Below are 922746 nucleotides of genomic sequence, written 5' to 3'. Positions count from 1 at the left end.
GCCACGACCACGCCGATGAGAACGCGGTGCGTCCGGGTCAGCTGTATTGGCGCGGACACCCGTACTCCCCTCCCCTTGCGTCTTCTTGCGCGCAACAGGGTGGCACATGTGTGCGGCGCACGTGTTGCCGGTCCGTCAGCTCTTCGCGGAAGCGGAAGCCTTCGGGGCCGCCGCGGCCGCCTTGGAGGCCGTCGCCTTCGGGGTCGCCGACGAGGACTTGGAGGGCGTCGCCCGCGGGGTGGAGGAGGCCGACTTCGACGGGGCTGGGCTCGACGGGCTCTTGGTCGAGGTGTCCGAACCGCCGTCGCCACCCTCGCCGTTGGCCGAGCGCACCGAGGCCACCGCCTCCTTGGCCGCCTTCTCCGCCGACTTCGTCAGGGTGTCCGCGCTCGGCGTCTTGTCGCCCGCCAGACCGGCGCCGTTGTAGTCGAGCGTGAGCACGACGTTCTCGACACGGACCACGACCGTCTGCTGCTTGAAGGCGCCTTCCGACTTCTTCAGGTCGTAGCGCACCGACGTCGCCTCGTCACCCGTCGCGGTCACCGGCGCCGACTTCACGTTCTTCGCGCCCGACACCGCCTGGGCGTCCTTGACCTGCTTCGCGTAGTACGTCTTCGCCTGCGTCTCGCCGGCACCGGTCGTCGCGTCGGACTCGAAGCGCAGCAGCGAAACGTTCAGCCAGCGGAACTGCGAGCCCTTCACACCGTTGTTGGCCAGGCTGGACCAGGAACAGCTGGCCCGGGCCGCGGTGTCGCTGGACGTCCCCTCCTTGCCCGCGGCCGACGCCTTCGGCACCAGCTCGGTCAGGGTCTTCTTCGACACCACCGCACACGCCTCGGGCAGCGTCTTGTACGCCGCCGCCTGCACGGTCGGCGCGGCGCTCACCGCGGAGTCGGGGCCGGCACCGGTCGTGGCGCCGGTGTCCTTCGCGTCGTCGCCCGAGCCGGAGTCCGAGGAGCAGCCCGCGGCGATCAGCACCACCGGGACGGCGACCACCGCGGCCAGGAGGCGGTTCAGCCCTCCGGACCGGTTCACTCGCTCGGCACGCTGCTCGCGCTGGTCAAACTGGCCGTCTCGCTGGGCTCGTCGCTGCATGGTTCCTTCACTCATGACGCTCGTGGTTCCTGCGGTCGGATCGGGTCCGAGGAGCCACCGTAGTCGGTGAAGAAGCTGTGCGGTTCCGCTTCGAAGGCTTTGCGCGGGGGTCACGAACCGGGCCGAAGTGCCCTCAGCCGGCCAGCGAGTCGGCGAGCTGCGCGGCCAGTTTCCGGGCCTTGTCCTGCATGTCCTCGCTGTCGGGCACCGTGCCGACGGTCGCGGGCTGCTCCTCGTACTCGATGGTCACCATGACGTTGGACGTGCGGAACGCCACAGTCACCGTGCGCTGCTTGGCCGTCGAACCGGAGCTGCTGAGCGCGTCGTCGACGAACGCCTCGTCGCCCAGGTCCTCCAGCAGGCGGGGTTGCAGGGCTGCGGGGGGAACGGTGGAGGAGGGCGAGGCCGACGTGGAGGCGCCGTTGGTGGGCGAGGTCGTCGTCGAGGGGGAGGGGCTCGAACTCGGGGAGGAGGAGCCGGTCGCCGCCCCCGTGGTGCTGGAAGCGGCGGGTACCGGGAGGTCGGCCGCGGTCACCTTCTGCGCGAAGAGGGCCTCGGCCTGGTTGTCGTCGCTCACGGCGTTGTCGTACGAGACGACCCGCTCGAAGTCGACGAGGAGATGGTCGGTGGCGTCCGTCGACTCCACCTTCCAACGGCAGCCCACCTTGCGGTCCGTGTCGAACGTCTGCGTCGCCTCGCCCGCGTAGGCCGCGTCGCGCTGCGCATCGTCGGCGAGCTGCTTGATGCCGGGCAGCAGCGAGTCGAGGGTGGACGCGCTCACCACACCGCAGGCCTCGGGAAGCGTGTCGTACTTGCCGGGCTGCGCCGCGGCGCTGGCCGTGCCCGCCTCGCCCGGGTTGGAGTTGTCCGTCGAGCCGCCTTCGTCCGAACCGCCGGTGCAGCCGGCCAGCAGCGCCGCGAGGAGCGCGACGACGCCGGGTACGTATGCCTTCCGCTGCACGGTCGGCTCCTCTCGACAGGTCGGGTGATGTGGGTGGGCCCGGTGTCCCCGCTGGTTATTCGCTTGCCGGACGGGGGCGGCCCCTGGAGACAATGTGTATCGCACGTGGAGCTGTGGATGCCGGTCCGCTGTCCTTTTCGTTGACCTTGGCACCAGTTTTGCGATGTAAGGCTTTTGTATTTAATCCGGGGGAATGAGGACGTTATGTCGTACGTGGAGATGCCGGGCGCGAAGGTGCCCATCCGCATGTGGGCCGACCCGGCCTCGGTCGAGGAGGGCGCGCTCCAGCAGCTGCGGAACGTGGCGACCCTGCCGTGGATCAAGGGGCTGGCGGTCATGCCGGACGTCCACTACGGCAAGGGCGCGACGGTCGGTTCGGTCATCGCGATGCAGGGCGCCGTCTGCCCCGCCGCGGTCGGCGTCGACATCGGGTGCGGAATGTCCGCGGTGAAGACCTCGCTGACGGCGAACGACCTGCCCGGCGACCTCTCGCGGCTCCGTTCGAAGATCGAGCAGGCGATCCCGGTGGGTCGGGGGATGCACGACACCGCGGTCGCGCCGGACCGGTTCCACGGGCTGGCCACCGGCGGGTGGGACGACTTCTGGCAGCGCTTCGACGGGGTCGCGGAGGCGGTCAAGTTCCGTGAGGAGCGTGCCGTCAAGCAGATGGGGACGCTCGGCTCCGGAAACCACTTCGTCGAAGTATGTACAGATACGTCCGGTTCCGTCTGGCTGATGCTGCACTCCGGTTCCCGCAACATCGGCAAGGAACTCGCCGAGTTCCACATCGGGGTGGCGCAGAAACTCCCGCACAACCAGGGCCTGATCGACCGTGATCTCGCCGTGTTCGTCGCGGACACCCCGCAGATGGCGGCCTACCGCAACGACCTGTTCTGGGCGCAGGAGTACGCGAAGTACAACCGCACGCTCATGATGGCGCTCCTGAAGACGTGGTCCGCAAGGAGTTCAAGAAGGCGAAGCCGGCCTTCGAGCAGGAGATCAGCGCGCACCACAACTACGTCGCCGAGGAGCGCTACGAGGGCATGGATTTGCTCGTGACCCGCAAGGGCGCGATCCGGGCCGGTTCCGGCGAGTACGGCATCATCCCGGGCTCGATGGGCACGGGTTCGTACATCGTGAAGGGCCTCGGCAACGAGAAGGCCTTCAACTCTGCCTCGCACGGCGCGGGTCGGCGGATGAGCCGGAACGCGGCCAAGCGCCGCTTCTCGACACAGGACCTGGAGGAGCAGACGCGGGGCGTGGAGTGCCGCAAGGACTCCGGCGTCGTGGACGAGATCCCGGCCGCCTACAAGCCGATCGAGCAGGTCATCGAACGGCAGCGGGATCTGGTGGAGGTCGTGGCGAAGCTGAAGCAGGTCGTGTGCGTGAAGGGCTGACACCGCGGGTCCGCGGTTGACCGTCGGTGAGGGGCCCGGGCCGGTTTCGGCCCGGGCCCCGCACGCGTCTCATCCTCGGCCGAGCCGCTTCTCCAGCAGGGTCACCGCGTACGGGCTGCCCGTGCCGCCCTCCTTCGCGCGCTGCTCGCCGACGACCGTGTAGCCCGCGGACTCGTAGTACGCGCGCAGGCGGGGGTTGGTGGAGAGGCAGTCGAGGCGGGCGTAGGGCCGGCCGGCCGCGGTGATGCGGGACTCGGCCTGGGCCAGCATCCGGCGGCCCGCACCCGGTGGGGCGATGTGCGGGGCCGTCATCAGGCGGTGGATGTAGCCGGCCTCGGGCGGGCGGGGGCCCCAGGCGGCCGGGTCGTCCCACCAGAGCTCGAACGCGCCCGCGACCGCGCCGTCCGCGTACGCCAACCAGACCTCGCCGTCGCGCATCCGGTCGACGAAGTGGGCCTCGGCCTTCTCGCCGGGCTGCCACTGCTCGATGCCCCGGGCCAGCTGCCACAGGGCCGCCGTGTCGCGCAGGCGGACCAGGAGGGGGGCGTCGAGCGGCTCCGCCCTGCGGTGGGTCAACTCCGGCCAGGTGGTGGGGGCCGGTTCCAGGAGGCGGTTGCGCAGGGTCGCCGACAGGGCCTCCGCGTCCCTGCCGAGGGCGTCCGTCACATACGACTCCAGCGAGCCGTACCGGGCCCGCAGCGCCTCCAGGAACAGGCGCATCACCGACTCGGGGGCCCGGCCGAAGGACGGCCACGCCGGGGAGCGGCCGTCGTTGCACGCACGCCATTCGGCGAGCAGGGCCGGGGCCGCCAGTTCCGTCAGGGAGAAGTCCTCGATGATCACCTCGTCCGGGACGCCGAGGAGGCCGAGGACGATGGCGGCCAGCTGGCCGGTGCGGTCCTTGCCGGAGGCGCAGTGGAAGACCACCGGCTCGTCCGCGTGCGCCTCCGCCACCAGTTCCAGCGCCGCCGCGATCTCCTTCGTGCCGTCCTGCGCCACCTCCATGAAGCGTGCGGAGAGGTACGGGCCGGGGTCCACGTCCGGCATCAACGCCGCCTGGTCGTAGGGGCGGTGCTCGATGCTGAGGTTCTGGTAGGTGAAGGAGGGGTGCTCCGGGACGCGGCCTCGGGCCTCCGCCTCCCAGGGGTGGCGCAGGTCGATCACCGTGCGGACGCCCAGGGCGAGGAAGCGGTCCCAGTCCGGGGTGCCCGGTCTCAGCTTGCCGAGCGAGTCAGCGCGGTACAGCCGGCCCGCGCGGACCCGGTGACCGCTGCTGGTCAAATACCCGCCCAGGTCACGGAAGTTGTGCAGCGTCTCGAACGGTATGTGTCTGTCCACGTGGAAACCCTAGGTCGCGGCGGTTGTCACTTCGCGTGGCGTACCGCGTAGATCATCACGAACGCCACGATGTGGATGCCGAAGAGGAAGTAGGCGAGGAAGACCCACATGTGGCGCTCGTCCTTCGTCTCCCGGGCGAGGCGGCGCTGTTCGAGCGAGCGCTGTTCCTGCGAGAGCCGATCCCCGGCGTCCGGGTCCCGGCCGGAGATCTCCTCCCCGACGGTCTCCTCTCCGGCGGTCACAGCTCCCGGTGGACCTTCGTGTTGGACGCCTGGGCGCGGGGGCGCAGGACGAGGAGGTCGACGTTGACATGGCTGGGGCGGGTGACCGCCCAGGTGATCGTCTCGGCCACGTCGGAGGCGGTGAGGGGTTCGGCGACACCTTCGTAGACCTTGGCGGCCCGGTCCGTGTCGCCGCCGAAGCGGGTGAGGGCGAACTCGTCGGTCCTGACCATGCCGGGCGCGATCTCGATCACGCGGACCGGCTGGCCGACGATCTCCAGGCGGAGGGTCTCGGCGAGGACGTGGCTGCCGTGCTTGGCGGCGACATAGCCGCCGCCGCCCTCGTACGTCCCGTGACCGGCGGTCGAGGACACCACGACGACCGTGCCGTCGCCGCTCGCCACCAGCTTGGGGAGCAGGGCCTGGGTGACGTTCAGGGTGCCGAGGACGTTCGTCTCGTACATCGTGCGCCAGTCGGCCGGGTCGCCGGTGGCGACGGGGTCGGCGCCGAGCGCGCCGCCCGCGTTGTTCACGAGGACGCCGATCGTCTTGAAGGCGCCGGCGAACTCGTCGACGGCGGCGCGGTCCGTGACGTCCAGCGGGTAGGCCGTCGCGGAGCCGCCCGACCGGGTGATCTCCTCGGCCAGCGCTTCGATGCGGTCCTTGCGGCGGGCGGTCAGGACGACCCGGTAGCCGGCCGCGGCGAGCTCCCGGGCGGTGGCGGCGCCGATTCCGCTGCTCGCACCGGTGACGACGGCGATGCGGGAGGCGGCGGACGGTGCGGCGGTGGCCATGGGCTGCTCCTCGTGCACGGGGTGCTCGACAGGGTGTTCGTTCGTTCGAGCGGTTGCCGCCCAGGGTATCGGGGTCAGCCGCCGTTCCTCGGGGCCCACATGATCACGGCCATCCCGGCGAGGCAGACCAGGGCACCGGTCACGTCCCAGCGGTCGGGGCGGTAGCCGTCGGCGACCGCGCCCCAGAGCAGGGAGCCGGCGACGAAGACGCCGCCGTACGCGGCGAGGATGCGGCCGAAGTGGGCGTCGGGCTGGAACGTGGCGACGAAGCCGTACGCGCCGAGGGCGAGGACACCGCCGGCCGCCCACAGCCAGCCCCGGTGCCCGCGTACGCCCTGCCAGACCAGCCATGCTCCGCCGATCTCGAAGAGCGCGGCGACGACGAACAGGGCCGCCGATCTGAGGATGAGCATGACCGCAGCTTGGCACGGCCGGGTGCTGTCACCTGTTGGAGGGCGCCTGCCGGGCGCGGGGCGTGGGATACATCCCCTTCGTACCCGGCCCTCCGGACCCGGGCGGTTTCGATCGAGGATCGAGGAGTGGTGACATGCGCTGGATGCGGGGTCTCGTGGTGTGGGGCGCGGTGCTGGCGGTGGGGTGGGGGTCCGCGCCCGCGTGGGCGGCGGGGGAGGCGACCGAGGCGGATCTGTCGTACCACGGCTCGGCCGTCATGCGCGGCGGCCGGGTCGACGTGCGGCTGACCCCGCGCAACCACGGTCCGGCGGACGTCTCCGACTCGACCGTGCGGTTGCGCTGGTCGGTGCCGTTGGCGGCCGGGGCGCAGCGGTTGCCGGCCGGCTGCGCGCGGACCGGCCGCCAGGAGGTGGTGTGCCGGACGGGGGCGCTGGCCGCCGACGCGCTGGGGGAGCGGATCGAGCTGGGGGTGCGGCTGCGGGGGCGGCCTACGGAGGTGACGATGGCGGTCGACACCCTGTGGGGCGGCGGGGCGGTGGACCGCAACCGGTCCAACGACCGGCAGCAGGTGCTGGTCCTGGACACCGGGGACGCGTACTTCTTCTGACGTTCGCGGAAGTGGGGCGTCGTACGATCTGCGGACGGCGCTGACGGCGGTGCCGACGAAGGGGTGCGATGTCCGGGAACGTGCGCTCGCGGCTGCTGGACGAGCTGGCCGTCGTGTCGCGTCGGTACGTGGCCGCGTACGCCCTGTTCAACCAGGCGCTCGCCGACCGCCTCGGGCTGCACCCCACGGATCTGCAGTGTCTGAACCTGCTGATGCTGGAGCGCGAGCCGGTGACGACGGGACGGGTCGCCGAGCTGACGGGACTGACCACCGGGTCGGCGACGCGGCTGGTGGACCGGCTGGAGAAGGCGGGATACGTCGTCCGGGAGCGGGACGCGGCCGACCGGCGGCGGGTCCTCGTGGTGCCGGTGCCGGAACGGATCGCCGAGTTCACGCGGATGTGGGAGCGGCTGGGCGGCGACTGGATGCCGCTCTTCGAGGACCTGGCGGACGGTGAACTCGCGGTGGTGGTGCGGCATATGCGGCGCACCGTGGAGTTCGGCGCGGAGCAGGTCGCACGGTTGCGGGAAGGCCGGGTGTAGGGGCGGGATGCAGGAAACGGACATACGGCCGCCCGTGGCGGCGGCCGGGGAGGCGCGGGCGGCGGACGACCGCCCGGCGCGTGCGCTGCCACGGCACTGGCCGCTGATGCTGCTGGGCGCGGCGGTGGTGCCGGGTGTGCTGCTGGTGCTCGTCGGGCGGTCGCTGGACGAGCCGGCGATGCAGGCGTGGCGGACGGTGTGTCTGGCCGTGACCGTGCAGGCGCTGCCGTTCCTGCTGCTGGGCACGGCTCTGTCGGGGGCGATCAACGCGTTCGTGCCGGCCCGGGTCTTCAGCCGGCTGCTGCCGAAGCGGGCCGCGCTGGCCGTACCGGTCGCGGGGATGGCGGGTGTGGTGCTGCCGGGGTGCGAGTGCGCGTCGGTGCCGGTGGCGAACAGTCTGATCGGGCGGGGGGTCACCCCTGCCGCCGCGTTCGCGTTCCTGCTGTCGGCGCCCGCCGTGAACCCGGTGGTGCTGACCGCCACGGCCGTCGCCTTCCCGGGCCGTCCGGAGATGGTGGTCGCCCGGCTGCTCGCCTCGCTGGTCACCGCCGCCGCGATGGGCTGGCTGTGGCTCTGGCTGGGGCGCGAGGAGTGGTTGAAGCCGGCTGTCGGCCGGCCCACCGGACATGTGCCGGGGCACAGCCGGTTCGCCGAGTTCCGGCGTGGTTTCCAGCACGACTTCCTGCACGCGGGGGGTTTCCTGGTGGTGGGGGCGATGGCGGCGGCGACGTTCAACGTGGCGGTGCCGCGCACGCTGCTCGACACCTTCGCGGGTTCGCCGTGGCTGTCGGTGCTGTTCCTGGCGGCGCTGGCGATCGTGCTGGCGGTGTGCAGCGAGGCGGACGCGTTCGTGGCGGCCTCGCTGACGGGGTTCTCGCCGGTCGCGCGGCTGGCGTTCATGGTGGTGGGGCCGATGGTCGACCTGAAGCTGATCGCGCTTCAGGCGGGCACGTTCGGGCGGGCCTTCGCGGTGCGGTTCTCGGCGGCCACGACGGTGGTCGCCGTGGTGTGCAGCGCGGTGGTCGGAGGGGTGCTGCTGTGAGGCGGTTCGCGCAGGTGGCGCTGCTGGTGCTGGGCGGGCTGGGGCTGTTGCACACCTCGCTGTTCACGGACGAGTACCTGCGCTACGTCAAGGAGGGCATGCGGCCGCTGCTGGTCGCCTCCGGGGTGCTGCTGGTCGTCCTGGGCGTGGCGGAGGCATGGTCCGCCCCGTCGAAGGGCGAGCACGGCGGGCCGGGGCACGAGGGGCACGGTCATGATCATTCCGGTGTTCCGCGGGTCGCCTGGCTGCTGTTCCTGCCCGTGCTGAGCCTGCTCTTCTACGCGCCGCCCGCGCTCGGCTCCTACACGGCCTCGCGGGAACCGGCGAAGGCCGTCGCGGTGCAGGAGGACGCCTTCGATCCGCTGCCCGCGACCTCCCCGTTGCCGATCACGCTCACCGACTTCACCCAGCGGGTGCAGCAGGACCGGTCGCGGGCGATCCGGGGCCGGGCCGTCGTGATGACCGGCTTCGTCACCCCGGCCCCGCGGAAGCAGGACGGCTGGTACCTGACCCGGATCATCGTCAACTGCTGTGCGGCGGACGCGTCGTCCGTGAAGGTGCTGGTCCGGGGGATCGCCGCGCCGAAGGCGGACACCTGGGTCGACGTCACCGGGACCTGGCAGGGGAGCGGCACGCTCGGCACGTCGTCTGCGGCGGTCGCGTTGGACGCGCGGGAAGTGCGGAAGGTGCGCAAGCCGACGAACGCGTACATGGACGCGGTCCCGCTCACCCCCTGACCGGCACCGCTCAGGCGTCGACGCCGTCCGTGTCGTAGCGCAGGCGGGCCGCGTGGACCTCGTCGAAGTGGGTCTCGGCCCAGTCCTTCACGGCCGTCAGCAGCAGCGCGAGGTTGCTGCCGAGCGGGGTCAGCTCGTAGTCGACGCGGACGGGGACGGACGGGGTGACCGTGCGGGTCAGGATGCCGTCGCGTTCCAGGGTGCGCAGGGTCTGGGTGAGCATCTTGGGGCTGACCCCGGCGATCCTGCGGGCCAGGTCGCTGTAGCGCCGGGGGCCGGGCGCGAGGGCCGAGACGACCAGGCTGACCCACTTGTCGCTGAGGCGGTCCAGCAGCTGGTTGGTCGGGCAGTCGCGCAGGAAGGCGTCGTACTCGTTGCGTGCCTGCTCGCGCCGCTGGGCGGCGGTCGTGGTGGCCATGGTGGCTCTCCTCCCGGTGACGTAGGCACCTTCAGGTAACTACTTCCCCATGGATAGTAACTCTTCCTAGGGTTGTGACAGCAGGAGGGCAGCGGGACATTCCCGCAAGTACCCGTCGATCCAGGGGAGTTGTCATGCGTGCAGCAGTGGTGCGGACGTTCGGCGGGCCCGAGGCCGTCGAGCTCGTGGACGCGGAGCTGCCGGAGCCGGGCGCCCGGCAGGTGCGGATCAAGGTGGCGGCGGCCGCGCTGAATCCGGTGGACGCCGGGGTGCGCTCCGGGGTCTTCGGCGGCGCGGGCAAGCAGGTCGGACTCGGCTGGGACGTCGCCGGGACCGTGGACGCGGTGGGGGTGGCCGCCGCGTGGAAGGTGGGGGAGGAGGTCGTGGCGCTCGACTACGGCATGGTCAAGCCGCTCGGTACGCACGCGGAGTACGTCGTCGTCGACGCGGACGCGGTGGCGCTCGCGCCGGCTTCCGTGGACGCGGTGCACGCGGCGACGCTGCCGTTGAACGCGCTGACCGCTGTGCAGGCGCTGGCCCTTCTCGCCCTGTCGCCGGGGGATTCGTTGCTGGTCACGGGTGGTGCGGGCGCGGTCGGCGGGTATGCCGTCCAGCTGGCCGCGCGGCGCGGGGTGTCGGTCGCCGCGCTGGCTCGGGCCGAGGACGAGGAGTTCGTCCGCTCGCTGGGCGCGACGCGTTTCCCGGGCGGCGAAGGGAGTTTCGACGCGGTGCTGGACGCGGCGGTGCTCGGCCCGCGGGCGTTGGACCTGGTACGGGACGGGGGCGTGTACGTGGGGGTGATCCCGCAGGCGCAGCCCGCGTCGGAGCGGGGGGTGCGGACCGACGCCGTCGAGGTGAGCGCGGACGGCGCCGCGCTGGCGGAGCTGGTGCGGGCGGTGGACGCGGGCGAGCTGACCCTCCGGGTGGCCGAGACCTACCCACTGGAGGACGCCGCGAAGGCACACGCACGGCTTGCGGAGGGCGGGGTCCGGGGCCGACTGGTGCTGGTGCCCTAGCGGCGGCCCGAGGCCCGAGGCCTGAGGCCCCAGGCCTGACGGTTGCGGCCCGTGGTGTGTCCGCCACACGCCCACCGTCCCACCGCCCCACCGCCCCACCGTCCCGCCGTCGGGGCGTCCGGCCGTCCCACCCCCCGGCCGTGCGGCTCGGTGCCGGCGTGGTCATGCGCCGCGATGCCGAGCGTAGGCGGCCGGGGGGACTCCGACCGTCGCGGTGAAGTCGCGCACCAGGTGGGCCTGGTCCGCGTAGCCCAGGTCGGCGGCCACGGCGGCCCAGTCCGCAGGCTCCCCGGTCTCCGCCCGTTCCAGGGCCTCGTGGATGCGGTAGCGCAGGATCACCCACTTGGGACCCACGCCGACGTACGCGGCGAACAGGCGCTGGAGCAGGCGGACCGACAACCCCTCGTCGCTCGCGAGGTCCGCCACCTTGCGGATCGCGCGGTCGGCGCGGATACGGTCGACGAGGGTCATCGCGAGATCGGCCTGCGGGTCGGGGCGGGGCATGCGGGCCGCCAGCAGATGCGCGTCGAGGGCGGCCACCCGGGCCTTCTCGTCGGCCGGGGCGAGGATGGGGGCCGGGTCGGTGCCGGTGAGGTGGACCCGGCGGCCCGTCCAGTGGGAGACCGGGTGCTCGGGAGCGAAGGGGCGGAAGCCGCCCGGGCGGAACTTGACCCCGCAGACCCGCCCCCGGCCCTCCAGTTTCTGGGCGAAGAGGCCCTGCTGGACGCCGGCGATCTCGACGAAGGGCTCCTGCCCCTCCAGCCGTTGGAAGACGAGGTGGACCGCGGGGTGCGGGACGACATGGGAGACGTACGGCTCGGTCAGGTCCCAGTCGATCAGCCAGTAGTGCTCGACGTAGGGGCGCAGGGGCGGGGCCGGCTCGGGCCGGCGGAAGCGCACGCGTGCGAGGAAGTCCGCGGCGTCGACGATGCCTCGGGTGTCACGGCGTGGGGTGGCCATGCCCGGATCGTAGGGCGGGCCACCGACAGTCGCGCCGGTCGGCGGAATAGGGGGAGCGGGGGAGGCGTTAGGCCGGTATAGTTTAACGGTCAACAACTTTGGAGGTTGAGCGACCATGCAGTTCGGGATCTTCAGCGTCGGCGATGTCACGCCGGACCCCACCACGGGCCGTACGCCGACCGAGCGCGAGCGGATCAAGGCCATGGTCGCCATCGCGCAGAAGGCCGAGGAGGTCGGCCTCGACGTCTTCGCCACCGGCGAGCACCACAACCCGCCGTTCGTGCCCTCGTCCCCGACGACGATGCTCGGCTACATAGCCGCGCGGACGGAGAAGCTGGTCCTCTCCACCTCCACCACCCTCATCACCACCAACGACCCGGTGAAGATCGCCGAGGACTTCGCGATGCTCCAGCATCTGGCCGACGGCCGCGTCGACCTCATGATGGGGCGCGGGAACACCGGCCCGGTCTACCCCTGGTTCGGCCAGGACATCCGCGAGGGCATCAACCTCGCCATCGAGAACTACGCCCTGCTGCGCCGGCTGTGGCGCGAGGACGTCGTCGACTGGGAGGGCAAGTTCCGCACCGCCCTCCAGGGCTTCACCTCCACGCCCCGCCCGCTGGACGGCGTGCCGCCGTTCGTCTGGCACGGCTCCATCCGCTCGCCCGAGATCGCCGAGCAGGCCGCGTTCTACGGTGACGGCTTCTTCCACAACAACATCTTCTGGCCGGCCGACCACACCAAGCGGATGGTCGAGCTTTACCGCGCCCGCTACGCGCACTACGGACACGGCACGCCCGAACAGGCGATCGTCGGCCTCGGCGGGCAGGTCTTCATGCGGAAGAACTCGCAGGACGCGGTGCGCGAGTTCCGGCCGTACTTCGACAACGCGCCGGTCTACGGCCACGGGCCGTCCCTGGAGGACTTCACCGACCAGACCCCGCTGACCGTCGGCACGCCCGAGCAGGTCGTCGAGAAGACCTTGAAGTTCCGCGAGTACGCCGGCGACTACCAGCGCCAGCTGTTCCTGCTGGACCACGCGGGCCTGCCGCTGAAGACCGTGCTGGAGCAGCTCGACCTGCTCGGCGAGGAGGTCGTGCCAGTGCTGCGCAAGGAGTTCGCCGTCGGACGGCCGGCCGGGGTGCCGGACGCGCCGACCCACGCGTCGCTGCTCGAGGCCGCCCAGACCTCGCCGGAAGGGGTGAACGCCGTATGAGGCTCGTCGTCGTCTCGGCGGGGCTGAGCGTCCCGTCGTCGACCCGGCTGCTGGCCGACCGGCTGGCGGCCGCGACCGCCGGGCGGACCTCGGCGCGGGCGGAGGTGGACGTGGAGGTCGTGGAGCTGCGCGACCTCGCCGTCGAGATCGCCCACAACTTCACCAACGGCTTCCCCGGACGCAAGCTCGCGGCCGCGCTGGCGGCGGTGACGGCGGCGGACGGGCTGATCGTCGTCACGCCGGTGTTCTCCGCGTCCTACAGCGGCCTGTTCAAGTCGTTCTTCGACGTGATCGACCCGGACGCGCTGGCGGGCAAGCCGGTGCTGATCGCCGCCACGGGCGGCTCCGCGCGCCACTCGCTGGTGCTCGAACACGCCCTGCGGCCGCTCTTCTCCTACCTGCGTGCCGTGGTCGTCCCGACCGCCGTCTACGCCGCCTCGGAGGACTGGGGCGCGGAGGGCCTGCCCGCTCGGATCGAACGGGCGGCGGCCGAGCTGGCGACACTCATGACGGGCCTGTCCACGACGACGTCCGCACGGCCCGGCCCGCCGAAGGCGAGGACGACGGCCGAGACGACGGAGACGACGGAGACGACGGAGACGGTGGAGAGGGTGGAGACCGCCAGGGCCGGGAATTCGGAGAAGGCCGCGAATTCGCAGAAGGCCGGGAATTCGGAGAAGGACGAGTTCACGGTGGTGCCGTTCGCCGACCAGCTGGCGGCCCTGGCCGCCCGCTGACCGCCGGACACCGGACACCGGACGGGAAGATCCGGCCCGTCCGGCGATCGAGGACGAGGCCGTTCGGGCGGAAGCGGGGCCGAGCGAGGTCCGGGGGTGGCAGCCCCCGGACACGCCCGTCCCGAGGGTGAGAGCCCAGTAAGAAGGGTGACCGTAGGACGGCCCTCACCGCCCAACCGCCGGAGGCCTTGGCAGACTGGCCCGGTGCCTCCCACCGTGCTGCTCGCCGAAGACGACCGTGCCATCCGCAACGCCCTGGAACGCGCCCTGGCCCTGGAGGGCTACCGGGTGACCGCGGTCGCCGACGGGGTCGAGGCACTGGCGCACGCCCACAAGAACCCGCCGGACGTGCTCGTCCTCGACGTGATGATGCCCGGCATCGACGGCCTCCAGGTCTGCCGGGTGCTGCGCGCCGAGGGCGACCGCACGCCCATCCTGATGCTGACCGCCCTGGTGGAGACCGCCGACCGGATCGCCGGGCTGGACGCGGGCGCCGACGACTACGTCGTGAAGCCGTTCGACGTCGAGGAGGTCTTCGCCCGGCTGCGGGCGCTGCTGCGCCGCACCAGCCCCGACGCCGCCCCCGAGGCCGCCGCGCCGGTACCCGACGCGCCGAAGCCGGGTTCCGAGCGGCACGTGGAGGCGGCCGGGCTGCGGATGGACCCGCAGGCGCGACGGGCGTGGCGGGGCGGGCGCGAGCTGGAGCTGACCCGGACCGAGTTCGAGCTGCTGGAGCTGCTGGCGCGCAACGCCGGGATCGTCCTGGACCACTCCACGATCTACGACCGTATCTGGGGCTACGACTTCGGTCCGGGCTCCAAGAACCTCGCCGTCTACGTCGGCTATCTGCGCCGCAAACTCGACCACCCCGGCGCCCCGCAGCTGATCCACACCGTGCGCGGGGTGGGTTACGTACTGCGGGAGGACTGAGCGCGCGAGACCGGGAGCGGGGCGAGGATGATCGTGGGTCGAGGGTGATCGTGGGGCAGAGGCGATCGTGAGGCGAGGGTGATCGTGAGACGAGGACGCGAGTGAGCCGTCTGCGTCGGTTGCTGTCCCGCCCGAGACCGAAGCTGGTGTCGCTGCGGACCACCTTCGCGGTGTCCTTCGCGGCCGTCACGGCCGCGGTCACCGTGCTCGTCGGAGTCCTGTCCTACTCGGCGGCCGCCCGGCTGGTCCGGGTCGACCAGGAGTCGGTGTTCGACGAGGTCGTGCAGGACCTGCGGGACGAGGTGCGCGACCACCGGATGGCGCCGGAGGACTTCTCCTCGTCGGCGCCGGGGCACGACATCGTGCGGCCGGCCCGTACGGACGTACAGGTGCTGGGCGCGGACGGATCCGTCGTCGACAGAGGCAGCCCCGGACTGCCCGTGGTGTCCGGCGACCGCACCATCGCGGTGGCCGCGGCGGCCGGGCTGATGGCCGAGCACAAGGACGTCGACGTCGGCAGCGACGTCTACCGCATCGCGACCGTCTCCCTGGGCGGCGGCCGGGGCGCGGTGCAGGTGGCGCAGGAGTTCAGTGACACCGAGGACCTGCTGCGGGCGCTCCAGCAGCGCACGCTGATCCTGATGATCGCGGTGGTGACGGCCGCGGGGCTGTTCGGCTGGTGGCTGGCCCGGCGCATCACCCATCGTCTGGTGATCCTCACCACCGCCGCCGAGGACGTCGCCCGCACCCGCAGGCTCGGCGTGCAGGTGCCGGTCACCGGTCACGACGAGGTGGGACGGCTGGGCCGCGCCTTCGACCGCATGCTCGGCCGGCTCGCCCAGTCGGAGGAGGACCAGCGGCGCCTCGTCCAGGACGCGGGGCACGAACTGCGTACCCCGCTGACGTCGCTGCGCACGAACATCTCACTGCTGCGCCGCATCGACGAACTGCCGCCGGACACCCGTGACGAACTGGTGGCGGACCTGACCCAGGAGGCCCGGGAGCTGACCGACCTGGTCAACGAGCTGGTCGACCTCGCGGCCGGCCAGTCCGACACCGAGCCGCCGCGAAGGCTGGACCTCGCCGACATCGCGGAGGAGGTCGCGGGCCTCGCCCGGCGCCGCACGGGCCGGCCGGTCCTGATCCGGACAAGCGGCGACACCACGCTCTACGGGCGGCCGGCCATGCTCCAGCGGGCGGTGTCCAACCTCGTGGAGAACGCGACCAAGTTCGACCGCGAGGGCGGGGCGCCCGTCGAGATCGCCGTCACCGGCCCGGCCCGGCCGGGCGTCGTCCGCGTCGAGGTCCTCGACCGAGGTCCGGGTATCGCCGAGACCGACCTGACCCGCGTCTTCGACCGCTTCTACCGCGCCGCCGAGGCCCGTTCCCTGCCGGGCTCGGGGCTCGGCCTGTCGATCGTGCGGGAGGTGGCCCTGGCACACGGAGGTGCACCGTTCGCGCACCGGCGGGCGGGGGGCGGATCGGTGATCGGGTTCACGGTGGGCGGCGGGGTGTGAGCGGGCGGGGCATGCGGTCGCGCCGGGCATCGCCCTGGCGAAACCCGGCCCGACCGTAACGGGTCCTACGGCTCGAGGTGCACCTTCTGGGTCACGGGTGTTGTGCCCTGAGCCCCGTTGATCTTGAAGTCCTGCGTGTACGTAGAGCCGCCCACGCAGGTAACGGTCGCCGTGGCAGATCGGCCCTTCTTCGGAATATTCTTGAAATTGACACTGTACTTGTTGGAGCTCTTGACGCCAGTGTCGTCTGTCTTGGATTCCTTACTCGTTGCGATCGTGACTTCTTCCGGGGAAGCGTCGTCGTCGCAGTCATCGACGGTACCTGTGACGGTGACGACAGGAGGAGGAGGAGCAGCGACCGCCTGACCGGCTATCGCGAGTGAGGCCCCGCCTGTAAGGGGCAGCAGCGCTGCGACGGTGAAAATTGCGAGACGATTGCGCATGAGCTTCTCCCAGTTGATTCCCGGCATGTCTGAGTGATCCTCTGCCAAGGTCTCGCTTCGCCCTGTTCGGGTCAAGGGTGACGATTACCCACGGTCAAAGGGGTAGAACTACCCCCGCCGGCGGCTCATTCCGGGTAGGTGAGGCCGTTTTCCAGTGCGATCCGGGTCAGGTCGGGGCGGCGTCGGGAGCCGGTTTTCTCGCCGATTCGGTCGAGATGTGAATGGACTGTATGTTTGCTGATACCCAACGCGGCGGCGATTTCGTGGTCCGTTGAACCATTGGCGAGAAGCCGCAGGATTTCCTGCTCCCGGTCAGTGAAATGGAGAGAATTCCCCACCAGATCGCTGGCGGGCGCGGAGACATAACTGCGGCCGGATCCCACGGTCCGGATCGCCGTCAGCATTTCGTGCGCCTCCGCCTGCCGGCTCAGATAGCCGCTCGCGCCGGCCTGGATCGCCCGGACCGCGTCCAGGTGCGGTGAGGACGACACCACGAGGACGGAATGCCCCCTCCTCCGCAGCTTCGTCACGGTCGCGGCGAGTCTCGGGGCGGACTGCTGGAGGTCCATCAGGACGACGTGCGCGCCGCGCAGGCTGCCGTCCGCGCTCTCGATCGACGGCGCGGCCGCGACCAGGTGGAGGTCGGGAGCGGTGCCGATCAGGTTCGAGATGCCGTGCCGGAAAACGGGGCAGTCCCCGATGACCGCGATCCGCACACGTTCGGCGCAACCGCTCACCGGTACCTCCGCTGCTTGATGGACAGGGCACGACGGACACGCCCCGTCCCCAGAGTCGGCGGGGCGGGCACCTCCTGCGCGGTGGACTGGACCCTTCGGGGGAATGGGGGCCGACGGGCGGGGCGGGGAACCGGGGGGAGGTGAGACAACTCATACACGGGGGATTGAGTTCCGGACCGGGGTGATTTCCGTACCCCCGGCCGACGGGCGGTGTCGGAATGCGAGGATGAGGCGCCATGACTGCCGGGTGGTGTACTCGCGCGTTACGGGCCGCGCTGTTCGCGGCTGTCTGCGTGTTGCTCGCCGCCCTGGGCCACGTGCTGATGTCCGGGGCCGAGGTGCCCGCGTGGGCGCTGGCCGCGGGTGCGGCCGTCACCTGCGTCGCGGGCTGGAGCCTGGCGGGCCGGGAGCGCGGGCTGCCGCTGATCGTGACGGTCGTGGTCGCCGCCCAGACGGCCCTGCACTCGGCCTTCTCGCTGGCCGGGCCGTCCGCCGGCGGGGTCTCGGCGGGCACCGGTGCCACCGGAGTCATGGGAACCATGGGCATGGGCTCGATGCGCATGGACTCCATGGACATGAACATGGGCCACATGGCTCACGCCGGCCACATGGATCACGTGAGCCATATCGACCACATGGGCCACGCGGGCCCTATGAGCCACATGCACCTGGGGGAGTCCGTCGGCGAGGGCGTCGCCGGTACCTCCTCGTTCGGCATGCTCGCCGCCCACCTGCTCGCCGCGCTGCTGTGCGGGCTGTGGCTGGCGCACGGCGAGAAGGCCGCGTTCCGGATCCTGCGGGCGGTGGCCGGACGGCTGGCGGCGCCGTTGCGGCTGCTGCTCGCCCTGCCCGTCACCCCGGACCGGCCGCGCGTCCGGTTCCGCCGCCGCGGCTCGGTGCGAGCGCCCCGGCTGCTCCTTCTCACCCACGCGATCACCACTCGGGGTCCGCCCCTGGGGGCCGCTGCCGCCGTCTGACGACGGGCCGGCAGCAAACGGACCCGGGGCTGCCCCTGTGCGCTCCGGGCCATGGCCGTATGCCCGCGCAGACGGGCGTGGGGCCGTCTCTCCCTCATGCCCTCGTGGCTGATCCGAGAAGGACACCAGGTGATCACGTCTGTTCTGAAGGCACCCCAGGAACTCCGGGAACCCCAGGCGCGCCAGGAACCCCAAGCACTCCAGGCGTTCCAGGCGCCCCCTGCCTCCCAGGTATCCCAGGTGTGCCAGGCCTCCCCGGCCTCCCGTGCGGCGCAGGCCGCGCTCGACGAGTCGATCACCGCATGGGCGCTCGCCGCCCGGTCCGGTGACGCGGACGCGGTCGAGCGCTTCGTACGCGCTCTGCACCGCGACGTCCTGCGCTACGTCTCCCACCTGTGCGGCGATCCCCAGGCCGTCGACGACCTCGCCCAGGACACCTTCCTGCGCGCCCTCGGCAGCCTGCACCGGTTCGAGGGCCGCTCCTCGGCCCGTTCCTGGCTGCTGTCCATCGCCCGTCGGGCGGTGATCGACAGCTACCGGTACGCCGCCACCCGGCCGCGACTGTCCGACGTGGCCGACTGGCAGCTCGCCGCCGAGCATGCCCAGCCGCGCGACCTGCCGGGCTTCGACGACGGCGTCGTCCTGCTGGATCTGTTGGCCTCCCTTCCGGCCGAGCGGCGGGAGGCGTTCGTCCTCACGCAGGTGGCCGGTCTGCCCTACGCGGAGGCGGCGGAGGCGGGCAACTGTCCGGTCGGGACCGTGCGTTCGCGCGTGGCGCGGGCCCGGGCGGCCCTGATCGACCTGCTGGAGGAGGAACCGGCGGCCGCCCCCGCCACCGCCGCGGCCTGACCCGTACGACCCGTACGACCCGTACGAAGACCCGCACGACCTGCACGACCCGTACGACCCCGAGATGACCCGGGCGGGTCACCGCGCTCTGCCGGAGCGGTGACCCGTGCCGTGCGCCCGGCGCCGGCGTCATCCGCCCCGCACCCCGCGCCGGCGTCATCCGCCCGCGGCATGCGTCAATGTTGTGCACTTTATTGACGGCCGTGACTTGAAGGCCTAACTTCGCGGTGTCCTTCCCCCGGTCAAGGGAGACCGCGATGTCCCCGTCCCCCGCCGCATCCCCGTCCCCGTCCTCATCCCCGTCGATGTCCACGACCGCAGAACGAATGCGGCAGCTGCGCGTGGTCGCCGCCTCCGGACTGCTCGGCACCGCCGTGGAGTTCTACGACTTCCTCGTCTACGGAACCGTCGCCGCGCTCGTCTTCGGCGAGCTGTTCTTCCCCGGCGCCGACCCCGCCGTCGGCACCATCGCCGCGTTCGGCACCTTCGCCGCCGGCTATGTCGCCCGCCCGCTCGGCGGCATCCTCTTCGGCCACTTCGGCGACCGGCTCGGCCGCAAGTCGATGCTGCTGCTCACCATGGGCCTGATGGGCGGCGCGAGTTTCCTCGTCGGGCTGCTGCCCACGTACGACACGATCGGCGTGTGGGCGCCGGTGCTGCTGATCGCCCTGCGCGTCGTACAGGGCATCGCCATCGGCGGTGAGTGGGGCGGCGCCACGCTCATGGTCGTCGAGCACGCGGGCGAGCGGCGGCGCGGACTGTGGTCCAGCTTCACGCAGATGGGGGCCCCGCTCGGCTCCCTGCTCTCCACCGCCGTCGTCACACTCGTGGTCACCCTCCCCGACGACGAGTTCGCGGCCTGGGGATGGCGGGTGCCGTTCCTGCTGAGCGTGGTGCTGCTCGGCGTCGGGCTCTTCGTCCGCCTCAAGGTCGTCGAGAGCCCGCTCTTCGCCGAGGTGAAGAAGGACCGCGCCGAGTCGCGGCTGCCCCTCCTCGACGTGCTGCGGCGGCCGCGGCCGGTCCTGCTGGCCTGCTGTGTCGGCATCGGCGCCTTCACCGCCCAGTCGCTGCTCACCAGCTATCTGATCGCGTACGCCACCGGCATCGGCTACGCCCGCCCGCAGGTGCTCACCGCGCTCACGGTGTCCGCCGCCGTCGCCCTCGTGGTGCTGCCCGCCGCCTCCACGCTCTCCGACCGGGTCGGCCGCCGTCCGGTCGTCCTCGCCGGAGCACTCGCCTCGGCCGCCCTGGCCTTCCCCGTCATGGCGCTCGTCGACTCGAAGTCACCCGGCCTGCTGATCCTCGCCGTCGTCCTCGGCCACGGCATCGCCCAGTCGATGATGTACGGCCCGCTGGGCGCCCTGCTCACCGAGATGTTCGGCACCCGGGTGCGCTACACCGGCGCCTCCCTCGGCTACCAGGGCGCCACTCTCGTCGGCGCCGGCTTCTCCCCGATGATCGCCGGCAGCCTGGTGGCGGGAAGCGACAGCAGCACGCCCGTCTCCCTGCTGCTGTGCGGCGGCGCCGCGATCACCGCCGTGACCGTCCTCTTCGTACGCGAGACCAGTCGGACGTCCCTCTCCGACACCGCGGACCCCGCCGAAGACTCCGACACCCCCCACGCTCAGGAGATCTCCGCATGACGCCCCCCACCCCCGTCCCCGCCCTCGTCCGTGTCCCCGTCCCCGCGCGGTCCCGTACGCGCACCGCCTGGGCGGCCGCCGTCCTGCTCGCCGTCACCGCCCTTCCGGCCGCGACGGCGGCGGCCGTCGCGGACACGAGCCATGCCGAGGGCCGGCTCCCCTCCGGTGCCACGTACATGATGGACGTGCCCGCCGCATGGAACGGAACCGTGCTGCTCTTCAGCCACGGTTACACGTCCGGTCCCGCCAATCCCGCGCAGGACGCCCCGGACGAAGCCACGAAGGCCCTCCTCCTCGAGAAGGGCTACGCGCTCGTCGGCTCCTCGTACGCCACGACGGGCTGGGCGGTGACGGATGCGGTGCCCGACCAGCTCGCGGCGCTCGCCGCCTTCACCGACCGCTTCGGCGCGGCCGGCCGGACGATCGCCTGGGGGCGGTCGTACGGCGGGCTCGTCACCACGGCCATCGCCGAGCGCCACCCGGACCGCGTCGACGGCTCCGTCGCCCTGTGCGGCCTGGTCCAGGGCGGTGTCGCCAACTGGAACAACACCCTCGACCCCGCCTTCGCCGTCAAGACCCTCCTCGCGCCCGGCTCCGACGTCCCGTTGGTGGACCTCGCGGACCAGACGGCCGCCACCGACGCGGCGAACACCCTGACGGCCGCGGTCGACTCGGCCCAGACGACGGCCGCCGGCCGGGCCCGGATCGCCCTCGCCGCCGCCCTGCACAACATCCCGGTCTGGAACCAGCCGACACAGCCCCGGCCCGCCGCGACCGACTGGGACGCGCAGCAGGCCAACCAGTACGACGCCGTCAAGGGGCTGTTGAAGATCGCCGCCTTCAACCGGCGCCAGGAGGCCGAGGTCCGGGCCGGCGGCAACATGTCCTGGAACACCGGCGTCGACTACGCGAAGCTGCTCGGCCGGTCCTCCGTCCGCAAGGAGGTCACCGAGCTGTACCGGAAGGCCGGACTGTCCCTGACGGCCGACCTGGCCACCCTGAACAGGGCCCCGCGCATCGCCGCCGACCCGGCCGCGGCGGCATGGATGAGCCACACCAGCTCCTTCACCGGGGAGCTCACCAAGCCGCAGCTCTCCGTCCACACCATCGGGGACGCCCTCGTCCCGGTCCAGACCGAGAGTGCCCTGCGCCGGGCCGTGACCGCCGCCGGGTCCCCGGCCCTGCTGCGGCAGGCGTACGTCGACAACGCGGGCCACTGCACCTTCAGTCCTGCCGAGCAACTCGCCGCCCTGCACACCCTGGAGGACCGTCTCACCACCGGGAACTGGCGGGGCACCGACCCGGCCGCCCTCAACTTCCGTGCCACGGCGGCCGATCCGACGACCCCCGCCCGGTATGTCCCCTACCGCCCCACGCCCTACCTGCGCCCGTACGACCTCTCCCACCCGGCCGACCGCCGATAACCCCCGACGACCGTCCGCCGCGCCCCCCGGCGGGCGGTCGTACCCTTTCCCCGTGGAGGACGACGACATCCCGGACACCATGCAGCACGACATGCCACACGACATGCCACACGAGGTGCCGGACACCTCGGGCGACGGTGCCCCGCAGCTGCGCCCGCAGTCGCTCATGCTCGCCTTCTTCGGCAACCACGTCCTGGAAGAGGGGGACCTGTGCGTCTACTCGGGCAGCATCATCGACGTGCTCGGCCGGGTCGGCGTCGGTGAACAGGCCGTACGGTCCACGCTGACCCGCATGGTCAGCCGGGGCCTGCTGCGGCGGCAGCGGGAGGGCCGCAAGATGTACTTCGGCCTCACCGACCAGGCGACGCGCGTCCTGCGGGACGGCCGCACCCGCATCTGGCGCGAGGGCGCCGTCAACGACGACTGGGACGGCGACTGGACGCTGCTCGGCTTCTCGCTCCCCGAGTCCCGCCAGCGCGAGCGCCACGACCTGCGTTCACGGCTCGCCTGGTCCGGGTTCGGCGCGCTGTACAGCGGGCTGTGGATCGCGCCGGGGCGGGTCGACGTCGCCGCCGTGGTCGCCGAGCTCGGCCTGACCGCCCACGTGAAGATCTTCCACGCCTCGGCCGACGAGGCCACCGACATCGGCCTGATGATCCGCGACACCTGGGACCTGGAGAGCGTCGCCGCCCGCTATGTCTCCTTCGACAAGCGCTGGACCGCCCACCTGAACGCGGGCCCGGGCGAGGACCCGATCGGCACCCGCCTGCGCCTGGTCAGCGAGTGGCTCTGGACGATCCGCACGGACCCGCGGCTCCCGGCCCGCCACCTTCCCCCGGACTGGCCGGCCCGCCCCGCCCAGGACACCTTCCGCCGCGTGGCGGAGCGGACCGCGACCCCCGCCGACCACGCGGCCCGCGCCCTCCTGGAGACGGCCCCTCTGCGCTGACCAGCCGCGCAGCCGGCCGTACCGCCGTTCAGCCGTTCTTGCGGGCCACTCCGCCGTAGATGCCGATCGGCGGAGCGCCGCGCTCCGGGGCCTCCTCGGGCCGCCAGTCCGTGACCGGGACCAGGCCCGGGTCGAGGAGGGTGAAGTCACCGAAGAGGTCCAGGACCCGGGCGTGGGGGCGCAGGTTCAGGGAGGCGCTGGCCTTGTTGTAGACCGAGGCCGCGTTCTCGCGCCGGTCCTCGTGGACGTCGCCCGTGGCGTGCGACAGCACGAGGTAGGAACCGTCGGGCAGTGCGTCGCGGAGTGTCGCGACGACGGCGTCCGGGTCGTCCGCGTCGGCGAGGAAGTGCACGACGGCCACCAGCAGCAGCGCCACGGGCTCGTCGAAGTCGATGATCTTGCGGACGTCGGGGTGGTCGAGGACGGCGCGGGGATCCCGCAGATCGGCCAGCACGACCGAGGTGTGGGCGTCGGTGCCGGGGTCGGCGTCGGCCATGAGGGCCATGGAGTGGGTGCTGACGATCGGGTCGTTGTCGACGTACGCGACCCGGGTCCCGGGGGCTATGGAGTGCGCGATCTGGTGCACGTTGGGCTCGGTGGGCAGACCCGTGCCGATGTCGAGGATCTGCCGGACACCGCCCTCCGCGACGACGTGCCGGACGGCGCGGTGCATGAAGTGCCGGTTGGCGCGGACCCCCTCCCGCACCTCCGGCGCCACCTTGATGAACTGCTCGGCGGCATCCCGGTCGACCTCGTAGTTGTCCTTCCCGCCGAGGAAGTAGTCGTACATCCGGGCGGGGTGGGGCTTGCTCGTGTCTATCTTCAGGAAGGGGCTGCCGGTGCCCCCGCTGCCGGTGCCGCCGCTGCCGGCGTCGCTGCTGCCGCTGAGGGGAGAGGTCATGCTGCCTGGCTCCGTCCTGGACTCGCGTCCCACCACCGGATGGACCGCCGTGAGTGACTGTCGGATCATCATTCACCATGCGGGGCCGTGCGAAGACCAGCCTCGTACCCGTGGTGGCCGACACGTTCCGTGAACCCGAACGACCGGACCCACAGCGGGAGTTCCCGTCACCGGCGACCGGCCGGAAGAGGAGGCCGCGGCCTCTCCCGGGCATCGAAAAGGGCGAGGCCCGAAGACCTCGCCCGCCACCGGTTCCACCCCGGTTGACCCCGGTTCAAATCCGCGTGGAACCCGGCTCACGGCCGTCCCGGCACAACATCAGACGAAACCGCGGCTCACGGCCACACCAGGCAGTAAGGCTGGTGGCCCGCCTCGTGCAGGCGGTGCGAGAAGTCCTGCCACTCGTGCAGCAGCTGGTACACGTTGAACGCGTCCCGGGGGCCGCCCCGGTCGGGGACCGTCGACCAGATGAAGGCCGCCGCGCCCACCGCTTCCTCGCCTATGTCCCGCAGCGGGTCCACGACCGTCATGGGGAGCTTCACGACGGCGTAGTCGGGATGGAGGACGACCAGTTCCAGCGGGGGCACCTTGCTGAGGGGGACGCCTTCGATGCCGGTCAGCACCATCGCGGCCATCGTCTCCGGCTTGATCTTGGTGAACATGCCGTTCATGCCGAGCTCGTCGCCGCCGAGTTCCTCGGGGCGCATCGAGATCGGGACGCGGGCCGCGGTCGCGCCGTCGGGCGCGCCGAAGTACTTGTACGTCACCCCCACCCGACCACCATTCCTGCTCCCTGCCCCGAGGGGATCGACCCGCCGGTCGATCTGCTCGAACCGTTCGATCCTCTCGATCCGGTCGATCTGATCGATCCGGTCGATCTGATCGATCCGGTCGGGTTCGCTCGGTCCGCCTTGTGCCTGCGTCTGACGTGCTTCGTTGGCTTCCTCAGCGTCGCGCCGGTGCTTCCCCCGCCGGGCACGTCGAGGACCCAGGTCGTCAGTCCCCTCGCCCAGTCCGCCACCGCGATGCATATCTCCACCCGACTGCTTTTCTAGGACGCGTGGCCCCCGCCGCGCAACCCGATCATCGTGTCAGTGACCTCCCCCACGGCCGCCCGCCGAAACGTGCGTTGAAACACCTGTCCGCAGGAGGATCTTCGCAGCCACTGGACACACGGTCGGTGTGAGCTACGTCTATCAGGCCCGTTCCGACTCAGTTTCGCAGATGGTGACGGCGGATGACGGCCCCGCCGGCCCCGGCCGCCGCTGGCCTACCCTGGGAGGTCACTGACAACCGGAGTCCAGCAAGTCGGAGAAGGTCGGAGAAGTCGCAGGTCATGAGCGAACTGCCCTATTCATACGATGCGCCTGTATCGCAGGCGCTGTTCGACCGTGCGTCCGCCGTCACGCCGGGGGGTGTGAACTCGCCGGTGCGCGCGTTCCGTGCCGTGGGCGGTACCCCCCGGTTCATGGTGTCCGGCACCGGCCCGTACCTGACGGACGCCGACGGCCGGGAGTACGTCGACCTCGTCTGTTCCTGGGGGCCCATGATCCTCGGGCACTCGCACCCCGAGGTGATCGCCGCCGTACAGGAGGCCGTCTCGCGCGGTACCTCCTTCGGTACGCCCGGTGAGGGCGAGGTCGCGCTCGCCGAGGAGATGGTCGCCCGCATCGAGCCCCTGGAAGAGGTCCGGCTCGTCTCCAGCGGCACCGAGGCCACCATGTCGGCCATCCGGCTCGCCCGCGGGTTCACCCGGCGCACCAAGGTGATCAAGTTCGCCGGCTGCTACCACGGGCATGTCGACTCGCTCCTCGCGGCGGCCGGCTCCGGGGTCGCGACCTTCGCGCTTCCCGACACCCCCGGCGTCACCGGCGCCCAGGCCGGGGACACCATCGTCCTGCCGTACAACGACCTCGAGGCCGTGCAGGAGGCCTTCCACCGGCACCCCGGCGAGATCGCCTGTGTGATCACCGAGGCGTCGCCGGGCAACATGGGCGTGGTGCCGCCCCTTCCCGGCTTCAACCAGGGGCTCAAGGACGCCTGCCAGAACAACGGCGCGCTCTTCGTCTCCGACGAGGTCATGACCGGGTTCCGCACCAGCCGGGCCGGTTGGTACGGGATCGACGGTGTGCGGCCCGACCTGATGACCTTCGGCAAGGTCATGGGCGGCGGCTTCCCGGCCGCGGCCTTCGGCGGACGGGCGGACGTCATGGCGCACCTCGCCCCCGCCGGGCCCGTCTACCAGGCCGGCACCCTCTCCGGGAACCCGGTGGCGACCGCCGCCGGGCTCGCCCAGCTCCGGCTCCTCGACGACGCGGCCTACGCCAGGATCGACGACGTCTCCACCCGGATCCAGTCCCTGGTGTCGGAGGCGCTGGCCAAGGAGGGGGTCGCGCACACGCTCCAGAGCGCCTCCAACATGTTCTCCGTCTTCTTCACGGACCGGCCGGTGCGTGACTACGACGACGCCAGGGCGCAGGAGTCCTTCCGTTTCACCGCGTTCTTCCACTCGCTGCTGGCGAACGGCGTGTACCTGCCGCCGTCGTCCTTCGAGTCCTGGTTCGTGTCCACGGCCCACGACGACCAGGCCGTCCAGAGAATCGCCGACGCCCTCCCGGCGGCGGCCCGAGCGGCTGCGGAGGCCACAGCGGCATGACCACCCCGGACAACGCCCCCGAGAACACGCCCGAGAAGGCCTTCGAGGACGCCTTCGAGAACGGTTTGGGCAACAAGGACCTCACCGTCGTCCACCTCATGCGGCACGGTGAGGTGGACAACCCCGACGGGGTCCTCTACGGCCGTCTCGACGGTTACCACCTCTCCGAGCTGGGCCGGCGGATGGCCGACCGGGTCGCCGAGCACCTCGCCTCCCGCGACGTCACCCACGTCGTCGCCTCCCCGCTGGAGCGGGCGCAGGAGACGGCGACGCCGGTCGCCAAGGCCCACGGGCTCGACCTGGCCACCGACGCGCGGCTCCTGGAGGCGGAGAACGTCTTCCAGGGCAAGACCTTCGGCGTCGGGGACGGGGCGCTGCGCCGGCCCGAGAACTGGAAGCACCTGGTCAACCCGTTCAAGCCGTCCTGGGGCGAGCCGTACGTCGACCAGGTCGTCCGGATGATGGGCGCGCTGGACGCGGCGAAGGACGCGGCCCGCGGGCACGAGGCGGTGCTCGTCAGCCATCAGCTGCCGATCTGGATCGTGCGGTCCTACGTCGAGCGGCGGCGGCTGTGGCACGACCCGCGCAAGCGGCAGTGCACGCTCGCCTCGCTGACGACGTTCACGTACCAGGGCGACCGGATCGTGTCCGTCGGCTACAGCGAACCCGCCATCGACCTGGTGCCCGCTCATCTCCGGGCCGGCGCCAAGCCGGTGCAGGGAAAGGGCAAGGCCTTCGGGGCATAGCCCCACCGCCCGGCCGGTTCCGCCCACCGGAACCGGCCGGTGGAGCCCACCGGAACCAGTCAGTGAAATCGGCCACCGGATGGCGTGGCTCGAATAAGCCCCTCTGTTACGGAATCCGGAACTATCGGCGGAACCTCCTCGTTCGTCATGTCCTCTGAATGGGTGACCATCGGAAAATGTGACGAACGGGGTTGCCATGCGCGCCATCACCCGAAGGGGAGCACTCGGACTCGGCGCCGGGGCCGCCGCCGCTGCCGGACTCGTGGGGTGCGGCAGCCTCACGAACTCGGACGGGCCGAGCACCCCCGGCGGTTCCAGCGGCTCCGGCAAGCCCTCCGGCAGCCCCAGTCCGAAGATCACCGCCCGCCCCCTCGGCGACGGCTCCACCTCCTTCACCGGCAAGCAGCCCCACCAGCCGGCCAAGCCCGTGCCGCTCCAGCCCGGGGAGGAGCCGCCGCAGTTCGTCGTCTTCTCCTGGGACGGGGCCGGCGAGGTCGGCAACGGACTCTTCACGCGCTTCCTCGACCTCGCCAAGGCGCACGGCGCGAGCATGACCTTCTTCCTCTCCGGGCTGTATCTGCTGCCCGAGTCGAAGAAGCGGCTCTACGACCCGCCGAACAACCCGCGCGGCGCCTCCGACATCGGCTACCTCACCGACGAGCACGTGAGGATGACGCTCGACGGCGTCCGGCGCGCCTGGCTCGAGGGGCACGAGATAGGCACCCACTTCAACGGGCACTTCTGCTCCGGGAACGGGACGGTCGGCAACTGGACGCCCCAGCAGTGGCGCAGCGAGATAGACCAGGCCAAGTCGTTCGTGAAGGAGTGGCGGACCAACACGGGCTGGAGCGATCTGCCCGCGCTGCCCTTCGACTACGACAAGGAACTCGTCGGCGGCCGGACGCCCTGTCTGCTCGGCCAGGACAACCTGCTGCCCACCGCCCGCGCCCTCGGCTGGCGCTACGACGCCTCCTCGCCGGGCGGGCGTCAGGTGTGGCCGGCCAAGAAGGACGGGATCTGGGATCTGCCGTTGCAGCAGATACCTTTCCCCGGCCGCGGTTTCGAGGTCCTCTCGATGGACTACAACATGCTCGCCAACCAGTCGATCAACACGACCAAGGCGCCCAGCCACAACTACCCGGGCTGGCGGCAGCAGTCCTCGCAGGCGTACATACAGGGATTCAAGCGGGCATTCGAGACGAACCGCGCGCCCTTCTTCGTCGGCAACCACTTCGAGCAGTGGAACGGCGGCATCTACATGGACGCCGTCGAGGAGGCCTTCAAGCACATCGCGCGCGAGAAGGAGAAGGGCGCGGACGTACGGCTGGTCTCCTTCCGGCAGTTCGTGGACTGGATCGACGTCCAGAAGCCCGAGGTACTCGAGAAGCTGCGCACCCTCGACGTCGGGCAGCAGCCGGCCGGCGGCTGGAAGACGTTCATGGGCGCGAGCACCCCCTCCGCGTCCACCTCCGCATCGAGCGCCGCGTGACCTCCGCGTCCACCTCCGCGGGAACGGCCGACAACGCCGCCTGAAATGGGGTTTTCTCCCCGCAAGGGGGGTGCGCAAGATCCCCGGAACGGACATGCGAAACTTTTCACATGAGTGCCGCCAGCCGCGCCCCCCTGTGCTCGACCAGCCGGAACCGCTCGCGCCGTGCCGCCCTGACCACGGCCGCCGGTGGAGCCGTCGCCGCACTGCTGCTGTCCGCCTGCACCTCCGGAGGCACCGCCGGAGGAGGCGGTGACACCAACTTCGTGATGGGCAAGGACGGCATCTCGACGGCGCAGAAGGGCTCGCGTGCCACGGCCCCCGACCTGTCGGGCAAGACAGTGGCCGGAGGACAGCTCGACGTCGCCGCCTACAAGGGCAAGGTCGTCGTCCTCAACGTGTGGGGCTCCTGGTGCGCCCCCTGCCGTGCCGAGGCGCCCAACTTCGAGAAGGTCTACACCGACCTCAAGGGCCAGGGCGTGCAGTTCGTCGGCATCAACACCCTCGACACCAGCAACGACAACGCCCTCGCCTTCGAGAAGCAGCAGGGCATCACCTACCCCAGCCTGTCCGACCCGAAGGGCAAGCTGCTGCTGCGCTTCAAGAAGGGCACGCTCAGCCTCCAGGCCATCCCCTCCACGCTGGTCATAGACAGGGAGGGCAAGATCGCCGCCCGGTCGCTGGCCGCGCTCAGCGAGGAGAGGCTGCGCAAGATGATCGCGCCCGTCCTCGCGGAGAAGTGACGTGAGCGCGGTCACCACGTTCGCCGCGACGGGTTACAACGACACCGTGCTCAACGGCGCGTTGCTGGTCGCCCTGCCGATCGCGCTGCTCGGGGGCCTCGTCTCGTTCTTCTCGCCGTGCGTCCTGCCGCTCGTCCCCGGCTATCTGTCGTACGTCACCGGCGTCGCCGGCACCGATCTGGCCGAGGCCCGCCGAGGGCGGATGGTCGCCGGCGCCTCGCTCTTCGTCCTCGGCTTCACCGCCGTGTTCGTCTCCAGCGGGGCCCTGTTCGGCTACTTCGGCGAGAACCTCCAGGCCAACCAGGACGTCCTGTCGAAGGTGCTGGGCGCGCTCATGATCGTCATGGGCGTCTTCTTCATGGGGCTGATGCCCTGGATGACCCAGCGGGAGTTCCGCTTCCACAAGCGGCCCGTCGCCGGACTGGCCGGCGCCCCGCTGCTCGGCGCGCTGTTCGGCATCGGCTGGACCCCGTGCATCGGCCCGACCCTCGCCTCCGTGATCGCCCTCTCCTCCCAGCAGGGAAGCGCCGGACGCGGTGCCATACTGACCGTCGCCTACTGCCTCGGCCTGGGTGTGCCGTTCGTGCTCGCCGCGGTCGCCTTCCGCAAGGCGCTCGGCGCCTTCGGCTGGGTCAAGCGTCACTACGCCTGGGTGATGCGGATCGGCGGCACGATGATGATCGTGACCGGTCTGCTGCTGCTGACCGGTGCGTGGGACCGCCTCGTGCAGGACATCCAGTCCTGGTCCGTCGGCTTCACTGTGGGGATCTGATTCATGAGCAAGAGCACCGTCGGCACCTCCCCCGGCGAGACCCCGGTCACCTCCGACGAGCAGGACCTCGGCGCCGCCGGCTCCCAGTTGTCCACCGCGCCCGTGGACACGCTGGCCAGTGGACCCGCCCTGGGGATCGTCGGCTGGGCCCGCTGGTTCTGGCGCCAGCTCACCTCCATGCGCGTCGCGCTGCTGCTGCTCCTGATGCTGGCCCTCGGCGCGATCCCCGGTTCGCTGATCCCGCAGTCCGGCACCGACGAGACGAAGGTCGCCGAATTCCGTAAGGCCCACGGGACGATCGCGCCGGTCTACGACAGGCTCGGCCTCTTCCACGTCTACAGCTCGGTGTGGTTCTCCGCGATCTACATCCTGCTGTTCGTCTCCCTCATCGGCTGCATCGTGCCCCGCACCTGGCAGTTCGTCGGACAGTTGCGCAGCCGCCCGCCGGGCGCGCCGAAGCGGCTGACCCGGCTGCCCGCGTACACCACCTGGCGCACCGACGCCGAACCGGAACAGGTCCGAGAGGCCGCGCTGGGCCTGCTGCGCAGGCGCCGCTTCCGCGCCCACCTCGTCGGGGACGCCGTCGCCGGGGAGAAGGGGTACCTGCGCGAGGTCGGCAACCTCACCTTCCACATCGCGCTGATCGTGATGCTGATCGCCTTCGCCTGCGGCCAGCTCTACAAGGCCGAGGGGAACAAGCTGGTCGTCGAGGGCGACGGGTTCTCCAACACGCTCACCCAGTACAACGACTTCAAGTCCGGCAACCTCTTCGACACCGACGACCTGAACCCGTTCAGCTTCACCCTGGACAAGTTCACCGGCACGTACGAGACCACGGGCCCCAACACGGGTACCGCGCGCACCTTCCAGTCCGCCATCACCTACAGCGTGGGTGCCTACGGCAAGGACAGGAAGGCCGTCGTCAAGGTCAACCACCCGCTGGAGATCGACGACTCGAAGATCTACCTCACCGCCCACGGCTACGCGCCCGTCATCACCGTCCGCGACGCCAAGGGCAAGGTCGTCTACCGCGACGCGGTGCCGCTGCTGCCGCTCGACTCCAACATCACCTCCAGCGGTGTGATCAAGGTCCTCGACGGCTACCGGGACGCCAAGGGCGTCGCCGAGCAGCTGGGCATCTCGGCCTTCTTCCTGCCGACGTACACCCCGGGCAGCGAGGCCGCCTCGACGTTCCCGTCGCTGCGCAACCCGGTGCTGAACCTGACGCCGTATCACGGCGACCTCGGCGTCGACTCGGGCATCCCGCAGAGCGTGTACCAGCTCGACAAGTCGCACATGAAGGAGTTCAAGGACTCCAAGGGTGCGCAGCTGCGGGAGAACCTGAAGCCCGGCGAGACCATGACCCTCCCGAACGGCGCCGGCTCGGTGACCTACGAGGCCACCAAGGAGTGGGCGAACTTCCAGGTCACCCAGCAGCCCGCGAGCGGCTGGGCGCTGGGCGGGGCCATCGCCGCGATCTTCGGCCTCGCCGGTTCCCTGTTCCTCCAGCGCCGCCGGGTCTGGGTGCGTGCCGCGCGCGGCGCGGACGGGGTGACGGTCGTCGAAATGGGCGGCCTCGGGCGCAGCGAGTCGGCCAAGGTGCCCGAGGAACTGGGCGACCTCGCCGCGATCCTGTACGACCGGGCTCCCTCGGCCCCGGACCCCGACACCCCCGCATCGTCCGTACCCCCCGCGTCCTCCGAACCCGAAGCCGTACCTGCCGAAGGGGCTGAGAAGTGACTCTCGCCGCCGCCACCAACGAAAACCTCGCGAGCATCAGCAACACGTTGATCTACTCCGCGATGGCCGTCTACACCCTGGCCTTCTTCGCGTACATCGCCGAATGGCTCCTCGGCAGCCGCAGCAAGGTCGGCCGTACGGCCGCCGCGCTCACCGCCACGTCCGCGGCCAAGGGTGGTCCGGCCGTCACCGTCAAGAAGAACGGCGGCACGGCCGTCCTGGAGCGGCCGCAGGTCGTCGTGCGCTCGGCGGCCGGCGCCCGCGACGTGCCCGACGGGCCCGGCGCGCACGGTGGTGACGAGCAGGGCGACATGTACGGCCGGATCGCCATCTCGCTCACCGTGCTCGCGTTCCTGGTCGAGCTGGGCGGCGTGATCGCCCGCGCGGCCTCGGTGGAGCGGGCGCCGTGGGGCAACATGTACGAGTTCAACCTCACCTTCTCCACGGTGGCCGTCGGCGTGTACCTCGGGCTGCTGGCGCTGCGGAAGAACGTGCGCTGGCTCGGCCTGTTCCTGATCACCTCGGTCCTGCTGGACCTGGGGCTCGCGGTCACCGTGCTCTACACGGCGAGCGACCAGCTGGTCCCGGCGCTGCACTCGTACTGGCTGTACATCCACGTGTCCACCGCCATCTTCTGCGGCGCGGTGTTCTACGTCGGCGCGGTCGCCACGATCCTCTACCTGTTCAAGGACTCCTACGAGAACAAGCTGGCGTCCGGCGGCAAGCCCGGCAGCTTCGCCAACTCGGTCCTGGACCGGCTGCCCTCCTCGGCCTCGCTCGACAAGTTCGCCTACCGCGTCAACGCGGCGGTCTTCCCGCTGTGGACGTTCACGATCATCGCGGGCGCGATCTGGGCGGGCGACGCGTGGGGCCGCTACTGGGGCTGGGACCCCAAGGAGACCTGGTCGTTCATCACCTGGGTCGCGTACGCCTGCTACCTGCACGCCCGCGCCACGGCCGGCTGGAAGGGCCGCAAGGCCGCCTACCTGGCGATGATCGCCTTCGGCTGCTGGCTGTTCAACTACTACGGCGTCAACATCTTCGTCTCCGGAAAGCACTCGTACGCGGGGGTGTGAGGCGCGAGCCGTTCACGGCGGAGGCCGGTTCCCGTGACCTGGGTCACGGAAACCGGCCTTTGCCGTACCGACAGTCCCACCGACAGTCGTACGGACAGGCAGAAGGACGTGGATACGGCTCCGAGCACCCGCCGTCGTCGGCCTGACGCGTGGTGTCCGTGGGGTCGACGGGCTTCCGGGCGTGAGCGGAACGGGACCGTCATTCCACCGTGATCGAGTCCAGTTTCCTCCGCAGGTACGCGTGCGAATCGACCGCCTCGTACGCCACCCGGCCCACGGGCGCCGGTACGGACTCCACGAGCGTCCCCGGGGTGCACTCGCCGAAGTAGACGAGCGACATCAGCTCCTCGGCGGGCGCGTCGGCCGGGGGCGGCAGGACCCGGTGTCTGCCCGAGCGCCACCGATCACCGGTCCAACGGGCCATCAGGTCACCGATGTTGATGGTGAACGCGTCGGGATCGAAGGGCGCGTCCTGCCAGCCGTGGTCGTCCGTCCAGACCTGGAGCCCGCCCTTGCCGGCCTGCCGGTCGAGGATGGTGACGGTGCCGAAATCGGTGTGCGGCCCGATCCGGAACTGGCCCGGCTGCGGCTCCCCGACCACCTCCGTCCCCGGATACCAGTTGATGTTGAAACCGTAGGTCGGGTGGTCCATGTGACGGGAGAAGAAGTCGGGTTCGAGGCCGAGGGCCTCCCCGAGCAGGGAGAGCAGCCGCTTCTCCAGCTCGCCCATCCGGGTCAGGTACTCCTCGCACAGTCCCCGGAGCTCCGGCACCTCCGCGGGCCACACGTTCGGCGCGTACCACTCCGCGTTGACCACCGGGTCGTCGAACGGCTCGTGCGTGGCGAAGGTCAGGGACTCCTTCAGGTCCGGCGGGGTCTCGGTTCCCTCGGCGTACCCGTTGGCCTCCGCGCCCGGCCCCAGCCAGCCGCGCCCGCCGACCTTCGCGCCGTACGGCTGCTTGACGTGGGCGGGCAGCACGAAGAACGTCCGGGCGGCACGCCGGATGCGGTCGCGCAGGACGGGGTCCACCCCGTGCCCGGTGACCAGCAGGAACCCGGCGTTCCGCAAGGCGTCGTCGACGGTACGGGCGATCGCGGCGCGGGCTCCGGCGTCACCGGAGAGCCAGGGGCCGAGGTCGATGGTGGGGACACGGGACGCGATCGGGGCGCCCGAGGCGCGAGAGGTACCGGAGGCGGGGGAGGCGCCGGTGGTGTCGGAGGTGGGGGAGATGTCGGGGGTGCGGGGGGCCGGGGGTTCAGACACCGATGTCCTCGTTCCAGAGAGCCGGGTTGCGCTCGATGAAGTCGCGCATCAGGGCGACGCATTCGGAGTCGTCGAGGAGCACGATCTCGACGCCGTGCTCCGCCAGCCAGTCGTGGCCGCCGTGGAAGGTGGCCGCCTCGCCGACGAGCACCCGGGAGATGCCGAACTGGCGGACCAGTCCGGAGCAGTACCAGCAGGGGGACAGGGTGGTGACCATGGTCGTGCCGCGGTACGAGCGCTGCCGTCCCGCCGCGCGGAAGGCGGCCGTCTCCGCGTGCGTCGAGGGATCGCCGTCCTGGACGCGCCGGTTGTGGCCGCGGCCCAGCAGGGTGCCGTCCGGGCCGTAGAGCGCGGCGCCGATCGGGATGCCGCCCTCGGCGAGACCGGCCCGCGCCTCCTCGACGGCGGTGGCGAGCCACGACCGTGCCGTCGCCTGGTCGAGCCGATCCATGCGTCCTCCTCGAAAGGGTGCGTGCCGTCACCACCATCCGTTCCCGAACGGACCCGCGCCGACGCGGGTGCTCACGCGAACGTGTGGCGACCACGACGACCCGTGGCGACGACGTACGGCTACGTGTGGTGGCGTCGCCGCGAGGCGACACGGCCGAGCCGTCGAACGGGCCCTGACACCCCGCCCGACCGTGCCGAAAGCCCCCGGGGAACGTCCGGGAGCGGGTCGAGTAGCCTGTGCCGATCACCGCCGCAGGCGCGGCAGTTGAGCCTCGGGCGGAAGGAAAGTTCATGGTTGCTGCTCCTGTTCTGGAGGAGCTGCGGGAGGTCTGCCAGCCGCAGGCCAAGCTCGCCAGCCGCAACGGCGAACACTGGGCGGGGCGCCTGTACATGCGGCGCGTCTCGCTGCGGTTCACCCGCCAGCTGGTGCGTACCCGGGTGACCCCGGACCAGCTGACCTGGACGATGGTGGTGTGCGGGGTGCTGTCCGGTGCCGCGCTGCTCGTCCCCGGTCTCGCGGGGGCCGTGCTCGCCGCGCTGCTGATGCAGCTGTTCCTGCTCTTCGACTGCGTGGACGGCGAGGTCGCCCGCTGGAAGGGCCAGAACAGCGCGACCGGCATCTACGTCGACCGGCTCGGCGCCTATCTGGCCGACGCGGCGCTCATGATCGGCTTCGGGTTCCGGGCCGCCGAGTCCGGCCTCGGCGGCTGGGCGGGCTTCAACGGCTGGGTGTCGCTCGGGCTCGCGACCGCGCTCGGCGTGGTGCTGCTGAAGGCCTCGACCGACCTGGTGGACGTGGCCCGGGCCCGGCGCGGGCTCGCCGTCGCCGACGACGAGGCCACCGCGCCCCGCTCCCAGGGCGTCGCCTCCCTGCGCCGCCTCGCCGCCGCCTTCAAGATCCACCGGGTCACCAACGGCATCGAGGCCTCCCTGGTCCTGCTGGCCGTGGCCGCCCTGGACGCGGCGACCGGCGGTGTCGGACCGACCCGGTGGGCGCTGGCGGCGATCGCCGCGATCACCTGGGTGATGGTCCCGGCGCACCTGCTGTCGATCCTGTCGTCGTCCCGACTGCGGTGACCCGGGCGAGGTAGCCGTGGGAGGGCGCCCGCGCCCTCCGGCATCGCGTGGGTGCGGGCCGCCAGCGCCTCCCCGGGGGCCGCGAGCGCCGCCCGCGGGGGCGCGCCGCCGCCTTCCCGGCGCAGATCCTCCGGTACCGGGCGGATCAGGCGGCCGGGTTGCTCGACCGGCGGCGCCGACGGGGCACCGGATACCTCGTGTTCGGCCCGGCCGGCGGCCCGGCAGCGCGGCGACCTGACAGGCGCGCGTCCAACTCCGCGACGCGGTACGCGTCCTCGTACCGCTGCACGGTCACCGGGGCGACCCTCGACGCGTACGTGTACTGCCGGGTCGGCCCGGGTTCGTACGCGCGCTGAGCCCGCTCGGCCGAGCAGGTGATTCCCCGGCCGGCCCGGAGGCTCCCGGGTGAGTCGCCATCGGCGAACAGATGACCGCTCCTATTGTCCTACCTTGTCGATCTTCGGTGCGCAGGGTGTGGAGGACCAGGTGGCAAGACTCGGAAAGATTCCGCTGCGGCACGGCCTGGTCGCGTGTGCCGCGCTCTCGGCCCTCACGGCCGCCGCGGTCGTGCCCGGCTCCGCGCGGGCGGCCACCGAGCCCGTACCGGCGGGGCGGTGGATCGTGCAGCTGAAGGACACGGTCGTCGACCCGGGCAAGGTCGCCGAGGAGCAGGCGAAGGGGCAGGCGTCGGACGGCGGGAGCCGGCTGCGCCACGTGTTCGACGCCGCCGTGGACGGGACGGCCCTCAAGGGTTACGCCCTGGAGGCGACCGCGGACCAGATCGAGGCCATTCGCGCCGACCCGCAGGTCGCGTCGGTCGAACCCGACGAGCAGGTGTCCGTGCCCGAGCCCGTCGCCGGTTCGTCGGTGCGGGCGCCGCGGCAGCCGGCGGGCCGCCCGGGTGTGGGCGGTGTCGCGTACAAGGGCGACCCGCTGCTCGCCGGGCAGTGGGGCCTGTTCCGGATCGGCGCGGTGGCGGGCGCCGACCACGGATTCCGGGTGCCCGCGGCCGCCCGGGTCGGGGTGGCGGTGCTGGACACCGGCGTGGACGCCGGTCACCCGGACCTGCGGGTGGCCGGGAACGCCAACTTCAGCAGCTCGCCCAGCGCGGACGACTTCGACGGCCACGGAACGCACGTCGCCGGCATCGTCCAGGCGCTCAACAACGGCATCGGCGCGGAGGGCATCGCCCCCGGCACCCGGCTGTGGAACGTCAAGGTTCTGGGCGACAACGGCTCAGGGTTCTTCTCCGATCTCATCGCGGGCCTGAACTGGGTCGCCCAGAACGCGAAGGCGAGGAACATCCGGGTCGCCAACCTGAGCCTGGGAACGCCGACGGACAGCCCGCTGGTGCACCGGGCCGTCCGGCTGGCCACCCAGGCGGGCGTCGCCGTGGTGGCCTCCGCGGGCAACACCGGCACGACCGCGCCGAATTTCCCGGCGGCCTACCCGGAGGCGATCAGCGTCGCCGCCACCACCGTGTTCGACCAGCGCGCGGCCTTCTCCAACCACGGAGCCTCGTGGGTGGACATCGCCGCCCCGGGCGCCGACATCCTCTCCACCCTCCCCACCCGCGCCACGTCGCACGGCGAGGACTACGGCTTCCTCTCCGGCACGAGCATGGCCGCGCCGTTCGTCACCGGCTCCGCCGCCCTGTGCCTGACCTCCGGGCACTGCCAGGGCAACGCCCGCGACATCCTGCGCACGCTGGGCCGGGACGCCCGCCCCGTCGCCGGCACCGGCTCGGACTACCGGTACGGACTCGTCCAGGTCGGCTGCTACTGGCAGACCGCCCCGCACTGCTCGCCCCGCTCCGCCGAACACGACGCGGCCTAGCCAGGACGAGCCGGCTGTACGCGTCGGCTTCCGCGAACCTACGATGCCGCGGTGAAGTTCGTGATGGTGCCGGGTGGTTGGCAAGGCGGATGGGTCTTCGACCCGGTGGCCGCCGAGCTGCGCCGAGCGGGTCACCGCGTCGAGGCGGTGACCCTGTCGGGGCTGGAGCCGGACGGCCCGGTCGATGTGGACCGTCCGCCGAACCTCGACACCCATATCGACCAGGTGGCCGAGATCGTCGACCGCAGCGACGAGACGCCCCTCGCCCTGTGCGGGCACAGCTACGGCGGGATGGTGATCGCCGGTGCCGCGGATCGGCTCGGCGACCGCCTCGACCACCTCGTCTTCATCGACGCCTACGTCCCGGACGACGGGGATTCGTGCTGGTCTCTGACCAGCGACGGTTTCCGGGAGACGTTCATCAACGGCGCCCGCGCCGACGGTCGATGGGTCGCGGTCCCCGACGGGCTCGACCCCCGTGCGCGCCCGCACCCCATGGCGAGCTTCGTCCAGTCGATCAGGCTGGCGGGCAACCCCGGCCGCACGCTCCGCCGCACGTACATCAGCGGTGGCCCGTGGCCGGGCAGCCCGTTCGTGACCCTGACCGAACGGCTGCGCGACGACGCGGACTGGCGGGTCCACGAGATTCCCGTCGGCCACAACATCGCCCGCCGGGACCCCCACACCCTCGCGTCCACCCTCGCCGCCCTGCCACTCGACACCCCCTGACGCACCACCGCGCGCGCTCCTGCGTGCCGTCGCCGTCTGTGCCGTCGTCCTCGTCGCGGCGGACGGTCACCGGGTCGCGCCGAGACCGCACCACCGCACCACCACCCCCCGTCGCCCGCGTCTCACCGGGATCGCGGGCGAGGCGCGCAGGTGTCGTCGGGTGTCGCTCAGGTCTGTGGGGGCTGGGGGTCCTCGCCGGACTCGCGGCGCTTCAGGTCCTCCTCGCGGCGGCGCAGGTCGGCCTCCCAGTCCTTGAGGAGAGCCTCGTCGTCCTTCTTGTCCTCGTCCCTGTTCTCCTTGAGGGACTCGAGGAACTCGGGGTTGTCGTCCGGCGCCACCCACTCGGCGCGCCGGCCGCGGGACGACTCGGCCGTGGTGCCTCCGCCCACGGGCGCGCGCCGCGTCCTGCCGGCCACCAGCCAGGCGATAGGACCGACGAGCACCTCGCCGAAGAGCAGGATGATGATGACCCAGACCACCTTCGGCAGCCCCCGCACCTCTTCCTCGGGGGTGTTGAGGCAGTCGATGAAGGCGTAGATCCACAGCGCCAGTACCAGCAGGAACGGCAGATACCTGAGCATGGTGGCGGGTTCCCCCAGGAGACGGCGACGGGGGCGCGGAACGGCCCCGGTGACCGGGCCAGGGTAGCGGGTGGCGGAAATCGTTCGCCCGCGGGCGGGGCGGTTCCGCGCGCCGGTGCGGGGGCGTAGTGCGGGGCGCGCGTCGGCGCCGGAAGGGCCTCGGCGATACTGGGACACATGGCTTACGACGATCTTCGTTCCCTGCTCAGGGCACTGGAACGCGAAGGCGACCTCAAGCGCGTCAAGGCTGAGGTCGATCCGTATCTGGAAATCGGGGAGATCGTCGACCGGGTCCAGAAGTCCGGGGGCCCCGCGCTGCTCTTCGAGAACGTGAAGGGGTCGGGCATGCCCCTCGCGATGAACGTGTTCGGCACCGACCGGCGGCTGCTGAAGGCCCTCGGGCTGAAGTCGTACGCCGAGATCAGCGACAAGATCGGCGGGCTGCTGCGGCCCGAGCTCCCGCACGGGTTCGTCGGCGTGCGCGAGGCGTTCGGCAAGCTCGGCGCGATGGCGCACGTGCCGCCGAAGAAGGTGAAGCCGCAGGACGCGCCCGTCCAGGAGGTCGTCCTGCACGGCGACGACGTCGACCTCGACGCGCTGCCCGCGCTCTTCACCTGGCCGCAGGACGGCGGCTCCTTCTTCAACCTGGGTCTGACGCACACCAGGGACCCGGAGAGCGGGATCCGCAACCTCGGCCTGTACCGGTTGCAGCGCCACGACAAGCGCACCATCGGCATGCACTGGCAGATCCACAAGGACAGCCGGAACCACTACCAGGTCGCGGCCCGCAAGGGCGAGAAGCTCCCCGTCGCGATCGCCTTCGGCTGCCCGCCCGCCGTGACGTACGCCTCCACCGCCCCGCTCCCCGGCGACATCGACGAGTACCTGTTCGCCGGCTTCCTCGCGGGCAAGCGGATCGAGATGGTCGACTGCAAGACGGTGCCGCTCCAGGTGCCGGCGCAGGCGGAGGTCGTGATCGAGGGCTGGCTGGAGCCGGGCGAGATGCTGCCGGAGGGTCCCTTCGGCGACCACACCGGCTTCTACACCCCGCAGGAGCCGTTCCCCGCCCTGAAGATCGACTGCGTGACGATGCGCAAGCGCCCGTTGCTCCAGTCGATCGTGGTCGGCCGGCCGCCGACGGAGGACGGTCCGCTGGGCCGCGCCACGGAACGTTTCTTCCTCCCGCTGCTGAAGATCATCGTCCCGGACATCGTGGACTACCACCTGCCCGAGGCCGGCGGCTTCCACAACTGCGCGATCGTCTCGATCGACAAGAAGTACCCCAAGCACGCGCAGAAGGTCATGCACGCGGTCTGGGGCGCGCACATGATGTCCCTGACCAAGCTGATCGTGGTGGTGGACGCGGACTGCGACGTCCACGACCTGCACGAGGTCGCGTGGCGGGCCCTCGGCAACACCGACTACGCCCGTGACCTGTCCGTCGTCGAAGGCCCCGTCGACCATCTCGACCACGCCTCCTACCAGCAGTTCTGGGGCGGCAAGGCGGGCATCGACGCGACGCGCAAGTGGCCCGAGGAGGGCTACACCCGGGACGGCGGCTGGCCGGAGATGGTGCTGCCCGACCCGGATACGGCGGCGAAGGTCGACCGCCGCTGGAAGGAGTACGGCCTGTGAGTTCCGCCTCCGCAGCGCTCCCGCAGCCGGGACGCACCAAGGCCTTTCTCCGCCTGGTGATGATCGAGCACTCGGTCTTCGCGCTGCCCTTCGCCTACATCGCCGCGCTGACGGCGATGTTCGAGAAGGACGGCAACATCCACTGGGGCCGGCTGCTGCTGGTCACCGTCTGCATGGTGGGCCTGCGCACCTTCGCCATGGCGGTCAACCGGATCATCGACCGCGAGATCGACGCCCGTAACCCCCGCACGGCGCACCGCGAACTGGTGACGGGCGCGATGTCGGTGCGGCACGCCTGGACCGGCGCCCTGATCGCCGTGGTGATCTTCCTGGGCGCGGCGGCGCTGCTGAACCCGCTCTGCCTGGCGCTGGCCCCCATCGCGGTGATCCCGATGGTGGTGTACCCGTACGGCAAGCGGTTCACGAACTTCCCGCAGGCCATCCTCGGCCTGGCGCAGGCGATGGGCCCGATCGGCGGCTGGCTGGCGATCACCGGCGAGTGGTCCTGGGACGCGGTCATCCTGGGCCTGGCGGTGGGCGTCTGGATCGGCGGCTTCGACCTGATCTACGCCTGCCAGGACGTCGAGACGGACCGCGAGGTCGGCGTCATGTCGGTCCCGGCCCGCTTCGGCATCCCGGCGGCGATCCGGGGCGCGCGCGTCTGTCACGCGATCACGACGGCCCTGTTCGTCTGGTACGCCCTGGCCACGGACGCCGGCGCCTTCTTCTGGCTCGGCCTGGTGATCGTCGCGGGCGCGTTCGTCTACGAGCACACGATCGTCCGGCCGCACGACCTGACCCGCCTGAACAGGGCGTTCTTCTCGACCAACGGGTTCATCGGCATCAGCCTGTTCGGGTGCGCGCTGATCGACCTGCTGGTGCGGGGGCTGACGGTCTAGGGGCCGGTCCGCTCCGTGTGGTCCGTCCGGGTGAACGGGCGGGCGGGGGGAGCGAGGTGGGTACGAGGGCTCCGGGGCCGACCGGTCCTGAAGACCTCTCCGCCCACCGGTACGCTCAAGGTGTGAACGCAGGAGAAACGCAGCGCGTGCCTTGGATCGTGGGGGTGTCCGGGGCGTCCGGTACGCCCTATGCCGCCGCCGTGCTGCGCGCGCTGCTCGCCGCCGGAGAGAGCGTCGACCTGGTGGTCAGCCGGGCCTCGCGGCTCACCCTGCTCGACGAGACGGGCATCTCCTTCCGGGACGCGCACTGGCGTGACGACCTGCGGGAATGGCTGGCGCGCGGGGCCGACGGCAAGCCGGGCACCTTCGACGTGGACCTGGGCGGCCACGCCGACGGCGAGGACGACGGGCAGAACGCCGGGGACCGCGTGCGGTACTGGGCGGCCGGGGACCTGGCCGCCGGACCGTCCTCCGGGTCGTACGCCACGAAGGGCATGCTGATCGTGCCCGCCTCCACCGCCTGCGTGGCCGGGGTCGCCCTCGGGCTGTCCAAGGACCTCCTCCAGCGGGCGGCGAGTGTGACGCTCAAGGAGCGGCGCCCGCTGGTCGTGGCCGTGCGGGAGACCCCGCTGAACGGGCAGACCCTGCGTCATCTGGTCGCCCTGGACGAGGCGGGCGCGAGCGTCGTGCCGGCCTCCCCGGCCTTCTACGCGGGCGCCACCCACATCCAGGACCTGGTGGACTTCGTCGCCGGGCGGGTCCTCGACGCGGCGGGCGTCGGGCACGGTCTGTACCGCCGCTGGAAGGGCGAGATCGGCGGCGGCTCGCGACCTCCCGCCTGAGCGCCGGTGGCTCGGGCGGCGTCGGCGGCACGCACCTCGCCTCCCGCCGGCTTCAGGAGCCGCCATCTCACGCACGCACGAACTCGCTCCCCCCACACACCTCTTCATCTCTCCTCACCGGAAGGCTTCGATCGCATGGACGCGGTGGACAGGCAGCTCATCCAGGCCCTGAGGGAGAACGGCCGGGCCTCCTACGCGGAGCTGGGGCGCCTCGTCGGTCTGTCGGGACCCAGCGTCACCGACCGCATCAACCGGCTGGAGGCGGCCGGTGTCATCACCGGCTACCGCGCCACGGTGAACGCCGCCCAGCTCGGGCTCGGCGTCACCGCCCTCATCGGCATCTCCCTCTCCGACGCCGCCGACCACGAGGACGTGGCGAACCGGGTGAAGGACCTCAGCGAGATCGAGGACTGCTGGTTCATCGCCGGCGACGACTCGTTCATGCTCAAGGTGCGGGCCAACGACGTGGACGGTCTGGAGCGGATCATCCGGCGGCTCAGCGGGACCAAGGGCGTGTCCCGGACCCGGACCACCATCGTGCTGTCCACCAAGTGGGAGAACCGGGTCGGGGAGCTTCCCGAGGAGGCCTAGGCCCGTTGTGGGGCTGTCCGGGGGCACGTCCCGCCCGAAGGGCGGGGGCGTACGGTTGGTCGTCGGTGGCGCCTCGACGGCGTCGGTGGCGTTGACGTGGAAAGTCGTAGAGAGGTAGGGGCATGGACGTCGGACTCAAGCGCGAGCTGGAGGACAAGGTCAGGGCCGGTGAGCGGCTGACCCGTGAGGACGGCATCGCGCTGTACGAGTCGGACGACCTGGCGTGGCTGGGCGGACTGGCGCACGAGGTGCGGACCCGTAAGAACGGCGACGTCGTGCACTTCAACGTCAACCGTCACCTCAACATGACGAACGTGTGCACGGCCTCCTGCGCCTACTGCTCCTTCCAGCGCAAGCCGGGCGAGAAGGACGCGTACACGATGCGCATCGAGGAGGCGGTGAAGCTCGCCAAGGCGATGGAGGGCGAGAACCTCACCGAGCTGCACATCGTCAACGGCCTGCACCCGAACCTGCCGTGGCGTTACTACCCGCGCTCGCTGCGGGAGCTGAAGGCCGCGCTGCCGGACGTCTCCCTGAAGGCGTTCACGGCGACGGAGATCCACCACTTCGAGACGATCAGCGGGCTGTCCGCCTCCGAGATCCTCGACGAGTTGATCGACGCCGGTCTGGAGTCGCTGACCGGCGGCGGCGCCGAGATCTTCGACTGGGAGGTCCGGGAGCACATCGTCGACCACCGCACCCACTGGGAGGACTGGTCGCGCATCCACCGGCTGGCGCACGAGAAGGGGCTCAAGACCCCGTGCACCATGCTGTACGGGCACATCGAGGAGCCCCGTCACCGCGTCGACCACGTCCTGCGGCTGCGTGAGCTCCAGGACGAGACGAACGGCTTCCAGGTCTTCATCCCGCTGCGCTACCAGCACGACTTCGTGGACATGAAGGACGGCAAGGTCCGCAACCGGCTCCAGGCCCGCACCCAGATGGCGACCGGCGCGGAGGCCCTCAAGACCTTCGCGGTGTCCCGGCTGCTTTTCGACAACGTCCCGCACGTCAAGGTCTTCTGGGTCATGCACGGCGTCCAGACCGCGCAGCTCGCGCTCCAGCACGGCGCCGACGACATGGACGGCTCGGTCGTCGAGTACAAGATCACGCACGACGCCGACAACTACGGCACCCCGAACAAGCTGACCCGCGACGACCTGCTGGACCTCATCCGGGACGCCGGTTTCCGCCCGGTGGAGCGCAACACGCGGTACGAGATCATTCGCGAGTACGACGGCCCCGACCCGGCGCTCCGCGAGTCGCCGCAGCCGATGCGGGTGTGAGCCGACCGGACGACCGCAGCGGTGGGTAAAGGCAGGCGGGTAAGGGCTACTATCCTGGTGTGGCCCTTACCTTCACTCTCGACCCCGCCGTCACCCCCGCCCTGCGTGACGGCATCCTCGACCTGTGGACGGACGTCTCCAACGCGGGCGGAGCCGTCGGCTTCGTGGCGCCGGTGGAGCGGGAGACGGTCCGGCCGGAACTGGTCCGCCACCTCGTCCAGATGGTCGAGGGCCGCACCCGGCTGCTGGTCGGCCACGACCCGGCCGGCGAGGTGGCGGCGACGGCGTTCCTCAGCTTCAACACCCACCGGCTCCAGACCCACTGGGTGATGCTCTACACGGTGATGGTGCACCCGCGGCACCAGGGCAGGGGCTACGGCCGCGACCTGCTGGCGGCCGCCGCCGAGGAGGCCCGCGGCTTCGACGGCATCGACGCGATCCGCCTCACCTGCCGCGGCGGACTCGGCCTGGAACACTTCTACGCCTCCTGCGGCTACAAGGAGGTCGGCCGGGTGCCCGGCGCCATCAGGGTCGCCCCGGGCGACGACCGCGACGACATCATCATGCTGCTGCCGCTGACCTGATCCCGGCCCGCACCCCCCGCCCCGGACTCCCGCCGCCGACCGGACGGCCCCGACCGGACGGCTCCGGCCGGAGCGCTCCGACGCCTCGCACCCCGATGCAAGATCGGGTCCCCGGCGTGCTTCACTGGACGACGGCCCCTTTTGGAATCGGAAGAGTGGATTGACATGCTCCGCTACACACTGATGCGCCTCGGTGTCTTCGCCGGCTGCCTCGTGGTCGTCTGGGGCCTCGTCTACTCGGGCGTCGTTCCCCGCGGCCTCGGCGACTCCAACATCATGTGGATCCTGCTGCTCTCGCTGGTGATCTCCGCGCCGATCAGCTTCGTGGTGCTGCGCAAGGAGCGCGACCGCGCCTCGGTGCACGTGGTGCAGCGGGTGGACCGTATGAAGGCCAACCTGGAGGCCAACAAGTCCCAGGAGGACGCCGCGATCGACGAGACGACCCGGCCCCAGGGCCAGACGCAGACCTCCTAGCGCACCGGGCGGCGGGGCCGGCCGGGCGATGACCCGGGTGGGCCCAACTACGCTGTGCGCATGGGGACCGTGAAGACCAAGCGGATGCCGCGTGCGGTCCGCGAGCAGCAGATGCTCGACGCCGCCGTGGAGACCTTCGGCCGCCGGGGGTACATGGCCGCGTCTATGGACGAGATCGCCGAACTCGCGGGCGTGTCCAAGCCGTTGGTGTACCTGTACCTGAACTCCAAGGAAGAGCTCTTCACCGCCTGCATCAGGCGCGAGGCCAAGGCGCTCGTCGAGGCGGTACGCAACGGCGTCCGCACCGACCTGCCCGCCGACCGCCAACTCTGGGACGGTCTGCGGGCGTTCTTCGCGCACACCGCCGAGCATCCGCACGCCTGGTCCGTCCTGCACCTCCAGGCCCGCACGCACGGGGAGCCCTTCGCCGCCGAGGTCACGGCGATGCGCGAGGAGATCGTCGCCTTCGTCACGCAGCTGATCGTGGTCGCGGCCAGGGAGGCCGTCCCCCACCCCCGGCTTCGCTCGTGCGGCGGGACCCCCCTGGACGCCGACTTCCCCGAACGCGAGGTCGCCGGACTCGCCGAGGCGCTGGTCGGCGCCGCCGAGTCCCTCGCCGCCTGGGCCAACACCGCCGACGGCACCACCGCCCGCCAGACGGCGGCGACCCTGATGAACTTCGCCTGGGCCGGCCTGGGCAACCTCATGGACGGCCGCCCCTGGACCCCGCCGGAGGCCTGAAAAGCCCCGCGGCAGAGCCCGCGGGCATTCCCGCGGGGTGGCGCCTCAGCTCACGTCCATCGCGTCCGCCGGTATCAGCGTCGGGGCCTGCTCGCTGTCCGAGGCCGAGGAGTCGGACTCGGAACCGTATCCGGTGTCCACCCGTTCCTGGCCCTCGCAGTCGACCCGGAGGCTGACGTGCGTGCCGCCGCCCGTCTGCGCCGCCGTGTGGATGCGCAGCGCGAGCATGTCGGCGTTCGCGATGGTGTAGTCGGACTCCCCGATGTTGGAGGCCTTGCTCGGCCAGTAGGGGCCGGGGCGCTTGGAGTCGTCGCCGACGAAGAGTTCCATGTAGCAGACCATGCAGGGCCGCTTGACCCCGGCGATCGCGGAGACGCTTCCCGCCGGCGCGCTCTCCATGATGCGGCGCTCGGCGTGCAGGCCGTCCGTGGCGGCGTCCTCCCGCTTCGCGGGCACGCTCACCGAGCCACCGAGAGCCTGGAGAACCGCGCTGTACGCGTCCCTGCCCTGCTGGTCGCCCAGCAGACGTGAGGCCAGCTTCTGAGCGTGCCTCTGCTCCAGCGCCGTGCGGCCGGGGAGGTTCGACGCGCCGGCCTGCAGAATGGCCTTGAGGAACTCCGCGGCGCTGGCCTTGCCTTCGTACAGGTCGGAGAGTGCCTTGTTGGCGCCGTCCTTGTTCGACGAGATGTACAGCTGGTACCGCGTCGCGGCGCCCTCCGGCCCCTCCTGCTGGACGGCGCTCACGCCCGCCTGTACTTCCTCGGGCTGCTTGCGCAGGTCGTTGAGGTAGTTGAAGGTGACGGTGGAGATCCAGCGCAGGGCCTGCTCCGGGCGTTCCGCCGAGAAGGAGCGTTCCTTCCGGATGTTGTCGGTGCCGTGGTACATCGCGCTCAGCGCGGAGCCCTTGAGCCCCTCACTCTTCGCATGCGCGGGGGCGTTGTCGGAGGGGACCGGGAAGTGCACGGTCTTGTTCTGCTGCCCGCCGTACGCCTTCCAGCCGTGGTTCTCCACGAGGGCCTTGGTGATCGCCTGCGCCACGGTGGCCTTGTTGCCGCCCTTGCCACCCCTGCCGCCCTTGGACTTGGTCGCCTCCTTGGGCATCCGCTGCACGCTGTGCCGCTCGCCGGTGCCGACCGCCGCCCGCTGCACCGGAGCCCCGTGGCCCGCCGAGCCGGGCAGCGAGAGGTCGGGGGCCGAACCCTGGGCGACCAGCCGGCCGTTCGCGGTCGACTGACGCTCGAACGCGTCGCCCGGGTCGGACACCTTCACGCCCGAGCCGTTGTCGGTGCCCGCCACCGGGCCCTGCGACTGCTGCCGGACGTGGTCGAGCTCGTGGAACATCGTCTCGTCGTCCACCTGGGACGAACCGAGCAGGATGTGATGCCCGACGGTCATGGCGTGGGCCTGGAAGTCGGCGCTCGCGCGCTGGGCGGTCGCGTCGTTGTGCACGCGCACGTGACCGAGCGGCATGCCGTACGCCTGCTCGGCCTTGGCCTGGATGCGCGGGTCCAGACCCCGGCCGCCGGATCCGGTCACCTCGGCCAGCGACACCTGGCGCTGCACCGCTGTCTGCTGCGCCTCGTCGGTCTCCGCGGCCCGCTGGACCGACCGGTCCGCGTGGCCGCAGCCGGGGCCGTGCTCGTGCCGCTGCTCCTCGATGGCACGCGTCACCGCCGCGTTGCCCGCCGAGCGCTGGAGGGCGAGCAGTCCCGCCGCCGGTCCCGTGAGCGACGACCGTGGGGTGCCCCTCCCGGCCTTGGGCCGGCGGGTGTTACCCAGGTCGTTCTCCTGGTCCTGCGCGCGCATGGACGCTCCTTTCAGAGACGGATCCGGCTGAACCCACCACTGTGCTCGACCGGACGCGGCCGGGGTAAGGACCTCCGGGGCAGTGATGGGGGCCGATCGCGCAGGACCACCGGGCGATCCGGCGGAAGCGTGCCGTGACGGCCAGGGCAAGCGGCGCCCCGCCCGGCGACAGGGCGCGCAGGTGTCCCGGGTGGGGTCTCCCGGACGTCCGGTCTCCCGGGCCCCGGGGGTACGGGACACCGGTGTCCGGGTGTCCGGTCTCCCGGGCCGGGGGTATACGACGCACCGGTCTCCCCGGCGTCCGGTCTCCCGGGTCCCGTCACGGGACGAGCGGATCCACCCGGCCGCTCACATGCACCCGTCCCGTCTCTCCCGTCCCGCGCAGCTCGAACCGTTCGGCGTCCGACGCGAAGGCCACCGTTCCCGGCAGCAGGACCGGTGCCCGGAACTCCGCCCGCACCCGTACGGCCTGGGGGGTGCCGTGCGCGGCGAGGCAGCGGGCCACGGTCCACATGCCGTGCGCGATGGCCCGGGGGAAGCCGAAGAGGCGGGCGGTGAGCGGGTGCAGGTGGATGGGGTTGCGGTCGCCCGACGCGGCGCCGTAGCGGCGTCCGACGTCGGCGGCGAGCCGCCACTCGTCGAGCACGGGGAGCGGGCAGGGGGCCGGCGCCGACGGCGGGGCACCCGGCTCCGCTTCCCGGGGCGCGGGCGTGGCCTCGGTGCGGTGGCGGGTCAGATATGTGCTCGTCGACTCCCAGACGAGCGCGTCGCCGTCCCGCATCTCCGTGACGACGACCGCCGCGGTTCCTCGCCGGTGTGCGGCCAACCGCTCGACGTACACGGTGAGTTCGTGGCTGCCGGTGGCCGCGAGGGCGCTGTGGCGGGTCATCTCGATCGAGGTGTGGACGAGGCCGAGCAGCGGCAGCGGGAAGCCCCGGCCGCTCATGATCCGCATGGCCAGCGGGAAGCCCAGGACGTGCGGATAGGTGAGCGGCAGGGAGTCCTCGCCGGTCGGGAAGGCGCACACCCGCTCGTAGGCCGCCAGCCGGGCCAGGTCCACCCGCAGGCCGGGCAGGACGAGCCGGTCGCCGGTGCCGGGGAACGCGACGCCCGGCCGGGGCCGCCTGAACGGCGAGCGCAGCGCGCCGAGGGCGAGCCGCGGCCCGAGGGCGGGTGGCCCGGAGAGGAAGGTCACCATGCCGGTCACTACGCCCCCAGCAGACTCTGGCCGCACACGCGCACGACCTGCCCGTTCACCGCGCCGGACGCCGGGTGGGCGAGCCAGGCGGTCGTCTCGGCGACGTCGACGGGCAGGCCGCCCTGCGCGAGGGAGTTCATCCGGCGGCCCGCCTCGCGGAGGAACAACGGCACCGCGGCCGTCATCTTCGTCTCGATGAAGCCGGGCGCGACCGCGTTCACCGTGACCCCGTGTTCGGCGAGCGCGTGGGGCGCGAGGGACCGGACCAGCCCGGCGACGCCCGCCTTGCTCGCGCCGTAGTTGGTCTGTCCCGCGTTGCCCGCGAGTCCGGCGATGGAGGCGGTGGCCACGATCCGCCCACCCGTCCGCAGGGCGCCCTTGGCGAGCAGCGCGTCCGTGGTGCGCAGCACGCTCGCCAGATTGACGTCGAGCACCGAACTCCAGCGTTCGGCGGGCATGTTGACCAGTCGCCGGTCCCGGGTGATCCCCGCGTTGTGGATCAGTACGTCGAGTCCGTCGGGGAGTTCGGCGGCGATGCGTTCGCCCGCGTCGGCGGCCGTGATGTCGAGTGTGAGGGCGGTGCCGCCCAGCCGCGCGGCGACCCGGCGGGCGTCCTCCTCGGCCTGCGGTACGTCCAGGACGACGACATGGGCGCCGTCCCGGGCCAGCGTCTCCGCGACGGCGGCCCCGATGCCGCGGGCGGCGCCGGTGACGAGCGCGGTGCGGCCGAGGAGGGGAAGCGCCCAGTCGACGGGGCCGTCGGGCGCCTCGGCCCCCACCTCGATCACCTGGCCGCTGACGTACGCCGACTTGGGGGAGAGGAGGAAGCGCAGGGTGGACTCGGCGGCGGACGCGTCGGTCAGCCGGACGAGGTTGACGGTCCTGCCCCGTCCGATCTCCTTGCCCAGGGACCGCGTGAACCCCTCCAAGGCATGCTGTACGGCCGCCTGATGGTGGTCCCGGGCGTCCAGGGGGGCGCCCAGCACGACGACCCGCCCGCTCGCCGCCACCGACCGCACGACCGGGTGCAGGGCCGCGTGCACCTCGGCGAGCGTGTCGACGTCGCGGACCCCGGTCGCGTCCAGCACGACGGCGACGGGCCCGGCGGCCCCGGCGGGGGCCGAGGTCGTCCCGGCGGGGGTGGAGTCCGTCCCCGTGGGGGCGGAGGCCGTTCCGGTGGTCGTGGGCAGGCCGGTGCGGGCCAGGACCGGCGCGAGGTCGAGTGCGGAGGGCCCGCCGGCGGTGAGGTGCAGCAACCGGCCTTCGAGACAGGGCCGTTCGTCCGTCCAGCGGCGGAGCGCGGCCGGTTGCGGGAGCCCGAGCCGCGAGGTGAGGAACCGGCCGGGGGCCGTGGCGGTGAAGCTCAGATAGCGGTCGGCCATGATGATCTCCCACGGGCTCGGCGCGCACCTCGTACCAGGTGCTTACTCTGGAGTAAGGTTACCGTGGGTAAGTCTAGGTCACGGGTGAGGAGCAGGTCGAGATGAGTACCTCGGAACCGTCACGGGCGAGCCGGCGAGTGAGCCACCTGAAGGTCGCGGAGAGCGGCGAGCCGCAACCCCGGCCGGAGCTGCCGCGGATCCGCCGGGTGGCGATCGTCGGCGGCACCCGCATCCCCTTCGCCCGATCCGACGGCCCCTACGCCACCGCCTCCAACCAGGAGATGCTGACAGCGGCCGTGAACGGCCTGGCGAACCGCTACGCGCTCGACGTGCCCGGCGTCGTCGGGGAGGTGGTCGCCGGGGCCGTCCTCAAGCACAGCCGCGACTTCAACCTCGCCCGCGAGACCGTCCTCGGCTCGAAGCTCGACGCCCGCACCCCCGCCTACGACATCCAGCAGGCCTGCGGCACCGGCCTCCAGGCCGTGATCGCCGCCGCCAACAAGATCGCGCTCGGCCAGACCGAGTCCGCGATCGCGGGCGGCGCCGACACCGCCAGCGACGCCCCGCTCGGCGTGAACGACCGCCTGCGCCGCATCCTCCTCGAAGCCCGCCGGGCGAAGTCGACGGGTGACCGGGTCAGGGCTCTCGCGCGGATCCGCCCGTCCCATCTGGTCCCCGAGATCCCGCGCAACGCCGAACCGCGCACCGGTCTCTCCATGGGCGAGCACGCGGCGGTCACCGCCCGCGCCTGGGGTGTCGCACGCGAGGCCCAGGACGAACTGGCGGCCACCAGCCACCAGAGGCTCGCCGCCGCCTACGAACGCGACTTCTTCGGCGACCTGGTGGTTCCCTTCCGCCACCTGGCCCGCGACCAGAACCTGCGGCCGGATTCCACGGTGGGAAAACTTGCCGCGCTCAAGCCGGTGTTCGGCACCGACGGCCCCGACCCGACCATGACGGCGGGCAATTCGACGCCGCTGACGGACGGCGCGGCGGTCGTGCTCCTCGCCTCCGAGGAGTGGGCCGAGGCGCGGGGCTTGGAGCCGCTCGCCTATCTGACGGCGTACGAGACGGCGGCCGTCGACTTCGTGCGCGGCGATGTCGCGGGCGGCGAGGACGGGCTGCTGATGGCACCCGCGTACGCTGTCCCGCGCATGCTGGAGCGAGCCGGTCTGGGCATCGAGGACTTCGACCTGGTCGAGATCCACGAGGCCTTCGCCTCCCAGGTGCTCGCGACCCTCGCGGCCTGGGAGAAGCAGGGTCTCGCGCCGGTGGACCGCGACCGCCTCAACGTCGCGGGCTCCTCCCTCGCCACCGGCCACCCCTTCGCGGCGACCGGCGCCCGCATCGTGGCGACCCTGGCCAAGCTGCTCGCCGAACGGGAGGGCCCCGCACGGGGGTTGATCTCGATCTGCGCGGCGGGCGGGCAGGGAGTTACGGCGATTCTGGAACGAACGTGAACGTTCCTCAGATAATCCGCGAGATTGCACATACCCAGCCCCGGAACCTCCCGGAACACGCACAAGCCCCACACGAGAGCGCCGTACGATCCCCTACCTAACTGGCGGTAACCCCTTTCTTAGGGGGCATCCCGGTTGAACGCCTCGGTGCGCGAGGCACGTACGTCATGCAGCAAGCAGTTTCGTCGCTGCACGCCCAGGGAGCCGCCCGTGTCCACGCCGTATCCAGCTGCCGGTTCGGCCTTCGCCGACCCCGACGCTCCCCCCACGCTGGTGGAACCCGAGACCCGACGGCTGGACGGCGCCGTACGGGAGGCCTCCGTACCGGCGTTCGCGCGCCCGGTGACGTACGGCTCGCTCGCCGACCTGCCCTACGACAACGCGGCCGCCGCCCCCGAGGCGGTGGTCCTCAGCCGCAGGGGCCAGGACGGCGAGTGGACGGACATCACGGCCGAACGCTTCGCCGCCCAGGTCCACGCGGTGGCCAAAGGGCTGATCGCGGAGGGCCTCGTGCCCGGCGACCGGCTCGCCATCATGGCCCGCACGACCTACGAGTGGACGCTGCTCGACTTCGCGGCCTGGGCGGCCGGCCTGGTCACCGTCCCCATCTACCCGACCTCCTCCGTCTTCCAGACCCGCTGGATCCTGCACGACTCCGGCGCGGTCGCCCTGGTCACCGAGAGCACCGCCCAGGCGGCGGCCCTCGGCCCCGAACTCGACCGGCTGCCCGACCTGCACCACCTGTGGGTGATGGAGAAGGGGCATGTGGACCGGCTGATCGAGGCGGGCGAGCACGTACCGGACGCCGAGGTCGAGATCCGCAGGGGAATGCTCGTCCCCGACACGCTCGCCACCCTCATCTACACCTCCGGCACCACGGGCCGCCCCAAGGGCTGCGCCCTCACCCACGGCAACTTCTTCGCCGAGGTCGACAACGCGATCGAGCTCCTCTACCCGATCTTCAAGTCGAGCGGCGAGGATCTCTCCGTCCTCCTCTTCCTCCCCATGTCCCATGTCTTCGGCCGCATGGTCGCCATCGCCTGCGTCCGCGCCCGGGTCCGCCTCGGCCACGCCCCGAGCCTGAAGGCCGACGAACTCCTCCCGGACCTGGCGGCCTTCAGACCCACCTGTCTGCTGGCCATCCCGTACATGCTGGAGAAGATCTTCAACACCGCCCGCGCGAAGGCAGAGGCCGGCGGCAAGCTGTCCTCCTTCGACCGGGCGGTCAACGTGGCCCGCCGCTACGGCGAGGCGGTCGAGGCGCAGAAGACCGGCACCGGATCCGGTCCGGCGGCCACCCTCCGCGCCGCCCGCACCCTGTACGACCCGCTCGTCTACCGGCGCATCCGCAACGCCATGGGCGGCCGCGTCCGCCACGCGATCTGCGGCGGCTCGCCCCTGGGACGGCGCCTCTCCGCCTTCTACCTCGGCGCGGGCATCGAGATCTACGAGGGCTACGGCCTGACGGAGACGACCGGCGCGTCCACCGTCACCCCGCCGCTCAAACCCCGCCTGGGCACGGTCGGCTGGCCGCTGCCGGGGACGAAGATCCGCATAGCGGCGGACGGCGAGATCCTGATCGCCGGCGACCACGTCCTGCGGGGCTACTGGGACCCGGCGGCCGGGGGAGTGGTCCCCGCCGCCCCCGACGGCTGGCTGCCCACCGGCGACCTCGGCGAACTGGACGACGAGGGCTATCTGACGATCACCGGCCGCAAGAAGGAGATGATCATCACGGCGGGCGGCAAGAGCGTCGCCCCCGCGCCCCTGGAGAACTGGCTGCGCTCCCACCCGCTGATCTCCCAGGCCATGGTCCTCGGCGACGGCCGCCCCTACGTCTCCGTGCTCCTCACCCTCGACCCGGACGGCCTCACCCACTGGCGCCAGATGAACGGCAAGCACCCGGTCCCGGTGGAGCTGCTGATGGACGACCCGGAACTGCGCGCCGTGCTCCAGCGGGCGATCGACGAGGCCAACAAGCTGGTCTCCCGACCCGAGTCGATCCGCCGCTTCGCCATCCTCCCGACCGACTTCTCGGAGCACGCCGGCCACCTCACCCCGTCGATGAAACTCCGCCGGGAGGCGGTCCTGGCCGACTTCGCGGACCAGGTGGAAGGGCTGTACCAGCACTAAAGGGTTCGCGGGGTGACGCCCGGCCGGGAAGTATGCGGTGCGTGAACCGTGTCGAGTTCTTCCACTGTCCCTGGGACGATCGCCCCGCCGCCCCGGTCTGGGGTGTTCGCGTCGACGGGGTCGACCTGCGGGCGCTGACCGCCTGGGCGACGCGGGAGCTGTGGCGGCCGGAGCTGGAGGGGCAGTTCGAGGAACAGGAGCGGGAGTCGGCCGAGCTGATCTGGGGGCAGCACGGCGGGCTGGGCGTCCTCGACTTCACGGAGAACCCGTTCCTGCGTACGGCAGACCGGACCCCACTCCTCGGCTGCCCCTGCGGCATCTGGCAGTGCTGGCCCCTCATGGCCCGCGTCGCCGTGACCCCCACGACCGTCACCTGGTCCGGCTTCCACTACCCGGAGCGTGCGGAGTGGGGCGAACTGCCCCTGGGGCCTTTCGTCTTCGAGCGGCAGGTCTACGAGGCGGCACTGAGCGCTCCGGAGGTGCTGGCGGAAGATCCGCTGGGCCCGGCTCCGGATTCCCTGGGCTGCGTTCCCTGATCCTTCCCGGTGGCGACGGCGGAGGCGGAGAGGAGCGTCGCACCGGCGAGGCTGCCCCAGAGCGCGGCCGGCCCGTGGGACGCGAGAGCGGTGATGACCGCCGGGGAGACGGCGAGGCCGAAGCCCGTGGACAGCCCGAAGCGGGCGAGGACGCGCCCCAGGGCATACGCCGGGGCGAGGACGGTGACCAGCGCGGTGGCGCTGCCCGCGTAGACGATCTCGCCCAGGGTGCAGACCACGGACACCGCGGCGACGGCCGGCGCTCCCCAGCCGTCAGTCCTGCGGCGCGCTGCAAGAGGCCTTCGCGGAACGGCTGCTCGCCGACCCGGCCGCCGTGCGGGCGCGGGTGCGCCACACCCTCGAACAGTGCGGCGAGGCCTTCTTCGACGCCGCCTGGGCGGACGTCGCCGTACGACTCGCCACCGACCTGCGCCTGAAGAACGACCTGTTGAAGCGTCAGGGCATCGGCGCGGCCCTCGCGTCGGTCTCCGACGCGGTCACCCTGGCACCGGACGGCGACTGCATCGTCGTGGACAAGCTCCAGGACAAGGCGACCGCCGCCCATGGCACCGGAGTCACCTTCATCCCCAGTGTCTTCGGCCGTCCGCACCTGGTGGCGGTCCACGCGCCCGGGTGGCAGCCGGTGGTCCAGTACCCGGTCGTCCAGAACCCGACGGACGAGCCGGGTCCGGCGGAGCCGGTATCGCTGGAGACGGTCACCCTACGGCTGGAGGCACTCGCCCATCCGGTACGGCTGCGGCTGCTGCGCACCCTGGCCCGCGGCCCGCACACCAACCGCGAACTGGCCCACGCCTGGGACCTCACACCGCCGGAGGTCTCCCGCCACCTCGCCGCCCTGCGCCGCGCGGGGCTGCTGACGGCCCGACGGGACGGTCGCTACGTCCGCCACACGCTCGATCTGCCCGCCGTGACGGCGCTCGGAGCCGACCTGCTGGCGGCCGTACTGCGCTGATCACTTCACGGCGCGGGCGAGGAATTCGGCCCAGGCACCGGACGGTCTGGGCCGAACCGCCGCTCGGCTCGTCGGGGCCGTCCTCCCGGCGCGGCGGCACGGGCGGGACGACCTGAGACCGACCGGACGGGAGGCTCAGGGGTGTGAGGCTCAGGGGTGTGAGGGGTGCCGATACGGGGTGAGGGTCTCCGCCAGCCGGTCCAGGAACTGGGTGACGAGGTCGAGGCGGGGGCCCTCGCGGGCGATGCGGAACCCGCGGCGTCGCCCGTGGAAGGCGGCTTGGACGAGGTGGAACTGCGCCCAGCGGCGGGTGCGTTCGCGGTCCAGTCCGGCGGCCTCCGCGAAGTGGTCGAGGATGCGGTGGGCGACCCGGCGCAGGTCGCCCTCGCCGTGCCGCATGACGTGTCCGAAGATCAGCGGCTTGAGCAGGGTGCCGCCGTCGTAGGCGGGGTCCCCGGCCCATCCCTTGGGGTCGACGGCGAGCCACGGTTCACGGTCGGCGCGCAGGATGTTACGGGCGTGCAGGTCTCCGTGGACGAGCAGATCGGTCCGGCCGCCCCCGAGTTCTCGTACGGTGTCCAGGGCCGCGTCGACCGTGCGGGTGGGCAGGGCGTCGGCGAACTCCGCCTGGTCGCGGTGCAGTTGCCGCTTCCACCCGGCGGCCATGTCGCTCATCCGGGGCAGGCCGTCCGGCGCGGGGACGGCGAGCCGACGGCTGATCCGCCCGGCGACGAGGGCGACCTCCTCGGCGTCCTCGACCTCGGCGAGGGACGACGCCCGCACCCGTTCCAGCAGCATCGCGAAGTGCGCGTCGTCCCGCTCGTACAGCCGGACGGCCCCCTGCCCGCCCCAGGCGGCGAAGGCGTCGGGCTCGTGGACGTTGCCCGGGTGAGGGAAGGACACCTTGATGACGCCGGGGGTCCGGTCGGGCCGTCGCAGCACCGGTACGACGATCCCGACGCCGCCGTGCAGGACGTCACCGTCGGGCACGCAACCCCAGCGGTCGAGCAACTCGGCGACCAGCGCGGGAAGTTCCTCGACCCAGCTCGCCCCGCGTTTCCCCTCCCGCTGGACGGTGCCGTTCACGAAGGCCTGCGGTACCTCGATCATGACCCCATTGTGCCGGGCTCGCCCGGGAAGATCCGGCTCGTGACCCGCACGGTCCGCTCGGCTCCTCAGGTGCTGGACGCCCTCTCATGCCCAGACCCTGGCAGACTTTTTGAACGTGTTCAATAGGGGCGGGGTCGGGTGGGGTGGTCGCTCAGTGGCTCGGCCGCGGGTTGCGGGCGGCGCTCTCGCTGTCGGGGTGCAGGGTGAAGATCTGGTCGAGGCCGACGATGCGCAGGACGCGCAGGGTGTTGGCCGGGACGGCGGCCAGCGCGATGTCCGCGTGGGCGGCGTGGGTGTGGTGCCGGGCCGCGATCAGCGCGGTGAGCCCGCTGGAGTCGCAGAAGTCCATGCCGGCCAGATCCAGGATGAGCAGCTGGCCCGGCCGGAGGGTCAGCGTGGCGAGCAGGTCGCGCAGCTCGCCGGCGTGGGTGTAGTCGAGGTCGCCGAGGATCTCCAGGACCGGGCCGGTCGCGGTGTCTCGTGCGGTGATCTTCAGCGGACTCATGGCGTGTTCTTCGGTGCCTCGGAATCGGAGTCGGAGTCGGAGTCGGGGCCGGAGTCGGGGGCGGGGACGCCGAGCGCGAGCAACGCGGTGTCGTCGTCGAGGCCGTCGCCGAACTCGTCCAGCAGACCGGTCAGGGCGTGGACGACGGCCTGCGGGGACCGGCCGGCGTGCTGGGCGGCGAAGTCGCGCAGGGCCTCGTCGCCGAACAGGTGGTCCCGGTCCTCGCCGACACGGGCCTCGGTGAGGCCGTCGGTGTAGAGCAGGACGGTGTCGCCGGGGGCGAGGACCGTGGTCGCGGCGACGAAACGCGCGTCGGGCAGGACCCCGACGAGGAGGCCGCCCGGGGTGGGCAGGAAGTCGGCCGTGCCGTCGGCGCGCAGGACGAGGACCGGCGGGTGGCCGCCCGAGGCGATCCGGACGGTGACCCGCCCGCTCTCCACGTCGGGTTCGAGAACGCCGAAGACGGCGGTGCAGTAGCGCGGGTCGCCGCCGGCGGAGTACCGCTCGTGCAGCACCTTGTTGAGCGTCGACAGGGCCGCGACCGGGTCACAGTCGTGCAGCGCGGCGGCCCGCAGGGTGTAGCGGGTCAGCGAGGTGACGGCGGCGGCCTGGGGCCCCTTGCCGCACACGTCACCGAGGAAGAACGCGAACCGTTTGCCGTCGACCGGGAAGACGTCGTAGAAGTCGCCGCCGAGCCGGTCGGGGGAGGCGGTGTAGTAGTGGGCGGCCGTCTCCACCCCGGGCACCGGCGGCAGGGTGGCGGGCAGCAGCGACTGCTGGAGCACCGCGAGGGCCTCCTGCAACCTGGCGCGGTCGGCCTCCGCCCGCCGGTGCGCCTCTTCGGCGGCCCTGCGGCCGCGCAGGAGTTCCTCCTCGTAGGCGCGGCGGTCCCGGGCGTCGAAGACGGTGGTGCGGATCAGCAGCGGCTCGCCGCCGCCGCCGTACTTGACCACGGAGGAGACCAGCACCGGCATCCGGCCGCCGCCGGTCTGCTTCATCTCCAGGGCGATGCCGCCGATCTTGCCCTGCATGCGCAGCAGCGGCGCGAAATGGGTCTCGTGGTACAGCTTGCCGCCCACGGTCAGCAGGTCGGTGAACCGCATCCGGCCCACCACCGCCTCCCGCTCCAGACCGAGCCAGTCCAGCAGTGTGGCGTTGATCTTCGCGATGGTGCCGTCCATCAGCATGGACAGGTAGCCGCACGGCGCGCTCTCGTACAGGTCCTCGGCGCTGTCCTCCAGCAGCGCGGCGAACGCGGCGTCGGAGGTCCGGCCGTTGTCGGCGTCGGCCGGGTCGGGCTGCCGACCCGGCCGACACATCACCGCAGCCCCGCGAGGAAGGCGGTGATCGCCTCGTTGGTGGCCTCGGGCGCCGACAGGTGGGGGCAGTGTCCGGTGGCGTCGAGGGTGATCAGCGTCGAGCCGGGGATCGACCGGTGGACGAAGGCGCCGACCTCCGGTGGCGCGATGGCGTCCTGCGTGCAGTCCAGCACCAGCGTCGGCACCCGCACGCTCTTCAGGTCGTCCCGCGAGTCCGACAGGAACGTGGTCCGGGCGAAGACGCGTGCCATGTCCGGGTCGGTGGCGCAGAAGCTGTTGTTGAGCTCCTCACCGAGCTCGGGCCGCTCCGGGTTCCCCATGATCACCGGCGCCATCGCCGCCGACCAGCCCAGATAGTTCGACTCCAGCGACGTCAGCAGTTCGTCGATGTCCGGCGCGCTGAACCCGCCCCGGTAGTCCTCGTCGTCGATGTACCGCGGGGACGGGGCGATCATCACCAGGGCCCCGATGCGCTCCGGGGCCCGGTCGGCGGCCAGGACGCCGATCATCGCGCTGACCGAGTGCCCCACGAACACCGCGTCGCGCAGGTCCAGCGCCTCGCACACCTCCACCACGTCTCGCGCGTAACCGTCGAGAGTGGAGTAGCGGTCCTCCGAGAACGCGGACAGGTCCGAGCGCCCGGACCCGACGTAGTCGAACGTCACCACCCGGTACTTCCCGGCCAGTGCGGGCACCGTGAGCCGCCACATGTTCTGATCGCAGCCGAACCCGTGCGCCAGCACCACCGTGGGCCCCTGCGGGTTACCGGTGATGCTGACGTTGTTCCTGTGCTCGATGTCCATACCCACCAGTTTCCCAAACCTCGCCCGTCACTCCCGTACCCGGCTCGGGCCACTCCATGCCAGGTCTCGGACGTCCGGTCCGCGGGCGGTCGGGAAGGCCTGCGGAGGTCAGGAAGGCCGGCGGGCGATCAGGAACGCCTGCGGGGTCGACTCGCCCAGCTCGGCGTCCGGCTCCCGCACCGTGCACGACAGCATCGCGAAACCGGCCGCCGTGAGCAGCTCGGCCATCCGTTCCGGACGGCGCCGCTGGAAGTCGAGGGTCACCGGATGGCCCCACGGCCGGTCGTAGTGGCGCGGCTCGTCGCCGACCTGGAAGGCGAGCAGGAGATGGCCGCCGGGGGCGAGCACCCGGCGGAACCCGGCGAAGAGGGCGGGCAGCTCGTCCACAGGGGTGTGGATGGAGGAGTAGAAGGAGACGACCCCCGCCAGACTCCCGTCGGCGAAGTCCAGCTCCAGCATCGAGCCCTGCGCGAACCGGATCGTCGGGTTCTCGCGCCGGGCGATCGCCAGCATCGACTCCGACAGGTCGAGTCCGCTGATGTCGAGTCCCCGCGATGCCAGGAACCCCGTCGACCGGCCGGGACCGCACCCGAGGTCCGCCACCCGGCCCCCGGCGCCGACCAGCTCGGCGTACGCGGTGAGCACGGCCCGCTCCAGCGGCCTGCCCGCCAGCTCGTCCCGGTAGCGCTCGGCGTAGTCCTCGGCGATGGCGTCGTAGAAGGTACGGGTGGCGGTGACGAAGCCGGGGGTGGCGGGGGCGGACGCCGGCGCGATCGGGTCCGGCGTGGTGGAGGTCGAGTCCGTGGTGTCGGTCATGGGCGGCGAGCTTAGGAGGAGCCACCGACAACGGGGGCGGTTCCGCGCCACCACCGGCCGCAGGACAAAGGCAGGAGCCCCGTGCCGACCGGCACAGGGCTCCTTGGGTACTGCTCTCAGACTTGCGATCTCAGGGTGTGAAGATCAGACGGGGGTGACGTTCTCCGCCTGGGGACCCTTCGGGCCCTGCGTCACGTCGAAGGAGACCTGCTGGTTCTCCTCGAGCGAGCGGAAACCCTGCGCGTTGATCGCGGAGTAGTGGACGAAGACGTCGGGGCCGCCGCCTTCTTGGGCGATGAAGCCGAAGCCCTTTTCGGCGTTGAACCACTTCACGGTTCCGGTAGCCATAAGCCCTCCTTGGGCCCAAAGGGTTGCCCTGCTCCAGAACCCTGCAAGCGTGAAAGCAAGTGCCGCACAACTGCATACGTCTGAAAACGACGAGAGCCCGCGGTTACATGCTCCGCAGGCTCTGTACTGCAAGGGAAACCAAACTGCAACTTGCGGCGAGCCTAGCATGCGGGCAGCCGAAAGCAATAGAGGTCAAGATCACGTCACCCGGATGTTTGAAGATCCCCGAAAGGGGTTGACCCGAGGTGACCGAGGGGGTGGAGTGCCCACGCTATCCGATGGGGTCTAGCCTCGCGATGTGGACAATTCTCGCACCCGGCCGCGCGTCGGCCACATCCAGTTCCTCAACTGCCTGCCCCTCTACTGGGGGCTCGCGAGAACCGGCACCCTCCTCGACTTCGAGCTCACGAAGGACACCCCGGAGAAGCTCAGCGAACGACTGGTGTCGGGCGACCTCGACGTCGGGCCCATCACGCTCGTCGAGTTCCTCAAGAACGCCGACGACCTCGTCGCCTTCCCCGACATCGCCGTCGGCTGCGACGGCCCCGTGATGTCCTGCGTGATCGTCTCCAAGGTCCCGCTGGAGGAACTCGACGGCGCCCGGGTCGCCCTGGGTTCGACCTCCCGCACCTCCGTGCGCCTCGCCCAGCTGCTGCTGGCGGACCGTTTCGGCGTCCGGCCGGACTACTACGCCTGCCCGCCCGACCTCAGCCTGATGATGCAGGACGCCGAGGCGGGCGTACTCATCGGCGACGCGGCGCTGCGGGCCAACCTGCTGGACGCACCGAAGTTCGGCCTGGAGGTGCACGACCTCGGCGCGCTCTGGAAGGAGTGGACGGGCCTGCCGTTCGTCTTCGCGGTGTGGGCGGCCCGCCGGGAGTACCTGGAGCGCGAGCCGGTCATCACCCGCCAGGTCCACGAAGCCTTCATCGAGTCCCGCAACCTCTCCCTCGACGAGGTCGGCAAGGTCGCCGAGCAGGCCGCCCGCTGGGAGGAGTTCGACGAGCAGGTGCTCGAGCAGTACTTCACCACGCTCGACTTCCGCTTCGGCGGCCCCCAGCTGGAGGCCGTCGCCGAGTTCGCCCGCCGGGTCGGACCGACGACGGGCTTCCCGGCGGACGTGAAGGTCGAGCTGCTGCGGCCGTAGCCACGGCACTACGCTGCTGCCGAGTCCAACGGGGCCCCGCGGGGCGCCTTTCGGGGGAGAGGTGGACATCGCATGCAGCAGCTCGGAGCCGACGAACCCACGACCGTGGGTCCCTACCGGCTGCTCGGCCGCCTCGGATCCGGCGGGATGGGCCGCGTCTACCTGGGCCGCAGCGCCGGCGGCCGCACGGTCGCCGTGAAGATCGTGCACCCGCACCTCGCGCTCGACGAGGAGTTCCGCGCCCGCTTCCGGCGTGAGGTCGAGGCCGCGCGGCGGGTCGGCGGGGCGTGGACCGCGCCGGTCCTGGACGCCGACCCGGACGCGACCGTGCCGTGGGTCGCCACGGGCTACGCGGCCGGCCCGTCCCTGGCCGCTGCGGTGACCTCCTCCGGCGGACCGCTGCCCGAGCACTCCGTACGGGTGCTGGGCGCCGGTTTGGCGGAGGCGCTGGGAGCCGTGCACGAACTGGGGCTGGTGCACCGGGACGTGAAGCCGTCCAACGTCCTGCTGACGATGGACGGCCCGCTGCTCATCGACTTCGGCATCGCCCGGGCCACCGAGGGCACGGCGTCGCTCACCTCGACCGGCGTCTCCGTCGGCTCGCCCGGCTACATGGCACCCGAGCAGATCCTCGGCAAGGTCGCGTCCGGCGCGGCCGACGTCTTCTCCCTCGGCGCGGTACTGGCCTTCGCGGCGACCGGGCGGCCCCCGTTCCCCGGGGACTCCTCGGCCGCCCTCCTCTACAAGGTCGTCCACGAGCAGCCCGAGCTGGGCACGCCGGAGTCCGGGCTGCGGGGCGAACTGCGGGCGGTGGCCGAGGCGTGTCTGGCCAAGGACCCGACCGCCCGGCCGGCCCCCGCCGAGGTGGCCCGGCGGCTCGCCCCCGAGGGCGCCGCCCGACTGGTGGCGGGCGGCTGGCTGCCGGGCGCCCTGGTGGAGCAACTGGGGCGGAGCGCCGTACAGCTGCTGAACCTGGAGGGGACGGGAGCGGGAGCCGGTGCGCAACCGGTCGCGTCCGGGCCGGTGGGCTTCAGCAGTCCTGCGGTGACCTCGGGGAAACCGGCGGTGTCGCTGGGCGAGTTCGGGCCGCCGCCGGTGATGGGCGGGGGCGCCGTCACTCCGGTCGGCGGGCCGGGTCTCGTCCCCGCGCCGAGGGACGCCGGTCCGGCGGCCACCGGCCCGCAGCGGCCGGGCAAGGTCTCCGTCACCGTGGCGGCCACCGCGACACCGGGGGAGGGCGGTCGCGGGCGGCGGCTGAGCTGCACCGTCGCGCTGGCGGTCGCGGGCGCGCTGGCGGCCGTCACCGTCGGGACGGTGTTCCTGTTCCCCTTGCTGCCCGGCGGCGGGGACCACGACGACGCCTCCGGCAGTGACGCCGACTCCTCGCCGTCGACGGGCGGTTCGAGTTCCGGCCCGGCCGCCCCGGCGCCGACCGGCGGCACGACCACCGGCCCGGCCCCCTCGGCGGCGCCCACCGCGCTCCCGGCTCGCTATGTCGGCACCTGGGAGGGCGAGGGCAGCGGCCTCGGCGGCACCCTCCCGATGGGCACCTTCCGGGTGACGGTCCGACAGGCCGACGTGGGCGACAAGCTGGGGGAGCTGCGGCAGACCGATGTGCTCGGCGGTGCCTGCGTCGACGTCCTGACGCTGAAGCAGGTGACGGCGAAGGACGTCGTCGCCACCTCGGTCGGGGCGGAGACCAACCACAGCGGCTGCAACCCCGAGCCCCACACGATCCGGCTCACCCCGACCGGCGACGACCTGACGTACGCCTCGGACAGCGCGGCGGAGGGCAACCCGGTGGCACGCATGGCGAAGGTCGGACGGTGACCCGGGCGCGGGGCCGATCCGGACGGGGTGCCGTCGGCACCACCCTCCTGGCGCGGCTCTCCTCGCCGTCCTGCGCCCTGCCGTCCCACTGCCCGTCCCGGGCCTGTGCCCCGGCCTGTGGAGGTGGCTCGTGCACGTGACGGCACCTCCCGGCGACCTGACGCTGATCACCGTCGCCGCGCTCTGGGGCGCCGGCGTGGGAGCGCTGCTCCCGCGGGCCGTCCACCGGTTCTCCGTGCCGTGGGAGGAGAGGGACGGCGGCTGGCGGTCGACCTGCCCGGACGGGCACCCGATCCGGGGCTGGCTCGGACGGGCCGGATGCCGTCACTGCGCCGAGCGGGCCCCGGATGCGGGGCCGGAGTCGACGGCACCCGCGAGTCCCACCGCCTCCCGCGCGCCGGGTGGCGTCGGTCTCGCCCTGGGCACCGCTGTCGTCTGTGCCGCGCTCGCCGGCGCGACCGGTGTCCGGCCCGAACTCGTCGTCTGGCTGCTGCTCGCGCCGGCCGGGGTGCTGCTGGCCGCCGTGGACCTGCGGGTACGGCGGCTGCCCGATCCGCTCACTCTCCCGCTCGCGGCCGCCGCCCTCGTGACTCTGGGCCCGGCCGCGCTGCTGCCCGAGCACGCCGGCGACTGGACGACGGCCCTGCTGGGCGCGCTCGCCCTCGGCGCCGGATTCCTCGTGCTGCATCTCGTCAACCCCGGCGGCATGGCCTACGGCGACGTGAAGCTCGCGCTCTCGATGGGCGCCGTCCTCGGCTGGTACGGCTGGGCGACGGTCATGCTGGGCACGTTCGCCGCGTTCTCGCTGGGGGCGCTGTACGGCGGCGCGCTGGCCGTCGTGGGCCGGGCCGGCCGCAAGACGATGATCGCCTTCGGCCCTTTCATGCTGGCCGGGACCTTCGCCGGGCTGCTGATCGGTGCGTACGCGGCCTGACGTCCGGGTGCCGGGACCGCTGGCGTAGGCTGGGTCGGTCCGTCCACAACCCTTGACGAAAGGGACGCTCCGGTGCCCGAGAAGGCCGACCTCCAGTCTGTGCTCGACCGTGCCGCGGACGGCGGGCGGATCACCCCGGAAGAGGCCCTCGACCTCTACCGCGACGCCCCCCTGCACGCGCTCGGCGCCGCCGCCGACGCCGTGCGCCGCCGGCTGTACGCGGGCACCGAGCACATCGCCACGTACATCATCGAGCGGAACATCAACTACACGAACGTGTGCGTCACGGCGTGCAAATTCTGCGCCTTCTACGCGGCCCCCAAGGACACCGCCAAGGGCTGGACGCGCGACCTCGACGACATCCTTCGCCGGTGCGCCGAGACCGTCGAGCTCGGCGGTACGCAGATCATGTTCCAGGGCGGGCACCACCCGGACTTCGGGGTGGAGTACTACGAGAAGCACTTCGCGGCCATCAAGGAGGCGTTCCCGCAGCTGGTGATCCACTCGCTGGGGGCGTCCGAGGTCGAGCACATGGCGCGGATCTCGAAGGTGACGGTCGAGGAGGCCATCACCCGTATCCACGCCGCCGGCCTCGACTCCTTCGCCGGCGCCGGCGCCGAACTGCTCCCCGCCCGCCCCCGCAAGGCCATCGCCCCGCTCAAGGAGTCCGGCGAGCGCTGGCTGGAGATCATGGAGACCGCGCACGGGCTGGGCGTCGAGTCGACGTCCACCATGCTGATGGGCACCGGCGAGACCAACGCCGAGCGCATCGAGCACCTGCGGATGATCCGTGACGTACAGGACCGGACGGGCGGCTTCCGGGCCTTCATCCCGTACACGTACCAGCCCGAGAACAACCACCTGAAGGGCCGCACCCAGACGACCCTCTTCGAGTACCTGCGGATGATCGCGATCGCCCGGCTGTTCTTCGACAACGTCCGGCACATCCAGGGCTCGTGGCTGACGACGGGCAAGGAGGTCGGCCAACTCTCCCTGCACTACGGCGCCGACGACCTCGGCTCGATCATGCTGGAGGAGAACGTCGTCTCCTCGGCCGGCGCCAAGCACCGCTCCAACCGCCTCGAGATCATCGACCTGATCCGCAAGGCGGGCCGCGTCCCGGCGCAGCGCGCGACGACGTACGAGCACCTCCTCGTGCACGACGACCCGGCGAACGACCCCGTCGACGAGCGGGTCATGTCCCACATCTCGTCGACCGCGATCGCCGGCGGCACCGCCCACCCCGAACTGAAGCTCCTCACGTCCAACTGAGGCCCTCTTGCTGACGATTCACGCCGACTCCAGGGGTCGCGCCCTCGCCGTGGAGGGCGCCCGGATCGCCGAGACCGGTCCGCTGGATCGGCTCGTCGCCGCGTATCCGGCGGCGCGGGTGCGTCAGTGGCCCGGCATCCTGACGCCCGGTCTCGTCAACCCGCACGGCACGGAGTTGCTGGAGCGGGCCTACCACCCCGACCCGCGCGAGGCCGACGAGCTGGGCACCGAGCCGCTGACCGGGGACGCGCTCACGGCACTGGCCCCGGACGACGCCCGCTGGGGCGCGAGCGCCCGGCGCGGGGTGCAGCGCATGCTGGCCCACGGCACGGTCGCGGTGGCCTGCGCGGAACTGCGGCGGCGCGCGGTGCGGGACGCCGTGGCCCGCACCGGCCTGGCGGTCGTGGCCCGGCCCGGGCCGCAGCCCGGCGGGGTGCCCTCGCTGGACCCCTACGCCTGCGGCCTGCCGGTGGAGTTCGCCCCGCCCAGGGAACGCGGCTCCGCCGCCCGCTTCGCCGTCTTCGACGTGCCCGACGAGGCGGCCCTGGCGGACCGGGGCGCCGCGACCTGCGTGGCCACGGTGATCGACGGCCGCCTGGTACACCGGCGGCGGTGAGCCGCCCCCGTCGCGGACACCACCGAGGGGCCGAACGTACCGAGTCCTCCTCCGAGTTCTCCTGCGAGTCCTACTCCGAGAACGCCTTCGCGAAGGCTCCCGCGCTCTGCTCGACCCCGCTGCAGTTGGTCAACGCGTCGTCCGTGGCGGAGCCGTCCTCGCACTGCTGGTCGCGGAACGTCGACCACATGGACACCCAGGAGATGCCCTTCTCCTCGGCGAAGGTCCGCACCTGTGCCGCGTCCGCGAGCGAGAACGTCTCGTTGTCGACGTCGTTGGTGCCGATCATCGAGGTCAGCGCCATCCCCCTCCAGGCGTCGGCGTCCGTCGTCCCGAAGGCCGACTTGAGCTGCGCCTGCGCGGCCGTGGCCGAGGTGATCGCGTACCCGCCCATGTCGCCGGCGTACGACTCGCCGTAGTTCATCGTCATGAGGTTGACGGTGGAGACCTGGACGTCGTACTTGTTCGCGGACGCCAGCAGCGCCAGGCTGTCGGCGTCCAGCCCGGAGGGCATCACCGGCAGGGTGAAGGACACCTCGAGGTCCGGGCGTTCCTCCTGGAGGGCCGCGATCGCCTGGGAACGCAGGGCGACCGAGTCGGAGTCGGTCAGTTCGTCGCCCTCGATGTCGAAGTCGGCCTGGCTGGAGCCGGCCGCGTCGAGCGCCTCGCCGTACGCCTCCGTGAGCGCGGACACGCTGTCACAGGTCGCCGCGAGCTCCTTGCCGGAGGCCCCGCCGAACGAGACGCGCGCCGTGGCGCCCGACTCGGTCAGTGCCGCGATACGGGACTTCACGGCCGAGTCGCCTACCGCGTTCGTGCCGTTCCACTTCGGCGTACAACTGCTGCCGCTCGCGATGACGAACGCCAGGTTGTACGTCGTCGGCGAACCGGCCGAGTCGTTGGCATCGGCCTCCACCGCGCTCACGTAGGGCGCGTAGGAGGTGCCGGTACTCGACGATGTGGCGTCGGCCGATGGTGAGGGACTGTTCGCCTGTTCGCTCTCCGCGGGTGGTGCCGCGTCCGACGTGCCGTCGGACCCCGCGGAGCATCCTGTAACGGCCAGGGCGAACAGGCAGGTGACCCCGGCCATCGGCATCAGGAAACTCCTCATTGCGTATGCACCCGCTCTCGTGATTTCTGTCTCAGCATGGAAACAAAGCGTGTTTCCCAAATGGAAATGTCTCACAACCGGGCGGATCACGCGGGAACAGTGGACACACAGACAGTTCATGGAGATAACCGCGCAAAAGGTGATGAACACCCGCCCAAAAGGGATAATCAAACCTCCCATGACGGGCAGGCGGCGCGCAGGAGATTCGGGGATCTCTCAGGCAAGAGACAGGTTCACGTGTTTCTCATGGGTCTCTCACAAGCGACGCAGAGTTTGTGCCACATAAAGGCTCTCTAATATCCGTGGAATGCAATCCGAGCCTGCCATCGAAAGCCGTGCCGCCGCTCGCGGCAGCCGTCGCAGCCGCAAACGTGACGACGCCTCCGCCGAGGGGCCCGTGTTCGTTGACAACTCCGGGCGCAGGTCCAAGCTGCTGCGCCGGATCGGCCTCCTCATGGGGGTCGGCTGTCTTGTGTACGCCGTCGTCCTCGGCGCCGCCTTCATGGGATGGGGTACGTCCCTGACCCCGTCCTCCCTGCTGCCGTTCGGCAACGGAGGCCCGCGCGGCGCCCAGAACTCCGGCCCCGGCGGCGCCCAGCCGCAGGGCGGAACCGGCACCCCGCCCGCCATCCCCACCGGCACCCCGCCCTCGGGCGTCGCCACCGGCGAGCCGCCGAGTTCCGCCCCGACCGCGACCGCCTCCGCGGCCGCCAACTGACCGGAGTTCAGGCACTCCCATGACGACCACTTCCTCCCGGGGCCGCCGTCGCGCCCCGACCCGTATGTCGCGGGCGGCGGGCAAGGCCGCGGCGCTGCAGAAACCGCGTGTCATCCTCGCCCTGCTGCTCCTGCTCGCGCTGACCATGGTGATGCTCCTCGACGGCTATCTCCGCGCCGAGGTCGGTGGCGACCAGCGGGTGCGGACCGGGGCCAGCGCCGGCAAGGTGCCCGACAAGGTCCTCGACGGCGGTCCGATCCTGACCTTCCAGGGCGGCCAGGCCACCACGGTCTCGGTGCCGGACAAGACCATCGCGCTGACCTTCGACGACGGCCCGAACCCGACGTGGACGCCCCAGGTGCTGGAGATCCTCCGGAAGTACGAGGTGCCCGGCACGTTCTTCCTGGTCGGCTCGATGGTGTCGCGCTACCCGAGCATCGTGAAGGACATGGTCGACGAGGGCAACGAGGTGGGCATCCACACCTTCACGCACGTCGACCTCTCCTATCAGTCCGACGCCCGCGTCAACCGTGAGATGCAGCAGACGCAACTCGCGCTCGCGGGTGCGGCGGGCATCACGACGACGCTCTTCCGCGCCCCGTACTCCTCCGAGACGGACGCCATCGACAACTACAGCTGGCCCATCTACAAGAAGCTGGGCGAGGACGGCTACACCAGTGTCTTCGTCGACACGGACAGCGACGACTGGAAGAAGCCCGGCGTCTCGAAGATCATCAAGTGGGCCACGCCGGAGGACGGCAAGGGTGCGTCGGTGCTCTTCCACGACGCGGGCGGCGAGCGCTCGCAGACGATCAAGGCGCTGCCGACGTACATCAAGAAGATGAAGGCCGCGGGCTACACCTTCACCACCATCAGCGGTGTGCTGCAAAAGCAGAACGCCGCGGCCCGGCAGGCCTCCGGCACCGGTCAGCAGCAGACGGCGGGTACGGCCGGGGCCGGCGCGGCGACGGCGACCGCGGGAGGGACCGGAACCGAGGGGGCCACCGGCGAGCAGCCCGGTGACGTGCCCAACGGCGAAGGCGGCACCGGCGCGAACGGTGCGGCCGGTGAGACCGGCGGGACGGGCCAGACCATCAACCGGCTCCAGGCGGCCCACCGCGAGGCCACCGGCGTGACGCTCTACGAGGGCAAGGCCCTCATCGCCGCGGTCGCCCTCGCCGAGTGGACCGTACCGACGCTGTCGGTGGGGCTGATGATCGTCGGCGTGGCGGTCATGGGCCGGTTCGGGATGATGCTGATCCTGGCCCGCCGCCACTACAGAAAGCGCAACAAGCGCCGCTTCAGCTGGGGGGCGACCGTCACCCGGCCGGTCAGCGTGATCGTCCCGGCGTACAACGAGAAGGAGTGCATCGCCAACACCCTGAAGTCGCTGGCGAAGAGCACCCATCCGATCGAGATCATCATCGTGGACGACGGTTCGGACGACAACACGTCCGAGATATCGCGCGAGGCGGCGCGGGCCCTCGGTATGACGAACGTCCGGGTCATCCGGCAGGAGAACGCGGGCAAGCCGGCCGCCCTCAACAACGGTGTCCGCAGCGCCAGTTACGACATCGTCGTGATGATGGACGGCGACACCGTCTTCGAGCCGGACGCCGTGTTCCACCTGGTGCAGCCCTTCGCCGACCCGAAGGTCGGCGCGGTCGCCGGCAACGCCAAGGTCGGCAACCGCGACACGATCATCGGCGCCTGGCAGCACATCGAGTACGTGATGGGCTTCAACCTCGACCGCCGCATGTACGACCTGCTGCGCTGCATGCCGACCATCCCCGGCGCGATCGGCGCGTTCCGCCGCGAGGCCGTGCTCGAGGTCGGCGGCATGAGCGAGGACACCCTCGCCGAGGACACCGACATCACCATCGCCATGCACCGCGGGGGCTGGCAGGTCGTCTACCAGGAGCACGCCAAGGCCTGGACGGAGGCGCCCGGCTCGCTGAAGCAGTTGTGGTCCCAGCGCTACCGCTGGTCCTACGGCACCATGCAGGCGCTCTGGAAGCACCGCAAGTCCCTGACGGACAAGGGACCTTCGGGCCGCTTCGGCCGGGTGGGCATGCCGCTCGTGGTGCTCTTCCAGATCATCACGCCGGTCTTCGCCCCGCTCATCGACGTGTTCACGATCTACTCGATGATCTTCGTCGACTTCCAGGCCGCCCTGCTGGCCTGGCTCGCGGTCCTCGGCGTGCAGCTGGGCTGCGCGGCCTACGCGTTCCGCCTGGACCGCGAGAAGTACCGCTACCTGCTGATGATGCCGCTCCAGCAGCTGGCCTACCGCCAGATGATGTACCTCGTCCTCATCCACTCCTGCATCACCGCCCTCACCGGCGGCCGCCTGCGCTGGCAGAAGCTGAAGCGCACCGGTGAGGTCGGCACCCCCGCCGGGGCGAGCTGATGAGCTGGGAGCAGCAGAGCTTCGGCCCTGGCCGCGGTCAGGGCCAGGGCCAGGGCGGGGGCCCGGGGCAGGGGTACGGCCACGAGAACGGCCAGTCGCCGTCGTACGCGTACGGATACGGGTACGGGTACGACGGATACGGGCAGCAGCCGTACCCGCAGCAGCCCTGTCCCCAGCAGCCCCATCCCCAGCAGTACGGGCAGCAGCCCTACCCGCAGCAGCCGTATCCGCAGGAGCCCTATCCGCAGGAGCACGCGGATCACGGGCAGCACGCGGAGTACGGGCAGGGCGTCGCCGTCGAGGAGACGGCGACCCTGCCGGCGGTGGACGCGGACCGCGCGGACCACGCGGACCCGGGCCTCGACCCTCTGACGGAGTCCGAGGCTCCGGCACCCCTCGCCGAAGAGGTGGCGCAGGAGTCTCCGTCCTCGTCCGGGCCCGCCGCTCCCCAGCGCGACCGCTACTTCGACACCCTGCGGGCCCTCGCCCTCATCCGTGTCGTCGCCTATCACACCTTCGGCTGGGCCTGGGCGGGCATGATCTTCCCCTCCATGGGGATCATGTTCGGCCTGGCCGGCACCCTGATGGCGAAGTCCCTGGAGCGTCCGGCGCCGAAGGTGGTGAGGAGCCGCTTCCGCCGGCTCCTCCCGCCCTTCTGGTTCTGGGGCGTCTTCGTCGTCCTGGCGATGCTCATCCACGACTGGATGCCGGGCTGGGAGATCGTCTACTGGGTGGTGCCGCTCGGCGACCCGCCGGGCAACCCCTGGGGTCAGCAGGCCTGGGAGATCCTCTGGTACCTGCGGACGTACCTCTGGTTCGTCCTGCTCTCCCCCCTCCTGCTGCGTTTGTTCCGGCTGGCCCCGGTCCCCGTGCTGGCGCTCTCCCTCGCGCCGATCCTGGTGCTGACCTTCGTCTGGGCGGGCCCGGACAACCGTGCCGGCACCGCGATGTGGGACCTGTCGACGTACCTGTTCTGCTGGCTGCTCGGCTTCGCGCATCGCGACGGCGTCCTCCAGCGCATGAAGCCGGCCCTGGTGGTCGTGGTGTCGCTCGCGGCGATCGGGTTCGGCGGCTGGTACGCCCTCACGCACCAGGCCGAGTTCGGCACCTACGACCTCGACGAGGACCCCCTCGCGCAGGCGTTCTGGTCGGCGGGCTTCGTGATGCTGCTGATGTGGGCGAAGGCGTACTTCGGGATCGACTTCGCCTGGCTCACCCGCTTCCGGCGCACGAACCGGATCGTCACCGTCTTCAACGCGCGCGCGGTGACGATCTATCTCTGGCACGAGATCGCGCTGATCCTGGCCGTGCCGCTGATCGACCGGTTCTGGGACGTTCCCGCGTTCGAGACGTACCTGCCGCTGGAGAGCCAGTGGTTCATGTTCGGCGTGGGCTGGCTGCTGATCGCGGTGTTCGTGCTGCTCTGCGGGTGGGTGGAGGACGTCGCGGCACGCAAGAAGCCGAGGCTCCTGCCGTGAGCCGTCGCTGAGGGGGCTGCCACAATGGGCGGGTGACCCGTGCTTCCCTGAACAAGCAGCCCCACGAAGTCGCCTCGATGTTCGACCGCGTGGCGGAACGGTACGACCTGACCAACGACGTCCTGTCGCTCGGCCAGGACCGGAGGTGGCGCAAGGAGGTCGCGAAGGCGGTCGACGCCCGCCCCGCCCAGAAGGTCCTGGACCTCGCCGCGGGTACGGCGACCTCCTCCCTCCCGTTCGCGCGGACGGGCGCCTATGTCGTCCCGTGCGACTTCTCCCTCGGCATGCTCCAGGTCGGGAAGAGGAACCACACCTGGCTGCCCTTCACCGCCGGGGACGCCACGCGACTGCCCTTCAAGGACGACGTCTTCGACGCCGTCACCATCTCCTTCGGCCTGCGCAACGTGCAGGACTTCGACGCGGGTCTGCGGGAGATGTACCGGGTGACCCGGCCCGGCGGCCGTGTCGTGATCTGCGAGTTCTCGCACCCGACCTGGGCGCCGTTCCGGACGGTCTACACCGAGTACCTGATGCGCGCGCTGCCCCCGGTCGCCCGCGCGGTCTCCTCCAACCCGGACGCCTACGTCTACCTCGCCGAGTCCATCCGCGCCTGGCCTGACCAGCCCGCTCTCGCCGAGCACCTGCGCAAGGCAGGCTGGTCGAAGGTCGCCTGGCGCAACCTGACGGGCGGCGTGGTGACCCTGCACCGGGGCTTCAAGGAGGCCTGAGGCAGCGGCTCGGGTGGCGGGAACGGCCCGGTCAGGCCGCCCCCGGCTACCCGGTGATCGCCTCGAAGGGACGTCCGGACCGGTCCAGCTCGCGCTGCAGCCCGCCCCCGCCCGGGCGGGGCACCCGAGGCTCGCGCACGCCCGCGCCTCCGCCGCCCTCGCCTTCGCCGAACTCGAACCACACGGTGACGACGGCGCCGCGCGGCACCTCGACCCCGGGCGGAGGGTACTGCCGTACGACGTAGTCCACGACCGCGCGGTGGAACTCGGGCCGGTCGGGTGCGGCCAGCAGCACGCCCTGCGCCGCGGCCGCCTCGCGCGCGTCCACGGCCATCAGACCGACGAGCCTCGGTACGCGCACATCGGGTGTCTTGGGTGGTATGAGCACAAATGTCACCCCCCAGCGGTACTGGAAGGGTAACCGCCCGGGGGTGTCGCCCGGAAGTGCCAGGTGTCTTTCTGTAGCCAACAACTACGGAGAGTGACCAGCCTCTTCGTGGGTGGAGGCCGCCGAGGTCACCAGGCGAGGCGGTAGCAGCGCCCCTCCCGCTGCGGCTCCGGTGTCGTGAAGACCTCCGCGAGCCGCATGCCCAGCCGCTCCGTGACGGCGATGGACCGCGCGTTGCGCGCGTCGACCATGGCCACCACCCCCGGCACCCCGGCCGCTCGCACCCGCTCCAGCGTCATCTGCGCGGCCGCCGTCACATACCCCTTCCCCCAGTGCTCCCGCCCGAGCCGCCACCCGATCTCGATCTCGCCCCGGGGACCCCACTCCTGCGGCCACGGCTGGGCGCCCGTGAACCCGATGACCCGGTCGTCCCGGTCCAGCATCGTCCACAGACAGAAGCCGTGCTCGGCGTCGTGCCGGCGCTGGCGGGCGGTGAGCTCCTCGTAGGCGGACAGCTCCGCGGACCGGCCGCCGTGGAACTCCATCACGTCCGGGTCGTCGAAGACCCGGTGCCAGGTGACCGCGTCCTCGTCCGTGGGGACACGCAGCCGTACTACGGGGAGAGCTCGGTTCACGGGGCAACCCTTCAGCCGGTTGATCAATTCTGCTGAATAGACTGCCCATGTCCAGTGCCGGTCGGCACGAAGATTCCGAACTTGGGGAGATCCCGCCGTGACCGCCGTGAACGAGCTCCTCTCCGAAAACACCGCCGACGTGATCGTTGTCGGCGCGGGGCCGAGCGGCTCCACGACCGCGTACTACCTCGCCAAGGCCGGACTCGACGTACTCCTCCTGGAGAAGACCGAGTTCCCGCGCGAGAAGGTGTGCGGCGACGGCCTCACCCCGCGAGCCACCAAGCAGCTCGTGGCCATGGGCATCGACATCTCCGAGGAGGCCGGCTGGCTGCGCAACAAGGGCCTGCGCATCATCGGCGGCGGGGTCCGCCTCCAGCTGGACTGGCCGGATCTCGCCTCCTTCCCCGACTACGGACTCGTCCGCAAGCGGGACGACTTCGACGAACAGCTCGCCCGCCAGGCCCAGAAGGCGGGCGCCCGCCTCTACGAGCGCTGCAACGTCGGGGCGCCGATCGTCGACGACCGCACCGGCCGCATCACGGGCGTGCACGCCAAGCTGGGCGAGGAGAAACGCGAAGTCACCTTCCGCGCCCCGCTCGTGGTGGCCGCCGACGGCAACTCCAGCCGACTCTCGCTGGCGATGGGTCTGCACCGCCGGGAGGACCGTCCGATGGGCGTCGCGGTCCGCACCTACTTCACCTCCCCGCGCCACGAGGACGACTACCTGGAGTCCTGGCTGGAACTGTGGGACCGCCGCGGCCCGGGCGAGGACCGCCTGCTGCCGGGCTACGGCTGGATCTTCGGCATGGGCGACGGGACGTCGAACGTCGGCCTGGGCGTGCTGAACACCTCCGACTCCTTCAAGGAGCTCGACTGGCGCGAGGTCCTCAAGGCCTGGTGCGCTTCCATGCCGGAGGACTGGGGTTACACCCCCGAAAACATGACCGGTCCGATCCGCGGCGCCGCTCTGCCCATGGCCTTCAACCGCAAGCCCCACTACACCAAGGGCCTGCTGCTGGTCGGCGACGCCGGCGGTCTGGTGAACCCCTTCAACGGCGAGGGCATCGCCTACGCCATGGAGTCCGGGCAGATCGTCGCCGACGTCATCGTGCAGGCTCACGCCCGCGCCACTCCTGCCCAGCGCGAACTGGCCCTGCAGCGCTACCCGCAGGTCCTCGCGGACACCTACGGCGGCTACTACACGCTGGGCCGGGCCTTCGTGAAGCTCATCGGCAACCCGAAGGTCATGAAGATCGCGACCCAGCGCGGCCTGTCCCACCCGTTGCTGATGAAGTTCACCCTGAAGATGCTCGCCAACCTGACGGACCCCACCGGCGGCGACGCGATGGACCGCATCATCAACGGACTGAGCAAGGTGGCCCCGAAAGCCTGACCACAGCTCCCCGACCACGGCTCCCCGACTACGGCTGGGCCTCCTGCGGAACGGGAGCACGGGCGGACCGGCGCGAAGACTTCTTCCCGCCGGTCCGCCCTCCGGCGCGTCCTTGCGGCCGCCGCTGGAGACCCGGCCCGCCGCGGGACTGACGGCGTATCCGACAAGTCGGGACATCACGCTTGATGTACCGCCAACTCGGCCCGTCCGGCGACGCGGAGAGGCCGGCAGGCGCGACCAGCGGACCGGCCGACGCGCCCGTGCGCGCTCACGCGGCCGCCCGGAGCGCCCAGGAGCCGGCTGGACCGGCTGGACGGCCTCTACGCGCGTCCTGGGGCCGCTGAAGGCGGCTGCGGCGCGCCCTGGAGGCCTCTCGAGGCGGCAGGGCGTGTGTCCTGGAGGCGGGCGGTCTGCCCGCGCCAGCCCGCGGAAGCGGCGCGCGGAACCGCGGCGCGTACCGGCAGTGCCCGAAGGGCCGCTGCCCCCGAGCGGCTGCGGCCCTTGCGTGCGTGAGGTGCCCTCAGGGGCACCAGGGGGTGTCAGAGCACCCGCACCGCGCCGGTCGGCGGGTCGTACGACAGCGGCTTCTCGGCCACACCGGTGGACGGGTTCTGCGCGCCGACGAACATGCCGTCGCCCACGTACACCGCCACGTGGTACGCGCTGCCCGCGCTTCCCCAGTAGAGGATGTCGCCCGGCAGCAGGTTGTCCAGCGACACCTGGGTGCCGAAGGTCGACTGGTCCTGCGAGACGCGCGGAAGGTCGACGCCGACCTGCTTGAAGGCGGTCTGCATGAGACCCGAGCAGTCCCAGGAGTTCGGGCCGGTGCCGCCGGAGACGTACGCGTCGCCGATCTGCGCCTTCACGAAGGCGATGACGGCCGCGGCCGAACCGGTCGCCGTGGAGCTGCTGGTGCTGTCGGAGCTGCTGCTGGACGCCGTGGTGAGCGTGGTCCGCTCGGCGGCGCGCGTGGCTCGCTCGGCGGCGGCCTTGCGGGCGGCCTCGGCCTTCTGCTTCGCCTCGGCCTTGGCGTGGGCGAGGTCCTTCTTGGCTTCCTTGGCGGCCGCGGCGGATGCCGCGTCGCGCTCGGCCTGGAGCTGGTAGTTCGCCGCCGCCTGCTGCGTGGCCTGAGCGGACTGCGCGACCTGGGCGGCCAGGTCGCCCGTGAGGACGGGCAGTTCGAGCGTCTGCGTCACCGGCTCGGCGGCGTTGGCCGTGCCGGCTGCTGTGGCGACGGCCAGCGTGCCGAGGACACCACTGGCGACTCCGGCCCGCATCGCGATCGTCGACGCGCTGCGGCGGGGTTTCCGGTGGCTGCGTATGTGAGCGGTGAGGGACATGGGTACAAGCGGTATCAGGGGCTCCTCCATACCTTCAAGAAACGTGTGCTGCGCCACAGTTGTTCAACGGGCGCCCCAAATTCCCTGACCTGGGTTCTTTATTGACGCCGTAACGGACATTGCGGACGCAGGTGATCAAGCCTGTGATCATGCACTTTCGTCGTTACGCCCGGATTGCCCGCCACCTACCACCGGTTGAGACGGTTGGCCAAGCCCGGTTCTTAGGCGCCTCTCACGGATGTGGCGCAGGTCACGGAACGGTTACCCCGGCGGCCGCGTCTCGCGCGTCCGGTGCGGCGGCCTCCGCTTGTGAACGCGTGCACGCGTCCACACCTCTCCTCCGCCTCCCTCTGATGTGTGAACGCGTGCCTCTATCAGGGCTCCGCGTCCATCACCAATTTGCATGCAAGGGAAGCCTCTTGATATGGAGACGACCCTCGATTCCTACGGTGACGAGCGCAAATGTCACTTCTTGTGATCACTCTGGCGCTTCGCGTATGAAGATCATCGTCGATACGACTTCATGATCCTTCGTCAGGTGGTGGAGATCACAAAGCTTGTGTAATACCCCGTGTCGCAGATCACAGAGCGGCGGGCATAGGATGCGAGGCAGTTGGGCTTGTGACCTGCTTCACATGTTCGCGATCTTCGCCGGGACGGGCGGGGTTCGCGGTACCTGGGGTCGCGGAGTCCGACGTCATCGCCAGCAGTCAGTGCCGACTGAGAGGAGCGAGGAGCGGTGAACGCGTATGCGCCCATCCTCGTACTGGGAGCCCTCGGGGCAGGCTTTGCGATCTTCTCCGTGGTCATGGCCACGCTGATCGGGCCGAAGCGGTACAACCGCGCCAAGCTCGAGGCCTATGAGTGCGGAATCGAGCCGACCCCCACGCCGGCCGGCGGCGGGCGCTTCCCCATCAAGTACTACCTGACGGCGATGCTCTTCATCGTCTTCGACATCGAGATCGTCTTCCTCTACCCCTGGGCCGTCACCTTCGACGCCCTGGGTGTTTTCGGGCTCGTGGAGATGTTGCTCTTCGTGCTCACCGTCTTCGTCGCGTACGCGTACGTATGGCGGCGCGGCGGCCTGGAATGGGACTGAGGGGCCTTTAGCCATGGGACTCGAAGAAAAGCTGCCGAGCGGATTCCTGCTGACCACCGTCGAGCAGGCCGCCGGCTGGGTGCGCAAGGCGTCCGTCTTCCCCGCCACGTTCGGCCTCGCCTGCTGTGCCATCGAGATGATGACCACCGGCGCCGGCCGCTACGACCTGGCGCGCTTCGGTATGGAGGTCTTCCGGGGTTCGCCCCGTCAGGCGGACCTGATGATCGTCGCCGGCCGGGTGAGCCAGAAGATGGCGCCGGTGCTCCGGCAGGTCTACGACCAGATGCCGAACCCCAAGTGGGTCATCTCCATGGGCGTGTGCGCCTCCTCCGGCGGCATGTTCAACAACTACGCGATCGTCCAGGGCGTCGACCACATCGTGCCCGTCGACATCTACCTCCCGGGCTGCCCGCCGCGCCCCGAGATGCTGATGGACGCGATCCTCAAGCTCCACCACAAGATCCAGAACGCCAAGCTCGGCGTGAACGCCGAGGAGGCGGCCCGTGAGGCGGAGGAAGCGGCTCTCAAGGCCCTGCCCATGATCGAGATGAAGGGGCTGCTGCGGTGAGCGACGCGAACGGCACCCACGGCGCGAACGGGTCCTCGAACGGGGGTAACGGCACGAACGGCGTGAACCCCGAGAAGGATCTCTCCGCCTCCAACCTCCCCGGCCAGCGCGGCCAGGGCGGCGAGGAGGTCCGCGTCCAGCGCGGGATGTTCGGCGCCAGCAACGGCGGCGACACCTCCGGATACGGCGGCCTGGTCCGCTCCGTCCGGCTCCCGGGAGCGGCGAGCCGGCCCTACGGAGGCTGGTTCGACGAGGTCGCCGACGAACTCGAGGGCGCACTGGAGGAGCAGGGTCTGCTCCCCGCCAACGCGATCGAGAAGACGGTCGTCGACCGCGACGAGCTCACGTTCCACATCGAACGCGAGCACCTGCCGCGGGTCGCCCGCACCCTGCGCGACGACCCGGCCCTGCGCTTCGAGCTCTGCACCGGCGTCAGCGCCGTGCACTACCCGAACGACAAGGGCCGCGAGCTGCATGCGGTCTACCACCTGCGCTCGATCACCCACAACCGGCTGATCCGGCTGGAGGTCAGCGCCCCGGACGCCGACCCGCACATCTCGTCCCTGGTCTCCGTGTATCCCACGAACGACTGGCACGAACGCGAGACGTACGACTTCTTCGGGCTCGTCTTCGACGGTCACCCGGCCCTGACGCGGATCATGATGCCGGACGACTGGCAGGGCCACCCGCAGCGCAAGGACTACCCCCTCGGCGGCATCCCCGTCGAGTACAAGGGCGCCCAGATCCCGGCTCCGGACCAGCGGAGGTCGTACTCATGAGCACGCAGTCAGCATCCGCCCGTGAGACCACCGAGGGCGCTGTATATACGGTCACCGGTGGCGACTGGGACGAGGTCGTCCAGTCCGCGACCCGCGCCGACGACGAGCGCATCATCGTCAACATGGGTCCCCAGCACCCCTCCACTCACGGGGTGCTCCGCCTCATCCTGGAGATCGAGGGCGAGACGGTCACCGAGGCCCGCTGCGGCATCGGCTACCTCCACACCGGCATCGAGAAGAACCTCGAGTACCGCACGTGGACGCAGGGCACCACGTTCGTGACGCGCATGGACTACCTGACGTCCTTCTTCAACGAGACCGCCTACTGTCTCGCCGTCGAGAAGCTCCTCGGTGTCGAGGACCAGATCACCGAGCGAGCCAAGATCATCCGGGTGCTCCTGATGGAGCTGAACCGGTTGTCCTCCCACCTGGTGTGCATCGCCACCGGCGGCATGGAACTCGGCGCCACCACGATCATGATCTACGGATTCCGTGATCGTGAAATGATTCTCGACATCTACGAGCTCATCACGGGCCTGCGGATGAACCACGCGTACATCCGCCCCGGCGGACTCGCCCAGGACCTGCCGCCCGGCGCGGTGGACCAGATCCGCGAGTTCGTGAAGAAGATGAAGAAGAACCTTCCCGAGTACGACAAGCTCGCCACCGGGAACCCCATCTTCAAGGCCCGTATGCAGGACGTCGGGTATCTCGACCTGGCCGGCTGCATGGCCCTCGGCGCCACCGGCCCGATCCTGCGGTCCACCGGCCTCCCGCACGACCTGCGCAAGGCGCAGCCGTACTGCGACTACGAGACATACGACTTCGATGTCCCGACCGCGGACTCCTGCGACTCCTACGGCCGCTTCCTCGTCCGTCTGGAAGAGATGCGCCAGTCGCTGCGGATCGTCGAGCAGTGCCTGGACCGGCTCCAGCCCGGCCCCGTCATGATCGCCGACCGGAAGATCGCCTGGCCGGCCCAGCTCGCCCTGGGCCCCGACGGCCTCGGCAACTCCCTGGACCACATCAAGAAGATCATGGGCACCTCCATGGAGGCCCTGATCCACCACTTCAAGCTGGTGACCGAGGGATTCCGCGTCCCGCCGGGACAGGCGTACGCGGCCGTCGAGTCACCCAAGGGCGAACTCGGGGTGCACGCCGTCTCCGACGGAGGCACCCGCCCTTACCGGGTCCACTTCCGGGACCCGTCCTTCACCAACCTTCAGGCCATGGCAGCGATGTGCGAGGGCGGCCAGGTCGCCGACGTCATCGTCGCCGTCGCCTCCATCGACCCCGTAATGGGAGGCGTCGACCGGTGACCACCTCTTCTTCCGAGCGGGGCGTCAGCCTGGGCATGCCCGATCTGCCGGCGCCCGCCTACCCGGACGACGTCCGGGCCCGGCTGGAGGCGGACGCGCGCGAGATCATCGCCCGCTACCCCGACTCCCGGTCCGCGCTCCTGCCGTTGCTGCATCTCGTGCAGTCGGAGGAGGGGCACGTCACGCGCACCGGGATGCGGTTCTGCGCCGACGTGCTGGAACTGACCACGGCCGAGGTCACCGCGGTCGCCACCTTCTACTCCATGTACCGGCGCCGCCCCAGCGGCGACTACCAGGTGGGGGTCTGCACCAACACGCTGTGTGCGGTGATGGGCGGCGACGCGATCTTCGAGGAGCTCCAGGAGCACCTGGGCATCGGCAACGGCGAGACCACCGACGACGGCAAGATCACCCTGGAGCACATCGAGTGCAACGCGGCCTGTGACTTCGCGCCGGTGGTGATGGTCAACTGGGAGTTCTTCGACAACCAGACCGTGCAGAGCGCCAAGCGCCTGGTGGACGACCTGCGGATCGGTCACACGGTCTCGCCGACGCGCGGTGCGCCGCTGTGCACCTTCAAGGAGACCGCCCGGATCCTGGCGGGCTTCCCCGACGAGCGGGACGGGGCCGTCGAGGCGAGCGGCAGTGCGGGACCGGCGTCGCTGGTGGGTCTTCGCCTGGCAAGGGGAGAGACCGCACCCGCGCGCGTGGTCCACCCGCGGGACGGCGGGCCGCACGACCAACCGCAGGACCGGGTGGTGCACGAGCCGTCGCCCGCGGAGCACCAGAGTTCGCACGACGCGCCTCAGGACACGTCGGCCTCCGACCCGGCTCACCCGGCAGGGCCTACCGCCGAGGAGGGGGAGTGATGACCTTGGCACCCGAGTTGAAAGGCAACAGCCCGGAGAAGCTGCTCGCACCCGTGCTGTCGGCCTTCTGGGACGAGGACCGGTCCTGGAGTCTGGACGTCTACCGAAGGCACGAAGGGTACGAGGGCCTCCGCAAGGCGCTCGCCATGTCGCCGGACGACCTGATCGCGTACGTCAAGGACTCCGGTCTGCGCGGGCGCGGCGGCGCGGGATTCCCGACGGGAATGAAATGGCAGTTCATTCCCCAGGGTGATGGAAAGCCGCACTATCTAGTTGTCAACGCCGACGAATCGGAGCCCGGGACCTGCAAGGACATCCCGCTCCTCTTCGCGAACCCGCATAGCCTCATCGAGGGCATTGTGATCGCGTGTTATGCCATCAGGTCGTCTCATGCCTTCATCTATCTGCGTGGTGAAGTCGTCCCCGTTCTGCGGCGGTTGCACGAGGCCGTGCGCGAGGCCTACGCGGCCGGCTACCTCGGCGAGAACATCCTGGGCAGCGGACTCGACCTCGAACTCACCGTGCACGCCGGCGCCGGCGCGTACATCTGCGGTGAGGAGACCGCGCTGCTCGACTCGCTCGAAGGCCGCCGTGGTCAACCGCGGCTGCGCCCTCCTTTCCCGGCTGTCGCGGGCCTCTACGCGTGCCCGACTGTGGTGAATAACGTCGAGTCGATCGCGTCGGTTCCCGCGATTCTGCAAAACGGCAAAGAATGGTTCAGGTCGATGGGAAGCGAGAAGTCCCCGGGCTTCACGCTCTACTCGCTCAGCGGCCACGTCGCCGGCCCCGGCCAGTACGAGGCCCCGCTCGGCATCACCCTCCGCCAGCTCCTCGAGATGAGCGGCGGCATGCGACCCGGGCACCGGCTCAAGTTCTGGACACCGGGCGGCTCCTCGACGCCGATGTTCACCGAGGAGCACCTCGACGTCCCTCTCGACTACGAAGGAGTGGGTGCCGCGGGTTCCATGCTCGGCACCAAAGCTCTCCAGTGCTTCGACGAGACGACCTGCGTCGTGCGGGCAGTCACCCGGTGGACCGAGTTCTACGCCCACGAGTCCTGCGGCAAGTGCACCCCGTGCCGTGAGGGAACGTACTGGCTCGTGCAGTTGCTGCGGGACATCGAGGCCGGCAAGGGAGCCCTCTCCGACCTCGACAAGCTCAACGACATCGCCGACAACATCAACGGCAAGTCCTTCTGCGCCCTCGGCGACGGCGCCGCCTCGCCGATCTTCTCCTCGCTCAAGTACTTCCGCGAGGAGTACGAGCAGCACATCACGGGCCGCGGCTGCCCCTTCGACCCGGCCAAGTCGACGGTCTGGGCGGACAAGCACACGGAGGTGAACGCATGACGGTGACCACCAGCGCTCCCTCCGGAGGCGGCGAGGCGGCGGTCCCGCCGGAGGATCTCGTGACGCTGACGATCGACGGCGCCGAGATCAGCGTGCCCAAGGGCACCCTGGTCATCCGGGCCGCCGAGCAACTCGGCATCGAGATCCCGCGCTTCTGCGACCATCCCCTCCTCGATCCGGTCGGCGCGTGCCGGCAGTGCATCGTCGAGGTCGAGGGCCAGCGCAAGCCGATGGCGTCCTGCACGATCACGTGCACCGACGGCATGGTGGTGAAGACCCAGCTCAGCTCACCGGTGGCCGAGAAGGCACAGCACGGTGTGATGGAGCTGCTCCTCATCAACCACCCGCTGGACTGCCCGGTCTGCGACAAGGGCGGCGAGTGCCCGCTGCAGAACCAGGCTGTGTCGCACGGCCAGGCCGAGTCCCGCTTCGAGGGCAGGAAACGGACGTACGAGAAGCCCCTGCCGATCTCCACACAGGTGCTGCTCGACCGTGAGCGGTGCGTGCTGTGCGCGCGCTGCACCCGGTTCTCCAACCAGGTGGCCGGCGACCCGATGATCGAACTGATCGAGCGGGGTGCGCTCCAGCAGGTGGGGACGGGTGAGGGCGACCCCTTCGAGTCGTACTTCTCCGGAAACACCATCCAGATCTGCCCGGTCGGCGCGCTGACCTCGGCGGCGTACCGATTCCGCTCCCGGCCCTTCGACCTGGTCTCCTCGCCGTCGGTCTGCGAGCACTGCTCCGGTGGCTGCGCCACGCGCACCGACCACCGACGCGGCAAGGTCATGCGGCGTCTGGCCGCCAACGACCCCGAGGTCAACGAGGAGTGGATCTGCGACAAGGGGCGGTTCGCGTTCCGGTACCCGCAGCAGCGGGACCGGCTCGCTACGCCTCTGGTGCGTGACGCCGAGGGTGATCTCGTACCGGCCTCCTGGCCGGAGGCGCTGCAGATCGCGGCTCAGGGTCTGCTGGCGTCGCGTGGCAGGACCGGCGTGCTGATCGGTGGCCGCCTGACCATCGAGGACGCCTACGCGTACAGCAAGTTCACGCGCGTGGCGCTCGACACCAACGACATCGACTTCCGCGCGCGCGTGCACAGCGGTGAGGAGGCCGACTTCCTGGCCGCCCACGTCGCGGGGCGCGGCCGTGACCTCGACGGTACGGGCGTCACGTACACCTTCCTGGAGAAGGCGCCCGCCGTCCTGCTCGTCGGGTTCGAGTCGGAGGAGGAGGCGCCCGGCGTCTTCCTGAGGCTGCGCAAGGCCTGGCGCAAGCACGGGCAGCGGGTGTTCTCGCTGGCCACGCACGCGACCCGGGGCCTGGAGAAGGCGGGCGGCACGCTGCTGTCGGCCGCCCCCGGCACCGAGACGGAGTGGCTGGACGCGCTCGCGGGCGGCGTCGGCCTGGAGGACGCGGGCGGCAAGGCCGCCGAGGCGCTCCGCGCCGAGGGCGCCGTGATCGTCGTCGGGGAGCGGCTGGCCGGTGTGGCCGGCGGTCTCACCGCCGCCGTGCGGGCCGCCTCGGCGACCGGCGCCCGACTGGTGTGGATTCCGCGCCGGGCGGGCGAGCGGGGTGCGATCGAGGCGGGCGCGCTGCCGTCGCTGCTGCCGGGCGGCCGTCCGGCCACCGACCCGCGCGCGCGTGAGGAGGTCGCCGCGGCCTGGGGCCTGGCCGGCCTGCCGCACCGCTACGGGCGCGACACCGGGCAGATCGTCGAGGCCGCCGCGGCCGGCGAACTTCAGGCGCTGCTCGTCGCGGGCGTGGAGGTCGCGGACCTGCCCGACCCGGCACGCGCGCGTGCGGCGCTCGCCGAGGCCGGCTTCGTCGTGTCGCTGGAGCTGCGGCCAGGCGAGGTCACCGAGCACGCCGATGTGGTCCTCCCTGTGGCCGCGGTCGCCGAGAAGGCCGGCGCCTTCCTGAACTGGGAGGGCCGGGTCCGCTTCTTCGAGGCGGCACTGAAGCCCGACCAGATGACGCGCCGTGCGGCGCCCGCCGACGCGCGCGTGCTCCAGATGCTCGCCGACGCCATGGACGTCCACCTCGGCCTGCCCGACCTGCGCACCGCGCGCACGGAGCTCGACCGGCTCGGCGCGTGGGACGGTCCGAGGGCCTCCGAGCCCCACGAGAGCGCCGCTCAGCTGCCCCGCCCCGCCGCGGGGGAGGCCGTCCTCGCAGGCCACCGCCTGCTGCTCGACCAGGGCGTCCTCCAGCAGGGCGACGAGGCGCTCGCCGGGACCCGACACGCCGCACGCGCGCGTGTGTCGCCCGCGACGGCCGCCGAGGCGGGCGTCAAGGACGGCGACGTGCTCGCCGTGACCGGCCCCGCCGGGGTCGTCGAACTGCCGCTCCGGATCACCGAGATGCCCGACCGGGTGGTCTGGCTTCCGTTGAACTCCACCGGCCGGGGCGTCGCCTCCGACGCCGGGGCCGTCCCCGGCTCGCTCGTCCGCATCGGCCCGGCGAAGCTCGACGCCGCCGCTCCCCAGGAGGTGGAGGCATGAGCCCGTACCTCGCCGCTGAAGACCTCTCGATGTTCGGCCACGACCCCTGGTGGCTGGTCGTCGTCAAGGCGGTCTTCTGCTTCGCCTTCCTGATGGTGACCGTGCTGTTCTCCATCGTCTGGGAACGCAAGGTCGTCGCCTGGATGCAGTTGCGCGTCGGCCCCAACCGGCACGGCCCCTGGGGCATGCTCCAGTCGCTCGCCGACGGCGTCAAACTGATGCTGAAGGAAGACCTGATCGTCAAGCGCGCGGACAAGGTGGTGTACGTCCTCGCGCCGATCATCGCGGCCATCCCGGCCTTCATGGCGATCGCCGTGATCCCCTTCGGCCCGGCCGGCAACGAGGTCTCGATCTTCGGCCAGCGCACCACGATGCAGCTGACCGACCTGCCGATCGCGATGCTCTACATTCTCGCGGTCGCCTCGATCGGCATCTACGGCATCGTGCTGGCGGGCTGGAGTTCCGGCTCCACCTACCCGCTGCTGGGCGGCCTGCGGTCCTGCGCGCAGATGATCTCCTACGAGATCGCCATGGGCGCCGCGTTCGCCTCCGTGTTCCTCTACTCGGGGTCGATGTCGACGTCGACGATCGTCGAGCAGCAGCACGACCGCTGGTACATCCTGCTGCTGCCGGTCTCCTTCATCCTCTACATCGTCACGATGGTCGGCGAGACCAACCGCGCCCCCTTCGACATGCCGGAGTCCGAGGGCGACCTGGTCGGCGGCTTCAACACCGAGTACTCGTCGATCAAGTTCGCGCTCTTCATGCTCGCCGAGTACGTGAACATGGTGACGGTCTCCGCGGTGTCGACCACGCTCTTCCTCGGCGGCTGGCGGGCCCCCTGGCCGATCAGCACCTTCTGGGAGGGCGCGAACCACGGCTGGTGGCCGATGCTCTGGTTCGTCGTCAAGGTGCAGCTGCTGCTGTTCTTCTTCATCTGGCTGCGCGGCACGCTTCCCCGCGTCCGCTACGACCAGTTGATGAAGCTCGGCTGGAAGGTCCTGATCCCCGTGTCGGTGACCTGGCTGATGCTCGTCGCGACCGTACGGACCCTGCGCAACGAGAACTACGACTTCGCCGAGATCGCTCTCTACGTCTGCGGCGGAGTCCTGGTCCTGTTGCTGCTGTCCTTCATCGCGGACATGTTCCGCAACGCGGGCAAGGAGGCAAAGGCTCCCGCCGAGCCCGCCGGCTTCGACCCGATGGCGGGCGGATTCCCCGTACCGCCGCTGCCCGGCCAGGAGTTGCCGCCCGTGCCCAGGCGCCGCCCGCGGCAGGAGCGAGAGCTCATTGTCAGTGGTGGGGTGGACACTGTGAGTGACGGATCGCTGGATGGAAAGGAGGCGTCCGATGGCTGAGGAGCCCAAGGAGACCAAGCCCGGTTTCCAGAACCCCGTGGCCGGCTTCGCCGTGACCTTCAAGGCCATGTTCAAGAAGCGGCTGACCGAGCAGTACCCGGAGCAGGAGAAGACCACAGCTCCCCGGTTCCACGGACGGCACCAGCTCAACCGCCATCCGGACGGCCTGGAGAAGTGCGTCGGCTGCGAGCTGTGCGCCTGGGCCTGCCCCGCCGACGCCATCTACGTCGAGGGCGCGGACAACACCGACGAGGAGCGCTACTCCCCGGGCGAGCGGTACGGGCGCGTCTACCAGATCAACTACGCCCGCTGCATCCTGTGCGGCCTGTGCATCGAGGCATGCCCCACGCGCGCGTTGACGATGACCAACGAGTTCGAGCTCGCCGACTCCAGTCGCGCCAACCTGATCTACACCAAGGAACAACTGCTCGCCGGCCTCGAAGAGGGCATGGTCGACTCGCCCCACGCGATCTACCCGGGCACGGACGAACAGGACTACTACCGGGGCCTGGTGACGGAGGCGGCGCCCGGCACGGAACAGCAGCCGGCCGTCTCCAAGGGCGAGGGGCCGCAGGATGCCGCCGCCACGTCCGGTCCGGACGAGCCGGCGTCGCAGGAGGTGATCGGCCGATGAGCGCGCAACTCGCCGCCTACTCCACCTCGACCGGCGAGGCCTTCCAGTTCTGGGTGCTCGGCACCGTCGCGGTGATCGGCGCCCTGTGCACCGTCTTCATGAAGAGGGCCGTGCACAGCGCGCTCTGTCTCGCCGGCACCATGATCGTTCTGGCGGTGTTCTATCTCGCCAACGGCGCCTACTTCCTGGGCATCGTGCAGATCGTCGTCTACACCGGCGCGATCATGATGCTGTTCCTGTTCGTGGTGATGCTCGTCGGCGTCACCGCGGCGGACTCCCTGAAGGAGACCATCAAGGGCCAGCGCTGGCTGGCCCTCGTCAGTGGCCTCGGCTTCGGCATCCTGCTGATCGCCGGCATCGGCAACGCCTCCCTGACGGAGTTCAGCGGCCTCACCGAGGCGAACGCGAACGGCAACGTGGAGGGCCTCGCCGCCCTCATCTTCACCAAGTACGTCTTCGCCTTCGAAATCACCGGCGCCCTGCTCATCACGGCCACCGTCGGCGCCATGGTGCTCACCCACCGCGAGCGCACCGAACGGGCCAAGACCCAGCGTGAGCTGGCCGAACAGCGGGTCCGTGAGGGCAAGCACCTGCCGCCGCTGCCGGCGCCCGGTGTGTACGCGCGGCACAACGCCGTGGACGTCCAGGGCCTGCTGCCCGACGGCACCCCGTCCGAGCTCACGGTCAGCAAGACGCTGCGCGAGCGCGGTCAGATCCGGGACGTGTCCGCCGAGGCGCTGAACGACCTCAAGGCCCTGGAACAGCGCGCGGAGGAGCGCCTGGAGCGGACCGCCATCGAGCCGCCACACCTGAAGCGGACCGAGGAGGCATCGAAGTGAACCCCGTCAACTACCTCTACCTCGCGGCCCTGTTGTTCACGATCGGTGCGACAGGCGTGCTGATCAGGCGCAACGCGATCGTCGTCTTCATGTGTATCGAGCTCATGCTCAACGCCTGCAACCTCGCGTTCGTCACCTTCTCCCGGATGCACGGCAATCTCGACGGCCAGATCATCGCCTTCTTCACGATGGTCGTCGCCGCCGCGGAGGTCGTGGTCGGACTCGCGATCATCGTGTCGCTGTTCCGTTCCCGCCACTCGGCCTCGGTCGACGACGCCAGCCTGATGAAGCTGTAAGGGGTCGGAAGAATCGTGGAGAACCTGATTGCGCTGCTGATCGCGGCGCCCCTGCTCGGAGCGGCCGTCCTTCTGGTCGGCGGCCGGCGGCTCGACGCCGTCGGCCACTGGATCGGCACGCTTCTGTCGTCCGTCTCCTTCGTGTTCGGTGTCATCCTCTTCAGCGACCTGCTGAGCAGGGACGCCGAGGACCGGACGCTGACGCAGCACCTGTTCAGCTGGATCCCGGTCGAGGGCTTCCAGGCGGACGTCGCCTTCCGCCTCGATCAGCTGTCGATGACGTTCGTGCTGCTGATCACGGGCGTCGGCTCGCTGATCCACCTGTACTCGGTCGGGTACATGAAGCACGACGAGCGGCGCCGCCGCTTCTTCGGCTATCTCAACCTGTTCCTGGCCGCGATGCTGTTGCTCGTCCTCGCCGACAACTACCTGCTGCTGTACGTCGGCTGGGAGGGCGTCGGGCTCGCGTCCTACCTGCTCATCGGCTTCTGGCAGCACAAGCCCAGCGCCGCCACCGCCGCGAAGAAGGCCTTCCTGGTCAACCGCGTCGGCGACATCGGCCTGTCGATCGCCATCATGCTGATGTTCACCACCTTCGGGACCTTCGCCTTCGGCCCGCTGCTCGGGACGGAGGGTGAGCCCGGCATCGCGGGTGACGCGAGCGAGGGCAAGCTCACCGCCATCGCCCTGATGCTGCTGCTCGCCGCCTGCGGCAAGTCCGCGCAGGTGCCGCTCCAGTCCTGGCTCGGGGACGCGATGGAGGGCCCGACCCCGGTTTCCGCGCTCATCCACGCGGCGACGATGGTGACGGCGGGCGTGTACCTGATCGTCCGCTCGGCGGCCGTCTTCAACGGCGCGCCCGACGCGCAACTCGTCGTCACCGTCGTCGGTGCGGTCACGCTGCTCTTCGGTGCGATCGTCGGTTGCGCGAAGGACGACATCAAGAAGGCGCTGGCCGGCTCGACCATGTCGCAGATCGGCTACATGGTGCTGGCCGCGGGCCTCGGCCCCATCGGCTACGTCTTCGCGATCATGCACCTGGTGACGCACGGGTTCTTCAAGGCCGGGCTGTTCCTCGGCGCCGGTTCGGTCATGCACGGCATGAACGACGAGGTCGACATGCGCAAGTACGGCGGCCTGCGCACCTACATGCCGATCACCTTCGTCACGTTCGGACTCGGCTATCTCGCCATCATCGGTTTCCCGGGTCTGTCCGGCTTCTTCTCCAAGGACAAGATCATCGAGGCGGCGTTCGCCAAGGGCGGCACCGAGGGCTGGATCCTCGGCGCATGCGCCCTGCTCGGCGCGGCCATCACCGCGTACTACATGACGCGCGTGATGCTGATGACGTTCTTCGGTGAGAAGCGCTGGCAGCCCGACGCCGACGGACACGAGCCGCACCCGCACGAGTCGCCCAGGTCCATGACCATCCCGATGATCGTGCTGGCCTTCGGCTCGGTCTTCGCGGGCGGCCTGTTCAGCATCGGCGACCGCTTCCTGCACTGGCTGGAGCCCGTCACGGGCCACAGCCACGGCGACTCTCCGGTCAGTGCCCTGACGGTCACCCTCGCCACCATGGTGGTGCTCGTCATCGGCGTGGCGATCGCCTACGCCCAGTACGGCCGGCGCCCCGTCCCGGTCGTCGCACCGCGCGGGTCGCTGCTCACCCGGGCCGCCCGGCGCGATCTCTTCCAGGACGACTTCAACCACGTCGTCCTGGTCCGTGGCGGCGAGCACCTCACGCGCTCCCTGGTCTACGTCGACCACACCCTGGTCGACGGAGTCGTCAACGGCACGGCGGCCTCGGTCGGCGGCCTCTCCGGGCGGCTGCGCCGGCTCCAGAACGGCTTCGCGCGGTCGTACGCGGTCTCGATGTTCGGCGGTGCGGCACTCCTCATCGCCGCGACCCTGCTGATGAGGGCGGTCTGATACCGATGTCCTTTCCTCTGCTGACAGCGACGGCGGCGCTCCCGGCGATCGGGGCGGTCGTCACGGCCGCCGTACCGGCCGCCCGGCGCAACGCCGCCAAATCGCTGGCCCTGGTGTTCTCCCTTGCGACACTCGCCCTGGCGATCGTCGTCCTGGTCCGCTTCGACCCGGACGGGGGCCGCTACCAGCTCACCGAATCCCACTCCTGGATCGCTGACTTCGGGGTCAGGTACGAGCTGGGCGTGGACGGCATCGGGGTGGCGCTCCTCGCGCTGACCGCGCTGCTGATCCCGTTCATCATCCTCGCGGGCTGGCACGACGCCGATCCGCTGGAGACGGGCGACGCCTCTCTCAGCAGCTTCGCTGCGGGGCGCTGGCGGCCGACGCAGGGCTTCTTCGCCCTGATCCTGGCCGTCGAGGCGATGGTGATCATCTCCTTCGAGGCGACCGACGTCTTCCTCTTCTACATCTTCTTCGAAGCCATGCTCATCCCGATGTACTTCCTCATCGGCGGCTTCGGGGACCGTGCCCACGAGCACGGTGAGGAGGCGGCGTCCACGCAACGGTCGTACGCGGCCGTGAAGTTCCTCCTGTACAACCTGGTCGGCGGTCTGATCATGCTGGCCGCGGTGATCGGCCTCTACGTCGTCGCGGGGAACTTCTCGCTCACGGAGATCGCCGAGGCCCGCGCCAACGGCACGCTCGACATGGCGACGAACACCGAACGCTGGCTGTTCCTGGGCTTCTTCTTCGCCTTCGCCGTGAAGGCCCCCCTGTGGCCGCTGCACACCTGGCTGCCCAACGCCATGGGCGAGGCGACCACTCCGGTCGCCGTGCTGATCACGGCGGTCGTCGACAAGGTGGGCACCTTCGCGATGCTGCGGTTCTGCCTCCAGTTGTTCCCGGAGGCGAGCAAGTGGGCGACGCCCGCCATCCTCGTCCTCGCGGTGATCAGCATCATCTACGGGGCGCTGCTCGCGGTGGGGCAGCGGGACATCAAGCGGCTGGTGGCGTACGCGTCGATCTCGCACTTCGGGTTCATCATCCTGGGCATCTTCGCGATGACCAGCCAGGGTCAGTCCGGCGCGACGCTCTACATGGTCAACCACGGGATCTCGACGGCCGCCCTGATGCTGGTCGCGGGCTTCCTGATCTCCCGGCGCGGCTCGCGGCTCATCGCGGACTACGGCGGGGTCCAGAAGGTGGCCCCGGTGCTCGCCGGCACCTTCCTGATCGGTGGTCTGGCGACGCTCTCGCTGCCGGGTCTCGCGCCCTTCGTGAGCGAGTTCCTGGTCCTGGTCGGCACCTTCGCGCGCTACCCGGCGATCGGCATCGTGGCGACCTTCGGCATCGTCCTCGCCGCGCTCTACACCCTCGTCCTCTACCAGCGGACGATGACGGGCCCGGTGAAGCCCGACGTCTCGGCGATGCCCGACCTGCGCGCGCGTGAGCTCGTGGTCGTCACCCCGCTGATCCTGCTGTTGATCTTCCTGGGCGTCTATCCGAAGCCCCTCACGGAGATCGTGAACCCGGCGGTCAAGCAGACCTTGTCCGACGTGCAGAAGAAGGACCCCCAGCCCGAGGTGGAGGCGGCCAAGTGAGCGCATCAGCCGTCCACAGCCTGTGGACAACGGCGGCAACCGCGGCCGACCCGATCTCGAAGATCGACTCGCCGAAGATCGAGTACGGGCAATTGTCGCCCACCTTGATCGTCTTGGGTGCGGCGATCATCGGAGTGCTCGTCGAGGCTTTCGTGCCGCGCAAGCACCGCTACTACGCACAACTGTTCGTATCCGTCGTGGCGCTGACCGCCGCCTTCGCCGCGGTGGTCGCGCTGGCGGAGGGCGGGTACGGCACCACGAAGGCACGCATCGCGGCCATGGGCGCGATCGCGGTCGACGGACCGGCCCTCTTCCTTCAGGGCACGATCCTGCTGGCCGCTCTGGTCGGCCTGTTCACCTTCGCCGAACGGCGCCTCGACCCCGAGGTGCACGGCAACCGGGTCGACTCCTTCGCCGCCCAGGCCGCCTCCGTACCCGGCAGCGACAGCGAGCAGGCCGCGGTCAAGGCGGGGTTCGCGACCACCGAGGTCTTCCCGCTGCTGCTGTTCGCGGTCGCCGGCATGCTGGTCTTCCCGTCGGCCAACGACCTGCTGACCCTCTTCATCGCCCTGGAAGTCTTCTCGCTGCCCCTGTACCTCCTGTGCGCACTGGCCCGCCGCAAGCGGCTCATGTCGCAGGAGGCCGCGGTCAAGTACTTCCTCCTCGGCGCGTTCGCCTCCGCGTTCACCCTCTTCGGCATCGCACTGCTGTACGGGTACGCCGGCTCGGTGTCGTACGGCACGATCGCGCAGGTCGTCGACGGCACCATCCAGAACGTGAACCCGGCGCTCGCCGACACCATGGGCAACGACGCGCTGCTCCTCGTCGGCGCCGCGATGATCGTCATGGGGCTGCTGTTCAAGGTGGGCGCGGTGCCCTTCCACATGTGGACGCCCGACGTCTATCAGGGCGCGCCGACCCCCGTCACCGGCTTCATGGCAGCGGCGACCAAGGTGGCCGCCTTCGGCGCGCTGCTGCGCCTGCTCTACGTCGTCCTGCCCGGCCTGCGCTGGGACTGGCGGCCGGTCATGTGGGGCGTCGCGATCGTCACCATGCTGGGCGGCGCGATCGTCGCGATCACGCAGACCGACATCAAGCGGCTGCTGGCGTACTCGTCCATCGCGCACGCCGGATTCATCCTCGCGGGTGTCATCGCGACCACCCCGGACGGCGTCTCGTCGGTCCTCTTCTACCTGGCCGCGTACTCGTTCGTGACGATCGGCGCGTTCGCGGTGGTCACCCTCGTGCGCGACGCCGGTGGCGAGGCGACCCACCTGTCCAAGTGGGCCGGGCTCGGACGCAGGTCCCCCTTGGTGGCGGCCGTGTTCGCGGTGTTCCTGCTGGCCTTCGCCGGTATCCCGCTGACCTCCGGGTTCGCCGGTAAGTTCGCCGTGTTCAAAGCGGCGGCGGAGGGCGGCGCGGCCCCGCTGGTCGTGGTCGGTGTGATCTCGTCGGCGATCGCCGCGTTCTTCTACATCCGTGTGATCGTGCTGATGTTCTTCAGCGAGCCTCGGCCCGACGGCCCGACCGTCGCCGTTCCGTCGCCGCTGACGATGACGGCGATCGCGGTGGGTGTGGCGGTCACGCTGGTGCTCGGTGTGGCGCCGCAGTACTTCCTCGACCTGGCGAACCAGGCGGGAGTGTTCGTGCGCTGAGCCGCTCCGCGCGGGCGCGTCAGCCTGTGTGCCTGTACGACGGGCCCGGTTCCCCAGGTGGGGGCCGGGCCCGTCGGCGTCGCACGGGTGATCCAGTCCGGGACTTCCCCGCGCCCGTCACCCGGAGCCGGCGGAGTCAACGGATCCTGCGGAGGCATCGGAGTCGCCGGAGTCACGCGAACGAGGCTGTGGATAACTCCGGCGCTGTCAGTCCGGACCCCTATCGTGGAGGCAGTGGTCGAGAGACGACGTACGGGGGACCAGTCGATGGGCGGGACGGGCGGGATCAGCGAGATGACAGGTATCACCGGGACACCGGAGCGGACCGAGAGCGAGGCGCTGGCCACGCTGCACCGGGTCTTCGGATACGACGCCTTCCGCGGCGAGCAGCAAGCGGTCATCGACCACGTGGTGGCCGGCGGCGACGCGGTCGTCCTCATGCCGACCGGCGGCGGCAAGTCGCTGTGCTACCAGATCCCCGCCCTGGTCAGGCCCGGCACCGGCATCGTGGTCTCGCCGCTGATCGCGCTGATGCAGGACCAGGTGGACGCGCTGCGGGCGCTCGGCGTCAACGCCGGGTTCATGAACTCCACGCAGGACTTCGACGAGCGGCGCGTGGTCGAGGCCGAGTTCCTCGCCGGGGAGCTGGACCTGTTGTACCTGGCGCCCGAGCGACTGAAGCTGTCGTCCACCCTGGACCTCCTCTCCCGCGGCAAGATCGCGGTCTTCGCGATCGACGAGGCGCACTGCGTCGCCCAGTGGGGCCACGACTTCCGGCCCGACTACCTGTCCCTCTCGCTGCTCGGCGAGCGCTGGCCGGACGTCCCGCGGCTCGCCCTCACGGCGACGGCCACCCGCGCGACGCACGAGGAGATCACCCAGCGGCTGAACATGCCGTCGGCCCGGCACTTCGTGGCGAGCTTCGACCGGCCCAACATCCAGTACCGGATCGTGCCGAAGGCCGACCCCAAGAAGCAGCTGCTCAGCTTCCTGCGCGAGGAGCACGCGGGCGACGCCGGCATCGTGTACTGCCTCTCGCGCAACTCCGTCGAGAAGACGGCCGAGTTCCTCTCCCGCAACGGGGTCGAGGCGGTGCCCTACCACGCGGGTCTGGACGCGGGCACGCGCGCGGCGCACCAGTCCCGGTTCCTGCGGGAGGACGGCCTGGTCGTATGCGCGACCATCGCCTTCGGCATGGGCATCGACAAGCCCGACGTCCGGTTCGTCGCCCACCTCGACCTGCCCAAGTCGATCGAGGGCTACTACCAGGAGACGGGGCGTGGCGGCCGCGACGGACTGCCCTCCACGGCGTGGATGGCGTACGGCCTCAACGACGTCATACAGCAGCGCAAGCTGATCCAGTCCGGTGACGGCGACGAGGCCTTCCGCCGGAGGGCCGCCGCGCACCTGGACTCGATGCTGGGGCTGTGCGAGACCGCCCGGTGCCGCCGCGGCCAGCTGCTCGCCTACTTCGGCCAGGAACCCGATCCGGCGGGCTGCGGCAACTGCGACACCTGCCTCACACCACCGGAGACCTGGGACGGCACCGTCGCGGCCCAGAAGGTGCTGTCTACCGTGGTGCGGCTTCAGCGGGAGCGCGGGCAGAAGTTCGGCGCGGTGCAGATCATCGACATCCTGACGGGCAAGCGCTCGGCCAAGGTGATCCAGTTCGACCACGACCAGCTGTCGGTGTTCGGTATCGGTGAGGACCTCTCGGAGGGCGAATGGCGCGGCGTCGTGCGGCAGTTGCTGGCACAGGGCCTGCTCGCCGTCGAAGGGGACTACGGCACGCTGGTGCTGACGGAGGCCAGCGGCTCGGTACTGCGCCGCGAGCGGGACGTGCCGCTGCGCAAGGAGCCGAAGAGGCCGGCGACCTCCAGGGCGTCGGGCTCCTCCGGCAGGGGCAAGGCGAAGGCCGCCGCGGCCGAGCTGCCCGAGGAACTGCAGCCCGCCTTCGAGGCCCTGCGTGCCTGGCGCGCGGAGCAGGCCCGCGAGCAGGGCGTCCCGGCGTACGTCATCTTCCACGACGCCACGCTCCGGGAGATCGCCACGGTCTGGCCGACCTCGGTACAGCAGCTCGGCGGGATCAGCGGGGTCGGCGAGAAGAAGCTGGTGACGTACGGGGAGGGCGTGATCGCCGTACTGGCCTCCCTGGGCGGGTCACCGGACACCACCGCTCCGGGGCCCGCCGCGAGCCCGGCCTCCGGCACCGCGCGGGGTGACGAAACGGATCCGGGTGCCTCCGACTACTGGCCCGAGATGGACGCCGAGCCGGAGCCCGAGGACTGGATATAGGCAACCTGGGCGCGGGCCTGGAGAGCGGGCGCGGGACCCCGGACGGCGGCGGGGGCGGAATCGCGGCGGGGGAGCCGGTCACAGAGCGCGCGTCGCGTACGCCCTGACGTCCGCGTCGGAGTCCGTCGTCGCTGTGGCGAGGGCCGCGCGGGCGGCTTCCGAGGCGCGGTGCCGGGTCAGGGCCAGGACGGCGGCCTTGCGGACGTCGGCATTCGGGTCGGCCAGCGCCTTGGCGAGGACGGGGAGGGCCGTGTCGGGGTGGGCCACGGACAGCGCCGTCGCGGCACCGGCGCGCACTTGCCAGGCGGGGTCGGCCAGAGCGCTCACGGCCCGCGCGGCGAGTGGCGCCGGGCAGCCGGTGGTGCCCAGGGCCCCGTAGGCGGCGGCCCGCACCAGGGCGTCGGTGTCGTCGACGAGCCCGACGAGGGCCGCGTGGACGGCGTCGTGCTCGGGGGTGATGTCCGCGTCGGAGCCGATGTCGCTCAGGTGGCCTGCCGCCACCGTGGCCAGGGACTTGGCGATGGTGACGCGGACCTCGCGGGACGGGTCGGCGGTCGCCGCGCGGGCCAGCTCCCCGGCGGCGTCGACGGAGACCAGGGCGCGGACGGCCTCGATACGGACGGCGATGTCGGTGTCGGTGAGCGAGCCCGCGAACAGGACGACGTCACCGAGCCGCAGAGCGCGCAGCACGTCCAGGGCCGCGGCGCGGACGACGGGATCGGGCTCGGCCAAGGCGGCGGCGAGCCCCTCGCGCAGGGCCGGTTCCGCCGGCAGGGTCTCGACGAGTTCGCGCAGCGAGGCCGCCGCGGCGGCGCGCACCTCCGGGGAGGAGTCGCGCAGCGCCTCGGCGAGCGCGGGACCGGTGCCCGAGGGCACGGTCTCGGTGAGGACGGCGACGGCCTCGCGCCGTACCGCGGCCGCCGGATCGGTCAAGTAGGGCAGCAGAGAGGCGAGTTCGGGCTCGCTCTCGGCGAGGGCGACGAGTTCGAGGAGACGAACGGACGACTGGGGGGAGGACTGATCGGGAACGGCTTCGGGCGTCGGGAGCGCCGAGGCGCCCGCGGACTGCGGGATGGCGGCCTCGGCCCCGGCGGCGACGGGTGCCACGTCCCGTGAACCGGCCGTGGCCACGTTCTCGGGGTGGACTTCGCCGAGCGGACGGGACAGCCCGCCGACGGGGGTGAACTCGTCGACCGGAACCAGATACGGAGCGACCGGCCGGGCCGTGAACTCCATCGCACCAGAGGGGGACTTGTGCAGATCGAGGTGATGGAACCAGGAGGCGTCGTCGCGGTGCGGGTGGTCGAGACGGTCGTGGTAGAGACCCCAGCGGGACTCGGTACGGGCCAGCGAGGCGCGCGCGGCCATCTCCGCGCAGTCCCGGATGAAGGAGACCTCGGCGCACCGCATCAGCTCGTGCGGCGTGCGGGCGCCCATCTCGGCGATGTCGACGCGCATCCGCTCGAAGGACTCCAGAGCCAGCGACAGCCGTGCGCCCGACTTCGGCGGTGCCACGTAGTCGTTCACGAAACGGCGCAGCTTGTACTCGACCTGGGGCTGCGGCGGGCCCTCCGGGTTGCGCAGCGGGCGGTAGATCAGCTCGTGTGCCTCGCGGAGCTGGTCGGCGGGAAGCTCACCGTCGTAGGCCGTGTACCGGGCCGCGTCGGAGCCGGCCAGGTCGCCGAAGACGAACGCGCCGATCATGTAGTTGTGCGGGACGCAGGCCAGGTCACCGGCGGCGTACAGGCGAGGGACGGTGGTGCGGGCGTGCTCGTCCACCCGTACGCCCGAAGCCGAATGGCCGCCGCACAGGCCGATCTCCGAGATGTGCATCTCGATGTCGTGCGTGCGGTAGTCGTGCCCGCGTCCGGAGTGGAAGGTGCCCCGGGTCGGACGCTCGGTGGAGTGCAGGATCGACTCCAGGGCGGAGACCGACTCCTCGGGGAGGTGGCTCAGCTTCAGGTACACCGGCCCCCGGTCGCTCGCGACCTCCGCCGCGAACTCGGCCATCATCTGGCCCGACCAGTAGTCGGAGTCGACGAAGCGTTCGCCGTGCCGGTTGACCTGGTAGCCGCCGAAGGGGTTGGCGACGTAGGCACAGGCTGGACCGTTGTAGTCCTTGATCAGCGGGTTGATCTGGAAGCACTCGATGCCGGTCAGCTCGGCGCCCGCGTGGTAGGCCATGGCGTAGCCGTCGCCCGCGTTGGTCGGGTTCTCGTAGGTGCCGTAGAGATAGCCGGAGGCGGGCAGGCCGAGACGGCCGCAGGCTCCGGTCGCGAGGACGACCCCGCCCGCGCGGACGGTGACGAACCGCCCCGTACGGGTGTGGAAGCCGACCGCCCCGATGGCGCGCCCGTCCTCCGGCGAGGTCAGCACGCGCACCGGCATCACCCGGTTCTCGATGCGGATCCGCTCCCGCATCTCGCGCCGCCGCAGCTGCCGGTACAGCACCTTCTTGACGTCCTTGCCCTCCGGCATGGGCAGCACGTAGGAGCCGGAACGGTGGACCTGGCGGACCGCGTAGTCGCCGTGCTCGTCCTTCTCGAACTTCACGCCGTACGACTCCAGGCGCTGCACCATGGCGAAGCCCCGGGTGGCGGTCTGGCGGACGGTGGACTGGTCGACGATGCCGTCGTTGGCGCGGGTGATCTCGGCGACGTAGTCGTCGGGCTCGGCGCGGCCGGGGATGACCGCGTTGTTGACGCCGTCCATGCCCATCGCGAGGGCCCCGGAGTGCCGGACGTGAGCCTTCTCCAGGAGCAGGACGTCCGCACTGTGCTCGGCGGCGGTCAGGGCCGCCATGGTGCCGGCGGTGCCGCCCCCGATGACGAGGACGTCGCAGGTCAGCTCCTCGGCGTCGCCGAGCGCGGGGATCTGGAGGAGGGTGTCCACCGGGGTGCCTTTCAGATGCTCAGTGAGGTCAGGACATCGCGCCGCAGGGCCACGCGCGCCGGGTCGTCGTGGGCGGCGCGGTCGCGTGGACGCGGCACGTCCCGTACGGCGAGAAGGCGGCCCGCGCCGAGGAGGGCCACACGGTCGCCGAGGAACAGGGCCTCGTCCACGTCGTGGGTGACGAAGACGACGGTCGCGCCCGTGCCGCGCAGCACCTCGACCAGCAGGTCCTGCATGCCTGCGCGGGTCTGGGCGTCGAGGGCGCCGAAGGGTTCGTCCATGAGGACGGCGCGCGGGCCCGCGGCGAGGGCGCGCGCCAGTTGCGCCCGCTGGCGCTGGCCGCCGGAGACGCGGTGCGGCAACTGCCGGGCGCGGTCGGCGAGTCCGACCCGTTCGAGCCAGGTCGCGGCCCGCCTTCTGCGCTCCGCGCGCGGTACGCCCTGGATCGCGAGCGGCAGTTCGACGTTGGCCAGCAGGGTGCGCCACGGGAGCAGGGCGTCCTCCTGGAAGACCAGCGCGCGCTCCGCCGCAGGTCCGCCGATCGGCAGGCCGTCCTGCTCCACGGCTCCGGCCAGCGCGGGCAGCAGCCCGGCCAGCGTGCGCAGCAGTGTCGACTTGCCGCAGCCCGAGGGGCCCACGACGGTGAGGATCTCGCCCGGCGTGACGTCCAGGTCGACCTCGGCCAGGGCGGCGGCGTCGGGGCGGCCGAGGGTCGCCGCGCGCAGGGTGAGCCGGGTCCCGCGCGCGGCCGTACCGGTGGCCGTGGTGGTCGCCCCTGCGGCGGCGGTGTCCGTACGGGTGGTCTCGCGGGTCTCAGACGAGGTGCTCATCGCGCGCCTCCTCGGGTTCGGGTCCGGTGGAAACGGCGGGGGAGGCCTCCGGCGACCGAGCGGCCGACCGGGGACTCTTCGGCCGGGGCCGGCCGGCGGGGACGTACGACGTGCGGGGCAGCCACCGGGTGAGGCGACGGCCGAGGAGTTCCACGGCCGTGGACGTGGCCCAGCCGAGCACGCCGATCGTGACCATGCCGACGAACACTCCCGGGTAGTCGACGACGGTGTAGTCCTGCCAGGTGCGGTAGCCGACGCCGTACTGACCGGAAATCATCTCGGCGGAGATCACGCAGATCCACGACACCCCGATGCCGACCGACAGGCCGCCGAAGATGCCCGGCAGCGCCCCGGGCAGGACGACCGAGCGAAGGATCCGCCACCGGCCACCGCCCATCGTGCGGACCGCCTCCTCCCATCCGGGGGCCAGCGCGCGGACCGCGTGCCGGGTGGAGACCAGGACCGGGAAGAACGCGGCGGTGAAGGTGATGAAGACGATGCCCTGTTCGTTGGAGGGGAAGAGCAGGATCGCGACGGGCACCAGGGCGATCGCGGGGATCGGGCGGACGACTTCGAGGATCGGTCCGAGCAGGTCCTCGGCGAGGCGCGAGCGTGCCACGAGCACGCCCGTGGCCACACCCAGGGCGGCGGCCAGGAGGAACCCGGCGACGATGCGGGTGAGGCTGTCGGTGAGGTCGGTCCAGTAGTCGTCGCCGGCCAGGCGGTCGGCGAAGGCGCGCGCCACGTCGGCGACCGTGGGGAACTGCGAGAAACGCAGCCACAGGTCGACGTCCAGGCTGGTCAGCAGCTGCCATAGGCCGAGGGCGGCCGCCACCGAGGCGACGCGCAGCACATACCTGGTCACGACGCCCGTCCCAGCGCGTCGGCGTACGTGACGACACGGGCGCCGCCATGCGCGCCGACGTAGGCCTGCGCGGTCGCCGGGGCGACGAACGGCAGCAGCGTCGTGCCGTCGGCCACCCAGACGGCCTTGTCGGCGAACCACAGGGTGCCGGTGGTGGCGTCGGGGACGTACGCGGCGCGGATGCCGTCCTTGTGCTGCGCGACATGGGCCAGCAGCTCGGCGGGCGTCTTGAAGGTACGGGTCTCCGTGGCGCCCTTGGGCCAGACCTCGCTCGCGGCCGGCGCGGGTGAGGCGGCGAGCTGCTTCGCGTAGGACGCGCCGAGCGCCTTCTTCACGTATCGGTCGTCGACGAAGGCGTCCACGTCGATGTCTCCGGTCAGCTTGGCCGCCTTGAGGATCGAGACGTCCTTCTTCAGTGCGGAGACCAGCTGTGGTTTGACGGCCGGATCGAAGGTGGAGATGCCGTGGGCGCCGTTGTAGAGGTAGACGACCTCGGCCGGCAGGCCGGTGGCCTCGGCGACCTTCTCGGCGGCCGTCACCGGGTGGGTGTCGAGGTAGTCGGTGGCTTCGGACTGCGCCTTGAGGAACGCCTCCAGCACGGACGGGCGCTTCTTCGCGAAGTCCTCGCGGGCGGTGACACCGTGGAAGGTGGGCAGGTCCAACTGGGCGCCGTCGTACAGGGCCTTCGCTTTGCCCTGGTAGGCCAGCAGGCCGGGCCAGGCCACGAACTGCGAGAGCGCGTCGGCGCTGCCCGCGGCGAGGGCCGACGCCCCGACGGCCGGCTGCTGGTTGAGCTTCTCGATGCCCTTGGCCGGGTCGATGCCGGCGCGCTTCAAGGCCCTTACGAGGGTGCCGTCCGCGGCGGAACCGATGCTGGTGGAGACCTTCTTGCCCTTGAGGTCCTCGATGGAGGTGAGCGGGGAGCCGGGCGCCGTGACGATGGTGTTGAGGCCGCCGCGGAGGTTGTAGCCGGTGACCGACACCAGGTGGGTGGGCTTGCCGAGCTGTTTGCCGCGGGCCGCGTTGATGAGGAGCGGGAAGTCGCCCATCGAGCCTATGTCGATCTTCCCGGCGGTCATCTGCGCGGTGATGGGGGCGCCGGTGGCGTAGTCCTGCCAGTCCACCTTGTAGGTCGTGCCGTCGCCGAGCGCGTTCAGCTCCTTCTCGAAGTAGCCGAGTGAGCGCAGCAGGGTGCCCGCCGTGACCGTGTTGATGGTCTTGGACTGGTAGCCGACGGTGACGGTGACCGTGGAGCCGCTGCCGGCCTCGGCGCTGCCGCAGCCGGTGAGGGGGAGCAGGAGCAGGGCGGCGGACGCGGTGATCGCGCTGCGTTTCATGGAGGTTCGGACCTTTCACCGGAGCAGGTAGGGCATGTTGACCGTGACGGCACCGGTGGGACAGCGCGCCGCGCACGGGCCGCAGTACCAGCACTCGTCGACGTGCATGTAGGCCTTGCCGTTGCTCTCGTCGATGGCGAGGGAGTCCAGCGGGCACATGTCCACGCAGAGCGTGCAGCCGTCGATGCACTTCGACTCGTCGATGGTCACGGGCACGTCGGCCCGCTGGGGTGCCAGGGTCATGGCTGTCTCCAGAAAAGTCCCGAGAAATTCTGAGAAATCCCGTCCGGCCGTGAACCGATGAGGCCGTGCCGAACGATCAAAGGTCGAGGGCGCAGAAGAGGGCGGAGAGAAGGGCGGCGGATGAGCTGAGAAGAGGGCGGAGAAGGGGATGAGCGGGAGGGGGCGAAGAGGATCAACGGGAGGGCGGCGAAGGGGCCGGAAGCGATATAGAGGGGAGGGGTCAGAGGGAGCGGTGCAGCAGGCCGCTCATCGAGATGCGGTCTCCGCGGAAGCGGATGAACTCCAGGTCCACCGGGCGGCCGTCGGCGAGGTGGGTGAGGCGCTCGAGCATCAGGACGGCGGCACCACGTGGTGCCTCCAGTACGGCGGCTGAGTGGGCGTCCGCGGTCACCGCCTCCAGGGTGATCTCGGCGTGTCCGAGGGGCTGCCCGGTGACGGCCTCCAGGAGCCGGAAGACATCGGTGTTCTCCAGGTCGGCGCCGAGCAGGGCGGTGCCGATGTCGAGCGGGATGTAGGTGAGGTCGAGAGAGAGGGGGAGGCCACCCAGACGGCGCAGGCGTTCGATGTAGAGCACGTCGGTGCCGGGCGGGACCCGGAGGCGGTCGGCCACCGGGGCGGGCGCGGCGACGGGACCCATCGTGCGGACCTCGTTGGTGACGTGGCCGTGCTCGTGCAGGGTCTCCGCGAGGCCCATCAGACGGTCCAGGCCGTGCGGGTACTTCTGTGCCACGACGACCGTGCCGACACCCGGCAGGCGCTCCACCAGCCCCTCCGCCCGGAGCAGGTCGAGAGCCTCGCGGACGGTGTTGCGGGAGGCGCGGTAGTCACCGGCGAGGGTCGACTCGTGGGGAAGCGCGCCGTCCGGAAAGCCGTCGGTGAGCAGCTGGCGGCGCAGGAGGTCCGCGAGCTGCCGGGCCTGGTCCGCTCGCAGCCGCCGGCGCGCACGGTGGGCGGCGACGGTGGTCGCGCCCTGGCCGGCGTGGTCTCGGATGCGGTCGGTGGGTGGCATGTTGCGAACCATAGCGAGCCAGTAGGAAAAGGGGTGTTGCCGGAGTGTTGCGCCACCTGCGAGAGCGTCAGACAAGTCGCTGACCTGGGAAAACGAGTCCGGCTTGCACAAGATCTGCCAGGTCGGACACACCGTGGGGACAGCGCCGACGGGCAAGGCGGTCGCGACGGCGCCGTCTGGGCGACAGGTCGGGACGGCGCCGTCAGGGCAAGGCGGTCGGGACGGCACCGTCAGGCGACATGGTCGGGACGACGCGGGTCACGCCCGTCAGGCAAGCGCGGTCAGTCCCGGGGCGAAGGTGATCAGCAGGGGCACCAGCGGCACCAGCGTGGCCACCGTCGTCGTCAGCGCCCGCTGTCTGAGGAGCAGGCGCGGGGGCGGCTGGAGCAGGCGGTCGACGCGCTCGCCCAGGAGGCGGTTGCTGGAGGCGCAGGACAGGACGCCCCGGTGCTGGTTGAGCTCGATCAGGGCCAGCGCCGTGGTCAGGTGCCCGCAGCGACGCGACGCGGTGTCGTCGGCGGCGAGTTCGACCAGGCGGTGGGTCTGGTCGCAGAAATGGGAGAAGAGCGGAATGCGGGGGAAGCCGGTGGCGAGGGCGGTCGACAGGTGGAGCAGCCAGTCGTGGTGGGCGCGGGCATGGCCGCGCTCATGGGTCAGGACGGCGTCCAGCTGGTGGGAGGTGAGGCGGTGCAGGGCGCCGGTCGTCACGATCAGCTGGGGTGGGTTGCCCGGCATCCACCAGGCGTCGGGGTACTCGTCCTCCAGTACCAGCAGCGGGCCTCGGGCGGACGGCAGGCCGGCGGGCAGGTCGGGGGCGCGTTCACGCAGGTGGGCCCTGGCCCGGCCGCGGCGCCGACGGGCCTCGACGGCTTCGCGGGCCAGCATCGCGGTGGTCCAGGCGGCCCCGCAGGCCAGCAGCAGGGTCAGGGCCGAGGCCCACAGGGGGGCGGCGGACAGGTCGTACGCCTCGGAGACCCCGGGCGGAGCGGGGGCGAAGACCCGGGTGCGGACGGTGTGGAACACGGCGGCGGTCCCCAGGGTCAGCGCGGTCAGGCAGCACAGCAGGACCGTGGCGACCAGGCACTGCCACACCCACAGTCCGATCACGGGCTCCCGCTCGGGCCAGGCGGACCGGGTGAGCGCCCGGGGAGCGGGCACGGCGACGAACAGGGCGACGACGCTCAGCAGGAGCAGGCAGAGGGTCATGCCATGGGCTCCGGATCCTGGTCGGGATGGGGGCGTGGGTCACGTGCGCGCGGGGTGCGTCGGGCGAACCCGCGTGCGTGCGGCCCGCTGCGGGCGGCGGGCTCGGCACGAGGACCGTGCCCCTTGCCAGTATGACGGCGGTTCCTCCGGGAGTCAGCCCAAGACGACCTCCCGATTCAGCCCCGGCCACCCCGGCTCGGCGGCCTCACCGCCACCGGCCGCCCCACCACGGGCCTCACCGCCACCGGCCGCCCCACCACGGGCCTCACCGCCACCGGCCGCCCCAACATGGGCCGCCCCGCCACCGGCCGCTCCACCACCGGGTCGGTCACCGACGCCCGGACCGACGCCGGCACCCGAACCGACAGCGGGACCGGGACCGGCACCGGCACCCGAACCGACAGCGGGACCGGGACCGGCACCGGCACCCGAACTGACGTTGACAGCGGGGCCGACGACGGCACCGGAGCCAACACCAGTGCCGACACCGGCATTGACGCCGACGTCAACTCGGGTACCGGTGCCTGCACCGCCGCAGGTTCGGCCACTGGCTCGGAAGTCGGCGCCGGTGCCAGCACCGCCGCCGGGTGCTTCACCCGGCGATCACCTGTCCGGTCACCTCTCCCAGGCCCACTCGCGCTCCGTCGGGGCCGGGAGCCCATGCCGACAGGGTCACCACGTCGCCGTCCTCCAGGAAGGTGCGCTTGCCGTCGGGGAGCTCCAGCGGGTCGCGGCCGTTCCAGGTCAGTTCCAGCAGGGAGCCGCGCTCGTTCGGATGGGGGCCGCTCACCGTGCCGCTGCCGTACAGGTCGCCGGTGCGCAGGGAGGCGCCGTTGACCGTGAGGTGGGCGAGTTGCTGGGCGGCGGTCCAGTACATGGTGGCGAAGGGCGGATCGGAGATCACCTGGCCGTTGAGCGCGACGGAGATGCGCAGGTCGTAACCGCCCGGCTCGGTGGCCGCGTCGTCCAGGTAAGGGAGGAGCGGGTGGGTGCGCTCCGGAGGCGTCACCCGCGCGTTCTCCAGGGCCTCCAGCGGGGTGATCCACGCCGACACCGACGTGGCGAACGACTTGGCGAGGAACGGGCCGAGAGGGACGTACTCCCAGGCCTGGAGGTCGCGGGCCGACCAGTCGTTGAGCAGGCACAGACCGAAGACGTGCTCGCGGAAGTCGGTCAGCGCGACCGGGCTGCCCTGCCGCGAGGGTACGCCGACCACGAAGCCGACCTCGGCCTCGATGTCGAGCCGCACGGAAGGGCCGAAGACGGGTGCCGGCTCGTCGGGCGCCTTGCGCTGCCCCGACGGGCGGACGACGTCCGTGCCGGAGACCACGACCGTGCCCGCCCGGCCGTGGTAGCCGATCGGCAGGTGCTTCCAGTTGGGCAGGAGGACGTCCCCCGCGTCCGGGCGGAAGATCGCTCCGGCGTTCCGGGCGTGGTGCTCGGACGAGTAGAAGTCGACGTAGTCGGCGACCTGGAAGGGAAGGTGCAGGCTCACGCCGGACAGGGGGTGGAAGAGCGGTTCGACGGTGGGCCGGTGGGCGGGGTCCGTCACCCACTCCGTCAGCGCGCGGCGCACCTGCGACCAGGTCGTGCGTCCCGCCGCAAGCAGCGGGTCGAGCGTCGGCGAGGAGAGCAGGCCGGCGTGGGGCGAGCCGAGCGCGCGGGCCGCCGCGCCCGCGTCGAGGACGTGGTCGCCGAGCCGGACGCCGACGGTCCGTTCCGCGGAGCCCGGGAGGGAGAAGACGCCGTACGGGAGGTTGTGCGGGCCGAAGGGGTCGCCCTCGGGAAGGTCGAAGGGGGGCATCGGGTACTGCCTCTCTTTCGTGCGCTCTTGGGTGCTCGCCATGTCGGACTCGCCGGACCTCGAACGGGTGTCGCGCGGGTGCGCCGAGCCGCGCCACAGGTTACGGCCGACGTGGCGGAAGTGACATGGGGGCCGGACCGGCGAGCCAGGTCGGCCCGCAGCTCTCCGCTTCCGCCCGCTCACCCCGAGTCGTCCGCGGGCCGGTCCGCAATCTTGACGGAGCGGTGCGAAAGGGGAGACTCTGGGCGGGTGCTGGAAGGCCTCGGGGAGGGGGCCTTCCCCTGGCACAACTGGGGGGCGGATGGCCATAGGGGAGGCCGGCCTCGGGTCGGCGCGGCGTGGCTCACGGCCGAAGCGGCTGGAAGCGACGATGCGCGACAGACTCGGCCGGGAATGCGTGTACGTACCGTCGTGCAGATTCGGGCTGTACGTGGCCTTGCGCCACTGGTGCCCGCCCGGCGGACGGGTACTGATGTCGCCGGTCAACGACGACGTGATCTTCTTCGTCCTGCTCGCGGCCGGACTGCGGCCCGTGCAGGCGCCGTTGAACCCGCTGGACGCGTCGATCGACGTCGATGCCGTGCCCGACGAGATGTGGAGCTCGCTCTCCGGCGTCCTGACGACGAATCTGTACGGCAACCCGGACGACACACCGCGACTGCGGAAGAAGTGCGACGCCCTGGGCATCCCGTTGTTCGAGGACGGGGCGCACGCGATCGGCAGCGAAGTGGGGGGCAGACCGGTCGGGGCCTGGGGGGACGCATCCGTCTTCAGCCTGTCCAAGCATGTCGGTGCCAAGGCCGGTGGATTCCTGGCCTGCGCCGACCCGGGGCTGCGCGAGGCCCTGGCGAAGACCTGCGAGGACCTGCTGCTGCCGGGACGGCTCACGGCGGAACTCGTTTACACCGTCCGGCCGTACGCGGAGGCGACCGTACGGGGGCTGCGGCTGCGGCGGGCCGCGTGGGCCACGATGCGGCTGCTCGGGCTGATGGAGCGGGAGGAGATCCGGATGCCGCTGCGGCCGGCCGAGTTGGTCCGTGCCGTCGAGGCGGCGCCGGACCTCACCGCGCACGACCCCTGGGTCCGCGTCGACATGCACGACTACCGGCTGCGCTCGGGACCGCTGAGAGCGGGCCGGATCGGGCGCAGGCTCGACCGCCTGGACGAGGTGCTTGCGGCCTGCCGGGCGGGCACCGAAGTGCTCCTGTCCACGCCGTGGGCGCGGACCGCGCCACCCCGCGCCGATCGGGTCCAACCCCTCTTCCGGGTACCCCTGTTCGTCGCCGACCGGGACGCCGCAAGGGCGGCGCTCGCGCGGCGGGGCATCGTCGTCGGGTACCTCTATGACCCGCCGCTGGACGACTACGCGGGTGCCGCCTTCACCGACCCGTCGCCCGACCCCGCGGGGGCCCGCTGGTTCGCCCGGCACGCGTTGCCCGTGGATCCGCTGCGGGCCCGGCAGGTCGTCGAGGTGCTCCAGGAGTCCGGCGTACGGCCGGCCGAGGCGCCGGGAGGGCTGGAGCCGACCCGTGGCTGAGACGCAGGCCGACATCCAGGTGTCCGAGGCGCCGGCGCCGTCCGTCGGAAGGGAAACGACGGACGCGTCGCCGGCCGACAGGGCCCGCGGCTCCGAATCCCTGTTCAGGAACGCCTACTTCCTGATGCTCAGCACGGGCGTGTCCGCCGTGCTGGGCCTGGGGTTCTGGCTGGTCGCCGCGCGCTACTACTCGGAGGAGGCCGTCGGTCAGGGCTCGGCCGCGATCGCGGCGATGCGGCTGCTCGCCAGCATCACGGCGACGACGATGATCGGGGCCGTCGTCCGCTTCGTGCCGCGCGCGGGGCGGGCCACGGGCTCGCTGGTGTGGCGGGCGTACGCGGTCAGCTCGGTGGTCGTGGCCGTCGCGGCCTTCGTCTTCCTGCTCACACTGGACCTGTGGGGGGCGACGTACGCGCCGCTCGGCACGGTCGCCGCGGGGACGGCGTTCGTCGTCGCGTGTGTGGCGTGGGCGCTGCTCACGCTCCAGGACGGGGTGCTCACCGGCCTGCGCAGATCGGGCTGGGTGCCCCTCGGCAACGCGGTGTTCTCCGTCGGCAAGCTGATCCTGCTGGCCGTGTGCGCGACCGCGCTGCCGGTGCTCGGCATCTTCGTGTCCTGGGCCGTCGCGATCGCGTTCTCGACGATCCCGCTGGGCTGGTTGATCTTCCGGCGGCTGATCCCGCGCCAGGCCGCCGCCGACCGGGACCTGGAGCCTCCCCAACTGCGCGAGATGGGACGCTTCCTGGCCGGGGACTCGCTGGGCGCGCTGTTCAGCCTGGCGATGATCAACCTGCTGCCGGTGATGGTCGCGGTCCGCTTCAGCGCGGCGGAGAACGGCTACTTCTACGTGGCGTACACCGTCGGCGGCACGATGGAGTTCATGGCCATCAACATGGCCTCCTCCCTCACCGCGCACGCCTCGCACGATCCGCGCCAGCTCGCCGAGGGCGTCCGGGGGGCGCTGCGCCGGATGACGCTGCTGCTGGTGCCGGTGGTGCTGGTCCTGGTGGTGTTCGCCCCCCAGATCCTGCTGCCGTTCCACGAGGACTACGCCGAGCACGGCACCACCGTGCTGCGGCTGCTGGCCGCCGGGGCGCTGCCCCGGGTGGTGGTCGAGCTGTACATCGGAGTGCTGCGGGTGCAGGGCCGTACCGGGATGCTGGCCGCGCTCCAGGGCGCCATGTGCACGTTGGTGCTGGGCAGTGCCGCCGTGCTGTTCGCCCCCACCGGGATCGCGGGCGCCGGCTGGGCGGTGCTGATCAGCATGACGCTGATCGCCGCCGTCTCCGCCGTCGGTCTGCGTTCCGCACTGCGCGGCAACGACTCTCCGCCCGGCGGCCGTTCGTCCGCCGCCCCGGCCTACGGCACCCATTGGGCGCGGCTGAACGCCACCGCCGGGTACGGCACGAACTGGGCGCGCCGGGCGGCGTCCGAACGCGACGGCGTCGACGAGGACACGGTCACCCTGTTCATAGGACGTCCGGGGTACGAACGTGAGGCGCTGCAGGCCGACACGCTGGCGTTGATAAAGCGGCCCCCGCACGAGCCCGACGCCGAGAGGAGAGCCGCTCCGGCGGGGAGCCGGGAGTGGGGGGTCGCCGCCCCGGCGGGGAGCCGGGAACGGGAGGCCACCGCCGCGACGGGAAGCCGGGAGCGGTGGGTCGTGGGCGGACTGTGGGGCCTGCTCGGCCTGGCCACCGTCGTCTTCTGGACGGCGCTGCGCGATCTGCCGTGGCTCGACGGCCCGCCCGAGGACCCGCTGACCGGACGTCAGCTGCTGGCGGCGCTGCCGCTCGCGGCGCTCGTCGCGGGAGGTCTGCTGCTCGTGGTGTTCGTCGGCACGGTGACGCTGCGCGCCGCGCGTGGCGTACTGCTGCCGGGGGTGGCGCTGGGCTCGGTGCTGCTCGCCCTGTACGCCGTGCCCCTCGCCTTCGGCCGGGAGCCGTCACCGGTCGGAGGCGCCTGGTACGCGAAGGCGGCCGGTTCCCTCGCGGAGTGGACGGGGCTCGACGGGCCCGAACCGCTGCTGCGCTGGACACCGCCCGCCGTGCAGCTGCTGTGTCTCGTACCGCTGTGGCTGCTGCTCGCGCGGGCGGACCGCTGGTTGACCTGGCCGGGGCGCTGGGGCGTCCTGTATCTCGTCGCGGTGGGCGGCTGGGTGTGGCGGCAGGAACTAGCGCCGACGGCACTGCCCCTGTTCGTCGTCCTCGTCCTCGCCGCCGTGGTCCTGTCGTCGGCCGCCCGTGCCCGGGTGAAGGCCGGACAGCCTCGGGGCGCGGTCAGCGGGACGGCACGGGCTGGTGGAAGTAGCCGTTGCGGCCCGCCTCCCGGTAACCCTCGAGACCCGGGCCGTCGTTGACGGTCAGATCGCACTCGGGCTCCTCGGAGGTCGGCCGGTTCCAGTGCACCAGCGCCTTCACCTCCGGGAGCTTCTTCACGGCGGAGGGGATCCGGGTGTACCAGTCGCGCTGTCGCTGCGGGGCGTCGGCGTCCGGTGCGGTGGCGAACTCCGCGAGCATCACCGGCTTTTCGTCGCTGATGTTCTCGCGCAGCCACTCGTAGCTGGGGCGCTGGCTGCGCAGGAAGTCCTTCCAGTCCGTGGTGCCGTGGCACTGGTAGTAGTTGTACTGGTCCATGGCGATCCAGTCGACGTACTCGTCCCCGGGGTACAGGGCCTTCATGTCGGCCGCGCTGCCGAGGTAGCCGGAGACGGTCCACACCCACACCACGTTGTCGGCTCCCAGTTCACGGAACCGGTCGCGGACATGGCGATACGCGGCGACGAACTCCTCCGGGGTGCCCGCGCCTTCCTTGATCCGGGCGTCGGTCTCCTGGTCGAAGGAGAGGAAGACGCGTTTGCCGTAGGCCTTGATGCGGCGGATCTGCGGATCGAGGATCGTCCTGTCGTGCTCGCCGGAGGCGATGTTCTTCCAGCCGAGCTGGGTCTCCGTCCAGTTCTCGTGGTGCGGCTCGGTCCAGACGGTGGACTCCCAGGCCAGCATGAGCAGCCTGTCCTTGCCCAGTTCCTGCTCGTCGGGGGTGAGCAGCTGCCCGTCGAGCGTGGTGCCCGACATGTCGTGGTAGTTGTAGACGAGGTCCAGCTTGCGGCCGATCCTCTTCTCGAAGCCGTGCACGGCGTCCTTGAGCGAGCCGTCCGCGGCGTACGGCACGGCGGCGCCCCACCAGGCGCCGCAGGGCGGGATCAGCGTGTCGGTGGGCGCGCAGGAACCGGTGGGCAGCTCACCCGAGGCCGCGTTGTCGGGCAGGGCGCCCGCGGCGGAATCCGGGTCCTCGGAGCGGCCGGCCCAGATGCCCAGCCCGGCGAGCAGCGCGGCCACCGCCACCAGCGCGACAGCGGTGTAGGTGCGCCTGACGCTTCTCGGACCGTTCCCCGGAGCGTCGTCCGCCGGACCGCCCGCGGGACCGTTCCCCGGACCCCCCGCGGGAGCGTCCGCCGGACCGCCCGCGGGAGCCTCCGTCCGCCCGGGAGCGTCCGCACGACCGTGCCCGGGAGCGTTCGTCCGCCCACCCGCCGGACCGTTCGGCGTGCCGTTCCCCGGCGGCTTCCCCGAGGCGTCCCCCGAGCCGTCCCCCGGCAGGTCCCCCGGGCCGGGGTTCGGAGCGGTCGGTTTGCCGTCCCCTGAGCTGGGGTTCGGCCCGTCGTCCGCCGAGCTGGGGCCTGAGCCGTACTCCAAGTCGTTCCCGTCCCCCCTGTGGTTCTCCACGTCCCTCACTCCGTGTGGTTCGGCCGGCCTGCGTGGCCCGCGCAGCCGATGCCGTCCCGTCATAGGTCGCTGCCGCCGGAAGGCCTGCGCCTGACCTTGGCGCGCTCGACCGCGCCGCGCCGGGCGGCGGGCAGCGGGAGCCCCGGCAGGGCCGCGGTGAGGGTGGTGAAGCAGGCGAGCGCGACGAGGAAGGCGGTCAGGGAGAACGCCTCCACCAGGAACAGCGAGGTGGCGGTGAGCACACCGAGCGAGAGGCTGATGGGCGCGGCGAGGGCGACCGCCTCCAGCCTGGCGCCGGAGGCCAGCCGACCCGACTGCGGATACAGGGCCGCACAGCCGGGACCGGACAGGACGAACAGCAGCACCGGGATCCAGCGCAGCGGGGAGGGGCCGGGCACGGCGGTGGCGGCCAGTGCCACCCAGCCCGAGGCCGCGACGAGGACTCTTCCCTGCGTCGAGGTGAACCTGCCGGGCCCGTCGTCATCGACCCCTCGAGTCCCCTCGGCCCCTTCAGTCCCTTCGGCCCCTGGAGTCCCTCCGGCCCTTTCGGCCTCTTCGGCGGTGTGCTCGTTGTCGATGTCCTCGGAGCCTGTGGTCGTCACTTCGATCACCTTGTGGTCATTCATCGGGTGGCCGGGCGGTACTCCAGGACGACGCCGTACGAATGGCTCTCGACGGTCCGGAAGAGGGGCGAGGCGGACAGCTTCGAACGCAGGGTCTCGAATCCGCCCGCCGGCAGCAGGCCCTCCCCGGCGGTGTAGATGTCCTGGGTGCGGGTGAGGACGACGTACGCCTTCGCGCCCGGTGGGATCCCGTCCGCGAGGTAGCGGGCCGGGTCCTTCAGCATCTTCTCGTTCTCGGGCAGCGCCTGCTCGGCGAAGAACCAGTGCTCGAGACGGTCGTAGCGGTGGAGCGCCTGCGGGAAGGAGCCGCTGGTGGCGAGGATGAGCGAGCCGTCGGGGGCGTTGTCGAGGGCCCTGGTGATCAGCGCGGTCTCCTCCGGCGGCGTGTAGAACATCTTCTCCTTGCCGTAGTACGACGGCAGGAAGCCGGCCAGCAGCACGAGCAGGACGACCGGCAGGGCGAAGGCCGCCGTTCTGCGCCGCAGTGCCTTCGCCCTGCTGCGGTGGGTCCCCGCGACGGCCGGCACGAGCGCGGCGGCGGCGAAGAAGGCCGCGCCAGGCAGGGCGAACAGATAGACGCGGAAGAGCATTTCGCCGCCGTAGTCGTTGACGGCGAACAGCGGTACCGGGGCGACGGACACCAGCAGCAGCGGCAGCGCGCTGCGGGTCAGCCGGCGCCGCAGCAGCACGGCGGCCCCGGCGAGGGCCGCGACCGCGAGCACCATCACCACGTTGGCGGTGCCCGCGAGTTCCGGACCGGGCCCGGTGAGCTGTCCCGCGTAGCCCGCGCGGGAGTTCTCCGTCAGCTCGCCGATCGACTTCCTGATGGTGGAGAGCGTCTCGACGAACAGCGGCCGCCCCATGGTCAGGTCCCAGGTGAGCATCAGCAGCGCGGCCACGACCAGCAGTCCGTAGTTGCGGTAGCGGCGGGTGAGGCTGAGCGCCACCAGACAGATGGTGAGCATCACCGGGGTGAGCTGGTGCGTGGCGTTGATGGCGGCGATCAGCGGGGCCAGGATCACCACGCACACCGCGCGCTGCTTCCTCCCCGTGGGCGGCGGGACGGGCGCGGCCACCGGGTCGAGAAAGGTGCGGTCACGCAGCCGTCCGGCGGATCCGGGCCGCACGAAGTGCCGCAGCACCACGGCGAGGACCGTCAGATGCAGCAGATAGGCGAGCGCCTGCGGGGCGAAGTAGTCCTGGCCCACCCAGTTGGCGAGCTGGAAGATCCACACGGCGGTCCAGATCAGCCGCCAGTCCTCGCAGAAGGTCCGGTAGATGAGGACCAGCACCGGCATCATGAGCAGACCGACGACGATCGGCGCCCAGTTGGCGTAGACGGCGGCGCTCTCCACACCGAAGGCGCGCACCAGGCCCGCGTTGAGGGTGAAGAAACCCGGCCACTGGTCGTAGGCGGACATGTTGCCCGACAGTGCCGCGCCCGGTCGCAGCTCACCGTTGGCGAGCAGCGTGTTGACGATGGCGTCGTGCTTGGAGGCCCATGGGTAGCGCACCGCGTCGTACAACACCGCCGGTGGCGCCTTCAGCGCGAGGAGCAGCGCGGCGCAGTGCGCGGCCGGCCACCAGGGCGCGGTGCCCGCGCGGCGCAGGCTGAGGACGAAGCCCGCGGTGAGCACCAGCAGCGAGAGGTAGTAGGTGACCGGCAGCCGGTCCAGCAGCCCGTAGTCGCCCATCTCGCGGAAGCCGATGCGGGGCAGCGCGTACACCCACAGCCCGGCGGCGAACAGCAGCGTCAGCAGGCCGGCGTCCGGTGGCCGGCGCGGGACCCGCCAGGTTCTGCGGTCTCCGCCGGTGCTCGGGCCCCTGCTTCCCGGGCTGACCGTGCTGCCCGGGCCGACCGTGCTCTCCGAGCTGCCCGTGCTGCCCGGGCTGCCGGGAGTGCCCGGTCCGGCGGAGAGGTCGGGGGTGGGCAGCTCGCTGCTCTCGGTGCTCGGTACGGGCACGTGTGGTGGCACGTGGTGCGGCACGTGTGGCACGTCGAGGCTCCCCTCCCTCAAGCCAACTATAGGAATTTTCTCTTCTTTTCACACCAAAATCGTCGAACTCGGTTCAACCCGCGAACACCGGCCCGTGCACGGCGGCGCGGGCACGGCGGTACCAGCGCCAGCCGACCGTCTTCGGTCCGTCGCGGTACGGGGCCATCCGGGCCCCGGATCCGGCAAGCCAGTCACGGACATCGGCGACGGTGTGACCGCGGCGCACGATGAGCCGGGCGATGCGGTAGTGCTCGTCGCGGTCCGAACTGAGGGCGTGCCGTACGGCGGTGGCCGTCTCGTAGCCCGCGGCCGCCGCCGTGCGCCGTACCCGCCCGCTGTTGTAGCCGTGCGGATAGGCGAGATGACGGACCTGATGGCCGAGGGCGTTCTCCAACACCGAACGTGAGGAACGCAGTTCGTGCGCGAGTGCCCGGGGAGAGAGAGTGTCCAGCTGGGCGTGGGTGACGGTGTGGCTGCCGATCTCCATGCCGTACTGCTCGAGTCGGGCCGCCTGCTCCAGCGTCATCATCGGCGCGGGCGGCAGCAGGCTGCGTCCGCCGCGGGTGATCGCTCCGGTGGTGAGATAGGCGGTGGCGGGCAGGCCGCGGCCGGCCAGCGCCTCGGCCGTCGCACCGGGCAGATCGGCGAAGCCGTCGTCGAAGGTGAGCAGCACCGGCCGGGGCGGCAGCGGCGCCCGCCCCGCGAGGTGGTCGGCGAGCGCGCTGATCGTGACGGGCGTTCGGCCGCTGTCCACGACGGCGTCCAGGTGCTCGCCGAACTGCTTCGGGCTGACGGTGAACTCGGCGATCCAGGCGGGCGGTTCCTCCATCACGGCGTGATACAGAAACACCGGGAAGCCGTTACCGCCGCTGGCCCTGTCCCTCTCCGTGTCCCGGCCGCTGCTCCCGCCCGCGTTGTCGTCGGCGGTTCTGTGCGCGGACGCCGTCATCGTGCGGCACCTCGCAACGCGCGCCGGGCGCGCAGATAGCCCACCGGCCCGTAGAGCATGCCGCGCCGCTGGAGCCGGGAGAGCCGGGCGGGCCAGGCGTGGTTCCGGGCGTCGTGGCCGCCGGGCGCGCCGTCCGCCGCGGGCTCCGCCTCCCGGCTCGCCGTCAGCGCCCGAGCGTGGGCGAGGCCCCGGGGCAGCCGGGCCAGGAACGCCGGCAGCAGACCGGGCCGGTTGACGAGGATCGCCGTGAGGTAGGCGGTGAGGCCGGCACCGTAGCCGTACGCCTGGGTCTCGAGGTCCCGCCAGGTCTCCCGGTGGTGGTGCCAGACCAGGGCCAGCGGGGTGTAGTGCAGCCGGTGGCCCCCGACGAGGACCCGGACGAACCCGTAGAGGTCGTCGCCGCCCCGCGCGAGTGTCCCCGCGCCGGTCGCGGGGTCGAAGCCGCCGACCGCCCGCAGTACCTCCGTACGGAAGGCCATGCTGGCGCCGGAGCCGAAACGGCCCGCGGTGAACGGGAACAACGGCTCGTCGGCGGGCGGGTCCAGCGGGTCGTAGGTGCGGGCCGTGAACCCCTTGGCGAAGCCGCCGTGGCTCTCCAGGAGCACCTGGGCAGGGGTCCGCAGCCGGGCCGGCAGGATCAGGCCGGTGACGCAGCCGAGGCCCGGGTCGGCGGTGAACGGCGCGGTGAGTTCCGTGAGCCAGCGCGGATCGGCCACGACGTCGTCGTCGGTGAAGGCGATCACCTCGCCGTAGGCGGACTCGACGCCCTTGTTGTGTGCGACGGCGAGTCCGGGCGCCGGTTCGGTGACGTACCGCACGCGCTCGGCGTACTTGCGCTCGACCAGGTCCCGGGTGGCGTCCGTCACCGGCGCGTTGTCGACGACGACGATCTCGAAGTCCGGGTGATCCTGGGCGAGCAGCGAGTCGAGGGCCTGGGCGAGCTTCTCGACGCGCTCACGCGTGGCGACGACGACGGTGGTGAACGGGACGGCGACGGCCGGGGCGATCGGGCTGGTCGCCCCGTGCGGGCCGATCGGGGCGCCGGCGTGCGGGTCGGTCGGGGCGGTGGCGGTCGAGGCGGCCACCCCGTGCGCGGGCCCCGCCCCAGGCCCCGGCTCGAACCCCCGCCCGGATCCCCGCCCGGAACCAGGCCCCGGCTCAGACCCCCGCCCAGACCCCGGCCCCGCCTCCGCGGAAGGCGGCCCGGAAGGCGGCCCGGAAGGCGGCCCGGATGCCGACCGGCGCAGGGCCAGACCCAGCAGGACGGTCTTCGGGTCCGCGCCCTCCGGTACCAGGCCGAGCAGTGTCCCGATCGGCCGCCCGCCCCGCCTGACCAGCACGAACACCTCGCCGTGCGTGACGGGCGGGCTGCCCGGCCCCGGTCTGAGGACACCCCCGTCGTCCAGTTCGAGCTCGGCGACCTGCACCGGCCCGATGTCCAGGAACCTCTGAATCTCCCGCTGTGCACGTGCAGCGCGGTACATGAACCCCCCTTGTTTCACGCCGTCTCACGCCGTCTCACGCCCGTCACGTCGGCCGGCCGACGCCGCCCGTCACGATCGGCGCAGTCGGCCCGCGCCCTTCAAGGTCCGTGCGGCCGCCGCGGCCAGCCTCGGCCGGTTGCGCACGAAGTGATGCGCGCGGCGGGACGGCTCACGGCTGAGCCAGTACAGCGCGGCGCCCACTCCCGGACGCGACCACGCTCCCTCGTACACGGGGAGTTCCCCGGTCTTGAGCGAGTCCTTGTACTCGGCCGCGCCCCGCCCCAGGTCGAGCAGGCCGATGCCCTCGGCGGCGGCCGACTCGGCCATCCGCAGATGCAGGACCAGGCCGGGCGAGAACTTCGCGAACTCCGGTTCGTACGAAGGGAACCAACAGGCCAGCACGGTCGACGAACGCAGTCCGAAGTGCGCGGCGATCGGCCGGTCACCGGCGTAGAGGACGGAGAGCGTGCCGGAGCACTCCGGCGCGCGCGTCCCGGCGAGCGCGTCCACGAGCCGGGTGATCCACTCCTGTGCGAACCGGTCCCGGCGGCCGGTCCTGCGGTACTGCGCGGACTTCCACGCCATGAGCGTGCGCAGGGCGGCCGGATCGCGTTCGTCGAACACGAACCGCAGCTCCCCGACCTGGCGGCCGAGCCTGCGCTCCTTGGCGAGAGTCGTCTTCAGGAACTTCGGCGACTGAGCGCGCAGCACGGACTCATAGGTCTCGTAACCCTTTTCGACGTCGATGACATAGGAGGCGTACTCCTCGGCCGCGTGCGCGGTGAACAGCCCCTGCTCCGCCTCCAGGTTGTCGAAGGCGAAGCTCGACAGGGCACACGCCCGCATCAGTTCGTCGGCGTTCAGCCCGAGACCCGGGGCCAGTACCGCGCCCTGCGCGTCCGAGACGCCGTACGCGAGGGCCTGGCCCTGTCCGAGCCGGCCCCGTTCGTGGGGCAGGAAGCCGACCGGCTCACGCCCCTCGTACACCACCGCCACCCGTGAGCGTGGCCGCACCAGGCCCACGGCGTCGGTGAACTCCGGTTCCATGAAGGGGTTTCGCGGAAGCGTCGACGCGGCACGCAGCGCGCGCCACCGCTCCCTCTCCCCCTCGCCGAGGTCCTGCGGCCTCAGCACACGAATGCGCCCACTGCTCAACCTGACCCCCCGATCAAGTCCCCCCTGGACACCTGGACGGTACCGCTCCACCTGGCCATCGCGGTAGGTAGCGTCGCATGTTGTTGCCAACCGGTGCAGAGGCCTTTAACCGTCCGCTACCCGGCGATGTGCCAGAAAGCTGTTTCATCGAGTCGTTCGGCAACCAGTCGTGAGCCTGGCGGACAAGGGGAGTTGGCAGAACAGGACAGGACGTGAACGTCGTCCGGTTCGCGTCGAACCCGGGGGGCCCGGGATCCGTATTCTCTGATCATGGCCGCACCCACCGCATATGCCGAGCGCACCGCGTACTCCCTCATCGCCACCGACCTGGACGGGACGCTGCTCCGCGGCGACGACACCTTCTCCGACCGGTCGCTCGACGCACTCGCGCGGGTGGCGGCCGTCGGCGCACGCCATCTGGTGGTGACGGGACGGCCCGCGCCCCGGGTGCGCCCGCTGCTCGACCGGCTGCACAGCAGGGGGCTCGCGGTGTGCGGCCAGGGCGCGCAGTTGTACGACGCCGGCGCGGACCGACTGCTGTGGTCGGTCACCCTGGACCGGGAGCTGGCCGAGACCGCGCTCGGCAAGATCGAGGCGGAGGTCGGGCAGTTGTACGCGGCCGTCGACCAGGACGGCGTCGACGGGCTGACGCTCATCGAGCCGGGCTACCGCATGCCGCACCCGACGCTGCCCGCCCTGCGGGTCGGCCGGCGGGACGACCTGTGGTGCGAGCCGATCAGCAAGGTGCTGTTGCGCCATCCCACGCTGTCCGACGACGAGTTGGCGTCGACGGCCCGCTCGGTGGTCGGCTCGCTGGCCACGGTCACCATGTCGGGGCCGGGCACGGTCGAACTCCAGCCCTGCGGGATCACCAAGGCGACGGGTCTGGCCCTGGCCGCCGAACACCTGGGGCTGCGGCCCGAGGACACCGTCGCCTTCGGGGACATGCCCAACGACATCCCCATGTTCGACTGGGCGGCTCGTGGAGTGGCCATGGCCAACGCCCATCCGGAGCTGAAGGCGGTGGCCGACGAGGTGACGACGTCGAACGAGGACGACGGCGTGGCCGTCGTCCTCGAACGACTGTTTCCGTAACCGGCTACCCGGCTACCGGACAGGGACTACCGGCTACCGGGAGCCCTGTCGGCATCGCCGCCGGGGCGATCAGTACGCGCCGAACACGTTGTCGATCGAGCCGTAGCGCGCGGCCGCGTAGTTGCAGGCGGCGGTGATGTTCGCGACCGGGTCGTACGAGTCCCACGACGTGCCGTTCACGTGGTAGGCGCGGAAGGTCGGGTCGATGACCTGGAGCAGTCCCTTGGACGGGATGCCCGCGGCCGCGTTGGAGTCCCACAGGTTGATGGCGTTGGGGTTGCCCGAGGACTCGCGGATGACGTTGCGGTAGATGCCGTTGTACGTCCCCGGGATGCCGTGCTGCCCCATGACCTGGAGGGACGCCCGGATCCAGCCGTCGAGGTTGTTGGCGTAGCCGAGGCTGGTGGCCGTGGAGACGGTCGGCGTCGCCGCGGAGGCGGTGGTCGCCCCGAGGACGGGGAGGGCGAGCACGGCCGCGCCGGTGGCGGCGACGGCGAGCGTGCGGACGAGACGGTTGCGGCGCGGCTGAGCGGCAGCGGGCATGACGAATTTCCTCTCCGGCGCCTGCGAGGTGAGCTGTCGGGTTCGGGCGGGAGCTGCCCGGTCGCGTCCTGACGGTCGCGGCTTGACCCCTAGCCGTACGGCCTGTCCGAAACGTCTTGCATATCCAAGACATCCGGAAATCCGTTTCGGCGACTTACCTGGTTCCCCCGCTCCTGCCGAGCGGTATCGATGGGTGTTCGGGCGGCGGCAGGATTCGGCGTTCCGCCCGACAGGTCGGGAACGTATGCGAGAGCACATGTCCGGAACAAGTAGCGGATTCACAGATCACCCCTATTGACCTTGGTCTGTGGCCTATGGGGTGCTTGATCCTTTGTGGGTGCAAACCTTCAACTTGCTTGGGGGGTGCGGAGAATCGGTGAAGGGCGACGGTGAACCGGATCTTCGCGCCGAGTGAGCCAACTCACCGGCATCCACAAGAGTGTCGAATCGGGCATTAAGCCCAACTCATCGTTTAAGGAATGGCCATGGGGCGCGGAAAGGGAAAGTCCGCCGTCGCGCCCGACGCGTCGCGGGGGAGAGGGGGGTGAAAGCGTGATCGTCGTCACGCGGAGAGAGGGTGGCCGGGCTCGTTCCGGGCGGCGTGCACCCCGTCCGGGACATGAATCCCCGCTTCCCGGAAACTCTCTCCATGTCCGCTCATATGAGCTGATCAACAACATAACGGGCATGATCAGACGGTGCCTGGCCTGCGGGGCGCCCCCCGGACGCCCTCCGGAGGCCTTCCGGGCGCCCCCGGGCGAGTCCGGAGCGAGTCCATTCGAGCCCGCGGGACGTGGGGGCTATCGGTGATCGAAACGTGACCGGATACGCTGACTTGAGTGATGGCAGAGACCTATCGACAAACCGCGTAATCGCCGGTAGACACCAGCAGACAGGAGACCCCTCGTGACCGTCGTCGGGCCGTTCGGGCTGAGCGTGCGGGACCAGGCTCTGGAAGCCGATGTCCAGGCCGGATTGGCGGCTGTCGAGGAAGGTTTGCTCGAGGCCACCAAGAGTGAGGTCCCCTTCATCACGGAGGCCGCCCAGCACCTCGTACGCGCGGGCGGGAAGCGGTTCCGGCCGCTGCTCGTGGTGCTCGCGTCGCAGTTCGGGGACCCGTACGCGCCGGGCATCGTGCCGTCGGCCGTCGTGGTGGAGCTGACCCACCTGGCCACGCTGTACCACGACGACGTGATGGACGAGGCGGACGTGCGGCGCGGGGTGTCCAGCGCGAACACCCGCTGGGGGAACTCCGTCGCCGTCCTCACGGGTGACTTCCTCTTCGCGCGTGCCTCCCACATCCTGGCCGACCTGGGGCCGGAGGCGGTGCGGGTGCAGGCGGAGGCGTTCGAGCGGCTGGTCACCGGACAGATCCTGGAGACCGCGGGGCCGACGGACGGGCGCGACCCGGTCGACCACTACCTCGACGTGCTCGGTGGCAAGACCGGCTCACTGGTGGCGGTGGCCTGCCGGTTCGGGGCGATGATGTCCGGCGCCGACGATACGGTCGTCGACGTGCTCACGCAGTACGGCGAGCGCCTCGGCGTCGCCTTCCAGCTGGCGGACGACGTCCTGGACATCGCCTCCGACTCGCACGAGTCGGGCAAGACGCCGGGCACGGACCTGCGCGAGGGTGTCCCCACGCTGCCCGTGCTGCGGCTGCGGGAGCGGGCGGCGCGGCTGTCGCTGCCCGAGGACATCGCCCTGTGCGAGCTGCTGGACTCCGACCTGACCGACGACGCCCGGCACACCGAGGCACTGGAGGCGCTGCGGGCCCACCCGGCGCTGGAGCAGGCCCGCCGGGACACCGTGCGGTACGCGAAGGAAGCGCGGTCCGCGCTGGCGCCGCTGCGCGAGTGCGACGCGAAGGCGGCGCTGATGGAACTCTGCGACGCGGTGGTCCACCGGGCGGGCTGACCCCGGGGACCCCTACGGGTCGGATGCCGGCTCGTCATCTCGTGTCATACCGCAGGCGTATGTGGAGTTGAGCCCTCGGGCTGACGCTTACCCATGGCTGATTTGGTCAGATGGGAACCACGGAAAACACCACTCCTCACCGATTCGGGTGAGAATGGCGGCTTGGGGTGGGGACGTGCAAGCGTGAGATGACCAGCCGCCGCCGACGACGGAGGTAAGGCACACATGGCACCGAAGGCATCCGACGACACCACGACCGGCGGGGCGTCGACCGGCGCGGAAGCCGACGACCTGCGCCTCGGACGGCGCAAGGCCGCGCGGTACATCGTCCCGGTCACCGTGATCGGTGTCGCGGCGGCGACGATCGGGCTGGTCCCGGCGCTCGCCGACTCCGGCGACCCCGACCTGCCGAAGATCACCGCACAGCAGCTCCTCGACAAGATCGCCGCGTCCGACGTGCAGCAGCTGTCCGGAACGGTGAAGATCAGCACCGATCTCGGGCTGCCCGACCTCGGGGGACTGGAGAGCGGGCTCCTCTCGGGGGCCGCGGGGCAGGGCGGTGACGGTTCGTCCGCCGACCCGTCCACCAAGCTCACCGAGCTCGCCGCCGGCACGCACACCCTGCGCGTCGCCGCCGACGGCCCGGACCGGCAGAAGCTCTCGCTGCTGGAGAACGCCGCCGAGTACAGCGTCGTCCACAACGGCAAGGACGTGTGGGGATACGACAGCGCGTCCAACGAGGTCTACCACTCGACCGCAGACGAGAGCTCCGGCAAGGGTTCGGGCAAGGACTCCGGAAAGGCGGAGACCCCCGTCCCCGCCACGCCCGGAGAGCTCACCGAGGACGCGCTGAAGGCGGTCGACGACACGACCTCCGTGACCGTCGACGGCACCGTCCAGGTCGCCGGCCGTGACGCCTACAAGCTGCTGGTCAAGCCGAAGCAGTCCGGTTCCACGGTCGGCGCGATCAGTGTGGCCGTGGACGCGAAGACCGGCCTGCCGCTGAAGTTCACGCTGACCCCGGCGAGCGGCGGCGCCGCCGTCGTGGACGCCGGCTTCACCCAGGTCAGCTTCGCCAAGCCCGCCGCGTCCACCTTCGACTTCACCGCCCCCAAGGGCGCGAAGGTCACCGAGGGCGACGAGGCCGGGAAGAGCGCCCCCGGTCACTCGGAGAAGTCCGACGACCTCGCGAAGGACCTCGAAGGCATCGGGGGCGTCGAGGGCGAGGACGGCTTCGGCGGCCTCGGCGGACCCGACGTCCTCGGCGAGGGCTGGACGTCCGTCGCCGTCTTCGACACCGGGGGCGAGGGCGTGCCCTCGGGCGCGGAGGCAGGCGGCGACCTCGGCGGCTTCCTCGGTTCCTTCGGCGACAAGGTGACCGGCAAGTTCGGCTCCGGCACCGTCTTCTCGACCCGCCTGATCAACGCCCTGATGACGGACGACGGCAAGGTCTACGTCGGCGCGGTCACCAAGGACGCCCTGGTGAAGGCGGCGAACGCGGCGAAGTAGGCCGAGCGGCCGAACGCGGGCGGCCGAGCGGCCGAGGCATGCGAGGCGGCCGTTCGGTGAAGTGATGAAGTGGTGGAGCGGGTGAAGCGGGGCGGAGGCCGGCCCACGGACACCGGAGACCGGGAAGCCGGAGGGGAAGCCGTATGGGGGAGTCAGTGCGGGAACCCGTACGGGAGCCCGTGGACGACGACGCCGTCATCCACACCCGCGCCCTCACCAAGCGTTACCGCGGCGGGCAGCTCGCCGTGGACGGCCTCGACCTGACCGTCCCGGCGGGCAGCGTCTTCGGCTTCCTCGGCCCCAACGGCTCCGGCAAGACCACCACCATCCGCATGCTGATGGGACTCATCGAACCCACGGCCGGCTCGGCCCGCGTCCTGGGGCAACCCATGCCGCGGGCCACGCGCGCCGTCCTGCCCCACGTCGGGACGCTCATCGAGGGTCCCGCCCTCTACGGCTTCCTCTCCGGCCGGGACAACCTCCTGCGCTACGACGCCGCCGACCCGACCGCCGATCCGCGCACCCGGCGTGCGCGGGTGTCGGCGACGCTCGAACGGGTGGGCCTGACGGCCGCCGCGGGCAAGAAGGCGAAGGCGTACTCCCTCGGTATGAAACAGCGCCTGGGCCTCGCCGCCGCCCTTCTCCAGCCCCGTCGGCTGCTCGTCCTCGACGAGCCGACCAACGGCCTGGACCCGCAGGGCATGCGGGAGATCCGCTCCCTGATCCGGGAGCTGGCGGCGGAGGGCACGACCGCCTTCCTCTCCTCGCACCTGCTCGACGAGATCGAGCAGGTCTGCACGCACGCGGCGGTGATGGCGCAGGGCCGGCTGCTCGTCCAGGGCCCGGTGGCCGACCTCGCCGCGGGGACCCGCGGCCGGCTGGTCGTGACGACCCCGGACCCGGCCGACGCGGCCCGGGTGCTCAAGGAGCAGGGGGCGGACGACGTCGTCCTCGGCGAGGACCGGGTGAGCGCAGAGGCCCCGCCCCCGGACCGTGACCTCGCGGACCTGAACGCCGCGCTGGTGACGGCGGGTGTCCGGGTGCGCGGCTTCGCCGTCGAGCGGGCCTCCCTGGAGGACGCGTTCGTGGCTCTCACCGGGGAGGGATTCGATGTCGCGGGCTGACACGGCGGACGACCGGAGCCGGGAGCCGGCACCCACCTCGGCACCGACGCAGGCATCGGGCCGGACGCCGACGTCGACACAGGCCTCGTCACCGGCGCGGACGGTGCGGTGGACCTGGACCTTCGGGCTGCTCCGCAGCGAACTGCTGACCACCTTCCGACGCTGGCGGACCCTCGCGCTGCTGGGCGTGCTGGCGGCCGTGCCGGTCCTGGTCGGGATCGCCGTGAAGATCGAGACGAGCGACGGCTCGTCCGGCGGACGCGGCGGGGGAGGGGGCGGCGGCGAGGGACCGGCGTTCATCTCGCAGGTCACCAACAACGGCCTGTTCCTCGTCTTCACCGCGCTGGCCGTGACGCTGCCGTTCTTCCTGCCGATGGCGATCGGCGTCATCGCGGGCGACTCGATCGCGGGCGAGGCGAACGCGGGCACGCTCCGCTACCTGCTGGTCGCGCCGGCCGGCCGCACCCGTCTGCTGCTGGCCAAGTACGCGACCGTCATGATCTTCTGCCTGGTGGCGACGCTGGTGGTCGCGGTCTCGGCGCTGACGGTCGGGGCGCTGCTCTTCCCGCTGGGCGATCTGACGACGATCTCCGGCACCCGGATCGGCTTCGGCGACGGGCTGCTGCGGGCCCTGCTGATCGCCCTGGTCGTCGCCGCCTCCCTGACCGGCATCGCGGCGCTCGGACTGTTCGTCTCCACCCTCACCGGCAGTGGCATCGCGGCCATGGCGACGACGGTGGGTCTGCTGATCACGGTCCAGATCCTCGACCAGATCCCGCAACTGCACGCCCTGCAGCCGTACTTCTTCTCCCACCACTGGCTGTCCTTCGCCGACCTCATGCGTGAGCCGGTCTACTGGGACGACCTGGAGAAGAACCTCGGCCTCCAGGCCCTGTACGCGGCCGTCTTCGGCTCGGCGGCCTGGGCACGCTTCACGACGAAGGACGTCACGGCGTAGGACGTCGGGCGCACCTCGCCGAGGTCGACGCCGGCGTGCCCCGTAGGTCTCAGCCGGTTTCGTACAGGAAGCGGGCCGCCGGCGTCTCTCCCGCGAAGAACGTCTTCGCGCGCGTCAGCGCCTCCGTGTCCTTGAGGACGTCACCGGGCTTGCTGCCGTTGCCGAGCAGCACCCCGCCGAAGGACATCCCCATGTACGCGGCCGAGTTGTTGAGCGTCCCGACGAGCGGATCGGCGACCACGGGCCGGTCGTCCGCGAGCGCCGTGACACCCCAGAGGGTGTGCCCGGCGAGCGCCGCCTTGAAGCCGAGGCCGGGGGTGCGCAGCCAGCCCGCCCAGTGGTCCAGGTAGCGCTTGGTCTGGCCGGAGACCGAGTACCAGTACAGCGGGGACGCGATCACGATGTCCGTCGCGGCGAGCGTGGCGTCGAGCAGCAGGGCCGCGTTGCCCTCGGTGGGGCGGACGCGGTCGCTGTCGTGCCGCTGGTCCTCGAAGTCGGGCAACGGATGCCGGGCCAGGCTGATCCACGTCTGCTCGACGTCGGAGGGCAACTGCTCGGCGGCCGCCCGGGCCAGCAACTCGGTGTTGCCGTCCGGACGGCTGCTGCCCAGCACGAACAGGAAACTGCGACGGGTCATGATCGCTCCCCCAGGTAGTCGGCGTACGACGATATTCTGCACCTGCATTATATGTGTACGCAAGTATTCTCCCAGGGTCTACGCCTCGACGCTCTCGACGGCCTCGGCGGCTCGGGCGGCTGCCAGGAGCGCCGGCTCCCCGCCGTGGGCCGCGACCATGTGCAGCCCCAGCGGACAGCCGTCCGCGCCGAGGCCCGCCGGGATGCTGATCGCCGGATGCCCGCTCAGGTTGAAGGCCCAGGTGAGCGCGGTCGAGTACCGGTCGCCCGGGCCCTCGTGACCGTGCGCGGCGTTCGGGGTCGTCGGGGTCAGCAGCAGGTCTGCGCGGGCGAAGAGGTCGGCGAGCAGACGGTCGTTCGCGCTCCGGACGCGTTCGGCCGCACGGACGTCCGAACCGGGGGTGCGCAGCGCGAGCCAGGCCGGGGCGGGGTCCGCCAGCCGCAGGGGCGCGTCGCACGGCGGAAGCAGCCGTACGACGCCTGCCGCGGCCAGCCGCCCGGCGGCGGCCCGGGCCGCCGCGAGCGGCCCCGGATCGGGATCGGCGAAGCCGAGGTCGGCGGAGAAGACGGCGACAGGCGAGGCGGACCCCGGAGACGGGACGGGATCCGGAGAGCGGACAGACTCCGGCCGGGCGGCGGGATCCGCCCGATCCGCCCCTGCCGTCGGCGCCATCACCCGCCAGTACGCCTCGGCGTCCGCCGCGTGGTGGACGAGGACGCCGGGCGCCGCAAGCCCCGTACGGTCCCGGGAGGCCGGTGACGCTCCTTCCCCCCGCGGTGGTCGGCGGTTCGTCGGCCGGTCGTTCGTGGTCTTCAGGCCGGTCACACCGCACCACGCGGCCGGGATCCGCACCGAGCCCGCGCCGTCGCTGCCGGTCGCCAGGGGGACCAGGCCCGCGGCCACCGCCGCCGCGGACCCGGCCGAGGAGCCGCCCGGCGTGCGGTCGGCGCGCCAGGGGTTGACGGTCCGGCCGTGGGCGCCGAGGCCCCAGGTCTGCCAGGGGGTGCCGGGCCCCGGTACGGCCGTCGCCCCCACCGGCACGCATCCGGCCGCGATCAGCGGGCCCGCCGTCCGCAGCCCGTGCCGCCCCTTCACGCCGATCGGCACCCCGGCCAGCGGCAGCCGCTCGCCCGCGGCGGCCCGGGCGTCGACCGCGCGCGCCCACGCCCGCGCCCTGTCCTCCCACACCTCGGCGAAGGCGCACAGCGACCGGTCGACGCGTGCGATCCGTGCGAGCGCCTCGTCCGTCACGTCCACGGCCGACAGCCGCCCCGCCCGCACGGCCGCCGCGATCTCCACGGCCGGCGGCCACGCCAGGGGCCCGGGCCGCACCCCGTCCTCCCCCGCCCGCTCAGCGGGCCCCGGTGAGCCGGGACAGGGGTTCCGTCTCGCGTGGCGGGTTCCCGCCCAGTTCGCCGAGACGCCAGTTCGTCACCCACGGGACGCGGTACACGTCGACGACCGACTCGATCACCCGTACCCGCTGGACGAGGGGCCGGGGCAGCCGGCCCGGCGCGTCCGCGACGAGCACCACCGCGTCCAGGTCGAGCCCTCGCGGAGCCTCCCCGTGCCGGAAGACCTCCAGGGTGCGCAGGACGGAGTCGAGTCCGGCCGCGTGGGTGCGGGCCACCAGCAACACGGATGGGGGATCCCCGGCGCCGGGCCACGCGCGTCCGCAGTCGTGGCCGCCGAAGACGGCGGCGAGCGTGGAGCCGCCGGCCCCGCCGTGCGTGGCGACCCAGGAGAAGCGCCGGGGCCCGGCGGTGGAGGCGTACGGCACCGGTAGCGGATCCGGTGCGGCCACCGGCCCCCGGATCCAGATCTCCGGCCCCCGCTGCCCGTCCGTCGTCCCCATGACCGTGTCCCTCCCCGTCGTCGCCGTCGCTCCGGGACGCCCCTGATCATGGTGTTCCGGAGCCGCCCCGGGAGTGGGGCGTGGGTTCCTGGAACGAGGCTGTGACGTCGCGGTGACGCGCGGACCGGGAGCGCTCGGAGAGACTCAACAGTACGTGTCCACGTACACGTACCTGGACGACCGGATCGTGACGACGCATCCGAGTGAGGAACCGATGTCTCGACTCAGCCGCGAGAAGAAGCGGGAACAGAAGTACGCCGGCCCCACGGCCGTCGCGGTGGCACCGCTCGATGTCCATGTCCGCGGGGGCGCAGCGGCGACGATAGGCGGTGTCCCGGTCGTGGCGGCCGACGGCGAGGAGATCCAGCGCGCCGTCCTGAGCCACCTCCACCGCATCGCCCTCGCCACCGGCCGGCCGGTCCTCGCCACGGTCCACGACGAACGCATCGGTTACGTCGTCGCCCTGCGCGTGGAACAGGACGGTTCCAGCCACTTCACGGCGGACCCCCTGCGCACGGGCGCGGCCCCGTCGGCGGCGGCACGGCAGGAGACGGCACCGCACACGCGGAGCTCCGAGCCCGCCGACCCGCCCGCGCCGGTCACCGCCCCGGCCGCCCCGCCCGCAACCGTCGACCCGCCCGCGCCCGCCGCCGGCTCCGCGCCCGCCGCTCCCGCGCCTGCCGACACGCCCGTACCCGGGCCCGTGTCCGACGACGATCAGTCCGCTCGGCCGCGACGGGACAAGCCCACGCACTTCCTGCGCCCGGCGGCCGAGCCGGTGCGGGACGCGGCCCCGACGTTCCCGTTGCGCGCGGTGCCCGACCCGGAAGCGGAGCAGGGTGCCCGTCCGGCACCGGCGCCGGCAGCCACGCACGCGGGGGAGACCCCGGCGCCCGGCACGGTGGTCGCCCCCACGGGTGTGTTCGGCCCGCCCCCGACGATGGACGAGCAGCCGACCCCGGACACGGCCCCCGCCGCAGGCCCGGCCTCGGCCGCGACCGCGATCCTGACCCCGGTCTCCGCCCCGGCCCCGATCCCGCTGCCGCTCCCGACGCCCGCCTCCACCCCCACGCCCGCCACCAGGTCCGGCTCCGCGCCCACCCCCTTCCTCCCCTACGACCTCGTCTCCGACGCCGTCCTCGACCCGAACACCAAGCCCACCCCCGCCCGGGGCTTCGACGCGGTCGCGGAGGCGGTGCTCGGGGACGACCCCCGTACCCTCCACGGCGACGGTGGCTCCCCGGCCCTCCTCGCGGAACCGCTCGCGCGGATCAACGAGGCCGTGCGGGCGGGCCGTACGGACAACGCGGCCGCACTCGCGGAGCAGACCGTGCTGGAGGCGTCCGGAACGCTGGGACCGGAGCACCCCGAGGTGCTCCGGCTGCGTGAACTCACCGCCTACATCGCCTACTTGGCGGGCGACCCGCTGCGCGCCTTCCACACCTCCCTCGACCTGGTCCGCATCAGCCGCCGCACCCGGGACGCGGAGGCCGCGTACGGCAACGTCCAGAGCGCGGCCGCGGCCTGGCGTGCCGTACGCGATCCCCTGCAGGGACTGAACCTGGGGACCGAACTCCTCGGCCTGTGGACGGAGCTCACCACGGAGGAGGGCCCGGCCGCCGACGACGTCGAGGAGTTGGAGTCGGCCCGCGCGCGCATGCTCCGGCTGGCCGAACGCGCCCGGAAGTCGGGCGCGTAGCGGCCGCCCGGCCGGTCAGGAGGACAGGGTCCAGACCGCGTACGCCAGTGCGTCCGCGTTGCGGTCCAGGGCCGTGCCGTCGATGTTGGCCGAGGTGTCGCAGGAGGAGTGGTAGCAGCGGTCGAAGGCACGTCCGGCCGTACCGCCCCACTTGGCCGCCTGCGCCGCCGTCTTGAGGTAGTCGGCGCCGCTGAACAGGCCGCCCACCGGTACGCCCGCGTTCTTGAAGGGGGCGTGGTCGGAACGGCCGTCGCCCTCGGTCTCGATCTCCGTCGGGACGCCGAGGCCGGTGAAGTAGTCCTTGAAGGTCTTCTCGATGGCCGGGTCGTCGTCGTAGACGAAGTAGCCGGGGTTCGGCGAGCCGATCATGTCGAAGTTCAGGTAGCCGCTGATGCGGGCCCGGTTCGCCGCGGTGAGGCTGTTGACGTAGTACCGGGACCCGACCATGCCCAGCTCTTCCGCGCCCCACCAGGCGAACCGCAGGTGTTTGGTGGGGTGGTAGCCGGCTCTGGACACCGCCAGTGCCGTCTCCAGGACGGCCGCCGAGCCGGAGCCGTTGTCGTTGATGCCGGGCCCCGCGGTCACGGAGTCCAGGTGGGACCCGGCCATCAGTACCTGGCCGGTGTCGCCGCCGGGCCAGTCGGCGACGAGGTTGTAGCCGGTGCGGCCTGAGGAGGTGAACTGCTGGATGGTGGTGGCGTATCCGGCGGCGTCCAGCTTGGCCTTCACATAGTCGAGCGACGCCTTGTAGCCGGTACGGCCGTGCGCCCGGTTGCCGCCGTTGGCGGTGGCGATGGACTGCAGCTGGGTCAGGTGGGCCTTGACGTTGGCCACCGGGATGTCGGGAGCGGCGGCGATCGCCCCGGGTTCGGGGGCGGGGGCCGCCCCGGCTATGGATCCGGTGGCGAGCAGGGTGACGGCCGCGACGACGGAGGTGACCGTCGCCCGCCCGGAAACGGGGAGCTTCATGGTGGGGGGCTCCAGATTCCAGCGGGACACCCGTAGGCGACCGTCGAGCACCTGGACGCCCACAGGTAATCCACAGTGAATGGGGTGACTGGATGGTGAAGCCGGGGCCAACACTCCGTCAAGAGCGCTATCCGGACAGCGGGTTCACATACCGAAGCCTCTCGTTGCCCTCAGTGCACGCAGAACTCGTTGCCCTCCGGATCCGCCATGACCACCCACTGCCCGGACGGCTCCTTCACCTCTCGCAGCACGCTCGCCCCCAGCGCCGTCAGCCGCTCGACCTCCCCGGCGCGCAGCCCCGCGCCGGGATGCAGATCGAGATGGAGCCGGTTCTTCACCGTCTTGGCCTCGGGGACCCGCTGGAACAGCAGCCGGCGCCCGAGCCCGGTCCCGCTGTCCGGGTCGTACGGGTCGTCGGGGTGACGTACGGCGATCAGGTCCCTGAAGGCCGGGCGGCCGTGGAACTCCAGCGTCGCCGCCCCCGGCAGCGCGCCGAGCTCCAGCAGTCGCTCGATCAGCGCGCTGTTGTCCTCGACCTCGTAATGCAGCGCGCCGGCCCAGAAGTCGGCCTGCGCGTGCGGGTCGGCCGAGTCGACGACGAGCTTCCAGTGCACGGGCGTGGGCGCGGCCTCGGGTGCCGCGGATGTCTCGGTCATGCAGCCACTTCTAGCAGGCCTGCCCCGGCTCGGCCCGCCGCGCGCCGCACTCCGTCCGGAACGGCCGGACCGGACCGCCGCGTTCCGCTCCGAACGGCGGTGACGGCGGTGACGAGTGCGACGGCCGTGACGGCCGTGACAGGGGTGGCGGTGCGATGGTGACAGCGGTGGCGGCGACCTACGGCTGGGCGAGGGGAGAGACTCCCGCCTCCGGGGCGGGGGCGCCGGGCACGGCGGAGGCGGCGGCGACGCCGGCGGCGGCAGCGTCGCCGACGACGCCGGGAGTCACGCTCTCCGCCTCCCGAACGGACCCTGTAGTCCCCGTAGTACCCGTGATCCCCGTAGCCCCCGTCGTCCTGGGAGTACCCGTCACGCCCGTCACGCCCGTCGCGCCGGGCGTCTTGGACCTGCTCTCGGCGATCGCGGGGCCGAGCGCGCGGGCCGCCCGGCGGGAGGTGCGCAGCGCGTCGCCGGTGAGCAGCACCAGTGCCAGCCACACCAGCGCGAACCCGGCCCAGCGCTCGGGGGGCATGGCCTCGCCGAAGTAGAGGACGCCGAGCAGGAACTGGAAGACCGGCGCCAGGTACTGGAGCAGACCCAGCGTGGACAACGGCACGCGGATCGCCGCCGCGCCGAAGCAGACGAGGGGGAGCGCGGTGACGATGCCGGTGGAGGCGAGCAGGGCCGCGTGTCCGGTGCCCCCGGTCGCGAAGGTGAGGCCGCCGTGCGCGGACAGCCACAGCAGGTAGCCCAGCGCGGGCAGGAACTGGACGGCGGTCTCGGCGGCCAGCGACTCGACCCCGCCGAGGTTGACCTTCTTCTTCACCAGTCCGTAGGTGGCGAAGGAGAAGGCGAGGGTGAGGGAGATCCACGGCGGGCGGCCGTAGCCGATGGTGAGGACGAGCACCGCCGCGAAGCCCACGCCGACCGCCGCCCACTGCGCGGGCCGCAGCCGTTCCTTGAGGATCAGCACGCCCATGGCGATGGTGACCAGCGGGTTGATGAAGTACCCGAGGGACGCCTCGACGACGTGGCCGCTGTTCACGGCCCAGATGTAGACGCCCCAGTTCACGGTGATGACGGCCGCGGCGATCACGACGAGGGCGAGCCTGCGCGGCTGGCGCAGCAGCTCGCCGGCCCACGCCCAGCGCCGTACGACGAGCAGCGCGACCGCGACGAAGGCGAGGGACCACACCATGCGGTGGGCGAGGATCTCGGTCGCCCCGGCCGGCTTGAGCAGGGGCCAGAACAGGGGGACCATGCCCCACATCCCGTAGGCGGCGAGGCCGTTCAGCAGCCCTGTCCGGCCCTCACTCTTCGACGTCCCGGCCACGGGCCCCTCCTTCTCACGTCAGGCATGCGTGGACGAAGGTAACGCCGAGCACCCCCGTCTGTCATGCCCGTATCGCCATACGGTCATGACAGGCAGGGGTGGGTGAGACGGCTGTGGCGCGAGGGCTCTCCGGGAAGGGAGTGTCAGCCCTTCAGTGCGACCGCTATCGCCTCGGCGAGCGGGGTGGTCGGGCGGCCCGCGAGCCGGGACAGGTCGCCGCCGGTGACGACCAGCTCGCCCTTCTCGATCGACGCGTCCACGCCGACCAGGATCGTGGCGAACGCCTCGGGCAGCCCGGCGCCGGTCAGGATGCCGGTGAGCACCTCGCCGGGCACGGAGTTGTAGGAGATCTCCTTGCCGGTCTGGCGGCTCAGTTCCGCCGCGTACTCGGCGAAGCTCCACGCCTCGTCGCCGCCCAGCTCGTACGTCTTGTTCTCGTGCCCCTCGCCGGTCAGGACGGCGACGGCGGCCGCCGCGTAGTCGGCGCGGGAGGCGGAGGAGACCCGGCCCTCGCCGGCGGCGGCGACGACCGCGTTGTGCTCCAGCACCGGGGCCAGCTGCTCGGTGTAGTTCTCGTGGTACCAGCCGTTGCGCAGCAGCGTGTACGGCACACCGGAGGCGAGCAGCGCCTTCTCGGTGGCGCGGTGGTCGTCCGCCAGCGCCGCGCTCAGACTGCCCGGCGCGCTGGTGTACGCGAGGAGCGCGACCCCGGCCGCCTTCGCGGCGTCGATCACGACCTGGTGCTGGGTCGGGCGGCCCTTGTCGAACTCGTTGCCCGAGATCAGCAGCACCTTGTCGCCGGAGGCGAAGAGGCTGCCGAAGGTCTCGGGGGCGTTGTAGTCGGCGACGGCGAGGCGCACGCCGCGGGCCGCGAGGTCGGCGGCCCTGGCCTCGTCGCGTACGACGGCCGTGATGTGCTCAGCCGGAACCTTCTCCAGCAACTGCTCCACGACGTGACGGCCGAGGTGTCCGGTGGCTCCGGTGACGACGATGCTCATGGGTCAGAACTCCTAGTGGGGGGCTGTGGGTCTGACACCGACCTTAGGGGAAGCGCTAACCAAGCGAAAGTACCCACTTTGAAGTAAGGTACTGGCATGACGGTAAGTATGCAGGTGGGCGCCGCTGAAGCGGAGGGCATGTGCCCCTACCGCCTCGTCCTGGAACATGTCACCAGCCGGTGGGGTGTTCTCGTGCTGATCGAGCTGCTCGACCGCTCGTACCGGTTCAGCGAGCTGCGCCGGGCGATCGGCGGGGCCGGCCGGCCGGTCAGCGAGAAGATGCTCACCCAGACCCTCCAGACCCTCGAACGCGACGGCCTGGTGCACCGCGACGCCAAGCCGGTCATCCCACCGCGCGTCGACTACTCCCTGACCGACCTCGGCCGCGAGGCCGCCGAGCAGGTGCGCGCGCTCGCCCTGTGGACCCACACCCGGATGCCGGATGTGGAGCAGGCCCGCCGGACATACGACGAGGCCCGGGAACTCCGCTCCCGGGCCTCGTGAACCGCTCCGCCGCGATCGGCGCCCGCCTCAGCCGACGACCGTCCAGGTGTCCCCGCCCGCCAGCAGCGCGGCGAGGTCGCCCTTGCCGTGCTGCTCGATCGCCGCGTCCAGCTGGTCCGCCATCTGGGTGTCGTAGACCTGTCGTTCCACCGAGCGCAGCACGCCGATCGGCGTGTGGTGCAGGGTGTCCGGGTCGGCCAGTCGGGACAGCGCGAAGGCGGTGGTCGGGGACGCGGCGTGCGCGTCGTGGACCAGGATCTCCGCCTCGTTCTCCTCGGTCACCGTGACGACCCGCAGATCACCGCTCGCCCGGTCGCGCACGACACCCCGCGCGCGGTCCGCCCCGAACCGGATGGGCTGCCCGTGCTCGAGCCGGATCACCGCGTCCTCGGCCGACTGCCGGTCCTTGAGCGCCTCGAACGCGCCGTCGTTGAAGATGTTGCAGTTCTGGTAGATCTCGACCAGCGCGGTGCCGGGGTGGGCGGCGGCCTGGCGCAGCACCTCCGTCAGGTGCTTGCGGTCGGAGTCGATGGTCCGTGCCACGAACGACGCCTCCGCGCCGAGCGCCAGCGACACCGGGTTGAAGGGCGCGTCCAACGAGCCCATCGGCGTCGACTTGGTGATCTTGCCGATCTCGGAGGTGGGCGAGTACTGCCCCTTCGTGAGCCCGTAGATCCGGTTGTTGAACAGCAGGATCTTCAGGTTCACATTGCGCCGCAGGGCGTGGATCAGATGGTTGCCGCCGATGGACAGCGCGTCCCCGTCGCCCGTGACCACCCACACGCTCAGGTCCCGCCGGGAGGCGGCGAGACCGGTCGCGATGGCCGGCGCCCGCCCGTGGATGGAGTGCATGCCGTAGGTGTTCATGTAGTACGGGAAGCGTGACGAGCAACCGATGCCCGACACGAAGACGATGTTCTCCTTGGCCAGCCCCAGCTCCGGCATGAAGCCCTGGACGGCCGCGAGGATCGCGTAGTCACCGCAGCCGGGGCACCAGCGCACTTCCTGATCGGACTTGAAGTCCTTCATGGACTGCCGGGCCACGGCCTTGGGGACGAGCGAGAGTGCCTCGATCGTGCCCGTGCCCTGGGTCGAGGTCTCAGCCATCGATGGCCTCCTTGAGGGTCGCGGCGAGCTGCTCCGCCTTGAACGGCATGCCGTTGACCTGGTTGTACGAGCGGGCGTCGACCAGGTACTTCGCCCGTACGAGGGTGGCGAGCTGGCCGAGGTTCATCTCCGGGACGACGACCTTGTCGTAACGCTTCAGCACCGCGCCCAGGTTGCGCGGGAACGGATTGAGATGCCGCAGGTGGGCCTGTGCGACGGCCTCCCCGGCGGTGCGCAGCCGCCGTACCGCGGCGGTGATCGGCCCGTAGGTGGAACCCCAGCCCAGCACCAGGGTGTCCGCCCCGTGCGGGTCGTCGACCTCGAGGTCGGGGACGTCGATGCCGTCGATCTTGGCCTGGCGGACGCGGACCATGAAGTCGTGGTTGGCGGGGGAGTAGGAGATGTTCCCGGTCCCGTCCTCCTTCTCGATCCCGCCGATACGGTGTTCGAGCCCCGGCGTGCCCGGCACCGCCCACGGCCGGGCCAGGGTCTGCGGGTCCCGCTTGTACGGCCAGAAGACCTCGCTGCCGTCGTCCAGGGTGTGGTTGGGCCCCTGGGCGAACTGCACGGCCAGGTCCGGGAGCTCGTCCAGCTCCGGGATCCGCCAGGGCTCGGAGCCGTTGGCGAGGTAGCCGTCGGACAGGAGCATCACCGGCGTGCGGTAGGTGAGCGCGATCCGGGCCGCCTCCAGCGCCGCGTCGAAACAGTCGGCGGGCGTGCGGGGCGCGACGATCGGCACCGGCGCCTCGCCGTTGCGCCCGAACATGGCCTGCAACAGATCGGCCTGCTCGGTCTTGGTCGGCAGGCCGGTCGACGGGCCGCCCCGCTGGATGTCCACGATCAGCAGCGGCAGCTCCATCGACACCGCGAGCCCGATGGTCTCGCTCTTCAGCGCCACCCCGGGCCCGGAGGTGGTGGTGACGGCGAGGGACCCCCCGAAGGCCGCCCCCAGCGCCGCGCCGATCCCCGCGATCTCGTCCTCGGCCTGGAACGTCCGCACGCCGAAGTTCTTGTGTCTGCTGAGTTCGTGCAGGATGTCGGAGGCCGGCGTGATCGGGTACGAGCCCAGAAACAGTGGCAGATCGGCCTGCCGCGAGGCGCTGATCAGCCCGTACGCCAGAGCCAGATTCCCCGAGATGTTGCGGTAGGTGCCGACGGGAAACGCTTTCGCGGCCGGGGCGACCTCATAACTGACGGCGAAGTCCTCGGTCGTCTCGCCGAAGTTCCACCCGGCACGAAAAGCGGTGAGGTTGGCGGCCGCGATGTCGGGCTTCTTCGCGAACTTCGACTTCAGGAACTTCTCGGTGCCCTCGGTGGGCCGGTGGTACATCCATGACAAGAGGCCGAGCGCGAACATGTTCTTGCTGCGCTCGGCCTCTTTACGGGTGAGGTCGAATTCCTTGAGTGCCTCGACGGTCAGGGTGGTCAGCGGGACCGGATGGAGCTGGTAACCGTCGAGGGACCCATCCTCCAGCGGCGAGGCCGCGTACCCCACCTTCTGCATCGCCCGTTTGGTGAACTCGTCCGTGTTGACGATGATCTCCGCGCCGCGCGGCACATCGCCGATGTTGGCTTTCAGCGCCGCCGGATTCATGGCGACCAGCACATTGGGCGCGTCACCCGGAGTGAGGATGTCGTGGTCGGCGAAGTGCAGCTGGAACGAGGAGACGCCGGGGAGGGTCCCGGCGGGCGCGCGGATCTCGGCGGGGAAGTTGGGCAGGGTGGAGAGGTCGTTGCCGAACGACGCGGTCTCCGAGGTGAAACGGTCGCCGGTGAGCTGCATACCGTCACCCGAGTCGCCCGCGAACCTGATGATCACCCGGTCGAGACGACGGACGTCCTTCGTCGCACCCGGTTTGCGCTGTTCTCCCACGACGGTCCCGTCGGCTCCGTCGGTTCCGTCGGCCTGTTCCGCTGGGCTGCTGACCTGACTGGTCACTGAACTGGACCTCCCTCGAGGTGGCTGTCCCGGACGGCCTTCCCAAAGGCCGTCCACGGATCAACCCTACGTCTGTAAGGGTCGCCTTACCTCGGCCATTCGTATGACGGTTCGCTGTCCCCGAGACGGCCCGGCACCCCCGCTTTTCATGATTTCCCGCCGCCCGGCGCGATTCCGGTAGACGCTCCGGATCACACCACGGTTCCGCACCACTTGTTCGCCGCCTTCACCGAGTTCCCCGGCTCGACGAAAGGCACAGTGCCATCTCGCTACGAATTGAGATAGGTGAGGACCGCCAGTACCCGGCGGTGATCCCCGTCACTCGGCGACAGGCCGAGCTTCAGGAAGATGTTGCTGACGTGCTTCTCCACGGCCCCGTCGCTGACGACCAGCTGCCGGGCGATCGCGGAGTTCGTCCGCCCCTCGGCCATCAGCCCCAGGACCTCCCGCTCCCGCGGGGTGAGGTTGGCCAGCACATCCTGCTTCCTGCTCCGTCCGAGCAGCTGCGCGACGACCTCCGGATCGAGGGCGGTACCGCCCTGCGCGACCCGCACCACGGCGTCCACGAACTCCCGCACCTCTGCCACGCGGTCCTTCAGCAGATATCCGACCCCGCGACTGGAACCGGCCAACAGTTCGGTGGCGTACCTCTCCTCCACGTACTGCGACAGCACCAGCACGCCGAGCCCGGGATGCGCCCTGCGCAGTTGTACGGCGGCCCGCACGCCTTCGTCCGTGTGCGTCGGCGGCATCCGCACGTCCGCGACGACGACATCGGGCAGCGCTCCCTCGTCGCCGAGCTCCGTAATGGTCTTGACCAGAGCGTCCGCGTCCCCGACCCCGGCCACCACCTCGTGCCCCCGGTCCGTCAGCAACCGGGTCAGCCCCTCCCGCAACAGCACCGAATCCTCGGCGATGACCACCCGCACCCTGTCCTCCACGATCCTCGGCCCCCCAGCCGTCCACCCGTTGGTAGAACCAGTCAAGCATTCCCGCGACGAACCCGTCTGCACACGGCCAAGGGTGCGACCCCGGAAAGAGAAAACCGGCCACGCGCCGAGTCGCCCGTCCGGGAGCGACCCCGGACGGGCGACGACGGGAAAGGCGACGACGGGAAAGGCGGCGACAGGCACGGGCGGCGACGGGGAGAGCGGCCGGGCTGGGTACAACGGCGGGGGTGGGCCACGGTGGGGTGGGCGCCACGGGTACGGGTGGCCGGCGACCCTCCTCCGACCCCTCCCTCAGACGCCGTGGCCGCGCCAGGGCAACTCCGCGGTCACCCGGGTGGGCCCACCCGCCGGCGAATCCACCACCAGGATCCCGTCCACCGCGTCCAGCCGCCCCGCGAGCCCGGCCAGCCCCGACCCCCCGCCGGAGGCGTCCGCTCCCCCCACCCCGTCATCCACCACCTGCAGCATCAACCGGTCCTCCACCCGCCACACGTCGACCGAGGCCGACCGCGCCCCACTGTGCTTGCTGATGTTCTGCAGCAACTCCGAGACGGTGAAGTAGGCGATCCCCTCGATCGCAGGCGCCGGCCGCTCCACCAGATCCACATCCACCCGCACCGGCACCGTGCACCGCGAGGCCACCGCCGACAGCGCCGCGTCCAGCCCCCGGTCCGTCAGGACCGCCGGATGGATCCCGCGCGCCAGGTCCCGCAGCTCCTGCAACGCCGTCTTCACCTCACCGTGTGCCTCGTCGACCATCCGCGCCGCCTCCCGCGGATCCTCGCGCAGCTTCTCCTTCGCCAGCCCCAGGTCCATCGCCAGCGCCACCAGCCGGGCCTGCGCCCCGTCGTGCAGGTCACGCTCGATACGCCGCAGGTCGGCGGAGGCCGTGTCCACCACGACCCCCCGGTCGGACTCCAGCTCCACCACCCGCGCGCCCAGCGACGACGGCCCGAGCAGCCCGTGCACCAGCAGCCGGTCCACCGTCGTCAGCGCCCGGACGATCCACGGCGTGGCCAGCGTGATCAACAGGCCGACCAGCGCCGTCACGGTGATCTCGAAGGGGTTGTCGAGGTAGACACTGTGCTGCTCGTCGCCGTACAGCTGCAGCCCGCCCTGACCGCCGTACAGGGGGAAGACCCAGAACCACAGCGGATAGGTGAGCATGGTCCAGCCGAACGACCACACGGTCACGGCGACGGCGAACGAGAACACCGCCCACGGGAACTGCACCACCGCGTACAGCGCCTGCCGCCACGACGTGCCGCTCTTGAGCACGGCGGCCATCCAGGCCATCGCGCCCCTGCCCCGGGGCCGCAACGGCTCGGGATCGGCCACCTCCAGGCCGAGCAGTCCGCGCGCCCGGGCCCGCTCCAGCGCTCCGAAGCCCCGGCCCGCGGCCAGTGCGGCCGCCAGCACCGGAATGCCGAGGAAGGTCACCAGCAGGCCGGCCCCCAGCGACAGCATCGTGATCATGAAGGTGAACAGCACGATGCCGATCGGCAGACCGAGCAGGACGTAGACGAGCTCCCGCCAGTGGCGCGCCGTGAGCGGCTCACGCAGGCCCGTCGGCAGCAGGTGACGGCGCCCGCCGTCCCGGCGCCCCTCCTGCGACCCGTACTCGTCATGGCGCCCGTACCGCCCGTACCGGTCGTGCTGCCCGTACTGCTCGTACTGCGTGGCCATCGGCGTCGTCCGTTCTGCTCGTCCCGCTCGTCGCGCGGCTGTCGATCCCCACCTCCCACCCTGCTCGGCGCCGGGCCCGTGGACCATGGAGTCCGTCGGCCTCTTGGCAGGGGGGTTTTCCCTACCCTCCGCGGCCGCCGCGTTCCCCGGCCGCCGGCAGCCGCGCGGGCGCGCTCCATCCGCCATCCGCGTTCGCCATCCGCCGGCCGCTATCCGCGGTTCCGCCAGGGCAGCTCGGCGGTCACCGTCGTGGGGCCCCCGACCGGCGACTCCACGATGAACAGTCCGTCGACGGCGTCCAGCCGCTCGGCCAGGCCCCGCATCCCCGACCCGCCGTCGAGCCGCGCCCCGCCCCGGCCGTCGTCCCACACCTGGATGAGCAGCCGGTCGTCGGTCCGCCACACGTCGACCGAGGCCGACCGGGCCGCGCTGTGCTTGCTGACGTTCTGGAGCAGCTCGGAGACGGTGAAGTAGGCGATGCCCTCGATGGCCTGCGCCGGCCGGGACGTCAGGTCGGCGGTCACCTTCACCGGCACCGTGCAGCGCGAGGCCACGGAGGACAGCGCCGCGTCCAGCCCCCGGTCGGTCAGAACCGCCGGATGGATGCCTCGTGCCAGGTCCCGCAGCTCCTGGAGCGCGAGCTTCACCTCGCCGTGCGCCTCCTCCACCATCGCCGCCACGACGTCGTCGGCCTGCCCCTCCAGCAGCTTCTCCTTCGCCAGACCCAACCCCATCGCCAGGTTGACCAGCCGGGCCTGGGCCCCGTCGTGCAGATCCCGCTCGATGCGCCGCAGATCGGCGGCCGCCGTGTCGACCACGACCCCCCGGTCCGACTCCAGCTCCGCGATCCGCCGCTCCAGCTCGTCGGAGGGGGACAGCAGGGCCCGCACCATCGCCCGGTCCGCGTTGGTCAGCCCGCGCGCCAGGAACGGCAGCACCGGCCACAGCACGAACAGCGAGGGAACGACCACGCTGAACGTCAGGACTCCCCAGGGCAGCCGGATGAGGTCGTACAGCACCGTGCGCCAGGCCACCGGGTCCTTCAACACCAGCCACATCCGCTGGAGGAGCCCGCCCGCCCTGCGCAGCGGCAACGGGCTCGGCTCGTCGATGCGCACCCCGAGCAGCAGACGCGCCCGCCCCCGCTCGAACCGGCCCATCAGCCGCGCCCCGGCCAGCCCGAGCGCGAGCAGCGGGAACCCGATGACGGTGACCGTCATCGCGGCACCGGTGACGATCACCGTCATCACATACGTGAATCCGATCAACGACATCGGCAAATTCGTCAGCAGGTGCGCGATCTCCTTCCACGTCTGCGGGTCGAAGGCGAAACGGGCCGGTGGCGGACGGTCGTCGTTCCGCCCTGCCGCGCCCGGCACACCGGCCGGAAGGGGGGCGGCTCTCGGATGGAGGTCGGCCCTGGCGTCGAGGTCGGCTCTCGGGTCGAGGCCGGGCCCCGGGTGAAGGTCGGATCTCGGACGGGAACCGGCCGACTGGAAGCCGTCCGGGTGGGAACCCCCCTTGCCGGAGCTGTTCGGGTCGGAGGCGGATCGGCTGGCGGAAGCGGTCATATGGGCTAGCCTGCCGCGCCGCGCGGCCCCGCGCCATGAGGTCTGCCGCCTTCCTCGGGCGGGGGAAAACCCCCCGCCCGCAAGACGAGGCGTGACGGGCTGCTTACCGTCCCTTTATCAGGGCCTAGACTCCCGTGCGTACAGATCGTCGAACGGGCCTGTCGTCGAAGAGACTGAGGTCAGGGAGCGAGGGACGGGCGTGCGGGAACGGACCGTCGATGTCGCGGCGGAACACGCGGCCGACTACTTCCAGTCCTACTCCGTCGTCGGGCTGCTCGCCGTCGTCGGCGTGCTGTTCGTCGCCGTGGCCTTCGGCGCGGGACGCCTGCTGCGGCCGGTGGTGCCCACCCCGGAGAAGCTCCTGACGTACGAGTGCGGCGTCGACCCCGTGGGCGAGGGCTGGGCCCACACCCAGGTCCGCTACTACGTCTACGCCTTCCTCTACGTGATCTTCGCCGTCGACTCGATCTTCCTCTTCCCCTGGGCGACGGTCTTCGCCGCCCCCGGCTACGGCGCGGCCACGCTCGTGGAGATGTTCATCTTCCTCGGCTTCCTCGCCGTGGGCCTGCTGTACGCCTACAAGAAGGGCGTCCTGACATGGATGTGACGCCGAAAGTGAATGCGCCGGAACAGCCGGAACAGCCGGGACAGGTGCCCTCGGGACCCGTTCCGCTGCCCGAGCCGAAGCGCCTGGGCACCCTGGCCCGCCTGGCCCCGGAACCGATGAAGGTGATCCTCAACTGGGGCCGCCGCTACTCGCTCTGGGTCTTCAACTTCGGTCTCGCCTGCTGCGCGATCGAGTTCATCGCCGCGTCGATGGCCCGCCACGACTTCATCCGTCTCGGCGTCATCCCCTTCGCGCCGGGCCCCCGCCAGGCCGACCTGATGGTCGTCTCCGGCACGGTCACGGACAAGATGGCCCCGGCCGTGAAACGCCTCTACGAGCAGATGCCCGAGCCGAAGTACGTCATCTCCTTCGGCGCGTGCAGCAACTGCGGTGGCCCCTACTGGGACTCGTACTCGGTGACGAAGGGCGTCGACCAGATCATCCCGGTGGACGTGTACGTGCCGGGCTGCCCGCCCCGCCCGGAGGCGCTTCTCCAGGGCATCCTGAAACTCCAGGAGAAGATCGCCCGGGAGTCCCTGCGCGAGCGCTACGGCCCGACCCCGTCCGGCCCGGCCGTCTCCCGCCCCTCGCCGGCTGCCCTCCAGAGCGGCCTGGTCCGCCCGCCGACCGCCGAGTCGTCTCCGACCACACCGCCGTCATCGCCGCCGTCGTCGCCATCGTCATCGGGGGAGGGCCGATGACCATGATCGGCTGGCTCCCCGCCCCCGCCGACGAGCTCTTCGGCCCGCAGGCCACGGCCGAGGAGTCGTACGACATCCTGACCGTCGACGTCCCACCGAGCTCCTGGACCGACGCCCTGCGCGTGGCCCGCGACCGCCTGACCTGCACCTACTTCGACTGGCTGAGCGCGGTCGACGAACCGGGCACCGGCTTCCACGTCTCGGCGCACGTGGTGGCCCTGTCCCCGGTGCGCCGCCTGCTGCTGCGCACGACGATCCCGCACGAGGCGCCGACCCTCGCCTCCGCCGTCGACGTCTACGCCGGCGCCGCCTGGCACGAACGCGAGACACACGAGATGTTCGGCGTCATCTTCGTCGGCCACCCCGCCCTGAACCACCTCCTCCTCCCGGAGACCTTCGAAGGCCACCCCCTGCGCAAGGACTTCGTTCTCGCGGCCCGTGTCGCCAAGGCCTGGCCCGGTGCCAAGGAGCCCGGCGAGTCCGAGCACGGCGGCCCCAAGCGCCGCCAGATGCTCCCCCCGGGCGTCCCCGACCCCAACGAATGGGGTCCCCTGAAGGGCCAACTCCCGCCCGCCCCGGCCCGCCCGGCCCGAGCGGCAGCGGGCCGCGCGGCAGGCGACCGCCCGGCCCGCCGCGCCCGCACGGCATCCGAGGGCTCCACCGGCCGGCCACAGCCCCCGGCCACAGAACCCTCGCCGACCTCACCCCCTTCGCCGACTTCTCCGGATGCTCCGGCGTCTCCGTCTCCGTCTCCGTCTGCGTCCACTCCCTCCTCTCCCTCGGCTCCTGGGGCGCCTGCCGGACCCCGTCGCGCCCGCAGCGCGAGCGCGGGATCGGCATCACAACGGGCGGACGCCACGGAGCTCCCGGCCGCCGCAGGAACAGAACCCGACGGGCTGACGGGACCGACCGCCACCGAGCCGACCCCGCGACCCCCGGCAGGACCGCGCCGCGCGCGCAGCGCCTCCCAAGGCTCGGCCTCCCAGCAGCCCCAGCCCCCGACGACACCCCCCGCCCGCCCCTCCACGGCCCCCCGCAGCTCCGACGCCCCGTGGCACCACGCCCGCCCTGCGTTCGACGAGCCCCAGCAGCCCCCGGACCCGAGCGGGCCACGGGACCCCAAGGGGAAGCAGACCCCGGAGCCGGGCCAGTCGCCGGAGCCGGGCCGGCAGCCGTCGGATGTGGCGGCGGAGGCGGAACAAGCGCCCGAGCCGACTCAGCAGCCGGAGACCGTTCAGCAGCCGGAGCCCGTCAGCCCTGAGCAGGTAGCCCCCGGGCAGGCCACGCCCAAGCAACCGGACCCCGCCGAAAAGCCGGACCCCGTCGAGCAGCCGGACCCCGTCGAGAAGCCCTCGCCGACCCGCGGGGCGCCGGACCGTACGGAGGACACGGAACCCCCCGCCCCCGACGCCCCTACAGGAGGCTCGCAGTGAACGACGCTCTCGACGTCGCCCTGCGACTCCTGGTCGTCTTCGTCGTCTTCCTCACGTTCCCCTTGATCGTCGGTCAGACCGAGCACAAGGTGATGGCCCACATGCAGGGCCGCCTGGGACCGATGTACGCGGGCGGCTTCCACGGCTGGGCCCAGCTCGTCGCGGACGGCGTGAAGTTCGTACAGAAGGAGGACGTCGTCCCCGCGGGTGCGGACCGCCGTATCTTCCAGCTCGCGCCGGCCGTCGCCCTCCTCCCGTACCTTCTGGTCCTCCTCGCCATCCCCATCGGCCCGGGCGAAGGCGCCGTCGGCCAGGTCGTGGACGCGGGCATCTTCTTCGTGCTCGCGGTGATGGGCGTGGGCGTGCTCGGCTCCCTCATGGCCGGCTGGGCCAGTGCCAACAAGTTCTCCCTTCTCGGCGGCCTGCGCACCGCCGCCCAGCTCCTCGCCTACGAACTCCCGATGCTGCTCACCGCCGCCTCGGTGGCGATGGCGGCCGGCACGGTGTCGCTGCCCGGCATCGTCGACGCCTTCGAGTGGTGGTGGCTGCCCTGGCAGATCGTCGGCGCGATCGTCTTCTTCGTCGCCGGTCTCGCCGAACTGCAGCGGCCCCCCTTCGACATGCCCGTCGCCGACTCGGAGATCATCTTCGGCGCGTACACCGAGTACACCGGCCTGCGCTTCGCCCTCTTCCTCCTCGCCGAGTACGCCGGAATCGTCGTTCTGTGCGGTCTGACCACCGTCCTCTTCCTGGGCGGCTGGCACGGCCCCTGGGGCGCCGACGGCCTCGGCTGGGTCTGGACCCTCCTCAAGTCGGCCGTCCTCGCCTTCGTGGTGATCTGGCTCCGCGTCACCTATCCCCGCCTGCGTGAGGACCAGCTGCAGAAGCTCTCCTGGACCCTCCTCGTCCCCCTTTCCCTCGCTCAGATCGCCCTCACCGGCATCGTCAAGGTGGTGATCCGGTAGTGGCCCCCATCCCCGGTAGTGGCCTCGCCAAGGGCCTGGCCGTCACCCTCCGCACGATGACGCGGAAGACCGTCACCGAGCAGTACCCGGACGCCCAGCCCGAACTTCCGCCCCGCACCCGTGGCGTCATCGGCCTGTTCGAGGAGAACTGCACGGTCTGCATGCTCTGCGCCCGTGAGTGCCCCGACTGGTGCATCTACATCGACTCCCACAAGGAGACGGTCCCGCCCGCCGCCCCGGGTGGGCGCGAGCGCAGCCGCAACGTCCTCGACCGTTTCGCCATCGACTTCGCCCTGTGCATGTACTGCGGTATCTGCATCGAGGTCTGTCCTTTCGACGCCCTGTTCTGGTCCCCGGAGTTCGAGTACGCCGAGACCGACATCCACGAGCTGACCCACGAACGCGACAAGCTCCGCGAGTGGATGTGGACCGTCCCGGCCCCACCCGCCCTCGACCCGGCCGCCGAGGAGCCGAAGGAGATCGCGGCCGCCCGCAAGTCGGCCGAGAAGCTGGCGGCAGCCCAGGCCGAGGCCTACCCGGCCCAGGCGAGCGAGCCGAACACACCCGAGGGAGGAGATTCGTGACCCTCGCTCAGACACACCACGGCTTCCTCTCCCCGACCGGCGTCGAGATCGCCTTCCTGCTCGTCGGACTGGTCACCTTCGGCGCCGCCCTCGTCACCGTGACCACCAGGCAACTGGTGCACGCCGCCCTGTGGCTCGTGGTCGCCCTCGGTGGGCTCGCCGTCGAATACCTCCTGCTCACCGCCGAGTTCATCGCCTGGGTGCAGGTCCTCATCTACGTCGGTTCCGTCGTCGTGCTCCTCCTCTTCGGTCTGATGCTCACCAAGGCCCCCATCGGCCGCTCCCCGGACGCGGACTCCGGCAACCGCTGGGCCGCTCTCACGGTGGCCGTCGCCGCGGCCGCCGCGCTGATCTGGGTGGTCGTCGACGCCTTCCGCGCCACCTGGATCGATCTGGACGGTCCGGCAGCCGGCTCCACCGAGGTCACCGGCGCGAGCCTCTTCCAGAACTGGGTCCTTCCCTTCGAGGCCCTCTCCGTCCTTCTCCTCGCGGCACTGGTCGGCGCGATCGTCCTGTCCCGCAAGGCGAAGGCGGAGTCGAGCTCTCCTCCTGTGAACTCACGGACCGTCACCAAGAGTTCCCGTTCCGTGACAGAGAGTTACTCGTCTGTTCCGCAGGCCCCCCAGAACCCGGCCGAGCAGGAAGGCACCCGCTGATGCACCTCGCCTATCCCGCCGTCCTGTCCGCGCTCCTCTTCTGTACCGGCCTGTACGGCGTCCTCGCCCGCCGCAACGCGATCCTCGTCCTGATGTCCGTCGAGCTGATGCTCAACGCCGTCAACCTCGACCTGGTCGCCTTCGACGTCTGGCTGAGCAGGACCACCGAGGAGACCCTGCACTCCGGCCAGGCGCTGACCCTGTTCACCATCGCCATCGCCGCAGCCGAGATCGGCATCGGCCTGGCCATCGTCCTAGCCGTCCACCGCAACCGGGGCACCGCGGACCTCGACCGCCTCCGCGACACCGCCGAAGGCCACGAGAGCCCCGCGGCCGACGGCCCCGGCAGCGACACCCCCGCGACCGGAACGGCCGCCGAGAAGGCTGAGGCCACCGCGTGACCACGACCACCCTCGCCGTCCTCGTCCCCCTCCTGCCGTTCCTGGGCGCGGTCGCCGGACTGCTCCTCGGCCGCACCGCCCCCGGCTTCGTGCGCCCGCTCGCCGTCCTGCCGACCCTCGCCGCGCTCGTACTGGCCGCGATCGTCGCCGTACGCCAAGGCGGGGACGCCTCGGTCACCGCGGCCACCGAACTGACCCCCACCGGCTCGATCCCGATCGAACTGGCCCTGTACATCGACGGCTTCGCCGCGCTCGTCGCCGTCCTGGTCGGCCTGGTCGCCACTTGTGTGCAGATCTACTCGACCGGCTACCTGCGCGAGGACCCGCGCTACCCCTCGTACGCCGCGCTCGTCTCCCTCTTCACCTCCGCGATGTTCCTGGTCGTCTACTCCGGCGACCTGATCGTGCTGCTGGTCGGCTGGGAAGTCATGGGCATCTGCTCCTACTTCCTGGTCGGCCACTACTGGGAGACCCCGGAGGCCCGCGCCGCCTCCATCAAGGCCTTCCTCGTCACCAAACTCGGCGACGTCCCCTTCCTCCTCGGCCTGTTCGCCCTCGCCACCGACGCCGGGTCCTTCCGCATCACGAAGGTCCTCGCCACCGTCGTCCACGGCGGACTCGACCACCCGACGATCGTCGCCCTGCTGCTCCTCGCGGGCGTGGCCGGCAAGTCCGCGCAGTTCCCCCTGCACACCTGGCTCCCGGACGCGATGGCCGGCCCCACCCCCGTGTCGGCGCTGATCCACGCCGCCACGATGGTCGCCGCCGGCGTCTATTTCATCGCTCGGCTCCTCCCGGTCTTCGAGGCGTCCTCGGCCGCGATGGTGACCCTCGCCGTGATGGCCGCCGTCACCATGGTCGGCTCGGGCCTGGCCGCCCTCGCCCAGGACGACATCAAGCGCGTCCTCGCCTACTCGACGATCGGGCAGCTCGGCTACATGACCGGCGCCCTCGCCGTCGGCGACCGCGGTGCCGCCGTCTTCCACCTCCTCTCGCACGGCGCGTTCAAGGCGCTCCTGTTCCTCGCGGCCGGCGTGATCATCCACGCCGCCGGCACCAACTCACTGGCCACCATGTCCCGCATGAGCCACCTGCGCGACCGCATCCCCGACGCGTACTGGACGATGACCGTGGCGCTCCTCGCGCTCGCCGCGATCCCGCCGTTCAGCGGCTTCTTCTCCAAGGAGTCGGTGCTCGGCGCCGCCGAACACATCACCGCCGGCCACACCGAGCACGCGCCCGGCGCCGCGGGCTGGATCGTCCTCGTCGCCGGCCTGCTCACCGCGCTCCTCACGGCCGCCTACGCGACCCGCCTGTGGCTGCTGACCTTCCACGGCCAGGGCACCGAAGCCCCCGACCACGGCCGCCAGCCCCTGACGATGACCGTGGTGCTGTGGGTCCTGGCCGTCCCGTCCCTGGCCCTCGGCGGGCTCGCCTACCGCAGCCTCCCCGACTGGTTCGACGGCAACGACCTCGCCCCGACCCTCACCACGTCCGTCCTCGGCACGGGCGTGGCCCTGACCGGCGCACTCGTCACCTACGCCGCCTGGCGCCATCTCGCCGGGCTCGCCGCCCGCGTACCCCTGGGCGCGGTCGCCGCGCACCCCGAGGGCGACGCGGGACTCGTCGAGGCCGAGGCGATCGCGACGCACGCGCCCGCCTACGGAGACGTGGCCTCCGCCCCCGACCCGGCGGACCCCGGACGGCTCCTGCTCGGCCCGTTGCACCGCCACGCGGCCGTCGGCTTCCACCTCGACGCCGTGTACCGGGCGCTGTTCGTCCGCCCGGTCCAGGCCGGCGCGAGCCTCGTACGGTTCCTCGACCGCGAGGTCGTCGACACCTACGTACGCGGAGCGGGCGCCCTGCCCCGCTGGCTGGGGGCAGCTGTACGGCGCGCCCAGACCGGCAATGTCCAGACCTATGTGAGCGCGCTGCTCGCCGGCACCGTCGTCCTGGCGGTCGCCGCCCTTCTCGTCGCTTCGGGAGCGTGAGCGGGCGTGATCGATATCAACGAGTCCGTGATGCAGGTCCTTCTGGCATTCATCGTGGTCGGCCCGCTCCTCGGCGCCGTCGCCGCCCTTCTGCCGGCTCCGCCCGGACTGAAGGGGAAGTCACCCGAGCAGGCCGTGCTGCGCCACGGCATGACCGTGACCGGCGCGGTCCTCATCGCCGCGATCGTCCTCGCGCTCGGCTTCGACCACGACCATCCGTCGAAGATGCAGGCCACCACGGACATCAGCTGGATCCCCGCACTCGACGTGCGCATCCACCTCGGCATCGACGGCATCTCCCTCCCCCTGCTGCTCCTGACCGCGCTGCTGACCTTCCTCTGCGCGGTGTACTCCTACTTCAAGCGGCAACATCCGTCACCGACGGCCCAGGCCGCGGACCCGTCCCCGAAAGCCTTCGTCGCGCTCGTGCTCGTGCTGGAGTCCGGCACCCTCGCCGCCTTCGCCGCCCTCGACCTGCTGCTGTTCTTCCTCGCCTTCGAGATGGTCCTCGTCCCGATGTACTTCCTCATCGCCCGCTGGGGCGGCGCGGGCCGGACCCAGGCCGCCTGGAAGTTCATCCTCTTCACGCTGCTCGGATCCGTGGTCATGCTGCTCGGCCTGCTCCTGATCGGAATCAAGGCGGGCACATTCGACATGGTGGCACTCGCCACTGACAACGGCCGGTCGCTCACCACATCCGTGCAGGTCATCGCCGTTCTCGCGATCGGTATCGGGCTCGCCGTCAAGACCCCGATGTGGCCGCTGCACAGCTGGCTGCCCGACGCCCACACCGCCGCTCCGACCGTCGGTTCGGTCCTGCTGGCCGGCGTGCTGCTGAAGATGGGCACGTACGGGTTCGTCCGGATCCTGCTGCCCGTCGCGCCGGACGGCTTCCGCACCTTCGCGCCCTACCTCGCCGCCTTCGCCGTCGTCGGGATCATCTACGGATCGTTGGCGTGCCTGGCCCTCGCGAAGCGGGGCGCGAAGGGCGACCTCAAGCGCCTCATCGCCTACTCCTCCGTCGGCCACATGGGTTTCGTCCTGCTCGGCATCGCGACCATGACCCCGACCGGCGTCAACGGCGCCCTGTTCGCCAACATCGCCCACGGGCTCATCACCGGCCTCCTCTTCTTCCTGGTCGGAGGGCTGAAAGACCGCACCGGCACCACCGATCTGGACACCCTCGCCGAGCAGACCGGCGCCGCGCTGTACGGCAGGACCCCCCGCCTCGGCGGTCTCCTCGCCTTCGCCGCCGTCGCCTCGCTCGGCCTGCCGGGCCTGGCAGGCTTCTGGGGCGAGATGCTGGCCCTGTTCGGCGCCTTCGACCCCGCCGACACCCTCAGCCGCCCCGCCTTCCTCACCTTCACGGCGATCGCCGCGTTCGGCACCCTGCTGACGGCCGCGTACCTGCTCGCGGTGGTCCGCCGCGTCTGCATGGGCGTCGTCCCGCAGGACGCCCCACGCCTCGCCGACGTGCAGACCTACGAGTTCGCGGCCTGGGCCCCGCTCGTCGCCCTCACCGTCATCGCCGGCCTGTGGCCCAGGACCCTCCTCGGGCTGACCGACCCGGCCGTGCAGCAGCTCCTCGCAGGAGGCACCCGATGAGCGCCCCGGCCCAGCCCGCGTTCCAGTCCCTGGCCGATTCGGTGGTCCAGTCCGTCGACTGGCCGGCCATCGCACCGCCCACCCTCGCGGCGATCGTCGCCCTCGTCGTCCTCGTCGCCGACCTCTTCGTCGGCGACGCCCGCAAGCCGCTCCTCGGCTGGCTGTCGGTCGCGGGACTCGCCGCCTCCACGGCCCTCCTCCTGCCCCTCCTGGACGGCGACCGCTCCACCTTCTGCCTGACCGGCGACACACGCGTGTGCAGTTACACGGCAGACCGCTTCACCCTCGTCATCCAGTTCCTAGTGCTCGGGGGAGCGCTGCTGGCGGCCCTGCTGTCGGTCACCGCCCTGAAGGACGCGCGCGGGCGACTGCCCGAAGGCGAGTTCTGGTTCCTGCTGCTGTCCTCCGCCGCCGGCGCCGCCCTGCTGCCCGCCTCCCGCGACCTCGCCACCCTCGTCGTCGCCCTGGAAGTCGCCTCCCTGCCCGCCTTCGCCCTGGTCGGCATCCGGCACGGCGACCGCAGGTCCTCCGAGGCGGCCCTGAAGTTCTTCCTGTCGTCCGTCACCGCGACCACCGTCACCCTCCTGGGCATCAGCTTCGTGTACGCGACGACCGGAACCCTGTACCTCACCCAGGTCGCCGACCGCATCCAGCACGTCGACGGGCGGCTGGACACCCTGGCCCAGACGGGCGTGGTCCTCACCCTCATCGGCTTCGCCTTCAAGACGGCGGCCGTCCCCTTCCACTTCTGGGTCCCCGACACCTACGTCGGCGCGCCCCTGCCGATCGCCGCCTATCTGTCGGTCGTCGGCAAGGCGGTCGGCTTCTCCGGCCTCATCCTCGTCACCGTCATCGGCTTCCCCTCGTACGCCGACGTCTGGGGCCCCGCGCTGGCCGCGCTGGCCGCCCTCACCATGACCGTCGGCAACGTCGGCGCCCTCCGCCAGCAAGCCACGCGCGCGTACAGCGCCGTACGCCTGCTCGCCTGGTCCTCCGTGGGCCAGGCCGGCTACCTCCTCGTGCCCATCGCCGCCGCCGCGTACTCCGACGACGCCGAGCACGCCATCGGCTCCACCGTCGCCTACGCCCTCATGTACGCAGCCGTGAACCTGGGTGCCTTCGCGGTGGCCGCCCTGGTGGGCCGTACCAGTGCGACGAACCGGATCGCGGACTACCGGGGTCTCTACGCGAAGCACCCGGCGGCAGCCCTCCTCCTGGCCTTCTTCCTGCTCTGCCTCGCCGGACTGCCGCCGGGCATCATCGGTCTCTTCGCGAAGGTCACCGTCTTCTCGGCGGCCGTCGACGCGGGCCTCGGCTGGCTCGCGGTCGTCATGGCCGTCAACGTGGTGATCGCCCTGTACTACTACCTCCAGTGGACGGCCCTGCTCTTCCGCGCCCCCGAAGGCGTGCCCGAGAAACACCGGATCCCCGGCCCGCTCACCGCCGCGATCGCCCTCACCGCGGCCCTCGGCATCGCCCTCTCCGGAGCACCCCAGCTGGTCCTGCGCTTCACCGACACCGGCCTCTTCTGAGTCCGTACGCGCGCGCGTGCCCCCGTCCTCACCCGGACGGCCCACACCCGTGCCCGCAGGCACAAGGGAACTCGTACCTTCCGCCTGGCGTTGACCAGTACGGGAAGGTGCACTGGATGTGACACCGCGGCACAGTGCCACCGGACAAGAACAAGATCCGCAAGCAAAGGGTCCCCCTGCTGCACGACTTGGAGGGCGTACCGTGCACCGCCGGCACAACGGGCTCAGGACGGCAGTACTCCTCGGGGGACTGTCCGCACTCATCATCGTCATCGGCAGCTTCTTCGGCCGCATGGGGCTGATCGTCGCGGTCCTGGTCGCGCTCGGCACCAACGCGTACGCGTACTGGAACAGCGACAAGCTGGCGCTACGCGCGATGCGCGCCCGCCCGGTGAGCGAGTTCGAGGCCCCCGCCCTGTACCGGATGGTCCGCGACCTCTCCACCCAGGCCCGTCAGCCCATGCCGCGCCTGTACATCTCCCCGACCGAGGCACCCAACGCCTTCGCCACCGGCCGCAACCCGCGCAACGCCGCCGTGTGCTGCACGGACGGCATCCTGCGCCTCCTCGACGAACGCGAACTGCGCGGCGTCATCGGCCACGAGCTCAGCCACGTCTACAACCGGGACATCCTCATCTCGTCGGTCGCGGGCGCGCTGGCCTCCGTGATCATGTTCCTGGTCAACTTCGCCTGGCTGATCCCGATCGGCCGCTCGGACGACGACGACGGTCCCGGCATCCTCGGCATGCTTCTGATCATGATTCTCGGCCCGCTCGCAGCCAGCGTCATCCAACTCGCCATCAGCCGCTCCCGGGAGTACGAGGCCGACGCCTCGGGCGCGCAGCTCACCGGCGACCCGCTGGCACTCGCGAGCGCGCTGCGCAAACTGGAGACAGGCACCAAGCAGCTTCCGCTGCCCCCGGAGCCTCGCATCGAGACCGCGAGCCACATGATGATCGCGAATCCCTTCCGTCCGGGCCAGGGACTCTCCAAGATGTTCTCGACGCATCCGCCGATGGCGGACCGTATCGCCCGGCTCGAGAAAATGGCAGGTCGCCACCAGTGAAGACCATCCTGAACGTCATCTGGCTGATCCTGAGCGGATTCTGGCTGTTCCTCGCCTACCTGGCCGCGGGAGCGCTGCTCTGCATCACGATCATCGGCATCCCCTTCGGGATCGTTCTTCTGCGTTCAGCATCGCGCTCGGGTCGACTCGTCCTTCGATGACCATCGAGGGCAGTAGCTGGAGCTCCGGGAGGGGGACCTGTTCCACGTCCGCCAGGGCAGCGTTCACACGGCTCCAGGTGCCGTCCGATGTCCAGGCATTGAAGTGCTTCGAAGCTTGGATCGTGGCACCGGTTTCCTTGAGCACGTTGGGCCACGACTTCCCCGTTCGCGCCTTGTAGAAGATCGCATCTACGGAACGGCGTACGGTGCCCCCGCGCCCCTTGGGGAGTAGGAGCGCGACCCTCGCCCACTCCTCGTCGGAGAGCGCAGCAGCAGGGACGGTAATGCCGGCGGCGGCGTACCAGGCCCGCACGGCGCAGGGGACACCGCCTCGCCGGTCGTCAGGCACCGGACCGGTGATGGTGACCTTCAGTTCCAGCATGGACAAGATGGCCGCTTGCTGCTCAGGAGCCATGCCTGGGAACGAGTTCTTCGCCATGCTCGCCAGCGCGATGAGATCGCGGGCGTACTGATCGGACTCTTCCATCTCCGCCAGCCATTCGGCCGCTTCGTCGCGCAGATTCTGGAGCTGCTGAAGTTCCTCGTTCAGCACTGCCGTAGCCGCTTCGATGGCGTCCGAAGACTTGCTCTGCTTGGCGGCTGCGACGATGACGGCCGCCATGGACGCGTTCATGCCCTCGATCTGCTGGTCGAGGTCTGCGATCCGGTCGACCAGGGCAGCCGTGTCCCCGGCCGCCATCCCGATCCACTCGGCCGCGAGCTCTTGCAGCCTGTCGCTGTCGCTTGCGATCGCGGTGACGTGCTTCCAGACATGCTTCTCAAGTGCATCCGCGTCGATGCGCGAGCAGCCGCAAGACTCTTGGGCAAGGTCTTTGGGCCCATTGCCGATGCAGCGGTAGAACCGGGCAACTTCCCGATCCGCTGCATAGCCGAATCCCGAGTGGCCCTTCCCACAGAGGCTGACAACCCGACCACTCAGCGGGTAGACCCACCGTTTGCCGCTGCTGTGCTTCGCCGTTTCGGCGACCTTGCGTCGTAGCTCTTCGCTCTGTTCCTCGGTCAGGATCCGAGGCAGTTCGATCCTGACGGAGTCACCCCAGATGGGCTCGCCGTTCGCATCCCTCTTGGCATGCTTCCCACGAAAGACGAGGGTGGCGTCGAGTACCGGCGCTGACATGATGCGATCTCGGAGATTGTCGCGCGTCCAGGTCTTACCGGAGCGAGCCGTGATCCCTTCGCTGATGAGGCGAACGGTGGCCTTGCGAAGGTTGAGTCCCTCGCCGACCACCAGGTCGTACACGTGCTTGATGACCTTTGCCTCATTCTCGTCGATCACGAGGTACGAGCCGGGGGTGCCCTTGTTGGCGATGCGGTACCCGTAGGGAGCGCGCCCGCCGATATGAGCGGCCGGCGTCAGCTCTGCTTTCTCCTGCAACCCACCTTGAGTCCGGTCGCGGATCGTCTCCCATTCGGTCTCGGCGTAGTCGGCATCCCGGCGCATCTTCTTGCGACCCTCGGTGGTCGTGTTGTCGTAGTCGTCCGCGACGACGGCGACGAAGACGCCGATGTCTTCCAGAGCCCAGACCCAGCGCCAGAAGGCGCGACCCTTGCGTCCGATCACACGACCGTCCGGCACGACCACGATGTCGAAGGGACGCGGCGTCTGCTGGGCGTCGTCCATGAGTCGCTTCAGATCACCACGGTCAGCCGCTTCCAGAGAGCCCGAGACACCCTCGTCCTTGTAGGTGCCGACGTGAGCCCACTGCTTGAGCGTGATGTGCCGAGTGGTTTTACGGCTCTGCCTGGCTACGCCGTAACCCTTCTTCTGCTCTTCCGTCGAGACGCGGAGGTAGTCGACCGCGCGCAGTGAACGGGTGCCGACCGCACGAGCAGCGGTCTCGATAGCTGAAGACAGGGGTGTGCTTACATGGGACACGTCGACTCCTAGTTAGTCGGCCAGCCCCGGGGCGGTGGCAGCCGCTGCCGGGGCGTTTGTCTGAACTCCCAAGGTAACGGGGGAATCTGACATGACGTCGGGAATTCTCAAGTTCGTCCGCCGACGTGCCTGCGGTCCGAACAGAATGCGGAGGAGTAACGCACGCTCGGCCGGCGACAGCGTCTTGTTCGGGAGCCAGATGACCTCTGTGTCAGCCATGAGATCCACCCGGTCGTTGTGCGACCTCACGGCTCAACTCTCGACTGATGGCGAGTTCTTCGGCGACGCCAGCAGCGATCAGCGCGCCACCGGGGGAGTGGCCGGAGCCCGCGTAGCGCCAGTGCGAATCCGTGATTGTGTCTGACGGCTCGGAGCGGGCCGCCGCGCTCCGCATCGGCCAAGAAGCTGGCCACGGCGAGATCATGGCGTGGGCATGGGAGATCGAGGCTTGGTTCGCCCTCACTCAGAGCCGTTGGCAAGACATGCTCGAAGCCGTCGAAGCCGGCACGTTGCCGACCAGACCCATTCTGTCGGCGTGCAGTTCTACGCACATAAGGCACGAGCCGCTGCCCGTATGGGAGACGGCCGCCCGGTTCGAGACTTCTTGGACGCGGGCCGCGCCCGCCTGGACCGACTGCCGCGCCCGGATTACACGGAACACCACTTCATCATCGACCCCGACAAGTGGGACTTCTATGAGATGGATGCCTATCGCCTACTCGGAGACGACGAGCGAGCCGCCACCCATGCCCGCTCAGTAATCCGCATCATCACCGGCCCCGCCGGCACCGAGACCTCTCCCATGCGTGCAGCAGAAGCCCGCCTCACCCTGGGGGTTCCCGCCGTCCGAACCGGCGACATCGACGAAGCCATCGGCATGGGCACCATGGCTCTCGAAGCCGACCGTGAGTCGCTGCCATCTCTGCTTTTAGTCGCTGACGAGTTGGACAAGGAACTTCGCTCTCGCTACCCCCGGGAAGCCTCAGCACGCGACGTCCACGAGCGAGTCATGACGCTCTATGGGGGAAGTGGGCGGTCCGCTGTGTCCGGCGGCCAATCTGATGGCCTGCTCCCTCGCCGAGTTCGACGCAGTGGGGGTTGAGAATGGACAGTGGGTGCGGTCGGGGCCGAACGCGGCGCATGACACCCAGCGGTGCCCCGTGGGCTGGCGCCTATGCCGTCTTCAGCGTCCCCCGAAGCCCTGATCTGTCGGCACCACCTCGCGCCCCAGGGGCATAAGAGAGATCGGGATCAGCTTCAGGTTGGCCCAGCCGAAGGGGATCCCGATGATCGACAGGAACAGCGGGATGCTCGTGACGAGGTGGGCCAGAGCCAGCCACCAACCTGCGAAGATCACCCAGATCACATTTCCGATGAACGACCCAGCTCCAGCATCCGGCCGATCCACGGTGGTGCGGCCGAAGGGCCAGATGACGAAGCCGGCGATGCGTAGCGACGCGATGCCGAAGGGGATGGTGACGATCAAGACGAAGCAGATCAGCGCGGCGATCAGGTAGCCGATGGCCATCCAGATGCCACAGAAGACGAGCCAGATGATGTTCAACAGCAGGTTGAAGAGCTTCATGGTCGGTACCTCTCCAGGTCGGTCCATCGGCATGCCTGCTGTCACCAGTATCAGCCGGTCAGGCGTTCAGGCGGAACCGCAGCGCCTTTGTAGCGTGATCGGGAACCCTCGGAGACGATCCCGTTCGGCATCGCCGCCTTCCGCATCGGTGTCTACGCCCTCTGGCCCTTCGGCTACACGACGATCGAGCGTCGTGACGCGGGCGCACCCTCCTGCCTCGGCAATGTGCTCTGGCTGGTCCTCGCCGGCTGGTGGCTGGCCATCGGGCACATCGTCACCGGCCTGCTCCTCTGCCTGACCATCATCGGCATCCCGTTCGGGATCGCGAACTTCAAACTGATTCCGGTCTCGCTGTTCCCGCTGGGCCGCGAGATCGTGCCGACGGACCAGCCGTTCGCGGCGCGCTGACGCGTCGGGCCCGGTCCGTTCCTGGTCGTTGTCCTGGCTGCTGTCCACACTCCGTCAGCGACCTGGCGGGCCACCGCTCGACGGCAGCCCGCCGTCCGCCGGTTGTCCACAGGCGGCGGGTTGTCCACAGGTCGGCCCGGTTGTCAGTGGCGGCTTGCATCATGAACACATGACCGAGAACGAGCAGTTGTGGGCGAGGGTGGCGGCCAAGGCGGCCACCGACCGCCCCTGGGGTTGGCCCACCCTCCCCGACCCCGTGGACGCGGCCACCGTGGCCCGGGCCGAGGCCGCCCTCGGCTTCCGTCTGCCGCCCCTGCTCGCCGAGCTCTACCTGCGTACGGGGGACGGCGGATTCGGCCCGGAGTACGGCCTGCTGCCCCTGCTCGACAGCACTCCGGCCGGTGAACCCGCCGCCGTCACCCAGTACCTCACTCATCGTGAAGACGCCCGCGAGGACCCCGAATGGCCCTGGCCCGAGGGCGTCCTGCCGATATCCCACTGGGGCTGCGCGATGTACGCGTGCGTGGACTGCCGCTCCCCGCAGGCGACGGTCCTGCTCTTCGAACCGAACCCCGGAGACCCCGACCACGCCTGGTTCGTCGATGCCCCGAGTCTCACGGCATGGCTGCACGCCTGGCTCGACGGCACGGGCTGGTACGGGACCCTGGGCGCCGACCCGGAACTGACCCCGTGGACCGAGTTCCGCATACGCACGGCGGCGACCGGGGCGACCACGCCGTAGCGGCCTGCCGTCGCGCACCCGTCGCCCGGGCACCCACCCGCACGCCTCCCGCCTTACACCTGCCGTCGCCGCAGTGCGGCGTGCGGCTACCGCGCTCCCGTCCGGCGCCGCCGTACCGCGTAAGCGAGCGCACCCACCGCCAGCACCCCCGCCCCCACGACCACCGAGGTCCTCGGCAGCGCGAACGCGAGGACCACACAGCCCAGGAGCCCCACCACGGGCAGCACCCGCTTCACCGGGGCCGCGTCGAGCGTCCAGGCCGCCGCGTTGGCCACCGCGTAGTACGTCAGCACACCGAAGGAGGAGAACCCGATCGCGCCCCGGACGTCCACCGTGGCGGCCAGGACCGCCACCACAGCGCCCACCGCGAGCTCGGCCCGGTGCGGCACCTGGAAGCGCGGATGTACGGCGGCCAGGGCGCCGGGCAGATGCCGGTCCCGGGCCATGGCCAGCGTCGTGCGTGAGACGCCCAGGATGAGAGCGAGAAGGGAGCCCAGTGCCGCCACGGCGGCCCCGATCCGTACCACCGGCACCAGCCCGGGAGCCCCCGCCGCCCGCACCGCGTCGGCCAACGGGGCCGTCGCCCGCCCGAGGCCACCCGACCCCAGCACGGAAAGGACGGCGACCGCCACACACGCGTACACGACCAGGGCGATGCCCAGGGCCACGGGGATCGCACGGGGAATGGTGCGTGCCGGGTCCCGCACCTCCTCGCCGAGGGTCGCGATGCGGGCGTACCCGGCGAAGGCGAAGAACAGCAGGCCGGCGGCGGTCAGCACCCCACCCGGCCCGCCGGAGATCCCGACGTCCAGCCGCCCTTCGCCGGACGCGCCGGACCCCAGGCACACGACCACCACGCAGGCGAGGACCGCCAGGACCACCGCCACGATCACCCGCGTCAGCCAGGCCGACTTGTGGACGCCGCCGTAGTTCACCGCGGTCAGCGCCACCACGGCCGCGACCGCCACCGCGTGCGCCTGCCCCGGCCACACGTACGCCCCGACCGTCAGAGCCATCGCCGCACAGGAGGCCGTCTTCCCGACCACGAACGACCAGCCCGCCAGATACCCCCAGAACGCGCCGAGCCGCTCCCGTCCGTACACGTACGTGCCGCCGGAGGCCGGATACAGGGCGGCGAGCCGCGCCGACGACATGGCGTTGCAGTAGGCGACCAGCGCGGCGAGCGCGAGCCCGAACAGCAGCCCGGAGCCCGCGGCCTGCGCGGCGGGGGCGAGCGCCGCGAAGACGCCGGCACCGATCATCGAGCCGAGCCCGATGACCACGGCGTCGCCGAGGCCGAGTGTCCGCCGCAGTTCGGCGCGCGATCCGGGCTGTGTCATGGGCCGCACCCTACTGATCGACGGAACCGCCGTGTGCCGTGCTGACGTCGTCCTCATCGACACGACCCGAACCCGGGTGCGACGCGGGACGCGGGGCGGGGCGGAAACGAGCACAGCCCGTCCGGAGCGAGCGACATCACAGTGTCCGGACAGCGCGGGCACAGCACGGAAGGGCAGGTTCAGGGCATGAGCATCATCAGCTGGATCATCCTGGGGTTGTTGGCCGGAGTCATCGCCAAGGTCCTGCTGCCGGGCCGCGACCCGGGCGGCTTCATCGGCACGACCCTCATCGGCGTCGCGGGCGCGTTCATCGGCGGCTGGATATCGGCCCGCTGGCTGGACCACCCCATCACCAAGGACTTCTACGACGGCGCGACCTGGGCCGCGGCGATCGGCGGTTCGCTGGTGCTGCTGATCGTCTATCGCCTGCTGTTCGGCAACTCGCGCGACTGAGCGTCACAGCGGCCGCGCGGACGAGAAGGGTGGGCACCCGCCGGGTGCCCACCCTTGCCCATAGCCGTCCGGCCCGTACCTGTCGGCCCGTAGCTGTTCCGGCTCGCAGCCGTCCGGCCGACTACCGGTAGTTCACGAACTGAAGAGCGAAGTCGAAGTCCTGGCCCTTGAGCAGGTTGATGACGGTCTGCAGGTCGTCGCGGCTCTTGGAGCTGACCCGCAGTTCCTCGCCCTGAACCTGGGCCTTCACGCCCTTGGGGCCCTCGTCGCGGATGAGCTTCGCGACCTTCTTCGCGTTCTCCTGGGAGATGCCCTCCTTGATCTCGGCGAAGAGCTTGTACTCCTTGCCGGAGAGCTGGGGCTCGCCCGCGTCCAGCGCCTTGAGGGAGATCCCGCGCTTGATCAGCTTGGACTGGAAGACGTCGAGGACGGCGTTCACCCGGTCCTCGGAGTTCGCCTCCATCAGGATCTTTTCACCGGACCAGGAGATCGAGGCGCCGACGCCCTTGAAGTCGTAGCGCTGCGAGATCTCCTTGCCGGCCTGGTTGAGGGCGTTGTCGACCTCCTGCCGCTCGACCTTCGAGACAATGTCGAAACTGGAGTCGGCCATGTCCTGTGGCTCCTTGTATCGGGGTGCGTGTCGGGTGCGTATCGGCGTGCGTGGGGGCGACCGCCGAGCCCGGCGTGATCCCGGGCCGCATCCGCACAAGCCTAGTCACCCCGCTCCCTCCGGGCGGCGAGGAATCAGGTGGCGAAGCACCCCTGGGCATCGGGTATCGTTTACGTCGTTGCCAGGGAGCACCGCCGAAAGGCGGTTCGAACGGGCAGTAAACCCGGCGGTGTGCCCGAGCGGCCAAAGGGAGCAGACTGTAAATCTGCCGGCTCAGCCTACCCAGGTTCGAACCCTGGCGCCGCCACGCTGAGAGAGGGAACCCCTCCGAACTGCGGAAACGCAGAGCGGAGGGGTTTCTTCGTGTGCGGCGGAAAACCTGGCTCGCCTCCCTGTCCACCGGTCCCGGAAGCCTGGGCGTCGGCGCGCTTCACTGCCCTTCGGGGGTGTCGTCCGGAGCCTCTGATGGTTCCGGCGAGGGGGACTTCGCCGCTCTTTTCACCTCTGCCTCGATGTCGTTGCGTGGTCTGTTCTCGTCCTTGGCGTATTCGGTCACCGCCGCCTGTACGTCGCGGGCGAGGTCGCGCCAGGCGCGCCAGGCGGTTTCGTAGGTGTCGGTCTGGATCTCCGGCCAGGGGGTGGCCGTGGGAGCGCCGTACGTGTCCCGCAGCGCCTCGACCCTCGCGTGTGCCTCGTCGGCCGCGCGTTGCTTCTCCACGAGTTCCTCGAAGGTATGTGCCACGTGTACGGATGCTAGGGAGGTGACCGCGGTTCCGCGCGGCGAGCGGGGCGCGTCCCGCCGTGGGGTACCCGCGTGGCCCACTGGGGCAGACTGATCACATGTCCAGCGCGTCCAGCCGTCGCCGCACCTGTCCCGTATGCCGTCGCGAGATCGCGGTCGTCGCCGGACGGTTCGCCCGGCACGATCCGCCGGGCGCGCGCGAGACCGGGGATCTCGTCTCCTGCCCCGGCTCGCGCAGCACGGCACAACTGGGCGCGGCCCAGCCGTCGTTGGACGGTTATGTGGTCCCGGAGTTCCCGGGGCAGCTGCCCCTGTTCTGACGCGTCTCGCGGCGCGCTGCCGCCGTCAGTTCCCCGCCACCGCCTTCACCGCCACGGGGACCGGCGCGGAGCCGCTGATCAGCTCCAGGGTGAGGCCGGACGTGGCCGAGGTGTCGAGCAGCTCGGCGAGCACGGCGGCCACGTCGTCGCGTGGGACGGGCCCGCGGCCCGTACGGGCCTCCAGGCGGACCAGACCGGTGCCGGCGTCGTCCGTCAGAGCCCCCGGGCGCAGGATCGTCCAGTCGAGGGAGTCCAGGCCCCGCACGTGGGCGTCCGCCTCGCCCTTGGCGCGCAGGTAGACGTCGAAGACCTCGTCGCCCCGGTGGTCGGGGTCGGCGCCCATGGACGACACGACCACGAGACGCCGTACGCCCGCGCGGACCGCCGCGTCCGCGAACAGGACCGCCGCGCCCTTGTCCACGGTGTCCTTGCGGCCCACTTCGCTGCCCGGTCCCGCACCCGCCGCGAACACCGCCGCGTCGGCGCCGCGCAGCCGTTCCGCGACCTCCTCGACGGACGCCGACTCCAGGTCCAGGACGACCGGTTCGGCGCCGGCCGCCCGTAGGTCGTCCCCCTGCTCCGCCTTGCGGATGATCCCCGCGACCTCGTCCCCGCGCGCGGCGAGCAGGCGCTCCAGCCGCAGCGCGATCTGACCATGACCACCAGCGATGACAATGCGCATGCTTCCGACCGTACGCCCGGACACCCGCGTTCGCCGTACGACTTCACCCGGCAGCCCGGCCCGGTGTGGCCCAACTCCCGGTCCCGCCCTTGCCGTCCTACGACAGTTCTCCCCGTCCCTGCCTCGGCAGGCCCCACTCCGGGGCGGCGGTGGAGCTGCGGTACTCGCGGACCGCGCTCGTGCGGGCCACCACACGGCCCTGGTGGATCACGATCCTGCTGTACGCCAGCGACAGGGCGCCCGCCAGCCGGTCGCCGCGGAGGGCCAGGAGGTCGGCCGGGAAGCCCGCCTCCACGCGGACCTCGGGGAGGCCCAGCGCGGCCCGCGCGGACGTGCTCACGGCGTCGTAGGCGTCCTCGGCGCGCAGGCCGTGCCGGGAGGCGAGCAGGTAGGCCGCCTCCAGGGGGTCGCCGCGGCCGACCGGGTTGGAGACGTCCCGCAACGCCCCGCTGCCCGCCGCGATCCGCACCCCGGCCGCGCGCAACAGCCGTACGGGCGCCGTCTCCCGGTGCACGACGGTGCCGCAGCCGCCCTGGGGGAGGCAGACCACCGTCACGCCGGCGGCGGCGAGTTGGTCGGCGGTGCGGGTGGCCGCCTCGACCGGGAGCCCGTCGAGGCCGCCGCAGGGGCTCAGGGTGACGCCGGGCCGCAGGCCGCCGGCCATCGCGGCGAGGCGGGCGAGGCGGGCCGGGTCGGCGGCGTCCGTATGCAGGTCGACGGGGCAGCCGTGCTCGGAGGCGACCTCCAGGACGGTCTCCACGTAGCCCGTCGGATCGGGGTCGAGGTCCGGGCAGCCGCCCACCACCGAGGCACCCATCTTCACCGCGTCCCGCAGCATCGCGAGCCCGTCCGCCCCGGCCGCCCCGGTCAGCACCCGGGGCATCGCCACCGCGGTCAGCTCGGCGAGCCCGCGCAGTGCACGCCGGGCCTGCAGCACGGCGGCCAGCGCGCCGAGGCCCTGGACGTCGCCCACGTGCACATGCGCGCGCAGTGCCGTCGCGCCGTGTCCCAGTTGCAGCAGCGCGGCCTCGGTGGCGCGCCGCTGGACGTCCTCGGGGGCGTACGAGACCGGGCCGTCGGTGTCGGCCGTGAGCGCGGTGTCGGCGTGCGCGTGCGGCTCGGCGGGGGCGGGGAGCAGGAGGTAGCCGCCGAGGTCCATGCGTGTGCCGCCGCGGCCGGGGCCGGTCGTCAGGCTGCCCGCCGTGCCGACCGCCTCGATGCGCCCGCGGCCCAGCCGTACGTCCACGGTCCGGCCGTCGGTCAGACGCGCCCCGCACAGCAGGAGGGCGGCCGGGTCCTGCGCACCTCCCGAGGTGCCGGACGTGGACGACGGCCAAGGGGGCGGCTGCGGCTGGCTGTCGGGCATCGCGCTCCAGGGGCTCGGCTCGGGACCGCGCGGGGACGCGGGTGACGCGGGTGACGCGCGGTCGCGGGGATGCAAGATCACGCAGAGTGAGACGAGCCTAGGACGGCGTTTCGGCGCCGGCGGGGAGGAGCGCAATAGTCGTACCGGTGTGGTCCGGCGTGCGGGAGGGGCTCGGGAGACCGCTGGGACCTCGGGAAATCGGGGCCCCGGACGGCCCCGGAAGGCCTCGCGAAACGGATTTGGGTGAACGGCTGCGGACCGTGTAATGTCTTCATCGCTCGCCCCAATAGCTCAGTCGGTAGAGCGTCTCCATGGTAAGGAGAAGGTCTACGGTTCGATTCCGTATTGGGGCTCTGGTGGGTGAGGTTCCCGTCGCAAGGCGGGACCTGATCCCATCAAAGCGGTGTAGCTCAGTCGGTAGAGCAAGCGGCTCATAATCGCTGTGTCACCGGTTCAAGTCCGGTCACCGCTACTGACGGTAGCCGATTGTGGGGTCGGTCCTTCGATCGGCTACTCTTTCATGCGTTATATGTCCCATCCGTTCGTCAAGGAGCACTCCTGTGGCTGCCACCGACGTCCGCCCGAAGATCACGCTGGCCTGCGTGGAGTGCAAGGAGCGGAACTACATCACCAAGAAGAACCGGCGTAACAACCCGGACCGACTGGAGATGAAGAAGCACTGCCCGCGTTGCAACGCGCACACCGCGCACCGCGAAACGCGATAAATCAGGCTCGTATGCGAGGCCGTCCCCGAGTGATCGGGGGCGGCCTCGTGTCGTTGAACGACCTGTACCGATCAGTAGAGCGACGCCGAGCAGCAGAGCAACGCAGAGTGGCGACAAGCAGCAGAGCAACAGGAGGTGCCGAGGCCATGGCGCTCGACCAGTCCTTCGTCGGGCGGACCTACCCGCCCACCGATCCCTATGAGGTCGGTCGGGAGAAGATCCGCGAGTTCGCCGAGGCCGTGGGCGACGCGAACCCGGCGTACACCGACCCGGAGGCCGCCAAGGCGCTCGGTTACGCCGATGTGATCGCGCCGCCGACCTTCGTGTTCTCCATCACCTTCAAGGCGGCGGGACAGGTCGTGCAGGACCCGCAGCTGGGCCTCGACTACAGCCGGGTGGTGCACGGCGACCAGAAGTTCGCCTACCGGCGCCCGGTGCGGGCCGGTGACCGGCTCACGGTCACCTCGACCATCGAGGCGGTCAAGTCCATGGCCGGCAACGACATCCTGGACATCCGCGGCGAGGTCCACGACGAGAGCGGCGAGCACGTGGTGACCGCGTGGACCAAGCTCGTCGCCCGCGCGGCGGAGCCGACGGAATCCGTGGACGCCACGGACGGGAAGGCGTGAGGAACCGATGACGGCGAAGATCGCTTACGACGACGTCGAGGTCGGCACCGAACTGCCGGCCCGGTCCTTCCCCGTGAACCGCGCCGCGCTCGTGCAGTACGCGGGTGCCTCCGGGGACTTCAACCCCATCCACTGGAACGAGAAGTTCGCCAAGGAGGTGGGCCTGCCGGACGTCATCGCGCACGGCATGTTCACCATGGCCGAGGCGATCCGCGTCGTCACCGACTGGACCGGCGACCCGGGCGCGGTCGTCGACTACGGCGTCCGCTTCACCAAGCCCGTCGTCGTCCCGAACGACGACCAGGGTGCCGTGATCGAGGTCACCGGCAAGGTGGGCGCCAAGCTCGACGACCACACCGTGCGGGTCGACCTGACCGTGACCAGCGGCGGCCTGAAGGTCCTCGGGATGTCCCGGGCGGTCGTACGACTGGCCTGAGCCGCGACGGCAGGCGAAGTGCGAGGTAAGGGGCGCCCTCCAGGGAGAGGCGCCCCTTACGCGTCGACGGGCCGGGACGGCGTCTTGGTGGCCTCGACAGGTGGCCTTGACGAAGTTAGTGATTGAGTACTAACTTAATCGCATGGTCAGGATGAGCGCAGAAGAGAGGCGCGAGAGCGTCATCCGGGCGGCGACGAGCGAGTTCGCCCGGGGCGGCTATCACGGCACCTCCACCGAGGCGATCGCCAAGCGGGTGGGTGTCTCGCAGCCGTATCTCTTCCGGCTCTTCCCCGGCAAGAAAGCGATCTTCCTCGCGGCCGCCCAGCGCTGTATGGACGACACCGTCCGCACGTTCGGGGATGCCGCCGAGGGGCTGGAGGGTGAAGAAGCCCTGCACGCCATGGCCAACGCGTACACCAAGGTCATCGCGGAACAGCCCGAACGGCTGATGATGCAGATGCAGACGTATGTCGCCGCGGCGGCCGCGGAGGCGGAGGGTGACCACGCGTTCGGCGAGGCCGTGCGCGCCGGGTGGATGCGGCTGTGGGACACCGTTCATGTGCCCCTCGGCGCGGACCTGAAAGAGACGACGACCTTCATGGCGTACGGCATGCTCATCAACTGCCTGGTGGCCATGGGGTTTCCGCCCGAGGACCGGGTCTGGGAAGGGCTGTATCCGTCGGCCCGGGCCAAGGGCCGGCTGGAGAAGTAGCGCGTGGGGCGGCTCGACGTCGCCTCCGATGAATGCCTTCGGTGGGCGCCTGTGGCGGACGCGATGTGGTGGCCGTCTTATGGGCGCAAAAGTTAGTCATCAATAACTAATCAACGTCAGATCACCCGCTGGGGGAGCGATGTCACAGCAGACAGCACGTCGCGGGGGGACCGTCTGGGCCCTCGTCATCACCAGCGTCGCCGGCTTCATGGCGGCGCTCGACAACCTCGTCGTCACCACCGCCCTGCCGTCCATCCGCAAGGATCTCGGCGGCGGCCTGGGCGACCTCGAGTGGACCGTGAGCGCCTACACGCTCACCTTCGCCGTGCTGCTCATGTTCGGCGCGGCGCTCGGCGACCGGTTCGGCCGTCGGCGGATGTTCCTCGTCGGGCTCACCGTCTTCACCGCCGCCTCCGCCGCTGCCGCCATGGCACCCGGCATCGGCTCCCTCATCGCCGCCCGCGCGGTCCAGGGCGTCGGCGCGGCCGTCATGATGCCGCTGACGCTCACCCTGCTCACGGCCGCCGTGCCGGCCGCCAAGCGCGGAATGGCCTACGGCATCTGGGGCGCGGTCAACGGACTCGCGGTCGCCTCCGGACCGCTCATCGGCGGCAGCCTCACCGAACACGTGTCCTGGCACTGGATCTTCTGGCTGAACGTTCCGCTGGGCCTCGCGCTGCTGCCGCTCGCCCGGTTCCGCCTCGCCGAGTCCCACGGCACCGGCGCCCCGCTCGACTTCCCCGGCACCCTGCTCGCCAGCGGCGGCCTCTTCGGGCTCGTCTACGGCCTGGTGCGCGGACCGGCCGACGGCTGGACCAGCCCCCTCGTGCTCACCGGCCTGTTCGCCGGCGCCGTCCTGCTCGTCGGGTTCGTCCTGCACGGGCTGCGGGCCAAGAACCCCATGCTGCCGATGCGCCTCTTCCGGTCCCGCGCCTTCGCCGGGATCAACGCCGCGAGCCTGCTCATGTTCCTCGGGATGTTCGGCTCGATCTTCCTGCTCAGCCAGTACATGCAGGGTGTCCTCGGCTACTCGCCCACGGAGGCGGGCCTCAGGATGCTGCCGTGGACCGGTATGCCGATGCTCGTCGCGCCGATCGCCGGCATCCTCTCCGACCGCGTCGGCGGCCGGCCGGTCGTCGCCACCGGGCTCTTCTTCCAGGCCGCCGGCCTCGGCTGGATGGCCGCCGTGGCGACCGTCGACGCCTCCTACGCCGTCCAGCTGCCCGGTCTGATCATCAGCGGTATCGGAATGGCGCTGTTCTTCGCCCCGGCCTCCAGCCTGGTGATGTCCAGCGTCCGACCGCAGGAACAGGGCATCGCCTCCGGCGCCAACAACGCGCTGCGGGAGGTCGGCGGGGCCCTCGGCATCGCGATCATGGCGTCGATCTTCTCGGCGCAGGGCGGCTACGAGTCCGGCCAGACCTTCGTCGACGGACTGCGGCCCGCGCTGGTCACGGGCGCGGCGGTGGTGGCCCTCGCCGGGATCGCCGCCCTGGTGATACCGACCCGACGGCAAGCGGCCCTCGCGGCGACGGACGCTCCTGCGGACCTCGGGGCCGGATCCACGTCGGACCCCGAGGCGGCGCCCGCGCTGGAGTCCGCCGTCCGCTGAGACACGCGGCACATCAGGTGCCGGGATCACCCGACACGCAGACACCGACCCGTAGACACCCGGCACGCGCGCGTACGGCCCCGCCCACCCCGGCGGGGCCGTACGCGCGCGTGCCGTGAGCCGGTGCGCCGGGGGAGAGGCGGGCGGAACGGGCCGGCGGCACCGGGGAGGGCGGGGCTGTCGGTGGTGTCTCGTAGGCTGGGCGCGTGCTGGAACTCCACGATGCCCCGCTCGCCCCGCTGACCACCTTCCGGCTGGGCGGTCCCGCCACCAGGCTGGTGACCGCGACGACCGACGCCGAGGTGATCGCCGCCGTGCGCGAGGCCGACGCCGAAGGTACGCCGCTGCTGATCGTCGGCGGGGGCTCGAACCTCGTCATCGGCGACAAGGGCTTCGAGGGCACCGCCCTGCGGATCGCCACGCGCGGCTGCGAACTCGTCGGGACGAAACTGGAGCTGGCCGCGGGCGAGATCTGGACCGACGCCGTCGCGCGCACCGTGGAGGCCGGGCTGGCGGGCGTCGAGTGCCTGGCCGGCATCCCCGGCTCGGCGGGCGCGACCCCGATCCAGAACGTCGGGGCGTACGGCCAGGAGGTCTCCACGACGATCACCGAGGTGATCGCCTACGACCGCCGGGCCGGCGAGACGACCACGCTCACCAACGAGGAGTGCGCCTTCTCCTACCGGCACAGCCGCTTCAAGGCCGACCCCGAGCGGTACGTCGTCCTGCGCGTCCGGTTCGAACTCGAGGACGCCGACGGGCTGTCGGCGCCCCTGAAGTACGCCGAGACGGCACGCGCGCTGGGCGTCGGACCCGGCGACCGGGTGCCGCTCGCCGAGGCCCGCGAGACCGTGCTGAAGCTGCGCGCCGGGAAGGGCATGGTTCTCGACCCCGAGGACCACGACACCTGGTCGGCCGGCTCCTTCTTCACCAACCCGATCCTCACCGACGCCGACTTCGCCGCGTTCCACGCGCGCGTGCGGGAGCGGCTGGGCGACGGCGCGGAGCCGCCCGCCTACCCGGCGGGGGCCGGACACACCAAGACCTCCGCGGCCTGGCTGATCGACAAGGCGGGTTTCACCAAGGGGTACGGCAGCGGGCCCGCCCGTATCTCCACCAAGCACACCCTCGCCCTCACCAATCGCGGGGAGGCCACCACGGAGGACCTGCTGGCGCTGGCCCGCGAGGTCGTGGCCGGGGTACGCGAGGCCTTCGGGGTCACCCTGGTCAACGAGCCGGTGATGGTGGGCGCCGGGCTCTAGCGGCCCTCGCCGCCCCACGCCTCTCCTGCCGCCGCCCGGTTCGCTAGGCCGGCCCCGGCCCCAGCCAGTCGTCCACGCCCGCCAGCAGCTTCGCCCTGACGTCCTCCGGTGCCGCCGAGCCCCGTACCGACTGCCGGGCCAGTTCCGCCAACTCCTCGTCCGTGAAGGCGTGGTGACGGCGGGCGATCTCGTACTGGGCCGCGAGGCGGGAGCCGAACAGCAGCGGGTCGTCGGCGCCCAGGGCCATCGGCACCCCGGCCTCGAAGAGCGTCCGCAGCGGAACGTCCTCCGGCTTCTCGTACACGCCCAGTGCCACGTTCGACGCCGGGCACACCTCGCAGGTCACGCCCCGGTCGGCGAGCTTCTTCAGCAGTCGCGGATCCTCGGCCGCCCGCACTCCGTGCCCCAGCCGGTTCGCGTCCAGGTCGTCCAGGCAGTCGCGGACGGACGAGGGGCCGGTGAGCTCGCCGCCGTGCGGTGCGGACAACAGCCCGCCCTCCCGCGCGATCGCGAAGGCCCGGTCGAAGTCCCTCGCCATGCCCCGGCGTTCGTCGTTCGACAGTCCGAAACCGACGACGCCGCGGTCCGCGTACCGCACGGCCAGCCGGGCCAGGGTGCGGGCGTCCAGCGGGTGCTTCATCCGGTTCGCCGCGACCAGTACCCGCATGCCGAGCCCGGTGTCGCGGGAGGCCGTCTCCACGGCGTCCAGGATGATCTCCAGCGCCGGGATCAGCCCGCCCAGCCGGGGCGCGTACGAGGTCGGGTCCACCTGGATCTCCAGCCAGCCCGAGCCGTCCCTCAGGTCCTCCTCGGCGGCCTCCCGCACGAGCCGCTGGATGTCCTCCGGCTCCCGCAGGCACGACCGCGCCGCGTCGTACAGGCGCTGGAAGCGGAACCAGCCCCGCTCGTCCGTGGCCCGCAGCTTCGGCGGTTCCCCGCTGGTCAGCGCCTCGGTCAGCGCCTCCGGCAGGTGCACGCCGTACTTGTCGGCCAGTTCCAGCACGGTGGTGGCCCGCATCGACCCGGTGAAGTGCAGGTGCAGATGGGCTTTCGGCAGCTCAGAGACATCACGTACACGCTCCATTCCAGGATCCTGCCGCACGTTCCGGTCGTCCCGGTAGCGCTTTCCCCGATCGTGGTCTTGCTCGCACTCAGGCGCGAAGGAGTGCGGACACGAAGAAGCGGGCCGCCTTCCCCGAGGAAGACGGCCCGCACGCGCGCGTGAGGACGCGGACGTCAGTCCCTGGCCTCCGCCAGCAGCTTCTGGATGCGGCTCACGCCCTCGACGAGGTCCTCGTCGCCCAGCGCGTACGACAGACGCAGATAGCCCGGGGTGCCGAAGGCCTCACCCGGGACCACCGCGACCTCGGCCTCCTCCAGGATCAGCGCGGCCAGCTCGACGGAGTCCTGCGGACGCTTGCCGCGGATCTCCTTGCCGAGCAGCGCCTTCACGGAGGGGTACGCGTAGAACGCGCCCTCGGGCTCCGGGCAGAGGACGCCGTCGATCTCGTTCAGCATCCGCACGATCGTCTTGCGGCGCCGGTCGAAGGCCTCGCGCATCTTCTCGACGGCCGACAGGTCGCCGGAGACGGCGGCCAGCGCGGCGATCTGCGCCACGTTGGAGACGTTCGAGGTGGCGTGCGACTGGAGGTTCGTGGCGGCCTTGACGACGTCCTTCGGGCCGATGATCCAGCCCACCCGCCAGCCGGTCATCGCGTACGTCTTCGCGACGCCGTTGACCACGATGCACTTGTCGCGCAGCTCGGGCAGGATCCCCGGCAGCGAGGTGAACTTCGCGTCGCCGTAGACGAGGTGCTCGTAGATCTCGTCCGTCATGACCCACAGGCCGTGCTCGACGGCCCAGCGGCCGATCGCCTCGGCGTCCTCGGCGTCGTAGACCGCGCCGGTCGGGTTGGACGGGGAGACGAAGAGCACGACCTTCGTGTTCTCCGTGCGGGCCGCCTCCAACTGCTCGACCGAGACCCGGTAGCCGGTCGTCTCGTCGGCCACGACCTCCACCGGGACACCGCCCGCCAACCGGATGGACTCGGGGTAGGTCGTCCAGTAGGGAGCCGGGACGATGACCTCGTCGCCCGGGTCGAGGATCGCGGCGAAGGCGTTGTAGATCGCCTGCTTGCCGCCGTTGGTGACCAGGATCTGCGAGGCGTCCACCTCGTAGCCCGAGTCACGCAGCGTCTTCGCGGCGATCGCGGCCTTCAGCTCGGGGAGACCACCGGCCGGCGTGTAGCGGTGGTACTTCGGGTTCTTGCAGGCCTCGACGGCCGCCTCGACTACGTAGTCCGGGGTCGGGAAGTCGGGCTCACCCGCGCCGAAGCCGATCACCGGACGCCCGGCGGCCTTCAGGGCCTTGGCCTTGGCGTCCACGGCAAGGGTGGCGGACTCGGAGATCGCGCCGACGCGGGCGGAGACCCGGCGCTCGGTGGGAGGGGTTGCAGCGCTCATGGCCCCATGGTTTCAGACCGGAAACCAGCCCGGCACACGGGTTTCACGGACTGGTCAGCCGACTGAACATCAGAGTGATTCCGATCAAGGCCCCATTACGTTCGACGAGGCGCTCAAGACCACGTACACTCACACGTCGTTGGCCTTCGACAGCCGCGCCACAACAGGTGCACACCGAGCACCCGGGCGGATGCGGTACGTTGGGGAACACACAAAGGGTCGTAGCTCAATTGGTAGAGCACTGGTCTCCAAAACCAGCGGTTGGGGGTTCAAGTCCCTCCGGCCCTGCTACACACTCCGTCACCAGGATGTGTGCGCAGCGCATGTACGTACAGCAATGCATCGCCGTGCGGCTCAGACCGGGCGCGGCACGGCCACGACCCGGGAACAGGTGAGGACGAATGGCGGATGCCGTGGGCTCCATCGACACGCCTGATGCCCAGGACGAAATGCCTGAGGCGCAGAAGAAGACCCGCAAGGGCGGTAAGCGCGCCAAGAAGGGCCCGCTGAAGCGTCTCGCGCTCTTCTATCGGCAGATCGTCGCAGAACTCCGCAAGGTCGTATGGCCCACGCGGAGTCAGCTGACGACGTACACGACCGTGGTGATTGTCTTCGTCGTCATCATGATCGGCCTGGTGACCGTGATTGACTATGGACTCAGCCACGCCGCCAAGTACGTCTTTGGCTGAGCCTAGAGCGAAGGGCGCCGAGGTATCCGGCGCCCCTTTCGCATGTTCCACCCCTATGTATCCAGGAAGAAGCAGCCACCGTGTCTGACCAGAACCTGAACGACGCCATCGAGCCGGACGAGTCCGTGGACGACGAGCTCGACATCGTCGAGGGCGCTGACGAGGTGGACGAGTTCGAGGCTGCCGAGGCCGAAGCGGGCGAACCCGCGGAGGAAGCCGCACTCCACGTCGAGGGCGAGGAAGCCGACGAGGACGTCGAGGCCGAGGACGTCGTCGACGAGGCCGAGGAAGAAGAGCCGGCCGAGCCCGTCGACCCCGTTGTCGCCCTGCGCGAGGAGCTGCGCACCCTCCCCGGCGAGTGGTACGTCATCCACACGTACGCCGGCTACGAGAACCGCGTGAAGACCAACCTGGAGCAGCGCGCCGTCTCGCTGAACGTCGAGGACTACATCTTCGCGGCCGAGGTGCCGCAGGAAGAGGTCGTCCAGATCAAGAACGGCGACCGCAAGACCATTCGTCAGAACAAGCTCCCCGGCTACGTGCTGGTGCGCATGGACCTGACGAACGAGTCCTGGGGCGTCGTCCGCAACACCCCCGGCGTCACCGGCTTCGTGGGCAACGCGTACGACCCGTACCCGCTGACCCTGGACGAGATCGTCAAGATGCTCGCCCCGGAGGCCGAGGAGAAGGCCGCCCGTGAGGCCGCCGAGGCCGAGGGCAAGCCGGCTCCGTCCCGCAAGGTCGAGGTCCAGGTGCTGGACTTCGAGGTGGGCGACTCGGTCACCGTCACCGACGGCCCGTTCGCCACGCTGCAGGCCACGATCAACGAGATCAACGCCGACTCGAAGAAGGTCAAGGGCCTCGTCGAGATCTTCGGCCGCGAGACCCCGGTCGAGCTGAGCTTCGACCAGATCCAGAAGAACTAGCCTCCTCTGGAGCACAAGCCTCCGATCAGGTCAGACAGACTCTCGTAGCCTGTCTGACCTGCTCGGTTTTTGGCCGCGCACGGATACCCGTTATCGTTGTGCGGTATGCCTCCATCCGGATCTTGACCACGGATGGGGCAGCCGTCCGGGGCGACTCGGACGTAGGAAGGCGAAAACGAAAGAGGACCCGGAATGCCTCCCAAGAAGAAGAAGGTCACGGGGCTCATCAAGCTCCAGATCAACGCTGGTGCGGCTAACCCCGCCCCGCCGGTCGGCCCCGCGCTCGGCCAGCACGGCGTCAACATCATGGAGTTCTGCAAGGCCTACAACGCCGCGACCGAGTCGCAGCGTGGCTGGGTGATCCCGGTGGAGATCACGGTCTACGAGGACCGCTCCTTCACCTTCATCACCAAGACGCCGCCGGCCGCGAAGATGATCCTCAAGGCCGCTGGTGTCGAGAAGGGCTCGGGCGAGCCGCACAAGACCAAGGTCGCCAAGATCACCGAGGCGCAGGTCCGTGAGATCGCCACGACCAAGCTTCCCGACCTGAACGCCAACGACCTGGACGCCGCGTCGAAGATCATCGCCGGCACCGCCCGTTCCATGGGCATCACGGTCGAGGGCTGATCCCCAGCCCCGTAGCACCCTCGTAGCACCGTGGCAGGGCCTGCTCGGCCCGTACCACGACTCCTCAGAACACATCAGGAGCAGTAGTGAGCAAGCGCAGCAAGTCCCTCCGCGCTGCGGACGCCAAGGTCGACCGGGATAAGCTCTACGCCCCGCTCGAGGCCGTCCGTCTCGCCAAGGAGACCTCCACGAGCAAGTACGACGGCACCGTCGAGGTCGCCTTCCGCCTGGGTGTAGACCCGCGCAAGGCCGACCAGATGGTCCGTGGCACCGTGAACCTGCCGCACGGCACCGGCAAGACCGCCCGGGTCCTGGTCTTCGCGACCGGTGACCGTGCTGCGGCCGCGGAGGCCGCGGGCGCCGACATCGTCGGCTCCGACGAACTGATCGACGAGGTCGCGAAGGGCCGTCTGGACTTCGACGCCGTCGTCGCCACCCCGGACCTCATGGGCAAGGTCGGCCGCCTCGGCCGCGTGCTCGGTCCGCGTGGTCTGATGCCGAACCCGAAGACCGGCACGGTCACCCCCGACGTGGCCAAGGCCGTCACGGAGATCAAGGGCGGCAAGATCGAGTTCCGCGTCGACAAGCACTCGAACCTGCACTTCATCATCGGCAAGGTGTCCTTCGACGACACCAAGCTGGTGGAGAACTACGGCGCGGCCCTGGAGGAGATCCTCCGTCTGAAGCCGTCCGCCGCCAAGGGTCGTTACATCAAGAAGGCCGCGATCAGCTCCACGATCGGCCCCGGCATCCTGGTGGACCCGAACCGCACCCGCAACCTCCTCGTCGAGGAGGACCCGGCCGCGGTCTGAGCCTCACAGCTCACCCTCAGTCGGTGACGAGCCCCGCAACCTTTCGAGGTGCGGGGCTCGTCCCTTTTGCCGTACGTCTCTTTTTCGTACGACTGTCAGTGCTGTGCGTTAGCGTTCGGTGACAGGTATCCATGGGGGTGGGACGAATGAAGTGCACGACCTTGCGTCGCGCGGGCCTCTCGATCGTCGCGGCGGTACTGCTGACGGGGGTGACGGCCTGCGGCGGCTCCGGCGGCTCCGGTGACTCGGACAGCTCCGGCAGCTCCGGGAAGGGCGGGGAGGGCAGTCCCCGGCTCAGCCCCGTGGCGGCCCTGCGCACCGCCGAGAAGTCGACCGACGGCGCGGACTCCGCGAAGGTCGAGTCGACCACGACCATGGGCTCGGTGATGTCCATGACGGCCGACGGCGCTCTCGGCTGGGGGGACGGCCTCACCGGCACGCTCACCATCACGTACACCGGCGGCACCATGGCCGACACCATGCGCCAGATGGGCACCACGTCGATGGAGGCCCGCTATCTGCCCGACGCCTACTACGCCAGGATGGGCGACAGCTTCGCGGAGCAGGCCGGCGGCAGGCACTGGATCAGATACGCGTACGACGACCTGGAGAGCCTCGGCGGCAGCTCCGGCGCCTATCTGAAGGACCAGATGCAGAACACCACCCCGAACCAGTCGGTGAAGCTGCTGCTGGCCTCCGGGGACGTGCGGGAGGTCGGCGAGGAGAAGGTGCGCGGCCAGCGGACCACGCACTACTCGGGGACGGTCGAGGTGGCGGACCTGGCCGAGAAGAACTCCAGCCTCAGCCAGAGCCAGCTCGACGAGCTGCGGAAGACGCTGGAGCAGGCCGGCGTCACCACCGAGACGGTCGACATCTGGGTCGACGACCGGGATCTGCTCGTCAAGAAGGTGGAGAAGGGCGAGACCACGGCCGGCGCCTACAGCCAGACCGCCTACTACACCGACTACGGCACCGAGGTCTCGGCCGAGGTGCCTCCGGCGAGCGACACCGCGGACTTCTCGGAGCTGGTGAAGCAGCAGGGGGCGGGGGCAGGTTCGTAGCACCACGGCGCTCGAAAACCACGGGACCTCTTCCGACCCTCTGGGATACGTTCACGGTCTTGCTGTGAATCGACCGTGTGTTCGCTGTATGTAGTTCTGGGGGAAGTGGGATGAGGTCTTCCGTGGGTGCCCTCGGGCTGTCGGCGCTGCTCGTCGCCGGGTGTGCGGCGGCGGGTGGCGCCGAGAGCGGGGGTGACTCGGGCGCCGCGGCCGCCGTCGAGCGGGCCGCGGCGAAGGCGGAGCGGTCCGTGTCCCTGCGCTATCGCATGACCGGCCGGACGCCGGAGGAGGGCCGTGTCCGGGCCGAGGCGGCGATCGGCACCGAGCCGCCGGCCATGAGTCTGAAGTCGACCGTGCTCGGCGGGCCCGACAAGGGCACGGGTGAGTTCCGGCTGGTCGGCGGGGTCCTGTACGTGGGCTCCGACGAAGCCGGCGAGGGCGGCAAGCACTGGATCCGGTTCGGGGCGCCGGGCAGCTCCGACACCCCCGGCGGGATCAAGGTCGACACCGGCACGATGGTGGACCGGGTCCGGGACAACCCGTCCCACGAGTGCGGTTTCCTCGCCGCGGCCGACGACCTGAAGAAGGCCGGCTCCGAGACCGTCGACGGCGTCCGCACCACCCACTACACGGGTACGGCGACCCTCGACGACATCCGCGACGCCTACCGGGGCGACGACAAGAGCGTCCGGCAGCGGACCGAGAAGAGCCTCGCCCAGTACGAGAAGCTGGGTGTGGACGAACTCACCCTGGACCTGTGGGCCGACGCCGAGGACCGGACGCGGCAGCTGCGGGTGCAGGGCATCGGGCGGCACGGCGAGCTCGACCTCACCTTCACGTTCCTCGACTTCGGCAAGCCCGTCACCGTGCAGGCGCCGCCCGCCTCGGACACGCTGGACATGGCCGAGGAGCTGAAGAAGGCCCGGGAGTGACGGCCGTACGGCCCTGGCACCAGCCCCGTACGGGCGGATTTGCTTGACGGTGCCCCGTTCACGTACGCTCCTCCAGAAGCCAAAGACCGCTGGTCGTTGCCGTGCTCTCGACAGAGAGGGCGGTGGCCGAAGGATCCGCTGCAATGCGGACGACCCGCGCAGGTGTCAGTGGATACGCTCCCGGACGGAAATCCTCTCAAGGAATTCTTTCGGTCGAGCAACGCCCCGTGCGCCTGCGCCGGGGCGTTTCGTTGTCCCAGCCCCTTCTGAGCGGTCCTCATCACCCGGAAGGAGGCCGACGCTCTATGGCAAGGCCCGACAAGGCTGCCGCGGTAGCCGAGCTGACGGACGCGTTCCGCAGCTCGAACGCTGCCGTGCTGACCGAGTACCGGGGTCTCACCGTGGCGCAGCTCAAGACGCTGCGTCGTTCGCTCGGTGAGAACGCCCAGTACGCCGTGGTGAAGAACACGCTGACCAAGATTGCGGCCAACGAGGCCGGGATCACGACGCTCGACGACCTGTTCAACGGTCCGACGGCGGTCGCCTTCATCACCGGTGACCCGGTGGAGTCGGCGAAGGGTCTTCGTGACTTCGCCAAGGACAACCCGAACCTCGTCATCAAGGGCGGTGTCCTTGACGGCAAGGCGCTGTCCGCCGACGAGATCAAGAAGCTCGCGGACCTCGAGTCCCGCGAGGTTCTGCTCAGCAAGCTGGCGGGTGCCTTCAAGGGTAAGCAGACTCAGGCTGCTCAGCTCTTCCAGGCGCTTCCCTCGAAGCTCGTCCGCACCGTGGACGCCCTTCGTGCCAAGCAGGCCGAGCAGGGCGGTGCCGAGTAACTCGGCTCGCGCAATGACCGCCGCCTGAGACAGCACGTCGCAGGCAGTGGTCGCAGCGGGCCGATCGTACGCCCGCCAGACATGTACATCGGCACCAGCCGAATTAGTGGAAGGAAAGCCGTCATGGCTCTCACCCAGGACGAACTGCTCGCCGAGTTCGAGGGTATGACCCTCATCCAGCTCTCCGAGTTCGTGAAGGCGTTCGAGGACAAGTTCGACGTCACCGCCGCCGCCGCGGTCGCCGTTGCGGGCCCCGCCGCCCCGGGCGCCCCGGCCGACGCCGTCGAGGAGCAGGACGAGTTCGACGTCATCCTCACGGGTGCCGGCGAGAAGAAGATCCAGGTCATCAAGGTCGTGCGTGAGCTCACGTCCCTGGGCCTGAAGGAGGCCAAGGACCTCGTCGACGGCGCTCCGAAGCCCGTCCTCGAGAAGGTCGCCAAGGAGGCCGCCGAGAAGGCTGCCGAGTCCCTCAAGGGCGCCGGCGCCTCCGTCGAGGTCAAGTAACACCTCCCGGTCGGCGACGACCGGACGCGAAGGCTGAATCAGTCCCTCCGGGGCTGTAACGCTCACGCACCGAAGAGCGATCATCCATCTGGGTGGTCGCTCTTCGGCGTTCCTGGAAGCGCGGCCACGGTTGCCTTACACCCCCCTTGACCGGGGGGTATGGTGATCTTCATCGTGTCTCCGGGCGGCCGAGTCCGCGCAGGGGGGCCTTGACGAACCGCACGCAGCGCGCAATTCTCAGGACGCGTCGTCACAAGGATCCGAATCCGAGGCATGGATCGACGGCGAAGAGGGCAGTATCACCGTGCGTTGAGGACTAGCAGACCGAGGGCGTTGAGAACTACGAGGGTCTCGAGAAACCCGCACTGGACATCAGTGTGCCAAGTGGCTACACTGACCCTTTGCGCTGCCTGTTAGCTGTTCCCTGCCCGTCACCAGGGGCATGCCCTCACTTGAGTCGGACGACCAGACAATCCCCCACCTGGGATTTCTGTCTCTGTGCGCAGGATGAGGAGCCGGTACGCGCGTAGTGAGTCCGAGCCCTCGGAAGGACCCCCTCTTGGCCGCCTCGCGCAACGCCTCGATCGCGAATACGAACAACGCTGCCAGCACTGCCCCGCTGCGCATCTCCTTTGCAAAGATCCGGGAGCCCCTCGAGGTTCCGAACCTTCTCGCGCTGCAAACCGAGAGCTTTGACTGGCTGCTCGGCAACGACGCCTGGAAGGGTCGCGTCGAGGCCGCCCTGGAGTCCGGTCAGGACGTCCCCACCAAGTCCGGTCTGGAGGAGATCTTCGAGGAGATCTCTCCGATCGAGGACTTCTCCGGGTCGATGTCGCTGACGTTCCGCGACCACCGTTTCGAGCCTCCGAAGAACAGCATCGACGAGTGCAAGGACCGCGACTTCACGTACGCGGCCCCGCTCTTCGTGACGGCCGAGTTCACCAACAACGAGACCGGCGAGATCAAGTCCCAGACGGTCTTCATGGGCGACTTCCCGCTCATGACCAACAAGGGCACCTTCGTCATCAACGGCACCGAGCGTGTCGTGGTGTCGCAGCTGGTCCGTTCGCCGGGTGTCTACTTCGACTCCTCCATCGACAAGACGTCCGACAAGGACATCTTCTCCGCGAAGGTCATCCCCTCCCGGGGCGCCTGGCTGGAGCTGGAGATCGACAAGCGCGACATGGTCGGTGTGCGTATCGACCGCAAGCGCAAGCAGTCCGTCACCGTCCTTCTGAAGGCTCTCGGCTGGACCACCGAGCAGATCCTCGAGGAGTTCGGCGAGTACGAGTCCATGCGCGCCACCCTGGAGAAGGACCACACCCAGGGCCAGGACGACGCGCTGCTGGACATCTACCGCAAGCTGCGTCCGGGCGAGCCGCCGACCCGTGAGGCCGCGCAGACGCTGCTCGAGAACCTCTACTTCAACCCCAAGCGCTACGACCTGGCCAAGGTCGGCCGCTACAAGGTCAACAAGAAGCTCGGTGGCGAGGCCCCGCTCAACGCGGGTGTCCTGACCGTCGAGGACGTCATCGCGACCATCAAGTACCTGGTGAAGCTGCACGCCGGGGAGACCGAGACGGTCGGCGAGTCCGGTCGCTCGATCATGGTCGAGACCGACGACATCGACCACTTCGGCAACCGTCGTATCCGCAGCGTCGGCGAGCTCATCCAGAACCAGGTCCGTACGGGTCTGGCTCGTATGGAGCGCGTCGTGCGCGAGCGCATGACGACCCAGGACGTCGAGGCGATCACGCCGCAGACCCTGATCAACATCCGGCCGGTCGTCGCCTCCATCAAGGAGTTCTTCGGCACCAGCCAGCTGTCGCAGTTCATGGACCAGAACAACCCGCTGTCGGGTCTGACGCACAAGCGTCGTCTCAACGCCCTCGGCCCGGGTGGTCTGTCCCGTGAGCGGGCCGGCTTCGAGGTCCGTGACGTGCACCCGTCCCACTACGGACGCATGTGCCCGATCGAGACCCCCGAAGGCCCGAACATCGGTCTGATCGGCTCGCTCGCCTCCTACGGCCGCGTCAACGCGTTCGGTTTCGTGGAGACGCCGTACCGCCGGGTCACCGACGGTGTCGTCACCGACGAGGTCGACTACCTGACGGCCGACGAAGAGGACCGGTTCGTCATCGCGCAGGCCAACGCCACGCTCGACGACGACCTGCGCTTCACCGAGAACCGCGTCCTGGTCCGCCGCCGTGGCGGCGAGGTCGACTACGTCCCCGGTGACGACGTGGACTACATGGACGTCTCGCCGCGCCAGATGGTGTCGGTCGCGACCGCCATGATCCCGTTCCTCGAGCACGACGACGCCAACCGTGCCCTCATGGGCGCGAACATGATGCGTCAGGCCGTGCCGCTCATCAAGAGCGAGGCCCCGCTCGTCGGCACCGGCATGGAGTACCGCTCCGCCGTCGACGCCGGCGACGTGGTCAAGGCCGAGAAGGACGGTGTGGTCCAGGAGGTCTCCGCGGACTACATCACCACGACCAACGACGACGGCACGTACATCACGTACCGCCTGGCCAAGTTCTCCCGGTCCAACCAGGGAACCTCGGTCAACCAGAAGGTCATCGTCAACGAGGGCGACCGGATCATCACCGGTCAGGTCCTCGCCGACGGCCCGGCCACCGAGAACGGCGAGATGGCCCTGGGCAAGAACCTGCTCGTGGCGTTCATGCCGTGGGAGGGTCACAACTACGAGGACGCGATCATCCTGTCGCAGCGCCTCGTGCAGGACGACGTCCTCTCCTCGATCCACATCGAGGAGCACGAGGTCGACGCCCGTGACACCAAGCTGGGCCCGGAGGAGATCACCCGGGACATCCCGAACGTCTCCGAGGAGGTCCTCGCCGACCTCGACGAGCGCGGCATCATCCGTATCGGTGCCGAGGTCGTCGCCGGTGACATCCTCGTCGGCAAGGTCACGCCCAAGGGCGAGACCGAGCTGACCCCGGAGGAGCGCCTGCTGCGCGCGATCTTCGGTGAGAAGGCCCGTGAGGTCCGTGACACCTCGCTGAAGGTGCCGCACGGCGAGATCGGCAAGGTCATCGGCGTCCGCGTCTTCGACCGTGAAGAGGGCGACGAGCTGCCGCCGGGCGTGAACCAGCTGGTTCGCGTCTACGTGGCGCAGAAGCGCAAGATCACGGACGGTGACAAGCTCGCCGGCCGCCACGGCAACAAGGGTGTCATCTCCAAGATCCTGCCCATCGAGGACATGCCGTTCCTCGAGGACGGGACCCCGGTCGACATCATCCTCAACCCGCTGGGTGTGCCGTCCCGAATGAACCCGGGACAGGTGCTGGAGATCCACCTCGGCTGGCTCGCCAGCCGCGGCTGGGACGTCTCCGGTCTCGGCGAGGACTGGGCGAAGCGCCTCCAGCTCATCGGCGCCGACCAGGTCTCCCCGGGCACCAACGTCGCCACCCCCGTCTTCGACGGTGCGCGTGAGGACGAGCTCGCGGGTCTGCTGAACCACACCATCCCGAACCGCGACGGCGAGCGCATGGTGCTCCCGACCGGCAAGGCGAGGATGTTCGACGGCCGCAGCGGTGAGCCGTTCCCGGAGCCGATCTCGGTCGGCTACATGTACATCCTGAAGCTGCACCACCTGGTCGACGACAAGCTGCACGCCCGCTCGACCGGACCGTACTCGATGATCACCCAGCAGCCGCTGGGCGGTAAGGCGCAGTTCGGCGGTCAGCGCTTCGGTGAGATGGAGGTGTGGGCGCTGGAGGCTTATGGCGCCGCTTACGCCCTCCAGGAGCTGCTGACGATCAAGTCCGACGACGTCACCGGCCGCGTGAAGGTCTACGAGGCCATCGTCAAGGGCGAGAACATCCCCGAGCCTGGCATCCCCGAGTCCTTCAAGGTGCTCATCAAGGAGATGCAGTCTCTCTGCCTGAACGTGGAGGTGCTGTCCAGTGACGGTATGTCCATCGAGATGCGTGACACCGACGAGGATGTCTTCCGCGCTGCGGAGGAGCTCGGCATCGACCTGTCCCGGCGTGAGCCGAGCAGCGTCGAAGAGGTCTGACGGGAGTTCGGCAGGGCTCACGACGTTGAGCCCTGCCGGCCCCAGGACCCCCGTATCAGACCCCAAGACTTACAACCCTGAGAGGGATTGACGCATAGTGCTCGACGTCAACTTCTTCGACGAGCTCCGGATCGGTCTGGCTACCGCTGACGACATCCGTCAGTGGAGCCACGGCGAGGTCAAGAAGCCCGAGACGATCAACTACCGCACGCTCAAGCCCGAAAAGGACGGACTCTTCTGCGAGAAGATCTTCGGTCCGACCCGGGACTGGGAGTGCTACTGCGGCAAGTACAAGCGTGTCCGCTTCAAGGGCATCATCTGTGAGCGCTGCGGCGTCGAGGTGACCCGCGCCAAGGTGCGTCGTGAGCGGATGGGCCACATCGAACTGGCCGCCCCCGTCACGCACATCTGGTACTTCAAGGGTGTCCCGAGCCGTCTGGGCTACCTGCTCGACCTGGCTCCCAAGGACCTCGAGAAGGTCATCTACTTCGCGGCGTACATGATCACGTACGTCGACGACGAGCGCCGTACGCGTGACCTGCCCTCGCTGGAGGCGCACGTCTCCGTCGAGCGTCAGCAGATCGAGAACCGTCGCGACTCCGACCTCGAGGCCCGCGCCAAGAAGCTCGAGACCGACCTGGCCGAGCTCGAGGCCGAGGGCGCCAAGGCCGACGTGCGCCGCAAGGTGCGCGAAGGCGCCGAGCGCGAGATGAAGCAGCTGCGCGACCGCGCCCAGCGCGAGATCGACCGTCTCGACGAGGTGTGGGCCCGCTTCAAGAACCTCAAGGTCCAGGACCTCGAGGGCGACGAGCTGCTCTACCGCGAGCTGCGTGACCGCTTCGGCACGTACTTCGACGGTTCGATGGGTGCCGCGGCGCTGCAGAAGCGCCTGGAGTCCTTCGACCTCGACGAGGAGGCCGAGCGCCTCCGCGAGATCATCCGTACCGGCAAGGGCCAGAAGAAGACCCGTGCGCTCAAGCGCCTCAAGGTCGTCTCCGCGTTCCTGCAGACCAGCAACAGCCCCAAGGGCATGGTGCTGGACTGCGTGCCGGTCATCCCGCCGGACCTTCGCCCGATGGTGCAGCTGGACGGTGGCCGCTTCGCGACCTCCGACCTGAACGACCTGTACCGCCGTGTGATCAACCGGAACAACCGCCTGAAGCGCCTTCTCGACCTCGGTGCGCCCGAGATCATCGTGAACAACGAGAAGCGCATGCTCCAGGAGGCCGTCGACGCCCTCTTCGACAACGGTCGTCGTGGTCGCCCGGTCACCGGTCCCGGTAACCGCCCGCTCAAGTCCCTCAGCGACATGCTGAAGGGCAAGCAGGGTCGATTCCGTCAGAACCTGCTCGGCAAGCGTGTGGACTACTCCGCGCGTTCCGTGATCGTCGTGGGTCCGCAGCTGAAGCTGCACCAGTGCGGTCTGCCGAAGGCGATGGCGCTGGAGCTCTTCAAGCCGTTCGTGATGAAGCGCCTGGTCGACCTGAACCACGCGCAGAACATCAAGAGCGCGAAGCGCATGGTGGAGCGCGGCCGCACGGTCGTGTACGACGTCCTCGAAGAGGTCATCGCCGAGCACCCGGTTCTGCTGAACCGCGCGCCCACCCTGCACCGCCTCGGCATCCAGGCCTTCGAGCCGCAGCTGGTCGAGGGCAAGGCCATCCAGATCCACCCGCTCGTCTGCACCGCGTTCAACGCGGACTTCGACGGTGACCAGATGGCCGTGCACCTGCCGCTCTCCGCGGAGGCGCAGGCCGAGGCCCGCATCCTGATGCTGTCCTCGAACAACATCCTCAAGCCCGCCGACGGCCGTCCGGTGACGATGCCGACCCAGGACATGGTCCTCGGTCTGTTCTTCCTCACCACCGACGGCGAGCTGCGTGACACCAAGGGCGAGGGCCGCGCGTTCGGCTCCACGGCCGAGGCGACCATGGCGTTCGACGCCGGCGAGCTCGCGCTGCAGTCGGCGATCGACATCCGCTTCCCGGTGGGCACCATCCCGCCGCGCGGCTGGACCCCGCCGGCCCGCGAAGAGGGCGAGCCGGAGTGGCAGCAGGGTGACACCTTCCGCCTGCGGACGACCCTGGGCCGCGCGCTCTTCAACGAGCTGCTGCCCGAGGACTACCCGTTCGTCGACTACTCGGTGGGCAAGAAGCAGCTCGGCGAGATCGTCAACGACCTCGCGGAGCGCTACCCCAAGGTCATCGTGGCGGCGACGCTCGACAACCTGAAGGCGGCCGGCTTCTACTGGGGCACCCGCTCCGGTGTCACCGTGGCCATCTCCGACGTCGTCGTGCCCGAGGCCAAGAAGGCCATCGTCAAGGGCTACGAGGAGCTGGACGAGAAGGTCCAGAAGCAGTACGAGCGCGGTCTGATCACCAAGGAAGAGCGCACGCAGGAGCTCATCGCGATCTGGACCAAGGCGACCAACGAGGTCGCCGAGGCGATGAACGCGAACTTCCCCAAGACGAACCCCATCTTCATGATGGTTGACTCGGGTGCCCGAGGAAACATGATGCAGATGCGGCAGATCGCCGGTATGCGTGGTCTGGTGTCGAACGCGAAGAACGAGACCATCCCGCGTCCGATCAAGGCCTCGTTCCGTGAGGGCCTGTCCGTCCTCGAGTACTTCATCTCGACGCACGGTGCCCGTAAGGGTCTGGCCGACACCGCCCTGCGTACCGCCGACTCGGGTTACCTGACCCGTCGTCTGGTGGACGTCTCGCAGGACGTCATCATCCGCGAGGAGGACTGCGGCACCGAGCGCGGTCTGAAGCTGCGGATCGCGTCGCACGACGAGGCCGGCGTGCTGCGCAAGGCCGAGGACGTCGAGACCAGCGTCTACGCCCGCATGCTCGCCGAGGACGTCGTCATCGACGGCAAGGTGATCGCGCCGGCCAACGTGGACCTGGGCGACGTGCTCATCGACCAGCTGGTGCGCCACGGTGTCGAGGAGGTCAAGACCCGTTCGATCCTGACCTGCGAGTCCCAGGTCGGCACCTGCGCCATGTGCTACGGCCGTTCGCTGGCCACCGGCAAGCTGGTCGACATCGGTGAGGCGGTCGGCATCATCGCCGCCCAGTCCATCGGTGAGCCCGGTACCCAGCTGACGATGCGTACCTTCCACACCGGTGGTGTGGCCGGTGACGACATCACCCAGGGTCTGCCGCGTGTCGTCGAGCTCTTCGAGGCCCGTACCCCGAAGGGTGTCGCCCCGATCTCCGAGGCCCAGGGCCGCGTGCGGATCGAGGAGACCGAGAAGACCAAGAAGATCGTCATCACGCCGGACGACGGCAGCGACGAGACGGCGTTCCCGATCTCGAAGCGCGCCCGTCTTCTGGTCAGCGAGGGCGAGCACGTCGAGGTGGGCCAGAAGCTCACCGTGGGTGCCACCAACCCGCACGACGTGCTGCGCATCCTGGGTCAGCGTGCCGTCCAGGTCCACCTGGTCGGCGAGGTCCAGAAGGTCTACAACTCGCAGGGTGTGTCGATCCACGACAAGCACATCGAGATCATCATCCGGCAGATGCTGCGCCGGGTGACGATCATCGAGTCCGGCGACGCCGAGCTGCTGCCCGGCGAGCTCGTCGAGCGCTCGAAGTTCGAGGTCGAGAACCGTCGTGTGGTGCAGGAGGGCGGTCACCCGGCCTCCGGTCGTCCGCAGCTCATGGGTATCACCAAGGCCTCGCTGGCCACGGAGTCCTGGCTGTCGGCGGCGTCCTTCCAGGAGACGACCAGGGTGCTGACGGACGCGGCGATCAACGCCAAGTCCGACTCCCTGATCGGCCTCAAGGAGAACGTCATCATCGGTAAGCTCATCCCGGCCGGTACGGGTCTGTCCCGCTACCGCAACATCCGGGTCGAGCCGACCGAGGAGGCCAAGGCCGCGATGTACTCGGCCGTCGGCTACGACGACATCGACTACTCGCCGTTCGGCACGGGCTCCGGCCAGGCCGTTCCGCTGGAGGACTACGACTACGGTCCGTACAACCAGTAAGGCGTACGTCTGAAGTACCGAAGGGCGGTCACCCCGTTGCGTGCGGGGTGGCCGCCCTTCGGCGTGTCCGGGGATCCGGCCGGGGCGGGTGCTAGCGGCCGGTCAGTTCCCAGGCGGTGACGGCGACCGTCGCCAGGGCGGCCAGGGCGCCGATGCTGGCGAGTGGCCAGCGGGAGCGTTCCAGGGCGTCGAGGCGCTGCTCGTGGTCGGCGATCTGCCGGTCGGTCTGGTCGCTGCGCTGGACCAGCAGGGCGAGCGCGCCGTCGACGCGGGCGAAGCCGGCTTCGACCGTGCCCCGCAGGCGTTCCAGCTCGACGGCGACGGACGTGGGGTCGGAGAACGGGTGGGGTTCGTTCACGCGTCCTTCCCTTCCGGGCCCTCGCGGTCGACGAGGGACAGCAGTCGGGCATCGCCGTTCACGGGAGTGTCGGTCCGCAGCCAGCCGGGCAGCAGCGCCTGTACGGCGGGCAGGGACATGACCCTGGTGAGGCCGGCGGCGGCGGTGAGTGCCGCGGCGACCCAGGGCAGGGTGCCGGGGATGCCGACGGCGTCGACGACCGTCGGCAGCAGGACGCACAGGCCGACAGCGGTCTGGAGAACGGTACGGAGGGTGCGCTTGGCGGCCTCTGACATCGGGAGCCTCGTTTCTCAGGAGCTGTACGGGACCTTCAGCGCTGCCCAGGAGGTGGCGCCCGGCCAGCCGTCGGCGGCGGAGCCGGTGTAGCCGAGCTTGCGCTGCCACTTGGCGTAGGACAGACGGTCGGCGTCGGTCCACTGCGGGCCGGGTCCGGAGGCGTAGGCCGAGCAGCCGACGGCGACCAGGCGCTTGCCCAGCGCGGTGACGATCGCCGACTTCGGGTGCTTGCGGAACCACGCGGCGCCGGGGAAGGGCTGGTACTGCGGCTTGCCGGTGCCGGTGCCGGTGCCGGTGCTCGGGGTGGGTGTCTTGCCGAGCCGGGTCGCCACCCTGGCGCGGAAGTCGGCCATGGTGAAGCCGCGCGGGTCGACCTTCGTGCTGGTCCACTCCTTGTGGCCGATCACGGAGGCGGCGGACCAGCCGTGCGCCCGGCAGAGCGCGGCCGAGGCGCGGACCATGGCCTCCAGCTGGACGGCCGGCCAGGGGTCCTTGCCGTCGCCGAGGTTGACGCACTCGAAGCCGTAGAAGTGGACGTTGCCGTCCGTGTCGTTCTCGTTCGGGGCGGGGAGGGGTTTCTCGGCGATGACGGCCCTCAGGACGTCGCCGTCGCCGCTGCCCGCGTGGTTGGCGCGGCCGTTGCCGACGAGGTGGACCGTGCCGTCCTTGGCGATCACGCCGTGGCAGAGCGGGCCGGGCAGGGCGGAGTGGCCGTCGAAGCACAGGCTCACGCTGTCGCTGGTGCCGGAGGTGACCGTGTGGTGCACGACCACTCCGTTGACCGGGCCCCAACTGCCCTTCTGGTTGCGGTTGTTCGTGCGCCAGCCGGAGTGCTCGACGACGGTGACGCCCTCGGCCCGCAGCGCGGACACGAGGGCGTCGGCGGAGAGGGGATTGGCCATGGTGATGCCTCCCTGGGGAGTTTTCGGGCATGAGAGAACCCCGGCCGGCGGGGGAGCGGCTCGGGGTGGCGGGGGTGGTGCTTGCGGGGGGTTCGGGGTCCGGCTCAGACCGTGGTGTCGGGGCCGGTCCCGGTCTCGGTCCCGGCGGACCCGGTCTGCGGGGTCGACTCGGTCTCCGGGACGGGTTCTGCGTCGGTCTCCGGGTCGGGTTGCGGGTCCGGATCCGGGTCCGGGGTGGTGCCGTCGCCGTTTCCGTCGTCCTGCTGCCACCGGGCGCACAGGGCGACGTAGGCCGCCGCGTTGGCCGCGAAGTCGGTCAGGGCCGCGGCGACCGCTTGCCCGACGGCCGTCGGATCGGGGACGACCGGGTCCGCGCCGACCGGCATGATCGTGATGCGGCCGGTGCCGCGCAGGACCGCGCCGCCCGCGCCGGTCTCGGTGAACTGGGCGGTGATGTTGACCGGCGAATAGGTCCCGCTGATCGAGTCCGGGCCGATGACCGAGCTGAGGCTGGTGTCGGAGACGTTGACGTACACCGTGTGGCCGCTCTCGGTGAGGGTGGCCCGGCCCGCGTAGTCGATCGCGAGGCCCCAGGGCAGGGTGGGGTCGATGTCCATGGGCGCGTTGCCTTCCTGTGGTGTCGGGGTCAGCTCTGGCGGCCGTGCATGAGGACCGGGTTGGCGTAGACGGTGCCGGAGGCGCTGGTCACGACGGCCTGGATCTCCACCCGGACCGTGGTCGTGTACACGGTGGAGAAGGTGGTGCTGATCAGGTCCGTGTAGTCGAACTCGGTGCCCGCGGCGACCGCGGGACCCCACTGGGCGCTGTTCACCAGCACCCGGACCTGGCCGGCCGCGCCGGAACTGGCGGCGGTGCTCAGCCGCAGCCGCATCTTCGGCTGCCAGACCGGGTTGTACGACATCGCGATCGTCGTCCAGGCCGTGGAGGTGGTCTGGGGCCAGCGGGCCGTCGCCGAGTCCTGCGGGGGCAGCATGGCCAGCCAGGGCCGGGCCAGGCCGCCGCTGTTGACGTCGTCGGAGAAGATCTCCCGGTTGCCGTTGTCGTAGATCCGCAGCGGCTGGAGCGAGTTGGCGTTGCCGTCCCCGTTGAACAGGGTCATGGCGAGGCTGCCGGTCTGGCGGTGGATCTCCAGGCCGTACTCGGCGTCCTTCCAGGAGCCGACCCGGAACATGGTGTCGGTGCTGCCGGGGCGCTGGACCAGGAGGGTGCCGCCGTCGGTGACCTTCAGGGTGCCGTCCTTGATCTCCACCTCGCCGCCGGTGATCGTGTTGAGGGCGGGGCGGGTGTTGACGGCGGTGGACAGCTGCTGGATGCGGCGTTCCATCTGGGTGAGCCGGTCGATGATGTCTTCGGGGAGCTGGGGCATCAGGCCTCCTCCAGGTAGAGCTCGGCGGTGTCGGGGCGGCCGCGCTGGGCCGGGCTGACCTTGACGCCGACGATCCGGTAGCGGGCGTCCAGGCCCTCGGTCCACCACTCGTCGGTGATCCGCAGCCGGACGGTGCGGCCCAGCAGCGCGGACGGCACCAGGTCGTCGAGACGGACGCTGATCTCGGGGATGACCACGGCGCCGGTGCCCTCGGCGAGTTCGGCGTTGGCCAGGGAGCGCAGGATCGTCGTGCTCGCGATGTCGTTATGGTCCGAGGCGAGGTCGATGCGGGGATAGCCGACCTTGATCAGGGCCGCGCCGTCGGGGATGTCGGCGTCGGCGAACAGCGGCCGGGACTCGACGGCCTGGTTGGTGTTGTCCGTGGCGCCGCGGGCCCGGGCGGTGGTCCCGCCGCGGGTGGCGTCGCGCGGGAAGGTGTACGACAGGATCGTGCCGGGCCGGTCCATCACCAGGTCGGTGCTGCCGGTGGTGATCTTCGGGCTGCCCAGCCGCAGCCGGCGGACCCGGGTGCCGGTCACCGGGTCGCGGTAGACGGCGATGTAGTGCTCGAAGCCGTTCTCCAGGGCGGCCAGGGCGTCGATCGCCTCCAGGTAGACGGTCTCGTCGCCGTCGCGGTACGACGCGGAGCGCGTCACCCGGGAGAGCTCGTCGCCGTAGGTGACGCCGATGTCGCCGCCGGTCGGGGCGGGCGGCGTGCCGTCGTCGACGAGTTCGCCGGTCTGGAGGTGCCGCCACAGCCGTCGCGCCACCTCCAGCTGGTCCTCGGTCCCGGAGAAGGTGAGGTCCTGGCGGATGCGGCGGCGGCCGGCGTACGACTCGAAGGTGGCCGCCTGGATGCCGAGGGTGAGCACGCCCCGGTCGTCGCTCTGCAGGGTGGACGTCCAGATGATGCCGCCCCACCACAGGTCGTTGCCGCGCTGGAGGTAGACCGCGGTGCGGCCCTCCTCGATGCGGCGGACGCGGGCGGCCATCTCCGCGTTGGGGACGGGGACGGTGCCGGACAGGGACCCGGCCTTGCCGATGTAGTCGTCGACGGTGACGTCCCGCAGGGGCAGGATGTCGATCGTGTCGTCGGTGCGCAGATCGCAGAAGATCGCGCGGTAGGGGGTGGTGGTCGTGGTCATACGGCGGTCAGCTCCCAGGGCCGGTACGGGTCGGCGCTCACAGCACGAAGCAGGCGGAGAAGCGCACGACGTTGCCGACCGCGATGACGCCGCTGGTCGACCAGCTGATCAGCTGGACCGAGCCGTCGGCGGCGATCCGGACGGCGCCGTCGGCGTAGCCGTCGCTCGCGGACGCGTAGGTCTCGACGACCGGACGCCAGCCGGCCGGGAGGGTGCAGACCAGCTCGTCGGCGAGGTTTCCCGGGTTGGTGGTGCCGGCCGCCGTCGCGGTGAGGGCGCTGGTGAGGCGGGTGAGCCCGACGGTGAACGAGCACACACCGCGCGTGCGGCGGGCGCCGAACCACGACAGCGACCAGCTGCCCTGGGCGGTGACCCCGGTGGTGGTCGTCTCCACGACGAGTGGCGGCTGGTAGTCGGCCCAGGCGGTGCCGGACCAGCGCTGGATCACACCGTTCAGGTCCCGGTACTGGCCCGGGTAGGCGCCGTTGGAGCTGTCGGTGGTCACCGGGAGGATGCCGCCCACGCCGACCGTGGCGGTGCGGCGGCCGACCAGCGCCGTGGCCCAGGCGATGCCGCCGGTGCCCGCGCTGGCCTTGGACGGCACGGCGACCTCGTACAGCGGCAGGGACAGGCCGGGCGCCGCCGGTACCGCCGGGGCGGCGGCCGGGGTGCCCGGGACGATCTCGACGACGGCCTCGGTGCGGCCCGAGCCGTCGTAGGCGTCGTCGTAGATCCGCAGGACGAGCAGGTCGACCCGGTTGTACTGGGCGTCGCCGTCCGCGAACGTCACCGGCAGGTACTCGGTGAGGGCGACCGGGTAGGCGCCCCTGGCGTCGGTGCTCTGAAGCACGGCGCGGCCGGGACTGACCGTGCCGGACATGCTGTTCGCGGTGCCGGTGAGTGTGAAGCCGGAGATGCGGTAGACGCCGTCGGCGGAGCCCGGCAGGACACCGGAGCGGGTGGCGACGGGCGAGGTGGGGGTCAGGGCGCCGAGCGGGACGAGGCGGGTGTCGTCACGGGACTGGTCGTCGGGGGACAGCCATCCGGAGCGCACGGGCATGGTCGACTCCTTTCGGAAGAACGGGCGGGAGCGGGGCGGTGGTTCAACCGAGCGGGTCGGTTCGGTCGATCGGGGCGGTTCAGGCGATCGGGTCGACGCGCAGGTAGATGGTGTCGAAGGCGCAGGTGAAGCTCGCGTTGCTGGACCGGTGCATCGCGGTGACGGTGTAGGTCGCGCCGGCGGTGAGGGAGTTCAGGCGCAGCTGGGTCGACGTCGACTTGGACACGGCGCCCGAGCCGGAGGCCGCCCGCTCGTCGTCCGCCGCCCAGATCACCGTCGAGCCCAGCGTGACCTGCGGTGACATGTGCGCCTGCGCGGTCTCGCCGCCCGAGGACATCCGGGCGCCCAGGCCGATGAGCACGGAACCGGACGGCGGGGCGGTGAAGTTGAGCGTGAGCGCCGTGACGGCGGTGGAGGCCAGGGCGGCCGTGTACGTCGTCGAGGCGGTGGTCCCGGCGTCCAGCGACTGCGCGAAGGCGGGCCCAGGGACGGCCGGCTGCCAGACGCTGCCGTTCCAGCGCTGGAGCTGCCCGAGCGAGGAGTCGCGGTACTGGCCGACATAGCCGCCGGTGGTCAGCACCCCGGCCGGGACGAGCCCGCCGACGCCCTTGGGGTAGGGCACCCAGGCCGTCGCGCTCCAGCGCTGGAGTGTGTCGCCCACGTCCCGGTAGTGGCCGGGATAGCCGCCGGGCGCGGTGTCGTCGGAGCGGGTCGGCAGGATGCCGCCGAGCGGGACCGTGGTGGGGCGCAGGTCGACGCGGGCGTTGTCCCAGTCGATGCCGCCGCTGCCGGCGGCGGCGTTCTTGGCGACGGCGACGGTGAACAGGACGAGGGAGGCGTCCGGGGCGGCGGGGGCGACCGGGGAGGCGGCCGCGGTGCCCTTGACGATCTCGACGGCGGCCTCGGTGCGGCCGGAGCCGTCGTAGTCGTCGTCGTAGATCCGCAGCACGACGAGGTCGACGCGGCCGAACTGGGGGTCGCCGGCGTCGAAGGTGAGCGGGACCGGTTCGGTGACGGCGACCGGGTAGGCGCCGCGGGCGACGGACGTCTGGACGACGGCCCGGCCCACCCCGACGGTGGCGGTCATGCCGCCTACGGTGCCGTTCAGCCAGAGTCCGGTGACCCGGTACAGGCCGTTCTCGGAGCCGGGCAGGACACCCGAGCGTGCCTTGATGTCGGTGACCGGGGTGACGGCCCCGACCTGGGTGACCCGGGTGTCCTCCCGGGTCTGGCCGTCGGGCGACAGCCAGGCGGAACGTACGGCCATGGGTGGTTCCCTTCTTCGGAAGGCCGACCAGGAGGCCGGCTAGGAGGCCGACTCGTAGGTGCCGTGGAGGGAGAGGACGTCGTTGACGGCCCAGGTGAACGGGGCCGACTTGTCCCACACGGCGGTGCTGGTCTTGAGCGTGTCGCGCAGCGAGCGGACGACACCGCCGTTGGCCACCGCGAGGAGCCCGCTGCCCTGGTACAGCAGGACGGCGGAGTCGTCGAAGGCCTCCGCGTTCAGTACGCGTCCGTCCAGCTTCCAGGCGGTGGAGACCGGCGCGGCCGGCAGCGAGAAGGTCCAGTCGCCGTTGGCGTCCTGGGCGCTCAGGTTGGTCGTCGAACCGATCTTGAGATAGATCCGGAAGGTGACGACGGTGCCCGTCTTCACGTACGCCCCGGCCAGCGTGCCGTTGCCGAGCACGGGCGCGGCGCCGTTCTCGCAGCGCCAGACCGGCGTGTAGTTCGTCCAGGTCGGGACCGGCTGGTACGTCACCCAGGCGGTGCCGTTCCAGCGCTGGAGCCCGGCGGGGCTGTCGCGGTACTGACCGGTGTAACTGGCCGTCGCGACCGTGCCGGAGGGGGCGATGCCGCCCAGGGCGCTGGGGTAGGACACCCAGGCGGAGCCGTCCCAGCGCTGGAGCGCGCCCCCGGAGTCGCGGTACTGGCCCGGGTAGGCGCCGTTGCCGGTGTCGCCGTAGACGGGCAGGATGCCGCCGACCGCGACGGTGGGCGTGCGCAGGTCGGTGACGTCGGTGCTCCAGTTGACGCCGCCCTTGCCGGCGCTGATGCCGGCCCGGACGGCGACCTGGTAGACCGGCAGCGCGATCTCCGGGAGCGCGGGCACCACCGGGGTGGCCGACGGGGTGCCCCGGACGATCTCCACGGCGGCCTTGGTGAAGCCGGAGTCGTCGTACAGGTCGTCGTAGACGCGCAGGACGACGACGTCGATGCGGCCGAAGGAGGCGTCGCCGTCGGCGAAGGTGAGGGTGACCGGCTCGGCCAGTGTCACCGGGTAGGCGCCCTGGTTGCTGTCGGCCTGGACGACGGCCCGGCCCTCGTGGACGGTGGCGGTCATGGTGCCCGCGCCGCCCTCCATCCAGAAGCCCGAGAGGCGGTACTGGCCGTCGTAGGAGCCGGGCAGGATGCCGGAGCGGACGTCCAGCGGGTTGGCCGGGGTGGTCGCGCCCAGCTGGGTCAGGCGGGTGTCCTCGCGGGTCTGGCCGGTCTCGGCCACCCATGAGCTGCGCAGGTTCATCTGCTGGTCTCCTGTGGTCTGCGGAGGCGAACTCCGGTGATGCGCGGAGGTGGTGAGGGTCCGTCAGGACGCGTCAGGACCTGACCCATTCGGCGGTGAAGTTGGTGTAGTAGCCGGAGCCGCCGAGGGTGTTGATGGTCTGGCCGGAGTTCTGCAGCCCGTAGAGGGCGAGCTTGTCGCCCACGGCGCACCGGATCAGGGCGGTGCCGCCGACCGAGGTCGCGCCGGGGCCGGCGCCGACCAGCCAGGTGGCGCGCGCGACGCCGTTGCCGTTGAGGTAGATCCGCGCGCCGCGCGATCCCACGGAGGGTTGCAGGAGCCAGGTGACGGACCCCGACACCCGCCACCAGCCGGCCCTCGGCACCGTGTAGGTGGTGGATCCCGACCAGCCGGCCGCGTCGTCCACATCGGTGGTCTGCAGGATCATCTGCGTCCACGTGTTGTGGACGACGGACTGCTCGCTGGACTGCGAGACGCTGAGCAGCAGGGTCGTGCGGCCCTCCGCGTAGATCCAGGCCGAGCCGTTCCAGCGCTGGAGGAGACCGGCGGAGTCCTCGCGGTACTGGCCGGGGTAGCCGCCGGTGGCGACGGTGCCCGAGGGGGCGATGCCGCCGACGGACTTCGGGTACGCCACCCACGCCGAGCCGTTCCAGCGCTGGAGCGGACCGGTGGGGTCCTCCTGGTACTGGCCGGCGTAACTGCCGGCGGTGAGGGTGCCGGCGGGCGGGATGCCGCCGACGCCCTTGGGGTACGCGACCCAGGCGGTGCCGTCCCAGCGCTCGAGGACGCCCGCGTTGTCCCGGTACTGGCCGGCGTACGCGCCGCTGAAGCCGGCGGCGGGGACGATGCCGCCCAGGGCGACCGTGGCGTAGCGCAGATTGGTGACGGCGGTGTCCCAGGCCAGTCCGCCGGAGCCGGCCGACGCCCCGGCGGGCACCAGGATCCGGTAGAGCGGCAGGGTGCTGCCGTCGGGCCCGACCGGCTGCTGCGGCGCGGCCGCGGGGGTGCCCTTGACCAGGCGGACGCGTGCCACGGTGTCCGCGGTGCCGTCGTAGGCGCTGTCCTGGACGACGAGTTCGACCAGGTCGATCCGCTGGTGCGTGGGGTCGCCGTCGTCGATCGTCAGGCTCTCGGGTTCGGTCACCGCCACGGGGTAGGTGCCCTGGCCGGTCCGGCCGCCCTGCACGAAGGCGCGGCCGGTGCCGATGGTGAACGTCATGCCCCCGGCGGCGCCGGTGAGCGCGAGGCCGCCGGGGACGACACCGCCGCGGGCCTTGAGCGGGATGTTCTCCGTGACCAGGGCGTTCGGGGTGAGGAGTCCCGACAGGGTGACCCGGGTGTCCTCCCGGGTCTGGCCGGTCTCCGTGAGCCAGGCGGCTCGTACGGTCATGGGGTCACCACTCCGCTTCTCGCCAGCGCACCGTCATCTGGGCGCCGCTGCCGTAGGTGTCGGGTCGGAAGGCCAGCTGGGCGCGGCCGGGGGCGAAGGCGAACAGTTCCTCGGGGCTGCTGTCGGCGGCCGCGGTGTGCCGGCGGGAGGCCGTGCCGTTGAGCGTCACCGTGCCGGCGGCGGTGTCGACGACGAGCTCGTCGCCCGAGGCCAGCGCGATCTCGTAGCGCAGCCGCTGCGCCGACGTCCGGTCGGTCACCGTCGGGTTGGCGCACGGGCCGGTGAAGGTGATCACCGGGTGGGTGGGCGCCGATCCGCCGTTGTCGGCGTTGACGTCTCCGGTGGAGGCCGCCTGTCCCCAGTACAGCGGCCAGGTCAGCGGCCAGGTCAGACCGCTCTCCGGCTGCGGGGCGCCGGTGACGGCCGTCTGCTCGGTGACCGAGTAGCGGCGCGGGTCGGTGGCGTACCACTGCACGGACGCCCGGGAGACGCCCTGCGTGGTGTACGTCCGGTCGGCGGCCAGGACCCGCTGGCTGACCCGGGCCCGTACGGCCAGCGTCTCGCCGTGCAGCCGCACCGCCAGCCAGCGTTCCGCGTCGCCGAGCAGCAGGGCCTGGCGAAGGGTGCGGGTGGCGGTGAGCGAGGAGGCGGTGTCGTCCTGCGCCGGGACGGTCCACACCGTGCCGCCGACCTTGCGCGGCTTGGCGTAGCGGGCGCCCGGCCAGGCGCCGTGGGCGGTGGGGTGGTCGGCGTCGGAGGAGTCGTACTCCGGCAGGTCCTCCCAGCCGCTGAGGCCGCCGCGGTCGATCTCGTACGGCGTGCCGGGGCCCATCAGCAGTCCGGCCCACTGCATCTGCCCGTCGCGGGTGATGAGTGAGCCGGGGGCCACGTCGTCGGTGTATGCGGTTGTCGTCATGTCGGCCATGGGGGCCGTCACCTCACTCTCATGTGCAGGCGTGGGCGGAGGCGAGGAAGAGCAGGTCTTCCGCGGTGCCGCGGGCGCCCGTACCCGCGCTCTCGTGGAACTCCTTTACTCGGTAAGGGAGTTGGTGCGCCGTCCGGTGGCTTCGCGCGAGCGCGCGCTGCCGGCCCAGAGCGGTCAGCGGCAGCACCCGGCCCGCCTGGCGGGACGCGCCCGGGACGGCGACACCGCCCTCGGCGAGCATCGGGATCTTGTCCAGGTGGATGCCGAACTTCTTGCCGAGGATCGAGAAGCTCAGGGAGTTGAGCCCGTCGACGACCCAGTTGGCGAAGGCGATGAGCCCGGTGATCGGCCCCTTGAGCACACCGGCGACGGTCTGCGCGCCGGTGGTCACGAACTGCCCCATCGCGCCCAGGGTGTGGGAGGTGGCCTCCTTGATCCGGGTGAACATCCGGGGGATGTCCTTGGTGATCCAGTCCAGCGCCGGCTTCACCGCGTCCTTGAACCCCCGCCAGATCGACGACACCTTGCCGCTGAGCGCGCGGGTGTCGCCGGTGGTGAGCGCCCTGAGCACGGCGAAGCCGGTACCGAGGAGCGTGCCGATGACCGTGAGCGCGGTGGTGATGACGGCCAGGTACCCGGTGACGTACGTGTTCACCGCGCTCGCGATGGCCTTGAGCAGCGGCGCCATGACGGCCAGATAGCCCTCGACGTACTTCAGCACGAGGGTGGCGAGCTGCTCCATCAGCCGTTGTCCGGTCTCGGAGTTCAGCGCCAGGTCCAGCAGCCAGCCGGCGACCGGCAGGAGCAGGCCGGTGACGAACCCGATGGGGTTGGCGCGGGTGAGGGCGTTGATGATGATCATCACACCGGAGCCGATGGTCATGGCGGTGCCGAAGGCGCCCATGAGGTCGCCGAGCACGCCGGAGGCCTCGATGAGCGCGCCGACGATCGCGAAGACCCCGCCGAGGGCGGACCTGACGGCGCCGAGTGACTTACCGGCGCCCTTGGCACGGGTGCCGGCCGACTTGATGCCGGAGGCGGCGGCGGTCGCGGTCTGGCCGGTCCTGGCGACGGAGAGACTCGCGGCGTCGGCGCCCGCCTTGAGCCGGCGTACGGCGGTGGCGCTCCGGGAGAAGGCTGAACGAACGCCGTCGACGGCGGTGGCCGCGCCCTTGATCCTGCCGACCAGGGAACGCATCGCGGTGGTGCTCTGTCCCAGCTGGGACCGGAAGGCACGGAGGGCCGGCGTCACTCCGGCGAACAGGTCGGCCGTTCCGCCTCCCCCGGACAGCGCGGCGGCACTCATCCGCGTGCCTTCGCCAGGAACATCAGGGCGTCGGCGGTCCGCTGCGGACTGCTGCTCTCGGCCGCGTAGTAGTGCTCGATGTGCAGCGCGCCGCCGGCCCCGGCCACGCCCGCGTACGCCGAACCCTGGGCGGCGGCTCGCTTCAGCAGCCGGTCGAGCTTGCTCAGCGGCAGGACGGCCTCCGCCTCACCCGCCTCGGCGAGGATCGCGGGGACACCGCCGGAGCGGGGCATGACGACACCGCCGGTGGCCAGCATCGGGATCCTCGGCAGGCTGACGCCGAAGGTCTTGCCGCCGACGCCCGGGACCCAGCCCGGGATCGACACCTTGATGCCGTTGAGGGCGCCGATCGCGCGGTTGATGATGCCGATGACCGCGTTGATCGGTCCCTTCACCGCGCTCTTGATGCCGTCGAAGGCTCGGCTCGCGATGCCCTTCAGGCCGCCCCAGATGCTGGACAGCTTGTCCTTGACGGCCTTGAAGGCGTTCGGGATCGCGGACTTGACCCAGCTGACGACCGGCGAGATGACGGCCTTGATCCCCTTCCAGACGCCGGACACGACCGTCTTGATCGCGTTCAGCGCGGTGGTGATGACCTTCTTCCAGATGGCCACGTAGGTCTTGATCACCGTCGCGACGGCCTTCACGACCGCCGAGATCGCCGTCTTGATGCCGGTCCAGACCGACTTGATCAGCTTGGCCGCGTTCTTCATGATCGGCCCGATGGCCTTCATGACGGTGCTGATCACGGACTTGATGACATCGAAGGCGGTCTTGAGGACCTTCTGCATCGTCTTCGACTTGGTCGCCATCTCGACGACCTTCTCGATGAGGGGGGCGAGCAGGTCCATGAGCATGCCGAAGAAGTTTCCCTTCATCGACTTGTTCATCTTGTCCTGGCCCTTGGCCGCCTTGCCCGCCCCGGACTCGTACTTACCGAGATTCGTGCCGGCGCTCGACCCGGTTTTCCCGGCCTTTCCGAGCGATGTCTCGGCCTGGTCGGAGGCGGTTTTGAGGTTCTTCAGCTGCTTGACCGTCTCCTGTGAGGCGGAGCGGAGCCTGCCGATATCGCCCTTGCCGCTCTGCGCCGCACGACTGAGACTTTGGGTCGCCGTCGCGACCCCGGAGGCCTGGGACTTGAGCTGCTGGAGTGAGTTTGCGGCCCGGCTTGCCGCTGAGGACAACGACATGTATGACTCCTTAGAAAGCCGCGGTGAGTTCCAGGAGCGCGCTCCGTAGAACCCTCACGTCGCTGGCGACACCGCGGACGACGGGCCTCGCCACGTCGATTCCTGCATCGGTCCGCATCCTGGGATTCGAGGTCATCCGCCTGCGCTCATCGTCCGCGGCCTGGCGGGCGGCATCGATCCGCTGCTTGAGCTTCTGAACCGTCTGCTCGGTCTCCTTGAGGTTGTCGATGTGGTGATAGTTGTCGTCGATGAGCTTGTCGCGCTTTTCCTTCTTCTCGCGGTCGGTCTTCTGGGTCTGTGATTCGATTTTTTTCTGTAGTTCGTCGATCTTCTTCTTCCAGGGGAATTCCCGGGTCGCGCCGAGGATCGTGATGCCCTTTTCGTCGACCTTGAAGATTGAGAGCCCGACGGTCAGGAGAGTGAGGCTGGCGGCGAGACCGGTGAGACCGTTCGTGTGTGCGGCGATGGAGTTGCTCATCCAGGCGAGGGACGTGGACATGCCGCTGTGGGTCGTCCGGAGCCCCTTGTAGGACTGCTGGAGCTTGGTGATGTCCGTGACTTGTTTGCCGAGCTTTGTGTTTATCCCGGCGATATCGGTAGTGTGCGTCCCGAGGGTGGTCCTTATCCCGGAGATGCTGGTTTCGGTGTCGGTCTTGAGATCTTTTAGAGCCTCGTCGACTTCTTTGAGATCTCGTCCCATGATTGCCTCCTGTGCTAGCGTTCCCGCATGCCTTCCGATGATGTGCGCGTTGTGCTTGCCGTCCCGACCAGTTGGAATTGGTATTTCGAGCCGGGTAAAAAATGTTCCATCGCCTGGTACGCGGAAAGAGCGCTGCGGATTGCCGATCATTTTCATCCGGGGCAAGGCGTGGATGTATTCCTCTACGGTGAACCCAAGGAACCGGAGGAGTCGGGGCAGCCGGATCGGTCGGACGCCGGCACCGAGGTGATCCGGACCCGGCTGGAGCGGAGCTCGCTGTCCGAGTGGATCGGTGACTGGGCGGTCAGGCCGAACATGGGGCGGGGGCTCTTCGAGGATCACGGCCCCGCCAGCAAGGTGGAGGAACGACTCGGCGTCGGGGACACGCCCTGGTATGGACGGCCGTTGCCGGCGGTGCGTGCGGTCGGTGAGTGGAACGCCGGGTACGAGGGCCCGACGCTCGTGATCTTCTGGCTGGACAGGATGACTCAGGCCGAAGAGATGGCGCGGTTCATCGGCCGGTACGACGCCTCACGCACCTTCTGGCAGTTCTTCGGGGATCCCGATGACGTCCACTACTCGTTCTGGACACGGCAGGGGCTCCATCAGGGCAAGGTGTTGCCCCAGCTCCGGTTCCACTTCGGCCTGCGATGGAGCAGGCGAGCCGTCCTCCGAGGGTTCTCGCGCTGGATGAAGAACGTCTGACCGCACGGGCCGGGCCTCGTGCGGGACCCGGCGAGCGGAGCGACGTGGGTCTGGGTGACGCGGGCTGCGGGCTACGAGCGGTGTCCGCCGCGCCCCCGCCCCGCCTCCGTCAGCGCGTCCGACCAGCCCGCCGCGTAGGCACGCGACTCCCGGGCGAGCAGTTCCTCGTACACCCGGTCGAGCACGGCCTCGCGGTCGGGAGCTGTGGTGTGCAGGAGGTGGGCGAGGCGGGTGTAGGTGTCGATCGGCTGCTTCGGGGAGTTGGTCGTGCCAGTCACCATGTCGGCCTGCTTTCCGGTCTGTCCGCTGGGCTGTGGTGCAGATGACGCTCCTGGGGTGTTCGAAGCGCCTGTTCGAACTAGTGTACGAGTAGTCCTGTGGTGCCGTTCCGTGTTTGCCGAGAACCCTCCGTGGTTCGCGGTCCGGACCTGCGGTGATGCAGGGTGCGCCGAAAGTCGTGCCAGGTTCGTGGAGTAGGATCCGGCCGTTCTCACGTCGGCAGGAAAGCGGTGAACAACGGCGCGCCGTAAGCGAACTGAGGGGCCGCCAGACGACGGAGGCACGGTGACGGGCGGCCGTCCTCACGCGGGGGGCGCGATGGGGCAGGGGATGAGGGCAGGGCCAGCGGGGTGGACGGTGACGCGAGTGACGCGCGGAATGATCATGTGATCGATTGGCTGGAACAGGCCCCCGATCTGCCCCATCTCATCGCCCGCGTGTCCGAGCTCGTTCTGCGCCTGGGCTACGACCCGGACGAGCTCGTCGTCCTTCCCCGCGCCGAACTCGACCGACGCGAGCTCGCCGCCTACAGCGCGGGCTGGGCCGACGTGGTCGCCGAGCAGCTCCCCACCATCCGGCTCGCGTACGAGGAACGGATCACCGCCGCCTACCTCCAGGGCCAGGAGGACGCCCGCACCGGCCGCCGCCCGCGCCGGGCCCGCCGGCCCGAGAGCGAGCGCGGTGAGCCGGGCGGAGAGCTGATCCAGCTGCCGTACGTCCACCTCCTGCGACCTCCCTCGGAGATGACGAGAGTGGAGGCGCGCGGCGAACGGGAACGGTCCGTGGCGGACGGGACGCCGGTGCCCGCCCCCGCCTCCACATCGGGACCGGCGGCCGAAGCCAACGTTGTCCAGGAGACACCGGACCGGGAGCAGGGCGGCGCAGGTGCCCCGGCAGGTTCCGCGGGCGGGATCCTGCTCTCCGCGCGCGAGGTGCGTGAGGGGCGCGAGAAGCGGTCGGCGTCGGGGTCGGAGCCGTCCACGACGTCGAAACGGCGGCCCGTCGTCCGGCGCAACGGGCGACCCAGCGTGCCCCCGCTGGCCCGGTCGGGCGAGGCGGGGGCCGGCCGGGACAAGGGACGGCGGCCGGAGCCGGTGGAGCGGACCGCGCAGGAAGCGCCGGAACGGGCCGCCGCCCGCGCGGAGAAGCGCCGCCGCCTCTCCGACAAGGCCCGGGCCCTCGCCGAGGACCTGGAGGGCCGGGCCGGCCGGCGCCGGAACGAAGAACCCGGCACACCGGGCGCCGGCTGAGCCCGGGCGGCCGCTCCCACGCGGGGGAGCGGTGGGCCGCCCTGCCGGTCAGGCGAAGAACCGTGCCAGTTGGACGGCGGACGGTGTCGCGTCGGCGGGGTCGTCGGCCTGGCCTCCGGGCCGGTCGCCCGGCTGCCGGACACCCGGTGGGGCCTGCGCCCCGGACCCGCCGACAGAGCCCGCGTCCCCGTCCGACTCCTCCGCCGTGTAGCTCGGCCGCGGCACCGGAGCCGGGGCGTCCGGCTGGTCGCCCTCCTCCGAGTTGACGCAGGCGAACATCCAGTTGGCGGCCGCCAGATGGTCCACGGCGGCGGCCAGCAGATGGTCGGTCACCGACCACTCGGCGGCCTCGCCGTGCAGTTCCCGGTTGAGCGCGCTGTCGCGCGGCAACTGCTTGACGAGCACCGCGAGCCGCCGCGCGGAGAGGCGCTCACGGTGCCAGTCGAGCAGGTCGATCCCGTAATAGCGGAGCAGGTCCGCTTCGAGTGCCTCGGCGTGTTCGTCGACGAACCCGACGAGGCTCAGCCTTCCCCCAGGCCGAGCCCGGTCTCCTTGCCGTAGGCCTCCAGGATGGCGGCGATGTCCTGCATGGTGATCTCGTGGCGCTCGAAGCGGGCGAACTGTTCCTTGCCCATGAGCAGTCCGAGCAGCCCGTCCACGTCGTTGTCGTCGAGCTCGCGCAGTGCCTTCGCGGTGGCGCGGGTCAGCTCCGTGGGCAGGGTGTAGCTCTCGTCGTCGAGCTCGAACGACCAGGTGCGGCCGAGGGCTTCGAGGCGCTGGGCGCGGGCGGCGTTGACGTCGAAACGGGCCATGGCGATGGGTGCTCCTTGGGTCGTGAAGCGTGCCGGGAAAGGAAGACGAAGAGGGAGAGGAAGAGGAACGGGTTCCGGGGCGGGGCGGGCGCGGAGCCCTCGCGGCGGGAAGCCGTCGTGGGCGGCGGCCTGCCCCGCCCCGGTGGGTCAGGACGCTGCGTACGCGGCGTCCTTCATCACGAAGCTGGCCAGCGCCGAACCGTCGGCGGCGGCCATCGCCGTGTAGGTGATGCCGAGCTGGGCCGGCGCCTTGCGGGCCAGCTTGATGTCGTCCGCCGCCGTGACCTGGCCGCGCGGGATGCCGAAGCGGTAGGTCACCGCGGTGCCGTCACTGGCGCGGACGTCGGTGAACTCCAGGCCGAGGGCGCGCACGTCGGCGTACGGACGGTCGGCGATCTCGTACTTGTAGACGCCTGTGGAGCCGGTGACGGCCTCCACCGCGCCGCCACCCATGAAGAGCGGCAGCGTGTCCTCGTTGAACTGCATCAGCGAGAACTTCAGGGTCAGGTCGCGGTCCGAGTACACGAAGTGCACCGGGCTGACGGCCTGCCAGACGTCGACCGGCTCCAGCTTGTCCTTCTTGCTGAAGGTGACGCCGTCGCCGGTGGTGAAGCCGAGGTTCTTCCAGCCCGTGGCCCAGTCGGTGGACGGGTCGGTGGAGAACGTCGTCGGAACCTTGGTGTCGGCGGCGCCGACGTAGAGGCGGCCGACGCCGGCGATGCGGATCTCGGAGGAGTTGGTTCCTGCCATGGGTGGGTCTCCTTGTGGAAGGGGTGCTGCGGGGTGCCGTTCCCGGCCGTTCCGGGTACGGCGAAGGCCCCGCCGTCTCGCGGATGCGAGGGCGGGGCCTTCGGTCTGTGGGGCGCGCGGTGTACGCGCGGGTCGCCCGTGCGGGCCTGTCAGTAGACGTCCAGGTACACCTTGAGCACGGTCACGTAGCGGTTGGCCGCGCGGTAGAGGTAGTCGGGCAGCCAGCGCGGGCCGTCCTGCTCCTCCACCTCGGTGATGAGGTTCGTGCCGTACCGATTCCCGGCCGCGGCCATCAGCGCGCGGCGGGCGGAGTTGGCCAGGACGTGTGCGGCCTGCTTGGTGGGGCCGTACACCTCCAGCTCGATCAGCGGCTGGTCGACGTGCAGTTCGCCGATCCACGCGCCGCCGCGCCGGTTGACGAGGACGGCGGCGGTCGTGCCGTCGAAGTTCGCGGGCGGTTCGACGGCGACGAGCGCCGTGGAGAGCGCCGAGTCGGCCTCCAGGATGTCGACGACCAGGGCCTCGACGTCGGGGAAGGCGCTCGGTGGGGTGGGTGTGGTCATGCCGGGTCACCTCGCCGGAAGAAGGGGAAGTCGCCGGGCGGGCGCCGCGCGGGGGCGGGGAGGGGGAGGCGCGCGGCGCCTCGGCCCGGCGTACGGCGGCGGGTGCGGCCCGCTGGGGGCTCGCGGTCACAGCTCCGCCGCTGCACCAACTGTGACAGACGAGCGTGCGCGCACGCAACTAAAACGGCGAGAGAGATGTGAGAGGAGAGGCGAGAGGGGGCGCCGAAAGAGATGTGAGGGGAGGGGTGGGGGGAGAGGCGGGGGGAGGTGGGGGTGGGAGTGCAGGCCGGGAAGGGGTGCCCGGGGTCCCTCGTCGACCGGAGCTCCCGTCGGCCCACGGGTGCTCGTCGACCGGAACCGGCACGGCAGGCGTGACCGGCGGTTTCGGTCCGGTCAGTCGGCGGCGGGTGCGACCGCAGCCGTCTCGACCAGGACCCGCCGGTCCTCACGCGCCGGCGTCACCTCGGTCCCGGCCTCACCCGGCAGGAACTGCTCCACCACCCTGACGAACATCTCGCGCCGGTCGGCGGGCACGCCCAGCAGGTCGGCGACCTCCTCCAGCGTGGGGCGGCGGCCGAACTCGCCACCGGGCGGGGGCGAGGCCAGGTGGTCGTGGGGGTCGGCCAGTTCCTCCGCGGTCAGCCGGCCGGAGCGGATGAGCATGTCGCGCACCGGCACGCCGAGCACGCGGGCGAGCCTGCGGGTGGTCTCGAGGTCCGGCATGCTCTGCCGCTGGAGCAGACGGGTCACCGCGGCGCGATGCACGCCGGCCTCGTCCGCGATCCTCGACTTGCCGCCGCCGCGTGGACTGTCGATGTCGTAGCCGCGCTCGCGCATGAGGTCTTCGACCCACGCGGCGAATGCGTCCAAGCCCTGGTTGGTCATGTCTTTCTCTCTTCCTTCGGGGGTGGGCAAGAGTTTAGCTTGCTTGCGCGCGCGGAATTACGTGCTCTCGAGCAAGCAATGAGGAAACTTTGTGCCGTTCGTGGAGATTCGGGGGACCCCGAGAGCCCCGCCCCGTCCGAATATCGTTGCGGGCGCGCACGCAATCTGTAAGTCTGGAAGACGTTCATCCAGTACGGCTCGTCACGAACCCAGGGGGGTCCCATGCCCATGCCCGAAACGAGTTCCTGCCCGCCGGCCCCCGGTTGGCAGTCCGCGGCCGCCTGCGCCGGGCTCTCCCCGCGGGTCGTCTTCTCCAAGAAGGCCAAGATCGCCGCCGCCGCGCTCCGGGCCTGCGCCGGCTGCCGCGTACGGAGGGCCTGCGAGGAGGCGGTGGCACCGGCCGACAACTGGTTCGACGGCGTCTGCGGCGGCCGTCTGTGGCGCTCCGGCCGCCCGGTCCCCGTACCCGCGCACCTTCTCCCCCCGGCCGCCGTCCTCGCCAACCTCCCGGCCCAGGGAGGCACCCGTGGCTGAATCCTGCGAGGGCCGCCCCACCGCCCAGGCCGCCCTCTGGATCGGCACCCTGCTCCAGCAGTTCCCCGAGCTCTCCACGGAACTGGTTCCCGGCCGCACCACCCCCGCCCACCGCCCCGCGGCGCCGCGGCCGCCCGCCGATCTCGGCGCCCGCCTGCGCGAGGAACGCGAGGAGCAACTGCTCCTTCAGCAGCGGCATGGCCTGGTGGCCCCCGGCCACGGAGCGGCCCCGCTGCGCCTGCACGTCTCCGACGCCATCCGCGACATCACCGACGGCGTGCTCGAACTGGAGGAGGCGGTACGCGACCGGCTGGGCCTGCCCCGCCCGCCCCGCGCCCCGGTCCCCGAACGACTGCGCCGCATCGCGTCCCTTCTCGACCGCGTGGCCGCCGACACCGTTCTGGCCGCCCATGTGCGCGACGAGACCCGCCGGATGGCCCGCCGCTGCGCCCGCGCGCTGGGCGACACCGAGACCGTCGTACGGGTCGCCGGCCGCTGCCCCTGGTGCGACTCCGTCTCGCTGCGGGCCTTCCCCGACCGCGCGGCCGTCCTCTGCGTCAACCCGGCCTGCCGCTGCCCGGAACCGGACTGCGGCTGCCACGACGACCCGGCCTACCGGCACACCTGGGACGAGGGGGAGTGGACGCCCGCATGAGCACCCCCGACCGACGCACCCGCGACCGGCGCACCCCCGACCGACCCATCCCCGACCGGCACGGTTCCGACCGAGGCGCCGCCGGGCAGCCGACCCTGATTCCCGGTCCTCTCGCGGCCCGGGAGGTCGGTGTGGCCCCCGCCACCATCCGCAAGTGGGTCCAGCTGGGGCACCTGGCGCCGGCCGGCAAGGCGGGACGGGCCCAGCTCTTCCGGCTGGAGGACGTGTTCGCCGCCGAACGCGCCACCCGCCGCACCCGGTGACCTCGGCCCCTGCGCGCATCCCGGTCACCGCGGGGCTCGCCGCACCCGGTCCACGGAAGGCGCAACGCGCCCGGACTTGCTACGGAATGCCCAACTCGAAGATCACGTAGTGCGCGTACCACCCCGACGCGAGGGCCGCCGTCACGAAGAACACGGCCAGGCTCGGCCACTTCAGGCGGCTCAGGGCCGCCGCCGGGGCCAGCAGCAGCGGGAAGACCGGCAGCAGGTAACGGCCCGTGTTGCCGAACATCTGCTGAGTGCCCAGCACGGTGATCACGCTCGCCAGGGTGTACGCGACCAGCACCAGCGGCGGCTTCTTGCGGAGCATCAGCGCGATCAGGAAGGGCAGCGCGAGTACCAGCTGGACACCGAGGAGGTCGGGGACCGAGAAGGCGAACAGGTAGTCGTGGCGCCCGATCGCCGTGTTGCCCAGCACGTCGAGGGTGTAGGAGCCGAAGTCGAAGTAGTGCGCCCACCCCTCGCGCTGGAGCGTGAAGTACGCGGTGAGGTCGCCCATGCTGAGGCCCACCCAGGTGATGTAGGTGAGCAGGCCGAGCGGCGCGGCGAACATCGCGTACAGGGGCCCCGAGATCCCGTGCTCGCGCCTGCTCTCCCGCCGGGCCAGGGTCACGATCGCGGCGAGCCCGACCGCGCCGATGAGCGCGGCGGAGGTCGGCCGGTTGAGCCCGGCCACGAAGGCGAGCAGCCCCGCCGCGACCCACCGCCGCTTCATCACGCAGTAGCAGCACCAGGAGGCGATGGCGACGAAGACCGACTCCGAGTAGAGCGCCCACTCCACGCCCGCGCCGGGTGCCACCGCCCACAGTCCGGCGGCGATCGTGCCCGCCCGTACTCCGGCGAGCGTCGAGACCACGGCGTAGATGCCGGCGGCGGCGACGAAGGAGGCGAGGACGGAGACCAGGATGCCGGAGCCGTACAACCCCAGCCCGGTGATCTCGGAGACGCCCCGGATCAGGCCCGGGTAGAGCGGGAAGAAGGCGACCGAGTTCTGCTTGACGGTGAACAGTCCGCCCGGGGCGAGCTGCTCCAGCGGGCGGGGGTCGTACCCCTTCTCGGCGACCTGGAGGTACCACCAGCCGTCCCAGGTGGCGAGGACGTCCCACCAGTGGGCGCCGCCGCCGAAGCGCGGGTTCTTCTTCTGGTATTCGTCGGCCGACTCCAGGAGCCAGGCGAACACGGTCAGGCCCACCAGCTTTGTGACACCGTAGAGGAGCAGCGGAGCGAGGTACGGTCGTACACCGTCCGGCAGGGTGAGGCGGCGCAGTCTCCGCGAGCGCTCCGGTGGCCCGTCGGGCACGGCGGAGTCCGCCGCCGTGTCGCTGGAAGCCGTGCTCATCGCTGGGGTCCCCCCTCGGCCGATCGCCGGACACCCAGGGGCGGCACCGCTGTCCGGATGATCGTGAAGTGTGGTCATAAGAGTGCGGTCATAAGATCGCAACAGAGTCGCACATGTGCGCCACAGGTTGGGGGAGGACGGGTGACCGAAGCGCCGAACACCACGGCCACGGCGACCGTCTTGTCGGTCGTCATACCCATGTACAACGAGGAAGAGGTCCTTCCCGCGCTGGTCAGCCGGTTGCGCCCGGTCCTCGCGGACCTCGGCGTCGGCTACGAGGTGGTCGCGGTCGACGACGGCAGTACCGACCGCACGGCCCAGCTGCTGGCCGCCTTCCGGCTGGGCTGGCCGGAACTGCGGGTCATCGGCCTGCGCCGCAACTCGGGCCACCAGGCCGCCCTCACCGCGGGCCTGGACCGGGCACACGGCGCGTACGTCGTCAGCATCGACGCCGACCTCCAGGATCCGCCCGAGAAGATCCCCGAGATGCTCACGCTGGCCCGCGCCGAGGGCCTCGACATCGTCTACGGCATCCGCGCCGACCGGGCCAGCGACACCGGCTTCAAGCGGTGGACGGCGGGCCTGTACTACCGGCTGGTCCGCCGCCTCGCCGGACCGTCGGTGCCGGCCCAGGCCGGTGACTTCCGGCTGCTGAGCCGGGCCGCCGTGGACGCCCTGAAGGCGCTGCCGGACCAGCAGCGGGTCTACCGCCTGCTCGTGCCCTGGCTGGGCTTTCCCAGCGGCGAGGTCCGCTACGAGCGCGCCCCGCGGCCCGCGGGCCAGAGCAAGTACCCCCTCGGCCGGATGATCCGGCTGGCCGTCGACAGCGTCACGGGCTTCTCGGCGGCGCCCCTGCGCATCGCCACCTGGCTGGGCGGTTTCGCGTTCCTGGTCTGCCTGGGCCTGATGGTCTACACCCTGAGCGCCCACGCCTTCCAGCACACGGTCCCCGGCTGGACGTCCCTCTTCATCGGCGTGCTGTTCATCGGTGCGGTCCAGCTGATCTGCGTGGGCCTGCTCGGCGAGTACGTCGGCCGTATCTACACGGCCGTGCAGAACCGTCCGACGTACTTCATCGGTCACGACACGGCGGCGGACGCGGTGACGGAGCCCGTGACACGTCCGGTGGCGGATGCAGGTGAGCTCCCAGGGGCGGATGCAGGTGAGCTCCCAGGGGCGGATCCGGCAGCGCGTGCAGGGTCGGATCCGGTGGAGCGCCCGGGGTCGGATCCGGTGGAGCGGCCGTACCGGGCCGGCGATCCGTCCGTGCCCTCGCCGGCGTCACCTCGGGGAGGTCCCGCGGACGCCGCGGCCCCGGTATCACAGGGGCCGGGACGGCGCTCCTGAACCTCCGGCGTGTCGGCGGCGCGGCTTCTGTTTTGACCGGAGTGAATGCGCTAGGTACGCTCAGACCTTGTGCCTGGGGTGTGCCCTGGCCCTCGTGCGTGTCTTCAACCGCACACGGGGCCCAGCTAGCGGCCACCGTGATCTGTGCCTCTTCCTGCCTCACGGCGGAGGTTCGCCGGATCCGACACACCCGACCGCGTGGGTCGGAGAGTTCCAGGTTAGCTTCACCATTCGGCACACAGAAACCGGAGAAGTAGTGCCTACGATCCAGCAGCTGGTCCGGAAGGGCCGGCAGGACAAGGTCGAGAAGAACAAGACGCCCGCACTCGAGGGTTCGCCCCAGCGTCGCGGCGTCTGCACGCGTGTGTTCACGACCACCCCGAAGAAGCCGAACTCGGCCCTGCGTAAGGTCGCGCGTGTGCGTCTGACCAGCGGTATCGAGGTCACTGCTTACATTCCGGGTGAGGGACACAACCTGCAGGAGCACTCCATCGTGCTCGTGCGTGGTGGCCGTGTGAAGGACCTGCCCGGTGTTCGCTACAAGATCATCCGCGGTTCGCTTGACACCCAGGGTGTCAAGAACCGCAAGCAGGCCCGAAGCCGCTACGGCGCCAAGAAGGAGAAGTAAGAAATGCCTCGTAAGGGCCCTGCCCCGAAGCGCCCGGTCATCATCGACCCGGTCTACGGTTCTCCTCTTGTCACGTCGCTCATCAACAAGGTGCTGCTGAACGGCAAGCGCTCCACCGCCGAGCGCATCGTCTACGGCGCCATGGAGGGCCTGCGCGAGAAGACCGGCAACGACCCGGTCATCACGCTGAAGCGCGCTCTCGAGAACATCAAGCCGACCATCGAGGTCAAGTCCCGCCGTGTCGGTGGCGCGACCTACCAGGTCCCGATCGAGGTCAAGCCGGGTCGCGCGAGCACCCTGGCGCTGCGCTGGCTCGTCGGTTACTCCCGCGCCCGCCGCGAGAAGACCATGACCGAGCGCCTCCTCAACGAGCTTCTCGACGCGTCCAACGGCCTCGGCGCCGCTGTGAAGAAGCGCGAGGACACCCACAAGATGGCCGAGTCCAACAAGGCCTTCGCGCACTACCGCTGGTAGTCGCTACCCACATCGAGACCGAGAGAAGACGAAAGCCTTATGGCTACCACTTCACTTGACCTGGCCAAGGTCCGCAACATCGGGATCATGGCCCACATCGACGCGGGCAAGACGACCACCACCGAGCGGATCCTGTTCTACACCGGCGTCTCCTACAAGATCGGTGAGGTCCACGACGGCGCCGCGACCATGGACTGGATGGAGCAGGAGCAGGAGCGTGGCATCACGATCACCTCTGCTGCCACCACCTGTCACTGGCCGCTTGCCGATGTCGACCACACCATCAACATCATCGACACCCCGGGTCACGTCGACTTCACCGTAGAGGTGGAGCGTTCCCTGCGTGTGCTCGACGGTGCCGTCACGGTGTTCGACGGCGTCGCGGGTGTCGAGCCCCAGTCCGAGACCGTGTGGCGTCAGGCGGACCGCTACGGCGTCCCGCGTATCTGCTTCGTCAACAAGCTCGACCGGACCGGTGCCGAGTTCCACCGCTGTGTCGACATGATCAGCAGCCGCCTCGGCGCGCAGCCGATCGTGATGCAGCTGCCGATCGGTGCCGAGGCCGACTTCAAGGGCGTCGTCGACCTGGTCACGATGAAGGCCTTCGTGTGGTCCGCCGAGGCGGAGAAGGGCGAGATGTACGACGTCGTCGACATCCCGGCCACCCACACCGAGGCTGCCGAGGAGTACCGCGGCAAGCTCGTCGAGGCCGTCGCCGAGAACGACGACGCGATCATGGAGCTGTACCTGGAGGGCCAGGAGCCTTCCGTGGAGCAGCTGTACGCCGCGATCCGTCGTATCACCATCGCGTCCGGCAAGTCCGACGGCGTGACGGTCACCCCGGTGTTCTGCGGTACCGCGTTCAAGAACAAGGGCGTCCAGCCCCTGCTCGACGCGGTCGTGCGCTACCTCCCCTCCCCCCTGGACGTCGAGGCCATCGAGGGCCACGACGTGAAGGACCCGGAGGTCGTGGTCAAGCGCAAGCCGTCCGACGACGAGCCGCTGTCGGCGCTGGCGTTCAAGATCATGAGCGACCCGCACCTCGGCAAGCTCACCTTCGTCCGGGTTTACTCGGGCCGCCTGGAGTCCGGCACCGCCGTGCTGAACTCCGTCAAGGGCAAGAAGGAGCGCATCGGCAAGATCTACCGCATGCACGCGAACAAGCGTGAGGAGATCGCGTCGGTCGGCGCCGGCGACATCGTCGCCGTCATGGGTCTGAAGCAGACCACGACCGGCGAGACGCTGTGCGACGACAAGCAGCCCGTGATCCTGGAGTCCATGGACTTCCCGGCTCCGGTCATCCAGGTCGCCATCGAGCCCAAGTCGAAGGGCGACCAGGAGAAGCTGGGCATCGCGATCCAGCGCCTGGCCGAAGAGGACCCGTCGTTCCAGGTCCACTCGGACGAGGAGACCGGCCAGACCATCATCGGTGGCATGGGCGAGCTGCACCTCGAGGTGCTGGTCGACCGTATGCGCCGTGAGTTCAAGGTCGAGGCCAACGTCGGCAAGCCGCAGGTCGCCTACCGCGAGACCATCCGCAAGGCGGTCGACCGGGTGGACTACACGCACAAGAAGCAGACTGGTGGTACCGGCCAGTTCGCCAAGGTGCAGATCGCGATCGAGCCGATCGAGGGCGGCGACGCCTCGTACGAGTTCGTGAACAAGGTGACCGGTGGTCGCATCCCGAAGGAGTACATCCCTTCGGTCGACGCCGGTGCGCAGGAGGCCATGCAGTTCGGCATCCTCGCCGGTTACGAGATGACCGGTGTGCGCGTGATCCTGCTCGACGGTGGCTACCACGAGGTGGACTCCTCCGAGCTCGCGTTCAAGATCGCCGGTTCGCAGGCCTTCAAGGAGGCCGCGCGCAAGGCCAGCCCCGTGCTGCTCGAGCCGATGATGGCCGTCGAGGTCACCACGCCCGAGGACTACATGGGCGAGGTCATCGGCGACATCAACTCCCGCCGTGGCCAGATCCAGGCCATGGAGGAGCGTGCCGGTGCTCGCGTCGTGAAGGGCCTCGTGCCCCTCTCGGAGATGTTCGGCTACGTCGGCGACCTCCGCAGCAAGACGTCGGGTCGCGCAAGCTACTCGATGCAGTTCGACTCCTACGCCGAGGTTCCCCGGAACGTCGCCGAGGAGATCATCGCGAAGGCCAAGGGCGAGTAACACACTCGGTTTACACGCCGTAGGCTTGACTCCGGAGCCTCAAGGGGCAAACAACCGCATCCCCGGATGTTTGCCCCCTGGACCCGGGCTTTCCAGCAAAGATCACCTGGCGCCGATGAAGCAAGGCGTTCCAGAACCACTCCCAGGAGGACCCCCGTGGCGAAGGCGAAGTTCGAGCGGACTAAGCCGCACGTCAACATCGGCACCATCGGTCACATCGACCACGGTAAGACGACCCTCACGGCCGCCATTACCAAGGTGCTGCACGACAAGTACCCGGACCTGAACGAGGCCTCGGCCTTCGACCAGATCGACAAGGCTCCCGAAGAGCGTCAGCGCGGTATCACCATCTCCATCGCGCACGTCGAGTACCAGACGGAGGGCCGCCACTACGCCCACGTCGACTGCCCGGGTCACGCGGACTACATCAAGAACATGATCACCGGTGCCGCGCAGATGGACGGCGCGATCCTCGTGGTCGCCGCCACCGACGGCCCGATGCCGCAGACCAAGGAGCACGTGCTCCTGGCCCGCCAGGTCGGCGTTCCGTACATCGTCGTCGCCCTGAACAAGGCCGACATGGTGGACGACGAGGAGATCCTGGAGCTCGTCGAGCTCGAGGTCCGTGAGCTCCTCTCCGAGTACGAGTTCCCGGGCGACGACCTGCCGGTCGTCAAGGTCTCGGCGCTCAAGGCGCTCGAGGGCGACGCCGAGTGGGGTCAGTCGGTTCTCGACCTCATGCAGGCCGTCGACGACGCGATCCCGACCCCCGAGCGTGACGTCGACAAGCCGTTCCTCATGCCCGTCGAGGACGTCTTCACGATCACCGGTCGCGGTACGGTCGTCACCGGCCGTATCGAGCGTGGTGTCCTGAAGGTCAACGAGACCGTTGACATCATCGGCATCAAGCAGGAGAAGACCACCACCACGGTCACCGGCATCGAGATGTTCCGCAAGCTGCTCGACGAGGGCCAGGCCGGTGAGAACGTCGGTCTGCTGCTCCGCGGCATCAAGCGCGAGGACGTCGAGCGCGGCCAGGTCATCATCAAGCCGGGTTCGGTCACGCCGCACACCGACTTCGAGGCCCAGGCCTACATCCTGTCCAAGGACGAGGGTGGCCGCCACACGCCGTTCTTCAACAACTACCGTCCGCAGTTCTACTTCCGCACGACGGACGTGACCGGCGTGGTGACCCTCCCCGAGGGCACCGAGATGGTGATGCCGGGTGACAACACCGAGATGAAGGTGGAGCTCATCCAGCCCATCGCCATGGAAGAGGGCCTGAAGTTCGCCATCCGTGAGGGTGGTCGCACGGTGGGCGCCGGCCAGGTCACCAAGATCACCAAGTAGTTCTTGCTGATCGACCTGGTGGCTGTGGCACAAGCTCTCGCTTGAGCCGAGCACCTTGAGAGGGCCCGTACGACTTCGGTCGTACGGGCCCTTTCGCATGCCTCCGGCCGCCCGGGTGGGCGCCTGGACCAGAAGGGGTGGCGGGGGGAGACCCTCGGTGGAGATGGTCCGGTCTGCGGGCAGGCAACGGCACGCGACGGGCTCGGCGCGCGGGGGCACCGGGGGCGCGGCACTCACTGCGGAGCCCGGGGGCCGGTGAGCGGAAGGACGGTCGCCGCCTTCGCTCACGTCAGGCCACCAGCACGGCGGCCAGCAGCAGCGGCCCCACCGGGAGAACGGCGATCCACGACGCCGCGCCTGCCGCCAGGATGCGGAGCATCCGAAGAAGTACGGGCGCGGAGTAGGTATCCGTACTCAGCTGGGGCCGCGAGGAACGCGCTACGGTACATGCCAATCGTGACAACGTAGACGCCGCACGTTTGCAGTGACGACGGGGAGCTATGCATGGCGTGGGAAGAGTGGGAGCAGCTCAAGAGCGCGGCCGCAGACCAGCGTTCGGCGCGGATGCAGCTGAACCACGTACCGCTCGACCCGGGCGGCAGCGGCACGCTGGTGTCGAACAAGCCGGCCTGGTCCAAGGCGGGCCAGGACGTGGGTTCGCTTCGTGAGGACGTCGGCAAGGCGATGGCGAAGCTGACGGACGGCCAGAAGGGCCTTGGCGAGGACACCGGATGCCTGACCGCGACGGCTCAGAAGGATGTCCACAGTTCGTGGGAGACGTACGTCAAGAAGGTCAGCGGCCGCTGCGGCAAGCTCTCCGGTTTGCTGGAGAAGGCCGGCAACGACCAGCTGAAGACCGATGAGGCGATCGAGGCCGAGATCGGCAACCTGAAGGTGGAGTACGCCGATACAGCCGCGGTCGGCGGTCAGGACAAGGGGCGGTGACGAGACGTCATGGATCTGGCGACGCTCAAGGCGGTCAAGCCCACCGCATACTCCGAAGCCGCCGAGGGGTACCGCAGCACGTCTGACATGGCGAGTGCGGCCAAGGACCGGTTGGACAACCAGATCGCCGTGGCCATGAGGAACTCTCTGAAGGGCGAGGCCGCGACGGCGGCCGTCGAACAGGTGGGGGAGCTGGGCAAGAACTTCCACTACATCCAGGTCGAGTGCGGTCTGATCGGTGCGGCCCTCGAAGCGTTCTCGTACGAGGTGGGGTCGGCCAAGAGGAAGCTCGACGCGGCGCTCGACGGCGCGCGGGCGGCGCAGCTCACCGTCCACGCCGACGGTTCGGTGAGCTACCCGGCGGGCGGGGAGAAGGACGCCGACGGCAGGATTCCCGACGGTGGCACGGTGACCGGCCTGACGGACGGGACTGCCGCCGCGATAGGCCGCCAATCGGCCGACTTCGATCCCAACCCCAACCACCGCCTCGCCCAGGACTATGCCGACCAGATCGCCGCCGCGCTCAAGGAGGCCACGGAGGCGGACGAGAAGTGGGCGCCGAAGCTGCGCGCGCTGAAGGCGGACGACGACCTGACGGTCTCCGACGGGGACTGGGCCGACGCGTCCTCGGACACGAGCGGTGTGAAGGACGCGGGCAAGAAGTACCTCGACTCCCTGCCCCAGCCGCCCCAGGGCGGCGGCGCGAAGGACAACGCGGCGTGGTGGAAGGGGCTCGACGCGGAGCAGCAGGCGGCGTGGATCTCCATGCGTCCCGACGCCGTGGGCGCGCTCGACGGGGTTCCCGCAGCGGTCCGGGACGAGGCGAACCGGATGGTCTTCGACGAGACGCGGGGCAGGATGCGGATGGAACTGAACTCGATTCCGGCGGCGCCTGCCGACGAGTGGACCTACATCACCGCGGGCGGCTATCCGTCGAAGGTCCACACCGACGAATGGATGGCCTGGCACAACAAGTACGGGGATCGGATCGAGCATCTCACCAAGTCCCTGAAGGGCATGCAGGCCATACAGACTCGCTTCGACGCCACCGGAAACGGCAAGCTGCCCGAGGCCTACCTGCTGGGATTCAGCGCCGACAACGACGGACGCGCGATCGTCGCCAACGGAAACCCGGACACCGCGGACCACCGAGCGGTCTATGTGCCGGGGACCACGGCGGAACTGGGGAAGGTCGGCGGTGACATCAACCGGATGACGGACCTGTGGCGTGTGGCCGACACCGAGGCACACGGTCAGTCCGTTTCCACGATCACCTGGCTCGGCTACGAGGCCCCGGACGATGTCGTCAAGGACGCACCGTTCGAGCACTACGCGTACGACGGCGCGCCGGCATTCCGCAACTTCATGGATGGACTCGACGCCTCGCACTCCGGAGAATCGCCGGCCCACACCACCGTGATCGCGCACTCGTACGGAACGACCCTTGTCGGCGCCGCGGCCGAGACGGGACACCTCAGAGCCGATGACGTCGTCTTCGCGGGCAGTCCCGGAGTCAAGGTGTCCGGTGCCGATGAGCTGGACGTTCCCCAGGGACATGTCTGGAACGAGGAGGCCGATGGCGACGTGGTCCCCGACCTCGGCCGGTGGGGCCACGGCGGGGACGGCTTCATCATCCCCAGCGATCCGGACTTCGGCGCCAACCAGATGACCACGGACACCGATGGGCACAGCGGTTACTGGGACGCGGGCTCCGACAGTCTGCGCAACCAGGCGCTGGTCACCGTCGGAAAGGGAGACGACGTGCAGCTGAAGCCGCCACCGGACCCGTGGGCCCATGTGAAGTAGGAAGCGTGGTCCGCCCGACCAGGAGACCGGCCCGTGGCCCGGTTCGATCAAGCGAGGCCCTCGACGTGAAGACGAAACTGGGCGCAATCGCGCTCACCCTGCCCATCGCCCTTACGATCCTCACCGGATGCGGCATGACTGACACCAAAAGTTCCGACGACATCCCGTCCTCCGGCATCAGTACGTCCAGCGACGCCGCCGATGACATCAAGAAGGTCTCGAGTGAGCTGTACAACCTCATCGGGCTTCAGGGGAAGGCATCCGACACCGGTCCGGGGGTCAAGGAGTGCGGCGGGAAAGACCCGGAGAAATACTTTCAGATGTTCCACTCATGGTCCTTCACCCCGGCTTCGTCCGAGCAGCTCGGGGGCGCCATGACCCGGCTCAAGACGGACCTTCCCGAGCATGGTTGGAACATCGCCGACTACGGGCCGGACAGCAGTCGCAACAAGAACCTCAGCCTCACGGCCGACAACGACAAGAAGAAGTTCAGTGTCAAAATCGTCCACCGAGCCAAGGATGATCCGCCGAACCTCAATTTCTTCGTCGTCTCCGGTTGCTACCAGATTCCGGACGGCCAGGAGATCGAGCAGTTCTGAAAACGAGCCGGAGGACACCGGCTCCTGACCGACCCGCGCTTCGGTTCCCGAGCACACGGTTCCCGACCAGACGGTTCCCCAGCACTCCGGGGGACGCCTGCCGGCTCGTCGACGGCGCAGGGGACACCATCGCGTCGGATGCCGTCCGGATGTGGCGGGTCGCCCTGCTGCCCGGTGTGCAGCGGCCCGGGGCAGGCGCACCGGAGGGGGAAGGCGCGGTTACGGGCCTTCGACGCGGCCCTGGAGGCGCGGCGTGCCGTGCGTGCGTTTGACCTGCGTCACGTTCGGGGTATTGTCTCCGGCTTGATTGGCCAGGGCAGTGCCCCATATGGCAGACTGTCGGAGTTGCTCGGTCGAGTGTTGATGTTGCGCGCCTCCCGCCGGGAGGACCGAAAGCGAGTCCCACAGTACTCGTCGCCCTAACTGCCAGCTGGCAGCGCTGGGGCGGACGTACGGGAATCTTTCGGGAAGTGTCAATAGAGCGCCGACCAGGCACCCGGTGGACCTTTCGTCCCCGGCTTGCGGTTCCGGAAGGGCCGTGCTTTCCCAGCAGGGATGCTCGAACAAGGGGCATCTGTGTCGGCGAGAGCGCGACACACCCGACCGCGTGGGTCGGAGGAACGAAGTGAACGGACCATCTGGTTCCAGAGCGTTAGAAGAGACAGGACTACTGAGTAGCCATGGCGGGACAGAAGATCCGCATCCGGCTCAAGGCCTACGACCACGAGGTCATCGACTCCTCGGCGAAGAAGATCGTCGAGACGGTGACCCGCACTGGTGCGTCGGTCGCGGGCCCGGTGCCGCTGCCCACTGAGAAGAACGTGTACTGCGTCATCAAGTCGCCGCACAAGTACAAGGACTCGCGCGAGCACTTCGAGATGCGCACGCACAAGCGCCTGATCGACATTCTCGACCCGACTCCCAAGACCGTTGACTCTCTGATGCGACTCGACCTCCCGGCCGGTGTCGACATCGAGATCAAGCTTTAGGGGCCGGTGATCTGAAGAATGGCTAAGCAGATCAAGGGCATCCTGGGCGAGAAGCTCGGCATGACGCAGGTGTGGGACGAGAACAACCGTGTTGTTCCCGTCACCGTCGTCAAGGCCAGCCCCAACGTCGTGACCCAGGTCCGTACGAACGACAGCGACGGCTACGAGTCCGTCCAGATCGCCTTCGGCGAGATCGACCCGCGCAAGGTGAACAAGCCCCTCAAGGGCCACTTCGCCAAGGCCGACGTCACCCCCCGTCGCCACCTCGTCGAGATCCGCACCGCGGACGCCTCCGAGTACACGCTGGGCCAGGAGATCACCGCTGAGGTGTTCGAGGCCGGCGTGAAGGTCGACGTGACCGGCAAGAGCAAGGGCAAGGGCTTCGCCGGTGTCATGAAGCGTCACAACTTCAAGGGCCTCGGCGCCGGACACGGCACCCAGCGCAAGCACCGCTCGCCCGGTTCCATCGGTGGCTGCGCCACCCCGGGCCGCGTGTTCAAGGGCCTCCGCATGGCGGGTCGCATGGGCAACGAGCGTGTCACCACCCAGAACCTGACCGTCCACGCCGTTGACGCGGAGAAGGGTCTGCTGCTCATCAAGGGCGCTGTCCCCGGTCCGAACGGCGGCCTCGTCCTGGTCCGCACTGCGGCCAAGGGGGCCTGAGGTACCGATGAGCACTGTTGACATCCTTTCGCCTGCAGGCGAGAAGACCGGAAGCGTCGAGCTCCCCGCGGAGATCTTCGGCGTGGAGAAGATCAGCATCCCGCTGATCCACCAGGTCGTCGTCGCGCAGAACGCGGCTGCCCGTCAGGGCACGCACAAGACCAAGCGCCGCGGTGAAGTCCGCGGTGGCGGTAAGAAGCCTTACCGTCAGAAGGGCACCGGCCGCGCGCGCCAGGGCTCGACCCGCGCGCCGCAGTTCGCCGGCGGTGGCGTCGTCCACGGCCCGCAGCCGCGTGACTACTCGCAGCGGACCCCGAAGAAGATGAAGGCTGCCGCTCTGCGTCACGCCCTCACCGACCGGGCCCGCCACAACCGCATTCACGTCGTCACCGGCGTGATCGAGGGCGAGACCGTTTCCACGAAGGCCGCTCGCACGCTGTTCGGCAAGATCTCGGAGCGCAAGAACCTGCTCCTGGTCGTCGACCGCGCCGACGAGGCCTCGTGGCTGTCCGCTCGCAACCTGCCCCAGGTGCACATCCTGGAGCCGGGCCAGCTGAACACGTACGACGTGATCGTCTCGGACGACGTGGTCTTCACCCAGGCCGCTTTCGAGTCCTTCGTCGCCGGCCCGCAGGCCAACGACACCGAAGGGAGTGACGCCTGATGGCTACGCGTCACCCGAGCATCGCCTCCAAGGCGGCCAAGGTCGCCAAGGCCGCGCGCGTCGCCAAGGCGAAGCGCCACGCCACCGAGGGCAAGAACACCGTCGTCACCGCGCCCAGCAAGGCGTTCACGGACCTCCGTGACGTGCTGCTGAAGCCGGTCGTGTCGGAGAAGAGCTACGCGCTCCTCGACGAGAACAAGTACACGTTCATCGTCGCCCCGAACGCCAACAAGACCCAGATCAAGCAGGCCGTCCAGTCGGTCTTCTCGGTCAAGGTCACCGGCGTCAACACGATCAACCGCATCGGCAAGCGCAAGCGCACCAAGACCGGTTTCGGTCAGCGTGCCGGCACGAAGCGCGCGATCGTGACCCTTGCCGAGGGCGACCGTATCGACATCTTCGGCGGTCCGACCGCCTGAGGGCGGTCCGGATCGTCCGATATCGGACGAGGACTGAATAATGGGAATCCGCAAGTACAAGCCGACTACGCCGGGCCGTCGTGGCTCCAGCGTCGCCGACTTCGTCGAGGTCACGCGGTCCACGCCGGAGAAGTCGCTGGTCCGCCCGCTGCACAGCAAGGGCGGCCGTAACAACGCCGGTCGTGTGACCGTTCGCCACCAGGGTGGCGGACACAAGCGCGCCTACCGAGTGATCGACTTCCGTCGTCACGACAAGGACGGCGTGCCGGCGAAGGTCGCGCACATCGAGTACGACCCCAACCGCACCGCGCGCATCGCACTGCTGCACTACGCGGACGGCGAGAAGCGCTACATCCTCGCCCCCCGCAACCTGTCGCAGGGTGACCGCGTCGAGAACGGTCCCGGGGCCGACATCAAGCCGGGCAACAACCTGGCGCTCCGCAACATCCCGGTCGGTACCACGATCCACGCGATCGAGATCCGTCCCGGTGGCGGCGCCAAGTTCGCCCGCTCCGCCGGCGCCTCGGTGCAGCTGCTCGCGAAGGAGGGCACGATGGCCCACCTTCGTATGCCGTCCGGTGAGATCCGTCTGGTCGACCAGCGCTGCCGCGCCACGGTCGGCGAGGTCGGCAACGCCGAGCAGAGCAACATCAACTGGGGCAAGGCCGGCCGTAAGCGCTGGCTGGGCGTCCGCCCGACCGTTCGCGGTGTGGCGATGAACCCGGTTGACCACCCCCACGGTGGTGGTGAGGGCAAGACCTCCGGTGGTCGCCACCCGGTCAGCCCCTGGGGTCAGAAGGAGGGTCGTACTCGTTCGCCGAAGAAGGCTTCGAACAAGTACATCGTCCGCCGCCGCAAGACGAACAAGAAGCGCTAGGAGCGGGTTTAGATGCCGCGCAGTCTCAAGAAGGGGCCCTTCGTCGACGGACACCTCGTAAAGAAGGTGGACGCCCAGAACGAAGCCGGTTCCAAGAACGTCATCAAGACCTGGTCCCGTCGCTCGATGATCATCCCGGCCATGCTGGGTCACACGATCGCGGTGCACAACGGCAAGACCCACATTCCGGTGTTTGTCACCGAGTCGATGGTCGGCCACAAGCTCGGCGAGTTCTCGCCGACGCGCACCTTCCGGGGTCACGTCAAGGACGACCGGAAGTCGAAGCGCCGCTAATCGCGGGGTGGAATGACCATGACAGACACTGGAAGGACAACCATGGAAGCCAGGGCCCAGGCGCGGTACATCCGCGTCACGCCCATGAAGGCCCGCCGGGTGGTGGACCTTATCCGTGGCATGGACGCCACGGAGGCTCAGGCGGTCCTGCGTTTCGCCCCGCAGGCCGCGAGCGTGCCGGTCGGCAAGGTGCTTGACAGCGCCATCGCCAACGCCGCGCACAACTACGACCACACCGACGCCGACAGCCTCTTCATCTCCGAGGCGTACGTCGACGAGGGTCCGACCCTGAAGCGTTTCCGTCCGCGTGCCCAGGGGCGCGCGTACCGGATCCGCAAGCGGACCAGCCACATCACCGTGGTCCTCAGCAGCAAGGAAGGATCCCGGTAATGGGCCAGAAGGTTAACCCGCATGGGTTCCGACTCGGCATCACCACGGACTTCAAGTCCCGCTGGTACGCCGACAAGTCGTACAAGGAATACGTCGGCGAAGACGTCGCCATCCGTCGGATGATGACGTCCGGCATGGAGCGCGCCGGTATCTCGAAGGTGGAGATCGAGCGCACCCGTGACCGCGTGCGTGTGGACATCCACACCGCTCGCCCGGGCATCGTCATCGGCCGCCGCGGCGCCGAGGCCGACCGCATCCGCGGCGACCTGGAGAAGCTGACCAAGAAGCAGGTCCAGCTGAACATCCTCGAGGTCAAGAACCCCGAGGTCGACGCTCAGCTGGTCGCTCAGGCCGTCGCCGAGCAGCTCTCCTCCCGCGTCTCCTTCCGTCGCGCCATGCGTAAGAGCATGCAGTCGGCGATGAAGGCGGGCGCCAAGGGCATCAAGATCCAGTGCGGTGGCCGCCTCGGTGGCGCCGAGATGTCCCGCTCGGAGTTCTACCGCGAGGGCCGTGTGCCCCTGCACACCCTCCGCGCGAACGTGGACTACGGCTTCTTCGAGGCCAAGACGACCTTCGGCCGTATCGGTGTGAAGGTCTGGATCTACAAGGGCGATGTCAAGAACATCGCCGAGGTCCGCGCCGAGAACGCCGCAGCCCGCGCCGGCAACCGCCCGGCCCGTGGCGGCGGCGGCGCCGACCGCCCGGCCCGTGGTGGCCGTGGTGGCGAGCGTGGCGGTCGCGGCCGCAAGCCGCAGCAGGCTCCCGCTGCCGAGGCCCCCAAGGCCGAGGCTCCGGCGGCCGCTCCGGCTGAGAGCACCGGAACGGAGGCCTGACCGAAATGCTGATCCCCCGTAGGGTCAAGCACCGCAAGCAGCACCACCCGAAGCGCCGTGGTCAGGCCAAGGGCGGTACGACGGTCTCGTTCGGCGAGTACGGCATTCAGGCCCTCACGCCGGCGTACGTGACCAACCGCCAGATCGAGGCGGCCCGTATCGCGATGACCCGCCACATCAAGCGTGGTGGCAAGGTCTGGATCAACATCTACCCGGACCGCCCGCTCACGAAGAAGCCTGCCGAGACCCGCATGGGTTCCGGTAAGGGTTCGCCGGAGTGGTGGATCGCGAACGTCCACCCGGGACGGGTCATGTTCGAGCTGTCCTACCCCAACGAGAAGATCGCCCGTGAGGCCCTCACTCGCGCAGCCCACAAGCTGCCGATGAAGTGCCGGATCGTCAAGCGCGAGGCAGGTGAAGCGTGATGTCGGCCGGTACCAAGGCGTCCGAGCTGCGCGAACTGGGTGACGAGGAGCTTCTCAACAAGCTCCGCGAAGCCAAGGAAGAGCTGTTCAACCTCCGCTTCCAGGCGGCGACGGGTCAGCTCGAGAACCACGGTCGGCTGAAGGCCGTCCGCAAGGACATCGCGCGGATCTACACCCTGATGCGTGAGCGCGAGCTGGGCATCGAGACGGTGGAGAGCGCCTGATGAGCGAGAGCAACGTGACCGAGAACACCACTGAGGCGCGCGGATTCCGCAAGACCCGCGAGGGTCTCGTCGTCAGCGACAAGATGGACAAGACCGTCGTCGTCGCCGTCGAGGACCGTGTGAAGCACGCGCTGTACGGCAAGGTCATCCGCCGTACGAACAAGCTCAAGGCTCACGACGAGCAGAACGCCGCGGGCGTCGGCGACCGTGTCCTCCTCGCGGAGACCCGGCCGCTGTCCGCGACGAAGCGCTGGCGCGTCGTCGAGATCCTCGAGAAGGCCAAGTAATCCTCCTGCGGGCATCCCCGCAGGACAGTTCCGCCAGGCTCTGCAGGGGCCTCACCTCGTAACGAGGCGGCCCCTGCGGGGAACCGGCAGACACACAGGAGATAGACGTGATCCAGCAGGAGTCGCGACTGCGCGTCGCCGACAACACTGGTGCGAAGGAAATCCTTTGCATCCGTGTGCTCGGTGGCTCCGGTCGCCGCTACGCGGGCATCGGTGACGTCATCGTCGCCACCGTCAAGGACGCGATCCCCGGCGGCAACGTGAAGAAGGGTGACGTCATCAAGGCGGTCATCGTTCGCACCGTCAAGGAGCGCCGCCGTCCGGACGGCTCGTACATCCGTTTCGACGAGAACGCCGCTGTCATTCTGAAGAACGACGGCGACCCTCGTGGCACCCGTATCTTCGGCCCGGTCGGCCGGGAGCTGCGCGAGAAGAAGTTCATGAAGATCATCTCGCTGGCTCCGGAGGTGCTGTAAGCATGAAGATCAAGAAGGGCGACCTGGTCCAGGTCATCACGGGTAAGGACAAGGGCAAGCAGGGCAAGGTCATCGCGGCCTTCCCCCGCGAGGACCGTGTCCTGGTCGAGGGTGTCAACCGGGTCAAGAAGCACACGAAGGCCGGTCCGACCGCCAAGGGCTCCCAGGCCGGCGGCATCGTGACCACCGAGGCCCCGATCCACGTGTCCAACGTTCAGCTGGTCGTGGAGAAGGACGGCAACAAGGTCGTCACGCGCGTCGGTTACCGCTTCGACGACGAGGGCAACAAGATCCGCGTTGCCAAGCGGACGGGTGAGGACATCTGATGGCTACCACCACGACTCCGCGTCTCAAGACGAAGTACCGCGAGGAGATCGCGGGCAAGCTGCGTGAGGAGTTCTCCTACGAGAACGTCATGCAGATTCCCGGCCTCGTCAAGATCGTGGTCAACATGGGTGTGGGCGACGCCGCCCGCGACTCCAAGCTGATCGAGGGCGCCATCCGCGACCTCACCACGATCACCGGTCAGAAGCCGGCCGTCACCAAGGCCCGCAAGTCCATCGCGCAGTTCAAGCTGCGCGAGGGTCAGCCGATCGGTGCCCACGTCACGCTTCGTGGCGACCGCATGTGGGAGTTCCTGGACCGCACCCTGTCGCTCGCGCTTCCGCGCATCCGCGACTTCCGTGGTCTGTCCCCCAAGCAGTTCGACGGCCGTGGCAACTACACCTTCGGTCTCACGGAGCAGGTCATGTTCCACGAGATCGACCAGGACAAGATCGACCGTGTCCGGGGTATGGACATCACCGTGGTCACCACGGCGACCAACGACGCTGAGGGCCGTGCGCTCCTTCGTCACCTCGGCTTCCCCTTCAAGGAGGCGTGAGCGAGATGGCGAAGAAGGCTCTGATCGCAAAGGCTGCTCGCAAGCCCAAGTTTGCTGTGCGCGCGTACAACCGCTGCCAGCGTTGCGGCCGTCCCCACTCCGTGTACCGCAAGTTCGGCCTCTGCCGTGTGTGCCTTCGTGAGATGGCTCACCGCGGCGAGCTGCCGGGCGTGACCAAGAGCTCCTGGTAAACCCCCTTTTAGGGGTTCCAGAGGCTCTCGGTAAGCAATGGGCGTGTCAGGTGCCCACCTCTCCATGGCTTAGGCTTGGAGGGTTGGGCGCCTGATGGTCGCCCGTACGACTTACTACGCCGTAGGTCCACCGCGCCGCACCCGCCCCGTCTCGGATCGGGGAGAGGGATGGCGCAACAGGAAACCCCGGCGAGAGAGGCCACAGGCCAATTCATGACCATGACTGATCCGATCGCAGACATGCTGACGCGTCTGCGGAACGCGAACTCGGCGTACCACGATTCCGTGACGATGCCGGCGTCCAAGATCAAGTCTCACATCGCGGAGATCCTCCAGCAGGAGGGCTTCATCACGGGCTGGAAGGTCGAGGACGCCGAGGTCGGCAAGGACCTCACCCTCGAGCTCAAGTTCGGCCCGAACCGTGAGCGCTCCATCGCGGGCATCAAGCGGATCTCCAAGCCCGGTCTCCGGGTTTACGCGAAGTCCACCTCCCTGCCCAAGGTGCTGGGCGGCCTCGGCGTGGCGATCATCTCCACGTCGCACGGTCTCCTCACCGACAAGCAGGCCGGCAAGAAGGGCGTAGGCGGAGAAGTTCTCGCCTACGTCTGGTAGCGGAAGGGAACGGAGGAAACAGCTATGTCGCGTATTGGCAAGCTCCCCATCACGGTTCCCGCCGGCGTGGACGTCACCATCGACGGCCAGACGGTCGCGGTCAAGGGCCCCAAGGGCACGCTGACCCACACCGTCGTTGCGCCGATCGAGATCGCCAAGGGTGAGGACGGCGTTCTGAACGTCACCCGCCCCAACGACGAGCGTCAGAGCAAGGCCCTGCACGGCCTGTCCCGCACGCTGGTGGCGAACATGATCACCGGCGTGACCCAGGGTTACGTGAAGAAGCTCGAGATCAGTGGTGTCGGTTACCGCGTGACCGCGAAGGGCTCGAACCTCGAGTTCGCGCTCGGTTACAGCCACCCGATCACCGTCGAGGCCCCCGAGGGAATCTCCTTCAAGGTCGAGAACCCCACCCGGTTCTCGGTCGAGGGCATCGACAAGCAGAAGGTCGGCGAGGTTGCGGCCAACATCCGCAAGCTGCGCAAGCCCGACCCGTACAAGGCCAAGGGCGTCAAGTACGAGGGCGAAGTCATCCGCCGCAAGGTCGGAAAGGCGGGTAAGTAAGCCATGGCATACGGACAGAAGATCCTCAAGGGCGACGCTTACAAGCGTGCCGCGATCAAGCGTCGCCACATCCGGATCCGTAAGCACATCTCGGGTACGGCTGAGCGTCCGCGTCTCGTCGTGACGCGCTCCAACCGCCACATCGTGGCCCAGGTCATCGACGACATCAAGGGTCACACCCTGGCGTCGGCGTCGACCCTGGACACGACGATCCGCGGCGGCGAGGGCGACAAGTCCGCGCAGGCCAAGTCGGTCGGCGCCCTGGTCGCCGAGCGCGCCAAGGCCGCCGGTGTCGAGGCTGTCGTGTTCGACCGTGGTGGCAACCAGTACGCCGGGCGCATCGCCGCCCTGGCGGACGCCGCCCGCGAAGCCGGACTCAAGTTCTGAGTCGCCCGTCGCGCTAGCGACTTCGGTCGCTGCGTAGCTAGCGGAAAAAGAGAGAGGTAATCCAATGGCTGGACCCCAGCGCCGCGGAAGCGGTGCCGGTGGCGGCGAGCGGCGGGACCGGAAGGGCCGTGACGGCGGCGCTGCTGCCGCCGAGAAGACCGCGTACGTTGAGCGCGTCGTCGCGATCAACCGTGTCGCCAAGGTTGTGAAGGGTGGTCGTCGCTTCAGCTTCACCGCGCTGGTCGTGGTGGGCGATGGTGACGGCACCGTCGGTGTCGGTTACGGCAAGGCCAAGGAGGTGCCGGCCGCCATCGCCAAGGGTGTTGAGGAGGCCAAGAAGCACTTCTTCAAGGTCCCCCGTATCCAGGGCACCATCCCGCACCCGATCACGGGCGAGAAGGCCGCGGGCGTCGTCCTGCTCAAGCCTGCTTCCCCCGGTACCGGCGTTATCGCCGGTGGCCCGGTGCGTGCTGTGCTCGAGTGCGCCGGCGTTCACGACATCCTGTCGAAGTCGCTCGGCTCGTCGAACGCGATCAACATCGTGCACGCGACCGTGGAGGCCCTCAAGGGCCTGCAGCGTCCCGAGGAGATCGCGGCCCGCCGCGGTCTGCCCCTCGAGGACGTCGCTCCCGCGGCTCTGCTTCGTGCGCGTGCCGGGGCTGGTGCGTAATGGCTCGCCTCAAGATCACGCAGACGAAGTCGTACATCGGCAGCAAGCAGAACCACCGCGACACGCTGCGTTCGCTCGGGCTCAAGCGCCTGAACGACGTGGTCGTCAAGGAGGACCGCCCCGAGTTCCGCGGAATGGTGCACACCGTCCGCCACCTCGTGACGGTTGAGGAGGTCGACTGATCATGGCGGAGAACAACCCGCTCAAGATCCACAACCTCCGTCCCGCCCCGGGCGCCAAGACCGCCAAGACCCGTGTGGGTCGTGGTGAGGCGTCGAAGGGTAAGACGGCCGGTCGTGGTACCAAGGGCACGAAGGCCCGTTACCAGGTTCCGGAGCGCTTCGAGGGTGGGCAGATGCCCCTCCACATGCGTCTTCCGAAGCTCAAGGGCTTCAGGAACCCGTTCAAGACCGAGTTCCAGGTCGTGAACCTCGAGAAGCTGGCGACGCTGTACCCGGAGGGTGGCGAGGTCACCGTCGAGGGTCTCGTCGCCAAGGGTGCCGTTCGCAAGAACAGCCTCGTCAAGGTCCTCGGCCAGGGCGAGATCTCCGTGGCGCTGCAGGTGACGGTCGACGCCGTCTCCGGCTCCGCCAAGGAGAAGATCACCGCCGCCGGCGGTACCGTCACCGAGCTCGTCTGAACACCACAGGCGCCTCGATGACTTGAGCGATCCCGACCGGGGATACCCCACATAAGGGGTATCCCCGGTTGGTCGTTCCTACGGCGGCACTCTCGCCGGTAAGGTGACCTGCACTGCCCATTCACAAGATGCTTCCCATGGGGCACCTTGAGCGGCAGTCGACCGTTACACATGTCGTTGTCGTTGTTCTTATTGGACCCTCAAGACCGTCACCCTTGACGCAGATGCGCGGGGGTCGCAGGAGGCACCGTGCTCACCGCGTTCGCCCGGGCGTTCAGGACGCCCGACCTGCGCAAGAAGCTGCTCTTCACGCTCGCCATCATCGTGATCTACCGGCTCGGAACGCATATTCCGATTCCCGGTGTCGACTACACGTCCGTTCAGCGGTGCGTGGACGAGGCGTCCGGTAACCAGGGCCTCTTCGGTCTGGTGAACATGTTCAGCGGCGGCGCGCTGCTCCAGATCACCATCTTCGCGCTGGGGATCATGCCGTACATCACCGCGAGCATCATCCTTCAGCTGCTGACCGTGGTGATCCCGCGTCTGGAAGCCCTCAAGAAGGAGGGCCAGGCCGGCACCGCGAAGATCACGCAGTACACCCGCTACCTCACCGTGGCGCTCGCCATCCTTCAGGGCACCGGCCTGGTGGCCACCGCCCGCAGCGGCGCCCTGTTCTCCGGTTGCACGGTCGCTTCGAGCATCGTCCCGGACCGCGCGATCTTCACCACCATCGTCATGGTCATCTGCATGACGGCCGGTACGGCCATGGTCATGTGGCTCGGTGAGCTCATCACCGACCGCGGTATCGGCAACGGCATGTCGATCCTGATGTTCATCTCGATCGCCGCGACGTTCCCCTCGGCCCTGTGGGCCATCAAGAAGCAGGGCACGCTCGCCGGCGGCTGGATCGAGTTCGGCACCGTCATCCTGGTCGGCCTGGTCATGGTCGGTCTGGTGGTCTTCGTCGAGCAGGCCCAGCGCCGTATCCCCGTGCAGTACGCGAAGCGCATGATCGGCCGCCGGTCCTACGGCGGTACCTCGACGTACATCCCGCTGAAGGTGAACCAGGCCGGTGTGATCCCGGTCATCTTCGCCTCGTCGCTGCTCTACATCCCGGCCCTCGTCGCCCAGTTCTCCAGCGGAACCTCCAGCTGGAAGACCTGGATCGAGACGAACCTGACCAAGGGTGACCACCCGATCTACATCAGCATGTACTTCCTGCTGATCGTTTTCTTCGCGTTCTTCTACGTCGCTATCTCCTTCAACCCCGAGGAAGTAGCCGACAACATGAAGAAGTATGGTGGCTTCATCCCGGGCATCCGGGCTGGCCGACCGACCGCTGAGTACCTCTCCTACGTACTCAACCGGATCACCTGGCCGGGTTCGCTGTATCTGGGTCTGATCGCTCTTGTACCGACGATGGCGTTGGTTGGCTTCGGGGCAAGCCAGAACTTCCCGTTCGGTGGTACCAGCATCCTGATCATCGTGGGTGTCGGTCTCGAGACGGTGAAGCAAATCGAGAGCCAGCTCCAGCAGCGCAATTACGAAGGGTTCCTCCGCTGATGCGTATCGTCCTCGTCGGGCCGCCGGGCGCCGGAAAGGGAACGCAGGCCACACGTCTGGCCGAGAAGCTCCGCGTTCCGCACATCTCCACGGGCGACCTGTTCCGCGCCAACATCAGCCAGCAGACGGAGCTCGGGAAACTCGCGAAGTCCTACATGGACGCCGGCAACCTCGTCCCCGACGAGGTCACCATCGCCATGGCCAAGGACCGCATGGAGCAGCCGGACGCCGAGCGCGGCTTCCTGCTCGACGGTTTCCCGCGCAACGTCTCGCAGGCCGAGGCGCTGGACGAGCTCCTCACCATCGAGGGCATCAAGCTGGACGCGGTACTGGACCTGGAGGCCCCGGAGGAGGAGGTCGTCAAGCGGATCGCCGGCCGGCGCATCTGCCGCAACGACTCCTCGCACGTCTTCCACGTGACGTACAAGAAGGCCGCCAAGGAAGGCGTCTGTGACGTCTGCGGCGGCGAGCTGTACCAGCGTGACGACGACTCCGAGGAGACGGTCCGCACGCGGCTCGAGGTCTACCACACGCAGACCGAGCCGATCATCGACTACTACAAGGCGCAGGGCCTGGTCGTGACCATCGAGGCCATGGGCCCGGTGGAAGAGGTCACCGCCCGTGCGCTGGCCGCACTGAAGCGCGAGGGCGACGACCAGTAGTCGTCGCTTCCGGTACGGCCGTGGAGTCCTCTCGGACACCACGGCCGTACTGTTGTGTGCATACGTAACCCGACCGACCTGAGTGACGGAGAGCGCAGGCCCCCCATGGTGCAGATCAAGAGCCCCGAGCAGATCGCCAAGATGCGTGCGGCGGGGCTGGTCGTCGCCGCCATCCACGCGGCCACGCGCGAAGCGGCGGTGCCGGGGGCGACGACGAAGGACCTGGACGACGTCGCCCGCAAGGTCCTGGCGGAGAACGGCGCGAAGTCGAACTTCCTCGGCTACGGCGGCTTCCCCGCGACGATCTGCACCTCGGTGAACGACGTGGTGGTGCACGGTATCCCCTCCGACAAGGTCGTCCTCAAGGACGGCGACATCATCTCCATCGACTGCGGAGCGATCGTCGACGGCTGGCACGGCGACGCCGCGTACACCGCGTTCGTCGGCTCGGGTCACGCTCCGGAGCTGATCGAGCTCTCCCGGGTCACCGAGGAGTCGATGTGGGCCGGCATCGCCGCGATGAAGGCGGGCAGCCGGCTGGTCGACGTCTCCCGCGCGATCGAGACGTACATCCGCCGTCAGCCCAAGCCGGGCGGCGGGCGCTACGGCATCATCGAGGACTACGGCGGCCACGGCATCGGCACCGAGATGCACATGGACCCGCATCTGCTGAACTACGTCGACCGCAGGCGGGGCAAGGGGCCGAAGCTGGTTCCGGGCTTCTGCCTGGCCATCGAGCCGATGGTCTCGCTGGGGACCCCGCGCACCGAGGTCCTCGAGGACGACTGGACCGTGATCACCCCCGACGGCACCTGGTCCTCGCACTGGGAGCACTCGGTCGCGCTGACGGAGGACGGCCCGCTGGTGCTGACGGCTCCCGACGGGGGCAAGGCGAAGCTCGCGGAGCACGGTGTGACGGCGGCGCCGGATCCGCTGGGCTGAGGCTCCCCGTACGGGGTGAGCCGGGGGGTGGGCCACCCCCCGCCGCCTCTTCTCTCCCCGCCCTGGGGGCTGTGCTCCCAGGGCCCCTGTCGCTCTGCGCGGGCCTCGTTCCGGAACGCCGGACGGGGTGACGTTGCTTAGGGATCTCCCTCGCGGGGCAGACTTCTCGATTCGTGTTTCGGCGGGGCCTGACGTAGACTGACTCGTCGGCTCTCGTGCACCCGCATGTCTGCATGCGCCCGTAAGGGATGCGCAGGGGAGTCGATCAAGGTAGTCGATTCGAAGGGCGAAGCGTGGCCAAGAAGCAAGGTGCCATCGAGATCGAGGGCACTGTCGTCGAGTCTCTTCCGAACGCCATGTTCAAGGTCGAGCTCCAGAACGGCCACCAGGTCCTGGCACACATCAGCGGCAAGATGCGTATGCACTACATCCGTATCCTCCCTGACGACCGGGTCGTGGTGGAGCTGTCTCCGTACGACCTCACGCGTGGCCGGATCGTCTACCGCTACAAGTAGATCTTGCCCAGGCCCTGTGCGCGTTCCGCGTGCGGGGTTGCCGGCAACTGACCCGGAGAACCTCACATCCCATGAAGGTCAAGCCGAGCGTCAAGAAGATCTGCGACAAGTGCAGGGTGATCCGCCGTCACGGTCGGGTCATGGTCATTTGCGAGAACCCGCGCCACAAGCAGCGCCAGGGCTGATCGCTCAGGGATCACACCCTCTGCATCGACATCGCAGAGACTTCGCGCGACGCGAGCAGTAGTTGTTCATACGCAGATCCCAGGAGGGTTCGCCCTCCTGATACCCCCGGCTCGGAGGCCGGGGACCCATTCGTACCTAATCCCCACGGGCTTTTCGTGGGGAGGCCGGCGGATGGGAGTCGGTTCTGCGGAAGACCTCCGAAGATCAACTGGAGCCATTGAATGGCACGCGTTTCCGGTGTCGACATCCCGCGCGAAAAGCGTGTGGAGGTCGCCCTCACCTACGTGTTCGGCATCGGCCGGACCCTTTCCCAGGAGACGCTGGCAGCGACCGGCGTCGACCCGAACACCCGCGTTCGCGACCTCTCCGAGGAGCAGCTCGTCGCGATCCGCGAGTACGTGGACGCCAACATCAAGACCGAGGGTGACCTCCGTCGCGAGATCCAGGCCGACATCCGCCGCAAGGTCGAGATCGGTTGCTACCAGGGTCTCCGTCACCGTCGTGGTCTGCCTGTCCGCGGTCAGCGCACCAGCACGAACGCTCGTACCCGCAAGGGCCCGCGTCGCGCCATCGCCGGCAAGAAGAAGCCGGGCAAGAAGTAGTCCTCAGCGGGACAACGCTTCATCAGCGGTCTTCGCTGTAGGACCGACCACCTCCCCGTAGGAGTTTGTAGATGCCCCCCAAGGGTCGTCAGGGCGCTGCCAAGAAGGTGCGCCGCAAGGAAAAGAAGAATGTCGCGCACGGCCAGGCGCACATCAAGAGCACGTTCAACAACACGATCGTGTCCATCACGGACCCGGCCGGAAACGTGATCTCGTGGGCCTCCGCCGGCCACGTCGGTTTCAAGGGCTCGCGCAAGTCCACGCCGTTCGCCGCGCAGATGGCCGCCGAGTCGGCTGCCCGTCGCGCGCAGGAGCACGGCATGCGCAAGGTCGACGTCTTCGTCAAGGGCCCGGGCGCCGGTCGTGAGACCGCCATCCGCTCCCTCCAGGCGACGGGCCTCGAGGTCGGCTCCATCCAGGACGTCACCCCGACTCCGCACAACGGCTGCCGTCCGCCCAAGCGCCGCCGCGTCTGACGCACGGTTGTCTCGCGTCTGACCGGGGTTCGGGCGGTACGTCTCCTCGGAGGCGTACCGCCCGTACCCTTGCAGTACCAGTAGGACGTCAAATAGCGGGCGTCCCTGACTGAAGGAAACGAAACATGCTGATTGCTCAGCGTCCCTCGTTGACCGAAGAGGTCGTCGACGAGTTCCGCTCCCGGTTCGTGATCGAGCCGCTGGAGCCGGGCTTCGGTTACACCCTCGGCAACTCCCTGCGCCGGACCCTCCTGTCCTCGATCCCGGGTGCGGCGGTCACGTCCATCCGTATCGACGGCGTGCTGCACGAGTTCACCACCGTGCCGGGCGTCAAGGAGGACGTCACCGACCTGATCCTCAACATCAAGCAGCTGGTCGTCTCCTCGGAGCACGACGAGCCGGTCGTGATGTACCTGCGCAAGCAGGGCCCGGGTCTGGTCACCGCCGCCGACATCGCGCCCCCGGCCGGTGTCGAGGTGCACAATCCCGACCTCGTCCTCGCCACGCTCAACGGCAAGGGCAAGCTGGAGATGGAGCTGACCGTCGAGCGCGGTCGCGGCTACGTCTCCGCCGTGCAGAACAAGCAGCTGGGCCAGGAGATCGGGCGCGTCCCGGTCGACTCGATCTACTCGCCGGTTCTGAAGGTCACGTACAAGGTCGAGGCCACGCGTGTCGAGCAGCGCACCGACTTCGACAAGCTGATCGTCGACGTCGAGACCAAGCAGGCGATGCGTCCCCGTGACGCCATGGCCTCCGCGGGTAAGACGCTGGTCGAGCTGTTCGGTCTCGCCCGCGAGCTGAACATCGACGCCGAGGGCATCGACATGGGCCCGTCCCCCACGGACGCCGCTCTCGCCGCTGATCTCGCCCTGCCGATCGAGGAGCTCGAGCTCACCGTTCGGTCGTACAACTGCCTCAAGCGCGAGGGCATCCACTCCGTGGGTGAGCTCGTCGCCCGCTCCGAGGCCGACCTGCTGGACATCCGCAACTTCGGTGCGAAGTCCATCGACGAGGTCAAGGCGAAGCTGGCCGGCATGGGCCTCGCGCTCAAGGACAGCCCGCCCGGATTCGACCCGACCGCCGCCGCCGACGCCTTCGGCGCCGACGACGACGCGGACGCCGGATTCGTGGAGACCGAGCAGTACTGATCGGTCTCCGGGTGCGGGTGGGCTGTGGCTGGTCGCACAGTTCCCCGCACCCCTTCCGCGCTCGCCCTGCGGGGCTCGCCCGGATCTTCGACAGACAACCGTCTGCTCGGATACTGACCCCGGTACCTGATACGGCCGGGGCAGACACCTAGGAGAAACACCATGCCGAAGCCCACCAAGGGTGCCCGTCTGGGCGGCAGCGCCGCGCACGAGAAGCTTCTCCTCGCGAACCTCGCGAAGTCGCTGTTCGAGCACGGTCGCATCACCACCACCGAGGCGAAGGCGCGCAAGCTGCGTCCGTACGCCGAGCGTCTGGTCACCAAGGCGAAGAAGGGCGACCTTCACAACCGCCGTCAGGTGCTCCAGGTGATCACGGACAAGAGCATCGTGCACACGCTCTTCACCGAGATCGGCCCGCGCTACGAGAACCGCCCGGGTGGCTACACCCGCATCACCAAGATCGGTAACCGTCGTGGCGACAACGCGCCCATGGCTGTCATCGAGCTGGTCGAGGCGCTGACCGTCGCGCAGCAGGCCACGGGTGAGGCCGAGGCCGCCACCAAGCGTGCGGTCAAGGAAGACGCCCTCAAGAAGGACGAGGCCGTCGAGGACGCCAAGCCCGCCGACGAGGCCGCGGCCGAGGAGTCCAAGGACGCCTGAGGCATCGCCTCGCAGTGGACGGGTCCGCCCTTCGGGGCGGGCCCGTTCCGCGTTTGCGACGGCGCTGTGCGCAGGCGTTTTCCGAAGATCGCCGGGTGGAGAGGATCCAGGGGTGAGTGACGAGGCAGAGCCCGGGTTCGTACGGGTGCGGATGGACCTGTCGTACGACGGGAGCGGGTTCTCCGGGTGGGCCAAGCAGGCCGGCGGCCGGCGGACCGTCCAGGGCGACATCGAGGACGCCCTGCGGACCGTGACCCGGTCGAGGGACACCACGTACGAGCTGACCGTGGCCGGGCGGACGGACGCCGGCGTGCACGCGCGCGGGCAGGTGGCGCATGTCGACCTGCCGGAGGAGCTCTGGGCGGAGCACCGGGAGAAGCTGCTGAAGCGGCTCGCCGGGCGGCTCGCCAAGGACGTGCGGATCTGGTCCCTCGAGGAGGCGCCCGCCGGGTTCAACGCGCGGTTCTCGGCCATCTGGCGTCGGTACGCGTACCGGGTCAGCGACGACCCGGGGGGTGTCGACCCCCTGCTGCGCAGCCATGTCCTCTGGCACGACTGGCCCCTCGACGTGGACGCCATGAACGAGGCGGCCCGGCGGCTGCTGGGCGAGCACGACTTCGCCGCCTACTGCAAGCGGCGCGAGGGGGCCACGACCATTCGTACGCTCCAGGAGCTGAGCCTGGTGCGGGGCGAGGACGGGGTCGTCACCGCGACCGTGCGGGCCGACGCCTTCTGCCACAACATGGTGCGTTCGCTGATCGGGGCGCTGCTGTTCGTCGGCGACGGGCACCGGGGCGCGGAGTGGCCGGGGAAGGTGCTGGCCGCGGGCGTACGGGACTCCGCCGTGCATGTCGTACGGCCGCACGGGCTGACGCTGGAGGAGGTCGGCTACCCGGCCGACGAGCTGCTCGGCGCGCGCAACAAGGAGGCGCGCAACAAGCGGACGCTGCCCGGGGCCGGGTGCTGCTGACCTCGGGGCCCGGGCCGGCGTCCGCGGTCAGTTCGCGGCGGCCGCCGACGCCTGGGCCTCGCCGCGCTGGCGGATCCGCTGGAAGGCGAACTCCGCGAGGTCGTCGCCCGCGGTGAAGACCGCCGTGTCCTTCGTGGTCACGTTCTTGCCGTCCGTGAAGCCCGTGATCGTGAAGTAGGCGTACCGGCCGTAGGAGTTGGTCGTGGAGCGGCAGATCGCGCCGTCGCAGAAGGACTTGACGTCCCCGCCCGTGAGGGCCTTCACGATGCTCTTCTTGTCGGCCTGGCTCTTGACCTTGAGGGCCTGCGCCTCGGTGTCGAAGACGGCGACACCGACCGTCACCGCGATGTCACCCTTGGTGTAGGTGATGCGCATCAGGCGGGTGCAGTCGTTGGCGGTGAGGACCGCGGGCAGGGTGCCCTGGACACCCGTGGTGCAGGTGGTGCTGTCGGACTTGGGGCCCTTCTTGTACACGGCCGAGCCCATGGTCAGCTGCGTGCCGGGGAAGAGCAGGTCCGGCCCGTTGGGGGCGGTGTCCTTTGCCTTGCTGGCGACGAACTCCTTCGGGTCCAGCGGGGGCGGGGCGCTGGTCGGGGCGAAGGAGGGGGTGCCGGACGCGCTCGGCAGGCCGGCGGCCGCGGGCAGCGAGGAGGTCGGCTTGTTCGCCTCGTCGTTGCCGTTCGCCGACACCACGGCCATGGCGACGGCGGTGCCGATGGCGAGCGTGGCGAGCGCGCCGCCGCCTATGAAGAGCAGCCGGCGGCGCTTGTTGCGCGTCTCGGACGCCTCCGCGAGCGCGGCCCAGTCCGGGGTCGGGCCGTCATCGCCGCTGGTCCACGGCTGCTGGGAGTTCGGTTTCCACGGATCCCACTGGGACTGAGGTCCCCCCTGCCCATAGCTCATGGGCCGCATCTTAGACGGGGAGCGGGGGATGCTGTTCCGCCTCAACCGGCGCCGAAGTCCCAGGTGTTCCCGGCGCGAGTGCGGGCAAACGTGACATCTCCGGGTGGTTGGTGCGGCATATTCGCAGGCCGGCTCCGGTAGTGTGGCGCAGGCCACTCCGGCAGGAGGTTTCCGGTGGCGGCTTCCGGCCAGGCCGGCCGGCCCACGCGTGATCGGGTGACAGGCCCCGTTTTGACCCCACCCCCGAGACGCGGGTATCCTGCATCTTCGTTGTGTATTGGCTTGCTCTTCTCACGGGACGGGCCCTTACACCGGTCCACCGGGCCGATGACCAGCGACCTGCACGCGGTTTGCGTCACCGCAGTGCGGTCTGGGCTGTCGATCGTCTTCGGTGACCTTGTCAGGACCAATTCACTGAAGAAGCGAAGGCTACGAACCGTGCGTACGTACAGCCCCAAGCCCGGCGATGTGACGCGCCAGTGGCACGTCATCGACGCTCAGGACATCGTCCTGGGCCGTCTCGCCACCACTGCCGCGTCCCTCCTCCGGGGCAAGCACAAGCCGATCTACGCGCCCCACGTCGACACCGGTGACTTCGTCATCATCATCAACGCCGACAAGGTGCACCTCTCCGGCAACAAGCGGACCCAGAAGATGGCGTACCGCCACTCCGGGTACCCGGGCGGTCTGCGCTCCGTGCGCTACGACGACCTCCTCGCGAACAACCCGGAGAAGGCCGTCGAGAAGGCCGTCAAGGGCATGCTCCCCAAGAACACGCTGGGCCGTCAGATGCTCTCGAAGCTGAAGGTCTACAAGGGTGACGTGCACCCGCACGCGGCGCAGCAGCCCGTGCCGTTCGAGATCACCCAGGTCGCGCAGTAATTCCGGCCACACCCCTAGCTGAAAAGAACTGAGGAGAACCGTGGCCGAGACCACTGCCGAGCAGCCGCTCGAAGAGACCGAGCTCGTCGACATCGAGAGCTACACCACCGAGTCCGAGGTCCCCGTCGAGGGTGAGTACACCTCGGAGTCCCTCGCCTCCCGCTTCGGCGAGGCCCAGCCGGCCGCCGGCCTGGGCCGTCGCAAGAACGCCATCGCCCGCGTCCGGATCGTTCCGGGCACCGGCAAGTGGAAGATCAACGGTCGCACCCTCGAGGACTACTTCCCGAACAAGGTGCACCAGCAGGAAGTCAACGAGCCCTTCAAGGTGCTCGAGCTCGACAACCGCTACGACGTCATCGCCCGTATCTCGGGTGGCGGCGTCTCCGGTCAGGCCGGTGCGCTCCGTCTCGGTGTCGCCCGCGCGCTGAACGAGGCCGACGTCGACAACAACCGTGGCGCCCTCAAGAAGGCCGGCTTCCTCACGCGTGACGACCGTGCGGTCGAGCGCAAGAAGGCCGGTCTCAAGAAGGCCCGCAAGGCCCCGCAGTACAGCAAGCGTTAAGCTTCGCTGCCTGCTCGTACGTATTCCGGGTCGGGCCCGTGCGGTTCGCTCGTACGTACTCCGAACGCCCCGGCGGCACGCCACAGTGTCGCCGGGGCGTTCGTTTTCTCGCAGCCGTGGGCGTATAACGGCACAAGGTGCTCAAAGGCTTGTGTGATCGGATGTTCAGGGCATCCAATGCCTGGATGCGGAGCCGCCGTAGGCCGACTGGCCGGCCGATCGTCCGACGCACCCGCTCGGCTTTTGAAACTGACGCTTCCTCAGGAGGACAAGTGGGACGACTCTTCGGCACGGACGGCGTGCGCGGTGTCGCCAACGCGGATCTGACGGCGGAGATGGCGCTCGGCCTGTCCGTCGCGGCGGCGCATGTGCTGGCCGAGGCGGGCACGTTCGAGGGCCACCGGCCGGTGGCGGTCGTCGGACGGGACCCGCGCGCGTCCGGGGAGTTCCTGGAGGCCGCCGTGGTGGCCGGCCTGGCGAGCGCCGGCGTGGACGTGCTGAAGGTCGGCGTGCTGCCGACGCCCGCTGTCGCGTATCTCACCGGTGTGCTCGGCGCGGACCTCGGCGTGATGCTCTCCGCCAGTCACAACGCCATGCCCGACAACGGCGTCAAGTTCTTCGCCCGCGGTGGCCACAAGCTCGCCGACGAGCTCGAGGACCGGATCGAGTCCGTCTACGAGGAGCACCGCACCGGCGCGCCCTGGACCCGGCCGACCGGCAGCGGTGTCGGACGCGTGCGGTCCTACGACGAGGGATTCGACCGCTACGTCGCGCACCTCATCGCCGTACTCCCCAACCGGCTCGACGGGCTGAAGATCGTCCTCGACGAGGCGCACGGCGCCGCCGCCCGGGTGTCGCCGGAGGCCTTCGCGCGGGCCGGCGCGGAGATCGTGACCATCGGGGCCGAGCCGGACGGGCTCAACATCAACGACGGGTGCGGTTCCACGCACCTGGACAAGCTGAAGGCCGCGGTCATCGAGCACGGTGCCGACCTCGGTATCGCGCACGACGGCGACGCCGACCGGTGCCTGGCCGTGGACCACACGGGTGACGAGATCGACGGGGACCAGATTCTCGCCGTGATCGCGCTGGCCATGCGGGAGCGGGGCGTGCTGCGGTCCGACACCGTTGTCGCGACCGTCATGTCCAACCTCGGCTTCAAGCTGGCCATGGAGCGCGAGGGGATCCAGCTCGTGCAGGCCGCCGTCGGCGACCGGTATGTGCTGGAGGAGATGAAGGAGCACGGATACGCGCTCGGGGGCGAGCAGTCCGGGCACGTGATCATCCTCGACCACGCGACGACCGGTGACGGCACGCTGACCGGGCTGATGCTGGCGGCTCGCGTCGCCGAGACCGGGCGTACGGTACGGGAACTCGCCTCCGTGATGGAGCGGTTGCCGCAGGTGCTGATCAACGTGCCCGACGTCGACAGGTCCCGTGTCTCCGACTCGGCCGAGCTGGCGACGGCCGTCGGCGAGGCGGAGCGTGAACTCGGTGCCACCGGGCGCGTGTTGCTGCGGCCTTCCGGGACCGAGCCGCTGGTGCGTGTGATGGTCGAGGCGGCCGACATCGACCAGGCTCGGTCTGTCGCCGGGCGGCTGGCCGATGTCGTGAAGTCGGCGCTGGGTTAGTCGGCGGGTTCGGGGTGGGGGCGCTGTGCGTCGCGGGCTGCGGCCGCGGCGTGGCCTGTCGCGCAGTGCCCCGCGCCCCTGAGAAACCTGTGGCCGGGCCTGTGGTGAACGGGTTCCCTCCCGACCCTTGAAAAAGCCGTGGCCGGGCCTGTGCCGACCGCTCTACGGCTGAGCCGCGGTGACCCGGTTGCGTTGTCTGGCCCAGAGGTACTTCTGGGCCAGCAGGGTCAGGGTGCCCGCGAGGATGATGCCCAGCAGGTTCAGGAGCAGTTGCTCCGTGGAGCGCAGGGTCTGATGGGTGTCGCCGTAGACCAGCGCCACCGCCGCGTTGGCGGCGGCCGGAACCGTGGTCACCGAGATGGCGACGCCGACCAGCGCACCCGACTTCGCGGACGTGAGCGAGAGGGTGCCGGCGGCCCCGGCCAGGACCGCCACGACGAAGGAGAACCAGTCCGGGGCGTAGATGAACCCCGTGTTGGGCCGGTCCGCCTCCAGCTGTTCCTTGGTGAAGAGACCCACGGCGTCCATGAAGAGACTGAAGCCGGCCGTCAGCAGCATCGCCGCCGCGAAGCCGACCAGCAGGGCGATCAGCGAGCGCAGGGCCAGGCGGGGAGCCCGTTGCACGATCGACGTGCAGATGCCGGCCAGGGGGCCGAACTCCGGGCCCACGGCCATCGCGCCCACGATCAGGACCGCGTTGTCGAGCACCACACCGCAGGCCGCGATCATCGTGGCGAGGGTGATGAACGCGAGGTAGGTGACCGAGAGCGTCGACTCCTCGTGGGTGGCGTCCGTGAGGTGTTCCCACAGGACCGCGTCGGCGGCCTCGCCCGGGGCATCCGCCTCGGCCTTGTCGGCGCGCTGCGAGAGCGACAGGTCGATGTCCTCCACGGCGATGGAGCCCGACTTGTCCAGGCCCAACTGCTGTAGTTCGTCGAGGAGTTCGTCGCCTGCCTCGCGCGCCACATCGCACATGACCACATCGCCCGCGGGATTGCGGGCCGCCCCCGGCACCACCACGAGGTGGGTGGTGCCGACGGTCTTCTCGATCACATGGATCACGTCGTCGGTTCTGTCCGACGGCGTGATCAGGCGCAGGTGCAGCATGGAGGCAGGGTAGCCGTCAGAGTTTGCGCAGGCTCAGCCGCTGCACCTTGTGGTCCTGGCCCTTGCGGACCACCAGGGTGGCCCGGCCCCGGGTGGGTGCGATGTTCTCCACCAGGTTGGGCTTGTTGATGGTGCGCCAGAGGGTGCGGGCGTAGTCGACGGCCTCCTCCTCGGAGACCTGGGTGTACTTCCTGAAGTACGAGTCCGGCTTCTGGAAGGCCGTCTGACGGAGTTTCCGGAACCGGTTGAGGTACCAGCGCTCGATGTCCTCGGCGCTCGCGTCGACGTACACGCTGAAGTCGAAGTAGTCGGCGAGGCCGACGCGGGTGCGGCCGTCCTTGCCGGGCAGGGCGGGCTGAAGGACGTTGAGGCCCTCGACGATGAGGATGTCGGGGCGCCGGACGGTGAGCTTGCGGTCCGGGATGATGTCGTAGATCAGGTGGGAGTAGACGGGCGCGGTGACCTCGCCCTTGCCCGCCTTGATGTCGGCCACGAAGCGGGTCAGCGCGCGGCGGTCGTAGGACTCCGGGAAGCCCTTGCGCGACATCAGGCCGCGGGCCTCGAGTTCCCGGGTGGGCAGCAGGAAGCCGTCCGTGGTGACCAGTTCCACGCGCGGGTGCTCCGGCCAGCGCGACAGGAGAGCCTGCAGAAGCCGGGCGACCGTCGACTTGCCGACGGCCACCGAGCCCGCGACGCCTATCACGAACGGGGTGCCGGACTGGGAGCCCTGTTCGCCGAGGAAGGTGTTGAGGGCGCCGCGCAGGCCGTCGGTGGCGCCCACGTAGAGATTGAGCAGGCGTGACAGCGGGAGGTAGATGTCACGTACCTCGTCGAGGTCGATGACGTCACCGAGGCCGCGCAGCTTCTCGACCTCCTCGGCGGTCAGCGGCAGCGGCGTCTTCTCCCGCAGCGCGCTCCACTCGGATCGGGTGAGGTCGACGTAGGGAGTCGCCTCCGGCCTGTGCCGGTGGGCGCTCCGGGGCATCGGGGGGACCGGAGAGATCACAGTCCATTGTTAACGGAGTTTGAACGACATGGCGGGTGGGGTCCGTCACGCCCGTTCGGGGCTGCGTACAGCCGTGGGAATTTCCGAAATCGGGCACGTGGAGGCTCTTTCCGGGGCGGGATTCGGGCGTAGGCTGCCGCGCATGTGCGGAATCGTGGGATACGTGGGGTCTCAGTCGGCGCTAGAGGTCGTCATGGCCGGGCTGAGGCGGCTGGAGTACCGGGGCTACGACTCGGCGGGGATCGCCGTCCTGGCCGACGGAGGGATCGCCGCCGCGAGGAAGGCGGGCAAGCTCGTCAATCTGGAGAAGGAGCTCGCGTCCCGGCCACTGCCGACCGGGACGACGGGCATCGGGCACACCCGGTGGGCCACCCACGGCGGGCCGACGGACGCCAACGCGCATCCGCATCTCGACAACGCCGGTCGGGTCGCCGTGGTCCACAACGGGATCATCGAGAACTTCGCCGCCCTGCGGGCCGAACTGGCCGAGCGCGGGCACGAGCTGTGCTCGGAGACCGACACCGAGGTCGTGGCCCATCTGCTCGCCGAGGAGTTCTCGGTGACCGCCGACCTCGCCGAGGCCATGCGGCTGGTGTGCCGGCGGCTGGAGGGGGCGTTCACGCTGGTCGCGGCGCATGCCGACGAGCCGGACGTGGTGGTCGGCGCACGGCGCAACTCGCCGCTCGTGGTGGGGGTCGGGGAGGGCGAGGCCTTTCTCGCCTCCGACGTCGCCGCGTTCATCGCGCACACCCGGTCGGCGATCGAGCTGGGCCAGGACCAGGTCGTCGAACTGCGGCGCGACGGTGTGACGGTGACCGGCTTCGACGGGCGCCCGGCCGAGGTCCGGTCGTACCACGTCGACTGGGACGCGTCGGCCGCGGAGAAGGGCGGCCACGACTACTTCATGCTCAAGGAGATCGCCGAGCAGCCCAAGGCCGTCGCCGACACCCTGCTCGGCCGTATCGACGCCTCCGGAGCGCTGACACTCGACGAGGTGCGGATCCCGGCCGCCGAGCTGCGGGAGGTCGACAAGGTCGTCATCGTCGCGTGCGGTACGGCCTTCCACGCGGGTCTCATCGCCAAGTACGCCATCGAGCACTGGACGCGGATCCCGTGCGAGGTGGAGCTGGCCAGCGAGTTCCGCTACCGGGACCCGATCCTCGACTCGCGCTCGCTGGTCATCGCCATCTCCCAGTCCGGGGAGACCATGGACACGCTCATGGCGCTGCGGCACGCGCGGGAGCAGGGGTCCAAGGTGCTGGCGATCTGCAACACCAACGGTTCGACGATCCCCCGGGAGTCGGACGCGGTGCTGTACACGCACGCCGGGCCGGAGGTGGCCGTCGCCTCGACCAAGGCGTTCCTGACGCAGTTGGTGGCCTGCTATCTCGTCGCGCTGTATCTCGGCCAGGTGCGCGGCACCAAGTGGGGCGACGAGATCCGGGCCGTCATCCGGGATCTCGCGCAGATCTCCGGCGCGGTCGAGCGGGTGCTGTCGACCATGGGGCCGGTGCGGGAGCTGGCGCGGTCCCTCGCCCACAAGGACACCGTGCTGTTCCTCGGGCGGCACGTCGGGTATCCCGTCGCGCTGGAGGGTGCGCTGAAGCTGAAGGAGCTCGCCTACATGCACGCGGAGGGGTTCGCCGCGGGTGAGCTGAAGCACGGGCCGATCGCGCTCATCGAGGAGGATCTGCCGGTCGTGGTGGTGGTGCCCTCGCCTCGGGGGCGGTCCGTCCTGCACGACAAGATCGTGTCCAACATCCAGGAGATCCGGGCCAGGGGTGCGCGGACGATCGTGATCGCCGAGGAGGGGGACGAGACCGTGGTGCCGTACGCGGACCACCTCGTGCGGATCCCGGTCACGCCGGTGCTGCTGTCGCCGCTCGTCGCGACGGTTCCTTTGCAGGTGTTCGCGTGCGAGCTGGCCACTGCGCGAGGCAACGAGGTGGATCAGCCTCGTAACCTCGCGAAGTCGGTGACCGTGGAGTGAGGGTTGTCCGTGGAGTGAGGGTCGTCGTGCGCGGGGGCGCGTGAGCGGGCTGCGGGGGCGCCTCAGGGGGGGGGTGGGGGTCTCGCCGCGGGCGGGTGCGGGTGCGTCGTGGCCGGGCGCGCAGTTCCCCGCGCCCCTGGGGGCGGACCGTCTGCGACGGGCCTGCCCCCAGGGCCCCAGGGGTCTCCCGCGCCTCCGGGGGCGGGCCGTTCCGCGACGGCCCCTGCCCCCATGGGCGTGTCAGGCGCGTCTGCGTTGCCTTCTTGCCGCGTAGACCTTCCAGGTCGCGAAGGCGAGGGGGAGTTCCAGGATCCAGACGCCTGTCACCGCGTCCCACTCCGGGGCGGTGGCGGAGGCCTCGTCGGCGGTGATGATCCCGCACAGCAGGCCCCACATCGCCGCGAGCAGGCCGACGAGCCAGAGGGCGACGGTCCAGCCCACCGTGGCGCGGCCGTTGCCGGAGGACCTCGGGCCGGAGGTCCGCTTGCGCGGCTGCGGGACGCGGTCGGGCTCGCGGGCCGGCATCGGCACCACCGCCCGCGCGGGCACGGCCGCGTCCAGCGCGGCGACGCGTTCCGGCGTCACCCCTCGGTACAGGGTGGGCTCGACGGTGACCGAGAAGCCGTCGTGGCCGGTCAGGGTGCGGGCCCCGTCGGGGCGGGTGGTCATCGCCGCGCAGGCGTCGTAGCGGACGGTGACCGGGCCCCTCGGGGTCAGCAGGCTCACGCCCTCGGCGCCGATGACCAGGGTGACCTCGTCGTCCTCCAGGGACTGGTGGCGGGTGCCGGTCACGGCGGCCTGCGAGTGCTGCGGGGCGAGGGTCAGGCCCGCCCAGTCGACGCCCCGGCCCGGCACCTGGAGAAGGGCGTTGCCCCATGCCTCCCGGGCGACCTCGCGCAGGTCGTCCGTCGTCACCGCGTTCAGCTCGGCCCGGTGCTGCTCGGGGGTGAGGATCGGGTGCCCGAGCAGCAGGCTCAGCGCGTACGAGGGGAGCGCGGCCGCCGCGAGGTCGGGGTTGTCGTACATCTTGAGGAGCTTGGTGCGGACGGAGTCCAGTTCGGACTGCTCGATGCGGCCCGCGCGCAGCCGGGCGAGGGTGTCGACGAACCCGCCGACGACCGCGTCCTGCTTCTGCGGGAGGGAGTCCGCGTACGCGGTGAGGGTGGCGAAGTCGGCGTCGCGCGGGGAGTAGTCGGCCTCCGCGGAGTAGGAGTAGCCGCCCTCCTGGCGCAGGTCCTGGAAGAGGGCCCGGCCGAGGACGTCCGCGAAGACGCTCGCCGCGGTGGAGCGGCGGAGCACCGAGGTGAGGACGACATGGCCGTCGTCGCCGCTGATGTACGCGGGGGTGGTGGGCAGCGCGCTGGTCGCGGCCGGGGCGGGGAAGCGGGAGCCCTGCGGGAGCGTGAGGTCCAGGCCGTCGGGGACCTCGTCGCTGGTGATCCACAACACCGCGTTGTCCCTGGTGAAGCGGGTCTCGGCCCAGTGGCGCACCTGGTCCGGGGTCAGGCTCCAGGTACCGAGCTCGGTGTAGCTGGACAGGCCGTAGCCCTGCGCGCCGTACCGCCACAGCGGCATCTGGTGCTGGGGGCCGCCGCCGCGGCCGGCCGCCTCCGTGCGCAGGATCTCCTTCTCGGTCTCCAGCCGTTGCATCGGCAGGTCGCGCAGTCCCGCGCACACGCTGTTGAGGTACTTGACGACCTCCTCCTCGCTGCCCGTGACATGGAAGAGGGTGTACGCGTTCGCCGTCGCGCCGTTGTAGTGCAGATCGGACAGGCCGAGGCGGTGCAGCGCGAGGTGTTCGACGAGGTGGGTGAGGCCGGCGGTGGCCAGGGTCTCGTCGGCGCGGCCCACGCGGAAGAAGAGACCGGCGGTGATCTCCTTGCCCGAGGCGGGGGCGTAGAGGGTGGGGATGTGCTGCGTGGTGGTGTGCGAGACGAGGCCCGAGAGCGCGGCGAGGCCCGTCCGGTCGTCGTGCTCGTGCAGGTCGGTGGTCATCGGTTGCCGCCTCCTCGGGATTCCAGCGCGGCCTTGCGGGACTTGAGGAACGCGGACTTCTTGTCGGGTATGTAGTGCCACGGGGACTCGGACGCGCGGTGACCGAGGAAGGCGAAGTGCGGTGCCGCGTACTCCCAGTGGTTGCCGAGCGAGAAGGCGAACGCGAACGCGTTGTGCGCGCCGATCGAGTTCCAGTCGGGCCGGTGCGCCGGGTGCAGCACGGACACCTGGGCGGCGTTGCGCAGGTCGTCGCGGACCGGCAGGCCCCGCATGTAGGCGGCGTCCTCGCCGCCGTCCAGGTCGAGCCAGCGCTCGATGTGCGCGAGGGCGACCAGGGCGCCGGAGTTCGAACCGTCGGGCGCCGCGGTCGCGCTCTCGCGGGCGAAGCCGTGCGCCGCCTCCCAGGAGCCGCTCCACTTCGGGCACAGCTGCTGGAGCAACTGGACCTGGGCGCGGTAGTGGTGGGGATGGTGGGCGCTGAGCCGGTCGTAGCGGCGGCGCGCCTCGGCCTGCCCCAGCTGGAGACCGCGCGCGGTCATCAGCCGGGCGGTCCAGGCGGGGGCGTACGAGGGGTGCTCGGCGCAGATCTCGATCAGCAGCTGCTCGGCCCTGCGCAGCCAGTCGTGGAACTGGGCGAACTGGTCCCGCGAGACGTCCTGGGCGCGGGCGCCGCTGCGGATGTCCCAGCCGATGTAGACGTACCGCTCGGCGAGCAGCGTGCGCGGCAGCGGGTCGCCGGGCGATTCCGCCGCCGCCCGCTCCAGGAAGTTCTCCACGCCGGGGATGTCGGCCAGGAGGCTGGAGGCGGAGGCGAGTTTGTCGACCGAGTCGAGGCCCGTGAGGAAGGCCCGCACCGTCGGCCAGTGCCCGGCCTGCGCGGCGGTGCGCAGCGGGATCAGCTCGGGAGTGTTGTCGAACGGGTCGAAGGTCGGTCCCCAAGTGTTCGTGGGTCCGCCGCCGGCCATGCCGTTGGTGGTGCTGGTCATTCCTCCGCCCCCTGGCGTAGCTGTCCGCGGCGCGCGGACTGGCCCCCCAGGGCGCGCGGCGGGTTCTTCACCGATGTGACCGGACGCCGTCCGAGGTGACGCGGCGCCATCCGGTGTGATCCGGCTTGATCAAGTCGCCGCAGGCTAGCAGCAGGCTGTGACAGCGCGGCCGTAGGGTGCTCGGCATGAGCATCATCGGGGTCGGTATCGACGTGGCCGAGATCGAGCGGTTCGCGGCGTCACTGGAGCGGACGCCGGGGCTGGCCCAGCGGCTGTTTTCGGAGAGCGAGCTGCTGCTGCCGAGCGGGGAGCGACGCGGTATCGCCTCGCTGGCGGCCCGGTTCGCCGCGAAGGAGGCTCTCGCCAAGGCGCTGGGGGCGCCGCCCGGCCTGCTGTGGACGGACGCGGAGGTGTACGTCGAGGACAGTGGGCGGCCCCGGCTGCGGGTGCGGGGGAGTGTCGCCGCGCGGGCGGCCGAACTGGGTGTGCGGAGCTGGCATCTGTCGCTGAGTCACGACGCGGGGGTCGCCTCGGCGGTGGTGGTGGCCGAAGGATGAGGTGAACGGTTCGCCGCCGGGTGGGCCGACGGCGTGCGGTGACGGGGGAGTCCGGGGGAGACTCGACCGTATGCGTACTGCCTACCGCGTGGAGACCGTCCGTCGTGCCGAGCGGGAACTGATGGCCCGGGTTCCGGAAGGAGCCCTGATGCAGCGCGCCGCCGCGGGGCTCGCCGCCGCCTGCGCCGACCTGCTGGGCCGGGTGTACGGGCGGCGGATCGTGTTGCTGGTCGGCAGCGGCGACAACGGCGGTGACGCCCTGTACGCGGGCGCCCGGCTCGCCCGGCGCGGGGCGGGGGTGACCGCGGTGCTGCTCGCGCCCGAGCGGACCCATGCCGCAGGGCTGGCGGCCCTGCGGCGGGCCGGTGGGCACACGGTCGCGCCGGCCGGTGCCGAAGCCGTCGTGCGACGGGCCGACCTCGTGCTCGACGGGATCGTCGGGATCGGCGGGAAGGGCGGGCTGCGGCCGGACGCGGCCTCGCTGGCCGCGATCGTCGCCGCGGCCCGGGCCGCCGTCGTCGCCGTCGATCTGCCCAGCGGTGTCGACGCCGACACCGGTGAGGTGCACGGGAGCGCGATCCGCGCCGACCTCACCGTCACCTTCGGTACGCACAAGCCGGGGCTGCTCGTCGATCCGGCGCGGGAGTACGCCGGGTCGGTGCGGCTCGTCGACATCGGGCTCGGGGGCGAGCTGCCCGCCGAGCCCGAGCTGGCGGCCCTCCAGCACGCGGACGTGGCCGACCTGCTGCCCGTGCCGGGCGGGGAGAGCGACAAGTACCGGCGGGGTGTCGTCGGGATCGCCGCCGGGTCCGCCCGGTATCCGGGGGCCGCCGTGCTGGCCGTCGCGGGGGCGCTGCGGGGCGGGGCGGGGGCGGTGCGGTACGTGGGGCCGGCCGGGGACGCGGTCGTCGCGCGGTTCCCCGAGACGCTCGTGTCCGACCAGGGGCCCCGGCAGGCCGGGCGGGTGCAGGCGTGGGTCGTCGGGCCGGGCGCCGGGGACGACGCGCAGACGGTGGCCGAGGTGCTGACCGCCGACGTGCCGGTGCTGATCGACGCCGACGGGCTGCGGCTCGCCGACGCCGACGCGGTACGGGGGCGGACCGCGCCGACGCTGATGACGCCGCACGCGGGGGAGGCGGCCGCGCTGCTGGGGGTGGCGCGGGAGGAGGTGGAGGGGTCCCGGCTGCGCTCCGCGCGGGAGCTGGCGGCCCGTTACCGGGCGACCGTGCTGTTGAAGGGGTCGACGACGTTGGTCGCGGACGCCGGTGGGACGGGGGTGGTGCGGGTGAACGCGACGGGGACGGCGTGGCTGGCCACGGCCGGGAGCGGGGATGTGCTGTCCGGGCTCGCGGGGTCGTTGCTGGCGGCGGGGCTGAGCGCGTTGGACGCGGGGAGTGTGGGCGCCTATCTGCACGGGCTGGCGGGGCGGTTCGCCGCGGACGGGGCGCCGGTGGGGGCGCATGACGTGGCCGCGGCGGTCGCGGGGGCGTGGCGGGATGTGCGGGCGTGACGACGGGGGTTCGTGGGGGTGGGGCGGGTTCTTCTCGCCCCGCCGCTCCTTCCCTTCCCGTCCCCGGGGGTTGTGCCCCCAGACCCCCTTCGGCCCTGAACGGGTCCTGTCCTCGAACGCCGGACGGACTGGACGGACCTACGCCCGCTGAAAGGGTGACGCTGCCGCGCGGCAGTCCCGGGTGTCATCGGCGGCGCGGTTGTCTGATCGGATGTTCAGCACACGAACCGTGGCTCTGCTGCTCGCCTCCGTCGCTCTCCTCCCCCTGGGAACTCCTGCTCGCGCCGCTCCCCCTCTGCCGCCTCCGTCGGCCCCGTCACCTCCGTCCTGGGAGATCGACACGCCCGACCAGCTGCTCGCGCCGAGGGTCTACGCGCCCACCGCCGCCGAGGACGCCACCGAGCCGCGGGACGCGGCCGAGGGGACGTACGCGCTCGTCGAGCACGTGCCGCTGGACGAGGTGGTGACCCGGGTGGCGTGCAGCAAGCGGGCCGGGCCGTATCAGCGGGCGGTCGAGCGGTGGCTGAAGCGGCCGGTGGACGGGAAGCAGTCCGCCGCCGACTGCGCCGCGATCCGGGCGTTCCAGCGGCAGCAGGGGATCGAGCCCGCGATCGGGTACGCCGGGCCCGTCACCTGGGCACGGATGCAGCTCATCGCCGCGCGGAAGAATCCCAACGCCGGAAAGAAGTGCCCGGTGCGGACCCACCGGGTCGCCTGCGTCGATCTCGACCGGCAGCTGACCTGGGTGCAGAAGGGGACGAAGGTCGTCTTCGGGCCCGTGTCGATGCGCAGCGGCCGGGTCGTGCACCCGACCCGCAAGGGGTGGCACACCATCTACTGGCGGCACAAGAACCACGTCTCCACGCTCTACAACGCCCCCATGCCCTATGCGCAGTTCTTCGACGGCGGCCAGGCCTTCCACGGCGTCTACGACAGCATCCACACCACCATCGGGTCCATGGGCTGCGTCAATCTCACCGTCGGCGACGCGCGCAGGCTGTGGAGCGTGCTGAAGAAGGGTGACCGGGTCTACGTGTGGGGGCACCGGCCCGGTACTTAGGGGCTGTCCGAGCCCTCTGAGACACTGGGCGCGATGAGTGAGACTGCCAAGCCGCCCGCCGCCGCGTCGCGCGCCCGTGCCGAGATCGACCTGGCCGCGCTGCGGGCCAACGTGCGTACGCTGCGCGCCAAGGCGCCGGGTGCCCAGTTCATGGCCGTCGTGAAGGCCGACGGGTACGGGCACGGGGCAGCACCCTGTGCCCGCGCCGCGGTCGCGGCCGGCGCCGGCTGGGTCGGCACCGCCACACCCGAGGAGGCGCTGGCGCTGCGCGCGGAGGGCGGGCTGCCGGCGGACGTCAGGATCATGTGCTGGCTGTGGACGCCGGGCGGGCCCTGGCGGGAGGCGGTCGAGGCCGGCATCGACGTGTCGGTGAGCGCGCTCTGGGCCCTGCGGGAGGCCGTCGACGGGGCCCGGGCCGCCGGGCGGCCCGCCCGCGTGCAGCTCAAGGCCGACACCGGCCTCGGGCGCAACGGCTGCCAGCCCGCCGACTGGCCCGAGCTGGTCGGCGAGGCGCTGCGGGCCGAGGGCGAGGGGCTGCTCCGGATCACCGGGCTGTGGTCGCACTTCGCCTGCGCCGACGAACCCGGGCACCCCTCCATCGCCCCCCAGCTCGACCGCTTCCACGAGATGGTGGCCTACGCCGAACGCCAGGGCGTGCGGCCCGAGGTGCGGCACATCGCCAACTCCCCGGCCACGCTCACGCTCCCGCGGTCCCACTTCGACCTGGTCCGCCCCGGCATCGCCATGTACGGCCTCTCGCCCAGCCCCGAGCTGGGCTCCGCCGCCGACTTCGGCCTGCGTCCGGTGATGACCCTCGCGGCCTCGCTGGCCCTGGTGAAGCACGTCCCGGGCGGCCACGGCGTGAGCTACGGGCACCACTACGTCACGCCGGGCGAGACCACCCTGGGCCTGGTCCCCCTCGGCTACGCGGACGGCGTCCCCCGGCACGCCTCCGGGAACGGACCGGTGCTGGTCGCCGGCAAGTGGCGGACGGCGGCCGGACGGATCGCCATGGACCAGTTCGTCGTCGACCTCGGCGGCGACGAGCCCGCCCCCGGCGCGGAGGCGGTCCTGTTCGGACCAGGCGACCGCGGGGAGCCCACCGCACAGGACTGGGCCCAGGCGGCCGGCACCATCGGATACGAGATCGTCACGCGCATCGGAGCGCGCGTTCCTCGCGTCTATGTCAATGAGCCCGTTCAGGTGAATGAGTAACCAGACGGGTACCCCGCAGTCGGACCACGGGCATCGGCCACAGAGGAGCGGTACGTGAGCGAGAGCAGCGCGGAGGTGGTGGTGAGCGCCGCCTCGGCGGTCGTTGCCGCCTCCGCCACGGGGGCGGCCGGGGGGTGGCGCCGGGCGACCGGCATCGCCGGCGCCGCGATAGGCGTGATCGCCGCGGGCGCCGCGGCGGGTGTCGCCCTGGAGCGGATGACCGTCGGGCGGGGCATGCGGGCGAAGGCCCGGCTCGCGCTCGACTCGACGGGGCCGTACGGCGGGCTGCGCGGCAGCCCCGGCAAGGCCTACGCCGACGACGGCACCGAGCTGTACTACGAGGTCGACGACGTGGAGCCGCAGGGCGGACCGGCGAACCGGCGGCGCAGGCTCTTCGGGCGCAAGGCCCCGCTTCCCGTCACCGTGGTGTTCAGCCACGGCTACTGCCTCAACCAGGACTCCTGGCACTTCCAGCGGGCGGCCCTGCGCGGTGTCGTACGGACCGTGCACTGGGACCAGCGCAGCCACGGCCGGTCCGGTCGCGGCAACGCCCAGATACGGGACGGCGAGCCGGTCACCATCGATCAGCTGGGGCGCGACCTGAAGGCCGTCGTGGACGCGGCCGTGCCGGAAGGGCCGATCGTGCTCGTCGGGCACTCCATGGGCGGGATGACGGTGATGGCCCTGGCCGCGCTGTACCCCGAGCTGATCCGCGAGCGGGTCGTCGCCACCGCCTTCGTCGGCACGTCGTCCGGACGGCTCGGCGAGGTCAACTTCGGACTGCCGGTCGCGGGCGTGAACGCGGTGCGGCGGGTCCTGCCGGGGGTGCTGAAGGCGCTGGGGCAGCAGGCGGCCCTGGTGGAGAAGGGGCGGCGGGCCACCGCCGATCTCTTCGCGGGGATCATCAAGCGGTACTCGTTCGCGTCGCGGGACGTGGATCCGGCGGTGGCGCGGTTCGCCGAGCGGATGATCGAGGGCACGCCGATCGACGTGGTCGCCGAGTTCTATCCGGCGTTCACGGATCACGACAAGACCGAGGCGCTGGCCTGTTTCACCGACATGCCCGTACTGGTGCTCGCCGGGATCGGTGATCTGGTCACGCCGAGCGAGCACAGCGAGGCGATCGCCGACCTGCTGCCGGACGCCGAGCTGGTCCTCGTTCCCGACGCCGGGCACCTCGTGATGCTGGAACACCCGGAAGTGGTCACCGACCGTCTCGCCGACCTGCTCACCCGTGCGGGTGCGGTGCCCGCAGGAGCTACGGTGGACGGCTATGGAAGCACCAGCAGCAGCGCACGACCCGGCTGAGCCCGCAGTGTCCGCGAACCGCGTCGAGATCGTCGTCGACTCCCCCGAGCAGATGGGTGAGCTGGGCCGCCGTCTCGCCGAGCTGGTGCGCGCGGGCGATCTCGTGATGCTCAGCGGGGAGCTCGGTGCGGGCAAGACGACGCTCACCCGCGGACTCGGCGCGGGGCTCGGGGTCCGCGGTGCCGTCACCTCCCCGACCTTCGTGATCGCCCGGGTGCACCCCTCCCTCGGGGAGGGGCCGCCGCTCGTCCACGTCGACGCGTACCGCCTGGGCGGCGGGCTCGACGAGATGGAGGACCTGGACCTCGACGTGTCGCTGCCCGCGTCGGTGGTCGTCGTGGAGTGGGGCGAGGGCAAGGTGGAGGAGCTGACCGACGAACGGCTCCAGGTCCTCATCCACCGTGCCGTCGGCGACACCACGGACGAGGTGCGGCACGTGACGGTGACGGGCCTCGGGGAGCGCTGGGCATCGGCGGACCTGGGCGTGCTGTCGGCCTGACCGGCGTGTTGTCGGCCCGACCGGCGGGCGGTCGGGCCGGACGGGTGCCCGCGGCCGGCCGGACGGCTGTCCGCGGCCGGTCGCCGGTGGGTGTTCAGGCCGCCTTCGGATGCTCCACGGGCCGTTCCGCGAGTGCCGGGTCGGGCAGCCGCGGAGGTGTCGAGACGGCTTCCGCGGCCGCGCACGAGGCCAGCAGATCCCGCATGGACACACCGGCGAGCGTGAACGGCCGCGACGGCGGGCCCTCGGGCTCGGTGACCGACATGGACGCCTCCTGAGGTTCGGGGGCGGGCGTGGTTAGGTAGACCTAACTACGAAGTTGATACCATGTGACCACGCACGCGACACCGAACGCAACATTTTGCCGACGTCTCGTCGGAACGTTCACGAGTTGCTCAGGCGTGGAGCCCCCGGGCCCGAGCCGTGACGTCGCGCCTACCGGACGACGACGACGGACCGTCCGACCGTCGCGAAGTTCCACATGACGTCGCCGTCCGCGACGGTCTGCCGGATGCCGCCCGTCCGCACCGTCGGGTCGGGCGCGGGCAGCGAGCCGTCCAGCGCCGCGCTGAAGCCGATCGTCACGTCGCGCACGGTGGCGAAACGCACGACGTGCTCGATGGGGGTGCCGTCGGTGCCGGTGACGGCGCCCGCGCGGGAGGTGACGGTGTAGTGGCCCGGCAGCGGGTCCACACTGCCGGGGGCGACCTTGTACGTGCGCTTGACCTCGCCCTTCGGCCCGACCAGCCACACCCGGTCGCCGGCCGGCGAGTACACGACCCGCGCGCCGATCCCGGAGTCGGCCGGCAGCGCGGCGGGGTGGTGCTCGTCCCGGGGGGTCTCGGCGGCCTTCGCGGAGGTGTCGCCTGCGTGCGGCCGGCCGAGACCGGCGGGCACGGTCGCCGACGCCTGGAAGGTCAGGAACGCGACCGTCGCCAGCGCCGCCGCGGTGAGCCCGGCCACGAAAGTCGAGCTGTTGCTTGGCATCGACGACCACCCAGTCTGTCCTGTACGTCACGTTTCGCGGTGACGTTAGCAGTCCTCACGGCTCCGACCGGTGCGGCCATGTCCGGGGCACGGGAGCCGTAGGCTGTTTGCGTGCTCTTGCTCGCTCTGGATACCGCCACCCCCGCCGTCACCGTCGCGCTGCACGACGGCACGGACGTCATCGCCTCCTCGAGTCAGGTGGACGCGCGCCGGCACGGCGAGCTGCTGCTGCCGGCCGTCGACCGGCTGCTCGCCGGGGCGGGGCGCAGCCTCGACGCCGTTACCGGGATCGTCGTCGGCGTCGGCCCCGGCCCGTACACGGGGCTGAGGGTCGGGCTGATGACCGCCGACACCTTCGGGCTCGCGCTCGGCGTCCCCGTGCACGGCCTGTGCACGCTCGACGGCCTCGCCTACGCGTCCGACCTCGCAGGCCCCTTCGTCGTGGCGACCGACGCCCGCCGCAAAGAGGTCTACTGGGCGCGTTACGCCGACTCGCGGACCCGCGTCTCGGGCCCCGCGGTGGACCGGCCCGCCGACATCGCCGACGAGGTGGCCGGGCTGCCGTCCGTCGGCGCGGGCGCGCTGCTGTACCCGGACACCTTCCCGGACGCGCACGAACCCGAGCACGTCTCCGCCGCCGCCCTCGCCTCCCTCGCCGCCGAACGGCTCGCCCGGGGCGAGGAACTGCCGGCCCCGCGCCCGCTGTATCTGCGCCGGCCGGACGCCCAGGTGCCCAAGAACTACAAGGTGGTCACCCCCAAGTGACCGACGCCGCCAACCCGACCGGCGCGCCCGTGCTGCGTGAGATGCGCTGGTGGGACATCGAGCCCGTGCTGGAGCTGGAGAAGGACCTCTTCCCCGAGGACGCCTGGTCACGGGGCATGTTCTGGTCCGACCTGGCCCACGCCCGGGGCCCCGACGCGACCCGGCGCTATGTCGTCGCGGTCGAGACCACGGCCGACGGTGAGCGGATCGTCGGGTACGCGGGCCTGGCCGCGGCCGGCACCGGGTCCGACAGCGGCTTCGCCGCGGTCGGCGACATCCAGACCATCGCCGTCGCCCGCGGCCACTGGGGCACCGGGCTCGGCGGCCGCCTGCTGACGGAGCTGCTGCGCGCGGCGACCGCCTTCGAGTGCGCCGAGGTCATGCTGGAGTGCCGGATCGACAACGTGCGCGCCCAGAAGCTCTACGAACGCTTCGGCTTCGAGGCGATCGGCTTCCGGCGCGGCTACTACCAGCCGGGGAACGTGGACGCCCTGGTGATGAAGCTGACCGATCCATCCACCTCCGTACCGACCCCGGTACAAGGGACACAGGAAACCGAGAACAATGGCTGACGAACCCCTGGTTCTGGGGATCGAGACCTCCTGCGACGAGACCGGCGTCGGCGTCGTGCGCGGCACGACCCTGCTGGCGGACGCGATCGCCTCCAGCGTCGACGAACACGCCCGGTTCGGCGGGGTCGTCCCGGAGGTGGCCTCCAGGGCCCACCTGGAGGCGATGGTCCCGACCATCGAGCGGGCACTGAAGGAAGCGGGGGTGAGCGCGAAGGACCTCGACGGCATCGCGGTCACGGCCGGTCCCGGTCTCGCCGGTGCCCTGCTGGTCGGCGTCTCGGCGGCGAAGACGTACGCCTACGCCCTCGGCAAGCCCCTCTACGGCGTGAACCACCTCGCCTCGCACATCTGCGTGGACCAACTGGAGCACGGCGCGCTGCCCGAGCCGACGATGGCGCTGCTGGTGTCCGGCGGCCACTCCTCGCTGCTGCTGTCCGCCGACATCACCGCCGACGTCCGTCCGCTGGGCGCGACCATCGACGACGCGGCGGGCGAGGCCTTCGACAAGATCGCCCGGGTGCTGAACCTGGGCTTCCCGGGCGGCCCGGTCATCGACCGCTACGCGCGCGAGGGCGACCCCTCGGCGATCGCGTTCCCGCGCGGCCTGACCGGTCCGCGCGACCCGGCGTACGACTTCTCCTTCTCCGGGCTGAAGACGTCGGTGGCCCGCTGGATCGAGGCGAAGCGGGCGGCGGGCGAGGAGGTCCCGGTCCGTGACGTGGCGGCCTCCTTCCAGGAGGCGGTCGTGGACGTCCTGACCCGCAAGGCCGTACGGGCGTGCAAGGACGAGGGTGTCGACCACCTGATGATCGGCGGCGGTGTGGCCGCGAACACCCGGCTGCGGGCCCTGGCGCAGGAGCGCTGCGAGGCGGCCGGCATCCGGCTGCGCGTCCCGCGCCCCAAGCTGTGCACGGACAACGGCGCGATGGTGGCCGCCCTGGGCGCGGAGATGGTGGCCCGGGGGCGCGCAGCCTCGGGCTGGGACCTGTCGGCGGACTCCTCGCTGCCGGTGACCGAGCCGCACGTGCCGGGCCATGCGCACGGCCTGGCGCACGACCACGCGCACGAGACCGGCAAGGACAACCTCTACTCGTGACGGTCGCGCTGATGTGGGAGGCCCGGGCGGTCACCGGACGGGGCGAGGAGCTGCTGGCCTGGACGCGGGCGCAGGAGCTCGCGCCCGCGCCCGCGCGCCGGGAGACCTTCCGCGCCCCGCAGGACCGGGTGCTGGTCATCACCTGGTGGGACGCGGACCAGGACGCCGTCCTTCCCGAACTCCCCGATCCCGACGGCACGTTGGTGAGCCGGGCCGTGCACCGGTGGCGGTTCGAGCCGGTCCCGGACTAGCGGACCGGACCGACCGGACCGGACCGGCCGCCGCTACGGCTATGGCGCCGGCAGTGCCATCCGCACGAGCAGCGGCCGTCGACCCGACCGCCGTTCCGCGCGTCAGTTCCGCAGGACGTCCGCCTCGCACCGCAGCCGCCGCCGCGCCCCCACCTCGCGCACCGGCCCGGTGAGCCGCACCCGGGCCACCTCCCGCACCTGCCCGCTGGACACCCCCAACCGCAGCTCCAGGTCGCCGGGTTCGACCACCCGGCGCTCCGCGCGGTCGGTGAACGCCGACAGGTCGGCGTGGAAGCGGAAAGTCACGCGTGCCTTCTCGCCCGCCGCCAGTTCCAGCCGCTGATAGCCGATCAGGCGTACGTCGGGACGGGTCACGCTCGCCACCGGGTCGTGCAGATACAGCTGCACGACCTCGGCGCCCGCCCGCTCACCGGTGTTGCGGACCGTGACGGACAGGTCGTACGAGCCGTCCGTGCCGATCTCCGCGTCCGGGCCGGAGAAGTCCTCCCAGACGAACTCCGTGTACGAGCGCCCGTGTCCGAACGGGTACAGCGGGGTCGGGTCCAGGTTGCTGACCTCGCCCGCCAGGCCCAGCGGCGGCTGGAGGTAGGTCCAGGGCTGGCCGCCCGGCATGCGCGGCACGCTCACCGGGAGGCGGCCCGAGGGGTTCACCCGGCCCGACAGCACGCCCGCGACCGCGGGGCCGCCCTCCTCGCCCGGGAAGAACGCCTGCACGACCGCCCCCAGCCGCCCGTGCCAGCGGCCCAGCGCGTACGGCCGGCCGGTGAGCAGCACCAGGACGACCGGCACGCCCGTCGCGACCAGCGCGTCCAGCAGTTCGCCCTGGACGCCGGGCAGGCTCAGGTCGGCCACGTCGCAGCCCTCGCCCGAGGTGCCCCGGCCGAACAGTCCCGCCCGGTCGCCCAGGACGGCCACGCAGACGTCCGCCTCCGCGGCGCGGGCGATGGCCTCGGTGAAACCGGACGGGTCCGGGTCCGTGACCCCGCACCCTTCGGTGAACGTGACCTTCGCGTCCGGGAGTTCGGTCCGCAGGGCCTCCAGCACGGTCGGGATCTCGATGCCCAGGTCCACCTCGGGGTGGTGGGTGAGGACGTGGGACGGGAAGGAGTAGCAGCCCAGCATCGCCAGCGCGTCGGCCGCCCGCGGGCCCACCACGGCGATCCGGGTGTCGGGGGCGAGGGGGAGCAGCCCGTCGGGGTTGTCCAGCAGCACCACCGACTCCTCCGCCAGCCGGCGGGCCAGGGCGCGGTTGGCCGCCGGGTCCAGGTCGACCGATTCGGGGCTCGGCGGCTGCCAGTCCTCGTCCAGCAGGCCCAGTTCGCACTTCTGGCGCAGCACGCGGTGGGCGGCCCGGTCGACCAGCTCCTCGGGGAGCTCGCCCGCGCGCACGGCCGTGACCAGCGCCTCGCCGTAGTACTTCACGGTGGGCAGCTCGACATCGATGCCGGCCGCCAGAGCGAGGTGGGCCGCCTCCGCGGGGGTGCCGGCGACCCGGTGAAGGGTCTGGAGGAAGCCGATGCCGAAGTAGTCGGCGACGACCGTGCCGGTGAAGCCCCACTCCTCCCGCAGCAGGCGGGTGAGCAGCTCGGGGTCGGCGGAGGCCGGGACGCCGTCGCGTTCCGTGTAGGCGGCCATCACCGAGCGGGCGCCGCCCTCGCGCAGCGCCATCTCGAAGGGGGGCAGGGTCACGTCGGCGAACTCCCGGGTGCCCGCCCGCACCGGGGCGAGGTTGCGGGCGCCCGCCGAGGAGGCGTACCCGGCGAAGTGCTTGAGCGTGGCGACGACGCCGGCGGACTCGAGCCCGCGGACGTAGGCCGTGCCGACCGTGCCGACCAGGTACGGGTCCTCGCCGATGGTTTCCTCGACGCGGCCCCAGCGCGGATCCCGTACGACGTCCAGGACGGGGGCCAGGCCCTGGTGGACGCCGACCGCGCGCAGGTCGCGGCCGATCGCCCGGCCCATCTCCTCCACCAGCGGCGGGTCGAAGGCGGCGCCCCACGCCAGCGGGACCGGGTAGGCGGTGGCCCGCCAGGCGGTGAAGCCGGCCAGGCACTCCTCGTGGGCGACCGCCGGGATGCCGAACCGGCCGGCCGCGGCGATCCGCCGCTGGGCGAGGGCCAGGGCGCGGACGCCGACCGCGGGGTCCACGGGCGCGGTGCCGAAGGACCGGGTCAGCTGGCCGAGCCCCCGGGTGATCAGCTCGTCGTAGTCGGCGGCGTGGTCGGCGGTCATGTCGTGCTGGTGCGGGGCGACTCCGTCGCCGTCCGTCGCGGCGCCGACCCACACGCCGTACAGCTGGGCGGTCTTCTCCTCCAGGGTCATCCGGGAGAGGAGGTCGTCGACACGGGCGGCGGTGGGCAGGGCGGGGTCACGCCAGGGGGCGGTGGTCATGAAACTCCTGTCAGAGGTCGGTGAGCCACCAGGTGGACAGTCGGTGCGGACAACGGGCCGGTACGAATGTTTCGAGCTGTACTTCGAATGTTCCGGGAACCTATGGCGTCGCAATAGGTTCGTCAAGAGGTCGCGTGGCGATACGATCGCCGCCATGACACCCTCGGAGCCCGCGGAAACGCGGACAGAAGCGCGGCCGACGCAGACCGCGACGCTCGCGGAGATCGCCCGTGAGGCCGGCGTATCGGCACCGACTGTTTCGAAGGTCCTCAACGGCCGCGCCGATGTCGCCCCGGCGACCCGCACCCGCGTCGAGGATCTGCTCCGCGCCCACGGCTACCGCCGCCGCCGCGCCGAGGCGACCCGCTCCCCGCTGATCGACCTGGTCTTCCACGAACTGGAGAGCGCCTGGGCGATGGAGGTCATCCGGGGCGTGGAGGACGTGGCGCGCGACGCCGGGCTGAGTGTCGTGCTGAGCGAGAGCGCCGGACGGCTCACACCCGGCCGGACCTGGGCCGACCAGGTCGCGGCCCGCCGCCCGCACGGTGTCGTGCTGGTCCTGTCCGGGCTCGACGAGTCCCAGCGGGCGCTGCTGACCAGCCGGTCCATCCCGTTCGTGGTGATGGACCCGGCCGGCGACCCGGGCGCCGACGTGCCGTCCATCGGGGCCACCAACTGGCAGGGCGGCCTCGCCGCGACCCGGCACCTGGTCGAGCTGGGGCACCGGCGGATCGGGGCGATCAGCGGGCCGCCGCAGATGATGTGCAGCCGCGCCCGGATCGACGGCTACCGGGCCGCGCTGGAGACGGCCGGGCTGCCGGTCGACCAGCAGCTGATCAAGACCGGCGACTTCCATCACGAGACCGGCTACCGGCTCGGCCGCGAACTCCTCGACCGCCCCGACCGGCCCACCGCCGTCTTCGCGGGCAACGATCTCCAGGCGCTCGGCTTCTACGAGGCCGCCCGCGAGCTGGGTCTGCGCATCCCCGAGGACGTGAGCGTGGTCGGCTTCGACGATCTGCCGGTGGCCCGCTGGGTGGGCCCGCCGCTGACGACCGTACGGCAGCCGCTCACGGAGATGGCCGAGGCGGCGGCCCGGCTGGTGCTGGAGCTGGGGCGTTCGACGTCCCGGGAGACGCCGACGGCGACGCGGGTGGAGCTGGCGACGAGCCTGGTGGTGCGGGCCAGTACCGGGGCGCCGCCGGCCCGGTAGGAACGGGGGTGGCCGGAAGTTGACGTATTGACGGGTGTGGCGGACGCCCCCACACTCCTCCGAAGTCAATCGGTTGCACGACCGAAACTTTCGGAGGCACCCGCAATGAGATCCTCCAGCTCGTCGTTCCGTGCACGTCTCGCCGCCCTGCTCGCCGGGGCCGCCACCGTCGGCGCCCTCCTGTCCGGAGTGGCGCACGCCGCCGACACCCCGCTGCGCGAGCTCGGCGCGGCCAAGGGCAAGGTCGTCGGCACGGCGGTCACCGGCTCCAAACTCACCGGGACCTACGGCGACATCGCCGGGGCCCAGTTCGGCTCGCTGACCCCCGGCAACGCCATGAAGTGGGGTTCGGTGGAGCCGACGCAGGGTTCCTTCAACTGGGCGGAGGCCGACCAGATCGTGGCCTTCGCGCAGGCCCACAACCAGCAGGTGCGCGGCCACACCCTGGTCTGGCACAGCCAGAACCCGGGCTGGCTCGCCAACGGCACCTGGACGTCCGCCCAGCTGAGCACCCTGCTCCAGAACCACATCAGCACCGAGGTCGGCCGCTACCGGGGGAAGATCGCCGCCTGGGACGTCGTCAACGAGCCCTTCAACGAGGACGGCACCTACCGCTCGACCCTCTGGTACAACGGCCTCGGCGCGGACTACATCGCGAACGCCCTCACCTGGGCCAGGGCCACCGACCCGGCGGCGAAGCTGTACATCAACGACTACAACGTCGAGGGCGTCAACGCGAAGAGCACCGCGCTCTACAACCTCGTCAAGTCGCTGAAGGAGCGAGGGGTTCCGATCGACGGGGTCGGCCTTCAGGCCCACCTGATCCTCGGTCAGGTTCCCGCCACCCTCCAGCAGAACATCCAGCGCTTCGCCGACCTCGGCGTCGACGTGGCCATCACCGAGCTGGACATCCGGATGACGCTCCCGTCCGACAGCGCCAAGCTGGCCCAGCAGAAGGCCGACTACAAGGCGGTCACCGCGGCCTGCGTCGCGGTGACGCGCTGTGTGAACCTCACCGTGTGGGGCTTCACCGACTCCGACTCCTGGGTGGAGAGCACCTTCCCTGGCCAGGGAGCGGCGACGCCGTACGACGCGAACTACGCGCCGAAACCGGCGTACTACGGCATCGCGGAGGCGCTGGGCGGCACGACGACACCTCCGCCGACCGGCGCGTGCAAGGCGGCCTACGGCGTGGGCAGTCAGTGGAGCAGCGGTTTCACCGGGAACGTGACGATCTCCTGCTCGGGCGCCTCGCTGTCCTCCTGGGAGGTGACCTGGACGTTCGGCGCGGGCCAGCAGATCACCCAGGCCTGGAACGCGGGCTGCACCCAGTCGGGGGCGGCCGTGACGTGCGTGAACGCCTCGTACAACGGGTCGGTCGCGGACGGGAGTTCGGTGAGCTTCGGCTTCAACGCGAACTGGAGCGGCAGCAATCCGGTGCCCACGGTGACGCTGGGCTGAGGAACGTGAGATTTTCACAAGAAGTTCGCCGCGGGGCGGTCGTCCTAACAGTCCGCTCATAATTCGGACTTACGTTCCTGTCCGTGACGCGACACGAGGAGCAGGACGACCCGGGCAGACGGACGGGCCGGCGGTCGACAGTGCTGAAGGCCGCCGGTCTCACCCTGGCCGCCGCCCTGGTGGTGGGCATCGGGACGGCGGGCTGGGCCTACCGGCACCTCGACGACAACATCAAGAGCGTCGACATCGACAACGCGCTCGGCGACAACCGCCCCGCGAAGTCGGTGACGACCCCGGCCCCTTCCGGCTCGGCGACCGCCGCCCCGCTGCCCACCGAGGCAGTGAACATCCTGGTGCTGGGCTCGGACTCGCGCAGCGGCGCGGCGAACCAGGCACTCGGCGGCGGCGACAGCACCGGCGCCCGCTCCGACACCGCGATGGTCGTGCACATCGACGCGGGCCGGACGACGGCCACCGTCGTCAGCATCCCGCGCGACACCCTCGTCACCCGCCCCTCCTGCCCGCTGTCCGGCGGCGGCTCGACGGCGGTGGCGTACGGCGTCATGTTCAACACCGCCTATTCGGTCGGCGGTCCCGTCTGCGCCGTCAAGACGGTCGAGTCGATCACCGACGTCCGTATGGACCACTACATCGAGGTCGACTTCTCGGGCTTCGCGAAGATCGTGGACGCGCTCGGCGGGGTCACGGTCACCACCGTCGAGGACATCGACGACGACGACAGCCACCTGCACCTCGCGGCCGGCACCCATCACCTGAACGGCACCAAGGCGCTCGCCCTGGCCCGTACCCGGCACGGCATAGGCGACGGCAGCGACCTCGGCCGCATAGGCCTTCAGCAGACGCTGGTGAAGGCGCTGCTGGCGCAGATCGCCGCGACCGACCTGCTCACTAGCCCCACCGAGCTGTACCAGGTCGCCGACGCGGTCACCGGCAGCCTCACGACGGACACCGGCCTCGACTCCCTCGGCGAGCTGAAGGAACTCGCCGAGAGCCTGAAGGGCCTCTCGGCCGACCACCTCCAGACGGTCACCATGCCCGTGGTGACGGCCCCCTCCGACCCCAACCGGGTGGTGGCCCAGGAGCCGGCGGCGAGCGAGCTGTGGGCGTCGTTGAAATGAACCGGGGCCTGTCGTCGCGATCACGCGGCGGGACGCGGGGGAGGACCGACCCTGGGCGGTGGGCGGGCCGGCGGCCGGGCTGACGTACGGGAAGCGGGCGCGGGCCGCGGAAGCGGCGGCCGGAAAAGATTTCCCGGAAAAGTCGGGGGAGGGTGTCGATCCGGCCGTTCCCCGTTCGACGAAGGGGTGAGAGGCCGGGAAGGACCCGGCTCACCGCACCGAGGAGTCACCATGCCCCGCTACCTGTCGCTCGTGAAGATCGACGAGGCCACCGCCCCCGCCGAGGGCCCCAGCCCCGAGCTGATGCAGCGGATGGGCGAGCTGATCGAGGAGGTCACCAAGGCCGGCGTCATGCTCGACACCGCCGGGCTCACACCGTCCGCGCAGGGCGTCCGCGCCCACTGGGAGGGCGGGAAGATCTCCCTCACCGACGGGCCCTTCACGGAGTCCAAGGAGGTCGTCGGCGGCTACGCGCTCATGCAGTGCAAGGACATGGCCGAGGCCGTCGAGTGGACGAAGCGGTTCCTGAAGGTGCACGAGGAGCACTGGACGGTGACCTGTGAGGTGCGGGAGATCGCGGAAGGCTGAGCCTTCCTGGCCTGAACGACCGCCGGGGTGTTCGATGGTGGGTTGTGGAACAACAGCCCGCCTCGGACCCCCGCACCGCCTCGGATCCTGCGCCGGACCCCCGCGACCCGCCGGGTTCCCGTACCGCCTCGGATCCGCGCACCGCGATCGAGACCGTCTTCCGCCTCGAATCCCCCCGCGTCATCGCCGCCGTCGCCCGCGTCGTCCGGGACGTCGGCATCGCGGAGGAGCTGGCGCAGGACGCCCTGGTCGCCGCGCTGGAGCAGTGGCCGCGCGACGGGGTACCGGACAACCCGGGCGCCTGGCTCACGGCGGTTGCCCGGAACCGCGCCGTCGACCTGGTCCGCCGCCGGGAGAACTACGCCCGCAAGCTCCAGGAGATCGGCCGCGGCCTGGACCCGACGGCCCTGCCGGAGGAGCCCGCCGACCCCGACGCCATCGACGACGACCTGCTCAGGCTCGTCTTCACGGCCTGCCACCCGGTGCTGTCCGCCGAGGCCCGCATCGCCCTCACCCTGCGCCTGCTCGGCGGTCTGAGCACCCCCGAGATCGCCCGCGCCTTCCTGGTCCCCGAACCGACCGTCGCCCAGCGCATCGTCCGCGCCAAGAAGACCCTGGCCGCCAGGAACATCGCCTTCGAGGTGCCGTACGGACCCGACCGCGAGGCCCGGCTCGGCTCGGTCCTCGACGTCATCTACCTCATCTTCAACGAGGGGTACGCGGCCACCGCGGGCGACGACTGGCTGCGCCCGGCGCTGTGCGAGGACGCGCTGCGGCTGGCCCGGCAGCTCGCGGCCCTGATGCCGAAGGAGCCGGAGGTCCACGGCCTGGTCTCGCTGCTGGAGTTCCAGGCGTCCCGCACGGCCGCCCGCACCGCCCCCGACGGCAGGCCGGTCCTCCTCAAGGACCAGGACCGGCGCCGCTGGAACCGCATGCTCGTCGCCCGCGGCATCGCCGCCCTCGGCCGGGCGGGCGCCGCGTCCTCCGCCGCCGGCCCCGCCCGCGCGGGAGGACACCCGGCCGGCGCTCCCGGCCCGTACGCCCTCCAGGCAGCCGTGGCCGCCTGCCACGCGCACGCCCCCACCTACGAGGACACCGACTGGAAGGCCATCGCCACCCTGTACGGACTGCTGGCCGCCCGGTCGCCGTCCCCGGTCGTCGAGCTCAACCGCGCGGTGGCCGTGTCGATGGCGGACGGCCCGGGACCCGCGCTGGAGATCGTCGACAACCTCGTCGCCGAACCGACCCTGCGCGAGTACCACCTCCTGCCCAGCGTCCGCGGCGACCTGCTGCTGCGGCTGGGCCGGACGGCGGAGGCGCGGGCCGAGTTCGAACGGGCGGCGGAACTGACGGGCAACGAGCGGGAACGGGAGCTGCTGAGGGCGCGGGCCGACGAGTGCCGGCCGGCCTGAGGGTCGCCCCGCCGATTTCGAACACTTGTCGGCCGTAAACCCGTTCCCTTTGTGGCGGGGGAAACCTAGAGTGATCCGGCCGCTGTGCAACGACTGTGCGGCCACGGGAAACGGCGACGGGGGACGACGCCGACCCGGCCCACACGCGGCTCCGACGACATCATTGATCCCCGGGGGTCGACAACTTGAGACTGTTCACGCGCCGCCGTGCCGCGGCGCTCGCCACCGTGGCGGCGCTCGCCGCCGCGGGCACCCTGGCCGCCGTACCCGGCGCCGTCGCCGACGACGCCGGGCCCTGGCCGGGCACCGAGGGCAAGATCCTCAACGATGGCGGGTTGCTCGTCGACCCCGTCACCGGCACGACCACCACGATCCCCAACGTGGGGAGTTACGCCACCTGGGCGCCGGACGGAAGCCGCGTGCTCAGCGTGTCCGGCCAGATCTCCAGCGTGCTGCCCAACGGCACCAAGAGGATCACCCTGCCGTGGGCGCAGGGCCTGCGCTCCAGCGCCCCCTATGAGGACCTGACCTTCTGGAACGGCGGCCGGTACGTCGTCTTCGCCAGCGGCGGCCAGCTCGCGTACGGCCCCTCCGACGCCTCGTGGGCGCCCGGCCCGCTGCTGCCGGCGAACCTGGAGCCGGCCACGGTCTGCGACTCCGAACCGAGCGTGAACGTCACGGGCCTCGTCGCGTTCGAGCGCCGCGCGGGCGGCTGCGACGCCGCCGCCGGTGTGTACGTCTTCGACGCCGCCGCGAAGACGGTCAAGCTCGCCCTGGCCGACGCCGAGCAGCCCGCCTGGTCGCCGGACGGCACCAAGCTGGCGTTCGTCCGCAAGGACACCGACGGCAACCCCCAGATCTTCACGGCGAACGCCGACGGCACCGACGTCAAGCAGCTCACCACCGGCCCGCGCCGGTACGCCGCCCCGTCCTGGTCGCCCACCGGCAAGCGGATCCTGTTCGACGCCCACACCTCGCCGAACAGCGACGACGTGCACACCGTCGAGTACGTCGACACGGCGACCGGCGAGCTGACCCCGGTCACCGGCGCGGCGCAGAGCTCCCACGTCGGGAACCCCAGCTGGCAGCCGCTGCGCAAGAACGGCACCGCGCGGGTCTGGGGCGCCACCCAGTACCTCACCGCCACCGCCTCCTCGCGCTGGACCTGGAACACCGTCGGCCAGAGCGAGCCCGGCCTGATGGACGCCAAGTCCGCGGTGCTGGTCAACCAGGACGACCCGGCGTACGTCGTCACCGCCCCCGCCCTGGCAGGCCGGAAGGAGGGCCCGGTGCTGATGACCCAGAAGACCGGGCTGTCCTCGACGACCAGGAACGAGCTGAAGCGGATGCTGAAGCCGGGCAAGCCCGTGTACCTGGTCGGCAGCACGTCCGTCCTCGACAACACGGTCCTCAGCCAGGTGAAGGCGCTCGGCTACGTCCCCGTGCGGCTGACCGGCGCGGACCGCTACGCGACCTCGGTGATGGTGACCAGGACGATCACCTCCGCCCCGAAGTACGTCTTCCTGGCCGGCGGCACCGAGTACCGCGCGGCCCTCTCGGCGGCGGCCGCGGCCGGCTCCGACGGTGCCGCCAGCGCGGGCGGTGTCGTGCTCACCAACGGCACCAAGCTGACCGCGTCGGTGCAGGCGTACCTCAACAGCCTGAACCCCGACAACACGATGATCATCACGGTCGGTTCGGCGGCGAAGTACGCGCTGACCCACTCGAACTTCTCGCACTGGCCGTCGACGTACTCGTACTACCCGATCTCGGGCACCACGGACCCGTCGATCTCGGTGGCCATCGCCCTGTTCTGGTGGTCCGCGCCGAGCCAGACCGCCCTCGCCTACTCCGGCGCCTGGCGCGAAGGCGTGTCGGCGGCCTCGGCGATGAACGTCTTCGGGCCGCTCCTGTGGACCACCAGCGCCGCCGCCCCGTCGCCCGAGCTGACCAGCTACTTCCAGCGCGAGGCGGCCAGCGTCAACTTCACGGCCGCCTTCGGCGTCAACAGCTCGATCTCCCCGGCCGCGCTGAACACCGTGGGCGCCACGATGGGCCCGGGCAGCGCCTACGTCGACTACCACGGGTACTTCAACGGCGTCATCCCGCCGAGCACGTCGGCGAGCGCCTTCGCCGCGCGCACCGACGGCGCCGCCGAGGTCACCACCGTGCAGCGCCCCGGCCCGGTCGGCGCCCAGCCGAACGCGGCCTCGCTCAGGACGCTCCACCGGCAGTAACGACCGGCCCGGCGGGGGCGCCGACGAGCATCGTCGGCGCCCCCGCCACCCGGGTCAGGAACACGGTCGCCGAGTGCGGCCCCTGGCCCTTGGGCAGCACCTTCCTGCGCAGCTCCTCCGGCTCCACCGCCGACCCGCGCTTCTTCACGGTGAGGATCCCGACCCCCCGCTCCCGCAACAGCGCCTTCAGCTTCTTCACGTTGAAGGGGAGCCGGTCGGTGATCTCGTAGGCGGTGGCGTACGGGGTGGGGCGCAGCCCGTCGGCGGTGACGTAGGCGATGGTCTCGTCGATCAACCCGCCGTCGAGCTCCCGGGCCACGTCCGCCACCAGATGGGCCCGGATGACGGCGCCGTCGGGCTCGTACAGATACCGCCCGACCGGCCTGACGTCCGGGTCGGGCAGCCCGGCGCCGAGCAGGGTCCGCGGCCCGGGGAGCAGGGTGGCCCGCACGGCCCCCGGCTCGGTGCCGAACCACAGCACGGCCTCCTTCACGTCCCCGCCGTCCGAGATCCACTCGGCCTCGGCCTCGGCCGGGATCGCCTCGTGCGGCACGCCGGGCGCGATCTTCAGGGCGGCGCGCGGCGCGGCGAGGGCCGCGCCGACCGCCCACGACAGCGGAGGCGAGTACGCCTCGGGGTCGAAGATGCGCCCGCGGCCGCCCCGGCGCGCCGGATCGACGAAGACGGCGTCATAGCCGCCGGTGTCCACCTCGGTGACGTCCGCCTCCCGCACCTCGATCAGCCCGCTCAGACCCAGCGCGTCGGCGTTCGCGCGGGCCACCTCCGCCGTGACCGGGTCCCGGTCCACGGCCAGCACCCGGATGCCGGCCCGGGCGAGCGCGATCGCGTCCCCGCCGATGCCGCAGCACAGGTCGGCGACCGACGTCACGCCGAGCGCCTTCATCCGCTCGGCCCGATGCCCGGCGACGCTCGCCCGCGTCGACTGCTCCACCCCGTTCGGCGTGAAGAACATCCGCTCGGCGTCCTCGGCCCCGAACTTCGCCGCCGCCCGCTGCCGCAGCCGGGCCTGGCCGAGCGCCGCGGACACCAGATCGGCGGGGTGTTCGCGGCGCAGCCGGGTGGCGACGGCGAGTTCGTCGGCGGGGGCGGTGCCACGCACCAGGTCGAGGAGGGCACGGCCCTCGGCGGTGAGGAGGGGAGCGAGGTCGTTCACCCCCTCATTGTCGGCCAGCCGCCCGCCACGCCGGTCACCGCCCGCCCGCCTCGACCCCCGCCTGCCCCGGTCACCGCCCGCCGCTGCCGGTCCCCTTGGGCCAGTCGGTGGACGGTGGGTCCGCGGTGGCGGTGTCGGACGGGGTTCCGGGGCGGTGGCTGGGAGGATCCGGCGCCATGGGACCTGTCGTACAAAATGATGACAAGCGCGGCTGTTCTCGGGAGTCGCGCCGGCGCGGGCCCGGCCACGGGCGCGCGGGCGTCCGGAGCCTGATCGCCGTCCTCGCGCTGGCCACCATCGCCTCGGGCTGCGCGGGAGGCGGGGCGGGCGCCGACCGCGCCGCCCGCCCCGCGCCCGGCCAGCAGCCCGAGAAGGCGGGGCCGCCCCCCGCGGCGCCGCCCGCCCTCGCCCTGCACTCGTACGCCACCAGGCTCCGCGCCGCACACCGGGCCCGGGTCGCCGCGGCCAGGCGCTGGGGCCTGAAGACGGTCCCGCTGACACCCCCGGCACCGCCCGAGCACAAGCCGGAGATCACCACCCGCAAGGGCTTCGAGGTCGACGACCACGAGGAACTCGGCCTCCCGCCGGTCTTCACCACGATCCCGACCGAGGACCGGGTCGTCTTCCTCACCATCGACGACGGCGCCGAGAAGGACCCGGCGTTCCTGCGCATGATGAGCGAACTGAAGATCCCGTACACCGCCTTCCTCAGCGACTACCTCGTCAAGGACGACTACGGCTACTTCAAGAAGATGCAGGACCGGGGCGTGACACTGAACAACCACACCCTGCACCACCCCTACCTGCCCGCCCTTTCCTACGCCCACCAGAAGCGCGAGATCTGCGGCATGCAGCACGTGATCGAGAAGCGCTACGGCAAACGCCCCGCCCTCTTCCGGCCGCCCTACGGCAACTACGACCAGGACACCCTGCGCGCCGCGAAGACCTGCGGGGTGCGCTACGCCCCGCTCTGGGCGGAGGAGGTGTTCGTCGACCACTGGGAGTACCGCGAGTGGGACCAGGACCTCCACCCCGGCGACATCGTCCTGACCCACTTCCGCGGCCGCGGCGACTGGAAGGGCACGATGCCCGACATGGTCCGCCGGTTCCTGAACAAGGTCACGGCGAAGGGGTACGCGGTGGCGCGACTGGAGGACTACCTGTGAGGACGCGGGGGCTGCCGGCCGTGCTGCTGATCCTGACGACCCTCACGACACTGGCGACCCTGGCGGGCTGCGCCCAGTCCGTAGACCCCATCGAACGGCTCGGCAAGAAGGCCGCGGCCCGGGTCCGCCCGCACGACCCGGCCGCGCGGGACGCCTACCGCCGCTGGGGTCTGACCGCCCCGCCGGCCCCCGCGCCGCGCCACCCCGCCCGCGTCCTGGCGGGCAGCCCGGGAGCGGCCCTCCCGCCGGTCGTCGACCACGTCCCGACCGCCGACCGGGTCGTCTTCCTCACCTACGACGACGGCGCCGAACGCGACCCCCGGTTCGTCGACATGGTCCGCGAACTGCGTCTCCCGGTGAGCATGTTCCTCACGGATGGCGTAGTGGGCCCGGGGTACGCGCACTTCGCCCGCCTCCAGTCCGTCGGCGCGAGCATCCAGAACCACACCCTGGACCACCCGGCCCTGCGCGGTCTCCCCTACGCCGGCCAGCGCGCCGAGATCTGCGGCCAGCAGGACAAGCTCCGCTCCCGCTTCGGCCTGCGCCCCCGCCTCTTCCGCCCGCCCTACGGCACCTACGACACCACCACCCGACGCGCCGCCGCCGACTGCGGCATCGCGGCCGTCGTCCTGTGGCGCGCCGCGATGGGCCCCACCGGCCTCACCTACACCCACGGCCCGGCCCGTCTGCACCCCGGCGACATCATCGCCGTGGCCCCGGACGAGTCGACGGGCCCGAGCCTGAGGGAACGCACGACGCGACTCCTGCGGCGGGTGCAGGAGCAGGGCCTGACGGTGGGCCGCCTGGAGGACTACGTCTGAGATTTCCCGCCGGGCCCCCGGTACGGGACTCGCGCGGGCGCACCACCGCGAGAGGGCCGTTCGCCCAGGCCGAAATCCGGCCGACGCCCCGCCGTCATTGGCACTCCGCTTGACCGAGTGCTAATCGCGGTCATAGTCTCGGCTCTGGCACTCCCCACTGGAGAGTGCCAACACGCGACGGGCAGGTCCGGCACCCGCGACGACGGATCCACCTGGTCGCCACCTAGACAGTTAGCCCCGTGAGATCTCCGAAGGGGGAGGTCGGATCGTGACGACCACCAGCTCCAAGGTTGCCATCAAGCCGCTCGAGGACCGCATTGTGGTCCAGCCGCTCGACGCCGAGCAGACCACGGCCTCTGGCCTGGTCATCCCGGACACCGCGAAGGAGAAGCCCCAGGAGGGTGCTGTCCTCGCGGTGGGCCCGGGTCGCTTCGAGAACGGCGAGCGCCTGCCGCTCGACGTCAAGGTCGGCGACGTAGTCCTGTACAGCAAGTACGGCGGCACCGAGGTGAAGTACAACGGCGAGGAGTACCTCGTCCTCTCGGCTCGCGACGTGCTCGCGATCATCGAGAAGTAATTCACCCAGTTTTGCAGTGAACTGCGCTCCTGGCCCCGCGACTTTGTGAAGCCGGGTGCTGGGGGCGCAGTTCGTTTCTCCCACGTTTTCCGAGAGGGCTGAACCGCTCCCATGGCGAAGATCCTGAAGTTCGACGAGGACGCCCGTCGCGCCCTCGAGCGCGGCGTCAACAAGCTTGCCGACACGGTCAAGGTGACGATCGGCCCCAAGGGCCGCAACGTCGTCATCGACAAGAAGTTCGGCGCCCCCACCATCACCAACGACGGTGTCACGATCGCCCGTGAGGTCGAGCTCGACGACCCGTACGAGAACCTCGGTGCCCAGCTGGTGAAGGAGGTGGCGACCAAGACCAACGACATCGCGGGTGACGGTACGACCACCGCCACCGTGCTCGCCCAGGCGCTCGTACGCGAGGGTCTCAAGAACGTCGCCGCGGGTGCTTCCCCGGCCGCCCTGAAGAAGGGCATCGACGCCGCCGTCAAGGCCATCTCCGACGATCTGCTGGCCACCGCCCGCCCGATCGACGAGAAGTCCGACATCGCCGCCGTCGCCGCGCTGTCCGCCCAGGACCAGCAGGTCGGCGAGCTCATCGCCGAGGCGATGGACAAGGTCGGCAAGGACGGTGTCATCACCGTCGAGGAGTCCAACACCTTCGGTCTGGAGCTCGACTTCACCGAGGGCATGGCCTTCGACAAGGGCTACCTGTCGCCGTACTTCGTGACGGACCAGGAGCGCATGGAGGCCGTCCTCGAGGACCCCTACATCCTCATCAACCAGGGCAAGATCTCCTCCATCGCCGACCTGCTGCCGCTGCTGGAGAAGGTCATCCAGACCAACTCCTCCCGCCCGCTGCTGATCATCGCCGAGGACCTCGAGGGCGAGGCGCTCTCCACCCTCGTCGTCAACAAGATCCGCGGCACCTTCAACGCGGTCGCCGTGAAGGCCCCCGGCTTCGGTGACCGTCGCAAGGCGATGCTCCAGGACCTGGCCGTCCTCACCGGCGCCACAGTCATCTCCGAAGAGGTCGGCCTCAAGCTCGACCAGGTCGGCGTCGACGTGCTCGGCTCCGCCCGCCGCGTCACCGTCACCAAGGACGACACCACGGTCGTCGACGGTGCCGGCGACTCCGCCGAGGTCCAGGGCCGCGTCGGCCAGATCAAGGCCGAGATCGAGAACACCGACTCCGACTGGGACCGCGAGAAGCTCCAGGAGCGCCTCGCGAAGCTGGCCGGCGGCGTGTGCGTCATCAAGGTCGGCGCCGCCACCGAGGTGGAGCTGAAGGAGAAGAAGCACCGTCTCGAGGACGCCATCTCCGCGACCCGCGCCGCGGTCGAGGAGGGCATCGTCTCCGGTGGTGGCTCCGCGCTCGTCCACGCCGCCAAGGTGCTGGAAGGCGGCCTCGGCAAGACCGGCGACGAGGCGACCGGTGTCGCCGTCGTCCGCCGCGCCGTCGTCGAGCCGCTGCGCTGGATCGCCGAGAACGCGGGCCTCGAGGGTTACGTCATCACCTCCAAGGTCGCCGAGCTCGACAAGGGCCAGGGCTTCAACGCCGCGACCGGCGAGTACGGCGACCTGGTCAAGGCCGGCGTCATCGACCCGGTCAAGGTCACCCGCTCCGCCCTGGAGAACGCCGCCTCCATCGCCTCCCTCCTCCTGACGACCGAGACCCTGGTCGTCGAGAAGAAGGAAGAGGAAGAGCCGGCCGCCGCGGGCGGTCACGGCCACGGCCACTCCCACTGACGCGACGCGCCGGTACCCCGACCCGGGCCGATAACCACTGACCCAGGTCGCAAGCACGGCAGAGGCCCGGCACCCCACCTCCATGGGGTGCCGGGCCTCTGCCGTGCAGCGGGAGCCCGGACCCACACCCTCCGTCGCTCGGTACGCCACACCACGGACCGGACGGACCTCGGCTTCGGGCTACGTCAGAGTCGTCTCGGCATCTGTCACCACGCCTTGCCGCACGTGTGACATCGCGGCGTGAGTTGGGCCGTTCGGGTCGTCCGCATCCTATGATCCGTCGCGTGTCGGTGAATTCAGCAGAGCACCACTACGCCCACGCCGCCCTTCGGCATTACAACGACGGCGTTTTCCTCCACGACAGCGCACGGCTGCCCAATGCCGATTATCACTACGGCTTCGCGGTCGAGTGTGCTCTCAAGAGTTTGCTGCTCCGCTTCACCCCCGCGACGATGGACCCCAAAAAGCCTGGAGGCCTGCCGTCGAAGTCGCCCTGGGTCAAGGACCCGGCGACGGGGAAGGCGTCGCACTCCTACAGCCACCTGCCGTGGGTGGCCACCGATGTGGCGCTCCTGACGCACGGTAGGTCGGCGACCCGCCTGTCCGCCGCACTCGGAGGGCTGACCGCCTTCAACACATGGTCGGTCGACGACCGCTACCGCGACGGCAGCAATGTCGCCGAAGGGGAGGTGCAACGGCGGCGTACGGTGGCCGAGGACATACTTCGCCTGCACGAACAGGCACTCATCACAGGAAGGTTGCCGTGACCCTCGCCCCCGAACCGGTCGACGGACCGGTCCGTTTCGCCGAGGCGCGCCCACGAGCCTTGGCACTGGCTCACGAGATGGCGGCCGCGGGTGTGGATGTCCTGGCGGTACGGGATGTCCTGGGGCGCTTCACTCTCGTCCTGGACGACCGTGCGCAGCCCCTCCCGTCGTCTCTGGAGGAGGTTGAGGCTGTCTATGGCCTGCGTCTCGGTCAGGAGCTCGGTCGGTACGCCGCGGACCGGCCGCTGATGAGGGCGTCGGGACTGTTCTCGGCCGATGGACTGCTGGGCTCCGAGCGAGCCGTCAAGGACCCGAGCCGGCCTGCCGGGCGGGTCCGGATCCTTGACAACACCGTGGTCGGTGAGGACTGGGCGCAGGTGTCCACCCCCGCTCCCGAAGCGGACGGTTCCCGTACTCACCGCACCGCGCTCTACGGATTCAAGGGCGGGGTGGGACGCAGTACGGCGACCGCCGTCCTGGCCCGACACCTGGCCGACCAGGGGCACATCGTCCTCGTCGTAGACCTGGACCTGGAGTCGCCGGGCGTGGGTCCTCTGGTCGCCGAAGGCGCGGACCTGCCCACCCACGGCATCATCGACCAGCTCGTCGAGTCGGCCGTGGGCAACGCGGAGGGCCTGGACCACGTTATCCGCACCGGGTACATGCCCCGTGGGGGCAGGGGCGAGCTCTGGGTGGCACCTGCCCGCGGTCGAGGTACGCCGGGCGTCTCGTATGCCTATGTGGACAAACTGAACCGGGCGTACGCGGACGTCCCCGGCGCAGACTTCGCCCAGCGCCTGCACCAGGCCGTACGCGCCTGTGAGGAGGCAGTGGCCCGGGACGGCGAAAGCGGTCGGCGTCCCGATGTCGTCCTCCTCGACAGCCGCGCCGGCATCCATGACATCGCAGCGGTCGCCATCTCCCGCCTGTGTGATCTGGCGCTCCTGTTCGGCACGGACAACGCGCAGACCTGGGAGGGATACGGCGACCTCTTCGCGGCCTGGCTCTCCTCGGGGCAGGCACCGGCGATCCGGGAGAAGCTGCGCATGGTGGCCTCCATGGTCCCGGATTCCCCCCTACGACCCCAGAACGCCTATCTGGAGTCATTCCGTGAGCACGCCTGGGAGTGCTTCGCGCTGCTCTACGACGACGACGTCGTGGATCCCGAGACGAACGAACTGGACCCCCAGGCCTTCTCCCCCTTCCTCGAAGACGAGGCGGCTCCGCACCACCCCATTCCGATCCTGTTCGAGCCGGGACTGGTGGGCCTGGATGCCGTCGCCGCTCCAGGCTGGCAGGACCGTGCCTTCGTACAGGCGGCGTACCGGGACTTCCTGCCGACCGCTACGCTCCTGATCACCTCAGACCCGCAGAGCAGCGAAGGACCGCGATGAGCACCGCACTGGGCGTCGAGGAGTACCGATCTCTCCTGGCCGCCGCCCTCCCTGAGGCCACGGACGCCGATACGGCCGAGCCGAACGTTCGTAGCCTGTTCACCCTGGACACCCACCGGGCGGCTCTCTACGTCGACAGCACGGTGGTCCGTGGTGGCCGCGGGGTCGGCAAGACATTCTGGTACCGCTCGTTGCTCGACCCGGCCCTGCGCGAGATCGCTGCCCAGGAGTACGGCATTGAACGCCTACGCCGCGTCACTGTGGCACGTGGTTACGGGGCAGCCCTGGAGCCCGACCTTTATCCCGGGCCGGGCAATCTCCGTCAGTTGGTGGAGGAGGGAATCCGGCCCTACGACCTGTGGTACGCCGTGCTGTTGACCGCCTTCGGCCAGCAGGAGCTGCGGGAGCTTTCCGAGTGGCGGGACAGGGCCGCCTGGGTGCGGAGCAACCCCGGTGCGGCCGAGCGCACGGTACAACGGGTCGACCGTGAGGCGCAGGACAAGCGCGTGACCCACCTGGTCCTCTTCGACGCCCTGGAGCACTTGCATCGGGTCCGCTCGCAGGCCGACCGGCTCGTGAGCGGCATTTTGGAACTGGCACTCGCCATGCGCCTGGGGACCCGCAACATCCGGTTCAAGGTGTTCATCCGCCCCGACATGTACGACGGCGCCCTGCTGCACTTTCCCGACGCCTCCAAGCTGACGTCGAACGCGGCGGCCCTGACCTGGTCGCGCGCCAACCTGTACGGGTTGCTCTTTCACACGCTGGGCAATCATGACGGCGAACTCTCGTCACGTTTCCGGCAGCTCACCCGCGGCTGGCAGTCCGAGGCGGACGGTCGGCGCCATGTGCCGCCAGCGCTGCTCAGTGGTGACGAGCAGTTCCAGACAGAACAGTTCACCGCGATCGCCGGTCCCTACATGGGGTCCAACTTCCGTAAAGGACACACCTTCACCTGGCTGCCCAACCATTTGATGGACGGGGTGGAGCAGGTCAGCCCGCGCAGTTTTCTGAGCGCGTTGCAGAAAGCACTGTCGGAGACTCGGGACCAGTACGCCGGGCACGAGTTCGCTCTCCACCACGAAGGTATCCGCCGGGGAGTGCAGACGGCGTCGGAAACCCGGGTAGCCGAGGTCAACGAGGACATGCCGTGGGTGCGGCTCGCTGTCGAGCCGCTGGCCGGTCGCCAGGTGCCGGTCGAAGAGGAGAAGGTCGTGGCTCTATGGGCGGAGTTCCGGCTCGTGGACGCCTTGCGTAAAGAGGCCGAGAGGTACGTGCCCAGCGACCCGCGGGACGACAGTCTGGTCCGGACCGGCCCGCGTCACCCGGAAGATCCGGTCCTGCTTATCCAAGAGCTGATCTCCCTGGGAGTGATGCGCCGCCGCCGTGACGGCCGCATCGACCTTCCGGACGTCTATCGCATCGCCTTCAATGTGGGCCGCAAGGGCGGGGTGCCCAGGGTGGCCGGCTGACGCGGCCCGACAGTGACGCGGGGCCCGCGGACCCGGCACCGTTCGTCGGTTCGTCACCGGCCGGTTCGCCGCAGGCTGGACAGTCCTGTAACGAGAGTGCCACAGGACCCCATACGTCCGGAATTCCGCAGTGATCACCCTCCGTCCTGTGTCACCATCAACCTCCGTTTGTCACAGGAAGGTTGGTCAAATGGCGGGTTGGTCCAACGACCACAAGGTCAAGATCGTCGTCGGGATCCTCGGGGCGGTGGCGGTGATCGTCGCCGCGCTCATCACCGGCTGGATGAAGTCGGACAGCACCAGCGTGGACCAGAAGACCGGCCGAGACGGCACCGTCTGCGTCCAGTCGAAGTGCTAGGCGGTACCGGGACGTCATGCAGGCACGCCGAGGAGTGTTCCGCGGGTTAGCCCTGGTGGCCCTGTTCGTGCTCGCGGTCACGTCGTGCAGGGACACCACGATCAACCAGCAGGCGGGCGGCGACGCCGAGGCCTGTGTGCAGGAGGCCGTCTGTTCCGACGGCGGATCCCCGGACGGGCCGGACCCGTCCGCTGCCGATAATCCCTCCCCACCCGGGTCGGGTGCTTCTTCCGCCGGCCCGGACCAAGGCGGCGACACGACGGACGGGGGCTCCGGCGGGGAGGGCGGCGACGGTTCGACCGGCGACGGTTCGGGCGGCGGCGCCGGTCGGCAGGGCGCCACCGGTTCCGTGGCGGGCGAGGCCGTCCCCGTCAGGGTGGAACTCTCGGGCGGGAACCTGCCCGACGGGCTGCGGGATTCCGTCGACGGCTGCTCGATGGGGGTCTGCACGGACTGGGGCGCCGACGACGTGGTCGTCGGCGGGAAGTCCTTCGACACGGGATTCGCCATCGAGTGCACGATCGCCTGCGGTGAAAACGAACACGGCTTCTTCCAGATGAAGTTGGCCGGCAAGTACGCGAAGCTCGACGCGACCTTCGGGATCGCCGCGGACTCTCCCGGAAGCGACAGGACGGAAACCCTGACGGTGAGCGTGAGCGATCAGGGCACGGGAAAAGTCCTGCACTCGGAGAAACTCGCGTACGGCAGGAGTTACACCCTCACGGGTTTCGACGTCGCCCGGGTCGGTGTGTTGCGCATTTCCTTCGAAGGGGCGATGGGCGGGGCTCATGGGGCCGTGGGGTCTCCGGTTGTCCGCAATTGACGGGGCGGGTGTGATCGAGGCAGGGGAAATGCGAATCTGGAGAAGAGCGGCCCGGGGGTGCGCTCTCGTGTGTCTGCTGGTGTCCGTGCTGGCGGCCTGCGGGGAGACCAACACCTACAACCAGCATGCGGGGCGGGACGGAAAACTCTGTGTGGACGGCGCCGAGTGCTCCGACGCTTCGGAGGCTCCCGGGACGCCGGAATCCGCGAGTGGATCACCGCTCGTCCAGTCGGGTTCGGCGGCTGCCGGTCCGGAGGTCACGAGCGACGGCGAGCCCCCGGTGGAGTCCGAGCCGGACGAGCCGGCGCGGACCGCGGCCGAATCCCCGTCGGACGTGCGGGTGCGCTATCTGACCGATATCGGTCCCATCGGCGGATACGGGAACAACGAAAGGGAGGACGTCTCCCGGCTCGGCGATACTCCTCTCACCAAGAGCATCGTTTTCTCGCCGGGGGTATTCGGCAAGGAAGTGAAGGCTCTTTCCTTCAATATTCCGACCGGTCTGACCGAATTCAAGGCGACGGTCGGACTCGACGGCGAAACGCTGCCCGACTATGTGGCCCAGGTCGACGTCAAACGTCGGGACGGTTCGACGGTCAGCAGCCTCACGCTGCGATCCGGAGAGGTACACGCCGTCTCCGAGAAGGTGACCGGCGCCGGCCTGATCACGATCGAGGTCACCATCCTGGAATGGGCCTCGGACGCGATCAACAGCCGACCGCATGTCGTCGTGGGCGACGGCAGGTTCGTCAAGTAGGTCCTGGCCCGTGCCGGGGCGCGGAGCGGCGGCACCCCGCTCCGCGCCCCGGCCACCTCACAGGGCGAAGTGTTCCCCGCGGACCCGCGGACCCGCGGACCCGCGAACCCGGATTCAGCTCTCCAGCGCGTCCAGCGCCCCCAGCTGCGCCATCAGCCCCAGCCGGTCGTACTGCCACCAGGCCTCGGCGATCTTCCCGTCCTCCCGGCACCGGAAGACGGTCGTGCCGGTCATCGTGGCGTGCCTCCCGGTGCCCGGGATCCCCATGAAGTCGCCCTTGTGGGTCCCGCTCCAGGTCCACCGGTTGCACACGCGGTCGCCCTGCTCGATCTGGTCCTCCAGGGAGAAGGCGAAGTCGAACCCGCCCCGCCACATCTCGACCTCCCGGCGCATGGCGTCCATGCCCATGGTGTCCTGCTCGTTGGCGGGATCGTGGTCGTGGTAGTCCTCGGCCAGCAGACCGTCCAGCGGCGGCAGTTCGCCCCGCGCGCCGATCGCCTCGAAGAACCGCCGTGCCGTCCCGGCGTACAACTGCTCGTCCCGTACGACGTCGAGATCGGTGAAGGTCGGCATCTCGTCGCACAGGGCCACCAGCTCCCGGAAGACCTTGTCCGTCTCCGGAAGGTTCGAGTTCCGCATCGCCTCCTCGTAGGAGGGGAACTCCACGATCTCGATGAAGTGCGACGCGTCGGAGCGGTCCTTGCCGACCACCGCGTGCGTCGCGGTCCGCTTGCCCCTGGTCTGTTCGACCCACGTGTCCATGAGCCGGTCCATCTCGTCGAACCGGCTGGTCCTGCACTCGATGAGCTGTACGAACGTCATGACGCCGCCTCCGGCCCCCCTGGGTCCGGTCCCTGTCACGCCCATTTTCCCACCGGAGCGCCGACGTCACCCGTCCACTGCCGGGGCCGTTACCTGGGCCCGTACTTCCGGCCCGTCCTCGAGCTGATCCCGCCCAGCAGCGAGCGGGGCGTCACCTTCACCAGGCCCATCAGCGCCTTGTAGCGCGGGTCGGGGATCGACACCGACTTCCCGCGCGCCAGGTCGTGCAGCGCCGCCGCGACCAGCTTGTCCGCGTCCAGCCACATCCAGCCCGGGATGTTGTCCGTGCCCATGCCGGCCCGCTCGTGGAACTCCGTGCGCACGAATCCCGGGCACAGCGCCATCAGCCGCACCCCGCTGCCCGCCAGGTCCTTGGCCGCGCCCTGGGTGAACTGCACGACCCACGCCTTGGACGCCCCGTACGTCCCGCGCGGCACGAAGGCCGCCACCGAGGCCACGTTGACGACGCCTCCGCGCCCGCGCTCGCGCATCACCGCCGTCGCCGCGGACGTCAGCCGCAGCACCGCCTCGCAGTGCACCTTGAGCATCTTCAGCTCGTCGGCCATGGAGACGTCGAGATAGCGGCCCTTGTTGCCGAAGCCGGCGTTGTTGATCAGCAGGTCGACGGGGTTCTTGCGGTCCCCGAGCCGGGCGGCCACCGCCTCGATGCCGTCGTCCGTGGCGAGGTCGGCCGTCAGCACCTCCGCCTCGATGCCGTGCCGGTCGTGCAACTCGGTCGCCTGCTCGCGCAGCCGCTTGATGTCCCGTGCCACGAGGACGAGATCATGCCCGTCCGCCGCCAGTCTGCGCGCGAACGCGGCACCGATGCCCGCGGTCGAACCCGTAATCAGAGCCGTTGTCATGGCAGAAGATTAGTGACCCGGAGTACGGGCGTCCGTTCTCTGCACGTGGCCTCCCGAAGGTGAAGACTCCGTGCGCACGCCCGCGCACGCCGTGCCACGCCCGACACCGGCTCAGCCCCCTTACGCCGTCGTGCGCTTCGCCCCGGACGCGTCCCCGTCCCCGTACTTCTCCACGTACTCCCGGGCCGCCACCAGCGTCTCCGAATGCAGTGCCTCGCCGGCCGCGAGCAGGCGGGGCAACAGTTCGCGGTGCGTGGTGACGGCCTGGAACTGCATCCTGGCCGTCACCTCGTGCTCCGGCAGGTGGACGATACTCACCGGATCCCCCGCGCGGATCTCACCCGGCACGATCACCCGCAGATAGGCGCCCGTGGCCGCCTTCTCGGTGAACCGCTTCACCCACCGCTTCTCGCCCACGTGGCCCTGGAAGGTGTGGCACGGTATCCGCCCGGAGGTCACCTCCAGCACCAGCTCGGGCCCGATCCGCCAGCGCTCGCCGATCCGCGCGCCGGATACGTCGAGACCCGTGGTGGTGAGGTTCTCGCCGAACGCGCCGTTGGCCAGCGTGCGCCCCAGCTCGCGCTCCCAGTCGTCGAGGTCCTCGCGCGCGACGGCGTACACCGCCTGGTCGTTTCCGCCGTGGTGGCGCAGGTGGCAGACGGAGTCCCCGGCCAGCCCGCTCGCCCCTATCCCCTTGGGGCCGGGCGCCGCGACCCGCACGGGCCCCTCGACCGGCCGCTTGTCGATCCCGGTCAGGCCCTGCGGCTGAGCGGTGTACGGCACGGCCTTCGGGCGGCCCAGATTGACAGACAGAAGCCTCATGACGGCACGGTACGGGCCCGGAGGTCAAAGTGTCGACGCATTATTCGCCTGGATGCCCAAGGCTCGCTTATGCTCGGAGGATGATCGAGGCCCGTCATCTCCGCGTCCTGCGTGCCGTGGCCACCACCGGCTCCTTCTCGGCGGCCGGGCGCGAACTGGGCTGCACCCAGCCGGCCGTCAGCCAGCAGATGAAGGCCCTGGAGTCGTCCGTGGGCACACCGCTGCTGATCCGCACCGGGCGCGAGATGCGCCTGACCCAGGCGGGCGAGGCCCTCGTCCGGCACGCGGTCGGCATCCTCTCGGGACTGACCGCCGCCGAGGAGGAGGTCGCCGCCATCGCGGGGCTGCGCGCCGGCCGGGTCCGGCTGGTGTCCTTCCCCAGCGGCAGTTCCACCCTCGTCCCCACCGCCCTGGCCGCCCTGCGCGCGGCCCACCCCGGCACCCGGGTGTCGCTGGAGGAGGCCGAGCCGCCGAAGTCGGTCGAGCTGCTGCGTGAGGGCGACTGCGACATCGCTCTCGCCTTCCGCTACGAACGCGCGACGGGCACCGGCGACTCCGGGCAGGCGGGCGAGGGCGAGTGGGACGACCTGGTCGTGCGGCCGCTGCTGACGGACCGGCTGGTCGCCCTCGTCCCCGAACGGCATCGTCTCGCCCGCACGGACCCCTCCGGTTCCGTGGCCATCGGCGACCTCGCCGCCGAGTCGTGGATCGCCGGCTGCCCGCGCTGTCGCGGCCAGCTGGTCAAGGTGTGCGAGAGCGCCGGCTTCACGCCCCGCATCGACTTCGCGACCGACGACTACCCGGCCGTGGTCGGCCTGGTGGGCGCCGGGCTCGGTGTCGCCGTGCTGCCCCAGCTCGCGATCGAGTCGGTCCGGCCGCGTGGTGTCCGCGCCGTGACGCTGGAACCGGCGGTGCGCCGGGAGATCGTCGCGCTCACCCTGCCCGACCTGGCCCAGGTGCCGGCGGTGTCGGCCACGCTGGAGCAGCTGGGGCGGGCGGCGGCGCGCGTCGGCTGACGGCGACGAGAACGGTGAGCGGCAACGAGACCGGCAACGAGACCGACCGACGACAGCGAGAACGACCGACGACGGCGAGAACGGCGGGCACACGCGTGTGCCCGCCGTTCTCGCCGTCGTTCCTTCAGAGCGTTTTGCAGAAACGTTCCTTCATGTGTTCGAGGAAACGTCTCTCGCACCCGACGACGCCGAGACCAGGCGATTGCGCGCCCGGCCCATCAGCTCCTCGCGCTCGTCCTCGGTCAACCCGCCCCACACGCCGTACGGCTCGCGTACCGCCAGCGCGTGCGCCGCGCACTGCGCACGGACCGGGCACCTCATGCAGACCTCCTTGGCCGAGTTCTCTCGAGCGCTCCGAGCCGCCCCGCGCTCACCCTCCGGATGGAAGAAGAGCGAACTGTCCACCCCGCGGCAGGCAGCCAGGAGCTGCCAGTCCCACAGGTCCGCGTTCGGTCCGGGAAGGCGGGAGAAATCTGCCATTGCGTGACCCCTTGTAGCCGTTCAGAGCGGATACGGTGCCCACGACCGTACAACTACGATCTAAGGAGATGAAAATATGACTCATTGCGAATCTAGCCTCAGACACCAGTAAAAGGGAAGAAATAGGGCCGAATGGGGCATCGCTTGTGATGAAAGGTTGAGGGTCCGTGTGGTTGCCTCCTCTGTATCCGCCCCCTCACGTAGAGTGCCGAAGAATGCATGCGGCCCCGTAACTCTTTCGAGTGACCGTCGTTGAGAGTGCGGTGGCGGTTGAAAACACAATCGCTCGGGCAGGCGTCCGAGACGGTCGACCGCACAGGTGACGATTCGTAACAGCCTGGAGGCACAAGGTGACGCGCATCAGCTGCGGAGGGCGGCCATGACTTCCGTCCTCGTCTGCGACGACTCCCCGCTTGCCCGAGAGGCGCTCCGCCGCGCGGTCGCGACCGTGCCCGGTGTCGAGCGCGTGACGACGGCGGCCAACGGCGAGGAAGTCCTCCGCCGCTGGGGTGCCGACCGCTCGGACCTGATTCTGATGGACGTACGCATGCCCGGCCTGGGCGGCGTCGAGACCGTACGGCGGCTGCTGTCAGCCGACCCCGGAGCCCGCATCATCATGCTGACGGTCGCCGAGGACCTCGACGGTGTCGCCCTCGCGGTGGCCGCCGGCGCCCGCGGCTATCTGCACAAGGACGCGTCGCGTGCGGAGCTGCGCGCGACCGTCACACAGGCGCTCGCCGACCCGACCTGGCGGCTCGCCCCGCGCCGGCTGCGCTCGGCCGAGATGGGCGCGGCGCCCACGCTCACCGCGCGTGAGATCCAGGTCCTCGAGGGCATGAGCCACGGCCGCTCCAACGCGGAGATCGGCCGTGAGCTCTTCCTCTCCGAGGACACCGTCAAGACGCACGCCCGCCGGCTGTTCAAGAAGCTCGGCGCATCGGACCGCGCGCACGCGGTGGCGCTCGGCTTCCGATGGGGACTGGTCCGTTAGGAACAGGTACCGCCTGCCCGTCCCCGTCGCCCGTTCCCACCGCCCGTCCCGACGGGCCCGGAGCGGACCGGAGCGGGACGGGGCCCCGGGCCGGTCCGAAGCGGGGCGGCCTCGGCCGTCCGGTGGATCCGACCGGGTTCGGGTGACATCCGTCATTCAGCGAGGGGAGCGGGTCATGTGCGAACCTCCCTGCTCAGACGGGGTGCGGAGGTCGGGCGAAACTCCCTCCCGCCGCACGGCGGACGGGCGCGGCACAGGCTCTCGCCGGGTGCCCGCTGCTCGTTTCGCCGCGGATGCCGCATCCTTGAGGTGTGGAGTTCCTCGGGGACGAGTCGGTCGAGCGGGAGGGGAGGGCGCAGGGGATGAGTTCCGGCGCACCTGCTCATAACGCTTCGGTGCACAACGACGGGCACGGTGCCGCGGCCGGTCCGGCCGCAGTGCACCATGGACCGATGCGCGATGACGAGGCGGTCACTGCCGTGGGGACGATCGGGTCGCTCGTCCATCGCGCCGTGGACGGCGACGAGCAGGCCACCCACGACCTGCTGGCCCACGTCCATCCCCTGGCACTGCGCTACTGCCGCACCCGGCTGTCCCGGCTGCCCGGCGACGCGCGCCACTTCGTGGAGGACCTCGCACAGGAAGTCTGTGTCGCGGTTCTCCTCGCCCTGCCCCGCTACCGGGACACCGGCAGGCCCTTCGAGGCGTTCGTCTTCGCCATCGCCGCGCACAAGGTCGCCGACCTCCAACGCGCCGCGATGCGCCACCCGGGCTCGACGGCGGTCCCCTCCGACGAGATGCCCGAACGGCCGGACGACTCACTGGGTCCGGAGGAGCGCGCCCTGCTCAGCAGCGACGCGGAATGGGCCAAGAAGCTCATGGCCAACCTGCCCGAGAACCAGCGGGAACTGCTCCTGCTGCGCATCGCCGTGGGTCTCACGGCCGAGGAGACCGGCCAGATGTTGGGAATGTCACCCGGGGCGGTCCGCGTGGCCCAGCACCGGGCACTGAGCAGGCTGCGGGCGCTCGCGGAGCAGTAGCACTCCGTGACAGCCCCTGCGGAACCGGCGTCGCTGAACAGGGCGCAGACCGTTTCCGTACGAACATACGAAGCCCGGAGTCACGTCCGACCGTGGAATTCGGGGGGTGCGCTTCCCGTTAGCATGGACATCCGCACCGAGCAAGGCCATTTGGGGAAGGTGTCATGACTGCCAACGTCGACGGAGTGCCCGGAAAATTCGCGACCCTCGGGCTGACCTACGACGACGTGCTGCTGCTGCCGGGCTCGTCGGACATGGCTCCCGACGAGATCGACACCGCCTCGTACGTCTCCAAGAACGTGCGGGTGAACATCCCGCTCCTCTCCGCCGCCATGGACAAGGTCACCGAATCGCGCATGGCGATCGCGATGGCCCGTCAGGGCGGCGTCGGTGTTCTGCACCGCAACCTCTCCATCGAGGACCAGGCCAACCAGGTCGACCTCGTCAAGCGCTCCGAGTCCGGCATGGTGACCGACCCGATCACCATCCACCCGGAGGCCACGCTCGCCGAGGCCGACGCGCTGTGCGGCAAGTTCCGTATCAGCGGCGTCCCGGTCACCGACGGCAACAAGCGGCTGCTCGGCATCGTCACCAACCGCGACATGGCCTTCGAGACCGAGCGTTCGCGCCGCGTGCACGAGGTCATGACGCCGATGCCGCTGGTCACCGGCAAGGTCGGCATCTCAGGCGTCGAGGCCATGGAGCTGCTGCGCAAGCACAAGATCGAGAAGCTTCCGCTGGTCGACGACGAGGGCGCCCTCAAGGGCCTCATCACGGTCAAGGACTTCGTCAAGGCCGAGAAGTACCCGCACGCCGCGAAGGACTCCGAGGGCCGTCTGCTGGTCGGCGCGGCCGTCGGTGTCGCCGGTGACTCCTTCGAGCGGGCCCAGGCCCTGATCGAGCGCGGTGTCGACTTCATCGTCGTGGACACCGCCCACGGCCACTCGCGGCTCGTCGGCGACATGATCGCCAAGATCAAGTCGAACCACACGCGCGTGGACGTCATCGGCGGCAACATCGCCACCCGCGACGGCGCCCAGGCCCTGGTGGACGCGGGCGCCGACGCCATCAAGGTCGGCGTCGGCCCGGGCTCCATCTGTACCACCCGCGTGGTCGCCGGCATCGGCGTTCCGCAGGTCACCGCCATCTACGAGGCCGCGCTCGCCGCCAAGGAGGCCGGTGTCCCGGTCATCGGCGACGGCGGTCTGCAGTACTCCGGCGACATCGCCAAGGCCCTGGTCGCGGGCGCCGACACGGTGATGCTGGGTTCGCTGCTCGCGGGCTGCGAGGAGTCGCCGGGCGAGCTGCTGTTCATCAACGGCAAGCAGTTCAAGTCGTACCGCGGCATGGGCTCCCTGGGGGCCATGCAGACCCGCGGCGAGCGCAAGTCGTTCTCCAAGGACCGCTACTTCCAGGAGGGCGTCGCCTCCGACGAGCAGCTGATCCCCGAGGGCATCGAGGGCCAGGTGCCCTACCGCGGCCCGCTGTCCTCCGTCGTCCACCAGCTGGTCGGCGGTCTGCGCCAGTCGATGTTCTACGTCGGCGGCCGGACCGTACCGGAGCTCCAGGACAACGGCCGGTTCGTCCGGATCACGTCCGCGGGTCTGAAGGAGAGCCACCCGCACGACATCCAGATGACGGTCGAGGCGCCGAACTACAGCCGCAAGTGACCCCCACGCGCGCGTGAAGCGTTCGTAAGGCGTACCGAGGGCGGCTCCGGAGACTCCGGGGCCGCCCTCGCCGTACCCGTCGGCGATACTGGAAGACGCTGCAACGCATCAGGGAAAGGCCACACACGTGACTGAGATCGAGATCGGGCGCGGCAAGCGCGGCCGCCGGGCGTACGCCTTCGACGACATCGCCGTCGTCCCCAGCCGCCGTACGCGGGACCCGAAGGAGGTCTCGATCGCCTGGCAGATCGACGCCTACCGGTTCGAGCTGCCGTTCCTGGCCGCCCCCATGGACTCGGTCGTCTCCCCGGCCACCGCCATCCGCATCGGCGAGCTGGGCGGCCTCGGCGTCCTCAACCTCGAGGGTCTGTGGACCCGGCACGAGGACCCGCAGCCGCTGCTCGACGAGATCGTCGAACTCGACGCGGAGACCGCGACCCGCCGCCTCCAGGAGATCTACGCGGCTCCCATCAAGGAGGAGCTGATCGGGCAGCGCATCAAGGAGGTGCGCGACTCGGGCGTGGTCACCGCGGCCGCGCTCTCCCCGCAGCGCACGGTCCAGTTCTCCAAGGCCGTCGTCGACGCGGGCGTGGACATCTTCGTCATCCGCGGTACGACCGTCTCGGCGGAGCACGTCTCCGGCTCGCACGAGCCGCTCAACCTGAAGCAGTTCATCTACGAGCTCGACGTCCCGGTGATCGTCGGCGGCTGCGCCACCTACACGGCGGCCCTGCACCTGATGCGCACCGGCGCGGCGGGCGTCCTGGTCGGCTTCGGCGGCGGCGCGGCGCACACCACGCGCAACGTGCTGGGCATCCAGGTCCCGATGGCCACGGCGGTCGCGGACGTGGCGGCGGCCCGCCGTGACTACATGGACGAGTCCGGCGGCCGGTACGTGCACGTGATCGCGGACGGCGGTGTCGGCTGGTCCGGCGACCTGGCCAAGGCGATCGCCTGCGGCGCCGACTCGGTGATGATGGGCTCGCCGCTCGCCCGCGCGACCGACGCGCCGGGCCGTGGCCACCACTGGGGCATGGAGGCGGTCAACGAGGAGCTGCCGCGTGGGCAGAAGGTCGACCTGGGCACGGTCGGCACCATCGAGGAGGTCCTCACGGGCCCCTCGCACACGCCCGACGGCTCGATGAACCTCTTCGGCGCCCTTCGCCGCGCCATGGCCACCACCGGTTACAGCGAGCTGAAGGAGTTCCAGCGCGTCGAGGTGACGGTCGCGGACTCGGTGCACCGGCAGTAGGAGCTTTCCGGCACACGCTTTACGCAGGACGTCGGCAGGGGGCCGGTCATCTCACTCGGCGGGTGAGGTGACCGGCCCCTTTCGCATGTCTCGCTCCCATGCCCGCGAGGGACGGGGCGCGTGGCGCGGGACGGGGGCGCGCGGTTGCGTTCGGGGCGGAAGTGGGCTGGTCAGAGGGGCCGCGGACGGTAGCCGGCGGGCCGTGCCGTACTTCACCAGCCCCCGGAGCCCGCGGCGGCCGTGTGCGCCCCGCTTCACAACCGGTGCGCCGCCCCCGTAGGGGTGGCCCCGCGCGTGTCCAGCAGCAGCTGCGCCTTCACCGACAGGCCCTGGAGGTCGTACGTCCGGTGCTGCTGGAGGAGGATCGTCAGGTCGGCGTCGGCGGCGGCCTCGTAGAGGGAGTCGGCGCGGGGCACAGGGCGGTCCAGGACGCTCCAGGACGGGACGTGCGGGTCGTTGTAGCTGACGGCGGCGCCGAGTTCCATCAGGCGGATCGCGATCTCGCGCGCGGGGGTGTTCTGCTGGTCGGCGAGGTCGGGTTTGTAGGTGACGCCGAGCAGCAGTACGCGCGCGCCCCGAGCCGACTTGCCGTGCTCGTTGAGGAGGGCGGCGGCGCGCTGGACGACGTAGCGCGGCATGCGGCTGTTGACCTGCTGGGCCAGTTCGACCATGCGCAGCGGGCTGCCGGGGTGGCCCGTTCGGTCCAGGGGGACGGAGTGGCCGCCGACGCCGGGGCCGGGACGGAAGGCCTCGAAGCCGAAGGGCTTGGTCTCCGCGCAGCGGACGACGTCCCACAGGTCGACGCCCAGGTCGTGGCAGAGGACGGCCATCTCGTTGACGAGGGCGATGTTGACGTGCCGGAAGTTGGTCTCCAGGAGCTGCACGGTCTCGGCTTCCCGCAGGCCACGCGCGCGTACGACCTTGTCGGTGAGCCGGCTGTAGAAGGCGGCGGCGGACTCGGTGCAGGCGGGGGTGAGGCCGCCGATGACCTTCGGGGTGTTGGCGGGGTTGAAGGCGCGGCTGCCGGGGTCGACCCGGCTGGGGGAGTAGGCGAGGTGGAAGTCGCGTCCCGCGCGCAGGCCGGAGGTCTCCTCCAGCAGCGGCCGCAGGAATTCCTCCGTGGCCCCGGGGTAAACGGGCGACTCGAGGATCACGGTGGTGTGGGGGCGCAGGTGTCCGGCGAGGGTGCGGGCGGCCGTCTCCAGCTGGCTGAGGTCGAGTCCGCCGTCCGCGTCGCGCGGGGTGGGGGCGCAGATGACGGCCGTGCGTACCCGGCCCAGCTCGGCGGGGTTGGTGGCGGGCCGGAAGCCCCCCGAGAGCATCCGGCGCAGTTCGGCGGGGCTGAGGGAGCCGGCCTCGGGGCCGGTGCGGTAGCCGATGGTGGGGATGCCGGCCGCCACGGCGGCCTGGGCCAGGGGCAGGCCGAACGGGCCGAGTCCGATGACGGCGAGATCTGCGGGCATGGCGTATGCCGTCCTTCCCAGTAACCGAGGTGGGACAGGTGCGCAAGCCCGGTGGACAGAGTGGGCGAGCGCAATGTCAGACTAGGAGTAAATATGACCGTTATGCGGGATTTATCGCTGATGTTGGGCGGCTGTGTCGGACGGCTGGGTCGATCGGCGCTGGTCGGCCGCGTCGATCAGCCGACCGGGCCGGGGCGCCGGGCGGCCGCGACCGGGTGTGTTTTCCGGTGAGCCGGTTCGGGTTCCGTGAGGGTTGTCCACAGGCTGGGGGTGAGTGGTGGCTGAAGCCGGGCATCACGGTCAGAATTTGGGCATGGGGGATACGAACCGGATCTCGCCCTGAGGGTGCGGCCGGCGCGACCGACAGCGGGAGGCAGCGGTGAGGACAGCGACACTGGGGCCGGCGCAGCGAGCCGAGTCACTGGCGGCCATGGCCGAGCGAGAGCTGGACGTGCTGGTGGTGGGAGCCGGAGTGGTCGGGGCGGGCACCGCCCTGGACGCCGTGACGCGCGGCCTGTCCACCGGACTGGTCGAGGCGCGCGACTGGGCGTCGGGCACGTCGAGCCGGTCCAGCAAGCTGATCCACGGTGGCCTGCGCTATCTGGAGATGCTCGACTTCGCCCTCGTACGGGAGGCGCTGAAGGAGCGCGGCCTGCTGCTGGAACGGCTCGCTCCGCACCTCGTGAAGCCCGTGCCCTTCCTGTACCCGCTCCAGCACAAGGGCTGGGAGCGGCTGTACGCCGGTTCGGGCGTCGCGCTCTACGACGCGATGTCCATGGCCCGCGGTCACGGCCGGGGCCTGCCCACGCACCGCCACCTGACCCGGGGCCATGCCCTGCGGGTCGCCCCCGCCCTGAAGAAGGACGCGCTGGTCGGCGCGTTGCAGTACTACGACGCGCAGATGGACGACGCCCGCTTCGTCGCCACCCTCGTGCGTACGGCCGTGGGCTACGGGGCGAAGGCGGCCAACCGCGCGCGGGTGACGAGTTTCCTGCGTGAGGGTGAACGCGTCGTGGGCGCGCGGGTGCAGGACGCCGAGGGGGGCGGGGAGTACGAGATCCGCGCCCGGCAGGTCGTCAACGCCACGGGTGTGTGGACCGACGACACCCAGGCGATGGTGGGTGAACGCGGGCAGTTCCACGTCCGCGCGTCCAAGGGCATCCACCTCGTCGTGCCCAGGGACCGGATCAGCTCCTCCAGCGGCCTGATTCTGCGCACCGAGAAGTCCGTGCTGTTCGTCATCCCCTGGGGCCGGCACTGGATCATCGGCACCACCGACACCGACTGGGACCTCGACAAGGCCCACCCGGCCGCCTCCAGCGCGGACATCGACTATCTGCTGGAGCACGTGAACTCGGTCCTGCGGGTGCCTCTGACCCGCGACGACGTCGAGGGGGTGTACGCCGGGCTGCGGCCGCTGCTGGCCGGCGAGTCCGACGCCACCAGCAAGCTGTCGCGGGAGCACACCGTCGCGCATCCCGTGCCGGGACTGGTGGTCGTGGCGGGCGGCAAGTACACGACGTACCGGGTGATGGCGAAGGACGCGGTCGACGAGGCGGTGCGCGGCCTCGACCAGCGGGTCGCCGACTGCGTCACGGAGGACGTCCCGCTGCTGGGCGCGGAGGGCTACCGGGCGCTGTGGAACGCGCGGGCCCGGATCGCCGCGCGGACCGGCCTGCACGTCGTGCGGGTGGAGCACCTGCTGAACCGCTTCGGCGCGATGGCGGAGGAGGTGCTGGACCTCGTCGCCGCCGACCCGACGCTGGGCGAGCCGCTCCAGGCCGCCGACGACTACCTGCGCGCCGAGATCGTCTACGCGGCCTCGCACGAGGGGGCGCGGCACCTCGACGACGTCCTGACCCGGCGCACCCGCATCTCCATCGAGACCTTCGACCGCGGTACGCGCAGCGCCCGGGAGGCCGCCGAGCTGATGGCGCCGGTCCTCGGCTGGGACAAGGACCAGATCGACCGCGAGGTGCGGCACTACGAGAAGCGGGTGGAGGCCGAGCGCGAGTCCCAGCGCCAGCCCGACGACCTCACGGCGGACGCGGCACGCCTCGGAGCGCCGGACATCGTGCCCCTCTGACCGACTCCCCGTCCTGTCCGGCCTTCCGTTCCTTCCGGTCCTGCCTTCCGGTTCTGCCGGCCGGCCAACCCGGCCAACCCGGCCAACCCGGCCAACCCGGCAGGAGGAAGGCCGTGCGGGCCGACGGCCTGGCCTTGCCGCCCGTGCCGGCCGTGCTGCCCTCCCGGCCGGCCCGTTCTGTCCGGCCTGGCCTTCCTCTCCGGCCGGTTTCGGCCTTCGCGTGGCCGTTTCACTCGAACGGGTGTGGTCATGCGGGATCTCCGCTCGGAACCGGCTCGTTCTACGGAGTGCGAGGGCAGAACTCGGCGGCGAGCAGGGCCGGTTCGAGGGCGGGGTCTGCGATCGCCGTCGTGTTCACCCGAAACGTGAGGACACGCCGACCGTCGACGGTGGCCGCGGTGCGCACGTAGCTTCCGGAGATCCGGCCGTTGTGCCCCCACACCGTGAGGCCGCACGGGAGCTTCGCGGGGAACAGGCCCATGCCGTACGAGCCGTGTGCGGTACGGGTGTCGAGCATCTCGCGCAGCCGGCGCGGGGGCAGCAGTTCGCCACCGAGCAGCGCCGCGTAGAAGCGGTCCAGGTCGGTGAGGGTCGTCACCAGCTCGCCCGCGGCCCCGGCCACCCGCGGGTCGAGTTCGGTGACGTCGGTCCCGGCAGGGTCGTAGGCGCGGCCGTGCGGGGAGGGCAAAGAGGTGCGGGAGCCGGGGAAGGAGGTGCCCGTCAGACGCAGGGGAGAGATGATCCGCCGTTCCGCCTCCGTGGCGTACGAGCGGCCGGTGACCTGCTCGACCACCAGGCCGAGCAAAACGTAGTTGGTGTTGGAGTAGGCGAAGTGGCCGAGGTCGGCCGGAGGGTGGGTGACGGCGATACGGACGGCTTGGAGCGGGAGGACGGGGAGGGTGCCCTCGGTGTCCCGGGTGAAGTCGTACAGGCCACTGGTGTGGGTGAGCAGGGAACGCAGGGTCAGCGCGCGTCCGTCGTTGCCCGCCCCGCGCACCAGGCCCGGCAGGTGCGACTCCACCGTGTCGGAAAGGGACAGTCGTTCTTCGGCGGCCAGTTGCAGCACGACGGTCGCGAGAAAGGTCTTCGTGATGCTGCCGGCCCTGAAGTGGTCGGACCGGGAGACGCCCGGGCCCGCCTCCGCGTAACGGGTGCCGTTCTCCTCACGGGCCAGCAGGGCGGCGGCGGGCGCCCTGCCCCGGGTGAGAAGCAGCGGGAGGAAGGGGTCCGTGGGCGGTACGGGTGCCGCCTGCGAGCCGGTCGCGAACAGGCCGAGGAACGCGAGGGCCACGGGTACGGCCACCATGCTCCGAAGCGGTCGCATCACGACTCCTCCCTTCTTCTCTCCTCCCACGGCAGACCCATCATCCAGGGCCGGTCGCGCCCCACTTCATCGGGTCTGCGCCTCACGAAAGGGACGCGTGGGGCCCCGTGGCCGGAGCGTGCTGCACCTTCTGGCCGGAATGCACCGCTCCTGAGTGCGGTCGGGAAGGGGTGAGGGGCACCCTGGGCGTCGGGCACTTGTCGGGTGAGGGACAATGGAGGCTCTGTCAGGGCGGGTTGCATGAGGGGACGCATGTCGGAGGCGGAGCGGGCGGGAGCATCCCGTCAGGACAAGAGCGCACGTCTCCTCGCCGGGCGGTACCGGCTGGGAGACGTACTCGGCCGCGGCGGCATGGGGACGGTGTGGCGCGCCGAGGACGAGACCCTCGGACGCACGGTCGCCGTCAAGGAGCTGCGGTTCCCGGGGAACATCGACGAGGACGAGAAGCGCCGGCTGATCACACGGACGTTGCGCGAGGCCAAGGCCATCGCGCGGATCCGCAACAACAGCGCGGTGACGGTCTTCGACGTGGTCGAGGAGGACGACCGGCCGTGGATCGTGATGGAACTCGTCGAGGGCAAGTCGCTCGCCGAGGTCATCCGTGAGGACGGCGTGCTGGAGCCGAAGCGCGCGGCGGAGGTCGGGCTGGCCATCCTCGACGTGCTGCGGTCGGCGCACCGCGAGGGCATCCTGCACCGCGACGTGAAGCCGTCGAACGTACTGATCGCCGAGGACGGCCGGGTCGTGCTCACCGACTTCGGCATCGCGCAGGTCGAGGGCGATCCGTCGATCACCTCCACCGGCATGCTCGTCGGCGCGCCCTCGTACATCTCCCCGGAGCGGGCCCGCGGGCACAAGCCGGGTCCGGCGGCCGACCTGTGGTCGCTCGGCGGTCTGCTGTACGCGGCGGTCGAGGGCTCGCCCCCGTACGACAAGGGCTCGGCGATCGCCACGCTCACCGCGGTGATGACCGAGCAGTTGGAGGAGCCGAAGAACGCGGGTCCGCTGAGGGACGTCATCTACGGCCTGCTCACCAAGGATCCCGCACGGCGCCTCGACGACGCCGGTGCGCGGGCGATGTTCGACGCGGTGCTGCACGCGCCCGACCCGCGGCACGCCGAGCCGGCGGACGCGACGAAGGTCGTGCCGTTGCCGGTGCTGCCGGACGCCGCCGGAGGCAGGGGGAGTTCGGCGGGCGCGGAGGCGGGCGAGAAGCTGCGCGGCGCGTTCCGGTCCGTGCGCAAGGCCGCCGTCGCGGCGGGCGCCGCGACCTCGGCGGCCGCGGCCCGCGCCAAGTCGGCGAACGGCACGAGTGCTTCCGGTTCCGTGAGCGCGCCCGAGACGCGGAAGAGCGAGACGCGGCAGGGCGGTGCGGCCCGCGGTACCGGGGCCGCCGCTTCCGCCGCGCCGTCCGCGGCCCCGCCCACCCGGGCCACGACGGGATCGCCGTCGACCTCGGCGCCCGGGCCGGCTTCCGGGCCGACCTATGGGACGAGTTCCAGGCCGAGTTCCGGGCCGGTGTCCGGTGCGGCGCAGGCGTCCGCGTCCGTGCCGGCGGCTCGTTCCGGTTCCAGTGCTGGTTCCAGTGCTGGGGCTGATGCGGGCGTCGGCGCTGGGCCGGGCGGTAACGGCGGGGGCGCCGGGCGCAGTTCCGGGTGGCCCGTGATGACGCCGCCGGACCTTCCGCCGCGATCCGTGCCCAGGGCGCCGCTGACCGATGTGGTGCCCAAGCGCACGCTGGTGATCATCGCCGTGGTCGTGGCACTCGCGGTGCTCGGCACCGTGCTGGCCCTCACTCTCGGCGGTGGCGACGACACCGCCGGCGGCGCGAAGAGCGGTGCTTCCGGGGCGGTGGCCGGCGGAAGCGCGAGTGCGAGCGCCGACACCAAGGAGGACGAGGACAGCGGGACCCGTACGGACGGGGCCACGTCCTCGCAGTCCGCCGCGGCGTCCGGTTCCGCGTCGGGCGACACCTCGGCGGCCGGGGGCGCCGGAGCCGGCGTCACCGCGTCCGGGGGCAGCCAGGCGACGACGCCGTACAACGGTGGTCAGGGGTACACGATCGGGCTGCCGGCGGGGTGGAAGTACCGGTCCTCCGACGCCGCGGGGGACCGCTTCACCGGGCCGAACGGACAGAAGCTGCTCGTCGCCTGGACGACCACCCCCAAGGGCGACCCCGTCGCCGACTGGAAGAACCAGGAGCGCGGCATGGCGCGCTCGCAGTACAAGAAGGTCCGAATAGAGAAGGTGGTCTACCGGGGCTGGAACACGGCCGACTGGGAGTTCACCTACTCGGACGACGGGACGGCGTACCGCACCATCGACCGTGGGTTCGTCGTGAACGGCAGCCTCGGGTACGCGCTGATGTACACGGCCAAGTCCGCCGCCTGGGACACCGACCTGCGGCAGGCCACCTGGACGACGCTGACGGAGAGCTTCACGCCGAAGAAGTAGCGGCCGCCGGGAAACCGTGTTCGGGCGTGAGATCTGGCATCCCCTCTTTGCGGGTTGCCTCCGGCACGTATCGTGAGTGCTCGCGGACCGTACGCATCCAGCTATGCGGCCGGATACGGCTGTAACGGCACGCAACGCGAACGGAATTGACCGACCGGGCGGCCGGGGGAGGCAACGTGGACGACTACGCGGGTCGAGTACTCGTCGACCGCTACCGCCTGCCGTTGCCGCCCTCCGACGAGTACGAACTCACCGAGACGCGCGCCTTCGACACCTACAGCGGGCAGGAAGTCCTGGTCCGCCAGGTGCCGTTGCCGGAGGTCGTCGAGGCCGAGGTGCTCGACGCGGAGGGACTGCCCGAGGGGTTCACGGCACGCGAACGCGGGGCACGGCGTCCGAGGCCCCGGGGCGTGGGCGTGGGCGAGGGGACGCGACGGCCCGCCGACCCCGTCGTGCGGCGTGCCCTGGAGGCGGCGCAGGCCACGGCGAGCATTCCCGACCATCCGCGGCTCGACCAGGTGTTCGACGTGTTCGCCGAGGGCGGCTCACTGTGGATAGTGAGTGAACTCGTGGCCGCACGGCCGCTGGCGGCACTGCTCGCCGAGAAGCCCCTGACGCCGTACCGGGCGGCCGAGGTCGCCTCCGACGTGCTCATGGCCCTGCGGGTGCTGCACGGTCACGGCTGGGTGCACCGGAACATCACCGCGCGCACGGTCCTCGTCTGCGACGACGGGCGGGTCATGCTGACCGGCTTGGCGGTCGGCGCGGCGGAAGAGGCGCTGTGCGGGTACGACCCGGTGCCGGCGCCGGACGCGGTGGAGAGTGAGCAGGGTTCGGACCGGGGGAACGGCGGTGCGGGCCACGGCGGGAGCGTCGTCGGGCCCAGGGCTTCCGCGACCCCGTCTCGGCAGGACGACCCGGGCGCTCCCGGCGGCTTCGGCGGCCCCGCAGGTCCCGCAGGTCCTGGCGGTTTCGGTGGCCCCACCGGCCCCGGTCGCTCGGGCGGCTTCGGCGGTTCCGTCGGGGTGGGCCCCGGTGCGGGCGGGCACAGTGCCGGCGCCGTCGATCCCGAGGCCGCGCGGCGGGCTGCCATAGAGGCGCGGGCGACCGGTGCGTTGCCGGTGCCGGCGGGTGAGCCGTCCGGTGGCGGCGGGACGTCCGGGGCGGTGGCCCGCAGGGCGCCCGCGGAGACCGGTGGGGACATCCGTGCCGCGCGCGCCGGGGCGATCGCCGCGTACCGCGCGGGAGCGCGGGCGGCGGCCCGCGTCCAGGAGGCCCAGGAGACGCAGCAGAACGGACGTGCGGCCCTGCCCGGCGCCCGCACCCCGGCGGACGGCGGCCGCGGGACCCCCGGCGGCAATCCCCCCGGGCAGATCGCCGACCCCTACGGCGTCTCGGGCGCGCCCGTGCCCGGCCCCGCCGGATACGGCCAGGGACAGCCCGCTCACGTGCCCGCCCCCGGACCCGGCGTCGGTCCTGGGCCCGGCGGCACACCGTATGCCGCCCCCGCGGCGTCGCACTCTTCGCTCACACCCGTCCCCGGTGCCCAGATCCCCGGGCAGGGGCAGGGGCCCGCTGGTGAGGCGGGGAGTGGGGCACGCTGGGACGAGCCGGCGGCCGGGGCGCCCGGGAGCGCCGCGCGGCGCGGCCCCGCCACCGCGCTCGCCGCCGAGCGGGCGCGCCAGGCGCGGATGGCCGTGGTCGGGCCGGTCACCGAACGCTGGGCGCCCGAGCAGGCCGGGCCGGTGCACGAGAACTGGCAGCTCGCCGCGCCGATCGGCCCCGCGACCGACCTGTGGGCGCTGGGCGCGCTCCTCTTCCGGGCCGTACAGGGGCATGCGCCCTACCCGGAGGAGTCGACGGCCGAGCTGGTGCAGATGGTGTGCGCCGAGCCGCCGGCCTTCGCCGAGGAGTGCGGACCGCTCAGGCCGGTCGTGGAGTCGCTGCTGCGCCAGGACCCGACCGAGCGCCTCGGCTTCGAGGAACTGCGGGGCTGGCTGCGCTCGCTGGTGCGGTCCGCCCCGGAGCCGGAGGCGGGCACCTACGTCGTCGCCGCGCCGCCGACCGATCCGCGCCGGCTGCCCATCGTCCGCCGCCGGGGTGAACTGGTGCGCAGACGGCGTGCCGGTCTGCCCTCCACCCACGGACGGCACAAGCGGGACCGTCAGGAGGCGAGCGGTTCGCCCCGCAGTCTGGGCCGCACCCTGCTGGTGCTGATCCTGCTCGTGCTGGCCGGGGCGATCGCGTACGCCCTGTTCTTCATGCCCAAGGCGGACGAGGAGGGCGCGGCCGGTACGGACGGCTCCCCGCGGACCGGGTCCACCGGGGCGCCGGGCGGCCAGGAGCCCGAGGCGAGCAGTGAACCCCGGCCGGACCAGACCTCGCCGGGCACCGGAGCCTCCCCGTCCTCGGCGTCCTCGGGGGCGCAGGCCACCCAGACGCAGACCGGCGGGTCCGGGACGGACGTCGCCGACGGGTTCACCGTCCGGGCGGACGACGCCGGCTTCCGGGTCGCCGTGGCCAACGGCTGGGACCGGACCCCGAAGAACGGGCGCGGCCAGGTCGTCTACGCGCACGGCGACTTCGAGCTGATCGTCGTCCCCGGCCGCGACAGCGCGTCGTCGAACGGCAGCGACCCGATGGTCTACCAGCGGGAGAAGGAGAGCGAGCTCCAGCCGTACCGTGACTCCAGCTGGGCGACGGCCTCCGGGCTGCGCACCACGACGGTGGGCGCGCGGACCATGGCCGAGGGCCAGTTCACCTGGACCGACGCCGGCGGACGGGCGCTGTACGTCCGCAACGTCGCGATCCTCATCTCGGGGCGGTACCACATCGTGCAGGTCAGGGGGCCGGAGGCCGAGCGGGACGAGGTCACCCGGCTGTTCGAGCAGGCGTCGGCCACCTACCAGTACACCGGCTGAGCGCTCGCCCGGCCCCGTTCGGTCGCGTTCGGTTCCCTTCCGGACGGGGAAGCGACAACCGTCACAGTGCTGTCACCTTGGCACCCCGCTGGTTCCCCGGAGGCTGCCCGGTCTTTACGCTGGCCCTGTCAAGAGCATTGCGGGGCAACGTGAATCAGATGCAGGGCCTGCTCCTGGCGGGTCGCTACCGGCTCGCCGACGCCATCGGGAGCGGCGGTATGGGCCGGGTGTGGCGTGCCCACGACGAGCTGCTCCATCGGGCCGTCGCCATCAAGGAGTTGACGGCCGCGCTGTACGTCGCGGAGGGCGACCAGGCCGTCCTGCTGGCCCGGACCAGGGCGGAAGCCCGTGCGGCCGCGCGGATCAACCACTCCGCCGTGGTCACCGTGCACGACGTGCTGGAGCACGACGGCCGCCCGTGGATCGTGATGGAGCTGGTCGAGGGCCGCTCGCTGGCCGACGCCGTCAAGGAGGACGGACGGGTCGAGCCCACCGAGGCGGCCCGGATCGGTCTGTGGGTGCTGCGCGCCCTGCGCGCCGCGCACTCCGCCGGCGTCCTGCACCGTGACGTCAAGCCCGGCAACGTGCTGCTCTCGCACGACGGCCGGGTCCTCCTCACCGACTTCGGCATCGCCCAGATCGAGGGCGACAGCACCATCACCCGGACCGGGGAGGTCGTCGGCTCGGTCGACTACCTGGCCCCCGAGCGGGTGCGCGGCCAGGACCCCGGTCCGTCCTCCGACCTGTGGGCGCTGGGCGCGACGCTGTACACGGCGGTCGAGGGGCGGTCGCCGTTCCGGCGCACCTCGCCGCTGACCACCCTTCAGGCCGTCGTCGAGGAGGAGGCCGCCGACCCCCGGTACGCCGGCCCGCTCGGCCCGGTCATCACGGCCCTGCTGCGCAAGGACCCGGCCACCCGCCCCGACACCGCCCAGACCGAGCAACTCCTCGCGGAGGCGGCCGAGGGACGGCGCCCCAGCGGGGCACAGGTGTACGTGCCGACGCAGTACGGGGGGCCCGACCGCACTGCCGGGGGTCATCACTCCGGGCCGCACCCGCTGTCCCACCCGACGGCCGGCACCGCGTACGTTCCGCCGGCGCCGGAGGCGGCGACGCCCGTTCCCGGTCATCCCGTTCCCGGTCACCCCGTGACCGCCGCGACCGCCGTGGGGCCGACGGACTTCGGTCCGGGCCCGGCCACCCGGCAGTCCCCGCCGTCCCGGCGCCGTCGTCGGGTGCCGGCGCTCGTGGTCGTCCTTGCCGCACTGGTCGGCGGGGGTACGGCGGTGGCCTGGCAGCAGTTCGACGAGGGGCGGCAGGACACCGGCGGGTCCGCGACGACGTCCACCTCGCCGAGCCCGAGCGGCTCCGGCGAGCAGGGCGCCGACTCCTGGGAGAAGGTCGACGACCCGCTGGGCTTCGGGCTCTCGCTCCCCAAGGGGTGGAAGCGGGACGTGTACCAGGACGACGGCGACCTCAAGCAGATCGACTACACGCCCGACGGCGGCGAGCACTTCATCCGTATCGCCTTCGACAAGTCCCCCGACTTCAGCGACCCGTACGCGCACCAGATCGACCTCGAACAGCAGCTGGAGCGGCTCGTCGACTACGACCGGGTCACCCTGGAGAAGAACGTCTACCGGGACCGGGACGGCTCCGAGTGGGAGTACACCTGGACCGCGCTGGCGAAGGACACGGAGTTTCCCGGGCCGCGCCGCGCGATCGAGGAGACGTACGTGTCCCGCGACGGCACCGAGTACGCGATCTACATGTCCTCGCCCGCCGAGGACTGGACCGAGACGGCCAAGCAGTTCAAGTCCGTACTACAGAGCTGGCGGGAGCCGACCTCGTAGCGTTGCACCCGTCCCGGCCGTCGTCCCGGTAGTTGGCCGGACGGCGCCCCGGAGGCATGACATCCGGTGGGGCATGATGAGCCCATGGGGACCGAGGGGGCTGGGGACGGCGCACGGGTCATCGCGGGCCGTTACCGGCTGGACGCGAGGCTCGGCCGCGGGGGCATGGGAGTCGTGTGGGGTGCCACCGACCAGTTGCTCGGACGGCGCGTCGCCGTCAAGGAGCTGACCCGGGACGACACGCTCTCCGACGAGGAGGCGCGGGGCCGCCGCGACCGGACGCTGCGCGAGGCACGCGCGGTCGCCCAGTTGAGCCACCCGCACATCATCGTCGTGCACGACGTCGTCGAGGACGGCGAACGCCCGTACATCGTCATGGAGTTGATCGACGGCGGTTCGCTGGCCGACCGGATCGCCGCGCGGGGGCCGATCGAGCCGGCCGAGGCGGCCCGGATCGGCATCGCCCTGCTCGGCGCCCTGCGCGCCGCGCACGCGGCAGGGGTCCTGCACCGTGACATCAAGCCCGCCAACGTACTGCTCGAACGCGACAGCGACCGGGTCGTCCTCACCGACTTCGGCATCGCCCAGGTCGCCGGCGCCACCACGCTCACCGAGACCGGGTCGTTCGTCGGCTCGCCCGAGTACACCGCGCCCGAGCGGATGTCCGGGGCGCGGACCGGCGCGGAGTCCGACCTGTGGTCGCTGGGCGCGCTGCTGTGCACGGCGCTCAGCGGCGAATCACCCTTCCGCCGCGACTCGTTGGGCGGCATCCTGCACGCCGTCGTCTTCGCCGAGATCCGGACGCCCGCGCAGGCCGAGCCGCTGCTGCCCGTCGTGCGGGGTCTGCTGGAGCGCGATCCGGACCGGCGGCTGAGCGCCACGGAGGCGGAACGGCTGCTGCGCGCCTACCTGGACACCGGGTGTACGCCGACGCCGGTGTCGTCGGGATACACGCCGACCGAGGTGAACCTGCCGCGGTCGCAGGGGGAGCCGCCGGCCAGGGAGCGTTCCACGCGGGGGGTGCTCGTGGCCGCGCTGCTGGTCGCCGCGATGGCGGGGGCGGGCGTGTCGGCGGCGGCGCTGCTGCTGAACGGTGACGGCGACGGCGGGCGCACCCCCACGAGTTCGGCGCCGGGGGCGTCGGCGAGCGGCTCGACGGGCTCCACGCCCACCGGGACCCCGTCGGCGACCCGTTCCCCGTCCGGCTCCACCACGCCCTCCAAGCCCTCCCGGTCCACCGCGTCCACCGGGTCTTCCACGGCCGGTCCCGCCTCGGCCGCCTCGGACGACCGCCCGGGCACGCCCACCGCCCCCTCCGGCTATCGGGTGGCGGTGGATCCCGCAGGCTTCTCGCTTGCCGTCCCGGAGGACTTCACACGGGTGCCGCAGGGCGAGCGGGTCTTCTACATGTCCCCGGGACAGGTCTTCCGGCTCGGCATCAAGGTCGCCGCCGCATCACCCGACGGCCCGCTCGCCGTGATGGAGTCCGCCGCCGCCAAGGGCGCGGACACCAACCCCGGTTACCACGACGGCCGGGTCACCGAGACCAGCCACGGCGGGCGCCGGGCCGCCCTCTGGGAGTTCACCTGGAACGGCTTCAGCGCGGCCGAGGGGCCCCGGCACACGTACGACCTGTGCTGGGAGGAGAACGGGCTGCTGTACGACGTGTGGGTGTCGGCGCCGGTCGGGAAGGTGCGGGAGGCGCGGGAGTACTTCGACGTCGCGGTCGACACGTTCACCGCGTCGACCTGACCAGGGCTGCCGTCTCGGTCCGCAGGCCGGTGCCGTATCGACCTAAAGGGGAGATAAGGAACGTCGCGCGTCACGGGTCTGTGACCGGTACGCGCCACCGGTGGATACCGGCCTGCCTGGCGCGATAAGGATGGACGCATGAGTATCGACGGGGGCGCCGGCCACGAGGCCGACGAGACGACGAGTTTTGTTCTGCAACCGCCCAGGCCGGCGCCGCCGCAACCGGCCGCGGCGCCCGACCGGGTGCCCCCGCCGCAGGAGCCGGGCGTCGGCCGGCTCATCGCGGGACGCTACCGGCTGCTCGCCAAGCTCGGTCACGGCGGCATGGGCACGGTGTGGCGGGCCAAGGACGAGACGGTGGACCGCGAGGTCGCCGTCAAGGAACCCCGCGTGCCGGACCACCTTCCCGAACGCGAACGGGCCAACGCCTTCGAGCGGATGCGCCGCGAGGCGCGGGCCGCGGCCCGGCTGGACCACCCGGCCGTGGTGAACGTCCACGACGTGGCGGTCGTCGACGGCCGGCCGTGGATCGTGATGGAGCTGGTCCACGGACGCTCGCTCGGCGACGTCCTCCAGGAGGGCACGCTCGATGCGCGTGAGGCGGCCAGGGTCGGCCTGGAGGTGCTCGGCGCGCTGGAGGCCGCGCACGCGGCGGGCATCCTGCACCGGGACGTGAAGCCGGACAACATCCTCCTCGGCCGCCACGAGCGCATCGTCCTCACCGACTTCGGCATCGCCCAGATCGAGGGCGAGACGAACCTGACCGACACCGGCGGCATCGTCGGCTCCCCCGAGTACATCGCCCCCGAGCGGGTGCTGGGCCGGCGCCCAGGACCGGCCGCCGACCTGTGGTCGCTGGGCGTGGTGCTGTACGCGGCGACGGAGGGCGTCTCGCCGTTCCGCCGCAGCAACACCCCGGCCACGCTCCAGTCCGTCCTCAACGCGGTGCCCGCGCCGCCCGCCGCCGCCCAGGGGCCGCTCGCCGAGGCCGTCAACGGTCTGCTGGAGAAGGACCCGGCGCGCCGCCCCGCCGCCGCGCGGGTGCGGGCCCTGCTGGAGGCCGCCGCGAACCCGCCCGCGCCGCCCGTGTCCCGACCCACGCAGGAGGTGCGGCAGGTGGAAGCACCCCGTGCCCGGCGCCGGTTCGGCCGCGCGGCGTGGACCGTGCTCGGCGCCGCGGTCGTCGCCGCGGCCGTGACGGCGTACCTGGTGATCGCCGACCCGTTCGCGGGGCCGCTGCCGGACGACTGGAAGACGCCCTACGCGAAGGACGTCACCGCGACGCTTGCGGTGCCCGGCACCTATGTACGCGGTGAACCCGGGAAGAACGCCGCCGCCGACGAGCACTGGGTCAGCTACACCGACCCGAGCGGCGCGATCTCGGTCGTCCTGATGGTGAGCCGCAAGGCGCAGGACACCGGCCACGAGATCAAGGCCTCCGCGGCCGCCGAGATGTACGCCGACGACGGGGACTTCAAGGAGTCCGGCAGCTACGAACTCGACATGCCTAAGGGGCCGAGGACCCGGACCGACGACAACCTGACCTTCCGGGACCGGAAGGCCGCCGGGAACACGGTCTTCTACACCACCGACGACAGTCAGGAACCCGCTCCGCGGGAGCTCAGGATCCTGTACTACAAGTCCACCGGCGGCGACATGTACAAACTGATGATCGGCTACCCGGGCAAGGGCGACTTCACGGAGCGCGGTCGCGAGGTGGCCCGCACCGCGATCGCCAACCTGAAGATCGACAAACTCTAGACCGCCGGCGCCCGGCGCCGGCTCGGCGAGCGGACTTCCCGAACGGGCTCCGGTCCAGGGTGAGTTCGTGGTTCCGCCGCACCTCCCGGGCCGGTGCGGTGGGGATGCCGCGGCTGGAAACGGGACGGTTCGCCCAGGGCAGGTGAGGGCGCCGGAGATCGTGGTAGTCATGGAGGCATGAGCAACGACGGGGGCCCCGGCGGCGCCGGGAGCCGGACGGTGGGCGGGCGCTACCGGCTGCTGGAACGTATCGGCACCGGCGGGATGGGCACCGTCTGGCGGGCCCGCGACGAACTCATGGAACGCGAGGTCGCCGTCAAGCAGCCCCGGTTGCCCGGTGATCCCGAGGACGACTACCACCGCCGGGCCGCCCACCGGCTCCATCGCGAGGCCAGGGCCGCCGCCCGTGTCGACCACCCCTCCGCCGTCGCCATCCACGACGTGGTGGTGGAGGAGGGGCCGGGGGCCGACGCGGAGGGCGGACTCCCCTGGATAGTGATGGAGTTGGTCCGCGGCGAGTCCCTGGACGCCGTGCTGAAGCGCGGCCCCCTCGACCCGGCCGAGGCCGCCCGGATCGGCCTCGCCGTCCTGGGCGCACTGCGCGCCGCGCACGCCGTCGGCATCGTCCACCGGGACGTGAAGCCCGCCAACGTCCTGCTCGGACCTCCCCCGCCCCCGACATCGCCCGACCAGGGGCACTCCCAAGGCAGAGTCGTCCTCACCGACTTCGGCATCGCCCACATCCAGGGCGAGGAGTCCCTCACCGTCAGCGGCGAGTTCGTAGGCTCGCTGGAGTTCGTCGCGCCCGAGCGCATGTCCGGACGCGGCGGGGGCCCCGCCTCGGACCTCTGGTCCCTCGGCGTCCTGCTGTACGCGGCCGTCGAGGGCTGGTCCCCGTTCCGCCGTACGACCGTGGAGGCCACGCTCGCCGCGATCATCGCCGCGGACCCCCCGGAGCCGAAACAGGCCGGCCCACTCGGCCCCCTCGTCGTACGGCTTCTGGTACGCGACCCGGTACAGCGCCCCGACCCGGCGGAGGTCGCGGAGATACTCGCCGCGGCCGCGCAGGGCATACCGCTCCCGGCCCCGACGGGGGAGCAGGGACGGGCCACGCGACACGGCGACCACGCGACGACGAAAGCGGGGAGGGCGGAGCGGGCGGAGGAAGCGGAGCAGACCGCACCTCAGGACCTGCTGGCCTTGAGGGAGTTCGGCGAGGACGCGGAAACGGTCCGAGTGGGAACGGCCCGGGAGGTAACCCCCCGAGAGGGAACCCCCGGAGAGGGTGCGGTCCGGCCGGACCCGCCCCGGCAGAGCGCACCGCCGACGTCGACCGACCGCCCCGGACCCCGACCCCACCCGGCCCCCGCCGGCGAGCCCGGGTCGGCCATGGCGGCCGAGCCCGCGTCGGCCCCGGTCACCGAACCCGAGCCGACTCGCGAGGGTCGCCTCCGGCGGACGCCGAGGCGTCGCTTGTCGACTCTGGCCGTGCTCGGCGGGCTGCTCGCCGGCGGTACCTGGTGGGGAAGCGCCTGGCTCGGCGGCGCCGACAGCGGGGCGGCTGAGCGGCCGGTGACCTACTCCGGCTCGGTGCCGGCGGCACCGTCCGCCTCCGCCTCCGCCTCCCCCTCCCCTTCCGCCTCGGCCTCCGTCGCGGAGACGGGGTGGGTCGCTCACGACGAGGCCGGGTTGGCCGCCGTCCTCTCCCTCCCGAGCCGGTACCGGCCGTCGGCCCGGCAGGACGGCGCCGATCGTCAGCCGCGCCTGGTGGTCTACTCGGCGGGCTCCGTCGACGTACGCCTCACCCTGTGGGACAAGGCGCCCGCCGCCCCGATGGCGCGGGCGGCCCAGGCGCACGAGACCTGGCGCGGTCAGGCCCCGGACGCGCGCACCCGGACCACCCGGACCAGCTTCCACGGCGACGAGGCCGCCCTGGCCGACACCACCTACGGTCTGGACGGCACCCCGACCCGTGTCATGGAGCTGTTCGTGCGCACCGCCGACGCCCGCATGTACGAGCTGCGCGTCGACATGCCCAAGGGGACACCGCAGGAGAAGCAGGGCACGGCCGTGTTCAAGGAGGCGCGCGACCGCCTGGAGATCGGCGAACGTCCGGGCACGACGTCCTGATCAGCAGGTTTGTTGCCAGTGAACGCTGGCGTCATGTGTGCGGTCGGTGAAACCGTATTACCGGCGGGTACCCAAAGCGCTCCCCACGTCATACCCTGCGCCTCATGACGGACTCGCAGGCCCCGGAAAAGACCGGCACCGAGATCAGTGGGACGACCACGACCGGTACCAACCCCCTCGCCCCCGCCCCCACCGGCGTCCGTACCGCCGCGGACGTGGTCACCCCGGAGCTGGTCGCCCAGCTCACCAAGGGGGTGACGGGTTCCGGCCGTACCGCCAACCACACGCCCTTCACCGGCGGGAAGCTGGCCGACCTGCCCGAGTCCACGCCCGACGACGTACTGAAGGCCTTCGAGGCGGCCCGCAAGGCGCAGGCGGTCTGGGAGCGGACGCCCGTGCGGGAGCGCGCCGCCGTCCTGCTCCGTTTCCACGACCTGGTGCTGGAGCGCCAGGCCGAGGTGCTCGACCTGATCCAGCTGGAGACCGGCAAGGCCAGGCTGCACGCCCACGAGGAGGTGCAGGCGGTGGCCGTCGCCGCCCGGCACTACGGCCGCAAGGCCCCCTCCTACCTCCGTCCCAAGCGGCACGCGGGCGCCATGCCGACGCTGACGAAGGTGACCGAACTGCGCCACCCGCGCGGTGTCGTGGGGCAGATAGCCCCCTGGAACTACCCGCTGGAGCTGTCGGTCGGCGACGCGCTCCCGGCGTTCGTCGCGGGCAACGCGGTCGTGATGAAGCCGGACACGGAGACCTGCCTGACCGCCCTGTGGGCCCGTGATCTGCTCGTCGAGGCAGGTCTGCCCGCCGATGTCTTCCAGGTCGTCCTCGGCGAGGGTCCCGTCGTCGGCCCGGAGGTCGTCCGCAACGCCGACTACGTCTCGTTCACCGGCTCCACCCGCACCGGCCGCGAGGTCGCCCAGGGCGCCGCCGCCCGTCTCGTCGGCGTCTCCCTCGAACTCGGCGGCAAGAACGCCATGCTGGTCCTCGAGGACGCCGACATCGAGAAGGCGGCGGCGGGCGCCGTCCGCGCCTGCTTCTCGTCGGCCGGGCAGCTCTGCATCTCCATCGAGCGGCTGTACGTCCACGAGTCGATCGCGGACGCCTTCGTCGAGCGGTTCGCCGCCCGTACCAAGGCCATGCGGCTGGGCACCTCGCTGGCGTACGGCGCCGACATGGGCTCGCTGGTGGGCGAGCGCCAGCTGGAGACGGTGACCCGGCACGTGGAGGAGGCCGTCGCCAAGGGCGCCACGGTCGTCGCCGGCGGGGTCGCCCGCCCGGACATCGGCCCGTACTTCTTCGAGCCGACCATCCTCGACGGGGTGACGGAACCCATGTCCGTCTGCACCGAGGAGACCTTCGGCCCGGTCGTCTCGATCTACCGTTTCACGACCGACGACGAGGCCGTCGAGCAGGCCAACGCCACGCCGTACGGTCTGAACGCGTCGGTCTGGACGAAGGACGGGCGCCGCGGCCGCGACGTCGCCTCCCGGCTGCGCACCGGCACGGTGAACGTCAACGAGGGCTACGCCCCGGCCTACGGCAGCGTCCAGTCCCCGATGGGCGGCATGAAGGAGTCCGGTCTCGGCCGCCGGCACGGCTCCGAGGGCATCCTCAAGTACACCGAGGCCCAGACGGTGGCCCAGCAGCGACTCCTGCCGATGGGTCCGGCGCTGGGCATGGACGACGAGAAGTACGCGGAGTTCATGAGCAGGAGCCTGAAGCTGATGAAGGCGTTCCGCTTCCGCTAGGGCGCTCGCGCCGAAGCGCGCCCGCCGCCCCACCACACCGCTGCCCCACCACACCCGTTCTCAACGAGGAGAGCCTGTGCCCCAGGACGCTTACGACTACGACGTCCTCGTCGTCGGCTCGGGCTTCGGCGGCTCGGTGACCGCCCTGCGCCTGACGGAGAAGGGCTACCGGGTGGGCGTCCTGGAGGCGGGCCGCCGTTTCACCCGGGAGTCGCTCCCCAGGAACTCCTGGGACCTGAAGAACTACCTCTGGGCCCCCAGGCTCGGCATGTACGGAATCCAGCGGATCCATCTGCTGGGCAACGTCATGGTGCTGGCCGGCGCGGGCGTGGGCGGCGGCTCCCTCAACTACGCCAACACCCTCTACGTACCGCCGAAGCCCTTCTTCGACGACCCCCAGTGGCGTGACATCACCGACTGGCAGGAGGAGCTGAAGCCGTACTACGACCAGGCGCGGCGCATGCTCGGCGTACGGCTCAACCCGACGACGACCCCCTCCGACGTGCATCTGAAGGCGGCCGCGGAGCGGATGGGCGTCGGCGACACCTTCCACATGGCGCCGGTCGGCGTGTTCTTCGGCGACGGCGAGGACGCCGACGGGACGGCGAAGGCCCGGCCGGGGGAGCAGGTGGCGGACCCCTACTTCGGCGGCGCGGGCCCGGCCCGCAAGGCCTGCCTCGAATGCGGCGAGTGCATGACCGGCTGCCGGCACGGCGCGAAGAACACACTGAACGAGAACTACCTGCACCTCGCCGAGAAGGCGGGCGCGGTCGTGCACCCGCTGACCACGGTCGTGTCGGTCACGGACGACTCGCAGGGCGGCTACGCGGTCGCCACCCTGCCCACCGACGACCGCCGCAAGGCGAAGGGCAGGGTCTTCAAGGCCCGCCGGGTGGTGCTCGCCGCGGGCACCTACGGCACCCAGACCCTGCTGCACCGCATGAAGGCGAACCGGCAGCTTCCCTATCTTTCCGACCGGTTGGGTGAACTCACCCGTACCAACTCGGAGGCGCTGGTCGGTGCGCAGACCGACGACCGCCGGTACCGCAAGGTGACGGGCGCGGCGAAGGTGGACTTCACCCGCGGCGTCGCCATCACCTCCTCCGTCCACCCGGACGACAGCACTCACATCGAGCCGGTCCGCTACGGCAAGGGGTCCAACTCGATGGGCGGCCTGTCGATCCTGCAAGTGCCGTACACGGAGGGCTCGTCGAGGGTCGCGGGGTGGCTGGCGAACGCGGCCCGCCACCCGCTCCTCGTCCTGCGCTCGCTGTCCAACCGCAAGTGGTCGGAACGGACCATCATCGGCCTGGTGATGCAGTCCCTGGACAACTCGCTGACGACGTATCTGAAGCCGTCGGGTGTGGGCCGGGGCCTGCTGACGGCACGCCAGGGGCACGGCGCCCCCAACCCCAAGCAGATCAGGGCGGCTTCCGAGGCCGCCTCCGCGATCGCCGCCGACATCAACGGCTTCGCCGGCTCCAACGTGGGCGAGCTGATGGGCACCCCGCTCACCGCGCACTTCCTCGGCGGCTGTCCGATCGGCGACTCGCGCGAGACGGGTGTCATCGACCCGTACCACCGGCTCTACGGCCACCCCGGCATCTCGGTCGTCGACGGCGCCGCGGTCTCGGCGAACCTGGGCGTGAACCCGTCGCTCACCATCACCGCCCAGGCCGAGCGCGCGATGTCGTACTGGCCGAACAAGGGCGAGGCGGACCCGCGTCCGGCGCAGGGCGCGGCGTACGAGCGGCTGAAGCCGGTGGAGCCGGTCAGCCCGGCGGTGCCGGCGGAGGCGTTCGGCGCGCTGCGCCTGCCGTTCCTGGGAATGCCGGCCGTTCCGCCCAAGCAGTAGACGATCCCCTCGGACAAAGGCGAAGGGACCTGCGCCCCCCTCCGAGCGCAGGTCCCTTCGCTGGTCTTGACGCGCGTTACGCGTGCGTACCCGCCTTACGACGACGAACCGCGAACACCGCACCGGCACCGGCCACGACGGCGACTCCGCCGACGAGTCCGATCATCGGCAGTGCGGAGTTCGAACCGGTCGAGGCGAGGCTGCCGCTGATCGGCTTGGCGCTGCCCTGGGGCTTGACGCCGTCGGTGGGCTTGTCGCCGTTCGGCTTGGCGTCGTCGACACCGTCCGCGGAGCTGCCGGCGGCCAGGATCTCGATGTCGTAGAGGTCACCGTTGCCGTAGCAGGTGGAGTCCTTGCCGGCGTAGACGGCCTCGCTGAAGGCGAGCGAGGAGCCCGCGGGCGCGGAGGACTTGACCTTCAGTCGCAGGTCGAGGGTGGCGGCAGAGTCCTTCTCCAGGGAGTCGAGCAGGCCCACGAAGGAACTCGTGAGGTTGGCCTGCTTGCCGTCCTCGTCCACGCCGTAGTCCTGGAAGCTGTCGGTCCACTTGCCGTCTTCCTTGACCTGGATGACGGCGAGGCCCTCGGACAGCCACGCGTCCGTGTCGTCGCCGTACTCCATGAAGGCGTCGATGTACACGTTCTTCAGGTCCTCGTCGGAGTCGTTCGTGACGACGAACTTGAAGCCGTGCCAGCCGGAACCGGCGACGATCTTGCTCGGCAGGCCCTTGATCTGGGCGGTGAGCTTCTCGTCGAGTTCGAAGGACTTGCAGTCGGTGTACGGGTCGAACCCGTCCTCGCTCTCGCTCGCCGACGGGCTCGCGGAGGCCTTGCCCGAGGTGGACGCGGACGGCGACGAGCTGCCGGACGGGGAACCGGAGGCGCTGCCGCTCTGCGATCCGGACGCGGACGGGGACGAGGTGTCGGACTCCGAGGCGGAGGCGGACGGGCTCGTCTCGCTCGAACCGGAGGGCGAGGCGGAGGTGTCGTCGGACGCGCTCGCGGACGGCGAAACGCTCTCCTCCGCGAAGGCGGCGGGCGCTGACAGCAGGGCGAGCGGCGCGATGACGGCCGTCGCGGCCATGGTGACGAGCGTGCGGCGGAGCTTCATGGAGACCTCGGTGATCGGGGGGAGGCCTTCCGCATGGGGGTGTGGGACGGGGCCTTGGTTACGTGGGTGTGACCGGCGACGGCTGTGAACGGTTGTACTTCATTCACAGAATCCTTATATGGCGCGCGTCACATCGAGTGCGGCCCGGATCGCCCGCTCGTCCCTCGCGTCCCTTTGCCTTACTGCCCGTCCTGCGCGCCCGGGCATGACGAAGGGCCCCGCGGGACGGATCCGCGAGGCCCTTCTTTATCGTCAGCACCGGCGTCAGGGCAGCGCCGGTGCCTGGGAGCGGCGCCGGGGGGTCGCGCCGCTGGCCTGGACCTTTGGCAGTGCGGGCAGCGCACGGAAGGTAGTTGCCCGGAGGGGGACTTGGGCTGTTCGTGGCTTTCTACGCATCGTGCTGGATGAGCGCGGCGCCCGCAACCGTTTGACCCAGCCGTTGTGCATTTTTGCATTTTTCGCCGGTTGGCTCGGCCCCGGGCGTCCCCGAGGCCGGCCGTTCTCTTGGGTGACCGGGCTGCTGTCCCCTGCCGTCCGGTCACTTGTCCGGAGCGAGGTCCCACGGCGCACGGCACGATCCGTGCGCCTCATCGCTCCAGCGAGCCACGCGTGGTTATTCCGGGCCCGCCCCTGGCTGGAACGGACACCGGTACCAACGAAGCCGTCCGGGCGGCGGTCACGCGCCCGTACGGGTGAGAAAGGGCTGGAGGAGGTTGTGAGGGTGCCGGACGGGGCGGGAGGGGTCGAGGGGGCGGCCGAACCGGTCCCGGACCGGCGCGCGATCTCAGACGCGGCCGCGGCACAGTTCGAGGAGCGTCATCGCCAGGGGCGTACCGGGCTTGCCGAGGGCGTCCCTGTAGTGGCCGAGGATCTCCATCTCGCGGGAGAGGTTCACCCGCCGCCCGCCGGAGGTGATCCGCGCCTCCTGGATGACGGCGGAGACGGCCATCCGTTCCTGGATCAGACCGATGATCCGGTCGTCGAGCGCGTCGATGCGCTCACGGGCGCCGGTGATCACGTCCGCGGCCTCGGAAGTGCGGGCGCCGGTCACGTCGATGGTGGTCATGGGGGCTCCTGTGGTGGCTACGGGTGCCCCGGAGCGGCAGGACCCGGGAAAACGACAGGCGCCCCGGGCCTTGTCGGCCCGGGGCGCCTGGGAAGTCGCTTGTCAGTTGCTCAAGCAGCACGACCATGGCATCCGGCGGGCCGGTTGCCATAGGTAAAGACGAAGGTCGGGTGCGTGAGCATGGGGTCAGTATGCAGGGTCGCCGGTTGAGGTCCAAGGCGGGTCGCGAGGCCGTTCGCATCCTGAGACGCGGTCGTGGGTCCGGTGCCGGGACCGGACCCACGAGCACCTCGGTAGAATCGGATGACACAGAGACCCCGCCCCACCGCCGGAAGGCCCCCGTGTCATCAGCGACTCCTACTGCCGCCGCCCCCGACACCGTCCTGGTCGTCGACTTCGGCGCGCAGTACGCCCAGCTCATCGCCCGCCGAGTCCGCGAGGCGCGGGTCTACAGCGAGATCGTGCCGAGCACCATGCCGGTCGAGGAGATGCTCGCCAAGAACCCGGCGGCGATCATCCTCTCCGGCGGCCCCTCGTCCGTGTACGAGGAGGGCGCCCCCCGCCTCGACCGCGAGATCTTCGAGGCCGGCGTCCCCGTCTTCGGCATGTGTTACGGCTTCCAGCTGATGGCGCAGACCCTCGGCGGCACGGTCGACAACACCGGCGCCCGCGAGTACGGCCGCACCGAGCTGCGCGTCTCCCGCTCGTCCTCCACCCTCTTCGAGGGCACCCCGGCCGAGCAGGCCGTGTGGATGTCGCACGGCGACGCCTGCTCCGCCGCCCCCGAGGGCTTCAGCGTCAGCGCGTCCACGGACGTCGTCCCGGTCGCCGCCTTCGAGAACGACGAGAAGAAGCTGTACGGCGTCCAGTACCACCCCGAGGTCATGCACTCCACGCACGGCCAGCAGGTGCTGGAGCACTTCCTCTACCGGGGTGCGGGCCTGAGCCCGGACTGGACCACGGGCAACGTCATCGAGGAGCAGGTCGCGGCCATCCGCGAGCAGGTCGGCGACAAGCGCGCCATCTGCGGCCTCTCCGGCGGCGTGGACTCGGCGGTGGCCGCGGCCCTCGTGCAGAAGGCCATCGGCTCCCAGCTGACCTGCGTGTACGTCGACCACGGTCTGATGCGCAAGGGCGAGACCGAGCAGGTCGAGAAGGACTTCGTGGCCGCGACCGGCGTCCAGCTGAAGGTCGTGGACGCGGAGGAGCGTTTCCTCACCGCCCTCAAGGGAGTCTCGGACCCCGAGGAGAAGCGGAAGATCATCGGCCGCGAGTTCATCCGGGTCTTCGAGCAGGCCCAGGCGGAGATCATCGCGGACGACGGCCCCGAGGTCGCCTTCCTGGTGCAGGGCACCCTGTACCCGGACGTCGTCGAGTCCGGCGGCGGCACCGGCACCGCGAACATCAAGTCCCACCACAACGTGGGCGGTCTGCCGGAGGACCTCGAGTTCCAGCTGATCGAGCCGCTGCGCCAGCTGTTCAAGGACGAGGTCCGCATGGTCGGCCAGGAGCTCGGCCTGCCGGAGGAGATCGTCCAGCGCCAGCCGTTCCCGGGCCCCGGCCTCGGTATCCGGATCGTCGGCGAGGTCACCAAGGACCGTCTCGACCTGCTCCGCGACGCCGACGCGATCGCCCGCGAGGAACTGACGGCCGCCGGTCTCGACCGTGAGATCTGGCAGTGCCCGGTGGTGCTTCTCGCGGACGTCCGCAGCGTCGGCGTCCAGGGCGACGGCCGCACCTACGGCCACCCGATCGTCCTGCGCCCGGTCTCCTCCGAGGACGCGATGACCGCCGACTGGTCGCGCCTCCCGTACGACGTCCTGGCGAAGATCTCCACCCGGATCACCAACGAGGTGCGCGACGTCAACCGGGTCGTCGTCGACGTGACCTCGAAGCCGCCGGGCACCATCGAGTGGGAGTAGCCCTCCCGGTCACGGAGGTCACGTCCGTCTGAGGGTCCGCACCGGCTCTCCGGGCTGCCACACCTGGGCGACGAGATATGTGTCGTCCTCGACGTGGGTCCGAACGACCTCCGTCAGATCGGTGCGGAAGAGGTGGAACGGCTGCGGCGGTTCCACCTCTTTCACGTACGCGGCCCACGCCTCCCCCTCCGCCACCTCGACGGCCCGACCCGCGATCCGTACGTCGCCCCCGCCCATCCCGGTGCCCTCGCCGGGGTTGGCCTGGAGGCAGAAGCGTGCGTCACGGCGCAGGTCGTACACCTTGAGCGAGTCCGGCATCATGCCGAGCCACAGCTCGCCGCCGAGGAAACGCACCTCGATGCCGGTGGTCCGGGGGGAACCGTCCCTGCGGAGCGTCGCGAGGACGTGATGGGTGAAGGCCCCGAAGCGTTCCTCGGTGATCTTCGCGAGTGCGGGTTCGGCTGCGGCGAAAGCCGCCCAGTTCGCTGTCATACGGCGAGTGTGGCGCCGATACCCGACATCCGCTGTCCGGTATGGCCGGGCTGTCGGTCAGAACCCCTGCGGCACCGGCCGTACGTACCGCTCCTGGCCCGCCGCGTCCCGCACGGGTGTGCAGCCGGCCGCCATGAGCCGCCGGGCCAGCTTCTGGCGCCGGGCCGCGTTCACCCGCAGGGCGCCGTGCATGCACAGCGGCATCAGTACGGCGAGCGGGAGCAGGACGGCGTACACGCCGGTGAGTACGGCCATCAGCAGGAACAGCACCGCCGCGCCCCAGCCGAGGGCCAGCATCTGCTTGCGGTTGGCGGCCGCGCCGAGGGCGTCGTGCCGGATGAGCGCCGTGATCACGTCGACGTCCGCCTGCGCCTCGGGGACCGGGGTGAGCGAGCCCAGGTACATGCCCGGCACCGGACGGCCGGGGCCCGGGTCGGGGAAGGCCGCCGCGTTCGCCGCGGCCCGCTGCCGCGCCCACGGGCTGGGGTCTCGCACCAGCTGGACGTGCATGATGCGGTGCTTGCCGACCAGACGCACGCTCTCGTAACGGAAGCCGTAGCACTCGGCGAGATAGACCAGCGAGCCGAAGGTCTCCAGCTCCGCGAAGGGGTGGACGAGCTCGATGGCGTTGCCCGTCGAGATCTGACGCATGAGAGCGGTGATGTGGCGGTCGGCGAGACCCATGGTGTGCTCCGAAGGTGACGAAAATCGTCATCTTTACATAACGGCTCTGCCTTTTTGCACTGACCGACGGTAACTTCCGCGTCGTAAAGCAACCCAGTGCTGGAGGACCGATGCACGGGCCCACGCCGCCTGCCCCCCTGCCCACCGACCGGCTCCAGTTCGCGATGCCGCCGATGCACGACTCGGTGGAGGACGAGCGCCGACACCGCAAGGAACGGCTGGCCGGCGCGGTACGCATCTTCGGGCGGCTCGGCTTCGAGGACGGCGTCTCGGGGCACATCACCGCCCGCGACCCCGAGTTCGACGACTGCTTCTGGGTCAACCCGTTCGGGATGCCCTTCAAGCACGTCACCGTCGGTGACCTGGTGCTGGCCAACGCCGACGGACAGGTCGTCGAGGGCCGCTACCACGTCAACCAGGCCGCGTTCACCGTCCACGCCCAGGTGCACGCCGCCCGCCCGGACGTCGTCGCCGTCGCCCACTGCCACTCGGTGCACGGCCGCGCCCTCGCCGCGCTCGGCGAACTGCTCGACCCCATCACCCAGGAGAGCTGCGCCTTCTACGAGGACCACGCGCTCTACGACGCCTACACCGGCGTGGCCGTCGACGCGGAGGAGGGTCGACGTATCGCGTCCGCGCTCGGCTCGCGCAAGGCGCTCGTGCTGCGCAACCACGGACTGCTGACGGTCGGCGACTCGGTGGACGCGGCCGCCTGGTGGTTCCTGTCGATGGAACGCTCCAGCCAGGTCCAGCTGACCGCGCGGGCGGCGGGCCGGCCCGTCCTCATCGACCACCGGGCGGCGGTCGCGACCCGGGAACAACTCGGCGGCGACCTCGTGGCGTGGATCAACTACCAGCCGCTCTGGCAGGACATCAGCCGAAGCGAGCCGGACCTGTTGAGCTGATGCCCACGACGTGGCGCCCACGACGTGGCGCCCACGACGTGGCGTCCACGACTTGGTGTTTGTGGCTCGGTGCCCGTGGAGCGATGGTCGGCGTCCGGTGGCTGACTTCTAGAAGCCGCGCAGGACGACCGCCTTCGTCCGCGCGAACTCGTCGTCCGTGAGTACCCCGTCCCGGTGCAGTTCGCCCAACTCGCGCAGGCGGCGCAGCAGTACGTCGTGGTGATCGGTCGGGGCGGGAGCCGGGGCCGAAGCCGGGGTCGGGGCCGGGGCCGGAGGCGGGGCGGGCGCGGGTAGCCATCGCTCGCTGGCGGGGTCCCCGGCCTCCCGTTCCCGTTCCCGGTTCTGCTCGTGCTCGGCACCCGCGTGTGCGGAAGGGTGCGGGAGACGTGCGGTGACCGCGGTGGCGACCAGGGCCGTCAGCAGGTCGCGGCTCACGTTGCCCCACAGATCCAGGGCGTACGGGTCCTTCTCGGCCGGCAGCTTCGAGAACCCGGTCTCGCGGGTCACGAACCGCAGGAAGCCGTCCTCGTAGCCGGAGTTGGGCAGCCACTCGACCCGCACGACATCGCCGACGTCGATCACGCGCGGGCCCGTCGCCCGCTTCACCCGGTCCGAGGTGTCCGCCCAGTCGACGCGCACCTGGCTGCCGTCGAAGGAGACGGTGCCGTCGGAGGAACGCACGGAGACCGGAACCGGCGGACCCGGCAGCAGATAGGTCTTGGTCGGCTCACCCGGGACCTCGTCGAGCAGCAGGGCGTGCCGGATCTCCTCGGCGAGGTACGCGGCGATCCCGGAACGGTCCACATCCACGCGGAGACGGTAGGGATCTGCCGGACCGGGCAGCCGCCCGCCGGTCGCGTGCAGCAGCGGATCGGCCCCCTCGCGCAGCCGCATCCGCAGCCGCCCGCGCTTGCGTTCGGCCTCGTAGACGATCCCGGCGACCGCCTCCAGGGGCACGGTGATCTCCCCGTACGTCTGCCGGAACAGCGGTACGGAGCGGTGGAGTCCCGGGGTGATCCTGACCGTCGTGCCGTCGAAGGCCCAGGTCCCGTCACGCTGGATGATCTCGGCCATACGGAAATTCTGGCAGCCGGGTCAACACGGCCCTGCCCGCTTCACCCGCGCTGACCACACCTGCCGGGAAGAAGGGGTGTGCCGTAGGGCACAATTCGCTGTCATTGCGGGGGAGTTGTTCACAGTGCGGCGGCCGGGATCCACACAGGGTCCTGAGAGGCCGCCATCCGATCGGGTCGTGGGGAAGGCGGGCGTCGGGCATGGCGGTGCAGGAGGCGAGACAGGGCACGGAGTCGGGCAGAGGTCCGGGCGCCCACGAAGGTGGCTGTACCTGCGGGGACTGCCCGCACGGGGCGCGAGCGGGACACCGTCGGGCGGTGGCCGCGTTCCTCGTGCAGCGGGACGGTTTCGCGGCCGGACACGGCCTGCCGGCCGCCGTCGCCCACTCCGTCTCGGCCTCCCGCCAGTGGGTCTCCGAGGAGCTCACCCAGTCCGCGGAACTCGTCGCCGAACGCGGCCGCGCCGAGGGCGAGGCCTGGCTGTCCCGTCTGTGGCTCCGCACGGCGGTCACCGTGTGGGCGTCGGTCGTGGCCCTGCTGCTGGTGCAGTCCCTGACCGCGATCGGCGCCGGCTGGACCGACGCCCGCACCGCCGGACTCCTCGCCGCGCTGGTCGTCGCCGGCGCGCTGACCGCCGCCTCCTGGTTCCACCGGGCGCGCGGCGGGGCGCTCGCCCCCGTCATCGGCGAGGACAACCGTCTCTCGACCTCCCGTGCGGTCGCCGTCGCCTGGGTGCTGCTCGTGGCCTACGCGGTGCTGGTCCTGGTGGGTCGCCTCGCCGCCGCCTCCGGGCACGCCGAACGCGAGGCGCTGCTCGCCGGGCTCGACCTTTCCCGCGGCGCCGGCGTGGTGACCGTCCTCGCCGTCGTCTGCGGGATCGCCGTGCTGGTGCGCAGGGTGGTCGGTCTGCGCGTCCTCGGCCAGCGGCTCCAGAAGGTCCGCGCCCACCGCCCCCGGGCCGCCGATCTGCTGACCGACGACGCCGGCCGCGGTACCTTCGCCGACATCCAGTACGTCGTGATCGGCGCCGTCGCCCTGGCCTTCGCCGCGGTCCGGCTGGCCCGCCGCCCCGACCAGCTGCCCGACCTCCCCTGGGGCCTGGCGGTCGTGGTCCTCGTCTCGGCCGCGACCTACCTCGCCGGCAAGTACGCGGAGGGCGGCCGCCCCGTCATCCTCTCCGTCGTCCGCTCCCGCGAGGCCGGAGACCTCGACGCCCCGATCCGCACCGGCGACGACATCGAGATCCGCGGCGCCGGATTCGTCCCGCCCGGCGCCCAGACCGCCGACCGCCTCTCCCGCATGGTCGTCCGCATCGGCCCGGTCCACGTCCACGTCCCCCTCGTGCCGGTCACCGGCGGCTTCAGCAACCCCACCGACGCCGTCCTCACCGTCCCCGTCCCGGCGGACGTGGAACCGGGGCGGGTGGACGTGCAGGTCGTCACGGCCGCGGGCGCGGAGACCAACCGGTACGCCATCGACGTCACGGACTGAACCGGCCGCGGTGACGGGCCCCGCCCCGCCCCTGACCCAGGTGGGCCTCCGAACCGAGGCCGACCGCTCGGGCCCAGGTGAACCCCTCGGGCTCGGGGAGAGCGCTTGATGCAGGGAGACACCTCGTGCGCAGGTGAATCTCTCGGACGCGGGGAGAGCCCTTGGACTCGGGCCGGCACCTCGGGCCCAGGTGAGCTGCGGGCTCAGGTGGGTCGACGGGTCGGAGTGAATCGATCGGGCGAAGTGAACCAGTGGTGCCCAGAGCTCGTGCAAACAGTTGAGCACACCCCCCATTTCGTACGTATGGTCTGTTGAGGGGTCCCACCACAGGGCGAGAGGCGGCTACGGGCGATGACTCATGGCATGCGGACGGATACCTACCCCCCCTATCTCGACGGCGGCGGCCGTGACTGGCGGGACACCGCCACCCGGTACGCCCTCCTTCCCCTGCGCATCTTCCTCGGCGTCACCTTCATCTACGCAGGCCTCGACAAGCTCACCGACGGTGCCTTCCTGAAGGACAGCGGCGCCGGCTCCATCGGCGACACCATGCGCGCCGTCCGTGACTCCTCCGCCATCCCGGCCCTGGTCGACATGGCCCTGAAGAGTCCGGTCGGCTTCGGCTACGCGATGGCCTTCGGTGAACTCGCCGTCGGTATCGGCGCCCTGCTGGGCATCCTCACCCGGCTCGCCGCTCTCGGCGGCGCCCTGATCTCGCTCAGCCTGTGGCTGACGGTGAGCTGGGCCTCGGACCCGTACTACTACGGCAACGACCTCGCCTACCTGATGGCCTGGCTGCCCCTGGTCCTCGCCGGTGCGCCCGTCCTCTCCCTCGACGCCGCCTGGCGCTCCAGGCGGCGACAGCGAGCGGGGGCACTGGCGCGGTAGGGCCTGCCGGGTCGGCTACCCGGCCGGGTTCGGACCGGTCCCGGCCGCGGTGGTCCGACGGGACGGGGCTCGTCGTCTGCGGATGCTCCTCGCCACGACGCCCGTCGCGCCCGCCAGGCACAGGCCGGCCGTGACGACCGGGATCACCACGAACCACGGCGTCTCCCAGAGGCCGCCCGCGTCACCTGCGTAGATGACGCCCGCGAGGATGAAGAAGGCGCCGGCGACCAGCCTGCCGGGTCGGAACTCATGACGCAGCACGGGCCACCTCCGCCTGTCCCACTCCGACCTGGAGGTCGAGGTCGATGGTCCCGGCGTCCTTGCCGCCCGAGACCGGCGACAGGGTCACCTCCTTGTGCTTGCCCGGCTGCACGTCCACGTCCCTCTCGTCGTCGCCCGGCAGCTGGACGTCTCCCAGCCCCACGTCGATCCTCACCTTCACGGTCACGTCCGGCGGGACGATCACCCTCAGCCGGCCCGCCCCCACCTCGGCGTTGGTGCTCACCGTCTCCCCCTTCGCGAGTTCCAGCCGGGACAGGTCCAGGGTGCCGTCCCCGGTACCCAGGTCGTAGTCGGCCCGTACGTCCGTCACCGCCGTGGGCTGCCACACCGTGTCGATCCAGCGTGTCCCGATGTCTTTGGGCAGGACGGCCGTCCCGGCCAGCAGACCCGCCGTGACGATCGCCAGGAACACCGACCCGGCGCCGGTCCGCCCCAGGAACGAGCTGACCGCGATTCCCCCACCGAGCACGATGAGCGCGACCGCGAGCCCGGCCTGGAGGCTGGTGCCGAGCGGATGGTCGTCCCAGGTGAGTCTGGTGACGAGGCCGCCCGCGAGCGCGGCGAGCAGAAAGAGCCAGCCGCCGATCCAGCGTGGGCCGCGCGGTTCGGCGTACGGCTTGTGCGGGGCGCGTATGTCCTCGGGGCGGCGCGTGTGGCCGAAGAGGTCGACGTTGATGGTCGATGTGAAGTCCCGGTCGCGGGCGTCCCAGGGGCCCCACAGATAGCCCGTGCCGCCGTCGTGCGTCCCGTCCTTGACGATGGGGTCGCGCCACCAGGACGGATATGCGGAGGGGGCGGGTGGCGCCTGGGCCTCGGGCGGGGCGTCGGCCACGGCCTGCGCGGCGAGCGGGTCGGGGTCCGAGGAGTCCCGGTGCCGTGACCAGTAGCCCGCGCCCGCGAGGAGGAAGGAGACGACGACGGCGAAGGCCAGCACGCTGCCGTTGTTCAGCATGGACAGAAACACCCCGCAGCCGACCAGCGCGAACAGTACGGCCGCGAGGGCCTGGCCGTCGACCCGGCCGGTCAGCAGCTTGCGCACCTCGTTCTGCTCGTCGTCGGAGTAGGGGACGAAGAGCCAGGCGAAGCCGTAGAAGATGAGTCCGATGCCGCCGGTCGCGGAGAGCACGGCGAGCGTGATCCGGAAGATCACCGGGTCCATGTCGCACTGCCGCCCGAGACCCGCGCACACCCCGGCGAGCACTTTGTGCTCGCGGTCGCGCCGGAACCTCGGCGGAGGAGCTGCCGCCGCGGGCCCCTGCGGCGACCGGGGACCTCCCGGCCCCTGGTTCCCGCCCAGCCCCTGGTTCCCGCCCGGTCCCAGGCTTGCGCCTGGCGTGCGGCTGCCCTGCGGGGCACCGCCGTCGGCTCTGCTTCCCTCGCCGGTTCCCGCTCCGGTGTGGGCCGCCGCCGCGGCGGCCAGCGCGGCTTCGGTGGCCGCCTCGACCACTGTCCTGTCGTTCCTGTCCGTGTCCGTGTCCGTGCCCGTGTCGGCGTTCTTGTCCGCGCCGGTCTCTTTCGACGGGCCGTGTCCCGTGCCCTCTCCCCGTTTCTCGTGCGCGCCCGCCCGCTCGTGTGCGCGCGGTTCCTCACCCGCGGCGCCGTGGGCGCCGGGGGACGGGGCGGCCGCGTCGGACGCGGCGCCCCCGTCGGGCACGGCGTCCGCGGCGTGCTGGTGATCTGTCATGAGTCCATGGTGGCGGGCGAGCCGCCCTCGCGGCAGTCGGAATGACCCTGGTCGGACCCTGATATCGGCCCTGATCCGGGACCGGGGAGGCGTTCGACGGGCGAGGACCTCGGAGATCAGGGGCGTCTCCGGGACGAACCCTGATGCCCGGGACCGATGCCCGTGTGACCATCGTTGGCATGCCGGAAGCCGCAGCAGTGCCACTCGTCGAACCGCGGCCGCCGCGCAAGCTCTACCGCAGCAGTGACGGACGCTGGCTCGGTGGCGTGGCGCGGGGGCTCGCCGGGCACCTCGGGCTGCCCGTGGTGTGGGTCCGGCTCGTCTTCGCGGGCCTGTTCATGGCGGACGGTCTCGGCGCCCTGCTCTACGCGGCCTTCTGGTTCTTCGTGCCGCTCGGGGTCGGCGGGGTCGGCGACCAGAAACCCCCGGCGCTCGTCGGCACCGAGACCGCGCCCGACGGCCGGCGCAGGCTCGTCGCCCGCAAACCGGACAAGGGGCAGATCGTCGCGCTGCTCCTCATGGTCGTCATCGCCATGGTCTTCGTCGGCAATGTGAATCTGGGCAGCGGCGCCAAGGCGTATCTGCTGCCCGCGGTCCTCGTCGGCGCGGGCGTCGCCCTCGTCTGGCGCCAGGCGGACAACGCGCGCCGGGCCCGCTGGGTCGAGGTGGGCCGCAGGCGCCGCACGCTCACGCTGCTGCGCGCGGGTGCCGGCGTCCTGCTGGTCACGGCGGGTGTCTCCGGCATCTTCGTCCTCCAGGGCTCCGCCGCCCACCTCGGATCCGTGCTCCAGGCGGCCCTCGCCGTCCTCGTCGGCATCACGCTCCTCGCCGGCCCCTACCTGGTCCGTATGACCCAGGACCTCTCCGAGGAGCGCCTGATGCGCATCCGGGCCCAGGAGCGCGCGGAGGTCGCGGCCCACGTCCACGACTCGGTGCTGCACACCCTGACCCTGATCCAGCGCAACGCGGAGAACGCCGGGGAGGTGCGCCGTCTCGCCCGCGCCCAGGAGCGCGATCTGCGCACCTGGCTCTACAAACCCGAGGGCACCGGCAAGGAGGAGGCCGACGAGCCGACCACGGTCGCCGACGCGGTGCGGCGCAACGCGGCCGAGGTCGAGGACAAGCACGGTGTCCCCATCGAGGTCGTGGTCGTCGGCGACTGCCCGCTCGACGAGCGGGTCGGAGCACAGATGCAGGCCGCGCGTGAGGCGATGGTGAACGCGGCCAAGTACGGTGGCGAGGGCGGCGCCGTGCAGGTCTACGCCGAAGTCGAGGGCCGGACGGTCTTCGTGTCCGTCCGGGACCGCGGGCCCGGCTTCGACCTCGACTCGATACCCGGCGACCGCATGGGCGTCAGAGAATCGATCATCGGCCGCATGGAGCGCCACGGCGGCACGGCGCGGCTGCGGGCCGTCCCGGACGGCGGCACGGAGGTCGAACTGGAGATGGAGAGGGCGGAGAAGACGTCATGAGCGACCCGACCGACACGACCGGCACAAACGGTACAGGGGAAGAGGCGGAGGCGGCCGAGGCGGCGAATTCCGCCGGCGGCGGCCCGGGCGGGCGGCATGTGCGCGTGGTCCTCGTCGACGACCACCGCATGTTCCGTACGGGGGTGCAGGCCGAGATCGGCCAGACCGAGCAGACCGGCGTCGAGGTCGTCGGTGAGGCGGCGGACGTCGATCAGGCGGTCACGGTGATCACCGCGACCCGGCCCGAGGTGGTCCTCCTCGACGTCCATCTGCCGGGCGGCGGCGGGGTCGAAGTGCTGCGCCGCTGCGCTCCGTTGATGTCCGACGCCGAGCAGCCGGTGCGCTTCCTCGCCCTGTCGGTGTCGGACGCGGCGGAGGATGTGATCGGGGTGATCAGGGGCGGCGCCCGGGGCTATGTCACCAAGACGATCACCGGCACCGACCTGGTGGCCTCCATCTTCCGGGTGCAGGAGGGCGACGCCGTCTTCTCGCCGAGGCTGGCCGGGTTCGTCCTCGACGCGTTCGCCTCCACGGACGCCCCGCCGATCGACGAGGACATGGACCGTCTCACCCAGCGCGAGCGGGAGGTACTGCGGCTCATCGCCCGTGGCTATGCCTACAAGGAGATCGCCAAGCAGCTCTTCATCTCCGTCAAGACGGTCGAGTCGCATGTCTCGGCGGTGCTGCGCAAACTCCAGCTGTCCAACCGGCACGAACTGACCCGCTGGGCCACGGCACGACGGCTGGTCTGAGGAACGGGCGGTCTCGCGCGGGTGGTTTCCTGCTGACGGTCTCGCGCGGGTGGTCTCATACGACCCGTGTCGCGCCCGCGAACGGCATCTCGTCGATGGGCGCCACGCGCACCGGAGCCGACGGGTTCGGTGCGTGGATCATCTGGCCGTCGCCGATGTAGAGGCCGACGTGGGTGACGCCGGAGTAGAAGAACACCAGGTCGCCCGGGAGGAGTTCGGAGCGGGAGACGCGCTGTCCGGCGCCGATCTGGGCGTAGGTGGTGCGGGGCAGGGAGACGCCGGCGGAGCGGTACGAGGCGAGCACCAGGCCGGAGCAGTCGAAGGCGTTCGGCCCGGTCGCGCCCCACACGTAGGGGCTGCCGAGCTTGGAGTACGCGTAGGAGACGGCTTCCGCGGCACGGGAGTTGGGCGCTTGAGCGGCAGCGGTGGCCGAACCGGGGGCCTGAAGGCCGTCGCGTCCGCCCGCCGAGGAGCGTGAGGCGCGGCCGCTCGCGGTGCCGCCGCTCGTTCCCTCGCCGATCCGGGACCGCTCCGCCGCCGTCAGCCGGTTCAGCAGGCGGCGGGCCGCGTCGAGTTTGCCCCGGTGATCGTCTTCTTGTGGGTCTTCAGCTCGGCCTGGCGCGTCGTGAGCGAGGTGAGTTCGACACGCGCGGCGCCGCGCAGCTGCTCGATCTCCCGCAGCTGTCTGCGCACCTGGGTGACGGCGGCCGACTGGCGGTCCCCGGCCCGTTCGGCGAAGGCGGCGCCGTCGAGGTATCCGTCGGGGTCGTCGGAGAGCGCCAGTTGCACGGCCGGGTCGAGCCCGGCGCTGCGGTACTGCGCCGCGGCCATCGAACCCAACGTCTCCCGCGCCGTGTTGAGTTTCTCCTCCTTGCGCGCCGCCTCGTCGCGCAGGCTCTCCAGGCGCTGTTCGGCCGCCGTCGCCTTCTCCCGGGCGCCGTTGTACTTCTCGGTGGCTTCCTCCGCCTCCAGGTAGAGCTTCGCCACCTTCGCCTTGACCTGGGCCGCGGTCAGGTTCGGTTCGGCCTGCCCGGTCCCGTCGAAGGCCGTCGCCGTCGCGACGCCCGCGAGAGCGAGGGTGAACGCCGTGCGGGCCGTCTGGCCGCCGAGCGAGCGCTGTCGGGGCTTGCGGTGCGCTGCCACGTGGGACTGCACGTCCTTTCGTACGACCGCCTCGTCCGTCCGTACAGCTACCGGAGAACCGTCATGGGAGCGGACGGACGGCCCCGGGGGACGGCTGACGCGTCCGGCGGCGGTCCGCACAGGGGGAGCGGGACCGCCGCCGGACTTTTTCGGCGGTGGTGGCCGACTGCCGCCCCTGGCCCGGGCGGCGGTGGGGAGCCGGTCACCTGGGGGAGGACGCTAAACCCGCCTGTGACGGTCAGGTAACGCAAAGTACGGAAGTGGCGCGAGCGGGTCATGCTGTGATCGCACATGCCCGGAAATCCGGACCCGGACTGTCGGCTTCGCGCGGCGAGCTGACCGAAACGGCGATTTCGAGACGTCTGTCAGGGGGTGGGTGCTATGGGACGCATGTGCGCGGCCTCGAGACATGGTGGAGAGCTGGTGTCGTGACCCCGGCACCGCCGCATAGCATCCGGCCTCATGGACTTACTCATTCATCTTTTCGTCGGCCTGCACATCATCGGCATCGCCGCGCTTCTGGGCGGTTACCTCACACAACTCAAGGCCATGGGCGGCCAGGGCACCGCCCGCTTCGTCCCTTTGATGCTCCGCGGCGCGGCCGCCATGCTGGGCACCGGTGTGGTGCTGGTCGGCCTCAACCGGGCGGACGACCAGCCTGTCGACAACGCCAAGATCGGCGTGAAGCTGGCTCTGCTGATCGTGATCCTCGCCCTCGTCTATGTGAAACGGGACGACGAGACGGTGGAGAAGCCCCTGTTCGCCCTGGTCGGACTGCTTACCGTGGCGAACATCTTCATCGCGGTGCTCTGGACCTGACCGACGCCCGGGCGGTGGCCATGGCCGCCACGGCGACGGCCAGCCAAGCCGCCACCGCGACCCACAGCAGCACCTGCCCGGGTCCCTTCAGCGACGGCACGTCGACGGCGGTGGCGACGGACAGAGTCGCCGCCGCCGTCATTCCCATGGGGAACACCGTGGCCCAGCGGCACATGTCGTAGCGCGGCCGCGGCCACCGCACCTCGGCGACGAGCAGCACGGCGTACCAGGCCAGGGAGAGCACCAGCAGGGTCACGGTCACCGTGCGCAGGACGCCGGTGTCGTCGGCGTTCCACAGGTACAGGCCCCCGTCGTCGGCCGCGAGGAGCCCCGCCCCCGCCAGCGCCGAGATGGCGAGCGCGCCGCCCGCCACCCACTGGTCCCCGGCGCCCTCGGCCACCTGCCGCAGGTCGAAGAGGGCCAGGGCGACGCCGTAGAGCACCAGGCCCAGCCAGAACAGCACGAGCGCGGTGTGCGCGAGCCAGGCCACCGCCTCCGCCTCGGCGACGACCGCGCCCTGCACGGCGAGCCCCTGGGTGGCCACACAGCACAGGAACACCACCCCCGGCATGTCTCGCCTCCACTGCCGTACGACGGTCACGAGCAGTACCGGCCACAGCACCGCCGCCAGCGCCAGCAGGGCCTCGGCGAGGGTCTGCCGGCCGAGCGCCGAAACACGTGTGCCGAGCACGGTCGTCGCCGCCACCGCGGTCAGCGCCCCGGGCGTGCCGGCCTCCGTCAGCCACCGCTCGCGCTTGCGCACCAGCCGTACGACGAAGTCCGCCGCCAGCGCCACCCACGCGACGCCCGTCATCACCAGGGTGACGCGGGACAGGACGTCGTACCCCGTCAGGTGCAGTCCGATGGAGACGATGCCGGTCGCCATGACCGCGGCCCCCGCCGCCGGTGGCCGCTGCGCCCACCAGTCGCGGAGCGGGGAACCGGGGGAGGGCGCCGGCGACGGGAGGGCGGGAGAGCCTGACATGCGGCCGATGCTAGGGACCCCGGCGCGCCGTGGAAGCGGGGCACGCGCGCGGGCACGCGGAAATCACGCGCCGGCGCCGGGCACAGGACGCGGGGTGGCGGTGCGGGGCCGCGGCGAGCACGTCGACCGAGGCCGAAGCCCCACGCGCGCGTGCCCCGTGTGTCCCAGTGCGTGCGTGCCTGACGTCCGCGTACACCCGATGCCCCACGCGCGCGTGCCGCGTGCGAGCCCGAGTGCCCGCGTGCCTCACGCGCGTGTGCCACGCGCTCGGGTGTGCGTGTGCCTCACGCGCGCTGCCCCGCGCTTCCCCCTGCCGTGCCGTGTGCCGTGCCGCGGGTGCTTCGCGTTCGGCCTCAGGCCGGGCGTACCACGCTGTGGATGGCCGACTCGCCGTCGTAGAAGACCGACTCCTCGCGGACGTAGGCGCCCGGCTTCGGGGCGTGGATCATCATGCCGTTGCCGGTGTAGACGCCGACGTGGCTGACGTCGTCATAGAAGAAGATCAGGTCGCCGGGCCGGGCGTCCGCCAGGGAGACCGTGGTGCCGGCGTTCACCTGGTCGTAGGTGGTGCGCGGGAGGGTGACGCCGGAGGCCTTCCAGGCGGCCTGGGTGAGGCCGGAGCAGTCGTAGGAGTCGGGGCCCGTCGCACCCCAGACGTACGGCTTGCCGATCTGCGCGCGGGCGAAGGCGAGCGCCTTCTCGGCCTTCGTGGCGTACGAGGGGTCCGCGGAGGCGGATGTGGCGGGGGCGGTCGGGGACGACCCCGTGCCCGACGACGTGCCGCCGCTCTCCTGCCGGGCGGCGGCCTGCTCCGCCGCCTGCCGGCGGGCGAGCTCCGCCGCCTCGCGCGCGGCCGCCTCCCGGCGCTGCTTCTCGATCGCCGCGAGGCGCGCCTTCTCCTGGGCCGTCAGCTGGGACAGCAGCTCGCGCGCGGCACCGAGCTTCTTCTGGACGGTCGCCTTGGCGGTCTTCAGGTCGCTCTGCGTGTCGGTGAGCGTCGCGAGGCTCTCGGTGGCCTCCTGGCGCTGCTTCATCGTCGCGGACTGCTCGGTGACGTAGGCGTCGACCGCACCCTTCTGGCGGTCGGTCAGCCGGCTCATCAGATGGTTCTGGTCGAAGTAGTCCTGCGGGGTGTCCGCGAGCAGGAAGGCCGCCGTGTCGGGCGCGGAGGCGCCGGTGCGGTACTGGGCCGCGGCACGGGAACCCAGCTCCTCCCGCGCCTCGTTGAGCTTCTGGGTGCGCTGGGCGACGGCGTTCAGGAGGCCGTCGGTGCGCTTGCGCTGCTTGGTCGTCTTCTCCTTGGCGGCGTTGTACTTCTCGGTCGCCGACTCCGCCTGGCGGTAGAGGTCGTCGACCTTCTTCTCGACCTCCTCCAGACTCGGCTTGCCGTCGTCCGAAGGGGAGGCGTTCGCCGTCTGGGAGAGCAGGGCCACGGACGTGAGGGCGGCGGTGGCGAGAGCGGGGGTGCGGATGCCCGCCACGCGCGTGCCCGCGGAGCGCGGCTTGCGGTGCTGCGACGCCAAGGGAGGCGACTCCTTCCAGTGCTCCGCCTGCCGGATCAGCGGTGGGGTCCCTTCCAGGCTGGTCAGGCGCTGGGGGAGGGTTCGGGCAGGTGGGTCGGAAGGGTTGCCCTACGGCCCGTACCCAAGGGGGCGTTGGCCGATTCACCCCAAGTCTCGGTGGATCCCCGGTTCCGTCGGCGTGAGCGGACGCGTCGGACTCGGCGGAGGCCGTGCGGTCCGGCGGGGTTCGCCGGCGGGGGTCGTACGGCCTGTCCGCACGGTAGCCAACTCGTGTGGTCCCTGTGAAGGTTGATGGGCGATATGCCCGATACATTTTCGTGACCTTCGGTCGTGAACCCACGCCGGGACCGTGCGGGTCGCGGATCGTGACAAGAGTGCCCCGGAGGGTGAGGGCGGGCGATGTTCCGGGACGGCGGCCGCTTGTCAGTGGCGCCCTCTAGACTCGGAGAGCGATGAGCAGCCTCTTTGACGACAGCTTCCTGGCGAACCTCCAGGGCCCCCGCGCCCACGAGGAGGAACCCCCGCCACCGCCCGAGGACGATCACGGACCGGAGTCGGTTCCGGACGATCTGTTCGGCGGGAAGTTCGACGTGCCCCCGGACCGGGACACCCACTACCGCGACGGCGCCCCGCGTCCCGTCCTGGACGCCGCCGCGCTCCTGGAGGGGCTGAACGACAACCAGCGCGCGGCCGTCACCCACGCGGGTTCCCCGCTGCTCATCGTGGCCGGCGCCGGCTCGGGCAAGACGCGCGTGCTCACCCACCGCATCGCCCACCTCCTCGCCGAGCGGCACGTGCACCCGGGGCAGATCCTCGCGATCACCTTCACCAACAAGGCCGCGGGCGAGATGAAGGAGCGCGTCGAAGCGCTCGTCGGCCCGCGCGCCAACGCGATGTGGGTGATGACCTTCCACAGCTCGTGCGTGCGCATCCTGCGCCGCGAGAGCAAGCGGCTCGGCTTCACGTCGTCGTTCTCGATCTACGACGCCGCCGACTCCAAGCGACTCATGGCCCTGGTCTGCCGCGACCTGGACCTCGACCCCAAGCGCTACCCGCCCAAGTCCTTCAGCGCCAAGATCAGCAATCTGAAGAACGAGCTGATCGACGAGGAGGACTTCGCCGCCCAGGCCGCCGACGGCTTCGAGAAGACCCTCGCCCAGGCCTACGCCATGTACCAGTCCCGGCTGCGCGAGGCGAACGCGCTGGACTTCGACGACCTGATCATGACGACGGTCAATCTGCTGCGCGCCTTCCCGGACGTCGCCGAGCACTACCGCCGCCGGTTCCGTCACGTCCTGGTCGACGAGTACCAGGACACCAACCACGCCCAGTACGCCCTCGTGCGCGAGCTCGTCGGCACCTCCGAGCACCCCGTCGACGTGCCCCCGGGCGAGTACGACCTGCCGCCGGCCGAGCTCTGCGTCGTCGGTGACGCCGACCAGTCGATCTACGCCTTCCGCGGCGCGACGATCCGCAACATCCTCCAGTTCGAGGAGGACTACCCGGACGCGACGACGATCCTGCTGGAGCAGAACTACCGCTCCACACAGACGATCCTGTCCGCCGCCAACGCCGTCATCGAGCGCAACGAGTCCCGCCGCCCCAAGAACCTGTGGACCAACGCGGGCGCGGGCGCGCGCATCACCGGCTACGTCGCCGACACCGAGCACGACGAGGCGCAGTTCGTCGCCGACGAGATAGACCGGCTGACGGACGCGGGCGACGCGAAGGCGGGCGACGTCGCCGTCTTCTACCGCACCAACGCCCAGTCCCGTGTCTTCGAAGAGATCTTCATCCGTGTCGGCCTGCCCTACAAGGTCGTCGGCGGGGTCCGCTTCTACGAGCGCAAGGAGGTCCGGGACGTCCTGGCCTACCTGCGCGTGCTGGCCAACCCGGAGGACTCGGTGCCGCTGCGCCGGATCCTCAACGTGCCCAAGCGGGGTATCGGCGACCGCGCCGAGGCGATGATCGACGCCCTCTCCCAGCGGGAGAAGATCAGCTTCCCGCAGGCCCTGAAGCGCGTCGACGAGGCGTACGGCATGGCCTCGCGGTCGACGAACGCCGTGAAGCGGTTCAACGCCCTGATGGAGGAGCTGCGCACGATCGTCGAATCGGGCGCCGGTCCGGCGACGGTCCTGGAGGCGGTACTCGAACGCACCGGCTATCTCGCCGAGTTGCAGGCCTCCACCGACCCGCAGGACGAGACCCGTATCGAGAACCTCCAGGAACTCGCCGCAGTCGCCCTGGAGTTCGAGCAGGAGACCGGCGAGGCGGAGGGTGAGGCCACGACCCCGGCCGGCGAGATCACGGCACCGGCCGGGCTCTCCGCGTTCCTGGAGCGGGTCGCCCTGGTCGCCGACTCCGACCAGATCCCCGACGAGGACGACGGCTCGGGCGTCATCACCCTGATGACCCTGCACACCGCCAAGGGCCTCGAGTTCCCGGTCGTGTTCCTCACCGGCATGGAGGACGGCGTCTTCCCACACATGCGCGCCCTCGGCCAGACCAAGGAGCTCGAGGAGGAGCGCCGCCTGGCCTACGTCGGCATCACGCGCGCGCGGGAGCGGCTCTACCTGACGCGTTCCGCGCTGCGCAGCGCCTGGGGACAGCCGTCGTACAACCCGCCGTCCCGGTTCCTCGAAGAGATCCCGCCGACGCATGTGGACTGGAAGCGGACGGGGGCGACCGCGCCCGTGTCCTCCGGTCCCGTCTCCGGTGTGGCCGCCTCGCTGTCCTCGTCCCGCTCGCGTTCCTCGGCCGCGGGTGCGTCCGGCTTCGCGACCCGCCGGTCCGCCGACAAGCCGGTGGTCACGCTGGCCGTCGGCGACCGCGTCACCCACGACCAGTTCGGTCTCGGCACGGTTGTCGGCGTCAAGGGCACGGGCGCGAACGCGGAGGCGACGGTCGACTTCGGCGACATCAAGCCGAAGCGGCTGCTGCTGCGGTACGCGCCGGTGGAGAAGCTGTAGCGCAGGAGTGAGCCCCCGCTGCGACAGTGGGGGCTCGGGAGCGCGAAGGGCAGGGCGAGAGAGCAGCCCGGAAGGGCCGAGCGCTCAGGTCGGGTCGAGGTCGTGGCTGCGCAGCCACGGCAGCGGGTCGATCGCGGAGCCGCCCGCGGGCCGGACCTCGAAGTGCAGGTGCGGGCCGGTGGAGTTGCCGGAATTCCCGGAGTACGCGACCGGGTCGCCGGCCTTCACCGTCGTACCGGAGGACACCCGGTAGCTGGAGAGGTGGCAGTACCAGGTCTCCGTGCCGTCCTTCGCGGTGATGATCAGCATGTTGCCGTAGGCGCTGTTCCACTGCGTCCGTACGGTGCCGTCGGTCGCCGCCATCACGGTCGTGCCGTAGGAGACGGGGAAGTCGATACCGGTGTGCTGGGACATCCAGTTGACGCCGGCCTGGCCGAAGTAGGCGCTGAGGCCGTGCTGCTCGACCGGGAGGGCGTACTTCGGGCGCAGCCGCTCCTTGCGGGCCGCCTCGGCCGCCGCCTTCTTCTTCTCGGCTTCCTGCTGCGTCTTGAGGTCGAGACGTTCCTGCGTCCGGCTGGCCCGGTCGGCGAAGTCGTCGGCCCCGGCGCTGAGGGTCTCGAGCTGGGCGTCCAGCTTGGTGTTGGCGGTGGACGGTTTCACCGGCTGCGCGTCCGAGGCGGACGCCGTGGTGTCCTTGTCGTCGCCGCCGGTCAGCGTGCCGACCGAGGCCGCGGCGATCCCGGCGACCCCCATCACGCAGACCGAGGGCACGGCCACGGTCAGCAGCGCGGAGCGCTTCGCGGGCATCCGGCGCCGGGAACGGTTCGCGTTGCGGGCGGCCGCCCGCCCGCCCGGCGCGGGGGCCGGGGTCGTCTCTTCCTGGTCGTCGAGGAGGGGCAGCGGGTCGCCGTCGGGCAACCCGTCCTCGGCCGGGGCGTGTTCGTCGAGCCCGACCTGTTCGAAGGTGGCGGTGGCCTGCTGGTCGAACGGGACCTCGGCCTGCTGCTCGTGTTCGTGGTCGTCGGAGGCCCGCTGCGCGTCTTCGCCGCCGTCGGAGTTCCACTGCGTGGCGTCGTACGCGCCGGTGTCGAAGGCCTGCGTGCCCCATTCCCACTGCTGGGTCTGGTCGGCGGGGGTCACGGATTGGTCGGGCTGCAGCCAGGCGCTCGCGTCCCACTGGCCACTGGCATCGGGTGCCGTGCCCTGCTGCGGGACGGCGTTCAGCTGCTGGTGGGCGCCGGTGGACCAGGCGGTGGCGTCGTACCCGCCGGTGTCGTAGGCGGCCTGGTGCTGGGCCGCGTACCCGTCGTAATTCAGGGTCTGGTGACTGCCCGTGTCCGGGACCTGGTGGCCGCCGGTGCCCCACTGGGTGTGGTCGTACGTGCCGGCGGCGTGGTTCGTGCCGTCTCCCGGAAGCTCACCGAAGAGCGGGTCGGCCTGCGGGAAGTGGCCGGTGGCGTGGGCGCCGGCGTCGAAGGCGGCGCTCTCGTAGCCGGGGTACGCGGTGAAGCCGTCGTACTGGGCTTCCTGGGTGCCGTACGACGCGTAGTGCGCCGAAGCGGCGTCGGAAGTCGGGGTCGGGGTGGTCATGATTCCCGACGGGTGACGGTCGTTCACCAACTTCTCTTTCGCCGACAACAGGGGCTGCCAGAGCAGTGCGGCGACTGTACCCGGCAGTACGCGGGCACGACAATCTTCCGCAGGTTTCGTGCCTGCGGGAAAGGGGCATTCGGCCGTGTTTCGGGGGACGGCGGGCGCGGGTTTGGCTCTACGTTCGAATGGCGTTCGATATCCGGGGACGGTCGGACCGCCATCCGGGGACGGTAGGACGGCCGGAAGGGGGCGTCGGCGGCGCGATTCGGCGGGGTGCGGGCGGGGTGTGGTCAGGCCACGGTGAGGCCGTCGGTCTGCGCGCCCGGGCGGGCGTCCACCCGACTCCCGGTCCGGGCGCCGGCGGACGCTCCCGTGCGCACCGTGTCGAGGGCCTGCCGTATGCCGGTGGCGACGGCCGGATGAACCGGCAGGGCGAGGTGGCCGATCCCGGTCACCCGGACGTTCTGCACCAGCAGGTCGGGATGGTCGACACAGGCGCTCTCCAGCGGGTCCATCAGGTGGTCGAGGTCGCTCCAGAAGCTGACGAACCGCGTACGGCAGCCCGGCGCCGGCCGGGACAGCTCCTCGATCACCGCGGAGCCCGGACGCATCTGGCGCACGATCGGGTGGGCGTTCGCCAGCGGCGCCACCCGGGTGCCCGAGTGCGGAGTGCCCAGCGTGACCAGCGTCCCGACCCGGCCGTCGCCGCCCAGTCGCTGCACGTAGTAGCGGGCGATGAGACCGCCCAGGCTGTGTCCGACCACGTCGACCTGCGAACTTCCCGTGCGCTCGCAGATCTCCTCGATGTGCCGGCCGAGCAGCTCGGCGGCGGTCCGGATGTCGCAGGTCAGGGGGGAGTAGTTGAGCGACTCCACCCGGTGCCTGCCGTGTTGGGCGAGGCTGCGGCGCAGCAGGACGAACACGGAACGGTTGTCGATGAACCCGTGCAGCAGGACGACCGGGAGCGGGGCCTTGGTCGGCAGCTGTGCCGGGCCGTCGGCGCCGGCCACCCTCGGCTGGGCGGGGCAGGCCGCGGCGCGGCGCTCCTGGGCCATGCCGGAGGGATAGAGCAGCAGGTGGCCCGCGAGGATCGCGAGATCCAGCGCGGTCGCCTTGAGGAGGGCCAGGGAGAGACCGGCCAGCCTGCTCGGCAGACCGGGCAGGCCGGGCAGTCCTGGGAGGGTCGGCAGGCTCGGCAACCCCGAGAGGTTCAGGATGCCCGGAAGGGTCCGCAGGTCCGGCAGCAGACGCTGGCACAGCGGCAGAAAGGGCTGAAGTGCCCGGGTGACCTTCATGGCCGACCTCCTGTCGGCACGCTGAGGACTTCTCTGTCCCCCGTGTGCCCTCGTGGAAGTCGCGGTGGAGGAGGTCGATCGGGCACGGCAGGGAGTGGGGCGGGTTCGGCCTGGAGCGCGGGGCGTGTACGGCTTGTGTGACACCCGTTGCGCCGTTGACGTACGAGGAACCCTGCCGGTCTGGCGACGAGGCTCCCCGCTGTCGTGCCTTACCTGTCCTACGTGCCCATCGTGCCTTCCGATGCGCCGGACCGCCACGCCAGCGGCCTGTGACGCGACGGTACGGCGACCTTCCTGCGGCTCCCGGTGCGGCCGATCCCCCGTGGCGCGGGGGATCGGTGCGCGGTGAAAGTGTCCCTTCGTGTGATTTCCCCCTCGGTCCACACCGCGAAACTGCCGGTTGCGGGATGCTGGCGATAACGTTCGTTCACTTCCCCGGGCGGTGTGGCACGGGGTGTCCGTGCCGTTGAGGATGGACGTAGTCGCTTCATGGAGGCAGTGATGGGTGTGGCAGCCGGTCCGATCCGCGTGGTGGTCGCCAAGCCGGGGCTCGACGGCCACGATCGCGGGGCCAAGGTGATCGCGCGGGCGCTGCGTGACGCCGGTATGGAGGTCATCTACACCGGGCTTCACCAGACGCCCGAGCAGATCGTCGGCACCGCGATCCAGGAGGACGCCGACGCGATCGGTCTGTCCATCCTGTCCGGGGCCCACAACACGCTCTTCGCCGCGGTGATCGAGCTGTTGAAGGAGCGGGACGCGGCGGACATCCTGGTGTTCGGCGGGGGCATCATCCCGGAGGCGGACATCGCGCCGTTGAAGGAGAAGGGGGTCGCGGAGATCTTCACGCCGGGGGCGACCACCGCTTCGATCGTCGACTGGGTTCGGGCGAACGTGCGGCAGCCTGCGGGCGCTTGAGCGGTCGTCGTGCGGGTGGCTCGGGTGAGCGTTCTCCGGGGGCGCTGCCCCCGGACCCCCGATCGGCCCTGAACGGGCCTCGTCCTCAAGCGCCGGACGGGCTGGATCTGCGGGCCTGTGCTCCATCGCGTCCCGGGTCGGGCGGGCCGGGTGTGCCGGCCGGTGGTGGTTGCAGTTCCTGGGTCATCACGGCTCGTAGGCGCAGTGTTCTGCCCAGTCGTTGGAATGCCTCCGCCCAGTAGCCGCCTGCGCCGGGGGAGGCGTTCTCCGTTTCGTCCGGTACGGCCAGGAGGGCGTCGAGGCGGGTTGCCTCCTCGGGGTCGAGGCAGCGTTCGGCCAGGCCCATCACGCCGCTGAAGCTCCAGGGGTAACTTCCCGCGTCCCGTGCGATGTTGAGCGCGTCGACGACGGCACGGCCGAGCGGCGTGGCCCACGGCACGGGGCATACGCCGAGCAGTTGGAAGGCTTCCGAGAGGCCGTGGGCCGCGATGAAGCCGGCGACCCACTCGGCGCGTTCCGCCACCGGGAGGGTGCCCAGCAGCTTGGCCCGTTCGGCGAGGGAGACCGCGCCCGGGCCGCCCGCGCCGGGCGCCGACGGCACCCCCAGCAGCGCCCGCGACCAGTCGGCGTCACATTGCCGCACGGCGGCCCGGCACCACGCCGCGTGCAGCTCGCCCAGCCAGTCGTCGGCCACCGGCAGCGCCACGATCTGCTCCGGCGTACGGCCGCCCAGGCGTGCCGGCCAGGTGGCGAGCGGGGCAGCTTCTACGAGTTGGCCGAACCACCAGGACCGTTCACCCCGGCCGGGGGGCGCCTTGGCCGACACGCCGTCGCGTTCCATGGCCGCGTCGCACTCGTGCGGGGCCTCCACGAGGAGCGTCGGCGTGTCCAGGGTGTGATCGACGGCCACGCACGCGCCGGCCCGGACCGCCATCCGCGCGGCGAGTGCCGAACCCGGCAGCGCCGAGAGCAGCTCCGCGGCGGTGGCCCGGACGTTGCGGCTCCGGTCCGTCAGCGCCTGCTCCAGGAAGGGCTCGTCGAGCGGGCCGAGGCCGGTGCGCAGCGAGTCGAGGAACATCAGCCGGTCCTCGGCGCGCTCCGTCGACCAGGTCGCGGCCAGCAGGTCGCGGGCCGCGTCGGGGTCGCGGAACCGGATCGACGCCAGCAGGGCGACCCGCTCGGCGAACAGGCCCTCCTGCCAGAGCGTCTCGGCGCGCTCGGTCTCCGCGGGGCCCGGCAGCGAGGTGCCGCCGCCCGGTGTCGCGCGCAGGGCGAACCGCCAGTCGGGGTTCAGCCGGGCCAGCCACAGGGCGCGCGGTCCGGCGAACTCCAGCGCCGCCGGGCGCAGGTCCGTACGTCCGCGTGCCGCGTCCAGCAGCGCGGGGAGGGACTCGGCGGGCGCGGCGAAACCTCGGGCGTTCACCGCCGTCAGCCATTGGGGCAGCAGCTCCATGAGGTCCGGTGCGGTGCCCCGGCGGCCGCCGGCGCCGGTGCCCGGGCGGCCTGCCAGCAGGAAGGCGAGCCGGCGGGCCGCCGCGACGGGCAGTGCCGGACGGGGGTCCTCGGCGGCCGGCGCCGGCCGCGGGGCCGCCCGTCCCGGACGCAGACCGGCTCGTCGGCGTACGGTCTCCGCGGCCGCCGCGTCCAGTAGGGCGGCCGGCGCGGCCCGGCCGGGGGGCCCGCCCGGGGGTGTCCGGCGGTCCGTGCCGAGGAGGGCCGCGGTGACCAGGTCCTCCCAGGCGGGTGCGGGGGACGGGGGCGGAGTGGCGTTCATGGGTCTCCTTTCCGTTGCCGTTGCCGTTGCCGTTGCCGTCGTGGGTCGGTGCGGCCGTCGGGGTTGCCGTGATGGTTCGTTCAGCACAGGCGTACCGCCTCTCCCGCGCCCGCGGGCCAGGCCGTCAGCGGGGTGAAGCCGCGGTGGCCGCACTCGCCGAAGACCCTGACGGGGGCGCCGCCCGAGAGGGCGACCAGGCGCCACAGGCCCGGGCGGGAGACCGCCGCGGGGGTCAGCGGCAACGCCGTGTCGCCCTCGGCGTCCGCCAGTTGCCAGGAGCCGCCGTCCGGGGTCGGTATGACGTTGTCCAGCGTCACCGGAACGGAGTCCTGCCAGGGGTCGCGGCGCAGGGCCTCGCCGTAACGGGCGGTCGCCTCCGTCGTCGTCCCGCCGGGGGGCCGGGTCCCGGTGAGGGCGGGCGGGGCGAACTGCTCGCCGAGCGAGACCCGTTGCCGACCCGTGCCCGGATGTGCGGACAGTTCCGCGTCCAGGGCGAGACCGACGGGCAGGGTGAGCTCCGGTGCGCGGCCCGCGGCGCCGTAGGAGAGGAGGAGCGCCGTGCGGCCCGTGGCGGTGCCGTACAGCCAGATGCGGCGGGTCGTCAGTCTCGGGTCCGGCGTGTCGTACTGGGCGAGCACCAGCCACTGGTCGCGGACCGGCGGGCCCGTCGGAGAGGACGGCAGGCCCACCCGGGCGCGGACGGTCGCCGCCAGGGCGTCCGGCAGCCCCTCCCGGTGCAGCCAGCCCTGGTCGAGGAGATGGAGCAGTGCGCACTCCTCCAGCAACCGCGCAGGCCAGTCCGGCCCGGACCCAGGGACAGCCCCCAACTCCCGCACGCGAGAAGCGAGTCCGGGGGCCTGGGCGTCGACCATGCGGGCCGCCGTCTCCTCCCACAGCCCGTACCCCGACTGCTCGGCCGTGGCCAGGCCGGAGCGCAGGAGGTCGGCGAGCCGCTCCTCCAGCTCCGTCGCGCCCGCGGTGATCCGTTCGGCGCGGCGCTCCGCCCGGCGGCGCGCTCCCTCCGGATCGGCGAGCCCGGACCCGGAACCCGCGGGGCCGGCGCCCCGTTCGTCCCGTGTACGTCTGCGTCCCGCGATCCAGCGCTCGGCCCAGTCCGGTGCCCGGTCCGCCGGCATCGCATCCTCGCCGCCCGACCAGAGCAGCAGCAGCCCGAGCGCGTGCTTGCACGGGGACTTACGGCTCGGACAGTTGCAGTGGTACGCCGGACCGCGCCCGTCCGCGGTGTCGACGACCGTCCGGTACGGTGTGCCGCCGCCGCCCTCGCACACGCCCCATACCGCCCCCTCCCGCGAACTGCCCGTGCCCGACCACGGATCGGCCGTGCCGAGTTTGCTTCCCGCTTTGCGTGACGTGGAGTCAGGCGCCAGTGCCAGCACCTGGTCCGCCGTCCAGCGCACCCCCTGCTGAGTCATGCCATCGAAGGTAGATCCCACCACTGACAATCGGTCCGGCGAGCGCCCGCCGATCGTCCTCCGGCCGCCCCGACCGTGTGGCCGGAAGGACGTTTTCGCAGGTCGGATCGCGTTGTCAGTGGCGTGGTGCACGGTGGACACCAGATACCGAACCGGCCGAGCTGGAGGGGGTCTCAGCCATGTCCGTGTCCGTAGATCACACGCCGGATCCGACGTCCGTGGTACCGAGGGGGAACGAGCCGGCGGAGCCGTTGCGTCCGCACGCCGAGGACGCTTTCGCCGACGAACTCGCCGCGCTGGCCGCGCAGGACGACCGGCCGCGCCCGGCCCGCTGGAAGCTGTCGCCGTGGGCCGTCGCCACCTATCTGCTCGGCGGCGTCCTGCCGGACGGCACGGTGATCTCGCCGAAGTACGTGGGCCCGCGTCGCATCGTCGAGGTCGCCGTGTCCACCCTCGCCACCGACCGCGCCCTGCTGCTGCTCGGCGTCCCGGGCACCGCCAAGACCTGGGTCTCCGAACACCTGGCGGCGGCGGTCAGCGGTGACTCGACGCTGCTGGTACAGGGCACCGCGGGCACTCCGGAGGAGGCGATCCGCTACGGCTGGAACTACGCGCAGCTGCTCGCGCACGGTCCGAGCCGGGACGCGCTGGTGCCCAGCCCCGTCATGCGCGCCATGGCGGAGGGGGCGACGGTGCGGGTGGAGGAGCTGACCCGGATCCCGGCCGACGTGCAGGACACCCTCATCACCATCCTGTCGGAGAAGACGCTGCCGATACCGGAGTTGGGGCAGGAGGTGCAGGCGGTCCGCGGGTTCAGTCTCATCGCCACGGCCAACGACCGTGACCGCGGGGTCAACGAGCTGTCCAGCGCCCTGCGCCGCCGCTTCAACTCGGTGGTGCTGCCGTTGCCCGAGAGTGTCGAGGCCGAGGTGGACATCGTCGCCCGGCGTGTCGACCAGATCGGCCGCTCCCTCGACCTGCCGGCCGCGCCCGACGGTATCGACGAGATCCGCCGGGTGGTGACGGTCTTCCGCGAACTGCGCGCCGGCGTCACCTCCGACGGCCGTACGAAGGTGAAGTCGCCGAGCGGCACGCTGTCCACCGCCGAGGCCATCTCCGTCGTCACCGGAGGTCTCGCCCTGGCCGCGCACTTCGGCGACGGCGTGCTGCGGGCGGGGGACGTGGCCGCGGGCGTCCTCGGCGCCGTCGTCCGCGATCCGGCGGCCGACCGGGTCGTCTGGCAGGAGTACCTGGAGGCGGTCGTCCGCGAACGCGCCGGCTGGACGGACTTCTACCGGGCGTGCCGCGAGGTGAGCGCGTGAACGGGAGCGGCGGGAACAGCGGCGAAAACAACGGCGGAAACAACGCGGGCAGCGGCTACGAGGGGATCCGGGCGTGCGCCCGCGGAGCGTGGAGGGTGGCTGTGGACGACGACACGAGGTGGCCCCGCAGGCGTGAGGGCAGGGGATGACAGGCGTCACGGAGGACGGCCGGGGCGGCGGGCAGGGCGCGGGAGCGGACCGGCCCTTGCTGCTCGGGGTGCGTCATCACGGGCCGGGGTCGGCGCGGGCGGTACGGGCGGCGCTGGACGCCGCCCGGCCCCGGACCGTGCTGGTCGAGGGGCCGCCCGAGGCCGACGCGCTGATCCCGCTCGCCGCCGACGAGGGCATGCGGCCGCCGGTCGCGCTGCTCGCCCACGCCGTCGACGAACCCGGCCGTTCGGTCTTCTGGCCCCTGGCCGGGTTCTCCCCGGAATGGGTCGCCCTCCGCTGGGCCCTGGAGCACGGCGTCCCCGCCCGCTTCATCGACCTCCCGGCCACCCACACCCTGGCCTGGGACAAGGAAGGGCCGGAACCCGGCGGGAGCGGGAGCGGACCTGGGCGGGAGGACGAAGCGCCCGGCGTCGGAGAGGGGGTACGGGGGGACCCTCTCGGCCGGCTCGCCGCGGTTGCCGGGTACGACGATCCCGAGCGGTGGTGGGAGGACGTCGTCGAGCACCGGTCGACGGGGGCGAAGGATCCGTTCGCGCCCTTCGCCGCGCTGGAGGAGGCCATGACGGCGCTGCGGGAGGGAGGCGGCACCGCAGAAAGGGGGGACGGCGACCGGGACCTGGTGCGCGAGGCGTACATGCGCGTCCAAGTGCGTTCGGCGCAGAAGGAGTTCGGGTCGGACGGCGTGGCCGTGGTGTGCGGGGCGTGGCATGTCCCCGCGCTGCGCCGGAAAGTCGCCGTCGCCGCCGACCGCGCCCTGCTCAGGGGGCTGCCCAAGGTCAGGGCCGATCTCACCTGGGTGCCGTGGACCCACCGCAGACTGGCCCGGACCGGGGGATACGGGGCGGGGATCGACTCGCCGGGCTGGTACGCCCACCTGTTCGGCGCGCCGGACCGGCCGGTCGAGCGGTGGCTGACGAAGGTGGCGGTCCTGCTCCGTGCGGAGCACCGGATCGTGTCCCCGGCGCATGTCATCGAGGCGGTCCGGCTGGCCGAGACCCTCGCCGCGCTGCGCGGCCGGCCGCTGCCCGGTCTGAGCGAGACGACCGACGCCGTGCGCGCGGTGCTGTGCGAGGGCTCGGACGTTCCGTTGGCGCTGGTACGCGACCGGCTGGTGGTCGGGGACGTGCTGGGCGAGGTGCCGGCCGGCGCGCCCGCGGTGCCGTTGCAGCGTGACCTCGACCGGCTTCAGCGCCGACTGCGGCTCAAGCCGGAGGCGGACGAACGCGAGGTGGCGCTCGATCTGCGCAAGGACAACGACGCCGAGCGCAGCAGGCTCCTGCACCGGCTGCGGCTGCTGCGGATCGCGTGGGGCAGGCCGGCCGCCTCGCCCGGCAGCACGGGAACGTTCCGGGAGGCATGGCGGCTGCGGTGGGAGCCGGAGCTGTCGGTGCGGACCGCCGAGGCCGGGGTATGGGGGACGACGGTGCTCGCCGCGGCCACCGCCAAGGCGGAAGCGGACGCCGTCGCCGCGCGGAGCCTCGCCGAGGTGACCGGGCTCGCCGAGCGCTGTCTGCCGGCCGGGCTGCCGGACGCGCTCCCGACGGTGATGCGGGTCCTCGCCGACCGGGCGGCCCTGGACACGGACGTCGGCCATCTCGCCCAGGCCCTGCCCGCGTTGGTCCGTTCACTGCGCTACGGAGACGTACGCGGCACCGACACCGGCGCGCTGGCGGAGGTCGCCGCGGGCCTCGCCGAACGGGTGTTCGTCGGCCTGCCCCCGGCCTGCGTCTCGCTGGACGCGGACGCGGCGGACGAGATGCGGCGCCATGTGGACGCGGTGCACGCAGCGGTCGGGTTGCTGGAGGAGACGACGACGGTCCGGGAGCAGGCCGGTGCACCGCCCCGGTCGGCGGCCGACGCACCGGCCGGGACGGCGGGGGGCGGCCCCGGAGCCGTGGAGACCGGCGGGAGCGAAAGCGGGAACGGGAGCGGGAGGGAGCGCGGCGTCGGGGAACCGCCGGGTGTCTCCCCGGCGGGCGACCGGGATCGCGGCGGTGGGTCCCGTCCGGGGCACGGCGGTCTGCGGGCGCGGTGGCGGAGCGTGCTGCGGGTGTTTTCCGGGCGGGACACCGTGCCGGGGGTGATCCGGGGCCGGGCCGTGCGGCTGCTCCTGGACGAGGGGGAGTTGCACCAGGACGAGGCGGCGCGGCTCATGGGACTCGCCCTGTCGCCGGGGGCACCGCCGTCGGACGCGGCGGCCTGGATCGAGGGTTTCGTCGGAGGCGGCTCCGGAGGCGGACTGCTTCTCGTGCACGACGAAAGGCTGCTCGGGCTGGTCGACGGATGGCTCACGGCGGTGCCGGCGGACGCGTTCACGGACGTACTGCCGTTGCTGCGGCGGACGTTCTCGGCGTACGACACAGGCGTGCGCAGAACGCTCGGCGAGCTGGTCCGGCGTGGCCCGGGGAAGCGGGGCGGCGGTCCCGGCACGGCCTCGGGGACACCCGGGTTCGCGGCCGGGCTCGACGAGGGACGCGCGGACGCCGTCCTGCCGGTGGTGCGGCTGCTGCTGGGGCTGGAGCCGGGGAGGGGACCGGGGCCGGGACCGGATGCCGGCCCGGCCGACGACAACGAGACGGCGAGGGTGGGTACATGACGACGACCGACGCGGCTTCGACGACCGACGCTTCGACGACCGACGCCGCGGCGACCGAGGCCGGGCGGGAGCGGCTGCGGCGCTGGCGGCTGGTGCTCGGGGGCGAGGCGGCGGACGGCACCGGCCACGGTCTCTCCGGGCGGGACGCCGAGATGGACGGGGCCCTCACGGCCCTCTACGAGAAGGAGAGCGAAGCGCGGACGGGACGGGACCGGTCGGCCGGGCTCGGGGCCTCGGCGCCGTCGGTCGCCCGCTGGCTCGGGGACATCCGCACGTACTTCCCCTCCTCCGTCGTACAGGTCATGCAACGCGACGCGATCGACCGGCTGGGGCTGTCCGCGCTGCTGCTGGAACCGGAGATGCTGGAGGCCGTGGAGGCCGACGTACATCTCGTGGGCACCCTGCTCTCGTTGAACAAGGCGATGCCCGAGACGACGAAGGAGACGGCACGGGCCGTGGTCCGCAAGGTCGTCGAGGACCTGGAGAAGCGGCTCGCCACCCGCACCCGGGCCGCCCTCACCGGGGCCCTCGACCGCGGCACGCGCGTCCACCGCCCACGCCATCACGACATCGACTGGAACCGCACGATCGCCGCCAACCTCAAGCACTACCTGCCCGAGTACGGGACGGTCGTGCCGGAACGGCTCGTCGGATACGGGCGGGCGTCGCGGTCCGTGCAGAAGGAGGTGATCCTCTGCATCGACCAGTCGGGCTCGATGGCGTCGTCGGTGGTGTACGCGTCGGTCTTCGGGGCGGTACTGGCGTCGATGCGGTCGATCGGCACCCGGCTCGTCGTCTTCGACACGGCGGTTGCCGATCTCACCGAACTGCTCGACGACCCGGTGGACGTCCTGTTCGGCACCCGGCTCGGCGGCGGCACGGACATCAACCGGGCGCTCGCCTACTGCCAGACACAGATCACCCGGCCCGCCGAGACGGTGGTGGTCCTCGTCAGCGACCTGTACGAGGGAGGCATACGGGACGAGATGCTCAAGCGCGTCGCGGCGATGAAGGCGGCCGGCGTGCAGTTCGTCGCGCTGCTCGCACTGTCGGACGAGGGGGCGCCCGCCTACGACCGGGAGCACGCGGCGGCGCTCGCGGCGCTGGGCGCACCGGCGTTCGCCTGCACGCCCGATCTGTTCCCGGACGTCATGGCGGCGGCGATCGAGAAGCGCCCGCTTCCCGTGCCGGACACCGCCTGACGCGACGCGGGACGCGCATGCGAGGATCGGGGGCACGTCGTCGCCGCACGGGAGGAACCTCCCCCCTTGACCTCGCCCACCGCTCTGCCGGGTGCCGCTCTGCGGGTCCTGCGCGTCCTGCGGGGCGCGGCCGGGCGACGTGTGGTGCAACTGGCGCTTCTGGTAGGCGGGTTGTTCGCGCTCGGGTTTCTCTGCGGTGAACAGGCACACGCGGCGGAGGGTTTGTCCACGCCGGCCCTGTCCACGTCGGCGCTGTCCACTCCGGCCCTGTCCACTCCGGCTCTGTCCACTCCGGCCCTGTCCACTCCGGCTCTGTCCGTACCGGCCGCGGCCGCGGTGACCGAACAGGCCGAGGGTCTGACGTCGGTTCCGGCGGTCGGTGATGTGGTGGCGGCCGTGGGCGAGGGGCGCGAGCTCTCGCTTCCCAGCCTTCCGAGCCTCCCCACCCTTCCGAGCCTCCCCGCTCTCCCCCCTCTTCCCACCCTCCCCCCTCTCCCGTCCCTCCCCGTTGTCCCCGACCTTCCGGCCCTTCCGGCCCTTCCGGCGGCTCCGGTGCCGGTCGGGGAGGTGCCCGCGCAGGGCTCCGCGGCGACCCCGTCGCCGGACGGGCAGGGGAACGGGCTCGGCGACGGAACGACCGCCGAGGCGGGGACCGCGTCCGTGCCGCAGGCGGACACGGCGGCGGATGCGCATGGGGCGGCGAGTGCGGCCGCGGTTGCGGACCGGACGTCGTACGGACCCGTGGCCATCGGCACCGGCATCGGTGTCGGCGGGTCGGTCGACGACGGTCACCGTGCCGCGTCCGCCCGCGCCGGTCACGTTCCCGCGCACGCCCCCGTCTCCGCCCCCGCCGCTCCCGGGCCCGCGCGCCGGGGGCCCGCCGGTGACGGCGACGGCGTGCTGTGCGGCGGGGCGTCGGTGCTCGACGCCGGTGCGTCCCGGCACGGCGACACACACGCCGTCACGACGTGTCACCGGGTGCCGCTGCGGCTGGTGCCCGGCAGCACCCCGCGCACCGACCCCGCCGGTACGCGGGACAGGCACCGGAACATCCCGGTCTTCCCCGGCTAGGGACGCTCACCCCTCCCCTCGCGCCCCCGCGCCTGCGCCCCGGCCGAACGACTGGCCGGCATGCGGAGCGGTACGCGGAGCGCGCGAGACCACCTACTACGGCAGCGCGTCATGCGTCTGACCGCTTGACTCCGTGAGGCGGCAGGCCCCCGGACGGCCGAAAGCCTTCGGTTTCGTCCGACCGAAACCTCACGGACGGGGCCGAGTGATCCTCATTGGGGTGAGGATCCACCGCCCTGTGCCCCTGAGGGGCTGCTCAAGGGGCCTCACCGGGCCAACCCCAACCCGGTGAGGCCCTCCCCGTATCCCCGCCCCGTCCCCCTTCGCGTCCTTCCCGTCACCTCACATCCGGCACCGGGTGTCAGTGATCCCGGCATCATGTGACAGGTATCACCGCTCAGGTGTGACCCTCGATTTAGGGGCCTCCTGCAAGCAGCGATAACCTGCGAGACGGACATGCCGCGCGCTCGGACACCGTGTGCGCCTCCCTTGTGACTGACAGACGGCGGACGTCACGTTGCCCTCGCGGCACGCCCACGCAGACAACGAACCGCGAGATCACTGATAGGGACGGAAGCGCGTGGACCTGTTCGAGTACCAGGCGAGGGACCTCTTCGCCAAGCACGATGTACCGGTGCTGGCCGGTGAAGTCATCGACACGCCTGAGGCCGCCCGCGCAGCCACCGAGCGTCTCGGTGGCAAGTCCGTCGTCAAGGCCCAGGTGAAGGTCGGCGGGCGTGGCAAGGCCGGTGGCGTGAAGCTCGCCGCCACCCCGGACGAGGCCGTCGCCCGTGCGACGGACATCCTCGGCATGGACATCAAGGGCCACACGGTCCACAAGGTGATGATCGCCGAGACGGCCCCGGAGATCCTGGAGGAGTACTACGTCTCCTTCCTCCTCGACCGTGCCAACCGCACCTTCCTCTCCATCGCGTCCGTCGAGGGCGGCATGGAGATCGAGGAGGTGGCGGAGACCCGCCCCGAGGCCGTCGCCAAGACGCCGATCGACGCCAACGAGGGTGTGACCCCCGAGAAGGCCCGTGAGATCGTCGAGGCGGCGAACTTCCCGGCCGAGGTCGCCGACAAGGTCGCCAACGTCCTCGTGACGCTGTGGAAGACCTTCATCGAGGAGGACGCCCTCCTCGTCGAGGTCAACCCGCTGGCGAAGGTCGCCTCCGGCGACGTCATCGCCCTCGACGGCAAGGTCTCGCTGGACGAGAACGCCGAGTTCCGTCAGCCGGGACACGCGGAGTTCGTCGACCACGCGTCGGCCAACCCGCTCGAGGCCGCCGCGAAGGCGAAGAACCTCAACTACGTCAAGCTCGACGGCGAGGTCGGCATCATCGGCAACGGCGCGGGTCTCGTCATGAGCACGCTGGACGTCGTCGCGTACGCCGGCGAGGCGCACGGTGGGGTCAAGCCCGCCAACTTCCTCGACATCGGTGGCGGCGCCTCCGCCGCCGTCATGGCGAACGGCCTGGAGATCATCCTCGGCGACCCGGACGTCAAGTCCGTCTTCGTCAACGTCTTCGGTGGCATCACCGCCTGTGACGAGGTCGCCAACGGCATCGTCCAGGCGCTCCAGCTGCTCGCGGACAAGGGTGAGGAAGTCACCAAGCCGCTGGTCGTCCGTCTGGACGGCAACAACGCCGAGCTGGGTCGCAAGATCCTCTCCGACGCCAACCACCCGCTGGTCCAGCGCGTGGACACCATGGACGGCGCGGCCGACAAGGCCGCCGAGCTCGCGGCTGCGAAGTAAGGGAAGAGGGACAGAACAGCCATGGCTATCTTCCTGAACAAGGACAGCAAGGTCATCGTCCAGGGCATGACCGGTGCCACGGGCATGAAGCACACCAAGCTCATGCTGGCGGACGGCACCAACATCGTCGGTGGCGTGAACCCCCGCAAGGCGGGCACGTCCGTCGACTTCGACGGCACCGAGATCCCGGTGTTCGGCTCGGTCGCCGAGGCGATGGAGAAGACGGGCGCCAATGTGTCCGTCCTCTTCGTGCCGCCGGCCTTCGCGAAGGCCGCCGTCGTCGAGGCGATCGACGCGGAGATCCCGCTGGCCGTCGTCATCACCGAGGGCATCGCCGTCCACGACTCGGCCGCGTTCTACGCGTACGCCGTGTCGCAGGGCAACAAGACCCGGATCATCGGCCCGAACTGCCCCGGTCTCATCACCCCGGGCCAGTCGAACGCCGGCATCATCCCGGGCGACATCACGAAGCCGGGCCGCATCGGTCTGGTCTCGAAGTCCGGCACGCTGACCTACCAGATGATGTACGAGCTGCGCGACATCGGCTTCTCGTCCGCCGTCGGCATCGGTGGCGACCCGATCATCGGTACGACGCACATCGACGCGCTCGCCGCGTTCGAGGCCGACCCCGACACCGACCTGATCGTCATGATCGGTGAGATCGGCGGCGACGCCGAGGAGCGGGCCGCGGCCTTCATCAAGGACAACGTGAAGAAGCCGGTCGTCGGCTACGTCGCGGGCTTCACCGCGCCCGAGGGCAAGACCATGGGCCACGCCGGCGCCATCGTCTCCGGTTCCTCCGGCACCGCCCAGGCGAAGCAGGAGGCCCTCGAGGCCGCCGGCGTCAAGGTCGGCAAGACGCCGACCGAGACGGCGAAGCTGGCCCGCGAGATCCTCGCGGCCGGCTGAGTTCCACGCCGACTGCCGGTGGGCCCGTTCCCCTTGGGGGAGCGGGCCCACCGGCGTTTCCGCGGCCCGACGGCGTTCCCCGGCCGCGGGAGGCCCGGGGCCGGGTCATTCGGGCAGGGGGATCAGCCGTTGCGGGCCGTGCTGGATATCGGACCTCAGCTTCGCGCGCAGGTTCAGTTCCGCGTCGGAGAGCGTGCCGGGGGCCGCGCGCGGGGGGACGCCCTGCACCGTCTCGCCCGGGGGCACCGCGGGCTCGTACCGGGTGGGGGCCGTACGGACGGTCAGCGCGGTCGCGCCGATGATCGCGACCGTGAACGCGATCGCCGCCCTGGTCCAGAAGCGGGCCCGGTGTTCGCTGCCCACCCGCACGGTGGTCGGCTCGGCGGCGCGCAGCCGTTCGGCGGACGCCACCTCGGCCAGCCGCCGGTGCAGTGCCGCGGGACTCGCCAGCTCGGGCAGCCGCGCGGCGACCGCCGCCCGGGCGTGCAGCAGCCGGTTCGCCGCGGCGGGGGTGCTCGCCTCCGTCTCCGCCGCCGTCTCCGGGAGGTCGAGGCCGACCCCGTCGTAGAGCAGGAGGGTGCGGCGGTAGGGCGCGGGGAGGGCCAGCAGGACGTCCAGCAGGGCGCGGTCGGAGGCGTCGGCCGGGGGTGGCTCCGGGTGGCGGTATCGGGGGCGGAACCGGTGCCAGGGGGAGAGCGCGCACTCGTACGCGGTCGCCCGCACCCAGCCCGCCGGGTCGCGGTCCACGGCCACCTCGGGCCAGCGCTGCCAGGCCAGTTGGAACGCCCGCTCGACCGATTCGCGCGCGAGTTCACGGCGGCCGCAGAGCAGGTAGGCCTGCCGTACGAGGGCGGGGGCGCAGAAGGCGTAGAGGGCGTCGAAGGCCTGAGCGGGCGTCAGGGGGGTGGTTTCGGTCGTGGTCGCGGTCGCGGGGGACGGGAGGGGGGCCGCGACCGGGGTGGTGTCGGGTGCCGAGTCCGCTCGGCTGGGGTCCGGCTTCTTGGTCAGGCACACCGTCACCTGGGGTGGGGGTGCCGCCTCCTGGGTGTTCGTCACCATGTCCGCCTTGGTCAGCGATGCCAGCAGTTTCGCGTACGCCTCCCGCCTGCGGCCGCGCGGTGTCGTGCGGCCGGACTCCCACGCGCGCACCGTCTCCCGGGTGACGTCCATCCGCTCGGCGACCTGATCCTGCGTCAGCGAGGCCGCCTCCCGCAGGTGTCGGCGCCGCTCGGGAGGGGGGAGGGGGGCAGGGCTCTGTGTCACAGGGGAACCCTTCGCACGAAAAAGTACATAAACGTATATTGAGCGACACAACGGTACTTCGCCTGTTACGACGGGAAAGCGCGTGTCGTTGGGAGCATGACGGGCGTGACCCTGATGACCGCTCGTCGACTGTCGTTGTCGCCCCTCCTCGGCCGGATGCGTGACCGGTCCTCCGGGCTGGCCGCCGGCCTCCTGGGGGGCGCGCTCGCGGCCGGGCTCGGGCTCGGTTCGTTCGCCGTGCTCGTGATGGTGCTGTGGATCAGCTCGCCGTATCCCGACAGCGGACCGGACGGCGCGCTGCATGTCGCCGCCGCGCTGTGGCTGCTGGCCCACGGCGCCGAACTGGTGCGCGTCGACACGCTGTCCGGGGTCCCGGCACCGGTCGGTGTCACCCCGCTGCTGCTGCTCGCGCTGCCGGTGTGGCTGGTGCGGCGCGCCGCGCGTGACGCGGTCGACGGGGACGGCGGCGACGAGGGCGCGGTGCCCGGGAGCGCCGGTACGGCCTGGGCGGGCGTCGTGCTCGGCTACCTCGCCGTCGGGGCGGGAGCCGCCTGCTACGCGGCCACCGGTGGCGCGCTGCGACCCTCGTGGGCGTGGACGGTGGTATGTGTGCCGGCGGTCGCCGTGCTGGCCGCGGGGGAGGGGGTGTGGTCGGCCCACGGCCGTCCCCGCGGGCCGGTCGACAGCGCGCTGCTCGTCCTGCCGCGCGGGCTGCGGCGGCTGCTGCTCGAGGCGGACGGACGGGAGCGGCTCGGAGTCGCCGGGCGGGCGGCGGGAGCCGGGGCGACGGTGCTCTTCGGGGGCGGGGCGGCGCTGGTCGCCGTGTCCTCGGTGTGGCACCTGGGCGCGGCCCGTGAGGCGTTCCTCCAGCTGACGGAGGGCTGGTCGGGGCGGTTCGCGGTGCTGTTGCTGTGCGTGGCGCTGGTTCCGAACGCGGCGGTGTGGGGGGCGGCGTACGCCCTCGGGCCGGGATACGTCCTCGGTGCCGGACACGTGGTGGCGCCGCTGTCCTCCGACCCGGCGCCGACGATGCCGCGGTTCCCGCTGCTCGCGGCGGTTCCGGAGGCGGGGGCCGGGACGCCGTGGAACTGGGCGGCGGGCGTGGTGCCGGTGGTCGCCGCGGTGACGGTGGGGGTGTTCGTGGCGCGGGCGGCGAGAGGCGGGGGCGCGTGGTCCCGCGGCCGGACCGCGGGGGCCGTCGTGCTGGCGGGGGTGCTGGGCGGGATGCTGATGGGAGGGCTCGCGGGGTTGGCCGGTGGCCCGTTGGGGGTGTCCGCGTTGGCTCGGTTCGGGCCGGTGTGGTGGCAGGTGGGGGGTGCGGTGGTGTTGTGGACCGTGGGGGTGGGGACGCCGGTGGCTCTGGTCGGGCGGGAGTGGCTGTGCAGGGGGGCTGCCGCCGGCTCGGGGGTGGAGTCGGAGCTGTACGACTTCCTGCCTGTGGAGCGTGTGGAGCGCGGGGAGCATGTCGGCGCCGTCGGGCGGGACGAGGCGGCCTTGCCGGTGTGGGCCGTGCCGCCTGTGCCGGCCGTGCCGCCGGTACCGGCCGTTGCGCCCGCGCCTGTCGAGTCCCTGAATTCCCTGAATCCGCTGGACCCCGTCGATCCCCTGGACCTCACCGCTCCCGTGGACCCCGTCGGTCCGCTGGACCCCCGGGACCCTCTCGGCCCCCGGGACCGCAGGGACCCCCTGGACCCTCTGAACTCCCTGGACCCTCTGGACCCCCCATGCCACGTCGAGCCCTGGTGGCATGGGGATGTGGCTCGGGAAGCCCGGTGGGCGGCGTTGCGGGAGGCGGGGGAGGACGAGGGGCCGGAGGGGGGTGCGGGGGTGGGGCGGTGAACCTCGGGGTTTTCGCCCCCGCCGCCCCTTCCCTTCCCGTCCCTGGGGGCTGTGCCCCCAGACCCCCTTCGGCCTGGACGGCCTCGTCCTCAAACGCCGGACGGGCTGGAAGCACCCGGTCGAGCCGAAGGCGGGCCGGGTCGGGAGGGGTCAGGCGTTGGCGCCCAGGATGTTCTGGAGTTGCTTCGGGAGCAGGTCGTCGCAGGACTGTTTGGCCTCGTTGGTGAGGGCGTCGTTCGTGCAGGTGTAGTAGTCGCTGTAGACCAGTTGTGCGGTGAAGCTCGCGGCGACCAGGGCCAGGGCCACGGAGGCGGTGACCAGGCCGCTGACGGCGGCGGTCTTCTGGGGGCGGCCGGTGGTCTCCGGGGTGGGCGGGGCGTCGGGGTCGGGGGTGCGGGGCTTGGCGCGCAGGGCGCTGATACCCCAGTTCAGGGCCAGTGCGCCGAGCAGCAGGGCCACGTACGGCCAGCCGAAGAGGGCGAAGAAGAAGGCCCACATACCGCAGAGCAGGGCGTAGCGCGCGTGGCGCTGGGCGGGGTCGGTGGGGTCCCAGCGCTTGCCGGGGTCGGTGCCGGGTCCGCCGCCGCCCTCGGGAGCGCGGCCGGGGCGCTCGCCGAAGCCGCCGGGGGAGCGGCCGGGCTGCTGGTCGCTCCACTGGCCGCCCCACGGGGCGCGGCCGTCGCCTTCGGGGGCGTCACCCTCCGGGCGGCGGGGCTGCCAGGGCCGGTCCGGGGTGCCCTCGGGGGGCGGGGCGAAGGGGTTGTCGTCCTCGGGGGACGTGTCGTCGCCGCCCGAGGGGGTGTCGGGGGGAGAGGTTGGGCGCTCTCGCAGCAGCACGGCGCCGCGCTCCCCTCCCTGCCGTGACTGCGGGGGGAGCGTGAGGAGTCGCAGACTGCGGTCCGGCATCAAGTGGGCGTCTTCCCCTAGTGATCGGCCGAGGATCGGCCGGTGATCGGCTGTGGCTGGTGACAAACGGTTTCGAGCTGGTACTGCCTGGCTGGGCCGTCACTTGCAGAACGCACCGCGTCGCCACCGCGTTCCCGAGCCCGCTCGCCCCAGACGCTACCTTCCGGCCACGCCCCCGTCCCGTGGGGGCCGTCCGGTGTGCCGGTATCGTTGCTGACGGTCGGCCGCTTCGTAGACTTCCCCGTATCCCGGGGCGCGAAGCATTCGTACGAATGTATAAACCGGCCGTGCAAACGCTTCCCCGAGAAAGGGCCCCACCGTGGCCGCCAAGCCCGTGGCCAAGCGCCTTGTCGTGCTGGTCTCCGGATCCGGTACGAACCTCCAGGCTCTGCTCGACGCCGTCGCGGCCGTCGGCGTCGACGCCTACGGCGCCGAGATCGTGGCCGTCGGAGCCGACCGGGAGGGCGTCGAGGGGCTCGCCCGGGCCGAGCGCGCCGGGATCCCCACCTTCGTGCGCAAGGTCGGGGACTTCGGGACCAGGGCGGAGTGGGATGTCGCGCTCGCCGAGGCGGTGTCCGCCCATGAGCCGGACCTCGTCGTCTCCGCCGGGTTCATGAAGATCGTGGGGAAGGAATTCCTGGCGCGGTTCGGGGGGCGGTTCGTCAACACGCACCCGGCCCTGCTGCCCAGCTTTCCCGGGGCCCACGGGGTACGGGACGCGCTCGCGTACGGCGCCCGGGTCACCGGCTGCACCGTCCACTTCGTCGACGACGGCGTCGACACCGGACCGATCATCGCCCAGGGCGTGGTCGAGGTCCGGGACGAGGACGACGAGAGCGCTCTGCACGAGCGCATCAAGGAAGTCGAGCGAAGGCTGCTCGTCGAGGTCGTGGGGCGGCTCGCCCGCAACGGCTATCGCATCGAGGGACGAAAGGTAGTTATCCAGTGACCGCCGACAGCACTGTCACGGCAGAGAGCGGCAAGCGGGGCATCCGTCGCGCGCTCGTCAGCGTCTACGACAAGACCGGGCTCGAGGAGCTGGCCCGCGGGCTGCACGAGGCCGGTGTCGAGCTCGTCTCCACCGGTTCCACCGCCTCCCGCATCGCCGCCGCCGGCGTTCCCGTCACCAAGGTCGAGGAGCTGACCGGGTTCCCCGAGTGCCTGGACGGCCGGGTCAAGACGCTGCACCCCAAGGTCCACGCCGGGATCCTCGCCGACCTGCGACTCGACAGCCACCGGCAGCAGCTGGACGAGCTGGGCGTGGCGCCGTTCGACCTCGTCGTCGTCAACCTCTACCCCTTCCGGGAGACCGTCGCCTCGGGTGCCTCCGAGGACGAGTGCGTCGAGCAGATCGACATCGGCGGGCCGTCCATGGTGCGTGCCGCCGCGAAGAACCACCCGTCGGTGGCCGTGGTCACCAGCCCGGCGCGGTACGCCGACGTCCTCGCGGCCGTGCAGGGCGGCGGCTTCGACCTGGTCGCCCGCAAGCGGCTCGCCGCCGAGGCCTTCCAGCACACCGCCGCCTACGACGTGGCCGTGGCCTCCTGGTTCGCGTCCTCGTACGCGCCCGTGGACGAGTCGCGGTTCCCCGACTTCCTCGGCGCCACCTGGGAGCGCAAGAGCACCCTGCGCTACGGCGAGAACCCGCACCAGCCCGCCGCGCTCTACGTGGACGGCAGCGGTGGCGGTCTCGCCGAGGCCGAGCAGCTGCACGGCAAGGAGATGTCGTACAACAACTACACGGACACGGACGCCGCGCACCGTGCCGCGTACGACCACGCCGAGCCGGCCGTCGCGATCATCAAGCACGCCAACCCGTGCGGGATCGCCGTCGGCGCGGATGTGGCCGAGGCGCACCGCAAGGCGCACGCCTGTGACCCGCTGTCGGCGTTCGGCGGCGTGATCGCCGTCAACCGGCCGGTCAGCAAGGAGATGGCGGAGCAGGTCGCGGAGATCTTCACCGAGGTCATCGTCGCGCCCGGCTACGAGGAGGGGGCCCTGGAGGCTCTCGCGAAGAAGAAGAACATCCGGGTGCTCAGGGCGCCGCAGGGCCCCGCGGGCGCCGTCGAGCTCAAGCCCGTCGGCGGCGGCGCGCTGCTCCAGGTCACCGACCGGCTCCAGGCGGACGGCGACGACCCGGCGAACTGGACGCTGGCGACCGGTGAGGCGCTGTCCGGGTCGGAGCTCGCCGATCTCGCGTTCGCCTGGAAGGCCTGCCGGGCCGTCAAGTCCAACGCCATCCTGCTCGCCAAGGACGGCGCCTCGGTCGGCGTCGGCATGGGGCAGGTCAACCGCGTCGACTCCTGCAAGCTCGCCGTGGAGCGGGCCGGTGCGGAGCGGGCGCGCGGCTCGTACGCCGCCTCGGACGCGTTCTTCCCCTTCCCGGACAACATCGACGTCCTGGGCGCGGCCGGTGTCAAGGCGATCGTCCAGCCCGGCGGTTCCATCCGCGACGAGCTGGTCGTCGAGGCCGCGAAGAAGGCGGGCATCACGATGTACTTCACGGGCACGCGTCACTTCTTCCACTGACGCACACGGCGGCCCCGGTTCCCTCTCCCGTATCGCGAGGAGAGGGAACCGGGGCCGCCGTGCGTTCCTCCGCGGCTCGAAGCACGTCGCCGCGCACGTGTCGCCGCGTACGTCGATACGTGCCTCGGCGCGAGCTTCAGCGCGTGCGTCAGTGCGTGCGGATCACGATCGTGCTGCACACCTTGTCGGCGAACGTCTGCCGCTTGGCGTCCCACGCCGGCCACAGCCAGCCCAGGTAGCACGCCAGGCTGTCCAGGAAGTGGGCCAGGCGACGGACGAACGCCATGCCGACGCCGACCGGCTGCCCGTCGCTCTCCCGCACCAGGCGGATGCCCAGGGCCTTCTTGCCGACCGTCTGGCCGGTGCGGCCTTCCTGGATCAGCTGCCAGATCGCGAGACCGATGAGGGCGGCGGCGCCGATGGCCAGCAGCGCCGGCTTGTCCTTGCCTATGAGGACGAGGGCGTAGGGCACCGCGAACACCAGCATGTCGACCACGAGGCCGCCGAAGCGCTGGCCCCAGTTCGCGTACGGCGGCTCGCCGCCGTAACCGGGCTGCTGCGGGTAGCCGTAACCCTGCTGCGGATAGCCGGGCTGCTGCGGGTACCCCGGCTGCTGGGGGTAGCCGGGCTGCTGCGGCTGGCCGTACCCCTGCGGGGGGACGCCCTGCGGCGCCTGCTGGCCGTAACCGGGCTGGCCCTGCTGCGGGTAGCCGTAACCGGGCTGCCCCTGCTGGGGGTTCTGCGGCTGACCGTAGGGGTCGTTGGGCGGGCCGAAGCTCATGGTGGTTTTCCTCCGTTGCACAAGCGGGGACGACGCGGAGTGCGCGGAGGAACATCTTCAGATGAGCGGTTTGCCCCCCAACACCGACCGCATACTGCGGAGACCCATCGTTCTTGGACAGGTGTGCTCCTGTCCAGCCGCATTCCGCAGGCTTTGTGCAAGTGCAACCTTCCCGATCATGGCCGAAACGGCACGGGGCGCCACCGTCGAGCGGCGTGGCCGGAGGCGGCCTCGCCGGTGCCCGGGTTGGTCCGGATTGGAACCGGGGGCCCGTCATCCGGGAGGATGGGTCCATGACCGCCCAGATTCTCGATGGCAAGGCCACCGCAGCCGCGATCAAGTCCGATCTGACCGCCCGGGTGGCGGCGCTGAAGGAGAAGGGCGTGACGCCCGGACTCGGCACGATCCTCGTCGGCACCGACCCCGGCAGCCAGAAATACGTCGCCGGCAAGCACCGGGACTGCGCCGAGGTCGGCATCGCCTCCATCCAGCGCGAGCTGCCCGGCACGGCCACCCAGGAGGAGATCGAGGCGGTCGTCCGCGAGCTGAACGACGACCCCGCCTGCACCGGATACATCGTCCAGCTCCCGTTGCCCAAGGGCATCGACGAGAACCGGATCCTGGAACTCATGGACCCGGCCAAGGACGCCGACGGCCTGCACCCGACGAACCTCGGGCGGCTGGTCCTCAACGAGCCCGCCCCGCTGCCCTGCACCCCCAACGGCGTGCTCACGCTGCTGCGCCGGTACGGCGTCGAGATCAAGGGTGCCGAGGTCGTGGTCGTCGGCCGCGGGGTCACCATCGGCCGCTCGATGCCGCTGCTGCTGACGCGGCGCAGCGAGAACGCCACCGTGACCCAGTGCCACACCGGCACCCGGGATCTCTCGGCGCACCTGAAGCGGGCCGACATCATCGTCGCGGCGGCCGGTTCCGCGCACCTGATCCGGGCCGAGGACGTCAAGCCGGGCGCGGCCGTCCTGGACGTCGGCGTCTCCCGCAACGCGGAGGGGAAGATCGTGGGTGACGTCCACCCGGGCGTCCGTGAGGTGGCCGGCTGGGTCTCGCCGAACCCCGGCGGCGTCGGCCCGATGACCCGTGCCCAGCTGCTCGTCAACGTGGTGGAGGCGGCGGAGCGCAGTGTCGCCTGACGGAACGACCGGCAAGGCCGGCCCCATCGACGAAGCCACCGACGAAGCCGACGCAGCCGCCGGACCCGGCCTCGCCGACGGCACCGACGCCGCCGAAGCCACGGACCACGCGGACGGGACGGACCGTGCGGACGGTGTCGACGAGATCGAGGTGCGGGACCCGGTCAGCGCGCCCGACGCCGACGGCGTACCGCGTCGCACCACCCGCCGCTTCCCGCTGTTCACCCGGGACACCGCGCGTCCCGAGGGCGGCGGCCGGGCCGCGCCCGGCGACGCGCTGGCCGCCCGGCAGTGGCCGATCATCGTCGTGCTCGGCATCGTCGCGCTCGGCCTGCTGGTGACCGCGCTCGACGTGTTCCGGATCGGCACGATCCTGATCGGCGTCGGACTGCTGGTCGGCGCGGTGCTGCGCTGGCTGCTGCCCGGGGTCGGCATGCTCGCCGTGCGATCCCGCTTCACCGACATCGTGACGTACGTCGTGCTGGGCACCGCGATCGTCCTGCTGGCGCTGATGGCGCAGCCCGATCCGTGGCTCCAGATCCCCTTCCTCAAGGACACCCTGCACTTCACGGTCAGCAGCTGAGACCGGCCGAGCCGCACGCGGCGCGGCACAGCGTACGGCGGCCCGTCCTCATCCCCCGAGGAGGACGGGCCGCCGACGTGTTCCACGTTCCACCCTCCTGAGCTGCCGGTTCAACAGCCGGCCGGGCGCTGTGGCACGGAGGTGACCGTTCCGCCACGGTGTGCGCGCCCCGCCACAGCCGCCCCCGCCCCGGGAACCGCAGGGCCGTCCGGCGTCGTCCCCCCAACGGATCGAAGGAGAGGTGGGCGGGATGGGCGCCTGGCAGCCGCTGCCGGACGGGCTGCCGTCGGAGGTACGGCACTTCGTGGAGCAGTTGCGGCAGCTCAAGGACGGTACGGGCCTCAGCCTGGCCTCGCTCGGCGCGCGCACCGCGTACAGCAAGTCCTCCTGGCAGCGCTATCTCAACGCCGTCCAGCCGCCGCCCCGGCAGGCCGTCGCCGCGCTGTGCAGGGTGGCGGGTCTGGTCGGCGCGGACGCCGAACGGCACGTCGTGCGCTGGGAACTGGCCGTCGAGGCCTGGCCCCGGTCGACGCCGGCGAACCCGGACGCGGGGTACCGGGACGACCCGACGGTCCCCTGGTGGGACCGCCTGGAGGAGCCCGCCGCACCGGCCCCGCCCCGGCCCGTCGGCCGCCTGCTGCTGTACGCGGCCCTGCTTCTGCTGGCCCTGCTGTGCACCGCGGTCGGGGGAGCGGTCGTGTTGGGCTGAGGTGCGTTCGCCGTGCCGGTGTGCGCCCGTCGTGCCGATACGTCGGCAGTTCGGGCATGTGTCCCGAATCGTCTCGGCATCGGGTCTAACGTGCCCCATGGGGGACTTGGTGGAGGGAGGGGGGTTCGATGCCTCGCTGGAGAGCTTTGCCGGATGAACTCGACCCGCAGGTGAGGGAGTTCGCCGAGCAGTTGCGGCGGGTCGTGGACCGTACGGGACTGAGCCTGGCGGCGGTCGCCGACCGTACGGGCTACGGCAAGACGTCCTGGGAGCGGTATCTCGACGGCCGTCTGCTCGCGCCCAAGGGGGCGATCGTCGCGCTGGCCGAGGTCACCGGCACGCCTCCGATCCATCTCACCACCATGTGGGAACTGGCCGAGCGGGCCTGGAGCCGCTCGGAGATGCGGCACGACCGGACCATGGAGGCCGTGCGGATCTCCCAGGCGCGGGCCGCGCTGGGGGAGTTCGGACCGGCGCCCGACGTGCACGAGAGTGACGTGGGCCGGCTGGCGGTGACCCCGGGCGTCGCGGGTCCCGCGGGCGTGTCACCGACGATGCCGTCGTCGCGGGACGCGCGGATCCCGGCCGGCGGCTCCCCGGGTGGTTCCGGCCCGCGGCGGACGACGCTGTTCCTCGCGGGGGTCGTGGGGGTGGTGACGGTCGTCGTGGGCGCGTTCCTCCTGACCGACACGGGAGGTCCGAAGGAGGCGGTGGGGACCACCCCGTCCCCGTCCGTCCCGGCCGCGCCGAGCACCGTCCTGCCCTCGGGGGTGCTGTGCGCCGGCTCCGGCTGCACGGGCCGGGACGCGGAGGAGACGGGGTGCAGCGACGACCTCGTGACGACGGAGAAGACCGCGACGGTCGGCCCGACCCTGGTCGAGGTCCGCTACAGCAGCACGTGCGGGGCGGCCTGGGGCCGGATCACCCGGGCCGCGCAGGGCGACACGGTGCGGGTGACGGTGGGTTCGGTGCGGAAGACCGGCGCCGTCACGGTGTCCGGCGACACGATCGCGTACACCCCGATGGTGGCGGTGAAGAGCGCGGCGGAGGCGACGGCGTGCGCGGTGCTGGCGTCGGGACAGCAGGGCTGCACGCCCTGAGACGGCGGGGCGCTGGGCCGAACGGGTGAGGTGAACGGCGTCGGCGGCACCCGGCCCGAAAAAGTCGGGGCGGGCAGGAATACCCGCCTCCGTCGTGGGCACGCGAACCGTACCCCCACGGGAGTCCGGCACGACCCGGTACCCCCACCACGGCGGCCGCTCGGTTCCACCTCTCCCGGACCGGCGGCCGCCGCTTCATGCGCCCCCGGGGGCGCTCCGGTTGTGCGGCGGCGACCACTCTGTGGGACGGGCCACACAACCCCGGACGTCCGTGCTCCCGCAGGCGCGATAGCCTGACCGCTGGTTGGATCTCTTGATACCAAGAGATCGATCATTTGTACGTCCCACCAGGGGCAGGGACGCCCCACCGACAGCTGTCATACGGAGAACGCCATGACCCGCACTCCCGTGAACGTCACCGTCACCGGCGCGGCCGGCCAGATCGGTTACGCCCTGCTCTTCCGCATCGCCTCCGGCCAGCTGCTCGGCGCGGACGTGCCGGTCAAGCTGCGCCTGCTGGAGATCACCCCGGCACTGAAGGCCGCCGAGGGCACCGCAATGGAGCTCGACGACTGCGCGTTCCCGCTGCTCCAGGGCATCGACATCAGCGACGACCCGAACGTCGCCTTCGACGGCGCCAACGTCGCCCTCCTCGTCGGCGCCCGCCCGCGTACCAAGGGCATGGAGCGCGGTGACCTCCTCGAGGCCAACGGCGGCATCTTCAAGCCGCAGGGCAAGGCCATCAACGACCACGCCGCGGACGACATCAAGGTCCTGGTCGTCGGCAACCCGGCCAACACCAACGCCCTGATCGCCCAGGCCGCCGCCCCGGACGTACCGGCGGAGCGCTTCACCGCGATGACCCGCCTCGACCACAACCGCGCGCTGACGCAGCTCGCGAAGAAGACGGGCTCGACGGTCGCGGACATCAAGCGGCTGACCATCTGGGGCAACCACTCCGCGACCCAGTACCCGGACATCTTCCACGCCACGATCGCCGGCAAGAACGCCGCCGAGACCGTGAACGACGAGAAGTGGCTGGCCGAGGACTTCATCCCGACCGTCGCCAAGCGCGGCGCGGCCATCATCGAGGCGCGTGGCGCGTCCTCCGCCGCCTCCGCGGCCAACGCGGCCATCGACCACGTGCACACCTGGGTCAACGGCACGGCGGACGGCGACTGGGCCTCCATGGGCATCCCGTCGGACGGCTCCTACGGCGTCCCGGAGGGCCTGATCTCCTCGTTCCCGGTCACCACCAAGGACGGCTCGTACGAGATCGTCCAGGGCCTGGACATCAACGAGTTCTCCCGCGCCCGCATCGACGCGTCGGTGCAGGAGCTGGCGGAGGAGCGCGAGGCGGTTCGCGCGCTCGGCCTCATCTAGTCCCGCGGACATGACGATCCCCGGGCGGCTACGGCCGCCCGGGGATCGTCATATGTCGAGCTGCGCTACAGGGTGCGGATGAACTCCGCCCAGGCGTCCTGCCCGAAGACCAGGGTTCCCCGGGAGGGGTCCTTGCTGTCGCGGACGGGGACGAGGGCGGCGGATACGTCGTCGGCTACTTCGAGGCAATCACCGCCGTCGGTGTTGCTGTAGCTGGACTTGCGCCAGGAGACGTTGCTCAGGTCGAGGGCTCGCACGGCACTTCCTCCAAGATCCGCATGATGGCCTTGCGTGACTCGGCAGGGGAAAGCGCCAGGTCACGACTAGCATCGTACCGCCGCTGCAGGTGCTCAACTGCCTCGTATTCTTCGATGAGTTCACCTCGTTGGTCGTTCTCGGTGTAGGCCAGCGTCGAGCCGTCCGGCATGCGCAGGAACTTCACGGCGGTGTTCATCAGCGGGTGAGGGCCGGCACTGAACGGCAGGACCTGAATCGTGACGTTCGGGCGGTCGCAGGTCTCCAGCAGGTACTCCAGTTGTTCCTGCCAGTCCCGCGGGTCGGCCAACTGCGTGCGCAGCACCGCTTCCGAGAGGATCACGCGGAACGTGGGGGCGTCCTTGTCCTCCAGCAGCTTCCGGCGGCTCAGCCGGGCCTCCACCTGCTCCTCCAGCTTCTCGCCGAAGAGGCCGCCCGCAGCGAGAGCGGCACGTGCGTACGCGGGCGTCTGGAGCAGCCCCGGCGGTGCGGACGCGGCGTAGTGCCACATGGTCACCGCTTCCGCCTCGCGCTCCATGTACCTGCGGTACTGCTCCTTGAACTGGCTGTTGTCCCCCATCGCCACTTCCCACAGGGCGAGCAACAGACCCGGCGTGCCGTAGTAGGTGTCCAGGGCCTCCGCGAGTTCCGGGCTGCCCAGGTTGCTCCCGCTCTCCATCTTGCCGAGAGTCGAGGCGGTCCACCCCAGCCGCTCGGCGAGCTCCCGCAGTGTCTCGCCGCGCGCGTTGCGCAGTAACCGCAACTCCTCGGCGAACCGTTTCCGAGGCTGCTGACTCCGCCCGGTGACCACTCGTCGCGATGGCATGGCGCACTCCTCCCCGTAACTCACTGGATGCGTAGAGTAATTCAACGCCGTTCCGGGGTCAGGTGTTTCGCGGGTACCACCGGGACCGGCTCGTCGGTAGCCGTCCCCCGGTCCCGGAGGCCGGTCACGACCACCGCGGTCGAGGCCAGGACCAGGACCGCGACCGTGCGCAGGGCCGGGCCCATGCCCGCCGTGAGGCCGGTGTGTCCGGCGAGGACGGTGCCGGTGACCGCGACGCCCAGGGCCGCGCCGATCTCGCGGGCCGAGATGCCGAGGCCGGAACCGAGGCCCGCCTGGTGAGCGGGGAGCGAGGTGACGACGCCCAGGGTGAGGGCGGGCATCGACAGACCCGTGCCCGCCGAGATGACCAGCAGCCAGCACGCGTACAGCGCGTAGGGCGTGCCGGCGTCGGCGGTGGACGCGCCGAGCAGGCCCAGGCCGATCAGCGCGAGCCCGGCGCCGATGACCGGCCGCGGGTGGGCCGACCAGCGCGCGGCCAGTTTCGGGACGACCGCCATGCCGGTGATCAGCGGGACGATCGCGATGCCGGTGACGGCGGGCCCGTAGCCCTTCACCTCCTGGAGGTACTGGGAGTTGACGAAGAACAGCGCGAACAGGCCGAAGAAGCCCGTCATCAGGCCGAGGCCGGTCGCGCGCAGTCCGGGGGAGCGGAACACGCGCGGGTCGAAGAGGGGGGCGCGGGAGCGCAGGGACCGGAGGACGAACGCGGCGATCAGGAGGGCTCCCGCGCCGAACGAGCCCAGGATGCGCGGCGAGGTCCAGCCGTGGTCCGGTCCCTCGATGATCCCGAAGAGGACGGCGACCAGCCCGGCGGTGAGCAGCAGGGTGCCCAGCGGGTCGAGGTTGCCGTGCGCGGAGCGGTCGGTGCGCGGGGTGGTCACCGCCACGGCGAGCGCCAGCAGGGCCGCCAGCGGGATCATCGCGCCGAACAGGGCCCGCCAGGTCAGGAACTGACCGACCAGGCCGCCGCCCAGGTTGCCCGCCATGCCGCCGAGGCCGATGGCGAGGGTCCAGGACGCCATCGCCTGGGCCCTGCGTCGCGGACCGGCGAGGTGGACGAGGATCGACATCGTCGCCGGGGTGATCAGCGCCGCGCCCGCCCCCGAGATGCCCCGGCCCGCGATCAGCAGCGCGGGGTCGGGGGCGAACGCGCTGGTGGCGGCGCCCGCGGCGAACAGGCCGAGTCCGGTGAGGAGGGCGCCCTTGCGGCCGTACCGGTCGCCGAGGGCGCCGGCCGGGACGAGCAGCGCGGCGAAGGCGATGACGTAGGCGTCGACCGTCCACAGGATCTCGGTGTGCGAGGGACGCAGGGACGACGAAGCCAGTTGCGGGATGAGGAGGTTGATCGCGGCGACCATGCTCTGCGCGACCAGTACGCAGGCGCACAGCGCGAGGAGGGCGGACCGTTTCAGGGCGTGCGAGGGCACGGCTCCTCCCGGGGAGCTCGTCGGATGGGGATGCCCTTTCGGGCCCTGTCACCGTAGGCTCGCGCCCGACCTGCTTTCCAGTGCAACCTTTGCAAGGGACGAATGCGTATGACGCAATCCGTGGCCGCGCCGACGGGGGGATTCGCGGGCGCTCCCGCGAGCATCGACCTGAATCTGCTGCTCGCGCTGGACGTGCTGCTGGAGGAGCAGAGCGTCCAGGGCGCCGCCCGGCGTCTACACCTCTCGGAACCGGCGATGAGCCGCACCCTCGGCCGGATCCGCAAGGCGCTCGGCGATCCGGTCCTGGTGCGGGCCGGGCGGCGGATGGTGCCGACGCCCCGCGCCGTCGCCGTACGGGCCGAGGTGAACGCGGTCGTGGAGCGGGCGCGTGCGCTGTTCGCGCCGGCCGAGGACACCGACCTGCGGACGGTGACCCGCACGTTCACGATCATGGGCCACGACGCCATCGCGGCCGCCCACGCCCCGGCCCTCTATGCCCGGGTGGCCGCCGAGGCCCCCGGTATCCGCCTGCGCTTCCTGAGCGAGAGCCACGTGGACGCGCCGTTCCTGCGCGAGGGCACCGCCGATCTGGAGGTGGGCGTCCTCGACACGGCCGCCCCCGAGGTGCACCGCGAACAGCTCTGCGAGGACCGCATGGTGGGCGTCGCCCGCGCCGGACACCCTTTGCTGGAGGGCGAGTTGACGCCCGAGCGGTACGCGCGCGAGGCCGACCACATCCTGGTGTCCCGGCGCGGCAGGCTGCACGGGCCGGTCGACGCCGCGCTCGCCGAACTCGGCCTGGAGCGGAAGGTGGTGGGAACCGTCGGCTCCCTCCCCTCCTCCCTCTTCGTCATCCGTGACACCGACCTGGTGGGCCTCAACACCGCCTGGGGGCTGCCGCTGGCCAGGAGCCTCGGCCTGGTTCCCTTCGAGGTGCCGCTGCCCCTGCCGCCGCTCCGGCTGGGCATGGCCTGGCATCCGCGCCACGACGCCGACCCGGCGCACGGGTGGCTGCGCGGGGCGGTGCGGGACCTGATGTCCCGGTGATCGGCGGACGGGCGCACACAGCCGCTTCCCGGACCAGTCGTCGGCGTAGACGTGGTCGCCGTACGCCGGGATCTCCCGGTATCCGCCCGCCCGGTACACGGCCCGGGCCTCGGTGAGGGTGGCGTGGGTGGCCGGCGGCGGCGGTCGGCGGGCCGCGGCCGTCGCCTCGGTCGGTGCCGCGCGCTGTTCCGGGCCGGGGCCGGGCCATGGCCGTGCATACGGTTTGTTCGTTTATGTCCAGAACTTCAGTGATGCAGCGCACTTTCGGCCATGGATTGCGCATGCAATGGGAGGGTGGGGGCATGTGGACGCCGTCGCCGAGACCGACCCATAGGTGACGCAGGGGGACTGAACAGGAACGGAAGGCGACACCGATCATGGCCGACAGGACGGAACAGCCGGAACGGCGCGACCACCGGACGATCCACGCGGGCGGAGAGTGGCTGGAAGCCGTCTCCGGCGCGACCCGGGAGATTCTCGACCCCGCGGACGGCAGCCCCTTCACCGTGGTCGCGGAGGGCGACGAGAAGGACACCGACCTGGCGGTCGCGGCCGCCCGTGCCGCCTTCGACGAGGGCGTCTGGCCGCACACCCCCGTCGCCGAACGCGCCGCCCTGCTGCACCGCGTCGCCGATCTTCTCGTGCGCGATCGCGAACGGCTCGGCCTGTTGGAGAGCCGGGACGCCGGCAAGACGGTCGAGGAAGGGCGCGTCGACATCGACTGCGTCGCCGACGCCTTCCGCTACTTCGCCGGGCTCGTCACCGCCGAGGCGCCGGGCCGGGTGGTGGACGCGGGCTCACCCGACATCCACAGCGTCGTCGTCCACGAGCCGGTCGGCGTGTGCGCGCTGATCACCCCCTGGAACTACCCGCTGCTCCAGGCGAGTTGGAAGATCGCTCCGGCGCTCGCCGCGGGCAACACCTTCGTCGTCAAGCCGAGCGAGATCACCCCGATGACGACGATCGCGCTCATCGACCTGCTCCTGGAGGCCGGGCTGCCCGCCGGGGTCGCGAACATCGTCACCGGTCCCGGGCACACGGTCGGCGCCCGGCTCGCCGAGCACCCCGACGTCGACCTCGTCTCCTTCACCGGCGGCCTGGTCAGCGGCACGAAGGTCGCGCAGGCGGCCGCCCCGAGCGTGAAGAAGGTCGCCCTCGAACTCGGCGGCAAGAACCCCAACGTGGTCTTCGCCGACGCCTGCGCGACCGACGACGGCTTCGACACCGCCGTCGACCAGGCACTGAACGCCGCCTTCATCCACAGCGGCCAGGTCTGCTCGGCGGGCTCCCGGCTCATCGTCGAGGAGTCGGTCCGAGACCGCTTCGTCGCCGAGCTCGCCCGCAGGGCCGGGAAGATCCGGCTCGGGCGCGGCACGGAGGACGGTGTCGAGTGCGGACCTCTCGTCTCCGAGCAGCAGCGCGCCAAGACCGAGGACTACGTCGCCTCCGCGCTCGCGGAAGGCGCCGTGCTGCGGTCCGGCGGCCGGCGCCCGGAACCCGCCCCGCAGCGGCCGGAGTCCGGCTACTTCTACGAGCCCACCGTCCTCGACCACTGCCACCGTGAGATGAGGGTCGTGCGGGAGGAGGTCTTCGGACCGGTGCTCACCGTCGAGACCTTCCGCACCGAGGACGAGGCCGTCGCTCTCGCCAACGACACCGAGTACGGCCTCGCGGGCGCCGTCTGGACCGCCGACGCGGGCCGGGCGCGCCGCGTCGCGGGACGGCTGCGGCACGGCACGGTCTGGATCAACGACTTCCACCCCTATCTGCCGCAGGCGGAGTGGGGCGGCTTCGGAAAGAGCGGAGTGGGTCGCGAACTCGGCCCCGCCGGGCTCGCCGAGTACCGCGAGTCCAAGCACGTCTACCAGAACCTCGCGCCGCGCCCCGTCCGCTGGTTCGCCGGCTGACGTCAGGCCGTCACCCCGCCCGCACCCACCCGCATCCGCCTGCCCCGGAAGACTTCGCACGCCCCTGGAGTACCCCCCATGCCAGAGACCGCACCTGTCTACGACTATGTCGTCATCGGAGGCGGAACCGCCGGTTCCGTCATCGCCTCCCGGCTGACCGAGAACCCCGACACCACCGTCGCCGTCATCGAGGGCGGCCCCAGCGACGTCGGCCGCGACGACGTCCTCACCCTGCGCCGCTGGATGGGCCTGCTCGGCGGCGAACTCGACTACGACTACCCGACCACCGAGCAGCCGCGCGGCAACTCCCACATCCGCCACAGCCGGGCCCGCGTCCTCGGCGGCTGCTCCTCCCACAACACGCTCATCGCCTTCAAGCCGCTGCCGTCCGACTTCGACGAGTGGGAGGCGGCCGGCGCCGAGGGCTGGGGCGCGGTCCCGATGGAGGCGTACTACGCGCGCCTGCTGAACAACATCGTCCCGGTCGACGAGAAGGACCGGAACGCCATCGCCCGCGACTTCGTCGACGCCGCGCGGCAGGCGACCGGAGTGCCCCGGATCGAGGGCTTCAACGAGAAGCCCTTCGACGACGGCGTCGGCTTCTTCGACCTCGCCTACCACCCGGAGACCAACAAGCGGTCGAGCGCCTCGGTGGCCTATCTGCACCCGGTGATGGACGAGCGGCCCAACCTGACGATCCTGCTGGAGAGCTGGGCGTACCGGCTGGAACTCGACGGCACGCGCGCACAAGGCGTGCACGTCCGTACCAAGGACGGCGAGGAGATCCTCGTACGGGCCCGCCGCGAGGTCGTGCTGTGCGCGGGCGCCGTCGACTCGCCCCGCCTGCTCCTGCACTCCGGCATCGGCCCCAAGGCCGACCTGGACGCGCTCGGCATACCCGTCGTGCTCGACCTGCCCGGCGTCGGCGAGAACCTCCTCGACCACCCCGAGTCGGTGATCGTCTGGGAGACCCACGGGCCGCTCCCGGAGAACTCCGCGATGGACTCCGACGCCGGTCTCTTCGTGCGCCGCGACCCCGGACACCAGGGCCCCGACCTGATGTTCCACTTCTACCAGGTCCCCTTCACGGACAACCCGGAACGCCTGGGCTACGAACGCCCGCCGTACGGCGTCTCGATGACCCCCAACATCCCCAAGCCGAAGTCCCGCGGCCGGCTCTACCTGGAGAGCGCGGACCCGTCCGTGAAGCCCGCACTCGACTTCCGCTACTTCACCGACGAGGACGATCACGACGCCCGCACCCTCGTCGACGGGATCAGGATCGCCCGCGAGATCGCGAAGACCGAGCCGCTGGCCGGCTGGCTCAAGCGCGAGGTGGCGCCGGGACCGGACATCACGGGCGACGAGGAACTGAGCGAGTACGCGCGCAAGGTCGCGCACACCGTCTACCACCCGGCGGGAACCTGCCGCATGGGTGCCGAGGACGACGAACTGGCCGTGGTGGACCCGCGGTTGCGTATTCGGGGCCTGGACGGCATCCGCATCGCGGACGCCTCCGTGTTCCCCACCATGACCGCCGTGAACCCCATGATCGGGGTGCTCATGGTCGGCGAGAAAGCCGTCGACCTGATCGGAGACGATGCGCGATGACGATCATGCCCGCCACCCGTAAGCCGCCCACCGCGGACACCGACGCCCCCGTCTTCTCGGTCGACGGCCTGTGGAAGGTCTTCGGCCCCAAGTCCGAGCGCGTCCCGGCCGACCCGGAACTCGCCGCCCTCCCGCCCGCCGAACTCCGCTCCCGCACCGGCTGCACGGCCGCCGTCCGGAACGTCTCCTTCGACGTGCGCAAGGGCGAGGTCTTCGTCGTCATGGGCCTGTCCGGCTCCGGCAAGTCCACCCTGGTGCGCTGTCTGACCCGGCTGATCGAGCCGACGGCCGGCACCATCGTCGTCGACGGCGAGGACGTCCGCGCGATGGACCGCACCCGGCTGCGCGAACTGCGCCGGCACCGCGCCGCGATGGTCTTCCAGCACTTCGGCCTCCTCCCGCACCGCACCGTCCTCGACAACGTGGCCTACGGCCTGGAGATCCAGGGCATGGGCCGCGCCGAGCGGCGCACCCGCGCCAAGGAGGTCGTCGACAAGGTCGGCCTGGACGGCATGGAACAGCGCAGGCCCGCCCAGCTCTCCGGCGGCCAGCGGCAACGTGTCGGCCTGGCCCGCGCGTTGGCCGTCGACCCGGAGGTCCTCCTCTTCGACGAACCGTTCAGCGCCCTCGACCCGCTCATCCGGCGCGACATGCAGGAGGAGGTCGTCCGGCTGCACCGCGAGGAGGGCCGCACGATGGTCTTCATCACCCACGACCTCAGCGAGGCGCTGAAGCTGGGCGACCGCATCGCCCTGATGCGCGACGGGGAGGTCGTGCAGCTGGGCACGCCCGAGGAGATCGTGGGCTCCCCGGCCGACGACTACGTCCGCGAGTTCGTCCGGGACGTGCCGCGCGAGCAGGTCCTGACCGTGCGTACGGCCATGCGGCCGGCGTCCCTGGAGGAGACAGGCGGCGGCTCGGCCGTGTCCCCGGACGCCACGGTCTCCCAGGCGATCGAGGCGGTCGCCCGCACGGGCGCCCCGGTACGCGTCATGGACGCGGGCCGGTGCCTGGGCGTCGTCGACCACGAAGGACTGCTCGGCGTGGTGGCCGGCACCGGTCCCGGATCCCTCCCGTCCGGAGGGGAGCCCGGATCCGTCGCCGTCGGAACGGAGCCCCGTAAGGAGGCGGTCTGATGGCCACGCTGACCACACCCGCCCCCCGGGTCGCCCTGCCGGGCGTCCTCAAACACCAGGCCGTCCGCAAACTCCTGATCCTCGCGCTCGCGGCCGCGATCCTCGTCCCCCTGGCCAACGCCCGCTGGTCCGGCGGCAGCTGGCCGCACGCGCTCACCGTCGACCTGACCACGCCGCTCACCGGCGCCAGCGACTGGATCATCGACAACCGCGACAGCCACCCGCTGTTCCTCTACTTCTTCGGCTACCTCAGCAACGGCGTGGTCCTCTCGGTGCGTGCCGTGTACCTTGTGCTGCTCGGCGCGGGCTGGGCCGGTGTCACCGCAGCGGCCGCGCTGGTCGCCTGGCGGGTGGCCGGGGTCCGGCTCGCGCTCGGCACGGCGGCCGCGTTCCTGGCCTGCGGCCTGCTCGGCATGTGGGTGCCGACGATGCAGACGCTGGCCCTGATGATCGTCGCCGTCCTCGTGTCGGTCGTCGTGGGTGTGGTGCTCGGCCTGGCCGGCGGTCTCTCCGAGCGCCTGGACCGCGCCCTGCGCCCGGTCCTCGACACCATGCAGGTGCTTCCTGCCTTCGCCTATCTGCTCCCGGTCGTGCTCGTCTTCGGCATCGGCGTCCCGGCGGCCGTCCTGGCCACCGTCGTCTACGCCGCCCCGCCCATGGCCCGGCTCACCGCGCTCGGGCTGCGCGGCGCCGACAAGGAGGTCCTGGAAGCGGTGGAGTCGCTGGGCGCGACCGCCCGGCAGCGCCTGCTGACCGCCCGGATCCCGCTGGCGCGCAAGGAACTCCTGCTCGGCCTCAACCAGACGATCATGATGGCGCTGGGCATGGCGGTCATCGCGTCGGTGATCGGCGCGGGCGGCCTCGGTGACCGCGTCTACCAGGCGCTGGCCTCGGTCGACGTGGGCGCGGCCCTCGCCGCCGGTATCCCGATCGTGCTGCTCGCGGTCGTCCTGGACCGGGTCACGGCCGCCGCCGGTCGCGCCGGCGACGGCGAACCCGGCCGCGGCCGGGCCGCCTGGGCCTACGCGGCCGCAGGAGCCGTGGCCGTGGCGCTCGCCGGGCGCGCGGCCGGCCGGCTCGACTGGCCCGACACCTGGACGGTGGGCATCGCCGCCCCGGTCAACGACGCCGTCGACTGGATGACCGACCACCTCTACTCCGGGGTGCCCGTGATCGGCGGCACCGCCGACTGGGCCGGCCACTTCACCACCTGGGTCCTCGACCCCGTGCGGGCCGGCCTCCAGGGCCTGCCCTGGTGGGCCGTGCTGCTGCTGGTCGCCGCGATCGCCTGGCCGATCGGCACCTGGCGCACCGCGCTGACCGCCGTCCTGGCACTGGCCGCGACCGGTGTGCTCGGCGTGTGGGAACCGTCCCTGGACACCCTCTCCCAGGTGCTGGCCGCCGTCGCCGTCACCCTCGTCCTCGGGTTCGCGACCGGTATCGCCGCCGCCCGCAGCGACCGCGTCGAACGGCTGCTGCGTCCGGTCCTGGACGTGTTCCAGACGATGCCGCAGTTCGTGTACCTGATCCCGGTCGTCGCCCTGTTCGGCGTCGGCCGCGCGCCCGCCGTCGCGGCGGCCGTCGTCTACGCGCTGCCCGCCGTCGTCCGCATCACCACCCAGGGCCTGCGCCAGGTCGACCCGGCGGCGATGGAGTCCGCCCGGTCCCTCGGCGCGACCGGCGCGCAGCAACTGCGCCAGGTCCAGCTCCCGCTCGCCCGGCCCGCGCTGCTGCTCGCCGTGAACCAGGGCGTGGTCCTCGTCCTCGCCGTCGTCATCATCGGCGGACTGGTCGGCGGGGGCGCGCTCGGCTACGACGCCGTGTTCGGGCTCGCCCAGGGCGACCTCGCGACCGGTCTGGTGGCCGGCGCCGCGATCGTCTGCCTCGGCCTGATGCTCGACCGGGTGACCCAGCCGGCCGACCGCCGCGTGAAGAAGGGAGCGTGACATGCGACTTCACCAGCCACGCCTTCGTGACCTGCACCTTCGTGACCTGCGGCTGCGCACGACGGCCCTGACCGCCGGGGCGTCGGCGCTCCTGCTGCTCACCGGCTGCGGGGCCGCCGACATGACCAAGCAGGCGTCGCCGTTCGCCAACGCGCAGGGCGCCAAGACGGTGACCCTCTCGGTCCAGTCCTGGGTCGGCGCCCAGGCCAACGTGGCCGTCGCCCAGTACCTGCTGGAGCACGAGCTCGGCTACCGCGTCGACACCGTGCAGGTCGACGAGGTGCCCGCCTGGGACGCGCTCAGCCAGGGCCGGGTCGACGCCATCCTGGAGGACTGGGGCCACCCCGACCAGGAGCAGCGCTACGTCGACGACAAGAAGACGATCGCGCGCGGCGGCGACCTCGGCGTCACCGGGCACATCGGCTGGTACGTCCCGACGTACTTCGCCAAGCAGCACCCGGACGTCACCGACTGGAAGAACCTGAACAAGTACGCGTCGCAGTTCCGCACCGCGGAGAGCGGCGGCAAGGGCCAGCTCATGGACGGCTCCCCGTCCTACGTCACCAACGACAAGGCCCTGGTGAAGAACCTGAAGCTCGACTACCAGGTCGTCTTCGCCGGTTCCGAGGCCGCCCAGATCACCCAGATGCGCCAGTTCGCCAAGGAGAAGAAGCCCTTCCTCACCTACTGGTACGCCCCGCAGTGGCTCTTCGAGAAGGTCCCGATGACCGAGGTGAAGCTGCCCGCCTACAAGGAGGGCTGCGACGCGGAGCCGGACAAGGTGGCCTGCGGCTACCCGCACACCCCGCTCCAGAAGTACCTCAACGCGGACTTCTCGAAGGACGGCGGCAGGGCGGCCGCCTTCCTGAAGAAGTTCAAGTGGACGACCGAGGACCAGAACGAGGTGTCCCTGATGATCGCCGACCAGAAGCTCACTCCGGAGGCGGCCGCGAAGAAGTGGGTGGACCGCCACGCGTCGACCTGGAAGGCGTGGGTGTCCTGACCGCCGTCACACCAGTTCCGCGCTGATCTCCCGCAGGGCGGCCGCCGCCCACCGCTGGAGCCCCGGTCCGAACGTGACGCGGGTGGCCCCGAGTTCGCCGAGCACGGCGGGCGAGGGGCCCTCGCCGTCCACCCGGCCCCCCACGTTGAGCGGGCCCGCGATCCCCGACCGCAGCAACGGCAGGACGGCCGTCGGAGCACCGATCGGATAGACGCAGTCGGCGCCCGCGGCGACGTACGCCGCCGCCCGCTCGATGGCCCGTCCGGGGTCGCCGTCGCCGTGCGCGAAGGTGTCGACGCGCGCGTTGACGAAGAGCCGGCCGCCGGCCGCCCGCCGTACCTCGGCGAGCCACTCGGCCTGCTCGCGCGGGTCCTTGAGGACGCCGTCGACCGAGTCCTCCAGGTTGCAGCCGACGGCGCCGGTCTCCAGCAGCCGTTCCACCAGCTCCTTCGGCGCCAGCCCGTATCCGGCCTCGACGTCCGCCGACACCGGCACGTCCACCGCCCGGACGATCCGGGCGACCGCCGCGAACATCTCGTCGGCCGGGGTCCGCCCGTCCGCGTACCCGAGCGAGGCGGCGACACCCGCGCTGGGCGTCGCGAGCGCCGGGAAACCGGCCTCGGCGAACACCCGGGCGCTGGCCGCGTCCCAGGGGCCGGGCAGCACGAGGGGATCGCCCGGCAGCCGGCCGTGGTGCAGCCGGCGGAACACGTGCGCCTTCTCGCTCACGGCGTCCACCTCGGTCATGGTGTGTAACCCCCCGGCGGGATACGGCGGGCCACCATCACCCGGTTCCAGCTGTTGATGGCGGTGATCAGCGCGACGAGATGGGCGAGCCGGGCGGCGTCGAAGTGCCGGGCGGCCCGCTCGTACACCGCGTCGGGCACGAAGCCTCCCCGGGAGCCGAAAGCCTGGGAGGTGCCCCCGGCCAGCACGGTCACCGCCTCCGTCAGCGCGAGCGCGGCCCGCTCCCGCTCGTCGTAGACGTCCCCCGCCTCCTCCCACGCGCTCAGCAGATCGAGCTGCCTCGCGCTCACCCCGTGCTCGCGGGCGATCGTGAGGTGCATGTCGAGGCAGAACGCGCAGTGGTTGAGCTGCGAGGCGCGGATCACCACCAGCTCGGCGAGCGCGGGGTCGCCCAGACCCCGCTTCGCGGCCGCGCTGAGCGTGGACATGGCCCGGCCGACCTCGCGGTCGAGGAGGCTCGTGCGGCTCACGCGTGCTGTCCCGGCCGGTAGTGCCCCGGCACCAGACGGCAGGTCACGCCGAACCGGTTCCACGCGTTGATCACCGTGATCGCGGCGATCAGCTGCGCCAGCTCGGCCTCCTCGAAGTGCGCGGCGGCCCGCTCGTACACGTCGTCGGACACGAACCCGTCCGTCAGGACGGTGACCGCCTCCGTCAGGGCCAGCGCCGCGAGCTCCTTCTCGGTGTAGAAGTGCTCCGACTCCTCCCACGCGCTGAGCTGGATGATCCGCTCGACGCTCTCGCCCGCCGCGAGCGCGTCCTTGCTGTGCATGTCGACGCAGAGCGCGCAGCGGTTGATCTGCGAGGCGCGGACCTTCACCAGCTCGACCAGCTTCGGGTCGAGCCCCCTACGGGCGGCGGCGTCGAGCCGGAGCATCGCCTTGAGGACCTCGGGGGCGTGCTCGGACCAGTTCAGCCGGGGGGTGTGCGCGGGAGCGTGGGGAACCTGTTCGTCGGTGGCCGTGGTGTCTGCGTACGTCGTCATGCCTTCGACCCTAGGAGCCGGGCAGCCCAGGAGTATGGTCCATTTCCATGGCGAGATCCTGGGCCACTTTCGGCGTCGACCTGCATCTGGAGCCGACCGGACCGCACCTGCGCCGGGGACTGACCGACGCCCTGCGCGAGGCCGTCCGCAGCGGCCGTCTGCCCTCCGGCACCAGGCTCCCGTCCTCGCGCTCGCTCGCCGCCGACCTGGGCATCGCCCGCAACACGGTCGCCGACGCCTACGCCGACCTCGTCGCCGAGGGCTGGCTCACCGCCCGCCAGGGCTCGGGCACACGGGTCGCCGAGGGCCGGGTCGTCCCGCCCACGGGCGCGGCGCCCCACCGGCCCCGGAGCCGCCGGCCCGCCTACGACCTGCGTCCCGGCACGCCCGACCTCGGGTCCTTCCCGCGCGCCGAGTGGCTCAGGGCGGCCCGCCGCGCCCTCACCGCCGCCCCCTCCGACGCCCTCGGCTACGGCGACCCCCGCGGCCGGACCGAACTGCGCACCGCCCTCGCCGGCTACCTCGCCCGTGCCCGCGGTGTGCGCGCCGACCCCGAACGCCTCGTGGTGTGCGCCGGGTTCGCGCACGGCCTGCGACTGCTGACCACGGTGCTGCGGGCACGCGGGGCGCGCACGATCGCCGTCGACTCGTACGGCCTGGACGAGCACTGGCGGCTGCTGGCGGCGGCCGGGCTGGCGATGATCCCGCTGCCCGTCGACGAACGCGGCACGGACATGGGCCAGTTGAAGGGCGCGGGCGCCGTCCTGCTCACCCCCGCGCACCAGTTCCCGATGGGCGTGCCCCTTCACCACGACCGGCGGGCGGCCGTCGTGGACTGGGCGCGGCGCACCGGCGGGCTGGTCCTGGAGGACGACTACGACGGAGAGTTCCGCTACGACCGCCAGCCCGTCGGCGCCCTCCAGGGCCTGGACCCCGACCACGTGGTGTATCTGGGCACCGCGAGCAAGTCGCTGGCCCCCGGCCTGCGCCTGGGCTGGATGGCGCTGCCGCCGGACGTCGTGGAGGAGGTGGTGGCGGCCAAGGGCGGGGTGGACAGCTCAGGGGTCCTGGACCAGCTGACGCTGGCGGAGTTCATCACGTCGGGCGCCTACGACCGCCATGTCCGGGCCGCGCGCACCCGCTACCGCCGACGTCGTGACGCGCTGGTCGCGGCCCTCGCCACGCACGCCCCCGCGATCCGCGTCACCGGCATCGCGGCAGGGCTGCACGCCGTCCTGCGCCTCCCGCCCGGCACGGAGGAGGCGGTGGTGCGGGCGGCGGCCTACCAGGGCCTGGCGGTCGACGGCCTCACTCCCCGCCACCGTCACCCCGACGCGGTCACCGAGCCCCTTGACGCCCTCGTCGTCGGCTACGGGACCCCGCCGGACCACGCCTGGACCGGCGCGCTGGACGCGTTGTGCGCTGCGCTCCCTTTCGGAGAGAATGGCTCCGGAATTCCTTTTCCCGGATAGATTTCCAGGCGCGGCGGTTACAGTCTCCCCATGACGAACAACAATTCCGTGTCCCGTGTGGCCCTCAAGAAGGCAACCCCCGAGGTTTCCGCCGTGATGGGATCCCTGCACGGTGCCGCCGTTTCCGCCGCCCGGGACGCCAAGGTCGAACCCGAGATACTGGAACTGGTCAGGATCCGCGCCTCACAGCTCAACGGCTGCGCGTTCTGCCTCGACATGCACACCAAGGACGCCCGCGCCCAGGGCGAGGCCGAGCAGCGGATCTACGCCCTGAACGCCTGGCGGGAGACCCCGTTCTTCACCGAACGCGAGCGCGCCGCACTGGCGTTGACCGAGGCGGTGACCCTGGTGCACGACGGGCGGGTGCCGGACGCGGTGTACGCCGAGGCCGCCGAGGTCTTCGACGAGGCCCAGCTGGCCGCGCTGATCTGGGCGGCCACGGTCATCAACGCGTACAACCGGATCGCCATCGCGACGCGCATGGTGCCGGGGGCCTATCAGCCGGCCGGGAAGTAATTCCGGCGACATTCATCACGGGCCACGCGGAATCAGGGCATCGGCGATATTCGCCGATGCCCTTCTTTTGTTTCTCATCTCGCGCGCTCTATCGATTCGGAAGCGGCTCCGGCAATCGCTCCAGCCATTCCCGCCATTTCGGCGCCCGTACCGCGGGCCCCGCTGTCATCGGCTCTCCGATCCAGCTCGTCACCGGTCGCAGTCCGTGCAGCGCGTTCACCGTCCACACCTCCCGCCCGTCCAGCTCGGCAAGGGTCCGCTCCCGGTCGGCGACGACGATCCCGGACCGTACGGCCCGCTCCCGGACGAGCCCCACGGTCACTCCGGGCAGGACGGGCAGCCTGGACGGCGGCAGACACAAGGTGTCCTCCTCCCACCACAGCACGCTCGCGGTGGCCGACTCCAGCACCACCCCGGACGGATCGACCAGCACCCCTTCCTGCGCCCCTTCGCCGACCGCCCGCTCCCGCACCCGGGAGAGGACGTCCAGATCCGGGCCCTTGCGGCGGGGCGCGACGCGCCGGTCCCGCTGGCCGACGGACCACAGGCGCACCTCCGCGCCGAGCGGCGGGGCATGGCGCAGTCGCAGCCGCAACTCCATCGACCCGGCGGCGAGTTCCACCCGGGGGAACCAGTCGCCGGTACGCGGCAGGACGGCGGTCACGTCCTGCCAGAACTCGACGAGCCGGCGCGGCCCCGGCCCGCCGCACTCCGCGCAGGCCCGCAGGAACCGCTCCCGGTGCCGGTCGTACCCGCGCACCCGGCCCGCGCGGACCAGCCACGAGTCGGCGACCAGCAGCGGGCCGTCCGCCACGGGTTCCGGGGCGACGGTCAGCCCACGGCCGGGCGTCCATGTCGACAGCCCCTCGCCGACGATCGGTGGTGCACCCACGCGAACCTCCTCAGTACTTCCCGCCCGCCACCGCCGGCGCCCCGCCCCGGGGTCCGTACGGCGCGTGCTCCAGCCATGAGCCGCACGAGGGCAGCACGGGCGCGAGGGCCGCCGCCGCGCGCTGCCTGAGCCGTACCGCCCGGCGTCGCGGCCGCAGATGCTCCAGGGCGACTCCGGCCGCCTCGCTGTTGAACAGCCCCGCCGCCCGCCGTACGTCCGCGAACGCGGCCACCGCCCCCGGGGTCCCCTCGGCCACGGCCCGCGCGGCCGCCGCCGCGTCGGCGATCCCGCTGTTCATCCCCCGCGCGCCGAACGGCGGGAACAGATGCGCGGCCTCGCCGACGAGCAGCACCCGCCCGTGCGGATCCGTGAAGGAGGCCGCCACCTTGCGCAGGAAGCGGTACGTCGACACCCACAGGATCCGCTCCGCGTACCCGTCGCCCACCACCCCGGGCAGCCACTGCCGCACGGCGTCCTCGGTGCCGTACGCCTCCTCCGGGTCGTCGTCGCGGCACTGGAGGTCCACCTGGAAACCGCCGGTGAACGGCACCCGCATCACACTGCGGCCCCCGACACCCGGATGCTCGTAGTGGAAGACCCGCTCCAGCGGCAGCTCGGCGCCCGGCACGTCCGCCACGTCGACGACGACATGGAACCCCTCGCCGCGCACTCCCTCCAGGGGGATGCCCAGCTCCCCCCGGACGACCGAGCGGGCGCCGTCGGCGGCGACCACGTACCCCGCGCTCCACTCCCGTCCGTCCTCGCCGACGAGCACCACACCCGACCCGGACGTACGCACGCCCCCGATCCGCGCCGCCCACACGAAGTCCACCCCCGCCCGCGCGCACGCGGCGCGCAGGAAACGCTCGGTGTCCAGCTGGCGCAGGCTCGTGAACGGCGGCGGCCCGGCAGGGGGCGGGAAGGTCCGCGCGTACACCTCGCGGCCCCGGTAGAGGGTGCGCCGGGTGTGCCAGGTCCGGCCGTACGCCGTGATCTCGGCGGCCAGGCCCGGGGACATCCCGTCGAGCAGCCGCAGGGTCTCCCGGTGCACGAACAGGGCCCGGCTGCCCGGCCGTTCACGCTCCTCGGGGTCCGCCTCCAGGAGCACCACCGGCAGCCCGTGCCCGCGCAGGGCCAGCGCGGCCGACAGGCCGACCGGGCCCGCGCCCACCACGATCACGGGGTTCACGCGCGCACACCCTCGCGCGTCTCCCTCAGCATCCGGGTGATCTCCACCCGCTTCACCTTCCAGGTCGCCGTCATCGGCAGGTCCTCGAACCGCCACTGGCGCGGCTCGGCCATCGCGGGCAGATCGGCGGTCGCCTCCCGCCAGCGGTCCGGGTCGAGCGGCCGTTCGCCCCGCACACACACCACCGGCACCGGCTCACGGTCCGCGCCGGCCACGATCACCACCTCGCGGAGCTCCTCCAGCCGTTCCATCAGCGCGTCCTCGACCGCCAGATTGCTGTGCACGGCGTCGATCCGGTCGACCTCCCGGTCGATCAGACGCAGGGCGCCCAGGCGGCTCATGTAGCCCATGTCCCCCATCTGCCACCACCCGCCGTCGAGTTGACGCTCGTACTGCGCCCGCGCGCCGAGGTAGGTGAGGATGCGGCCCCTGGTGCGGGCCTCGATCCGCCCGGGGGTGCCGGGCGGGACCGGCCTGCCGTCGGGGTCCGCTATCCGCAGCCGGGTGAAGCCGGGGATCCCGATCCCCACCCGCCGCCCGTCCGCCCGCTCCGCGCTGCGCCGGGTGAACCACTGGAACGCGACGGGCCCCGTCTCGCTCTGCCCGTACAGCTGGATCAGCCACGGCGCACGACGGCGCGAGGCGCCCAGCAACCGCCGTACCGTGCGCGGATGGATCGCGTCGAACGTGGAGCCGTACGACTTCACGCGGGACAGCGGGGCACCGGGTGCGTCCGCCAACTCCTCCCACAGCACGAAGGTGTTGGGGTGGGTCTCGACGATGCCGGGCCGGTGCCGGGCCAGCAGCGGTCCCACGCGTGCCGGCTCCGGGTCGGTGATCAGCACGAGCGGACTGCCGAAGTGCAGCAGGACACCGAGCAGGTGGTAGAAGCGCGAGTGCACGAACGACATGTGCAGCGCGGCGGTCTCGCCCCGGGTGGGCCAGCCCATCGCCTTCTGCGGCACCAGCCGGTTCCACATGGTGTTCGGGCAGTGCACGGCCAGCTTCGGAACGCCGGTGGTGCCCGAGCTGTGCGTGATCAGCGCGGGCTCACGGGGGTGCAGCCGGACGGGCGGTGGCTCGGCGCCCGCGTACTTCGCCAGGGGCTCGGCGCCCGGCGCGTCGTCGACGCACAGGATCCGGCGCACCTGCGAGGCGAGGCCGGCGTCCTTCAGCGGCCCGGTCAGCTTGGCCCGGTCGGTGACCAGCCAGGGCTGCCGCAGCCGTTCGAGCAGCTGCCCGACGACCGGGCCGGCCAGACCGGGGGAGAGCAGCACGGGGACCGCGCCGATACGGGACACCGCGCAGGTCAGCAGCACGATGTCGACGTTGTCCGACTTGTGTACGACCACCTGCTCCGAGGGCCGTACACCCGCCGCCCACAGCCGGCCCGACAACTCCTCGACCACGCCGGCCAGGACCCGGTAGTCGAGGTCGACCCCGAGGGAGGGGTGGGTGTCCAGCGGCCGGTCCAGCGTGACGAAGACGGCCCCGTGCCGGTCGGCCGCCCGCCGGAACAACGGACCCAGGTAGAACCCGCGGTCGGCGAGCAGGGGCTGCTGCGACATGTGACTGTTCCTCTCGAACACGGACACGGACACGGACACGGACAGGGGCACGGACACGGACACGGACACGGACAGGGGCACGGACACGGACAAGGGCACGGACCCGGGCGCGGACCCGGTCACCACGCCCCCTGGCGCACCAGGTGCCGGCGGAGCTTCCCGGTGGGAGTACTGGGCAGCGACGCGACGAAGCTGACGCTCCGCGGCACCTTGAACGCGGCGAGCCGTTCCCGCGCGAGCGCGCCGAGCTCGGCCTCCAGCCGGACCAGTCCGGCGGCACCCGTGGGGGTGGCGGGAGCAGGGGGCGGGGCCGGGACGACGAAGGCGCGCAGGCGGGTGCGGCCGCGCCCGTCCGGGACGGCGGCGACCGCGACCTCGCGCACCGCAGGGTGGGTGCGCAGGACGGCCTCCACCTCCAGCGGGGAGACGGTGATCCCGCCGACCATCTCCATGTCGTCGGTGCGGCCCAGGTGCCGGTAGGCGCCGTCCGGTTCACGGCGCGCCCGGTCGTGGGTGGCCAGCCAGCCGCCGGCCAGCGTGCGCCGCGTCTCCTCGGGCCGGTTCAGGTATCCGGGCGTCACCGTCGGCCCGCGCACCCACAGCTCCCCTTCCGTACCGTCCGGCACGGGCCGCCCGGCGCGGTCGCGCAGCTCCACCTCGAACCCCGGCACGGGACGCCCGACGGTACCCGGATGGTCGTGGCCGAGACTGTTGGCGCAGAAGGCGTGACCGGCCTCGGTCGAACCGATCTGCTCCAGCACCGGCGCGCCGAGCAGCTCGGTGATCCGCCCGCCGAGCCCGTCCGGCAGGCCTTCGCCGGCCGACACCGCGACGCGCACCGAGGCGAAGCAGGCCGCGTGGCCGCCGCCCCGGTCGGCGACCAGCGCCGCGTACGCCGACGGCACGGAGTAGAGCAGGCTCACCCGGTGCCGGGCGACGAGTTCGTCGACGGCGGCGGGCGTCGGCCGCCGGTCCACCAGGACGGCGCTGGAGCCCGAGAAGAGCGGGAAGACGAAGGCATTGCCGAAGCCGTACGCGAAGTACAGCTTCGACACCGACAGGGTGACGTCGTCCTCGGTGATCCCGAGCAGCCGCCGGCCGATGAGGTCGTGGTAGGTCCCCGGGTCGCCGTGCGTGTGCACGACACCCTTCGGGCGGCCCGTGGTGCCGGAGGTGTACTGCACGTACAGCGGCGTCCGCGCGTCCACCGGGTGGGCGGCGGCCGGCTCGGCGGCGGGGGCGAGCGCGAGGAACTGGTCGGCGCCGAGGCACGCCCGGTCCGTGAAGCGGTCCTCGAGACCCGGCCCGGTCACACACAGCACGGCGTCGACGTCCTCGGCCATGAACGCGTGCTCGGGCGCGGGCAGTTCGGGATTGACCAGGACGGCCACGGCCCCGAGCCGGGCGACACCGAGGAAGGCCGCGACCCATGCGATCCCGTCGGGCAGCGCCAGCAGCACCCGGTCCCCGGCCCGCACCCCGCGCTCCGCGAGCACCCCGGCCGCCCGCGCCCCGAGCTCGTGCACCTCACCGTGGGTCCACACCTGGTGCCCCTGGTGAAACGCGGCCCGCCCGCCCCACCCACGTCGCTCGGCGAGCGAGGCGAGCCCCCCGGCGAGATTCCCCACATCGCCGGCCGCCCCGCGGCCTTGGTTCCGGTTGTCACCGGGGGTGCCGGGAGACCGCGAAGCCGCGGCGGCGCGCTCCGCCACGGTGTACCGGCCGGCCCGCGTGACCGGGTCGGCCGCGCCGACCGGTACCGCCGTGCCGACCGGTACCGCCGTCGGTCGGGAGGCGACCGTGGGCTGTGGATCGGCCGCGGCCCGCGTCGCCGTCGCGGGCCGCGGACTTGTCTTGGCCTGCGAAGCAGCCGTGGGCTGCGAAGCCGTCGTGGGCCGTGACGTGGTCATCGGGTGGTCCCCTTCGCGCCGGCCGGCTCCGGCTTCCCGGCGGCGCGGGTCGTCGCCGCGCCGTGCTCACGCAGGGCCCGCATCTGCGCGGCCGTCTTCAGCAGCATCTCGTCGTATTCCGCGACCGGATCGGAGTCCAGGACGATCGCGCCGCCGGCCCCCAGCCGCATCAGCCCGTCGGCCAGGACGGCCGTACGGATGACGATGTTGAGGTCCGCGCCGCCGCTGCACCCCAGATAACCGAGCGCGCCCGCGTACACGCCCCGCGCCTCGGTCTCCAGGCCGTCGATGATCTCCAGCGTGCGCTGCTTCGGCGCGCCGGTCATCGACCCGCCGGGGAAGCAGGCGCGTACGCAGTCCACCGCGTCCGTGCCCTCGCGCAGCCGGCCCTCGACGGTGGAGACGAGCTGGTGCACGGTGGCGTACGTCTCGGTGGCCATCAGCCGGGAGACCCGCACGGTCCCGGTCCGGCAGACCCGGCCCAGGTCGTTGCGGAGAAGGTCGACGATCATCAGGTTCTCGGCGCGGGTCTTGGCGTCCGCGGCCAGCGCGTCCCGGAGCCGGGCGTCCTCCAGCGGACCGGTACCGCGCGGCGCGGTCCCCTTGATGGGCTTGGCCTCGGCGACGCCGTCCCGGGTGATCCGCAGGAACCGCTCGGGCGAGGAGCCGGCCACGTCGAGGTCGCCGAACCTCAGGAAGGCCGCGTAGGGCGCGGGATTGACCCGCCGCAGCGCCCGGTAGAAGCCGAAGGCGTCGTCCGGAGCGGGTAACACCGCGGCGTCGGTCAGGCAGATCTCGTAACTGGTGCCGGCGGCGAGCTCGCGCCGGCAGGCCGCGATGTCCGCGAGGTAGGTCGCCCGGTCCCGCACCAGCCAGGGCTCGACGTCACCGACGCCCGGCCCACCGCTCCCGGGCGCCACCCCGGTCGCCGCGCCCCGCGTGGTCGCACCGTCCGCCGCCGGTTCCGTCGGCGCGTCAGTGGGCGCGTCCGTCGGCGCGTCCGTCTCGGCGGGCAGGGAGGTGAGCCGGGCGAGCGTGGTGTCGAGCCAGTCGGCGGCCTCGTGGGAGGCCTGGGGGGTGTCCTCCGCCAGACAGACGGCGTAGGTGAACCCCTTCTCGTGGTCCACGGCGATCAGCCGGTCGGCGAACAGCCAGCAGGCGTCCGGGGTGGTGGAGCGATGCCGGTTGGGGAAGCCGCAGTCGGCCTTGGTCTCGTAGCCGAAGTAGCCGACATAGCCGCCGGTGAAGTCGAAGGGGAGTCCGGTGGCGTCGACGTGACGGTTCGCCAGCTGCCGCTTGAGATAGTCGAAGACGCTCGCGCGCACCTTGCGGGTCGGCCGCCCGGCCCGTTCGATCTCGCAACGGCCGGCCTTCACGTCGTACCGGACGAACTCGGCGAGCGGGCCGCTGTCGTCGCCGAAGAACGAGAAACGGGAGAGTCCCCGCTCGACCCGGGAGCTGTCCAGCCAGAACGCTCGCGGCGAGTCGGCGTACAGCCGCGTGAAGGCGGCCTCCGCGTCGATCGCCTCGGCGATGCGGCGGGTGTGCAGCCGATGGGCGGGCCCGTCGGCCCGGCGCGGGCGGGGGACGGTCACCGAGGGCCTCGGCATCGCCGCCGCGGCCGGGGTGACCGCGGTGTTCTTCGTGCGCGGTCTGCGGGCCCGCTCGGCCGTCAGGTTCCGGAAGTTCACGAGCATCCGGTGGCCGTACTCGGTGAGCACCGACTCCGGGTGGAACTGCACGCCCCACAGCGGCCGTTCGCGGTGCCGCAGGCCCATCAGGACGCCGTCCTCCGCCCAGGCGGTCGGCTCCAGCGAGTCGGGGAGCGGCTCGCGTACGGACAGCGAGTGGTAGCGGACCGCGGTGAAGTTCTGCGGCAGTCCCTGGAACAGCTCCCGTCCGTCGTGGCGGACGGCCGACAGATGCCCGTGCCGGGGCTCCGGGGCGGGTGCCACCCGGCCGCCCTCGCCGTGCGCGATGCCCTGGTGGCCGAGGCACACCCCGAGCACCGGCAGCGGGGACTCGGCGAGCACTCTGGCGCTGATGCCGAAGTCGCGCGGTTTCGACGGATGCCCGGGTCCCGGCGACACCACCACGTTGTCGAAGGCCGCGAGATCCGGAAAGGCGTCCGCGGGGGCGTCGTTGAGGATCACCACCGGCTCCTCGCCGTTGACCTCGGCGATCAGCTGGAACAGGTTGTACGTGTACGAGTCGTAATTGTCGATGAGCAGGGTCTTCACCCGCCCACCTCCTCGGGGTCGTTCTCGGTGCTATGCGGTCCGTCGTTTATGCCGTCCGCGAAGCGCCTGGAGCGGTGGATACAGCCATTTCTTGAAGAAGCGCTGAAGGCGGGGCATGAGAATCCAGGTGACCAGGGCCGTCACGCACAGGCAGAGCAGCAGCGTGCGAATGAACGGATTGAGGTCACCGAGATAGGGAAGCGCAATCAGATTGAAGAGGAGCACGGGCGGGAAAACCGCGCTCATATTCACGAACCACAACTTCCATTTCGACGGCGGGGCCGGCGCTTTCGGTGCGGCGGTCTGGGAGTCGAACCAGGCCTTGGAGCCGCGCACGCTTCTGCGGTCCGTCTGCCGGGCGATGCCCAGCGCCCGGTCGTCCCACTCCACCCGGGTGGACGAGTCCTCCCAGGCCAGGGCCGTGCTCTCGGTGGCGAAGCGATAGACCACATGCCACTCCGCCTCTCCATCGACAAGTACACCGCCTCCCAGGAAGCCGGGCTGCCGGGCGCTCGCGCCCAGCATGGCCCACCCCCAGGAGTGAAAGTCGGCCTCGCGGCCCGGCACCACGCGATATGCGGCGGTGACGGTGACGGGATTACTGGTCACACCGTCGAGTACGGAGGAGAGAGCGCTTGCGTTCACAAGTCCTTCAAACTTCTACGACTGCCTCCCAGTCGTCGCAGACTGTCCCGGAACGCGGCTTTTCTTCGACTTTTCGGCGGTCTTGATTCCCTTCCCGTCCGGTGTCCGGGTTCGACGGGAATCTCACGCACGAGAGAAGCGAACAGACCCGTTCCGTAAGGGGACGGGTATGAAAAGAACCGACCCCGGACGATTTCCTTCTCCGGAAGGAGCTCATTTCGGACGGGTTCGGCCGGGTGATCAGGAACGAGGGCGCGCCGACCGGTTCCCGTTCCTCCGGCCCGTCGGGACGGCCGCCCCCGCACGGCGGACGAGCACCCGCCCGTAGGACGGCATCACGAAGACGACGGCCTGGCCGGAGGCTCCGGTACCGCCGGCATTGCCGCGGGTGCCGCCTCGGGTGCCTCCCCGAACCGGGCCAGTGCCAGCGCTCCCGCCACCGCGACCGCGAAGCCGAGCACGGCCAGCCAGCCGTATCCCTCCCGGGTGCGGTCGCCCAGCCACACCACGCCCACCAGCGCCGGACCGATCGTCTCCCCGATCACTATTCCGGCCGTGGCCGTCGTCACCGACCCCCGTTGGAGAGCCGTCGTCAGCAGCAGGAACGCGGCACCGCCACCCAGCAGCAGGGCGTACAGCGCCGGGTCGGTGAGCAGCTCCGACGGGGCGAGCGAGTCGATCAACCGCACCGCCACCTCGACCACTCCGAACCCGAAGCCGGCCCCCAGGCCCAGGACCAGTGCCCGTCCGCGCCCCGACAGCCGCCTTCCCGCCAGTCCCAGCAGCAGCACCCCGCCCGCCGCGCCGAGCATCACCCACGGCAGCGCCGGCGGCCCGCTCTCCTCGCCCTCCGTCCCCGCGGCCAGCCCCAGCATCCCCAGCCCCGCGCACACCACCCCGACCGCCGCCCACTCGGTCCGGTTCAGCCGTACTTTCAGCAGCCGTGCCGCGAACACCGCCGTCACCGCCAGGCTCGACGCGAGGGCCGCCCCCACGGCGTAGATCGGCACCGACCGCAGCGCGGCGATCTGGAACAGGAACCCGAGCCCGTCCAGCCCGAGTCCCGCCAGGTACCGCCACTGCCGCACCGCCCGCAGCAGCAGCGCCGCGTCGCCGCCGCTTCCGTCGGCCGCCGCCCGCGCCGCCATCGCCTGCAACACCGTCGCGGTACCGAAGCAGACCGCCGCGCCGAGGGCGCACACCATTCCGAAGAGCACGAAAGGACTGTAGGGGAACGGCTCGTGGGCGGGCCGCCTTCGGCCGCACCCGGCACGGTGTCTAGGCTGACGGCCGGAATTCGCCGTAGAGGCGATGCGACAACGGGGGGACGGAACATGGCGGACGCGCGGCGCAGACTTCGCTCGGGCACGGTCGTGCTCGGCGGCATGGGAGTGCTCGCGGCGGCCCTGTCCGCCTGCTCCTCCGAGCCCGACAAGCGGTGTGTCGACCGCGACAGTTACCTCGCCACCAAGGGCTACAAGGTCGTCGCCGACAAGAACTGCAAGTCCGCCGGGACCGGCAGGTCCGCCACGGCCGGCAAGACCTCCGCGGCCACCGGCAGCGCCTGGTACTACGGCGGCGAGAAGAAGGGCTCCCGGGTCGACGGCGGCTCCTTCACCGCGCCGGGCAAGGGGACCGGGAGCTCGACCGGTTCGAGCGGGAGCAGTACAGGCGGCAGCGGCAGCGGTGGCGTCGACCGGAACGGGTTCGGCGGCGGCAGTGACAGCGGCAGCGGCGGTGGCGTCGGCAAGGGCGGCTCGGGCGGCTGAGCGCCCGAGCGGCAGAACAGGACACCGGCACCGTGCGACGCCACACCATCGAACCCCGCCCCGGCTGGCAGCGGACCGTGGAGGACCAGGGTCTCGTCTACCCCCTCACCCGCCACCCCGACGGCCGTCTCCGCCCCTACTGGGACGAGAGCGCGTACTACGTCTTCACCCTCGACGAGGTCGAGGCGCTGGAGGAGACCGTCGAGGAACTGCACGCCATGTGCCTGGCGGCGGCCGCCCACCTCGTCGAGTCCGACCGCCTCGCCGACCTCGGCATCACCGACCCGCGGATCGCGGCGGCGGTCACCGAGGCCTGGCACCGGCGCGCCGAACTCCCCTCCCTCTACGGCCGTTTCGACCTCCGCTACGACGGCACGGGACCGGCGAAGCTCCTGGAGTACAACGCCGACACCCCCACCTCGCTCGTGGAGGCGGCCTCCCCCCAGTGGTTCTGGATGGAGGAACGGTTCCCCGGCGCCGACCAGTGGAACTCCCTCCACGAACGCCTGATCGCCGCCTGGAAGGAGCAGGCGCCGCTGCTCCCGCCCGGCAGTCCGCTCCACTTCGCGCACTCCTCGCAGGACGAGCTGGGCGAGGACCTCATGACGGTCGCCTACCTCAAGGAGACCGCCGAACAGGCCGGCCTCGACACCGACTGGCTCTCCATGGAGGAGATCGGCTGGGACCCGCTGTCCGGCCGCTTCGTCGACCGGCAACTCCGGTTCATCCGCAGCTGCTTCAAGCTCTACCCCTGGGAGTGGCTGACCACCGACCGCTTCGCCGGCCATGTCCTCGACACCCTCGACAACGGCGGCGGCACCGGCACGACGATGTGGATCGAACCGGCCTGGAAAATGCTCCTCAGCAACAAGGCGCTGCTGGCCGTCCTGTGGGAGCTGTACCCCGGGCACCCCCACCTCCTGCCCGCCTACCTCGACGGTCCCCGTGAACTGGCGGCCACCACCGGCTACGCGGCCAAGCCGCTGCTGGGCCGCGAGGGCGACGGCGTCACCCTGCACGCGGCGGGCGGCGATCCCGCCCCGCGCACCGACGAGGCCTGCTGCTACCAGCAGTTGGCGCCTCTGCCCGCGTTCGACGGCAACCACGTCGTCCTCGGCGCGTGGACGGTGCGGGACGAGTCGGCCGGCCTCGGCATCCGCGAGTCCTCCGGCCCGATCACGGACGAGTACGCCCGCTTCCTGCCCCACGTGATCCTCTAGGCCCTCCGGTCGATCCTCGGTCCGCTGCCGGACCCCGGCCGCCCGGCCCTCGGGACGCGGACGTCCGCGGGCCGCTCCGGATCCCCTGGAGGCGTGGTCCCGGGCGGATCCGGTGTCGCTCGCATGGTGGACGCCGGACCTTGCCGATCGGGCGTGCCCGGTAGGCTGGCGAGCGGGCCGTGACTGGCGCGCTGGGATGGGACGGACCATCGGGGAGCGGCCTGTGAGCGACAAGAGTGCCGTGCGCCTGGGCCAGACCGAGAACCGTGACCGCACGCCACGCCCCCGGAGGCCGACATGTCCGAGCCGCAGTCCCTCTCCACCGAGTCCACCGCCTTCCGCGCCGCCCTCGACGTGATCCGCGCCGTCGAGCCGCGCGTCGCCGACGCCATCGGCCAGGAGGTCCACGACCAGCGCGAGATGCTCAAGCTGATCGCCTCCGAGAACTACGCCTCCCCGGCCACCCTCCTCGCGATGGGCAACTGGTTCAGCGACAAGTACGCCGAGGGCACCATCGGCCGCCGCTTCTACGCCGGCTGCCGCAACGTCGACACCGTCGAGTCGCTGGCCGCCGAGCACGCCCGCGAGCTCTTCGGCGCCCGCCACGCCTACGTACAGCCGCACTCCGGTATCGACGCCAACCTCGTGGCCTTCTGGTCCGTCCTCGCCGACCGCGTGGAGGTCCCGGCCCTCGCGAAGGCGGGCGTCCGCCAGGTCAACGACCTCTCCGAGGCCGACTGGGCCGAGCTGCGCCAGGCCTTCGGCAACCAGCGCATGCTCGGCATGTCCCTGGACGCCGGCGGCCACCTCACCCACGGCTTCCGTCCGAACATCTCCGGCAAGATGTTCGACCAGCGCTCCTACGGCACGGACCCGGCCACGGGCCTGATCGACTACGAGGCCCTGCGCGTCTCGGCCCGCGACTTCAAGCCGCTGATCATCGTCGCGGGCTACTCCGCTTACCCCCGGCTGGTGAACTTCCGGATCATGCGCGAGATCGCCGACGAGGTCGGCGCGACCCTCATGGTCGACATGGCCCACTTCGCAGGCCTGGTCGCGGGCAAGGTCCTGACCGGCGACTTCGACCCGGTCCCGCACGCCCAGATCGTGACGACCACCACCCACAAGTCCCTGCGCGGCCCCCGCGGCGGCATGGTCCTGTGCGACGACTCCCTCAAGGACCAGGTCGACCGCGGCTGCCCGATGGTCCTCGGCGGCCCGCTCCCGCACGTCATGGCCGCCAAGGCCGTCGCCCTGGCGGAGGCCCGTCAGCCGTCCTTCCGGGACTACGCCCAGCGCATCGTCGACAACTCCCGCGCCCTCGCCGAGGGCCTGACGCGGCGCGGCGCGACCCTGGTCACCGGCGGCACGGACAACCACCTGAACCTGATCGACGTCGCCTCCTCCTACGGCCTGACCGGCCGGCAGGCCGAGGCGGCGCTGCTCGACTCGGGCATCGTCACCAACCGCAACGCCATCCCCGCCGACCCGAACGGCGCCTGGTACACCTCCGGCATCCGCATCGGCACGCCGGCGCTGACGACGCGCGGACTGGGCACGGCCGAGATGGACGAGGTCGCCGCCCTGATCGACCGGGTCCTCACCACGACGGAGCCGGGCACGACGAAGTCGGGCGCCCCCTCCAAGGCCGCCCACGTCCTGGACGCGAAGGTCGCCGACGAGATCTCGCGGCGGGCGACCGACCTGGTGGCGGGCTTCCCGCTGTACCCGGAGATCGACCTCGGCTGACCCGGCCGTACCCCCGGGCGGCCCGCACGGCCGCCCGGGACCCGTTCCGGGCGGTCTCCGCGCTCTGAGACAATGGTGGGCATGGCCTCAGACCGACCCCGCGTGCTCTCCGGAATCCAGCCCACCGCAGGCTCGTTCCACCTCGGCAACTACCTCGGCGCCGTCCGCCAGTGGGTGGCGCTCCAGGAGACCCACGACGCGTTCTACATGGTCGTCGACCTGCACGCGATCACGGTCCCGCAGGACCCGAAGGAGCTCGGCGCGAACACGCGGCTGGCCGTCGCCCAGCTCCTCGCGGCCGGTCTCGACCCGGACCGCTGCACGCTCTTCGTCCAGAGCCACGTCCCCGAGCACGCCCAGCTCGCCTGGGTCATGAACTGCCTCACCGGGTTCGGCGAGGCGAGCCGGATGACCCAGTTCAAGGACAAGTCCGCCAGGCAGGGCGCCGACCGCGCCTCCGTGGGCCTGTTCACGTACCCGATCCTCCAGGTCGCGGACATCCTGCTGTACCAGGCCGACGAGGTGCCGGTCGGTGAGGACCAGCGCCAGCACATCGAGCTGACCCGCGACCTCGCGGAGCGCTTCAACGGCCGCTTCGGCGAGACCTTCACGATCCCGAAGCCGCACATCCTGAAGGAGACGGGCAAGATCTACGACCTCCAGGACCCGTCGATCAAGATGAGCAAGTCGGCGTCCACGCCGAAGGGCCTCATCAACCTGCTCGACGACCCGAAGGCGACCGCGAAGAAGGTCAGGAGCGCGGTCACGGACACCGACACGGTCGTCCGCTTCGACACCGTGGACAAGCCCGGCATCAGCAACCTGCTCGGCATCTACTCGACGCTGACCGGCACCGGCATCGCCGAACTGGAGCAGCGGTACGAGGGCAAGCTCTACGGCGCGCTCAAGACGGACCTCGCCGAGGTCGTCGTCGACTTCGTGACGCCGTTCCGGGACCGCACGCAGCAGTACCTGGACGACCCCGAGACGCTCGACTCGATCCTGGCCAAGGGCGCGGAGAAGGCGCGTGCCGTCGCCGCGGAGACCCTCTCCCAGACGTACGGGCGCGTGGGCTTCCTGCCCGCGAAGCACTGAGCGGCGCTCGGAAGCACGGGGAAGCACTCGGGGCGCACCGCACACCTGTTCCTCCGGGCGGAGCGCTGCACATCACTTCCCCTGCGCCTGCCCAGAGCACAGCTGTGGCCGTACAGTCGATAGCCGTACGACTGAGTACGAACCCGGCACCACACCCCGCCATGACGACATGACGACAGGAGAAGACGTGGGGACCGTAACGATCGGCGTGTCGATCGCGGTCCCGGAGCCCCACGGCAGCCTGCTCCAGGAGCGGCGCCTGGGCTTCGGCGACGCCGCGGCTCACGGCATCCCCACGCACGTCACCCTGCTGCCGCCGACCGAGGTCGGGACGAGCGCGCTGCCGGCCGTCGAGGCGCACCTCACCGAGGTCGCCGCGGCAGGCCGCCCCTTCCCGATGAGGCTGTCCGGCACCGGCACCTTCCGGCCCATGTCGCCGGTGGTCTACGTGCGGGTCGCCCAGGGCGCGGAGACCTGCGCCCGGCTCCAGCAGCGGATCCGGGCCGCTTCCGGCCCGCTGACCCGCGAGCTCCAGTTCCCCTACCACCCGCACGTCACCGTCGCCCACGGCATCGACGACGCGGCGATGGACCGGGCCTTCGACGAGCTCGCCCACTACGAGGCCGAGTGGTCCTGCACCGGCTTCGCCCTCGCCGAGCAGGGCGCCGACGGCGTCTGGCGCAAGCTGCGCGACTTCGCCTTCGGCGGCACGGTCGTCCCCCCGCAGGCGGCCCACGTCGACCGCGGCTCGCTGCCGACGCGCTAGCGGCCGGCCCCCGGCTCCTGCTCTAGACCGGCAGCCTGCGGAACAGCCCGCGGGGCGCGTGACGCAGCGCCGACATCACCACACGCAGCACGCCCGGCACCCACACCGTCTCCGAGCGGCGCCGCAGCCCCAGCTCGACGGCCGTGGCGACCGCCTCCGGGGTGGTCGCCAGCGGCGCCTCCGCCAGTCCTTCGGTCATCCTCGTGCGGACGAACCCGGGGCGTACGACCATGACGTGCACACCGGTGCCGTGCAGCGCGTCGCCGAGCCCCTGGGCGAAGGCGTCGAGGCCCGCCTTGCTGGAGCCGTAGATGAAGTTCGAGCGGCGGGCCCGCTCGCCGGCGACGGAGGAGAGGACGACCAGGGAGCCGTGGCCCTGGGTCTGGAGGGCGCGCGCGGCGATCAGGCCCGCCGACACCGCCCCCGTGTAGTTGGTCTGCGCGACGCGCACCGCGGCCGCCGGATCACGCTCGTCGCTCGCCTGGTCGCCGAGGACGCCGAAGGCGAGCAGCACCGTGTCGACGTCGCCCTCGGCGAAGACCTTGCCGAGGACCGTCTCGTGGGATGCGGGATCGAGCGCGTCGAAGGCGACGGTGTGGACGTCCGCCCCCAGCGTGCGCAGCTCGGCGGCGGCCGACTCCAGGGCGGGCGACGGCCGCCCGGCCAGCCACACCGTGCGGGTGCGGCGGGCGATCAGGCGGCGCGCGGTGGCCAGCGCGATCCCGGACGTGCCGCCGAGGACGAGCAGGGACTGGGGGAGGCCGAAGGCGTCCTTCATGGTGACTCCTGGAAGTTGAGCCGGCGGGCGAGGTCCGACACGAACACCCCGCGCGGGTCCAGCTCCGCGCGCAGCGCGCGGAAGTCGTCGAGGCGCGGGTACATCGCGGTGAGCAGGTCGGGGCGCAGCCGGGAGTCCTTGGCGAGGTAGACGCGGCCGCCCGCGGCGGCCACCTCCTCGTCCAGCTCGTCGAGGAGGGCGCCGAGGCCGGGCAGTCCGGCCGGGATGTCCACGGCGAGGGTCCAGCCCGGGCGCGGGAAGGACAGCCAGCCGGGGTCGGCCGCCCCGAACCGCTTCAGGACGGCCAGGAAGGACGGGCAGCGGCGGGCGGACAGGCGTCCCACGATCCGGCGCAGGGTGTCCTCCCGGCCGTGTCCGACGACGAACTGGTACTGCACGAAGCCGTCGCGGCCGTAGACGCGGTTCCAGTGCGGGACGCCGTCCAGGGGGTGGAAGAAGGCGGACAGGCTCTGGAGTTCGCCGGTACGCGAGCGTGGCGCCCGGCGGTACCAGAGCTCGTTGAACAGTCCGACGGTGGTGCGGGTGAGCAGCCCGCTCGGCAGGAAGCCGGGAGCGGCCGGGAGCCGGGCCGGGCGGAACGCGAGCGGGGCCCTGCGCGCGCGGGCGGGCAGCGCGTCCAGGGGCGCGTGCTCGCCGCGGGTCAGGACCGCGCGTCCGGTGGCCGCGCCGCGCGCGAGAAGGTCGATCCACGCGACGGAGTAGCGGTGACGGTGGTCGCCGGCCGTCAGCCGGGCCATCAGGTCGTCGAGGTCGCCGGCCCGCTCGGTGTCGACCGACATCAGCGACGTCGCGACCGGCTGGAGCCGGATCCTGGCCGTCAGGACGACGCCGGTCAGGCCCAGGCCGCCGGCGGTGGCGTCGAACAGGTCGGTGCCCTGCTCCACCGTGCGGATCGTGCCGTCCGCCGTGAGCAGTTCGAAGGACAGCACATGACGGGCGAAGGACCCGGACACGTGGTGGTTCTTGCCGTGGATGTCGGCGCCGATCGCGCCGCCCACGGTCACGTACCGGGTGCCGGGGGTCACGGGCACGAACCAGCCGAGCGGCAGCAGGACCTCGGTCAGCCGGTGCAGGGAGACCCCCGCGTCGCACAGGACGCTCCCGTCGTCGGCGTCGATGACGTGGATCCGGTCCAGGCCGGTCAGGTCGATCACCGATCCGCCGGCGTTCTGTGCCGCGTCCCCGTAGGCCCGCCCCAGGCCCCGGGGGATGCCTCCGCGGGGCCCGCAGTCCCGGACCGCCGTCACGGCCTCCGCGTAGGTCCGGGGGCGGACCAGGCGCGCGCCGGAGGGAGCGGTTCGGCCCCATCCCGTGACGGAGACGTTCTCGGCGGCGATCGCGGGAGGGGTCTCGGCAGACATGCTGGTGACCGTATCGCCTCTATATGGGCGATTAATTTTGAAACGTGCATTACTACCCGAAATGGGTGATTAGTGGGATGTCGTTCAATAGTGACGGAGTTCCGGGGGTGCGGGCGTGAACAGTGGGTCCACATGGACGAACTCGACGACCTGGACCACCGGATCCTCTCGGCGCTCCACGCCCGGGGCGCGGACCCCCACGTCGCCCGCGCCGCGCGCGCCCTCTCCCGGGCGGGCGAGCACGGCGCCCTGTGGCTCGCGGCCGGCGTCGTGGGAGCCGCCGTCGACGGCCCCCGGCGCGGCGCCTGGCTGCGCGCCACCGCGCTCACCGCGGGCGCGCACGCCGTCAGCATGGGGGTGAAACGTATCGTCCGACGCCCGCGGCCCGTCCACGTCGAACCCCGCCTGCGCACCGCCGGACGGCACTCCTTCCCCAGCTCGCACGCGACCTCCGCGGTGGCCGCCGCCGTCGCCTACGGCGCGCTCGGGGCGTACGCCGTGGCGCCGCTCGCCGCCGCGATGTGCCTCTCGCGCCTGGTCGCCGGCGTCCACCACCCGTCCGACGTGGCGGCGGGCGCGGCCCTGGGGGCGGTCACCGCGCGGTGGGGGGCGCGCTGGGTGAGAGAGGGCCACCATGGCTGAGGCCCTGCTCCACCGGCAGCGCACACACCGCCCGCCGGCCCCCCGGCCCCCGAGCCGCCGCCCCGGCACCCTCGCCGGCGGCCTCCTCAGGACGACCCGCCCCAAGCAGTGGGTCAAGAACATCCTGGTCGTCGCCGCCCCCGCCGCGGCCGGCCGGCTCTTCTCCCCGCACGCGGTGACCCGACTCGCCCTCGTCTTCGCCCTGTTCACCGCCTGCGCCGCCGCCGTCTACCTGATCAACGACGCCCGTGACGCCGAGGCCGACCGCGCCCACCCCACCAAGCGGCACCGGCCGATCGCCGCCGGTCAGGTCCCGGTGCCCGTCGCGTACGGCGTGGCGGGTGCCCTCGCGGTCCTCGCGCCGGCCGCCGCGGCCTGGCTGACGACGCCCGCCGTCGCGGTGCTCCTCACCGCCTACCTGGGCATGCAACTCGCCTACTGCGTCGCCCTGAAGCACGTCCTGGTCGTCGACCTCGTCGTCGTCGCGACCGGCTTCCTGATGCGGGCGATGGCGGGCGGCCTCGCGCTCGGCCTCCCGCTCTCCCGCTGGTTCCTGATCACCACCGGGTTCGGGGCGCTGTTCATGGTCGCGGCCAAGCGCTACTCCGAGGCCGTGCAGCTGGCCGGCACGGCAGGCGCCACGCGGGTGCTGCTCACCGAGTACACCACCGGCTACCTGCGCTTCGTCTGGCAGCTCGCGGCCGGCGTCGCCGTGCTCGGCTACTGCCTGTGGGCCCTGGAGGAGGGCGGCGTCCCGCACACGAGCGTGCTGCCCTGGCGCCAGCTGTCCGTGGTCGCGTTCGTCCTGGCGGTCCTGCGGTACGCCGTCTTCGCCGACCGGGGCACGGCCGGCGAGCCCGAGGAGGTCGTCCTGGGCGACCGCGCCCTCGCGCTGATCGGTCTGGCCTGGCTGGCCATGTACGCGCTGGCGGTGGCCGATTGGTGAGCCACCCGCGCGTGCCGTGACCCGACGGCACCGCGGCGGCCACCTCCCGGGATTCCGGGGTACCCGCACCATGGTGTCCCGCGGGATTCGCATCGGCGATATCCGCGTCGTTCCTCCGGACAGGGGCAGAGTCGGATCATGGACTGGCTGAAGAAGCTCCCCGGCATCGGGCCGTGGGTCGCGCGCCTCATGGCCACGCACGCGTGGCGGTCGTACGAGCGCCTCGACCGGGTGAAGTGGACGCGGCTGGCCGCCGCCATGACGTTCGTCAGCTTCGTCGCGCTCTTCCCGCTGCTGACCGTGAGCGCCGCCGTCACCGCCGCCGCCCTGAGCGACTCCCAGCAGCGGGACCTCCAGGACAGGATCGCCGACCAGGTACCCGGCATCTCCGAGCAGCTGGACATCGACGGCCTGGTCCAGAACGCGGGCGCCGTCGGTCTCATCGCCGGTGCGCTGCTGCTGCTCACCGGCATCGGCTGGGTCGGCCAGATGCGGGACTGTCTGCGCGCCGTCTGGGAGCGGCCCGACGACGACGAGAACCCCGTCCTGCGCAAGGCCAAGGACACGGGCGTCCTCGTCGGCTTCGGCGGCGCCGTCCTGCTCACCCTCGCCATCTCCACCGTCGCCTCGGCCCTGGTCGGCTGGATCACCGAGCAGTCCGGCATCGACAAGGAGGGCTGGGGCACGGTCCTGCTGCGCGTCGCCGCGTTCTCCGTCGCCGTCCTCGCCGACTTCCTGCTCCTGCTGTACGTCCTCACCCTGCTGCCCGGCGTCGAACCCCCGCGCCGCCGCCTCGTCGTCGCCGCGCTCATCGGCGCCATCGGCTTCGAACTGCTGAAACTGCTGCTGAGCGGTTATATGCAGGGCGTCGCCGCCAAGAGCATGTACGGCGCGTTCGGGGTGCCCATCGCCCTGCTGCTGTGGATCAACTTCACCTCGAAGCTGGTCCTGTACTGCGCGGCCTGGACGGCGACGGGCAGCGTCCCCGACAACCCACGGGACATCGACGTCAGCGACGACGTCGTACCAGGTCCGGCAGCGGCCAGCGGCGGTTGACGAGGTACCCGCCGCCCGCCAGCAGCACCAGCAGGCCGCCGGCGATCGCCAGCGCGATCCACATGCCCCCCGAGCCGTCCTCGGTCACCGCGCCCGCCACCGGCTTCGTCGACACGTCCCCGGCGCCGCCGGCCTGCCCGGACCCCTCGGACGAGGACGGGTTGGCGCCCGGCTGCGCACTGGCCTGCGTGGTGCCCTTCGGCGGCACCAGCTCACCGACCGGCGTCACCTTGCCCGCCGCCTGGAAGCCCCAGTCCAGCAGAGCGGCGGTCTCCTTGTAGACCTCGTTGTGGTCGGTCTTCTCCGGGTTCATGACCGTGACGAGCAGCACCTTGCCGTTGCGCTCGGCCACGCCGGTGAAGGTGGCGCCCGCGTTCGTGGTGTTGCCGTTCTTGACGCCCGCGATGCCCGGGTACTGGGAGATGTCGTAGTCGCCGCTGAGCAGCCGGTTGGTGTTCTGGATCTCGAAGGTGCCGCGGGTCGTCTTCCCCTTCTTGTTCTTCGTCGTCTCGCCGGGGAACTTGGCCGTGACGGTCGAGCAGTACTCCCGGAAGTCCTGCTTCTGGAGTCCCGAGCGGGCGAACAGCGTCAGGTCGTACGCGGAGGAGACCTGGCCCGAGGCGTCGTAGCCGTCCGGGGAGACGACGTTCGTGTCGAGGGCCTGAAGCTCCTCGGCGTGCTCGTTCATGTCCTCGACGGTCTTGGCGATGCCACCGTTCATCTGCGACAGGACGTGCACGGCGTCGTTGCCGGAGCGCAGGAAGACGCCGAGCCACAGATCGTGGACCGTATACGTCTCGCCCTCCTTTATGCCGACGAGGCTGGAACCGGCCCCCATGCCGGCCAGGTCCTTCGCCGCGACCTTGTGCACGGTGGCCTTGGGGAAGCGCGGCAGCACGGTGTCGGCGAAGAGCATCTTCATCGTGCTCGCCGGGGGCAGCCGCCAGTGCGCGTTGTGCGCGGCCAGCACGTCCCCCGACTCGGCGTCGGCGACGATCCACGACCGGGCGGTGAGGTCCTTCGGCAGCACCGGCGCGCCACCCGCGATCGCCACCTGCGTCCCGGCCTGCCCGAGCCGGGTGCCGCCCACGGACGACATGCCCGCGGGAGGCGTGACCGACGACGAGGCGGACGGGGACGCCGATCCGGACGCCGAGGGCGAAGCGGACGCCGACGGCGATCCGGACGCCGCCGGGGACGGTGACGGGCTCGGCGCCGCGAGCGAGGCGGGCGCGGTGAGCGCGAGGGACGCGAGGGTCGCGGAGGTGACCAGCAGGGATCGCCTGACGGTCTGCTTCATGGGTGCGGGCACGACGGAGAACGTACCCGGCACACGACGGGAAGTCCCGTCACCCTCCCCACCCCGGTCACGGAACCGGACAACGGGCGGTGATACTGAACCCATGAAGCTCAGCCGCCCCGTCTCCTGGTTCCTGCTCGCCTTCGGGGTGTGGAGCTGGGTCATCTGGGTCACTTTCGTCAAGAACCTGGTCAAGGACAGCAGCGGACTCGCCTTCGACGACGGCGATCCCACGGCCTACTTCTGGGTGCACCTGACGCTCGCCGTCGTCTCCTTCGTATTGGGGACGGTCGTCGGGGCCATCGGGTTGCGTGGTCTGCGCGCACTGCGGCAGGCGTCATAACCGTGGTGATCGTCTTCGCGTTGCTCGCCCTGACCGTGCTGGTCGGAGCCAACTGGTACCTGTGGCGACGGCTGTTCCGCGACACCACCCGCGGCCCCGGCCGGGCGCGCCGGGGCGGCGCGGTGCTGATCGCGGGCGGCTGGGTGCTGGCGATCGGCGCCCTGGTCGCCGAACGCGCCGGCGCCCCCTTCTGGCTCCAGCGCGTACTGGCCTGGCCGGGCTTTCTCTGGCTGGCCCTGTCCGTCTACCTGCTGCTGGCCCTGCTCGTGGGCGAGGCCGTACGGCCGCTGCTGCGCCGCTTCCTGAGGAACCGGGCGCCCGCTGAGACCCCCGCCGAAGCCTCCGCCGCAACGCAGGCACCGCGCCCCCGTCCGCAGCCGCAGCCGGAATCGGTCCGGACGGGGTCGTCCACCCCGAAGGCGTCCACCCCGAAGACATCCGCCACGAAGACGCCCGAGCGGCCCGGCGCGGACGAGCCGGAGCGCCGCGAGCCGGACCCGGGCGAGGCGGACCCGGGTGAGCCGCAGGAGGGGAAGCCGGGGGAGGGGAAGCCGGCCGAGCCGTCCCGTCGGCTCTTCGTGTCCCGGGTCGTGGGCGGCGCGGCCGCCGCGGCCGCCGTCGGGACGGTCGGCTACGGCACCTACGGCGTGCTGCGCGGCCCCCGGGTCAAGCGGGTGACGGTACCTCTGGCCAAGCTGCCGCGCGGCGCCCACGGCTACCGGATCGCGGTCGTCAGCGACATCCATCTGGGCCCGGTCCTCGGCCGGGGCTTCGCGCAGAAGGTCGTCGACACCATCAACGCCACACAGCCCGACCTGATCGCGGTCGTCGGCGACCTGGTCGACGGCAGCGTGAAGGACCTGGGCCCGGCGGCGGCCCCGCTCGCGGGACTGAAGGCCCGTCAGGGCAGCTTCTTCGTCACCGGGAACCACGAGTACTTCTCCGGCGCCGCGCAGTGGGTCGAGGAGGTGCGGCGGCTCGGCCTGAACCCGCTGGAGAACGCCCGTACGGAGCTGCCCTGGTTCGACCTGGCCGGCGTCAACGACATCGCGGGCGAGAGCGAGGGCCAGGGGCCCGACTTCGCCGGCGCGCTCGGCGACCGGGACACCACGCGTGCGTGCGTGCTGCTCGCCCACCAGCCCGTGCAGATCCACGACGCCGTCCGGCACGGCGTCGACCTCCAGCTCTCCGGCCACACGCACGGAGGCCAGCTGTGGCCCGGCAACTTCCTCGCGGCCGCCGCGAACCCGACCGTGGCGGGGCTGGAACGCTACGGCGACACCCAGCTGTACGTGTCCCGGGGCGCGGGCGCCTGGGGCCCGCCCACCCGCGTCGGAGCCCCCTCCGACATCACCGTCGTCGAACTGGCCTCGACTCAGGCCTGACGGCCGATCAGAAGCCTGTGAAGAGGCTGTGAAACCCGGTCGAAACACGACGTCGGTAAGTTCTTTCCCATCTCGCCAGAATCCTCTTCCCCCTGGTGAAACACGTGTGATTAGGTGAGGCCGCCGCCAAGGGGAGCGGCACTTTTTTCTGTGGACTGGGCCCTTCTGGCGGCCTGGGGAGGCAGGCCATCACCATGCGATCTGTTCGCATGCGGATCCTCGTGACACTGCTGGTTCTCGCGGTCGTCGGGGTGGGCGGCTGGCAGTTGCTGCCGTCGCAGGACAGCGCCGGCGCGACCATCACGGTCGGCACCACGGACACCGTCACCTCGCTCGACCCGGCTGGTGCCTACGACGCCGGGTCCTGGGCGCTGTTCAGCAACGTGTTCCAGTCACTGCTGACCTACGAGCCGGGCGGTGTCTCGCCCGTGCCGGACGCGGCCGAGAACTGCTCCTTCGCGAAGGGCAGTCTCGTCACGTACACCTGCGAGCTGCGTGACGACCTCACCTTCGACAGTGGCTCAAAGGTGACCGCCGAGGACGTGAAGTACTCCTTCGACCGGGTCAGGAAGATCAACTCGGACGTCGGTCCCGCCTCCCTGTTCTCGACCCTGAAGTCGGTGGACGCCGACAACCTGACGGTCACCTTCCACCTGTCGTCGCCGGACGCCACCTTCCCGTTCAAGGTGGCCACCGGAGCCGGCTCGATCGTCGACCACACCCGCTACCCGGCGGACGGGCTGCGCGTCGGCAGCAGCGTCGACGGCACCGGCCCGTACCGGCTGACCGGGTACACGAAGGGCAAGAAGGTCGAGCTGGCGCCCAACTCGCACTACCGGGGCGCCGTGTCGACCGGTGCGCCCGTCGAGTTGCGCTACTACGCCGACCCCGAGGCCCTGGAGAAGGCCTGGAAGGCCAAGAAGGTCACGGCCGCCACCCGCCAGTTGCCGCCCGCGACACTGGCCGCACTCGACACCAGCGACCCCGGCCAGCGGGTCTACGAGGGCGACGGCTCCGAGACCCGCAACCTGTACTTCGGCACCCGTTCCGGCTCCCCGCTGCACGAGACGGACGTCCGCAAGGCGATGGCCTGGCTGATCGACCGCGAGGAGCTGGCGGCGAGCGTGTACGACGGGACCGTCGAGCCGCTGTACTCGCTCATCCCGACCGGTATCACCGGACACACCACCTCCTTCTTCGACAGCTACCCGGACCGCGACGCCGCGAAGGCGCGCAAGCTCCTGGAGGCGGCCGGCGTCGGCATCCCGGTGAAGTTCACCTACGGCTACGGCCTGGGCAGCGGGGCCGCGGCGGCCGAGGCCGCGGAGCTCAAGCGGCAGCTGGAGGCGAGCGGTCTGTTCGAGGTGGACGTCAAGGGTTACGAGTGGACCGACTTCCAGAAGCGGTGGGCGACCGGCAAGCTCGACGCGTACGCGGTCGGCTGGGTCGCCGACTACCCCGACCCGGACACCTTCGCGGGCCCGCTCGTCGGCACCGACTCCACCATGAACACCAGCTACAGCAGCAAGGCCGTCGACAAGTACATCGTCGCGAGCCGGCAGTACGCCGACCGCAGCCGGGCCGCCTCCGACTTCCGTGACCTCCAGCGGGTCGTCGCCGACGAGGTGCCGGTCGTCCCGCTGTGGCAGCGCAAGGAGTACGTCGTCACCAGCGCGGACATCGGCGGCGGCCAGTTCCTGGCGGACGGCAACGGCGTGTTCCGCCTCTGGAAGCTCGACTGGATCTGAGCCGAAGTCCTCACCCGGCTCGCGGACCTGATCCGGTGAGCCGGGCATGCGCCCCCGTCACACCGGGCAGGCACCCGAAGCGGCACCATGTGACGGAGGTGTGTACGGGATGAGGAGCAGACGTGCTGAGACGCAACTCCTTCCGGCTGCCCCGGCACCCGGCGTCCGTCGGTCTCGCCCGGCGCCGGGTAAGGGACCATCTCGCGGACTGGGGGCACGGCCCCGACGACCCCGCGCTGTCCGACGCCGTCCTCGTCGTGTCCGAGCTGGTCACCAACGTCGTACGCCATGGGCCCCTGCGCGAGCGGGATTTCGAGGTGGCGGTCACCGCCCTGGGCGACGGTTCCTGCCTCATAGAGGTCTCCGACGAGGGCCGGCTCGAACCCCGGCTGCGACCGGTCGGCGAGTCGGAGGAACACGGCCGCGGCCTGCACCTGGTGGAGCACCTGGCCGCCGCGTGGGGCGTGTGGAGCAGAGGCCGGCACGGCAAGACGGTATGGGCGCTGGTCACGACCGCCACGTAGGGCCCGCCGGTGACATCGCTCACACGCAGCTCTTCGGCCGGGTGGGCAGCGTCACCGTCACGGCCAGCCCTTCGCCCGGCGCCGTCCGCACGCTCACCTCGCCGCCGTGCGCCCGGACGACCCCCTGCACGATCGCCAGGCCGAGACCGCTGCCCGCGCCACCCCCGGCCCGGAAGAAACGGTCGAAGACCCGTGCCGCGTCCTCGGGCCCCAGCCCCGGCCCCTCGTCCTCGACCGACAGCCGGACGACCCCGTCCACCCGCTCCACCCCGAGCCGGACCGGCACCTCGGCCGACGTGTGGGTGCGCACGTTGGCCACCAGGTTGCCCAGCACCTGACGCAGCCCCGACTCGTCCGCCCGCACCAGCACGGCACCCTCGGCCTCGACCGAGACCGGCCGCCCGGGCTGCTGCGCGCGCAGGTCCTGCGCCGAGTCCCGCACCAGACGGCTCACGTCGACGCCCCGCAGCCGCAGTTCGGGCCGCTGGTCGAGGCGGGCCAGCGTGAGCAGCTCGTCGACGAGCCGGCCCATCCGGTCCACCTCGCCGTTCATCCGGTCCCAGGCCCGCCGGCGCTCCTCCTGCTCGACCAGCATCCCCTGGTCGTACAGCTGGAGGTAGCCGCGGATCGCGGAGAGCGGGGTGCGCAGTTCGTGCGAGGCGTCGGCCACGAAGCGGCGCAGCTGGGCCGCGCTGTGCTCGCGCGTGCGGTAGGCCGTCTCGACCTGGTGGAGCATGGAGTTCAGGGCGAGCCGCAGCTGTTCGACCTCCTGGGTGGGGTGGTGGCTGGAGGGCACGCGCCGGGTCAGGTCGCCCTCGGCGATCGCCGACGACGTCTCCACCATGTCTTCCAGCGGCCGCAGCCGCCGCCGCACGCTGAACAGGGTCAGACAGGCGAGCAGGGCCAGCAGCAGGGTGCCCACGGCGAGATCGAGCTTCAGGGCCTTCGCTATGCCCTGGTGGAGGGCTTCGGTGGAGGTGGCCAGCAAGATGTAGGTGCCGTCGGGGAGCCGGGTCGCGGTCGCGCGGTACGTGTCGCCGTGCACGGTGACGTCGTGCGGCTCGGTGTCGGTGGTGAGGGCGAGCGGGTCCGGCACCGCGTCCGCGAGGCCGCGCTGGGCGGCGGTGGGCTGGACGTCGAAGATGGCGAGGGCCGTGCCCCGGCCGTCGACGGCGGTGAAGATCGAGTCCGGTGCCGGCCTGCTGTCCGTGTCCTGGGGGTCCGTGTCCCGCGGGTCGTCGTTGTGGGGCATGAGGCGGTCGCTCACGACACTCAGTACGGACAGCGAGTCGATCTGGCGCAGCGTCAGCCGTGAACTGCCCAGCGAGTCACGCATCTTGGTCAGCTCGGTGTCCACCTGGTCGATCAGGTAGTGCCGCATCCCCATTAGACTGACGGCGGTCGCGACGACGATGCCGAGCGCGAGCAGCCCCACGTTCGCCGCCGTCAGCTTGGCGCGCAGCGAGTGGATGCCGTGCCGGTGGATCCGCCTCACGCCAGCCCGTATCCGACGCCCCGCCGGGTGGTGATCACCGGCGGACCGAGGACGTCCAGCTTGCGCCGCAGATAGCTGATGTAGGTCTCGACGACCGTCGACTCCGGCGGAGTGTGCTCGTACTGCCAGACATGGCGCAGGAGTTGCTCCTTGGGCACGATCCGGCCGCCGTTGCGCACCAGGAAGCGCAGCAACGCGTACTCGGTGGGGGTGAGCTCGACCGAGCGGCCCGCGCGGTGCACGCTGTACGTCGTCTCGTCGAGCTCCAGGTCGCCGTACCGCAGCGGCGGCCGCTGCGGCAGGACGTCGGCCGGCCGGGTACGGCGCAGCACGGCCGTGATGCGGGCGACGACCACGTCGATGTCGAACGGTTTGGTGATGTAGTCGTCGCCGAAGCCGAGGGCGCCGACGATCTCGGTCGGCGCGTCCCGCGCGGTCAGGAACACCAGCGCCAGGTCCGGTCTGCGCGCCCGCAGTTCACGCCCCAGCGCCCGGCCGTCGCCGTCCGGCAGCATCACGTCCAGCAGGGCCACGTCGGGCCGGGTGCGGTCGGCGAGGGCGAGGGCCTCGCGGACGGTGCCCGCGGTCATGACCTCGAAGCGGTGGTAGCGCAGGGCGATGGCCAGGACGTCCGCGATGCTCGGTTCGTCCTCCACGACCAGCACGGTGCCGGAAGCCGTCGTCATGCCCCCAGTATCGGCGGACCCACCGACGATCGCGCCGGTTCACGCTTTGGAGTTCCTTGAGAGTCATGGTCGTCACATGTCCACGCACGCGTGGCGCCGCCGATCCTGTTGCCCAGGACCTGGGGGACCGACCGACGATCGCAGAAGGAGACTGAGCGTGGCGGCATTGGCACGCTGGTGCTATCGACACCGGCTGGTGGTCCTGTTGATCTGGGTGGGGGCGCTGTTCGGGCTGGGGTTCTCGGCCTCGACGGCGGGCACGGACTACGCGAACGTCTTCTCCCTCCCCGACACGGACTCCAAGAAGGCGTACGACCTGATGGAGGAGGCGTTCCCGGCGAGCGCCGGCGACACCGACACGGTCGTGTGGAAGGTCGACGAGGGCTCGGTACGGGACCAGGACGTACGGTCCCGGATCCAGCCCGCGCTCGACAGGATCGCGGCCATGAAGGGCGTCGGCGGGGTCGCCGGCCCCTACGCGGCGGACGCGGCGGACGCGGCGCGGATCAGCGGTGACGGGCGGATCGCCTACGCCCAGATCACCTTCACCGAGCAGGCGAACGCCGTCCCCAAGGAGCTCGTCCAGGACGTCGTCGACACCGCGCGGGACGCCGGACGGGACGGCCTGGAGGTCGAGGTGGGCGGCCAGGCCGTCCAGCGGGTGCAGGAACCCCCCACCGGCCTCGCCGAGATGGTCGGCCTCGCGGCGGCGGCGGTGGTCCTGTTCCTGGCCTTCGGCTCGCTGTACGCGATGCTGCTGCCGCTCGCCGTGGCGGTCTTCGGCGTCGGCATGGGCCTGTTCTCGACCCAGTTGCTGAGCCATGTCACCGACATCCCGGACCTGGCCCCGCTGCTGTCCTCGCTGATCGGTCTCGGCGTCGGCATCGACTACGCCCTGTTCATCGTGACCCGGCACCGCAAGGGCGTCCTGCGCGGCCTGGACCCGGAGGAGTCGACGGTCGTCGCCCTCAACACCTCGGGCCGGGCCGTGCTGTTCGCGGGCGGCACGGTGTGCATCGCGCTCGCCGGCATGCTGGTGACCAACCTGCGCTTCCTGGACGGCGTCGTCATCGGCACCTCCCTGACGGTGGTGCTGAGCGTCCTCGCCGCGACGACCCTGCTGCCCGCGCTGCTCGGCTTCCTCGGTCCGCGGGTGCTGAGCCGCAAGCAGCGGCGCGTGCTGGCCGCGACCGGCCCCGAGCCGGAGAAGGCGAGCGGCCCGGCGGCCCGCTGGTCGGTGGGCGTGCAGCGCCGGCCGAAGACGATCGCCGCGCTCGCGCTGGCCGTCATGGCCGTCCTCGCGCTGCCCGTGCTGTCGCTCCGCCTCGGCGCCACCGACCAGGGCAACGACGACGCCTCGACGACCACCAGGAAGGCCTACGACCTGCTCGCCGAGGGCTTCGGGCCGGGCTTCAACGGCCCCCTCCAGGTGGTCGTGGACGGCGCCGGCGCCACCGCCCTGGCCGAGGACATCGAGCACACGCCCGGTGTCGCCCAGGTGGCCGCGCTGCCGCCCGCGCACGGGGTCACGGTCATCCAGGTGGTGCCCACGACCTCGCCGCAGTCCGAGCAGACCGACACCCTGATCGACCGGCTGCGCGACGACGTCGTCCCGGAGGCCGGGGCCCAGGCACACGTGGGCGGCGTCACGGCGGTCTCCAAGGACTTCGCCACCGTCACCGGCGACCGTCTGCCCCTGTTCGTCGCCACCATCATCGGCCTGGGCTTCCTGCTGCTCCTGGTGGCCTTCCGCTCCCTGGTGGTGCCGCTGACGGCGGCCGTGATGAACCTGGTCGCGGCCGCGGCCTCCTTCGGGGTCCTCGTCGCCGTCTTCCAGTGGGGCTGGGGCCTGGACCTGCTCGGCCTCGGCAAGGAGGGGCCGATCAACGCCTTCCTGCCCGTCATCATGCTGTCCCTGCTCTTCGGTCTGTCGATGGACTACCAGGTCTTCCTGGTCAGCCGGATGCACGAGGAGTGGGTGCACACCAGGGACAACGCGCGAGCGGTCCGGGTGGGCCTCGCGGAGACCAGCCGGGTCATCAACTCCGCAGCCCTGATCATGGTCTGCGTCTTCCTCGCCTTCGTGCTCAGCGGCGACGCGGGAGCGGCGATGGCGGGCGTCGGCCTCGCGGCCGCGGTCGCGCTGGACGCCTTCATCCTGCGTACGGCGCTGGTCCCGGCCGCGATGCATCTGCTCGGCGACTCCAACTGGTGGCTGCCCGGATGGCTGGAGAAGCGGCTGCCGCATCTCGCGGTCGAGCCCAAGGAGGAGGCGACGGCGCCGGCGCTCGCGGCGGGCGGGGGACCGGCCTCGGTCGTGCACGGGTTCGTCCGTAACACGGCCGGTGAACCCGTCGAAGGAGCGACGGTCGCCCTGATGTCGCAGGGCGGACGGGAACTGGACCGCGTGGCCTCCCTCGCCGACGGCTCGTACATCCTCTCCGTCCCGGCCCCCGGGACGTATCTGCTGGCGACGACGGCCGCGCCGCCCCTGCTGAGGCGCGCCCGGCAGCTGACGGTCGCGGGGGAGCCCCTGGTCCACGACATAGAGCTGGAGGAGGGCGCGGAGGTGAGCTGACTCAGCCCGAGGAAGAGTCCGCCGGGTCCGCCGGGCCCGGCTGACTCTTCCTCACCGGGTCCGGCAGGGCGTTGGTCATGCCGGGCAGGAAGTCGGTGAACAGGTCGTGGACCTCGAGGACGAGCGGCCGCAGTACCCGGAACCGGGCCAGCGCCACGCCCCGCGCGGTGAGGCGCGCGCCCCGGCCGGCCAGCCGGTAGCTGCGCTCGCGCCCCTCCGTACGGTCGTAGATCCAGTACATGACGAGGCCCATCTGGGAGAGCCACATCAACTCGGGCAGCACCTCCCGCAGCTCCTCCGGGACCTTCGCCTTCGACCCGGCGAGCACCTCCTTGTGGACGGCGATCGCCTCCTCGCGCGCGTGCTCCGACTCGGCGGAGAAGGGGCTGAGCGGGCTGTCCGGGTCGGCGGCGTTCTTGAAGAACTGGACCGCGAACTCGTGGTACGGCTCGGCCACCTCCAGCCAGACCCGCAGCACGCCCGCCAGCCGGGCCTCCAGGCCGGTCTCCCGCGCCAGGACGCCCCGGACGGCCTCCCGGTGCTCGGCGGCGAGCCGGTCGTAGAAGCCCTGGATCAGATGCTCCTTGCCGGCGAAGTAGTAGTACGCGTTGCCGACCGAGACCCCTGCCTCCTGGGCGATGGCCCGCATCGTCGTCTTGTCGTAGCCCCGCTCCTGGAACAGCCGCATCGCCGTCTCCAGGATCAGAGCGCGGGTCTGCTCGGACTTCGACGTGGGGGTGGCCTCATGACGTTCGGTCGCGTGAGCGGCCTCATGGGGCTCGGACGGGGAAGCGGCCTCGGCGGGACCGTCGTTGTTCGCGGGCACGTACAGGAGCCTAGCCAGTGAAGCAGGTGCCGTCGGCACAGGTGGGCGGGTTGTAGGCCCAGCCCCGCTGCGGGTCGTACGTCCAGCCGTCGGCGCGGCGGTAGACGCCCCCGCCCCAGCCCACGGACCGCCCGTGCCCGTCGCGCCATTTGGCGGCGGCGAGAACGGCCCCCCGCGCCAGTTTCGCCCCGGCGGGGGTGCTCAGCCGGTGGGAGAGCGGGCGGTACTCGCGCAGCGCCCACAGGGTGACGATCCAGGCGGGGCCGCCCCGGTAGACCTGGCCCGAGTCGCCGACGACGGTGATCTCGTCGAGGGTCGCGCGGTGGTCGAGGCCGGGGAAGCGGGCGGCCGCCTCCGCGGACCCCGCCGCGACGAACTCCAGCGGCACCAGCTGCGGCTGCCGGCCCAGCCAGTCGCGCAGGAAGGCGCACAGGGAGCATCCGGCGTCGTGGAGCACGGTGAGCCGGCGGACCGGGACGCGGAGGGCGTCCCGGTCGTCGGCGGTCCGGGCGGCCGCCATCGTGCTCACGCCCCGGTGACGGGCGCCGAGGGGGCGGTCCAGCCCTGCGGGCCGACCGGCGGGATCTGCTCCCGCTCCATGACCCCGCGCCGCCGGATCCGGTTGAGGACGTACACGTTGCCCAGGTGCATCGCGCCGAGGACCAGCAGCACCACGCCGAGCTTGGTCGACAGGGCCTCGAAGATGCCGCGCGTGTCCTCGATGGTGTCGTCGCCGCTCAGGTAGAGGGCGACGAAACCGAGGTTGAGGAGGTAGAAGCCGACCACCAGGAGGTGGTTGACGGCGTCGGCGAGCTTCTCGTTCCCCTGGAGCACGTCGGCGAGGAAGATCCGGCCGTTGCGGCTGAGGGTCCTGGCCACCCAGACGGTCAGGCCGATGCTGACGACCAGGTAGACGACGTAGGCGATGACCGTGCGGTCCATGTTCCCCACCTTTTCTTGAACGCGTTCAAAACGCTGTCGAGACCGACTGTAGCGCTTGTTTTGAACACGTTCAACCAGAGGGGCGCGGCCGCTCGCCGCCCTAACGTCGCGCCAGCTCCGGCCGCTTGAGGTAGTCCGTGAACCCGACGACGTTCCCCCACGGGTCGGCGATCTCGACGGTCCAGCCGGTGGCGGTGGAGAACGGCCGGTCGAGGGGGGTGATGCCGGCCTCGGCCAGCCGTCGCGCCGCCGCCCGCGCGTCCGGCACCTCCAGCCACACGCGCGGGGACGGCCAGGGCGGCGGCCGGTGCCCGAGCCCCTCCTCCCGGCGCAGGAGAACCCCCGGCGTCTCGCCGCCGACCTTCAGCAGCGCGATCCCGGCCTCGTCGAACCGCAGCCCGACCGTGAACCCGGCCCGCTCGTAGAAGCCGACCGCCTCGCCGAGGTCTCCGACGGGCAGGAGGAGGTTGTCGAAACCGAGCAGCTCGTACGACTGGTCATCTGACATGCCGTCAGATTAGGTGTAGAGCGCCCGAAAACCGGTCAAGGGCACCCCGGTCTGCGCGTGGCGGGATTTCTGCTGCAAGATGTTCCGCACCCATCTCACCTACGGATGATCCGATCACCTGACCTCGGGGGAACTCACCTTGTCCGAAACGCCCCAGCAGCCCCAAGAGCCACAGCAGCCGCACCAGCCGTCGCAGCCGCAGCAACCCCAAGGGCCCCAGCAGCCGCCCCCGCCCGGCTACGGCTACCCGACCGCGGGCCCCGCCGGCCCCGGCGGCCCGCACGACGCCGGCCCGCCCGGTCCCGGCCCCTACGGCTATCCCCAGCCCGGCCCGCCCCCGTACCCGGGCTACGCCCAGCCCGGTTACCCGGGCCCCGGCTACCCCGGCCCGGGTTACATACCGCCCGGCACCTTCACCGGCGACCCCCAAGCCCCCTACGGGTACGACCTGCTGGGCCGCCCCTACTCCGAGAAGTCGAAGGTCGTCGCGGGCGTGCTCCAGCTCACCCTGGGCAGTTTCGGCGTCGGCCGGTTCTACATGGGCGACGTCGGCATCGGCCTGGCCCAGCTGTTCACCTGCGGCGGCCTCGGCATCTGGGCGCTGATCGACGGCATCATCCTGCTGGTCAGCGACGACAAGACCGACTCCGACGGGCGGATCCTGCGTGGTTGACGCGGAGCACCTCTCCGCGAGGTGTTCGGCCGCGCTGCGGCACCCGGCGGCGGCACCCCTCGCGGTGCTCGCCGCCGGCGCGGCCGGTTCCGTGTATCTCTACGTCACCGACCCGCACCAGCCCGGCCACTGGCTTCCGCGGTGTCCGTTCCGGTTCGTCACCGGCCTGCTCTGCCCCGCCTGCGGCGGCACCCGCATGGTGTACGACCTGATGCACGGGCAGTTCGGCCAGGCCTGGCTCGACAACCGGGTCCTGCTGCTCGCCTCGCCGTACGCGCTCGCGGTGTTGGTCCGCTGGATGTGGGCGGGCCTGCACGGCCGTTCCTGGCATCCGCGCCTGGGGTCGAGGGGCCTGACGGTCGTCCTCGGTATCGCCGTGGCGTGGACGGTGATCCGAAACGTGGTCGGTTGACGTCGGCGGGATTTGATCACGGATCAGGAACGATAGAACATCTGTACTCCCTCTTTGCCCTGTCTTTTCTCTAGGCTCACCAGTCACAGGGGGGAAGTCCCGGCATGGCGGAGCCGCGCCGGGCGTGGGTCGAGATCGGTCGACGTCGGTCGACGCGAGTGGTTCTCGCGTCGCATCCCTCCTGGACTCCCCATGTCGGAGCAGGCCGCCCAGGCCTCCCGCAGTCATCCCAGGAGCAGTTCTCATGACCGTCCCCACCCCGCAGGCCCCCTACGGGGTCGACCCCCAGGGTCGTCCGTACTCCGACAAGTCCAAGATCGTCGCCGGCATCCTCCAGCTCTTCCTGGGTGCCTTCGGCGTCGGACGCTTCTACGTCGGCTCCGTCGGCGTGGGCGTCGCCCAGCTCCTCACCTGCGGTGGCCTCGGCATCTGGGCGCTGATCGACGGCATCCTGTTCCTCACCAGCAACGACCGCACCGACAAGCAGGGCCGTCCGCTGCGCGGCTGACACCAGCGCTCGGCACCTGTGCGGTGACACCCTCGCCGTGTCCTGGGGCTCAGCGAGCCGTCGGGCTTAGAAGCGGCGCGTGATCAGCGCCCGCTTCACCTCCTGGATCGCCTTCGTGACCTCGATACCGCGCGGGCAGGCGTCCGTGCAGTTGAACGTCGTACGGCAACGCCACACGCCGTCCTTGTCGTTCAGGATCTCCAGGCGCTGCTCACCGGCCTCGTCACGCGAGTCGAAGATGAAGCGGTGGGCGTTCACGATCGCGGCCGGACCGAAGTACTGGCCGTCGTTCCAGAACACCGGGCAGGACGACGTGCATGCCGCGCAGAGGATGCACTTCGTCGTGTCGTCGAACCGCTCGCGGTCCTCGGCGGTCTGGAAGCGCTCACGCGTGGGCTCGTTCGTGTCCTTCGTGATGAGGAAGGGCATGACGTCCCGGTACGCCTGGAAGAACGGCTCCATGTCGACGACCAGGTCCTTCAGGACCGTCAGGCCCTTGATGGGCTCGACCGTGATCGGCTTCTCGGGGTTGATGTCCTTGATCAGCGTCTTGCACGCGAGGCGGTTCTTGCCGTTGATCCGCATCGCGTCCGAACCGCAGATGCCGTGGGCGCAGGAGCGCCGGAAGGTCAGCGTGCCGTCGACGTCCCACTTGATCTTGTGGAGGCCGTCGAGGACGCGCTCCTTCGGGTCGATCTCCAGCGTGAAGTCCTGCCAGGAGGCCTCTGCGGAGATCTCCGGGTTGAACCGGCGGACCCGGAAGGTGACCGTGATGTACGGGGAGGCCGCGGACTCCGCCTCGACCTTGTCCATAACGGGGGTTGCCATCAGTACTTACGCTCCATCGGCTGGTAGCGGGTCTGGACGACCGGCTTGTAGTCGAGACGGATGGACTCGGTGCCGTCGTCGCCGACCTCGCGGTACGCCATGGTGTGGCGCATGAAGTTGACGTCGTCGCGGTTCGGGTAGTCCTCGCGGTAGTGACCGCCGCGGGACTCCTTGCGGGCCAGCGCCGACACCGCCATGACCTCGGCCAGGTCGAGCAGGTTGCCCAGCTCGATGGCCTCCAGCAGGTCCGTGTTGAACCGCCGGCCCTTGTCCTGGATCGAGATGTTGCGGTACCGCTCGCGCAGCTCGGCGAGCTTCTCGACGGCCGTCTTGATCGTCTGCTCGGTGCGGAACACCATGACGTTGGCGTCCATGGTCTCCTGGAGCTCGCGGCGCAGTTCCGCCACCCGCTCGGTGCCGGTGGACGTGCGCAGGTGCTCCACCTGGTCGATCACCTGCTGCGCGGGGTTCTCCGGCAGCTCGACGTACTCCGCCTTCTGCGAGTACTCGGCGGCCGCGATGCCCGCCCGCTTGCCGAACACGTTGATGTCCAGCAGCGAGTTGGTGCCCAGACGGTTCGCGCCGTGCACCGACACGCAGGCGACCTCGCCGGCCGCGTACAGGCCCGGGACGACCGTCGTGTTGTCGCTCAGGACCTCACCCGTGACGTTCGTCGGGATGCCGCCCATCGCGTAGTGCGCGGTGGGCTGGATCGGGATCGGGTCCGTGTACGGCTCGATACCGAGGTAGGTGCGCGCGAACTCCGTGATGTCCGGGAGCTTCGCGTCCAGCTGCTCCGGCGGGAGGTGGGTGAGGTCGAGGTAGACGTGGTCGCCCTCGGGGCCGCAGCCGCGCCCTTCCCGGATCTCCGTGTAGATCGAGCGGGACACGACGTCGCGCGACGCCAGGTCCTTCATGACCGGCGCGTACTTCTCCATGAAGCGCTCGCCGTCCTTGTTGCGCAGGATGCCGCCCTCGCCGCGGGCGCCCTCCGTCAGCAGGATGCCCATGCGCCAGATGCCGGTCGGGTGGAACTGGAAGAACTCCATGTCCTCCAGCGGCAGCCCGCGCCGGTACACGGCCGCCTGGCCGTCGCCCGTCAGCGTGTGCGCGTTCGAGGTCACCTTGAAGAACTTGCCGGTGCCGCCGGAGGCGTAGATCACGGCCTTCGCCTGGAAGACGTGGATCTCGCCGGTGGCCAGCTCGTACGCGACCACGCCCGCCGACCGCTGCACGCCGTCGACCGTGGTGAGCAGCTGGTCGAGGACGTAGAACTCGTTGAAGAACTCCACGCCCTCCTTGACGCAGTTCTGGTACAGCGTCTGGAGGATCATGTGGCCGGTGCGGTCGGCCGCGTAGCAGGACCGGCGGACCGGTGCCTCGCCGTGGTTGCGGCTGTGACCGCCGAAGCGGCGCTGGTCGATCGTGCCGTCGGGCGTCCGGTTGAACGGCAGGCCCATCTTCTCCAGGTCGAGAACGGAGTCGATGGCCTCCTTCGCCAGGATCTCGGCGGCGTCCTGGTCGACCAGGTAGTCACCGCCCTTGACCGTGTCGAAGGTGTGCCACTCCCAGTTGTCCTCCTCCACGTTGGCCAGCGCGGCGGCCATGCCGCCCTGCGCGGCGCCCGTGTGGGAGCGGGTGGGGTAGAGCTTGGTCAGCACGGCGGTGCGGCTGCGCTTCGTCGACTCGATCGCGGCGCGCATACCGGCGCCACCTGCGCCGACGATGACTGTGTCGTACTTGTGGATCTTCATGAGTGTTTCTCTCAGTCCCTCGGTCCCGTGCGCCTAGCGGATGTTCGGGTCGAAGGTGAAGATCACCAGCGTGCCCAGCAGGATGGTGAACACCGTGGCGGTGTAGAGCAGGCCCTTCAGCCACAGCCGGGTGTTCGCGCGCTCCGCGTAGTCGTTGATGACCGTGCGCAGGCCGTTCGCCCCGTGCAGCATGGCGAGCCACAGCATCAGCAGGTCCCAGACCTGCCAGAACGGGGAGGCCCAGCGGCCGGCCACGAAGGCGAAGCCGATCTTGGAGACACCGCCGTCCAGGACGAGCTGGATCAGCAGGTGGCCCAGGACCAGGACGACCAGCACGACGCCGGACAGGCGCATGAACAGCCAGGCGGCCATCTCGAAGTTGCCGCGGGTGGACCGCGGGGTCTTCTTGGTCCGCTTGCGCGGGGGCTCGATGAAGGGCGCGGGGTTGTCCACGTCGTAGACGGGGCCGCCCTCGACGGGGCCGATTCCGGCCGCGGTGGTTTCAGTGGTGGCCATCGGTCTCAGCTCCCGAACAGTTCACGAACGGCGTGGCCGAGCACGGGGTAGATCGCCCCGAGCATCAGCAGCAGCCACAGGCCGACGACACTCCAGAGCATCTGCTTCTGGTAGCGCGGGCCCTTCGACCAGAAGTCGACGGCGATGACGCGCAGGCCGTTGAGCGCGTGGAAGAGGATCGCGGCGACGAGGCCGTACTCCAGCAGCGCCACGACCGGCGTCTTGTAGGTGGCTACGACCTTGTCGTAGTCCTCGGGGGAGACACGCACGAGGGCGGTGTCCAGCACGTGAACGAACAGGAAGAAGAAGATGAGGACGCCGGTGACTCGATGAGCCACCCAGGACCACATTCCTTCCCGGCCGCGGTACAGCGTTCCAGCCGGCACGGAAGAACCCTCCGGGAGCGGGGATTGGGGCCTGCCGGCTTGGGGTGTCGGACGGGCCCGGCCGGGTACGGTCCACCGGCCCCCAGCATCGTAGCCAGCCATGGGCGCTCGGCTTACAGGGGGCCTACCGGTGTGATCAAACTGGCACGCGTATGGGTGAGCGTCGGCGGCATCCGGGGTGGGTTGCACCGGTATGTGCCATCGGGGGATCCGCGGCGGCGGCTCGCGCCCGAGGGCGGAGCGGGGAGGTCAGAGCCCCGTGCCCCGGACCGAGGCCACCAGTCGCTGCCTGGCCAGGCGGCGCAGCTCCTCGGCCGCGACCACCCGCTCGTCCTCCGGATCGTTTGTCAATCGTGACCGGATGCCTTCCAGGACACGGTCCAGTGCCTCGTCCACCGGGACACCGTCGAGGCAGATGACGAACGCGTGTCCGAATCGGGCCTCGTAGGCCGCGTGGGCCGCGTCCAGTGCCATGTACGCCGCTCCGTACGCGTCCTCCGGCAGGCCGGCCAGGGACTCCGCGGCCAGGGCCTCCGCCAGATCGCCCGGGCTCAGGTCGTAGGCGGCCTCGTCGGAGGCGGCCAGCAGGGCGTCGAGCGTCGGATACGGGCGGTGGTCGGCGATACGGCGGGCCCAGCGCAGGCTGCGGAGGCAGGCGAGGAGGGTGCGGTGGGCCTCGTCGTCGTCGGCGCCGTTGAAACCGTCCGGCGGCGGTGCGGGTGAGGTCCGGGTCTGCGCCGGTATGGCGAGACGGCCGGAGAGAGGGGAAAGACGGTGGGCAGGCAGCGTGGATCCTCGCGTCACGTGTGATGTGGCAGGGGATGCAGTGAAAGGTGTGTCGACACGTTATCGAGAGTGGTCAGGACGTGTCTGACCGATGCCTGAATTTCACCCGAACGAGAGAGTTTCGGAATGTGTCGTGGACTCCGTCACGCCGGGCTCGACGCGCCTCGCACGGTCGGGGGTCGTACGGTTGGCGGAGTGAGCAGGCACAGGCATCGGCGCCGGGCGCCGCAGAGGAAGCCGCACCAGCAGGTCGTGACGAGGTCGCTGCTGGCGGGCGGACTGGTCGCCGCGCTCGGTGTCGGGCTCGGCGTGTGGGCCTCGTCGGACGACGGCACCGCACCGGCCGGCTCGGCCGCCTCCCGGCAGGCCGGCGCGAGGACGCCCGGCGCGGACACCGGCGCCGCCGCCGCGCAGGCCCCCACCCCGACACCCACCCGCTCCTACGCCCTCTCCACCACCCCCCGGACCATCCCCGCCGTGGGCGCCCACACCCCGGCGCGCGGCCCGGGGTGGAAACCGCAGTCCACCCGCCGGGTGGTGGTGAGCGACGCCGGTCTCGCCGACGAGGGGCGGCTGGTCGCCGGTGAACTGGGGCTGACGTACGCCGGGGAGAAGGACGACGTACGCGCCGGGGACCTGCGGCTGGCGCTCAACGACGACGAGGGCGCGAACCCGGAGTCGTACACCATGACCGTGCGCGGCGGGCGGGTCACCATCAGCGCGCCCTCCGACGCGGGCGTGTTCTACGGCACCCGCACCCTCAAGCAGGAGGTGCACGCCGGCGGTACGGCGCCGGAGGGCGTCGTACGCGACCGGCCGGCGAAGCCGCAGCGCGGGTTCACGCTGGACATCGCGCGCAAGCACTTCACCGCGGCCTGGATCGAGGACCGGGTCCGCGAGCTCGGCGACCTGAAGTACAACCAGCTCGGCCTGCACTTCTCCGACGACCAGGCGTTCCGGATCGAGTCCACCAGCCACCCGGAGATCGTCTCGAGCCCTCACCTCACCAAGGCCGAGGTGAAGAAGATCGTCGCCCTCGCCGCGAGCCGCCACATCACCGTCGTGCCCGAGATCGACTCACCCGGGCACCTGGGCGCCGTCCTCGCCGCCCATCCCGAGCTCCAGTTGCGCAACGCGAGCGGGGTGGCCACCCGCGGGGCGATCGACATCTCCAAGGACGAGTCCGCCGACCTCCTCGACGACCTGCTGGACGAGTACGCCGACGTCTTCCCCGGCGCCTACTGGCACCTCGGCGGCGACGAGTACCAGGCCCTGACCGTGTCGAACCCGGCGGTCTCCTACCCCCAGCTCGCTTCCGCCGCGACGGCCCGGTACGGCTCCGGCGCGGGCGTCGCCGACCTCACCACCGGCTGGCTCAACGACCGCGCCGACACCGTCCGCGCCCACGACCGCACCATGCGGGTGTGGAACGACGGCTTCTTCCGCGGTACGTCGGTCAAGCCGGCCTCCGACCTCGTGGTCGCCTACTGGACCGGCAAGGAGATCGGCGCGCGGCCGCCGGTCGAGTACCTGAGCGCCGGGCTCAAGATGCTCAACTACAACGACGAGTACCTGTACTACGTCCTCGGCGAACCGAACGACTTCGTCTACCCGACCGGGAAGCGGATCTACGAGCAGTGGACCCCGAGGGTGCTGCGCGGCACGACGCCGGTCCCCGCGAAGTACGACGCCCAGATCCTCGGCGGCTCCTTCTCCGTGTGGTGCGACCTCGCGAACTCGCAGACCCAGGACCAGATCGCGGCCGGGATCCGGATGCCGCTGCGGGCCACCTCGCAGAAGCTGTGGGACGCCGGCACACCGCCGCTGACCTGGACGCAGTTCACGGCGCTGGCCGACAGGCTCGGTTGATCCCGGCCCGATTCCGGGTGGACGCACGGCGTCGGTGAACCGTATGTTCCGCGTGCCGCCGTGCGTGAGGCTCAGGGGAGAGCCGGGCGCGGCGTTCACTCACACGGACTCCGGGGGATCACCTTGCCGCGCTCACCTGTCATGCTCGCGCGCGCCGCGGCGGCCCTGCTCGGCCTCGTCATCGCCGCCGACCTGTTCGCCTGTGGGCGGATCGGCGAAACCGGCGGAACAGGTGGGCCCGGTGTGACCGGTGAAGCCGGTGGAAGTGGTGGATTCGGCGGAACCGGTGGCGCCGGCCGACTCGGCGGAGTTGGCTGAAAACCCCTGGCTGTGACACTCCTGGCCCGTCGCACGCAGTAAGGGGAAGTGTGGGCTCCGTAAGGTCGGCGCCCTGGCGAGGGAGGCGTGGATGAGCCTGGTGGGACTGATCGCACAGGCCGACGAACGCGGACTGGCCGCCAGTGGGCTGGCTTGTTTGGATCGGTGCGTTCCGCTGCTCGGGGGTGACGACGAGATCCTGCGGCCGCTGTGGGGGAGCCTCACGGAGGACTCCGAGGCCGCCGACTGGGGTGAACTGCTGGAACAGGTGCGCGGCAAGCTCGCCTCCACGGCGGAGGAGGGCGACGAGGCCGAACTCCTCGCCCGCCGCATGCTGGCCGCCGCCCCCGACGACCGCTCCGCCGCCGGGATACGCGTCTGGGCCGACGCCTGCTCCGTCGCGTCGCTCCAGATCCACCGCCTTCTCGACCCGGCCGAGGACGCCACCTCGGTCGCCTCCCGCCGGGAAGGCCGTACGGAGGGCATGCCGCCCCTCGCCGCCGCCGAACTGCGCCGCCAGGTCACCGTCCTGGAGGTGCTCGCCGGCCATGGCGCGGGCGGACTGCGCCGGGCCCTGGAAGTGTCCACGGAGGGCCGCCGGGTGCTGCGCGCGGTGGTGTCACGGCGGGCTCGTGGACGTAAGTGAGCGGAGTGCGGGGGAGGTGGGTCGGTCCTGCACCGGTCCCGGGGAGGCCCCGGAAATGAGTGACGCCACCCGCGCCGACGTCGCTCTTCCTGATGTGACGCGTAGGACGAACGACCAGACCGACCGGACCGACCGGGCCGACCGAGCCGGACCGCCGCCCCGCCCCTCCGCCGCCGCGAAACCCGTGCGCTGGGCGGCGGAGGCGGTGGCCGCCGTGCCCGACGCCGTCCGGCCCCACCTCGACCACTCGGCGCCGAGCCTGTGGCGCGTCGACCGCATGATCGAGGAGCTACGCCGGGCGGCCCCGCCGTACGACGCCGTGGCGAACGTGCTGCGCGGGCTGGGCGCCTACGCCGGCGAGGTCATCGTCCGGCAGACCGGCGCCGAGTGGTGGGGCTCCGGCGGCGATCACTGGGTCCGCACCCCCGACGGCCGTCTCTGGGAGCCCCTCGACGAGGCCCGCCGCTGCTTCGGCGGCCACGGTTCGCTGCGGCTGCTGTGCCGGGACGCGATGCGCGGGAGGCGGTAGCGCCGGCGGAGCGGGCCCCGTGGGCGCCGTGCCCGCCACCCCTGGGACGGCCCCTGGTTGCCGGGTTCCGGAAGGGAGGAGCGGTCCCCGACTGCCGGTCCCGCCCGCTGCCCGTCCGCTCGCGGCCGACGCAGACTGCGGTATCGGAGAGGCCGGGGGGAGACGCACGATGACCGCGACGACCGCGACAAGCGCGACGAGTGGGGCGAGCCGGGCGAGAACGGCCGGTGCGGGCGCGTTGCTGATCATGGCGGCGCTGGCCTCGGCGTCGGCCTGCTGGCTCGTCTTCGCCCGGTGGCTGCCCTCCGACCTGGAGCGGTACGAGGACTACCGGTCGGCCGCGCTGGGCGCGGCCAGGCTGCTCGGCGGTCGGGGCGTGAGCCCCGCTCCGGCGCCTGGGTGACGGGGGCGGAGGCGGGGCGGGAAGGGTGACGCGGCCCCGGGGGTGGATTCGTCCGCTGTGACACTTCCGCGGGGTCCGGCGCTGAGGAGCGTGGGGGCGTGACCGTGTCCGGACCCGGAGTCCGGCGGGGGAGTCGCGCGCCGAACCGAGTCCGCACGAACGAGGATTGTCTTGGGCCAGGGAGGGGAACCCCGGCGCGCGCAGGCGTACGACGGGGAGTTGGGCGCGGCCGTGACGCGGGCCCAGGACGGCGACGAGGCCGCGTTCGCCGTGGCGTACCGGCTGGTGCAGCCCGGACTGCTCGGCTACCTGCGCGGGATCGTCGGCGAGGACGCCGAGGACGTGGCCTCCGACGCCTGGCTGGAGATCGCCCGCGACCTCGGGCGGTTCAAGGGCGACGGCGCCGGATTCCGCGGCTGGACCGCGACCATCGCCCGGCACCGGGCCCTCGACCATCTGCGCCGGCTGCGGGTCCGTCCCCGGCCGGCGGTACTGGACCAGGACGTCGTCCTCGACCTGGCCGGCCCGCACAGCACCCACGACGAGGCGCTGGAGTCGCTGTCCACCGAGCACGCCCTGGAACTGGTCCGCGGGCTGCCGCGCGACCAGGCCGAGGCGGTGCTGCTGCGGGTGGTCGTGGGACTCGACGGGCCCGCCGCGGCCCGCGTCCTCGGCAAGCGCCCCGGCGCCATCCGTACGGCCGCCCACCGGGGCCTGAAGCGGCTGGCCCGCCGGCTCGGCACCGCGGCCGAGGGCGAAGGTGTGACGGATGGCGGCCCCCGAACGCTGGGGGAGTCGACATGAACGGCGAGCGCTGCGGACCGTATGGATCAGTGGCGGGCCCGACCACCAGGTCGAACGGCCTGACCGGACGGACGGGACAGAGGCGGAAACGGACATGGGTGAACGGCTGAACGACGGCGCGGGCCACAGCCGTCGGCGCGCACACCCCGCGGACGCCGCCGACGACGGACCGGAGGCCGCGGCGGCCACGCTGGAGGCGCTGCTCGGCCGAGCCCTGCGCGACCGGAGCGAGCACGGAGTGCGCGGGTTCGGCGAGGGTGAGCGCCGGGCGGTCGCCGCCTTCCGGGCGGCCCGGGACGCGGGCGCCCACCAGGCCCGGACCCGGCGCCGGGACGACTGGCGGCCCAGGGTCCGACGGCACACGGCCCGCTCGCTGCGGGCCACGCTCTCCGTCCTGGTCGCCGGCCTCACACTCGGCGGGGTCGCGTTCGCCGCCGTGGCGACCTCCACGGACGGCGCCGCCGAGGGCGCGGGGCACCCCGAGCCCCCGGTGACCGCGTCCGGGGCCCGGTCCGACGCCACCGTCCCGGTGAGCCCGCGGCCGGCCGCCTCCGCCGACCGGGACCGGCCCGTGAACGCCGACGACACCGCCGCGCACTGCCGTGCCTACGAGAAGGTCGGGGGACGCGGCCAGGCGATGGACTCCACCGCCTGGCGACGGCTCGCGACGGCGGCCGGCGGCGAGAAGAACGTCCTGGCGTACTGCGCGGCGCAGGCGGCGGCGTCGGCAGGGGCAGCCGCGTCGGCATCGGCAGGGGACGGGCCGAAACCCGCCAAGACCCCGAAGGCCGCCGGGACCCGGAAGGCCGCCGGGACCCCGGAAGCGGCCGGGACTCCGAAGATCGCGAAGACACCCGCGGCCGGGAGGACACCCGAGGCCGGGAAGAGCGCCGAGGCCGCCGAGAGCGGGGCCAAGGGGCGGTAACCGGTTGCCGCCAAAGCAACGGCCGAGGCCGCCACCCCCCACAGGAGAGGCCCCGGCCGTCGCGCGGCACGGGCCGCGCGGCGGCCCGTACTCCCTACAGCGCCATGAGTGCGTTTTCTGTCACACCCCGGGCACGCCCGCTCGCGTCACGAGTTAGTTGCATGTTCTACGGACATGGACGTGCGGCTGTTTCAGGTCGTAACGTGCCTTTCGCGCCGGACGGCCAGCGGCAGACCACCGCAACGACCTGCGGTCCAGAAAACCGCGAATTATCGACCGAGGAACCACGACGTGGGGGACGACGCGGAGCTGACAGCCGCGGTGCTCGCGGCACAGAACGGGGACGAGACCGCGTTCCGGACTGTGTACCGCACGGTGCACCCGCGGCTGCTCGGGTACGTACGCACGCTCGTCGGCGACCTCGACGCCGAGGACGTGTCCTCCGAGGCCTGGCTCCAGATAGCCCGGGACCTGGAGCGGTTCAGCGGCGACGCGGACCGCTTCCGCGGCTGGGCCGCCCGGATCGCCCGCAACCGCGCGCTGGACCACATACGCATGCGTGGCCGGCGCCCGGCCACGGTCACCGACGAGACCGAACTGACCGGCCGGCCCGCCGAGTCCGACACCGCGGGCGAGGCCATGGAGGCGCTGGACACCGGCCGCACGCTGAGGCTCATAGCCCGGCTGCCGCAGGACCAGGCCGAGGCCGTCGTGCTGCGGGTCGTCATGGGCCTGGACGCCAAGACGGCCGCCGACACGCTCGGCAAACGGCCCGGTGCCGTACGCACGGCCGCGCACCGGGGGCTGAAGAAGCTCGCGGAGCTGCTCGGCGAGGACGCGGAGACGGGCGGCGCCCTCGACGCCCTGCCGACCCAGCGAGAACCGCGCTCGCGCGCGGTGACGTCCGCTGGTGTGACGCATACGCGCGCGCGGACGCAGAGGGACATGTGATGGCCGACAAGCAGAACAGGTGGCTCGACCGAAAAACGGCGGAGCGTCTGCTGCGCGGTGAGTCACCCGACAACGCTGTCGACGCCAGGTCCCGGGCAGCGGCCGAGCGGCTCGCCCGCACCCTGGACGCGCTCTCCGCGCAGGCCGCCGAGCCCCTGCCCGCCGACGAGGAACTCCCCGGCGAGGCCGCGGCGCTGGCCGCCTTCCGCAAGGCCCACGCGGACCGCGCCGACCTCGCCGGCCCCGCCGGTGCCGCCGTTCTCGGCGCGGATCCCGATGCGCACGCCGCCGACGCGGGACTGGTGCGCATCGGCGGCCGGGTCCCGGAAGCCGGGCGTCCGACCCGGTGGAGCCGGCCCGTACGGCTGGGGCTGGCCGCCGCGCTCGCCGTCGGCACGGTGGGCGGGGTGGCCGCGGCGACCGGCGTCCTGCCGGCCCCGTTCGACGGCGCCGAACCCGCCCGTCCCCTGGCCTCCGTGTCGGCCCCCGCGGCCCCGGACGAGAGCTCGCCCGCCGCGCCGAAGCCGGACGCCTCGGGCGGTGACGAGGACCCGGCGACGACGGACGGCGGCACGGGCGCCCCCGGCCGCGAGGACACCGGGAACGGCCGGACGGACGGCGCCCCCTCGGCCACCCCGGACGCCCCCGGCACCTGGCCGGCCGGCGTGACCTCCTCCTGCCGCGACCTGAGTGCCGGCCGCACCCTGGACGCCGAGCGCCGCCAGACCCTGGAGCACCTCGCGGGCGGCCCGACGCACGTGCCGACGTACTGCGCGGGCGTCCTCGGCGGTGGCGGCGGAAGCTCCCGAGCCGACGACCGCGCCCCGAACGGCACCGCCGGCCAGGACGGCGGGAAGAACCAGAGCGACCGCGGGGGCCGCGGCGGCGCCACGGGCGGCAAACCCGGTTCGGGCGACAAGGGCGGTTCCGACGACGACGACGGCGACGGGGGCCGAGACCGTGACGGCGATCGCGATCGCCACCGGGGCCGTGGCGGCGCCGGTGGCCGGGGCGGTGACGGCGGCGGTCACGGCCGTGGCGGCTCCGGCCACTCCGGCCACTCCGGCCACGCGGGTCGCTAGGGCCGGCCTGACTGAAGATCGTCCTCTCGACGTCGCTGACCTGCGGTTTCGTTGACCGTCTCGCCGGTCTTCCAAGTTTTTTCGCGAGAGGTGTGACGTTTTCGGCGGCCGGAGCGCAGTAACAAGTGAGCCGACTGGTCATCGGCCCTTGCACAGAGCCGGGGTTCCCCCCGTACTTCCGGCTCGTGCGCTCGGCGCGGGCGGGACACGTTCCCCCGGTCCCGCTCGCGCCTCGAACCTCTCCCCGCGCTCACCAGGACACGACGACCTTGTCGCCGTTCCTCACCTGCGCGAAGAGACTCGCGATCGCCGTCTCGTCCCGCACGTTGACGCATCCGTGCGAGGCACCCGCGTAGCCGCGGGCGGCGAAGTCCGACGAGTAGTGCACCGCCTGTCCGCCGCTGAAGAACATCGCGTACGGCATCGGTGAGTGGTAGAGCGTGGACACATGGTCGCGGGACTTCCAGTAGACGTGGAACACACCCTCCCGGGTGGGCGTGTACTGCGAGCCGAAGCGGACCGACACCGTCGTCCGGGTCCGGCCGTCGACCATCCAGCGCAGGGTCCTGCTCGTCTTGTCGATGCACAGCACCCGCCCGGACAGACACCGGGGATCGGGCGCGGCGGCCGGCCGGCCGCCCATCGGGTACAGCTCCCACTCCCCGGGTTCGTGCGTCATCCCCAGCAGCCGCTGCCAGGTGACGGCGTCCGTCCGCCCGGTCGCCGGCAGCCCGCGCTTGCCCTGGAAGCCCTTCACGGCCTGCTCGGTGCGTTCGCCGTACGTTCCCGTGGGCCCCTCGAAGAGCCAGGCGACCTGACGCAGCCGGGCCTGGAGCTCGCGGACGGCCCGCCCCGCGTCCCCCCGGGACCACAGGACCGCGGGAGTCGGGGCGCTCGTGGCCGCAGCACCCGGTCTGTCGTCGGTGGTGGTCCGGGCCGGGGCCGACGCCGAGGCCCTTCCCGAGGCCGTCCCGCCGACGTCGGCGGGCACGGGCGAACGCGCCCCTCCGTCCGTGTCCGGGGCCTGCACGCTACAGCCGCACACCGTCACCAGAGCCGCCGTGCCGGCCAGGACGGCGATCGATCTCCGCATCCGCATGCCTGAGATGTTCCCCCCGGATGACTCCTCGCGAACGGAGCGGCATGGTGGTGAGCGAAGCCGTCGGCATTCTGTGAGGAAGGTCAAAGCGCGCCCTTCTGCACCGGGCGCGCGGGCGCCGATACAGTCCGTCGGAAGGCCGGACGGTACTGGCGAGTAACCGGCGAGTGACTCGGAAACGGGAGGCATCACACCCATGGCGCGTGAGTCGGAGTCCGGACTGCCCATCGAGCCGGTGTACGGGCCGCAGGACCTGGCGGGCTGGGACCCGGCCGAGCAGCTGGGCGAGCCGGGCCGGTACCCCTTCACCCGGGGCGTCTACCCGTCGATGTACACCGGCCGCCCCTGGACCATGCGCCAGTACGCGGGCTTCGGTACGGCGGTGGAGTCCAACGCCCGCTACCAGCAGCTGATCGCCAACGGCACGATGGGCCTGTCGGTCGCCTTCGACCTGCCCACCCAGATGGGCCACGACTCCGACGCCCCGATCGCGAGCGGCGAGGTCGGCAAGGTGGGCGTGGCCATCGACTCGGTCGACGACATGCGGGTGCTGTTCGGCGGGATCCCGCTGGACAAGGTGTCGACGTCGATGACGATCAACGCCCCGGCGGCCCTGCTGCTGCTCATGTACCAGCTGGTCGGCGAGGAGCAGGGCGTCCCGGCCGACCGGCTCACGGGCACGATCCAGAACGACGTGCTCAAGGAGTACATCGCGCGCGGCACGTACATCTTCCCGCCGAAGCCCTCGCTGCGGCTGATCGCCGACATCTTCAAGTACTGCAAGGCCGAGATCCCGAAGTGGAACACGATCTCGATCTCCGGCTACCACATGGCGGAAGCGGGCGCGTCCCCCGCGCAGGAGATCGCCTTCACCCTGGCGGACGGTATCGAGTACGTCCGTACGGCGGTCGCGGCCGGCATGGACGTGGACGACTTCGCGCCCCGCCTGTCCTTCTTCTTCGTGGCCCGTACGACGATCCTCGAGGAGGTCGCCAAGTTCCGCGCCGCGCGCCGGATCTGGGCGCGGGTGATGCGGGAGGAGTTCGGCGCGAAGAACCCCAAGTCGTTGATGCTCCGCTTCCACACGCAGACGGCCGGCGTCCAGCTGACGGCCCAGCAGCCTGAGGTGAACCTGGTCCGGGTCGCCGTCCAGGGCCTGGCCGCGGTGCTCGGTGGCACCCAGTCCCTGCACACGAACTCCTTCGACGAGGCGATCGCGCTGCCCACGGACAAGAGCGCGCGCCTCGCCCTGCGCACCCAGCAGGTACTGGCCTACGAGACGGACGTGACCGCGACCGTCGACCCCTTCGCGGGCTCCTACGTCGTCGAGAAGATGACCGACGACGTCGAGGCGGCGGCCGTCGAGCTGATGCGCAAGGTCGAGGACCTCGGCGGCGCCGTCGCCGCCATCGAGCACGGCTTCCAGAAGTCCGAGATCGAGCGTTCGGCCTACCGGATCGCCCAGGAGACCGACTCCGGCGAGCGGGTCGTGGTCGGCGTCAACCGCTACCAGCTCGACGCGGAGGAGCCCTACGAGCCGCTCCGCGTCGACCCGGCCATCGAGGCCCAGCAGGCCGAACGCCTCGCGAAGCTGCGGGCGGGACGCGACCAGGCCGCGGTGGACGGCGCCCTGGACGCCCTGAAGAAGGCCGCCGAGGGCGAGGACAACGTCCTCTACCCGATGAAGGACGCGCTGCGGGCCCGGGCGACGGTGGGCGAGGTGTGCAACGCCCTCCGGGGGGTGTGGGGGACGTACGTGCCGTCGGACGCCTTCTGAGCCATGGCTCTCCGGATCGCCGTCGACACCCTCCTCGACGGCGACGGCTAGACGAGGCCGAACCGCGCGCGGTAGGCCCCGAGCCCTTCCTCCGTCTCGCCCGCCCAGCCCACGTAGCCGTCCGGGCGGACCAGGAACACGCCGTCCTCCAGGGTCAGCAGGGTCCAGTCCGGGCCCCTGAGCCGGTCGAAGAGGCGGACGCCGTCGACCGTCAGGTCCGGAAAGCGGTCGCCGGCGGAGAGCGGACCGGGGTGCTGCCTCGTCTCCTCGCTCAGTGACGAGTGCCGGTAGTGCAGGCCGAGTTGCCGGGTCGCCGCACCCCGCCTCGTCTCCCCTCGCAGGATCGCGGTGGACAGGCCGAGTACGTGCTCGGCGACGGGGCGGCGCTCCTCCTCGTAGGTGTCCAGCAGGGCTTCCGGGGCCCGTCCGCTCAGCACCGCGCCCAGCTTCCAGCCCAGGTTGTACGCGTCCTGGACGCTGGTGTTCAGGCCCTGGCCGCCGGCCGGGGAGTGCACGTGCGCCGCGTCGCCGGCCAGGAAGATCCGTCCCTCGCGGAAGCGGTCCGCCAGGGCGGCGCGCGGGCGGAAGTCGGACGTCCACAGGACGTCCGTCACCGCCTCGGGCGCGAGGTGGGTGCGCTCGGCGACCAGCTTGCGGATGGCGTCCGGTGACAGATCCGGGTCCGTTTCCCCGGAGAGCCGCGCCACCAGCTGGAAATGGTCCGTGCCGGCCAGCGGGCACAGCGCCAGGAACCCCGAGTCCGGTCCGCTCGGCGGGAACAGATGCCACCACGTCCGGTCCAGCTCCGGGATCCGCACGTCCGCCACCAGGGCCCGGTCGGGGTCGAGCGTCTCGCCGGTCATCGTGATGCCCAGCGCGCGGCGCACCGCCGAGCGGCCGCCGTCCGCGGCGACGGCGTACCGGGCGCGGACCGGCTCGCCGGAGGCGAAGTGCGCCGTCACCCCCTGTGTGTCCTGTGCGAGCCGCACGACCTCGCGGCCGAAGGCCACGGTTGCGCCCAGTTCCGTCAGCCGTGCCAGCAGGATCTCCTGGTTGCGCCACTGCGGGACCATCCAGGGGACGGTGAAGCGGCAGCCCTCCTCGCCGTCCTCCATCGGGTCGAACATCGCGTGCTCGCCGGCCTGCACGCCGTCCGCCCAGACCATGCCCACCGGGTACGCGCCACCGGCGGCGAGGATCTCGTCGAGGACGCCGAGATCCTCGTACACCTCCATCGTGCGCGGCTGGAGGCCCTTGCCGCGTGAACCGGGGGCGAGGGTCTCGCCCCGTTCCACCACCAGCGCGTCCACTCCGCGCCGGGCCAGGTCGATGCCGAGGGCGAGACCGGTGGGGCCCGCGCCGACGATCAGGACGTCCACGTCCATATCCATACAACTCTCCTTAACGCTGTTAAGTGCCGTTGACCACGAGCATGGCCTTAACGGCGTTAAGCTGTCAAGCGTGAGTACCGAACGGCGTGCCCCCCTCGACCGCAAGCGGGTCGCGGACACCGCGCTCCGACTGCTCGACGAGGCGGGCCTCGACGGGCTGACCCTGCGTGCCATCGCCAGGGAGCTGGACGTCAAGGCGCCCGCCCTCTACTGGCACTTCAAGGACAAACAGGCCCTGCTGGACGAGATGGCGACCGAGATGTACCGGCGGATGGTCGCGGACATCGTGTTCGACCCCGCCGACACCTGGCAGGACCGGACGCGCAAGGCCAACCACGGGCTGCGCGCGGCCCTGCTCGCCCACCGTGACGGCGCGAAGGTCTTCAGCGGCTCGCGCTTCACCGGCACCGACCACGCCGTGCAGATGGAGGAGAACCTGCGCCTGTTCACGGCCGCCGGCTTCACCCTCGCCGACGCCGTACGCGCCTCGTCGACCGCGTACTCGTTCACCATCGGGTTCGTCACCGAGGAGCAGGGCGTGCAGCCGCTGCCGGGCGAGCGGCGCGAGGGGTTCGACCTGGCGGAACGCGCCCGACTGCTCGCCGGGTTCCCGCTGTCGGCCAGGGCGGGCGCGGAGATCTTCGACGACTACGACCGGCAGTTCGGGGAGGGTCTGGAGATCGTCGTGGCCGGAATCGCCGCGCGGTACGGGGCCCCGTAGCCGAACGCGGCCGGCCGGGCCGGGATACGGGCGGGAACGTCTGTCGATTCGGCGCATTGCACCACTCATCGCCCGTGCACCTTCGAGTCGGTGTACGTCAACGACGGCTCCGCCGACGGCACGCCGCTCATCCTGGAAGACATCGCGAAGAACGGGGTGTCGAAAAGGAACAGGGGCCGGCTCACCCGTTCTTCATTGGGCCTTTCCCGACCCGATCCGGATGTCACATCGAATTCACCTGGGTGTCGGCGACGATACATACGGAAGCCGATCCTGCTTTCTTAGGATCACTTGACTTTCCGCTGAGAATCCAGGTGCGCACACGTGGCCAACACACCGACCCTGTCCGTCATCGTTCCCTGTTTCAACATCGAGTCGTATTTGCCCGAGACCGTGACCAGCCTGGTCAACAATGCCCGGGACGACTTCGAGTTCCTTTTCGTCGAGGACAGATCCACCAAGGACAGGACCTACGAAGCGCTCCTCGCCCTGACGAAGCGGCTCGGGAACAGCCGGGTGATCCGACACGAGCGGAACGGCGGACTGGCCACCGCGAGGAACACCGGCATCGACGTCGCGGAAGGCCGCTACCTCACTTTCCTCGACGGCGACGACTGGTTGGCGCCCGGCTATCTGGCCCAACTGGTCGACGTCGTCCAGCGGTTCGACGTCGACTTCGTCCGCACCGACCATGTGCAGGTCACCGGCCTCGAGCGGGCCGTGCACCGGGCGCCCGAGGGCCGCCGCCACACCCCGCTCGACCCGCGCTCCTCGATCCTCCCCGTCGACGACACCACGATGGTCGACTACCCGTACGCGTGGGCCGGCGTCTACCACCGTCGCCTCCTCGACCGGGGCATGCTCCGCTTCCACGACGGGCTGCGCACCGCCGAGGACCGGCCGTGGATCTGGGACCTGCACCGCAGGGCGCACTCCTACGTCGTCGCCGGCCTGCACGGGGTCTTCTACCGCCGGGGCGTCGCCACCTCGCTCACCCAGATCGGCGACGTGCGCCAGCTGGACTTCTTCCGCTCCTTCGACCTCGTCCTCGCCGAGCTCGCCGACGATCCCGAGGCGGACCGGCTGCGCGGGAAGGCGCTGCGCAACTTCTGCGTCGTCATCGCCCACCAGCTGATCGACCGGCGCCGGTTCGAGCGCGGTGTGGCCGCGAGGCTGAAGCGGCTGGCCGCCGAGGCGCTGGGCGCGATGGGCGAGGAGGAGCTGAGCGAGGCCGTGGTGGGAATGGGCGAGGAACGCGTCCAGGTGCTGCGCCGGATCCGCGGCGGTATGAAGGGTGTGGCGGCGTGATCCAGATATTCTGCTCGGCCACCCAGTACGCGGCCGCGACCGTCACCGCCGCGATCCGCGCCGGCCGGTTCGGCCCGCGCGAGGGCGTCCGGCGCGTCCTCGTCGTCAGCAACACCGCCGCCGCGCCGGAGGTCGGCACCCCGCTGGACCGGATGGCCGGCTTCGAGAAGCTGCGCCCCGAGTTCGACCAGGTGCACTCGTGGAACGAGTTCATCTCCCCGCACCACCCGGCCGGCTGGTCGCCGCGCGCCCAGGACACCCGGCTGTGGGAGAAGGCCGTACGCCTCGCCTGGGACCTCGGTGAGGATCCGGTCGAGATCGCCTGCGAGTCCATCCAGGCCAACCCCTCCCGCGCGATCGCCGACATCTTCGCGGACAGCCCGATCCACGTCTACGCGGACGGCCTGATGAGCTACGGCCCGACCCGCAACCGCATCCCGCACGGCATGAGCAGCCGCATCACACGCGTGCTCCACCTCGACCTGGTGCCCGGCCTGCGGCCGATGCTCCTGTCCGAGTACGGCGTGCGGCCCGAGGCCGTGCCGGACGAGGCCATGGTCGACGTCCTCGCGCAGATCGGCGAGTCCGGCGCCGGCCTCCTCGCCGAGCGGCTTCCGGCCGACCACCGCGCCACCGCCGTACTCCTCGGCCAGTACCTCTCCGCGATCGGCCTGATCACCCAGGACGAGGAGGAGCGGCTGCACGTCCGCATGCTGCGGGCCGCCGCCCGCGCGGGCCACGAGAACGTGCTGTTCAAGCCGCACCCGAGCGCGCCCGCCGTCTACGGCGAGTCCCTGGAGGCGGCCGCCGGGGAACTCGGCGTGCGGCTCACCGTGCTCGACGAACCGATCCTCGCCGAAACGGTCTTCGCCTTCCTGAAGCCGAAACTCGTCATCGGCTGCTTCTCCACGGCTCTGATGACCGCCGCCGCCTTCTACGGCATTCCCGTCGCCCGGGTCGGCACCGAGCTGCTCCTGGAACGCATCACGCCGTACGAGAACAGCAACCGCGTCCCGCTCACCATCATCGACGTGGCGCTGCCCGACGCCGAACACGAGGAGCTCGGCGCCCCGCTCGAACTCGCGCGCGCCGCCGAGGAGCTGACGCCCCTGATCCGGGCCGTCGGGTACTGCATGCAGTCCCGCAAGTACCACGGCCTGCGCGCGGAGGCGGCCGCCTGGCTCGCCGCGAACATCGCCGAACCGTCGCCGTACCAGCGCTACTTCAAGCGCCGCCGCCTCACGAGCCTGCGTCTGCCGGGCGGCGCCCCGATCCGCGCGGAGGCGCTGCGTCGCCACCCGGCGGTACGGCGCGCGGTACGGCGGCTGCGGCAGACGCCGCGTCAGCCGGGAGGGTGAGGGGTGAGGGATGAGGGGGTGAGCGGGAGGCGCAGCGGCCCCGCTCACCCCCTCGGGGGCGCGGGGCTCCGCGCGGTCGGCCTCCACCGGGCCCTCGGACTACTCCGGCGCCCTCCGCGCGGCGGCGAGCGCCCGCTTCAGCCGGGGCCCGACCGGCTTCTCCACGAACCGGTGGAGAAGCCAGGCGATCCCGAGCATGGACAGCACCGTCGTGCCGAACGTCAGCCACGGGTTCAGGCCGAAGTCGCGGTACAGCACCCGGATGAAGAACCAGCCCAGGTGCTCGTGGATCAGGTAGAAGGGGTAGGTCAGCGCCCCGGCCACCGTCAGCCAGCGCCAGTTCGCCCGGCTCGTCCAGCCCAGGGCCACCGCGGCGACGGCGACGAAGGCGACGAGGATGATCAGCTCGACGACATACGGGCTGCGGTGGAACTGGCCCTGCGGTCCGGGGTGCCACAGCGCCGTGACCGAGTAGCGCTGGCCGAGCAGGAAGCTGAAGCCCACGATGCCCCACAGCAGCAGGTCGTTGCCGAACCGGTGGATCAGGTAGAAGGCCAGGCCGCCGATGAAGTACGGGGCGTGGTCACGCATCACCAGCTCGTCGGTCAGCGGGTTGTCGGCGACCCGGGCGAAGACGCCGGCCAGCGTCCACAGGCAGCAGAACATCACCACCCGGCGGTAGGTGACGCCCCGCCAGACCACGAACAGCGCGAACAGGGCGTAGAACCGCACCTCCACCCAGAGCGTCCAGTCCACCCCCAGCACCCGGGGCACCCCCATCGGCTGCTGGAGCATGGTGAGGTTGGTGAGGATCTCGTCCGGGCGCAGCGGCCCGGCCACCACCGGCAGCACCAGACCCGCCGCGGTGACCAGGACGATCGCCGCCCAGTACGCGGGGTACAGCCGGGCGACCCGGGAGCGGAAGAAGTCTCCGATGCTCCGCCCCCAGCTGCTCATGCAGATGACGAATCCGCTGATCAGGAAGAAGAACTGCACGCCCAGGCTGCCGTAGGTGGCGAACTGGGACAGCGTCGGGAACTTCTGGCCGGGGGACTGGTGCCAGGACTGCGCGACCTCGCCGTTCTTGCCGGCGTAGTGGTAGAAGCAGACCATCAGGGCCGCCAGCAGACGCAGCCCGTCCAGGGCGCGCAGCCGGCTCTCCGCCCGGGGCCGGACCGGGGCCCGGTCGGGGATGAGAAGGTCAAGCCGGAGTGCTGAGGTCGGGGCCGGGGCCGGGGCCGCCGCCTGGTCAGCCGCGCTCATCCTGGGACCTTCCGTGGGAGTCGTGAGAGGTGTTCGGTCGTGTGTGACGGTCGAGGCCGTCCTCGCGACGACGGAACGCTATGTATCTCCGACAAGTCGGGGATGAGTGACGGCTGACCCACCGGCGGCGCACGAGTGACGATCGGATGAACGGCCGTCCAGGTATGTGGTGTCTGCGATCGGCGGGTGACCGCCGCTACCGCCGCTACCGCCGCTACCGCTTGCCGGTCACCCGCTTCAGGGCCCGCGCCCGGCGCGCCAGGCGGCGTACGGTCGCGTTGCGCGGGATGAAGGCGAGTCGGCCCGGGACGGCGCCGGGCAGGGCCAGCGCCGCCAGGCGTCGGCGCTTGAAGTAGCGCAAGGTGTGGGGGTCGAGGTGTGTGGAGAGGTAGCGTTCCGCGTCCCCGAGCAGTCCCGGGTAGATCCTGGGCTGCATCGCGAAGCCGACGGCCTTGAGGAGCGCGGCCAGTTCGTCCACCCGCTCCGGCGACGGCATCGCCCACGCCTCCACCGCCGGCCCGTCCGCCAGGTCCGGCAGCAGCGCGTCCACGAGAGTGAGCGGCACCCGGTTGCTGTTCTGGTACGGCGCCAGCCCGGCCAGCACGGTGTCGGTGCCGACCCGGGCGACCGGGAGACCGTACAGACCGGCGGCGGTGAGCAGCGCGGTGGAGAAGCAGCCGACGACGAGCGCGGGCCGCAGCCGCTGGTAGGCCACCTCCGCTAGGACGGGCCGGTCGAGGAGGGAGAGTTCGGCGCCCAGCCTCCTCGCCTCGTCCTCCAGCAGCCGGGACCGGCGGGCGGGTGCCACGGGGTGCGGCTTGAAGACGAGCTCGCGGTGCCCGAGCGCCACGGCGCCGCGCACCATGTCCAGATGCAGTCGCTCCTCGTCGGCGTCGTCGATGATGCCGAGCGCCGAGAGGTACTGCCCCAGCAGCAACGCCGGCCGCCCCTCGGGAGCCGGCGACCCGTTCTCGTCCTCGGCGAGTTCGCCCAGCACCTTCAGGAACGCCTCGGACGGCACCAGGACCGGCGGTACGCCGAACTCGGTGAGCAGCAAGGGGGTGAGGCCCGGCACCAGGTCGAGGTGGAGCAGCCGGTCGACCCGGGTGCCGACCAGCGGGTCGATCTTGTCGCGCGTGGGGCCGTAGCTCATCAGGCCGTCGGCGTAGGCGTCGACGGGAGCGCCGGTGAACACCTGGCACAGTGCCAGCGCCGGATTCACCTGGATCGACTCCACGGCCAGGTGGACCTCGTCGTCCCCGAGCTCCCACAGCAGCCGTACGTACCGTTCCCACATCGGGATGTCGTCCCCGCGGGGGCCCCAGCCGCCGGGGTGGAAGGGGGCGATGGTCTCGTTCCAGGACAGCACCTCGTCGAAGCGCTCACGGATCCGGCCGAAGCCCGGCATGGTGTCGACGGACGGTGTGGTCTCCGGGTTGACCGCGTTGTTGGTGACGAGCAGCAGCCGGCGGTCGGTCGGTTCGAAGAGCCCCGCGTCGAGGGCCGCGGCCAGGGTCGCGGCGCCGTACAGGGTGGAGACGCAGAAGATCCGGGTGGTGCGAGGCATCAGACGGCCACCGTCCGGTCCGCCACCGTCCGGTCCGCGCCCGTCCGGTCCGCGCCCGGCCGGCGCCGTACCCGCCGCAGCGCGCTCGCCCGCTGTACGTCCATCGAGTCCATGACCTCCGCGAGCACGTCCTGCGGCATGCGCTTCAGGGCGGCGGCGCACAGGGAACGCAGTTTCCGTGCCACGTCGGGTTCGAACCTCTCGATCGAGCCGAGGTGATGGGTCATGACCGCGCAGTAGGTGCGCACCGCCTTGGGCAGCAGCTTCGCGCTCTCGGCGTCCCGCGCCGTCTCCTCGATCACCTGGTCGAAGGCGCGGACGAAGTCCAGTTGCCGTACGTCGCCGATCTGGGTGAGGGAAGTGGCCACCCCGCGCCGGTAGTGGACGCCCAGCAGCCCCACCACGGCGAAACTGTCCGCCTCCCGGTGCAGCTTCCAGATCCAGGGCCGGTCCTCGGCCGTCCGCAGCCCGTCGGTGAAGTGCAGCAGTCCGCGGTCGACGAGGCGGCGGTGGTAGATGCCGGCCCAGGCGTACGCGTAGTCCACCGAGGTGGACCGGTCGGCGGGCAGGATCGCTTCCCGCGGGTTCATCACCGTCCGGCGCCGTCCGTGCGGCACGCGGTGAATGCTCCGGGCCCGCCCGGTGCACTGCACGTGGTCCGTGCGGACGAAGTCGCAGCCCAGCTCCTCGATGGAGGCGAGCAGTTGCGGGAAATACCCGGGCGCCAGCCAGTCGTCGCCGTCCAGGAAAGTCAGATAATCGCCACGCGCTGTGTCGATTCCGGTGTTTCTCGCGGTGGCCAGCCCCCCGTTCCTTTCGTGTCCGACCACCACCGCGCCCGGCAGATCCCGCTCCGCGCGCGCGAGGATCTCCGAGGTCGCGTCGGTCGAACAGTCGTCGACCAGAATGAACTCGAAGTCGTCGCGCGCGTTCGCACGCAGGCTCGTCAGGGTGTCGGGTGCGTATTGCCGGACGTTGTAGAACGGCACGATCACGGAAAGCTTGGGCACCCGAGAAACCCTAGAAGGGACCCCGGCGGCACAACTTGCCGATGTGGATACGGGGGGTGAACTCGATGTGTCGGAATGGTGCACCGCCCAAGCTTTCGAGTGAATGCCGGGCCAGTTGGGCGTTCGGTGGTCCGCTGTTAACTCTTTGTTGAGGGGTGATTGGGCAAAGCCAGGTTTTTGCTTTCTAGCGTCTTGGCCGTGCCATCAAGTACTGCCAACCCCCCGCGGATCGCCGTCCTCGCGGACTCCGACACCCGATGGAAATGGGGTGCGCTGACCGCGACGCGGATCGCGCCCTCCAGGGAAGCCGGATCCGGAAGCGGGACGCATGCCGCCCCCGTCCTGGACGGATTCCTGCTGCGCGGCCGGGCCACCCCCACCCCCCGCCAGCTGGCGGAGGTCGGCGTGCACGCCGATTCGCTGACCGAGGTCACCGCGCCCGAGTTCCTGCGCGCCATGACCCGGACGCCGTACGACGTCCTCGTCCTCGCCCTGGTCGGCGGTGGCGTCCAGGCGATCCTGCACGGCCTGAAGCGGATCTGGGAGGGGCGCGCCGAACGGCCCGTCGTCGTCACCGGCTATGTCGGCGTCGTCTACGAGAAGCTCGCCGACGGCCTGCTGCTGCGGCACGGCGCCGACCTCGTCCTCGCCAACTCCCGTCAGGACGCGGAGCGTTTCCGCGCCGTGTACGAAGGAGTGGGCGCCGACGCCTCGTCGGTGACCGAAGTGGCCCTGCCGTTCCTGGGCGGTGACCCGTACACGGGAGAACACGACCCCTACACCGTCGTGTTCGCCGCGCAGCCCTCCGTACCGGAGAACCGCAGGGACCGCGCCTACCTGCTCGACCGGCTGGTGCGGCACGCGCGTCTGCACCCCGAGCGGGAGGTGCTGCTGAAGCTCCGCTCCAAGCCGGGCGAACACACCACCCACATCGAGGAGCTGCCGTACCAGAAGCTGGTGCAGAGGCTCGACCCGCCGCCCAACCTCCGTCTGGTGTACGGGAACATGGGCGAGGTCCTCGACCGCACCGACCTCATGGTCACGGTCAGTTCGACGGCCGCCCTGGAGTCCCTGCACCGCAGGGTCCCCACGGTCGTCCTCACCGACCTCGGGGTGCGCGAGGCGCTCGGCAACCACCACTTCGTCGGCTCCGGCTGCCTCGCCTCCTGGGACCAGCTCGACGCCGGGCACCGGCCCGTCCCCGACGAGGAGTGGGTGGCCCGCCAGGGCGTCGCCGCAGGGGGTCCCCCCTCCGGGACAGGCTCGTACGCGACGGCCTTCGACGCGGCACGCGAGCGGATCGCCGGCCTGCTCGACGCGGGCGGCCTGCCGCCCCTCACCCCGTACTACACGCCCGTCACCGCGCCCGGCTATCTGCCCGGCATCCTCGCCCGCCACCACCTCGGCCCCGACGGCGGTCCGCTGCCCGGTGCGCCGGCCGCCGACAGGGAGCCGGGACCGGTCCGGCAGATCGTGCGCCGGGCGGCGCGCGGCGCCTACCGGCACGGCGTGCAGCGGGTGGCCCCGGTCATCCGCCGGATGGGGGAGCTGTGACCCGTCAAGGAGACAAACCCATGTCCGACTCACCAGCCGGGATGCGCCGTGTGCTCGCGGTGATCCCCGCGCGCGGCGGCTCCAAAGGCGTGCCCGCGAAGAACCTCGCGCCGGTCGGCGGCGTGCCGCTCGTCACCCGCGCGGTGCACGAGTGCCGGGCGACCCGCCTCGTGACGGACGTCGTCGTCTCCACCGACGACCACGCCATCGCGGCGGCGGCGCGGGAGGCGGGCGCGGAGGTCGTGCTGCGGCCCGCCGCCCTCGCCGGCGACACCGCGACCTCCGAGGCGGCCGTCCTGCACGCCCTGGACGCCCACGAGGCACTGCACGGCTCCCCGGTCGACGCCGTCCTGCTCGTGCAGTGCACCAGCCCCTTCCTCGTCCGCGACGACATCGACGGGGTCGCGGCGGCCGTCGTCGAGCGGGGCGCCGACACCGCGGTCACGGTGGCCCCGTTCCATGGCTTCGTCTGGCGCGACGCGGGAGATGCGGGCACCACGGACAGCGCCGTGGGCAGCGACGACGCCGACGGGACCGCCGGCACCGGCAACGCGGCCGGCAACGCCGACGGCGAAGCGGCCGGGGGCACCGGCCGGCGCCCCGGCCCGGCCGGTGGCTTCGGCGTCAACCACGACAAGGCCTTCCGCCCCCGCCGCCAGGACCGGCCCCAGGACCTCCTGGAGACCGGCGCCGCCTACGCCATGGAGACCCACGGCTTCCGCGAGCACGGCCACCGCTTCTTCGGCCGCACGGAACTCGTCCGCACCGACCCCGCCCGGGTCCTGGAGATCGACGACCCGCACGACCTGGCCCGGGCCAGGGCGCTCGCGCCCCTCTTCGACGCGGACCGGCCCGGGTCCCTCCCGACGGCCGCCGACATCGACGCGGTCGTCCTCGACTTCGACGGCACCCAGACCGACGACCGGGTGCTGATCGACTCCGACGGACGGGAGTTCGTCTCCGTGCACCGCGGCGACGGCCTCGGCATCGCCGCCCTGCGCCGGTCCGGCCTGCGGATGCTGATCCTGTCGACCGAACAGAACCCGGTCGTCGCCGCCCGGGCCCGGAAGCTCAGGCTCCCGGTCCTGCACGGCATCGACCGCAAGGACCTCGCGCTCAAGCAGTGGTGCGAGGAACAGGGCATCGCGCCGGAGCGCGTGCTCTACGTCGGCAACGACGTCAACGACCTCCCCTGCTTCGCCCTCGTGGGCTGGCCGGTGGCGGTCGCGAGCGCCCACGACGTCGTACGCGGCGCCGCACGCGCGGTCACCACCCTCCCCGGTGGCGACGGCGCGATCCGGGAGATCGCCGGCTGGATCCTCGGACCCTCTCTCGACACCCCCACCACGTAAGGACATCCCCGCCATGAGCACCAACTCCCGTCTGCGCTCCTTCGGTTCCCGCGAGGTCGGTCCCGGCAGGCCCGTCTACATCTGCGGCGAGATCGGCATCAACCACAACGGCGAGCTGGACAACGCCTTCAAGCTGATCGACGTGGCCGCCGAGGCCGGCTGCGACGCCGTGAAGTTCCAGAAGCGCACCCCCGAGATCTGCACCCCGCGCGACCAGTGGGACATCGAGCGCGACACCCCCTGGGGCCGGATGACCTACATCGACTACCGCCACCGCGTCGAGTTCGGCGAGGACGAGTACCGCCGGATCGACGAGTACTGCAAGGAGCGGGGCATCGCCTGGTTCGCGTCCCCGTGGGACACCGAGGCGGTCGCCTTCCTGGAGAAGTTCGACGTCCCCGCGCACAAGGTGGCGTCCGCCTCGCTGACCGACGACGAGCTGCTGCGCGCCCTGCGCTCCACCCACCGCGCGGTCATCCTCTCCACCGGCATGTCGACGCCGAAGCAGATCCGCCACGCCGTCGAGGTCCTCGGCAGCGACAACATCCTGATGTGCCACGCCACCTCGACCTACCCGGCGAAGGCCGGGGAGCTCAACCTCCGCGTCATCAACACGCTGGAGAAGGAGTTCCCGAACGTCCCGATCGGCTACTCCGGCCACGAGACCGGCCTGCAGACCACCCTCGCCGCGGTCGCCCTCGGCGCCACCTTCGTCGAGCGGCACATCACCCTCGACCGCGCGATGTGGGGCTCCGACCAGGCCGCCTCCGTCGAGCCGGGCGGCCTCACCCGCCTGGTCCGCGACATCCGCACCATCGAGGCCTCCCTCGGCGACGGCGTCAAGAAGGTCTACGACTCCGAGCTCGGCCCGATGAAGAAGCTGCGCCGCGTGCCGGGCGTCGTCACGGAGGCGGAGATCGCGGCGGCGGCGGGCGAACCCGTCGCGGTGTGACCTGAACACCCCTTCGAGTGCCTTACGGGATGGTCGTCCGACGATGAGTCCTCGCGCCGGGAAGAACACCGGCCACACCCCCCACACCCTCGCCTTCGTCGAGAGTCCGGTGCAGCTCCTGAACGTCCTGGAGTGGGCGCACACCCGGGATCTCACCCGGGATCCCGCCCGGGAGCTCTCTCCGCGGGAGGAGCCCGGCGCGGGGCTGACCCTCGTCGTCCTGTCCCCGACCGACCCGATGACCCGCGGCCAGCTGCGCCGCATGGCCGAGCTGGCCCGCCGGGAAGGGCACACGGTCCGCTGGGAGGAGGCCCGCGGCGGCACCACGGCGCCCTTCCACACGATCGGCGGTCTCACCCCGCTGCTGCGGCGGGCGGAACGGATGGTGATGGGCGACCCGTTCTCCCGTTACGTCCAGCTGCTGCTGACCATCACCAGGGCGAGCGAGCTGGTCGTGGTGGACGACGGGACGGCGACGATGGAGTTCGTGGGCCAGCTGGCCCGCGGTGAACGCCTCGTCCGCTGGCACCGCAAGGGCGGCCGACGGGGCCCCCGCGACCTGCTCTTCGCCCCGGTGTCCGGCGCGGCCCGCCGCCGGCTGACCCCCGGCACGGACCGCGAGGTCGAGATCTTCTCCTCCATGCCCATGAAGGACGCCCCCGACGGGGTCACGATCACGTCCAACGTCTTCGCCTGGACCCGCGAGCGCTTCGGCCCGCCCCGCGTGACGAAGAGCGCGGACATGGTCGGCACCTCGCTGGTGGAGACGGGCGTGGTGGACGCCGACCGCTATCTGGCGGCGGTCCGGACGCTGGCCGAGGCGCACGGCGCGACCCGCTACTTCGCCCATCGCCGGGAGAGCACGGAGAAACTCCACCGGCTGGCCGTCGAGACGGGACTGGAGGTGGTCCGCCCGGACCTTCCGCTGGAACTGATCGCCCGCCGGGGCCCCATCGGCCGGACCGTCCTCAGCTTCCCGTCCACGGTCGTCCACACCCTGCCGCTGGCCCTGTCCGGCACCGACGTCCGGGTCGCGGTCTGCGACATCGACCCGGCCTGGCTGACGGAACACGCCTCGCCCCGGGCCCAGGGCTTCCTCTCCGGGGTGACGGGCATGGCGAAGGACGTCCACCGGCTGGCAGCGGTGAGCGCGGTCTGAGAAAAGCCGGGACCAGGGTGACTACGAGCCGCCGCCCCGTGGGGGAGGCGGCTCCGCCGTCTCCTCCTCCCAACGGCCGAACCCGTCGAAGAAGCTTTCCTCCCGCTCCGCGCGCCCGCGGCCCCGCCACCAGGTGACCGCCCACAGCGCACCCCCGAGCACGCAGGCCGTGAGAGCCATCACCGCCAGCCCGGTCAGCGTCAGCGCCAGCACGCCCCTCGCCAGGACCCCGGGTATCCGATCCTCGCCGCACCCGCACGTCATCGTCTCCATGGGGGCACCCTGCCCGGTCGGTCCCGCGTCGTCGCCCAGCGTGGCGCAACCGCTGCGCGGAGGTGATGATTCCGGGATCGGTCCGGGTTCGGTCCCGGTACGTGGACAAACCCGGCGTGTCTCGAGCGGTCCGTGGTATCCGTGGAAGGAAGGAAGAAGTGTGGGTGCCGACCGCGAAACCGGCGAGTTTACCCATCCACCACAGCAGCCATGCGCCGCGCGGCCAACTTTTCTTCGCCTAACGGGTTGAACTTTTGTTGATCGGGTCAGTTGACCGCCCCGGCGTCCTACCCTTCAGAGGGTGAAGCAACTGATGTCCCGAGAGTCCGAGGCCGATCCGTCAGGGGAAGACGTGCTCCCCGGTGCACTTCCGGGTGCGCTGCCCGAAGCCCTTCCCGGTGTCTTGCCGGAGGCGCTGCGCGCAGAGCTCGTGGCCTTCCGCCGCGACATGCACATGCACCCCGAGCTGGGCAACCAGGAGTTCCGTACGACGGCCGCGATCAAGGCCCGCCTCGAGAAGGCGGGCCTCCAGCCGCGCGTACTCGCCGTGGGGACCGGTCTCATCTGTGACATCGGAACCGTGGGCGGAGGGGGCGCGGCGGGTGCCGCGGCCGACGGCGTCCCCGTCCTGGCGATGCGCGCCGACATCGACGCGCTGCCCATCCCGGACACGAAGAGCGAGTGCGCGTACCGCTCGACGGTGCCGGACCGCGCGCACGCCTGCGGGCACGACGTGCACACCACCGTCGTCCTGGGCGCCGGACTCGTCCTCGCGGAGCTGCACCGGCAGGGCCGGCTCCCGCGTCCCGTGCGGCTGATCTTCCAGCCCGCCGAGGAGGTGCTGCCCGGCGGTGCCGCCGACGCCATCGAGGACGGGGCGCTGGACGGGGTCGGGCGGATCATCGCCGTGCACTGCGACCCGCGGGTCGACGCGGGCAAGGTCGGGCTGCGCGAGGGTGCCATCACCTCCGCCTGCGACCGGCTGGAGATCTCGCTGGACGGGCCCGGCGGCCACACCGCCCGGCCGCACCTGACCACGGACCTGGTGACCGCCGTCGCCCGGGTCGTGACCGACGTGCCCGCGCTGGTCGGCCGCCGGGTCGACACCCGGGCCGGGCTGGCCGTCACCTGGGGCCGGATCGAGAGCGGGCACGCGCCGAACGTGATCCCGCAGCACGCCGAGCTCTCCGGGACCGTCCGCTGCCTGGACATCGAGGCGTGGCGGCAGGCCCCGGACATCGTCGTCGCGGCGATCGACGAGGTCGCCAACCTGCACCGGGCCAAGTCGGAGATCAACTACGTGCGGGGTGTCCCGCCGGTCGTCAACGACGGAGACGTCGCCGGGCTGCTGCGGGACGCCATGGTCGTCCGGCGCGGCGAGAGCGCCGTGGAGGGCACGGAACAGAGCCTCGGCGGCGAGGACTTCTCCTGGTACCTGGAGAGGGTGCCCGGCGCGATGGCCCGGCTCGGGGTTCGTCCGCCCGGCGAGCGCACCGTGCGCGATCTGCACCAGGGCGACTTCGACGCGGACGAGTCGGCGATCACCGTCGGCGTGGAGCTCTTCACGGCGGCCGCGCTGCTGGACGCGGCGACCCGCGGCCACTGAGGACCGGCCGGGAAGCCCCGGCCAGGGCGTTCGGACGAAGGGGTGCCGGAATGGCGCCCCTTCGTCCTCTTGTGTCACCCACCCGTAACCCGGGGGACGCGGTTGTAACCCGGGGTCGGCACGAATCGATAACGGCCCGGAGAAACCCCGTTCCCCTCCGCTTCTACGCGCGTTACTGTGCGCCGGAATCGCCATCGGGAAAGGCTTGTCGGGGAGCCCCTCCAGGACGGCGCCACCAAGGGGAAAGCGGGCCGGTCACGGCGCCGTGGGGATGAAGGGGTGCTTGCTATGCGTCAGATGTCTCGGAAAACGAGATTCTCCCGGGCCGCGGTGACCGTCGCGGTCGTCGCGCTCGCCGCCGCCGGCTGCGGCAAGTCCAGCACCGACTCCAAGGCCAGTGACACGGAGTCCGGCACGTACTCGGGCAAGGGCATCGGCCTCGCCTACGACATCGGCGGCAAGGGCGACCAGTCGTTCAACGACGCCGCCTACGCCGGTTTCCAGAAGGCCGAGAAGGAATTCAAGATCGGCGGCCAGGACATCGAGCCGCAGGACGGCGAGTCCGACGCGGACAAGGTGCAGCGGCTGACCCAGCTCGCGCAGGCCGGTTACAACCCGGTGATCGGCGTCGGCTTCGTCTACGCGCCGGCCGTCAAGGAGGTCGCCGCCAAGTTCCCGAAGATCACCTTCGGCATCATCGACGACGAGCAGGTGCAGGCCAAGAACGTCGCCGACCTGGTCTTCCACGAGGAGCAGGCCTCGTACCTGGCCGGTGTCGCCGCCGCCAAGGCCTCCAAGAAGGCGCACATCGGGTTCATCGGCGGTGTGGACATCCCGCTGATCCACAAGTTCGAGGCCGGTTACGTCCAGGGCGCCAAGTCGGTCAACCCCAACATCAAGATCGAGTCGCAGTACCTGACCGAGACCGCCCAGGAGGGCGGCTTCTCCAGCCCCGACAAGGGCAAGGACGCGGCGAGCGGCCAGATCGAGGCGGGCGTCGACGTCGTCTACCACGCGGCCGGTCTCTCCGGTCAGGGCGTGATCACCGAGGCCGCGGCCAAGAAGATCTGGGCCATCGGCGTCGACTCCGACCAGTACAGCCAGAGCGCGCTGGCGGCGTACAAGGACTACATCCTCGGCTCGGCGCTGAAGAACGTCGGCGGCGCCGTCTACGATCTCGTGAAGTCCGTCCACGCGGGCAAGCCGCTGTCCGGTGTGGTCCGCGGCAGCCTTTCCAACGACGGTGTCGGATTCGCCGACACCAACCCGAAGTACAAGGCGATGACGGACGTCGTCGCCGCCGTCGACAAGGCCAAGCAGGACATCATCGACGGCAAGATCACGGTAAACACGAAGTAACGGTCCGAAACCCTTTCGGCCGGGCCCCGGCTACGCCCTTCCGGGCGTCCTTGCAGCCCATACGCCCCTTGCCTCCCGCAAGGGGCGTACTGCTGTCCGTAACCTGGACCGCGACTGCGGCCACAGCTCGGTAACGGACCGGACAGAAGGGTTTTTCCGTCAGGTCTACGCGCGTTACGCTGCGGCGGAACCAGCGCCTGGTTTGGGCGCTTGCACAAAGGAGTCAAGTTCCATGCGCCGGGTGTCCCGAATCGCGGTTGCGGGTGTTGCCACCGCAGCTCTCGCCGTGACCGTTTCCGCTTGCGGAAGCTCCTCCACGTCGTCCTCCTCCTCCAGCAGCAGTGACAAGAACCTGGGCCTCGCGCTCGCGTACGACGTCGGCGGCAAGGGCGACCAGTCCTTCAACGACGCCGCCACGGCCGGCCTGGACAAGGCCGACAAGGAGTTCGGCTACAAGTCCACCGCGGTCGAGCCGCAGGACGGCGAGTCCGACGCGGACAAGGTGCAGCGCCTGGAAAGCCTTGCCAAGCAGGGCTACAACCCGGTGATCGGCGTCGGCTTCGCCTACGCGCCGGCCGTCAAGGAGGTCGCGGCCAAGTACCCGAAGACCACCTTCGGCATCGTCGACGACGAGCAGATCAAGGCCGACAACGTCGCCGACCTCGTCTTCCACGAGGAGCAGGCGTCCTACCTCGCCGGCGTCGCCGCCGCCAAGGCCACCAAGACCAACACCGTCGGCTTCATCGGCGGCGTGGACGTCCCCCTGATCCACAAGTTCGAGGCCGGCTTCAAGCAGGGCGTCCAGGACACCAAGAAGGGCGTCGCGGTCAAGTCGCAGTACCTGACCGAGACCGCCGCCGAGGGTGGCTTCTCCAGCCCCGACAAGGGCGAGAGCGCCGCCGAGGGCCAGATCGACGCCGGTGCGGACGTCGTCTACGCCGCCGCCGGCCTGTCCGGTCAGGGTGTCATCAAGGCCGCCAACGCCCACAAGATCTGGGCCATCGGCGTCGACTCCGACCAGTACAAGCAGGACGCGCTGAAGGCCTACAAGGCCTCGATCCTCACCTCGGCCATGAAGAACGTCGAGGGCGCGGTCTACACGCTGGCCAAGTCCGTCAAGGACGGCAAGCCGGAGACCGGTGTGGTCCGCGGCAGCCTCGAGAACGGCGGCGTGAGCGTGTCGGACTCGAACCCGACCTTCGCGAGCAACACCGAGATCCAGGACGCGATCAAGAAGGCCGAAGCGGGCATCAAGGACGGCAGCATCACGGTGAAGACCTCCTGACCTTCTGTCAGAGGCCTTGGCCAAAGAAGCGCTGTAATGGCAGCGTTACGGCCACGGAACCGGGCGCGGGAAGGATGTCCTCCCCGCGCCCCGTTCGCGCGGCAGAATGCTCGGAACGGATCGAGACCTGATCGGAATCCCTACCAGGATCGATCAAGATCGAACTGATCCGGGCACTATTTAAAGCAGGGGCGCTACGCGCGTAGAGCGGCCCCTTTCCCAAGGAGAGTGCGCCATCGACGCGTCCAGCAGCCCTCCGCTCACCGCACAGTCGACGATCGCGGTAGAGCTGGCGGGGATCACCAAGCGCTTCCCCGGTGTCGTCGCCAACCACGACATCCACCTCGCCGTCCGCAAAGGCACCGTGCACGCCCTCGTCGGCGAGAACGGCGCCGGCAAGTCGACGCTGATGAAGATCCTCTACGGCATGCAGAAGCCGGACGAGGGCACCATCGCGGTCGACGGCGCGCAGGTGACCTTCTCCAGCCCCGCCGACGCCATCGCCCGCGGCATCGGCATGGTCCACCAGCACTTCATGCTGGCCGACAACCTGACCGTCCTGGAGAACGTGGTGCTGGGCAGCGAGAAGCTGTACGGCATCGGCGGCAACGCCCGGAGGAAGATCAAGGAGATCTCCGACCGCTACGGGCTCGGCGTGCGCCCCGACGCCCTGGTCGAGGACCTCGGTGTCGCCGACCGGCAGCGCGTGGAGATCCTCAAGGTCCTCTTCCGCGGCGCCAAGACCCTCATCCTCGACGAGCCGACCGCCGTGCTCGTCCCGCAGGAGGTCGACGCACTCTTCGACAACCTGCGCGAGCTGAAGTCCGAGGGCCTGTCCGTCATCTTCATCTCCCACAAGCTGGGTGAGGTGCTGTCCGTCGCCGACGAGATCACCGTCGTCCGGCGCGGAACCACCGTCGGCACGGCCGTCCCCGCCGAGACGACCCCGCGCCAGCTCGCCGAGATGATGGTCGGCAGCGAGCTGCCCACCCCGGAGACCGCCGAGTCCACGGTCACCGACCAGCCCGTCATCCAGGTCGCGAACCTCACCGTGTACGCCAGCGGCGGCGCCTCCCTCGGCGTCGAGGCCGAGCCCACGGCCGGCGGCGTCAGCGGCATGATCTCGCCCGAGGTCGCTCTCGGCGGCGAGGTCAAGAAGGCCCTCGACGACGTCAGCTTCACCATCCACGCCGGTGAGGTCATGGGCATCGCCGGCGTCGAGGGCAACGGCCAGACCGAGCTGATCGACGCGCTGATCGGCACCAAGAACGCCGACTCCGGCACCATCGCCTTCCTCGGCGAGGACATCACCCCCTGGAACACCCGCAGGCGGCGCGAGTCCGGCGTCGGCTACATCCCCGAGGACCGCCACCGTCAGGGCCTGCTCCTGGAAGCGCCCCTGTGGGAGAACCGCATCCTCGGCCATGTCACCGAGGCGCCCAACGCCAAGGGCTTCTGGCTGAACATCAAGGGCGCCCAGGCCGACACCCGCCGGATCGTCGAGGAGTTCGACGTCCGCACCCCCGGCATCGACGTCACCGCCGCCTCGCTCTCCGGCGGCAACCAGCAGAAGCTGATCGTCGGCCGCGAGATGAGCCACAACCCGAAGTTCCTGATCGCCGCCCACCCCACCCGGGGTGTGGACGTCGGCGCCCAGGCCCAGATCTGGGACCGCATCCGCGAGGCCCGCCGCGAGGGCCTGGCCGTGCTGCTGATCTCCGCCGACCTCGACGAGCTGATCGGCCTGTCGGACACCCTGCGCGTGATCTACAACGGCACGCTGGTCGCGGACGCCGACCCCGCCACCATCACCCCGGAGGAGCTCGGCTCCGCCATGACCGGCGCCGCGTCCGGTCACCTGGAACACGTCGACGACGCGGAAACCACCGAGGAAGCTGCCGGTCCGGAGGACGAGGCCCGATGAAGAAGTTCGACAAGGAGCGCGTGCTCCTCGCGGTGGCCGGCCCGGTCATCGCGCTCGTCGCGGCGATCCTGCTGACCTCGGTCGTGCTGATCGCCTCGGGCAAGAGCCCGATCGAGCCGTACACGCTCATGCTGGAACAGGCGAGCTATTCGGACGTCCAGGTCCTGATCGTCAACCAGGCCTCCATGTACTACGTCGCCGCCCTCGCGGTCGCCATCGGCTTCCGCATGAACCTGTTCAACATCGGCGTCGACGGCCAGTACCGCCTCGCCGCGATGATGACCGCCGTGGTCGGCGCGAACATCGCCCTGCCGTCCTTCCTCCAGATCCCGGTGCTGCTCCTGGTCGGCGTCCTCACCGGCGCCTTCTGGGCCGGCATCGCGGGTGTCCTGAAGGTCACCCGCGGGGTCAGCGAGGTCGTCGCGACGATCATGCTGAACGCGATCGCCACCAGCGTCATCGGCTACCTCACCCTCGACAACATCTGGGGCGTGCAGGTCGGCAACAACAACACCACCGGCATCATGAAGGACTCCGGCTGGGTGCCCGGCATCGACCTCGGCGCCGACGTCGGCGAGATCTACGGCCTGGTCTTCCTCGCCATCGCCCTCGGCATCGTCTACTGGATCGTCCTCAACCGCACCCGCTTCGGCTTCGACCTGCGCGCCACCGGCGAGTCCGAGACCGCCGCCGCGGCCTCCGGCGTCGACGCCAAGAAGATGGTCCTCACCGCCATGCTCATCTCCGGCGGCATCGCGGGCCTCTCCGGCCTGCCCCTGCTGCTGGGTGACGCCCACACCTACAGCCTGAGCTTCCCCACGGGCCTCGGCTTCACCGGCATCACCATCGCCCTGCTCGGCCGCAACAACCCGGTCGGCATCGCCTTCGCCGCGCTCCTGATCGCCTTCCTCGACAAGGCCTCTCCCGCCCTCGACTACGCGACCCCGGTGGCGTACGAGAAGGAGATCGCCACGATCATGCAGGGCCTCATCGTCTTCGCGGTCGTCATCTCGTACGAGGCCGTCCGCCAGTGGGGTCTGCGCCGTCAGCAGAAGCGCGTCGGCGCCGAGCTCGCCGCCGCCGCCCAGAACACCAAGAAGGAGGTGACGGTCTGATGAGCACCACGACCATCGCCAAGCCGCAGGCGAAGCAGCCCGGCAAGGGCGGCCGCAAACTCTCGCTCCCGGTCCTCCTGCTGATCATCGCGGGCGTCCTGGTGCTGACCTCGGTCGTCCGCCTCATCACCGGCGCGGACGGCATCACCTCCACCGGCCAGATGTCCACGGCGCTGCGCCTCGCCGTGCCGATCGGCCTCGCCGGTCTCGGCGGTCTGTGGGCGGAGCGCGCGGGCGTCGTCAACATCGGCCTCGAGGGCATGATGATCCTCGGCACCTGGTTCGGCGCCTGGGCCGGCTACCAGTGGGGCCCGTGGACCGGCGTCGTCTTCGGCATCCTCGGCGGCGCGATCGGCGCCGTGCTGCACGCCATCGCGACCGTCACCTTCAACGTGAACCACATCGTCTCCGGTGTGGCCATCAACATCCTGGCCCTCGGCACCACCCGCTATCTGTCGAAGTTCACCTTCGAGGGGGTCCAGGGCGGCTCCTCCAAGCAGTCCCCGCCGATCGACTCGCTGGGCACCTTCGACGTACCCGGCCTGTCGGGCTGGCTGGACACGCTCAACGAGAAGCACTGGTTCCTGATCTCGGACATCGCCGGCCTGGTCGGCGGTCTGATCACCGACCTGTCGCCGCTCACCGTCATCGCCGTCGCCCTCGTGCCGGCCACCTGGTGGGTGCTGTGGCGGACCGCCTTCGGCCTGCGGCTGCGGTCCTGCGGCGAGAACCCGATCGCCGCCGAGTCCCTCGGCGTCAACGTCTACAAGTACAAGTACATCGCCGTGATCATCAGCGGTGGCTTCGCCGGCCTCGGCGGCGCGTTCCTGTCCATCGTGGCCTCGAACGTCTACCTCGACGGCCAGACCGCGGGCCGCGGCTACATCGGCCTCGCCGCGATGATCTTCGGCAACTGGATGCCGGGCGGCCTCGCCCTCGGCGCCGGCCTGTTCGGCTACACCGACAGCCTCAACCTGCGCGGCGGCACCACCAACGTGCACGCGCTGATCCTGCTCCTGGCGATCGTCCTGGTGTTCGGCGCCGCCTACCTGGCGTGGCGCAAGAAGTACGTCCCGGCCGTCGTCACCGCGCTGGTCTCGGCCCTGATGTTCGTCTGGTACCTCGGCACGGACGAGGTTCCGCGCCAGGTCGTGACGGCCGCGCCGTACGTCGTCACCCTGCTGGTGCTCTCGCTCTCCGCCCAGTCCCTCAGGATGCCCAAGGCGGACGGCATGCCGTACCGGAAGGGGCAGGGCAAGTGACCCCGCCCGCCGCCGGATCCGCCGACACGGTCGACTGGGAGAAGCTGCGTACGGTGGCCCGGGACGCCATGTCCCGGGCGTACGCCCCCTACTCCGGCTACCCGGTCGGCGTGGCGGCTCTCGTCGACGACGGCCGGATCGTGTCGGGCTGCAACGTCGAGAACGCCTCCTACGGGCTCGGCCTGTGTGCCGAGTGCGGGCTGGTCTCGGAGCTGCAGAACACCGGAGGCGGCCGGCTCACGCACTTCACCTGCGTGGACGGCAGGGGCGAGATCCTCGTCCCCTGCGGCCGCTGCCGTCAGCTGCTCTACGAGTTCGGCGGCCCGGAACTGGTGCTGGAGACGCCGGCCGGGATCATGCCGCTCGCGCGGATGCTCCCGCAGGCCTTCGGCCCGGGCCACCTCACCAAGTAAGTCCCGCGCGGCCCCTCTGACCGGCGCAGAGGGGCCGCGCGGTTTCTGGAAACGTCTTGCCGCACCACCGTGCACCCGCACTACGGTGCACCACCGGAAGGAAAGCCATGACGCAGTTGTCGATGGATGCGGTCTCCGTCATCCGCACCAAGCGGGACCGCGGTGAGCTCAGCGACGAGCAGATCGACTGGGTCATCGACGCGTACACCGGCGGCGAGGTCGCCGACTACCAGATGGCCGCCCTCAACATGGCCATCCTGCTCAACGGCATGAACCGTCGCGAGATCGCCCGCTGGACGGCAGCGATGATCGCTTCCGGCGAGCGCATGGACTTCTCGGCGCTGTCCCGCCCGACGGCCGACAAGCACTCCACGGGCGGCGTCGGCGACAAGATCACGCTTCCGCTGGCCCCGCTGGTGGCGGCCTGCGGCGCGGCCGTCCCCCAGCTCTCCGGCCGGGGCCTCGGTCACACCGGCGGCACCCTGGACAAGCTGGAGTCGATCCCGGGCTGGCGCGCGTTGCTGTCGAACGAGGAGATGCTGCACGTCCTCGACACGACCGGCGCGGTGATCTGCGCGGCGGGCGACGGCCTGGCCCCGGCCGACAAGAAGCTGTACGCGCTGCGGGACGTCACCGGCACGGTGGAGGCCATCCCGCTGATCGCCTCGTCGATCATGTCGAAGAAGATCGCGGAGGGCACCGGCTCGCTGGTCCTCGACGTGAAGGTCGGCACCGGCGCCTTCATGAAGACCATCGAGGACGCGCGCGAGCTGGCCTCGACCATGGTGGGTCTGGGCACCGACCACGGCGTGCGGACGGTCGCGCTGCTGACCGACATGTCCACGCCCCTCGGTCTCACGGCCGGCAACGCCCTCGAGGTCCGCGAGTCCGTCGAGGTGCTGGCCGGCGGCGGCCCTGCGGACGTCGTCGAACTGACGGTCGCGCTCGCCCGCGAGATGCTCGAAGCGGCCGGCGTGAAGGACGCGGACCCGGCGAAGGCCCTGGCCGACGGCTCGGCGATGGACGTCTGGCGCCGCATGATCGCGGCCCAGGGCGGCGACCCGGACGCCGCGCTTCCCACCGCGAAGGAACAGCACGTGGTGAAGGCCGGCGCCTCGGGCGTCCTGACCCGCCTCGACGCCTACGACATCGGTATCGCCGCCTGGCGCCTCGGCGCGGGCCGCGCCCGCAAGGAGGACCCGGTGCAGGCGGGCGCGGGCGTCGAACTGCACGCCAAGCCCGGCGACACGGTCACCGAGGGCCAGCCCCTGCTGACGCTGCACACGGACACCCCGGAGCGCTTCGAGTACGCGCTCCAGGCCGTGACGGGCTCGTACGACATCGGCGCGGCCGGCACCGGGTTCACCGCGTCCCCCGTCGTGCTGGAACGCATCGCCTGACCGGCTCGCGGCACGGGCCGCCCGACCGCGGTCCTCGCGCTGCGATGAGTTGGGCGTCCCGTGCCGGTCTACCGATCGTGGAATCGACGACACCGCCCGTGTTCACCCTGACCGGCCCCGTCACCCGACCCCGGGTGGCAGGGCTCGTCGACGACGTGCGGGCGCTGCTGGACGCCACCGGCGCCCCGGTCGTCGTCTGTGACGTCGCCGGGATCGGGCCGCCGGGGCTCGTCGCCGTCGACCTGCTGGCCAGGCTTCAGCTGGCCGCCCGGCGGGCCGGGGGACACATCCGGCTGCGCGCCCCCGACGCGGCGCTACGCGCCCTGCTCGACCTCGTCGGTCTCCGCTTCGAGGTGGAGCGGGAGGCCGAAGAGGGGGAACCAGCGCGGGGTGTCGAGGTAGAAGTGGAACCCGGTGAGGCGGCCGTCTGAGATCTCCAGGACCTGGATCGCCCACGGCGTGAACCCGCCCCGGTCCGGGTCCGGCTTGTACTGGGCGAAGCCCGGCAGGCCGTTGACCTGGACCGGCAGCAGGCGCGAGCCCTCGCACGCGGAGCCGAGCGTGGTCATGAAGCCGGTGATGTCGTCGTGTCCGGTCAGCCACAGGTCGAACGGCGGCATCGTCATGACGGCGTCCTCGTGCAGGAGGGCCGTCAGCGCCGTCATGTCATAGCCCTCGAAGGCCGCCACGTAGCGGTCGAGCAGTCTCCGCTGCTCCTCGTCCAGCGGGTCGGACACGGCCGCGTGCGCGCCGGAGGTCTCCCGCTCGGACAGCGTCGCCCGCGCCCGCTGGAGCGCGCTGTTGACCGAGGCGACCGAGGTGTCGAGCAGCTCGGCGACCTCGCTCGCCTTCCACGCCAGCACCTCCCGCAGGATCAGCACCGCCCGCTGCTTCGGCGGGAGCTGCTGCAAGGCGGCCATGAACGCGAGGCGCACGGACTCCTTGGCGACCGCCGCCTCGGCCGGGTCCTCCACCGTCGGCAGCACACGGGCGTCCGGCATCGGTTCCAGCCAGGTGTTGTCGGGACGGGGGGAGAGTGCCGCCCGGGCGAGCGGCGTGGCCTCGGAGAGGTCCATCGGCCGGGCCCGTTTGTTGCCCGCCGTCAGCATGTCCAGACAGACGTTGGTCGCGATCCGGTACAGCCACGAGCGCAGACTGGAGCGGCCCTCGAACTTGTCGTAGCTGCGCCAGGCCCGCACCAGGGTGTCCTGCACCGCGTCCTCGGCCTCGAAGGAGGAGCCGAGCATGCGGTAGCAGTAGCCGGTCAGCTCGGTCCGGTGCTTCTCCAGTGCGACGTCGATGTCGGTCGTCGTCGCCGTGCCGTTGCCCATCGTCCACCCACCCCTGTGGCCGTTCCGTCACGCGTCTTCGCGCACTTCGGAAGCTACCGCAGCCCACTGACAACGGCCCGCCGAGTCGACGAAAGCCCAGCTCGGAGCCCTTGCGCGGGCCGCGCTCAGACCAACTGCTTCACGGACATCAGCAGGTGCCGGTGGGCCTCGGAACCGTCCGCAGCGCCCAGCAGCGCCCGCTGTCCCGTCCCCCTCAGCTCCACCCGCAGGGTCGGCGCCTCGAAGGAGGCCAGCGCGTCCAGCAGGTAGGCGGGGTTGAAGGCCACGGTGACCTCCTCGGCGCCGGTCAGCCCGGCGGGCAGCCGCTGGGTGGCCATGTCGTCGCCGTACCCGGCGCGCAGCAGGACGGATCCGGCCGAGAAGTCCAGCCGCACCGGGCTGTTCGCCTCCGCCACCACCGCGACCCTGCGCACGGCCTCGGTCAGCGCCGCGCCGTCCACCTCGGCGACCGCGGACCCCGCCATGTCGAACAGCTTCCCGTAGGCGGGCAGCCGCCCGTCGAGCCGTCGCACGACGGTCCGCATCCGGCCGCCCTCGAACCCGATCGGACCGGCACCCGAGGCACCGTCGAGCCCGACCCGCACGACCCCGCACCGGGCCAGCGACCGGGTCACGTCCAGCAGCCGCCGGGCCGGCACGAGCGCCTCCGCCACCCCGTCGGCGGCCGCCTCGGGCTTCCACTCCAGCCGCCGCACCGCGTACCGGTAGCGGTCCGAGGCGGACAGCGTCATCTCGTCGCCCTCCAGCCGCAGCTGGACGCCGGTCAGCACCGGCAGCGTGTCGTCGCGGCCCGCGGCCACCGCGACCTGGGCGACGGCGGTCGCGAACGCGGCCGAGTCCACGGTGCCGTACGCCCGCGGCGGTGCGGGCGGGGTGGGGTACTCCTCGCGCGGCAGGGTCGACAGGCCGAAACCGGTGCCGCCCGCCTCGATCGTGAACCGGGTGCCGTCCAGGGCGCAGCTCACCGGCCCGTCCGGCAGCACCTTGCAGATGTCGAGGAGCCGGCGGCCGAACACCAGCACCCGGCCCGACGCGCCGACCTCGGCGTCGGTCTCGATCCGCGCCGCCGTCTCGAAGTCGAAGCCGGACACGGTCAGCCGGCCCTGCGCCGCGTCCAGCAGCAGCCCGCCCAGCACGGGTACGGGCGTACGGGCGGGCAGCGCGCGGGCCGCCCAGCCCACCGCCTCGACGAGATCGCCGCGGTCGATCCGGAACTCCATCGGAAAATCCCCCTGCTCGATCCGGTTGTCGCGTGTCGCGCGCAGGCTAGGCGCCACCACTGACAACCGGTCCCGAACAGGGGGAACACGTGCCCGGGCCCCGCGGGCCGCGGGACGTTCAGTGCGCGGCGACCAGCGTGCCCCGGCGGGCCGCCCGCGTCCCGAACACCGTGATCGTCACGACGCCGAGCACCGCGAGGACACCCACGCCGACCGTGCCGGCCCAGCCGCCCGAGTGGAAGGCCAGCGCGCCGACCGTGGAACCGGTGCTGGAGCCGATGTAGTACGCGGACTGGTACAGCGCGGAGGCCTGGGCGCGGCCGGTCGTCGCCGTCTTGCCGACGGCCGAGGAGGCCACCGCGTGCCCCGCGAAGAAGCCCGCCGTGATCAGGACCAGGCCGAGCAGGACCAGCCCCAGCGAGTCCGCCAGCGACAGCAGCAGTCCGGTGGCCGTGGTGCCGCCCGCCAGATACAGCGCCCCGCGCCGGCCGAAGCGGCCGACCAGCCGGCCCGCCGTCGACGCCGACACCGTGCCCACCAGGTACACCAGGAAGATCGAGCCGACGATGCCCTGGGGCAGGGAGAACGGCTCCTCCGTCAGCCGGTAGCCGATCACCGTGTACACGCCGCCGAAGACCGTCATGAACAGCGCGCCGATCGCGTACAGACGGCACAGCAGCGGGTTGGCGAGGTGCTCGCGGACCGTGCCGATCAGCACGCGCGGCGCCAGTGAACCCGTCTTGAAGTGCCGGGGCGTCGGCAGCAGCAGCCGGAAGGCGATGGCGCAGGCCACCGCGAGGGCGCCGATCACCCCGACGGCCACCCGCCAGCCCCACTCCTGCGCGACCCAGCCGGTGATGACCCGGCCGCTCATCCCGCCGACGCTGTTGCCCGCCACGAACAGGCCGATCGCCGTGACGAGCGCCTTCGGCCGGACCTCCTCGGCGAGATACGCGGTCGCCGACGCCGGAAGACCGGCCAGCGCCGCGCCCTGCACCGCCCGCAGCACGACCAGCGTGCCCAGCGAGGGCGCGAACGGGACCAGCAGGCCCACGCCCACGGCGACGCCCAGCGAGGCCGTCATGACCGTACGGCGGCCGTAGCGCTCCGACAGTGCGCTCATGGGGAGCACGAACAGCGCCAGTCCGCCGGTCGCCGCCGCCACCGTCCAGCTGGCCTGGCCCGCCGCCACCCCGAAGTCGTTCGAGATCAGCGGCAGGAGCGCCTGCGTGGAGTACAGCAGCGCGAAGGTCGCCACACCGGCGAGGAAGAGCGCGAAGCTCATCCGGCGGTAGCCGGGGCCGCCGGGGGTCAGCCGGGAGTCGGAGGAGAGGGGAACGGAGGACGCGGCGCCCACGATCGTGGACGCCCCGGTACTGGCGGGAGACATGCCTCGAAGTTACGTACGCCCCTCCTCATCCGTCCAATGCATGGAATCGTCATAATCGTTCCCATGGTGCATCAGCAGAGGTCAGAGGCTCGCCTGTCACCGTCCAGTGACACAGAAGACATGGCGGACATGGGGAGGCTGCTGGCCCCCCGGCTCGCGTACTTCGCCGGGGTCGCCCGTACCGAGCACGTCACGCGCGCCGCGCAGGAGATGCAGGTCCCGCAGTCGACGCTCTCGCGGGCCATGGTCCGCCTCGAACAGGACCTGGGCGTCGACCTGTTCGCCCGTCACGGCCGCACGGTCTCCCTCACCCCCGCCGGGCGCACCTTCCTCGCCTCCGTCGAGCGCGCCCTGGGCGAGATCGAGCGGGCCGCCGACGAGGTGCGGGCGGACGCCGACGCGGCCACCGGCAAGGTCGCCTTCGGCTTCCTGCACACCATGGGCGCCGAGACCGTCCCCGGGCTGCTCCACGCCTTCCGCGCCGATCACCCGCGCGTCCGCTTCAGCCTGGTCCAGAACTACGGCGAGGCGATGCTGGAGGGGCTGCGGGCGGGGGAGCTGGACCTCTGCCTGACCTCACCGGTCCCGGACGCCCCCGACCTGGTGGCCCGCCGCCTCGACGAACAGAAGCTGCGCCTGGTCGTCCCCGCCGACCACCGTCTCGCCGCCCGCAGGCGGGTGCGCCTGGCCGAGGCCGCCGACGAGACCTTCGTGACCCTGGAACCGGGCTACGGCCTGCGCCGCATCACCGACGACCTCTGCAAGGAGGCCGGTTTCCGGCCCCGGATCGCCTTCGAGGGCGAGGAGGCGGAGACCCTGCGCGGTCTGGTGGCGGCGGGGCTGGGCGTGGCGCTGCTGCCACCGCCCGCCGTGGCGCGCCCGGGGGTGGTGGAGCTGACGGTGACGGCCCCGCGCGCGGCCCGCGAGATCGGCGTGGCCTGGCTGGACGGCCACCCCGACACCCCGCCCGTGGCCGCCTTCAAGAAGTTCCTGCTGTCGAGAAGGGGCAATTTGCTGCCGGACTGAGGGCCGTGCTCCGGAGGGGCATGCCTCACGGGCGGCCCGGGCGCCGTAACGAGGTGCCGAACCCCACGGCCAACGGCATCCGCAGCCCCAGCGGCGGCGGGGCGGCCAGCGCGTCCTCCACCGGCCGGGAGAGCGCCCGGCCGAACAGCGCGCCCATGACGAAGTCCTCGGCCAGCGCGAGGACTTCACCGCGGTACTGGTGCAGTCGGTGACCGTCGGAGTGCACCTCGAAGCGGCACACGTCCCGGTTCGCCTTCTTCGCCCGCGCCGCGAGCCGGAACGACAGCTCGGGGTCGCAGCGTTCGTCCTTGGTGCCGTGCACGATCAGCACGCGACGCCCGGCCAGCTGCTTCACCGGTTCGGGCGGAGCGGCCATGTCCTCCTCCGGCAGCCAGGGAGCGATCGCCAGTACGGAGTTGACGGCCTCGTGGCCGCCCGCCCGCAGCGCGGCCCGCGCGCCCATGTCGACGCCGGCCAGGCACACGGGGACGTCTCCGTAACGCCGTACGGCCTCGTCGGCGGCCCAGGCCGCGTCGGCCGCGAGATGCGCCTCGCTGCCGTTCCAGCCGCGGTAGCGGTAGTGCACGGCGTGCACGGCGAGACCCTCCGCGCGTCCCGCCCGGGCCAGCCTGCGCCCCAACCCCCGCACGGAGGCGGCCGCCCACACGGCGGACGGTCTCCGGTCGGACACCTCCTCACCACCCGGGAGCAGCACCACCACCCCGCTCACGGACGTCGGCGCGGGGCCGAGCGCCTTCCCCAGCCGGACCGTCCGAACCGGCGTCACATCCTGTGCCATGGCAGAACAGTGTCAGAAACGATGATGTACTCCACCCGTCCGTGCGGTCACCGTTACATATCGGCGGAGTTGTACAGCGCGCCGTCTACGCGCGTAGGAGCTAGAGTGCGGAAATGACGAGCCAGAGCACCCAGGCGGGCATCACCCCGAGCTCGGACCAGATCCGGCGGGCACCCAAGGTTCTGCTGCACGACCATCTCGACGGCGGGCTGCGCCCCGGCACGATCGTCGACCTCGCCCGGGACGCGGTCCCCCACAGCCCTGACGGCGTGGGACGTGCCCCCATCGCCCCACTCCCGGAAACCGACCCCGACAAGCTCGGCATCTGGTTCCGCGAGGCCGCCGACTCCGGTTCGCTGGAACGGTATCTGGAGACCTTCTCGCACACCGTCGGCGTGATGCAGACCCGCGACGCGCTCGTCCGGGTCGCCCGCGAGTGCGCCGAGGACCTCGCCGAGGACGGTGTCGTCTACGCCGAGGTGCGGTACGCGCCCGAACAGCACCTCGACGGCGGGCTGAGCCTCGAAGAGGTCGTCGAGGCCGTCAACGAGGGCTTCCGGGAAGGCGAGCGCACGGCCCGGCGCAACGGACACCGCATCCGGGTCGGCGCGCTGCTCACCGCCATGCGCCACGCGGCCCGCTCCCTGGAGATCGCCGAACTCGCCAACCGCTACCGGGACCTGGGCGTCGTGGGCTTCGACATCGCGGGCGCGGAGGCGGGCTTCCCGCCCACCCGGCACCTCGACGCCTTCGAGTACCTGAAGCGCGAGAACAACCACTTCACCATCCACGCCGGCGAGGCCTTCGGCCTGCCGTCGATCTGGCAGGCCCTCCAGTGGTGCGGCGCCGACCGGCTCGGCCACGGGGTCCGCATCATCGACGACATCGAGATCGCCGCCGACGGCACCGTGAAGCTCGGCCGGCTCGCCTCCTACGTCCGCGACAAGCGCATCCCCCTGGAACTGTGCCCCAGTTCCAACCTCCAGACCGGAGCGGCCGCCTCGTACGCCGAGCACCCCATCGGCCTGCTGCGCCGGCTGCACTTCCGGGCCACCGTCAACACGGACAACCGCCTGATGTCCGGCACCAGCATGAGCCGGGAATTCGAGCACCTTGTCGACGCGTTCGGTTACACGCTCGAAGATCTCCAGTGGTTCTCTGTCAATGCTATGAAGTCAGCATTCATTCCTTTCGATGAACGACTTGCCATGATCAATGACGTGATCAAGCCCGGATATTCCGAGCTGAAGTCCGAATGGCTGTTCCAGCAGACCGCTTCCACCAGCGGTTCTGCGGGAACGGAAGGCTGAGTAGCGGTTTTTCGGGGCATGGGATGCGGGCGGGTGTTCACCATCCGTCCGCATTTCAATGTTTGCCGCCGACCCCTCTGCGTGTTTACGGTCGAGAACCGTTCAGTTCCCCGTATCCCATTCGAGGACGCATTCATCATGAAGCAGTCTGCTGCCAAGACCCTCGGTGTCGCCGCTCTCGGTGCCGCCTTCGCCGCCGTCGGTGCGGGCGCCGCGAACGCCGCCCCCGCCGTCCCGGACGCCACGCAGGCCCTGGACGGAGTCACCAGGACGCTGCCGGCGGAGAACCTGACCTCGGCGCTGCCCGCGGCCGGTGAGGTGCTGACGCAGGCCCAGCCGGCGCTCGGCGCGGGCCTGACCGCCGCCCAGCCGGTCGCCGAGAAGCTGCTCGCCGAGGGGCCGACCGCGCCCGTCGCCGGTCTGCTCGGTGGTCTGCCGCTCAAGGGCCTGCCGACGCACGGCCTCCCGCTGAACGGCATCCCGCTCGGCTGAACAACGCCGCCCCTCCCGCACGACACGCCGTCGGGGCGCACCCGGAAACACCGGGCGCGCCCCGACGGCGTTGCCGTGGGCGGCCGTCACCAGGCCGTGCGCGCCGCCTTGTCCTCCGACGGCAGCAGGACCCACAGCGCTATGTAGAGCAGGAACTGCGGGCCGGGCAGCAGACAGGAGAGCAGGAAGATCACGCGCATCGTGGTCGCGGACGTGCCGAAGCGCTTGGCCAGCGCGGCGCACACTCCGCCGATCATGCGGCCGTGGGTGGGGCGAGCGAGGCTGGACATCTGCGGCTCCTTCGCGAGCGTCCGAGACGGGCCCTTGCGGCCCGCTCCGTCTACCTGAACGCTACGGTGACGAAGGGGGACGAAGCGTCGCTCTACGGTGCGACCCCGACCCTGGTAATCCTCGGGGTCAGACCCTGAGCGGCCTCCTCCTGACGGACCGCGGTCCGCCCCCGGCGCTCGTCCCCGCGCCGCAGCCACGCGCGCACCGCCGGCACCACCGCGACATGCGCCAGCGCCACGCCCAGGGTGTTCAGCAGCATCGAGTCGACGTCCACGACCTGACCGGGCACCCCGGTCTGCAACAGCTCGATGCCCAGCGACAGCAGGGCGCCCGCGGTGACCGTGCGGATCAGGGAGGCGAGCGGCGAGACCCGCGGCCTGCCGTGCACCAGCGGCAGCAGAAAACCCAGCGGGGCCAGCAGCGCCAGCCCTTCGCCGATCCGCCGGGCCGCCTCGGGCCAGCCCAGTCTCAGGTCGGCCCTGATCCCGTCGAACGGATGGAGGTTGGCCGGCACCACCCAGGGGACGTTCAGCGGGCGCAGCGCGACCCAGGCGACGAACACGAGATGGGCGGCCAGGAGGAGAATCCCGGTCGCGCGGATGCGGATCGCGGCGCTGCCGCCGATGGAGCCTTGACGCTGCACGCCCCCCAAGACGCGCCCCCCGGCACGATCGGTTCCGGCTCGCCCCCCGGCAGCGGCGCGAGTCCGCCGTCCCGCCCGGCCGCCACCGCCCTCCGGCAGACGGTGACCTGCGACGACCACGGCCACCGCGCAGCACTTGAGGCGTCCGCCACACCGGCCGGACCCGGGGCCCCGCTCAGCCGCGGTCGGTGACCGCCGAGGACGGGGGCTCCGCGCTGCCGGGACGGGAGCGGACCTCGTCGGTGCACTCGTAGCGGCGCAGCGGGTCGGAGCCGGGGCCGCCCAGGATCACCGAGCCGTCGCCCTCGGCCGCCGCCGAGTCGGAGAACGTACAGACGAGCTGGGCGAGGGCGTACGAGGTCAGGTCGCCGGGCTGGGCGCTCAGCCGCAGCGCGTCGTCGGGATCCTTCGGACCGGGTCCGCGGACCGTCATGCCACCGCGTACGTCCGTCGTGTACCCGGCCTCCTTCTCGGCCGCCGAGGGCGACTCGGCGAGCTGGTCGAGCAGCCCCTGCGCCACCAGCACCCGCCGCTCGAAGTCCGCCGCGCCGTCCGGCACCCGCACGGTCCGGTCGACGGCCACCAGCGACGAGCCGCACAGCAGGAACACCTGCACCGGCACGCCCGCGCGGGCGGACTGCGAGGTCACGTCCGGCTCGGTGAGCGAGCAGCGTGCCCGGGAGGGCGCCGCCCCGAAGTCGGTCGGCACCTCGGTCGCCCGGATCCCGCAGCCGGCGAGCAGCACGGCCAGGCCGGCCAGCACGGGAACGGCGAGCAGCCGTCGTACCCTCGCACGGCGCATGGTCACTACGCGTCCCCCTTGTCCCGCACGGACTTCCCGGCCTTCCCGGACTGCCCCGCCTTCCCGGACTGCACGGGCATGGACTGCACGGCCTGCGCCGGCCGCCCGGCGGCCCGCTGGCCCTCCTCCTCGCCGCCCTCGTCCGCCGCCTCCAGCACCCCCCGGGGCAGTCGCAGCGTGAACACCGCACCGCCCTCCGGGGAATTGGCGGCGGTGATCCCGCCGCCGTGGATGTGGGCGTTCTCCAGGGCGATGGACAGGCCGAGCCCGCTGCCCTCGGAGCGCGGCCGGGAGGCGCTCGCCTTGTAGAACCGGTCGAAGACGTGCGGCAGCACCTCCTCGGGGATACCGGGCCCGTGGTCGCGCACGGAGATGACGACCGCGTCCTCCGCCGCCGTCACCGACACCCGCACCGGCGAACCGCCGTGCTTGAGCGCGTTGCCGATGAGGTTGGCGAGGATCACGTCCAGCCGGCGCGGGTCGAGCAGGGCGTGGATGCCGCGCTCGGCGTCCAGATCGACCGCGTCCAGCCAGGCGCGCGCGTCGATGCAGTGGGTGATCTGGTCGGCCACGTCGACGTCGTCCAGCACCAGCCGCGCCGTACCGGCGTCGAAGCGGGTGACCTCCATCAGGTTCTCGACCAGGTTGTTCAGCCGCCGGGTCTCGCTGACCACCAGCCGGACCGCGGGCTCGATCATCGGGTCGATGCTGCCCGACTCGGCGTCCAGCTCCTCCTCCAGCACCTCCGCGACGGTGGTGATGGCGGTCAGCGGGGTGCGCAGCTCGTGCGACATGTCGGCGACGAACCGCCGCGAGGCGTCGTCGCGGGCGGCCATGTCGTCGACCCGCTTCTCCAGTGCCTCGGCCGTGCGGTTGAACGTCCGCGACAGATCCGCGAGTTCGTCCGTCCCCGACACCTGAAGCCGCGTGTCGAGCCGTCCCTCGCCGAGCCGCCGCGCCGCGACGCCCAGCCGGTGCACCGGCTTCAGGACGGTCGTGGCGGCGGCCTGCGCGAGCAGCGCGGCGCCGATCAGCGCGAGGCCGGTGGCGATTCCCAGCGACCAGGCCAGCGAGTTGAGGTCCTTGGCCTCCGGCTCCAGCGACTTGCGCATGTACCCGGTCGGTCCGCCCCCGATCACCTTCGTCCCGGCCACCAGATAGGGCGTGCCGTGGTCCACGACCCGCTGCCAGTACAGGTGGTACGGCGACTTGTTGCCGCCCGTCACGTCCTGCCGCTTGTTCACCGCCGTACGCAGCGACCCGGGCACGTCGTCCAGCGCGAACCCGTTCAGGCCGCCCGAGTTGCCGTAGACGGTCTTGCCGCTCGCGTCCTCGCCCACCAGCAGCACGCCGAAGCGCTGGCTGCTGTTGGCCATCTGCCCCGCGGTGTGCTGGAGCTCGTCCTGCGACGGATGCTCGGGCAGCGAGCCCGCCCGGTTCTGCATCTCCTGCTCGAAGTCCCGCAGCACCGCACCCTGGGTACGGGTCAGCACGGCCTCGCGGTTGAGCCAGTACGCGATGCCGGACGCGGACACGGCGGCGGTCAGCGCCACCGCCCCGAAGACGACGACGAGCCGCAGCCGCAGGCTGGTGAAACGCAGCCGCGACAGTCTTCCCCTGCGCGCCGCGGACCAGCCGCGGAGCCCCCCTGACGGCTGTGTCACTGAGGGGCGTCCAGGCGGTAGCCGACGCCGCGCACGGTGCGGATCAGGACCGGGGACGACGGCACGTCCTCCACCTTGGCCCGCAGCCGCTGGACACAGGCGTCCACCAGCCGGGAGTCGCCGAGGTAGTCGTGCTCCCACACCAGCCGCAGCAACTGCTGCCGGGACAGCGCCTGCCCCGGCCGCCGGCTCAGTTCGAGCAGCAGCCGCAGTTCGGTCGGCGTGAGCTGGAGGTCCTCGCCGTTCTTCGTCACCGTCATCGCCGCGCGGTCGATGACGAGACTGCCGAACGTCGCGGAGTCGCTCGACTCGCGCTCGCCGCGCCGCAGCACGGCCCGGATCCGGGCGTCCAGCACCCGGCCCTGCACTGGTTTGACGACGTAGTCGTCGGCGCCGGACTCCAGCCCGACGACCACGTCGATGTCGTCGCTGCGCGCGGTCAGCAAGATGATCGGCAGTTGGTCGGTGCGCCGGATGCGCCGGCACACCTCGAAACCGTCGATGCCGGGCAGCATCACGTCCAGCACGATGAGATCCGGCCGCTGCTCGCGCAGCAGCTTCAGACCGTCCTCACCGCTGGCAGCGGTGGCCACCCGGTGTCCCTGGCGCGTCAGTGAGAGCTCCAGGGCCGTACGGATGGCGTCGTCGTCCTCGATCAGCAACAGGGAAGGCACGGGCTCATTCTGGCCCATGAGGGGCCTGTCGTTCGACCTGTGGGTCGGTGGTGAGGCGCCGGAGTGAGGTGGTTCCGGCGGCGGGGGCGGGCCGGAGAGGGCCGGACGCATCGCGCGAACGCCTGTGCCGGTGTCGTACATCCATACGAGCCGCACCCCGTAGACCTGCGGTTTCGACCGGTGGGAGCGGTCCCTCGCGGGTGCGCGGACCGAGCGGTGCGGCCGGATCCGACCAGATCGGCCGGACCTCCCCGCCGGGCCGTGGGTGTCCCCGAGACCGGCCGGGAACCCGCGCGTCAGCCCGCCGTCCCCGTCGTGGACCGTCTCCTGGGGCCGTAGCGGCCGCGGACGCGGGGGGCCGCCGCGGGGCCCCTGTGCGTCGCCGCGGCGACGCACAGGGGCGTCTGGGGCGTCTCGCGGCGCCCCGGGCCGACCTGCGCGGACCAGGTCAACTGCCGTACTGCGGACGCCTGTGCACGGCCTGTGGTGTTGCCGTGACGGGCCCCTGTGACAGGTCTGTGACAGTCGGCGGACACGGCGATGAAGTGGCCCGGGCAATCTTTTGGTCACGGGCAAGGCGACGCGGAACGACAGCGGGACCGGACCGAAGCGAGAGACCGAACACCGGTAAGTCCACGACGGGGGGCGCGAGATGAACACGCTGCACGGTATGAGCACCAACGCAGTCGCAGTCGTCACGCGTCTGCACGACGTGAACCGGGGTTCCGAGAAGTCCGGTGCCGACGGGGGCCCCTCCCGCACGAGCGGTTTCGAGCGTGGGGGAGGGCGGGGGTGCGCTCGCGGCACCGGGCGACAGCACACCACCTTCATGACGGTGGTCGACACGGGGGAACAGGCGGCTCACGGGGGAGCCGCGTACAGGGAGGACACGGGGGAGCGTCGTTCGCTGACCGAGGCGGAGTTCACCGCCTACGTCCAGGAGCGCCGCGCCTCCCTGTACGCCACCGCCTACCACCTCACCGGCGACCGCTTCGAGGCCGAGGACCTGCTGCAGAGCGCGCTGTTCTCGACGTACCGGGCGTGGGACCGGATCAGTGACAAGGCCGCGGTCGGCGGATACCTCCGCCGGACGATGACCAACCTGCACATCAGCGCGTGGCGCCGCCGCAAGCTGAACGAGTACCCGACCGAGGAACTGCCGGAGACGCCCGGCGACACGGACGCGATGCGCGGCACCGAACTGCGCGCGGTCCTGTGGCAGGCGCTGACCCGGCTGCCCGAACTCCAGCGGACGATGCTGGTCCTGCGCTACTACGAGGGCCGTACCGACCCGGAGATCGCGGAGATCCTCGACATCAGTGTCGGCACGGTGAAGTCCAGCATCTGGCGGTCGCTCCGCCGGCTGCGTGAGGACGAGGTCCTCAGCTTCGGCCGTGACGAGGAGGACGCCTTCGGGGAGCTTGTCGCCTGAGGGTGAACGGGGGAAACACGGGGGAAAGCGGTACCGGGGGGCCCGACGGGGGACGTCTGGGGAGCGGTACCGCGCCGGTACGGGGGAAGCACCACCCCGGGGGGACACGGGGGAGCACCGAGGAAGCGGGGCTGGTGGGCCGGGGGGTCCAACCAGTCCCGCTTCTGCGTGTACCGCCTCCGGCGGAATGGTTCTAGGCGGCCGTGGGTGCCGCCGGGGCGCGCCGGCCGGTCGCCGCCGCCAGGCGGCCCAACGCCTCGTCGCGGTCGCAGGCGTGCGCTCCGAGCGCGGTCTGCCGGGCGACGATGGAGCGTTCGGCGCGCATCAGGCGCCAGCCGCGGCGCAGCAGGAAGGGCACCGACTTGCGGCCCTCCTTCAGATCCCGCAGGAAACGGCGGCGGAAGGTCTTCACCGGACCGCGGCTCAGGCACAGCGCGTCGGCCAGGACACCCAGTTCGCGGCACCGGTTCACGATCTCGGCGGCGAAGATGCCCTCCGCGATGAACAGCGGGGTCCGCCCGATCTCGATCGCGTCCGCGCCGGTGCGCGCGCTGAGCGAGATGTCGTAGACGGGAACATGTGTACGGCCCGTGGCGCAGAGTTCCACGATCGAGGCGACGGCCGTGTCCGCGTCCCACGACGCGGGGTGGTCCCAGTCGATGTCGGAGCTCGCGGCGACCAGCGGCAGCGTCGGGTCGTCGCCCTCCTTGTAGAAGTCGTCGAGCCGCAGCACAGGGAGGCCGGAGCGGGCGGCGAGCAGGGACTTGCCGGAGCCGGAAGGGCCGCAGAGCAGCACGACTCGCGTCGGTATGGGCGGAGGGGAGGTCACGGGACACCAGTCTGAGGCATCCCCCCGGCCGTCAACGACCCCGCGGGTCGACTTTGAAGCGCGCGTCACACCTCAACTACCCTTCGTGTCGACCTGATCACCTTGCGCATCAGAAGGCGGCACTGCGATGGCCCGACACGCTTCTCCCCAGACCTCCAACGGCCGGCGCGCCCTCGCCGCCCTCGCGACCGCCGGGGTGGCGCTGGGCGCCGCCGCCGGGACCGCCGCCGCGGCGACCGGCGAACCGGCCGTCGACGTGGTGCGGACGAGGCCCACCTCGGTCGGTCACCTCGACCCGCAGGCGGGCCTGCAGGGGGCGCTCGGCTCCCTCACGTACGTCACCGGCGCCGTCTCCGGCCTCAAGCCCAACCCCCTCGCGGGCACCGGCGTCGACCCCCTCGACAACGGCGTCGGCACCCAGCTCGCCGACTTCAAGCCGCTGACCTCCCAGATGCTCACCGGGCCGGTGGCCCAGGCGCAGTCCATCGGCTCGATCCCGGTGCTGGGGGACGTGACGAAGGTGCTGGGCGGCTGAGGCCGGCCCGCACGGACGGAAGCCGCGCCGCCCCCGGACGGAGGGGTGGCGCGGCTTCCGCGTCTCGCGGCCCGGGGAGCAGGCCTAGTACGACGAACCCGAGGCGCCCAGCGAACCCGTGGGGTGCCAGACCGTCTTGGTCTCCAGGAAGGCCGTCATGCGGTCGGTGCCGGGGTCGGCGCTCCAGTCGTCCACAGGCTGTGGACGAAGGACGCGCTTCAGGTTGTCGGCCGCCGCGATCTCCAGCTCCTTCGCCAGCACGTCGTCGGCGCCCGCGAGGTCGATCGCGTTGACGTCCTGGTGGGCGGCGAGGGGCGCCGCGATCTCCGCCGTACGGCCGGAGAGGACGTTGACGACCCCGCCGGGCACGTCGGAGGTGGCCAGCACCTCGCCGAGCGACAGCGCCGGCAGCGGGGAACGCTCGCTCGCGATCACGATCGCCGTGTTGCCGGTCGCGATCACCGGCGCGAGGACCGAGACCAGGCCCAGGAAGGACGACGCCTGCGGCGCCAGGACCGCGACCACGCCCGTCGGTTCGGGCGAGGAGAGATTGAAGTACGGGCCCGCGACCGGGTTCCCGCCGCCCACCACCTGGGCGATCTTGTCGGTCCAGCCCGCGTACCAGACCCAGCGGTCGATCGTCGCCTCGACCTGGCCGGCGGCCTTGGACTTCGACAGGCCCTCGGCGTCGGCGACCTCGTGGACGAACTGGCCCTTGCGGCCCTCCAGCATCTCCGCGACGCGGTAGAGGACCTGGCCCCGGTTGTACGCCGTCGCCCCGGACCAGCCGCCGAACGCCTTGCGCGCGGCGACGACCGCGTCTCGGGCGTCCTTGCGGGAGGACTGCGGTGCGTTGGCCAGCCACTTGCCCTGTGCGTCGGTCACCTCGTACACCCGGCCGCTCTCGGAACGCGGGAACTTCCCGCCGACGTACAGCTTGTAGGTCTTGAAGACGCTCAGCCGCTGCTGCTCGGTCTTGTCAGTCTTATCGGACATCGAGGTACGCCTCCAGGCCGTGGCGGCCGCCCTCGCGGCCGAAGCCCGACTCCTTGTAGCCGCCGAACGGCGACGTCGGGTCGAACTTGTTGAACGTGTTGGACCAGATCACGCCCGCGCGGAGCCTGCTCGCCACCGCGAGGATGCGGGAGCCCTTCTCCGTCCAGATACCGGCCGACAGGCCGTACGGCGTGTTGTTGGCCTTGGCGACGGCCTCCTCCGGCGTGCGGAAGCTGAGGACCGACAGGACCGGGCCGAAGATCTCGTCGCGGGCGACGGTGTGCGCCTGGGTGACGTTCGTGAAGAGCGTCGGGGCGAACCAGTAGCCGGAGGCGGGCAGTTCGCAGGCCGGGGACCAGCGTTCGGCGCCCTCCGCCTCGCCCTGCTCGACGAGCGAGGTGATGCGCGAGAGCTGCTCGGCGGAGTTGATCGCGCCGATGTCGGTGTTCTTGTCGAGCGGGTCGCCGAGCCGCAGGGTGGCGAGGCGGCGCTTCAGCGACTCCAGCAGCTCGTCCTGGATCGACTCCTGGACGAGGAGCCGGCTGCCCGCGCAGCAGACCTGGCCCTGGTTGAAGAAGATGCCGCTGACGATGCCCTCGACGGCCTGGTCGATCGGCGCGTCGTCGAAGACGATGTTGGCGCCCTTGCCGCCCAGTTCGAGCGTGACCTTCTTGCGCGAGCCTGCGACCTGCCGGGCGATCGCCTTGCCGACGGCCGTCGAGCCGGTGAAGGCGACCTTGTTCACGTCCGGGTGCGCGACCAGCGCGGCGCCCGCGTCGCCGTAGCCGGGGAGGATGTTGACGACGCCCCTGGGCAGACCCGCCTGGCGGCAGACGTCCGCGAAGAACAGGGCGGACAGCGGGGTGGTCTCGGCCGGCTTCAGGACGACCGTGTTGCCGGTGGCGAGCGCCGGGGCGATCTTCCACGCCAGCATCAGGAGCGGGAAGTTCCAGGGGATGACCTGGCCGGCGACGCCCAGCGGCCTCGGATTCGCGCCGAAACCGGCGTGGTCGAGCTTGTCGGCCCAGCCCGCGTAGTAGAAGAAGTGCGCGGCGACCAGGGGCAGGTCGGCGTCGCGGGTCTCCCTGATCGGCTTGCCGTTGTCCAGCGTCTCCAGGACGGCCAGTTCGCGGCTGCGCTCCTGGATGATCCGGGCGATGCGGAACAGGTACTTGGCGCGCTCGGCGCCCGGCAGCGCGGACCACTTGCCGAAGGCCTTGCGGGCGGCCCGCACGGCACGGTCGACGTCCGCCTCGCCCGCCTGGGCGATCTCGGAGAGGACCTCCTCGGTGGACGGCGACACGGTCTTGAAGACCTTGCCCTCGGCCGCCTCGGTGAACTCGCCGTCGATGAACAGGCCGTAGGAGGGGGCGATGTCGACGACCGAGCGGGACTCGGGGGCCGGAGCGTACTCGAATGCGGATGCAGTCGTGGATGCCATGGTGATCAGTCCACCGTCACGTAGTCGGGGCCGGAGTAGCGGCCGGTGGCCAGCTTCTGACGCTGCATCAGCAGGTCGTTCAGGAGCGAGGAGGCGCCGAAGCGGAACCAGTGGTTGTCCAGCCAGTCCTCGCCCGCGGTCTCGTTGACCAGGACGAGGAACTTGATCGCGTCCTTGGTGGTGCGGATGCCGCCGGCGGGCTTCACGCCGACCTGGACGCCGGTCTGGGCGCGGAAGTCGCGCACGGCCTCCAGCATCAGGAGCGTGTTCGCGGGAGTGGCGTTGACGGCGACCTTGCCGGTCGAGGTCTTGATGAAGTCGGCGCCCGCGAGCATGCCGAGCCAGCTCGCCCGGCGGATGTTGTCGTACGTCGACAGCTCGCCCGTCTCGAAGATGACCTTCAGCCGGGCGGACGTCCCGCACGCCTCGCGCACGGCGGTGATCTCGTCGTACACCTTCAGGTACTTGCCGGCGAGGAACGCCCCGCGGTCGATGACCATGTCGATCTCGTCGGCGCCCGCGGCGACGGCGTCACGGACGTCCGCGAGCTTCACCTCCAGGGCGGCGCGGCCGGCCGGGAAGGCGGTGGCGACGGAGGCGACCTTGACGCCGGAGCCGGCGACGGCCGCCTTGGCGGTGGCGACCATGTCCGGGTACACGCAGACCGCGGCCGCGGCAGGGGTCGTACGGTCGGTGGGGTCGGGGTGGACCGCCTTCACGCCGAGCGCCCGGACCTTGCCCGGGGTGTCCGCGCCTTCCAGCGTCGTCAGGTCGACCATCGAGATGGCGAGGTCGATGGCGTACGCCTTCGCGGTCGTCTTGATGGAACGGGTGCCGAGCGCGGCGGCGCGAGCCTCCAGGCCGACCGTGTCGACGCCGGGCAGCCCGTGGAGGAAGCGGCGCAGCGAGCCGTCGGACGCCGTGACGTCCGTGAGTGCGTCGGCTGCGGTAGGTGTATTGGTGGGCATGGTCACCAGACGAGCATATCTACGCGCGTAGCGGCTGTACACCCCGGCGATCGCATCCGTGCTCGTCGTGAACCGCGGGGTCGGGGACGAGCGGGCCGGTGGGCGTCGGGCAGAATCGGGCTCATGACGACCCCGGAAGACCAGCCACCCGCACCGCAGCCCTCGGTACCCGAGACCCACGACCGCGTCTACCGGTCGCCCGCGGGCCTGGCCGGCGGCGTGCTGCTGCTTGGCCTGGTGGGCTGGCTGGGCCTCGACGCGATCTTCTCGGGCGAGGGGCGCACGCCCTGGCTGGCGCTCGCGGTGCTGATCCTGGTGGTGCCGCTGGTGGTCGCCTTTACCCTGCGGCCCGCCGTCTTCGCCGGCCGGGACCGGCTCCGGGTGCGCAACCCGTTCCGGGTGATCGTGCTGCCGTGGGGGCAGGTGGCCTCCCTGCGGTCCGGCTACTCCAACGAGGTCGTCGCCGCGTCGGGAACGAAGTTCCAGCTGTGGTCCATCCCCGTCTCGCTGCGGGCGAGGAAGAAGGCGAACCGGCGGGTCTCCAGGGCGGCGGCCGAGGGGTCCGGCGGGACCGGTGGCCAGGGCCTGCGCAACGGCGGCGGGTTCGGCAGCGTCGGCGGCCTGCGGGGCGGGGGGCCGCGCAACGCCGGCCCGGTGGCGGACGGGCCCGCGCGCGCCGAGACCGACCGCGTCATGGACGAGCTGCGGGAGCTGTGGGCAGCGCGCGAGAAGGCGGAGTCCGCCCAGGGCGAGGTGACCGTGCGCTGGGCCTGGGAGATCCTCGGCCCGGCGGTGGCGGGTGCCGTGGTGCTGGGGATCCTGCTCGGCGTGGGGTGAGCGGCCTGGGCCTGGGGCCTTGGGTTCGCGGCCTGGGGTGAGGTGCCGGGTCCGGGGGCCCGGCCCTTGGGTTCGGGCCGGGTGCCGGGTGCCGGGTGCCGGGTGCCGGGTGTCGGGGCCGGGTCCGGAGGCCGGGCCGGGGTGCGGGCGCGGGTGTGGGGCGCGTTGTGGGGCCGGGGCGGTGGACGATGGCGCTCGGGGTGTGAGGGTGTGGGGTGAATCGTGATCCGGGCGTTGCCGTGGATCACAGGGTCTTTCGTCATGATCGGTACATGCCCCGGCCGTGACGGCCGTTGTGCGGGGCCCTGAGATCTGGTGGGCCGGTGGGCCGGGGGAACGATGAGTACGCATTCTGCTGAGGTTCTGCGCCTGCCCGAGGCGGCGACACCCGAGGGCTGCCCGCTCTGGGACGCCGGGCAGGCGGCACGCTGGACGCGCGCGCTGCCGCCGCGCTGGGTGCCCGTGCGGGCGCGGACGTCGCTGTTCGTGGCGCTGCAATTGACGGCCGTGGCCGGCGCCGGTCTGCTGGCCCGGTCCGCCGGACTGCCCGGCTGGGCTGCCGCACTGGTCGCCCTGCACGTCGTGTGGTGCGTGCTGCGGCCCGAGGCGGCCCTGGTCCTCATGCCCTTCGCCGCCGCCGTCGTACTGGCGCTGGGCGACTTCGGCTGGCTCGTCCGGCTGGGGCTGCTGGCCGCGCTCGTGGGCGTCTGGACGGCCGTGTGCCTGCGGCTGGCCGCACGGAGGCGGCAGCGGGCGGCGGGGCACGAGGCCGCCGGGGGAGTGACCGCCGGGGTGCCCTTCCGGGCGCCCGGTGACGCGGGCCGCCGGGCGGAGCGCGGGACGTTTCTGCTCTGGTCCGGGCTCGTCACGGTCGTCGCCGGAGGAGCCCTCGGCGCCACCGCGGGCCTCTGGGACCTGGCCGAGGACCGGCAGACGGTTCCGGCGGCCGGCTGGTGCCTCGCCGGGCTCGGCCTCACGGTGCTGCTCTCCGCGGCCCTGGCCCGCCGCCGGGCCCTCGGGCTGCGCCGGGCGCCCGTCCCGGTGCTGCGGGTGCTCGTGCGGGAGAACGCCGACGTCGAGACCGAGGTCTTCGCCGCCGACGACATCGCCGCGCTGCGCCCCTTGTTCACGGTCTCCACGGTCGCGCTGGGCGGGGGCACGACGGATGACGGTGACGGTGACGACGCAGCCGACGGTGGTGCCGGTGCCGGTGCCGGTGCCGGTGACGCCGATGACGAGGCCGTCCGGGAGCTGATCTCGCGGATCGACGACGAGCGTGCCGGGCCCCTGCGGGAGGCCGTCCTGTACGGAGCCCCCTACGACGGCGCGGAGATCGTACTCCTCGCCGCCGCCGACAAGGCCGGTGAGCCGCCGGTGGTGGAGATGTCCGTGGGGCCCGTGCGGCCGGTGACGGGCGTCGCGTACCGGTGGCGGCTCCGGGCCGAGAAGAGCAAGGCCGCCCGGGAGACCCGGCAGGAGGCGCTGAGCGGGGCCGCCGCCGCGGCCGTCGCCGAGCGGACCGGTCAGGACGCCGCAGGCGTCGGCGTGCGGAGGTGGCGCGCCGGGTGGGCCGACTGGATCGCCGCCGGTCTCGTGCTGGCGTTCCTCGCGCTCTACTGGGACGGCTCCTCGTGGTGGACGTACGTCTCCCGATCGGGCGCCGTCCTGCTCGCCGCGCTGCTGCTGCCGCGCCGGCTCGCCTGGCGGATCACCGCCGACCGCGAGGGCCTGTGGTTCAACGGCCTGACCGGCGTGCGGCACCTCACCTGGGACGACATCCGGCTCGTGCGGTGCGAGGGCGCCCGGCTGAGGATCCGCGGCAGGCAGGACTCGTTCGAGGAGTGGCGGGTGGCCTCGCCGCGCTGGGCGTGGCTGGAGAGCAGGCTGGGCGTGCTGCACCCGTACGAGCGGACGGTCGCCGAGATCACCGCGATGTGGGAGGACCCGGCGGGCCGCCCGGCCGACCTGGCGGACGAGGGACGGCGAGGACGTGCCCTGTGGCCGCTCGGGATCGTCCTCGGCGTCGTGGGCGCGGCGACCACGCTGTTCCTGCCGTGACCCCGTGACCCCGTGACCCCGTGACCCCGTGACCCCGTGACCCCGTGACCCCGTGACCCCGTGACCCCGTGACCCCGTGACCCCGTGACCCCGTGACCCCGTGACCCCGTGACCCCGTGACCCCGTGACGCCGTCCCGCCGTCCCGCCGAGCCGGTCGTGCCCGGCCCGATCGTGCCCGGTCCGGTGACGTCCGGGGCCCGTGTGCGGCGCCGGGCCACCCGGGAGGGGTGCCCGGCGCACGGGTGTCGTGGGGTGCGCCCGCCACGCCGACCGGCGGCGCGGGTCAGATGCCGGCCGCCGCCGACAGGTCCCGCTTGATCGCGGCGAGCAGCTCGTCCGCCGTGCGGCGGGCCGCCGGGAGGCCGTCGTGCGCGGGGACCGGGACCACGACCTCCAGGTAGCACTTCAGCTTCGGTTCGGTGCCGCTGGGGCGGACGATGACCCGGGCGCCGTCCAGCGTGTAGCGCAGGCCGTCGGTGGGGGGCAGCTTGTCCGTGCCCAGGGTGAGGTCCTCGGCCCTGGTGACGGCCAGGCCCGCGAGGGAGGTCGGGGGCCGCTCGCGGAGCCGCTCCATCGCGCGGGTGATGAGCGAGAGGTCCTGTACGCGCACCGACAGCTGGTCGGTGGCGTGCAGCCCGTGCTCCACGGCGAGGTCGTCGAGCAGGTCGAGGAGGGTGCGGCCCTCGGCCTTGAGGACGGAGGCGAGCTCCGTGACGAGCAGCGCGGCGGTGATGCCGTCCTTGTCGCGTACGCCCTCGGGGTCCACGCAGTAGCCGAGGGCCTCCTCGTAGCCGTAGCGCAGGCCGTCGACGCGGGCGATCCACTTGAAGCCGGTGAGGGTCTCCTCGTAGGGCAGGCCCGCCTTCTCGGCGATACGGCCGAGGAGGGAGGAGGACACGATCGACTCGGCGAACGTGCCCCGCGCGCCGCGCCGGACGAGGTGCGCGGCGAGCAGCGAGCCGACCTCGTCGCCCCGCAGCATGCGCCAGTCGCCCGCGTGGGGCACGGCCACGGCGCAGCGGTCGGCGTCCGGGTCGTTGGCGATGATCAGGTCGGGGCCGGTCTCGCGGGCCCTGGCGAAGGCCAGGTCCATCGCGCCGGGCTCTTCCGGGTTGGGGAAGGCGACGGTCGGGAAGTCCGGGTCGGGCTCGGCCTGCTCGGTGACGAGGACGGGCTCGGGGAAGCCCGCGCGGGCGAAGGCCGCCAGCAGGACGTCCTTGCCCACGCCGTGCATCGCGGTGTACACCGCGCGGGCCGTGCGGGGGGAGTCCGGGGCGAGGACGGCGTCCGTACGGGCCAGATAGGCGTCGAGGACGGCCTCGTCGAGGGTCTGCCAGCCGGCCTCCGGACGCGGCACGTCCTTCAGGGCGTCGATCGCGTCGATCTCGGCCGCGATCCCGGCGTCGGCGGGCGGCACGATCTGCGAGCCGTCGCCCAGGTACACCTTGTAGCCGTTGTCGCGCGGCGGGTTGTGACTGGCGGTGACCTCCACGCCGGCGACCGCGCCCAGGTGCCTTATGGCGAAGGCGAGGACGGGGGTGGGGAGCGGCCGGGGGAGCACGGCCGTCCGGAAGCCCGCGCCCGTCATCACGGCCGCCGTGTCGCGCGCGAAGTCCTCCGACTTGTGGCGGGCGTCGTAGCCGATGACGACGACCCCGCCGGTCCCGCCGTTCTTCGTGAGGTACGCGGCGAGGCCGGCGGCGGCACGGATGACGACCGCGCGGTTCATCCGCATGGGCCCGGCCCCGAGCTCGCCGCGCAGGCCCGCGGTACCGAACTGGAGGGTGCCGCCGAACCGGTCGGCGAGCTCGGTGACGTCCTTGGCCTCGATGAGCCCGGCGAGCTCGGCGCGGGTCTCCGGGTCGGGGTCCTCCGCGAGCCAGGTCTGGGCGCGGGCGAGGAGATCGTCGTGCACGGGGGGTCACCCTCCGGTTGCTTGTCGGCGCCGGCGGAGGTCACTCAGCCCGTCCGGCGTTGTGAGGACGAGGCCCCTTCAGGGCCGAGGCGGGGCTCCGGGGACGGTCGCCCCCGGTCGGCTGCGGAACCGCTTCTACAGCCTGCCCAGCACCTGTGCCAGCAGCGAGCCCATGCGCGTCGCGCTGTCGCGCCCCGCCTGGAGGACCTCTTCGTGGTTCAGCGGCTCGCCGGTCATGCCGGCGGCGAGGTTGGTGACCAGGGAGATGCCCAGCACCTCCGCACCCGCCTCACGGGCCGCGATGGCCTCCAGCACGGTCGACATGCCCACCAGGTCCGCGCCGATGGTCCGGGCCATCCGGATCTCGGCCGGCGTCTCGTAGTGCGGGCCGGGGAACTGGGCGTAGACGCCCTCCTCCAGCGTCGCGTCGATCTCCTTGCACAGGGTGCGCAGCCGCGGGGAGTACAGGTCCGTCAGGTCCACGAAGTTCGCGCCGACGATGGGGGACGTCGCCGTGAGGTTGAGGTGGTCGCTGATCAGCACCGGCTGCCCGGGGCGCATGCCCTCGCGCAGGCCGCCGCAGCCGTTCGTCAGCACGATCGTCTTGCAGCCGGCCGCCACCGCGGTACGGACGCCGTGGGCGACGGCGGCGACGCCGCGCCCCTCGTAGTAGTGGGTGCGGCCCAGGAAGACCAGCGCCCGCTTCTCGCCCATCTGGTACGAGCGGATCTTGCCGCCGTGTCCCTCGACCGCGGGCGGCGGGAATCCGGGCAGCTCGGTGACCTGGAACTCGGCGTCGGGAGCGCCCAGGGCGTCCACGGCCGGTGCCCAGCCGGAGCCCATCACGAGGGCGACGTCGTGGGTCTCGGCGCCGGTCAGTTCGCGCAGGCGCGCGGCGGCGGCGTCGGCGGCGGCGTGCGGGTCGCCCTGGATGTCGTCCGGGAGAAGAGATGCGTTCACGGGCCTGAGGGTAGCCGGTTCCGGCCTACGCGCGTAGATGACAGAGCCCACGGGATGGCGATCGTTGTCTTGTCGTTTCCAACGAGAGGGCCGGAGTGATCACTCGCCCGTGACGAAGATGTCCTTGTCGTCGAAGACCTCGACGACGAAGATCAGCAGCCTGCCGACGCTGACCGTGTACTCGATGAGGATGTTCCGGGTCAGCCGGATCGTCCGGTCGTCCCCGGTGGAGCTCATGGGCCGGGACAGGTCGCCGTGTAGAAGACGGTGTACGCATTCCTGCCGCTCATCGCGCCATCCCGTTCGTGTGCTGGGATGCCCACCGAGTCCGGAGTCGACGGCGCTCAGCACGGGCGCTTGCGCAGCTCCATCACGTAATCGTGTGGGGCTCCCGCCGATTCCGCCGCGTCGGCGATCTCGCCCAGGTAGCGGGCCGCGGGCAGGCCGCCCTCGTAGCCGTTCAGCACGAACATCCAGGCGGACTCCTCGCCCTCCATCGTCTGCACCCGCACCCGGGCCCGCCGGTAGATGCCGAGCCCCACGCCCTCCCAGCGGTCCAGGGAGTCCTCGTCCATGGGGGCGACGTCGTACAGCGCGACGAAGACCTGCGCGCCGGGATCCGCGGGATCCTCGACGACCGTCGCCAGCGCGCCCTCCCAGCCGAGCTGCTCACCGCCGAACGTCAGCCGCCACCCGTTCAGCCAGCCGGTGGCGCGCAGTGGCGAGTGGGGAGCGCGGCGGGTCATCAGCCGCGCGTCGAGGTTGCCGGCGTACGCGGCGTAGAGCGACATGCAAGGAGAGTACGGCAGCCCGCGCACGCGTCACTCTCGTAACGGTGGCGCCTCCCGCGGCCCCCGGGGCAGTACCACCCGCCCCCGTGCGGGACAATGGAGTACGTGACTCGGATCGTGATCATCGGTGGCGGACCCGGCGGCTATGAGGCGGCGCTGGTGGCCGCGCAGCTCGGCGCGGAGGTGACCGTCGTCGACTGCGACGGTCTGGGCGGAGCGTCGGTACTCACCGACTGCGTGCCGTCGAAGACCCTGATCGCGACGGCAGAGGTGATGACCACCTTCGACTCCTCGTACGAGGAGCTGGGGATCATCGTCGCCGACGACACCCCGCCGCTGGAGCAGGCCGCCCGGGTCGTCGGCGTGGACCTCGGCAAGGTCAACCGGCGGGTGAAGCGCCTCGCGCTCGCCCAGTCGCACGACATCACCGCCTCCGTCACCCGGGCCGGCGCGCGCGTGCTGCGCGGGCGCGGCCGGCTGGCGGGCATGCAGGCCCTCGACGGGTCGCGCAAGGTCGTGGTCAGCGCCGCCGACGGCACCGAGGAGACCCTCACCGCCGACGCCGTCCTGCTCGCCACCGGCGCCCACCCGCGCGAGCTGCCGGACGCCCAGCCCGACGGCGAGCGCATCCTCAACTGGACCCAGGTCTACGACCTCGGCGAGCTCCCCGAGGAGCTCATCGTGGTCGGCTCGGGTGTGACCGGCGCGGAGTTCGCCGGCGCCTATCAGGCCCTCGGCTCCAAGGTCACCCTCGTGTCCTCGCGCGACCGCGTGCTGCCCGGCGAGGACCCGGACGCCGCCGCCGTCCTCGAGGACGTCTTCCGGCGCCGTGGCATGAACGTCATGGCCCGCTCGCGCGCCGAGTCCGCCAAGCGGGTCGGCGACCGGGTCGAGGTCACCTTGTCCGACGGCCGGGTCATCACCGGCTCGCACTGCCTGATGGCGGTCGGCGCCATCCCCAACAGCGAGGGGATGGGCCTGGAGGAGGCGGGCGTCAAGGTCCGCGAGTCGGGTCACATCTGGACCGACAAGGTCTCCCGGACCACCGCCCCCGGCGTGTACGCGGCCGGCGACGTGACCGGGATCTTCGCGCTGGCCTCCGTCGCCGCCATGCAGGGCCGGATCGCCATGTACCACTTCCTCGGCGACGCGGTGGCCCCGCTCAACCTGAAGACCGTCTCCTCGAACGTCTTCACCGACCCCGAGATCGCCACCGTCGGCTACAGCCAGGCCGACGTGGACGGCGGCAAGATCGACGCCAGGGTCGTCAAGCTGCCGCTGCTGCGCAATCCGCGCGCCAAGATGCAGGGCATCCGCGACGGCTTCGTCAAGATCTTCTGCCGGCCCGGCACCGGGATCGTCGTCGGCGGTGTGGTCGTGGCGCCGCGCGCCTCGGAACTCATCCATCCGATCTCGATCGCCGTCGACAACAATCTGACGGTCGAACAGATCGCGAACGCGTTCACCGTGTATCCGTCGCTTTCCGGGTCGATCGCCGAAGTGGCGCGACAGCTGCACACCCGCAAGACGACGGGCGAGGTCTGACGGCCGGTTTCGACTCCCCGCCGGTCACGGGGAGTTGACGGCGCGTCGTCGCCGGGTTGCCGGGCATGCGCGAGGCATAGGCGCCGGAACTGGGCCCTATACCACTCCCCGTCCCCCTGTGCGAACAACTTCTACTATTCGGCGCAAAGAGCTGAAAGCAGACGGTCGTCCGCGTTACTGTCAGTTTCGTGTTCGCTGCAGAACGTCGTCAATTGATCCTCGAAATGGTGCGAGCGAACGGGGCCGTGTCGCTCCGTGAACTCGCCCGCGTCGTCCAGACCTCCGAAGTGACCGTACGGCGGGACGTGCGCGCACTGGAGGCAGAAGGACTCCTCGACCGCCGACACGGCGGTGCGGTATTGCCGGGTGGGTTCACGCGAGAATCCGGCTTTCCGCAGAAATCCCATCTCGCGACCGCCGAAAAGACCGCCATCGCGGACCTCGCCGCCAACTTCGTCGAAGAGGGCGAGGCCATCGTGGTCGGGGCGGGCACCACCACCCAGGAGCTGGCCCGCCGGCTCGCCCGGGTGCCCGGCCTGACCGTCGTCACCAACTCCCTGCTCGTCGCCCAGGCGTTGGCCCATGCCAACCGGGTCGAGGTCGTGATGACCGGCGGCACCCTGCGCGGCTCCAACTACGCCCTCGTGGGGAGCGGCGCCGAGCAGTCCCTCCAGGGACTCAGGGTGTCGCGGGCCTTCATCTCCGGGAGTGGACTGACCGCGGAGCGCGGGCTGTCCACGTCCAACATGCTGTCGGCGTCCGTGGACCGGGCGCTGGTGCAGGCGGCCGCGGAGGTGGTCGTCCTCGCCGACCACACCAAGCTCGGCACGGACACCATGTTCCAGACCGTGCCGACGGACGTCATCACCCGGCTGGTGACGGACGAGCCGCCCGCGCACGACGACCGTGCGGCCACCGAGCTCCAGGCTCTGGCGGACCAGGGGGTGCAGATCGCCGTCGCGGGGGCGACGGGGGGTCAGGGGGGTGATGCGGTCCCTGCGCGCCATCAGCAACAGCGTCGGGACGTGCCGTTGCCGGCTCCTCGGCGGGGGCAGGTGCCGGGTGCTGCCGCGGGGTTGCGGGCGGCCTCGATGCTGGGTGAGCAGTCTCCGGGCGCGGAGCGGGCGAGGGTTGCCGACCTGCGTCGTCGGTGACCCCGGCGGCCCGCCGGGCGTGGGCCGCTGTGCGTAGGCCCGCCGTGCGTACGCCGCCGTGCGTGGGCCCGCCGGGCGTGGTGCCCTCCCTGGGGGCTCCGCCCCCAGACCCCCGTTCGGCCCTGAACGGGCCTCGTCCTCGAACGCCGGACGGGCTGAATGGCGCCTGCCGGGCTGAATGGTGCCGGACGGCTGCGTGATGCCGTCGGACGGGCTGGGAAATGAAGCGAGGCGCCCGGGGAGCGGGCGCCTCGTTCCGTGGACCGGGATGGTCCGGGTCAGTCCTTGATCTCGCAGATCGCCGCGCCCGAGGTGATGGACGCGCCGACCTCCGCGGCCAGGCCCTTGATGGTGCCGGAGCGGTGCGCGTTCAGCGGCTGCTCCATTTTCATCGCTTCGAGGACGACGATCAGGTCGCCTTCCTTGACGTCCTGGCCCTCCTCGACGGCCACCTTCACGATGGTGCCCTGCATCGGGGAGGCGAGGGTGTCGCCGGAGGCCATGGGGCCGGACTTCTTGGCCGCGCGGCGCTTGGGCTTGGCACCCGCCGCCAGGCCCGTGCGGGCCAGGCTCATGCCGAGCGAGACCGGGAGGGAGACCTCCAGGCGCTTGCCGCCGACCTCGACGACGATCGTCTCGCGGTCCGTGTCGTCCTCGGCCTCGGTGTCGGCCGACGCCGAGAACGCGGGGATCTCGTTGACGAACTCGGTCTCGATCCAGCGGGTGTGGACCGTGAACGGGTCCTGGCTGCCGGTGAGCTCGGGCGCGAACGCCGGGTCCCTGACCACCGCGCGGTGGAACGGGATCGCCGTGGCCATGCCCTCGACCTGGAACTCCTCCAGGGCGCGGGCCGCCCGCTGGAGCGCCTGCTCACGGGTGGCGCCGGTGACGATCAGCTTGGCGAGGAGCGAGTCCCACGCCGGGCCGATCACACTGCCGGACTCGACACCCGCGTCCAGCCGCACGCCCGGACCGGACGGCGCGGCGAACGTGGTGACCGTGCCGGGGGCCGGCAGGAAGCCCCGGCCCGGGTCCTCGCCGTTGATACGGAACTCGAACGAGTGACCCCGCAGCTCCGGGTCGCCGTAGCCGAGCTCCTCGCCGTCGGCGATCCGGAACATCTCGCGCACCAGGTCGATGCCCGAGACCTCCTCGGTCACCGGGTGCTCGACCTGAAGACGGGTGTTGACCTCCAGGAAGGAGATCGTGCCGTCGACGCCGACGAGGAACTCGACGGTGCCCGCGCCGACGTAGCCGGCCTCCTTGAGGATGGCCTTCGAGGACGAGTACAGCTCGGCGACCTGGGCCTCGGAGAGGAACGGTGCCGGGGCCTCCTCGACCAGCTTCTGGTGGCGGCGCTGGAGCGAGCAGTCACGGGTCGAGACGACGACCACGTTGCCGTGGCTGTCGGCCAGGCACTGCGTCTCCACGTGCCGCGGCTTGTCCAGGTACCGCTCGACGAAGCACTCGCCCCGGCCGAACGCGGCGACCGCCTCACGGACGGCCGAGTCGTACAGCTCGGGGACCTCCTCCAGCGTCCGGGCCACCTTCAGGCCGCGGCCGCCGCCGCCGAAGGCGGCCTTGATGGCGATCGGCAGCCCGTGCTCCTCGGCGAAGGCGACGACCTCGTCGGCGCCGGAGACCGGGTCGGGCGTACCGGCGACCAGGGGCGCGCCGGCCCGCTGGGCGATGTGCCGGGCGGCGACCTTGTCGCCGAGGTCACGGATGGCCTGCGGGGGCGGGCCGATCCAGATCAGGCCCGCGTCCAGGACCGCCTGCGCGAACTCGGCGTTCTCCGAGAGGAAGCCGTAGCCGGGATGAACGGCGTCGGCACCGGACTCCCGGGCCGCGTTCAGCACCTTCTCGATATCGAGATAGCTGGTCGCAGGAGAGTCACCGCCCAGGGCGAACGCCTCATCCGCTGCGCGGACATGCAGAGCGTCCCGGTCCGGGTCGGCGTACACGGCCACGCTCGCGATACCGGCATCCCGGCACGCCCGGGCCACGCGGACTGCGATTTCGCCACGGTTGGCGATGAGCACCTTGCGCACGATTGAGGCTCCCTCCTTGAAACAAGCCGAGTTTAGGGACTGCCGACACGACTCATCGACCCGTCCCCAAAGGTGAGCTTGCCCACACGGAGCGTGATGCCAGGCTCACTCGACCGTGAAATCCCTTGTAGTACCGCCGTACGCAGCACTCCTCCGGCAAACCCTAGCCCTCTGATGTGGCCAAGGTCTCTGTGAGCACGTGCTGCGGCACACTCCGTTTCTTTGTGGAGTCCCTACGAATGGCCCAACGATTCTTTGCCGCGCGCAGAACCCTTGTCCCAGGGTTTACCCGTTAGTAGCGTTCGGGGTGTCTCGAACGTACTTCAGGTAACAGCACCCTTGCTCGGGCCGGGGTCGAAAGTGGGTGGGACCGGTGGTGCGCAGACCGGTGGCGTGGATCGTGGCGGTCGTGCTGTTCGCGGAGGCGCTCGGCGTCGCCGCGCTGAACTGGTTCATGGGCGTCGTGGTGGACCGGCAGGACATGTCGCTGGCCGGCATGGACCCGGACGTCATGGCGACGTCCTCGAAGGTCGGCGGGATCCTCTTCGGCCTCTACTTCGGCCTGTGCGCCGTGGTGGCCCTGCTGGTGGCGCTGCGCGACCGCGCGCCCGCCGGGGTCGGCCGGGTGCTGCTGATCAGCGCCGCGGTCGTACACGGCCTGCTGGGCGCCTTCGCGTGGGGTCTGCTGGGCTGGACGCAGTTCCTGTTCATGGTGATCGTCCTGGCCCTGATCGTGCTGCTCCTGATGACGTACGACGCCCAGGAGCGGCCCGTGGCCCGGCAGCCCGAGGACGCCAAGGGCGACGGTGGCGGGCCGCCGGTCGCGCCGGCCCCGGTCACGCCTCCGACGGCGCCCACAACTCCGTGATCCCGACGCCCAGTTGCGCCAGCAGCCGGCGCACGAGGGGCAGGCTGATGCCGATGACGTTGCCGTGGTCGCCGTCGATGCCGTCGATGAACGGGGCCGAGCGGCCGTCGAGGGTGAACGCCCCGGCGACGTAGAGGGGTTCGCCGGAGGCGACGTACGTCGCGATCTCCTCGTCGGTCGGCTCGCCGAAGCGGACGACCGTGGAGGCGGTCGCGGAGGTGTAGCGGCCGCTGACGGTGTCGTAGACGCAGTGGCCGGTCTGGAGCGTCCCGGCCCGGCCGCGCATCGCCTTCCAGCGCGCGGTGGCCTCCGCGGCGTCCGCGGGCTTGCCCAGCGCCTCGCCGTCCAGGTCGAGCACCGAGTCGCAGCCGATCACCAGGGCGCCCTTGACCTCGGGCTTCGCGGCCACGACGGAGGCCTTGGCCTCGGCGAGCGCGAGCGCCAGATCGGCCGGGGTGGGGGCGGTGACGGCGTCCTCGTCGACCCCGCTCACGATGACCTCGGGGGCGAGACCCGCCTGCCGCAGCAGGTTCAGCCGGGCGGGGGACTGGGAGGCGAGGACGAGTCGGCGCATGCGCTCAGCCTAGCGGCGTGGCGCGTCACCTGAGCCCCAGCATGATCATCGCTATCACCATGGCCAGGGCGAGGATGAGGCCGAGTCTCCGCAGGGTCTCCTGCATCTCGCGGAGTTCCTCGGGCGGCTCGTTCTCGGGATCGGACCACAGCATTCCACCAGCGTGCGGCCGGCCGTGTTGACGGCGCCTGAGTACCCGTACTCAAGTTGCGGGCCCGCGGCAGTTCACCCGGTCTCCGGGTGGTTGTCGGCCGCGGGCCCGCCGGGAGCGTGTCGCGCCTAGGCCGGCCAGTAGGTGCGGGTCCAGGACGCCTGGCCGGGCTGCGGGACCCGGTGGGCGGCGATGCGGGACGGGTCGGACCACGCGTCCCTCGGGGGCTCCGCGCCGGACGGCTCGGCCGTCGCCGCCGCGGCGCGGGCCCGGACCACCGCCAGGGCGGCGGCGAGCTCCTCGGGGGTCGGGTTGCCCCGTACGACCTTGATCGTCACAGCGGCTCCTTAGAGGGGGATGTTGCCGTGCTTCTTCGGGGGGAGGGATGCCCGCTTGGTGCGCAGCTGACGCAGGCCGCGCACGATGTGCCGGCGGGTGTCGGACGGCATGATCACCGAGTCGACGTAGCCGCGCTCGGCCGCGACATAGGGGTTGAGGAGGGTGTCCTCGTACTCCTGGATCAGCCGGGCGCGCACCGCCTCCGGGTCCTCGCCGCTCGCCGCCGCCTCGGCGATCGTGCGGCGGTGCAGGATGTTGACCGCGCCCTGGGCGCCCATCACGGCGATCTGGGCGGTCGGCCAGGCCAGGTTGATGTCCGCGCCCAGGTGCTTGGAGCCCATGACGTCGTAGGCGCCGCCGAAGGCCTTGCGGGTGATCACCGTGATGAGCGGGACCGTCGCCTCCGCGTACGCGTAGATCAGCTTGGCGCCGCGGCGGATGATGCCGTCGTGCTCCTGGCCGACACCCGGCAGAAAGCCGGGCACGTCCACGAACGTGAGCACCGGGATGTTGAAGGCGTCGCAGGTGCGGACGAAGCGGGCCGCCTTCTCCGAGGCGGTGATGTCCAGACAGCCCGCGAACTGCATCGGCTGGTTGGCGACGATGCCGACCGGGCGACCCTCGACCCGGCCGTAGCCGGTGAGGATGTTCGGCGCGAACAGCGCCTGCGTCTCGAAGAACTCCGCGTCGTCCAGCACGTGTTCGATGACCGTGTGCATGTCGTACGGCTGGTTGGCGCTGTCCGGGACGATGGAGTCCAGCTCCAGGTCCTCGTCGGTGACGGACAGGTCCGCCTCCTCCGGGAACACCGGGGCCTCGGAGAGGTTGTTGGACGGCAGGTACGACAGCAGCTGCTTGACGTACTCGATGGCGTCCTTCTCGTCGCCCGCCATGTGGTGCGCCACGCCCGACACCGCGTTGTGGGTGCGCGCGCCGCCCAGTTCCTCGAAGCCGACGTCCTCGCCGGTGACCGTCTTGATGACGTCCGGACCGGTGATGAACATGTGCGAGGTCTGGTCCACCATCACCGTGAAGTCGGTGATCGCGGGCGAGTACACCGCGCCGCCCGCGCACGGGCCGACGACCAGGCTGATCTGCGGGATCACACCGGACGCGTGCGTGTTGCGGCGGAAGATCTCGCCGTACGCGCCCAGCGAGGCGACACCCTCCTGGATCCGGGCGCCGCCGGAGTCGTTGATGCCGATGACCGGGCAGCCGGTCTTCAGCGCGAAGTCCATGACCTTGACGATCTTCTGGCCGTAGACCTCGCCGAGGGCGCCGCCGAAGACCGTGAAGTCCTGGGAGAAGACGGCGACCGGACGGCCGTCGACCGTGCCGTAACCGGTGACGACGCCGTCTCCGTACGGGCGGTTGTGCTCCAGGCCGAAGTTGGTGGAGCGGTGCCGGGCGAACTCGTCCAACTCGACGAAGGAGCCCTCGTCGAGGAGCAGCTCGATCCGCTCACGCGCCGTCAGTTTGCCCTTCGCGTGCTGCTTCTCGACGGCACGCTCCGAACCGGCGTGCGTCGCTTCCTGGATGCGGCGCTGGAGATCCGCGAGCTTGCCCGCGGTCGTGTGGATGTCGATCCCTGGGATCTCGTGGCGCTCTTCCGGCTCGGACATCGGGATGTGGCTCCCTGCCTGCTCAAAAGGGGGGACGGTTACTCATCCGTAGCGTAGTGCTGGCCCTGGGGATCGGCAGTGCGGCATTCAACACACCTAGGGTGGCTTGCATGACACCGCGAGATGCAGCAGACGACGGCGGCAGCCGCTGGTCCGATCTGGACCGTCCGCCCCTCAACGCCCCGGCGCTGCGCCGGGCGCTGGTACGCGAGGGCGGGCTGTGGTCGCGGGTGGACGTGGTGCAGAGCACCGGCTCCACCAACTCCGACCTGGTCGCCGCGGCGAGCGCGGGCGAGGCGGGCGAGGGCGCGGTCCTCGTCGCCGAGGAGCAGACCTCGGGGCGCGGCCGGCTGGACCGCCGCTGGACGGCGCCCCCGCGGTCCGGGCTGTTCTTCTCCGTGCTGCTCACCCCGAGCGAGGTGCCGGTGGCCCGCTGGGGCTGGCTGCCGCTGCTCACCGGGGTCGCCGTGGCGACGGGACTGTCCAGGGCGGCGGGCGTCGACACGGCACTCAAGTGGCCCAACGACCTCCTGGTGACCGTGGACGGAGAGGAACGCAAGGCGGGCGGCATCCTCGCGGAGCGGGCCGGCCAGGACGCGGTGGTCGTCGGTGTCGGCCTCAACGTCACCCTGCGCGCGGACGAACTCCCGGTGCCGCTGGCCGGGTCGCTCGCCCTGGCCGGGGCGCTGAGCACGGACCGGGACACTCTGCTGCGGGGCGTGCTGCGCTCGCTGGAGGAGTGGTACGGGCGCTGGCGGGAGGCCGGCGGCGACCCGGCGGCGAGCGGTCTCCAGGAGACGTACGCGGCCGGGTGCGCGACGCTGGGACGAACGGTACGGGCCGAGCTGCCGGGGGACCGGTCGATCGTCGGCGAGGCGGTCGCGGTCGACGGGGACGGACGGCTCGTGATCGCCACGAAGGAAGGGGTACAGGAGCCGGTGGGCGCGGGAGACATCGTGCATCTGAGGCCGGCGTGACCGAGCGCCGGGTGACGTGACCGCGCCGGACCGGACGGAGTGAGCTGGCGCACACCTGCCGTAGAGTTGAGGCCGGTCGATACCTGACCGCGGAAGATCGGAAGGGCAGCAGGCGTGACCGTCGACGACACGGGCTCCGGCGCGGGCGCGGACGGCCGGGGAAACCTGCCGGCCGCCGAACCCGGTGAGCCGGGCGACCCCGGTGAGGACCCGCATCCTCTCGCCCTGCGCCTCGAACAGCTCATCCTCGGCGCCGAGCGGCGCTACACCCCGTTCCAGGCCGCCCGCAGCGCCGGTGTCTCCATGGAGCTGGCGTCGCGTTTCTGGCGGGCCATGGGCTTCGCCGACATCGGGCAGGCCAAGGCGCTGACCGAGGCCGACGTCCTGGCGCTGCGGCGCCTGGCCGGTCTGGTGGAGGCGGGGCTGCTGAGCGAGGCGATGGCCGTACAGGTGGCGCGGTCCACCGGGCAGACCACCGCCCGTCTGGCGGAATGGCAGATCGACTCCTTCCTGGAGGGGCTGACCGAGCCGCCCGAGCCGGGGATGACCCGCACCGAGGTCACGTATCCCATCGTCGAGCTGCTGCTGCCCGAACTGGAGGAGTTCCTCGTCTACGTCTGGCGCCGGCAGCTCGCCGCGTCGGCGGGCCGGGTCGTCCAGGCCGCCGACGACGAGGAGATGGTCGACCGGCGGCTGGCCGTCGCCTTCGCGGACCTCGTCGGCTTCACCCGGCTGACCCGGCGGATGGAGGAGGAGGAACTCGGCGAGCTCGTCGAGGCCTTCGAGACGACCGCCGCCGACCTGGTCGCCGCCCGCGGCGGACGGCTGATCAAGACGCTGGGCGACGAGGTCCTCTACGCGGCCGACGACGCGGGTATCGCCGCCGACATCGCGCTGCTGCTCGTCGAGACGATGAGCAACGACGAGACGATGCCCGAACTGCGGGTCGGCATGGCCTTCGGCACGGTCACCACCCGGATGGGCGATGTCTTCGGCACGACGGTCAACCTGGCCTCGCGGCTGACGTCGATAGCTCCACGGGACGCCGTCCTCGTCGACAGCGCCTTCGCCGAGGAACTGATCCGCACCGGCGACGCCCCGGCCTCGGAGGCCGAGGCCGCGGAGGAGGCGGCCGCCGCCGAGAAGGAGGGCGAGGAGCCGCCGAAGTACCGCTTCGCGCTCCAGCCGATGTGGCAGCGCCCCGTGCGCGGCCTCGGCGTGGTCGAGCCCTGGCTGCTGACCCGACGCGCCGACACCGACGGCTGAGACCCGGCGCCCGGACCGGAGCGCGGACGCGGGGTCGTGCGCGCCCTCTCCCGGCCTGGTGACCTACGGCCTCGGCGCGACGGCGCCCAGCGGGTCCACGCACAGGCCGATGACGGGAACGCAGACACCCGGCGGGCGGGTGTCGTCGGGCTGCCGCGGCTGGGGCGTGGGCGTGGGCGTGGGTGCGGCCGTGGGCGGGTCGGGGGCCGGGGTACGCGGGGGCGCGGTGGGCCGCGGGGCGGCGGTCGTCTCCGGCGCCGGGGCCCGGGGCGCGGGCGCGGCCGGGGTGTAGGTGGCGCCGGGGGTGAGGGAGACGGACGTCGGTGCGCCGGGGACGCCCGGGATCAGGCCGGGCTCGGGTGCCGGGGCGCCGCTCGCGCCGCCCATCGCGCTGGGCGCGGTCGGCGAGGGCACGACGGGTGTGGCGGGGCCGGCCGAGCGGCCCGCGTCGGGCTCGGTGCCGGAGGCGGTGTCGGCGCCGGGGTCGAGGTCGGTCTCCGTGGTGCCCGCGACGGGCTCGGGCCGGGGTTCGGCATCCGCGGTGCCGAGACCGGTGGCGCCGCCCGGGTCCGGGGTCAGCCGGACGAGGCTCAGCACCCCGGCGGCCAGCGCGAGTCCGCCGACGGCGAAAAGCACCTTGCGGGGCCGGGGACGGCGGTGCCTGCCCCGGGCGCGCGGGGCCCACGCCCCGGCGCTCTCCGCGGTCGCCGTCCCGTCCTGCGGAACCGTCTCGTAATGCCCGGTCCACGTGCTCACCGGCGTGCTCGTCATCGCGTTCCCTCACCCTGCGCTCGCGCCCCCGATGCGCCGGGGCGGACGCACGTTATGCGCTCCTGTGGGGGATGCGGGGGGAGTTGGGCGTCATGTCACCCGAACGGGTAAGCGGGGCCCGGATTTCGGGGAGCGTGGGAAGCCGGTCCGCTCTTTCGTCTCCCGGCCCCGGCTGCGATGATCGGACGAGCGTTGTTAACCCGCGTTAACCGGAGGGTGTCGTGAGCGGTGTCGGGAGCGGTGGCATGAGCGAGGAGCGGTTCGGGGAGTTCGTCCTGGTGCGGCGGCACGGGGACGGCGGGCACGTCGCCGAGCTGGTCCTCGACCGGCCGAAGGCCATGAACGCCGTCTCCACCGACATGGCCCGGTCGATCGCCGGGGCGTGCGCGGCGCTGGGCGGTGACCGGGACGTGCGGGTCGTGGTGCTGACCTCGACGCACGAGCGGGCGTTCTGCGTCGGCGCCGACCTGAAGGAGCGGAACTCCTTCAGCGACGCCGAACTGCTGCGGCAGCGGCCGCTCACCCGGGCCGCGTACACCGGGGTGCTGGAACTGCCGGTGCCGTCGGTCGCGGCGGTGCACGGCTTCGCGCTGGGCGGCGGCTTCGAACTGGCACTGGCGTGCGACGTGATCGTCGCCGACGGTACGGCCGTCGTCGGGCTCCCGGAGGTGTCGGTGGGCGTGATCCCCGGCGGCGGCGGGACCCAGCTGCTGCCGCGCCGGGTGGGGGCGGCCCGGGCGGCCGAGCTGGTGTTCACGGCGCGCCGGGTGCCGGCGGCCGAGGCGCGGGACCTGGGTCTGGTGGACGTCCTGGTGGAGGAGGGGCGGGACCGGGAGGAGGCGCTGGCGCTGGCCGCGCGGATCGGCGGCAACTCGCCGGTGGGGCTGCGGGCGGCCAAGCGGGCGCTGCGGCTGGGGCAGGGGCTGGACCTGCGGGCCGGGCTCGAGGTCGAGGACGCCGCCTGGCGCTCGGTGGCCTTCTCCGGGGACCGGGCGGAAGGCGTGGCGGCCTTCAACGAGAAGCGCGAGCCGCGGTGGCCGGGCGAGTGAGCCGGGAGTGGCGGCGGGCGACACGCGACCCGAGGTGCGCTCATCACTCTCAGTGCCCCTTCGGTGTCCCCTTTCTGGCTGATTGTCCCTAGCCTGGGGAGATGGGTGACGACAGACGCCTGGTGGCCGTGGTGGCGCTCGCGCAGGGAATGGCGGCCGCGCACACCCCTCGCGAGTCGTGGCGGGCGGCCGCGCTCGGGGCCTGCCGGGCGCTCTCCGGAGGCTTCGCCGCGCTCTCGGTGTGGGAGCGGGACCTCGGGCGGCTGCGCGTCCTGGTGAACGTGGGGGACCGGGCCGCCGACGAGGACGAGTTCCCGGACGACGAGGCCTACCCGGTCCACCGGTTCCCCGAGATCACCGAGTTCCTGCACGAGCGCTGGGTCTCCGGCGGCGAGCCCGACGCCTGGGTGGAGACGGCCCGGGGCCCCGCGGCCGGGCGCCCCGGCTACTGCCATCAGCGGGTCGCCGCCCTGCGCCGCCGGGGCCGGGGCTCCTGTGTGGTCGCGCCGATCGTGCTGCACGGCCGGGCCTGGGGCGAGCTGTACGTCGCCCGTGCCGTGGGGACCCCCGTCTTCGACCGGGCCGACGCCGACTTCGCGACCGTCCTCGCCGCCGTCGTCGCCGCCGGGCTCGCCCAGACCGAGCGGCTGGAGGAGGCCCGCAGGCTCGCCTTCACCGACGCCCTCACCGGGCTGGCCAACCGCCGTTCCGTCGACGTACGGCTGGAGGAGGCGGTCGAGCGGCACCGGGCGGAGGGGATCGTCGTCAGCCTGGTGGTGTGCGACCTCAACGGGCTGAAGCGGGTCAACGACACCCTCGGGCATGCCGTCGGCGACCGGCTGCTGGAGCGGTTCGGGTCGGTGCTGTCGCTGTGCGGGGCCATGCTGCCGGGCGCGCTGGCCGCCCGGCTGGGCGGCGACGAGTTCTGTCTGCTGGCCGTGGCGTCGCCCGCCGACGATGTCGTGAAGGTCGCGGGCGAGCTCTGCCGGCGGGCCGGTGAGCTGGAGCTCGGCGAGGGGGTGGCCTGCGGGGTCGCCTCCACCGAGGACCCCATCGGGCCGGTGACCTCCGCCCGCCGGCTGTTCCGGCTGGCCGACGCCGCCCAGTACCGGGCGAAGGCCGTACGGGCCGCCCGGCCGGTGGTCGCCGGGCGCGAGGGTCCCGACGATCCCGTCGTACGCCTGGCGGACGAGCCGTCCCAGGAGCGGCCCGGCGAGCGGCGGCGGTTCAGGGGGCGGCGCTGAGGGTGTGACCTATTCGGTAAGGGGTGAACCCGGTACCCACTGGTGACATCCCGGTCTTCACTGCGTACGCTCCTGAATATGGATATGCACACTGTGGTGGTGGGGACGTCCGGCGTGACCGCGTCCGACGTGGTCGCCGTGGCGCGCGGCGGCGCCCGGATCGAGATCTCCGCGGAGGCGGTGGCGGCCCTCGCCGCGGCCCGCGAGATCGTGGACGCGCTGGCGGCCAAGCCCGAGCCCGTCTACGGCGTCTCCACCGGTTTCGGCGCCCTCGCCACCCGGCACATCAGCCCGGAGCTGCGCGCCCGGCTCCAGCGCAACATCGTCCGCTCGCACGCCGCCGGCATGGGCCCGCGGGTCGAGCGCGAGGTCGTCCGGGCGCTGATGTTCCTCCGGCTGAAGACCGTCTGCTCCGGGCACACCGGCGTCCGGCCCGAGGTCGCGCAGACCATGGCCGACATCCTCAACGCCGGCATCACCCCGGTCGTGCACGAGTACGGCTCCCTCGGCTGCTCCGGCGACCTGGCACCGCTCTCCCACTGCGCCCTCACCCTCATGGGGGAAGGCGACGCCGAGGGCCCCGACGGCGCCGTACGGCCCGCGGGCGAGCTGCTCGCCGAGCACGGCATCGCCCCCGTCGAGCTGCGCGAGAAGGAGGGCCTGGCGCTCCTCAACGGCACCGACGGCATGCTCGGCATGCTGGTCATGGCCCTCGCCGACCTCGACATGCTCTACAAGTCCGCCGACGTCACGGCCGCGCTCAGCCTGGAGGCGCTGCTCGGCACCGACAAGGTGCTCGCCCCCGAGCTGCACGCCATCCGCCCGCACCCCGGGCAGGGCGCCTCGGCCGCCAACATGCTGGCCGTGCTGGCGGGTTCGGAGCTCACCGGCCACCACCAGGACGACGCGCCCCGGGTCCAGGACGCCTACTCGGTGCGCTGCGCCCCGCAGGTCGCCGGCGCCGGGCGCGACACCATGGCGCACGCCCGGCTCGTCGCGGAACGGGAGCTGGCCTCGGCCGTCGACAACCCCGTCGTCCTGCGGGACGGCCGCGTCGAGTCCAACGGCAACTTCCACGGCGCGCCGGTCGCCTACGTCCTGGACTTCCTCGCCATCGCCGTCGCCGACCTCGCCTCCATCGCCGAGCGGCGCACCGACCGGCTGCTGGACAAGAACCGTAGCCACGGCCTCCCGCCGTTCCTCGCGGACGACGCCGGTGTCGACTCCGGGCTGATGATCGCCCAGTACACGCAGGCCGCGCTGGTCAGCGAGCTGAAGCGGCTGGCCGTACCGGCGTCCGCCGACTCGATCCCGTCCTCCGCGATGCAGGAGGACCATGTGTCGATGGGCTGGTCCGCGGCCCGCAAGCTGCGCACCGCCGTCGACAACCTCACGCGCGTGATCGCCGTCGAGCTGTACGCCGCCACGCGCGGGGTGGAGCTGCGCGAGGGACTCACCCCGGCGCCGGCGACCCGGGCGGTCATCGAGGCCGTACGCAAGGCGGGTGTGCAGGGTCCCGGCCCGGACCGGTTCCTCGCGCCCGACCTCGCGGCGGCCGACGCCTTCGTGCGCGAGGGACGGCTCGTCACCGCGGTGGAGACGGTCACCGGACCGCTGCGGTAGAACGTGACGGGGCCCCGCGGCACGAAAGTGACGGCGGGGCCCCGGTCCTGTGTGTCTACTTGAGCTTCGCGACCTGCGCGTCGACCACGGCCGCCGGGACGGCGCCCATGTCGCCGCCCTTCGACATCGCGGCGAAGTTGACGGTGTAGAACGTGGCGACGGTGTTGCCCTTGCGCACCACCTCGGTGTGGAAGGTGGCGGTGCCCGCGCCGTCCATGTCGACGTCCGCCGAGAACGCCACCGCCTCGTCGCCCTTCGCGGCGCCCTTCTCCGCGACGACCTTGGTGACCTTGGTGCTCTCGCCCTCGGCCGTCAGGCCGTACCCGCCGGCACAGGCCGTCACGCCGTCGGAGACGGCCTTCATGGTCTTCTCGGCGCCGTCGCCCTCGTACGAGGAGAGGCCCACGAACGTCATGTCGATGTCGAAGGCGTCCTCGATGTCCGTCGGCTGCGCGGTGGCGGCCGAGGCCTTGTCCTCCGAGACGGTGTTGCTGGCGTTCGCGTCCGTGTCGCCGGGGGCGAGGGCGGCCGTGGCCCAGGCGAGCGGGTCGCACGCCGGCTTGTCGGTCTTCACCCCGGTCTTGGAGGCCGGGAGGGTGTCGTCGCCCGACGCGGACTTGTAGCCCTCGAGTTCGCCCTGCGCGAGGAGCAGCTTCTCCAACTCGGCGGTGGTGAGCGCCTTCGCGGCCGGAGCCGACGAGGAGGAGGCGGCGGACGAGGAGGCGGACGCCTTGGAGTCCGTCGACCCGTCGTCCGAACACGCGGTGAGGAGGGAGAGTGACAGCGCGCCTATCGCGGCGGTGGCGCACAGCCGTGCCCCCGGTGATCTCTTCATGAGCGAACTATGAAGAGCCTGTCAAAGGGGAGTCAAGTTAAATCAAAAACCCAGGCGTTCCCGGCGAACGGAATACACCACGAAGCCCGCGCCCAGCGCGAGAAGGGTGGTTCCGCCGACGACGTAGGGGGTCGTGTCGAAGCTGCCGGTGTCGGCGAGCCGGGTGCCGTCGTCGGCCGTGAGGTCGGCGGTGTCGGAGACCGTCTCGGCCGTCGTCCTGGCCGTCGTCCCGGTCGTGTCCTCGGCGGCGGTGCCGGCGCTGCTGTCGGTCGTGGTCGTCGACACGGCCCGTGCCTGGGTCGTGATGTGCGTCGTCGTTCTGGCCGGGTTGTCCTGGGACGCGTTCGCGGACGGGACGAACCACAGGGCACCCAGCAGGGTCCCCGCGGCGGTGGCGGTCAGCAACGGACGTCGAGCTGATGACACGGAATATCGATCCCCTTGTGGCGCTGGCGAATTGGCCGTGTGGTCCGATGCTAATGAAAGTCGCGGGTCGCGGGAAAGTTGCGGGAGCTGTGAGCCGTACGCTCCGGCCATGAGTACTGAAGAGACATCACGTTTTGTGCGGGTTCGTGTCGAGATTCTCCTCGAGGTGCACGACGAGGACGCCGTCACGACGGCGGCGCTGCGGCGTATCGCGGACGACGCGGAGCTCCCGGACGCCGAGCGCACGCACGCCGAGGGCGCTGTGACGGAAGACACCGCGGAGGCCCTCGCCTATCTCGTCGACCCGTTCGACCTGGTGGGTGAGGTGCCCGGGGTGGAGCTCCAGCAGGCTTCGTGGTCCAGCGAACGCGTCGACTACGACCCGGATTCGCCGGAGTGGGACCTCGACGAGGATGATGTCGACGAGGATGACGAGGCGGACGGCGAAGTGGGCCGCATCGGCTGAGCGTTCCGGGAAACTCGTGAACCCCGGACGGCAACCGCCGACCGGGGTTTCGTCGTCTCAGCAGGCGCACGAACCGACACCCGCACCCTCCGCGCCACGAACGTGGCGTGGCCCACACCTTCGGGAGTGTGGAACGGGGGGAACCGGTCGTAGCGTTGATGTTCTTGACGGGGACTCTCTGGGTTCTGGTAATCGGCAACGATGGAGAAGCGTGTGATGACGGACAGTAGGCGGCGCCGAGGTCTGATGACCGCGTCCGCACTGCTCGGCGGTGTTCTGGTGCTCTCTGCGTGTTCCGGCGGCGACAGCGGCGCCTCCGACGGCGGAGGCAGCTCCTCGCAGGCCAAGGCCGACGAGGCGGCGGCGAAGAAGTCCTCCGAGGCCCAGATCAAGATCACGCCCGCGGACGGTTCGAACAACGCCTCCATCAACAACTCCGCGGCCGTCACGGTGAGCAAGGGCACGCTCACCACGGTGACGATGACCACCTCCGACGGCACGGCCGTCGAGGGCACGCTCTCCGCCGACAAGACCAGCTGGAAGCCGAACGCGCAGCTCGAGCGCTCCACCACCTACAAGGTGGCGGCCGAGGCGAAGGACTCGGGCGGCCTCGTGGCGCACGAGAACGCCTCCTTCACCACGGTCTCGCCGGACAACAGCTTCATAGGCAACTTCACGCCGGACGACGGTTCGACCGTCGGCGTGGGGATGCCCGTGTCGATCAACTTCAACAAGGAGATCACCAACAAGGCGGCCGTCCAGAAGGGCGTCACGGTCACCTCCTCCAGCGGTCAGGAGGTCGTCTGCCACTGGTTCTCCACCCAGCGCATGGACTGCCGCCCCGAGGACTACTGGAAGGAGAACTCCACCGTCACGCTGAAGCTCGCGCTCGACGGCGTGGAGGGCGCCGACGGTGTCATCGGGGTCCAGCAGAAGACGGTCACCTTCAAGGTCGGCCGCAACCAGGTCTCGTACGTCGACGCGAAGACCAAGCAGATGAAGATCACGCACAACGGCGCGGTCATCAAGACCATCCCGATCTCGGCCGGCTCGCCCGACAACAAGACGTACGAGGGCCAGATGGTGATGTCGGAGATGTTCAAGGAGACGCGCATGAACGGCGCGACCGTGGGCTTCACCGACGACGACGGCAAGGGCGAGTACGACATCAAGGACGTGCCGCACGCCATCCGCCTCACCAACTCCGGCACCTTCGTGCACGGCAACTACTGGGGCGCGAAGTCCGTCTTCGGCTCGGTGAACACGAGCCACGGCTGCGTGGGTCTGTCCGACACCAAGGGCGCCAACGACACCGGCACGGCGGGCTACTGGTTCTTCACCCACTCCATGGTGGGCGACGTCGTGGTGGTCCAGAACACCGGCGACAAGACCGTGGCCCCGGACAACGGCCTCAACGGCTGGAACATGGACTGGGCGCAGTGGAAGGCGGGTTCGGCCGTCTGAGGTAGTTCCCGACGGTCGGTCCGACAGTCCCCACACAGCTTTCCGGTGCCGCCCCCAGGGGCGGCACCGGTGTTTCCGGGGTGGATCACAGCCTTCTCATCGTTCTCTTATTTCGGCCTTATCCAGTCATCACGCGCGGTACCTACCGTGCGGCCATGTTCTTCACCTACCTGAGGCGCGAACTGCGCCGCCGTAGAAAAGCGGCCCTCGTCGTCGCCTCCGGGCTCGCGCTGGGTATCGCGCTCGTCATCGTGGTCACCTCCGTGTCTTCCGGCATGGGGAAGGCCCAGGACAAGGTCCTCCAGTCCCTCTACGGACTGGGTACGGACATGACGGTCACCAAGGCCGCCTCGCCCACCGCGAGCGCCTCGGACCGGCCGCGTTTCCAGTTCGACGCGCAGGACGACGACTCCGACGCCGAGCAGAGCACCGACCGCGTCATGGTGCAGGGCTTCCAGACCCTGTCGACGGCGACCGTCGCCAAGGTCGGCAAGCAGGGCGGCGTCTCCGACGCGGTCGGCGGACTGAGCCTCCAGGTCCTCAAGGTCAACGGCCAGTTCACCCGCGGCCAGTTCCAGCAGAACGGCGGCGGCAACGGCGGCCAGCAGGGCGGCGGCGCGGGCGGCAACGGCGGCGGCAACGGTCAGCCGCAGGGTGAAGTGCAGGGCGGCGGCGCCAACTTCGACGTCAACAGCTACTCCGTCTACGGCACCGACGTCACCGAGCCCGAACTCGGCCCGCTGACCTCCTCGACGATCACCAGCGGCCGCACCTTCAAGACCACGGAGAACAACGGCAAGGTCGCCGTCCTCGACTCGGCGTACGCCAAGGAGAAGTCGCTCAAGGTCGGCTCCACGCTGACCATCAGCAAGGTCAAGTTCACCGTGATCGGCATCGCCACGGCCGACAGCGGTGACGCGGCCGCCAACGTCTACCTTCCGCTGACCCAGGCCCAGACCCTCAGCGACTCGAAGGACAAGGTCACCACGATCTACGTCAAGGCGACCGACTCGCAGAAGATCGACAGCGTCAAGTCGACCATCCAGAAGAACGTCTCGGGCACGACGGTGACGACCTCCGCCGACCTCGCGGACACGGTCTCCGGCTCCCTGTCCACGGCCTCCTCGCTCGCCACCAACGTCGGCAAGTGGCTGTCCATCGCGGTCCTGATCGCCGCCTTCCTGGTCGCCGGACTGCTCACCTCCTCGGCGGTCTCCCGCCGCGTCCGTGAGTTCGGCACGCTGAAGGCGCTGGGCTGGAAGTCCGGCCGGGTGACCCGGCAGGTCGTCGGCGAGGCCATGGTCAACGGTCTGCTGGGCGGTGCCCTGGGCATCGCGATCGGCCTGGCCGGCGCGTACGTGGTGACCGCGATCAGCCCCACGCTCCAGGCCCAGTTGGGCGGCGGCGGTGGCGGCGGCCAGGGCGGACCCGGCGGCGGTGGCGGCGGCTTCGGCGGCGGTCGCCAGGCGGCGGCCAAGACCCTCGACGTGGCACTGACGGCGCCGGTGAGCGTCACGACGGTGGCCGTCGCGGTGGGACTCGCCGTGGCCGGCGGTCTGATCGCCGGGGCGTTCGGCGGCTGGCGCGCCTCGCGGCTGCGCCCGGCCGACGCGCTACGCCGCGTCGAATAGCCGAACCGCCCCGACCCCCGAACGCACACCAGGAGTTGTTGTCCCCATGTACGAACTCAGAGGCGTCACCAAGCGCTACACCCGGGGCAAGGAGACGGTCCACGCCCTCGCCGGCGTCGACCTGACCATCCCGGACGGCGACCGGCTCGTCATCCAGGGCCCCACCGGCGGCGGCAAGTCCACGCTGCTCCAGATGATCGGCGCGCTCGACCGGCCGTCCGAGGGCGAGATCGTCCTGGACGGCGTCGACCTCGCCAAGCTCTCCGAGGCCAGGCTGACGAAGGTGCGCAGCGAGAACATCGGCTTCGTCTTCCAGTCCTTCAACCTCATCCCGACGCTCAACGCGCAGGAGAACGTCGAGACGGCGCTCGTCCCGCTCGGCGTGAAGGTCAAGGAGCGGCGCGAGCGGGCCGCCGAGGCGCTGCGGTCCGTGGGCCTCGGAGAGCGCCTCGGACACCTGCCGTCCGAGATGTCCGGCGGCCAGCAGCAGCGCGTGGCGATCGCCCGCGCGCTGGTGAAGCAGCCGAAGGTGCTGCTCGCCGACGAGCCCACCGGCAACCTCGACGAGAGCATGCGCGACGAGATCATGGACGTGCTCCACACCATGTGGAAGGAGCACGGGCTGACCTTCATCATGGTCACCCACGACTCCTCGATCGCGAAGAAGGCCCCGCGCGTGGCGACGATCCGCAAGGGCAGGATCACGGTGAAGGAGAACGCGGCGTCCGCCTGACCCGGGCGTGGCCCGCGGTTCGCTGAGCGCTGAGCGAACGACCCGCCGGAAGAGGAGCCTCCGGCGGGTCGTTCGTGCTTGCGTGGCCCCATGACGGCACCCGAGACACCCACGCCCCGCACCACGGTCGAGTACATCCGCTACCGGATCCCCGAGGAACGGTCCGCGGAGTTCCTGGCCGCGTACACCCGGGCGGCGCGTGAGCTCGCGGCCTCCCCGCACTGCGTCGACTACGAACTCGCGCGCTGCGAGGAGGACTTCGGGCACTACGTCCTGCGGATCACCTGGACGTCGACCGAGGACCACCTCGAGGGCTTCCGCGCCTCGGACCTGTTCCCCGCCTTCCTGGCGGAGATCCGCCCCTACATCGGGCACATCGACGAGATGCGCCACTACAAGGCCACCTCGGTGCGCGGGACGGGCTCCGCCGTGCCCACGCTGTACGACTGGGCGGGCGGCGCGGAGGCCTTCGCCCGGCTGACCGAGGCCTTCTACGCCAAGGTGCTCCGGGACGACCTGCTCGCGCCGGTCTTCGCGGGCCTCGCCCCCGAGCACGCCGAGCACGTCGCCCTCTGGCTCGCGGAGGTCTTCGGCGGGCCGCAGAACTACTCGGCGACCCAGGGCGGCCACAGCCACATGGTGGCCAAGCACTTCGGGCGGGACATCACCGAGCCCCAGCGCCGCCGCTGGGTCAACCTCATCCAGGACGCCGCCGACGAGGCGGGTCTGCCGACCGACGCCGAGTTCCGTTCGGCGTTCCTCGCCTACGTGGAATGGGGCACGCGGCTCGCCGTCCACTTCTCCGGCCCGGACGCCAAGCCGCCGGCGGAGCAGCCGACCCCGAAGTGGGGCTGGGGCGCGGCTCCGCCGTACCAGGGCTGAGGGGCCGGGATCTCGTCGAGCACGGGGCACCTCGGCCCGTCCGGCGGTTGAGGGCGAGGCCCTTTCGGGGCCGAAGCGCGGTCCGGGGGCGGCAGCTCCCCGGGGGAGGGCCTCACCGGCGCGGGCGGGCTCTCAGGCGGACGGCGCCTGGGAGCCCGCCCGCGTCGCGTCCGCGCCCCAGCTCGCCAGCAGCCGCAGCGCCTCCGCCGAGGCCGACCCCGGCTCCGCGTGGTACGTCACCATCGCCTGTTCGCTGTCGCCCGCCAGCCTGAACCCCTCGAAGTTCAGGGAGAGTTCGCCGACCAGCGGATGCCTCAGCAGCTTCACGCCGTGGTTCTTCTCCTTGACGTCGTGGGTCGCCCACAGCCGACGGAAGTCGTCGCTCTTCACCGACAGCCGGCCCACCAGCGCGGACAGCCGCGGATCGTCCGGATAGCAGCCCGCGTCCATGCGCAGGGCGCAGACGATGTCGATCGCCTTCTGCTCCCAGTCCACGAAGAGGTCCCGGTAGTCGGGGCGCAGGAAGACCAGCCCGGCCCAGTTGCGTTCCGCCACCGGCAGCTCCGCCCAGTCACCGAAGACCGCCGCGGCCATCCGGTTCCAGCCCAGGATCTCGGTGCGCCGCCCGACGAGGTACGCCGGCACCGAGTCCATGGTGTCCAGCAGCTGCCGCAGTGGGGCCCGCACCTGCTGCGGCGGCGCGGTCTGCTTCTTCTTGTGCTTCGGCTTCGCCATGTGGGTGAGGTGCGCGTGCTCTGCGTCGGAGAGCCGCAGAGCCCTCGCGATGGAGTCCAGCACCTCCGCCGACACGTTCCGCCCGTTGCCCTGCTCCAGGCGCGTGTAGTACGCCACCGACACCCCGGCCAGCTGGGCCAGCTCCTCGCGCCGCAGCCCCGGCACCCTGCGGTGTCGTCCGAAGTCCGGCAGTCCCACGTCCTCGGGCTTCAGCCTGGCCCGCCGGGTGCGCAGGAACTCGCTGAGTTCGGCACGCCGGTCCAGGGAGGCGCCGGGGAGTCCGGGGTGTTCGTCCATGACGTCCAGTATTCCCGGTCGTACGCACACGAGCCTGACCCCGCCAGTGGTAGGCACGGCAGACGTACGCAGAGGCGTGGCCTGGGTGAATGTCGTGCGACGGGGCAGGCTGGACGTCGTACCCCGGCCCGAAGGCAGGGCCGGAACACGAACCCCCCGCTAGGAGACTTCGGCATGACCACCGTAGCCGCGTACGCCGCACCCTCGTCCAAGGCTCCGCTGGAGCGCACGACGATCGAACGCCGACCGGTGCGCGAGTTCGACGTCCTGATCGACATCGCGTTCGCCGGAATCTGTCACTCGGACATCCACCAGGCCCGGGAGGGCTGGGGCGAGGCGATCTTCCCGATGGTGCCCGGTCACGAGATCGCGGGCGTCGTCTCCGAGGTCGGCCCCGGTGTCACCCGGTTCGCCGTCGGCGACCGCGTGGGCGTCGGCTGCCTCGTCGACTCCTGCCGTGAGTGCGACAACTGCAAGGCCGGCCTGGAGCAGTACTGCACCGGCGGCAGCGTCGGCACGTACAACGCCGTCGGCAAGGACGGCGAGCCCACCTACGGCGGCTACGCGCAGAAGATCGTCGTCGACGAGAACTACGTCGTCCGCATCCCCGAGGGCCTCGAGCTCGACGAGGCCGCGCCGCTGCTCTGCGCCGGTATCACCACGTACTCCCCGCTGAAGCACTGGAACGCCGGCCCCGGCAAGAAGGTCGCGATCCTCGGCATGGGCGGCCTCGGCCACATGGGCGTCAAGATCGCGCACGCCCTCGGCGCCGAGGTGACCGTCCTGTCCCAGTCGCTGCGCAAGAAGGACGACGGCCTCAAGCTGGGCGCCGACCACTACTACGCCACCAGCGAGGAGAAGACCTTCAAGGAGCTGGCCGGCACCTTCGACCTCATCCTCTCCACGGTCTCGGCCCCGCTGAACCTGGACGCCTACCTGTCCCTGCTGAAGACCGACGGCGCCTTCGTGAACGTCGGCGCGCCCGAGGAGCCCGTCGCCCTCAACCTGTTCTCGGTGATCGGCGGCCGCAAGACCCTCGCCGGCTCCGGCATCGGCGGCATCCAGGAGACCCAGGAGATGCTGGACTTCTGCGCCGAGCACGGCTTCGGCGCCGAGATCGAGCTGATCAGCGCCGACCAGATCAACGAGGCGTACGAGCGGGTGCTCGCGAGCGACGTCCGCTACCGGTTCGTGATCGACACGTCGACGATCTGACCGACCTCGGAACGAGAACCCGCGAGCCTGAGACGGTGCTCCGAACGGCACTGGCGTGCGTGTGACGGACCTCGCGGCCTCGTGCATCGTGAGACGGGCCCTCATGGGCTGGTGAAACGTGAGTGGGCCCCCGGCGCATCCCGCCGGGGGCCCCTTCCCGTCGCTGGGCGGGCGCCTTGGTCGTTCCGTCCGGACTGGCGTCGATCTCGGGGAGCCCCGGGTTCAGGACACGGAGAACGACTCGCCGTCGCCGTAGGACCGGACGAGGACGCCGCCGCCCGGAGCGGGGCGCACGGAATGGGCCCGGCCGAGTCCGGCCACCCGGGCGCGGCCGTCGCCGCCCTCGCCTCCGACCTCCACCAGCGTGTTCTCGTCGATCGCCACCCCGTGCGCGAGCCGTCCGCCCGCCACCACGGCGGCCAACCGCCCCAGCGTCCCCCACTGCGCGGCGTGGCTGTCCACCCCGAACGGCACGAGCCCCAGCCCGGGCCGGACCTCGATCTCCTCGAGATCCTCGGCGCTGTCCGGTGGACAGACGGCGATCCCGTCCACCAGCCATCCGCCGACGACCGCGTCCCGCGCCGCGAGCGCGGCCCCCGCGGAGAACCCGGCGCAGGGAAGTCCGCGTTCCAGGAGCAACGCGGACAGCGGCCCGCGGACCTCGGCGAACGCTTCCTGATACGCGGGCGTCAGCCCGCCGCAGACGAACACCCCGGCCACGTCCTCGGTGACCGCGCCGAGCTCGAACCGCTTCCCGATCGGCACCAGCGAGGGCACGGGCGTACAGTCCCCGGCCTTGCGCAACGCGACGTCGTACCGGGCGAACTGCTCGGCTCCGTCCCCCTCGTCGACGATCACGCAGAGGACGCGGGGCGCCGGCCCGGAGCCGGATCCCGACGCCTGCGACGCGGCACGGGCGGCGCGCAGGAACGGCCCGTGAACGACGTCGGCGACCGTCTCCTCCCACCCGCCACCGATGAGGAACACCCGGCCCCCGCCGCTCTTCGCTCCGCCGCTCTCCGTACTGCTGCTCACGCGCACTTCCCCCTGGGCTCATGGATGATTCGGGCCGGCGCCGCAGGAAGGGCGACCGGTTCGGCCCAGGCGGCCGGACCGACCGTTCCTGTCGGGCCGACCGTTCCTGCCAGGCCGGTTGTGGCTTCAGCCATCGGACTGGAGTCCCTTCAGACCGTCGTAGGCGGCCATCAGGAGGTCCAGCCCCCGGGTGTCCTGCGCCGGTTCGCGCATCTGGTTGGTCACGTACGCGACCACCACGCGGGCCTCGGGCTCGATCATGACCGTCGAGCCGCCCCAACCGCCCCACCCGTAGGTGCCGCCGAACCGCCCGTAGCCCAGACCCCAGCTGATCGGCATCCCCAGCCTGCGGTCCTCGCCGCTGAACTGCTCCTCCCAGGCCCGCTCACAGCCCGCCCGCGACAGCAGCCGCACGCCACGCACCGTGCCCCCGCAGGCCATCGCCGACTGGACGAGGGCGACCGAGCGGGCGTTGCCGAAGCCGCTCGCCGCCGGGATCTGCGCCCGGCGCCAGGCCACGCTGTTGCCGTCCCGGAGCCGGATCGCGGTCGGGGTGGCCGAGGAGGCCGAGCCGGCCGGGGTCGCGCTGTTCGGGGTCGCGGTGGTCGGCGTCGTCGCGGTCCGGTCCGCCTCGCTGTGGGCGGCGGCCGCCGTGTAGTCCTCGTCCCGGCCCGGCGGCGGGACCGTGAGCGCCACCCGGTGATCGTGTTCGGCCGGCAACCCCATCCAGAAGTCCGCGCCCAGCGGTCCGGCGATCTCGTCGGCGAAGAACTCACCCGGGCTCCGGCCGGTGATCCGGCGTACGACCTCGCCCACGAGGAATCCCTGGGTGAGCGAGTGGTACCCGGCCGCGCTGCCCGGCTCCCACTGCGGAGCCCGCGCGGCCAGTCGTGCCGTCGCGGCCTGCCAGTCGTGGAGCTCCGCGACCGGGCCGTCCCAGTCGGGCAGCCCGGCGGTGTGCGAGAGCAGATGCCGTACCAGCACCGACTCCTTGCCCGCCGCCGCGAACTCCGGCCAGTACCGGGCCACCGGCGCGTCCGGATCCAGCTCGCCCCGGTCGGCCAGGACCAGCGCGCACAACGCCGTCATCGTCTTGGTGACGGACCAGACGTTGACGATCGTCTCCCGCTGCCAGGGGACACCACGCGCCGCGTCGGCGAACCCGCCCCACACGTCCACCACCGGCTCGCCGTCCACGAAGACGGCCACCGAACCCCCGACGTCCCCACCGTCCAGCAGCGCGGCCAGCGCGGTGGGCACAGCGCCGAACAGGTCGTCGTACGAGCCCTGGATGTCAGCCATGCCCGCCATTGAGCCCCCACCGGACGGGCCGGGGCAACCGAATTCCGGCGCCGCCCGGCCGGCCAGGCGTCACGGCTGCCCGGAACCGCCGGCCGGGGTCCGGGCGTCCGGCGGCGGCGCATCCTGCGCGCCCATGTCCAGACGGAACGGCGGGTACGCGTCGGTCATCAAGGACGCGTAGGCGGCCACCCGTGCGACCCAGCGGGCCAGGCCGAGCAGGAAGTCGAAAAGGTGGACCGGGTACCGGCCGGTGAACGCCAGGATGATCACCGCGACGAAGGAGAGGAAGTAGACCAGCCCGCCGCCGTGCCAACGGTCCGCCCCACCCCAGCCCCAGCCCCAGTCGCCGACGAACATCCCCACGACGATGTACTGGGGGATGGCCAGCAGCCACCACTTCACCAGCACCAGCCCGCGCGACAGACGCTCGGGATAGGCGACGTCGAAGTGCGCCGGGTAGTCGGTCACCTCGGCGAGGGTGAACGGCGGGTACCGGTCGGTACCGAGCGCGGCGTGGGCGTAGTAGGCCACCCGCCAGTTCCAGCGCATCACCCCGACGTTGAAGTCGAAGAGCGAGCGGGGATACCGGCCCGTGAACAGGATCGCGAAGAACGCGAAGACGGTCACGAAGAAGAACGCGATCCACAGGAAGAACAGCACGATGTAGTGCGGGATGGCGAGAAACCACTTCACCAGCCACATCCATCTGGACAACCGAGGATCGAGAAACGCCTCGATACGCACAGGAGACACGGTGACCGGAATCATGGGGACCAGCTCCGTTCCCTGATCATGATCCCAGGCTCGCACAAGCGGCGAAAGGTCGCGACCGGGGCTGTTTCGGCAGGGAGACCGCCCGGCCGGGCATCCGTCCGACGCGACGGGCGGCCCTGTCCGGTCAGTCCTCGACGCTGCTCCCGTCTGCCCGCGTGTCCACAGGGAGAGGTCGCTGCTCGTCGCGACGGCGATGCTCCGCCCGGAGGGCGAGAAGCCGACGAGGCGGCCTCCGCACCTCGTCCGCGTCGGTCGATGCTCGACGGCGCTGAAGTGGCTTCTGATCCGTCCTGCGAACCCAGGGCGAGGAGTTGCTGTTTGTCCCGACGGGGCCGGCACTGGGCACAAGTCCTGGCCGGCGGCGAGGTATGAGGGGTTCGACGGCCGGGCGCCGCCCTCTGCTTCAAAAAGCCGTCTCGCTTCCCAATCGGACGCTCTACTGTGCTGCTCAATGCCTTGAGCCGGGGTAGAGGGCTCGCGCTTCAGAATCAAACGGGTGGAGAAGCAGTGGTTCGCCAGTCACGTGCCGGTATTACGGTTGCCATGCTCATGACCTTACTGGCGCTCGCCGGATGCGGAACCGGGCAGGGCTCGCGGACAGGTGCAGCAGCGGATGCGACAGGGACGTCCGGCGTGCAGGACAAGCCGTTGACCGAGGCGGACCTGGAGCGAGCGACGATCACAGGCGCGGATCTCGGCGGCTACGAAGTGGAGCGTGACGTGGCTGCCACCCCTGCGTCCCATAAAACGGCGGACCCTGCCGAGTGCGCGCCCGTGATGCAGGCGGTGGGCGGCAGCAGTGGGTTCGCGGCCAACGCGAGGGTCGCCCGGATCATTTCTCCGAAGGAGCGGGGATCCGGTGCGCACATGACCCTCTCGTCGCACAGCCCAGGAGATGCCAAGCAGGTGATCGACGCGTTACGGACGGCGGTCGATCGGTGCAAGACCTTCAAGGACATCCTGGTGGACTTCGACTACGACGCGGTCCAACTCGAACCCGACCCTGCCTACGGCGATGAATCCGTGTCCCTCCGGCTCACACAGTTGGCATCGTTCAGCGAGGGCGAGGAGCCGGTCCGGGTGCCCTATGCGGTGGTGGCTGTTCGACAAGGGGCGACGGTCGTCATGTTCACCAACTTCAACCGCCCCAGTGGGTCGAAGGACACGGAGCCGGCTGGCATACCGGAAGCGATCGTCAAGGCACAGCTGAACAAGCTCAGCAAGCCGGCGTAAGTCGCACGGATCCCGCGTTGCGGTTCTTCCATGGAGTACAGCGTGGGGTCGGCCGGATCAGGCGGCCACTGGTTTTTGACGACCGTTCGTCACGACGGGCCTTCGCCGCGACGGCCGTTCAACACGACGGGCCTTCGCACGCGACGGCCGTCAGCCGCGACGCGCGTTCGCCGCGACGGCCGCGATGGCCGTTCGCTGCGGAGGCCGGGGCCGGCCACAGCGCATGGCCGCCACAGCGCATGGCCCGCCGCAGCGCATGGCCCGCCGCAGCGCTGGGGACTCGCCCGGCGGGTCTCGGGCCGGGGAGCTCATTCCCTGCGGGGAATTGCCGGGCTTCGGAAGGCGCCGCAGGATCGGGGGCGAAGCGCCCTGACCGGTGAGGAGACGTACGTGATCCAGATCGACCCGCAGCAGTTGGCCGACGCCTACATAGCTCAGTGGACAGCGCCGGAGGCGGCCGAACGCCGCGCGGCCATCGAGCGGTTGTGGACCGAGGACGCCAGGCACATCCTTTTGCCGCCCGCCGAGATCCGGGAGATCGCCGCCGGACTCGGCTTCGACCACACCACTCTGGAGGCCCAGGGACACGACGCCATCGAGACCCGGGTGACGCGCAGCTACGAGCAGTTCGTCGCCAAGCAGGGCGTCACCTTCCGGTCGCGCTCCGACGCGGTACGCCTCCACGGCGTGGTGAAGTTCGGCTGGGAGGCGGTGTCCGCGGAGTCCGGTGACGTGGTGGGCGGAGGCCTGGAGATCCTGATGCTCGACGACGACGGCCGGATCAAGACCGACTACATGTTCCCCGGGGCCTGACCCGCGGCGGCGGTGGCCATCGCTTCGGCCGCCGCGGCGAGGGCCTGCGCCGTAGCCGGGTCGGTCGGCAGGAACGCCTCCAGCTTCAGTTCGGCGAGCGTCACGTCGACGGCGGTGGCGAACGTCGTCACCGTCGTCATCAGGCGCAGCTCACCGTAGGAGGACCGCAGGCGGAGCGGAACCGCGAAGCCGAGCAGGCCGTCGGACGGGCCCAGTTCGGGGACGTACCCGGTGAGCTCGGCACGCAACTCCTCCAGGCCCTCCAGCCGCACCAGGATGTGCCGCGCCCACTCCGCGAGGTTGACGATACGGGGAGCCAGCCCGCGGGGATGGAGCGCCAGCCGGTAGACGTTCGCGCCCGGGCCCAGCAGTTCGGGAGCGGCACCTTCCGTGATCAGGCCGAACGCCGTGTTCGCGGCGATCAGCCCACCTCGCTGGTCCACCACCACCGCCGGATACGGCAGATGCCCGTGGAGGATGTGGTCGATCGCCGTGCGCACGGGTGCCAGGAGCGGGTCGTCGAGCGAACTCTCCGCGTAGACGGGCGCGTACCCGGCGGCCACGAGTAGTTCGTTGCGCTCCCGCAGCGGCAGTTCCAGCGACTCGGCCAGACGTACCACCATCTCCCGGCCGGGAACGGATCTGCCGTTCTCGATGAAACTGACGTGCCGCTGGGTCGTGCCCGCCCGCAGAGCCAGGTCGAGCTGGCTGACATGACGGCGGGTACGGCGTGCGCGCAGTGCGCTGGGAAAGTCCATGTCCCCCGTTGTAACGGCTGTATGGACATCGGTGGGACGGATATCGGGGACGGGTATCGGCTGCATGGACGTCGACGGTATGGACTTCGGCTGCATGCCGACGCCCCGGCCGCCTCTCTGCCGCCTGTTGGGTGCGGCGGAGATACCCAGGCCGGGTTGAGTACGTGCGCTCATGTCCGGCAGGGCCTGGCGCGGCGAGGATCGGTGTGCGGCGCAGGCGAGGCGCGCCGGCCCGATCCAGTCGAGTCAGTTGCGGAGAATCCCATGTCACGTCGTATCGCTCTGTCCGTCGTCGCCGGTGTCGTCGTCCTCGGTGGCGCCGGTGCCGCTGGTGCCGTCGCTCTCGCTCACACCGGGGAGAAGTCTCCGGAGCTGGCGGACAGTACGGCCCGTTACACCGCTCCCGACGGCGCCCGCGACGGCTCGTTGACGTTCGTCACCGACGTCACGGCGTCCTCCGGCGTCAAGAGCGTGAAGGTGCTGGCGTGGCCGCAGGACTCGACCTTCGCCCAGGAGGGGCTCACCACCAAGGACATGGCCTCGGCGGAGCCGGCCGTCTGCAAGCCGTCCGGTGAGGACACCGTGCGTTGCACCTACACCGTCGAGGTCACCGGTTCCGACGCCGAGTCGTCCCCGCGCGGCGCCTGGCACGTCGCCGTCCTGGCCACCGCGAAGGACGGCACCACGACCCTGGACACGGAGGCGGCCGACTTCACCGTCGGGTGATGCCCCGCCGAGAGACCGTCAGGACGGGACGGCGGCGGTGCCGTGCGGTTCGTCGGTGTCGGCAGGTGACGGCTCTCGGAGCTGTTCGCGTACGTAGTTCCAGACCACCGCGATCAGCGCGGCGATCGGTACGGCGAGCAGGCTGCCCACGACGCCGGCCAGGCTGCCGCCCAACGTCACCGCCAGCAGGACCACCGCCGCGTGGAGGCCGAGCCCACGACTCTGGATCATCGGCTGGAACACGTTGCCCTCGAGCTGCTGCACCACGACGATGATCGCCAGCACGATCAGCGCGTCCGTCAGCCCGTTGGAGACCAGCGCGATCAGAACCGCGACGAAGCCGGCGAACAGGGCACCGACGATCGGCACGAACGCGGAGACGAAGGTCAGCACCGCCAGCGGGAGCACCAGCGGTACTCCTACGATCCACAGGCCCAGGCCGATCAGGACGGCGTCGAGCAGGCCGACCGCCGCCTGGGAACGCACGAACGATCCCAGGGTGTCCCAGCCGCGCGCGGCCACGGTCGGGACGTCGGTGGAGAGCCGACCGGGCAGCTGATCGGCGAGCCACGGCAGGAACCGGGGGCCGTCCTTGAGGAAGAAGAACATCAGGAAGAGGGCCAGAACGGCGGTGACCAGGCCGTTCACCACCGTGTTCACTCCCGTGACGACAGCGCCCACCATGCTGCCGAGGCCGTCCTGCGCGCGGGAGACCGCGGTGTCGAAGGCCTTGTCGATCTGGGCGTCACCGATGTTCAACGGCGGCCCCGCCGCCCACTCGCGCAACTTCTGGATGCCTTCGACCACGCCGTCGGTCAGATCGCCGGACTGGGACGCCACCGGTACCGCGATCAGCGCCACGACGCCCAGGGCGACCAGGAGGAACAGCACGGTCACGACCGACGCGGCGAGGGCGGGCTTCCACCCGCGGCGACGCAGGAAACGGGTCGGCGGCCAAGTCAGTGTGGTCAGAAGCAGGCCGACCACGAGCGGCCAGACGACCGACCACATCCGGCCCAGGATCCACAGAGCCACCGCGAGCATCAGGAATATGAGCAGCAGCTCCGCTGAGGCACGCGCCGACGTTCGCAGCGCGGCCCGGGTTCTCGTGGAACTCAACTTGGCAGTCACGGGTGCACCCTATGGGTATGCAAGTCACACCGGTATCGCCGCTCGATCTCGGTCACCGCAGGAGTCCGTGAACGCGGTCCGACGACGCGTGCGCAGCAGTGCTCAGGGCCCTTTCTGCGACGGGCACAACCGTGTTGACCTGAGCGCTGCCCCTGCGCGAAGGGATCAGCGAGTCGCGGCGAAGTGAAGTGAGGGGACCGACCACATGGCCTACCACCTTGCGCTCGGCGACGACGACCACGGCACCTTCTTCCTGCAAGCACTGCGCGAGGCGGTCGCGACAGCGAAGCAGGCCTGACCGGTGCGGTGACCTCGCCCGGCTTCCGGGGCGAGGCGGGGAGGAGGTGGGGTCGGTCGCCGGCGGTCGGGCCCCGGATCAGTGCGGCAGCGTCGCCGGGCTGCCGCCGTTGGCCTCGTAGCCCGCCACCGCCAGTGCCCGGTAGACCGCGAATTCGCCGGCCGGGTCGGGGGAGAGAGTCCACGGGAGGGCGCCCACATGGCCGTCCACGTGTATGAGCTGGCTCATCGCCTCCGACCAGCGCTCGGCGCGCACCAGGAAGAAGATCAGCAGGTGGCGGACGTGCGCCAGCATCGGGTCGTCGGGACGGGCCGCGTGCACCGCGAACAGCGCGCCGTGCATCGCCTTCGTCACGACCTCGCTCTCGTAGAAGCCGCTGACCAGGTTGACCTCGGGGAGGTGCTCGAAGACCGCGAACAGGGGCATGGCGGCGAGGAGGGATCCTTGGGGGGCTCTCGCGGCCGCCGCCTCCGCGAAGGAGTTCGCCAGTTCACGCGAGCCGTGCCACTTCTCGCACCAGTAGTGCAGGGCCGCCAGATGCGCCCCCATGTGCGCCGGGGCACGGTCCAGGATCTTCAGCCAGAGCTGTTCGAACTCCTTCTCCGCGTACTGGAGACCGCGGGCCACCGACAACTCGACGATGTACGGGATCGGGTCACCGGGGGAGAGGAGCGCCGCCTGGCCGCAGGCGTCCTTCGCCTCCTCCATGATGATCCGGAAGTCGTCCGTGCCCCGCGTCGACGTCCGCCACGCCTGCTGCACCAGGAACTCGGCGTGCACGGCCGCACCGCCCGCGTCCTTCGGCGCCTCCGTGCGCCACACCCGCAGCCACTGCCCGCCCGGAATCTCGCCGACCCCGCCCGGCCGCTGCTGGAGCTCCAGCGCCGCCGCGCCCGCGAAGGCCTGTACGCGCTGCCAGCGCAGCTCGCCCTCGGTCTCCGTGCCGGCCAGCAGCTGCTGCGCGGCCCGGTAGTCCTGTGTGCGCTGCACCACGTCCAGGACGTCCAGCAGGTCCTGGTCGGGGCCGGGCATGCGGATGTCCAGTTCCTCCGTGCGCACGAACCCGTAGGTCTCGGGGTCCGCGGCGTCCGGGTGGTCCGCCGGGACCTGCTCGATCATGCCGCGCCTGCGCCGCAGGAACGGCAGCAGCACGAAGCCGACCATGAGCAGCGCCATCAGGACGAACAGAATCTCCATGTCTCAAGCGAACCAGACCGCGCCGACAATTGGCCAACCCGCCCCCGCGCCTGTGGAAAAACCTCCGGGGAAGGCCGTCCGTCACCGTCCGACGATGTCGCGCCGACGCCGTCCGGCAGGGCCGCCTTCGCCTGCGCGCTGCGCCCGCGTACTCCCGCCGTCCCGCAGCAGGCCCGCGAGCGGACTACGCTCGGTGCTCATGAGCGACAGGCACATCAGTCAGCACTTCGAGACCCTCGCGATCCACGCGGGCAACACCGCCGATCCCCTCACCGGCGCGGTGGTCCCGCCGATCTACCAGGTCTCGACCTACAAGCAGGACGGCGTCGGCGGTCTGCGCGGTGGCTACGAGTACAGCCGCAGCGCCAACCCGACCAGGACCGCCCTGGAGGAGAACCTCGCCGCCCTCGAAGGCGGCCGTCGAGGTCTCGCGTTCGCTTCCGGACTGGCGGCCGAGGACTGCCTGTTGCGTACGCTGCTCAGCCCCGGTGACCACGTGGTGATCCCGAACGACGCCTACGGCGGCACGTTCCGGCTCTTCGCGAAGGTCGTCGCCCGCTGGGGTGTGGAGTGGTCGGTCGCCGACACCGGCGATGCCGCGGCCGTGCGGGCCGCGATCACCCCGAAGACCAAGGCCGTGTGGGTGGAGACCCCGTCCAACCCGCTCCTCGGCATCACCGACATCGCCGCCGTCGCGCAGGTCGCCCGCGAGGCGGGCGCCCGTCTCGTCGTCGACAACACCTTCGCGACCCCCTACCTCCAGCAGCCCCTGTCGCTCGGCGCCGACGTCGTGGTCCACTCCCTGACCAAGTACATGGGCGGCCACTCGGACGTCGTCGGCGGCGCGCTGATCGCCGGTGACGCGGAGCTGGGCGAGGAGCTGGCGTACCACCAGAACGCGATGGGCGCGGTCGCCGGGCCCTTCGACTCCTGGCTGGTGCTGCGGGGCGCCAAGACGCTGTCGGTGCGCATGGACCGGCACTCCGAGAACGCCACCAAGGTCGCCGACATGCTGACCCGGCACGCGCGCGTGACGAAGGTGCTCTACCCCGGACTGCCGGACCACCCCGGTCACGAGGTCGCGGCCAAGCAGATGCGGGCGTTCGGCGGCATGATCTCCTTCCAGGTCGCCGGGGGCGAGGAGGCGGCCGTCGAGGTCTGCAACCGTGCCAAGGTGTTCACCCTGGGCGAGTCGCTGGGCGGTGTCGAGTCCCTGATCGAGCACCCGGGGCGCATGACCCACGCGTCCGTGGTCGGCTCGGCGCTGGAGGTCCCCGGTGACCTCGTGCGGCTCTCCGTAGGCATCGAGAACATCGACGACCTCCTCGCCGACCTTCAGCAGGCCCTCGGCGGCTGAACATCGTGTCGACGGACCCCTCGGCTGCCGCGCGCCCGCCGGCAGGCTCTCGGCGGGACGGCCTTCCGCCGGTCCTCGGGCGGGCGGCAGCCTTCCGCCGGCTCTCGGCCGGGCTGCCTCCGGGCCCTCCGCCGGACGGCCTTCAGCCGGGTTTCGGGGTCACCAGTCGGTGACCGGTGGAGTCGTCTGCGACGGCGGCTCCACCCACGGCTGGGCCACCACCGCCCAGACCGTGAAGGCCACCGCGGCCGCGAGCAGCAGCAGCCACAGCAGCCGCCGGGCGACCGTGCGGCGGCGCAGTATCCGGCCACCCCGGCGTACGACGTCCGCGTGGAGTTCCGTCGGCACGTGCGGCACGGTCCGCTCCATGATCTGCCGTACGGCGGCCTCCCGCTCGGGCCGGTTCACGACGCGGCCGCCTTCGCCCGGCGCACCGCGGGCGCCGGGCCCCGCGGCGGATGCAGAAGCGTCGCCGTCGCCCGGTCGCAGACCGTGCGGATCCGCTCCGTCGGCAGGCCGAGCAGGGCCGCCACCTGCTCTTCGGCGACACCCTCGTAGAGCCTCAGGACCAGGACGAGGCGCTCCTGGGCGGTGAGCCGCGCCAGCGGGCCGACGGCGGGGAGGGGCCGGACGAGGCCGAGGGGCAGCGTGGCGTACCGGTGCCAGGCGCCGTGGGCGAAGCGGGTGGCCAGGTACTCGCGGGCCCTGTTGTACGGGTCCTCGCCGTGCAGCCGGTCCCAGCAGGCGTACGTGTGCGCGAGGGCGAGTGTCAGCAGGCGCCGCGCGCGCGGGTTGTCGGCCGGTGCCTCGGCGGTGAGCAGGGTGGCGGCGTGCAGCAACCGGCCGCCCGCTCCGGCGACGAACGCCTCGAACTCCCGGGCCCGGCGGGCTTCCTGGGCCGTACGCCTCTCTCGCACACCGAGCCTCCCGCCTGACGGCGTCCCCCTGGAGGGCCATACGCCCCGGTCTCATATGAGGCCAGGGGTGGGCTTTCGGTCAAGAGCCGCGCACGGCCGCCGGAAAGTCGTCGCACGCGCGCGTGCGACGGGTTCAGGAGGCGGCCGGCGACGCTTCCGTGCCCGGTACGCCCTGGGCCGCCATCCGGGAGGACAGCGCGGTGTTGAAGCGGGTGAGGAGCTCGCAGAACGTCTCGCGCTCCTCCGGCGCCCAGTCGTCCGTCAACTCGGCCATCAACTGACGCCGGGAGGACCGTACTTCCTCCAGGCGGGACTGCCCGCGCGGGGACAGCTGGAGCACCACGGCCCGTCCGTCCTCGGGGTGCGAGGTCCGCTTGACCAGGCCGGTGTCGACGAGCGGAGCCACCTGCCGGGTCACGGTGGACGAGTCGATGCCCATGCTCGCGGCGAGCGCCTTGACGCCCATCGGGCCTTCCTTGTCGAGGCGGTTGAGCAGCAGGTACGCGGCGCGGTCCATGGAGTTGCGCACCTGCCCGACGCCGCCGAGACGGGTCTGTTCGGCACGGCGGGCGAACACCGCGACCTCGTGCTGCAAGGTGTCGAGAAGACCGGTGTCACCGACGGTCGTCATGTCCATCGACATTTCAGGTGTTGTGGGCATGGCCGGGGGCTCACTTCATGAAGGGGCTGCTGGAATGGGGGACAGAGTACGCGGCTGGAAGGCGGGTCGTACCGACGCTGCGCAAACCGGTCTCGGAGGTTGGTCACAGCGGTCGTGGCCGCCTGTGAACTGCGATGCTGGAGTCATGAGCTACCGCACGGCCGACTCCTTGCGTCCCGTCACCCTCGACGATGTGCGCGGGGCCCAGAAGATGCTGTCGGGCGTGGCGCGGACGACCGCGATGGAGGGCAGCAGGCACCTGTCCCAGCTGGTCGGGGCGCCGGTGCACTTCAAGTGCGAGAACCTCCAGCGGACGGGGTCGTTCAAGCTGCGCGGCGCGTACGTCAGGATCGCCGGGCTGCTGCCGGAGGAGCGGGCCGCCGGGGTCGTCGCGGCGAGCGCGGGCAATCACGCGCAGGGCGTGGCGCTGGCCTCGGCGGTGCTGGGCGTGCGCTCCACGGTGTTCATGCCCCAGGGCGCTCCGCTGCCGAAGATCAGCGCCACCCGTGAGTACGGTGCCGAGGTGCGCCTGCACGGTCAGGTGGTCGACGAGACGCTGGCCGCGGCACAGGAGTACGCGGCCGCGACGGGCGCGGTGTTCATCCACCCCTTCGACCACCCCGACGTCATCGCGGGTCAGGGCACGGTCGGCCTGGAGATCCTGGAGCAGTGCCCGGAGGTGCGCACGATCGTCGTCGGGATCGGCGGCGGCGGGCTGGCGGCGGGCATCGCGGTCGCGGTGAAGGCGCTGCGGCCGGACGTGCGGATCGTCGGGGTGCAGGCGGCGGGGGCCGCCGCGTACCCGCCCTCGCTGGCGGCCGGGCGGCCGGTGTCGATCCGCACCCCGGCGACGATGGCCGACGGCATCAAGGTCGGCCGGCCCGGTGACGTGCCGTTCTCCATCGTCGGCGACCTGGTGGACGAGGTGCGCACGGTGACGGAGGACGAGCTGTCCGCGGCTCTGCTGCTGTGCCTGGAGCGGGCCAAGCTGGTCGTCGAGCCGGCCGGGGCGAGCCCGGTGGCCGCACTGCTCAGCGCGCCCGGCGCCTTCGAGGGCCCGGTCGTCGCGGTCCTGTCCGGCGGCAACGTGGACCCGGTGCTGATGGAGCGCGTCCTGCGGCACGGCATGGCGGCGCAGGGTCGCTACCTGGCCGTCCGGCTGCGGCTGACGGACCGGCCGGGCGCCCTCGCCACGCTTCTCGGGGCGTTGTCAGTGGTCGACGCTAACGTCTTGGACGTGAGCCATCTGCGGACCGACCCCCGCCTCGGACTGACCGAGGCGGAGGTCGAGCTGCACCTGGAGACGAAGGGGCCGGCGCACTGCGCCGAGGTCGGCCGAGCCCTGCGCGAAGCCGGTTACACCGTCATCGACTGAGGCCGGTCGGAGGCTTCGAGCCCGTTCGTCACTCGTTCGAGAAAGAGCATTGTGAGACGCGATACATCGCGTTATGGTGTGTCTCGCGCCGCTCCCCCCACCTCGCATCGGTTCTCATCGGGCGGAACGAAAAGTACAAACCTAGGCTTTCCGAAGAATCCTCAATGACGTGGAGACTGATATGCCAGGTGCCATCTACGCCGAAGGCCTGGTGAAGACCTTCGGCGACGTAAAGGCTCTGGACGGCGTGGACCTGGACGTCCCGGAGGGCACGGTCCTGGGCCTGCTCGGGCCGAACGGAGCCGGCAAGACCACCACGGTCCGCTGCCTGACCACGCTCCTGCGCCCCGACCGCGGCCGGGCCGTGGTCGCCGGCCTCGACGTGCTCAAGCACCCGAACGAGGTGCGCCGCTCCATCGGCCTGTCCGGCCAGTTCGCGGCGGTCGACGAATACCTCACCGGCCGCGAGAACCTCCAGATGGTAGGCCGCCTCTACCAGATGAAGGCGGGCGCGGCGAAGGTCCGGGCCGCCGAGCTGCTCGACCAGTTCGGCCTCACGGAAGCCGCCGACCGCACCGCCAAGACCTACTCCGGAGGAATGCGCCGCCGCCTCGACCTGGCCGCCGCGCTCGTCGTCTCACCGCCCGTGATGTTCATGGACGAGCCGACGACCGGCCTCGACCCGCGCAACCGCCAGATGCTGTGGGAGGTGATCAAGCGCCTCGTCTCGGGCGGTACGACGCTGCTGCTCACCACGCAGTACCTCGAAGAGGCCGACCACCTCGCACACGACATCGCGGTCGTCGACCACGGCCGGGTGATCGCCCGCGGCACCTCCGACCAGCTCAAGGCCCGCACCGGCGGCGAGCGCGTGGAGGTCGTGGTGCACGAACGCGACCACATCGCCACGGCCGCCGAGGTACTGGCCGGCTTCGGCAAGGGCGAGACCACCGTCGAGCAGCACACCCGCAAGCTCACCGTGCCTGTCACCGGCGGCGCCAAGCTCCTCGCCGAGGTCATCCGTGAGCTCGACACCCGCGGCATCGAGATCGACGACATCGGTCTGCGCCGCCCCACCCTCGACGACGTCTTCCTCTCCCTGACCGGACACGTCGCCGAGACGAAGGCCGAGGAGACGGAGGAGAACGGGGAGAGCCGGCAGAACCAGCGCGACGAGCACGGTCAGAGCGGAAAGAGCAAGAAGGAGAGCGTCAAATGAGTGCCGTCACCGACGCCGTACGCGGCGCGGCGCCCAAGCCCGTGAATCCGCTCGGCCAGTCCGTCCGCGACTCACTGGTCATCGCGAAGCGCAACCTGATCCGGATGTCCCGCATCCCGGAGATGGTCATCTTCGGACTCATCCAACCGATCATGTTCGTGGTGCTGTTCACCTACGTGTTCGGCGGGTCCATGCAGATCGGCGGCAGCACGAGCGCCTCCGACTACACGAACTTCCTGATGGCGGGCATCTTCGCGCAGACCGTCACCTTCGCCACCGCGGGAGCCGGCGCGGGCATCGCCGACGACATGCACAAGGGCCTCATCGACCGGTTCCGCTCGCTGCCCATGGCGCGCGGCGCGGTGCTCACCGGCCGCACGCTCGCCGACCTCGTGCAGACGGCGCTCACCCTGCTGGTCCTGGCGGTGGTCGCCCTCCTGGTCGGCTGGCGGGTCGGTTCCGACGGCAACACCAACGCCGCCCGGGTGCTGGCCGCCTTCGGGCTGCTGCTCCTGCTGGGCTACGCGTTCACCTGGATCGGCGCCCTGATCGGTCTGAGCGTCCGCACTCCCGAGGCGGCCACCTCCGGCGGACTGATCTGGCTCTTCCCGGTGACCTTCATCTCCAACGCGTTCGTGGACACCAGCAATATGACGCCGTGGCTGCGTCACATCGCCGAGTGGAACCCGTTCAGTGCCACCGTCCAGGCCTGCCGGGTGCTCTTCGCCAACCCGGGCCAGTCGGCGTCCGACGCCTGGCCCATGCAGCACCCGGTCTGGGCCTCGCTGATCTACTCGGTGCTGATCGTCGTGATCTTCCGGACGCTGGCGGTCCGCAAGTACCGCTCGGCGACGGCCTGAGCACTCCCGGGCGGGGGAAGCGCCTGCGGGTACGGGGAAGCGCTCCGGGGCATGAGGAAGCCCCCGGCGGCATGAGCGCCGGGGGCCGTTCACAGCGGGGGCGACGGGCGGAGGCCGGTCAGTCGCTGTAGGGCTCGGCCTTGAGAATGCGCACGGAGGCCTTCTTGCCGTTGGGCAGCTCGTACTCGGCGTTCTCGCCGACCTTGTGGCCGATCACGCCGGTGCCGAGCGGGGACTGCGGCGAGTAGGTCTCGATGTCCGAGCTCGCGTACTCGCGCGAGGCGAGCAGGAAGGTCATGGTGTCGTCCTCGTCGCCGTCGAAGGCGATCGTCACGACCATGCCGGGCGCGACCGCGCCGTCCGCGGACGTCGGGGTCTCGCCGACCTTGGCGTTGTCGAGGAGCTGGGTCAGCTGGCGCACCCGGAGCTCCTGCTTGCCCTGCTCCTCCTTGGCCGCGTGGTACCCACCGTTCTCACGCAGGTCCCCCTCCTCGCGCGCGGCCGCGATCTTGGCGGCGATCTCCGTGCGCGCAGGACCAGTAAGGTACTCAAGCTCGACCTTGAGCTTGTTGTACGCCTCCTGGGTCAGCCAGGTGACGGACTCGCTGGTCTGGGTCACAGGTGCTCCTCGTCGGTACTGGGAATACAAAGCATCGCCCTACCAAAAGCATGTTCCTCAGGTGATGGGCGAAACCACGAGCCTAACAATTCAGTGGCCGAAGGGGGAGGACATAAGCCATCAGAATTACGTCGGCGCAGGTCAGCGTGTGCGTATTGCGGAGGATCCGCTCGCCCGGTGGCTCTGGTGGCCCCGGTGACCCCGGTGTTCGGTCCGCGTCAGTCGGCGTGACAGCCGAGCAGCTCGCCCGTGGTGCCCTTCGCCGTCGTACGCAGCGTGACCGTCCGGTCGATGCGGGTGTCCGAGCCGGAGAAGCGGAAGTCCGCCCGGCCCACCTCGGTGCCGTTCGCCGCCTGCGACCGCACCGTGCAGTAGCCGCTCGCGCCCGAGTCCTTGCGGACCTCGAGGTGGAGCTCTACCGCCTCGTCCGAGGTCGCCTTGAAGGTGATCACCTCGGCGCTGATCTTGTTCTGGCCGACGTAGTGGTAGGCGAAGTAACCGACCATGGCCAGCAGGAGCGCGCCCAGTACGGCGCCGACGATCTTGAGCTTGTGGTCGGCCCGCTCGTCCGAGGCACGGCCGTAGCGGCCCTCGGGCAGTCGCGTGCTCGCCGTACTCATGATCGTCCTCCCGGCGCGGAATTATTCGCCTCCCGATTCGGTCACTATAGAAGCCTGCGATCGCGCCGGTTCACACCGGGCGCCGACTTACCGAGGATTGAGTCTTGACTGACCAGCTGCGACTGATGGCCGTTCACGCGCACCCCGACGACGAGTCGAGCAAGGGCGCGGCCACCATGGCGAAGTACGTGTCCGAGGGGGTGGACGTGCTGGTGGTGACCTGCACGGGCGGGGAGCGCGGCTCCATCCTCAATCCCAAGCTTCAGGGCGACAAGTACATCGAGGAGCACATCCACGAGGTACGCAAGAAGGAGATGGACGAGGCCCGCGAGATCCTCGGCGTCAAGCAGGAGTGGCTCGGCTTCATCGACTCGGGCCTGCCCGAGGGCGACCCGCTGCCGCCGCTGCCCGACGGCTGCTTCGCGCTGGAGGACGTCGACAAGGCGGCCGGCGAACTGGTGAAGCAGATCCGTTCCTTCCGTCCCCAGGTGATCACCACCTACGACGAGAACGGCGGCTACCCGCACCCCGACCACATCATGACCCACAAGATCTCGATGGTGGCGTTCGAGGGTGCGGGGGACGCCGTCAAGTACCCCGAGGCCGAGTTCGGGCCCGTGTACCGGCCGTCGAAGCTGTACTACAACCAGGGCTTCAACCGTCCCCGCACCGAGGCGCTGCACCACGCGATGCTCGACCGCGGCCTGGAGTCGCCCTACGGGGACTGGCTCAAGCGCTGGGACGAGTTCGGGCAGAAGGAGCGCACGCTCACCACGCACGTTCCGTGTGCCGACTTCTACGAGATCCGTGACAAGGCGCTGATCGCGCACGCCACGCAGATCGACCCCGACGGCGGCTGGTTCCGGGTGCCGATGGAGATCCAGAAGGAGGTCTGGCCCACGGAGGAGTACGAGCTCGCGAAGTCCCTCGTCGGTACCTCCCTCCCCGAGGACGACCTCTTTGCGGGCATCCGCGACAATGCCTGACATGAGCGCAAGCGTGAGCCTGGCAATGACGCACCTCGCCCCCCTGGCCAAGGAGGTCGACGAGAACAAGGTCACCCCCGGCGTCCTCGGCTTCATCGTCTTCGCGGCGATGGCCGTGGCGGTGTGGGGCCTGATGAAGTCCATGAGCAAGCACATGGGCAAGGTCGACTTCAAGGAGCCGTCGGAGCCGGCGGGCCCGGAGCAGACCGCCGCCACCGGCGCGACGTCGGCGACGACCGCCTCGACGACCGCGACGGGGAAGCCCTCCTCGGCGTCGTAAGGCGATCGCGGGGCGAATGCGGGTGAGAGTGCGTGCCGAGCCGCTGAGCGAGCGGCTCGGCCCAAACGCGTGGGGTGCGGCGGGCTGAACGCCCCACCTCGCGAGCGGCTCGACGAGGACGCGCAGGGCGGGGCGAGCTCACCACCCCGCCCGAGCTCACCACCCCGCCCCATCCGCGCGGAGGTGTGGGCGTCGAGGACCCCACCCGGGCGCGAGGCCCTGTCCGGGCGCGAGCGCCCACTCCGGCGCGAGGCCCCTCGGCGCGAAGCCTCCGGCGCGAGCACCCTGCCCCAGCGCGAGGACTCCGCCCCAGCGTGACGCCCCGTCCGGGCGCGAGCGCCCACTCCGGCGCGAGGCCCCTCGGCGCGGGGCCTCCGGCGCGAGCACCCCGCCCAGCGCGAAGCACCCGTCCCGGCGTGAGGCCCCCTCGGCGCGAGCACCCTGCCCCAGCGCGAGGACTCCGCCCCAGCGTGAGGGCCCGCCCGGACGCGAACACCCGCCCCGGCACGAGCCCCCTTGCCGGCGCCTACACGTCGCCCGCCGCGTCGCCCGCCGCGTCGCCCGCCGCGTCGCCCGCGCCGTCGCGGGCCGACTCGCCGACCGCCACCCCCATGACCTCTCGTCCGTGCCTGCCGGGTACCAGGCCCAGGCGCCAGGCCTGCCAGCCGGATTCCAGGCGGATGCCTCGTTCCAGCAGCAGGCCGTAGGCCTCCAGGCACTCGTGCAGTCCGCTGTCGCGCAGCGGGTGGCGGCTGCGGACCAGTTGGGCCAGTTCCTCCTGGGCCACCGCCGTGCCGACCTCGACCCCGCCCGGGGCCGCGTACGGCAGCAGGGTGCAGCGCAGGAAGCGGGCCCAGTCCTCGCCGCGCCGGTCGCCGTACGACGCGAACAGGCCGGCCGCCTCGTCGCACAGGGCCAGCGCCGCCTGCGTACGGGCGTTCCCCGCGTCGACGATGGCGAGCTCCAGGCAGGTCCAGGCCTCGCCGTGGGCCACGCCGATGCGCTGGAAGTCGGCGCGCGCGTCGACGAGGAGCTGCCGGGCGAAGCCCGAGTTGCGCAGCGAACCGGTCTGGGCGGCGCGCTGGTCGCGGGTCACCCGGGCCGAGTGGTGGCGGGCGCAGGCCAGGCCGTAGACGTCCCGTATGCGGGAGAAGAGCGAGCGGGAACGTTCCAGCTCGCGGACGGCGTGGTCCAGGTCGCCCGTCTCCTCCAGGGCCAGGCCCAGGTAGTAGACGGTCCAGGCCTCGCCGCGCGCGTCCTCGTTGTCCCGGTGCCGGGCGGACGCCCGGCGCAGGTCCTCCGCCGCCGGGCCCGGGTCCCCGGCGATGAGACGGGCTCGGGCCAGCTGCGTCAGGGCCCAGGCCTCGCCGCGGGCGTCGCGGGTGCGGCCGTACAGATCGAGGGCCTGACGCAGATCGGCCTCGGCCCGCGGGACGTCGCCGCGGCGCAGATTCAGCTGGCCCAGCTGGAAGTGCGCCCACGCCTCGCCGTGCACGGAGCCGCCCTCGCGGTGCAGGACCAGGGAGCGGGTGAGCAGGTCGAGGGCCTCGGCGAGATGTGCCCTGTCCCGTTGCACGGCGGCCAGCGCGTGCATCGTCCAGGCCCGGTCCGTGGCCAGTTCGGGCGCGGCCTGCAGGTCCATGGCCTCGCGCAGCTTCGCCGCCGCCTCCGTCAGCTGGCCCTGGTGGTGCAGCGTGATGCCCAGCGAGCACAGCGCGCGGGCCGCGCCCGCGTCGTGGTGGGCCTGGAGGTACAGGTCGACGACCGAGCTGAGCGTCGTGCGGGCCTTGTCGAGCTCGCCCAGCTGGCGGGCCGCGATACCCGTACGCCACTGCACGGACCGCACCAGCAGGTCCTGGCCGACCGACTGCGCCAGCTCGCTGATCTCACCGAGCCGGTAGAGGTCGCCGCGCAGCAGGCAGTAGTCGCACAGGGCGCCCAGCAGACTCAGCACGGCGTTCTGGTCGACGCCCTCCGCGTGCCGCAGCGTCGCCGTGATGAAGCTCGACTCGTCGTCCAGCCAGCGCAGCGCCTCGTCCAGGGAGGTGAAGCCGTGCGGGGTGAAGCGGTCCGAGCGGGTCGACATGTTGCCGTCGACCAGCCGCAGCACGGAGTCGGCGAGCTCGGCGTAGCTGACGATCAGGCGTTCCTGGGCCGCCGAGCGCTCGGTCTGCTCCTCCTCGTCGAGCAGCCGGGCCTGGGCGAAGACGCGGACCAGGTCGTGCAGGCGGTAGCGGTCGCCGCGCACGTGGTCGACCAGGCCGGCGTCGGCGAGTGCCGTGAGATGGCGGGTCGCCTCCGCACGGTCCGTGGCGAGCAGGGCGGCCGCCGCGGCCGTTCCGAGCGAGGTCCGGCCGGCCAGGGCCAGCCGGCGCAGGAGCCTGCGGGTCACGTCCGGCTGGTCGGTGTAGCGCAGCCACAGGGCGCGCTCGACCGGCTTCACCGGTCCGTACACCCCGAGGTCCGCGGCCAGCGCGCGCGGTGAGCGCGGGCCCAGCGAGGAGCCCACGACGCGCAGCGCCAGCGGCAGTCCGCCGCACAACTCCCGTATCCGGTCTGCGGATTCGGCATCGTAGGGCCCGGAGGCGTCCTGGGCGGCGGCGCCCAGCAGTTCCTCCGCGCCCGCCGCGTCCAGGGGGCGCACCGCCAGCTCGTGCACCCACGCCGACAGCTCGGCCGGCAGCTTCAGCGGGGTCCGGGCGGTGACGAGGACCAGGCTGTCGGAACGTTCCGGCACGAGTGCGCGGACCTGTTCGGGGTCCGAGGCGTCGTCCAGGACGACGATGACCGGCAGGCCCGTCAGGTGCTGCTGGTACAGCTCGGTGAGCCGTTTGACCTGCTGGTCCGCGGAGGAGCGCTCCCGGAAGAGGAGCTGCTCGCGGGGCGCGCCGAGCCGGTTCAGCAGGTGCAGCAGGGCGTCCCGGGTGGGCAGTGGCGCCTCCTCGGCGCTGTCGCCGCGCAGGTCCACCACGCAGGCGCCGCGGAACTGGTCGCGCAGATCGTGCGCGGCCCGCACGGCGAGGGTGGTGCGACCGCTGCCGGAGGGTCCGTGCAGCATGACGACCGTCGGCCGGGTCTCGGTGCCGGCGCGCGCCGCCTGCACCCACTGCCGGAGCTGCCCGAGTTCGGTCCGGCGCCCGGCGAAGGGGCCCGCAGGTTCCGGGAGTTGGGCGAACGACTGGGCCAGTACGGTCCGGCCGCGCGCCGCCGCGCTCTTGTCGGCGCCGCGCAGTTGCGGTCCCGGCGCCTTCTTGGGGCCGGTCGTGGCGCTCAGCATCCGCTGCTGGTCCAGGAACGGCCGGATGCCCCGCACCTCCAGTGCGGTGAGCCACTGCAGTCGCAGTTGTTCGGCGCCTCCGGGCTGCCCGGCCTCGCCGGCCCGGTGATGCGCGGCCGGCAGATGGGAGCCGGCCACCTTCATGACGGTCGCCGCGGCGCCGACGACCCCGACGGTCACCCCGGCGCCGAGCGCGGTGCCCGGACCGGTGCCCAGCGCGAGATCGGCGACCGCCGTCGTGACGGCGGCAACGCCCGCCACCAGTAGGGGAGTCCTTCCGCCCTCACGGGCGTACCGCTGCCCGAAGGTGACCTGCCGGGCCTCCGTCTCCTCCAGGGCGCGCGCGTACGCCTCGTACTCCTCGGCGGCGGTCTGCGCCATGGCGTCCAGCGCGCCGCGCGCCCGCGTCATCAGCACCTGCCGGTCGCTGCGGCCGCCGGAGCGCCGCACCTCCTCCTCCACGGCCCGCGCCAACAACCGCTCGGCTTCCGCCCTATGGCCGTCCCGCATGTCCCGTCCCCCTCCGGAGGTCACCGCTTTCCTTGGTCAAGTGTGCGGTGGGCGGCCCCGTGAAGCGAGGGGGCGAGGGGCCTCGGGTCGCCGGAGCGGCGACGGCCCGGGGGCGCCTGACGCCTGACGGGCGGGGTGCTGCGGCAGGATGGACCCATGCCGAACCGACTGGCCCATGAGACGTCCCCCTACCTCCTCCAGCACGCCGACAACCCCGTCGACTGGTGGCCCTGGTCGGCGGAGGCCTTCGAGGAGGCGCGCAGGCGGGGCGTGCCGGTGCTGTTGAGCGTCGGGTATTCGAGCTGTCACTGGTGCCATGTGATGGCGCACGAGTCCTTCGAGGACCAGGAGACCGCCGACCACCTCAACGAGCACTTCGTCAGCGTCAAGGTCGACCGGGAGGAGCGTCCCGACGTGGACGCCGTCTACATGGAGGCCGTGCAGGCGGCCACCGGCCAGGGCGGCTGGCCCATGACCGTCTTCCTGACGCCCGACGCCGAACCCTTCTACTTCGGGACGTACTTCCCGCCCGCGCCCCGGCAGGGCATGCCGTCCTTCCGGCAGGTGCTGGAGGGGGTGCGGCAGGCCTGGACCGAGCGGCGGGACGAGGTGGCCGAGGTCGCCGGGAAGATCGTCCGGGATCTGGCCGGGCGGGAGATCTCCTACGGGGACGGCATGGCCCCCGGCGAGCAGCAGTTGTCGCAGGCGCTGCTGGGGCTGACCCGGGAGTACGACCCGCAGCGGGGCGGGTTCGCCGGCGCGCCGAAGTTCCCGCCGTCGATGGTGATCGAGTTCCTGCTGCGCCACCATGCGCGGACCGGCGCCGAGGGTGCCCTCCAGATGGCCCGGGACACCTGCGAACGGATGGCCAGGGGCGGGATCTACGACCAGCTCGGCGGCGGCTTCGCCCGGTACTCCGTCGACCGTGACTGGATCGTGCCGCACTTCGAGAAGATGCTGTACGACAACGCGCTGCTGTGCCGGGTCTACGCCCATCTCTGGCGGGCCACCGGCAGCGAGCTCGCCCGTCGGGTCGCGCTGGAGACGGCCGACTTCATGGTGCGCGAACTCCGTACCGAGCAGGGCGGGTTCGCCTCCGCGCTGGACGCCGACAGCGACGACGGGAGCGGGAAGCACGTCGAGGGCGTGTACTACGTCTGGACGCCCGGGCAGCTCACCGAGGTGCTCGGGCAGCGGGACGCCGAGCTCGCCGCCCGCTACTTCGGCGTCACCGAGGAGGGTACCTTCGAGCACGGCTCCTCGGTCCTGCAACTCCCGCAGCAGGACGAGGTCTTCGACGCGGAGACGATCGCCGGGATCAAGGAGCGGTTGCTGCGCGAGCGCGGCGGACGGCCCGCCCCGGGCCGGGACGACAAGGTCGTCGCCGCGTGGAACGGCCTCGCGATCGCCGCGCTGGCCGAGACCGGTGCCTACTTCGACCGGCCGGATCTCGTCGAGGCCGCGGTCGGCGCCGCCGATCTGCTCGTCCGGCTGCATCTCGACGAGCAGGTCCGCATCGCCCGTACCAGCAAGGACGGCCAGGTCGGGGCCAACGCGGGGGTGCTCGAGGACTACGCCGACGTGGCCGAGGGGTTCCTCGCCCTCGCCTCCGTCACCGGGGAGGGCGTCTGGCTGGAGTTCGCCGGTTTCCTGCTCGATCACGTCCTCGCCCGCTTCGTCGACCCCGAGTCGGGTGCGCTGTACGACACCGCCGCCGACGCCGAGCGGCTCATCCGGCGGCCGCAGGATCCGACCGACAACGCGGTGCCCTCCGGCTGGACCGCCGCCGCGGGCGCGCTGCTGAGCTATGCCGCCCACACCGGTTCGGAGCCCCATCGCACGGCCGCGGAACGGGCGTTGGGCGTGGTGAAGGCGCTCGGGCCGCGGGTGCCCCGGTTCATCGGGTGGGGGCTGGCGGCGGCCGAGGCGCTGCTCGACGGGCCGCGCGAGGTCGCGGTGGTCGTCCCCGGCGAGGCTGACGCCGCCTCAGCTGTGCTGCGCCGTACGGCGCTTCTGGGCACCGCTCCGGGCGCCGTGGTCGCGGTCGGCACCCCGGGGAGTGACGAGTTCCCGTTGCTCGCCGGCCGGCCGGCGGTCGACGGTGAACCGACCGCGTACGTCTGCCGTAACTTCACGTGTGACGCCCCGACCACCGATCCGGAGCGACTGCGCGCGGCGCTGGGCACCGTGGTGAGCGGCTGAAACACCAGAAACCCACAGCAGAGCACCGCCGTTCGCCGGTCAGGACGAGGGCACCTGTTCGGATAAGTCGGATTACGAGCGACAGAGTTCCGAAACAATCTATTTATCGGAAGAGTTCCCGGACTTCACAGAGTCCCCCTAGTCTCTCCACAGTGACGCGACGGATGTGACCCGCCGTCGCGACAGGGGGCTCTGGGATCTGGGGGGATCTGCTTGCTCACGTCTGTCTTCATCGCCGCCGTCTCACTTGCCTTGTTCTGGATGGCGGCGTTCACCCTGTGGTGGCAGATGCACGCGTGGCGTACGCCCGAAGTGCTCGCCTCCACCCGGTTCAGCAGCCCGGACGGCGACGAACACGTCTCCTTCTCGCTGCTGCTTCCCGCACGGCACGAACAGGCCGTGCTGGACCACACCATCCAGCGGTTGCTGGAGTCCGGCCACACCGACTTCGAGATCATCGTCATCGTGGGTCACGACGACCCCGAGACCACGGCGGTGGCCGAGAGCGCCGCCGCACGCGACCCGCGCGTCCGTGTCGTGGTCGACACCCACGAGAAGAAGAACAAGCCGAAGGCCATGAACACGGCGCTGCCGTACTGCCGCGGCGATGTCGTCGGGGTCTTCGACGCCGAGGACCAGGTCCATCCCGAGCTGCTCGCCCATGTCGACCACGCCTTCCGGACCACGGGGGCCGACGTCGTGCAGGGCGGGGTGCAGCTCATCAACTTCCACTCCAGCTGGTACAGCCTGCGCAACTGCCTGGAGTACTTCTTCTGGTTCCGCTCGCGGCTCCATCTGCATGCGCAGAAAGGTTTCATCCCGCTGGGCGGCAACACCGTCTTCGTGCGGACGCCCACCCTCAGGGAAGCCGGCGGCTGGGACCCCGACTGCCTCGCCGAGGACTGCGATCTCGGGGTCCGCCTCTCCAGCGTCGGCAAGCAGGTCGTCGTCGCCTACGACTCCGACATGGTGACCCGGGAGGAGACCCCCGGCTCGCTCATGTCCCTGCTCAAGCAGCGCACCCGCTGGAACCAGGGCTTCCTCCAGGTCTACCGGAAGAAGGACTGGAAGCAACTCCCCGGTTTCGGGCAGCGGTTGCTGGCCCGCTACACCCTCATGACGCCCTTCCTGCAGGCGTTCTCCGGGGTCGTCATCCCGCTCAACGTGGCGATCGCGCTCTTCCTCGACGTGCCCGTCGGGATCGCCTTCGTCACCTTCCTGCCGGCCGTGACGGCACTCGTCACCTTCGTCTTCGAACTCGTCGGACTGCACGACTTCGGCAAGCAGTACGGCCTGCGCGTCCGGCTCGTCCACTACCTCAAGCTCGTCGTGGGCGGACCGTTCTACCAGGTCCTCCTCGCGGGAGCCGCGATGCGCGCCGTCTGGCGCGAACAACGCGGCCGCAACGACTGGGAGTTGACCTCGCATGTCGGCGCACATCTGACCGCCGCCACTGCCGCACCCGCACTCGCAGCCGGATCCGCAGCCGGACCCGCTTCCGATCCCGCAGCGATCCGAGAGGACGTTCCTGCGTGACCTCCACCCTTCCCGCGGTGACCACCGGCACGGTCCCCGCGCAGCGCGGACCTGCGCCTGACCCGCGTTCGACCGGCCGAACGGCCCCTCCGAAGCGGCTGCGCCGGTCCCGTGCCGACCTGATCCTGTGCGGGGCGCTCCTGGTGGCGATCCTCGTCGTGCAGGGCTGGAACATCGCCGACTACCCGGCCCTCAGCGACGACGAGGGCACCTACCTCGCCCAGGCCTGGGCCGTCCAGGAGGGCAAGGGCCTCGCCCACTACACCTACTGGTACGACCACCCGCCCCTCGGCTGGATCCAGCTCGCCCTGCTGACCTGGATCCCCAAGCTGATCAGCCCCGACGCGATGACCGTCGGCGCGATGCGGGCCACCATGCTCGTCATCGGCGCGGTCAGCGCCGTCCTCGTCCTCGTCCTCGGGCGGCGGCTGTCGCTGCCCCGGTGGGCGGCCGGGCTCGGCATGGTCCTGTTCGGCCTCTCCCCGCTCTCGGTCGTCCTCCAGCGGGAGATCTTCCTCGACAATCTCGCGGTGATGTGGACCCTGCTCGCGTTCACGCTGGCCGCCTCGCCGAGCCGCCACCTCTGGCACCACTTCGGGGCGGGCATCGCCGCGGCGACGGCCGTGCTCACCAAGGAGACGATGCTCTTCGTCCTCCCGGCGGTCCTCGTCACCATGTGGCGGCACAGCCACCGCGACACCCGTAAGTTCGCCGTCACCGGCGCGGTCACCGCCTGTGTGCTGATCGGCCTCGCGTACCCCCTCTTCGCCCTGCTGAAGGGCGAACTGGTGCCGGGCAGCGGCCATGTCTCCCTCTGGGACGGCATCAAGTACCAGATTACCCGGCCGGGTTCGGGTTTCATCCTCGACCGGGGCTCGGGCTCCCACGGGGCGCTGAGGTCGTGGCTCTACTACGACCGGGTGCTGATCCTCGGCGGCCTCGCCGGCGCGCTGCTGCTCCTGCTCACCTGGCGCTGGTCGGCCACCGCCCGCGCCCTCGCCGGACCGTCGCTGGCGGTGGCGATCCTCGCGGTGGTCGCGATGCGGCCAAACGGCTACCTGCCCGCGATGTACGTCATCCAGGCGCTGCCGTTCCTGGCGCTCGTCCTCGCCGGCGGCACGGCGAGCGTCGCCCACGCCGTCCTGCGCAGACGACGCGGGCCGGACGAGGCACGGTGGCGGACCGGCGGCCGCTACGCCCTCGCGGCCGTCCTCGCCCTGGCGGCCGGGGCGTACGTCGTCCCGCGCTGGTACGACGGCGACCGTACCGCCGTCACCGCCGACGCCAACGCCCCCTACCGCGCCGCCTCCGCGTGGCTGTCCACGGAGGTCGAGGACCCGGCCGACACCCGCGTCCTGGTCGACGACGCGCTCTGGCTGGACCTGGTGCACGCCGGTTACCAACCCGGGCTCGGGGCCATCTGGTTCTACAAGGCCGACCTCGACCCGGCCGTCGCCAAGACCCTGCCGAACGGCTGGCGGGACATCGACTACGTCGTCGCCTCGCCGACCGTCCGACGGGACGCGAGCGACCTGCCGCAGGTCGGGGCGGCCCTCGAACACTCGACGCCGGTGGCCACCTTCGGCTCCGGTGAGGACCGGATCGAGATCCGGCGGATCCAGACCGACTCCGGAGGCGTCCGATGAGCCACGACTACACCGAGTACAGCGCCCCCGTCCCCGATCTGAGCGCCGCCGAGCTCGCCGAACCCGGCGCGGTCACCATCGTCATCCCGACCTTCAACGAGTCGGCGAACATCCACCGGTTGCTGCGACGGATCACCGAGTCGGTGCCGTCCAGGCTGCCCTGCGAGGTCGTCTTCGTGGACGACTCCACCGACGACACCCCCGAGGTCATCCGGGACGCGGCGCGCGACTGCCCGTTCCCGGTGACCGTGCTGCACCGGGAGGAGCCGGTCGGCGGGCTCGGGGGCGCGGTCGTCGAGGGGATGAAGACGGCAGGGTCGGACTGGATCGTCGTCATGGACGGCGACTGCCAGCATCCCCCGTCCCTGGTACCGGAGTTGGTGGCGACCGGGGAGCGGTCGAACGCCGGGCTCGTCGTCGCCTCCCGGTACGTCAAGGGCGGCAGCCGGGCCGGGCTCGCGGGCAGCTACCGGGTGGCCGTCTCCCGCGGGGCGACCTGGCTCACGAAGTCCCTGTTCCCGCGCAGACTGCACGGCATCAGCGACCCGATGAGCGGGTTCTTCGCGATCCGGCGCAGCGCGGTCACCACCGACGTCCTCAAACCGCTCGGGTACAAGATCCTCCTCGAACTCGCCGTCCGCAGCCGCCCGCGCACGGTCGGCGAGGTCCCGTTCGTGTTCGAGGAGCGGTTCGCGGGCGAGTCCAAGTCGAGCGCGCGGGAGGGCTTCCGCTTCCTGCGCCACCTGGTCGGACTGCGCACCGCCTCGCCGGTCGCCCGCATGGTCGGCTTCGGGCTGATCGGCGCGACCGGGTTCCTGCCCAACCTGCTGGGCCTGTGGGCCCTCACCGCCGCGGGACTGCACTACGTGCCGGCCGAGATCCTCGCCAACCAGCTCGGCGTCGCCTGGAACTTCGTCCTCATCGAGCACCTGCTCTTCCGTGACCGCCGCGCCCATCGCCGCTGGTGGGACAGGGCCGGCCGGTTCGCCCTGCTCGCCAACGCCGACCTCGTGCTGCGCATCCCGCTGATCGCGCTGTTCGTGCACCGGTTCGGGATGGGCGCGCTGTCCGCGACCGCGCTGGCGCTGGTGACGACGTTCGTCGTCCGTTTCGCCGGTACCGAAGCGCTGGTCTACCTCCCCCGCAGGAGGCCGCGGGGGAGCCGCACCGCAAGGAGAGCCGTGTGAACAGACACCGCAGACGGGTCGCGCTGCTGGCGGTGGCGGGCCTCACCGGAGGCCTGTTGCTGGCCGGCCCGCAGCCCGCGTCCGCCGCCGACTTCGTCAAGAACGCCGGCTTCGAGACGGCGGGCACCGACGGCATGCCGTCCTGCTGGGAGAAGTCGGGGTGGGGCGACAACGACTTCACCTTCACGCACACCTCGGACGCGCACACCGGCACCAAGGCGATGAAGGTGACGCTGACCCGCCGGGTCGACGGCGACCGCAAGGCGCTGATCACCGAGTCGGCTCAGTGCGCGCCCGCGGTGACGCCGGGCAAGCAGTACGACCTGTCGCTCTGGTATCGGTCGACGACCCCGGACACCTCCCTCACCCTCTTCCGGCACGACACGACGGCGGGCTGGCAGTACTGGACCGACCTCAAGACGCTGGACATGGCGTCCGCCTACACCCGGGCCTCCGTCCGCACCCCCGCGGTGCCGGCCGGCACCGACCGCGTCACCTGGGGCGTCTCCGTCTACGGGACGGGCTCGGTGACCACCGACGACTACACGATGGACCAGGTGCCGGACGTCCTCCCGCCCGCCGCCTGCACCGGCACCGCCGACACCTGCGCCAACGGCAGATGGGACGTGCTGCCGACGCGGAACCCGGTCCGCTCCATGCACTCCGTCGTCCTCAAGAACGGCAAGGTGCTGCTGATCGCGGGCTCCGGCAACAGCGAGGAGCAGTTCGCCGCCGGCACGTTCACCAGCGCCGTGTACGACCCGGTGAACGGCGGCTACAAGGTCGTCCCCACGCCGAAGGACATGTTCTGCGCCGGTCACGTCCAGCTCCAGGACGGGCGCGTCCTCGTGATGAGCGGCAACAAGGCCTATCCGGTCGTCGGCGGACACGGCTACGAGGGCTTCAAGGACTCGTACGTCTTCGATCCCGTCACCGAGACGTACAGCAGGACCAACGACATGAACGACGGCCACTGGTACCCGTCGGCCACCGTCATGGGCAACGGTGACGTGCTGTCCTTCGGCGGGCTGCGCGAGGACTCGACCGGATCGGTGACGGCCGAACTGTTCTCGCAGGCCGAGCAGCGGTGGCAGCCGCTGTGGAAGGTCAACCAGACCTGGTCGTACTGGGGCCTGTACCCGTCGATGATCCTGATGCAGGACGGCCGCCTCTTCTACACGGGCAGCCATGTCTTCGGCAACAACATCCCCGGCACGGGTTCGGCGGTCTACGACTACGACGCCAACACGGTCACCCAGATCCCCGGCCTGCAGAACAAGGACCAGCGCGACCAGTCGGCGAGCGTCCTGCTGCCGCCGGCGCAGGACCAGCGGGTCCTCACCCTCGGCGGCGGCAACATCGACTCCAACCCGGACGGCAACCGGCTGACCGACATCATCGACCTGAAGGCCGCGAACCCCTCGTACGTCGCCGGACCGCCGCTCCCGCAGGGCACCGTGGACCTAGGCAACGGACCGGTGCCCGAGACCGGCGCCCAGGGCAAGATGTACGTGTCCGCCGTCCTCCTGCCCGACGGCAAGGTGCTGGAGACGGGCGGCGCGCTGCACAACCGGGCCGATCCCGTCTTCGAGTCGTCGCTCTACGACCCGGGCACCGACACCTTCGACCCGGTGGCCGCCGACCCGCAGGCCCGCGGTTACCACTCGTCCTCGTTCCTGCTGCCCGACGGCCGGGTGATGTCGACCGGCGACAACCCGGGCAACGGCACCTGGAACCACAACGTGTCGATCTACACCCCGCCCTATTTGCTCAAGGGCGCCCGGCCGACGATCACATCGGTCATCGACACGGAGTGGACGTACGGCGACACCCAGCGCATCACGGTGGACCGGCCGGTCGCCAAGGCGGAGTTGATCCGTCCCGCGGCGGTGACCCACTCCTCCGACCCGAACCAGCGCTTCGTGGACCTCCCGCTGTCGGTCGACGGCGCCAACGTCGACCTCAACGTGACGAGCAACCCCGACCTGGCGCCGCCCGGCTGGTACATGCTCTTCGCGGTGGACGCCAACGGGGTGCCGTCGGTGGCGAAGTGGGTGCACCTCCAGGGCCCGGCGGGACTGGGCGCGGACTCCGCGTCGGCGTTCTCGGTGTCCTCCGGCACCGAGGCCGCACCCCATGTGCACTCCTTCGCCGACGACCTGACCGGCAAGGTCACCGGACCGGGCAGGAAGCGGACCTCGCAGGCGGTCGGCCCGACCGTCTCCGGCTGCGACCGGCACTACGGTTCGATCAACGTGTGCGTGCCGACGGCCTTCCCGGCCACGGTGAGGAAGACGACGGCCGGCCGCTGCTCCTGGCTCTCGGCCAACGACTACGGCCGGCTGAAGGTCAACGGCAAGGACGACCCGCTGGGGCTCGACCCCGACCGGGACGGCCTGGCGTGCGGAAAGGGCGATCTGCGCCGGGGGTAGGCGGGGGCGGCCCGCGAACTCCGCCAGGGCGCGCTCCACGACGGCCCCCGCCGCTCGTGGTGCGCGCCCTTCCTGTCGCGCCGGCCGGGGGCACGAGAGCTCGGAGGTCGTGGTGGGCGTCCCGGCGGTTGCCGACTGCCAGTACCCACACGACGAGCTGCCCGTTCTCTACCGTGCAGACGGCACGGTGGTCCCCGGTCCGGAGCTTCCAGAGCACGCGCCGGTCACCCGGGGGCTCAGCCGTCCTCCTTGCTCAGGCCGTGTTCCAGGACGTCCAGGGTGCGGTCGACGAGAGTGACGAAGTCGCCCTTCTGGCCGTGCTCGCCCCAGTACAGGGCGGTCTCCATCAGGCCGCCGAGCAGGGACATCGTGTAGACGCGGACCTCCAGGCTGTCCGGGTCGCGGCCGGAGCGCTCGCCGATCGCGACGCAGAGCGTCCGGCCGATGACCGACATGCTCTCCATCATCCGCGAGCGCACCGCCGGGACCTGGACCATCAGGTCGGTGCGCACCCGGGCTTCCTCCGGATTCTCGTCCATGCCCCTGCGGGCGCCCTCGCGCATCACGTACCGCATGGTGTCCGCCAACGACTCGTCGGTGGGCCGGGCGAGCAGCTCCTCCAGCAGGACCGGGTCCAGCTCGTCGGTGAGGACGATGTCCTCCTTGGTCGGGAAGTACCGGAAGACGGTCGACGGCGACACCTCGGCGCGCTCGGCGATCTGGTCGATCGTCGTGGCGTCGTACCCCTGTTCCCCGATCAGCGCGTAGGTCGCGGTGCGGATCGCCTCGCGGGTCTTGATCTTCTTGCGCTCGCGGAGACCGGGTCGCGGGTGGTCGGCGGGAGGACTGGTGCGTGCGGCCGTCATGGGCTCATTGTCGGGCATCGGCCGCGGGAGTGACCAAGCCGGGACCGGCGTCCCCGGCTCCCGCCACGGGACCGGCCTCCGCCACGCGTGGGGTTCCCGGCAGGAACGCGGCCGCCAGCAGCGCGGAGACCAGGGCGGCGGCGCCGCACACCAGCAGCACCAGGCTCATCCCGTGGACGTAGGCGGAGTTCGCGGACGCGGCGAGACCGGGCAGGTGCGCCTTCTCGGCGATCACATGGGCCGCGACCACCGACTCCCCGGCCGTGCCGGCCACCCCGGAGGGCAGTCCGGTGACGTCGAGCCGGTCGCGGAAGGTGCTCGCGAGCAGGCTGCCGAGCAGCGCGATGCCGATGGCGGCGCCAACCTGACGCAGGGTCATCAGCAGGCCCGAGCCGCTGCCGGCGCGGTCGGCGGGCAGGGTGCCCAGCGCGCCGGCCATCGCGGGCACGATCGAGAAGCCGAAGCCGAACCCGACGATCGTCAGCCACAGCGCGGTGAAGCCGTATCCGGAGTCGACCGTCGTACGGCTGCCCAGCAGCATGGCGAAGGCCAGCACCACCAGGCCCGCGCTCACCACCGCCCGCGCCCCGAACCGGACCACGACGGGCTGCGCGGCCCGGGCGGCGACGATCAGACCGCCCATCATGGGCAGCAGCCGCACCCCGGTGCCGAGGGCGTCGCTGCCGAGGACGGCCTGGAGGTACTGCGGCAGGACGAACAGCAGGCCGGACAGCACGAACATGAGGAGGGTCGCCGCGAGCGTGTTGAACAGGAACCCGCGGTGGGCGAGCAGCCCCATGTCGAGCATGGGCCGCTCGGCCCGGCGCTCGCGCAGGACCAGCGCGGTGATCAGCACGACGGCCGCGGCGTCCATCGCGAGGACCAGCGGGTCGCCCCAGCCCCGGGTGGGCGCCTCGATGATCGCGTAGATGAGCGCGCCGAGCCCGGTCGCGGTGAGCGCGGTGGAGACGACGTCGACCTTGGGGGAGGACGGGTCGCGGGTCTCGGGCAGCAGGAGGACACAGGCGGCGATGCCGAGCGCGGCCATGGGGATGTTGATGAGGAAGACGGAGCCCCACCAGAAGTGGTCGAGCAGCCAGCCGCCGATGATCGGTCCGAGCGGCAGGCCCAGCGTCGAGCCGGCCGAGACGATGCCGACGGCCTTGGTGCGCTCCTCGGGCGCGAACAGCGAGGGCAGCACCGACAGCGCGAGCGGTGTGACCAGCGCGGCCCCGACGCCCATCACGGCGCGGGCGGCGATGACCGCGTCCACGTCCCCGGCGAGCGTGCCGACCAGCGAGCCGGCGAGGAAGATCCCCAGCCCGGTGATCAGCATGTTCCGCCGGCCGAAGCGGTCGCCCAGCAGGCCCGCCGGGAGCATCAGGGCCGCGAAGACGACGACGTACGCGTCCGCCATCCACTGCTGCTGACCGGTGCCGGCGCCGAGCTGCTCCGCCATCGTCGGGAGCGCCACATTGAGGATCGTCGTGTCGAAGCCGAGCGTGAGCATGCTCGCGACCAGGGCCCCCAGGGCCCACCAGCGGCGGGGATCGGACCCCACCGCGGCAGTGTTCGTGACAGTAACCATGAAATGAGAGTAACTCTCAAAAAGTAGTCAGTGTCAATCTTCGCCGGTTTCGGGCTGCGTCGGCGCACGGAAAAGGGCCACGGCTCGCAAGCCGTGGCCCTGGGAGGGCGGGGGAGCGGTTATCCGTGCTGGTACGCCACCAGCGAGATCCCGACGTAGTGCACGACGAACGCGGCCAGCGTCAGGGAGTGGAAGACCTCGTGGAAGCCGAACCAGCGCGGTGAGGGGTTGGGGCGCTTGATGCCGTAGATCACGCCGCCCGCGCTGTAGAGGAGCCCGCCGACGATCACCAGGACCATGACGGCGATACCGCCCGCCCGCATGAAGTCCGGCAGGAAGAAGACGGCCGCCCAGCCCATCGCGATGTAGCAGGGCGTGTAGAGCCAGCGCGGGGCGCCGACCCAGAAGACCCGGAAGACGATGCCCGCGACCGCCGCCGCCCAGATGCTCCACAGCAGCCACCGCCCCTTCGACTCCGGCAGGAGCAGCAGGGTGAGCGGTGTGTAGGTGCCCGCGATGATCAGGAAGATGTTCGCGTGGTCGAGTCTGCGCAGGATGCCGTCCATCCGCGGGCTCCAGTCGCCGCGGTGGTAGAGGGCGCTCACTCCGAACAGGAGGCAGGCCGTCAGGGCGAAGATGCCGCAGGCGACGCGGCCGCGGGTCGAGTCCGCCAGGGCGGTGAGGACCAGTCCGGACACGAGGGCGGCCGGGAACATGCCGAGGTGCAGCCAGCCGCGGAGCTTGGGCTTGATCTCTTCCGACAGGGAGTGCGCGACAGACGCGGGGCCGGCGGCCGGCGAGTCCGTGGTCGCTTCGGGGACGGACGCAGTCATGCGCGAATCGTACCTACGGAACCGTAGGTTACGCGTCGGTACGACACAGCCGGTGCGAAGAGTGGCCATCCTCTCACGGGCCTTCTTCAAGGGATCGTCGGCTGAACGCCATGTGGACGCAAAACGGCGCCTCTACACGTGGCCATCCTCACTCCGCTCACCTGTGAGGCCCTATGGACATATGGGCGGTACCATCGGATGATCAAATGAGTGCGGTCGACACCGGATGAGCGCCAAGGTCATCACTCGAAGCATCCGGGTCGCAGCCCCCACGGGGCCTCCCAATAAAAAATCCCTCATTTAGGAGCAATCGTGGCGCGCGACATCGCGGCTCCCCCCGTCATCCCCACCCACCACCAGGAACTCGTCTCCTGGGTGAACGAGATCGCCGAACTGACGCAGCCGGACAACGTGGTCTGGTGTGACGGATCCGAGGCCGAGTACGAGCGCCTGTGCGACGAGCTCGTCGAGAAGGGCACCTTCAAGAGGCTCGACCCGGTCCAGCGCCCGAACTCCTACTACGCCGCCTCCGACCCCACCGACGTCGCGCGCGTCGAGGACCGCACCTTCATCTGTTCCGAGCAGGAGAAGGACGCCGGCCCCACCAACCACTGGAAGGCGCCCGCCGAGATGCGGGACATCTTCTCGGGGGAGAAGGGGCTGTTCCGCGGCTCCATGCGCGGCCGCACCATGTACGTCGTGCCCTTCTGCATGGGCCCGCTGGGTTCCGACCTCTCCGCGATAGGCGTCGAGATCACCGACTCCGCCTACGTCGCCGTGTCCATGCGCACCATGACCCGCATGGGACAGCCGGTGCTGGACGAACTCGGCACCGACGGCTTCTTCGTGCGTGCCGTGCACACGCTCGGAGCGCCGCTGGCCGAGGGCGAGGCGGACGTCCCGTGGCCCTGCAACCAGACCAAGTACATCTCGCACTTCCCCGAGAGCCGCGAGATCTGGTCCTACGGCTCCGGCTACGGCGGCAACGCCCTGCTCGGCAAGAAGTGCTACGCCCTGCGCATCGCGTCCGTCATGGCACGCGACGAGGGCTGGCTCGCCGAGCACATGCTGATCCTCAAACTGACCCCGCCGCAGGGCGAGTCGAAATACGTCGCCGCCGCCTTCCCGAGCGCCTGCGGCAAGACCAACCTCGCCATGCTGGAGCCCACCGTCTCCGGCTGGACCGTCGAGACCATCGGCGACGACATCGCCTGGATGCGCTTCGGCGAGGACGGCCGCCTGTACGCCATCAACCCCGAGGCCGGCTTCTTCGGTGTGGCGCCCGGCACCGGTGAGCACACCAACGCCAACGCGATGAAGACGCTCTGGGGCAACTCGGTCTTCACCAACGTCGCCCTCACCGACGACAACGACATCTGGTGGGAGGGCATGACGGAGGAGACTCCCGCCCACCTCACCGACTGGAAGGGCAACGACTGGACGCCGGACTCCGGTGTCCCCGCCGCCCACCCCAACGCCCGCTTCACCGTTCCCGCCGCGCAGTGCCCGATCATCGCGCCCGAGTGGGAGGACCCCCGGGGCGTCCCGATCTCGGCGATCCTCTTCGGCGGCCGGCGCGCCTCCGCGGTCCCGCTGGTGACGGAGTCCTTCGACTGGAATCACGGCGTCTTCCTCGGCGCCAACGTGGCCTCCGAGAAGACCGCCGCCGCCGAGGGCAAGGTCGGCGAGCTGCGCCGCGACCCGTTCGCGATGCTGCCGTTCTGCGGCTACAACATGGGCGACTACATGGGCCACTGGGTCGACGTCGCCAAGGGCAAGGACCAGGCGAAGCTCCCGAAGATCTACTACGTCAACTGGTTCCGCAAGAACGAGGCCGGCAAGTTCGTCTGGCCCGGCTTCGGCGAGAACAGCCGCGTCCTGAAGTGGATCGTGGAGCGCCTGGACGGCAAGGCCGACGGCGTCGAGACGCCGATCGGCATCCTGCCGACCAAGGACGCCCTCGACACCAAGGGCCTCGAACTGGCCGACTCCGACCTGGAGTTCCTCCTCACCGTGGACAAGGAGGTCTGGCGCGAGGAGGCCGCCCTGGTCCCGGAGCACCTGAACACCTTCGGGGACCACACGCCGAAGGAACTGTGGGACGAGTACCGCGCGCTGGTGCAGCGCCTGGGCTGACGCCCCCGAAAGACTCCGCGGCCGGCACGGGATTGCCCTGACCAGTGATCGTCACGGCCGGCCGCGGTGCGATGCGGCGAGCCGCGTACAACGGCGTACGTGGCCATGGGCCTGTCGTCGCCTCCCCGTCCGCCCCGACGAGGAGACGACGGCAGGCCTTCGCCTGTGTGTGTCCCTGTCCGTGTCCGCGGGCCGCGGAGAAAAAAAATGGCGCCCGGTCCGCGCGTCGCTGCGGGTGCACGCGGACCGGGGCCGTTCATGGTCCCCGGAGGGAGGCCCCGGGCAAGAGGTGGTGCCGGGGCGGGGGTTCACCGGGAGGATCGCCCCGGTGAGGGGGTTCAGCCGGCGGTGCTCAGTTGCTCGGTCTCCACCAGTGCGGCGGCGTGCGCGTCCATGCGCTGGGCCGCCAGGATCGCCGCCGCGGTGTCCGCGCGGGACGCGGCGACGAGGAGGGCGCGGCCCGCCAGGGCGTGCGCCCGCTCGTGCAGGACCGCGAGGCGCGGGTCCGCCGGGTCGGCGGCGAGGGTGGAGCGGACCGGCGTCCGTCCTCCCCGCAACCGGGTCACCTGCTGCGCGAGCCGGGTGGCCGCGGTGTCCAGGTCGGCGGACGGCGCCGCCGCGCGCAGCTCGTCGGTGACGGCGAGCAGCGCCGCGAGATGAGCTGCGAGCTGGATGTCCAGCTCCTCCTCGCGGGTGCGGTGGGGGAAGTCCGAGGGCTTGCCGGCCATCGTGGTGTGCACCGACTTGGTGCGGATCGGCTCATACATGAGGATGGCCTCCTGTGCTGTCAGGAAACCATCCTAGCTTAGATCTCGTCTAAAGTTGAGCCGTCCATGAAATCGCCGCTACGGCTGGCTGTAGCCGTCCAGGAAGCGGGCGATCCGGCCCACCGCGTCCCGCAGGTCGGTCGCCGTCGGCAGCGTGACGACCCGGAAGTGGTCCGGCTCCGGCCAGTTGAAGCCGGTGCCCTGGACGACCATGATCTTCTCCTGGCGCAGCAGGTCCAGGACCATCTGCCGGTCGTCCTTGATCTTGAAGACGGTGGGGTCCAGGCGCGGGAAGAGATACAGCGCCCCCTTCGGGCGGACGCACGTCACGCCCGGGATCTGCGTCAGCAGCTCGTACGCCGTGTCCACCTGCTCCTTGAGCCGCCCGCCCGGCAGCACCAGATCCTTGATCGTCTGCCGTCCGCTGAGCGCGGCCACGACACCGTGCTGCCCCGGCATGTTCGCGCACAGGCGCATGTTCGCCAGGATCGTCAGACCCTCGATGTAGGAGTCGGCGTGCGCGCGCGGACCGGAGATCGCCATCCAGCCGACCCGGTAGCCGGCCACCCGGTACGCCTTCGACATGCCGTTGAAGGTGAGGGTGAGCAGGTCCGGGGCGACCTTGGCGGTCGGGGTGTGCGTGGCGCCGTCGTAGAGGATCTTGTCGTAGATCTCGTCGGAGCAGATGAGCAGGTTGTGGCGGCGCGCGATGTCCGTCAGCCCCCGGATCATCGCCTCGTCGTACACCGCGCCCGTCGGATTGTTCGGGTTGATGATGACGATCGCCTTGGTGCGGTCCGTGACCTTGCGCTCGACGTCGGCGAGGTCGGGCATCCAGTCCGACTGCTCGTCGCACCGGTAGTGCACGGCCGTGCCGCCGGAGAGCGAGACGGCGGCGGTCCACAGCGGGTAGTCGGGGGCCGGTACGAGGACCTCGTCCCCGTCGTCCAGCAGCCCCTGCATCGCCATGACGATCAGCTCGGAGACGCCGTTGCCGATGAAGACGTGCTCGACGTCCGTCTCGATGCCGAGTGTCTGGTTGTGCATCACGACGGCCCTGCGCGCCGCGAGCAGGCCCTTCGCGTCGCCGTAGCCGTGCGCCGTCGAGACGTTGCGGAGGATGTCCTCCAGGATCTCCGGCGGGCAGTCGAAGCCGAAGGCGGCCGGGTTGCCCGTGTTCAGCTTGAGGATGCGGTGACCGGCCGCTTCCAGGCGCATCGCCTCCTCGAGAACCGGACCCCGGATCTCGTAACAGACGTTGGCGAGCTTGGTCGACTGGATCACCTGCATGTCTGGGAGCTTACGGCCCGGTAACGCCTCCGGGGGCGTGTTTCCCGCCACGTGAGACGGGTGGTTTGGGTTGTTATCGCCGGTAGCTGTCCCGTCAGCCGCTCCTGTCCCTAGAATCCGCGGCATGTTCAGGCCAGGTGAGAGTGGCGTACCTCCGGTGCGGCCGATCGTGTACCACCCGCACGCCGAGACCGATCCGGCCTCGTACGAGCGGTACGCCGACCCGGCGGCCGCCCACGGGTGGGAGAACGCGTACGACGAGACGGCCGAGCTGCCCCGGGTGCGCCCTGCGGAGGGGGAGCCGGGCGGCCGCGGGGACCGCCGGCGCGCCGCGGCCCGGACGAACCGCAGGTACACGCGCCGCGTGCTGACCGCCGTCGGGGCTGTCGGGGCGGTCGCGCTGGCAGCCGTGGTGGTGGGGATGTCCTTCTCCGGGGATCCGGGCGGGGACCAGCGGGGCGGCGGGCAGGGGGACACACGCTCGGCGCCGGACGACGCGGTGAGCCCGTCGGACCGGCCGACCCCGGCCGCGAGCGGCTCCGTCGGGGCCGCGGAGCCGACTCCCGTCGCCTCCGCCGCCGCGGTGCCGTCCTCGTCGGAGGGCACGGCGACCGCGACGCCCTCGGCCGGGTCGACGGCCGGCGCCGCCACCGGTCCGGCGACGAGCGTCGCGCCCTCCGTCTCGGCGTCCGCGTCCGGGTCCGGGAAGGGCAATCCCGGCAGGGGGCGGGGCCGGGACAAGGGGGGCAGGTAGCCGGGACGCGCCCCGGAGCGCTGATCCGCGCGGCTGAAAAGCGACCCTTGTCCTCTCCTCTGCATGCACTAACAATGCGCATGACAAAACAGCGGGCGACCGGAAGATCTCCGGTCGCCTTGTCGTAAGAGGGGACCCCCACATGAGAAAGCCTCTCGTTGCCGCGCTCTTCGCCCTGGCCATCGCCGGAGCGGGTGCGGCACCCGCGGTCGCCGCGCCGGTGAGCGCGAAGCCCGCGGCCCCGGCCACCTCGGCCTCGGCTTCCGCGATCGCGGCGGACACGAAGGCGGCCGCGCCGACCCTTCAGGCCGTCAACCTCGCCGGGACCGTCGCGCTCAGCAACTGCTCCGGCTCGGTCGTCCGCTTCCCGAACTCCCTGGACACCGACCCGGCCCTGGTGCTCTCCAACGGCCACTGCCTGTCGACCGGCTTCCCGGAGCCCGGCGAGGTGCTCGTCAACCAGGCCTCCAGCCGTACCTTCGGCCTGCTCAACTCCGCCGGCACCCGGGTCGCGACCCTGCGCGCCAACAAGCTGGCCTACGGGACCATGACCGACACGGACATCTCGATCTACCAGCTCACCAGCACGTACGCCACGATCAAGAGCGCGTACGGGATCTCCGCGCTCACCGTGCAGGACACCCACCCGACCGCCGGCACCGCCATCACCGTGGCGTCCGGCTACTGGAAGCGGCTCTACAGCTGCAACATCGACGGGTTCGTGTACCGCCTGAAGGAGGGCGACTGGACCTGGAAGGACTCGGTCCGTTACACCTCCGCCTGCCAGACCATCGGCGGCACCTCCGGCTCGCCGGTGATCGACCAGTCCACCGGCAAGGTCGTCGCCGTCAACAACACCGGCAACGAGGACGGCGCGCGGTGCACCGAGAACAACCCCTGTGAGGTCGACGCGAACGGCACCGTCACCGTCCGCCAGGGCATCAACTACGCCCAGGAGACCTACCTGATCCCGGCCTGCTTCACGACCGGCAACCAGCTCAACCTGAGCGCGAGCGCCTGCACCCTGCCCAAGCCGTAGGGCTCGGGCCACCGGGCGCGGCGTTCCGTCACACGGGACTGCGACGGACCGCCCGCCCCGCCAGCACGTCGGTGCGCCGGCCGTCCTCGATGACGAAGCGGCCGTCGACGAGGACGTGCGGGATGCCGGTGGGCAGGGTGCGCGGGGCGTCGTAGGTGGAGCCCGCCGCCACCGTGCGCGGGTCGAAGAGCACCAGGTCGGCGCGGTGGCCCTCCCGGACCAGGCCCCGGTCCGGCAGGCGCAGCCGGGCCGCTGGACGGCCGGTCAGATGGGCCACGCACTCCTCCAGGGACAGGATTCCCGCCTCCCGCACATAGTGGCCGAGGTAGCGCGGGAACGTGCCGTACGCCCGCGGGTGCGGCTTGGCGCCCGTCAGGACGCCGTCCGAGCCGCCCGTGTGGACGCGGTGGCGCATGATCGTGCGGACGTTCTCCTCGTGGCCGACGTGTTGGAGGATCGTCGGGGCCAGCCGGTCGTCGAGGAGGAGGCGGCGGGCCGTCGTCCAGGGTTCCTCGCCGCGCAGGAGCGCCGAGGCGTGGACCGTACGGCCCACGTGGTCCGCCAGCCGCTCGTCGCCCACGCCGGAGATCTCGATGGTGTCCCAGTCCACCGGCACCCCGTGGCAGCCGTCCGCGCCGGTCACCTCCAGGTCGTGGCGGACGCGGGCGGCCGTGTCGTCGTCGGCGAGGCGGCGCAGGATCTCCGCCGGGCCGCCCTCGCTCGCCCAGCTGGGCAGCAGCGCCGCGAGCGTCGTGCAGCCCGGCGTGTAGGGGTAGGTGTCGAGGGTGATGTCGGACCCCGCGTCGAGGGCTTCGTCCAGGAGGGCCAGCAGCTGGGGCGCCCGGCCCTCGTTCACGCCGAAGTTCATGGTGGCGTGGGCGAGGTGCAGGGGACAGCCCGCCTCCCGGGTCAGCTCGACCATCTCCGCGTACGCGTCGAGGGCGCCGGCCCCGTAGCTGCGGTGGTGGGGGCAGTAGTAGCCGCCGTAGCCCGCCACCACCCGGCACAGTTCGGTGAGTTCGGCCCCGCGCGCGTACATGCCGGGCGTGTACGTCAGTCCGGAGGACAGGCCCACGGCGCCCTGCTCCAGCCCCTCCGCCACCAGCCGGCGCATCCGGTCCAGCTCCCGGTCGGTGGCCGGGCGGTCCTCCCAGCCGACGACGAGGGCGCGGACCGTGCCCTGGGGGACGAGGTAGGCCGCGTTGACGGCGATGCCCCGGCCCTCGAAGCCGTGGTCCAGACGGTCCAGGTACTCGCCGACCGAACGCCAGTCGAAGTCGACGTCGTCGCCGTACCCGTTCCAGCCGGTGATGGCCCGGCGCACCCCTTCGAGGGTGCGGTCGTCGACCGGGGCGTACGACAGCCCGTCCTGGCCGAGGACTTCGAGGGTGACGCCCTGCGCGGCCTTGGCGCTGTGGTCGGGGTCGCGCAGCAGGGCCAGGTCGCTGTGGGCGTGCATGTCGATGAAGCCGGGGGAGAGGACCAGCCCCTCCGCGTCCAGCTCCCGCGTCGCCTTCGGGCGCTGGCAGCCGGCGGCCGCCGCCTCCTTCACGATCGAGACGATCCTGCCGTCGTCGACCACCACGTCCGCGCGGTAGGAGTCCGCGCCGGTGCCGTCGACCACGTCCGCGTCCCGGATGACGAGGTCTTCCATGCCCTACCTCCTGCCCGGCTCTTCGCCGGTGACCTAGAAGAACGTGCGGATGTAGTCGACGACCGTGCCGTCGGCCTCGGCCAGCGGGATCAGCGGCCACTTGTCGAAGGAGGTGCAGGGGTGCGAGAGGCCCAGGCCGACCCAGTCGCCGACCTCGACGTCCGCCTCGGGGCCGGTGCGCAGCCAGGCATGCTGGTCGGAGAGCGCGGTCACCGTGACACCGGTGGCGGGGCGTTCCGTGCCGTCCCGGCGGATCACCTGGGCGAAGGGCAGGTCCAGGTCGTAGGCCGCGTCCCGCTTGCCGGCGTTGACGAACGCCTGGTCGGGGGCGGGGCGGGAGACGACCTGGGTCCACAGGCGGAACGCGGGCTCCAGCGCGCCCTCCTCGGGCACCCGGTTGAACGGGGTGAGCTTGCGGTAGTGGCCGTCGTCGTGCGAGACGTAGGCGCCGGAGCGCAGCAGCTTCAGTACCGGCAGGGAGAGTCCGGGGATCTCGGCGAAGACCTCGGCGACCGTGTCGAACCAGGCGCTGCCGCCCGCGCTGACCACGATCTCCTCGGCTCCCGCGAACCGTCCCGCCCTGTCGAAGCCGGCGGCGAGGGCGACCAGACGGTGCAGCCAGGCCCGCACCCGCTCCGGGTCGGCCCGCGGCACCTCGCCCTCGTAGCCCGCGACCCCGACCAGCCGCAGGGCCGGCGCGGCGGCCACCGCGTCCGCGACCGCCGCGCACTCCGTCTCCGTACGGACGCCGGTGCGGGCGCCCTCGCCCGCGGCCAGTTCGACGACGACGTCCAGGGGGCGTCCGGCGCCGCGCAGGGCGGCGTCCATCAGCTCGACCCCGCGCACCGAGTCGACGTAACAGACGAGCCGGAACGCGGGGTCGGCGTCGAGCTGTGCGGAGATCCAGCGCAGGGCGGCCGGGTCCACCAGTTCGTTGGCGAGGAAGATCCGCCGGACGCCGTGGGCCCGGGCCACCCGCACCTGGTGCGGGACCGCGAGGGTGATGCCCCACGCGCCGCGGTCGAGCTGGCGCTGGAAGAGCTGCGGGGCCATGGAGGTCTTGCCGTGCGGGGCGAAGGCGAGACCGTGGCGGGTCGCGTAGGTCTCCATGAGGGCGAGGTTGTGTTCGAGGCGCTCGGCGGAGAGGGCCAGCACGGGGGTCGCGAAGCCGTCCGTGAAGAGGTTGCGGCGCTGGGCGGCCAGCTCGCCGACGGTGAGGCCGTCGGCGTCCGGCGGGAGGCCCTTGAAGCGGTGGTCGACGCGTTCCCCGGCCAGTCGGGCGAGCGCCTCGAGTGCCTCGGTACCCATGGAACCTCCTGATCAGGTGCGTTGCATTGGCTGCAACGACCGTTGCGTGTATCGCTTACCGCTGTCTAACATCTCGGCCAACGCGGGGTCAACGGAGCCTCCCCCAGCCTTCGGCCGGGGGATCCCCGTCTCGCTCCGCCCGCCCGCACCAGCAAGGGAGCCACGACGATCGTGACCGCCAGCGGACCCTGCAACGCTCCCGACGCCGTGGACGTCGTCGCGCTCGGCGAGTCCATGGTCACCTTCCTGCCCTCCCGGCCCGGCCGCCTCGCCGACGTCCCCTCCTTCGACCGCGGCATCGGCGGCGCCGAGTCCAACCTGGCCTGTGCGCTCGCGGCCGCCGGACACGCGGTGCGCTGGGTCGGCCGGGTCGGCGCCGACGCGTTCGGCGACCATCTCGTCGAGACCATCGGCTCCTACGGGGTCGACGTGAGCTCCGTACGCCGGGATCCCGACCGCCCGACCGGCGTCTACTTCCGCACCGCCGCCGACCGGTCCGGCGACGCGCACGAGGTCGCCTACTACCGGGCCGGGTCGGCGGCCTCCGCGATGTCCGTCGACACCGTCGACCTCGACGCCGTACGGGCCGGCCGGGTGCTGCACCTCACCGGGATCACCGCGGCCCTCTCCGCCGACTGCCTCGCCCTGCTGCGGGAACTGACGGCCCCGCGGCCCGGCCGGCCCCTCGTCTCCTTCGACGTCAACCACCGGCCCCGGCTGTGGACGGACGGCAACAGCCCCCAGGTCCTCCTCGAACTGGCCCGCGGCGCCGACCTGGTGTTCGTGGGCGAGGACGAGGCGGCCGAGGTGTGGGGACTGGACGGACCCGACGCCGTACGGACCGCGTTCCCCGACCCCGCGGTGCTCGTCGTCAAACAGGGGGCCCTCGGGGCGACCGTCTTCGACCGCGGGCGCGCCCTGCACGTCCCCGCCCCGCGGGTCGACGTCGTCGCCGCCGTCGGCGCCGGGGACGCCTTCGCCGCCGGGTTCCTCTCCGCCACCCTGCGCGGACTGCCCGTGCGCGACCGCCTCCGGCACGGGCACCTGATGGCCGCCGCCGCCCTCACCGTCCCCGGCGACCTGGCCGTGCCGCCCGCCCGCGACCACGCCGACCGGCTCGCGGCCCTCGACGACGCCGCGTGGGGGAGACTTCGTCTCGGCCCCGGCTGGACGCACGCCGAAGAGCGGGCCGACGAGGAGGTACGCACCCCATGAGCCAGACCGTCGACCGAGCGCTGAGCATCCTGCCGCTGCTCGCCGAGGGCCCCGCCGACCTCGGGCAGGTCGCCGACCGCCTCGACGTGCACAAGTCGACGGCCCTGCGGCTGTTGCGCACCCTGCACGAGCACGGCCTCGTCTACCGCCAGTCCGACCAGCGCTACCGCCTGGGCGCCCGCCTCTTCGCCCTCGCCCAGGAGGCGATGGAGAACCTCGACATCCGGGAGATCGCCCATCCGCACCTCGCCCGCCTGAACGAGACCTGCGGACACACCGTCCACCTCGCCGTGTACGAGGAGGGCGAGGTCCTCTACATCGACAAGGTGGAGAGCCGCTACCCGGTGCGCATGTACTCGCGGATCGGCAAGCCCGTCGCCATCACCGTGGCCGCCGTCGCCAAGCTGCTCCTCGCCGACCTGCCCGGGCCCGAGCGGCGCGCGATCGCCGAGAAGCTCGACTACCCCCTCTACACGGCCCGTTCGACCCCCAACGCCCCCGCCTTCCTGCGCGAGCTGGAAAAGGTGCGCGAACAGGGCTGGGCCACCGACCTCGGTGGCCACGAGGAGTCCATCAACTGTGCCGCCGCGCCGATCCGGGGCGCCGACGGCCGGGTGGTCGCCGCGATGTCGGTCTCCGCGCCGAACGTCGTCGTCACCGCCGACGAACTCCTCACCCTGCTCCCGCTGGTACGCCGCACGGCGGACGCCATCAGCGGCGAGTACTCCGGCAGGACCCCGATCAAGGAAGCCCCGAAGGAATGAGCCCGGCATGACCGAGAAGACCGCCCTCACCCCCAGGACCCACACCACCCCGCCCGCGAGATTCTCGCACGGGGTGCGCAAGGGCAACATCCTCCAGGTCGCGGGCCAGGTCGGCTTCCTGCCCGCCGAGGAGGGCAGGCCGCCGACGCCCGCGGGCCCCACCCTGCGCGAGCAGACCCTCCAGACCCTCGCCAACGTCAAGGCCATCCTCGAAGAGGGCGGCGCGAGCTGGGACGACGCGATGATGATCCGCGTCTACCTGACCGACACGGCACACTTCGCCGAGTTCAACGAGCTCTACAACGCGTACTTCGGGGAGCAGGCGCTCACCGCTCCGCCCGCGGCCCGCACGACCGTCTACGTCGGGCTTCCGGCCGGGCTCCTGGTCGAGATCGACGCGCTCGCCGTCCTCGGCTGACCCACCCGAAGTCCCGTCACCTCCCGCACCCCGTACCGCCTCACGGCACGGCGTCCCCGTTCGCAGGGGGTGCCGTGCCGCGATCCCCCCTGCCCGAAAGCTCCGTGAACCCCAGCAGAGGACCCCCGCATGCCCCTTCCGCTCGCGGCATCCACCCCCACCGAGGCCCCGCCCCACACCGGTGGACTGCTCCTCCTGATCGACGGCACCGCAGGCCTGCTGACGGTCGCCGCCCTCGGTATCGCCCTCCTCCTCTTCCTGATCATCAAGGTCAGACTCCAGCCCTTCGTGGCCCTCCTCGCGGTCTCCATAGCCGTCGGTCTGCTGGCCGGGCTGTCCGTGACCGAACTCTTCGGCACCGTGCAGCGTTCGGACGCCGTCTCCACCATCGAGTCCGGGATGGGCGGCATCCTCGGTCATGTCGCGATCATCATCGGGCTGGGCACGATGCTCGGCGCGGTCCTCGAAGTCAGCGGCGGCGCCGAGGTGTTGGCGTCCCGGCTGCTCGGCGCGTTCGGCGAACGGCGAGCGCCCCTGGCCATGGGCCTGACGGGCCTGATCTTCGGCATCCCGGTCTTCTTCGACGTCGGCATCTTCGTCCTGGCCCCGATCGTCTACGCCGCCGCCAAGCGGGGCGGCAAGTCGATCCTGCTGTACTGCCTGCCCCTGCTCGCCGGTCTGTCGATGACCCACGCGTTCCTGCCCCCGCACCCCGGCCCGGTCGCGGCCGCCGGCCTGCTGCACGTCGACCTCGGCTGGGTCATTCTCATGGGCGTCGTCTGCGGTGTCCCGGCGGTGCTGGCGGCCTGGGTGTACTCGGCGTGGATCGGCCGCCGCATCTTCGTCGCCGTACCGCAGGACATGGTCGAGGCGGCGGCGGAGGCGAAGCGGGCCGTCGTCGAGGAGCAGCGGACGCAGGGCGTCGTACCGCGCGAGGACCCGGTGCCGCTGGGCACGGTCGTCGGGATCATCGGTACGCCGCTGGTGCTGATCCTCGCCGCCACGTTCTCCTCGATCGCCCTGGACCCGTCCACGGGCCGCTCGGTGATCGAGTTCTTCGGCAGCCCGTTCGTGGCGCTGACCATCGCCCTGCTCCTCGCCTACTACCTGCTCGGCATCCGGCGCGGCTGGTCCCGCAAGTCGCTGGAGACGGTCTCGACGGCCTCGCTGAAGCCGGTCGGCAACATTCTGCTGGTCGTCGGCGCGGGCGGGATCTTCGGTGCCGTGCTGAAGGCGAGCGGGGTGGCGCAGGCGCTGTCGGACACCTTCAACGACGTGGGTCTGCCGGTGATCGTCCTGTCGTACCTGATCTCGGTGGTGCTGCGGGTCGCGCAGGGCTCGGCGACGGTGGCGATCGTGACGACGGCCGGCATCGTGGCGCCGCTGCTCGCCGAGGGAGACCACTCCCAGGCCTTCGTGGCCCTCGTCATCATGGCCATCTCGGCGGGCTCCATCTTCGCCTCGCACGTCAACGACGGCGGGTTCTGGATGGTGGCCAAGTACTTCGGCATCAGCGAGCGCGACACCCTGCGGACATGGACCGTGCTGGAGACGGTGCTGTCGGTGGCCGGGTTCGTGATGGCGGCCGGAATCAGCCTTTTCGTGTAGGACTCCGGTAACGAAGTCGGGGGCTGACTGTGTCCGGCACAGGATCTTCGACCATACTGCCCGCTGTGGAGCAGCGCATAGGTTCGAGCAGCCAGCCCCTGGAGGGCGCCGGGTTCGACCCGGCATTCATCCCCGGGCTCACGTCGCCCGTGACCGCGGAGCCGGAGGACAAGCGGCCGGCCGAGGACGACGGTGTCGACGCCGTCGAGCCCGGGACGGGGAAGGGGGAGCCGGAGGCGTCGGAGCGCCCGGACACGTCGGCGGAGCCGGACCCCTCCGACGCGGCCGAAAAGTCCTCCGAGTCCGACGACTCCGCCGAGTCCGTCGAGGGCCCCGTCTTCGAGGCCTCCGACCGCCGGGCGCGGATCGCCGCCGACGCCAAGGGCGTCCGGCTCCGCCTCGACGAGGAGTCGTGCGAGTTCCGCTGGGACGAGATCGGTGCGGTCGAGACCGAGACACCGCGCTTCGGCAAGCGGTTCACCGTCACGGTGCACACCCCTGACCGCCGCTGGTACCCGATCGAGATCGAGGCGACGGCCAGGTCCCGCTTCAAGGAGTGGGAAGAGCAGCTGGACGCGGTCCTCGACGCCTACTTCGAGGACGGCGAAGCCGAAGCCGAGGCCGAAACCGAAGCGGGCGCCGAGGACGAGGCGGTCGAGCTCGACGCCGAGGCCGCTGACGCCGAGGCCGCCGACGCCAAGGCCGCCGACGCCGAGGACGCCGACGCCGAGGAATCCGGCGTCAAGAAGTCCGACTAGACGCAGTACTGGCTCTGCTTCCCGATGGACCGGTACATGCAGTCCGCGTTCTCGAGAAGCTGCAGCACCGCGTCTCGGTTGCGGGAGGTCTCCCGCTCGATGATCTCGTCGGGCGGGTAGAACCCCCCTCCGGAAGCCGAGGACGGGTACATCTCGAAGGTGTACGAGAAGATCTTCTGCGTGCCCCAGAGGTAGTCGTCGATCGACCCGTCGGTGATGTACAGGTCGCTGGACTGCTCGGGGGTGTACCCGTTGCTCGCGGCCATCTTCTGCCCGACGGCCTTGAACGCGGCGTTGTCGTCCGCGGTCATCCCGGTCGCCGTGTCCGCGGTGGTGTAGCCGAACGGCCACAGCACCAACTGGCTGTACGTGTGGAAGTCGATCCCGGCGGTGATCTGCTGCTTGCCGCCCACGATCCGGCCGCGCACGAAGTCGGCGACGACCTTCACCTCGGGTGCGGACTCGGCGGCCGCACCCCGGTAGGTCTCGGAGGACGTGGAACCCGACGAGCCGCCACAGCAGCCGAACTTGTAGTTCCAGTTCCGGTTGAGGTCCGTACCGACGTACGAGGAACCGGAGTTGGGCTGCCGGTTCTTGCGCCACGAGCGGTACGAGCCGGAGGCGATGTCGTACTCGCCGCCGTCCGGGTTGAGGTCGGGGACGATCCAGATCTCGCGGCCGTTGACCATGTTGGTGACCCGGGAGTCGGAGCCGTAGCCGGCGCCCAGCTCGCGGATCAGGTACAGCGCCATCTCCACGGTGAGGTGCTCGCGGGCGTGCTGGTGGTGGGTGAACAGCACCTCCGGCTCGGCCTCGTCGGTGGCGACGTTGTCGCTGATCTTGACGGCCACGATGTCCCGGCCCTGGTACGACTTGCCGATGACCCGCTTGCTCATGATGCCCGGGTAGGCGGCGATGCGCTGGTCGATCTCCGCCGTCATCTCGGCGTAGTTGTGGTACTTGGAGTCGGCGGTCGGGAAGTCGAAGAGCCGTACCTCGTCCTCGGCGGCCCGGTCCGGCGCCGAGCCCAGCAGGGACACCTCGTACCCCTGGGCGCGCAGCTTCCGCACCTGGTCCGCGCGGCCGGAGACCACGATGGTCTCCTCGTCGGCCTCGTCGACGCTCACCCCGGACGCGGCGATCGCGGTGCGGGTCTGGGGGGTGCTGTGGTGGACGTGGATCTCGTACTGGTGGATGTCGTCGGCGGAGGGTGCCGCCGTCCGGGCGCTGCCCGCCGCCGCGTCGGTCACCGTCGCCGAGATCGGTGCGGCGAGCGCGAGGGCGAGGAGTGCGGCGAGGGCGGCGGTCCGCCTGCCGCCGCGGGCGCTTGTGGCGCCGACGCCTGAGCCGCGAATGCGAAGTCGCATGAACTCTCCTTGTGGGGAGCCGGGTGTGGGGGGCTGTGCGCTTGCCGTGTGCGGCGGTGCGGTGCCGCTCATCGTCGAGGCATGGCATGAGCAGGTCAAGAGAGGACAAGGGGCCGCTGGCCGAAATCATGCGGAATGCGACGAGTGACCGGCCGCGCAGTGTATCCGCGCCCACGCCGGTCGGCCGGCATTCGAGGTTTGGCCGGAGTGTGAGCACATCGGGTGGAGATCGCGCCCGCACCCTTGCCGGGGCGGCCTCTTTGGGCTTTCTTGACCCTCATGGCGGACACCACGGGAAACCCCACGGACACCGAGGCTCCATCCGGCATCGACAACGCGACCCCACGCAAGTCCAGTTGGAGGTACATCGGCCCCGGCATCGTCGTCGCCGCGACCGGCGTCGGCGCAGGCGACCTGGTGGCCACGCTCATCGCGGGCAGCAACTTCGGCTACACCCTGCTCTGGGCGGCGGTCGTCGGCTGCCTGGTCAAGATCTCCCTGGCCGAGGCGGCCGGCCGCTGGCACCTCTCCACCGGCCGCACCCTCTTCGACGGCTGGGCGAGCCTCGGTCGCTGGACGACCTGGTTCTTCGTCGTCTACGTGGTCGTCTGGGGCTTCGTCTACGGCGCGGCGGCCATGTCGTCGAGCGCGCTGCCGCTCCAGGCGCTGTTCCCGGACGTGATGGACCTGAAGGCGTGGGCCGTCGCCTGCGGTCTGGTGGGCCTGGTGTTCGTCTGGTTCAACCAGTACGCCGTCTTCGAGAAGGTCATGACGGTCCTGGTCGGCGTCATGTTCGTGGTGACGGTGTACCTGGCGATCCGGGTCGCCCCCCACCTCGGCGACGCCTTCGCGGGCCTCCTCCCGGTCCTGCCGGACGAGAAGGACTCCGTCCTCAACACCCTCGGCCTGATCGGCGGGGTCGGCGGCACCATCACCCTCGCCGCGTACGGCTACTGGGTGAACGCCAAGGGCTGGACCAACACCGGCTGGATGAAGGTGATGCGGCTCGACAACCGGGTCGCGTACGTGACGACGGGCATCTTCGTCGTCGCCATGCTCTTCGTCGGCGCGGAGCTACTGCACTCCGCGAACGTGGCGATCGCGAGCGGCGACAAGGGGCTCGTCCAGCTGAGCGACATCCTGGAGGCGGAGTACGGCACGGCGACCGCCAAGTTCTTCCTGATCGGCTTCTTCGCCACCTCCTTCACCTCCCTGATCGGTGTCTGGCACGGCGTGAGCCTGATGTTCGCCGACTTCGTGGCCCGCAGCCGCGGCCGCGGCGACGCGACCGGGGCGGCCGTCGCCTCCGGCGGCCGGGAACGCTCCTGGCCCTTCCGTGCGTATCTGCTGTGGCTGACCTTCCCGCCGATCGTGCTGCTCTTCCAGGGCCAGCCGTTCCGCCTGATCATCCTGTACGGCGTGCTGGGCGCGGCCTTCCTGCCGTTCCTGGCGGGGACCCTCCTGTGGCTGCTCAACTCCTCCCGCACCCCCCGGGAGTGGCGCAACGGGCTGCTGAGCAACGCGATGCTGGTGCTGGCGGGACTGCTGTTCCTGGTGCTGTGCGTCAAACAGGTCTGGGACCAGCCGTGGTCGGAGTTCTTCTGAACGCCACGGCGTGAACTTGCCTAACTCAAGCTTGAGTTCGGCAAGTACCTCTCCTAGGCTGTCGATCCCCTAGGAGAGGTGTCGTGGCCGTGGCCGTGACCGTGCTGGACGACAAGACCGCGCTCGTGCTGATCGACCTCCAGGCCGGCACACTCGCCGCCCCCACCAGGCCGTACCCCGCGGCGGAGGTCGTGGCCCGGGCCGCCGAACTCGCCGACGGCTTCCGCGCCGCGGGCGCGCCCGTCGTCCTGGTCCGTATGTCCACCTCGCCCGACGGCGCCGACGCGACGCCCGGCCGCAGCGAGGCGGCGCGACTGGCCGGCGGCCGCTCCCGGCCCTACGACCTGGGCCCGGTCGCCGAACCGCTGACCGGCCACGAGAGCGACATCCAGGTCACCAAGCGGACCTGGGGCGCCTTCCACGCCACCGACCTCGACCTCCAGCTGCGTCGCCGGGGTGTCACGCAGATCGTCCTCGCCGGCATCGCCACCAGCCTCGGTGTCGAGTCGACCGCCCGCGCCGCCCACGAGCACGGCTACCACGTCACGTTCGCGGTCGACGCGATGACCGACATCGACGAGGACGCGCACCGCCACCGCGTGTCGTACCTGTTCCCGCTGATCGGCGAGCCGGGCACGACGCGGGAGATCCTGGACCTGCTGTCCGGCGCCCGAGCCTGAGCCCGAGGGCCAGTCCATACGCGATCCCCGGCCGTCAGTCCTCGGTGGCCTGCCACCGAGGACTGAGCGCGATCGCCCGCAGCTGTCCGATGGTGAGGGCGGGCTTCGCCCGGGTCGCGGCCTTGTCCTGCGCGGCGGCGTTGAAGGCGCTGACGACGACCCGCATACCGTCCTCGCGCAGGGTGTCGACGGTCCACATCACGACGCCGGCACCGCCCTTCTCGCCCGGCCCCTGCTTGGTCGCGACGCGCGTCCCGTCGGAGAGGGTCTCGGCGTCGGCGCCGTACAGCTGGTCGGCCACGTCGGACATGTCCGGCTGCACGTTGACCTGGACCAGACTCGCGCCCTTGCCGTCGTCGACGACGAAGTAGCCGTACCCGGTCTCCTGGCTGCCGTTCGACACGTGGTCGAGGCCCTCGGGCAGCAGCAGACCGAGCTTGCGCAGGATGAGCCAGCCGGCCATCTCGGCGGGGCGGGCGGACGAGGCGGTCGGGGAGGCCGGCTTCTTCTCCTCGGGCATGGCGTCGACGACGCGAAGCCACTCCGAGGCCGCGGCCAGCTGCTTCAACTGGCCGGTGGTCAGGGGCGGTGCCGGGCGGGTGACGGGCTCGCCCTTCTCCGCGGGGGCGTTCCACTCGACGACGCTCACGTGCTGTCCGGACGGGGTGACCAGGTCCGCGCCCCACGCCTTGAGGTCGCCGCGGCGGTCGGGGTACTCGTAGCCCTGGTAGACGGTGACGGCGGACCCGTCGGGCAGGGTCTCGGTCCGGCAGGTGCCGAGGTCGGACCGGCCGGCGTCGGCGCAGGGCAGCACTGCGGAGGCCGGAGCGAACTTGCCCTCCTCCGTCGCGATCCGGCCCAGGCCCACGGAGACGGCCGCCTCGCCCTTTCCGTCGTCGTACACCCCCACCGCGAGCGGCGGGCCGCTCTCACCCGTGCCGCGTGCCTCGGTCCCGCTGAACTCGCCCTTCGGGAGCAGCTTCCGCAGGGTGCGGAGCATGTCGTCGGAGGAGTAGGCCGCCGGCTCGGCGCTGCCGCCGCCGGTCGCGGCGACGGAGGAGGGCTTCGGGTCGGACGCGCCGCCCCACGGCGTCAGCAGCGCACCGCCCACCCCCACCAGGGCGATACCCGCCGCGCCCCCCGCGATCGCGGTCCTGCGCCGCAGCCGCATACGGTCACCCCGGGCCCGGCCGGCGGCGGCGAGCGCGGCGGGGCCGTCGAAGGCGCCGCCGGCCTCGCGCAGGGCGGCGGAGAGCCGCTCCTCGAAGGAGTCGCTGTGCTGGTCGACAGGCATGGTGAACCACCGCTTTCGGCGAGAGGGGTCGAGAAGACTGCGAAGTCAGGGGGTGAGGTGCACGGGGCGGGGGCAGGGCCGGGCGCCGGGTGCCGGACGGCTCAGGGGCGGGCGTACTCGTCGATGTCCTCGCCCAGCAGCTCCCGCAGCCGTCCCAGCGCCCGCGAGCAGCGCGTCCGCACGGCCGCCGAGCTCGCGTTCATCGCGCCGGCGGTCTCCTCGATCGAGCGGTCCTCCCAGTACCGCAGGACCACCACCGCCCGGTCCTTGGCGGGCAGCCGCCCGAGGGCCTGCATCAGGGTCAGCCGCAACGGGGTGTCGGTGCCGCTGCCGTCGGCCACGTCCGGGAACACCTCCACGGCCCGCTCGCGGCTGCTGCGCCGCCGCTGGTGGGCGAGGAAGGCGCGGGTGAGGACGGTCTGCGCGTAACCGGCCGGGTTGTCGACCCGGGACACCCGCCCCCAGCGGACGTACAGTCTGCCGAGGGTCTCCTGGACCAGATCCTCGGCGAGGTGCGTGTCCCCGGCGGTGAGCAGGCACGCCGACCGGTACAGATGCCCGGTACGCGCCGCCGCGAACTCGGCGTACTCGTCCGCGCGGACGGCCTGCCTCATGAGTGTTCCCCCTGCGTCGGTTCCGTGCTGTCCTCACCTCACTAATGCCGTGGAGCGAGGGAAATGTTTCAGCGGAGACCGAAAGTGGCCGCACAGGATCGCGGAGGTACGTTCTCGTGGTGACAGACCAGCCGCCGCCGGGCTTCGGCCCGCCCCCGCCGCAGTACGCCCCGCACCACCCGCCGCAGCCCGCGCCGCAGTTCCCCCCGCAGTACGCCCCGCAGTTCGCCCCGCAGGCGGAGCCGCCGCCCGGGCCCGAGTTCCTCGCGGTCGACAAGCACAACTCGGTCGTCGTGGACGCGGCGGGCGTCGCCTTCGAGATGTACGACATCACCGTCGAGTTCCCGTGGCCCGAGGTCCGCAGCGTCCATTACCGGGCGAGCCCCAACGGCAAGGCCCTCATGGTCGCGGTGGTGCACGTGGACGGCCGGGTCTACGAGTGCGTGGTGACGGCGAAGCCGAAGGAGCGGCTGCGGGGCTGGTTCGCCCAGCTCGCCTGGGTGCTGGGCCACTACCGGCCCGCCGGGTAGCAGGGGGGGCGGACGCGCGGAAGGGCGTCGCCCACGGTCCTGCCGTGAAGCGACGCCCTCCTCACCCGTCACGCGTGCCCGCGCACCACTCCGCCGCTACGGCAGCGCGTGCACGTGCGGACCCACGGCCGCCGACCAGGCGTTGCCCGCCGAGGCGTCCCAGTTCGTCGACCACGTCATCGCGCCCCGCAGGCCGGGATAGGTCTTCGACGGCTTGAAGGACCCGCAGCCGGTGCCCTTGGTGAGGCAGTCCAGGGCGTTGTTGACCACCGTCGGCGACACATAGCCGCTGCCCGCGCCGCTCGTCGAGGCGGGCAGGCCCAGACCCACCTGGGACGGGTCCAGGCCGCCCTCCAGCTGGATGCAGGCCAGCGCCGTCAGGAAGTCCACCGAGCCCTGGCTGTAGACCTTGCCGTCGCAGCCGAGCATCGAACCGCTGTTGTAGTACTGCATGTTGACGACCGTGAGGATGTCCTTCACGTTCAGCGCCGTCTGGAAGTAGCCGCCCGAGGTCGACTGCATGTCGATCGTCTGCGGGGCCATCGTCAGGACCAGCCCCGAGCCCGCCTTTGCCGACAGCGACCGCAGGGCCTGCGACATGTACGTCGCGTTCAGGCCGTTCTCGAGGTCGATGTCGACGCCGTCGAAGCCGTACGTCTGCATCAGCGTGTACACCGAGTTCGCGAAGTTGGACGCGGACGTCGGGTCGCTCACCGACACGGTGCCGTTCTGGCCGCCCACCGAGACGATGACCTTCTTGCCGGCCGCCTGCTTCGCCTTGATGTCCGCCTTGAACTGGTCCACCGTGTAGCCGCCGAGGCCCGCGGAGTCCAGGTTGAAGGTGACGGCGCCGGGCGTCGTCGTCGCGTCCGCGAAGGCCACGGCGATGATGTCGTACTGGGAGGAGACGCCGGAGATCCGCTGGACGGTCGCGCCGTTGTCGAAGTTCTGCCAGTAGCCGGTCACGGCGTGCCTGGGCACGGTCCCGCCCCCGGTGTTGCCGGTGGTCGTCGTCCCCGTGACCGCCGTCGACTTCACGGACTCGCCCGCCGCGTTGGTCGCGGTGACCTGGAAGCTGTACGAGGTCGAGGCCGCGAGGCCGGTCACGGTCGCCGAGGTCCCCGTCACCGCCGTGACCTTCGTGCCGCCGCGGTAGACGGAGTAGCCGGTCGCTCCGGAGACGGCGTTCCACGAGAGGGACACCGACGACGAGGTCGTTCCCGACACGGCCAGTCCGGCCGGCGCGCCCGGCACCGTCGGGGCCGGGTCGCCGCCTCCGCCGCCGTCGGGTCCGTACACCAACACGTCGTCCGCGAAGTACGCCGCCTGGCCGTACCAGCCGTGCGTGTACACGGAGACCGAGGTAGTCGACGCGCCGGTGGTGAACGTCGTCGACAGCTGCTTCCACGACGCCGAGTCGGGCGTCCAGGTCGAGACGTCCGTCGTGCCCGTGCCGGTCACCCCGAGGTAGGTGTAGCCGCCCTGGACCCACGCGCTCAGCGTGTACGTCGAGTTGGGCTTCACGGCCACCGTCTGGGCGCACCGGGCGTTGTCCTGTCCGGCCGGGGTCGCCTTCAGCGCGGCCGCGCCGGCGTGCACCGGCGAGGAGACGGTCGTACCGCTGCCCGCCGAACAGGTCCAGCCGGCCAGGCCGGACTCGAAGCCGGCGTTCTTGGCGTTGTTCAGGTCCGAGGCGGACGCCTGAGCCGCGCCCGTCATGGACAGGGCGAGGGCGGCGGCGAGTACGCCCGCGGCTCCCGACCCGAGTCGTGTCGTTCGTTTCAGTGGGGACATGACAGTAAGTTGGTCCAGACCAATTCTCTTGTCAAGAGGTCCGGTTGTGGAGGGCCGGTGGAGGCCGCCCGTGCGTAACCTGCCCCGATTTGGCGGGACTTGCGCGAAGAAGAGTTGCTTGGCAGCCAGGCAAAGCTGTTCTCCGGCCACAGAGGCGTGGATACAGTGCTGAGGTAGTCACGCAATGAAGTCACCCCGGTGCACCGGAGTAACGCCGGTGGGCCGGACCGCGGGAATCGGGGAGCTGCGCGTGCCAACAGCCATTGCCGTGACCGGAGCCGACCTGGCGCTGCCGCCGCAGGACGAACGCACCCTGCCCGCCACCGTTCTCGCCGACCTCGACCAGCTGCCGCTCGACCGCGCCCTCGCCGCCGTCCAGGCCCTCGTCGATCAGTACGGACACGTGATCGTCGTGTACTCGCGGTCCGTCCCCGCCGCCGTGGAGCAGCGCCTGCACACCATCCGCTCCCTGCTCGAGAGCGACCGCATCGCGCTCTTCCGCCCCGACCTCCCGCCGCTCGCGGTGGCCGTCCTCGCCCGCCAGCTGCGTCAGCTGGCCTCCTGCGGCCTCGGACCCGGCGTACTCGCCTGCGCGGGCCGGCTGCTCACCCACTACCTCCACGCGGGCGCGCTGCTCGGCTCCGTCGCCCGGCTCGACCGGGTACCCGTGGTCGGCCTGACCTCGCATGCCAGGTCATGGGTTCCGGGTAGTCAGTTCGGTGTGCTCGCCCACCCGCAGCCGGAACTGGTGAAGGCCACCCCGGAAACGGTCCTGCCCGGACCGGAGTTCGGCACCCGGCTGCTCGTCGCGCGCGGGCAGCTCCAGTCCGACTGGGTCACCGACACCCTCGCCCCCGCCTGGAAGGCCCAGGGACTGCGCGAGACGCACCTGCCCGCCGAGTCCGCCGACTGGTGGGGCACCGGCAAGGTGATCGAGTTCTGCGCCTACCTGCCCGACCTGTCGGTCCTCTACCAGCTGGTCACGTCCGTCCGGCAGAGCGTCTGCCACTGGTGCGGCATCGACGTCATCGGTGACCGCTGCGTCTTCTGCTCCGCGACCCCGCCGCCCGCGGCCGACCTCACCGCCCGTCCCGCCGCCCGCGCGCTCACCGCGGGCGACTGAATCAGCCCGACCAGCCAGACCAGCTCGACCAGCCAGACCCGTTCGACCCGTACGCCTGTTCCCGTCCGCTCGACCCGACCCCCAACGAGGTTGCACGGTTCATGAACTCCCGTCAGCGCCGCGGCGTGATTCTCCTGCTCCTGTCGGTCCTGTGCGCCCTCGGCGCGTTCGCCGGCGTCCTCTCCGTCATCGACGACGTGAAGTCCAAGGTCGGCCCCGAGGTCACCGCCTACGAGCTGAGCTCCGACGTGGCGCCCTACACCACCCTGAGCGCGGGCCAGTTCAAGAAGATCGAGATGCCGGAGCGCTGGCTCTCGGACAACGCCGTCACCGACCTCGCCGCCATCCGCGGCAAGATCGCCGTGACCACGCTGAAGAAGGGCTCCCTGCTCCAGAGCGACATGATCGTCGACCAGCCCGCCCTCCGGCCGGGCCAGCAGGAGGTCGCCATCATGATCGACGCGGCCACCGGAGTCGCCGGCAAGATCACCCCCGGATCGTCCGTCAACGTCTACGCCACCTTCGAGGGCGCCCGGGAGAGCGATCCCGACCAGTCGAAGATCATCGTGACGAACGCCCGGGTCCTCGACGTGGGCGAACTGACCGCCCTCGAACCGGACGAGAACGACCGCGGCCAGTCGCCCACCGACGCGGTCCCCATCACCTTCGCGCTGTCCACGCTCGACGCCCAGCGCATCACCTACGCCGAGTCCTTCGCCAAGCGCGTCCGCCTCGCCCTCGTCGCACCCGGCGGCGACACCGCGGTCCCCGACCAGGACCGTACCTACGAACTCGTCACGGACAAGTGAGAGGCCGCCGCCCATGCCCACGAGGATCCTCCCGGCCGTCGGCGACGCGGACGCGGTCCGTTCCCTCACCACCCTGCTCAGCCAGCTCCCGGACGCCGAACCGGTCGCCCCCGTCTCCGACTCCACCCAGCTCGTGGACACCCTGGCCCGGCTCGCCGCCGAATCGGTCGACGAACTGCCCGAGGTCGTCGTCGTCCACGAACGCATCGGCCCCGTACCGGCGCTGGAGCTGGTCCGCGAGGTCGCCCTGCGCTTCCCGGCGGTCGGCGTCATCCTCGTCACCACCGACGTCGGCCCCGGCCTCTTCGCCGCCGCCATGGACTCCGGCGCCCGCGGTCTGGTCACCCTGCCGCTGAACTACGAGGACCTGGCGAACCGCGTCCAGGCCGTCGCCCAGTGGTCGGTCGGCGTACGGCGCCATCTCGGCCACGGCGCCGACGTGTTCACCGGCGTCGGCGGCACCGTCGTCACGGTCAGCGGCGCCAAGGGAGGCGTGGGCGCCACCCTCACCGCCGTCCAACTGGCCCTCGCCGCCCAGGCGTCCGGGCGCTCCACCGCACTCGTCGACCTCGACCTCCAGTCCGGCGACATCGCCTCCTACCTGGACGTCCAGTTCCGCCGCTCGGTCGTCGACCTGGCCGCCATCACGGACATCTCGCCCCGCATCCTCGCCGAGGCCGTCTTCCGGCACGAGACCGGCGTGGCCCTCCTCCTCGCCCCCGGCGAGGGCGAACGCGGCGAGGAGGTCACCGACCGCGCCGCCCGCCAGATCATCGGCGCCCTGCGCTCCCGCTACGAGGTCGTCGTCGTCGACTGCGGCGCCCAGCTGAGCGGCGCGGGCGCGGCCATCGTCGAACTGGCCGAGCGGGCCCTGCTCGTCACCACCCCCGACGTCGTCGCCGTCCGCGCCGCCAAACGCACCGTACGGATGTGGGACCGGCTCCAGATCCGCAAGGCCGAGGAGACGACCGTCGTCGTCAACCGCCACACCCGCGGTACGGAGATCCAGCCCCCGCTCATCCAGAAGATCACCGGCACGGCGATCGCCGCGACCACGGTCCCCGCCAACTTCCGGGAACTGCAGGCCGCGGTCGACGCCGGCCGGGTGCACGCCCTCGACGGCAAGGGCGCCGTCCGCCAGGCACTGTGGGCGCTCGCGGGCGAACTGGGGCTCGTCAAGGCGCCGGAGACCGCCCTCGTGCGCAGGGCCGGCGGCCGGACGCGCGGCGCGGACCGGGGCGCGGCCGGGTTCCGGCGGCGGAGGGACTGAACGGCATGTGGGGACATCGGGCGCGCGACCGGGGCCAGGTCACCATCGAGTTCCTCGGCATGACACCGCTGATCATCGTGACCTTGGTGGTGGTGTGGCAGTTCGTCCTCGTGGGGTACACGTTCACGCTCGCGGGGCATGCTGCCGACGAGGCGGTGCGGGCGGGAACGGCGGCGCACCGGGGGGAGCGGCAGGCAGTGTGCGAACAGGCGGGAAAGAAGAACCTGTCGGGCGCGTGGCAGTCCGGCGCCACGGTCAGCTGCTCGTCCTCGGGATACGTGACGGCCGACGTCTCCATGAAGGTCCCCGTCCTGTTCCCCGGCACCGTCAACTTCCCGTTCACGGTGCACGCCCACGCGGGCGCCGTCGAGGAAGAGGACGACTGAGATGCCGACGCGAAGGCGCGGGAGCGGCCGAGACCGGGGCCAGGTGGCCCTGGAGTACCTCGGATTCCTCCCGCTGCTCCTCCTCGTGGCCCTGGCGGCCGTACAGCTCGGCCTGATCGCGTACGCGGCGCAGCAGGCGGGCACCGCGGCGCGGGCGGGCGCGCGCAGCGCGGCGCTCAGGGAGGACTTCGCGGGGGACTGCGCACAGGCGGCCAGCAGCTGGCTGAACGTGAGCTGCTCGCCCGCCTACCTCGGCGACGAGGTGCGGGTCACCTCCACCGTCACCATCCCCTCCGTGATCCCCGGCATCGGGAACTTCGGCGAGGCGCACAAGACGGCCACCATGCCGGTCGACCACTGAAGGAAGGCGACGCATCCATGAGCCTGCGGGCACGCATCACCTCCCCCGAGGAGAACGGCGGCCGGGGCGAGGACGGCCATCTGGTGACCTCCTACCGCGCCAAGCTGCTGGAGGAGATCGACCTCGCCGAGATGAGCTCGCTGGCGGCCGCCGAGCGCCGGGCGCGGCTGGAGCGGGTACTGGGGCACATCATCAGCCGCGAGGGTCCCGTCCTGTCCACGGTGGAACGCTCGCAGCTGATCCGCCGGGTGGTCGACGAGGCGCTGGGCCTGGGCATCCTGGAGCCCCTCCTCGAAGACGCGTCGATCACCGAGATCATGGTGAACGGCCCCGACGCGATCTTCGTCGAACGGGGCGGCAGGGTGGAACAACTCCCCCTGCGCTTCGCGTCGAACGACCAGCTGATGCAGACGATCGAACGCATCGTCTCCACCGTCAACCGCCGCGTCGACGAGACGAACCCGATGGTCGACGCGCGCCTGCCGTCGGGCGAACGGGTCAACGTCATCATCCCCCCGCTGTCCCTGACCGGCCCGACCCTCACCATCCGCCGCTTCCCGCGCTCCTTCACCCTCCACGAACTGATCGGCTTCGGCTCGCTGGACGAGCAGATGCTGTACCTGCTGGCGGGTCTCGTGCAGGCCAAGTTCAACGTGATCGTCTCGGGCGCGACCGGCACCGGCAAGACGACACTCCTGAACGCGCTCTCGGGGCTGATCCCGGACGGCGAACGCATCATCACCATCGAGGACTCGGCGGAACTCCAGCTCCAGCAGTCCCATGTGATCCGCCTGGAGTCCCGGCCCCCGAACGTCGAGGGCAACGGCCGCATCACCATCCGCGACCTGGTCCGCAACTCCCTGCGAATGCGCCCGGACCGGATCGTGGTCGGCGAGGTCCGGGGCGGCGAGTCGCTCGACATGCTCCAGGCGATGTCGACCGGCCACGACGGCTCCCTGGCCACGGTCCACGCCAACAGCGCGGAGGACGCCCTGATGCGCCTGCAGACCCTCGCGTCGATGTCGGACGTCGAGATCCCCTTCGTCGCGCTGCACGACCAGATCAACAGCGCCGTGGACGTCGTCGTCCAGCTCACCCGCTTCGCAGACGGCGCCCGCCGCATCACCGAGATCGCCGTGCTCGACAGCCACGGCGGAGAGCCGTACCGGCTGGCGACGATCGCCCGCTTCGACGCCCGGCCGATGGCCGCCGACGGCCGTGTCCACGGCGTCTTCGCGTACTTCCCCCTCCCACGCCGCACCGCGGACCGCCTGTACATGGCGGGCCAGCCGATCCCGCAGGCGTTCGGGGTGGCCCACGCGGCTCACGAACTGACGACAAGGGAAGCCCGGTAACGCTGATGGACCTCGAGACCCTGATCACCCTCACCACCGGCGGGACCCTCCTGACCTGCGCCCTGGCCGTCGCGGGCGTGCACGCGTACGCGCGGGGCCGGGCGCAGCGGGCGGAGCTGGTGGAGCGCCTCTCCTCCACCGGCCGGCTCCCCGGCACCGGCCGCCGACGCCGCTTCCGCACCCTGGACCGGCGGCTGCGCCGTACGACGACGGGCCGCAGGCTGGAGCTGAAACTGGCGGCGACGGGCCTCGACGTGACACCCGGCGAGTTCTTCGTCTACATGCTGGCGGCGGTGGCCGGCCTGTGGCTGGTCGGCCAGGCCACCCTGGCCCCCTTCTTCGGCCCGATCGCCGGTGTCCTGGGCGCCTGGGCGGCCTGGCAGTTCCTCGCCTGGCAGCGCCAGAAACGCATCGAGAGGTTCATCAACCAACTCCCGGAACTGGCGCGCATCCTGGCCAACGCCACCCACGCGGGCCTGGCGCTGCGCACCGCGATCGGCATGGCGGCGGAGGAACTGGAGGCCCCGGCGGGCGAGGAACTCGCCAAGGTCGCCAACCAGTTGGCGGTGGGCCACTCCATGGACGACGCCTTGGGTGAACTCGCCGACCGGCTGCCCTCCCGCGAGCTGGTCGTCCTCGTCACCACCCTGGTCCTCTCCAACCGGGCGGGCGGCCAGGTCGTCGGCGCCCTGCGGAACCTCACGGAGACGCTGGAGGAGCGCAAGGAGACCCGGCGCGAGGTCCGCACCCAGCTGTCGCAGGTGAACATGACGTCCTACGCGGTGCCCGCGCTGGGGATCGGGGCGTTGTTCCTCATGAACAGCGTCGAGGACGGAACGCTGGACCGGATGACGGGCTCGGCCGTCGGCCAGGCCTGCGTGATCATCGCGTTCGGCCTCTACGCGGTCGGCTTCGTCCTCATCCGCCGTATGTCCCGCATCGACGTCTGAGCAGGAGGTGACACCGGGATGGAACTGCTGCTCGCACTGGCCGCGGCGCTCAGCGTCTGGGGCATGTTCGCCGGCATCCGCATGTACCGGGCCGAAGTGAAGCTGCCCACCGACCTCGCGCTGGCCCTGGAGGTCGGCTCGACCCGCACCGGCGCCGTCGGCTCGCTCGTCGACCGCCTGGGCATGCGGTACGCCCCCGCCGTCCTGCGTCTGATGGGCCCCAAGCAGGTCGACAGATACCGGCGCAGGATCGACCTCGCGGGCAACCCGGGCGGCCTGACGATCGACCGCTATGCGGCCCGGCGCGCGGTCTACGGCGGGATCGGCGCCCTCGGCGCGTTCGCCGCGCTGCTCCAGGGCAGCTTCTTCCTCGCGCTGCTCATGCTCGCCTTCGGCGTGTTCTGGTCCGAGGTCGGCATCTGGTCGGCGATCCGGGTCCGCAAGGACGCCATCGAACGGACCCTGCCGGACTTCCTCGACGTCCTCGCCGTGGTGGTGAGCGCGGGCCTCGGCTTCCGGCAGGCCCTCGACCGGGTGGCGTCCCGGTACGAGGGACCCTGGGCGGACGAGGTCCGCATCACGCTGCGTCAGATGGACCTCGGCGTGAGCCGCCGCGAGGCCTTCCAGGAGCTGCGCCGCCGCAACGACTCCGAGCAGGTCGCCATGTTCGTCACGGCGCTCCAGCAGGGCGAGGAACTCGGCGCGCCGATCGTCGACACGCTCGTCTCGATCGCCAAGGACATGCGCCGCACCGACGCGCAGAACGCCCGTCGCAAGGCGGCCCGCGCGGTCCCCAAGGCCACCTTGATGATCACCACCTTCATGGTCCCGGCGACGATGCTCCTCCTCGGCGCGGGGATGCTGCTCGGCTCCGGGACCGACTTCAGCTCGATCACGGGCGAGTAGGCGGACGGGATGACGGCCATGACGACGACCGGTGCGACGGCCATGACGACGTCTGGTGCGACGGGCGAGCCGTCGATACAGGAGGACGTGCGCCTCCAGGTCAACGCGCTCCAGGCGATGTGCCGCCAGGTGTTCGGCTTCCGGCTGGCCATGATCGCGGTCGCCACCCCGGCAGCCCTCCTCAACGCCGCCCCGGGCCTGGGCACCCGGCTGGTGGGGGCGGCCGTGGTCGTCACCTTCATGGGGTCCTACGTCCTCTTCCGCGACTGGGGACGCTTCGGCCCTCTTCTCCTGCGCCACCCCTCCCTGCTGGCCGTGGACACCCTGTTCGGCACTCTGCTGCTGATATCGGCGGGGCCGGACACCACGCTCGCCTACGTCAGCGTCTGCACCCCGCTGCTGGCCGGCATCGTCTACGGCTGGCGCGGCGCCGCCTGTTTCGCGTCCCTCCAGTCGCTGATCCTGCTGCTGGTCCACGCCACCCTCGTGCGGGAGCCGGGCGTCGGCCTCGCCGAGCGACTGCTGCTGCCGGGCCTCTGCGTCATCACCGGCGCGATGGGCTCGTCGCTGCGCCACCTCATGCTCCGCTTCGGCGCGGCCACCCAGGCCCTGACCACCGTCAGGGCCCGGCTGGCAGGCACCGAGGCGGTCGCCGCCGAACGCGCCCGACTGGCCCGCGAGATGCACGACTCCGTGGCCAAGACACTGCACGGCGTGGCCCTCGCCGCGGACGCCCTGGCCCACTCGGCGGGCACACCGGGGACGGACCCGGTCATCGTGCGGCAGCACGCCGAACTGGTCGCCCGCGCCGCCCGCCGCGCCGCCGCCGAGTCCCGCGAGCTCCTCACCGACCTCCGCCGGGAGCCGGACCCGGCGCAGGACGTCGACATCCTGCCCGAACTCGCCGCCCACGCGGACGGGTTCGGGGACCGGACGGGCCTTCCGGTCAGCTACCACGCCTCCGGCGACCGTGCGACGGTCCCCGTCCCGCCCGCGGTGGCCCGACAGCTCCTCACGATCACCTCGGAGGCCATGGAGAACGCCCACCGTCACGCGGCCCCGACCCGGGTGGAGGTGCGGGCGGCCGTGAACGGCGCGCTCCTCACCCTGAGCGTCCGTGACGACGGCCGTGGCCTCCCGCCCGGCGCCACACTCGAACAGCTGCGCCGCACCGGCCACTTCGGCCTGGTCGGCATGACCGAGCGGGCCGCCGCCGTCGGCGCCCGCATCCGCATCGGCCACGGCCACGACTCCCGGGGCACCGAGGTGTGCCTGGAACTTCCGCTGGCCGCACCCACAGAGGAGGTCGTCTGATGCCGGACCGACCGCCCCACCGCCCCGGCGCCGAGCAGCCGCCCTTCCCGCCACCACCCGGGCCCACCCCCGTGCGCGTGGTCGTGGCCGACGACAACCCGGTGGTCCGCGCCGGCCTGACCGCCCTGCTGTCCGGCCGGGAGGACATCACGGTCGCCGCCCAGGCGGCGGACGGCCGCGAGGCCTACGAGGCGACCCGCCGGCACCGCCCCGACGTCGTCCTCCTGGACGTCCGCATGCCGGGCGTGGACGGCCTCTCGGCCCTGCCGCACCTGGCGCGGATCTCCCGGGTCGTGATGCTGACGTACAGCCACGAGCCCGAGATCGTCCAGGAGGCCCTGCGCGGTGGGGCGGGGGGCTACCTCGTCCACGGGGAGTTCACCGTGGAGGAGCTGGTGTCGGCGGTGCGGGACGTCACCCGGGGCCGGGCCCACTTCACTCCTACGGCGGCGACGGCAGTACTCGCACACCTGCGAGGCGATGCGACTGCACACGCAAAAACGGACTCATCTCCCCTATTTTCACCGAGTTCTGCGGAAGCGCTTTCGCAGTTGCAACCGGTCGTGAGACAGTCGTCCCTGTCAGCCCCGTCGTCCTTGTCATCGGCGGGCAGGAAAGGGTTCCCACTCAGCGCGAGGGAGGCGGAGATCATGGACCTCATCGCGTCGGGCATGAACAACCAGCAGATCGCCGCCACCTGCTTCATCAGCGAGAAGACCGTCAAGAACCACATCAACCGCATCTTCGCCAAGCTGCACAGCAGCAGCCGCTCCGAGGCCGCGGCCAAGTGGCTCGGCACGGCGGTGACCTCATGAGACCCCGCCGGCCACTCCGCAGGCCCTTCCACCGGACGTCCGACTGGGCCCGGAATTGGGCCCGGGGACCCTTCTCCGAGGCCGACACACGGCCTTACGTTGCCGGTGACGCCACCGATGGAGGGGAACGCCATGAGCGACCTGCTGCTGAAGACCGCCGTCGCGGCCAGGGTCCGGGTGAGCGGCTGGACGAACACGACGGTCCGGGCCGTACGGCGCCGCGCCGACCACGACAGGGGACAGACCGCCGTCGAGTACCTGGGAATCATCGCGGTGGTGGTGGCGATCGTGGTCCTGATCGCCAACACGAACCTGGGCCAGACGATCGTGGACAAGCTCACGACTCAGATCGGCAAGGTGGCTCCCTGATCCGACCTCGTGGGTACGGCGACGCCGGGCAGGTCTTCCCCATCTACATCACGGTGGTGGCGGGCCTGCTCTTTCTCGCGTTCGCGTACTTCGCGGTCGGCCAGGCCGCGGTGAACCGCAACGGCGCGCAGACCGCCGCCGACGCGGCGGCCCTGGCGGCCGCTCAGGAGACCAGGGACGACCTCGCCGACCTGTGGGAGGCGGTGGTCCGGGATCCGACGAAGTGGCAGGACATCTTCGACGGGAACGGCGGGAACAACGCGTGCTGGCGGGCGACCCAGTTGGCGGCGCTGAACGACGCGGGCAACGTCGACTGCACGCCGGACGGCCTTCTGAGCTACCGGGTCACCGTCCAGGCGAACAAGCCGGCGGGCGACTCGGTGATCCCCGATACGAGCACCAGGAGGGCACACGCCTCGGCCGTCGCGGTGATTGAGTCCCTGTGCACCTTCTCGCTGCCGACCGAGCCCCCCACCGAGCCGCCGTCCGAACCGTCCGGCGAGCCGTCGGGGGAACCGTCCGGTGACCCGCCGGGCGACGATACCGAGGACGACGTGCTGCCGACGCTCACCTGCAAAGGTGGGGAGGACTGGGAGTTGGACCCGGACGATCTCACCGATCTGCCCGGACCCGAGGACCTCTTCGCCGTCCACCTGGCCACCGACTGATGTGCGATCGACGAGTGCAGAAAGAAGCGGAGTGATGAGCATGCGGTTCACTGCGAAAGCCCGCAGGGGGATGGTCGCGCTCGCGGTCGTGACCGGGCTGGCAGTCGGCTCGGCCGCCTGCGGCAGCGGAGGCGACGACGACAAGAAGCCGCAGAGTTCGCCGTCCGCCTCGCAGACCGGTGAATCGCAGCCGGACCCGCAGGAGGGGCAGTCGGAGGAGCCGATCGCCGAGCTGAAGGGCCCGAGCGGGCTTCTGCTCCAGATCACGTCCGCCGTGCGCGACTCCGGCGGCTTCGTCACCGTGAACGGCGCCCTGAAGAACGACAGCGGCACACTGGTCACGATCCCGTCCGCCCTGAGCGGCAACGAGACCGAGATCATCAACAACGGACGATCCCTCGGCGGCGCGACCCTCGTCGACTCCAAGAGCAAGAAGCGCTATTACGTCCTCCGCGATACCGAAGGTCGCCCGCTGACGACGACGGGCTTCTCGACGATCAAGGCCGGGGAATCCATCGACGTCTTCCTCCAGTTCCCCGCGCCCCCCGCGAGCTCGACGGATGTCTCCTTCCAACTCCCGCTGTTCCCCAGCGGGGTCATCAAGATCTCCGGGTGAGGCGATCATGACCCCACGTCTCACTCTGGCGGTGGCAACGGCCACCCTCGTGATGATCGGCATGGCCCCCGCCGCCGAAGCCGACACGACCCCCAGCGTTCCCCCCGGCACCGAACCCACCGCCACGGCCCCCGTGGAGGTCGACCCCAACGACCCCGACCTCAAGCTCCCCGAGGGCGGCACCCTCGCCGAGCCCAAGGTGCTCGACATCAAGCAGGTCGTCGAGGACGAGTCGGGTGACGAACGCCGGGAGGACACCAACGCGGACGTGACGTTCGCGCTCCAGGCCGAGGTCCTCTTCGGCAAGGACAGCGCGAAGCTCGGCGCGGCGGCGAAGTCCCGTATCGCCACGATCGCCGCGGAGATCAGGAAGCAGAGCAACACCACCGTGGTCCGGGTCTTCGGCTTCACGGACAACCTCGGCTCCTCCGCGCACGGTGACGTCCTGTCGAAGCAGCGGGCGGACGCCGTCCAGGCGGAACTCGCGGGCGACCTGAACGACCCGGACATCACCTTCGAGGTCCGCGGTTACGGCGAGCAGTACCCCATCTCCGACAACTCCACCGAAGCCGGCCGCAAGAAGAACCGCCGGGTGGAGGTCACGTTCCCGCGTACGGCGGGCTGACCCGAACCTCCACCCGGACCCCGGCCCGGAGCCCCCAGCCCTCCATCGCCCCGGCCGCCGCCTCCAGCACATGCCGGGACCGCGGCCGGGGCAGGCCGAGCCGCCCGGGCCGCATGGTGCGCACGGCGATGACGCGCAGCCGCCGGTCGAGATACGCGACGTCGATCGGCACGCGCATCCGAAAGGTGTGCACGCTGCCGGCGGGGGTCAGCAGCATCGCCCCGTCCACCGAGTCCCGCCCGAGCAGCCCTCTGGTGCGGGCCCGGTAGGACGCGGCGATCTCCAGAGGCACCCGCAAGCCGCCCCCGCCCCCGTCCCCGTCTTCGCCCCCGCCGTCTCCGTCGCTCACCACGAGCTCCCCCCACCCGTCCCGCCAGCGCGCCATCCCCGTCTCCCCTCGCCGGTGTCGTTACCCTCTGGACCCTCTGGCTCCTTGGCACCGTAGCGAGCCGCACACGAAGAGGGGACCGTCGCATGAGGAAGATCGTCCTGATCATGTCGGTGTCCCTCGACGGGTATATCGAGGGCCCGGACCGCGACATCTCCTGGCACCAGGTCGACGACGAGCTGCACCGCACTTCAACGACACGGTCCGGGAACTGGGCGCGATGCTCAGCGGCCGGACCACCTACGAGCTCATGGCCGCCTTCTGGCCGACCGCCGACGCCGATCCGGACATCCCCGCCACGATGGCGGAGTTCGCGGCGATCTGGCGCGAGAAGCCGAAGATCGTGTACTCGCGGACGCTGGAGCACGCCGACTGGAACACCACCATCGTCCGGGACGTCGTCCCCGAGGAGGTCGCGCTGCTCAAGGAGCGGGCGGGCGGCGACCTCGGGCTCAGCGGCGCCGATCTCGTCGCCGCGTTCCTCCGGCACGGCCTCGTCGACGAGTTCCGCGTCTACGTCCACCCGGTGATCGTCGGCAGCGGCAAGCCCCTGTTCCCGCGGACCGAGGCGAGCACCCCGACCACCCTGCGCCTGACGGAGACCCGCCGCTTCGGCAACGGGGTCGTGCTGCTGCGCTACGCGTGAGCCGCTGCCGTAAATCGGCGGCACCTCCGCGACCCCTCTGCCACCATCCCCGTATGGACGACAAGGGCCGGGACCCCGGCGACGACAGCGACCACGCGGACCCCGCCTTCGAGGCCCTGCTCGCCGAAGGGGCCGCCGTCCCCACCGAGGGGTGGGACTTCTCCTGGTTCGAGGGACGGGCCACCGAGGAGCGGCCCTCCTGGGGATACGCGATGTCGCTGGCCGGACGGCTGGCGGGCGCGGGCGCCGCGCTCGACGTGCAGACCGGGGGAGGGGAGGTCCTGGACTTCGCGCTCGGCCGGGCAGCCCCCAAGGCCCCCGTGCTCACCGTCGCGACCGAGGGCTGGCCGGCGAACGTCGCCAAGGCCACCGCGTTGCTGCGTCCGCGTGGCATCGCCGTCGTCGCGTCCCCCGAGGACGCTCCGCTGCCCTTCGCGGACGCCACCTTCGACCTGGTCGCGAGCAGACATCCGGTGCGGCCCCTCTGGGAGGAGATCGCCCGTGTGCTCCGGCCCGGCGGTACCTACTTCGCCCAGCACGTCGGCCCGCGCAGCGTCTTCGAGCTCGTCGAGTACTTCCTCGGGCCGCAGCCCGAGGGGGTGAGCGGTGCCCGGCATCCCGAGCGTGAACGCGCCGGCGCGGAGGCGGCGGGGCTCGAGGTCGTCGGTCTGCGGACGGAACGGCTTCGTGTCGAGTTCCACGACATCGCCGCCGTGGTCCACTTCCTGCGCAAGGTGGTGTGGATGGTCCCGGGCTTCACGGTGGCGGCCTACCGGCCCCAACTCCGCGCCCTGCACGAGCAGATCCGGGCCGAGGGTCCGTTCGTCGCGTACAGCACCCGCCATCTCTTCGAGGCCCGCCGCCCGTAGCGCCCGACTGGCCGGGAACCACCCTCCGTCCGCCCGCGCTTCGCCGTACGCCGCCGCGCGCTTCGGCTTGGGCCTCCACAGAGTTTCCACATCGTTATCGCGATCGGTTCACGTCCTCTGCCGACCTCGCGTAAGTTCTCATTCAGGCAATTCGCGTGCGCAAAGCTGCGTGGACGTCACCGCGCAGTGGAGGGGGCTGCGCGGTGGCGCCCCGCGTCAAGCGGGCGTTCGCGGCCGGAGTAGCCCGTCGGAGGGACACGCCGGCGAGTGGCCGCCAGGGCCTCCAGCCCCTCCTCAACCTCAGCTTCCCCCGGCGATCGGGCCCATTCCCCTGGGAATCCGTTGTGTTCCGGCCATGAACCACCCATGAACCATGCCTTCCGCGGCCACCGGCGCGTCGCCGGGCGACTCCGGAGAGTAGTTGTGGCGTGCCGATGCACGCAGCATCACTTACGAAGGGTTATGGTGGAAACCCCCCCTCGGGCCGGTCCGTCTCCCCCCCCACGGACCGGCCCGTTTTTCTACCCCGGCACAGCCGCGGGCACGGGACCGCGCAGAGGGCCGCGCCCTCCACCCCCGTCAACGGCCCAGGCCCCACAGGGGTAGGCTGCGCCCCGCGGGGACCGCACCGTACGGAGGGGCTGACAATCACGTGAACCTGCGCGACAAGCTGCGCGGCCTTCTGGTCAGGCTGTACGCACGCCGGGTGGAAGGTCACCTGGACCACGCTCAGGTGCCGAAGCACATCGGCGTCATCATGGACGGCAACCGACGCTGGGCGAAGGCCGCGGGTTCCACCACCGAGCACGGTCACCGCGCGGGTGCGGAGAAGATCGAGGAGTTCCTCGGCTGGTGCACCGAGACGGACGTCGAGGTCGTCACCCTGTGGCTGCTGTCGACGGACAACCTCGACCGCCCCGACGACGAACTCGTGCCGCTCCTCGGCATCATCGAGGACGTCGTCCGCACCCTCGCCGCCGACGGCCGCTGGCGCGTCCACCACGTCGGGACCCCCGACATCCTCCCCTCCCACGTGCAAACGGCGCTGAAGGTCGCCGAGGAGTCCACCTCCCACGTCGACGGGATACTGGTCAACGTCGCCATCGGCTACGGCGGCCGCCAGGAGATCGCCGACGCCGTGCGCTCGATGATCGTGGACGCGGCGGACAAGGGAACCTCGATGGAGGCCCTCGCCGACTCCGTCAGCGTCGATCTGATTGGCCGCCACCTCTACACCGGCGCCCAGCCCGACCCCGACCTGGTGATCCGTACCAGCGGCGAGCAGCGGTTGTCCGGTTTCATGCTGTGGCAGACGGCCCATGCGGAGTACTACTTCTGCGAGGTCTTCTGGCCGGCCTTCCGCAAGGTCGACTTCCTGCGCGCCCTGCGCGACTACGCGGCCCGTCACCGCCGTTACGGCGGCTGAGACACCGTTCTGCGGGACGCCTTCGAGAGGCGTCCCGTTTACCCCGTTCGGGGCGGAAGTAACGAGGAGTTCACCGGCGCGCCGTCATATGCCGTGGCATGGCGGCGCTGGTTCGAGGGAATAAGCCAAGCAGGTCGACACCCGAACCACGGGTGTCGGATCTCAGCGGGCGGCACGGGGCCGTCCGCCCGGGAGGCCCTTTTGCACCAGCCCGACCGTGCGGTCACGGCACGGAAGAAGCAGCGGGGGGCCGGTTCTCGGCCCGTGCGAAGCGGCCGACGACCGGTCCAGCTCCACTCCGTCGCTCCCCGACCTCATCCGAGGGGGTACGTCCTTCCGTGGTGACCAGCACAAAGCGCCGTATGCCAGACCGGCGCACCTATGTTCTCGACACCAGCGTCCTGCTGGCCGACCCGAACGCCCTGACCCGCTTCGACGAGCACGAGGTAGTGCTCCCCATCGTCGTGGTCACGGAACTGGAGGCCAAGCGGCACCATCCGGAACTCGGCTACTTCGCCCGTCAGGCGCTGCGCCTGCTGGACGACTACCGGGTGAAGTTCGGTCGCCTCGACGCCCCCATCCCGATCGGGGAACTCGGCGGCACCGTCCGTGTCGAGCTCAACCACTCGGACCCCAGCGTGCTGCCGTCCGGCTACCGCCTGGGTGACAACGACTCCCGCATCCTCGCGGTCGCCCGAAATCTCCAGGCCGAGGGATTCGACGTCACCGTCGTGTCGAAGGACCTCCCGCTCAGGATCAAGGCGTCGTCGGTCGGGCTCCTCGCGGAGGAGTACCGCGCCGAACTCGCCATCACGGGCTCCTCCGGCTGGACCGGAATGTCTGAACTGGTCCTGTCCGGCGAGCAGGTGGACATCCTCTTCGAGGAGGGGCACATCCACGTGCCCGAGGCCGCCGACCTTCCCGTGCACACCGGGCTGACCATCCAGTCGGAGCGGGGCAAGGCCCTGGGCCGGGTCACCGCCGACGGCAACGTCCGCCTCGTGCGCGGCGACCGTGAGGCCTTCGGCATCAAGGGCCGCAGCGCCGAGCAGCGCATCGCGCTCGATCTGCTGCTGGACCCGGACGTCGGGATCCTGTCGATGGGAGGCCGGGCCGGCACCGGCAAGTCCGCGCTCGCGCTCTGCGCGGGTCTGGAGGCGGTCCTGGAGCGCCGCCAGCACCAGAAGGTGATGGTCTTCCGGCCGCTGTACGCGGTGGGCGGACAGGAGCTGGGCTATCTGCCCGGTTCCGAGGCCGACAAGATGGGCCCCTGGGCGCAGGCGGTCTTCGACACGCTGTCCGCGGTCACCAGCCGCGAGGTCATCGAGGAGGTCACCGCGCGAGGCATGCTGGAGGTCCTGCCCCTGACCCACATCCGGGGCCGCTCCCTCCACGACGCCTTCGTGATCGTCGACGAGGCGCAGTCGCTCGAACGGAATGTGCTTCTCACCGTTCTGTCCCGGATCGGCGCGAATTCCCGGGTTGTTCTGACCCACGATGTGGCGCAAAGGGACAATCTGCGGGTCGGGCGTTATGACGGAGTGGTCGCCGTCGTCGAGAAACTGAAGGGCCATCCGCTCTTCGCGCATGTCACGCTCAACAGGTCCGAGAGGTCCCAGATCGCAGCACTTGTGACCGAAATGCTGGAGGATGGGCATATCTGAACGACCCGCCCCGACTTACCGGGGATGAGCGGTGGTTGGCGCCGTCCGACAAAGGCTGTGAGCCTAGTCGGGCGGCGCCGGCGTATGTGGGGGTTTCGCGAAATACCCAGGGTGCCCACAGGTGTGAGCTTTCACACGCAACTCGGAATTGCCTTGCACAGTCTGGTTACGGCAAAGTCTCAGTCCTGTCAGGCCCCGCATGCGACACATCTGTGCCTTCAGCACTACGGCACCGCTTGAGCATCACCTTCAACTCCATACCGACCGTCGCATGCCGCCCGTGCACCATGTGGCACTCCTTCATCGGGAGTTGCCCACCGGGCCCGTGTCTCCTGTGACCCCGTAGTTCGGAGACCAGCGTCAAGGGCACGATTGCGTCCGCCAGGGTCACCGAAGCGGGCGACGCTGGAAGGAAAACCGTGTGAGCCGGATCTCGGTCCGGGGATTCGCAGTGGCCTCGGCCACGGCGGTCACCGCTGTCGGAAGCGTCGTCGGCGTTGCCTCGGGCAGCGTCGCGCAGCCCAACGACGCAGAAGCGACGGCCAGCGACGCGACGCTCCTCGCCGACATACCTGCGGGCCAGCAGGCCCAGGTACAGACGGCGTCCCTCACGCAGCAGGCCAACGTACAGGCCATCGCCGCGGACGAGGGCGCGAAGAAGGACGCCGAGGAGTCGGCCCGCAAGGCCGCCGCCAAGTCGGCGATCGCGAAGAAGGAAGCCGCCGAGAAGGCGGCCAAGGACCGCGCGGAGGCCAAGGCCAAGGCCAGCCGCAGCGCGGGCGACTTCCCGATCCAGAGCTCCTATTCCATCGCGCAGATCCAGGCGATGGCGGCGCAGATGGTGCCCAGCGGCCAGTTCCAGTGCTTCAGCAACATCGTGGACCACGAGTCCAGCTGGAACTACCACGCCGTGAACGCCTCCTCCGGCGCCTACGGCCTCTTCCAGGCGCTGCCCGCCGGCAAGTACGCGTCCGCCGGCTCCGACTGGCAGACCAACCCCGCCACCCAGATCAAGTGGGGCCTCAACTACATGGACAGCCGTTACGGCAGCCCCTGTGAGGCGTGGTCGTTCTGGCAGGCCAACCACTGGTACTGAGCCCATGCGGCCCTGGTCGTGCAGTTCTCCATCCGACGGCACAACAGAAGGAAACCGCGTGAGCCGGATATCGGCCCGGGGATTCGCCGTGGCTTCGGCCACCGCGGTCACCACTGTCGGCGCTGTCATGGGAGTCGCCCAGGGCAGCGTGGCCCAGCCCAACGACGACGCCGAGGCGACGGCGGGCGAATCGACCCTCCTGGCGGACTTACCGATAGGGCAGCAGGCCCAGGTACAGACGGACTCGCTGACGCGGCAGGCCGACGTCCAGGCCATCGCCGCGGACACCACCGCCAAGAAGTCGGCGGAGGAGTCCGCCCGTAAGCAGGCGGCCAAGGCCGCGGTGGCCAAGCAGAAAGCCGCCGTGGCCAAGGCGAAAGCCGCCCAGGAGGCCAAGGACAAGGCGGCTGCCGCCGCGGCCGCCGAGACCGAGTCCAGCGACGACGTCACCTCGACCTCGTCGGCCGGCAGCTTCCCGCAGCAGGCGTCGTACACCGTCGCCGAGGTACAGGCCATCGCCCGGCAGATGGTGCCCAGCGGCCAGTTCCAGTGCTTCAGCAACATCGTGGACCACGAGTCCACCTGGAACTACCAGGCGGTCAACCCCTCGTCGGGCGCCTACGGTCTCGTCCAGGCCTATCCCGGCTCGAAGATGTCGTCCGCCGGCGCCGACTGGCGGACCAACCCGGCCACCCAGATCAAATGGGGCCTGAACTACATGAACGAGCGCTACGGCAGCCCCTGCGACGCCTGGGACTACTGGCTGGCCAACGGCTCGTACTGAGCCGGGGCCGCCATCGTCCGCTCAACCCCGCGCAGCCCCTCCCCGTCCTAGGGGGAGGGGCTTTCGCCCTGTACGGTCGGTACGGCCGGGGCCGACGACTCCAGGGGGAGTGGTGGGGGAAGACGGGGGAAGAGGACGCATCATGTCGCGAGTTCCAGGGTGGCTCGGCCGGCTCGGTGCCGGACTGAGCGAGATGGGTGAGCGGCTCGACGAACGGCGTGCCGAGGTCGAGCGGGAGCGGCGGGAGGGCGCGGCCGAACCGGCGCCCACGCCGCCCGACACCGCCGAACCGGCCGTCGAGGCCCACCCGGAGGAACTCGTGCCCTCCGCGCCGCGTCCCGACCCCGCCCAGGCCGTGCCGTGGGGGGTCCGGGTCGCCGCCGAGGCGGGCTGGCGGCTGCTGGTGCTCGCCGGGACCGTCTGGGTGCTGATGAAGGCCATCAGCGCGATCCAGCTGGTCGTCATGTCCTTCGTGGTCGCGCTGCTCCTGACCGCGCTCCTCCAGCCCACCGTGGCCCGGCTGAAGCGGGCCGGAGTACCCGGCGGAGCGGCCACCGCGCTGACGGCGATCCTCGGGTTCGTCGTCATCGGGCTGATGGGCTGGTTCGTGACCTGGCAGGTCATGGCGAACATCGACAACCTCTCCGACCAGGTCCAGGACGGCATCGACGACCTGCGCCGGTGGCTGCTCAACAGCCCCTTCCACGTCACCGACAAGCAGATCAACGGCATCGCCAAGAACCTGCGGGACGCCATCGGCGACAACACGGACTCGATCACGTCCGCGGGCCTGGAGGGCGTCACGGTCGTCGTCGAGGCGCTGACCGGCATCCTCCTGGCGTTCTTCTCGACGCTCTTCCTGCTGTACGACGGCAAGCGCATCTGGGAGTGGACGCTCAAGCTGGTGCCGGCCGCGGCCCGGCCGGGTGTGGCGGGCGCGGGCCCGCGAGCCTGGGCGACCCTCACGGCGTATGTGCGCGGCACGGTGATAGTCGCGTTGATCGACGCGATCTTCATCGGCCTCGGCATCTACTTCCTCGACGTGCCGATGGCCGTGCCCCTCGCCGTCTTCATCTTCCTGTTCTCCTTCATCCCGCTCGTCGGCGCGGTCGCCTCCGGCGCCCTGGCGGTCGTGGTCGCGCTGGTCACGCAGGGCGTGTTCACCGCGGTGATGACCCTGGCGGTCGTGCTGGCCGTGCAGCAGATCGAGGGGCACATCCTCCAGCCGTTCATCCTCGGCCGAGCGGTGCGCGTCCACCCGCTGGCGGTGGTCCTGTCGGTCGCCGCGGGCGGCATGGTGGCGGGCATCGGCGGCGCGATCGTGGCGGTGCCCCTGGTGGCCGTGACGAACACGGTGGTGGGCTACCTGCACACCTACTCCCGTGAACAGGCCCTGCGGCACGCGCCGCGGCCTCGGGGCGCGACGGCGGTGGGGGTGGCGCCGGTGGCGGCCCCCACGTCTTCCCCCGCGACTCCCCCCGGGGCTTCCTCCACCGCTTCCCCGACGGCCCCGGCGGCGCCGGAAGAGCCCTCGGACAAGGCTCCCTGAGGGAACGACCGAGGTCTTCCAATCGATCAAATGGGCGTCGAACAAAGCGAATTGACGCCATTGGCGGAGCAACTTCCGTCAGCTGAGGGCAGGTCGGAAATCCCCGGCTGGAGTATGCGCACGGACTGATACACATTCCCTCCTCAGCGCTACGCGTCAGGCGTATGTGCGAGAGGCCCTAGGGGAGTGATGTCGGGCTACGAGCTGCTGGCACGCGACCTCGCCGCGTGCGGCCGGGACGGCTTCACCGGAGAACTGCGCGTCCTCGGCTCGCCCGGCGGCACCTTCCATCTGCACGGCGGGCTGGTCGTCGCGGTCGAGTCGCCGGGCGCGCCCGCGCCCGAGGCGCTGCTGCTGCGGTCCGGCCGGATCGGCGGCGAGGAGTGGGCCGGGCTGGTGCGCGAGTCGGGCGGTGCGCGCTGGCCGGCCGCCGGGCTGATCGCCCACGGCTACGCGGGGGCCGCCCAGCTCCGGGTGGTCTGCGCGATGGCTCTCCAGGACGCCGTGTTCGCGGTCGTCGCGGGCAGCGTCGACGGCTGCGAACGCGGTCCGGTCACCGGGCCGCCGCCCGCCGCCGTCGCCGTGGGGGAACCGCCCACCCGGCTGCTCCAGGTGGCGTCCCGCAAGCTCCGCGCGCTCCTGGAGCAGCCGTATCCCGTGCGCCCGGACCGGGAACGGCCGGTGCCCGCCTCCCTGTCGTACGCGGCCGGCCGGCTCGGTGCGCTCCAGCGGGACCTGCTCGCCCACGCCGACGGCCGGTGCACGGCCCGGGATCTCGCCTTCCGCACCGGGCGCGGGGTCTACACCGTGACCGTCGAGGTGGCGCGGATGCTCGGCGAGGGGCTCCTGGAGTGCGTGGACGCGCCCCGGCCGATCCACGTACGGCTGCCGCCCGACGGGCACGGCATCCGCCCCCGCGAACCGGCCCCGCCGCCGCTGCGGCAGCCGCCGGCGTCGGAGGCGGCGACCCTGCCGCGGCGCCGTCCCGGCGCCAGCGGCATCAACGAAGCCCTCACGACGGAACCGAACGGCACCGGCACGGACACCGGCACCGGCACCGGCTGGAAGGAGTTCTTCCGCCTGCGGAACCCGACGGCGAGATAACAGCCCCGCGCAGGAATCAGGCGGAAACCCGACGCGGAATCCCCAAGGCATCAACCTCAAGGCACCAACCCCGAAGCACCAACCCCACGTGAGCAAGTAGACCCCCACAGAAAAAAGACGGTCATATGCGATCAGAATCAGGGGAGTTGCATTCATGGACCACACAGCCCTCGCGCGGGAGATGCGCGGCCTGCGGGAGCAGGTGACCGGTATCACCGACACGGCGCTGGCGGCGGCGGACGGACTGCTCATCGCCGCCGACACCGCCGACTCCATCGACCCGGAGGGCCTCGCCGCCCTCGCCGCGGCGGGCCTGGGCCTCGCCCGCCGCACCGCCGAGGCGACCGCCCGCGGCGCCCTGCACCGCACGGTGGCCTACGGCAGCCACGGCTGCGCCGCTTTCTACGCGGTCGGTGACACCGCGCTGATGGTCGTACTGGGCGACGAGGGCATGGACGTGGAGCGCCTGCACCGGGCGACCCAGCCCGCCCTGCGCCGCATCGATCTGATCCTGACCGACCGGACCGAGACGACCGTGAAGACCGCCGAAGGAGTCTGAAGGGATGGCGACGAAACGTATGACCCCAGGTTTCTCCGACCAGGTGATGGGCCTGGTCAAGTCACTGCGCACGGATGCCCCCGACTGCGTCGCCTCAGGCGTGGTCGACATGTCCACCGGGATGCTGCTCTCCTACGAGACCGTCGACAACCATCCGCCCGAGGTCCTGGACCTGCTGGCGGGCGCGACCCTCGACCTGTTCCAGGGCCGTACGGTCGTGATGATCGAGGACGTCTTCAAGGAACGGCGCGGGGTCCAGAGCGACAACCACTTCTTCCAGGAGATCCTCGTCAACAGTGAGAACCTCACTCACCTGTTCGTGCGGATGACCGAGCAGCAGGACGTCGTCGCGGTGGTCGTCTGCCGCAAGTCCGTCAACGTCGGGATGCTGTTCGCCCAGGTACGCAGGGTGGTGCGGGAGTACCAGCTCTGAACGCGGGACGGTCCCTCCCCGAGCGGGGAGGGACCGTCTGCTCGGCGGGTGCTCACCGCCCGCTCACTCCGTGCGCAGGCCGTCCGGCCGCAGCAGCTTGAGCAGCGGGGGCAGGCTCAGCAGCGTCACCAGCAGGACGACGCCCGCGCCGCAGCCGGCCATCGACAGCACGCTCGTCCAGTCCACGCCCACCGGGGTGTCCGTCATCTTCAGCAGGATCGCGCCCAGCGTGAGCCCCACCGCCATGGCCAGCAGCAGGCCCAGCGCGATCGGGATCGCCGTCTGCCACAGCACCGACAGGCCCAGCGTGCGCCGCCGGGTGCCGAAGGCGACCAGGGACGACAGCAGCTTGCGGCGCTCGCGCAGCTGCTCCAGCTGGGAGACCAGCAGACTCGCCCCGATCAGCAGCAGCACGAGGGCGGAACCGACCAGCAGACCGGTGCGGATGGTGGTGAACTTCGTGTCCTGCTCAGTGGACGCCCACATCATCGGGCCGGACAGCGGGTCCACCCGGAACGCCGTGTTCCGGGCGTACTCGTAGGCGTCGGGCACGGACTCGTCGATCGAGAGGTAGATCTCGCCGTTGACCCTGTTCTCGGCGGCCGCGGGCAGCGAGCCCGGCGTCATCAGGAAGCCGCCGCGCGCCCAGTCGGTGAGGCCCTTGACCGAATGGGCCTGGGTGACGCCCGCGGGGACGGTCCACACGACGTCCTCCTCGCTCCCGGAGGAGGCCGGCTCGATGTACAGCTTCTTGCCGGGCTTGTTCATCGTCGGCCCGTCGGCGGAGTACTCGTCGCCGTCGAGGACGAACATGTCGCCGTCCTTGCACGAGGGCAGCTTCGCGACCTCGCGCAGGGCGGAGCAGTCGCCCACGGTCAACTCGGTGGAGAGTTCCGGGCCGTTCTCGCTGTTCCAGGAGGAGTCGCCCAGGTAGCCCTCCCACAGGGCCGTGACCTTGCCGACGGCCTTGGTGTCGGCGAACTTCTGCGCCGTCGGGACCAGCGGGGCGCCTTCCGGCACCCGGACCTGCATCTGCGCCCGGGTGAGGTCCTTGCCGGTGGCCTTGGTGTACGCGCCGTCCACGCCGGCGAACAGCATCTGGAGCGCGATCGCGCCGGCCACCGCCACCGCGATGCCGTTGACCATCCGGGCCGCCGTACCGCTGCTCAACTGGAGCCTTCGGACGGCGAGTTGCCAGGCCACGCCGCCGGAGCCGAGCCGGCCGACGACCGTCTCCACGAGCCACGGCAGCAGCGCGGTGATGCCGATCAGGATCAGGACGACGCCGCCGCTCACCAGGTACTGGTTGAAGTCGCCGTTGGTGTGGCCCTGCCCGACCATCGGGTAGAGCATCGCGAAGCCGCCCACGGGCAGCAGCAGCCGCCACCACAGCCGTCGCCGGGCGGGCTTGGCCGTGCGCACCACGCCGAGCGGCTCGATCACCACACCGCGCAACGCGAACAGGGTGACGAGGACGGCCGCCGTCGGCACCGCCAGGGCGACCAGCGCGGCCAGCGCGGGCGAGGGGTCGAGGTAGCTGGGCCACACGCTGATGTTCATCACCTCGACCGAACCCGCCACCTGGCGGCCGATCAGGAAGAAGACCGTGCCGAGGACCAGGCCCAGCAGCGCCCCGGCCATCGCCTCGCCCGCCGCGATCCGCCGGGTCATCCGGCCGTCCGAGCCGATCAGCCGCAGGGCCGCGAGCCTGCGGTCGCGCCGCTCGCCGCCGAACCGTACGGCGGCGGCGATGAACACGGCCACCGGCATCAGCAGCACCACGATGATGACGAGGATCAGCAGCAGCAGTACCGGGTCGGTCTCCTCCTTCGACGGGTTCGGGTTCCCGAACTCCTTCAGCCGGGTCACCTCTCCACCGTCGACGTGCGTGGCGAGCCCGGTGGCACCCGAGTAGTAGGCGAGTTCCTGGGAGCCGACGAGGCCGCTCTCCGCGATGGTCCCGGCGACGCGATACGGGAGCCGCTCCCGCAGCAGCGCCGAACCGTCGGAGGCGAGCAGCTTCTTCAGCGCGGGCGAGACCATCATGTCGCCCTTGGCCGGGAACCGGCTCAGCCCGGGCGGCAGCGGGGCCCGCGCCCCCTCCTGCTCCACCAGCCGGCCGCGTACGTCCTTGTCGCGGAACGTCGTGTCGGCGTTCGCGATGAGCAGGGTGTCGTCGGCCTTGGTCAGCGGCTGGCCGCCGAACTGCCAGTCCAGCCGCGCCTGTTCACGGTCGTGGCGGACCACCATGGCGTTCGGCACCGCCGTCGTCAGCAGCAGGACCGCCACGCCGAGCCCGACGCCGACCGCGGTCAGCACGGCCCGTATCCAGCCCTCCCGGCCGCCGGCGAAGGCGAACCGGACCCCCAGGCCCAGGTCCCTGGACCACTGGCGCAGACTCATACGACCCGCTCCATGTCCCGCGACTTGCCGTCCCGGACGACTATCTCGCGGTCCGAGTAGGCGGCCACCCGGGCCTCGTGCGTGACGAGGACGACGGCCGCGTTGGCCGACCGGGCCGCCTCGGTGAGCAGCTCCATCACCCGCTCGCCGTTGAGCGAGTCCAGCGCGCCGGTCGGCTCGTCGGCGAACACCATGCGCGGGCTGGTGACGAGCGAGCGCGCCACGGCCACCCGCTGCCCCTGACCGCCGGACACCTCGCCGGGCCGCTTCCTGCCGAGGTCGTCGACCTCCAGCCGCTCCATCCATCCCAGGGCGGTGCGTTCGGCCTGCTTGCGCGGGGTGCCGTTCAGCCGCAGCGGCAGCGCCACGTTCTCCACGCAGGTCAGTTCCGGCACGAGCTGTCCGAACTGGAACACGAAGCCGAACTCGGAGCGCCGCAGTTCGCTGCGGCGGGCGTCACTCATCGTCGCCAGCTCACGGCCGTCGTACATGATCGAGCCCGAGTCGGGCGTCACGATGCCGGCGAGGCAGTGCAGCAGCGTCGACTTGCCGGACCCGGAAGGGCCCATCACCGCGACGACCTCGCCGGGGTGGATGGAGAACTCGGCGCCGGCCAGCGCCTTCGTCGGTCCGTACGTCTTGTGCAGGTTCTCGGCGGCGAGCAGGGATCCCCCGGGAGCGTTCACGCGATCACCGCGGCCTTCAGTTTGTCGAGGCGGGCGGCGGCGAGCTCCAGCCAGCGCAGGTCGGCCTCGAGATGGAACAGGGCGTGGTCACAGATCAGCTGGTCGGCGAGGTCGCCGGAGCGCTTGCGGTCCGTGAGTATGCGCATGCTGCGCAGGTGCTCGGCACGCTGGGTGTCGAGGATGTCGGCCGCGTCGCGGTGGGTCAGCAGCGCGAGGACGACCTTGGTGTACAGCGTCGACTGGAGATACGGCTCGGGCTTCTCGGGTGTCGCGAGCCAGCGCTCGACGTCGGTGATCCCGGCGTCGGTGATCGCGTACCGCTTGCGCTCGGGACCGCCGCCGGCCTCGATGCCGTCGACCTCGACGAGCCCGTGCTTCAGCAGGCGCGACATCGTCGAGTAGACCTGGCCGTAGTGCAGCGGCCGGTCGTGACCGAACTTCTCGTCGAAGGCCCGCTTGAGGTCGTAACCGTGGCGGGGCCCGGACTCCAGGAGTCCCAGGAGGGTGTGACCGATGGACATGGGGAGGACTGTACATCCGGTGTATACCCGGTGTGTATACGTCCTGTGTACAGGTGATGGCGGGGCGTGGGAGTGCGCAGGTGAGGGCCGATTGTCACTGTTCTGCCACAGGCCCGGCGGCGCGCGTCTCGGGGGGCGCGGGACAGCGGCCCGGCCGGGGCGCACTCTCCGTCCTTGCGCGGCCGAAAGCGGGGCGCGGGGCGAAGGGGGGGAGCCGGGGGCGAGGCCGGTCAGGCGGGTGGGGGCCCGGAGGCGGGACCCCTGGGGGGCCGGCCACGACGGGGCAGGGGCCCGGTGTCGCCGGGCAGCCGCCCGGCCTCCTTCAGCGCCTTGCGCAGCAGGAACTCGATCTGCGCGTTCGCCGACCGCAGTTCGTCCGAGGCCCAGCGGGCCAGCGCGTCGTGGACCAGCGGATCGAGCCGCAGCAGCACCTGCTTGCGCTGCTGCGGCCGACGCTGAGGGGTGGCACCCTCGGCTGCGTCACTCACTGGTAGAGGGTCCCGGTGTTCAGTACCGGCTGCGGCGCCCGGTCCCCGCACAGCACGACCATCAGGTTGGACACCATCGCCGCCTTCCGCTCGTCGTCCAGCTCCACGATGCCCTGCTCGGCGATGCGCTCGAGCGCGGCCTCGACCATCCCCACGGCCCCGTCCACGATCTCCCGGCGCGCCGCGACCACGGCGCCCGCCTGCTGGCGCTGGAGCATCGCCGAGGCGATCTCGGGAGCGTACGCGAGGTGGGTGAAGCGGGACTCGATGATCCGGACGCCGGCCGCCTCCACGCGCGCGTGCAGCTCTATGGCGAGCTTCTCGGTGATCTCCTCGGCGTTGCCGCGCAGCGACAGACCGCCCTCGTCGTGGGAGTCGTAGGGGTACTCGATGGCGATGTGCCGGACGGCCGCCTCGGTCTGGGTGGCGACGAACTCCAGGAAGTCGTCCACCTCGAAGCTGGCCTGCGCGGTGTCCCGTACGTTCCAGACCACGACCGCGGCGAGTTCGATCGGGTTGCCGTAGGCGTCGTTGACCTTCAGTACGGCCGTCTCGTGGTTGCGGACCCGGGTGGAGATCTTCGCGCGGGAGGTGAGGGGGTTCACCCAGCGCAGCCCGTCCTCACGGATGGTGCCCCGGTAGCGGCCGAAGAGCTGCACCACCCGGGCCTCGCCCGGCGACACCGTGTTCAGCCCGCACATCGCCAGGAACGCGGCGAGGCCGACCAGGATGCCGACGGTGATCAACGCGGCTTTCAGGGCGGTCGCGGTCACCGCGGTGGCCACGGCGATCATTCCCGCGCCGGCCAGCAGCCCGGCCAGGCCGAGCAGCAGCGCCAGTCCGCCGGCCACGCTGTTCGCGGGGAACTCGTGCACGCGCGGGGCGGGCATCTCGGGTGTGTCCACGGTGTCGGTGACGGCCGTCGCGGCGGCTTCGGTGCCGGCCGAGGGCTCGTGCGTGGGCTCATGTGCGGGCATGGTGGGTCCCCGTTTCTCGTCGCCCGCCGATTCAGTAATCAGCGGCCTATCTAAGTGATATCACTTTAGCCCGTCGTGGCAACCCTGTGCCACTCTCGTACGTCGGACTCGGTGGGGACGTCCGGGCGGTTCCCTCGCGAGGGGTGCTGATTCTCACGCCCCGTGCGGACCGGACCGGGACCCCTTCGTCATAGACAGCGGTGTTAGCTTTCTGAGCTGACCTGCCCCAGCCCCCGGGCATTGGTGTGACTGCCGAGTAGGAAGCGGAGCGAGCGGACTCATGGGACGAGCGGACGAGAGACGAGCTCGACAGCGCGGTGGGCGCCGCGCGGCGCCCAGGGGCCGCTCGACGGAGACGGACACGCCGACGACGCCCACCAGGGCGGAGTCCGTGGCGACCGCCCAGGCAGAGCCCGAGACCGCTCCCGCGACCGGAGGCCGCGCGGCCGCCCGCCGGGGGGCGAAGAAGGGCGGCAAGGGCACCAAGGGCAAGGCCGGCAAGAAGGACAAGAGCTTCATACGCCGGCTCTTCACCTGGAAGAAGATCCTCGGCACCTTCCTCGGCCTGGTCGTGGCCGTCCTGGGAGCCTTCATCTGGCTGTACATGAGCACGCCGATCCCCGAGGGCAACCCCGACGCCGATCTCCAGAGCAACGTCTACGAGTACGGCAACGGCGCGATCCTCGCCCGCGACGGGGAGGTCAACCGGGAGAACGTCGAGCTGAAGCAGATCTCCAAGGAAGTCCAGCACACGTTCGTCGCCGCCGAGAACAAGTCCTTCTACAACGACGTCGGCGTCGACTTCAAGGGCACCACCCGCGGTGTCCTGAACACCCTCATGGGCAAGGGCGCGCAGGGCGGTTCGACCATCACCCAGCAGTACGTCAAGAACTACTACCTGACGCAGGAACAGACCGTCACGCGCAAGCTGAAGGAACTGGTCATCTCCCTCAAGCTGGACCGGGAGAAGGACAAGGACTACATCCTGGCCGGTTACATCAACACCAGCTACTACGGCCGCGGCGCCTACGGCATCCAGGCGGCCGCCCAGGCCTACTACGGCGTCGACGCCGAGAAGCTCTCCGTCCAGCAGGGCGCCTACCTCGCCGCGCTGCTCCAGGCCCCCAGCCAGTACGACTGGACCTCCGCCACCGACACCGGCAAGAAGCTGGTCACCGCCCGCTGGAACTACGTCCTCGACAACATGGTCGGGCAGGACTGGCTGGACAAGAGCAAGCGCGACGCCATGACGTTCCCGGTGCCCAAGGAGCCCAAGGCCGCGCCCGGCAAGGAGGGCCAGATCGGCTACCTCGTCGACGCGGCCAACACCGAGCTGGCCAAGCAGCTGGTGGCCCAGGGCGTCGCCGACGACTACGAGTCGGGCATGGCTCTGGTCAGGCGCGGCGGCTGGACCATCGAGCTCAACATCGACAAGAAGAAGCAGAAGGCGCTGGAGGCGGCCGTCAAGGACCAGCTGACCAGCAAGCTCGACAAGAAGAAGCGCTCGGTCGACGGCGACGTCCAGGCCGGAGCGGTGTCGGTGAACCCGAAGACGGGCGCCGTCGAGGCGATGTACGGCGGTACCAGCTACACCGACCACTACACCAACAACGCCACCCGCACCGACTACCAGCCCGCCTCCACCTTCAAGCCGGTGATCCTGGCCGCGGCCTTCGACGAGGCCGCCAAGACGCAGGACGGCGAACAGATCACCGCCAACACCCTCTACGACGGCACCAGCAAGCGCCCGGTCGTCGGCAGCGACATCGGCTTCGCCCCGGAGAACGAGGACGACCAGGACTACGGCGACGTCACCGTCCAGACGGCGCTGAACAAGTCCATCAACTCCGTCTTCGCGCAGATGGGCGTCGACGTCGGCATGCCCGAGGTGCTGAAGGTCGCGGCCAACCTCGGCATGGACACCGCCGACCTCAAGGCCGTGCCCGCCCAGACCCTCGGCACCATGGGCGCGAGCCCCCTCCAGATGGCCGGCGTCTACGCCACCCTGGACAACCACGGCAAGCAGGTCACCCCGGCGCTCATCAAGTCGGCGGAGAACAGCGCCCACCCGACGTTCAAGCACACCGACCCCATCGGGGAGCAGGTCATCAGCCGCGAGGCCGCCGACTCCGTCACCTCGGTGCTCACCGGCGTGGTCGACGACGGTACGGCGAAGAAGTCCGTACGGGACAACCCGCTGCGCAAGGGCCAGAAGGTCGCCGGCAAGACGGGTACCTCCGACAACAACAAGTCGGCCTGGTTCACCGGCTACACCCCCGACCTGGTCACCTCGGTCGGCCTCTTCGGCGAGTCCGCGAAGGCACCGCACCCCCAGGTTCCGCTCACCGGTGCGACGAACGGCCTGACCTCGGACGCGGGCCGGGTCAACGGTGGTGGCTTCCCGGCGCAGATCTGGGCGACCTACACCTTCGGCGTCTCCACCAAGGTCACCAAGTTCGACCTGGACACCGACCAGGGCGCGGCGGTCCAGACCGCGTCGCCGTCGCCGTCCTCCTCTCCGTCGGAGAGCGCGTCCGCGTCCTCGTCCCCGTCGGCGAGCTCCTCCCCGTCCTCGTCCCCGTCGGCGAGTTCGTCCCCGTCCTCCTCGTCGAAGCCGAGCTCGTCCCCGTCCAGCACACCGACGGGTGACACGTCGACGGAACCGAGCACGGACGACCCGTCGACCGAACCGGAGGATCCGGAGGACCCGCTCTTCGGCGGCCAGTAGCGCCAGACCGTCTAGCGGACACCGGCCGGCGGCGGACACCGGTCGGGGAACGCGGGAGAGGGCGCCCGGAGAACTCCGGGCGCCCTCTCCCGCGCTTGTCTCAGCTCCGGTTCAGCTCGAACCAGACCACCTTGCCGGTGCTGAGCCGGGTGGCTCCCCACCGACGGGCCAGCCGGTTCACCAGATACAGGCCGCGGCCGCCCTCGTCCGTCGCCCGGGCCTGCCGCAGCCGGGGCAGCTGCGGCACGTCGTCGCCGACCTCGCACCGCAGCACATCGGTCCGCAGCAACCGCAGGGTCACCGGCCGCGAGGCGTACCGCACCGCGTTCGTGACGACCTCGCTGACCAGCAGCTCGACGGAGTCGGTCATGTCCTCCATGCCCCAGCGGGACAGCGCCCGCCGGGCCAGCCGACGCGCGCGGCCGGGAGCCGCGTCCTCCGGTTCGAGGAACCAGTACGCCACGTCGCTCGGCGCGATCCCGTCGAACCGGGCGGCGAGCAGCGCGATGTCGTCGTCCCGGTCGCCCGGGCCGAGCATGTCGAGCACCTCGTCGCACAGGGCCTCGAGCGGCGGCGGATGGTCGGGCCCGGTCAGCTGGGCGGTCGCGGCGAGTTTCTCCCGCAGCTGCTCTATGCCGGTCGCCACGTCCCGCAGCCGGGACTCGACCAGACCGTCCGTGTACAGCAGCAGCGTCGCACCGGCCGGGGCGTCGAGCTCCACCGCCTCGAAGTCGACGCCGCCCACGCCGATCGGCGCGCCCGGCGGCACCCGCAGCACCTCGGCCCGCCCGCCCAGGTGCAGCAGAATGGGCGGGGGGTGACCCGCGTTGGCGATGGTGATGCGGTGCGACACCGGGTCGTAGACGGCGTAGAGACAGGTCGCCATGCGGTCGGTGCCCAGCCGCTGGGCCTGCTCGTCGAGATGGTGCAGGACCTCCTGCGGAGGCAGGTCGAGGCCGGCCAGGGTCTGGGCCGTCGTCCGCAGCTGCCCCATGATGGCCGCCGACGTCATCGAGTGCCCCATGACGTCGCCCACCACCAGCGCCACCCGGCTGCCCGGCAGCGGGATGGCGTCGTACCAGTCGCCACCGACCCGCGCGGTCTCGGCCGCGGGCAGGTACCGGGAGGCGAGCCGTACACCCGTGGGGCGCGGCAGGGTCTCCGGCAGCATCGTGCGCTGCAACTCGTCGGCGATGTACGCCTCACGGTCGTACAGCACCGCCTTGTCGATGCCCAGGGCGCTGTGCGTGGCGAGCTGCGCGGCCACCAGCAGGTCGTCGTTCTCGAACGGGATGCGTTCCGGGCGGCGCAGGAACACCGCGGCGCCGATCACCCGGCGACGGCCCCGCAGCGGGGCCAGGATGGCCCGCTGGCCGTTCGGGATGGCCAAGGTGCTGTCCTCGCCCAGCAGTTCGGGCAGCGCGGCGCGTGCGGCCGGATGGTCGGCGAACACCGGACGCACTCCGCGCAGGACCTCCGCGAGCGCCCCGCCGGGCCGTACCTCGCACAGCTCGCCGATCGCGGCCGACAGTTCGGCGGTCAGTTCCGCCGGTTCCGGGGGCGGCAGGGCGAGCGCGGCGAAGCCGGTCTCGGTGTCCCGTTCCTCCGGGATGCGGTCGGTGCGCCGCAGCCGCAGCATGATGCGGTCCGCCGCGGGCCGCTCGTCGCCCACCGGCAGCGGGTCACGCAGATAGACGAGGATCGCGTCGGAGAAGGTCGGCACGGTGGCCCGGCACAGCCCCATCACGATCTCGTCGAGGTCCAGGCCGCGGGCGATCCGCCGGGTCGCTGCGCCCACGAAGCGCAGCCGGTCGCCGTCCCGCCGCATCGGCGTGGGCCGGCCGGGCGTGAGTGCCCCTCCGGCCCGCCGGTCCTGCCCCTCCGGACCCCGCTCCGGGCGCGCGTCGCTGCCCGGCTGGGCCGGGATGGACTCGGGGGCGGGGCGCGGCCGGTGGTCCCCCACGCTGGGCTTGGCCCGCGCGGGCGGCGCCCCCGTGGCCTCGTCGGACGGCGACGGCTGGGAGTGCTCGGTGCCGGCACCGGCTTCCGAGCCGGCCGCGTTCATTCCCGTGGCTCCCTGGCCGCCCATGCCACCCTTTCCGCCCTTGCCGCGCGGCGTCGTCGTACCCGAGGCGTCGGGCGGTAAGGCCGATGGGCCCGGCGCCGGCGCCTGGGTGTGCAGCAGTGCCCCGCGGGGGTCCGTGGGGTCGACGCCCTGGGGGCGTTCGTAGGAGGTGGGCTGCTCCGTCACGCGTGTCGAATCCGTCCGTCCGGGGCTGCGCGCCGCGCGCGCAGTTGGTCCCGCAGGAAACCCGATACCCGGAATACGTGCCCCCGGAACGGAATTCCCGCGTGGTCAGAGGTTGTTCCTGTGTCACCGATGGACCGCACGCGGCCCCGGGGGCCGACGTCGAGCGTCCCGCCGGTGTTGCCCTCGTACCCCTCGCTCACGTGCTGCCGCCCCTCGGTGACGTTCGGTCAGGCCCGGCGTCCGCTCCGGGAGTTACTGCCAGCGTGCCTTGCGGAGGACGATCCTACGTTTGTTGCCCGGGGGCGCATCAAGGGTCTCATGTGGACATGTGCGCGGGCGTACGGTCCCAGTCCTCCGGCAGCAACGGTACGGCCCAGGAGGGATCCGGGCGCCAGTGCTGCCAGCCCTCGCTGAACGGAGGCCCCCACGCTCGGATCACCTCCACCGCCCTGTCGCCCGCCTCCCGTACCTGTTCGGCGACCGCCCGGTCCATCAGCCCGTCCTGCTGGGCCTGCGCGAACTCGTCCTCGTCGCGCAGGCCCCACGTGCGGTCCGGGTAGACGCAGATGTCCAGGAAGTGGTCCTCGGAGTCCACCCCGCCGTCCCAACGGGCCAGCGGCGTCTCCAGGTTGACGTACCAGTTCTTGAACTGCCAGCCCGGGTCCCAGAACAGCCACACCGACCACGGCTCGCCGGGCCGGGCCACCTTCAGCACACCGGTGCCGAGCCAGTGGCCGCGCGCCACGGTACGCGGCTTGGTGTACCGGGTGCGCAGCGGCTCCTGGTGCGGCGGGGTGCCGTCCGCGAGCACCGGCCTGACGCACTGTGTGCCCGGGGCCAGCCACACGGCGAGCAGCTCCTCGTCGTCCCGCACGACGGTCACCGGGCGGGCGATGTGGAAGTTCGCCCCGCCGTTCTCCCGGTAGCGCCACAGGATCCGGCTCCCGGGCTCCCAGAAGGCCGCCGCACCACCAGTTCCCACGCGTCTCACCGCTCCACCGTCTGCCATGCACAGATATTAGGTGCCATGGGCATACGACGCTGCGGCGCGCGTCACGGTTCTCGCGCCGGGGCGCGAAAACGCACGAGCGTTTACGGGTGTGTCATCCGCAGGACATCCAGGGCCTCGTCGAGCTGGGCGACCGTCAGATCGCCGCGCTCCACGTACCCGCCGTCCAGCACCACCTGGCGGATCGTCCGCCGTTCCGCCAGCGCCTTCTTGGCCACCTTCGCGGCCTCCTCGTACCCGATGTACTTGTTCAGCGGCGTGACCACGGACGGCGAGGACTCGGCGTACTCCCGGGCGCGTTCGCGGTGCGCGACGATCCCGTCGACGGTCCGGTCCGCGAGCAGCCGGGACACGTTGGCGAGCAGCCGGATCGACTCCAGCACGTTCTTGGCGATCACCGGCAGCATGACGTTGAGCTCGAAGTTGCCCGCCGCGCCCGCCGTGGCCACGGTCGCGTCGTTCCCGACGACCTGCGCGGCGACCATCAGCACGGCCTCCGGGATGACCGGGTTGACCTTGCCGGGCATGATCGAGGAGCCGGGCTGGAGGTCGGGCAGGCTGATCTCGGCGAGACCCGTGCGCGGCCCCGAGGCCATCCACCGCAGGTCGTTGGCGATCTTCGTGAGCCCCACGGCGATGGTCCGCAGCTGCCCGCTGGTCTCGACGATCCCGTCCCGCGCGCCCTGCGCCTCGAAGTGGTCGCGCGCCTCGGTCAGCGGCAGCCCGGTGGCACGGGCGACCTCCTCGATGACGGCGGCGGAGAACCCCGGGGGCGTGTTGATGCCGGTACCGACCGCGGTACCGCCCAGCGGCAGCTCGGCGAGCCGGGGGAGCGAGGCGTTCAGCCGCTCCACGCCGTACCTCACCTGGGCGGCGTACCCGCCGAACTCCTGGCCGAGCGTCACGGGCGTGGCGTCCATCAGATGCGTCCGTCCCGCCTTCACCACGTCGGCGAACTCGGCGGACTTGCGCTCCAGGGCGGCCGCCAGATGCTCCAGGGCGGGAATCAGGTCGCGGGTGACGGCGGCGGTGGCCGCGATGTGCAGGGACGAGGGGAAGACGTCGTTGGAGGACTGGGAGGCGTTCACGTGGTCGTTGGGGTGCACGGGCCGGCCCAACCGCTCGGTGGCGAGGGTGGCGACCACCTCGTTGGTGTTCATGTTGGACGAGGTCCCGGACCCGGTCTGGAACACGTCCACCGGGAAGTGCTCGTCCCAGCGGCCCTCGGCGACCTCCGCGGCGGCTTCCCGGATGGCGTCGGCGATGTCCTTGTCGACCACCCCGAGCCGCGCGTTCACGGTGGCCGCGGCCCCCTTGATCCGTGCCAGCGCCTCGATGTGCGCCCGCTCGATGCGCTGCCCCGAGACGGGGAAGTTCTCGACGGCGCGCTGTGTCTGGGCCCGCCACTTGGCTTCCGCCGGGACGCGTACCTCACCCATGGAGTCGTGCTCGATCCGGTATTCGCTCATGTCCGGTACAGCGATCGGGACGGCCGGGATGTTCCGCGCGCCGGGCCGTCCGGATCCGGACGGCCTGGCGATCGGAACATCCCGGCCGACAGGGCCCCGACCCGACAACGACGCCCGCCCCCGCGTGTCGCAGGGGCGGGCGTCCGTCACCGGATCACACGCGTCACACCAGACCCGGGCCCCGCACCGGAATGGTCGTGAACGTCGGCGCGGGGGCCGGGTCCTGGAAGAAGTCGTTGCCCTTGTCGTCGACGACGACGAACGCCGGGAAGTCCTCGACCTCGATCTTCCAGACGGCCTCCATGCCGAGCTCCTCGTACTCGACGACCTCGACCTTCTTGATGCAGTCCTGGGCGAGGCGCGCGGCCGGGCCGCCGATGGAACCGAGGTAGAAGCCGCCGTGCGTGCCGCACGCGTCCGTGACCTGCTTGCTGCGGTTGCCCTTGGCGAGCATGACCTTGGAGCCGCCGGCCGCCTGGAACTGCTCGACGTAGGAGTCCATGCGGCCGGCCGTCGTCGGGCCGAAGGAGCCGGACGCGTAGCCCTCGGGGGTCTTGGCCGGGCCCGCGTAGTACACCGGGTGGTCCTTCAGGTACTGCGGCATCTCCTCGCCCGCGTCGAGGCGCTCCTTGATCTTGGCGTGCGCGATGTCGCGGGCCACGACGAGCGGGCCGGTGAGGGACAGCCGGGTCTTGACCGGGTACTTCGTCAGCTCGGCGAGGATGTCGTCCATCGGCTGGTTGAGGTCGATGCGGACCACGTCCGACGCCTCGTCGAGGTGCTCGTCCGTCGTCTCCGGCAGGAACCGCGCGGGGTCGGTCTCCAGCTGCTCCAGGAAGACGCCCTCGGCGGTGATCTTCGCGACGGCCTGCCGGTCGGCGGAGCAGGAGACGGCGATGGCGACGGGGCACGAGGCGCCGTGCCGGGGGAGGCGGACGACCCGTACGTCGTGGCAGAAGTACTTGCCGCCGAACTGCGCGCCGATGCCGATCCGCTGCGTCAGCTCGAAGACCTTCTCCTCCAGCTCCTTGTCCCGGAAGCCGTGCCCGAGCGGCGAACCCTCGGCCGGGATCTCGTCCAGGTAGTGCGCGGAGGCGTACTTCGCGGTCTTCAGCGCGTACTCGGCCGACGTGCCGCCGACGACGATCGCCAGGTGGTACGGCGGGCAGGCGGCCGTACCGAGCGAACGGATCTTCTCCTCCAGGAACTTCATCATGGAGGCCTCGTTCAGGACGGCCTTCGTCTCCTGGTAGAGGAAGCTCTTGTTGGCCGAGCCGCCGCCCTTGGCCATGAACAGGAACTTGTACGCGCCGCCGTCGGCCGCGTACAGCTCGATCTGGGCCGGCAGGTTGGAGCCGGTGTTCTTCTCGTCCCACATGGTCAGTGGGGCCATCTGCGAGTAGCGCAGATTGAGGTTCAGGTAGGCGTCGTAGATGCCGCGGCTCAGGGCCGCCTCGTCGCCGCCCTCGGTGAGCACGTTCTGTCCGCGCTTGCCCATCACGATGGCCGTGCCGGTGTCCTGGCACATGGGGAGCACGCCGGCGGCCGCGATGTTCGCGTTCTTCAGCAGGTCCAGCGCGACGAACTTGTCGTTGCCGGAGGCCTCCGGGTCGTCGATGATGCGGCGCAGCTGTGCGAGGTGGGCCGGGCGCAGGTAGTGCTGGATGTCGTGGATGGCCTCCTCGGCGAGCTTGCGCAGCGCCTCCGGCTCCACCTTGAGGAACGTCCGCCCGTCGGCCTCGAAGGTGGAGACACCCTCGGCGGTCACCAGCCGGTAGGGGGTGGTGTCCTCTCCCATGGGGAGCAGATCGGTGTACGCGAACTCAGGCATCTCGCCCATTCCTCACTCGACAGACAGCGGGCCCGCCTCCGTTGGCGGGCCCTCACCAGCGTAGAACCTGCCGTCGACGGCGCGCTTGTGAGGTAAGGCTCAGTTCGCCGCGGGCCCGACGCGGCAGGGGGGTATCGCGATCTATCGTGTTTCGGTACCCTGCTCCCGTGGACCTTCACCAGCAGACCGCCGCCCCCGCGCCCGCCGCGGAGTTGCGCGCCTCGGACGCCGACCGTGACCGTATCGCCGACATGCTCCGCGACGCTCTCGCGGAGGGCCGGCTGACCGCCGACGAGCACGCGGAGCGGGTCGAGGGTGTCCTGGCCGCCAAGACGGTCGGCGAACTGGAGGTCTTCGTCCGGGACCTGCCCGCGGCGCACGAGCGGCGCGCGGCCCCCTCCGCCGCCCCCAGCCGGCCCACCGCGGGCGCCATCCCGGTCGACCCCGACGACAACGTGGTCGCGATCTTCAGCAGCGCCGTCCGCCGGGGCCGCTGGCGCGCGGGGCGCCGGATCCACGCCTACGCGGTCTTCGGCACCGTCGAGATCGACCTCACCGAGGCGCTCTTCGAGTACCAGCAGGTCGTGATCAAGGCGATCTCGGTCTTCGGCAACGTCGAGGTCCGTGTCCCGGAGAACGTCTCGCTGCGTGGCACCGGCGGCGCGGTGCTGGGCAACTTCGAGGTGGACGCGCTCGATTCGCCCCAGCCCGACGCTCCGGTGGTCTACGTGGACGGCTGGGCGGTGCTGGGCAACATCGAGGGCTGGCCGAAGCGGGGCAAGCTCGTCGCGGACATCCTCGACCGGGTCCAGCGCAAGGTCGACAAGGGTTTGCGCAAGCACCTGGACCGTTGACGGTCGTGAAGTCGGCGCGGGCGCAGGCGCGTTCGCCGGGCGGCCGGGACGGGGTCGTCGCGAGGTCATCGCGGGCACGGCGGTCGGGTACTCGGTGCATAGGCACGCGCACAGCGGGTAGGCCTTGCTGCATCGTCTCTCGCTCGCGAAGCCGTCGTCAGGAGTAGACCCGTGCTGCAACCGCCGCATTCGCCCGTGCAGGTCGCCGCTGTTCCGGCCCAGCGGGTACCAGCGCGCGACAGGGACCAAGACGCCCCCTGGCATACCGAGGCGGTGTGCCGACGCGACGAGGCAGGCCTGTTCTTCGCCCCCTCCAAGGAGCCCACGGCCGCCCGGCTCTCCCGGGAGGAGGCCGCGAAGCGGGTCTGCGCGCGCTGTCCCGTGATGGTGGAGTGCCGCGAACACGCGCTTCTCCAGCCCGAGCCCTACGGCGTCTGGGGCGGCCTCACCGCCGCCGAACGCCGGGTGGCCCTGGCCCGGCGCCGCCGCCGCGACGTGGAACTGAAGAAGGCGGCACAGTCGTCGGGCCGCATAGCCGCGGCCGGCTGAGGAGCCTCGGGGTACGCGAAAGGGGCACCCCCACCGCACCGGGGGTGCCCCTCTCACGCACTGCGGGGAACGACTACTTGGCCCGGTCGAAGTCCACCGCGCTGTAGGCCCGCAGCTTGCTCAGCCGGTGCTCGGAGTCGATCCGCCGGACCGTCCCGGACTTCGACCGCATCACGATCGAGTCGGTCGTCGCGGTCTCCGACCGGTACCTGACCCCCCGCAGCAGCTCACCGTCGGTGATACCGGTGGCGACGAAGAACACGTTCTCGCCGGTCACCAGGTCCTCGGTGGTCAGCACGCGGTCGAGGTCGTGGCCGGCGTCGATCGCCCGCTGCCGTTCCTCGGCGTCCTTGGGCCACAGCTTGCCCTGGATGACACCGCCCAGGCACCGCACGGCACAGGCCGAGATGATGCCCTCGGGGGTTCCGCCGATGCCGAGCAGCAGGTCGACGCCGGTTTCCTCGCGCAGGGCCAGGATCGAGCCGGCGACATCACCGTCGGAGATCAGCTTGATGCGCGCCCCGGTCTCCCGGATCTCCTTGATGATGCCCTCGTGGCGCGGGCGGTCCAGGATGACGACGGTGACGTCCTCGGGCGTGGCCCGCTTGGCCTTGGCGACCCGCCGGATGTTCACGGCCACGGGCGCGTCGATGTCGACGAAGTCGGCGGCCTCGGGGCCGGTGACCAGCTTGTCCATGTAGAAGACGGCGGAAGGGTCGAACATCGCGCCCCGCTCGGTGGCCGCGAGGACGGCGATCGCGTTCGGCATGCCCTTCGCCGTCAGCGTGGTGCCGTCGATCGGGTCGACCGCGATGTCGACCTCGGGCCCGGTCCCGTCACCGACGCGCTCGCCGTTGAAGAGCATCGGGGCTTCGTCCTTCTCGCCCTCGCCGATGACGACCACGCCGTTCATCGACACGGTGGAGACGAGGGTCCGCATGGCGCGCACCGCGGCACCGTCGGCGCCGTTCTTGTCACCGCGTCCGACCCAGCGGCCCGCGGCCATGGCGGCGGCTTCGGTCACCCGGACGAGTTCCAGGGCGAGGTTGCGGTCGGGGGCCTCGGAGGGGACATCGAGTTCGGACGGCAAATGATGATGCTCGGTCATCGGAGCGCACCTTTCTGATACGACGACGGCCGGATGAGGGTTCGAAGCCGACTCTATCGTCAGTCCGACAAAATGAGCAGGGGACCCCACGGATGAGCGCACCGGGCACCTGCGACGATAGGGGGCGTGGCAGGTTCGAACGGCAAGCAGAAGACGGCCCGCGACATGATTCTCTCCCTCGGGGTGATCATGATCGCGGCGTGGGTCATATACCTCTTCGTCCCGCACGACGATCGCGCTCCCGACGTCAAGCGGGTCGACTACCGCGTCGAGCTCCTCACGGCGCGTCGCGCGGCGTCGTACCCGGTGGCCGCGCCCGAGGGCCTGCCCGACACCTGGAAGGCGACCTCGGTGCGGTTCCAGGGCGACGAGTACGACGCCTGGCACCTCGGTTTCCACGCTCCCGACGGGGAGTACGTGACGATCGAGCAGTCCACTCAGAAGCGCTCGGACTTCGTCCGGGAGGCCAGCCAGGGCTCGAAGGCGACCAAGGTCACCGAGCAGATCGACGGCCGCACCTGGACCCGCTACAGCGGTGGGCGCTACGACGCGCTCGTCCTCCAGGACACGACGGGCTCCACCACGGTGGTCGCGGGCACGGGGTCCTTCGCGCAGTTGTCCACGATGGCCGGAGCGCTGAAGCTGGCGTGAGCGCTCTCCGCCCCGCGCGGTGACATGCGAGAGGGCCCCCGGTGCACGCACCGGGGGCCCTCTCGCATGGGGGCCGCATGGGGGTGGGTCACCGATCTCAGACGGTGGTGACGACCTCGTCGTACGCCAGGCGCGGGGAGCGCGGGTAGGAGGCGCCCTCGCCCGGCTTGCCGATGTTGACGACCATCAGCGGGGTGTGGTCGTCGTCCAGGAACTCCTTGCGGACGCCTTCGAGGTCGACGCCGGTCATCGGGCCGGCGGCCAGACCGGCGGCGCGGATGCCGATGATGAAGTACGCGGCCTGGAGGGCGGCATTGAGCGCGGCGGCGCCTTCACGGGCCGGACGCGTGCTGAAGAAGAGATCCTTGGCCTGCGGGAAGGCCGGGAACAGGGTCGGCAGCTCCTCGTGGAACTCGTTGTCCGCGGAGAGGATCGCGACCAGCGGGGCGGCGGCGGTCTTGGCCTGGTTGCCCTCGGCCATGTGCTGCACCAAGCGCTCGCGGGCCTCGGGGGAGCGGACCAGGGTGATGCGCAGCGGGGTCTGGTTGAACGCCGTCGGCCCGTACTTGACCAGGTCGTAGATCGCCTGGACCTGCTCGTCGGTCACCGGCTCGTCGGTGAAGGTGTTCGCGGTGCGGGCCTCGCGGAACAGCAGGTCCTGGGCGGTGGCGTCAAGAACGAGAGACATGCGGGAACTTCCTCGGGGGTGGCGTCCGGATCCAGTACCGGACCGCGGTCCGGATAGGCTGACGGCACTGACAGTACGCCGGGAAGGTTCAAACTTCAACAAAAGCCGGAAGGGCGTGGTCCGTTTCACACCGTCCCGACGCTCGCCCCTCCCGGCGCACCGCCCACCGCCTCGGCTGTCGCCGCCCCTGCTGCGGCCGCCGCCACGGCGACGCCGGCCGTGGCACGCGGCTCACTCCCCGCCTTCCGGCCCCTCCCCCTCCTCGGCCAGCGCCGCGTCCAGCCGCGCCCGGGCGCCCTCCAGCCAGCGCCGGCACACCTTGGCCAGCTCCTCGCCGCGCTCCCACAGGGCCAGGGACTCCTCCAGCGTCGTACCCCCCGCCTCCAGTCGCCGTACGACCTCGATCAGCTCGTCGCGGGCCTGCTCGTACCCGAGGGCCTCGTCCGTGTTGCTCGTCATGCACCCAGTCCCAGTGGTCGTAGTGGTGGTGGTCGTCGCTGCCTAGTCGCCGACGTCGGCGACCCGCACGGTGAACTCGCCCTCGGCGACCCGCGCGCGCAGTGTCTCGTCGGCCGACACCTCGGCCGGATCCCGGACCACGTGCCCGTCGGCCTTCTGCAGCACCGCGTACCCCCGCCGCAGCGTCGCGGCCGGCGAGAGCGCCACCACGCGCGCGTGCGTGTGGGTCAGCTCGGAATCGGCGCGGTCCAGAAGATGCCCGACCGTGCGCCGCGCACGGTCGACGAGTGAGGAGACGTGATCGGCCCGCTCGTCGATCATCCGGTGCGGATCCTGTATCGCGGGCCGCGCCAGGGCGTGGGCGAGCCCGCGCTCCTCCCGCTCCACGAGCGCCTGCGCGCATCGCCGCGCCCGCCCGCGCAGCACCCGCACCCGCTCCAGTTCCTCGCCGACGTCCGGGACGACCTTCTTCGCGGCGTCGGTCGGTGTCGAGGCGCGCAGGTCGGCCACATGGTCGAGCAGCGGGTTGTCCGGCTCGTGCCCGATCGCCGAGACGACCGGCGTACGGCAGGCCGCGACCGCCCTGACCAACTGTTCGTCGGAGAACGGCAGCAGATCCTCCACGCTTCCCCCGCCGCGCGCGACGATGATCACGTCCACGTCGTCCAGGGCGTCCAGCTCCTTCACCGCCTGGACGACCTGCGTCACCGCGTGCACGCCCTGGACGGCGACGTTGCGCACCTCGAAGCGGACGGCGGGCCAGCGGTGCCGGGCGTTCTCCAGGACATCGCGCTCGGCCGCGGAGGCCCGCCCGCACACCAGCCCGACGAGCTGGGGCAGGAAGGGCAGCGGCTTCTTCCGGGCGGGGGCGAAGAGGCCCTCCGCGGCCAGCGACTTCTTCAGCTGCTCCAGCCGTGCCAGCAGCTCACCGACCCCCACCGGCCGTATCTCGACGGCCCGCAGCGACAACTGGCCGCGCGGCGCGTACCACTCCGGCTTCGCGTGGACGACGACCCGCGCGCCCTCCCCGACGACGTCCGCGACCGCGTCGAAGACCTGCCGGTAGCAGGTCACGCCCACCGAGATGTCGTGCGCCGGATCCCGCAGCGTCAGAAACACCACGCCGGCACCCGGGCGCCGCGACAACTGGGTGATCTGCCCCTCGACCCAGACCGCGCCGAGCCGGTCGATCCAGCGTCCGATGAGCCGCGAGACCTCGCCGACGGGCAGCGGGGCGTCCGCGGACGTGTTCACAGCCATGCGCCCGAGCGTATCGGCCGCCACCGACAATCCCGAGGTCCCGCCCCAGGGCGGGAAACGGTGATCTCCGGCCCCCCGGGCGCGGCCTTACGATGGGACGCATGACTGCTTCGCCTGGCCGCCGCCGTGTCCTGCTCGCCGCTCCCCGGGGCTACTGCGCGGGCGTCGACCGTGCCGTGATCGCCGTCGAGAAGGCCCTGGAGCAGTACGGGGCGCCGGTCTACGTCCGGCACGAGATCGTCCACAACAAGTACGTCGTGCAGACCCTGGAGCGCAAGGGCGCCGTCTTCGTCGAGCGGACCGAGGAGGTCCCGCCGGGCAACATCGTCATGTTCTCCGCGCACGGCGTCGCTCCCGTCGTCCACGAGGAGGCCGCGCGCGGGCGGCTGGCCACCATCGACGCGACCTGCCCCCTGGTCACCAAGGTGCACAAGGAGGCCGTCCGCTTCGCCCAGGAGGACTACGACATCCTCCTGATCGGGCACGAGGGCCACGAGGAGGTCATCGGCACCTCCGGCGAGGCTCCCGAGCACATCCAGCTCGTCGACGGCCCCGAGGACGTCGCCAAGGTGGAGGTCCGCGACCCGTCGAAGATCGTGTGGCTCTCCCAGACGACCCTCTCGGTCGACGAGACCATGGAGACGGTCGACGCCCTGAAGGAGAAGTTCCCGCAGCTCATCTCCCCGCCCAGCGACGACATCTGCTACGCCACGCAGAACCGTCAGCTCGCGGTCAAGCAGATGGGCGCGGAGGCGGAGCTGGTGATCGTGGTCGGCTCGCGCAACTCCTCCAACTCCGTACGGCTCGTCGAGGTCGCCAAGCTGGCCGGCTCCCGGCAGGCCTACCTGGTGGACTTCGCGAGCGAGATCGACGAGGCCTGGCTGGAGGGCGTGACCACGGTCGGCGTCACCTCCGGCGCCTCCGTCCCGGAGGTCCTCGTCGAGGAGGTCCTGGCCTGGCTCACCGAGCGCGGCTACGGGGACGTCGAGCTCGTCAAGGCGGCCGAGGAGCACATCACCTTCTCGCTGCCCAAGGAGCTCCGCCGCGACCTGCGCGAGGAGGCGGCGGCACTGGCGGCCGGGCGCGGCGGCAGCGGCGCGGCGTCCGGGACGGAGTCCGGCGCGGCATCCGGTCCGGCGGCCGGCCGGCCGGCCGACACCTCGGCCGAGTGAGTGACTGTCAGTCGACCGTCGTAACGTAGGGCCATGCAGATCTTCGGCGTGGACATCGGCGGCTCCGGGATCAAGGGCGCCCCGGTGGATTTGGACAAGGGCGACCTGGCTCAGGAGCGCCACAAAGTGCTCACCCCGCACCCGGCCACGCCCGAGGGCGTGGCCGACGGTGTGCGGGAGGTCGTCGAGCACTTCGAGTGGACCGGCCCGGTGGGCCTGACCTTCCCGGGTGTGGTCACCGGCGGCTCCACGATCCGTACGGCGGCCAACGTCGACAAGAGCTGGATCGACACGGACGCGCGTGCCCTCTTCAGCGAGCGGCTCGGCGGCCTGCCGGTGACGGTGGTCAACGACGCGGACGCGGCGGGTGTCGCGGAGGTGTCCTTCGGTGCCGGCCGCGACCGCAGCGGCACGGTGATCCTGCTGACGTTCGGCACCGGCATCGGCAGCGCCCTCTTCGTCGACGGTGCCCTCGTGCCCAACACCGAGCTCGGCCACCTCGAGCTGCACGGGCACGACGCCGAGAAGCGCGCCTCCAGCAAGGCCAAGGAGGACGGCGAGCTGACCTGGGAGCACTGGGCCCGCCGGGTCACGAAGTACCTCGCCCACGTCGAGATGCTCTTCTCACCCGAACTCTTCATCATCGGTGGCGGCGTCAGCCGCAAGGCCGACAAGTTCCTGCACCTCATCGAGGGCATCCGGGCGGACATCGTGCCGGCCGAGCTGCAGAACAACGCGGGCATCGTGGGTGCGGCGATGCGGGCGGCGAAGGCGGACTAGCCCCGGACGGCGGACGTGCGGCCGGGCGACGCCCGGCCTGTCCGGGGGCCGTCCGCCCGGGTCAGCGGCGGTTCACGCTCTGCCGGCGGGCCGCCGCCCGACGCACTCCGCGTGCCAGCACGGCCGCCGCCGCCACGAGCGTCCCGGCGTACAGCCAGCCGACCTGGGTGGCCAGCGCCGTCACCAGCCCCATCAGCCGCGCCCCGAAGCCGTTCCCGCCCTCGGAGGCGGGCAGCAGTCCCACGGCGAAGGCGATCGGCACGACCACCGGCGCGGACAGCAGGTCGCCGGCGCGCACCCACAGGGCGGTCAGCAGGCACACCGGCAGGAACAGCACGCAGTACACCGTCAGTGAGGCGCCGAAGAGCAACTGGTCCAGGCAGCCGATCACGAACATCAGCACGCCGCTGAACAGCCCGCCGCCGAGTCCGGTGAGCCGGGGGTTCGGCATCCGGCGCCCTGTCCGCCCGGCCGGCGCCGTCCCGGCCTGCGGGGGCGGCGCGGGCCGTCGCCCGGCGGGGGCGGGACGAGGACCGGCGGGGCGGGGGTCGCCCGGACGCGGATCGCCGGAACGAGGGGTGCCGGAGCGCGGAGTGCCGGCCCGGACGGGGCTTCCCGCCGGGCGTGACCGTCTGCCGACCGGCTCCCGGCTCGCTTCCCGGCCCGCCTGGGGCGGCAGGGGTGGTGTGTCGCGGCGGGTGCCTGGGGCCGGGGGGCGCGTCCTGTGTTGCTCCACCGGACCAACTTAGGTCGTTTTATGTGCCGAATCGCGTCTCGGACACGCCGTGGGGCCGAGCTTGGCCATGCGTTCGACAGCTCCGCCGGGGTGGCGCCCGGCACGCCGTAAACTGGTGGACCGGTCAGCTCTCTGGCCTCTGGCCCTCTCACTCGGGAACTGGCCCTCCGGCCCTCTCACCACGGGAAGTCGCAACGTGTCGCTCACGATCGGAATCGTCGGTCTGCCGAATGTCGGCAAGTCGACCATGTTCAACGCCCTGACCAAGAACGACGTGCTGGCGGCCAACTACCCGTTCGCCACGATCGAGCCGAACGTCGGCGTCGTCGGCGTCCCGGACGCCCGTCTCACGAAGCTGGCCGAGATCTTCTCCTCGCAGAAGATCCTTCCGGCGACCGTCGACTTCGTCGACATCGCGGGGATCGTGAAGGGCGCTTCGGAGGGTGAGGGCCTGGGCAACAAGTTCCTCGCGAACATCCGCGAGTCGGACGCGATCTGCCAGGTCATCCGCGCCTTCCAGGACGAGAACGTCGTGCACGTCGACGGCAAGGTCTCGCCGAAGGACGACATCGAGACGATCAACACCGAGCTGATCCTCGCCGACCTCCAGACCATCGAGAAGGTCCTGCCGCGCCTCCAGCGGGAGTCGCGCATCAAGAAGGACATCGGGCCGAAGGTCGCGGCGGTCGAGGCGGCGAAGGAGATCCTGGAGAAGGGCGACACCCTGTTCTCCGCGGGCATCGTCCAGGGCTCCGGCAACGAGGAACTCCTGCACGACCTGCACCTCCTCACCACCAAGCCCTTCCTCTACGTCTTCAACGTCGACGAGGACGAGCTGACCGACGAGGACTTCAAGAACGAGCAGCGCGCCCTGGTCGCCCCCGCCGAGGCGATCTTCCTCAACGCCAAGCTGGAGTCGGACCTCGCCGAGCTCGACGAGGAGGAGGCGATGGAGCTCCTGGAGTCGGTGGGCGTCGAAGAGCCCGGCATGGCGACGCTGGCCCGCGTCGGCTTCGACACCCTGGGCCTGCAGACGTACCTCACGGCCGGCCCCAAGGAGTCCCGCGCCTGGACCATCAAGAAGGGCGCCACCGCCCCCGAGGCCGCCGGTGTCATCCACACCGACTTCCAGAAGGGCTTCATCAAGGCCGAGGTCATCTCCTTCGCCGACCTGGTGGAGACCGGCTCGGTCGCCGAGGCCCGGGCCAAGGGCAAGGCCCGCATGGAAGGCAAGGACTACGTCATGCAGGACGGCGATGTGGTGGAGTTCCGCTTCAACGTGTAGCGGGTGACGTATCACTACGTCGCTGGTCTGGCAAACATGCAGGTCAGGGAGGGCTCGGCTCTTCGGGGTCGGGCCCTTTGTCTTGTCCCGTTGCTGGGATGGTGCTGGGATAGCTGACCCCCCGTCACCTGTCGTCATCCCTGGTCATCCGTACCGTGCTGGGATCGCGCTGGGATGGGATGTGAAGCCCGTGCTGGGTTTCGGGCAGTGATCTGCCCAATACGAGGGTGGGTGGGAGGGGCCTCATCCATACGTCTTCTTCGCGCCCCTGAGGGGCCGTGTGGATTCGGGCCGTAGCGCTTTTCCTACTCGTTTGACACACTCGGGGTATGGGTGAGGCGACGTACAGCATCGGGGAAGGTCCGGCGACGCGGGTGAGCCTGTCGCTGCCAGAGGGGACAGCGGAGGCGATCCGGGCGCGGGTGGGCAAGCGGGAGTTCTCCGCGTTCATCGCCGAGGCGGTCGAGCGTGAGCTGCGCGGGCAGGTCCTGGACGAGTACCTGGCGGACTACGAGAGCCGCAAGGGGCCGGTCTCCGAGCCGGCTCGTCAGCGGGCGAGGCAGGTCTTCGACGAGGTGTTCGCCGAGGAGGCCGAGTGGCCCGCCGCAGGTTGAGTCACGAGGGGACGCTGGTCCTCGACAGCGAGGGACTCTCGAAGCTGCTCGCCGACGACGAACAGGTGGTGGCTCTGATCGCTGAGGCGCGCTCGCGTGGCATGGAGGTCGTGGTCAGTGCGCTCACCATTATCGAGGCCGTGCACGCGCGCACGAACAAGTCCCGCCTGAATTGGGTGCTCTCCGGGCTGCGCGTAGTCGCAGTGGGCGACGAGGAGGCGAGGGCAGCCTCGAAGTTGCTGATGAATGCCGGTTTGCGCGGGCACAAGTACGCGATCGATGCGGCCGTCGCCGAGGCAGCGCTGCGACAGCACCGCCCCGTGGTCATGCTGACTTCCGATATTGACGACATGGCCAAGCTGTGCGGCGAGCGGGTCCGGCTCGTGGCGGTGTGATTTCTCCTGGGCCGCTTTCTGCCGTTCGGCGGATCACCGATTGCGGTAACCGGCGATCCGCCGCAATGTGGCGAGCCAAGGCTCAGTAGGAGCGGGGCCCGTAGGGGCTCCAGTGGCCGAGGAAGGGCTTGAGGTCGTCGCTGTCGGGCTTCGGCGGCGTGGGCAGTTTCGGCGCTGAGACCGATTCGGTGAGATGTTGCAGGTGCGCATCCGCGAACGCGAGCCACGCCTCGACGGTCCGCTCCTGCCCGGGCGGGAGCGATGTGGCGTGGTCGCGTACTGCTGCGATGTATTCGGTCAGGCGGCTGGCCTGGTACCAGGTGTCTGCCTGTTCTCCGAGGTGTTTGACGCGGTAGGCGTGGGCATAGGCGGCGTGGGCTTCCTGCATGGCGGCTTCCCAGCGCTTTTGCTGTACCTCCCAGGATCGGTCCGATGCGGGCCGGTTCGAGTTTGCGGTCCTGGCACAGCTGGCAGACATCCGCCTCAGTGGCGGCTGCGGTGCGGTGCGGTGTCCTGTGGGGGCGGCTGGAACGGTCGATGAGTCCGTTCTCGCCCTCGGACCGCCAGCGCCGGATCCACTTGTGGGCTGTGGGACGGGAGATGCCCATCTCGGCGGCGACATGGGCGACGGGACGGCCGGAGCGGACACGTTCGACGAGCAGCCGCCTGCCGTGAACGGTCAGCCGGGCATTACGGTGGGACATGAAGGCCTCCGTGCGGTGAAGATTCGACACCTCCACCACACACGGGGGCCTTCGCCACGATCAAGTCGGACCCCCATTAACAACGCTCGTGATCAATACACCTAGGGCATGGAGACGCCCGAGGTAGTCCCGCGCTCCTGGCTCCGAGCTGCACCGATTGCCGGTCGCCTTGGAATGCAGGCTCTCCCATGATGAGCGTCTGTTCCAAGTCGTCCTCACCCGCTGCCGTCACTCCGAGGGTGACGCGGGCTTCCGCGTTGCGCCTCGGCGAGCGCTCGCTTCCGTCAAAGTCGAGACCGGCCGGGCCGAGCCACTCGCAGGCGATGCCCGTGGGCGACTCGGCGCGCACCAGCCTGACCTGGACGCCGTCCAGGACGGAGAGCCGTGCGCCCGCGCCGTGTTCGACGGCGAGGCGGCGCAGGAGCGGCGGCTGCGGCGGACCAGGCCGGGGTGCAGTGACGCGGCCGCGGCGAAGAAGTCCGGCACGGTGTCGACGATCCGCCGTCGCGTGGCCCGATAGGGCAGGGATAGCCGCGTCGGTTCGGGCGGATAGCGGGGGGCGCAAGAGTGTTTCTCGTCAAGCCACCCCCCACCGGATCGTGAGGACCTGAAGATGACCGAAACCCAACTCCGCCCGGCGTCGGGGGAGGTGACGTCACCGGATGCCGCCGTGCTCAGCGCGGTCGTGAAGCGGTTCGCCAACGCCAAGGGCGAGGAGTTCACCGCCGTCGACGGGCTGGACCTGCGCATCCGGCGCGGCGAGGTCGTGGCGTTTCTCGGACCGAACGGCGCGGGCAAGACGACCACCATCGACATGCTCCTGGGCCTCACCCGGCCCGACTCGGGGCGGGTGGAGCTGTTCGGTGAGGCGGCGGGGCAGGCGGTCCGCGCCGGCCGGGTGGCGGCGGTCCTGCAGAGCGGCGGACTGCTGCCCGACCTGACCGTCGAGGCCACCGTACGGATGCTCGGCTCGCTGCACCCCGGCGCCGACCCGGAGACCGTGATGAGCAGGGCCGGCGTCACCAGGCTGCGGGACCGCCGGGTCTCCGAGTGCTCGGGCGGTGAGCAGCAGCGGCTGCGGTTCGCGATCGCGCTGCTGTCGAACCCGGAGTTCCTGGTGCTGGACGAGCCGACGGCCGGGATGGACGTGGTGGCCCGCCGCGAGTTCTGGGCCACCGTCCGCGAGGACGCCCGGCGCGGCATGACGGTCCTGTTCGCCACGCACTACATGGAGGAGGCCGACCAGTTCGCCGACCGGGTGGTGATGGTCGACCGGGGACGGATCGTCGCCGACGGGTCCGCCTCCTCGGTCCGCGCCCGGATCAGCGGCCGTACCGTCTCCGCCCTGATCAGCCCGCAGGACGCCGCCGCGGTGGCCGGCTCCCCGTCCGTGCGCTCCGTGGCGGTCCGGGGCGAGCGCCACTACTTCGACTCCACCGACTCCGACGCGCTGCTGCGGCTGCTCGTCACCACGACCTCCGCCACCGAGATCGAAGTCGCCCCCCGGAGCCTCGAAGAGGCCTTCATGGCGATCACCCACGCCGGCCGCACCGGCCAGGAGGGCACGCGATGACCACCGTGACCGCACCGCCCGCCCGTCCCCGCGCCTCGTCGTTCAGCGGAGTCAACCCCACCTTCGTCCGCTACGAACTGGCCCGCCGCTTCAACCGCCAGACCACGATCTTCACCCTCCTGCTCCCGGCCGTCCTCTACCTCGCCCTGTTCCGCACCGCGCCGGCCCACGGCACGCTGCCGCACGGCAACTTCGCCGCCTGGATGATGATCGGCCTCGCCGTGTACGGGGCCGCGATGGCCGCCGTCAGTTCCGCGGCCACCATCTCGGTCGAGAAGTCGGCGGGCTGGATGCGCACGATCGCCCTGAGCCCGCTCGCGCCGCCCGGATACCTGCTCGTCAAGGTCCTGTGCTCGGTGGTGACGGCCGCCGTGCCGGTGGCCATCGTCGGAGTGCTGGGTCTGGTCACCGGCGCGCACGCCGATGCCGAAGTGTGGGTGACGTCCCTGGTCGTCGCCTGGCTGGGGGCCGCGGTCTTCGCCGCGCTCGGCATCTCGCTGGGCCTGGCCCTCAAGCCCGACGTCGTGATGCACATGCCGGGGCTGACGATGACCGCGCTGGCCTTCCTCGGCAACCTGTTCATCCCGCTCAGCGGCACCATGCTCGAGATCTCGCGGTACACGCCGATGTACGGCGTCTCCACTCTCGCCCGCTACGCCCTCACCGACGGTTACGGCTTCGGCGGCGAGCACTCCAGCCTGGCGGGCGCCGTCTTCAACATCGTCGCCTGGTTCGCCGGGTTCGGGTTCATGGCCGTCCGACGGTTCGCGGAGAGCACCGGCCGCCAGTAGCACCGGCCGCCGGCAGCACCACCTGCCGGTAACGGGCCTCACCTCACCTGCCTCACCTCGGGGCATCCCATCCGCATCCCACCGCCCGCCGGCCCGAGCGCCGTGCGACGGGCTCCACACGAAAGGGGGATAGAACACATGTTCGCAATCATGGCGCCGGGTCAGGGCTCCCAGACCCCTGGCATGATGGCCGGCTGGCTGCGCGACCCGGTCCACGCCGAGCGCGTACGGGCCTGGTCGGAGGCCGCGGACTGCGACCTCGTCCACTTGGGCACCCGGGCCTCGGCCGCGGAGATCGCCCGCACCGAGAACACCCAGCCGCTGCTGGTCGCCCAGGGCCTGCTGGCCCACGAGGGCCTGGCGGCGGCGGGCACCGCGATCGCGGCCGGACACTCGGTCGGCGAGCTCACCGCCGCCGCCTACGCCGGAGTCCTCACGCCCGTCGACGCGGTACGGCTGGCCGCGGTCCGTGGCCGGGCGATGGCCGCGGCCTGTGCCGAGGCACCCACCTCGATGGCGGCCGTGGTAGGCGGCGACGAGGCCGGGGTGCTGGAGCGTATCGCCGAACTCGGCCTGCACGCGGCCACGTTCAACGGTCCCGGCCAGATCGTGGCCGCCGGGCTCACCGAGGACCTCCAGCGGCTGGCGGCGGCGCCCCCGCCCGAGTCGACCGTCAAACCCCTGCCGGTCGCGGGCGCCTTCCACACCCCGTACATGGAGTCCGCGCGGCAGGCGTTCGCCGCCGCGGCCGCCGCGACCGGCTTCGGGGCTCCTCGCGGGTCTCTGCTCTCCAACGCCGACGGCACGGTGGTCGACGATCCCGACACGGTCCGCCGGCGGCTCGTCGACCAGGTGGTCCGCCCGGTGCGCTGGGACCTGTGCCTGCACACCCTCGCCCGTCTGGAACCCGGGCTGACGGTGTCCCTGCCGCCCGCCCGGACCCTCGCCAACATCCTCAAGCGCCGCCACCCCGAACTCGACGTCCTCCCGGTCAACACGGCCCGGGACATCGGCAAGGCCCTCGTGCGCATCGGCGAGAGCGCCCGTAAGGAGGAACCCGCCCGTGCTGGTGTCTGACCTCTTCGAGCGCGCCCGCGCCGAGCGCCCCGACCACCCCGCGGTCGTCGACGGCGACGGCGGCCTCACCTACGCCGAGCTCGGCACGGACGTCGACCGCGCGGCCGGCTGGCTGCGGGCCCAGGGCATCGCCCCCGGGCAGCGGGTCGTCCACGCCGGCGGCAACGACCGCACCTTCCTCGCCCTCTTCCACGCCACCCTCCGGATCGGCGCCGTCTTCGTCCCCGTCCACCCCGACCTGACCGACCTCCAGGTCGGCGGCATCGTCGAGGACTGCTCGGCCGCCCTGGCGATCTGCTCGCCCGGCGCGGGAGGGCGGGCCGGGCGGACCGTCCCGGTCGAGCGGGCCCGGCAGGAGATCCGGGAGGCCCCCGCCGACGGCTTCGCCGCCCGGGTCCCGGACGACGCCGTGGCGATGCTGATCTACACCTCGGGCACCACCGGCCGGCCGAAGGGCGTCGTCTGCCCGCACCGGCAGATGATCGCGGCCGTCGAGGCCGTGGGCGCCTGCCTCGGCTACACCGCGGACGACGTGGTGCTGTGCCGGCTCCCGCTCTCCTTCGACTACGGCCTCTACCAGGCACTGCTGTGCGCCCGCACCGGCGCCACCCTCGTCCTCGCCGAACGCGGCGGCGACCGGGGCCTGTTGCGGACGATCGAAGCGCACGGGGTGACCGTCGTTCCGCTCGTGCCCTCGCTGGCCCAGATGCTGGCCCTGCTCCAGAGCAGGCTGCGGCGGCCCACCGGGGTGCGCCTGTTCACCAACACGGGTGCCCGCCCGGGCCGGGCCGTGATGGCCGAACTCCTCGACGTCTTCCCCGGGTCGGCGTTCGCCTCGATGTACGGCATGACCGAGTGCAAGCGCATCTCGATCCTCGACCCCGCCGAGTACGCCGCCCACCCCGACTCGGTCGGGCGGCCCATCCCCGGCGACCGGGTCCGGATCGTCGACGGCGACCGGCGCGAGCTCGGTCCCCGGGAGACCGGCGAGATCGTCGTGGGCGGCGCCACCGTGATGGCCGGCTACTGGGGCGTCCCGCTGGAGGCGCAGCACCGCTTCGTCCGCGGTGCCGACGGGACGCTGGAGCTGCACACCGGCGACCAGGGCTACCTCGACGAGGACGGCCGGCTCTACTTCGTCGGCCGCGACGACGACATGATCAAGCGGCGCGGGATCCGCCTCGGGCTGACCGAGATCGAGGACGCCGCCGAGCGGATCCCCGGCGTGACCGCGGCGGTGGCGCTGCGGCCCGAGTCCGAGGACGCCCCCCTGCGGCTGGCCGTGCAGTCCTCCCTGGCCCCCGAGGAGATCCGCGAGCGGCTGAGGCCGCGCCTCGACCGGGCCCGGCTGCCCGACCGGATCGTCCCCATCGACGCCGTCCCGCTCACCGCGAACGGCAAACCGGACCGCAAGGCCGCCGAGCTGCTGGTCCGCGCCGCCGAAGCCCACCCCCTCGGACAGACGACACGACAGCCCACACAGACGAGGACCACCCATGAACCAGTCGCAGTTTGACCAGCTCGTCGAGGAGATCTGCGCCGTCACGGTGACCGACCCGCAGACCCCCCTCGTGGACCTCGGAGTGGACTCGCTCCAGACCATCGCCCTGGTGATGGCCGTCGAGGAGCAGTACGGCATCGAGATCGACCCCGACGTACTCGCCGACCCGGCGCTCACCTCCTCGGCCGGCCTGCTGCGTTCCGTGCAGGACCAGCTGGCCGCGGCCCTGCCGGCCAGAGCCGGGAGCTGACCGCCATGTGGACCGACACACGACCCGCGGTGGAGATGCCGCGACTGTTCGAGCGCGGCGGGGACCTGATCTCCTTCGCCGGCGGCCTGCCCGACCTGGACGTCCTGCCGCTGGACGTCATCTCCGCCCAGCTCTCCCGGCTGCTGCGGCTCGGCGGGAAACTCGCCCTCCAGTACACGACCCCGCACGTCGCCGGGGCCCTGGTGCCGGCGATCACCGACCTGATGGCCCGTGAGGGCGGGCACACCACCGCCGAGAACCTGGTCCCGACCGGCGGCTCCCAGATGGGGCTGATGGCGGTGGCCCTGGGCCTCGCCTCCCCGGGCGAGACGGTCCTGTGCCAGACGCCCGCCTACCCGGGTGCGGCGGCCGCATTCCGCACCGCCGGACTGCACCCGCACGCCGTGCCCGAGGACGCCGCGGGACTCGACCCCGAGGGCCTGCGCGAGACGGTGCGGCGGCTGCGCGCCGACGGCCGCACCACCCGCCTCCTGTACTGCAACCCGACCTTCCAGAACCCGACCGGCGCCACGCTCTCCGTCGCCCGCCGCGAGCAACTGCTCGCCGTGGCCCGGGAGCTGGACCTCCTGATCGTCGAGGACAACCCCTACGGCCTGCTCGGCTTCGACGGGCGGACCACCGACACCCTCCAGGGCCTCGACCCCGACCGGGTGATCTACCTCGGCACCTTCTCCAAGGTGTTCGCGCCGGGGCTGCGCTGCGGCTGGATCGCGGCGCCGGCGGAGCTGGCGAGCACCCTGCGCCGGACGACCGAGATCATGGCGCTGTCCCCGTCGGCGCTCGCCCAGGCCGCGCTCGCCGCGTTCTACACGCGGTCCGGCTGGACGGACCTCGTCGACGGCTACCGGGCGAGCTACCGGGAGCGGTCGGCGCTGATGGCCGACGCGCTGGACGCCGAACTCGGCGCCGACGGGCCCTGGTCGTGGCAGCGGCCGGAGGGCGGCTTCTACATCTGGCTGCGGCACCGCGACGGCGTCGACACGAACACCTTCGCCGACGCGGCCGCCGAGCACGGGGTCTCCTTCGTGCCCGGCTCCCACTTCGGGATCGGCGGGGAGAACGCCGACGCGCTCCGGCTGTGCTTCAGCCACGTGCAGAGGAAGCGGATCGCCGAGGGGATCTCCCGGCTGGCGGCCGCGCTCGGTCACCGGGCGGCGGAAGGGGCGGCGGCATGACCGGCACGCTCCAGGCGACCGGCACGCTCCAGGCGACCGGCACGGTCGAGGCGTCCCGCGCGCTCGACTGGACGGCCTTCGGACCGTCGTACCGGCTGGGCGACAGCGAATGGCGGGTGTGGGGCGTCGGACTGCTCCGCAGCGCCGGCTTCCCGGTCTCCGGTCTCGGTCTGCTCGGCGGACCGCGCGCCGCCCGGGCGGCACGGCTGCTGGACACCGGCGGCGGGACGGACGGCCAGGAGGCGTTCAGCGCCGCCTACCGCGCCGACACCGACGCCGAGGCCGGGCGGCTGGCCCTGCTGGCCACCGACGACAAGGTGCGCACCGCCATCGCCTGGCAGAACCGCACCGTCTACCAGATCCTCGACTCCCTCGCCGCGCGCAAGGGCAAGGAGTCCAAGCGCCGGCAGCGTGAACGCACCCTCGCCATGTACTGGCTGCGGTACTGCGCCAAGGCCGACACCATCGGCTTCTTCGGACCCGGGGCGTGGTTCTCCGTCGGGCAGGGGCAGCGCGCCGTCGATCTCGACGTCGGCCCGTCGCTCACCTCCCGCAGCCGTACCTTCCTCGAACGCTGGACGGTGGCCGCCCTGGCCGACTGGATGGCCGGGCAGCCGGGCGCCCGCTGGTGGTTCCCGCCGATGCTGCGGCCCGACGTGCACCTCGACGGCGACCGGCTCGTCCTCCAGGGCGGCCGTACGGTGCGGCTGCGCGAGGACGACGTCCAGGTGCTGCGCCTCCTGGACGGCGACCGCGGCGGCGAGGCCGTCGCCGAGGCCACCGGCTGGGATCCGGCGACCGCGCGGGAGCGGGTGGAGAAGATCCTGACCCGGCTCCTGCGGCAGCGGGTGCTGACCTGGGACGCCAACATCCCCGTCGACGTCCGGGCCGAGGAGGTGCTGCGCCGCCGGGTGGCAGGCATCGGCGACCCGGAGCTGTTCGTCCGCTTCGACGCGGTCCTCACCGGACTCGACCGGCTGCGCGACGACATCGACCGGGCGGGCAGCGCCGAGGAGCTCGTGGCGGCGCTCGACCGGCTCGACGACTTCTTCGTCCGCACCACGGGACGGGCGGCCTCCCGCGAGGAGGGCAAGGCGTACGCCGGCCGCACGCTCTGCTACCAGGACTCCCTGCGCGACTGCCGGATGGACCTGGGGCGGGACTTCCTGGACGCGATAGCGCGTCCGCTGGCCCTGGTCGCGGACGCGGCGGACTGGTTCGGCAACCGGCTCGCCGAGCTGGTGGAGGCGGAGGTCGCCGGGTTCGTCCGCAAGGCCGCGGCCCGTCGCCGCGGGGACGTCACCCTCGCCGACGTGTGGACGCAGGTGCTCGGGCTGTTCTGGGGGGACGACGCCACCCCGGTGGAGACCGCGACCCGTGAACTCGCCGAGAAGTGGCGCGAGGTGCTGCACCTCGACGGCGACCGGCACGCCCCGGTACGGCTGTCGGTCGCCGACATCGAGGAGCGGGCCCGGGAGGTCTTCGCGACCGGCCCGGTGCGCTCACCCCATCTCGCCGTGCACAGCCCGGACCTCCAGGTGGTGGCCCCGTCCGTCGAGGCCTTCAACGCCGGCGACCACACCACCGTCCTCGGCGAACTGCACGCCTGCCTGGCCACGTTGGACCTGCCGTTCCTCGACTGGACCACGGACGCCGGATCGCTGCGGGACAAGGTGAACACGGCGATCGGCGCCCGGCGGCTGGTGCCGCTGCTGCCGGTCGAGTGGAAGCGCAACAGCGGCCGCATGGTGCCCGCCCCGATCGGCGCGGGCGACCGGCTGATCGGCTTCACCCGGGCCCCGTACGACGAGCGCGCCCGGGTCGACCCCGCGGTGTCCGTGGGCCTGACGGAGACCGACGGCACGGTCACCGCGACCACCCCCGACGGGGGAGTGTGGAGCATCGCCGAGCTGCTCGCGGTGCCCGTCGCGATCATCGCCGCGGACGCCTTCAAGATCGGCCTGGACCGGCCGCACGCCCCGCGCGTGACGCTCGACGGCCTGGTCCTGTTCCGGGAGACCTGGCGGCTGCCGGCCGCCGAAACGGAACTGCCCGACAAGGCCGAGCGGGAGCGCGACTACCTCGCCGTCCGCCGGTGGGTGGCCGAACACGCCCTGCCCGACCTGCTCTTCGTCAAGTTCCCCGACGAGACCAAGCCGTCCCTCGTCGACTTCACCAGCCCGACGCTGGTGCTGTCCTTCGCCAACCTCGTCCGGGCCGCGCGCCGGCTCGACCCCGACGCCGTCATCACCCTCAGCGAGCCGCTGCCGGCTCCGGAGGACTCCTGGCTGCCGGACGCCGACGGTGAGCGCTTCGTCAGCGAACTGCGGCTCCAGATCAGCAGAAAGGTGCCGGAATGACCGTCCTCGCCTCCGACGGCGCGGCCCTCGCGGTCCGCGCCACCCGCTCCCGGGACCCCGACATCGTCGCGACGATCGGCGGTACCCCGCTGGTCGCCCTCGACCGGCTGTTCCCGCCGACGCGGTTCCAGGTGTACGCCAAGTGCGAGCGCTTCAACCCGGGCGGCTCCATCAAGGACCGCGCCGCCAAGTCGATGATCGAACACGCCATCAGGGTGGGGAAGCTCGTCCCCGGGGTGTCCACGGTCGTGGAGTCCTCCTCCGGCAACCTGGGCATCGCCCTCGCCCAGCTGTGCAACTTCTACCGGCTGAACCTGATCTGCGTGATCGACCCGCGCACCACCGCGCAGAACGCCGCCATCATGCGGGCGTACGGCGCCAGGGTCGAGGTCGTCGACCGGGATCCCGCCACCGGCGAGTACCTGCCGGCCCGGATCGGGCGGGTGCGCTCGCTCCTCGAGAGCGTGCCGGACGCGTACTGGCCCAACCAGTACGCCAACGAGCACAACTCCCGGGCCCACCACCACACCATGCGGGAGATCCACGAGGCACTCCCGGGCGGCCCCGACCACCTGTTCCTCGCGGCCGGTACGACCGGGACGCTGCGCGGCTGCGCCGAGTACATCCGCGACCACGGCCTGGCCACGAACGTGGTGGCGGTGGACGCGGTGGGCAGCGTGATCTTCGGGCCGCCCGAGCCGTGGGAGCTCACCCACCGGCGCACGATTCCCGGTCACGGGGCGGCGGTCGTGCCCCCGCTGCTGCGGCCGGGCCTCGCGGACCGGGTCGTCAAGGTCACCGACTTCGACTGTGTGCGCGGCTGCCGGCAGCTGCTCGCCCAGGAGTCGATCCTCGCCGGCGGTTCGTCGGGCGCCGTCGTGGCCGCGCTCCAGGACGCCGCGTCCTGGATCGAGCCGGGCGCGACCTGCGTCGCCGTCCTTCCCGACGGCGGCGACCGCTACCTCGACACCGTCTACTCCGACTCCTGGGTCGAGGCCCGCTTCAAGGAATTCCCCCCGCCCGACAACACCGCACTCCACAACACCGCTCTCGACACCACCGCTCTCGACACCACCGATCACGAAAGGAGTGAGTCATGAGGATCCTCGGTCGCGACGACGTCGAAGTGGCCCTGAAGGGCCTCGGACCCGCCGTCCTCGACGCGGTCCGCAGCGCCTACGTGCTGCACGGCCAGGGCCACTCGCAGGTGCCGTTCTCCAGCTTCCTGCGCCCGCCGCGGCCCGCCGGCTCGCGCATCATCTCGCTGCCCGCCTACCTGGGCGGCCCGGAGCCCGTGATGGGCCTGAAGTGGATCTCCTCCTTCCCGGCCAACGTCGAGCAGGGGCTCCAGCGGGCCTCCTCCGTCCAGGTGCTCAACGACCTCGACACCGGATATCCGCAGGCCCTGCTGGAAGGCAGCCAGATCTCGTCCTCCCGGACCGCCGCGAGCGCCGCCCTCGCCAGCGGCGCGCTGCACGGCTCCCGCCCGGTCCGCACCGCCGGTCTCATCGGCTGCGGCACCATCAACCAGCGGGTCCTCGCCTTCCTCGCTCTGACCCACCCCGAGCTGGAGACGGTGGTGCTCCAGGACGTGGTCCCGGGCCGCGCCGACGTCCTCGCCGCCGAACTGGAGTGCGAGTACCCGGGGATCACCTTCCGCACCGGAGACGTCGCCGAGGCGCTCGGCACCTCGACGGTGAGCATCGCGACCACCGACTCGACGTACTGGCTCGACCTGGCCGCGTATCCCGACCGCCCGGCCGGCCAGGTGATCCTGCACCTGTCGCTGCGCGACCTGAGCACGGACTCGGTGCTCGGCGCTTACAACGTGGTCGACGACATCGAGCACGCCGTCCGTGAGCGGACCTCCCTGCACAGGGCCGAACAGGAGGCCGGGCACCGGGAGTTCGTGCACGCCGAGATCGCCGCCGTGCTCGGCTGCTCCGAGCCGCCGGCCACGGGGCGCACGATCGTCTTCTCGCCCTTCGGGCTCGGCATCCTCGACCTCGCGGTCGCCCAGGCGGTCCTCAAGGCCGCCACCGCGGCCGGCCTCGGCACCGAGGCCGCGGGGTTCGACCCGGGCAGCCACCGGGTCACCGCGGCCATGGCGGGGAGGGCCGCGTGAGCACCTTCTTCGCCGAGGGCACCAAGGCCCTCGTCACCGGCGCCTCGCGCGGCATCGGCGCGGCGATCGCGCTCACCCTGGCCGAGCACGGCTGCGACGTGGCCCTCAACTACCGCTCCAACGCGGCGAAGGCCGAGGAGGTCGCCGAGCGGATCCGCGAGCTCGGCCGGGAGGCCCTGCCGGTCCGGGCGGACGTCTCCGACGAGGCCCAGGTCGCCGCGATGTACAAGCAGCTCAAGGGGGCCTGGGGACGTCTCGACGTCGCCGTCCTGAACTCCGGGGTCACCGCCGACGGCCACCTGGCCGCCATGAGCTCCGCCAAGTGGCAGGAGGTCATCGGCACCAATCTGACCGGCACCTTCTACACCGCCCGCGAGGCGACCAAGCAGATGTACGCGAGCGGCGGCGCGATCGTCTTCATCGCCTCCACCAGCGGCATCGCCGGCCGGGCCGGTCAGGCCAACTACGCCGCCAGCAAGGGCGGGGTGATCGCCATGGCGAAGACGCTGTCGTACGAGGTCGCTCCGCGCGGCATCCGGGTCAACGTCGTCGCGCCCGGGTTCATCGACACCGACATGGTCAAGAAGGTGCCGCCCGCCCACATGAAGGAGGCCCTTCAGGTCATCCCGATGGGGCGGATGGGCACCGCGGCGGAGGTGGCCCAGGCGGCCGCCTTCCTGGCCGCCCCCGCCGCCTCCTACATCACCGGCAAGGTGCTCACCGTCGACGGCGGAATGATCCCCAACTAGCCATCCACACACAGCAGTTGCATCGCCCTCATCCCTCTGTGAAAGGAACGTCACCGTGTCCGTCGCCACCTTCGAGGACATCCGTACCCAGGCCGAGACCCGCCTGGAGAAGAACATGAAGGTCAAGTCGATGATCATCGACCGCCTGGGCCTGGACGTCGAGCCGGCCGTCGTCTCCGACAACCAGCCGCTGTTCGGCCGCGGTCTGGAGATGGACTCGCTGGACACCCTGGAGATCGTCGTCATGGTCAACAACGAGTACGACGTGCTGATCAGCGACGACGACTTCGAGGCCTTCGGCTCCATCAACGCCCTGGTCGACTTCATCGAAGCCCGCGAGGTCTGAGCATGACCATCACCTCCGAGGCCCCCGCGCGGCCCGAGCAGAAGCACAGTTACTCCTCCGACGACATCAAGCGGATGCTGCCGCACCGCTGGCCGATGCTGATGATCGACCGCGCCTACGACGTCGTCCCCGGTGTCTCGGGCCGCGGCGTGAAGAGCGTCTCGGTGAACGAGCCCTTCTTCGCCGGGCACTACCCCGACCACTCGATCATGCCGGGCGTGATGATCGTCGAGGCGATGGCCCAGCTGGTGGCCGTCGTGTACGTCGCCGAGCTCGTCGAAGCGGCGGCGGCGCCCGGGGCTCCCGAGGGCGGCGACCCCTCCGAGAGCGTCGGCTACCTCGGTTCCATCAGCTCGATGAAGTTCTCCCGGCTCGTCGTCCCCGGCGACCAGCTGACCCTGCACGCCAAGCTCGGCCAGCGGCTCGGCGCCCTGCGGCAGGTGTCGGTGCGGGCGAGCGTCGGCTCGGAACTGGCCGCCGCCGGCTCCCTCATCGTCACCACCGGCCGCAAGGCCTGACCCCCGGTACGAGTCCCACCCGAAGTACTCCCACCCGAAGAAAAGGAGGTGAGGCATGTCCATCACGATCCGCCCGTACCAGGAGGGCGACGCGCACGACATCGCGGCGCTGTACAACCGCCACCGCGACAACCCCAACCCGGTGGCGGGCGGCATCACCGGTGACGAGCTGGAGCGCGAGCTGGCCGAACGGGACACGGGAACGTTCCTCGTGGCCGTCGACGGCGGGCGTGTGGTGGGCACCTTCGGCCTGTTCCACAACACCGGCCGGCGCTCCGCCCGCGCCGGTGAGCTCATCGCCGACATGTTCTTCGTCGCCCCCGCCTACCGCAACGGTGTCATCACCGGGCGGCTGTTCACGGAGGCCGTCGAGTGGATGGTGCAGTCCGGCTGCCTCGTGCTCCGGCTCACCGTCAACCCCGCCAACAGCGTCGCCTTCAAGCTCTACCGGCGCGTCGGCTGCGTCTCCGTGGGCCAGACCGTGCCCGGCGAGGACGGCAACGTCGAACTGCACAACTACATCCCGCTGGTCCTGCGCAGCGTGTTCGCGGACCTGGGGCCGGAGGTCAGGTCGGCCCTCGGCGGACTGAACAGCTTCGGCACGGTCACCGAGGCCCGGGACGACGAACTGCGCTCCGACGTCCGGCTGGTGGACGGCGTCCGCACGGTCGACTACCACCTGGCGCTGGGTGACTTCCGGATCACCGCGAGCGTGGACGTCGACCGAGGCGTCGTACGCGACGCGGAGGTCACCGGGCCCGACGGCACCTCCCGCGCGCTGCGGCTCACCGAACCGCCGTACCGTGTGCGCGCCCCGCGGCGGTTGGAGCCGCACCGGTTCGGCTCCGGCGATCTGGTCGGCGAGCTGGACGGCGACGACGGCACGCTGTCGGTGCTGGCCGAGGGCCACCACGGGCCCGTGTTCGTCTCCACCTGGCCCAGCTGCCGGGCCGACCGCCCGGCCGGCTGGCGCGAGGGCGAGCCCCGCGACCTGGACATCGTCCCCGTCGAGAACGGGGTCCGGGTCACCGAGCGGTGCGGCGCGGACGAGATCGTCGCCACGCTCACCCTCACCGAGGGGACCCTGCGGCAGGACTTCGCCTTCACCAGCCGCCCCGGCCGGATCTTCCAGACGGTCGGACTGCGGCAGGGCACCTTCGTCCACCCGGACGGCGAGCGCCACCCGATCGGCCTGGGCCTCGGCGTCCGCGACGCCTCGGAAGCCGTCGCGGCCTCCCAGGCCGTACCGTCCGGCGCCGAACTCGCCTGGCAGGGCACGTCGTGGGAGATCCGGCTGCCGGTCCGCGAACCCGTCCGGCTGGTCCACAGCGGTCTGCTGGAGCGCGGCCTGACGGCGGGCCCGGACGGGGTGGCCCGCCTGCGCACCGACTTCCGCCCGACGGCCGCGAGGACCGACGCGAGGACCGACGCGGAGACCGAGGCAGTACGTCCCGCCCGTACCGCCCCGACGCGGGGCGCCGGCCGCCGGCTGGAGCTGACCGCCTCGGCCGCCGGGGTCACCTCGTGGAAGGAGGGCACCACCAAGGTCCTGCGCAGCCCGTACCCGCGCACCCGGGTCTTCGGCTACAACCCCCGCTGGTCGGCGGGCATGTGGGTCACCGCCGAGAACAGCCGGTTCGGCCGCGCGAGCGGTCTCGGCTGGGGCGTGCGGCCGGCCGCCTGGGAGGAGAAGCACCCGCTCGGCCTGTTCGCCCCGCGCGAGCGGATCGGCTGGGAACTGACCGCCCCCGAGGACCCCGCCGAGCCGGTCAGGGCCGACATCCAGGCCCCGGACAGCGAGGAGGAGATCGTCCTCTGGCTCACCCCGAACACCCCCCGCGAGACCACCGTGGTGCTCGACTCGGCCGGCACCCGATGGGAGCTCGGCTCCGCCGGCTTCCGCCAGATCTGGGCCACCGCGGCCACCGTACGACTCGCCGACGGCAGCTGGCTCGACTGCCGGCCCGCCGACGGCGCCCCCGAGGAGGCGGAACTCGTCCTCCGTACGACCCCCTCCGGCCTGCTGATCGGCTGCGTGTCCCCGGCCCGCCGGCCGAGCGCCTGGCAGCTGGCCGTGCACAGCGCGACCACCCGGTCCTGAACCACCGCCCACCACGTCTTTTCCCGAGAGGAAACGCCACACCATGACCACCACCACCGTCTCCGCCCTCCGTACCGCCTCGGACGACTACGCGACCCTGCGCACCACCATCGGCGCCTACCGGATCGACGCCCCGCTGGTCCGCGTCTCCGGCGACGAGCGGCTGTCGCTGCTCGACCTGTTCCTGGCCAAGTCGGGCGACTTCGTCGAGCCGGACTCCGTCCGCGAGGTGCTGGCCCTGAACGCCGACGGCACCCCGTTCGCGATCCTGCTGCACTTCGAGATCGGCGAGGACGCCTGGCTGCTGCCCCGCACCGCGGTGAGCGCCGACGAGCTGCGCGGCTACCTCGACGGGCTGGACGTCCCCGAGGGCGTCGAGGTCGACATCGAGCCGGAGGGCTGGGCCGCCACGGCGTTCGAGGGCCCGACGGCCTGGTCGGTCGCGGCACGCTTCGTCGACTTCGACATCTCGGGCCTGACCCTGCACGCCGTCACCGAGGCCGCGCTGCCCGACGACCCGGCCGCCCTCGCCCACCTGGCCCGCGTCGGCACCACCGGCGAGTACGGCTACCTGCTCCTCAGCAACGCCCCCGAGGCCGCCCACCAGGCCGTGCTCGCCGCGGTCCGGGAGGAGGGCGGCGCGCCGGTCGGCGCGGAGGGCCTCGCCCGGGTCCAGGCCGAGGCCGGCATGGCCGTCTACGCCGCGGGCTTCGCCGGGCTGTCGGTCGACGAGGCCGACCTGTCCTGGATGATCGACTGGAACCGGGTCGGCGAGTTCCGCGGCTCGGACGACCTGGTCAGGCCGACCGCCGAGACCGCCCGGCTGACCGCCCTGGCCGCCCCCGCCGACAGCCGCTTCACGGCCGGCACGCAGGTGACGGCGGCCGGCCGGGAGATCGGCACGGTCCTGTGGCAGGCGCCCTGCGCCAACCCGGAGGAGGAGCTCGTCTTCGCCCTCCTGGACGCCCCGTTCTGGGTCTCCGGTCTCGAACTGGCCGCCCAGGACGAGCAGAGTGCCGAGCGCCCGCTGCGCACCGTCACCCTGCCCCGCGTCATCGCCCGCTCCCTCACCACCCGGATCGCCTGATGTCCACACCGAGAATCGCCCTGACGGGCCTGGGACTGATCACCGGTGCCGGTGACGACGTCGAGAAGGGCTGGTCGTCCATCGCGGCCGGTACCTCCGGCATCCGCACCAACACCCTCATGGACACGTCCGAGCTGCTGACCGAGTGGGCCGGCATGGTCACCGGCGAGCAGCCGGCCGACGTCGACCGCTGCTACGGCCTCGCCGCCACCGCCATCCGCGAGGCCCTGGACAGCAGCGGGCTCGACCTGGACACCGTCGACCGGGACCGGGTCGCGGTCGTGGTCGGCTCCAGCCTCGGCGCCATGCCGACGCTGGAGAGCGTCCACGCGGACCTCGTCCACGAGGGGAAGCTGGACGCGGAGCGGGCGGCCGCCGTCCAACTGCCCTGCGTCGGCGACTACATCGCCGCCGAGTTCGACCTGCGCGGCCCGCGCGTGGTCCTGTCCAACGCCTGCGCGGCCAGCGCCGTGGCCCTCGGCTACGCGGCCGAGCTGCTGTGGAAGGGGGACGTCGACCACGTCATCTGCGGCGGTGTCGACCCTCTCGCCTCGCTCTCGGCGTACGGGTTCAGCGCCCTGGGCGCGCTCGACCCGGAGCCGTGCTCGCCGATGTCCGCCTCCACGGGCCTGACCCTCGGGGAGGGGGCCGGGTTCATGGTCCTGGAGTCGGCGGACCGCGCGGCCTCCCGGGGAGCCCGGGTCCTCGCCGAGCTGGGCGGCTACGGCCTCTCCTGCGACGGCTACCACCAGACCGCGCCCGACCCGAGCGGCAAGGGCGCCTGCGCCGCCATGGCCCAGGCGCTGGACACGGCGGGCCTGACCCCGCAGGACGTCGACTATCTCAACCTGCACGGCACGGGCACCCCCGCGAACGACGCCTCCGAGCCGAAGGCCGTGAAGCTGCTGTTCGGCGCCTCGGTGCCGCCGGCCAGCTCCACCAAGTCGATCCTCGGCCACACCCTCGGCGCGGCCGGCGCGGTCGAGGCGGTCGTCAGCACCCTGGCCATCGACCGGGGCGCCCTGCCGCCCACCATCAACACCCGGGGTGTGGCCCAGCCGTTCGGCCTGGACGTCATCCCGGACACCGGCCGCGCCGGGGCCCGTCCCGAGGTCGTCATCTCCAACTCCTTCGCCTTCGGTGGCAACAACGCCTCCGTCGTCCTCAACCGGCCGGGCCGCCCGACCTCGGGGCCGCGCCGCACCGAGCAGGTCCACGAGGTCGTCGTCACCGGGGTGGCGGGGCTGGCGGGCGGCGCGGGCAACACCGCCGACCTGGTGGCCGCCCTCGACGCCGAACGCGCCTGCTTCACCGCCTCCGAGCACGTCGAGGGCGTGGGCGCGGTGCCGGTCGGCCGGGTGGACGTCAAGTCGGCCGCCCGGGGCATCAACCCGAGCCGGGCGCGCCGCATGGACCCGCTGAGCCTGCTGGCCGCCGCCGCGGTCGCCGACCTCTACGGCCGGCACGGCAAGCCCTCGCGGGCCGAGGCCGAGGGCACGGGCATCGTGTTCGCGACCGGCTACGGGCCGGTCACCTCGGTCCTCCAGTTCCACAAGGGCGTCCTCGAACGGGGCATCAGCGGCGCCAACCCGGCGCTGTTCGCCAACACGGTCGTCAACGCGGCCGCCGGTCACGTGGCCATGCTCCACCGCTACCGCGGCTACACCGCGACGATCGCCAACGGCGGCACGAGCTCCGTCCTGGCCCTCCAGCTCGCCGCCCGGGTCATCGCGCGCGGCATGGCGGACCGGATCATGGTGGTGATCGCCGACGAGTTCCCCGAGCAGGCCCTGGCCACCCAGGCCGGCCTTCCCGGCTACGCGCGCTCCGGTCCGGTGGTTCCCGGCGGTCGCAGCGGCATGGTGCTCAGCGAAGGAGCGGCGGCCGTCCTTCTGGAGAGCGAGCGGTCGGCCTCGTCCCGGGGCGCGGACGTCCTGGCGAGGGTGCGCGGCTACGGCGCCTCCGGCGAGTCGGCCGGGATCGGCCGTATCGGCCGCGACGGCGAGGCCTGGGCACGCGCCCTGCGCGGCGCGATGGCCGAGGCCCGTGTGACGCCCGACGGGATCGGCACCGTCGTCTCGGCGGCCTCCGGCTACAGCCTGGTGGACACCGCCCAGTCCCGGGCCCTGCGGCTGGCGGGCCTCTCGGACCGTCCGACGATCACCCCCAAGGCACTGCTGGGGGAGACCTACGGCAGCGCGGGCGCCCTGGGCCTGGTGGCGGCGCTGACCGCCCCGACCCGGCCGGGCGGTCTCCTGCTCTCCAGCTTCGCCTACGGCGGCAGCTACGCGGCGGCCGTGTTCGACACGGAGGCGTGATGGGGGCGCTGCTGGGGCTGGTGATGGATCCGGTCGTGCGCGGCGCGGTCCGCCCCGTCCCGATCGACTGCCTGGTCACCCACCACCCCCACCTTCCCCGCGACCACATGGGCCACCGCCTGAACGCCTCCGGGCGCTCGCTGATCATCGAGGCCGCGGCCCGGCTGTACGGCCTCGACATCGGGGCGCGGGACCTCACGAGGGACGGCCACAAGCGCTGGCACATCCCGGCCCACCACCTCACCGCCTCGGTCGCGCACTGCGACGACTACAGCGCCGTGGCCCTGTCGGCCGGCGCGGTGAACCTCGGGGTGGACCTCCAGGACGAGCGGGACCGCCCGGCCGCCATGCGGTGGCTCGGCACCCTGCTCGGCCGCCGGCAGCCCGCCGAGATCCGGGACTTCGCCGAGTGCGAGGCGCTCATCAAGGCCTCGCACGTCACCAAGGAGACCTTCGCCGGGGTCCGGCTGCCCGCGTGGCGGCCGGGCTGGCGGCCCACCAACGTGGGCTCGTACCAGGTGCGTTCGGCGACCGTCGCCCCGGCGATGCACCTGGCCCTCGCGGCCGACACCCCCGCCCCCGTCCGTATGCACACCCCGACCCCGGAGCCGGCATGACAGCAACAGCGGCCGCTGTACGGCCCTACACCCGCCGTATCTCGCAGATCGAGCGCGGCTATCTGAACGCCGCGGCCACTGGCACCCCGCAGCTCATCCAGATGATCGTCGAGGGCGAGGGCCGCATCGACCCCGACGCGCTGCGCGCCGCCGTACGGTCCGCCACCCTCGCGAGCCCCGGCCTCGCGGTGTGGCGCCGGGGCGCCGGCTGGCGCGCCGACGGCCCGCCCCCGCCGGTCGTCGAACTCCCCGGCGACGACGGCTTCGACGCCCCTTTCTTCCACCGTGACCTGGACGTCGTCACCGGCCCGGTCTGCGAGGTCGGGCTCGTCGAGGGGCCGTCGTGCCGGCTGGTCGTCCGGGCCAGCCACATCGTCACCGACGGCCGCGGGCTCCGGCAGTGGATCGCCGACGTGTTCCGGGTGCTGCGCGGCGAGGAGCCGGTCGGGGCCGCGTCCGTCGTCGACGACACCCACTTCCGCACGGCCGCGGGGAAGGTGCCGCCGGCCGAGCCGCCCGCCCGGCTGGAGGGCCTGCCCGCGATCCTCGGGGACGGACCGGCCGACGGCACCCCGCTGTGGGTACGGCGCCGGGTGCGGGCGGCCCCGTCGGCGGTCACCGCCCGGGTGGCCGCCGCCCTCTCCCGGCGGCTGGGCGGCGAGACGGGCCGGCTGATCGTGCCGGTGGACCTGCGCCGCCACGACCGCACGGTCCGCTCCACCGCCAACCTCACTTCCCGCCTGGTGCTGGACCTGCACCGCGACGACAGCTGGCAGCGGCTGCACGGCCAGATCGTCCGCGCCCTGCTGGGCAAGCGCGAGGTGGCCGCGCTGGAAGGCGACTTCCTGCGCAGCAACCCCTTCGCCAACTCGCTGCGCGAGGCGCAGGAACTGGACGGCACCCGGTTCCCGTGCACGGCGATCGTCTCCGACCACGGCCGGATCGACACCGCGGCACTGCGCACCGACGGGTTCCGGCCCACCGGCTTCTCCACGCTGCCGATGCTCGTGCCCTACGCCGAGATGTTCCTGAGCACCTGTCAGGTCGGCGACGAGACCGAGCTGACCCTGTCGTGCCGCAGGCGCCCCGGCGCGCGCGAGGCGGCCGGGGCGGTCCTCGACGACATCGAGCACGCGCTGACCGACCCGCGCTGACCGCCCCCCGCCGACCGACCCGCACCGGCCCACCCGACCGGCCCACCCGACCGACCCGCGCCGGCCGGCGTGAACCACCGCGGCCCACCGCCCTGTTGACCTCATCGCCCCGCTAAGGACGCCCACCCATGGCACTGACCGAACAGACCAAAGAGGACGCGGCGAGCCCTCCGCGGGCAGCTTCCGCCCCCGCTCTCGTCACGATGGCCGCGGCCGTCGCCGGCGGCTTCCTCGCCCTGCTCGACACCACCATCGTCAACGTGTCCCTGCACGAGACCACGGCCAGGTTCGGCTCGATCGGCCAGGTCCAGTGGGTGGTGACCACCTACCTGATGGCGCTGGCCGCCACCATGCCGGCCACCGGCTGGCTGGCCACCCGGTTCGGTGTGCGGCGCGTCTTCGCCGCCGCGACCCTCCTGTTCGCGCTCGGCTCGGCGGCCTGCGCGGCCTCCCAGACCCTGCCCGAGCTGATCGCCGCCCGCGGGGTCGCCGGCGCCGCCGCCGGTGTGCTCACCCCCGTGTCGACGATCCTGCTCACCAGTGGCGTGCCCCGCGAACACCTGGGCCGGGTCCAGTCGTTGAACGGCAGCGTCATGCTGATCAGCCCGTTGCTCGGCCCCACGATCGGCGGCCTCCTGGTCGAGGCCGGAGGGTGGTCCGCGGTGTACGTCGTCAACGTCCCGCTCTGCGCAGGCCTGCTCTTCGTCACCCTGCGCTGGGTCCGCAAGGACCCCCCGCGTCAGAGTGCCGCCGCCAAGCCGCTGGACGTGATCGGCCTGGTGTCCTCGGCCGCCTGCACCGTGTGCACCGTGCTGGCCGTCCACGAGTTCTCCGACCACGCCTTCGAGGGGCGGGCGGCCTTCCTGACGCCGCTGGCCCTCGCCGTGGCGAGCGGCACGGTGTTCGTCGTACGGGAGCTGCGCGCGGCCCACCCGCTGCTCGACGTGCGGCTGTTCGCCCACCGCGTCTACCGGACGGCCGCGATCAACATCTTCTGCCTGGGCTTCGTCCTCTACTCGCCGATGATGCTCATCCCGCTCTACTTCGAGACCGCCCGCGGCGAGACGGCCGTGACGACCGGCCTGCTGATGTCGACCGGCGGCCTCGGTGTGGTCGGCGCGGTCTGGCTGTGCCGGGTGCTGATGAAACGGCTGGGCGGTGGCGGCACCGTCCTCGTCGGCCTCACCCTGACGATGCTGGCGACCGTGCCGCTGACCACGCTGTCCTCGGACACGTCGTACGTGCTGCTGTGCGCGAGCCTCGTGGTGCGGGGCCTGGGCACGGGACTGACGATCGTGCCGGCGATGACCCGGGCCTTCCAGTCGATCCGCCCGCAGTCCATCCCGGACGCCTCCTCGCAGCTCAACCTGATCCAGCGGATCGGCGGCACGGTGGCCCTCGCGGTGGTCACGGTGGTCCTGGAGCAGGCGGCCCGGCAGCGCCACGGGCTGGTGCCCGGCGCCTTCGCCCACTCCTTCACCTGGGTCCTCGCGATCTACACCGTCACCCTGCTGCCCGCCCTCGCCCTGCTCCTCGCGGACCGCAAGGAGGCCCGCGGCGGCGCGGTGCACGCGTGACCGTACGGGCCCTGTCACCGCACCTCCGCCGTCCGCGCCCCGGGCGCGGCGGGCGGGAATGCGACGACAGGGCCCGAGGCGCCCGCCCGCTACGGCGAGCTCGCACCGGCCGCCCGCGCCCACGACCCGCGCTTGTGGCCGAAGCCCACGACCCGCGCCCGCCGCCCGCGCTCAGCGTTCAGCGCGAGGAGGGCAGCCAGCCGTCCTGGACGGCGTGCACCCCGGCCTCGAAACGGCTGCGGGCGTCCAGGCGTTCCATCAGCGTGGCGGCGGTGCGCCGGGCTGTACGCGGGGAGACCCCGAGGCGCTTGGCTATGGCCTCGTCGGTGTAGCCCTGGGCGAGCATCTTGAGCACGGCACGCTCCTGCGGCGGCATGCCCCGCGCCTCGCACTTCGGCGTACTCCCCAGCGCTGTCGCGGTGTTCCACACCCCCTCGAAGAGCGCGCACAGGGCCGCGACCGTCCCCGCCCCGCTCAGCACCACCCCGCCGACCCGGGCGTCGCTCGTGTCGACCGGCAGCACCGCCTTGCACCGGTCGAAGATGATCATCCGCACCGGCAGTTCGGGCACGGTACGGACCTGCCCGCCGCGGGAATGCAGCCAGCCGACGTGGTCCAGCGTGGGCTGGTGGTTGCGCACGCTGTCGAGATAGACCGTCCGCATCCGCACCCCCCGGTCGAGCAGGGCGGAGTTGGGCGCGCGGCTGGCCTGGAGGTCCTCGGCCCGGTGCGCCCCGCCCGGCGCGAACGTGGCCACCTCGACCTGGGCCGACTGGGCCAGCTCCGCGAGCCGTTCCCGGATCGCCTCCAGACCGTCCAGCTGCTCCGAATCGCTGTCGATGCCCCGTGGTCGTAGTGAGGAGCATTCGGCGATCAGTTGCGCGGCGGCCGCTCTGGATTTCTCCACGCGCATCTGCTGCGCCGCCAACTCCGCCTGCTGGCGCGCCAGCAGGACCTCCATGGCGGTCTCCGGGCCGACCGCCCGGAACCCCGTGCCCTGCCGGGCCGATGGCTGGATCAGCGCGAGTTCGCTCAATCGGTCCAGGCCCGCCCGGACGCGTTCCTCCGGTAGCCCGAGCCGGGACACGAGGACGATGATGCCCTCCAGTGGATTGGCCAGCATCCACCGGTAGATGGCTTCTGCCTCGGCATCCAGTCCCAGAACCTCCAACATGATGCAGTCCCCCTGTTGCTGTCACACACTGCACACACTGTGTTCGAAACTTAGTGCCCCCGAGCTTACTGACCTTGAACTGCGGATGGCGGATCGGCGGCAGGGAGGACGGTTCCGGCCAATCGCTCGGCTTTCAACCATCCCCGGTGCCAGAGTGAGGCCCGCGGCCCATTCCGCCCGGCGCGAGGCGTGTCCCGCTCATTGGAGGGCGAGTTCCGGGCCCCTTCCGCATGACGCTTTATGCCATGGCATAAAGCGTCCTTCCCGAGTCGGTCCGGCGCCGCAGGACAGCGCCGAAGATGAACTCATGTATCTCATCCACGTGCGCCTGCGCGCTCCCGCCGAGGCCCATGCCCGGCCCGATCTGGCGGCGATCATTTCCTCGTACGCCGAGGAAAGCGACGGCCTGGAACACGTCTCCGTGCACGCGCACGCCGAAGAGGGCCTCACGCTGGGCCTTTTCCTCCTGGCCGACTCTCTCGCCGCGGCCGAGGACAGTGCCGCGCGGCTGTCGCGGCGGGCCGTGGACCACCATCAGGACCTGCTCGGCTACGGCGTCGTGACCTCCGGGGCGGTCCTGGTGCCCGGCCCCTGGTGGGACGCGTGAGCCCCACGTTTCCCCAGGTCGGGGTGGACGGGTTAGGACGCTGCACATTCCGTCCAGCCGTCCGCTGTTCCCTCGGGACCGCCGGCCGAGCAGAGTTGGGCCATCGACGGAACGACAACCGCCGAAGAGTTCACCGCAGAGTCCGCTGAACAGTCCGGAAGTATTCACTCCGGAATCCACTCACTCATTCGAGGAGAAAATCCATGCAGGGCACCCGTGTCTCCAAAATCGTCGCCGCCGCGCTGATCGTCCTCGGTGGAATGGCGATGACGGTGACCGTCACGGATTCTCCGAAGAACATCACGCACGCCGTCGAGAGTGACCTCCGCACCACCGCGGGCGACCACACCGACGGCGATGTCACCTGGGGCCCCTGAACATTCACGGGGGCATGTGCTGAACCGAGTTGAAAGACATCGGGGGACAGAAGAAATGGAATTCCTGGTCCTGGGATCTCTGGAACTGCGTGAGTCGGGCACCCCGATCCGCGTCCGGGGCATGCGGCAACAGCGGCTCCTCGCCCTGCTGCTCCTCAACGCCAACCGGGTCGTTCCGATGGACGTGCTGGTGGACGAGCTGTGGGAGGACCCGCCGTCGTCGGCCCGTCCGCAGGTGCACAACGCCATCCGCGACCTGCGCCGCATCCTCTCCGCGTCGGACGGGACCAGTCTGGTCACCGTGGACGTCGGCTACCGCCTGGTCGTACCCGAGGACGCCGTGGACGCGCACCGGTTCGCCGGCCGGGTGCGCGCGGCCAGGGCGGCGGAGCGCGAGCACCGGTACGCCGAGGCCGTCGGGCTGCTCCAGTCGGCCGTGGACCTCTGGCGCGGGGAGGCCTTCGCCGGCATCCAGTGCCCGGCCGTCTCCGGCGCCGCGGTGAAACTCGCCGAGCAGCGGCTGACCGCCGTCGAGGACCTCGTCGCCCTGCGCCTGAAGCTCGGTGAGGCCGGCTCCCTGGTCGGGGAACTGCACGCGCTGATCGCGGAGTACCCGCTGCGCGAGTCCCTGCGCGGCAGCCTGATGATCGCCCTGTGCCGCAGCGGCCGGCAGGCCGACGCCCTCGCGGTCTACGACGAGGGCCGGCGGTTCCTGGTGGACGAACTCGGCCTGGAGCCGAGCCCCCGGCTGCGCGCCCTGCACGCGGAGATCCTCGCCGACTCCCCGGACCTGCACGGTTCGGGCGGGCCCGCCCTCGCGGCGACCGGCGCCGAGCCGCCCGACGACCGCAGGACGGCACCGTCCGGCCCGCCCGGGAACGGCAGGCACTACCTGCCCCACGACCTCACGGACTTCACGGGGCGCGGCGCGGAGCTGGCCGGCCTGTCGGCCGTCGCCGAGCAGGAGCCGGGGGGCTCGCCGGTGATGGTGGCGATCGACGGCATGGGCGGGGTCGGCAAGACGACGCTGGCGGTGCGCCTCGCCCACCGGGTCACCGAGCTCTACCCGGACGGGCAGTACTTCATCAACCTGCACGGCTTCAGCGTGACCCGGTCGCCGGTGCCGACCGAGCAGGCACTGGCCGTCCTCCTCCAGGCGAGCGGTCTCACCGCGCGGGAGATCCCGCCCAGCCTGGAGGAGCGCAGCGCCTTGTGGCGTTCACGGCTGGCGGGCCGCCGCTGCCTGGTCGTCCTCGACGACGCGGCGGACAGCGCCCACGTCACCCCCCTGCTGCCGGGCACCGGGGGGACCCTGGTGCTGGTGACCAGCCGGCGCAAGCTCACCGCCCTGGACGGCGCCCTGCCGCTCTGCCTCGACGTGCTGCCGCCCGCCGACGCGGTGACGCTGTTCCGGCGGATCGCCGGCGAGCCCCGCGCGCGGCGCGAGCCGGAGCAGGTGGCGCGGGCCGTCGAGCTGTGCGGCCGGCTGCCGCTGGCCCTGCGCATCGCCGCGACCCGGCTGCGCGACCGTCCCGCGTGGGCCGTCGCCGACCTCGTCGAGCGCCTCGCGCACCCGGCACAGCGGGCCCGCTGCCTCCAGACCGCGGACCGCGACCTCATGGCCGTGCTGCGGGTGTCCTACGACCATCTGAGCGCGCCCGCACGGCAGTTCAGCAGGCTCATCAGCCTCCAGCCGTCCGCCTCCTACGACATCGCGCACGCGGCCCTCGTCACGGGGCTGCCGGCCGGGGACGTGGAGCACCACTTCGACGCGCTGATCGAGAACAACCTGATCCGGGAGGACACCCCGGCCCGGTTCTCCTTCCACGGCCTGATCCGGGACTGCACCCGGGAGCTGCTCGTCGAGGAGGCGGGCGCGGCCGCCTGATCCGAATCCCCGTATCGCCCCTGGTGGTGCCGCGCTTACGATGCGCGCAGTCGTACAACTGCCTGAACCGTCTGAACCAGGAGCACGGTACCCGTGTCCATACCCCCGCCTCCCGGGCCGCACCAGCCCCAGGACCCGTACCAGCCTCCGCAGCCGCAGAGCCCGTACCCGCAGGACCCGTTCGCCCCGCCCCCGCAGGACCCCTTCGCGCCGCCCCGGCAGGACCCGTACGCCCAGGGGCCGTACGGCCCACAGGGTCCGACGGGTCCGGGCCAGGCACCGGGTCCGGCGGGGGCGTACCCGCAGGCGCCGTATCCGCAGGCCCCGTACGGCGCGGTGCCCTACCCCGTCTGGGGACAGGGCTACAGCCCCTACGGCCGGCCCTCGCCGGTCAACGGCGTGGCCATCGCCTCCCTCGTCCTCGGCATCCTCTGCTTCCTGCCGGGCGTCGGGCTGGCCCTCGGGATCCTCGCGCTGGTGCAGATCCGCAAGCGGGGGGAGCGCGGCAAGGCGATGGCGATCGTGGGCACGGTCCTGTCCTCGGTCGGACTCGCGGTGTGGGTCCTGGCGCTGTCCACGGGCGGCGCCTCCGACTTCTGGGACGGCTTCAAGGAGGGCGCGACCGGCAACTCCAGCTTCGCGCTCGCCAAGGGCGACTGCTTCGACGTGCCCGGGGAGACCTTCGACGAGGACGTCTACGACGTCGACGAGGTGGACTGCGCCGGTGAGCACGACGCGGAGGTGTTCGCCTCGGTCCCGCTGTCCGGCGACAGCTTCCCCGGCGACGACCACGTCACGGACGTGGCCGACGACAAGTGCTACACGCTCCAGGACGCCTACGCGATGGACCCCTGGGCGCTGACCGACGAGGTCGACATCTACTACCTCACGCCCACTGCCGACAGCTGGAGCTGGGGCGACCGCGAGATCACCTGCGTCTTCGCCAACGTCGACGAGAAGGGCACGCTGACCGGTTCGCTGCGCGCCGACGCGTCGACGCTCGACGCCGACCAGTTCGCCTTCCTCAACGCGATGGCGGCCGTCGACAAGGTCCTCTTCGAGGAGCCGGAGGAGTACGCCGAGGAGGACCTCGCGGCCAACCGCACCTGGGCCGGTGAGGCCGCCAAGGCGACCGGCAACCAGGCGGACCAGCTGGGCAGCCACAACTGGATGACGCCGGTCCGGGAGAAGTCCCTCGCCGTCCTGGCGAAGGACATGCAGGAGGCGCGCAAGGAGTGGGCCGCGGCGGCGAAGGCCACCGACGCCGACGACTACTACGAGCACTACGGCAAGGCCTACGCATACGTCGACGGCGCCACCACGGTCACCGCGCGCCAGGCTCTGGGCCTGGCCACCACCCCGCCTACGTACGACGAGGACTCCGAGAGCGGGAGCGGCGGCACGGGCGGGGGCGACAGCGACGGCGGTCTTGATGTGTGATCGCGGCCATAGCGGGGAGAAAGTGCCTGGGTAAAGCGTTTCCCGGGCACATGTCATCACATCGAGTGATTCTCTGGCCTTTGCTTGCACGGTACAACCCACGGTTGCCAGGCTGTAGCTGTCTGTACAACCTGATGGGAGTGGCCAGTGACATTCGGTGAGCAGCCGGCGTATCTGCGCGTCGCGGGTGATCTTCGCAAGAAGATCTCCGACGGATCGCTGCCACCGCACACGCGGCTCCCCTCCCAGGCGAGAATCCGCGAGGAGTACGGGGTCTCCGACACCGTCGCCCTCGAGGCGCGCAAGGTGCTGATGGCCGAGGGGCTGGTCGAGGGCCGCTCCGGTTCGGGCACGTATGTGCGCGAGCGGCCCGTGCCGCGCCGGATCGCCCGCTCCGGCTACCGCCCGGTGAGCGGTGCCACGCCGTTCCGGCAGGAGCAGGCGGAGGCGCACACGCGGGGGACGTGGGAGTCCAGCAGCGAGCAGGTCGAGGCGAGCGTGTCCGTCGCCGACCGGCTCGGTATCGCGTCCGGCGACCGTGTGATGTGCACCCGGTACGTCTTCCGGGAGGCCGGCGACGCGATGATGCTCTCCACCTCCTGGGAGCCCCTCGCCGTCACCGGCCGCACCCCCGTCATGCTGCCCGAGGAGGGCCCGCTCGGCGGCATGGGCGTGGTCGAGCGGATGCGTGCCATCGACGTGATCGTCGACAACGTCACGGAGGAGGTCGGCGCCCGGCCCGGGCTGGCCGAGGAGTTCCTCGCCCTCGGCGGCGTCCCGGGGCACGTCGTCCTCGTCGTGCAGCGCACGTACTACGCCTCGGGCCGCCCGGTCGAGACGGCCGACGTGGTGATCCCGGCCGACCGCTACCGGGTCGCCTACCACCTGCCGGTGAAGTAACCCGGGTGGAGCGGTGGGGGCGGGGGCGCCGTCCGGGGCGGTAGCGCATTCGCCCGGGCGGCGCACACCCTTCCGGCAGTTGCCCCCGGTATCCGCCCGCCGTCGGCCCGCCCGCGCGCCGTCGGAATCCGGTCGTTTCCGGTTGTTCCCGCAGGTCGTCCCGTAGGTGCCCGGACCCCCGCCGACCGGATGCATCGCGGCGCGCGCACGGCGCGTTCGGTCCCGCGCGCCCCCTGCGTCTTGGCTGGTTGCGTACCTCTTTGTGCAAAGTCGTGTTCGGTGCGTAAAGGTAAGGCGTACGCTCGGGCATATGCGGATTGCGGTTTCCTTGGAAGGCGGGGCGCGAGGCGCGCCGCGGACGGGATCCGGGCGTGCCGGGGCGAGAAGGGGGAGTGGGGCGTGATGAACGAGAGCACCACCTCTCTGCCCTGGCTCGTCATACGGCAGGACGACAACGGCAATCGCTACCGCGTGGGCAGGTACGCCACCCGCGCCGAGGCCCAGAAGATCGCGGACAGCCTCGACAGCCGCGGCCACAAGCAGCTCTACTGGGTCGAGCGCATCGGCCAGGGGCAGACGCAGACCCAGGCGCAGGGCCAGGCCCAGGCGCAGAACGGGGACGGCACCCGGAACTGACGTTCCGCCCGGTCCCGCTAGGCTCCGGACCATGACGGAACGGATCGTGGTGGTGGGAGCCGCCCTGCTCGACGCCGGCCGCCTGCTCGCCGCGCGCCGCAGCGCACCCCCGGAACTCGCCGGACGCTGGGAGCTGCCCGGCGGAAAGGTCGAGGAGGGCGAGGCGCCCGAGGCGGCCCTCGTGCGCGAACTGCGCGAGGAACTCGGCGTCGACGCCGACACCGTCGAGCGCGTCCCCGGCGAGTGGCCGCTCAGGCAGCCCTACGTGCTCCAGGTGTGGACCGCCCGGCTGCGCCCCGGCTCCGCCGCTCCGGAGCCCCTCCAGGACCATGACGCGCTGCGCTGGCTCACCCCGGCCGAGATCTGGGACGTCGACTGGCTCGACCAGGACGTACCCGCGGTGCGCGAGACCCTCGCGCGGTGCGGTGCCGGCGCCGCCGAACCGCGGGTGCGCTGAACCGGGGGCGCTTCGGGCGAGGGGCGGGCCGCCGCGTACGCCGTTCGTGACACAGTGCGCCCGGCTGCGCGGTACTGCCTCCCGAATATCGGGTATGTGGCCATTAACCCCACGAAACCGGACATGGGTGTACTCGCTGGCCCGGGAAGTGATCGGCGTGATCGACACCGACGGAGACTGCGTCGAGTGGACGTTCCCCGCGGACCCCGGTGCGGTGCGCACCGCCCGCGGTGCCGTCCGCGGCCAGTTGGGCGACTGGGGCCTCGACAGCCTGAGCGACATCGCGGTGCTGCTGGTCAGCGAGCTGGTCACGAACGCGCTGCGGCACGCGACCGGCCCCATCGGCCTCCGCCTGGTCCGCCCCGCCGGACTGCCGGGCGTCCTGCTGGTCGAGGTCTCCGACCCGTTGCCGGACCCGCCCCGCGAGCGGGTCGCCCGGCCCGAGGACGAGAGCGGGCGCGGACTGCAACTGGTGGCCTCCTCCTCGCGCCGCTGGGGTTCCCGGCCCGGCGGCACCGGCAAGACGGTGTGGTTCGAACTGGCGGTGCCGGGTTGAGGGGGCGTCTCGCGGGGAGGAGCCGGTGTACGGCGGGCCTCGCGGTGTCGCCCGTTCGGTTCCGGTCCGGGACCGGTCCCGGAAGAGGTGGTTCGACGACGTGTCCGCTGGTTAGAAGACTGGAAGTGTTGTCGCGGCACGGTCCAAAAAACGCCTGGACCGTGCTGTGATCGTGAACACCGTGTCGTGCGGACCCGTAGTGCTGGATACTGCGGGCAGCCGCCGTCGGTGACCGGTGCCGGACGCGGTGAGCTGGAGGGGACGGTTCGCGTGAGCGAGATACCAGCGAAGGCCACGGAGTCCGAGGACCCGTCGGGCGGCGCGAGGGCGAAGGCCGCGAGTGCGCTCGCCGCCGATGCCGCGCACGGCCTCGCCGACGGCCCGGGCGAGGCGGCGACGCCCGGTGACGCCATGTGGCAGAGCAGTCCGCCCGGCTCGATCTACGACTACATCAAGGTCGCGTCGTTCTCGATCGGCCCCGACGGCCTCGTCGACCAGTGGAGCCTGCGCGCCGAGCAGATCTTCGGCATCCCCGCCGAGCGGGCCGTGGGCATGGACCCCATCGACGCGTTCATCGACCCCGACCTGCGCGAACGCGGCCAGCGCAAGATGGCCGAGATCCTCGACGGGCGGGAGTGGACCGGCGTGGTCCCCTTCCGGCTGCCGGACCCGGTGCCCGGCGGCGGCCGGGACGAGACGGGCCTCGCCGAGGTCTACGTCATGCCGACACGCAGCATGGACGGCGAGAAGGCCGCCGTGTGCATCGTGGTCGACGTCCGCACGCTCCGCAGCATCGAGACCGACCTCGCCGCCTCGCAGGCCATTTTCGGCCAATCCCCGTTCGGCTTCCTGCTGATCGACCCCGATCTGCGGGTCCGCCGCGCCAACCACCGGTTCGCCTCGATCTTCGGCGGCACCCCCGACGACCACCGCGGCAAGGGAGTCCACGACTACCTGCCCCGGCCCGAGGCCGACCGGGTCAGCGCCACCCTGCGCAGGGTCCTGGAGACCGGCGACTCCATCACGGACATGCACGTCACCGGTTTCGTGCCGGGCTCCGACGAACGCCGGCACTGGTCCATCAACCTCTACCGCGTGCACAGCGGCACCGGTCGGCCCATCGGCATCGCCTGGCTCGGTACCGACATCACCGCCCGCCGCGCCGCCGCCCGGGAGGCCGCCGCGGCCCGGCGCAATCTCGCCCTGCTGAACGAGGCGGGCGCCCGCATAGGGAACTCCCTCGACCTGGAGACGACGGCGCGCGAACTCCTCGACGTGGTCGTGCCCGGCTTCTGCGATCTGGCCACCGTGGACCTCTACCAGGGCCTCCTGGCCGGCGACGAGACCCCGCCCGGCCTCGCCGACGGCAGCGCCGAACTGCGTCGGGTCGCCTTCTCCTCCGCCGTCTCCGACGCCCCCTTCCCCGGCGCCGGCGCGCCCGTCGCGGTCGGCGCGGTCCACCACTTCCCGTTCAACTCGCCCTGCGCGGACGCCCTGCGCACCGCCCGCCCGCAGGCCATCCCGGGCGAGGACGGCGGCCTGGTGCAGTCCACCCTCGCCGTCCCGATGGTCGCCCACGACACCGTCGTCGGCCTCGCGCAGTTCTCCCGGACGAAGGGCAGCGAGCCGTTCGGCGACCGGGACCGCGACCTGGCCGTGGAGCTGGCGGCGCGGGCGGCGGTCTGTATCGACAACGCGCGCCTGTACCGGCGGGAGCACGAACGGGCGCTGATACTGCAACGGTCGCTGCTGCCGCCCGGGGACCCGGTGGCCTCGGGCCTGGACATCGCCTGCCGCTACCTCCCCGGCAACGTCTCCATGGGACGCCCCAGCGAGGTCGGCGGCGACTGGTTCGACGTCATCGAACTGCCCGGCCACCGCACGGCGCTGGTGGTGGGCGACGTGATGGGCCGCGGTCTGCGGGCGGCGGTCGCGATGGGTGAACTGCGCACGGCCGTGCGGACGCTGGCGCTGCTGGACCTGGAACCGGCCGAGGTGCTCTCCGCGCTGGACGAGATCGCCCGCGGTCTCGGCACCCCGGGAGGCGTCCAGCAGGCCACCCGGGCCGCCCGCCGGCCCCGTGAGGCCGACCTGTCCGAGGTGTACCTCGCGACCTGTGTGTACGCGGTCTACGACTCGGTGACCCGGCGCTGCACGTTCGCCAACGCGGGCCATCTGCCCCCGGTGCTCGTCGAACCCGGCGAGCCGGCGCTGATGCTCGACGTGCCGCCCGGCATGCCGCTCGGCGTGGGCGGCGAGCCCTTCGAGGAGGTGGAGGTCGAACTCCCCGAAGGCGCCCTGCTGGCGCTCTACACGGATGGACTGGTCGAGTCGCGCGACCATCCGCTGGACGAGGGCCTCAACGCGTTCGTGGGGGCTCTCACCGACCCCAGCGCCCCGCTCGAGGACGTCTGCGACCACGTCCTCAACACCCTCGACTCGCACCACGGCGAGGACGACATCGCGCTGCTGATGGCCCGCGTGCAGGGCCTGCCCGTCGACTCGGTCGGCGACTGGACCCTGCCGCGCGAACCGCGCAGCGTGGGGCGGGCCCGGGAGCACGCCCGCAACCAGTTGCTGGCCTGGGACCTCGAACCCCTCGTCGACACGACGGAACTGCTGGTCAGTGAGCTGGTCACCAACGCGCTGCGGTATGGCGAGGGCGAGATCAGGCTCCGGCTGCTCCTCGACCGCACCCTCGTGTGCGAGGTCTGGGACGCGGGCCTCGTCCAGCCGCGCCGGCGCCGGGCCCGGGACACCGACGAGGGCGGCCGGGGCCTCCAGCTGGTGGGCCTGCTGTCGGCGGCCTGGGGATCGCGCCGTACCCCGCGCGGCAAGACGGTGTGGTTCGAACTGCCGCTGCCGGACGGCGAGACGGGTCTGGCGGACCCGGCGGAGGCGTTGCTGAGCCTGTTCTGAGGCCGTTCGTACCCGTCCGGCGAACGGCCGGCGGGCAGGGTCACTCGGGGCCCCGCCCCGCCCGGGCGGGCCCCGTCGGGCCGGCGAAGCCCGCGGGCGTCCCGTCCTCGGGATCCTCGGCCGGGACGATGCCGCCGAGGAGGGCTCCGCCGGTGCCGGCCGTCTCCCCGGCGCCCGCGGCAGCCATGTACGGGTTCCCGTGCGCCCGTACGTCGCGCTCGGCCAGGTCCCGGGCCTCCAGGGCGAGGACGTCGGCGGACGGGCGGTCCGCCGGGGCCCCGGTCGCGAGGAGCCGTTGCGCCTCCGCCAGCCGGGTCCGCGCGGTGGCGCCGACCGCGCCCCGGTGCGTGGCCACGAAGTCGGCGGCGGCCTCGGTGGCGGTGCGGGCGGTGATCAGCGCGGCGGCCGGCAGCACCCCGGCCCGCCCCGAGGTGACCGGCGCGATCGCCCGCACCACCCGGCGCAGCACCCCCACCGGATCCCCGGGCTGTCCCCCGGTCACCTCCTGCCGCACGGAGCCGAGCACGGCGTCGACGTGCAGCAGCCGGACCTGGAACCCGCCCGGGGTCGTCCCGGCGGCGGCGAGGGGCGCGCCCGGGCCGGGGTGAGGTGCGTCCGGGGGCGGGGCCGCCGGTCCGGGGGCCGGCGGCTGTGGTGACGAGGGCGGCGTCTGTCCTCTGACCCAGGCCAGCTCCGCCTCCGCGCCCGTGAGGGCGGCCGGCACGGTCCGTTCGGCCGCGCGCAGCTCCTCGGCCAGCCGGTCGACGCCCTCGACGAAGACGGCCGCCTGGGCGACGGCGTCCTCGGCGGCGCGCAGGTGCCGGGCCGCCTGCTCCGGTCGCCCCGAATCGGCCGACTGACGGGCCTGGTTCAGCCGGACGGTGGCGAACAGGAGGCGGTCCTTGGCCTGTTCGACGCTTCCGGTGACGGAGGCCGTCGCGGTCGGCGCGTACCGCTCCCGGAGCCCGGCCAGCACCGCCTCCGAGGCCCCCACCCGCCCCGCCAGCTCCCGGAACCGGGCCTCGGCGACCCCCAACGCCCCACCCGGCTCCCGTTCCAGTCCCCGCAGCCGCCCGAACTCCGCGGCCACGGAATCCAGCCGTCGCCCGGCCTCCGTACACCGTCCGACGATCCCGGCGAGCGTGTGCTCCCGGGCCGCCTCCTCCGCCGGCACCCCGTCGTCGTAGCGCTGCCGCATCCGGAACGCGGCCGCGAGTTCGTTCTCCGCCTCCCGCACCGCCCCGCGGAACGTCTCCAGGTCCTCCGCCGTGCACAGCGCCGCGGCGAAACCGAGCTCGGTGCGCGCCGCCCGGACCCGGTTGTCGGCCTCGACCAGCGCCCCGCAGGCCTCCTCGTCGAGGGCGGCGAGGGGCGGCGACGACCTCGGCGGCGGTGGGCTGCCGGCCGCGCCGGGAGTCGTCCGGACGCGGGTGCGCCGGACCCGCCGCAGGTACCCGTACCCGGCGATCGCCCCGGCCGCGCCGACCGCCACGAGCGGCAGCACCAGATCGACGGTGGCCCGGTCGTCGTCCTCGGCCGCGGCGGCACTCGCGCCGGGCGCCGGGTTCTTGATCGCAACCGGAGCGTCGCCACCGGACGTCATCCCTGGCAACACCAGCCACACGACCCCGACCGCACCGCCCAGCACGGCATGCGCCACCCGCACGGATATGTGCGACGTGGCACGCCGCGGCCGGCCCCGGAGCAAGGAAGAGGTCACATTCGGGAGCGTATGGCCGCGATCACGGCAACGCGACCGGGATGCACCCGAGCCGGGGGCGGTGGGGCAAAACGACACGCGAGGGGGAAACCGTGATGGAACGGCCACCGGGTCGGACGAAGGCGAAGACGGCGACCGGGACACCCGGGAGTCCGGCGACGGAGTCCGAGGCGACAGGGGAACCGGGAACCACGGAGGACGCGGAGCCGGGGACGGGGGCGGGGACGGCCGATACGCCGGGCGTGCCCGGCTCTGCGGACGACGACAGCGCTGCGGGCGGTGCCGGAGGCACGGGCGACGGGGACGGCGCCGGGGGCGACGGGACCGGCGACGATCCCGCGGCCGGGACGGCGCGTCGGCGCGGGCGCCGAGGACGGCTGGTGCGCCGCACCGCCCTCGCCGTGGTCCTGCTGTTCCTCCTCCCGGTCCTCGCCGCGGAGACCGCCCTTCGCGTGAACTACCTGGGCGACCCGGCCGACGGCACGTACACCCGCGGCAAGGACGCCATCTGGCTCGGTCACGCCTGGGTCGACGGCCGCAAGACCGACGCCGACGTCAAGGCCCTGGCCGAGCGTCTCCAGGACACCGGCATCCACGACCTGTACGTGCACGCCGGCCCCCTGGAGCACGACGGCACGCTTCCCGCGTCCGCCTACGCGGGCGCGCCCCGGTTCATAGCCGCCGTCCACCGGGAGGCGCCGAAGCTCCGCGTCCAGGCCTGGCTCGGCGACGTCCTCGCCACCGAGAGTCCGAACGGCATGCGCCTGGAGCGGGCCGAGACCCGCGCCGCCGTCGTGCGGTCCACCCGCGAGATCCTCGCCGCCGGTTTCCAGGGCGCCCACTTCGACCTCGAGCCGCTGCATTCCGACGACGGCCACTACCTCGGACTGCTGGACGACCTGCGCGCCGTCACCAGGGCCCGGAACGCCCAACTCTCGGTCGCCGCGCACCAGATCGACCCGGTCCCCGGCTTCCACTCCTTCTGGGGCACGACCACCGGGCACCCCAAGTGGTGGTCGCAGAAGTTCTTCGGTCAGGTCGCGCGCCGCGTCGACCAGATCGCCGTGATGTCCTACGACACCATGCAGCCGCTGCAGAGCACCTACGGCGGTTACGTCGCCCAGCAGACCTCCCTCGCCCTGGAGGTCACCCCGGCCTCCACCGACCTCCTGATGGGCCTGCCCTTCTACCACGAGAACCGGTTCGGCCACTGGAATCACGCCGAGACCGTCGCCGCCGCCGTGAGGGGCGTCCGGCTGGGACTGTCCCGCACCGACGCCGACCGCGAGAACTTCGGCGTGGCGGCGTACGTGGACTTCGCGGCCACCGAGCAGGACTGGACGTCGTACGAGAAGGGCTGGGTCCGATAGACCCGGTCGACGGCAGACCGACCGGCCCCTCCCCCCGGCCGGGCCCGGGTGCGATCATGAGCGCATGCTGCACTGGAGTCTGGTGGTCACGGCCGTCGTCTGTGTGACGGTCATGGCGGTGGTCGGCGGGGCGGCCGTGACCCGGGAGTGGGTGCCGCCGTTCGGCCGCAGGCGGGTGCTGCGGCCGAGACTGTGGGGCATCGGCGTCCTGATGAGCGCCCTGGGCCTGAGCCTCTTCCTGTCCCTGGGCCCGTTGGCCGGTCACCTGACGGTGAACTTCTTCGTCCCGCCCGCCGGTATGGCCCTCAACCTCGCCGGGCTCGGCGTCCAGACGCTCGCGCAGCGTCCCGGACGCGCGCCCCGGCTGCCCCCGGCGACTACGACGGGCGCCTCCTGATCTTCGACCCCAGCCACACCAGCGGGTCGTACTTGCGGTCGACCGCCCGTTCCTTCAGGGGGATCAGCGCGTTGTCCGTGATCTTGATGCCCTCGGGGCAGACCTCCGTGCAGCACTTGGTGATGTTGCAGTAGCCGAGGCCGTGGTCGTCCTGGGCCGTGCGCCCGCGGTCCAGGCCGCTCTCCCCGGCCGCGTCCAGCGGGTGCATGTCCAGTTCGGCGACCCGCATGAGGAAGCGGGGCCCCGCGAACGCCGTCTTGTTCTCCTCGTGGTCGCGGACGACATGGCAGGTGTCCTGGCACAGGAAGCACTCGATGCACTTGCGGAACTCCTGCGAGCGGTCCACGTCCTCCTGGAACATCCGGTACTCGCCGGGGCCGACCCCCGCGGGCGGTACGAACGCCGGGACCTCCCGCGCCTTCTGGTAGTTGAAGCCGACGTCGGTGACGAGATCGCGGATCACCGGGAAGGCGCGCAGCGGCGTGACGGTGATCGTCTCCTCGCGGTCGAAGACCGACATGCGCGTCATGCACAGCAGCCGGGGCCGCCCGTTGATCTCCGCGGAGCACGAACCGCACTTGCCCGCCTTGCAGTTCCAGCGGACGGCGAGATCGGGCGCCTGGGTGGCCTGGAGCCGGTGGATGATGTCCAGGACGACCTCGCCGTCGTTCACCTCGACCGCGAAGTCCTTCAGGCCGCCGCCCTCGACGTCGCCCCGCCACACCCGGAAGCGGGCCTCGTAGCTGCTCACTCGTACAGCTCCTCTTCGGTGAGGTACTTGACCAGCTCCTCTTTCTCGAAGAGGGCGAGCAGGTCGGAGCGGATGGGTTCGGTGGTCTCCCGGGTGAGGGCGATCCTGCCGCGGGCGGGGTCCGTCGCCGCCAGGACCCCGGTCGGGTCGGCCGGCGCGCACAGCAGGTTGACGTTGCGCCACGCGCGGTCCATCGTCGGGTGGTCCTCGCGGGTGTGCCCGCCGCGCGACTCGGTGCGTTCCAGCGCCGCCCGGGCCACGCACTCGCTGACCAGCAGCATGTTCCGCAGGTCGAGCGCCAGGTGCCAGCCGGGGTTGAACTGCCGGTGTCCCTCGACCCCGGCCCGCTGCGCCCGTACCCGCAGCTCGGCCAGCTTCTCCAGGGCGTGTGCCATCTCGCCCTCGCGGCGGATGATGCCGACCAGGTCGTTCATGGTCTGCTGGAGTTCCTGGTGGAGGGTGTACGGGTTCTCCGGCGCGTGCACCGCCGGGTCTCCGGGGCCCTCCGCGGAGAACGGCCGCAGGGCCTCCGCGGCCGCCGCGTCGATCTGGTCGTCGTCCACCGCCGGGCGTTCCCGGGCGAGTTCCGCCGTGTACCGCGCCGCGTGCAGTCCCGCCCGGCGGCCGAACACGAGCAGATCGGAGAGGGAGTTGCCGCCGAGCCGGTTGGAGCCGTGCATCCCGCCGGCCACCTCGCCGGCCGCGAACAGCCCGGGCACGCCGCGGGCGGCCGCCGTGTCGGAGTCCACCGCGATACCGCCCATCACGTAGTGACAGGTCGGTCCGACCTCCATGGCCTCCGCCGTGATGTCGACGTCGGCCAGCTCCTTGAACTGGTGGTACATGGAGGGCAGCCGGCGCTTGATGACGTCGGCGGGCATCCGCGTCGACACGTCCAGGAAGACCCCGCCGTGCGGGGAGCCGCGGCCGGCCTTGACCTCGGAGTTGATCGCGCGGGCCACCTCGTCACGCGGGAGCAGTTCCGGTGGTCGCCGGTTGCGGTCCGGGTCCTCGTACCAGCGGTCGCCCTCCTCCTCCGACTCGGCGTACTTCTCCTTGAAGACGTCCGGGACGTAGTCGAACATGAACCGCTTGCCCTCGGAGTTCCTGAGCACCCCGCCGTCGCCGCGCACCGATTCGGTGACGAGGATGCCCTTCACCGACGGCGGCCAGACCATGCCGGTCGGGTGGAACTGCACGAACTCCATGTTGAGCAGCGGCGCACCGGCGAGCAGGGCCAGCGCGTGGCCGTCGCCCGTGTACTCCCAGGAGTTCGACGTGACCTTGAAGGACTTGCCGATGCCGCCCGTGGCGATCACCACGGCGGGGGCCCGCAGGACGAAGAAGCGACCGGTCTCGCGCTCGTAGGCGAAGACCCCGCTCACGCGTGAACCGTCCTTGAGGACCCGGGTGACCGTGCATTCCTGGAAGACCTTCAGCCGGGACTCGTAGTCGCCGGTCTCGCGGTGGTCCTCCTGCTGGAGCGAGACGATCTTCTGCTGGAGCGTGCGGATCAGCTCCAGGCCCGTCCGGTCGCCGACGTGCGCGAGCCGCGGGTACTCGTGTCCGCCGAAGTTGCGCTGGGAGATCCGGCCGTCCTTGGTGCGGTCGAAGAGGGCGCCCCAGGTCTCCAGCTCCCACACCCGGTCCGGTGCCTCCCGGGCGTGCAGCTCGGCCATCCGCCACTGGTTGAGGAACTTGCCGCCGCGCAGGGTGTCGCGGAAGTGGACCTGCCAGTTGTCGTGCTCGTTGGCGTTGGCCATGGCCGCCGCGATGCCGCCCTCGGCCATCACCGTGTGCGCCTTGCCGAACAGCGATTTGCAGATGACGGCGGTACGGGCGCCGCGTTCGCGCGCCTCGATGGCGGCACGCAGTCCGGCGCCTCCCGCGCCGACCACGACGACGTCCCACTCCTGGCGGTCGACCACGGACATCAGCAGGCCCCACTCATCTAGAAAAACCTCGGATCGTCGAAGACACCGGACGCGACGAGATACACGTAGAAGTCGGCGAGCGCCACGCTCACCAGCGACGCCCACGCCAGCAGCATGTGCCGGGCGTTCAGCTTCCCCACGAAGCGCCAGGCCCGGTAGCGCACGGGGTGCCGGGAGAAGTGCTTCAGCTGGCCGCCGACGATGTGCCGGCAGGAGTGGCAGGAGATCGTGTACGCCCAGATCAGCGTGATGTTGACCAGGAAGACCAGGGTCCCGAGACCCATGTGACCCCACGCGTAGTGCTCGTCGCGGAAGGCGAGCACGGTGTCGTACGTCAGGATCCCGGCGACGACGACCGCGGCGTAGAAGAAGTACCGGTGGATGTTCTGGAGGATCAGCGGGAAGCGGGTCTCGCCGGTGTACTTCCTGTGGGGCTCGGCCACGGCGCAGGCGGGCGGGGACGCCCAGAAGCCGCGGTAGTAGGCCTTGCGGTAGTAGTAGCAGGTCAGGCGGAAGCCGAGCGGGAAGATCAGGATGAGGATCGCGGGGGAGAGGCCCCACCAGCTGCCGAACAGGTCCGCGTTGGGGCCGGACCGCATGGTCTGGCAGTTCTCCGCCAGACACGGGGAGAAGAACGGCGAGACGTACGGCGCCGCGTAGTAGTCCGCGTTCGCCAGGGCCCGCCAGGTCGAGTAGACGATGAACGCCAGCAGGCCGGCGGCGGTGACCGCGGGGGCCAGCCACCAGCGGTCGGTGCGCAGATGGGGAGCGGCGATCGCGGCGCGTCCTGCGCCGCGTACGCCGCTCGGGGGTCGGGGGTCGGTGGGTGAGGGTTCCGTACCAGTGGCCAACTCAGGACTCCGGTCGGGTCAGGGGGCGTGCCGGCCCCGGGCGCCGAGTCCCTCGTCGTCCGTGTCGATCCACAGGGAGTCGTCGTACGGGGTATCGGGGATGGTGACGAGTTCGGGCCGGCGCGACGAGCCGGGCTGGGAGACGGCCTGGCGCAGCAGCGCGACGCTCTCCCTCAGATGGTCGGCATCGGCGCGGACCCGGCGCATTTCCAGGCCGGTGCCGCCGAGCTGCTGTTCCAGGCGGCCGACGGACCGGGAGAGGTCGTCGAGACAGCGCTGGGCCGTGGTGAGGTCGTCGTGCACGGACATGAGCAGTCCTCGCTTCCGTGGGGGCTGGGCCCTGGACGGCAACGTTCATGCGCCTGCGAGTGTTGCGCGTCACACCGGTCGATGTGAAGGCGTGTGCAGCGATTGGCGGCTGCGTTGCTCCGCACGAGTGGCCTTGGCAGGCCCTGCCGCCGTGTCGCCCACGGCAGGCGAACCCTTTCCTCTTCAGTGAGCCATAGATCTGATCAACACCAAAATACCGCCAAACGTGATCAAAACGCACCCACGTCGACGTATGCGCGTCCATGTTTCCGGGGTGTTCGGGTCACCGGCGACAGCGGCTCACCGGAGGTACCAGAGATGTCTCACGACGGCGTCGGCCCGCGCGCGGTCATGCGCTCGGTCGCCTTCCTCACCGCGGGCGCGCTCGCGGTGCCCCTGCTGTCCGGCTGCGGGTCCGCGGACGAGGCGGGCAAGCCCCTGGCCCGCCAGGACATCGCCCCGGCGAGCCGCGCCCGGGTCGCCGAGGGCGGCTCACTGCGCTGGGCCGTGGACGCGGTCCCGGAGACGTTCAACACCTTCCAGTCGGACGCCGACGGCGCGACCACGCGGGTCGCCCAGGCCGTCCTGCCCTCGATGTACCGGCTGGACGCGACCGGGCGGCCGCAGCGCGACTCCGACTACCTGGAGTCCGCGAAGGTCGTCGACACCGAGCCCAAGCAGGTCGTCCTGTACAAGCTGAACCAGCAGGCCGTCTGGAGCGACGGACGGGAGATCGGCGCCGCCGACTTCGCCGCCCAGTGGCGGGCCCTGGCGGGCAAGGACAGCGCCTACTGGACCGCCCGCAACGCCGGCTACGAGCGCATCGAGAAGGTCGAGCGCGGGGCCAACGACCTGGAGGTCCGGGTCACCTTCAAGCGGACCTACGCCGACTGGCGGTCGCTGTTCTCCCCGCTGTACCCGAAGGACGTCATGGGCACGCCCGACTCGTTCAACGACGGGGCACGCCGCAAGCTGAAGGTGACCGCCGGCCCGTTCGTGCTCAAGAAGGTCGACCGCAAGAAGAAGCAGGTGCTCCTCACCCGCAACGCCCGCTGGTGGGGCCGGCCGGCCAAGCTCTCCGAGATCGTGCTGACGGCCGTCCCGAGGGACGAGCGGACGTCCGCGCTGGCCGCCGGGAAGATCGACCTGGCCGAGATCGACCCGGCCGCCGCCCAGCGCGTCGACGGCGCCGCCCACGGCACGGCCGGACCGCTCGCCGGACCCGGCTCCGGACGCACCGCCGCCAAGGCGCTGCGCTCCTGGGCGCTCGCCCACGGTTCGGACGACGACGCGGCCGAGGACGAGGTCGAGGCCCGCACCAAGCTGCGCGAGGCGATCGCGAAGTGGGAGGAGCAGCAGAAGGCGCTGCGCGGCTTCGAGGTACGCAGGTCGCTGGAGCCGGCGTATACACAGCTGGCGCTGAACGGCGCCGACGGACCGCTGGCGGACGAGCGGGTGCGGCGGGCCGTCGCCCGTGCGCTGGACCGCAGGGCACTGGCCAAGGTCGTGCTGAAGCCGCTGGGTCTGCCCGCGGAGCCCGTCGGCAGCCACCTGGCCCTGGCCGGGCAGGACGCGTACGCCGACAACAGCGGGGCGCTGGGCGGCCAGGACACCACCGAGGCCCAGGCCCTGCTCGCGGACGCCGGATGGGTGCCCGGAGGCCCGGTCACCAAGCAGGAGAAGACCGAGAAGGCCGCCGGGTCGAAGGGGAAGAAGGCGGACTCCGACGACGACTCCTCGGACGGCGACGGCACCTACGTCGTCGGTGCGGACGACAAGGGCAAGACGGCGCGCAGGAGCGACGAGGGCGGACGGCAGCTGGCCCAGGACGGCAAGCAGTTCAAGCAGCCGCACCAGGGCGGTGCCCCCGGCGCCTACGCCCCCAAGGGCACCGCGGCGCCGGCCGCCGCCCCGGCCAAGGCGCTGGCGAAGGACGGCAAGGCGCTCACCCTGCGGTTCGTGCTGCCGTCCGGCCCGGGATCGGAGCCGCTGGCGGCGGTCGCCGCGCGGATCACCAAGATGCTGGCGAAGGTCGGCATCGGCACGGACATCACCAAGGTCTCGGACGAGAGCTACTTCAAGGACCACGTCGCCTCCGGTGAGTACGACCTGGCGCTGTACTCCTGGCCCGGGTCCGCCTTCCCCGCCACCGACGCCCGGCCGATCTACGCGAAGCCGGTGCCGGCCGCCGACGGCTCGCTGAGCGTCGAGCAGAACTACACCCGGGTCGGCACGGACCAGGTCGATCAACTGTTCGAGCGGGCGGTCTCGACCCTGGACGAGGGGGAACAGCGGTCCCTGATCCGCAAGGCCGACTCCCGTATCTGGGCGGCTGCCGGATCGATTCCTCTCTATCAGCGCCCGCAGCTCACCGCGGTACGGAAGAACGTGGTCAACGCGGGCTCCTTCGGCTTCGAGACCCCCGTCTACCAGGACATGGGCTTCCTCGGGAAGGCCGCGGGGAAGGGCGCGAAGGCCTCCGCGAGCCCCTCCCGCAAGTGAGCCCGAGGTGAGCTCGAAGTGAGCCGAGTGGCCCTGCGGGGGCCGTCCCCCGCCGGGCCACGTACCATGGGGTGAGGCCGTGGCGTGTCAAGCCCGGCAGGGCCCGCGTAACACAGACGTACGCAGCAGGGTCGCCCTCACACTCCGGGAGAACGCCGCTTTATGGCCACGCGCCACGACATTCGCAACGTAGCCATCGTCGCCCACGTCGACCACGGCAAGACGACTCTGGTCGACGCCATGCTCAAGCAGGCCGGTGCCTTCGCCGCGCACGCCGCCGAGTCGCTCGACGACCGCATGATGGACTCGAACGACCTGGAGCGTGAGAAGGGCATCACGATCCTCGCCAAGAACACGGCGGTGAAGTACCACCCCAAGGACGGGGGGGACGTCATCACCATCAACATCATCGACACCCCCGGTCACGCCGACTTCGGCGGCGAGGTGGAGCGCGGCCTGTCGATGGTCGACGCCGTCGTGCTGCTGGTGGACGCCTCCGAGGGTCCGCTGCCGCAGACCCGCTTCGTGCTGCGCAAGGCGCTCCAGCAGCGTCTGCCCGTCATCTTGTGCATCAACAAGACCGACCGCGCGGACTCCAGGATCGACGAGGTCGTCAACGAGACCTACGACCTCTTCCTGGACCTGGACGCCGACGAGGACCAGATCGAGTTCCCGATCGTCTACGCGTGTGCGCGTGACGGTGTCGCCTCGCTGACCAAGCCGGAGGACGGCACGGTCCCGCAGGACAGCGACAGCCTGGAGCCGTTCTTCTCCACGATCCTGTCCCACGTCCCGGCTCCGGAGTACGACGAGGCGGCCCCGCTCCAGGCGCACGTCACCAACCTGGACGCCGACAACTTCCTCGGCCGTATCGCGCTGCTGCGCGTCGAGCAGGGCGAGCTGCGCAAGGGCCAGACGGTCACCTGGATCAAGCGCGACGGCACGATGTCCAACGTGCGCATCACCGAGCTGCTGATGACCGAGGCGCTCACCCGCAAGCCGGCCGAGATGGCGGGCCCCGGTGACATCTGTGCCGTGGCCGGTATCCCGGACATCATGATCGGTGAGACCCTCGCCGACCCCGAGAACCCGATCGCGCTCCCGCTGATCACGGTCGACGAGCCGGCGATCTCCATGACCATCGGCACGAACACCTCGCCGCTGGTCGGCCGCGGCGGCACCGGCAAGGGTGCCTCGGCCAAGGCCGCGGTCAAGGACCGCAAGGTCACCGCCCGTCAGGTCAAGGACCGCCTCGACCGCGAGCTGATCGGTAACGTCTCGCTCCGCGTGCTCGACACCGAGCGCCCGGACGCGTGGGAGGTCCAGGGCCGTGGTGAGCTGGCGCTCGCCATCCTGGTCGAGCAGATGCGCCGTGAGGGCTTCGAGCTGACCATCGGCAAGCCCCAGGTGGTCACCCAGGAGATCGACGGCAAGGTCCACGAGCCGGTCGAGCGCATGACGATCGACGTTCCCGAGGAGCACATGGGCGCGGTCACGCAGCTCATGGGCGTCCGCAAGGGCCGGATGGACAACATGTCCAACCACGGTTCGGGCTGGGTCCGCCTGGAGTTCGTCGTTCCCTCCCGCGGCCTCATCGGCTTCCGGACCGAGTTCCTGACCGGCACGCGCGGCACGGGCATCGCCCACTCCATCCACGAGGGCCACGAGCCGTGGTTCGGCCCGCTGACGACCCGTAACAACGGTTCGCTGGTCGCCGACCGCGCCGGTGCCGTCACCGCGTTCGCGATGACGAACCTCCAGGAGCGCGGTGTGCTCTTCACCGAGCCCGGCACCGAGGTGTACGAGGGCATGATCGTCGGCGAGAACTCTCGCGCCGACGACATGGACGTGAACATCACCAAGGAGAAGAAGCTCACCAACATGCGCTCCGCCGCGGCCGACTCGTTCGAGGCGATCGTGCCGCCGCGCAAGCTGTCGCTCGAGCAGTCGCTGGAGTTCTGCCGCGACGACGAGTGCGTCGAGGTGACCCCGGAGGCGGTTCGCATCCGCAAGGTCGTGCTCGACCAGCGTGACCGCGCCCGTACCGCGAGCCGCGCCAAGCACGGCTGATACGCGGGTAGTTCGGCTCCGCAGCACACTCCGAGGCCCGGGTGTCCCCATCGTGGGGGCGCCCGGGCTTTTCGCAACCCGTTTTTTCGGGTCCACACGGTGACCACTGTCCGAAATGCGGAGATCCTCGCCCGATAGCCATGTAACAAGTCCGTTTCGCGGCCTTCTCGCGCCAGAGCCTTTGTCCGGATTTTGGAAGATCCAGGCGTCAGCTGTGACTGAATTGAGATTTAAAGACGGTGGTCGGCACATGGCGCATGCCAGATAGTTAGCCGCGTAACGCTCGGGTCAATGGGTCTCGCGCTGTGGGGACAGCGCCGACTCGCGAGCACCAGGGGGTGTCTGACCCTCCGTCAGGGGTGGCGGAGGTCGGACGAGCGCCCCTCCTGTCGGTGAACACGTGGAGTCACAAGGAGGATCCCCATGCCAGTCAGGCGACCCATGCGGTCCATCACCGGTCTGCCCGCTCCCGCCCGCGGCGACTGTCACTGACCTGACGACCGGCCGCCCACCGCGGCCGTGCGGCTACGCGCGTCCGGCTGCGGCTTCTTCCGTGCCCCGTCCGGCGTGTTCCGGCGTCCCTTCATGCACCGATCGGCGACCACGCGGCAGCCCGCGTCCGTCGCCGGTTCGGCACACCCACACCCGTGAAGTGAAATGGGCGAACTGTGACAAGTCCTACCGACATCGAGGGCGGCGGTACGTCGGTCGTGGTCGACGGTGACCAGGAGCCGGCACCCGCGTCCGAGGCCAAGGTGCCCGTGGGCCGGTCTCCCGGTCAGCTCATGTGGCTCCGCTTCAAGCGGGACCGCACGGGCGTGCTCTCGGCCTACGTCGTGCTGTTCTTCTTCCTGGTCGGCCTGCTCGCCCCGCTGATCGCGAAGCTCTACGGCAAGAACCCGTACACCGTGTTCGCGGACGAACGGCCGGAGCTGTTCGACAGCGCGGGTGTGCCGGTGCAGCCCAACGGCGGGATCAGCGGCGAGTTTTGGTTCGGCCTCGAACCGGGCAACGGCTACGACGTGTTCACCAAACTGCTCTACGGGATCCGCAACTCGCTGGGCATCTCCCTCGCGGTCACCCTCGCCACGGTGCTGACCGGCATCGTCCTCGGGGTCGCGGCCGGCTATCTCGGCGGCCGGACGGACTTCCTGATCAGCCGGGTGATCGACTTCCTGCTCGCCATCCCGGCCCAGCTGTTCTTCATCGCGAGCATGCCGGTCGTGGTCTCCCTGTTCGTCAGCCCGCGCGACGAGACGCCCGTCTACGTCCGGGTCGTCGCCCTGATCTCGGTGCAGTGGGTCCTCGGCTGGATGAGCCTCGGCCGCATCCTGCGCGGCACCAGTCTCGCCCTGCGGGAAAGGGAGTTCATCGAGGCCGCCAAGGTGAGCGGGGCGCCGCCGGGCCGCATCATCCGCAAGGAGATCCTGCCCAACGTGGTCACGCCGATCCTCGTGCAGGCCACCTACATGCTGCCGAACTTCGTGACCGCCGAGGCCGGTCTGTCCTTCCTCGGCGTGGGACTGGTCGAACCGACGCCGGACTGGGGCCAGATGTTCTCCAAGGCGGCGACCGAACTCGTGATGCAGAACGACATCACCTACATGTTCTTCCCCGGTGTCTCGATGATCATCTTCATCGTGGCGTTCAACCTGCTCGGGGACTCGGTCAGGGACGCCTTCGACCCCAAGACGGCGCGCTGATCCGCACATCATCACCAACTGCTGGACTCACAGAGATGGGTGGGAAACGAGTGATGGGTAAGGGTGGACGCCGCGCGTACGCCGCGCTCTCGCTGGTCGCCGCCGGAGCGCTCGTGCTCTCCGGTTGCAGCGACGGCGGCAGCAAGGAAGGCAGCAACAAGGACGACAAGGAGAACGCCCAACGGCAGCAGTCCTCCATCGACTTCGGCGACGTGAAGGCCTCGACCGGCCCGGCCGCCGAGGTCCCGGGCGCCAAACCCGGAGGCGCGGTCACCGTTCTCCAGAGAGACAGCTACGCGCACCTCGACCCCGGCCAGATCTACGTCTCCGACGAGATGGCCCTTTCGCAGCTCATCCACCGCGGTCTGACCGGCTACAAGGCGACCGGTGAGGACGGCAAGAAGCACGAGGTCGTCGGCGACCTGGCCACCGACAGCGGCACCACCACCGACGGCGGCAAGACCTGGAAGTACACGCTGAAGGACGGGGTCAAGTGGGCCGACGGCTCCGCGATCACCGCCACCGACGCGCGCCACACCTTCGAGCGGCTGTTCGCGCCGTTCGTCGCCAACGGCCCGACCTTCATCCAGCAGTGGCTCGCCGACACACCGGGCACGGGGTATCGCGACCTGCTCAAGGGCGGCCCGTACGGCGGCAAGCACCTGCCGGACACCGTCCTGGAGACGCCGGACGCGAAGACGATCGTCTTCAAGTTCAAGAAGCCCAAGCCCGACCTGCCCTACGCGCTGGCCATGGCCGGCTACTCGCTCGTCTCGAAGGCGAAGGACACCAAGGAGAAGTACGACAAAGCCCCGATGACCTCGGGCCCGTACAAGATCCAGGACTTCAAGTCCGGCAAGTCGATGGTCCTGGTGAAGAACACCAACTGGGACCCGAAGACCGACCCGATCCGGCACCAGTACATCGACCGGTTCACCTTCGCGTTCAACAAGCAGTACGAGGACTCCACCAAGGCCATCCTCGACGACTCCGGCGCCAACGCCACCGCGGTCAGCTTCAACAACGAGGTCGACGCGGGCAACCTGTCGAAGGTCCTCGCCGACGCCACGCTGAAGTCCCGCACCGTCGCCGGCTACCAGCCGTACGTGGGTCAGATCGACATCAACCTGTCCCAGAAGGAGATGCAGGACAAGACGGTCCGCGAGGCCATCGCCTACGCTCTGCCGATCACCCCGTTCGTGCGCGCCTACGGCGGTACCGCGGCCCGCGAGGTCGCCGGCGGTCTGATCAGCCCGACCGTCTCCGGCTACAACCCGAACTTCGACCCCTTCGGCAAGAAGAAGAAGCCGGCCGGTGACCCGGTCAAGGCCAAGGAACTCCTGGAGAAGGCCGGCAAGGTGGGCCTGAAGCTGACCTTCGGCTACATCAACACCCCCGAGGGCCAGCAGTACTCCACCGCCATGGCCGCGGGTCTGGAGAAGGCCGGATTCGACGTCCAGCGCCAGGAGATCCCGGCCGAGACCTATTACGACCAGGTCGGCAAGGTCAAGAACAACTTCGACATCTACCACACCGCGTGGGGTGCCGACTGGCCGAGCTCCTCGACCGTCATCCCGCCGCTCTACGACGGACGCCAGATCCAGGACGGCGCCGCGAACTACTCGCACATCAACGACCCGAAGGTGAACGCCGACATCGACAAGGCGAGCACCATCACCGACCCGATCAAGGCCGCCGAGGCCTGGAACAAGATCAACGAGTACATCGTGAAGGACGTCGTCTCCAACATCCCGACGGCGTACTACAAGCAGACCCAGATCGCCGGTTCGAAGATCGGTGGCCTCGTGTACGACGACGTCATCGGCGGCATCGACCCGCGCAGGCTGTTTGTGAAGTAACCCCTTCCCGAGCGCGGCGCCCGGTGCGCCCCGTCCCGTCCGCGCGACGGGGCGCACCGGCCCGCACGGCCCTTTGAGCCGGCTCCGCGAGCCGTCCTCACGAGCCCGAAAGCTGCCACTGAGATGCTGCGCTTCCTTCTTCGCCGGACCCTCGGCTCGCTGGTGATCCTGGTCCTGCTGACCGTCGTCGCCTTCCTGCTGTTCTTCGGCATGCCCCGTGACCCGGCGCTGCTGATGTGCGGCAAGACGTGCACGCCCGACGCGCTGGCCAACATCCATCGCACGCTCGGCATCGACAAGTCGATCCCCGAGCAGTTCTGGATCTTCCTTCAGGGGCTGCTCGCGGGCCGGGACGACTTCGCCCAGGGGCCCTGCCCCGCCCCCTGTTTCGGCTACTCGTACCACACCAACGAGCAGGTCTGGTCGACCCTGATGGACCGGCTGCCGCTCACCGTCTCGCTCGCGCTCGGCGCCACCGTCGTCTTCCTGTTCGTCGGACTCGGCACCGGGATGCTGGCCGCCTGGCGGCGCGGCACGCTCATCGACAAGTCTTTCACCGCGGGCTCCATGGTGCTCAGCTCGATGCAGATCTACTTCCTGGGACCGCTCGCCCTCGCGGTGCTGGTGTACCAGACCCACCTCTTCGACGAGCCCCGGTACACCGAGCTCACCCAGGATCCCGTCGCCTGGTTCACCGGGCTGATGATCCCCTGGGTCGTGCTGTCCACGATCTTCGCCGCGCAGTACACCCGTATGGCGCGCTCGTCGATGATCGAGCAGCTCCAGGAGGAACACATCCGCACCGCCCGCGCCAAGGGGATGAGCCGGCGGTACGTCTTCTTCCGGTACGCCTGGCGCGGCTCCCTCATCCCGATCGTCACCATCCTCGGCATCGACCTCTCCTCGATGCTGGGCGGCGCGATCATCACCGAGTACACCTTCGGACTGCCCGGCCTCGGTCATCTCGCGGTGGAGTCCGTGCAGTTCAGCGACCTTCCGCTGCTGCTCGGCGTGATGCTCTTCGCCGCCGCCGTGATCCTGCTGTGCAACATCGTCGTCGACGCCTGCTACGCCTTCATCGACCCGCGCGTACGGCTGGCCTAGCCGTCTCCCGGACCGTCGTCAGGAGCTTTGTCGTGACCACTGTGACCAAGGAGGCCGGGGCGCCCGTCCCGGCCGGCGCGGGCGCGTTCCTCTCGGTACGGGACCTGCATGTCAGCTTCACCACGGAGGACGGTGCCGTCCGGGCCGTCGACGGACTCTCCTTCGACCTCGAACGCGGCCGCACCCTGGGCATCGTCGGCGAGTCCGGATCGGGGAAGTCCGTCACCAACCTCACCGTTCTCGGGCTGCACAACCCGATGTTCACCACCGTCGAGGGCGAGATCCTGCTGGAGGGCCAGGAGCTGACCACGGCCCGGGAGTCGGAACTGGAGAAGCTGCGCGGCAACAAGATCGCGATGATCTTCCAGGACCCGCTCACCGCGCTCTCCCCCTACTACACCGTCGGCCGGCAGATCGCCGAGCCGTACATGAAGCACCGGGGCGCCTCGAAGAAGGCCGCCTGGGAGCGCACGGTGGAGATGCTCGGCAAGGTCGGCATCCCCCACCCCCGGGAACGGGCCAAGGACTACCCGCACCAGTTCTCCGGCGGAATGCGGCAACGCGCGATGATCGCGATGGCGCTGATCTGCGACCCCGACCTGCTGATCGCCGACGAGCCGACCACCGCGCTCGACGTCACCGTCCAGGCGCAGATCCTCGATCTGCTGAAGGACCTCCAGCGGGAGTTCGGCACCGCGATCATCTTCATCACGCACGACCTCGGGGTCATCGCCGACATGGCCGACGACATCATGGTGATGTACGCGGGCGCCGCGGTCGAGCGCGGCACCACCGAGCAGGTGCTGCGTGCACCACAACACCCCTACACCTGGGGCTTGTTGAACTCCATGCCCCGGTTGGACTCGGACCTGGGCACGCCGCTCGCCCCCATCCCCGGCACCCCGCCGTCGCTGCTGACCCCGCCCTCCGGCTGCCGCTTCCACCCCCGCTGCACCTTCCGGGACCGGATCGCCGGCAACCGCTGTGTCACCGAACGTCCCCTGTTGGCACCGGACCGCGCCTCCGCCTGTCACCTGACGGCGGAGCAGAAGCGGACCATCTTCGTGGACGAGATCAGGCCCCGGCTGGGATAGGGCAGGCCCTTGTGGAGCAGACACGTGAAGAAGGTCAGGAGGAGCACGTGAAGAAGGAACAACCCGTTCTCCCCGCCCCGCGCGAGGCGGGCGCCGACGGCGAGGGGGAGCAGCTGCTCGTCGTGGAGGGGCTCACCAAGCACTTCCCGGTCAAGGGAGGCTTCCCGATCCGGCGTACGGTCGGCCAGGTGCAGGCCGTGGACGGCATCGACCTGAGCGTCCGGGCCGGCGAGAGCTTCGGCCTGGTGGGGGAGTCGGGGTGCGGCAAGTCCACGACGGGCCGGCTGATCACCCGGCTCATGGAGCCCACGGCCGGGACGATCACGTACCGCGGGCAGGACATCTCGCACGCCTCGCGCCGGCAGCTGGCGCCGATCCGCTCCGAGATCCAGATGATCTTCCAGGACCCCTACTCCTCGCTCAACCCCCGGCAGACCGTCGGCAAGATCGTCTCCGGGCCGATGGAGGTCAACGGGATCGAGCCCGAGGGCGGCCGGGAAAAACGGGTGCGCGAGCTGCTGGAGATCGTGGGTCTCAACCCCGAGCACTACAACCGCTTCCCGCACGAGTTCTCCGGCGGCCAGCGCCAGCGCATCGGCGTCGCCCGCGCGCTGGCCCTCGAACCCAAGCTGATCGTGGCCGACGAGCCGGTCTCCGCGCTCGACGTGTCCATCCAGGCGCAGGTCGTCAACCTGCTCCAGAAGGTCCGGCAGGAACTCGGCATCGCGTTCCTGTTCATCGCCCACGACCTGGCCGTCGTCCGGCACTTCTCGCAGCGCGTGGCCGTCATGTACCTCGGGAAGATCATCGAGGTCGGCGACCGCGACTCCATCTACGCCCGGCCGCGGCACCCGTACACCCACGCGCTGCTCTCCGCGGTCCCCGAGGTGAACGTCGCCGGCGGGGACACGGCCGCGCGCGAACGGATCCGGCTTGCCGGGGACGTGCCGTCGCCCATCGCCCCGCCCTCGGGCTGCCGGTTCCGGACCCGGTGCTGGAAGGCGCAGGACAAGTGCGCGGCCGAGGAGCCGCCGCTGGTCCGGATCTCCGGCAACCACGAGGGCCATCTGACGGCCTGCCACTTCCCGGAGGAGCCCACGACCGAGGCGCGCGAGGAGGACATCGTGCTGGATCCGGCGCTGACGGCGCTGGAGGAGGGGTGAGTTCGGGGGGGCATGCGCGCGTGATCGCCGGGGGTGCCCGGTGAGGCTCGTGGTTCTTCCGGTGTCGCTCGGGGGGCGCGGTTCTTCCGGGGTCGCTGCGGCGGGTGCGTGTTCTTCTGGTGTCGTCCGGCGGGTGCGGGTGCGGGTGCGGGTGCGGGTGCGGTGCCGGTGCGGATCCGTCGTGGCCGGTCGCGCAGTTCCCCGCGCCCCTCAGGGGGATTGCGCCCCTGTGGGGCTTGCCTCCCCCAGGGGTCCGCGCCCGCGAGGGGCCCGTGCCCCAAGGGGTCCCTGTGGGGTCCGCGGGGTGTAGAGGCTGTGGTGATGAACGCTCGCGGTGGTGTCAGGGGGCCGGTGTTGCCACGGTGATGATTTCCGGGCTCATCGGGGTCAGTGGTCCCCGGTTCCAGTCCCCGTACTGCTCCTCGACCCGCAGTCCCGCCTCCGCCAGGAAACCGGTCAGGCTCCCCGGGGTGAGGAAGCGGAGGGTGGCGCGGCCGGTGTGGCGCCGGGGCCAGCCGGGGGAGTCGAAGGTCTCCGTGAACGTGACCCGGTCACCGCGGGGTTCGTCCTCCAGCTCGTGCCAGACCCGTACCACCCGGCCGTCCGTGTCGGTGACCTCGCGGACGTGCTCCGGGGTCCAGGTCTCCCAGGCCCGCGCGCCCGGGTTCCGGGTCTCGAAGACGAACCGTCCGCCGTCGCCCAGGGCCGACCGTACGGACCGCAGCGCGCCGCGCAGTTCCTCGTCGCCGAGGAGCACCTGGAAGGCGTGGCCCGTCATGATCACGAGGTCGAAGTCGCCCCGCCACAGACGGATGTTGAGATCCCCGAGCAGCCACTCCACGCCGGGGGCCCGGCGCCGGGCCTGTACGAGCATCGCGGCCGCCGGATCGAGGCCCGTGAGCCGCCCCCGGTGCCCGTCCGACGCGGCCCGCGCGAGGAGCCGGCCCGTACCGCAGCCGACGTCGAGGACCGAGTCGGCGGATCTCACCAGGTTCAGGTAGAAGTCGTCGTCCGGCCCCCACGGATTGATGCTGTCGTACAGCGCGGCGAGTGTCAGATCCGCGAACGAATGATCGACCACCGCGGCAGTCTGCCACACGCCGGTGCGGCACAGGACAAGATCCAGAACATCCGAATTCCCTCGACAGGCGGGCCGCCGGCCGGAGATGCTCTGCGCGATGACGAGAACTGACGACATGCCCACCGCGTGGGACGAGCGCACCCAGCTGACCACCTTCCTCGACTACGCCCGCGACACCGCCCGCGCCAAGTGCGAGGACCTCTCCGAAGCCGACGCCCGTAAGGCGCCCCTGCCGCATTCGCCGCTGATGACGCCGAGCGGCCTGGTCAACCATCTGCGCTGGGTCGAGTACTACTGGTTCCGGGTCGTGTTCCTCGGCGAGGAGGACGAGGGGCCGTGGACCGACGAGGACCCCGACCGCGAGATGCGCATCGCCGTCGACCTCCCCCTCGCGCAGGTGCTCGACGAGTACGCCGAACACGCCGAGCGGCACCGGAAACTGGTCGCCGAGCACGACCTCGCCACCAAGGCGCAGCGGCCGACGCGCGACGGCCGGCATGTGGACCTGCGCTGGATCCTCCTGCACCTGGTCGAGGAGACGGCCCGGCACAACGGCCACCTCGACATCCTGCGCGAACTGATCGACGGCCGCACCGGCGTCTAGCCGGACGTCCGTCCCCGTGCCGACCGGTCCTCGCCGGTCGGGGCGGGGTGAAAGACGGATGAAAGATCGCCGAAGGGGTCCCGAAAGGTGACCCGGCGAGACTCTTGTCCGGGGCGGGCGACCGACGGGGGACACGCGGCGCCCGCCCCGCCCCGGCCCCGGCCGCCCCGCCTCGTACGGCGCCGGGCCACCGCCCGGGGCCCGGGCCCCGGGATTGGCCGGATCGCGACGTCCGAGATGCCGCCGGTTCCCGCTCGCGCAGGTCGGCGTTGCCCGGCCGTCGCCCCTGGACTACGTTCTGTGAATGCTCACCCCACGGCCCCGGTTCCGCCTGCTCGGACCGCTGGACGTCGAGATCGACGGACGGGCCGTCGTACTCACCGGCCGGCAACGCGCGCTGTGCGCCGTGCTCCTGCTGCACGCCAACCACGTGGTCTCCGTCGACCGGCTGATCCGGTGTCTGTGGGACGACCGGCCGCCCGGCGCGGGCGCGGCCCGGGTACGGGCCCTCGTCGCGGAGGTGCGGCGCGCCCTCGGCCCGGCGGGGACGGAGCTGCTGACCACCCGGCGGCCCGGCTACGTCATGCACGCCGGCCCGGACGAACTCGACCTGCTGGCCTTCGAGAACCTCATCAGGGACGCCTCACGGGCCGCGGCCGACGGCGACTGGCGAACGGCCCGGCGCGGCGGTGAACAGGCCCTCGCGCTGTGGCGGGACGAGCCGCTGTCCGACCTGCCGGAGATCGCGGTGCGCGAGGCCGAGCGCCAACGCCTCGCCGAGCTGCACCTCGTGGCCCGCGAGGGCGTGGCCGAGGCGGGGATCGAGACCGGCCGGCACCGCGAGGCCATCGCCGAACTCCTCCGGCTGACCGCCGCCCACCCGCTGCGCGAACGTCCCCACGGCCTGTTGATGCGCGCCCTGCACCAGGACGGGCGCAGCGCCGAGGCACTGGAGCTGTACACCGCGCTGCGCCGCCGCATGGTCGACGAACTCGGCATGGAACCCTCGGCCGACCTCAGGGACCTGCACCAGCGGCTGCTGCGCGGCGGCGGCTCCGCGGGCGCCGCCCCGCCCGAGCGGTCCGCCCCGGCGTCCGAGCGGCCCGTACCGCGTCAACTCCCGCCCACCCCGCGCCGTTTCGTCGGCCGTGACCGTGAACTCGACCGGCTCGACTCCTGTCTGCGCACCTCGGAACCGCTCGCCCTGATCGTGGGACCCGCGGGCGTCGGCAAGAGCGCCCTGGCGCTGAACTGGGCCCACCGGGTCGCCGACCGCTTCCCCGACGGCCAGCTCTTCCTCGACATGCGGGGCTTCGACAACGCCGAGCCGATGACCCCCGGCGAGGCGCTGCCGCTGCTCCTCCAGGGTCTGGGCTGCGCCCCGCGCGACATTCCGCTGGGCGCCGAGGCGCAGACCGCGCTGTACCGCACGCTGCTCGCGGACCGCAGGGTGCTGGTCGTCCTCGACGACGTGGCCGACGCGTCGTACGTACGACGGCTGTTGCCCGCCTCGGCGGGCTCGCTGACGCTGGTGACGAGCCGCGACAAGCTCAGCGGTCTGGTCACCCTGGACGGCGGTTACCGGGTCTCCTGCGACGTCCTCGACCGTGCCGCCGCGCTGGAGCTGATCAGCGGCGCCGTGGGCACGGAGGCCGTCGCCGCCGATCCGGAGGCGGCGGCACGGCTGGTCGAACTCTGCGACCACCTGCCGCTCGCCCTGTGTGTCGCGGGCTCCTGGATCGGCGACCGGCCGGGCAGCATCCGGGCCTACGTCCGTGACCTCGCGGACCGGGGGCGGCTGGCCCGGCTGCATGTCGAGGGCGAGGAGTCCGTCGCCGTACGGGCCGCGCTCGACCTGTCCTACGGGGTTCTGCCGGAGGAGGCCCGACGCGCCTTCCGCTCGCTGGGCGCGCTGCCGGGTACGGGCCGGTCGGTCCCGGCGGCGGCCGCGGCGGCCGGGACCGACGAACATCGCCTGGCCGACCTGCTGCGACTGGCCCAGCGGGTCCATCTGCTGCGCGACGTCGAGCACGGCCGTCCGGCCTGGCACGACCTCGTGCACGAGTACGCCCGCGACCGGACGGCCGCCGAGGACTCCCCCGAGGAGCGGGCCGCCGCCGTCACCCGCGTCCTCGACCACTACCTCCAGAGCGTCGTCAACGCGGCCGCCACCGCCGGCCTGTACGTCATGCGCACCCGGCCGACCGCCGTCGAGGGCTCCCTGCCGCGGAAGTTCGCCGGCCCCGAGGAGGCGTACGCCTGGTTCGACGGCGAGTGGGACGACATCGCGGCCGCGATCGGACACGCCGCCGAGCACGGCCCGGCGCCGTACGTGTGGTGGCTGGTGGACGCGCTCCAGGACCTCTTCCACCACCGCAGGCCGCTCTCCGACTGGATGCGGCTGGCGACCCTCGCCCGGGAGGTGGCCGCGCGCGGCGGGGACGAGGTCGGCCAGGCCTCCATGAGCCTGTCCCTGGGCAGTGCCCGCTGGCGCAACGGGGACCTGCGGGGCGCCCTGACGGAGTACGAGGAGGCGGAGCGGCTGGCCCGCCGGGCCGGCTGGACGTACGGCGAGGCCGGCAGCCTCCAGGGCAAGGGCGTGACCCTCAAACTGCTGGGCGAGCTGCGCCGCGCGCTGCCCTGCTACGACCGTGCCCTCGCGCTCTACCGCACCCTGGACAACGTCAAGAACGTGGAGATCATGCTGATCAACACGGCCTCCCTGAACCTCGCCCTGGGCCGCCTGGACGCGGCCGAGGAGGCGGCAAGCGCGGCCCTCGACCTGATCGGCGACACGGTCCACCACAACCGCGCGATGGCCCTCGTCAACCTCGCCCTGGTCCGGCAGAAGCAGGCCCGGTGGGACGAGGCGACGGCGGCGCTGCGCACCTGCTTCCTGGTCTCCCGCGACTCCGGGTCCACCTACACGGAGGCCGTGGCCCTGGAGGCGCTGGGCCGGGTCCGCGCCGACGCCGGCCAGGACGACCGCGCGCTCCTCGCCTACGAGGACGCACTCGCCGTCTCCCGGCGGGTGGAGAACCGCAACTGCCAGGTCGACAGCCTGGTCGGGGTCGCCGCGGTGAAGCTGCGCGGGGGCCGCGCGGAGGAGACGGCCGAACACCTCGACGCCGCCTTCGAGATCGCCGAGCGCACCGGCCACCGGGCGGGGCTCGTGGAGGTCCTGCTGGCCCGCGCCGACCTGGCCCGCGCCCAGGGACGCCCGGCCGACGCCCTGGACCATCTGGAGCGCGCCGAACGCCTCGCGGCCGACGGCAACCCCCTCACCCTCCCGCGCGTCCACCTCACCACCGCCCTGACGCTCCTCGACACCGACACCGACACCGACACCGACACCGACACCGACACCGAGTCCGGAGCCGCCTTCGTCCGGGCCCGCGACGCGGCGGCCCTGGCGGCGGACCTCGCCCGGAGCTCCGGCCAGCGCCTCCTGCACGCCCGTGCCACGGCGGCCCTCGCCGCCGCCCACGCGGCCCGCGGCGACACCGGGCCGGCGCACGAGGCCGGGACCGAGGCGGCCGCCCTGTACGCGACGCTGGGCATCCGGCGCCCTCCCGGGGACCCCGCCCCGCACCGCCCGCCGCCCCACCATCGTCACCGTGAGCTTCCACCGGACGCCGAGTCCCGCCTCACGCTGTACCTGACCGAGCACTTCGACGGCTGAGCCACGTCGGCCGCCGGACCGCCTCAGACGGAGTGGGCGTACGCGCTGCCGAGTCGCAGCCGCGGGTCGCGGGCGAGGATCCGTTCGTGCAGGGACCGCAACTCCGGGCCCGGTTCGCAGCCCAGCAGGTCGATCATCCGCAGGCGCAGCAGCTGGAAGCAGTCCAGCGCGTCCGCCTGCCGTCCGCCGCGGTGCAGGGCGAGCATCAGCAGGCCCGTGACCTTCTCGTCGAAGGGGTGCATCTCGGCCAGCCAGTGCAGCTGCGGCAGGCACTCCTCGTGCCGCCCCGCGCGCAGGTACAGCTCGGTGCTGCCCACCAGCGCCTCCCGGTGCTCGCGCCGCAGCGTCACCCGCGCCGACTCCGCCCAGGGCGTGCGCACGTCGGACAGCGGCTCGCCCCGCCACAGCTCGAGGGCCCGCGCGTAGAGGGCGAGGGCGGTCTCGGTGTCGCCGGCGCGGGCGCCCTGCTGTGCCTGCCGGACGAGGGCGCGGAACCGCGCGGTGTCGACGCGGCGGTCGTCGATCGCGAGGACGTAGCCGCCGCGCTTGCGGATCAGTTCGAAGCCCTCGGTCAGCTGCCCGTCGGCCCGCAGCGCCTTCCGCAGCCGGGTGGCCTGGATGTACAGGGCGTCGCGCGGGTGCATGGGCCGGCGCTCCTGCCACACCCGCTCGATCAGCGCCTCGTCGGCGACGAACGCGCCGGGGGTCCAGGCCAGCGCCGCCAGCAGCAGTTTGGTGCCGTGCGGAAGCGGCAGCTTGTCGCCGGAGCGGGCCCGTGCCTCGACGCAGCCCAGCAGCTGGATTTCCATGTACCCCCCGTACCTCGAACCACTCGAGTCACCACTGTGCGCGCGAGGTGTTCGGCTGGCGCATGGATGCTGCACGGCGGGGCCGCGCCGGCCCTGGCGCCTACTCCCGCGTCCTGCCGTAGCGATGGGAACCGGCGGTCTCCAGCGTCCACGGCCCGAAAGGCACCGTGTCCCCGAAGATGTGCGGTTCCTTCTGCTGGTAGCGGTCCTTGCAGGGGGTGGAGTGCACCTCGGTGTGGCCGGTGCGGGGATCGACGATCAGACAGTGGGCGATGCCCATCGCGGGGTACTCGGCGAACTTGTCGCCGTAGTCGTTCTCGGGACTGGACGGGGAGACGATCTCGTCGACTGCGAGCACCTGCGTCGCATCGACCGCGAGGCCTTCTTCGTCGAGCGAGACCTCCGGGATCACGACGGCGTCCGGACGCCGCATCCGGCCGATCGCGGCACGCTCGATCGCGGGGCCGTTCGCGTCCGCATCTTCGCGTAGTCCATGGCCCGAGGGTGCGAGAGGGCCGGCCCGGAGCGAGTGGTGACGAGTGAAGGCCCGCGCCGGGTGAGCGCGGGCCTTCGTCCCCTGGACCGGACGTTCATGGGCTCGGGTCAATGGGCCGAGAAAGTCCGTTCCGAAAGGGGGCGGCTGACGAAAAGGGGTGTGTCAGGCCGCCGCCTCGGGGTCCTTGGCGAGACGCGGAGCCGGCACGTCGGCGATGACGACGTCCGCGGTCTCGGGGTAGTGGCACGCCGTCAGGTGACCGGGCTTGTTGCCCTCGACCTGCACCAGCGGCGGGGCCTCGGTGGCGCACTTCTCCGTCGCCTTCCAGCAGCGGGTGCGGAACCGGCAGCCGGAGGGCGGGTTGATGGGCGAGGGCACGTCCCCGACGAGGCGGATGCGGTCCCGGCCCGGAGCTCCCTCGTCCTGCACGGTGGCCTCGGGCACGGCGGACAGCAGCGCCCGGGTGTAGGGGTGGCGCGGGTTGCCGTACAGGTCGTCGCGATCGGCTATCTCGACGATCCGGCCGAGGTACATGACGGCCACGCGCTGCGAGAAGTGCCGGACGACGGCCAGGTCGTGGGCGATGAAGACGAAGGCGATGCCCAGGTCCCGCTGGACCTTCTGGAGCAGGTTGACGACTTGCGCCTGGATGGACACGTCGAGCGCGGAGACCGGCTCGTCGGCCACGATCAGCTTGGGTTCGAGGGCCAGCGCGCGGGCGACGCCGATGCGCTGGCGCTGGCCGCCGGAGAACTCGTGCGGGAAGCGGTTGTAGTGCTCGGGGTTGAGACCCACGATCTCCAGCAGCTCGCGCACCCGTGCCTCGCGCCCGCCGGCCGGGTGGATGTCGTTGATCTCCATCGGCCCGGAGACGATCTTGCCGACCGTCTGGCGCGGGTTCAGCGACGCGTACGGGTCCTGGAAGATCATCTGGATCTCGGAGCGGATCGGCGCCAGCTGCTTGCGGCCCGCGTGCGTGATGTCCTGCCCGCGGTAGGAGATCCGGCCGCCCGTCGGCTCCAGCAGCCGGGTGATCAGCCGGCCCGTCGTCGACTTGCCGCAGCCGGACTCGCCGACCAGACCAAGGCTCTCGCCCTCGGCGACCTGGAAGTCCAGCCCGTCCACGGCCTGCACGGCACCGACCGTACGCCGGATCGGGAAGCCGCCCTTGATCGGGAAGTGCTTGGTGAGCCCCGAGACGTCCAGGAGGGGGGTGGTGTTGCTCATGGTGGTGAAATCCCGTCTCTTGTACGTCAGTTCGCCGCGCTGCCGGCGAGGTCGGAGAAATACTCGGCGCGCTGGGCGGCGGTCAGGTGGCAGGCGGAACCCCGGCCGTTCGTGATCTCCAGCGGCGGCTGCTCCGTGGAGCACAGGCCCCCCTCGACCTTCTCGGCGAAGGTGCAGCGGGGGTGGAAGCGGCAGCCCGTCGGCGGGTTCAGCAGCGAGGGCGGCGAACCGGGGATGGGGTTGAGCGGGACGTCCACCGGGTGGTCCAGGCTCGGCATCGAGCTCAGCAGGCCCAGCGTGTAGGGGTGCTGCGGGCTGCGCAGCACCTCCCTCTTGGTGCCCCGCTCCACACACCGGCCGCCGTACATGACCAGTACGTCGTCGGCGATGTCGGCGATGACGCCGAGGTCGTGCGTGATGAAGATGATCGCGGTGCCGAACTCCTGCTGGAGGTCCTTGAGCAGGTCCATGATCTGCGCCTGGACGGTCACGTCGAGGGCCGTGGTCGGCTCGTCGGCGATCAGCAGTTCCGGGTCGCAGACCAGGGCCATGGCGATCATCGCGCGCTGGCGCATACCGCCGGAGAACTGGTGCGGGTAGTCGTCCACCCGGACCTCCGGCTGCGGGATCCCGACCCGCCTCAGCATCTCGATCGCCCGGGCACGCGACTGGCTCTTGGAGGCGCCGGTGTGCTTGCGGTACGTCTCGCTGATCTGCTTGCCGATCGTGTGGTACGGCGACAGCGAGGCGAGCGCGTCCTGGAAGATCATCGACATCTTGTTGCCGCGCAGCCGCTCGAGCTCCTTCTCGGTGGCGGTCAGCAACTCCTTGCCGTCCAGCACGACCTCGCCCTCGATCGCCGTGCGGTCGCGGTCGTGCAGACCCAGGATGGCCAGGTTGGTGACCGACTTGCCGGAACCCGACTCGCCCACGATGCCGAGCGTCTTGCCCTTCAACAGGTCGAAGGAGAGCCCGTCGACGGCCTTGACGACGCCGTCCTCGGTGGAGAAATGGACTTTCAGGTCCCTGACGGAGAGGAAGGGCTGCTGGGCGGTGCTCGTCACGGGGACGCTCCTGGGGGGTGATGCGAGAGGTAGGGGGCTTGGCGGAGGTCAGGCGAGCCGGATCCGCGGGTCGATGAGAGCGTAGACGGCATCGACGATGATGTTGAAGAACACGATCGCGCCCGCGGCCAGCAGGGTCACGCCGAGCAGCATCGGCAGGTCGCTCTGGTCCACGGACTTCACCGCGAGCCGGCCGATCCCCGGGAGGCTGAAGGTCTGCTCGGTGATGATGGCGCCGCCGATCAGCGTGCCGAGGTCGATGCCGAACACCGTGACGATGGGGCCCATCGCGCCCCGCCAGGCGAACCGGAAGAACACGTTCGCCCGGGACAGGCCCTTGGCGCGGGCGGTGCGGACGTAGTCCTCGCTCAGTTGCTCCACGAGCTGCGAGCGGGTCATACGGGTGTAGTTGGCGGTGAAGATGATCGCCAGGACCAGCCAGGGCAGCAGCAGTCCGGAGAACCAGGACATCGGGTTCTCGGAGAACGGGGTCCACGACGGCTGGTCGAGCCATCCCAGCTGTGCGACGAAGTAGTACATCGCGATGTAGCCGACGAAGTAGATCTGCAGCGAGGAACCGAGCAGCGACGCCGAGCTGGCGAACTTGTCCAGGACCTTGCCCTGCTTGAGGGCCGCGAGCATGCCCGCGCCGACACCGAGGACCAGGAAGACGACGGCCGCGCCGAAGGCGAGCGAGAGGGTCGTCGGCAGGCGGTCCATGATCGTGTCGAAGACCGGCACGTTGTTGGCGAAGGAGTAGCCGAAGCAGGGCGCGTCGCAGTACCCGTAACCGGCGTAGTCGCGACCGGCGAAGACGCCCTTCAGCCAGTACCAGTACTGCACCGGGATGGAGTGGTCGATGCCCAGGTTCTTCCGGATCTGCGCGAGGTTCTCAGGCGTGCAGTTCTTGCCGCAGGACATCATGGCGGGGTCACGCGGCACGGCGTAGAAGAGCCAGAAGGTGATGGCGCTGATGATCAAAAGGATGACCAGCGCGCCGGTGACTCGGCGGACAAGGAAGCGGAACATGAGGCGTGACTTTCCGGACGGGGCGCCGTCGCCGCGGTAAGGAGAGGGGGGTGGGCCGCAGGGGGGTGGCCGTGGTGACGGCCACCCCCGGGAGGCGTGCGCTTACTTCTTGGCGTAGAGCTGCGAGAGCGCGACGCAGGTGTTGGCGCTGTCCCAGATGACGTTGCCGACCTTGGAGCCGTACAGGTAGTTGCGGATCTTGTGATAGTCCGGAACGACCGCGGCCAGCTCCATGATCATCTTGTCGATGTTGCCCCAGGCCTTGTTGGCCTCCGCGACGTCCGCGATCTGGGAGGCCGCGTCGATCGCCTTGTTGACGCTCGGGTCGTTCAGCTGGGCGTAGTTGCTGCGGCCGTCGCCGATGTTCTTGCCGCTCCAGCAGGGGTAGAACTGCGAGTAACCGTTCGGCCAGTCCGGGCTCCAGCCGGCCGCGAACAGGTCGAAGTCGTTGTCGATCTTGCCGATCTGGGTGTAGAAGGTCGACTTGTCGACCTGCTTGTTGACGACCGTGAAGCCGGCCGCCTCCAGCGCGTTCTTGATGGCGACGGCGGTCTTCACCGCGGTGTCCGACTGCTGGTAGGCGATGACCAGCTTCTGGCCGACCTTGCCGGCCTCCTTCAGCAGGGCCTTGGCCTTCTCGGGGTTGCCGCCCGGCTTCTTGTCCACGCCGTACAGGTCGAACTTGGTGTAGCCGGGGGTCACCGGGGCGAAGATCGTGGTGGCGATCTCCTGGCTGTAGGCACCGCCGCCGATGGTCTGGAGCTGCTGGTGCGGCCACGCGTAGTTGATGGCCTGGCGGACCTTGAGGTCCTTGATGCGGGTCATGTTGATCGGCCAGTAGTACGTGACCGTGTCGACCGCGGTGAGGACACGCTTCTTCAGATCGGCGTTGGTGAGGACCTGGGCGATGCGCTCGGGCGCGACCTCGTTGAAGATCGGCACCGCGTACTGGTCGGTGCCCTTGTCCGCGATCCAGCGGTCGGTCGAGGCGACCAGCTCGTAGCCCATCTGGAAGACGTACTTGTCCGGGTAGGCGTTGCGGATCGAGTCCGTCGCCGGGTCCCAGTGCTCGTTGCGCACGAAGGTCATCGACTTGCCGATGTTGCGGCTCTCGACCTTGTACGGACCGCAGGAGATCGGCTGCTTGTCGTACTTCTCCCTGGTGTCGTGCTTCTTCGGCACCAGGGAGTAAGCGCGCATCGCGAGCGTGAAGTTGAAGTCGGCGCGGGCTTCCTTCAGACGGAAGGTGATGGTCTTGCCGTCGACCTCGATGGAGGACAGGCTCTTGCCCTCGTACGGGCCCTTGTACTTGTCGCCGCCCACCAGGAAGTCCTGGACGTAGCGCGGACCCTCGGTGACGAAGGTGGCGAAGATGCGCTCGAAGGTGTGGCGGAGGTCGTCCGAGGAGACCTCGGCGCCGTCCTCCCACTTCAGACCGTCCTTCAGCGTGAAGGTCCAGGTCTTGCCGCCGTCCTTCATGGTGCCGGCGTCGGTCGCGGCGTCGCCGACCAGGGTGGCGTTGCCCTTCGCGTCCAGCTTGTAGCCGGTCAGACCGCGCATGATCGGCACGGTGATGGCGGCCTCGGTCGAGACGTAGATCTGCGCCGGGTCCATGTGGTCCATGTCGAACTGCTGGAGCGAGTAGATCGTCCCGCCCTTGACCGCGCCCGACACCGCGGCGGCCGGACCGGTGGAGTCGGCCTTGGTGCCGACCGGGATCTCGACGGTCTTGGCCCCGGTGACCTTGGGGGCCTTGTCCTGCGAGGAGCCCCCCTCGTCGCCGCTGCTGCAGGCGCTCAGCACCGACGTCGACGCCGCGGCGACGCCGGTGGCGATGAGGAAGTTTCTGCGCGAGAAGGACATGCTGCCTGCCTTGAAGTGGGAGTGATGAGAGAGATCCGGCACCCCGGCGTCCTTGCCGTGGTCCTGACGAGCGTCGGAGCTAGCGCTTGGACTTGGGGTCGAGTGCGTCACGCACCGAGTCGCCGAGCAGGTTGAACGCGAGAACGAAGATCACCATGGCCAGGCCCGGGAAGAGCATGAAGGTGAGGTCCTCGGTGTAGAAACTTGCACCCCGCGCGATCATGACGCCCCAGTCCGGGGTCGGGTCGATCATGCCGACCCCGAGGAAGGCGAGGCCGGCCTCGGCGGTGACGTACGCCGGGAGCATCAGCGTGGTCTGGATGATGATCGGCGTCCACAGGTTGGGCAGCAGCTCCTTGAAGACGATACGCCCCGGTGATGCACCCGTGACCTTGGCCGCCTCGACGAACTCCCGTTCACGCAGGCCCAGTACCTGGCCGCGCAGCAGTCGGGCGATGGACGCCCAGCCGAAGGCGGAAAGGACGATGATCAGAGCCGTGGCCCGCAGCCAGGTCGGGATCTCCTCGTCGGGGGCGACGAAGAGGCCGAACACGACCGGCATGAAGGCGATGAAGAACAGGGTGGACGGGAACGACAGCAGGATGTCGATGACCCGGCCCACGAGATAGTCCGTCTTGCCGCCGACGTAACCCGCGGTGGTGCCGATGACCACACCGAGGACCACGGTGAGCACGGTGGCGGCGAGCGCGATGCCCAGCGAGTTGCGGATCGCGTAGATCAGGAAGGTGAAGACGTCTCGGCCGAGCTGGGGTTCGATGCCGAACCAGAACTCGGAGCTCATGCCGCCGTTGGGGCCGGCCGGGTACGCGAAGGGGTTCAGCAGCTCCGGCCGCTGGCTCGCGTAGGTCGTGTAGGGGTCCTTGCCGTACAGCTTCGCGATCAGCGGAGCAGCGATCGCGATCACGAAGAAGAAGATCACGATATAGGCGGATATGACACCGGTGTGGTCGCGCTTGAAGCGCTTCCAGGCCAGCCGACCGGGAGACCGGCCTTCGCCGGCCTTCACGACGTCGGAAGAGGCCGACTTCTCGACGCTCTCGTCGGTCACCTCAAGCGGGGCAGCCGCTGATGGAGTTGGGGGGGTCATGGTGCTCCTGGCCCAAGGGAGGGTCTGATGACTCCGCAGGGCACTCCCTACGGGCTACGCCGGACTTTTTCAACGCAATTCGTTCAAGGTCAATAAATTCTGGTCTCCCTTGGTTTTCTCTTTACTTTCTTTGCCTGGACTTGACCGGATCGTAGCTACGCGTGTAGCGCGCCGTAATCGTTCCGTGTCTGAATTCGGACCAACTGCGCGAAACGGGCAAGGAGTTCGATAGTCGGACGCCAGGGTGTCGGAATGCGTACATCTCGGGGTCGCAATCCAACGGTTCGGTATCGGATGGTGAAGATCCGTTGCGTACTACACCGAAGATCCATTGTGACCTGCGAAGAAGATCCTTTTCGACCCCCCGCCAGGATCCTGCTGTCGGTGTCCGCAGCAACTTCTTCCGTCCCCCGAACGGCCCCCGGAGCCCTCCCGTTGGGCGCGGCCCGTGTGCGTCATGCACCTTTTAAGTTGATATTTACCGGTACTGGCTCAGTGCTTCGGTGCCGAGCCCGGCGCTCAGGTAAAGCGAAGTCAATGAGGAGGCATCCATGCGTGGAGCCACGCACGCCAAGTGGGCCGCATGCGCGGCGGCGGCAGCACTCGCGGCGACGGCGTGCGGGGGCGGGGGGAGCGGCAGCGGCGACGGCGGTGCGGTGCTCAGCTCCTCCTGGGGAGACCCGCAGAACCCGCTGGAGCCCGCCAACACCAACGAGGTGCAGGGCGGCAAGGTGCTCGACATGATCTTCCGCAGCCTGAAGAAGTACAACCCGGAGACCGGCGCCGCCGAGGACATGCTGGCCGAGAAGATCGAGACCACGGACTCCCAGAACTTCACCATCACCGTCAAGGACGGCTGGACGTTCAGCAATGGCGAAAAAGTGACGTCGAAATCCTTCGTCACCGCCTGGAACTACGCCGCGAGCCTGAAGAACAACCAGAAGAACGCCTACTTCTTCGAGTACATCGAGGGCTACACCGCGGCCCATCCCGCCAGTGGCTCGCAGACCACGGACGTCCTCTCCGGCCTCAAGGTCGTGAACGACAGGACCTTCACCGTCAAGCTCAAGCAGAAGTTCTCGACCTTCCCCGACACCCTGGGCTACCCCGCCTACGCCCCGCTGCCCCAGGCCTTCTTCACCGACCACGCGAACTGGCTGAAGAAACCGATCGGAAACGGGCCGTACACGATCGACTCCTACACCAAGGGCTCCCAGATGGCCTTGAAGAAGTGGGACGGCTACCCCGGCGACGACAAGGCGCAGAACGGCGGCGTGACCCTGAAGGTCTACACCGACAACAACACCGCCTACACCGACCTGCTCGCCGGCAACCTCGACCTCGTCGACGACGTGCCCGCGGCCCAGCTCAAGAACGTCAAGAACGACCTCGGCGACCGCTATCTGAACACCCCCGCCGGCATCATCCAGACCCTGGCCTTCCCCTTCTACGACAAGAAGTGGAACACCACCGGATCCGACAAGGTGCGTACCGGCCTCTCCCGCGCGATCGACCGCAAACAGATCACCGAGACGATCTTCCAGAAGACCCGCACCCCCGCCACCGACTGGACCTCCCCCGTGCTCGGCGAGGAGGGCGGCTTCAAGGAAGGCCTGTGCGGGGACGCCTGCGACTACGACCCCGCCGAGGCGAAGAAGCTCATCCAGGAGGGCGGCGGCCTGCCCGGGGGCCAGGTCAAGATCACATACAACGCGGACACCGGATCGCACAAACAGTGGGTCGACGCGGTCTGCAACTCGATCAACAACGCCCTCGGCAACGACAAGGCCTGCGTCGGCAACCCGGTCGGCACGTTCGCGGACTTCCGCGCCCAGATCGGCGACCGGAAGATGACCGGACCCTTCCGGGCGGGGTGGCAGATGGACTACCCCCTCATCCAGAACTTCCTCCAGCCGCTCTACTACACGAACGCCTCCTCCAACGACGGCAAGTGGTCCAACAAGGACTTCGACAAGCTCGTCGACCAGGCCAACGCCGAGACCGACACCGCCAAGGCCGTCGAGATCTTCCAGCAGGCCGAGGAGGTCGTCCGCGACAACATGGCCGCCATCCCGCTCTGGTACCAGAACGGCAGCGCCGGCTACTCGGAACGGCTCTCGAACGTCAAGCTCAACCCGTTCTCCGTGCCGGTCTACAACGAGATCAAGGTCAGCTGACCCGCCATGGGCCGGTATGTGATCCGGCGTCTGCTCCAGATGATCCCGGTGTTCATCGGTGCCACGCTGCTGATCTTCCTGATGGTGAACGTGATGGGCGACCCCATCGCGGGCCTGTGCGGCGACCGGCAGTGCGATCCGGCCACCGCCGCCCAGCTGGAGAAGGAGTTCGGCCTCGACAAGCCGGTATGGCAGCAGTACCTGACCTACATGGGGAACGTCTTCACCGGAGACTTCGGTACGGCGTTCAACGGCCAGCCGGTCACCGAGCTGATGGCGACCGCCTTCCCGGTCACCATCCGGCTGACGATCGTCGCGATCGTCTTCGAGATCGTCATCGGCATCACCCTCGGCGTCCTGACGGGTCTGCGCCGCGGCCGGCCCGTCGACACCGGGGTGCTGCTCCTCACCCTCGTCGTGATCTCCGTCCCCACCTTCGTCACCGGCCTGCTGCTCCAGCTGCTGCTCGGCGTCGAATGGGGCTGGATCAAACCGTCGGTCTCCTCCGAGGCCACCTTCGGCGAACTGATCGTCCCGGGCCTGGTGCTCGCCTCGGTCTCCCTGGCGTACGTCACCCGGCTGACCCGCACCTCCATCGCGGAGAACCGGCGGTCCGACTACGTCCGGACGGCCGTCGCCAAGGGGCTGCCCCGCCGCCGGGTCGTCACCCGGCACCTGCTGCGCAACTCCCTCATCCCCGTGGTCACCTTCATCGGCACCGACATCGGCGCCCTGATGGGCGGTGCGATCGTCACCGAGCGCATCTTCAACATCCACGGCGTCGGCTTCCAGCTCTACCAGGGGATCCTCCGGCAGAACACCCAGACCGTCGTCGGCTTCGTGACGGTCCTCGTCCTGGTCTTCCTGGTGGCCAACCTGCTCGTCGACCTGCTGTACGCCGTACTCGACCCGAGGATCCGCTATGCCTGAGCCGATGCCGCCGGAGCAGCACCTGCCGGGCGCGGGCCGCACCCCGGAGGAGGGCGCCATCGCCGACACAGGCATGGGCGGCACGATGGACCTGGCCACCGCCGAGGGGGAGACCCTCGAGAAGATCCCCGACGGCGGGCCGCAGGGCACCGGACCGTCCGAGAAGGCCCGGTCCCTGTGGTCCGACGCCTGGCGGGACCTGCGCCGCAACCCGGTCTTCATCATCTCCGGCCTGGTCATCCTCTTCCTGGTCTTCATCTCCCTGTGGCCCGGTTCCATCACCTGGCTGAGCCCCCTCAAGTGCGACCTCGCCAAGGCCCAGGAGGGTTCCCAGCCCGGCCACCCGTTCGGCTTCGACGGCCAGGGCTGTGACGTCTACACCCGCACGGTCTACGGCGCCCGAACGTCCGTCACGGTCGGCTTCCTGGCCACGTTCGGCGTCGCCCTGCTCGGCAGCGTGCTGGGCGGTCTGGCCGGGTTCTTCGGCGGGGCGGGGGACTCGGTGCTCTCCCGGATCACCGACATCTTCTTCGCCATCCCGGTCGTCCTCGGCGGCCTGGTCCTCCTCTCCGTGGTGACCAGCAATACGGTCTGGCCGGTCATCGGGTTCATGGTGCTGCTCGGCTGGCCCCAGATCTCCCGGATCGCCCGCGGCTCTGTGATCACCGCCAAACAGAACGACTACGTCCAGGCCGCCCGGGCCCTGGGCGCCTCCCACTCCCGGCTGCTGCTGCGGCACATCGCGCCGAACGCGGTCGCCCCGGTGATCGTCGTGGCGACCATCGCGCTCGGCACGTACATCTCGCTGGAGGCGACCCTGTCCTACCTCGGCGTCGGCCTGAAGCCTCCGACCGTCTCCTGGGGCATCGACATCTCCGCCGCCTCGCCCTACATCCGCAACGCCCCGCACGCCCTCCTGTGGCCCTCGGGCGCCCTGGCGGTCACGGTCCTGGCGTTCATCATGCTCGGCGACGCGGTGCGCGACGCCCTCGACCCGAAGCTGAGGTGACGGCCCCGTGCTGCTCGAAGTACGCGACCTGCACGTGGAGTTCCGCACCCGGGACGGGATCGCCAGGGCCGTCAACGGCGTCAGTTACGGCGTGGACGCGGGCGAGACCCTCGCCGTGCTCGGCGAGTCCGGCTCCGGCAAGTCCGTCACCGCCCAGGCGATCATGGGCATCCTCGACATGCCGCCCGGCCGGATCACCGGCGGCGAGATCCTCTTCCGCGGCAAGGATCTGCTGCGTCTCAAGGAGGAGGAGCGCCGGAAGGTCCGCGGCGCCGAGATGGCGATGATCTTCCAGGACGCCCTGTCGTCCCTGAACCCCGTGCTGACGGTGGGCGACCAGCTCGGCGAGATGTTCGTCGTGCACCGGGGGATGTCGCGGAAGGACGCGCGGACCAAGGCCGTGGAGCTGATGGACCGCGTCCGCATCCCGGGCGCCCGGGAACGGGTCAAGGACTACCCGCACCAGTTCTCCGGGGGGATGCGCCAGCGCATCATGATCGCGATGGCGATGGCCCTGGAGCCGGCGCTGATCATCGCCGACGAACCCACCACCGCCCTCGACGTCACCGTCCAGGCCCAGGTCATGGACCTGCTCGCGGAACTCCAGCACGAGTACCGCATGGGCCTGATCCTCATCACCCACGACCTGGGTGTGGTCGCGGACGTCGCCGACCGGATCGCGGTGATGTACGCCGGCCGGATCGTCGAGTCGGCCCCGGTCCACGACATCTACAAGGCGCCGGCCCATCCCTACACCCGCGGCCTGCTCGACTCCATCCCGCGCCTGGACCAGAAGGGCCAGGAGCTCTACGCCATCAAGGGCCTGCCGCCCAACCTCATGAACATCCCGCCCGGCTGCGCCTTCAACCCGCGCTGTCCGATGGCCCAGGACGTGTGCCGGACGGACGTACCCCCGCTGTACGAGGTCGACGGCTCCGGCGCGGTCGACGGGTCCGGTGAGGCCGGCGGGTCCGGCGCGGACCGTACGAGCGCGTGCCACTTCTGGAGGGAGTGCCTGCATGGCTAGTTCCGCACCGGCCTCGTCCGCCGAGCCGATCCTCGAAGTGAGCGGGCTGGTCAAGCACTATCCGCTGACCCGGGGCATCCTGTTCAAGAAGCAGGTCGGCGCGGTCAAGGCCGTCGACGGCGTCGACTTCACGCTCCACCGCGGGGAGACCCTGGGCATCGTCGGGGAGTCCGGCTGCGGGAAGTCCACGGTCGCCAAGATGCTGGTCAACCTGGAGAACCCGACTGCGGGGGAGATCCGCTACAAGGGCGAGGACGTCACCCGGCTGTCGGGCAAGGCGCTGCGGGCGGTCCGGCGCAACATCCAGATGGTCTTCCAGGACCCGTACACCTCGCTGAACCCGCGCATGACCGTCGGCGACATCATCGGGGAGCCGTACGAGATCCACCCCGAGGTGGCGCCCAAGGGCGACCGGCGCAGGAAGGTCCAGGACCTGCTGGACGTCGTCGGGCTCAACCCCGAGTACATCAACCGCTATCCGCACCAGTTCTCCGGCGGCCAGCGGCAGCGCATCGGCATCGCGCGGGGGCTGGCCCTGCGCCCGGAGGTGATCGTCGCCGACGAGCCGGTGTCGGCGCTGGACGTGTCGGTCCAGGCGCAGGTGATCAACCTGCTGGACCGGCTCCAGAGCGAGTTCGACCTCTCCTACCTCTTCATCGCCCACGACCTCTCGATCGTCCGCCACATCTCGGACCGGGTGGGGGTGATGTACCTCGGCCGGATCGTGGAGACCGGCCGCGACGCCGAGATCTACGACCATCCGACGCACCCCTACACCCAGGCCCTGCTCTCCGCCGTCCCCGTGCCGGACCCGGAGGCGCGGGAGCACCGGGAGCGGATCATCCTGGCGGGTGACGTCCCGTCCCCGACGAACATCCCCTCCGGCTGCCGCTTCCGCACCCGCTGCTGGAAGGCGCGGGAGCGGTGCGAGCTGGAGGTGCCGGCGCTGGCGGTCCCGGCGGAGTTCCGGCTCGCGGCCGGGCCGGCGGCACACGACTCGGCCTGCCACTTCGCGGAGGAGAAGCAGGTGGTCCCGCCGGAGGAACCACCGGATGATCATGTCATCGGCGGTGTATAGCAACATATTTACGGAGCAACCGCGTTAACACGCAGGCAACTTGACCGACCCGGTTCCGATATACGGACGGGCCACTCTGAACAGCGTACGGCCGTGCGGGTGCCGTAAACGGGCCGGGAGCGCCATGTCTCCCGGCCCGTTGCCATGCCCGCGGCGCTACGCCGGCCCGAGCGAACGCCTGAGGAAGTCCACCTGGAGCAGCAGCAGGTTCTCCGCGACCTGTTCCTGCGGGGTCATGTGGGTGACGCCCGACAGGGGGAGCACCTCGTGCGGGCGGCCGGCGGCCAGCAGGGCCGAGGACAGCCGCAGGGCGTGGGCGACGACCACGTTGTCGTCGGCCAGACCGTGGACGATCATCAGCGGGCGGTGGGGTTCGGCGGGCGAGGAGAGCCCCTCGTCGGTGACGAGCGAACTCTTCGCGTACGCCTGCGGCGAGCTGGCCGGGTCGCCGAGATACCGCTCGGTGTAGTGGGTGTCGTAGAGCCGCCAGTCGGTCACCGGGGCGCCCGCGATGCCCGCGTGGAAGACGTCGGGGCGGCGCAGCACCGCGAGGGCCGCGAGCCAGCCGCCGTAGGACCAGCCGCGGATCGCCACCCGGGAGAGGTCGAGGGGGTGGCTCTTCGCCAGCTCCTGAAGCGCCTCGACCTGGTCGTCGAGGCTGACCGTGAGGTCCTGGTGGATCGCCTTCTCCCAGGCGGGGGAGCGGCCCGGGGTGCCCCGCCCGTCGGCGACGACCACCGCGAATCCCTGGTCGGCGAACCATTGCGAGGTCAGGTGCGCGTTGTGCGCGGCGAGGACCCGGGGCCCGTGCGGGCCGCCGTAGGGATCCATGAGCACGGGCAGGGGGGTGTCACCGTGGTAGTCCGTAGGCATAAGCACGGCGCACGGGATGCGCCGTGCGCCCCCCTCGGTGAGGAGCACGCGGGGGGACAGACCCGGATCTTCGGCGTACGAACGGACAGTTGCCGCGAGCTTCCCGTCCCGCAGCACCCGTGCCACGCTGCCCGGCCGGTCGAGCACCGCCGACACCACGACGGTCACGTTTCCCGAGCGCACCGCCGAGTGGACCCCGGGTTCCTGGGTGAGGCGCTCGACGCCGAGTTCGTTGACGCGGTAGACATGCACCTCACCGGTTTCCGGCGCGGCCGCGTCCGCGCCGGCCGAGGCCGCCACCAGCACGTCGTCGGACGTGACGTCGAGCACCGCACGCACGTGCAACTGGGCTCCGGTCAACGGCCGTTCGCCGACCGCCAGGACCCGGGCGCCGCCCTCGTCGGCGATCCGGACCAGCTGCCCCGACGGGCTCCAGCACGGGACGCCAGGGAAAAGATCCAGCCAAATCCGATCTTCGTCGGCGTGCACCATCCGGGTCGCCCCGGAGTCGGTGTCCACCGCGAGGAACAGCTGACTGCGCTGGTCGCGCGCCTGTACGAGCAGCAACGGGGCCCCCGCCCCTGACCAGTGCACTCGCGCCAGATACGGATAACGCGCCCGATCCCAGACGACCTCCGTACGGACCCCGTCGAGCCCGAACACGTACAGCCGCACCTCCGCGTTGGGCGTCCCGGCAGCCGGATAGGGCACGTGTTGTGGCTCACGTTTCGGCTGGGCCGGATCGGAGATCCACCACCGCTCCACCGGCGTGTCGTCCACCCGCGTGACCAGCAGCCGATCCGACTCCGGAGCCCACCAGAAGCCCCGCGAGCGGTCCATCTCCTCGGCCGCGATGAACTCGGCCAATCCATAGGAAACCGTGTCCGATTCCGGCTCCGCCAGCGCCCGGTCGCCGTCACCCTCGGCGCCCACCACCCGCAGGGCGCCCCCGACGACGTACGCGACCAGCCGCCCGTCCGGGGACGGCCGGGGGTCGATCACCGGCCCGGGAACCGCGAGTTCGGTCGCCGTGCCGGCCCGCAGCTCCGCCGTGAAAAGCCGCCCTGACAAGGTGAAAGACGCCAGCTCGACAGCCTCGTCGGTGGCGTAGCCGACGATGCCGGCGCCGCCCTCACGGCTGCGCTCGCGGCGTGCGCGCTCCTGCGGCGAGAGGTCCTCCGAGGTGCCGCCGAGGAGGGCGCGCGGGTCGGCCGCCGGGCGCTCCGTGCCGTCCGCCGGGTCGAGCACCCACAGCGCGCCCGCACGGTCCGTGCCGGAGCCGGAGCGCAGGAACACGACCCGGGAGCTGTCGGGGGCCACCGTGTACGAACGCGGCGCGCCGAGGGTGAAACGCTGGGTGCGGGCGTGTCTGCGGGGGAAGGAGTCGGGCTCGGTCGTCATCCCCCGACCATATTGGCCATGCGACCCCCTTGTGCGGCTGTGCGCCGCGAGATGCGCACCCACACATAGTTATGATCACTAGCGCTGTGTGGGTATGAACCTGCTGGCTGATGTATGGATTTACACGTTCCCTTGTTCTGCTTTTGCCCCCACGTTCCCGGGTCCTTGGAGGTGAACCGCCGTGGCACTCTCGATTTCGGCGGTGGTGCTGCTGGCGATCATCGTCTTCTTGCTGGTCAAGAAGTCGGGGCTGAAAGGCGGTCACGCGGTCGTCTGCATCCTGCTCGGCTTCTATCTGGCCTCCTCGACGATCGCGCCCACGATCAGCGACCTGACGACGAGCGTGGCGAGCATGATCGGCAGCATCAAGTTCTGACGCGTGCCGACCCTGCGTATGCCCCTGCGCGGGAGAGGTAGTCCTGCCTCGTAGGGTTGGCTCCATGACGGAACGCCCCTCCCCCGACCTCCTGCCGGGGGGACCCCCAGCTCGCGCCGCCCGGCGCCTGCTGCTGGTGCACGCGCACCCGGACGACGAGTCGATCAACAACGGCGCGACCATGGCCCGGTACGCGGCCGAGGGTGCCCATGTGACCCTGGTCACCTGCACCCTCGGTGAACGCGGTGAGGTCATCCCGCCGGAGCTGCGGCATCTGACCGGTGCCGCCCTGGGGGAGCACCGGCATCGTGAACTCGCGGCCGCCATGGCCGAACTCGGCGTCGACGACTTCCGCCAGCTCGGCGGCGTCGGCCGCTACGGCGACTCCGGGATGATGGGCCTGGCCGACAACGACGACCCCGCCTGCTTCTGGCGGGCCGACGTCGACGAGGCCGCCGCGTCCCTCGTCCAAATCGTCCTCGAGGTGCGCCCCCAGGTCCTCGTCACCTACGACGACGACGGCGGCTACGGCCACCCCGACCACATCCAGGCCCACCGCGTCGCCATGCGGGCCGCGGAGCTGGCCGAGGGCGCCGGGTGGCGCATCCCCAAGGTGTACGTCAACCGCGTCCCGCGCTCCGTCGCCGGGGCCGCCTTCGCCCGGCTCCGCGAGGAGCTGCCGGAGCTGCCCTTCAGCCGGAGCGCCGTCGTCTCCGACGTGCCCGGTGTGGTGGACGACGGACTCGTCACCGCCGTGATCGACGGCGGCCCCGCGTACACCGCCGCCAAGGCCGCCGCGATGCGCGCCCACGCCACGCAGGTCGAAGTCGCGCCCGGCGACCGGTACTTCGCCCTCTCCAACGAACTCGCGCAGCCCCTCTTCCCGACCGAGTACTACGAACTCGTCCGCGGGGAGCCGGGCGAGAAGAGGGAGAGCGACCTGTTCGCCGGCCTCGGCGACACGGCGGAGGTGGCGTGATGCCCGACCGTGGTTCGATGCTCGCCCAGCCGCTGCGGATGCCCCCCGCCGGACGGGCCGTCGCCTGTGTGGGACTCCTGCTGCTCGGCGCGCTCGCCGGTCTCGCCGGGGCGCTCGTCCAGGCCGGCTGGTTCCCGGGCGGACTGCTCCTCGCGCTCGTGGGCGCGGCCGGGCTTTTCCTCGGCGGCGCGCGGGCGCTCAACAGCCGCGCCGGGGCCGTGGCGCCCGCGGCCGGCTGGATGCTCTCCGTCATCCTGTGCACGGCGGGCCGCCCCGAGGGCGACTTCCTGTTCGGCGCGGGAGGCGGTTCGTACCTCTTTCTGCTCGGCGGCATGGCACTTGCTGTGATCTGCGCCACCATTGGTTCGGGGCGGCAACCGGTCGGCGGCGACGTCCGACTTGGCAAGTGACGTACCACTTCACCGTGGCGTGCCCGTGCGAGTCCCGTGTGGGTTTCCCCGGCGGTCGTGGGATACGGGCCAGAAGTGGCCAGTATGGTGGTGCGCGCCGCCGAGCTGCCCGTGAGGCCGTGCGGGCGGCGGAGCCAACCTGGAGAACCTGCCTTGAGCCGTGAAACTGACAGTCCGTCCTCCGGGCCCAACGGGCGCGGCGGAGCCGCATACCCCTCGGGCACGCCGCCGTACGGCACCCCCGTGGTGCCCGACGGCGGCGCGGACGCGGGCCGTTCGTCCGCGCAGCCGGAGGAACGCAAGACCGAGACCACGCTGACGACCCGGATCCGCATCAACATCCCGGGTTCGCGGCCCATTCCGCCGGTCGTGATGCGCACACCCGTCGCCGACGTGGAGAACACGGGCGGCGACAGCGCCGACGGCAACACCCCTGCCGCCGCCGAGCCGCAGCCGGCCGCCCCCGCGGCCCCCGCCGGCGGCTTCTCCTCCTCCGACACGGGCTCGTTCGAGCTGCCCGCCGAACCCGCGCCCGCCGCGGAGGAGAAGACGAGCAACTGGTTCGCGCCACGCAAGTCCGCGACGGCCAAGGGCGGACCGGGCGGCGGGTCCACCAACGGAGCGGGTCTGCCGGGCGGTTCCGCCGCCGGTACGGGCGCGCCCACGGGTGCCCCCGCCGGCGCGGCGGGACCGGGTGCCGGAACCGGCGCCGGTGCGCCCGGCGGCGCACGGCCGGGCAACGGGCGCCCCGGCGGCGTGGTCGGCTCGATGAGCGTGCCGGGCGGTTCGCGGCCCGGCGGCACCAACGGCGCCGGGATCCCCGGTGGCGCCACCGGCGGTCCCGTGGCTCCGGGGCACGGCGGTGGCACGGGCTCCTTCGACGTCACCGAGGCACTGGCCGCGGGCCCGCTCGGCAACGGCCCCCGGCCGGGCCAGCCCGGTCAGCCCGGTCAGCCGGGCCGGCCGTCGGGGCAGGGGCCGGGCGCCGGCGGTGCCGAACCGCGCCGTGACAACCTGCCGTACTTCTCGGACAACGGCCAGAACGGCCAGCCCGGCCAGAACGGCCAACCGGTTCAGAACGGCCAGAACGGCTTCGGGGTGCCGAACGGCACGCACGGACAGGGCCCCCAGGGCGGCCTCCCGGCCGGTCCGGGCGGTTCCTACGACTTCAACGGCCCGGACGGGCCCGGCGGTCCCGGTGGCCGTGGCGGCCCGCAGGGCGGCCCCGCCGGCCCGACCGGCGGTCCGGTCACGGGCGACGGCCCGATGGTGCCCCCGATGGGCGGCTCTCCGTACGGTGCGGCCGCCGCACCCGGCGCGACCCGCCCGCCCGGCGCCCCCGGTGGGCCCGGCGGTCCGGGCCTGCCCGGTGGCCCTGGTGGCCCGGCAGGTCCCGGCGGCCCGCGTGCCGTCGGCGCCGGCCCCGGCACCGGCCGTCTCCCCGGTGGTGGCCTGAGCGACGACACCGCGATCCTCACCCCGCAGAAGCACGTCCCCGAACCGGGCGCGGGCGGCTACGGCGGCCGTCCCGTGGACAACGTCTCCGGGAACACCGTCACCAGCGGCATTCCCGTCGTGCCCGGCGGCCAGGGCGGTGCGCGCACCGACGGGCCGCTGCCGCACACCCCGCCGAAGGGGCCGGCCCCGGCCCCGCAGACCCCGCCCGCCGGTGACTCCAGGAACGCCAAGAAGAAAAAGAAGAAGGGCCGCAGCAAGCTGCCCCTGCTGGGCGGTCTGGTGGTCGTCGCGGGGATCGGCCTCTACGGCGCCGGCCTGCTGATGAACCACTCCGACGTGCCCAAGGGCACCACCGTGCTCGGTGTCGACGTCGGCGGCGGCACCAGCGACGACGCCGTCAAGAAGCTCGACGACGCGTTCGGCAAGCGGGTCACCCAGGCTCTGAAGCTGTCCGTCGACGGCGACGGTGTCACCCTGAAGCCGGATCAGGCGGGCCTCCAGTTCGACATGCAGGCCACCGTCGACGACGCGGCCAAGAGCGACTACAACCCCGTCTCCGTGATCGGCTCGCTGTTCGGGCAGCACCGCGAGGTCGAGCCGGCGATGCCGGTCGACGAGGAGAAGCTCCAGGCTGCCCTCGAGTCCGCCGCGGGCGGCTCCGGCTCGGCCACCGACGGCACGATCAAGTTCGAGTCCGGCAAGGCCGTCGCCGTCTACGGCAAGGCGGGCAAGGGCATCGACGCGGCGCGGGCCCAGGAGGCCGTCGTCGAGGCCTACCGCACCCAGGTCGAGACCGGCACGTCCACCGCGGTGAAGGTCCCGACGACCGACAAGCAGCCGACGATCTCCGATGCCGAGGTCGACCGGATGATGAAGGAGTTCGCCGAACCGGCGATGTCCGGCAAGGTCACCGTCATGACCGACGCGGCGCACTCGGTCTCCTTCAGCCCGAAGAACTCCCTGTGGAAGTTCCTCCAGGTCAAGGCGGTCAACGGCAAGCTCGTCGAGAGCTACGACCAGGCCGCGCTGACCGAGCTCTACGGCGGTACCTTCAACGGCGTGCTGATCACCCGCGGCACCGGCCAGAAGACGGCCGTCACGGTCCAGGACGTCATCAGCGCCCTGCGCCCGGCCCTGAAGAGCGAGACGGAGCGGACCGGCGTCATCGACACCGACCCGAGCTGACCCGGCGGCAGGAACCAGCCCGGCGTCGGTGACCCGGCGTCGATGACCCGAGGCCGGTGACTCGTCGACAGTGCCGCATGACATCTGTCATGCGGCACTGAGGACGTCAGGCACTGCCGCCCACCCGGCCCCCGGGGCGATGATCGCTGTCATGACGACGACAGCACCGGTGGTCGGGTTCGACCAGGTGAGCAAGAGTTTCGGGGACGTACGGGCCGTGGACGGCCTGACGCTCGCGCTGCGCCCGGGGGAGACCGTGGCCCTGCTCGGGCCCAACGGGGCCGGCAAGTCGACCACTCTCGACCTGCTCCTCGGCCTCAAGCAGCCCGACAGCGGCACCGTCCGCATCTTCGGGACCGGCCCACGCGAGGCGATCGTCGCCGGCCGGGTCGGCGCGATGCTCCAGAGCGGCGGACTGATGGACGAGGTCACCGTCGCCGAACTGGTCGGGCTGGCCTGCGGACTGCACCCCAGGCCGTACCGGCCCGCCGATGTGCTGGCCCGCGCGGGCATCACCCAGATCGCCGACCGCAAGGTCGACAAGCTCTCCGGCGGCCAGGCCCAGCGGGTCAGGTTCGCCCTCGCGACCGCCGGCGACAGCGACCTGATCGTCCTGGACGAACCCACCACCGGCATGGACGTCACCACCCGGCAGGCGTTCTGGGCCACCATGCGCGAGCAGGCCGACCAGGGCCGCACGGTCCTGTTCGCCACCCACTACCTCGAAGAGGCCGACGCGATCGCCGACCGGGTGCTGGTCCTGCACCGGGGCCGGCTGCTGGCCGACGGCACGGCAGCCGAGATCAAGGCCAAGGCAGGGGCGCGCAGGATCGCCTTCGACCTGGACGACGACATCGACGAGGCCGCCCTGCGCGCCCTGCCGTTCCTCACCACCCTCACGGTGTCCAGCGGCTCCGCGGGCGGGTCCGGCCGTACCGTCCGCATCCAGTCCACCGACGCCGACGCCACCGTCCACGCGGTCTACGGCCTCGGGCTCTACCCCCGCAACCTCGAAGTCGCCGGGCTCGGCCTGGAGCAGGCCTTCGTCGCCCTCACCACCGCCGAGGAGGCGAAGTCGAAGTGAACGGCCTGATCAAGCTCGAACTCACCCGCGCCCTGCGCAACCGCAAGTTCCTGTTCTTCTCGGTGATCTACCCGTCGGTCCTGTTCCTGCTCATCGCGGGCAGCGCCGACGCCACGGAGAAGGTCGACGGCACGGGCCTGACCCTGCCGACCTACATGATGGTCTCGATGGCCTCCTTCGGCGCCCTCACCGCCGTCCTGATGGGCAACAGCGAACGCATCGCCAAGGAGCGCCAGAGCGGCTGGGTACGGCAGCTGCGCCTGACCACGCTCCCGGGCCGCGGATACGTCCTCGCCAAGACGGCCAGCGCGGCCGTGGTCAGCCTGCCCTCCATCGTCGTCGTCTTCGCCGTCGCCGCGGCCGTGAAGGACGTCCGGCTGGACGCCTGGCAGTGGTGCGCCCTCACCGGCGCGATCTGGGCCGGCAGCCTGGTCTTCGCCGCCCTGGGCGTGGCGATCGGCTACCTCGCGAGCGGGGACGCGGTCCGCCCGATCACGATGATCACCTACTTCGGCCTGTCGATCCTCGGCGGCCTGTGGATGCCGACGACGACCTTCCCGAACTGGCTCCAGGACATAGCCAAGTGGGTGCCGACGCACGCGTACGCTGCCCTGGGGCAGTCCATCGAACAGAGTCAGGCCCCGCATGCCAAGGACATCGTCATCCTGGCCGTCTTCTTCGCCCTGTTCACGGGCGGTGCGGCCTGGCTGTACCGGAAGGACACGCTGAAGGCGTGAGCGTCATGACGGACGACCAGCTGTCGGAGAAGGCCCGGGGCGGATCGCCGATCGCGCTGGGTCAGACCGCCCGCACGACGCGCGAGCTGTGGCGGCGCAAGGTGCTCTGGATCGGCGTCTGGCTGGTGTTCCTCAGCTCGCCGGTGCACGACCTCGTCTCCGGAAACCACACCACCGGCGGCACGGTGGCCGGCTGGCTGGGCCTGGCGGTGTTCGTCACCGGCTATCTCTCGCTGCTGTTCCGGGACATGGGGGCGGCGCCCTACCCCGACTGGCTCGTCGCCGCCCTGATCGGCTCCATGGCGGTGCTCGCCACCGTCCTCTGCCTCACCCTCGGCTCCGCCTGGCTCGGCCTGTACTGCTATGTCTCCGTGGCCTGCGGGATGGTGCTCCCGCTGAGGATGGCGTTCTGGACGATCCCGGGCACGGCCGCGGTGATGCTCCTGGTAGGCCTGCGCACCGACGAGGAGGAGGCGCTGAACCTCCTCCTGCTGGTCCTGCTCATCGGTTTCGCGATGACCGGGGTGAGCCAACTGGTCCGCACGACGGTGGAGTTGCGCAAGGCCCGCGCGACGGTCGCCCAGCTCGCCGCCAACGAGGAACGGCTGCGCCTGGCCAGGGACCTGCACGACCTGCTGGGTCACTCGCTCTCCCTGATCACCCTCAAGAGCGAGCTGGCAGGCCGGATGCTGCCCGGCCACCCCGACAAGGCCGCCCAGCAGGTCGCCGACATCGAACAGGTCAGCCGCCAGGCCCTGGTGGACGTCCGGGAGGCCGTCACCGGTTATCGGCGCCCCCGGCTCGCCGCCGAACTCGCCGGCTCGCAGGTCGCGTTGACGGCGGCCGGCATCGTCGCCGTGATCCCCGCCGAACCGGACCTCGACGGCGTCCCCGAGGAGAGCGAGTCCGCTCTCGCCTGGACCCTGCGCGAGGCGATCACCAACGTCGTACGGCACAGCGGCGGCGCCCGCTGCACGGTGGAACTGGTGCGACGCCAGACCCTGGACGGTCCCGTCCTCGAACTCTGTGTCGAGGACGACGGATCCGGCGGCTCCGGCAAGGGCCCCGGCAACGGCCTCACCGGCCTCACCGAACGCCTGGAGCAGGCCGGCGGCACCCTGGAGGCGGGCCGGGTCAAGCGCGGCTTCCGGCTGACCGCCCGGGTCCCGGCCGGTCCGGTGCCGGACGTAGGATCCCGCACATGAGTGGTGGCATGATCAAGGTCCTGCTGGCCGAGGACCAGTCGATGGTCCGCGAGGCCCTGGCGGCCCTGCTCGGCCTCGAGGACGACATCGAGGTGGTCGCCCAGGTGGCGCGCGGCGACGAGGTCCTCGCGGCCGCCCGCGCCCACGACGTCGACGTGGCCCTCCTCGACATCGAGATGCCGGGCGCGACGGGCATCGAGGCCGCCGCGCAACTCCACAGGGAACTACCGGGGTTGAAGCTGGTCGTGCTCACGACCTTCGGCCGCCCCGGCTACCTGCGCAGTGCCATGGAGGCCGGCGCCGACGCCTTCCTCGTCAAGGACGCGCCCGCGGCGCAACTCGCGGAGGCGGTCCGCAAGGTGCTGGCGGGCGAGCGGGTCATCGACCCCACGCTGGCGGCGGCGGCCCTGGCGGGCGGCGCCAACCCCCTCACCGACCGGGAACGGGAGGTCCTGCGCGCGGCGGCCGACGGTTCGACGAACGCGGAACTGGCGACGGCCCTGCACCTGTCCCAGGGCACGGTCCGCAACTACCTGTCGACGGCGATACAGAAACTGGCGGTACGCAACAGGGCCGAGGCGGTCCGCACCGCGAGGGAGAAGGGCTGGCTCTGAGGGGCGACGCCCCGACGACCCGAGGCGGCCCGCGAGACCCTGCGGCGGTCCTCCGCAGCCTCGCGGCGGACCGCGTCGACCTTGCGACGGCCCCGCCGCGGGCCTCAGTTCAGCATGGCGCGGGCGGCGAACGCCTCCTTGCGCACCCGCTGCGCGGTGCCCTCGTCCACGACCTCCACCAGCCCCGCGTACTCCTCCAGCTCCGCGGCCCCGCCGACGAAGTCCCCCCGCCGGACCAGCAACTGCCCCTTCTCGTACCGCAACCGGGCCGGGTGCGAGGGCACGGCCAACGCCAGCTCCACGGCCCACAACGCGACATCGGACCGCTCCGGGCGGGCCACCGCCCACGACCGGATGTTGTTCAGGATCCGCATCACGACGTCCAACGGCTCCGCCGGTACCAGCATCGACGGCTCGAGGCGCGCCCCCGTCGCCCCCGTGACCAGCGACTCCGCGTCGTCGTCGGACAGGATCCGGCCGCCGTCGAAGGGATCGACGAGCACCTGGCGCCCGAGGTCCGCGGGCGGTCCTAGCCCCACCACGAAGTGCCCGGGCAGCGCGACCCCGTACACCGGCGCCCCGGCCCGCCGCGCGACCTCCACCCACACCACGGACAGCAGGATCGGCAGGCCCCGCCGCCGTACCAGCACCCGGTGCAGCAGCGACGACTCCAGCCGCTCGTAGTCCGCGGCGGCACCACGGAACCCGTACCGTTCGCCGAGCAGCTCCCGCAACGCCACCGCCCACTCCCGCGGCCCGCCGGGCCGGTACGGCAGCTCTCCCGCCAGCCGGTCCAGCTCGATCTGCGCGGCGTCCAGGGCGGCCTCGTCCAGCTCCGGGTCCGGCTCCGCGCCGATCAGCAGGCACAGCAGCGCCAGGTCGGGCCGCTCGGCCCGCGCCTCCTCGGCGAACCGCCGCCGCGCCTCCCCGGCGTCGAACCCGGTCACGGAATTTCCCGGTAGTGGTGGTACGCGTGATGCGCCGCAAAGCCCATCCCGGCGTACAGCGCCCGCGCCCCCGCGTTCCGCTCCTCCACCTGGAGCCAGGCCGCCGACGCCCCCTCCTCCAGCGCCCGCCGGGCGAGCGCGCCCATCACGAGGGTGGCCAGCCCCCGCCGCCGCCGGGCCGGATCGACCTCGACCGCCGCGAACCCGGCCCAGCGCCCATCCACCACACAGCGCCCGATGGCGGCCGGAGCACCGCCGGACTCACCGGGTACGGACGCGAACCACACCGAGGGTCCGCTGCCGAGCACCTTCAGGGCCACCTCGCTCACCCCCTTGCGCTGATACCGGGCCAGCCACGCCTCGTCGGCCTCCCGGGCCAGGACCACCCCCTCAGCCTCCGCCCGGTCGGCGAGGGGCGCCAGTGCCCCGATCCACAGCTCGGCGGTCACCTCCCGCTCCCACCCGCGCCGCTCCAGCTCCGCGCACAGCAGTTCCTGGGTGCCCTCGGCCCCCGTCGTGGTCTGCACACAGGCGGGCAGCCCGCGCTCGCCGTACCACTGCCGTACGACGTCAAGCGCCTCGTCGAGCGGGACGCCCGGCGAGCCCAGCGGCAGCACCGAGTTGGCCCGGCGGGTGAACCCGGCGGCGGCCCGCAGCTCCCACTCGCCGAGCGGCGCGCTCTCCAGGGGGCGCCAGGCCCGGGCCGCGACCCGCGCGAGCTCCTCGTAGCGGGCGGCCGGGCCCCGGCGGCGGGCCGGGGCGGCCGGCACGACCTTCCCCGCGACCAGCGAGGATGCGTCAACGCGGACGCTTTCGCCGCTCTTCCGTGTGATCACCAGCACACCGGCGTCCCATGATGTGAGAACACCGACCGTGTCGGTGAATTTCCCCCCGGGTGTACCCGTCTCGGTCAAACAGCGTACGGAGACACGTTTGCCCACGTCAGCAGCGGTGATGTGGACCTCGAGGCGTCCAGCAGCCGATATTTCCACAGGTCGGTTCACCCCTCCTGTTCGGATCATGCCCAGGAACGGAGATACTAGAGGCGGGCATCGACGACGCCGCGCTCCCGCGCGCCAGGCGGCGGAGCCTGAGGAGGCCCGCCAGCGCCCTATCGAGGAGGAACGACAGCGTGACCTACGTCATCGCGCAGCCTTGTGTCGACGTCAAGGACAAGGCGTGCATCGAAGAGTGCCCGGTCGACTGTATCTACGAGGGCCAGCGGTCCTTGTACATCCACCCGGACGAATGCGTCGACTGCGGCGCCTGTGAGCCGGTCTGCCCGGTCGAGGCGATCTTCTACGAGGACGACACTCCGGAGGAGTGGAAGGACTACTACAAGGCGAACGTCGAGTTCTTCGACGAGCTCGGCTCCCCCGGCGGCGCAAGCAAGCTGGGTCTGATCGAGCGCGACCACCCCTTCGTCGCCGCACTGCCGCCGCAGAACCAGTAAACGCGGCCCGCACTCGTGCTTCGTCGGTCCCGTACGGCCTGATCGCCTCAGATCGCCGTGCGGGGCCGAGGCGTTTGCCGTGCCGCCAGGGGCAGCTGCCGTACCAGAAAGTGAGCCAGAAGCCGTGTCCGCAGTCTCCGACCGTCTCCCCACCTTCCCCTGGGACAAGCTGGCGCCGTACAAGGCGACGGCCGCGGCCCACCCCGACGGCATCGTCGACCTGTCCGTCGGCACCCCCGTAGACCCGGTCCCCGAGCTGATCCAGAAGGCGCTGATCGACGCGGCCGACTCGCCCGGCTACCCGACGGTCTGGGGCACGCCGGAGCTGCGCGACGCGATCACCGGCTGGGTGGAGCGGCGGCTCGGGGCCCGCGGTGTGACCCACCGGCACGTGCTGCCGATCGTGGGCTCCAAGGAACTGGTCGCCTGGCTCCCCACCCAGCTGGGTCTCGGCCCCGGCGACCGGGTCGCCTACCCGCGCCTGGCCTACCCGACCTACGAGGTCGGCGCCCGCCTGGCCCGCGCCGGGTACGAGGTCTACGACGACCCCACGGACCTGGACCCGGAGGGCCTGAAGCTCCTCTGGCTCAACTCGCCGTCCAACCCCACGGGCAAAGTGCTCTCCAAGGACGAGCTGACCCGGATCGTGGCCTGGGCCCGCGAGCACGGCGTGCTGATCTTCTCCGACGAGTGCTACCTGGAGCTGGGCTGGGAGGCCGACCCGGTCTCGGTGCTGCACCCGGATGTCAACGGCGGCTCGTACGAGGGCATCGTCTCGGTCCACTCGCTGTCGAAGCGCTCGAACCTGGCGGGCTACCGGGCCGCCTTCCTGGCGGGCGACCCGGCCGTCCTGGCCCCGCTCCTGGAGATCCGCAAGCACGGCGGCATGATGACGTCGGCGACCACGCAGGCGGCGGCCGTGGCGGCCCTCGGCGACGACGCCCACGTCCGTGAGCAGCGGGAACGCTACGCGGCCCGCCGTACCGCGCTGCGCGAGGCGCTGCTCTCGCACGGCTTCCGCATCGAGCACAGCGAGGCCAGCCTCTACCTGTGGGCCACCCGGGACGAGTCCTGCTGGACCACCGTGGCCCACCTGGCGGACCTGGGCGTCCTGGTGGCCCCCGGCGACTTCTACGGCGAGGCGGGCGAGAACTTCGTCCGCGTGGCCCTGACGGCGACGGACGAGCGGATCGCGGCGGCGGTCGCGAGGCTCACCCGCTAGAGGGTGTCGCAGGGCGCGTCGCGCGCCCGTCCGGCTCCCGCGACGACGAGACGGGGCCCAGGGAGCACCCTGGACCCCGTCACCGGTTCGAAAACCGCGGGCGTCAGCCGAGCGGCAGGCTCTTCACCGGCAGGGTCTCGGCGCCGGGCAGCCCGCCCTTGGTGAGCGAGTCCGTCGGCAGTCCGCCCTTGGTGGCGGTCGACGCGGTGTCCCCGAGGAGGCCACCGGCGGAGCCCGCCGCCTCGCCGGCCGTCTTCTGGGCCACCGGCGCCGCCTTCTTCACGGCCTTGCCGCCGCTCTTGCCCGCGGCTGGCACCGCCTGCTTGACGGCCTTGCCGCCGGTCTCGCCCGCGAGCCCGGTGACGTGCTGCGTCGCGCCGTCGACCGTGTTGCCGACGCCCGCCGCGTCCAGGGCGGTCAGCCCGCCGAGGTTCGGAGCGGCGGGGAGGCCGGGGGCCGCGCCGGCGGAGCCGGCCGCACCGACCCCGGCGGCCGCTCCAGCAGCGACAAGCAGCGCGGCGCGGGCGATCCGGCGGGTCAGGGGGAGGGACATGATGCTCCTTCGACGGGAGAGAACAAGGACTGTCTGTGACTGCGGTGACTGTCTGTCCGGGCCCGGACGCAGTGACTACCGCTCGAAGCCCGCGAAGGTTGCGCACGGCCGACGTAAAGAGTTGGCAATGCGTCGCATTATCGCCTGCGGATAAAAACGGGCAAAAACCGCCCGATGTGAAAGTCCGTCAAACCCCTGAAGCCCTGTGTTCGCAAGGGATCCGTCGCACACGGGGGTGACGGCGCGAAAACCTGAGCACCCACCCGACCGGACGGCCCGCACGTGACCCGCCCGGGTGAAGACCCGTACTACTGCGCGGTGACGATCCGTACGCCCCCCGTACCGCCGCCCGCCCCCGCGGCCCCCGCGGCCTCCGCGCTGGTCGAGCCGGTCGCCCGCCACCGGCTGTCGGTGTTCCCGGAGACCCACTCCCGGCCCGCGTACGAGACCCGCTCGATGCGCAGCGCCGAGGCGTTCGCCACCGCCCAGTGCGCCAGCTGCCAGCCGCGCTCGCCGGCACTACGCCCACCGGCGGTGGTGTCCCGCACCACGGGCAGTGTCACGGTCCGCCCTCCGCTCTCGGCGGCCGGTGTGTCCGGGTCCGTGGAGGGAGTCGACGAGACGCCTTGTGCGCCGGCCTTCGCGTCCGACGGGGGGAGCGCGTCCTGGCCGAAGTCACGGACCAGCGCCGCCCGCACCGCGGCCGGCCCGGTGGCCGTCGGCGTGGCGGCCGAGCGGCCGTTGCAGGTCAGCGCGGCCGCCGCCGTCCCGGTCAGCGCGGCGGCCAGCACCGTGGCGTCCGGCTCGTGCTTGGCGTACGCCTCCGGATAGCCGCTGCGCTGCACCCGCTGCGCGGCGACGGTGAGCGGGAGCTCGGTGTAGTCGCGGACCTTGGCGAGGTGCTCGTAGAAGATGTTCGCCGCGTACGCCGGGTCCGTGACCTGCTTCACGGTGCCCCAGCCCTGCGAGGGCCGCTGCTGGAACAGACCGAGCGAATCCCGGTCGCCGTGCGTGAGATTGCGCAGCCCCGACTCCTGGAGGGCGGTCGCGAGCGCGATCGCCACGGCCCGCTCGGGCATGGCCCGGCCGGTGCCGACGGCGGCGATCGTGGCCGCGTTCACCGCCTGCTCCGGCGTGAACTCGTACGTCGCTCCGTCCGCGCCCGCGGAGACGACCCGGCAGCCCGGGTCATCGGTGCCGCCGGTGACGTACTGCACCACGACATAACCCGCGACGGCGGACAGGACCACGCAGGCCGCCCCGAAACGGAGAAGGCGGCCGCGGCGCTTGGGGGAGGGGGACGGCTCTGGCACGCGTACAAGGTACTGGAGAGTACCGAGGAGGAGGAGGCCCCTGCGCCGAGCGCGGAAAAGCAGGACCGCGCGGCGGGCGCGTTAGGGTCGACGGCATGGCCGACACCCCGCTTGACCTCACTCTGGACGCCGCCGCACTCACCGCGCGGCTCGTCGACTTCCCGTCGGAGAGCGGCACGGAGAAGCCGCTCGCGGACGCGATCGAGGGCGTCCTGCGCGCGCTGCCCCACCTGACGGTGGACCGCTACGGCAACAACGTGATCGCCCGCACGGACCTGGGCCGCGCGGAGCGCGTGGTGCTCGCAGGCCACATCGACACGGTCCCGATCGCCGGCAACGTCCCCTCGCGACTCGACGAGGACGGGGTCCTGTGGGGCTGCGGCACCTGCGACATGAAGTCCGGGGTGGCGGTCCAGCTGCGCGTCGCGGCGACGGTGCCGGCCCCCAACCGCGACCTGACCTTCGTCTTCTACGACAACGAGGAGGTCGCCGCCGACCTCAACGGCCTCAAGCACGTGGCCGAGCACCGTCCCGAGTGGCTGGAGGGCGACTTCGCGGTGCTGCTCGAGCCCTCCGACGGGCAGGTGGAGGGCGGTTGCCAGGGCACTCTGCGGGTGCTGCTGAAGACGAAGGGCGAACGGTCCCACTCGGCGCGCAGCTGGATGGGCTCCAACGCCGTCCACGCGGCGGCCCCGATCCTGGCCCGCCTGGCCTCCTACGAGCCGCGCCGCCCGGTCATCGACGGCCTGGAGTACCGCGAGGGGCTCAACGCGGTCGGCATCACGGGCGGGGTGGCCGGCAACGTCATCCCCGACGAGTGCGTCGTCACCGTCAACTTCCGCTACGCGCCGGACCGGAGCGAGGCGGAGGCCGTCGCCCACGTCCGCGAGGTCTTCGCCGACTGCGGGGTGGCGGAGTTCGTGGTCGACGACCACAGCCCGGCCGCCCTGCCCGGTCTCTCGCACCCGGCCGCGGCGGCCTTCATCAAGGCGGTCGGCGGCACCCCGATGCCCAAGTACGGCTGGACGGACGTGAGTCGCTTCTCCGCGCTGGGCGTCCCGGCCGTCAACTACGGCCCCGGCAACCCGCACTTGGCGCACAAGCGGGACGAACGCGTGGAGACGGCCAAGATCCTGGCGGGCGAGGAGCGGCTGAGGGCCTGGCTCACCGCCTGAGAGACGTTCGGCCCGTGGGCGCTCGACGGTGGACACGCCGACGTCCCCCGTCCGTAACCCGCGTAGATCTACGCTGAGGTGGAACAAGACGCAAGCGGAGGGAGCTCACCATGGCTACAGGGAACCCCGAGGGCAAGAAGCAGCCACCGGACGAACAGCGCCTGGGACCGGTCCTCCGCAGGCGGGACCAGGTGCAGCCGAGCACCACGGACCAGCGGCTGCTGGACGAACGGGCCCCCTCCGACTGGGTGCACACGGATCCCTGGCGGGTCCTGCGGATCCAGTCGGAGTTCATCGAGGGCTTCGGCACCCTCGCGGAACTCCCCCCGGCGATCAGCGTGTTCGGTTCCGCCCGCACACCGGCGGGCTCCCCGGAGTACGAGGCGGGCGTACGGCTCGGCAGCGCTCTCGTCGACGCCGGATGGGCCGTGATCACGGGCGGTGGCCCGGGCGCGATGGAGGCGGCCAACAAGGGCGCGTCCGAAGCGCGGGGCGTCTCCGTGGGCCTGGGCATCGAGCTCCCCTTCGAGCAGGGCCTCAACCCGTACGTCGACATCGGCCTGAACTTCCGCTACTTCTTCGTGCGGAAGATGATGTTCGTGAAGTACGCGCAGGGCTTCGTGGTCCTGCCCGGCGGCCTCGGCACCCTGGACGAACTCTTCGAGGCCCTCACCCTCGTCCAGACCCAGAAGGTCACCCGGTTCCCGATCGTCCTCTTCGGCACGGAGTACTGGGGCGGCCTGATCGACTGGCTGAAGAACACGCTGATCGCCCAGGGCAAGGCCTCCGAGAAGGACCTGCTCCTCTTCCACGTCACGGACGACGTGGAGGAGGCGGTGGCCCTGGTGTCGAAGGAGGCGGGCCGCTGACGTCCTTCGGCCCGCCCGGACGTACTCGGGGAGCTTGAGCGACGAGGCCGCTCAGGCCCGAAGCGCGGGGCCCGAGCGCGGCCGCCCCACGGGAGAAACGGGAAAGGGGCGGCGGGGGGAGGAGGACTACGCCAGCCCCCGCCGCGCCACCGCCGGCGCCCGGTGCCCGGCGATCGAGGACACCATGTCCAGCACCTGCCGGGTCTCCGCCACCTCGTGCACCCGGTACACCCGCGCTCCCAGCCACGCCGACACGGCGGTCGTCGCCAGGGTCCCCACCACCCGCTCCTTCACCGGCCGGTCCAGCGTCTCCCCGACGAAGTCCTTGTTGGACAGGGACACCAGCACCGGCCACCCCGTGTCCACCATCTCCCCGAGCCGCCGGGTCGCCTCCAGGCTGTGCCGGGTGTTCTTCCCGAAGTCGTGCCCCGGATCGATCATGATCGACTCCCGCGGCACGCCCAGGTCCGCCGCCCGCTCCGCCAGCCCCAGGGTCACCCGCAGGATGTCGGCCATGACGTCGTCGTACGTCACCCGGTGCGGACGGGTCCGCGGCTCGGCGCCCCCCGCGTGCGTGCACACCAGCCCGGCCCCGTACCGCGCGGCCACCTCCGCCAGCCGCGGATCGACTCCGCCCCAGGCGTCGTTGAGCACATCGGCCCCCGCCTCGCAGACCGCCTCGCCGACCTCGGCCCGCCAGGTGTCCACGCTGATGACCACGTCCGGGAAGCGCCGCCGCACCGCCGCGACGAAACCGACGGTCCGCCGGGCCTCCTCCTGCGCGGTGACCTCCTCACCGGGACCGGCCTTGACGCCGCCGATGTCGATGATGGCCGCGCCGTCCGCCACCGCCTGCTCCACGCGCGCGAGGGCCGGCTCGTCGTGGAAGGTCGCTCCCTGGTCGTAGAAGGAGTCGGGGGTCCGGTTCACGATCGCCATGATCACCGGCTCGTGCGCGCCGAATTCACGCCTGCCCAGCCTGAGCATCCCCTGTGACCTCTCCTAGTACGTCCTGCACATCCACCGCCTGCGACCCTAACCGTCGGACCCGCATGGCACGATCGGACCCAAGCACATCCACTCCGAGCACACCGAGCGTGGGGACCCACCGATGGTTATGTTCTTGTTCCTGGTCATCGCGCTCGCCGTCGTGGTCGCCGCGGTCACACTCGCCGTGGTGGGCGGCGGCGAGGGCACCGGCCCGCTGCCGGAGGTCGCCCCCGAGCGGCTGCACGACCCGCTGCCCCCGGACCGCCCGGTCGACCGCTCCGACATCGACCAGCTCCGCTTCCCGCTGGCCGTCCGCGGCTATCGCATGGCCGACGTGGACGACGCCCTCAACCGGGTCGCCGCCGAACTCGCCGAGCGGGACGCCCGCATCGCCGACCTGGAGACCGCCCTGGCCGGTGCCAGGACCCCGGCCGGCGGCCACGTCTCCATGGAGAAGCCGGCCCCCGAGGACCAGCGGTGAGCGACGGCGGCGCCCTCGCCGGCACGGACGGCGCGCTGCGCTGCCCCTGGTCCCTGTCCACGCCGGACTACGTGAGCTACCACGACGAGGAGTGGGGCCGCCCGGTCCACGGCGACGACGCGCTGTTCGAACGCCTCAGCCTGGAGGCCTTCCAGTCCGGCCTGTCCTGGATCACGATCCTGCGCCGCCGCCCCGGCTTCCGCACCGCCTTCGCCGACTTCAAGATCGCCTCGGTGGCCGTCTTCACCGACGAGGACCGCGCGCGTCTGCTCGCCGACCCGGGCATCATCCGCAACCGCGCCAAGATCGACGCCACCCTCGCGAACGCGCGCGTGCTGGCCGACTGGGCGCCCGGTGACCTGGACGAGCTGATCTGGTCGCACGCTCCCGACCCGGCCGGCCGGCCGGTGCCGGGGACCTTGGCCGACGTACCGGCGGTGACGGAGGAGTCGACGGCCCTGTCGAAGGCCCTGAAGAAGCGCGGCCTGCGCTTCGTGGGCCCCACGACGGCGTACGCGCTGATGCAGGCGTGCGGCCTGGTGGACGACCACCTGGAAGCCTGCGTGAGCCGTCTCCGGCCGTCCGGCGACGCCTGACGCGAGGCCCGCGGGCAGGGCGAGGCCGGGATCCCGGGGCGGCGGCCCCGGCCTCGACCGGCGGTCACTTGCCGAGATACCTCGGCTCCTCCTTGTTGACGAAGGCCCGCACCGCGATCATGTGGTCCTCGGAGGCCCCGGCCCGCGTCTGCAGCTCGTCCTCCCTGTTCAGGGTCTCGGCCAGCGTGTGGGACGACCCGTACGCCACCGCCTCCTTGATCGCCGCGTACGCCACGGTCGGCCCCCCGGCCAGCATCCGCGCCAGCTGCTCGGCCGCGGTGCGCAGCGAGGCCGCCGGTACGACCCGGTTGGCGATCCCCAGGTCGTGCGCCTCCTGGGCGGTGATGCTGCGCGGGAAGAGCAGCAGATCGGCGGCCCGGCCCGGACCGATCACCCGGGGCAGGGTCCACGAGACACCGGAGTCGGCGGTGAGCGCGACCCCCGCGAACGAGGTGTTGAAGGAGGCCGTGTCGGCCACGATGCGGTAGTCCGCGGCCAGCGCGAAGCCGAAGCCGGCTCCGGCGGCGACGCCGTTCACGGCGGCGACCACCGGCTTCGGAGCCTCGGTCAGCGCCCGCACGATCGGGTTGTAGTGCTCGGCCACCGTGCTCATGACCTGCTTCGAGCCTTCGGCCAGCAGCCCGATGTGCTCCTTGAGGTCCTGTCCCACACAGAACGCCCGCTCGCCCGCGGCGGTCAGCAGGACGGCCCGCACGACGTCGTCGGCAGCCGCGGACTGGACCGCGTCCCGGAGGGCGACCTTGGTCGCGACGTTCAGCGCGTTCATCGCCTCGGGGCGGTTCAGCGTGATCGTCGCGAGCCCGTCGCTCACCTCGTAGAGCACGGTGTCGGCCATGGCGTTTCCCCTCCGTGTCGCGGCTCGGACGTCCTACTGGTCAGTACGTCCGGTGTACGAGGACAGCATGGCGGAGATCGCCGTCCGAGGACCGGACCCGACATGTGACCTGCGTCAAAGAATTCGGGAGGGTTTCCGGTGCACGGAAGTCCGTGCGGCGGTGCAGTATCGCAGTCACATCGCCGAATTGAGTGGTTTTGCTCGCGCGCGTTGCCCAAGCGATGCCGACTGATGTTGGTCATCGGGTCCTGAGATGCGGGATAATGGCCTGGAAGCAATGTGTTCGATGCCGGTGTCGTGTGTCCCACGCTGGACCGCGGCTGCCCTCCACGGGGCCGTCGGCTTTGGCGATGAGCTGGTTTCAGGAAGGGGAACGAGCATGGCGGCCATGAAGCCGCGAACGGGTGACGGCCCGCTCGAGGTGACCAAGGAGGGGCGGGGCATCGTCATGCGCGTTCCGCTCGAAGGCGGCGGTCGACTCGTCGTCGAGCTGACCCCCGATGAGGCCGACGCGCTCGGCGACGCCCTCAAGAAGGTCGTCGGCTGACGCGCAAGCGACCCTACTCTTGCGACCGCTCCGGCATCCCTCAGGGTGCCGGAGCGGTCGTTTTTCCGGTCCTGGCGCCGTCCGTCGCGGCCGCATGGCCCGAAAGGCCCAACGCCCGCCCACGGACCGCGCGCGCACCGCACGCACCGCGCGCCCCCGGTCTCAGCGCTTGACCGCGCACAGCAGGCCGTCGCCCACCGGAAGCAGCGACGGCACCAGCTCCTGGCTCTCGCGCACCGCCCGCAGCAGCTCCCGGATCCTTATGACCTCCGTGGGCTGCGGGCCGGAATCGACCGTGCGGCCGTTGGCGAAGACACCCTCGAACACGACGAGGCCGCCCGGGCGCAGCAGGCGCAACGATTCAGCGAGGTACTCCATGAGTTCCAGGCGGTCGCCGTCGCAGAAGACGAGGTCGTAGCCCGCGTCCGCGAGGCGGGGCAGCACGTCGAGCGCGCGGCCGGGGATGAACCGGGCCCGGTTGCTGGCGAAGCCGCAGGCGCGAAAGGCCTGCCGGGCGAACTGCTGGTGCTCCGGCTCGGGATCGACGGTCGTCAGGACACCGTCCGGGCGCATCCCGTACAGCAGGTGGATCCCGGAAACGCCCGTGCCGGTACCGATCTCCGCGACCGCCTTCGCGTCCACGGTGGCGGCGAGCATCCGCAGCGCGGCGCCCGTGCTGGGCGACACCGAGCGCAGCCCTGCCTCACGGGCCCGGTCACGGGCCCAGTGCAGCGCTTCGTCCTCGGCGGCATAGGCGTCGGCGAACGCCCAGCTTGCCTGCCGGTTGCCGGTAATGACCCTCTCCTGTCCCCGTGGTTGCCTGGGCGTGACTGTATCCGTTGCCGTCGGGAACCCGCAGATGGGACCGCGCGTTTGAAGGGGTGGGAACGACAACGGGGGGACACGGTTGGATCACGACGCGGGACCCGGTGCCGAGCAAGTGCTGACGCAGCCGTATGAGCCGTGTCAGCCCAGATCAATTTCTCGTAAAACCGCTTATCCGGAGCTAACGGGCGAGGTGGCTATGGTAGGGGCTCCACTGGACATCACCACCAGAGCCGACAGGGGAGGTGCGGCCGCGCCCGTGGACCGGGGAGGAGTGCTGCGGCGCCTTCTCGGACCGGCAGGCAGGCCCAAATCCGTGAACGACACCGCTGCTGACCACAGCCAGGCCGCAGGCACCGCCCCCGGCCCCGCCCAGACCGCGACCTTCTCCACCGACGCGGACGGGCAGGCGTGGACTCCGCCCACGTGGGAGGAGATCGTCAGCATGCACAGCGGCCGGGTCTACCGGCTCGCCTACCGTCTGACCGGCAACCAGCACGACGCCGAGGACCTCACCCAGGAGGTCTTCGTCCGCGTCTTCCGCTCCCTGTCGACCTACACCCCGGGCACCTTCGAGGGCTGGCTGCACCGCATCACCACCAACCTCTTCCTGGACATGGTCCGCCGCAAGCAGCGCATCCGCTTCGACGCGCTGGGCGACGACGCGGCCGAGCGGCTGCCCAGCAAGGAGCCCACCCCCCAGCAGGTCTTCCACGACGCCCACTTCGACGCGGACGTCCAGCAGGCCCTCGACACCCTGGCGCCGGAGTTCCGCGCCGCGGTCGTCCTGTGTGACATCGAAGGCCTGTCCTACGAGGAGATCGCCGCGACCCTCGGCGTCAAGCTGGGCACGGTCCGCTCGCGTATCCACCGCGGCCGTTCACAGCTGCGCAAGGCCCTCGCGCACCGTTCGCCCGAGGCGCGGGCCGAGCGCCGCTCCTTCGTCCCCCGCGTTCCCGCTCTGGGAGGAGGAAGGGGCGCGACCGCGTGAGTGGATCCCGACACGACGCCGCCGAGAGGATGCTCGCGGAGCAGCACCTCGGAGACCGGCTGTCCGCCCTGGTGGACGGCGAACTCGGTCACGACACCCGTGAGCGCGTGCTGGCGCACGTGGCGACCTGTCCCAAGTGCAAGTCCGAGGTCGACGCGCAGCGCCGGCTGAAGAACGTCTTCGCGGAAGTCGCCCCGCCGGCCCCCTCCGAAAGCTTCCTGGCCCGCCTCCAGGGGCTTCCCGGTGGAGGTGACCCGGACGGCGGCGGCACGCCGCGGGGCGGGGGCGGGTTCGCCGACGGAGTCTTCGGAGTGAGCGGTACCGGACGGGACGAGCCGTTCGAGTTCGGTTACGTACCCGCCCACGACCACCGCTCCCTTCTGTCACCTGCCTCGGACCGGGGCTTCCGCATCCACCCCGTCGGCCGTGGCGACCGCCATGACGTCGAGCGTTCGCGCGGGATGCGGTTCGCGTTCGTCGCCGCCGGCGCCGTGTCGCTGGCCGCGATCGCGCTGGGCGGCATGTCGACCATCGCTCCGGTCGACACCACCGCGGACGGCCGCGGGGGCTCGGGCTCCGGAAGCAACGTGACACCGGCCCGCACCCCGGGCACGGGCTCGGCGTCGTCACCGGAGAACCAGCGCCGCCGTGCCGTCGGCCCGCTGCTCTCCCAGGGCGGCCAGCTCGGCGACACCCCCGTCGCCCCGACGGAGGTGTCCGCACCGCTGCTGCCCGGCGTGCCCTCCCCGGCCGCCGGTCCGGTGGAGCAGGCCCTGCACCGGCTGACCTCGCCCATGGTGGCCGGCGCCGCGGTGATGTCCCCGCTGATACGTCCGCTCGGCACCACCCCGCCGATCACCCTGACCGCCCTGACCGACCTGACCACCGCTTCGGAGGTCACCGGGTCCGGTCTGCTCGCCGCGCCCGTCCCCGCCACCACCGCCTCGCCTTCCTCGCAGAACACCCGCTGACGCGGGTCCTGCGCCGCTCCGTCACGAACCTGGTTGAATCCAGGGTGGATCCGGGGAGGACCGCGCCCTGCCGACCAGCCGGGCGCGAAGGCGGGGCCCGCCGGGCGGTGCCGGAGTGTGCCGCCGGTCGGCGCCGCGGCCCCGCAGGAGCGGGCCCGAGTGGGGGAGAGCATGGACGACGGGAAGCCCACGCGGGCGAAATGGTGGAGCCGGCCGCGACCGCAGGTCCCTCCGGGGCGACAGGGCCCCGCGGACCCGGACGACGCCGCAGCGGCGGAGCCGGCCTCCGAGGAGACCGCCCCTCGCGAGCCGTCGATCAGGACCGATGACGAGGGCGACTTCGCACTGGCCCGCCCCGCACGGCCGACACCCCCCACCGACGACGGCGACTACGAACTGAGCCGCCCAGCCGGCGAAACGGCCTCTGCGACCCACCCCGCTCCGTCAACGACCCAGGCCGCCGCCCCGGAAGTCGCGTCGGTCGCGCCGGTCCCAGAGGCCATGGCGGCCCACGCCGATCCGACACATCCAGATGCCCTGGCCGACCTGGGGATCCCGGCGGCTTCAGAGATCTCGGCGGTCCCGGGGACTCCGGCTGTCCCGGAGATTCCGGCGGCCCCGGTGGCCCCAGAGATCCCGGCGGCTCCCGGAGCCCCGGTCGGTCTGGTGGACCCAGATGGCCCGGCCGACATGGCGGGCCCAGAGCTGTCGGCGGTCGCGGCGAACCCGGAGGCCCCGGCCGCCCCAGTCGCCCCGGCGGCCCCGACCGACGTCGTCCGCTTCGGCGAGGTGGCTTCCACGGAGCCGCCGCCGGTCACCGGCGGGCGGTCCAAGCCCCTGCACGACCCCGACCCCTACAGCACCCCGCCGTACGGCGAACCGGGCCCCTGGGCGCCCGCGCCCCCTGTCCAGCATCCCGCGGCGACCACCGCGTCCGTCCCGGCCGCACACGGCGCCCCGCCGAGCACCCCCGCACCCGGCACGGTGCCGGCCTCGGCGGAGCCCGCGTCGGTGGAGCCCGGCGGCCCCGGAACGGCCGCGATCCCGGCCACGGCCGCTGTCTCGCCCGCCTCGCCGGGCGTGCCCGCCGAGCCCGCTCTGCCCGCCTCGCCGACACTGCCCGCCGGACCCGCCGGACCGGTCGCGCCCGCCGGACCCACCGGGTCCGCTGAACCTTTCGTCGGTCCGGCCGGGGGGCAGGCCCTCGTGGGGCATTCCGGGCCCTCGCTCCGTGCCGAGCCCGTGATTCCCGCCGACCCCTGGCACCGTTACGACCCGTGGTCCGCGACCCCCGCGGCCGGAGCCACGGCTTCTGCCGAAGGGCCGCAGCCGGGAGTGCTCGTCGGCGGACCCCTCCAGTACAGCGGTACGGGCGGGCTCCCGCAGTACGCCGGGACGGCCGTCCTCACCGGGAGCGAGCGGCGCAGGCAGGTGCGCCGGAGGCTGATCGGGGGAGCCCTGGCCGTCGCGCTGGTATCCGGCGGACTCGGCGGAGCCGTGGGCGCCTACTTGGAGCGCAACGGCGGGCTCGACCCCGTGGAGCTGCCGCAGGCCGCCGCCGAGCCAGCCGGGCGGTCCGCGGACAGCGTGGCCGGGATCGCGGCGCGCGCCCTGCCCGGCGTCGTCACGCTGCACGTCAGCGGCAGCGGGGAGGCCGCCACCGGCACCGGTTTCGTGCTCGACTCGCGCGGCTACATCCTGACCAACAACCACGTCGTCGCGCCCGCCGGAGGCGACGGCGGGATAACGGTCGTGTTCAACGGGGGCCAGACCGCCGAGGCCGAGGTCGTCGGCCGGGACAGCGGCTACGACCTCGCCGTGGTGCGGGTGACGGGGGTGAAGGGTCTCGAACCCCTCCCTCTCGGCAACTCCGACAACGTCCGGGTCGGTGACCCGGTCGTCGCCATCGGCGCGCCGTTCGACCTCGAGGGCACCGTCACCTCCGGCATCATCAGCGCCAGGGAACGGCCCATCACCGCCGGCGGCGAGAGCGGGGACGGGAGCGACGTGTCCTATGTCGACGCCCTCCAGACCGACGCGCCGATCAACCCGGGGAACTCCGGCGGGCCGCTCCTCGACGCGCGGGGCCAGGTCATCGGCATCAACTCCGCCATCCGTTCCGCCGCCGACGGCACCGGCTCCGGCAGCACCCAGGCCGGTTCGATCGGCCTCGGTTTCGCCATCCCGGTCAATCAGGGCAAGCGCGTCGCCGAGGAGCTGATCAACACCGGCAGGGCGACCCACCCGGTCATCGGTGTCACGCTCGACATGGGCTACGCGGGTGACGGCGCCCGGATCGGTACCGCGGACGGTGCCGCCGGTTCCCCCGTCACCGAGGGCGGGCCCGCCGACCGGGCCGGAGTGCGGGCGGGGGACGTGGTCACGGAGATCGACGGCCGGCCCGTCCACTCCGGCGAGGAGCTGATCGTCAAGACCCGCGCCCACCGCCCCGGCGACCGGCTGGCGCTGACCATCGAGCGGGACGGCCGGGAACGGACCCTCACGCTGGTCCTCGGCTCGTCCGGCGGCTGACGCGGCCCGCCCGCCCGTTTCCGGCCCGGTCCCGACATTGACAGAAACGTCACAGGCCGGGCCCGAAACCCGGTCCCACAAGGCAAACAACGCGGAAACTCGGTCGCGTACACCTAGTCCGACGGCGCCGGGCAGTACCGGTCGGACAGGTGCGACAGGTACCGTGGACCCGGCCCGGACCACGGAAGACCCGAACTTGACCACCAGGGGCCGAGGGCCGAGGGCCGCGGAGATCGCAAGGAGCTTCAGGTGTTCAATGACATAGGACCGCTCGAGCTGGTGACGATCGTCGTCCTGGCCGTGCTCGTCTTCGGTCCGGACAAGCTCCCGAAGGTCATCCAGGACGTGATGCGTACCGTCCGGAAGATCCGTGAGTTCTCGGAGAGCGCGAAGGCGGACATCCGCAGCGAACTGGGCCCGGAGTTCAAGGACTTCGAGTTCGAGGACCTCAACCCCAAGACCTTCATCCGCAAGCAGCTGGACAACGACGAGCTGGGGCTGAAGGAGATCCGCAACGGCTTCGACCTGAAGAAGGAGATGGCCGAGGTCACCGACGCGGTCCACAGCCGCGACACGGACTCCGCCACCTCGGCGATCTCCTCGGGTTCGGCGGCGTCCTCGGGCGACGGTCGTATCGACATGACCAAGAAGCCCGAGGAGCCCGGCAAGGACGACCGTCCGCCCTTCGACGCGGACGCCACCTGAGCCACCCGGGTCCCCCGGTGTGAGGGGGCGCACGTCGCACGCGCCGGGCGGCTACCCGGCAGCGCGCGGCGGGGTGGCTATGCTGCCTGGTTGTTGTGCGGAGCGGACGAGTACGCCCGAAGGGGGGCGGGCCGGTCGTTCCGTCGAGAACGAGGAGGCGTCCGGGCACATGGAGACGACGAGTCGGGCAGTCGAGCAGACGCCGGCCGCGGAGGGCGGACCACAGGTCCCCTCCGCCCGGCGTACGGTCGACGGCTACTTGGAGGCACCCTTCCCCTGGTACGGCCTCGACGAGGCCTTCACGGGGCCGCGCTGGCTGATGCAGGTGGGCACGGCCGCCGACGGGGCCGTCGAGCACGGTTCCATCGGGCACGGCGACGAACCCTCCGTACGGCACGAGACGGCCGGTGAGGACCGCGGGAAGTTCGCGGTCGTGGTGACCGTCGCCGCGAACCCCGTACGGCGCAGCCCGGACGGCACGGGCCTGCTGGAGGCCACCTCGGTGTCCTCGGCGGCCTGGCTCGCGGGGGTGGGTCTGCTGACCTTCACCTGGCCGGGCCAGATGGACCACAGCCTGCGCGACGACTGGCTGGACCAGCAGACCGAGACGGCGTGGGTCCTGGCCGACGATCTCGCGGGATCGGACTGGTCGACGCTGTCCCTGCCGGTCGACGGCGTCCCGACGCCCTTCCACTACCGCGAGTCCGAGTTCGGCTGGGTGCTGGCCGGCTCGACCTCGCAAGGGGTGCACGTGGGGGCGTACGGGAGGGGCATGAGCGCGTACGGCCTCGGTTTCGCCATGATCAAGGACATCGAGACCTACGCCTGATCGGCCGTACGAGAGCGGGGGGCGCCGTCCGGCTCGGACGGCGCCCCCCCCGCTGTCGTGGGAGGGCGAGGTACTGCGGGGCTCGCGGCCGGACCGGCCGGAGCGCCTGGCTAGAACTTGTTCCGGGGCGTGATGCCGAGCGACAGTCCCGAGAGACCGCGCTGCCTGCCGCCCAGCTTGCCCGCGATGGCCCGCAGGGCGGAGCCCGCCGGGGACTCGGGGTCGGTCAGGACGACCGGCTTGCCCTCGTCGCCGCCCTCGCGCAGCCGGACGTCGATCGGGATGGAGCCGAGCACCGGGACGTTGGCGCCGGTCGTACGGGTCAGGCCCTCGGCGACCGACTGTCCGCCGCCCGTGCCGAAGACGTCGACCATCTCCCCGCAGTGCGGGCAGGGCAGACCGGACATGTTCTCGACCACGCCGACGATCTTCTGGTGGGTCTGGACGGCGATGGACCCCGCCCGCTCGGCCACTTCGGCCGCCGCCTGCTGCGGGGTCGTCACGACCAGGATCTCGGCGTTCGGGACCAGCTGCGCGACGGAGATCGCGATGTCGCCGGTGCCCGGCGGGAGGTCCAGCAGCAGCACGTCCAGGTCGCCCCAGTACACGTCCGCCAGGAACTGCTGGAGCGCGCGGTGGAGCATCGGACCGCGCCAGACGACCGGGGCGTTGCCCGGGGTGAACATGCCGATGGAGATGACCTTCACGCCGTGCGCCGACGGCGGCATGATCATGTTCTCGACCTGGGTGGGACGGCCGTCCGCGCCCAGCATGCGCGGCACGCTGTGGCCGTAGATGTCGGCGTCGACCACGCCCACCCGGAGACCGTCGGCGGCCATCGCCGCCGCCAGGTTCACCGTCACCGACGACTTGCCGACGCCGCCCTTGCCGGACGCGACCGCGTACACCCGGGTCAGCGAGCCCGGCTTGGCGAACGGGACCTCGCGCTCGGTCTGGCCGCCGCGCAGAGCGCTCGCCAGCTCCTTGCGCTGCTCGTCGCTCATGACGTCGAGGGTGACGTCGACGCGGGTGACGCCGTCGACCGCGGAGACCGCGTCGGTCACCCGCTGTGTGATCGTCTCGCGCATCGGGCAGCCGGAGACCGTCAGGTACACGGCGACCGCGACCACCCCGTCCGCGCCGATCTCCACCGACTTCACCATCCCGAGTTCGGTGATGGGCCGGTTGATCTCGGGGTCGTTCACCGTCGCCAGTGCCTCGCGCACCGCGTCTTCGCTAGCCATAGGGACGATGGTACGGCGCTCCGCGGGGGCGCGGGTAAGCCCGTCACCGGTCTTCTACGTCACGTCCCCGCGGTCGTTCTGCCGGGAATACGGCATGTTCGCGATGCCCGTCCCGCCGTTCCTCCAGTTCCTTGACCATGTCCTGGAGCTCCGAACGGATCCAGTCCCGGGTCGCGACCTCGCCGAGACCGATCCGCAGGGCGGCGATCTCCCGGGTCAGATACTCGGTGTCGGCGATGGACCGCTCGTTCTGCTTGCGGTCCTGCTCCAGGTTGACCCGGTCCCGGTCGTCCTGCCGGTTCTGCGCGAGCAGGATCAGCGGGGCCGCGTAGGAGGCCTGAAGCGACAGCATCAGGGTCAGGAAGATGAACGGGTAGTTGTCGAAGCGCAGGTCGCGCGGCGCGAAGATGTTCCACAGCACCCAGACGATGATGACGATCGTCATCCAGACGATGAACCGCCCGGTGCCCAGGAACCGTGCGATGCGCTCCGACAGCCGCCCGAAGGCCTCCGGGTCCCACTCGGGCAGGATCCGGTGCCGGGGCGGCCGCGGCTGGTCCAGCCGGACCCTGGGGCGGCCGGTCGCCGTCGCGCCGGCCAGGGTGCGCTCGCCGCGCCCGGTCTCACGGTCGGGAGTCATGCGAACCCACCTCCTCGGTCGTGTCCTCGTCGAGGTGGAACTCGGTCTCCCGCCAGTCCTCCGGCAGCATGTGGTCCAGGACGTCGTCCACGGTCACCGCGCCCAGCAGCGAGCCGGCCTCGTCGACGACCGGCGCCGCGACCATGTCGTACGTCGCGAAGAACCCGGCCACGACCGGCAGCGCCGCGTCCGGCGCCAGGGCCTGGAGATCGTCGTCGAGCATCGAACTGACCAGCGTGTACGGGGGGTCGCGCAGCAGACGCTGGAAGTGGACCGTGCCGAGGTACTTGCCGGTCGGGGTCTCGTCGGGCGGGCGGCAGACGTAGACCTGTGCGGCGAGAGCGGGGGAGAGGTCGCGGTTGCGCACCCGGGCGAGGGCGTCGGCGACGGTTGCGTCGGGGCGCAGGATGATCGGCTCGGTGGTCATCAGCCCGCCCGCGGTGTGCTCCTCGTACGACAGCAGGCGCCGCATGTCGGCCGCGTCCTCGGGCTGCATCAGGCTCAGCAGCCGCTCCTGGTCCTGCTCCGGGAGTTCGGAGAGCAGGTCGGCCGCGTCGTCGGGGTCCATGGCCTCGAGGACGTCCGCCGCGCGCTCCTCCTTCAGCTTGCCGAGGATCTCGATCTGGTCGTCCTCGGGGAGCTCTTCCAGGACGTCGGCGAGACGGTCGTCGTCGAGCGCGGCGGCGACCTCGGCGCGCCGCTTCGGCGACAGATGGTGCAGTACGTTGGCGAGGTCGGCGGGGCGCAGCTGCTCGAAGGTGGCGAGGAGGCTCTCCGCGCCCTGTCCGTGCTCCTCCAGCGAGAACCCGGTGACCGCCGACCATTCGACGGTCAGCGTCTCGCCCTTCGCCCGCCGGAAGGCGGTCGCCTTCTTCCCCTTGCGCACGAAGACCCGGTCGAGCTCCCAGTCGCGGCGGGCCGGCAGCTGCTGCACCGACACGTCGAGGACGGTGACCTCCTCGCCGGTCTCGCCGAGCGTGACGCGCCGGTCGAGCAGCTCCCCGAAGACGAGGCGCTCGGTGGGCCGCTGCTCGAAGCGGCGGACGTTGAGCACGCCGGTGGTGATGACCTGGCCGGACTCGATGCCGGTCACCCGGGTCATGGGCAGGAAGATGCGGCGCCGGGTGGACAGTTCGACGACCAGCCCGAGCACCCTCGGCGGCCGCCGCCGTACCCGCAGCATGACGACGAGATCGCGCACGCGTCCCACCTGGTCGCCGCTCGGGTCGAAGACCGGAACGCCGGAGAGGTGCGAGACGAAGATCCGCGGGGCGCCCGCAACCATGACCGCACCTCCTTCTTCCGTACCGCCGTCAGTGCTGTTGCCGGTGATGTTCTTTTCCCAATTGCCCGCTCGTGCGGGCTTCAGGCTAGCCCGTCCCGATCGGATCCGCGCTGGTGGGCGGTCCGGACGGACTGGCTCCGTTCGCGGTCTCCGACCCCGGTACGCTGCCGTACGCCGCTCGGCACACCCCCCGCAGAAAGGCGCCCTTCTCCGTGACTGCGATTCCCCAGGGCCGAACTCGCCGCGTCCCGCTGGTGAGCGCGATGTGCGCACTGGTCGTGGGCCTGGGCCTGACGGGGTGCGGCGAGGATCCGGACGCGGGCACGAACGGGGTGGGCAAGCTGTCCGCCGCGCAGATCCAGGCCAGGACGAAGGCGGCCGCCGGGGCGGTGGACGAGGTGCGGCTGTCCGGGAGTGTGGTCACCAGCGGGCACACGTACAAGCTGGACATGAGCCTGAAGGCGGACGGCGGCGCCGGGTCGGTCACCGCCGAGGGCGCCACCTTCCACCTGCTGCGGGTCGGCGAGCAGCTGTACCTGAAGGCCGACGCCGCGTTCTGGAGCAAGGAGGACGGCAAGTCCGGCGACGACGGTTCGGACACGGCGGCCGCCGACAAACTCGACGGCAAGTACGTGAAGGTGCCGACGGGCGACCCCTCGTACAAGAAGTTCAGCGGCTTCACGGACAAGGACCTCCTCCTCGACGGGCTGCTGACCCTGCACGGCTCGCTGGCCACCGACGGCCACCACGAACAGTCCGGCGTCCGCACGATCCGCATCACCGGCGAGGGCGGCTCCGGCGGCACGCTGGACGTGTCGCTGGAGGGCAAGCCGTATCCGCTGCGCCTGGAGCGCGCCGGAGGAGCCGGAACGCTGAGCTTCTCCTCCTGGGGCAAGGACTTCGCCCTGAAGGAACCGGCGAAGGACGAGACGGTCGACTACGGGAAGCAGCTCCCCACCTCGTGAGCCGCCGCTCGCGGCACCGGCTGCCGGTGGTGGCGGCGGTTACCTGCGTCCGCGCTTCCTCAGCAGCAGCTTCGGCAGCCCCGCCGGAGCCGTCTCCCGCGTGGTCGCGGGCGAAGGCACGGGCCGCGCCGCCAGATCCCCCTCGGGCAGCGGCAGCGTGGCCCCTGTCGGCTCCAGCCGGAGCACCCGGCACTCGCGCGCCCAGCGCTCGGTCATCGCCTCGCCGTCGGGCGCGTTCAGCCGCTTGCCCTTGAGCTCGCCGACGGCCGCCTGCCACGCCTCGGAACCGGGCGCGAGAAGGACGACCCTCGCCGTCCAGGCGACCAGCCGGCCGCCCTTGTCCTTGCTGCGGACGGTGACCTCGGCCGAACCGCCGTCGGCCAGACCGGTCAGCGGCTGCTCCCCGGGCCCGTCGCCGACCAGACAGACCGCGCCCTCGTGCCACACGTGCCACAGCGCACGCGCGGCCGGTTCACCCGCGCCCTGGACCCAGACGAGGCCGGACTTCTTGGTGGCCTCTTCGACGAGGGCCTGGTCGAGCAGCAGCTCTCTTGTCATGGGTCCAACCCTAGCCAGCCGGTGCCGGGGCCCTCACAGCCAGCCGTTGCGCTTCAGCGTGCGGTGGATGCCCACACAGAGCGCCACCATCGCCGACATGACCACGGGATAGCCGAACTTCCAGTGCAGTTCCGGCATGTAGTCGAAGTTCATCCCGTACACCCCGCACACCATCGTCGGCACCGCGATGATGGCGGCCCAGGACGTGATCTTGCGCATGTCCTCGTTCTGCGCGACGGACGCCTGCGCGAGGTTGGCCTGGAGGATCGAGTTGAGCAGCTCGTCGAAGCCGATGACCTGCTCCTGGACCCGGGCGAGGTGGTCGGCGACGTCCCGGAAGTACTTCTGGATGTCGGGGTCGACCAGCCGCATCGGCCGCTCGCTCAGCAGCTGCATCGGCCGCAGCAGCGGCGACACCGCGCGCTTGAACTCCAGGACCTCACGCTTGAGTTGGTAGATCCGGCCGGCGTCCGTACCGCGCGGGGAGCCCTTGCGTCCCGGCGAGAACACCTCGGTCTCGACCTCGTCGATGTCGTCCTGCACGGCGTCCGCGACCGCGATGTAGCCGTCGACGACGTGGTCGGCGATGGCGTGCAGCACCGCCGAGGGGCCCTTGGCGAGCAGCTCGGGGTCGTCCTGGAGGCGGTGGCGCAGCGCGCGCAGCGAGCCCTGGCCGCCGTGCCGGACGGTGATGAAGAAGTCCTTGCCGGTGAAGCACATGACCTCACCGGTCTCGACGACCTCGCTGTTGGCCGTGAGCCGGTCGTGCTCGATGTAGTGGATGGTCTTGAAGACCGTGAAGAGGGAGTCGTCGTAGCGCTCCAGCTTGGGTCGCTGGTGCGCCTGCACGGCGTCCTCCACGGCCAGCGGGTGCAGCCCGAACTCGGCGGCGATACCGGCGAATTCGGCCTCGGTCGGCTCGTGCAGGCCGATCCACACGAAGCCTCCGTCGCGGCGCACCCGGCGCATGGCCTCCTGCGGGGTCGGCGGCTGCGTGTAGACGACGCGCGAGCCGTCGCGGTAGACCGCGCAGTCGACTACGGCCGACGGCGTCGCGGGGTCGCGGGTGGTGTCGTAGGCGCCGGTGTCGGTGCGCCCGCCCCCCTTGCGCAGGGAGGGGCGGGCGGGGCGGACAACGGCACGGAGGTCGCGGATCATCGACATGGCAGGCTCCTTCGCGACTAGCAAAGAAAGACCGCCACGACGGGTGGAACTGCCCGGAATGGGGACGTCCTGACTGCGGAGGTTTGGCACGTCCACAAAGCGGGGAGCACCGCTCCGTCGCGGTGGCGAGCTTCGCTACTGAATCAGACCGGAGAGATCTGGCAGATCAGACAGATCGAGCAGATCAGGTGTAAAAGGAAACGAAGTGCTCTTCCGCATGAAGATGAGCGCGAGAGGTGGCGACCAGCCGGGGCCAAGAAGCCGGAGCAGCTGCGTCAGCGGCAGGAAGAGCGAGTGGTACTGCACGGGTGACTTCGATCCATGACAGCCCCACCTCCTCCAGCCGGTCCCTCGTAAGGGAGTCTCGTCTGCGTCGGGACAAGATCGCTACGCTTCTGCGTGCTGCCCCGAACCACCGGGCCAGAATAGCAGTCGACAAAGTGTCAAGGCGCTGCTTTGCCCCGCGCGGACGAGTTCTATGCTCGCCGCATGGTTGATGTTCTTCCTCTGGTCGAGGCTCGTCTGTGCAGCGCGCTGGGCGAGCCGGACGCCCGGGCCGCGGTCACCTTCCTCGGTACGGACCGCCTCGAGGTGCTGCGTTTCCACGAGGGCGACGTCGTCCGCTACGCCACCCTCGGCATGTCCGCGCAGCCGATGAGCGACCCGACGGCCGTGCTCGCCGACCCGGTCGAGGGACCGCGTGCCGAGCTGGTGCTGTCCGTCAGGCCCGGCGCGTCCGACACCGACAAGGTGCTCCGCCCGCTGGCCGTGCTCGCGGCCTCCCCGCAGGTCGAGGGCGTGGTCGTGGCGCCGGGCAGTTCCCTGGACGTGGGGGAACCCCTGTGGCCCGGCGCCCCGTTCACCTCGGTGCTGGTCGCCGAGCCGGGCGGTCTGGTCGAGGATCTCGACCTCGGCGAGCCCCTCGATCCGGTCCGCTTCCTGCCGCTGCTCCCCATGACCCCCAACGAGGCGGCCTGGAAGCGGGTGCACGGCGCCCAGGCCCTCCAGGAGCGCTGGCTGACGAACGGGACGGACCTCCGGGATCCGTCCCGGAAATCCGTCCCGCTCGATTGAGGCCCGGGTGACCGAGGTCACCAAAGCCGGTGCCCAGATCGCCAGTTGACGTCCGGTCGGCCGGCACCGCACCCGAGGGCGCCCGGCCGGAGGACGCCCGACCGGCACCCGGTCGGCTCAGTCGGCGAAGACCGCGACCCCGTCCTCCGTCGCATGCTTCGGCTCCAGTTCCGCGGCCTCGCGCGTCAGCGCCTTGCGCCGGACGACGACCACGACCGCGCCGAGCACCGCGGTGACCGCCGCGACGACGAACGGGACGTGGATGTCGGTCCACTCCTCGATCTTCGGCGCGAAGAAGGGCGCGGCCGCCGCCGCGAACCACCGCACGAAGTTGTAGCCCGCGCTCGCCACCGGACGCGGGGCGTCCGACACGCCGAGCGCCAGCTCGGTGTAGACGGTGTTGTTCACGCCGATGAACGCGCCCGACAGGATCGTGCAGACGATCGCCGTGGTGTGGTCGCCGTACCCGAGGACGAACACGTCGACGGCGAGCAGCACCAGCGAGCCGCCGAGCACCCGCAGTGAGCCGAACCGCTCCTGGAGCCGCGGCGCCACGAGGACCGAGAAGACGGCGAGCAGCACGCCCCAGGCGAAGAACACCGCCCCGGACTTGTAGGGGGTCATGTTCAGCACGAACGGGGTGAAGGCCAGCACGGTGAAGAACGTGTAGTTGTAGAAGAACGCCGAGGCCGCGACGGAGGCGAGACCGCCGTGTCCGAGCGCCTTGATCGGGTCCAGGACGGAGATCTTCCGGGCCGGCTTCGGCTGGTCCTTCAGGAAGACCGTGATGCACAGGAAGCCGATCGCCATCAGGAACGCGGTGCCGAAGAAGGGGTAGCGCCAGCTGGCGTCGCCGAGCAGCGCGCCGAGCAGAGGCCCGCAGGCCATGCCGAGGCCGAGGGCGGACTCGTACAGCAGGATGGCGGCCGCGCTGCCGCCGGCCGCCGCGCCGACGATCACCGCGAGGGCGGTCGACACGAACAGCGCGTTGCCGAGGCCCCAGCCCGCCCGGAAGCCGACGAGTTCGCCGACCGAGCCCGAGGTGCCCGCGAGGCCCGCGAAGACGACGACCAGGGCGAGGCCTGCCAGCAGCGTCCGGCGGCCGCCGATGCGGCTGGAGACGAAGCCGGTGACCAGCATCGCGAACGCGGTGATCAGGAAGTACGAGGTGAAGAGCAGGGAGACCTGGCCCGCCGTGGCGTCCAGCCCCTGGGCGATGGACGGCAGGATCGGGTCGACGAGGCCGATGCCCATGAAGGCGACGACGGACGCCCCGGCCGTCGCCCACACCGCCTTCGGCTGCCGCAGGATGCTTCCGGCTCCCTCATCGAACGGATCCATGGCTTCTCTCACCCCTCGAAGGTAGTTGGTATATACACATACTAACTTAGCTCACCTAAATAATGCAAGCTACATGTAAGTCTTCGAGGGTGGTCGTTTCCGTCCGGACGGGTGATCGTCCTTGACGTGGGCGTGCTCGGGTAGGACCGTGGGGCTCTATGAGGGGCGAACCCAGTTGCCCGAAGTGTGGTGGCCGGGTCAGGGCTCCCGGACTCTTCGCCGATTCCTGGCAGTGCGATGTGCACGGGACGGTGCATCCGCTTCAGCCCGTGATCCCGCCCAGCGTCGAGGCCCTCGGCGTCGTCGTGCACCGCACGCAGGTGCCGGTGTGGATGCCGTGGCCGTTGCCGGTCGGCTGGCTCTTCACGGGCGTGACGTACGCGGGCGACGACCGCAGCGGGGGCCGTGCCACCGCGGTGGCCTGCTCCGGACCGGGCCCGCTGGGCGGCATGGGCGAGCTGATCCTGGTCGCCGAGGAGCTGGGCGTCGGACTCGGCGCGCGGTACGCCGGCGTCGACGGGCCGGACCCGGGTCCGTACATGAGCGTCGAGAAACCCCCGCAGGCCAAGGTCCTGGCCGCCGGTCGGCCCACCCCGCTCTGGCACGTCTCCGCCACCCCGGACGACCGGGCCGTCTTCGCGGGGGAGGCGCGCGGGCTGTGGCTGTGGGCGGTGGTGTGGCCCGAGCAGTCCGGGCTGCTGATGTACGACGAGCTGGTGCTCACGGATCTGCGGGACGCCGGGGCCGAGGTGGACCTGGTGCCGTGCGGGGCGCTGTCGCCGCGCCTGCTCAAGCCGTAGCGCTCTGCCGGACGCCGCGGGGCGCCGCGGGACATGAAACCCCGAGGTTCCCGGGTGCTTGCCGGGCGTCGCGTGTGTAGGGGGTGCTCGGTGCTTTCGGGTGTGACAGGGGTGGCCTGACGACCGGCTATGCTGAAGCGTCCCCCTCCGTCCCGTCACCGCCAGGAGTCCGCGTCGTGCGCATCGATCTGCACTGCCACTCCACGGCCTCCGACGGTACGGACACCCCGGCCGAGCTGGTCCGCAACGCGAGCGCCGCCGGTCTGGACGTCGTCGCGCTGACCGATCACGACACCACCCGTGGACACGGCGAGGCCTTGGCCGCGCTGCCGCGGGGGCTCACGCTGGTGACCGGCGCCGAGCTGTCCTGCCGTGTCGACGGCGTCAGCATGCACATGCTGGCCTATCTTTTCGACCCGGAGGAGCCCGCCCTGCTCGCCGAGCGTGAGCTGGTGCGCGACGACCGGGTGCCGCGGGCGCGGGCGATGGTCGCCAGGCTCAACGAGCTGGGCGTCCCCGTCACCTGGGAGCAGGTCGCGCGGATCGCGGGCGAGGGGTCCGTCGGGCGACCGCACGTCGCCACCGCCCTGGTGGAGCTCGGTGTCGTGCCGACCGTGAACGACGCCTTCACCCGGGACTGGCTGGCCGACGGCGGCCGGGCCCATGTCGAGAAGCACGAGACCGATCCCTTCGAGGCGATCCGTCTGGTCAAGGGCGCGGGCGGGGTCACCGTCTTCGCGCACCCGGGCGCGAGCAAGCGCGGCCGCACGGTGCCGGAAGCCGCGATCGCCGAGCTGGCCGCCGCCGGCCTCGACGGCATCGAGGTCGACCACATGGACCACGACGCGGACACCCGCGCGCGGCTGCGCGGGCTCGCCGCCGACCTGGGGCTGCTGGTCACCGGCTCGTCGGACTACCACGGCAGCCGCAAGACCTGCGTGCTCGGCGAGTACACGACCGACCCCGAGGTGTACGGGGAGATCACCCGGCGCGCCACCGGGGCCTTCCCGGTACCGGGCACCGGCGGAGCCTGAGGCTCACCTCCCTCCGCCCTGATCCATCCCCCTTTCCCGCAAGGCTCCTGCACTGATGTTCGACGTCGCCGTCTTCGGCTCCCTCTTCCTCACCCTTTTCGTCATCATGGATCCCCCCGGGATCACCCCGATCTTCCTCGCGCTGACCGCCGGACGCCCCGGCAAGGTGCAGAAGCGGATGGCCTTCCAGGCCGTCTGCGTGGCCGGCGGCGTGATCACGGTCTTCGGTCTCCTCGGACACCAGATCCTCGACTATCTGCATGTCTCCGTCCCCGCGCTGATGATCGCGGGCGGTCTGCTGCTCCTGCTGATCGCGCTCGACCTGCTCACCGGCAAGACCGACGAACCGAAGCAGACCAAGGACGTCAACGTCGCGCTCGTCCCGCTGGGCATGCCGCTGCTGGCCGGCCCCGGTGCGATCGTGTCCGTCATCCTCGCCGTGCAGAAGGCCGACAGCGCGGCGACGCAGGTGTCGGTCTGGGTGGCCATCCTCGCCATCCACGTCGTGCTGTGGGTGGTGATGCGCTACTCGCTGCTGATCATCCGGGTCATCAAGGACGGCGGCGTGGTCCTCGTGACGCGGCTCGCGGGCATGATGCTGTCCGCGATCGCCGTGCAGCAGATCATCAACGGGATCACGCAGGTGATCCAGGCCGGCTGAGCGGCCCGGTACACGCAGAGCCCCCTACGGCACGGCCGTAGGGGGCTCTGAAATGTGTAGGGGATCCGTGTTACGAGGCCGAGGTGTCGGCCGGACGGATCCACAGCCGCTGCCCGATGGCGGCGGCCTGATGAACGATCCGGTTGACGGAGGCGGCGTCTACGACGGTGCAGTCCACGGGCGTGCCGTCGACATCGTCGAGTCGCATGATTTCGAAGCGCATCGGCTTCTCCCTTCGTCTGGTCATCCTCCTGAGGAGAACTACTTGGTTACACAGGGAGTCAACGGGATGCGTGTTACAAACATTCCCTACGCTAAAGAAATTTTTCGAACGACTAATTACTGACGAGTAAGAGGGTTTGCGGAGACTGAACGGGACCGGTTGTGTTCGCAGCGTGACCACCGGAACAATGGAGGCGATGAACGACGACCTCCCCGCCCTCGCCGCCCGCATCGACCGCACGAACGAGCTGCTGACACGCATGCTCGCCGAGGTGGCCAAGACACCCTCGACCCACGCGATCTTCGTCGACGCGGGGTATCTGTACGCGGCCGCGGGGCGCCTGGTGGCCGGGACCGAGGACCGCCGGGCCTTCGACCTCGACGCCGAGGGCCTGATCGAGGCGCTCATCGACCGCGCCCGCTCGATCTTCGCCGACAGCCGGCTGCTGCGCGTCTACTGGTACGACGGCGCCCGGCGCCGCATCCACACCTCCGAGCAGCAGTCCATCGCCGAACTGCCCGACGTCAAGGTGCGGTTGGGCAACCTGAACGCCAACAACCAGCAGAAGGGCGTCGATTCGCTGATCCGGACCGACCTGGAGTCCCTGGCCCGGCACCGGGCCATCAGCGACGCGGCCCTGCTGGGCGGCGACGAGGACCTGGTCTCGGCGGTGGAGGCCGCCCAGGGGTACGGGGCCCGGGTGCACCTGTGGGGCATCGAGGCGCCGGAAGGGCGCAACCAGGCCGAGCCGCTGCTCTGGGAGGTCGACAGCCAGCGCACCCTCGACCTCGACTTCTTCAAGCCGTACGTGTCACGGCGCACCGCGGCGGCCTACGACGGGCCCGGCGCGAACCGGCCCACCCGTGAGGCGGTCCGCTTCGTCGGTGCGCAGGTGGCGGCGAAGTGGCTGGCGGCGCGGGGCAGGCAGTCGCTGGCCGAGCTGCTGCCGGGCCACCCCTACCTGCCCGGCTCCGTCGACCAGGATCTTCTGGTGGAGGCGGAAGGCATCCTCCAGTACTCCCTGCGCGGCCAGGCCGACCTCAGACGCGCCCTGCGGGACGGCTTCTGGGAGCACTTGCAGACGCAGTACTAGGGCACGACCGGCGGCCGCGGGGCCTGACGCGCGGGGTGACGGTCCCAGAAGTCGGCGAGCGCGTGGGCCGTCGCCAGCGGCTGGTCCTGATTCGGCGAGTGCTCGGCGCCCGGCACGACCGTCCGGTGCGCCCGCAGTCGCACGGCCATGTCGTCGAGGAGGGGCACCGGCCAGGTGTCGTCCCGGGCACCCGACAGAACATGGAACGGCAGCGCAACGGCGGCGAGTTCACCGACCCGGTCGGGCTCCACGCACAACTGGCGCCCGGTCGCCAGGAGTTGAGCGGGCTTGTGGTTCAGCCAGCGCAGCCGCAACAGCTCCGGAGCGGCCGATCCACGGGCCGGACCGCCGACCTCCTCCGGCGGACCCATCGCCAGGATCGCCTCCCACACCTCCGGCATCGCCATCACCGCGAGCGCGTCGTGCAGCAGCTTCACGCGTTGTTTCTGGGAGTCCGAGATCTCGGCCGGGCCCGAGGCGACGAGCGTGAACGACACGAACGGGGAGTGGTCGAGAAGGACGGCGGCGCGGGCGATCTGACCGCCGAGAGAGTGCCCCAACAGGTGTACAGGGGTGTCGAGGGCCGCCGCCTGCGCCAGCACGTCCCGGGCCAACTCCTCGAGCGCGTAAGCGGATTCGTCGACTGCCGGTCCGTCGGACTCGTTCTGCCCCCGCCCGTCCACGGCGATGGCCCGGTAGCCGCGCGCCGCGAGCGGCTCGTGCATCCGGTGGAAGTCCTCCTTGCTCCCGGTGAAGCCGGGCAGCAGCAGCGCGACGCCCCGCTGCTCGACACCGGCGGGCACGGGCGAGTCGACGACGGCGAACTCACCGCGCCCGGTCCGCAGCGGATAGGAGCGCGCACCGGGGGGCGGCGGGAAGGGACTACTGGTGCTGGGCCTGGTCACGCCCCGAGGCTACCGGGCGGCCGCACCGCGCACCGTCGGTGGTACCTCCTCCGGGAACGCCGACGGCCCGGCCCCTCACGAGGAGGGACCGGGCCGTCGGGCCGTCATGCCAGGCGGGTGGATCAGCCGTCCGCGGGCTCCGCGGCGGCCGTGGCCTTGCGGGCGCGGCGCACCCTCGGCTTCGCCTCCGCCGTGTCGACCGCGGTCTCGGCCTGGGCCGGGGCGGTGGCGGCGGCCTTGCGGGCGCGGCGCGGCTTGGTGGCTTCCGCCTCCTGGGTGGCCTGGGCCGGGATGTCGGCCGTGGTGGCCGTCGTCTCGGCCGCGGCGACCTTGCGGGTGGCGCGGCGGCGGGGCTTGGCCTCGGTCGCTTCGGCCGTGTCGACGGCGGCTTCGGCCGGGGCGGCGGCCGCCGTCTTGCGGGCGCGGCGCGGCTTGGCCGGGGCGGCCTCCGCGACCTGCTCCGCCTCCGTCGCCTCGGCCGGGGCGGCCGTGGCGGCGGTCTTGCGGGCGCGGCGCGGCTTGGCCTCGGTGGCCTCGGCCGTGTCGACGGCGGCTTCGGCCGGGACCGTCGCCTTGCGCGTGGTGCGGCGGCGCGGCTTGGCCTCCGTACCCTCCGCCGTGTCGACCGCGGTCTCGGCCTCGGCCTGGGCCGGGGCGGTGGCGGCGGCCTTGCGGGTGCGGCGCGGCTTGGTGGCTTCCGCCTCCTGGGTGGCCTGGGCCGGGATGTCGGCCGTGGTGGCCGTCGTCTCGGGCTGTGCGGCCTTACGGGTGCGGCGCGGCTTGGCCTCGGTCGCCTCGGCCGTGTCGACGGCGGCTTCGGCCGGGGCGGCGGCCGCCGTCTTCCGGGTGCGGCGCGGCTTGACCACGGTCTCGGCGGTCGCGGTGACCGCCGGGGCCTCGACGGTCTCGACCACGGCTTCGGCCGGAGCCGTCGCCTTGCGGGTGCGGCGGCGCGGCTTGGTCTCCGTCGCCCCCACGGTGTCGACGGCGGCCTCGGCGGCCGACGGCTCCGGCACGGTGGCCGGTGCGGTCTCCTCGGTCTGCGTGGTCTGCGTCTCCGCGGTCCTGCGGGTACGGCGGCGGCGCGGCGTGGCCTCCGCGGCGGTGCCTTCGGCGGTCGCCACGGCCGCCTCCGCGGCCTGGGTGGCCTCGGTGACGGGCTCGACAGTCGCCGCGGCGGCCGGCACTGCCGTCACGACGGCGCTCTCCTGCCCGGACCCGTTGCGGGTGCGGCGCCGACGGCGCGGGGTACGCGGACCGTCGGTCTCCCCCGTCACGGGCGTCGGCTCTGCCACGGGGGCCGTCTGCTCGGCTGCCGTGGTGCCGGCGGGCGTCGCGTCGAGCGGGGAGCCGTTGCGCGTACGACGACGGCGACGGGGCGTACGGGCCGAGCGCTCGCGCTCCTCGGTCTGCTGCTCGCCGGTCCGCTCGCCCGGACGGGCCTCGCCACGGCCACCGCGGTCACCGCGACCGCCCCGGTCGCCACGACCGCCACGGTCACCCCGGTCGCCACGGCCACCGCGGTCGCCACGACCGCGTGCTCCGCGGCCGCCCGGCTCGCCGAGGTCCTCGAGCTCCTCCGCGTCGAGCCCGGCGCGGGTGCGCTCCGAGCGCGGCAGGACACCCTTGGTGCCCGCGGGGATGCCGAGTTCCTCGAAGAAGTGCGGGGAGGTGGAGTACGTCTCCGGCGGGTCGCTGAAGTCGAGCTCCAGCGCCTTGTTGATGAGCTGCCAGCGCGGGATGTCGTCCCAGTCGACGAGCGTGACCGCGATGCCCTTGGCGCCCGCGCGACCGGTACGGCCGATGCGGTGCAGGTACGTCTTCTCGTCCTCGGGGGACTGGTAGTTGATGACGTGTGTGACGCCCTCGACGTCGATACCGCGGGCGGCCACGTCGGTGCAGACGAGCACGTCGACCTTGCCGTTGCGGAAGGCGCGCAGCGCCTGCTCACGGGCTCCCTGGCCGAGGTCGCCGTGGACGGCGCCGGAGGCGAAGCCGCGCTGCTGGAGCTGGTCGGCCAGGTCGGCGGCCGTGCGCTTGGTACGGCAGAACACCATGACCAGACCGCGGCCGTCGGCCTGGAGGATGCGCGAGACCATCTCGGGCTTGTCCATGTTGTGCGCGCGGTACACGTGCTGCTTGGTGTTCGCGACGGTCCTGCCCGCGTCGTCCGGCGACGTGGCGTTGATGTGCGTCGGCTGCGACATGTAGCGGCGCGCGAGGCCGATGACCGCGCCCGGCATGGTCGCCGAGAACAGCATGGTCTGACGCTTCGCCGGAAGCATGTTGATGATCTTCTCGACGTCGGGCAGGAAGCCCAGGTCGAGCATCTCGTCGGCCTCGTCCAGGACGAGCGACTTGATGTGCTTGAGGTCGAGCTTCTTCTGGCCCGCGAGGTCCAGCAGTCGCCCGGGGGTGCCGACGACGACGTCGATGCCCTTCTTGAGGGCCTCGACCTGGGGCTCGTAGGCGCGGCCGCCGTAGATCGCGAGGACGCGCACGTTGCGCACCTTGCCCGCGGTCAGCAGGTCGTTGGTGACCTGCGTGCACAGCTCACGGGTGGGGACGACGATGAGCGCCTGCGGGGCGTCGGTGAGGTCCTCGGGCCGGGCGCGGCCGGCCTCGACGTCGGCGGGGACGGTCACGCGCTCGAGGAGCGGGAGTCCGAAGCCGAGTGTCTTGCCGGTGCCGGTCTTCGCCTGCCCGATCACGTCCGTGCCCGTCAGGGCCACGGGGAGCGTCAGCTCCTGGATGGGGAACGGGGCGGTGATGCCGACGGCCTCCAGGGCCTCGGCGGTCTCGGAAAGGATGCCGAGCTCTCGGAACGTAGTCAGGGTGCTGCCTCTTCTGTGTGCGCGGTGCGAGGCGAGCGCGGGGGTCGTGTCAGGACCGTGCCGGGGGTCGTCGGCTGCCTCACGGGCCAGCCGTCAGGACACGGGACCTCTGCCGACGCTCTAGCGCTCGTACCGCTGAGGGGGTCCCCTCCGCGTCTCCGTACGCACAGTGCCGTACGGGCGAGGAGGGCTGTCGGGTCGGAGCCGATCGGGCCACCGACCGGGCATCCTCATACGTGCGGCCCGTCGAATATTCGGCAGGCGCATTACCACCATACCCCGGATTCGCGCACACGCGATGGCCGATTCGGTCACGTTGTGGTTGTCACAGTGGTGGGGGTGGTCCCGTACGTCTTCGTTGTCACACTGAATGACCAGGGACTTCCCCCGTGCGACGAGCGGGCTATTGTGCGCTTCATGACCACCTCTGACAAGCCCGAGAACACCGCCACCGGCATCGCCGCCCAGGACTGGGGGACGGCCTCGGCCGACCCGCAGTACCGGGCCGCGGTCGTGGATCTGCTGGGTGCGCTGGCGTACGGCGAGCTGGCGGCGTTCGAGCGGCTCGCGGAGGACGCCAAGCTGGCGCCCACGCTGGAGGACAAGGCGGAGCTGGCGAAGATGGCGTCGGCCGAGTTCCACCACTTCGAGCGGCTGCGCGACCGGCTCACCGAGATCGGTGAGGAACCGACGCAGGCGATGGAGCCGTTCGTCGCCGCGCTCGACGGTTTCCACCGGCAGACGGCCCCGTCGGACTGGCTCGAGGGCCTCGTCAAGGCATACGTCGGGGACTCGATCGCCAGCGACTTCTACCGCGAGGTCGCGGTGCGCCTGGACACCGACAGCCGCGCCCTGGTGCTGGCCGTGCTCGACGACACCGGTCACGCCGGCTTCGCCGTGGACCGGGTGCGCGGTGCGATCGACGCCGACCCGCGCGTGGGCGGACGGCTCGCGCTGTGGGCGCGGCGGCTGATGGGTGAGGCCCTGTCGCAGTCCCAGCGGGTGGTCGCGGACCGCGACGCGCTGTCGACGATGCTGGTGGGCGGTGTCGCGGACGGCTTCGACCTCGCCGAGGTCGGCCGGATGTTCTCGCGGATCACCGAGGCGCACACCAAGCGGATGGCGGCGCTGGGCCTGGCGGCCTAGGACGGACGCGGGACGCGCCCGGGACGGGTCCCGGGCGCGCCGGCCGCTGCCGGACTTACGCGGTGGCCGACCGCCGGCGGAGTCGGCCGGCGGGGCGCAGCAGCAGGGAGAGCGAGGCGGCGGAGACGATCGCCGCGCCGAGGAGACTCGCCACGGCGGGGCCGGGGCCCAGCGCGCTGTGGGTGACGAAGTCACCGAACAGGGCTCCGGCGACGCCCGTCGCGAAGACGAGGGTGCGGACCGGCAGACGGTGGGAGAAGCGGTGGACCGCCGCCCACGCGAGCACGAGACCGAGCACAGCGGAGCCGAGCGCTTCCAAGATCATTCAGGTCCCTCCCGGACGGTTGGGGCTGTGCACCAGGGTCGTAGCCCGTCATACCCGTGACCTGCGGAATGCAATCCTCCTCTGTGGCCGACTTGTGCTCCGTCTGTGGAGAGGACGCCGACGGCGAAACCTGCACGAAGGCCGGCGTCGAGAACGCCCGACGTCGAGAACGGCGGACGTCGAGAACGGCGGACGTCGAGAACTCCCGGGGTGAGAACGGAAGTGGGGCCCGGCGACCGATCGGTCGCCGGGCCCCACTTCCGTTGCTTCGCCTACAGAGCGCCGAAGCCCACCTTGCGCGGAGCGGGCTCGCCCAGCTCGACGTAGGCCAGGCGGTCGGCCGGGACCAGGACCTTGCGGCCGTGCTGGTCCACGAGGCTGAGCAGCTGCGACTTTCCGGCCAGGGCCTCGGCCACCACGCGCTCGACCTCCTCGGGAGTCTGACCGCTCTCCAGAACGATCTCGCGGGGTGCGTGCAGCACGCCGATCTTGACCTCCACGGCTATGTCCCTCCGACGGTCATGAGGTGCGCGGGCGTCCGCGCCGTACGCTGCACACATTAGCCCGGTGAGGGGACGTTCACGGCGCGGCCGTCCACGCCAGGAGCGAACAGCGGGCGGGAACAAACGGCCGGGCGCCCCCGCGGGTCAGTGCTGATCGGTTCCGTGCAGCGGGAAACCGGCGATGCCCCGCCAGGCCAGCGACGCCAGCAACTGCACCGCCTGGTCGCGCGGCACGCTGCGGTCGCTGTGCAGCCAGGACCGCGCCACGACCTGGGCGAGGCCGCCCAGACCCGAGGCGAGCAGCATGGACTCCGCGCGCGAGAGGCCGGTGTCCTCCGCGATGACCTCGCAGATCGCCTCGGCGCACTCGGTGGTCACCTTGTCGACGCGCTCGCGTACCGCGGGCTCGTTCGTCAGGTCCGACTCGAAGACCAGGCGGAAGGCACCGCCGTCGTCCTCGACGTACGCGAAGTACGCGTCCATCGTCGCGCGGACGCGCTGCTTGTTGTCCGTCGTCGAGGCGAGCGCGCCGCGCACGGCCTGGATCAGCGACTCGCAGTGCTGGTCCAGCAGCGCCAGGTAGAGGTCGAGCTTGCCGGGGAAGTGCTGGTAGAGCACCGGCTTGCTGACGCCTGCCCGCTCGGCGATGTCGTCCATGGCCGCGGAGTGGTACCCCTGCGCCACGAAGACTTCCTGGGCGGCGCCCAGCAGCTGGTTCCGACGGGCACGGCGCGGCAGGCGGGTGCCTCGCGGGCGCGCCGCCTCTGTCTGCTCGATGGCTGTCACGCCGCCTCCCAAAGTGGTCCTCATGCGGTGAGCGCCGCGCCGCCATCGTACTTTTCGGTAACCCTGGTGTGCGCGGTGCGCGTGCAGAATTTCACGGACTGGACGACGGCAAAAGCGGTGTAAACAGTTTCGGATCGGGATGTTACGGGCATACTCCGCCCCGCTCCAGCTCGGCGCATGTCAGCGATAGTCGTCCTCGTCGAGGGAGACGACGCGCGCCTGTTCGACGAGATCGGCTTCGTCGGCCCGGGCGGGATCCGCGTCCTCCAGGGAGTCGTCGCGCTCCGGGGTGACGTCCTGGTACTGCTCGACGGCGTCGTTCTCCGGCGCCTCGACGTCGATCTCCCCGAAGTCGTCGTCCTCCTCGAACGTCTCCGGGTCGGTGGGGTCAACGGCCATGGTGGGCTCCCTTCCTACGAACGTCCCTGCGAGGTGCAGGGGCCACAAGCGGGTGCCCTGGATACGAGCCTAGGAGACACCCGTTTCGGACGCCATGCGATCGCTGTGCGGAGTGCCCCCGATTCGCGACGGTATGGGCGCGGGCGCGGTGCCGATGAGGTTCCCGCCCGGGGCGCGCACGACCCGTGCCTGTGACGGCGAACACACAAAAGCGCGCGTGATCGTCTCGTAACATTGCCCGCATGTCTTCGACCGAGTTCCCCTCCGTGCCGCCCACCAGTGTGCTGCCGAAGGCGATCGCGGTGCGGGTCGCCGAGGGCGAGCGGCTCCGGTCGGTCGGGCTGCCGGGCGTCACGCTCACGGTCCGTTCCAGGCCGCCCGCGCGCGAGGGGCTCGAGCCCGCGCTGTTCGTGCACGGCCTGGGCGGTTCCTCGCAGAACTGGTCCGCGCTGATGGCGCTGCTCGACGGGCTGGTGGCGAGCGAGGCCGTGGATCTGCCGGGCTTCGGCGACTCGCCGCCGCCGGACGACGGCAACTACTCCATCACGGCACACGCGCGTGCCGTCATCCGCTACCTCGACGCCGTCGACCGCGGGCCCGTGCACCTCTTCGGCAACTCGCTGGGCGGCGCGGTGTCCACACGCGTCGCCGCGGTCCGGCCCGATCTCGTGCGGACGCTGACGCTGGTGTCGCCCGCGCTGCCCGAACTGCGGGTGCAGCGGACGGCGCTGCCCACCGGACTGGTCGGGCTGCCCGGCGTGGCCGCGCTCTTCACCAGGTTCACCCGGGAGTGGACGGCCGAGCAGCGCGTCCGCGGCGTCACGGCGCTCTGTTACGGCGATCCCGGGCGGGTCAGCCCGGACGCGTTCCGCCATGCGGTGGAGGAGTTGGAGCGGCGTCTTCGGCTGCCGTACTTCTGGGACGCGCTGACGCGTTCCACGCGCGGCCTGCTCAGCGCGTACACGCTGGGCGGTCAGCACGGGCTGTGGCGCCAGGCCGAACGTGTCCTCGCCCCGACCCTCCTGGTCTACGGTGGTCGCGACCAGCTCGTCGGTTTCCGCATGGCGCAGCGGGCCGCCCGTACCTTCCGTGACTCCCGTCTGCTCACGCTGCCCGACGCCGGGCACGTGGCGATGATGGAGTATCCCGAGACGGTGGCGATGGCGTTCCGGGAGCTTCTCGCCGACACCGCGACCGCGACCGAGACCTCGGGAGGCTGAGACCTACGTGGGACGCCACAGCCGGCGTGGACCCGCGCCCAAGAGTGCCGCCGAAGGCGGCTCCAAGGGCGCGTCGCAGGGGGCTTCCCCGGAGCCGCCTCTCCAGGGGGATCCGCGTGGCGCCCGCGTCCAGGCGCCGTCCCCGGGGTATGACGGAACCCCTTCGCACGGAGTGCCCCGCTTTCCGTCTGCCGACGGAACGCCGGCGCATGGGTTCCCGCAGGTGAGGGGCGGTCACCCCGAGCAGCGTGAGGGCGGGGGTGGCTGGGGTGACTTGAGAGGACGATCAGCGGGTACCGGGCAGCCCGTGATACCGCGTCAGCGACCCATGCCCCAGGACGGCCCGCGTCAAGGCACCCGTCAAGGTTCCCGTCAGGGACCGCGACAGGACTACCTCGACGCCTTCGGCGAGGACGACGAGGATGTCTTCACACGTGCGAGAACGCCGTCCGCGGCCACGCGCGTGCAGGATCCTTACACCGCGGGCCCGGACCGGAACACCGTCTCCCGTACGGCGGCCCCGGCCGGCGCCGACGGGGGCGACGACGCGCCGCGCGGCGGTGGGCCCGTGACCGCCCAGGGGGTCAAGGGACGGGCGTTCGCCGGGATCGCGGCCGCCGCCGTCACCACGGTGCTGGCCGTGGTGGTGGCCGGGCAGGTCGCCACCGGGCGGGACGACGAGTCCGTGCAGTCGCGGTCCGCCTCCGGACAGACGCGTGCGGCCGCCGACGGCGCCGGCCGCGGGGACACCCGGCCGAGCCCGTCCGTGTCCGCCGGTGTGTCCGGCGCGCCCGGCGCCGCGGCCACGTTGACGTACGCGCAGCGGATGGACGCGAAGTACGCGCTCGGCGCCAAGCTCGAGGGGTCGGGGAAGTTCGACGCCGTCGCGGGCGTCGCCAAGGCGCCCGGCAAGGGGCAGAAGTACACCTACCGCGTGGACGTGGAGCAGGGCCTCGGACTCGACGGGGAACTCTTCGCGCAGGCGGTACAGCAGACGCTCAACGACGACCGCAGCTGGGCCCACGACGGTGCCCGCACCTTCGAGCGGATCCAGTCGGGCGAGCCCGACTTCGTCATCACGCTCGCCAGCCCGGGCACCACCGCCGAGTGGTGTGCGAAGTCCGGTCTGGACACCACGGAGGACAACGTCTCCTGCGACTCGGCGGCCACCGAGCGCGTGATGATCAACGCCTACCGGTGGGCCCAGGGCTCGGCGACCTTCGGCGACAAGATGTACGCCTACCGGCAGATGCTCATCAACCACGAGGTCGGCCACCGCCTCGGCTACAGCCATGTCACCTGCGACAAGGACGGCGAGCTGGCTCCGGTCATGCAGCAGCAGACGAAGTTCCTCGACCACGACGGAATCCACTGCCTGCCCAACGCCTGGCCCTACCCGAGCAGTTGAGCCCCGGAGGCGGACCGTCCCCTCCCGAGGGTCGCCGCCCCGCTCGGCGACCGCGGCGCGAACCCGGCCGCGCGCCGGCCCTCGGCGCCCATGCCGCCGCGAAGAGGTCCCGCGGTGTGACCTTTCGCAGTCGGATGATCTCCTAGCGCGACCGAACGCGACCCGCACGGGAAAGTTACGACCGTTCACCCCTTTTGGTGGTGCGACGGACAACCGTCCGCCGCACCACCACCTTGTCCGCATACGTTCGTCCCGCTGCGAGCCGCCGGGTCAACGGCGGCTCCCCAAACGGGAGATCGGGAGTGCGCGTGCGCATCGGACTGCTGACGGAGGGCGGCTATCCGTATCTGAGCGGTGACGCCGGACTCTGGTGCGACCGGCTCGTGCGCGGGCTCGGGCAGCACGAGTTCGACGTCTACGCGCTCGGCCGTGCCGAACACCAGCAGGAAGCGGGCTGGGTCGAGCTTCCGCCGCAGGTCATCCGGGTGCGTACGGCGCCGCTGTGGACGGCCGAGGACGACGGGATCGCCTACGGCAGGCGCGCCCGCCGGCGCTTCGCGGAGTCCTACGGCGAGTTGGTGACCGCGCTGTGCGAGGGGGACCCCCCGACCCCGGCGGGCCCCGCGGGGGCCGCTCCGACCGCTCAGGCGGACCGTTTCGCCAACGCGCTGTACGGCCTCGCCGAACTCGCCCGGGACGAGGGCGGTCTGGTGGGCGCACTCCGCTCGGAGAATGCCGTGCGCGCCCTGGAACGTGCCTGTCGCGCGCCCGGCGCGCTGCGTACGGCGCGCGAGGCGCGCGTACCCGAGCTGCTGGCCGTCGCCGCGCATCTCGAACGCGCCCTGCGCCCCCTCTCGCTCGACTGGTACGGGGACGGACACGGCGGCGACGGCGGCGAGGGCCTCGGCGCGGTCGACCTGTGCCATGCCGCCTCAGGCGGTGCGGCGGCCCTGCCCGGGCTGCTCGCGCGGCACTTCTTCGACGTGCCCCTGCTGGTCACCGAATACGGGGTCCGGCTGCGGACGCACTATCTGAACTCCGGGACGAACCCCTCGGCCGAGGGCTCCGCGAGCGCCCCGTCCGCCGAGGCGGCTCCCGCCGTACGCGCCCTGGTCGCCGCCCTCCACGGCAGACTCGCCGCCGAGGTGTACCGGCAGGCGGCATGCGTCACCCCCGGGAACACCCACGCCCGGCGCTGGCAGGAGCGATGCGGTGCCGACCGCGCCAAACTGCGCACCGTCTACCCGGGCATGGAGGCCTCCCGCTTCGCCGAGGTGGGCGACTCCCTCGACACCGCCGATCCGCACACCCTGGTCTGGATCGGCCGGGTGGAACCGGCGAAGGACCTGGTCTCCCTGCTCCACGCCTTCGCGGAACTCCGCAAGGAGGAACCGCACACGCGCCTGCGGATCATCGGCGCGCCGGCCGGGGCGGAGGGCCAGGCCTACCTCGGGCACTGCAAGGTGCTGGCCGCCCAGCTCTTCCCCGACGAGGCGGACGGACCGCACGCCGTCGGCGACAACCCGGTGTCCTTCGAGGAGATCGGCGGACCGGAGGCGCCCACCCTCGCCGAGGCGTACGCGGCCGGCGCGGTGGTCGTCCTGTCCAGCGTCGTCGAGGGGTTCCCGGTCGGTCTGGTCGAGGCGATGTTCTGCGGCCGCGCGACCGTGTCGACCGACGTCGGCGCGGTGGTCGAGGTCATCGGCGGCACCGGACTGGTCGTGCCGCCGCGCAATCCGCGGGCGCTCGCGGAGGCGTGCGTGGCGCTGCTGCGCGACCCCGAGCGCCGTGCGCGCCTGGGCGCGGCCGCCCGCGCCCGAGCCCTCGAACTCTTCACGGTCGAGCAGAACATCACGGCATTTCACGGCATTTACCTGGAGCTCGTCGCCCGGACCCCGATGCGGCGAGCCACCTTCGACGACGGTGATCCGCGTCCGTTCGCCGTCCCGGCCGAAGCATGCCTGCCGGACCACTGGACCGACCTGGACACGCCGGTCACCGCCCGACCCGTCCCGGGCTGGGCGACGGACCCGCCGGCACGGGAGACCTGGCCGATCGCCGCGCCGGAGGGGGCACGATGAGCGGGCTGGAGGAAATGGACCGGCCGGGAACTCCGGGCACGGCGCAGGCGGCGGGGGCCGCGCAGACCCCGGGGAGCCGCGCGGCGCGCGGTGAAACCGGCGCCGAGGGGCACAGGCCCGCCGCTTCCCGCCGGGGCGCCGCGGACCCGGTGAAGACGCTGATGCACCGTCACCGTGAGCTGTGCGAACGTGCCGTCGACCCGCTGGAGATCGCGGCGGGCCTGGAGGCCCACGGGGTCACCGACCGCACGGCGGCACGCTTCCGGCACCGGGATGTCTTCTCCCTCGCGGAGGAGATGTACGCCCGCGTTCCGCGCGACGGCGACGCGACCCCGCCCCCCACGGTCACGACGGCCCCGCGGCCCCGCCTGGACCGGGCGCTGCTCACCCTCCTGCCGGGCGTCCTGTGCGGCGCCGCCGTGACCGGTGTGCGCCTCACCCACGGGCGCACGTGTCTGCTCGTCGCCGTCGCGGGCATCCTCGCCGTCGCCCTCGCCCTGCGTGCGGTGCTGCGCCGGGGGCCGTTGAGCCCACACCGCGGCGCCCACCCCGGCAGGCCCCGGACGGGCGCCTGGACCTGCTGGCTCCTCGGCTACGCGACCGTCGGCGACGGACTTCTGCGTGCCGCCGTGGCCGGGGGCCCCGACGGTCTGCCCGACGGAACGGCGGCCGGCCCCTGGCCCTTCGCCGCCGCTCCGCTGCTGACCCTCACCCTGGCCTGTGCGCCGGCCGCCTGGAGCGCCCACCTCCTCGCCGTGCGCGCCAGGCGCCGCCTCGACACCAGCCGTGGTCTGGAGGAGTTCGCCGCCTCCGTACAGCCGCTGCTGCTCGCCACCTTCACCCTGTTCCTGTGCGCGACGGCCGCGCTGACCCCGCTGTGCGCCGCGGTCCTGGGCGAGCCGGCCGAGTACGGCCACACCCTCGCCCTGGGCGCGGTCCTCTTCCTCGCGCGTCTCCTCACCGTGCACGGCTTCACTCACGCCCCGGCGGTCGTCATCGGAGCCGTCGGCACGGCGGAGGCGCTCGCCCCGGCCACGGTCTTCGCCGCCCGCCTTCCCGGCTGCGGCTTCCTGGGCACCCCCGTGGAGAGCCTCGTGGCCGCCTGGGGCCCGGCCGGTGTCCCGACCCTGGTCTGCTCGGCCGCCGCGCTGACCCTGCTCCTCCACGCGACCCGCACGCTGACCAGGGCCTCCGCCCACGCCCGAACGGACCAGCCGTGCTGAACGGACCAGCGGTGCTGAACCGACCAGCCGTGCGGAGCGGACCAGCGGTGCGGAGCGGGCCAGCGGTGCGGAGCGGACCAGCCGGGCCGAGCGGGTCGGCCGTGCGGAGCGGACCGGCCGTACTGGACGAGTCAGCCGGGCTCGACGAGTCAGCCGTGTTCGACGAGCCAGCCGGGCCGAGCGGGTCGGCCGCGCGGAGCGGACCGGCCGTGGTCCACGAGTCAGCCGTACTGGACCAGTCAGCCGCGTTCGACGAAGCAGCAGGGCCGAGCGAATCAGCCGGGTCGAGCGGGCCGGCCGGGTCGAGCGGGCCGGCCGCGCCGACCCGAGCCGGAGCCCGCGTCCGCCCCCGCAACCGCCCGCCCCTCCGACGCCTGCCGTCGGTGTCTCGGCCACCGCGTGCGGCGCATCCCCCACCGCGTCAGGACCTCGCGACGCACGCGTACCTCCCCCCAGCCGCAGCCCACCACAACACGCTTGAAGGAGAGACCGGATGACCACCTCCCGATCCGGAGCGACCGGAGATACCGGGGCACCCGCGGTCCCAGGCGCACCCGCGGTCACAGGCGCCCCCGCGGTCGCGGGAGCAGCCGGAGGACCCGTGGCGACCGGAGCCCCCGCGGCCCCGGCGACGGCCCCGGCGCACACCCCGGGAGCCGCACGATGAGGGTCCTGCTGATCGGAGCCAACGGCTACCTCGGTCGTTTCGTCGCCGACCGTCTGCTCGCCGACCCGGCCGTCCAGCTCACCGCGCTCGGCCGCGGCGACGACGCCGACGTCCGCTTCGACCTCGCGTCCGGCAGCCCCGGCGCGCTCACCCGCTTCCTCGACGCGGTCCACCCCCAGGTCGTCGTCAACTGCGCGGGCACCACCCGGGGCGGCGCCCGCGAACTCACCCGGCACAACACCGTGGCCGTCGCCACCGTCTGTGAGGCCCTGCGGCGCAGCGGCTGCGGGGCGCGGCTGGTGCAGATCGGCTGCGGTGCCGAGTACGGCCCGAGCCAGCCCGGCTCCTCGACGGCCGAGGACGCCGTGCCCCGTCCCGGCGGCCCGTACGGCGTCAGCAAACTCGCCGCCACCGAACTGGTCCTCGGCTCCGGTCTGGACGCCGTCGTGCTGCGGGTCTTCTCGCCCGCCGGTCCTGGCACGCCCGCCGGGTCCCCGCTGGGCCGGCTCGCGGAGGCCATGCGCCGCGCCATGCAGTCCGGCGACGGCGAGCTCAAGCTCGGCGGGCTCGGCGTGCAACGCGACTTCATCGACGTCCGGGACGTCGCGCGCGCCGTGCACGCGGCCTCGCTGTCCGCCGCGCAGGGCGTCATCAACATCGGTTCGGGCCGCGCCGTCCGCCTGCGCGACGCCGCCTCGATCCTCGCGCGCGTGGCCGGGTACGGCGGCGCCCTGCACGAACTCGACGGGCCGCCCGGCGGCCATCTCAGGCCCTCCATCGGCCATCCCCGTCTCGAGTCCGACCACGCGGGCCCCGTCGCGTACCCGTATCCGGACGGCTGCGGCAGCTGGCAGCAGGCCGATGTGCGCACCGCCCGCGACCGGCTCGGCTGGCGGCCCCGCATCAACCTCGAGGAATCCCTCGCCGACATCTGGATGGAGGCGGCATGTCGTATCTGACCGGAACCCCGGCGGGCACGGCGAGCGCCGCCGGCACCACCGACGTCCGCACCGGCTTCGGCGTCCCCGGTATCGCGCATCCCCTTCTCGCGCCGGCCGAGTGGCGCGAACTCGCCCGCCCCGGAAGGCCTCTGCACTGGGTCGTCCTCGACGTCGCCGACGGCCCCGGCGTCCGCCCCGACCCGCGCTGCCTGGAAGCCGCGGGCCGGCTGCGCAACGCCGGTGTCCGGGTCCTCGGGCGCGTCGACACCCGCTACGGCGCCCGCCCCTTCGCCGAGGTGATCTCCGACGCACGGCTCCACCGCGACTGGTACCAGGTCGACGGCTTCCTGCTGGACCGCTGCCCGGCCGGACGCACGGCATTTCCCGAGGTGCGCCGCAGAATCGGAACGCTCCGCACCCTCGGCGAGGCGCCCCACATCGTCCTCGGCCACGGCACCCACCCGTACCCCGGCTACGCCGAGCACGCCGACCAGGTCGTCACCTTCTCCGGCCCGTGGAGCGACTACCGCTGGTCGCAGGTGGCCGAGTGGACCGCGGAGCACCCGCCCGAGCGCTTCTGCCACCTCGTGCACGGCGTGCCGCGCGGCCACCTCGACGAGGCGCTGCGCATCGCCCGCTGGCAGGGCGCCGCGACGATCTGGTTCACCGACGGCACCGACCGCGGCGGTGTCGTCGACCCCTGGGAGGCCATGCCCGGCTACTGGGACGAACTCGTCTCGCGTATCGGAACGGGTGTCTCGGAATGAAGAAGGCCGTGGCAGTGTTACGGGGAGAACAACCGTAGTGATCGACCGACCAACGGAGTCCCCGTGTCGTTGCCACCCCTGGTCGAGCCAGCCTCTGAGCTCACCGTAGACGAGGTACGCAGGTACTCCCGCCACCTGATCATCCCCGATGTCGGGATGGACGGGCAGAAGCGGCTGAAGAACGCCAAGGTGCTCTGTGTGGGCGCCGGCGGCCTGGGCTCGCCGGCGCTGATGTACCTGGCCGCTGCGGGCGTGGGCACGCTCGGCATCGTGGAGTTCGACGAGGTCGACGAGTCGAACCTCCAGCGGCAGATCATCCACAGCCAGGCCGACATCGGCCGCTCCAAGGCCGAGTCCGCCCGCGACTCCGTCCTGGGTATCAACCCGTACGTGAACGTGGTCCTGCACGAAGAGCGGCTCGAGGCCGACAACGTGATGGACATCTTCAGCCAGTACGACCTGATCGTCGACGGCACGGACAACTTCGCGACCCGTTACCTGGTCAACGACGCGTGCGTGCTGCTGAACAAGCCGTACGTCTGGGGCTCGATCTACCGCTTCGACGGCCAGGCGTCGGTCTTCTGGTCCGAGCACGGTCCCTGCTACCGCTGCCTCTACCCGGAGCCCCCGCCGCCGGGCATGGTCCCGTCCTGCGCCGAGGGCGGCGTGCTCGGCGTGCTGTGCGCGTCGATCGGCTCCATCCAGGTCAACGAGGCGATCAAGCTCCTCGCGGGCATCGGCGAGCCGCTGGTCGGCCGTCTGATGATCTACGACGCCCTGGAGATGCAGTACCGCCAGGTCAAGGTCCGCAAGGACCCCGACTGCGCGGTCTGCGGCGAGAACCCGACCGTCACCGAGCTCATCGACTACGAGGCCTTCTGCGGCGTCGTCTCCGAGGAGGCCCAGGCGGCGGCGGCCGGCTCGACGATCACTCCCAAGCAGCTCAAGGAGTGGATCGACGAGGGTGAGGCCATCGAGATCATCGATGTCCGCGAGCAGAACGAGTACGAGATCGTCTCCATCCCGGGCGCCAAGCTGATCCCGAAGAACGAGTTCCTGCTCGGCACCGCCCTGGAGGGCCTGCCGCAGGACAAGAAGATCGTCCTGCACTGCAAGACGGGTGTCCGCAGTGCGGAAGTACTCGCGGTGCTGAAGTCCGCGGGCTTCTCGGACGCCGTGCACGTCGGAGGCGGCGTGATCGGCTGGGTCAACCAGATCGAGCCGAGCAAGCCGATCTACTGACCCGGCTGTTCCCTTCGCGCACCGGGGTACCCGGTCCGATCGGCGGGGGCTTCGCGTACCACGAGTGCGCGAAGCCCCCGCCGTCGTCATGAGCAGACCTTGCCGTCCTTCGGGACCGTCCCCTTCAACAGGTACGCGTCGACCGCCGAGTCCACGCAGTCGCTCCCGCTGCCGTACGCACCGTGCCCCTCGCCCTTCCAGGTGAGCAGCACACCGACGTCCTTGCCGAGCTCGTCCGCCATCTTCCGCGCACCCTCGTACGGCGTCGCGGGATCCCCGGTGTTGCCGACCAGCAGGATCGGCGCCGCACCCGCCGCGCTCACCTCCGGGGTGTCGTACTGCCCGGCCACCGGCCAGTCGTGGCACCAGCCGGCCGTGTCCCAGCCCAGGAAGTCGCCGAACACGGGCGAGATCTTCTCGAACTGCGGCAGCAGCTTCTTCGTCTCCTCGGCGGTCGGCCGCTGCTTGTCGTCCAGGCACGATATGACCCGTTGGGAATGGGCTGTTGTGCCGTAGTGGCCCGAGGTGTCCCGCTCGTTGTAGCCGTCGGCGAGCGTCAGCAGTTCGGAGCCGTCCCCGGCCTCCGCCGACTTCAGGGCGCTGGTCAGGCTCGGCCACCCCTGCTTGCTGTACAGCGGCAGGACGATGCCGGTGACCGCGAGCGTCTGCGTCAGCTTGCGCCCGTCCGACGTGGGCAGCGGGTCGGTGTCGATCCGGTCCAGCAGATCCGCGATCTTCTTGCTGCCCTTCGCGGGGTCCTGGCCCGTCGACTCCAGGTAGTCGTCGAGAGCCCGCTGGAAGCCGCGTGCCTGGTTCTGCGCGTGGCCCACCGAGTCGGCGCTCGGGTCGACGACGGCGTCGAGGATCAGCCGCCCCACGTTCTTCGGGAACAGGTGGGCGTACACGCCGCCCAGTTCGGTGCCGTAGGAGATGCCGAAGTAGTGCATCTTCGAGTCGCCGAGGACCTGGCGCATCAGGTCCATGTCGCGGGCGGTGTCGGTCGTCGACACATGCGCCATCAGCCGGCCGGCGGCCTTTTCGCAGCCTTCGCCGAACGTGGTGGCGTCCTCGAAGTACGCCTGCTCCTCGGCCGGGGTGTCCGGGGTGGAGTCGAGGGACTCGGCGGCCTGGATGTCCTTGTCGGCGCGGCAGCGGACGCCCTCGCTGGCGCCGACCCCGCGCGGGTCCCAGCTCACCAGGTCGTAGCGCTCGCGGAGCGAGGAGTACGCGGAACCGTAGGAGGGGAGCGTCGAGACCCCGGAGCCGCCGGGTCCACCGAAGTTGAACAGCAGCGAGCCGGCCCGCTTGCTTCCCGTAGCGCTGGACTTGGCGCGCACCAGGGCGAGGCCGATCGTGTTGCCGTCCGGCTTCGACCAGTCCAGCGGCACCTTCAGCGTCGCGCACTGCCAGTCGCTGCCCGGCGCGGCGGAGTCGGCGCTGGCCTTGCAGCGTCCCCAGTCCAGCTTCTGCCCGGTCAGCGCGGCGGGCAGCGCGGCCGTCGTGCCGGTCCCGGCCGAGGAGGCGGCCGTGGGCCGCGCGTCGGTCGTACCGCCCTTGTCGTCGCCGCCGTCCGACGCACCGCCGCTGCAACCCGTCATCAGCAGCGCGGCGACAGCCCCCGACGCCGTCCACCGTACGAATCGCGCCATGTGCACTTCCCCCCTCGCAGGCCGTCCGCGCTCGGCGGCGAACGGCTGTCCGGCCATATTAGGCGGCGTGAGGCCCACCCCGGCGAGGCCTGTGGATAACCTTTTGACCTGGGGGTTTTCGGGAATTCGCGGCGGCGTCAGGAGCAGACGGTCCCTGCGGCCGGCACCTTGCCGTTCAGCAGGTAGCCGTTCACCGCCGCCTGGACGCAGGTGTTCTTGCTGCCGTACGCACCGTGCCCCTGCCCCTTGTACGTCAGCTCGACCCCGACCCCGGGGCCCAGCGCGTCCACCATCTTCCGGGCCCCCTCGTACGGGGTAGCGGGGTCGCCGGTGTTGCCCACGACGAGGATCGGCGCCGCTCCGGGCGCGCTCACGTCGGGATGGTCGGCGGCGCCGGGGACGGCCCAGTCGGTGCAACCGACCATGCCCCAGGCCAGGTAGTCCCCGAACAGGCTGGAGGCGGCCCGGAACTCCGGCAGCCGCTGCTGCACGTCGGCGGTGGAGTAGCGGGGCTTGTCGTCGGCACAGTTGATGGAGATGTTGGCGGCCGTGATGTTGCTGTACTCGCCGTTCTCGTTGCGGCCGTTCATCAGGTCGGACAGCAGCATCAGGATCTTGCCGTCCCCGGCGTAGGCCTGCTCCAGGCCCTCGGTGAGGTACTCCCAGAAGTCCTTCGAGTACAGCGCCTGCGCGATGCCGTTGGTCGCGGCGCTCTGGGTCAGGTCGCGCGGGAAGATGCCCGGGATCGGCTTGCGGTCCAGGCTTTCGAGAAGCCCCGCGATCCGGGCCTTCACATCCTCGGCGGTGACCCCGACGGGGCAGGCCTGCGTCTTGGACGTGCAGTCCTCGGCGAAGTTGTCGAGCGCGAGCTGAAAGCCCTTGGCCTGCCCCAGCGAGCCCTGTTCGGCCGTCTGTGTCGGGTCGACGACGGCGTCGAAGACCGCGCGCCCCACCTTCCTGGGGAACAGGTGGGCGTACACGCCGCCCAGTTCGGTGCCGTACGAGATGCCGAAGTAGGAGAGCCTGGCGTCGCCGAGGACCTGGCGCATCAGGTCCATGTCGCGGGCCGCGTCCGTGGTCCGCACGTTCGGCAGCATCTTCTTCGACTTCTTCTCGCAGGCCGCGTTGAAGTCCTTGGTGTGGTCCAGCAGCGCGGTGCGCTCGACGGCGTCGTCCGGCGTGCTGTCCTGCTGGAAGTACGCGTCGAGTTGCCGGTCGTCCTCGCAGCGCACCCCGGAGCTGCGTCCGACCCCGCGCGGGTCGAAGCTGACCAGGTCGTAACGGGTGCGCAGGGCCGCGTACTCCTCGCCGAAGGCGGGCAGGGTGGAGACGCCCGAGCCGCCGGGGCCGCCGAAGTTGAAGATCAGGGAGCCGATCCGGCGGCTCTCGTCGCCGCTCGTGCGGGCCCGGATCAGCGCGATGTCGATCGTGTCGCCCTTGGGGTCGTCCCAGTCGAGGGGTGCCTTCATGGTGGCGCACTGCCACTGGTCGCCGTCGGGCAGCGCGGAGGGTGCGCTGCCGCCGCCCTCGGCCTGGGAGGGGGCCGGGCAGTCCTTCCAGCTCGGCTTCTGTGCCGTCAGGTCCTCGTCCTGCGCGCCGTCGCCACAGCCCGCCACCAGGGAGGACAGCAGCAGGGCGGCGGCGGTCACGGCGGCGGCGCGCAGGCGGGAGGGGTTCGGCATGATCCCATCCTGCGGTCGTGTGCGGGCACACGCGCGGGGCGCGGGCCGTACGAGGTACGGGCGCCGGCGCCCTTCCTACAGGGCGCCCTTGCGGGTCAGGTGGTTGAAGGCCAGCCAGCCCGGCAATACCGGCAGCCACAGCGTCAGCAGGCGGTAGAGCAGCACCGCGGGCGCGGCGACCTCCTTGGGCAGGCCCACCGCGATCAGACCGACCGTCAGGGTCGCCTCGACGGCGCCGACTCCGCCCGGTGTCGGGGCGGCCGAGCCGAGCGCGTTGCCGGCGAGGAAGACGACGGCGACGCTGGCGATGCTGAGCGAGGTCGACTCGTCGCCGAACGCGCGGATCGACGCGTCGAGGCACATCACGAAGCAGGCGGTGAGGAGGAGCATGCCGCCGATGCCGGTGACCAGCTTCTGCGGCCGCTGGAGCACGTCCAGCATGCGCGGCACGACACCGGCGAACAGGGACCGCACGCGCGTGGAGACGAACTTGCGCAGGAACGGCACCGAGGTCACCACGAGCACGAGTACCGCCACGGTGAGCAGGCCCGCGATGACGGTGCGGGAGGGCGACAGCGACGGCGTCTTCTCGGTGCCGGTCAGGTAGCCGAACGACAGCAGCATCAGGATGTGGCAGCCGAGCCCGAACAGCTGTGAGGCGCCGACGCTGGCCACCGCGAGGCCGGGCCGCACCCCCGCGCGCTGGAGGAAGCGGGTGTTGAGGGCGACCCCGCCGACGGCGGCCGGGGCCACGATCTTCACGAACGACCCGGCGACCTGCGCGGCCACGGTCCGCGGGAACGGCACTCGCTCCGGCACGAACCCCAGCAGGCTCATCGCCGCGGCGACATAGCTCACCGCGGAGAACAGCACGGCCGCGGCCACCCAGCCCCAGTCGGCATGGGAGATGAGCGGACCGAACTCGATGTGGGTGAGCTGCGTCAGCAGGAAGTAGGCGCCGATGGCACCGGCGATGAAGCTCATCAGGGTGCGCGGCCGCACCCGCTCCAGCCGGGCCGGTTCGACCGGCGCCTGGGGCCGGATCAGCAGCACCTGGTGCCGGATCTGCGTCAGCAGGTCCTCTTCGCGGGCCTCTTCCAGGGCGTCGTCGAGTGCCCGCTTCTCGGCCCGCGCCTCCGCCCGTACGGCCTTCTTGTCCGGCTTCTCGAGAACGACCGGCGCGCTGTCGTGGCCTGCCGCCTCCAGCCGGGCCTGCTTGGCCTGCTGCGAGGCCTCCAGGACCGCCTCCCGCTCGCGTTGCGCACGCTCGCGTGCCAGGCGACGCAGCGTCGCGCGCGTGGAGCGGGTCAGCGCGATGGGCTGGAGCATCGGCAGGCAGTCCGCGACCGCGTCGGGTCCGAGCACACCGACCGCGGAGGCAACCGCCCGTTCGGCGCCCACCAGCAGGCCGAGCGTCGTCACCAGTTGCGCGACGTCCATGCGCAGCAGCAGGTCGCCGGCCGCGATCTCGCCGCCGCGCAGATCGGTGAGGATGACCGTGCCGGAACGATCCACCAGGATCGCGTCACCCGCGAGCCGGCGGTGCGCGATGCGCCGCGACTGGAGGGACTGCACCTGGTGCCAGGTGTTGCGCAGCAGGTCGTCGGTGATCTCGTCGCCGGGCAGCGAGTCGAGGGTGCGGCCACCGGTGTGCTCGTAGACGAGCATGACCGCGTCGGGACCGAGCTCGGAGGTCGCGATCAGCTTCGGCGCGTTGGCGCCTGCCGCGATGGCCGCGTAGGCGAGCAGCGCCTCCTGCTCCAGCGCCTGGCGCAGCGACTGGAGGCTGCTGCGGGTGGCGAAGCCGCGCAGCGTCAGGTTGCGCCACGCCCGGTAGAAGAACCCCTGGGCCTGCTGTTCCCGGTCGACGACCGTGACGTCGAGCGGCGGACCGTCCTCCAGGGTGACGAAGTACCGTCTGCCCCGGTCGCTCTCGGCCGCCTCCGGCCCTTCCTCGCGGGCGGCGCTCACCGGGCGGAACCCGACGTGCCGCAGGCCCGCCATGAGCGTGCGTCCGGTAGGGCGAACGTTGGGGGAGCCGACGGCGTACAGCGTCCCGTACGCGACGGTCCAGCCGATCAGCACCGTGAGGATGATCGAGAACGGTGTCGTGTAGCCGGTGACGAGCATCGAGAAGGCGTCGAGGAGCAACACGATCCACAGGACCGAGCGCCAGCGCGGCCGGCGGGACATGCCGACCGCCGTCATGTAGGCGATGACGGGCGCCAGGTAGCCGTGCACGGGGTCGGTAAGGGCGTGGATGTCGCCGGGGGAGGGCTGGGTGAGCGCCTCCTGGATCGAGTTCGGGGCGGCCTTGGCCACCCACAGGTCGGTGGCGAGGGTCACACCGTGCGCCAGGACCGCGGCGAGGACGCCGTCGGCGATGCGCAGCCCGTCACGTTTGATCAGCCGCTCGATCGCGAACGCGACGGGCACCAGCAGGATCGCGATGCTGGACGCCAGCCCCGCGATCTTGATGAGGAGATCGGGAGCCTGTCCGGTGCCCTTGTTGATGTCCTGTTCGAGGCCCGAGGTCGTCCCGTGCGCGAAGGCGGCGATGGCCAGCAGCAGGGCCACGGCGAGTACGCCCACCAGCAGCCGCATCAGGTCGGAAGGGCGGTGCACGCGCGCGGGGAGCAGCGGTTCGTCGCCCTCGACCTCGTCGATGTGTACCTCGTCGGTGGTGTCCGGGCGCGGCGAAGCGTCAGAGGTGCTTTCCGCGCCCTCAGAATGCACGCCCTGCTGTTTCATCGTCTCTTCTTGGTCTCGTATCACCGGTGTCACCGCCCGCACGATGGTGGCATGCCCCACCGACACACGGGGGCATCAGGGTGCAAACGCGGGGGCGCACAGTCTGCCTGACGCGCCGCCCGGGGGCGAGGGTCACACAGCGTCGCGGGCCCGTCGCATTGTCGGTGCCGTGGGGCAAGATGGGGCGGATGAGCGAGCAGAGCCTTCCGGACGACGCCCGCCCGGAGTACACGGACGCGCTGCCGGAGTACGCCGAGCGGGTCCTCGAGGTCGCGGAGCTGATCCCGCCCGGGCGGGTCATGACGTACGGGGATGTCGCGGAGTGGCTGGAGGAGGGCGGGCCGAGACAGGTGGGCCGGGTGATGGCCCTCTACGGCGGCGCCGTCCCGTGGTGGCGTGTGGTCCGCGCGGACGGGACGCTGCTCCCGGGGCACGAGCTGCGGGCGCTGGACCGCTACCGCGTGGAGGGCACGCCTCTGAAGCAGGCGAGCAGGGCCGCCCAGGGGCACCTGCCGCGCCTCGACATGAAGCGCGCGCGGTGGGACGGCGGCGGACGCGCGGAAGGTCACACCTGACAGCTTCCGCCATCCGACGGCGTCGGGGGGACCTTGTGGCCCGTACGGGGGAAACAGCGCAAAGGGGGCACGTCCGCGGCATGGCGTACGTTCGAGGGACGAGTGACGTGCCCGGCAGGCGGGCCGGGAGGGATGTGAGCGCCGTGCGGGTCGCGAGAGCGCCGAGAGAAGAACCGGAAGCCGTCCTTCCGGACCGCTTGTTGGCGTAGCGTCGGCTGCACGCGTCCCCCTCATCCCGTGATCACCGCTCTCCTCGACCGGTGCTCCGTCAACCAGTACACCCACCAGGACCGGCGAACCACGTGAGCTCCTCTTCCTCCACCAGGCGCCTGTCGTACCCCCAGGGGCGACAGGGGGACCGTGGCGCTTACCGACTGGTGCGTACCCCGCCGGCCCGGATGGGTCCCCCCAGTCTGGACGCCACACAGCGCTCCGTGGTTGACCACGGCGCCGGCCCCCTGCTCGTCCTCGCAGGTCCGGGCACCGGGAAAACCACCACCCTCGTCGAGTGCGTGGCGGCCCGGGTCGCCCGCGGGGCCGATCCCGAGCGCATCCTGGTGCTCACGTTCAGCCGCAAGGCGGCCGTGGAGCTGCGGGACCGGATGGCGCATCGCATGGGGGCCGCCCGCGCGCCCCGGGCGACCACCTTCCACTCGTACTGCTACGCCCTGATCCGCGCCCACCAGGACGCCGACCTGTTCGTGGAACCCCTGCGGCTGCTGTCCGGACCCGAGCAGGACGTGGCCGTCCGTGAGTTGCTGGAGGGCCAGCTCGACCTGCAGCGGCTCGGTCTCGCCCATGTGCGCTGGCCGGACGAACTGCGCGCCTGCCTCACCACGCGCGGCTTCGCCGACGAGGTCCGCGCGGTGCTCGCCCGCAGCCGGGAACTGGGCCTCGATCCCGCGGCCCTGGACGCCTTCGCGCACCGCATCGGCCGCCCGGACTGGCGTGCCGCCGCCGCCTTCCTCGCCGAGTACCTCGACGTGCTCGATCTGCACGGCGTGATCGACTACGCGGAACTGGTCCACCGCGCGGTGCTCCTCGCCCACCGCCCCGAGGTGGCCGAGCGGCTCGCCGCGCGGTACGACGCCGTGTTCGTCGACGAGTACCAGGACACCGACCCCGCCCAGGTGCGGCTGCTGCACGCGCTCGCCGGCGGCGGCCGCAGCCTGGTCGCGTTCGGCGACCCCGACCAGTCGATCTACACCTTCCGGGGCGCCGACGTGAACGGCATCCTGGACTTCCCCGAGGACTTCCCGCGCCCCGACGGCCGCCCGGCCCCCGTAGAGGTCCTGCGCACCTCGCGCCGCTCCGGTGCCGCTCTCCTGGACGCCACCCGGCTCCTCACCCGGCGGATGCCCCTGACCCGCCTTCCCGCCGAGAAGGTGCGGGCCCACCGCGAGCTGACCGCCGCACGCGACGGCGGACGCGTGGAGGTGTACACGTACCCGACGCCCGGCACCGAGTTGGACAACGTCGCCGACATCCTGCGCCGCGCGCACCTGGAGGACGGCGTGCCCTGGAGCGAGATGGCGGTACTGGTACGCGCCGGCTCCCGCACGATCCCGACGGTCCGCCGCGCCCTCACCGCCGCCGGCGTCCCCCTCGACATCGACGGCGACGATCTCCCCCTGCGCCACGAACCCGCCGTGGCGCCCCTGCTGACGGCCCTGCGGGCGGTCGCGACGGCGGAGGCCTCCGCGACGGCACCGGCGGGGGAGGAGGACCCCGAGGCCGACGCGCGGGCGTGCTGGCTCGACACCGAGACCGCCCTCACCCTCCTCTCCTCCCCGCTCGCCGGCATGGACGCCGCCGATCTGCGCCGCCTCGGCCGGGCCCTGCGCGAGGAGGAGCGGACCGCGGGCAACGCGCTGCCGCCGCCCTCCGACCAACTCCTCGCGCGCGCCCTGGCCGAGCCGGAACGGCTGATCGCCCACGACCCGACGTACGCGCGGGGTGCCCAGCGCCTCGGCGCGCTGCTCGCGACGGCCAGGGAGGGCCTCGCGCGGGGCGGGACGGCCGAGGAGGCACTGTGGGGCCTGTGGAACGGCACGCCCTGGCCCGCGCGTCTGGAGCGGGCCGCCCGGCGCGGCGGCGCGGCGGGCCGTAACGCGGACCGGGACCTGGACGCCGTGTGCGCGCTCTTCGCCACCGCCGCGCGCGCGGAGGAGCGCACCGGCGGCCGGGGCGCCCTGAACTTCCTGGCCGAGATCGAGGCCGAGGACATCGCCGCCGACACCCTCGCCCGGCGTGCCGTGCGCCCCGACGCCGTACGACTGATGACCGCCCACCGCGCCAAGGGCCTGGAGTGGAGCCTGGTCGTCGTGGCCGGCGTCCAGGAAGGCCTGTGGCCGGACCTGCGCCGCCGGGGCTCCCTCCTGGAGGCGGACCGCATCGGACGCGACGGACTCGCCGAGCCGCTCACCCCGGGCGCGCTGCTCGCCGAGGAGCGCCGGCTGTTCTACGTCGCGGCCACGCGCGCGCGAGAGCGGCTCGTCGTCACCGCCGTGAAGGCGCCCGCCGACGACGGCGACCAGCCCTCCCGCTTCCTGACCGAACTCGGCGTCGAGCCCAAGGACGTCACCGGCCGCCCGCGCCGCCCCCTGGCGGTCGCCGCCCTGGTCGCCGAACTGCGCGCCACGACGGTCGACCCGCGCGCCTCCGCCCCCCTGCGGGAGGCCGCCGCCCGACGTCTGGCCCGGCTGGCCGCGCTCGCCGACGAGGACGGCAGGCCGCTGGTCCCGTCCGCCCACCCGTACCGCTGGTGGGGCATGTTCGAGCCGACCGAGAGCAAGGTGCCGCTGCGCGACCGCGACCAGCCCGTCGTGCTCTCCGGCAGCGCCCTCGACCAACTCGCCAACACCTGTGCCCTCCAGTGGTTCCTGGGTCGCGAGGTGAAAGCCGACGCCCCCGCCACCGTCGCCCAGGGGTTCGGCAACGTGGTGCACGTCCTCGCCGACGAGGTCGCCTCCGGTCACACCCCGGCCGACCTCGACGTCCTCATGGAACGCCTCGACTCGGTGTGGAACGCCCTCGCCTTCGACGCCCCGTGGAAGTCCGCGCAGGAGAAGACACACGCGCGTGTCGCACTCGAACGCTTCCTGAAGTGGCACGTGATGGACCGCACGGGCCGCACACCGGTCGCCAGTGAGCACGACTTCGACGTGACCCTGGAAGCGGGTGAGTACGAGGTACGCATCCGCGGTCAGATGGACCGCGTCGAGGCCGACGCCGAAGGCCGCGCCTACGTCGTCGATTTCAAGACCGGCAAACAGACGCCGACCACCCGCGAGGTGGAGCGGCACCCCCAGCTCGCCGTGTACCAGCTCGCCGTCCGCGAGGGCGCCGTCGATGAGGCCTTCGACGGCGTACGGCCGACACCGGGCGGCGCCGAACTCGTCCAGCTGCGGCAGAGCGCCGCCAAGCGGGACGGCGGCGAGAGCCTGCCCAAGGTGCAGGCGCAGGAAGCCCTCGAAGGCGCGGCGGGGGAGTGGGTCGGTGACCTGCTCGCCACGGCGGCCGGCAAGGTCCTCGACGAACGCTTCACCCCGACCGCCGGCCAGCAGTGCACCCACTGCGCGTTCCGCGCCTCGTGCAGCGCCCGGCCCGAAGGCCGGCACGTGGTCGAGTGACAGACCCGTGTGACGGACCGCACCACACGTGCTGACCTGCGCTTGTCTCGTTCCCGGCGGGCGATTTGTCATCGACTGTCAGTGGTCGCCGCTAGCCTCTCCCCATGCCCGCCCGTATCAGCGATCCCGAGCAGCTCAAGGAGCTCCTCGGGATCCCCTTCACCCCGGAGCAGACGGCCTGCATCATCGCGCCGCCCGCCCCGCAGGTGATCGTGGCCGGAGCCGGGTCGGGCAAGACGACGGTGATGGCCGCGCGCGTGGTGTGGCTGGTCGGCACCGGCCAGGTGGCCCCCGACCAGGTCCTCGGCCTGACCTTCACCAACAAGGCCGCCGGGGAACTCGCCGAGCGCGTCCGCAGGGCCCTGGTCAAGGCGGGCGTCACCGACCCCGACGTCATCGACCCGGACAACCCGCCGGGCGAGCCGGTGATCTCGACCTACCACTCGTTCGCGGGCCGCCTGCTGACCGACCACGGCCTGCGCATCGGCCTGGAGCCGACCTCCCGCCTGCTCGCCGACGCCACCCGCTACCAGCTCGCCGCGCGGGTGCTGCGCGAGGCCCCCGGACCGTACCCGTCGCTCACCCGCTCCTTCGCCGACCTGATCAGCGACCTCCTCGCGCTCGACGCCGAACTCGCCGAACACCTCGTCCGCCCCGAGGACCTGCGCGCGTGGGACGCCGCACTGCTCAGCGGCCTGGAGGGCGCCAGGCTCACCAACGCCGAGCTGCGCAAGGTGCCCGAGACGGCCGCCGCCCGCCGCGAACTGGCCGACCTGGTGCAGCGCTACCGGACCGCCAAGCGCGAGCGCGATCTGCTCGACTTCGGCGACCAGATCGCGCTGGCGGCCCGGCTCGCCCAGGTGGCCGAAGTGGGCCCGATCCTGCGCGACGAGTTCCGCGTGGTCCTCCTCGACGAGTACCAGGACACGTCGGTGGCCCAGCGCATCCTGCTGGCCGGCCTGTTCGGCGGTGGCACCGGACACCCGGTCACCGCCGTCGGCGACCCCTGCCAGGCCATCTACGGCTGGCGCGGCGCCTCGGTGGCGAACCTCGACGACTTCCCCGAGCACTTCGCGCATCCCGACGGAAGCAGGGCACGACGCCAGTCGCTCAGCGAGAACCGCCGCAGCGGCGGCCGCCTCCTGGACCTCGCCAACGGCCTCGCCGAGCCGCTGCGCGCCATGCACGCGGGCGTGGAGGCCCTGCGCCCGGCTCCCGGCGCCGAGCGCGACGGAGTGGTGCGCTGCGCCCTGCTGAACACGCACGCCGAGGAGATGGACTGGATCGCCGACTCCATCGCCCACCTCGTGCGCACCGGCAAGGCACCCGGCGAGATCGCCGTCCTGTGCCGCACGGCCACCGACTTCGCGGAGATCCAGGGCGCGCTGGTCGCCCGGGACATCCCCGTCGAGGTGGTGGGTCTCTCGGGCCTTCTGCACCTGCCCGAGGTCGCCGACCTGGTCGCCGTCTGCGAGGTCCTCCAGGACCCGGGCGCCAACGCCTCCCTGGTCCGTCTGCTCACCGGCCCGCGCTGGCGCATCGGCCCCCGCGACCTCGCCCTCCTGGGCCGAAGGGCGCGGCTGCTCGTCACCCACGCGCGCGGGGCCGGCGACGACGACCCGGACCGCCGTCTCGCCGAGGCCGTCGAGGGGATCGACCCGTCCGAGGTGATATCGCTCGCGGACGCCCTCGACACCTTCCTGGAGTCGCCCCTGTACGGCGACCGGGGCGCCGGGTACGACGACGGGCTGCCCTTCTCGCCGGACGCGCGCGTGCGGTTCGCGCGACTGGCCACCGAACTGCGCGACCTGCGCCGTTCCCTGGCCGACCCCCTGATGGACGTGCTGCACCGCGTCCTCGCCGTCACCGGCCTGGAGGTCGAACTGTCCGCGTCCCCGCAGGCCCTGGCGGCCCGGCGTCGCGAGACCCTGTCCAACTTCCTCGACATCGCCGCCTCCTTCGCCGCGACCGAGAGCCAGGCGAGCCTGCTGGCCTTCCTCGGCTTCCTGCGCACCGCCGCCCAGTACGAGAAGGGCCTCGACAACGCCCTGCCCGGCGGCGAGAACACCGTCAAGGTGCTCACCGCGCACAAGTCCAAGGGCCTGGAGTGGGACGTCGTCGCCGTCCCCGGCCTGGTCACCGGAACCTTCCCCAGCGGCCAGGGCCGCGAGAAGTGGACCGCCCAGGCCAAGGTGCTGCCGCACGAACTGCGCGGCGACGCCGACACCCTCCCCGGCTTCGACTCCTGGGACGCGCGGGGCATGAAGGCCTTCCACGAGGCCATGAAGGACCACCAGCACACCGAGGAACTGCGCCTCGGCTACGTCACCTTCACCCGCCCCCGCTCCCTGCTGCTCGGGTCCGGCCACTGGTGGGGCCCCACCCAGAAGAAGCCCCGCGGCCCGTCCGACTTCCTCGAGGAGCTGTACCGGCACTGCGTGGCCGGGCACGGTGAGATCGAGGTCTGGGCGGACGAGCCGGAGGAGGATGCGGAGAACCCCGTCCTGCACCGGGCGACGGCCGACCAGGTCTGGCCGCTGCCCCTGGACGACGACTCCCTCGCCCGCCGCCGCGCCGCCGCCGAGACCGTCCTCACCCACCTGGAGGACCTCGCCTCGCACCAGGACGGCCACCCCGGCGCCACCCACGACCCGGACACCTACGACGACCCCGACTGGCCCCCGCCACCGGACGAGGACGAGCTCGCCTACGAGCCTGCGTACGACGAGCCTGGATACGACGAGCCTCGGTACGACGACGCCGGGGACGGCGATCCCGGGTACGACGGGCCGCCCCACGACGAGTCCGACCCGTTCGGGGACACGCCCTTCGCGCACACCCCCCTCGCGGTGCCCCACCAGGCGACGGCCCCCGAGCTTTCCGCCACCCGCCCGCGCAGGCCCTCCCTCACGCCCGAGGAAGCCCGCGCGGTGGCTTCCTGGGACCGGGACCTCGACGCGCTCGCCGGAGAGCTCCTCCACGCCCGCCGGAGCGTCACGGACGTCCCGCTGCCGACGACCCTGACCGCCTCGCAGGTGCTGCGCCTGGCCGCCGACCCGGACGGTCTCGCGCAGGAACTCGCGCGCCCCATGCCGCGCCCCCCGCAACCGGCCGCGCGCCGGGGCACCAGGTTCCACGCATGGGTGGAGGCCCGCTTCGAGGAGTTGACCCTTCCCCTGCTGGAACCGCACGAGCTGCCCGGCGACGACGCCGAGATCGCCGACGAACGCGACCTGGAAGCCCTCAAGGAAGCCTTCGAGAACACCGAGTACGCCCACCGCACGCCGTACCGCGTCGAGGCCCCGTTCCAGTTCGCCCTCGCCGGCCGCGTCGTACGGGGCCGTATCGACGCGGTCTACAAGGAGGGCGACGGGGACACGGCCACCTACGACATCGTCGACTGGAAGACCCACCGGGCGCGCACCGCCGACCCCCTCCAGCTCGCCCTCTACCGGCTCGGGTGGGCCGAGCAGCAGGGTGTGCCCGTGGAATCCGTCACAGCGGCGTTCCTCTATGTACGCAGCGGTGACGTCGTACGGCCGGAGGGTCTGCCCGATCGTGCGGCCCTGGAGCGCCTGTTGACGGGGGACGACGGTATCGAGGACGACATCGGCGGACCGGCCGCGCAAGCAACCCCTGCGCAAGGACCCGGCGGGGATGTCGGCGCGGGCCGTTAGGCTCGTGACCATGAGCCATACCGTTGACAGTGCCGTCAGCGCCGTCCGCACTTATATCGAGCAGCACCGCGCCGCCTTCCTCGACGACCTCGCCGAATGGCTGCGCATCCCGTCGGTGTCGGCGCAGCCCGACCACGCCCCCGACGTACGGCGCAGCGCGGACTGGCTCGCGGCCAAGCTCAAGGAGACCGGCTTCCCGACGGTCGAGGTCTGGCAGACCCCGGGCGCTCCGGCCGTCTACGCGGAATGGCCCTCGGACGATCCGCAGGCGCCCACCGTCCTGGTCTACGGCCATCACGACGTGCAGCCCGCCGCCCGCGAGGACGGCTGGGACACCGACCCCTTCGAGCCCGTCGTCCGCGGGAACCGCCTGTACGCGCGGGGAGCGGCCGACGACAAGGGTCAGGTCTTCTTCCACACCCTCGGCGTCCGCGCCCATCTCGCCGCCACCGGCCGCCCCGCCCCGGCGGTCGGCCTCAAGCTGCTGATCGAGGGCGAGGAGGAGTCCAGCTCCCCGAACTTCAGGGCCCTGGTCGAGGAGCGGGCGGAACGGCTCGCCGCGGACGCCGTGATCGTCTCCGACACCGGGATGTGGTCCGAGGACACCCCCACGGTGTGCACCGGCATGCGCGGCCTCGCAGAGTGCGAGATCCGGCTGTTCGGCCCCGACCAGGACATCCACTCCGGCTCCTTCGGCGGCGCCGTGCCCAACCCGGCGACGGCGGCGGCACGTCTGGTGGCGGCCCTGCACGACGAGCACGCGCGTGTGGCCGTTCCCGGCTTCTACGACGGCATCGTCGAGCTCACCGACCGTGAGCGCGAGCTCTTCGCCGAGCTGCCCTTCGACGAGGACCGATGGCTGCGCACCGCCAGATCGCGCGCCACCCACGGCGAGGCCGGACACACCACCCTGGAGCGCGTCTGGGCCCGTCCCACCGCCGAGGTCAACGGCATCGGCGGCGGCTACCAGGGCCCGGGCAGCAAGACGATCATCCCCTCCGCGGCCTTCGTGAAGCTTTCGTTCCGGCTGGTCGCCGGCCAGGATCCCGAGCACGTGGAGAAGGCCGTCCGCGCCTGGGCCCCCGCGCAGTTGCCCGCCGGGATCCGGCACGAGATCACGTTCAGCCCGGCCACGCGCCCGTGTCTGACCCCGCTGGACCACCCGGCCCTGAAGTCCGTGGTCCGCGCCATGGGCCGCGCCTTCGAAGGGCCCGTCCGCTTCACCCGCGAGGGCGGCTCGGGACCGGCCGCCGATCTTCAGGAAGTCCTCGGCGCCCCGGTGCTCTTCCTGGGCATCTCCGTCCCCTCGGACGGCTGGCACGCGCCGAACGAGAAGGTGGAGCTGGACCTCCTCCTCAAGGGCGTCGAGACCACCGCGTACCTCTGGGGCGACCTGGCCGAGAACTGGCGCCGTGCACCCTGACGACGCCGACGACTTCGCACGGTCCGGAGGGGGCACGCGCGCGGGGCACACTGGAAAGACCGCCCCGCACCGCGACACCGCACCGAAACCGGTCGCCTTCTGCCGTACGTCCCGCTGAACCGCCCGCCGAAACAACCGTTCCACCGGGGGAGTTGGAAGTACCCGTGACCACCTGGACCGACCAGAACGCAGATCGCCCCATCTCGCTGACCGCGCCGAGCGGCGTCGACCGGGCCGCCCACCACCGGCTCGACGAGGCCTGGCTCGCCGCGGCGTGGAGCCACCCCACGACGCGCTGCTTCGTCGTCTCGGGCGGCCAGGTCCTCATCGACGAGACGTCCGAAGGCCACACGGAGCTCGTCACGACCCCGTCGTTCGAGGCGCCCCTCACGGAGGCGCACCGCTACTTCCTGGGGACCGACGAGGACGGCGTCAGCTACTTCGCCCTCCAGAAGGACGCGCTGCCCGGCCGTATCGACCAGTCCGCGCGCCCGGCCGGTCTGCGCGAGGCGGGCCTGCTGCTGTCGCCGCGCGAGACAGGGCTGATGGTCCACGCGGTGGCCCTGGAGAACTGGCAGCGCCTGCACCGCTTCTGCTCCCGCTGCGGCGAGCGCACGGTGATCGCCGCGGCCGGCCACATCCGGCGCTGCCAGGCCTGCGGTGCGGAGCACTACCCGCGCACCGATCCGGCGGTGATCATGGCCGTCACGGACGACGAGGACCGCATCCTCCTCGGTCGCCAGGTCCACTGGCCCGAGGGCCGCTTCTCGACCCTCGCCGGCTTCGTCGAGCCCGGCGAGTCCATCGAGCAGTCCGTGCGCCGCGAGGTCTTCGAGGAGGTCGGCGTCACCGTCGGTCAGGTCGACTACATCGCCAGCCAGCCCTGGCCCTTCCCGTCCAGCCTCATGCTGGGCTTCATGGCCCGCGCCACGTCCACCGAGATCGAGGTCGACGGCGACGAGATCCACGAAGCCCGCTGGTTCTCCCGCGACGAGCTCGGCGCCGCCTTCGAGTCCGGCGAGGTGCTGCCCCCCTACGGCATCTCCATCGCGGCCCGTCTGATCGAGCTCTGGTACGGCAAGCCGCTGCCGACCCGCAGCTTCGTCTGATCGACGACGCGAGAGAGGGCGGACCCCCGACGTAGCGGGGGTCCGCCCTCTCTCGTGTACGGCGGGCGTCGGACGCGGTCAGGCGCCGATCTTCTGCTTCACCTGCGCCAGCGACGGGTTCGTCAGCGTGGAGCCGTCGGGGAACAGCACGGTCGGAACCGTCTGGTTTCCGCCATTGGCCTTCTCCACGAACGCGGCGGACTCCGGGTCCTGCTCGATGTTGATCTCGGTGTATCCGATGCCCTCGCGGTCGAGCTGCTTCTTCAGCCGCTGGCAGTAGCCGCACCACGTGGTGCTGTACATCGTCACAGTGCCCAGCATGTCTCTTGTGCTCCTTCGGCGGGTCGGCGGCAGGTGGTCGCAGTGGGAGAACGTACTTGAAAGGGCCACCATTCCCGGCGGCGCTCTTTCCGTCGGCCACAGTCCGCCATACTCCCCCAGCAGCCGTTTCCCAGGTGGCCTTCATGGCGTCCCCCGGAGGCGACGGAGCCCCGGAGGGTGACACTCGCCGCATTAGTACGACTGCGAGGGCCCACCTGTGGACAACCGGCTCGCCCGCCTCCGCCGACCTGGCAGCATGGCCATGTGACAGCAGCAACGCACTCCACCCTCTTCCCGCAGGTACCGGACTCGGCCGACGCGGTGCTCGAAGGGCTCGACCCCGAGCAGCGCGAGGTGGCGACCGCCCTGCACGGTCCGGTGTGCGTGCTGGCGGGAGCGGGCACGGGCAAGACCCGGGCGATCACCCACCGCATCGCCTACGGGGTGCGCGCCGGCATCCTGCAGCCCTCCAGTGTGCTGGCCGTCACCTTCACCAACCGTGCCGCCGGGGAGATGCGGGGCCGGCTGCGCCAGCTCGGCGCCCAGGGCGTCCAGGCCCGCACCTTCCACTCCGCTGCCCTGCGCCAGCTCCAGTACTTCTGGCCGAAAGCGATCGGTGGCTCCCTGCCCCGGCTCGTCGACCGCAAGATCCAGCTCGTCGCCGACGCGGCGGCCGCGTGCCGCATCCGACTCGACCGGGGTGAGCTGCGGGACACCACCGCGGAGATCGAGTGGTCCAAGGTCACCCAGACCGTCCCCGCCGACTACGCCCTGGCGGCCGCCAGGGCGGGCCGCGAGATCCCCCGCGATCCGGCCGAGATCGCCCAGCTCTACGCGGCCTACGAGGACCTCAAGCGGCAGCGTGGCGTGATCGACTTCGAGGACGTCCTGCTGCTGACCGTCGCCGTCCTGCAGGACCGGCACGACATCGCCGAGCAGGTCCGCGCCCAGTACCAGCACTTCGTGGTCGACGAGTACCAGGACGTCAGCCCGCTCCAGCAGCGCCTGCTCGAGCTGTGGCTCGGTGAGCGGGAGGACCTCTGCGTGGTCGGGGACGCCAGCCAGACGATCTACTCCTTCACCGGAGCCACCCCCGACCACCTCCTCGACTTCCGCACCCGCCACCCCGGCGCCACCGTCGTCAAGCTGGTCCGCGACTACCGCTCCACCCCCCAGGTCGTCCACCTCGCCAACGGTCTGCTCTCGCAGGCCCGGGGCCGCGCCGCGGACCACCGCCTGGAGCTCGTCTCCCAGCGTGGCCCGGGACCCGAGCCCGGCTACGCCGAATACCCCGACGAGCCCGCCGAGGCCGAGGGTGCGGCCCGCCGGATCCGCGAGCTCCTCGACGCCGGTGTCCCGGCCGCGGAGATCGCCGTCCTGTTCCGCACCAACGCACAGTCGGAGACCTACGAGCAGGCCCTCGCCGACCGGGGCATCCCCTACCAGCTGCGCGGCGCGGAGCGCTTCTTCGACCGCCCCGAGGTCCGCAAGGCGGGCGTCGCCCTGCGCGGCGCGGCCCGCTTCGGCGGCAACGACACCCTTCTCGAGGACACCGTCGACCTGCCTTCCCAGGTACGTGCCGTTCTCTCGGGGGAGGGCTGGACCCCGCAGCCGCCGGCCGGCTCCGGAGCCGTCAGAGAACGCTGGGAGTCACTGGCGGCGCTCGTGAACCTCGCGCAGGACTTCGCCGCCGCGCAGTCCGGCGCCACTCTCGCCGACCTGGTCGCCGAGCTCGACGAACGGGCCGGCGCGCAGCACGCCCCGACCGTCCAGGGCGTCACCCTGGCTTCCCTGCACTCGGCCAAGGGCCTGGAGTGGGACGTCGTCTTCCTGGTCGGCGTCGCCGAGGGCATGATGCCGATCACCTACGCCAAGACCGACGAGCAGATCGAGGAGGAGCGCCGCCTCCTCTACGTCGGAGTCACCCGGGCCCGTGAGCGCCTTCACGTCTCCTGGGCGCTCTCCCGCTCGCCAGGCGGCCGTCCGAGCCGCCGTCCGAGCCGCTTTCTCGACGGCCTGCGTCCCGGTTCGGGTGGCGCCGCCGGCCGCGTGGGCAGCGGCAGCAGCGGGGGCGTCGGGGGCGTGGAGCGGGGCTTCACCGGGGGTGCGGCGGGCGGCGGCCCGGTCGAGCGACGCCGGACCCAGCGGAGCCCGGCCCGCTGCCGGGTCTGCGGGCGCACCCTGACCGACGCCGGCGAGATGAAGCTGATGCGCTGCGAGGACTGCCCCTCCGACATGGACGAGGGGCTGTACGAGCGGCTGCGCGACTGGCGAGCGGACCAGGCGCGGCGGGCGGGACAGCCCGCGTTCTGTGTCTTCACCGACAAGACCCTGATGGCGATCGCCGAGACCGTTCCCGAGGAGGACGGCGAGCTCGCGCGGATCCCGGGGGTCGGCGTGCGCAAGCTCAACCGCTACGGAGCCGACGTCCTGGCCATCTGCGCAGGCCAGGACGTCGCAGGGGACGATGAGGGGGACTGAGCGCGGACGGCTGGGCGACGGCCGGGCAACTGATCCGAACTCGTCGGAAAAATAGTTTGCGCATGCCCCGGCAATCCCCATAGGTTCTTAGGCACGGGAACGGCGGCCTTCTCGAAGGCCCTGATTCCGTGCTGTACTTGCATACCCGACGGACCGGATGCACCCCCGGTCCCCCGAGACGCCGAGAGGAGGCGATTCAAGTGATCATCATCAACCGCAGCTCAGCCGCGAAACTGACCGATCCCTCGGTCGTCTCCACGTGCATTCTCGACGCCTCGATCCTGGGCACCGGTCTGTCCGGCATCCGTGCCGACCGGCCGGCGTCCTCCTCCGTTGCCCCCGCGGGTCTTCCCAGCCGCGAGCGCAATGAGCGACCGACCGAGGCACTGGAAGCAGTAGGGGCGCAGGCGCATGCCTATGCCTTTACGGCAGCCGGTGCCGGAGCCCGGAAGCAGACGACGCAGCAGTACCTGATGTGGGCCTTCCGTGGGCCAGAACCCTGGAGTGATCCAGCCTGATCGTCGATCAGGCCGGCGCCTTCAGGGCCGCGGAACCCACCCGGGATCCGCGGCCCTTCTGTTTGCCCCGAACAACGGGGACGACGGAGCGAAGGGGCCTCGGGACAGGAAAAAGAACCCGGTACCCAGCCGACACCCGGTCCTACAGGACCGGACCGACAGACGAGGAAAGACGACCGTGCAACTCGAAGCGCACGCCCCGTCAGTACCGCCTTCCGAAACGATCCCCCCGCCCGGCACCACGGAGGACTCCACCTTGACCCCGCTCACGGCGCTCACCGCGCTCGACGACGCCATCGAGAACCTCGGCGTACCCGTCCCCTGCCGTTCCTACGACCCGGAGGTCTTCTTCGCGGAGTCGCCGGCCGACGTCGAGTACGCCAAGTCCCTCTGCCGTACCTGCCCGCTGATGGAGGCCTGCCTCGCCGGCGCCAAGGAGCGGCGCGAGCCCTGGGGCGTCTGGGGTGGCGAGCTGTTCGTCCAGGGTGTCGTCGTCGCCCGGAAGCGGCCGCGTGGCCGCCCGCGCAAGAACCCGGTCACGGTATGAACACCGCAGGAACGATCGACCGCCCCCTCACGCAAGACCCCAAGAAGCAGGCCCCGATGAAGCCGTTCCCCAGCGAGCCCGAAGGCTCCGCGACCGAAGACCTCACCACCACCGGCGCGTACGACTCGCGTCAGAACAGGACACGCGAGATGCAACTCATCCCAGAAGCCCTGGCTCGTGCGCATATGCACGACCGACTGCACGAGGCCGAGCGGGAACGCCGGGCGCACCGCCTGGTGACCGCTCGCCGGATGCAGCGCCGTGCCGAGCGCGCCTCGCTGCGCGCCCGGCGGGCGCTCGCCATCGCCGTGATGCAGTAATCACCCACACCTGAAACGGTGGCCTCCCTGTAGCGGAGGCGAAGTTCTCCCCGCGGGGGCCGGTCCGTCCGAACGGACCGGCCCCCGCGGTGCGTTGTACGGGCGACCCGCCGCCGCGGCCGTTATCGTCCCGAAGGTGACGAGCCCTCCAGGAGACGGTGACCCAGACGGTTCCACGACCGAGCCCCGCCCTCTCGTGTGCGCCCGCTGCGGTGCCCGCGCCGAGGAGCCCCCGCCCGTCACCTGGACCTGCTCCGTCGAGAACGGCGTCCGGCGCTACTTCTGCGCGACCTGTGCCCGCGAGAATCTCAGGGCGATCGAAGGCCGACTGGACTCGGAGTGGTGGTGAACCACGTCACAGCACCCGGGGACAGGGGAGTGGCCCAGGGGCTCACGCCTCCGCGACCGACTCCTCCGCCTCGAAGCCCTCCACGACGTCCGGCGCGAGAAACCCGGGCAGCCACTCCTCCAGCTCCTCGCGCAGCCGCACCGTCGCGCCGAGCTGACACAGCACGCCGATCGTGCTGAGCGTCACCCGGTGTATCAGCAGATAGGCCGGCGGCAGGTTCAGCTGCTTGCCCAGCTGATGGGCGGGGGAGCGGATATCGGCGATCCGGGCCGCCTGGCTGCGCATCCAGCCGCGGCTGAACGTGAACTCCTCCACCTGGGCCGGCTCGATGATCGGCAGGAGGTAGTCGAGGACCGCGTCGGGATCGAGCTCGATGGACTCCTTGACGAAGCCCTCCCTGCGGAGAAGTTCGTAGACCGCCTCCGCCTCACCGTCGAGGGTCATCCGCAAGGACTCGCCGATCGGGTCCGGCAGCCCGCCCGGGAGCCGGTCCACCGTGCCGAAGTCCAGGACGCCCAGGCGCCAGTCGTCCTCGCCGTCCGGTCCGCCGGGCAGGAGGCGGAAGTTGCCGGGGTGCGGGTCGGCGTGGAGCAGGCCGGTGCGCGCCGGGCCGGAGAAGAGGAACCGGGAGAGCAGCTGGCCGGCCCGGTCGCGCTGCTCCCGGGTGCCTTCGGTGATCACCTCGGACAGGGGCACACCGTCGATCCACTCGGTGACCAGGACCTGGTCGCACTGGTGGACCACCGCCGGTATCACCACGTCGGGATCGCCGGCGAACTCTTCCGCGTGGGCCCGCTGGGCCTGCGCCTCCAGGCCGTAGTCGAGCTCCTCGGAGACGCGGTCCTTGAGCTCGGCGATCAGCGGCTTGACGTCCATGCCCGGGATGAGGGGGCCCAACAGCCGTGCGAACCGGCTGAGTTGGTTCAGGTCGGACAGCAGGGCCTCACCGGCCCCGGGATACTGGACCTTGACCGCGACCTCCCGGCCGTCGTGCCACACCGCGCGGTGCACCTGGCCGATCGAGGCCGCCGCCGCGGGCTTGTCGTCGAACTCCGCAAACAGCTCGGGCCAGTCCTCGCCGAGCCGCTCCGCGAGCACCGAGTGCATCGTGCGGGTCGGCATCGGCGGCGCCGCGTCCTGGAGCTTGGTGAGGGCCGCGCGGTAGGGGCCGGCGACCTCCTCGGGCAGGGCGGACTCGAAGACGGACATGGCCTGCCCGAACTTCATCGCACCCCCCTTCAGCTCGCCGAGCACCTTGAAGAGCTGCTCGGCGGTGCGCTGCTGCAGCTCTCTGCCGACGATCTCCGCGGACTCGCCCACGATCCGCTTGCCCAGGCCCCAGGTCGCTCGCCCGGCGAAGCCGAGCGGGAGCGCGGCGAGTTTGGCGGTCCGGGTGACCGCCTTCCGGGGAAGATCAGACATGCGCCCTCCAAGTACCGGCCAGCCGCGCCGCGTCCGTCGTACGGCGGAACTCCTTCGAATGCTGCACTGCCATTGTCGCGTGCGTTCCCCGCTCCTCGGCGATGTGTTCCTGGTGTTCCTGCTTACCTTTCTCCGCGGCCCCGCACGGGCAGGCGGAATGGGGTGATACCGGCCGGGCGTGCCACTGGAGGGCGGGGACGGAGACCTCCCAGCGGGCGCCGACGCTCGACGGGGTGCGGCCGTCGAGGAAGGTGAGCGCGTGGGCGGCCGCCAGTCCGGCGACGGTCGTGGCCAGCGTCAGGTCGCAGGCGCGTGCGGCGCGCCTTCTCCCCGAGTGCCACTGGGCGACCAGCCGCGGCCAGGCCGGGTCCCGGTCGGTGCGCTCCTGATGCAGGCAGCCCGCACATCCCGTCTCCCCCGGGAGTACGAGCGGGCCGACGACACCCGTCCCCTCCACGACGCCGGCATAGAGGTGCGGCGTGCCCGAGGCGATCAGAGGCTCGGCCGCCGAGGGAGCGGGGGCGTGCACCGACACGTCGTCCCGCGGGGCGATGATCACCAGAGCGAAGCCGGGGGAGTCCGCCTCGGGCGGCGATCCCGGGCTTCTGCGGGGTGCGGGGCCCGGCGCGGCCCGGCGCACGGCCCGGCGGGCGGACTCGTCGCGACGCTCGCCGACCGCCTCGGCGGGCAGGCCGCCCGGTGCGACGTCCCCCGGCTCCACCAGGCCGCCGTCCCGCACGTCGACCTCGCCGATCCCCGCACCCGAGAGCAGCGCCGCCAGTACCGCGCCGACCCGGCCCGCGCCCCGCACCTGGACCCGCAGCCGGCGTCGGACGGTCAGGTGCTCCATCGCGTCGCCCGGCTCCGAGGTGAGGAGGGACAGCGCGGCGAGATCGGGACGCAGTCGGTCCAGGACGTCTTTCCGTTTCCGCAGATCGGCGGCTTCCGGCCCGCCGCCGCGCGCGTCGTCGAGCAGCCCCGCCCGCGCCAGCCGCTCCACCAGCCGGTCGACATGGCCGTCGGGCAGGTCCATGCGGCGGCCCTCCTCGCGTAGCAGCGCCAGCCCGCGGGTGCCGTCCAGCAGGTCGAGGAAACTGCCCGTCGCCGTGTCCACCGGGCCGAGTGTCAGTGCGTGCGCCGGGGTCATCCCGAACTGCACCGTGTTGAGGTCACGCCAGCCACGCCGCAGCGCGGGCTTCACCATCGGATGCATCACAGCCCCCGTATGCCTGGAAACTCCCCGTCACATCGGCGGAGCGGGGGCGTAGGGGTGTCCTCGCTCCGCCGACGAGTGCCAGCATGCCCGGACCCGCTCGAGCCCGCCGAAAGTTGTCCACAGGCAGGGGCGTTCATCGTATAAATCCGTCGTACGAGGCAAACACGGCACGACGGATCGGAACCCGACCGTCCCGGGGTCGGGACTTCCCCCGTGTGCAGCGGGTAACGTCGGGGCGTGTCCGCCGACCCACTGCACCGCGCCGGAACACCACAGCGCAGCACGACGAGCCAGCCGCCGAGCGGCTCACGAACGAGCGCGATCGAGGTCCGCAGAAGCGCCCGTCGGCGCCGGACGGTCTCCGCGTACCGCGAGGGCGATCGCACCATCGTGCTCATCCCTGCCCGGATGTCCGAGGCCGAGGAGCAACGCTGGGTGAGCGTCATGCTCGACAAGCTCGCCGCCCAGGAGAGCCGGCGCGTTCCCGGCGACGCCGAGCTGGCCGAGCGCGCCGAGCGGCTGTCGGCCCAGTGCTTCGGCGGCCGGGCCCGGCCCGCCTCGGTCCGCTGGGTGACCAACCAGAACACCCGCTGGGGCTCGTGCACACCGGCCGAGGGCAGCATCCGCCTGTCGCATCGCCTGAAGGGCATGCCCGAGTACGTCATCGACTACGTCCTCGCCCATGAGCTCGCGCATCTGCTCGTGCCCGGCCACGGTCCCGACTTCTGGCGGCTGCTGGAGGCGTACCCACGTACCGAGCGCGCCCGTGGCTACCTCGAGGGCGTCGTCGCGGCCGAACGGCTGCCCCATCTGTCCGCCGCGGGCGAGGAGTGACCTGCGGCGTACGTGGTGAGCCCCTCCCCTCCGCGTGGCTGTCGGTTGTGTACCGGGTCTGTACCGACATCGTGCGTCGTCCGACTTTGCCGTTAGCCTGACGCGACGCATTCACAATCGGGATGGGGGACGGTCGTTACGCATGCCCAGGGAATTCCAGCGCGGCCACAAGGCCAGGATCAGTGACCTCACCGCAGGCACCGATCTGTACGTAGGCGTGCAGATCACCGCTCCCGGCCTGACCTTCGACATCAGCTGCTTCGGCCTCGACGCCGACGAGCGGCTCTCGGACGACCGGTACTTCGTCTTCTTCAACCAGCCGAAGTCCCCCGAGGAGTCCATCCAGCTCCTGGGCGCCCAGGCGGGCGACACGGAGTCCTTCCGCATCACCCTCGACCGCATTCCGCCGCAGATCCGGAAGCTGTCCTTCACGGCGACCCTCGACGGCGCCGGGCAGATGTCGCAGATCGGCCCCGGCTATCTGCGCATCGTCGCGGGCGGCGAGGAAGTGGCGCGCTACGCGTTCAGCGGCTCCGAGTTCTCCAGCGAGCGGGCCGTGATGCTGGGTGACTTCTACCTGAAGGACGTCTGGCGGTTCGCGGCCGTCGGACAGGGCTTCGACGGCGGTCTCGACGCGCTTCTGAAGAACTTCGGGGGCGAGGTTGCGCAGGAGGAGGCACCCGCCGCGCCGCAGCAGCCGCAGGCCGGCGGCGCCGCTCCCGGCTTCGCCCCGCCCGCGTTCGGCGCTCCGTCCGCGCCCGTCCCGGCTCCGGCGCCCGCCCCGGTGCAGCCGCAGCCCGCCGCGCAGGGCTTCGCGCCCCCGCCCGGCGCGACCCCGCCGCCCGCCCCGGCGCCCGCGCCCTCGGTGCACGCCGCCCCGACCATCATCGCGCCCCTGGCGCCGCCCGGCGGCGGTCACGTACCGCCTCCCGCTCCGGCCCCGGCGCCCTACGGCCAGCCGCCTCAGCAGCCGTACGGTCAGGGCCCGGCGCCGACCGCGCCCATGCCCCCCGGTTACAGCCAGCAGCCCCAGGCGCCCCAGGCCCCGCCCGGCTACGGACAGCCACCCCAGCCGCCCGGCTACGGCCAGCAGCCCGCGTTCGGGCAGGTCCCGGGCCAGCAGGCGTACGGCGCACCGCAGGGCGCGCCGCAGGGCGGTGCCGGTGTGGCCGCGGCGCTCCAGCAGTTCAAGGAGACGCCCACCGGACAGCGCTGGACGCAGCAAAACAAGAAGCTGATCCGCGTCGACCTCGGGATGGGCGGCCAGCCCGTGCTCGCCCGCCAGGGCAGCATGGTCCTCTACCAGGGCAAGGTCGACTTCAGCTACAAGGGAGCCGGGTTCGCCGGCCGGATCGTCGGCAACGCCACCGGCCAGGAGATGCAGCTGATGCGCTGCACCGGCCAGGGCCAGGTGTTCCTCGCCGAGAACGGCACGATGCTGCACCCCATCGAACTCCAGGGTGACGGCATCTGCGTCTCCGCGGAGAACGTCCTCGCCTTCGACGAGAGCCTCCAGTACGAGGTCCGCCGGATCGAGGGACACGGCATTCCCGGCGGCGCCCTGTTCACCATGCAGTTCACGGGCACCGGCACGATCGTCGTGAAGACGCACGGCACGCCCGTCGTCCTGCCGGTCACCCCCACCACGTTCGCCGACTGCAACGCCGTCGTCGCCTGGTCGTCCGCCGCCCAGGTGGTCGTCTCCAGCCAGGTCCGCATGCGCCGCAACGCCTACCCCGGCGACACGGGGGAGAGCGTCAACCTCCAGTTCCGGGCCGCTCCCGGCAACTTCATCGTCGTCCAGCCGTACGAGGTCTGAGGGAGCCCGTCATGAACCAGCCACTCGCGGGCTACGCCCCCGCACCCGTCACCGCCCGTATGGAGAACCACGGCAACCACATGCTGAAGGTCGCCCTCCAGACGGGGAACGACCTCCTCGCGCGCGTGGGCTCGATGGTCGCCTACGAGGGCTTCGTGCAGTACGAGCCCAACCCGCCGGCCGTACGCCAGATCGCGCGCGACTGGATGACCGGCGAGGGCGCGCCCCTGATGAAGTGCTCGGGTGACGGCCTGCTCTACCTCGCCGATTACGGCGCCAACGTCGTCGTGATCAACCTCAACGGCGACGGCATCTCCGTCAACGCCACCAACCTGCTCGCCTTCGACGCGCATCTCACCTGGGGCGTCGAGCGCGTCAAGGGGCTCGCGAAGTTCGCCGGTCAGGGACTGTGGAACACCAAGATCTCCGGGCAGGGCTGGGTCGCGCTGACCTCCCGGGGCAAGCCGATCGTCGTCGACTGCGGCGGTGGCGAGGACGAGACGTACGTCGACCCCGACGCGCTCGTCGCCTGGTCGCCGAACCTCAAGGTGAAGGGCAAGCGCAGCTTCAAGGCGCAGTCGCTCATCGGCCGGGGCAGCGGTGAGGCCTACCAGATGGCCTTCTCCGGCCAGGGCATCGTCGTCGTCCAGCCCAGTGAGGACAGCACCGACCGCCTCCGGGTCCGGGGCTGAGGGGGAGCCAGAAACGCCATGCAGAGCTCACTTTTCGCGCACAACGACTCGCAAACCCAGGAGCGCTGGAGTCTGCAGAACAAGCAGATGCTCCGGGTCGGCCTGGAGGGCCACGACGACATCCTCGCCCGCAAGGGCACGATGGTCGCCTACCAGGGCCTGATGGAGTTCGACGCCGAGTACCAGAACAACCAGCAGGGACGCGCGCGTGCGTTCACGGGCGAGGGCCTGGACCTCATGCGCTGCCACGGGCAGGGCACGGTCTACCTCGCCAACCTCGCCCAGCACATCCATGTGGTGGACGTGGAGCAGGACGGCCTGACCGTGGACAGCAGCTATGTGCTGGCCATGGACTCGGCGCTGCACCACGAGGTCATCGCCGTCGACAGCCTCTACGGCATCTCCGGCTCCGGGAAGTACCAGCTCAACATCACCGGCCGCGGCAAGGTCGCCCTGATGACCTCGGGCGCGCCGCTGATGATGCAGGTCACGCCCGACAAGTACGTCAACTGCGACGCCGACGCCATCGTCGCCTGGTCCACCGGGCTGAGGGTGCAGATGCAGGCCCAGACGCACTCTTCCGGAGTGTGGCGCCGGCGCGGCAACACCGGTGAGGGCTGGGAGCTCAGCTTCATGGGCACCGGCTACGCGCTGGTGCAGCCCAGCGAGCTGCTGCCGCCGCAGGGCGCTCAGATCGGCTCCGGCCTGGCCGCCCAGTACGGCATGGGACAGCAGGGCGTACGGCAGCAGAACCAGGGCAACGCCTGGAGCTGACGGTCCGGAAAGCAGACGTAAGGGGCGGCCGCCAGAAGGTCGCCCCTTACTCGTTCCCCCTCACAGCCGCCCGGACATCCGCGTTCCGCCTCACAGACGTGCCCGTGCCGCCTCCAGCAGCCGGACGACCGAATCGTCGGCCACGTCCGCGACCTCGTCGTAGGTGAACCAGCGCAGGTCGAGGGACTCGTCGCTGATGGCCTCCACGGCTCCGGCCGGAGCGAGCGCCGCGTACTGGACGTCGTAGTGCCACGCGCACGGCGTGTGATGCCGGTCCAGGCGCACGGGGCCGCCCGGGAGCAGCGTCAGCCCCTCGATGCCGGACTCCTCGGTTCCCTCGCGCAGTGCGGCCGCCCGCAGGGTCGCGTCGGCCGGCTCGCAGTGGCCGCCCATCTGGAGCCACATCCGCAACTTCTTGTGCAGGGTCAGCAGCACCCGGCCGCGCTCCGGGTCGATCACCATCGCGCTCGCCGTGATGTGCCCGTCCCCGCACGCCTTCCACAGGCCGTCCGGGTGCGCCGCGAGATGGTCCAGATAGGCCTGGCGCAGCTCTTCCTGGCCCTCGTACCCCTTGAGGACGAGGACCGCGTCGTCGTACAGGCTCACTCGGTGTCGTCGTCCTCGGAGTCGGTCGCGTCGGTCGCGTCGTCCTTCTTCAGGTTCGGCTTGCCGCCGGACGCCGCCTCGCCGAGCATCTTGTCCAGCTCGGAGAAGTCCAGCTGCTCGCGGTGCACGAAGCCGTCCGGGTCGTCCAGGTCGGACGCCGTGGGCAGCATGTCCGGGTGCGCCCACAGGGCGTCACGGCCGTCGACCCCGCGCGCGTCCGTGAGGGACGCCCACAGGCGGGAGGCGTCACGCAGGCGGCGCGGGCGCAGCTCCAGACCGATCAGCGTGGCGAAGGTCTGCTCGGCCGGGCCGCCCGAGGCACGTCGGCGTCGCAGGGTCTCACGCAGCGCGTCGGCGGACGACAGGCGCGGTTTCGCGGCCGCGTGCACCACCGCGTCCACCCAGCCCTCCACGAGCGCCAGGGCCGTCTCCAGACGTGCCAGGGCGGCCTTCTGCGCCGGGGTGTCCTCCGGCTGGAACATGCCCTGCTGCAACGCGTCCTGCAACTGCTCCGGGTTCTGCGGGTCGAACTGACCGACCACGTCCTCCAGCTTGGCCGTGTCGACCTTGATCCCGCGCGCGTAGCCCTCGACGGCGCCGAACAGGTGCGAGCGCAGCCACGGCACATGCGCGAAGAGACGCTGGTGGGCGGCCTCGCGCAGCGCGAGGTAGAGCCGCACCTCGTCCTTCGTCACGCCCAGGTCCTTGCCGAAGGCCTCGATGTTGACCGGCAGCAGCGCGGCACGCCCGGCCGGGCCGAGCGGCAGGCCGATGTCGGTCGAGCCGACGACCTCGCCCGCGAGCACGCCCACGGCCTGGCCGATCTGCGAGCCGAACATCGCGCCGCCCATCGAGCGCATCATGCCGATCAGCGGGCCGGCCATGGCCTGCATCTCCTCCGGCAGGACATCGCCCATGGCCGCGCCGACGCGCTCGGCGACCGGGTCGACCAGCTCCTTCCACGCGGGCAGGGTCGCCTCGACCCACTCCGCGCGCGACCACGCCACGGCGGTGCCCGCGCCGGACGGGAGTGACGTCGCGTCGTCCAGCCAGAGATCGGCCAGGCGGACGGCCTCCTGGACCGCGGTGCGCTCGGAGGGGCCGACGCTGGCGTCCTTGACACCGTCGGCGGTGCCCTGGGCGACCGTCTGGCGGGCGATCTGCTTGGCCATGTCCCAGTTCACCGGGCCGCCCTCGTAGGAGAGCATCTGGCCCAGCTGCTGGAAGGCGGCCCCCAGGTCGGTGGGGTTCAGCGAACCGAACATCGCGGCGAGCGGATTGTCCGCACCGGGGGCGCCAAAGCCTCCGGCGCCGGGCATCCCGCCGAAACCGAACGGGTTGGCCGGTCCCTGACCACCGCCGCTCTGCGGGTCCTTCTTCTTGCCCTCGTCGCCGTCTTCCGGCTCCTCCGGCGGAAGGCCGAATCCGAATGGGGTGTCACTCACGGGGTTCCTCGGCTGGTAAGGCCACCGGTTATCGGCCGGCGGCGACTGCCCTGCAACACCACCCAGCGTAGACACCCCGGCTCGATCGGGCCTCGGTGCTTCGCCGACTCCTGGCCTGCGGCAGGATGGATGCCACCTGGTACGTACGCTTCACTCGCGCCCGTATGCCAAGACAACCGCTGGAGACACCTGGTGAGTTCCCCAGATCCGCAGGTTCGCGCAGCGCGAAACCACTCGACCCCGGGCGGTGCGCGCGGGCCGGTCGTCGCCGTGACCGGCGCAGCGACCGGGATCGGCGCGCTGCTCACCGAGCGGCTCGCCACGTCGGAGGAGGTCAAGCAGGTCGTCGCCGTCGACGAGCGCCGGGGCGAGTGCGACGCGGCGCAGTGGCACATCCTCGACGTCCGCGACCCGGCGATCGCCGACAAGCTGCGCGGCGCGGACGTCGTCGTCCACCTCGCGCTCGACCTCGACCTGGGGAGTGACGCCGCCGCCCGGACGGCCTACAACGTGCGCGGCACGCAGACCGTGCTGACGGCCGCCGCGGCGGCCGGGGTGCACCGAGTGGTGCTGTGCACCTCCGCGATGGTCTACGGCGCGCTCGAGGACAACGAGCTGCCGCTGTCGGAGGACGCGGAGCTGCGGGCCACGGCGGAGGCGACCGGCGTCGGGGACCTGCTGGAGATCGAACGGCTGGCCCGGCGCGCGCCCCGGGCGCATCCGGGGCTCAACGTCACCGTGGTGCGGCCCGCGGTGCTGGTCGGCGGTACGGACACCGCGCTGACGCGGTACTTCGAGTCGCCGCGGCTGCTGGTGGTCGCCGGGTCGCGGCCGGCCTGGCAGTTCTGCCACGTCGAGGACCTGGTGAGCGCCCTGGAGTACGCCGTCCTGGAGAAGGTCGAGGGCGAGCTGGCCGTCGGCTGCGACGGATGGCTGGAGCAGGAGGAGGTCGAGGAGCTCAGCGGGATCCGGCGGATGGAGCTGCCGTCGGCGGTCGCGCTGGGCGCCGCCGCGCGGCTGCACCGGATCGGGCTGACGCCGTCGCCGGCCGGGGACCTGGCCTACACGATGTACCCCTGGGTGGTGAGCGGGAGCCGGCTGCACGACGCGGGATGGCGGCCGCGGTGGACCAACGAGGAGGTCCTCGCGGAACTGCTGGCGGAGGTGGCCGGACGGCACACCGTCGTCGGCCGGCGACTCGGGCGCAAGGACGCCACCGCCGCGGGCGCGGCCGGGGCGACGGTCGCTCTGCTGGGTGCGGCGGCCGTGGTGCGGCGCGCCCGCAAGGCCCGGCGGCGGTGAGCGGGGGGTACGCCCGGACGGGCTGACCCTTTGGAGTTCGCTCCAAAGCGGTACGCGCGTGTGCCGGGTGATCGCGCTATTTCGCCCGCTCCCCGGGGTGCGGCACGATGGGGGGTATGGCAGCCATCGACGACCATCCCGGCGAGCGGGCAGCGCAGGATCCCATCAAGCTGATCGCCGTTCGTGACACCGCGCTCTCCCTGGACGAGGTCTTCAAGGCCGTCGGGGACGACGCGGCGGGCGGCACCGCGCTCTTCGTGGGCACGGTGCGCAACCACGACGGGGGCGCCGACGTCGACGCGCTCGGGTACTCGTGCCACCCCGGTGCGGAGGCGGAGATGCGGCGGGTCGCGGAGAAGGTCGTCGCCGAGTACCCGGTGCGGGCGCTGGCCGCGGTGCACCGGGTGGGGGACCTCGGGGTCGGTGATCTCGCGGTCGTGGTCGCCGTCTCGTGCCCGCATCGCGGGGAGGCCTTCGAGGCCTGCCGGAAGCTGATCGACGACCTGAAGCACGAAGTGCCCATCTGGAAGCACCAGAAGTTCTCGGACGGTACCGACGAATGGGTGGGCGCCTGCTGAATCGCCTCCGGTTGCGTAACCGCACCCCTGCCGTGAGCGTTGTCCCTGCGGATGGTTAATCTGCTGATCAGTCAGTTGTGGGGGCACACAGGGTTGGGAGGTCGGCATGGCGGCGCTCGCCTGGTTGCTGATTCCGCTTGTCGCCGCTGTCGGCGCCGGTCTGTGGGGGACTTGGGCCAACCGGACCCGGAAGGCCCGCAGCGACGGGCCTGAGCTGGACGGATACGCCCGCTTCCGGGCGGCCATGGAGAAGCCCCACTCGCGTACGTGACCCGGGTGGCAGCCCTGACGGTGCGCTGACAGAAGCGTCCCGTAGTGTCGAGTCATGCCACGCCGCACCGCGACGATGCTCGCCTCCACCCTGATGCTGATCGCGCTCCTGTGTGCGGGCGTACTCATCCCCGTGCCGTACGCGGAGATGTCCCCCGGGCCGACGGTGAACACCCTGGGCGATCACGGGGGCGAGCCGGTGCTCCAGATCTCCGGGCGCAAGACCTACGCGACCAGTGGTCACCTGAACATGACCACCGTGCGGGTCACCAGCGCCGACTACCGGATGAACCTCGTCGAGGCCGTCTACGGCTGGCTCGCGCACGACAACAAGGTCGTGCCGCACGACACGCTGTACCCGGACGGCAAGACCGAGGAGCAGTCCACCCAGGAGAACGCCGAGGAGTTCAGCCAGTCCCAGGAGAGCGCCAAGGTCGCCGCCCTGAAGGAGCTGGACATCCCGGTGACGTCCTGGGTGATCGTCTCGACGGTGGTGAAGGGCTCCCCGGCCGAGGGCCGGCTGCACGCCGGTGACGTGATCAAGGCCGTCGACGGCACCGCGGTGAAGGAGCCGGGCGACGTCGCGAAGCTGGTGACCCGGCACAAGGCGGGCGAGAAGGTCGTCTTCCGCATCGTCCCGGCGAAGGAGCAGGCGGCCGCCGAGAAGGCGAACAGGGCGGCGACCAAGACGCAGGACGTCACCATCACGACCGCGTCCTCCGACGACAGCGGCGAGAAGCGTGCCATCGTCGGGATCTCGGCCGGGACCGACCACACCTTCCCGTTCACCATCGACATCAAGCTCGCCGACGTCGGCGGGCCCAGCGCCGGTCTGATGTTCGCGCTCGGCATCTACGACAAGCTCACGCCGGGCAGTCTGACCGGCGGCACGTTCGTCGCCGGCACCGGGACCATCGACGACGCCGGCAAGGTCGGGCCGATCGGCGGCATCGAGTTGAAGCTGGTCGGCGCGCGCAGCCAGGGCGCCAAGTACTTCCTGACCCCCGCGGAGAACTGCGCGGCCGCCGCCGCGGACACCCCCTCGGGGCTCAGGCTCGTCAAGGTGGACACCATCGACGACGCCCTCGACGCCCTCAAGGACATCCGCGGCGGCGACACCGCGGACCTGCCGAAGTGCACGAAGTAGCCACGAGGGCTGCTTCGCGAACGGGTTACTCCGTGAACGTCGCCGACAAGGCCTCGGCGAGGCCCGGCACGAGGCCCGCGCCGGTGAGGACCTCCATCGGCGCGTCCTTCTCGCGCAGTCGGAGCGCCGAGTCGCGGGTGCCGTCACGCAGGACGCCGACCGTCATCCGGACCTCCTGGCGGTCGGGGTGCTCCGCGACCCACTTCGCGAGTTTCCTGTCGCTCAGGCCCTGCGGGACCTGAGCCTCCGCCGACGGGGGCAGCATCAGACGCTCCACGGTGAGGGCGCAGCCCACCACCGCGTCGGGCCACGCGATCGTGGCGAGGAACTCGTCGAGCGGCTTGTCCGTTGGCACTTCGTCCTGCTCGATCGGGGTGAGACCGGTGGTCTCGGACTCGTCCTGAAGGCCGAGCTGGGCGGCGAGCGACGGTTCCTGGGTTCGCAGCCGAGCGGTGTCTACGAGGGCGAAAAGGCGGGCGGGCTGGTCCCAGCCGAGGCCGGAGGCGTACTCGTCGATCTCGAGTACGGCCCGGGTGAGCGGGCTCGCCGCCATGGGAGTGTTGGACATGGTCACAATCCTGCCTCGTTCAGGGGTGGAATCGGGAACCGAGTAAACGGTGAGTAAGTTGCATAGGTGTGGGCCCGCGATCACGGGGGGCCACGAACGGTCGGCGAACACGCGGGCCTGACGGATCAACTGCGACTTTCGAGGTGCGCACCTTGGCTTTCCAGATGCCGGACCGCGGCGGAGGCCCCACGGGGCCGCGGATCAGAGTGGGCCGCCCGTCCCGGCGCGTCCGGACCCTGCTCATGACGCTGGGCGTCCTAGCCGTACTCGGCATGGCGTTCACGATGTTCGCGGGGTTCTGGACGGACTGGCTCTGGTACCGCTCGGTGAACTACTCGTCGGTCTTCACGACCACGCTGTGGACCAAGATCGGGCTGTTCTTCGTCTTCGGCCTGCTGATGGCCCTCGCGGTCGGCTTCAACATCTGGCTGGCGCACCGGCTGCGGCCGCCGCTCAGCGCGATGTCGATGGAGCAGCAGAGCCTCGACCGCTACCGCATGGGCATCGCGCCGTACAAGACGTGGCTGCTGCTGGGCATCACCGCCCTGGTGGGCCTGATCGCGGGCGCCTCGGCGGCGGGTCAGTGGCGGACCTGGCTGATGTGGGTCAACGGCGTGCCCTTCCACCAGAAGGACCCGCAGTTCCACCTCGACGTGTCCTTCTTCGCGTTCGACCTGCCCTGGTACCGGTTCCTGCTCGGCTTCGGCTTCGCCGCCACGATCCTCTCGCTGATCGCCGCCGCGCTCACCCACTACCTGTACGGCGGGCTGCGCGTCACCAGCCCGGGCGCGCGCGCCACGGCCGCGGCCACCGGCCACCTGTCGGTGCTGCTGGGCATCTTCGTCGCGCTGAAGGCGGTCGCCTACTGGCTCGACCGCTACGGCCTGGCCGTGAAGTCCAGCGACTTCAAGGCGACGGACAACTGGACGGGCCTGAGGTACGTCGACGCCAACGCGTATCTGCCGGCGAAGACGATCCTGTTCTGCATCGCCGTCATCTGCGCCCTGCTGTTCTTCGCCACCCTGTGGCGGCGCACCTGGCAGCTTCCGGTGATCGGCTTCGGCCTGATGGTGCTCTCGGCGATCCTCATCGGCGGGCTGTACCCGGCGATCGTCCAGAAGTTCCAGGTCCAGCCGAACGAGCAGGCCAAGGAAGCCCCGTACGTCGAGAAGAACCTCAAGGCGACACGTGAGGCGTACGGCATCGACGGCGCGCAGGTCACCGAGTACTCGGGGACGAGCACGACCAAGGACAAGACGACGCTGCGCGACGACGTCGACGCCACGGCGAGCATCCGCGTCCTGGACCCGAACATCGTGTCCCCGACGTACCAGCAGCTCCAGCAGATGCGGAAGTACTACGCGTTCCCGACCAATTTGGACGTGGACCGCTACAACGTGAACGGTGCCGACCAGGACACCGTCATCGGTCTGCGCGAGCTGAACCTCGCGGGCGTCGACAAGCAGAACTGGATCAACAACCACTTCCGCTACACCCACGGTTACGGCGTGGTCGCCGCCAAGGGCACGACCGCCGACGCCGAGGGCCGCCCGCTCTTCACGGAGTCCAACCTGCCCTCCGAGGGCGACCTGGGCACGTACCAGCAGCGGATCTACTACGGCGAGAAGACGACCGCGTACTCGATCGTCGGCGGTCCCCAGAAGGAGATCGACTACTCCGACGACGCCGGTGAGAAGACCACCAGCTACACCGGCAAGAGCGGGGTCAACCTCTCCAACCCGGTCAACCGGGCCGCGTACGCGGTGGCGTTCGGCGAACCGCAGATCCTGTACTCCGGCGCCATCGGCGAGGGATCGCGGATCCTGTACAACCGCACGCCCAAGGAGCGCGTCGAGGCGGTCGCCCCCTGGCTGACCATCGACGGCGACGCCTACCCGGCCGTGGTCAACCACAAGATCCAGTGGATCGTCGACGCGTACACCACGACGAACGGCTACCCGTACGCCTCCCGTACGACCCTCGGCGACACCACGGCCGACTCGCTCACCGCGACCAACGACAACCGCGCGGTGGTGGCCCAGCAGAACCAGGTCAACTACATCCGCAACTCGGTGAAGGCGACCGTCGACGCGTACACCGGCGAGGTCAAGCTGTACCAGTGGGACACCAAGGACCCGGTCCTGAAGACCTGGATGAAGGCGTTCCCCGGCACGGTGAAGTCCAAGTCGTCCATCTCGGCCGACCTGATGGCCCATCTCCGGTACCCGCAGGACCTGTTCAAGGTCCAGCGCGAGCTGCTCACCCGGTACCACGTGAAGGACGCGACGACGTTCCTCAGTGGCAGCGAGGTGTGGCAGGTGCCGGACGACCCGTCCAACAAGTCGGGTGACGCGGTGCCGCCGTACTACCTGAGCATGAAGATGCCCGACCAGAAGGCGCAGGCGTTCTCGCTGACGACGACGTTCACGCCCAACGGCCGGGACAACCTCAGCGCGTTCATGGCGGTCGACTCCGAGGCGGGCACGCCCGACTACGGCAAGATCAGAGTGCTGAAACTGCCGACCAGTACGACCGTCGACGGCCCCAAACAGGTGCAGAGCCAGTTCAACTCCGAACAGGACATCGCCGAGTCCATCAGGCTTCTGAAGGGCGGCGACTCCGACATCGAGTACGGCAACCTGCTGACGGTCCCACTCGACGGCGGTCTGCTGTACGTGGAGCCCGTCTATGTGCGCGGTGGCGGACTCAAGTACCCGCTCCTGAAGAAGGTGTTGGTGACCTACGGCGGCAACACCGCCTTCGAGGACACCCTGGACGAGGCCCTCAACAAGGTCTTCGGCGCCGAGGGCGCGACCCCGCCACCGGCGGACGAGGGCGGCACCACCCCACCGCCGACCTCCGCCAACCCGACGGTCAGGGAGGCGCTGGCCGACGCCCAGGAGGCCTTCACGGCCGGCCAGGAGGCTCTGAAGAAGCCGGACTGGGACGCGTACGCCAAGGCGCAGAAGGACCTCGAGGCCGCGCTGAAGCGGGCCGAGGACGCGCAGGCCGCGGCGGACAAGGGTGCCAAGGCGAGCAGCAGTCCGAGCCCGACCAGTTCGGCGAGTCCGAGCGGTGGCTCCGGCAGCGGCTCGGCAGGCGGCGCGAGCAGCAGTCCGAGTCCCAGTCCCAGCAGCGGCTGATCTTGCCCACCCCGCGTCGTGGTACGGTTGTGGAACACGACGCGGGGTGGAGCAGCTCGGTAGCTCGCTGGGCTCATAACCCAGAGGTCGCAGGTTCAAATCCTGTCCCCGCTACTGAAGACGAAGGCCCGGATCCTGAAAAGGATCCGGGCCTTCGTGGTGTGCGAACGCATGTGCCGGGGGGTCTGGTGGCCGCGCCGCCGTGGGGAGTTGGGCGATCCGTGTTTGACTTGTCTCTCTGTGGGCATGTCGACAAAACGCTGAAGTGACCTTACGGGCCGCGGTATACCAGGTGTACCCGGGTTGCGGGTGGTGCGACGATGGACGTTATGGGGGACAAGGCAACTCTGTTCGAGACAGGGCGGTTTGTGCAGCCTTCCGGTGAGGAAGCGACCCCGGACGAGAGCCGGGACGAGACGGCGGACGCCGTCGAGACGGGGGAGGCCGTCGAGGAGATGAGCCTGCGGCTCGCGGCGGAAGCCGGCGATGTCGAGGCCGTCAGTGTCCTCGGGGCCATGTTGCTGCGCCGCGGTGACCTCGACGGAGCCGAGCCCCACCTGCGTGCCGCCACCGCCGAGGGCGACCGGGCCGCCGCCAACAACCTGGGTGTCCTCCTCCACCAGCGCGGTTACCCCGACGAGGCCGCCGGATGGTGGCGGGTCGCCGCCGTCGCCGGATCCGCCGCCGCCGCGCACGCCCTGGGCCGCCACCGTCGCGAGTGCGGCGACGAGCCGGCCGCCGAGTACTGGCTGCGCCAGTCCGCCGAGCAGGGCCACGCGCTGGGCGCGTACGCCCTCGCCGACCTGCTGGAACACCGTGGGGACCCCGGAGCCGAGCAGTGGCTGCGGGCCGCCGCCGAGCGGGGGCACCGGGAGGCGGCGTACCGGCTGGCCCGAGCACTCGACCACCAGGAGTGCTCCCGCACGGACGGCGACGGGGACGGATGCGGCCATGACAACGGTGTCATCGTGCGGGCGGAGGCCGAGCAGTGGTACCGCCAGGCCGCCGCGCGCGGGCACCGGCGGGCCGCCCTGCACCTCGGGACGATCCTGGAGCGGCGCGGCGACCTGAAGGAGGCCGGACGCTGGTACCTGACGTCCGCCAAGGACGGCGAGGCGCGGGCCGCCTGCGCGCTCGGGTTCCTGCTGCGCGACGCCGGCGACACCGAGAACGCGGCGATCTGGTGGCTGCGGGCCGCGCAGGAGGGCGACGGCAACGCGGCGAACGCGCTGGGCGCGCTGCACGCCGAGCGGGGCCAGACGCAGACCGCCGAGCGGTGGTACCGGGCGGCGATGGACGCCGGCGACGACAACGGCGCCTACAACCTCGCCCTGCTCTGCGCCGAGCAGGGCCGCACCGTGCAGGCCGAGCAGTGGTACCGGCGCGCCGCCTACGCCGGGCACCGGGAGGCGGCCAACGCGCTCGCCATCCTGCTGCTCCAGGGCGGCGACACGGCCGGGGCCGAGCCCTGGTTCTCCAAGGCGGCGGAGGCGGGCAGCGTCGACGCCGCGTTCAACCTCGGGATCCTGTTCGCGGGGCGGGGCGAGGAGGCCGTGGCACTGCGCTGGTACGAGCGTGCGGCGGCCGCCGGGCACACCGAGGCGGCGCTCCAGGTCGGTATCGCGCGCCTGCGTGACGGGGACGAGCGGGAGGCGGAACGGCATCTGCGGTGCGCCGCCGGCGGCGGGAGCGCGGAGGCGGCGTACCGGCTGGCGGCCGTGCTGGACGCGCGGCGCCCGCAGCAGCCCGCGCACGAACTCGGGGAGATCGTCCACGAGAAGACCGAGTGCGAGGAGTGGTACGAGCGGGCCGCGACCCAGGGGCACCGCCGGGCCCAGGTCCGGGTCGGGATGCTGGCCGCCGCGCGCGGGGACGTGGTGGAGGCCGCGCGCTGGTACCGGACGGCCGCGGAGGCCGGGTCGCGCAACGGCGCCTTCAACCTCGGACTGCTGCTCGCGCGGGAGGGGAGCGAGCCCGAGGCGGCGGTGTGGTGGACGCGGGCGGCCGACGCCGGACACGGGCGGGCGGCGTTGCGGCTCGCCCTGGTCTACGCGCGTCGCGGTGAGCTGGCCGAGGGGCAGCGGTGGGCCGACCGCGCGGTGTCGCTGGGGCCGGACGAGGTGGCCGAGCGGGCGGCCCGGTTGCGGGACGCGCTGCGCGAGGAGCTGTCGGCCTGACGGCGTCCGCGCACGAGGGTGGCGCTGTCTCGCGCCCCGGCGGTGCCCCGGGCGAAGAGGGTCCCGTCCTCGGACGCCGGGCGGGGCGACCCGCTCCGACCTGCGTCGACGAGTGCCGGGCAAGGGATTTGCCTTTGTCCTTCCCCTTCACGTAACGTTGCATTCAACGGCGCGGGGTGGAGCAGCTCGGTAGCTCGCTGGGCTCATAACCCAGAGGTCGCAGGTTCAAATCCTGTCCCCGCTACTGAAGACGGAGGGCCCGGAACTCGAAAGAGTTCCGGGCCCTCCGTCGTTCTGCCGCCCGGCCGTCCGGGTCATCCGTGGCCCACGGCCTCCTCGTACAGGCGCCGGTTCACCGTTCTCGACTCGGGGAGCGGGGATGTCGACTCCGACGTGACTCCCTGGGCCTCGTAGGCGGCCTGGAGGCGGTCGGTCGTGCCCGCGCGGATCTCCCAGTCCATCCGGAGCGAGGGCGTGGACTCCAGGATCGCCTCGTCGATCTTCAGCAGCTTCGCGAGATACGTGACGAACGCGGCGTCCTTCTTGTAGTCCGAGGCGAAGTACGTGTTCACGGTACGGATGTAGGCCCGCAGCAGGGCCACCCCGGCGTCCATGTCGTCGGCGAGCAGACTCGGGCCGTACAGCAGGCCGCCCAGGGGTTCGCCCGGTGGCTGGCCGCCGAGGAAGGCGTATCCCGGCTTGCCGTCGACCTTGCGCCAGACCGGGTCGAGCAGCCAGGCCGAGTCCACACCGCCGTTCTCCAGGGCGGTGAGCACGTCGGCGGAGCCGAGCTGCTGGTACTGGATCCCGGCCAGGTCGCCGCCGTGCCGCCGCAGGGCCTGCTCCATGGGGTACGCGATCACCGAGCCCTTGCCGATCATCGTGCCCAGCCGCCGGCCGGCCATCCCGACGTCCGCCGCGCTCTCGCCGTCCTTCAGCCGTACCCACAGGCCGCTCTTCGAGCCGGGGCCGGGAGAGAAGTTCCCGGCCACCCAGCGGATGCCGAAGCCGCCCCGCACGCCGTTCATGACCGCCGCCTCGGGGGCCGCCCACAGGGCGTCGACATCGCCCTTGGCCAGCAGGGGCAGGGCGTCCGGCGTCGGCAGGACCTTGAGGGTGACGTCCAGGCCCTCCCGGGCGAACTCGCCCTTGTCGAGGGCTACCTGTAGCGGGGCCACGTACTCCGCGCTCAGCGTGCCCGTGGCGATGGTGAGCCTGCGGTGCCCGGAGAGGGGCGAAGGGGGCGGGGCGCCCGGCTGGCAGCGGGCGGGAGCGCGGCCGGCGGAGAGGTCCGCCGGGTCCGTCCAGGAGGTGGTGCCGCAGCCCTCGACCGGACGGATCGCGCGCGTCGCGCCCTGGGACCCGGCCCCCGCGTCGTCGTCGCCCGCGTACGGCGACGAGCACGCCGTCGAGGTCAGCAGGGCCGCGAGGGCCCCCGCGACCGGCAGGGCGCGGACGAACCCGCGGACTCGTCTCCTCATGACTGCCCCCGGCCCCGGTCCCGCGGCGCCCACGGGGTGAGCAGCCGTCCCACGATGCGTACCAGCTCGGAGAAGACCACTCCGAGCGCCGCCACACAGACGATCCCGACGAACATCACGTCGTTCTGGAACAGTGCGCGCGAGTCGAAGATCAGGTGGCCCAGGCCGTCCGCCGCGGCGATCTGCTCCGAGGCGACGATGACGAGGACCGCCACGCCCGCCGCGATCCGCGCGCCCACCAGGACGGCGGGCAGCGAGGCCGGGAGCAGGACGTGACGGAACATCTGCCACGGGGAGGCGCCGAAGACGCGGCCCGCGTCACGGTGGCCGGCGGGGATCGCGAGCACCGCCGACATCGTCGAGATCCACACGAAGAAGAAGACCGTCGTCGCCACCAGGGCCACCTGAGGGCCCTCGCCCAGGCCGAACATGTTCAGGAAGACCGGCAGGAGGGCCAGTTTCGGTACGACGTACAGGGCGTCCAGGAGCGGTTCCAGGGCCGCCCGGACCAGCGCGAGGGAACCCATCAGCAGGCCCAGCGCGTAGCCCGACGCCGTACCGAGCGCATAGCCGCCCAGGACACGCTTCAGCGTGGCCCACACATCGGGCCACAGCTCGCCGGCCGCCGCCCGGTCCCAGCCGTCGGCGAGGATCGTGGACGGGGCCGGGTACACGCGGTCGTCGATCCAGCCGCGGCCGGCCGCCAGTTGCCACAGCAGCACCAGCAGCAGGGGGACCGCGACCGCCAGGGACAGCTCCAGGGCCCGGCGGCGGCGGTGGGTGCGTACGGGACGCAGTTCCTCGGGGCCGGGGCGGCGGACCAGGACCGGCCCGTCCGGACCGGCGTCGGCGCCCGGGCCGGACTTCCTCAGCAGGATGCTCACGCCGGCACCGCCTCCCTCCGCAGCAGGTCCCACAACTCGCCCTTCAGGGCCGTGAACTCGGGGGTCGCGCGGATGTCCCCCGTGCGCGGGCGCGGGAAGGGCGGGCGGTGCTCGGCGATGATCCGGCCGGGGCGGGCGGACATCACCAGGACGCGGTCGCCGAGGACGATCGCCTCCTCCAGGCTGTGGGTGATGAAGAGGGTGGTCGTGCGGGTGGCCTGGGTGAGGTCGAGGAGCTCGTCCTGGAGGATCGTGCGGAGCTGGGCGTCCAGGGCCGCGAAGGGCTCGTCCATCAGCAGCACTTCGGGTTCGACGGCCAGGGCGCGGGCGAGGGCCACTCTCTGGCGCATACCGCCCGAGAGGGTCGCGGGGTAGGCGTCCGCGAAGTCCGTCAGGCCGGTGCGGGCAAGCCAGTCGTCGGCGCGGGCGTTCGCCTCGCGACGGGGGACGCGTTGGACGTCCAGGCCGAAGCGGACGTTGGCGCGGACCGTCTTCCAGTCGTAGATGCCGTAGTCCTGGAAGATCATGGCGGCGGGCCGAGGGCTCGCGGTGCGGATCTCCAGCGTGCCGGTGCTCGGGCGCAACAGGCCCGCCGCGATGCGCAGCAGCGTGGACTTGCCGCAGCCCGAGGGGCCGACGACGCAGGTGAACTCGCCGGGGGCGACGGTCAGTTCGAGGGGGCCGAGGGCAGCCACCGCGCCCGGGCCACGGCCGAAGGTTCGGGTCAGATCACGTGCGCTGAGTTTCGGATACGGAACTCCCACAGCCCCTGACGATATGACGGCCCGTCAGATTCGGGAACCCCGCGTGCGCGGAGGCGCCGGAAGGGCGGGTCACGCCGCCGCGCAGTCCGGGCAGACCCCGCGGTACGTGACCTCGACGTCCGAGACCGTGAAGCCGAAGCGCTCCGAGTCGGGGAGGTCGGCCAGCGGGTTGCCGCCCGGGTGGACGTCCTTGATCGCCCCGCACCGGGCGCACACCAGGTGGTGGTGCGGGCGGTGCGCGTTCGGGTCGTACCGCTTGGCGCGCTTGTCGGTGGCGACCTCGAGCACCTCGCCGAGCGAGACCAGCTCGCCGAGCGTGTTGTAGACGGTCGCCCGGGAGATCTCGGGCAGCCGGACGACGGCCCTGGAGTGCACCTCGTCGGCGGTCAGGTGGACATGGTCGCCGTCGAGCACCTCGGCCACGACACGCCGCTGCGCGGTCATCCGCCATCCGCGTCCGCGCAGTCGTTCCAGTAGGTCGCTCATGGATTCAGCCTAGCAGCTACAGGGACCAGGTCCCGAATAGGTGTGACTTTAGATCCTGAATGGATTTGGATGAAGTCCACGGTAGGATCGGATCCGTACGATCGGGTCTGCCGGAGCGGGTCGACAGGATTCACGGCGAGCGGCTGGAGGCCGCGGTCCAAGGCCCTGCGCGGCCGACAGCACTGGACCGCTTGTCGTGGACGAACGGGCCGGGCTCCCCTCGGGGGGTCCGGCCCGTTCGTGCGCTCAGGCCGGTACCTGCTGCCGTGCCGGTGCCCAGCAGCGGATGATGTCGCGGACCGAGACGATGCCGGCCGGTCCGTCGCGGTCGAGGACGATCAGGTGCCGGAAGCCGCCGTGGGCCATCGCCCGGGCCGCCTCCTCCAAGGTCCAGTCGGGGGCGGCGAAGACGACGTCGTCGGTGGTGTGGGCGTGGGTGCGTTCCGTGTCCGGATCCTGCCCCAGGCCCACGGAGTTGAGGATGTCCCGCTCGGTGAGGATGCCGATGCCGCCGGCGTCCGGGTCGAGGACGACGGCCGCGCCGACGTGGCGGGCGGCCATCAGGGCGGCGGCCTGTCGGAGGGTGTGTGCGGGGCCGATGGTGAGGACCACCGTGCTCATGGCGTCGCGGACGAGCATGGCTGGAGCCACCTCCTAAGAATCCACGGTTGTTCATGGATTCACAAGTTCACAAGTGGGGGGTGCTGTCAGCGTGGCAGGTAAAGCGCGGGTCAACAAGAGGGCGCGCGCAGCCAATTGAGGGCGCGCGCGCTCATCTGTGAGGGTGCGGCGGGCCTTTCAGTGGCGCTCGTTGAGGTAACCCAGCAGCTCCTCGTGGAGCAGCCCGTTCGACGCGGCCGCGTTGCCGCTGTGCGGGCCCGGGCGTCCGTCGAGGCCCGTGAAGGTACCGCCGGCCTCCGTCACGACGATCGCCGTGGCCGCCATGTCCCAGAGCGATAGCTCGGGTTCGGCACAGAGGTCGACCGAGCCCTCGGCCACCATCATGTACGGCCAGAAGTCGCCGTACGCGCGCGTGCGCCACACCTCGCGGGTCAGGTCGAGGAAGCCGTTCAGGTGCCCGCGCTCCTCCCAGCCGGTCAGCGAGGAGTACGCGAAGGAGGCGTCGGAGAGGTTCGAGACCCGGGACACGCGCAGACGGGAGGCCGAGGTCAGGCTGCGTCCGGTGAAGGCGCCGTGTCCCTTCGCGGCCCACCAGCGACGGCCCAGCGCCGGCGCGGAGACGACACCGACCACGGGCTGGTAACCCCCCTCGCCGGCCTCCGTCAGCGCGATCAGGGTGGCCCAGACGGGAACGCCCCGCACATAGTTCTTCGTGCCGTCGATCGGGTCGATCACCCAGCGGCGGGGGCCGGTGCCCTGGACGCCGTACTCCTCGCCGAGGATCGCGTCGCGTGGACGGGCCCGCTGGAGCTGACCGCGGATGAGTTCCTCGGCGGCCTTGTCGGCCTCGCTCACCGGGGTCATGTCCGGTTTGGTCTCGACCTTGAGGTCGAGGGCCTTGAAACGGTCCATGGTCACGGCGTCGGCGGCGTCCGCGAGGACGTGCGCGAATCGGAGGTCGTCGTGGTAGTCCGGCATGGGACGAACCGTATCCGCCGGAGGTGAGAACGGGCCACAGGGGACCGCGGGATGGACGGTGGAGGAGCGGTGGACGTCGCGGCGCCGTGGACGTGCGCCGTGCCGGCGATGGACCGCGGACCCTTGACAGTGCTGCCGTCCGCGTCAAACCTGGGCGCAGAGCCGCCGGCCCCAGGAGGCGATGATGTCCTCAGCGCGGGAATCCCTACTGGACGCCGCCTTCGAGGCGCTCGCGCTACGGCCGTGGGCCGCGGTGCGCATGGTGGACGTCGCCGCGGCGGCCGGGCTGTCCCGGCAGACTTTGTACAACGAGTTCGGTGGCAAGGAGGGCCTGGCCAGGGCGCTCGTGCGGCGTGAGGCCGACGGATACCTCGCCGGGGTCGAGCGGGCGCTGGCCGTGCGCGGCGATGCCCGGGAGAGGCTCACCGCCACCGCCGTGTGGACCACCTCCGTCGCCCGCGACAACCCCCTCGCACGGGCCGTCCTCACCGGCTTCTGGAGCGAGAGCCTGCCCTCGCCGACGCTCTCCGCGGTGCCGTCCTCCTGCGCCGTACCGGCCCAGCGGCGGGCGGACGGGCCGCTGCCCTCGCCCGGCGACCTGGTGGGCGCCGTCCGCGACCGGGCCGTGGCCGTGCTCGGTGGCCCCGGCGCCGTCCGGGCCGACGCCGCCGACCTCGCACGCTCCTGCGAACTCGCCGTCCGGCTCGCCCTGTCCTGCGTGTCGGCTCCCCCGGCGGGGGAGGGCGGCGTCGCGGAGCTGGTGCGAGGGGCGCTCCAGCGGCAGCCGGCCGACCGCTCGGGTCAGTGAGCCGACCCCGACAGCTGGAGCCCGATCACTCCTATGATCACCAGGCTGATCGAGACGAGCTTCAGGGTCGACACCAGGTCGCCCAGGAAGACCATGCCGTAGATCGCGGTGCCCGCCGCGCCGATGCCGGTCCACACGGCGTAGGCGGGGCCCACGTCGAGCTTCTTCAGGGAGAGGGTCAGCAGACCGAAGCTCCCGAGGGCGAAGGCGCAGAAGGCGATGGTGGGCCACAGTCGCGTGAAGCCGTGGGACAGCTTGAGGCAGACGGCGAAACCGGTCTCGAGCAACCCGGCCACGACGACCAGCAGCCACGCCATGTGCTGTCCCTCCGTCCGCCCGGCCCGGTCCGGCTCCGGCTCGGTGCGATTATGCACTTACCGGGCCCGGGTGGACGCAAACAACGCGGTGGTCAGCCGATGGATCAGCCGGTGGGTCAGGTGGGTCAGCCGGTGGGTCAGTCGCCTTCCGTGCGCTCGCGGGTGGCCAGCAGCCGGCGCAGGGAGTACAGCCGCGCCGGGTCGGCGTGGCCGTCGGCCACCCACGCGTCCAGTGCGCAGTCCTGCTCGTCGTGACTGCACGCGCGCGGGCAGCCCTCCGTTCCCGGCACCAGGTCGGGAAAGGCCAGGATCACCCTGGACGGGTCGACGTGGTGCAGGCCGAAGGACCGGACCCCCGGGGTGTCGATCACCCAGTCGCCCGTGCCCGCCAGGGGCAGGGCCAGCGCGGACGTCGTGGTGTGACGGCCGCGGCCGGTCACCGCGTTCACATCGCCGGTCACCCGTCGGCGCTCCTTCGGGACCAGCGCGTTGACCAGGGTCGTCTTCCCGACGCCCGAGTGGCCGACGAACGCCGTGACCCGCCCGGTCAGGAACTCGCGCACCCGGTCCGCCGAGTCGCCGTTCTCCAGCTCCTCGCGGCTGGTGACGACGTACGGGATGTCGAGGTGGCCGTACAGCTCCAGCAGCTTGTCCGGCGAGGCCAGGTCGGACTTCGTCATGACCAGCAGCGGAGTCAGACCGCCGTCGTAGGCCGCGACCAGACAGCGGTCGATCAGGCGCGGGCGGGGCTCGGGGTCGGCCAGGGCGGTGACCACGGCGAGCTGGTCGGCGTTGGCGACGACCACCCGCTCGAACGGGTCGTCGTCGTCCGCGGTGCGGCGGAGCACCGAGCTGCGCTTCTCGATGCGGACGATGCGGGCCAGGGTGTCCTTGTTGCCGGACAGGTCGCCGACGATCGCGACCCGGTCGCCCACCACCGCGGCCTTGCGGCCCAGTTCGCGGGCCTTCATCGCGAGGACGATCCGGTCCTCCACGAGGCAGGTCAGCCGGCCCCGGTCGACGGTGAGGACCATGCCCTCGACGGAGTCCTCGTGCTTGGGACGGATGTGCGTGCGAGGCCGGTTGCCCTTGCGGTTCGGGCGGCTGCGGATGTCGTCCTGGTCGGTGTGCTTGTCATAGCGGCGCATGGCGAAAGTCCCTATACCCCGAGCATCCCGGTCCACAGTTCCGGGAAGTCCGGCAGCGTCTTCGCCGTCGTCGCCACGTTCTCGATCTGCACGCCCTCCACGGCCAGGCCGATGATCGCGCCGGCCGTGGCCATGCGGTGGTCGTCGTAGGTGTGGAAGATCCCGCCGTGCAGCCGGCGGGGGCGGATGTGCAGACCGTCGGCGGTCTCCGTCACATCGCCGCCGAGCTCGTTGATCTCCTTGGTCAGCGCGGCCAGCCGGTCCGTCTCGTGCAGGCGCAGGTGGGACACGCCCCGCAGGGTGGACGGGGAGTCCGCGAGGGCGGCGACCGCCGCGATGCCCGGAGTCAGCTCGCCGACGTCGCCCAGGTCGACGTCGATGCCGTGGATCGAGCCCGAGCCGGTGAAGACCAGGCCGTAGTCGGCCAGTTCGCAGGAGCCGCCCATCTCGGTGAAGATCTCGCGCAGCCGGTCACCCGGCTGGGTGGTGCGGGCCGGCCAGTCCGGGATGAGCACCCGGCCGCCCGTCACCAGCGCCGCCGCCAGGAACGGCTGGGCGTTGGACAGGTCCGGCTCGATCGTCAGGTCCCGGCCCAGCAGGGCGCCGGGGGTGACCCGCCAGACGTTCGGCTCGCCGCCCGACTCCGGGGTGTCCACCTGCGCGCCGACCGCGCGCAGCATGTCGACCGTCATCCGGATGTGCGGCATGGAGGGCAGCGTGGAGCCGGTGTGGCGGACCTCGACGCCCTGGTTGAAGCGGGGGGCGGAGAGGAGCAGGGCCGACACGAACTGGGACGACGACGAGGCGTCGATCTCCACCGTCCCGCCGTCCAGCGCGCCCCCGCCGTGCACGGTCAGCGGCAGCGCGCCGCGGCCCTCGTCGTCGATCCGGGCGCCGAGCACCCGCAGCGCGTCGACGACGCCGTTCAGGGGACGCTCGTACGCGCGCGGGTCGCCGTCGAAGTGGACGGGGCCGTCGGCGAGGGCGGCGACCGGCGGCAGGAAGCGCATCACCGTGCCCGCGTTGCCGACGTCGACCGTGGCGGGTCCGCGCAGCCCCGCGGGGAGGATCCGCCAGGCCTCGCCGGTGCCGTCGGGGCTGCCGGCGCCGGAGGAGCTGGACGACACGGTCTCCTCGATGCCGACGCCCATCTCGCGCAGGGCGGCCGCCATCAGCAGGGTGTCGCGCGAGCGGAGGGGACGGCGCAGCCAGCCGGGCTCGGAGGCGAGGGAGGCGAGGACCAGGGCACGGTTGGTGACGGACTTCGACCCCGGCACGTGGACCGTCGCGGCGACGGCCTCGCTCGCGTGCGGGGCGGGCCAGAGGGCGGTGTGGGCGGGGTTCGGGGCCATGGGCTCCACTTTAGTGGTCGGCCGTCCTCCGGGTGCGGCGCCGTCGGGGCCGCGTCCGCCCCGCGAGGGAGCCGCGGAGGTCACCTCCGCCACCCTCGTGCCGCGCCGCTCCGGGGCTGTCTCACAGCCCCAGCAGCCACCTGCCCCCGCCCAGCAGGGCGCACAGGCTCACCGCGTGGAACAGGAACAGCCACAGGCCCGCCGGCACGTGCGTCAGACGGGACAGCTGGTCCGCGTCCGAGTCGCCCGCGCCCCCGCGTGAGCGCTTCGCCTGGAGTTCGAAGGCGGGCCGTACGCCGCCCAGCAGCAGGAACCACACCACCGCGTACGCGAAGGCCGCCTGCACCTGCGGTCCCGCCAGCCAGGACACCAGCAGGAAGGTGCCGCCGGTGAGGACCACCGTGAGGGCGCCGTACGCGTTGCGGATCATCACCAGCATCACGACCAGCAGCGCCGTCGCCGCCCACAGCAGCAGGGTGATGCGGCCGGCGCCGAGCAGGGCGGCGCCGCCCAGGCCGAGCAGCGGGGGAGCGGTGTAGCCGGCCGCCGCGGTGAGGATCATGCCGAGGCCGTGCGGCTTGCCCCGGCTCAGGGTCAGGCCGCTGGTGTCGGAGTGCAGCCGGATCCCGGTCAGGCGGCGGCCGGTCAGCAGCGCGACCAGGCCGTGACCACCCTCGTGGGCGATGGTGATCGCGTTGCGCGATATCCGCCACAGGGTGTGCGGCACGACGACCGCGAGGGCGGCGACCGCGGTGGCCACCACCACCCACAGGTCGGGGTCGGACTGGGTGCCGACGAGACGGTCCCACAGGTCGGGCAGCGCGAGGGCGGCGGTGCTCTCCATGTTTGCTGGTGGCTCCCTTTCGGCTCACGGAGTCTGGCAGTGTGGCACGTATGTGCGGACGGTATGCAGCGAGTCGCAGGCCCGAGGATCTCGCAGGAGTCTTTGAAGTCGAGAAGTGGGAGCCCGAGGAGGCCCTGGAGCCCGACTACAACGTGGCGCCGACCAAGGAGGTCTACGCCGTCCTCGACCGTCCGGTGAAGGACGCAGACGACAAGCGCCCGGTTCGGCAGCTGCGGAAGCTGAAGTGGGGACTCGTCCCCTCCTGGGCGAAGACCCCCGAGGGCGGCGCTCGGATGATCAACGCGCGCGCCGAGACCGTCCACGAGAAGCCCTCCTACCGCCGCGCCTTCGCCACCCGGCGCTGTGTCCTGCCCGCCGACGGCTACTACGAGTGGGTCACCGGCGGCCAGGAACGGGAACTGGAGGTCGAGGGGAAGAGGAAGCGGCCCCGCAAGCAGCCCTACTTCGTGCTCCCGGCCGACGGTTCGGTCTTCGCGATGGCCGGCCTGTACGAGTTCTGGCGGGACCGGACCCTGCCCGACGACCACCCGCGGGCGTGGTGGGTGACGTGCTCGGTGATCACGACCGAGGCGGAGACCACCCCCCTCGCCGCGGCCACCGCCGACGGTCCGCACGCCCTCGCCGACATCCACCCCCGGATGCCGCTGATGCTCACCCCGGACCGCTGGGACGCCTGGCTCGACCCGGCGCGCACGGACGTCGACGACCTCCGCTCGCTCCTCGAACCCCCGCCGGCCGGACTGATGCGCGCCTACCCGGTGTCCACGGCCGTCAGCAACGTCCGCAACAACGGCGCGGAGCTGCTGAAGGAGCTGGAGGGGCCCGAGGAGGGCACACTCTTCTGACGTGAGCACCGAAACGGTGGAGACCGAGGCGGGCACCGCCCGCATCACCTGGCACCGGGCCGGCGAGCCGCGGCTCGTCCTCGCCGTCGGCCACGGCGCCGGGGGCGGCATCGAGGCCCGGGACCTTCGGGCGCTCGCCGCCGCGCTGCCCGGACGCGGGGTGAGCGTCGCCCTCGTGGAGCAGCCCTGGCGGGTCGCCGGCAAGAAGCTCGCGCCCGCGCCGAAGACCCTCGACACCGGCTGGCGCGGGATCTGGCCCGCCGTCGTCGCGCCCGGGCTGCCGGTGATCTCGGGCGGACGGTCGGCCGGCGCCCGGGTGGCCTGCCGCACGGCCCGCGAGCTCGGTGCGCACGCCGTACTGGCCCTGGGTTTTCCGCTCCACCCGCCGGGCCGGCCGGAGAAGTCCCGCGCCGACGAGCTGCTCGGGGCGGGCGTGCCGACGCTCGTCGTCCAGGGCGGGAACGATCCCTTCGGCAGACCGGACGAGTTTCCCGAGGGCGGGTACGCCCTCGTGGAGGTGCCGTACGGCGATCACGGGTTCGCCGTGCCCAAGCGGGCCGGGGTCACCGAGGAGGAGACGATGGAGGTCGTCACGGCCGGCGTCGCCCGGTGGGCCGCGTCACTCGGGTGAGGTGACGGGTGGGGTGGGGAATGTGGAGGAGCCGGGCGCTGTTGAGGCGGACAGAAGTGCTGAACAACCGGCACCGACGTCAGTGGGAGAGGAAGTCCGCCGCATGGGTTCGACCATCTGCCCGAGCCGCAGCAGCCGCGCCGAGCTCGACTGGACGGTGCTGCACGCGGCCAGGACCGCTCCTATTGGAGCGGCGGCAGGCGCGGGTAGTCGTCTATCCTCCGATTCGAGTGGGATCGGTTTCGGTCCTACCCGCGATCATGAGGAGGTGGGTCCGGTCACCGGTACCGACGCAGGGACCGACAACGGCCAGGCGGAGCTGCCCGAGGGCCAGGGCGTGAGCCAGGAGACGGGCGCGGAATCGACCGCCGAGCGCAGCGCGCGCTTCGAGCGGGACGCGCTCGAGTTCCTCGACCAGATGTACTCCGCCGCGCTGCGCATGACGCGCAACCCGGCGGACGCCGAGGACCTGGTGCAGGAGACGTACGCGAAGGCGTACGCGTCCTTCCACCAGTTCCGTGAGGGCACCAACCTCAAGGCCTGGCTGTACCGGATCCTCACCAACACCTTCATCAACTCGTACCGCAAGAAGCAGCGTGAACCCCAGCGCAGCGCGGCCGAGGAGATCGAGGACTGGCAGCTGGCGCGCGCCGAGTCGCACATGTCCACCGGTCTGCGCTCCGCGGAGTCGCAGGCGCTGGACCACCTGCCCGACTCGGACGTGAAGGCGGCGCTTCAGGCCATCCCCGAGGAGTTCCGGATCGCCGTGTATCTCGCGGACGTAGAGGGCTTTGCGTACAAGGAGATCGCGGACATCATGGGGACACCCATCGGTACGGTGATGTCCCGGCTGCACCGGGGCCGCCGTCAACTGCGCGGCATGCTCGAGGACTACGCCCGCGAGCGCGGGCTGGTCCCGGCCGGTGCCGGAGAGTCGAACGAAGCGAAAGGTTCGGGCTCATGAGCTGCGGAGATCCGCACGAGACGGACTGCGGTGAGGTCCTCGACCACCTGTACGAGTACCTCGACAGCGAGATGCCCCCGCTGGACCGGGACAAGTTCCAGCACCACTTCGAGGAGTGCTCCCCCTGCCTGGAGAAGTACGGGCTGGAGGAGGCCGTGAAGAAGCTGGTCAAGCGGTGCTGCGGGAGTGACGACGTGCCGACCGACCTGCGCGCCAAGGTCATGGGCCGGATCGACCTGATCCGCTCGGGCCAGGCCGTCCCCGAGCACGACGTGACGGCGACGGCACACGAGACCTGAGCTGCTCGCAGAACGCGAATGCCGTCACTCGAATGTGCTAATCCGCGGGTGATACGCCCGCGGACCCACCCCCGGCCGTCCTAGGCTCCTGAGCCCGGACAGGTACGGCTGGGGGAGGCGTCATGGAGGGGATTCCGGCGCGGGCGCGCATCTACGCCGCCTGTGTCGCCCTCGGTGCCCTGCTCTGCACGCTCCCCTCGCTGCGCGACGACGCCCGTACCCCCTGGGGGGCCGTCGCCCTGCTCGCCGCCCTGTACGCCGGCGGCGAGCGGATCGCCCGGCGCAGGTTCGCCGGCACCCTGCACCCCGTGCTGCTGGCCGGGGCCTTCCTGCTCGCGCCGGCCGCGGCCGCGCTCGTCCCGCTGCCCGGGGCGCTGTTCTCGCACGTCGAGCGGCGCCCCTTTCTGCTGCGCCGGCTCTGGCGGGCCGCCCACTCCTCGCTCGCCGTGGTGGCCGCCGCCCGGGTGCACGCCGCGCTCGGCGGGCGGGACGCCGTGGCCGACTCCGACCTGCCGTACGCGCTGCTGCCGGCGGGCGCGGCCGTGCTGGTCTTCTGCGTCGTGCTCGCGCTGCTGGACGGCGGGATGCTGGCGCTCGCCGAGGGGTTGCCGCCGCGGCAGGTCTGCCGGGGGCTGTTCCTGCGTTCCCTCGCGCCGCTGGCCGTGCACGGGCTCGGCGGGCTGATGATGGCCGTGCTGTGGCTCAGCCCCTACGGGCCGGTGGCCGCCCTGCTCGTGCTGTTCCCGATGGCCGTGTCGTGGTGGGTGTTCGCGCAGTACCACCGGGAGCGCGCCGCCCACCAGGCGACCATCCGCGCCCTGGTGCAGGCCGTCGACATCAAGGACGGCTACACGCGCGGGCACAGCGAACGCGTCGGCCAGGCCTCGGTGCTCATCGGGCGCGAACTGGGGATGGACGAGAGCCGGATCGACATGCTCCGCTTCGCCGGGATCCTGCACGACGTCGGCAAACTCGGCGTTCCCACCCGGCTGTTGCGCAAGGACGGGCCGCTGACACCGCAGGAGCGGCGCGTGATCGAGCTGCACCCCGAGTACGGGCACGAGATCACCCGCGGGATCTCCTTCCTCGGCGAGGCCCGCTCGGCGATCCTCCACCACCACGAACGCATCGACGGCACCGGCTACCCGTACGGGCTGGTGGGCAGCCAGATCCCGGAAGCGGCCCGGGTGGTCGCCGTCGCGGACGCCTTCGACGCCATGACGTCCACCAGGTCCTACAGCAGGGCCCGGCCGGTGCACGTCGCGCTGGAGGAGCTGCACAGGTGCGCGGGCGCCCACTTCGATCCCCGGATGGTCGCGGCGCTGGCGCACGTCATCGCGCGGGACGGCTGGCATCCGGTCGTGACCGCCGAGGAGGACCGGTCGGCCGTGCCCGCGCAGGCCTCCGACGGCCGGTCCGAGGCGCGCCGATGACCGTCCGCCGCTCGCACGTCGCCCTTCACTCCGCGGCCGGGCTCCTCGTCGCCGTCTCCCTCCTCGTCACGTTCCTGACGGGCGTCGAGGACCGCCCCGTCGCGCTCGCCTTCGGGATCCTCGTCGCCGTGGGGGAGCTGACCCGGCCCCAGAGCGGGCCCCGGCTGCGCGAGGCCGCGCCGCTCGGCGCCGCCGGGTCGCTGTCGTACGCGCTGGTCGGAGGACACGCCGGGCACCCCACCCACCACGGGGTCACCCAGGTCGTGGCGGTCGTGGTCGCCGCCTCCCTGCTCGGCAGCGTGCCGCAGCTGGCCCGGGGACAGGCCGTCCTCGACCACCTGGTCCGGCGGGTACTGGCCGTCGGGTTCGCCGCCGTCTGCTTCCAGCCCCTCCACAACCGCGGGGTGTTCGACGGCTGGAGCGGGCCCGCCTACGCGCTGCTGCTGTCGGCGCTGCTCGTCCTGACCGTCCTGTGCGACGCCGTGGTCGCCGCCGCGCTCGCCCACTCCCGTACCGGCTGGCCGTTCACCCCGCTGCTGCGGGACGAGCTGCGGGCGGTGCCCGGGATCGGCTCGGCGGTCTGCGCGACGGGGGCGGTGATGGCGCTCGCGGTGTCCGTCGTCGGGCTGTGGGCGCTGCCGGTGTTCTCGGTGCCGCTGCTGCTGACCCAGCTGTCCCTGCGCCGGTACGCGGCGGTGCGGGCCACCTACCGGCAGACCATCGCCTCGCTGGCCCGCGCCACCGAGATCGCCGGGTACACCCCCGCCGGGCACGCCCGCAGGGTCGCCGCGCTCAGCCAGGCCGTGGGCCGGGATCTGGGGCTGCCGGAGCCCGAGCTGGCCGTCCTGGAGTACGCGGCCCTCATGCACGACATCGGCCAGCTCAGCCTCGTCGACCCGGTCCCGGCCGGCGCCACCGCGGGGCTGCCGGCGGCCCAGCAACGGCGGATCGCGCTGCTCGGCGGGGCCGTCGTCCGCCAGACCGGGGCGGGCGCCGAGGTCGCGACGGTCGTCGAGCGGCAGGCCGACCCCTACCCGGAGCAGCCGGTGGCCGCACGCATAGTCCGGGTGGTGAACGCATACGAGGAGAAGGTCCGGGGCAGCGGTCCCGGTGGGCCTCTCACGGCTCTGGAGGAGCTGCGCCTCGGCACCGGCGGGGAGTACGCGCCGGAGGTGGTGGAGGCCCTGGCCAGGGTGCTGTGGAACATGGGGGTGGCCCGTCGGGGGTACCCCCGGACGTCGGGCCCCGGGGGAGGCGCGGGCAGGCTGGCGGCGGGCGACGGGTGGGCGGTCTGACCTCGGTCGAAGGTGGGTAACCCATGGGTAATGAGCGGCCCTCCGGCCACACGTGGTTGGATGCGAGGGAGAGAGTGTCCGGGGGCACTGGCCAGCCCACAGAACGGAACTGGCAGGCGGGAATCGTGAGGATCTTCGGCAAGGGACGGCACCGGCCCTCCGCCTCCTGGCGGCAGGCCACCGACCGCGCGTTCACGCTGATCGGCGACGGGCGGTACGAGGACGCGGGCGCGCTGCTGACACGTGCCGCCGACCTGGAACCCTGGCTGTCCGAGTCCTGGTTCAACCTGGCCCTGCTGCACAAGTTCCGGCACGACTGGGAGCAGGCCCGTACGGCGGGACTGCGGGCGGTCGCCCTGCTCGACCGCGAGGCAGGGGCCCCCGACTGGTGGAACGTCGGCATCGCGGCCACCGCCCTCCAGGACTGGCCGCTGGCCCGACGTGCCTGGCAGGCGTACGGGCTGCGGGTGCCGGGGGATGCCATAGGCGCGGGCGAACCGGTCGGTATGGAGCTGGGCAGCGCGGCCGTACGGCTGTCGCCCGAGGGCGAGGCCGAGGTGGTGTGGGGGCGGCGGCTGGACCCCGCCCGGATGGAGGTGCTGTCCATCCCGCTGCCCTCGTCCGGGCGTCGCTGGGGCGAGGTCGTGCTGCACGACGGGGTGCCGCACGGCGAGCGGACCACCGTCACTGGCCATTCCTACCCGGTCTTCGACGAGATCGAGCTGTGGGCGCCGTCGCCCGTGCCGACCTGGGTCGTCCTGCTGGAGGCGGCCACCGAGTCCGACCGGGACGCGCTGGAGCAGCTGGCGGCCGACGCGGGTTTCGCGGCGGAGGACTGGTCGTCGTCGGTGCGGCTGCTGTGCCGGATGTGCTCGGAGTCGCGGATGCCGTCCGACGAGGGCGACGGCGAGCATCTCGACCCGCACGACCACAGCGAGCCGGGGCATCCGGGGCCGCTCGGGCACCGCACGGACGGGCAGCTGTGGGTGCCGGAGCGGGAGTGTGGCGTGGCCGCGCCGGCTTCTCTCGTCCGGGGGTTGCTGGACGGGTGGGTCGCCGACAGCCCCGATTCCAGGGACTGGCGGGATCTGGAAGAGGTCTGCTGACCTCCTTCGACCGCGTGTTCGTCGTGGCTGCTCGCGCCCTTCCCCGCGCCCCTGAGACGGCGCGCTGCCCGTACCCTGTATCGAGCATTCACCACCTGTCTGTTTGAGGAAGGCATCGTCGGTCATGGCGCAGCAGGACACCGATCAGCAGCACGCGGGCGTGCTCCCCGTGGACGACGAGGGCTTCGTCATCGACACCGAGGAGGCGGAGGCCCGCGAGCTGGCGTGGCGTGAGGCCGGCACCTCGCGGCCGATCACCGTCGTCGGGAACCCGGTGCTGCACAAGGAGTGCAAGGACGTCACCGAGTTCGGCGACGAGCTGCGGCAGCTGGTCGCGGACATGTTCGCCTCGCAGCACACCGCCGAGGGAGTGGGCCTGGCCGCCAACCAGGTCGGCGTCGACCTGAAGGTCTTCGTCTACGACTGCCCCGACGACGAGGGCGCCCGGCACACCGGCGTCATCTGCAACCCCAAGCTCGTCGAGCTGCCCGCCGAGCGGCGCCGGCTGGACGACAGCAACGAGGGCTGTCTGTCGGTGCCCACCGCCTACGCGCCGCTGGCCCGTCCCGACTACGCCGAAGTGACCGGGCAGGACGAGCAGGGCAACCCGATCAGGGTGCGCGGCACCGGATACTTCGCTCGGTGTTTGCAGCACGAGACCGACCACCTGTACGGCTACCTCTACATCGACCGTCTGTCCAAGCGTGAACGCAAGGACGCCCTGCGGCAGATGGCCGAGAACGAGCCCCGTTACCCCGTGGTCGCCAACGACTGAGCCCACCCGCACCTTCACGACGCCCGGCCGGATCACTCCGGCCGGGCGTCGTTCGTGTGTCCGACGGACGTTCGATCGCTTACGCACATCTACTGCACATCTGCTGATCCGTAACCAGTCACTCAGGGGCGGAATCTCGGCATGTTGGGGTAGTGAATGAAGCAAATCCGTTCCCAGAACGGTCAGTTGTAGTGCTGAATGGGATGTGCGGGGATACGCAACGGCGCACGCCCGGCACGGGGGGAGGGGTGTGTGCCCACTGGCGGCTGAGAGGGGTTGTCCGTGCCAGCTTTCCCATACAGCACCACATACAGCACCACAGCGACGGTGACCGCGCCCGCGGTCCCTCCCTCGCTCTCTCTTCCGGTCATCGAGGCGGCGTTTCCCCGGCAACTGCATCCGTATTGGCCCCAGTTGCAGGAGAAGACGCGCTCCTGGCTGCTGAAAATGCGGTTGATGCCGGCGGACAAGGTCGCAGAATATGCCGACGGACTTTGCTACACCGACCTGATGGCGGGCTTCTACCTCGGCGCACCCGACGAGGTCATGCAGGCCATCGCCGACTACAGCGCGTGGTTCTTCGTCTGGGACGACCGGCACGACCGTGACGTCGTGCACGGCCGGACGTCCTCCTGGCGGCGGCTCAAGTTCCGCTTGCACGCGGCCCTGGACTCCCCGGCACGGCATCTGTGCCACCCGGATCCGCTGGTCGCCGGGCTCGCGGACAGTGTGAGCCGGCTCGCCTCCTTCCTTCCCGCCACCTGGAACGCCCGGTTCGCCCGGCACTTCCACGCCGTGATCGAGGCATACGACCGGGAATTCCACAACCGAATCGAAGGGCGCATTCCCACGGTCGATGAATATCTGGCGCTGCGTCGGCTCACCTTCGCGCACTGGATCTGGACCGACCTGCTGGAGCCGAGTGCCGGACTCGAACTCCCGGACCCGGTGCGGAAACACCCCGCATTTCGCCGCGCGGCACTGCTGAGTCAGGAATTCGCCGCCTGGTACAACGATCTCTGCTCGCTGCCCAAGGAAATAGCGGGCGATGAGGTGCACAATCTCGGGATCAGTCTCATCACCCATGAGGGACTGACCCTGGAAGAAGCGGTCGAGGAAGTCAGGCGCCGCGTGGAGGAATGCATCTCCGAATTCCTCGTCGCCGAGCAGGACGTCTTACGGCTCGCCGACCGGCTTGCCGACGGGACGGTCCGCGGAAATCAACTCGGTGCCGCCGTGCGGTCCTGCCTCGGCAATATGCGGAACTGGTTCAGTTCCGTCTACTGGTTCCACCACGAGTCCGGCCGATACATGGTCGACAGCTGGGACGACCGGTCCACGCCCCCGTACGTCAACAACGAAGCGGCAGGTGAGAAATGACCGTCGAGTCGGTGAAACCCGCGACCCCCACGGCGCCCGAACTGCGCGAGCCACCCTTGGCCGGCGGCAGGGTCCCGCTCCTCGGACACGGCTGGAAGCTGGCCCGTGATCCGCTGGCGTTCCTTGCCCGGCTCCGCGACCACGGCGACATCGTCCGCCTCAGGCTCGGCCCCAAGACGGTGTACGCCGTCACCGCGCCGGACCTCACCGGCGCCCTGGCGCTCAGCCCGGACTACATCATCTCGGGGCCCCTGTGGGAGTCCCTGGAGAGCCTGCTCGGCAAGCAGGGCGTGGCCACGGCCAACGGCCCGATGCACCGCCGCCAGCGGCGCACGATCCAGCCCGCGTTCCGGCTCGACGCCATCCCCGGCTACGGGCCGATCATGGAGGAAGAGGCGTACGCCCTCGTCGAGCGCTGGCGCAACGGCGAGGTTCTCGACGTCACCGCGGAGTCCTTCCGGGTGTCCGTGCGCATCTCCGCCCGCTGCCTGATGCGCGGCAGCTATATGGACGCCCGGTCCGAGCGCATCACCTCCGCGCTCGCCACACTGTTCGCGGGTATGTACCAACGCATGGTGGTACCTCTCGGGCCGCTTTATCGGGTACCGGTTCCGGCCAACCGCGAATTCAACCGGGCGCTGGCCGATCTGCACCGGCTGGTGGACGAGATCATCGCCGACCGCCGCGCATCCGGTCAAAAGCCGAACGATTTGCTGACGGCTTTGCTGGAGGCGAAGGACGAGAATGGCGAGCCGATCGGGGAACAGGAGATCCACGACCAGGTCATCGCGATACTCACCCCGGGCAGCGAAACAGCAGGCTCCGTGGTCATGTCGCTGCTCCACGTCCTCACCGAGCACCCCGAGCAGGTGGACAAGATCCGCGAAGAGGTGAAAAGCGTCGTAGGGAACCGGCCGGTCTCTTTCGGCGACGTCCGAAAGCTCCAGCACACCGCCAATGTCGTCGTCGAGACCATGCGGCTGTATCCCGCCGTATGGATATTGACGCGGCGCGCGGTGACCGAGACCGAGCTCGGCGGCTACCGCATTCCCGCGGGCGCCGACATCGTCTACAGCCCGTACGCCGTACAGCGCGATCCGCGGTCGTACGAGCGGCACGCGGAGTTCGATCCCGACCGCTGGCTGCCCGGCCGCTCCCCGGAGGTGCCGAAGTACGCCATGACGCCCTTCGGCGTCGGCAACCGGAAGTGCCCGAGCGACCACTTCTCGATGGCCGAGCTGACGCTGATCGCCGCGGTGGTGGCGTCCGCGTTCCGCTTCGAGCCGGTACCGGGCTCCGACAACCGGACGCACATCGGGATCACGCTCCGGCCGCGCCGGCTGCTGCTGCGGGCCGTGTCCGGGTGAGAGCCGCGGCTCAGGCGACGGCCTGGGGGCCGCGGAACGTGCGCCGATAGGCGTTGGGGGACGTCCCCAGCGCCTGCACGAACTGATGGCGCAGGGCGCCGGCCGTACCGAAGCCGGCGCGCCAGGCGATCGCGTCCACCGTCTCGTCCGTCGCCTCCAGCAGGTGCTGGGCCAGCAGCACCCGCTGGCGCAGCAGCCAGCGGTAGGGAGTGGTGCCCGTCTCCTGCTGGAACCGGCGGGCGAAGGTGCGCGGTGACATGTGGGCGCGTTCCGCGAGCTGCTCCACCGTGACCTCCTCGTCGAGGTGCTGCTCCATCCACACGAGCACCTCGCCGACGGTGTCGCACCGCGACCGGGGCAGCGGCCGCTCGATGAACTGGGCCTGGCCGCCGTCCCGGTGCGGCGGCACCACCATCCGCCGGGCGATCCGGTTGGCCACCTCGGGCCCCTGCTCCTTGCGGACCAGGTGCAGACAGGCGTCGATGCCGGCGGCCGTGCCGGCCGAGGTGATCACCGGGTCCTCGTCGACGTACAGCACGTCCGCCTCGACGGCCGTCCGGGGGTAGCGGCGGGCCAGCACGTCCGCGTGCCGCCAGTGCGCGGCGCAGCGCCTGCCGTCGAGCAGCCCGGCGGCGCCCAGCACGAAGACCCCGGAGCAGACGCTGAGGACCCGGGCGCCCCGGTCCACCGCCCGGCGCAGCGCGGCGAGCAGCTCGGGCGGATACACCCGGTCGACGTTCGAGTCGGCGGCCGGGACGGCGATCAGGTCGGCCTCCTCCAGCCGGTCGAGGCCGTACGGCGTGGACACGGTGAGCCCGCCGACGTGGGTGCGCAGGACCGGGCCCTCGGCGGACACCACGGCGAAGTCGTACACCGGGAGCCCCTCGTCGCTGCGGTCGAGGCCGAACACCTCGCAGACGACGCCGAGTTCGAAGGGATGCACGCCGTCGAGGAGGACGGCCGCCACGTTTTTCAGCATGCTGCCAGTGTGCACCCGAAGTGGCAGGAATTTGAAGGTGTGCGGCAGTCCTGCCACTCACGGTCAGGAGTGTCCGGCCGGAGACTGGTGTCCATGAACACGAACCAGATCGAAGGCCTCATCGGAATGCTCCTGGTCCTCGGGATCCTCGTCCTCCTGGCCCTCCCGTCCGCGTTCGGCATCGTGCGCGACCGGCGCGCCGACCGGCAGATAAGGGAGGCCCAGGAGGCCCGGGGGGAGAGGGCGGCTCAGAAGTCCTCGTCCAGGTCGACGGTGCCCTCCACCGCGACCTGGTACGCCGACGGACGGCGCTCGAAGAAGTTGGTCAGCTCCTGAACACCCTGGAGCTCCATGAAGGAGAAGGGGTTCTCCGAGCCGTACACCGGGGCGAACCCGAGCCGCGACAGCCGCTGGTCGGCCACGCACTCCAGGTACTGCCGCATCGAGTCGGTGTTCATGCCCGGCAGCCCCTCGCCGCACAGGTCGCGGCCGAACTGGAGCTCGGCCTCGACGGCCTCCCGCAGCATGGCCGTCACCTCCTCCTGGAGCTGGTCGTCGAAGAGGTCCGGCTCCTCCTTGCGGACGGTGTCGACCACCTCGAAGGCGAAGCTCATGTGCATCGTCTCGTCACGGAACACCCAGTTGGTGCCCGTGGCGAGACCGTGCAGCAGACCCCGGCTGCGGAACCAGTACACGTACGCGAAGGCGCCGTAGAAGAACAGGCCCTCGATGCACGCGGCGAAGCAGATCAGGTTGAGCAGGAAGCGGCGGCGGTCGGCCTTGGTCTCCAGCCGGTCCAGCTTCTCGACCTCGTTGATCCACTTGAAGCAGAACTCGGCCTTCTCACGGATCGACGGGATGTTCTCGACCGCGGCGAAGGCCGCCGCCCTGTCCTCCGGGTCGGGCAGGTAGGTGTCCAGGAGCGTCAGATAGAACTGGACGTGGACGGCCTCCTCGAAGAGCTGCCGCGACAGGTAGAGGCGCGCCTCGGGGGAGTTGATGTGCTTGTACAGCGTCAGCACGAGGTTGTTCGCCACGATCGAGTCGCCCGTCGCGAAGAACGCGACCAGCCGGCCGATCATGTGCTGCTCGCCCTCGGAGAGCTTCGCCAGGTCGGCGACGTCCGAGTGGAGGTCGACCTCCTCGACGGTCCAGGTGTTCTTGATCGCGTCCCGGTACCGCTCGTAGAAGTCCGGGTAACGCATCGGGCGCAGGGTCAGCTCGAAGCCCGGGTCGAGCAGGTTCTTCTCGGTCTTCTCGGGTGCGGTGGTCATTACTGGCAGGCCTCGCAGGACTCGGGGTTCTCAAGGGAGCAGGCCACGGCGTCGGGCTCGGTCACCTGCTGCACGGGGAGGGACTTCTCGGGCTGTGCCTGGGCCTGGGCCGCGCGGGCGATGCGGGTCGCCGGGCGCGAGCGCAGGTAGTACGTCGTCTTCAGGCCCGACTTCCAGGCGTACGCGTACATCGAGGAGAGCTTGCCGATGGTCGGCGTCTCCAGGAACAGGTTCAGGGACTGGGCCTGGTCCAGGTACGGGGTGCGGGCGGCGGCCATGTCGATCAGGCCGCGCTGCGGGATCTCCCAGGCCGTGCGGTACAGGGCGCGCACCTCGGCCGGGATCCAGGCGAACTCCTGCACCGAGCCGCTGGAGTCGCGCAGCGCCTCACGGGTGCGGGCGTCCCAGACGCCGAGGTCCTTGAGGTCCTGCACCAGGTAGGAGTTGACCTGGAGGAACTCGCCGGACAGCGTCTCGCGCTTGAACAGGTTGGACACCTGCGGCTCGATGCACTCGTACACGCCCGCGATGGACGCGATGGTGGCGGTGGGCGCGATGGCGAGCAGCAGGGAGTTGCGCAGACCGGTCCGCGCGATCCGCTCGCGCAGGGCGGCCCAGCGCTCCGGCCAGGTGAACTCGACGCCGTAGTGGTCCGGGTGCAGCACGCCCCTGGCCGTACGGGTCTTCTCCCAGGCAGGCAGCGGGCCGTTGCGCTCGGCCAGCTCGGCGGAGGCCTCGTACGCGGCGAGCATGACGCGCTCGGCGATACGGGTGGACAGCGCCTTCGCCTCGGGCGAGTCGAAGGGCAGCCGCAGCTTGAAGAAGACGTCCTGGAGGCCCATCGCGCCCAGGCCGACCGGACGCCAGCGGGCGTTGGAGCGACCCGCCTGCTCGGTCGGATAGAAGTTGATGTCGACGACCCGGTCGAGGAAGGTCACGGCCGTGCGGACGGTCTCGTCCAGCCGCTCCCAGTCGATCGTGCCGGCGCCCGAGTCGACGAACGCGCCGAGGTTCACCGAACCCAGGTTGCAGACCGCCGTCTCGCCGTCGTCCGTGACCTCCAGGATCTCTGTGCAGAGGTTGGAGGAGTGCACGACGTGGCCCGGCTCGGCGGTCTGGTTGGCGGTGCGGTTGGCCGCGTCCTTGAAGGTCATCCAGCCGTTGCCGGTCTGCGCGAGGGTGCGCATCATGCGGCCGTAGAGGTCACGGGCGGGGATGGTCTTCTTCGCGAGACCGGCCGCCTCCGCCGAGCGGTACGCCGCGTCGAACTCCTCGCCCCACAGGTCGACGAGCTCGGGCACGTCGGCCGGGGAGAACAGCGACCAGGGGGCGTCGGCGTTGACCCGGCGCATGAACTCGTCCGGGATCCAGTGCGCGAGGTTCAGGTTGTGCGTACGGCGGGCGTCCTCACCGGTGTTGTCCCGCAGCTCCAGGAACTCCTCGATGTCGGAGTGCCAGGTCTCCAGGTAGACCGCCGCAGCGCCCTTGCGCCGGCCACCCTGGTTCACCGCGGCGACCGAGGCGTCGAGCGTCTTCAGGAACGGCACGATGCCGTTGGAGTGGCCGTTGGTGCCACGGATCAGCGAACCGCGGCTGCGGATACGGGAGTACGACAGTCCGATGCCGCCCGCGTGCTTCGACAGCCGGGCCACCTGGTGGTAGCGGTCGTAGATGGAGTCCAGCTCGTCCAGCGGGGAGTCGAGGAGGTAGCAGGACGACATCTGGGGGTGCCGGGTACCGGAGTTGAAGAGCGTGGGGGAGGACGGAAGGTAGTCCAGGCGGCTCATCAGCCGGTAGAGCGCGGCGACCTCGTCCACGGCACGCGGTGTGTCGTCCTCGGCGAGGCCGGAGGCGACGCGCAGCAGGAAGTGCTGCGGCGTCTCGACGACCTTGCGGGTGATCGGGTGCCGCAGGAGGTAACGGCTGTGCAGCGTACGGAGCCCGAAGTAGCCGAAGCGGTCGTCGGCCGCCTCGTCGATCAGGGCGTCGAGGCGGACCGCGTGGACGCGCACGAACTCGGCGGTGCGGTCGGCGATCAGACCCTCGCGGTGGCCGACCTCGACCGATCCGGTGAACGACGTGACGCCCTGGGAGGCGGCCTCCGCGGCGATACTGATCGTCAGCAGCCGGGCGGCCAGCTTCGAGTAGGCGGGGTCCTCGGAGATCAGACCCGCGGCCCCCTCCGTCGCCAGCTCGCGCAACTCCGCCTCGTCGGCCCGCGCGGACCGGCCGCGCAGGGCGGCGGCGGCGACCCGGCCGGGGTCGGCGTCGGGCAGATCGGCGGTCAGCTCGGTCAGGGTCCGCAGCAACGCGGTACCGGGACCGTCGGTCTCCAGCTCGGAGACCGAAACCGGGTCGGCTGGCGCGATGGTCACGTGGGGCACTCCCTCGCTCGGCGGTGGGCCTTGCGCAGGGCAGGGGGCAGCACACGAGCGCGCGGGGGCGTCGCGTCCACCGGCCCACTCCGCGAGACCCGGACGTCAGGGCACCCGGACCGGACGGCCGGGCGCGCTGTCGGCAGGCCTCGGACTGAACAGGCGTGCGCATACGGGTATGGATGCACGCGAGTACACCGTTGCGGGACAGTTCCGGATTCGCACCGGATTCCCCTGCGGCGACAGCGAGCATGAGCATACATCTTGTGCTCACCCGTCACGCCACCCCCAGATGTTGTGTCGGGGTGGTTTCAGAGCGTCAGCCGACAGGCAATCAGGGTGAGATCGTTCCGGTGTGGCCCGGGATGCGCCGCCGCTCGGATGTGCGAACGGAATCCGGACGTCCGCAGACGCGGTGGGCGCCCGCACGGCACGCGCGTCCGCGGACACGCCGGCGTCCGCACCGCGCCCGGCGGGTCGGCGGGACGACGGCGGGGCGGTCCTCCGCGGCCCGGGTTGCGAGGCGTGCCTGGAGTGATTCCATGGAAGTAGCCGTCGGCGCCCTCCGCATCCTCCGTCCCGCGAGTCCTCCGCCCAGCGAACCGCTCCGGGAGCCCGGAACTCGCAAGGAGAACGCCATGACGAGGGTCGTCCCCCATCCGCCCGGCAAAGTGCGCCCGCGCGACGCGCCGATGGCCACACTGGCCCTCCGGCGGGCGGGGCATCGCGTCGGGCAGGGGTTCACGGGCCGCTGGCACTCCCTGACGATCCGTCTGGAGGCCCGCCGCGGCGCCACCCGCCCCAGGAAATGGCGCCGTTGGGCCTCCTACGCCAACGTCACCAGGGTGATCTGGCTGGCCGCCGTGCTGGCGCTGCTCACCTGGGTCGGGGAGGGCGTGTACATCCTCGTCACGAACGACACGACCAGCTTCGAGAAGTGGCGGCAGGGCAACGAGGGTTTCGACACCGTCATGAAATTCCTCGGTCCGGTCCTCGCGGCCTCGATCGCCGCCGCGCTGTTCCTGTTCTGGTGGTACCGCTGGACCAGACGGCGTTACCTGGCCAAGGCACTGCGGGATCCGCGCCGGCTGGTGCCCACCGCCGGATACGACACCGCCGAGATCGTCGGCCGCGAGGACATCGCCCAGGTCATCGCCGAACGGCTGCGGGAGCGCGACACCAGACGGCCGTATCTGCTCGTCGGCGGCGTCGGAGCGGGGAAGACCGCCGTCCTCGTACGGCTCACCGAACTCCTCGCCCGCCAGAACGCCGTACCGGTGCCGGTCAGGCTGCGGGACGCGGCGGACGGCGCCGAGCTGAACTTCGAACGCCTGGCCAGGCAGCGCTTCGCCCAGGAGGCACCCAAGGGCGTTCTCGCGCGCAGCAAGACCGACCGGGTGTGGCAACAACTCCTCGCGGACGACAAGCCGGTCGTCCTCGCCGACGGCCTGGAGGAGGCCCTGCTCGACGACGGCCGGCAGCAGAACCGGGACAACGTCATCCGCCGGGCCATCGAGCGCGCCCGCGAGGAGAAACTGCCCCTGGTCATCGCCTCCCGGCCGCACAGCCCGCTGGAGACCACCTCCGCCGCGATCGTGGTGCTGGAACCGCTCAGCGAGGAGGAGGCGCTGCGCTTCGTCGAGGCGGACGTACCGGAGACCGACGAGCGCCGGGTGGACTGGATCGTGGAGACGGCGGAGGTGACCGAGTCGCCCATCTACCTCCAGATCGCCCGCGAACTCCACCGGCGGGGCATCCTGGAGCACGACCGTCCGGCCGACGATCCGCGGCACATGGACACCCGCAGCCGCGACCGCGCCACGCTGCGGCGCTGGCTGCTGGAGACCTGGGCCGAGGCGCTGTGCGAGGGGAAGCTGCGCGAGGACGTCGCGCTGGCCCCGCAGGAGCGGCGCGACACGCTCGAAGTGGTCTCGGCCCTGGCCTGCGTCGGGCTGCTCCAGGACAAGCTGGAGGTCGGATTCGAGGAGCTGCTCGATCCGGACGTGCTGCACCCGGGCCCGGCCCGGCGCGCCCGGGCCCGGGCCGAGCACGTGTGGGCGGGCCGCGGCTTCGACCAGTACGGCAAGCGCGGCAACACCCTCTCCGACTGGCACCGACGGCAGATCTGGGACGCGCTGTGCGAACGGCTCGGCGACGCGGAACGCAGGCGGCTGCGCGAGGGCAACATGGACCAGTGCCGTGCCGTCCTCGCCCGCTTCGCGGCCCATGCCGGCAAGCTCAGACTGGTGGAGGGCTTCGAACACCGGGTCCGTTTCCCGCACAGCATCATCCAGGCCTATTTCGGCGGCCGTCTGCTGAACCACCTGGGGGAGCGGGGCGCCGGGGACCTGGCCGAGCAGGCGCTCCAGCCGCCCGGCCCCAGCCGCGAACTGCTCATCGCCCTCGTCCTGCTGTCCCGTTGCCGGGCGGCGGACCCGCCGGCCCGGGCGAGCGGTGTGCGCGCCGAGATCCGGAAGGAGATCGCCGAACGGGTACGGCAGACGCCCGTGCGGGGCCGCCCGCTCGCCCACCGGCTGTGCGCCGCCGCGGGCCGCCGCACCGACGACCCCAAGGCCCTCGACCTCTATGCGGCCGCCCTGGAGATCGAGAGCGCCGAGGACGACCCGAGCGGGCTGAGCGGGATCGTCACCGCGGTGCGTCGGCACTGGGCCGGCATCAAAGGCGACCGGCGCACCCTGAGGGACGCCAAGCGGCGGGTGCTCAAACAGCTGGGAGCCGCGCTGCGGGAGGTCTCCGACCGGATCGACACCACCCCGCTGTACTGGGAGCTGTTCCGGCTGGGCATCCAGGAACCCTCCTACTCCATCCGCCTCATCGTCGCCCAGGAGTTCGGCACCGGCGGCAACCCGGCGTTCGCCGTGATCCGCGAGCGGGGCGGCCTGAACAGAGACCCCGTGATGGAGTACAACGACCGGCTCGACGCGCTGCGGGCCTCGAAGGCCCGGGAGTACGAGGCATGGGCCGCGCGGATGGGGAGGGCACGGGCGGAGCGCGCGACCCCGGGGGGCACGTCGGCCGAGGACATCGGGCGGCTCCAGGAGGAACGCAAGGAACTGAACCGGCGCTACCACGAGCAACGGGTCGACCTCTTCCGGGAGTTCGTGATGCGCGCCTGGCTGCTCCCGATGCTCCTGGGCTCCGTCGACGAGGCCCATCGCGACGAGGCGCGGGAACGCCTCACCAAGTGGCTCCGTCACCTCGACCCGAAGTTCACCGGCGGCGTCCCCGATCTGCCGCTCGCCCTGGAGGCCGCGCTGGCCCAGGGCTTCAAGTACGCGGCGAACCGGCGCCACCGCCACCCGCAGACCTACCTGGGCGGCCGCAACGACCTGATCCGGCAGGCGGAGACCGTGCTCCAGCAGTCACGCTGCTGGTACGCCCAGCTCAGCCTGCTCCAGGCACTGTGCCTGTGGGAGCTCCCGGACGCCGCCGGCGGCCGGCCCGAGGGGCACCAGCCGTTCCAGCCGCTCGGCGGGGCCACCGCCGTGCGGACGGTGAAGCGCTGGCTGTCGATGGCGGGCACGGTGAACGCGACACAGGGTCACCCGGACCGGCCCGGCGAACCGGCCAGGCGCTGCCTGCACCCGTTCGTCGCCGAGGCGGGCGATCTGGTCGCCCTCGCCCTGGAGACCGGCCAGCCCGAGCGGTTCCTGTGGATCGACGAGAAGGGCGTCGTCGACAACATCGGCGCCCGCGCGGGCAACACCGGGACACGCCGCAAGCACAGCCTGTGGATTCCCCCCTCGGTCGGCTGGAGCACCCTCGACCCGCGCGCCCAACGTCTCGTCGCCGACGTACTGGTGATGCTGAACCTCGTCGAGCGGGACGGGCACCCGGACGAGGTCGAGGAACGCCTCGCCCGCATGGAGCAGCCCGGGATGTCGCTGCCGCCGTGCATCCGCACGGACCGCGAGCCGCTGCGGCCCGCCCTGCGCGTCGGCACGTCCACCCCGCCCGCGCCGGGCTCCACCTGTCTGCCCGACTGCAAGTTCCAGCTCTGCCCCTACCCTCCCCGGGGCGCGCTGCCCCGGGGAGAGATCCGCGAGCCGTTCTGCCGCCAGCAACAGGCACTGCTGCCCGGCAGCGTCCGGCGCTGGCTGCCCCGGGGGCTGCGCCGGAAGACCCCGCGCTGGGTCGGCATGCGGGTGAGCGAACTGGACCGCTTCTGGGACGCGATGGCCAGACGGACGCGGGACTGAAAACCCGTCCGGCCGCTCGTGCGCCGTCAGTGACCGGCGCCGGCCGTCGCCGGGGGCAGTTCCACCGCCACGCCGGGGTCGCCCGCGTCCGCCGTGTAGTCCTCCGGCTTCGTCTCGTCGATGCCGTCGGGAGCCTTGGCCGCCCTCAGGACGAAGGTCAGCACCACCGTGACGACGACGTTGATCACGAACGCGGTGAGACCGATGTAGCCGATCTCGCCGATGCCCGGGATCTCCTTCGACGAGCCGCCGAAGTGCTTCTGGGTGGGGGAGGCGACGCCGTACGCGGCGAAGGTGCCGTAGACCATGCCGACGGCCCAGCCGGCGAGCAGCGCCCAGCGGTGGAACCAGCGCGTGAACAGGCCGCCGACCAGGGCCGGGAACGTCTGGAGGATCCAGATGCCGCCCAGCAGCTGGAAGTTGATGGCGACCGTCTTGTCCATGGTGAGGACGAAGATCAGGGCGCCCACCTTCACCAGGAGCGAGACCAGCTTGGAGACCTTGGTCTCCTGCGCGGGTGTCGCGTCCGGCTTGATGAAGTCCTTGTAGATGTTGCGGGTGAAGAGGTTCGCGGCCGCGATCGACATGATGGCCGCGGGCACCAGGGCGCCGATGCCGATCGCCGCGAACGCCACTCCCGCGAACCAGGACGGGAACATGTCCTCGAACAGCTGCGGGATCGCCAGCTGCCCGTTGGTGACCTTGACCCCGGCCGCGATCGCCATGAAGCCGAGCAGCGCGAGCAGGCCCAGCATCAGGGAGTACAGCGGCAGGATCGTGGTGTTGCGGCGGATCACCTCACGGCTGCGCGAGGACAGCGTCGCCGTGATCGAGTGGGGGTACATGAACAGCGCCAGGGCCGAGCCCAGGGCCAGCGTGGCGTACGTCCACTGACCGGGATCCGCCGGTGCGAGCGCGCCGCGCGGCTTGCCCGTCGCCGGGTTGGTCTGGCTGAACGCCTCGCCCGCCTTGGCGAAGATGTCGTCGAACCCGCCCAGCTTGATCGGGATGTAGATGATCGCCACCGCGATGACGATGTAGATCAGCGTGTCCTTCACGAACGCGATCAGCGCGGGGGCCCGCAGGCCCGAGGAGTAGGTGTAGGCCGCCAGCACGCCGAACGCGATCAGCAGCGGCAGGTCCTTCACGAACCAGTTGGTGTTCTCGCCGCCGCCGACGCCCATCACGTCGAGCACGGCCTGGATGCCGACCAGTTGGAGCGCGATGTACGGCATCGTCGCCAGGATGCCGGTGACGGCGACCGCCAGCGACAGGCCCTTCGAGCCGAACCGTCCGCGCACGAAGTCCGAGGTCGTCACATAGCCGTGCTTGTGGGACACCGACCACAGGCGGGGCAGGAAGGTGAAGATCAGCGGGTAGACGAGGATCGTGTACGGCACCGCGAAGAAGCCGGCCGCGCCCGCCGCGTAGATCGCCGCGGGTACGGCGACGAAGGTGTACGCGGTGTACAGGTCACCGCCGAGCAGGAACCAGGTGACCCAGGTGCCGAACGACCGGCCGCCGAGGCCCCATTCGTCGAGACTGTCGTTCTCGGCCTTGCGCCAGCGCGCGGCCAGGAAGCCCATGACCGTGACGGCCAGGAAGAAGAAGATGAAGACGGCGAGCGCGACGCCGTTCACGCCGTCCTTCACTCCGACGCACCGCCCTTCGGGGAGGAAGCGGAAGAGCCGGTGGCGCGGCCGCGCTGGTCACGTTGCCACAGCTTGTACGCGGTGACGGTGAGCGCGGCGGAGAGGGGCACCCACAGCATCTGGTACCAGTAGAAGAAGGGGATCCCGATGAACGCCGGGTCCACCTTCGCGTACGACCCCACCCACAGCATCGCCACGAAGGGCGCGATCAGACAGAGGGCGATGGCGACGCGCACGGGCGTCACCACCGGTTCCCTCGTTTCCTCGTCGGACATCGGCGGCTCCGTCCCCTCACTCTGATCGCCTTGATCACAGATGTAATGCGCAGGCAATGTAAGTGACGGATAAGCCCAGCGGAAGACCCTCCACAGACCCTCTACGCCGAGAGCGCGCCACGCGGGGGCCCCGCTCGGTGACCCCCTACTCGGTGGGCCGCTTCAGCCGCGCGACGAACTTGTACCGGTCACCCCGGTACACCGACCGCACCCACTCCACCGGCCGGCCCTCCTGGTCCAGCGAGTGGCGGGAGAGCATCAGCATCGGCAGGCCCACGTCGGTGCCCAGCAGGCCCGCCTCGCGCGGGGTGGCCAGCGAGGTCTCGATGGTCTCCTCGGCCTCGGCGAGCCGGACGTCGTAGACCTCGGCGAGGGCGGTGTACAGCGAGGTGTACTTGACCAGCGACCTGCGCAGGGCCGGGAAGCGCTTCGCCGACAGATGGGTCGTCTCGATGGCCATCGGTTCGCCGTTGGCCATGCGCAGGCGCTCGATGCGCAGCACCCGTACGCCGGCCGTTATGTCGAGGAGGCCGGCGAGGCGGTCGTCGGCGGTGATGTAGCCGATGTCCAGGAGCTGCGAGGTCGGTTCCAGGCCCTGGGCGCGCATGTCCTCGGTGTACGACGTGAGTTGCAGCGCCTGGGACACCTTCGGCTTGGCGACGAAGGTGCCCTTGCCCTGGATGCGCTCCAGGCGGCCCTCGACGACGAGTTCCTGGAGGGCCTGGCGGACGGTCGTGCGCGAGGTGTCGAACTCGGCCGCCAGGGTGCGCTCCGGCGGGACCGGGGTGCCCGGAGACTGTGTCTCCGTGATGTCGAGCAGGTGTTTCTTCAGGCGGTAGTACTTGGGCACACGCGCGGTACGGACGGTCGCCCCACCCTCGTTCTCCGCACTGCTCACGTCGGTGCTCATGGCCTGCCTTCCCGGCTGCGGTGCCGAAATGGCCGACACGCCGTCGGCCGCGGCTCACATCGTGGCACGGACGCGGGGATGCTGCTCCACCGTTCCGTGATCCCTCTGTATACCGTCGCAACCTTTGCTGGTCTAGTCCACCAGGGCAAATGGTCTACCGGAGCGGCACCCTCCGGAGCCGAGGTTTTCGACGACTTCTTACTTAAAGGTTCCTGCATATGTAGGTCCCATAACGGCTGTTCGGAGGGGGTTCGGCCACCCTTGACAGGCTTATTGGTCTCAGCCAAGCTCTGCGCACTGGTCTACACCATTGGTCCAGAGCGAGTTCCCGGCCCGTGGGCGGGGGGTGTGGCATCCCTGAGGAGGATGGCGTGAAGCGCAAGCTGATAGCCGCGATCGGTATCGCGGGCATGATGGTCTCCATCGCGGCGTGCGGGGACGACAGTGGCAGCGGGGACTCGAAGGGCACCGATGCCAAGGAGCTGACCGTCTGGCTCACCGTCGACGCGCAGAACAACTGGCCGGAACTGGTCAAGGCGGCCGACGCGGCCGTGCAGAAGGCGCACCCCGGCGTCAAGATCAACCACGAGTACTACGGCTGGCCGGACAAGAACGCCAAGCTCGACGCGGTCCTGGCCACCGACAAGGCCCCCGACGTGGTCGAGATGGGCAACACCGAGATGCTCGGCTACATGGTCAAGGGTGCCTTCGCCCCCCTCGACACCGCCAAGTTCGACAACTCCTCCGCCTGGCTCGACGGCCTCAAGGCCTCGGTGACCTACGACGGCAAGACCTACGGCGTCCCGTACTACGCGGGCGGCCGGGTCGCCAACTGGCGCAAGGACCTCTTCGCCTCGGCGGGCGTCAAGACCACGCCGAAGACGTACGCCGAGCTGACCGCGGCCCTGGACAAGGTCCAGAAGAAGGAGGGCGACAAGTTCTCCGCCTGGTACCAGCCCAGCCGTGACTGGTACGCGGCCATGTCCTTCGTCTACGACGCCGGCGGCTCGATCGCCAAGGAGGACGGCGGCCAGTGGAAGGCCAACCTGTCCTCGCCCGAGTCGATCAAGGGCCTCGGCGAGTTCAAGAAGGTCCTCGACACGTACATGCACGGCGACAAGACCAAGGACGAGTCCGACCGCTACATCGTCTACGGCCAGGGCAAGTCCGGCATGATCTTCGCCCCCGCCTGGGAGGGCGCGACCGCCGCGGCGAAGGAGAACGACAAGACCGGCAAGCTCGCGAACAACGTCGAGAACTTCGTGATGCCCGGCCCGTCCGGCAAGAACCTCCCGGTCTTCCTGGGCGGTTCCGACCTCGCCGTCCCGGTGAAGTCGGACGCGCAGGCCCTCGCCGCCGAGTGGATCAACGCGTTCACCGGCCCGTCCGGCCAGAAGGGCCTGATCGCCAAGGGCAACCTGCCCAACAACAAGACCGACCTCGCGACCCTCAAGAGCGACCCGGCCACCGCGGTGCCGGCCACCGCCGCCGAGTCCAACTGGTTCGTCCCGATGGCTCCCGGCTGGGGCCAGGTCGAGAAGGCCCAGGTGCTCCAGACCATGCTCCAGAGCATCGGCACCGGCAAGAAGACGGTCGAGGCCGCCGCGAAGGACGCGGACGCCGCGATCGACAAGGTCATCAACACCAAGTGACCTGAGAGCAGGGCCCCGTCGACCCCGGAGAGCTTCATCGGGGCGGGGCCCTGCCTCCCGTACGACCCGTACGGGGCTTCGCCTTCGTACGACCCGAGGGACCGCTGAGGAGCGCGCGGATGAGTGCCGCAGACACGACCACTGCCAAAGTGCCGCCGACGCGGCAGTCGCCACCACCACCGCCCGCGGGCGATCACGGCGCGAAGAGACCACGCGGCGGCCGGAGTTCCGGCGGGGCCGCGACCCCCTGGCTGCTCCTCGCCCCCTGCCTGCTGGTCCTCGCCCTGGTGATGGGCTATCCGCTGGTCCGGCTGGTCACCCTCTCCTTCCAGAAGTTCGGGCAGTCCCAGCTGTGGGGCTTCCAGCCGGCCGAGTCGGTCGGTCTCGACAACTTCACGGGGGTGCTGGACGACGGCGAGTTCTGGCAGGTCGTCATCCGCACGATCGTCTTCGCGGCCGGCTGCGTGATCCTCACGATGGTCATCGGCATGCTGGTCGCGCTGCTCCTCCAGCGCGTCTCCGGCTGGGTGAAGACCCTCGTCAACATCGCGCTGGTGGCCAGCTGGGGCATGCCGGTCATCGTCGCCACCACCGTCTTCAAGTGGCTGTTCGACGCCGACTACGGCATCCTCAACGCGGTCCTGAGCAGGCTGCCGGGCGTCGAGCTGATCGGCCACAACTGGTTCGCCAGCGGACCGCAGGGGCTGGCGGTCATCATGCTCCTGGTCGTCTGGGGCGCCGTGCCCTTCGTGGTCATCACCCTCAGCGCCGGACTCACCCAGGTCCCGGCCGAACTGGAGGAGGCGGCCCGCCTCGACGGCGCGGGAGCCTGGGGTGTCTTCCGGTACGTCACCCTGCCCATCCTCAAGCCGATCATCGTGATGCTCACGACCCTGTCGGTCATCTGGGACATGGGCGTCTTCCCCCAGGTCTTCGTCATGCGCAACGGACACCCGGAAGCGGAGTTCCAGATCCTGACGACGTACTCCTACGACCGGGCCTTCGTCGTCAACGACTACGGACAGGGCTCGGCGATCGCCCTGATCACCGTGCTGCTGCTGCTCGGGGTGGTCGCCGTCTACATGCGCCAGATGCTGAAGATCGGAGAGGTCGAATGAGCGCCGTTGCCTCCGAGGTGAGCCGGGCGGAACACCGCGCGGGCGGCCGGTCCGGGCGCCGCAGGTCGAAGTCCGGCTGGAACCTTCTCGGCCTGCTCGTCTTCGCCGTGGCGGGCTTCCCCGTCTACTGGATGCTCAACACCGCGTTCAAGCCGGCGAAGGACGCGATCGACCCGGACCCGAGCCTGCTGCCCACTGCACTCACCCTCGACAACTTCCGCCGCGCGCTGCACATCGCCGACTTCTGGGGACCGGTGGGCCGCAGCCTGCTCGTCTCCCTGGCGGTCGTCGCGATCGGCGTCGTCGTCGGCATGCTGGCCGCCCTGGCCATCTCCCGGTTCGCCTTCCGCGGCCGCAAGATCGTGATCGTGGGCATCCTGGCCGTCCAGATGGTCCCGCTCGTCGCCATGATCATCCCGGTCTTCCTGCTGCTGAACGACCTGAACCAGTACGACAAGCTGACCGGCCTGATCATCACGTACCTGACCTTCATCCTTCCCTTCACGGTGTGGACGCTGCGCGGCTTCATCGTCAACATCCCGAAGGAACTGGAGGAGGCCGCGATGGTCGACGGCTGCTCCCGCACCGGGGCCTTCGTCCGGGTCGTCTTCCCCCTGCTGGCCCCGGGCATGGTCGCCACCTCGGTGTACGGCTTCATCCAGGCCTGGAACGAGTACCTCTACGCCCTGATGCTGCTCAGCCAGAAGAACCAGACAGCCACCGTGTGGCTCAGCAACTTCTCCACCAAGCACGGCACCGAGTACGCCCCGATGATGGCCGGCGCCACCATGATGGCCCTACCGATCGTCGCCCTGTTCCTCCTCGTCCAGCGCAAGATGGCCGCGGGGCTGACCGCGGGCGCCGTGAAGGGATAACGCCCCCGATGACGACAATCGCCAGCGGCACGGACACTCTCACCCGTGACGCCCTGACGGTCCTCCAACCAGGATTCCCCGGCACCACCGCCCCCGACTGGCTGCTGCGCCGCCTGGGCGAGGGTCTGGCGTCGGTGGGCCTGTTCGGCAGGAACATCGCCTCGCCCGATCAACTCGCCGCACTGACCGCGCAGTTGCGCACCGAGCGGGATGACGTCCTGGTCGCGATCGACGAGGAGGGCGGAGACGTCACGCGCCTGGAGGTGCGGACCGGCTCCAGCTTCCCCGGCAACCACGCGCTGGGCGCGGTGGACGACGTCTCGCTCACGCTGGAGGTCGCCGCGGAGCTCGGCCGCCGCCTCGCGCGGTGCGGCGTGAACCTCAACTGGGCGCCCTCCGCCGACGTGAACTCCAACCCCGCGAACCCGGTCATCGGGGTCCGCTCGTTCGGCCCCGACCCCGCCCTGGTCGCCCGGCACACCGCCGCCTACGTCACCGGCCTGCAATCGGCCGGCGTCGCGGCCTGCACCAAGCACTTCCCGGGGCACGGCGACACGGCCGTCGACTCCCACCACGCGCTCCCGCGCATCGACGCCGACCCGGCGGTCCTGACGGAACGCGAACTGACCCCGTTCCGTGCCGCCATCGCCGCCGGCACCCGCGCCGTGATGAGCGCGCACATCCTGGTCCCCGCCCTGGACCCGGCCCGGCCGGCGACGCTGTCCCCGCGCATCCTCACCACCCTGCTCCGCGAGGAACTCGGCTACGACGGCCTGATCGTCACCGACGGCATGGAGATGCAGGCCGTCGCCGCCACCTACGGCATCGAGCGCGGCAGCGTCCTCGCCGTCGCGGCCGGCGCCGACGCCATCTGCGTGGGCGGCGGCCTGGCGGACGACGAGACGGTACGACGCCTGCGCGACGCCCTGGTCACCGCTGTCCGCACAGGCGAACTCCCCGAGCAGCGCCTCGCGGACGCGGCGGAACGGGTACGGGCCCTGGCCCGCTGGACCGCTGCACGGAGCACCGCCGCGGTCGGGACCGGCACCGGCACGGGGACCGCCGGGCGGCCCGATGTCGGGCTGATCGCCGCCCGTCGGGCGCTGCGCCTCACCGGCGACGACGTCTTCAGCCCCCTCACCGACCCGCCCTACGTCGCCGCGCTCACCCCGGTCGCGAACATCGCCGTCGGCGACGAGACCCCGTGGGGCGTGGCCGCGGAGCTGGTCCGGCTGCTGCCGGGTACCGAGACCGGCAGCTTCGCGGGCGCGGAGGCGGGGCACGCGGCGCTGGCCGCGGCGGGGGAGCGGCGGATCGTCGCCGTGGTCCGCGACGAGCACCGGCACCCCTGGATGGGGGCGGCCCTCGACATCCTCCTCACGGCGCGCCCGGACACGGTCGTCGTCGAGATGGGCGTCCCCCAGGCCCCGCCCCGGGGCGCCCTGCACATCGCCACCCACGGCGCGGCCCGGGTGTGCGGCCGCGCGGCGGCGGAGGTCATCGCCGCCGGCACGACCGCCTGAGCGGCATCACGACGAAGGCGCCGGGCTCCTGGAGAGGAGCCCGGCGCCTTCGTCGTGACCGGTGGCGGCGCCCCTCAGGCGCCTGCGAACGCCCTCAGATGCCCTGCCACTCCGGCTTGTGGGCGAAGGTGTGCCGGAAGTACTCCGCGAGCTTCAGCTTGGAGGCCGCGGCCTCGTCGACGACGACCGTCGCGTGCGGGTGCAGCTGGAGCGCGGAGGCCGGGCACACCGCGGCGACCGGCCCTTCCACGGTGGCCGCGACGGCGTCCGCCTTGCCCTCCCCGGTGGCGAGCAGCACCAGGTGCCGCGCCTCCAGGATCGTGCCGATGCCCTGGGTGATGACGTGGTGCGGCACCTGCTCGATGTCCCCGTCGAAGAACCGCGCGTTGTCCACCCGGGTCTGCTCGGTCAACGTCTTGATCCGGGTCCGCGAGCGCAGCGAGGAGCACGGCTCGTTGAACCCGATGTGCCCGTCGGTGCCGATCCCGAGCAGCTGGAGGTCGACTCCACCGGCCGCGGCCAGCGCGCGGTCGTACGCCTCGCACGCGGCCTGCACGTCGGTGGCCGTGCCGTCCGGCCCGAGGAAGGCCTCCATGCCGATGCCGAGCGGCTCCAGCACCTCGCGCCGCAGCACCGAGCGGTAGGACTCGGGGTGCTCGGCGGGCAGGCCCACGTACTCGTCGAGCTGGGCGACCCGCGCCCGCGTGGTGTCCACCGATCCGGAGCGTGCCTTGGCCGTCAGCGCCTGGTAGACGGGCAGCGGGGTGGAGCCGGTGGCCACACCGAGCAGGGCGTCCGGCTTGCGCCGCAGGAGCTGCGCCATGGCCTCGGCGATGAGCTCGCCGCCCGACCGGGCGTCCGCAACGATCACAACTTCCACGCTGGCCTGCCGTTCTGAGAGGGGCACCGGGGGCCCGGAAGGGCTATGTGGTTTAGACCAATCTATGAGGTCAATCTAACAGAGTCGGCGGGGTCCGTCTTCGGGTGCGAGAGGGGGGACGGGGGAGGGGGACGCGGGCGGTTCCGGAGCCGATCACGGAAAATGCCCGGCGGAACTGGCCCCGCGCGGGAACCCGCACAGGCTAGGCTGCGTTGTGGATGTCAGAGCGTCCGCATACCCATGACAACGAACGACCTTCCACACATGGACACCCCTAGTGGTCTAGTCCACAATGGCAAGGTGGTGCGACACAGAACTTCCGTCTTCCCCGCACAGGAAGGCGGACCGAGGACCCGGAGCTCTCTGCCCTGACTGCCCCGGCTCCTCACCTTCGGCCGACGGGACCGCACACCCCGCGGCCGATATTGCTCCGGGCTGCGGTGCCGGGAGGGCTGAGGGTCCCTCTCAGGCGCCGCGGCCCGCGGGTGTTTCCGGGCCCGGGCGCCTTGTGGCCGACCGCGCGCCGCCGACGGGTTTAGGCCCCGCACAAACCCGCGGGTACGCTCACAGACGTGCCCTCCATGAACGAACTCGTACGCCAGCACACCGCACTCGACGACTCCGACCTCGAGTGGCTCCACCTGCTGGTCTCGGAGTGGCAGCTGCTCTCCGACCTCTCCTTCGCCGACCTGGTCCTGTGGGTCCCCACCCGCGACGGCACCCGCTATGTCTCCGTCGCCCAGATGCGGCCCAACACCGGACCGACCTCCTACCAGGACGACATGGTCGGCCACCTCGTGCCGCGCGGCCGCCGCCCGCTCCTCGACGCCGCCCTGGACGAGGGCCGGATCGTGCGCGAGGGCGACCCGGAGTGGCGCGAGGAGGTCCCCGTCCGGGTCGAGTCGATCCCCGTACGGCGTGAGGGCCGCGTCCTCGGAGTCATCGCCCGCAACACCAACCTGCTCACCGTGCGCACCCCCAGCCGCCTGGAGCTCACCTACCTCCAGAGCGCCTCCGACCTCGCACAGATGATCGCGGCCGGCTCGTTCCCGTTCCCCGACCAGCAGATGGACATGGACGCCGCCCCGCGCGCCGGCGACGGCCTGATCCGCGTCGACGTCGACGGGATCGTCCAGTACGCCTCCCCGAACGCGCTGTCCGCCTACCACCGGATGGGCCTCGCCTCCGACCTGGTCGGCCAGCACCTCGGCCTGACCACGGCCGAACTCGCCCCGACCCGCGGCCCGGTGGACGAGGCGCTCGCCAAGGTCGCCAGCGGCTGGGCGCCGCGCGAGTTCGAGATCGAGGCCAAGGACGGGGTCATCCAGTTCCGGGCTATTCCGCTCAAGCCCAAGGGCACCCGCGTCGGCGCGCTCGTGCTGCTCCGTGACGTCACCGAACTGCGCCGCCGCGAGCGTGAGTTGATCACCAAGGACGCGACCATCCGGGAGATCCACCACCGGGTGAAGAACAACCTCCAGACGGTGGCGGCCCTGTTGCGCCTCCAGGCCCGGCGGATCGAGTCCGAGCGCGGCCGGGAGGCGCTGGAGGAGGCGGTCCGCCGGGTCGGTTCCATCGCCATCGTGCACGAGACGCTGTCCCAGAACCTGGACGAGCGGGTGGAGTTCGACGAGATCGCCGACCGGGTGCTGGCGATGGTCGCCGAGATCTCGCCGGGCAAGGTCGCCGGCCGGCGCAGCGGACGCTTCGGCATCCTGGACGCCGAGGTCGCCACCCCGCTGTCCATGGTCCTCACCGAGATCCTCCAGAACGCCCTGGAGCACGGCTTCGCCGAGGGGGACACCGGCACGGTCGAGGTCGCCGCGGTCCGCGGCGGCACCACGAAGGAGTCCCGTCTCCTGGTCACCGTCCAGGACGACGGCGTCGGGCTGCCGGAGGGCTTCGACCCGCACACCTCGGGCAACCTCGGCCTGCAGATCGTACGGACGCTGGTGGAGGGTGAGTTGGGCGGCACCTTCGACATGGTCCGGGGTCCGGAGCGCGGCACGCAGGTGATCCTGGACATCCCGGTGCGCGCGCAGAAGTAGCGAGCACGTGACGGCGCGGGCACAGCAAGAAGCCCCGGACCGTTCAGGGGTCCGGGGCTCGAATGCTCGTTGCCAGCTCGTGCTGCGCATCGGGGGTACTGCGCGCTGCGGCTCGGGGGCGGGAGGTGCGTACTCGCTGTCGGCGGAGTGATGCCGACAGGCACACGCGCCGCCAAGCTCAGGCTTGCGGGGCGGGTGTTGTCAGGCGGAAGCCTGACGGGCCCGGTTGCGGGCGGCGCGGCGCTTCATCGCACGACGCTCGTCCTCGCTGAGACCACCCCAGACGCCGGAGTCCTGGCCGGACTCGAGCGCCCACTGCAGACACTGCTCCATAACCGGGCAGCGACGGCAGACGGCCTTGGCTTCCTCGATCTGCAGCAGCGCAGGACCGGTGTTGCCGATGGGGAAGAAGAGCTCGGGGTCTTCCTCGCGGCAAACGGCGTTGTGACGCCAGTCCATGGCTGCTACCTCTCCTTGGTATTACGTGCGGGTTGCTTGTGAATGTGAACGCTTTCACGAATCCCTCAACAAGTGAAGGGCCACCAGCCGGGTTACCCGGCCTTGGTCCTGTTGTTTGTAGAGGGGTTCCGGTGATCAGTGGATGCCGGTGTTGCGGGCTGTCCCGATCGCCAGATAGAGACTCGCAAACCTCGGCGGCGGATACAACCCCTTCTGGAAAGTTTTTTTTGATTCCTCGGTGTCGACTAGGTCACAGCCGTACTTCCATGGGGTGGACCCTGGCCTAAACGTTCGAGTGAAAGGACTTCAGCCCTTTCTGCTCACACAATCACACGCAGTGCACGGCGTACGCCTGTGAACGTCACGCTTGTTCGCAGCCCCAGGTGGTCACCGTCCATCTGAAGGGGCAGAGGGACCTTCGAATGCAAGGTGAACTGGTCCAGATCGTGCAGTGAGACGGCATGCTTGCCGTGCGGGCCCCGCTCGGGGGACGAAGTGAGCAACTGGGTGCCATATCGGGCAACCGAGGCCGTGGACAGACGGCTGAGACCCAGTACGTCGAGCCCTGTATCGAACGAGGCCTTAGGCGACGCGTACACCGGGCGATTGCCCAGATAGGTCCACGGAGCCGTGTTGCAGACTATGGACAACACCAAATCGGTCACCGGTTCGACGCCCGGCCGCTCCAGGGTGATGGACCCGTGCCGCCGCTGTGACTCACCCAACAACTGGCGCACGGCCTGACGGATGTAAAGAGCGTGGGTGGATCTCATGCCGCGTTCGCGCTGCTGCTCCACCCGCCCCACCACACCGGCGTCGAAACCCAGCCCGGCGTTGAAGGTGAACCAGCGCGAGGGCACCGCCTCGTCCACCGTGCCCGGCGTACCCGCGGCGAGGCCGAGCCCGACCGTGCGCTCACGGTTCTCGCGCAGGGCGTCCAGCAGCGCGCCGGTGGCTTCCACCGGATCATTGGGCAGTCCCAGGGCGCGGGCGAAGACATTGGTGGAACCGCCGGGGACCACCGCGAGGCCGGGGAGGTTCTCCGGATCGGGGCCGGCGTGCAGGAGGCCGTTGACCACCTCGTTGACCGTGCCGTCGCCGCCGAGGGCCACCACCAGATCGACGTTTCCGCTGTCCGCCGCCTGCCGGCCCAGATCACGGGCGTGCCCGCGGTACTCGGTGGTGACCGCTTCGAGCTTCATCTCGCTCGCGAGCGCGTGGATGAGGACGTCGCGCGTCCGTGCACTGGTAGTGGTTGCCGCCGGATTGACCACGAGAAGTGCACGCATGAGTTGCAGCGTACCTACTGGGTGGTACCGGGCACAGGCCGAGGTGGGGATCGGGTAAGAGAACGCGGGGTGAGCCTCGACACGAGCCCCGCGCCCGTGCGCGCGGGTGTCCCGGGGCCCGGTCGGGGGTGCGGGCTACCCTTCTGGTGTGAGCAGTGACGAGACCCCCGCCGCCCCCGAAACCGCAGCCGCCCGCCCGCGCCGGCTGACCTACGCCGCCGCGCTCGTCGCCCTGGAGGGGCTGGCGCTGGTCGTCGGAGGGGTGTGGATGCTCGCCCTGGGGATCGGCGGCGACCCGGACGACCGTCGGCAGGCCGTCACCGGCGGAGTCACGCTGATCGTGCTCGCGCTTCTGCCCCTGCTCGCCGCCCGGGGGCTGCTGGGCCTGCGCGGCTGGAGCCGGGGACCCGCCGTCATCACCCAGATCATGGCGCTGCCCGTGGCCTACAACCTCTTGCAGGCCGACAGCATGGCGATCCCGGCGGGTATCGCGCTCGCGGCCGTCGCCGTGGCGTCGCTCGTCCTGCTCGTCAACGGCGAGACGACCCGGGCCCTCGGGATCCGGGGGCCGGGCCGCGCGTCGGAGTAGCCGCCGTTCCCGCGGCCGCTCCGCCTTGGCGCTGGGTACCGCTGTTCCCCGACTATTCCTCGACGAGCAGTTTCTCCCGGAGCTGGGCCAGCGTGCGGGCCAGCAGGCGCGAGACGTGCATCTGCGAGATGCCGACCTCCTGCGCGATCTGCGACTGGGTCATGTTGCCGAAGAACCGAAGCAGCAGGATCCGCTTCTCGCGCGGCGGGAGGTCTTCGAGCAGCGGCTTGAGGGACTCCCGGTACTCGACGCCCTCCAGCGCCTCGTCCTCCGCGCCGAGGGTGTCCGCGACCGCCGGCGACTCGTCGTCGGTGTCGGGCACGTCCAGGGAGAGGGTGGAGTACGCGTTCGCGGACTCCAGGCCCTCCAGGACCTCCTCCTCCGAGATCGCCAGCTTCTCGGCGAGCTCGTGGACCGTGGGGGAGCGGCCGTGCTGCTGCGACAGCTCCGCCGTCGCCGTGGTCAGCGCCAGGCGCAGCTCCTGGAGCCGGCGCGGCACCCGCACCGCCCAGCCCTTGTCACGGAAGTGCCGCTTGATCTCGCCGACGACCGTCGGCGTCGCGTACGTGGAGAACTCCACGCCGCGCTCCGGGTCGAAGCGGTCGACCGACTTGATCAGACCGATGGTCGCGACCTGGGTGAGGTCGTCCAGCGGCTCGCCGCGGTTGCGGAAGCGCCGCGCGAGATGCTCGACGAGCGGCAGATGCATGCGGACGAGCATGTTGCGCATCTCCGCGTACTCGGCGCTGCTGCTCTCGAGCTTGCGCAGCTCGACGAACATCGCCCGTGCTCCGCTGCGGTCCCCCGGGGCGGGGGTGGCCGGTGGTTCGTGCTGCGTGCCCGGCACGCTCTGTTCGCCGTCTCGCTGGTGCTCGCTCATTGTCCCGCCCGTCGCCCTCTGTCGAGCCCTCGCCTCTGCTCGGCCCGGGGGCGAGCCCCCGGTCCGCCTCTCCCGAGGCGAGCCCTGCACGGCACCTTCCGGCGGACCCGCCTGCGCGGAGACCGAGTCGTCCTCCGGATGCGGCCGGGCCTGCTCGGGAATGCCGTCGATGCCGTCCGCCATGCGTCGGGAACCGTCCGGAGAGGCTGGAATCTCGGCGTTCTCGGCCGGCAGCTCCCGTGCGCCGCGCTCTTCGTCCCGCACCGGCCCGTCCCCGTTCCTCACGCCGGCCCGGGTCCCGCGCCGCGTTGTTTGTAGAGACTGATCGTCACGGTCTTGTCCTCGTCGACTGCGGAGGACACCTTGCCCGCGAGGGCGGACAGGACGGTCCAGGCGAAGGTGTCCCGTGAGGGGGCGTGCCCGTCCGTGGTCGGCGCGGAGACGGTGACTTCCAGCGAGTCGTCGACGAGTCGGAACACGCAACTGAGGACGGAGCCGGGCACGGCCTGCTGAAGCAGGATCGCGCAGGCCTCGTCCACTGCGATGCGCAGGTCCTCGATCTCGTCCAGGGTGAAGTCCAAACGGGCCGCGAGGCCGGCCGTGGCCGTCCGCAGCACCGACAGGTAGGCACCCGCAGCCGGCAGCCGGACTTCCACGAAGTCCTGGGTCGCGGGCTCGCCTGCGATCTGGGACACCCTCACCTCCAAGGTGGTACAAGCTTTTCGGGGCCGAGGGTCGCCCCCCGGGGTAACGCGTGTGTGGTGCAGCGGTGACGCTATCGCGCTCTCAAGTTTCTGTCCCCGGGACCCCAACCCCCCTGGCGTCACTCACAGTAAAGCTGTGAACACGCTCCGTGTCTAGAGTTCGGTCGGCCCAAATGGGAACAGGGCGCGCCGGGTTGACGTACCCAGGCGTCAGATGGTCGAACCGTACCCGCCGGACGGCCGGGGCGTCATGGTCTCCTCGTACGGGGCTCCTCATACAAGGTTCCTCATACAGGGTTCCTCAGACGAGGACGTGGTCGACGAAGCACCAGCGCCAGTCCTCGCCGGGTTCGAAGGTCCGCATCACCGGATGACCCGACTCCTTGTGGTGCTCCGTGGCGTGCCGGCTCGGCGAGGAGTCGCAGCAGCCGACGTGGCCGCAGGTCAGGCACAGCCTGAGCTGCACCGGGTGGGTGCCGTCCCGCAGGCACTCCGGACACGTCTCACCGAGCGGGACGGGTTCCGGGTGGGGGAGCGCGTCGGCGTGCGTGCACTGTTTCATGATTGCCAGATTACGACGGGCGCGCGGACGACCGCGCGCAAAAACGAGGGCGGGCTGGACATGGACGTGATGCCACTGCTGTTGCTGGTGGCCGGCAGCGCGGCGTTCGCTGCGGCGGCGCGGCGCACCCCGGTGCCCGCGCCGCTGCTGCTGGTGGCGGTCGGCCTGGTCGTGTCCTACCTGCCGGGGGTGCCCGACTACACCCTGGACCCGGACGTCGTACTGCCGCTGCTGCTGCCTCCGCTGCTGTACACGTCGGCCACCGACAGCTCCTATCTCGACCTGCGCGCCCAGCTGCGGCCGGTGGCCCTGCTGTCGGTCGGGTACGTGCTCTTCGCGACCTTCGCCGTCGGCTGGGCCGCCTATCTGATCGTCCCCGGGCTGCCGCTGACGGCGGCGCTGGTGCTGGGCGCCGTGGTGGCGCCGCCCGACGCGGTCGCGGCCACGGCGGTGGCCCGCAGGGTCGGCCTGCCGTCACGGATCACCACGATCCTCCAGGGCGAGTCCCTGCTGAACGACGCCACCGCGATCACCGCCTACAAGGTGGCCCTCGCGGTCGTGGTCGGCGAGGGCGCGTCCTGGGCCGGCGGTATCGAGGAGTTCCTGGTCGCGGCGGTCGGCGGGACCGCCGTCGGCCTCATCCTGATGGCTCCGCTGCACTGGCTGCGCACCCACCTCAAGGAGCCCCTGCTCCAGAACACGCTCTCCCTGCTGATCCCGTTCGTCGCCTACGCGGCGGCCGAGCAGTTCCACGCCTCCGGTGTCATCGCGGTGGTCGTCGTCGCGCTCTACCTGGGCCACCGCGCGTGGGAGGTCGATTTCGCGACCCGCCTCCAGGAGGAGGCCGTGTGGAAGATGGTCGCCTTCGTCCTGGAGTCGGCGGTCTTCGCGCTCATCGGCCTCCAGCTCCCCGTCGTCCTGAAGGGCCTCGGTGCCTACGAGGGCCTGGACGCCGCCTGGTACGCCGTCGCGCTGTTCCTCGTGGTCGTGGCGGCGCGCTTCCTGTGGGTGTACCCGGCGACCTTCCTGCCCCGGCTGCTGTCGGCCCGCATCCGCGCGCGGGAGGCGAACCCGACCTGGCGGGGGCCGATCGTCATCGCCTGGGCCGGCATGCGGGGCGTGGTCTCGCTCGCCATCGCCTTCTCCATCCCGCTGACCGTGGACCACGGCGATGCGCCGTTCCCGCACCGCAACCTGATCCTCTTCCTCACCTTCACGACGGTCATCGGCACCCTGGTGGTGCAGGGGCTGAGCCTGCCGCCGCTGATCCGCCTGCTGAAGTTCCCCGAGGCCGACCCGCAGGCCGCGACCCTCGCCGAGGCCAACGCCCAGGCGCAGGCCTCCCGGGTCGCCGAGGAGCGCCTGGACGCGCTGCTGGCCGACGAGCGCAACGCGCTGCCGCCGCCGCTCGCCGACCGGCTGCGCAGCGTCCTGGAGCGGCGCCGCAACGCCGTCTGGGAGCGCCTCGGGCAGGTCAACCCGGTCACCGGCGAGACCGTCGACGACACCTACCGGCGCCTCTCGCGGGAGATGATCAGCGCCGAGCGCGAGATGTTCGTCCGGCTGCGGGACGGCCGCTACATCGACGACGAGATGCTGCGCACGCTGCTGCGCCGCCTGGACCTGGAGGAGGCGGCGGCGTTCCGGGAGACGGCGTAGGGCTGTCGCACGCGTACGCGTGCCCGGACCTCATGTGAAGGGGCGGCCCGTGATCACGGCCGTCACGGTCGTCCCGCGCGCGAAGGCACCCTCCTCGGCCAGGACGACAAGGCCGTAGAGCGACTTGGCGACATAGAGACGCTCCACGGGTAGGCCGTGGCGTCGCTCGAAGTCCGCCGCGAAGGTCTCGAGTTCGGGGGTGACCCGCGCGTATCCGCCGAAGTGGAAGCGGTCGTCGAGTCGCCACTCGCCCCGCCGGCCACCGAAGGCCTCCTCCTGGAGCGCCTGTATCCCGTCGCCCAGGAAGCCTCCCTTGAGGACCGGTATGCCGAGAGCTCGCTGACCGGGGGCGAGGCCGGCGGCCAGGCCCGCGAGGGTGCCTCCGGTGCCGCAGGCGAGGGCGGCGACGTCGGTACGGCCGCGCAGCTCCTCGCCGAGCGCCCGGCAGCCGCGGACCGCCGCCGCGTTGCTGCCGCCCTCGGGCACGACATACGCGTCCCGCGCGCCGACCGCGTCCAGAAGCTCCCCGAGGCCGTCCGGATCGGTCTTGCGGCGGTAGGCCGAGCGGTCCACGAAGTGCAGGCGCATGCCGTCGGACGCGCACCGGGCCAGGGACGGGTTCAGCGGCCGGCCGGCCAGTTCGTCGCCGCGCACCACGCCCACCGTGGGCAGCCCGAGGAGCCGGCCGGCGGCGGCCGTGGCCCGCAGATGGTTGGAGTAGGCGCCACCGAACGTGACGAGCGTCCGTCCCGCCGCCCGCTCCAGATTGGGCGCGAGCTTGCGCCACTTGTTGCCGATCAGCTCGGGGTGGATCAGGTCGTCCCGCTTCAGCAGCAACCGGACGCCGTGGCGCCCGAACCGCTCGTCGGACACTTCCTGGAGCGGGGACGGCAGACGGGGGCGCAGGTCGGTCACCCGCTCATTGTCGAACACCGTTCGGTGAAACGTACCTGTTCCCTGCCCGCCGTTGATCCATTCCCGCTCTTTCGGGTAATAGCACGAGCACACACCGTGATGGAAGGCTTGCCGCGTGAACGAAGTGCACCGGCGCAGTTCGGCGTCCGTGCATGAATCGGGAGGGCATTTCTCATGTCGGTAGGCGAAGAGGTCCGCGCGGATTCGGGCAAGCCGCAGCAGAGTCTCGGCACCGCGGCCGCGCGGAACCTGGCCACCACGACCAAGTCCGCACCGCAGATGCAGGAGATCAGCTCCCGCTGGCTGCTGCGGAATCTGCCCTGGGTGGATGTGCAGGGCGGTACGTACCGGGTCAACAGGCGTCTGACGTACGCGGTGGGCGACGGCCGCATCACGTTCGTGAAGACCGGTGACCGCGTCGAGGTCATCCCGGCAGAGCTGGGCGAACTGCCCGCGCTGCGCTCCTACGAGGACGAGGAGGTGCTCGGGGAACTCGCCCAGCGCTGCCGGCAGCGGGAGTTCGGACCCGGTGAGGTCATCGCCTCCTTCGGCAGCCAGAGCGACGAGGTCTACCTGCTGGCGCACGGCCGCGTCGAGAAGGTCGGCACCGGCCCCTACGGCGACGATCAGGTGCTCGGCGTCCTCGCGGACGGCGCGTACTTCGGCGACCAGGCGCTGCTCGACGCGGACGCCATCTGGGAGTACACGGCCCGCGCGGACACGGCCTGCACGGTGCTGGTCCTGGCCCGGCAGGACGTCGAGCAGGTCGCCGAGCGGGCCGAGTCGCTGAACGAGCACCTCCAGCAGCTGCGCGCGATCCCCGAGCAGCGCACCAACAAGTTCGGCGAGAAGGAGGTCGACCTCGCCGCCGGTCACGCCGGTGAACCGGACATCCCGCACACGTTCGTGGACTACGACGCCCGGCCGCGCGAGTACGAACTGAGCATCGCCCAGACCGTCCTGCGCATCCACTCGCGCGTGGCCGATCTCTACAACCAGCCGATGAACCAGACCGAGCAGCAGTTGCGGCTGACGGTCGAGGCGCTCAAGGAGCGTCAGGAGCACGAACTCGTCAACAACCGCGAGTTCGGGCTGCTGCACAACTGCGAGTACGACCAGCGGCTCCAGCCGCACGACGGCGTGCCCAGCCCCGACGACCTGGACGAACTGCTGAGCAGGCGGCGCGGCACCAAGATGCTGCTCGCCCACCCGCGCGCGATCTCCGCGATCGGCCGTGAGCTCAACAAGCGCGGGCTCGTCCCCGAGACGATCGACGTCGGCGGCAACCGGATCCCCACCTGGCGCGGGGTGCCGATCTACCCGTGCAACAAGATCCCGGTCACCGAGGCCCGCACCAGCTCCATCATCGCGCTGCGTCTGGGCCAGGAGGACCAGGGCGTCATCGGCCTGCGCCAGTCCGGCATCCCGGACGAGATCGAGCCGAGCCTGTCCGTGCGGTTCATGGGCATCAACGAACAGGCCATCATCAAGTACCTGGTCACGGCCTACTACTCGGCCGCGGTCCTCGTGCCGGACGCGCTGGGCGTCCTGGAGAACGTCGAGATCGGCCGCTGGCGGTGACCTCCGCCACCAGGCGGTACCGGGGTGAGGCGCGCGAAAGGCGGTGGCTCGTCGGCAGTCAGGGCGACAGCGGTCCGGGACCGGCCGACGGGCACGACGCGGCGGTGATCCTGGAGCGCTCCCGGGCGGCGGTCGACCCGGAACTGCGCGAGGCCATCGACTCGTTGCCCGGCTCGATGCGCAGGGTCGCGCTGTACCACTTCGGCTGGGAGCACGCGGACGGCACCCCGACGGCGGGCAACCCGGGCAAGGCGATCCGCCCCGCCCTGGTGCTCGCCGCGGCCACCGCGCTCGGTGGTCCGGCGGCTCACGCGGCGGCGCTGCGGGCGGCAGCGGCGGTCGAACTGGTCCACAACTTCACGTTGTTGCACGACGACGTGATGGACCGGGACACCACCCGCCGGCACCGCCCCACCGCCTGGACCGTGTTCGGTGACGCCGACGCGATCCTCGCCGGGGACGCCCTGCAGGCCCTCGCCCTGGGGCTGCTGGCCTCGGATCCGCATCCCGCGTCCTCGGCGGCCGCCCGCCGGGTCGCGGCCTGTGTGGTCGAACTCTGCGCCGGCCAGCAGGCGGACACGGCCATGGAGAAACGCGGTCCCGCCGAGATCACCCTCGACGAGGTGCTCGTCATGGCCGAGGCCAAGACGGGAGCACTGCTCGGCTGCGCCTGTGCCGTGGGCGCGCTGTACGCGGGGGCCGCCGAGGAGGACGTGGACGCGCTGGACGCGTTCGGCCGGGAGGCCGGGCTCGCCTTCCAGCTCATCGACGACGTCATCGGCCTGTGGGGGGACCCGCGGCACACCGGCAAGCCGGCCGGCGCGGATCTCGCCGCCCGCAAGAAGTCCCTGCCGGTGGTCGCCGCGCTGACCTCCGGCACCCCGGCGGCCGGTGAACTGGCCGAGCTGTACGCGGCGCCCTACGACCCGGCCGACCTGGACCGCACGACGCTGGCCGTCGAACGGGCCGGCGGCCGCGAGTGGGCGCAGGAGCAGGCGGCCGACCGGATGGCCCGCGCGATGCACGAACTGGCCCGGGCGATCCCGGACCCGGAGTCGGCGGGCGGCCTTTTGTCCCTGGCGGAGTTCGTGACCCGGCGCAGCAGCTAGGACCCGGCCGGTCCGGCGACGAGAACGCCTTTCGGGGAGGTCCGGGTTTCCGGCCCCACGGCGGCGGGTCCCGCACACCATGAAGGGGTGCGGGACCCGCCGCCGTGGGGCATCCGGGGTCTACGCGGGGCCCACGATGGTCCACGCGGGGTCTACGGGGGTCTACGCGGGCTGCTCGCCGTCGTTCGGTACGACCGTCGCCACGATCCGTTCCACCAGCCCCTCCGGCACCCCCACCCCCGGCAGGGCGCCGTCCAGGACGCCGGGCAGGGTCAGGTGCTCCAGGATCAGCCCGAGCATCGCGAGGTACAGGACGACGACGGTCTCGTCCCCGCCGGGCAGGCCGGCCTCGCGGTGGAAGTGCATGCCGTGATCGAGGTCGCCACGCACCGACGCGGTGAACGAGGCACGCAGCTCGGGACGCCGGGTGGCCTCGAGGCGCATCTCCAGCAGGGCGAGGTAGCCGCTGCGGTCACCGGTCGCGCGGGACATCAGGTCGTGCATGAACGCCGTGACCAGGGAGCGGTCACGCGGTCGCGCCAGCAGCGCGTCGAGCACCTCGGGATCGGGCGCCAGCCGGACGTGCAGCCGGGCGTCGATCTGCCGCAGCAGGTCGTCGCGTCCGGTGAAGTAGTTCGAGGCGGTGCCCACCGGCACCGCCGCCGCCGCGTCCACCGCGCGGAACGTGAGCCCCCGGGCGCCCTCACGCGCGAGCACCTCCACCCCGGCGTCCACCAGGGCGGCCCGCCGCTCCGGATTTCCGGCCATGCGGAACCTTCTCTCTCACTTGGCGCCGTTTCCCGAAACATCGGGAAACCCCCTTGCAACCACTACAACCGAAGTACTACAACTGGAGTGGTTCGGGGGACAGCCTACGGAAAGAGCCCTACTTGCGAAAGCTCACGTACTTCATCGCCTGCTCCGTCGACGGCTTCATCGGAGACCTGAACGGCGACGCCACGGCGATGCTCTCCTACGTCGACGAGGAGTTCCTCGGCTTCCTCGCCGCGGACCACCCGGAGACCCTGCCGACCCACGGCCGCCGCGCGCTCGGCCTGGACGACCTGGAGAACAAGAGGTTCGACACGATCATCCAGGGCAGGGCCAGCTACGACCTGGCCCTGAAGGAGGGCATCCCCAGCCCGTACGCGCACCTGCGGCAGTACGTCGCCTCCCGCACCCTCGGCGAGTCGCCCTCCCCGGACGTCGAGATCATCGCGGACGGTCTGGTCGACAAGGTGCGCGAGCTGAAGGCGGAGGACGGCGGCCTCGACATCTACCTGTGCGGCGGTTCCCGCGTCGCGGGTGAGCTGTTCGACGAGATCGACGAGCTCGTGATCAAGACCTATCCGCTCGTCTACGGCGCCGGCATGCCGATGTTCGGCGCCGGATTCGACGTCGCCCGCTTCACCTTCGGCGGGGTGCGCTCCTTCGGCAACGGTGCGGTCGTACGCACGTACGCCAGGGAACGCTGACGTACGGCGGGGGGCGCTCTCGTCCGGGCCGACCTACTCTGTAGGGCATGGACCGGGAACAACGCGTCTGCCCCGCCTGCGGGCAGCCTGTGCAGTCCGTCGTGCGGCGACACAAGACGCTGGGGGCGTGGGTCCCGCGCTGGGTGCCGGGCCCCTGCCACAACCCGCGGTGCGAGGCCTTCGTGGAACCGGGCGGCCGACATGAGGTCGCCGACTCCGGACACGCGGCCGCCGAGACCGGACACGCGGTCGCCGAGACCGAAGAGGAACCCGAAGCCCCCGCCGCCCCGACCTCCTGACCTCACCGAGCGGAGAACGATGACCAGCCGAGTGACCCTGATCTCACCGGCGGTCACCTCGGCTCTGCGTGAGGCGCGGTTCGACGACGGCACCGGTGAGCTGGACGCCGCCGGGATACGCCGGGCCCGGTCGGCCGCGGCGCTGCTGCCCGCCGCGGACCGGTCGGCGGTCTCGCCCTCGACGCGGTGCCGGCAGACCGCCGAGGCGCTGGGCCTGACCGCGTCCCGGGTGCCCGCGCTCGCCGCGCTCGACGTGGGCCGCTGGCGCGGCCTGACCCTCACCGAGGTGACGGCCGCCGAGCCGGAGGCGGTGGCGTCCTGGCTGGCGGATCCGGCACATGCCCCGCACGGCGGGGAGACGGTGCGGGGGCTGTGCGACCGGGCCGGGGCATGGCTGGAGGACGTGGCCCGCACTCCGGGGCGGGTGACCGCCGTGGTGGAACCCGATGTCGTGCGGGCCCTGCTCGTCCGTGCGCTGGGCCTGCCGGAACCGGCCTTCTGGCGCCTCGACGTGCGCCCGCTGACCGCGGTGGACCTGAGCGGCCGGGCGGGGCGGTGGAACCTGCGGGTGGGCGCGCCGCTCGCCGAGGGTTCGTAAGGAGCCGTAGAGGGCCGTAGGCGCCGCCGGTCGGCGGCGGGGTCCCGGCGGTCAGCGGCCCGTCGTGACTCTCGTCGTCCGGGCTCCCGCTCGTGGCAGCCCACCCGTCTCCGCGTCGCGTCCGGTCAGGCAGTACAAGCCGCCCGTCGGGTCGCGCATCACCGTCCAGTGGGGATGCCGGGCGACGAGGACCGCGCCGAGCTCCTCGTGCCGGGCGCGTACGGCGTCGATGTCCGGGCCGCAGGCCAGGTCGAGATGGGCGCGGGCGGCGCCTTCCGTGTCGAGCCGCTGGAGCAGGATGCGGACCGGCAGGCCCGGCGGCGGCTCGACCACGTAGAACTCGGGCCGCGAGCCCGGCCGGGCCGACCAGTCGGGCAACAGGCCGTTCCAGAAGGCGATCTCGGTCTCGTACGCCGACGGCGGGAGGTCCATGCACAACTGATCCAGTCGGCTGCCGGCCACCACCGGCGGCCGCACCGACTCCCCGTGCCACGGCACCGCGCAGAACAGGTGCCCGGCCGGGGAACGCAGTACCGCCCAGCCGTCGTGCGCGGCGGCCGTCTCCGCGCCGAGCTCCAGCGCCGCCGCGACGAAACCGGGCACATCCCGCACGGCGAGGTCGAGATGCGCGCCGCCGTCGCCGTCCCCGACCGCCTGGACCTTCGCGCAGGCGTCGGCGTCCTTCGGCAGCAGGGTGACGAACTCCCCGCCCTCACCCCTGGGTTCGGACAGGGACGTCCGTGTGACGGCGGTCCAGAAGTCGCACGCCCGCGCGAAGCTCCGGGCGGGCCGGTCGACGTAGACGTGGGTCCAGCGGACGGGGTCGCTCACTTGGGCCGCTCCATGAAGCGCAGCATGTTCCCCGCCGGGTCCCGGAACGCGCAGTCGCGCACGCCGTAGGGCTGGTCCGTCGGCTCCTGGAGCACCTCGACGCCGGCCTCCCGCACCCGCGCGTGCAGCGCGTCGCAGTCGGCGGTGGTGAAGATGACCCCGCGCAGCACACCCTTGGCGAGCAGCCGGGCCATCGCCTCCCGGTCGGCGGGGGAGAAGTCCGGGTTCGCGCCCGGCGGCTCCAGCACCACGCTCACGTCCGGTTGGAGCGGTGACCCGACGGTCACCCACCGCATCCCCTCGAAGGAGACGTCGTTGCGGACTTCGAGACCGAGTACCTCGACATAGAAGTGCAGGGCCTTGTCGTGGTCGTCGACGGCGACGAAACACTGGTGAAGTTTGAGGTCCATGGCGTCCAGCCTAGGCATGCCGGCCGCGTCGGGGGCGGGTGAACGTCCGGGCCACGCACGGCGCGATCACCGCGCTCGCCTCGTGCGACCGTGCCCGGTACGCGCTCGGGGTCTCGCCGACCAGTTCGGTGAAGCGGGCGCTGAACGAGCCGAGCGAGGTGCAGCCGACCGCCATGCAGACCTCCGTCACGGTCAGGTCGCCGCGGCGCAGGAGGGTCTTGGCGCGCTCGACCCGCCGAGTCATGAGGTAGCCGTACGGCGTCTCGCCGTAGGCCTCGCGGAAGCTGCGCTGGAAGTGGCCCGGGGACATCAGCGCGGTGCTCGCGAGCGCGGCGACGTCGAGCGGCTCCGCGTACTCGCGGTCCATCCGGTCGCGTGCCTGCCGCAGCCGTTTCAGGTCCTCGAGAGTCACCGGGCCAGCATCGCACGAAGGGCGGCGTCCGGGAGGGGGAGGAACGAAGACCGCGGGGGAAAGCAGACCGCACCCGGACCGCCGGGGACGCCGTGCTCGGCGGCCCCCGCGGACCGGGTGCGGACAGCCGGGTCGCGACCGGCGCCACCAGGGCGGGCCGGACGGCCCCGACGCGGATCAGGCCTTGATCAAGGCCCTGACCAGGCGGTGATCAGGCCTTCTTGGTCTCCCAGAAGATCTTGTCGATCTCGGCGATGAGCTCCAGGGCCTTCTCGCCGGTCTTCGGGTCCGTCGAGGCCTTGGCGGCCGACAGGGCCTTCAGGGTGTCGTTGACCAGCTGGTGCAGCTGGGGGTACTTCTCGAAGTGCGGGGGCTTGAAGTAGTCGCTCCACAGCACGGAGACGTGGTGCTTCGCGAGCTCGGCTCGCTGCTCCTTGATGACGGTGGCGCGCGCCTGGAAGTGCGGGTCGTCGTTGGCGGCCATCTTTTCCTGGACGGCCTTCACCGACTCCGCCTCGATGCGGGCCTGGGCCGGGTCGTACACACCGCAGGGCAGGTCGCAGTGTGCGCTGACCTTGACCTTGGGGGCAAACAGGCGGGAAAGCATGGAGCGTTCCTTCCTCGTGATCGTCTTCTCAGGTGGGACATTACTCCCTGGGAGAGGGCTTTTCGCGAGTGCCCCCATGGGCTTAGGACAAAAGTCCGGGGTCAGACTGAGACTGGTGGAGGAACAGACCGGGGAGGTGCCGGCGATGCCGGAGCTGTCGCAGGAGACCGAGCGCGCGAGGGCGGCCGCGCTCTTCGGACTGGCCGAGGTGACCGGCCCGTCCATGGTGCCCACGCTGTACCAGGGGGACCGGTTGGTGGTGCAGTACGGCGCCCGGGTCCGCGCCGGGGACGTGATCGTGCTGCGGCATCCGTTCCAGCAGGACCTGCTCGTGGTCAAGCGGGCCACGGAGCGCCGCGAGGGCGGGTGGTGGGTCCGCGGGGACAACACCTACGCCGGCGGCGACAGCACCGACTACGGGACCGTGCCCGACGAGCTGATCCTGGGCAAGGTGCGGCTGCGCTACCGTCCGCTGAAGCCCGGTCAGCGCTCGCCGCTGGCGGTGGCGCGCTGGGCGCTGTCGGCGGCCAGGCCGGTGCTCGCCGTCCGGTCCGCCTCCAGGCGCTTGCGGGCGCGGTAGGCGGCCACGTTGGCGCGGGTGGCGCAGCGGTCGGAGCAGTAGCGCCGGGAGCGGTTGGTCGAGGTGTCGAGGTAGGCGTTGCGGCACGGGACCGCCTCGCACAGGCCCAGGCGGTCGACGCCGTACTCGGTGAGGTGGAACGCCAGGCCCATGGCCGCGATGGCCGCGTAACCCGCCGTCGCGTTCGACGGGTGGTCGGCCAGGTGCATGTGCCACAGCGGGCGGCCGTCGTCGTCACGGAAGTCGTGCCCGGAGATCTGCGGGCTCACCGGGAACTCCAGGAGGAGCGAGTTCAGCAGGTCCACCGCGAGGGTCTCGTCGCCGCCGTCGGCCGCCTCGAAGACCGCGCGCAGGCGGGCCCGGACCGAGCGGAACCGGGTGACGTCCGCGTCGGTGGCCCGGCGGCCCGCCGACTGGTTGCCGCCGAAGAGGGAGCGGACTGCCTCGACCGAGGTCAGCGCGTCCTTGCCCCGGGCCGGTTCCTCGCTGTTGACGAGGCGCACGGCGTAATCCGAGTAATAGGCCAGTTCCACTTGTAGTCCTTACGGTGGCGCTCTATGGTCGGGATGCGGGCGGGGTAACAGCCGTTCGTGCTTCCAGGGTATTACGCGACGAACGCGGCGGAGGGTTGCGATGACGGACGCGCAGACGACCACGACCGGTGCCACGACGAGTCCCGCGAACGGTGCCACGGCCGACGCCGCCACCGGTGCCGCGACGGGTGCCGACTGGGCTGCCTGGCAACGGAGCTGGGACCGCCAGCAGGAGTGGTACATGCCCGACCGCGAGGACCGCTTCCGGATCATGCTCGACATGGTCGAGGCGCTCGTCGGGCCCGCCCCGCGCGTCCTCGACCTCGCCTGCGGCACCGGTACCGTCACCGCCCGGCTGCTCGCCCGCCTCCCGGGCGCGACCAGCACCGGCGTCGACCTCGACCCCGCGCTCCTCGCCATCGCCGAGGGCACCTTCGCGGGCGACGACCGCGTCACCCTCGTGACGGCGGACCTCAAGGACCCCGACTGGCCGGCCCGGCTGCCGTACGACACGTACGACGCCGTCCTGACCGCCACGTCCCTGCACTGGCTGCACAGCGAACCCCTCGCAGCCCTCTACGGTCAGGTCGCGGGACTCGTCCGCGACGGCGGTGTCTTCATGAACGCGGACCACATGATCGACGACTCGACGCCCCGGATCAACGCGGCCGAGCGCGCACAGCGCCACACCCGCATGGATCAGGCCAGGACGGACGGAGCCCTCGACTGGGCGCAATGGTGGCAGCTGGCCGCCGAGGACCCCGTTCTCGCCGGGCCGACCGCCCGCCGCTTCGAGATCTACGGCGAGCACGCCGACGGCGACATGCCCTCGGCCTCCTGGCATGCTCGCGTGCTGCTCGAACGCGGCTTCAGCGAGGCTCGGCCGGTCTGGGCGTCACCCTCCGACACCCTGTTGCTGGCCCTGAGGTGAGCATGAGGTGAGTACCCCGCCGTAACGGCCGGAACCAGCCAGTCGGCGCCGATGCGGCCGGGGCGACCCGAACGGCGGAGCCGGCGAACGGCGGATGGGGCGAACGGAAGGGGCGGTACGGGATACCCGTACCGCCCCTTGTCGTTGGCCGTGACCGCTACAGCACCTTGGACAGGAACGCCTGCGTCCGCTCGTGCTGCGGGTTGGTCAGGACGTCGCGCGGGTTGCCGGACTCCACGACCACTCCGCCGTCCATGAAGACCAGGCTGTCGCCGACCTCGCGGGCGAAGCCCATCTCGTGCGTGACGACGACCATCGTCATGCCGGACTCGGCCAGGTCGCGCATGACGTCGAGGACGTCACCGACCAGCTCCGGGTCGAGCGCCGAGGTCGGCTCGTCGAACAGCATCAGCTTCGGGTCCATGGCCAGGGCCCGGGCGATGGCGACGCGCTGCTGCTGGCCGCCGGAGAGCTGCGAGGGGTAGCTCCTGGCCTTGTCGGCGAGGCCGACGCGGTCCAGAAGCTCCGTCGCGCGCTCCCTCGCCTTGGCCTTGCTGACGCCCTTGACCTGGATCGGGGCCTCGATGACGTTCTCCGCGGCCGTCATGTGCGGGAACAGGTTGAACCGCTGGAACACCATGCCGATGTCCCGGCGCTTCAGCGCGACCTCGCTGTCCTTGAGCTCGTACAGCTTGTCGCCCTTCTGGCGGTACCCCACCAGGTCCCCGTCCACGTACAGGCGGCCGGCGTTGATCTTCTCCAGGTGGTTGATGCACCGGAGGAAGGTCGACTTGCCGGAGCCGGAGGGGCCGATGAGGCAGAACACCTCGCCGTTCTTGACCTCCAGGTCGATGCCCTTGAGGACCTCGACCGCGCCGAAGGACTTGTGCACGCCCTCGGCCTTCACCATCGCGGTCATGACGCACTCCTTTCGCGGCCGATCGAGAACAGGTTCGCCCGGATCTTCTGGAAGACCGTGGGCGGGAGGCTGCGGCTCGAACCGCGGGCGTAGTACCGCTCCAGGTAGTACTGGAAGACGCTGAAGATGCTGGTCATGACCAGGTACCAGATGGAGGCGACGAACAGCAGCTCCATCACGGCGAACGACGAGGAGCCGATCACCGAGGTCGAGCGGAGCAGCTCGTTGTACGTCACCACGTACACCAGCGACGAGGTCTTCAACATGTTGATGAACTCGTTGCCGGTCGGCGGCACGATCACCCGCATCGCCTGCGGGATGACGATCCGGCGCAGCGTCTTGGCGTGGCTCATGCCGAGCGCGTGCGACGCCTCGGTCTGTCCCTCGTCCACGGCCAGCAGGCCGGCCCGGCAGATCTCCGCCATGTAGGCGGCCTCGTTCAGACCGAGTCCGAGCAGGGCGCACATGAACGGCGTCATGACGTCCGTCATCTCGTCCTTGTAGATCGGACCGAGGTTCAGGACGGGGAAGATCAGCGCCAGGTTGAACCACATCAGCAGCTGGACGTACACCGGGGTGCCGCGGAAGAACCAGATGTACAGCCAGGCGACCGTGCTGGTCACCGGGTTCTTCGACAGCCGCATCACGGCCAGCAGAACACCCAGGACCACGCCCAGCACCATGGACAGGATGCTGATCAGCAGGGTGCGCCCGGCGCCGGCGATGACGGTCGAGTTGAACAGCTGGTCGCCGACCGTGTCCCACTGGATGTCACCGTTGGCGAAGGCGTTGACCAGCAGCGCCAGGAGCGCGATGACGATCACGGCGCTGACCCAGCGGCCGTAGTGGCGCACCGGGATGGCCTTGATGGCCTCCGGCGGGCCGGAGAACCCCGCGTCCTTGGCCACCGGCGGGGTGTCCTCGGGTGGTGCGCCGCCCGCGGAGGACTTGTCGAGCTTGTCAGTCATGGGGACTGCCCTTCGAAGACTTCAGGAGGTGCGGGTGGATCACTTGCCGCCGTTGATCGCGGAAGCCTTGATCGCGCCGCTCTCGGCGCCCCACTTCTCCAGCACCTTCTGGTAGGAGCCGTCCTTGATGATCGCGTCGACGGCCTCCTTCAGGGCGTCGCGCAGCTGGGTGTTCTTCTTGTTGACGACGATGCCGAACGGAGCGGCCTCGTACTGCTTGTCGAGGACCTCGAACGTGTTGCCGCCGCCCGCCTTGCGGGCCATGTCCACGGCCACCGGGTAGTCGTTGACGCCGGCCACGGCACCGCCGGACTTCACCCGGGTCTGGGCCTCGGTGTCGTTCTCGAAGGACTCGATCTTGAGGGCCTTCTTGCCGCCCTCCGTGCACGTCTTGGACTGCGCCTGCAGGGCCTCTTCGTAGGTGGTGCCCCGCTGCACCGCGACCGTCTGACCACACAGGTCGTCGATGGTCTTGATGCCCTTGGGGTTGCCCTTCTGGACGTAGATGGCCGTGCCGGCGGTGAAGTAGTCGACGAAGTCGACGCCCGTGCCGAGCTTCTTGCCGCTGTCGTCCAGGCCTTCCTGGCGCTGCTTGTTGTCCGTGATCGACGACATGGCGACGTCGTAGCGGCCGGTGTTGACCGCGGTGATCAGGGTGTCGAAGCCGCCAGACGTGAACTGGAAGTCGACGCCGAGCTGCTTGCCGAGCGCGGCGGCGATGTCGGGGTCGACGCCCACGATCTTGCCGCCCTCGACGGACTCCATCGGGGCGTACTCGGCGTTGGTGCCGACCTTGATGACGCCCGCCTTCTGGATGTCGGCCGGGAGCTTCGAGAAGAGAGGCGCCTTGTCGGAGCCGCTCGACGACTCGGAGGAGCTGCTTCCGCCCTCGGTCTGGTCGCCGCAGGCGGTGAGCAGCAAGGCGCCCGCGACCGCGAGGGATCCGACCGCTGCCAGGCGGGTGCGCGCGGCGGTCGTGCGTCGGGTGGAGCTTGCGGTCATGGTGGATTCCTCCGGCGGATGGATGGAGATGCCGATGGCTCGACAAATGCCGATGGGTCGACGAGAACACACACCTTCGGGTGTCGCGACCTCGTGTGATGACGGCATCTTGCCATTCGGACTACGCCATTCAGGGGGCCAGCCATGTCAAAATCGGATAACGGGCGACCCCCGAACCGCATCACTCCGGTACATCACGACCGGACGGAGCCGGACCATCTGCGGGAATCCCCCGTTCCGGCCGAAAGATCTTCGGTTCATCTCACGGTGTGATCGCCCGGCGTGCGCGCTGTTCGTCGACTTGAGTCCGTGTCAAGGGTTCTCGTGAGCTTGGCGGGACTTCGCACATGAGTCATGTCACTCCAGGTGACGTCTGTCCAAGGTCCACAGAGTGAGCCATGTGACCTTGCACGGAATGGACTCGTCGGCTGTGGTCTCCGTCCGGTAAGAAGGATTTTTACACCCCTCATCCGGGGCTCAGGGCGCGTGTGCGGCGCGCCCGACGCGCAGGTGCCCGTACGCATCACCTCTGGGGCCCCGCGCGATGCCCGCCCACTTCTCAATCAGGAGTGGCCACCCTCAAACCATGCAGACCTAAGGGGTACAACACAGTGGCAGCGGAGATCGTCAATCCTCGCAGCGAAAGCGCCGACCAGGCGGGCCGGGAGGGCGGTGCGGAGCCCCTCGACTCGTTCGACCCGGTGTTCGCGCTGCACCGCGGCGGAAAGATGGCCGTGCAGGCCACCGTCCCGATCCGCGACAGGGACGACCTGTCCCTCGCTTACACCCCCGGCGTCGCGCGCGTGTGCACCGCGATCGCGGAACAGCCGGACCTGGTGAACGACTACACGTGGAAGTCGTCCGTCGTCGCCGTCGTGACCGACGGCACGGCCGTCCTCGGGCTCGGGGACATCGGCCCCGAGGCCTCCCTTCCGGTGATGGAAGGCAAAGCCATCCTGTTCAAGCAGTTCGGCGGGGTGGACGCGGTTCCGATCGCGCTCGCCTGCACGGACGTGGACGAGATCATCGAGACGGTGGTTCGCCTCGCACCCTCGTTCGGCGGAGTGAACCTGGAGGACATCTCGGCGCCGCGGTGCTTCGAGATCGAGCGCCGGCTCCAGGAGGCGCTCGACATCCCGATCTTCCACGACGACCAGCACGGCACGGCCATCGTGACGCTGGCGGCGCTGCGCAACGCGGCGCGGCTGAGCGGCCGGGGCATCGGCGAGCTGCGCGCGGTCATCTCGGGCGCCGGCGCGGCCGGTGTGGCCATCGCCAAGATGCTGGTCGAGGCCGGCATCGGAGACGTCGCGGTCACCGACCGCAAGGGCATCGTCTCGGCGGACCGCGAGGACCTCACCGACGTCAAGCGCGAGCTGGCCGGGTTCACCAACAAGGCCGGGCTGAGCGGCTCGCTGGAGCAGGCGCTGGCCGGAGCGGACGTCTTCATCGGCGTCTCCGGCGGTACGGTCCCGGAGGAGGCGGTGGCCTCGATGGCGAAGGGCGCGTTCGTCTTCGCCATGGCCAACCCGACGCCCGAGGTGCACCCGGACGTCGCCCGCAAGTACGCGGCCGTCGTCGCGACCGGGCGGTCGGACTTCCCGAACCAGATCAACAACGTGCTGGCGTTCCCGGGGATCTTCGCGGGTGCGCTGCAGGTGCGGGCGTCGCGGATCACCGAGGGTATGAAGATCGCGGCGGCCGAGGCGCTGGCGGGGGTCGTCGGTGAGGATCTCGCGGCGGACTACGTCATTCCTTCGCCGTTCGACGAGCGGGTCGCTCCCGCGGTGACCGCGGCGGTTGCCGCGGCTGCTCGGGCCGAAGGGGTCGCGCGGCGCTGACGTGTGGGTGGGTGGCTCCGTCGGTTCGCCGGAGCCACCCGTTTTTTTACCCACCGACCCGCCCGATCGGGTGATGACGAGGCACCGTTCCCGGGGGCTGCCGCTCCCGGACCCCGCTTCGGCGCTGAACGGGCCTCGTCCTCGATCGCCGGACGGGCCGAGATGTTCCGACCGGCGCTCGACCCGTGCCGTCGGGCGGGCGGGTGTCCCGACCGGTGCTCGACCGGTGTCGTCGGGCTGGGTCACATGCGCAAGAGGGTATGTCTCACAGTGCGGTCCGGTTTCGCTTGGCGTCGGCGGAACCTATCGTCGGCTGCATGTTCGCCGTCTACGCCGCCCGAATCGACCGCGACCAGCCGCTTTCCGGCCTGGAGTTGGGGGAGCGCCCGGCCCCCGAGGCCCGGCCGGGCTGGAGCACCGTCCATGTCAGGGCCGCCTCCCTCAACCATCACGATCTCTGGTCGCTCCGGGGCGTCGGGCTCCCCGAGGGCCGGCTGCCGATGATCCTCGGCTGTGACGCCGCCGGGGTCGACGAGGACGGCAACGAGGTCGTCCTGCACTCCGTCATCGGCCAGAGCGGGCACGGTGTCGGGCCCGACGAGCCTCGTTCCATCCTCACCGAGAGGTACCAGGGCACCTTCGCCGAGCAGGTCGCCGTGCCGACCTGGAACATCCTGCCCAAGCCCAAGGAGCTCTCCTTCGAGGAGGCCGCCTGTCTGCCCACGGCCTGGCTGACGGCGTACCGCATGCTCTTCACCAACGCGGGCGTACGGCCCGGTGACTCCGTCCTCGTGCAGGGCGCCGGAGGCGGTGTCGCCACGGCGGCCATCGTGCTGGGCCGGGCGGCCGGACTGCGGGTCTTCGCCACCAGCAGGGACGAGGCCAGGCGGAAGCGGGCCCTGGAGCTCGGGGCCGTCGAGGCGGTGGAGCCCGGTGCGCGGCTGCCGCAGCGGGTGGACGCCGTCATCGAGACCGTCGGCGCGGCCACCTGGTCGCACTCGGTGAAGTCCCTGCGGCCCGGCGGCACGCTCGTGATCTCCGGTGCCACCAGCGGTGACCGCCCCTCGCACGCCGAGCTGACCCGGATCTTCTTCCTGGAGCTGAAGGTCGTCGGCTCCACCATGGGCACCAAGGACGAACTGGAGGACCTGCTCTCCTTCTGTGCCGCGACCGGCGTCCGTCCCGTGATCGACGAGGTGCTGCCGCTCGACCGGGCCCGCGAGGGCTTCGAACGGCTCGCGTCCGGCGATCAGTTCGGCAAGATCGTGCTCACTCACGGCTGAGTCGTCAGCCAGGTCCTACGCTGCGGCCGGCCTGCTGTCGGGCGGGTCCGGGGTTCCGGGCCCGCCTTTCGCGTGCCGTGGGTGTCAACTATGGTTGACAGGGCCGTCCTGTCAACGTAGGTTGACATCATGACCGAAGCAACGGATCTCGCTGAGCGCGCGGGGGACCGCGACCCACGGGTCGGGCTGCGCGCCGTCGCCGCGCTGCGCCGGCTGCTGGAGCAGTTGGAGGCGGTGCAGGTGCGCAGTGCGCGCAACCAGGGCTGGTCGTGGCAGGAGATCGCCGCGGAGCTCGGAGTCAGCAGGCAGGCCGTGCACAAGAAGTACGGGAGGCATTGATGTTCGAGCGGTTCACGAAGGACGCCCGTGCCGTGGTCGAGGGCGCGGTGGGGCACGCCGAGCGGGAGGGGGCGGCGCGGGTCGAGGAGACCCATGTGCTGCTGTCCCTGCTCGACCGTGAGGGCAGTCGCGGTTCCTTCGCACTGGCCTCGCTCGGTCTGCCGCCCGGTGGGCGGGCGGGGCTGGTGCGGGACCTGGACGAGACGCGCCGTCGCGGCGGCCTCTCCCGGGCCGACGCGGACGCCCTGTCCGGGCTGGGTATCGACCTTTCGGAGATCGTGTCCCGGGTCGAGGAGACCCACGGCGAAGGAGCGCTGGCCGCCGCCGGCCGGGGTGGCCTCTTCGGCGGGCGGTCCGGGCGGCGGCCGTTCAGCCGCGCGGCCAAGGACCTGCTCACCGGCACCCTGCGCGTCGCCGTCGCCCACGGCGAGCGGCACATCGGCGACGAGCACCTGCTGCTCGCCCTGACCGTCCGTCGGGGCGTCCCCTCGGAGATCCTCGCCGACCACGGCGTCACCCACGCGTCCCTCACCCGGGTGCTCTACGGCGACAGCCGGGGAGGTGAGCCCGGGACCGCGACCGAGGCCAAGGCCGGCTGAGCGGGTCTGCCCGCCTGCCTGCGCCCACCTGCGCCCGCCGGGAGCGTCAGGGCTTCGGCGCGCGCAGGATCACCCCGATGTGCGCCGCCGCCGTGGACAGGTGGCGGCGCGCCTCGCGGAGCTGGTCTCCGGTGACGCCGTGGTCGCGGGCCGCGTCACGGATGTCGTCCCGGAAGCGGTCGAGCAGACGGTCCAGGTCACGGGCCGGGTCGCCGCCGGTGTCCTCGTGGGCCCAGGCGGGTTCGTACTCGGCGGGGAAGTCCTCCGGGGTGCGGGAGTATGCGGCGAAGCCTGATTCCTTCGCCGTGCGGGACTCTTCCGCGGGGCTGGACTCTTGCGTGGTGCGGGACCCTCCTGCGGGGCGGGACTCCTCCGTGGGGCGCGAGTCCTCCGGGCGGGTGGTCGTCGTCGAGTCCGCCGTCGCCGTCGAGCCTGTCTTCGCCGTCGAGCCCGTCGTCCCGGTACGGCCGAAGCCGAAGTCCCTGCCGTACTCCCGGCCGAAGTCCCCGAACTCCTTGGCGAGTTCCGCCAGACCCTCGCGGACGCCGGTCGGCCAGTCGCCCCGGGAGAAGTGGTCCTGGACCTGTTCCTGGACCCGGCGTGCGATGCGCTGCACCTCTTCCTGGGCCTGGGTGCTGGCCCGCTCCTGTGCCTCCTTGGCCTGGCGGCGGGCCCGCTGGGCCTCCTCGCGGGCCCGGCGGCTCTCGTCCTTGGCCCGGCGCGCCTGTTCCTTCCACTCCTGCTTGACGCGGCGCATCTCCTCCTTGGCGACGCGCCACGACTCCTTGTCGCCGTATTCCCCGTACTCACCCCGCTCGGCGTGCTCCGCCGAACCCGTCCCGGTGCCCTGGCGGGCCTCGGTGGCCGCCGCCCGCATCTCGCGCCGCAGATCGCCCGCCGCGCCCCGCACGTCGGCCCGGATCTCGGCGGCCAGCTCGGCGACCGACTCGCGGATCTCCAGCTCCAGGTCGGCCAGTTCGCCGCTGCGGTCGGCCAGTTCGGCCCGGCCCGCGTCGGTGATGGCGTAGACCTTGCGGCCGCCCTCGGTGGTGTGGGTGACCAGGCCCTCGGCCTCCAGCTTGGCCAGCCGGGGGTAGACCGTGCCCGCCGACGGCGCGTAGAGCCCCTCGAAACGCTCTTCGAGGAGGCGGATCACCTCGTAGCCGTGGCGCGGCGCCTCGTCCAGCAGCTTCAGCAGGTAGAGACGGAGACGGCCGTGGGCGAAGACGGGGGGCATGTCAGAGCACCTTCTTGTCGGTCGTGCTGTCGGCCGGGTCGCCGGAGACGTGCTCGCCGCCCGGGCCGGAACCGGCATTGTCCCCCGAGCCGGTGGGCCGTCCCGAGCGCGCTTCAGCCTCCGGACCGGTCGGCGGGGCCGAGGCCGGAGCCGTTTCCGCCTCTGCCTCTGTCTTTACCTCTGCCTCTGCTGCCGGCGCTGTCGCCGGCGCGTGCTCGGGTGCGCCGGCCGTCGTCTTCGCCGTCCGCTCGTCGTACCGAGCCTCGTGCTCCGCGTCGGCCGCCGCGTCGTCGGACGAGTCGTCCGTCGCGTGTCGGGTCGGGTGGTCGGTCGCGTCCTCCGTCGCGGGTCTCCGCAGCAGGGCGATCGAGCCGGTGACCGTCGTCGCCTTCAGGCTGCCGTTGCCCGCGCCCAGTCGGCCGGTGATGCGCTTGGCGCCCCACTGGCCGCTGACCCGGAGGTCCTCGAAGGCGTTGGAGACCGAGCCGCTCGCGGTGTTCGCCTCCACCCGTGCGTCCGCCGGATGCGGCAGGCGGATGGCGATCTCGCCCGAGACGCTGGTCAGGTCGATGGTGGTGGGGCGGCTCGTGGGATCGAGGTCGACGATCATCGACCCGCTCACGGAGTCCGCCTTCACGGAGGAGCCCGCCTCGACCACCGTCAGGTCGCCGGACACGGAGTTGAAGTGCAGGTCGCCGGTGAGCGCCTGGGCCTCCACGCTCCCGGAGACGGTGTCCGCGCGCACCGGGCCCGCGAGCCCCACCAGGGTCGTGTCCCCGGTGACGCCCTTCACCTCGGCCCGGCCCTCGATACCGGAGACCACCGCCCCGGCGCTGACCACGCCCACCTCCACGCGGGTGCCGGCCGGCACGGCCAGCGAGACCACGGCGCTGCGCCGCCAGCCCTTGCGGTCGAGCCACTTGAGGAAGCCCTTCCAGGGCAGGTCCTCGTACGCCACGGTCAGATTCCCGTCGCGATGACTCACCACCAGGGGCGGCCCCTCGATCCGCGAGACCTCCAGGCGGGCGGGGCCCTCTTCGGTGCCCACGACGTTCACGGTGCCGTCGACGATGCGCACGCGCAGTTCGCTCACGGGCTCGTCGAAGGAGAGCTTCCTCGGCTCGGCGACGGACCACTCGGACATGGTGCGGACCTCCTCCACGACAGCGACACGACACGCCATATCGCGTCTCACGTAAAACACGATATATCGCGGTGGAGGAAAGTCAAGACACTCGTTCCGGTGATCACCTCGGCGTACGCGAAAGGGGCGCCACCCCGGGCGCCCCTCCACGTGAACCGTCGCGAACGGCCTACTCGTCGTCGTCCTCGTCGTCCAGTCGCGCCAGCCAGGTCGCCAGCCGCTCCACCGGCACCTCGAAGTCCGGGTTCAGGTCGACGAACGTCCGCAGCTGCTCGGCGAGCCACTCGAAGGTGAGCTCCTCCTCGCCGCGCCGCTTCTCGAGTTCCTCGATTCCGCGATCGGTGAAGTACATGGATCGTGCTCCGTGGGTCGGTCACAGGGATAGGGATCCCCCCTCGGGGGAAGGACCCTTGTTCCTGCGAGGGGAGGAAGAGATCCGTTCTCCGGTGGGAGGGGACACGAAAAGGATAGGCGCAGGGGGACGGCGTCCCGCGGGCCGCGGGGACCCTCGCGTGATCGTGACCTCGCGGCCGGCCCGCGCACCGACGGGCGGGGCCGGGGGGACGGGGAGACGGGGGAGTGCCATGAGTGCTGACGACGTGACACGGGTGGCGCGCATCGCGCTGCCGGACGGGACGCCGGTCTGGGCCCGGATCTCGGGGGCGGGGGAGCTCGCCGCGCCGTCCGGGCGGCTGTCGTACAGCGACACCGGGTTCGCCGACCGGGTGGAGGCGAGCGTGGAGAGCCTGCACGCGCTCGTCACGGGGGTGGCGCGGTCGCTGGCGGAACCGCTGCGCGCGGTGCGGCCCGACGAGGTGAGCGTCGAGTTCGGCATCGAGCTGACCGCCAAGGCCGGCAAGGTCGTCGGTCTGCTCGCCGACGGAGAGGCCAAGGCCGGCATCACGGTCACCCTCACCTGGAACAGCGGGCCGCCGGATCTCGACGCGTCACCTCCCGCGCCCCCCGGAGCGGGCGCCCGCGCGCGGGACGGCGCGTCGTCCGACGGGGGCGGGGTCCGGCGCGCGGGCGCGTCCCCCGGCGCGCCGATGCACGGGGGCGCCGACGGCACCGTCGGCGGGGGCGCGGAATGACGGGCGGGCACGCCCCGGGCGCATCGAACGCGTTCGATGCGGCCCGTCGTGCACTGCGTGGACTCGTCGTGGCCGCGACCGTGCGCATTCATCGCCCGGCCGTCGGGTATGCCCTGGAGGAGCCCGCAACGTTCCTCGGGAGCGGCTTCTTCATCGCCCCGAACTGGGTTCTGACCTGCGCACACGTGGCTTGCGGCGGGGAGGGGGGCGAGGTCGCGGTGGTGTACGAGACAGCACCGGGGCGGGGCACGTCCACCGCCCCGGGCCGGGTCGTGGCGACCCTCCCCGACCGTGCCGACCGGGCCGACGGCGCCGGGCCGGCACTGCCCGCGGGGAACTGGCCCGCCCCGGACCTCGCCCTGGTCCAGCTGACCGAACCCGTCGAGGACCACGAGTGCGTGTACGTCTCCGAGCGTCCGGCGGCCTACTACGGCGAGGGCCGGGTGCTGTACGCCGGCTGGACCGAGAACGAGGGCCGGCTGCAAATCCTGGACGGCACGCTCACCGTCCAGGGCACCATCGGCGGCTGGTCCTCGGACGTGCAGATGCGGCTGGGCGACAATGATCTGCCGTACGGCGTCTCGGGCGGCCCGGTGATCGACCCCGAGCGCGGCGAGGTGATCGGCGTGCTGAAGGCGCGCTCCGACCACCGGCCCGGGGGCACGTCCACCGGGATCGAGCAGCTGCGCACCCTGCGGGTCTCCGCGGAGGCGGTGCCGGCCGAGCACAGCGACCTCTACCAGGCGGTCTTCCACGCCCACGACCGCTACCACCGTGACCGGCAGCGCCACCCCGCCTCCCGGCGGCAGACCTGGACGGACGTACAGGGCAGGCTCGGCGCGCGGCCGGGCCGCACGCTCAGCCCCGACGAGCGGATCCAGCTGCTGGGCCGGCTCGCCGAACTCCCGCCGCCCGAGAGCACCCGCGGGCTGCTGGACATCCTCGACTCCCTCCCCGACTTCCAGGCACCCACCCCGCTGCCCGCGCCCCGCGGCTGGCGCGACGGCCTCGGAGCGCTGTACGAGAGCGCGAGTGACGACGGGGCACTGGAACTCGTCCTCGACTACGCGATGCGCGCGATGTCCGCTCCGCGCCCGTTCGTCGTGCCCAGCACCCCGGACGCCGAGAAGGCCCTGTGGGTCTGGGTGTGGCAGGCGGCCCAGCGGCTCGGCGCCCGCTACCGGTCCGGGCTCGCCGAACAGCGGATCGAGCGGCTGCGCCGGCGGGACGAGGCGGAGCGCGACGACCTCGACACGGTCTCCGGCGGCCCGTACCCGGCGGTGGGTCCCGCCGCCCGCGGGCGGCAGCGGCGCGGCGGGCCCGACGCACGCGCGCGTGCCGGTCCCGCCGGCAGTGTGGCCCGGCCGTCCGCCCTGCTCGAACTGGTGCGGCGCGGCTGGGAGCCGGACCGTTGCGACTGGTCGGTCTCGGTGACCGTGCCCGGCGGCGAGGTGGTCCGGCTGCACGAGGCCGAGCGCACCCCGCTGGCCGATCTGCCCGCGCACCTCGCCGGTCCGCTCGCGGAGGCCTTCCGGCACTGCGACGAACCCGGCAGGCCCGCGCTCCTTCAGGTGGCGCTGCCGCACGCGCTGCTGGGCCTGGAGGTCGACAACTGGCAACTCACGCCCGGGCAGGAGCCGTTGGGGGCGCTGCGGCCGGTCGTCGTGCGCTGTGCAGACCGCGGCCTGCTGCCCGACGCGGCGTTCGGCGCGTACGGCGGGGGAGGGCCGGACGGCCCCGCGGCCAGCAGGGCCGAAGCCGACGGCCCGGACGGTTTCGACGACCCGGACGAATGGGAAGCGGAGCGCCGAGCCCGCTGGCGCTGGCTGCACGCCCACCGTGCCAAGGCCGAAGTCCTCGACTGCGACGAGGGGTTGCGTAAACCCGTCCCGACCGTCGAGCAGTTGCGCGCCCTGTCGCACGGCACCGTCCCGGTGCTGTGCCGCTACGGCGACCTCCGGTACGAGGACGACGCGGAGGCGCTCGCCCGGATCGTGCGCGGCGGCTACGGCGTGGCCCTGTGGCGTCGACGGCACGGCCGGGCCGACGCCGTCTGCGGGGAGTTCCACCGCGGCACGATCGACGGGATCGCCGAACCACCGAGCGCGCAGTACCTGCCCGAGGCCGTGCACGATCTCCGGATGCGGCTGCGCGCGGGCCGCACCGAGTCGTTCTGGGCCGACGGTGTCGCGCTGCTGTACGACGATCCCCACCAGCCGCTGCCCGGGACCGGTGACCTGCTGGAGGCTCCTTGAACCCACCCGCCCGCGGGGCCGAGAGGCCCCTTACCAGGCACCTCCAGGATGGATAACGTGATGCACGTTCGGACGGCCGCGGCGGACGAGTGACGAGGACCGGATCATGACCGAATCCAGTGAGTGGCTCATCTACCGAGGCGCCGGCGAACCGCACGACGGGATCGAGCGGCTGCCCGATCCGCCCCCCTGGCGCGACTTCACCAGCCGTGACGCGGCGGGTTCCGGAGACGGGTCCCAGGACCGCAGGCTCGGCGCGCACCGGCACCTGGCGGAACTGCACCGGCCGGGCGCCGAGGAGCTGGAGATGATCAACGCGGCGCTCTATCTGCGCCGCCCCCTGCTCGTGACGGGCAGCCCCGGCGCGGGCAAGAGCACGCTCGCCCACTCGGTGGCGTACGAACTCGGGCTCGGCAACGTGCTGCGCTGGTCCATCGTCAGCCGTTCCGCGCTCCAGGACGGGCTGTACCACTACGACGCGATCGCCCGGCTCCAGGACGTCCAGATCGCCGCGCAGGGCGGGTTCGGGTCGGCGGCCGGTTCGCCGGGCGCGGTCGAGGGCATCGGCAGCTACATCCGGCTGGGACCGCTCGGCACCGCGCTGCTGCCCTCCGACACCCCGCGCGTGCTGCTCATCGACGAGCTGGACAAGAGCGACATCGACCTGCCCAACGACCTGCTGAACGTGCTGGAGGAGGGCGAGTTCGCGATCCCCGAGCTGGAGCGCATCGCCGACCGGCTGCCGGACGGCGAGGCCGAGGTGCTGACCGCCGACGGGGTGAAGGTCCGGGTGCGGGACGGCCGAGTGCGCTGCCGTGCCTTCCCCTTCGTCGTGCTCACCAGCAACGGCGAGCGCGACTTCCCGGCCCCGCTGATGCGCCGGTGCATCCACCTGGAGCTGGGGCGCCCCGATCACAACCGGCTCGCGACCTTCGTACGCGCGCACCTCGGGGACGAGGCGGCCCGCGCGGGGGACGATCTGATCACGCGGTTCCTGGAGCGCTCGCGCAGTGAACTCCTCGCGGCGGACCAGCTGTTGAACGCGATCTACCTCACCGACGCGGCCGCGCCGCCCAGCCGTGACCGCCTGGCCGATCTGCTCATCCAGCGACTCGACCGCCCGAGGTGAGGGCCTGATGCCCGACGCAGCGGCACGCCACGGCCCCGTCCCGCCCGACGGCCCCCGGCCCGGCACTCCGGGTGCCGACCGGGACGGGGACGGCTCCGCGGCGACCGCCGGCGCCTCGGCCCCCGTACCGCGCGTCGGTGATCCGCTGGCCGAACTCGTCTCGCGGCTGCGTGCCGTGGGCCTCGACCCCGATGTGCCGCAGCTCTGTGACGCGCTCTGGCTGGCGCGCTGGACCCGCCCGGTGGACGACCCGGAACAGGAGGACCCGCCCGCCGCAACCGCCGCCAGGCCCCTACCCCGTCCCGACGACGGGGGCCGCCGGGACGCGGACGGACGGCCGCGGGGGGACCGCACCGAACGGCTGGAACGGCCGCCGCAGGACCTGGGGACCGACGGGCGGGTGAGCCTGTACCCGGTCCCGCAGGACGGGGTGGAGCGGACCCAGGGCGCGGGGCGGGCCGCCGCGCTGCCGGTGGGCGTACCCGCCGCCCCCGTGCTGCCCGCGCCGCTCGAACTCCAGCGCGCCTTACGGCGGTTGCAGCGCTACCGCAGCCCCGCCCCACCGCTGCGCACACGGCTCGACGAGACGGCGACGGCGGAACGCAGCGCGCAGGCGGGCGGCCTGATCCTGCCCGTGTACCGGGCCGTCACCCGGGGCGACGCCCGGCTCCAGCTGGTCCTGGACGCCTCGTCCTCGATGCGCGTCTGGGACCGGCTGTTCATCGAACTCCAAGAGGTGTTCGGCCGGTTGGGCGCCTTCTCCGACATCCAGGTCAGTCATCTGCACCAGGGCCCGGACGGTGAGCCGGCCGTCAGCCGCAGTCCCGACGCCTACGCGGCGCCGCTGCACTCCACGGACCGGCTCAGCGACCCCACCGGCCGCCGGATCGTCCTGTTCGTCAGCGACTGCGCGGGCCCCTTGTGGCACAGCGGCCACGCGCACCGGCTGCTGCACCACCTCTCCCGGCAGGGTCCGGTCGCCGTGCTCCAGCCGCTGCCCCAGCGCCTGTGGAGCCGCACCCGACTGCCCGTCCAGTTCTGTGAGTTGAGCCGCGGCGAGACACTGGGCGGAGCGGCCGCACTGCGGGTGCGCACCCCGGCGGGTGGCCCGGCCGAGGTGCGCCGGGGAGCCCTGCCGGTGCCCGTGCTGCCGCCCGAGCCGGTGGCCCTGGGCGCCTGGGCGCGGCTGCTGTCCGGGGCCGGTGCCGGGCCCGTCCCGGGGGCCGTGGGCTGGGTGCGCGCGGACCAGCCGGCCGCGCCGGCGGCGCGCGTCGACCGTCGGCGCACTCCCTTCGAACGGGTCAGCAGGTTCAGCTCCAGCGCCTCCCCGGCCGCCGGACGGCTCGCCGTGTACCTGGCCGCCGCACCCCTGTGCCTGCCCGTGATGCAGCTCGTCCAGCGCACGATGCTGCCCGACTCCGGGCCGGCCGAACTCGCCGAGGTGCTGGTCGGCGGCCTGCTCACGCGCGCCTCGGAGGAGTACGCCGACGGCGGCGCCCTGTGGTACCGCATCGAGCCCGACGTCCGTGACGCCCTGTTGTCCCGGCTGGGCCGCGACGAGGCCATGCTGGTGCTCAAGCACTGCTCGGAGTACATAGAGCAGCGCTTCGGCAAGGCCGGCCCCAACTTCCCGGCCCTGGCCCTCGCCCAGCTCGGCGACGGCGGCGCGGGCCGCCCGTACGTGCCCGCCACCCGGCGCACGGACCCCGGCGACCACGGCGATCACGGGGATCACGGGGACGACAGGGACGACAGGGACAACGGGGGCAGCGGCGAGGAGGCGCCCGTGCCACAGCCCTTCGCGGAGGTCGCGGCCCGCGTCCTGCGGCGGTTCATGCCGCTGCCCGAGCAGTTCGAGAGCCCGGCGAGCCGGATTGGACCGGGAGAGCCCGTGGACCGGCCGACGCACCAGGCGGTCCGCAGGGCCCGAGCGCTGATCGAGCGCTTCGACAGCGAGGGCATGATCCAGGACGTCATCGACGCGGTGCAGCTGCTGCGCGGCGCCACCGAGCGCGAACGGGCGGGCGCGGACCCCGAACTGTGGGCCGAGTACGCGCACTGCACCCTGCGGCTGTGGGAGGTACAGGGCGGCGACGACCTCCTCCAGGAGGCCGAGGCGGCCGCGGAACGGGCGACCGCGCATCCGCGCCGGCTGCGCGAACGGGCCGTGCTGGCTCGGGTGTTGCACGCGGGCGCGACGGACCGCAGGCGGCGCGGCGACCGCACCGGCGCCCTGGACCTGCTGCGCCGCGCCGACCGCGAGTACGCCGTCGCCTGCGCCGCGCCGGGCCTCGACGAGAGCGAGGCGCTCAGGCTCACCCTGGAACGGGTGCGCGCCCTGGAGGCACAGTGGCGGCTCGGCGGCGACAGCGCGCTCCTCCAGGGCGCCGTCGGCATGCTGGAGGCCTTCGCCGACGTCTGGCCCGACCGGCGCCTGCGCCCGCCCGAACTCCCCCTGGAGCACGGCCGGATCCTGCTGCGGCTCTCCGGCACCACCGCCGATCCCGTCCAGGCCCGCCTCTACGCCGAGCAGGGCGCGCAGTCGCTGCGCACCGCCCTGGACACCGGCGGGGAGCCGTACACCGCCGAGTCGGCACGCGCGCGGGTGCGCATCCTGCTCGACCTGGTCGACGCGCTGCTCCAGGCGGGCGGCCCGCTCGACGACGCCCAGGCCCGCGTCGACGAGGCCCTCTCCCTGGTGCGCGAACAGGGCCGGCGCGCGTCCCTGCTGGCGCGGGCCGGGCGGATAGCCGTCGCCCGGTACGCGGAGTCGGGTGAACCGGCGGAGCTGGAGGCGGCCGCCGACCGCTTCGCGCAGGCCGCCCAGCGGATGTCCCGCGACGCGCCCGCGCACGCCGACGTCCTCGCCGAGTGGGGCGAAGCGCTCCTGCGGCTGGCCGGACTCCAGTCCGGGGCACGGGCGCGGGACGCGCTGTCCCGGGCGATCCGCGTGCTGCGCGACTGCCGGATGGAGACCCCGGCGGGCAGCCGGCAGGTCGCCCACCGGCTGCTGCTGCTCGGCCGCGCGCTGATGCTGCGCTACCGGGCCCGCGGCGACCGTGTCGACCTGCGCGAGGCCGAGCACCTCTTCGGCCTCGCGGCGGCGGACGCGGGCGATCCGCTGCTGGCCGCCCGGTGCCGACTGGACCTCGGCCAGGTCCAGTTCGAGGCCTACCGCAGCCTGCGCCGCCCGGCCCGCCTCGACCTGGCGGTCGACGCCTTCCGCGACGCGGCGGAGGCGGCCCGGGAGGCCGAGGGGGTGGCCGAAACGGACCGGCGACGACAGGAGGCCGTCCAGACGGGTGCGCAAGCACACCACTGGCGGGGTATGTCCTACGAGGCGGCCACCCGCCCGCGGGCCGCCCGGGAGGCCTACCGCGCGGCCCGCGCCGAGTGGGCACGGCTGCCCGAGGGCAGCCTGGTCACCGACGGCCCGACGCCCGCCGAGACGGCGGAGCGACTGGCCGAACTGGAGCGTGTGACGTGAGTGGAGCGAGTCGGGAGGACCACGGGATGGGCGCACGGGACGAGGCGTCGAGGGATGCGGAGGCGCCGGCACCGCCCGGTGTTCCCGAGCCGCTCCCCGACCTGCTGGCACTGGATCTCGCGGAGCTGAGCACGATCGAGCATCCGGTGCTGCGCGATGTGCTCGGTGAGCTACGGGAGCGGGCGGCCCGGCCGAGCGAGATGTTGTGGGGCTTCAACAACGCACTCTGACGCGGTGAGAAACCGGAGGCGGGAGCGCTCGGTCCGAGAGCGACAATTTCGGTCGTCTTCTTAGCAGAAATGGACGATCGTGATCGCTCGGAGTTTGCGCCGGGCGTCCGTCCGGGCATGTGGCCGGTGCGGGGCGAGGGGCCGCGGACCGGGCCCTACGGCATGGGGGTGCTGGAGTGTCTGGAGCGGCGGCAGGCATCCGTCAAACCCGTTGGCCGTTCCGTCAGTTCATCGTGAAGATGCACGGACGCTGCAACCTCGCCTGCACGTACTGCTACCTCTACGAGGGCCCCGACAGCACCTGGCGCAGCCGTCCCCGGGCCGCCCCCGCCGAGGTCCTGGACGCCACCGCGACCCGCATCGCCGAGCACGCCGGTGCCCACCGCCTGACGGCTCTCTCCCTCGTCCTGCACGGCGGCGAACCCCTGCTGGCCGGTGCGGGGACGCTGGCCCGCTTCACCGCCCTCGTCCGCGACCGCGCCCCGGCCGGCTGCGCGGTCCACGCCGTCGTCCAGACGAACGCCACCCTGCTCACGCCACAGCGCCTCACCACGCTGGCCGACGCGGGCATCATGGTCGGCGTCAGCCTCGACGGCGGCCTCGCCGCGCACAACGCCCGCCGCGTCGACCACGCCGGACGGCCGTCCTGGCCCGCCGCCGTCCGCGGCACCCGGCTGCTCGCCGAGCGGTACCCGCGGTCCTACGCCGGTGTCCTCACCGTCGTCGACCCCACGCTGGACCCCGTGGAGGCGTACGAGTCGCTGCTCGCGCTGCGTCCGCCCGCGCTGGACCTGCTGTTGCCGCACGGCAACTGGTCGGCCCCGCCGCCGCAGCTGGCCGGTCGACGGCACGGGGAGTGGCTGTGCGCCGTGTTCGACCGCTGGTGGGCGGCCGGCCGGCGGGAGACGAGGGTGCGCCTGTTCGAGGAGTGTGTCGCCCTGCTGCTGGGACTGCCGGCGGCCACCGAGTCACTGGGGCTCGCCCCGTTCGATGCGGTGGTCGTCGAGACCGACGGTTCCCTCGAACAGGTGGATTCACTGAAGTCCGCGTACGAGGGAGCCGCACGGACCGGCCTGGACGTCTTCCGGCACACCTTCGACGACGCGCTGCGGCACCCGGCCGTGGCCGCACGGCAGGCGGGCACCTCGGCCCTCGCTGAGCAGTGCCGGGCCTGCCCGATGGTGGCGGTGTGCGGCGGCGGCCACTACGCGCACCGCTACCGGGCCGGGCACGGCTTCCGTAACCCGTCCGTGTACTGCTCCAGCCTCCAGCACTTCATCCACCATGTGGCTCGGCGGCTCGCCGAGGGCGCGGTCCCGGCCGTCCCGGCCCTTCGCGAAGGGGGAACCCCGTGATCCTTCCGGAGGTCCCGCACGAGACCCTCGTCGACCTCGGCCGCACCGGCGCGGGGCCCGGCACGCTGGCTCTCCTGGCATCGGACCAGGACACCCGGCGGTTGCTCGTCCTGCGCGCCGTACTGGAGGCGGCCGAGGCCGCCGACCCCCGGGTCTGTTCGGCCGGACAGAAGACACGCCTGCGGCAGGACTGGGCGCTGCTGACGGAGGCGGACCGCACCGGCACGACAGGCGGGCCGTCCGCCCCGGGGCCCGCCCGCGCCCGGCTCCTCTACCCCCTGACGGGGGCGTGGGGCTGGCGGTGCCTGCGCGGACTCGACGCGGGGGACGGCTCGCACGGGTCCCGGCCCGCCGAGCGCGCGCGTCGACTCGCCCAGGACCTGGCGCACTTCAGCGCAGTCGCCGCCGCGGCCGCCTCCCGTGCCGGGATCCCCTTCGCCGTACGGGTGACCGCGTACGACGGTGAACTCGTCCTGCCGTCGCTCGGCGCGCTGCGCACCGCCGAGCCGGGCGACCCAGAGGTCGAGGTCCGCCACGACGCCGGGTGTCTGACCTTGCGGCAGCGATCTGCCCCGGACATCGTCGTGCACCTGGAAAGCGGCTTCGGGGCCTGGTCCGGCGCCCTCGCCTGGACGCCGGCGTACGCACTGCCGGGACTGCTGCCCGGTACCGCTCCCATGCCGCTGGACGACCTCGACCCCTACCGGGCGGTCCGCGACCCCCGCCACAGCGCGCTGAGCGGTCCTACGACGCTCGACGACGCGGAACGCAAGCGCTGGCTCCAGACGTGGTCGGGCACGGCGGCGGCGCTGCGCTCGGGCGGAGAGCACCGCGTGACGGAGGCGATGGCACTGCTGCGCTGTCTGGTCCCGCTGGCGCCGCCGCCGGGCGCCACGGAATCCGGCCGCGGCAGTTGCAGTGCCACCCGGCGCGAGGCGTTCGGCGCGCTGCTCAGCAGCGTTCCGCCCGACCCGGTGACCTTCGCGGCCACGATCGTGCACGAACTGCACCATGCCAAGCTGGCGGCCCTCTCCGACATGGTGACGCTGCACGAATCACCGCCTGTCGAGAAGTACTTCGCGCCCTGGAGGCCGGATCCGCGGCCCTATGACGGCCTGTTGCAGGGCGCGTACTCCCACCTGGCGATCGCGGACTTCTACCAGCGCCGCGCCCTCGCCGAGGACACGCCGCACCGGGAGGCGGCCTGGGCCCAGCACGCGCGCTATCGCGTCCAGGTCGGCGCGGTGCTGCCGGCCCTGGTGGCCTCGCCGGATCTCACCGTCCAGGGCCGCCGGTTCGTCGACGAGATGGCCGCCACCTACGAACGCCTGGGCGCGCATCCCGCGCCCAGGGGCCACACGGCCCGCGCACACGCGTACGTGAAGGCCGCCCGCAGCCTGTGGGGGCAGCGCCACGCCTCCGTCCGGCGACCGAACGAGTGAGGGGTCCGCACGTGAGTGAGGATTCCGGCCCCCCGTCGCCGTCTGTTGCGCAAAGATCGTCGGATCCGGGGACGCGCTCCTCGGGTCCCGGGACCTTACGAGCGCGGCGCCGAGGTTCTACGATTTCTTGGGATTACGCGCTGGAGGCCGCCGCATGTCTGGAGCCCGTACGTCGGTCAGGTCAACCGAGAGGGAGACTGCGAGGCAGACGGTCACGATCCACTTCGCCGGCTTCAACCGGGCCTGGGCGGCCTGGATCGGGGACCGGCTGGAGCGACGCGGCGTCCGGGTGGTGTATCTGCGCTGGGACTCGCCGGCGGACGTTCCGCTGGTGGACCTGCTGCGCGACCTGAAACTCTCGGAGGGCCGGATCCTCATCCTGGTCAGTGAGTGGTACTTCCAACTGGGGCCCCGTTCCCACGAGGAGTGGAACACGGCCCTGCGTGAAGTGGTGGCCCCTGACCCGTCCCGCTTCGCCGCCGTGTCCGTGACCGCGGCGCCGGTGCCGTCGGCGACCGCGGTACTCGCACCGGTGAACCTCACCAACATGGGCGCCGACGAGGCCGAGCGGCGTCTGCTCGACCGGCTGGACCTGTCCTGGGACACCTCGGCGCGGCGGTCCGACGACCTCGGGCGCGGCCCCCGGTTCCCGGCTTCGATGCCGGAGGTGTGGGGTGGCGTGCCGCGTCGCAACACCCGTTTCACGGGACGGGAGTTGTTGCTCAACGAGGCGTATCACCTGTTGCAGGGCGCCGAGCCGGGCGCGGGCGTGGTGACGTTGCACGGCATGTCGGGGGTGGGCAAGACACAGCTGGCGGCGGAGTACGTGTACCGCTTCGGTTCCGAGTACGACGTGGTGTGGTGGGTGAGCGCCGAGAAACGCGTGACCTACCGGCGGCTGCTGGCCGAGTTGGCGCCGAAGCTGGGGTTGCAGACGGGGCAGGAGTACGGGGAGCGGTTGCGTGCGGTGCGTGACGCGTTGCGCCGGGGTGATCCCTACGGGCGGTGGCTGCTGATCCTGGACGGGGCGGACGAACCGGACCAGGTGTGGGATCTCGTGCCGACCGGGCCGGGGCATGTGATCATCACGTCGCGTAATCCGGAGTGGAGCGAGCACAACAGCAAGTTGCTGGAGGTGCCGGTGTACGCCCGGGACGAGTCGGTGGCGTTCATCCGGCGCCGGGCGCCGCGGCTGGCGGAGACGGAGGCCGATCAGCTGGCGGAGGCGTTGGAGGATCTGCCGTTGCTGCTGGACCAGACGGCGGGTTGGCTGAACGACTCGGATCTGTCGGTGCGGGAGTACATCGCCCTGCTGGAAGGCGGGGTGGACAGTGACGTGGTGAAGGTGTCGGCGGACTTCCCGCTGGCCTTCCAGACCGCCTGGTCGATACTGCTGAACAAACTCCGCGAGACGGTCCCCGAGTCGGTGGACCTGCTGCGCCTGTGCACCTTCTTCGCCCCCGGCTTCATCCCCGTGCGGCTCCTCAAGGAGATGCCGGTCGACGAACTGCCCGAACAGGTCGCCGGGCTGGTCAACGACCCGTTGCTGTGGAACAGGGCGATCAACCAGCTGCGCCAGTACTCGGTCGTCCGGCTGGAATCCCACGAGGCTGCCGTCGACGAGGCTGCCTCCTCCGGTGAATCCCTCTACCTGCACCGCATGGTCCACCAGATCGTCCACAAGGACATGCCGGAGGAGGACCGCAGGGAGTTCATCGAGGTCGTACGCCAGGCCCTGGCCGCCGCGGACCCGCGCCGGCCCACCGACCCGGACCTGTGGCCCGGCTACGCCGAGATCGTCCCGCACCTCAAATACGCGGACGTCCTGGAGACCAAGGACGCCAACGTCCAGCGGCTGGTCTTCAACTGCCTGCGCTACATGTACTTCTCGGGCGAGTACCTCTCCGGCATCAAGCTCGGCGAACGCGCCATGAAGGCCTGGCGCAAGCTGCTCGGCCCCACCCACCAGCGGATCTGGGAGCTGACCTACCACTACACCAACCTGCTGCGGGCGGTGGGCGACTACACCCGCACCGAGGCGCTCAGCCGGGCGGCCGTCGAGCGCCTGAAGGAGGAACGCGGACCGCAGGACCTGGAACACCTGCGCGCCGCCGCCGGCCTCGCCGCCGACCTGCGTGGCCTCGCCCGGTACGACGAGGCGCTGGAGCTGTCCCAGTGGATCCTCGTCGCCTACCGTGAACTCCTCGGCGAGCAGGACTCCCGCACCCTCAACGCACAGAACAACATGGCCGTCTCCCTGCGGCTGCTGGGCCGGTACGAGGAGGCCCTGGACGTCGACCGGCGGACTCTGGAGGCCCGACGCACCCTGTTGCGGGCACGCCACCCCTGGACCCTCGACTCGGAGTTGTCGTACGCCATCGGCCTTCGCCTGCTGGGCCGTTACGCCGAGGCCGAGTCGATCCAGGCGCGCAACGTGCGCGAGAACCGCATCGTGATGGGCGAGGACAACCCGCAGACCCTGCGCGCCGAGTACAACCTCGCGCTCTGCCATTACCGGGGCGGAAACCGGGAGGAGGCCGGCCGCATCCTGACCAGGGTGCTGGAGCGCGGCGAACGCGTGCTGGGCGAGACGGACCCGGTGACGCTGCTCTTCGTCTCGGCCCAGAGCTGTTTCACCCGCGAGCACGGCGACATCGACCAGGCCCACGAACTCAGTGAGGCCGTCGTCGCCCGCTACGAGGTGATGCTCGCCGACGGGCACCCCTTCATCGCCGGGGCCCGCTCCAACCAGGCGCTGATCCTGCGCAACGTCGGTGAACGCGATTCCGCCCACGTCCTGGTCGAACAGGCGCTGGCGGCCATGACCGTGTCGGCGGGGGAGAACCACCCCTGGACCCTGGGGTGCGCCCTCAACGCCTCCGCCCTGCGCAATCTCGTGGGCGACACCGAGGGAGCCGCCACGCTCAGCACGGACACGGTCACACGGGCCATCGAGTCGCTCGGGCGAACCCATCCGCTGACCCTGTCGGCCCGGATCGCGCACGCGGCCGACCTGCGGGCGCTGCGGGACCGCCGACGGGCGGAGAAGGTCGAGCAGGAAGCCCTGTCGGATCTCGAGGCGACGCTGGGCAAACAGCACGTCCACACCATTTCGGCCCGCTCCCGCAACCGTCCTTTCTGGGACTTCGAACCCCAGACGACCTGACGCCAGAAGTCCCGACGGCCCGAAGACCTGACCGCCCGAAGACCTGACCGCCCGAGACCGGACCCCGGACGTCCCGATCCGACGGTCCATGCGAACGCCGAAGGGCCCGCCCCCGGAAACCTCCGGGGGCGGGCCCTTCGCGCGCGGTGGGTGAGGACTACGCCTCGAACACCTCACGCACCAGCTGCTCCTGCTCCGCCTGGTGTCGCTTGGCGGAGCCGACCGCCGGGGACGAGCCGTGCGGGCGCGAGATGCGGCGCAGGCGCTCGCCGTGCGGCACGTCCGCGCCGACCGCGAGGTCCAGGTGGTCGATCAGGTTCAGGGCGATGAACGGCCAGGCACCCTGGTTGGCCGGCTCCTCCTGGGTCCAGAGGTACTTCTCGGCGTTGGGGTACTTGTTGACCTCCGCCTGGACCTCGGCACCCGGCAGCGGGTACAGCCGCTCGAGGCGGATGATCGCCGTGTCCGTGACGCCGCGCTTCTGACGCTCGGCGTCCAGGTCGTAGTAGACCTTGCCGGTGCAGAAGACGACCTTCTTCACGGCCGCCGGGTCGGTGACGGTCGTGTCGCCGATGACCGGGCGGAACTGGCCGCTCGTGAATTCCTCCGCCTTCGACGCGGCGGCCTTGAGGCGCAGCATCGACTTCGGGGTGAAGACGACCAGCGGCTTGTGGTGCGGGTTGTGCACCTGCCACCGCAGGAGGTGGAAGTAGTTCGACGGGAGCGTGGGCATCGCGACCGTCATGTTGTTCTGGGCGCAGAGCTGGAGGAAGCGCTCGACACGGGCCGAGGAGTGGTCCGGGCCCTGGCCCTCGTAGCCGTGGGGGAGGAGGAGCGTGACACCGCTCGTCTGCCCCCACTTCTGCTCGGCCGCCGAGATGTACTCGTCGACCACGGTCTGCGCGCCGTTGACGAAGTCGCCGAACTGCGCCTCCCACATCACGAGCGCGTCGGGGCGGGCCAGCGAGTAGCCGTACTCGAAGCCCATCACCGCGTACTCGGAGAGGAGGGAGTTGTAGACGTTGTAGCGCGCCTGCTCCTCGTTGAGGTACTGGAGCGGGGTGTGCTCCTCGCCCGTCTCGCGGTCGATCAGCACCGCGTGGCGCTGGCCGAAGGTGCCGCGCTGCGAGTCCTGGCCGGAGAGCCGGACCGGGGTGCCTTCCAGCAGCAACGAGCCGACGGCCAGCGTCTCGCCCATGCCCCAGTCGATCGTGCCGTCCTCGACCATCGACGCCCGGCGCTGGAGCTGCGGCAGCAGGCGCGGGTGGACGTGGAAGGAGTCCGGGATGTTGACCTGGGACTCGGCGATGCGCTTGACGACCTCCGCGGAGACGGCGGTGTTCACCGCGACGGGGAAGTTGTCCTGCGGCTCGTGGGCGTCGCCGGGGGCGGGCTGCGCGGTGGCCTCGCGGACCTCCGTGAAGACCTTCTCCAGCTGGCCCTGGTAGTCCTGGAGCGCCTGCTCGGCCTCTTCCAGAGTGATGTCGCCGCGACCGATGAGGGACTCGGTGTACAGCTTGCGCACCGAGCGCTTCTTGTCGATCAGGTCGTACATCAGCGGCTGGGTGAAGGCCGGGTTGTCCGACTCGTTGTGACCGCGGCGGCGGTAGCAGATGAGGTCGATCACCACGTCCTTGTTGAACGCCTGGCGGAACTCGAAGGCCAGCCGCGCGACGCGGACCACGGCCTCCGGGTCGTCGCCGTTCACGTGGAAGATCGGGGCCTCGATCATGCGCGCCACGTCCGTGGCGTACATCGACGAGCGCGAGGACTCCGGGGCGGCGGTGAAGCCGACCTGGTTGTTGATGACGATGTGGACCGTGCCGCCGGTGCGGTAACCGCGCAGCTGCGACATGTTCAGGGTCTCGGCCACCACGCCCTGGCCCGCGAAGGCCGCGTCGCCGTGCAGGGCGACCGGCAGGACGGTGAAGTCCGTGCCGCCCTTGTTGATGATGTCCTGCTTGGCGCGGCTGATGCCCTCGATGATCGGGTCGACCGTCTCCAGGTGGGACGGGTTCGCGGCCAGCGAGACCTTGATCTGCTCGCCATCGAGACCGGTGAAGGTGCCCTCGGCGCCCAGGTGGTACTTCACGTCGCCGGAGCCGTGCATCGACTTCGGGTCGAGGTTGCCCTCGAACTCCCGGAAGATCTGCGCGTACGACTTGCCGACGATGTTCGCGAGGACGTTCAGGCGGCCGCGGTGGGCCATGCCGATGACGACCTCGTCCAGCCGCGACTCGGCCGCGCTGTCCAGCACCGCGTCGAGCAGCGGGATGACGGACTCGCCGCCCTCCAAAGAGAAGCGCTTCTGGCCGACGTACTTGGTCTGGAGGAAGGTCTCGAAGGCCTCCGCCGCGTTCAGCCGGCGCAGGATACGCAGCTGCTCCTCGCGCTCCGGCTTGCTGTGCGCGCGCTCGATGCGGTCCTGGATCCAGCGGCGCTGCTTCGGGTCCTGGATGTGCATGAACTCGACGCCGGTGGTGCGGCAGTACGAGTCGCGCAGCACGCCGAGGATGTCACGCAGCTTCATCAGGGACTTGCCGGCGAAGCCGCCGACCGCGAACTCGCGCTCGAGGTCCCACAGGGTGAGGCCGTGCTCGGTGATGTCCAGGTCGGGGTGCTTGCGCTGGCGGTACTCCAGCGGGTCGGTGTCGGCCATGACGTGGCCGCGGACCCGGTAGGAGTGGATCAGCTCGAAGACCCGGGCGGCCTTGGTGACGTCGTCGTCGTGGCTGGCGTCGATGTCCTTGAGCCAGCGGACCGGCTCGTAGGGGATGCGCAGCGCCTCGAAGATCTCGTCGTAGAAGCCGTTCTCGCCGAGGAGCGAGTTGGCGACGACGCGCAGGAACTCGCCGGAGGCGGCGCCCTGGATGACCCGGTGGTCGTAGGTCGACGTGAGCGTCATGACCTTGGCGATGCCGAGCTTGTTCAGGGTGTCCTGGCTGGTGCCCTGGAACTCCGCCGGGTAGTCCATGGAGCCGACACCCATGATGACCGACTGGCCGGGCATCAGGCGCGGGACCGAGTGGACGGTGCCGAGGCCGCCGGGGTTGGTCAGGGAGACCGTGACACCGGTGAAGTCGTCCATCGTCAGCTTGCCGTCGCGGGCGCGGCGGACGATGTCCTCGTAGGCCTGCCAGAACTCGAAGAAGTTCAGCGTCTCGGCCTTCTTGATGCCCGCGACGACCAGCTGGCGGTCGCCGTTGGGCTTCACCAGGTCGATGGCCAGGCCGAAGTTGACGTGCGGCGGCTTGACGAGGGTGGGCTTCCCGTCCTTCTCCGCGTAGTGCCAGTTCATCGACGGCATGGCCTTGATGGCCTGCACCATCGCGTAGCCGATGAGGTGGGTGAAGGAGATCTTCCCGCCCCGGGCACGCTTCAGGTGGTTGTTGATGACGATGCGGTTGTCGAACAGCAGCTTCACCGGGACGGCGCGCACGGACGTGGCCGTGGGCAGCTCCAGCGAGGCGTTCATGTTCTTGGCGACCGCGGCGGAGGGACCGCGCAGCGTCACGAACTCCGGACCCTGCGCCGACGCGGCCGGTGCGGGCTTCGCGGCGGCCGGGGCCGCCTTCGCCGGAGCCGGAGCCTGGGCGGCGGCCGCGGGCTTCGGGGCGGCGGCCGGCGCGGGAGCCGGTGCGGCGGGAGCCGGAGCAGCGGGTGCCGCCTGGGCCGGAGCGGCCGGTGCGGCCGGCGCCGGAGGCGTGGTGGTCGCTGCGGCCCCCGCGGCCGCAGTACCCGCCGGAGCCGAGGCGGTGGCGGCCCCCGGCTTGTAGTCGGCGAAGAAGTCCCACCAGGCACGGTCTACCGAGTTCGGGTCCTGGAGGTACTGCTGATAGATCTCGTCGACGAGCCACTCGTTCGGCCCGAACGCGGCAGCGGGATTCTTGCCCGCTTGGTCTGCGTCGGTCGAGATGTTCGTTGCGTTACTGGGGGACTGTGGCGACACGGCGGCAACCGCCCTCTTCCGCTTCACAAGGTGATGGACAGCGGGAATAAAGGCTACGCCCCCTGGAGGGGGAAGGTCAGACCGGGCCGGTGCATCGTCGCGTAAGTCACATCGGAAAGTGCGTTTCGCGGCTGTAAATGGCGGGAAACAAGCGCGGTTGTGCGTCAAAAGGGATGAGCTGATGCGGGTCGCGCACGCTGAGCGTGCGGACCCGTGCCGACCTGGGACGGTCCGCTGCCTGATCACACGTGTCCGTCAGCGCGGACGTCGGTGGATCTTGTGGCTCCGGTTCGAACTTTACGTCAACTTGAGGCGGAAGACTCTCCCGGAAGAGTGACAAGAATCCGGCAGCCCCGCTCGGATTCGGCCACTCCGATCCGGCCGCCGTGAAGATCGACCGCCCAGCGGGCGATCGCCAGCCCCAGCCCCGTACCGCCGTCGCTGCCCGGCCCGTGCGGACGGCGGACGGCTCCCCGGTTGAACCGCTCGAACACGCGGCGCCACTCCGAGCGCGGAATGCCGGGCCCCTCGTCCAGGACCTCGAGCTCCAGCGACTCCGACAGCGGCCCGCGCCGCGCCTTCACCGTCACCCGTCCGTGCGGCGGGCTGTGCTTGACCGCGTTGTCGATCAGGTTCGCCACGACCTGGTGGATCCGCTCCGGGTCCGCGTGCGCGGTCAGCTCCGGCGGGGAGACGTCCAGGTGCAGATGGACGTCGGTGCGCGTGTGGTTGCCGCCCGAGCCCATCGTGGCGCGCGCCGAGGCGACCATGTTGGCCTCCTTGAGCACCCCGGACAGGTACGGCCACACCTCGAAGCGCCGCTTGCGCAGCGGGACGACGCCGTTGTCGAGGCGGGACAGGTCCAGCAGCGTCTCCACCAGCCGCCCGAGCCGCTCCGTCTGCTTCAAGGCGGTGCGCATCGTCTCGGTGTCCGCCTCGGCGATGCCGTCGACGACGTTCTCCAGAACGGCGCGCAGACCGGCGATGGGCGTGCGCAGCTCGTGCGAGACGTTGGCCACCAGCTCCTTGCGCTGCTGGTCCTGCGCCTCGAGCTCGTCCGCCATGACGTTGATCGTCTGGGCCAGGTCGCCCAGCTCGTCGCGGCGGTTCTCGCTCACCCGGCGGGTGTAGTCGCCGTGCGAGATGGACCGGGCCACCGTGTTCATCTCGTCCAGCGGCGCGGTGAGCGAATGCGCCACGAACTGCGTGATCAGGAGTGTGGCGATCATCGAGAAGACCGTGATGAAGCGGAGCTCCGTCTTGGTGTGCACCGCGATCATCGACAGACCGGTGGTGATCAGCACCGAGATGACGACCAGCGCACCCAGTTTGGTCTTGATCGAGAACGGGCGCAGTCGGCCCCAGGGCTCCCCGGGGCTTCTCGGTCCGTCCGGCCCGGAACTCATGGCGTCGGGGTCTCCAGCGCGTAGCCCACGCCGTGCACCGTGCGGATCCGCTCTGCGCCGATCTTCCGCCGCAACGCCTTGATGTGGCTGTCGACGGTGCGGGTGCCGGAGGCGTCCGCCCAGTCCCAGACCTCCGCGAGGAGCTGCTCACGGGAGAGCACCGCGCGCGGGGTGTTCGCCAGGCAGACCAGCAGGTCGAACTCGGTGGGCGTGAGGTGCACGTCCTCCGAGCGCACCCGCACCCGGCGCTGCGCGTGGTCGATCTCCAGCTCGCCGAGCCGCAGGATCCCGCTGCGCGGGGTCGTCGCCGCGATCGCGGCCCGCTCCACCCGGCGCAGCAGCACGTGGACGCGTGCCGCCAGCTCCCGCATGGAGAACGGCTTGGTCATGTAGTCGTCGGCACCCACGCCGAGCCCGACCAGCATGTCGGTCTCGTCGTCGCGCGCGGTGAGCATCATCACCGGCACCGGACGGGCGGCCTGCACACGACGGCAGACCTCCAGACCGTCGAAGCCGGGCAGCATGATGTCGAGGATCAGCAGGTCGGGCTGCCAGGCCTCTGCCGTGTCGACGGCCGCGGGGCCGTCCCCCGCCGTTTGCACGAGGAATCCCTCGGCGCGCAGGCGGGCCGCGATGGCGTCGACGATCGTCGGGTCGTCCTCGACCACCAGAACGCGCCGCTGCGCGCCCGGCGTCGCCGTCGCCGTGGTGTTGTGTGCGGTGTGTGTCTGCTCCATCGCCCGCCCCTGAGTGTGCTTTCCGGAACCAGTGGGGTGATCCCTTGTCTGCGCATGACTGCGGTTGACGCGTAAATGATCGGCGTCAGGGGTGCAGCGTACGGGGAGTCACCACGGCTTTGCTATCCAGGTCGGACGGCGAGATGCACGACGTCCGGCACGCCTCGGGCAACCGGGATCTCTTCGGTACGCACCTGCTGGAACCCGGCATTCCCCATGGTTCCCTCGAATTCCGGAGAGGGTCGGGCGGACCATACGGCCAGTACTCCACCGGGTCTCAACACCCGTGCGCAGCTTGTGAGTCCGGCCGTCGAATAGAGGCTGTCGTTGCCCTCGGTGACGGTCCAGTCGGGCCCGTTGTCGATGTCGAGACAGACGGCGTCGAACGTGTCGCATGTCTCATTGACGTAGTCGAGCAGATCCGCTTCGACGATCTTCGACCGGGGATCGGCGAGCGCCTCCCCGGAGAGCGCGGCCAGCGGGCCGTCGAGATGCCAGTCGATGACGGCGCGCTCGCGCTCCACGACCGTGACGGCGCCCCAGCGGGGATCGGCGGCGGCGTGCGCGAGGGAGAAGCCGACGCCGAGGCCGCCGATCAGCAGGCGGGGGGAGGGGCGGCCGTCCAGCGCGGCCAGCGCGGCGTCGACCAGGAGCCGTTCGGAGCGGCCGTCCGAGGTGTCCATCAGGAAGCAGCCGTTGGCGATGATCTGGAGCAACTCCCCGTGCCGGCGCAGGACGACCTCACCGTAGGGGCCCTCGCGACGGTCCAGTACCTCGGGCGCGTCGGGGATGTCGTACGGGATGGGCATCCGCCCATCCTGGCACTTCCCTGACGGTTTGTTGAGGGGTTTCCGTGTGCGGCGGGTGAGGTTGACGTACATCCGTTCGAGACGGCTTCGGGACGGCTGCGGGGCGTCTTCGGCACGGCTTCGGGGTGCCGGGGGATCAGCCCTGAGAAGCCTCAGAGCTTGCTGTGAATCGGCTCGGGCGTGGCGTCGGTCACAGACAGCGGGGGACGCGACGCGAAGGCTGGGGCGAACGGAAGGAGCGCTTCACGGTGGAACGCACGGCCGCACCCACGAACCCGCCCCTGCCCGACGTCCGCGATCTGCTGGACGGCATCCCGGGCCAGCGCACCCCGCCCCGCGCCGACCCGCCCGCCGAGCAGCTCACCCGCCCGCTCGCCGGACCGCCGGCCGGGCCGCCCTCCGCGCCGTCCGCCGAAGCCGGCCTCCTCCGCCGCCGGTACCGGATCCCCGTGCCGTTCACCCTCGCGTACGCGGCCGTCCTCGCCGTCACCTCCTACGTCACCGCCCACGCGGACCCCGCCCTCGTACACGCCCTGCACCAGGGCTCCAGCACCGACGTCGCGCATCTGGTGCGGACGCCCGTGCTGGTCCTGGTGGCCAGCGCGCTGTGGGTGGCGGGCGGCTTCGCCTCCCCCTTCACGCTCGGCTTTCTGGTGGTCCTCACGACGCTGGAGCGGCGTATAGGCGGCGTCCGCACGGCCGTCGTCTTCCTGCTCGGTCATGTCCTCGCCACCCTCGCGACCGAGGTGCCGGTGGGTCTGGCCGTGCTCGCGGGCCGGCTGCCCGACAGTTCGCTGCACCGGCTCGACTACGGCATCAGCTTCGGCGTCGCCGCGAGCGTCGGCGCCCTGGCCGGCCTGCTCGGGCCGTGGCTGCGCGTGCCGCTGCTCGCCGCCTTCGGCGGGATGCTGCTCCAGGACCTGATCGCCTTCACCGACCCGCTGACGAACTGGGGACACCTGATCGCGCTGGCGATAGGCGTCGGCACCTGGTCCTGGCTGCGGCGCCTGCCCCGGACCCGGCCGCTGCCCGGCCGCTGAGCGTCGCCCGCGGCCGACGGTCGGTGGCCGCGCCCGCCGGTCAGTCGTCGTACTGGACCGTGCCGTCCGTGTGCAGCGTCGGGTGGAGCTTCATGGGGCCGTACTCGGCGAGGTCCGACGGGCGGGGCGGCTCGGGGCCGTCGGGGCCCAGGCGGACCATCCGCTCGACCCGGCAGATCCGGAAGAGGCGGTCCTCCACGCTCGCCTCGTCGGCCCGCCCCGCCGCCCGGAACGCCTCGGCGGCCCGCGCGTACAGGGCCCTCTTGTGCTCGTCGAAGCGGTAGAGCATCGCCCAGACGCGGGCCATCCCCTCGTACAGCGAGCGCCGCGCCTCGTGCGGGGTCGCCGCCAGGGACCCGCACGGGGTCCAGTCGGACCCGTCGCGTTCGGCCACCGAGAAGCCGACGGGCAGCCGCACCACGTCGGGGTGCGTCCGGGCCGCCCACTCGGAGTCCGCGCGCACGTCGGCCGGGAAGCGGGAGCCCGTGTACGTGAAGTCGCGCAGGCCCAGCCGCAGGGCGCCCGCCATCGGGCCCTCGTCCCGGCCGGGGTCCAGGACGTAGCCCACGTCCGGCGACCGGGTGGTCCCCGGGTCCTCCCACGAAGGGCTGACGGGCTCCACGTCGGTGGGGCGGGGCGGCTCCAGACCGTCGTCGCCGGTCCGGGCGAACTCGTCGCCGCGCACCACCCGGTAGCGCACGCCCAGCGCCTCCACCTCGTCGGCCGGGGCCCGCTCCAGCACGGCGACGGCCGCCAGCAGTTCGCGCCGGGCGGCCGGGTCGTCGGTGCCGTCCTTGGCCTTGAACCACAGGTGCGAGTTGAGCCCGTCCCTGGCCTGCTGGGGCATGCCGTCCATCACCGGCTTGAGCAGCCGCCAGTCGGGCTCGCCGGCCGCCCGGTTCCACGCGGCGACACCGAAGACGGGTCCGCGCAACGCGATGTGCGGATACCGCCGCGAGGCCTCGACGGCGTCCGCCTCCGTCACCCAGGCGACGGGGTCGTCACGGCGGACCAGGTCGGCGTGGAGGGCGTCGAGACGTCGCTTCCAGTCATCGGTCATACGCGCATTGTGGTCGCGCGGGCGGGTGACTTCGGGGTGAATGCCGGAAGTGGGCGGGGTACGGAGAGGGGGCGCGAGGGGCGTGCCCGGTCGTGCGGCACCGGACGATGCGCCCTCCCGGCCTCCGGACGTCACCCGTGTGTCTCCCCCGTGAACTTCGCGCTCGTCAGCGGGGACTCGACGCGCCAGCCCAGGGACTCGTACAGTGCCCGCCCCTGCGGTGTCGCCCCCAGCACTCCGGTCCGGGCACCCTGTTCGGCCGCCGCGTGGTGCAGGGTCCGCATGACGAGGGCGCCGAGTCCGCGGCGGCGGTGGCCGGGGGAGGTCTCGATCTGGTCGACGACCGCCGTCGCGCCGGTCGGCGCGATCTGCCCGCGCGCGGCCAGCGAGCCGTCCGGGGCGACGACCATGGTGCGGGTCACGCCGCCGCGCGACCACGTGCGGGTCCGGTAGCCGTCGGGGGCCGGGCCGGGCGGCGTGTCCGGGAGGGGAGCCGTCATCAGGAAGCCGGGCTCGGGGTCGATCCACCAGCCGGGCCCCAGCCAGGGTCCGGTCACCGCCGGGTCGGCGAACACCTTGAGCCAGACGCCGGCGCCGGTCACCGCGCCCGCCACCTCCCGGACGGTCGGCTCCGCCACCGCGTCGTTCGTCGCGCCGAGCACGTGCCGGGTGACGTGATGGATTCCCGTTCCCACGTCGACGGTCCAGCCCCAGGGCTCGGCCGCGGGCGGAGCCGCCCCCCGCGACACGACCCACCCGTCCACCCATGCCTGGACGAAGCGCTCCACGAGAACCCCCTGAAACCGGCGATGTGAGCGGCGTCTGTAAGTGGCGCCTGCTGTATTGGCCTGTTACGTGTGACCGTAGGGCCGAAGCGGCCCGCCGGTACAGCCGTGATCGCCCACAGCGAACGGGACGCATCGTGGGGAACATTCGGGGACTCACGTGCATTGAGTCGGCATAGCTCAACTTGACTGCCTAAGGGGAGATCATGGCATCGACGTCCACACCGCTCACCCTGCCCGTGCTGCCTCTCGACGACGAGGTCGTGCTCCCCGGCATGGTGGTTCCGCTGGACCTCAACGACACCGACGTGCGCGCCGCGGTGGAGGCCGCCCAGGCCGCCGCCCGTGCAACACCGGGCAAGCCTCAGGTACTCCTGGTGCCGCGCCTCGACGGGACCTACGCCGGCACCGGCGTGCTGGGCACCGTCGAACAGGTCGGCCGGCTGGCCGACGGCGACCCGGGCGCGCTGATCCGCGGCCGCGGCCGCGTGAAGATCGGCGCCGGCACCACCGGGCCGGGCGCCGCCCTCTGGGTCGAGGGGACGAAGGTCGAGCAGAGCGTCCCCGAACCCCTGCCCGGTCACGTCGCCGAACTCGTCAAGGAGTACAAGGCGCTCGCCACCGCCTGGCTGCGCAAGCGCGGCGCCTGGCAGATCGTCGACCGTGTCCAGGCCATCGACGACGTCTCCGCGCTCGCCGACAACTCCGGCTACTCGCCGTTCCTGACCACCGAACAGAAGGTGGAGCTCCTGGAGACCGCCGACCCGGTGGTCCGCCTGAAGCTCGCCACCCAGCAGCTGCGCGACCACCTCGCCGAGCAGGACGTGGCCGAGACCATCGCCAAGGACGTCCAGGAGGGCGTCGACAAGCAGCAGCGCGAGTTCCTGCTGCGGCGCCAGCTGGAGGCCGTGCGCAAGGAGCTGCGCGAACTCAACGGCGAACAGGAGGGCGAGGAGTCCGACGACTACCGCGCCCGCGTGGAGGCCGCCGACCTGCCCGAGAAGGTCCGGGAGGCCGCCCTCAAGGAGGTCGACAAGCTGGAGCGGTCCAGCGACCAGTCGCCCGAGGGCTCCTGGATCCGCACCTGGCTGGACACCGTCCTCGAACTCCCGTGGAACGAGCGGACCGAGGACCGGTACGACATCCAGGGCGCCCGTGCCGTCCTCGACGCCGAGCACGCCGGGCTGGACGACGTGAAGGAGCGGATCACCGAGTACCTCGCCGTGCGCAAGCGGCGCGGCGAGCGCGGCCTGGGTGTCGTGGGCGGGCGGCGCGGCGGTGCCGTGCTCGCGCTCGTCGGCCCGCCCGGTGTCGGCAAGACCAGCCTCGGCGAGTCCGTCGCCCACGCCATGGGCCGCAAGTTCGTCCGCGTCGCCCTCGGCGGCGTCCGGGACGAGGCGGAGATCCGCGGCCACCGCAGGACCTACGTCGGCGCGCTGCCCGGCCGGATCGTGCGGGCGATCAAGGAGGCCGGATCGCTGAACCCGGTGGTGCTCCTCGACGAGATCGACAAGGTGGGATCCGACTTCCGGGGCGACCCGGCGGCCGCCCTGCTGGAGGTGCTGGACCCGGCGCAGAACCACACGTTCCGCGACCACTACCTGGAGGTCGAGCTCGACCTGTCGGACGTGGTCTTCCTCGCCACCGCCAACGTGCTCGAAGCCATCCCGGAGGCCCTGCTCGACCGGATGGAGCTGGTCCGACTCGACGGCTACACCGAGGACGAGAAGGTCGTCATCGCCCGCGACCACCTGCTCCCGCGCCAGCTGGAGCGGGCGGGCCTGGACAAGGACGAAGTGGCCCTCGACGAGAGCGCGCTGCGCAAGCTCGCCGGCGAGTACACCCGCGAGGCGGGGGTGCGCACCCTGGAGCGGTCCATCGCGCGGCTGCTGCGCAAGGTCGCGGCCCAGCACGAACTGGGCGAGCGCGAGCTGCCGTTCACCATCCGGGACGAGGACCTGCGCGCACTGATCGGCCGGCCGCACCACGTGCCCGAGTCCGCCCAGGACCCGGCCGAGCGCCGGACCGCCGTGCCCGGCGTCGCGACCGGTCTCGCGGTCACCGGCGCCGGGGGTGACGTCCTCTTCGTCGAGGCGTCGCTGGCCGACCCGGAGACCGGCGCGGCCGGCCTGACCCTGACCGGCCAGCTCGGTGACGTGATGAAGGAGTCGGCGCAGATCGCGCTCAGCTTCCTGCGCAGTCACGGCGCCGAACTGGAGTTGCCGGTGGGCGACCTGAAGGACCGGGGCGTGCACATCCACTTCCCGGCGGGCGCGGTCCCGAAGGACGGCCCGAGCGCCGGTGTCACGATGACGACGGCCCTCGCGTCCCTGCTGTCCGGCCGGCTCGTCCGCACGGACGTGGCGATGACCGGCGAGGTCTCGCTGACCGGCCGGGTGCTGCCGATCGGCGGGGTGAAGCAGAAGCTGCTCGCCGCGCACCGGGCGGGCGTCACGACCGTCGTCATCCCCAAGCGCAACGAGCCCGACCTGGACGACGTCCCGGCGGAGGTGCTGGACAAGCTCGACGTGCATGCCGTCACGGACGTCCGCCAGGTCCTGGAGCTGGCGCTCGCGCCCGCCACGAACGGCGCGACGCCGGAGGTTCCGGTCGCGGCGTGACGGACGCGACCGGAAAGGGTGAGGCCCGGGTCCCGTGAGGGAGGCCCGGGCCTTCCCGGTTCCGCCGCGGACCCGCGCCGGGGTCCTGGGAAGCGCCACCGGTCCACGCCTGCGAAATACTTGAGTGCTGCGCCGATGGCGGCGACCGGCGAGATCAGGGGTACTGACGTGCACGAGGACACAAACGGCGACGGACGCGACAGCGGGTCCGGCACGTCGTCGCGCGGTGTGGAGCAGGGCGACCGGGAGTTTCTGTCCCTGGAGCGGGAACTCACGGTGCTGCTGCGCCGCGCCCGCGCCAACCAGGGGGAGATGGCCCGTGAGGTCCACCCGGACCTGGAGTCCGCCGCCTACGGGCTCCTCGTCCGGCTGGAGGAGTGCGGCCGCCAGCGCGCCACGGAACTCGCCGGTTACATCGGCGTCGGCAAGGCCACCATGTCCCGCCAGCTGCGCGCCCTGGAGCAGCTCGGGCTGGTCGCCCGCGAGCCGGACCCGGCGGACGGCCGCGCCTGGCTCGTCGACCTCACCGAGGAGGGCCGCACCCGGGTGAGCCGGGTCCGCGAGGCCCGCCGCGAGCGGTACGTCACGCACTTCTCCGACTGGGACCGCAGAGAGGTCTCGGAGCTGGCCCGGCTGCTCCACCAGCTGAACCGGGGGATGGAGAAGTAGCGCCGAGGGCACGGCGGGGCCGTCACAGCTCCACGCACACCACCGTCGCGTCGTCGTGCGTCTTCGCCCGGCCCAGCAGCGCCCGCCCGGTGGCGTCGTCCGCCCGCTCCAGCGCCCGGACCCGCTCCACCAGCGACCGCGCGCCCTCCTCGCGGACGAGGGTGAACAGGTCCGTCCAGTCGCCCTCCTCGAAGAGCTCCGCCCAGCGGGTGGCCCCGTCCGACAGGGCGGCCAGCGAGCGGACCTCCGCGCGCGGCACGCTCGCGGTGACCGCGCGGGCGGCCACCGCGGGGTCGGCGGCCGCGGTGAAGAACCCGCCCTCCTTGTTGCGGAGCGTGCCGTCGACGACCTCGGCGCTCCGCAGCAGGGCGCGCGGCAGGAGGGCCAGCCGGTCGTCCCGGACGGGGGTGACCGTGCCGTCCGGGGCGGCCAGCAGCAGCGTCGCGTCGCACAGGACCAGGTACTCGACGGTCAGCGGCGACCACCGTGCGAGGACCACGGTGGCCTGGGGGGTACGTGGGTGAGAAAGGTCACAAGTGTCGGCATGGGCTCCGGCGGCGCGCGCGATGGCCAGGGCGAGCGCCTCGGACAGGGGCACATCCGGGAGGGAAACGGTCAGTTCGGTCAGGGCGCCGCCGAGCCGCGCGGTGAACCAGGGGACCGAATGGAGACAGCCGGCGCCGCCGGGCGGCGGTGTCACACCGTCCAGCAGGACGAGCGAACCGCCCTGTCCGGAGGCGGGAAGTCCGACACTCGCGAAGTCCTCGTTGGGGCGGGCCCCGTCACCGGCCTCCGACACAAGTTCCGTACGCATTCGGCCAGTCTGCACGACCCCTTCACAGCCTTCGCAAAAGGCTGGCATCGCGCCCCGAACTTCCGTAGCTGCGCAGGTCAGACGCCTGGTTTGGGCGGGAATGAAGCACTCCGGGAAGACGTGGCGGCGAATACTGTCAAAGCGCGCCGCCCACGTCCAACCGGCCTGCCGCGCAAGGCCGCTGCACACGCCAGAGGAACTTGCCCACCAACTCCCCTCCGATGTTCACTCCTTCGGGTGGCGGGGCAAGCGATGCGAGGCCCCTGCCCACCGGCACTGGGAGGGTCGGAAACCGTACCGGGCGTACGCACCAGTTGACGGAGCGTCACATCCGGCCCATGGCACACGAGTCAGGAATGCGAGCACCGGTGCAGAAGACGCGGCCTCGGCGTACAGGCAGGCAGACGGCCTCCGAGGGGGGCGCGGAGCGCACCCCTGTCGGCAAGGGCCGTCCGACCCACGTACGCAACCGGCTGATCGTCGCGGTGGCCGTCGTGGCCGCCGCCGTCGCCGGGGCGGGCGCCCCCTCCATCCTCGCCGCCTCCGGGCAGCTGAAGGACTCCCAGGATCTGGTCACCCTGGCCGAACAGACCCAGGACGCCCTCGCCCTCGCCCAGTCCCTGGCGGACGAGCGCGACGAGGTCACCACCTACGTGGCGGCCGGCCGGACGAAGTCCAAGGCGCCCTCCGCCCAGGGCAGCGCCCGGGTGGACCGGCAGACACGCGAGCTGACCGCCCTCCCGGACGTCTCCGCGGCGCTGCGCGAAGCCCTCGCCTCCGTGCCGTCCGTGCGCCAGTCGGCCCTCACCGGCAAGAGCACGGCGCTCCAGGCCCACGAGGCGTACTCCCGGGCCATCGCCGCCCTCCATGTGCTCGTCGACCGGCTGGCGGAGGAGATGCCGCCCCGCGCGGGCTCCGGCGCGTACGCCCTCGCCGAGCTCGACACCGTCGTCCAGCAGGCCTCGGCGACCCGCGGACTGCTGCTCGCGGCGCTGAACGTGCCGACGAGCACCGAGACCGAGTACGACCCCGTCACCGGCCGCTCGGTCACCGAGAAGGTCTCCTCGGACGCCGACACCAAGCAGCGCGACGCCCTCACCGCCGCCGCGCAGCAGGCCCGGCTGCGCTCCGACGCGGCCCTCGCGGACTTCCGGGAGGGGGCGCCGCAGGAGGCGGTGGCCTCGTACGACTCCACGGTCACCGGCGGTGACGTCGACACCGCCGAGGCCTACCTCGCCTCCCTCACCGACCAGCCGAAGCTGGGCAAGGGCGAACTCGACACCAGCGTCAAGAAGCTCGACGCCGCGCTGTCCGCCCGGGTCGACCTGATGCGCGGGCTGGAGTCCTCGCTGTTCGGCCACCGCGCCGAGGACCTCGCCCAACTGCGCGACGACGACGTCACCGACCTGGAGCTGCGCGTCACCCTCCTCGGGGCGCTGATGCTGCTGACGATCGTCGTCGCCACCGGCATGGCGCGCAGCCTCACCCGCCCGCTGTCCGTGCTGCGCCGGGGATCGGCACGCCTCGCGGAGGCCGAACACCCGGCGGCGGAGGAACCGGTCCGGTTCACCGGCCGCAACGACGAGTTCGCGCAGGTCGTCCGCTCCGTCAACGCCCTGCACGAGCACGCCGTGGCTCTCCACGAGCGGGTCGGCACCCTGGAGTCCGACCGCAAGCACCTCGTCGGGCAGCGCCAGAGCATGGCCGACGCCCGCGAGGAGCTGCGCACCGAACTCGCCGACTCCGCGGCCCAGCTGGACGGTCTGCGGGAGAGCATCGGCGGCACCTTCGTCAACCTCGCCCTGCGCACCCTCGGTCTCGTCGAGCGCCAACTGGCCGTCATCGAGGGGCTGGAGGAGCGCGAGCAGGACCCCGACCGGCTGGCCACGCTCTTCAAGCTCGACCACTTCGCCACGGTCATGCGCCGCCACAGCGAGAACCTGCTGGTCCTGGCCGGCACGGAACACGTCCAGCAGCACGCGGGCCCGATCCCGCTGGTGGACGTGGTCCGCGCGGCCGTCAGCGAGATCGAGCGCTACGAGCGCGTACGCATCTCCGCGCTCCCGCCGCACGCGCACGTGGCCGGATTCGCCGCCGACGACCTCTCCCACCTGCTGGCCGAACTCATGGAGAACGCCACCTCGTTCTCCCCGCCGGACCTGCCCGTCGAGGTGTCCGGCTGGCTCCTGGAGAACGGCGAGGTCATGCTCTCCGTCCAGGACGAGGGCATCGGCATGGCCGAGGACCGGATGAGCCGTCTCAACGCCCGCCTCGCCGAGTTCGACCCCGAGACGCCGTACGACCAGGAGGGCGAGGAGGGTCTCGGCCTCGGCCTGTACGTGGTGGCCCGGCTCGCCCATCGGCACGGGGCACGGGTACGGCTGCGCGAGCAGAAGCAGGGCGGGGTGGCGGCGGTCGTCGTCCTGCCGACCGCGCTGCTCGCCGCGGCACCGGCCGCCGCCGTCCCGACGACGCACCCGGCGGCCACCCCTCAGTCCTTCTCGCTGCCGGGCGCGGACGCGGAAGCCAACTCCAACGTCCTGCCGGGCCGTACGCAGTCGGCCGACCCGCTGGTCACGCTGGCGGAGAAGGCGGTACGACAGGCGGAGACCCCCGCCGAGGCACCGGCCCCCGCCGAGGCACCCGCACCCGCCGCCCGCCCCTCGGCCGAGGCCCCGGCCGAGCCGCTCACGCCGGCTCCGGCGCGCCCTCCGGCCGAGACCCCGGCCGAGACGACGATGGAACTGCTGCTTCCGCAGCTGCACGAGGAGGAAGAGGAGGCGCGGCAGGCGGAGGAGCACAGCACCACCGACGCCCCCGACCCGGTGGCCGCGGGCCACGAGGACATCCCACCGGGCCCGCCCGCGGCCGACGGCGATCCCGCCCCGGTCGAGGCCCGGGCCGAGGCGGCTGCCGAGGCGGAGACGGAACACAGCCGCACACCGGACGCCCCGGCGGAGCTCGTCACGGACAAGGGCCTCCCCAAGCGCACCCCCAAGATCACCGCACCCACCCAGGCCCCGCGTCAGCGGACCGGTTCCGTCGACGCGGACGCCCTCCGCCGCCGTCTGGGCGGTTTCCGCCGGGGGGCGGAGGCCGGCTACCGCGACGTGGAAGCCGAAATCGCCGAACGGACGGGCCAGAACCGGGTCCCGTCCACCGAAGCGGCTCGGAAAACAACTCAAGAAGCACGCGCACGCGCCGAAGAAAGCACGGGGGGCACAGTCGAGGAGGCAAGCAGTTGACCGCGCCCAGTACCTTCGGACTGAGCAGTGAAGCCCGTAACCTGCACTGGCTGTTGACCAACCTCGTGGAGGAGGTGCCCGGCATCCAGTCCGTTGCCGTCGTCTCCTCCGACGGCCTGCTCCTGCTGTCCTCGGACAGCGGCCGCAACGCCGAGGCACGCCAGGCCCGCGAGGCGAAACCCTCGGGTCCACGAGGCTCCGCCGCCGACCTCGCCACCATCGTCTCCGGCATCGGCAGCCTCACCATCGGCGCCGCCAAACTCATGGCGTTCGGCGGGGTCAGGCACACCATGGTCGCCATGGACGAGGGCAGCCTCTTCGTCATGTCGATCAGCGACGGCTCGCTCCTCGGCGTGCACGGCTCAGCCGACTGCGACATGAGCGTGGTGGCGTACCACATGGCCCTCTTCGTGGGCCGCGCCGGACACGTCCTGACCCCGGAACTGCGCAGCGAGCTACGGCAGTCACTGGAGCCCGGGGCGACGGGGGTCGTGCGATGAGCGCCGTTCCGAAGCAGCCCCGGGGTGACCGGCAGCAGCTCCCCGTGCGCGGCGGCGACCGCAAGCCGGCCCGGGTGCGCCCCTATTCGCTCACCGGCGGACGTACCCGGTTCGGGCACGTCCTGCTGGTGGAGACCTTCGTGGCGGCCCTCGAAGCCCCCGAGGAACGCAAGGAACTGACGAACGGCTCCCTCAAGTCCACGGTCATGCCGGAACTGCGGGCCATCGTCGAACTGTGCCGCCGGATGCGCACGGTGGCCGAGATCGCCGCGCTGCTGAAGATGCCGCTCGGCGTGGTCCGGGTGCTCCTCAGCGACCTCGCGGACCAGGGAAAGATCCGTGTGTACGGCACCGGTACCGCTCACGGTACGGGCCGTCCCGACCGCGCTCTGCTGGAAAGGGTGCTGAGTGGACTCCGTCGTCTCTGACGCCGCTCGTGGCGTCTCCCCCTTCGTCGTACCCGAGCCCGACGAGCCCCTTCAGCCCTGGCAGACGGACCGCACCCGCGCCCCCATCGCCACGAAGATCGTGGTGGCGGGCGGCTTCGGCGTCGGCAAGACCACCCTCGTGGGCACCGTCTCGGAGATCGAGCCCCTCCAGACGGAGGCGCTGATGACCGAGGCCAGCGAGGAGACCGACGACCTCACCGGCACCCCGGAGAAGGTCACCACCACGGTCGCCATGGACTACGGCCGGCTCACCCTCGACGACGACCTGGTGCTCTACCTGTTCGGCACGCCGGGCCAGCAGCGGTTCTGGTTCATGTGGGACGACCTGGTGCGCGGCGCGATCGGCGCGGTCGTGCTGGCCGACACCCGCCGCCTGAAGGACTGCTTCCCCGCGCTGGACTACTTCGAGAGCTGCGGGCTGCCGTACGTCGTCGCCGTCAACCACTTCGACGGCAGCGAGGTGTTCGAGCCGGTGGACGTGCGGGAGGCGCTGACGATCCCCGCGCACATACCTGTCATGATCATGGATGCGCGGCGCCGGATCTCGGTGATCGAGACCCTTCTGGCCCTGGTGGGCCACGCGCTCGACGAAACCCCCGAGTAAGGCCCTCAAGGAGAGTTCCCCGCATGCGGAAGATACTCGTCGTCGGAGCCGGCCAGTCCGGTCTCCAGCTCGCCCTCGGCCTCCAGTCGCACGGGTACGAGGTCACCCTGATGTCGAACCGGACGGCGGACGAGATCCGCTCCGGCCGGGTCATGTCGACGCAGTGCATGTTCGACACCGCCCTCCAGCACGAGCGCGACCTCCAGCTGAACTTCTGGGAGCAGCAGGCCCCGAAGATCGGCGGACTCGGCGTCTCGGTGGCGGCTCCCGGGTCGCACGACCCCGGCCCGACCCAGCGCGCGATCGACTGGCTCGGCAGGCTCGACGGGTACGCGCAGTCCGTCGACCAGCGGGTCAAGATGGCCGGCTGGATGGAGACGTTCGCCCAGCGCGGCGGCCAGCTGGTGATCCACGGTGCCGCGGTCTCCGACCTCGACTACTTCTCCCGCGCCTACGACCTGGTGCTGGTCTCCGCGGGCAAGGGCGAGCTCGTCCAGATGTTCGGCCGCGACCCGGAGCGCTCCCCCTACAGCGAGCCGCAGCGCGCCCTCGCCGTCGCCTACGTCCACGGCCTGGGCCCGCGCCCGGAGCACCCGGACCTGGACGCGGTGCGCTGCAACCTCGTCCCCGGCGTCGGTGAACTGTTCGTCATGCCGACGCTTACCACCTCGGGGCGCGCGGACATCCTGTTCTGGGAGGGCATACCCGGCGGCCCGCTCGACGTCTTCAACGGCGTCAAGGACCCGGCGGAACACCTCTCCCTGACCCTGGAGCTCATGGAGAAGTTCACGCCCTGGGAGTACGCCCGGGCCACCAAGGTCGAACTGACCGACGCCGGCGGCACCCTGGCCGGCCGCTACGCGCCCACCGTCCGCAACCCCGTCGGCCGCCTCCCCGGCGGCGGACTGGTGCTGGGCGTCGCCGACGTCGTCGTCGCCAACGACCCGATCACCGGGCAGGGCTCCAACTCGGCGTCCAAGTGCGCGGCCGCGTACCTCTCGTCGATCGTCGAGCACGGCGAGAAGGAGTTCGACGAGGACTGGATGCGCGCCACCTTCGACCGGTACTGGGACACCGCCCGGCACGTCACCAAGTGGACCAACGCGATGCTGGCCCCGCCGCCGGAGCACATCATCAACCTGCTGGGCGCGGCCGGTCAGCTGCCGCCCGTGGCGGACCGTTTCGCCAACGCCTTCAACGACCCGGCCGACTTCGAGAACTTCTTCTACGAGCCGGAGAAGACCGCGGCCTACCTGGGGTCCGTCGCGGGAGCCTGAGCGGGCGGCGCGTCCGGGCGTACGGCTCCGAGGACCGGCTGGGCCGCGATCTCGGTGATCTTGACCTGTTCGCCGGTTCTCGGCGCCTGGACCACCTTGCCCTTGCCCAGGTACATCGCCACGTGGGTGGCCTCGGGGAAGTAGATCACCAGGTCGCCGGGGCGCAGCCGGGTCAGCGGGATCCTCGGCAGCCGGGCCCACTGCTCCTCGCTGGTCCGCGGGATCGGTGTCCCGGCGTGCCCCCAGGCCTCGGAGGTCAGCCCCGAGCAGTCGTACGACTTCGGGCCCTCCGCGCCCCACTCGTACGGCTTCCCGATCTGCCGTACGGCGTACCGCACGGCCTGCCGGCCCTCCTTCGACGGCTTGCGGTCCTCGTCGAGCGCGCCGGACGCCATGAGCGCGTCCTGTGCCCGCGCGACGCCGGTCCGCTCCAGTTCGGCGAGGGCGGTGAGCTGCTCGGCGGTGAGGGAGGCGAGGAGTTCCGCGACGTCGGCCAGGCGCCGGGTCACGTCGTCACGCTCCTTCTTCCGGCGTTCCGTGAGGGTGAGCTGGTCGTCCAGGGCGGCGCGGGCCTTGCGCGCCAGCTCGTCGGCCCGGCGTTCGCCGCTCGCCAGCCGCCCCACCGTCCCGGCCCGCTCGTGCGCCAGCCGGCCGATCAGATGCCCCTGGTCGAGGGCGTGCTGCGGGTCCCGGGCGAGCAGCAGCCGCACGTACGGGGAGATGTCCGTGCTGCCCTGGTACTGCTGGCGGGCCAGCCGACCCGCCGCGCCCCGGCTCCGGTGCAGGGAGAGCCGGGCCTTCACCAGGGCGGCGTCCAGCCGCCCGGTCTCGGCCCGTCGCCGCTTCAGCTGCTCCTCGGTGGCGTTGAAGGCCTCGGTGGCCCGCTCGGCCTCCCGGTACAGCCGCTGAAGCTCCGTCAGCAGCTCGGCCACGGTCCGTTCTTCCTCGTCCCGTTCCTCCGCTCCGGCCGTCGGCGACGCGTCCGGGTCCGGCGGCCGCGCCGTCACCGTCGGCTCGGCCGGCTCCGGCGTCTCCGATGCCGTCACCGTCCGCTCGTCCGGCTCCGGGGGCCGCGGTGCCGCCACGGCGAGCCCGGGGCCGAGGACGGCCTGTAGGGCGAGCGCCGCCGTGGCGACCGTACAGGCCGGACGCAGCAGTCTTCCTGACACGTCATCACCTCCGCTGCGGGGTGGCCCCTCCATCCCGTAGGGCGAGCATCAGGCGCGTGTGCGCGGGCCGCGCGCCGGAGGTGAGCGGTTCGGCGCAACCGGGTCACTCGTCGGCGTCGTCCCGCCGTCCGCCCGGCGTGGCGTCGGGCGGAACGCCGGGCCGGGTGCCGGGCCGGGCGTCGGGTTTCGACCACGGCCACTTCGGGCCGCCCCATCCGCCCGGTCCGCCGCTCCACTTCCCGGCGCCCGCGTCGCCCTCGGCGGCGAACTCGTACTTCCAGCCCTGGGGCAGTCCGAGTTTTTTGCTGTGGCCGCGCGGCACGCGCCGGTAGACCAGCACGGTGGGCGGGCCGCCCGCCGCGTCGGGGACGGGGATGCGGTACGTCTTCGGCGGGTGCCCGGTCGGACCCAGCAGCACGGGCAGCACCCGGCCGTCCATGGGGCCGCCCTCGAAGGGGGTGTCTTCGCTCTTCACCGCACCAGTGTCGATCAGGTCTCCGCCGCCAGCGCACCCCGGACCAGCTCGGCGGTCTGCGCGTCCCGTGCCGCGGTCACCGTGAGCAGGGCGACCAACTGGTCGACCAGCCAGTCCCGCAGTTCGTCGGCGGGCGGCTGCTTGCTCTCGTCGAGCCAGATGAGGGAGGCCGCCTCGACCGCGGTGATCCACATCCGAACGGTCATCCGCAGCCGCGGCCCGGGATCGGGCACCCCCAGGTGGCTGTAGATGTGCTCGGCGGCGGCCCGCCGGACGCCGTCCACGATGGCGGTCGTCCGGGACGTCTCGACGACGCTGCCACCCTGGAGCAGCGCGCTGAACCCGGCGTCGTGACGGCCGACGAACGACAGGTAGCGGTCGAGGGCGCGGGCGAGACGGGGAAGCAGCGGGCCGTCGTGGGGCTCGTCGAAGCAGTGGCGCAGCTCCTCGGCGGCGGAGTGCAGGGCGGCCTCGTAGAGCTGCTGCTTGCCGCCGGGGAAGTACCGGTAGACGAGCGGCCGGGACACCCCGGCGGCCTCCGCCACGTCGTCCAGCGAGACCTCCTCGGGCAGGCGGTGCGCGAACAGTGAGAGAGCGGCCTCGAGCAGCTGGCTGCGCCGCTCCTCGACACTGAGACGACGGTAGGCGGGGGCGGCGGGGCTCATGACGTGCAGCGTAATCGCCCGCCCCCGCTCCGCGCCCGCCGTCCGGCTCACGCCAGCAGTCCGGACGACCTCCACAGCCGCCGTCCGACGCCCCGCAGCACGCCGATGTCGTCCAGGAACTCCGTCAGCCGCTTCGATCCCGTCTGCATGACCTCCCGCCGGTGTCCGCTCGCCCGCACCTGGGCCACGGCCTCCCGCCGGTCCAGACCCACGTTCGTGTAGACGTCCGGGTTCACGAACGCCACGGAGAACACCCGCGCGAACTCGCCCGAGGTGACCCTGGTGAACTCCTGGGACCACTTCGGCGCCGTCACCATCTGGCGGCGCAGCTCCTCACGGGCGTAGCGCACGTGCCGGGCCTCCTCCACGACGTGGATCCGGGTGACGCCCCGCACCAGCGGCTGGACCCGCTCGTCCGGGAAGGTCAGCCGCTGCATCCAGTCGAGGACCTCCTCCCCGAGCAGGGTGGCGGTGAAGGAGCCGGGGGTCGTGGAGATCGTCTTGAACAGCCGCCCCAGGTGCTGGTGGGCGCGGCTGACCGGGTAGTAGGGCGTCCCGCCCCGGGTGATCAGCCGGGCGAACATCTTCGAGTGCCGGCACTCGTCCTCGATCTCGGTCAGCGCGTACCGCACATGCGCGCTCGTCGCCGCCTTGTCGTAGATGTGCCGGACGAGCAGCTGCATGAGGATGAGCTCGAACCAGATCCCGAGCGAGGCGAGCGCGGCGGCCTCGTGCTGCGACAGCAGGATCCGCTGCTCCTCGCTCATGCGGCGCCACATCGGCGTGTCGTACAGCGACACCAGTTCCGGCGGCCAGAACCACTTGCCCTCCTCGAAGGGGGCGTCCCAGTCCAGCTCCTTGTCGGGGTCGAAGGAGTGCTTGGCGGAGGACGCGAGCAGCCGTTCGGCCACCTGCTCCCGGTCCTTGAGCAGGCCCAGCGCGTCCCGCAGCCCTTCCAGTGCGTCGGCATCGGTGAGGGTCGTCATGGCACTTATGAGACTGCTTGTCAGCAAGGGCGTCAATCCCTTCCGCACCACTTCTTGATCCGGGCTCCGCGCCCCGGGGCCCGGACGGGGTGCTGCGAGACTTGGCGTCCACGAGCCGTAGGGGGATACGACGTGAGCACCGCGCACGGAAACGACGCCGGCCGCGCCGCCGCCCGCCGCAGTCTGGAGGGCCTGGCCCTCGGGGACGCGTTCGGGGAGCGCTGGTTCCCGCTCTTCCGGGAGCCCCGCCAGGCGTACGAGGAGGTCCGCGCCCGCCGGATGCCCGAGGAACCGGACTGGCACTGGACCGACGACACGGCGATGGCCCTCGGCCTGCTCCGGGTGCTCGAGGAGTACGGGGAGGTGCGGCAGCGGGACCTCGCCCTCGCCTTCGCGCTCGGGTACGACGCCGACCCGGCCCGCGGCTACGGCCACGGCATGCACCGACTGCTGCCCCGACTGCTCCGGGAGCCCGACCGCTGGCCCGAGTCCAGCCGCGAGCTGTTCGGCGGCGAGGGCAGCCTCGGCAACGGGGCCGCCATGCGGGTGGCGCCGCTGGGCGCCTGGTTCCACGCCGATCCCGCCCGGGCCGCCGAACAGGCCACCCGCTCCGCCGAGGTCACCCACGCCCACCCGGAGGGCGTCGCGGGCGCGGTCGCCGTGGCGGTGGCGGCGGCGCTCTCGGCCACGGGGCGGCTCGCCCTGGCCGAGGTGGTGGCGCTGACCCCGGACAGCGCCACCCGCGACGGCCTCGCCCGCGCCGCCGAACTGCCCTTCGCCACCGAGCCCTGGAAGGCCTCCGACATCCTCGGCAACGGCCAGCGCGTCCGCGCCGACGACACCGTGCCCTTCGCCGTCTGGTCCGCCGCCCGCCACCCCGACGACCTCGTCGCCGCGCTCTGGACCACCGCCGAGGGCTTCGGCGACGTCGACACCACCTGCGCCATCACCGGCGGCGTCGTGGCCGCCCGCACCGGCGTCGACGCCGTCCCCGCGCCGTGGCTGGAGCGCCGGGAACCCCTGCCGGGCAGGGCGGGGCGCCGGTGACCGCGGGGCAACGGTTCGTCGCCGCCCTGCGGGTGCGCAACTCCGGCGAGGAGTCGCTCGAACTCCTCCTGGAGCCGTACGGCAGCGACCACTGGCTGCGGCCGGGGGAGACCTTCGTGATCCGGGTGGCCGCGGGCCCGGGTGACGGGGCGTCCGGGGAGTGCGAGGTCGAGCACGCGCCGGGCAGCGTGACCGTGCACGCCGAGCGGCGGCCCGCCTACGTCGGGGACGCCGACGGCAACGAGATCGAGTGCGGTCACCGACGGCCGCAGCCCCCCGGCCCCTTCCGGCTCGACCTTCCCTGGCCCCTCTCGGACCGAGGTGACCGGCGGGGGCGACGGGACCAGTGGAACCGGCGGGACCGGTCGGACCGGCCGTGTCAGCCGGATCCGGCTAGACCGAGCAGCCCAGGTCCTCCGGTACCGCGAACGTCATCGGCTCCGCGCCCTGCGCCGGGAAGGCCGTACGCAGGCCGAAAGCGTACGGCGTCGGTCCGTTGGCGCGCAGATGGAGGAGGCGGGACTCGGCCTCCGCGACCGTCGGGCGGTGGCCCGCCGGCACCCACCACAGGGCCGTCATCGCCTCCGCCACCCGCTCGAACCACTCCCGACGGCGGGAGAGCAGCTCACGGTGCCGGCCCTGGTACATGAACGAGGTCAGGGCGTCGATGTCCCGCCACACCGTCATGTTGATGATCAGCCAGGAGTCCCCGAAGACCTGGATGTCGGTCGCGTCGCCGCCGTCGGACTGGAGCCGCCAGACATAGCCGTCCGCCTCCTCCGCCGTGGCGTTGACCGGGTCGAGGGCGTCCACGAAGTCCTTCAACTCCGGTGAATCCAGCGGAAACTTGAGGCGGGAGATGTTGACCTGTGCGAGTTCGAAAGCGGTGGTCCCGGTGACGTTCTCAGCTCTCGTGTCAGTCATGAGCGAACCGTAGGACGCCCCTGTGTGTCCCGGTCCCCCCGTCTCACGACGTGAGCACCGCCTCCATCACCGCCCTGGCGATCGGCGCCGCCATCCCGCCCCCGGTGATGTCCCCGCGGCGCGCCGAGCCGTCCTCGACCACCACCGCGACCGCCACCCTCGGCTCCATGTCCTGCTCGCCACGCGCCCAGGAGACGAACCAGGCGTACGGGATACCGGCGTTGCCGAGACCGTGCTGGGCGGTGCCGGTCTTGCCGCCGACGACCGCGCCCGGGATCGCGGCGTTCGTGCCGGTGCCCTCCCGCACCACACCCACCATCAGCTCCCGCATCAGCCGCGCGGTCGCGGGCTGCATCGCCTGGCGGGACGGGCGGGAACCGGCCGTGGCCACCGTGGCCCCGCCCCGCCGTGTCGTCCGCTCCACCAGGTAGGGCGTGCGCACCTGCCCCCCGTCGGCCACGGCCGCCGACACCATCGCCATCTGGAGCGGGGTCGCGCGGGTGTTGAACTGGCCGATCGAGGACAGCGCCAGCTGCGCCCGGTCGAGCGAGGTGTCGAAGGTGCTCGGCGCGACGGTGAACGGGATCCGCACGTCCGTGTCGTTGAAGCCGAACGCCTGCGCCGTCCGGGTCATCCGGGCCAGCCCGGTGTCCACGCCGAGTTTCGCGAACACCGTGTTGCACGACCACTCGAAGGCGTCCCGCAGCGGAGCGTCCTCGCAGCCGGGGCCCTCGTTCGTCAGACCCGTCGTCGTCCCCGGCAGCCGGTAGGGGGCGGGGGAGTCGGTGGCCGCGTCGAGGTCGGTGATCACACCCGCGTCCAGCGCCGCCGCCGCGGTGACCACCTTGAACGTCGACCCCGGCGGATACGTCTGGCGCGCCGCCCGGTTCAGCATCGGCTTGTCCGGGTCGCCGTTCAGCCGCACCCAGGCCCGTTCGGCCGCGCGGCCGTTCCCGGACAGCACGCCGGGGTCGTAGGACGGGCTGGACACCATCGCCAGCACCCGCCCCGTCGTCGGCTCCACCGCCGCCACCGCGCCCTTGCGTCCGCCGAGCCCCTCGTAGGCGGCCTGCTGGGCCCGGCGGTTCAGGGTGGTCACCACGTTGCCGCCGGCCGGCCGGCCGTGCGTGACGTCGTTCCACAGCGGGAACGGCGACAGCATCGGATCGGCCCCCGAGAGCACGTCGTCCCCGGTGTGCTCCAGGAACGTCGTCCCGTACACCTGCGAGGCGAAACCGGTCACCGGCGCGTACAACGGCCCGTCGCGGTACGTGCGTTCGTAGCGCAGCTGCTCACCGGTGTCCCGGGAGCCGGTCACGGGGGCCCCGTCGACCAGGATGTCGCCGCGCGGCTGGGCGTAACGGGCGATGGTCTCGCGCCGGTTGGCCGGGTTGTCGTCGTAGGTGCCGGACTGGACGACCTGGACGCGCAGGGCGTTGGCCAGGAGAGCCACCAGCAGCAGGGCGCAGAAGGCGGCGGCGTGCCGGATGTGCCGGGTCAACCGGACCTCCGTGGGTCCTCGTCGTGGAGTGGGTGGTGGAGTGGGTGGCGGCCTGGCCTGTGGCTCGGCTCGTGGTGCGGCTCGTGGGACGAGTCGTGCAGGGGGTGGGCCGGGGTGTGGGGCGGTGCGTCGTGGGGTGCGTGGCGGGGCCGTCTCGCGGAGTCGCTCACCCGGATCAGCAGTGCCACGATCGCCCAGTTGGTGACGACCGAGGAGCCGCCCTGCGCCAGGAACGGCATCGCCATGCCGGTCAAGGGGATCAGCCCGGTCACCCCGCCCGCGATCACGAACACCTGGAGCGCCACGATCGAGGCGAGACCGGTCGCCAGCAGCCGGCCGAAGGGGTCGCGCAGGGACAGTCCCGCCCGGTAACCGCGCTCCACCAGCAGGCCGTAGAGGATGAAGAGGGCCGACAGACCCACCAGGCCCAGTTCCTCGCCCGCCGTCGCCAGGATGAAGTCCGACTTGGCCGCGAAGCCGATGAGGACGGAGTGACCGAGGCCGAGCCCGGTGCCGGACATCCCGCCGGCCGCGAAGGAGAACAGCGACTGTGCGAGCTGGTTCGGGCCCTCGCCGGCCTCGATCGTCGCGAACGGGTGCAGCCAGTCCTCGACCCTGCTGTGCACGTGCGGCTCCAGGCGGCCGACGGCGACCGCACCGAGCGAGGCGAGCAGCAGCCCGACGGCGATCCAGCCGGTGCGGCCGGTGGCGACGTAGAGCATGACCACGAACAGGCCGAAGAACAGCAGCGAGGTGCCGAGGTCCCGCTCCAGCACCAGCACGCCGACGCTCAGCAGCCAGATCGTGACGATCGGACCGAGGACGCGTCCGGTGGGCAGTTGCAGTCGGTCGAAGCGCCAGATCTTCCGGCCCGCGTACGCCAGCGCCGCCCGGTTGGCCGCCAGGTACGCGGCGAAGAACACCGCCAGCAGCACCTTCGCGAACTCGCCCGGCTGGATGGAGAACCCGGCGATCCGGATCCAGATACGGGCGCCGTTCACGGCCGGGAAGAGGATCGGCAGCGCGAGGAGGGCCAGCGCGGCGACCACACAGAGGTACGCGTACCGCTGGAGCACACGGTGGTCGCGCAGCGCCGCCACGACCAGGATGAACAGGGCCACCCCGAGCGTGGACCACACCAGTTGGGTGGGCGCCGCCCGGTCGCCGGGCGTCTCCAGGTCGAGCCGGTAGATCAGCACCAGGCCCATCCCGTTGAGCAGTACCGCGATGGGGAGGAGCAGCGGGTCGGCACACGGGGCGCGCAGCCGCACCGCGAGGTGTGCCAGCAGCGCGAGCACGCCGAGCCCGGCGCCGTACCCGGCGGCGCCGGGCGGGACGGTGCCGTCCTTCGCGAGGCCGACAGCGCAGTAGCCGTACACGGAGAGCAGCACGGCCAGGACGATGAGGGAGAGTTCGACGCCACGGCGACGGGGGAGGAGCGCCGCGGGGGCGGGCGCGTCGGCTGCCGCCACCGTGCTTCCGGCACCGGTGGCGCCTTTACCGCCTTCTGCTCCGGCCCTCGGCTCCGCCCCCGCTCCCGTTTCCGTTCCCGCTCCCGCCCCTGCTCCCGTCCCTGCTCCGACTCCGGCTTTCGTCATGTCCGGAACCTACCCAAATATGGCTCCTTGTGAGCCTTGGATGCTTTCGTGTCAGTGCTCGATCAGCACCAGCGAGGTGTCGTCCCGATGGTGGCGATGTAGCGCGCCGAGCCCCAGGCCCAGGTGCCGTCCGTGAGCAGGTACCAGACGGAGTTGCCCTGGACGTTCTGGCCGGGGGTCCTGCAGAAGATCGAGACGATCTCGCCGCGATGGGCCACACGGATCACCTGGCTGGCGCGGGTGGGCGCGCTGCGCAGGAGCAGTTGGTTCGCGGTGACGCGGCCGCGGTAACGGCGGGAGTCGTTGTGGCTGCCGTTGCCGTTGCCGGACTGCCAGTCACCCCCGTCGGACTGCCAGCTGTTGTCACCCCCGCCGGACTGCCAGGTGCCGGTACCGGACTGCCAGTTCCCGTTCTGATTGCCCTGGCCGTTCTGATTGCCCTGGCCGCCGCCTTGGTTCTGGTTGCCTTGGCCGCCGCCCTGGTTGTGGTTGCCTTGACCGCCACCTTGGTTCTGGTTGCCCTGGCCGTTCTGGTTGCCTTGGCCGCCGCCCTGGTTGTGGTTCCCTTGGCCGCCGCCTTGGTTCTGGTTGCCCTGGCCGTTCTGGTTGCCTTGGCCGCCGCCCTGGTTCTGGTTGCCCTGGCCCCCGCCCTGGTTCTGGTTGCCCTGGCCCCCACCCTGGTTCTGGTTGCCCTGGTTCTGATTCCCCTGGCCCCCGCCTTGGTTCTGGTTGCCTTGGCCCCCGCCTTGGTTCTGATTCCCCTGGCCCCCGCCCTGGTTCTGGTTGCCCTGGAAGCCGTCGTCGCCCTGGTTCTGCCAGTCGGACAAGCCGTCGTCCTGGGTGGTGAGGCCGCCGCCGTCCCAGCCGTCGGCGAAGGCCGGGGTGACGGCCGCGGCGGCCGCGAGGGTGCCTGCTGCGGTGAGTACGGCGACGCGGGTGAGAGCGGTACGCAGGGGCATGGCGATACCTCCATGAAGAGGGTGAAGCTGACTAATCGCCACATTAGGAGGGGTTCGCGCGTGTCGCCCGTCACGCTGCGCCATCGGGGAGGCCGCTCCCCGGGGGAGGCGTCTGAGGGAGCGTCAGTGTGGCCACCGCGCCGCCGTCCGGTGCGTCGGTGAACGTCAGCAGAGCGCCCAGCACCTCCGCCTGCCCGACCGCGATCGTCAGCCCGAGCCCGTGCCCCTTCGCCCCGCCCTCGGTGCGGAACCGCTGCGGCCCGTGCGTGAGGAGGTATTCCGGATAGCCGTCCCCGTGGTCCCGCACGGTGACCACGGGACCGTCCACCGTCAGGACGACGGGCGACCGCCCGTGTCGGTGCGCGTTGGCGAGCAGGTTGCCCAGCACCCGCTCCAGGCGTCGCCGGTCGGTCTCCACGCGCGCGTCCCGGACGACGGTCACCTCGGTGCCGGTCGCCGAGGCCCCCGTGGTGTCCGAGGCCGCCGCCGTCCGCACCACCCGGACCGCCAGCGCACCCAGCTCCTCGGTGTCCAGTTCCAGCCGCTCCCGCCCGGTGTCCAGGCGGGAGATCTCCAGCAGGTCCTCCGTCAGCGTGCGCAACGCCGCCACCCGGTCGCGGACCAGCTCCGTCGGCCGGCCCGGCGGCAGCAGTTCCGCCGCCGCGTGCAGCCCGGTCAGCGGTGTGCGCAGCTCGTGCGCCACGTCGGCGGTGAACCGTTGCTCGCTCTGCAGCTTGCCCTGGAGCGAGGAGGCCATGGAGTCCAGCGCGACGGCGACGGCACCCACCTCGTCCTGCGGCCGGCCCGCTTCCTTCGTACGGGGGTCGTCCACGCGCGCGTCCAGGTCGCCGGCCGTGATCCGCCGGGCCACCTGCGCGGTGGCGTGCAGCCGTCGGGTCACCCGGGTGACCGCCACGGCGCCGACCAGCAGCGTCGCGCCGATGGCCAGGACCGACGACCACAGGATCGCGGTGTCGAGGGCCTCGATGGTGCGGGCGCTCTGCGAGTAGTCGACCGGAACCGCGAGGGCCCGCGCGCCGTCGACGGGGCCGGCCGCCCACATCGTCGGGCGCCCCTGGTGGTCGGCGACCACGGTGCCGCGCTCCCCGGCCAGTGCCAGCGCGCGCAGCGACGCGGGCAGCTCGGGCGGATCGAGGCTCGCGCCCCACCCGAGGGTGTCCCCGGCCTCGAACGCGGCTGTCGCGTCCTTCAGCCGGGACAGTGCGAGGTCACGTGCCTGGCCGACGGTCTGGTTCGTCACCGAGACGTGCACCAGTACGCCGAGCAGGGCGGCCAGCGCACAGCACATCACCGTGATGAAGACGGCGGCCTTCACGGCGAGCGTGCCGGCCCACGAGGGGAACGCGAGTCTCATCGGCCGCTCGCCGACGAGGAGGCGGAAGGGGTCGAGGAAGCGGAAGGGGTCGAGGCGGGGGAGTGGGTCGAGGAGGCGGAGGGGCGGGGGGTGTGTTCCGGGCCCCCGATACGGAGCATCTCGTCGTGGGTGAGCAGCATCGCCCGCTGCTGCTGGTCCCATGTCCACTGGAGGCGGTACTCGTAGCCCGCGACCTCCGACGGGGCCCGGATGATCACGGACCGTCCGGCCAGTTCGACCCCGCTCACGGCGTCCTCGTAGGCCATGACCTGCACGAGCCGGTCCTTGCGCGCGGTGTAGACGCGGACGGCCGTGAGATTGCCCGGCAGCTGCCGGAAGCCCAGCGTCAGGTCGTCGTGGCCGTCGCCGGTGAGGTCGCGGTAGTACGCCTTGAGCACCGGGCACCGGCTCCCCGCCGCCCCGCTCCTGCCGCAGTCGGCCATCCGGCGCGCCGTCTCGTCGTAGGCCCCCTCGTCGTAGTCGCCCGGATGTGCGGCGATCTCCTCGCGGACGACCGCCACCGGGTCCACCTCGCGGATGTCGCCGCCGGGCACCGTGACGCCCTTCACCACCTCGGTGTCGACCTCGCCGATGTCGAAGGCCGGGCTGGAGGCGGGGGTCAGATCCGGCCAGAGCTTGTCCGGGCTGATCGCGGTCGGTGTCGCCCCGGCGCCCTGAAGCCCGCCGGCGTCACCGCAGCCCACCGCGACCGAGGCCAGCAGGACGACCGTGACGGCGGCGAGCGCACGCCGGGCACGCCGGACGCGCCGGGCCGGACGGGAGGGACCGGCGAGGCAGGAGGGACGGCAGAGGCCGACGAGGCGAGAGAGGCCGGTGGGGCGACAGCGGGGCACGGGACTCCTGTGACTCCTCTGGGGACGCGGCGGTGTCAGGCCCGTACACCTTATTCGTATGGAAGTCCGTTTTGCGTACTGGTGGGCCGGGGATGGGGAAGCGCTGGAGGCGTCGGGGCCGCCGGGTCATCCGGTCACCGGGGTCACCGGGGTCCTGACGGGGGCGAAACGATTATTCGGCCAGTTCCTCCAGAAGCCTGGCCGTCGGCAGCCCCGCCCGCAGGTACTCCACGAACAACTCGTTGTGCAGGGCCCACGGTGAGCGCCGCGACCGTATCAGCCGGATCGCCTCCTCGACCGGGTGCCCCCGGCCCACCAGCGTGTGGGCGATGACCAGGCCGGAACGGTTGTAGCCGCTGTAGCAGCGGACGAGGACCGTCCGGCCGTCGTCCATCGCGTCCGACGCGGCCCGCGCCAGCCGGATCACCCCGGCGAGCTGGGTCCCGTCCAGCGGACCGTCCGGAATCGGCCACACGTGATGCCGCACCCCGGGATCGGGCCCATGCCCCTGCCGGGCCCGTGTCAGCGTCTGGACGAGATCGAACTCGTCCCGCACCACGGCGAGTTCCAGCTCCCCGGAGCGTCCCCGGAACTCGTGCCCGCCCATCCACAGGCCGGGCACGATCTCGCTCCACGGACGGTCCGGAGGCGGTACGTCGGGTTGCTTCCTGCGGGTCCGCAACGGCGCCTCCCCAAACGCGCTGCCCAGTGCCTGCCCAAGTCGCCTCGAACGTAACCGCCTTCTTGCCCCGGAGCGCCCCTCCTGTTCCCATGGTCGTGGGGTGATGGTGCATGAACGGACTGCGCGTCATACCGACCTGGCGGCATGGCCAGGAGCGGCTCTACGTATGTCTCACGGATGGCAGGAACATCGCCTGGTACGACCGTGAGGCGGCCAGGATCAACCTGATCGGGGAGAACCGCAGAGAGGACGTCCTGGAGGCCCTGGGCCCCTTCATCACCGGGCCGGTCACGGTCGGTCCACCCCCGGTCCCCACCCCCGCGGAACTGGCCCGGCTCTCCCTCCACCCGGACGACGACCTGGCCCCCAACCGCCCCGGCGAGGCCCTCCTCATCGACCTGGACCGCGACCCGGGCCCCGCCCACCGTCTCCGGGCCGACCCGCGCCGCCGCGCCCTGGCGGCCGAGCAGACCGTCGGTGTGGCCCTGGACCGGCTCGACGGCGCCGGCTGGCACACCCTGCACTCCCTGCCGCTGCCCGGCGGCGACCGCGTCCATCACCTGGCCATCGGCCCGGCCGGCCTGTTCGCGGTCCACGCGCTGTACGCCCGTAAGCAGCGGGTCCGGGTCTCCGACCCCCTGGTCGGCCTGGGCCGCCGCGACCCGGAGCCCCTGCTGCGCCGGGTGCGCGCCGACGCCGACCGCGCGTCCCACGCCCTGACGGCCGAGGTCCGCCCTCTGCTGGCCCTGGTCGGCCCGGCGGACGTCTCGGTCACCGTCCCCCCGCGCGAGGTCCGCGTCCTGACCGACACCGAACTCACCGACCTGACCCGCCTCGGCGGTGTACTGAAGCCGGCGGACGTGGAGGCCCTGCACGCGATGGCACGCGACCGGAGGACATGGACGAAGGTGTGACCCCGGCACCGCTCACACGGCGAGAGCCGGGTCACGGCACCGCGCCCGCCCGCCCGGCATCGAGGAGCGGTTCCAGCAGGTCCCCGAAGTCCTGGAGCCGCGGAGCGATGTCGGTGGCCGAGAAGGTGAGGGTCTCGGCGGACCGGCACGCCTCGACCTCCTCCCAGGTGACCGGCGCCGACACGGTCGGCTCGGCCCGGGCCCGCATGGTGTACGGGGTCGCGGTCGTCTTCCGCGCCGCGTTCTGACTCCAGTCCACGAACACCTTTCCCGGCCGCAGACTCCGTGTCATCCGGTGCAGCACCAGCCGGGGCATCGCCCGCTCCGCCTCCACGGCCAGCTGTTTCGCGTACTCCGTGACCCGTTCGGACGAGGCCCCGCGCACCGCCGCCAGCAGATGCAGCCCCTTCGAACCGGACGTCTTCGCCAAGGCCTCGATGCCGTCCGCAGCGAGCCGTTCCCGCAGCCACACCGCGACCTCGCAGCACTCGACGACGGTCGCGGGCACGCCGGGATCGAGGTCGAGGACGAGCCGGTCGGCGATCTCGGGTTCCTGGATCACCCACTGGGGCGTATGGAACTCGGTGACGAGGTTCGCCGCCCAGATCAGGCTCGGCAGATCCTGCACGACCACCATCCGGGCCGGCCCCTCCGACCGGGGCACCTCGGCGCTGGTGACCCATTCGGGCATCCCCGGCGGCACGTTCTTGGCGAAGAAGACCTGCCCGTCGGGCCCGTCCGGGTAGCGCAGGAAGGACAGCGGCCGGTCGCGCAGATGGGGGAGCAGGGCCTCGGCGACGGTCGCGTAGTAGTGCAGTACCTCGCCCTTGGTGAAGCCGGTCGCCGGATACAGCACCTTCTCCAGATTGCTGAGCGCGACCCGTCGCCCCTCCACCTCAGTGATCGGCGTCATACGATGAGAATCACATGAAACCGTCACATAAGGCTTATTCAGCTCATTCGGAAGGGTGCTGCCCGTGAGATCCATCTGGAACGGCGCGATCTCCTTCGGCCTCGTCAGCATCCCGATCAAGCTGGTGAACGCGACCGAGAGCCACTCGATCTCCTTCCGCCAGATCCACACCGAGGACGGCGGCCGCATCCGCTACCGCAAGGTCTGCGAGCTGGAGGACCGCGAGGTGAGCTCGGCGGAGATCGGCAAGGGGTACGAGGACGCGGACGGCTCGATCATCCCGATCACCGAAGAGGACCTGTCCCACCTGCCGCTCCCGACCGCGAAGACCATCGAGATCGTGGCCTTCGTCCCGGCGGACCGCATCGACCCGCTCCAGATGGACGCCGCCTACTACCTCCAGGCGGGTGGCGCACCGGCGGCGAAGCCGTACACGCTGCTCCGGGAGGCACTGAAGCGCAGCCACAAGGTGGCGATCGCGAAGTACGCCCTGCGCGGCCGCGAGCGCCTCGGGATGCTCCGCGTGGTCGGCGAGGCGATCGCCATGCACGGTCTCCTCTGGCCGGACGAGGTCCGCGCACCGGAGGGCGTGGCCCCGGACACCTCGGTCACCGTCCGCGACAAGGAACTCGACCTCGCGGACGCCCTGATGGACACCCTCGGCGAGGTCGACCTGGAGGACCTGCACGACGAGTACCGCGAGGCGGTGGAGGAGGTCGTGGCGGCGAAGGCGGCCGGCGAGGCACCTCCCGAGGCCCCGTCGGCGCCGTCCAGCGGCAAGGTGCTGGACCTGATGGCGGCCCTGGAGAAGAGCGTGCGCGCGGCGCAGAAGTCGCGCGGCGAGGAACCGGGGAAGGCCGGGTCGGAGCACGAGGAGGAGTCGGCGGGGGAGGCGGACGAGGAGACGGAGTCGGGGGCCGAGGTCAGACACCTGTCGCAGCGCCGGTCCGCCCGTACGGCACCCAAGGGGACCGGCGGCAAGAAGTCGACGTCGACGGCGAAGAAGACCACGGCGGCACCGAGGAAGTCGACGGCGAAGACGGCGAAGTCGACGCAGGCCGCCAAGAAGACGACGGCGTCGAAGAGCACGGCCTCCACGAAGAGCACGGCGGCGTCGAAGAGCACGGCCAGGAAGTCCGCCGCGAAGAAGACGACGGCGAAGGAGACGACGACGGCCAAGGGGACGACGGCGAAGAAGTCGGCCGCGAAGAAGACGACGACGTCCCGCAAGCGCACGGCCTGACACCGTCCGCGATCCAGGGTCCTCACGTCACATCGCCCGCGATCGACCGCGCCTGCGTGCCACCGCTTGCGATCCACGGCCCCTCGCGTCACATCGCCCGCGATCGACCGCGCCTGCGTGCCACCGCTTGCGATCCACGGCCCCTCGCGTCACATCGCCCGCGATCGACCGCGCCTGCGTGACACCCACGTCATGCCGCCCGTGACCGACCACGCCTGCGTGCCACCGCCCACGAACCTGGCAGGGCATCGCCCACGTCAGGCGGCCCCTTCCAGGGCCCCTCGATCCCGCCCCGCGCGGCCTGCCCGCATGGCCCGCCGCGCCCGCGGTGCCCCTCCCGACCCCTGGTCCTCGGCGCCGCCGCCGTGGTCGCCCCCGTCGCCTCCCTCTCCTTCCTCGCCCCGGCGACGGAACGCCACGCACAGCGTGCCCACCCCCAGCCCCACGGCCGGCCACACCGGGAACTCGCCGCCGTACGCGAACCCGTGCCCCGCGAAGTACATGAGCGCGCAGACGCTCACCCCGAGCCCGGCCCATATCCGCCAGGCCGCCGCCCCCCGGATCCCCGCACCGGGACGGACCCGTGCGTCCATCGAGGCCAGCGCCCGCTCCAGTGGCCGCAGGGCCCACACCACCCCCGCCAGGACGCTCCCCAGCACCAGCAGCCACGGCACCCGCAGTGCCCACCAGCCGGCCGAGCCGTAGCGGGGTTCGGGGGCGAGTCCGGTCAGGTAGAAGGCGGCGGCGACGATCAGCACCGGCAGCATGTGCCAGAGATAGAGCGCCATGCTGCCGGCCCCCAGCACCCGCACCGCCCGCCGCACCCGGGCCCGATCCAGCGCTCGTCGGACGACCGGTGCCACCAGCAGAGCCACCCCGACCTGGGCCAGGCTCCACGCCAGCATGGCCGCCGACGGGGGATCGGTGTTGCTCGGTTCCTGCCCGGTCACCAGGATCAGACTGACGGGAAACGGCCCGGGCCCGACGAGGAGGGCGAACCCAGGCCGCCCCCCACGGCCATGGCGACCGCCCGGCCCCGCGCCCGGGGCGCCGTATCCCCGTCACCGCCCAGCAGCCCGTCCCGCCAGCAGAGACCGAGCTGGTAGACGACACCCCACACGAGCAGGTAGTTGAGCGCGCCGATCGCCTCCACGGCCGAGCCGCGCGAGGACGCGTCGCCGGTCGCGACGAGCGTGCCGATGCCGAGCCCCACCACGCCCATCCCCACGGGGACGCGCACGCCCCACCGTTCGTGCAGGGAGTACAGCACCGGGGTCAGGGCGCTGAGCAGCAGATACACCGGCAGGAACCAGAACTGCATGGCCATCGCCCACCCCACCAGCGCGAGAGTGGCGCGGTCCACGCCGAGCGCGACGCACACCCCGACGGCGAGCAGCACGAGGCCGCTGTACACGGCCGTGGGCAGCAGCAGCCGCACGGCACGCCGCCCCACCCATCCCGCGGCGCTCCCGCCGGCGGCCCGGGCCCGCGCCCAGGAGCCCCCGGCGGCGTGACCACCGGCCAGGAAGAACAGCGGCATGATCTGGAAGCCCAGGGTCAGCCACTGCGTCCAGGGCACGGACGCCAGCAGCTCCGGGGCGGTGATCTCCCCGTCGGGATGCCGGATCAGCGCGGTGATCAGCCAGTGCCCCAGCACCACGAGCAGGATCGCCCAGGACCGCAGGAAGTCGACGTACCGGTCTCGGCTCATACGCCGCATGCTGCCCGCCCCCCAACTCCCCTACGACGATTAGTCCTTGTCGCAACCAACCCGTACCCGAGACGACACCCGGCGGCCCGCCGTGTCCCGGCGCACGGCACCGTCCGTCCCCGTCCGTCCCAGCCCCTCCCCGTGCGTCCGGCATCTTGACGGCCCGCATGTTACCGGTAACATCGTTGTCCGTCGGAGCATCACCCGCACGCCCACGAAGAGGTGGGCCGCCGCCCTCTGGAGTCCGCGTGGCCGACCACCCCACGGCGCAGCGCCCCCCGGCCGGCTCACCCACGCCGGACACCACGACCGCCGTCTCCGCCCCCGTCCCGGCGGACGTGGTCGCCCCCACCCCCGCCCCCGTTCCCGTCCCGGTTCCCGTCTTCAGCACGTCCGCCGTGGTCGCCTCCTGCGTCGGTTTCATGCTCATCGGCGCTCTCCAGGCGTTCTACGGCCCCGCGATCCCGGCCCTGCGCGAGGAGTTCGGACTCTCGCCCTCCGTCGCGGGGCTCGGGCTCAGCGCGCACTTCGTCGGCGGGGTCGCCGGAGTCCTCCTCTTCGACCGGCTGTACGGCCGTACCGGCAACCGGCGGATCCTGGCCGCGTCGTATCTGCTGATGGCCGTCGGCTCGGCAGGCTTCGCGGTCGCGCCGAACTGGCCCCTCGCCCTCGCCGCGGCGCTCGTCGCGGGCTTCGGCTTCGGCGGTATCGACTACGGCCTCAACCAACTGTTCGCGGCGGGCTTCGGCCACCGTTCCGCGGCGATGCTCAACGTTCTCAACGCCCACTTCGGCATCGGCGCGATCCTCGGCCCCGTCCTGATCGGGGTGGCAGGCGCCGAGCACTACCCCGTCGTCTTCGGGGTCTTCGCGCTCGCCAACCTGCCCCTGCTGCTCTGTCTGCGCGGCGTGCGCGACCACCCCCCGGGGCTGCCGCGGCCCTCCGGGTCGTCCGAGCCGTCGCCGTCCTCGCCGCACACGGTCGCCACCAAGGTGTCCACGCCGGCCGCCCGCGCTCTGCGGTCCGTCCTCGCCGTCTTCGTCACCCTCTACGTGCTGCACGTCGGCATCGAGGCGGGTGTCGGCGGCTGGGAACCCACTCACCTGGAGACCGTCGGCCACGGCGCCGGCGTCGCGGCCACCGCGACCTCCGTGTACTGGCTGATGATGACCGTCGGCCGTTTCCTGGTGGCTCCGATCGCGCTGCGTTTCTCCGCACAGGCCATCGTCACGGTCTCCTGCACGGGGATGACCGTCTGTCTCCTCCTGGCGGCCGTACCGGCCCTGGCGCCCTTCGCCTACGCGGGCGTGGGTCTCTTCATCGCGCCGATCTTCCCCACCGGACTGCCCTGGCTGCAGCGGGCCGCGCCGCACGCCCGCCGGGCCGGCGCGGTCGTCATCGCGGCGTCCATGACGGGGGGCGTCGCGGCGGGCCCGGCACTCGGCAAGGTCATCGAATGGTCCGGCGTCCGAGCGGTCCCGCTCCTCCTCGCCGCGGCCTCCGCCGTCTGTCTCGCGGCCACCCTCTGGCTGACCCGGGCCACCCACCCGAAGCCCGCGCGGTGATCACCCCTGCGCCCCGGAGCCCGTCCACGACGCCCCGGACGGACCGGCGGAACCGGTCCTGCGAGCCGGTCCGACCGACCCCGTCTAGGGCGCTCCGGCACCCCGCCTGACCATCAGCCACAGGACGGGCGCGAGCACGACAACGCACCCGCCCCCACACCCGCCCCCGCCCGAACACCCACACCCACCTCCACCCCCCACCGCCCCCGTACGTCCGCCCCGACGAAGGGACCCGCATGCCAGCCCTGACCACGACCTCCGACGGATTCCTCCTGCACGGCGAACCGTTCCGCATCCTCTCCGGCGCGCTGCACTACTTCCGCGTCCACCCCGACCAGTGGACCGACCGGCTGCGCAAGGCCCGCCTCATGGGCCTGAACACGGTCGAGACGTACCTCCCGTGGAACCTCCATCAGCCCGAACCCGGCACCCTCGTCCTCGACGGTCTCCTCGACCTGCCCCGCTTCCTGCGCCTCGCCGCCGCGGAAGGCCTGCACGTCCTCCTGCGGCCCGGCCCCTTCATCTGCGGCGAGTGGGACGGCGGCGGTCTGCCCCACTGGCTCACCACCGACCCCGACATCCGCCTGCGCACCAGCGACCCCCGCTTCACGGACATCGTGGACCGCTACCTGGATCTCCTCCTCCCGCCGCTCCTGCCGCACATGGCGGCGTCCGGCGGCCCGGTCATCGCCGTACAGGTCGAGAACGAGTACGGCGCCTACGGCGACGACATCGCCTACCTCGAGCACCTCGAACGGTCCCTGCGCTCACGCGGCGTCGAGGAACTCCTCTTCACCTGCGACCAGACCGACGGCGACCACCTCAAGAACGGCGTGCTGCCCGGCGTCCTCGCCACCGGCACGTTCGGCAGCCGCGTGGAGCAGTCCCTCCGGCGGCTCCGCGAGGCGCAGCCCGAAGGCCCGCTGATGTGCGGCGAGTTCTGGATCGGCTGGTTCGACCACTGGGGCGGTCCGCACCACGGCCGGGACGCCGAGGACGCCGCCGCCGACCTCGACCGGCTCCTCGCGGCCGGCGCCTCCGTCAACATCTACATGTTCCACGGCGGCACCAACTTCGGTTACACCAACGGCGCCAACCACCACCACGCCTACGTGCCCACCGTCACCTCCTACGACTACGACGCCCCGCTCACCGAGAGCGGCGACCCGGGCCCGAAGTACCACGCCTTCCGCGAGGTCATCGCCCGCCACGCTCCGGTCCCGGACGAGCCGGTACCCGCCCTGTCGCCCAAACTCCCGCCGACCACCGTGCGGTTGACCGACCGGGCTCCCCTCCTCCCCCTCGCCGACCGCCCCGTGCACGCCACGGACCCGCGCTCCGCCGACGAGCTGGGCCAACGCTCCGGCTACACCCTGTACCGGACCACCGTCCCCACCCCGGGTACCGGTCTCCTGCACTTCGCCGGGGGAGTGGGGGACCGCGCCCAGGTCTTCCTGGACGGCGCCCCGGCGGGCGTCCTCGAACGCGAGCGCTACGACGAGACCCTGCCTGTCCACGTGCCGCGCCCCGACGCCGTGCTCGAGGTGCTCGTGGAGAACATGGGCCGGGTCAACTACGGTCCCCGAATCGGCGTCCCCAAGGGCCTGCTGGGCCCGGTCACATGGGGCGGCGCACCCCTGCACGGCTGGGACTCCCACGCGCTGCCCCTGGACGACGTCCCGGTCGACGCCGTCTTCACCCCGGCCGAGACCGCCACCTCCGCCGAACCCGCCTTCCACCGCGGCACGTTCGAGGTGGCGACCCCCGCCGACACCTTCCTGTCCCTCCCCGGCTGGACCAAGGGCCAGGCCTGGATCAACGGCTTCCACCTCGGCCGCTACTGGAGCCGCGGCCCCCAGCGCACCCTCTACGTCCCCGCCCCCGTCCTGCGCCCCGGCGCCAACGACCTCGTCGTCCTCGAACTGCACGGCACCACCACCCTCGACGCCCACCTCACCGACACCCCCGACCTCGGCCCGGCACCGTCCTGATGCGGCACCGGGTGACCATCACGCCTCCCTCCGCTCCCCGGACGCGGGGCCGCCTCCCCTTCGCCGACGCCCCCTCGGCCCCCGACCCCATCGAGGTGACCAGCCGCTGGCTTTCCCGGGGCGGCCGCCCCTGGTTCCCGGTGTCCGGCGAGTTCCACTACTCCCGGTACCCGGCCCGGGAGTGGGAGGAGGAACTGCTGAAGATGAAGGCGGGCGGGATCACGGTCGTCGCCTCCTACGTCATCTGGATCCACCACGAGGAGACCGAGGGCCGCGTCCGCTTCGACGCCCACCGCGACCTGCGGCGCTTCGCCCTGCTCTGCGCACGCCACGGCCTGGACTTCATCCCCCGCATCGGCCCCTGGTCCCACGCGGAGGTCCGCAACGGCGGCCTCCCCGACTGGGTCCTCGGCCGCACCACGGCTTCCCGCACCGACGATCCGGCGTATCTGGCCGCCGTCCGCCCCTGGTGGGAGGCGATCGCGTCGCAACTCGACGGTCTGGGGCGCGCGCACGACGGCCCGATCGTCGCGATCCAGATCGAGAACGAGCTCTACGACCGGCCCGGCCACCTGCGCACCCTGAAGCGCATGGCCCGGGAGGCCGGCCTGAGCGCCCCCCTCTGGACCTCGACGGCCTGGGGCGGGGTCCACCTTCCCGGCGACGAACTGCTTCCCCTCTACGGTGGCTATCCGGATGCTTTCTGGACCGAGGCCGACGGCGGCTGGCCCGACACCTGCCGCAAGCACTTCTTCTTCACCCACCAGCGCGACGACGAGGGCATCGGCGCCGACCTGCGCCCGACGACCGTACGCGGCACCGAACCCGACCCCCACGCGGACAGGTTCCCCTGGCTCACCTGCGAGTTGGGCGCCGGCATGGCCGTCGCCTACCACCGCCGCCCGCGCGTCGAAGCCGCCGACGTCGGCGCCCTCGGCCTCACGAAGATCGGCTGCGGCTCGGTCTGGCAGGGCTACTACATGTTCCACGGCGGCACGAATCCGACGGGGGAGCACACGACCCTCCAGGAGTCCCACGCCACCGCCTACCCCAACGACCTCCCGGTCCTGACGTACGACTTCCAGGCGCCCCTCGGCGAATACGGCCAGTACCGGCCCTCCTACGACGAACTCCGCCTCCAGCACCTGCTGTTGGCGGACTTCGGCGAGGCGATCGCCCCCATGCGGTCGGTGCTGCCGGACGGCCGTCCGCGTGACCGGCACGACCGCGACACACTGCGCTGGGCGGTCCGCGGCGACGGGCGCGCCTCGGGCTTCCTCTTCGTCACCAACCACCAGCCCCACGAGCCCCTCCCGGACCACCCGGACACCAGCTTCACGATCGGCTTTCCCGAGGCCCCGCCCCTCACCCTCCCCAGCGCCCCCGTCACCGTCCCCGCGGGCGCCTACTTCTGCTGGCCGCTGCGTCTGGACGTGTCGGGCCTGCGCCTGGACTGGGCCACCGCCCAACCGGTCTGCACGGTCGTGGACGACGACGGCCGTACCGTCCTGGTCCTGGCGGCGACGGACGGCATCCCGCCCGAACTGGCCCTGGACGCAAGGACGGTGACGACGGTCGCCGCCCCGCCCGGCGCCGACGTCAGAACGGTGACCGACGACGACCGCATCCTGATCACCGGCCTGCGCCCCGGCACGGACGCCCTGGTCGAGGCCGCGACACCGGCCGGCGACCGGGTCGCCCTCCTGGTACTGGACGCGGAGACCGCCCGCACCGCCTACCGGGGCGAGGCCTGGGGCGCGCCGCGGCTCGTCCTGTGCGACGCGGGCGTGGTCTTCGACGCGACGACGGACGAGGTGCGCCTCCACCCCCGCACCCCGGCGGACGAGGAACCGAGGGCCCGCGTCCACACCCCCGCCCCCACACTCTCCCTCTCCGTCCTCCCGGCCCCGCGCCGCCCCCCGACGGCGCCCGGAGCCACCGTGAAGGAGAGCCGGGACGGCGCCCTGACCCGCTACACCCTCGTCCCCGACGAGGACCCGCCCACCGTCCCCGCCCCCGCCCTCACCGCGCTCCGCCCGGCGACCCCACCCCCGCGACCACCGTCGTCCCCGGCCCCGACCTCCGCCACGGGCGTACCCGGCCGGGCGAGCGCACCCACGGACGCGCACTACGACACGAACGCGGCCGTCTACCGCGTGGACGTACCGGCGTCCCGCGCCGCCACCCCGACCCCACCACCCGGTGCCGACCTGCTGCGCCTGCACTGGACCGGCGACGTGGCCCGCGCCTACGTGGGGGACACGCTGGTCGCCGACCAGTACTTCACGGGCCGTCCGTGGGACATCGCGCTCGACCGACTCCCGCCCGGCGCACCCCTCACCCTGAGGATCCTGCCGCTCGCCGCCGACGCCGCCGTCCACCTCCCCGTCACCCCGCCCGCCGGCGTCGCCGAGGTACGGCACGCCGAACGGATCACCACCCGCACCTGGCGGCTCCGCACGACCTGACCCCCCGCTTCCCCGGGCGCCCGGCCTATCCTGTGGGTCCGCCGGGCGGCCCAGCGCGACCGGCCCCCGGACCAGTCCCGAGGAAGAAGCCCCCACCATGACCCGAAGCGCCGCCGACGGCCCGGCCGGCCCGGCGACCAGGGGACGCAGCAGACGCAACTTCGCGGGCTCACGTCCGGTCATGGACGACGTCGCCAAACTGGCCGGGGTCTCCAAACAGACGGTCTCCCGGGTGCTCAACGACCACCCGGCCGTCCGCGCCGAGACCAGGGAGGCGGTCCGGGCGGCCATGCGCACGCTCGACTACCGCCCCAGCAGCAGCGCCCGCTCGCTGGCCAGCGGCCGCACCCGGATGCTCGGCGTGATCTCCTTCGACGCGGCCCGCTACGGCCCCGCCTCGACCCTCACCGCGATCAACACGGCGGCGCAGGAAGCCGGTTACCTGGTCAGCTCGATCGCGCTGGACACCGCGGACCGGGACACGGTGGTGCGGGCCGTGGACCGGCTCTCGGCGGAGGGCGCGGACGGGGTGATCGCCATCGCCCCCCAGGTCCGGGTGGCGCAGGCCCTCGCCGAGGCGCACCTCGACACCCCGCTGGTCGTCATGGACAACGAGCTGGGCGACGGCACCCCCATGGTGACCTCGGACGCCCGCACCGGCGCCCACAAGGCCACGCGGCACCTTCTCGCCCTCGGCCACCCCACCGTCCACCACCTCGCCGGCCCGACCGGCTGGACCTCGGCGGACCGGCGCGCGGAGAGCTGGCGCGCCACCCTCCAGGCGGCCGGAGTCGAGGTGCACGCCCCCCTCATCGGTGACTGGAGCGCCGACTCCGGCTACGACCTGGGCCGCGAACTGGCGAAGGACCCGTCGGTCACCGCGATCTTCGTGTCGAACGACCAGATGGCCCTCGGCGTCCTGCGAGCCCTGCACGAGGCGGGCCGCCGGGTCCCGGACGACGTCAGCGTCGTGGGCTACGACGACATCCCCGAGGCCGCCCACTTCCTTCCGCCGCTGACCACGATCCGAACGGACTTCACGGACATCGGCACGATCTCCCTGCGCATCCTGCTGAACCGCATCGACAGCCCGTCGACCCCCGGAAACCCCCTGACGGTCGTCCCCGTCGACCTCTGCGTCCGCCACAGCACCACCGCCCCACGCCGCCGGGCCTGACGAACTCCGGCGGGTCGGACCGGCCCGATCGGGCTGTCGGCTTGGTCGAGTCGATCGGGCCGACCGGATTCAATGAAGCGGGCGCCGCTTGGCCGTCATGGCATGCAGATGTTCCAGGGCGTCCAGCACGAGGGTGTTCCAGTGCCAGGCCAGCCACCGGCCGACATCGCTGCCCGTCTGCCGGAGCGCGGCCAGCTCGACATGGGTGAAACCGGTCAGTGGCCGCTCGTGGTGGGACGACACCATGCCCAGCGGCACCCCCGCCCGGTTCACCAGCGGAACGCTGTGCGCGGCCCGGCTGCCCGTCTGGAGAATGGCATGGCGGGAGGCCTCGTCGAACACCGGCGCCGACTCCACATCGCGCACGGTGACCTGCCGGCGCTGACCGGCCGCCTGCGCGCAGGAAGTGGTGGGCGCGTCGACGAAGGCGAAGAAGTCGCTGAAGTACTTGTTCAGGCCGGTGTGCCGGACCAGCCGGAGCCGGCCCCGCTCACTGAGCTGGACGTTGCCCATGGGCGTCTGGGTGATCGACAGCACCCGTTGCAGGGCCGCCGCGACGACCGCGCCCTGGCTGGTGCCGTTGCCGCGCTCCACCGGAAGCCCGGGAAGCGCGGGCGGGCCGCGCCGCACCCGGCCGGGGAACCACAGCTCGGCGTCGACGTCGGGTGCGGGTGTGCGGGCGACGGCGTCGGCGAGTGTGGAGAGCTTGATGTTGAACCGCTGGGAAGCGCCCTTCAGCAGCGCGAACGCCTCCTCGGTGGAACCGAGGCCGTAGCGCTGGAGCAACACCCCCTCGGCCCGCGCGACTCCGGCCCGGCCGTACAGACGGTTCCGCAGATCAAGATCATCCTGCTGCCACCGCACCGCGCCGCCCTGTCCGGCCTCGCGGCCGGGCGTCTCGACCGACGGGTCGGGCGCATCGGCCGCCGGGCCTCCTCCGGCCGGGTGCCGGCACAGCTCGCTCATACGAAGGGCTCCCATCCGAATCAATTCAGACCAGGCCATACAAGACCAGACCAGCCGTACAAGGTCGGGCCAGGCCATACAAGATCAGGCCGGATCGCGTCAGGTCGTGGCACCGACGAACCCGGCGGGCACCTCCGTCCCGTCGGGGGCATACCTCCCCACCAGGCACTGCCAACAACTAACCGCAAGCCGCCCGAGTAAACCCACCGGCTTCTCGCCGGGGTCGGCGAGGTCGGCGAACTTGCCGAGGAAGGTCTCAGACGCGGAAGGCCCCCGGCGGTACCCCGTGAGCGAGGCCGTACGGAGTCAGCGCGACGACGCCCGTTCCGCGTGAGGGTGTGTCGGGACCCAGGTGCAGCGGGCTGACGCCGTAGGAGCGGGCGAGGTCGGCGGCCATGTCATGGGCGGCCCACCGCCACTCCTCTTCCTCGTCACGGTTCTCCCGCGCGGCATCCCACTCGGGCGGGAGACCCAGCTCCAGCCGGCGGGCCCGCTCGAACGGCAGGGGCCCGCCGAGGGTGAGCAACGCGTCCCCCGCGTCGCCGGTCTCGCAGTACCGCCGGACGACGACGCCGTGCTCGGCGACGACCCAGGCGGAGCCGTCACCCTGGCCGCCGTAGTAGTACGCGTGCGCTTGGCCGTAGCGGTGGCTGAGTTCGACGCACAGACGCAGCACGTCGTCGCCGCGCTCCTCGCCGCACGGGTCGCACCAGGCGCCGAGGACGAGCGTCCAGCCGTCCAGCTCGGGCGTCACGAAGACCCGTTCGTCACCGCGGTAGGGGTCGTCCGGGCCGAAGCCGTGACTGTCGGTGTCGACGATGTCGTTGCTGAGGGCGAAGGTCACGGGTCTGGGGTCGGAGAGCCCGAGGATGCGCATGATTCCGGCCTGGTCACCGCTGTGGACGGCGATCCAGTGATTCCAGCACGCCCACAGCCCCTCCGGCCGGTCGTCCTGGAGCTTGACGCGGACGAGCCGTTCGACCGCGGCCACGTCGGCGCGGGACAGCGCCCCTTCACCCCCCGACTCGGCGAGCACGGTCAACGCCCGCGCCCGCTGCCGCCCCGGCCCGCGCTCCCGAACGAGCCGGAGCCGCGCGATGACGTGCTCGCCGTGCGACATCAGGGCGTTCTGCGCCTCCCGGGCGACCTCGTCGTCGGGGTCCCCGAGCAGCGGCACCAGGGCGTCGACCGCAGACCGGGCGTCGTCGCCGCAGCGCTGGAGCCCGCGGACGGCCATCCGGCGCACGTGCGGCACGGGATGGGAGAGGGCTGCCGTGTAGCGGTCGAGGGCAGCCGCGCCAAAGCCGGAGAACGCGAACCCCAGACGCTCCCGGGAACGCCCGCCGGACGCGGCGGCGAGACCACGGAGAAGGCCGTCGAAGGCGACCGCTTCCCCGATCCGCCCGAGCACGGCGGCAATCGGCCGCCAGTCCACGGGAGACCCCTCGTCCGCCAACTCCCGCACCAGCGGCTCCACCGCGTCGATCCCGAGAACGACCAAAGCGTCCGCCACCACCTCGCGCCGCCCCGGCACCCCCAGCTCCCGCACCGATCCGGTCTCCACCACGCTCACCACGCGCCCCTCCAGCCCGGCAAGATCGACCAGTCCTCGAACGCCATGATGCGGCACAGGTCTGACAACGCGGCCGCGCGAGGCTCCGGCGGCAGGGCCCCTCTCCGCCCGCACTCCCTACGCCGACCCGGCAACGGCCGAACCGGTGAACCTGACGCACGTCAACCGTCCCTGACCAGCGAGTAGGCGGCTCTTCCCACACAACGGCGGGAACCTGGCGCCATGCGGTGCCTGAATACGTCTGCTACGACTTGGAAAACACTGTGCGTTACGGAAGTCCGGGAGGACCGACATGGCAAACGCGGCGTTCGCCAAGCTTCTGTTCCTGGAGGCGAAGAGAATTCAGGACCCGGATGGCGCGGACGAGATTCTCGTCGGTCGGGGTGACGGCGGTACCTTCGAAAAGGTCCGCATGCGAAAAGGGGACGTGTTCGAGTTCGACGAGCGATTCGTGCCGTTCGTCAACCAGGCGCCGATCGACATCGTCCTGCACGAAGTGAACGAGGCGGCCTCCCAGAGCAGCTTCATCGGAGGGGCGAAGATCATCCCCTCCGAGGTGGGCATGGGAGAACGCACGCAGGCAATCGGCGCACTGTCGTTGTCTCTCTACGAGCTGACGTACAAGGTCCTCTGACGAGGCCGAGCCCTGACCCTCGACGGGATCACCACGCCGAGGGACGGGTCGACGCGGCGAAGAGGACAACGGTGCGCGGCGCCGCGGAACCGACCGCGAGACCGGCGGGGGCTCACAGATCCCGTCGCAGGACTCACAGATCCCGTCGCATGAGGACGCACATCGTCTCGTAGCGACGGATCAGCCCGTCAGGTCCTTCCTGGTCCCAGGCATCGGGCTTACGGCCGTAAGCGGTGTAGCCCAACCGCTCGTACAGGGCGCGAGCCCGAGGGTTGTTCTCCTCCACGGCGAGCTCGGCCCTGCGAAGGCCCCGGTTCCTGATCCTCTGCTCGGCGGCTCGGACGAGCAGTGTTCCCAGCCCCCGGGACTGGAGCGCCGGAAGCACGGCGAGCTGCCACAAGGTTCCGGCTCCCTCGGAAACCTGATAGTCGACACCGCCGATCGCCACCGGAAGATCCACGGGGGTGCATACAGCCAGGTAGTCCACCTCCCCGGCCGCGGCCCGCCCCAACTCCCGCTCGACGTGGCGCAGGTGAATGCCCGAGCCCGACCAGGTGCACGCCGGCAGGTCACGAGGCAGCAGATCGCGCACGCTGACGGGCACGGCAAGGGTGGCATCGGCGGATTCGTGTGCAGTCATCACGGCCGCGAGCATGCCCACCGACCAGCTGACAAGGCAACGGATTTCCCGCGTACAGGCCGAAGAGGAGCTCCCACCGGATCGCACCTCTGGGTGAGAGCTCCGACCCGCCGGCGAGGCGTCCGCGCCGAGGGGACACCCGTGGCTGGTCGGCATGGCCTCTGGCAGACTCGGCGGACATGGGATGGTTCAAGCGGGCCAAAGAGGCGGAGAGTGCTGGTCAGGCCGGGGAGCGGGCCGACCTGAGCGCATTGCTGCTACAGGGCGAAGACATGATCGAACGGTTGGGTCGTGCGCACATGTCCTGGGGCCTGGGTTCCGCGGACCGCTGGGATCTCGACCAGACGACCGGCACGATCACCTGGACCTTCGCCGACAAGACAGCCACGGCACCGGCTCAGATCCTCGGCAGCTTCAGCCCCCCCCTCGGATTCGTGGCTGTGGGCCTGGGCCAACCAGAGCATCCTTCCGGACATGAGCCGAGACGCCCGCACATTCCGTGACTGGGCAGAAGCCAACGGACATCCCGCTCTCGCGCAACCGAAGATCGAGGCCGATGAGAGCGCCGCCGCGACACTCGTTGCCTTGGCCGTCCGGGTCACCGAGGCGACCGGCTATTACCGGAGCCCGGGACCCGACTCCTCAGTGATCATCACCTTCGGCCCCGTCACCCTGACCGCCGCAGACGGCACGGTCTCCAGCTTCGACATCAGTAACGACTAACGCCACCAAGCGGAGCCGGCCTGCCCGAGCCGAGGCCTGCCTGAGCCGAGCCCTGCCTGAGCCGAGGCCTGGCACCTGGCCCTGCGCCCCTGAACCACAGCCGGGCCGCCTCGGCGCCTTCCGCGCCTGAGATGCGGAATCCTGCCCGTCGACCAGTCCATGCACGGTCCCGCAGCGCCAAGAGCTGGTGGTGGGGACTCTGGGACTACGACTACGTACAGGGCGCCCCGGCAGGGAATCGAAACTGCGCACAGGGCTTCGGAGCCCGCTCGGATCCCGGGCAACGCACCACTCCACAACCTGCACGCGGCAGAGTGCACCCGGCACGCCCGGGTGGCTCGACGCGGGCGTCGCCCCCGACGAGGTGGGCGTGCAACCCCGTCAGTGTCACCTCCTACACTGCGCTCTTGATCAGACCGTTCGGACAGGGAGGAGACGGGGATGGGCGGCAACGCATGGAGCCACGCGGGCCCGTATCAGCGTGATCTGGAAGCCGCGTTCCGCCAGGCCCAGAGTGACGAACTGGCGCGGGACAACCATGGTTTCGGGAACCGTTCCATCGAGGAACTGTGGCGCGACCCGGAGTGGGAGGAGTACATCTTCACCGGCGGCACGGGCACCGTGCTGGACTTCCCCCTCATGATCGAGGCAGAGAACACCGACGACGGTCCGTTCATGCGGCCCCTGACCGCTGACGAGGTGCGTGCGTGGGCTCCCCATGGCCGGCCCACCCACGCGCAGTGGGACGCCGCCCTCGACTCCGGGCGGTTGGACTTCCCGGGCCGAGCCCAGGGGAACTGCACGGTGCTCTACCACGACGGTAGGCCCACGCAGATCGGCTACTGGGGCGTCACCGCCGACTAGCGGGACCGGCACCCGCTGTGCGATGTAGCCGCTGGACCCGTCCAGATGCTCCGGACCTGGCCCGAGGCGATACTCCAAGGGCCCGAGCACGCCTCGTCCACGGACCCCGACATACAACCGCTTCGGGCTACGTCTGCGGCACACACGCCAAGCCCCGTCCTCAGCGAAGCGCGGGTCGCGCCCTCGCGGCAACGCAGCACACGTAACGGCCCCGCACCGCGCAGAACTTCACCGGGCCATTCGCCTACGACCCGGTCCAGGGCGACCTGGAAAAACGAAAACCGCGCCGATCGCGGTACAGACGAATTCCAGGATTGCGTAAATGGTCAGGTAAGAGCGGTCGGTGACCGCCCAGTCCCGGCCCGCGTAACCGGTATGTCCCTCACGCCCTCTCCGTCGACCGCAAAGCCCAGACCTTCGATCCCACCGCTGCCCCACCGACTCCCAGGCAGATGCCACTTCCCCTGGCACGAATATGCCCCCGGGCAGGCCACGTATCCTTCCGTCGCCGTCCGGTAACCGTCCATGAACCGGTAGGTGTTCCTCACGGCGAACCCCAACGGCAGCGCGAGAGCACACAGGCACAGGGCCAGTACCACTCGTTGCCGCGGCTTGAGGCCGATCACCAGATCGGCGCTCCACGACTTGCCTTCCGTAGTCACCCGCCTCGGACCCCGGATGGCCGACGGCGTGCCTCACAAACCAGGGAAGGCCGCAGACAGCCGGCCCCGGAAGGCGCACCAGGAGCCCGAAGTCGCCACCCCGAAACCCCGCAACTCGGCCAGGACGTCACGCAATTGTCCCGTGACCATACAGACGAGTCCGGACCACCGACCAAGGCCCAGGAAACCGACGAAGACTTCCGGCCCCTGGTCCACGACGACCGCGGCCTCAAGAACCGTCCGACGAACGAGACGCGTGTCGTTCCGGTCCCGCCCCGTCTGGTGCAGAAGCACCGAGTACACATCGAGGCGTCCGGCACAATCGCGGACGGCCGGCTGTTCGGCAACGAACGCGGGGGAGTGGTCGCCCCGCCCACGTGTTGGCGCGTCTGGGACTCGACACGGCTGGCGCTCACGCCGGAGCAGGCGGCGTCGCCGCTGGCGCCTCGCCCTTACGACCTGCGGCACGCTGCGCTGTCGTCCTGACTCAACGCCGCCGCTGACCCTACCGAGGTTGCGGAGCGCGCGGGCAACGCCGTCAAGGTGCTCCTCAGCCGGTACGCGAAGTGCCTCGACGGGTGGCAGGACTTCGCCGATCGCCGGATCGCACAGCTCCTCCGAGGGGAGGGCGGGCGCTGACTTCGGCACCGCTCCGACACACGCACCTGCGGCACGATGGTTTCCCCGGCGTCGTCCTGCGGCTTTATGCCTTGAGGCTTGGCCGTGTGTAGGCCGCGCGCTCCGACATACAGCCGCTCCGAGCGGCAGACGGCTGCACATACGCCAAGACCCCGTCCTCAGCGAAAGCGCTGGTGGCGGGGTCTTTGGGCACCTCGTGCAAGGTGCCCCCGGCAGGATTCGAACCTGCGCACACGGCTCCGGAGGCCAGGTGAGAGCAAGTGCTGTCGGGGCTCTGACCTGCGGGGGAGTGGTGACGGGGGCGGGTCCCGACCAACATCATCACGTCCCTATTACGTGGGTGCCCTGTCCGGGCCTGGGACCGCGCCGTATCGTCGAAGGCATGATCTCGGGCACTGGCGGCGAAGCGCACGACGGCGGCGGCACGGAGTTCACGGCGGAGGGCGTGGAAGTCGTCATGCGTGAGGCGTGTGAGAAGGCCGGGCTCGACTCGACCGGGGCGGAACTTCTCCGCCTGGGCTCCAACGCGGTGTACCGGTTGGCGTCCTTACCAATCATTGTCCGCATCGCACGTGACCGTGCTGTCCTGGCAGAAATGGAACGTGCCGTGGGCGTCGCCCGATGGCTGGGGACGATCGACTTCCCGGCCACGCGTGTGCCGGCCGCTGTCACGCAACCCGTCCTCGTCCGCGGCCTGGTGGTGACCTTCTGGGAAAGCGTCCAGGAGCACGAGGAGTACGCGACGGTCGGAGAACTGGCCGACCTGCTCCGCCGCCTGCACTGGTTGGAAGAACCCGAGTCGCTTGGGCTTCCTTACTTCGATCCCATGGCCAAGCTCTCGGCCTCGCTGGACGGCTTGCACGCTGTCTCCGCGGAGGACCGGTCCTTCCTGGAGGAACGAGCGGCCAAGCTTGCCAAGGAGTACGACCGGCTGGACTTCGTGTTGCCGTTCGGCCTGATCCACGGAGACGCCAACATCGGGAACGTCCTCCGCCACCGGGACGGTCATGCGGTCCTCATCGACCTCGACGGCTTCACCCTCGCCCCACGCGAGTGGGACCTGATCCTGACCGCGCTCTACTACGACCGGTACGGCTGGCACACCAAGGCGGAGTACGCGGAGTTCGTCCACCGGTACGGCTTCGACCTCATGAACTGGCCTGGATACGAGACCTTGGCCGATCTGCGGGAGCTGATGATGGTGGCCTGGCTGGGCCACCAGGTAGGCACGAGCGAGCGCTCTGCCACCGAGTTCGCCCGACGGATGCGGTCGCTGCGGACGGGCGAGGGACGCGATTCGTGGAGTGCCTTCTAGGCACTGGCGGCGCAGCCTCAGCGGAGCACTCGCTAACTCCGTGACCCTGGGGCCTGCCGGGAAGATCTATGTCCCCGCGGCAATCCACAGCCTGTGCTCGCGTGCCTCGTCTGCGAGGTCGCGTGCAGCGACACTGTGGCCGGCGGCGCTGAGGTTCCGGCGGAACTCGGCGAGGTAGCTGACGCACCGCGCTGACTTGAGCTGTTCGCCGAGATCCAGAGCATCGAGGGCTACGCGGCATGCCTCCTCGACGTCACCCGCGCGCAAGTGGGCGTCGGCGAGGACCATCGTCGCGAAGAAGTCGCTTCGTACATGGCTGCCGCTCATGGCGTTTTCGGCGTGGGATACGGCCCGACGGGCGCTGTTGACGTCGCGGAAGCAGTGGGCGGCTTCGGCGGCAAGCTCGGCCTCGTCGAAGTAGCTGATCCACTCCGGCTCGTCGTCGCTGTTTCGACCTTCGAGCGCCTTGGTCGCCGCGCTGAGAGCCGCCTCGCATGCGGCGACATCTCCGGTGCGAGCAAGCGCGCGTGCCTCCATCGCATGGAACTGAGCCCGCAGCGTCGGCGTGGCCACCGGGGAGATACCCATGAGCGCCGCACGAGCAAGAGTCGCGGCCTGGGTATAGCGCCCTAAGAAGGTCGCCTGGTGGCTCATCGCTGACAGGATGCTGCCCGCGAGCCGGCGGTCGTTGGCGTCCTGGGCGAGGCGGAGGGCCTGGAGGAAGTACCTCTGGGCGAGTCCGTGGTGGCAGGCGTCGTAGGACATCCAACCGGCAAGGAGCGTCGCTTCCGCCACGGTCGAAAACAGGGCCCGGCCTACCTGTTCGGTGTAGCGACCTTGCAGGAGTGGAGTCACATCGTTGTTGAGGTACTGGATGACCGAGTGACGTGCATGGTCACCGCCGAACTGATCGTCAAGCTGGGCGAACATGTCTGCTGTGGTCTTGATCGCTGCCACGTCGCCGAGACCGACTCGCACCCCGGCGGCACGCGGCCGGGGAATGCTCGGCTCGGGGGCGACCAGCCACCGGAGTGACGCTTCGTTCCATGCCGGCTCGGACGGCTCAGCAGTGAGTAGCGGGTCGTAGTGGTTGAGATCCGCGCGCCACAACTGGCTGACTGTCTGAATGGCGTCATCAGGGCTGGCGGGATAGGAGACGTCGAGGACTGGAGCGTCCTTTGCCTCTCCGTGGTCCAGGCCGAGTTCCGCCGGACTCATGGCGAAGGCGTCACACAGAAGCGGACCATAGAAGTCGTCGGGCGAACTGTGCCCGTTCTCCCAACTCGCAATGCGGCGCTTCACACTGGCATCCGACGGGAGTTGGTGCCCACGTTGGGATGCTGCTCGACGTAACTCCCTCACTAACCGCGGCTGACTCCAGCCCCGGCCCGTGCGAGCTTCACGTAAGCGGGCACTGGTCGGCTTCATGAGGACGTAGCCCTTCACTCCCTGCGCGTACGCCGGTGCGACAACTCGCTCTGCCCGACCGAATGTACGCGCTGGTCATTGCTTCGTGCAGGTAGTAATCGGAGATCCTTCGCAAGGAGCGGGTGACGGGGGATGACGTGATAGGCGTGGGTGCGTCATCCCCCGTCACCCCTTCGTCATCTGCCCTGGTCAGGTACCGAGCCGGGAGTCTGGACCTACGGCGGCATCGAGGCCGCACCGCAGTCCGACTGAGGGTGAGACGACGTGCAGAGGATGACCAGGCGGGGCATGGAATGGCTGTCTGCGGCAGCGGACAACCCGACTGAGTGCCGACAGGTTTGGGCGGATGACCCGCGGATGCCCTGCTTGCTGCCGACCGGCCGTTTCTTCGACGTGGTGAGCGTGGAACAGCGCCTCGGAATGGAGATGTTCGACCGTCTCCAGCGCAGTGGGATGCCCGTCGGACCCTCGGTCATCGACCGCAAGGCGCAGCGAGTCGGATTCTTCCTGGGCTCGCAGAGTCAGGAGACCTTTACGTATTACCTCGGTCGCGAAACCTCGTCCCCACCTCAGTACCGCTACCTCAGCGAGGGCTCGGCCGTCGTCGTACCCGGCCCCATTCCGCTGTCCGAAGACCGCTACCAGTGGCTCCGGGCACCGACGCGCCGACCCGAGGCCAACCCTCTGCGTCCGGTGGCGCTCGCGACTGCGCTGGTCGCCTCCGCGGAACTCCTGGCAAGGATCGACCGCTTCGACGAGCAATACCCGACTCCGTACGCGGCGGTTGTTGCGCTCCCCGAGGAGACGACCACCGATGCCGGATGAGCCGACCGTCGGGCGCGACGCTGCCGCGTGGTCACCTCTCGACAGCGACGGCTGGTACGCGGCTCGAAACGCCACCACCGCATTGAGGGACGTCCTCGTGCGAGCGGGCTTGGAGAAAGACTTCCCCTACCTGCGCGCGGACTTGAACGCCTTCGGACACGGCCTCGTTGAGTTGGGACGCGTGTCCCCCGACACGGCCGAGCGTCTCGCGGAACTCCTACGCCTGGCACTGGCAAGCGGATACGGCCGCGAACCTGACGGCGACGATCACGCGTCAACCACCGTCAAGGAACACAAGGGAAGGATCTGACGTCATGACCGACCGGCGAGGAGTGGTGGCAAAACGGGCGGAGGACCTGGTGCCCGGCGTGCCCTACGTCCGAGGTTGGAACCGTGCGCGCCGAAGCGCCGGCACCCTGGCCGATCAACTCGTGCTGCTTGGGCTCGACTCCGACTTCCCCGGCTTGGTGGCCGACGTGAACGTCCTCGGCGACGGATTGGTGCAGTTGGGAACAGTGCGCCCTGACGCGGCCGAAATGCTGGCGAAGCTCATCGCGGCAGGTCTGCAAGCTGAGCTGCAGGGCACGACGGCCGATACGCCTGCGGTCTGAACCGCTCTTCGAACGCCGGTTGGCCACGGTTCGAGCGTGCTCCCGCGGTCGGCTGGTCCAGCCCCGTACGACATCGCCCTCACAGCGCTGTCGTACGGGGCTACGTGCTGTACCTGCGACCTTGGCTTGCCTGCCGCTCGGCCGGGACCGGCGCCCCAGCGCCGCAGCCCGGACGAACGGCAGGCCAGCGGTGACATCAGCTTGGGGAGCTTGGGTCTCTTGGTAGCGGTTGCTGCGCTGACCTGCGGCGGAGTGGTATTGGAGCCGTGGCCGCACCTGGGGCCGGTCCCCGCTGTTCCCCGTGTTTCCTCGCAGGATCTGGCACGCGACTGGCACGGCCTCTTCGCCTCGTACGTCCCTTTGCGGAGATGGGCCCCGGAGCGCCTGAGCCTCAGCCGACGACGGTCAGCCACGATGGTGGGTCAGATGACCGTGCAGGCGCGCGTGTGCCTCGCTGTACCCCCGCCGGCCTGAGCCACGCTATCCGGCCGTCGACCAGAGCAAGTCCCGACGGCGGAAGCGCATGGGTGGCGCTTGCACGATGACCTCTTCGTCCCGAAGCAACTTGGGCGGGAGCGCTGCCCTGGGCTGATGTGGCTCTCACCTGCCGCAACGGTCCGCAGGCATCCGTGACGTGGAGGCGGCCAGGTAGTTCGCGAACAGGCTCGTGACCAAGGAGTCGCCTCAGTCGGGGGGCGGTCGAGGTGCGCCACTACGCCTCCTCGCCTCCATCTCGCTCATAGGCAGGTGCCAGCGTGGCCTGATGATCTTGCTTCACGCGGGAAGGTGTGCAGGATCCGTGCTGCCCAGCAGCCTCTGATCTGGGACTTCATGCGGATTGTCGGTGGGGTCCGCTAGCCTTCGCGAGTGATTACAGGTGAGCTGAAGAGCAAGATCGATCGGGTCTGGGACGCGTTTGCGTCGGGCGGGATCTCGAACCCACTGGACGTGATCGAACAGATCACCTACCTGATGTTCATTCGCCGCCTGGATGATCTCCATACGGCCAAGGAGAACAAGGCCACACGGACAGGCCGGCCGATCGAGAACCCGATCTACACGGCCGAGACCGAGCGGCTTCGTTGGTCGCGCTTTAGCAACGAGGCACCAGACACCATGTTCGTCTTGGTGCGCGACAGCGTGTTCCCTTGGCTGCAGAAACTCGGTGGTGAGGAGTCGACGTACTCCCACCACATGAAGGACGCGCGGTTCGCGCTCGATACGCCGAACCTGCTGGCGAAGGTCGTCGACATGCTCGACGAGATCCCGCTCGGCGATCGAGACGTCAAGGGTGACCTGTACGAGTACATGTTGGGAAAGATCGCGACTGCGGGGCGAAATGGACAATTCCGCACGCCACGGCACATCATCCGTCTGATGGTGGAGATGACGGCACCAGGGCCGAAGGACGAGATCTGTGACCCGGCGTGCGGCACAGCGGGTTTCCTCGTCGCTTCGGCTGAGTACGTCAGCCGTACTCACCGTGAGGCGCTGCTGGAGCCGACCCAGCGAGAGCACTTCAACGCGAGCATGTTCCACGGCTTCGACTTCGATCGCACCATGCTGCGGATCGGCTCGATGAACATGCTCCTACATGAGGTTGAGAGCCCGGACATCCGTTCCCGCGACTCCCTGGGGCAGAGCGTGGCTGGTGAGGCGGAACGTTACTCGCTGATCCTGGCCAACCCGCCGTTCGCGGGCAGCCTGGACTATGACGCTACGGCGAAGGATCTGCAGGCGGTCGTCAAGACCAAGAAGACAGAGCTGCTTTTCATGGCCCTTTTTTTGCGCCTGCTTAAGCCGGGCGGCCGGGCGGCGGTCATCGTGCCCGACGGTGTGCTCTTCGGCTCGTCCAACGCGCACAAACAATTGCGAAAGATTCTTGTCGAGGATCACAAGCTAGACGCAGTGGTGAAGCTTCCGGGCGGCGTCTTCAAGCCGTACGCGGGTGTATCGACGGCGATTCTTTTTTTCACCAAGACTGACAGTGGCGGCACAGATAATGTCTGGTTCTACGAGGTCGCTGCGGATGGCTGGAGTCTGGATGACAAGCGTGCCCCGCTGCTTGACGAGAGCAAACTCGGGCCCGCGCCCGTAGCAGGCGATCTGACCGAGGCTGAGCACGAGAAGAACAATCTCCCAGATGTTCTGCGTCGCTGGAAGCTCCGGAACGCCAGTGAGCAACAGCGCGCCCGGACTGAGCAGAGTTTCTGTGTACCGAAGGCAGATATTGCCGCCCAGGACTATGACCTGAGTCTGATTGGTTATAAGGAAATCGTTCGTGCTGAAGTCGAGCACCGTGCCCCAGCAGACATCATGGATGACCTTGCGCGTATTGAGGAAGAGATCCAGCAGGGAATGAGCGAACTGAAGGCAGCACTGTCAGGAAGTGAATTGACGTGATGTCTGATAACGGGGTCAGCTGGCCTAAGTGCAAGTTGAAGAATATTCTCGGAGAGCCGCTGGTTAATGGGCGCTCCGTCCCTACTCGCGACGACGGATTTCCTGTCCTCCGTCTAACCTCCATTAAGTCCCGGCTCATTGATCTCTCGGAATGTAAGGGTGGGGACTGGACGGAGTCACAAGCCAAGCCGTTCCTTGTGCGCGAGGGTGACTTCCTTATCAGTCGAGGAAATGGATCGGCTGACTTGGTAGCTCGGGGCGCGGTGGTGCCCAAGGTGGATGCTGATGTCGCCTTCCCGGATACGATGATTCGTATTCGGGTAGACGCAGATATCGTGCTCACGCAATACCTCGCGCTGGTGTGGGAATCGCCGGAAGTGCGCGATCAGATCAAGAAGGCGGCGCGTACGACTTCCGGGATTTACAAGGTGAACCAGAAGTCGATTGGAGAGATAGAGATCCCGGTGCCTCCCTTGGAGGAGCAGCGACGGATCGCACACGTGCTGGGCCGATCGGAAACTCTGCGCGTCAAGCGCCGTGAAGCTATTGCTCTCCTCGACCATCTAGCCCAGTCCGTCTTCCTGGAAATGTTCGGCGATCCGGTAAGCAATCAGAAAGCTTGGACTCAACAGCGGCTTTGTGATCTGGGTACCGTCGTCACTGGGAACACACCGCCCCGAGCTCAGGCTGAGAACTACGGGGACGTGATCGAATGGATTAAATCTGACAATATTTCTCATGGTGAGGCATTTCTGACGGAAGCTTCCGAGCGACTCTCGCTTGAGGGGGTGAGTAAGGCGCGGTTGGCTAAACCTGGATCTCTGCTCGTTACCTGCATCGCGGGCAGTCCCTCGAGTATTGGAAACGTCGCCATCACCGACCGCGAAGTGGCTTTCAATCAGCAGATTAACTCATTCAGCCCTTCGGATGGAAACTCGCTCTTCTATTACTTCCTGCTGCGCCTCGCGAAGCCGCTGATCCTGGAGAAGTCGACGGGGGGAATGACGGGTCTGGTGAGCAAGTCGCGCTTTGGGTCGGTCTCCCTAATTGACCCCCCGCTTGCGCTGAAGGAGAGGTTCTCGCGAGGCGCGGAATCCATCGTTGCCATGCGCAACGCGCAGCGTGCCCACTTGGCCGAACTCGATCGCCTTTTCGCCTCAGTCCAGCATCGCGCCCTCCGAGGTGAGTTGTGGGCTGACACCTCGGCACCTGAGTAGTCCCCTTGTATCACTCCGTTTCCCCCGCTCCGGTCAACCGAGCACCAGGAAGGGCACCACGTGAGCAACTTTGGGTTCCTCAAGGCCGAGTGGCCGGACCTCTGCACTGAGGCGATACACGCGGAGCGACTGGCCGTGGCAGACCCGCGGGCGGCGCTGTTCTACGCGAGGCGGACCGTGGAACTCGGGGTTACGTGGATGTTTGAGGTGGACGAGGCGCTGCAGAGGCCGTACCGGGACGACCTTTCGGCCATGCTCTCGGAGCCGACGTTCGTGCGGGTTGTGGGCCCAGCGAGCCGCACGAAGATGGATGTCATTCGGCGCCAGGGGAATGCCGCGGTGTATCGCAAGTCTCCGGTATCGGTGAACGACGCCATGCGCGTCGTGGGCGAACTGTTTCACGTCATGTACTGGCTGGCGCGCACCTATGCCACAGACCAGGCGAATTTTCCCGCCCCCGGCCTGGTCTTCGAACCGACCTTGGTGCCGCGCCCGGAGCTGGCCAGCGTCAGGTTGGTGAAGCAGGCCGAGCTGAAGAAGCTGGCGGAACAGTTCGCTGCGCAGCAGGAGGAGCTGGCAGCAGAGCGGCGCAAGGTTCAGGATCTCGATGCTGAGCTGCAGGTAATGCGTGCGGAGATCAAGGTGGCCAAGGCAGCGAACGAGGCCCGCGTCGACACGCACGATTACAACGAAGCTCAAACCCGTACCCTGATCATCGACCTCCTGCTGAAGGAGGCGGGTTGGGCTCTGCAGAACGTGCAGGACCGGGAGTTTCCGCTCTCCGGACTGCCGGAGTCGGCGTCCAAGACCGGCAAAGGCAAAGCTGACTACGTCCTGTGGGACGACGACGGCAAGCCCTTGGCGGTTGTGGAGGCCAAGCGCACCACACGTGACGCTACCGCCGGCCAGCACCAGGCCAAGGTTTACGCGGACGCACTCCAGGCCCGGTTCGGCCAGCGCCCGGTTATCTTCTACACCAACGGCTACCACACCTACATCTGGGACGATCTGAGGTACCCGCCGCGCGAGATCCAGGGCTTCTACACCAAGGAGGATCTGCGGCTGCTGGTGCAGCGTCGGGTTTCGCGGCAGAGCCTGGCAAGGTTGCCAATCAACGACCAGATCGCTGGCCGCACATATCAGTCCCATGCCATCCGGCGGGTCGCGGAAGCATTCGAGTCCGATGTCCAGCGGCACGCCCTGCTGGTCATGGCGACAGGCTCGGGCAAGACTCGCACGGTGATCGCCCTCACCGACCTCATGATGCGGGCCAACTGGGTCAAGCGTGTGCTATTCCTCGCAGACCGTAAGGTGCTGGTTAAGCAGGCCTGGAACGCATTTAAGCAGCAACTGCCCGGAGCACCGGCGGTTAACCTTCTTGAGGAGAAAAACACCAACGCCCGGGTGTACGTATCGACGTACCCGACGCTGATGAACTTGATCAACGAGGTAGACGATTCGGGAGCGCGGCGATTCGGCCCTGGGTATTTCGACCTGATCGTGGTGGACGAAGCGCACAGGTCGATCTACCAGAAGTACGGGGCAATCTTCGACTACTTCGATGCCCTGCTCGTCGGTCTGACGGCGACGCCCAAGGATGAGATCGATCGGAATACCTACCGGCGCTTCCAGTTGGAGGACGGCGTCCCAACTGATGTGTACAGCCTGGAGGAAGCCGTCGCGGACGGGTACCTGGTGCCCGCGCGGGCCGTTGGGGTGCCGCTGAAGTTCCAGCGTGGCGGGATAAAGTATGCGGACCTCTCGGACGAGGAGAAGGAGCGCTGGGACGAACTGGACTGGGCTGAGGACGGCAGTGTTCCGAACGAGGTCAGCTCTGAGGAGCTGAACAAGTACTTGTTCAACGCGGACACGGTCGACAAGGCGCTCGCGACGCTGATGATGCAGGGCGTCCGTGTGGCTGGCGGTGACCGTCTGGGTAAGACCATCATCTTCGCGGCGAATAACGCCCACGCCGAGTTCATCGCCAAGCAGTTCAACGACAACTATCCCGAATACAGGGGCGAGTTCGCGCAGGTCATCACGTACCGCAAGGAGTACGCGCAGAACCTGATCGACCTGTTCTCCAACCCGACCAAGGCGCCGCACATCGCGATATCGGTCGACATGCTCGACACTGGCGTGGACGTACCTGAGGTCGTGAACCTGGTCTTCTTCAAGCTCGTGCGGTCCAAGACCAAGTTCTGGCAGATGATAGGTCGCGGCACCCGACTTTGCCCGGACCTGTTCGGCCCGAACCGGGACAAGGACGGATTCCTGGTCTTCGACCTGTGCCAGAACATTGAGTTCTTCAACCAGAACCTCATGAAGGCTGAGGGCAAGCTCGGGCCGTCCCTGGCGCAGAGGATCTTCACGGGCCGAGCAGACCTGCTTCTCGCCCTCGACGGACAGGAACCTGCCCCCGATCGAGGGGTCGTGGAGCCAGGTGACGTTGACGGCACCGTGAGCACGTCGGGGCTGCGCCACGACCTTGCGGACCGGCTGCACCAGGAGGTGACGGCCATGAACCCGGACAACTTCCTGGTCCGTCCCAAGCGTGAGCATCTGGATGCACTCGCCGGCCTCGACGCCTGGCTTTCTCTGACGCAGGAGACGCACGCCCAAGCCGTCGACCACTTGGCGGGCCTGCCGACTGCGTTCCGTGACGATGACAGCAGCGAGGAGGCTAAGCGCTTTGACCTGCTCGCCCTACGGCTGCAGCATGCGGTGGTGTGCGCCGACTCCTGCTTTGACCGGCTGCGCGACCAGGTGCAGGAGATCGCCTCTGCATTGCAGGACTTGTACAGGATTCCGGATGTGCAGGCTCAGCAGGGGCTGATCGATGAGCTGGTCGGCGACGAGTGGTGGCAGGACGTGACCCTGCCGATGCTGGAGTCGATGCGGCGTCGGCTGCGGAGCCTGGTCAAGCTCATTGAGAAGACCCGTCGCAACATCGTCTACACCGACTTCGAGGACGAGCTGGGCGAGCTGACTGTTGCCCAGTTGCAGGGCACGGCCACCGGTTCAGGCCTGACCCGGTTCGAGCAAAAACTGAAGATCTACCTGCGCGCCCACGAGGATCAGCTGGCGATCCAAAAGATTCGCCGGAACCGGCAGATCACTGCGACCGACCTGGCTGAACTGGAGAAAGTCTTCCTAGAGGCTGGCATTGGTACTGAAGCTGACGTCGATCGCAGCCGTAGCTTGGACGGTGGGCTGGGTGTGTTCCTGCGCTCTTTCACCGGCCTGGACCGCGACGCTGCGAAGGCCGCATTTGACGAGTTCCAACGCGGTCGGACCTTGTCCAGCGCCCAACTCCGCTACCTGGACTTGTTGCTCGACTACGTGGTGCGCAACGGCGTGATCGACATGGCGGTGCTGTACGGGGCGCCGTTCAACGCCCTGGCGCCTCAGGGGCCCGAGGACCTCTTCGTAGAGGTGGAGATCGACCGCATGGAAGCGATCATCAAGTCGATCCGTTCTACCGCCGTCGCGGTGGAGGACGCGGCGTAGCTGGCAGGTGCCCCAACCAGGAGCCGTCTACGGCGGTGGCTGCCCTGCACATCTGCGGTGCTGGGCAGCCGAGCGATAAGCCGTAGCAGCCGGAGCGGCTTTGGGGTGGCGCTGCTTTGGCGCGAGTGATCATGGCCCCGTAAAGCCGTGGAGCCGACCGCCCCAGCCACGACGTCCCCCTTCTCTGGCATCAGGTAGCTGATTGCTCTGCGCGGCCCGGGCGCCGGCCGGGCTGGAGCGGGGCGGAGACAGGAGCGCAGGCCCGGCCGGGGGCCGGGCCGCGCGCGGGGAGCGGAGCGAGCCGCCTTGATGACGTAGAGAAAGTCTGAGCCAACTGGGGCTGTGCTACAGCCTGAACGACAGCTCCAGCTCGTCGCCCGGAAGGTGGAACTCCTCCAGGGCGAGGGGCTTGTCCGACTCGGTGAGGGTCACGCGGATAACGTGGAGCATCGGGACCCCGTCGGCGAGTCGTAGCGCCTGAGCCTGGTCGGGTAGAGGCATGCGGGTGCGGACGTACTCCGTGAAGTGGAGCTCGTGGCCGAGGTTGGCGAGCGCCGTGTAGAGCTCCGGCGCCGGCGGCGGAGCTTCCTCCTCGTACTTGGTGTCGATCAGTACCGAGAACGGGACGTACGTCCGGTGGAGTTGGCGGAGGTGGCCGTGGTCCGCGGTTTGCAGCGCGTCGTACGTGAACATCGGCTCGCCCGGCGGGATGCGGAGTAGGTCCGCCAGGGAAAGTGGGGCGTCGGTGCGGGTGGCTACCGGCGGCTCGGCGTCTGTCCAGCGGATGCCGTCCGCCTCGACGTAGCGGCCGTCGGTGGTCCGGCGTACGCCGCGCGGGCGCGTGTGGCTGGGGCGGTTGTGGGGGGAGCGGGCAAAGGTACCGCGGCCCATGATGGCCTCGACGAGTCCTGACGCCCGCAGTTCGCTCAGTCCCTGACGGACTGTGGGACGCGTCACCCCGAACTGCTTCGCCAACGCCTCCTCGGACGGGAGCGGTTGGCTGGCGGGGAAGGTGCCGTCCAAGATGCCTTCGCGCAGGTGGTCGGCGATCTGCCGGTACTTGGGCTGCGTGTTCTTCGGCGGCATGTGGGCCCTCCAGGCCGTGGTCACTTCTTCTTCCGTCCATGGGCCGTACGTGCCGTCCGTGGACGGTCATAGCTTCTCCCACGCGAAGACGGTTGACAACCCGTACTACGGGCGGTCAATGTTGTTTGCGGCACCCGTACTACGGGTGGTCTAGCAACCCGAAGGGGAAGCCTTCGGGTGCCTGAGATGAGGAGATCCGAACAGTGGCAAGCCTTCCGATCGACACCGCGAAGTACACGGGGATCATCTGTGCCGTGCCCCCGGCCCCGCGGGTCGCCAACCGTGAGACCGGTCAGCTTCGCGTTGACCGCGACACGGGCAAGACCGTGTATCAGGTCGGCCTTTGCCTGATGGCGGGGACGTCGGCCGACGTCGTGAACGTGAGCGTGGCCGGTGAGCCGGCCGGGGTGCAGCTCGGTATGCCGGTGGCCGTGCGGGACCTGGTGGCCACGCCGTGGGAGAACGAGGGACGGCACGGGATCGCGTTCCGCGCAGCGGAGATCCGGCCCCTGAGCGCTCCCGCTACTCCGGCGGGTAAGGGGGCCAGTCAGTGATGAAGCTGGCCTCCGCCACTTCGGCCGGTGAGAGCTGGCCGAGCTGGGTTCTGGTGGTGGCCGCGGTGCTGGTGTCGGGTCTGCTTCTGGCGGGCCCGGCCCTGCGCCGCCGCTATCCCGTCGCCTGGTGGCTGTTATGCGGCTTCCCGGCCGTGGCCTTCCGGGTCGTCCAGACCTGGCGGCCTCTGATGGCCGGGTGCGGGCTCGCTGTGAGTCGTCGGCCGGCGCTGACTGTGGTGTCCGGCCTCGTTGGCAAAGGGGCGCCTCCGCCGCAGCCGCGGGTGCCCCGGAGGGGGCTTATACGCCCGACCTCCGGTGGCTTCGTACTGCTCGTGCGGTTGTTGCCGGGCCAGGTGCCGGAGCACTTCGTCAAGGCTGCGCCCGCCATGGCGGAGAACTGGCAGGTGCACGCGGTCCGGGTGACTTCCTGGAAGCCAGGAATCGTACGGATCGTCGCTTCGGCGGCCGACCCGTTGGCCGACCCGCAGGTGCCGAAACAGCGGGGGCCCGGTCATCTGCTCCGTGTGACCGTAGGCGCCTTGGAGACAGGGGCCTCGTGGGTGGTTGACCTGCGGCGCGTCCCGCACTGGCTGATCGTCGGGGCCACACGCTCAGGAAAGTCGACGCTGATCAATGCTCTCGTGGCGGGCCTCGCCCCGCAGCCGGTCGCCCTGGTCGGGATCGACTGCAAGGGCGGCATGGAACTGTCCCTCTACGAACCGCGGTTGTCCGCCCTCGCAACGAACCGAGAGCAAGCGGTACGGCTGCTGGCCGCTCTCGTTGACCTGACCCTCGACCGGATGACCCTCTGCCGAGCCGCCCGCGTTCGGAACATCTGGGGTCTGCCCGACAAGGAACGCCCTGTCCCCGTCGTCGTGATCGTCGACGAGATCGCGGAACTCTTCCTCGTGGCGAACCGGAGCGAGAAGGACGAAGCGCATGCGGCCGGTACGGCGCTGATCCGGCTGGCCCAACTCGGCGCGGCACTTGGGGTGTTCCTCATCGTGGCCGGTCAGCGCGTCGGTTCCGATTTGGGGCCCGGTGTCACCGCACTCCGGGCACAGCTAGGCGGCCGGGTGTGCCATCGCGTGGCCGACCCCGGCACGGCAGAGATGGCGCTCGGCGACCTCAACCCCGACGCGCTGAAGGCCGCACAGGCCATCGCCCCGGAACAGGCCGGTACGGCCGTCCTCGCCTCCGGCGACGGCTGGGAACGCGCCCGGTCCCACCTGATCACGGAAGCGGAGGCGGAAGCCGTCGCCGCCGAGTACGCGCACCTGACTCCCGTCCTGTCCGACCTGCACGTCGAAGCGTGAAAGGGGCCTGCCGTGCTGGTGTCCATGTCGGCCGTTCTGCTGCTCGGCCTGCTGATCTGGTTCCTCCTGCGCATCCGGTACCTCCGGTGGGCCGACGTCCTGCTCTGTGGAGCCTTCGGCTTCCTGCTCGCCCGGACCGTGGCCGCTCCCGTCGTTCAGGCACTTCTCGACGGCGTGAACGGCTTCCTTGGCCAACTCCGGTTCTGAGACGCCCCACCACTGACCCGACAAGGGGACTTCCCATGTCCGACTACGTCATCCGCTCCGGTGACCGCGCCGCCTTCCTGGTCGGTCTGCGGGAGCTGGTCGACTTCCTGACCGCCAATCCAGCCGTCGTCGTACCGCGTCACGCGTCCGTCGTCGTCCTGGTCGACGCCTCCGACTCCGCTGCTCGCCTCGATGGCGTGGAGTGTGTCGCCGCTCCGCTCGGTGTGCCGGCGGAGGACATCGGCCAGGGCTATTTCGCCGCTCGCCGTGACTTCGGACCGATCTCGTTCGGCGTCGCCGGGATTCCTCCCGAGGAACAGCAGTGATCGCCCGTACGACGGGCTCCCGACGGGGCGCGAAGTCGCCAAACCCGACCCCGTCAGGAACCCACTCCATCCGCCACATGAGCAGTGAAAGGAGCACCCACACTTTGTCCACCGCGCATCATTCGCGCAAATCCTCGTCGCCCGACTGCGACCTCAGGCAGCGTGACGCGCAGGTCTCGACCTGCGCCGGACGGGAACAGATCGTCCTTGTCGAACTCGACGGAACCGAGCAGTGGCTGTGTCCCGCGCACGCGGCCGCCGTCTGGCTCACGGACCCGACGCTCCGCTTCAGCGCCAAGACTCGGCCGGAGGGAATCTCGGCCGTGATGGGGCAGGCATTCGGCGACGGGGGTGGTCGCCGATGACCACCACCCTTCCGCAGGGCGTTGCCGCTCTCGTCGCCAAGGCGTCGGAGCCGGAGTTCGCGGCCTGGCGCCGGAACATCGTCCGCCTCGGTGGCTGCACCAACCCGATTCACCTGGTCGGCGCGGCAACCGTCTACGACACGACGACCGGCGCGGCCTTGCTCTCCTACAGCTCGGACGTCTACGGAGGTCGCCTGCTTACCGCGTGCGGCAACCGGCGTGCGACGGTCTGCCCGGCCTGCTCCGCCTTGTACCGGGCGGACACGTTCCAACTCGTCCGGGCCGGCCTCGTCGGCGGCAAGAACGTCCCGGAGGCGGTGAGCGGTCACCCGCAGGTGTTCGCCACGCTCACCGCCCCCGGCTTCGGCCCGGTCCACACTCGCCGTGAACGTGACGGACGCGTGCGGCCCTGTCGACCTCGTCGGGCAGGGGACCTATGTCCGCACGGAACTCCGGCCGGATGCCCTGAGCGGCACTCAGCGGACGACCCTCGTCTCGGCGAACCCCTCTGCGCGCGTTGCTACGACTACGCGGGTGCTGTCCTCTGGCACGCGTTCGCTGGTCGGCTCTGGCATCGCTTCGGGCTGGAGCTGCGCCGGGAGATCGCACGGCAAGCAGGTCTGCCGCGAACCGAGTTCAGGGAAGTCGCCCGACTGTCGTACGCGAAAGTCGCCGAGTACCAGCGGCGGGGCCTGGTCCACTTCCATGCTGTGATCCGCCTCGATGGCCCCGACGGACCCGACTCGGCTCCGCCCCACTGGGCAACGATTCCGCGCCTGGTCGACTCCGTACGAGCCGTGGTCGGACGAGTGGGGCTCAACACCCCCGGCGCGGTTGTCATCGGGCCGCGGGCGCTGCGCTTCGGTGCGCAGATCGACGTACGCCCGGTCACCTCGTACCGCCGGGACACGGGGGAGCGGCCTGCTTCCCCGGCCACCGTGGCGGGCTACATCGCTAAGTACGCCACGAAGGGAGCGGAGTCCGCCGGCGCGGTGGACGGTCGCATCCATCATGCGCGAGACATGGTCATGCTGCCGGTGCGCGCACACGTGCTCCGCATGATCGCCACGTGCTGGTGGCTCGGCGGCTTACCGGAGTTCGCGCCCCTCGGCCTGCGCCGCTGGGCCCACATGCTCGGATACGGCGGCCACTTCTCCACCAAGTCGCGCCGCTACTCGACGACGCTGACCGCCCTCCGGCAGGCCCGTACGGACCACCGGGCGGAGCAACAACGGGCCTCCCTCGGCCTGGCCGGCCAACCAACGGTCACGGTCGGCCGGTGGCGCTATGCGGGGCGTGGCTACTCGCCGGAAGCGGCGCTCCTGGCGGCCTCGGTGAGAGAGGGCGGTGCCCTCCATGGCACGTGAGACCCATACGAAGGCGGCCGAGCTGCTCACCGTGCGGCAGGTCCTCGACGAACTGGGCGGCATCTCTCGACGCACCTTCTACCGCTGGCGGGAACTGCGCATCGCGCCGGCCTGCATCCGGTTGCCGAACGGCGAGCTGCGGGTTCGGCGCGACGTGCTCAACGACTGGCTGGAGGAACGGGCGGAGGGGGCGGCTTCGTGAAGTCGTACAAGGTCGTCATCTGGAAGCTCAGCATCAACCGCTCCGCGAAGAAGCCGACGTATCTCGTCCGATGGTCCGTGGACGGTGAGCCGTTCCACGAGTCGTTCAAGACGAAGGCGCTGGCGGACCGCTTCCGCGCGAAGCTTCTCCGCGCGGCTGACAAGGGCGAACCGTTCGACAGCGTGACCGGCCTGCCGGACTCGCTACGCGGCGGAAAGGCCGCGTTGTCCTTCCTCGACCTTGCGGTCAAGTACGTGGACGTCCGTTGGGCGGAGGCGTCGGCCAAGCAGCGGGACAGCATGACGGATGCGTTGGCGACGGTCCTTCCCGTTCTGGTCAAACCGGGACGGGGGCGGCCCGGTCAGGAAGTCCTGCGGCGGGCACTGCGGTCCTACGTCCTTCCGGTTCCTCGCCGGGAGCGGGAGAGGCCGGAGGAGATCGCGGCGGCGGTGCGGTGGATCGAGAAAGCATCACTGCCGGTCGGGGAGTTCCAGGAGATCACCCGCGTGCACGAGCTGATCGACGCGCTGGGGCGCAGGCTCGACGGCAAGCCTGCTGCCACTCAGACGTATCGGCGTCGACGCGCGGTGGTCTTCAACGCGCTGGAGTACGCGGTCGAGCTGGAACACCTGCCGTCCAATCCACTGAGCCGCGTCCGGCGCAAGCGAGGGAAGCGGCCGGTGCAGGAGGTTGACCGTCGTGTGGTGGTCAACCCTCGGCAGGCTCGGGAGCTGCTGACCGCCCTCACGTACGTGGGCGGCTACGACCGTGCGAGTGGCCGACGATTGCGGGCGTTCTTCGGTTGCCTGTACTACGCGGCCATGCGACCGGGGGAGGCGTTGGGGCTTCGCCGCTCCGACTGCACGCTTCCGGCGTCCGGCTGGGGCCGCATCGAGCTGGCGGAGAGCCGGCCCACGGCGGGTAAGGCGTGGACCGACTCCGGCGAGGCGCACGACCGGCGAGGGCTCAAGCAGCGGGACAAGGGTGAGGTGCGCATCGTGCCGATTCCGCCTCCACTGGTTCGGCTGCTCCGCGAGCACCTCAAGGAGTTCGGTACGGCTGAGGACGGCCGGCTATTCTCCAGCGAGCGGGGCAACGTCATCGCGGCCTCGTCGTACTCGCGCGCATGGAAACAGGCTCGGGAACTGGCGTTCGTGCCGCACCAAGTGTCGTCAGTCCTGGCCTTCCGGCCGTACGACCTCCGTCATGCCGGAGTCTCGCAGTGGCTCAACTCCGGCGTTCCGGCACCGGAGGTAGCCGCCCGCGCGGGTCACTCGGTGGACGTCCTGCTCAAGATCTACGCCAAGTGCATCGACGGTCAGGAGCAAGAGATGAACGACCGGATCATGCAGGGGCTCGGGGAGGAGGGTGACACCCCGGACTGACCGAACGACATGACCGACGAACGGGAGCCCCGGACCGGAGAGGTTCGGGGCTCCCGTTCGTCAGTCCACGTATAGGCCGCACGGCTACGCTCAGGGTCCGGGAAACGGCTGCTGACCTGCGGGAAAGCCCATCAAGATCATTACGTCGCCATTACGTGATCACTGACAAACGGCTGCTTTCGGCGGCATCTGCCTGCACATACGCGAAGACCCCACCCTCAGCGTTTCCGCTGATGACGGGGTCTTTGGGCACCTAATACAAGGTGCCCCCGGCAGGATTCGAACCTGCGCACACGGCTCCGGAGGCCGTTGCTCTATCCCCTGAGCTACGGGGGCGTGTCGGTCGTGAGGTGTTGCTCGCGGCGACGGGTAGAACACTACCAGCTTGCTCAGGGTGTTCATGAACGGGTTTCGCGGGTCCAGGCAGGGCTGTGGGGCCGTGGGTCGCCCGCACGGGGTGGAAGTGGGGAAAACCCGGACGCGGTGGCCGGTCCCGACCTACTCTCGAGTTGTGCCAGGCGCTTCGGGCCGGGTGCTTGTTGTCGACGACAACAAGGTCATCCGGCAGCTGATCAGGGTCAATCTCGAGCTGGAGGGCATCGAGGTCGTGACCGCGGCCGATGGTGTCGAGTGTCTGGATGTCATCCATCAGGTACAGCCCGACCTCGTGACGCTCGATGTCGTCATGCCCCGGTTGGACGGGTTGCGTACCGCCGCTCGACTGCGTGCCGATCCGCGGACTCGTGATCTTCCCCTGGTCGTCATCAGTGCCTGTACGCAGTACGAGGTCGAGGCCGGTCTCGAGGTCGGCGTCGACGCGTTCCTCGCCAAACCCTTCGATCCTGCTGAACTCGTCTCCGTTGTGCGGGAGTTGATGGAGCGTGGGCAAAGCCTGGCTCTGGAGCGAGGGCTCGGGACCGTGTTCGGGACAGGTGAAGGCGTAGGGGCGGGGAAGGGCGTGGGCCCGGCAATGGGAACTGGTGGTGTGAGTCCAGGGGTCGAGTGACACCGACATCGTCCCCACCGCATCCACCGCACCCACGGCCCCACAGCCCTCCATCCACCGCATTCACGGCCCCACAGCCCTGACGCCTTGACGCCAGCCCTCAGCCGCCAGCCCTCAGTCGTCAGCCCGCAGACGCCACACTCCAGACGCCAGTCAGTGCGGCAGCGCCTGACGGTCCCGTTCCGTGTCGCCGCCGTCCCCGTGGCCCCATCGACCGGACCCTCGACACGGCATCCTTGCCACGCACCCACGCACCCACGCACCCACGCACCTACGCACCCACACACCCACGCACGAAGGTGCGCACGCACCCACGCACGAAGGTGCCCACGCACCCACGCGCAAAATCACCCCGCAGACCCAGGCCCGAAAGCGGCCCCCAGACCCAAACCCCCCCCACGAGCCCCCCGCCCCCCTCTCCTCCCCACCCACACGCCCCCACCCGCACGCCCCCCGCCGCCGCCCCCCGTCCACATCGCGGACCTCTGGTAAACCGGCTCGCCTACCCACCCCCCTCCTCCCCTACGCTTGTCCCGTGACTCCCGTCGAGCTCTCTCGTACCGTGCTGTGCGCGGTGCGTCGTGCTGTCGACGACGGGGTGCTGAGTGTGGTGGTGCCGGGGCGGGCCGTGGTGACCGCGCCGGGGCCCGGGGGCTGTGGGGACTACGCGACCGGTATCGCCCTGCAGCTCGCGCGGCCGGCCGGGCAGCCGTCGCGGCGGGTTGCCGAGGTTCTCCGGCCTTATCTGCTGGGTGCCGGGGGTGTCAGTGACGTCGTCGTCACCGGGCCCGGGTTTCTCAATATCAGTGTGCGCAGGTCGGAGGCGTCGGTCGCGCTCGTGCGGGAGATCCGTGGGAGCGGGGGCAGGTACGGGTTCGCCGAGCGGGCCACCGGGCGGGTCGTGCAGCTGCACGCTCCCCACGAGGTCCGCGCCGTCGTCGTCATGGACGCCGTCGCCCGGGTGCTGCGCTCGCAGGGTGTTCTCGTCCGTACGAGCTGTGCGGCGCGTCCCGAGCGGGCGTGGGCCGGGGTGCTCGGGGTCGAGGTGGACGCGTTCGGGACGCCCGAGGCGCCCGCTCCGCTCGACGTCAATGTGCGTCCCGTTCCCGCCGGCCCGGCCGATCCCGTCGCGCTCGGTCGTGACGCCGGTCGTTGGGCGCTTCTCCATCCCGCGGCTCACGACCGGCCCCGGATCACCGCCGAGTACCTGTCCCAGCGGGAGGGCAATCCCCTCTTCCGGGTCCGTTACGCCCACGCCCGCATCCGGGCGCTCGGCCGTAACGCCGCCGATCTGGGTTTCGACGCCCACCCGGGAGAGGTCCCGGACGCCGGCGAACTCGAGATCGTGCTCGCCGACCATCCCCGCATCCTGGCCGCCGTGGCGGCGCAGCACGCTCCCGACCGGCTCGCCCGGCATCTCGTCGCCGTCGCCGAGGCCGTCACTCCGCTGCTTCCCACCGTCCTGCCCCGTGGTGAGGAGAAACCCTCGGCCGCCCACCGTGCCCGGCTGGCGCTCGCCGAAGCCGCCGGGACGGTGCTGGCCGGTGGCCTGTCCCTGCTCGGCATCGACGCACCCGACCATCTCTGAAAGAGCACGCCCAAGATGAGCCGTTCCGCCCACCCCGCCGGGCCCCGTCACGCCGACGTCCTTCCGGAGGGGCACTACTCCGCCCCGCCCGCCGATCTCAACGCCCTGCACCCGAAGGTCTGGGCGCACACCGTCACCCGTAACACGGACGGTGTGCTGACCGTGGGCGGTGTGGACGTCGCCGCCCTCGCCGAGGAGCACGGCACGCCCGCCTACATCCTCGACGAGACCGACTTCCGGGAGCGGGCCCGCGCCTGGCGTACCGCTTTCGGGACCGACGCCGACGTCTTCTACGCCGGCAAGGCGTTCCTGTCCCGGGCCGTCGTGCGGTGGCTGCACGAGGAGGGGCTCAACCTCGACGTCTGTTCGGGCGGCGAGCTCACCACCGCCCTCTCCGCCGGCATGCCCGCCGACCGCATCGCCTTCCACGGCAACAACAAGTCCGTCGACGAGATCCACCGCGCCATCGAGGCCGGGGTCGGGCGTATCGTGCTCGATTCCTTCCAGGAGATCGTGCGCGTCGCGCATATCGCGCAGTCCCTCGGTAAGCGGCAGCGGGTGCAGATCCGTATCACCGTCGGCGTCGAGGCCCATACGCACGAGTTCATCGCCACCGCGCACGAGGACCAGAAGTTCGGGATTCCGCTCGCGGGAGGGCAGGCGGCGGAAGCCGTCCGGCGCGCTCTTCAGCTCGACGGGATCGAACTCATCGGGCTGCACTCCCACATCGGGTCGCAGATCTTCGACATGTCCGGCTTCGAGGTGGCCGCCCACCGGGTCGTCGGACTGCTCAAGGACATCCGTGACGAGCACGGTGTCGAGCTGCCCGAGATCGACCTCGGGGGCGGGCTCGGGATCGCGTACACCAGCGACGACGATCCCCGCGAGCCCCACGAGATCGCCAAGGCGCTCACCGAGATCGTCACCCGGGAGTGTGAGGGCGCCCGCCTGCGCACTCCCCGTATCTCCGTGGAGCCGGGGCGCGCCATCGTCGGCCCGACCGCCTTCACCCTCTACGAGGTCGGCACCATCAAGCCGCTCGACGGGCTGCGTACGTACGTCTCCGTCGACGGCGGCATGTCGGACAACATCCGTACCGCGCTGTACGACGCGGAGTACAGCGTCGCGCTGGTCTCCCGGACCTCCGACGCCGAGCCGATGCTCGCGCGGGTCGTCGGCAAGCACTGCGAGAGCGGCGACATCGTCGTGAAGGACGCGTTCCTGCCCTCCGACCTGGCACCGGGTGACCTGATCGCCGTGCCCGCCACGGGCGCGTACTGCCGGTCCATGGCCAGCAACTACAACCATGTGCTGCGGCCGCCCGTGGTCGCCGTGCGTGACGGGGAGTCGCGGGTCATCGTGCGGCGGGAGACCGAGGAGGACCTGCTGCGGCTCGACGTGGGCTGAGAAAAGGGATCGAACGGCCGCCGGAATTCCTCGGTGGACGTCCGCTGACGTCGGCGGACGCCGGTGGGAAAAGGGCGGAAGATCTCCTGTCCGTCACCCCGGTGAAAATGAAATAGATGTCTCACGATCCGGACCAGGGATAGAAACTCCGGTCCGGTGAGTGAGACTGGGTCAACCGGAAACAACCGTAGACGGTATGAGGAAACGAGGTCGGATGATGCGTACGCGTCCGCTGAAGGTGGCGCTGCTGGGCTGTGGAGTGGTCGGCTCAGAGGTGGCGCGCATCATGACGACGCACGCCGACGACCTCGCCGCGCGGATCGGGGCGCCCGTGGAACTGGCCGGTGTGGCCGTTCGGCGGCCTTCCCGGGTCCGGGAGGGCATCGACCCCGCCCTGGTCACCACCGACGCCACCGCCCTCGTCAAGCGCGGCGACATCGACGTCGTCGTCGAGGTCATCGGGGGCATCGAGCCCGCTCGTACGCTCATCACCACCGCCTTCGAGTACGGCGCCTCCGTCGTCTCCGCGAACAAGGCGCTCCTCGCCCAGGACGGCGCCGCGCTGCACGCCGCCGCCGAGGAGCACGGCGAGGACCTCTACTACGAGGCCGCCGTCGCCGGTGCCATCCCGCTGATCCGGCCGCTTCGCGAGTCCCTCGCCGGGGACAAGGTCAACCGGGTGCTCGGGATCGTCAACGGCACCACCAACTTCATCCTCGACAAGATGGACTCCACCGGCGCCGGGTACCAGGAGGCCCTCGACGAGGCCACGGCCCTGGGATACGCCGAGGCCGACCCCACCGCCGACGTCGAGGCGTTCGACGCCGCCGCCAAGGCGGCCATCCTCGCCGGGATCGCGTTCCACACGCGCGTGCGCCTCGACGACGTGTACCGCGAGGGCATGACCGAGGTGACGGCGTCCGACTTCGCCTCCGCCAGGGAGATGGGCTGCACCATCAAACTGCTCGCCATCTGCGAACGGGCCGCGGACGGCGGGTCCGTCACCGCGCGCGTGCACCCCGCGATGATCCCGCTGACCCACCCGCTGGCCTCCGTGCGCGGCGCCTACAACGCCGTGTTCGTGGAGTCGGACGCGGCCGGGCAGCTCATGTTCTACGGCCCCGGCGCCGGCGGTGCCCCCACCGCCTCCGCCGTGCTCGGCGACCTCGTCGCCGTCTGCCGCAACCGGCTCAGCGGGGCAACGGGGCCCGGCGAGTCGGCGTACGCCGCCCTGCCGGTGTCGCCGATGGGCGATGTCGTCACGCGCTACCACATCAGTCTGGACGTCGCCGACAAACCGGGCGTTCTGGCCCAGGTGGCGACCGTGTTCGCCGAGCACGGGGTGTCCATCGATACGGTTCGCCAGCAAGGCCGACCAGAAGCGGACGGCGAGGCCTCTCTCGTCGTCGTCACCCACCGCGCGTCCGACGCCTCCCTCACCGGGACCGTCGAGGCGCTGCGCAAGCTCGACACCGTGCGGGGTGTCGCCAGCATCATGCGGGTTGAAGGAGAGTAACCAGCAATGACCCACCAGTGGCGCGGAATCATCGAGGAGTACCGGGATCGGCTGCCGGTATCCGACAGCACGCCGGTCGTGACGCTCCGTGAGGGTGGCACGCCCCTTGTGCCCGCGCAGGTGCTCTCCGAGCGCACGGGCTGCGAGGTCCACCTCAAGGTGGAGGGCGCCAACCCCACCGGGTCCTTCAAGGACCGCGGCATGACCATGGCGATCACGCGGGCCAAGGAGGAGGGCGCGCAGGCCGTCATCTGCGCCTCCACAGGCAACACCTCCGCGTCCGCCGCCGCCTACGCGGTGCGGGCCGGCATGGTCTGTGCCGTTCTCGTCCCGCAGGGCAAGATCGCGATCGGCAAGATGGGCCAGGCCCTCGTCCACGGCGCGAAGATCCTCCAGGTCGAGGGCAACTTCGACGACTGCCTCACACTCGCCCGTGCGCTGAGCGACAACTACCCGGTGGCGCTGGTCAATTCGGTGAACCCGGTGCGCATCGAGGGCCAGAAGACGGCCGCCTTCGAGATCGTGGACATGCTCGGCGACGCCCCCGACATCCATGTGCTGCCGGTCGGCAACGCGGGCAACATCACCGCGTACTGGAAGGGGTACCAGGAGTACGCCGCCGACAAGATCGCCGTACGGACCCCCCGTATGTGGGGTTTCCAGGCGTCGGGCAGCGCCCCGATCGTGCGCGGCGAGGTCGTCAAGGACCCGTCGACCATCGCCACCGCGATCCGGATCGGCAACCCTGCCTCCTGGAAGTTCGCGCTGGCCGCGCAGGAGGAGTCCGGCGGCTTCATCGACGAGGTGACGGACCGTGAGATCCTGCGCGCCTACCGGCTGTTGGCCGCCCAGGAGGGTGTCTTCGTGGAGCCCGCGTCCGCCGCGTCCGTGGCCGGTCTGCTGAAGGCCGCCGAGCAGGGCAAGGTCGACCCGGGGCAGAAGATCGTGTGCACCGTCACCGGCAACGGCCTGAAGGACCCCGACTGGGCCGTCGCGGGCGCCCCGCAGCCCGTCACCGTCCCGGTCGACGCGGTGACGGCGGCCGAGCGTCTCGGTCTCGCGTAGGCGTACGGTGAGTCCGTGAGTCACCGCTTCGGTGAGTCGTCCGCGCGTCACGTGCGGGCGACTCACGGGGGCCGGAAACCGGCTCGCAGGGGGCTTTCCCGCGCAGGGGTGCACGGGGGGCTTGCGACACGCATCGTGCGCCGCCCGTGCGCCCTATGTCGCCACGGAACCTTCCTTCGATAGGCTGTACCGAATCCGCCCTCCGCATATGCCGCAGTGCCGCGTCGTCGTCCTGACGTCGCCGCGTCGGCGCCGCGGACGCCAGGGTTGTCGTACAGGTCTCCCGTACATAGCGAATGTCATTCGACAGTCCCGCAGCTCAAGGAGAGTCATCGCGAGATGGCCGGTCCCGCCTTCCGCGCCGCCCCCGTCCGGGTGCGCGTTCCCGCCACCAGTGCCAACCTCGGCCCGGGCTTCGACGCCTTCGGCCTCGCGCTGGGGCTCTTCGACGACGTCGTCGTCCGGGTGGCCGATTCCGGGCTGCACATCGACATCGCGGGGGAGGGCAGCGAGACGCTGCCGCGCGACGAGAAGCACCTGCTCGTCCGCTCCCTGCGCACCGCCTTCGACGTCCTGGGCGGCCAGCCGCGCGGCCTGGAGATCGTCTGCGCCAACCGCATCCCGCACGGCCGGGGCCTGGGCTCCTCCTCCGCCGCGATCTGCGCCGGCATCGTCGCCGCGCGCGCGGTGACGATAGGGGGCGAGAGCAAGCTCGACGACGCGGCGCTGCTCGAGCTCGCGACCGAGATCGAGGGTCACCCGGACAACGTCGCGGCCTGTCTGCTGGGCGGGTTCACCCTGTCCTGGCTGGAGTCGGGCGCCGCGCGGGCGATCAGGATGGAGCCCGCCGGTTCCATCGTTCCGGTGGTTTTCGTACCCGGGAAGCCGGTTCTCACCGAGACCGCGCGCGGTCTGCTCCCGCGCTCCGTCCCGCACGTCGACGCCGCAGCCAACGCCGGCCGGGCCGCGCTGCTCGTCGAGGCACTCACCCGGCGCCCCGAACTGCTGCTGCCCGCCACCGAGGACCGTCTGCACCAGGAGTACCGCGCGCCGGCCATGCCCGAGAGCGCGGCACTGGTGGAAAGGCTGCGCGCCGACGGGATTCCCGCCGTCATCTCCGGCGCGGGACCGACCGTGATGGCGCTCGCCGACGTGGGCACGGCCGACAAGATCGAGGCCTCGGCCGGCGCGGACTGGGCCGCGAACCGCCTGGCCCTGGACCTGAAGGGCGCCTGCGTGCTGCCGCTCGCAGCCGCTGGTGAAAGCCACTCCGGCGACATTTAAGGGCACGGTTGCCGGATTTCGAGAGGGGGAATGTTTGTTGGATCCGGTAGTGTTAACCTCAAGTCTGCACCCGACCCCACCATGGCGAGGTGCTTCATGTCCCCCTCCGGGACAGACATTCTTCCGGGAGCTCCCCAAGCCGCACTGCGTTCCGTACGTCGTACCTGGGCAGTACGCAGTACAGCGACGCTGAGTGGTCCACAGGGCACGCTCCGGAATTGGTGCGACCACGCCGCGTGACACTGGGTGTCATGGCTCGTCGCGGTAGCGCCGTCACCAGCAAATACTCTTCCGCCGCTTTGGCGGACCACCGCCCCGGCTTCGCCACAGCAAGGACCGAAGTCGGACAGCACAAACGGTCGCCGTGCCAGACAGGCCGACGTCCGCTCCAGGGAAGGACCCTTCGTGAGCGACACCACCGATCTGATGGGCGCACGTGTCGAGGAGACCGCTGCCGCGCCCGCCACGGACGCCTCCGCGCCTGCCACCGGTGCCGGCTCCCGGCGGCGCCGCGGTACCGGCCTCGAAGGCATGGTGCTGGCCGAGCTTCAGCAGGTCGCATCCGGCCTCGGTATCAAGGGCACGGCGCGTATGCGCAAGAGCCAGCTGATCGAGGTCATCAAGGACGCGCAGGCGGGAGGCGGGTCAGCCGCTCCCAAGGCCGCGACGACCGCTGTGGCGGACGCCGCCGAGACCAAGCCCAAGCGCCGTGCCACCTCCAAGGCGCGCACCGGCGACGAGGCCGCCGAGAAGAAGGCGGACGCCGCCAAGGCCGAGGTCCCCGCCGAGAAGGCCGTGGCCCAGCAGCAGATCGATATCCCCGGTCAGCCGGCCGGCAAGGACGCGCCGACCGAGCGCCGTCGCCGCCGTGCCACCGCGGACGCGGGCAGCCCGGAGACGGTCGTGGCCGATGCGAAGGCGGCCGTGAAGGCCGAGACGCCCGCCCCGGCGCAGACCGAGGCGCAGGCGCAGCCGCAGGGCGACGGCAAGAGCGACGCCGACGGTGGCGAGGGCCGGCGCCGCGACCGGCGTGAGCGCGGCCGTGACCGCGGTGAGCGTGGCGACCGCGGTGAGCGGGGCGACCGCCGCAAGGGCGACGACCAGCAGGGTGGTGGCGGCCAGCAGGGTGGCGGCCAGCAGCAGCGGGGCGGTCAGCAGCAGGGCCAGCAGCAGAGCGGTGGCCGTCAGGACCGCCAGCAGCGCGACAACGGCCCGCAGGACGACGACGAGTTCGGCGATGGCCGGCGTGGCCGTCGCGGCCGTTACCGCGACCGTCGTGGCCGTCGTGGGCGTGACGAGATCGGCGCCGCCGAGCCGCAGGTCGCCGACGACGACGTCCTGATCCCCGTCGCGGGCATCCTGGACATCCTCGACAACTACGCCTTCATCCGGACGTCGGGTTACCTGCCGGGCCCCAACGACGTGTACGTCTCGCTCGCCCAGGTCCGCAAGAACGGCCTGCGCAAGGGCGACCACGTCACCGGCGCGGTCCGTCAGCCCAAGGACGGCGAGCGCCGCGAGAAGTTCAACGCGCTGGTCCGTCTGGACTCCACCAACGGCATGGCGCCCGACTCCGGGCGCGGGCGACCGGAGTTCAACAAGCTGACCCCGCTCTACCCGCAGGACCGCCTCCGTCTGGAGACGGACCCGGGCGTGCTGACGACCCGCATCATCGACCTCGTGTCGCCGATCGGGAAGGGCCAGCGCGGTCTGATCGTGGCCCCGCCGAAGACCGGCAAGACCATGATCATGCAGGCGATCGCCAACGCGATCACGCACAACAACCCCGAGTGCCACCTGATGGTCGTCCTGGTGGACGAGCGTCCGGAAGAGGTCACCGACATGCAGCGGTCGGTCAAGGGCGAGGTCATCTCCTCGACCTTCGACCGCCCGGCCGAGGACCACACCACGGTCGCCGAGCTCGCCATCGAGCGCGCCAAGCGCCTGGTGGAGCTGGGTCACGACGTGGTCGTGCTGCTCGACTCCATCACGCGTCTGGGCCGTGCGTACAACCTCGCCGCCCCGGCCTCCGGCCGCATCCTGTCCGGTGGTGTCGACTCGACCGCCCTGTACCCGCCGAAGCGCTTCTTCGGTGCGGCCCGCAACATCGAGGACGGCGGCTCGCTGACCATCCTCGCCACCGCGCTGGTGGACACCGGGTCGCGCATGGACGAGGTGATCTTCGAGGAGTTCAAGGGCACCGGCAACATGGAGCTCAAGCTCGACCGGAAGCTCGCCGACAAGCGCATCTTCCCCGCGGTGGACGTCGACGCGTCCGGTACCCGTAAGGAAGAGATCCTGCTCGGCAACGAGGAGCTCGCCGTCACCTGGAAGCTGCGCCGGGTGCTGCACGCGCTCGACCAGCAGCAGGCGATCGAGCTGCTCCTCGACAAGATGAAGCAGACGAAGTCGAACGGCGAGTTCCTGATGCAGATTCAGAAGACGACGCCGTCGACGGGCAACAACGACTGACGACGGACTCCTTCGTCCGACGCGGTTCGCCGAACAACGGCTGAGGGCCGCCCCCGCACACAGGGGGCGGCCCTCAGCCGTGCCGTACAGCGGGATACGATCTCGCCCTTCACGCTTTCTTCAGATCGAACTGCTTCGAACTGCTTCGAACTTCTTCCTGCTGCTTCGAGCTGCTTCGACTCTTCGCATTTCTTGATCCCTAGGGGGGACTCGAGTGGGTACATCCACGCCAAGGAGCGGTCGGCACAGACGCCGGATACGGATCGCGCTGCCCGTCGCCGCGGCCGGACTGGCCGCCGCCGTCGCCGGTGCGCTGTTCCTGTCGTCGGCGGAGGCCGCGGAGACGCCGCCGACACCCGCGCCCGCCAGGACGATGTCGGCCCAGGAGCTCAAGGAGCGGGCCCCTCTCGCCGTCGCCGGTGACGAGACGCCGGGGGCGAGCGCCAAGGAGTCCCTGAGCGCGAGCGCGAGCCCGCGCACGATCAATCCGAAGATCATCGGCGGCACCACGACGACGATCACCACCGCGCCGTGGATGGCCCAGCTCTGGTACTCCGACGACCGGGGCACCGACACCACCAGCGACGACATCGGCTTCTTCTGCGGCGGCTCCGTGATCTCGCCGACGAAGATCCTGACCGCCGCGCACTGCGTCAAGGGCTACAACTGGTACGCCAACGGCTGGGTCATCACGAGCAGCACCCAGCTGATGTCCGCCGACGGCAACGTGCACGGCGGCACCGTCTCGCTCATATCGCGCCAGTGGAACCACTGGTCGTACAGCGACACGACGCTGGACAACGACATCGCCGTGCTGACGCTGGAGACGCCGGTCACGGCCACGCCCGTCAAGATGACCACGAACACCGACAGCGCCTCGTACGCGACCGGCACCAAGGCCACGCTGTACGGCTGGGGCCGCACCAGCTCCGCCACGCAGGACATCTCCGACACCCTGAAGACGGCCGAGCTGCCGATCCAGTCGAACACCGCCTGCTCGGGCTTCTACGGAGCCGACTACCTCAAGGGTCACATGGTGTGCGCGGGCACGCCCGCCACCGGCAGTGACACGGGCACCACCACCGCCTGCAACGGCGACTCCGGCGGCCCGCTGATCGTCAAGAACGCGGCCGGTGAGAACCGCATCGTCGGCGTCGTCTCCTGGGGCGTCGAGGACTGCGTCAAGAGCGGCGCGTTCAGCGTCTTCAGCAAGGTCTCGACGTACGCCGCCAGCGCCTATCCGCGGATGGACGACACCAACCTCAACTACGACCACCTCGCCGACCTGTGGGTGCGCAACGCGTCCACCAAGGTCGCGCGCGACCTGTACTCCAAGGGCGCCTCTCTGGCCGGTGGCGACACCTGGGGCTCCATGAGCGCCTACAACCTCGTCGTGCAGACCGACCTGGACCGGGACGGCTTCCAGGACCTGATCATGCGCCGCGCCTCCGACGGCGATGTCTTCTGGAAGCACTGGGTGCCCTCCACCGGGACCTGGGTCAACAAGCTCATCGGCGACAACTGGAAGACCCGCACGCAGATCCTCGCCCCCGGCGATGTCACGGGCGACTACCTTCCGGACCTGGTCGCCGTCGACTCGGCCGGCGCCATGTGGGTCTACCCGGGCAAGGGCAACGGCGCCTTCGCCGCGCCCGTCAAGAACGGCACGGGCTGGAACGCGTACAACGTCGTGCGCGGCCACGGCGACTTCAGCTTCGACGGCAAGACGGACCTGATCGCCCGCGACAAGGCCACCGGCGCGGTCTACCTCTACAAGGGCAACGGCACCGCCACCGCCTCCTTCGCGGCCCGCATCAAGGTCGCCACCTGGAGCAACACGACGTACAACGTCATCGCCGCCGTCGGGGACGTCAACGGCGACGGTCTGGCCGACCTGCTGGCCCGCACCCCGGCGGGCACCCTGTACCTGTACAAGGGCACCGGAAAGGCCACGACTGCGATCTTTGCCACAAGGGTCTCACTCGGGACGACGTACAAGCAGTACGACCTGTTCGGCTGAGTCCGGCCGAACGCGCAGGTGAGCGGGGGTAGACCCCGCTGACCTGTGTCACGCACCGTGCCCGGTCCCTCGCGGACCGGGCACACCGCGTTGTGCAACCCTGTCCCGAGTTTCCCCGTCTGACCTGGCGGAGTGACGATGGTGAGGTTGCACGAGAACAGAGGAGCACATGTCCGCCGAGAGCACGCCGGAGCCCGGAACCCCGGGTGAGGCCGGCACAACGAGCGGGGCGGCCGACGGCAGCGGTCCGCGTCACCGCAGGCAGCGTGGCCGACGCAAGGGGGTGCTGATCACCGCGTGGAGCGCCGCGGGCGTCCTCGTGCTGGGCGGCACCGGTGTCGGCTACCTCTACTTCAAGCTCAACGGCAACATCGACAGCGTCGACATCGACCAGGCCCTGGGCACCGACCGACCCACCAAGGTCGACAACGGCTCCGAGAACATTCTCGTGCTCGGCTCGGACACCCGCTCCGGCGCCAACAAGAAGCTCGGCGGCGGCACGGACGACGGCAGCGCCCGCTCCGACACCGCGATGATCATCCACGTGTACGAGGGCCACAAGAAGGCAAGCGTGGTCTCCATACCGCGCGACACGCTCATAGACCGCCCCGCCTGCACCGACACGAGCGGTGTCGCGCACGACGCCGCGTCCGGCGTGATGTTCAACTCCGCGTACTCGACGGGCGGCGCGGCCTGCGCCGTGAAGACGGTCGAGTCGATCAGCGGCATCCGCATGGACCACTACCTGGAAGTCGACTTCTCCGGCTTCGAGAAGCTCATCGACGAACTCGGCGGCGTCGAGGTCACCACGACCAAGGCCATCGACGACCCCGACAGCCACCTGAAGCTCAAGGCCGGCACGCACACGCTCACCGGCGAGCAGGCGCTCGGCCTGGTCCGCACCCGGCACGGGGTCGGCGACGGCTCCGACCTCGGCCGCATCCAGCTCCAGCAGGCCTTCATCAAGGCCCTGGTCGACCAGGTCAAGCACGTCGGCCTGTTCACC

General features: G+C 71.3%; 837 protein-coding genes, 8 tRNA genes, 7 pseudogenes and 3 riboswitches (2 of these 855 only partly in view). Of the genes and pseudogenes, 527 read left to right on the top strand and 325 right to left on the bottom strand.

Annotated elements, in window-relative coordinates; translation table 11 throughout:
- The 3 genes from OG440_RS15680 to OG440_RS15670 form a co-directional block, all read right to left on the bottom strand.
- Positions 1–59, bottom strand: the beginning of a protein-coding gene (locus OG440_RS15680; RefSeq protein ID WP_406007443.1) for a DUF2637 domain-containing protein. It extends 1237 nt beyond the left edge of the window; the window shows 59 of its 1296 coding nt (coding positions 1–59); the start codon lies at positions 57–59; its stop codon lies off the left edge, out of view.
- Between the two features lie 76 nt (positions 60–135).
- Positions 136–1110 (bottom strand): DUF3558 domain-containing protein, encoded by a 975-nt coding sequence (locus OG440_RS15675; RefSeq protein ID WP_406007442.1) that lies wholly within the window; start codon positions 1108–1110, stop codon positions 136–138.
- Between the two features lie 118 nt (positions 1111–1228).
- Complete coding sequence (locus OG440_RS15670; protein WP_406007441.1) at positions 1229–2056, bottom strand: DUF3558 domain-containing protein; 828 nt, start codon at positions 2054–2056, stop codon at positions 1229–1231.
- Between the two features lie 204 nt (positions 2057–2260).
- On the opposite strand from OG440_RS15670, the pseudogene OG440_RS15665 reads away from it, so the two are divergent.
- Positions 2261–3453 (top strand): annotated as a pseudogene (locus OG440_RS15665) (RtcB family protein).
- A 69-nt stretch (positions 3454–3522) separates the two neighbouring features.
- Here OG440_RS15665 and OG440_RS15660 read toward each other — a convergent pair.
- The 4 genes from OG440_RS15660 to OG440_RS15645 form a co-directional block, all read right to left on the bottom strand.
- Positions 3523–4791 carry a GNAT family N-acetyltransferase gene (locus OG440_RS15660; protein WP_406007440.1) on the bottom strand — a complete coding sequence of 423 codons (1269 nt, stop codon included), beginning with the start codon at positions 4789–4791 and terminating at the stop codon, positions 3523–3525.
- Between the two features lie 26 nt (positions 4792–4817).
- Complete coding sequence (locus tag OG440_RS15655; protein ID WP_406007439.1) at positions 4818–5033, bottom strand: hypothetical protein; 216 nt, start codon at positions 5031–5033, stop codon at positions 4818–4820.
- A complete protein-coding gene (locus OG440_RS15650; protein WP_406007438.1) occupies positions 5030–5806 on the bottom strand; it encodes an SDR family NAD(P)-dependent oxidoreductase in 777 nt (258 codons plus the stop codon). Before OG440_RS15650 ends, OG440_RS15655 begins: the two co-directional genes overlap by 4 nt.
- A 74-nt stretch (positions 5807–5880) precedes the next feature.
- Entirely contained in the window at positions 5881–6219 is a 339-nt protein-coding gene (locus OG440_RS15645; RefSeq protein WP_406007437.1) for a YnfA family protein, read from the bottom strand.
- 134 nt (positions 6220–6353) lie between these two features.
- Here OG440_RS15645 and OG440_RS15640 point away from each other — a divergent pair, with 134 nt between their 5' ends.
- From OG440_RS15640 to OG440_RS15625, 4 genes are all read left to right on the top strand, one after another.
- A complete protein-coding gene (locus OG440_RS15640) occupies positions 6354–6827 on the top strand; it encodes a hypothetical protein (protein WP_406007436.1) in 474 nt (157 codons plus the stop codon).
- A 68-nt stretch (positions 6828–6895) separates the two neighbouring features.
- On the top strand, positions 6896–7369 hold the full coding sequence (locus OG440_RS15635; protein WP_406007435.1) for a MarR family winged helix-turn-helix transcriptional regulator: 474 nt from the start codon (positions 6896–6898) through the stop codon (positions 7367–7369).
- 7 nt (positions 7370–7376) lie between these two features.
- Positions 7377–8411 (top strand): permease, encoded by a 1035-nt coding sequence (locus OG440_RS15630; protein WP_406007434.1) that lies wholly within the window; start codon positions 7377–7379, stop codon positions 8409–8411.
- The gene (locus tag OG440_RS15625) at positions 8408–9148 is read left to right on the top strand and encodes a TIGR03943 family putative permease subunit (protein WP_406007433.1); all 741 of its coding nucleotides are present in this window, start codon (positions 8408–8410) and stop codon (positions 9146–9148) included. Before OG440_RS15630 ends, OG440_RS15625 begins: the two co-directional genes overlap by 4 nt.
- Before the next feature lie 10 nt (positions 9149–9158).
- Here OG440_RS15625 and OG440_RS15620 read toward each other — a convergent pair whose 3' ends face one another.
- On the bottom strand, positions 9159–9566 hold the full coding sequence (locus OG440_RS15620) for a winged helix-turn-helix transcriptional regulator (protein WP_406007432.1): 408 nt from the start codon (positions 9564–9566) through the stop codon (positions 9159–9161).
- Positions 9567–9700: 134 nt separating this feature from the next.
- On the opposite strand from OG440_RS15620, the gene OG440_RS15615 reads away from it, so the two are divergent.
- Positions 9701–10582, top strand: a complete 882-nt coding sequence (locus OG440_RS15615) for an NADP-dependent oxidoreductase (protein ID WP_406007431.1) — start codon at positions 9701–9703, stop codon at positions 10580–10582.
- Between the two features lie 162 nt (positions 10583–10744).
- Here OG440_RS15615 and OG440_RS15610 read toward each other — a convergent pair whose 3' ends face one another.
- The gene (locus OG440_RS15610) at positions 10745–11542 is read right to left on the bottom strand and encodes a DUF6597 domain-containing transcriptional factor (protein ID WP_406007430.1); all 798 of its coding nucleotides are present in this window, start codon (positions 11540–11542) and stop codon (positions 10745–10747) included.
- A gap of 115 nt (positions 11543–11657) precedes the next feature.
- Here OG440_RS15610 and OG440_RS15605 point away from each other — a divergent pair, with 115 nt between their 5' ends.
- The 4 genes from OG440_RS15605 to OG440_RS15590 all read left to right on the top strand — a co-directional run bounded on the left by OG440_RS15605 (position 11658) and on the right by OG440_RS15590 (position 15942).
- On the top strand, positions 11658–12758 hold the full coding sequence (locus OG440_RS15605; protein WP_406007429.1) for an LLM class flavin-dependent oxidoreductase: 1101 nt from the start codon (positions 11658–11660) through the stop codon (positions 12756–12758).
- The gene (locus OG440_RS15600) at positions 12755–13495 is read left to right on the top strand and encodes an FMN reductase (protein WP_406007428.1); all 741 of its coding nucleotides are present in this window, start codon (positions 12755–12757) and stop codon (positions 13493–13495) included. The genes OG440_RS15605 and OG440_RS15600 overlap by 4 nt, the downstream gene beginning before the upstream one ends.
- Before the next feature lie 204 nt (positions 13496–13699).
- The gene (locus OG440_RS15595; RefSeq protein WP_406007427.1) at positions 13700–14425 is read left to right on the top strand and encodes a response regulator transcription factor; all 726 of its coding nucleotides are present in this window, start codon (positions 13700–13702) and stop codon (positions 14423–14425) included.
- Between the two features lie 101 nt (positions 14426–14526).
- On the top strand, positions 14527–15942 hold the full coding sequence (locus OG440_RS15590) for an ATP-binding protein (RefSeq protein WP_405963569.1): 1416 nt from the start codon (positions 14527–14529) through the stop codon (positions 15940–15942).
- Positions 15943–16007: 65 nt separating this feature from the next.
- Here OG440_RS15590 and OG440_RS15585 read toward each other — a convergent pair whose 3' ends face one another.
- Together OG440_RS15585 and OG440_RS15580 are read right to left on the bottom strand one after the other, a co-directional pair.
- The gene (locus OG440_RS15585) at positions 16008–16412 is read right to left on the bottom strand and encodes a hypothetical protein (RefSeq protein WP_406007426.1); all 405 of its coding nucleotides are present in this window, start codon (positions 16410–16412) and stop codon (positions 16008–16010) included.
- A 98-nt stretch (positions 16413–16510) separates the two neighbouring features.
- Complete coding sequence (locus tag OG440_RS15580) at positions 16511–17122, bottom strand: LuxR C-terminal-related transcriptional regulator (RefSeq protein ID WP_406007425.1); 612 nt, start codon at positions 17120–17122, stop codon at positions 16511–16513.
- Between the two features lie 236 nt (positions 17123–17358).
- Here OG440_RS15580 and OG440_RS15575 point away from each other — a divergent pair, with 236 nt between their 5' ends.
- From OG440_RS15575 to OG440_RS15555, 5 genes are all read left to right on the top strand, one after another.
- Positions 17359–18099, top strand: a complete 741-nt coding sequence (locus OG440_RS15575) for a hypothetical protein (RefSeq protein ID WP_406007424.1) — start codon at positions 17359–17361, stop codon at positions 18097–18099.
- A 240-nt stretch (positions 18100–18339) separates the two neighbouring features.
- A complete protein-coding gene (locus OG440_RS15570) occupies positions 18340–18948 on the top strand; it encodes a sigma-70 family RNA polymerase sigma factor (protein ID WP_406011368.1) in 609 nt (202 codons plus the stop codon).
- A gap of 257 nt (positions 18949–19205) precedes the next feature.
- Entirely contained in the window at positions 19206–20591 is a 1386-nt protein-coding gene (locus tag OG440_RS15565) for an MFS transporter (protein ID WP_406007423.1), read from the top strand.
- A complete protein-coding gene (locus OG440_RS15560) occupies positions 20588–22015 on the top strand; it encodes an alpha/beta hydrolase family protein (RefSeq protein WP_406007422.1) in 1428 nt (475 codons plus the stop codon). The genes OG440_RS15565 and OG440_RS15560 overlap by 4 nt, the downstream gene beginning before the upstream one ends.
- Before the next feature lie 52 nt (positions 22016–22067).
- Positions 22068–22964 carry a PaaX family transcriptional regulator C-terminal domain-containing protein gene (locus OG440_RS15555; protein WP_406007421.1) on the top strand — a complete coding sequence of 299 codons (897 nt, stop codon included), beginning with the start codon at positions 22068–22070 and terminating at the stop codon, positions 22962–22964.
- 28 nt (positions 22965–22992) lie between these two features.
- Here the strand turns inward: OG440_RS15555 and OG440_RS15550 are convergent, their stop codons facing one another.
- Positions 22993–23865 carry an SAM-dependent methyltransferase gene (locus tag OG440_RS15550; RefSeq protein ID WP_406007420.1) on the bottom strand — a complete coding sequence of 291 codons (873 nt, stop codon included), beginning with the start codon at positions 23863–23865 and terminating at the stop codon, positions 22993–22995.
- Between the two features lie 335 nt (positions 23866–24200).
- Entirely contained in the window at positions 24201–24638 is a 438-nt protein-coding gene (locus tag OG440_RS15545; protein ID WP_020130078.1) for a hypothetical protein, read from the bottom strand.
- Between the two features lie 563 nt (positions 24639–25201).
- On the opposite strand from OG440_RS15545, the gene hemL reads away from it, so the two are divergent.
- The 7 genes from hemL to ccsB all read left to right on the top strand — a co-directional run bounded on the left by hemL (position 25202) and on the right by ccsB (position 33087).
- A complete protein-coding gene (gene hemL, locus OG440_RS15540; protein WP_406007419.1) occupies positions 25202–26521 on the top strand; it encodes a glutamate-1-semialdehyde 2,1-aminomutase in 1320 nt (439 codons plus the stop codon).
- Positions 26522–26619: 98 nt separating this feature from the next.
- On the top strand, positions 26620–27267 hold the full coding sequence (locus OG440_RS15535; protein WP_406011367.1) for a histidine phosphatase family protein: 648 nt from the start codon (positions 26620–26622) through the stop codon (positions 27265–27267).
- Between the two features lie 196 nt (positions 27268–27463).
- A complete protein-coding gene (locus OG440_RS15530) occupies positions 27464–28756 on the top strand; it encodes a hypothetical protein (RefSeq protein WP_406011366.1) in 1293 nt (430 codons plus the stop codon).
- Between the two features lie 110 nt (positions 28757–28866).
- Positions 28867–29499, top strand: coding sequence for a TlpA family protein disulfide reductase (locus OG440_RS15525; RefSeq protein WP_406007418.1), 633 nt, complete (start codon positions 28867–28869; stop codon positions 29497–29499).
- Position 29500: 1 nt separating this feature from the next.
- Entirely contained in the window at positions 29501–30271 is a 771-nt protein-coding gene (locus OG440_RS15520; RefSeq protein ID WP_406007417.1) for a cytochrome c biogenesis CcdA family protein, read from the top strand.
- Positions 30272–30274: 3 nt separating this feature from the next.
- On the top strand, positions 30275–32011 hold the full coding sequence (locus OG440_RS15515; protein ID WP_406007416.1) for a cytochrome c biogenesis protein ResB: 1737 nt from the start codon (positions 30275–30277) through the stop codon (positions 32009–32011).
- Positions 32008–33087: a c-type cytochrome biogenesis protein CcsB gene (gene ccsB / locus OG440_RS15510; RefSeq protein WP_406007415.1), complete on the top strand. Its 1080-nt coding sequence runs from the start codon at positions 32008–32010 to the stop codon at positions 33085–33087. The genes OG440_RS15515 and ccsB overlap by 4 nt, the downstream gene beginning before the upstream one ends.
- Before the next feature lie 199 nt (positions 33088–33286).
- On the opposite strand, the gene OG440_RS15505 is transcribed toward ccsB, so the two are convergent.
- Positions 33287–34249 carry an isopenicillin N synthase family dioxygenase gene (locus OG440_RS15505; protein ID WP_406011365.1) on the bottom strand — a complete coding sequence of 321 codons (963 nt, stop codon included), beginning with the start codon at positions 34247–34249 and terminating at the stop codon, positions 33287–33289.
- A gap of 94 nt (positions 34250–34343) precedes the next feature.
- Complete coding sequence (locus OG440_RS15500) at positions 34344–34802, bottom strand: nucleoside deaminase (protein WP_406007414.1); 459 nt, start codon at positions 34800–34802, stop codon at positions 34344–34346.
- A 290-nt stretch (positions 34803–35092) separates the two neighbouring features.
- Between OG440_RS15500 and OG440_RS15495 the strand changes: the two genes are divergently transcribed.
- From OG440_RS15495 to OG440_RS15485, 3 genes are all read left to right on the top strand, one after another.
- Entirely contained in the window at positions 35093–35878 is a 786-nt protein-coding gene (locus OG440_RS15495; RefSeq protein WP_020130090.1) for a CDP-alcohol phosphatidyltransferase family protein, read from the top strand.
- A 486-nt stretch (positions 35879–36364) separates the two neighbouring features.
- Positions 36365–37714 carry a S8 family peptidase gene (locus OG440_RS15490; protein ID WP_406007413.1) on the top strand — a complete coding sequence of 450 codons (1350 nt, stop codon included), beginning with the start codon at positions 36365–36367 and terminating at the stop codon, positions 37712–37714.
- A gap of 51 nt (positions 37715–37765) precedes the next feature.
- Positions 37766–38443 (top strand): alpha/beta fold hydrolase, encoded by a 678-nt coding sequence (locus OG440_RS15485; RefSeq protein ID WP_406007412.1) that lies wholly within the window; start codon positions 37766–37768, stop codon positions 38441–38443.
- Positions 38444–38610: 167 nt separating this feature from the next.
- On the opposite strand, the gene OG440_RS15480 is transcribed toward OG440_RS15485, so the two are convergent.
- Positions 38611–39024 carry a PLD nuclease N-terminal domain-containing protein gene (locus OG440_RS15480; RefSeq protein ID WP_406007411.1) on the bottom strand — a complete coding sequence of 138 codons (414 nt, stop codon included), beginning with the start codon at positions 39022–39024 and terminating at the stop codon, positions 38611–38613.
- A gap of 177 nt (positions 39025–39201) precedes the next feature.
- Between OG440_RS15480 and OG440_RS15475 the strand changes: the two genes are divergently transcribed.
- The 8 genes from OG440_RS15475 to OG440_RS15440 all read left to right on the top strand — a co-directional run bounded on the left by OG440_RS15475 (position 39202) and on the right by OG440_RS15440 (position 46076).
- Positions 39202–40659, top strand: coding sequence for a menaquinone biosynthesis decarboxylase (locus tag OG440_RS15475; RefSeq protein ID WP_406007410.1), 1458 nt, complete (start codon positions 39202–39204; stop codon positions 40657–40659).
- The gene (gene mqnP, locus OG440_RS15470) at positions 40656–41558 is read left to right on the top strand and encodes a menaquinone biosynthesis prenyltransferase MqnP (RefSeq protein WP_406007409.1); all 903 of its coding nucleotides are present in this window, start codon (positions 40656–40658) and stop codon (positions 41556–41558) included. Before OG440_RS15475 ends, mqnP begins: the two co-directional genes overlap by 4 nt.
- A gap of 146 nt (positions 41559–41704) precedes the next feature.
- The gene (locus tag OG440_RS15465) at positions 41705–42400 is read left to right on the top strand and encodes a UbiX family flavin prenyltransferase (protein ID WP_406007408.1); all 696 of its coding nucleotides are present in this window, start codon (positions 41705–41707) and stop codon (positions 42398–42400) included.
- Positions 42401–42535: 135 nt separating this feature from the next.
- Positions 42536–42991: an Lrp/AsnC family transcriptional regulator gene (locus OG440_RS15460; RefSeq protein WP_406007407.1), complete on the top strand. Its 456-nt coding sequence runs from the start codon at positions 42536–42538 to the stop codon at positions 42989–42991.
- 122 nt (positions 42992–43113) lie between these two features.
- On the top strand, positions 43114–44277 hold the full coding sequence (gene mqnE, locus OG440_RS15455) for an aminofutalosine synthase MqnE (RefSeq protein WP_406007406.1): 1164 nt from the start codon (positions 43114–43116) through the stop codon (positions 44275–44277).
- A 59-nt stretch (positions 44278–44336) separates the two neighbouring features.
- Positions 44337–44861, top strand: coding sequence for a GNAT family N-acetyltransferase (locus OG440_RS15450; RefSeq protein WP_406007405.1), 525 nt, complete (start codon positions 44337–44339; stop codon positions 44859–44861).
- Positions 44862–45026: 165 nt separating this feature from the next.
- Positions 45027–45335, top strand: coding sequence for a DUF4229 domain-containing protein (locus OG440_RS15445; RefSeq protein WP_406007404.1), 309 nt, complete (start codon positions 45027–45029; stop codon positions 45333–45335).
- A 60-nt stretch (positions 45336–45395) separates the two neighbouring features.
- The gene (locus OG440_RS15440) at positions 45396–46076 is read left to right on the top strand and encodes a TetR/AcrR family transcriptional regulator (protein ID WP_406007403.1); all 681 of its coding nucleotides are present in this window, start codon (positions 45396–45398) and stop codon (positions 46074–46076) included.
- A gap of 45 nt (positions 46077–46121) precedes the next feature.
- Here OG440_RS15440 and OG440_RS15435 read toward each other — a convergent pair whose 3' ends face one another.
- The 3 genes from OG440_RS15435 to OG440_RS15425 form a co-directional block, all read right to left on the bottom strand.
- Positions 46122–47882, bottom strand: a complete 1761-nt coding sequence (locus tag OG440_RS15435; protein ID WP_406007402.1) for a DUF4157 domain-containing protein — start codon at positions 47880–47882, stop codon at positions 46122–46124.
- Between the two features lie 319 nt (positions 47883–48201).
- On the bottom strand, positions 48202–49080 hold the full coding sequence (locus tag OG440_RS15430) for a MaoC family dehydratase (protein ID WP_406007401.1): 879 nt from the start codon (positions 49078–49080) through the stop codon (positions 48202–48204).
- 8 nt (positions 49081–49088) lie between these two features.
- The gene (locus OG440_RS15425) at positions 49089–50462 is read right to left on the bottom strand and encodes a 3-oxoacyl-ACP reductase (RefSeq protein WP_406007400.1); all 1374 of its coding nucleotides are present in this window, start codon (positions 50460–50462) and stop codon (positions 49089–49091) included.
- Positions 50463–50563: 101 nt separating this feature from the next.
- Between OG440_RS15425 and OG440_RS15420 the strand changes: the two genes are divergently transcribed.
- The 3 genes from OG440_RS15420 (at position 50564) to OG440_RS15410 (ending at position 54591) form a co-directional block, all read left to right on the top strand.
- A complete protein-coding gene (locus tag OG440_RS15420; RefSeq protein WP_406007399.1) occupies positions 50564–51922 on the top strand; it encodes an acetyl-CoA C-acetyltransferase in 1359 nt (452 codons plus the stop codon).
- 210 nt (positions 51923–52132) lie between these two features.
- The gene (locus OG440_RS15415; protein ID WP_406007398.1) at positions 52133–54055 is read left to right on the top strand and encodes an AMP-dependent synthetase/ligase; all 1923 of its coding nucleotides are present in this window, start codon (positions 52133–52135) and stop codon (positions 54053–54055) included.
- 41 nt (positions 54056–54096) lie between these two features.
- On the top strand, positions 54097–54591 hold the full coding sequence (locus OG440_RS15410; protein WP_406007397.1) for a hypothetical protein: 495 nt from the start codon (positions 54097–54099) through the stop codon (positions 54589–54591).
- Here OG440_RS15410 and OG440_RS15405 read toward each other — a convergent pair.
- Positions 54507–54866: pseudogene (locus OG440_RS15405) on the bottom strand (MFS transporter); the annotation flags it as partial. The gene OG440_RS15410 and the pseudogene OG440_RS15405 sit on opposite strands and share 85 nt — an antisense overlap.
- Here OG440_RS15405 and OG440_RS15400 point away from each other — a divergent pair.
- Positions 54866–55564 (top strand): annotated as a pseudogene (locus OG440_RS15400) (DUF5937 family protein); the annotation flags it as partial. The pseudogenes OG440_RS15405 and OG440_RS15400 overlap by 1 nt on opposite strands.
- Positions 55565–55714: 150 nt before the next feature.
- Here OG440_RS15400 and OG440_RS15395 read toward each other — a convergent pair.
- From OG440_RS15395 to OG440_RS15370, 6 genes are all read right to left on the bottom strand, one after another.
- Complete coding sequence (locus OG440_RS15395) at positions 55715–56674, bottom strand: aminoglycoside phosphotransferase family protein (RefSeq protein WP_406007396.1); 960 nt, start codon at positions 56672–56674, stop codon at positions 55715–55717.
- Between the two features lie 151 nt (positions 56675–56825).
- On the bottom strand, positions 56826–57179 hold the full coding sequence (locus tag OG440_RS15390) for an STAS domain-containing protein (RefSeq protein ID WP_406007395.1): 354 nt from the start codon (positions 57177–57179) through the stop codon (positions 56826–56828).
- Complete coding sequence (locus tag OG440_RS15385; RefSeq protein WP_406007394.1) at positions 57176–58498, bottom strand: PP2C family protein-serine/threonine phosphatase; 1323 nt, start codon at positions 58496–58498, stop codon at positions 57176–57178. The genes OG440_RS15390 and OG440_RS15385 overlap by 4 nt, the downstream gene beginning before the upstream one ends.
- Positions 58498–59301, bottom strand: a complete 804-nt coding sequence (locus OG440_RS15380) for an alpha/beta fold hydrolase (protein WP_406007393.1) — start codon at positions 59299–59301, stop codon at positions 58498–58500. The genes OG440_RS15385 and OG440_RS15380 overlap by 1 nt, the downstream gene beginning before the upstream one ends.
- Positions 59302–59409: 108 nt before the next feature.
- Complete coding sequence (locus tag OG440_RS15375; protein WP_406007392.1) at positions 59410–60117, bottom strand: class I SAM-dependent DNA methyltransferase; 708 nt, start codon at positions 60115–60117, stop codon at positions 59410–59412.
- A gap of 144 nt (positions 60118–60261) precedes the next feature.
- Positions 60262–60465, bottom strand: a complete 204-nt coding sequence (locus tag OG440_RS15370; RefSeq protein WP_003974443.1) for a cold-shock protein — start codon at positions 60463–60465, stop codon at positions 60262–60264.
- A 298-nt stretch (positions 60466–60763) separates the two neighbouring features.
- Between OG440_RS15370 and OG440_RS15365 the strand changes: the two genes are divergently transcribed.
- From OG440_RS15365 to OG440_RS15345, 5 genes are all read left to right on the top strand, one after another.
- Positions 60764–61612, top strand: coding sequence for a menaquinone biosynthetic enzyme MqnA/MqnD family protein (locus tag OG440_RS15365; protein WP_406007391.1), 849 nt, complete (start codon positions 60764–60766; stop codon positions 61610–61612).
- A gap of 72 nt (positions 61613–61684) precedes the next feature.
- Positions 61685–63442 carry a protein kinase domain-containing protein gene (locus OG440_RS15360; protein ID WP_406007390.1) on the top strand — a complete coding sequence of 586 codons (1758 nt, stop codon included), beginning with the start codon at positions 61685–61687 and terminating at the stop codon, positions 63440–63442.
- 136 nt (positions 63443–63578) lie between these two features.
- Positions 63579–64376: a prepilin peptidase gene (locus OG440_RS15355; RefSeq protein WP_406007389.1), complete on the top strand. Its 798-nt coding sequence runs from the start codon at positions 63579–63581 to the stop codon at positions 64374–64376.
- 72 nt (positions 64377–64448) lie between these two features.
- The gene (gene mqnC, locus OG440_RS15350) at positions 64449–65648 is read left to right on the top strand and encodes a cyclic dehypoxanthinyl futalosine synthase (RefSeq protein WP_406007388.1); all 1200 of its coding nucleotides are present in this window, start codon (positions 64449–64451) and stop codon (positions 65646–65648) included.
- A gap of 7 nt (positions 65649–65655) precedes the next feature.
- Complete coding sequence (locus OG440_RS15345; protein ID WP_406007387.1) at positions 65656–66264, top strand: imidazolonepropionase-like domain-containing protein; 609 nt, start codon at positions 65656–65658, stop codon at positions 66262–66264.
- A 70-nt stretch (positions 66265–66334) separates the two neighbouring features.
- Here the strand turns inward: OG440_RS15345 and OG440_RS15340 are convergent, their stop codons facing one another.
- Complete coding sequence (locus OG440_RS15340) at positions 66335–67375, bottom strand: chitinase (RefSeq protein ID WP_406007386.1); 1041 nt, start codon at positions 67373–67375, stop codon at positions 66335–66337.
- A 307-nt stretch (positions 67376–67682) separates the two neighbouring features.
- On the opposite strand from OG440_RS15340, the gene OG440_RS15335 reads away from it, so the two are divergent.
- From OG440_RS15335 to OG440_RS15320, 4 genes are read left to right on the top strand one after another with little or no spacing between them, the layout of a single operon-like run.
- Entirely contained in the window at positions 67683–68093 is a 411-nt protein-coding gene (locus OG440_RS15335; RefSeq protein WP_406007385.1) for a hypothetical protein, read from the top strand.
- A 19-nt stretch (positions 68094–68112) separates the two neighbouring features.
- Positions 68113–70503, top strand: coding sequence for a bifunctional polysaccharide deacetylase/glycosyltransferase family 2 protein (locus OG440_RS15330; RefSeq protein WP_406007384.1), 2391 nt, complete (start codon positions 68113–68115; stop codon positions 70501–70503).
- Positions 70503–71981, top strand: a complete 1479-nt coding sequence (locus tag OG440_RS15325) for an acyltransferase (protein WP_406007383.1) — start codon at positions 70503–70505, stop codon at positions 71979–71981. Before OG440_RS15330 ends, OG440_RS15325 begins: the two co-directional genes overlap by 1 nt.
- 32 nt (positions 71982–72013) lie before the next feature.
- Positions 72014–72709, top strand: coding sequence for a demethylmenaquinone methyltransferase (locus OG440_RS15320; protein WP_406007382.1), 696 nt, complete (start codon positions 72014–72016; stop codon positions 72707–72709).
- 46 nt (positions 72710–72755) lie between these two features.
- Here OG440_RS15320 and OG440_RS15315 read toward each other — a convergent pair whose 3' ends face one another.
- Both OG440_RS15315 and OG440_RS15310 read right to left on the bottom strand, forming a co-directional pair.
- Positions 72756–73043, bottom strand: coding sequence for a PASTA domain-containing protein (locus OG440_RS15315; protein WP_406011364.1), 288 nt, complete (start codon positions 73041–73043; stop codon positions 72756–72758).
- Positions 73044–73225: 182 nt separating this feature from the next.
- The gene (locus OG440_RS15310; RefSeq protein ID WP_406007381.1) at positions 73226–73732 is read right to left on the bottom strand and encodes a GNAT family N-acetyltransferase; all 507 of its coding nucleotides are present in this window, start codon (positions 73730–73732) and stop codon (positions 73226–73228) included.
- 106 nt (positions 73733–73838) lie between these two features.
- On the opposite strand from OG440_RS15310, the gene OG440_RS15305 reads away from it, so the two are divergent.
- A complete protein-coding gene (locus OG440_RS15305) occupies positions 73839–75125 on the top strand; it encodes a geranylgeranyl reductase family protein (RefSeq protein WP_406011363.1) in 1287 nt (428 codons plus the stop codon).
- 539 nt (positions 75126–75664) lie between these two features.
- On the opposite strand, the gene OG440_RS15300 is transcribed toward OG440_RS15305, so the two are convergent.
- Positions 75665–76465 carry a C40 family peptidase gene (locus tag OG440_RS15300; RefSeq protein ID WP_406007380.1) on the bottom strand — a complete coding sequence of 267 codons (801 nt, stop codon included), beginning with the start codon at positions 76463–76465 and terminating at the stop codon, positions 75665–75667.
- A gap of 739 nt (positions 76466–77204) precedes the next feature.
- Between OG440_RS15300 and OG440_RS15295 the strand changes: the two genes are divergently transcribed.
- From OG440_RS15295 to recQ, 15 genes are all read left to right on the top strand, one after another.
- The gene (locus OG440_RS15295; protein WP_007383963.1) at positions 77205–77564 is read left to right on the top strand and encodes an NADH-quinone oxidoreductase subunit A; all 360 of its coding nucleotides are present in this window, start codon (positions 77205–77207) and stop codon (positions 77562–77564) included.
- 13 nt (positions 77565–77577) lie between these two features.
- Positions 77578–78132, top strand: a complete 555-nt coding sequence (locus OG440_RS15290) for an NADH-quinone oxidoreductase subunit B family protein (RefSeq protein ID WP_328480343.1) — start codon at positions 77578–77580, stop codon at positions 78130–78132.
- Entirely contained in the window at positions 78129–78911 is a 783-nt protein-coding gene (locus OG440_RS15285; protein ID WP_406007379.1) for an NADH-quinone oxidoreductase subunit C, read from the top strand. Before OG440_RS15290 ends, OG440_RS15285 begins: the two co-directional genes overlap by 4 nt.
- Positions 78908–80230, top strand: coding sequence for an NADH-quinone oxidoreductase subunit D (locus OG440_RS15280; protein ID WP_406007378.1), 1323 nt, complete (start codon positions 78908–78910; stop codon positions 80228–80230). Before OG440_RS15285 ends, OG440_RS15280 begins: the two co-directional genes overlap by 4 nt.
- The gene (gene nuoE / locus OG440_RS15275) at positions 80227–81099 is read left to right on the top strand and encodes an NADH-quinone oxidoreductase subunit NuoE (RefSeq protein WP_406007377.1); all 873 of its coding nucleotides are present in this window, start codon (positions 80227–80229) and stop codon (positions 81097–81099) included. Before OG440_RS15280 ends, nuoE begins: the two co-directional genes overlap by 4 nt.
- Positions 81096–82448 (top strand): NADH-quinone oxidoreductase subunit NuoF, encoded by a 1353-nt coding sequence (nuoF, locus tag OG440_RS15270; protein ID WP_406007376.1) that lies wholly within the window; start codon positions 81096–81098, stop codon positions 82446–82448. The genes nuoE and nuoF overlap by 4 nt, the downstream gene beginning before the upstream one ends.
- The gene (locus OG440_RS15265) at positions 82445–84949 is read left to right on the top strand and encodes an NADH-quinone oxidoreductase subunit G (RefSeq protein ID WP_406007375.1); all 2505 of its coding nucleotides are present in this window, start codon (positions 82445–82447) and stop codon (positions 84947–84949) included. The genes nuoF and OG440_RS15265 overlap by 4 nt, the downstream gene beginning before the upstream one ends.
- On the top strand, positions 84946–86307 hold the full coding sequence (nuoH, locus tag OG440_RS15260) for an NADH-quinone oxidoreductase subunit NuoH (RefSeq protein ID WP_406007374.1): 1362 nt from the start codon (positions 84946–84948) through the stop codon (positions 86305–86307). The genes OG440_RS15265 and nuoH overlap by 4 nt, the downstream gene beginning before the upstream one ends.
- Positions 86300–86941, top strand: a complete 642-nt coding sequence (gene nuoI / locus OG440_RS15255; RefSeq protein ID WP_406007373.1) for an NADH-quinone oxidoreductase subunit NuoI — start codon at positions 86300–86302, stop codon at positions 86939–86941. Before nuoH ends, nuoI begins: the two co-directional genes overlap by 8 nt.
- Positions 86938–87780 carry an NADH-quinone oxidoreductase subunit J gene (locus tag OG440_RS15250; RefSeq protein WP_406007372.1) on the top strand — a complete coding sequence of 281 codons (843 nt, stop codon included), beginning with the start codon at positions 86938–86940 and terminating at the stop codon, positions 87778–87780. The genes nuoI and OG440_RS15250 overlap by 4 nt, the downstream gene beginning before the upstream one ends.
- Positions 87777–88076, top strand: a complete 300-nt coding sequence (gene nuoK, locus OG440_RS15245) for an NADH-quinone oxidoreductase subunit NuoK (RefSeq protein WP_020130147.1) — start codon at positions 87777–87779, stop codon at positions 88074–88076. Before OG440_RS15250 ends, nuoK (OG440_RS15245) begins: the two co-directional genes overlap by 4 nt.
- A 15-nt stretch (positions 88077–88091) precedes the next feature.
- Positions 88092–90005, top strand: coding sequence for an NADH-quinone oxidoreductase subunit L (nuoL, locus tag OG440_RS15240; RefSeq protein WP_406007371.1), 1914 nt, complete (start codon positions 88092–88094; stop codon positions 90003–90005).
- A 5-nt stretch (positions 90006–90010) separates the two neighbouring features.
- Positions 90011–91606, top strand: coding sequence for an NADH-quinone oxidoreductase subunit M (locus tag OG440_RS15235; RefSeq protein WP_406007370.1), 1596 nt, complete (start codon positions 90011–90013; stop codon positions 91604–91606).
- Positions 91603–93261 carry an NADH-quinone oxidoreductase subunit NuoN gene (gene nuoN / locus OG440_RS15230; protein WP_406007369.1) on the top strand — a complete coding sequence of 553 codons (1659 nt, stop codon included), beginning with the start codon at positions 91603–91605 and terminating at the stop codon, positions 93259–93261. Before OG440_RS15235 ends, nuoN begins: the two co-directional genes overlap by 4 nt.
- 267 nt (positions 93262–93528) lie before the next feature.
- The gene (gene recQ / locus OG440_RS15225; protein WP_406011362.1) at positions 93529–95556 is read left to right on the top strand and encodes a DNA helicase RecQ; all 2028 of its coding nucleotides are present in this window, start codon (positions 93529–93531) and stop codon (positions 95554–95556) included.
- Positions 95557–95634: 78 nt separating this feature from the next.
- On the opposite strand, the gene OG440_RS15220 is transcribed toward recQ, so the two are convergent.
- The 8 genes from OG440_RS15220 to fahA form a co-directional block, all read right to left on the bottom strand.
- Entirely contained in the window at positions 95635–98448 is a 2814-nt protein-coding gene (locus OG440_RS15220) for a fumarate reductase/succinate dehydrogenase flavoprotein subunit (protein WP_406007368.1), read from the bottom strand.
- 11 nt (positions 98449–98459) lie between these two features.
- The gene (locus tag OG440_RS15215; protein ID WP_406007367.1) at positions 98460–99278 is read right to left on the bottom strand and encodes an ABC transporter ATP-binding protein; all 819 of its coding nucleotides are present in this window, start codon (positions 99276–99278) and stop codon (positions 98460–98462) included.
- Positions 99262–100143, bottom strand: a complete 882-nt coding sequence (locus tag OG440_RS15210; protein WP_406007366.1) for an ABC transporter permease — start codon at positions 100141–100143, stop codon at positions 99262–99264. Before OG440_RS15210 ends, OG440_RS15215 begins: the two co-directional genes overlap by 17 nt.
- The gene (locus OG440_RS15205) at positions 100140–101480 is read right to left on the bottom strand and encodes an ABC transporter substrate-binding protein (protein ID WP_406007365.1); all 1341 of its coding nucleotides are present in this window, start codon (positions 101478–101480) and stop codon (positions 100140–100142) included. The genes OG440_RS15210 and OG440_RS15205 overlap by 4 nt, the downstream gene beginning before the upstream one ends.
- Positions 101481–101495: 15 nt before the next feature.
- Complete coding sequence (locus OG440_RS15200) at positions 101496–101723, bottom strand: ferredoxin family protein (RefSeq protein WP_020130156.1); 228 nt, start codon at positions 101721–101723, stop codon at positions 101496–101498.
- Between the two features lie 220 nt (positions 101724–101943).
- Positions 101944–102732, bottom strand: a complete 789-nt coding sequence (locus tag OG440_RS15195; RefSeq protein WP_406007364.1) for a GntR family transcriptional regulator — start codon at positions 102730–102732, stop codon at positions 101944–101946.
- A 267-nt stretch (positions 102733–102999) separates the two neighbouring features.
- Positions 103000–103938, bottom strand: a complete 939-nt coding sequence (locus OG440_RS15190; protein WP_406007363.1) for a M56 family metallopeptidase — start codon at positions 103936–103938, stop codon at positions 103000–103002.
- 592 nt (positions 103939–104530) lie between these two features.
- Positions 104531–105742, bottom strand: coding sequence for a fumarylacetoacetase (gene fahA, locus OG440_RS15185; RefSeq protein ID WP_406011361.1), 1212 nt, complete (start codon positions 105740–105742; stop codon positions 104531–104533).
- Between the two features lie 301 nt (positions 105743–106043).
- Here fahA and OG440_RS15180 point away from each other — a divergent pair, with 301 nt between their 5' ends.
- Positions 106044–107279, top strand: a complete 1236-nt coding sequence (locus tag OG440_RS15180) for a DegT/DnrJ/EryC1/StrS family aminotransferase (RefSeq protein ID WP_406007362.1) — start codon at positions 106044–106046, stop codon at positions 107277–107279.
- The gene (locus tag OG440_RS15175) at positions 107272–109638 is read left to right on the top strand and encodes a lipopolysaccharide biosynthesis protein (protein WP_406007361.1); all 2367 of its coding nucleotides are present in this window, start codon (positions 107272–107274) and stop codon (positions 109636–109638) included. The genes OG440_RS15180 and OG440_RS15175 overlap by 8 nt, the downstream gene beginning before the upstream one ends.
- On the opposite strand, the gene OG440_RS15170 is transcribed toward OG440_RS15175, so the two are convergent.
- The 6 genes from OG440_RS15170 to OG440_RS15145 all read right to left on the bottom strand — a co-directional run bounded on the left by OG440_RS15170 (position 109559) and on the right by OG440_RS15145 (position 117191).
- The gene (locus OG440_RS15170) at positions 109559–110623 is read right to left on the bottom strand and encodes a glycoside hydrolase family 26 protein (protein WP_406007360.1); all 1065 of its coding nucleotides are present in this window, start codon (positions 110621–110623) and stop codon (positions 109559–109561) included. The two genes, OG440_RS15175 and OG440_RS15170, sit on opposite strands and share 80 nt — an antisense overlap.
- Positions 110624–111063: 440 nt before the next feature.
- Positions 111064–111606, bottom strand: a complete 543-nt coding sequence (locus tag OG440_RS15165) for a hypothetical protein (RefSeq protein ID WP_406007359.1) — start codon at positions 111604–111606, stop codon at positions 111064–111066.
- A 20-nt stretch (positions 111607–111626) separates the two neighbouring features.
- On the bottom strand, positions 111627–113624 hold the full coding sequence (locus OG440_RS15160; protein ID WP_406007358.1) for a hypothetical protein: 1998 nt from the start codon (positions 113622–113624) through the stop codon (positions 111627–111629).
- A 73-nt stretch (positions 113625–113697) separates the two neighbouring features.
- Positions 113698–114453 carry a polysaccharide deacetylase family protein gene (locus OG440_RS15155; RefSeq protein WP_406011360.1) on the bottom strand — a complete coding sequence of 252 codons (756 nt, stop codon included), beginning with the start codon at positions 114451–114453 and terminating at the stop codon, positions 113698–113700.
- 116 nt (positions 114454–114569) lie between these two features.
- On the bottom strand, positions 114570–116057 hold the full coding sequence (locus OG440_RS15150; RefSeq protein ID WP_406007357.1) for a glycosyltransferase: 1488 nt from the start codon (positions 116055–116057) through the stop codon (positions 114570–114572).
- A gap of 69 nt (positions 116058–116126) precedes the next feature.
- A complete protein-coding gene (locus OG440_RS15145) occupies positions 116127–117191 on the bottom strand; it encodes a GNAT family N-acetyltransferase (RefSeq protein ID WP_406007356.1) in 1065 nt (354 codons plus the stop codon).
- A gap of 291 nt (positions 117192–117482) precedes the next feature.
- Between OG440_RS15145 and OG440_RS15140 the strand changes: the two genes are divergently transcribed.
- Complete coding sequence (locus OG440_RS15140) at positions 117483–118307, top strand: HAD family hydrolase (RefSeq protein ID WP_406007355.1); 825 nt, start codon at positions 117483–117485, stop codon at positions 118305–118307.
- Between the two features lie 69 nt (positions 118308–118376).
- Here OG440_RS15140 and OG440_RS15135 read toward each other — a convergent pair whose 3' ends face one another.
- Positions 118377–118850, bottom strand: coding sequence for a transglycosylase SLT domain-containing protein (locus tag OG440_RS15135; RefSeq protein WP_406007354.1), 474 nt, complete (start codon positions 118848–118850; stop codon positions 118377–118379).
- A 3-nt stretch (positions 118851–118853) separates the two neighbouring features.
- Positions 118854–119080, bottom strand: a riboswitch (cyclic di-AMP (ydaO/yuaA leader).
- Positions 119081–119756: 676 nt separating this feature from the next.
- On the opposite strand from OG440_RS15135, the gene OG440_RS15130 reads away from it, so the two are divergent.
- From OG440_RS15130 to OG440_RS15115, 4 genes are all read left to right on the top strand, one after another.
- The gene (locus OG440_RS15130) at positions 119757–120767 is read left to right on the top strand and encodes a polyprenyl synthetase family protein (protein ID WP_406007353.1); all 1011 of its coding nucleotides are present in this window, start codon (positions 119757–119759) and stop codon (positions 120765–120767) included.
- Positions 120768–120992: 225 nt separating this feature from the next.
- Complete coding sequence (locus OG440_RS15125; RefSeq protein WP_406007352.1) at positions 120993–122276, top strand: LolA family protein; 1284 nt, start codon at positions 120993–120995, stop codon at positions 122274–122276.
- A 143-nt stretch (positions 122277–122419) separates the two neighbouring features.
- Complete coding sequence (locus tag OG440_RS15120; protein WP_406007351.1) at positions 122420–123400, top strand: ABC transporter ATP-binding protein; 981 nt, start codon at positions 122420–122422, stop codon at positions 123398–123400.
- A complete protein-coding gene (locus OG440_RS15115) occupies positions 123387–124358 on the top strand; it encodes an ABC transporter permease (protein ID WP_406007350.1) in 972 nt (323 codons plus the stop codon). The genes OG440_RS15120 and OG440_RS15115 overlap by 14 nt, the downstream gene beginning before the upstream one ends.
- Positions 124359–124407: 49 nt before the next feature.
- On the opposite strand, the gene OG440_RS15110 is transcribed toward OG440_RS15115, so the two are convergent.
- The 3 genes from OG440_RS15110 to OG440_RS15100 form a co-directional block, all read right to left on the bottom strand.
- A complete protein-coding gene (locus OG440_RS15110) occupies positions 124408–124995 on the bottom strand; it encodes a flavodoxin family protein (protein ID WP_406007349.1) in 588 nt (195 codons plus the stop codon).
- 78 nt (positions 124996–125073) lie between these two features.
- Positions 125074–126327, bottom strand: a complete 1254-nt coding sequence (locus OG440_RS15105; protein WP_406007348.1) for an amidase family protein — start codon at positions 126325–126327, stop codon at positions 125074–125076.
- A 19-nt stretch (positions 126328–126346) separates the two neighbouring features.
- Complete coding sequence (locus OG440_RS15100; RefSeq protein WP_406007347.1) at positions 126347–126850, bottom strand: hypothetical protein; 504 nt, start codon at positions 126848–126850, stop codon at positions 126347–126349.
- A gap of 214 nt (positions 126851–127064) precedes the next feature.
- Between OG440_RS15100 and OG440_RS15095 the strand changes: the two genes are divergently transcribed.
- Positions 127065–128549 carry a tetratricopeptide repeat protein gene (locus OG440_RS15095; protein WP_406007346.1) on the top strand — a complete coding sequence of 495 codons (1485 nt, stop codon included), beginning with the start codon at positions 127065–127067 and terminating at the stop codon, positions 128547–128549.
- A gap of 15 nt (positions 128550–128564) precedes the next feature.
- On the opposite strand, the gene OG440_RS15090 is transcribed toward OG440_RS15095, so the two are convergent.
- The 4 genes from OG440_RS15090 to OG440_RS15075 all read right to left on the bottom strand — a co-directional run bounded on the left by OG440_RS15090 (position 128565) and on the right by OG440_RS15075 (position 132505).
- Positions 128565–129518, bottom strand: a complete 954-nt coding sequence (locus OG440_RS15090; protein WP_406007345.1) for a M28 family metallopeptidase — start codon at positions 129516–129518, stop codon at positions 128565–128567.
- Positions 129519–129688: 170 nt separating this feature from the next.
- Positions 129689–130174: a VOC family protein gene (locus OG440_RS15085; RefSeq protein ID WP_406007344.1), complete on the bottom strand. Its 486-nt coding sequence runs from the start codon at positions 130172–130174 to the stop codon at positions 129689–129691.
- Positions 130175–130352: 178 nt separating this feature from the next.
- Entirely contained in the window at positions 130353–131507 is a 1155-nt protein-coding gene (gene rarD / locus OG440_RS15080) for an EamA family transporter RarD (RefSeq protein WP_406007343.1), read from the bottom strand.
- Positions 131508–131650: 143 nt separating this feature from the next.
- Positions 131651–132505, bottom strand: coding sequence for an SDR family oxidoreductase (locus OG440_RS15075; RefSeq protein ID WP_406007342.1), 855 nt, complete (start codon positions 132503–132505; stop codon positions 131651–131653).
- A gap of 108 nt (positions 132506–132613) precedes the next feature.
- Here OG440_RS15075 and OG440_RS15070 point away from each other — a divergent pair, with 108 nt between their 5' ends.
- Positions 132614–133009: a winged helix-turn-helix transcriptional regulator gene (locus tag OG440_RS15070; RefSeq protein ID WP_406011359.1), complete on the top strand. Its 396-nt coding sequence runs from the start codon at positions 132614–132616 to the stop codon at positions 133007–133009.
- Positions 133010–133036: 27 nt separating this feature from the next.
- On the opposite strand, the gene OG440_RS15065 is transcribed toward OG440_RS15070, so the two are convergent.
- From OG440_RS15065 to OG440_RS15045, 5 genes are all read right to left on the bottom strand, one after another.
- Positions 133037–134116: a 2-oxoacid:ferredoxin oxidoreductase subunit beta gene (locus tag OG440_RS15065; RefSeq protein WP_406007341.1), complete on the bottom strand. Its 1080-nt coding sequence runs from the start codon at positions 134114–134116 to the stop codon at positions 133037–133039.
- Positions 134109–136055, bottom strand: coding sequence for a 2-oxoacid:acceptor oxidoreductase subunit alpha (locus OG440_RS15060; RefSeq protein WP_406007340.1), 1947 nt, complete (start codon positions 136053–136055; stop codon positions 134109–134111). The genes OG440_RS15065 and OG440_RS15060 overlap by 8 nt, the downstream gene beginning before the upstream one ends.
- A gap of 269 nt (positions 136056–136324) precedes the next feature.
- Positions 136325–136996: a LuxR C-terminal-related transcriptional regulator gene (locus tag OG440_RS15055; protein ID WP_406007339.1), complete on the bottom strand. Its 672-nt coding sequence runs from the start codon at positions 136994–136996 to the stop codon at positions 136325–136327.
- 300 nt (positions 136997–137296) lie between these two features.
- A complete protein-coding gene (locus OG440_RS15050) occupies positions 137297–138691 on the bottom strand; it encodes a sensor histidine kinase (protein ID WP_406007338.1) in 1395 nt (464 codons plus the stop codon).
- A gap of 209 nt (positions 138692–138900) precedes the next feature.
- Positions 138901–140262, bottom strand: coding sequence for a sensor histidine kinase (locus OG440_RS15045; protein WP_406007337.1), 1362 nt, complete (start codon positions 140260–140262; stop codon positions 138901–138903).
- Between the two features lie 199 nt (positions 140263–140461).
- Between OG440_RS15045 and OG440_RS15040 the strand changes: the two genes are divergently transcribed.
- The 12 genes and pseudogenes from OG440_RS15040 to OG440_RS14985 form a co-directional block, all read left to right on the top strand.
- Positions 140462–140869, top strand: coding sequence for an NADH-quinone oxidoreductase subunit A (locus OG440_RS15040; RefSeq protein WP_406007336.1), 408 nt, complete (start codon positions 140462–140464; stop codon positions 140867–140869).
- Positions 140860–141570 (top strand): NADH-quinone oxidoreductase subunit B, encoded by a 711-nt coding sequence (locus tag OG440_RS15035; RefSeq protein WP_406007335.1) that lies wholly within the window; start codon positions 140860–140862, stop codon positions 141568–141570. The genes OG440_RS15040 and OG440_RS15035 overlap by 10 nt, the downstream gene beginning before the upstream one ends.
- Positions 141567–143003 (top strand): NADH-quinone oxidoreductase subunit C, encoded by a 1437-nt coding sequence (locus tag OG440_RS15030; RefSeq protein ID WP_406007334.1) that lies wholly within the window; start codon positions 141567–141569, stop codon positions 143001–143003. Before OG440_RS15035 ends, OG440_RS15030 begins: the two co-directional genes overlap by 4 nt.
- On the top strand, positions 143000–143968 hold the full coding sequence (locus tag OG440_RS15025; RefSeq protein WP_406007333.1) for an NADH-quinone oxidoreductase subunit H: 969 nt from the start codon (positions 143000–143002) through the stop codon (positions 143966–143968). The genes OG440_RS15030 and OG440_RS15025 overlap by 4 nt, the downstream gene beginning before the upstream one ends.
- A complete protein-coding gene (locus OG440_RS15020) occupies positions 143968–144552 on the top strand; it encodes a NuoI/complex I 23 kDa subunit family protein (protein ID WP_406007332.1) in 585 nt (194 codons plus the stop codon). The genes OG440_RS15025 and OG440_RS15020 overlap by 1 nt, the downstream gene beginning before the upstream one ends.
- The gene (locus OG440_RS15015; RefSeq protein ID WP_406007331.1) at positions 144549–145208 is read left to right on the top strand and encodes an NADH-quinone oxidoreductase subunit J; all 660 of its coding nucleotides are present in this window, start codon (positions 144549–144551) and stop codon (positions 145206–145208) included. Before OG440_RS15020 ends, OG440_RS15015 begins: the two co-directional genes overlap by 4 nt.
- On the top strand, positions 145208–145609 hold the full coding sequence (gene nuoK, locus OG440_RS15010) for an NADH-quinone oxidoreductase subunit NuoK (protein ID WP_406007330.1): 402 nt from the start codon (positions 145208–145210) through the stop codon (positions 145607–145609). Before OG440_RS15015 ends, nuoK (OG440_RS15010) begins: the two co-directional genes overlap by 1 nt.
- The gene (locus OG440_RS15005; protein WP_406007329.1) at positions 145606–147600 is read left to right on the top strand and encodes an NADH-quinone oxidoreductase subunit L; all 1995 of its coding nucleotides are present in this window, start codon (positions 145606–145608) and stop codon (positions 147598–147600) included. Before nuoK (OG440_RS15010) ends, OG440_RS15005 begins: the two co-directional genes overlap by 4 nt.
- A 6-nt stretch (positions 147601–147606) precedes the next feature.
- Positions 147607–149205: an NADH-quinone oxidoreductase subunit M gene (locus OG440_RS15000; protein ID WP_406007328.1), complete on the top strand. Its 1599-nt coding sequence runs from the start codon at positions 147607–147609 to the stop codon at positions 149203–149205.
- Positions 149202–150737 (top strand): NADH-quinone oxidoreductase subunit N, encoded by a 1536-nt coding sequence (locus OG440_RS14995; protein ID WP_406007327.1) that lies wholly within the window; start codon positions 149202–149204, stop codon positions 150735–150737. Before OG440_RS15000 ends, OG440_RS14995 begins: the two co-directional genes overlap by 4 nt.
- 202 nt (positions 150738–150939) lie before the next feature.
- Positions 150940–151803: a zinc metalloprotease HtpX gene (gene htpX / locus OG440_RS14990; RefSeq protein WP_406007326.1), complete on the top strand. Its 864-nt coding sequence runs from the start codon at positions 150940–150942 to the stop codon at positions 151801–151803.
- Positions 151800–151928 (top strand): annotated as a pseudogene (locus OG440_RS14985) (YccF domain-containing protein); the annotation flags it as partial. The gene htpX and the pseudogene OG440_RS14985, both read left to right, overlap by 4 nt.
- Here the strand turns inward: OG440_RS14985 and OG440_RS14980 are convergent.
- Entirely contained in the window at positions 151894–153861 is a 1968-nt protein-coding gene (locus tag OG440_RS14980) for a recombinase family protein (RefSeq protein WP_406007325.1), read from the bottom strand. The pseudogene OG440_RS14985 and the gene OG440_RS14980 sit on opposite strands and share 35 nt — an antisense overlap.
- A gap of 535 nt (positions 153862–154396) precedes the next feature.
- Between OG440_RS14980 and OG440_RS14975 the strand changes: the two genes are divergently transcribed.
- The gene (locus OG440_RS14975; protein ID WP_406007324.1) at positions 154397–154963 is read left to right on the top strand and encodes a hypothetical protein; all 567 of its coding nucleotides are present in this window, start codon (positions 154397–154399) and stop codon (positions 154961–154963) included.
- Between the two features lie 81 nt (positions 154964–155044).
- On the opposite strand, the gene OG440_RS14970 is transcribed toward OG440_RS14975, so the two are convergent.
- Positions 155045–155446 (bottom strand): YccF domain-containing protein, encoded by a 402-nt coding sequence (locus OG440_RS14970; protein ID WP_406007323.1) that lies wholly within the window; start codon positions 155444–155446, stop codon positions 155045–155047.
- A 117-nt stretch (positions 155447–155563) separates the two neighbouring features.
- On the opposite strand from OG440_RS14970, the gene OG440_RS14965 reads away from it, so the two are divergent.
- On the top strand, positions 155564–155854 hold the full coding sequence (locus OG440_RS14965) for a YccF domain-containing protein (RefSeq protein WP_384114065.1): 291 nt from the start codon (positions 155564–155566) through the stop codon (positions 155852–155854).
- A gap of 169 nt (positions 155855–156023) precedes the next feature.
- Positions 156024–156596 carry an SMI1/KNR4 family protein gene (locus OG440_RS14960; protein ID WP_406007322.1) on the top strand — a complete coding sequence of 191 codons (573 nt, stop codon included), beginning with the start codon at positions 156024–156026 and terminating at the stop codon, positions 156594–156596.
- Between the two features lie 86 nt (positions 156597–156682).
- On the opposite strand, the gene OG440_RS14955 is transcribed toward OG440_RS14960, so the two are convergent.
- A complete protein-coding gene (locus OG440_RS14955) occupies positions 156683–157936 on the bottom strand; it encodes an APC family permease (RefSeq protein WP_406007321.1) in 1254 nt (417 codons plus the stop codon).
- Between the two features lie 186 nt (positions 157937–158122).
- On the opposite strand from OG440_RS14955, the gene OG440_RS14950 reads away from it, so the two are divergent.
- Positions 158123–158389, top strand: coding sequence for a GlsB/YeaQ/YmgE family stress response membrane protein (locus OG440_RS14950; protein ID WP_020132690.1), 267 nt, complete (start codon positions 158123–158125; stop codon positions 158387–158389).
- Positions 158390–158510: 121 nt separating this feature from the next.
- Here OG440_RS14950 and OG440_RS14945 read toward each other — a convergent pair whose 3' ends face one another.
- On the bottom strand, positions 158511–158999 hold the full coding sequence (locus tag OG440_RS14945; protein WP_406007320.1) for a YajQ family cyclic di-GMP-binding protein: 489 nt from the start codon (positions 158997–158999) through the stop codon (positions 158511–158513).
- A 225-nt stretch (positions 159000–159224) separates the two neighbouring features.
- On the opposite strand from OG440_RS14945, the gene OG440_RS14940 reads away from it, so the two are divergent.
- A tRNA-Tyr gene (locus OG440_RS14940) sits at positions 159225–159306 on the top strand.
- A 123-nt stretch (positions 159307–159429) separates the two neighbouring features.
- On the opposite strand, the gene OG440_RS14935 is transcribed toward OG440_RS14940, so the two are convergent.
- Positions 159430–159741, bottom strand: coding sequence for a hypothetical protein (locus OG440_RS14935; RefSeq protein WP_406007319.1), 312 nt, complete (start codon positions 159739–159741; stop codon positions 159430–159432).
- A 98-nt stretch (positions 159742–159839) separates the two neighbouring features.
- Here OG440_RS14935 and OG440_RS14930 point away from each other — a divergent pair, with 98 nt between their 5' ends.
- Positions 159840–160061: a hypothetical protein gene (locus OG440_RS14930; RefSeq protein ID WP_406007318.1), complete on the top strand. Its 222-nt coding sequence runs from the start codon at positions 159840–159842 to the stop codon at positions 160059–160061.
- A gap of 25 nt (positions 160062–160086) precedes the next feature.
- On the opposite strand, the gene OG440_RS14925 is transcribed toward OG440_RS14930, so the two are convergent.
- Positions 160087–160743, bottom strand: a complete 657-nt coding sequence (locus tag OG440_RS14925; protein ID WP_406007317.1) for an SDR family oxidoreductase — start codon at positions 160741–160743, stop codon at positions 160087–160089.
- 97 nt (positions 160744–160840) lie between these two features.
- Complete coding sequence (locus tag OG440_RS14920; RefSeq protein WP_406007316.1) at positions 160841–162109, bottom strand: hydrolase; 1269 nt, start codon at positions 162107–162109, stop codon at positions 160841–160843.
- A 280-nt stretch (positions 162110–162389) separates the two neighbouring features.
- Here OG440_RS14920 and OG440_RS14915 point away from each other — a divergent pair.
- The 8 genes from OG440_RS14915 (at position 162390) to OG440_RS14880 (ending at position 167485) form a co-directional block, all read left to right on the top strand.
- Positions 162390–162462 (top strand) — tRNA-Thr (locus OG440_RS14915).
- 46 nt (positions 162463–162508) lie between these two features.
- Positions 162509–162581 (top strand) — tRNA-Met (locus OG440_RS14910).
- Between the two features lie 88 nt (positions 162582–162669).
- A complete protein-coding gene (gene rpmG / locus OG440_RS14905; RefSeq protein WP_003948671.1) occupies positions 162670–162834 on the top strand; it encodes a 50S ribosomal protein L33 in 165 nt (54 codons plus the stop codon).
- A 146-nt stretch (positions 162835–162980) separates the two neighbouring features.
- Positions 162981–163463: a MaoC family dehydratase N-terminal domain-containing protein gene (locus OG440_RS14900; RefSeq protein ID WP_406007315.1), complete on the top strand. Its 483-nt coding sequence runs from the start codon at positions 162981–162983 to the stop codon at positions 163461–163463.
- A 7-nt stretch (positions 163464–163470) separates the two neighbouring features.
- Positions 163471–163899: a MaoC family dehydratase gene (locus tag OG440_RS14895; protein WP_406007314.1), complete on the top strand. Its 429-nt coding sequence runs from the start codon at positions 163471–163473 to the stop codon at positions 163897–163899.
- Between the two features lie 142 nt (positions 163900–164041).
- Positions 164042–164611, top strand: coding sequence for a TetR/AcrR family transcriptional regulator (locus tag OG440_RS14890; RefSeq protein WP_406007313.1), 570 nt, complete (start codon positions 164042–164044; stop codon positions 164609–164611).
- Positions 164612–164750: 139 nt separating this feature from the next.
- Positions 164751–166223 carry a DHA2 family efflux MFS transporter permease subunit gene (locus OG440_RS14885; RefSeq protein WP_406007312.1) on the top strand — a complete coding sequence of 491 codons (1473 nt, stop codon included), beginning with the start codon at positions 164751–164753 and terminating at the stop codon, positions 166221–166223.
- A 206-nt stretch (positions 166224–166429) separates the two neighbouring features.
- Positions 166430–167485, top strand: coding sequence for a UDP-N-acetylmuramate dehydrogenase (locus OG440_RS14880; protein WP_406007311.1), 1056 nt, complete (start codon positions 166430–166432; stop codon positions 167483–167485).
- Positions 167486–167528: 43 nt separating this feature from the next.
- Here the strand turns inward: OG440_RS14880 and OG440_RS14875 are convergent, their stop codons facing one another.
- Positions 167529–168569 (bottom strand): adenosine deaminase, encoded by a 1041-nt coding sequence (locus OG440_RS14875; protein WP_406007310.1) that lies wholly within the window; start codon positions 168567–168569, stop codon positions 167529–167531.
- A 152-nt stretch (positions 168570–168721) separates the two neighbouring features.
- Positions 168722–169948, bottom strand: coding sequence for a pyridoxal phosphate-dependent aminotransferase (locus tag OG440_RS14870; protein WP_406007309.1), 1227 nt, complete (start codon positions 169946–169948; stop codon positions 168722–168724).
- 215 nt (positions 169949–170163) lie between these two features.
- Between OG440_RS14870 and OG440_RS14865 the strand changes: the two genes are divergently transcribed.
- The 11 genes from OG440_RS14865 (at position 170164) to OG440_RS14815 (ending at position 184377) form a co-directional block, all read left to right on the top strand.
- Positions 170164–170236: transfer RNA gene (locus tag OG440_RS14865), tRNA-Trp, on the top strand.
- 113 nt (positions 170237–170349) lie between these two features.
- Positions 170350–170637: a preprotein translocase subunit SecE gene (secE, locus tag OG440_RS14860; RefSeq protein ID WP_406007308.1), complete on the top strand. Its 288-nt coding sequence runs from the start codon at positions 170350–170352 to the stop codon at positions 170635–170637.
- An 80-nt stretch (positions 170638–170717) separates the two neighbouring features.
- Complete coding sequence (nusG, locus tag OG440_RS14855; protein WP_406007307.1) at positions 170718–171563, top strand: transcription termination/antitermination protein NusG; 846 nt, start codon at positions 170718–170720, stop codon at positions 171561–171563.
- Between the two features lie 192 nt (positions 171564–171755).
- Complete coding sequence (gene rplK, locus OG440_RS14850; protein WP_020132675.1) at positions 171756–172190, top strand: 50S ribosomal protein L11; 435 nt, start codon at positions 171756–171758, stop codon at positions 172188–172190.
- Between the two features lie 86 nt (positions 172191–172276).
- Positions 172277–173002 carry a 50S ribosomal protein L1 gene (gene rplA, locus OG440_RS14845; RefSeq protein ID WP_406007306.1) on the top strand — a complete coding sequence of 242 codons (726 nt, stop codon included), beginning with the start codon at positions 172277–172279 and terminating at the stop codon, positions 173000–173002.
- A 146-nt stretch (positions 173003–173148) separates the two neighbouring features.
- On the top strand, positions 173149–174063 hold the full coding sequence (locus tag OG440_RS14840; protein WP_406007305.1) for a hypothetical protein: 915 nt from the start codon (positions 173149–173151) through the stop codon (positions 174061–174063).
- Positions 174064–174173: 110 nt separating this feature from the next.
- On the top strand, positions 174174–174995 hold the full coding sequence (locus tag OG440_RS14835) for a hypothetical protein (protein ID WP_406007304.1): 822 nt from the start codon (positions 174174–174176) through the stop codon (positions 174993–174995).
- A gap of 305 nt (positions 174996–175300) precedes the next feature.
- Positions 175301–175831, top strand: coding sequence for a 50S ribosomal protein L10 (gene rplJ, locus OG440_RS14830; RefSeq protein ID WP_351757641.1), 531 nt, complete (start codon positions 175301–175303; stop codon positions 175829–175831).
- A gap of 123 nt (positions 175832–175954) precedes the next feature.
- Positions 175955–176335: a 50S ribosomal protein L7/L12 gene (gene rplL, locus OG440_RS14825; RefSeq protein WP_406007303.1), complete on the top strand. Its 381-nt coding sequence runs from the start codon at positions 175955–175957 to the stop codon at positions 176333–176335.
- Positions 176336–176894: 559 nt separating this feature from the next.
- A complete protein-coding gene (gene rpoB / locus OG440_RS14820) occupies positions 176895–180380 on the top strand; it encodes a DNA-directed RNA polymerase subunit beta (RefSeq protein WP_406007302.1) in 3486 nt (1161 codons plus the stop codon).
- 97 nt (positions 180381–180477) lie between these two features.
- Positions 180478–184377: a DNA-directed RNA polymerase subunit beta' gene (locus tag OG440_RS14815; protein ID WP_406007301.1), complete on the top strand. Its 3900-nt coding sequence runs from the start codon at positions 180478–180480 to the stop codon at positions 184375–184377.
- 91 nt (positions 184378–184468) lie between these two features.
- Here the strand turns inward: OG440_RS14815 and OG440_RS14810 are convergent, their stop codons facing one another.
- The 14 genes from OG440_RS14810 to OG440_RS14745 form a co-directional block, all read right to left on the bottom strand.
- Positions 184469–184735 carry a hypothetical protein gene (locus tag OG440_RS14810; RefSeq protein WP_406007300.1) on the bottom strand — a complete coding sequence of 89 codons (267 nt, stop codon included), beginning with the start codon at positions 184733–184735 and terminating at the stop codon, positions 184469–184471.
- Positions 184732–185010 (bottom strand): hypothetical protein, encoded by a 279-nt coding sequence (locus OG440_RS14805; RefSeq protein WP_406007299.1) that lies wholly within the window; start codon positions 185008–185010, stop codon positions 184732–184734. Before OG440_RS14805 ends, OG440_RS14810 begins: the two co-directional genes overlap by 4 nt.
- Positions 185011–185025: 15 nt before the next feature.
- On the bottom strand, positions 185026–185913 hold the full coding sequence (locus OG440_RS14800) for a peptidoglycan-binding protein (protein WP_406007298.1): 888 nt from the start codon (positions 185911–185913) through the stop codon (positions 185026–185028).
- A 104-nt stretch (positions 185914–186017) separates the two neighbouring features.
- Positions 186018–186530 carry an ATP-binding protein gene (locus tag OG440_RS14795; RefSeq protein ID WP_406007297.1) on the bottom strand — a complete coding sequence of 171 codons (513 nt, stop codon included), beginning with the start codon at positions 186528–186530 and terminating at the stop codon, positions 186018–186020.
- Positions 186531–186559: 29 nt separating this feature from the next.
- The gene (locus OG440_RS14790) at positions 186560–187300 is read right to left on the bottom strand and encodes a hypothetical protein (protein ID WP_406007296.1); all 741 of its coding nucleotides are present in this window, start codon (positions 187298–187300) and stop codon (positions 186560–186562) included.
- Complete coding sequence (locus tag OG440_RS14785; RefSeq protein WP_406007295.1) at positions 187300–188445, bottom strand: hypothetical protein; 1146 nt, start codon at positions 188443–188445, stop codon at positions 187300–187302. The genes OG440_RS14790 and OG440_RS14785 overlap by 1 nt, the downstream gene beginning before the upstream one ends.
- Before the next feature lie 37 nt (positions 188446–188482).
- Positions 188483–189505, bottom strand: a complete 1023-nt coding sequence (locus OG440_RS14780) for a hypothetical protein (RefSeq protein WP_406007294.1) — start codon at positions 189503–189505, stop codon at positions 188483–188485.
- Positions 189506–189584: 79 nt separating this feature from the next.
- Positions 189585–190772 (bottom strand): hypothetical protein, encoded by a 1188-nt coding sequence (locus OG440_RS14775; RefSeq protein ID WP_406007293.1) that lies wholly within the window; start codon positions 190770–190772, stop codon positions 189585–189587.
- Positions 190773–190811: 39 nt separating this feature from the next.
- Positions 190812–192026, bottom strand: a complete 1215-nt coding sequence (locus tag OG440_RS14770; protein WP_406007292.1) for a hypothetical protein — start codon at positions 192024–192026, stop codon at positions 190812–190814.
- Between the two features lie 73 nt (positions 192027–192099).
- Entirely contained in the window at positions 192100–193416 is a 1317-nt protein-coding gene (locus tag OG440_RS14765) for a hypothetical protein (RefSeq protein ID WP_406007291.1), read from the bottom strand.
- A 4-nt stretch (positions 193417–193420) separates the two neighbouring features.
- Positions 193421–194341 carry a phage distal tail protein gene (locus OG440_RS14760; protein ID WP_406007290.1) on the bottom strand — a complete coding sequence of 307 codons (921 nt, stop codon included), beginning with the start codon at positions 194339–194341 and terminating at the stop codon, positions 193421–193423.
- Between the two features lie 19 nt (positions 194342–194360).
- Complete coding sequence (locus OG440_RS14755) at positions 194361–195647, bottom strand: tape-measure protein (protein ID WP_406007289.1); 1287 nt, start codon at positions 195645–195647, stop codon at positions 194361–194363.
- The gene (locus OG440_RS14750; RefSeq protein WP_406007288.1) at positions 195644–196837 is read right to left on the bottom strand and encodes a phage tail protein; all 1194 of its coding nucleotides are present in this window, start codon (positions 196835–196837) and stop codon (positions 195644–195646) included. The genes OG440_RS14755 and OG440_RS14750 overlap by 4 nt, the downstream gene beginning before the upstream one ends.
- Before the next feature lie 10 nt (positions 196838–196847).
- A complete protein-coding gene (locus OG440_RS14745) occupies positions 196848–197537 on the bottom strand; it encodes a hypothetical protein (RefSeq protein WP_406007287.1) in 690 nt (229 codons plus the stop codon).
- Between the two features lie 27 nt (positions 197538–197564).
- On the opposite strand from OG440_RS14745, the gene OG440_RS14740 reads away from it, so the two are divergent.
- The gene (locus OG440_RS14740) at positions 197565–198242 is read left to right on the top strand and encodes a hypothetical protein (RefSeq protein WP_406007286.1); all 678 of its coding nucleotides are present in this window, start codon (positions 197565–197567) and stop codon (positions 198240–198242) included.
- Positions 198243–198313: 71 nt separating this feature from the next.
- Here OG440_RS14740 and OG440_RS14735 read toward each other — a convergent pair whose 3' ends face one another.
- Positions 198314–198523, bottom strand: a complete 210-nt coding sequence (locus OG440_RS14735) for a hypothetical protein (RefSeq protein WP_406007285.1) — start codon at positions 198521–198523, stop codon at positions 198314–198316.
- A 384-nt stretch (positions 198524–198907) separates the two neighbouring features.
- Between OG440_RS14735 and OG440_RS14730 the strand changes: the two genes are divergently transcribed.
- A complete protein-coding gene (locus OG440_RS14730; RefSeq protein ID WP_406007284.1) occupies positions 198908–199771 on the top strand; it encodes a hypothetical protein in 864 nt (287 codons plus the stop codon).
- Between the two features lie 48 nt (positions 199772–199819).
- On the opposite strand, the gene OG440_RS14725 is transcribed toward OG440_RS14730, so the two are convergent.
- From OG440_RS14725 to OG440_RS14705, 5 genes are all read right to left on the bottom strand, one after another.
- Complete coding sequence (locus OG440_RS14725; RefSeq protein WP_406007283.1) at positions 199820–200176, bottom strand: hypothetical protein; 357 nt, start codon at positions 200174–200176, stop codon at positions 199820–199822.
- A gap of 116 nt (positions 200177–200292) precedes the next feature.
- Positions 200293–200583 (bottom strand): hypothetical protein, encoded by a 291-nt coding sequence (locus OG440_RS14720; protein WP_406007282.1) that lies wholly within the window; start codon positions 200581–200583, stop codon positions 200293–200295.
- A gap of 147 nt (positions 200584–200730) precedes the next feature.
- A complete protein-coding gene (locus tag OG440_RS14715) occupies positions 200731–201333 on the bottom strand; it encodes a phage tail protein (protein WP_406007281.1) in 603 nt (200 codons plus the stop codon).
- 149 nt (positions 201334–201482) lie between these two features.
- Positions 201483–201896: a hypothetical protein gene (locus OG440_RS14710; RefSeq protein ID WP_406007280.1), complete on the bottom strand. Its 414-nt coding sequence runs from the start codon at positions 201894–201896 to the stop codon at positions 201483–201485.
- Between the two features lie 393 nt (positions 201897–202289).
- Positions 202290–202781: a helix-turn-helix domain-containing protein gene (locus OG440_RS14705; RefSeq protein WP_406007279.1), complete on the bottom strand. Its 492-nt coding sequence runs from the start codon at positions 202779–202781 to the stop codon at positions 202290–202292.
- Positions 202782–203003: 222 nt separating this feature from the next.
- On the opposite strand from OG440_RS14705, the gene OG440_RS14700 reads away from it, so the two are divergent.
- Genes OG440_RS14700 through OG440_RS14690 form a run of 3 tightly spaced genes read left to right on the top strand, consistent with a single transcriptional unit; the run spans position 203004 to position 204233 of the window.
- Positions 203004–203315 (top strand): WhiB family transcriptional regulator, encoded by a 312-nt coding sequence (locus tag OG440_RS14700; RefSeq protein WP_406007278.1) that lies wholly within the window; start codon positions 203004–203006, stop codon positions 203313–203315.
- Positions 203308–203970: a hypothetical protein gene (locus tag OG440_RS14695; protein WP_406007277.1), complete on the top strand. Its 663-nt coding sequence runs from the start codon at positions 203308–203310 to the stop codon at positions 203968–203970. The genes OG440_RS14700 and OG440_RS14695 overlap by 8 nt, the downstream gene beginning before the upstream one ends.
- A 47-nt stretch (positions 203971–204017) precedes the next feature.
- Positions 204018–204233: a hypothetical protein gene (locus OG440_RS14690; RefSeq protein WP_406011358.1), complete on the top strand. Its 216-nt coding sequence runs from the start codon at positions 204018–204020 to the stop codon at positions 204231–204233.
- Positions 204234–204312: 79 nt separating this feature from the next.
- Here OG440_RS14690 and OG440_RS14685 read toward each other — a convergent pair whose 3' ends face one another.
- Positions 204313–205590, bottom strand: a complete 1278-nt coding sequence (locus tag OG440_RS14685) for a hypothetical protein (RefSeq protein ID WP_406007276.1) — start codon at positions 205588–205590, stop codon at positions 204313–204315.
- A gap of 141 nt (positions 205591–205731) precedes the next feature.
- Here OG440_RS14685 and OG440_RS14680 point away from each other — a divergent pair, with 141 nt between their 5' ends.
- The 39 genes from OG440_RS14680 to truA all read left to right on the top strand — a co-directional run bounded on the left by OG440_RS14680 (position 205732) and on the right by truA (position 233117).
- Complete coding sequence (locus tag OG440_RS14680; RefSeq protein ID WP_406007275.1) at positions 205732–206937, top strand: glycosyltransferase family 2 protein; 1206 nt, start codon at positions 205732–205734, stop codon at positions 206935–206937.
- 256 nt (positions 206938–207193) lie between these two features.
- A complete protein-coding gene (rpsL, locus tag OG440_RS14675) occupies positions 207194–207565 on the top strand; it encodes a 30S ribosomal protein S12 (protein ID WP_003948652.1) in 372 nt (123 codons plus the stop codon).
- 3 nt (positions 207566–207568) lie between these two features.
- On the top strand, positions 207569–208039 hold the full coding sequence (rpsG, locus tag OG440_RS14670) for a 30S ribosomal protein S7 (RefSeq protein WP_020132641.1): 471 nt from the start codon (positions 207569–207571) through the stop codon (positions 208037–208039).
- A gap of 39 nt (positions 208040–208078) precedes the next feature.
- Positions 208079–210205: an elongation factor G gene (fusA, locus tag OG440_RS14665; protein ID WP_406007274.1), complete on the top strand. Its 2127-nt coding sequence runs from the start codon at positions 208079–208081 to the stop codon at positions 210203–210205.
- 156 nt (positions 210206–210361) lie between these two features.
- Positions 210362–211555, top strand: a complete 1194-nt coding sequence (gene tuf / locus OG440_RS14660; RefSeq protein ID WP_328480235.1) for an elongation factor Tu — start codon at positions 210362–210364, stop codon at positions 211553–211555.
- Positions 211556–212059: 504 nt separating this feature from the next.
- Positions 212060–212500, top strand: coding sequence for a hypothetical protein (locus OG440_RS14655; RefSeq protein WP_406007273.1), 441 nt, complete (start codon positions 212060–212062; stop codon positions 212498–212500).
- A 9-nt stretch (positions 212501–212509) separates the two neighbouring features.
- Positions 212510–214306, top strand: coding sequence for an alpha/beta hydrolase (locus tag OG440_RS14650; protein WP_406007272.1), 1797 nt, complete (start codon positions 212510–212512; stop codon positions 214304–214306).
- A gap of 65 nt (positions 214307–214371) precedes the next feature.
- Positions 214372–214905, top strand: a complete 534-nt coding sequence (locus OG440_RS14645; RefSeq protein WP_406007271.1) for a hypothetical protein — start codon at positions 214372–214374, stop codon at positions 214903–214905.
- A 680-nt stretch (positions 214906–215585) separates the two neighbouring features.
- Positions 215586–215894 carry a 30S ribosomal protein S10 gene (gene rpsJ, locus OG440_RS14640; RefSeq protein ID WP_003948644.1) on the top strand — a complete coding sequence of 103 codons (309 nt, stop codon included), beginning with the start codon at positions 215586–215588 and terminating at the stop codon, positions 215892–215894.
- An 18-nt stretch (positions 215895–215912) separates the two neighbouring features.
- Complete coding sequence (rplC, locus tag OG440_RS14635; protein ID WP_020132636.1) at positions 215913–216557, top strand: 50S ribosomal protein L3; 645 nt, start codon at positions 215913–215915, stop codon at positions 216555–216557.
- 7 nt (positions 216558–216564) lie between these two features.
- Positions 216565–217221, top strand: a complete 657-nt coding sequence (rplD, locus tag OG440_RS14630; RefSeq protein ID WP_406007270.1) for a 50S ribosomal protein L4 — start codon at positions 216565–216567, stop codon at positions 217219–217221.
- On the top strand, positions 217221–217640 hold the full coding sequence (rplW, locus tag OG440_RS14625; protein ID WP_406007269.1) for a 50S ribosomal protein L23: 420 nt from the start codon (positions 217221–217223) through the stop codon (positions 217638–217640). The genes rplD and rplW overlap by 1 nt, the downstream gene beginning before the upstream one ends.
- A 40-nt stretch (positions 217641–217680) precedes the next feature.
- A complete protein-coding gene (rplB, locus tag OG440_RS14620; RefSeq protein WP_020132633.1) occupies positions 217681–218517 on the top strand; it encodes a 50S ribosomal protein L2 in 837 nt (278 codons plus the stop codon).
- Between the two features lie 12 nt (positions 218518–218529).
- Entirely contained in the window at positions 218530–218811 is a 282-nt protein-coding gene (gene rpsS / locus OG440_RS14615; protein WP_020132632.1) for a 30S ribosomal protein S19, read from the top strand.
- Between the two features lie 42 nt (positions 218812–218853).
- The gene (gene rplV, locus OG440_RS14610) at positions 218854–219201 is read left to right on the top strand and encodes a 50S ribosomal protein L22 (RefSeq protein ID WP_054238783.1); all 348 of its coding nucleotides are present in this window, start codon (positions 218854–218856) and stop codon (positions 219199–219201) included.
- Positions 219201–220034, top strand: a complete 834-nt coding sequence (rpsC, locus tag OG440_RS14605) for a 30S ribosomal protein S3 (protein WP_054238784.1) — start codon at positions 219201–219203, stop codon at positions 220032–220034. Before rplV ends, rpsC begins: the two co-directional genes overlap by 1 nt.
- 5 nt (positions 220035–220039) lie before the next feature.
- Positions 220040–220459 (top strand): 50S ribosomal protein L16, encoded by a 420-nt coding sequence (gene rplP / locus OG440_RS14600; protein ID WP_006140905.1) that lies wholly within the window; start codon positions 220040–220042, stop codon positions 220457–220459.
- A complete protein-coding gene (rpmC, locus tag OG440_RS14595) occupies positions 220459–220683 on the top strand; it encodes a 50S ribosomal protein L29 (protein WP_005481220.1) in 225 nt (74 codons plus the stop codon). The genes rplP and rpmC overlap by 1 nt, the downstream gene beginning before the upstream one ends.
- Entirely contained in the window at positions 220683–220970 is a 288-nt protein-coding gene (gene rpsQ / locus OG440_RS14590; protein WP_057602880.1) for a 30S ribosomal protein S17, read from the top strand. Before rpmC ends, rpsQ begins: the two co-directional genes overlap by 1 nt.
- Before the next feature lie 107 nt (positions 220971–221077).
- A complete protein-coding gene (rplN, locus tag OG440_RS14585; protein WP_003992364.1) occupies positions 221078–221446 on the top strand; it encodes a 50S ribosomal protein L14 in 369 nt (122 codons plus the stop codon).
- 2 nt (positions 221447–221448) lie between these two features.
- The gene (rplX, locus tag OG440_RS14580; protein ID WP_030039760.1) at positions 221449–221772 is read left to right on the top strand and encodes a 50S ribosomal protein L24; all 324 of its coding nucleotides are present in this window, start codon (positions 221449–221451) and stop codon (positions 221770–221772) included.
- Entirely contained in the window at positions 221772–222329 is a 558-nt protein-coding gene (rplE, locus tag OG440_RS14575) for a 50S ribosomal protein L5 (protein WP_030788262.1), read from the top strand. Before rplX ends, rplE begins: the two co-directional genes overlap by 1 nt.
- A 5-nt stretch (positions 222330–222334) precedes the next feature.
- Positions 222335–222520, top strand: coding sequence for a type Z 30S ribosomal protein S14 (locus OG440_RS14570; RefSeq protein ID WP_030890724.1), 186 nt, complete (start codon positions 222335–222337; stop codon positions 222518–222520).
- Positions 222521–222733: 213 nt separating this feature from the next.
- Complete coding sequence (rpsH, locus tag OG440_RS14565) at positions 222734–223132, top strand: 30S ribosomal protein S8 (protein WP_028807312.1); 399 nt, start codon at positions 222734–222736, stop codon at positions 223130–223132.
- A 24-nt stretch (positions 223133–223156) separates the two neighbouring features.
- Positions 223157–223696 carry a 50S ribosomal protein L6 gene (rplF, locus tag OG440_RS14560; RefSeq protein ID WP_171398928.1) on the top strand — a complete coding sequence of 180 codons (540 nt, stop codon included), beginning with the start codon at positions 223157–223159 and terminating at the stop codon, positions 223694–223696.
- A 3-nt stretch (positions 223697–223699) separates the two neighbouring features.
- Positions 223700–224083 carry a 50S ribosomal protein L18 gene (gene rplR / locus OG440_RS14555; protein WP_020132625.1) on the top strand — a complete coding sequence of 128 codons (384 nt, stop codon included), beginning with the start codon at positions 223700–223702 and terminating at the stop codon, positions 224081–224083.
- Positions 224084–224147: 64 nt separating this feature from the next.
- Positions 224148–224753: a 30S ribosomal protein S5 gene (gene rpsE / locus OG440_RS14550; RefSeq protein ID WP_020132624.1), complete on the top strand. Its 606-nt coding sequence runs from the start codon at positions 224148–224150 to the stop codon at positions 224751–224753.
- Positions 224753–224935 carry a 50S ribosomal protein L30 gene (gene rpmD / locus OG440_RS14545; RefSeq protein WP_005313525.1) on the top strand — a complete coding sequence of 61 codons (183 nt, stop codon included), beginning with the start codon at positions 224753–224755 and terminating at the stop codon, positions 224933–224935. Before rpsE ends, rpmD begins: the two co-directional genes overlap by 1 nt.
- A 2-nt stretch (positions 224936–224937) precedes the next feature.
- Positions 224938–225393: a 50S ribosomal protein L15 gene (rplO, locus tag OG440_RS14540; protein ID WP_406007268.1), complete on the top strand. Its 456-nt coding sequence runs from the start codon at positions 224938–224940 to the stop codon at positions 225391–225393.
- A gap of 249 nt (positions 225394–225642) precedes the next feature.
- A complete protein-coding gene (secY, locus tag OG440_RS14535) occupies positions 225643–226956 on the top strand; it encodes a preprotein translocase subunit SecY (protein WP_057602882.1) in 1314 nt (437 codons plus the stop codon).
- Entirely contained in the window at positions 226956–227618 is a 663-nt protein-coding gene (locus OG440_RS14530) for an adenylate kinase (RefSeq protein WP_406007267.1), read from the top strand. Before secY ends, OG440_RS14530 begins: the two co-directional genes overlap by 1 nt.
- A 105-nt stretch (positions 227619–227723) precedes the next feature.
- A complete protein-coding gene (map, locus tag OG440_RS14525; RefSeq protein WP_406007266.1) occupies positions 227724–228560 on the top strand; it encodes a type I methionyl aminopeptidase in 837 nt (278 codons plus the stop codon).
- Between the two features lie 293 nt (positions 228561–228853).
- Positions 228854–229075, top strand: a complete 222-nt coding sequence (gene infA / locus OG440_RS14520; protein ID WP_003948620.1) for a translation initiation factor IF-1 — start codon at positions 228854–228856, stop codon at positions 229073–229075.
- Between the two features lie 71 nt (positions 229076–229146).
- Complete coding sequence (gene rpmJ, locus OG440_RS14515) at positions 229147–229260, top strand: 50S ribosomal protein L36 (RefSeq protein ID WP_003998809.1); 114 nt, start codon at positions 229147–229149, stop codon at positions 229258–229260.
- 222 nt (positions 229261–229482) lie between these two features.
- A complete protein-coding gene (gene rpsM, locus OG440_RS14510) occupies positions 229483–229863 on the top strand; it encodes a 30S ribosomal protein S13 (RefSeq protein WP_020132619.1) in 381 nt (126 codons plus the stop codon).
- A 71-nt stretch (positions 229864–229934) separates the two neighbouring features.
- Positions 229935–230339 carry a 30S ribosomal protein S11 gene (gene rpsK / locus OG440_RS14505; RefSeq protein ID WP_010354218.1) on the top strand — a complete coding sequence of 135 codons (405 nt, stop codon included), beginning with the start codon at positions 229935–229937 and terminating at the stop codon, positions 230337–230339.
- Positions 230340–230464: 125 nt separating this feature from the next.
- Positions 230465–231487, top strand: coding sequence for a DNA-directed RNA polymerase subunit alpha (locus tag OG440_RS14500; protein ID WP_081553201.1), 1023 nt, complete (start codon positions 230465–230467; stop codon positions 231485–231487).
- A gap of 162 nt (positions 231488–231649) precedes the next feature.
- Positions 231650–232147: a 50S ribosomal protein L17 gene (rplQ, locus tag OG440_RS14495; protein ID WP_406007265.1), complete on the top strand. Its 498-nt coding sequence runs from the start codon at positions 231650–231652 to the stop codon at positions 232145–232147.
- Between the two features lie 112 nt (positions 232148–232259).
- Positions 232260–233117 (top strand): tRNA pseudouridine(38-40) synthase TruA, encoded by an 858-nt coding sequence (gene truA, locus OG440_RS14490; RefSeq protein ID WP_406007264.1) that lies wholly within the window; start codon positions 232260–232262, stop codon positions 233115–233117.
- Between the two features lie 27 nt (positions 233118–233144).
- Here the strand turns inward: truA and OG440_RS14485 are convergent, their stop codons facing one another.
- On the bottom strand, positions 233145–234020 hold the full coding sequence (locus OG440_RS14485) for a hypothetical protein (RefSeq protein WP_406007263.1): 876 nt from the start codon (positions 234018–234020) through the stop codon (positions 233145–233147).
- Between the two features lie 438 nt (positions 234021–234458).
- On the opposite strand from OG440_RS14485, the gene rplM reads away from it, so the two are divergent.
- The 3 genes from rplM (at position 234459) to glmM (ending at position 237095) form a co-directional block, all read left to right on the top strand.
- Entirely contained in the window at positions 234459–234902 is a 444-nt protein-coding gene (rplM, locus tag OG440_RS14480) for a 50S ribosomal protein L13 (RefSeq protein WP_020132189.1), read from the top strand.
- Between the two features lie 40 nt (positions 234903–234942).
- Positions 234943–235464 carry a 30S ribosomal protein S9 gene (rpsI, locus tag OG440_RS14475; protein ID WP_385275300.1) on the top strand — a complete coding sequence of 174 codons (522 nt, stop codon included), beginning with the start codon at positions 234943–234945 and terminating at the stop codon, positions 235462–235464.
- 272 nt (positions 235465–235736) lie between these two features.
- Entirely contained in the window at positions 235737–237095 is a 1359-nt protein-coding gene (gene glmM / locus OG440_RS14470) for a phosphoglucosamine mutase (RefSeq protein ID WP_406007262.1), read from the top strand.
- A gap of 162 nt (positions 237096–237257) precedes the next feature.
- Here the strand turns inward: glmM and OG440_RS14465 are convergent, their stop codons facing one another.
- Positions 237258–238202 (bottom strand): DUF389 domain-containing protein, encoded by a 945-nt coding sequence (locus OG440_RS14465; RefSeq protein ID WP_406007261.1) that lies wholly within the window; start codon positions 238200–238202, stop codon positions 237258–237260.
- Positions 238203–238218: 16 nt separating this feature from the next.
- A complete protein-coding gene (gene coaA / locus OG440_RS14460; RefSeq protein ID WP_406007260.1) occupies positions 238219–239187 on the bottom strand; it encodes a type I pantothenate kinase in 969 nt (322 codons plus the stop codon).
- 163 nt (positions 239188–239350) lie between these two features.
- Here coaA and glmS point away from each other — a divergent pair, with 163 nt between their 5' ends.
- Positions 239351–241198: a glutamine--fructose-6-phosphate transaminase (isomerizing) gene (glmS, locus tag OG440_RS14455; RefSeq protein ID WP_406007259.1), complete on the top strand. Its 1848-nt coding sequence runs from the start codon at positions 239351–239353 to the stop codon at positions 241196–241198.
- Between the two features lie 240 nt (positions 241199–241438).
- Here glmS and OG440_RS14450 read toward each other — a convergent pair whose 3' ends face one another.
- A complete protein-coding gene (locus tag OG440_RS14450; protein ID WP_406007258.1) occupies positions 241439–243193 on the bottom strand; it encodes a M16 family metallopeptidase in 1755 nt (584 codons plus the stop codon).
- Complete coding sequence (locus OG440_RS14445) at positions 243190–244179, bottom strand: hypothetical protein (protein ID WP_406007257.1); 990 nt, start codon at positions 244177–244179, stop codon at positions 243190–243192. The genes OG440_RS14450 and OG440_RS14445 overlap by 4 nt, the downstream gene beginning before the upstream one ends.
- 185 nt (positions 244180–244364) lie before the next feature.
- Between OG440_RS14445 and OG440_RS14440 the strand changes: the two genes are divergently transcribed.
- The 6 genes from OG440_RS14440 (at position 244365) to tsaE (ending at position 250328) form a co-directional block, all read left to right on the top strand.
- On the top strand, positions 244365–244736 hold the full coding sequence (locus tag OG440_RS14440) for a holo-ACP synthase (protein ID WP_406007256.1): 372 nt from the start codon (positions 244365–244367) through the stop codon (positions 244734–244736).
- A gap of 70 nt (positions 244737–244806) precedes the next feature.
- Positions 244807–246246: an NAD(P)H-hydrate dehydratase gene (locus OG440_RS14435; RefSeq protein WP_406007255.1), complete on the top strand. Its 1440-nt coding sequence runs from the start codon at positions 244807–244809 to the stop codon at positions 246244–246246.
- Positions 246247–246457: 211 nt separating this feature from the next.
- On the top strand, positions 246458–247306 hold the full coding sequence (locus OG440_RS14430; protein WP_406007254.1) for a L,D-transpeptidase family protein: 849 nt from the start codon (positions 246458–246460) through the stop codon (positions 247304–247306).
- A 33-nt stretch (positions 247307–247339) separates the two neighbouring features.
- Positions 247340–248521 carry an alanine racemase gene (alr, locus tag OG440_RS14425; RefSeq protein ID WP_406007253.1) on the top strand — a complete coding sequence of 394 codons (1182 nt, stop codon included), beginning with the start codon at positions 247340–247342 and terminating at the stop codon, positions 248519–248521.
- Positions 248522–248575: 54 nt separating this feature from the next.
- Positions 248576–249829: an alpha/beta fold hydrolase gene (locus OG440_RS14420; RefSeq protein ID WP_406007252.1), complete on the top strand. Its 1254-nt coding sequence runs from the start codon at positions 248576–248578 to the stop codon at positions 249827–249829.
- Positions 249795–250328: a tRNA (adenosine(37)-N6)-threonylcarbamoyltransferase complex ATPase subunit type 1 TsaE gene (gene tsaE, locus OG440_RS14415; RefSeq protein ID WP_406007251.1), complete on the top strand. Its 534-nt coding sequence runs from the start codon at positions 249795–249797 to the stop codon at positions 250326–250328. The genes OG440_RS14420 and tsaE overlap by 35 nt, the downstream gene beginning before the upstream one ends.
- A gap of 94 nt (positions 250329–250422) precedes the next feature.
- On the opposite strand, the gene OG440_RS14410 is transcribed toward tsaE, so the two are convergent.
- Positions 250423–250593, bottom strand: coding sequence for a hypothetical protein (locus OG440_RS14410; protein WP_406007250.1), 171 nt, complete (start codon positions 250591–250593; stop codon positions 250423–250425).
- Positions 250594–250763: 170 nt separating this feature from the next.
- Positions 250764–251315 (bottom strand): hypothetical protein, encoded by a 552-nt coding sequence (locus OG440_RS14405; RefSeq protein WP_406007249.1) that lies wholly within the window; start codon positions 251313–251315, stop codon positions 250764–250766.
- A gap of 111 nt (positions 251316–251426) precedes the next feature.
- Between OG440_RS14405 and tsaB the strand changes: the two genes are divergently transcribed.
- The 4 genes from tsaB to OG440_RS14385 are packed head-to-tail and all read left to right on the top strand — an operon-like array spanning position 251427 to position 253999.
- The gene (tsaB, locus tag OG440_RS14400) at positions 251427–252080 is read left to right on the top strand and encodes a tRNA (adenosine(37)-N6)-threonylcarbamoyltransferase complex dimerization subunit type 1 TsaB (protein WP_406007248.1); all 654 of its coding nucleotides are present in this window, start codon (positions 251427–251429) and stop codon (positions 252078–252080) included.
- A gap of 41 nt (positions 252081–252121) precedes the next feature.
- Entirely contained in the window at positions 252122–252652 is a 531-nt protein-coding gene (locus OG440_RS14395) for a GNAT family N-acetyltransferase (protein ID WP_406011357.1), read from the top strand.
- On the top strand, positions 252645–253748 hold the full coding sequence (gene tsaD / locus OG440_RS14390) for a tRNA (adenosine(37)-N6)-threonylcarbamoyltransferase complex transferase subunit TsaD (protein WP_406007247.1): 1104 nt from the start codon (positions 252645–252647) through the stop codon (positions 253746–253748). The genes OG440_RS14395 and tsaD overlap by 8 nt, the downstream gene beginning before the upstream one ends.
- Entirely contained in the window at positions 253745–253999 is a 255-nt protein-coding gene (locus OG440_RS14385) for a hypothetical protein (RefSeq protein ID WP_406007246.1), read from the top strand. The genes tsaD and OG440_RS14385 overlap by 4 nt, the downstream gene beginning before the upstream one ends.
- Positions 254000–254101: 102 nt before the next feature.
- On the opposite strand, the gene OG440_RS14380 is transcribed toward OG440_RS14385, so the two are convergent.
- A complete protein-coding gene (locus OG440_RS14380) occupies positions 254102–256411 on the bottom strand; it encodes a glycoside hydrolase family 3 N-terminal domain-containing protein (protein ID WP_406007245.1) in 2310 nt (769 codons plus the stop codon).
- A gap of 154 nt (positions 256412–256565) precedes the next feature.
- Between OG440_RS14380 and OG440_RS14375 the strand changes: the two genes are divergently transcribed.
- The 6 genes from OG440_RS14375 (at position 256566) to OG440_RS14350 (ending at position 264461) form a co-directional block, all read left to right on the top strand.
- Entirely contained in the window at positions 256566–257624 is a 1059-nt protein-coding gene (locus tag OG440_RS14375; protein WP_406007244.1) for a LacI family DNA-binding transcriptional regulator, read from the top strand.
- Positions 257625–257729: 105 nt separating this feature from the next.
- Positions 257730–259085: an endo-1,4-beta-xylanase gene (locus OG440_RS14370; protein WP_406007243.1), complete on the top strand. Its 1356-nt coding sequence runs from the start codon at positions 257730–257732 to the stop codon at positions 259083–259085.
- Between the two features lie 83 nt (positions 259086–259168).
- Positions 259169–260224, top strand: a complete 1056-nt coding sequence (locus tag OG440_RS14365) for an LCP family protein (protein ID WP_406007242.1) — start codon at positions 259169–259171, stop codon at positions 260222–260224.
- A gap of 231 nt (positions 260225–260455) precedes the next feature.
- Entirely contained in the window at positions 260456–260812 is a 357-nt protein-coding gene (locus OG440_RS14360; RefSeq protein WP_327184640.1) for a YciI family protein, read from the top strand.
- A gap of 44 nt (positions 260813–260856) precedes the next feature.
- Positions 260857–262224, top strand: a complete 1368-nt coding sequence (locus OG440_RS14355; protein ID WP_406007241.1) for an RNA polymerase sigma factor — start codon at positions 260857–260859, stop codon at positions 262222–262224.
- A 185-nt stretch (positions 262225–262409) separates the two neighbouring features.
- The gene (locus OG440_RS14350) at positions 262410–264461 is read left to right on the top strand and encodes a cell wall-binding repeat-containing protein (protein ID WP_406007240.1); all 2052 of its coding nucleotides are present in this window, start codon (positions 262410–262412) and stop codon (positions 264459–264461) included.
- Here the strand turns inward: OG440_RS14350 and OG440_RS14345 are convergent.
- A complete protein-coding gene (locus OG440_RS14345; RefSeq protein WP_406007239.1) occupies positions 264439–265635 on the bottom strand; it encodes a THUMP-like domain-containing protein in 1197 nt (398 codons plus the stop codon). The genes OG440_RS14350 and OG440_RS14345 overlap by 23 nt on opposite strands.
- Positions 265636–265811: 176 nt before the next feature.
- On the opposite strand from OG440_RS14345, the gene OG440_RS14340 reads away from it, so the two are divergent.
- The 10 genes from OG440_RS14340 to OG440_RS14295 all read left to right on the top strand — a co-directional run bounded on the left by OG440_RS14340 (position 265812) and on the right by OG440_RS14295 (position 275510).
- Positions 265812–266801, top strand: coding sequence for a polysaccharide deacetylase family protein (locus OG440_RS14340; RefSeq protein ID WP_406007238.1), 990 nt, complete (start codon positions 265812–265814; stop codon positions 266799–266801).
- Positions 266798–267622, top strand: a complete 825-nt coding sequence (locus tag OG440_RS14335; protein WP_406007237.1) for a polysaccharide deacetylase family protein — start codon at positions 266798–266800, stop codon at positions 267620–267622. The genes OG440_RS14340 and OG440_RS14335 overlap by 4 nt, the downstream gene beginning before the upstream one ends.
- A 268-nt stretch (positions 267623–267890) precedes the next feature.
- The gene (groES, locus tag OG440_RS14330; RefSeq protein WP_020132158.1) at positions 267891–268199 is read left to right on the top strand and encodes a co-chaperone GroES; all 309 of its coding nucleotides are present in this window, start codon (positions 267891–267893) and stop codon (positions 268197–268199) included.
- Positions 268200–268310: 111 nt separating this feature from the next.
- Complete coding sequence (gene groL, locus OG440_RS14325; protein ID WP_406007236.1) at positions 268311–269939, top strand: chaperonin GroEL; 1629 nt, start codon at positions 268311–268313, stop codon at positions 269937–269939.
- A gap of 284 nt (positions 269940–270223) precedes the next feature.
- Positions 270224–270706: a hypothetical protein gene (locus OG440_RS14320; protein WP_406007235.1), complete on the top strand. Its 483-nt coding sequence runs from the start codon at positions 270224–270226 to the stop codon at positions 270704–270706.
- Positions 270703–272100 carry a KGGVGR-motif variant AAA ATPase gene (locus OG440_RS14315; RefSeq protein WP_406007234.1) on the top strand — a complete coding sequence of 466 codons (1398 nt, stop codon included), beginning with the start codon at positions 270703–270705 and terminating at the stop codon, positions 272098–272100. Before OG440_RS14320 ends, OG440_RS14315 begins: the two co-directional genes overlap by 4 nt.
- Entirely contained in the window at positions 272097–273572 is a 1476-nt protein-coding gene (locus tag OG440_RS14310; RefSeq protein ID WP_406007233.1) for a hypothetical protein, read from the top strand. Before OG440_RS14315 ends, OG440_RS14310 begins: the two co-directional genes overlap by 4 nt.
- A gap of 190 nt (positions 273573–273762) precedes the next feature.
- Positions 273763–273930 (top strand): hypothetical protein, encoded by a 168-nt coding sequence (locus tag OG440_RS14305; RefSeq protein WP_406007232.1) that lies wholly within the window; start codon positions 273763–273765, stop codon positions 273928–273930.
- A gap of 16 nt (positions 273931–273946) precedes the next feature.
- A complete protein-coding gene (locus OG440_RS14300; RefSeq protein WP_406007231.1) occupies positions 273947–274753 on the top strand; it encodes a hypothetical protein in 807 nt (268 codons plus the stop codon).
- A 67-nt stretch (positions 274754–274820) separates the two neighbouring features.
- Positions 274821–275510, top strand: coding sequence for a hypothetical protein (locus tag OG440_RS14295; RefSeq protein WP_406007230.1), 690 nt, complete (start codon positions 274821–274823; stop codon positions 275508–275510).
- A 114-nt stretch (positions 275511–275624) separates the two neighbouring features.
- Here OG440_RS14295 and OG440_RS14290 read toward each other — a convergent pair whose 3' ends face one another.
- From OG440_RS14290 to OG440_RS14280, 3 genes are all read right to left on the bottom strand, one after another.
- Positions 275625–276332 (bottom strand): ester cyclase, encoded by a 708-nt coding sequence (locus tag OG440_RS14290; RefSeq protein WP_406007229.1) that lies wholly within the window; start codon positions 276330–276332, stop codon positions 275625–275627.
- An 89-nt stretch (positions 276333–276421) separates the two neighbouring features.
- Positions 276422–277195: an SDR family NAD(P)-dependent oxidoreductase gene (locus tag OG440_RS14285; protein ID WP_406007228.1), complete on the bottom strand. Its 774-nt coding sequence runs from the start codon at positions 277193–277195 to the stop codon at positions 276422–276424.
- A gap of 120 nt (positions 277196–277315) precedes the next feature.
- Positions 277316–278017 (bottom strand): MOSC domain-containing protein, encoded by a 702-nt coding sequence (locus OG440_RS14280; RefSeq protein ID WP_406007227.1) that lies wholly within the window; start codon positions 278015–278017, stop codon positions 277316–277318.
- A gap of 80 nt (positions 278018–278097) precedes the next feature.
- On the opposite strand from OG440_RS14280, the gene OG440_RS14275 reads away from it, so the two are divergent.
- On the top strand, positions 278098–279033 hold the full coding sequence (locus tag OG440_RS14275) for a LysR family transcriptional regulator (protein WP_406007226.1): 936 nt from the start codon (positions 278098–278100) through the stop codon (positions 279031–279033).
- 150 nt (positions 279034–279183) lie between these two features.
- On the opposite strand, the gene OG440_RS14270 is transcribed toward OG440_RS14275, so the two are convergent.
- On the bottom strand, positions 279184–279513 hold the full coding sequence (locus tag OG440_RS14270; RefSeq protein WP_399098191.1) for a WhiB family transcriptional regulator: 330 nt from the start codon (positions 279511–279513) through the stop codon (positions 279184–279186).
- Between the two features lie 379 nt (positions 279514–279892).
- Between OG440_RS14270 and OG440_RS14265 the strand changes: the two genes are divergently transcribed.
- The 4 genes from OG440_RS14265 (at position 279893) to OG440_RS14250 (ending at position 284466) form a co-directional block, all read left to right on the top strand.
- Positions 279893–280504 (top strand): response regulator transcription factor, encoded by a 612-nt coding sequence (locus OG440_RS14265; protein WP_003948568.1) that lies wholly within the window; start codon positions 279893–279895, stop codon positions 280502–280504.
- Between the two features lie 452 nt (positions 280505–280956).
- Entirely contained in the window at positions 280957–281544 is a 588-nt protein-coding gene (locus OG440_RS14260; protein ID WP_028807228.1) for a sigma-70 family RNA polymerase sigma factor, read from the top strand.
- Between the two features lie 164 nt (positions 281545–281708).
- Positions 281709–283214 carry an IMP dehydrogenase gene (gene guaB, locus OG440_RS14255; RefSeq protein ID WP_406007225.1) on the top strand — a complete coding sequence of 502 codons (1506 nt, stop codon included), beginning with the start codon at positions 281709–281711 and terminating at the stop codon, positions 283212–283214.
- A gap of 127 nt (positions 283215–283341) precedes the next feature.
- Complete coding sequence (locus tag OG440_RS14250) at positions 283342–284466, top strand: GuaB3 family IMP dehydrogenase-related protein (RefSeq protein ID WP_406007224.1); 1125 nt, start codon at positions 283342–283344, stop codon at positions 284464–284466.
- 254 nt (positions 284467–284720) lie between these two features.
- On the opposite strand, the gene OG440_RS14245 is transcribed toward OG440_RS14250, so the two are convergent.
- Positions 284721–285929, bottom strand: coding sequence for a nucleotide sugar dehydrogenase (locus OG440_RS14245; RefSeq protein ID WP_406007223.1), 1209 nt, complete (start codon positions 285927–285929; stop codon positions 284721–284723).
- A gap of 379 nt (positions 285930–286308) precedes the next feature.
- Here OG440_RS14245 and OG440_RS14240 point away from each other — a divergent pair, with 379 nt between their 5' ends.
- Positions 286309–288015: a glycerol-3-phosphate dehydrogenase/oxidase gene (locus OG440_RS14240; RefSeq protein WP_406007222.1), complete on the top strand. Its 1707-nt coding sequence runs from the start codon at positions 286309–286311 to the stop codon at positions 288013–288015.
- A gap of 280 nt (positions 288016–288295) precedes the next feature.
- On the opposite strand, the gene OG440_RS14235 is transcribed toward OG440_RS14240, so the two are convergent.
- Positions 288296–289339, bottom strand: a complete 1044-nt coding sequence (locus OG440_RS14235; protein ID WP_406007221.1) for a serine hydrolase domain-containing protein — start codon at positions 289337–289339, stop codon at positions 288296–288298.
- A gap of 252 nt (positions 289340–289591) precedes the next feature.
- Here OG440_RS14235 and OG440_RS14230 point away from each other — a divergent pair, with 252 nt between their 5' ends.
- The 8 genes from OG440_RS14230 (at position 289592) to OG440_RS14195 (ending at position 305813) form a co-directional block, all read left to right on the top strand.
- Complete coding sequence (locus OG440_RS14230; RefSeq protein WP_406011356.1) at positions 289592–291793, top strand: serine/threonine-protein kinase; 2202 nt, start codon at positions 289592–289594, stop codon at positions 291791–291793.
- Between the two features lie 176 nt (positions 291794–291969).
- Positions 291970–294714 carry a protein kinase gene (locus tag OG440_RS14225; protein ID WP_406007220.1) on the top strand — a complete coding sequence of 915 codons (2745 nt, stop codon included), beginning with the start codon at positions 291970–291972 and terminating at the stop codon, positions 294712–294714.
- Positions 294715–294872: 158 nt separating this feature from the next.
- A complete protein-coding gene (locus OG440_RS14220; RefSeq protein WP_406007219.1) occupies positions 294873–296567 on the top strand; it encodes a protein kinase domain-containing protein in 1695 nt (564 codons plus the stop codon).
- Between the two features lie 84 nt (positions 296568–296651).
- Positions 296652–298319, top strand: a complete 1668-nt coding sequence (locus OG440_RS14215) for a protein kinase domain-containing protein (RefSeq protein WP_406007218.1) — start codon at positions 296652–296654, stop codon at positions 298317–298319.
- Between the two features lie 138 nt (positions 298320–298457).
- Positions 298458–300080, top strand: a complete 1623-nt coding sequence (locus tag OG440_RS14210; protein WP_406007217.1) for a serine/threonine-protein kinase — start codon at positions 298458–298460, stop codon at positions 300078–300080.
- Between the two features lie 177 nt (positions 300081–300257).
- Positions 300258–302210: a protein kinase domain-containing protein gene (locus OG440_RS14205; protein ID WP_406007216.1), complete on the top strand. Its 1953-nt coding sequence runs from the start codon at positions 300258–300260 to the stop codon at positions 302208–302210.
- A 104-nt stretch (positions 302211–302314) separates the two neighbouring features.
- Positions 302315–303958: a succinic semialdehyde dehydrogenase gene (locus OG440_RS14200; protein WP_406007215.1), complete on the top strand. Its 1644-nt coding sequence runs from the start codon at positions 302315–302317 to the stop codon at positions 303956–303958.
- 76 nt (positions 303959–304034) lie between these two features.
- On the top strand, positions 304035–305813 hold the full coding sequence (locus OG440_RS14195) for a GMC family oxidoreductase N-terminal domain-containing protein (protein ID WP_406007214.1): 1779 nt from the start codon (positions 304035–304037) through the stop codon (positions 305811–305813).
- A gap of 76 nt (positions 305814–305889) precedes the next feature.
- Here the strand turns inward: OG440_RS14195 and OG440_RS14190 are convergent, their stop codons facing one another.
- A complete protein-coding gene (locus OG440_RS14190; protein WP_406007213.1) occupies positions 305890–306921 on the bottom strand; it encodes an LPXTG cell wall anchor domain-containing protein in 1032 nt (343 codons plus the stop codon).
- 784 nt (positions 306922–307705) lie between these two features.
- Positions 307706–307987, bottom strand: a complete 282-nt coding sequence (locus OG440_RS14185) for a chorismate mutase (RefSeq protein WP_406007212.1) — start codon at positions 307985–307987, stop codon at positions 307706–307708.
- A gap of 341 nt (positions 307988–308328) precedes the next feature.
- Here OG440_RS14185 and guaA point away from each other — a divergent pair, with 341 nt between their 5' ends.
- Positions 308329–309909, top strand: coding sequence for a glutamine-hydrolyzing GMP synthase (gene guaA, locus OG440_RS14180; protein ID WP_406007211.1), 1581 nt, complete (start codon positions 308329–308331; stop codon positions 309907–309909).
- Between the two features lie 18 nt (positions 309910–309927).
- Here the strand turns inward: guaA and OG440_RS14175 are convergent, their stop codons facing one another.
- Positions 309928–310401 (bottom strand): pyridoxamine 5'-phosphate oxidase family protein, encoded by a 474-nt coding sequence (locus OG440_RS14175; protein ID WP_406007210.1) that lies wholly within the window; start codon positions 310399–310401, stop codon positions 309928–309930.
- A 57-nt stretch (positions 310402–310458) separates the two neighbouring features.
- On the bottom strand, positions 310459–311085 hold the full coding sequence (locus OG440_RS14170; RefSeq protein WP_406007209.1) for a hypothetical protein: 627 nt from the start codon (positions 311083–311085) through the stop codon (positions 310459–310461).
- Between the two features lie 110 nt (positions 311086–311195).
- Between OG440_RS14170 and OG440_RS14165 the strand changes: the two genes are divergently transcribed.
- Complete coding sequence (locus tag OG440_RS14165; RefSeq protein ID WP_171398987.1) at positions 311196–311990, top strand: class II aldolase/adducin family protein; 795 nt, start codon at positions 311196–311198, stop codon at positions 311988–311990.
- A gap of 108 nt (positions 311991–312098) precedes the next feature.
- Here OG440_RS14165 and OG440_RS14160 read toward each other — a convergent pair whose 3' ends face one another.
- Positions 312099–313064 carry a DUF4429 domain-containing protein gene (locus OG440_RS14160; protein ID WP_406007208.1) on the bottom strand — a complete coding sequence of 322 codons (966 nt, stop codon included), beginning with the start codon at positions 313062–313064 and terminating at the stop codon, positions 312099–312101.
- Between the two features lie 200 nt (positions 313065–313264).
- On the opposite strand from OG440_RS14160, the gene OG440_RS14155 reads away from it, so the two are divergent.
- A complete protein-coding gene (locus OG440_RS14155) occupies positions 313265–314554 on the top strand; it encodes a hypothetical protein (protein ID WP_406007207.1) in 1290 nt (429 codons plus the stop codon).
- A 351-nt stretch (positions 314555–314905) separates the two neighbouring features.
- Positions 314906–315442, top strand: a complete 537-nt coding sequence (locus OG440_RS14150) for a DoxX family protein (RefSeq protein WP_406007206.1) — start codon at positions 314906–314908, stop codon at positions 315440–315442.
- Between the two features lie 15 nt (positions 315443–315457).
- On the opposite strand, the gene OG440_RS14145 is transcribed toward OG440_RS14150, so the two are convergent.
- Both OG440_RS14145 and OG440_RS14140 read right to left on the bottom strand, forming a co-directional pair.
- Positions 315458–315703, bottom strand: a complete 246-nt coding sequence (locus OG440_RS14145; RefSeq protein WP_406007205.1) for a hypothetical protein — start codon at positions 315701–315703, stop codon at positions 315458–315460.
- Entirely contained in the window at positions 315690–317408 is a 1719-nt protein-coding gene (locus OG440_RS14140; protein WP_406007204.1) for a PspC domain-containing protein, read from the bottom strand. Before OG440_RS14140 ends, OG440_RS14145 begins: the two co-directional genes overlap by 14 nt.
- A 143-nt stretch (positions 317409–317551) precedes the next feature.
- On the opposite strand from OG440_RS14140, the gene OG440_RS14135 reads away from it, so the two are divergent.
- Entirely contained in the window at positions 317552–318880 is a 1329-nt protein-coding gene (locus OG440_RS14135) for a PspC domain-containing protein (RefSeq protein WP_406007203.1), read from the top strand.
- Positions 318877–319632: a LuxR C-terminal-related transcriptional regulator gene (locus tag OG440_RS14130; RefSeq protein WP_406007202.1), complete on the top strand. Its 756-nt coding sequence runs from the start codon at positions 318877–318879 to the stop codon at positions 319630–319632. The genes OG440_RS14135 and OG440_RS14130 overlap by 4 nt, the downstream gene beginning before the upstream one ends.
- Positions 319633–319687: 55 nt before the next feature.
- On the opposite strand, the pseudogene OG440_RS14125 reads toward OG440_RS14130, so the two are convergent.
- A pseudogene (locus OG440_RS14125) lies at positions 319688–320775 on the bottom strand (NlpC/P60 family protein).
- 462 nt (positions 320776–321237) lie between these two features.
- On the opposite strand from OG440_RS14125, the gene OG440_RS14120 reads away from it, so the two are divergent.
- Positions 321238–321594, top strand: coding sequence for a hypothetical protein (locus tag OG440_RS14120; RefSeq protein ID WP_406007201.1), 357 nt, complete (start codon positions 321238–321240; stop codon positions 321592–321594).
- Here the strand turns inward: OG440_RS14120 and OG440_RS14115 are convergent.
- Entirely contained in the window at positions 321572–322579 is a 1008-nt protein-coding gene (locus OG440_RS14115) for a tellurite resistance/C4-dicarboxylate transporter family protein (protein WP_406007200.1), read from the bottom strand. The genes OG440_RS14120 and OG440_RS14115 overlap by 23 nt on opposite strands.
- Positions 322580–322932: 353 nt before the next feature.
- A complete protein-coding gene (locus OG440_RS14110; RefSeq protein ID WP_406007199.1) occupies positions 322933–324102 on the bottom strand; it encodes an NlpC/P60 family protein in 1170 nt (389 codons plus the stop codon).
- Between the two features lie 452 nt (positions 324103–324554).
- Here OG440_RS14110 and pcrA point away from each other — a divergent pair, with 452 nt between their 5' ends.
- Complete coding sequence (gene pcrA, locus OG440_RS14105; RefSeq protein WP_406007198.1) at positions 324555–327071, top strand: DNA helicase PcrA; 2517 nt, start codon at positions 324555–324557, stop codon at positions 327069–327071.
- 84 nt (positions 327072–327155) lie between these two features.
- Here the strand turns inward: pcrA and OG440_RS14100 are convergent, their stop codons facing one another.
- On the bottom strand, positions 327156–328661 hold the full coding sequence (locus tag OG440_RS14100) for a M23 family metallopeptidase (RefSeq protein WP_406007197.1): 1506 nt from the start codon (positions 328659–328661) through the stop codon (positions 327156–327158).
- A gap of 293 nt (positions 328662–328954) precedes the next feature.
- On the bottom strand, positions 328955–329959 hold the full coding sequence (locus tag OG440_RS14095; RefSeq protein WP_406007196.1) for an esterase/lipase family protein: 1005 nt from the start codon (positions 329957–329959) through the stop codon (positions 328955–328957).
- Positions 329960–330460: 501 nt separating this feature from the next.
- Here OG440_RS14095 and OG440_RS14090 point away from each other — a divergent pair.
- Positions 330461–330877 (top strand): cobalamin B12-binding domain-containing protein, encoded by a 417-nt coding sequence (locus OG440_RS14090; RefSeq protein ID WP_020132112.1) that lies wholly within the window; start codon positions 330461–330463, stop codon positions 330875–330877.
- 85 nt (positions 330878–330962) lie between these two features.
- Here the strand turns inward: OG440_RS14090 and OG440_RS14085 are convergent, their stop codons facing one another.
- Together OG440_RS14085 and OG440_RS14080 are read right to left on the bottom strand one after the other, a co-directional pair.
- Complete coding sequence (locus tag OG440_RS14085; RefSeq protein ID WP_406007195.1) at positions 330963–332651, bottom strand: DUF5691 domain-containing protein; 1689 nt, start codon at positions 332649–332651, stop codon at positions 330963–330965.
- 80 nt (positions 332652–332731) lie between these two features.
- Positions 332732–334084, bottom strand: a complete 1353-nt coding sequence (locus OG440_RS14080) for an SWIM zinc finger family protein (protein WP_406007194.1) — start codon at positions 334082–334084, stop codon at positions 332732–332734.
- A 179-nt stretch (positions 334085–334263) separates the two neighbouring features.
- On the opposite strand from OG440_RS14080, the gene OG440_RS14075 reads away from it, so the two are divergent.
- From OG440_RS14075 to sucD, 6 genes are all read left to right on the top strand, one after another.
- Entirely contained in the window at positions 334264–335406 is a 1143-nt protein-coding gene (locus OG440_RS14075; protein WP_406007193.1) for an AAA family ATPase, read from the top strand.
- A 145-nt stretch (positions 335407–335551) separates the two neighbouring features.
- Positions 335552–338173: a DUF5682 family protein gene (locus OG440_RS14070; protein ID WP_406007192.1), complete on the top strand. Its 2622-nt coding sequence runs from the start codon at positions 335552–335554 to the stop codon at positions 338171–338173.
- Complete coding sequence (locus OG440_RS14065; protein ID WP_406007191.1) at positions 338170–339375, top strand: VWA domain-containing protein; 1206 nt, start codon at positions 338170–338172, stop codon at positions 339373–339375. The genes OG440_RS14070 and OG440_RS14065 overlap by 4 nt, the downstream gene beginning before the upstream one ends.
- 66 nt (positions 339376–339441) lie before the next feature.
- Entirely contained in the window at positions 339442–340446 is a 1005-nt protein-coding gene (locus OG440_RS14060) for a hypothetical protein (protein ID WP_406007190.1), read from the top strand.
- A 580-nt stretch (positions 340447–341026) separates the two neighbouring features.
- On the top strand, positions 341027–342205 hold the full coding sequence (gene sucC, locus OG440_RS14055) for an ADP-forming succinate--CoA ligase subunit beta (protein WP_406007189.1): 1179 nt from the start codon (positions 341027–341029) through the stop codon (positions 342203–342205).
- Between the two features lie 21 nt (positions 342206–342226).
- Positions 342227–343114, top strand: a complete 888-nt coding sequence (sucD, locus tag OG440_RS14050; protein ID WP_406007188.1) for a succinate--CoA ligase subunit alpha — start codon at positions 342227–342229, stop codon at positions 343112–343114.
- Positions 343115–343219: 105 nt separating this feature from the next.
- Here sucD and OG440_RS14045 read toward each other — a convergent pair whose 3' ends face one another.
- Positions 343220–344377, bottom strand: coding sequence for a helix-turn-helix domain-containing protein (locus tag OG440_RS14045; protein ID WP_406007187.1), 1158 nt, complete (start codon positions 344375–344377; stop codon positions 343220–343222).
- Positions 344378–344473: 96 nt separating this feature from the next.
- On the opposite strand from OG440_RS14045, the gene OG440_RS14040 reads away from it, so the two are divergent.
- Positions 344474–346216: a DUF6350 family protein gene (locus OG440_RS14040; protein WP_406007186.1), complete on the top strand. Its 1743-nt coding sequence runs from the start codon at positions 344474–344476 to the stop codon at positions 346214–346216.
- Between the two features lie 150 nt (positions 346217–346366).
- Here the strand turns inward: OG440_RS14040 and OG440_RS14035 are convergent, their stop codons facing one another.
- A complete protein-coding gene (locus OG440_RS14035) occupies positions 346367–347122 on the bottom strand; it encodes a hypothetical protein (protein WP_406007185.1) in 756 nt (251 codons plus the stop codon).
- Positions 347123–347441: 319 nt separating this feature from the next.
- Here OG440_RS14035 and purN point away from each other — a divergent pair, with 319 nt between their 5' ends.
- A complete protein-coding gene (gene purN, locus OG440_RS14030) occupies positions 347442–348071 on the top strand; it encodes a phosphoribosylglycinamide formyltransferase (protein WP_406007184.1) in 630 nt (209 codons plus the stop codon).
- The gene (gene purH / locus OG440_RS14025; RefSeq protein ID WP_406007183.1) at positions 348068–349651 is read left to right on the top strand and encodes a bifunctional phosphoribosylaminoimidazolecarboxamide formyltransferase/IMP cyclohydrolase; all 1584 of its coding nucleotides are present in this window, start codon (positions 348068–348070) and stop codon (positions 349649–349651) included. The genes purN and purH overlap by 4 nt, the downstream gene beginning before the upstream one ends.
- A 148-nt stretch (positions 349652–349799) precedes the next feature.
- Here the strand turns inward: purH and OG440_RS14020 are convergent, their stop codons facing one another.
- Positions 349800–350432 carry an RDD family protein gene (locus tag OG440_RS14020; RefSeq protein ID WP_406007182.1) on the bottom strand — a complete coding sequence of 211 codons (633 nt, stop codon included), beginning with the start codon at positions 350430–350432 and terminating at the stop codon, positions 349800–349802.
- Positions 350433–350725: 293 nt separating this feature from the next.
- Between OG440_RS14020 and OG440_RS14015 the strand changes: the two genes are divergently transcribed.
- From OG440_RS14015 to OG440_RS13995, 5 genes are all read left to right on the top strand, one after another.
- Positions 350726–351580: a bifunctional methylenetetrahydrofolate dehydrogenase/methenyltetrahydrofolate cyclohydrolase gene (locus OG440_RS14015; RefSeq protein WP_406007181.1), complete on the top strand. Its 855-nt coding sequence runs from the start codon at positions 350726–350728 to the stop codon at positions 351578–351580.
- A gap of 25 nt (positions 351581–351605) precedes the next feature.
- Entirely contained in the window at positions 351606–352163 is a 558-nt protein-coding gene (locus OG440_RS14010) for a DUF3017 domain-containing protein (protein WP_406011355.1), read from the top strand.
- Between the two features lie 250 nt (positions 352164–352413).
- Positions 352414–352872 (top strand): helix-turn-helix domain-containing protein, encoded by a 459-nt coding sequence (locus OG440_RS14005; protein ID WP_406007180.1) that lies wholly within the window; start codon positions 352414–352416, stop codon positions 352870–352872.
- Between the two features lie 128 nt (positions 352873–353000).
- A complete protein-coding gene (locus OG440_RS14000) occupies positions 353001–353972 on the top strand; it encodes a DUF2690 domain-containing protein (protein ID WP_406007179.1) in 972 nt (323 codons plus the stop codon).
- A 393-nt stretch (positions 353973–354365) separates the two neighbouring features.
- Positions 354366–355355: a malate dehydrogenase gene (locus OG440_RS13995; protein WP_062640488.1), complete on the top strand. Its 990-nt coding sequence runs from the start codon at positions 354366–354368 to the stop codon at positions 355353–355355.
- Between the two features lie 65 nt (positions 355356–355420).
- Here OG440_RS13995 and OG440_RS13990 read toward each other — a convergent pair whose 3' ends face one another.
- Genes OG440_RS13990 through OG440_RS13980 form a run of 3 tightly spaced genes read right to left on the bottom strand, consistent with a single transcriptional unit; the run spans position 355421 to position 357884 of the window.
- The gene (locus OG440_RS13990) at positions 355421–355612 is read right to left on the bottom strand and encodes a DUF397 domain-containing protein (protein ID WP_406007178.1); all 192 of its coding nucleotides are present in this window, start codon (positions 355610–355612) and stop codon (positions 355421–355423) included.
- Positions 355594–356436 (bottom strand): helix-turn-helix domain-containing protein, encoded by an 843-nt coding sequence (locus OG440_RS13985; protein ID WP_406007177.1) that lies wholly within the window; start codon positions 356434–356436, stop codon positions 355594–355596. Before OG440_RS13985 ends, OG440_RS13990 begins: the two co-directional genes overlap by 19 nt.
- 41 nt (positions 356437–356477) lie before the next feature.
- Complete coding sequence (locus OG440_RS13980) at positions 356478–357884, bottom strand: MFS transporter (protein WP_406007176.1); 1407 nt, start codon at positions 357882–357884, stop codon at positions 356478–356480.
- A gap of 102 nt (positions 357885–357986) precedes the next feature.
- On the opposite strand from OG440_RS13980, the gene OG440_RS13975 reads away from it, so the two are divergent.
- The 6 genes from OG440_RS13975 (at position 357987) to OG440_RS13950 (ending at position 366534) form a co-directional block, all read left to right on the top strand.
- Positions 357987–358931 (top strand): LysR family transcriptional regulator, encoded by a 945-nt coding sequence (locus tag OG440_RS13975; RefSeq protein WP_406007175.1) that lies wholly within the window; start codon positions 357987–357989, stop codon positions 358929–358931.
- 377 nt (positions 358932–359308) lie between these two features.
- Complete coding sequence (locus OG440_RS13970) at positions 359309–360838, top strand: aldehyde dehydrogenase family protein (RefSeq protein ID WP_406007174.1); 1530 nt, start codon at positions 359309–359311, stop codon at positions 360836–360838.
- A 78-nt stretch (positions 360839–360916) separates the two neighbouring features.
- Positions 360917–362449 (top strand): GMC family oxidoreductase, encoded by a 1533-nt coding sequence (locus OG440_RS13965; RefSeq protein ID WP_406007173.1) that lies wholly within the window; start codon positions 360917–360919, stop codon positions 362447–362449.
- 5 nt (positions 362450–362454) lie between these two features.
- Positions 362455–363585, top strand: a complete 1131-nt coding sequence (locus tag OG440_RS13960; protein ID WP_406011354.1) for a glycine betaine/L-proline ABC transporter ATP-binding protein — start codon at positions 362455–362457, stop codon at positions 363583–363585.
- Complete coding sequence (locus OG440_RS13955) at positions 363585–365531, top strand: ABC transporter permease (RefSeq protein WP_406007172.1); 1947 nt, start codon at positions 363585–363587, stop codon at positions 365529–365531. The genes OG440_RS13960 and OG440_RS13955 overlap by 1 nt, the downstream gene beginning before the upstream one ends.
- Positions 365532–365577: 46 nt before the next feature.
- Entirely contained in the window at positions 365578–366534 is a 957-nt protein-coding gene (locus OG440_RS13950) for an ABC transporter substrate-binding protein (protein WP_406011353.1), read from the top strand.
- 6 nt (positions 366535–366540) lie between these two features.
- On the opposite strand, the gene OG440_RS13945 is transcribed toward OG440_RS13950, so the two are convergent.
- The 3 genes from OG440_RS13945 to OG440_RS13935 are packed head-to-tail and all read right to left on the bottom strand — an operon-like array spanning position 366541 to position 368266.
- Entirely contained in the window at positions 366541–367281 is a 741-nt protein-coding gene (locus tag OG440_RS13945; RefSeq protein WP_406007171.1) for an isocitrate lyase/phosphoenolpyruvate mutase family protein, read from the bottom strand.
- Positions 367278–367751 (bottom strand): carboxymuconolactone decarboxylase family protein, encoded by a 474-nt coding sequence (locus OG440_RS13940; RefSeq protein WP_406007170.1) that lies wholly within the window; start codon positions 367749–367751, stop codon positions 367278–367280. The genes OG440_RS13945 and OG440_RS13940 overlap by 4 nt, the downstream gene beginning before the upstream one ends.
- Positions 367748–368266 (bottom strand): carboxymuconolactone decarboxylase family protein, encoded by a 519-nt coding sequence (locus tag OG440_RS13935; RefSeq protein WP_406007169.1) that lies wholly within the window; start codon positions 368264–368266, stop codon positions 367748–367750. The genes OG440_RS13940 and OG440_RS13935 overlap by 4 nt, the downstream gene beginning before the upstream one ends.
- 47 nt (positions 368267–368313) lie before the next feature.
- On the opposite strand from OG440_RS13935, the gene OG440_RS13930 reads away from it, so the two are divergent.
- Together OG440_RS13930 and OG440_RS13925 are read left to right on the top strand one after the other, a co-directional pair.
- Positions 368314–369738, top strand: a complete 1425-nt coding sequence (locus OG440_RS13930; RefSeq protein ID WP_406007168.1) for a PLP-dependent aminotransferase family protein — start codon at positions 368314–368316, stop codon at positions 369736–369738.
- Between the two features lie 30 nt (positions 369739–369768).
- Positions 369769–370254, top strand: coding sequence for a carboxymuconolactone decarboxylase family protein (locus OG440_RS13925; RefSeq protein ID WP_406007167.1), 486 nt, complete (start codon positions 369769–369771; stop codon positions 370252–370254).
- 88 nt (positions 370255–370342) lie between these two features.
- On the opposite strand, the gene OG440_RS13920 is transcribed toward OG440_RS13925, so the two are convergent.
- The 7 genes from OG440_RS13920 to OG440_RS13890 all read right to left on the bottom strand — a co-directional run bounded on the left by OG440_RS13920 (position 370343) and on the right by OG440_RS13890 (position 379903).
- On the bottom strand, positions 370343–371146 hold the full coding sequence (locus OG440_RS13920; RefSeq protein WP_406007166.1) for an aminotransferase class IV: 804 nt from the start codon (positions 371144–371146) through the stop codon (positions 370343–370345).
- Positions 371147–371156: 10 nt separating this feature from the next.
- The gene (locus OG440_RS13915) at positions 371157–372335 is read right to left on the bottom strand and encodes an FAD-dependent monooxygenase (RefSeq protein ID WP_406007165.1); all 1179 of its coding nucleotides are present in this window, start codon (positions 372333–372335) and stop codon (positions 371157–371159) included.
- The gene (locus OG440_RS13910; protein ID WP_406007164.1) at positions 372332–373903 is read right to left on the bottom strand and encodes a class I adenylate-forming enzyme family protein; all 1572 of its coding nucleotides are present in this window, start codon (positions 373901–373903) and stop codon (positions 372332–372334) included. The genes OG440_RS13915 and OG440_RS13910 overlap by 4 nt, the downstream gene beginning before the upstream one ends.
- Before the next feature lie 119 nt (positions 373904–374022).
- Positions 374023–375813 carry an AMP-binding protein gene (locus OG440_RS13905; protein WP_406007163.1) on the bottom strand — a complete coding sequence of 597 codons (1791 nt, stop codon included), beginning with the start codon at positions 375811–375813 and terminating at the stop codon, positions 374023–374025.
- Complete coding sequence (locus tag OG440_RS13900) at positions 375810–378053, bottom strand: chorismate-binding protein (protein ID WP_406007162.1); 2244 nt, start codon at positions 378051–378053, stop codon at positions 375810–375812. Before OG440_RS13900 ends, OG440_RS13905 begins: the two co-directional genes overlap by 4 nt.
- A gap of 30 nt (positions 378054–378083) precedes the next feature.
- Complete coding sequence (locus OG440_RS13895) at positions 378084–378662, bottom strand: hypothetical protein (RefSeq protein WP_406007161.1); 579 nt, start codon at positions 378660–378662, stop codon at positions 378084–378086.
- A 371-nt stretch (positions 378663–379033) separates the two neighbouring features.
- Complete coding sequence (locus tag OG440_RS13890) at positions 379034–379903, bottom strand: DMT family transporter (protein ID WP_406011352.1); 870 nt, start codon at positions 379901–379903, stop codon at positions 379034–379036.
- A gap of 129 nt (positions 379904–380032) precedes the next feature.
- Here OG440_RS13890 and OG440_RS13885 point away from each other — a divergent pair, with 129 nt between their 5' ends.
- The 5 genes from OG440_RS13885 to OG440_RS13865 all read left to right on the top strand — a co-directional run bounded on the left by OG440_RS13885 (position 380033) and on the right by OG440_RS13865 (position 385297).
- Positions 380033–380467: a hypothetical protein gene (locus OG440_RS13885; protein ID WP_406007160.1), complete on the top strand. Its 435-nt coding sequence runs from the start codon at positions 380033–380035 to the stop codon at positions 380465–380467.
- A 32-nt stretch (positions 380468–380499) separates the two neighbouring features.
- Complete coding sequence (locus tag OG440_RS13880; protein WP_406007159.1) at positions 380500–381687, top strand: glutathionylspermidine synthase family protein; 1188 nt, start codon at positions 380500–380502, stop codon at positions 381685–381687.
- A gap of 169 nt (positions 381688–381856) precedes the next feature.
- A riboswitch (ZMP/ZTP riboswitch) is annotated at positions 381857–381947 on the top strand.
- A 37-nt stretch (positions 381948–381984) separates the two neighbouring features.
- Positions 381985–383436, top strand: a complete 1452-nt coding sequence (locus tag OG440_RS13875; protein ID WP_406007158.1) for a glycine hydroxymethyltransferase — start codon at positions 381985–381987, stop codon at positions 383434–383436.
- Between the two features lie 81 nt (positions 383437–383517).
- The gene (trpS, locus tag OG440_RS13870; RefSeq protein ID WP_406007157.1) at positions 383518–384531 is read left to right on the top strand and encodes a tryptophan--tRNA ligase; all 1014 of its coding nucleotides are present in this window, start codon (positions 383518–383520) and stop codon (positions 384529–384531) included.
- A 187-nt stretch (positions 384532–384718) separates the two neighbouring features.
- The gene (locus tag OG440_RS13865) at positions 384719–385297 is read left to right on the top strand and encodes a 2'-5' RNA ligase family protein (RefSeq protein ID WP_406007156.1); all 579 of its coding nucleotides are present in this window, start codon (positions 384719–384721) and stop codon (positions 385295–385297) included.
- A 22-nt stretch (positions 385298–385319) separates the two neighbouring features.
- Here the strand turns inward: OG440_RS13865 and OG440_RS13860 are convergent, their stop codons facing one another.
- Together OG440_RS13860 and OG440_RS13855 are read right to left on the bottom strand one after the other, a co-directional pair.
- Positions 385320–386075 carry a decaprenylphospho-beta-D-erythro-pentofuranosid-2-ulose 2-reductase gene (locus tag OG440_RS13860; RefSeq protein ID WP_406007155.1) on the bottom strand — a complete coding sequence of 252 codons (756 nt, stop codon included), beginning with the start codon at positions 386073–386075 and terminating at the stop codon, positions 385320–385322.
- Positions 386072–387457, bottom strand: coding sequence for an FAD-binding protein (locus tag OG440_RS13855; protein ID WP_406007154.1), 1386 nt, complete (start codon positions 387455–387457; stop codon positions 386072–386074). The genes OG440_RS13860 and OG440_RS13855 overlap by 4 nt, the downstream gene beginning before the upstream one ends.
- Positions 387458–387589: 132 nt before the next feature.
- Between OG440_RS13855 and OG440_RS13850 the strand changes: the two genes are divergently transcribed.
- The 3 genes from OG440_RS13850 (at position 387590) to OG440_RS13840 (ending at position 390101) form a co-directional block, all read left to right on the top strand.
- Positions 387590–388099, top strand: coding sequence for a phosphatase PAP2 family protein (locus OG440_RS13850; protein WP_406007153.1), 510 nt, complete (start codon positions 387590–387592; stop codon positions 388097–388099).
- Positions 388092–389045 carry a decaprenyl-phosphate phosphoribosyltransferase gene (locus tag OG440_RS13845; protein WP_406007152.1) on the top strand — a complete coding sequence of 318 codons (954 nt, stop codon included), beginning with the start codon at positions 388092–388094 and terminating at the stop codon, positions 389043–389045. The genes OG440_RS13850 and OG440_RS13845 overlap by 8 nt, the downstream gene beginning before the upstream one ends.
- 138 nt (positions 389046–389183) lie before the next feature.
- Positions 389184–390101, top strand: coding sequence for a YihY/virulence factor BrkB family protein (locus OG440_RS13840; protein ID WP_406007151.1), 918 nt, complete (start codon positions 389184–389186; stop codon positions 390099–390101).
- On the opposite strand, the gene OG440_RS13835 is transcribed toward OG440_RS13840, so the two are convergent.
- Positions 390055–391413 carry a D-alanyl-D-alanine carboxypeptidase family protein gene (locus OG440_RS13835; protein ID WP_406007150.1) on the bottom strand — a complete coding sequence of 453 codons (1359 nt, stop codon included), beginning with the start codon at positions 391411–391413 and terminating at the stop codon, positions 390055–390057. The genes OG440_RS13840 and OG440_RS13835 overlap by 47 nt on opposite strands.
- A gap of 91 nt (positions 391414–391504) precedes the next feature.
- On the opposite strand from OG440_RS13835, the gene OG440_RS13830 reads away from it, so the two are divergent.
- The 4 genes from OG440_RS13830 (at position 391505) to OG440_RS13815 (ending at position 395401) form a co-directional block, all read left to right on the top strand.
- Positions 391505–391744: an SCO4848 family membrane protein gene (locus tag OG440_RS13830; protein WP_406007149.1), complete on the top strand. Its 240-nt coding sequence runs from the start codon at positions 391505–391507 to the stop codon at positions 391742–391744.
- Between the two features lie 2 nt (positions 391745–391746).
- On the top strand, positions 391747–393129 hold the full coding sequence (locus tag OG440_RS13825) for a metallophosphoesterase (RefSeq protein ID WP_406007148.1): 1383 nt from the start codon (positions 391747–391749) through the stop codon (positions 393127–393129).
- A gap of 194 nt (positions 393130–393323) precedes the next feature.
- Positions 393324–394877, top strand: a complete 1554-nt coding sequence (locus OG440_RS13820; RefSeq protein ID WP_406007147.1) for an ABC transporter substrate-binding protein — start codon at positions 393324–393326, stop codon at positions 394875–394877.
- A 122-nt stretch (positions 394878–394999) separates the two neighbouring features.
- A complete protein-coding gene (locus OG440_RS13815) occupies positions 395000–395401 on the top strand; it encodes an ATP-binding protein (protein ID WP_406007146.1) in 402 nt (133 codons plus the stop codon).
- A 19-nt stretch (positions 395402–395420) separates the two neighbouring features.
- On the opposite strand, the gene OG440_RS13810 is transcribed toward OG440_RS13815, so the two are convergent.
- Positions 395421–396896 (bottom strand): ATP-binding protein, encoded by a 1476-nt coding sequence (locus OG440_RS13810; RefSeq protein WP_406007145.1) that lies wholly within the window; start codon positions 396894–396896, stop codon positions 395421–395423.
- On the bottom strand, positions 396893–397582 hold the full coding sequence (locus tag OG440_RS13805; RefSeq protein ID WP_171399049.1) for a response regulator transcription factor: 690 nt from the start codon (positions 397580–397582) through the stop codon (positions 396893–396895). Before OG440_RS13805 ends, OG440_RS13810 begins: the two co-directional genes overlap by 4 nt.
- A 166-nt stretch (positions 397583–397748) precedes the next feature.
- Here OG440_RS13805 and OG440_RS13800 point away from each other — a divergent pair, with 166 nt between their 5' ends.
- Positions 397749–400160 carry an MMPL family transporter gene (locus OG440_RS13800; RefSeq protein ID WP_406011351.1) on the top strand — a complete coding sequence of 804 codons (2412 nt, stop codon included), beginning with the start codon at positions 397749–397751 and terminating at the stop codon, positions 400158–400160.
- A gap of 1 nt (position 400161) precedes the next feature.
- On the opposite strand, the gene OG440_RS13795 is transcribed toward OG440_RS13800, so the two are convergent.
- From OG440_RS13795 to OG440_RS13780, 4 genes are all read right to left on the bottom strand, one after another.
- Entirely contained in the window at positions 400162–400986 is an 825-nt protein-coding gene (locus OG440_RS13795) for a TetR family transcriptional regulator (protein WP_406007144.1), read from the bottom strand.
- Between the two features lie 10 nt (positions 400987–400996).
- Positions 400997–401506: a thiol-disulfide oxidoreductase DCC family protein gene (locus OG440_RS13790; RefSeq protein WP_406011350.1), complete on the bottom strand. Its 510-nt coding sequence runs from the start codon at positions 401504–401506 to the stop codon at positions 400997–400999.
- Positions 401507–401511: 5 nt separating this feature from the next.
- Entirely contained in the window at positions 401512–401928 is a 417-nt protein-coding gene (locus OG440_RS13785) for a hypothetical protein (RefSeq protein WP_406007143.1), read from the bottom strand.
- A gap of 100 nt (positions 401929–402028) precedes the next feature.
- Positions 402029–402436, bottom strand: a complete 408-nt coding sequence (locus OG440_RS13780; RefSeq protein ID WP_406007142.1) for a VOC family protein — start codon at positions 402434–402436, stop codon at positions 402029–402031.
- 139 nt (positions 402437–402575) lie between these two features.
- Between OG440_RS13780 and OG440_RS13775 the strand changes: the two genes are divergently transcribed.
- The 3 genes from OG440_RS13775 (at position 402576) to OG440_RS13765 (ending at position 404029) form a co-directional block, all read left to right on the top strand.
- Positions 402576–403109 carry a TM2 domain-containing protein gene (locus tag OG440_RS13775; protein ID WP_406007141.1) on the top strand — a complete coding sequence of 178 codons (534 nt, stop codon included), beginning with the start codon at positions 402576–402578 and terminating at the stop codon, positions 403107–403109.
- Positions 403102–403521 (top strand): DUF2752 domain-containing protein, encoded by a 420-nt coding sequence (locus OG440_RS13770; RefSeq protein ID WP_406007140.1) that lies wholly within the window; start codon positions 403102–403104, stop codon positions 403519–403521. Before OG440_RS13775 ends, OG440_RS13770 begins: the two co-directional genes overlap by 8 nt.
- A 244-nt stretch (positions 403522–403765) precedes the next feature.
- Positions 403766–404029 carry a TM2 domain-containing protein gene (locus OG440_RS13765; protein WP_406007139.1) on the top strand — a complete coding sequence of 88 codons (264 nt, stop codon included), beginning with the start codon at positions 403766–403768 and terminating at the stop codon, positions 404027–404029.
- Positions 404030–404095: 66 nt separating this feature from the next.
- On the opposite strand, the gene OG440_RS13760 is transcribed toward OG440_RS13765, so the two are convergent.
- From OG440_RS13760 to OG440_RS13740, 5 genes are all read right to left on the bottom strand, one after another.
- Positions 404096–404857: a succinate dehydrogenase iron-sulfur subunit gene (locus OG440_RS13760; RefSeq protein ID WP_406007138.1), complete on the bottom strand. Its 762-nt coding sequence runs from the start codon at positions 404855–404857 to the stop codon at positions 404096–404098.
- Positions 404857–406611: a succinate dehydrogenase flavoprotein subunit gene (gene sdhA / locus OG440_RS13755; RefSeq protein WP_406007137.1), complete on the bottom strand. Its 1755-nt coding sequence runs from the start codon at positions 406609–406611 to the stop codon at positions 404857–404859. Before sdhA ends, OG440_RS13760 begins: the two co-directional genes overlap by 1 nt.
- A 33-nt stretch (positions 406612–406644) precedes the next feature.
- Positions 406645–407127 carry a succinate dehydrogenase hydrophobic membrane anchor subunit gene (locus tag OG440_RS13750; RefSeq protein ID WP_406007136.1) on the bottom strand — a complete coding sequence of 161 codons (483 nt, stop codon included), beginning with the start codon at positions 407125–407127 and terminating at the stop codon, positions 406645–406647.
- A 5-nt stretch (positions 407128–407132) separates the two neighbouring features.
- The gene (gene sdhC, locus OG440_RS13745; protein WP_406007135.1) at positions 407133–407513 is read right to left on the bottom strand and encodes a succinate dehydrogenase, cytochrome b556 subunit; all 381 of its coding nucleotides are present in this window, start codon (positions 407511–407513) and stop codon (positions 407133–407135) included.
- 249 nt (positions 407514–407762) lie between these two features.
- On the bottom strand, positions 407763–408317 hold the full coding sequence (locus OG440_RS13740) for a 2-oxo-4-hydroxy-4-carboxy-5-ureidoimidazoline decarboxylase (protein ID WP_406007134.1): 555 nt from the start codon (positions 408315–408317) through the stop codon (positions 407763–407765).
- A gap of 108 nt (positions 408318–408425) precedes the next feature.
- On the opposite strand from OG440_RS13740, the gene OG440_RS13735 reads away from it, so the two are divergent.
- The 8 genes from OG440_RS13735 (at position 408426) to OG440_RS13700 (ending at position 415826) form a co-directional block, all read left to right on the top strand.
- Complete coding sequence (locus OG440_RS13735; protein WP_406007133.1) at positions 408426–410168, top strand: beta-N-acetylhexosaminidase; 1743 nt, start codon at positions 408426–408428, stop codon at positions 410166–410168.
- Positions 410169–410577: 409 nt separating this feature from the next.
- Positions 410578–411132 carry a hypothetical protein gene (locus OG440_RS13730; protein WP_406007132.1) on the top strand — a complete coding sequence of 185 codons (555 nt, stop codon included), beginning with the start codon at positions 410578–410580 and terminating at the stop codon, positions 411130–411132.
- 55 nt (positions 411133–411187) lie between these two features.
- Positions 411188–411661 (top strand): hypothetical protein, encoded by a 474-nt coding sequence (locus OG440_RS13725; RefSeq protein ID WP_406007131.1) that lies wholly within the window; start codon positions 411188–411190, stop codon positions 411659–411661.
- A gap of 169 nt (positions 411662–411830) precedes the next feature.
- Positions 411831–412064, top strand: coding sequence for a hypothetical protein (locus tag OG440_RS13720; protein WP_406007130.1), 234 nt, complete (start codon positions 411831–411833; stop codon positions 412062–412064).
- A 171-nt stretch (positions 412065–412235) separates the two neighbouring features.
- Complete coding sequence (locus OG440_RS13715; protein WP_406007129.1) at positions 412236–412868, top strand: RNA polymerase sigma factor; 633 nt, start codon at positions 412236–412238, stop codon at positions 412866–412868.
- Positions 412869–412962: 94 nt separating this feature from the next.
- Positions 412963–413793: a hypothetical protein gene (locus OG440_RS13710; protein ID WP_406007128.1), complete on the top strand. Its 831-nt coding sequence runs from the start codon at positions 412963–412965 to the stop codon at positions 413791–413793.
- A 291-nt stretch (positions 413794–414084) separates the two neighbouring features.
- Entirely contained in the window at positions 414085–414744 is a 660-nt protein-coding gene (locus OG440_RS13705) for an RNA polymerase sigma factor (protein ID WP_406007127.1), read from the top strand.
- Positions 414744–415826: a hypothetical protein gene (locus OG440_RS13700; RefSeq protein ID WP_406007126.1), complete on the top strand. Its 1083-nt coding sequence runs from the start codon at positions 414744–414746 to the stop codon at positions 415824–415826. Before OG440_RS13705 ends, OG440_RS13700 begins: the two co-directional genes overlap by 1 nt.
- A 250-nt stretch (positions 415827–416076) precedes the next feature.
- Here OG440_RS13700 and OG440_RS13695 read toward each other — a convergent pair whose 3' ends face one another.
- The gene (locus OG440_RS13695; protein ID WP_406007125.1) at positions 416077–416925 is read right to left on the bottom strand and encodes a L,D-transpeptidase family protein; all 849 of its coding nucleotides are present in this window, start codon (positions 416923–416925) and stop codon (positions 416077–416079) included.
- Between the two features lie 196 nt (positions 416926–417121).
- Between OG440_RS13695 and OG440_RS13690 the strand changes: the two genes are divergently transcribed.
- Positions 417122–418702, top strand: a complete 1581-nt coding sequence (locus OG440_RS13690) for a methylmalonyl-CoA mutase (RefSeq protein ID WP_406007124.1) — start codon at positions 417122–417124, stop codon at positions 418700–418702.
- A 47-nt stretch (positions 418703–418749) separates the two neighbouring features.
- Here the strand turns inward: OG440_RS13690 and OG440_RS13685 are convergent, their stop codons facing one another.
- Positions 418750–420087 carry an FAD-dependent monooxygenase gene (locus OG440_RS13685; protein ID WP_406011349.1) on the bottom strand — a complete coding sequence of 446 codons (1338 nt, stop codon included), beginning with the start codon at positions 420085–420087 and terminating at the stop codon, positions 418750–418752.
- 76 nt (positions 420088–420163) lie between these two features.
- Between OG440_RS13685 and OG440_RS13680 the strand changes: the two genes are divergently transcribed.
- The 3 genes from OG440_RS13680 to OG440_RS13670 all read left to right on the top strand — a co-directional run bounded on the left by OG440_RS13680 (position 420164) and on the right by OG440_RS13670 (position 423480).
- On the top strand, positions 420164–420814 hold the full coding sequence (locus OG440_RS13680; RefSeq protein WP_406007123.1) for a TetR/AcrR family transcriptional regulator C-terminal domain-containing protein: 651 nt from the start codon (positions 420164–420166) through the stop codon (positions 420812–420814).
- A 324-nt stretch (positions 420815–421138) separates the two neighbouring features.
- Complete coding sequence (locus OG440_RS13675) at positions 421139–422122, top strand: glycosyltransferase family 2 protein (RefSeq protein ID WP_406007122.1); 984 nt, start codon at positions 421139–421141, stop codon at positions 422120–422122.
- Positions 422119–423480 carry a polysialyltransferase family glycosyltransferase gene (locus tag OG440_RS13670; protein WP_406007121.1) on the top strand — a complete coding sequence of 454 codons (1362 nt, stop codon included), beginning with the start codon at positions 422119–422121 and terminating at the stop codon, positions 423478–423480. The genes OG440_RS13675 and OG440_RS13670 overlap by 4 nt, the downstream gene beginning before the upstream one ends.
- A gap of 99 nt (positions 423481–423579) precedes the next feature.
- Here the strand turns inward: OG440_RS13670 and OG440_RS13665 are convergent, their stop codons facing one another.
- From OG440_RS13665 to OG440_RS13655, 3 genes are all read right to left on the bottom strand, one after another.
- A complete protein-coding gene (locus OG440_RS13665; protein WP_406007120.1) occupies positions 423580–424743 on the bottom strand; it encodes an acyltransferase family protein in 1164 nt (387 codons plus the stop codon).
- Positions 424744–424957: 214 nt separating this feature from the next.
- Positions 424958–426310, bottom strand: a complete 1353-nt coding sequence (locus tag OG440_RS13660) for a polysialyltransferase family glycosyltransferase (RefSeq protein ID WP_406007119.1) — start codon at positions 426308–426310, stop codon at positions 424958–424960.
- Entirely contained in the window at positions 426310–427320 is a 1011-nt protein-coding gene (locus tag OG440_RS13655; protein WP_406007118.1) for a glycosyltransferase family 2 protein, read from the bottom strand. Before OG440_RS13655 ends, OG440_RS13660 begins: the two co-directional genes overlap by 1 nt.
- A 198-nt stretch (positions 427321–427518) precedes the next feature.
- Between OG440_RS13655 and OG440_RS13650 the strand changes: the two genes are divergently transcribed.
- The 4 genes from OG440_RS13650 to OG440_RS13635 are packed head-to-tail and all read left to right on the top strand — an operon-like array spanning position 427519 to position 432337.
- Positions 427519–428874, top strand: a complete 1356-nt coding sequence (locus OG440_RS13650; protein WP_406007117.1) for a DUF6716 putative glycosyltransferase — start codon at positions 427519–427521, stop codon at positions 428872–428874.
- 20 nt (positions 428875–428894) lie between these two features.
- A complete protein-coding gene (locus OG440_RS13645) occupies positions 428895–430226 on the top strand; it encodes a cytidylyltransferase domain-containing protein (protein ID WP_406007116.1) in 1332 nt (443 codons plus the stop codon).
- A gap of 13 nt (positions 430227–430239) precedes the next feature.
- Positions 430240–431178 (top strand): N-acetylneuraminate synthase family protein, encoded by a 939-nt coding sequence (locus OG440_RS13640; protein ID WP_406007115.1) that lies wholly within the window; start codon positions 430240–430242, stop codon positions 431176–431178.
- A gap of 43 nt (positions 431179–431221) precedes the next feature.
- Positions 431222–432337, top strand: coding sequence for a hypothetical protein (locus tag OG440_RS13635; RefSeq protein WP_406007114.1), 1116 nt, complete (start codon positions 431222–431224; stop codon positions 432335–432337).
- 21 nt (positions 432338–432358) lie between these two features.
- Here OG440_RS13635 and OG440_RS13630 read toward each other — a convergent pair whose 3' ends face one another.
- Entirely contained in the window at positions 432359–432610 is a 252-nt protein-coding gene (locus OG440_RS13630; RefSeq protein WP_406007113.1) for a hypothetical protein, read from the bottom strand.
- Between the two features lie 313 nt (positions 432611–432923).
- On the opposite strand from OG440_RS13630, the gene OG440_RS13625 reads away from it, so the two are divergent.
- The 9 genes from OG440_RS13625 to OG440_RS13585 all read left to right on the top strand — a co-directional run bounded on the left by OG440_RS13625 (position 432924) and on the right by OG440_RS13585 (position 443405).
- Positions 432924–434216, top strand: a complete 1293-nt coding sequence (locus OG440_RS13625) for an amidohydrolase (RefSeq protein ID WP_406011348.1) — start codon at positions 432924–432926, stop codon at positions 434214–434216.
- Between the two features lie 297 nt (positions 434217–434513).
- Positions 434514–435575 (top strand): BMP family protein, encoded by a 1062-nt coding sequence (locus tag OG440_RS13620; protein ID WP_406007112.1) that lies wholly within the window; start codon positions 434514–434516, stop codon positions 435573–435575.
- A 232-nt stretch (positions 435576–435807) separates the two neighbouring features.
- Positions 435808–436860: a BMP family protein gene (locus OG440_RS13615; RefSeq protein ID WP_406007111.1), complete on the top strand. Its 1053-nt coding sequence runs from the start codon at positions 435808–435810 to the stop codon at positions 436858–436860.
- A 235-nt stretch (positions 436861–437095) separates the two neighbouring features.
- Positions 437096–438784, top strand: coding sequence for an ABC transporter ATP-binding protein (locus OG440_RS13610; protein ID WP_406011347.1), 1689 nt, complete (start codon positions 437096–437098; stop codon positions 438782–438784).
- Positions 438781–439899: an ABC transporter permease gene (locus OG440_RS13605; protein ID WP_406007110.1), complete on the top strand. Its 1119-nt coding sequence runs from the start codon at positions 438781–438783 to the stop codon at positions 439897–439899. The genes OG440_RS13610 and OG440_RS13605 overlap by 4 nt, the downstream gene beginning before the upstream one ends.
- Positions 439899–441161, top strand: a complete 1263-nt coding sequence (locus OG440_RS13600) for an ABC transporter permease (protein WP_406007109.1) — start codon at positions 439899–439901, stop codon at positions 441159–441161. The genes OG440_RS13605 and OG440_RS13600 overlap by 1 nt, the downstream gene beginning before the upstream one ends.
- Positions 441158–441574 carry a cytidine deaminase gene (locus OG440_RS13595; protein ID WP_406007108.1) on the top strand — a complete coding sequence of 139 codons (417 nt, stop codon included), beginning with the start codon at positions 441158–441160 and terminating at the stop codon, positions 441572–441574. Before OG440_RS13600 ends, OG440_RS13595 begins: the two co-directional genes overlap by 4 nt.
- 116 nt (positions 441575–441690) lie before the next feature.
- A complete protein-coding gene (locus OG440_RS13590) occupies positions 441691–442974 on the top strand; it encodes a thymidine phosphorylase (protein WP_406011346.1) in 1284 nt (427 codons plus the stop codon).
- A 44-nt stretch (positions 442975–443018) separates the two neighbouring features.
- Positions 443019–443405, top strand: a complete 387-nt coding sequence (locus OG440_RS13585; protein ID WP_406007107.1) for an STAS domain-containing protein — start codon at positions 443019–443021, stop codon at positions 443403–443405.
- Here OG440_RS13585 and OG440_RS13580 read toward each other — a convergent pair.
- From OG440_RS13580 to OG440_RS13570, 3 genes are all read right to left on the bottom strand, one after another.
- A complete protein-coding gene (locus OG440_RS13580; protein ID WP_406007106.1) occupies positions 443289–444305 on the bottom strand; it encodes a sigma-70 family RNA polymerase sigma factor in 1017 nt (338 codons plus the stop codon). The genes OG440_RS13585 and OG440_RS13580 overlap by 117 nt on opposite strands.
- 125 nt (positions 444306–444430) lie before the next feature.
- Positions 444431–445546, bottom strand: a complete 1116-nt coding sequence (gene dnaN, locus OG440_RS13575) for a DNA polymerase III subunit beta (RefSeq protein ID WP_406007105.1) — start codon at positions 445544–445546, stop codon at positions 444431–444433.
- A gap of 118 nt (positions 445547–445664) precedes the next feature.
- Positions 445665–446936, bottom strand: a complete 1272-nt coding sequence (locus OG440_RS13570; protein WP_406007104.1) for an MFS transporter — start codon at positions 446934–446936, stop codon at positions 445665–445667.
- Between the two features lie 63 nt (positions 446937–446999).
- On the opposite strand from OG440_RS13570, the gene OG440_RS13565 reads away from it, so the two are divergent.
- Complete coding sequence (locus tag OG440_RS13565) at positions 447000–447962, top strand: LysR family transcriptional regulator (protein ID WP_406007103.1); 963 nt, start codon at positions 447000–447002, stop codon at positions 447960–447962.
- Positions 447963–447987: 25 nt separating this feature from the next.
- Here the strand turns inward: OG440_RS13565 and OG440_RS13560 are convergent, their stop codons facing one another.
- Positions 447988–448761: an alpha/beta hydrolase gene (locus OG440_RS13560; protein ID WP_406007102.1), complete on the bottom strand. Its 774-nt coding sequence runs from the start codon at positions 448759–448761 to the stop codon at positions 447988–447990.
- 113 nt (positions 448762–448874) lie between these two features.
- Here OG440_RS13560 and OG440_RS13555 point away from each other — a divergent pair, with 113 nt between their 5' ends.
- Positions 448875–450071, top strand: coding sequence for an adenosine deaminase (locus tag OG440_RS13555; RefSeq protein WP_406007101.1), 1197 nt, complete (start codon positions 448875–448877; stop codon positions 450069–450071).
- A gap of 138 nt (positions 450072–450209) precedes the next feature.
- Positions 450210–450563, top strand: coding sequence for an ATP-binding protein (locus tag OG440_RS13550; protein ID WP_406007100.1), 354 nt, complete (start codon positions 450210–450212; stop codon positions 450561–450563).
- An 86-nt stretch (positions 450564–450649) separates the two neighbouring features.
- Here the strand turns inward: OG440_RS13550 and OG440_RS13545 are convergent, their stop codons facing one another.
- The 5 genes from OG440_RS13545 to afsQ1 all read right to left on the bottom strand — a co-directional run bounded on the left by OG440_RS13545 (position 450650) and on the right by afsQ1 (position 454637).
- Positions 450650–450853, bottom strand: a complete 204-nt coding sequence (locus tag OG440_RS13545) for a PspC domain-containing protein (protein ID WP_406007099.1) — start codon at positions 450851–450853, stop codon at positions 450650–450652.
- Positions 450854–450945: 92 nt separating this feature from the next.
- A complete protein-coding gene (locus OG440_RS13540; protein WP_406007098.1) occupies positions 450946–451497 on the bottom strand; it encodes a VanZ family protein in 552 nt (183 codons plus the stop codon).
- 175 nt (positions 451498–451672) lie between these two features.
- Positions 451673–452299 (bottom strand): hypothetical protein, encoded by a 627-nt coding sequence (locus OG440_RS13535; RefSeq protein WP_406011345.1) that lies wholly within the window; start codon positions 452297–452299, stop codon positions 451673–451675.
- 5 nt (positions 452300–452304) lie between these two features.
- A complete protein-coding gene (locus OG440_RS13530; protein ID WP_406007097.1) occupies positions 452305–453963 on the bottom strand; it encodes an ATP-binding protein in 1659 nt (552 codons plus the stop codon).
- Complete coding sequence (gene afsQ1 / locus OG440_RS13525; RefSeq protein WP_028807033.1) at positions 453960–454637, bottom strand: two-component system response regulator AfsQ1; 678 nt, start codon at positions 454635–454637, stop codon at positions 453960–453962. Before afsQ1 ends, OG440_RS13530 begins: the two co-directional genes overlap by 4 nt.
- Before the next feature lie 652 nt (positions 454638–455289).
- Here afsQ1 and OG440_RS13520 point away from each other — a divergent pair.
- Complete coding sequence (locus OG440_RS13520; protein WP_406007096.1) at positions 455290–456069, top strand: SigE family RNA polymerase sigma factor; 780 nt, start codon at positions 455290–455292, stop codon at positions 456067–456069.
- A 193-nt stretch (positions 456070–456262) separates the two neighbouring features.
- On the opposite strand, the gene OG440_RS13515 is transcribed toward OG440_RS13520, so the two are convergent.
- Complete coding sequence (locus OG440_RS13515) at positions 456263–456967, bottom strand: uridine kinase (protein ID WP_406007095.1); 705 nt, start codon at positions 456965–456967, stop codon at positions 456263–456265.
- A 58-nt stretch (positions 456968–457025) separates the two neighbouring features.
- On the opposite strand from OG440_RS13515, the gene OG440_RS13510 reads away from it, so the two are divergent.
- Positions 457026–457433, top strand: coding sequence for a hypothetical protein (locus OG440_RS13510; protein WP_406007094.1), 408 nt, complete (start codon positions 457026–457028; stop codon positions 457431–457433).
- An 84-nt stretch (positions 457434–457517) separates the two neighbouring features.
- On the opposite strand, the gene OG440_RS13505 is transcribed toward OG440_RS13510, so the two are convergent.
- Genes OG440_RS13505 through deoC form a run of 3 tightly spaced genes read right to left on the bottom strand, consistent with a single transcriptional unit; the run spans position 457518 to position 460838 of the window.
- Positions 457518–458429, bottom strand: coding sequence for an aldehyde dehydrogenase family protein (locus tag OG440_RS13505; RefSeq protein WP_406007093.1), 912 nt, complete (start codon positions 458427–458429; stop codon positions 457518–457520).
- Positions 458419–459870: an aldehyde dehydrogenase family protein gene (locus OG440_RS13500; protein WP_406007092.1), complete on the bottom strand. Its 1452-nt coding sequence runs from the start codon at positions 459868–459870 to the stop codon at positions 458419–458421. Before OG440_RS13500 ends, OG440_RS13505 begins: the two co-directional genes overlap by 11 nt.
- Before the next feature lie 5 nt (positions 459871–459875).
- Positions 459876–460838 carry a deoxyribose-phosphate aldolase gene (deoC, locus tag OG440_RS13495; RefSeq protein WP_406011344.1) on the bottom strand — a complete coding sequence of 321 codons (963 nt, stop codon included), beginning with the start codon at positions 460836–460838 and terminating at the stop codon, positions 459876–459878.
- Between the two features lie 123 nt (positions 460839–460961).
- Between deoC and OG440_RS13490 the strand changes: the two genes are divergently transcribed.
- Both OG440_RS13490 and OG440_RS13485 read left to right on the top strand, forming a co-directional pair.
- Positions 460962–461675: a PH domain-containing protein gene (locus tag OG440_RS13490; RefSeq protein WP_406007091.1), complete on the top strand. Its 714-nt coding sequence runs from the start codon at positions 460962–460964 to the stop codon at positions 461673–461675.
- 339 nt (positions 461676–462014) lie between these two features.
- Positions 462015–463733, top strand: coding sequence for a hypothetical protein (locus OG440_RS13485; RefSeq protein ID WP_406007090.1), 1719 nt, complete (start codon positions 462015–462017; stop codon positions 463731–463733).
- A gap of 284 nt (positions 463734–464017) precedes the next feature.
- Here the strand turns inward: OG440_RS13485 and OG440_RS13480 are convergent, their stop codons facing one another.
- The 4 genes from OG440_RS13480 to OG440_RS13465 form a co-directional block, all read right to left on the bottom strand.
- A complete protein-coding gene (locus OG440_RS13480; RefSeq protein WP_406007089.1) occupies positions 464018–465649 on the bottom strand; it encodes a phospho-sugar mutase in 1632 nt (543 codons plus the stop codon).
- A gap of 135 nt (positions 465650–465784) precedes the next feature.
- Entirely contained in the window at positions 465785–466609 is an 825-nt protein-coding gene (locus OG440_RS13475) for a purine-nucleoside phosphorylase (RefSeq protein ID WP_406007088.1), read from the bottom strand.
- A gap of 99 nt (positions 466610–466708) precedes the next feature.
- Entirely contained in the window at positions 466709–466846 is a 138-nt protein-coding gene (locus OG440_RS13470) for a hypothetical protein (RefSeq protein ID WP_406007087.1), read from the bottom strand.
- A 107-nt stretch (positions 466847–466953) separates the two neighbouring features.
- Positions 466954–467400 (bottom strand): gamma-glutamylcyclotransferase, encoded by a 447-nt coding sequence (locus tag OG440_RS13465; protein ID WP_081551962.1) that lies wholly within the window; start codon positions 467398–467400, stop codon positions 466954–466956.
- A gap of 96 nt (positions 467401–467496) precedes the next feature.
- On the opposite strand from OG440_RS13465, the gene OG440_RS13460 reads away from it, so the two are divergent.
- Together OG440_RS13460 and OG440_RS13455 are read left to right on the top strand one after the other, a co-directional pair.
- A complete protein-coding gene (locus OG440_RS13460) occupies positions 467497–468945 on the top strand; it encodes an NAD(P)H-quinone dehydrogenase (RefSeq protein ID WP_406007086.1) in 1449 nt (482 codons plus the stop codon).
- 188 nt (positions 468946–469133) lie between these two features.
- Positions 469134–470099, top strand: a complete 966-nt coding sequence (locus tag OG440_RS13455; protein ID WP_406007085.1) for a DeoR/GlpR family DNA-binding transcription regulator — start codon at positions 469134–469136, stop codon at positions 470097–470099.
- Between the two features lie 278 nt (positions 470100–470377).
- On the opposite strand, the gene OG440_RS13450 is transcribed toward OG440_RS13455, so the two are convergent.
- A complete protein-coding gene (locus OG440_RS13450; protein WP_406007084.1) occupies positions 470378–472150 on the bottom strand; it encodes an acetyl/propionyl/methylcrotonyl-CoA carboxylase subunit alpha in 1773 nt (590 codons plus the stop codon).
- A gap of 373 nt (positions 472151–472523) precedes the next feature.
- Between OG440_RS13450 and OG440_RS13445 the strand changes: the two genes are divergently transcribed.
- Positions 472524–473018 (top strand): hypothetical protein, encoded by a 495-nt coding sequence (locus OG440_RS13445; protein WP_406007083.1) that lies wholly within the window; start codon positions 472524–472526, stop codon positions 473016–473018.
- Here the strand turns inward: OG440_RS13445 and OG440_RS13440 are convergent.
- The 4 genes from OG440_RS13440 to OG440_RS13425 all read right to left on the bottom strand — a co-directional run bounded on the left by OG440_RS13440 (position 472987) and on the right by OG440_RS13425 (position 475704).
- On the bottom strand, positions 472987–473592 hold the full coding sequence (locus tag OG440_RS13440; RefSeq protein WP_406007082.1) for a Maf family protein: 606 nt from the start codon (positions 473590–473592) through the stop codon (positions 472987–472989). The two genes, OG440_RS13445 and OG440_RS13440, sit on opposite strands and share 32 nt — an antisense overlap.
- A gap of 25 nt (positions 473593–473617) precedes the next feature.
- Positions 473618–473746 carry a morphogenic membrane protein MmpB gene (gene mmpB / locus OG440_RS13435; RefSeq protein WP_406007081.1) on the bottom strand — a complete coding sequence of 43 codons (129 nt, stop codon included), beginning with the start codon at positions 473744–473746 and terminating at the stop codon, positions 473618–473620.
- Between the two features lie 125 nt (positions 473747–473871).
- Positions 473872–474081 (bottom strand): acyl-CoA carboxylase epsilon subunit, encoded by a 210-nt coding sequence (locus tag OG440_RS13430; RefSeq protein ID WP_406007080.1) that lies wholly within the window; start codon positions 474079–474081, stop codon positions 473872–473874.
- Positions 474082–474090: 9 nt separating this feature from the next.
- The gene (locus tag OG440_RS13425) at positions 474091–475704 is read right to left on the bottom strand and encodes an acyl-CoA carboxylase subunit beta (RefSeq protein ID WP_406007079.1); all 1614 of its coding nucleotides are present in this window, start codon (positions 475702–475704) and stop codon (positions 474091–474093) included.
- A 110-nt stretch (positions 475705–475814) separates the two neighbouring features.
- On the opposite strand from OG440_RS13425, the gene OG440_RS13420 reads away from it, so the two are divergent.
- Positions 475815–476681, top strand: coding sequence for a biotin--[acetyl-CoA-carboxylase] ligase (locus OG440_RS13420; protein WP_406007078.1), 867 nt, complete (start codon positions 475815–475817; stop codon positions 476679–476681).
- A gap of 114 nt (positions 476682–476795) precedes the next feature.
- Complete coding sequence (locus OG440_RS13415; protein ID WP_406007077.1) at positions 476796–477947, top strand: adenylate/guanylate cyclase domain-containing protein; 1152 nt, start codon at positions 476796–476798, stop codon at positions 477945–477947.
- Positions 477948–478010: 63 nt separating this feature from the next.
- Here the strand turns inward: OG440_RS13415 and OG440_RS13410 are convergent, their stop codons facing one another.
- Positions 478011–478718, bottom strand: coding sequence for a hypothetical protein (locus tag OG440_RS13410; RefSeq protein WP_406007076.1), 708 nt, complete (start codon positions 478716–478718; stop codon positions 478011–478013).
- A gap of 245 nt (positions 478719–478963) precedes the next feature.
- Between OG440_RS13410 and OG440_RS13405 the strand changes: the two genes are divergently transcribed.
- From OG440_RS13405 to hutH, 3 genes are all read left to right on the top strand, one after another.
- On the top strand, positions 478964–479767 hold the full coding sequence (locus OG440_RS13405) for an enoyl-CoA hydratase/isomerase family protein (protein WP_406007075.1): 804 nt from the start codon (positions 478964–478966) through the stop codon (positions 479765–479767).
- Between the two features lie 101 nt (positions 479768–479868).
- Positions 479869–481011 (top strand): diguanylate cyclase domain-containing protein, encoded by a 1143-nt coding sequence (locus OG440_RS13400; RefSeq protein ID WP_406007074.1) that lies wholly within the window; start codon positions 479869–479871, stop codon positions 481009–481011.
- Positions 481012–481095: 84 nt separating this feature from the next.
- On the top strand, positions 481096–482634 hold the full coding sequence (gene hutH, locus OG440_RS13395; RefSeq protein WP_406011343.1) for a histidine ammonia-lyase: 1539 nt from the start codon (positions 481096–481098) through the stop codon (positions 482632–482634).
- 55 nt (positions 482635–482689) lie between these two features.
- Here hutH and OG440_RS13390 read toward each other — a convergent pair whose 3' ends face one another.
- Both OG440_RS13390 and OG440_RS13385 read right to left on the bottom strand, forming a co-directional pair.
- A complete protein-coding gene (locus OG440_RS13390; protein WP_406007073.1) occupies positions 482690–483469 on the bottom strand; it encodes a hypothetical protein in 780 nt (259 codons plus the stop codon).
- A 42-nt stretch (positions 483470–483511) separates the two neighbouring features.
- Positions 483512–483895, bottom strand: coding sequence for an LPXTG cell wall anchor domain-containing protein (locus OG440_RS13385; protein WP_406007072.1), 384 nt, complete (start codon positions 483893–483895; stop codon positions 483512–483514).
- Positions 483896–484004: 109 nt separating this feature from the next.
- On the opposite strand from OG440_RS13385, the gene OG440_RS13380 reads away from it, so the two are divergent.
- From OG440_RS13380 to OG440_RS13360, 5 genes are all read left to right on the top strand, one after another.
- The gene (locus OG440_RS13380; RefSeq protein ID WP_406007071.1) at positions 484005–484361 is read left to right on the top strand and encodes a hypothetical protein; all 357 of its coding nucleotides are present in this window, start codon (positions 484005–484007) and stop codon (positions 484359–484361) included.
- Positions 484362–484562: 201 nt separating this feature from the next.
- Positions 484563–485825 carry an Ig-like domain-containing protein gene (locus OG440_RS13375; RefSeq protein WP_406007070.1) on the top strand — a complete coding sequence of 421 codons (1263 nt, stop codon included), beginning with the start codon at positions 484563–484565 and terminating at the stop codon, positions 485823–485825.
- Positions 485826–485980: 155 nt separating this feature from the next.
- The gene (locus OG440_RS13370; protein ID WP_406007069.1) at positions 485981–487456 is read left to right on the top strand and encodes an ABC transporter permease; all 1476 of its coding nucleotides are present in this window, start codon (positions 485981–485983) and stop codon (positions 487454–487456) included.
- Between the two features lie 46 nt (positions 487457–487502).
- Positions 487503–488189 (top strand): ABC transporter ATP-binding protein, encoded by a 687-nt coding sequence (locus OG440_RS13365; protein WP_406007068.1) that lies wholly within the window; start codon positions 487503–487505, stop codon positions 488187–488189.
- A 90-nt stretch (positions 488190–488279) separates the two neighbouring features.
- Entirely contained in the window at positions 488280–489071 is a 792-nt protein-coding gene (locus OG440_RS13360) for a group II truncated hemoglobin (RefSeq protein ID WP_406007067.1), read from the top strand.
- 132 nt (positions 489072–489203) lie between these two features.
- On the opposite strand, the gene OG440_RS13355 is transcribed toward OG440_RS13360, so the two are convergent.
- Positions 489204–490103 carry a helix-turn-helix domain-containing protein gene (locus tag OG440_RS13355; protein ID WP_406007066.1) on the bottom strand — a complete coding sequence of 300 codons (900 nt, stop codon included), beginning with the start codon at positions 490101–490103 and terminating at the stop codon, positions 489204–489206.
- Between the two features lie 174 nt (positions 490104–490277).
- Here OG440_RS13355 and OG440_RS13350 point away from each other — a divergent pair, with 174 nt between their 5' ends.
- Positions 490278–491318, top strand: coding sequence for an NAD(P)-dependent alcohol dehydrogenase (locus tag OG440_RS13350; protein WP_406007065.1), 1041 nt, complete (start codon positions 490278–490280; stop codon positions 491316–491318).
- A gap of 222 nt (positions 491319–491540) precedes the next feature.
- On the opposite strand, the gene OG440_RS13345 is transcribed toward OG440_RS13350, so the two are convergent.
- The 3 genes from OG440_RS13345 to OG440_RS13335 form a co-directional block, all read right to left on the bottom strand.
- A complete protein-coding gene (locus OG440_RS13345) occupies positions 491541–492353 on the bottom strand; it encodes a hypothetical protein (RefSeq protein WP_406007064.1) in 813 nt (270 codons plus the stop codon).
- Between the two features lie 126 nt (positions 492354–492479).
- Positions 492480–493655 carry a serine hydrolase domain-containing protein gene (locus tag OG440_RS13340; protein WP_406007063.1) on the bottom strand — a complete coding sequence of 392 codons (1176 nt, stop codon included), beginning with the start codon at positions 493653–493655 and terminating at the stop codon, positions 492480–492482.
- A 69-nt stretch (positions 493656–493724) separates the two neighbouring features.
- Positions 493725–494423 (bottom strand): DUF4389 domain-containing protein, encoded by a 699-nt coding sequence (locus OG440_RS13335; protein WP_406011342.1) that lies wholly within the window; start codon positions 494421–494423, stop codon positions 493725–493727.
- Between the two features lie 555 nt (positions 494424–494978).
- Here OG440_RS13335 and OG440_RS13330 point away from each other — a divergent pair.
- Both OG440_RS13330 and OG440_RS13325 read left to right on the top strand, forming a co-directional pair.
- Positions 494979–495662 carry a hypothetical protein gene (locus tag OG440_RS13330; protein WP_406007062.1) on the top strand — a complete coding sequence of 228 codons (684 nt, stop codon included), beginning with the start codon at positions 494979–494981 and terminating at the stop codon, positions 495660–495662.
- 390 nt (positions 495663–496052) lie between these two features.
- Positions 496053–496475: a hypothetical protein gene (locus OG440_RS13325; RefSeq protein WP_406007061.1), complete on the top strand. Its 423-nt coding sequence runs from the start codon at positions 496053–496055 to the stop codon at positions 496473–496475.
- On the opposite strand, the gene OG440_RS13320 is transcribed toward OG440_RS13325, so the two are convergent.
- Positions 496454–497233 carry a helix-turn-helix domain-containing protein gene (locus tag OG440_RS13320; RefSeq protein ID WP_406007060.1) on the bottom strand — a complete coding sequence of 260 codons (780 nt, stop codon included), beginning with the start codon at positions 497231–497233 and terminating at the stop codon, positions 496454–496456. The two genes, OG440_RS13325 and OG440_RS13320, sit on opposite strands and share 22 nt — an antisense overlap.
- 264 nt (positions 497234–497497) lie before the next feature.
- Here OG440_RS13320 and OG440_RS13315 point away from each other — a divergent pair, with 264 nt between their 5' ends.
- Entirely contained in the window at positions 497498–497959 is a 462-nt protein-coding gene (locus OG440_RS13315) for a DUF5707 domain-containing protein (RefSeq protein WP_406007059.1), read from the top strand.
- Between the two features lie 18 nt (positions 497960–497977).
- Here OG440_RS13315 and OG440_RS13310 read toward each other — a convergent pair whose 3' ends face one another.
- Both OG440_RS13310 and OG440_RS13305 read right to left on the bottom strand, forming a co-directional pair.
- Positions 497978–499090, bottom strand: a complete 1113-nt coding sequence (locus OG440_RS13310; RefSeq protein ID WP_406007058.1) for an AI-2E family transporter — start codon at positions 499088–499090, stop codon at positions 497978–497980.
- A 376-nt stretch (positions 499091–499466) separates the two neighbouring features.
- The gene (locus OG440_RS13305) at positions 499467–500585 is read right to left on the bottom strand and encodes a hypothetical protein (protein WP_406007057.1); all 1119 of its coding nucleotides are present in this window, start codon (positions 500583–500585) and stop codon (positions 499467–499469) included.
- 199 nt (positions 500586–500784) lie between these two features.
- Here OG440_RS13305 and OG440_RS13300 point away from each other — a divergent pair, with 199 nt between their 5' ends.
- Entirely contained in the window at positions 500785–501942 is a 1158-nt protein-coding gene (locus OG440_RS13300; RefSeq protein ID WP_406007056.1) for a cystathionine gamma-synthase, read from the top strand.
- Positions 501943–502101: 159 nt separating this feature from the next.
- Here OG440_RS13300 and OG440_RS13295 read toward each other — a convergent pair whose 3' ends face one another.
- The 3 genes from OG440_RS13295 to OG440_RS13285 all read right to left on the bottom strand — a co-directional run bounded on the left by OG440_RS13295 (position 502102) and on the right by OG440_RS13285 (position 503502).
- Positions 502102–502350 carry a hypothetical protein gene (locus OG440_RS13295; RefSeq protein ID WP_406007055.1) on the bottom strand — a complete coding sequence of 83 codons (249 nt, stop codon included), beginning with the start codon at positions 502348–502350 and terminating at the stop codon, positions 502102–502104.
- Complete coding sequence (locus OG440_RS13290; RefSeq protein ID WP_406007054.1) at positions 502347–502859, bottom strand: sigma factor-like helix-turn-helix DNA-binding protein; 513 nt, start codon at positions 502857–502859, stop codon at positions 502347–502349. The genes OG440_RS13295 and OG440_RS13290 overlap by 4 nt, the downstream gene beginning before the upstream one ends.
- 133 nt (positions 502860–502992) lie before the next feature.
- Positions 502993–503502, bottom strand: a complete 510-nt coding sequence (locus tag OG440_RS13285; RefSeq protein WP_406011341.1) for a MarR family winged helix-turn-helix transcriptional regulator — start codon at positions 503500–503502, stop codon at positions 502993–502995.
- 163 nt (positions 503503–503665) lie between these two features.
- Here OG440_RS13285 and ilvA point away from each other — a divergent pair, with 163 nt between their 5' ends.
- The 3 genes from ilvA to OG440_RS13270 all read left to right on the top strand — a co-directional run bounded on the left by ilvA (position 503666) and on the right by OG440_RS13270 (position 506974).
- Complete coding sequence (ilvA, locus tag OG440_RS13280; protein ID WP_406007053.1) at positions 503666–504895, top strand: threonine ammonia-lyase; 1230 nt, start codon at positions 503666–503668, stop codon at positions 504893–504895.
- 181 nt (positions 504896–505076) lie between these two features.
- Positions 505077–506114 carry an ATP-binding cassette domain-containing protein gene (locus OG440_RS13275; protein WP_406007052.1) on the top strand — a complete coding sequence of 346 codons (1038 nt, stop codon included), beginning with the start codon at positions 505077–505079 and terminating at the stop codon, positions 506112–506114.
- Positions 506111–506974 carry an ABC transporter permease gene (locus OG440_RS13270; RefSeq protein ID WP_406007051.1) on the top strand — a complete coding sequence of 288 codons (864 nt, stop codon included), beginning with the start codon at positions 506111–506113 and terminating at the stop codon, positions 506972–506974. The genes OG440_RS13275 and OG440_RS13270 overlap by 4 nt, the downstream gene beginning before the upstream one ends.
- A gap of 118 nt (positions 506975–507092) precedes the next feature.
- Here OG440_RS13270 and greA read toward each other — a convergent pair whose 3' ends face one another.
- Together greA and OG440_RS13260 are read right to left on the bottom strand one after the other, a co-directional pair.
- Positions 507093–507593, bottom strand: a complete 501-nt coding sequence (gene greA / locus OG440_RS13265) for a transcription elongation factor GreA (RefSeq protein ID WP_406007050.1) — start codon at positions 507591–507593, stop codon at positions 507093–507095.
- A 218-nt stretch (positions 507594–507811) separates the two neighbouring features.
- Positions 507812–508213 (bottom strand): DUF4307 domain-containing protein, encoded by a 402-nt coding sequence (locus OG440_RS13260; RefSeq protein ID WP_406007049.1) that lies wholly within the window; start codon positions 508211–508213, stop codon positions 507812–507814.
- 125 nt (positions 508214–508338) lie between these two features.
- Between OG440_RS13260 and mca the strand changes: the two genes are divergently transcribed.
- Positions 508339–509199 carry a mycothiol conjugate amidase Mca gene (gene mca / locus OG440_RS13255; protein ID WP_406011340.1) on the top strand — a complete coding sequence of 287 codons (861 nt, stop codon included), beginning with the start codon at positions 508339–508341 and terminating at the stop codon, positions 509197–509199.
- Positions 509192–509479: a hypothetical protein gene (locus OG440_RS13250; RefSeq protein WP_406007048.1), complete on the top strand. Its 288-nt coding sequence runs from the start codon at positions 509192–509194 to the stop codon at positions 509477–509479. Before mca ends, OG440_RS13250 begins: the two co-directional genes overlap by 8 nt.
- Before the next feature lie 526 nt (positions 509480–510005).
- Here the strand turns inward: OG440_RS13250 and OG440_RS13245 are convergent.
- Positions 510006–513266, bottom strand: coding sequence for a tetratricopeptide repeat protein (locus OG440_RS13245; protein ID WP_406007047.1), 3261 nt, complete (start codon positions 513264–513266; stop codon positions 510006–510008).
- A gap of 156 nt (positions 513267–513422) precedes the next feature.
- Between OG440_RS13245 and OG440_RS13240 the strand changes: the two genes are divergently transcribed.
- The 5 genes from OG440_RS13240 (at position 513423) to OG440_RS13220 (ending at position 522269) form a co-directional block, all read left to right on the top strand.
- Positions 513423–515468 carry a thioredoxin domain-containing protein gene (locus OG440_RS13240; protein ID WP_406007046.1) on the top strand — a complete coding sequence of 682 codons (2046 nt, stop codon included), beginning with the start codon at positions 513423–513425 and terminating at the stop codon, positions 515466–515468.
- A gap of 213 nt (positions 515469–515681) precedes the next feature.
- Positions 515682–517004 carry a glycosyltransferase gene (locus tag OG440_RS13235; protein WP_406007045.1) on the top strand — a complete coding sequence of 441 codons (1323 nt, stop codon included), beginning with the start codon at positions 515682–515684 and terminating at the stop codon, positions 517002–517004.
- Positions 517001–518650, top strand: a complete 1650-nt coding sequence (locus OG440_RS13230; RefSeq protein ID WP_406007044.1) for an ArnT family glycosyltransferase — start codon at positions 517001–517003, stop codon at positions 518648–518650. Before OG440_RS13235 ends, OG440_RS13230 begins: the two co-directional genes overlap by 4 nt.
- On the top strand, positions 518647–519837 hold the full coding sequence (locus tag OG440_RS13225; protein ID WP_406007043.1) for a glycosyltransferase: 1191 nt from the start codon (positions 518647–518649) through the stop codon (positions 519835–519837). The genes OG440_RS13230 and OG440_RS13225 overlap by 4 nt, the downstream gene beginning before the upstream one ends.
- Positions 519834–522269 (top strand): galactose oxidase-like domain-containing protein, encoded by a 2436-nt coding sequence (locus tag OG440_RS13220; RefSeq protein ID WP_406007042.1) that lies wholly within the window; start codon positions 519834–519836, stop codon positions 522267–522269. Before OG440_RS13225 ends, OG440_RS13220 begins: the two co-directional genes overlap by 4 nt.
- Before the next feature lie 236 nt (positions 522270–522505).
- Here OG440_RS13220 and OG440_RS13215 read toward each other — a convergent pair whose 3' ends face one another.
- The 3 genes from OG440_RS13215 to OG440_RS13205 form a co-directional block, all read right to left on the bottom strand.
- Positions 522506–523135 carry a TetR/AcrR family transcriptional regulator gene (locus tag OG440_RS13215; RefSeq protein ID WP_406007041.1) on the bottom strand — a complete coding sequence of 210 codons (630 nt, stop codon included), beginning with the start codon at positions 523133–523135 and terminating at the stop codon, positions 522506–522508.
- 4 nt (positions 523136–523139) lie between these two features.
- Positions 523140–524723 carry a DHA2 family efflux MFS transporter permease subunit gene (locus OG440_RS13210; protein WP_406007040.1) on the bottom strand — a complete coding sequence of 528 codons (1584 nt, stop codon included), beginning with the start codon at positions 524721–524723 and terminating at the stop codon, positions 523140–523142.
- Between the two features lie 119 nt (positions 524724–524842).
- The gene (locus tag OG440_RS13205) at positions 524843–525556 is read right to left on the bottom strand and encodes a hemolysin III family protein (protein ID WP_406007039.1); all 714 of its coding nucleotides are present in this window, start codon (positions 525554–525556) and stop codon (positions 524843–524845) included.
- 312 nt (positions 525557–525868) lie between these two features.
- On the opposite strand from OG440_RS13205, the gene OG440_RS13200 reads away from it, so the two are divergent.
- Complete coding sequence (locus tag OG440_RS13200; RefSeq protein ID WP_406007038.1) at positions 525869–527692, top strand: phosphoenolpyruvate carboxykinase (GTP); 1824 nt, start codon at positions 525869–525871, stop codon at positions 527690–527692.
- Positions 527693–528030: 338 nt separating this feature from the next.
- Here the strand turns inward: OG440_RS13200 and OG440_RS13195 are convergent, their stop codons facing one another.
- Both OG440_RS13195 and OG440_RS13190 read right to left on the bottom strand, forming a co-directional pair.
- A complete protein-coding gene (locus OG440_RS13195; protein ID WP_406007037.1) occupies positions 528031–528459 on the bottom strand; it encodes a hypothetical protein in 429 nt (142 codons plus the stop codon).
- Positions 528460–528537: 78 nt separating this feature from the next.
- Positions 528538–529749 carry a pyridoxal phosphate-dependent aminotransferase gene (locus OG440_RS13190; RefSeq protein WP_406007036.1) on the bottom strand — a complete coding sequence of 404 codons (1212 nt, stop codon included), beginning with the start codon at positions 529747–529749 and terminating at the stop codon, positions 528538–528540.
- A 124-nt stretch (positions 529750–529873) separates the two neighbouring features.
- Here OG440_RS13190 and OG440_RS13185 point away from each other — a divergent pair, with 124 nt between their 5' ends.
- Together OG440_RS13185 and OG440_RS13180 are read left to right on the top strand one after the other, a co-directional pair.
- Positions 529874–530503 (top strand): hypothetical protein, encoded by a 630-nt coding sequence (locus OG440_RS13185; RefSeq protein ID WP_406007035.1) that lies wholly within the window; start codon positions 529874–529876, stop codon positions 530501–530503.
- A 142-nt stretch (positions 530504–530645) separates the two neighbouring features.
- Positions 530646–531542, top strand: coding sequence for a serine protease (locus OG440_RS13180; protein WP_406007034.1), 897 nt, complete (start codon positions 530646–530648; stop codon positions 531540–531542).
- 28 nt (positions 531543–531570) lie between these two features.
- Here OG440_RS13180 and OG440_RS13175 read toward each other — a convergent pair whose 3' ends face one another.
- On the bottom strand, positions 531571–533196 hold the full coding sequence (locus tag OG440_RS13175) for an amidohydrolase family protein (protein ID WP_406007033.1): 1626 nt from the start codon (positions 533194–533196) through the stop codon (positions 531571–531573).
- 33 nt (positions 533197–533229) lie between these two features.
- Positions 533230–534504, bottom strand: a complete 1275-nt coding sequence (locus tag OG440_RS13170) for an amino acid deaminase (protein ID WP_406007032.1) — start codon at positions 534502–534504, stop codon at positions 533230–533232.
- Between the two features lie 171 nt (positions 534505–534675).
- Here OG440_RS13170 and OG440_RS13165 point away from each other — a divergent pair, with 171 nt between their 5' ends.
- The 5 genes from OG440_RS13165 (at position 534676) to OG440_RS13145 (ending at position 539267) form a co-directional block, all read left to right on the top strand.
- Entirely contained in the window at positions 534676–535719 is a 1044-nt protein-coding gene (locus OG440_RS13165) for a sugar kinase (RefSeq protein WP_406007031.1), read from the top strand.
- The gene (locus OG440_RS13160; RefSeq protein ID WP_406007030.1) at positions 535716–536483 is read left to right on the top strand and encodes an IclR family transcriptional regulator; all 768 of its coding nucleotides are present in this window, start codon (positions 535716–535718) and stop codon (positions 536481–536483) included. The genes OG440_RS13165 and OG440_RS13160 overlap by 4 nt, the downstream gene beginning before the upstream one ends.
- Positions 536484–536490: 7 nt before the next feature.
- Positions 536491–536901, top strand: a complete 411-nt coding sequence (locus OG440_RS13155; protein WP_406007029.1) for a RidA family protein — start codon at positions 536491–536493, stop codon at positions 536899–536901.
- A 129-nt stretch (positions 536902–537030) separates the two neighbouring features.
- Entirely contained in the window at positions 537031–538509 is a 1479-nt protein-coding gene (locus tag OG440_RS13150; RefSeq protein WP_406007028.1) for a GntP family permease, read from the top strand.
- Between the two features lie 65 nt (positions 538510–538574).
- Positions 538575–539267, top strand: coding sequence for a hypothetical protein (locus tag OG440_RS13145; protein ID WP_406007027.1), 693 nt, complete (start codon positions 538575–538577; stop codon positions 539265–539267).
- Here OG440_RS13145 and OG440_RS13140 read toward each other — a convergent pair.
- On the bottom strand, positions 539264–540634 hold the full coding sequence (locus OG440_RS13140; protein ID WP_406007026.1) for a M14 family metallopeptidase: 1371 nt from the start codon (positions 540632–540634) through the stop codon (positions 539264–539266). The two genes, OG440_RS13145 and OG440_RS13140, sit on opposite strands and share 4 nt — an antisense overlap.
- 279 nt (positions 540635–540913) lie before the next feature.
- Here OG440_RS13140 and OG440_RS13135 point away from each other — a divergent pair, with 279 nt between their 5' ends.
- Both OG440_RS13135 and OG440_RS13130 read left to right on the top strand, forming a co-directional pair.
- On the top strand, positions 540914–542239 hold the full coding sequence (locus OG440_RS13135) for an Nramp family divalent metal transporter (protein ID WP_406007025.1): 1326 nt from the start codon (positions 540914–540916) through the stop codon (positions 542237–542239).
- An 89-nt stretch (positions 542240–542328) separates the two neighbouring features.
- Positions 542329–542919, top strand: coding sequence for an isochorismatase family protein (locus OG440_RS13130; RefSeq protein ID WP_406011339.1), 591 nt, complete (start codon positions 542329–542331; stop codon positions 542917–542919).
- A 34-nt stretch (positions 542920–542953) separates the two neighbouring features.
- Here the strand turns inward: OG440_RS13130 and OG440_RS13125 are convergent, their stop codons facing one another.
- Complete coding sequence (locus OG440_RS13125; protein WP_406007024.1) at positions 542954–544213, bottom strand: hypothetical protein; 1260 nt, start codon at positions 544211–544213, stop codon at positions 542954–542956.
- A gap of 101 nt (positions 544214–544314) precedes the next feature.
- Positions 544315–544827 (bottom strand): SigE family RNA polymerase sigma factor, encoded by a 513-nt coding sequence (locus tag OG440_RS13120; RefSeq protein ID WP_406007023.1) that lies wholly within the window; start codon positions 544825–544827, stop codon positions 544315–544317.
- Between the two features lie 119 nt (positions 544828–544946).
- Between OG440_RS13120 and OG440_RS13115 the strand changes: the two genes are divergently transcribed.
- Positions 544947–545357 (top strand): hypothetical protein, encoded by a 411-nt coding sequence (locus OG440_RS13115; protein ID WP_406007022.1) that lies wholly within the window; start codon positions 544947–544949, stop codon positions 545355–545357.
- Between the two features lie 96 nt (positions 545358–545453).
- On the opposite strand, the gene OG440_RS13110 is transcribed toward OG440_RS13115, so the two are convergent.
- Complete coding sequence (locus OG440_RS13110; RefSeq protein WP_406007021.1) at positions 545454–547151, bottom strand: chitinase; 1698 nt, start codon at positions 547149–547151, stop codon at positions 545454–545456.
- Positions 547152–547401: 250 nt separating this feature from the next.
- Here OG440_RS13110 and OG440_RS13105 point away from each other — a divergent pair, with 250 nt between their 5' ends.
- From OG440_RS13105 to OG440_RS13040, 14 genes are all read left to right on the top strand, one after another.
- A complete protein-coding gene (locus tag OG440_RS13105; RefSeq protein ID WP_406007020.1) occupies positions 547402–548274 on the top strand; it encodes a hypothetical protein in 873 nt (290 codons plus the stop codon).
- Positions 548275–548375: 101 nt separating this feature from the next.
- A complete protein-coding gene (cpaB, locus tag OG440_RS13100) occupies positions 548376–549083 on the top strand; it encodes a Flp pilus assembly protein CpaB (protein ID WP_406007019.1) in 708 nt (235 codons plus the stop codon).
- A 13-nt stretch (positions 549084–549096) separates the two neighbouring features.
- Positions 549097–550353, top strand: a complete 1257-nt coding sequence (locus OG440_RS13095; RefSeq protein ID WP_406007018.1) for a CpaE family protein — start codon at positions 549097–549099, stop codon at positions 550351–550353.
- A gap of 5 nt (positions 550354–550358) precedes the next feature.
- Positions 550359–550739 (top strand): TadE/TadG family type IV pilus assembly protein, encoded by a 381-nt coding sequence (locus tag OG440_RS13090; RefSeq protein WP_406007017.1) that lies wholly within the window; start codon positions 550359–550361, stop codon positions 550737–550739.
- A gap of 1 nt (position 550740) precedes the next feature.
- Positions 550741–551100, top strand: coding sequence for a TadE/TadG family type IV pilus assembly protein (locus tag OG440_RS13085; RefSeq protein ID WP_406007016.1), 360 nt, complete (start codon positions 550741–550743; stop codon positions 551098–551100).
- 17 nt (positions 551101–551117) lie between these two features.
- A complete protein-coding gene (locus OG440_RS13080; protein WP_406007015.1) occupies positions 551118–552455 on the top strand; it encodes a CpaF family protein in 1338 nt (445 codons plus the stop codon).
- Positions 552456–552460: 5 nt separating this feature from the next.
- On the top strand, positions 552461–553405 hold the full coding sequence (locus OG440_RS13075) for a type II secretion system F family protein (protein ID WP_406007014.1): 945 nt from the start codon (positions 552461–552463) through the stop codon (positions 553403–553405).
- Positions 553406–553423: 18 nt separating this feature from the next.
- Complete coding sequence (locus tag OG440_RS13070) at positions 553424–554311, top strand: DUF5936 domain-containing protein (protein ID WP_406007013.1); 888 nt, start codon at positions 553424–553426, stop codon at positions 554309–554311.
- 42 nt (positions 554312–554353) lie between these two features.
- Positions 554354–555625: a sensor histidine kinase gene (locus OG440_RS13065; protein ID WP_406011338.1), complete on the top strand. Its 1272-nt coding sequence runs from the start codon at positions 554354–554356 to the stop codon at positions 555623–555625.
- The gene (locus OG440_RS13060; protein WP_406007012.1) at positions 555625–556440 is read left to right on the top strand and encodes a response regulator; all 816 of its coding nucleotides are present in this window, start codon (positions 555625–555627) and stop codon (positions 556438–556440) included. Before OG440_RS13065 ends, OG440_RS13060 begins: the two co-directional genes overlap by 1 nt.
- Before the next feature lie 132 nt (positions 556441–556572).
- Positions 556573–556809: a Flp family type IVb pilin gene (locus OG440_RS13055; protein ID WP_406007011.1), complete on the top strand. Its 237-nt coding sequence runs from the start codon at positions 556573–556575 to the stop codon at positions 556807–556809.
- The gene (locus OG440_RS13050) at positions 556809–557477 is read left to right on the top strand and encodes a pilus assembly protein TadG-related protein (protein ID WP_406011337.1); all 669 of its coding nucleotides are present in this window, start codon (positions 556809–556811) and stop codon (positions 557475–557477) included. Before OG440_RS13055 ends, OG440_RS13050 begins: the two co-directional genes overlap by 1 nt.
- A gap of 34 nt (positions 557478–557511) precedes the next feature.
- Positions 557512–558093, top strand: a complete 582-nt coding sequence (locus tag OG440_RS13045) for a hypothetical protein (protein ID WP_406007010.1) — start codon at positions 557512–557514, stop codon at positions 558091–558093.
- Between the two features lie 7 nt (positions 558094–558100).
- Complete coding sequence (locus OG440_RS13040) at positions 558101–558718, top strand: OmpA family protein (protein WP_406007009.1); 618 nt, start codon at positions 558101–558103, stop codon at positions 558716–558718.
- On the opposite strand, the gene OG440_RS13035 is transcribed toward OG440_RS13040, so the two are convergent.
- Positions 558693–559103 carry a DUF192 domain-containing protein gene (locus tag OG440_RS13035; protein ID WP_406007008.1) on the bottom strand — a complete coding sequence of 137 codons (411 nt, stop codon included), beginning with the start codon at positions 559101–559103 and terminating at the stop codon, positions 558693–558695. The genes OG440_RS13040 and OG440_RS13035 overlap by 26 nt on opposite strands.
- 89 nt (positions 559104–559192) lie before the next feature.
- Here OG440_RS13035 and OG440_RS13030 point away from each other — a divergent pair.
- From OG440_RS13030 to OG440_RS12985, 10 genes and pseudogenes are all read left to right on the top strand, one after another.
- Positions 559193–559752 (top strand): annotated as a pseudogene (locus tag OG440_RS13030) (dihydrofolate reductase family protein).
- A 53-nt stretch (positions 559753–559805) separates the two neighbouring features.
- A complete protein-coding gene (locus OG440_RS13025) occupies positions 559806–560621 on the top strand; it encodes a class I SAM-dependent methyltransferase (protein ID WP_406007007.1) in 816 nt (271 codons plus the stop codon).
- 652 nt (positions 560622–561273) lie between these two features.
- Positions 561274–562047, top strand: a complete 774-nt coding sequence (locus OG440_RS13020) for an isoprenyl transferase (RefSeq protein ID WP_406007006.1) — start codon at positions 561274–561276, stop codon at positions 562045–562047.
- Positions 562048–562385: 338 nt separating this feature from the next.
- Positions 562386–563711 carry a PhoH family protein gene (locus tag OG440_RS13015; RefSeq protein ID WP_406007005.1) on the top strand — a complete coding sequence of 442 codons (1326 nt, stop codon included), beginning with the start codon at positions 562386–562388 and terminating at the stop codon, positions 563709–563711.
- Between the two features lie 421 nt (positions 563712–564132).
- Positions 564133–564807, top strand: a complete 675-nt coding sequence (locus OG440_RS13010) for a transglycosylase SLT domain-containing protein (RefSeq protein WP_057603157.1) — start codon at positions 564133–564135, stop codon at positions 564805–564807.
- Between the two features lie 58 nt (positions 564808–564865).
- Positions 564866–565591 (top strand): transglycosylase SLT domain-containing protein, encoded by a 726-nt coding sequence (locus tag OG440_RS13005; RefSeq protein ID WP_406007004.1) that lies wholly within the window; start codon positions 564866–564868, stop codon positions 565589–565591.
- Between the two features lie 142 nt (positions 565592–565733).
- Positions 565734–567140, top strand: coding sequence for an AI-2E family transporter (locus OG440_RS13000; protein ID WP_406007003.1), 1407 nt, complete (start codon positions 565734–565736; stop codon positions 567138–567140).
- Positions 567141–567329: 189 nt separating this feature from the next.
- Positions 567330–568244, top strand: coding sequence for a MarR family transcriptional regulator (locus tag OG440_RS12995; RefSeq protein ID WP_406007002.1), 915 nt, complete (start codon positions 567330–567332; stop codon positions 568242–568244).
- A 154-nt stretch (positions 568245–568398) separates the two neighbouring features.
- Positions 568399–568803 carry a roadblock/LC7 domain-containing protein gene (locus OG440_RS12990; RefSeq protein WP_171399199.1) on the top strand — a complete coding sequence of 135 codons (405 nt, stop codon included), beginning with the start codon at positions 568399–568401 and terminating at the stop codon, positions 568801–568803.
- 4 nt (positions 568804–568807) lie between these two features.
- Complete coding sequence (locus tag OG440_RS12985) at positions 568808–569236, top strand: hypothetical protein (RefSeq protein ID WP_054242616.1); 429 nt, start codon at positions 568808–568810, stop codon at positions 569234–569236.
- 63 nt (positions 569237–569299) lie between these two features.
- On the opposite strand, the gene OG440_RS12980 is transcribed toward OG440_RS12985, so the two are convergent.
- The 5 genes from OG440_RS12980 to OG440_RS12960 form a co-directional block, all read right to left on the bottom strand.
- Positions 569300–571639 (bottom strand): ABC transporter permease, encoded by a 2340-nt coding sequence (locus tag OG440_RS12980; protein WP_406007001.1) that lies wholly within the window; start codon positions 571637–571639, stop codon positions 569300–569302.
- Positions 571636–572325, bottom strand: a complete 690-nt coding sequence (locus OG440_RS12975) for an ABC transporter ATP-binding protein (RefSeq protein WP_406007000.1) — start codon at positions 572323–572325, stop codon at positions 571636–571638. Before OG440_RS12975 ends, OG440_RS12980 begins: the two co-directional genes overlap by 4 nt.
- The gene (locus OG440_RS12970; protein WP_406006999.1) at positions 572322–572846 is read right to left on the bottom strand and encodes a PadR family transcriptional regulator; all 525 of its coding nucleotides are present in this window, start codon (positions 572844–572846) and stop codon (positions 572322–572324) included. Before OG440_RS12970 ends, OG440_RS12975 begins: the two co-directional genes overlap by 4 nt.
- Before the next feature lie 230 nt (positions 572847–573076).
- The gene (locus tag OG440_RS12965) at positions 573077–573334 is read right to left on the bottom strand and encodes a hypothetical protein (protein WP_406006998.1); all 258 of its coding nucleotides are present in this window, start codon (positions 573332–573334) and stop codon (positions 573077–573079) included.
- On the bottom strand, positions 573331–574311 hold the full coding sequence (locus OG440_RS12960) for an SPFH domain-containing protein (RefSeq protein ID WP_406006997.1): 981 nt from the start codon (positions 574309–574311) through the stop codon (positions 573331–573333). The genes OG440_RS12965 and OG440_RS12960 overlap by 4 nt, the downstream gene beginning before the upstream one ends.
- Positions 574312–574591: 280 nt before the next feature.
- Here OG440_RS12960 and OG440_RS12955 point away from each other — a divergent pair, with 280 nt between their 5' ends.
- The gene (locus OG440_RS12955; RefSeq protein WP_406006996.1) at positions 574592–577039 is read left to right on the top strand and encodes a transglycosylase domain-containing protein; all 2448 of its coding nucleotides are present in this window, start codon (positions 574592–574594) and stop codon (positions 577037–577039) included.
- Positions 577040–577139: 100 nt separating this feature from the next.
- Here the strand turns inward: OG440_RS12955 and OG440_RS12950 are convergent, their stop codons facing one another.
- From OG440_RS12950 to OG440_RS12935, 4 genes are all read right to left on the bottom strand, one after another.
- Positions 577140–579290 carry a SpoIIE family protein phosphatase gene (locus OG440_RS12950; protein WP_406006995.1) on the bottom strand — a complete coding sequence of 717 codons (2151 nt, stop codon included), beginning with the start codon at positions 579288–579290 and terminating at the stop codon, positions 577140–577142.
- A gap of 316 nt (positions 579291–579606) precedes the next feature.
- Positions 579607–580299 carry a DUF402 domain-containing protein gene (locus tag OG440_RS12945; RefSeq protein WP_406006994.1) on the bottom strand — a complete coding sequence of 231 codons (693 nt, stop codon included), beginning with the start codon at positions 580297–580299 and terminating at the stop codon, positions 579607–579609.
- Positions 580300–580382: 83 nt separating this feature from the next.
- A complete protein-coding gene (locus tag OG440_RS12940) occupies positions 580383–581768 on the bottom strand; it encodes a class II fumarate hydratase (RefSeq protein ID WP_406006993.1) in 1386 nt (461 codons plus the stop codon).
- 163 nt (positions 581769–581931) lie between these two features.
- Positions 581932–583599, bottom strand: coding sequence for a fumarate hydratase (locus OG440_RS12935; RefSeq protein WP_406006992.1), 1668 nt, complete (start codon positions 583597–583599; stop codon positions 581932–581934).
- 167 nt (positions 583600–583766) lie between these two features.
- On the opposite strand from OG440_RS12935, the gene OG440_RS12930 reads away from it, so the two are divergent.
- Both OG440_RS12930 and OG440_RS12925 read left to right on the top strand, forming a co-directional pair.
- The gene (locus OG440_RS12930) at positions 583767–584453 is read left to right on the top strand and encodes a DUF1707 domain-containing protein (protein ID WP_406006991.1); all 687 of its coding nucleotides are present in this window, start codon (positions 583767–583769) and stop codon (positions 584451–584453) included.
- 171 nt (positions 584454–584624) lie between these two features.
- The gene (locus OG440_RS12925; RefSeq protein WP_406006990.1) at positions 584625–585002 is read left to right on the top strand and encodes a WhiB family transcriptional regulator; all 378 of its coding nucleotides are present in this window, start codon (positions 584625–584627) and stop codon (positions 585000–585002) included.
- Positions 585003–585075: 73 nt separating this feature from the next.
- On the opposite strand, the gene glpX is transcribed toward OG440_RS12925, so the two are convergent.
- Entirely contained in the window at positions 585076–586110 is a 1035-nt protein-coding gene (gene glpX / locus OG440_RS12920; protein ID WP_406006989.1) for a class II fructose-bisphosphatase, read from the bottom strand.
- Between the two features lie 126 nt (positions 586111–586236).
- Here glpX and OG440_RS12915 point away from each other — a divergent pair, with 126 nt between their 5' ends.
- Positions 586237–586761 (top strand): DUF4245 domain-containing protein, encoded by a 525-nt coding sequence (locus tag OG440_RS12915; RefSeq protein ID WP_406006988.1) that lies wholly within the window; start codon positions 586237–586239, stop codon positions 586759–586761.
- 97 nt (positions 586762–586858) lie between these two features.
- On the opposite strand, the gene OG440_RS12910 is transcribed toward OG440_RS12915, so the two are convergent.
- The 3 genes from OG440_RS12910 to xseA all read right to left on the bottom strand — a co-directional run bounded on the left by OG440_RS12910 (position 586859) and on the right by xseA (position 589168).
- On the bottom strand, positions 586859–587449 hold the full coding sequence (locus tag OG440_RS12910; RefSeq protein WP_406006987.1) for a malonic semialdehyde reductase: 591 nt from the start codon (positions 587447–587449) through the stop codon (positions 586859–586861).
- 231 nt (positions 587450–587680) lie between these two features.
- On the bottom strand, positions 587681–587908 hold the full coding sequence (locus OG440_RS12905) for an exodeoxyribonuclease VII small subunit (protein WP_406006986.1): 228 nt from the start codon (positions 587906–587908) through the stop codon (positions 587681–587683).
- Between the two features lie 42 nt (positions 587909–587950).
- Complete coding sequence (gene xseA, locus OG440_RS12900; protein WP_406006985.1) at positions 587951–589168, bottom strand: exodeoxyribonuclease VII large subunit; 1218 nt, start codon at positions 589166–589168, stop codon at positions 587951–587953.
- A 101-nt stretch (positions 589169–589269) separates the two neighbouring features.
- Between xseA and OG440_RS12895 the strand changes: the two genes are divergently transcribed.
- A complete protein-coding gene (locus OG440_RS12895; RefSeq protein WP_406006984.1) occupies positions 589270–590340 on the top strand; it encodes a 4-hydroxy-3-methylbut-2-enyl diphosphate reductase in 1071 nt (356 codons plus the stop codon).
- 33 nt (positions 590341–590373) lie between these two features.
- A complete protein-coding gene (gene ppgK, locus OG440_RS12890; protein WP_406006983.1) occupies positions 590374–591120 on the top strand; it encodes a polyphosphate--glucose phosphotransferase in 747 nt (248 codons plus the stop codon).
- Positions 591121–591181: 61 nt separating this feature from the next.
- Here the strand turns inward: ppgK and OG440_RS12885 are convergent, their stop codons facing one another.
- Complete coding sequence (locus OG440_RS12885) at positions 591182–591571, bottom strand: DUF6542 domain-containing protein (protein ID WP_406006982.1); 390 nt, start codon at positions 591569–591571, stop codon at positions 591182–591184.
- A 481-nt stretch (positions 591572–592052) separates the two neighbouring features.
- On the opposite strand from OG440_RS12885, the gene ychF reads away from it, so the two are divergent.
- The 3 genes from ychF (at position 592053) to OG440_RS12870 (ending at position 594150) form a co-directional block, all read left to right on the top strand.
- Complete coding sequence (gene ychF, locus OG440_RS12880; RefSeq protein ID WP_406006981.1) at positions 592053–593141, top strand: redox-regulated ATPase YchF; 1089 nt, start codon at positions 592053–592055, stop codon at positions 593139–593141.
- A 329-nt stretch (positions 593142–593470) separates the two neighbouring features.
- The gene (locus OG440_RS12875) at positions 593471–593755 is read left to right on the top strand and encodes a hypothetical protein (RefSeq protein ID WP_289946282.1); all 285 of its coding nucleotides are present in this window, start codon (positions 593471–593473) and stop codon (positions 593753–593755) included.
- On the top strand, positions 593737–594150 hold the full coding sequence (locus tag OG440_RS12870) for a DNA-binding protein (RefSeq protein WP_406006980.1): 414 nt from the start codon (positions 593737–593739) through the stop codon (positions 594148–594150). The genes OG440_RS12875 and OG440_RS12870 overlap by 19 nt, the downstream gene beginning before the upstream one ends.
- Before the next feature lie 82 nt (positions 594151–594232).
- On the opposite strand, the gene OG440_RS12865 is transcribed toward OG440_RS12870, so the two are convergent.
- Complete coding sequence (locus OG440_RS12865; RefSeq protein WP_406006979.1) at positions 594233–594538, bottom strand: hypothetical protein; 306 nt, start codon at positions 594536–594538, stop codon at positions 594233–594235.
- 28 nt (positions 594539–594566) lie between these two features.
- Positions 594567–594854: pseudogene (locus tag OG440_RS12860) on the bottom strand (leucine zipper domain-containing protein); the annotation flags it as partial.
- A 613-nt stretch (positions 594855–595467) separates the two neighbouring features.
- Between OG440_RS12860 and OG440_RS12855 the strand changes: the two are divergent.
- The 18 genes from OG440_RS12855 (at position 595468) to OG440_RS12770 (ending at position 616194) form a co-directional block, all read left to right on the top strand.
- Positions 595468–596427 (top strand): ATP-binding cassette domain-containing protein, encoded by a 960-nt coding sequence (locus OG440_RS12855; RefSeq protein WP_406006978.1) that lies wholly within the window; start codon positions 595468–595470, stop codon positions 596425–596427.
- Positions 596424–597218, top strand: coding sequence for an ABC transporter permease (locus OG440_RS12850; protein WP_406006977.1), 795 nt, complete (start codon positions 596424–596426; stop codon positions 597216–597218). Before OG440_RS12855 ends, OG440_RS12850 begins: the two co-directional genes overlap by 4 nt.
- 138 nt (positions 597219–597356) lie before the next feature.
- Positions 597357–598295 carry an ACP S-malonyltransferase gene (locus OG440_RS12845; protein WP_406006976.1) on the top strand — a complete coding sequence of 313 codons (939 nt, stop codon included), beginning with the start codon at positions 597357–597359 and terminating at the stop codon, positions 598293–598295.
- Positions 598282–599811 (top strand): class I adenylate-forming enzyme family protein, encoded by a 1530-nt coding sequence (locus OG440_RS12840; protein ID WP_406006975.1) that lies wholly within the window; start codon positions 598282–598284, stop codon positions 599809–599811. The genes OG440_RS12845 and OG440_RS12840 overlap by 14 nt, the downstream gene beginning before the upstream one ends.
- Positions 599792–600046 (top strand): acyl carrier protein, encoded by a 255-nt coding sequence (locus OG440_RS12835; protein WP_406006974.1) that lies wholly within the window; start codon positions 599792–599794, stop codon positions 600044–600046. Before OG440_RS12840 ends, OG440_RS12835 begins: the two co-directional genes overlap by 20 nt.
- Positions 600047–600051: 5 nt before the next feature.
- Positions 600052–601242: a PLP-dependent aminotransferase family protein gene (locus tag OG440_RS12830; protein ID WP_406006973.1), complete on the top strand. Its 1191-nt coding sequence runs from the start codon at positions 600052–600054 to the stop codon at positions 601240–601242.
- The gene (locus OG440_RS12825; RefSeq protein WP_406006972.1) at positions 601239–603602 is read left to right on the top strand and encodes a lantibiotic dehydratase; all 2364 of its coding nucleotides are present in this window, start codon (positions 601239–601241) and stop codon (positions 603600–603602) included. Before OG440_RS12830 ends, OG440_RS12825 begins: the two co-directional genes overlap by 4 nt.
- Positions 603599–604702, top strand: coding sequence for a 2,3-diaminopropionate biosynthesis protein SbnA (sbnA, locus tag OG440_RS12820; RefSeq protein WP_406006971.1), 1104 nt, complete (start codon positions 603599–603601; stop codon positions 604700–604702). The genes OG440_RS12825 and sbnA overlap by 4 nt, the downstream gene beginning before the upstream one ends.
- Entirely contained in the window at positions 604699–605727 is a 1029-nt protein-coding gene (gene sbnB / locus OG440_RS12815) for a 2,3-diaminopropionate biosynthesis protein SbnB (protein ID WP_406006970.1), read from the top strand. The genes sbnA and sbnB overlap by 4 nt, the downstream gene beginning before the upstream one ends.
- Complete coding sequence (gene fabG, locus OG440_RS12810; RefSeq protein ID WP_406006969.1) at positions 605724–606476, top strand: 3-oxoacyl-ACP reductase FabG; 753 nt, start codon at positions 605724–605726, stop codon at positions 606474–606476. The genes sbnB and fabG overlap by 4 nt, the downstream gene beginning before the upstream one ends.
- 55 nt (positions 606477–606531) lie before the next feature.
- A complete protein-coding gene (locus OG440_RS12805; RefSeq protein WP_142266012.1) occupies positions 606532–606822 on the top strand; it encodes an acyl carrier protein in 291 nt (96 codons plus the stop codon).
- A 2-nt stretch (positions 606823–606824) separates the two neighbouring features.
- A complete protein-coding gene (gene fabZ, locus OG440_RS12800) occupies positions 606825–607340 on the top strand; it encodes a 3-hydroxyacyl-ACP dehydratase FabZ (protein ID WP_406006968.1) in 516 nt (171 codons plus the stop codon).
- Positions 607341–607395: 55 nt separating this feature from the next.
- A complete protein-coding gene (locus OG440_RS12795) occupies positions 607396–609441 on the top strand; it encodes a GNAT family N-acetyltransferase (protein ID WP_406006967.1) in 2046 nt (681 codons plus the stop codon).
- 43 nt (positions 609442–609484) lie between these two features.
- Positions 609485–610528, top strand: a complete 1044-nt coding sequence (locus OG440_RS12790) for an aminomethyl transferase family protein (RefSeq protein ID WP_406006966.1) — start codon at positions 609485–609487, stop codon at positions 610526–610528.
- Positions 610528–612846: a beta-ketoacyl synthase N-terminal-like domain-containing protein gene (locus OG440_RS12785; protein ID WP_406006965.1), complete on the top strand. Its 2319-nt coding sequence runs from the start codon at positions 610528–610530 to the stop codon at positions 612844–612846. The genes OG440_RS12790 and OG440_RS12785 overlap by 1 nt, the downstream gene beginning before the upstream one ends.
- Positions 612846–613463: a hypothetical protein gene (locus tag OG440_RS12780; RefSeq protein WP_406006964.1), complete on the top strand. Its 618-nt coding sequence runs from the start codon at positions 612846–612848 to the stop codon at positions 613461–613463. Before OG440_RS12785 ends, OG440_RS12780 begins: the two co-directional genes overlap by 1 nt.
- Positions 613460–614617: a hypothetical protein gene (locus OG440_RS12775; RefSeq protein ID WP_406006963.1), complete on the top strand. Its 1158-nt coding sequence runs from the start codon at positions 613460–613462 to the stop codon at positions 614615–614617. The genes OG440_RS12780 and OG440_RS12775 overlap by 4 nt, the downstream gene beginning before the upstream one ends.
- Before the next feature lie 128 nt (positions 614618–614745).
- Positions 614746–616194: a DHA2 family efflux MFS transporter permease subunit gene (locus OG440_RS12770; RefSeq protein ID WP_406006962.1), complete on the top strand. Its 1449-nt coding sequence runs from the start codon at positions 614746–614748 to the stop codon at positions 616192–616194.
- Between the two features lie 178 nt (positions 616195–616372).
- Here OG440_RS12770 and OG440_RS12765 read toward each other — a convergent pair whose 3' ends face one another.
- Positions 616373–617368, bottom strand: coding sequence for a LuxR C-terminal-related transcriptional regulator (locus OG440_RS12765; protein WP_406006961.1), 996 nt, complete (start codon positions 617366–617368; stop codon positions 616373–616375).
- Positions 617369–617675: 307 nt separating this feature from the next.
- Between OG440_RS12765 and OG440_RS12760 the strand changes: the two genes are divergently transcribed.
- The 9 genes from OG440_RS12760 to OG440_RS12720 all read left to right on the top strand — a co-directional run bounded on the left by OG440_RS12760 (position 617676) and on the right by OG440_RS12720 (position 627148).
- The gene (locus tag OG440_RS12760; RefSeq protein ID WP_406006960.1) at positions 617676–617975 is read left to right on the top strand and encodes a hypothetical protein; all 300 of its coding nucleotides are present in this window, start codon (positions 617676–617678) and stop codon (positions 617973–617975) included.
- 203 nt (positions 617976–618178) lie between these two features.
- On the top strand, positions 618179–618352 hold the full coding sequence (locus OG440_RS12755) for a hypothetical protein (RefSeq protein ID WP_020127978.1): 174 nt from the start codon (positions 618179–618181) through the stop codon (positions 618350–618352).
- Positions 618353–618407: 55 nt separating this feature from the next.
- Positions 618408–620240 (top strand): BTAD domain-containing putative transcriptional regulator, encoded by a 1833-nt coding sequence (locus OG440_RS12750; RefSeq protein WP_406006959.1) that lies wholly within the window; start codon positions 618408–618410, stop codon positions 620238–620240.
- A 93-nt stretch (positions 620241–620333) separates the two neighbouring features.
- Entirely contained in the window at positions 620334–621680 is a 1347-nt protein-coding gene (locus OG440_RS12745) for a DUF4190 domain-containing protein (protein ID WP_406006958.1), read from the top strand.
- 147 nt (positions 621681–621827) lie between these two features.
- Positions 621828–622580 carry a GntR family transcriptional regulator gene (locus OG440_RS12740; protein ID WP_406006957.1) on the top strand — a complete coding sequence of 251 codons (753 nt, stop codon included), beginning with the start codon at positions 621828–621830 and terminating at the stop codon, positions 622578–622580.
- A gap of 402 nt (positions 622581–622982) precedes the next feature.
- Positions 622983–623216, top strand: a complete 234-nt coding sequence (locus OG440_RS12735; protein ID WP_406006956.1) for an SPOR domain-containing protein — start codon at positions 622983–622985, stop codon at positions 623214–623216.
- 31 nt (positions 623217–623247) lie between these two features.
- Positions 623248–623673, top strand: coding sequence for a (deoxy)nucleoside triphosphate pyrophosphohydrolase (locus OG440_RS12730; protein ID WP_406006955.1), 426 nt, complete (start codon positions 623248–623250; stop codon positions 623671–623673).
- 127 nt (positions 623674–623800) lie between these two features.
- Positions 623801–624229, top strand: coding sequence for an ATP-binding protein (locus tag OG440_RS12725; RefSeq protein ID WP_406006954.1), 429 nt, complete (start codon positions 623801–623803; stop codon positions 624227–624229).
- A 270-nt stretch (positions 624230–624499) separates the two neighbouring features.
- Complete coding sequence (locus OG440_RS12720) at positions 624500–627148, top strand: SpoIIE family protein phosphatase (RefSeq protein WP_406006953.1); 2649 nt, start codon at positions 624500–624502, stop codon at positions 627146–627148.
- 40 nt (positions 627149–627188) lie between these two features.
- Here OG440_RS12720 and OG440_RS12715 read toward each other — a convergent pair whose 3' ends face one another.
- Positions 627189–628868, bottom strand: coding sequence for a hypothetical protein (locus tag OG440_RS12715; protein WP_406006952.1), 1680 nt, complete (start codon positions 628866–628868; stop codon positions 627189–627191).
- Positions 628869–628960: 92 nt separating this feature from the next.
- On the opposite strand from OG440_RS12715, the gene OG440_RS12710 reads away from it, so the two are divergent.
- Entirely contained in the window at positions 628961–630238 is a 1278-nt protein-coding gene (locus OG440_RS12710) for a hypothetical protein (protein ID WP_406006951.1), read from the top strand.
- Positions 630239–630302: 64 nt separating this feature from the next.
- A complete protein-coding gene (locus OG440_RS12705) occupies positions 630303–630635 on the top strand; it encodes a hypothetical protein (protein ID WP_406006950.1) in 333 nt (110 codons plus the stop codon).
- On the opposite strand, the gene OG440_RS12700 is transcribed toward OG440_RS12705, so the two are convergent.
- The 4 genes from OG440_RS12700 to OG440_RS12685 are packed head-to-tail and all read right to left on the bottom strand — an operon-like array spanning position 630616 to position 634480.
- Complete coding sequence (locus tag OG440_RS12700) at positions 630616–631386, bottom strand: succinate dehydrogenase/fumarate reductase iron-sulfur subunit (protein WP_406006949.1); 771 nt, start codon at positions 631384–631386, stop codon at positions 630616–630618. The two genes, OG440_RS12705 and OG440_RS12700, sit on opposite strands and share 20 nt — an antisense overlap.
- Positions 631383–633320, bottom strand: coding sequence for a fumarate reductase/succinate dehydrogenase flavoprotein subunit (locus tag OG440_RS12695; protein WP_406006948.1), 1938 nt, complete (start codon positions 633318–633320; stop codon positions 631383–631385). Before OG440_RS12695 ends, OG440_RS12700 begins: the two co-directional genes overlap by 4 nt.
- 17 nt (positions 633321–633337) lie before the next feature.
- Positions 633338–634171 carry a hypothetical protein gene (locus tag OG440_RS12690; RefSeq protein WP_406006947.1) on the bottom strand — a complete coding sequence of 278 codons (834 nt, stop codon included), beginning with the start codon at positions 634169–634171 and terminating at the stop codon, positions 633338–633340.
- Positions 634172–634189: 18 nt separating this feature from the next.
- Positions 634190–634480 (bottom strand): hypothetical protein, encoded by a 291-nt coding sequence (locus tag OG440_RS12685; RefSeq protein WP_406006946.1) that lies wholly within the window; start codon positions 634478–634480, stop codon positions 634190–634192.
- A gap of 318 nt (positions 634481–634798) precedes the next feature.
- On the opposite strand from OG440_RS12685, the gene OG440_RS12680 reads away from it, so the two are divergent.
- The 7 genes from OG440_RS12680 to OG440_RS12650 all read left to right on the top strand — a co-directional run bounded on the left by OG440_RS12680 (position 634799) and on the right by OG440_RS12650 (position 645975).
- On the top strand, positions 634799–636982 hold the full coding sequence (locus OG440_RS12680) for an ABC transporter family substrate-binding protein (RefSeq protein WP_406006945.1): 2184 nt from the start codon (positions 634799–634801) through the stop codon (positions 636980–636982).
- 162 nt (positions 636983–637144) lie between these two features.
- A complete protein-coding gene (typA, locus tag OG440_RS12675; protein WP_406006944.1) occupies positions 637145–639052 on the top strand; it encodes a translational GTPase TypA in 1908 nt (635 codons plus the stop codon).
- Positions 639053–639720: 668 nt separating this feature from the next.
- Positions 639721–640755 (top strand): ABC transporter permease, encoded by a 1035-nt coding sequence (locus OG440_RS12670; RefSeq protein ID WP_406006943.1) that lies wholly within the window; start codon positions 639721–639723, stop codon positions 640753–640755.
- A gap of 53 nt (positions 640756–640808) precedes the next feature.
- Entirely contained in the window at positions 640809–642614 is a 1806-nt protein-coding gene (locus tag OG440_RS12665) for an ABC transporter substrate-binding protein (RefSeq protein ID WP_406006942.1), read from the top strand.
- 123 nt (positions 642615–642737) lie between these two features.
- Complete coding sequence (locus OG440_RS12660; protein ID WP_406006941.1) at positions 642738–643718, top strand: ABC transporter permease; 981 nt, start codon at positions 642738–642740, stop codon at positions 643716–643718.
- A 32-nt stretch (positions 643719–643750) separates the two neighbouring features.
- Entirely contained in the window at positions 643751–644812 is a 1062-nt protein-coding gene (locus OG440_RS12655; protein ID WP_406006940.1) for an ABC transporter ATP-binding protein, read from the top strand.
- Between the two features lie 47 nt (positions 644813–644859).
- The gene (locus OG440_RS12650) at positions 644860–645975 is read left to right on the top strand and encodes an ABC transporter ATP-binding protein (RefSeq protein WP_406006939.1); all 1116 of its coding nucleotides are present in this window, start codon (positions 644860–644862) and stop codon (positions 645973–645975) included.
- Positions 645976–646315: 340 nt separating this feature from the next.
- On the opposite strand, the gene OG440_RS12645 is transcribed toward OG440_RS12650, so the two are convergent.
- Positions 646316–647056, bottom strand: coding sequence for a class I SAM-dependent methyltransferase (locus tag OG440_RS12645; protein ID WP_406006938.1), 741 nt, complete (start codon positions 647054–647056; stop codon positions 646316–646318).
- Positions 647057–647153: 97 nt separating this feature from the next.
- Here OG440_RS12645 and OG440_RS12640 point away from each other — a divergent pair, with 97 nt between their 5' ends.
- A complete protein-coding gene (locus OG440_RS12640) occupies positions 647154–647660 on the top strand; it encodes a DinB family protein (RefSeq protein WP_406006937.1) in 507 nt (168 codons plus the stop codon).
- Positions 647661–647964: 304 nt separating this feature from the next.
- Positions 647965–651342 carry a BTAD domain-containing putative transcriptional regulator gene (locus OG440_RS12635; protein WP_406006936.1) on the top strand — a complete coding sequence of 1126 codons (3378 nt, stop codon included), beginning with the start codon at positions 647965–647967 and terminating at the stop codon, positions 651340–651342.
- Positions 651343–651365: 23 nt separating this feature from the next.
- On the opposite strand, the gene OG440_RS12630 is transcribed toward OG440_RS12635, so the two are convergent.
- From OG440_RS12630 to OG440_RS12600, 7 genes are all read right to left on the bottom strand, one after another.
- The gene (locus tag OG440_RS12630; protein ID WP_406006935.1) at positions 651366–652151 is read right to left on the bottom strand and encodes a BTAD domain-containing putative transcriptional regulator; all 786 of its coding nucleotides are present in this window, start codon (positions 652149–652151) and stop codon (positions 651366–651368) included.
- Between the two features lie 100 nt (positions 652152–652251).
- On the bottom strand, positions 652252–652584 hold the full coding sequence (locus tag OG440_RS12625) for a Uma2 family endonuclease (protein WP_406006934.1): 333 nt from the start codon (positions 652582–652584) through the stop codon (positions 652252–652254).
- Positions 652585–652809: 225 nt separating this feature from the next.
- On the bottom strand, positions 652810–653874 hold the full coding sequence (locus tag OG440_RS12620) for an ABC transporter ATP-binding protein (protein ID WP_406006933.1): 1065 nt from the start codon (positions 653872–653874) through the stop codon (positions 652810–652812).
- 26 nt (positions 653875–653900) lie between these two features.
- Complete coding sequence (locus OG440_RS12615) at positions 653901–654938, bottom strand: ABC transporter ATP-binding protein (protein ID WP_406006932.1); 1038 nt, start codon at positions 654936–654938, stop codon at positions 653901–653903.
- Positions 654939–654986: 48 nt separating this feature from the next.
- On the bottom strand, positions 654987–655967 hold the full coding sequence (locus OG440_RS12610) for an ABC transporter permease (protein ID WP_406006931.1): 981 nt from the start codon (positions 655965–655967) through the stop codon (positions 654987–654989).
- A 102-nt stretch (positions 655968–656069) separates the two neighbouring features.
- Complete coding sequence (locus OG440_RS12605; RefSeq protein WP_406011336.1) at positions 656070–657830, bottom strand: ABC transporter substrate-binding protein; 1761 nt, start codon at positions 657828–657830, stop codon at positions 656070–656072.
- 79 nt (positions 657831–657909) lie between these two features.
- Positions 657910–658938 (bottom strand): ABC transporter permease, encoded by a 1029-nt coding sequence (locus tag OG440_RS12600; RefSeq protein WP_406006930.1) that lies wholly within the window; start codon positions 658936–658938, stop codon positions 657910–657912.
- A gap of 551 nt (positions 658939–659489) precedes the next feature.
- Between OG440_RS12600 and OG440_RS12595 the strand changes: the two genes are divergently transcribed.
- Genes OG440_RS12595 through OG440_RS12575 form a run of 5 tightly spaced genes read left to right on the top strand, consistent with a single transcriptional unit; the run spans position 659490 to position 665159 of the window.
- The gene (locus OG440_RS12595; RefSeq protein ID WP_406006929.1) at positions 659490–661115 is read left to right on the top strand and encodes an ABC transporter substrate-binding protein; all 1626 of its coding nucleotides are present in this window, start codon (positions 659490–659492) and stop codon (positions 661113–661115) included.
- A gap of 6 nt (positions 661116–661121) precedes the next feature.
- A complete protein-coding gene (locus OG440_RS12590; protein WP_406006928.1) occupies positions 661122–662045 on the top strand; it encodes an ABC transporter permease in 924 nt (307 codons plus the stop codon).
- Positions 662038–663054 (top strand): ABC transporter permease, encoded by a 1017-nt coding sequence (locus OG440_RS12585; RefSeq protein WP_406006927.1) that lies wholly within the window; start codon positions 662038–662040, stop codon positions 663052–663054. Before OG440_RS12590 ends, OG440_RS12585 begins: the two co-directional genes overlap by 8 nt.
- Before the next feature lie 7 nt (positions 663055–663061).
- On the top strand, positions 663062–664081 hold the full coding sequence (locus OG440_RS12580) for an ABC transporter ATP-binding protein (protein WP_406006926.1): 1020 nt from the start codon (positions 663062–663064) through the stop codon (positions 664079–664081).
- The gene (locus OG440_RS12575; protein ID WP_406006925.1) at positions 664074–665159 is read left to right on the top strand and encodes an ABC transporter ATP-binding protein; all 1086 of its coding nucleotides are present in this window, start codon (positions 664074–664076) and stop codon (positions 665157–665159) included. Before OG440_RS12580 ends, OG440_RS12575 begins: the two co-directional genes overlap by 8 nt.
- Positions 665160–665315: 156 nt before the next feature.
- Here the strand turns inward: OG440_RS12575 and OG440_RS12570 are convergent, their stop codons facing one another.
- Entirely contained in the window at positions 665316–667433 is a 2118-nt protein-coding gene (locus OG440_RS12570) for a prolyl oligopeptidase family serine peptidase (protein WP_406006924.1), read from the bottom strand.
- A gap of 181 nt (positions 667434–667614) precedes the next feature.
- Between OG440_RS12570 and OG440_RS12565 the strand changes: the two genes are divergently transcribed.
- The 8 genes from OG440_RS12565 to OG440_RS12530 all read left to right on the top strand — a co-directional run bounded on the left by OG440_RS12565 (position 667615) and on the right by OG440_RS12530 (position 675481).
- Positions 667615–667809: a hypothetical protein gene (locus OG440_RS12565; RefSeq protein ID WP_020127941.1), complete on the top strand. Its 195-nt coding sequence runs from the start codon at positions 667615–667617 to the stop codon at positions 667807–667809.
- Positions 667810–667873: 64 nt separating this feature from the next.
- Entirely contained in the window at positions 667874–668788 is a 915-nt protein-coding gene (mshB, locus tag OG440_RS12560) for an N-acetyl-1-D-myo-inositol-2-amino-2-deoxy-alpha-D-glucopyranoside deacetylase (protein ID WP_406006923.1), read from the top strand.
- Positions 668788–669198, top strand: coding sequence for a DUF6113 family protein (locus OG440_RS12555; protein ID WP_406006922.1), 411 nt, complete (start codon positions 668788–668790; stop codon positions 669196–669198). Before mshB ends, OG440_RS12555 begins: the two co-directional genes overlap by 1 nt.
- A gap of 153 nt (positions 669199–669351) precedes the next feature.
- On the top strand, positions 669352–671841 hold the full coding sequence (locus tag OG440_RS12550) for a hypothetical protein (RefSeq protein WP_406006921.1): 2490 nt from the start codon (positions 669352–669354) through the stop codon (positions 671839–671841).
- Between the two features lie 151 nt (positions 671842–671992).
- Complete coding sequence (locus tag OG440_RS12545; RefSeq protein WP_406006920.1) at positions 671993–672925, top strand: ABC transporter ATP-binding protein; 933 nt, start codon at positions 671993–671995, stop codon at positions 672923–672925.
- Positions 672922–673662: an ABC transporter permease gene (locus OG440_RS12540; RefSeq protein WP_406006919.1), complete on the top strand. Its 741-nt coding sequence runs from the start codon at positions 672922–672924 to the stop codon at positions 673660–673662. Before OG440_RS12545 ends, OG440_RS12540 begins: the two co-directional genes overlap by 4 nt.
- A gap of 5 nt (positions 673663–673667) precedes the next feature.
- Positions 673668–674867 carry a sensor histidine kinase gene (locus OG440_RS12535; RefSeq protein WP_406011335.1) on the top strand — a complete coding sequence of 400 codons (1200 nt, stop codon included), beginning with the start codon at positions 673668–673670 and terminating at the stop codon, positions 674865–674867.
- The gene (locus OG440_RS12530; protein WP_406006918.1) at positions 674864–675481 is read left to right on the top strand and encodes a response regulator; all 618 of its coding nucleotides are present in this window, start codon (positions 674864–674866) and stop codon (positions 675479–675481) included. The genes OG440_RS12535 and OG440_RS12530 overlap by 4 nt, the downstream gene beginning before the upstream one ends.
- Before the next feature lie 104 nt (positions 675482–675585).
- On the opposite strand, the gene OG440_RS12525 is transcribed toward OG440_RS12530, so the two are convergent.
- Together OG440_RS12525 and OG440_RS12520 are read right to left on the bottom strand one after the other, a co-directional pair.
- On the bottom strand, positions 675586–676428 hold the full coding sequence (locus OG440_RS12525; RefSeq protein WP_406006917.1) for a tetratricopeptide repeat protein: 843 nt from the start codon (positions 676426–676428) through the stop codon (positions 675586–675588).
- A complete protein-coding gene (locus OG440_RS12520; protein ID WP_406006916.1) occupies positions 676425–677420 on the bottom strand; it encodes a GNAT family N-acetyltransferase in 996 nt (331 codons plus the stop codon). Before OG440_RS12520 ends, OG440_RS12525 begins: the two co-directional genes overlap by 4 nt.
- 140 nt (positions 677421–677560) lie before the next feature.
- On the opposite strand from OG440_RS12520, the gene fdxA reads away from it, so the two are divergent.
- Complete coding sequence (fdxA, locus tag OG440_RS12515; RefSeq protein ID WP_003973842.1) at positions 677561–677881, top strand: ferredoxin; 321 nt, start codon at positions 677561–677563, stop codon at positions 677879–677881.
- 124 nt (positions 677882–678005) lie between these two features.
- Entirely contained in the window at positions 678006–679103 is a 1098-nt protein-coding gene (locus OG440_RS12510) for a bifunctional succinyldiaminopimelate transaminase/glutamate-prephenate aminotransferase (protein WP_406006915.1), read from the top strand.
- Between the two features lie 103 nt (positions 679104–679206).
- Here OG440_RS12510 and OG440_RS12505 read toward each other — a convergent pair whose 3' ends face one another.
- Together OG440_RS12505 and OG440_RS12500 are read right to left on the bottom strand one after the other, a co-directional pair.
- On the bottom strand, positions 679207–679656 hold the full coding sequence (locus OG440_RS12505) for an ATP-binding protein (RefSeq protein WP_406006914.1): 450 nt from the start codon (positions 679654–679656) through the stop codon (positions 679207–679209).
- A gap of 308 nt (positions 679657–679964) precedes the next feature.
- Positions 679965–680969, bottom strand: coding sequence for a heavy metal transporter (locus OG440_RS12500; protein ID WP_406006913.1), 1005 nt, complete (start codon positions 680967–680969; stop codon positions 679965–679967).
- A 95-nt stretch (positions 680970–681064) separates the two neighbouring features.
- Here OG440_RS12500 and dapE point away from each other — a divergent pair, with 95 nt between their 5' ends.
- Together dapE and OG440_RS12490 are read left to right on the top strand one after the other, a co-directional pair.
- Positions 681065–682144: a succinyl-diaminopimelate desuccinylase gene (gene dapE / locus OG440_RS12495; protein ID WP_406006912.1), complete on the top strand. Its 1080-nt coding sequence runs from the start codon at positions 681065–681067 to the stop codon at positions 682142–682144.
- 110 nt (positions 682145–682254) lie between these two features.
- A complete protein-coding gene (locus OG440_RS12490) occupies positions 682255–683013 on the top strand; it encodes a TIGR00730 family Rossman fold protein (protein WP_406006911.1) in 759 nt (252 codons plus the stop codon).
- Between the two features lie 126 nt (positions 683014–683139).
- Here the strand turns inward: OG440_RS12490 and folP are convergent, their stop codons facing one another.
- Positions 683140–684000, bottom strand: coding sequence for a dihydropteroate synthase (folP, locus tag OG440_RS12485; protein WP_406006910.1), 861 nt, complete (start codon positions 683998–684000; stop codon positions 683140–683142).
- A gap of 130 nt (positions 684001–684130) precedes the next feature.
- Here folP and OG440_RS12480 point away from each other — a divergent pair, with 130 nt between their 5' ends.
- Both OG440_RS12480 and OG440_RS12475 read left to right on the top strand, forming a co-directional pair.
- Positions 684131–684484, top strand: coding sequence for a DivIVA domain-containing protein (locus OG440_RS12480; RefSeq protein WP_406011334.1), 354 nt, complete (start codon positions 684131–684133; stop codon positions 684482–684484).
- Positions 684481–685080, top strand: coding sequence for a DNA-3-methyladenine glycosylase I (locus tag OG440_RS12475; protein WP_406006909.1), 600 nt, complete (start codon positions 684481–684483; stop codon positions 685078–685080). The genes OG440_RS12480 and OG440_RS12475 overlap by 4 nt, the downstream gene beginning before the upstream one ends.
- A 64-nt stretch (positions 685081–685144) precedes the next feature.
- On the opposite strand, the gene OG440_RS12470 is transcribed toward OG440_RS12475, so the two are convergent.
- Entirely contained in the window at positions 685145–685936 is a 792-nt protein-coding gene (locus tag OG440_RS12470) for an enoyl-CoA hydratase/isomerase family protein (RefSeq protein ID WP_406006908.1), read from the bottom strand.
- Positions 685937–686315: 379 nt separating this feature from the next.
- Between OG440_RS12470 and OG440_RS12465 the strand changes: the two genes are divergently transcribed.
- Positions 686316–686483, top strand: coding sequence for a DUF3117 domain-containing protein (locus OG440_RS12465; protein WP_003966491.1), 168 nt, complete (start codon positions 686316–686318; stop codon positions 686481–686483).
- 162 nt (positions 686484–686645) lie between these two features.
- On the opposite strand, the gene OG440_RS12460 is transcribed toward OG440_RS12465, so the two are convergent.
- The gene (locus OG440_RS12460) at positions 686646–687344 is read right to left on the bottom strand and encodes an O-methyltransferase (protein WP_406011333.1); all 699 of its coding nucleotides are present in this window, start codon (positions 687342–687344) and stop codon (positions 686646–686648) included.
- A gap of 238 nt (positions 687345–687582) precedes the next feature.
- Between OG440_RS12460 and sigE the strand changes: the two genes are divergently transcribed.
- From sigE to OG440_RS12435, 5 genes are all read left to right on the top strand, one after another.
- On the top strand, positions 687583–688299 hold the full coding sequence (gene sigE / locus OG440_RS12455) for an RNA polymerase sigma factor SigE (RefSeq protein ID WP_406011332.1): 717 nt from the start codon (positions 687583–687585) through the stop codon (positions 688297–688299).
- A complete protein-coding gene (locus OG440_RS12450; RefSeq protein WP_406006907.1) occupies positions 688296–689270 on the top strand; it encodes a zf-HC2 domain-containing protein in 975 nt (324 codons plus the stop codon). The genes sigE and OG440_RS12450 overlap by 4 nt, the downstream gene beginning before the upstream one ends.
- A 690-nt stretch (positions 689271–689960) precedes the next feature.
- Complete coding sequence (locus OG440_RS12445; protein ID WP_406006906.1) at positions 689961–691802, top strand: trypsin-like peptidase domain-containing protein; 1842 nt, start codon at positions 689961–689963, stop codon at positions 691800–691802.
- Between the two features lie 249 nt (positions 691803–692051).
- Positions 692052–692507 carry a sec-independent translocase gene (locus OG440_RS12440; RefSeq protein ID WP_406006905.1) on the top strand — a complete coding sequence of 152 codons (456 nt, stop codon included), beginning with the start codon at positions 692052–692054 and terminating at the stop codon, positions 692505–692507.
- A 169-nt stretch (positions 692508–692676) separates the two neighbouring features.
- On the top strand, positions 692677–693336 hold the full coding sequence (locus tag OG440_RS12435; RefSeq protein WP_406006904.1) for a hypothetical protein: 660 nt from the start codon (positions 692677–692679) through the stop codon (positions 693334–693336).
- Between the two features lie 110 nt (positions 693337–693446).
- Here OG440_RS12435 and OG440_RS12430 read toward each other — a convergent pair whose 3' ends face one another.
- Genes OG440_RS12430 through OG440_RS12420 form a run of 3 tightly spaced genes read right to left on the bottom strand, consistent with a single transcriptional unit; the run spans position 693447 to position 696505 of the window.
- A complete protein-coding gene (locus OG440_RS12430; protein WP_406006903.1) occupies positions 693447–694580 on the bottom strand; it encodes an Mrp/NBP35 family ATP-binding protein in 1134 nt (377 codons plus the stop codon).
- Positions 694581–694623: 43 nt separating this feature from the next.
- On the bottom strand, positions 694624–695220 hold the full coding sequence (locus tag OG440_RS12425) for a DUF1003 domain-containing protein (protein WP_406006902.1): 597 nt from the start codon (positions 695218–695220) through the stop codon (positions 694624–694626).
- A complete protein-coding gene (locus OG440_RS12420; protein ID WP_406006901.1) occupies positions 695204–696505 on the bottom strand; it encodes a magnesium transporter MgtE N-terminal domain-containing protein in 1302 nt (433 codons plus the stop codon). Before OG440_RS12420 ends, OG440_RS12425 begins: the two co-directional genes overlap by 17 nt.
- A gap of 212 nt (positions 696506–696717) precedes the next feature.
- On the opposite strand from OG440_RS12420, the gene OG440_RS12415 reads away from it, so the two are divergent.
- On the top strand, positions 696718–697470 hold the full coding sequence (locus OG440_RS12415; protein WP_406006900.1) for a hypothetical protein: 753 nt from the start codon (positions 696718–696720) through the stop codon (positions 697468–697470).
- A 39-nt stretch (positions 697471–697509) separates the two neighbouring features.
- On the opposite strand, the gene OG440_RS12410 is transcribed toward OG440_RS12415, so the two are convergent.
- Positions 697510–698028, bottom strand: a complete 519-nt coding sequence (locus OG440_RS12410; RefSeq protein ID WP_406006899.1) for a hypothetical protein — start codon at positions 698026–698028, stop codon at positions 697510–697512.
- Positions 698029–698061: 33 nt separating this feature from the next.
- Positions 698062–699192, bottom strand: coding sequence for a magnesium and cobalt transport protein CorA (locus tag OG440_RS12405; RefSeq protein WP_406006898.1), 1131 nt, complete (start codon positions 699190–699192; stop codon positions 698062–698064).
- 489 nt (positions 699193–699681) lie between these two features.
- Here OG440_RS12405 and OG440_RS12400 point away from each other — a divergent pair, with 489 nt between their 5' ends.
- Positions 699682–700266 carry a suppressor of fused domain protein gene (locus OG440_RS12400; RefSeq protein ID WP_406006897.1) on the top strand — a complete coding sequence of 195 codons (585 nt, stop codon included), beginning with the start codon at positions 699682–699684 and terminating at the stop codon, positions 700264–700266.
- 117 nt (positions 700267–700383) lie between these two features.
- On the opposite strand, the gene OG440_RS12395 is transcribed toward OG440_RS12400, so the two are convergent.
- The gene (locus OG440_RS12395; protein WP_406006896.1) at positions 700384–701607 is read right to left on the bottom strand and encodes an MFS transporter; all 1224 of its coding nucleotides are present in this window, start codon (positions 701605–701607) and stop codon (positions 700384–700386) included.
- A gap of 158 nt (positions 701608–701765) precedes the next feature.
- On the opposite strand from OG440_RS12395, the gene OG440_RS12390 reads away from it, so the two are divergent.
- The 3 genes from OG440_RS12390 (at position 701766) to OG440_RS12380 (ending at position 704102) form a co-directional block, all read left to right on the top strand.
- Positions 701766–702407 (top strand): DUF6758 family protein, encoded by a 642-nt coding sequence (locus OG440_RS12390; protein WP_062642387.1) that lies wholly within the window; start codon positions 701766–701768, stop codon positions 702405–702407.
- A 176-nt stretch (positions 702408–702583) separates the two neighbouring features.
- Complete coding sequence (locus OG440_RS12385) at positions 702584–703441, top strand: PHP domain-containing protein (protein WP_406006895.1); 858 nt, start codon at positions 702584–702586, stop codon at positions 703439–703441.
- A gap of 55 nt (positions 703442–703496) precedes the next feature.
- A complete protein-coding gene (locus tag OG440_RS12380) occupies positions 703497–704102 on the top strand; it encodes a MarC family protein (RefSeq protein ID WP_406006894.1) in 606 nt (201 codons plus the stop codon).
- A gap of 70 nt (positions 704103–704172) precedes the next feature.
- Here the strand turns inward: OG440_RS12380 and OG440_RS12375 are convergent, their stop codons facing one another.
- A complete protein-coding gene (locus tag OG440_RS12375) occupies positions 704173–704325 on the bottom strand; it encodes a hypothetical protein (protein ID WP_406006893.1) in 153 nt (50 codons plus the stop codon).
- 187 nt (positions 704326–704512) lie between these two features.
- Between OG440_RS12375 and OG440_RS12370 the strand changes: the two genes are divergently transcribed.
- Entirely contained in the window at positions 704513–705418 is a 906-nt protein-coding gene (locus OG440_RS12370; RefSeq protein WP_406011331.1) for an NYN domain-containing protein, read from the top strand.
- On the opposite strand, the gene OG440_RS12365 is transcribed toward OG440_RS12370, so the two are convergent.
- Both OG440_RS12365 and OG440_RS12360 read right to left on the bottom strand, forming a co-directional pair.
- Entirely contained in the window at positions 705415–706323 is a 909-nt protein-coding gene (locus tag OG440_RS12365; protein ID WP_406006892.1) for an alpha/beta fold hydrolase, read from the bottom strand. The genes OG440_RS12370 and OG440_RS12365 overlap by 4 nt on opposite strands.
- Positions 706324–706445: 122 nt before the next feature.
- The gene (locus tag OG440_RS12360) at positions 706446–709067 is read right to left on the bottom strand and encodes a DEAD/DEAH box helicase (protein ID WP_406011330.1); all 2622 of its coding nucleotides are present in this window, start codon (positions 709065–709067) and stop codon (positions 706446–706448) included.
- Positions 709068–709565: 498 nt separating this feature from the next.
- On the opposite strand from OG440_RS12360, the gene OG440_RS12355 reads away from it, so the two are divergent.
- Positions 709566–710303, top strand: a complete 738-nt coding sequence (locus tag OG440_RS12355) for a ferritin-like fold-containing protein (protein WP_406006891.1) — start codon at positions 709566–709568, stop codon at positions 710301–710303.
- 55 nt (positions 710304–710358) lie between these two features.
- Here the strand turns inward: OG440_RS12355 and OG440_RS12350 are convergent, their stop codons facing one another.
- From OG440_RS12350 to OG440_RS12335, 4 genes are all read right to left on the bottom strand, one after another.
- Positions 710359–710628 (bottom strand): hypothetical protein, encoded by a 270-nt coding sequence (locus OG440_RS12350; protein ID WP_406006890.1) that lies wholly within the window; start codon positions 710626–710628, stop codon positions 710359–710361.
- A gap of 272 nt (positions 710629–710900) precedes the next feature.
- Positions 710901–711128, bottom strand: coding sequence for a DUF3107 domain-containing protein (locus OG440_RS12345; protein WP_020130831.1), 228 nt, complete (start codon positions 711126–711128; stop codon positions 710901–710903).
- 147 nt (positions 711129–711275) lie between these two features.
- Positions 711276–711917 carry a TetR/AcrR family transcriptional regulator gene (locus tag OG440_RS12340; RefSeq protein ID WP_020130830.1) on the bottom strand — a complete coding sequence of 214 codons (642 nt, stop codon included), beginning with the start codon at positions 711915–711917 and terminating at the stop codon, positions 711276–711278.
- A gap of 180 nt (positions 711918–712097) precedes the next feature.
- A complete protein-coding gene (locus OG440_RS12335) occupies positions 712098–712316 on the bottom strand; it encodes a hypothetical protein (protein WP_406006889.1) in 219 nt (72 codons plus the stop codon).
- Positions 712317–712558: 242 nt separating this feature from the next.
- Between OG440_RS12335 and OG440_RS12330 the strand changes: the two genes are divergently transcribed.
- The 7 genes from OG440_RS12330 (at position 712559) to moeZ (ending at position 721865) form a co-directional block, all read left to right on the top strand.
- Complete coding sequence (locus OG440_RS12330) at positions 712559–713536, top strand: alpha/beta fold hydrolase (protein ID WP_406006888.1); 978 nt, start codon at positions 712559–712561, stop codon at positions 713534–713536.
- Positions 713537–713543: 7 nt separating this feature from the next.
- Positions 713544–714944 (top strand): DUF3152 domain-containing protein, encoded by a 1401-nt coding sequence (locus OG440_RS12325; protein WP_406006887.1) that lies wholly within the window; start codon positions 713544–713546, stop codon positions 714942–714944.
- 308 nt (positions 714945–715252) lie between these two features.
- Entirely contained in the window at positions 715253–717025 is a 1773-nt protein-coding gene (locus OG440_RS12320) for a DUF3492 domain-containing protein (protein WP_406006886.1), read from the top strand.
- Positions 717022–718248, top strand: coding sequence for a hypothetical protein (locus OG440_RS12315; RefSeq protein ID WP_406006885.1), 1227 nt, complete (start codon positions 717022–717024; stop codon positions 718246–718248). Before OG440_RS12320 ends, OG440_RS12315 begins: the two co-directional genes overlap by 4 nt.
- A 663-nt stretch (positions 718249–718911) precedes the next feature.
- Entirely contained in the window at positions 718912–719874 is a 963-nt protein-coding gene (locus tag OG440_RS12310; RefSeq protein ID WP_406006884.1) for an NAD-dependent epimerase/dehydratase family protein, read from the top strand.
- A complete protein-coding gene (locus tag OG440_RS12305) occupies positions 719862–720623 on the top strand; it encodes a spherulation-specific family 4 protein (RefSeq protein ID WP_406006883.1) in 762 nt (253 codons plus the stop codon). The genes OG440_RS12310 and OG440_RS12305 overlap by 13 nt, the downstream gene beginning before the upstream one ends.
- 63 nt (positions 720624–720686) lie before the next feature.
- Positions 720687–721865 (top strand): adenylyltransferase/sulfurtransferase MoeZ, encoded by a 1179-nt coding sequence (moeZ, locus tag OG440_RS12300; RefSeq protein WP_406006882.1) that lies wholly within the window; start codon positions 720687–720689, stop codon positions 721863–721865.
- An 86-nt stretch (positions 721866–721951) separates the two neighbouring features.
- On the opposite strand, the gene OG440_RS12295 is transcribed toward moeZ, so the two are convergent.
- The 3 genes from OG440_RS12295 to OG440_RS12285 all read right to left on the bottom strand — a co-directional run bounded on the left by OG440_RS12295 (position 721952) and on the right by OG440_RS12285 (position 727947).
- The gene (locus tag OG440_RS12295) at positions 721952–723514 is read right to left on the bottom strand and encodes an alpha/beta hydrolase (protein WP_406006881.1); all 1563 of its coding nucleotides are present in this window, start codon (positions 723512–723514) and stop codon (positions 721952–721954) included.
- 137 nt (positions 723515–723651) lie between these two features.
- Positions 723652–725196 (bottom strand): alpha/beta hydrolase, encoded by a 1545-nt coding sequence (locus OG440_RS12290; RefSeq protein ID WP_406006880.1) that lies wholly within the window; start codon positions 725194–725196, stop codon positions 723652–723654.
- A 75-nt stretch (positions 725197–725271) separates the two neighbouring features.
- Positions 725272–727947, bottom strand: a complete 2676-nt coding sequence (locus tag OG440_RS12285) for a flippase-like domain-containing protein (RefSeq protein WP_406006879.1) — start codon at positions 727945–727947, stop codon at positions 725272–725274.
- Between the two features lie 188 nt (positions 727948–728135).
- Here OG440_RS12285 and OG440_RS12280 point away from each other — a divergent pair, with 188 nt between their 5' ends.
- From OG440_RS12280 to nudC, 5 genes are all read left to right on the top strand, one after another.
- A complete protein-coding gene (locus tag OG440_RS12280) occupies positions 728136–728522 on the top strand; it encodes an MGMT family protein (RefSeq protein WP_406006878.1) in 387 nt (128 codons plus the stop codon).
- Positions 728523–728824: 302 nt separating this feature from the next.
- Entirely contained in the window at positions 728825–732154 is a 3330-nt protein-coding gene (locus OG440_RS12275) for an ATP-dependent helicase (RefSeq protein WP_406006877.1), read from the top strand.
- Between the two features lie 104 nt (positions 732155–732258).
- On the top strand, positions 732259–735831 hold the full coding sequence (locus OG440_RS12270; protein WP_406006876.1) for a UvrD-helicase domain-containing protein: 3573 nt from the start codon (positions 732259–732261) through the stop codon (positions 735829–735831).
- A gap of 10 nt (positions 735832–735841) precedes the next feature.
- On the top strand, positions 735842–737254 hold the full coding sequence (locus OG440_RS12265; protein ID WP_406006875.1) for a dipeptidase: 1413 nt from the start codon (positions 735842–735844) through the stop codon (positions 737252–737254).
- A 164-nt stretch (positions 737255–737418) separates the two neighbouring features.
- The gene (gene nudC / locus OG440_RS12260) at positions 737419–738363 is read left to right on the top strand and encodes an NAD(+) diphosphatase (RefSeq protein WP_406006874.1); all 945 of its coding nucleotides are present in this window, start codon (positions 737419–737421) and stop codon (positions 738361–738363) included.
- Between the two features lie 78 nt (positions 738364–738441).
- On the opposite strand, the gene OG440_RS12255 is transcribed toward nudC, so the two are convergent.
- Entirely contained in the window at positions 738442–738684 is a 243-nt protein-coding gene (locus OG440_RS12255) for a mycoredoxin (RefSeq protein ID WP_057603310.1), read from the bottom strand.
- A gap of 264 nt (positions 738685–738948) precedes the next feature.
- Here OG440_RS12255 and OG440_RS12250 point away from each other — a divergent pair, with 264 nt between their 5' ends.
- The 5 genes from OG440_RS12250 (at position 738949) to OG440_RS12230 (ending at position 742899) form a co-directional block, all read left to right on the top strand.
- Entirely contained in the window at positions 738949–741165 is a 2217-nt protein-coding gene (locus OG440_RS12250; RefSeq protein ID WP_406006873.1) for an ATP-dependent DNA helicase UvrD2, read from the top strand.
- Positions 741166–741365: 200 nt separating this feature from the next.
- Positions 741366–741683 (top strand): hypothetical protein, encoded by a 318-nt coding sequence (locus tag OG440_RS12245; protein ID WP_406006872.1) that lies wholly within the window; start codon positions 741366–741368, stop codon positions 741681–741683.
- A gap of 178 nt (positions 741684–741861) precedes the next feature.
- Entirely contained in the window at positions 741862–742230 is a 369-nt protein-coding gene (locus OG440_RS12240; protein ID WP_406006871.1) for a WhiB family transcriptional regulator, read from the top strand.
- Positions 742227–742550 carry a hypothetical protein gene (locus OG440_RS12235; RefSeq protein WP_406006870.1) on the top strand — a complete coding sequence of 108 codons (324 nt, stop codon included), beginning with the start codon at positions 742227–742229 and terminating at the stop codon, positions 742548–742550. Before OG440_RS12240 ends, OG440_RS12235 begins: the two co-directional genes overlap by 4 nt.
- 136 nt (positions 742551–742686) lie before the next feature.
- Positions 742687–742899: a hypothetical protein gene (locus OG440_RS12230; protein WP_406006869.1), complete on the top strand. Its 213-nt coding sequence runs from the start codon at positions 742687–742689 to the stop codon at positions 742897–742899.
- A 42-nt stretch (positions 742900–742941) separates the two neighbouring features.
- On the opposite strand, the gene OG440_RS12225 is transcribed toward OG440_RS12230, so the two are convergent.
- Both OG440_RS12225 and OG440_RS12220 read right to left on the bottom strand, forming a co-directional pair.
- Positions 742942–744321, bottom strand: coding sequence for an ABC1 kinase family protein (locus OG440_RS12225; RefSeq protein WP_406006868.1), 1380 nt, complete (start codon positions 744319–744321; stop codon positions 742942–742944).
- A complete protein-coding gene (locus OG440_RS12220; RefSeq protein ID WP_406006867.1) occupies positions 744314–745534 on the bottom strand; it encodes a TOMM precursor leader peptide-binding protein in 1221 nt (406 codons plus the stop codon). Before OG440_RS12220 ends, OG440_RS12225 begins: the two co-directional genes overlap by 8 nt.
- A gap of 240 nt (positions 745535–745774) precedes the next feature.
- Between OG440_RS12220 and OG440_RS12215 the strand changes: the two genes are divergently transcribed.
- The 4 genes from OG440_RS12215 (at position 745775) to OG440_RS12200 (ending at position 749656) form a co-directional block, all read left to right on the top strand.
- Complete coding sequence (locus tag OG440_RS12215) at positions 745775–746371, top strand: M48 family metallopeptidase (RefSeq protein WP_406006866.1); 597 nt, start codon at positions 745775–745777, stop codon at positions 746369–746371.
- 142 nt (positions 746372–746513) lie between these two features.
- Positions 746514–748190 (top strand): TerD family protein, encoded by a 1677-nt coding sequence (locus OG440_RS12210; RefSeq protein ID WP_406006865.1) that lies wholly within the window; start codon positions 746514–746516, stop codon positions 748188–748190.
- 11 nt (positions 748191–748201) lie between these two features.
- Positions 748202–748882 carry an AIM24 family protein gene (locus tag OG440_RS12205; protein WP_020130800.1) on the top strand — a complete coding sequence of 227 codons (681 nt, stop codon included), beginning with the start codon at positions 748202–748204 and terminating at the stop codon, positions 748880–748882.
- Positions 748883–748900: 18 nt separating this feature from the next.
- Positions 748901–749656 (top strand): AIM24 family protein, encoded by a 756-nt coding sequence (locus OG440_RS12200; protein ID WP_406006864.1) that lies wholly within the window; start codon positions 748901–748903, stop codon positions 749654–749656.
- A 90-nt stretch (positions 749657–749746) separates the two neighbouring features.
- Here OG440_RS12200 and OG440_RS12195 read toward each other — a convergent pair whose 3' ends face one another.
- Positions 749747–750262, bottom strand: a complete 516-nt coding sequence (locus tag OG440_RS12195; protein ID WP_406006863.1) for an NUDIX hydrolase — start codon at positions 750260–750262, stop codon at positions 749747–749749.
- On the bottom strand, positions 750259–751707 hold the full coding sequence (locus OG440_RS12190) for a zinc-dependent metalloprotease (protein ID WP_406006862.1): 1449 nt from the start codon (positions 751705–751707) through the stop codon (positions 750259–750261). Before OG440_RS12190 ends, OG440_RS12195 begins: the two co-directional genes overlap by 4 nt.
- Before the next feature lie 192 nt (positions 751708–751899).
- Here OG440_RS12190 and OG440_RS12185 point away from each other — a divergent pair, with 192 nt between their 5' ends.
- The 3 genes from OG440_RS12185 (at position 751900) to OG440_RS12175 (ending at position 755004) form a co-directional block, all read left to right on the top strand.
- Positions 751900–753009, top strand: coding sequence for an SDR family oxidoreductase (locus tag OG440_RS12185; protein ID WP_406006861.1), 1110 nt, complete (start codon positions 751900–751902; stop codon positions 753007–753009).
- A gap of 116 nt (positions 753010–753125) precedes the next feature.
- Positions 753126–753587, top strand: a complete 462-nt coding sequence (locus tag OG440_RS12180) for a molybdenum cofactor biosynthesis protein MoaE (protein WP_406006860.1) — start codon at positions 753126–753128, stop codon at positions 753585–753587.
- A 325-nt stretch (positions 753588–753912) separates the two neighbouring features.
- Entirely contained in the window at positions 753913–755004 is a 1092-nt protein-coding gene (locus tag OG440_RS12175) for a PDZ domain-containing protein (protein ID WP_406006859.1), read from the top strand.
- A 25-nt stretch (positions 755005–755029) separates the two neighbouring features.
- On the opposite strand, the gene OG440_RS12170 is transcribed toward OG440_RS12175, so the two are convergent.
- The gene (locus OG440_RS12170; RefSeq protein WP_406006858.1) at positions 755030–755572 is read right to left on the bottom strand and encodes a PPA1309 family protein; all 543 of its coding nucleotides are present in this window, start codon (positions 755570–755572) and stop codon (positions 755030–755032) included.
- 164 nt (positions 755573–755736) lie between these two features.
- On the opposite strand from OG440_RS12170, the gene OG440_RS12165 reads away from it, so the two are divergent.
- The 4 genes from OG440_RS12165 to OG440_RS12150 all read left to right on the top strand — a co-directional run bounded on the left by OG440_RS12165 (position 755737) and on the right by OG440_RS12150 (position 761136).
- On the top strand, positions 755737–758715 hold the full coding sequence (locus tag OG440_RS12165) for a UPF0182 family protein (RefSeq protein WP_406011329.1): 2979 nt from the start codon (positions 755737–755739) through the stop codon (positions 758713–758715).
- A 40-nt stretch (positions 758716–758755) separates the two neighbouring features.
- Positions 758756–758829: transfer RNA gene (locus OG440_RS12160), tRNA-Met, on the top strand.
- Between the two features lie 206 nt (positions 758830–759035).
- The gene (locus OG440_RS12155) at positions 759036–760892 is read left to right on the top strand and encodes a tetratricopeptide repeat protein (RefSeq protein ID WP_406006857.1); all 1857 of its coding nucleotides are present in this window, start codon (positions 759036–759038) and stop codon (positions 760890–760892) included.
- A 170-nt stretch (positions 760893–761062) separates the two neighbouring features.
- Positions 761063–761136, top strand: a tRNA-Met gene (locus OG440_RS12150).
- A 70-nt stretch (positions 761137–761206) separates the two neighbouring features.
- Here OG440_RS12150 and OG440_RS12145 read toward each other — a convergent pair.
- The 6 genes from OG440_RS12145 to hisN form a co-directional block, all read right to left on the bottom strand.
- Positions 761207–762373, bottom strand: a complete 1167-nt coding sequence (locus OG440_RS12145) for an ABC transporter substrate-binding protein (RefSeq protein WP_406006856.1) — start codon at positions 762371–762373, stop codon at positions 761207–761209.
- Positions 762370–763257 carry an ABC transporter permease gene (locus tag OG440_RS12140; RefSeq protein ID WP_406006855.1) on the bottom strand — a complete coding sequence of 296 codons (888 nt, stop codon included), beginning with the start codon at positions 763255–763257 and terminating at the stop codon, positions 762370–762372. Before OG440_RS12140 ends, OG440_RS12145 begins: the two co-directional genes overlap by 4 nt.
- Complete coding sequence (locus tag OG440_RS12135) at positions 763254–764021, bottom strand: ABC transporter ATP-binding protein (protein WP_406006854.1); 768 nt, start codon at positions 764019–764021, stop codon at positions 763254–763256. The genes OG440_RS12140 and OG440_RS12135 overlap by 4 nt, the downstream gene beginning before the upstream one ends.
- Positions 764022–764090: 69 nt before the next feature.
- The gene (locus tag OG440_RS12130; RefSeq protein WP_406006853.1) at positions 764091–764507 is read right to left on the bottom strand and encodes a Fur family transcriptional regulator; all 417 of its coding nucleotides are present in this window, start codon (positions 764505–764507) and stop codon (positions 764091–764093) included.
- Between the two features lie 246 nt (positions 764508–764753).
- Positions 764754–765146, bottom strand: coding sequence for a cyclic nucleotide-binding/CBS domain-containing protein (locus OG440_RS12125; protein ID WP_406006852.1), 393 nt, complete (start codon positions 765144–765146; stop codon positions 764754–764756).
- Between the two features lie 159 nt (positions 765147–765305).
- Positions 765306–766106, bottom strand: coding sequence for a histidinol-phosphatase (gene hisN, locus OG440_RS12120; RefSeq protein ID WP_406006851.1), 801 nt, complete (start codon positions 766104–766106; stop codon positions 765306–765308).
- 184 nt (positions 766107–766290) lie between these two features.
- Here hisN and OG440_RS12115 point away from each other — a divergent pair, with 184 nt between their 5' ends.
- Positions 766291–766914, top strand: a complete 624-nt coding sequence (locus OG440_RS12115) for a TetR/AcrR family transcriptional regulator (RefSeq protein WP_406006850.1) — start codon at positions 766291–766293, stop codon at positions 766912–766914.
- Here OG440_RS12115 and OG440_RS12110 read toward each other — a convergent pair.
- The 4 genes from OG440_RS12110 to OG440_RS12095 form a co-directional block, all read right to left on the bottom strand.
- The gene (locus OG440_RS12110; protein WP_062642293.1) at positions 766908–767231 is read right to left on the bottom strand and encodes a multidrug efflux SMR transporter; all 324 of its coding nucleotides are present in this window, start codon (positions 767229–767231) and stop codon (positions 766908–766910) included. The genes OG440_RS12115 and OG440_RS12110 overlap by 7 nt on opposite strands.
- 137 nt (positions 767232–767368) lie before the next feature.
- Positions 767369–768379, bottom strand: a complete 1011-nt coding sequence (gene rsgA, locus OG440_RS12105; RefSeq protein ID WP_406006849.1) for a ribosome small subunit-dependent GTPase A — start codon at positions 768377–768379, stop codon at positions 767369–767371.
- Between the two features lie 11 nt (positions 768380–768390).
- The gene (gene aroA / locus OG440_RS12100) at positions 768391–769731 is read right to left on the bottom strand and encodes a 3-phosphoshikimate 1-carboxyvinyltransferase (RefSeq protein WP_406006848.1); all 1341 of its coding nucleotides are present in this window, start codon (positions 769729–769731) and stop codon (positions 768391–768393) included.
- Between the two features lie 121 nt (positions 769732–769852).
- Complete coding sequence (locus tag OG440_RS12095) at positions 769853–770575, bottom strand: M50 family metallopeptidase (protein WP_406006847.1); 723 nt, start codon at positions 770573–770575, stop codon at positions 769853–769855.
- 50 nt (positions 770576–770625) lie between these two features.
- On the opposite strand from OG440_RS12095, the gene OG440_RS12090 reads away from it, so the two are divergent.
- The 10 genes from OG440_RS12090 to OG440_RS12045 all read left to right on the top strand — a co-directional run bounded on the left by OG440_RS12090 (position 770626) and on the right by OG440_RS12045 (position 780691).
- A complete protein-coding gene (locus OG440_RS12090) occupies positions 770626–771441 on the top strand; it encodes an SOS response-associated peptidase (protein ID WP_406006846.1) in 816 nt (271 codons plus the stop codon).
- 1 nt (position 771442) lies between these two features.
- On the top strand, positions 771443–772072 hold the full coding sequence (locus tag OG440_RS12085) for an alpha/beta family hydrolase (protein ID WP_406006845.1): 630 nt from the start codon (positions 771443–771445) through the stop codon (positions 772070–772072).
- A gap of 103 nt (positions 772073–772175) precedes the next feature.
- Complete coding sequence (locus OG440_RS12080; RefSeq protein WP_406006844.1) at positions 772176–773036, top strand: sigma-70 family RNA polymerase sigma factor; 861 nt, start codon at positions 772176–772178, stop codon at positions 773034–773036.
- A complete protein-coding gene (rsrA, locus tag OG440_RS12075; RefSeq protein WP_406006843.1) occupies positions 773033–773335 on the top strand; it encodes a mycothiol system anti-sigma-R factor in 303 nt (100 codons plus the stop codon). Before OG440_RS12080 ends, rsrA begins: the two co-directional genes overlap by 4 nt.
- Before the next feature lie 122 nt (positions 773336–773457).
- Positions 773458–774768 (top strand): HD-GYP domain-containing protein, encoded by a 1311-nt coding sequence (locus tag OG440_RS12070; RefSeq protein WP_406006842.1) that lies wholly within the window; start codon positions 773458–773460, stop codon positions 774766–774768.
- Positions 774765–776063, top strand: coding sequence for an HD-GYP domain-containing protein (locus tag OG440_RS12065; RefSeq protein WP_406006841.1), 1299 nt, complete (start codon positions 774765–774767; stop codon positions 776061–776063). Before OG440_RS12070 ends, OG440_RS12065 begins: the two co-directional genes overlap by 4 nt.
- A 125-nt stretch (positions 776064–776188) precedes the next feature.
- Positions 776189–777169: a tetratricopeptide repeat protein gene (locus tag OG440_RS12060; RefSeq protein ID WP_406006840.1), complete on the top strand. Its 981-nt coding sequence runs from the start codon at positions 776189–776191 to the stop codon at positions 777167–777169.
- Positions 777170–777293: 124 nt separating this feature from the next.
- A complete protein-coding gene (gene def, locus OG440_RS12055; protein WP_406006839.1) occupies positions 777294–777944 on the top strand; it encodes a peptide deformylase in 651 nt (216 codons plus the stop codon).
- Positions 777945–778271: 327 nt separating this feature from the next.
- A complete protein-coding gene (gene cyc1, locus OG440_RS12050; protein ID WP_406006838.1) occupies positions 778272–779324 on the top strand; it encodes an epi-isozizaene synthase in 1053 nt (350 codons plus the stop codon).
- Complete coding sequence (locus tag OG440_RS12045) at positions 779321–780691, top strand: cytochrome P450 (protein WP_406006837.1); 1371 nt, start codon at positions 779321–779323, stop codon at positions 780689–780691. Before cyc1 ends, OG440_RS12045 begins: the two co-directional genes overlap by 4 nt.
- Before the next feature lie 10 nt (positions 780692–780701).
- Here OG440_RS12045 and OG440_RS12040 read toward each other — a convergent pair whose 3' ends face one another.
- Complete coding sequence (locus OG440_RS12040) at positions 780702–781670, bottom strand: helix-turn-helix domain-containing protein (protein ID WP_406006836.1); 969 nt, start codon at positions 781668–781670, stop codon at positions 780702–780704.
- 93 nt (positions 781671–781763) lie between these two features.
- Here OG440_RS12040 and OG440_RS12035 point away from each other — a divergent pair, with 93 nt between their 5' ends.
- The gene (locus OG440_RS12035) at positions 781764–782006 is read left to right on the top strand and encodes a hypothetical protein (RefSeq protein WP_406006835.1); all 243 of its coding nucleotides are present in this window, start codon (positions 781764–781766) and stop codon (positions 782004–782006) included.
- Here the strand turns inward: OG440_RS12035 and OG440_RS12030 are convergent.
- On the bottom strand, positions 781919–782944 hold the full coding sequence (locus OG440_RS12030; RefSeq protein ID WP_406006834.1) for a ribonucleotide-diphosphate reductase subunit beta: 1026 nt from the start codon (positions 782942–782944) through the stop codon (positions 781919–781921). The genes OG440_RS12035 and OG440_RS12030 overlap by 88 nt on opposite strands.
- On the bottom strand, positions 782944–785319 hold the full coding sequence (locus OG440_RS12025) for a ribonucleoside-diphosphate reductase subunit alpha (RefSeq protein WP_406006833.1): 2376 nt from the start codon (positions 785317–785319) through the stop codon (positions 782944–782946). Before OG440_RS12025 ends, OG440_RS12030 begins: the two co-directional genes overlap by 1 nt.
- A gap of 145 nt (positions 785320–785464) precedes the next feature.
- Positions 785465–785553: riboswitch (cobalamin riboswitch) on the bottom strand.
- 404 nt (positions 785554–785957) lie between these two features.
- On the opposite strand from OG440_RS12025, the gene OG440_RS12020 reads away from it, so the two are divergent.
- On the top strand, positions 785958–789539 hold the full coding sequence (locus OG440_RS12020; protein ID WP_406006832.1) for an ATP-binding protein: 3582 nt from the start codon (positions 785958–785960) through the stop codon (positions 789537–789539).
- A gap of 26 nt (positions 789540–789565) precedes the next feature.
- Here OG440_RS12020 and mctP read toward each other — a convergent pair whose 3' ends face one another.
- The 3 genes from mctP to OG440_RS12005 form a co-directional block, all read right to left on the bottom strand.
- The gene (gene mctP / locus OG440_RS12015; protein WP_406006831.1) at positions 789566–791191 is read right to left on the bottom strand and encodes a monocarboxylate uptake permease MctP; all 1626 of its coding nucleotides are present in this window, start codon (positions 791189–791191) and stop codon (positions 789566–789568) included.
- Positions 791188–791466 (bottom strand): DUF3311 domain-containing protein, encoded by a 279-nt coding sequence (locus OG440_RS12010; protein ID WP_406006830.1) that lies wholly within the window; start codon positions 791464–791466, stop codon positions 791188–791190. Before OG440_RS12010 ends, mctP begins: the two co-directional genes overlap by 4 nt.
- Positions 791467–791611: 145 nt before the next feature.
- Entirely contained in the window at positions 791612–792376 is a 765-nt protein-coding gene (locus tag OG440_RS12005) for a GntR family transcriptional regulator (RefSeq protein WP_057603350.1), read from the bottom strand.
- 371 nt (positions 792377–792747) lie between these two features.
- Between OG440_RS12005 and OG440_RS12000 the strand changes: the two genes are divergently transcribed.
- The 4 genes from OG440_RS12000 to OG440_RS11985 all read left to right on the top strand — a co-directional run bounded on the left by OG440_RS12000 (position 792748) and on the right by OG440_RS11985 (position 797544).
- Positions 792748–794028 carry an extracellular solute-binding protein gene (locus OG440_RS12000; protein ID WP_406006829.1) on the top strand — a complete coding sequence of 427 codons (1281 nt, stop codon included), beginning with the start codon at positions 792748–792750 and terminating at the stop codon, positions 794026–794028.
- A 119-nt stretch (positions 794029–794147) separates the two neighbouring features.
- Positions 794148–795146: a carbohydrate ABC transporter permease gene (locus OG440_RS11995; protein WP_406006828.1), complete on the top strand. Its 999-nt coding sequence runs from the start codon at positions 794148–794150 to the stop codon at positions 795144–795146.
- A complete protein-coding gene (locus OG440_RS11990; RefSeq protein ID WP_406006827.1) occupies positions 795143–796021 on the top strand; it encodes a carbohydrate ABC transporter permease in 879 nt (292 codons plus the stop codon). The genes OG440_RS11995 and OG440_RS11990 overlap by 4 nt, the downstream gene beginning before the upstream one ends.
- Positions 796022–796029: 8 nt before the next feature.
- Positions 796030–797544: a glycoside hydrolase family 3 protein gene (locus tag OG440_RS11985; RefSeq protein WP_406006826.1), complete on the top strand. Its 1515-nt coding sequence runs from the start codon at positions 796030–796032 to the stop codon at positions 797542–797544.
- 94 nt (positions 797545–797638) lie between these two features.
- Here OG440_RS11985 and nagB read toward each other — a convergent pair whose 3' ends face one another.
- Complete coding sequence (gene nagB / locus OG440_RS11980; RefSeq protein WP_406006825.1) at positions 797639–798424, bottom strand: glucosamine-6-phosphate deaminase; 786 nt, start codon at positions 798422–798424, stop codon at positions 797639–797641.
- 581 nt (positions 798425–799005) lie between these two features.
- Here nagB and OG440_RS11975 point away from each other — a divergent pair.
- Positions 799006–800472 (top strand): sensor histidine kinase, encoded by a 1467-nt coding sequence (locus tag OG440_RS11975; protein WP_406011328.1) that lies wholly within the window; start codon positions 799006–799008, stop codon positions 800470–800472.
- A 201-nt stretch (positions 800473–800673) separates the two neighbouring features.
- Here the strand turns inward: OG440_RS11975 and OG440_RS11970 are convergent, their stop codons facing one another.
- Together OG440_RS11970 and OG440_RS11965 are read right to left on the bottom strand one after the other, a co-directional pair.
- Positions 800674–800931: a WhiB family transcriptional regulator gene (locus tag OG440_RS11970; RefSeq protein WP_016639615.1), complete on the bottom strand. Its 258-nt coding sequence runs from the start codon at positions 800929–800931 to the stop codon at positions 800674–800676.
- 320 nt (positions 800932–801251) lie between these two features.
- Positions 801252–802220, bottom strand: a complete 969-nt coding sequence (locus OG440_RS11965) for a diacylglycerol/lipid kinase family protein (protein WP_406006824.1) — start codon at positions 802218–802220, stop codon at positions 801252–801254.
- A gap of 148 nt (positions 802221–802368) precedes the next feature.
- On the opposite strand from OG440_RS11965, the gene OG440_RS11960 reads away from it, so the two are divergent.
- Positions 802369–802809: a hypothetical protein gene (locus OG440_RS11960; RefSeq protein WP_406006823.1), complete on the top strand. Its 441-nt coding sequence runs from the start codon at positions 802369–802371 to the stop codon at positions 802807–802809.
- Between the two features lie 52 nt (positions 802810–802861).
- Here the strand turns inward: OG440_RS11960 and OG440_RS11955 are convergent, their stop codons facing one another.
- The 3 genes from OG440_RS11955 to OG440_RS11945 form a co-directional block, all read right to left on the bottom strand.
- Complete coding sequence (locus OG440_RS11955; RefSeq protein WP_406006822.1) at positions 802862–803953, bottom strand: RNA polymerase sigma factor SigF; 1092 nt, start codon at positions 803951–803953, stop codon at positions 802862–802864.
- 17 nt (positions 803954–803970) lie between these two features.
- Positions 803971–804384: an anti-sigma regulatory factor gene (locus tag OG440_RS11950; RefSeq protein ID WP_020130755.1), complete on the bottom strand. Its 414-nt coding sequence runs from the start codon at positions 804382–804384 to the stop codon at positions 803971–803973.
- Between the two features lie 310 nt (positions 804385–804694).
- Positions 804695–804955, bottom strand: coding sequence for a UBP-type zinc finger domain-containing protein (locus OG440_RS11945; protein WP_307165341.1), 261 nt, complete (start codon positions 804953–804955; stop codon positions 804695–804697).
- 60 nt (positions 804956–805015) lie between these two features.
- On the opposite strand from OG440_RS11945, the gene OG440_RS11940 reads away from it, so the two are divergent.
- Positions 805016–806614: a Na+/H+ antiporter gene (locus OG440_RS11940; RefSeq protein ID WP_406006821.1), complete on the top strand. Its 1599-nt coding sequence runs from the start codon at positions 805016–805018 to the stop codon at positions 806612–806614.
- Positions 806615–806644: 30 nt separating this feature from the next.
- Here OG440_RS11940 and OG440_RS11935 read toward each other — a convergent pair whose 3' ends face one another.
- Complete coding sequence (locus tag OG440_RS11935) at positions 806645–807529, bottom strand: 1-aminocyclopropane-1-carboxylate deaminase/D-cysteine desulfhydrase (RefSeq protein ID WP_406006820.1); 885 nt, start codon at positions 807527–807529, stop codon at positions 806645–806647.
- Between the two features lie 174 nt (positions 807530–807703).
- On the opposite strand from OG440_RS11935, the gene OG440_RS11930 reads away from it, so the two are divergent.
- Positions 807704–809110 carry a family 2B encapsulin nanocompartment shell protein gene (locus OG440_RS11930; protein ID WP_406006819.1) on the top strand — a complete coding sequence of 469 codons (1407 nt, stop codon included), beginning with the start codon at positions 807704–807706 and terminating at the stop codon, positions 809108–809110.
- Positions 809107–810219 carry a family 2 encapsulin nanocompartment cargo protein polyprenyl transferase gene (locus tag OG440_RS11925; RefSeq protein WP_406006818.1) on the top strand — a complete coding sequence of 371 codons (1113 nt, stop codon included), beginning with the start codon at positions 809107–809109 and terminating at the stop codon, positions 810217–810219. Before OG440_RS11930 ends, OG440_RS11925 begins: the two co-directional genes overlap by 4 nt.
- Positions 810220–810381: 162 nt before the next feature.
- On the opposite strand, the gene OG440_RS11920 is transcribed toward OG440_RS11925, so the two are convergent.
- Positions 810382–810987 (bottom strand): TetR/AcrR family transcriptional regulator, encoded by a 606-nt coding sequence (locus tag OG440_RS11920; RefSeq protein WP_406006817.1) that lies wholly within the window; start codon positions 810985–810987, stop codon positions 810382–810384.
- 122 nt (positions 810988–811109) lie between these two features.
- On the opposite strand from OG440_RS11920, the gene OG440_RS11915 reads away from it, so the two are divergent.
- Genes OG440_RS11915 through OG440_RS11905 form a run of 3 tightly spaced genes read left to right on the top strand, consistent with a single transcriptional unit; the run spans position 811110 to position 812591 of the window.
- The gene (locus tag OG440_RS11915) at positions 811110–811694 is read left to right on the top strand and encodes a dihydrofolate reductase family protein (protein WP_406006816.1); all 585 of its coding nucleotides are present in this window, start codon (positions 811110–811112) and stop codon (positions 811692–811694) included.
- A gap of 47 nt (positions 811695–811741) precedes the next feature.
- Positions 811742–811993 (top strand): hypothetical protein, encoded by a 252-nt coding sequence (locus OG440_RS11910; RefSeq protein WP_406006815.1) that lies wholly within the window; start codon positions 811742–811744, stop codon positions 811991–811993.
- 19 nt (positions 811994–812012) lie between these two features.
- Entirely contained in the window at positions 812013–812591 is a 579-nt protein-coding gene (locus OG440_RS11905) for a histidine phosphatase family protein (RefSeq protein WP_406006814.1), read from the top strand.
- Between the two features lie 51 nt (positions 812592–812642).
- Here OG440_RS11905 and OG440_RS11900 read toward each other — a convergent pair whose 3' ends face one another.
- From OG440_RS11900 to sodN, 4 genes are all read right to left on the bottom strand, one after another.
- Positions 812643–813422, bottom strand: a complete 780-nt coding sequence (locus OG440_RS11900; protein WP_406006813.1) for a VOC family protein — start codon at positions 813420–813422, stop codon at positions 812643–812645.
- Positions 813419–813832 (bottom strand): VOC family protein, encoded by a 414-nt coding sequence (locus tag OG440_RS11895; RefSeq protein WP_406006812.1) that lies wholly within the window; start codon positions 813830–813832, stop codon positions 813419–813421. Before OG440_RS11895 ends, OG440_RS11900 begins: the two co-directional genes overlap by 4 nt.
- A 10-nt stretch (positions 813833–813842) precedes the next feature.
- Positions 813843–814244 carry a helix-turn-helix transcriptional regulator gene (locus OG440_RS11890; protein ID WP_406006811.1) on the bottom strand — a complete coding sequence of 134 codons (402 nt, stop codon included), beginning with the start codon at positions 814242–814244 and terminating at the stop codon, positions 813843–813845.
- 211 nt (positions 814245–814455) lie between these two features.
- The gene (sodN, locus tag OG440_RS11885; protein ID WP_020130742.1) at positions 814456–814851 is read right to left on the bottom strand and encodes a superoxide dismutase, Ni; all 396 of its coding nucleotides are present in this window, start codon (positions 814849–814851) and stop codon (positions 814456–814458) included.
- A 145-nt stretch (positions 814852–814996) separates the two neighbouring features.
- On the opposite strand from sodN, the gene sodX reads away from it, so the two are divergent.
- Complete coding sequence (gene sodX / locus OG440_RS11880) at positions 814997–815431, top strand: nickel-type superoxide dismutase maturation protease (protein WP_406011327.1); 435 nt, start codon at positions 814997–814999, stop codon at positions 815429–815431.
- Here sodX and OG440_RS11875 read toward each other — a convergent pair.
- Complete coding sequence (locus tag OG440_RS11875; RefSeq protein WP_406006810.1) at positions 815335–815964, bottom strand: CGNR zinc finger domain-containing protein; 630 nt, start codon at positions 815962–815964, stop codon at positions 815335–815337. The two genes, sodX and OG440_RS11875, sit on opposite strands and share 97 nt — an antisense overlap.
- Positions 815965–816064: 100 nt before the next feature.
- Between OG440_RS11875 and OG440_RS11870 the strand changes: the two genes are divergently transcribed.
- Positions 816065–816895, top strand: a complete 831-nt coding sequence (locus tag OG440_RS11870) for a class I SAM-dependent methyltransferase (RefSeq protein WP_406006809.1) — start codon at positions 816065–816067, stop codon at positions 816893–816895.
- 157 nt (positions 816896–817052) lie between these two features.
- Here OG440_RS11870 and OG440_RS11865 read toward each other — a convergent pair whose 3' ends face one another.
- The 3 genes from OG440_RS11865 to OG440_RS11855 are packed head-to-tail and all read right to left on the bottom strand — an operon-like array spanning position 817053 to position 819784.
- A complete protein-coding gene (locus tag OG440_RS11865) occupies positions 817053–817814 on the bottom strand; it encodes an amino acid ABC transporter ATP-binding protein (RefSeq protein WP_406006808.1) in 762 nt (253 codons plus the stop codon).
- Positions 817811–818782 (bottom strand): amino acid ABC transporter permease, encoded by a 972-nt coding sequence (locus OG440_RS11860; protein ID WP_406006807.1) that lies wholly within the window; start codon positions 818780–818782, stop codon positions 817811–817813. Before OG440_RS11860 ends, OG440_RS11865 begins: the two co-directional genes overlap by 4 nt.
- A gap of 39 nt (positions 818783–818821) precedes the next feature.
- A complete protein-coding gene (locus OG440_RS11855) occupies positions 818822–819784 on the bottom strand; it encodes an ABC transporter substrate-binding protein (RefSeq protein ID WP_406006806.1) in 963 nt (320 codons plus the stop codon).
- A 611-nt stretch (positions 819785–820395) separates the two neighbouring features.
- Between OG440_RS11855 and OG440_RS11850 the strand changes: the two genes are divergently transcribed.
- The 4 genes from OG440_RS11850 (at position 820396) to OG440_RS11835 (ending at position 823846) form a co-directional block, all read left to right on the top strand.
- Entirely contained in the window at positions 820396–821625 is a 1230-nt protein-coding gene (locus OG440_RS11850) for an NADP-dependent malic enzyme (protein WP_406006805.1), read from the top strand.
- 317 nt (positions 821626–821942) lie between these two features.
- Positions 821943–822908: a zinc-binding dehydrogenase gene (locus OG440_RS11845; RefSeq protein ID WP_406006804.1), complete on the top strand. Its 966-nt coding sequence runs from the start codon at positions 821943–821945 to the stop codon at positions 822906–822908.
- A gap of 129 nt (positions 822909–823037) precedes the next feature.
- Positions 823038–823247 carry a helix-turn-helix domain-containing protein gene (locus tag OG440_RS11840; protein ID WP_016437953.1) on the top strand — a complete coding sequence of 70 codons (210 nt, stop codon included), beginning with the start codon at positions 823038–823040 and terminating at the stop codon, positions 823245–823247.
- Positions 823247–823846: a Clp protease N-terminal domain-containing protein gene (locus tag OG440_RS11835; RefSeq protein ID WP_406006803.1), complete on the top strand. Its 600-nt coding sequence runs from the start codon at positions 823247–823249 to the stop codon at positions 823844–823846. Before OG440_RS11840 ends, OG440_RS11835 begins: the two co-directional genes overlap by 1 nt.
- A 46-nt stretch (positions 823847–823892) precedes the next feature.
- On the opposite strand, the gene OG440_RS11830 is transcribed toward OG440_RS11835, so the two are convergent.
- The 3 genes from OG440_RS11830 to OG440_RS11820 all read right to left on the bottom strand — a co-directional run bounded on the left by OG440_RS11830 (position 823893) and on the right by OG440_RS11820 (position 826579).
- Positions 823893–825083, bottom strand: a complete 1191-nt coding sequence (locus OG440_RS11830; protein WP_406006802.1) for a helix-turn-helix transcriptional regulator — start codon at positions 825081–825083, stop codon at positions 823893–823895.
- 1 nt (position 825084) lies between these two features.
- Positions 825085–826227, bottom strand: coding sequence for a DUF4097 family beta strand repeat-containing protein (locus tag OG440_RS11825; RefSeq protein WP_406006801.1), 1143 nt, complete (start codon positions 826225–826227; stop codon positions 825085–825087).
- Positions 826228–826396: 169 nt separating this feature from the next.
- Positions 826397–826579: a DUF6104 family protein gene (locus OG440_RS11820; RefSeq protein ID WP_406006800.1), complete on the bottom strand. Its 183-nt coding sequence runs from the start codon at positions 826577–826579 to the stop codon at positions 826397–826399.
- Positions 826580–826811: 232 nt separating this feature from the next.
- Here OG440_RS11820 and OG440_RS11815 point away from each other — a divergent pair, with 232 nt between their 5' ends.
- From OG440_RS11815 to fxsT, 8 genes are all read left to right on the top strand, one after another.
- Positions 826812–827318, top strand: a complete 507-nt coding sequence (locus OG440_RS11815) for a CU044_2847 family protein (RefSeq protein WP_406006799.1) — start codon at positions 826812–826814, stop codon at positions 827316–827318.
- Positions 827315–829573 carry a trypsin-like peptidase domain-containing protein gene (locus tag OG440_RS11810; protein ID WP_406006798.1) on the top strand — a complete coding sequence of 753 codons (2259 nt, stop codon included), beginning with the start codon at positions 827315–827317 and terminating at the stop codon, positions 829571–829573. The genes OG440_RS11815 and OG440_RS11810 overlap by 4 nt, the downstream gene beginning before the upstream one ends.
- Before the next feature lie 106 nt (positions 829574–829679).
- Positions 829680–830702 carry a MoxR family ATPase gene (locus tag OG440_RS11805; RefSeq protein WP_020130728.1) on the top strand — a complete coding sequence of 341 codons (1023 nt, stop codon included), beginning with the start codon at positions 829680–829682 and terminating at the stop codon, positions 830700–830702.
- Between the two features lie 7 nt (positions 830703–830709).
- Entirely contained in the window at positions 830710–834189 is a 3480-nt protein-coding gene (locus OG440_RS11800; RefSeq protein ID WP_406006797.1) for an SAV_2336 N-terminal domain-related protein, read from the top strand.
- The gene (gene fxsA / locus OG440_RS11795) at positions 834186–834419 is read left to right on the top strand and encodes an FxSxx-COOH cyclophane-containing RiPP peptide (RefSeq protein WP_406006796.1); all 234 of its coding nucleotides are present in this window, start codon (positions 834186–834188) and stop codon (positions 834417–834419) included. The genes OG440_RS11800 and fxsA overlap by 4 nt, the downstream gene beginning before the upstream one ends.
- Before the next feature lie 239 nt (positions 834420–834658).
- Positions 834659–835774 (top strand): FxsB family cyclophane-forming radical SAM/SPASM peptide maturase, encoded by a 1116-nt coding sequence (locus OG440_RS11790; protein ID WP_406011326.1) that lies wholly within the window; start codon positions 834659–834661, stop codon positions 835772–835774.
- Positions 835774–837216, top strand: coding sequence for an aKG-HExxH-type peptide beta-hydroxylase (locus OG440_RS11785; protein ID WP_406011325.1), 1443 nt, complete (start codon positions 835774–835776; stop codon positions 837214–837216). The genes OG440_RS11790 and OG440_RS11785 overlap by 1 nt, the downstream gene beginning before the upstream one ends.
- 154 nt (positions 837217–837370) lie before the next feature.
- Positions 837371–840382: an FxSxx-COOH system tetratricopeptide repeat protein gene (gene fxsT, locus OG440_RS11780; RefSeq protein ID WP_406006795.1), complete on the top strand. Its 3012-nt coding sequence runs from the start codon at positions 837371–837373 to the stop codon at positions 840380–840382.
- 157 nt (positions 840383–840539) lie between these two features.
- Here the strand turns inward: fxsT and OG440_RS11775 are convergent, their stop codons facing one another.
- The 4 genes from OG440_RS11775 to OG440_RS11760 all read right to left on the bottom strand — a co-directional run bounded on the left by OG440_RS11775 (position 840540) and on the right by OG440_RS11760 (position 847283).
- Positions 840540–844331: a multifunctional oxoglutarate decarboxylase/oxoglutarate dehydrogenase thiamine pyrophosphate-binding subunit/dihydrolipoyllysine-residue succinyltransferase subunit gene (locus tag OG440_RS11775; protein WP_406006794.1), complete on the bottom strand. Its 3792-nt coding sequence runs from the start codon at positions 844329–844331 to the stop codon at positions 840540–840542.
- 302 nt (positions 844332–844633) lie between these two features.
- On the bottom strand, positions 844634–845737 hold the full coding sequence (locus OG440_RS11770) for a sensor histidine kinase (protein ID WP_406006793.1): 1104 nt from the start codon (positions 845735–845737) through the stop codon (positions 844634–844636).
- Positions 845734–846474 (bottom strand): response regulator transcription factor, encoded by a 741-nt coding sequence (locus OG440_RS11765; protein WP_406006792.1) that lies wholly within the window; start codon positions 846472–846474, stop codon positions 845734–845736. Before OG440_RS11765 ends, OG440_RS11770 begins: the two co-directional genes overlap by 4 nt.
- A gap of 122 nt (positions 846475–846596) precedes the next feature.
- Positions 846597–847283: a spermidine synthase gene (locus tag OG440_RS11760; RefSeq protein ID WP_406006791.1), complete on the bottom strand. Its 687-nt coding sequence runs from the start codon at positions 847281–847283 to the stop codon at positions 846597–846599.
- Positions 847284–847531: 248 nt separating this feature from the next.
- Here OG440_RS11760 and OG440_RS11755 point away from each other — a divergent pair, with 248 nt between their 5' ends.
- Complete coding sequence (locus OG440_RS11755) at positions 847532–848323, top strand: rhomboid-like protein (protein WP_406006790.1); 792 nt, start codon at positions 847532–847534, stop codon at positions 848321–848323.
- Positions 848324–848363: 40 nt separating this feature from the next.
- Here OG440_RS11755 and OG440_RS11750 read toward each other — a convergent pair whose 3' ends face one another.
- Both OG440_RS11750 and OG440_RS11745 read right to left on the bottom strand, forming a co-directional pair.
- On the bottom strand, positions 848364–849383 hold the full coding sequence (locus OG440_RS11750; protein ID WP_406006789.1) for a DUF5954 family protein: 1020 nt from the start codon (positions 849381–849383) through the stop codon (positions 848364–848366).
- 131 nt (positions 849384–849514) lie between these two features.
- Entirely contained in the window at positions 849515–850171 is a 657-nt protein-coding gene (locus OG440_RS11745) for a GNAT family N-acetyltransferase (protein WP_406006788.1), read from the bottom strand.
- 203 nt (positions 850172–850374) lie between these two features.
- Here OG440_RS11745 and lon point away from each other — a divergent pair, with 203 nt between their 5' ends.
- On the top strand, positions 850375–852789 hold the full coding sequence (gene lon / locus OG440_RS11740; RefSeq protein ID WP_406006787.1) for an endopeptidase La: 2415 nt from the start codon (positions 850375–850377) through the stop codon (positions 852787–852789).
- A 168-nt stretch (positions 852790–852957) separates the two neighbouring features.
- Positions 852958–853458, top strand: coding sequence for a MarR family winged helix-turn-helix transcriptional regulator (locus OG440_RS11735; protein ID WP_406006786.1), 501 nt, complete (start codon positions 852958–852960; stop codon positions 853456–853458).
- A 22-nt stretch (positions 853459–853480) separates the two neighbouring features.
- On the opposite strand, the gene OG440_RS11730 is transcribed toward OG440_RS11735, so the two are convergent.
- Positions 853481–854272, bottom strand: a complete 792-nt coding sequence (locus tag OG440_RS11730; RefSeq protein WP_406006785.1) for a hypothetical protein — start codon at positions 854270–854272, stop codon at positions 853481–853483.
- Positions 854273–854628: 356 nt separating this feature from the next.
- Here OG440_RS11730 and OG440_RS11725 point away from each other — a divergent pair, with 356 nt between their 5' ends.
- Genes OG440_RS11725 through OG440_RS11705 form a run of 5 tightly spaced genes read left to right on the top strand, consistent with a single transcriptional unit; the run spans position 854629 to position 860347 of the window.
- Entirely contained in the window at positions 854629–857517 is a 2889-nt protein-coding gene (locus tag OG440_RS11725) for a nitrate- and nitrite sensing domain-containing protein (RefSeq protein WP_406011324.1), read from the top strand.
- Entirely contained in the window at positions 857514–858017 is a 504-nt protein-coding gene (locus tag OG440_RS11720) for a roadblock/LC7 domain-containing protein (RefSeq protein ID WP_406006784.1), read from the top strand. Before OG440_RS11725 ends, OG440_RS11720 begins: the two co-directional genes overlap by 4 nt.
- Positions 858014–858445 (top strand): DUF742 domain-containing protein, encoded by a 432-nt coding sequence (locus OG440_RS11715; RefSeq protein ID WP_054239955.1) that lies wholly within the window; start codon positions 858014–858016, stop codon positions 858443–858445. The genes OG440_RS11720 and OG440_RS11715 overlap by 4 nt, the downstream gene beginning before the upstream one ends.
- Positions 858426–859070, top strand: a complete 645-nt coding sequence (locus OG440_RS11710) for a GTP-binding protein (RefSeq protein WP_406006783.1) — start codon at positions 858426–858428, stop codon at positions 859068–859070. The genes OG440_RS11715 and OG440_RS11710 overlap by 20 nt, the downstream gene beginning before the upstream one ends.
- A 23-nt stretch (positions 859071–859093) precedes the next feature.
- Positions 859094–860347: a styrene monooxygenase/indole monooxygenase family protein gene (locus OG440_RS11705; RefSeq protein WP_406006782.1), complete on the top strand. Its 1254-nt coding sequence runs from the start codon at positions 859094–859096 to the stop codon at positions 860345–860347.
- On the opposite strand, the gene OG440_RS11700 is transcribed toward OG440_RS11705, so the two are convergent.
- From OG440_RS11700 to OG440_RS11685, 4 genes are all read right to left on the bottom strand, one after another.
- Positions 860320–861516 (bottom strand): NlpC/P60 family protein, encoded by a 1197-nt coding sequence (locus OG440_RS11700; protein ID WP_406006781.1) that lies wholly within the window; start codon positions 861514–861516, stop codon positions 860320–860322. The genes OG440_RS11705 and OG440_RS11700 overlap by 28 nt on opposite strands.
- Positions 861517–861619: 103 nt before the next feature.
- Positions 861620–861991 carry a hypothetical protein gene (locus tag OG440_RS11695; RefSeq protein WP_406006780.1) on the bottom strand — a complete coding sequence of 124 codons (372 nt, stop codon included), beginning with the start codon at positions 861989–861991 and terminating at the stop codon, positions 861620–861622.
- Between the two features lie 14 nt (positions 861992–862005).
- Entirely contained in the window at positions 862006–862656 is a 651-nt protein-coding gene (locus OG440_RS11690) for a TetR/AcrR family transcriptional regulator (RefSeq protein ID WP_406006779.1), read from the bottom strand.
- Positions 862657–862703: 47 nt separating this feature from the next.
- Positions 862704–863642, bottom strand: coding sequence for a diiron oxygenase (locus tag OG440_RS11685; protein ID WP_406006778.1), 939 nt, complete (start codon positions 863640–863642; stop codon positions 862704–862706).
- Between the two features lie 132 nt (positions 863643–863774).
- On the opposite strand from OG440_RS11685, the gene OG440_RS11680 reads away from it, so the two are divergent.
- On the top strand, positions 863775–864689 hold the full coding sequence (locus OG440_RS11680) for an ADP-ribosylglycohydrolase family protein (RefSeq protein WP_406006777.1): 915 nt from the start codon (positions 863775–863777) through the stop codon (positions 864687–864689).
- A gap of 393 nt (positions 864690–865082) precedes the next feature.
- Here OG440_RS11680 and OG440_RS11675 read toward each other — a convergent pair whose 3' ends face one another.
- The 7 genes from OG440_RS11675 to OG440_RS11645 all read right to left on the bottom strand — a co-directional run bounded on the left by OG440_RS11675 (position 865083) and on the right by OG440_RS11645 (position 872582).
- Positions 865083–865613: a DUF3291 domain-containing protein gene (locus tag OG440_RS11675; protein WP_406006776.1), complete on the bottom strand. Its 531-nt coding sequence runs from the start codon at positions 865611–865613 to the stop codon at positions 865083–865085.
- A gap of 43 nt (positions 865614–865656) precedes the next feature.
- Positions 865657–867114: a peptidoglycan D,D-transpeptidase FtsI family protein gene (locus OG440_RS11670; RefSeq protein WP_406006775.1), complete on the bottom strand. Its 1458-nt coding sequence runs from the start codon at positions 867112–867114 to the stop codon at positions 865657–865659.
- Positions 867111–868586 (bottom strand): FtsW/RodA/SpoVE family cell cycle protein, encoded by a 1476-nt coding sequence (locus OG440_RS11665; protein ID WP_406006774.1) that lies wholly within the window; start codon positions 868584–868586, stop codon positions 867111–867113. Before OG440_RS11665 ends, OG440_RS11670 begins: the two co-directional genes overlap by 4 nt.
- Before the next feature lie 188 nt (positions 868587–868774).
- Entirely contained in the window at positions 868775–869671 is an 897-nt protein-coding gene (locus OG440_RS11660; RefSeq protein WP_406006773.1) for an SH3 domain-containing protein, read from the bottom strand.
- A gap of 70 nt (positions 869672–869741) precedes the next feature.
- Positions 869742–871046, bottom strand: a complete 1305-nt coding sequence (locus tag OG440_RS11655; protein ID WP_406006772.1) for an ATP-binding protein — start codon at positions 871044–871046, stop codon at positions 869742–869744.
- Positions 871043–871768, bottom strand: a complete 726-nt coding sequence (locus OG440_RS11650; protein WP_406011323.1) for a hypothetical protein — start codon at positions 871766–871768, stop codon at positions 871043–871045. The genes OG440_RS11655 and OG440_RS11650 overlap by 4 nt, the downstream gene beginning before the upstream one ends.
- 304 nt (positions 871769–872072) lie before the next feature.
- The gene (locus OG440_RS11645; protein ID WP_406006771.1) at positions 872073–872582 is read right to left on the bottom strand and encodes a protein phosphatase; all 510 of its coding nucleotides are present in this window, start codon (positions 872580–872582) and stop codon (positions 872073–872075) included.
- A 110-nt stretch (positions 872583–872692) separates the two neighbouring features.
- Here OG440_RS11645 and OG440_RS11640 point away from each other — a divergent pair, with 110 nt between their 5' ends.
- Positions 872693–873496, top strand: coding sequence for a nuclease-related domain-containing protein (locus OG440_RS11640; protein ID WP_406006770.1), 804 nt, complete (start codon positions 872693–872695; stop codon positions 873494–873496).
- A gap of 31 nt (positions 873497–873527) precedes the next feature.
- Here OG440_RS11640 and ligD read toward each other — a convergent pair whose 3' ends face one another.
- On the bottom strand, positions 873528–874409 hold the full coding sequence (gene ligD, locus OG440_RS11635) for a non-homologous end-joining DNA ligase (RefSeq protein WP_406006769.1): 882 nt from the start codon (positions 874407–874409) through the stop codon (positions 873528–873530).
- A gap of 55 nt (positions 874410–874464) precedes the next feature.
- Here ligD and OG440_RS11630 point away from each other — a divergent pair, with 55 nt between their 5' ends.
- Positions 874465–875652, top strand: a complete 1188-nt coding sequence (locus tag OG440_RS11630; protein ID WP_406006768.1) for a Ku protein — start codon at positions 874465–874467, stop codon at positions 875650–875652.
- Between the two features lie 257 nt (positions 875653–875909).
- Here the strand turns inward: OG440_RS11630 and OG440_RS11625 are convergent, their stop codons facing one another.
- Both OG440_RS11625 and OG440_RS11620 read right to left on the bottom strand, forming a co-directional pair.
- A complete protein-coding gene (locus tag OG440_RS11625) occupies positions 875910–876602 on the bottom strand; it encodes a hypothetical protein (RefSeq protein ID WP_406006767.1) in 693 nt (230 codons plus the stop codon).
- A 5-nt stretch (positions 876603–876607) separates the two neighbouring features.
- Entirely contained in the window at positions 876608–877363 is a 756-nt protein-coding gene (locus tag OG440_RS11620; protein ID WP_406006766.1) for an acyltransferase, read from the bottom strand.
- Positions 877364–877785: 422 nt separating this feature from the next.
- On the opposite strand from OG440_RS11620, the gene OG440_RS11615 reads away from it, so the two are divergent.
- From OG440_RS11615 to OG440_RS11600, 4 genes are all read left to right on the top strand, one after another.
- Complete coding sequence (locus OG440_RS11615; RefSeq protein WP_406011322.1) at positions 877786–878928, top strand: MFS transporter; 1143 nt, start codon at positions 877786–877788, stop codon at positions 878926–878928.
- A gap of 236 nt (positions 878929–879164) precedes the next feature.
- Entirely contained in the window at positions 879165–880919 is a 1755-nt protein-coding gene (locus tag OG440_RS11610) for a glycoside hydrolase family 35 protein (RefSeq protein ID WP_406006765.1), read from the top strand.
- Positions 880919–883387, top strand: coding sequence for a beta-galactosidase (locus OG440_RS11605; protein ID WP_406006764.1), 2469 nt, complete (start codon positions 880919–880921; stop codon positions 883385–883387). Before OG440_RS11610 ends, OG440_RS11605 begins: the two co-directional genes overlap by 1 nt.
- 97 nt (positions 883388–883484) lie before the next feature.
- The gene (locus OG440_RS11600) at positions 883485–884564 is read left to right on the top strand and encodes a LacI family DNA-binding transcriptional regulator (RefSeq protein ID WP_406006763.1); all 1080 of its coding nucleotides are present in this window, start codon (positions 883485–883487) and stop codon (positions 884562–884564) included.
- Between the two features lie 69 nt (positions 884565–884633).
- On the opposite strand, the gene OG440_RS11595 is transcribed toward OG440_RS11600, so the two are convergent.
- Complete coding sequence (locus tag OG440_RS11595; RefSeq protein WP_406006762.1) at positions 884634–885530, bottom strand: ANTAR domain-containing protein; 897 nt, start codon at positions 885528–885530, stop codon at positions 884634–884636.
- 256 nt (positions 885531–885786) lie between these two features.
- On the bottom strand, positions 885787–887103 hold the full coding sequence (locus tag OG440_RS11590) for a HEAT repeat domain-containing protein (protein WP_406006761.1): 1317 nt from the start codon (positions 887101–887103) through the stop codon (positions 885787–885789).
- Between the two features lie 292 nt (positions 887104–887395).
- Between OG440_RS11590 and OG440_RS11585 the strand changes: the two genes are divergently transcribed.
- The gene (locus OG440_RS11585; RefSeq protein ID WP_406006760.1) at positions 887396–887737 is read left to right on the top strand and encodes a hypothetical protein; all 342 of its coding nucleotides are present in this window, start codon (positions 887396–887398) and stop codon (positions 887735–887737) included.
- Between the two features lie 133 nt (positions 887738–887870).
- Here the strand turns inward: OG440_RS11585 and OG440_RS11580 are convergent, their stop codons facing one another.
- On the bottom strand, positions 887871–888392 hold the full coding sequence (locus OG440_RS11580) for a GNAT family N-acetyltransferase (protein WP_406006759.1): 522 nt from the start codon (positions 888390–888392) through the stop codon (positions 887871–887873).
- A gap of 164 nt (positions 888393–888556) precedes the next feature.
- Here OG440_RS11580 and OG440_RS11575 point away from each other — a divergent pair, with 164 nt between their 5' ends.
- The 3 genes from OG440_RS11575 to OG440_RS11565 all read left to right on the top strand — a co-directional run bounded on the left by OG440_RS11575 (position 888557) and on the right by OG440_RS11565 (position 889964).
- The gene (locus OG440_RS11575; RefSeq protein WP_406006758.1) at positions 888557–888880 is read left to right on the top strand and encodes a DUF6882 domain-containing protein; all 324 of its coding nucleotides are present in this window, start codon (positions 888557–888559) and stop codon (positions 888878–888880) included.
- The gene (locus OG440_RS11570; RefSeq protein ID WP_406006757.1) at positions 888852–889100 is read left to right on the top strand and encodes a DUF6882 domain-containing protein; all 249 of its coding nucleotides are present in this window, start codon (positions 888852–888854) and stop codon (positions 889098–889100) included. Before OG440_RS11575 ends, OG440_RS11570 begins: the two co-directional genes overlap by 29 nt.
- Before the next feature lie 441 nt (positions 889101–889541).
- Positions 889542–889964, top strand: a complete 423-nt coding sequence (locus OG440_RS11565; protein ID WP_406006756.1) for a hypothetical protein — start codon at positions 889542–889544, stop codon at positions 889962–889964.
- Positions 889965–891469: 1505 nt separating this feature from the next.
- Here OG440_RS11565 and OG440_RS11560 read toward each other — a convergent pair.
- Positions 891470–891568: transfer RNA gene (locus OG440_RS11560), tRNA-OTHER, on the bottom strand.
- Positions 891569–891647: 79 nt separating this feature from the next.
- Here OG440_RS11560 and OG440_RS11555 point away from each other — a divergent pair.
- Positions 891648–892580, top strand: coding sequence for a phosphotransferase family protein (locus tag OG440_RS11555; protein ID WP_406006755.1), 933 nt, complete (start codon positions 891648–891650; stop codon positions 892578–892580).
- A gap of 66 nt (positions 892581–892646) precedes the next feature.
- Here the strand turns inward: OG440_RS11555 and OG440_RS11550 are convergent, their stop codons facing one another.
- Complete coding sequence (locus tag OG440_RS11550; RefSeq protein ID WP_406006754.1) at positions 892647–893882, bottom strand: hypothetical protein; 1236 nt, start codon at positions 893880–893882, stop codon at positions 892647–892649.
- A 390-nt stretch (positions 893883–894272) separates the two neighbouring features.
- On the opposite strand from OG440_RS11550, the gene OG440_RS11545 reads away from it, so the two are divergent.
- The 6 genes from OG440_RS11545 to OG440_RS11520 all read left to right on the top strand — a co-directional run bounded on the left by OG440_RS11545 (position 894273) and on the right by OG440_RS11520 (position 902574).
- Positions 894273–894833: a bifunctional DNA primase/polymerase gene (locus OG440_RS11545; protein WP_406006753.1), complete on the top strand. Its 561-nt coding sequence runs from the start codon at positions 894273–894275 to the stop codon at positions 894831–894833.
- Positions 894823–895143, top strand: coding sequence for a hypothetical protein (locus OG440_RS11540; RefSeq protein WP_406006752.1), 321 nt, complete (start codon positions 894823–894825; stop codon positions 895141–895143). The genes OG440_RS11545 and OG440_RS11540 overlap by 11 nt, the downstream gene beginning before the upstream one ends.
- Before the next feature lie 4 nt (positions 895144–895147).
- On the top strand, positions 895148–895444 hold the full coding sequence (locus OG440_RS11535; protein ID WP_406006751.1) for a hypothetical protein: 297 nt from the start codon (positions 895148–895150) through the stop codon (positions 895442–895444).
- 867 nt (positions 895445–896311) lie between these two features.
- The gene (locus OG440_RS11530) at positions 896312–897847 is read left to right on the top strand and encodes an N-6 DNA methylase (RefSeq protein WP_406006750.1); all 1536 of its coding nucleotides are present in this window, start codon (positions 896312–896314) and stop codon (positions 897845–897847) included.
- Complete coding sequence (locus OG440_RS11525; RefSeq protein ID WP_406006749.1) at positions 897847–899064, top strand: restriction endonuclease subunit S; 1218 nt, start codon at positions 897847–897849, stop codon at positions 899062–899064. The genes OG440_RS11530 and OG440_RS11525 overlap by 1 nt, the downstream gene beginning before the upstream one ends.
- 60 nt (positions 899065–899124) lie before the next feature.
- Positions 899125–902574 carry a DEAD/DEAH box helicase family protein gene (locus OG440_RS11520; protein ID WP_406006748.1) on the top strand — a complete coding sequence of 1150 codons (3450 nt, stop codon included), beginning with the start codon at positions 899125–899127 and terminating at the stop codon, positions 902572–902574.
- A gap of 345 nt (positions 902575–902919) precedes the next feature.
- On the opposite strand, the gene OG440_RS11515 is transcribed toward OG440_RS11520, so the two are convergent.
- Positions 902920–903660 (bottom strand): GntR family transcriptional regulator, encoded by a 741-nt coding sequence (locus OG440_RS11515; protein ID WP_406006747.1) that lies wholly within the window; start codon positions 903658–903660, stop codon positions 902920–902922.
- A 203-nt stretch (positions 903661–903863) separates the two neighbouring features.
- Here OG440_RS11515 and OG440_RS11510 point away from each other — a divergent pair, with 203 nt between their 5' ends.
- The 8 genes from OG440_RS11510 to OG440_RS11475 all read left to right on the top strand — a co-directional run bounded on the left by OG440_RS11510 (position 903864) and on the right by OG440_RS11475 (position 909382).
- Positions 903864–904214 carry a hypothetical protein gene (locus tag OG440_RS11510; RefSeq protein ID WP_073497691.1) on the top strand — a complete coding sequence of 117 codons (351 nt, stop codon included), beginning with the start codon at positions 903864–903866 and terminating at the stop codon, positions 904212–904214.
- Positions 904214–905530 (top strand): FtsK/SpoIIIE domain-containing protein, encoded by a 1317-nt coding sequence (locus OG440_RS11505; RefSeq protein WP_406006746.1) that lies wholly within the window; start codon positions 904214–904216, stop codon positions 905528–905530. Before OG440_RS11510 ends, OG440_RS11505 begins: the two co-directional genes overlap by 1 nt.
- Positions 905531–905542: 12 nt before the next feature.
- Positions 905543–905737: a hypothetical protein gene (locus OG440_RS11500; protein WP_406006745.1), complete on the top strand. Its 195-nt coding sequence runs from the start codon at positions 905543–905545 to the stop codon at positions 905735–905737.
- 35 nt (positions 905738–905772) lie between these two features.
- Positions 905773–906063, top strand: coding sequence for a hypothetical protein (locus OG440_RS11495; RefSeq protein ID WP_406006744.1), 291 nt, complete (start codon positions 905773–905775; stop codon positions 906061–906063).
- Positions 906064–906167: 104 nt separating this feature from the next.
- Positions 906168–906428, top strand: a complete 261-nt coding sequence (locus OG440_RS11490; protein WP_406006743.1) for a hypothetical protein — start codon at positions 906168–906170, stop codon at positions 906426–906428.
- Entirely contained in the window at positions 906425–907795 is a 1371-nt protein-coding gene (locus tag OG440_RS11485) for a replication initiator (RefSeq protein WP_406006742.1), read from the top strand. Before OG440_RS11490 ends, OG440_RS11485 begins: the two co-directional genes overlap by 4 nt.
- Positions 907785–907997: a helix-turn-helix transcriptional regulator gene (locus OG440_RS11480; RefSeq protein ID WP_406006741.1), complete on the top strand. Its 213-nt coding sequence runs from the start codon at positions 907785–907787 to the stop codon at positions 907995–907997. Before OG440_RS11485 ends, OG440_RS11480 begins: the two co-directional genes overlap by 11 nt.
- Positions 907994–909382, top strand: a complete 1389-nt coding sequence (locus tag OG440_RS11475) for a tyrosine-type recombinase/integrase (RefSeq protein WP_406006740.1) — start codon at positions 907994–907996, stop codon at positions 909380–909382. Before OG440_RS11480 ends, OG440_RS11475 begins: the two co-directional genes overlap by 4 nt.
- Before the next feature lie 264 nt (positions 909383–909646).
- On the opposite strand, the gene OG440_RS11470 is transcribed toward OG440_RS11475, so the two are convergent.
- Positions 909647–909718 (bottom strand) — tRNA-Arg (locus tag OG440_RS11470).
- Between the two features lie 64 nt (positions 909719–909782).
- On the opposite strand from OG440_RS11470, the gene OG440_RS11465 reads away from it, so the two are divergent.
- From OG440_RS11465 to OG440_RS11425, 9 genes are all read left to right on the top strand, one after another.
- Positions 909783–910388, top strand: a complete 606-nt coding sequence (locus tag OG440_RS11465; RefSeq protein ID WP_406011321.1) for a response regulator — start codon at positions 909783–909785, stop codon at positions 910386–910388.
- A 535-nt stretch (positions 910389–910923) separates the two neighbouring features.
- Positions 910924–911976, top strand: a complete 1053-nt coding sequence (nrtL, locus tag OG440_RS11460; protein WP_406006739.1) for an ArgS-related anticodon-binding protein NrtL — start codon at positions 910924–910926, stop codon at positions 911974–911976.
- Positions 911977–911991: 15 nt separating this feature from the next.
- Positions 911992–913383, top strand: coding sequence for a diaminopimelate decarboxylase (gene lysA / locus OG440_RS11455; RefSeq protein WP_406006738.1), 1392 nt, complete (start codon positions 911992–911994; stop codon positions 913381–913383).
- Positions 913384–913600: 217 nt separating this feature from the next.
- Complete coding sequence (locus OG440_RS11450) at positions 913601–914899, top strand: homoserine dehydrogenase (RefSeq protein WP_406011320.1); 1299 nt, start codon at positions 913601–913603, stop codon at positions 914897–914899.
- Between the two features lie 6 nt (positions 914900–914905).
- Entirely contained in the window at positions 914906–915964 is a 1059-nt protein-coding gene (gene thrC, locus OG440_RS11445) for a threonine synthase (protein ID WP_406006737.1), read from the top strand.
- 339 nt (positions 915965–916303) lie between these two features.
- Entirely contained in the window at positions 916304–917248 is a 945-nt protein-coding gene (gene thrB, locus OG440_RS11440) for a homoserine kinase (RefSeq protein ID WP_406006736.1), read from the top strand.
- A 405-nt stretch (positions 917249–917653) separates the two neighbouring features.
- On the top strand, positions 917654–919720 hold the full coding sequence (rho, locus tag OG440_RS11435) for a transcription termination factor Rho (RefSeq protein WP_406006735.1): 2067 nt from the start codon (positions 917654–917656) through the stop codon (positions 919718–919720).
- 214 nt (positions 919721–919934) lie between these two features.
- Positions 919935–921740, top strand: a complete 1806-nt coding sequence (locus tag OG440_RS11430; RefSeq protein ID WP_406006734.1) for a trypsin-like serine protease — start codon at positions 919935–919937, stop codon at positions 921738–921740.
- Positions 921741–921909: 169 nt separating this feature from the next.
- Positions 921910–922746, top strand: the 5' portion of a protein-coding gene (locus OG440_RS11425) for an LCP family protein (RefSeq protein WP_406006733.1). The gene runs 303 nt beyond the window's last position; only the first 837 of its 1140 coding nucleotides appear in the window; the start codon lies at positions 921910–921912; its stop codon lies off the right edge, out of view.

This window comes from Streptomyces sp. NBC_00637, from assembly GCF_045161545.1.
Classification (GTDB): domain Bacteria; phylum Actinomycetota; class Actinomycetes; order Streptomycetales; family Streptomycetaceae; genus Streptomyces.
Note: the sequence above shows the minus strand (reverse complement) of the source record. Positions and strands in the feature narration are given on the sequence as shown.

What these genes read in the sequence shown, in the direction of transcription:
- OG440_RS15675 (WP_406007442.1), bottom strand. Translation starts at nt 1,110, where the DNA reads ATGAGTGAAGGAACCATGCAGCGACGAGCCCAGCGAGACGGCCAGTTT.
- OG440_RS15650 (WP_406007438.1), bottom strand. Translation starts at nt 5,806, where the DNA reads ATGGCCACCGCCGCACCGTCCGCCGCCTCCCGCATCGCCGTCGTCACC.
- OG440_RS15645 (WP_406007437.1), bottom strand. Translation starts at nt 6,219, where the DNA reads ATGCTCATCCTCAGATCGGCGGCCCTGTTCGTCGTCGCCGCGCTCTTC.
- OG440_RS15640 (WP_406007436.1), top strand. Translation starts at nt 6,354, where the DNA reads ATGCGCTGGATGCGGGGTCTCGTGGTGTGGGGCGCGGTGCTGGCGGTG.
- OG440_RS15635 (WP_406007435.1), top strand. Translation starts at nt 6,896, where the DNA reads ATGTCCGGGAACGTGCGCTCGCGGCTGCTGGACGAGCTGGCCGTCGTG.
- OG440_RS15630 (WP_406007434.1), top strand. Translation starts at nt 7,377, where the DNA reads ATGCAGGAAACGGACATACGGCCGCCCGTGGCGGCGGCCGGGGAGGCG.
- OG440_RS15620 (WP_406007432.1), bottom strand. Translation starts at nt 9,566, where the DNA reads ATGGCCACCACGACCGCCGCCCAGCGGCGCGAGCAGGCACGCAACGAG.
- OG440_RS15615 (WP_406007431.1), top strand. Translation starts at nt 9,701, where the DNA reads ATGCGTGCAGCAGTGGTGCGGACGTTCGGCGGGCCCGAGGCCGTCGAG.
- OG440_RS15610 (WP_406007430.1), bottom strand. Translation starts at nt 11,542, where the DNA reads ATGGCCACCCCACGCCGTGACACCCGAGGCATCGTCGACGCCGCGGAC.
- OG440_RS15605 (WP_406007429.1), top strand. Translation starts at nt 11,658, where the DNA reads ATGCAGTTCGGGATCTTCAGCGTCGGCGATGTCACGCCGGACCCCACC.
- OG440_RS15600 (WP_406007428.1), top strand. Translation starts at nt 12,755, where the DNA reads ATGAGGCTCGTCGTCGTCTCGGCGGGGCTGAGCGTCCCGTCGTCGACC.
- OG440_RS15585 (WP_406007426.1), bottom strand. Translation starts at nt 16,412, where the DNA reads ATGCCGGGAATCAACTGGGAGAAGCTCATGCGCAATCGTCTCGCAATT.
- OG440_RS15575 (WP_406007424.1), top strand. Translation starts at nt 17,359, where the DNA reads ATGACTGCCGGGTGGTGTACTCGCGCGTTACGGGCCGCGCTGTTCGCG.
- OG440_RS15565 (WP_406007423.1), top strand. Translation starts at nt 19,206, where the DNA reads ATGTCCCCGTCCCCCGCCGCATCCCCGTCCCCGTCCTCATCCCCGTCG.
- OG440_RS15560 (WP_406007422.1), top strand. Translation starts at nt 20,588, where the DNA reads ATGACGCCCCCCACCCCCGTCCCCGCCCTCGTCCGTGTCCCCGTCCCC.
- OG440_RS15550 (WP_406007420.1), bottom strand. Translation starts at nt 23,865, where the DNA reads ATGACCTCTCCCCTCAGCGGCAGCAGCGACGCCGGCAGCGGCGGCACC.
- hemL (WP_406007419.1), top strand. Translation starts at nt 25,202, where the DNA reads ATGAGCGAACTGCCCTATTCATACGATGCGCCTGTATCGCAGGCGCTG.
- OG440_RS15535 (WP_406011367.1), top strand. Translation starts at nt 26,620, where the DNA reads ATGCGGCACGGTGAGGTGGACAACCCCGACGGGGTCCTCTACGGCCGT.
- OG440_RS15530 (WP_406011366.1), top strand. Translation starts at nt 27,464, where the DNA reads ATGCGCGCCATCACCCGAAGGGGAGCACTCGGACTCGGCGCCGGGGCC.
- OG440_RS15525 (WP_406007418.1), top strand. Translation starts at nt 28,867, where the DNA reads ATGAGTGCCGCCAGCCGCGCCCCCCTGTGCTCGACCAGCCGGAACCGC.
- OG440_RS15515 (WP_406007416.1), top strand. Translation starts at nt 30,275, where the DNA reads ATGAGCAAGAGCACCGTCGGCACCTCCCCCGGCGAGACCCCGGTCACC.
- OG440_RS15500 (WP_406007414.1), bottom strand. Translation starts at nt 34,802, where the DNA reads ATGGATCGGCTCGACCAGGCGACGGCACGGTCGTGGCTCGCCACCGCC.
- OG440_RS15495 (WP_020130090.1), top strand. Translation starts at nt 35,093, where the DNA reads ATGGTTGCTGCTCCTGTTCTGGAGGAGCTGCGGGAGGTCTGCCAGCCG.
- OG440_RS15480 (WP_406007411.1), bottom strand. Translation starts at nt 39,024, where the DNA reads ATGCTCAGGTATCTGCCGTTCCTGCTGGTACTGGCGCTGTGGATCTAC.
- OG440_RS15475 (WP_406007410.1), top strand. Translation starts at nt 39,202, where the DNA reads ATGGCTTACGACGATCTTCGTTCCCTGCTCAGGGCACTGGAACGCGAA.
- OG440_RS15460 (WP_406007407.1), top strand. Translation starts at nt 42,536, where the DNA reads ATGGACGCGGTGGACAGGCAGCTCATCCAGGCCCTGAGGGAGAACGGC.
- mqnE (WP_406007406.1), top strand. Translation starts at nt 43,114, where the DNA reads ATGGACGTCGGACTCAAGCGCGAGCTGGAGGACAAGGTCAGGGCCGGT.
- OG440_RS15445 (WP_406007404.1), top strand. Translation starts at nt 45,027, where the DNA reads ATGCTCCGCTACACACTGATGCGCCTCGGTGTCTTCGCCGGCTGCCTC.
- OG440_RS15440 (WP_406007403.1), top strand. Translation starts at nt 45,396, where the DNA reads ATGGGGACCGTGAAGACCAAGCGGATGCCGCGTGCGGTCCGCGAGCAG.
- OG440_RS15435 (WP_406007402.1), bottom strand. Translation starts at nt 47,882, where the DNA reads ATGCGCGCGCAGGACCAGGAGAACGACCTGGGTAACACCCGCCGGCCC.
- OG440_RS15430 (WP_406007401.1), bottom strand. Translation starts at nt 49,080, where the DNA reads ATGGTGACCTTCCTCTCCGGGCCACCCGCCCTCGGGCCGCGGCTCGCC.
- OG440_RS15425 (WP_406007400.1), bottom strand. Translation starts at nt 50,462, where the DNA reads ATGGCCGACCGCTATCTGAGCTTCACCGCCACGGCCCCCGGCCGGTTC.
- OG440_RS15420 (WP_406007399.1), top strand. Translation starts at nt 50,564, where the DNA reads ATGAGTACCTCGGAACCGTCACGGGCGAGCCGGCGAGTGAGCCACCTG.
- OG440_RS15395 (WP_406007396.1), bottom strand. Translation starts at nt 56,674, where the DNA reads ATGATCGAGGTACCGCAGGCCTTCGTGAACGGCACCGTCCAGCGGGAG.
- OG440_RS15390 (WP_406007395.1), bottom strand. Translation starts at nt 57,179, where the DNA reads ATGAGTCCGCTGAAGATCACCGCACGAGACACCGCGACCGGCCCGGTC.
- OG440_RS15385 (WP_406007394.1), bottom strand. Translation starts at nt 58,498, where the DNA reads ATGTGTCGGCCGGGTCGGCAGCCCGACCCGGCCGACGCCGACAACGGC.
- OG440_RS15380 (WP_406007393.1), bottom strand. Translation starts at nt 59,301, where the DNA reads ATGGACATCGAGCACAGGAACAACGTCAGCATCACCGGTAACCCGCAG.
- OG440_RS15375 (WP_406007392.1), bottom strand. Translation starts at nt 60,117, where the DNA reads ATGACCGACACCACGGACTCGACCTCCACCACGCCGGACCCGATCGCG.
- OG440_RS15370 (WP_003974443.1), bottom strand. Translation starts at nt 60,465, where the DNA reads ATGGCTACCGGAACCGTGAAGTGGTTCAACGCCGAAAAGGGCTTCGGC.
- OG440_RS15360 (WP_406007390.1), top strand. Translation starts at nt 61,685, where the DNA reads ATGCAGCAGCTCGGAGCCGACGAACCCACGACCGTGGGTCCCTACCGG.
- OG440_RS15340 (WP_406007386.1), bottom strand. Translation starts at nt 67,375, where the DNA reads ATGAGGAGTTTCCTGATGCCGATGGCCGGGGTCACCTGCCTGTTCGCC.
- OG440_RS15335 (WP_406007385.1), top strand. Translation starts at nt 67,683, where the DNA reads ATGCAATCCGAGCCTGCCATCGAAAGCCGTGCCGCCGCTCGCGGCAGC.
- OG440_RS15330 (WP_406007384.1), top strand. Translation starts at nt 68,113, where the DNA reads ATGACGACCACTTCCTCCCGGGGCCGCCGTCGCGCCCCGACCCGTATG.
- OG440_RS15325 (WP_406007383.1), top strand. Translation starts at nt 70,503, where the DNA reads ATGAGCTGGGAGCAGCAGAGCTTCGGCCCTGGCCGCGGTCAGGGCCAG.
- OG440_RS15315 (WP_406011364.1), bottom strand. Translation starts at nt 73,043, where the DNA reads ATGGCCGTGGACGCGCGCGAGGCGGCCGCGGCGCAGGGCGTGCTGCTG.
- OG440_RS15300 (WP_406007380.1), bottom strand. Translation starts at nt 76,465, where the DNA reads ATGTCCCTCACCGCTCACATACGCAGCCACCGGAAACCCCGCCGCAGC.
- OG440_RS15290 (WP_328480343.1), top strand. Translation starts at nt 77,578, where the DNA reads ATGGGACTCGAAGAAAAGCTGCCGAGCGGATTCCTGCTGACCACCGTC.
- OG440_RS15280 (WP_406007378.1), top strand. Translation starts at nt 78,908, where the DNA reads ATGAGCACGCAGTCAGCATCCGCCCGTGAGACCACCGAGGGCGCTGTA.
- OG440_RS15265 (WP_406007375.1), top strand. Translation starts at nt 82,445, where the DNA reads ATGACGGTGACCACCAGCGCTCCCTCCGGAGGCGGCGAGGCGGCGGTC.
- nuoH (WP_406007374.1), top strand. Translation starts at nt 84,946, where the DNA reads ATGAGCCCGTACCTCGCCGCTGAAGACCTCTCGATGTTCGGCCACGAC.
- nuoI (WP_406007373.1), top strand. Translation starts at nt 86,300, where the DNA reads ATGGCTGAGGAGCCCAAGGAGACCAAGCCCGGTTTCCAGAACCCCGTG.
- OG440_RS15250 (WP_406007372.1), top strand. Translation starts at nt 86,938, where the DNA reads ATGAGCGCGCAACTCGCCGCCTACTCCACCTCGACCGGCGAGGCCTTC.
- OG440_RS15235 (WP_406007370.1), top strand. Translation starts at nt 90,011, where the DNA reads ATGTCCTTTCCTCTGCTGACAGCGACGGCGGCGCTCCCGGCGATCGGG.
- recQ (WP_406011362.1), top strand. Translation starts at nt 93,529, where the DNA reads ATGGGCGGGACGGGCGGGATCAGCGAGATGACAGGTATCACCGGGACA.
- OG440_RS15215 (WP_406007367.1), bottom strand. Translation starts at nt 99,278, where the DNA reads ATGAGCACCTCGTCTGAGACCCGCGAGACCACCCGTACGGACACCGCC.
- OG440_RS15205 (WP_406007365.1), bottom strand. Translation starts at nt 101,480, where the DNA reads ATGAAACGCAGCGCGATCACCGCGTCCGCCGCCCTGCTCCTGCTCCCC.
- OG440_RS15200 (WP_020130156.1), bottom strand. Translation starts at nt 101,723, where the DNA reads ATGACCCTGGCACCCCAGCGGGCCGACGTGCCCGTGACCATCGACGAG.
- OG440_RS15195 (WP_406007364.1), bottom strand. Translation starts at nt 102,732, where the DNA reads ATGCCACCCACCGACCGCATCCGAGACCACGCCGGCCAGGGCGCGACC.
- OG440_RS15190 (WP_406007363.1), bottom strand. Translation starts at nt 103,938, where the DNA reads ATGACCCTCTGCCTGCTCCTGCTGAGCGTCGTCGCCCTGTTCGTCGCC.
- fahA (WP_406011361.1), bottom strand. Translation starts at nt 105,742, where the DNA reads ATGCCCCCCTTCGACCTTCCCGAGGGCGACCCCTTCGGCCCGCACAAC.
- OG440_RS15180 (WP_406007362.1), top strand. Translation starts at nt 106,044, where the DNA reads ATGGCCATAGGGGAGGCCGGCCTCGGGTCGGCGCGGCGTGGCTCACGG.
- OG440_RS15155 (WP_406011360.1), bottom strand. Translation starts at nt 114,453, where the DNA reads ATGGAGGAACCGCCCGCCTGGATCGCCGAGTTCACCGTCAGCCCGAAG.
- OG440_RS15150 (WP_406007357.1), bottom strand. Translation starts at nt 116,057, where the DNA reads ATGTACCGCGCTGCACGTGCACAGCGGGAGATTCAGAGGTTCCTGGAC.
- OG440_RS15140 (WP_406007355.1), top strand. Translation starts at nt 117,483, where the DNA reads ATGGCCGCACCCACCGCATATGCCGAGCGCACCGCGTACTCCCTCATC.
- OG440_RS15135 (WP_406007354.1), bottom strand. Translation starts at nt 118,850, where the DNA reads ATGCCCGCTGCCGCTCAGCCGCGCCGCAACCGTCTCGTCCGCACGCTC.
- OG440_RS15125 (WP_406007352.1), top strand. Translation starts at nt 120,993, where the DNA reads ATGGCACCGAAGGCATCCGACGACACCACGACCGGCGGGGCGTCGACC.
- OG440_RS15120 (WP_406007351.1), top strand. Translation starts at nt 122,420, where the DNA reads ATGGGGGAGTCAGTGCGGGAACCCGTACGGGAGCCCGTGGACGACGAC.
- OG440_RS15115 (WP_406007350.1), top strand. Translation starts at nt 123,387, where the DNA reads ATGTCGCGGGCTGACACGGCGGACGACCGGAGCCGGGAGCCGGCACCC.
- OG440_RS15110 (WP_406007349.1), bottom strand. Translation starts at nt 124,995, where the DNA reads ATGACCCGTCGCAGTTTCCTGTTCGTGCTGGGCAGCAGCCGTCCGGAC.
- OG440_RS15100 (WP_406007347.1), bottom strand. Translation starts at nt 126,850, where the DNA reads ATGGGGACGACGGACGGGCAGCGGGGGCCGGAGATCTGGATCCGGGGG.
- OG440_RS15095 (WP_406007346.1), top strand. Translation starts at nt 127,065, where the DNA reads ATGTCTCGACTCAGCCGCGAGAAGAAGCGGGAACAGAAGTACGCCGGC.
- OG440_RS15090 (WP_406007345.1), bottom strand. Translation starts at nt 129,518, where the DNA reads ATGAAGCTCCCCGTTTCCGGGCGGGCGACGGTCACCTCCGTCGTCGCG.
- OG440_RS15085 (WP_406007344.1), bottom strand. Translation starts at nt 130,174, where the DNA reads ATGACCGAGACATCCGCGGCACCCGAGGCCGCGCCCACGCCCGTGCAC.
- OG440_RS15075 (WP_406007342.1), bottom strand. Translation starts at nt 132,505, where the DNA reads ATGAGCATCGTCGTCACCGGAGCCACCGGACACCTCGGCCGTCACGTC.
- OG440_RS15070 (WP_406011359.1), top strand. Translation starts at nt 132,614, where the DNA reads ATGCAGGTGGGCGCCGCTGAAGCGGAGGGCATGTGCCCCTACCGCCTC.
- OG440_RS15065 (WP_406007341.1), bottom strand. Translation starts at nt 134,116, where the DNA reads ATGGCTGAGACCTCGACCCAGGGCACGGGCACGATCGAGGCACTCTCG.
- OG440_RS15050 (WP_406007338.1), bottom strand. Translation starts at nt 138,691, where the DNA reads ATGGCCACGCAGTACGAGCAGTACGGGCAGCACGACCGGTACGGGCGG.
- OG440_RS15045 (WP_406007337.1), bottom strand. Translation starts at nt 140,262, where the DNA reads ATGACCGCTTCCGCCAGCCGATCCGCCTCCGACCCGAACAGCTCCGGC.
- OG440_RS15035 (WP_406007335.1), top strand. Translation starts at nt 140,860, where the DNA reads ATGGATGTGACGCCGAAAGTGAATGCGCCGGAACAGCCGGAACAGCCG.
- OG440_RS15030 (WP_406007334.1), top strand. Translation starts at nt 141,567, where the DNA reads ATGACCATGATCGGCTGGCTCCCCGCCCCCGCCGACGAGCTCTTCGGC.
- nuoK (WP_406007330.1), top strand. Translation starts at nt 145,208, where the DNA reads ATGCACCTCGCCTATCCCGCCGTCCTGTCCGCGCTCCTCTTCTGTACC.
- OG440_RS14995 (WP_406007327.1), top strand. Translation starts at nt 149,202, where the DNA reads ATGAGCGCCCCGGCCCAGCCCGCGTTCCAGTCCCTGGCCGATTCGGTG.
- OG440_RS14970 (WP_406007323.1), bottom strand. Translation starts at nt 155,446, where the DNA reads ATGAAGCTCTTCAACCTGCTGTTGAACATCATCTGGCTCGTCTTCTGT.
- OG440_RS14960 (WP_406007322.1), top strand. Translation starts at nt 156,024, where the DNA reads ATGACCGAGAACGAGCAGTTGTGGGCGAGGGTGGCGGCCAAGGCGGCC.
- OG440_RS14955 (WP_406007321.1), bottom strand. Translation starts at nt 157,936, where the DNA reads ATGACACAGCCCGGATCGCGCGCCGAACTGCGGCGGACACTCGGCCTC.
- OG440_RS14950 (WP_020132690.1), top strand. Translation starts at nt 158,123, where the DNA reads ATGAGCATCATCAGCTGGATCATCCTGGGGTTGTTGGCCGGAGTCATC.
- OG440_RS14945 (WP_406007320.1), bottom strand. Translation starts at nt 158,999, where the DNA reads ATGGCCGACTCCAGTTTCGACATTGTCTCGAAGGTCGAGCGGCAGGAG.
- OG440_RS14930 (WP_406007318.1), top strand. Translation starts at nt 159,840, where the DNA reads ATGTCCAGCGCGTCCAGCCGTCGCCGCACCTGTCCCGTATGCCGTCGC.
- OG440_RS14925 (WP_406007317.1), bottom strand. Translation starts at nt 160,743, where the DNA reads ATGCGCATTGTCATCGCTGGTGGTCATGGTCAGATCGCGCTGCGGCTG.
- OG440_RS14920 (WP_406007316.1), bottom strand. Translation starts at nt 162,109, where the DNA reads ATGCCCGACAGCCAGCCGCAGCCGCCCCCTTGGCCGTCGTCCACGTCC.
- OG440_RS14900 (WP_406007315.1), top strand. Translation starts at nt 162,981, where the DNA reads ATGGCGCTCGACCAGTCCTTCGTCGGGCGGACCTACCCGCCCACCGAT.
- OG440_RS14895 (WP_406007314.1), top strand. Translation starts at nt 163,471, where the DNA reads ATGACGGCGAAGATCGCTTACGACGACGTCGAGGTCGGCACCGAACTG.
- OG440_RS14890 (WP_406007313.1), top strand. Translation starts at nt 164,042, where the DNA reads ATGGTCAGGATGAGCGCAGAAGAGAGGCGCGAGAGCGTCATCCGGGCG.
- OG440_RS14885 (WP_406007312.1), top strand. Translation starts at nt 164,751, where the DNA reads ATGTCACAGCAGACAGCACGTCGCGGGGGGACCGTCTGGGCCCTCGTC.
- OG440_RS14875 (WP_406007310.1), bottom strand. Translation starts at nt 168,569, where the DNA reads ATGGAGCGTGTACGTGATGTCTCTGAGCTGCCGAAAGCCCATCTGCAC.
- OG440_RS14870 (WP_406007309.1), bottom strand. Translation starts at nt 169,948, where the DNA reads ATGAGCGCTGCAACCCCTCCCACCGAGCGCCGGGTCTCCGCCCGCGTC.
- secE (WP_406007308.1), top strand. Translation starts at nt 170,350, where the DNA reads ATGGCGGATGCCGTGGGCTCCATCGACACGCCTGATGCCCAGGACGAA.
- rplK (WP_020132675.1), top strand. Translation starts at nt 171,756, where the DNA reads ATGCCTCCCAAGAAGAAGAAGGTCACGGGGCTCATCAAGCTCCAGATC.
- OG440_RS14840 (WP_406007305.1), top strand. Translation starts at nt 173,149, where the DNA reads ATGAAGTGCACGACCTTGCGTCGCGCGGGCCTCTCGATCGTCGCGGCG.
- OG440_RS14835 (WP_406007304.1), top strand. Translation starts at nt 174,174, where the DNA reads ATGAGGTCTTCCGTGGGTGCCCTCGGGCTGTCGGCGCTGCTCGTCGCC.
- rplJ (WP_351757641.1), top strand. Translation starts at nt 175,301, where the DNA reads ATGGCAAGGCCCGACAAGGCTGCCGCGGTAGCCGAGCTGACGGACGCG.
- rplL (WP_406007303.1), top strand. Translation starts at nt 175,955, where the DNA reads ATGGCTCTCACCCAGGACGAACTGCTCGCCGAGTTCGAGGGTATGACC.
- OG440_RS14805 (WP_406007299.1), bottom strand. Translation starts at nt 185,010, where the DNA reads ATGTCAGAGGCCGCCAAGCGCACCCTCCGTACCGTTCTCCAGACCGCT.
- OG440_RS14800 (WP_406007298.1), bottom strand. Translation starts at nt 185,913, where the DNA reads ATGGCCAATCCCCTCTCCGCCGACGCCCTCGTGTCCGCGCTGCGGGCC.
- OG440_RS14795 (WP_406007297.1), bottom strand. Translation starts at nt 186,530, where the DNA reads ATGGACATCGACCCCACCCTGCCCTGGGGCCTCGCGATCGACTACGCG.
- OG440_RS14790 (WP_406007296.1), bottom strand. Translation starts at nt 187,300, where the DNA reads ATGCCCCAGCTCCCCGAAGACATCATCGACCGGCTCACCCAGATGGAA.
- OG440_RS14785 (WP_406007295.1), bottom strand. Translation starts at nt 188,445, where the DNA reads ATGACCACGACCACCACCCCCTACCGCGCGATCTTCTGCGATCTGCGC.
- OG440_RS14780 (WP_406007294.1), bottom strand. Translation starts at nt 189,505, where the DNA reads ATGCCCGTGCGCTCCGGATGGCTGTCCCCCGACGACCAGTCCCGTGAC.
- OG440_RS14775 (WP_406007293.1), bottom strand. Translation starts at nt 190,772, where the DNA reads ATGGCCGTACGTTCCGCCTGGCTGTCGCCCGACGGCCAGACCCGGGAG.
- OG440_RS14770 (WP_406007292.1), bottom strand. Translation starts at nt 192,026, where the DNA reads ATGAACCTGCGCAGCTCATGGGTGGCCGAGACCGGCCAGACCCGCGAG.
- OG440_RS14765 (WP_406007291.1), bottom strand. Translation starts at nt 193,416, where the DNA reads ATGACCGTACGAGCCGCCTGGCTCACGGAGACCGGCCAGACCCGGGAG.
- OG440_RS14760 (WP_406007290.1), bottom strand. Translation starts at nt 194,341, where the DNA reads ATGGCCGACATGACGACAACCGCATACACCGACGACGTGGCCCCCGGC.
- OG440_RS14755 (WP_406007289.1), bottom strand. Translation starts at nt 195,647, where the DNA reads ATGAGTGCCGCCGCGCTGTCCGGGGGAGGCGGAACGGCCGACCTGTTC.
- OG440_RS14750 (WP_406007288.1), bottom strand. Translation starts at nt 196,837, where the DNA reads ATGTCGTTGTCCTCAGCGGCAAGCCGGGCCGCAAACTCACTCCAGCAG.
- OG440_RS14745 (WP_406007287.1), bottom strand. Translation starts at nt 197,537, where the DNA reads ATGGGACGAGATCTCAAAGAAGTCGACGAGGCTCTAAAAGATCTCAAG.
- OG440_RS14740 (WP_406007286.1), top strand. Translation starts at nt 197,565, where the DNA reads ATGCCTTCCGATGATGTGCGCGTTGTGCTTGCCGTCCCGACCAGTTGG.
- OG440_RS14735 (WP_406007285.1), bottom strand. Translation starts at nt 198,523, where the DNA reads ATGGTGACTGGCACGACCAACTCCCCGAAGCAGCCGATCGACACCTAC.
- OG440_RS14720 (WP_406007282.1), bottom strand. Translation starts at nt 200,583, where the DNA reads ATGGCCCGTTTCGACGTCAACGCCGCCCGCGCCCAGCGCCTCGAAGCC.
- OG440_RS14715 (WP_406007281.1), bottom strand. Translation starts at nt 201,333, where the DNA reads ATGGCAGGAACCAACTCCTCCGAGATCCGCATCGCCGGCGTCGGCCGC.
- OG440_RS14710 (WP_406007280.1), bottom strand. Translation starts at nt 201,896, where the DNA reads ATGACCACACCCACCCCACCGAGCGCCTTCCCCGACGTCGAGGCCCTG.
- OG440_RS14705 (WP_406007279.1), bottom strand. Translation starts at nt 202,781, where the DNA reads ATGACCAACCAGGGCTTGGACGCATTCGCCGCGTGGGTCGAAGACCTC.
- OG440_RS14700 (WP_406007278.1), top strand. Translation starts at nt 203,004, where the DNA reads ATGCCCATGCCCGAAACGAGTTCCTGCCCGCCGGCCCCCGGTTGGCAG.
- OG440_RS14685 (WP_406007276.1), bottom strand. Translation starts at nt 205,590, where the DNA reads ATGAGCACGGCTTCCAGCGACACGGCGGCGGACTCCGCCGTGCCCGAC.
- rpsG (WP_020132641.1), top strand. Translation starts at nt 207,569, where the DNA reads ATGCCTCGTAAGGGCCCTGCCCCGAAGCGCCCGGTCATCATCGACCCG.
- fusA (WP_406007274.1), top strand. Translation starts at nt 208,079, where the DNA reads ATGGCTACCACTTCACTTGACCTGGCCAAGGTCCGCAACATCGGGATC.
- OG440_RS14655 (WP_406007273.1), top strand. Translation starts at nt 212,060, where the DNA reads ATGGCGTGGGAAGAGTGGGAGCAGCTCAAGAGCGCGGCCGCAGACCAG.
- OG440_RS14650 (WP_406007272.1), top strand. Translation starts at nt 212,510, where the DNA reads ATGGATCTGGCGACGCTCAAGGCGGTCAAGCCCACCGCATACTCCGAA.
- rpsJ (WP_003948644.1), top strand. Translation starts at nt 215,586, where the DNA reads ATGGCGGGACAGAAGATCCGCATCCGGCTCAAGGCCTACGACCACGAG.
- rplC (WP_020132636.1), top strand. Translation starts at nt 215,913, where the DNA reads ATGGCTAAGCAGATCAAGGGCATCCTGGGCGAGAAGCTCGGCATGACG.
- rplD (WP_406007270.1), top strand. Translation starts at nt 216,565, where the DNA reads ATGAGCACTGTTGACATCCTTTCGCCTGCAGGCGAGAAGACCGGAAGC.
- rplW (WP_406007269.1), top strand. Translation starts at nt 217,221, where the DNA reads ATGGCTACGCGTCACCCGAGCATCGCCTCCAAGGCGGCCAAGGTCGCC.
- rplB (WP_020132633.1), top strand. Translation starts at nt 217,681, where the DNA reads ATGGGAATCCGCAAGTACAAGCCGACTACGCCGGGCCGTCGTGGCTCC.
- rpsS (WP_020132632.1), top strand. Translation starts at nt 218,530, where the DNA reads ATGCCGCGCAGTCTCAAGAAGGGGCCCTTCGTCGACGGACACCTCGTA.
- rplV (WP_054238783.1), top strand. Translation starts at nt 218,854, where the DNA reads ATGGAAGCCAGGGCCCAGGCGCGGTACATCCGCGTCACGCCCATGAAG.
- rpsC (WP_054238784.1), top strand. Translation starts at nt 219,201, where the DNA reads ATGGGCCAGAAGGTTAACCCGCATGGGTTCCGACTCGGCATCACCACG.
- rplP (WP_006140905.1), top strand. Translation starts at nt 220,040, where the DNA reads ATGCTGATCCCCCGTAGGGTCAAGCACCGCAAGCAGCACCACCCGAAG.
- rpmC (WP_005481220.1), top strand. Translation starts at nt 220,459, where the DNA reads ATGTCGGCCGGTACCAAGGCGTCCGAGCTGCGCGAACTGGGTGACGAG.
- rpsQ (WP_057602880.1), top strand. Translation starts at nt 220,683, where the DNA reads ATGAGCGAGAGCAACGTGACCGAGAACACCACTGAGGCGCGCGGATTC.
- rplX (WP_030039760.1), top strand. Translation starts at nt 221,449, where the DNA reads ATGAAGATCAAGAAGGGCGACCTGGTCCAGGTCATCACGGGTAAGGAC.
- rplE (WP_030788262.1), top strand. Translation starts at nt 221,772, where the DNA reads ATGGCTACCACCACGACTCCGCGTCTCAAGACGAAGTACCGCGAGGAG.
- OG440_RS14570 (WP_030890724.1), top strand. Translation starts at nt 222,335, where the DNA reads ATGGCGAAGAAGGCTCTGATCGCAAAGGCTGCTCGCAAGCCCAAGTTT.
- rpsH (WP_028807312.1), top strand. Translation starts at nt 222,734, where the DNA reads ATGACCATGACTGATCCGATCGCAGACATGCTGACGCGTCTGCGGAAC.
- rplF (WP_171398928.1), top strand. Translation starts at nt 223,157, where the DNA reads ATGTCGCGTATTGGCAAGCTCCCCATCACGGTTCCCGCCGGCGTGGAC.
- rplR (WP_020132625.1), top strand. Translation starts at nt 223,700, where the DNA reads ATGGCATACGGACAGAAGATCCTCAAGGGCGACGCTTACAAGCGTGCC.
- rpsE (WP_020132624.1), top strand. Translation starts at nt 224,148, where the DNA reads ATGGCTGGACCCCAGCGCCGCGGAAGCGGTGCCGGTGGCGGCGAGCGG.
- rpmD (WP_005313525.1), top strand. Translation starts at nt 224,753, where the DNA reads ATGGCTCGCCTCAAGATCACGCAGACGAAGTCGTACATCGGCAGCAAG.
- rplO (WP_406007268.1), top strand. Translation starts at nt 224,938, where the DNA reads ATGGCGGAGAACAACCCGCTCAAGATCCACAACCTCCGTCCCGCCCCG.
- OG440_RS14530 (WP_406007267.1), top strand. Translation starts at nt 226,956, where the DNA reads ATGCGTATCGTCCTCGTCGGGCCGCCGGGCGCCGGAAAGGGAACGCAG.
- map (WP_406007266.1), top strand. Translation starts at nt 227,724, where the DNA reads ATGGTGCAGATCAAGAGCCCCGAGCAGATCGCCAAGATGCGTGCGGCG.
- rpmJ (WP_003998809.1), top strand. Translation starts at nt 229,147, where the DNA reads ATGAAGGTCAAGCCGAGCGTCAAGAAGATCTGCGACAAGTGCAGGGTG.
- rpsM (WP_020132619.1), top strand. Translation starts at nt 229,483, where the DNA reads ATGGCACGCGTTTCCGGTGTCGACATCCCGCGCGAAAAGCGTGTGGAG.
- rpsK (WP_010354218.1), top strand. Translation starts at nt 229,935, where the DNA reads ATGCCCCCCAAGGGTCGTCAGGGCGCTGCCAAGAAGGTGCGCCGCAAG.
- OG440_RS14500 (WP_081553201.1), top strand. Translation starts at nt 230,465, where the DNA reads ATGCTGATTGCTCAGCGTCCCTCGTTGACCGAAGAGGTCGTCGACGAG.
- rplQ (WP_406007265.1), top strand. Translation starts at nt 231,650, where the DNA reads ATGCCGAAGCCCACCAAGGGTGCCCGTCTGGGCGGCAGCGCCGCGCAC.
- OG440_RS14485 (WP_406007263.1), bottom strand. Translation starts at nt 234,020, where the DNA reads ATGAGCTATGGGCAGGGGGGACCTCAGTCCCAGTGGGATCCGTGGAAA.
- OG440_RS14465 (WP_406007261.1), bottom strand. Translation starts at nt 238,202, where the DNA reads ATGCTGCACCTGCGCCTGATCACGCCGTCGGACAGAACCGACGACGTG.
- coaA (WP_406007260.1), bottom strand. Translation starts at nt 239,187, where the DNA reads ATGCCCCGGAGCGCCCACCGGCACAGGCCGGAGGCGACTCCCTACGTC.
- glmS (WP_406007259.1), top strand. Translation starts at nt 239,351, where the DNA reads ATGTGCGGAATCGTGGGATACGTGGGGTCTCAGTCGGCGCTAGAGGTC.
- OG440_RS14450 (WP_406007258.1), bottom strand. Translation starts at nt 243,193, where the DNA reads ATGACCACCGACCTGCACGAGCACGACGACCGGACGGGCCTCGCCGCG.
- OG440_RS14445 (WP_406007257.1), bottom strand. Translation starts at nt 244,179, where the DNA reads ATGACCAGCACCACCAACGGCATGGCCGGCGGCGGACCCACGAACACT.
- OG440_RS14440 (WP_406007256.1), top strand. Translation starts at nt 244,365, where the DNA reads ATGAGCATCATCGGGGTCGGTATCGACGTGGCCGAGATCGAGCGGTTC.
- OG440_RS14435 (WP_406007255.1), top strand. Translation starts at nt 244,807, where the DNA reads ATGCGTACTGCCTACCGCGTGGAGACCGTCCGTCGTGCCGAGCGGGAA.
- OG440_RS14430 (WP_406007254.1), top strand. Translation starts at nt 246,458, where the DNA reads ATGTTCAGCACACGAACCGTGGCTCTGCTGCTCGCCTCCGTCGCTCTC.
- alr (WP_406007253.1), top strand. Translation starts at nt 247,340, where the DNA reads ATGAGTGAGACTGCCAAGCCGCCCGCCGCCGCGTCGCGCGCCCGTGCC.
- tsaE (WP_406007251.1), top strand. Translation starts at nt 249,795, where the DNA reads ATGGAAGCACCAGCAGCAGCGCACGACCCGGCTGAGCCCGCAGTGTCC.
- OG440_RS14410 (WP_406007250.1), bottom strand. Translation starts at nt 250,593, where the DNA reads ATGTCGGTCACCGAGCCCGAGGGCCCGCCGTCGCGGCCGTTCACGCTC.
- OG440_RS14405 (WP_406007249.1), bottom strand. Translation starts at nt 251,315, where the DNA reads ATGCCAAGCAACAGCTCGACTTTCGTGGCCGGGCTCACCGCGGCGGCG.
- OG440_RS14395 (WP_406011357.1), top strand. Translation starts at nt 252,122, where the DNA reads ATGCGCTGGTGGGACATCGAGCCCGTGCTGGAGCTGGAGAAGGACCTC.
- tsaD (WP_406007247.1), top strand. Translation starts at nt 252,645, where the DNA reads ATGGCTGACGAACCCCTGGTTCTGGGGATCGAGACCTCCTGCGACGAG.
- OG440_RS14380 (WP_406007245.1), bottom strand. Translation starts at nt 256,411, where the DNA reads ATGACCACCGCCCCCTGGCGTGACCCCGCCCTGCCCACCGCCGCCCGT.
- OG440_RS14375 (WP_406007244.1), top strand. Translation starts at nt 256,566, where the DNA reads ATGACACCCTCGGAGCCCGCGGAAACGCGGACAGAAGCGCGGCCGACG.
- OG440_RS14370 (WP_406007243.1), top strand. Translation starts at nt 257,730, where the DNA reads ATGAGATCCTCCAGCTCGTCGTTCCGTGCACGTCTCGCCGCCCTGCTC.
- OG440_RS14360 (WP_327184640.1), top strand. Translation starts at nt 260,456, where the DNA reads ATGCCCCGCTACCTGTCGCTCGTGAAGATCGACGAGGCCACCGCCCCC.
- OG440_RS14340 (WP_406007238.1), top strand. Translation starts at nt 265,812, where the DNA reads ATGGGACCTGTCGTACAAAATGATGACAAGCGCGGCTGTTCTCGGGAG.
- groL (WP_406007236.1), top strand. Translation starts at nt 268,311, where the DNA reads ATGGCGAAGATCCTGAAGTTCGACGAGGACGCCCGTCGCGCCCTCGAG.
- OG440_RS14310 (WP_406007233.1), top strand. Translation starts at nt 272,097, where the DNA reads ATGAGCACCGCACTGGGCGTCGAGGAGTACCGATCTCTCCTGGCCGCC.
- OG440_RS14305 (WP_406007232.1), top strand. Translation starts at nt 273,763, where the DNA reads ATGGCGGGTTGGTCCAACGACCACAAGGTCAAGATCGTCGTCGGGATC.
- OG440_RS14300 (WP_406007231.1), top strand. Translation starts at nt 273,947, where the DNA reads ATGCAGGCACGCCGAGGAGTGTTCCGCGGGTTAGCCCTGGTGGCCCTG.
- OG440_RS14290 (WP_406007229.1), bottom strand. Translation starts at nt 276,332, where the DNA reads ATGACGTTCGTACAGCTCATCGAGTGCAGGACCAGCCGGTTCGACGAG.
- OG440_RS14285 (WP_406007228.1), bottom strand. Translation starts at nt 277,195, where the DNA reads ATGACAACGGCTCTGATTACGGGTTCGACCGCGGGCATCGGTGCCGCG.
- OG440_RS14280 (WP_406007227.1), bottom strand. Translation starts at nt 278,017, where the DNA reads ATGAGGCTTCTGTCTGTCAATCTGGGCCGCCCGAAGGCCGTGCCGTAC.
- OG440_RS14275 (WP_406007226.1), top strand. Translation starts at nt 278,098, where the DNA reads ATGATCGAGGCCCGTCATCTCCGCGTCCTGCGTGCCGTGGCCACCACC.
- OG440_RS14270 (WP_399098191.1), bottom strand. Translation starts at nt 279,513, where the DNA reads ATGGCAGATTTCTCCCGCCTTCCCGGACCGAACGCGGACCTGTGGGAC.
- OG440_RS14265 (WP_003948568.1), top strand. Translation starts at nt 279,893, where the DNA reads ATGACTTCCGTCCTCGTCTGCGACGACTCCCCGCTTGCCCGAGAGGCG.
- OG440_RS14260 (WP_028807228.1), top strand. Translation starts at nt 280,957, where the DNA reads ATGCGCGATGACGAGGCGGTCACTGCCGTGGGGACGATCGGGTCGCTC.
- guaB (WP_406007225.1), top strand. Translation starts at nt 281,709, where the DNA reads ATGACTGCCAACGTCGACGGAGTGCCCGGAAAATTCGCGACCCTCGGG.
- OG440_RS14245 (WP_406007223.1), bottom strand. Translation starts at nt 285,929, where the DNA reads ATGCCCGCAGATCTCGCCGTCATCGGACTCGGCCCGTTCGGCCTGCCC.
- OG440_RS14235 (WP_406007221.1), bottom strand. Translation starts at nt 289,339, where the DNA reads ATGCGACCGCTTCGGAGCATGGTGGCCGTACCCGTGGCCCTCGCGTTC.
- OG440_RS14230 (WP_406011356.1), top strand. Translation starts at nt 289,592, where the DNA reads ATGTCGGAGGCGGAGCGGGCGGGAGCATCCCGTCAGGACAAGAGCGCA.
- OG440_RS14220 (WP_406007219.1), top strand. Translation starts at nt 294,873, where the DNA reads ATGCAGGGCCTGCTCCTGGCGGGTCGCTACCGGCTCGCCGACGCCATC.
- OG440_RS14215 (WP_406007218.1), top strand. Translation starts at nt 296,652, where the DNA reads ATGGGGACCGAGGGGGCTGGGGACGGCGCACGGGTCATCGCGGGCCGT.
- OG440_RS14210 (WP_406007217.1), top strand. Translation starts at nt 298,458, where the DNA reads ATGAGTATCGACGGGGGCGCCGGCCACGAGGCCGACGAGACGACGAGT.
- OG440_RS14205 (WP_406007216.1), top strand. Translation starts at nt 300,258, where the DNA reads ATGAGCAACGACGGGGGCCCCGGCGGCGCCGGGAGCCGGACGGTGGGC.
- OG440_RS14200 (WP_406007215.1), top strand. Translation starts at nt 302,315, where the DNA reads ATGACGGACTCGCAGGCCCCGGAAAAGACCGGCACCGAGATCAGTGGG.
- OG440_RS14190 (WP_406007213.1), bottom strand. Translation starts at nt 306,921, where the DNA reads ATGAAGCTCCGCCGCACGCTCGTCACCATGGCCGCGACGGCCGTCATC.
- OG440_RS14185 (WP_406007212.1), bottom strand. Translation starts at nt 307,987, where the DNA reads ATGACCACCATCGACGTGACCGGCGCCCGCACTTCCGAGGCCGCGGAC.
- OG440_RS14175 (WP_406007210.1), bottom strand. Translation starts at nt 310,401, where the DNA reads ATGACAGCGAACTGGGCGGCTTTCGCCGCAGCCGAACCCGCACTCGCG.
- OG440_RS14170 (WP_406007209.1), bottom strand. Translation starts at nt 311,085, where the DNA reads ATGGGTCTCGCCGACCGCCACATCACCGCTCTCATGCGTCAGATCTCG.
- OG440_RS14165 (WP_171398987.1), top strand. Translation starts at nt 311,196, where the DNA reads ATGCACGGGCCCACGCCGCCTGCCCCCCTGCCCACCGACCGGCTCCAG.
- OG440_RS14160 (WP_406007208.1), bottom strand. Translation starts at nt 313,064, where the DNA reads ATGGCCGAGATCATCCAGCGTGACGGGACCTGGGCCTTCGACGGCACG.
- OG440_RS14155 (WP_406007207.1), top strand. Translation starts at nt 313,265, where the DNA reads ATGGCGGTGCAGGAGGCGAGACAGGGCACGGAGTCGGGCAGAGGTCCG.
- OG440_RS14150 (WP_406007206.1), top strand. Translation starts at nt 314,906, where the DNA reads ATGACTCATGGCATGCGGACGGATACCTACCCCCCCTATCTCGACGGC.
- OG440_RS14140 (WP_406007204.1), bottom strand. Translation starts at nt 317,408, where the DNA reads ATGACAGATCACCAGCACGCCGCGGACGCCGTGCCCGACGGGGGCGCC.
- OG440_RS14135 (WP_406007203.1), top strand. Translation starts at nt 317,552, where the DNA reads ATGCCCGGGACCGATGCCCGTGTGACCATCGTTGGCATGCCGGAAGCC.
- OG440_RS14130 (WP_406007202.1), top strand. Translation starts at nt 318,877, where the DNA reads ATGAGCGACCCGACCGACACGACCGGCACAAACGGTACAGGGGAAGAG.
- OG440_RS14120 (WP_406007201.1), top strand. Translation starts at nt 321,238, where the DNA reads ATGGACTTACTCATTCATCTTTTCGTCGGCCTGCACATCATCGGCATC.
- OG440_RS14115 (WP_406007200.1), bottom strand. Translation starts at nt 322,579, where the DNA reads ATGTCAGGCTCTCCCGCCCTCCCGTCGCCGGCGCCCTCCCCCGGTTCC.
- pcrA (WP_406007198.1), top strand. Translation starts at nt 324,555, where the DNA reads ATGAGCAGCCTCTTTGACGACAGCTTCCTGGCGAACCTCCAGGGCCCC.
- OG440_RS14100 (WP_406007197.1), bottom strand. Translation starts at nt 328,661, where the DNA reads ATGACCACCCCGACCCCGACTTCCGACGCCGCTTCGGCGCACTACGCG.
- OG440_RS14095 (WP_406007196.1), bottom strand. Translation starts at nt 329,959, where the DNA reads ATGAAGGTCACCCGGGCACTTCAGCCCTTTCTGCCGCTGTGCCAGCGT.
- OG440_RS14090 (WP_020132112.1), top strand. Translation starts at nt 330,461, where the DNA reads ATGGGTGTGGCAGCCGGTCCGATCCGCGTGGTGGTCGCCAAGCCGGGG.
- OG440_RS14085 (WP_406007195.1), bottom strand. Translation starts at nt 332,651, where the DNA reads ATGAACGCCACTCCGCCCCCGTCCCCCGCACCCGCCTGGGAGGACCTG.
- OG440_RS14080 (WP_406007194.1), bottom strand. Translation starts at nt 334,084, where the DNA reads ATGACTCAGCAGGGGGTGCGCTGGACGGCGGACCAGGTGCTGGCACTG.
- OG440_RS14075 (WP_406007193.1), top strand. Translation starts at nt 334,264, where the DNA reads ATGTCCGTGTCCGTAGATCACACGCCGGATCCGACGTCCGTGGTACCG.
- OG440_RS14070 (WP_406007192.1), top strand. Translation starts at nt 335,552, where the DNA reads ATGACAGGCGTCACGGAGGACGGCCGGGGCGGCGGGCAGGGCGCGGGA.
- OG440_RS14065 (WP_406007191.1), top strand. Translation starts at nt 338,170, where the DNA reads ATGACGACGACCGACGCGGCTTCGACGACCGACGCTTCGACGACCGAC.
- sucD (WP_406007188.1), top strand. Translation starts at nt 342,227, where the DNA reads ATGGCTATCTTCCTGAACAAGGACAGCAAGGTCATCGTCCAGGGCATG.
- OG440_RS14040 (WP_406007186.1), top strand. Translation starts at nt 344,474, where the DNA reads ATGACGGGCGTGACCCTGATGACCGCTCGTCGACTGTCGTTGTCGCCC.
- OG440_RS14035 (WP_406007185.1), bottom strand. Translation starts at nt 347,122, where the DNA reads ATGCCGGACCGCAGTCTGCGACTCCTCACGCTCCCCCCGCAGTCACGG.
- OG440_RS14020 (WP_406007182.1), bottom strand. Translation starts at nt 350,432, where the DNA reads ATGAGCTTCGGCCCGCCCAACGACCCCTACGGTCAGCCGCAGAACCCC.
- OG440_RS14015 (WP_406007181.1), top strand. Translation starts at nt 350,726, where the DNA reads ATGACCGCCCAGATTCTCGATGGCAAGGCCACCGCAGCCGCGATCAAG.
- OG440_RS14005 (WP_406007180.1), top strand. Translation starts at nt 352,414, where the DNA reads ATGGGCGCCTGGCAGCCGCTGCCGGACGGGCTGCCGTCGGAGGTACGG.
- OG440_RS14000 (WP_406007179.1), top strand. Translation starts at nt 353,001, where the DNA reads ATGCCTCGCTGGAGAGCTTTGCCGGATGAACTCGACCCGCAGGTGAGG.
- OG440_RS13995 (WP_062640488.1), top strand. Translation starts at nt 354,366, where the DNA reads ATGACCCGCACTCCCGTGAACGTCACCGTCACCGGCGCGGCCGGCCAG.
- OG440_RS13985 (WP_406007177.1), bottom strand. Translation starts at nt 356,436, where the DNA reads ATGCCATCGCGACGAGTGGTCACCGGGCGGAGTCAGCAGCCTCGGAAA.
- OG440_RS13975 (WP_406007175.1), top strand. Translation starts at nt 357,987, where the DNA reads ATGCGTATGACGCAATCCGTGGCCGCGCCGACGGGGGGATTCGCGGGC.
- OG440_RS13970 (WP_406007174.1), top strand. Translation starts at nt 359,309, where the DNA reads ATGGCCGACAGGACGGAACAGCCGGAACGGCGCGACCACCGGACGATC.
- OG440_RS13965 (WP_406007173.1), top strand. Translation starts at nt 360,917, where the DNA reads ATGCCAGAGACCGCACCTGTCTACGACTATGTCGTCATCGGAGGCGGA.
- OG440_RS13960 (WP_406011354.1), top strand. Translation starts at nt 362,455, where the DNA reads ATGCCCGCCACCCGTAAGCCGCCCACCGCGGACACCGACGCCCCCGTC.
- OG440_RS13955 (WP_406007172.1), top strand. Translation starts at nt 363,585, where the DNA reads ATGGCCACGCTGACCACACCCGCCCCCCGGGTCGCCCTGCCGGGCGTC.
- OG440_RS13945 (WP_406007171.1), bottom strand. Translation starts at nt 367,281, where the DNA reads ATGACCGAGGTGGACGCCGTGAGCGAGAAGGCGCACGTGTTCCGCCGG.
- OG440_RS13935 (WP_406007169.1), bottom strand. Translation starts at nt 368,266, where the DNA reads ATGACGACGTACGCAGACACCACGGCCACCGACGAACAGGTTCCCCAC.
- OG440_RS13930 (WP_406007168.1), top strand. Translation starts at nt 368,314, where the DNA reads ATGGCGAGATCCTGGGCCACTTTCGGCGTCGACCTGCATCTGGAGCCG.
- OG440_RS13925 (WP_406007167.1), top strand. Translation starts at nt 369,769, where the DNA reads ATGACGAACAACAATTCCGTGTCCCGTGTGGCCCTCAAGAAGGCAACC.
- OG440_RS13910 (WP_406007164.1), bottom strand. Translation starts at nt 373,903, where the DNA reads ATGTCGCAGCAGCCCCTGCTCGCCGACCGCGGGTTCTACCTGGGTCCG.
- OG440_RS13905 (WP_406007163.1), bottom strand. Translation starts at nt 375,813, where the DNA reads ATGACCACGTCACGGCCCACGACGGCTTCGCAGCCCACGGCTGCTTCG.
- OG440_RS13890 (WP_406011352.1), bottom strand. Translation starts at nt 379,903, where the DNA reads ATGGTGTGCGCCCTCGGCGCGGCGGTCTGCTTCGGTACCGCGACGGTG.
- OG440_RS13885 (WP_406007160.1), top strand. Translation starts at nt 380,033, where the DNA reads ATGGCGGACGCGCGGCGCAGACTTCGCTCGGGCACGGTCGTGCTCGGC.
- OG440_RS13875 (WP_406007158.1), top strand. Translation starts at nt 381,985, where the DNA reads ATGTCCGAGCCGCAGTCCCTCTCCACCGAGTCCACCGCCTTCCGCGCC.
- trpS (WP_406007157.1), top strand. Translation starts at nt 383,518, where the DNA reads ATGGCCTCAGACCGACCCCGCGTGCTCTCCGGAATCCAGCCCACCGCA.
- OG440_RS13860 (WP_406007155.1), bottom strand. Translation starts at nt 386,075, where the DNA reads ATGAAGGACGCCTTCGGCCTCCCCCAGTCCCTGCTCGTCCTCGGCGGC.
- OG440_RS13855 (WP_406007154.1), bottom strand. Translation starts at nt 387,457, where the DNA reads ATGTCTGCCGAGACCCCTCCCGCGATCGCCGCCGAGAACGTCTCCGTC.
- OG440_RS13850 (WP_406007153.1), top strand. Translation starts at nt 387,590, where the DNA reads ATGGACGAACTCGACGACCTGGACCACCGGATCCTCTCGGCGCTCCAC.
- OG440_RS13845 (WP_406007152.1), top strand. Translation starts at nt 388,092, where the DNA reads ATGGCTGAGGCCCTGCTCCACCGGCAGCGCACACACCGCCCGCCGGCC.
- OG440_RS13840 (WP_406007151.1), top strand. Translation starts at nt 389,184, where the DNA reads ATGGACTGGCTGAAGAAGCTCCCCGGCATCGGGCCGTGGGTCGCGCGC.
- OG440_RS13830 (WP_406007149.1), top strand. Translation starts at nt 391,505, where the DNA reads ATGAAGCTCAGCCGCCCCGTCTCCTGGTTCCTGCTCGCCTTCGGGGTG.
- OG440_RS13820 (WP_406007147.1), top strand. Translation starts at nt 393,324, where the DNA reads ATGCGATCTGTTCGCATGCGGATCCTCGTGACACTGCTGGTTCTCGCG.
- OG440_RS13805 (WP_171399049.1), bottom strand. Translation starts at nt 397,582, where the DNA reads ATGACGACGGCTTCCGGCACCGTGCTGGTCGTGGAGGACGAACCGAGC.
- OG440_RS13790 (WP_406011350.1), bottom strand. Translation starts at nt 401,506, where the DNA reads ATGGCGGCCGCCCGGACCGCCGACGACCGGGACGCCCTCCGCGTCCCG.
- OG440_RS13785 (WP_406007143.1), bottom strand. Translation starts at nt 401,928, where the DNA reads ATGGACCGCACGGTCATCGCCTACGTCGTCTACCTGGTCGTCAGCATC.
- OG440_RS13780 (WP_406007142.1), bottom strand. Translation starts at nt 402,436, where the DNA reads ATGTCAGATGACCAGTCGTACGAGCTGCTCGGTTTCGACAACCTCCTC.
- OG440_RS13765 (WP_406007139.1), top strand. Translation starts at nt 403,766, where the DNA reads ATGACCGTCCCCACCCCGCAGGCCCCCTACGGGGTCGACCCCCAGGGT.
- OG440_RS13760 (WP_406007138.1), bottom strand. Translation starts at nt 404,857, where the DNA reads ATGGCAACCCCCGTTATGGACAAGGTCGAGGCGGAGTCCGCGGCCTCC.
- sdhA (WP_406007137.1), bottom strand. Translation starts at nt 406,611, where the DNA reads ATGAAGATCCACAAGTACGACACAGTCATCGTCGGCGCAGGTGGCGCC.
- OG440_RS13750 (WP_406007136.1), bottom strand. Translation starts at nt 407,127, where the DNA reads ATGGCCACCACTGAAACCACCGCGGCCGGAATCGGCCCCGTCGAGGGC.
- OG440_RS13735 (WP_406007133.1), top strand. Translation starts at nt 408,426, where the DNA reads ATGTGTCGTGGACTCCGTCACGCCGGGCTCGACGCGCCTCGCACGGTC.
- OG440_RS13730 (WP_406007132.1), top strand. Translation starts at nt 410,578, where the DNA reads ATGAGCCTGGTGGGACTGATCGCACAGGCCGACGAACGCGGACTGGCC.
- OG440_RS13725 (WP_406007131.1), top strand. Translation starts at nt 411,188, where the DNA reads ATGAGTGACGCCACCCGCGCCGACGTCGCTCTTCCTGATGTGACGCGT.
- OG440_RS13720 (WP_406007130.1), top strand. Translation starts at nt 411,831, where the DNA reads ATGACCGCGACGACCGCGACAAGCGCGACGAGTGGGGCGAGCCGGGCG.
- OG440_RS13710 (WP_406007128.1), top strand. Translation starts at nt 412,963, where the DNA reads ATGGGTGAACGGCTGAACGACGGCGCGGGCCACAGCCGTCGGCGCGCA.
- OG440_RS13700 (WP_406007126.1), top strand. Translation starts at nt 414,744, where the DNA reads ATGGCCGACAAGCAGAACAGGTGGCTCGACCGAAAAACGGCGGAGCGT.
- OG440_RS13695 (WP_406007125.1), bottom strand. Translation starts at nt 416,925, where the DNA reads ATGCGGATGCGGAGATCGATCGCCGTCCTGGCCGGCACGGCGGCTCTG.
- OG440_RS13690 (WP_406007124.1), top strand. Translation starts at nt 417,122, where the DNA reads ATGGCGCGTGAGTCGGAGTCCGGACTGCCCATCGAGCCGGTGTACGGG.
- OG440_RS13685 (WP_406011349.1), bottom strand. Translation starts at nt 420,087, where the DNA reads ATGGACGTGGACGTCCTGATCGTCGGCGCGGGCCCCACCGGTCTCGCC.
- OG440_RS13665 (WP_406007120.1), bottom strand. Translation starts at nt 424,743, where the DNA reads ATGAGCGCGGCTGACCAGGCGGCGGCCCCGGCCCCGGCCCCGACCTCA.
- OG440_RS13660 (WP_406007119.1), bottom strand. Translation starts at nt 426,310, where the DNA reads ATGCCTCGCACCACCCGGATCTTCTGCGTCTCCACCCTGTACGGCGCC.
- OG440_RS13645 (WP_406007116.1), top strand. Translation starts at nt 428,895, where the DNA reads ATGTCCGACTCACCAGCCGGGATGCGCCGTGTGCTCGCGGTGATCCCC.
- OG440_RS13640 (WP_406007115.1), top strand. Translation starts at nt 430,240, where the DNA reads ATGAGCACCAACTCCCGTCTGCGCTCCTTCGGTTCCCGCGAGGTCGGT.
- OG440_RS13635 (WP_406007114.1), top strand. Translation starts at nt 431,222, where the DNA reads ATGAGTCCTCGCGCCGGGAAGAACACCGGCCACACCCCCCACACCCTC.
- OG440_RS13630 (WP_406007113.1), bottom strand. Translation starts at nt 432,610, where the DNA reads ATGGAGACGATGACGTGCGGGTGCGGCGAGGATCGGATACCCGGGGTC.
- OG440_RS13625 (WP_406011348.1), top strand. Translation starts at nt 432,924, where the DNA reads ATGTCCCGAGAGTCCGAGGCCGATCCGTCAGGGGAAGACGTGCTCCCC.
- OG440_RS13620 (WP_406007112.1), top strand. Translation starts at nt 434,514, where the DNA reads ATGTCTCGGAAAACGAGATTCTCCCGGGCCGCGGTGACCGTCGCGGTC.
- OG440_RS13615 (WP_406007111.1), top strand. Translation starts at nt 435,808, where the DNA reads ATGCGCCGGGTGTCCCGAATCGCGGTTGCGGGTGTTGCCACCGCAGCT.
- OG440_RS13605 (WP_406007110.1), top strand. Translation starts at nt 438,781, where the DNA reads ATGAAGAAGTTCGACAAGGAGCGCGTGCTCCTCGCGGTGGCCGGCCCG.
- OG440_RS13600 (WP_406007109.1), top strand. Translation starts at nt 439,899, where the DNA reads ATGAGCACCACGACCATCGCCAAGCCGCAGGCGAAGCAGCCCGGCAAG.
- OG440_RS13585 (WP_406007107.1), top strand. Translation starts at nt 443,019, where the DNA reads ATGAGTTGGGCGTCCCGTGCCGGTCTACCGATCGTGGAATCGACGACA.
- OG440_RS13580 (WP_406007106.1), bottom strand. Translation starts at nt 444,305, where the DNA reads ATGGGCAACGGCACGGCGACGACGACCGACATCGACGTCGCACTGGAG.
- dnaN (WP_406007105.1), bottom strand. Translation starts at nt 445,546, where the DNA reads ATGGAGTTCCGGATCGACCGCGGCGATCTCGTCGAGGCGGTGGGCTGG.
- OG440_RS13570 (WP_406007104.1), bottom strand. Translation starts at nt 446,936, where the DNA reads ATGTCTCCCGCCAGTACCGGGGCGTCCACGATCGTGGGCGCCGCGTCC.
- OG440_RS13565 (WP_406007103.1), top strand. Translation starts at nt 447,000, where the DNA reads ATGGTGCATCAGCAGAGGTCAGAGGCTCGCCTGTCACCGTCCAGTGAC.
- OG440_RS13560 (WP_406007102.1), bottom strand. Translation starts at nt 448,761, where the DNA reads ATGGCACAGGATGTGACGCCGGTTCGGACGGTCCGGCTGGGGAAGGCG.
- OG440_RS13555 (WP_406007101.1), top strand. Translation starts at nt 448,875, where the DNA reads ATGACGAGCCAGAGCACCCAGGCGGGCATCACCCCGAGCTCGGACCAG.
- OG440_RS13550 (WP_406007100.1), top strand. Translation starts at nt 450,210, where the DNA reads ATGAAGCAGTCTGCTGCCAAGACCCTCGGTGTCGCCGCTCTCGGTGCC.
- OG440_RS13545 (WP_406007099.1), bottom strand. Translation starts at nt 450,853, where the DNA reads ATGTCCAGCCTCGCTCGCCCCACCCACGGCCGCATGATCGGCGGAGTG.
- OG440_RS13535 (WP_406011345.1), bottom strand. Translation starts at nt 452,299, where the DNA reads ATGCGCCGTGCGAGGGTACGACGGCTGCTCGCCGTTCCCGTGCTGGCC.
- OG440_RS13520 (WP_406007096.1), top strand. Translation starts at nt 455,290, where the DNA reads ATGAACACGCTGCACGGTATGAGCACCAACGCAGTCGCAGTCGTCACG.
- OG440_RS13510 (WP_406007094.1), top strand. Translation starts at nt 457,026, where the DNA reads ATGGCCCGACACGCTTCTCCCCAGACCTCCAACGGCCGGCGCGCCCTC.
- OG440_RS13505 (WP_406007093.1), bottom strand. Translation starts at nt 458,429, where the DNA reads ATGTCCGATAAGACTGACAAGACCGAGCAGCAGCGGCTGAGCGTCTTC.
- OG440_RS13500 (WP_406007092.1), bottom strand. Translation starts at nt 459,870, where the DNA reads ATGGCATCCACGACTGCATCCGCATTCGAGTACGCTCCGGCCCCCGAG.
- deoC (WP_406011344.1), bottom strand. Translation starts at nt 460,838, where the DNA reads ATGCCCACCAATACACCTACCGCAGCCGACGCACTCACGGACGTCACG.
- OG440_RS13490 (WP_406007091.1), top strand. Translation starts at nt 460,962, where the DNA reads ATGACGACCCCGGAAGACCAGCCACCCGCACCGCAGCCCTCGGTACCC.
- OG440_RS13485 (WP_406007090.1), top strand. Translation starts at nt 462,015, where the DNA reads ATGAGTACGCATTCTGCTGAGGTTCTGCGCCTGCCCGAGGCGGCGACA.
- OG440_RS13470 (WP_406007087.1), bottom strand. Translation starts at nt 466,846, where the DNA reads ATGAGCTCCACCGGGGACGACCGGACGATCCGGCTGACCCGGAACATC.
- OG440_RS13465 (WP_081551962.1), bottom strand. Translation starts at nt 467,400, where the DNA reads ATGTCGCTCTACGCCGCGTACGCCGGCAACCTCGACGCGCGGCTGATG.
- OG440_RS13460 (WP_406007086.1), top strand. Translation starts at nt 467,497, where the DNA reads ATGGAGTACGTGACTCGGATCGTGATCATCGGTGGCGGACCCGGCGGC.
- OG440_RS13440 (WP_406007082.1), bottom strand. Translation starts at nt 473,592, where the DNA reads ATGCGCCGACTCGTCCTCGCCTCCCAGTCCCCCGCCCGGCTGAACCTG.
- mmpB (WP_406007081.1), bottom strand. Translation starts at nt 473,746, where the DNA reads ATGCTGTGGTCCGATCCCGAGAACGAGCCGCCCGAGGAACTCCGCGAG.
- OG440_RS13425 (WP_406007079.1), bottom strand. Translation starts at nt 475,704, where the DNA reads ATGTCCGAGCCGGAAGAGCGCCACGAGATCCCAGGGATCGACATCCAC.
- OG440_RS13420 (WP_406007078.1), top strand. Translation starts at nt 475,815, where the DNA reads ATGACACCGCGAGATGCAGCAGACGACGGCGGCAGCCGCTGGTCCGAT.
- OG440_RS13410 (WP_406007076.1), bottom strand. Translation starts at nt 478,718, where the DNA reads ATGACGAGCACGCCGGTGAGCACGTGGACCGGGCATTACGAGACGGTT.
- OG440_RS13405 (WP_406007075.1), top strand. Translation starts at nt 478,964, where the DNA reads ATGAGCGAGGAGCGGTTCGGGGAGTTCGTCCTGGTGCGGCGGCACGGG.
- OG440_RS13400 (WP_406007074.1), top strand. Translation starts at nt 479,869, where the DNA reads ATGGGTGACGACAGACGCCTGGTGGCCGTGGTGGCGCTCGCGCAGGGA.
- hutH (WP_406011343.1), top strand. Translation starts at nt 481,096, where the DNA reads ATGCACACTGTGGTGGTGGGGACGTCCGGCGTGACCGCGTCCGACGTG.
- OG440_RS13390 (WP_406007073.1), bottom strand. Translation starts at nt 483,469, where the DNA reads ATGAAGAGATCACCGGGGGCACGGCTGTGCGCCACCGCCGCGATAGGC.
- OG440_RS13380 (WP_406007071.1), top strand. Translation starts at nt 484,005, where the DNA reads ATGAGTACTGAAGAGACATCACGTTTTGTGCGGGTTCGTGTCGAGATT.
- OG440_RS13375 (WP_406007070.1), top strand. Translation starts at nt 484,563, where the DNA reads ATGGAGAAGCGTGTGATGACGGACAGTAGGCGGCGCCGAGGTCTGATG.
- OG440_RS13370 (WP_406007069.1), top strand. Translation starts at nt 485,981, where the DNA reads ATGTTCTTCACCTACCTGAGGCGCGAACTGCGCCGCCGTAGAAAAGCG.
- OG440_RS13365 (WP_406007068.1), top strand. Translation starts at nt 487,503, where the DNA reads ATGTACGAACTCAGAGGCGTCACCAAGCGCTACACCCGGGGCAAGGAG.
- OG440_RS13360 (WP_406007067.1), top strand. Translation starts at nt 488,280, where the DNA reads ATGACGGCACCCGAGACACCCACGCCCCGCACCACGGTCGAGTACATC.
- OG440_RS13355 (WP_406007066.1), bottom strand. Translation starts at nt 490,103, where the DNA reads ATGGACGAACACCCCGGACTCCCCGGCGCCTCCCTGGACCGGCGTGCC.
- OG440_RS13350 (WP_406007065.1), top strand. Translation starts at nt 490,278, where the DNA reads ATGACCACCGTAGCCGCGTACGCCGCACCCTCGTCCAAGGCTCCGCTG.
- OG440_RS13340 (WP_406007063.1), bottom strand. Translation starts at nt 493,655, where the DNA reads ATGGCTGACATCCAGGGCTCGTACGACGACCTGTTCGGCGCTGTGCCC.
- OG440_RS13335 (WP_406011342.1), bottom strand. Translation starts at nt 494,423, where the DNA reads ATGATTCCGGTCACCGTGTCTCCTGTGCGTATCGAGGCGTTTCTCGAT.
- OG440_RS13330 (WP_406007062.1), top strand. Translation starts at nt 494,979, where the DNA reads ATGACCTTACTGGCGCTCGCCGGATGCGGAACCGGGCAGGGCTCGCGG.
- OG440_RS13320 (WP_406007060.1), bottom strand. Translation starts at nt 497,233, where the DNA reads ATGGACTTTCCCAGCGCACTGCGCGCACGCCGTACCCGCCGTCATGTC.
- OG440_RS13315 (WP_406007059.1), top strand. Translation starts at nt 497,498, where the DNA reads ATGTCACGTCGTATCGCTCTGTCCGTCGTCGCCGGTGTCGTCGTCCTC.
- OG440_RS13305 (WP_406007057.1), bottom strand. Translation starts at nt 500,585, where the DNA reads ATGGAGATTCTGTTCGTCCTGATGGCGCTGCTCATGGTCGGCTTCGTG.
- OG440_RS13300 (WP_406007056.1), top strand. Translation starts at nt 500,785, where the DNA reads ATGAGCGACAGGCACATCAGTCAGCACTTCGAGACCCTCGCGATCCAC.
- OG440_RS13285 (WP_406011341.1), bottom strand. Translation starts at nt 503,502, where the DNA reads ATGTCGATGGACATGACGACCGTCGGTGACACCGGTCTTCTCGACACC.
- ilvA (WP_406007053.1), top strand. Translation starts at nt 503,666, where the DNA reads ATGAGCTACCGCACGGCCGACTCCTTGCGTCCCGTCACCCTCGACGAT.
- OG440_RS13275 (WP_406007052.1), top strand. Translation starts at nt 505,077, where the DNA reads ATGCCAGGTGCCATCTACGCCGAAGGCCTGGTGAAGACCTTCGGCGAC.
- OG440_RS13270 (WP_406007051.1), top strand. Translation starts at nt 506,111, where the DNA reads ATGAGTGCCGTCACCGACGCCGTACGCGGCGCGGCGCCCAAGCCCGTG.
- OG440_RS13260 (WP_406007049.1), bottom strand. Translation starts at nt 508,213, where the DNA reads ATGAGTACGGCGAGCACGCGACTGCCCGAGGGCCGCTACGGCCGTGCC.
- mca (WP_406011340.1), top strand. Translation starts at nt 508,339, where the DNA reads ATGGCCGTTCACGCGCACCCCGACGACGAGTCGAGCAAGGGCGCGGCC.
- OG440_RS13250 (WP_406007048.1), top strand. Translation starts at nt 509,192, where the DNA reads ATGCCTGACATGAGCGCAAGCGTGAGCCTGGCAATGACGCACCTCGCC.
- OG440_RS13245 (WP_406007047.1), bottom strand. Translation starts at nt 513,266, where the DNA reads ATGCGGGACGGCCATAGGGCGGAAGCCGAGCGGTTGTTGGCGCGGGCC.
- OG440_RS13240 (WP_406007046.1), top strand. Translation starts at nt 513,423, where the DNA reads ATGCCGAACCGACTGGCCCATGAGACGTCCCCCTACCTCCTCCAGCAC.
- OG440_RS13225 (WP_406007043.1), top strand. Translation starts at nt 518,647, where the DNA reads ATGAGCCACGACTACACCGAGTACAGCGCCCCCGTCCCCGATCTGAGC.
- OG440_RS13215 (WP_406007041.1), bottom strand. Translation starts at nt 523,135, where the DNA reads ATGACGGCCGCACGCACCAGTCCTCCCGCCGACCACCCGCGACCCGGT.
- OG440_RS13210 (WP_406007040.1), bottom strand. Translation starts at nt 524,723, where the DNA reads ATGGTTACTGTCACGAACACTGCCGCGGTGGGGTCCGATCCCCGCCGC.
- OG440_RS13205 (WP_406007039.1), bottom strand. Translation starts at nt 525,556, where the DNA reads ATGACTGCGTCCGTCCCCGAAGCGACCACGGACTCGCCGGCCGCCGGC.
- OG440_RS13195 (WP_406007037.1), bottom strand. Translation starts at nt 528,459, where the DNA reads ATGTATGAGCCGATCCGCACCAAGTCGGTGCACACCACGATGGCCGGC.
- OG440_RS13190 (WP_406007036.1), bottom strand. Translation starts at nt 529,749, where the DNA reads ATGCAGGTGATCCAGTCGACCAAGCTCGCCAACGTCTGTTACGAGATC.
- OG440_RS13185 (WP_406007035.1), top strand. Translation starts at nt 529,874, where the DNA reads ATGTTCAGGCCAGGTGAGAGTGGCGTACCTCCGGTGCGGCCGATCGTG.
- OG440_RS13180 (WP_406007034.1), top strand. Translation starts at nt 530,646, where the DNA reads ATGAGAAAGCCTCTCGTTGCCGCGCTCTTCGCCCTGGCCATCGCCGGA.
- OG440_RS13175 (WP_406007033.1), bottom strand. Translation starts at nt 533,196, where the DNA reads ATGGAAGACCTCGTCATCCGGGACGCGGACGTGGTCGACGGCACCGGC.
- OG440_RS13170 (WP_406007032.1), bottom strand. Translation starts at nt 534,504, where the DNA reads ATGGGTACCGAGGCACTCGAGGCGCTCGCCCGACTGGCCGGGGAACGC.
- OG440_RS13160 (WP_406007030.1), top strand. Translation starts at nt 535,716, where the DNA reads ATGAGCCAGACCGTCGACCGAGCGCTGAGCATCCTGCCGCTGCTCGCC.
- OG440_RS13155 (WP_406007029.1), top strand. Translation starts at nt 536,491, where the DNA reads ATGACCGAGAAGACCGCCCTCACCCCCAGGACCCACACCACCCCGCCC.
- OG440_RS13150 (WP_406007028.1), top strand. Translation starts at nt 537,031, where the DNA reads ATGCCCCTTCCGCTCGCGGCATCCACCCCCACCGAGGCCCCGCCCCAC.
- OG440_RS13140 (WP_406007026.1), bottom strand. Translation starts at nt 540,634, where the DNA reads ATGCGACTTCGCATTCGCGGCTCAGGCGTCGGCGCCACAAGCGCCCGC.
- OG440_RS13135 (WP_406007025.1), top strand. Translation starts at nt 540,914, where the DNA reads ATGGCGGACACCACGGGAAACCCCACGGACACCGAGGCTCCATCCGGC.
- OG440_RS13125 (WP_406007024.1), bottom strand. Translation starts at nt 544,213, where the DNA reads ATGCCTGTCGACCAGCACAGCGACTCCTTCGAGGAGCGGCTCTCCGCC.
- OG440_RS13120 (WP_406007023.1), bottom strand. Translation starts at nt 544,827, where the DNA reads ATGAGGCAGGCCGTCCGCGCGGACGAGTACGCCGAGTTCGCGGCGGCG.
- OG440_RS13110 (WP_406007021.1), bottom strand. Translation starts at nt 547,151, where the DNA reads ATGTCCCCACTGAAACGAACGACACGACTCGGGTCGGGAGCCGCGGGC.
- cpaB (WP_406007019.1), top strand. Translation starts at nt 548,376, where the DNA reads ATGAACTCCCGTCAGCGCCGCGGCGTGATTCTCCTGCTCCTGTCGGTC.
- OG440_RS13095 (WP_406007018.1), top strand. Translation starts at nt 549,097, where the DNA reads ATGCCCACGAGGATCCTCCCGGCCGTCGGCGACGCGGACGCGGTCCGT.
- OG440_RS13090 (WP_406007017.1), top strand. Translation starts at nt 550,359, where the DNA reads ATGTGGGGACATCGGGCGCGCGACCGGGGCCAGGTCACCATCGAGTTC.
- OG440_RS13085 (WP_406007016.1), top strand. Translation starts at nt 550,741, where the DNA reads ATGCCGACGCGAAGGCGCGGGAGCGGCCGAGACCGGGGCCAGGTGGCC.
- OG440_RS13080 (WP_406007015.1), top strand. Translation starts at nt 551,118, where the DNA reads ATGAGCCTGCGGGCACGCATCACCTCCCCCGAGGAGAACGGCGGCCGG.
- OG440_RS13075 (WP_406007014.1), top strand. Translation starts at nt 552,461, where the DNA reads ATGGACCTCGAGACCCTGATCACCCTCACCACCGGCGGGACCCTCCTG.
- OG440_RS13070 (WP_406007013.1), top strand. Translation starts at nt 553,424, where the DNA reads ATGGAACTGCTGCTCGCACTGGCCGCGGCGCTCAGCGTCTGGGGCATG.
- OG440_RS13065 (WP_406011338.1), top strand. Translation starts at nt 554,354, where the DNA reads ATGACGACGTCTGGTGCGACGGGCGAGCCGTCGATACAGGAGGACGTG.
- OG440_RS13060 (WP_406007012.1), top strand. Translation starts at nt 555,625, where the DNA reads ATGCCGGACCGACCGCCCCACCGCCCCGGCGCCGAGCAGCCGCCCTTC.
- OG440_RS13055 (WP_406007011.1), top strand. Translation starts at nt 556,573, where the DNA reads ATGAGCGACCTGCTGCTGAAGACCGCCGTCGCGGCCAGGGTCCGGGTG.
- OG440_RS13045 (WP_406007010.1), top strand. Translation starts at nt 557,512, where the DNA reads ATGAGCATGCGGTTCACTGCGAAAGCCCGCAGGGGGATGGTCGCGCTC.
- OG440_RS13040 (WP_406007009.1), top strand. Translation starts at nt 558,101, where the DNA reads ATGACCCCACGTCTCACTCTGGCGGTGGCAACGGCCACCCTCGTGATG.
- OG440_RS13035 (WP_406007008.1), bottom strand. Translation starts at nt 559,103, where the DNA reads ATGGCGCGCTGGCGGGACGGGTGGGGGGAGCTCGTGGTGAGCGACGGA.
- OG440_RS13025 (WP_406007007.1), top strand. Translation starts at nt 559,806, where the DNA reads ATGGACGACAAGGGCCGGGACCCCGGCGACGACAGCGACCACGCGGAC.
- OG440_RS13000 (WP_406007003.1), top strand. Translation starts at nt 565,734, where the DNA reads ATGTCGCGAGTTCCAGGGTGGCTCGGCCGGCTCGGTGCCGGACTGAGC.
- OG440_RS12995 (WP_406007002.1), top strand. Translation starts at nt 567,330, where the DNA reads ATGTCGGGCTACGAGCTGCTGGCACGCGACCTCGCCGCGTGCGGCCGG.
- OG440_RS12990 (WP_171399199.1), top strand. Translation starts at nt 568,399, where the DNA reads ATGGACCACACAGCCCTCGCGCGGGAGATGCGCGGCCTGCGGGAGCAG.
- OG440_RS12985 (WP_054242616.1), top strand. Translation starts at nt 568,808, where the DNA reads ATGGCGACGAAACGTATGACCCCAGGTTTCTCCGACCAGGTGATGGGC.
- OG440_RS12980 (WP_406007001.1), bottom strand. Translation starts at nt 571,639, where the DNA reads ATGAGTCTGCGCCAGTGGTCCAGGGACCTGGGCCTGGGGGTCCGGTTC.
- OG440_RS12970 (WP_406006999.1), bottom strand. Translation starts at nt 572,846, where the DNA reads ATGTCCATCGGTCACACCCTCCTGGGACTCCTGGAGTCCGGGCCCCGC.
- OG440_RS12960 (WP_406006997.1), bottom strand. Translation starts at nt 574,311, where the DNA reads ATGCCCGCACATGAGCCCACGCACGAGCCCTCGGCCGGCACCGAAGCC.
- OG440_RS12955 (WP_406006996.1), top strand. Translation starts at nt 574,592, where the DNA reads ATGGGACGAGCGGACGAGAGACGAGCTCGACAGCGCGGTGGGCGCCGC.
- OG440_RS12945 (WP_406006994.1), bottom strand. Translation starts at nt 580,299, where the DNA reads ATGGCAGACGGTGGAGCGGTGAGACGCGTGGGAACTGGTGGTGCGGCG.
- OG440_RS12940 (WP_406006993.1), bottom strand. Translation starts at nt 581,768, where the DNA reads ATGAGCGAATACCGGATCGAGCACGACTCCATGGGTGAGGTACGCGTC.
- OG440_RS12935 (WP_406006992.1), bottom strand. Translation starts at nt 583,599, where the DNA reads ATGCCTGAGTTCGCGTACACCGATCTGCTCCCCATGGGAGAGGACACC.
- glpX (WP_406006989.1), bottom strand. Translation starts at nt 586,110, where the DNA reads ATGACCGAGCATCATCATTTGCCGTCCGAACTCGATGTCCCCTCCGAG.
- OG440_RS12910 (WP_406006987.1), bottom strand. Translation starts at nt 587,449, where the DNA reads ATGTCTCTCGTTCTTGACGCCACCGCCCAGGACCTGCTGTTCCGCGAG.
- OG440_RS12905 (WP_406006986.1), bottom strand. Translation starts at nt 587,908, where the DNA reads ATGACGAGCAACACGGACGAGGCCCTCGGGTACGAGCAGGCCCGCGAC.
- xseA (WP_406006985.1), bottom strand. Translation starts at nt 589,168, where the DNA reads ATGGCTGTGAACACGTCCGCGGACGCCCCGCTGCCCGTCGGCGAGGTC.
- OG440_RS12895 (WP_406006984.1), top strand. Translation starts at nt 589,270, where the DNA reads ATGACTGCTTCGCCTGGCCGCCGCCGTGTCCTGCTCGCCGCTCCCCGG.
- ppgK (WP_406006983.1), top strand. Translation starts at nt 590,374, where the DNA reads ATGCAGATCTTCGGCGTGGACATCGGCGGCTCCGGGATCAAGGGCGCC.
- OG440_RS12885 (WP_406006982.1), bottom strand. Translation starts at nt 591,571, where the DNA reads ATGCCGAACCCCCGGCTCACCGGACTCGGCGGCGGGCTGTTCAGCGGC.
- OG440_RS12875 (WP_289946282.1), top strand. Translation starts at nt 593,471, where the DNA reads ATGGGTGAGGCGACGTACAGCATCGGGGAAGGTCCGGCGACGCGGGTG.
- OG440_RS12865 (WP_406006979.1), bottom strand. Translation starts at nt 594,538, where the DNA reads ATGCAGGAAGCCCACGCCGCCTATGCCCACGCCTACCGCGTCAAACAC.
- OG440_RS12855 (WP_406006978.1), top strand. Translation starts at nt 595,468, where the DNA reads ATGACCGAAACCCAACTCCGCCCGGCGTCGGGGGAGGTGACGTCACCG.
- OG440_RS12850 (WP_406006977.1), top strand. Translation starts at nt 596,424, where the DNA reads ATGACCACCGTGACCGCACCGCCCGCCCGTCCCCGCGCCTCGTCGTTC.
- OG440_RS12845 (WP_406006976.1), top strand. Translation starts at nt 597,357, where the DNA reads ATGTTCGCAATCATGGCGCCGGGTCAGGGCTCCCAGACCCCTGGCATG.
- OG440_RS12835 (WP_406006974.1), top strand. Translation starts at nt 599,792, where the DNA reads ATGAACCAGTCGCAGTTTGACCAGCTCGTCGAGGAGATCTGCGCCGTC.
- OG440_RS12830 (WP_406006973.1), top strand. Translation starts at nt 600,052, where the DNA reads ATGTGGACCGACACACGACCCGCGGTGGAGATGCCGCGACTGTTCGAG.
- OG440_RS12825 (WP_406006972.1), top strand. Translation starts at nt 601,239, where the DNA reads ATGACCGGCACGCTCCAGGCGACCGGCACGCTCCAGGCGACCGGCACG.
- sbnA (WP_406006971.1), top strand. Translation starts at nt 603,599, where the DNA reads ATGACCGTCCTCGCCTCCGACGGCGCGGCCCTCGCGGTCCGCGCCACC.
- sbnB (WP_406006970.1), top strand. Translation starts at nt 604,699, where the DNA reads ATGAGGATCCTCGGTCGCGACGACGTCGAAGTGGCCCTGAAGGGCCTC.
- fabZ (WP_406006968.1), top strand. Translation starts at nt 606,825, where the DNA reads ATGACCATCACCTCCGAGGCCCCCGCGCGGCCCGAGCAGAAGCACAGT.
- OG440_RS12795 (WP_406006967.1), top strand. Translation starts at nt 607,396, where the DNA reads ATGTCCATCACGATCCGCCCGTACCAGGAGGGCGACGCGCACGACATC.
- OG440_RS12790 (WP_406006966.1), top strand. Translation starts at nt 609,485, where the DNA reads ATGACCACCACCACCGTCTCCGCCCTCCGTACCGCCTCGGACGACTAC.
- OG440_RS12785 (WP_406006965.1), top strand. Translation starts at nt 610,528, where the DNA reads ATGTCCACACCGAGAATCGCCCTGACGGGCCTGGGACTGATCACCGGT.
- OG440_RS12780 (WP_406006964.1), top strand. Translation starts at nt 612,846, where the DNA reads ATGGGGGCGCTGCTGGGGCTGGTGATGGATCCGGTCGTGCGCGGCGCG.
- OG440_RS12775 (WP_406006963.1), top strand. Translation starts at nt 613,460, where the DNA reads ATGACAGCAACAGCGGCCGCTGTACGGCCCTACACCCGCCGTATCTCG.
- OG440_RS12770 (WP_406006962.1), top strand. Translation starts at nt 614,746, where the DNA reads ATGGCACTGACCGAACAGACCAAAGAGGACGCGGCGAGCCCTCCGCGG.
- OG440_RS12765 (WP_406006961.1), bottom strand. Translation starts at nt 617,368, where the DNA reads ATGTTGGAGGTTCTGGGACTGGATGCCGAGGCAGAAGCCATCTACCGG.
- OG440_RS12760 (WP_406006960.1), top strand. Translation starts at nt 617,676, where the DNA reads ATGTATCTCATCCACGTGCGCCTGCGCGCTCCCGCCGAGGCCCATGCC.
- OG440_RS12755 (WP_020127978.1), top strand. Translation starts at nt 618,179, where the DNA reads ATGCAGGGCACCCGTGTCTCCAAAATCGTCGCCGCCGCGCTGATCGTC.
- OG440_RS12750 (WP_406006959.1), top strand. Translation starts at nt 618,408, where the DNA reads ATGGAATTCCTGGTCCTGGGATCTCTGGAACTGCGTGAGTCGGGCACC.
- OG440_RS12735 (WP_406006956.1), top strand. Translation starts at nt 622,983, where the DNA reads ATGAACGAGAGCACCACCTCTCTGCCCTGGCTCGTCATACGGCAGGAC.
- OG440_RS12730 (WP_406006955.1), top strand. Translation starts at nt 623,248, where the DNA reads ATGACGGAACGGATCGTGGTGGTGGGAGCCGCCCTGCTCGACGCCGGC.
- OG440_RS12705 (WP_406006950.1), top strand. Translation starts at nt 630,303, where the DNA reads ATGCTGCACTGGAGTCTGGTGGTCACGGCCGTCGTCTGTGTGACGGTC.
- OG440_RS12695 (WP_406006948.1), bottom strand. Translation starts at nt 633,320, where the DNA reads ATGTCCGTGGTCGACCGCCAGGAGTGGGACGTCGTCGTGGTCGGCGCG.
- OG440_RS12685 (WP_406006946.1), bottom strand. Translation starts at nt 634,480, where the DNA reads ATGTCCGTGCACGACGACCTCACCACGGCCCAGCGCTGTCTCGACGAC.
- OG440_RS12680 (WP_406006945.1), top strand. Translation starts at nt 634,799, where the DNA reads ATGTCTCACGACGGCGTCGGCCCGCGCGCGGTCATGCGCTCGGTCGCC.
- typA (WP_406006944.1), top strand. Translation starts at nt 637,145, where the DNA reads ATGGCCACGCGCCACGACATTCGCAACGTAGCCATCGTCGCCCACGTC.
- OG440_RS12665 (WP_406006942.1), top strand. Translation starts at nt 640,809, where the DNA reads ATGGGTAAGGGTGGACGCCGCGCGTACGCCGCGCTCTCGCTGGTCGCC.
- OG440_RS12660 (WP_406006941.1), top strand. Translation starts at nt 642,738, where the DNA reads ATGCTGCGCTTCCTTCTTCGCCGGACCCTCGGCTCGCTGGTGATCCTG.
- OG440_RS12640 (WP_406006937.1), top strand. Translation starts at nt 647,154, where the DNA reads ATGACGAGAACTGACGACATGCCCACCGCGTGGGACGAGCGCACCCAG.
- OG440_RS12635 (WP_406006936.1), top strand. Translation starts at nt 647,965, where the DNA reads ATGCTCACCCCACGGCCCCGGTTCCGCCTGCTCGGACCGCTGGACGTC.
- OG440_RS12630 (WP_406006935.1), bottom strand. Translation starts at nt 652,151, where the DNA reads ATGGAAATCCAGCTGCTGGGCTGCGTCGAGGCACGGGCCCGCTCCGGC.
- OG440_RS12625 (WP_406006934.1), bottom strand. Translation starts at nt 652,584, where the DNA reads ATGCGGCGTCCGGACGCCGTCGTGATCCCGGAGGTCTCGCTCGACGAA.
- OG440_RS12620 (WP_406006933.1), bottom strand. Translation starts at nt 653,874, where the DNA reads ATGAGCAACACCACCCCCCTCCTGGACGTCTCGGGGCTCACCAAGCAC.
- OG440_RS12610 (WP_406006931.1), bottom strand. Translation starts at nt 655,967, where the DNA reads ATGTTCCGCTTCCTTGTCCGCCGAGTCACCGGCGCGCTGGTCATCCTT.
- OG440_RS12605 (WP_406011336.1), bottom strand. Translation starts at nt 657,830, where the DNA reads ATGTCCTTCTCGCGCAGAAACTTCCTCATCGCCACCGGCGTCGCCGCG.
- OG440_RS12600 (WP_406006930.1), bottom strand. Translation starts at nt 658,938, where the DNA reads ATGACCCCCCCAACTCCATCAGCGGCTGCCCCGCTTGAGGTGACCGAC.
- OG440_RS12595 (WP_406006929.1), top strand. Translation starts at nt 659,490, where the DNA reads ATGCGTGGAGCCACGCACGCCAAGTGGGCCGCATGCGCGGCGGCGGCA.
- OG440_RS12590 (WP_406006928.1), top strand. Translation starts at nt 661,122, where the DNA reads ATGGGCCGGTATGTGATCCGGCGTCTGCTCCAGATGATCCCGGTGTTC.
- OG440_RS12585 (WP_406006927.1), top strand. Translation starts at nt 662,038, where the DNA reads ATGCCTGAGCCGATGCCGCCGGAGCAGCACCTGCCGGGCGCGGGCCGC.
- OG440_RS12575 (WP_406006925.1), top strand. Translation starts at nt 664,074, where the DNA reads ATGGCTAGTTCCGCACCGGCCTCGTCCGCCGAGCCGATCCTCGAAGTG.
- OG440_RS12570 (WP_406006924.1), bottom strand. Translation starts at nt 667,433, where the DNA reads ATGACGACCGAGCCCGACTCCTTCCCCCGCAGACACGCCCGCACCCAG.
- mshB (WP_406006923.1), top strand. Translation starts at nt 667,874, where the DNA reads ATGACGGAACGCCCCTCCCCCGACCTCCTGCCGGGGGGACCCCCAGCT.
- OG440_RS12555 (WP_406006922.1), top strand. Translation starts at nt 668,788, where the DNA reads ATGCCCGACCGTGGTTCGATGCTCGCCCAGCCGCTGCGGATGCCCCCC.
- OG440_RS12545 (WP_406006920.1), top strand. Translation starts at nt 671,993, where the DNA reads ATGACGACGACAGCACCGGTGGTCGGGTTCGACCAGGTGAGCAAGAGT.
- OG440_RS12535 (WP_406011335.1), top strand. Translation starts at nt 673,668, where the DNA reads ATGACGGACGACCAGCTGTCGGAGAAGGCCCGGGGCGGATCGCCGATC.
- OG440_RS12530 (WP_406006918.1), top strand. Translation starts at nt 674,864, where the DNA reads ATGAGTGGTGGCATGATCAAGGTCCTGCTGGCCGAGGACCAGTCGATG.
- OG440_RS12505 (WP_406006914.1), bottom strand. Translation starts at nt 679,656, where the DNA reads ATGTCCCTCCCCCTGACCCGCCGGATCGCCCGCGCCGCGCTGCTTGTC.
- dapE (WP_406006912.1), top strand. Translation starts at nt 681,065, where the DNA reads ATGGCCGACACCCCGCTTGACCTCACTCTGGACGCCGCCGCACTCACC.
- OG440_RS12490 (WP_406006911.1), top strand. Translation starts at nt 682,255, where the DNA reads ATGGCTACAGGGAACCCCGAGGGCAAGAAGCAGCCACCGGACGAACAG.
- folP (WP_406006910.1), bottom strand. Translation starts at nt 684,000, where the DNA reads ATGCTCAGGCTGGGCAGGCGTGAATTCGGCGCGCACGAGCCGGTGATC.
- OG440_RS12480 (WP_406011334.1), top strand. Translation starts at nt 684,131, where the DNA reads ATGTTCTTGTTCCTGGTCATCGCGCTCGCCGTCGTGGTCGCCGCGGTC.
- OG440_RS12470 (WP_406006908.1), bottom strand. Translation starts at nt 685,936, where the DNA reads ATGGCCGACACCGTGCTCTACGAGGTGAGCGACGGGCTCGCGACGATC.
- OG440_RS12465 (WP_003966491.1), top strand. Translation starts at nt 686,316, where the DNA reads ATGGCGGCCATGAAGCCGCGAACGGGTGACGGCCCGCTCGAGGTGACC.
- OG440_RS12445 (WP_406006906.1), top strand. Translation starts at nt 689,961, where the DNA reads ATGGCGGGCCCAGAGCTGTCGGCGGTCGCGGCGAACCCGGAGGCCCCG.
- OG440_RS12435 (WP_406006904.1), top strand. Translation starts at nt 692,677, where the DNA reads ATGGAGACGACGAGTCGGGCAGTCGAGCAGACGCCGGCCGCGGAGGGC.
- OG440_RS12430 (WP_406006903.1), bottom strand. Translation starts at nt 694,580, where the DNA reads ATGGCTAGCGAAGACGCGGTGCGCGAGGCACTGGCGACGGTGAACGAC.
- OG440_RS12425 (WP_406006902.1), bottom strand. Translation starts at nt 695,220, where the DNA reads ATGACTCCCGACCGTGAGACCGGGCGCGGCGAGCGCACCCTGGCCGGC.
- OG440_RS12420 (WP_406006901.1), bottom strand. Translation starts at nt 696,505, where the DNA reads ATGGTTGCGGGCGCCCCGCGGATCTTCGTCTCGCACCTCTCCGGCGTT.
- OG440_RS12410 (WP_406006899.1), bottom strand. Translation starts at nt 698,028, where the DNA reads ATGACAAGAGAGCTGCTGCTCGACCAGGCCCTCGTCGAAGAGGCCACC.
- OG440_RS12405 (WP_406006898.1), bottom strand. Translation starts at nt 699,192, where the DNA reads ATGTCGATGATCCGCGACCTCCGTGCCGTTGTCCGCCCCGCCCGCCCC.
- OG440_RS12400 (WP_406006897.1), top strand. Translation starts at nt 699,682, where the DNA reads ATGGTTGATGTTCTTCCTCTGGTCGAGGCTCGTCTGTGCAGCGCGCTG.
- OG440_RS12395 (WP_406006896.1), bottom strand. Translation starts at nt 701,607, where the DNA reads ATGGATCCGTTCGATGAGGGAGCCGGAAGCATCCTGCGGCAGCCGAAG.
- OG440_RS12390 (WP_062642387.1), top strand. Translation starts at nt 701,766, where the DNA reads ATGAGGGGCGAACCCAGTTGCCCGAAGTGTGGTGGCCGGGTCAGGGCT.
- OG440_RS12380 (WP_406006894.1), top strand. Translation starts at nt 703,497, where the DNA reads ATGTTCGACGTCGCCGTCTTCGGCTCCCTCTTCCTCACCCTTTTCGTC.
- OG440_RS12375 (WP_406006893.1), bottom strand. Translation starts at nt 704,325, where the DNA reads ATGCGCTTCGAAATCATGCGACTCGACGATGTCGACGGCACGCCCGTG.
- OG440_RS12370 (WP_406011331.1), top strand. Translation starts at nt 704,513, where the DNA reads ATGGAGGCGATGAACGACGACCTCCCCGCCCTCGCCGCCCGCATCGAC.
- OG440_RS12350 (WP_406006890.1), bottom strand. Translation starts at nt 710,628, where the DNA reads ATGATCTTGGAAGCGCTCGGCTCCGCTGTGCTCGGTCTCGTGCTCGCG.
- OG440_RS12335 (WP_406006889.1), bottom strand. Translation starts at nt 712,316, where the DNA reads ATGGCCGTTGACCCCACCGACCCGGAGACGTTCGAGGAGGACGACGAC.
- OG440_RS12330 (WP_406006888.1), top strand. Translation starts at nt 712,559, where the DNA reads ATGTCTTCGACCGAGTTCCCCTCCGTGCCGCCCACCAGTGTGCTGCCG.
- OG440_RS12315 (WP_406006885.1), top strand. Translation starts at nt 717,022, where the DNA reads ATGAGCGGGCTGGAGGAAATGGACCGGCCGGGAACTCCGGGCACGGCG.
- OG440_RS12310 (WP_406006884.1), top strand. Translation starts at nt 718,912, where the DNA reads ATGAGGGTCCTGCTGATCGGAGCCAACGGCTACCTCGGTCGTTTCGTC.
- OG440_RS12305 (WP_406006883.1), top strand. Translation starts at nt 719,862, where the DNA reads ATGTCGTATCTGACCGGAACCCCGGCGGGCACGGCGAGCGCCGCCGGC.
- OG440_RS12295 (WP_406006881.1), bottom strand. Translation starts at nt 723,514, where the DNA reads ATGGCGCGATTCGTACGGTGGACGGCGTCGGGGGCTGTCGCCGCGCTG.
- OG440_RS12290 (WP_406006880.1), bottom strand. Translation starts at nt 725,196, where the DNA reads ATGCCGAACCCCTCCCGCCTGCGCGCCGCCGCCGTGACCGCCGCCGCC.
- OG440_RS12285 (WP_406006879.1), bottom strand. Translation starts at nt 727,947, where the DNA reads ATGAAACAGCAGGGCGTGCATTCTGAGGGCGCGGAAAGCACCTCTGAC.
- OG440_RS12280 (WP_406006878.1), top strand. Translation starts at nt 728,136, where the DNA reads ATGAGCGAGCAGAGCCTTCCGGACGACGCCCGCCCGGAGTACACGGAC.
- OG440_RS12270 (WP_406006876.1), top strand. Translation starts at nt 732,259, where the DNA reads ATGCCCGCCCGTATCAGCGATCCCGAGCAGCTCAAGGAGCTCCTCGGG.
- OG440_RS12265 (WP_406006875.1), top strand. Translation starts at nt 735,842, where the DNA reads ATGAGCCATACCGTTGACAGTGCCGTCAGCGCCGTCCGCACTTATATC.
- OG440_RS12255 (WP_057603310.1), bottom strand. Translation starts at nt 738,684, where the DNA reads ATGCTGGGCACTGTGACGATGTACAGCACCACGTGGTGCGGCTACTGC.
- OG440_RS12235 (WP_406006870.1), top strand. Translation starts at nt 742,227, where the DNA reads ATGAACACCGCAGGAACGATCGACCGCCCCCTCACGCAAGACCCCAAG.
- OG440_RS12225 (WP_406006868.1), bottom strand. Translation starts at nt 744,321, where the DNA reads ATGTCTGATCTTCCCCGGAAGGCGGTCACCCGGACCGCCAAACTCGCC.
- OG440_RS12220 (WP_406006867.1), bottom strand. Translation starts at nt 745,534, where the DNA reads ATGCATCCGATGGTGAAGCCCGCGCTGCGGCGTGGCTGGCGTGACCTC.
- OG440_RS12210 (WP_406006865.1), top strand. Translation starts at nt 746,514, where the DNA reads ATGCCCAGGGAATTCCAGCGCGGCCACAAGGCCAGGATCAGTGACCTC.
- OG440_RS12205 (WP_020130800.1), top strand. Translation starts at nt 748,202, where the DNA reads ATGAACCAGCCACTCGCGGGCTACGCCCCCGCACCCGTCACCGCCCGT.
- OG440_RS12200 (WP_406006864.1), top strand. Translation starts at nt 748,901, where the DNA reads ATGCAGAGCTCACTTTTCGCGCACAACGACTCGCAAACCCAGGAGCGC.
- OG440_RS12180 (WP_406006860.1), top strand. Translation starts at nt 753,126, where the DNA reads ATGGCAGCCATCGACGACCATCCCGGCGAGCGGGCAGCGCAGGATCCC.
- OG440_RS12175 (WP_406006859.1), top strand. Translation starts at nt 753,913, where the DNA reads ATGCCACGCCGCACCGCGACGATGCTCGCCTCCACCCTGATGCTGATC.
- OG440_RS12170 (WP_406006858.1), bottom strand. Translation starts at nt 755,572, where the DNA reads ATGTCCAACACTCCCATGGCGGCGAGCCCGCTCACCCGGGCCGTACTC.
- OG440_RS12165 (WP_406011329.1), top strand. Translation starts at nt 755,737, where the DNA reads ATGCCGGACCGCGGCGGAGGCCCCACGGGGCCGCGGATCAGAGTGGGC.
- OG440_RS12155 (WP_406006857.1), top strand. Translation starts at nt 759,036, where the DNA reads ATGGACGTTATGGGGGACAAGGCAACTCTGTTCGAGACAGGGCGGTTT.
- OG440_RS12145 (WP_406006856.1), bottom strand. Translation starts at nt 762,373, where the DNA reads ATGAGGAGACGAGTCCGCGGGTTCGTCCGCGCCCTGCCGGTCGCGGGG.
- OG440_RS12130 (WP_406006853.1), bottom strand. Translation starts at nt 764,507, where the DNA reads ATGAGCGACCTACTGGAACGACTGCGCGGACGCGGATGGCGGATGACC.
- OG440_RS12125 (WP_406006852.1), bottom strand. Translation starts at nt 765,146, where the DNA reads ATGCTCGTCCGCGACGCCATGAGCACGGTGGTCCTCACCATCGGCCCC.
- hisN (WP_406006851.1), bottom strand. Translation starts at nt 766,106, where the DNA reads ATGCCGGACTACCACGACGACCTCCGATTCGCGCACGTCCTCGCGGAC.
- OG440_RS12115 (WP_406006850.1), top strand. Translation starts at nt 766,291, where the DNA reads ATGTCCTCAGCGCGGGAATCCCTACTGGACGCCGCCTTCGAGGCGCTC.
- OG440_RS12110 (WP_062642293.1), bottom strand. Translation starts at nt 767,231, where the DNA reads ATGGCGTGGCTGCTGGTCGTCGTGGCCGGGTTGCTCGAGACCGGTTTC.
- rsgA (WP_406006849.1), bottom strand. Translation starts at nt 768,379, where the DNA reads ATGCGCCGCTATGACAAGCACACCGACCAGGACGACATCCGCAGCCGC.
- aroA (WP_406006848.1), bottom strand. Translation starts at nt 769,731, where the DNA reads ATGGCCCCGAACCCCGCCCACACCGCCCTCTGGCCCGCCCCGCACGCG.
- OG440_RS12095 (WP_406006847.1), bottom strand. Translation starts at nt 770,575, where the DNA reads ATGGAGAGCACCGCCGCCCTCGCGCTGCCCGACCTGTGGGACCGTCTC.
- OG440_RS12090 (WP_406006846.1), top strand. Translation starts at nt 770,626, where the DNA reads ATGTGCGGACGGTATGCAGCGAGTCGCAGGCCCGAGGATCTCGCAGGA.
- OG440_RS12080 (WP_406006844.1), top strand. Translation starts at nt 772,176, where the DNA reads ATGGGTTCGACCATCTGCCCGAGCCGCAGCAGCCGCGCCGAGCTCGAC.
- rsrA (WP_406006843.1), top strand. Translation starts at nt 773,033, where the DNA reads ATGAGCTGCGGAGATCCGCACGAGACGGACTGCGGTGAGGTCCTCGAC.
- OG440_RS12070 (WP_406006842.1), top strand. Translation starts at nt 773,458, where the DNA reads ATGGAGGGGATTCCGGCGCGGGCGCGCATCTACGCCGCCTGTGTCGCC.
- OG440_RS12065 (WP_406006841.1), top strand. Translation starts at nt 774,765, where the DNA reads ATGACCGTCCGCCGCTCGCACGTCGCCCTTCACTCCGCGGCCGGGCTC.
- def (WP_406006839.1), top strand. Translation starts at nt 777,294, where the DNA reads ATGGCGCAGCAGGACACCGATCAGCAGCACGCGGGCGTGCTCCCCGTG.
- OG440_RS12045 (WP_406006837.1), top strand. Translation starts at nt 779,321, where the DNA reads ATGACCGTCGAGTCGGTGAAACCCGCGACCCCCACGGCGCCCGAACTG.
- OG440_RS12040 (WP_406006836.1), bottom strand. Translation starts at nt 781,670, where the DNA reads ATGCTGAAAAACGTGGCGGCCGTCCTCCTCGACGGCGTGCATCCCTTC.
- OG440_RS12035 (WP_406006835.1), top strand. Translation starts at nt 781,764, where the DNA reads ATGAACACGAACCAGATCGAAGGCCTCATCGGAATGCTCCTGGTCCTC.
- OG440_RS12030 (WP_406006834.1), bottom strand. Translation starts at nt 782,944, where the DNA reads ATGACCACCGCACCCGAGAAGACCGAGAAGAACCTGCTCGACCCGGGC.
- OG440_RS12020 (WP_406006832.1), top strand. Translation starts at nt 785,958, where the DNA reads ATGACGAGGGTCGTCCCCCATCCGCCCGGCAAAGTGCGCCCGCGCGAC.
- OG440_RS12010 (WP_406006830.1), bottom strand. Translation starts at nt 791,466, where the DNA reads ATGTCCGACGAGGAAACGAGGGAACCGGTGGTGACGCCCGTGCGCGTC.
- OG440_RS12005 (WP_057603350.1), bottom strand. Translation starts at nt 792,376, where the DNA reads ATGAGCACCGACGTGAGCAGTGCGGAGAACGAGGGTGGGGCGACCGTC.
- OG440_RS11995 (WP_406006828.1), top strand. Translation starts at nt 794,148, where the DNA reads ATGAGTGCCGCAGACACGACCACTGCCAAAGTGCCGCCGACGCGGCAG.
- OG440_RS11990 (WP_406006827.1), top strand. Translation starts at nt 795,143, where the DNA reads ATGAGCGCCGTTGCCTCCGAGGTGAGCCGGGCGGAACACCGCGCGGGC.
- OG440_RS11985 (WP_406006826.1), top strand. Translation starts at nt 796,030, where the DNA reads ATGACGACAATCGCCAGCGGCACGGACACTCTCACCCGTGACGCCCTG.
- OG440_RS11975 (WP_406011328.1), top strand. Translation starts at nt 799,006, where the DNA reads ATGAACGAACTCGTACGCCAGCACACCGCACTCGACGACTCCGACCTC.
- OG440_RS11970 (WP_016639615.1), bottom strand. Translation starts at nt 800,931, where the DNA reads ATGGACTGGCGTCACAACGCCGTTTGCCGCGAGGAAGACCCCGAGCTC.
- OG440_RS11965 (WP_406006824.1), bottom strand. Translation starts at nt 802,220, where the DNA reads ATGCGTGCACTTCTCGTGGTCAATCCGGCGGCAACCACTACCAGTGCA.
- OG440_RS11945 (WP_307165341.1), bottom strand. Translation starts at nt 804,955, where the DNA reads ATGAAACAGTGCACGCACGCCGACGCGCTCCCCCACCCGGAACCCGTC.
- OG440_RS11940 (WP_406006821.1), top strand. Translation starts at nt 805,016, where the DNA reads ATGGACGTGATGCCACTGCTGTTGCTGGTGGCCGGCAGCGCGGCGTTC.
- OG440_RS11930 (WP_406006819.1), top strand. Translation starts at nt 807,704, where the DNA reads ATGTCGGTAGGCGAAGAGGTCCGCGCGGATTCGGGCAAGCCGCAGCAG.
- OG440_RS11920 (WP_406006817.1), bottom strand. Translation starts at nt 810,987, where the DNA reads ATGGCCGGAAATCCGGAGCGGCGGGCCGCCCTGGTGGACGCCGGGGTG.
- OG440_RS11910 (WP_406006815.1), top strand. Translation starts at nt 811,742, where the DNA reads ATGGACCGGGAACAACGCGTCTGCCCCGCCTGCGGGCAGCCTGTGCAG.
- OG440_RS11905 (WP_406006814.1), top strand. Translation starts at nt 812,013, where the DNA reads ATGACCAGCCGAGTGACCCTGATCTCACCGGCGGTCACCTCGGCTCTG.
- OG440_RS11895 (WP_406006812.1), bottom strand. Translation starts at nt 813,832, where the DNA reads ATGGACCTCAAACTTCACCAGTGTTTCGTCGCCGTCGACGACCACGAC.
- sodN (WP_020130742.1), bottom strand. Translation starts at nt 814,851, where the DNA reads ATGCTTTCCCGCCTGTTTGCCCCCAAGGTCAAGGTCAGCGCACACTGC.
- sodX (WP_406011327.1), top strand. Translation starts at nt 814,997, where the DNA reads ATGCCGGAGCTGTCGCAGGAGACCGAGCGCGCGAGGGCGGCCGCGCTC.
- OG440_RS11870 (WP_406006809.1), top strand. Translation starts at nt 816,065, where the DNA reads ATGACGGACGCGCAGACGACCACGACCGGTGCCACGACGAGTCCCGCG.
- OG440_RS11865 (WP_406006808.1), bottom strand. Translation starts at nt 817,814, where the DNA reads ATGACCGCGATGGTGAAGGCCGAGGGCGTGCACAAGTCCTTCGGCGCG.
- OG440_RS11860 (WP_406006807.1), bottom strand. Translation starts at nt 818,782, where the DNA reads ATGACTGACAAGCTCGACAAGTCCTCCGCGGGCGGCGCACCACCCGAG.
- OG440_RS11855 (WP_406006806.1), bottom strand. Translation starts at nt 819,784, where the DNA reads ATGACCGCAAGCTCCACCCGACGCACGACCGCCGCGCGCACCCGCCTG.
- OG440_RS11845 (WP_406006804.1), top strand. Translation starts at nt 821,943, where the DNA reads ATGTTCGCCGTCTACGCCGCCCGAATCGACCGCGACCAGCCGCTTTCC.
- OG440_RS11840 (WP_016437953.1), top strand. Translation starts at nt 823,038, where the DNA reads ATGACCGAAGCAACGGATCTCGCTGAGCGCGCGGGGGACCGCGACCCA.
- OG440_RS11835 (WP_406006803.1), top strand. Translation starts at nt 823,247, where the DNA reads ATGTTCGAGCGGTTCACGAAGGACGCCCGTGCCGTGGTCGAGGGCGCG.
- OG440_RS11830 (WP_406006802.1), bottom strand. Translation starts at nt 825,083, where the DNA reads ATGCCCCCCGTCTTCGCCCACGGCCGTCTCCGTCTCTACCTGCTGAAG.
- OG440_RS11825 (WP_406006801.1), bottom strand. Translation starts at nt 826,227, where the DNA reads ATGTCCGAGTGGTCCGTCGCCGAGCCGAGGAAGCTCTCCTTCGACGAG.
- OG440_RS11820 (WP_406006800.1), bottom strand. Translation starts at nt 826,579, where the DNA reads ATGTACTTCACCGATCGCGGAATCGAGGAACTCGAGAAGCGGCGCGGC.
- OG440_RS11815 (WP_406006799.1), top strand. Translation starts at nt 826,812, where the DNA reads ATGAGTGCTGACGACGTGACACGGGTGGCGCGCATCGCGCTGCCGGAC.
- OG440_RS11810 (WP_406006798.1), top strand. Translation starts at nt 827,315, where the DNA reads ATGACGGGCGGGCACGCCCCGGGCGCATCGAACGCGTTCGATGCGGCC.
- OG440_RS11805 (WP_020130728.1), top strand. Translation starts at nt 829,680, where the DNA reads ATGACCGAATCCAGTGAGTGGCTCATCTACCGAGGCGCCGGCGAACCG.
- OG440_RS11800 (WP_406006797.1), top strand. Translation starts at nt 830,710, where the DNA reads ATGCCCGACGCAGCGGCACGCCACGGCCCCGTCCCGCCCGACGGCCCC.
- OG440_RS11790 (WP_406011326.1), top strand. Translation starts at nt 834,659, where the DNA reads ATGCACGGACGCTGCAACCTCGCCTGCACGTACTGCTACCTCTACGAG.
- fxsT (WP_406006795.1), top strand. Translation starts at nt 837,371, where the DNA reads ATGTCTGGAGCCCGTACGTCGGTCAGGTCAACCGAGAGGGAGACTGCG.
- OG440_RS11770 (WP_406006793.1), bottom strand. Translation starts at nt 845,737, where the DNA reads ATGAGTTCCGGGCCGGACGGACCGAGAAGCCCCGGGGAGCCCTGGGGC.
- OG440_RS11765 (WP_406006792.1), bottom strand. Translation starts at nt 846,474, where the DNA reads ATGGAGCAGACACACACCGCACACAACACCACGGCGACGGCGACGCCG.
- OG440_RS11760 (WP_406006791.1), bottom strand. Translation starts at nt 847,283, where the DNA reads ATGCCCATCCCGTACGACATCCCCGACGCGCCCGAGGTACTGGACCGT.
- OG440_RS11750 (WP_406006789.1), bottom strand. Translation starts at nt 849,383, where the DNA reads ATGACCGATGACTGGAAGCGACGTCTCGACGCCCTCCACGCCGACCTG.
- lon (WP_406006787.1), top strand. Translation starts at nt 850,375, where the DNA reads ATGGCATCGACGTCCACACCGCTCACCCTGCCCGTGCTGCCTCTCGAC.
- OG440_RS11730 (WP_406006785.1), bottom strand. Translation starts at nt 854,272, where the DNA reads ATGCGTACGGAACTTGTGTCGGAGGCCGGTGACGGGGCCCGCCCCAAC.
- OG440_RS11725 (WP_406011324.1), top strand. Translation starts at nt 854,629, where the DNA reads ATGCGAGCACCGGTGCAGAAGACGCGGCCTCGGCGTACAGGCAGGCAG.
- OG440_RS11715 (WP_054239955.1), top strand. Translation starts at nt 858,014, where the DNA reads ATGAGCGCCGTTCCGAAGCAGCCCCGGGGTGACCGGCAGCAGCTCCCC.
- OG440_RS11705 (WP_406006782.1), top strand. Translation starts at nt 859,094, where the DNA reads ATGCGGAAGATACTCGTCGTCGGAGCCGGCCAGTCCGGTCTCCAGCTC.
- OG440_RS11690 (WP_406006779.1), bottom strand. Translation starts at nt 862,656, where the DNA reads ATGAGCCCCGCCGCCCCCGCCTACCGTCGTCTCAGTGTCGAGGAGCGG.
- OG440_RS11685 (WP_406006778.1), bottom strand. Translation starts at nt 863,642, where the DNA reads ATGACGACCCTCACCGATGCCGACGCACTGGAAGGGCTGCGGGACGCG.
- OG440_RS11675 (WP_406006776.1), bottom strand. Translation starts at nt 865,613, where the DNA reads ATGACTGACACGAGAGCTGAGAACGTCACCGGGACCACCGCTTTCGAA.
- OG440_RS11660 (WP_406006773.1), bottom strand. Translation starts at nt 869,671, where the DNA reads ATGCCCCTGCGTACCGCTCTCACCCGCGTCGCCGTACTCACCGCAGCA.
- OG440_RS11655 (WP_406006772.1), bottom strand. Translation starts at nt 871,046, where the DNA reads ATGAGACTCGCGTTCCCCTCGTGGGCCGGCACGCTCGCCGTGAAGGCC.
- OG440_RS11640 (WP_406006770.1), top strand. Translation starts at nt 872,693, where the DNA reads ATGAACGGACTGCGCGTCATACCGACCTGGCGGCATGGCCAGGAGCGG.
- ligD (WP_406006769.1), bottom strand. Translation starts at nt 874,409, where the DNA reads ATGACGCCGATCACTGAGGTGGAGGGGCGACGGGTCGCGCTCAGCAAT.
- OG440_RS11620 (WP_406006766.1), bottom strand. Translation starts at nt 877,363, where the DNA reads ATGAGCCGAGACCGGTACGTCGACTTCCTGCGGTCCTGGGCGATCCTG.
- OG440_RS11615 (WP_406011322.1), top strand. Translation starts at nt 877,786, where the DNA reads ATGCTCATCGGCGCTCTCCAGGCGTTCTACGGCCCCGCGATCCCGGCC.
- OG440_RS11610 (WP_406006765.1), top strand. Translation starts at nt 879,165, where the DNA reads ATGCCAGCCCTGACCACGACCTCCGACGGATTCCTCCTGCACGGCGAA.
- OG440_RS11605 (WP_406006764.1), top strand. Translation starts at nt 880,919, where the DNA reads ATGCGGCACCGGGTGACCATCACGCCTCCCTCCGCTCCCCGGACGCGG.
- OG440_RS11600 (WP_406006763.1), top strand. Translation starts at nt 883,485, where the DNA reads ATGACCCGAAGCGCCGCCGACGGCCCGGCCGGCCCGGCGACCAGGGGA.
- OG440_RS11595 (WP_406006762.1), bottom strand. Translation starts at nt 885,530, where the DNA reads ATGAGCGAGCTGTGCCGGCACCCGGCCGGAGGAGGCCCGGCGGCCGAT.
- OG440_RS11585 (WP_406006760.1), top strand. Translation starts at nt 887,396, where the DNA reads ATGGCAAACGCGGCGTTCGCCAAGCTTCTGTTCCTGGAGGCGAAGAGA.
- OG440_RS11580 (WP_406006759.1), bottom strand. Translation starts at nt 888,392, where the DNA reads ATGCTCGCGGCCGTGATGACTGCACACGAATCCGCCGATGCCACCCTT.
- OG440_RS11575 (WP_406006758.1), top strand. Translation starts at nt 888,557, where the DNA reads ATGGGATGGTTCAAGCGGGCCAAAGAGGCGGAGAGTGCTGGTCAGGCC.
- OG440_RS11570 (WP_406006757.1), top strand. Translation starts at nt 888,852, where the DNA reads ATGAGCCGAGACGCCCGCACATTCCGTGACTGGGCAGAAGCCAACGGA.
- OG440_RS11565 (WP_406006756.1), top strand. Translation starts at nt 889,542, where the DNA reads ATGGGCGGCAACGCATGGAGCCACGCGGGCCCGTATCAGCGTGATCTG.
- OG440_RS11555 (WP_406006755.1), top strand. Translation starts at nt 891,648, where the DNA reads ATGATCTCGGGCACTGGCGGCGAAGCGCACGACGGCGGCGGCACGGAG.
- OG440_RS11540 (WP_406006752.1), top strand. Translation starts at nt 894,823, where the DNA reads ATGCCGGATGAGCCGACCGTCGGGCGCGACGCTGCCGCGTGGTCACCT.
- OG440_RS11535 (WP_406006751.1), top strand. Translation starts at nt 895,148, where the DNA reads ATGACCGACCGGCGAGGAGTGGTGGCAAAACGGGCGGAGGACCTGGTG.
- OG440_RS11525 (WP_406006749.1), top strand. Translation starts at nt 897,847, where the DNA reads ATGTCTGATAACGGGGTCAGCTGGCCTAAGTGCAAGTTGAAGAATATT.
- OG440_RS11515 (WP_406006747.1), bottom strand. Translation starts at nt 903,660, where the DNA reads ATGCCGCCGAAGAACACGCAGCCCAAGTACCGGCAGATCGCCGACCAC.
- OG440_RS11505 (WP_406006746.1), top strand. Translation starts at nt 904,214, where the DNA reads ATGAAGCTGGCCTCCGCCACTTCGGCCGGTGAGAGCTGGCCGAGCTGG.
- OG440_RS11495 (WP_406006744.1), top strand. Translation starts at nt 905,773, where the DNA reads ATGTCCGACTACGTCATCCGCTCCGGTGACCGCGCCGCCTTCCTGGTC.
- OG440_RS11485 (WP_406006742.1), top strand. Translation starts at nt 906,425, where the DNA reads ATGACCACCACCCTTCCGCAGGGCGTTGCCGCTCTCGTCGCCAAGGCG.
- OG440_RS11480 (WP_406006741.1), top strand. Translation starts at nt 907,785, where the DNA reads ATGGCACGTGAGACCCATACGAAGGCGGCCGAGCTGCTCACCGTGCGG.
- OG440_RS11465 (WP_406011321.1), top strand. Translation starts at nt 909,783, where the DNA reads ATGAACGGGTTTCGCGGGTCCAGGCAGGGCTGTGGGGCCGTGGGTCGC.
- lysA (WP_406006738.1), top strand. Translation starts at nt 911,992, where the DNA reads ATGAGCCGTTCCGCCCACCCCGCCGGGCCCCGTCACGCCGACGTCCTT.
- OG440_RS11450 (WP_406011320.1), top strand. Translation starts at nt 913,601, where the DNA reads ATGCGTACGCGTCCGCTGAAGGTGGCGCTGCTGGGCTGTGGAGTGGTC.
- thrC (WP_406006737.1), top strand. Translation starts at nt 914,906, where the DNA reads ATGACCCACCAGTGGCGCGGAATCATCGAGGAGTACCGGGATCGGCTG.
- thrB (WP_406006736.1), top strand. Translation starts at nt 916,304, where the DNA reads ATGGCCGGTCCCGCCTTCCGCGCCGCCCCCGTCCGGGTGCGCGTTCCC.